Origin of the sequence: Aliiroseovarius crassostreae (assembly GCF_001307765.1) — a bacterium.
Lineage (GTDB): Bacteria > Pseudomonadota > Alphaproteobacteria > Rhodobacterales > Rhodobacteraceae > Aliiroseovarius > Aliiroseovarius crassostreae.
In genome coordinates this window covers 57672-828384 of sequence record NZ_LKBA01000004.1, presented here as the reverse complement: position 1 = coordinate 828384, position 770713 = coordinate 57672, and the positions used below count along the sequence as shown (strand labels likewise).

771 protein-coding genes, 6 tRNA genes, 1 other RNA gene, 12 pseudogenes and 3 riboswitches (1 of these 793 running past the window's edge) are annotated in these 770713 nt (G+C 59.4%); of the genes and pseudogenes, 359 read left to right on the top strand and 431 right to left on the bottom strand.

From position 1 onward, the window contains the following. A pseudogene (locus AKJ29_RS06235) lies at positions 1–601 on the top strand (transposase); the annotation flags it as partial. Between the two features lie 104 nt (positions 602–705). Here the strand turns inward: AKJ29_RS06235 and AKJ29_RS06230 are convergent. The 6 genes from AKJ29_RS06230 to AKJ29_RS06205 all read right to left on the bottom strand — a co-directional run bounded on the left by AKJ29_RS06230 (position 706) and on the right by AKJ29_RS06205 (position 6091). Then, a complete protein-coding gene (locus tag AKJ29_RS06230) occupies positions 706–1512 on the bottom strand; it encodes a helix-turn-helix transcriptional regulator (protein WP_055188916.1) in 807 nt (268 codons plus the stop codon). Between the two features lie 31 nt (positions 1513–1543). Then, positions 1544–1924 carry a VOC family protein gene (locus AKJ29_RS06225; protein WP_055188914.1) on the bottom strand — a complete coding sequence of 127 codons (381 nt, stop codon included), beginning with the start codon at positions 1922–1924 and terminating at the stop codon, positions 1544–1546. A gap of 156 nt (positions 1925–2080) precedes the next feature. Continuing rightward, positions 2081–2908 carry an HpcH/HpaI aldolase/citrate lyase family protein gene (locus tag AKJ29_RS06220; RefSeq protein ID WP_055188912.1) on the bottom strand — a complete coding sequence of 276 codons (828 nt, stop codon included), beginning with the start codon at positions 2906–2908 and terminating at the stop codon, positions 2081–2083. Then, entirely contained in the window at positions 2908–4083 is a 1176-nt protein-coding gene (locus AKJ29_RS06215) for a CaiB/BaiF CoA transferase family protein (protein WP_055188910.1), read from the bottom strand. The genes AKJ29_RS06220 and AKJ29_RS06215 overlap by 1 nt, the downstream gene beginning before the upstream one ends. Then, positions 4083–5234 carry an acyl-CoA dehydrogenase family protein gene (locus AKJ29_RS06210; RefSeq protein ID WP_055188908.1) on the bottom strand — a complete coding sequence of 384 codons (1152 nt, stop codon included), beginning with the start codon at positions 5232–5234 and terminating at the stop codon, positions 4083–4085. Before AKJ29_RS06210 ends, AKJ29_RS06215 begins: the two co-directional genes overlap by 1 nt. Before the next feature lie 8 nt (positions 5235–5242). Next, positions 5243–6091 carry an HTD2 family dehydratase gene (locus AKJ29_RS06205; protein WP_055188906.1) on the bottom strand — a complete coding sequence of 283 codons (849 nt, stop codon included), beginning with the start codon at positions 6089–6091 and terminating at the stop codon, positions 5243–5245. 97 nt (positions 6092–6188) lie between these two features. Here AKJ29_RS06205 and AKJ29_RS06200 point away from each other — a divergent pair, with 97 nt between their 5' ends. Further along, positions 6189–7121, top strand: a complete 933-nt coding sequence (locus AKJ29_RS06200) for a LysR family transcriptional regulator (protein ID WP_055188904.1) — start codon at positions 6189–6191, stop codon at positions 7119–7121. A 131-nt stretch (positions 7122–7252) separates the two neighbouring features. Here AKJ29_RS06200 and AKJ29_RS18620 read toward each other — a convergent pair. Further along, positions 7253–7366 (bottom strand): annotated as a pseudogene (locus AKJ29_RS18620) (integrase core domain-containing protein); the annotation flags it as partial. A gap of 166 nt (positions 7367–7532) precedes the next feature. Here AKJ29_RS18620 and queF point away from each other — a divergent pair. Further along, positions 7533–7997, top strand: a complete 465-nt coding sequence (gene queF, locus AKJ29_RS06190; protein ID WP_055188900.1) for a preQ(1) synthase — start codon at positions 7533–7535, stop codon at positions 7995–7997. A 156-nt stretch (positions 7998–8153) separates the two neighbouring features. Here the strand turns inward: queF and AKJ29_RS06185 are convergent, their stop codons facing one another. Continuing rightward, entirely contained in the window at positions 8154–8912 is a 759-nt protein-coding gene (locus AKJ29_RS06185; RefSeq protein WP_055188897.1) for an NAD(P)-binding domain-containing protein, read from the bottom strand. Between the two features lie 225 nt (positions 8913–9137). Here AKJ29_RS06185 and AKJ29_RS06180 point away from each other — a divergent pair, with 225 nt between their 5' ends. Next, a complete protein-coding gene (locus AKJ29_RS06180) occupies positions 9138–10145 on the top strand; it encodes a GlxA family transcriptional regulator (protein WP_055189088.1) in 1008 nt (335 codons plus the stop codon). Positions 10146–10359: 214 nt separating this feature from the next. Here the strand turns inward: AKJ29_RS06180 and AKJ29_RS06175 are convergent, their stop codons facing one another. Together AKJ29_RS06175 and AKJ29_RS06170 are read right to left on the bottom strand one after the other, a co-directional pair. Further along, positions 10360–11754: an aspartate aminotransferase family protein gene (locus tag AKJ29_RS06175; protein WP_055188894.1), complete on the bottom strand. Its 1395-nt coding sequence runs from the start codon at positions 11752–11754 to the stop codon at positions 10360–10362. Between the two features lie 107 nt (positions 11755–11861). Continuing rightward, positions 11862–12521, bottom strand: coding sequence for a GntR family transcriptional regulator (locus AKJ29_RS06170; protein ID WP_235477293.1), 660 nt, complete (start codon positions 12519–12521; stop codon positions 11862–11864). A gap of 173 nt (positions 12522–12694) precedes the next feature. Between AKJ29_RS06170 and AKJ29_RS06165 the strand changes: the two genes are divergently transcribed. From AKJ29_RS06165 to AKJ29_RS06145, 5 genes are all read left to right on the top strand, one after another. Further along, positions 12695–13780: a polyamine ABC transporter substrate-binding protein gene (locus AKJ29_RS06165; RefSeq protein ID WP_055188893.1), complete on the top strand. Its 1086-nt coding sequence runs from the start codon at positions 12695–12697 to the stop codon at positions 13778–13780. Positions 13781–13862: 82 nt separating this feature from the next. Continuing rightward, positions 13863–15008, top strand: a complete 1146-nt coding sequence (locus AKJ29_RS06160) for an ABC transporter ATP-binding protein (protein ID WP_055188891.1) — start codon at positions 13863–13865, stop codon at positions 15006–15008. Continuing rightward, positions 15005–15907, top strand: a complete 903-nt coding sequence (locus AKJ29_RS06155) for an ABC transporter permease subunit (RefSeq protein ID WP_055188889.1) — start codon at positions 15005–15007, stop codon at positions 15905–15907. The genes AKJ29_RS06160 and AKJ29_RS06155 overlap by 4 nt, the downstream gene beginning before the upstream one ends. Further along, a complete protein-coding gene (locus tag AKJ29_RS06150) occupies positions 15904–16713 on the top strand; it encodes an ABC transporter permease (protein ID WP_055188887.1) in 810 nt (269 codons plus the stop codon). The genes AKJ29_RS06155 and AKJ29_RS06150 overlap by 4 nt, the downstream gene beginning before the upstream one ends. Next, positions 16713–18059, top strand: coding sequence for a glutamine synthetase family protein (locus AKJ29_RS06145; RefSeq protein ID WP_055188885.1), 1347 nt, complete (start codon positions 16713–16715; stop codon positions 18057–18059). The genes AKJ29_RS06150 and AKJ29_RS06145 overlap by 1 nt, the downstream gene beginning before the upstream one ends. Before the next feature lie 164 nt (positions 18060–18223). Here AKJ29_RS06145 and AKJ29_RS06140 read toward each other — a convergent pair whose 3' ends face one another. The 5 genes and pseudogenes from AKJ29_RS06140 to AKJ29_RS06120 form a co-directional block, all read right to left on the bottom strand. Further along, complete coding sequence (locus tag AKJ29_RS06140) at positions 18224–19747, bottom strand: malonate--CoA ligase (RefSeq protein ID WP_055188883.1); 1524 nt, start codon at positions 19745–19747, stop codon at positions 18224–18226. Positions 19748–19791: 44 nt separating this feature from the next. Then, positions 19792–21210: an amidase gene (locus tag AKJ29_RS06135; protein ID WP_074963593.1), complete on the bottom strand. Its 1419-nt coding sequence runs from the start codon at positions 21208–21210 to the stop codon at positions 19792–19794. Between the two features lie 37 nt (positions 21211–21247). Next, positions 21248–21795: pseudogene (locus AKJ29_RS20535) on the bottom strand (SOS response-associated peptidase). 132 nt (positions 21796–21927) lie between these two features. Then, complete coding sequence (locus AKJ29_RS06125) at positions 21928–22233, bottom strand: DnaJ family domain-containing protein (protein WP_055188881.1); 306 nt, start codon at positions 22231–22233, stop codon at positions 21928–21930. Between the two features lie 215 nt (positions 22234–22448). Then, positions 22449–24005 (bottom strand): bifunctional metallophosphatase/5'-nucleotidase, encoded by a 1557-nt coding sequence (locus AKJ29_RS06120; RefSeq protein WP_055188879.1) that lies wholly within the window; start codon positions 24003–24005, stop codon positions 22449–22451. Between the two features lie 229 nt (positions 24006–24234). Here AKJ29_RS06120 and puuE point away from each other — a divergent pair, with 229 nt between their 5' ends. Genes puuE through AKJ29_RS06105 form a run of 3 tightly spaced genes read left to right on the top strand, consistent with a single transcriptional unit; the run spans position 24235 to position 26887 of the window. Beyond that, on the top strand, positions 24235–25650 hold the full coding sequence (gene puuE / locus AKJ29_RS06115; protein WP_055188877.1) for an allantoinase PuuE: 1416 nt from the start codon (positions 24235–24237) through the stop codon (positions 25648–25650). Next, positions 25647–26168 carry an ureidoglycolate lyase gene (locus AKJ29_RS06110; protein WP_055188875.1) on the top strand — a complete coding sequence of 174 codons (522 nt, stop codon included), beginning with the start codon at positions 25647–25649 and terminating at the stop codon, positions 26166–26168. Before puuE ends, AKJ29_RS06110 begins: the two co-directional genes overlap by 4 nt. Before the next feature lie 47 nt (positions 26169–26215). After that, complete coding sequence (locus tag AKJ29_RS06105; protein ID WP_055188873.1) at positions 26216–26887, top strand: GntR family transcriptional regulator; 672 nt, start codon at positions 26216–26218, stop codon at positions 26885–26887. Between the two features lie 17 nt (positions 26888–26904). Here AKJ29_RS06105 and AKJ29_RS06100 read toward each other — a convergent pair whose 3' ends face one another. Then, positions 26905–27732 (bottom strand): bifunctional allantoicase/(S)-ureidoglycine aminohydrolase, encoded by an 828-nt coding sequence (locus AKJ29_RS06100; RefSeq protein ID WP_055188871.1) that lies wholly within the window; start codon positions 27730–27732, stop codon positions 26905–26907. 142 nt (positions 27733–27874) lie between these two features. Here AKJ29_RS06100 and AKJ29_RS06095 point away from each other — a divergent pair, with 142 nt between their 5' ends. From AKJ29_RS06095 to arsC, 3 genes are read left to right on the top strand one after another with little or no spacing between them, the layout of a single operon-like run. Beyond that, a complete protein-coding gene (locus AKJ29_RS06095) occupies positions 27875–28213 on the top strand; it encodes a DUF952 domain-containing protein (protein WP_055189082.1) in 339 nt (112 codons plus the stop codon). Further along, complete coding sequence (locus tag AKJ29_RS06090; protein WP_055188869.1) at positions 28210–29274, top strand: quinone-dependent dihydroorotate dehydrogenase; 1065 nt, start codon at positions 28210–28212, stop codon at positions 29272–29274. Before AKJ29_RS06095 ends, AKJ29_RS06090 begins: the two co-directional genes overlap by 4 nt. Continuing rightward, complete coding sequence (gene arsC / locus AKJ29_RS06085; protein WP_055188867.1) at positions 29271–29612, top strand: arsenate reductase (glutaredoxin); 342 nt, start codon at positions 29271–29273, stop codon at positions 29610–29612. Before AKJ29_RS06090 ends, arsC begins: the two co-directional genes overlap by 4 nt. A 212-nt stretch (positions 29613–29824) precedes the next feature. On the opposite strand, the gene AKJ29_RS06080 is transcribed toward arsC, so the two are convergent. The 3 genes from AKJ29_RS06080 to AKJ29_RS06070 are packed head-to-tail and all read right to left on the bottom strand — an operon-like array spanning position 29825 to position 32134. After that, positions 29825–31153 (bottom strand): MATE family efflux transporter, encoded by a 1329-nt coding sequence (locus AKJ29_RS06080; protein WP_055188865.1) that lies wholly within the window; start codon positions 31151–31153, stop codon positions 29825–29827. Between the two features lies 1 nt (position 31154). After that, positions 31155–31670, bottom strand: coding sequence for a PaaI family thioesterase (locus AKJ29_RS06075; protein ID WP_055188863.1), 516 nt, complete (start codon positions 31668–31670; stop codon positions 31155–31157). Beyond that, complete coding sequence (locus tag AKJ29_RS06070) at positions 31667–32134, bottom strand: PaaI family thioesterase (protein WP_055188861.1); 468 nt, start codon at positions 32132–32134, stop codon at positions 31667–31669. Before AKJ29_RS06070 ends, AKJ29_RS06075 begins: the two co-directional genes overlap by 4 nt. A 107-nt stretch (positions 32135–32241) precedes the next feature. Here AKJ29_RS06070 and AKJ29_RS06065 point away from each other — a divergent pair, with 107 nt between their 5' ends. Continuing rightward, on the top strand, positions 32242–33366 hold the full coding sequence (locus AKJ29_RS06065) for a putative manganese transporter (RefSeq protein WP_055188859.1): 1125 nt from the start codon (positions 32242–32244) through the stop codon (positions 33364–33366). Between the two features lie 157 nt (positions 33367–33523). Further along, the gene (locus tag AKJ29_RS06060) at positions 33524–33892 is read left to right on the top strand and encodes a MerR family transcriptional regulator (protein WP_055188858.1); all 369 of its coding nucleotides are present in this window, start codon (positions 33524–33526) and stop codon (positions 33890–33892) included. 3 nt (positions 33893–33895) lie between these two features. On the opposite strand, the gene AKJ29_RS06055 is transcribed toward AKJ29_RS06060, so the two are convergent. Further along, positions 33896–34222, bottom strand: coding sequence for a hypothetical protein (locus AKJ29_RS06055; protein ID WP_139231308.1), 327 nt, complete (start codon positions 34220–34222; stop codon positions 33896–33898). Between the two features lie 310 nt (positions 34223–34532). Between AKJ29_RS06055 and AKJ29_RS06050 the strand changes: the two genes are divergently transcribed. From AKJ29_RS06050 to AKJ29_RS06020, 7 genes are all read left to right on the top strand, one after another. Next, a complete protein-coding gene (locus tag AKJ29_RS06050) occupies positions 34533–34928 on the top strand; it encodes a MerR family transcriptional regulator (RefSeq protein ID WP_055188854.1) in 396 nt (131 codons plus the stop codon). 30 nt (positions 34929–34958) lie between these two features. Beyond that, positions 34959–36734: an acyl-CoA dehydrogenase C-terminal domain-containing protein gene (locus tag AKJ29_RS06045; RefSeq protein WP_055188852.1), complete on the top strand. Its 1776-nt coding sequence runs from the start codon at positions 34959–34961 to the stop codon at positions 36732–36734. A gap of 21 nt (positions 36735–36755) precedes the next feature. Further along, complete coding sequence (locus tag AKJ29_RS06040) at positions 36756–36968, top strand: hypothetical protein (protein ID WP_055188849.1); 213 nt, start codon at positions 36756–36758, stop codon at positions 36966–36968. Continuing rightward, positions 36965–37162 (top strand): hypothetical protein, encoded by a 198-nt coding sequence (locus AKJ29_RS06035; protein WP_055188847.1) that lies wholly within the window; start codon positions 36965–36967, stop codon positions 37160–37162. Before AKJ29_RS06040 ends, AKJ29_RS06035 begins: the two co-directional genes overlap by 4 nt. 106 nt (positions 37163–37268) lie before the next feature. Continuing rightward, positions 37269–37904: a glutathione S-transferase family protein gene (locus AKJ29_RS06030; RefSeq protein WP_055188844.1), complete on the top strand. Its 636-nt coding sequence runs from the start codon at positions 37269–37271 to the stop codon at positions 37902–37904. Positions 37905–37939: 35 nt separating this feature from the next. Beyond that, entirely contained in the window at positions 37940–39148 is a 1209-nt protein-coding gene (locus AKJ29_RS06025) for an acetyl-CoA C-acetyltransferase (protein ID WP_055188843.1), read from the top strand. 15 nt (positions 39149–39163) lie between these two features. Continuing rightward, on the top strand, positions 39164–41368 hold the full coding sequence (locus tag AKJ29_RS06020; protein ID WP_055188841.1) for a 3-hydroxyacyl-CoA dehydrogenase NAD-binding domain-containing protein: 2205 nt from the start codon (positions 39164–39166) through the stop codon (positions 41366–41368). A 217-nt stretch (positions 41369–41585) separates the two neighbouring features. Here the strand turns inward: AKJ29_RS06020 and AKJ29_RS06015 are convergent, their stop codons facing one another. Genes AKJ29_RS06015 through AKJ29_RS06000 form a run of 4 tightly spaced genes read right to left on the bottom strand, consistent with a single transcriptional unit; the run spans position 41586 to position 43120 of the window. Further along, positions 41586–42236: a sulfotransferase family 2 domain-containing protein gene (locus tag AKJ29_RS06015; protein WP_055188840.1), complete on the bottom strand. Its 651-nt coding sequence runs from the start codon at positions 42234–42236 to the stop codon at positions 41586–41588. 20 nt (positions 42237–42256) lie between these two features. Next, complete coding sequence (locus AKJ29_RS06010) at positions 42257–42574, bottom strand: hypothetical protein (RefSeq protein WP_055188838.1); 318 nt, start codon at positions 42572–42574, stop codon at positions 42257–42259. Further along, on the bottom strand, positions 42571–42891 hold the full coding sequence (locus AKJ29_RS06005) for an EamA family transporter (protein ID WP_055188836.1): 321 nt from the start codon (positions 42889–42891) through the stop codon (positions 42571–42573). The genes AKJ29_RS06010 and AKJ29_RS06005 overlap by 4 nt, the downstream gene beginning before the upstream one ends. A gap of 40 nt (positions 42892–42931) precedes the next feature. Continuing rightward, entirely contained in the window at positions 42932–43120 is a 189-nt protein-coding gene (locus tag AKJ29_RS06000) for a hypothetical protein (RefSeq protein WP_055188834.1), read from the bottom strand. Positions 43121–43334: 214 nt separating this feature from the next. Between AKJ29_RS06000 and AKJ29_RS05995 the strand changes: the two genes are divergently transcribed. Then, the gene (locus AKJ29_RS05995) at positions 43335–44975 is read left to right on the top strand and encodes a long-chain-fatty-acid--CoA ligase (RefSeq protein WP_055188832.1); all 1641 of its coding nucleotides are present in this window, start codon (positions 43335–43337) and stop codon (positions 44973–44975) included. A gap of 254 nt (positions 44976–45229) precedes the next feature. Then, the gene (locus AKJ29_RS05990; protein ID WP_055188830.1) at positions 45230–46246 is read left to right on the top strand and encodes a hypothetical protein; all 1017 of its coding nucleotides are present in this window, start codon (positions 45230–45232) and stop codon (positions 46244–46246) included. Positions 46247–46360: 114 nt separating this feature from the next. On the opposite strand, the gene AKJ29_RS05985 is transcribed toward AKJ29_RS05990, so the two are convergent. The 5 genes from AKJ29_RS05985 to cdd form a co-directional block, all read right to left on the bottom strand. Further along, positions 46361–47776 (bottom strand): SPOR domain-containing protein, encoded by a 1416-nt coding sequence (locus AKJ29_RS05985; protein ID WP_139231306.1) that lies wholly within the window; start codon positions 47774–47776, stop codon positions 46361–46363. Positions 47777–48004: 228 nt separating this feature from the next. Continuing rightward, on the bottom strand, positions 48005–48637 hold the full coding sequence (gene upp / locus AKJ29_RS05980; protein ID WP_055188826.1) for a uracil phosphoribosyltransferase: 633 nt from the start codon (positions 48635–48637) through the stop codon (positions 48005–48007). After that, the gene (locus AKJ29_RS05975) at positions 48630–49622 is read right to left on the bottom strand and encodes an adenosine deaminase (protein ID WP_055188824.1); all 993 of its coding nucleotides are present in this window, start codon (positions 49620–49622) and stop codon (positions 48630–48632) included. Before AKJ29_RS05975 ends, upp begins: the two co-directional genes overlap by 8 nt. After that, a complete protein-coding gene (locus AKJ29_RS05970) occupies positions 49619–50833 on the bottom strand; it encodes a phosphopentomutase (protein WP_055188822.1) in 1215 nt (404 codons plus the stop codon). The genes AKJ29_RS05975 and AKJ29_RS05970 overlap by 4 nt, the downstream gene beginning before the upstream one ends. Continuing rightward, on the bottom strand, positions 50830–51222 hold the full coding sequence (gene cdd, locus AKJ29_RS05965; RefSeq protein ID WP_055189081.1) for a cytidine deaminase: 393 nt from the start codon (positions 51220–51222) through the stop codon (positions 50830–50832). Before cdd ends, AKJ29_RS05970 begins: the two co-directional genes overlap by 4 nt. Positions 51223–51471: 249 nt before the next feature. Between cdd and AKJ29_RS05960 the strand changes: the two genes are divergently transcribed. Beyond that, complete coding sequence (locus AKJ29_RS05960; protein ID WP_055189078.1) at positions 51472–53745, top strand: NADP-dependent malic enzyme; 2274 nt, start codon at positions 51472–51474, stop codon at positions 53743–53745. 21 nt (positions 53746–53766) lie between these two features. Here AKJ29_RS05960 and AKJ29_RS05955 read toward each other — a convergent pair whose 3' ends face one another. Further along, positions 53767–53982 carry a hypothetical protein gene (locus AKJ29_RS05955; RefSeq protein WP_055188820.1) on the bottom strand — a complete coding sequence of 72 codons (216 nt, stop codon included), beginning with the start codon at positions 53980–53982 and terminating at the stop codon, positions 53767–53769. 71 nt (positions 53983–54053) lie between these two features. On the opposite strand from AKJ29_RS05955, the gene AKJ29_RS05950 reads away from it, so the two are divergent. Continuing rightward, entirely contained in the window at positions 54054–55946 is a 1893-nt protein-coding gene (locus AKJ29_RS05950; protein ID WP_055188817.1) for a propionyl-CoA synthetase, read from the top strand. Between the two features lie 139 nt (positions 55947–56085). After that, entirely contained in the window at positions 56086–57651 is a 1566-nt protein-coding gene (locus tag AKJ29_RS05945; RefSeq protein WP_055188815.1) for a sigma-54-dependent transcriptional regulator, read from the top strand. Positions 57652–57664: 13 nt separating this feature from the next. On the opposite strand, the gene AKJ29_RS05940 is transcribed toward AKJ29_RS05945, so the two are convergent. Together AKJ29_RS05940 and AKJ29_RS05935 are read right to left on the bottom strand one after the other, a co-directional pair. Beyond that, positions 57665–58528 carry a DMT family transporter gene (locus AKJ29_RS05940; RefSeq protein ID WP_235477292.1) on the bottom strand — a complete coding sequence of 288 codons (864 nt, stop codon included), beginning with the start codon at positions 58526–58528 and terminating at the stop codon, positions 57665–57667. A 261-nt stretch (positions 58529–58789) separates the two neighbouring features. After that, positions 58790–59551: an NAD kinase gene (locus AKJ29_RS05935; protein ID WP_055188809.1), complete on the bottom strand. Its 762-nt coding sequence runs from the start codon at positions 59549–59551 to the stop codon at positions 58790–58792. Between the two features lie 179 nt (positions 59552–59730). Between AKJ29_RS05935 and glyA the strand changes: the two genes are divergently transcribed. Genes glyA through AKJ29_RS05920 form a run of 3 tightly spaced genes read left to right on the top strand, consistent with a single transcriptional unit; the run spans position 59731 to position 63053 of the window. Further along, positions 59731–61038, top strand: coding sequence for a serine hydroxymethyltransferase (gene glyA, locus AKJ29_RS05930; protein ID WP_055188807.1), 1308 nt, complete (start codon positions 59731–59733; stop codon positions 61036–61038). Then, complete coding sequence (locus AKJ29_RS05925) at positions 61005–62132, top strand: saccharopine dehydrogenase NADP-binding domain-containing protein (protein WP_082392521.1); 1128 nt, start codon at positions 61005–61007, stop codon at positions 62130–62132. Before glyA ends, AKJ29_RS05925 begins: the two co-directional genes overlap by 34 nt. A 60-nt stretch (positions 62133–62192) precedes the next feature. Further along, positions 62193–63053, top strand: a complete 861-nt coding sequence (locus tag AKJ29_RS05920; protein ID WP_055188804.1) for a DUF817 domain-containing protein — start codon at positions 62193–62195, stop codon at positions 63051–63053. Here AKJ29_RS05920 and AKJ29_RS05915 read toward each other — a convergent pair. Further along, a complete protein-coding gene (locus AKJ29_RS05915) occupies positions 63032–63394 on the bottom strand; it encodes a hypothetical protein (RefSeq protein ID WP_055188802.1) in 363 nt (120 codons plus the stop codon). The two genes, AKJ29_RS05920 and AKJ29_RS05915, sit on opposite strands and share 22 nt — an antisense overlap. Before the next feature lie 155 nt (positions 63395–63549). On the opposite strand from AKJ29_RS05915, the gene AKJ29_RS05910 reads away from it, so the two are divergent. Then, entirely contained in the window at positions 63550–64311 is a 762-nt protein-coding gene (locus AKJ29_RS05910; protein WP_055188800.1) for an alpha/beta fold hydrolase, read from the top strand. Positions 64312–64471: 160 nt separating this feature from the next. On the opposite strand, the gene AKJ29_RS05905 is transcribed toward AKJ29_RS05910, so the two are convergent. Continuing rightward, complete coding sequence (locus AKJ29_RS05905; RefSeq protein ID WP_055189076.1) at positions 64472–64783, bottom strand: ETC complex I subunit; 312 nt, start codon at positions 64781–64783, stop codon at positions 64472–64474. A 641-nt stretch (positions 64784–65424) separates the two neighbouring features. On the opposite strand from AKJ29_RS05905, the gene uvrB reads away from it, so the two are divergent. Beyond that, on the top strand, positions 65425–67596 hold the full coding sequence (gene uvrB, locus AKJ29_RS05900; protein ID WP_055188798.1) for an excinuclease ABC subunit UvrB: 2172 nt from the start codon (positions 65425–65427) through the stop codon (positions 67594–67596). Then, positions 67593–68432: a fumarylacetoacetate hydrolase family protein gene (locus AKJ29_RS05895; RefSeq protein ID WP_055188796.1), complete on the top strand. Its 840-nt coding sequence runs from the start codon at positions 67593–67595 to the stop codon at positions 68430–68432. Before uvrB ends, AKJ29_RS05895 begins: the two co-directional genes overlap by 4 nt. Before the next feature lie 61 nt (positions 68433–68493). On the opposite strand, the gene AKJ29_RS05890 is transcribed toward AKJ29_RS05895, so the two are convergent. Next, positions 68494–69411 (bottom strand): LysR substrate-binding domain-containing protein, encoded by a 918-nt coding sequence (locus AKJ29_RS05890; protein WP_055188794.1) that lies wholly within the window; start codon positions 69409–69411, stop codon positions 68494–68496. Between the two features lie 106 nt (positions 69412–69517). On the opposite strand from AKJ29_RS05890, the pseudogene amaB reads away from it, so the two are divergent. The 3 genes and pseudogenes from amaB to AKJ29_RS05875 all read left to right on the top strand — a co-directional run bounded on the left by amaB (position 69518) and on the right by AKJ29_RS05875 (position 73497). Further along, positions 69518–71034, top strand: a pseudogene (gene amaB / locus AKJ29_RS05885) (L-piperidine-6-carboxylate dehydrogenase). A gap of 27 nt (positions 71035–71061) precedes the next feature. Continuing rightward, positions 71062–72339 carry an NAD(P)/FAD-dependent oxidoreductase gene (locus AKJ29_RS05880; protein ID WP_055188792.1) on the top strand — a complete coding sequence of 426 codons (1278 nt, stop codon included), beginning with the start codon at positions 71062–71064 and terminating at the stop codon, positions 72337–72339. A gap of 159 nt (positions 72340–72498) precedes the next feature. Next, a complete protein-coding gene (locus AKJ29_RS05875) occupies positions 72499–73497 on the top strand; it encodes a GlxA family transcriptional regulator (protein ID WP_055188790.1) in 999 nt (332 codons plus the stop codon). A 5-nt stretch (positions 73498–73502) separates the two neighbouring features. Here the strand turns inward: AKJ29_RS05875 and AKJ29_RS05870 are convergent, their stop codons facing one another. Continuing rightward, positions 73503–74378 carry a LysR family transcriptional regulator gene (locus AKJ29_RS05870; protein WP_055188789.1) on the bottom strand — a complete coding sequence of 292 codons (876 nt, stop codon included), beginning with the start codon at positions 74376–74378 and terminating at the stop codon, positions 73503–73505. Between the two features lie 140 nt (positions 74379–74518). Here AKJ29_RS05870 and AKJ29_RS05865 point away from each other — a divergent pair, with 140 nt between their 5' ends. The 3 genes from AKJ29_RS05865 (at position 74519) to AKJ29_RS05855 (ending at position 81036) form a co-directional block, all read left to right on the top strand. Beyond that, the gene (locus tag AKJ29_RS05865) at positions 74519–76702 is read left to right on the top strand and encodes a dehydrogenase E1 component subunit alpha/beta (RefSeq protein WP_055188787.1); all 2184 of its coding nucleotides are present in this window, start codon (positions 74519–74521) and stop codon (positions 76700–76702) included. Continuing rightward, positions 76699–77742, top strand: a complete 1044-nt coding sequence (locus tag AKJ29_RS05860; protein ID WP_055188786.1) for an ACP S-malonyltransferase — start codon at positions 76699–76701, stop codon at positions 77740–77742. Before AKJ29_RS05865 ends, AKJ29_RS05860 begins: the two co-directional genes overlap by 4 nt. Before the next feature lie 183 nt (positions 77743–77925). Further along, the gene (locus AKJ29_RS05855) at positions 77926–81036 is read left to right on the top strand and encodes a PAS domain S-box protein (protein WP_055188784.1); all 3111 of its coding nucleotides are present in this window, start codon (positions 77926–77928) and stop codon (positions 81034–81036) included. Between the two features lie 129 nt (positions 81037–81165). Here AKJ29_RS05855 and AKJ29_RS05850 read toward each other — a convergent pair whose 3' ends face one another. The 7 genes from AKJ29_RS05850 to AKJ29_RS05820 all read right to left on the bottom strand — a co-directional run bounded on the left by AKJ29_RS05850 (position 81166) and on the right by AKJ29_RS05820 (position 89378). Beyond that, on the bottom strand, positions 81166–82311 hold the full coding sequence (locus AKJ29_RS05850) for an iron-containing alcohol dehydrogenase (RefSeq protein WP_055189074.1): 1146 nt from the start codon (positions 82309–82311) through the stop codon (positions 81166–81168). Positions 82312–82489: 178 nt separating this feature from the next. Then, on the bottom strand, positions 82490–83872 hold the full coding sequence (locus AKJ29_RS05845) for an aldehyde dehydrogenase family protein (RefSeq protein ID WP_055188782.1): 1383 nt from the start codon (positions 83870–83872) through the stop codon (positions 82490–82492). 123 nt (positions 83873–83995) lie between these two features. Continuing rightward, entirely contained in the window at positions 83996–85357 is a 1362-nt protein-coding gene (locus tag AKJ29_RS05840; protein ID WP_055189072.1) for a glutamine synthetase family protein, read from the bottom strand. Positions 85358–85415: 58 nt separating this feature from the next. After that, a complete protein-coding gene (locus tag AKJ29_RS05835; protein WP_055188780.1) occupies positions 85416–86450 on the bottom strand; it encodes a TRAP transporter substrate-binding protein in 1035 nt (344 codons plus the stop codon). A 51-nt stretch (positions 86451–86501) separates the two neighbouring features. Beyond that, complete coding sequence (locus AKJ29_RS05830; RefSeq protein ID WP_055188778.1) at positions 86502–88004, bottom strand: TRAP transporter large permease; 1503 nt, start codon at positions 88002–88004, stop codon at positions 86502–86504. Beyond that, a complete protein-coding gene (locus AKJ29_RS05825; protein WP_055188776.1) occupies positions 88004–88600 on the bottom strand; it encodes a TRAP transporter small permease subunit in 597 nt (198 codons plus the stop codon). Before AKJ29_RS05825 ends, AKJ29_RS05830 begins: the two co-directional genes overlap by 1 nt. After that, positions 88593–89378 carry an N-formylglutamate amidohydrolase gene (locus AKJ29_RS05820; RefSeq protein WP_055188774.1) on the bottom strand — a complete coding sequence of 262 codons (786 nt, stop codon included), beginning with the start codon at positions 89376–89378 and terminating at the stop codon, positions 88593–88595. The genes AKJ29_RS05825 and AKJ29_RS05820 overlap by 8 nt, the downstream gene beginning before the upstream one ends. A gap of 160 nt (positions 89379–89538) precedes the next feature. Between AKJ29_RS05820 and AKJ29_RS05815 the strand changes: the two genes are divergently transcribed. Further along, positions 89539–90411, top strand: coding sequence for a MurR/RpiR family transcriptional regulator (locus AKJ29_RS05815; protein WP_055188772.1), 873 nt, complete (start codon positions 89539–89541; stop codon positions 90409–90411). Positions 90412–90604: 193 nt separating this feature from the next. Here the strand turns inward: AKJ29_RS05815 and AKJ29_RS05810 are convergent, their stop codons facing one another. From AKJ29_RS05810 to AKJ29_RS05760, 11 genes are all read right to left on the bottom strand, one after another. Next, entirely contained in the window at positions 90605–94666 is a 4062-nt protein-coding gene (locus AKJ29_RS05810; RefSeq protein WP_082392520.1) for a PEP/pyruvate-binding domain-containing protein, read from the bottom strand. A 390-nt stretch (positions 94667–95056) separates the two neighbouring features. Further along, on the bottom strand, positions 95057–96898 hold the full coding sequence (locus AKJ29_RS05805) for a GtrA family protein (protein WP_055188770.1): 1842 nt from the start codon (positions 96896–96898) through the stop codon (positions 95057–95059). Next, entirely contained in the window at positions 96898–97632 is a 735-nt protein-coding gene (locus tag AKJ29_RS05800) for a class I SAM-dependent methyltransferase (RefSeq protein ID WP_055188768.1), read from the bottom strand. The genes AKJ29_RS05805 and AKJ29_RS05800 overlap by 1 nt, the downstream gene beginning before the upstream one ends. Then, entirely contained in the window at positions 97622–98635 is a 1014-nt protein-coding gene (locus tag AKJ29_RS05795) for a glycosyltransferase family 2 protein (RefSeq protein WP_055188766.1), read from the bottom strand. Before AKJ29_RS05795 ends, AKJ29_RS05800 begins: the two co-directional genes overlap by 11 nt. Before the next feature lie 353 nt (positions 98636–98988). After that, positions 98989–99063 (bottom strand) — tRNA-Gln (locus tag AKJ29_RS05790). A 194-nt stretch (positions 99064–99257) separates the two neighbouring features. Continuing rightward, positions 99258–100112: a 3-deoxy-8-phosphooctulonate synthase gene (gene kdsA / locus AKJ29_RS05785; RefSeq protein ID WP_055188763.1), complete on the bottom strand. Its 855-nt coding sequence runs from the start codon at positions 100110–100112 to the stop codon at positions 99258–99260. 1 nt (position 100113) lies between these two features. Then, positions 100114–101871 (bottom strand): hypothetical protein, encoded by a 1758-nt coding sequence (locus AKJ29_RS05780; protein WP_055188760.1) that lies wholly within the window; start codon positions 101869–101871, stop codon positions 100114–100116. Continuing rightward, on the bottom strand, positions 101849–102508 hold the full coding sequence (locus AKJ29_RS05775) for an ABC transporter ATP-binding protein (RefSeq protein WP_055188758.1): 660 nt from the start codon (positions 102506–102508) through the stop codon (positions 101849–101851). Before AKJ29_RS05775 ends, AKJ29_RS05780 begins: the two co-directional genes overlap by 23 nt. A gap of 230 nt (positions 102509–102738) precedes the next feature. Further along, positions 102739–104061 (bottom strand): Na+/H+ antiporter NhaA, encoded by a 1323-nt coding sequence (locus AKJ29_RS05770; protein ID WP_055188756.1) that lies wholly within the window; start codon positions 104059–104061, stop codon positions 102739–102741. Positions 104062–104204: 143 nt separating this feature from the next. Then, positions 104205–105251 carry a permease gene (locus AKJ29_RS05765; RefSeq protein ID WP_055188755.1) on the bottom strand — a complete coding sequence of 349 codons (1047 nt, stop codon included), beginning with the start codon at positions 105249–105251 and terminating at the stop codon, positions 104205–104207. Between the two features lie 3 nt (positions 105252–105254). Continuing rightward, complete coding sequence (locus tag AKJ29_RS05760; RefSeq protein ID WP_055188753.1) at positions 105255–105614, bottom strand: ArsR/SmtB family transcription factor; 360 nt, start codon at positions 105612–105614, stop codon at positions 105255–105257. A gap of 189 nt (positions 105615–105803) precedes the next feature. Here AKJ29_RS05760 and AKJ29_RS05755 point away from each other — a divergent pair, with 189 nt between their 5' ends. Both AKJ29_RS05755 and AKJ29_RS05750 read left to right on the top strand, forming a co-directional pair. After that, entirely contained in the window at positions 105804–106430 is a 627-nt protein-coding gene (locus AKJ29_RS05755; RefSeq protein WP_055188751.1) for a uracil-DNA glycosylase family protein, read from the top strand. Between the two features lie 9 nt (positions 106431–106439). Continuing rightward, on the top strand, positions 106440–107249 hold the full coding sequence (locus AKJ29_RS05750) for an SseB family protein (protein WP_055188749.1): 810 nt from the start codon (positions 106440–106442) through the stop codon (positions 107247–107249). Positions 107250–107554: 305 nt separating this feature from the next. On the opposite strand, the gene AKJ29_RS05745 is transcribed toward AKJ29_RS05750, so the two are convergent. Beyond that, the gene (locus tag AKJ29_RS05745; protein ID WP_055188747.1) at positions 107555–107794 is read right to left on the bottom strand and encodes an accessory factor UbiK family protein; all 240 of its coding nucleotides are present in this window, start codon (positions 107792–107794) and stop codon (positions 107555–107557) included. A 178-nt stretch (positions 107795–107972) separates the two neighbouring features. On the opposite strand from AKJ29_RS05745, the gene lgt reads away from it, so the two are divergent. The 4 genes from lgt (at position 107973) to AKJ29_RS19625 (ending at position 111340) form a co-directional block, all read left to right on the top strand. After that, positions 107973–108887 (top strand): prolipoprotein diacylglyceryl transferase, encoded by a 915-nt coding sequence (lgt, locus tag AKJ29_RS05740; RefSeq protein ID WP_055188744.1) that lies wholly within the window; start codon positions 107973–107975, stop codon positions 108885–108887. Beyond that, a complete protein-coding gene (locus AKJ29_RS05735) occupies positions 108884–109984 on the top strand; it encodes a class I SAM-dependent methyltransferase (RefSeq protein ID WP_055188741.1) in 1101 nt (366 codons plus the stop codon). The genes lgt and AKJ29_RS05735 overlap by 4 nt, the downstream gene beginning before the upstream one ends. 80 nt (positions 109985–110064) lie before the next feature. Continuing rightward, positions 110065–110844, top strand: coding sequence for a peptidoglycan editing factor PgeF (gene pgeF / locus AKJ29_RS05730; protein ID WP_055188739.1), 780 nt, complete (start codon positions 110065–110067; stop codon positions 110842–110844). 352 nt (positions 110845–111196) lie between these two features. Continuing rightward, entirely contained in the window at positions 111197–111340 is a 144-nt protein-coding gene (locus AKJ29_RS19625; RefSeq protein ID WP_161805376.1) for a hypothetical protein, read from the top strand. 147 nt (positions 111341–111487) lie between these two features. Here the strand turns inward: AKJ29_RS19625 and AKJ29_RS05725 are convergent, their stop codons facing one another. Then, positions 111488–111988, bottom strand: a complete 501-nt coding sequence (locus tag AKJ29_RS05725) for an Lrp/AsnC family transcriptional regulator (RefSeq protein ID WP_055188737.1) — start codon at positions 111986–111988, stop codon at positions 111488–111490. A 285-nt stretch (positions 111989–112273) separates the two neighbouring features. On the opposite strand from AKJ29_RS05725, the gene trxB reads away from it, so the two are divergent. From trxB to AKJ29_RS05710, 3 genes are all read left to right on the top strand, one after another. Further along, the gene (trxB, locus tag AKJ29_RS05720) at positions 112274–113215 is read left to right on the top strand and encodes a thioredoxin-disulfide reductase (protein WP_055188735.1); all 942 of its coding nucleotides are present in this window, start codon (positions 112274–112276) and stop codon (positions 113213–113215) included. Between the two features lie 4 nt (positions 113216–113219). Next, positions 113220–113726: an RES family NAD+ phosphorylase gene (locus AKJ29_RS05715; RefSeq protein WP_055188733.1), complete on the top strand. Its 507-nt coding sequence runs from the start codon at positions 113220–113222 to the stop codon at positions 113724–113726. Between the two features lie 187 nt (positions 113727–113913). Continuing rightward, entirely contained in the window at positions 113914–115989 is a 2076-nt protein-coding gene (locus AKJ29_RS05710) for a bifunctional sulfate adenylyltransferase/adenylylsulfate kinase (protein ID WP_055188731.1), read from the top strand. A 139-nt stretch (positions 115990–116128) separates the two neighbouring features. On the opposite strand, the gene AKJ29_RS05705 is transcribed toward AKJ29_RS05710, so the two are convergent. After that, complete coding sequence (locus AKJ29_RS05705; protein WP_055188730.1) at positions 116129–116356, bottom strand: DUF1150 family protein; 228 nt, start codon at positions 116354–116356, stop codon at positions 116129–116131. A 162-nt stretch (positions 116357–116518) separates the two neighbouring features. Further along, positions 116519–116929: an Hsp20 family protein gene (locus AKJ29_RS05700; RefSeq protein ID WP_055188728.1), complete on the bottom strand. Its 411-nt coding sequence runs from the start codon at positions 116927–116929 to the stop codon at positions 116519–116521. 183 nt (positions 116930–117112) lie between these two features. Between AKJ29_RS05700 and AKJ29_RS05695 the strand changes: the two genes are divergently transcribed. From AKJ29_RS05695 to AKJ29_RS05685, 3 genes are all read left to right on the top strand, one after another. Beyond that, on the top strand, positions 117113–117331 hold the full coding sequence (locus AKJ29_RS05695) for a YdcH family protein (protein WP_055189069.1): 219 nt from the start codon (positions 117113–117115) through the stop codon (positions 117329–117331). Between the two features lie 199 nt (positions 117332–117530). After that, the gene (gene purE / locus AKJ29_RS05690) at positions 117531–118019 is read left to right on the top strand and encodes a 5-(carboxyamino)imidazole ribonucleotide mutase (protein WP_055188726.1); all 489 of its coding nucleotides are present in this window, start codon (positions 117531–117533) and stop codon (positions 118017–118019) included. Further along, the gene (locus AKJ29_RS05685) at positions 118012–119088 is read left to right on the top strand and encodes a 5-(carboxyamino)imidazole ribonucleotide synthase (RefSeq protein ID WP_055188724.1); all 1077 of its coding nucleotides are present in this window, start codon (positions 118012–118014) and stop codon (positions 119086–119088) included. Before purE ends, AKJ29_RS05685 begins: the two co-directional genes overlap by 8 nt. Before the next feature lie 346 nt (positions 119089–119434). Here the strand turns inward: AKJ29_RS05685 and AKJ29_RS05680 are convergent, their stop codons facing one another. Further along, a complete protein-coding gene (locus tag AKJ29_RS05680) occupies positions 119435–119920 on the bottom strand; it encodes a DUF2937 family protein (protein WP_055188722.1) in 486 nt (161 codons plus the stop codon). Positions 119921–120078: 158 nt separating this feature from the next. Continuing rightward, on the bottom strand, positions 120079–121431 hold the full coding sequence (gene proS / locus AKJ29_RS05675) for a proline--tRNA ligase (protein WP_055188719.1): 1353 nt from the start codon (positions 121429–121431) through the stop codon (positions 120079–120081). Positions 121432–121625: 194 nt separating this feature from the next. Between proS and AKJ29_RS05665 the strand changes: the two genes are divergently transcribed. Beyond that, positions 121626–122990: an FAD-dependent oxidoreductase gene (locus AKJ29_RS05665; RefSeq protein ID WP_055188715.1), complete on the top strand. Its 1365-nt coding sequence runs from the start codon at positions 121626–121628 to the stop codon at positions 122988–122990. Positions 122991–123149: 159 nt separating this feature from the next. Here the strand turns inward: AKJ29_RS05665 and AKJ29_RS05660 are convergent, their stop codons facing one another. Beyond that, positions 123150–123341, bottom strand: a complete 192-nt coding sequence (locus AKJ29_RS05660) for a hypothetical protein (RefSeq protein WP_055188713.1) — start codon at positions 123339–123341, stop codon at positions 123150–123152. A 199-nt stretch (positions 123342–123540) separates the two neighbouring features. Between AKJ29_RS05660 and AKJ29_RS05655 the strand changes: the two genes are divergently transcribed. The 5 genes from AKJ29_RS05655 to AKJ29_RS05635 all read left to right on the top strand — a co-directional run bounded on the left by AKJ29_RS05655 (position 123541) and on the right by AKJ29_RS05635 (position 130225). Next, entirely contained in the window at positions 123541–124635 is a 1095-nt protein-coding gene (locus tag AKJ29_RS05655; RefSeq protein WP_055188711.1) for an AI-2E family transporter, read from the top strand. Then, on the top strand, positions 124635–125339 hold the full coding sequence (locus AKJ29_RS05650; RefSeq protein ID WP_055188709.1) for an HdaA/DnaA family protein: 705 nt from the start codon (positions 124635–124637) through the stop codon (positions 125337–125339). Before AKJ29_RS05655 ends, AKJ29_RS05650 begins: the two co-directional genes overlap by 1 nt. Positions 125340–125536: 197 nt before the next feature. Then, a complete protein-coding gene (locus AKJ29_RS05645; protein ID WP_055188707.1) occupies positions 125537–127753 on the top strand; it encodes an RNA degradosome polyphosphate kinase in 2217 nt (738 codons plus the stop codon). A 63-nt stretch (positions 127754–127816) separates the two neighbouring features. Next, positions 127817–129355: a Ppx/GppA family phosphatase gene (locus tag AKJ29_RS05640; RefSeq protein ID WP_055188705.1), complete on the top strand. Its 1539-nt coding sequence runs from the start codon at positions 127817–127819 to the stop codon at positions 129353–129355. 135 nt (positions 129356–129490) lie between these two features. Then, positions 129491–129701, top strand: a riboswitch (cobalamin riboswitch). Positions 129702–129793: 92 nt separating this feature from the next. Then, positions 129794–130225, top strand: coding sequence for a DUF1636 family protein (locus AKJ29_RS05635; protein ID WP_055188703.1), 432 nt, complete (start codon positions 129794–129796; stop codon positions 130223–130225). A 4-nt stretch (positions 130226–130229) separates the two neighbouring features. Here the strand turns inward: AKJ29_RS05635 and AKJ29_RS05630 are convergent, their stop codons facing one another. From AKJ29_RS05630 to AKJ29_RS05620, 3 genes are read right to left on the bottom strand one after another with little or no spacing between them, the layout of a single operon-like run. After that, positions 130230–130643: a hypothetical protein gene (locus AKJ29_RS05630; RefSeq protein ID WP_055188701.1), complete on the bottom strand. Its 414-nt coding sequence runs from the start codon at positions 130641–130643 to the stop codon at positions 130230–130232. Positions 130644–130689: 46 nt separating this feature from the next. Beyond that, positions 130690–131706, bottom strand: a complete 1017-nt coding sequence (locus tag AKJ29_RS05625; RefSeq protein WP_055188699.1) for an endonuclease/exonuclease/phosphatase family protein — start codon at positions 131704–131706, stop codon at positions 130690–130692. 3 nt (positions 131707–131709) lie between these two features. Beyond that, positions 131710–132396, bottom strand: a complete 687-nt coding sequence (locus AKJ29_RS05620) for a molecular chaperone DjiA (RefSeq protein WP_055188697.1) — start codon at positions 132394–132396, stop codon at positions 131710–131712. A gap of 178 nt (positions 132397–132574) precedes the next feature. Here AKJ29_RS05620 and nhaA point away from each other — a divergent pair, with 178 nt between their 5' ends. Beyond that, positions 132575–133780, top strand: coding sequence for a Na+/H+ antiporter NhaA (nhaA, locus tag AKJ29_RS05615; RefSeq protein ID WP_055188696.1), 1206 nt, complete (start codon positions 132575–132577; stop codon positions 133778–133780). A gap of 96 nt (positions 133781–133876) precedes the next feature. On the opposite strand, the gene AKJ29_RS05610 is transcribed toward nhaA, so the two are convergent. The 9 genes from AKJ29_RS05610 to AKJ29_RS05560 all read right to left on the bottom strand — a co-directional run bounded on the left by AKJ29_RS05610 (position 133877) and on the right by AKJ29_RS05560 (position 144076). Then, the gene (locus tag AKJ29_RS05610; RefSeq protein WP_235477287.1) at positions 133877–134575 is read right to left on the bottom strand and encodes a VOC family protein; all 699 of its coding nucleotides are present in this window, start codon (positions 134573–134575) and stop codon (positions 133877–133879) included. Between the two features lie 53 nt (positions 134576–134628). Further along, the gene (gene scpA, locus AKJ29_RS05605) at positions 134629–136755 is read right to left on the bottom strand and encodes a methylmalonyl-CoA mutase (RefSeq protein WP_055188694.1); all 2127 of its coding nucleotides are present in this window, start codon (positions 136753–136755) and stop codon (positions 134629–134631) included. Positions 136756–136836: 81 nt separating this feature from the next. After that, positions 136837–137367, bottom strand: coding sequence for a hypothetical protein (locus tag AKJ29_RS05600; RefSeq protein WP_055188692.1), 531 nt, complete (start codon positions 137365–137367; stop codon positions 136837–136839). Beyond that, complete coding sequence (locus tag AKJ29_RS05595; RefSeq protein WP_055188690.1) at positions 137367–138905, bottom strand: hypothetical protein; 1539 nt, start codon at positions 138903–138905, stop codon at positions 137367–137369. Before AKJ29_RS05595 ends, AKJ29_RS05600 begins: the two co-directional genes overlap by 1 nt. A 3-nt stretch (positions 138906–138908) precedes the next feature. Next, positions 138909–140954, bottom strand: coding sequence for an acetyl-CoA carboxylase biotin carboxylase subunit (locus AKJ29_RS05590; RefSeq protein ID WP_055188688.1), 2046 nt, complete (start codon positions 140952–140954; stop codon positions 138909–138911). Between the two features lie 167 nt (positions 140955–141121). After that, entirely contained in the window at positions 141122–141319 is a 198-nt protein-coding gene (locus AKJ29_RS19620) for a hypothetical protein (RefSeq protein WP_055188684.1), read from the bottom strand. A gap of 354 nt (positions 141320–141673) precedes the next feature. Further along, the gene (locus AKJ29_RS05570; protein ID WP_055189066.1) at positions 141674–142024 is read right to left on the bottom strand and encodes a hypothetical protein; all 351 of its coding nucleotides are present in this window, start codon (positions 142022–142024) and stop codon (positions 141674–141676) included. A gap of 14 nt (positions 142025–142038) precedes the next feature. Continuing rightward, a complete protein-coding gene (locus AKJ29_RS05565; RefSeq protein ID WP_235477285.1) occupies positions 142039–142521 on the bottom strand; it encodes a DUF6497 family protein in 483 nt (160 codons plus the stop codon). Between the two features lie 22 nt (positions 142522–142543). Further along, positions 142544–144076: an acyl-CoA carboxylase subunit beta gene (locus AKJ29_RS05560; RefSeq protein ID WP_055188681.1), complete on the bottom strand. Its 1533-nt coding sequence runs from the start codon at positions 144074–144076 to the stop codon at positions 142544–142546. Positions 144077–144289: 213 nt separating this feature from the next. Between AKJ29_RS05560 and AKJ29_RS05555 the strand changes: the two genes are divergently transcribed. Together AKJ29_RS05555 and AKJ29_RS05550 are read left to right on the top strand one after the other, a co-directional pair. Further along, complete coding sequence (locus tag AKJ29_RS05555) at positions 144290–145522, top strand: multidrug effflux MFS transporter (protein ID WP_055188679.1); 1233 nt, start codon at positions 144290–144292, stop codon at positions 145520–145522. Between the two features lie 115 nt (positions 145523–145637). Continuing rightward, positions 145638–147053 (top strand): helix-turn-helix domain-containing protein, encoded by a 1416-nt coding sequence (locus AKJ29_RS05550; RefSeq protein WP_055188677.1) that lies wholly within the window; start codon positions 145638–145640, stop codon positions 147051–147053. Positions 147054–147183: 130 nt separating this feature from the next. Here the strand turns inward: AKJ29_RS05550 and AKJ29_RS05545 are convergent, their stop codons facing one another. The 5 genes from AKJ29_RS05545 to betI form a co-directional block, all read right to left on the bottom strand. Continuing rightward, positions 147184–147420 carry a YdcH family protein gene (locus AKJ29_RS05545; RefSeq protein WP_055188675.1) on the bottom strand — a complete coding sequence of 79 codons (237 nt, stop codon included), beginning with the start codon at positions 147418–147420 and terminating at the stop codon, positions 147184–147186. A gap of 207 nt (positions 147421–147627) precedes the next feature. Continuing rightward, positions 147628–149283 (bottom strand): choline dehydrogenase, encoded by a 1656-nt coding sequence (gene betA, locus AKJ29_RS05540; RefSeq protein ID WP_055188673.1) that lies wholly within the window; start codon positions 149281–149283, stop codon positions 147628–147630. Positions 149284–149293: 10 nt separating this feature from the next. Beyond that, the gene (betB, locus tag AKJ29_RS05535; protein WP_055188671.1) at positions 149294–150754 is read right to left on the bottom strand and encodes a betaine-aldehyde dehydrogenase; all 1461 of its coding nucleotides are present in this window, start codon (positions 150752–150754) and stop codon (positions 149294–149296) included. A gap of 49 nt (positions 150755–150803) precedes the next feature. Next, entirely contained in the window at positions 150804–152312 is a 1509-nt protein-coding gene (gene betC, locus AKJ29_RS05530; RefSeq protein ID WP_055188670.1) for a choline-sulfatase, read from the bottom strand. Positions 152313–152351: 39 nt separating this feature from the next. Further along, the gene (betI, locus tag AKJ29_RS05525; RefSeq protein WP_055188668.1) at positions 152352–152942 is read right to left on the bottom strand and encodes a choline-binding transcriptional repressor BetI; all 591 of its coding nucleotides are present in this window, start codon (positions 152940–152942) and stop codon (positions 152352–152354) included. 202 nt (positions 152943–153144) lie between these two features. Here betI and choX point away from each other — a divergent pair, with 202 nt between their 5' ends. From choX to AKJ29_RS05495, 6 genes are all read left to right on the top strand, one after another. Then, complete coding sequence (choX, locus tag AKJ29_RS05520) at positions 153145–154077, top strand: choline ABC transporter substrate-binding protein (protein WP_055188667.1); 933 nt, start codon at positions 153145–153147, stop codon at positions 154075–154077. 76 nt (positions 154078–154153) lie between these two features. After that, positions 154154–154762, top strand: a complete 609-nt coding sequence (locus tag AKJ29_RS05515) for a hypothetical protein (protein ID WP_139231303.1) — start codon at positions 154154–154156, stop codon at positions 154760–154762. Positions 154763–154776: 14 nt separating this feature from the next. Further along, positions 154777–155607 carry a choline ABC transporter permease subunit gene (gene choW, locus AKJ29_RS05510; RefSeq protein ID WP_055188662.1) on the top strand — a complete coding sequence of 277 codons (831 nt, stop codon included), beginning with the start codon at positions 154777–154779 and terminating at the stop codon, positions 155605–155607. 2 nt (positions 155608–155609) lie between these two features. Further along, positions 155610–156650, top strand: coding sequence for a choline ABC transporter ATP-binding protein (choV, locus tag AKJ29_RS05505; protein WP_055188660.1), 1041 nt, complete (start codon positions 155610–155612; stop codon positions 156648–156650). Between the two features lie 148 nt (positions 156651–156798). Then, positions 156799–157176, top strand: coding sequence for a hypothetical protein (locus AKJ29_RS05500; protein WP_055188658.1), 378 nt, complete (start codon positions 156799–156801; stop codon positions 157174–157176). Between the two features lie 11 nt (positions 157177–157187). Beyond that, positions 157188–157679 (top strand): YdcF family protein, encoded by a 492-nt coding sequence (locus AKJ29_RS05495; RefSeq protein WP_161805375.1) that lies wholly within the window; start codon positions 157188–157190, stop codon positions 157677–157679. A 20-nt stretch (positions 157680–157699) separates the two neighbouring features. Here AKJ29_RS05495 and AKJ29_RS05490 read toward each other — a convergent pair whose 3' ends face one another. From AKJ29_RS05490 to AKJ29_RS05470, 6 genes are all read right to left on the bottom strand, one after another. Beyond that, positions 157700–158101 carry a hypothetical protein gene (locus AKJ29_RS05490; RefSeq protein ID WP_055188654.1) on the bottom strand — a complete coding sequence of 134 codons (402 nt, stop codon included), beginning with the start codon at positions 158099–158101 and terminating at the stop codon, positions 157700–157702. 174 nt (positions 158102–158275) lie between these two features. Next, entirely contained in the window at positions 158276–158575 is a 300-nt protein-coding gene (locus AKJ29_RS20395; RefSeq protein WP_314732188.1) for a rhodanese-like domain-containing protein, read from the bottom strand. 15 nt (positions 158576–158590) lie between these two features. Then, entirely contained in the window at positions 158591–158875 is a 285-nt protein-coding gene (locus AKJ29_RS20390) for a hypothetical protein (RefSeq protein WP_314732187.1), read from the bottom strand. 30 nt (positions 158876–158905) lie between these two features. Beyond that, complete coding sequence (locus AKJ29_RS05480; RefSeq protein WP_055188652.1) at positions 158906–159226, bottom strand: antibiotic biosynthesis monooxygenase family protein; 321 nt, start codon at positions 159224–159226, stop codon at positions 158906–158908. A 294-nt stretch (positions 159227–159520) separates the two neighbouring features. Continuing rightward, the gene (locus AKJ29_RS20530) at positions 159521–159946 is read right to left on the bottom strand and encodes a TFIIB-type zinc ribbon-containing protein (protein WP_055188650.1); all 426 of its coding nucleotides are present in this window, start codon (positions 159944–159946) and stop codon (positions 159521–159523) included. A gap of 90 nt (positions 159947–160036) precedes the next feature. Next, positions 160037–160444 carry a universal stress protein gene (locus AKJ29_RS05470; RefSeq protein WP_055188648.1) on the bottom strand — a complete coding sequence of 136 codons (408 nt, stop codon included), beginning with the start codon at positions 160442–160444 and terminating at the stop codon, positions 160037–160039. A gap of 471 nt (positions 160445–160915) precedes the next feature. Between AKJ29_RS05470 and ffh the strand changes: the two genes are divergently transcribed. The 8 genes from ffh to rimM all read left to right on the top strand — a co-directional run bounded on the left by ffh (position 160916) and on the right by rimM (position 165664). Beyond that, positions 160916–162433 (top strand): signal recognition particle protein, encoded by a 1518-nt coding sequence (gene ffh, locus AKJ29_RS05465; protein ID WP_055188646.1) that lies wholly within the window; start codon positions 160916–160918, stop codon positions 162431–162433. Between the two features lie 18 nt (positions 162434–162451). Further along, positions 162452–163003 (top strand): GNAT family N-acetyltransferase, encoded by a 552-nt coding sequence (locus tag AKJ29_RS05460; RefSeq protein WP_055188644.1) that lies wholly within the window; start codon positions 162452–162454, stop codon positions 163001–163003. Then, positions 163000–163521, top strand: coding sequence for a GNAT family N-acetyltransferase (locus AKJ29_RS05455; protein ID WP_055188642.1), 522 nt, complete (start codon positions 163000–163002; stop codon positions 163519–163521). The genes AKJ29_RS05460 and AKJ29_RS05455 overlap by 4 nt, the downstream gene beginning before the upstream one ends. Continuing rightward, positions 163518–163814 carry a chorismate mutase gene (locus AKJ29_RS05450; protein WP_055188640.1) on the top strand — a complete coding sequence of 99 codons (297 nt, stop codon included), beginning with the start codon at positions 163518–163520 and terminating at the stop codon, positions 163812–163814. The genes AKJ29_RS05455 and AKJ29_RS05450 overlap by 4 nt, the downstream gene beginning before the upstream one ends. Before the next feature lie 93 nt (positions 163815–163907). Further along, a complete protein-coding gene (gene rpsP / locus AKJ29_RS05445; protein WP_055188638.1) occupies positions 163908–164273 on the top strand; it encodes a 30S ribosomal protein S16 in 366 nt (121 codons plus the stop codon). Between the two features lie 71 nt (positions 164274–164344). Further along, entirely contained in the window at positions 164345–164974 is a 630-nt protein-coding gene (bluB, locus tag AKJ29_RS05440; protein ID WP_055188636.1) for a 5,6-dimethylbenzimidazole synthase, read from the top strand. Between the two features lie 4 nt (positions 164975–164978). Then, positions 164979–165128, top strand: a complete 150-nt coding sequence (locus tag AKJ29_RS19845) for a hypothetical protein (RefSeq protein ID WP_175502248.1) — start codon at positions 164979–164981, stop codon at positions 165126–165128. Beyond that, on the top strand, positions 165125–165664 hold the full coding sequence (gene rimM / locus AKJ29_RS05435; RefSeq protein WP_055188634.1) for a ribosome maturation factor RimM: 540 nt from the start codon (positions 165125–165127) through the stop codon (positions 165662–165664). The genes AKJ29_RS19845 and rimM overlap by 4 nt, the downstream gene beginning before the upstream one ends. Here rimM and AKJ29_RS05430 read toward each other — a convergent pair. Then, the gene (locus tag AKJ29_RS05430; RefSeq protein ID WP_139231302.1) at positions 165661–166650 is read right to left on the bottom strand and encodes a phosphotransferase; all 990 of its coding nucleotides are present in this window, start codon (positions 166648–166650) and stop codon (positions 165661–165663) included. The genes rimM and AKJ29_RS05430 overlap by 4 nt on opposite strands. Before the next feature lie 51 nt (positions 166651–166701). On the opposite strand from AKJ29_RS05430, the gene trmD reads away from it, so the two are divergent. From trmD to rpmE, 3 genes are all read left to right on the top strand, one after another. After that, positions 166702–167649, top strand: a complete 948-nt coding sequence (gene trmD, locus AKJ29_RS05425) for a tRNA (guanosine(37)-N1)-methyltransferase TrmD (protein ID WP_082392516.1) — start codon at positions 166702–166704, stop codon at positions 167647–167649. A gap of 381 nt (positions 167650–168030) precedes the next feature. Beyond that, positions 168031–168405, top strand: a complete 375-nt coding sequence (gene rplS, locus AKJ29_RS05420) for a 50S ribosomal protein L19 (protein WP_055188631.1) — start codon at positions 168031–168033, stop codon at positions 168403–168405. 11 nt (positions 168406–168416) lie between these two features. Beyond that, positions 168417–168638 (top strand): 50S ribosomal protein L31, encoded by a 222-nt coding sequence (rpmE, locus tag AKJ29_RS05415; protein ID WP_055188629.1) that lies wholly within the window; start codon positions 168417–168419, stop codon positions 168636–168638. A gap of 211 nt (positions 168639–168849) precedes the next feature. Here the strand turns inward: rpmE and rimK are convergent, their stop codons facing one another. Continuing rightward, positions 168850–170232: a 30S ribosomal protein S6--L-glutamate ligase gene (gene rimK / locus AKJ29_RS05410; RefSeq protein ID WP_055188628.1), complete on the bottom strand. Its 1383-nt coding sequence runs from the start codon at positions 170230–170232 to the stop codon at positions 168850–168852. A gap of 484 nt (positions 170233–170716) precedes the next feature. Between rimK and AKJ29_RS05405 the strand changes: the two genes are divergently transcribed. The 8 genes and pseudogenes from AKJ29_RS05405 to AKJ29_RS05370 all read left to right on the top strand — a co-directional run bounded on the left by AKJ29_RS05405 (position 170717) and on the right by AKJ29_RS05370 (position 180129). Continuing rightward, complete coding sequence (locus AKJ29_RS05405) at positions 170717–171529, top strand: division plane positioning ATPase MipZ (RefSeq protein ID WP_055188626.1); 813 nt, start codon at positions 170717–170719, stop codon at positions 171527–171529. 280 nt (positions 171530–171809) lie between these two features. Then, on the top strand, positions 171810–172757 hold the full coding sequence (locus AKJ29_RS05400; protein ID WP_055188624.1) for an ABC transporter permease: 948 nt from the start codon (positions 171810–171812) through the stop codon (positions 172755–172757). Next, positions 172754–173587, top strand: a complete 834-nt coding sequence (locus AKJ29_RS05395; RefSeq protein WP_055188621.1) for an ABC transporter permease — start codon at positions 172754–172756, stop codon at positions 173585–173587. Before AKJ29_RS05400 ends, AKJ29_RS05395 begins: the two co-directional genes overlap by 4 nt. After that, positions 173584–175212: an ABC transporter ATP-binding protein gene (locus tag AKJ29_RS05390; protein WP_055188619.1), complete on the top strand. Its 1629-nt coding sequence runs from the start codon at positions 173584–173586 to the stop codon at positions 175210–175212. The genes AKJ29_RS05395 and AKJ29_RS05390 overlap by 4 nt, the downstream gene beginning before the upstream one ends. 101 nt (positions 175213–175313) lie before the next feature. Further along, positions 175314–176501 (top strand): winged helix-turn-helix domain-containing protein, encoded by a 1188-nt coding sequence (locus AKJ29_RS05385; protein ID WP_055188617.1) that lies wholly within the window; start codon positions 175314–175316, stop codon positions 176499–176501. Positions 176502–176631: 130 nt separating this feature from the next. Beyond that, positions 176632–177159 (top strand): annotated as a pseudogene (locus AKJ29_RS05380) (glucose 1-dehydrogenase); the annotation flags it as partial. A gap of 162 nt (positions 177160–177321) precedes the next feature. Further along, positions 177322–178332: a P1 family peptidase gene (locus tag AKJ29_RS05375; protein WP_055188615.1), complete on the top strand. Its 1011-nt coding sequence runs from the start codon at positions 177322–177324 to the stop codon at positions 178330–178332. Between the two features lie 318 nt (positions 178333–178650). Continuing rightward, positions 178651–180129: an NAD-dependent succinate-semialdehyde dehydrogenase gene (locus tag AKJ29_RS05370; protein WP_055188613.1), complete on the top strand. Its 1479-nt coding sequence runs from the start codon at positions 178651–178653 to the stop codon at positions 180127–180129. Positions 180130–180263: 134 nt separating this feature from the next. On the opposite strand, the gene AKJ29_RS05365 is transcribed toward AKJ29_RS05370, so the two are convergent. The 9 genes from AKJ29_RS05365 to AKJ29_RS05325 form a co-directional block, all read right to left on the bottom strand. After that, entirely contained in the window at positions 180264–180719 is a 456-nt protein-coding gene (locus AKJ29_RS05365) for an Hsp20 family protein (protein WP_055188611.1), read from the bottom strand. A gap of 136 nt (positions 180720–180855) precedes the next feature. Beyond that, positions 180856–181683 carry a trypsin-like serine peptidase gene (locus tag AKJ29_RS05360; protein ID WP_055188609.1) on the bottom strand — a complete coding sequence of 276 codons (828 nt, stop codon included), beginning with the start codon at positions 181681–181683 and terminating at the stop codon, positions 180856–180858. A 95-nt stretch (positions 181684–181778) separates the two neighbouring features. Next, positions 181779–183065 carry a glycolate oxidase subunit GlcF gene (gene glcF, locus AKJ29_RS05355; RefSeq protein WP_055188607.1) on the bottom strand — a complete coding sequence of 429 codons (1287 nt, stop codon included), beginning with the start codon at positions 183063–183065 and terminating at the stop codon, positions 181779–181781. 1 nt (position 183066) lies between these two features. Continuing rightward, complete coding sequence (locus AKJ29_RS05350) at positions 183067–184191, bottom strand: FAD-binding protein (protein WP_055189060.1); 1125 nt, start codon at positions 184189–184191, stop codon at positions 183067–183069. A 60-nt stretch (positions 184192–184251) separates the two neighbouring features. After that, on the bottom strand, positions 184252–185697 hold the full coding sequence (locus AKJ29_RS05345) for an FAD-linked oxidase C-terminal domain-containing protein (protein ID WP_055188605.1): 1446 nt from the start codon (positions 185695–185697) through the stop codon (positions 184252–184254). Positions 185698–185796: 99 nt separating this feature from the next. Beyond that, positions 185797–187914 carry a hypothetical protein gene (locus AKJ29_RS05340; RefSeq protein ID WP_055188603.1) on the bottom strand — a complete coding sequence of 706 codons (2118 nt, stop codon included), beginning with the start codon at positions 187912–187914 and terminating at the stop codon, positions 185797–185799. Beyond that, on the bottom strand, positions 187911–190739 hold the full coding sequence (locus tag AKJ29_RS05335) for a DUF4159 domain-containing protein (RefSeq protein ID WP_055188602.1): 2829 nt from the start codon (positions 190737–190739) through the stop codon (positions 187911–187913). The genes AKJ29_RS05340 and AKJ29_RS05335 overlap by 4 nt, the downstream gene beginning before the upstream one ends. Further along, on the bottom strand, positions 190739–191599 hold the full coding sequence (locus tag AKJ29_RS05330; RefSeq protein ID WP_055188600.1) for a DUF58 domain-containing protein: 861 nt from the start codon (positions 191597–191599) through the stop codon (positions 190739–190741). The genes AKJ29_RS05335 and AKJ29_RS05330 overlap by 1 nt, the downstream gene beginning before the upstream one ends. After that, positions 191596–192603, bottom strand: coding sequence for an AAA family ATPase (locus AKJ29_RS05325; protein WP_175502253.1), 1008 nt, complete (start codon positions 192601–192603; stop codon positions 191596–191598). Before AKJ29_RS05325 ends, AKJ29_RS05330 begins: the two co-directional genes overlap by 4 nt. A 229-nt stretch (positions 192604–192832) precedes the next feature. Between AKJ29_RS05325 and AKJ29_RS05320 the strand changes: the two genes are divergently transcribed. The 4 genes from AKJ29_RS05320 (at position 192833) to AKJ29_RS05305 (ending at position 195491) form a co-directional block, all read left to right on the top strand. Continuing rightward, positions 192833–193465: a DUF1285 domain-containing protein gene (locus AKJ29_RS05320; protein WP_055188598.1), complete on the top strand. Its 633-nt coding sequence runs from the start codon at positions 192833–192835 to the stop codon at positions 193463–193465. Further along, the gene (locus tag AKJ29_RS05315; RefSeq protein WP_055188596.1) at positions 193465–194226 is read left to right on the top strand and encodes a hydroxypyruvate isomerase family protein; all 762 of its coding nucleotides are present in this window, start codon (positions 193465–193467) and stop codon (positions 194224–194226) included. Before AKJ29_RS05320 ends, AKJ29_RS05315 begins: the two co-directional genes overlap by 1 nt. A gap of 152 nt (positions 194227–194378) precedes the next feature. Then, a complete protein-coding gene (locus AKJ29_RS05310) occupies positions 194379–194756 on the top strand; it encodes a VOC family protein (protein WP_074963591.1) in 378 nt (125 codons plus the stop codon). A 42-nt stretch (positions 194757–194798) separates the two neighbouring features. After that, positions 194799–195491 (top strand): helix-turn-helix transcriptional regulator, encoded by a 693-nt coding sequence (locus tag AKJ29_RS05305; protein ID WP_055188595.1) that lies wholly within the window; start codon positions 194799–194801, stop codon positions 195489–195491. Positions 195492–195629: 138 nt separating this feature from the next. Here the strand turns inward: AKJ29_RS05305 and AKJ29_RS05300 are convergent, their stop codons facing one another. The 5 genes from AKJ29_RS05300 to AKJ29_RS05280 all read right to left on the bottom strand — a co-directional run bounded on the left by AKJ29_RS05300 (position 195630) and on the right by AKJ29_RS05280 (position 202307). Beyond that, a complete protein-coding gene (locus AKJ29_RS05300) occupies positions 195630–196619 on the bottom strand; it encodes a cation diffusion facilitator family transporter (protein ID WP_055188593.1) in 990 nt (329 codons plus the stop codon). A 274-nt stretch (positions 196620–196893) separates the two neighbouring features. Further along, on the bottom strand, positions 196894–199713 hold the full coding sequence (gene polA, locus AKJ29_RS05295) for a DNA polymerase I (RefSeq protein WP_055188591.1): 2820 nt from the start codon (positions 199711–199713) through the stop codon (positions 196894–196896). Between the two features lie 99 nt (positions 199714–199812). Next, complete coding sequence (locus AKJ29_RS05290; protein ID WP_055188590.1) at positions 199813–200007, bottom strand: zinc-finger domain-containing protein; 195 nt, start codon at positions 200005–200007, stop codon at positions 199813–199815. 278 nt (positions 200008–200285) lie between these two features. Further along, on the bottom strand, positions 200286–200672 hold the full coding sequence (locus tag AKJ29_RS05285) for an HIT domain-containing protein (RefSeq protein ID WP_055188588.1): 387 nt from the start codon (positions 200670–200672) through the stop codon (positions 200286–200288). Between the two features lie 57 nt (positions 200673–200729). Continuing rightward, positions 200730–202307: a DUF5928 domain-containing protein gene (locus AKJ29_RS05280; RefSeq protein ID WP_055188586.1), complete on the bottom strand. Its 1578-nt coding sequence runs from the start codon at positions 202305–202307 to the stop codon at positions 200730–200732. A gap of 160 nt (positions 202308–202467) precedes the next feature. On the opposite strand from AKJ29_RS05280, the gene AKJ29_RS05275 reads away from it, so the two are divergent. Further along, positions 202468–203286, top strand: coding sequence for a sulfotransferase family protein (locus tag AKJ29_RS05275; RefSeq protein ID WP_055188584.1), 819 nt, complete (start codon positions 202468–202470; stop codon positions 203284–203286). A 31-nt stretch (positions 203287–203317) separates the two neighbouring features. After that, complete coding sequence (locus AKJ29_RS05270) at positions 203318–203734, top strand: OsmC family protein (protein WP_055188582.1); 417 nt, start codon at positions 203318–203320, stop codon at positions 203732–203734. Between the two features lie 323 nt (positions 203735–204057). On the opposite strand, the gene AKJ29_RS05265 is transcribed toward AKJ29_RS05270, so the two are convergent. Next, entirely contained in the window at positions 204058–205053 is a 996-nt protein-coding gene (locus AKJ29_RS05265; RefSeq protein WP_055188580.1) for an adenosine kinase, read from the bottom strand. After that, complete coding sequence (gene nth / locus AKJ29_RS05260) at positions 205050–205706, bottom strand: endonuclease III (RefSeq protein ID WP_055188578.1); 657 nt, start codon at positions 205704–205706, stop codon at positions 205050–205052. The genes AKJ29_RS05265 and nth overlap by 4 nt, the downstream gene beginning before the upstream one ends. A 134-nt stretch (positions 205707–205840) precedes the next feature. Here nth and AKJ29_RS05255 point away from each other — a divergent pair, with 134 nt between their 5' ends. The 3 genes from AKJ29_RS05255 to AKJ29_RS05245 all read left to right on the top strand — a co-directional run bounded on the left by AKJ29_RS05255 (position 205841) and on the right by AKJ29_RS05245 (position 208383). After that, the gene (locus AKJ29_RS05255) at positions 205841–206728 is read left to right on the top strand and encodes a methylated-DNA--[protein]-cysteine S-methyltransferase (protein ID WP_055188576.1); all 888 of its coding nucleotides are present in this window, start codon (positions 205841–205843) and stop codon (positions 206726–206728) included. A gap of 119 nt (positions 206729–206847) precedes the next feature. Then, positions 206848–207498 carry an OmpA family protein gene (locus AKJ29_RS05250; RefSeq protein ID WP_055188574.1) on the top strand — a complete coding sequence of 217 codons (651 nt, stop codon included), beginning with the start codon at positions 206848–206850 and terminating at the stop codon, positions 207496–207498. A gap of 129 nt (positions 207499–207627) precedes the next feature. Further along, complete coding sequence (locus tag AKJ29_RS05245; RefSeq protein WP_055188571.1) at positions 207628–208383, top strand: FadR/GntR family transcriptional regulator; 756 nt, start codon at positions 207628–207630, stop codon at positions 208381–208383. A 25-nt stretch (positions 208384–208408) separates the two neighbouring features. Here the strand turns inward: AKJ29_RS05245 and AKJ29_RS05240 are convergent, their stop codons facing one another. The 6 genes from AKJ29_RS05240 to AKJ29_RS05215 all read right to left on the bottom strand — a co-directional run bounded on the left by AKJ29_RS05240 (position 208409) and on the right by AKJ29_RS05215 (position 211442). Next, the gene (locus AKJ29_RS05240) at positions 208409–208618 is read right to left on the bottom strand and encodes a YgaP family membrane protein (protein WP_055188569.1); all 210 of its coding nucleotides are present in this window, start codon (positions 208616–208618) and stop codon (positions 208409–208411) included. Between the two features lie 130 nt (positions 208619–208748). Continuing rightward, positions 208749–209306 carry a F0F1 ATP synthase subunit B gene (locus tag AKJ29_RS05235; RefSeq protein ID WP_055188567.1) on the bottom strand — a complete coding sequence of 186 codons (558 nt, stop codon included), beginning with the start codon at positions 209304–209306 and terminating at the stop codon, positions 208749–208751. 4 nt (positions 209307–209310) lie between these two features. Beyond that, positions 209311–209850: a F0F1 ATP synthase subunit B' gene (locus tag AKJ29_RS05230; protein WP_055188566.1), complete on the bottom strand. Its 540-nt coding sequence runs from the start codon at positions 209848–209850 to the stop codon at positions 209311–209313. A 102-nt stretch (positions 209851–209952) separates the two neighbouring features. Beyond that, positions 209953–210189 (bottom strand): F0F1 ATP synthase subunit C, encoded by a 237-nt coding sequence (locus AKJ29_RS05225; RefSeq protein ID WP_055188564.1) that lies wholly within the window; start codon positions 210187–210189, stop codon positions 209953–209955. A 61-nt stretch (positions 210190–210250) separates the two neighbouring features. After that, positions 210251–211054 (bottom strand): F0F1 ATP synthase subunit A, encoded by an 804-nt coding sequence (locus AKJ29_RS05220; RefSeq protein ID WP_055189056.1) that lies wholly within the window; start codon positions 211052–211054, stop codon positions 210251–210253. Positions 211055–211082: 28 nt separating this feature from the next. Beyond that, the gene (locus tag AKJ29_RS05215; protein WP_055188562.1) at positions 211083–211442 is read right to left on the bottom strand and encodes an AtpZ/AtpI family protein; all 360 of its coding nucleotides are present in this window, start codon (positions 211440–211442) and stop codon (positions 211083–211085) included. A gap of 229 nt (positions 211443–211671) precedes the next feature. On the opposite strand from AKJ29_RS05215, the gene AKJ29_RS05210 reads away from it, so the two are divergent. Next, positions 211672–212010, top strand: coding sequence for an ArsR/SmtB family transcription factor (locus AKJ29_RS05210; protein WP_055188560.1), 339 nt, complete (start codon positions 211672–211674; stop codon positions 212008–212010). 20 nt (positions 212011–212030) lie between these two features. Here the strand turns inward: AKJ29_RS05210 and AKJ29_RS05205 are convergent, their stop codons facing one another. Next, positions 212031–212921 (bottom strand): LysR family transcriptional regulator, encoded by an 891-nt coding sequence (locus AKJ29_RS05205; protein ID WP_055189053.1) that lies wholly within the window; start codon positions 212919–212921, stop codon positions 212031–212033. A 122-nt stretch (positions 212922–213043) separates the two neighbouring features. Between AKJ29_RS05205 and AKJ29_RS05200 the strand changes: the two genes are divergently transcribed. Next, positions 213044–213604, top strand: coding sequence for an FMN-dependent NADH-azoreductase (locus AKJ29_RS05200; protein WP_055188558.1), 561 nt, complete (start codon positions 213044–213046; stop codon positions 213602–213604). 42 nt (positions 213605–213646) lie between these two features. On the opposite strand, the gene AKJ29_RS05195 is transcribed toward AKJ29_RS05200, so the two are convergent. The 4 genes from AKJ29_RS05195 to AKJ29_RS05180 all read right to left on the bottom strand — a co-directional run bounded on the left by AKJ29_RS05195 (position 213647) and on the right by AKJ29_RS05180 (position 218227). After that, entirely contained in the window at positions 213647–214921 is a 1275-nt protein-coding gene (locus tag AKJ29_RS05195; RefSeq protein WP_055188556.1) for a glycerate kinase type-2 family protein, read from the bottom strand. Positions 214922–215185: 264 nt separating this feature from the next. Beyond that, on the bottom strand, positions 215186–216697 hold the full coding sequence (locus AKJ29_RS05190) for a tripartite tricarboxylate transporter permease (protein WP_055188554.1): 1512 nt from the start codon (positions 216695–216697) through the stop codon (positions 215186–215188). Position 216698: 1 nt separating this feature from the next. Further along, positions 216699–217181, bottom strand: a complete 483-nt coding sequence (locus tag AKJ29_RS05185) for a tripartite tricarboxylate transporter TctB family protein (protein ID WP_055188552.1) — start codon at positions 217179–217181, stop codon at positions 216699–216701. 62 nt (positions 217182–217243) lie between these two features. Then, positions 217244–218227, bottom strand: a complete 984-nt coding sequence (locus AKJ29_RS05180; protein WP_055188551.1) for a Bug family tripartite tricarboxylate transporter substrate binding protein — start codon at positions 218225–218227, stop codon at positions 217244–217246. A gap of 108 nt (positions 218228–218335) precedes the next feature. Between AKJ29_RS05180 and AKJ29_RS05175 the strand changes: the two genes are divergently transcribed. The 4 genes from AKJ29_RS05175 (at position 218336) to AKJ29_RS18615 (ending at position 222325) form a co-directional block, all read left to right on the top strand. Next, complete coding sequence (locus tag AKJ29_RS05175) at positions 218336–219004, top strand: response regulator transcription factor (protein WP_055188548.1); 669 nt, start codon at positions 218336–218338, stop codon at positions 219002–219004. A gap of 34 nt (positions 219005–219038) precedes the next feature. Beyond that, complete coding sequence (locus AKJ29_RS05170; protein WP_235477279.1) at positions 219039–220346, top strand: sensor histidine kinase; 1308 nt, start codon at positions 219039–219041, stop codon at positions 220344–220346. After that, the gene (locus tag AKJ29_RS05165) at positions 220325–221332 is read left to right on the top strand and encodes an ABC transporter substrate-binding protein (protein ID WP_055188544.1); all 1008 of its coding nucleotides are present in this window, start codon (positions 220325–220327) and stop codon (positions 221330–221332) included. Before AKJ29_RS05170 ends, AKJ29_RS05165 begins: the two co-directional genes overlap by 22 nt. A gap of 702 nt (positions 221333–222034) precedes the next feature. Beyond that, a complete protein-coding gene (locus tag AKJ29_RS18615; RefSeq protein WP_074963590.1) occupies positions 222035–222325 on the top strand; it encodes a phage integrase N-terminal SAM-like domain-containing protein in 291 nt (96 codons plus the stop codon). On the opposite strand, the gene AKJ29_RS05160 is transcribed toward AKJ29_RS18615, so the two are convergent. The 3 genes from AKJ29_RS05160 to AKJ29_RS05150 all read right to left on the bottom strand — a co-directional run bounded on the left by AKJ29_RS05160 (position 222255) and on the right by AKJ29_RS05150 (position 223637). After that, the gene (locus AKJ29_RS05160) at positions 222255–222986 is read right to left on the bottom strand and encodes a DUF6538 domain-containing protein (RefSeq protein WP_139231301.1); all 732 of its coding nucleotides are present in this window, start codon (positions 222984–222986) and stop codon (positions 222255–222257) included. The two genes, AKJ29_RS18615 and AKJ29_RS05160, sit on opposite strands and share 71 nt — an antisense overlap. 81 nt (positions 222987–223067) lie before the next feature. Then, positions 223068–223143 (bottom strand) — tRNA-Ala (locus AKJ29_RS05155). 173 nt (positions 223144–223316) lie between these two features. Then, complete coding sequence (locus tag AKJ29_RS05150) at positions 223317–223637, bottom strand: TIGR02300 family protein (protein WP_055189051.1); 321 nt, start codon at positions 223635–223637, stop codon at positions 223317–223319. A 158-nt stretch (positions 223638–223795) separates the two neighbouring features. Here AKJ29_RS05150 and AKJ29_RS05145 point away from each other — a divergent pair, with 158 nt between their 5' ends. Continuing rightward, the gene (locus AKJ29_RS05145) at positions 223796–224515 is read left to right on the top strand and encodes a M48 family metallopeptidase (RefSeq protein ID WP_235477277.1); all 720 of its coding nucleotides are present in this window, start codon (positions 223796–223798) and stop codon (positions 224513–224515) included. Positions 224516–224560: 45 nt separating this feature from the next. Then, entirely contained in the window at positions 224561–225211 is a 651-nt protein-coding gene (locus AKJ29_RS05140; protein WP_055188538.1) for a GntR family transcriptional regulator, read from the top strand. Between the two features lie 7 nt (positions 225212–225218). Here AKJ29_RS05140 and AKJ29_RS05135 read toward each other — a convergent pair whose 3' ends face one another. From AKJ29_RS05135 to sucC, 8 genes are all read right to left on the bottom strand, one after another. Beyond that, positions 225219–225701: a GNAT family N-acetyltransferase gene (locus AKJ29_RS05135; RefSeq protein ID WP_055188536.1), complete on the bottom strand. Its 483-nt coding sequence runs from the start codon at positions 225699–225701 to the stop codon at positions 225219–225221. A gap of 80 nt (positions 225702–225781) precedes the next feature. Beyond that, positions 225782–227167, bottom strand: coding sequence for a dihydrolipoyl dehydrogenase (gene lpdA, locus AKJ29_RS05130; protein WP_055189049.1), 1386 nt, complete (start codon positions 227165–227167; stop codon positions 225782–225784). Positions 227168–227245: 78 nt separating this feature from the next. Continuing rightward, positions 227246–227515 carry a hypothetical protein gene (locus tag AKJ29_RS05125; protein WP_055188534.1) on the bottom strand — a complete coding sequence of 90 codons (270 nt, stop codon included), beginning with the start codon at positions 227513–227515 and terminating at the stop codon, positions 227246–227248. Between the two features lie 97 nt (positions 227516–227612). Next, positions 227613–229112 carry a 2-oxoglutarate dehydrogenase complex dihydrolipoyllysine-residue succinyltransferase gene (gene odhB, locus AKJ29_RS05120; RefSeq protein ID WP_055188532.1) on the bottom strand — a complete coding sequence of 500 codons (1500 nt, stop codon included), beginning with the start codon at positions 229110–229112 and terminating at the stop codon, positions 227613–227615. A 3-nt stretch (positions 229113–229115) separates the two neighbouring features. After that, positions 229116–232085, bottom strand: coding sequence for a 2-oxoglutarate dehydrogenase E1 component (locus AKJ29_RS05115; RefSeq protein WP_055188530.1), 2970 nt, complete (start codon positions 232083–232085; stop codon positions 229116–229118). Between the two features lie 69 nt (positions 232086–232154). Beyond that, positions 232155–233039 carry a succinate--CoA ligase subunit alpha gene (sucD, locus tag AKJ29_RS05110; RefSeq protein ID WP_055188529.1) on the bottom strand — a complete coding sequence of 295 codons (885 nt, stop codon included), beginning with the start codon at positions 233037–233039 and terminating at the stop codon, positions 232155–232157. A 15-nt stretch (positions 233040–233054) separates the two neighbouring features. Beyond that, positions 233055–233678 carry a hypothetical protein gene (locus AKJ29_RS19180; protein ID WP_074963589.1) on the bottom strand — a complete coding sequence of 208 codons (624 nt, stop codon included), beginning with the start codon at positions 233676–233678 and terminating at the stop codon, positions 233055–233057. A gap of 5 nt (positions 233679–233683) precedes the next feature. Continuing rightward, positions 233684–234877, bottom strand: coding sequence for an ADP-forming succinate--CoA ligase subunit beta (gene sucC, locus AKJ29_RS05100; RefSeq protein ID WP_055188526.1), 1194 nt, complete (start codon positions 234875–234877; stop codon positions 233684–233686). Between the two features lie 368 nt (positions 234878–235245). On the opposite strand from sucC, the gene AKJ29_RS05090 reads away from it, so the two are divergent. Next, complete coding sequence (locus AKJ29_RS05090) at positions 235246–236229, top strand: glycosyltransferase family 2 protein (RefSeq protein ID WP_161805374.1); 984 nt, start codon at positions 235246–235248, stop codon at positions 236227–236229. Positions 236230–236305: 76 nt separating this feature from the next. Here AKJ29_RS05090 and mdh read toward each other — a convergent pair whose 3' ends face one another. Then, positions 236306–237268 (bottom strand): malate dehydrogenase, encoded by a 963-nt coding sequence (gene mdh, locus AKJ29_RS05085; protein WP_055189046.1) that lies wholly within the window; start codon positions 237266–237268, stop codon positions 236306–236308. A gap of 157 nt (positions 237269–237425) precedes the next feature. On the opposite strand from mdh, the gene AKJ29_RS05080 reads away from it, so the two are divergent. Continuing rightward, complete coding sequence (locus AKJ29_RS05080; protein ID WP_055188521.1) at positions 237426–238184, top strand: sulfite exporter TauE/SafE family protein; 759 nt, start codon at positions 237426–237428, stop codon at positions 238182–238184. 21 nt (positions 238185–238205) lie between these two features. On the opposite strand, the gene AKJ29_RS05075 is transcribed toward AKJ29_RS05080, so the two are convergent. Next, the gene (locus AKJ29_RS05075) at positions 238206–238538 is read right to left on the bottom strand and encodes a hypothetical protein (protein ID WP_139231300.1); all 333 of its coding nucleotides are present in this window, start codon (positions 238536–238538) and stop codon (positions 238206–238208) included. A 312-nt stretch (positions 238539–238850) separates the two neighbouring features. Between AKJ29_RS05075 and AKJ29_RS05070 the strand changes: the two genes are divergently transcribed. The 8 genes from AKJ29_RS05070 (at position 238851) to AKJ29_RS05035 (ending at position 245837) form a co-directional block, all read left to right on the top strand. After that, positions 238851–239699, top strand: a complete 849-nt coding sequence (locus tag AKJ29_RS05070; protein ID WP_055188519.1) for an HpcH/HpaI aldolase/citrate lyase family protein — start codon at positions 238851–238853, stop codon at positions 239697–239699. A 25-nt stretch (positions 239700–239724) separates the two neighbouring features. Further along, complete coding sequence (locus AKJ29_RS05065; protein WP_055188517.1) at positions 239725–240273, top strand: NnrU family protein; 549 nt, start codon at positions 239725–239727, stop codon at positions 240271–240273. A 22-nt stretch (positions 240274–240295) separates the two neighbouring features. Continuing rightward, the gene (locus AKJ29_RS05060; protein WP_055188515.1) at positions 240296–241330 is read left to right on the top strand and encodes a MaoC family dehydratase; all 1035 of its coding nucleotides are present in this window, start codon (positions 240296–240298) and stop codon (positions 241328–241330) included. A gap of 395 nt (positions 241331–241725) precedes the next feature. After that, positions 241726–242109: a succinate dehydrogenase, cytochrome b556 subunit gene (gene sdhC, locus AKJ29_RS05055; protein ID WP_055188513.1), complete on the top strand. Its 384-nt coding sequence runs from the start codon at positions 241726–241728 to the stop codon at positions 242107–242109. 13 nt (positions 242110–242122) lie between these two features. Then, positions 242123–242494 carry a succinate dehydrogenase, hydrophobic membrane anchor protein gene (gene sdhD, locus AKJ29_RS05050; protein ID WP_055188510.1) on the top strand — a complete coding sequence of 124 codons (372 nt, stop codon included), beginning with the start codon at positions 242123–242125 and terminating at the stop codon, positions 242492–242494. 15 nt (positions 242495–242509) lie between these two features. After that, positions 242510–244321, top strand: coding sequence for a succinate dehydrogenase flavoprotein subunit (gene sdhA / locus AKJ29_RS05045; RefSeq protein WP_055188508.1), 1812 nt, complete (start codon positions 242510–242512; stop codon positions 244319–244321). Between the two features lie 12 nt (positions 244322–244333). Continuing rightward, positions 244334–245113 carry a succinate dehydrogenase iron-sulfur subunit gene (locus tag AKJ29_RS05040; RefSeq protein WP_055188506.1) on the top strand — a complete coding sequence of 260 codons (780 nt, stop codon included), beginning with the start codon at positions 244334–244336 and terminating at the stop codon, positions 245111–245113. A gap of 13 nt (positions 245114–245126) precedes the next feature. After that, positions 245127–245837 (top strand): ZIP family metal transporter, encoded by a 711-nt coding sequence (locus AKJ29_RS05035; RefSeq protein ID WP_055188504.1) that lies wholly within the window; start codon positions 245127–245129, stop codon positions 245835–245837. Between the two features lie 373 nt (positions 245838–246210). Here the strand turns inward: AKJ29_RS05035 and AKJ29_RS05030 are convergent, their stop codons facing one another. Both AKJ29_RS05030 and AKJ29_RS05025 read right to left on the bottom strand, forming a co-directional pair. After that, complete coding sequence (locus tag AKJ29_RS05030; protein WP_055189042.1) at positions 246211–248724, bottom strand: ABC transporter permease; 2514 nt, start codon at positions 248722–248724, stop codon at positions 246211–246213. An 8-nt stretch (positions 248725–248732) separates the two neighbouring features. Then, positions 248733–249413 carry an ABC transporter ATP-binding protein gene (locus AKJ29_RS05025; protein ID WP_055188502.1) on the bottom strand — a complete coding sequence of 227 codons (681 nt, stop codon included), beginning with the start codon at positions 249411–249413 and terminating at the stop codon, positions 248733–248735. 24 nt (positions 249414–249437) lie between these two features. On the opposite strand from AKJ29_RS05025, the gene AKJ29_RS05020 reads away from it, so the two are divergent. After that, positions 249438–250175 (top strand): arylesterase, encoded by a 738-nt coding sequence (locus tag AKJ29_RS05020; RefSeq protein WP_235477273.1) that lies wholly within the window; start codon positions 249438–249440, stop codon positions 250173–250175. Positions 250176–250485: 310 nt separating this feature from the next. Then, complete coding sequence (locus AKJ29_RS05015) at positions 250486–251088, top strand: response regulator transcription factor (RefSeq protein WP_074963588.1); 603 nt, start codon at positions 250486–250488, stop codon at positions 251086–251088. Between the two features lie 4 nt (positions 251089–251092). Here AKJ29_RS05015 and ccoS read toward each other — a convergent pair whose 3' ends face one another. From ccoS to ccoN, 8 genes are all read right to left on the bottom strand, one after another. After that, a complete protein-coding gene (gene ccoS / locus AKJ29_RS05010) occupies positions 251093–251254 on the bottom strand; it encodes a cbb3-type cytochrome oxidase assembly protein CcoS (protein WP_055188497.1) in 162 nt (53 codons plus the stop codon). A gap of 133 nt (positions 251255–251387) precedes the next feature. Further along, a complete protein-coding gene (locus AKJ29_RS05005) occupies positions 251388–253592 on the bottom strand; it encodes a heavy metal translocating P-type ATPase (protein WP_055188495.1) in 2205 nt (734 codons plus the stop codon). Between the two features lie 9 nt (positions 253593–253601). Continuing rightward, complete coding sequence (locus AKJ29_RS05000) at positions 253602–254090, bottom strand: FixH family protein (RefSeq protein WP_055188493.1); 489 nt, start codon at positions 254088–254090, stop codon at positions 253602–253604. Positions 254091–254188: 98 nt separating this feature from the next. Then, on the bottom strand, positions 254189–255601 hold the full coding sequence (gene ccoG / locus AKJ29_RS04995) for a cytochrome c oxidase accessory protein CcoG (RefSeq protein ID WP_055188491.1): 1413 nt from the start codon (positions 255599–255601) through the stop codon (positions 254189–254191). A 597-nt stretch (positions 255602–256198) separates the two neighbouring features. Next, positions 256199–257059, bottom strand: coding sequence for a cytochrome-c oxidase, cbb3-type subunit III (gene ccoP / locus AKJ29_RS04990; RefSeq protein ID WP_055188489.1), 861 nt, complete (start codon positions 257057–257059; stop codon positions 256199–256201). Between the two features lie 33 nt (positions 257060–257092). Further along, on the bottom strand, positions 257093–257269 hold the full coding sequence (locus tag AKJ29_RS04985) for a CcoQ/FixQ family Cbb3-type cytochrome c oxidase assembly chaperone (protein WP_063139419.1): 177 nt from the start codon (positions 257267–257269) through the stop codon (positions 257093–257095). Positions 257270–257281: 12 nt separating this feature from the next. Next, on the bottom strand, positions 257282–258016 hold the full coding sequence (gene ccoO, locus AKJ29_RS04980; RefSeq protein WP_055188485.1) for a cytochrome-c oxidase, cbb3-type subunit II: 735 nt from the start codon (positions 258014–258016) through the stop codon (positions 257282–257284). A 14-nt stretch (positions 258017–258030) separates the two neighbouring features. Next, complete coding sequence (gene ccoN / locus AKJ29_RS04975) at positions 258031–259632, bottom strand: cytochrome-c oxidase, cbb3-type subunit I (RefSeq protein WP_055188483.1); 1602 nt, start codon at positions 259630–259632, stop codon at positions 258031–258033. 232 nt (positions 259633–259864) lie between these two features. On the opposite strand from ccoN, the gene AKJ29_RS04970 reads away from it, so the two are divergent. Beyond that, entirely contained in the window at positions 259865–260704 is an 840-nt protein-coding gene (locus AKJ29_RS04970) for a universal stress protein (protein ID WP_055189038.1), read from the top strand. Between the two features lie 169 nt (positions 260705–260873). Here AKJ29_RS04970 and fnrL read toward each other — a convergent pair whose 3' ends face one another. Further along, complete coding sequence (gene fnrL, locus AKJ29_RS04965) at positions 260874–261623, bottom strand: transcriptional regulator FnrL (RefSeq protein ID WP_055188481.1); 750 nt, start codon at positions 261621–261623, stop codon at positions 260874–260876. Positions 261624–261702: 79 nt separating this feature from the next. Between fnrL and hemN the strand changes: the two genes are divergently transcribed. After that, positions 261703–263058, top strand: coding sequence for an oxygen-independent coproporphyrinogen III oxidase (gene hemN, locus AKJ29_RS04960; protein ID WP_055188479.1), 1356 nt, complete (start codon positions 261703–261705; stop codon positions 263056–263058). 136 nt (positions 263059–263194) lie between these two features. Here hemN and AKJ29_RS04955 read toward each other — a convergent pair whose 3' ends face one another. Together AKJ29_RS04955 and AKJ29_RS04950 are read right to left on the bottom strand one after the other, a co-directional pair. Continuing rightward, on the bottom strand, positions 263195–263956 hold the full coding sequence (locus AKJ29_RS04955) for an alpha/beta fold hydrolase (RefSeq protein WP_082392531.1): 762 nt from the start codon (positions 263954–263956) through the stop codon (positions 263195–263197). A 195-nt stretch (positions 263957–264151) separates the two neighbouring features. Continuing rightward, positions 264152–265300, bottom strand: a complete 1149-nt coding sequence (locus tag AKJ29_RS04950; RefSeq protein WP_055188477.1) for a hypothetical protein — start codon at positions 265298–265300, stop codon at positions 264152–264154. 185 nt (positions 265301–265485) lie between these two features. On the opposite strand from AKJ29_RS04950, the gene AKJ29_RS04945 reads away from it, so the two are divergent. After that, positions 265486–267174, top strand: a complete 1689-nt coding sequence (locus tag AKJ29_RS04945; protein WP_074963587.1) for an AAA family ATPase — start codon at positions 265486–265488, stop codon at positions 267172–267174. Between the two features lie 111 nt (positions 267175–267285). Here the strand turns inward: AKJ29_RS04945 and groL are convergent, their stop codons facing one another. Further along, positions 267286–268935, bottom strand: a complete 1650-nt coding sequence (groL, locus tag AKJ29_RS04940) for a chaperonin GroEL (protein ID WP_055188474.1) — start codon at positions 268933–268935, stop codon at positions 267286–267288. Positions 268936–268976: 41 nt separating this feature from the next. Then, the gene (locus tag AKJ29_RS04935) at positions 268977–269264 is read right to left on the bottom strand and encodes a co-chaperone GroES (protein WP_055188471.1); all 288 of its coding nucleotides are present in this window, start codon (positions 269262–269264) and stop codon (positions 268977–268979) included. A gap of 309 nt (positions 269265–269573) precedes the next feature. Here AKJ29_RS04935 and AKJ29_RS04930 point away from each other — a divergent pair, with 309 nt between their 5' ends. Continuing rightward, positions 269574–269891, top strand: coding sequence for a hypothetical protein (locus AKJ29_RS04930; RefSeq protein WP_055188469.1), 318 nt, complete (start codon positions 269574–269576; stop codon positions 269889–269891). Between the two features lie 57 nt (positions 269892–269948). Here AKJ29_RS04930 and AKJ29_RS04925 read toward each other — a convergent pair whose 3' ends face one another. Continuing rightward, the gene (locus AKJ29_RS04925) at positions 269949–271055 is read right to left on the bottom strand and encodes a cytochrome-c peroxidase (protein ID WP_055188467.1); all 1107 of its coding nucleotides are present in this window, start codon (positions 271053–271055) and stop codon (positions 269949–269951) included. An 83-nt stretch (positions 271056–271138) separates the two neighbouring features. Continuing rightward, positions 271139–271795: a DUF2161 domain-containing phosphodiesterase gene (locus tag AKJ29_RS04920; protein WP_055188466.1), complete on the bottom strand. Its 657-nt coding sequence runs from the start codon at positions 271793–271795 to the stop codon at positions 271139–271141. Positions 271796–271961: 166 nt separating this feature from the next. Between AKJ29_RS04920 and AKJ29_RS04915 the strand changes: the two genes are divergently transcribed. Next, positions 271962–272882 carry a manganese-dependent inorganic pyrophosphatase gene (locus tag AKJ29_RS04915; RefSeq protein ID WP_055188464.1) on the top strand — a complete coding sequence of 307 codons (921 nt, stop codon included), beginning with the start codon at positions 271962–271964 and terminating at the stop codon, positions 272880–272882. 100 nt (positions 272883–272982) lie between these two features. On the opposite strand, the gene AKJ29_RS04910 is transcribed toward AKJ29_RS04915, so the two are convergent. After that, positions 272983–273774 (bottom strand): M48 family metallopeptidase, encoded by a 792-nt coding sequence (locus AKJ29_RS04910; protein ID WP_055188463.1) that lies wholly within the window; start codon positions 273772–273774, stop codon positions 272983–272985. A 118-nt stretch (positions 273775–273892) separates the two neighbouring features. Between AKJ29_RS04910 and AKJ29_RS04905 the strand changes: the two genes are divergently transcribed. The 6 genes from AKJ29_RS04905 to AKJ29_RS04880 all read left to right on the top strand — a co-directional run bounded on the left by AKJ29_RS04905 (position 273893) and on the right by AKJ29_RS04880 (position 278243). Next, the gene (locus AKJ29_RS04905) at positions 273893–274768 is read left to right on the top strand and encodes a TIGR01459 family HAD-type hydrolase (protein ID WP_055188461.1); all 876 of its coding nucleotides are present in this window, start codon (positions 273893–273895) and stop codon (positions 274766–274768) included. 116 nt (positions 274769–274884) lie between these two features. Then, positions 274885–275322 carry a MaoC family dehydratase gene (locus tag AKJ29_RS04900; protein WP_055188459.1) on the top strand — a complete coding sequence of 146 codons (438 nt, stop codon included), beginning with the start codon at positions 274885–274887 and terminating at the stop codon, positions 275320–275322. 168 nt (positions 275323–275490) lie between these two features. Further along, positions 275491–276444 (top strand): bifunctional riboflavin kinase/FAD synthetase, encoded by a 954-nt coding sequence (locus AKJ29_RS04895; protein WP_055188457.1) that lies wholly within the window; start codon positions 275491–275493, stop codon positions 276442–276444. Continuing rightward, the gene (locus AKJ29_RS04890; RefSeq protein WP_055188455.1) at positions 276441–276737 is read left to right on the top strand and encodes a Dabb family protein; all 297 of its coding nucleotides are present in this window, start codon (positions 276441–276443) and stop codon (positions 276735–276737) included. The genes AKJ29_RS04895 and AKJ29_RS04890 overlap by 4 nt, the downstream gene beginning before the upstream one ends. A gap of 4 nt (positions 276738–276741) precedes the next feature. Continuing rightward, the gene (locus tag AKJ29_RS04885) at positions 276742–277194 is read left to right on the top strand and encodes a YcgN family cysteine cluster protein (RefSeq protein ID WP_055188453.1); all 453 of its coding nucleotides are present in this window, start codon (positions 276742–276744) and stop codon (positions 277192–277194) included. Beyond that, positions 277194–278243 carry a threonine aldolase family protein gene (locus AKJ29_RS04880; RefSeq protein ID WP_055188451.1) on the top strand — a complete coding sequence of 350 codons (1050 nt, stop codon included), beginning with the start codon at positions 277194–277196 and terminating at the stop codon, positions 278241–278243. Before AKJ29_RS04885 ends, AKJ29_RS04880 begins: the two co-directional genes overlap by 1 nt. Positions 278244–278273: 30 nt before the next feature. Here AKJ29_RS04880 and AKJ29_RS04875 read toward each other — a convergent pair whose 3' ends face one another. Further along, on the bottom strand, positions 278274–279101 hold the full coding sequence (locus AKJ29_RS04875; protein ID WP_055188448.1) for an alpha/beta fold hydrolase: 828 nt from the start codon (positions 279099–279101) through the stop codon (positions 278274–278276). Positions 279102–279108: 7 nt separating this feature from the next. Further along, on the bottom strand, positions 279109–279708 hold the full coding sequence (locus AKJ29_RS04870; RefSeq protein ID WP_055188446.1) for a 2-hydroxychromene-2-carboxylate isomerase: 600 nt from the start codon (positions 279706–279708) through the stop codon (positions 279109–279111). 104 nt (positions 279709–279812) lie between these two features. Between AKJ29_RS04870 and AKJ29_RS04865 the strand changes: the two genes are divergently transcribed. Beyond that, on the top strand, positions 279813–280826 hold the full coding sequence (locus AKJ29_RS04865) for a ribose-phosphate pyrophosphokinase (protein ID WP_055188444.1): 1014 nt from the start codon (positions 279813–279815) through the stop codon (positions 280824–280826). Between the two features lie 191 nt (positions 280827–281017). Here AKJ29_RS04865 and AKJ29_RS04860 read toward each other — a convergent pair whose 3' ends face one another. Further along, positions 281018–281368: an H-type lectin domain-containing protein gene (locus tag AKJ29_RS04860; RefSeq protein WP_055189034.1), complete on the bottom strand. Its 351-nt coding sequence runs from the start codon at positions 281366–281368 to the stop codon at positions 281018–281020. A 55-nt stretch (positions 281369–281423) separates the two neighbouring features. Beyond that, positions 281424–282626 (bottom strand): MFS transporter, encoded by a 1203-nt coding sequence (locus AKJ29_RS04855; protein WP_055188442.1) that lies wholly within the window; start codon positions 282624–282626, stop codon positions 281424–281426. Between the two features lie 330 nt (positions 282627–282956). Here AKJ29_RS04855 and AKJ29_RS04850 point away from each other — a divergent pair, with 330 nt between their 5' ends. After that, the gene (locus AKJ29_RS04850) at positions 282957–283148 is read left to right on the top strand and encodes a hypothetical protein (protein ID WP_055188440.1); all 192 of its coding nucleotides are present in this window, start codon (positions 282957–282959) and stop codon (positions 283146–283148) included. Between the two features lie 91 nt (positions 283149–283239). Here the strand turns inward: AKJ29_RS04850 and AKJ29_RS04845 are convergent, their stop codons facing one another. From AKJ29_RS04845 to AKJ29_RS04815, 7 genes are all read right to left on the bottom strand, one after another. After that, complete coding sequence (locus tag AKJ29_RS04845) at positions 283240–283647, bottom strand: F0F1 ATP synthase subunit epsilon (protein WP_055188438.1); 408 nt, start codon at positions 283645–283647, stop codon at positions 283240–283242. 58 nt (positions 283648–283705) lie between these two features. Next, positions 283706–285130 (bottom strand): F0F1 ATP synthase subunit beta, encoded by a 1425-nt coding sequence (gene atpD, locus AKJ29_RS04840; RefSeq protein WP_055188436.1) that lies wholly within the window; start codon positions 285128–285130, stop codon positions 283706–283708. An 18-nt stretch (positions 285131–285148) separates the two neighbouring features. After that, positions 285149–286024: a F0F1 ATP synthase subunit gamma gene (locus AKJ29_RS04835; RefSeq protein ID WP_055188434.1), complete on the bottom strand. Its 876-nt coding sequence runs from the start codon at positions 286022–286024 to the stop codon at positions 285149–285151. A 14-nt stretch (positions 286025–286038) separates the two neighbouring features. Continuing rightward, complete coding sequence (gene atpA, locus AKJ29_RS04830) at positions 286039–287577, bottom strand: F0F1 ATP synthase subunit alpha (RefSeq protein WP_055188432.1); 1539 nt, start codon at positions 287575–287577, stop codon at positions 286039–286041. Beyond that, positions 287577–288143, bottom strand: coding sequence for a F0F1 ATP synthase subunit delta (locus AKJ29_RS04825; protein WP_055188430.1), 567 nt, complete (start codon positions 288141–288143; stop codon positions 287577–287579). The genes atpA and AKJ29_RS04825 overlap by 1 nt, the downstream gene beginning before the upstream one ends. 484 nt (positions 288144–288627) lie before the next feature. After that, positions 288628–289392 (bottom strand): class I SAM-dependent methyltransferase, encoded by a 765-nt coding sequence (locus AKJ29_RS04820; RefSeq protein ID WP_055188427.1) that lies wholly within the window; start codon positions 289390–289392, stop codon positions 288628–288630. A 304-nt stretch (positions 289393–289696) separates the two neighbouring features. Next, positions 289697–290389, bottom strand: a complete 693-nt coding sequence (locus AKJ29_RS04815; protein ID WP_139231299.1) for a DUF938 domain-containing protein — start codon at positions 290387–290389, stop codon at positions 289697–289699. A gap of 77 nt (positions 290390–290466) precedes the next feature. Between AKJ29_RS04815 and gloB the strand changes: the two genes are divergently transcribed. The 3 genes from gloB (at position 290467) to AKJ29_RS04800 (ending at position 294859) form a co-directional block, all read left to right on the top strand. Next, positions 290467–291231 (top strand): hydroxyacylglutathione hydrolase, encoded by a 765-nt coding sequence (gene gloB / locus AKJ29_RS04810; protein ID WP_055188423.1) that lies wholly within the window; start codon positions 290467–290469, stop codon positions 291229–291231. A 278-nt stretch (positions 291232–291509) separates the two neighbouring features. Next, positions 291510–293834, top strand: coding sequence for an ATP-dependent Clp protease ATP-binding subunit ClpA (gene clpA, locus AKJ29_RS04805; RefSeq protein WP_055188421.1), 2325 nt, complete (start codon positions 291510–291512; stop codon positions 293832–293834). 20 nt (positions 293835–293854) lie between these two features. Continuing rightward, positions 293855–294859: a M23 family metallopeptidase gene (locus AKJ29_RS04800; protein ID WP_055188419.1), complete on the top strand. Its 1005-nt coding sequence runs from the start codon at positions 293855–293857 to the stop codon at positions 294857–294859. A gap of 133 nt (positions 294860–294992) precedes the next feature. Here the strand turns inward: AKJ29_RS04800 and AKJ29_RS04795 are convergent, their stop codons facing one another. The 3 genes from AKJ29_RS04795 to AKJ29_RS04785 form a co-directional block, all read right to left on the bottom strand. Continuing rightward, entirely contained in the window at positions 294993–296729 is a 1737-nt protein-coding gene (locus AKJ29_RS04795) for a peptidoglycan -binding protein (protein ID WP_055188417.1), read from the bottom strand. 3 nt (positions 296730–296732) lie between these two features. Beyond that, positions 296733–297989: a biopolymer transporter ExbB gene (locus AKJ29_RS04790; protein ID WP_235477270.1), complete on the bottom strand. Its 1257-nt coding sequence runs from the start codon at positions 297987–297989 to the stop codon at positions 296733–296735. 115 nt (positions 297990–298104) lie between these two features. Beyond that, positions 298105–298647, bottom strand: a complete 543-nt coding sequence (locus tag AKJ29_RS04785; RefSeq protein WP_175502251.1) for a gamma-glutamylcyclotransferase — start codon at positions 298645–298647, stop codon at positions 298105–298107. Between the two features lie 66 nt (positions 298648–298713). On the opposite strand from AKJ29_RS04785, the gene AKJ29_RS04780 reads away from it, so the two are divergent. Then, complete coding sequence (locus AKJ29_RS04780; protein WP_055188414.1) at positions 298714–299715, top strand: DUF2125 domain-containing protein; 1002 nt, start codon at positions 298714–298716, stop codon at positions 299713–299715. Positions 299716–299888: 173 nt separating this feature from the next. Here the strand turns inward: AKJ29_RS04780 and AKJ29_RS04775 are convergent, their stop codons facing one another. The 8 genes from AKJ29_RS04775 to AKJ29_RS04740 all read right to left on the bottom strand — a co-directional run bounded on the left by AKJ29_RS04775 (position 299889) and on the right by AKJ29_RS04740 (position 310357). After that, positions 299889–300860, bottom strand: a complete 972-nt coding sequence (locus tag AKJ29_RS04775) for a 2-hydroxyacid dehydrogenase (protein ID WP_055188412.1) — start codon at positions 300858–300860, stop codon at positions 299889–299891. Positions 300861–300900: 40 nt separating this feature from the next. Further along, positions 300901–302049, bottom strand: coding sequence for a rod shape-determining protein RodA (gene rodA / locus AKJ29_RS04770; RefSeq protein WP_055188409.1), 1149 nt, complete (start codon positions 302047–302049; stop codon positions 300901–300903). Further along, positions 302046–303998 carry a penicillin-binding protein 2 gene (gene mrdA / locus AKJ29_RS04765; RefSeq protein ID WP_055188408.1) on the bottom strand — a complete coding sequence of 651 codons (1953 nt, stop codon included), beginning with the start codon at positions 303996–303998 and terminating at the stop codon, positions 302046–302048. Before mrdA ends, rodA begins: the two co-directional genes overlap by 4 nt. Beyond that, the gene (locus tag AKJ29_RS04760) at positions 303995–304534 is read right to left on the bottom strand and encodes a hypothetical protein (protein ID WP_055188406.1); all 540 of its coding nucleotides are present in this window, start codon (positions 304532–304534) and stop codon (positions 303995–303997) included. Before AKJ29_RS04760 ends, mrdA begins: the two co-directional genes overlap by 4 nt. Beyond that, entirely contained in the window at positions 304531–305472 is a 942-nt protein-coding gene (gene mreC, locus AKJ29_RS04755) for a rod shape-determining protein MreC (RefSeq protein ID WP_055188404.1), read from the bottom strand. The genes AKJ29_RS04760 and mreC overlap by 4 nt, the downstream gene beginning before the upstream one ends. Positions 305473–305561: 89 nt before the next feature. Then, a complete protein-coding gene (locus tag AKJ29_RS04750) occupies positions 305562–306599 on the bottom strand; it encodes a rod shape-determining protein (protein WP_055188402.1) in 1038 nt (345 codons plus the stop codon). A gap of 235 nt (positions 306600–306834) precedes the next feature. Next, entirely contained in the window at positions 306835–308376 is a 1542-nt protein-coding gene (locus tag AKJ29_RS04745; protein WP_055188400.1) for a 2-isopropylmalate synthase, read from the bottom strand. Positions 308377–308821: 445 nt separating this feature from the next. Beyond that, positions 308822–310357 carry an MORN repeat-containing protein gene (locus AKJ29_RS04740; RefSeq protein WP_055189030.1) on the bottom strand — a complete coding sequence of 512 codons (1536 nt, stop codon included), beginning with the start codon at positions 310355–310357 and terminating at the stop codon, positions 308822–308824. Between the two features lie 227 nt (positions 310358–310584). Here AKJ29_RS04740 and AKJ29_RS04735 point away from each other — a divergent pair, with 227 nt between their 5' ends. Continuing rightward, on the top strand, positions 310585–312291 hold the full coding sequence (locus AKJ29_RS04735) for an NAD+ synthase (RefSeq protein WP_055188398.1): 1707 nt from the start codon (positions 310585–310587) through the stop codon (positions 312289–312291). Positions 312292–312499: 208 nt separating this feature from the next. Beyond that, positions 312500–312573 (top strand) — tRNA-Gly (locus tag AKJ29_RS04730). A gap of 232 nt (positions 312574–312805) precedes the next feature. On the opposite strand, the gene AKJ29_RS04725 is transcribed toward AKJ29_RS04730, so the two are convergent. Then, positions 312806–313246, bottom strand: a complete 441-nt coding sequence (locus AKJ29_RS04725) for a CopD family protein (RefSeq protein ID WP_055189029.1) — start codon at positions 313244–313246, stop codon at positions 312806–312808. A gap of 224 nt (positions 313247–313470) precedes the next feature. Here AKJ29_RS04725 and AKJ29_RS04720 point away from each other — a divergent pair, with 224 nt between their 5' ends. Together AKJ29_RS04720 and gltX are read left to right on the top strand one after the other, a co-directional pair. After that, entirely contained in the window at positions 313471–314313 is an 843-nt protein-coding gene (locus tag AKJ29_RS04720) for a glycosyltransferase family 2 protein (RefSeq protein WP_055188396.1), read from the top strand. An 88-nt stretch (positions 314314–314401) separates the two neighbouring features. Beyond that, entirely contained in the window at positions 314402–315727 is a 1326-nt protein-coding gene (gltX, locus tag AKJ29_RS04715; protein WP_055188394.1) for a glutamate--tRNA ligase, read from the top strand. A gap of 70 nt (positions 315728–315797) precedes the next feature. Here gltX and AKJ29_RS04710 read toward each other — a convergent pair whose 3' ends face one another. After that, positions 315798–316022, bottom strand: coding sequence for a hexameric tyrosine-coordinated heme protein (locus tag AKJ29_RS04710; RefSeq protein WP_055188392.1), 225 nt, complete (start codon positions 316020–316022; stop codon positions 315798–315800). Positions 316023–316247: 225 nt separating this feature from the next. Here AKJ29_RS04710 and AKJ29_RS04705 point away from each other — a divergent pair, with 225 nt between their 5' ends. Continuing rightward, on the top strand, positions 316248–317681 hold the full coding sequence (locus AKJ29_RS04705; protein ID WP_055189027.1) for an MATE family efflux transporter: 1434 nt from the start codon (positions 316248–316250) through the stop codon (positions 317679–317681). Here the strand turns inward: AKJ29_RS04705 and AKJ29_RS04700 are convergent. Then, complete coding sequence (locus AKJ29_RS04700) at positions 317661–318263, bottom strand: gamma-glutamylcyclotransferase family protein (RefSeq protein ID WP_055188390.1); 603 nt, start codon at positions 318261–318263, stop codon at positions 317661–317663. The two genes, AKJ29_RS04705 and AKJ29_RS04700, sit on opposite strands and share 21 nt — an antisense overlap. A gap of 132 nt (positions 318264–318395) precedes the next feature. Between AKJ29_RS04700 and gcvH the strand changes: the two genes are divergently transcribed. Together gcvH and trxC are read left to right on the top strand one after the other, a co-directional pair. Next, positions 318396–318755 (top strand): glycine cleavage system protein GcvH, encoded by a 360-nt coding sequence (gcvH, locus tag AKJ29_RS04695; protein ID WP_055188388.1) that lies wholly within the window; start codon positions 318396–318398, stop codon positions 318753–318755. Between the two features lie 153 nt (positions 318756–318908). Then, positions 318909–319337 carry a thioredoxin TrxC gene (gene trxC / locus AKJ29_RS04690; protein WP_055188386.1) on the top strand — a complete coding sequence of 143 codons (429 nt, stop codon included), beginning with the start codon at positions 318909–318911 and terminating at the stop codon, positions 319335–319337. A 411-nt stretch (positions 319338–319748) separates the two neighbouring features. Here trxC and AKJ29_RS04685 read toward each other — a convergent pair whose 3' ends face one another. After that, entirely contained in the window at positions 319749–320549 is an 801-nt protein-coding gene (locus AKJ29_RS04685; protein ID WP_082392514.1) for a LexA family transcriptional regulator, read from the bottom strand. On the opposite strand from AKJ29_RS04685, the gene AKJ29_RS04680 reads away from it, so the two are divergent. The 50 genes from AKJ29_RS04680 (at position 320542) to AKJ29_RS04445 (ending at position 353809) form a co-directional block, all read left to right on the top strand. Further along, positions 320542–320817 carry a hypothetical protein gene (locus tag AKJ29_RS04680; protein WP_055188382.1) on the top strand — a complete coding sequence of 92 codons (276 nt, stop codon included), beginning with the start codon at positions 320542–320544 and terminating at the stop codon, positions 320815–320817. The two genes, AKJ29_RS04685 and AKJ29_RS04680, sit on opposite strands and share 8 nt — an antisense overlap. After that, positions 320817–321539: a helix-turn-helix domain-containing protein gene (locus tag AKJ29_RS04675; protein WP_055188380.1), complete on the top strand. Its 723-nt coding sequence runs from the start codon at positions 320817–320819 to the stop codon at positions 321537–321539. Before AKJ29_RS04680 ends, AKJ29_RS04675 begins: the two co-directional genes overlap by 1 nt. After that, complete coding sequence (locus AKJ29_RS04670; RefSeq protein WP_055188378.1) at positions 321536–322345, top strand: ParB/RepB/Spo0J family partition protein; 810 nt, start codon at positions 321536–321538, stop codon at positions 322343–322345. Before AKJ29_RS04675 ends, AKJ29_RS04670 begins: the two co-directional genes overlap by 4 nt. Then, positions 322342–324273: a transposase domain-containing protein gene (locus AKJ29_RS04665; RefSeq protein ID WP_055188376.1), complete on the top strand. Its 1932-nt coding sequence runs from the start codon at positions 322342–322344 to the stop codon at positions 324271–324273. The genes AKJ29_RS04670 and AKJ29_RS04665 overlap by 4 nt, the downstream gene beginning before the upstream one ends. A gap of 20 nt (positions 324274–324293) precedes the next feature. Further along, on the top strand, positions 324294–325310 hold the full coding sequence (locus tag AKJ29_RS04660; RefSeq protein ID WP_055188374.1) for an AAA family ATPase: 1017 nt from the start codon (positions 324294–324296) through the stop codon (positions 325308–325310). Continuing rightward, positions 325307–325867: a helix-turn-helix domain-containing protein gene (locus tag AKJ29_RS04655; RefSeq protein ID WP_055188372.1), complete on the top strand. Its 561-nt coding sequence runs from the start codon at positions 325307–325309 to the stop codon at positions 325865–325867. The genes AKJ29_RS04660 and AKJ29_RS04655 overlap by 4 nt, the downstream gene beginning before the upstream one ends. Before the next feature lie 30 nt (positions 325868–325897). After that, positions 325898–326581, top strand: a complete 684-nt coding sequence (locus AKJ29_RS04650) for a DUF3164 family protein (protein WP_055188370.1) — start codon at positions 325898–325900, stop codon at positions 326579–326581. Beyond that, positions 326571–326813, top strand: coding sequence for a hypothetical protein (locus AKJ29_RS04645; protein WP_139231298.1), 243 nt, complete (start codon positions 326571–326573; stop codon positions 326811–326813). Before AKJ29_RS04650 ends, AKJ29_RS04645 begins: the two co-directional genes overlap by 11 nt. Then, the gene (locus AKJ29_RS04640) at positions 326806–327003 is read left to right on the top strand and encodes a hypothetical protein (RefSeq protein WP_055188366.1); all 198 of its coding nucleotides are present in this window, start codon (positions 326806–326808) and stop codon (positions 327001–327003) included. The genes AKJ29_RS04645 and AKJ29_RS04640 overlap by 8 nt, the downstream gene beginning before the upstream one ends. Continuing rightward, a complete protein-coding gene (locus AKJ29_RS04635) occupies positions 327000–327431 on the top strand; it encodes a hypothetical protein (protein WP_055188364.1) in 432 nt (143 codons plus the stop codon). The genes AKJ29_RS04640 and AKJ29_RS04635 overlap by 4 nt, the downstream gene beginning before the upstream one ends. Then, a complete protein-coding gene (locus tag AKJ29_RS04630) occupies positions 327428–328066 on the top strand; it encodes a regulatory protein GemA (protein ID WP_055188362.1) in 639 nt (212 codons plus the stop codon). The genes AKJ29_RS04635 and AKJ29_RS04630 overlap by 4 nt, the downstream gene beginning before the upstream one ends. Beyond that, complete coding sequence (locus AKJ29_RS19840) at positions 328063–328473, top strand: hypothetical protein (protein WP_055188360.1); 411 nt, start codon at positions 328063–328065, stop codon at positions 328471–328473. Before AKJ29_RS04630 ends, AKJ29_RS19840 begins: the two co-directional genes overlap by 4 nt. A gap of 73 nt (positions 328474–328546) precedes the next feature. After that, positions 328547–329158, top strand: a complete 612-nt coding sequence (locus tag AKJ29_RS04620) for a holin-associated N-acetylmuramidase (protein ID WP_055188358.1) — start codon at positions 328547–328549, stop codon at positions 329156–329158. Positions 329159–329225: 67 nt separating this feature from the next. Continuing rightward, a complete protein-coding gene (locus AKJ29_RS04615) occupies positions 329226–329810 on the top strand; it encodes a holin family protein (protein ID WP_055188356.1) in 585 nt (194 codons plus the stop codon). A gap of 2 nt (positions 329811–329812) precedes the next feature. Further along, entirely contained in the window at positions 329813–330124 is a 312-nt protein-coding gene (locus AKJ29_RS04610) for a hypothetical protein (protein WP_055188354.1), read from the top strand. Then, entirely contained in the window at positions 330121–330342 is a 222-nt protein-coding gene (locus tag AKJ29_RS04605) for a TraR/DksA C4-type zinc finger protein (RefSeq protein WP_055188352.1), read from the top strand. Before AKJ29_RS04610 ends, AKJ29_RS04605 begins: the two co-directional genes overlap by 4 nt. Further along, the gene (locus tag AKJ29_RS04600) at positions 330332–330763 is read left to right on the top strand and encodes a hypothetical protein (RefSeq protein WP_055188350.1); all 432 of its coding nucleotides are present in this window, start codon (positions 330332–330334) and stop codon (positions 330761–330763) included. Before AKJ29_RS04605 ends, AKJ29_RS04600 begins: the two co-directional genes overlap by 11 nt. Then, positions 330736–331107 carry a DUF2730 family protein gene (locus AKJ29_RS04595; protein WP_055188348.1) on the top strand — a complete coding sequence of 124 codons (372 nt, stop codon included), beginning with the start codon at positions 330736–330738 and terminating at the stop codon, positions 331105–331107. The genes AKJ29_RS04600 and AKJ29_RS04595 overlap by 28 nt, the downstream gene beginning before the upstream one ends. Beyond that, positions 331104–331421, top strand: coding sequence for a VpaChn25_0724 family phage protein (locus AKJ29_RS04590; protein WP_055188347.1), 318 nt, complete (start codon positions 331104–331106; stop codon positions 331419–331421). Before AKJ29_RS04595 ends, AKJ29_RS04590 begins: the two co-directional genes overlap by 4 nt. Positions 331422–331425: 4 nt before the next feature. Beyond that, positions 331426–331989, top strand: coding sequence for a DUF3486 family protein (locus tag AKJ29_RS04585; protein ID WP_055188345.1), 564 nt, complete (start codon positions 331426–331428; stop codon positions 331987–331989). Continuing rightward, entirely contained in the window at positions 331989–332222 is a 234-nt protein-coding gene (locus tag AKJ29_RS04580; protein ID WP_055188343.1) for a hypothetical protein, read from the top strand. Before AKJ29_RS04585 ends, AKJ29_RS04580 begins: the two co-directional genes overlap by 1 nt. After that, the gene (locus AKJ29_RS04575) at positions 332219–333892 is read left to right on the top strand and encodes a hypothetical protein (RefSeq protein ID WP_055189025.1); all 1674 of its coding nucleotides are present in this window, start codon (positions 332219–332221) and stop codon (positions 333890–333892) included. Before AKJ29_RS04580 ends, AKJ29_RS04575 begins: the two co-directional genes overlap by 4 nt. After that, positions 333892–334110, top strand: a complete 219-nt coding sequence (locus tag AKJ29_RS04570; RefSeq protein ID WP_055188341.1) for a hypothetical protein — start codon at positions 333892–333894, stop codon at positions 334108–334110. The genes AKJ29_RS04575 and AKJ29_RS04570 overlap by 1 nt, the downstream gene beginning before the upstream one ends. Before the next feature lie 10 nt (positions 334111–334120). Next, positions 334121–334423: a hypothetical protein gene (locus tag AKJ29_RS04565; protein WP_139231296.1), complete on the top strand. Its 303-nt coding sequence runs from the start codon at positions 334121–334123 to the stop codon at positions 334421–334423. Beyond that, positions 334416–335990, top strand: a complete 1575-nt coding sequence (locus AKJ29_RS04560) for a DUF935 domain-containing protein (protein ID WP_055188336.1) — start codon at positions 334416–334418, stop codon at positions 335988–335990. Before AKJ29_RS04565 ends, AKJ29_RS04560 begins: the two co-directional genes overlap by 8 nt. Beyond that, positions 335983–337224 (top strand): phage head morphogenesis protein, encoded by a 1242-nt coding sequence (locus tag AKJ29_RS18610; protein ID WP_074963585.1) that lies wholly within the window; start codon positions 335983–335985, stop codon positions 337222–337224. The genes AKJ29_RS04560 and AKJ29_RS18610 overlap by 8 nt, the downstream gene beginning before the upstream one ends. Before the next feature lie 347 nt (positions 337225–337571). Then, positions 337572–338627, top strand: coding sequence for a phage protease (locus AKJ29_RS04550; RefSeq protein WP_055188333.1), 1056 nt, complete (start codon positions 337572–337574; stop codon positions 338625–338627). Between the two features lie 35 nt (positions 338628–338662). Further along, entirely contained in the window at positions 338663–339055 is a 393-nt protein-coding gene (locus AKJ29_RS04545; protein ID WP_055188332.1) for a hypothetical protein, read from the top strand. 41 nt (positions 339056–339096) lie between these two features. Beyond that, positions 339097–340011 carry a Mu-like prophage major head subunit gpT family protein gene (locus AKJ29_RS04540; protein WP_055188330.1) on the top strand — a complete coding sequence of 305 codons (915 nt, stop codon included), beginning with the start codon at positions 339097–339099 and terminating at the stop codon, positions 340009–340011. 74 nt (positions 340012–340085) lie between these two features. After that, positions 340086–340349: a hypothetical protein gene (locus AKJ29_RS04535; protein ID WP_055188328.1), complete on the top strand. Its 264-nt coding sequence runs from the start codon at positions 340086–340088 to the stop codon at positions 340347–340349. Positions 340350–340431: 82 nt separating this feature from the next. Beyond that, entirely contained in the window at positions 340432–340857 is a 426-nt protein-coding gene (locus AKJ29_RS04530; protein WP_055188326.1) for a gp436 family protein, read from the top strand. Next, positions 340857–341336: a phage virion morphogenesis protein gene (locus AKJ29_RS04525; protein WP_055188324.1), complete on the top strand. Its 480-nt coding sequence runs from the start codon at positions 340857–340859 to the stop codon at positions 341334–341336. Before AKJ29_RS04530 ends, AKJ29_RS04525 begins: the two co-directional genes overlap by 1 nt. Further along, the gene (locus AKJ29_RS04520; protein WP_055188322.1) at positions 341333–341869 is read left to right on the top strand and encodes a hypothetical protein; all 537 of its coding nucleotides are present in this window, start codon (positions 341333–341335) and stop codon (positions 341867–341869) included. The genes AKJ29_RS04525 and AKJ29_RS04520 overlap by 4 nt, the downstream gene beginning before the upstream one ends. Beyond that, a complete protein-coding gene (locus tag AKJ29_RS04515) occupies positions 341869–342405 on the top strand; it encodes a phage baseplate assembly protein V (protein WP_055188320.1) in 537 nt (178 codons plus the stop codon). Before AKJ29_RS04520 ends, AKJ29_RS04515 begins: the two co-directional genes overlap by 1 nt. Positions 342406–342416: 11 nt before the next feature. Further along, positions 342417–342626, top strand: a complete 210-nt coding sequence (locus tag AKJ29_RS04510) for a hypothetical protein (protein WP_055188318.1) — start codon at positions 342417–342419, stop codon at positions 342624–342626. A 12-nt stretch (positions 342627–342638) separates the two neighbouring features. After that, complete coding sequence (locus tag AKJ29_RS04505; RefSeq protein ID WP_055188316.1) at positions 342639–342965, top strand: GPW/gp25 family protein; 327 nt, start codon at positions 342639–342641, stop codon at positions 342963–342965. Further along, complete coding sequence (locus tag AKJ29_RS04500) at positions 342962–343819, top strand: baseplate assembly protein (RefSeq protein ID WP_055188315.1); 858 nt, start codon at positions 342962–342964, stop codon at positions 343817–343819. Before AKJ29_RS04505 ends, AKJ29_RS04500 begins: the two co-directional genes overlap by 4 nt. After that, complete coding sequence (locus AKJ29_RS04495; protein ID WP_055188313.1) at positions 343809–344405, top strand: phage tail protein I; 597 nt, start codon at positions 343809–343811, stop codon at positions 344403–344405. The genes AKJ29_RS04500 and AKJ29_RS04495 overlap by 11 nt, the downstream gene beginning before the upstream one ends. Then, positions 344398–345453 carry a hypothetical protein gene (locus tag AKJ29_RS04490; protein ID WP_055188311.1) on the top strand — a complete coding sequence of 352 codons (1056 nt, stop codon included), beginning with the start codon at positions 344398–344400 and terminating at the stop codon, positions 345451–345453. Before AKJ29_RS04495 ends, AKJ29_RS04490 begins: the two co-directional genes overlap by 8 nt. After that, positions 345453–345923, top strand: a complete 471-nt coding sequence (locus AKJ29_RS04485; RefSeq protein WP_055188308.1) for a hypothetical protein — start codon at positions 345453–345455, stop codon at positions 345921–345923. Before AKJ29_RS04490 ends, AKJ29_RS04485 begins: the two co-directional genes overlap by 1 nt. A 1-nt stretch (position 345924) precedes the next feature. Next, the gene (locus AKJ29_RS04480) at positions 345925–346314 is read left to right on the top strand and encodes a hypothetical protein (protein ID WP_055188306.1); all 390 of its coding nucleotides are present in this window, start codon (positions 345925–345927) and stop codon (positions 346312–346314) included. A gap of 144 nt (positions 346315–346458) precedes the next feature. Further along, a complete protein-coding gene (locus AKJ29_RS04475; protein WP_074963605.1) occupies positions 346459–347655 on the top strand; it encodes a phage tail sheath subtilisin-like domain-containing protein in 1197 nt (398 codons plus the stop codon). Positions 347656–347690: 35 nt separating this feature from the next. Then, on the top strand, positions 347691–348194 hold the full coding sequence (locus tag AKJ29_RS04470) for a phage major tail tube protein (RefSeq protein ID WP_055188302.1): 504 nt from the start codon (positions 347691–347693) through the stop codon (positions 348192–348194). 8 nt (positions 348195–348202) lie between these two features. Then, positions 348203–348277, top strand: a tRNA-Met gene (locus AKJ29_RS04465). 48 nt (positions 348278–348325) lie between these two features. After that, positions 348326–348739 carry a phage tail assembly protein gene (locus AKJ29_RS18460; protein ID WP_063139409.1) on the top strand — a complete coding sequence of 138 codons (414 nt, stop codon included), beginning with the start codon at positions 348326–348328 and terminating at the stop codon, positions 348737–348739. A 162-nt stretch (positions 348740–348901) separates the two neighbouring features. Beyond that, complete coding sequence (locus AKJ29_RS04460) at positions 348902–351283, top strand: phage tail tape measure protein (RefSeq protein ID WP_235477269.1); 2382 nt, start codon at positions 348902–348904, stop codon at positions 351281–351283. A gap of 4 nt (positions 351284–351287) precedes the next feature. Next, positions 351288–351701 carry a phage tail protein gene (locus tag AKJ29_RS04455; RefSeq protein ID WP_055188298.1) on the top strand — a complete coding sequence of 138 codons (414 nt, stop codon included), beginning with the start codon at positions 351288–351290 and terminating at the stop codon, positions 351699–351701. 168 nt (positions 351702–351869) lie between these two features. Then, positions 351870–352568 carry a DNA adenine methylase gene (locus tag AKJ29_RS04450; RefSeq protein ID WP_055188297.1) on the top strand — a complete coding sequence of 233 codons (699 nt, stop codon included), beginning with the start codon at positions 351870–351872 and terminating at the stop codon, positions 352566–352568. Positions 352569–352731: 163 nt separating this feature from the next. Continuing rightward, positions 352732–352938 (top strand): Com family DNA-binding transcriptional regulator, encoded by a 207-nt coding sequence (locus tag AKJ29_RS20525; RefSeq protein WP_074963584.1) that lies wholly within the window; start codon positions 352732–352734, stop codon positions 352936–352938. After that, complete coding sequence (locus AKJ29_RS04445; RefSeq protein WP_074963583.1) at positions 352889–353809, top strand: DNA cytosine methyltransferase; 921 nt, start codon at positions 352889–352891, stop codon at positions 353807–353809. Before AKJ29_RS20525 ends, AKJ29_RS04445 begins: the two co-directional genes overlap by 50 nt. A gap of 26 nt (positions 353810–353835) precedes the next feature. Here AKJ29_RS04445 and AKJ29_RS04440 read toward each other — a convergent pair whose 3' ends face one another. Then, positions 353836–354132, bottom strand: coding sequence for a hypothetical protein (locus AKJ29_RS04440; RefSeq protein ID WP_055188293.1), 297 nt, complete (start codon positions 354130–354132; stop codon positions 353836–353838). 97 nt (positions 354133–354229) lie between these two features. Between AKJ29_RS04440 and AKJ29_RS04435 the strand changes: the two genes are divergently transcribed. The 5 genes from AKJ29_RS04435 (at position 354230) to AKJ29_RS04415 (ending at position 359367) form a co-directional block, all read left to right on the top strand. After that, entirely contained in the window at positions 354230–354448 is a 219-nt protein-coding gene (locus AKJ29_RS04435) for a tail protein X (protein WP_055188290.1), read from the top strand. Further along, positions 354441–355523: a phage late control D family protein gene (locus tag AKJ29_RS04430; RefSeq protein ID WP_055188288.1), complete on the top strand. Its 1083-nt coding sequence runs from the start codon at positions 354441–354443 to the stop codon at positions 355521–355523. The genes AKJ29_RS04435 and AKJ29_RS04430 overlap by 8 nt, the downstream gene beginning before the upstream one ends. Before the next feature lie 235 nt (positions 355524–355758). Continuing rightward, the gene (locus AKJ29_RS04425) at positions 355759–357270 is read left to right on the top strand and encodes a di-heme oxidoreductase family protein (RefSeq protein ID WP_055188286.1); all 1512 of its coding nucleotides are present in this window, start codon (positions 355759–355761) and stop codon (positions 357268–357270) included. 29 nt (positions 357271–357299) lie between these two features. After that, positions 357300–358295 (top strand): imelysin family protein, encoded by a 996-nt coding sequence (locus tag AKJ29_RS04420; protein WP_175502249.1) that lies wholly within the window; start codon positions 357300–357302, stop codon positions 358293–358295. Between the two features lie 4 nt (positions 358296–358299). Then, a complete protein-coding gene (locus AKJ29_RS04415; protein WP_055189023.1) occupies positions 358300–359367 on the top strand; it encodes a DUF1513 domain-containing protein in 1068 nt (355 codons plus the stop codon). A 21-nt stretch (positions 359368–359388) separates the two neighbouring features. Here the strand turns inward: AKJ29_RS04415 and AKJ29_RS04410 are convergent, their stop codons facing one another. After that, on the bottom strand, positions 359389–359754 hold the full coding sequence (locus tag AKJ29_RS04410; RefSeq protein WP_055188283.1) for a GFA family protein: 366 nt from the start codon (positions 359752–359754) through the stop codon (positions 359389–359391). A 130-nt stretch (positions 359755–359884) separates the two neighbouring features. On the opposite strand from AKJ29_RS04410, the gene AKJ29_RS04405 reads away from it, so the two are divergent. Both AKJ29_RS04405 and AKJ29_RS04400 read left to right on the top strand, forming a co-directional pair. Next, positions 359885–360487, top strand: a complete 603-nt coding sequence (locus AKJ29_RS04405; protein ID WP_055188280.1) for a DUF937 domain-containing protein — start codon at positions 359885–359887, stop codon at positions 360485–360487. A gap of 121 nt (positions 360488–360608) precedes the next feature. Further along, positions 360609–361055 carry an EF-hand domain-containing protein gene (locus AKJ29_RS04400; protein ID WP_055188278.1) on the top strand — a complete coding sequence of 149 codons (447 nt, stop codon included), beginning with the start codon at positions 360609–360611 and terminating at the stop codon, positions 361053–361055. Positions 361056–361190: 135 nt separating this feature from the next. On the opposite strand, the gene AKJ29_RS04395 is transcribed toward AKJ29_RS04400, so the two are convergent. From AKJ29_RS04395 to AKJ29_RS04380, 4 genes are all read right to left on the bottom strand, one after another. Beyond that, positions 361191–363704, bottom strand: coding sequence for a GcvT family protein (locus tag AKJ29_RS04395; protein WP_055188276.1), 2514 nt, complete (start codon positions 363702–363704; stop codon positions 361191–361193). Positions 363705–363920: 216 nt separating this feature from the next. Next, the gene (locus AKJ29_RS04390) at positions 363921–364631 is read right to left on the bottom strand and encodes a hypothetical protein (RefSeq protein WP_055188274.1); all 711 of its coding nucleotides are present in this window, start codon (positions 364629–364631) and stop codon (positions 363921–363923) included. Further along, positions 364612–365121 carry a hypothetical protein gene (locus AKJ29_RS04385; RefSeq protein ID WP_055188272.1) on the bottom strand — a complete coding sequence of 170 codons (510 nt, stop codon included), beginning with the start codon at positions 365119–365121 and terminating at the stop codon, positions 364612–364614. The genes AKJ29_RS04390 and AKJ29_RS04385 overlap by 20 nt, the downstream gene beginning before the upstream one ends. A 103-nt stretch (positions 365122–365224) precedes the next feature. Further along, positions 365225–366211 carry a 2-hydroxyacid dehydrogenase gene (locus AKJ29_RS04380; RefSeq protein ID WP_055188270.1) on the bottom strand — a complete coding sequence of 329 codons (987 nt, stop codon included), beginning with the start codon at positions 366209–366211 and terminating at the stop codon, positions 365225–365227. Positions 366212–366392: 181 nt separating this feature from the next. On the opposite strand from AKJ29_RS04380, the gene AKJ29_RS04375 reads away from it, so the two are divergent. From AKJ29_RS04375 to AKJ29_RS04365, 3 genes are read left to right on the top strand one after another with little or no spacing between them, the layout of a single operon-like run. Continuing rightward, a complete protein-coding gene (locus tag AKJ29_RS04375; protein ID WP_235477265.1) occupies positions 366393–366851 on the top strand; it encodes an SH3 domain-containing protein in 459 nt (152 codons plus the stop codon). Further along, complete coding sequence (locus AKJ29_RS04370; protein ID WP_055188266.1) at positions 366848–367837, top strand: hypothetical protein; 990 nt, start codon at positions 366848–366850, stop codon at positions 367835–367837. The genes AKJ29_RS04375 and AKJ29_RS04370 overlap by 4 nt, the downstream gene beginning before the upstream one ends. A gap of 59 nt (positions 367838–367896) precedes the next feature. Further along, complete coding sequence (locus tag AKJ29_RS04365; protein ID WP_055188264.1) at positions 367897–368814, top strand: cation diffusion facilitator family transporter; 918 nt, start codon at positions 367897–367899, stop codon at positions 368812–368814. A gap of 259 nt (positions 368815–369073) precedes the next feature. Here the strand turns inward: AKJ29_RS04365 and AKJ29_RS04360 are convergent, their stop codons facing one another. From AKJ29_RS04360 to AKJ29_RS04325, 8 genes are all read right to left on the bottom strand, one after another. Further along, on the bottom strand, positions 369074–371092 hold the full coding sequence (locus AKJ29_RS04360) for a M3 family metallopeptidase (RefSeq protein ID WP_055188263.1): 2019 nt from the start codon (positions 371090–371092) through the stop codon (positions 369074–369076). Between the two features lie 184 nt (positions 371093–371276). Next, complete coding sequence (locus AKJ29_RS04355) at positions 371277–372080, bottom strand: amino acid ABC transporter permease (protein ID WP_055188261.1); 804 nt, start codon at positions 372078–372080, stop codon at positions 371277–371279. A 51-nt stretch (positions 372081–372131) separates the two neighbouring features. Then, positions 372132–372923 (bottom strand): transporter substrate-binding domain-containing protein, encoded by a 792-nt coding sequence (locus AKJ29_RS04350; RefSeq protein ID WP_055188259.1) that lies wholly within the window; start codon positions 372921–372923, stop codon positions 372132–372134. 215 nt (positions 372924–373138) lie between these two features. Beyond that, positions 373139–373615 (bottom strand): GNAT family N-acetyltransferase, encoded by a 477-nt coding sequence (locus tag AKJ29_RS04345; RefSeq protein ID WP_055188258.1) that lies wholly within the window; start codon positions 373613–373615, stop codon positions 373139–373141. Next, a complete protein-coding gene (locus tag AKJ29_RS04340) occupies positions 373608–374636 on the bottom strand; it encodes a HesA/MoeB/ThiF family protein (protein WP_055188256.1) in 1029 nt (342 codons plus the stop codon). The genes AKJ29_RS04345 and AKJ29_RS04340 overlap by 8 nt, the downstream gene beginning before the upstream one ends. 49 nt (positions 374637–374685) lie before the next feature. Further along, a complete protein-coding gene (dut, locus tag AKJ29_RS04335; protein WP_055188254.1) occupies positions 374686–375156 on the bottom strand; it encodes a dUTP diphosphatase in 471 nt (156 codons plus the stop codon). Positions 375157–375207: 51 nt separating this feature from the next. After that, a complete protein-coding gene (gene coaBC, locus AKJ29_RS04330; RefSeq protein ID WP_055188251.1) occupies positions 375208–376407 on the bottom strand; it encodes a bifunctional phosphopantothenoylcysteine decarboxylase/phosphopantothenate--cysteine ligase CoaBC in 1200 nt (399 codons plus the stop codon). A 138-nt stretch (positions 376408–376545) separates the two neighbouring features. After that, positions 376546–377325 carry a ChaN family lipoprotein gene (locus tag AKJ29_RS04325; protein WP_055189022.1) on the bottom strand — a complete coding sequence of 260 codons (780 nt, stop codon included), beginning with the start codon at positions 377323–377325 and terminating at the stop codon, positions 376546–376548. A gap of 85 nt (positions 377326–377410) precedes the next feature. Here AKJ29_RS04325 and cobU point away from each other — a divergent pair, with 85 nt between their 5' ends. The 4 genes from cobU (at position 377411) to AKJ29_RS04305 (ending at position 381159) form a co-directional block, all read left to right on the top strand. Then, positions 377411–377974: a bifunctional adenosylcobinamide kinase/adenosylcobinamide-phosphate guanylyltransferase gene (cobU, locus tag AKJ29_RS04320; protein WP_055188249.1), complete on the top strand. Its 564-nt coding sequence runs from the start codon at positions 377411–377413 to the stop codon at positions 377972–377974. Further along, entirely contained in the window at positions 377971–378543 is a 573-nt protein-coding gene (locus AKJ29_RS04315) for a histidine phosphatase family protein (RefSeq protein ID WP_055189019.1), read from the top strand. Before cobU ends, AKJ29_RS04315 begins: the two co-directional genes overlap by 4 nt. 67 nt (positions 378544–378610) lie before the next feature. Further along, positions 378611–379486, top strand: coding sequence for a glutathione S-transferase (locus AKJ29_RS04310; RefSeq protein ID WP_055188247.1), 876 nt, complete (start codon positions 378611–378613; stop codon positions 379484–379486). A 158-nt stretch (positions 379487–379644) separates the two neighbouring features. Continuing rightward, entirely contained in the window at positions 379645–381159 is a 1515-nt protein-coding gene (locus AKJ29_RS04305; RefSeq protein ID WP_055188245.1) for a YifB family Mg chelatase-like AAA ATPase, read from the top strand. Here the strand turns inward: AKJ29_RS04305 and AKJ29_RS04300 are convergent. The 4 genes from AKJ29_RS04300 to rsmI all read right to left on the bottom strand — a co-directional run bounded on the left by AKJ29_RS04300 (position 381129) and on the right by rsmI (position 384433). Continuing rightward, positions 381129–382082 carry an alpha/beta hydrolase fold domain-containing protein gene (locus AKJ29_RS04300; RefSeq protein ID WP_055188242.1) on the bottom strand — a complete coding sequence of 318 codons (954 nt, stop codon included), beginning with the start codon at positions 382080–382082 and terminating at the stop codon, positions 381129–381131. The genes AKJ29_RS04305 and AKJ29_RS04300 overlap by 31 nt on opposite strands. Positions 382083–382098: 16 nt before the next feature. Continuing rightward, positions 382099–383034 carry a glutathione synthase gene (gene gshB, locus AKJ29_RS04295; protein ID WP_055189017.1) on the bottom strand — a complete coding sequence of 312 codons (936 nt, stop codon included), beginning with the start codon at positions 383032–383034 and terminating at the stop codon, positions 382099–382101. A 101-nt stretch (positions 383035–383135) separates the two neighbouring features. Next, complete coding sequence (locus AKJ29_RS04290; protein WP_055188240.1) at positions 383136–383489, bottom strand: YraN family protein; 354 nt, start codon at positions 383487–383489, stop codon at positions 383136–383138. After that, entirely contained in the window at positions 383486–384433 is a 948-nt protein-coding gene (gene rsmI, locus AKJ29_RS04285; RefSeq protein WP_082392507.1) for a 16S rRNA (cytidine(1402)-2'-O)-methyltransferase, read from the bottom strand. Before rsmI ends, AKJ29_RS04290 begins: the two co-directional genes overlap by 4 nt. Between rsmI and AKJ29_RS04280 the strand changes: the two genes are divergently transcribed. The 3 genes from AKJ29_RS04280 to murJ all read left to right on the top strand — a co-directional run bounded on the left by AKJ29_RS04280 (position 384432) and on the right by murJ (position 389988). Then, on the top strand, positions 384432–385607 hold the full coding sequence (locus AKJ29_RS04280) for a penicillin-binding protein activator (RefSeq protein WP_055188238.1): 1176 nt from the start codon (positions 384432–384434) through the stop codon (positions 385605–385607). The two genes, rsmI and AKJ29_RS04280, sit on opposite strands and share 2 nt — an antisense overlap. Next, positions 385594–388377, top strand: a complete 2784-nt coding sequence (locus AKJ29_RS04275; protein ID WP_055189013.1) for a [protein-PII] uridylyltransferase — start codon at positions 385594–385596, stop codon at positions 388375–388377. The genes AKJ29_RS04280 and AKJ29_RS04275 overlap by 14 nt, the downstream gene beginning before the upstream one ends. Positions 388378–388443: 66 nt before the next feature. Beyond that, complete coding sequence (gene murJ / locus AKJ29_RS04270) at positions 388444–389988, top strand: murein biosynthesis integral membrane protein MurJ (protein ID WP_055188236.1); 1545 nt, start codon at positions 388444–388446, stop codon at positions 389986–389988. A gap of 107 nt (positions 389989–390095) precedes the next feature. Here the strand turns inward: murJ and AKJ29_RS04265 are convergent, their stop codons facing one another. Beyond that, positions 390096–390824 (bottom strand): rhomboid family intramembrane serine protease, encoded by a 729-nt coding sequence (locus AKJ29_RS04265; protein ID WP_082392529.1) that lies wholly within the window; start codon positions 390822–390824, stop codon positions 390096–390098. A 111-nt stretch (positions 390825–390935) separates the two neighbouring features. Here AKJ29_RS04265 and trpS point away from each other — a divergent pair, with 111 nt between their 5' ends. Next, entirely contained in the window at positions 390936–391961 is a 1026-nt protein-coding gene (gene trpS, locus AKJ29_RS04260) for a tryptophan--tRNA ligase (protein ID WP_055188234.1), read from the top strand. A 265-nt stretch (positions 391962–392226) separates the two neighbouring features. Here trpS and hisG read toward each other — a convergent pair whose 3' ends face one another. From hisG to hisS, 3 genes are read right to left on the bottom strand one after another with little or no spacing between them, the layout of a single operon-like run. Further along, positions 392227–392925, bottom strand: coding sequence for an ATP phosphoribosyltransferase (gene hisG / locus AKJ29_RS04255; protein WP_055188232.1), 699 nt, complete (start codon positions 392923–392925; stop codon positions 392227–392229). Continuing rightward, positions 392922–394016 carry an ATP phosphoribosyltransferase regulatory subunit gene (locus tag AKJ29_RS04250; RefSeq protein ID WP_055188230.1) on the bottom strand — a complete coding sequence of 365 codons (1095 nt, stop codon included), beginning with the start codon at positions 394014–394016 and terminating at the stop codon, positions 392922–392924. Before AKJ29_RS04250 ends, hisG begins: the two co-directional genes overlap by 4 nt. Then, positions 394009–395496 carry a histidine--tRNA ligase gene (gene hisS / locus AKJ29_RS04245; protein ID WP_055188229.1) on the bottom strand — a complete coding sequence of 496 codons (1488 nt, stop codon included), beginning with the start codon at positions 395494–395496 and terminating at the stop codon, positions 394009–394011. Before hisS ends, AKJ29_RS04250 begins: the two co-directional genes overlap by 8 nt. Positions 395497–395673: 177 nt before the next feature. Here hisS and AKJ29_RS04240 point away from each other — a divergent pair, with 177 nt between their 5' ends. Further along, positions 395674–395883 carry a SlyX family protein gene (locus tag AKJ29_RS04240; protein ID WP_055188226.1) on the top strand — a complete coding sequence of 70 codons (210 nt, stop codon included), beginning with the start codon at positions 395674–395676 and terminating at the stop codon, positions 395881–395883. Between the two features lie 164 nt (positions 395884–396047). Here AKJ29_RS04240 and dnaE read toward each other — a convergent pair whose 3' ends face one another. Both dnaE and AKJ29_RS04230 read right to left on the bottom strand, forming a co-directional pair. Beyond that, positions 396048–399569 (bottom strand): DNA polymerase III subunit alpha, encoded by a 3522-nt coding sequence (gene dnaE / locus AKJ29_RS04235; RefSeq protein WP_055188224.1) that lies wholly within the window; start codon positions 399567–399569, stop codon positions 396048–396050. A gap of 26 nt (positions 399570–399595) precedes the next feature. Further along, positions 399596–399850, bottom strand: coding sequence for a VOC family protein (locus tag AKJ29_RS04230; RefSeq protein ID WP_235477262.1), 255 nt, complete (start codon positions 399848–399850; stop codon positions 399596–399598). A gap of 179 nt (positions 399851–400029) precedes the next feature. Between AKJ29_RS04230 and AKJ29_RS04225 the strand changes: the two genes are divergently transcribed. From AKJ29_RS04225 to AKJ29_RS04180, 11 genes are all read left to right on the top strand, one after another. Further along, complete coding sequence (locus AKJ29_RS04225; RefSeq protein ID WP_055188220.1) at positions 400030–401394, top strand: xanthine dehydrogenase small subunit; 1365 nt, start codon at positions 400030–400032, stop codon at positions 401392–401394. Continuing rightward, positions 401391–403664 carry a xanthine dehydrogenase molybdopterin binding subunit gene (gene xdhB / locus AKJ29_RS04220; protein WP_055188218.1) on the top strand — a complete coding sequence of 758 codons (2274 nt, stop codon included), beginning with the start codon at positions 401391–401393 and terminating at the stop codon, positions 403662–403664. The genes AKJ29_RS04225 and xdhB overlap by 4 nt, the downstream gene beginning before the upstream one ends. Next, entirely contained in the window at positions 403661–404656 is a 996-nt protein-coding gene (xdhC, locus tag AKJ29_RS04215; RefSeq protein WP_074963582.1) for a xanthine dehydrogenase accessory protein XdhC, read from the top strand. The genes xdhB and xdhC overlap by 4 nt, the downstream gene beginning before the upstream one ends. Continuing rightward, entirely contained in the window at positions 404625–406154 is a 1530-nt protein-coding gene (locus AKJ29_RS04210; RefSeq protein WP_055189010.1) for an ABC transporter ATP-binding protein, read from the top strand. The genes xdhC and AKJ29_RS04210 overlap by 32 nt, the downstream gene beginning before the upstream one ends. Further along, positions 406151–407233, top strand: coding sequence for an ABC transporter permease (locus AKJ29_RS04205; RefSeq protein ID WP_055188216.1), 1083 nt, complete (start codon positions 406151–406153; stop codon positions 407231–407233). Before AKJ29_RS04210 ends, AKJ29_RS04205 begins: the two co-directional genes overlap by 4 nt. A 12-nt stretch (positions 407234–407245) precedes the next feature. After that, complete coding sequence (locus AKJ29_RS04200; RefSeq protein ID WP_055188214.1) at positions 407246–408169, top strand: ABC transporter permease; 924 nt, start codon at positions 407246–407248, stop codon at positions 408167–408169. Positions 408170–408184: 15 nt separating this feature from the next. Next, positions 408185–408967, top strand: coding sequence for an ion transporter (locus AKJ29_RS04195; protein WP_074963581.1), 783 nt, complete (start codon positions 408185–408187; stop codon positions 408965–408967). Between the two features lies 1 nt (position 408968). After that, positions 408969–410048, top strand: a complete 1080-nt coding sequence (locus AKJ29_RS04190; RefSeq protein WP_055188212.1) for a BMP family ABC transporter substrate-binding protein — start codon at positions 408969–408971, stop codon at positions 410046–410048. Positions 410049–410210: 162 nt separating this feature from the next. Then, positions 410211–410351: a hypothetical protein gene (locus AKJ29_RS19615; RefSeq protein WP_161805372.1), complete on the top strand. Its 141-nt coding sequence runs from the start codon at positions 410211–410213 to the stop codon at positions 410349–410351. 134 nt (positions 410352–410485) lie between these two features. After that, positions 410486–411421, top strand: coding sequence for an aldo/keto reductase (locus tag AKJ29_RS04185; RefSeq protein ID WP_055188210.1), 936 nt, complete (start codon positions 410486–410488; stop codon positions 411419–411421). Then, a complete protein-coding gene (locus AKJ29_RS04180) occupies positions 411414–412481 on the top strand; it encodes an NAD(P)/FAD-dependent oxidoreductase (RefSeq protein WP_055188208.1) in 1068 nt (355 codons plus the stop codon). Before AKJ29_RS04185 ends, AKJ29_RS04180 begins: the two co-directional genes overlap by 8 nt. Positions 412482–412564: 83 nt before the next feature. On the opposite strand, the gene AKJ29_RS04175 is transcribed toward AKJ29_RS04180, so the two are convergent. From AKJ29_RS04175 to AKJ29_RS04165, 3 genes are all read right to left on the bottom strand, one after another. Next, positions 412565–413863 (bottom strand): hypothetical protein, encoded by a 1299-nt coding sequence (locus tag AKJ29_RS04175; RefSeq protein WP_055188206.1) that lies wholly within the window; start codon positions 413861–413863, stop codon positions 412565–412567. 57 nt (positions 413864–413920) lie between these two features. Next, a complete protein-coding gene (locus AKJ29_RS04170; protein ID WP_055188204.1) occupies positions 413921–414844 on the bottom strand; it encodes a histone deacetylase family protein in 924 nt (307 codons plus the stop codon). A gap of 67 nt (positions 414845–414911) precedes the next feature. Further along, the gene (locus AKJ29_RS04165; protein WP_055188202.1) at positions 414912–417602 is read right to left on the bottom strand and encodes a bifunctional acetate--CoA ligase family protein/GNAT family N-acetyltransferase; all 2691 of its coding nucleotides are present in this window, start codon (positions 417600–417602) and stop codon (positions 414912–414914) included. A gap of 341 nt (positions 417603–417943) precedes the next feature. Between AKJ29_RS04165 and AKJ29_RS04160 the strand changes: the two genes are divergently transcribed. Further along, entirely contained in the window at positions 417944–418138 is a 195-nt protein-coding gene (locus tag AKJ29_RS04160; RefSeq protein ID WP_055188201.1) for a heavy-metal-associated domain-containing protein, read from the top strand. A 234-nt stretch (positions 418139–418372) separates the two neighbouring features. Here AKJ29_RS04160 and oppF read toward each other — a convergent pair whose 3' ends face one another. The 5 genes from oppF to AKJ29_RS04135 form a co-directional block, all read right to left on the bottom strand. Beyond that, positions 418373–419368: a murein tripeptide/oligopeptide ABC transporter ATP binding protein OppF gene (gene oppF / locus AKJ29_RS04155; protein WP_409360017.1), complete on the bottom strand. Its 996-nt coding sequence runs from the start codon at positions 419366–419368 to the stop codon at positions 418373–418375. Beyond that, positions 419365–420339, bottom strand: coding sequence for an oligopeptide/dipeptide ABC transporter ATP-binding protein (locus AKJ29_RS04150; RefSeq protein WP_055188199.1), 975 nt, complete (start codon positions 420337–420339; stop codon positions 419365–419367). Before AKJ29_RS04150 ends, oppF begins: the two co-directional genes overlap by 4 nt. 12 nt (positions 420340–420351) lie before the next feature. Beyond that, entirely contained in the window at positions 420352–421248 is an 897-nt protein-coding gene (locus AKJ29_RS04145) for an ABC transporter permease subunit (RefSeq protein ID WP_055189006.1), read from the bottom strand. Between the two features lie 58 nt (positions 421249–421306). Beyond that, entirely contained in the window at positions 421307–422230 is a 924-nt protein-coding gene (gene oppB / locus AKJ29_RS04140; RefSeq protein ID WP_055188197.1) for an oligopeptide ABC transporter permease OppB, read from the bottom strand. A 284-nt stretch (positions 422231–422514) separates the two neighbouring features. Beyond that, positions 422515–424140, bottom strand: a complete 1626-nt coding sequence (locus AKJ29_RS04135) for a peptide ABC transporter substrate-binding protein (RefSeq protein ID WP_055188195.1) — start codon at positions 424138–424140, stop codon at positions 422515–422517. Between the two features lie 545 nt (positions 424141–424685). Between AKJ29_RS04135 and deoC the strand changes: the two genes are divergently transcribed. After that, positions 424686–425603 (top strand): deoxyribose-phosphate aldolase, encoded by a 918-nt coding sequence (deoC, locus tag AKJ29_RS04130; protein ID WP_371732365.1) that lies wholly within the window; start codon positions 424686–424688, stop codon positions 425601–425603. Positions 425604–425607: 4 nt separating this feature from the next. After that, positions 425608–427950 carry an aldehyde dehydrogenase family protein gene (locus tag AKJ29_RS04125; RefSeq protein WP_055188190.1) on the top strand — a complete coding sequence of 781 codons (2343 nt, stop codon included), beginning with the start codon at positions 425608–425610 and terminating at the stop codon, positions 427948–427950. A 111-nt stretch (positions 427951–428061) separates the two neighbouring features. Here AKJ29_RS04125 and AKJ29_RS04120 read toward each other — a convergent pair whose 3' ends face one another. The 8 genes from AKJ29_RS04120 to AKJ29_RS04085 form a co-directional block, all read right to left on the bottom strand. Next, entirely contained in the window at positions 428062–428730 is a 669-nt protein-coding gene (locus AKJ29_RS04120; protein ID WP_055188188.1) for a DUF1523 family protein, read from the bottom strand. 8 nt (positions 428731–428738) lie between these two features. Further along, positions 428739–429014 carry a hypothetical protein gene (locus tag AKJ29_RS04115; RefSeq protein WP_055188186.1) on the bottom strand — a complete coding sequence of 92 codons (276 nt, stop codon included), beginning with the start codon at positions 429012–429014 and terminating at the stop codon, positions 428739–428741. Next, positions 429014–430435, bottom strand: coding sequence for a DUF6638 family protein (locus AKJ29_RS04110; RefSeq protein ID WP_055188184.1), 1422 nt, complete (start codon positions 430433–430435; stop codon positions 429014–429016). The genes AKJ29_RS04115 and AKJ29_RS04110 overlap by 1 nt, the downstream gene beginning before the upstream one ends. After that, complete coding sequence (locus tag AKJ29_RS04105; protein ID WP_055188182.1) at positions 430432–431466, bottom strand: hypothetical protein; 1035 nt, start codon at positions 431464–431466, stop codon at positions 430432–430434. The genes AKJ29_RS04110 and AKJ29_RS04105 overlap by 4 nt, the downstream gene beginning before the upstream one ends. Continuing rightward, positions 431459–433417: an AAA family ATPase gene (locus tag AKJ29_RS04100; RefSeq protein ID WP_055188179.1), complete on the bottom strand. Its 1959-nt coding sequence runs from the start codon at positions 433415–433417 to the stop codon at positions 431459–431461. The genes AKJ29_RS04105 and AKJ29_RS04100 overlap by 8 nt, the downstream gene beginning before the upstream one ends. A gap of 77 nt (positions 433418–433494) precedes the next feature. Then, entirely contained in the window at positions 433495–434664 is a 1170-nt protein-coding gene (locus AKJ29_RS04095) for a hypothetical protein (protein ID WP_235477260.1), read from the bottom strand. After that, positions 434657–435103 carry a hypothetical protein gene (locus AKJ29_RS04090; protein WP_152972426.1) on the bottom strand — a complete coding sequence of 149 codons (447 nt, stop codon included), beginning with the start codon at positions 435101–435103 and terminating at the stop codon, positions 434657–434659. The genes AKJ29_RS04095 and AKJ29_RS04090 overlap by 8 nt, the downstream gene beginning before the upstream one ends. Further along, positions 435078–436154 carry a coiled-coil domain-containing protein gene (locus tag AKJ29_RS04085; protein ID WP_055188176.1) on the bottom strand — a complete coding sequence of 359 codons (1077 nt, stop codon included), beginning with the start codon at positions 436152–436154 and terminating at the stop codon, positions 435078–435080. The genes AKJ29_RS04090 and AKJ29_RS04085 overlap by 26 nt, the downstream gene beginning before the upstream one ends. A gap of 230 nt (positions 436155–436384) precedes the next feature. On the opposite strand from AKJ29_RS04085, the gene AKJ29_RS04080 reads away from it, so the two are divergent. Continuing rightward, on the top strand, positions 436385–437668 hold the full coding sequence (locus AKJ29_RS04080) for an acetylornithine deacetylase/succinyl-diaminopimelate desuccinylase family protein (protein ID WP_055188174.1): 1284 nt from the start codon (positions 436385–436387) through the stop codon (positions 437666–437668). Positions 437669–437956: 288 nt separating this feature from the next. On the opposite strand, the gene panC is transcribed toward AKJ29_RS04080, so the two are convergent. Then, entirely contained in the window at positions 437957–438817 is an 861-nt protein-coding gene (panC, locus tag AKJ29_RS04075) for a pantoate--beta-alanine ligase (protein WP_082392503.1), read from the bottom strand. Next, positions 438814–439641, bottom strand: a complete 828-nt coding sequence (gene panB, locus AKJ29_RS04070; protein WP_055188172.1) for a 3-methyl-2-oxobutanoate hydroxymethyltransferase — start codon at positions 439639–439641, stop codon at positions 438814–438816. The genes panC and panB overlap by 4 nt, the downstream gene beginning before the upstream one ends. A gap of 173 nt (positions 439642–439814) precedes the next feature. Between panB and AKJ29_RS04065 the strand changes: the two genes are divergently transcribed. Beyond that, positions 439815–441296, top strand: coding sequence for an ABC transporter substrate-binding protein (locus tag AKJ29_RS04065; protein ID WP_055188170.1), 1482 nt, complete (start codon positions 439815–439817; stop codon positions 441294–441296). A gap of 395 nt (positions 441297–441691) precedes the next feature. Here the strand turns inward: AKJ29_RS04065 and AKJ29_RS04060 are convergent, their stop codons facing one another. After that, on the bottom strand, positions 441692–442621 hold the full coding sequence (locus AKJ29_RS04060) for a DMT family transporter (protein ID WP_055188168.1): 930 nt from the start codon (positions 442619–442621) through the stop codon (positions 441692–441694). Between the two features lie 198 nt (positions 442622–442819). Between AKJ29_RS04060 and AKJ29_RS04055 the strand changes: the two genes are divergently transcribed. After that, positions 442820–443428, top strand: a complete 609-nt coding sequence (locus tag AKJ29_RS04055) for a c-type cytochrome (RefSeq protein ID WP_055188166.1) — start codon at positions 442820–442822, stop codon at positions 443426–443428. A gap of 99 nt (positions 443429–443527) precedes the next feature. After that, positions 443528–443730: riboswitch (cobalamin riboswitch) on the top strand. A 48-nt stretch (positions 443731–443778) separates the two neighbouring features. Next, positions 443779–444573 (top strand): 5,6-dimethylbenzimidazole synthase, encoded by a 795-nt coding sequence (gene bluB / locus AKJ29_RS04050; protein ID WP_200909141.1) that lies wholly within the window; start codon positions 443779–443781, stop codon positions 444571–444573. A 243-nt stretch (positions 444574–444816) separates the two neighbouring features. Here bluB (AKJ29_RS04050) and AKJ29_RS04045 read toward each other — a convergent pair whose 3' ends face one another. Together AKJ29_RS04045 and AKJ29_RS04040 are read right to left on the bottom strand one after the other, a co-directional pair. After that, a complete protein-coding gene (locus AKJ29_RS04045) occupies positions 444817–445557 on the bottom strand; it encodes a YebC/PmpR family DNA-binding transcriptional regulator (RefSeq protein ID WP_055188164.1) in 741 nt (246 codons plus the stop codon). Positions 445558–445883: 326 nt separating this feature from the next. Then, on the bottom strand, positions 445884–446336 hold the full coding sequence (locus tag AKJ29_RS04040) for an Lrp/AsnC family transcriptional regulator (RefSeq protein WP_055188162.1): 453 nt from the start codon (positions 446334–446336) through the stop codon (positions 445884–445886). A gap of 100 nt (positions 446337–446436) precedes the next feature. Here AKJ29_RS04040 and AKJ29_RS04035 point away from each other — a divergent pair, with 100 nt between their 5' ends. Both AKJ29_RS04035 and AKJ29_RS04030 read left to right on the top strand, forming a co-directional pair. Beyond that, positions 446437–447048, top strand: coding sequence for a LysE family translocator (locus AKJ29_RS04035; protein WP_055188160.1), 612 nt, complete (start codon positions 446437–446439; stop codon positions 447046–447048). A 73-nt stretch (positions 447049–447121) separates the two neighbouring features. Further along, complete coding sequence (locus AKJ29_RS04030) at positions 447122–448903, top strand: SLC13 family permease (protein WP_055188158.1); 1782 nt, start codon at positions 447122–447124, stop codon at positions 448901–448903. Between the two features lie 318 nt (positions 448904–449221). On the opposite strand, the gene AKJ29_RS04025 is transcribed toward AKJ29_RS04030, so the two are convergent. Both AKJ29_RS04025 and mgtE read right to left on the bottom strand, forming a co-directional pair. Further along, complete coding sequence (locus AKJ29_RS04025; RefSeq protein WP_055188156.1) at positions 449222–449782, bottom strand: 5-formyltetrahydrofolate cyclo-ligase; 561 nt, start codon at positions 449780–449782, stop codon at positions 449222–449224. A gap of 24 nt (positions 449783–449806) precedes the next feature. After that, positions 449807–451195: a magnesium transporter gene (gene mgtE / locus AKJ29_RS04020; RefSeq protein WP_055188154.1), complete on the bottom strand. Its 1389-nt coding sequence runs from the start codon at positions 451193–451195 to the stop codon at positions 449807–449809. Between the two features lie 135 nt (positions 451196–451330). On the opposite strand from mgtE, the gene guaD reads away from it, so the two are divergent. Beyond that, positions 451331–452614, top strand: coding sequence for a guanine deaminase (guaD, locus tag AKJ29_RS04015; protein ID WP_055188152.1), 1284 nt, complete (start codon positions 451331–451333; stop codon positions 452612–452614). Between the two features lie 425 nt (positions 452615–453039). On the opposite strand, the gene AKJ29_RS04010 is transcribed toward guaD, so the two are convergent. From AKJ29_RS04010 to AKJ29_RS04000, 3 genes are all read right to left on the bottom strand, one after another. Further along, complete coding sequence (locus tag AKJ29_RS04010; protein WP_055188151.1) at positions 453040–454383, bottom strand: 8-oxoguanine deaminase; 1344 nt, start codon at positions 454381–454383, stop codon at positions 453040–453042. 247 nt (positions 454384–454630) lie between these two features. Continuing rightward, complete coding sequence (hisN, locus tag AKJ29_RS04005) at positions 454631–455428, bottom strand: histidinol-phosphatase (RefSeq protein ID WP_074963580.1); 798 nt, start codon at positions 455426–455428, stop codon at positions 454631–454633. A 78-nt stretch (positions 455429–455506) separates the two neighbouring features. After that, complete coding sequence (locus tag AKJ29_RS04000; protein ID WP_055188149.1) at positions 455507–455875, bottom strand: helix-turn-helix domain-containing protein; 369 nt, start codon at positions 455873–455875, stop codon at positions 455507–455509. A gap of 340 nt (positions 455876–456215) precedes the next feature. On the opposite strand from AKJ29_RS04000, the gene AKJ29_RS03995 reads away from it, so the two are divergent. Continuing rightward, entirely contained in the window at positions 456216–457187 is a 972-nt protein-coding gene (locus tag AKJ29_RS03995) for an NADPH:quinone oxidoreductase family protein (protein ID WP_055188147.1), read from the top strand. Positions 457188–457342: 155 nt separating this feature from the next. On the opposite strand, the gene AKJ29_RS03990 is transcribed toward AKJ29_RS03995, so the two are convergent. Continuing rightward, on the bottom strand, positions 457343–458380 hold the full coding sequence (locus AKJ29_RS03990; protein ID WP_055188145.1) for a hypothetical protein: 1038 nt from the start codon (positions 458378–458380) through the stop codon (positions 457343–457345). A 55-nt stretch (positions 458381–458435) separates the two neighbouring features. Further along, positions 458436–459290: a LysR family transcriptional regulator gene (locus AKJ29_RS03985; protein ID WP_139231290.1), complete on the bottom strand. Its 855-nt coding sequence runs from the start codon at positions 459288–459290 to the stop codon at positions 458436–458438. A 125-nt stretch (positions 459291–459415) separates the two neighbouring features. Here AKJ29_RS03985 and AKJ29_RS18600 point away from each other — a divergent pair, with 125 nt between their 5' ends. The 3 genes from AKJ29_RS18600 (at position 459416) to AKJ29_RS03970 (ending at position 461457) form a co-directional block, all read left to right on the top strand. After that, positions 459416–459640, top strand: coding sequence for a DUF1127 domain-containing protein (locus AKJ29_RS18600; protein WP_235477258.1), 225 nt, complete (start codon positions 459416–459418; stop codon positions 459638–459640). 265 nt (positions 459641–459905) lie between these two features. Next, on the top strand, positions 459906–460622 hold the full coding sequence (locus AKJ29_RS03975; RefSeq protein ID WP_055188996.1) for a Bax inhibitor-1/YccA family protein: 717 nt from the start codon (positions 459906–459908) through the stop codon (positions 460620–460622). 115 nt (positions 460623–460737) lie between these two features. After that, positions 460738–461457: an SGNH/GDSL hydrolase family protein gene (locus AKJ29_RS03970; RefSeq protein WP_074963579.1), complete on the top strand. Its 720-nt coding sequence runs from the start codon at positions 460738–460740 to the stop codon at positions 461455–461457. A gap of 100 nt (positions 461458–461557) precedes the next feature. Here AKJ29_RS03970 and AKJ29_RS03965 read toward each other — a convergent pair whose 3' ends face one another. The 7 genes from AKJ29_RS03965 to gatC form a co-directional block, all read right to left on the bottom strand. Further along, the gene (locus AKJ29_RS03965; protein ID WP_055188138.1) at positions 461558–461806 is read right to left on the bottom strand and encodes a hypothetical protein; all 249 of its coding nucleotides are present in this window, start codon (positions 461804–461806) and stop codon (positions 461558–461560) included. Positions 461807–461895: 89 nt separating this feature from the next. Beyond that, complete coding sequence (gene rpmG / locus AKJ29_RS03960) at positions 461896–462063, bottom strand: 50S ribosomal protein L33 (RefSeq protein ID WP_012179442.1); 168 nt, start codon at positions 462061–462063, stop codon at positions 461896–461898. Positions 462064–462363: 300 nt separating this feature from the next. Next, an RNA gene (gene rnpB, locus AKJ29_RS06240) (RNase P RNA component class A) lies at positions 462364–462754 on the bottom strand. Between the two features lie 120 nt (positions 462755–462874). Next, positions 462875–463549, bottom strand: coding sequence for an N-acetylmuramoyl-L-alanine amidase (locus AKJ29_RS03955; RefSeq protein ID WP_055188135.1), 675 nt, complete (start codon positions 463547–463549; stop codon positions 462875–462877). Between the two features lie 10 nt (positions 463550–463559). Then, positions 463560–464321 (bottom strand): hypothetical protein, encoded by a 762-nt coding sequence (locus AKJ29_RS03950; RefSeq protein ID WP_055188132.1) that lies wholly within the window; start codon positions 464319–464321, stop codon positions 463560–463562. A gap of 44 nt (positions 464322–464365) precedes the next feature. After that, complete coding sequence (gatA, locus tag AKJ29_RS03945; protein WP_055188131.1) at positions 464366–465853, bottom strand: Asp-tRNA(Asn)/Glu-tRNA(Gln) amidotransferase subunit GatA; 1488 nt, start codon at positions 465851–465853, stop codon at positions 464366–464368. Then, entirely contained in the window at positions 465853–466140 is a 288-nt protein-coding gene (gene gatC / locus AKJ29_RS03940; protein WP_055188129.1) for an Asp-tRNA(Asn)/Glu-tRNA(Gln) amidotransferase subunit GatC, read from the bottom strand. The genes gatA and gatC overlap by 1 nt, the downstream gene beginning before the upstream one ends. Before the next feature lie 189 nt (positions 466141–466329). Here gatC and AKJ29_RS03935 point away from each other — a divergent pair, with 189 nt between their 5' ends. Next, a complete protein-coding gene (locus tag AKJ29_RS03935; protein ID WP_055188127.1) occupies positions 466330–467022 on the top strand; it encodes a metal-dependent hydrolase in 693 nt (230 codons plus the stop codon). After that, positions 467019–467351, top strand: coding sequence for a hypothetical protein (locus tag AKJ29_RS03930; protein ID WP_055188125.1), 333 nt, complete (start codon positions 467019–467021; stop codon positions 467349–467351). The genes AKJ29_RS03935 and AKJ29_RS03930 overlap by 4 nt, the downstream gene beginning before the upstream one ends. A 316-nt stretch (positions 467352–467667) precedes the next feature. Here the strand turns inward: AKJ29_RS03930 and AKJ29_RS03925 are convergent, their stop codons facing one another. Together AKJ29_RS03925 and AKJ29_RS03920 are read right to left on the bottom strand one after the other, a co-directional pair. Further along, positions 467668–468585, bottom strand: a complete 918-nt coding sequence (locus AKJ29_RS03925) for an AEC family transporter (RefSeq protein WP_055188123.1) — start codon at positions 468583–468585, stop codon at positions 467668–467670. A 1-nt stretch (position 468586) separates the two neighbouring features. Then, the gene (locus AKJ29_RS03920; RefSeq protein ID WP_055188994.1) at positions 468587–469042 is read right to left on the bottom strand and encodes a nucleoside deaminase; all 456 of its coding nucleotides are present in this window, start codon (positions 469040–469042) and stop codon (positions 468587–468589) included. A 111-nt stretch (positions 469043–469153) separates the two neighbouring features. Between AKJ29_RS03920 and AKJ29_RS03915 the strand changes: the two genes are divergently transcribed. Beyond that, entirely contained in the window at positions 469154–470179 is a 1026-nt protein-coding gene (locus tag AKJ29_RS03915; RefSeq protein WP_055188121.1) for a pseudouridine synthase, read from the top strand. A 157-nt stretch (positions 470180–470336) separates the two neighbouring features. Here AKJ29_RS03915 and xseA read toward each other — a convergent pair whose 3' ends face one another. Then, positions 470337–471935 carry an exodeoxyribonuclease VII large subunit gene (gene xseA, locus AKJ29_RS03910; protein ID WP_055188120.1) on the bottom strand — a complete coding sequence of 533 codons (1599 nt, stop codon included), beginning with the start codon at positions 471933–471935 and terminating at the stop codon, positions 470337–470339. 379 nt (positions 471936–472314) lie between these two features. Between xseA and purD the strand changes: the two genes are divergently transcribed. Then, positions 472315–473577 carry a phosphoribosylamine--glycine ligase gene (purD, locus tag AKJ29_RS03905; protein WP_055188117.1) on the top strand — a complete coding sequence of 421 codons (1263 nt, stop codon included), beginning with the start codon at positions 472315–472317 and terminating at the stop codon, positions 473575–473577. A gap of 383 nt (positions 473578–473960) precedes the next feature. Here purD and AKJ29_RS03900 read toward each other — a convergent pair whose 3' ends face one another. Further along, positions 473961–475244, bottom strand: a complete 1284-nt coding sequence (locus tag AKJ29_RS03900) for an aminotransferase-like domain-containing protein (protein WP_161805371.1) — start codon at positions 475242–475244, stop codon at positions 473961–473963. A gap of 170 nt (positions 475245–475414) precedes the next feature. On the opposite strand from AKJ29_RS03900, the gene AKJ29_RS03895 reads away from it, so the two are divergent. The 3 genes from AKJ29_RS03895 to AKJ29_RS03885 are packed head-to-tail and all read left to right on the top strand — an operon-like array spanning position 475415 to position 478116. Next, positions 475415–476002 carry a serine O-acetyltransferase gene (locus AKJ29_RS03895; RefSeq protein WP_055188114.1) on the top strand — a complete coding sequence of 196 codons (588 nt, stop codon included), beginning with the start codon at positions 475415–475417 and terminating at the stop codon, positions 476000–476002. After that, positions 475992–476915 (top strand): PLP-dependent cysteine synthase family protein, encoded by a 924-nt coding sequence (locus AKJ29_RS03890; protein ID WP_082392500.1) that lies wholly within the window; start codon positions 475992–475994, stop codon positions 476913–476915. The genes AKJ29_RS03895 and AKJ29_RS03890 overlap by 11 nt, the downstream gene beginning before the upstream one ends. Continuing rightward, complete coding sequence (locus AKJ29_RS03885; protein WP_055188110.1) at positions 476908–478116, top strand: MFS transporter; 1209 nt, start codon at positions 476908–476910, stop codon at positions 478114–478116. Before AKJ29_RS03890 ends, AKJ29_RS03885 begins: the two co-directional genes overlap by 8 nt. A gap of 136 nt (positions 478117–478252) precedes the next feature. Here the strand turns inward: AKJ29_RS03885 and AKJ29_RS03880 are convergent, their stop codons facing one another. Continuing rightward, positions 478253–479068, bottom strand: a complete 816-nt coding sequence (locus AKJ29_RS03880) for an FG-GAP repeat domain-containing protein (RefSeq protein ID WP_055188109.1) — start codon at positions 479066–479068, stop codon at positions 478253–478255. Further along, entirely contained in the window at positions 479068–479391 is a 324-nt protein-coding gene (locus tag AKJ29_RS03875) for a 2Fe-2S iron-sulfur cluster-binding protein (protein WP_055188107.1), read from the bottom strand. Before AKJ29_RS03875 ends, AKJ29_RS03880 begins: the two co-directional genes overlap by 1 nt. A gap of 348 nt (positions 479392–479739) precedes the next feature. Between AKJ29_RS03875 and AKJ29_RS03870 the strand changes: the two genes are divergently transcribed. Beyond that, positions 479740–480282: a peptidoglycan-binding domain-containing protein gene (locus AKJ29_RS03870; protein ID WP_055188105.1), complete on the top strand. Its 543-nt coding sequence runs from the start codon at positions 479740–479742 to the stop codon at positions 480280–480282. A 185-nt stretch (positions 480283–480467) separates the two neighbouring features. Here the strand turns inward: AKJ29_RS03870 and AKJ29_RS03865 are convergent, their stop codons facing one another. The 4 genes from AKJ29_RS03865 to AKJ29_RS03850 form a co-directional block, all read right to left on the bottom strand. Next, a complete protein-coding gene (locus AKJ29_RS03865) occupies positions 480468–480818 on the bottom strand; it encodes a hypothetical protein (protein ID WP_074963599.1) in 351 nt (116 codons plus the stop codon). A 98-nt stretch (positions 480819–480916) separates the two neighbouring features. Beyond that, positions 480917–481789, bottom strand: coding sequence for a 50S ribosomal protein L11 methyltransferase (locus tag AKJ29_RS03860; RefSeq protein WP_055188102.1), 873 nt, complete (start codon positions 481787–481789; stop codon positions 480917–480919). A 323-nt stretch (positions 481790–482112) separates the two neighbouring features. Continuing rightward, positions 482113–482763 (bottom strand): peptide-methionine (S)-S-oxide reductase MsrA, encoded by a 651-nt coding sequence (gene msrA / locus AKJ29_RS03855; protein ID WP_055188100.1) that lies wholly within the window; start codon positions 482761–482763, stop codon positions 482113–482115. A gap of 33 nt (positions 482764–482796) precedes the next feature. After that, a complete protein-coding gene (locus AKJ29_RS03850) occupies positions 482797–484032 on the bottom strand; it encodes an MFS transporter (protein WP_055188098.1) in 1236 nt (411 codons plus the stop codon). Positions 484033–484179: 147 nt separating this feature from the next. Here AKJ29_RS03850 and AKJ29_RS03845 point away from each other — a divergent pair, with 147 nt between their 5' ends. Further along, complete coding sequence (locus AKJ29_RS03845; protein WP_055188992.1) at positions 484180–485214, top strand: YeeE/YedE family protein; 1035 nt, start codon at positions 484180–484182, stop codon at positions 485212–485214. Between the two features lie 121 nt (positions 485215–485335). On the opposite strand, the gene AKJ29_RS03840 is transcribed toward AKJ29_RS03845, so the two are convergent. Then, positions 485336–487534: a primosomal protein N' gene (locus tag AKJ29_RS03840; protein WP_055188096.1), complete on the bottom strand. Its 2199-nt coding sequence runs from the start codon at positions 487532–487534 to the stop codon at positions 485336–485338. A gap of 127 nt (positions 487535–487661) precedes the next feature. Here AKJ29_RS03840 and fsa point away from each other — a divergent pair, with 127 nt between their 5' ends. The 5 genes from fsa (at position 487662) to AKJ29_RS03815 (ending at position 491418) form a co-directional block, all read left to right on the top strand. Beyond that, positions 487662–488315 carry a fructose-6-phosphate aldolase gene (gene fsa / locus AKJ29_RS03835; RefSeq protein WP_055188094.1) on the top strand — a complete coding sequence of 218 codons (654 nt, stop codon included), beginning with the start codon at positions 487662–487664 and terminating at the stop codon, positions 488313–488315. Positions 488316–488453: 138 nt separating this feature from the next. Continuing rightward, complete coding sequence (locus AKJ29_RS03830) at positions 488454–489161, top strand: DUF484 family protein (RefSeq protein ID WP_055188092.1); 708 nt, start codon at positions 488454–488456, stop codon at positions 489159–489161. Between the two features lie 14 nt (positions 489162–489175). Next, positions 489176–490126 (top strand): tyrosine recombinase XerC, encoded by a 951-nt coding sequence (locus AKJ29_RS03825; protein ID WP_055188090.1) that lies wholly within the window; start codon positions 489176–489178, stop codon positions 490124–490126. Between the two features lie 55 nt (positions 490127–490181). Next, positions 490182–490874 carry a CDP-alcohol phosphatidyltransferase family protein gene (locus tag AKJ29_RS03820; RefSeq protein ID WP_055188088.1) on the top strand — a complete coding sequence of 231 codons (693 nt, stop codon included), beginning with the start codon at positions 490182–490184 and terminating at the stop codon, positions 490872–490874. A 178-nt stretch (positions 490875–491052) separates the two neighbouring features. Beyond that, the gene (locus AKJ29_RS03815) at positions 491053–491418 is read left to right on the top strand and encodes a ribbon-helix-helix domain-containing protein (RefSeq protein ID WP_055188086.1); all 366 of its coding nucleotides are present in this window, start codon (positions 491053–491055) and stop codon (positions 491416–491418) included. A 98-nt stretch (positions 491419–491516) separates the two neighbouring features. Here the strand turns inward: AKJ29_RS03815 and AKJ29_RS03810 are convergent, their stop codons facing one another. The 12 genes from AKJ29_RS03810 to ileS all read right to left on the bottom strand — a co-directional run bounded on the left by AKJ29_RS03810 (position 491517) and on the right by ileS (position 503523). Then, positions 491517–491966 (bottom strand): molybdenum cofactor biosynthesis protein MoaE, encoded by a 450-nt coding sequence (locus tag AKJ29_RS03810; protein WP_055188084.1) that lies wholly within the window; start codon positions 491964–491966, stop codon positions 491517–491519. Between the two features lies 1 nt (position 491967). After that, positions 491968–492216 (bottom strand): molybdopterin converting factor subunit 1, encoded by a 249-nt coding sequence (moaD, locus tag AKJ29_RS03805; protein ID WP_055188082.1) that lies wholly within the window; start codon positions 492214–492216, stop codon positions 491968–491970. After that, positions 492209–492883, bottom strand: a complete 675-nt coding sequence (gene pgsA, locus AKJ29_RS03800) for a CDP-diacylglycerol--glycerol-3-phosphate 3-phosphatidyltransferase (RefSeq protein ID WP_055188080.1) — start codon at positions 492881–492883, stop codon at positions 492209–492211. The genes moaD and pgsA overlap by 8 nt, the downstream gene beginning before the upstream one ends. Before the next feature lie 18 nt (positions 492884–492901). Further along, positions 492902–494824: an excinuclease ABC subunit UvrC gene (gene uvrC, locus AKJ29_RS03795; RefSeq protein ID WP_055188078.1), complete on the bottom strand. Its 1923-nt coding sequence runs from the start codon at positions 494822–494824 to the stop codon at positions 492902–492904. A 419-nt stretch (positions 494825–495243) separates the two neighbouring features. Continuing rightward, a complete protein-coding gene (locus AKJ29_RS03790) occupies positions 495244–496041 on the bottom strand; it encodes an SDR family oxidoreductase (RefSeq protein WP_074963578.1) in 798 nt (265 codons plus the stop codon). Positions 496042–496060: 19 nt separating this feature from the next. After that, positions 496061–497026, bottom strand: coding sequence for a calcium/sodium antiporter (locus AKJ29_RS03785; RefSeq protein WP_055188076.1), 966 nt, complete (start codon positions 497024–497026; stop codon positions 496061–496063). A 3-nt stretch (positions 497027–497029) separates the two neighbouring features. Next, positions 497030–497206, bottom strand: coding sequence for a hypothetical protein (locus AKJ29_RS19835; protein ID WP_055188074.1), 177 nt, complete (start codon positions 497204–497206; stop codon positions 497030–497032). Next, entirely contained in the window at positions 497207–498004 is a 798-nt protein-coding gene (locus tag AKJ29_RS03775) for a S49 family peptidase (protein WP_055188988.1), read from the bottom strand. It abuts the gene before it with no gap. 92 nt (positions 498005–498096) lie between these two features. Further along, positions 498097–498858 (bottom strand): ABC transporter permease, encoded by a 762-nt coding sequence (locus AKJ29_RS03770; RefSeq protein WP_055188072.1) that lies wholly within the window; start codon positions 498856–498858, stop codon positions 498097–498099. After that, positions 498855–499778: an ABC transporter ATP-binding protein gene (locus AKJ29_RS03765; protein WP_055188070.1), complete on the bottom strand. Its 924-nt coding sequence runs from the start codon at positions 499776–499778 to the stop codon at positions 498855–498857. Before AKJ29_RS03765 ends, AKJ29_RS03770 begins: the two co-directional genes overlap by 4 nt. 51 nt (positions 499779–499829) lie before the next feature. Beyond that, a complete protein-coding gene (locus tag AKJ29_RS03760) occupies positions 499830–500288 on the bottom strand; it encodes a methylated-DNA--[protein]-cysteine S-methyltransferase (RefSeq protein WP_055188986.1) in 459 nt (152 codons plus the stop codon). Positions 500289–500613: 325 nt separating this feature from the next. After that, positions 500614–503523: an isoleucine--tRNA ligase gene (ileS, locus tag AKJ29_RS03755; RefSeq protein ID WP_055188068.1), complete on the bottom strand. Its 2910-nt coding sequence runs from the start codon at positions 503521–503523 to the stop codon at positions 500614–500616. A gap of 286 nt (positions 503524–503809) precedes the next feature. Between ileS and AKJ29_RS03750 the strand changes: the two genes are divergently transcribed. After that, positions 503810–504244: a group III truncated hemoglobin gene (locus AKJ29_RS03750; protein WP_055188066.1), complete on the top strand. Its 435-nt coding sequence runs from the start codon at positions 503810–503812 to the stop codon at positions 504242–504244. A 64-nt stretch (positions 504245–504308) separates the two neighbouring features. Here AKJ29_RS03750 and AKJ29_RS03745 read toward each other — a convergent pair whose 3' ends face one another. The 6 genes from AKJ29_RS03745 to AKJ29_RS03720 all read right to left on the bottom strand — a co-directional run bounded on the left by AKJ29_RS03745 (position 504309) and on the right by AKJ29_RS03720 (position 511931). Next, on the bottom strand, positions 504309–504794 hold the full coding sequence (locus AKJ29_RS03745; protein WP_055188064.1) for a DUF2269 family protein: 486 nt from the start codon (positions 504792–504794) through the stop codon (positions 504309–504311). Next, the gene (locus AKJ29_RS03740; protein WP_055188061.1) at positions 504794–506101 is read right to left on the bottom strand and encodes an SDR family oxidoreductase; all 1308 of its coding nucleotides are present in this window, start codon (positions 506099–506101) and stop codon (positions 504794–504796) included. The genes AKJ29_RS03745 and AKJ29_RS03740 overlap by 1 nt, the downstream gene beginning before the upstream one ends. Continuing rightward, the gene (locus AKJ29_RS03735; protein WP_055188060.1) at positions 506101–508983 is read right to left on the bottom strand and encodes a DUF2339 domain-containing protein; all 2883 of its coding nucleotides are present in this window, start codon (positions 508981–508983) and stop codon (positions 506101–506103) included. Before AKJ29_RS03735 ends, AKJ29_RS03740 begins: the two co-directional genes overlap by 1 nt. Positions 508984–509077: 94 nt before the next feature. Continuing rightward, positions 509078–510085 (bottom strand): YcjF family protein, encoded by a 1008-nt coding sequence (locus tag AKJ29_RS03730; RefSeq protein WP_055188058.1) that lies wholly within the window; start codon positions 510083–510085, stop codon positions 509078–509080. After that, positions 510082–510519, bottom strand: a complete 438-nt coding sequence (locus tag AKJ29_RS03725) for a GNAT family N-acetyltransferase (RefSeq protein WP_055188056.1) — start codon at positions 510517–510519, stop codon at positions 510082–510084. Before AKJ29_RS03725 ends, AKJ29_RS03730 begins: the two co-directional genes overlap by 4 nt. After that, a complete protein-coding gene (locus AKJ29_RS03720) occupies positions 510516–511931 on the bottom strand; it encodes a YcjX family GTP-binding protein (protein ID WP_055188984.1) in 1416 nt (471 codons plus the stop codon). The genes AKJ29_RS03725 and AKJ29_RS03720 overlap by 4 nt, the downstream gene beginning before the upstream one ends. A gap of 192 nt (positions 511932–512123) precedes the next feature. Between AKJ29_RS03720 and truA the strand changes: the two genes are divergently transcribed. After that, entirely contained in the window at positions 512124–512891 is a 768-nt protein-coding gene (gene truA, locus AKJ29_RS03715) for a tRNA pseudouridine(38-40) synthase TruA (protein WP_055188054.1), read from the top strand. A gap of 21 nt (positions 512892–512912) precedes the next feature. On the opposite strand, the gene AKJ29_RS03710 is transcribed toward truA, so the two are convergent. Beyond that, positions 512913–514037, bottom strand: a complete 1125-nt coding sequence (locus AKJ29_RS03710) for a DNA alkylation repair protein (RefSeq protein WP_055188053.1) — start codon at positions 514035–514037, stop codon at positions 512913–512915. A gap of 196 nt (positions 514038–514233) precedes the next feature. Here AKJ29_RS03710 and parE point away from each other — a divergent pair, with 196 nt between their 5' ends. Both parE and AKJ29_RS03700 read left to right on the top strand, forming a co-directional pair. Beyond that, positions 514234–516204 (top strand): DNA topoisomerase IV subunit B, encoded by a 1971-nt coding sequence (gene parE / locus AKJ29_RS03705; protein WP_055188051.1) that lies wholly within the window; start codon positions 514234–514236, stop codon positions 516202–516204. 63 nt (positions 516205–516267) lie between these two features. Then, on the top strand, positions 516268–516663 hold the full coding sequence (locus AKJ29_RS03700; protein WP_074963597.1) for a hypothetical protein: 396 nt from the start codon (positions 516268–516270) through the stop codon (positions 516661–516663). 190 nt (positions 516664–516853) lie between these two features. On the opposite strand, the gene AKJ29_RS03695 is transcribed toward AKJ29_RS03700, so the two are convergent. Beyond that, on the bottom strand, positions 516854–517501 hold the full coding sequence (locus AKJ29_RS03695) for a DUF3047 domain-containing protein (RefSeq protein WP_152972425.1): 648 nt from the start codon (positions 517499–517501) through the stop codon (positions 516854–516856). Between the two features lie 209 nt (positions 517502–517710). On the opposite strand from AKJ29_RS03695, the gene AKJ29_RS03690 reads away from it, so the two are divergent. Then, positions 517711–518763 (top strand): stealth family protein, encoded by a 1053-nt coding sequence (locus AKJ29_RS03690; protein WP_055188047.1) that lies wholly within the window; start codon positions 517711–517713, stop codon positions 518761–518763. Positions 518764–518793: 30 nt separating this feature from the next. On the opposite strand, the gene AKJ29_RS03685 is transcribed toward AKJ29_RS03690, so the two are convergent. Both AKJ29_RS03685 and AKJ29_RS03680 read right to left on the bottom strand, forming a co-directional pair. After that, a complete protein-coding gene (locus AKJ29_RS03685; protein WP_055188045.1) occupies positions 518794–519480 on the bottom strand; it encodes an ABC transporter ATP-binding protein in 687 nt (228 codons plus the stop codon). Continuing rightward, on the bottom strand, positions 519473–520756 hold the full coding sequence (locus tag AKJ29_RS03680) for a lipoprotein-releasing ABC transporter permease subunit (protein ID WP_055188043.1): 1284 nt from the start codon (positions 520754–520756) through the stop codon (positions 519473–519475). The genes AKJ29_RS03685 and AKJ29_RS03680 overlap by 8 nt, the downstream gene beginning before the upstream one ends. Positions 520757–521176: 420 nt before the next feature. On the opposite strand from AKJ29_RS03680, the gene AKJ29_RS03675 reads away from it, so the two are divergent. From AKJ29_RS03675 to AKJ29_RS03660, 4 genes are all read left to right on the top strand, one after another. After that, positions 521177–521680: a type III secretion system chaperone family protein gene (locus AKJ29_RS03675; RefSeq protein WP_055188041.1), complete on the top strand. Its 504-nt coding sequence runs from the start codon at positions 521177–521179 to the stop codon at positions 521678–521680. A 390-nt stretch (positions 521681–522070) separates the two neighbouring features. Further along, positions 522071–522883 (top strand): pyrroline-5-carboxylate reductase, encoded by an 813-nt coding sequence (proC, locus tag AKJ29_RS03670; RefSeq protein WP_055188038.1) that lies wholly within the window; start codon positions 522071–522073, stop codon positions 522881–522883. Beyond that, positions 522876–523226, top strand: a complete 351-nt coding sequence (locus tag AKJ29_RS03665; protein WP_055188036.1) for a tRNA-binding protein — start codon at positions 522876–522878, stop codon at positions 523224–523226. Before proC ends, AKJ29_RS03665 begins: the two co-directional genes overlap by 8 nt. Continuing rightward, positions 523223–524173 (top strand): 2-hydroxyacid dehydrogenase, encoded by a 951-nt coding sequence (locus AKJ29_RS03660; protein WP_074963596.1) that lies wholly within the window; start codon positions 523223–523225, stop codon positions 524171–524173. The genes AKJ29_RS03665 and AKJ29_RS03660 overlap by 4 nt, the downstream gene beginning before the upstream one ends. A 32-nt stretch (positions 524174–524205) precedes the next feature. On the opposite strand, the gene AKJ29_RS03655 is transcribed toward AKJ29_RS03660, so the two are convergent. Continuing rightward, positions 524206–524796, bottom strand: coding sequence for a thymidine kinase (locus AKJ29_RS03655; protein ID WP_055188980.1), 591 nt, complete (start codon positions 524794–524796; stop codon positions 524206–524208). 409 nt (positions 524797–525205) lie between these two features. On the opposite strand from AKJ29_RS03655, the gene AKJ29_RS03650 reads away from it, so the two are divergent. Further along, the gene (locus AKJ29_RS03650; RefSeq protein ID WP_055188032.1) at positions 525206–525661 is read left to right on the top strand and encodes a hypothetical protein; all 456 of its coding nucleotides are present in this window, start codon (positions 525206–525208) and stop codon (positions 525659–525661) included. Between the two features lie 36 nt (positions 525662–525697). Here AKJ29_RS03650 and AKJ29_RS03645 read toward each other — a convergent pair whose 3' ends face one another. Genes AKJ29_RS03645 through AKJ29_RS03635 form a run of 3 tightly spaced genes read right to left on the bottom strand, consistent with a single transcriptional unit; the run spans position 525698 to position 526719 of the window. Next, the gene (locus AKJ29_RS03645) at positions 525698–526060 is read right to left on the bottom strand and encodes a diacylglycerol kinase (protein WP_074963576.1); all 363 of its coding nucleotides are present in this window, start codon (positions 526058–526060) and stop codon (positions 525698–525700) included. Beyond that, on the bottom strand, positions 526060–526413 hold the full coding sequence (locus tag AKJ29_RS03640; protein WP_055188976.1) for a YigZ family protein: 354 nt from the start codon (positions 526411–526413) through the stop codon (positions 526060–526062). The genes AKJ29_RS03645 and AKJ29_RS03640 overlap by 1 nt, the downstream gene beginning before the upstream one ends. A gap of 48 nt (positions 526414–526461) precedes the next feature. After that, entirely contained in the window at positions 526462–526719 is a 258-nt protein-coding gene (locus AKJ29_RS03635) for a DUF6455 family protein (RefSeq protein ID WP_055188030.1), read from the bottom strand. 168 nt (positions 526720–526887) lie between these two features. Between AKJ29_RS03635 and AKJ29_RS03630 the strand changes: the two genes are divergently transcribed. Further along, the gene (locus AKJ29_RS03630; RefSeq protein ID WP_055188028.1) at positions 526888–527142 is read left to right on the top strand and encodes a hypothetical protein; all 255 of its coding nucleotides are present in this window, start codon (positions 526888–526890) and stop codon (positions 527140–527142) included. 89 nt (positions 527143–527231) lie between these two features. Here AKJ29_RS03630 and AKJ29_RS03625 read toward each other — a convergent pair whose 3' ends face one another. From AKJ29_RS03625 to ubiA, 3 genes are all read right to left on the bottom strand, one after another. Next, positions 527232–527561: a hypothetical protein gene (locus tag AKJ29_RS03625; protein WP_055188026.1), complete on the bottom strand. Its 330-nt coding sequence runs from the start codon at positions 527559–527561 to the stop codon at positions 527232–527234. Positions 527562–527579: 18 nt separating this feature from the next. Continuing rightward, the gene (locus tag AKJ29_RS03620; RefSeq protein WP_074963575.1) at positions 527580–529694 is read right to left on the bottom strand and encodes an OmpA family protein; all 2115 of its coding nucleotides are present in this window, start codon (positions 529692–529694) and stop codon (positions 527580–527582) included. 72 nt (positions 529695–529766) lie between these two features. Beyond that, positions 529767–530732, bottom strand: a complete 966-nt coding sequence (gene ubiA / locus AKJ29_RS03615; protein ID WP_055188024.1) for a 4-hydroxybenzoate octaprenyltransferase — start codon at positions 530730–530732, stop codon at positions 529767–529769. Positions 530733–530743: 11 nt separating this feature from the next. Between ubiA and AKJ29_RS03610 the strand changes: the two genes are divergently transcribed. Genes AKJ29_RS03610 through AKJ29_RS03590 form a run of 5 tightly spaced genes read left to right on the top strand, consistent with a single transcriptional unit; the run spans position 530744 to position 535210 of the window. Then, positions 530744–531463, top strand: coding sequence for a 16S rRNA (uracil(1498)-N(3))-methyltransferase (locus AKJ29_RS03610; protein ID WP_055188022.1), 720 nt, complete (start codon positions 530744–530746; stop codon positions 531461–531463). Next, a complete protein-coding gene (locus tag AKJ29_RS03605; protein WP_139231287.1) occupies positions 531460–532401 on the top strand; it encodes a hypothetical protein in 942 nt (313 codons plus the stop codon). Before AKJ29_RS03610 ends, AKJ29_RS03605 begins: the two co-directional genes overlap by 4 nt. After that, positions 532398–533252, top strand: a complete 855-nt coding sequence (locus AKJ29_RS03600; RefSeq protein WP_055188018.1) for a GNAT family N-acetyltransferase — start codon at positions 532398–532400, stop codon at positions 533250–533252. Before AKJ29_RS03605 ends, AKJ29_RS03600 begins: the two co-directional genes overlap by 4 nt. Further along, positions 533249–533779: a hypothetical protein gene (locus AKJ29_RS03595; RefSeq protein WP_055188016.1), complete on the top strand. Its 531-nt coding sequence runs from the start codon at positions 533249–533251 to the stop codon at positions 533777–533779. Before AKJ29_RS03600 ends, AKJ29_RS03595 begins: the two co-directional genes overlap by 4 nt. Positions 533780–533839: 60 nt before the next feature. Next, complete coding sequence (locus AKJ29_RS03590) at positions 533840–535210, top strand: glutamate--cysteine ligase (protein ID WP_055188014.1); 1371 nt, start codon at positions 533840–533842, stop codon at positions 535208–535210. 125 nt (positions 535211–535335) lie between these two features. Here AKJ29_RS03590 and AKJ29_RS03585 read toward each other — a convergent pair whose 3' ends face one another. Next, positions 535336–536130 carry a 2-dehydro-3-deoxygalactonokinase gene (locus tag AKJ29_RS03585; protein ID WP_055188012.1) on the bottom strand — a complete coding sequence of 265 codons (795 nt, stop codon included), beginning with the start codon at positions 536128–536130 and terminating at the stop codon, positions 535336–535338. A 357-nt stretch (positions 536131–536487) separates the two neighbouring features. On the opposite strand from AKJ29_RS03585, the gene rpmH reads away from it, so the two are divergent. The 10 genes from rpmH (at position 536488) to yihA (ending at position 544500) form a co-directional block, all read left to right on the top strand. Beyond that, positions 536488–536622 (top strand): 50S ribosomal protein L34, encoded by a 135-nt coding sequence (gene rpmH, locus AKJ29_RS03580; RefSeq protein ID WP_048599009.1) that lies wholly within the window; start codon positions 536488–536490, stop codon positions 536620–536622. A gap of 104 nt (positions 536623–536726) precedes the next feature. Further along, entirely contained in the window at positions 536727–537110 is a 384-nt protein-coding gene (rnpA, locus tag AKJ29_RS03575; protein WP_055188010.1) for a ribonuclease P protein component, read from the top strand. 47 nt (positions 537111–537157) lie between these two features. Then, the gene (gene yidD / locus AKJ29_RS03570; protein WP_055188008.1) at positions 537158–537412 is read left to right on the top strand and encodes a membrane protein insertion efficiency factor YidD; all 255 of its coding nucleotides are present in this window, start codon (positions 537158–537160) and stop codon (positions 537410–537412) included. A gap of 571 nt (positions 537413–537983) precedes the next feature. Further along, the gene (locus AKJ29_RS03565) at positions 537984–538208 is read left to right on the top strand and encodes a hypothetical protein (protein ID WP_055188007.1); all 225 of its coding nucleotides are present in this window, start codon (positions 537984–537986) and stop codon (positions 538206–538208) included. A 186-nt stretch (positions 538209–538394) separates the two neighbouring features. Next, positions 538395–538631, top strand: a complete 237-nt coding sequence (locus tag AKJ29_RS03560; protein ID WP_139231286.1) for a hypothetical protein — start codon at positions 538395–538397, stop codon at positions 538629–538631. Positions 538632–538706: 75 nt separating this feature from the next. Continuing rightward, complete coding sequence (ttcA, locus tag AKJ29_RS03555) at positions 538707–539552, top strand: tRNA 2-thiocytidine(32) synthetase TtcA (protein ID WP_055188003.1); 846 nt, start codon at positions 538707–538709, stop codon at positions 539550–539552. 98 nt (positions 539553–539650) lie between these two features. Continuing rightward, positions 539651–541195: a putative bifunctional diguanylate cyclase/phosphodiesterase gene (locus AKJ29_RS03550; protein ID WP_235477254.1), complete on the top strand. Its 1545-nt coding sequence runs from the start codon at positions 539651–539653 to the stop codon at positions 541193–541195. A 94-nt stretch (positions 541196–541289) separates the two neighbouring features. Next, positions 541290–543095, top strand: a complete 1806-nt coding sequence (gene yidC / locus AKJ29_RS03545) for a membrane protein insertase YidC (protein WP_055188001.1) — start codon at positions 541290–541292, stop codon at positions 543093–543095. Continuing rightward, positions 543092–543850 (top strand): MOSC domain-containing protein, encoded by a 759-nt coding sequence (locus tag AKJ29_RS03540; protein WP_055187999.1) that lies wholly within the window; start codon positions 543092–543094, stop codon positions 543848–543850. Before yidC ends, AKJ29_RS03540 begins: the two co-directional genes overlap by 4 nt. Then, positions 543847–544500: a ribosome biogenesis GTP-binding protein YihA/YsxC gene (yihA, locus tag AKJ29_RS03535; protein WP_055187997.1), complete on the top strand. Its 654-nt coding sequence runs from the start codon at positions 543847–543849 to the stop codon at positions 544498–544500. The genes AKJ29_RS03540 and yihA overlap by 4 nt, the downstream gene beginning before the upstream one ends. Positions 544501–544697: 197 nt before the next feature. On the opposite strand, the gene AKJ29_RS03530 is transcribed toward yihA, so the two are convergent. Next, a complete protein-coding gene (locus tag AKJ29_RS03530) occupies positions 544698–545432 on the bottom strand; it encodes an SDR family NAD(P)-dependent oxidoreductase (protein ID WP_055187995.1) in 735 nt (244 codons plus the stop codon). 121 nt (positions 545433–545553) lie between these two features. On the opposite strand from AKJ29_RS03530, the gene argB reads away from it, so the two are divergent. The 5 genes from argB (at position 545554) to AKJ29_RS03505 (ending at position 548894) form a co-directional block, all read left to right on the top strand. Beyond that, entirely contained in the window at positions 545554–546414 is an 861-nt protein-coding gene (gene argB / locus AKJ29_RS03525; protein ID WP_055187993.1) for an acetylglutamate kinase, read from the top strand. A gap of 154 nt (positions 546415–546568) precedes the next feature. After that, complete coding sequence (locus AKJ29_RS03520; protein ID WP_055187991.1) at positions 546569–547363, top strand: sterol desaturase family protein; 795 nt, start codon at positions 546569–546571, stop codon at positions 547361–547363. After that, positions 547360–547983, top strand: coding sequence for a hypothetical protein (locus AKJ29_RS03515; protein WP_055187988.1), 624 nt, complete (start codon positions 547360–547362; stop codon positions 547981–547983). The genes AKJ29_RS03520 and AKJ29_RS03515 overlap by 4 nt, the downstream gene beginning before the upstream one ends. Then, on the top strand, positions 547980–548483 hold the full coding sequence (locus tag AKJ29_RS03510; RefSeq protein WP_055187986.1) for a SixA phosphatase family protein: 504 nt from the start codon (positions 547980–547982) through the stop codon (positions 548481–548483). Before AKJ29_RS03515 ends, AKJ29_RS03510 begins: the two co-directional genes overlap by 4 nt. A 42-nt stretch (positions 548484–548525) precedes the next feature. After that, positions 548526–548894, top strand: coding sequence for a GFA family protein (locus tag AKJ29_RS03505; RefSeq protein ID WP_055187984.1), 369 nt, complete (start codon positions 548526–548528; stop codon positions 548892–548894). 365 nt (positions 548895–549259) lie between these two features. On the opposite strand, the gene AKJ29_RS03500 is transcribed toward AKJ29_RS03505, so the two are convergent. The 19 genes from AKJ29_RS03500 to rplO all read right to left on the bottom strand — a co-directional run bounded on the left by AKJ29_RS03500 (position 549260) and on the right by rplO (position 566136). Further along, a complete protein-coding gene (locus tag AKJ29_RS03500; protein ID WP_055187982.1) occupies positions 549260–550045 on the bottom strand; it encodes an amino acid ABC transporter ATP-binding protein in 786 nt (261 codons plus the stop codon). Positions 550046–550056: 11 nt separating this feature from the next. After that, a complete protein-coding gene (locus AKJ29_RS03495; protein ID WP_055187981.1) occupies positions 550057–551526 on the bottom strand; it encodes an amino acid ABC transporter permease in 1470 nt (489 codons plus the stop codon). 1 nt (position 551527) lies between these two features. Further along, positions 551528–552793 carry an amino acid ABC transporter permease gene (locus tag AKJ29_RS03490; RefSeq protein ID WP_055187980.1) on the bottom strand — a complete coding sequence of 422 codons (1266 nt, stop codon included), beginning with the start codon at positions 552791–552793 and terminating at the stop codon, positions 551528–551530. A 121-nt stretch (positions 552794–552914) separates the two neighbouring features. Continuing rightward, positions 552915–553934 carry an amino acid ABC transporter substrate-binding protein gene (locus tag AKJ29_RS03485; protein ID WP_055187978.1) on the bottom strand — a complete coding sequence of 340 codons (1020 nt, stop codon included), beginning with the start codon at positions 553932–553934 and terminating at the stop codon, positions 552915–552917. 235 nt (positions 553935–554169) lie between these two features. Then, on the bottom strand, positions 554170–554880 hold the full coding sequence (locus AKJ29_RS03480; RefSeq protein ID WP_055187976.1) for an ATP12 family chaperone protein: 711 nt from the start codon (positions 554878–554880) through the stop codon (positions 554170–554172). Further along, positions 554877–555560, bottom strand: coding sequence for an HAD-IA family hydrolase (locus AKJ29_RS03475; protein WP_055187974.1), 684 nt, complete (start codon positions 555558–555560; stop codon positions 554877–554879). The genes AKJ29_RS03480 and AKJ29_RS03475 overlap by 4 nt, the downstream gene beginning before the upstream one ends. 198 nt (positions 555561–555758) lie before the next feature. After that, positions 555759–556814 carry an RluA family pseudouridine synthase gene (locus AKJ29_RS03470; protein WP_055187972.1) on the bottom strand — a complete coding sequence of 352 codons (1056 nt, stop codon included), beginning with the start codon at positions 556812–556814 and terminating at the stop codon, positions 555759–555761. Then, positions 556811–557188 carry a fluoride efflux transporter CrcB gene (gene crcB, locus AKJ29_RS03465; RefSeq protein ID WP_055188972.1) on the bottom strand — a complete coding sequence of 126 codons (378 nt, stop codon included), beginning with the start codon at positions 557186–557188 and terminating at the stop codon, positions 556811–556813. The genes AKJ29_RS03470 and crcB overlap by 4 nt, the downstream gene beginning before the upstream one ends. Positions 557189–557357: 169 nt before the next feature. Continuing rightward, positions 557358–557981, bottom strand: a complete 624-nt coding sequence (locus AKJ29_RS03460; RefSeq protein ID WP_055187970.1) for a cytochrome b/b6 domain-containing protein — start codon at positions 557979–557981, stop codon at positions 557358–557360. A gap of 71 nt (positions 557982–558052) precedes the next feature. Then, positions 558053–559396, bottom strand: coding sequence for a replication-associated recombination protein A (locus AKJ29_RS03455; protein ID WP_055187968.1), 1344 nt, complete (start codon positions 559394–559396; stop codon positions 558053–558055). A 112-nt stretch (positions 559397–559508) separates the two neighbouring features. After that, a complete protein-coding gene (locus AKJ29_RS03450; RefSeq protein WP_055187966.1) occupies positions 559509–560120 on the bottom strand; it encodes a helix-turn-helix transcriptional regulator in 612 nt (203 codons plus the stop codon). Between the two features lie 297 nt (positions 560121–560417). Further along, positions 560418–560840, bottom strand: coding sequence for a 50S ribosomal protein L17 (gene rplQ, locus AKJ29_RS03445; RefSeq protein ID WP_055187964.1), 423 nt, complete (start codon positions 560838–560840; stop codon positions 560418–560420). A gap of 221 nt (positions 560841–561061) precedes the next feature. Continuing rightward, positions 561062–562078, bottom strand: a complete 1017-nt coding sequence (locus AKJ29_RS03440) for a DNA-directed RNA polymerase subunit alpha (RefSeq protein WP_055188970.1) — start codon at positions 562076–562078, stop codon at positions 561062–561064. Between the two features lie 114 nt (positions 562079–562192). Continuing rightward, positions 562193–562582 carry a 30S ribosomal protein S11 gene (rpsK, locus tag AKJ29_RS03435; RefSeq protein WP_055187962.1) on the bottom strand — a complete coding sequence of 130 codons (390 nt, stop codon included), beginning with the start codon at positions 562580–562582 and terminating at the stop codon, positions 562193–562195. Between the two features lie 15 nt (positions 562583–562597). After that, positions 562598–562966 (bottom strand): 30S ribosomal protein S13, encoded by a 369-nt coding sequence (gene rpsM / locus AKJ29_RS03430; protein WP_055187960.1) that lies wholly within the window; start codon positions 562964–562966, stop codon positions 562598–562600. 214 nt (positions 562967–563180) lie between these two features. Continuing rightward, entirely contained in the window at positions 563181–563513 is a 333-nt protein-coding gene (locus tag AKJ29_RS03425) for a DUF6693 family protein (protein WP_083432487.1), read from the bottom strand. A 104-nt stretch (positions 563514–563617) separates the two neighbouring features. Continuing rightward, positions 563618–564208, bottom strand: a complete 591-nt coding sequence (locus tag AKJ29_RS03420; RefSeq protein WP_055187956.1) for an adenylate kinase — start codon at positions 564206–564208, stop codon at positions 563618–563620. Next, positions 564205–565560, bottom strand: coding sequence for a preprotein translocase subunit SecY (gene secY, locus AKJ29_RS03415; protein WP_055187954.1), 1356 nt, complete (start codon positions 565558–565560; stop codon positions 564205–564207). Before secY ends, AKJ29_RS03420 begins: the two co-directional genes overlap by 4 nt. A 105-nt stretch (positions 565561–565665) precedes the next feature. Continuing rightward, positions 565666–566136 (bottom strand): 50S ribosomal protein L15, encoded by a 471-nt coding sequence (gene rplO, locus AKJ29_RS03410; RefSeq protein WP_055187952.1) that lies wholly within the window; start codon positions 566134–566136, stop codon positions 565666–565668. A gap of 229 nt (positions 566137–566365) precedes the next feature. Between rplO and AKJ29_RS03405 the strand changes: the two genes are divergently transcribed. Continuing rightward, entirely contained in the window at positions 566366–566737 is a 372-nt protein-coding gene (locus AKJ29_RS03405) for a sulfotransferase family 2 domain-containing protein (protein WP_055187950.1), read from the top strand. 150 nt (positions 566738–566887) lie between these two features. Then, positions 566888–567127, top strand: coding sequence for a hypothetical protein (locus AKJ29_RS03400; protein ID WP_139231285.1), 240 nt, complete (start codon positions 566888–566890; stop codon positions 567125–567127). A 163-nt stretch (positions 567128–567290) separates the two neighbouring features. Here the strand turns inward: AKJ29_RS03400 and AKJ29_RS19610 are convergent, their stop codons facing one another. Continuing rightward, positions 567291–567440 (bottom strand): hypothetical protein, encoded by a 150-nt coding sequence (locus tag AKJ29_RS19610; RefSeq protein WP_161805370.1) that lies wholly within the window; start codon positions 567438–567440, stop codon positions 567291–567293. Positions 567441–568080: 640 nt separating this feature from the next. Between AKJ29_RS19610 and AKJ29_RS18595 the strand changes: the two genes are divergently transcribed. Next, positions 568081–568323 (top strand): DUF2188 domain-containing protein, encoded by a 243-nt coding sequence (locus AKJ29_RS18595; protein WP_074963574.1) that lies wholly within the window; start codon positions 568081–568083, stop codon positions 568321–568323. A gap of 65 nt (positions 568324–568388) precedes the next feature. Here the strand turns inward: AKJ29_RS18595 and rpmD are convergent, their stop codons facing one another. The 12 genes from rpmD to AKJ29_RS03340 all read right to left on the bottom strand — a co-directional run bounded on the left by rpmD (position 568389) and on the right by AKJ29_RS03340 (position 573742). Beyond that, positions 568389–568577, bottom strand: coding sequence for a 50S ribosomal protein L30 (gene rpmD, locus AKJ29_RS03395; RefSeq protein WP_055187945.1), 189 nt, complete (start codon positions 568575–568577; stop codon positions 568389–568391). 13 nt (positions 568578–568590) lie between these two features. Next, positions 568591–569157, bottom strand: a complete 567-nt coding sequence (rpsE, locus tag AKJ29_RS03390; RefSeq protein ID WP_055187943.1) for a 30S ribosomal protein S5 — start codon at positions 569155–569157, stop codon at positions 568591–568593. A gap of 138 nt (positions 569158–569295) precedes the next feature. Then, positions 569296–569655 (bottom strand): 50S ribosomal protein L18, encoded by a 360-nt coding sequence (gene rplR / locus AKJ29_RS03385; RefSeq protein WP_055187941.1) that lies wholly within the window; start codon positions 569653–569655, stop codon positions 569296–569298. Between the two features lie 11 nt (positions 569656–569666). Beyond that, positions 569667–570200, bottom strand: coding sequence for a 50S ribosomal protein L6 (rplF, locus tag AKJ29_RS03380; RefSeq protein ID WP_055187939.1), 534 nt, complete (start codon positions 570198–570200; stop codon positions 569667–569669). Positions 570201–570211: 11 nt separating this feature from the next. Continuing rightward, entirely contained in the window at positions 570212–570604 is a 393-nt protein-coding gene (gene rpsH, locus AKJ29_RS03375) for a 30S ribosomal protein S8 (RefSeq protein WP_055187937.1), read from the bottom strand. Positions 570605–570616: 12 nt separating this feature from the next. Then, on the bottom strand, positions 570617–570922 hold the full coding sequence (gene rpsN, locus AKJ29_RS03370; RefSeq protein ID WP_055187934.1) for a 30S ribosomal protein S14: 306 nt from the start codon (positions 570920–570922) through the stop codon (positions 570617–570619). Between the two features lie 19 nt (positions 570923–570941). Beyond that, on the bottom strand, positions 570942–571496 hold the full coding sequence (rplE, locus tag AKJ29_RS03365; RefSeq protein ID WP_055187932.1) for a 50S ribosomal protein L5: 555 nt from the start codon (positions 571494–571496) through the stop codon (positions 570942–570944). After that, positions 571496–571801, bottom strand: a complete 306-nt coding sequence (gene rplX / locus AKJ29_RS03360) for a 50S ribosomal protein L24 (protein ID WP_055187930.1) — start codon at positions 571799–571801, stop codon at positions 571496–571498. The genes rplE and rplX overlap by 1 nt, the downstream gene beginning before the upstream one ends. A gap of 1 nt (position 571802) precedes the next feature. Then, positions 571803–572171: a 50S ribosomal protein L14 gene (rplN, locus tag AKJ29_RS03355; RefSeq protein WP_005621870.1), complete on the bottom strand. Its 369-nt coding sequence runs from the start codon at positions 572169–572171 to the stop codon at positions 571803–571805. Positions 572172–572259: 88 nt separating this feature from the next. Next, positions 572260–572490: a 30S ribosomal protein S17 gene (gene rpsQ / locus AKJ29_RS03350; RefSeq protein WP_055187929.1), complete on the bottom strand. Its 231-nt coding sequence runs from the start codon at positions 572488–572490 to the stop codon at positions 572260–572262. Positions 572491–572504: 14 nt separating this feature from the next. After that, positions 572505–572705, bottom strand: coding sequence for a 50S ribosomal protein L29 (rpmC, locus tag AKJ29_RS03345; RefSeq protein ID WP_055187926.1), 201 nt, complete (start codon positions 572703–572705; stop codon positions 572505–572507). A gap of 347 nt (positions 572706–573052) precedes the next feature. Further along, on the bottom strand, positions 573053–573742 hold the full coding sequence (locus AKJ29_RS03340) for a hypothetical protein (protein ID WP_139231284.1): 690 nt from the start codon (positions 573740–573742) through the stop codon (positions 573053–573055). A gap of 152 nt (positions 573743–573894) precedes the next feature. Between AKJ29_RS03340 and AKJ29_RS03335 the strand changes: the two genes are divergently transcribed. After that, positions 573895–574515, top strand: a complete 621-nt coding sequence (locus AKJ29_RS03335) for a TIGR02466 family protein (protein ID WP_055187922.1) — start codon at positions 573895–573897, stop codon at positions 574513–574515. A 241-nt stretch (positions 574516–574756) separates the two neighbouring features. Further along, complete coding sequence (locus tag AKJ29_RS03330; RefSeq protein WP_074963594.1) at positions 574757–575107, top strand: hypothetical protein; 351 nt, start codon at positions 574757–574759, stop codon at positions 575105–575107. 668 nt (positions 575108–575775) lie between these two features. On the opposite strand, the gene rplP is transcribed toward AKJ29_RS03330, so the two are convergent. The 21 genes from rplP to rplJ form a co-directional block, all read right to left on the bottom strand. Next, on the bottom strand, positions 575776–576189 hold the full coding sequence (gene rplP / locus AKJ29_RS03325) for a 50S ribosomal protein L16 (protein WP_055187918.1): 414 nt from the start codon (positions 576187–576189) through the stop codon (positions 575776–575778). Between the two features lie 13 nt (positions 576190–576202). Then, the gene (gene rpsC, locus AKJ29_RS03320) at positions 576203–576910 is read right to left on the bottom strand and encodes a 30S ribosomal protein S3 (RefSeq protein WP_055187916.1); all 708 of its coding nucleotides are present in this window, start codon (positions 576908–576910) and stop codon (positions 576203–576205) included. Next, positions 576910–577290, bottom strand: coding sequence for a 50S ribosomal protein L22 (rplV, locus tag AKJ29_RS03315; protein ID WP_055187914.1), 381 nt, complete (start codon positions 577288–577290; stop codon positions 576910–576912). Before rplV ends, rpsC begins: the two co-directional genes overlap by 1 nt. 3 nt (positions 577291–577293) lie before the next feature. Beyond that, entirely contained in the window at positions 577294–577572 is a 279-nt protein-coding gene (gene rpsS / locus AKJ29_RS03310) for a 30S ribosomal protein S19 (RefSeq protein WP_055187912.1), read from the bottom strand. Between the two features lie 3 nt (positions 577573–577575). Beyond that, positions 577576–578418, bottom strand: coding sequence for a 50S ribosomal protein L2 (rplB, locus tag AKJ29_RS03305; RefSeq protein ID WP_055187910.1), 843 nt, complete (start codon positions 578416–578418; stop codon positions 577576–577578). 228 nt (positions 578419–578646) lie between these two features. Further along, a complete protein-coding gene (locus AKJ29_RS03300; RefSeq protein WP_055187908.1) occupies positions 578647–579363 on the bottom strand; it encodes a hypothetical protein in 717 nt (238 codons plus the stop codon). Between the two features lie 351 nt (positions 579364–579714). Continuing rightward, positions 579715–580011 (bottom strand): 50S ribosomal protein L23, encoded by a 297-nt coding sequence (locus tag AKJ29_RS03295; protein ID WP_055187906.1) that lies wholly within the window; start codon positions 580009–580011, stop codon positions 579715–579717. Continuing rightward, positions 580008–580625, bottom strand: a complete 618-nt coding sequence (gene rplD, locus AKJ29_RS03290) for a 50S ribosomal protein L4 (protein ID WP_055187905.1) — start codon at positions 580623–580625, stop codon at positions 580008–580010. The genes AKJ29_RS03295 and rplD overlap by 4 nt, the downstream gene beginning before the upstream one ends. Then, positions 580622–581347: a 50S ribosomal protein L3 gene (rplC, locus tag AKJ29_RS03285; protein WP_055187903.1), complete on the bottom strand. Its 726-nt coding sequence runs from the start codon at positions 581345–581347 to the stop codon at positions 580622–580624. Before rplC ends, rplD begins: the two co-directional genes overlap by 4 nt. Positions 581348–581361: 14 nt before the next feature. Then, positions 581362–581670: a 30S ribosomal protein S10 gene (rpsJ, locus tag AKJ29_RS03280; protein ID WP_055187900.1), complete on the bottom strand. Its 309-nt coding sequence runs from the start codon at positions 581668–581670 to the stop codon at positions 581362–581364. Positions 581671–581897: 227 nt separating this feature from the next. Continuing rightward, positions 581898–582236 carry an NYN domain-containing protein gene (locus AKJ29_RS03275; protein WP_055187898.1) on the bottom strand — a complete coding sequence of 113 codons (339 nt, stop codon included), beginning with the start codon at positions 582234–582236 and terminating at the stop codon, positions 581898–581900. Positions 582237–582561: 325 nt separating this feature from the next. Further along, positions 582562–583737 carry an elongation factor Tu gene (gene tuf / locus AKJ29_RS03270; protein WP_055187865.1) on the bottom strand — a complete coding sequence of 392 codons (1176 nt, stop codon included), beginning with the start codon at positions 583735–583737 and terminating at the stop codon, positions 582562–582564. Positions 583738–583804: 67 nt separating this feature from the next. Beyond that, positions 583805–585922 carry an elongation factor G gene (gene fusA, locus AKJ29_RS03265; protein ID WP_055187897.1) on the bottom strand — a complete coding sequence of 706 codons (2118 nt, stop codon included), beginning with the start codon at positions 585920–585922 and terminating at the stop codon, positions 583805–583807. Between the two features lie 21 nt (positions 585923–585943). Further along, positions 585944–586414 carry a 30S ribosomal protein S7 gene (rpsG, locus tag AKJ29_RS03260; RefSeq protein WP_055187895.1) on the bottom strand — a complete coding sequence of 157 codons (471 nt, stop codon included), beginning with the start codon at positions 586412–586414 and terminating at the stop codon, positions 585944–585946. A 12-nt stretch (positions 586415–586426) separates the two neighbouring features. Then, on the bottom strand, positions 586427–586798 hold the full coding sequence (gene rpsL / locus AKJ29_RS03255; protein ID WP_055187893.1) for a 30S ribosomal protein S12: 372 nt from the start codon (positions 586796–586798) through the stop codon (positions 586427–586429). A 277-nt stretch (positions 586799–587075) separates the two neighbouring features. After that, complete coding sequence (locus AKJ29_RS03250) at positions 587076–587987, bottom strand: DMT family transporter (RefSeq protein WP_314732186.1); 912 nt, start codon at positions 587985–587987, stop codon at positions 587076–587078. A 22-nt stretch (positions 587988–588009) separates the two neighbouring features. Further along, positions 588010–588153: a hypothetical protein gene (locus AKJ29_RS19605; RefSeq protein WP_161805369.1), complete on the bottom strand. Its 144-nt coding sequence runs from the start codon at positions 588151–588153 to the stop codon at positions 588010–588012. Between the two features lie 249 nt (positions 588154–588402). Further along, a complete protein-coding gene (gene rpoC / locus AKJ29_RS03245) occupies positions 588403–592671 on the bottom strand; it encodes a DNA-directed RNA polymerase subunit beta' (protein WP_055187890.1) in 4269 nt (1422 codons plus the stop codon). A 50-nt stretch (positions 592672–592721) separates the two neighbouring features. After that, positions 592722–596858: a DNA-directed RNA polymerase subunit beta gene (rpoB, locus tag AKJ29_RS03240; RefSeq protein WP_055187888.1), complete on the bottom strand. Its 4137-nt coding sequence runs from the start codon at positions 596856–596858 to the stop codon at positions 592722–592724. Positions 596859–597134: 276 nt separating this feature from the next. Continuing rightward, a complete protein-coding gene (gene rplL / locus AKJ29_RS03235) occupies positions 597135–597509 on the bottom strand; it encodes a 50S ribosomal protein L7/L12 (protein WP_055187886.1) in 375 nt (124 codons plus the stop codon). Between the two features lie 72 nt (positions 597510–597581). Further along, the gene (gene rplJ, locus AKJ29_RS03230) at positions 597582–598094 is read right to left on the bottom strand and encodes a 50S ribosomal protein L10 (RefSeq protein WP_055187884.1); all 513 of its coding nucleotides are present in this window, start codon (positions 598092–598094) and stop codon (positions 597582–597584) included. Positions 598095–598866: 772 nt separating this feature from the next. On the opposite strand from rplJ, the gene AKJ29_RS03225 reads away from it, so the two are divergent. Beyond that, positions 598867–599631, top strand: coding sequence for a class I SAM-dependent methyltransferase (locus AKJ29_RS03225; RefSeq protein WP_055187882.1), 765 nt, complete (start codon positions 598867–598869; stop codon positions 599629–599631). A gap of 174 nt (positions 599632–599805) precedes the next feature. On the opposite strand, the gene rplA is transcribed toward AKJ29_RS03225, so the two are convergent. The 5 genes from rplA to AKJ29_RS03195 form a co-directional block, all read right to left on the bottom strand. Further along, positions 599806–600504, bottom strand: a complete 699-nt coding sequence (gene rplA / locus AKJ29_RS03220) for a 50S ribosomal protein L1 (RefSeq protein ID WP_055187880.1) — start codon at positions 600502–600504, stop codon at positions 599806–599808. A 1-nt stretch (position 600505) separates the two neighbouring features. Continuing rightward, positions 600506–600931 (bottom strand): 50S ribosomal protein L11, encoded by a 426-nt coding sequence (gene rplK, locus AKJ29_RS03215; protein ID WP_055187878.1) that lies wholly within the window; start codon positions 600929–600931, stop codon positions 600506–600508. Positions 600932–601263: 332 nt separating this feature from the next. Beyond that, positions 601264–601800 carry a transcription termination/antitermination protein NusG gene (gene nusG / locus AKJ29_RS03205; protein ID WP_055187874.1) on the bottom strand — a complete coding sequence of 179 codons (537 nt, stop codon included), beginning with the start codon at positions 601798–601800 and terminating at the stop codon, positions 601264–601266. 219 nt (positions 601801–602019) lie between these two features. Next, positions 602020–602211, bottom strand: a complete 192-nt coding sequence (gene secE / locus AKJ29_RS03200; RefSeq protein WP_055187872.1) for a preprotein translocase subunit SecE — start codon at positions 602209–602211, stop codon at positions 602020–602022. 137 nt (positions 602212–602348) lie between these two features. Continuing rightward, a tRNA-Trp gene (locus tag AKJ29_RS03195) sits at positions 602349–602424 on the bottom strand. Positions 602425–602624: 200 nt separating this feature from the next. Here AKJ29_RS03195 and AKJ29_RS03190 point away from each other — a divergent pair. After that, positions 602625–603026, top strand: a complete 402-nt coding sequence (locus AKJ29_RS03190; RefSeq protein ID WP_055187870.1) for a hypothetical protein — start codon at positions 602625–602627, stop codon at positions 603024–603026. Here the strand turns inward: AKJ29_RS03190 and AKJ29_RS03185 are convergent. From AKJ29_RS03185 to AKJ29_RS03165, 5 genes are all read right to left on the bottom strand, one after another. Continuing rightward, on the bottom strand, positions 603013–603402 hold the full coding sequence (locus AKJ29_RS03185; protein WP_055187868.1) for a hypothetical protein: 390 nt from the start codon (positions 603400–603402) through the stop codon (positions 603013–603015). The genes AKJ29_RS03190 and AKJ29_RS03185 overlap by 14 nt on opposite strands. A 181-nt stretch (positions 603403–603583) precedes the next feature. Next, positions 603584–604759, bottom strand: coding sequence for an elongation factor Tu (tuf, locus tag AKJ29_RS03180; protein WP_055187865.1), 1176 nt, complete (start codon positions 604757–604759; stop codon positions 603584–603586). 196 nt (positions 604760–604955) lie between these two features. Then, positions 604956–606197, bottom strand: a complete 1242-nt coding sequence (locus AKJ29_RS03175; protein WP_055187863.1) for a M48 family metallopeptidase — start codon at positions 606195–606197, stop codon at positions 604956–604958. Continuing rightward, the gene (locus AKJ29_RS03170) at positions 606194–607381 is read right to left on the bottom strand and encodes a DUF898 family protein (protein ID WP_074963827.1); all 1188 of its coding nucleotides are present in this window, start codon (positions 607379–607381) and stop codon (positions 606194–606196) included. Before AKJ29_RS03170 ends, AKJ29_RS03175 begins: the two co-directional genes overlap by 4 nt. A gap of 3 nt (positions 607382–607384) precedes the next feature. Then, positions 607385–609718, bottom strand: a complete 2334-nt coding sequence (locus tag AKJ29_RS03165; RefSeq protein ID WP_055187858.1) for a DNA topoisomerase IV subunit A — start codon at positions 609716–609718, stop codon at positions 607385–607387. Positions 609719–609842: 124 nt separating this feature from the next. Here AKJ29_RS03165 and AKJ29_RS03160 point away from each other — a divergent pair, with 124 nt between their 5' ends. The 4 genes from AKJ29_RS03160 to AKJ29_RS03145 all read left to right on the top strand — a co-directional run bounded on the left by AKJ29_RS03160 (position 609843) and on the right by AKJ29_RS03145 (position 612508). Beyond that, positions 609843–610400: an SH3 domain-containing protein gene (locus tag AKJ29_RS03160; RefSeq protein ID WP_055187857.1), complete on the top strand. Its 558-nt coding sequence runs from the start codon at positions 609843–609845 to the stop codon at positions 610398–610400. A 280-nt stretch (positions 610401–610680) separates the two neighbouring features. Continuing rightward, entirely contained in the window at positions 610681–611511 is an 831-nt protein-coding gene (locus tag AKJ29_RS03155) for an SDR family NAD(P)-dependent oxidoreductase (RefSeq protein ID WP_055187855.1), read from the top strand. A gap of 221 nt (positions 611512–611732) precedes the next feature. Continuing rightward, the gene (locus AKJ29_RS03150) at positions 611733–611936 is read left to right on the top strand and encodes a twin transmembrane helix small protein (protein WP_055187853.1); all 204 of its coding nucleotides are present in this window, start codon (positions 611733–611735) and stop codon (positions 611934–611936) included. Beyond that, positions 611936–612508 (top strand): cob(I)yrinic acid a,c-diamide adenosyltransferase, encoded by a 573-nt coding sequence (locus AKJ29_RS03145; protein ID WP_055187851.1) that lies wholly within the window; start codon positions 611936–611938, stop codon positions 612506–612508. The genes AKJ29_RS03150 and AKJ29_RS03145 overlap by 1 nt, the downstream gene beginning before the upstream one ends. Before the next feature lie 60 nt (positions 612509–612568). On the opposite strand, the pseudogene AKJ29_RS18590 reads toward AKJ29_RS03145, so the two are convergent. The 3 genes and pseudogenes from AKJ29_RS18590 to AKJ29_RS03125 all read right to left on the bottom strand — a co-directional run. Continuing rightward, positions 612569–613293 (bottom strand): annotated as a pseudogene (locus tag AKJ29_RS18590) (IS5 family transposase); the annotation flags it as partial. A 31-nt stretch (positions 613294–613324) separates the two neighbouring features. Further along, positions 613325–613672: an IS200/IS605 family transposase gene (gene tnpA, locus AKJ29_RS03130; RefSeq protein WP_055187844.1), complete on the bottom strand. Its 348-nt coding sequence runs from the start codon at positions 613670–613672 to the stop codon at positions 613325–613327. 173 nt (positions 613673–613845) lie between these two features. Then, positions 613846–614794, bottom strand: a pseudogene (locus AKJ29_RS03125) (IS481 family transposase). 201 nt (positions 614795–614995) lie between these two features. Here AKJ29_RS03125 and AKJ29_RS19170 point away from each other — a divergent pair. From AKJ29_RS19170 to AKJ29_RS03085, 8 genes and pseudogenes are all read left to right on the top strand, one after another. Beyond that, entirely contained in the window at positions 614996–615430 is a 435-nt protein-coding gene (locus AKJ29_RS19170; RefSeq protein ID WP_235477250.1) for a transposase, read from the top strand. Further along, positions 615427–615733: pseudogene (gene tnpB, locus AKJ29_RS20520) on the top strand (IS66 family insertion sequence element accessory protein TnpB). Before AKJ29_RS19170 ends, tnpB begins: the two are co-directional and overlap by 4 nt. Before the next feature lie 75 nt (positions 615734–615808). Beyond that, positions 615809–615961: an IS66 family transposase zinc-finger binding domain-containing protein gene (locus AKJ29_RS19165; RefSeq protein ID WP_139231540.1), complete on the top strand. Its 153-nt coding sequence runs from the start codon at positions 615809–615811 to the stop codon at positions 615959–615961. Continuing rightward, positions 615955–616233 (top strand): annotated as a pseudogene (locus tag AKJ29_RS03110) (transposase domain-containing protein); the annotation flags it as partial. The gene AKJ29_RS19165 and the pseudogene AKJ29_RS03110, both read left to right, overlap by 7 nt. After that, entirely contained in the window at positions 616233–616598 is a 366-nt protein-coding gene (locus tag AKJ29_RS03105) for a hypothetical protein (RefSeq protein ID WP_055187842.1), read from the top strand. The pseudogene AKJ29_RS03110 and the gene AKJ29_RS03105, both read left to right, overlap by 1 nt. Positions 616599–616803: 205 nt before the next feature. After that, positions 616804–617524, top strand: a pseudogene (locus tag AKJ29_RS18575) (IS5 family transposase). Between the two features lie 176 nt (positions 617525–617700). Then, positions 617701–618459 carry an electron transfer flavoprotein subunit beta/FixA family protein gene (locus tag AKJ29_RS03090; protein WP_055187837.1) on the top strand — a complete coding sequence of 253 codons (759 nt, stop codon included), beginning with the start codon at positions 617701–617703 and terminating at the stop codon, positions 618457–618459. Then, positions 618459–619388 (top strand): electron transfer flavoprotein subunit alpha/FixB family protein, encoded by a 930-nt coding sequence (locus AKJ29_RS03085; protein ID WP_055187835.1) that lies wholly within the window; start codon positions 618459–618461, stop codon positions 619386–619388. The genes AKJ29_RS03090 and AKJ29_RS03085 overlap by 1 nt, the downstream gene beginning before the upstream one ends. A gap of 69 nt (positions 619389–619457) precedes the next feature. Here AKJ29_RS03085 and AKJ29_RS03080 read toward each other — a convergent pair whose 3' ends face one another. From AKJ29_RS03080 to AKJ29_RS03040, 9 genes are all read right to left on the bottom strand, one after another. Then, positions 619458–620285, bottom strand: coding sequence for a DUF6473 family protein (locus tag AKJ29_RS03080; protein ID WP_055187833.1), 828 nt, complete (start codon positions 620283–620285; stop codon positions 619458–619460). Positions 620286–620826: 541 nt separating this feature from the next. Beyond that, positions 620827–623226 carry a methyl-accepting chemotaxis protein gene (locus AKJ29_RS03075; protein WP_055187831.1) on the bottom strand — a complete coding sequence of 800 codons (2400 nt, stop codon included), beginning with the start codon at positions 623224–623226 and terminating at the stop codon, positions 620827–620829. 82 nt (positions 623227–623308) lie between these two features. Then, positions 623309–624172 carry a lysophospholipid acyltransferase family protein gene (locus AKJ29_RS03070; protein ID WP_055187829.1) on the bottom strand — a complete coding sequence of 288 codons (864 nt, stop codon included), beginning with the start codon at positions 624170–624172 and terminating at the stop codon, positions 623309–623311. Positions 624173–624216: 44 nt separating this feature from the next. Then, on the bottom strand, positions 624217–624489 hold the full coding sequence (locus AKJ29_RS03065) for an HPr family phosphocarrier protein (protein ID WP_055187827.1): 273 nt from the start codon (positions 624487–624489) through the stop codon (positions 624217–624219). Beyond that, entirely contained in the window at positions 624486–624887 is a 402-nt protein-coding gene (locus AKJ29_RS03060; RefSeq protein ID WP_055187825.1) for a PTS sugar transporter subunit IIA, read from the bottom strand. Before AKJ29_RS03060 ends, AKJ29_RS03065 begins: the two co-directional genes overlap by 4 nt. Continuing rightward, positions 624884–625813, bottom strand: a complete 930-nt coding sequence (gene rapZ, locus AKJ29_RS03055; RefSeq protein ID WP_055187823.1) for an RNase adapter RapZ — start codon at positions 625811–625813, stop codon at positions 624884–624886. Before rapZ ends, AKJ29_RS03060 begins: the two co-directional genes overlap by 4 nt. Further along, entirely contained in the window at positions 625806–626291 is a 486-nt protein-coding gene (locus AKJ29_RS03050) for an HPr kinase/phosphorylase (RefSeq protein ID WP_055187821.1), read from the bottom strand. The genes rapZ and AKJ29_RS03050 overlap by 8 nt, the downstream gene beginning before the upstream one ends. Further along, positions 626288–627979, bottom strand: coding sequence for a sensor histidine kinase (locus AKJ29_RS03045; protein WP_074963640.1), 1692 nt, complete (start codon positions 627977–627979; stop codon positions 626288–626290). Before AKJ29_RS03045 ends, AKJ29_RS03050 begins: the two co-directional genes overlap by 4 nt. Positions 627980–628038: 59 nt before the next feature. Next, complete coding sequence (locus AKJ29_RS03040) at positions 628039–628743, bottom strand: response regulator transcription factor (RefSeq protein ID WP_055188960.1); 705 nt, start codon at positions 628741–628743, stop codon at positions 628039–628041. Positions 628744–629152: 409 nt separating this feature from the next. On the opposite strand from AKJ29_RS03040, the gene AKJ29_RS03035 reads away from it, so the two are divergent. Beyond that, positions 629153–630751, top strand: coding sequence for a phosphoenolpyruvate carboxykinase (locus AKJ29_RS03035; protein ID WP_055187819.1), 1599 nt, complete (start codon positions 629153–629155; stop codon positions 630749–630751). A gap of 197 nt (positions 630752–630948) precedes the next feature. Next, positions 630949–631791 (top strand): alpha/beta hydrolase family protein, encoded by an 843-nt coding sequence (locus AKJ29_RS03030; RefSeq protein ID WP_055187817.1) that lies wholly within the window; start codon positions 630949–630951, stop codon positions 631789–631791. A gap of 3 nt (positions 631792–631794) precedes the next feature. Here AKJ29_RS03030 and AKJ29_RS03025 read toward each other — a convergent pair whose 3' ends face one another. Further along, a complete protein-coding gene (locus tag AKJ29_RS03025) occupies positions 631795–632562 on the bottom strand; it encodes a sulfite exporter TauE/SafE family protein (protein ID WP_055187816.1) in 768 nt (255 codons plus the stop codon). A gap of 199 nt (positions 632563–632761) precedes the next feature. Here AKJ29_RS03025 and AKJ29_RS03020 point away from each other — a divergent pair, with 199 nt between their 5' ends. Continuing rightward, complete coding sequence (locus tag AKJ29_RS03020; RefSeq protein WP_055187814.1) at positions 632762–634408, top strand: acyl-CoA dehydrogenase family protein; 1647 nt, start codon at positions 632762–632764, stop codon at positions 634406–634408. A 67-nt stretch (positions 634409–634475) separates the two neighbouring features. On the opposite strand, the gene AKJ29_RS03015 is transcribed toward AKJ29_RS03020, so the two are convergent. Then, positions 634476–634886, bottom strand: a complete 411-nt coding sequence (locus tag AKJ29_RS03015) for a DUF3995 domain-containing protein (protein WP_055187812.1) — start codon at positions 634884–634886, stop codon at positions 634476–634478. After that, complete coding sequence (locus AKJ29_RS03010; RefSeq protein WP_055187810.1) at positions 634883–635242, bottom strand: hypothetical protein; 360 nt, start codon at positions 635240–635242, stop codon at positions 634883–634885. The genes AKJ29_RS03015 and AKJ29_RS03010 overlap by 4 nt, the downstream gene beginning before the upstream one ends. Before the next feature lie 97 nt (positions 635243–635339). Between AKJ29_RS03010 and AKJ29_RS03005 the strand changes: the two genes are divergently transcribed. Both AKJ29_RS03005 and AKJ29_RS03000 read left to right on the top strand, forming a co-directional pair. Then, a complete protein-coding gene (locus AKJ29_RS03005; RefSeq protein WP_074963639.1) occupies positions 635340–635900 on the top strand; it encodes a TetR/AcrR family transcriptional regulator in 561 nt (186 codons plus the stop codon). A gap of 28 nt (positions 635901–635928) precedes the next feature. Continuing rightward, positions 635929–636321, top strand: a complete 393-nt coding sequence (locus AKJ29_RS03000; RefSeq protein WP_074963638.1) for an META domain-containing protein — start codon at positions 635929–635931, stop codon at positions 636319–636321. A 14-nt stretch (positions 636322–636335) separates the two neighbouring features. On the opposite strand, the gene recO is transcribed toward AKJ29_RS03000, so the two are convergent. From recO to folK, 12 genes are all read right to left on the bottom strand, one after another. Continuing rightward, complete coding sequence (gene recO, locus AKJ29_RS02995; protein WP_055187805.1) at positions 636336–637085, bottom strand: DNA repair protein RecO; 750 nt, start codon at positions 637083–637085, stop codon at positions 636336–636338. A gap of 193 nt (positions 637086–637278) precedes the next feature. Continuing rightward, positions 637279–637611 (bottom strand): DUF1491 family protein, encoded by a 333-nt coding sequence (locus tag AKJ29_RS02990; protein WP_055187803.1) that lies wholly within the window; start codon positions 637609–637611, stop codon positions 637279–637281. Then, on the bottom strand, positions 637608–638513 hold the full coding sequence (gene era, locus AKJ29_RS02985; protein ID WP_055187801.1) for a GTPase Era: 906 nt from the start codon (positions 638511–638513) through the stop codon (positions 637608–637610). Before era ends, AKJ29_RS02990 begins: the two co-directional genes overlap by 4 nt. Continuing rightward, the gene (rnc, locus tag AKJ29_RS02980; protein WP_055187800.1) at positions 638510–639196 is read right to left on the bottom strand and encodes a ribonuclease III; all 687 of its coding nucleotides are present in this window, start codon (positions 639194–639196) and stop codon (positions 638510–638512) included. The genes era and rnc overlap by 4 nt, the downstream gene beginning before the upstream one ends. Continuing rightward, a complete protein-coding gene (lepB, locus tag AKJ29_RS02975; protein WP_055187798.1) occupies positions 639193–639972 on the bottom strand; it encodes a signal peptidase I in 780 nt (259 codons plus the stop codon). Before lepB ends, rnc begins: the two co-directional genes overlap by 4 nt. Positions 639973–640026: 54 nt before the next feature. Then, on the bottom strand, positions 640027–640449 hold the full coding sequence (acpS, locus tag AKJ29_RS02970) for a holo-ACP synthase (RefSeq protein ID WP_055187797.1): 423 nt from the start codon (positions 640447–640449) through the stop codon (positions 640027–640029). Beyond that, the gene (locus AKJ29_RS02965) at positions 640446–641069 is read right to left on the bottom strand and encodes a LysE family translocator (RefSeq protein WP_055187795.1); all 624 of its coding nucleotides are present in this window, start codon (positions 641067–641069) and stop codon (positions 640446–640448) included. The genes acpS and AKJ29_RS02965 overlap by 4 nt, the downstream gene beginning before the upstream one ends. Then, positions 641066–641818 (bottom strand): pyridoxine 5'-phosphate synthase, encoded by a 753-nt coding sequence (locus AKJ29_RS02960; RefSeq protein ID WP_055188958.1) that lies wholly within the window; start codon positions 641816–641818, stop codon positions 641066–641068. The genes AKJ29_RS02965 and AKJ29_RS02960 overlap by 4 nt, the downstream gene beginning before the upstream one ends. Before the next feature lie 33 nt (positions 641819–641851). Further along, entirely contained in the window at positions 641852–642499 is a 648-nt protein-coding gene (locus AKJ29_RS02955) for a DUF2062 domain-containing protein (RefSeq protein WP_055187793.1), read from the bottom strand. A gap of 45 nt (positions 642500–642544) precedes the next feature. Beyond that, complete coding sequence (locus AKJ29_RS02950) at positions 642545–644653, bottom strand: RelA/SpoT family protein (protein WP_055188955.1); 2109 nt, start codon at positions 644651–644653, stop codon at positions 642545–642547. Between the two features lie 69 nt (positions 644654–644722). Continuing rightward, positions 644723–645079 carry a DNA-directed RNA polymerase subunit omega gene (gene rpoZ / locus AKJ29_RS02945; protein ID WP_055187790.1) on the bottom strand — a complete coding sequence of 119 codons (357 nt, stop codon included), beginning with the start codon at positions 645077–645079 and terminating at the stop codon, positions 644723–644725. 90 nt (positions 645080–645169) lie between these two features. Then, the gene (gene folK, locus AKJ29_RS02940) at positions 645170–645748 is read right to left on the bottom strand and encodes a 2-amino-4-hydroxy-6-hydroxymethyldihydropteridine diphosphokinase (protein ID WP_055187789.1); all 579 of its coding nucleotides are present in this window, start codon (positions 645746–645748) and stop codon (positions 645170–645172) included. A gap of 116 nt (positions 645749–645864) precedes the next feature. On the opposite strand from folK, the gene AKJ29_RS02935 reads away from it, so the two are divergent. The 4 genes from AKJ29_RS02935 to rnhA all read left to right on the top strand — a co-directional run bounded on the left by AKJ29_RS02935 (position 645865) and on the right by rnhA (position 648613). After that, positions 645865–646425: a LabA-like NYN domain-containing protein gene (locus AKJ29_RS02935; protein WP_055187786.1), complete on the top strand. Its 561-nt coding sequence runs from the start codon at positions 645865–645867 to the stop codon at positions 646423–646425. A gap of 155 nt (positions 646426–646580) precedes the next feature. Further along, positions 646581–647540, top strand: coding sequence for a 4-hydroxy-3-methylbut-2-enyl diphosphate reductase (gene ispH / locus AKJ29_RS02930; RefSeq protein WP_055187784.1), 960 nt, complete (start codon positions 646581–646583; stop codon positions 647538–647540). Positions 647541–647555: 15 nt separating this feature from the next. Then, positions 647556–648143, top strand: a complete 588-nt coding sequence (locus AKJ29_RS02925) for a class I SAM-dependent DNA methyltransferase (RefSeq protein WP_055187782.1) — start codon at positions 647556–647558, stop codon at positions 648141–648143. A 17-nt stretch (positions 648144–648160) separates the two neighbouring features. Beyond that, positions 648161–648613: a ribonuclease HI gene (gene rnhA / locus AKJ29_RS02920; RefSeq protein WP_055187781.1), complete on the top strand. Its 453-nt coding sequence runs from the start codon at positions 648161–648163 to the stop codon at positions 648611–648613. Between the two features lie 45 nt (positions 648614–648658). On the opposite strand, the gene AKJ29_RS02915 is transcribed toward rnhA, so the two are convergent. The 5 genes from AKJ29_RS02915 to def (AKJ29_RS02895) form a co-directional block, all read right to left on the bottom strand. Next, on the bottom strand, positions 648659–649369 hold the full coding sequence (locus AKJ29_RS02915; protein WP_055187779.1) for a hypothetical protein: 711 nt from the start codon (positions 649367–649369) through the stop codon (positions 648659–648661). Between the two features lie 115 nt (positions 649370–649484). Then, entirely contained in the window at positions 649485–649721 is a 237-nt protein-coding gene (locus AKJ29_RS02910; RefSeq protein ID WP_055187777.1) for a GlsB/YeaQ/YmgE family stress response membrane protein, read from the bottom strand. Between the two features lie 94 nt (positions 649722–649815). After that, on the bottom strand, positions 649816–650715 hold the full coding sequence (gene fmt / locus AKJ29_RS02905) for a methionyl-tRNA formyltransferase (RefSeq protein ID WP_055187775.1): 900 nt from the start codon (positions 650713–650715) through the stop codon (positions 649816–649818). A 60-nt stretch (positions 650716–650775) separates the two neighbouring features. Further along, complete coding sequence (def, locus tag AKJ29_RS02900) at positions 650776–651279, bottom strand: peptide deformylase (RefSeq protein WP_055187773.1); 504 nt, start codon at positions 651277–651279, stop codon at positions 650776–650778. A gap of 2 nt (positions 651280–651281) precedes the next feature. Beyond that, positions 651282–651809: a peptide deformylase gene (def, locus tag AKJ29_RS02895; RefSeq protein ID WP_055187771.1), complete on the bottom strand. Its 528-nt coding sequence runs from the start codon at positions 651807–651809 to the stop codon at positions 651282–651284. Between the two features lie 288 nt (positions 651810–652097). Here def (AKJ29_RS02895) and AKJ29_RS02890 point away from each other — a divergent pair, with 288 nt between their 5' ends. After that, positions 652098–653294 (top strand): MalY/PatB family protein, encoded by a 1197-nt coding sequence (locus tag AKJ29_RS02890; protein ID WP_055187769.1) that lies wholly within the window; start codon positions 652098–652100, stop codon positions 653292–653294. A 103-nt stretch (positions 653295–653397) separates the two neighbouring features. Beyond that, the gene (locus tag AKJ29_RS02885; RefSeq protein ID WP_055187767.1) at positions 653398–653940 is read left to right on the top strand and encodes a L,D-transpeptidase family protein; all 543 of its coding nucleotides are present in this window, start codon (positions 653398–653400) and stop codon (positions 653938–653940) included. 92 nt (positions 653941–654032) lie between these two features. Here AKJ29_RS02885 and AKJ29_RS02880 read toward each other — a convergent pair whose 3' ends face one another. From AKJ29_RS02880 to AKJ29_RS02835, 10 genes are all read right to left on the bottom strand, one after another. Further along, positions 654033–654509, bottom strand: coding sequence for an NUDIX hydrolase (locus AKJ29_RS02880; RefSeq protein ID WP_055187765.1), 477 nt, complete (start codon positions 654507–654509; stop codon positions 654033–654035). A gap of 56 nt (positions 654510–654565) precedes the next feature. Further along, complete coding sequence (locus AKJ29_RS02875) at positions 654566–654919, bottom strand: hypothetical protein (protein ID WP_055187763.1); 354 nt, start codon at positions 654917–654919, stop codon at positions 654566–654568. 176 nt (positions 654920–655095) lie between these two features. Beyond that, positions 655096–655887 (bottom strand): precorrin-4 C(11)-methyltransferase, encoded by a 792-nt coding sequence (gene cobM / locus AKJ29_RS02870; RefSeq protein WP_055187761.1) that lies wholly within the window; start codon positions 655885–655887, stop codon positions 655096–655098. Beyond that, positions 655884–657683, bottom strand: coding sequence for a precorrin-3B C(17)-methyltransferase (gene cobJ / locus AKJ29_RS02865; RefSeq protein ID WP_055187759.1), 1800 nt, complete (start codon positions 657681–657683; stop codon positions 655884–655886). Before cobJ ends, cobM begins: the two co-directional genes overlap by 4 nt. Continuing rightward, complete coding sequence (cobI, locus tag AKJ29_RS02860; protein ID WP_055187757.1) at positions 657674–658375, bottom strand: precorrin-2 C(20)-methyltransferase; 702 nt, start codon at positions 658373–658375, stop codon at positions 657674–657676. The genes cobJ and cobI overlap by 10 nt, the downstream gene beginning before the upstream one ends. Continuing rightward, on the bottom strand, positions 658372–659571 hold the full coding sequence (locus AKJ29_RS02855; RefSeq protein ID WP_055187755.1) for a bifunctional cobalt-precorrin-7 (C(5))-methyltransferase/cobalt-precorrin-6B (C(15))-methyltransferase: 1200 nt from the start codon (positions 659569–659571) through the stop codon (positions 658372–658374). Before AKJ29_RS02855 ends, cobI begins: the two co-directional genes overlap by 4 nt. After that, positions 659568–659978 (bottom strand): CPCC family cysteine-rich protein, encoded by a 411-nt coding sequence (locus AKJ29_RS02850; protein ID WP_055187753.1) that lies wholly within the window; start codon positions 659976–659978, stop codon positions 659568–659570. The genes AKJ29_RS02855 and AKJ29_RS02850 overlap by 4 nt, the downstream gene beginning before the upstream one ends. Continuing rightward, complete coding sequence (locus tag AKJ29_RS02845) at positions 659975–660622, bottom strand: precorrin-8X methylmutase (RefSeq protein ID WP_173485914.1); 648 nt, start codon at positions 660620–660622, stop codon at positions 659975–659977. The genes AKJ29_RS02850 and AKJ29_RS02845 overlap by 4 nt, the downstream gene beginning before the upstream one ends. A gap of 2 nt (positions 660623–660624) precedes the next feature. Next, the gene (locus AKJ29_RS02840) at positions 660625–661935 is read right to left on the bottom strand and encodes a sirohydrochlorin chelatase (protein WP_055187750.1); all 1311 of its coding nucleotides are present in this window, start codon (positions 661933–661935) and stop codon (positions 660625–660627) included. Between the two features lie 4 nt (positions 661936–661939). Next, positions 661940–662191 (bottom strand): DUF6732 family protein, encoded by a 252-nt coding sequence (locus tag AKJ29_RS02835; RefSeq protein ID WP_055188953.1) that lies wholly within the window; start codon positions 662189–662191, stop codon positions 661940–661942. 83 nt (positions 662192–662274) lie between these two features. On the opposite strand from AKJ29_RS02835, the gene AKJ29_RS19600 reads away from it, so the two are divergent. The 4 genes from AKJ29_RS19600 (at position 662275) to AKJ29_RS02820 (ending at position 668775) form a co-directional block, all read left to right on the top strand. Then, positions 662275–662568, top strand: coding sequence for a hypothetical protein (locus AKJ29_RS19600; protein WP_161805368.1), 294 nt, complete (start codon positions 662275–662277; stop codon positions 662566–662568). Further along, positions 662528–664216 (top strand): sulfatase-like hydrolase/transferase, encoded by a 1689-nt coding sequence (locus AKJ29_RS02830; protein ID WP_055187748.1) that lies wholly within the window; start codon positions 662528–662530, stop codon positions 664214–664216. The genes AKJ29_RS19600 and AKJ29_RS02830 overlap by 41 nt, the downstream gene beginning before the upstream one ends. Beyond that, positions 664216–667428, top strand: a complete 3213-nt coding sequence (locus tag AKJ29_RS02825) for a reductive dehalogenase (RefSeq protein WP_055187745.1) — start codon at positions 664216–664218, stop codon at positions 667426–667428. The genes AKJ29_RS02830 and AKJ29_RS02825 overlap by 1 nt, the downstream gene beginning before the upstream one ends. Before the next feature lie 81 nt (positions 667429–667509). Beyond that, the gene (locus AKJ29_RS02820; protein ID WP_055187743.1) at positions 667510–668775 is read left to right on the top strand and encodes an ATP-grasp domain-containing protein; all 1266 of its coding nucleotides are present in this window, start codon (positions 667510–667512) and stop codon (positions 668773–668775) included. A gap of 13 nt (positions 668776–668788) precedes the next feature. Here the strand turns inward: AKJ29_RS02820 and AKJ29_RS02815 are convergent, their stop codons facing one another. The 4 genes from AKJ29_RS02815 to AKJ29_RS02800 form a co-directional block, all read right to left on the bottom strand. Beyond that, positions 668789–670195: a sensor histidine kinase gene (locus tag AKJ29_RS02815; RefSeq protein ID WP_055187741.1), complete on the bottom strand. Its 1407-nt coding sequence runs from the start codon at positions 670193–670195 to the stop codon at positions 668789–668791. Positions 670196–670213: 18 nt separating this feature from the next. Beyond that, positions 670214–671581, bottom strand: coding sequence for a dihydrolipoyl dehydrogenase family protein (locus AKJ29_RS02810; RefSeq protein ID WP_055187739.1), 1368 nt, complete (start codon positions 671579–671581; stop codon positions 670214–670216). Beyond that, positions 671578–672276 carry a TVP38/TMEM64 family protein gene (locus tag AKJ29_RS02805; RefSeq protein ID WP_055188951.1) on the bottom strand — a complete coding sequence of 233 codons (699 nt, stop codon included), beginning with the start codon at positions 672274–672276 and terminating at the stop codon, positions 671578–671580. Before AKJ29_RS02805 ends, AKJ29_RS02810 begins: the two co-directional genes overlap by 4 nt. Positions 672277–672731: 455 nt before the next feature. After that, a complete protein-coding gene (locus AKJ29_RS02800; RefSeq protein WP_055187737.1) occupies positions 672732–673574 on the bottom strand; it encodes a protein-disulfide reductase DsbD domain-containing protein in 843 nt (280 codons plus the stop codon). Between the two features lie 128 nt (positions 673575–673702). Between AKJ29_RS02800 and AKJ29_RS02795 the strand changes: the two genes are divergently transcribed. Then, a complete protein-coding gene (locus tag AKJ29_RS02795) occupies positions 673703–674269 on the top strand; it encodes a YqgE/AlgH family protein (RefSeq protein ID WP_055187734.1) in 567 nt (188 codons plus the stop codon). Positions 674270–674372: 103 nt separating this feature from the next. Here the strand turns inward: AKJ29_RS02795 and AKJ29_RS02790 are convergent, their stop codons facing one another. Then, positions 674373–675344 (bottom strand): L-threonylcarbamoyladenylate synthase, encoded by a 972-nt coding sequence (locus tag AKJ29_RS02790; protein WP_055187732.1) that lies wholly within the window; start codon positions 675342–675344, stop codon positions 674373–674375. A gap of 84 nt (positions 675345–675428) precedes the next feature. On the opposite strand from AKJ29_RS02790, the gene AKJ29_RS02785 reads away from it, so the two are divergent. Continuing rightward, positions 675429–677150 (top strand): acyl-CoA dehydrogenase, encoded by a 1722-nt coding sequence (locus tag AKJ29_RS02785; RefSeq protein ID WP_055187731.1) that lies wholly within the window; start codon positions 675429–675431, stop codon positions 677148–677150. After that, a complete protein-coding gene (locus AKJ29_RS02780) occupies positions 677147–678193 on the top strand; it encodes an MBL fold metallo-hydrolase (protein WP_055187729.1) in 1047 nt (348 codons plus the stop codon). The genes AKJ29_RS02785 and AKJ29_RS02780 overlap by 4 nt, the downstream gene beginning before the upstream one ends. 80 nt (positions 678194–678273) lie before the next feature. Here the strand turns inward: AKJ29_RS02780 and AKJ29_RS02775 are convergent, their stop codons facing one another. Next, positions 678274–678810: a GNAT family N-acetyltransferase gene (locus tag AKJ29_RS02775; RefSeq protein WP_055187727.1), complete on the bottom strand. Its 537-nt coding sequence runs from the start codon at positions 678808–678810 to the stop codon at positions 678274–678276. A 132-nt stretch (positions 678811–678942) separates the two neighbouring features. Between AKJ29_RS02775 and AKJ29_RS02770 the strand changes: the two genes are divergently transcribed. Beyond that, positions 678943–679425 carry a DUF6173 family protein gene (locus AKJ29_RS02770; protein ID WP_055187724.1) on the top strand — a complete coding sequence of 161 codons (483 nt, stop codon included), beginning with the start codon at positions 678943–678945 and terminating at the stop codon, positions 679423–679425. Positions 679426–679428: 3 nt separating this feature from the next. Here the strand turns inward: AKJ29_RS02770 and chrA are convergent, their stop codons facing one another. Both chrA and AKJ29_RS02760 read right to left on the bottom strand, forming a co-directional pair. Beyond that, positions 679429–680709: a chromate efflux transporter gene (gene chrA / locus AKJ29_RS02765; RefSeq protein ID WP_055187722.1), complete on the bottom strand. Its 1281-nt coding sequence runs from the start codon at positions 680707–680709 to the stop codon at positions 679429–679431. Positions 680710–680757: 48 nt separating this feature from the next. Then, on the bottom strand, positions 680758–681726 hold the full coding sequence (locus AKJ29_RS02760; RefSeq protein WP_055187721.1) for an NAD(P)-dependent oxidoreductase: 969 nt from the start codon (positions 681724–681726) through the stop codon (positions 680758–680760). 214 nt (positions 681727–681940) lie between these two features. Here AKJ29_RS02760 and AKJ29_RS02755 point away from each other — a divergent pair, with 214 nt between their 5' ends. From AKJ29_RS02755 to AKJ29_RS02745, 3 genes are all read left to right on the top strand, one after another. Continuing rightward, the gene (locus AKJ29_RS02755; RefSeq protein ID WP_055187718.1) at positions 681941–682075 is read left to right on the top strand and encodes an aa3-type cytochrome c oxidase subunit IV; all 135 of its coding nucleotides are present in this window, start codon (positions 681941–681943) and stop codon (positions 682073–682075) included. A 33-nt stretch (positions 682076–682108) separates the two neighbouring features. Further along, positions 682109–682729, top strand: a complete 621-nt coding sequence (locus tag AKJ29_RS02750) for a hypothetical protein (protein ID WP_055187716.1) — start codon at positions 682109–682111, stop codon at positions 682727–682729. 86 nt (positions 682730–682815) lie between these two features. Continuing rightward, positions 682816–683115, top strand: coding sequence for a hypothetical protein (locus tag AKJ29_RS02745; protein WP_055187714.1), 300 nt, complete (start codon positions 682816–682818; stop codon positions 683113–683115). A gap of 9 nt (positions 683116–683124) precedes the next feature. Here AKJ29_RS02745 and AKJ29_RS02740 read toward each other — a convergent pair whose 3' ends face one another. Together AKJ29_RS02740 and AKJ29_RS02735 are read right to left on the bottom strand one after the other, a co-directional pair. After that, the gene (locus AKJ29_RS02740) at positions 683125–683454 is read right to left on the bottom strand and encodes an AzlD domain-containing protein (protein ID WP_055187712.1); all 330 of its coding nucleotides are present in this window, start codon (positions 683452–683454) and stop codon (positions 683125–683127) included. Then, positions 683451–684203, bottom strand: a complete 753-nt coding sequence (locus tag AKJ29_RS02735) for an AzlC family ABC transporter permease (protein ID WP_055187709.1) — start codon at positions 684201–684203, stop codon at positions 683451–683453. The genes AKJ29_RS02740 and AKJ29_RS02735 overlap by 4 nt, the downstream gene beginning before the upstream one ends. A 73-nt stretch (positions 684204–684276) precedes the next feature. On the opposite strand from AKJ29_RS02735, the gene AKJ29_RS02730 reads away from it, so the two are divergent. From AKJ29_RS02730 to AKJ29_RS02720, 3 genes are all read left to right on the top strand, one after another. After that, positions 684277–685158 (top strand): formate dehydrogenase accessory sulfurtransferase FdhD, encoded by an 882-nt coding sequence (locus tag AKJ29_RS02730; RefSeq protein WP_055187707.1) that lies wholly within the window; start codon positions 684277–684279, stop codon positions 685156–685158. 82 nt (positions 685159–685240) lie between these two features. Continuing rightward, positions 685241–685873, top strand: coding sequence for a molybdenum cofactor guanylyltransferase MobA (mobA, locus tag AKJ29_RS02725; protein ID WP_055187705.1), 633 nt, complete (start codon positions 685241–685243; stop codon positions 685871–685873). Between the two features lies 1 nt (position 685874). Further along, a complete protein-coding gene (locus AKJ29_RS02720) occupies positions 685875–687647 on the top strand; it encodes a bifunctional molybdopterin-guanine dinucleotide biosynthesis adaptor protein MobB/molybdopterin molybdotransferase MoeA (RefSeq protein WP_074963637.1) in 1773 nt (590 codons plus the stop codon). Positions 687648–687709: 62 nt separating this feature from the next. Here the strand turns inward: AKJ29_RS02720 and smpB are convergent, their stop codons facing one another. From smpB to dapA, 3 genes are all read right to left on the bottom strand, one after another. Next, positions 687710–688195, bottom strand: coding sequence for an SsrA-binding protein SmpB (gene smpB, locus AKJ29_RS02715; RefSeq protein ID WP_055187703.1), 486 nt, complete (start codon positions 688193–688195; stop codon positions 687710–687712). Between the two features lie 32 nt (positions 688196–688227). Then, positions 688228–688707: a tRNA (N6-threonylcarbamoyladenosine(37)-N6)-methyltransferase TrmO gene (gene tsaA, locus AKJ29_RS02710; protein ID WP_055187701.1), complete on the bottom strand. Its 480-nt coding sequence runs from the start codon at positions 688705–688707 to the stop codon at positions 688228–688230. Between the two features lie 137 nt (positions 688708–688844). Further along, positions 688845–689720: a 4-hydroxy-tetrahydrodipicolinate synthase gene (dapA, locus tag AKJ29_RS02705; protein ID WP_055187698.1), complete on the bottom strand. Its 876-nt coding sequence runs from the start codon at positions 689718–689720 to the stop codon at positions 688845–688847. 167 nt (positions 689721–689887) lie between these two features. On the opposite strand from dapA, the gene AKJ29_RS02700 reads away from it, so the two are divergent. Beyond that, positions 689888–691813, top strand: coding sequence for a lytic transglycosylase domain-containing protein (locus AKJ29_RS02700; RefSeq protein ID WP_055187696.1), 1926 nt, complete (start codon positions 689888–689890; stop codon positions 691811–691813). A gap of 210 nt (positions 691814–692023) precedes the next feature. Here the strand turns inward: AKJ29_RS02700 and AKJ29_RS02695 are convergent, their stop codons facing one another. Both AKJ29_RS02695 and mnmD read right to left on the bottom strand, forming a co-directional pair. Then, positions 692024–692884: a DMT family transporter gene (locus tag AKJ29_RS02695; protein WP_055187694.1), complete on the bottom strand. Its 861-nt coding sequence runs from the start codon at positions 692882–692884 to the stop codon at positions 692024–692026. A gap of 37 nt (positions 692885–692921) precedes the next feature. Next, positions 692922–693599, bottom strand: coding sequence for a tRNA (5-methylaminomethyl-2-thiouridine)(34)-methyltransferase MnmC2 (gene mnmD, locus AKJ29_RS02690; protein ID WP_055187692.1), 678 nt, complete (start codon positions 693597–693599; stop codon positions 692922–692924). A gap of 52 nt (positions 693600–693651) precedes the next feature. Here mnmD and AKJ29_RS02685 point away from each other — a divergent pair, with 52 nt between their 5' ends. Then, on the top strand, positions 693652–694692 hold the full coding sequence (locus AKJ29_RS02685) for an NAD(P)/FAD-dependent oxidoreductase (protein ID WP_055188947.1): 1041 nt from the start codon (positions 693652–693654) through the stop codon (positions 694690–694692). 33 nt (positions 694693–694725) lie between these two features. Here the strand turns inward: AKJ29_RS02685 and AKJ29_RS02680 are convergent, their stop codons facing one another. Then, the gene (locus AKJ29_RS02680; RefSeq protein ID WP_409360015.1) at positions 694726–695472 is read right to left on the bottom strand and encodes an HTD2 family dehydratase; all 747 of its coding nucleotides are present in this window, start codon (positions 695470–695472) and stop codon (positions 694726–694728) included. Between the two features lie 49 nt (positions 695473–695521). Here AKJ29_RS02680 and AKJ29_RS02675 point away from each other — a divergent pair, with 49 nt between their 5' ends. Then, complete coding sequence (locus tag AKJ29_RS02675) at positions 695522–695920, top strand: VOC family protein (protein ID WP_055187690.1); 399 nt, start codon at positions 695522–695524, stop codon at positions 695918–695920. 61 nt (positions 695921–695981) lie between these two features. Further along, the gene (locus AKJ29_RS02670; RefSeq protein ID WP_055187688.1) at positions 695982–696515 is read left to right on the top strand and encodes an NADPH-dependent FMN reductase; all 534 of its coding nucleotides are present in this window, start codon (positions 695982–695984) and stop codon (positions 696513–696515) included. Between the two features lie 148 nt (positions 696516–696663). Here the strand turns inward: AKJ29_RS02670 and AKJ29_RS02665 are convergent, their stop codons facing one another. The 4 genes from AKJ29_RS02665 to AKJ29_RS02650 form a co-directional block, all read right to left on the bottom strand. Continuing rightward, entirely contained in the window at positions 696664–697008 is a 345-nt protein-coding gene (locus AKJ29_RS02665) for a YciI family protein (RefSeq protein ID WP_055187686.1), read from the bottom strand. 45 nt (positions 697009–697053) lie between these two features. Beyond that, positions 697054–697683 (bottom strand): cob(I)yrinic acid a,c-diamide adenosyltransferase, encoded by a 630-nt coding sequence (gene cobO, locus AKJ29_RS02660; protein ID WP_055187685.1) that lies wholly within the window; start codon positions 697681–697683, stop codon positions 697054–697056. An 8-nt stretch (positions 697684–697691) separates the two neighbouring features. Further along, positions 697692–698105, bottom strand: a complete 414-nt coding sequence (locus AKJ29_RS02655; protein WP_055187683.1) for a GFA family protein — start codon at positions 698103–698105, stop codon at positions 697692–697694. A 120-nt stretch (positions 698106–698225) separates the two neighbouring features. Next, entirely contained in the window at positions 698226–699431 is a 1206-nt protein-coding gene (locus AKJ29_RS02650; RefSeq protein ID WP_055187681.1) for a TsoY family (seleno)protein, read from the bottom strand. 223 nt (positions 699432–699654) lie between these two features. Here AKJ29_RS02650 and AKJ29_RS02645 point away from each other — a divergent pair, with 223 nt between their 5' ends. Further along, positions 699655–700098 (top strand): hypothetical protein, encoded by a 444-nt coding sequence (locus AKJ29_RS02645; RefSeq protein WP_055187679.1) that lies wholly within the window; start codon positions 699655–699657, stop codon positions 700096–700098. A gap of 168 nt (positions 700099–700266) precedes the next feature. Here the strand turns inward: AKJ29_RS02645 and AKJ29_RS02640 are convergent, their stop codons facing one another. Then, entirely contained in the window at positions 700267–700647 is a 381-nt protein-coding gene (locus tag AKJ29_RS02640; protein WP_314732185.1) for a GNAT family N-acetyltransferase, read from the bottom strand. Between the two features lie 69 nt (positions 700648–700716). Continuing rightward, complete coding sequence (gene cobN, locus AKJ29_RS02635) at positions 700717–704415, bottom strand: cobaltochelatase subunit CobN (protein ID WP_055187677.1); 3699 nt, start codon at positions 704413–704415, stop codon at positions 700717–700719. Positions 704416–704483: 68 nt separating this feature from the next. On the opposite strand from cobN, the gene AKJ29_RS19830 reads away from it, so the two are divergent. Next, the gene (locus AKJ29_RS19830; protein ID WP_055187675.1) at positions 704484–704660 is read left to right on the top strand and encodes a hypothetical protein; all 177 of its coding nucleotides are present in this window, start codon (positions 704484–704486) and stop codon (positions 704658–704660) included. A gap of 15 nt (positions 704661–704675) precedes the next feature. On the opposite strand, the gene AKJ29_RS02625 is transcribed toward AKJ29_RS19830, so the two are convergent. Together AKJ29_RS02625 and cobW are read right to left on the bottom strand one after the other, a co-directional pair. After that, positions 704676–705140: a GNAT family N-acetyltransferase gene (locus AKJ29_RS02625; RefSeq protein WP_409360014.1), complete on the bottom strand. Its 465-nt coding sequence runs from the start codon at positions 705138–705140 to the stop codon at positions 704676–704678. Beyond that, the gene (gene cobW, locus AKJ29_RS02620; protein WP_055187673.1) at positions 705137–706246 is read right to left on the bottom strand and encodes a cobalamin biosynthesis protein CobW; all 1110 of its coding nucleotides are present in this window, start codon (positions 706244–706246) and stop codon (positions 705137–705139) included. The genes AKJ29_RS02625 and cobW overlap by 4 nt, the downstream gene beginning before the upstream one ends. Before the next feature lie 39 nt (positions 706247–706285). Then, positions 706286–706502: riboswitch (cobalamin riboswitch) on the bottom strand. Positions 706503–706714: 212 nt separating this feature from the next. On the opposite strand from cobW, the gene smc reads away from it, so the two are divergent. Together smc and AKJ29_RS02610 are read left to right on the top strand one after the other, a co-directional pair. Continuing rightward, positions 706715–710170: a chromosome segregation protein SMC gene (gene smc / locus AKJ29_RS02615; protein WP_055187671.1), complete on the top strand. Its 3456-nt coding sequence runs from the start codon at positions 706715–706717 to the stop codon at positions 710168–710170. Between the two features lie 124 nt (positions 710171–710294). Beyond that, a complete protein-coding gene (locus AKJ29_RS02610; RefSeq protein ID WP_074963636.1) occupies positions 710295–710765 on the top strand; it encodes a YbjN domain-containing protein in 471 nt (156 codons plus the stop codon). 67 nt (positions 710766–710832) lie between these two features. Here AKJ29_RS02610 and AKJ29_RS02605 read toward each other — a convergent pair whose 3' ends face one another. From AKJ29_RS02605 to AKJ29_RS02590, 4 genes are read right to left on the bottom strand one after another with little or no spacing between them, the layout of a single operon-like run. Then, on the bottom strand, positions 710833–712008 hold the full coding sequence (locus AKJ29_RS02605) for a lytic murein transglycosylase (RefSeq protein ID WP_055187669.1): 1176 nt from the start codon (positions 712006–712008) through the stop codon (positions 710833–710835). Between the two features lie 46 nt (positions 712009–712054). Continuing rightward, entirely contained in the window at positions 712055–712957 is a 903-nt protein-coding gene (gene cbiB, locus AKJ29_RS02600; RefSeq protein ID WP_074963635.1) for an adenosylcobinamide-phosphate synthase CbiB, read from the bottom strand. Further along, positions 712954–713886, bottom strand: coding sequence for a threonine-phosphate decarboxylase (locus tag AKJ29_RS02595; RefSeq protein WP_055187664.1), 933 nt, complete (start codon positions 713884–713886; stop codon positions 712954–712956). Before AKJ29_RS02595 ends, cbiB begins: the two co-directional genes overlap by 4 nt. 9 nt (positions 713887–713895) lie before the next feature. Then, the gene (locus AKJ29_RS02590; RefSeq protein ID WP_055187662.1) at positions 713896–714267 is read right to left on the bottom strand and encodes a DUF1636 family protein; all 372 of its coding nucleotides are present in this window, start codon (positions 714265–714267) and stop codon (positions 713896–713898) included. 195 nt (positions 714268–714462) lie between these two features. Here AKJ29_RS02590 and AKJ29_RS02585 point away from each other — a divergent pair, with 195 nt between their 5' ends. From AKJ29_RS02585 to AKJ29_RS02555, 7 genes are all read left to right on the top strand, one after another. Then, a complete protein-coding gene (locus AKJ29_RS02585) occupies positions 714463–714840 on the top strand; it encodes a response regulator (protein WP_055187660.1) in 378 nt (125 codons plus the stop codon). 41 nt (positions 714841–714881) lie between these two features. Beyond that, positions 714882–715514 carry an HAD family hydrolase gene (locus AKJ29_RS02580; protein ID WP_055187658.1) on the top strand — a complete coding sequence of 211 codons (633 nt, stop codon included), beginning with the start codon at positions 714882–714884 and terminating at the stop codon, positions 715512–715514. Beyond that, positions 715511–716437 carry an ornithine cyclodeaminase family protein gene (locus tag AKJ29_RS02575; protein WP_235477246.1) on the top strand — a complete coding sequence of 309 codons (927 nt, stop codon included), beginning with the start codon at positions 715511–715513 and terminating at the stop codon, positions 716435–716437. The genes AKJ29_RS02580 and AKJ29_RS02575 overlap by 4 nt, the downstream gene beginning before the upstream one ends. A gap of 6 nt (positions 716438–716443) precedes the next feature. After that, the gene (locus AKJ29_RS02570) at positions 716444–717247 is read left to right on the top strand and encodes a phytanoyl-CoA dioxygenase family protein (protein ID WP_055187656.1); all 804 of its coding nucleotides are present in this window, start codon (positions 716444–716446) and stop codon (positions 717245–717247) included. Then, complete coding sequence (locus AKJ29_RS02565) at positions 717244–718173, top strand: alpha/beta fold hydrolase (protein WP_055187654.1); 930 nt, start codon at positions 717244–717246, stop codon at positions 718171–718173. The genes AKJ29_RS02570 and AKJ29_RS02565 overlap by 4 nt, the downstream gene beginning before the upstream one ends. A gap of 72 nt (positions 718174–718245) precedes the next feature. Further along, entirely contained in the window at positions 718246–718503 is a 258-nt protein-coding gene (locus tag AKJ29_RS02560; RefSeq protein WP_055187652.1) for a metal-sensing transcriptional repressor, read from the top strand. Positions 718504–718573: 70 nt separating this feature from the next. Continuing rightward, on the top strand, positions 718574–719896 hold the full coding sequence (locus AKJ29_RS02555) for an MFS transporter (RefSeq protein WP_055187650.1): 1323 nt from the start codon (positions 718574–718576) through the stop codon (positions 719894–719896). A gap of 215 nt (positions 719897–720111) precedes the next feature. On the opposite strand, the gene rpsU is transcribed toward AKJ29_RS02555, so the two are convergent. Continuing rightward, on the bottom strand, positions 720112–720318 hold the full coding sequence (gene rpsU / locus AKJ29_RS02550) for a 30S ribosomal protein S21 (RefSeq protein WP_018302784.1): 207 nt from the start codon (positions 720316–720318) through the stop codon (positions 720112–720114). Positions 720319–720505: 187 nt separating this feature from the next. Between rpsU and AKJ29_RS02545 the strand changes: the two genes are divergently transcribed. Beyond that, positions 720506–721201, top strand: a complete 696-nt coding sequence (locus tag AKJ29_RS02545) for a COQ9 family protein (protein WP_055187649.1) — start codon at positions 720506–720508, stop codon at positions 721199–721201. After that, positions 721202–722185: an NAD(P)H-quinone oxidoreductase gene (locus AKJ29_RS02540; RefSeq protein ID WP_055187647.1), complete on the top strand. Its 984-nt coding sequence runs from the start codon at positions 721202–721204 to the stop codon at positions 722183–722185. A 62-nt stretch (positions 722186–722247) separates the two neighbouring features. Here AKJ29_RS02540 and AKJ29_RS20655 read toward each other — a convergent pair. Together AKJ29_RS20655 and AKJ29_RS02535 are read right to left on the bottom strand one after the other, a co-directional pair. Further along, positions 722248–722340: pseudogene (locus AKJ29_RS20655) on the bottom strand (DUF2189 domain-containing protein); the annotation flags it as partial. A gap of 434 nt (positions 722341–722774) precedes the next feature. Then, positions 722775–723416: a ribonuclease T2 family protein gene (locus tag AKJ29_RS02535; RefSeq protein ID WP_055187645.1), complete on the bottom strand. Its 642-nt coding sequence runs from the start codon at positions 723414–723416 to the stop codon at positions 722775–722777. A gap of 152 nt (positions 723417–723568) precedes the next feature. Between AKJ29_RS02535 and AKJ29_RS02530 the strand changes: the two genes are divergently transcribed. Both AKJ29_RS02530 and AKJ29_RS02525 read left to right on the top strand, forming a co-directional pair. Then, complete coding sequence (locus tag AKJ29_RS02530) at positions 723569–724303, top strand: DUF1013 domain-containing protein (protein ID WP_055187643.1); 735 nt, start codon at positions 723569–723571, stop codon at positions 724301–724303. Between the two features lie 206 nt (positions 724304–724509). Then, entirely contained in the window at positions 724510–726960 is a 2451-nt protein-coding gene (locus tag AKJ29_RS02525) for an ATP-binding protein (RefSeq protein ID WP_055188939.1), read from the top strand. 7 nt (positions 726961–726967) lie between these two features. Here AKJ29_RS02525 and yaaA read toward each other — a convergent pair whose 3' ends face one another. The 3 genes from yaaA to AKJ29_RS02510 all read right to left on the bottom strand — a co-directional run bounded on the left by yaaA (position 726968) and on the right by AKJ29_RS02510 (position 730139). Continuing rightward, the gene (gene yaaA, locus AKJ29_RS02520; protein WP_055187641.1) at positions 726968–727732 is read right to left on the bottom strand and encodes a peroxide stress protein YaaA; all 765 of its coding nucleotides are present in this window, start codon (positions 727730–727732) and stop codon (positions 726968–726970) included. Then, positions 727732–729774 carry a DNA helicase RecQ gene (recQ, locus tag AKJ29_RS02515; protein ID WP_055187640.1) on the bottom strand — a complete coding sequence of 681 codons (2043 nt, stop codon included), beginning with the start codon at positions 729772–729774 and terminating at the stop codon, positions 727732–727734. The genes yaaA and recQ overlap by 1 nt, the downstream gene beginning before the upstream one ends. A gap of 77 nt (positions 729775–729851) precedes the next feature. Further along, positions 729852–730139: a YggT family protein gene (locus AKJ29_RS02510; protein ID WP_055187638.1), complete on the bottom strand. Its 288-nt coding sequence runs from the start codon at positions 730137–730139 to the stop codon at positions 729852–729854. A gap of 123 nt (positions 730140–730262) precedes the next feature. Here AKJ29_RS02510 and AKJ29_RS02505 point away from each other — a divergent pair, with 123 nt between their 5' ends. From AKJ29_RS02505 to pncB, 10 genes are all read left to right on the top strand, one after another. Next, positions 730263–730838, top strand: a complete 576-nt coding sequence (locus AKJ29_RS02505) for an acyl-CoA thioesterase (RefSeq protein ID WP_055187636.1) — start codon at positions 730263–730265, stop codon at positions 730836–730838. Between the two features lie 88 nt (positions 730839–730926). Next, on the top strand, positions 730927–732258 hold the full coding sequence (locus AKJ29_RS02500; protein ID WP_055187634.1) for an MFS transporter: 1332 nt from the start codon (positions 730927–730929) through the stop codon (positions 732256–732258). A gap of 10 nt (positions 732259–732268) precedes the next feature. After that, positions 732269–733147, top strand: coding sequence for a penicillin-insensitive murein endopeptidase (mepA, locus tag AKJ29_RS02495; RefSeq protein WP_055188937.1), 879 nt, complete (start codon positions 732269–732271; stop codon positions 733145–733147). Then, on the top strand, positions 733120–734022 hold the full coding sequence (locus tag AKJ29_RS02490; protein WP_074963633.1) for an esterase-like activity of phytase family protein: 903 nt from the start codon (positions 733120–733122) through the stop codon (positions 734020–734022). Before mepA ends, AKJ29_RS02490 begins: the two co-directional genes overlap by 28 nt. Before the next feature lie 154 nt (positions 734023–734176). Next, complete coding sequence (locus AKJ29_RS02485; RefSeq protein WP_055187632.1) at positions 734177–734818, top strand: queuosine precursor transporter; 642 nt, start codon at positions 734177–734179, stop codon at positions 734816–734818. 393 nt (positions 734819–735211) lie between these two features. Next, on the top strand, positions 735212–735631 hold the full coding sequence (gene arfB, locus AKJ29_RS02480; protein WP_055187630.1) for an alternative ribosome rescue aminoacyl-tRNA hydrolase ArfB: 420 nt from the start codon (positions 735212–735214) through the stop codon (positions 735629–735631). Then, positions 735632–736921, top strand: a complete 1290-nt coding sequence (locus AKJ29_RS02475; protein ID WP_055187628.1) for an aspartate aminotransferase family protein — start codon at positions 735632–735634, stop codon at positions 736919–736921. It begins immediately after the preceding gene. After that, positions 736918–737856 (top strand): phosphotransferase enzyme family protein, encoded by a 939-nt coding sequence (locus tag AKJ29_RS02470; RefSeq protein ID WP_055187626.1) that lies wholly within the window; start codon positions 736918–736920, stop codon positions 737854–737856. Before AKJ29_RS02475 ends, AKJ29_RS02470 begins: the two co-directional genes overlap by 4 nt. A gap of 54 nt (positions 737857–737910) precedes the next feature. Then, entirely contained in the window at positions 737911–738516 is a 606-nt protein-coding gene (gene pncA / locus AKJ29_RS02465; protein WP_055188933.1) for a bifunctional nicotinamidase/pyrazinamidase, read from the top strand. Between the two features lie 60 nt (positions 738517–738576). Continuing rightward, positions 738577–739869 (top strand): nicotinate phosphoribosyltransferase, encoded by a 1293-nt coding sequence (gene pncB / locus AKJ29_RS02460; protein WP_055187624.1) that lies wholly within the window; start codon positions 738577–738579, stop codon positions 739867–739869. On the opposite strand, the gene AKJ29_RS18565 is transcribed toward pncB, so the two are convergent. Further along, complete coding sequence (locus tag AKJ29_RS18565; RefSeq protein ID WP_074963632.1) at positions 739842–740567, bottom strand: sugar transferase; 726 nt, start codon at positions 740565–740567, stop codon at positions 739842–739844. The two genes, pncB and AKJ29_RS18565, sit on opposite strands and share 28 nt — an antisense overlap. Before the next feature lie 374 nt (positions 740568–740941). On the opposite strand from AKJ29_RS18565, the gene AKJ29_RS02450 reads away from it, so the two are divergent. The 3 genes from AKJ29_RS02450 to AKJ29_RS02440 all read left to right on the top strand — a co-directional run bounded on the left by AKJ29_RS02450 (position 740942) and on the right by AKJ29_RS02440 (position 741921). Then, the gene (locus AKJ29_RS02450) at positions 740942–741136 is read left to right on the top strand and encodes a hypothetical protein (RefSeq protein WP_055187620.1); all 195 of its coding nucleotides are present in this window, start codon (positions 740942–740944) and stop codon (positions 741134–741136) included. Between the two features lie 14 nt (positions 741137–741150). Then, a complete protein-coding gene (locus AKJ29_RS02445; RefSeq protein ID WP_055187618.1) occupies positions 741151–741456 on the top strand; it encodes a spore germination YkwD domain-containing protein in 306 nt (101 codons plus the stop codon). A 267-nt stretch (positions 741457–741723) separates the two neighbouring features. Beyond that, positions 741724–741921 carry a hypothetical protein gene (locus tag AKJ29_RS02440; protein WP_055187616.1) on the top strand — a complete coding sequence of 66 codons (198 nt, stop codon included), beginning with the start codon at positions 741724–741726 and terminating at the stop codon, positions 741919–741921. Positions 741922–742058: 137 nt separating this feature from the next. Here the strand turns inward: AKJ29_RS02440 and AKJ29_RS02435 are convergent, their stop codons facing one another. Continuing rightward, positions 742059–742784 carry a YjbF family lipoprotein gene (locus AKJ29_RS02435; protein WP_139231347.1) on the bottom strand — a complete coding sequence of 242 codons (726 nt, stop codon included), beginning with the start codon at positions 742782–742784 and terminating at the stop codon, positions 742059–742061. Next, a complete protein-coding gene (locus tag AKJ29_RS02430; protein WP_235477245.1) occupies positions 742781–744838 on the bottom strand; it encodes a YjbH domain-containing protein in 2058 nt (685 codons plus the stop codon). Before AKJ29_RS02430 ends, AKJ29_RS02435 begins: the two co-directional genes overlap by 4 nt. A 268-nt stretch (positions 744839–745106) precedes the next feature. Between AKJ29_RS02430 and AKJ29_RS02425 the strand changes: the two genes are divergently transcribed. Both AKJ29_RS02425 and AKJ29_RS02420 read left to right on the top strand, forming a co-directional pair. After that, a complete protein-coding gene (locus AKJ29_RS02425; RefSeq protein WP_055187610.1) occupies positions 745107–746264 on the top strand; it encodes an acyl-CoA dehydrogenase family protein in 1158 nt (385 codons plus the stop codon). 164 nt (positions 746265–746428) lie between these two features. After that, the gene (locus AKJ29_RS02420) at positions 746429–747517 is read left to right on the top strand and encodes a CaiB/BaiF CoA transferase family protein (RefSeq protein ID WP_055187608.1); all 1089 of its coding nucleotides are present in this window, start codon (positions 746429–746431) and stop codon (positions 747515–747517) included. A gap of 206 nt (positions 747518–747723) precedes the next feature. On the opposite strand, the gene AKJ29_RS02415 is transcribed toward AKJ29_RS02420, so the two are convergent. The 4 genes from AKJ29_RS02415 to AKJ29_RS02400 all read right to left on the bottom strand — a co-directional run bounded on the left by AKJ29_RS02415 (position 747724) and on the right by AKJ29_RS02400 (position 755476). Continuing rightward, positions 747724–748893 carry an HlyD family type I secretion periplasmic adaptor subunit gene (locus tag AKJ29_RS02415; RefSeq protein WP_055187606.1) on the bottom strand — a complete coding sequence of 390 codons (1170 nt, stop codon included), beginning with the start codon at positions 748891–748893 and terminating at the stop codon, positions 747724–747726. Continuing rightward, on the bottom strand, positions 748893–751373 hold the full coding sequence (locus AKJ29_RS02410) for an ATP-binding cassette domain-containing protein (RefSeq protein WP_235477244.1): 2481 nt from the start codon (positions 751371–751373) through the stop codon (positions 748893–748895). Before AKJ29_RS02410 ends, AKJ29_RS02415 begins: the two co-directional genes overlap by 1 nt. After that, positions 751370–752695, bottom strand: coding sequence for a TolC family protein (locus AKJ29_RS02405; RefSeq protein WP_161805366.1), 1326 nt, complete (start codon positions 752693–752695; stop codon positions 751370–751372). Before AKJ29_RS02405 ends, AKJ29_RS02410 begins: the two co-directional genes overlap by 4 nt. Positions 752696–752776: 81 nt before the next feature. Next, entirely contained in the window at positions 752777–755476 is a 2700-nt protein-coding gene (locus AKJ29_RS02400) for an Ig-like domain-containing protein (protein ID WP_055187602.1), read from the bottom strand. Between the two features lie 250 nt (positions 755477–755726). On the opposite strand from AKJ29_RS02400, the gene AKJ29_RS02395 reads away from it, so the two are divergent. Beyond that, a tRNA-Arg gene (locus tag AKJ29_RS02395) sits at positions 755727–755803 on the top strand. Positions 755804–755917: 114 nt separating this feature from the next. On the opposite strand, the gene AKJ29_RS02390 is transcribed toward AKJ29_RS02395, so the two are convergent. The 14 genes and pseudogenes from AKJ29_RS02390 to AKJ29_RS02330 form a co-directional block, all read right to left on the bottom strand. Then, a complete protein-coding gene (locus AKJ29_RS02390; protein WP_055187600.1) occupies positions 755918–756718 on the bottom strand; it encodes a replication-relaxation family protein in 801 nt (266 codons plus the stop codon). Next, positions 756709–757575: a TraM recognition domain-containing protein gene (locus AKJ29_RS02385; protein ID WP_055187598.1), complete on the bottom strand. Its 867-nt coding sequence runs from the start codon at positions 757573–757575 to the stop codon at positions 756709–756711. The genes AKJ29_RS02390 and AKJ29_RS02385 overlap by 10 nt, the downstream gene beginning before the upstream one ends. 40 nt (positions 757576–757615) lie before the next feature. Further along, on the bottom strand, positions 757616–759403 hold the full coding sequence (locus tag AKJ29_RS02380) for an aminopeptidase P family protein (protein WP_055187596.1): 1788 nt from the start codon (positions 759401–759403) through the stop codon (positions 757616–757618). Continuing rightward, positions 759396–760394, bottom strand: a complete 999-nt coding sequence (locus AKJ29_RS02375) for an ABC transporter ATP-binding protein (RefSeq protein WP_055187594.1) — start codon at positions 760392–760394, stop codon at positions 759396–759398. Before AKJ29_RS02375 ends, AKJ29_RS02380 begins: the two co-directional genes overlap by 8 nt. Further along, positions 760391–761383, bottom strand: a complete 993-nt coding sequence (locus AKJ29_RS02370) for an ABC transporter ATP-binding protein (protein WP_055187592.1) — start codon at positions 761381–761383, stop codon at positions 760391–760393. The genes AKJ29_RS02375 and AKJ29_RS02370 overlap by 4 nt, the downstream gene beginning before the upstream one ends. Before the next feature lie 10 nt (positions 761384–761393). Then, positions 761394–762260 (bottom strand): ABC transporter permease, encoded by an 867-nt coding sequence (locus AKJ29_RS02365; RefSeq protein ID WP_055187590.1) that lies wholly within the window; start codon positions 762258–762260, stop codon positions 761394–761396. Further along, positions 762257–763198: an ABC transporter permease gene (locus AKJ29_RS02360; protein ID WP_055187588.1), complete on the bottom strand. Its 942-nt coding sequence runs from the start codon at positions 763196–763198 to the stop codon at positions 762257–762259. Before AKJ29_RS02360 ends, AKJ29_RS02365 begins: the two co-directional genes overlap by 4 nt. A 62-nt stretch (positions 763199–763260) precedes the next feature. Then, on the bottom strand, positions 763261–764847 hold the full coding sequence (locus AKJ29_RS02355; protein WP_055187586.1) for an ABC transporter substrate-binding protein: 1587 nt from the start codon (positions 764845–764847) through the stop codon (positions 763261–763263). A 107-nt stretch (positions 764848–764954) separates the two neighbouring features. After that, a complete protein-coding gene (locus AKJ29_RS02350; RefSeq protein ID WP_055187584.1) occupies positions 764955–765551 on the bottom strand; it encodes a helix-turn-helix domain-containing protein in 597 nt (198 codons plus the stop codon). 290 nt (positions 765552–765841) lie between these two features. After that, positions 765842–766549, bottom strand: coding sequence for an IS6 family transposase (locus AKJ29_RS02345; protein WP_055187582.1), 708 nt, complete (start codon positions 766547–766549; stop codon positions 765842–765844). A 573-nt stretch (positions 766550–767122) separates the two neighbouring features. After that, positions 767123–767711, bottom strand: a pseudogene (locus tag AKJ29_RS18560) (IS3 family transposase); the annotation flags it as partial. 99 nt (positions 767712–767810) lie between these two features. After that, positions 767811–768788: a hypothetical protein gene (locus tag AKJ29_RS02340; RefSeq protein ID WP_055187580.1), complete on the bottom strand. Its 978-nt coding sequence runs from the start codon at positions 768786–768788 to the stop codon at positions 767811–767813. Positions 768789–768810: 22 nt separating this feature from the next. Further along, the gene (locus AKJ29_RS02335) at positions 768811–770559 is read right to left on the bottom strand and encodes an FkbM family methyltransferase (RefSeq protein WP_055187578.1); all 1749 of its coding nucleotides are present in this window, start codon (positions 770557–770559) and stop codon (positions 768811–768813) included. 134 nt (positions 770560–770693) lie between these two features. Then, on the bottom strand, positions 770694–770713 hold the end of the coding sequence (locus tag AKJ29_RS02330) for a glycosyltransferase family 2 protein (protein ID WP_314732184.1). It continues 2305 nt past the right edge of the window; 20 of the gene's 2325 nt are visible here — the last part of the coding sequence; its start codon lies off the right edge, out of view; it ends in the stop codon at positions 770694–770696.

The following is a 770713-nucleotide window of genomic DNA, read 5'->3' as shown; positions in this document are numbered from 1 at the left end:
ACTATTGCCGAGGTCGACTTCAAGGGCGAGAAGCGCTCGAACGCGACGCATGCCTCGACCACCGATCCGGATGCGCGCCTTTACAAGAAATCCCCCGGCACGGGTGCCATGCTGTGCTTCATGGGGCATACTCTGATGGAGAACCGCAACGGGCTGGTCGTGCAGGGTGATCTGACCCAGGCCCCTCTCGGCAGATTGCTGCGCAATCGCCTGCCGGGCAATGGACGGTCATGCCGAGCGCAAGGCGGCACTGGACATGATCCATCGACATTCCCCCGGATCGACGCGGCAGCTGACGCTGGGTGCCGACAAGGGATATGACGCGGCCGGGTTCGTGTCCGACCTGCGCCAAGCCTGCGTCACGCCCCATGTCGCCCAGAAAACGAGATTTTCAGCAATCGATGGCCGAACCACCCGGCACGAGGGCTACGCTCTATCCCAGCAGCACCGAAAGAAGATCGAAGAGCCGTTCGGATGGGCCAAAACCGTCGGCGACATGGCGCAGACCATGTATCGGGGCGTCGAACGCATCCGATCCCGCTTCATCCTGACCATGGCCGCCAACAACCTTGCCCGGCTGCCGAGGTTGCTGGCGGTATGAAGGGAAAGATGGCCCCAGAAGCGAGCCGTGGGCGCGCCGACAGACATGACACTTCAGTCGAACCGGACCTGACGACGGGAAAGCGTTCCGGCTCAGCGACTATTTCAGCGACCTGTTAGTTTTCCAGGTGTGATATCGAAACGTGCCTTGAACGCTTCGCTGAGACGCGATTGAGAGCTGAACCCGCATTCATAAGCGATCTCGGCCAATGAATGCTGTGTCGTTTGAATACGCATCAGGGCAAACGACAAGCGCACATCGCGTAGCATTTCGGTGAAACCGGTGCCTTCTTTGCTGAGCGTCCGGCGCAATGTCGCTTCACTCATACCAAGCTCCCGGGCGGCTTGCGGAGCCTTCCAACTGCGCTCCAGGTCACCCTCAAAAAGCATCCGCAACCGATCCTTCAGACCTTCACAACAGTGAATACGGTGCGCCGCACCCTGCAGTTGCAGCCACATCAGCAATTCCTGCGTTCGATAGGACAAAATGCCATCACCAAGATCGGGATCATCCAGGCTTGCGACAACGCGCGAGAAGGTGTCGTTGAAACCGTTCGGCATGATCCCTTTTCTGACTTCGCGCGCAGCGCTTGGGTTTGGATGCAGTTGCAGAAAATCGGAAATAACACTGTCGTCAATCACCAGGCCTTCCGAAAAGTAGAGGCCAGTATCACCGATGATATTCCCGATCGTCAGGTTTTCACCACGGCGCAGATAGACAAACTCGCCTTGCTCAACCGTCGTCTCAGCACCCGCAAAGGTCCGGACTGTCTTTCGCCCGGAACGGATGCGCAGGATGCAAGTTTTGGAGATGTGGAGTTGATGAAAATCCGCGCTGCAGCGCTGGCGGAATTTGACATATCCTACAGGCCGGTTCGTCATATATGTCTCGGGCAGATGTGAACCGTCCATTTGGCTATCTCCTTGCAGCACACACTGCCTTTTATTCGTACACTGATATCTCAACCAGGTTCTGATCGGGATCGCGCAGATACACGGACTTGATGGGGCCGGTTGCGCCCGTGCGCAGAACGATACCCTCTTCGATCTCGACACCACAATTTTCGAGATGCGCGACAACTTCAGCCATCGGGACCGCCGAGATCAGGCAAAAATCGCCGCTTCCAGGTGTCGGTGTCAGGGATTTGGGCTCAAATTCGTTGCCATGTTGGTGCAGGTTGATCTTTTGCGCCCCAAACGAAAGCGCCTTCCGTCCTCCCGCAAACTCCGTCACGTCCATTCCCAGAACCTTTGAATAGAAGTCACAGGTCGCATCAATCGAGGCGACAGTCAGGACGAAATGATCCATGCGATCAATTTGCATTGCTTGGTCTCCGTAGTTTTGCGGCAAGATAGTTTAGAATTTAGCTTGAAGTGCCGCGAGAACACCAAATGTATCAGAATGCCCGGTTTGCGCGTTTCGCTTCTGGTTCGGCCGAATACACCCGGAATGACCGGAAATGGCGACAGGCCGGGCTCTTCAAGTGCTTTGTGCTTGTTGCGCTTCGAGAATTTGTTGCGCGCGGGCAAGCACCGGTTTGTCAACCATCTGGCCACGAAACTGGAAGCTGCTTTTTTCAGTTTTAGAAGCTTGGAGAACAGCATTTGCCCATTCGAAGTCACTGGAACTCGGGGAAAATGCCGTATGAACACTTTTTGTTTGGCGCGGATGAATGCACATCATCCCCCCCATGCCAGACGCTTTTGCATGTTCTGCGGCACGTTGAAGCCCGATTTCGTCGTTCAAATCCGTGAAAACACCATCGACCGGCCCGGGAAGGTTGCCCAGCCGAGAATTTGACACAAGCATGAACCGGGCTGTGTCGAGTGTGGATTGGCTGGCAGGATGGGAAATATCCACCCCCAGATCCAGGGATAAATCAATTGTACCAAGCAGAAGACGCCCAAGGTTTTGCAAAGTCACGATTTCCCTTAGATCGACGAGGCCATGCACGGTTTCGATGAGTGGCCACACAGGCGTTCCTGACCTTCGCGTCAATTCCGAACAGCTTTTTGCATCGGCTTTGGGAAGAATGATGCCTGCCAGGTTTTTGTGACGTGCCAGTGCGAGATCTTCATCGTGGAACTCGCTGTCTGTGCCATTGATCCGGATCAGTATGTTCTGGTCGGCCACCTTGTCCAGAAAGCTTCGCGCATGATAGCGTGCTTTCACTTTGGTCTCGGGGGACACCGCATCCTCAAGGTCAATGATCATGGCATGGGCACCGGATGCGGCCGCTTTGTCGAAACGCTCTGGCCGATCCCCGGGGACGAAGAGAAAGCTGCGGGCTGACTTTAGATCAGGCATCAGATCACCCTTTCATTTTGCAATTGTGAGATTTCACTGCCTGAGTAGCCAAGCTCTGCAAGGAGATCAGCGGAGTGTTCCCCAAGCGCAGGTACGGCATCCATACGGGGCTCTGATCCAATTCCACCTGGGGGAAGCAGTGCAGGAATTGATCCCTTTGGTGTTTGCACGTCGCGCCATCGGTTGCGCGCTTCGAACTGGACGTGATGCCAGACGTCGGACATGTCATTCATGTTCGCATTGGCGATACCGGCCCGGTCCAACCGCTCGATCACCGCTTCAGTTGTCAGATCATCGAAACTGGTTGTGATGATCTGGGTAAGGGCGATCTTGTTCTCGGCGCGCAGGCTGTTCGATGAAAATCGCCCGTCTGTTGCAAGTCCCGGTGTTTCAAGGACCACGTCACAAAAGGCTTTCCATTCGCGTTCATTCTGCAAACCCAGAATGACCGTGCGCCCGTCCCCAACCGCAAAGGGACCATACGGGAAAATCGTGGCATGGCTGGCACCGGCACGCGCAGGAGGTTCAGCCCCCTCATAGGCGTAGTAGAGCGGATAGCTCATCCATTCTGTCATCGCGTCCAGCATGGACAGATCAATCTCACAACCCTTCCCGGTTTTTCCGCGCTGGATGAGTGCTGTCAGGATGTTCGTATAAGCGTACATTCCGGCCGCAATGTCCGCGATCGATATCCCCGCTTTGCTTGGATCATCCGGCGTTCCGGTCGTGCTTACAAAACCGGCTTCCGACTGGATCAGAAGATCATAGGCTTTGCGCTTTTCGTCCGGCCCACCTTTGCCATACCCGGAGATATTGCAGACGATGACACCGGGGTTGGCCTTGGAGAGATCTTCGTATCCAAGACCGAGCCGCGCCGCGGCACCCGGGGCGAGGTTTTGCACAACCACATCCGCCTTTGTGACCAGCTTTTGCAGGATATCGGCCCCGTCAGGGTGTTTGACATCCAGCGTCAGGCTTTCTTTGGACCGGTTCGTCCAGACGAAATGCGAGGCCATCCCATTCACGCGGGTGTCGTAGCTGCGCGCGAAATCCCCAACGCCCGGGCGCTCGACCTTGATGACCCGTGCGCCCATATCAGCAAGCTGGCGAGTCGCAAAGGGTGCGGCAATCGCATGTTCAAGGCTGACGACTGTAATTCCTTCAAGTGGGAGCATTAGAATGACCTCGGCAGGCCGAGAACATGCTCGGCAACATATGACAGGATGAGATTGGTGGAGATCGGAGCGACCTGATAAAGCCGGGTTTCGCGGAATTTGCGCTCCACGTCGTATTCGTCGGCAAACCCGAACCCACCATGGAATTGCAGACACGCATTGGCCGCTTCCCAGCTGGCTTTTGCTGCCAGATACTTGGCCATGTTGGCTTCAGCCCCACAGGGTTGGCCCGTGTCAAAGAGCTGGCAGGCTTGGAATCGCATAAGATTGGCGGCTTCCAGTTCTATTTTGGCTTCTGCAATCGGGAACTGAACACCCTGGTTTTGACCAATCGGCCTGCCAAAAACCTCCCGCTCTTTGACATAGGCGCTCACCTTGTCGATGAACCAGTAGCCATCACCGATACACTCGGCGGCGATCAACGTGCGTTCTGCATTGAGCCCGTCCAGTATGTAACGAAACCCCATACCTTCTTCGCCTATCAGGTTCTCAGCAGGGATCTCCAGATCATCAAAGAAAAGCTCATTGGTCTCGTGGTTGACCATGTTGGGAATGGGGTTCACGTCCATCCCGTTGCCGGTGGCATCTTTGAGATCGACCATGAAGATCGACATGCCTAGCGACTTTTTCGTGACCTGATCAATCGGCGTGGTGCGTGCCAGCAGGATCATCAGATCGGAATGTTGCACCCGGCTGATCCAGACCTTCTGACCGTTTATGACGTAGCGATCTCCTTTTTTGACCGCGGTCGTCTTGATCTTGGTGGTATCCGTGCCGGTTGTGGGTTCAGTCACCCCCATCGATTGCAGCCGCAATTCACCACTGGCGATCCGGGGCAGATATCGCTGCTTTTGCTGGTCCGAGCCATGGCGCAGCAAGGTGCCCATATTGTACATCTGGCCGTGACACGCGCCAGAGTTGCCCCCCGACCTGTTGATCTCTTCCATGATGACGCTCGCCTCGGTGAGGCCAAGGCCCGAGCCGCCATAGTCTTCCGGGATCATGGCGGCAAGCCAACCCGCCTCTGTCAGGGCGTTGACAAAACCCACCGGATAGCCGCGCTGTTTATCTATTTTCCGGTGATACTCCGGGGGAAATGTGGCGCAAACTGCCCGAACGGCTTCACGGATCTCTGTGTGGTCAAAATTCATATGACACCTCAAGCAATCGTTGCCTGGGCGTTCATGGCAAGCGCACCATCCTGCCGACGCGCCCAGAGATGGAAGGTCTTTCCATCCCTGTCAGCAGCGCCGTGGACCGAGAAGGTTTCAGTGTCGAAGATTGTCGACACCGCGCGGAACTCGAAGCTTGTGACAGTCGCATCCGGCTTTTCGCGACGCAGCAGATCAAGCAGTAACGTTGCCAGGAGCGGTCCGTGAACGACAAGCCCGGCGTAGCCTTCCGAGTTCACACAGAATGGCTGATCGTAGTGAATCCGGTGGCCATTGAACGTCAGCGCGGAGTATCGGAACAAGAGAACCGGATCAGGATTGATGTCGCGGGAGAAATCGGACGCGCCGGGCGCTTGCGGCGGAGTGGGGGCCGGGGCACCCGCTTTCGGCTCCTCGCGATAGACAATGTCATGCTCTTCGTCGATGCCAAGCGTGTCGCCGTCAAAAACCTGGTGGCCAACGGTGACAAAGACCAACTGCCCGGACCGCCCGCTTTTTGCCTTCACCGATTTGATCGTCGAAATCTTCCTGAGTTCTTGCCCAATTCGCATCGGAGCATGGAAATTCAGTCTGCTTCCTGCCCACATCCGACGGGGCAAAGGCACCGGGGGAAGAAAGCCGCCAAGGGCCGCGTGGCCATCATACCCGGCGTCGGAAAGCTTGAAGATGGGCAGGAAATGCAACCAATGCCAAAGCGGGGGCAGTGCGGTCTGGGTTTCGTAAACAGGATCGTCACGATCAAGTGTCGCCGCCAATGCGTTCGCTGGGAATGGCGCGATACGCTCAATCCTTTGTTCCGTTTTCCCCACCCATTCCTGGAGTTGGTCCTGTTCCATGGTAACCTCGGCTTCAGTTTCACAGACAGGGTTGCACAGCTCTTGCCTTCAGAAAATTCGTATATGAATAAGGCCGTATTCGTGATAGGTGAACACCATGAACTTTGAACTCATCGATCTGAAGCTCTTTGTATGCATTGCCGAATGTGGAAATCTCACACATGGGGCCGAAAAAGCATTTCTGTCGCCACCGGCAGCCAGCGCCCGAATAAAATCGCTTGAACAGGAAACCGGGCAACAACTGTTCTTACGAAGCAACAAAGGCGTCACGCTGACCGATGCGGGCAAGGTGTTCCTGCGTCAGGCGCGTTTGGTTCTTCGTCAGGTCGATTTTCTGACCGAGGAAATGATCAACCCCGATTCCGGCCATATTCGAATCTCGGCAAACACCACTGCATTGACTGAATTTTTGCCTGAAACGCTGGCGCATTTTTTGTCAAAATGGCCGGAAGTTACGGTAGATTTACAGGAACGTCTGACACGTGACATTGTTCGCTCGGTTGCAGATGGCACATCCGATCTCGGGATCATTTCCGGTGACCCAAAGACGAATGACCTAGATATTATTCCCTTCTCAACTGACAGATTGATGCTCGCAACGTCAGCTCATCATCCATTGACCAAATCCGATGGCGTAATGTTCAAAGATACATTGAATTTTGAGCATATTTCGCTGCACGAGGGCAGCACACTCCTTGACTTTTTAAGGCGGCAGTTTCGGCGTAGTGGATATGAAAAACACCTTCGCCTACAAGTCCGGAGCTTTGAAGCTATGTGCCGCCTTATTGAGGCTGGAGTCGGGATAGGTATCGTTCCGGAATCCGCAGCTAATCGTCACAGAAAAACGATGAACATCGACTTGTTGAATCTGCAAGATGACTGGTCAATCCGCACCCGATCTGTCCTCGTTAGAGATCGGACCAACTTACCGCCCGCGGCACGCGCGCTCGTTGAAATGCTGGTTGAGTCGGGCCCTGGGGGCGAGAGATTGATGATGGAAACGTCGGCCTCCGGGGCGAACCTATGGTAATCCCCCGGAAATTTAGGGGGGGGGACGGAAGTAGAATTTTCTCGGAGATGAAAGAGGAGATTCTGATGAAGAAACCAAAGTATAGCGGCGCGCAGATTGATCAGCCCTACCTAAGTGGTCCAGTTTGAATGTTAGTGCATGATTGGCCTGGGTTCCATCAGGACGATAGCTTCCGGAGCCGGTGGGCGGTAGCCCAAGGCACTATGTGGCCGTTTGGTGTTGTAGTGTTTCCTCCAACCCGACAACCCTGACATCAACCCGGAGGTGCCCGTAGATCTTGAACAAACCACAGACCGGCTCCTGTGGCTCATTGAAAAGAAGATGAAAGACTATAGCTTTACCCCACACATCCTGCCGCAACTGTATGTACTTGTGTGGGGCAACAAGCGCGGTGTTTAGAAAGGACATCCCATGACCGACAGCATCTATGCCAACCTCAAACAGCTGGGGGGCGATACCGTGATGCCCAACTCGCCGGAAGAGGCCGTGCTTGAGCGGGTGCAGAACCCTCAGGCGGACACCGCGTATAACGTGCGCTTTACCGCGCCCGAATTCACCTCGCTCTGTCCAATGACCGGACAACCGGATTTCGCCCATCTGGTGATCGACTATGTCCCCGGTGACTGGCTCGTTGAAAGCAAGTCACTGAAACTGTTTCTTGGCGCGTTCCGCAACCACGGTGCGTTTCACGAGGATTGCACCGTCTCCATCGGACGTCGCCTGCATGAATTCCTCGATCCACAGTGGTTGCGCATCGGGGGGTATTGGTATCCACGCGGCGGCATTCCGATTGATGTGTTCTGGCAATCCGGCCCGAAACCCGACAGCGTCTGGATCCCGGATCAGGGCGTGCCCCCCTATCGCGGACGAGGCTAAGCCGCGCCCCAAAGGACCACCTGAAAGCACCCTCGCACCTGACCAACATGGCGCGGGCGCCTAAGCTGGGCGGTTGAGATGTATCGGGAAACGCCCGCAAGGCTGAAATCCGCAGCTGCGTTTCAGCCTTGCGCACTCTCATGCCCATGTCCGGCCTCACAAATCCAGACGCGGTTTCAGCAGGTCCAGCCCTTCGCGCAGCGCCTTAAGCGCCTCTTTGTCCCGCATGTGATCCCGGAGGCTTGCATTCAGCCCCCCTTCTGTCGACAGATCCTGAAGGAGGCGCTCAAACCCCACCTCATCATCTGCTGCCATATTGGACAGGAAGCCAGAAAACATGGTCGCGACAAAAGCCTCGGCCATTTTGCTGTCACCCGTCTGATCCGCCAGCCACACCGCTCCCTGCCGCATCTGGTCCAGAATGGGAGAGGCCAGTGCGGAGGCTGCAAAATGTGCATTCAGGGCACGCTCATCGCGGCAAGGGATCAGCCTATTGCGTTCCCCAAACAGCATGGCCAGCTGTGCATTGTCCGGGTAAACCGGCAGCGCAGATCCCCCCGTAGCGATTGAAGGCAATGGAATTGCAATCGCCAGATCCGTCGCCGGAGCACACAGGCGCTGCAGATCGGCAAATGGCAAATCCGTCATCACCGAGATCACGGTCTGTGCAGGATGAAACGAAAGGCCCGGCAGCACATCCTGCGCGACATGCGCCAGCAGGCAGACGAAGACCACATCCGCGCCTGCGGCAATGGCCGCATTTTCAGCGATTTCGACCCCGGCATGTGCCTGGCACAACCGCTCTGCGACCTCACGGTTGCGCGGTGAAATCAGGATCTGATGCCCCTGCCCCGCCAGCCCCGCCACCATGGCAGAAGCAATCGTGCCAGTTCCGATAAAGCCAATACGCGCCACGGAGCTCTCCCTTGCAAGATGGATTTCATGCATTTCAAATCAGATACAAACGCCAGCCGATAGGCAAGCCCCGCCCTAATGTCGCAAAACGTCCATCCTTGTCGTATAATAACGACCACAAAACCCATCTTTCGCTGAAACTGTTGATGTCCGATCCGAAAGGCCCAGCATGAACCCCAGATACGCGTCAGCAGTTTGCCGGGCTTCTCAGCCGGGGCAGCCAAGATGACCGAACGCAGCTTTATCTCAAAAGGGGCGGCCTCTTTTCCGATTGAGCATGAGGGAGGGCCGACAGATATCTATTTTCTGCTCCTGCCCAAAGTGACGATGCTGGCGCTTAGCGCCGCCGTCGAACCCCTGCGCATTGCCAATCAGGTCACCAACAAAGAGCTCTATCGCTGGTTTCTTCTGACCGAGGATGGCCAGGCGATCCGATGTTCAAACGGTATTGCCATTGTGCCGGATTTCGGACTGATCAACCTGCCGAAATCTTCCCTTGCGTTTGTCGTGGCTGGGGTGGAGCCGGCGGATACGACCAGCCCGCGTATTTTGAACTGGATCTCGCGGCAGCGCGCCTTTGGGTGTCGGATTGGGGGGATCTGCACCGGTGCCTTTACCCTTGCCAAGGCCGGGCTCCTCAAGAACCGGGATTTTACGCTGCACTGGGAAAACCAGCCGGCCTTCAAAGAGCATTTCATCGGGCTTCACCCATCGAACAATCTGTTTGAGGTGGATGATGGGGTGATGACATGCGGTGGCGGCAATGCCTCGCTTGACATGATGCTTTACATGATTGAACGCGACCACGGCAAAGACCTGGCTGTGATTATTGCTGACATGTGCATTCACGCCCGGTCCAATACGCGGAAATCCCCCCAGAAATCCGCCTATTCCGAAGCCCTGTCCGTGCGCAACCAGCACCTGATCAACGCGATGCAATTCATGAACACCCAGTTGGAGGAGGGGGTCAGCATGGATGAGGTCGCAGAGCATGTGCAGATCTCAAGACGTCAGCTGGAGCGGCTGTTCAAGCTCTATGTCGGCACCTCGCCCCTGCAGTTTTACGCTGATTTGCGGGTAAAACGCGCCTATGCGCTGCTGAATGAAACCAGCCTGTCGATCACGGAAATCGCCACGGCGTCGGGCTTTACCAGCACCTCGCAACTGGCCAATCAGTTTCGCAAGCGCTATGGGCATTCGCCCTCATCATTTCGCAAGACCTGGCATGATTAATGCTGTCCCCAAACAAAAAGACGGCCCTCGGGCCGTCTTTTCAAATACTCTTGGCTAAAGCGTTTCGAGATGAACTTGAGACACAAGTTGATTTCGAAACGCCCGCAACATCAGTAGGTTTCGAGCATTTCGCCTCATTATTGTGTCTCAATAATAAGTTGAAACACTTTAGGCCAGGTCCAGATAAGCAGGCCCGACAAGCAGACGCTGGCAATCAGGCCTCAACAAACAGACCCTGCGCCTTGACCTTTTCATAGGCCTCATCCAGCGACTTGCGGGCGCGATCAATCAGGATGTCGATTTCATCCGTGGTGATCACCAAGGGAGGTGCAATGATCATCCGATCCCCGACATGACGCATGATCAGGTTGTTTCCGAAGCAGCATTCGCGGGTGATATACCCCACGGTGCCCGCGTCAGAGGCAAACTTGGCGCGTGAGCCCTTGTTCGGGGTCAATGCAAGCGAAGCCATCAGGCCAACAATCTTGGTCTCTCCCACCATCGGGTGGTCGGCGAGCGAATGCCATTTCTCGGCCAGATAAGGCGCGGCCACATTTTTCACATGGTCCACAATGCCCTCTTCTTCGAGAATACGCAGGTTTTCAAGCGCCACCGCGCAGGCCACCGGATGACCGGAATAGGTGTAGCCGTGATTGAATTCGCAGGCATCCAGAACTTTGGCCACCTCGTCCGACACTATCGACGCCCCGATCGGCGCGTAGCCTGACGAAAGACCTTTGGCGACGGTCATGATGTCGGGGCGAATGTTCAGGGTTTGCGAGCCAAACCACTCACCGGTGCGTCCAAAGCCACAGATCACCTCATCAGCGATCAGCAGGATGTCGTATTTGTCACAAATCCGTTGAATTTCAGGCCAGTAGCTGTCTGGCGCAACGATCACGCCACCCGCACCCTGCACCGGTTCAGCGATAAAGGCGGCAACCTTGTCTTCGCCCAGCTCAAGGATTTTCTCCTCCAGTTCGCGGGCGCGCGCCAGACCAAAGGCCTCTGGCTCCATATCGCCACCTTCTGCCCACCAGTTGGGCTGGTCAATGAACGCGATACCGGGAATCGGCAGGTCCCCCTGCCCGTGCATCCCTTTCATCCCCCCCAGCGACGTGCCGCCAATGGTCGAGCCGTGATAGGCGTTCCAACGCGAGATGATGGTTTTCTTTTCCGGCTTGCCTTTCTCGTCCCAATAGGCGCGCACCATACGGATATTGGTGTCGTTCGCATCCGACCCGCCATTGGCATAGAAGACGTGGTTCAGATCCCCAGGCGTCAGCTCGGCCAGTTTCTGCGCAAGCGCGATGGCGGGCACATGGGTGGTTTGGAAAAACGTGTTGTAATAAGGCAGTTCGCGCATCTGCCGGGCGGCCACCTCGGCAAGCTCATCGCGGCCATACCCGATATTGACGCACCACAGACCGGCCATCGCATCTAGGATTTCCTCGCCTTCGCTGTCTTTCAGGTAAACACCATTGGCAGAGGTGATGATGCGTGCGCCTTTTTGGGCCAGTTCATCCCCATTGGTGAAGGGATGCATATGGTGGGCGGCGTCGATGGCCTGCAGTTCCGCAGTGGGTAGATGATTCGTAATTTTTGTCATTCAGGGCACTCCTTTGGCCAGATCAGACCGGTTCTGGCCGTGTCATTCTAAGCTGCCCTCAGAATATGATCAAAATTTTACATGTCAACGGGGGAGGTGAGATATGATCATTTCTTTTCCGCCAGCAGATGCTCGCGCACCTGGGCGATTCCCTGTTCGATATCCCCTCGAATGGCGGTCGCCACCCCCTCTGCGTCCCTGGCCTTCAACGCCTCAAGCGCCTCAGCATGATGATCCGGCATATTTGCCGTTCCATAGCGCCCAAGCACCACGCGCAGCGACGGACCAGCCCGTAGCCAGAGCATGTTGGCAATAGACAAAAGCACATCTGCACCGGCGCGTTCATATAGGTAGGCATGGAAGCGATAATTGTTCTCAAGATAGCCCCGGACATCCCCCCGGTCGATTGCCGCATTCACCCGATCATCCAGTAATACCAGCTGCGCAATGTCGTCTTTACCTATATTTTCAACCGCTTTGCGAGAAAGCTCTGGCTCAACCCCCATACGGGCAAATGCAATTTCATCCCATTGCTTCAGATCGGGCTGCGGCACCGAAACCCGGCGGTTTCCCTTGAAGACCAAAGCGCCTTCCGACGTCAGTCGACGGATCGCCTCACGCACCGGTGTCATCCCCACCTCAAGCTCAGCCACCAAGCCTTGAATGGTTACCGGCTGACCCGGCGCAAGCTCGCCAAAAAGAATCATTTCGCGCAGTTTGCGGTAAACTTTCTGGTGGTCCGGTAACTTGACGGTCTGCTCTGTCACACCCCTCTCCCTTACTTCCAACGGCATAATATCTTTGCCAATTTTGGCCTTGCAGCCCATTCTCATAGACAGAGTAACGCGGCGTATGAAATTTTACCATATTGCGCGAACAGCTTTCTTTTGATCAAATAGAAATCAGCGGGTCAACGCACCCCCACCACAGGGAGACAAAAATGAATCTACATATGCTCAAGCTCAGCACCGCCCTGGCGCTGATCGCCGGCGCAGCCTCAGCCGAGGAAGTGCGCGTCTACAACTGGTCGGATTATATCGACGAAGCGCTTTTGGAAAAATTCGAAGCGGAAACCGGGATCGAGCTGATCTACGACGTGTTCGATTCAAACGAAGTTCTGGAAACCAAGATGCTGGCCGGTGGATCGGGATATGACGTTGTGGTCCCAACCGCCTCCTTCATGGAACGCCAGATTGCCGCGGGTGTCTTCCAGCCGCTTGACCAGTCCAAGCTGAGCAACATGGGCAACATGTGGGATGTGATCGCCAATCGCACCGCGCAGTTTGATCCGGGCAATGCCTATTCCGTCAACTACATGTGGGGCACCACCGGGCTGGGCGTGAATGTCCAGAAAGTTCAGGAAGTGCTGGGCGAAGATGCCCCGATTGACAGTCTTGAGCTGATCTTCAACCCCGCCAATATGGAAAAGCTCGCCGCCTGTGGCGTGCATATGCTGGACGCCCCAGACGAAGTTATCCCGGCGGCACTGACCTATCTGGGGGAAGACCCCAACAGCAATGACAAGGCCGTGATCGAGCGCACCGAAGAGGTCCTCGCCCCGGTTCGCCCCTATATCCAGAAGTTCCACAGCTCGGAATATATCAACGCGCTCGCAAATGGTGACATCTGCGTAGCCTTCGGCTGGTCGGGTGACGTTTTGCAGGCACGCGACCGCGCGGACGAAGCCGAGAACGGGGTCGAAATCGCCTATAACGCTCCGAAGGAAGGGGCACTGATGTGGTTCGACCAGATGGCCATCCCGGCAGATGCTCCGAACCCGGACGCGGCCCATAAGTTCCTGAACTTCATCATGGATGCACAGAACATGGCTGCCGCGTCGAACTATGTTTACTACGCCAATGGCAACTTGGCTTCGCAGGAATTCCTCGAAGAAGATGTGATCGGTGATCCGGCCATCTATCCGACCCCGGCGGCGCTTGAGAACCTCTATGTGAAACGCGCCTACCCGTCCAAGGTTCAGCGGATTGCCACCCGTCTTTGGACCAAGATCAAATCGGGCACCTAAGCCTTCCCCTCTGCGCCCCGTCCAGCGGGGTTCCCATGGTCCGGCGCAGAGGGCTTTTCCCTATTTTCCCCGAGGAACGCCCATGTCTGACGCCGCCCCTGCCCTGGCGCCTGTTTTTGCACCCTGGAACGACCCGGACGCAAAACCGATCATCCAGTTTCAGAATGTCACCAAACGCTTCGGTGACTTCACCGCGATCGACAATCTGACCATCGACATTTACGAGCGCGAGTTCTTTGCCCTGCTTGGTCCGTCTGGCTGCGGCAAGACCACGATGATGCGGATGCTAGCCGGGTTCGAAAACCCAACCGAAGGGGTCATCTCGCTGGACGGGCAGGACATCGCCCCGGTGCCGCCGAACAAGCGCGCCGTGAACATGATGTTCCAAAGCTATGCTCTGTTTCCCCATCTTTCCGTTGCCGAAAACATCGCCTTCGGCCTGAAACGCGACAAGATGCCGAAGGATCAGATCGAAGCGCGTGTCGAAGAGATGCTGAGCCTTGTTCAGTTGAACAAATTCGCCTCACGCAAACCGCATCAGATTTCGGGCGGGCAGCGGCAGCGGGTGGCGCTGGCACGCTCTCTTGCCAAGGCCCCGAAACTTTTGCTTCTGGACGAGCCGCTGGGGGCGCTGGACAAGAAGCTGCGCCAGGACACCCAGTTCGAACTGATGGATATCCAGGAAAAAACCGGAACCACCTTTGTGATCGTGACCCATGATCAGGAAGAGGCAATGACGGTCGCCAGTCGCATTGCAGTCATGGATCACGGCAAGATCATTCAGGTCGACACGCCGTCAAAAATCTATGAGGAGCCGGGATCGGTCTATGTCGCTGACTTTATTGGGGATGTGAACCTGATCGAAGGGAATGTCACCCGCTCAGGTGATGATCACGCGACACTCAGCTGGGCATCCGGTCAGCAGGAACTGATCGGGATTGCCCACGAGGAAATCCCCTTGGGCACCCGTGCCACCCTTGCCGTGCGACCGGAAAAACTCAATATCTCAACGGAGCGCCCAGAGGGTGTGACCAATGCGATCCGGGGCCGCGTGCATGACATCGCCTATCTTGGCAACATGTCCACCTATGTGATCGAAACAGCAGATGGCAACCTGATCAAGGCGCAGGCCGCCAACACCCGCCGCATCGCCCGCCGGGCGATCACCTGGGAACAGGAAGTCTGGCTGTCCTTCACCGATACGGCAGGTGTGGTGTTGGTATCATGAAACGGTTTGCCCTGATCTCGATCCCTTATGTCTGGTTGCTGGTGCTGTTTCTGGTGCCCTTCCTGATCGTTCTGAAAATCTCTCTCTCGGACACCGAATTGTCGATCCCGCCCTATACGCCGCAGCTGGATATCAGCGAAGGCTGGGCCGGGGTAAAGGCGTGGTGGGCCGGGCTGGACATGGAGAATTTTGTCTGGCTGACCGAAGACGATCTTTACTGGAAGGCCTATCTGTCGAGCCTGAAGATTGCCATCACCTCAACCATCCTGACCCTGCTGGTCGGCTTTCCGATTGCCTATGGCATGACGCGCGCGCCGGACGAATGGCGCCCCACGCTGATGATGCTGGTGATCCTGCCATTCTGGACCTCGTTTCTGATCCGCGTCTATGCGTGGAAAGCAATCCTGTCGAACGATGGCTTCCTGACCCAGCCGCTAAATCAATTTCTGCTCTGGACTGGGCTGATCGACGCCCCCCTCGTTATCCTCAACACCAACACCGCTGTCTATATCGGCATCATCTATACCTACCTGCCCTTCATGGTGCTGCCGATCTATTCGGCGCTGGAGCGACTGGACGAAAGCCTGCTTGAGGCGGCTGAGGACCTTGGCTGTTCCCGCCTCTCAGCCTTCTGGCTGGTCACGCTTCCCCTGTCAAAACAGGGCGTTATCGCGGGATCCTTCCTCGTCTTCATTCCAGCGATGGGGGAATATGTTATCCCGGCCCTTCTGGGCGGATCGCAAACCCTGATGATCGGTAAGGTATTGTTTGAAGAGTTCTTCGCCAACCGCGACTGGCCGGTGGCCTCGGCGGTGGCTGTGGTGCTGCTTCTGATCCTGATCATCCCGATTGTCCTTTTTCAGAAAAACGAAGAAAAACAGCGGGAGGCTGGCAAATGAGAAAACTCAGCTGGTTCAATGCGCTCAGCCTGACCCTTGGCTTTGCCTTCCTCTATATCCCGATGCTGATCCTGATCATCTACTCGTTCAACGCGGGCAAGCTGGTCACCGTCTGGTCCGGGTTTTCGTTCAAATGGTATGGCGAGCTGATGCAGAACGAAGCCTTTCTGCAGGCCGCCTGGGTCACGCTGAAAGTGGCGGTGATGTCCTCGACCATCGCCACGGTTCTGGGCACCATGGCCGCCTATGTCATGGTGCGGGCCGGGCGGTTTCGCGGGCGAACACTCTTCTCCGGCATGATCTATGCGCCCTTGGTGATGCCCGAAGTCATCACCGGCCTTTCTCTCCTGCTGCTGTTCATCGCGATTGGACTGGATCGTGGCGTGATGACCATCGTGCTGGCCCATACCACGTTTTCAATGTGTTATGTTTCGGTGGTGGTCAGCTCACGCCTCGTCACCTTCGACCAGTCCCTGGAAGAGGCCGCCCTCGACCTTGGCTGCACCGGTTTCGAGGCCTTCCGCCTTGTCACCTTGCCGATCATCCTGCCGGCGGTGTTCTCGGGCTGGCTGTTGGCCTTTACCCTGTCACTCGATGATCTGGTGATCGCCTCCTTTACATCCGGCCCCTCATCCACAACCCTGCCGATCAAGATCTTTTCAGCCGTGCGCCTGGGGGTTACACCGGAAATCAACGCCCTTTCGACCATCATGATCGGGCTTGTGACCATCGGCGTCATCGCCGCCTCGCTCAGCTCGAAACGGGCCATCGCCCGCAAACAACAAGACGAAAGAGACGCAAACTGATGAGCGATTTTCTGACTGAATATGCCGCCTATTGCGACCAGCATGGCAGGCCTGAACGGATCGAGCTTATGCTCTGCGATGTCAACGCGGTGCTCCGCGGGAAATGGCTGCCCGGCGACGATGAAAAGAAGCTGGCTGAAGGCATGGTGCGCCTACCGATTTCCACCTATGCAGCCAATATCCTGGGGGCAGAAGTGTCTGCCACCGGGCTGGGCATCGTTGTGGGCGACCCGGATGGCCGGATCGTGCCCATTCCCGGCACCATGAAGCCCGTCCCCTGGGCTAAGGGGAACATGGCGCAAATTCAGGTTGAGATGCTCGACCCGGAAACCGGTGAGCTCAGCGAGCTGTCCTCACGAAAGCTGCTGTCAAACATGGTCGACAGGTTTCATGAAAAAGGCTGGCATCCCGTGCTGGCAAGCGAACTGGAATTTTATCTGATCCAACCCCGCAACAGCGAAGACGAGGCCCCAACCCCCCCCGTCCGCAGCCCCGATGCGCAAAACTACGATCTGGAAGTTCTGGAACGTATGAAAGATGTACTCGACGAAATACTTGAGGCCTCGGCCATTCAGGGTCTCGCCACGGACACATTGATCGCCGAATATGGCCCCGGCCAGTTCGAGGTGAATTTCCACCACACCGATGATGTTCTAAAGGCCGCCGACACCGCGCTGCTGTTCAAACGCCTGGTGCGCGGGGTTGCGCGCAATCATGGGCTAGAAGCCACCTTCATGGCCAAGCCCTATGCCGATTTCCCCGGCAATGGCATGCATCTTCACGCCTCGGTCGTGGATGCAGATGGGAAAAACATCTTTGATGATGGCAGCCCAAAGGCCTCTGACACGCTCCGCGCTGCGGTCGGTGGTACGCTAGACACCATGCGTGACCTACAGGCGATTTTCGCCCCACATCTGAATTCCTATCGTCGCTATCGCCCCATGAGCTTTGCGCCCTCGGCCCCGGATTGGGGCTATGACAACCGCGCCGCCGGCGTGCGTTTGCCAGAAATCAAGGGCCCCGCCGCCCGCTTGGAACACAGGATCGCGGGGGCAGACGTGAACCCCTATTTGGTCATCACCGCCATTTTGGGGGGCATGCTGCACGGGCTGGAAACCAAACCGGACCTGCCATTGCCCTTGGATGACCCAAATGCCGAAACCGCCCCCCGTCTGACAGCCGATTGGATCCGCGCCGTCGACCGTTTCTCACAATCCGATATTGCGGCTGAGATCTTTGGCAAGCGATACCGCGATATTTATTCTGCGATCCGGCTTGATGAAATCGACCAATTGACCAATGAAATCAGTCAGGTGGAATATCGCGCCTATCTCGGGCGGCTATAACAGCACGGAAGGCAGGCATCTTTGATCCTGCCTCCCCTCATATTTCTGGTCAAAAATATCCTGGGGTGAATTGGTCCCGAAGGGATCAAGAGGGGCAGCGCCCCTCCTCATGCATTTCTGACCGACGACGTCCTCGAAGTAATCCCCGCAAGCTTTGCAGATGGTCAGGCAAAAAGCCCCTTATAGGTCTCTCGCATCACATTCTTCTGCACCTTGCCCATCGTGTTGCGCGGCAGGGCCTCAACCAGCACAAACCGCTTGGGCTGCTTGAACTTGGCAAGCTTGCCGTCAACGCCCGCCCGCAGTTGATCCGTGTCCAGCGTGACGCCTTCCTGAGGCACCACAACCGCCACAACCGCCTCGCCGAAATCCTCATGCGGCACCGCAATCACCGCACTTTCCAGCACGCCCGGCAAATCATCAATCACCCCTTCCACTTCCTTCGGATATACATTGAACCCGCCGGTAATGATCAGATCCTTGCCACGACCAACAATGGTCACATAGCCGTCTTCATCCACAAACCCGAGATCTCCGGTGATAAACCATCCATCCGCGCGCAGCTCTTCCGCCGTTTTTTCCGGCATCTGCCAGTAGCCCGCAAACACGTTATCGCCGCGCACTTCGAGCACGCCAATCTCGCCAGTGGGCAGGGTCTCTCCGCTCACCGGGTCGCAGATCTTCAACTCCACCCCGGGCAAAGGAAACCCGACTGTGCCCGCACGGCGCGCGCCCTCGTAAGGGTTCGACGTGTTCATATTGGTTTCGGTCATGCCGTAACGTTCCAAAATCGAATGCCCGGTCACTGCGCGCCAGCGATCATGGGTTTCGGCCAGAAGCGGCGCAGAGCCCGACACGAACAGTCGCATGTTCCTCGCCGCTGCCCCCAGGCGCGGATCCTTCAACAGCCGGGTATAGAAGGTCGGCACCCCCATCAGCGCCGTCGCCGTGGGCATCGCCTCAATGATTGCCTCTGCGTCAAAGCCGCCCATGAAAATCGCCTGTGCGCCGGCCATCAGGGTGACATTCGTCGCCACAAACAGCCCGTGCGTATGAAAGATCGGCAGCGCGTGGATCAACACATCCTTGTCCGTGAACTGCCAGTAATCACGCAGCACCTCGGAGTTCGAGGCCAGCGCCCGATGCGTGAGCATCGCCCCCTTGGAACGCCCTGTCGTGCCCGAAGTATAGAGGATCGCCGCAAGATCCAATGCCTCGCGCGGCACCGCCTCAAACCCCGGTGCCTCAGCATCCCGCGCGGAGACAAGGCTCCCCGCTCCGCCCATGCCAAGGGTCAGCACATGGGCCACACCGCAGTCGTCTGCCACCGGGGTCATCTCATTCAACCGCTTGGGATCACAGACAAACACCCGCGGACAGGCATCACCAAGGAAATAGCGCACTTCTTGGGCCGTATAGGCGGTGTTGAGCGGCAGGAACACAGCCCCCGCCAGCACCGTGCCCACGTAAAGCTCCAGCATCGGCACCTCTTTTGGCGTCTGCACAGCAACCCGATCGCCTGGCTCCACCCCCAATCGCACCAAGGCCGCGGCCATCCGCTCGGCATTGGCCCAGAACGTCCCGTAGGTGGTCTCGGCCCCGCTGGAAAAATCGGTCAGGAACGGGGCATCATGGCGACCATCGGAGGCTTGGGAAATGGCGTGGGCGAGGTGGTTGGCATCATACATGAGGGGCTCCGAAATCTGGCAATTTATCGCGGTTTGCACGAGGGTTAGCGGCTGGGCGTCACCGGGTCAATCGGACCATTCGGCCCGCCCAGCGCCTCTTCAATCCATTTCGCAACTGATAAAAGCTTCGCCTCACCACGCGGCGGGCCGATCAGCTGCAAGCCAACAGGAAGGCCATCGCTGGAAAACCCCACCGGGATCGACATCGCCGGCAGGCCAGCCGTGGTGGCAAGGAAGGCAAAGCGCAGCCAGTCCATGTATCCGCTCAGGCTCTGTCCGCCGACCTCCCGCACCCATTCTTCGCTTTGTGCATGAGGCATATTGCCCACCACCGGGCAGGCAAGCACATCGTAGCGATCGAGAAACACCCGCATATTGTCATAAATAAGCGAGCGCCCCAGCTGGGCCTCGGCAAATTCCTCGGCGCCCAGCGACAGCCCATAGGCAAGGTTGTCGCGCAGGGTGGGTTTGAAATGACGTGTGAGGGATTTGGGCGCTTTGGCGAAATTCGCGGTCCACATGAAGCCGCGCAGCTGGTGGTAGGTGCGTTCCAGATTGGGCAGCGCCGGGCAGGCCTCTTCCACTTCGGCCCCAGTCTGGTCAAGCCTAGCCATGGCGCGTGCCAGATGGTCCGCCATATCCGCATCCACAGGCGCAAAGCCCCCCAGATCCGGCGCCCAGCCAATCCGGGGGGCAAGAGGTGTCTGGATTGCTTCCTGATACGGGGTATCGGGCGGAGGAAAGGACAATGGCGCGCGCGGGTCAAACCCGCACATAGCGTCCAGGAACAGGGCACAATCGGTGACGGATCGGGCCATGGGCCCCTCGACACCTTCGCCGACAAAGCCCGTCAGGGACGATTTGGCCACCAGCCCCGGCGAGGTGCGCAATCCGACCACCCCGCAATAGGCCGCTGGGGTGCGCAGGCTGCCGCCGTGATCGGATCCATGGCTCAGCCAGAGCGCCCCTGTCGCCAGTGACACCGCCGCACCGCCGGATGACCCGCCCGCGTTGCGCCGCGTGTCATAAGGGTTGAACGTTGCGCCAAACACCTCATTGAACGTGTTCCCACCCGCACCGAATTCCGGCGTGTTGGTCTTGCCCATCACCAGCGCGCCACGCCTCTCCAGCCGTGTGACAAGCGGGTCACTTTCGGCTGGAACATTCGCGGCCAACCCCTTGGTGCCGAAAGTGGACCGGACACCTGCAACCGGGGTGAGGTCTTTGATGCCAATTGGCAGACCCGCAAGATCCCCCGGGTGATCGCTGGGCCTGAGCGACATGACCTGCGCGCGGGCGCGCGTTGAGCAGCGCACCGGCACCGCATTCACGGCGGGATCCACCTGATCCATCCGGGCCTCGGCGGCCGAGATCAGTTCGTCCGGGGACAGCTTGCGCGCCTTCAGCAAGGCCACCACCTGATGCGCTTCCATCGCACACAGATCTGATCCGGTATATGCCATTCTGCCCTCCTGTTTTGCGCAGTGTAACGCCCCGGGGTCAGCTTTCAATCGGTTCGATCAGCGCGGGGCCGGAGGCGCGATTGGAGTTCACCTCCTGCCCGACCGGGTGCATTTTCAAAAGCCCCGGTTCGGGGGGCACCATAAGCCGGGCCGCGCCATGACCTTCTTCGCCCAGCCATTTCCCCTGTCCCAGATCCCGGCACACACCAAGGGGGTTCCATCTGCCCTTGTGACATAATTAGGGGCGGCGAGTGCTGCCCTCGCGAAACCATTCGTAAAACCCGTCCATCGGGATCAGGCAGCGCCGGGCGCGACAGGCGGCACGAAACGCGGGTTTCTCCGCAATCGTTTCCGCGCGGGCATTGATCAGGAGCGGCCCATCACGCTCAGACTTATACCAAGATGGCCGGAACCCCAGCACATCGCGGACAGGCGCCGCGCACCTCCCATCAATGAAATCACCGACACCTGGCTGGTTGGGCAGACGTCGAAGGTTTCATGTGCAGGCAGGTCATTTGACGAGCTCGCCTTGAACAGCCTGGCCATCGCATCCGGGGGCAAAGTTGTGGCAATACGCCCGCACATGGCCTGCTAAAGCGTTTCGGGATAAACTTGAGACACGTGTTTATTCCGAAACGCCCACGACATTGATATCTCTTGCAGCGCTTCGGTTTTGCCCAGTGTTTTTGCCCTGTGTCAGGTTAAAACCGAAACGCTTTAGCGCACCGATTTGCGGGCGATGTCAATTCTCGCCTCCATCATGGACATCTCTTTCATGATGTCGCGGCGGCGGGTCCGGTCGCCCGTTTCAGCCAGTTCATCGCGCAATTTCTGCAACATGCGCGACAATGACACAAACTCCGGCACCGCGCCGTTTTCCCGGATCAATCGGTTGATCAGCGCAGCCTCGGGGTCGCCCTCCAGATCAAGCGGCTTGCCTGCCCCTTCGAGGTTGTCAAAGTCGCCCGCCTCTTCTGCGGCGCGGATTTTTTGATTGATGAGGTCTATGAGCGGATGATCCATGGTGGGAGTTTAACGCGCATTCTGATGATCGCAAAGACGCGGGTCTGTGCAGGGCGCTGAAAAGCTGGCACCTGACGGGCGAGAATACTAGTTTTCTAGTTTTCTAGTTTTCTAGTTTTCTCAAAAAACATCGCCAGCCAAGTCGTCCCATCAACAAGGAAGGGCAGGATTTCTCCAGCCCTTCCTAACGTCATCGAAACAGGATTTTCCGATGATTATTTTTGGGTGATGCGCCCATCCAGCATCGGTGTCACAGGTGTCATCCGAGCCATGTATTCAGCAGTCACATCAGCAAGGTCCGGACCAAAATCATAGGCATTCTGCGCATCGCGGAACATCTTGTATCCATCCCCCCCATTGCGCACATAATTGTTGGAAACGACCCCATATACCTTTGCAAGATCAATAGGTTGCCCACCGACCATTACATCTGACACCCGTTCCCCCGCCGGTTTTGACACATCAAAGGCAAAGCTCATCCCCGCCACTTGCGGGAAGCGCCCGGCGCCCTCCTCATGCTTGCTCACGCCATTTTCGAGCGCGGCCACAATGGTTGCCCCATCCACCTGGAAGGTCGAGAGCGTATTTTGGAACGGAAGCACGGTCATCACTTCCCCCATGGTCACATCCCCCGCATCAATAGAGGCACGAATACCGCCACCGTTCTGGATTGCAATCTCGATGCCCTGATCCTTCACCCGGTCCAGCATGGCGTCAGCAATAATATTGCCCATGGTGCATTCCATCAAACGGCAAGATACCCGTTCGCCATCAATTGCCTCGGCAGAACTGGCCACCACCTTGTTGCGGATCTCGTCGAGCGGCTTGGCAGCCTGCGCGATGCGTGCGGCAGTGTCTTCATCCTCAGAGACCGAGGCGTCGAGCAACATCAAATCGCCGCCAGCGGCCTGGACATTGCCGTCGTCATCAAAAGAAATATCGAGCACGCCCAGAAACTTACCATAAGCATAGGCCTGCACGATCGGCACGCCGTTCACGTAGGTCGGGTAAGACCCTTCTGCGCGCTCGTGGGTATTCGACAAGAGCGTGTTGGAGTGCCCCCCCACGATCACGTCAACGCCGGTGGTTTCCGTCGCAACGCGCTTGTCCACAACAAAGCCGGAATGCGACAGCACGATGATCTTGTTGACCCCCTGTTCGGTCAGCCTGTCAACTTCCTGTTGCACGGCGCCGACCGGGTCGCTGAAAATGACATTCGGGCCCGGCGAGGCAAGCTCGTCGGTGTCCTGCGGGGTCAGGCCAATCAGGCCAATCTTCTCGCCGCCCCGTTCGATTACGGTGGATTTCGCCAGCTTTTCATGGAGCAAAGGCTCGCCCGAAACATCTGCATTCGACATCAGCACCGGGAAATTCACCGCATCCATGAAGCCACGCAGCACCTCCGGGCCGTCGTCAAACTCGTGGTTGCCCACGGTCATCGCGTCATAGCCCATCTTGTTCATCATCTCGGCGGCCAATTTCCCCTTGTAATAGGTGTAAAACAGCGTGCCCTGAAACTGGTCGCCACCATCAACAAGGATGGAATTGTTAGTCTGCGCGCGCGCTTCGGCAATGGCCGACACAAGGCGGGCAGAGCCACCGAAACACTTGCCATCTGTGTTGTCCTCGGCCGAGCAACCGCTGTCATATTTGGAAATCGGCTCAAACCGTGCGTGAAAATCATTGGTGTGCAGAACGGTCAAGGAATAGTCCGCAGCGGCTGCACCCGCGCCCAGCGCCAAAGCGGCAACAGTGGTCAGGAAATGTTTCATATCAGGTTCCCCCTGGAATTTTGATCTGCCGAAAGACTGGCCCGAGTCGGACACCTTGTCAAAGCCGTGGCACGACTTCCGCAACGGTAAGTAGATCACTTTCCGCCCCGGACCAAGCCGCTACGGGCAGAAAAATTTTGTTAACAATCCAGAAAATCCCCTTATCATCGACAGGACATTCCCTTCAGGCCCACCTGACCGCCCCACCTGACCGCAAAGGATCCGACATATGAACCGCTACCCCCGTGACATGCGCGGACACGGACAGTTTCCACCCAACCCGCAATGGCCGAACGGGGCCCTGATCGCGGTGCAATTCGTGCTGAACTACGAAGAGGGCGGTGAAAACTGCCTGCTGCATGGTGATGCGGCGTCCGAGGCCTTCCTGTCCGACATTCCCGGTGCCGCCGCCTGGTCAGGGCAACGTCACTGGAACATGGAATCGATCTATGAATATGGCGCACGTGCTGGTTTCTGGCGGCTGCACCGCCTGTTCATCGAAGCGGGAATACCCCTGACCATCTATGGTGTGGCCACCGCACTTGCGCGCAGCCCGGAACAGGTGGCCGCGATGAAAGCCGCCGGATGGGAAATCGCGTCACACGGGTTGAAATGGGTCGAGCACAAGGACATGCCCGAGGCGGAAGAGCGGGCACAAATCGCCGAAGCCATTCGCCTGCATAGCGAAGTGGTCGGGGAACCGCCGCGAGGCTGGTATACCGGACGCTGTTCGGCCAACACCGTGCGGCTGGTCGCTGAGGACGGCAGGATTGACTATATTTCAGACAGTTACGACGATGACCTGCCCTATTGGCGCCGCTTCGCAGAACGGGACCAATTGATCATCCCCTATACGCTGGAAGCCAATGACATGCGATTTGCCACCGCCCCCGGCTGGGTCACGGGGCGGGATTTTGAAGACTACCTGACCGACAGTTTCGATACGCTTTACGCCGAAGGCACCGCCGGGCGCCCCTCGATGATGACTGTTGGCCTGCATTGCCGCCTTGTGGGCCGGCCCGGGAAAATTTCCGGGCTGAAGCGGTTTATCGACCATATTCAGTCACATACCGGGGTCTGGTGTCCGCGCCGGATCGAGATCGCCGAGCATTGGGCCAAAACCCATCCTCCCTCTCGTTTCGAACGCCCCAGCCAGATGAGCCGGGACCGGTTTGTCGAGTGTTTCGGGGGCATTTTTGAACATTCCCCCTGGGTGGCAGAGCGTGCTCATGGGTTGGAACTTGGCCCCGCCCATGACAGCGCAACCGGTCTGCACAACGCCCTGTGCCGCAGCTTCCGCGCCGCTTCAGACCAGGACCGTCTGGGTGTTCTGAACGCACATCCCGATCTGGCCGGCAAACTCGCCGCTGCCGGGCGCCTTACGGCTGAGAGCACATCCGAACAAGCCTCCGCCGGGCTGGATCTTCTGACCGATACGGAGCGGGAAACCTTTACCCGGCTGAACCGGGACTATGTCGAAAAACATGGCTTCCCCTTTATCATTGCGGTGCGTGACCACGACAAATCCTCAATCCTTGCCGCGTTCCGGCGCCGCCTTGAACAGGCAAGCCACGCGGAGTTTCAGGAAGCCTGCAGACAGGTGGAGCGCATTGCAGAATTTCGCCTGAAGGACCTCTTGGCATGAGCCCGCGCGAGGTCATTGCCCAGCCCTTGACGGCAGATCAGTTTTCCCCGTTTGGCGATGTGATCGAACGCGGAGCAGCCCCGCGGCCGATCAATGCCGGAATGTGTGACCGGCATCATGATCTGGCCCAGCTGGATTTCGGAACCGGGCGCGCCGGGATCAGCCTGTTTGATGGTCAGGCCCGCAGGTTTCCCTATCGTCTGGATCTGGTCGAGCGGCACCCGGAAGGATCGCAGGCGTTCATCCCCCTCAATGGCGTGCCTCTTCTGATCACCGTCTGCCCGGATGAAGGCGGCCGCCCAGGCACGCCACGCGCCTTCATGATGGCGCCGGAACAGGCCATCAATCTGCATCGCGGCACCTGGCACGGGGTTCTGGCCCCGATCGACGCGCAGGGGCTTTATGCGGTTGTGGATCATATTGGCCCGGCCCTGAACCTCGAAGAACATCTGTTCAAGATCCCCTGGATCATCTTGCCCCCGGCCCAAAGCGTTGCAAAAAAAGGCTCGGGGCGCTAGCAGGGGCGCAATTTCAAGGGAAAACACGACGGTTTGGCGGGGGTCACATGAAAATCAGCATCGAAGACAGGATCGAACAGCGTGTTCTCGAAGCGATTGCCGAACGCCGCCTGCCCCCCGGGGCCAAGCTGGGGGAGCAGTTGCTCAGTGATATTTTCACCTGCAACCGGGCCAATGTGCGCCGGGCGCTGGCCTCGCTTGCAGCTCAGAATGTGGTTGACCTGATCCCCAATCGCGGGGCCTTTGTCATCTCGCCTTCCCCCCGGGATGCCAAAGACGTCTTTCAGGCCCGCCGCGCAATCGAGCGAACCATCGTGACAGCCGCATGCGATCATGCAACAGACACGGATCTGTCCGCATTGGCGGATATTATCGCCAATGAGGACGCCGCGCGGGACGCGGGTGATGAGACACAAATTCTGCGCCTGTCATCAGAGTTTCACCTGCGCATCGCTGACGTTGCGGGAAACAGTGTTCTGACCCGCTTCCTCACCGACCTGACCATGCGCTCTGCCCTGATTATCGGGCTTTACGGCCATAACGGCCCGTCCCATTGCGACCGGGGTGAACACCGCCGTATTCTGGCCGCGCTGGCCGCTCGGGACAAAGCGCAACTGATTGCGGAGATGGAACGCCACCTGTCTCATCTTGAGGCCGATCTGGATTTCTCACGCCTGTCGGAAAAGCAAGTGCCCCTGGAAGAGATCCTGCAACCCTGACCTGCCCCAGAACCACCTCAGACCTGCCGCAACCCCATATGGCGGTTGACATCTTTGTAAAGGAGATAGCGGAAGGGCCCCGGCCCCCCCGCGTAACAGGCTTGCGGGCAAAAGGCGCGCAACCACATGAAATCGCCAGCTTCGACCTCAACCCAATCCTGATTGAGTCGGTAAACGGCTTTCCCTTCAAGCACATAAAGGCCATGCTCCATGACATGGGTTTCGGCAAAGGGGATCACGCCACCGGGCTGAAACGTGACAATATTCACATGCATGTCATGGCGCAGATCTTCGGGATCGACAAAACGCGTGGTGGCCCAGGCACCATCCGTATCAGGCATCGGTATCGGCGTGTGATCCTGTTCATTCGTCACAAAGGCTTCGGGTGGGGAAATCCCGTCAACATGCTGATAGTTCTTTCGAATCCAATGAAAGCGCAGCGGGGTCGATCCACAGGCACGCACGCTCCAGACCGCATCCGGTGGAAGATAGGCATAGCCACCTTCCATAAGTTCATAGCTGTCGCCTGGGAGGGTGAGCCGCATGGTGCCTTCCACCACAAACAGCACCGCCTCTACATTTGCTTCAGTCTCGGGATGGTCCGATCCTCCTCCGGGAACCACCTCGGCTATATACTGCGAAAAGGTCTCGGCAAAGCCCGACATCGGACGCGCCAGAACCCAAAACCGCGCCCCGTCCCAATGCGGCAGTTTCGAGATCACGATATCCGAAAACGTTCCGCGCGGGATCACCGCATAGGCCTCGGTAAACATGGCGCGATCTGTCAATAACTGGGTCTGCGGCGGCAACCCGCCTTTCGGAGAGTAATAGCTGGGTTTGGACATGGGCTTGGACCTCAAGAAACAGGGGCGATGCGCCCATTGTTAACAAAAAACCGGCCACCCGAAAGCCCATTCCTGCACAAATGCCCCCTCAGACCAACACGCCTTGCTTGACGGGCGCGCTGCCACTTGGCATGTGGAGCGCATGTTGATCTACAAAATCCTTCGGGCCGAGGAATGGACCTCTTTTCAATCTGCCGGCCAGACCAGTGGTGCCCCTGTCGATCTTGCCGACGGGTTCATCCACTTTTCCACCGCCACACAGGCACGAGAAACCGCCGCCAAGCATTTCAAAGGCGAAGACGGGCTGGTTCTGGTGGCGTTTGACGCAGAGGCCATGGGGGACGCTCTGAAATGGGAGCCGTCGCGGGGCGGCGATCTGTTTCCGCATCTCTACCGCGACCTCGCCTTGTCCGAAATCCACTGGCAAACCTCCCTCCCACTTGGCCCGAACGGCCATGAATTCCCGGAGAAAATGAAATGAACCTTGTCGAGAAACTGGCCCTCAAGGCGTTGCACCAGACCGATCCGGAACGCGCGCATACGCTGTCACTGTTGGCCCTGCGCGCAGGTGTTGTGCCCCTTGCGGGGGATGTGACCAGCGACCGTCTCAAGACCAGTTTCTGTGGGATGGACCTCTTGAACCCGGTTGGCCTTGCCGCCGGATATGACAAGAACGCACAGGCGGTGTCACAGCTGACACAAGCGGGGTTTGGCTTTGTCGAAGTCGGCGCCATCACCCCCCGCGCCCAGCCCGGCAACCCGAAACCACGGCTTTTTCGCCTGACCGAAGACCGGGCGGTCATCAACCGCTTCGGTTTCAACAATGAAGGCATGGACGCCGCAGCCGCGCGCCTCGCCCGCCGGGATCGCCGCCGCCCAGTGCCCGTGGGGTTGAACCTTGGCGCCAATAAAGACAGCGAAGATCGCGCCGCCGATTTCGCCAAAGTGCTGGAATGCTGCGGGCCGCATCTCGATTTCGCAACCGTGAATGTCTCCTCTCCCAACACGGAAAAACTGCGTGACCTGCAAGGGGCCGACGCCCTGCGTGGATTGCTCAGCGGGGTGCAGGAGGTGCGGGGTGGTCTCGACAAATACATCCCCGTCTTCCTGAAAATCGCCCCCGATCTGAGCGATGCGGAACTGGCCGAAATTGTCGAGGTTGCGCTGGAGGTCAAGATCGACGCGGTGATCGCCACCAATACCACGCTTTCACGTGAAGGTCTGAAAAGTGCCCATAAGGACGAAACCGGCGGCCTGTCCGGCGCGCCTTTGTTCGAAAAATCCACCCGGGTGCTGGCCCGGCTTTCGAAACTGAGCGATGGGAAACTGCCGCTCATTGGCGTGGGGGGCATCTCCTCTGCCGAACAGGCCTATGCCAAGATCCGCGCAGGTGCCTCTGTGGTGCAGCTTTATTCCGCGCTCGCCTATCAGGGCCTCAGCCTGGTGGAAGAGGTGGCCCGCGGGCTTGATGCCCTGCTGACACGGGATGGGTTCACCAAGGTCAGCGAAGCGGTTGGCACCGGGCGGGAGGACTGGCTATGAGCGTCACAATCTGGCACAATCCCCGCTGCTCCAAATCACGCCAGACCCTGGCGCTGGTGGAAGAGCGCACCGCGGTGAACATTCGCAAATATCTCGACGATGCCCCCAGCGCAGATGAAATCCGAGCAGCCTGCGCCGCACTCGACCTGCGCCCGATTGACATGATGCGCAAGGGCGAGGGGATTTTCAAAGAGCTGGATCTGTCTGCCGACACGTCAGACGACGACCTGATCGCCGCCATGGCGGCTCATCCGATCCTGATCGAACGTCCGATTGTGTTTGCAAATCAGACCGCCCGCATCGGTCGCCCCCCGGAAAGCGTTCTCGATATCCTCTGAGCTGCCATTTTCTTCCCCGCCGGAGGCATAAGGCAGGCCGAGCGCAGCGAGGCCCCTGCCCGCCGCAGGCGGTGACCGTCAGGTCACATCCCACCCACGCCCAAAAGCGTTTCGGAATAGACTTGAAACACATGTTCATTCCGAAACGCCCACGGCAAATCTCTCTTACGGCGTTTCGACTTTTCTCCGCCTCGTGCTAAAGCCGAAACACTTTAAACCACCGGCCTGACCGATCGCTCCAACACCGGATAGCGCCACAAAAGCGTCGCCCCACGTGCAACAAAGCTGATCAGCAGGGCCAGCCAAAGCCCGTGATTGCCCAGCAAGGGAAACAAGATCGCAAGCGACAATGCATAAATCACCACGGACAGCGCCATCATGTTGCGCATTTCCCTGCTGCGTGTGGCCCCAATGAAGATCCCGTCCAACATGAAGCTTGGCCAACCAAGAAGCGGGGCAAACACCATATAGATCAGATAGGTGTCAGCGGTGGCCTGCACATCGGGTGCCGTGGTCATTGTGGCGATGCCCCAGGGGCCTGCCAGCCAGAATATCATCGCCAGCACCAGCGAAACGCCTGCGGCCCACCAACTGGTCATCACAGAAGCCCTCCGTAGAACATGCACTCGCCTGCCTCCCACCGCCTGCCCGACAAAGCTCTCTGCCGCCAGCGCAAACCCGTCCAGCGCATAAGCCGTGACATAGACAAACTGGATCAACACCTGGTTGGCGGCCAGTTCCACATCGGAAAGCTTTGCTCCAAAGAACATGAAGCTGATGAAAATGGCCTGCAGCAGAAGCGACCTGATCAGAATGTCGGAATTGACTGCCGCCATATGTTTCAGAACCACGGCATCAAGGATCCGGCGCGGGTCGGCCCATCCAGGGCGGGCAAACACCTCGCGGCACAGAAACAGGCCAAGGGCAAAGCCGAGGACTTCGGCCATCAGCGTGGCCAGCGCCACCCCCTCGATCCCCCAGCCCATCCCCAGCACAAACCACAGATCCAGCAAGATATTAACCGCATTAGTCACAAGCTGCAGGGCAAGCACCGCGCGGGTGCGCTCCAGCGCAATCAACCAGCCTGTCATGGCGTATATCCCAATCGCGACAGGCGCTCCGAAGATCCGTATCTGTAGATAGGATCGCGCCAGCCCCTCAACCTCGTCCGAGGCGGGCGCAATCTGGAAGGCAGCCCAGATCAGAGGCCCTTGCAACACGATCAGGGCCGCCCCCGCAACAAGCGCCACCAGCAGGCCACGTGTCAGCATCGCCGCGACTTCCGCCATATTTCCTGCCCCATGGGCCTGGGCCGTCAGCCCGGTTGTCCCCATACGCAGAAAGCCAAAGACCCAAAACAGCGCAGACAGGATCGCGGCCCCGATGCCAACCGCACCGATTGGTGCGGCCTGCCCCAGTTGGCCAATCACACCCGTGTCCACCAGCCCCAGAAGCGGCACGGTCACATTGGACAGGGTGATCGGCAGGGCAAACTTCAGAACCCGGCGATGGGTCAGGGTCACAGGATCCTGTGCGGGCATGTCAATTCGGAGAAGGCATCAGGAAGTGCCCGGTGGCCTGGGCAAACAGCTTTTGCCGATTGTCCTGCCACGCCTCGACATGCACCGAAGCATAGCGCCGACCGGAACGCACCACCCGCGCCCGGGCATAGGCATCACGCGGCAGGCCCGATCGCAGATAGTCAATGGAAAAGTCGATGGTCTTCGGAAGGTAGGCAAGGACATTCCCGGGCTGCTCTCCCGGATCCAGAAGCCCTGCCTCCATATCCGCCCAGATACTGACCCAGGTGAGTTCGATCACCGCTGCCGTTTCCAGAAAGGCCGCGATCACGCCGCCATGGATGGCAGGCAGCATCGGGTTTCCGATCAGCTTTTCCGCGAAGGGCAGGATTGCGGTGAGTTCATCCCCGTGCCGCTCCAACTCGATCCCGAGGAACTTGATATAAGGCACACCGTTCACCAGCGCGGACAGGGTGCTGTCACGGCGATGTTTGACAATTTCAACCGGTTCGGGGCGGGGGCGCTTGGGGGTGCTCATGACACGGCCTCGGTCGATTTGCGTTTCGGATCGCCATCTGCGGTGAACGCCCCGGTGGCGGTTGCCACCGGGCGCTCCGTATCTTCATCCAGTGCCACGGCCCGCACGAAGGCGACGGAGCGGGTGACGTGGTAGCAGGTGGCGCGTGCGGTGATTTTCTGACCGGGTGTTGCCGGTCGCATATAATCAATGCGCAGATCAATGGTGGCGGTGATATCAGGGGCGCGTGGATGGCTCATCACTGCGGCTCCACAACAGGTGTCCAGCACCGCAGACACGGCCCCCCCATGGATCACGCCACTGCGCGGATCTCCGACAAAGGCCTCATTGTAAGGCATCGAAATCACCGCCTCCCCATCGCCGATATCCTCCAGCACCATGCCCAGCGCCCGGCAATGGGGGATCGCTTCGGTGAATTGCCGCGCAATTTCCGCCTTCTTCTCCTGGGGCAGAGCTTTGATCATGGGGCATTTCCCTTTCTTAGCCGTCCCCTGTTTATTGGCGCTTGCCTTTTGTGGAGCAAGCCCTTAGTTTTGCATTTGCGAATTATTCTCAATTGCAGGAGCGCCATATGGCCGCCACAACCACCCTAACCGCCCCGTTTGGGGAGTTGCGTCCCAAGCGCCTGTTTGTTCTGGTAGTGCTGCTTGTGCTGGCCATCGCGCCGGGGGAATTGGGTGAGTTGACCCGTTCGCTGATGACAGATGCCTATGTGCAGGTCTCGGTTTTTGTGGCCACCACATTGCTGCTGTTTTATGGCGCGGAACGCCTGTTCCGCTTCAACATCGGCGATGCATTGTCCAATGCCCGGGCGGCTCAGGTGCCACTGGCGGCATTGCTCGGGGCAACTCCGGGATGCGGCGGCGCTGTTGTTGTGGTTGCGGCCTATTCCTCAGGTCACGTGGGGTTTGGCGCGGTTGTCGCCACGCTGACGGCCACGATGGGGGATGCGGCGTTTCTGCTGCTGGCGACGCGACCGGATGCGGCCCTTGTTGTCCTGCCGCTGTCCTTTGTGGTCGGGATCCTGTCCGGCTGGATTGTGGATCGGTTCAACAAGATCGAATTTCGCAGCCCCGGCACTGGCAGCTGTGAACTGGCACCGCGCATCGGCAAGACCCGCCCGCAGGACATGGCCTATCTCGTGATTGCGGCCCCCGGTCTGATTGTCGGTGTTGGCCAGCTGATGCAGGTTGAGGTCACCCACCCTCTGGGGATTCCGGTTCTGTGGATCGCCATGGCGGGCACCTTTCTGGGGTTATTCATCTGGGCCACCTCCTCATTGCAGGCAATGACCAACGCCAAGGACAACCCGATCACACGGATGGCCGAAGAGACCAGTTTCATCTCGGTCTGGGTGATCGGGGCCTATCTCGCCTATGACTATCTTGCGCTTTATACGGGGGTGGATGTGGCCGTGATGTTCGAAACTGTCGCGCCTCTCCTGCCGCTGATGGCGATTGTGATCGGGTTTGTGCCCGGCTGCGGCCCTCAGGTTCTGGTGACGACGCTTTACCTGAATGGTGCCGTTCCGTTTGCGGCCCTGATGGGCAACGCGATTTCCAATGACGGAGACGCCCTGTTCCCGGCCATTGCGCTAAACCCCAAGGCGGCGGTGATTGCCACGCTCTACTCGGCCGTGCCTGCCCTGATCCTGGCCTATGCGTTCTATTTCCTCGCTCCGGGCTTCATGAACTGACCCTTCTGTGAGGCAGATCTTTCGGGGGATCCCATAACGGGGTCCCCTTTTTTGCAGATTTTGCTCAATATTTTGCGCATAGCGTAGTTCTACAGAATTGCGCTGCAGTGCAGAAAGCGTTACCAATGAGGACGAACCGCAACAGCAAGGATGTCCCATGTCTGACGAACGCCTCACCTTCAAAGAAATGTGTGCCAAGTTTGACGTGACTCCACGGACGCTCAGATATTACGAATATATCGAGCTTCTGGCACCGGAAAAGGAAGGGCGGTCGCGGTTTTATACGCCACGCGAAGTGGCCCGCATGACCCTGATCCTGCGCGGGCGCCGGTTTGGTTTCTCTCTGGAAGAGCTGCGCCAATGGCTGTTGATCTATGATGAGAAAGGCACCGATGCGCAGAATCAGGCCTGGGTGGAGTTGGCGGATCGCCAGCTCAAGGCCCTGCGGGAGCAATATGCGCAATTGGCCGAAACCATTGATGATCTTCAGGATCTGCGGGACGACGTGGCAAAGCTGGTAACATAACCCTCACGCCAGGTCGTCTTCCTCCCTCAACACCTGTTCCAACCGATCTGCGCTGGCTTGGGTGGAGCGAAATTTGCGCAGCAAGACAAGCCACATGATCATGATTGTGGCCAGAGAGACGAGGGCAACAATCCCAGCCGCCATCGGCAACCAGGGCCAAAGCCCCCAGATTGCGGGCACGGCAAATGCCACCGGCATCCCGATACCCCAGCGGATCGCCCACATGGCCAGTCGTTTCCTGAGAAACCCCTGCATCTGAGCCTGCATCACCTCAAGGGATGCCCGCTCTGCATTCAGATAGTCCACGCCATCTATATTGTCACCACTCACGCCCCCCCTTCCGAACTGTGTTTTCCCTTGATCCGAAAAGACCATGTGCCCCTTGCGGCACGAGGTCAACGCTCCTTTTCACCCGCAAAACGTGCGCGGCAGCGCGGAAATCACACGTCTAGGGGCGTAAGCTGGGGAAATGACGTTCCGTAACGGAAAGAAAAGTTGACGCCACGCCATTGAAATGTTTGACGCCACGTTACATTTACGTCAACGTAAACTTATGCAGTAAACAGAACCGGTCAGATCAACTCAGATCAACACGGCGGGATCCCCGCCCCCAACCGACCGGTGTCAAAAAGAGGATCGAATGACCGACGACCTTATGACCATTCGTCAGATGTGTGACGCTTTTGATGTCACCGCTCGCACCCTGCGCTTTTATGAAGCGAAAGAGCTGCTTGCACCGGTACGCGAAGGCCAGAAACGCCTGTTCACAAAACGCGACCGTGCCCGGCTCAAGCTGATCCTGCGCGGCAAACGTTTTGGGTTTGCACTGGAGGAAATCCGCCAGCTGCTCGACCTGTATGACATGGGGGACCAGCAGCAGACCCAGCTGACCCGCACCTACGAGGTGGCCCAGAAACACCTGGCCGACCTCAGGCAGCAGCGCACCGAGCTGGACGAGGCCATTGCCGATCTGACGGACCAACTGAAATGGGCCGAAGACGCCATCGCCAGATTCAAAGCGGGCGAAGGGCAATAAGCGCCAGTTATCAACCACGAGGATTACCACATGCCGAGCTATACCGCCCCCACCAAGGACATGGGCTTTGTGCTGCACGAAGTGCTGAAAACCCATGAGGCCGCCACCCCCGGATATGCAGATCTGGAACCTGGCTTTACCTCTGCCGTTCTGGAAGAGGCGGGCAAACTGGCAGGAGAGGTGCTCGCGCCGCTCAATGTGGTTGGCGATCACGAGGGCTGCCGCCTGGAAAATGGCGTGGTTTACACACCTGCCGGGTTCAAGGACGCTTTTGAGCAGATGAAAGACGGCGGCTGGACCGGGCTCGACATGCCCGAAGAGTTCGGTGGCCAGAACATGCCAGTGGTGCTGGGCACCGCTGTGGGTGAACTGTTTTCCGGCGCCAATCAGGCCTTCACCATGTATCAGGGCCTGACCCATGGGGCCGCCTCCGCCATCCTGGCCCATGGCACGGATGAACAGAAAGCCACCTATCTGCCCAAAATGGTCAGCTGCGAATGGACCGGCACCATGAACCTGACAGAGCCGCATTGCGGCACCGATCTGGGTCTGATGCGCACCAAGGCGGAACCGCAGGAGGATGGCAGCTACAAGATCTCCGGCCAGAAGATTTTCATCTCGGCAGGCGACCATGACATGTCGGAAAACGTGATCCACCTCGTGCTGGCAAAAATCCCCGGCGGACCAGAGGGCATCAAGGGCGTGTCGCTTTTCATTGTGCCGAAATTCATGGTGGCCGAAGACGGGTCTGCGGGCGCGCGCAATAGCGTGTCCGTGGGCAATCTTGAGAAAAAGATGGGCATCCACGGCAATGCCACCTGTGTGATGAATTATGACGAGGCGACCGGCTATCTGCTGGGAGACATGCACAAAGGCATGCGCGCCATGTTCACCATGATGAACGAAGCCCGCCTTGGCGTGGCGATGCAGGGTCTGGCGCAAGCCGAAGCCGCCTATCAAAACGCGGTGATCTATGCCAAGGACCGCCTGCAGGGGCGCGACGTCACCGGGGTCAAGAACCCGGATGGCCCGGCGGACCCGCTGATCGTTCATCCCGACATTCGCCGCGCACTTATGGACCAGAAATCCTTCATCGAAGGGGCGCGCGCCTTTCTGCTCTGGGGGGCGACACTGATTGATCAGGCCCACCGCGCCGAAGACAAGGACGCCGATGATCTGATCTCGCTGATGACCCCGGTCCTGAAAGGGTTCCTGAGCGATCAGGGCTATGACATGACCGTCCTCGCCCAGCAGATCTATGGCGGCCACGGCTATATCGAAGAGCATGGCATGTCACAGTTCACACGTGATGCCCGCATCACCCAGATCTATGAAGGGGCAAACGGTGTTCAGGCGCTGGATCTCGTCGGCCGCAAACTGGCTGCCGGTGGCGGCAAGCCGATCATGGGCTTCTTCGACATGATCAAATCCTACTGCAAGGAACAAGGTGACGACGAAGCGATGGCAGAATTCATCGCGCCGCTCAAAGAAGCGTCCAAACACCTGCAATCCTCGGCCATGTATTTCATGCAGTCGGGCATGAAGAACCCCAATGACGCGCTCGCGGGAAGCTATGATTTCATGCATCTCTTCGGCCATGTCTGCCTGGGCTTCATGTGGGCCCGCTCCGCCCGGGCCGCATTGGATGCGCTGGCCAGCGGCACCTCTGACGCCACGTTCTACGAGACCAAGCTGACCACGGCCCGCTACTATATGTCCCGCCGCCTACCCGCCACCGCGATGCATCTGGCACGGATCGAAAGCGGATCGGCCACGGTCATGGGGCTGACTGCGGACCAATTCTAACCAATTGAAAAGAGAACAGGAATGCCCAAACGCTTCAAACTCACCCGCCGCTTTCCCTGCGCCATGACCGAAGACGGCTATCGCCGCCTGAAACGATTTGCGCAGGAGGCAGGGCTGGATGAGGGCGAAGCGTTGTCCTTCCTGTTTGAACATTTCGACAGCGTGACGCACCAAGAAAACCTCACCGCGCGCCTGCGCCTGTTCAACGCGGAACTGGAGGCGCGCAAGCGATGAGCCTGAACAGTTGGCTTCTGCTGGATGCCTCCGGCGGGAGTATTTGGAGCAAGAAGAAGGGGCGCGCGTCTCATACCGATAACGGCCTCGCCGCCCCGGCCCGTTCGGGCGTTGATGGCGAGGCCGCCTTCTCCTTGGGCGGTCATCGGCTCTCCAGCCTGTACCGCCCCCCTAAGCTGGCCGTTCTTGGTTAAGAAAACGTGACTGGAAGAGCAATCAGGCTTTCTTCTTGGTCAAAATACTCAATCGGGTCTGCGGGGAAATTGCCCCCGGGTTCGAGATCGCAACTGGGAGGACGCGATGACCATCAAACTTTACTGCTTCGGCGAAAGTGGCAACGCCTACAAGGCCGCGCTTACGTTGGAATTGTCCGGCCTGGATTGGGAGCCGGTATATGTAGACTTCTTTGGCGGCGAGACCCGCACGCCGGAATATCGTGAGATCAACCCGATGGGGGAGGCCCCTGTGATGGTGGACGGTGATGTGACCCTGTCGCAATCGGGCGCCATTCAGGATTATGTCTCGTCGAAATCCGGCAAACTTGGGGGGCGCAGCGCAGCAGAGCGGCGCGAGATCCTGCGCTGGCAGTTTTGGGACAATCACAAAATGTCATCGGTGGCGGGCATGACCCGGTTTTTGATGAACTTTATCCCAGAAGACAAGCGCCCGGCCGAGGTGATTGCTTTCAATCAGGGCCGCCTCAAATCCGCCTACAAGACTTTGGAAAGCGAGCTTTCCACCCGGGACTGGCTGGTGGGCGACGCCATCACCCTCGCAGACATCTCCTGCTGCGGTTACCTGTTCTACCCTGAACCCTTTGGCTTTGACCGCACCGAATGGCCCGCCATCGACGCTTGGCTGACCCGGATTGCCGAAACCCCCGGCTGGAAACACCCTTACGACCTTATGCCCGGCAGCCCGGCTGACCGCGCCTGACATTCTGGACCTGGACTCCTGAAAGGAAATAGAAAATGACCGACGCCTATATCTATGATGCCGTGCGCAGCCCGCGCGGCAAGGGCAAGAAAGACGGCACGCTGCATGAAGTGACAGCCGTACGTCTTTCTGCCGAGACCCTTAACGAACTGAAACGCCGCAACAACCTTGAGGGCCATGCCGTCGAGGATGTGATCTGGGGCAACGTGACCCAGGTGGGTGAGCAAGGCGCCTGCCTGGCCCGGTCCTCGGTGCTGTATTCCGATCTGGACGAGCGCATCCCCGGCGTGTCGATCAACCGCTTCTGCGCCTCGGGCCTGGAAGCTGTGAACATGGCGGCCAACCAGGTGCGTGGCGGGGCGGGTGACGCCTATATCGCCGGCGGCGTCGAGAGCATGTCACGGGTTCCGATGGGGTCCGACGGGGGCGCAATTGCGGCGGATCCGTTCCTTGCAGCCAAGACCTATTTTGTGCCGCAGGGGATTTCTGCGGACATTATCGCCACCGAATACGGGTTTTCACGCGACGAGTGTGACGCCTATGCGGTCGAAAGCCAGAAACGCGCCGCCGCCGCCCGTGCCGCGGGCCGGTTCGACAAATCCGTCTACACGCTGCGCGACCAGAACGGTCTGGAAATCATGTCGCAGGACGAGATGATCCGCGAGACCAACATGCAGACCCTGAGTGGTCTGAACCCGTCTTTTGCGATGATGGGAGAGCAGATGCCGGGCTTTGACGCGGTTGCGCTTTTGAAATACCCGCATTTGGAAAAGATCAACCACGTGCACCACGCGGGCAACTCGTCCGGTATCGCCGATGGGTCTGCTGCCGTTCTGATCGGCAACAAGGAATTCGGCGAACGTCACGGGATCAAACCGCGCGCACGCATCAAGGCCACCTCCAAGGTGGGCACCGACCCAACCATCATGCTGACCGGCCCGGTTCCGGCCACCGAACGTGTGCTGGCGGCCGCTGGCATGGGCATTGGTGACATTGACCTGTTTGAGGTGAACGAAGCTTTCGCCTCGGTCGTGCTGCGCTTCCTGCAAGCCTTCAACGCCGATCATGACAAGGTGAATGTGAACGGTGGGGCGATTGCCATGGGCCACCCGCTGGGGGCCACCGGGGCAATGATCCTTGGTGCGCTTCTGGATGAAATGGAGCGGGCGGACAAGGAAACTGGCCTTGCCACGCTGTGCATCGGATCTGGCATGGGTGCCGCAACCATCCTCGAACGCGTTTAAGAAGGGACGTTAAAAATGGCTGATTTCAACTACTCTGTTGACGCCGATGGCGTCGCCACCATTTCCTGGGATGTGCCGGGCAAGTCGATGAACGTGCTGTCGTATGCCGCTCTGGCAGAGCTGAACGGGCATATCGACACCGTTCTGGCAGATGACGCCGTGAAAGGCGCGATCATCACCTCGGGCAAAAAGGACTTTGCCGGGGGGATGGACCTCAATGTCATTGCCCAGATGAAAGAAGACGCGGGCGACGACCCCGCGAAAGGCCTGTTTGACGGCATCATGCAGATGCATGGCGTGCTGCGCAAAATCGAACGGGCTGGCATGGATCCGAAAACCAACAAGGGCGGCAAACCGATTGTCGCGGCCCTGCCCGGTATCGCGCTTGGCATCGGGCTTGAGATCCCGCTGGCCTGTCACCGGATCATTGCCGCCGACAATCCCAAGGCCAAGATCGGCCTGCCGGAAATCCTTGTGGGGATCTTCCCCGGCGCAGGCGGCACCACCCGCCTTGTGCGCAAGATGGGCGCGATGGCGGCAGCGCCGTTCCTGCTTGAGGGCAGAACCGTGGCCCCGGCCAAGGCAAAATCCGCAGGCCTGATCGACGAGGTTGTCGCCCCGGAAGAGCTGCAGGCCCGCGCAAAGGAGTGGGTTCTGAACGCCAAGGACGCAGATATCGTGAAACCGTGGGATGCCAAGGGGTATAAAATGCCCGGTGGCGCGCCTTATCACCCGGCCGGGTTCCAGACCTATATCGGCGCGGCGGCGATGATCCATGGCAAGACCGCGGGGGTCTATCCGGCGGCCAAGGCGCTCTTGTCGGCAGCTTACGAAGGGGCGATGGTGCCCTTTGATGACGCATTGCGGGTCGAGTGCCGCTGGTTTGTGAATGTTTTGATGAACCCGTCCTCCTCGGCCATGATCCGGTCCTTGTTCATCAACAAGCAGGCGCTTGAAAAAGGGGCTGTGCGTCCGAATGACATTGAGGATCAGTCGGTCAAGAAGGTCGGCGTTCTGGGCGCAGGCATGATGGGGGCAGGCATTGCGCTGGTCTCTGCCATGGCGGGCATGGACGTGGTGCTGATCGACCAGACCCAAGACGCTGCAGATCGCGGGAAATCCTATTCCGAGACCTATCTGGACAAGGGCATCGCCCGCAAGAAAGCCACGCCGGAGAAAAAAGAAGCCGTTCTGGGCGCCATCACCGCGACCACCGATCTGGACGCTCTCAAAGGGGCGGACCTGATCATTGAAGCGGTGTTCGAAGATGTGGGTGTGAAGGCGGAGATGACCCGGAAGGTCGAGGCTGTTGTCGGCCCCGACTGCATCTATGCCACCAACACCTCGACCCTGCCGATTTCCGAGCTGGCAAAAGCATCGCAACGCCCGGATCAGTTCATCGGCATCCACTTCTTCTCACCGGTTGAGAAGATGATGCTGGTCGAGATCATCAAGGGCCGCGAAACCGGCGATCGGGCCAAGGCCAAGGCGCTCGACTATGTGCGCCAGATCCGCAAGACACCGATTGTGGTCAATGACGCGCGCTTCTTCTATGCCAACCGCTGCATCATTCCCTATATCAACGAAGGCATCCGCATGGTGGGCGAAGGGGTATCCCCTGCCCTTGTGGAAGGGGCCGCGCGCCTGCTGGGCTTCCCGGTTGGTCCGTTGCAGCTGGTGGACGAGACCTCGGTCGAACTGGGGGTGAAGATTGCAAAAGCAACCAAGGCCGCAATGGGGGATGCCTATCCTGACAGCGCCGTGGATGACATCATCTTCTGGATGGCCGATGAAGGGCGTCTGGGCCGCAAGGCAAATGCGGGCTTTTATGACTATGATGACAACGGCAAGCGCGCCGGGTTGTGGACCGGGCTGGGTGAAAAATTCCCGCTCGCCGAGACACAGCCGGAAATCACCGAGGTCAAGCATCGCCTGATGATGGCACAGGTGCTGGAGGCGGTGCGTGCGCTGGAAGAAGGCGTGCTTGAGGACATCCGCGAAGGCGACGTGGGCGCGATCCTCGGCTGGGGCTTTGCGCCGTGGTCCGGCGGCCCCTTCAGCTGGCTCGACATGCTGGGTGCGCCCTATGCGGCCGAAGTCTGTGATCAGCTGACCGAAAAACACGGTGCGCGCTTCACCACCCCTGCGCTGCTGCGCGAGATGGCTGAGGAAGGCGAAACCTTCTATCAACGGTTCGACAAGACCGCAGCCGCCGCATAATTGCCGAAAGCGTTTCAACCTTTCCCTGCCTCAGGTTGAGCCCGAAACGCTTCCAACACAAACAAGAGAGCCCGGACATATCCGGGCTCTTTTCTTTTGGCCCCATTTCTGGTGGTCCCGTCTCTTTTGGCGCTGCCCACTTTGATGTCAGAGAAAACTAGTTTTCTAGTTTTCACCAACCGCGGGACAGGTGCTTCTGAATACTGACAATGTGTTTTTATTCAAACACATACCCGAACCGCTCAATATCATCGTGACAACATCGGGCCACGATCTGGCGCAGTTCATCCGTGTAAAACTGGCGATACTCCTTTTGCCGGTCAGACCGGTTTTCATGCGGGAGCGGGCGCAAGGAGAACCCCAGATGGGCCTCAAGCACGGGCAGATCCTCATCAAGATGTTCCAGCCGGACAAACAGATCCGCATATTCGCGCCCCTCCCGGTCGGTCACATAGCTGGCATAGGGGGCTGCCCGAAAGCTGGCCTGCATTTTAGGCGCGCGCAGGAAATCGGCAAACCCGGATGACCTGGCCAAACTCACTGCCGGATGGTCAAAGGACTGAGCTTGCAACCAATGATAATAGCTTACCATCCGATCCCAGGGATTGCGGACCAGCGTAAACACAAAATAGTCACGCATCTGGTCTGGGGTGACCAGCCCCGCAATGTCGCACAAGGTTGAATGCTTCCACAGCCGCCCGCCCGCCTGCACATCCTTCAGGCGCCTGCGTCGGCGCAACGCCTTGGGCGTATCGCCCAGCATCACGTCATCTTTCATCGCGCGCGCCTCCAGCGCCAGGGCAAGGGATGTCCCCCCCGTTTTAGGAGCGTGCACAAAGATATAGCGGCGGCCATGCGAAATGATCATGGCGTCACCCTATCACCTTTTCACCGGTTGCGCGAGCGCAGAGAAATGACAATTCCCGACAGGATGATCAGCCCCATGCCGATCGCAGGCATCAGCCCCGTCGGTTCGGAAAACAGCACGTAACTCCACCCAGCAGCAAAAATCAGAAGAGAATATTCGTAGATGGCCACCTGCCCCGCTTCCCCCAGTTGGTAGCCACGGAAAATCAGGCCAACAGCGATGATCGCCCCCACGGCCTGGGTAACGGTCGGCAGCACGGACACTCCCCCAATGGGGCCGATGCCGCGCAGGATAAACCCCTCTGCCCCCGCAGGCACATCATGCGGCCAGAGCGTCATGCCAACCGTCCCCAACAGGCCGCCCCCCCCAGGGAAAGGAAGAAATAGAGCAGCATCGAAAAGGTGCTTTCACCCGTACAGAACTGGCGCGTGGCGAGTGCCCCCAAAGCATAGAAAAATCCCGCAACCATTGGCAGGATGGCCAAAGGTTCCAGCCCGCTCTCAAACGGACGCAACACCATCAGAACCCCGGCAAAACCAAGCACAGCGGCACTCAGCTGTGTCACTCCAATGGGTTGCCCCAGAAACAGGGCCGAGAGGATCATCACCCAGATCGGGGCCGTGAACAGCCCTGCTGCCACCTGACCAAGCGGCAAAAGGCCAGGCAGCCAAAGTAAAACAGCATCGACAGGCCGGTCAGCCCTCCGCGCAGCGCAACCGCCCAGCGCCACCGGGGGGGATACGAACCACGCCTGCTTTCGCCAGACCCAAAATCAACAGGCAGGCCAGCACCGAGCGCAAAAAGTGAAACTGCCACAACCCGGTATCCCGCGCGATCACGGCAACAGAACTGTCAAGGATACCCAGCATGAACATCGCCCGCATGATCCCCCCCCCGCCGCAGCCAAGGGACGCTCTTCGCCCGTGCCGACGACTGGGATATTCGGCGGTGATGCATCTGCGGACATGTTCATATCCTCTTTCATCTCGGAATTTCAGGCATTGACCATGCGGCATCTGTTCTGGTCTGCTCGAAAAACGACATTCTGGCAAAAAAGACCAGAACAGATTTTCGACATGGGACCACAGGAAGTAAGCGATGGGATGGATGTCAGATGAAACGGGGCTTGAGAAGAATGCTGCAAATTTCGTGCCGCTCACACCGCTGTCTCACCTGCGCCGGGCGGCGACGGTGTTTGCCGATCGTGAGGCACTGGTCTATGGCAAGCTCCGGCTGACTTATCGCAACTATCACGAGCGGGTCACCCGTCTGGCCAGCGCCCTTGCCGCACGCGGCATTCGCCCCGGGGATGTCGTGGCAACACTTCTGCCCAACACGCTGCCCCATGTGGAAGCAAGCTTTGCCATCCCCGCCTGCGGGGCGGTGCTCAATACAATCAACATACGGTTGGATGTGGACACGGTGGCCTATATCTTTGGTCATGGAGAGGCGAAGATCGTTCTTGTCGATACCCAATTCCTGCCCCTGGCGGAAAAGGCGGTGGCCCAGATGAACGGGGCGGGACCGGACATCATCGAAGTCGCGGATGCCCCGGCCGGTCACCCCGCCACCGGCCGCTATCCCGAATATGAAGAGGTGGTGGCCTCAGGCGACCCGGATTTTTCCTGGATCATGCCACAGGATGAATGGGAAAGCCTCGCGCTCAACTATACTTCCGGCACCACCGGCCGCCCGAAAGGCGTGGTCTATCACCATCGCGGCGCCTATCTGATGACCATGGGCACACCGATCAGCTGGAATATGGGGCTTTATCCCCGCTACCTGACCATCGTGCCGCTGTTTCACTGCAACAACTGGAACCACAGCTGGATGATGCCGGCGCTGGGGGGCACAATCATCTGCTGCCGGGACATCACGGCAGCGGCGATCTATGACGCGATTGCAGATGAGGGCGTGACCCATTTTGGCGGCGCTCCGATTGTGCTGAACATGATCGTGAATGCCCCACAAGATACGCGCCGGTCCTTTGACCATGTGGTTGAGGTTTTCACCGCAGGTGCGCCCCCGGCAGCCGCCACCCTAGCCGCGATTGAACCGCTTGGGTTCAACATCACACAGGTCTACGGACTGACCGAAACTTACGGACATGTGACCGAATGCCTTTGGAACGGGCCGAAATGGGACCCGCTGCCGCAATCCGAGCGCGCAGCAATCAAGGCCCGCACCGGCGTCCTGTTTCCACAGATGGACGACATTACCGTGATGGATGACGCCATGGTTCAGATCCCGATGGATGGCGAGGCAACCGGGGAAATCATGATCCGTGGCAACTCGGTGATGAAAGGCTATCTGAAAAACCCCGACGCCACCGCCGAAGCTTTTGCCGGTGGGTATTTCCACTCAGGCGACATCGCGCACCAGACCCCGGACGGCTATATCCAGATCACCGACCGCGCCAAGGACATCATCATTTCCGGTGGCGAAAATGTCAGCTCGGTTGAGGTCGAGGGCGTCCTGATGCACCATCCCGCGGTGATGCTCTGTGCGGTGGTGGCCAAACCGGACGAGACATGGGGCGAAGTGCCCTGCGCCTTTGTCGAGTTGAAAGAAGGGGCAGATATCAGCGCAGAGGAACTGATACGCTTTGCGCGCGAACATCTGGCGGGGTTCAAGACCCCCAAACAGGTTGAGTTCTGCGAGCTGCCCAAAACATCCACTGGCAAGATCCAGAAATTCCAGCTCCGCCGCATGGCCAAGGAACAACAGGGGCAGGCGTAACCTGCCCCAGCATTGCCGGGAAATGAGGGGGGTGTGCGGGGCGAGGCTTCCCTGCACACGCGCCGCGAACAGGAAAAGCATCGCAAACCGGGCGCACCACGCCGCCCCCCAACCCGGCCAGACGCTGGCCGGGACCAACGGCGCCTCTTGGCCCCATATTTGCCATTCCCCCAATCGACAAACCGCAAAAGCCTAGCTATTGTTTTTCCAACAAGAAAGCATTGAGCCGCATTTAAGAGCAGCCTCGCCCAACCATGACAGCCCTCAAGAAATACGACCGGCTCGAAGCGCCGGGTGTCTGGAGTGCATCCCCCGATGCGCAGCGCGTGAATGTGATTGTGTCATTGGGCGAAGCAACCCTGACCATCACCAACATGTCCGACACCGCCCTGACCCATTGGTCCCTTGCGGCCGTGCGACGGATCAATCCCGGCGAACGCCCGGCGCGGTTTTCGCCATCGGATGAAGTGTTCGAAGAGCTGGAAGTCGATGACGACACGATGATCGACGGGATCGAACGGGTGCGCAAAGTGGTGGAACGACGCCGCGACCGCCCTGGCAGGCTGCGCGGATGGATCACCGGCGGCGGGCTTGCTTTTCTGATCATCGGGGGCATCGCCTGGCTTCCCGGCGCATTACAGAGCTATACAACCGCCGTTGTGCCCGCCCCTACCCGCGCAGCCATTGGCCAGCGCATCCTGACCAGAATTGGCCGCGTAGCGGGCCAGCAATGCGATGACGTTCTGGCACGCTCCGCGCTTGAGGCCCTTGGCCGCCGGGTACTGGGATCCAACGCCCCCCGGCTGGTTGTGCTGTCAAGCGGCGTACAGGCTGCGACCCATCTCCCTGGTAATATCACCCTTCTGAACCGTGCCCTGATCGAGGATTTTGAAGAAGCTGATGTCGTGGCAGGCTTCATTCTGGCCGAAGACCAGCGCCGCCGCATGACCGACCCGGTTTTTGGGTTTCTGGATCATGCCGGGACCGGAACAACGATACGCCTTCTGACCACTGGCGAAGTGACAAATGAAGCAATTGACGCCTATGCCGAATGGCTGCTGACCTCGGAACCCGCGCCCCTGACAGCCTCCGATCTTCTGCCCCGGTTTGAAGAGGCCGGCATCCGGTCCACCCCTTACGCATACGCGCTGGACCTGACCGGCGAAAAGACCATCTCACTGATCGAAGCCGATCCCGTGCCGCTGGCTGCGGCTTTGCCGCTTTTGTCAGACGGGGATTGGGTGCGACTACAAGGGATCTGCGGCGAATAAAGCGTTCGGGATACGTTTGAAACACCTGTTTACTCCGCAACGCTTAAGGCCCGCCCCGAAAAGGAAAAGCCCCGCAAATTTGCGGAGCCTTTCACCTGCCAATTCATATCCATATCAGCGTAGAAACGCGTCTCTGAAACCTGCGTTTCGCAGCTTTGCAAGGGCCGTGCTCAGCTTTGCCTGCTGCTTGAACGGACCCGCCAGAACGGTTTTCACGCCGCTTCCTGAGGTGCTGGACGATACTTTCAGCCCCATACGCTGCAATTTCAGGATCACTTTGCGCGCATTGGCCGCATCGCTGTAGCGCCCGACCTGCACAAATTTCTGCGGCAGCCGCCCGGCGCTGACAGAGCGCGTCTTGCTGATGGCGGTGGTTTTCGCCCGTGCTCGGGTCTTGCCATATGTCCTGTCAACCGGCGATGTATCTGCGACCTGTTTTTCTGGCAACTGCACCCCTTTCAGGCGGCGTGGCACCGTGTCGGTCCAGATTTCTGCCGTCTGCAAGTCCCCCGCAATCGAGCGCACCCCTCGCAGACGGTTCAGACGCCCATCGCTCCAGGCTGCAGTATAACCTTCAGGCACCGCAACCGGCATATTCGACGCCACATAGGTCTGCGGCGCAATCACCGTGCTGGGCGGAAGCGCGGATTTGTCCAGATCTCGCCTGCGCACAACCTGATAGGGCTTGGGGGCATGACCATTTCCCTGCGGCACCAGCACACGGGTTGTCGGAACGGAGGTGACCGTCCCCCCGGCTGCTCCACCGGAAAGCCCCGCCAGTGCAGCCTGTGCTGCACGCAGGTTTGATCCATGCGGCAGGGTTGTGATCCGGGTAAGGTTGCCCGTGTTGTCCTCAACCAGATAGGTGACCGGCGCCACCTGCAACGCCCCGCAGCGCACCGGAAGTTTGGCACCGTTCAGGCGCACAAAAGACACTTTGCTGACATTTGCGGGGCAATTGACCCGCACCGCCTGAGCCGCCTGTCCATTGTCGGACACGATCCAGCCGTCATCCCCCTTGCCATGGGTAAAGCGATCAGTCCACGCGGGTGGCACGGGGCTGCGCTGCGGCAGGGACGGGTCGGTCTCGGACGGGCCAAAACCGATGCGCGGTGGCAGCTCGGGACCCGGAATTATTGGTCGCTGCACGCGCACCTGAGGTCGGGCAACCGGAGCCGGCTTCACCTGAGGCACAGAAGCAGACGGACGGGTGGTTGCCACTTGGGCAGGGCGCTTTTCAGGAACGATCACAGGTTGCGGCGCAGGCACGGGGGCTGGCTTGGTTGCGACAACCGATCCGCCATTCCCCCCAAGGCTGGGCGCGGCGCCGCACACCACCTGTCGGCTACGCGTCACACGCGGCACCCATGTCACATTTCCACCAAACCCGGCGCGGATATACACACATCCACGACTGTCGACATAGGTGTTTCCCTTGTAGCTCGCGGGCGGCGTCTCTGCCGGCTGCGCGCCTTTTTTCAAGCTCAGAGCGTCAGCGCCTGTCGCCGACATCCCTGTAATAACGGCCATTATAGCCACGGTTCTTTTTAACATGCTCTTGTGTCCCCACACAAAATATTGTGGACAAGCATGACGGATGACCGATTCGAAGTAAAGGGATAATCCACAGGGCCAGTTCGGCGCTGTGGACAATTCATCGAAAAACTTTGTTGAATCTGAGGGGATTAGCCGAAACTGCCTAAAAATCAATCAGCTGCGCAGCGGGGAAAGCCCGCGCACGCAGCCCATCCCTGGCGCTTACTTGGTGCCGAACATGCGGTCCCCCGCATCCCCCAGCCCGGGCATGATATAGCCCTTTTCGTTCAGACGCTCATCCAGCGAGGCGGTGATGATCGGCACATCGGGATGCGCTTCTTTCATCCGCGCAACCCCTTCCGGAGAGGCCAGCAAGCAGAGGAAGCGAATATTCTTGGCGCCCGCTTTTTTCAACATATCAATCGCCGCGACCGAGCTGTTACCGGTGGCCAGCATCGGGTCCACCGCAATCACCAAACGCTCATCCATCTTCTCGGGCACCTTGAAATAATACTCGACCGGCTCCAGCGTCTCTTCATCGCGATACAACCCAACAAATCCAACCCGCGCCGAGGGGATCAGCTCCAGCACACCATCCAGAAGACCGTTTCCGGCGCGCAGGATCGACACCAGGGCAAGTTTGCGCCCGGCCAGTGTCGGTGCGTCCATCTGCTGCATCGGGGTCTGGATCGACTTCGTGGTCATCGGCAGTTCGCGGGTGATTTCATAGGCCAGAAGCTGGCTGATCTCGCGCAGAAGCTGGCGAAAGACACTGGTGGGCGTGCCCTCTTCGCGCATCAAAGTCAGCTTATGTTGCACCAGCGGGTGATCAACGACGGTCAGGTGGTCATACATCTTTCGGCTCCAGCAGCTTGGCAATGCGCGCCTTGGTGTCCGCGTCACAGAACGCCCCGTCCAAAGCCACATGATTGAGATCGGCGAAATCCGCCTCGTCCCAACCGAAGACCCGGTTCAGATCCTCATATTCCCTTGTCATCGTGGTGCGGAAAAAAGGCGGATCATCGGTGGACACGGTGACCTTTACCCCCCTCTCGCGCAGCTTGGCAATGGGGTGATTTTCCAACTGGTCAAAAACGCCCAGAAAGACATTTGATCCGGGGCAGACCTCAAGTGTGGTGCCCTCATCCGCCAGCCGCTCAACAAGGTTCAGATCTTCGATTGCCCGCACCCCGTGGCCAATCCGGGTGACTTTCAGCGCATCCAGCGCCTCGCGTATCTCCTCCGGGCCGCGCCATTCCCCCGCATGAGTGGTCAGTTTCAGCCCGGCCTCGCGCGCCATGTCATAGGCGTATTTGAAATCGGACTGATGGCCGGCGTTCTCATCCCCCCCCATGCCAAAGCCGACAATCCAGTCACCGGCGGTTTCCTGTGCGCAACGCGCGGTTTCGCGCGCCACCTCGCCGCCGAAATGGCGGATACAGGTGACAATGCCGCGCAAGGTGATGCCAAAGTTGCGCTCTGCCTCATCCGCCGCATCCCGGATCGCCGCAAGATAGTCTGTCCACGCAACCACATCCCGCCCACCGCAAAAATCGGGCGAGATGAAGCTCTCCGCATACACCACCCCATGACCTGCGCTCTCCTCAAGGATCGCCAAAGTCAGGCGGCGGAAATCTTCGGGGCTTTGCAACACCGATGTGGCCGCCTCATACACCTCAAGGAAATGCAGAAAGTCGCGGTAGTCATACCCGCCATCCGGGGTGAAGATCCCGGAAATATCGACCCTCTTCTCTTTCGCCAAACCTCGGATGAACGCAGGCGGCGCGGCCCCTTCGTGGTGCATGTGGAGTTCGATTTTAGGAAGCGATTGGACGCTCATAGAAAACTCTTTCCGGCGCCACGCTCCGCCAGCCCGAGATGGGCCGCAATCGACGCGCCAATATCAGAAAACGCACAGATACCGACCTCTTTCAGGCCGAGCCCCGCCCCCACGACAGGCACCCGTTCGCGGGTGTGATCCGTGCCCACCCAGGTTGGGTCATTGCCATGGTCTGCGGTAAAGATGATCAGGTCCCCGTCACGCATTTTTCCAAGGATACGGGGGATCTGGGCATCAAACCACTCCAGCGCCGCCGCATAGCCGGACACGTCACGACGGTGCCCATATTGCGAGTCGAACTCGACAAAATTGGCAAAGACAAAATCGCCGTCCCCTGCGGTGTCAAAACTGTCGAGCAGATGCTCCATCAGCGCCAGATCCCGACCCTTTTTCAGCGTATCAATGCCACGATGGGCAAAGATGTCACCGATCTTGCCAATCGCATGGGTCTTGCCGCCCACGGCCCCAACCCAGTCACACAGGGTCGGGCTGGGCGGTGTAATGGCGAAATCGCGCCGGTTTGCCGTGCGCTCGAACGCGCCAGCCTGATCGCCCAGAAACGGTCGCGCAATCACCCGGCCCACATTCAGCTTATGCACCATCGGCGCAAGATCCGCGCACAGCTTGACCAGACGGTCGAGACCAAACTGCTCCTCATGGGCAGCAATCTGCAACACGCTGTCGACCGAGGTATAGACAATCGGCCAGCCGGTGCGCAGATGCTCCTCCCCCAGCTCATCCAACACCGCCGTGCCCGAGGCATGTTTGTTGCCCAGAACCCCGTCAACCCCGGCCAGACGACAGATTTCGTCGATGATCTCTTGCGGGAAACAGGGTTGGGTGTCGGGGAAATACCCCCAGTCCCACGGCACCGGAACACCCGCAATTTCCCAATGGCCCGAGGGCGTATCCTTACCCGGTGAGATTTCTTCAGCAGCCCCCCAAAGCCCGGCGGGAACGGCATCAAACCCCGGCATCTCCTCACCTGATGCGAGCTTTACAGCAGCGGACAGACCCAACGCATCAAGGTGCGGCATTTTCAGCGGGCCACTGCGCCCCTCTTCCGCACGCCCCTGCGCACAGGCCTGTGCGATATGGGCAAGCGTGTTGGATCCGGTATCCGGCACCGTTTTGTTATTAAAGAACTTGTCTGCATCCGGGGCGCCACCGCATCCCACAGAATCCAGCACAACAAGAAAAGCGCGGGTCATGTGTTTTCCATATGCTCGTTGGAGAAGGCACCGGGCAGCAGGTCCGCCATCGACATGGCCATGCTGTTCCCCTCGGTCGTGGTCATGGTGATCTGCACATCCCCTCGGGCAAACTCGGCCAGTTTCTGACGGCAGCCGCCACAGGGCGTGACCGGCAAAGGCGCGTCTGCAATCACCAGAACTTCGGCAATCTCCCGCTCGCCCGCGGCGCACATGGCGGCAATGGCTCCGGCCTCCGCACAGGTTCCTTCGGGATAGGCCACGTTTTCCACATTGCATCCCGTGTAGATATCGCCGGATGTGGTGCGCAGCGCGGCGCCGACCTTGAAGTTGGAATAAGGTGCATAGGCGTTTTCTCGCACCTTGGTCGCAGCCTTGAGCAAGGACATCTGCCCCTCCTTTTTGATCAATTGAACAAATCTGTCCCAGCCGCTGGCCCGATGCAAGCGCAAAGCGCGTTTGCGCAAACATCATATGCACCTTTTGCCTGCCTCCGCCTGCCCGCGCCACCCGGATCGACCAAACCGACATGCAGGACGTAAATTGCGACTTGATCGCTGCGCCATCCCCCCTATGATGCACAGGAAATCAAGGATGGTTTAAAGTTAAACAACCCTACTGCCGCGATGGAGATCCTCATGACTGACAGCAAGTATTCCCGCAAGCGCGCGCTGGATTATCATGAGTTCCCGAAGCCGGGGAAACTCGAAATTCAAGCCACCAAACCCATGGCCAACGGGCGTGACCTTTCTCTGGCCTATTCACCCGGTGTGGCTGAGGCCAGCATTGAAATCGCAAAAGATCCTTCCACAGCAAGCCGTTACACTGCACGCGGCAACCTTGTTGCGGTGGTTTCCAATGGCTCGGCTGTTCTGGGGCTTGGCAATATCGGTGCCCTGGCCTCAAAACCCGTCATGGAAGGTAAGGCGGTGTTGTTCAAGAAATTCGCCAATATCGACTGCTTCGATCTTGAACTGGATGAGAGCGACCCCGAGAAGCTGGCAGACATCATTTGCGCCATGGAACCCAGCTTCGGCGCAATCAACCTGGAAGACATCAAGGCGCCCGATTGTTTTATCGTTGAACAAATCTGCCGCGAGCGGATGAACATCCCGGTTTTCCACGACGACCAACACGGCACCGCAATTGTTGTCGGCGCGGCGGCCACCAATGCGCTCAAGGTCGTGGGCAAGGATTTTTCACAAATCAAGGTCGTTTCAACCGGTGGCGGCGCCGCGGGCATTGCCTGCCTGAACATGTTGCTGAAGCTTGGTGTGAAACGCGAAAATGTCTGGCTTTGTGATATTGAAGGGCTGGTCTATAAGGGGCGCGAGAAAGAGATGACCCCGCAAAAGGCCGCCTATGCGCAGGGCAACACCCCCGCCTCGCTGGGCGATGTGATTGCCGGGGCCGACCTGTTCCTTGGCCTGTCCGGGCCGGGTGTTCTGAAACCTGACATGGTTGGTAAAATGGCGGACAAGCCGGTAATTTTCGCGCTCGCCAACCCGACCCCGGAAATCATGCCGGAGGAGGTGCGCGAAGTCGCACCGGACGCGATCATTGCAACCGGACGCAGCGATTTTCCCAACCAGGTCAACAACGTACTGTGTTTCCCCTTCATCTTCCGTGGGGCGCTTGATGTCGGCGCAACCGAGATCAATGACGCAATGCAACTGGGCTGCATTGAAGGGATTGCGGCCCTTGCCCGCGCCACCACCTCTGCCGAAGCTGCGGCGGCCTATAAGGGCGAACAGCTCAGCTTTGGCGCCGATTACCTGATCCCAAAACCCTTTGATCCCCGCTTGATGGGGGTTGTCGCCAGCGCGGTCGCCAAAGCGGCGATGGAAAGCGGTGTGGCGACACGGCCTGTCGAAGACCTGGAGGCATACAAGGCCAAGCTTGATGAGAGTGTGTTCCGCTCGGCCCTGATCATGCGTCCGGTCTTCGAGGCCGCAAGCAAAGCCAATCGCCGGATTGTCTTTGCCGAGGGCGAAGACGAACGCGTGCTGCGCGCGGCCCAGGCGATGATCGAGGAAACCACCGATCTGCCCGTGCTGATTGGCCGCCCCGACGTGATTGCACGCCGCGCCGAGCGCGCGGGCCTGTCGATCAAGCCGGGTCGGGATTTTGACATCGTGAACCCGGAACGTGACGAGCGTTATCGCGACTACTGGGGCAGCTATCATCAGATCATGGCCCGTCAGGGCGTCACCCCCGACCTTGCCAAGGCGATCCTGCGCACCAACACCACCGCGATTGGCGCAATCATGGTGCAACGCGAAGAAGCGGACAGCCTGATCTGCGGCACGTTTGGCCAGTATCTGTGGCATCTCAATTACATCCAGCAGATCCTCGGCACGCCGGATCTGCACCCCGTGGGCGCGCTCAGCCTGATGATCCTTCAAGATGGGCCGCTGTTCATTGCCGACACCCATGTGCACCCTACCCCCACCGGTGCGCAGATTGCGGAAACAGTGATTGGTGCGGCCCGCCATGTGCGCCGCTTCGGGGTCGAGCCGAAGATCTCAGTCTGTTCCTATTCGCAGTTTGGCAACCATGGCAGCGACAGCGGTGTGCGCGCGCGTGAAGCCCTGGCGATCCTGGACAGCGCCCCGCGCGACTTTGCCTATGAAGGGGAAATGCATGTGGATGCCGCCTTGGATGACGAGGTGCGCCGCCATATTTTCCCAGGTGCCCGCTTTGACGGCCCGGCAAATGTGCTGGTCTTTACCAATGCGGATGCGGCCAGCGCGGTGCGCAACACGCTGAAGGTGAAAGGCGGCGGGCTGGAGGTCGGCCCGGTCCTGATGGGCATGGGCAACCGGGCCCATATCGTGACACCGTCAATCACCGCGCGCGGCCTGCTGAACATGTCAGCGATTGCGGGCACACCTGTGGCCCATTACGGCTGACACCTGACCGGCAACGTCGCGTCACAGGCGGCTGAATATGACAAAAGGGGGTTTCGGCCCCCTTTTCTTTTGTGCTTTCTGGCGTTCGCTCCTCTTGCGAATCTGCACCGCAAAACTTTGCAATTTTGCAAACTTTCTGGATTTTTCAGAACCGCCGCATATTTTCGAGGGGTTTGCAAAATTTGCAGGCGGATTTTCACCAAACTGCAAACCCTGCGTGAAATTTGGCCGCAGCAAGGTTCAAGCCTCTTGCCCAACAGCCCACAGGTTGCCTAACTCTTGCGCAAGCATTTAGGAGGATGTGCAACATGGCATATAAAGACGTCTACGCCGCCTGGCAGGCCAACCCGGAAGCGTTCTGGATGGAGGCCGCCGAAGCAATTGACTGGGACAAAGCCCCGTCAAAGGCGCTTTTCGACGAGAAGGCTCCGCTTTACGAATGGTTCTCGGACGGGATGGTCAACACCTGCTGGAACGCGGTTGACCGGCATGTCGCAGGCGGTCGCGCCGATCAGGTGGCGATCATCTATGACAGCCCGATCACCGGACGCAAATCGACCCTGACCTATGCCGAGTTGAAAGAGCGCGTGGCCAAGGTCGCGGGTGGCCTGGCCGCCAAGGGGGTGACCAAAGGCGACCGGGTCATCATCTATATGCCGATGGTGGCAGAGGCGCTGATCGCCATGCTGGCCGTCACCCGTATTGGCGCCGTGCATTCGGTGGTGTTCGGCGGCTTTGCCTCGAACGAGCTGGCAGTGCGTATTGATGACGCCAAACCGAAAGCCATCATCGCCGCATCCTGCGGGTTGGAGCCGAACCGGGTTGTGGCCTATAAACCGCTTCTGGATGGTGCCATTGAACTTTCTGCGCACAAGCCTGACTTCACCGTTATTCTGCAGCGCGAGGAACACCCTGCTGAGCTGATCGACGGTCGGGATTTCGATTGGGCCGAGATGGAAGCCAATGCCGCCCCGGCCGATTGTGTGCCGGTCGAAGGCAACCACCCCGCCTATATCCTTTACACCTCTGGCACCACCGGCCAGCCGAAGGGCGTGATCCGTCACACGGGCGGCCATCTGGTGGCGCTGAACTGGACCATGAAGAACCTTTATAATGTCGATCCCGGCGACGTGTTCTGGGCCGCGTCTGACGTGGGTTGGGTTGTTGGCCACTCCTATATCACCTATGGCCCGCTGGTGCATGGCAACACCACGATCGTGTTTGAAGGCAAGCCGGTCGGCACCCCCGATGCGGGCACCTTCTGGCGGGTGATTTCCGAGCATAACGTGAAAAGCTTCTTCACCGCCCCCACCGCCTTCCGCGCCGTGAAACGCGAAGACCCGAAGGGGGACTATGTCAAGAAATACGACCTCAGCTGCCTGAAACAGGTCTACCTGGCGGGTGAACGCGCGGACCCCGACACCATTGTCTGGGCACAGGAGCAGCTGAACGTGCCGGTGATTGACCACTGGTGGCAGACCGAAACCGGCTATGCCATCGCGGCCAACCCGCTGGGCATTGAAGAACTGCCAATCAAACTTGGCTCGCCTTCAGTGCCGATGCCGGGCTTTGACGTGCAGATCCTTGATGAAGGCGGCCACCCGATGCCAGCAGGCGAGTTGGGCGCAATTGCGATCAAACTGCCCCTGCCCCCCGGAACACTGCCAACCCTGTGGAATGCAGAAGAGCGGTTCAAGAAATCCTACCTGACCACCTTCCCCGGCTATTACGAAACCGGAGATGCGGGATACAAGGACGAAGACGGCTATGTCTACATCATGGCGCGCACCGATGACGTGATCAACGTGGCAGGCCACCGCCTGTCCACCGGCGCGATGGAAGAGGTTCTGGCCAGCCACCCGGACGTGGCAGAATGTGCCGTGATCGGCGTGACCGATCAGCTCAAGGGGCAACTGCCGCTGGGCATGGTCTGCCTGAACGCCGGTTCCGACCGCGACAATGCCGACGTCACCGCCGAATGCGTAAAGCTGGTGCGGGAGAAAATCGGTCCGGTGGCCGCGTTCAAACTCTGTATCGTCGTAGACCGTCTTCCAAAAACCCGGTCAGGCAAGATCCTTCGCGCCACTATGGTGTCGATTGCCGATGGCAAGGATTTCAAAATGCCGGCGACCATTGACGATCCGGCGATTCTGGACGAGATCCGTGACGCGTTGGCTGACATCGGTTATACAAAAGTATAGGAAATCGTTATAATTTTAAATAAAAACACCCTCAATCGCAATTTGGGGGTGTTTTTTCATCCCACAATCAGAAGTATACAATTCTAATCAACTTTTACGTGAAGCTGACTTTCAGCCCACTCAGGTCAATTGTAGTGTCGTGACGAACAAAGAAGAGCTTAACAGTCTGTCCGGGGCCGAACCCCCGATGACCGATCCCCCCGCATTGGCGGATGCCCTGGTCGTGCTGGGCGAGGCGATGACACAATGGCTTCCTGCCGGCCATTTTTCCCACCTCAATTGCACCCCAAGATATGCACAAACGATCCAGGAAGCCGAGATACAGTTGGCAATCTCGGTTCCCGATATTGTCTTCATACCGCTTCATCTTGGGGGCAAGCCGACCGAAGCCCTGTTGAAATCTTGTCGCAGCCTCTCTCCCCCCCCCCCTGTGGTGGTTGTGGCCAGCAACGACCAGATCAATGATGCCGCAGAAGCCATGCGCCTTGGGGCGTTTGATTGCCTGTTCCATCCCTTTGGAGCCAAGCGGTTGGAGCAGGCCCTTCACAGCGCCCTTGGTCCTCGGGTCAGCATCACCAAGCAAGAAGAACAACAGCAAACCAAAGATAATAAAGGGAAAAAACAAAACCCCTCGCATATAGACGCCCCCTTGGAAATAGCGGGACAGCCAGCTGCCCGCGGCAACTCGGAACGCCCAGCAGCGCCTGCCCGCCCGAAAGCAAGGCCTCAGTTGAACGGCACCCATCTGTTGGGTGACCACCCCTCAATCCGCACCGTCCTTCAAATGCTGGAAGATGTGGCCCATTCTACCGCCCCGGTGTTTTTGCAGGGGGAAACCGGCACGGAAAAGGAGCACTACGCCCGCAGCATTCACGATTTGTCCGGTCGCGCCCCTGATCTGTTTATTGCGATCAACTGCGCCACGCTGCACCCGGAGACGATGGCATCCGAAATGTTTGGGCATCTGGCCGGAGCGTTTTCAGCGGCCCGGAAAGACAAAATCGGCGCCGCCCTCGCCGCCGATGGCGGGACGCTGTTCCTCGATGAGGTTGCCAATCTTGACCTGCGCACCCAGAGCCAGCTGGTGCGTTTTTTGCGGACGGGCACAGTGCAGCGGCTGGGTTCAGAACAGCCGGAACATGTGGATGTGCGGGTTATCAGCACCACCTCCCATGACCCAAATACATTGATCCAAAAAGGAAAACTCCTATCCGATCTGTTTTACCACCTTTACGTGGCCCCCATACATCTCCCGCCTTTGCGCGAACGCGAAAGCGACATTGCCCTGTTGGCGCAACATTTCCTGCAAGACTATTCCAGATCTGAAAACAGGGGGTTCACCCAGCTCTCGCCGGATGCCATTGCTGTGTTGCAGCGCCACAGCTGGCCGGGCAATATCCATGAGCTGAAGAACGCGATCTGGAATGCGGTTCTGCACCATGACGGGCAGGTGCTGACCTCGGTGATGCTGCCTGCACATTTGCGCTCTGACCCCAGCCACCCTGCGGCGACCAGCCCCCCATCTGACCGCGCGGGCTCACTGGTCGGGCTGAGCCTGGCAGACATTGAGCAGATCGTGATCGAAGACACGATCCGCGCCTATGGCGGCTCAATTCCGCGTGCGGCTCGGGTGCTGGGAGTTTCCCCCTCCACCATTTACCGCAAGCGCGAAACCTGGGCTGCGAAACCGGCAAAAAAGAAGTAAGCGCCTATAAACGCTATATTTTCTTAAACCTTACCGATCCGATTGCAATGCCTGTCAAAACAATCATCGCTGCAAGCACCGTGTGTGATGCTATTTGTTCCCCCAAGAAGAGTGCCCCCATCCCCAAAGCCAGAACCGGAACGGAAAGTTGCGCCAAGGCGCCTGGGGCGGCTCCGAGTTTCGGCAACACCGCATACCAGAGCGCATAGCCCAATCCAGAGGTGATCGCACCGGATATCAGGGCAAGACCAAGGGGCATCCCCACAGGGATCACCACCGGGGATGCCCCCCAGTAAAACAGTGCAACCATCAGGAAAGAATACAGAAAATTCCATGCGGTTGCCTCGAGCGGATCTTGCACATTGCGTCCGATCAGCGAATAGATCCCCCATCCGACGGCTGCCAGAGACATCAGGGCAAAGCCCGGACCTGACAGTTCCACCGTCTCACGGGGCCACAGCAGGAACACCAGCCCAGCAAGTGCGGCGAGCGCGCCGATCCAGCGCCGGAGCGGGAGGTTTTCTCCGGCCCGCAGCGCCCCGGAAAACATGGTGATCTGCACCCCGGCAAACAGGATCAGAGCGCCAACGCCCGCATCCATTGACGTGTAAGCATAGGAAAACCCTAACAAATACGCAACAAGACCCAAGACTGCCAAAGGCTGCGGGCGGCGTATTTCAACCGGGGCACGCAGGCGCAGCAACACCATCAACATCACCGCTCCGGCGGCCACGCGGATCAGGGCAAAGCTGGCCGGATCCATCCCCTCGCCCAAAAGTGCTGCGCGGTTCAGCAGGGAATTGGCGGCAAAAGCCAGCATGGTGAGGGTTGTGAGAGCAAAAAGGCGCATGGTGGCTCCGGTTGTTTCCCTCGTCATGACGGCAGAGGCGCCGCTGGCCAAGGTTGAAATCTGCCGCTCACGGCAAAGTGTGCGCAGGGTCAGGGTTGGTGGCGGGGGCACAGAAAAGTTTAAACTTATGAACGCCCGACGCAGGCGAAGTTTAAATTTTTCAACCGGCAAAATCCGAAAGTTTAAACTTTTTGCCCGTATTATCGCCGTGATCTTGTCTGTGGTTTGGCAGTGGTTTTTCTGGCCCGGTCGATTTACAGATCCCTACTTTGCAAACGCGTCGCAGGATCAGACGAACTGTTCGCGGATCAATCGCTCTTCCAACCCATGGCCGGGGTCAAACAGGATACGATGCCGGATGTGGTCGGCGGATCGGATCTCCACGGACAGCACATTTTCCACCTGACGCGAATCCGCATCCGCCATGACCGGCCGTTTTTCCGGCTGCAGCACATCAAACCGCACGGTGGCCCGTTTCGGCAACAGCGCGCCGCGCCAGCGGCGGGGACGGAACGCGGCCATTGCGGTCAGCGCAAGCACATCCGAGCCAATCGGCAGGATCGGACCATGGGCGGAATAATTATAGGCGGTGGACCCTGCCGGGGTGCTGAGCAGCGCCCCGTCGCAGACCAGCTCATCCAACCGCACCCGGCCATCCACCGAGATCTGCAGCTTCGCCGCCTGCGGACCTGCACGCAGCAGGCTGACCTCGTTGATCGCCAATGCCTCATGGGTGTTACCCTGCACATCCACCGCGGTCATTGCCAGCGGGTTGATCACCGCTTCCTCGGCCGCAATCAACCGGTCGACCAGCGCATCGGCACTATACTCATTCATCAAAAAGCCGACGGTGCCGCAATTCATGCCATAGGTCGGCGCGGCCAGATCGCGTGTGTCATGCAGGGTCTGCAACATGAACCCATCGCCGCCAAGGGCCACGATGATGTCAGCCTGTTCCGGGGGCACATTGCGATAGCGCGCCACCAATTCGTCAAACGCGGCCTGGGCCACGGGCGCCTCGCTGGCGAGGAAAGCGATTCTCTGGCTCATCGGGGTTTCCCTTCCTGTCCCTCGTTTCCGAAAGAACCACAAGTTTCGTGAAAGTGCCAGTCATGGCGCGTCTTTCGGGTACAAGGTCGCATTCTGCCCCTTGTGCCCCGATTTGTTTCCGATAGGAAATACGCAACACAAGTTAATCACCCAAGTCTTGCATCGGAGGATGAACGCGCATGACTGATACCCGTGACACCAATGTTCGTGATGGGGGCTTTTTCACTGAGGCCCTCGCTACCCGTGACCCGGAACTCTGGGGCGCCATTACCAATGAGCTCGGGCGCCAGCGCGACGAGATCGAACTGATCGCATCGGAAAACATCGTCTCCGCCGCTGTGATGGAGGCGCAGGGCTCGGTTCTGACCAACAAATATGCCGAAGGCTATCCGGGGCGTCGTTACTATGGTGGCTGCCAATATGTGGACGTGGCCGAGAACCTGGCGATTGACCGCGCCAAGGAACTGTTTGGCTGTGAATTTGCCAATGTTCAGCCGAACTCTGGCTCGCAAGCCAACCAGGGTGTGTTTCAGGCGCTGATCAAGCCGGGCGACACCATTTTGGGCATGGATCTGTCGGCCGGTGGTCACCTGACCCATGGCGCGCGTCCGAACCAGTCGGGCAAGTGGTTCAACGCGGTGCATTACGGTGTAAAGCGCGAAGACAGCCTGATCGACTATGACCAGATCCAGGAACTGGCCAATGAGCACAAGCCTGCGCTGATCATCGCCGGTGGGTCGGCCATCCCGCGTCAGATTGATTTTGCCCGTTTCCGCGAGATTGCAGATTCGGTTGGCGCCTACCTGATGGTCGACATGGCCCATATCGCTGGCCTGATTGCGGCAGGTGAGCACCCCTCGCCCTTCCCGCACGCCCATGTGGCCACCACCACCACCCACAAGACCCTGCGCGGTCCGCGCGGTGGCATGATCGTGACCAATGACGCGGAGATCGCCAAGAAAGTGAACTCGGCCATTTTCCCGGGCATTCAGGGTGGTCCGCTGATGCATGTGATCGCCGGTAAGGCCGCAGCCTTTGGCGAGGCGCTGAAGCCGGAGTTCAAAGCCTATCAGAAACAGGTGCGCGCGAACGCCGTGGCGCTGGCCGATCAGCTGGTCAAAGGCGGCCTCGACATCGTATCGGGCGGCACTGACACCCACCTGATGCTGGTCGATCTGCGCCCGAAAGGCGTGACCGGCAATATCGTGGACGCAGCCCTGGGTCGCGCCCATATCACCACCAACAAAAACGGCATCCCGTTTGACCCGGAAAAACCCACCGTAACCTCGGGCATCCGTCTGGGCACGCCGGCGGGCACCACCCGTGGCTTTGGCGAAGCAGAATTCCGCGAGATCGCGGATCTGATCATCGAAGTGGTTGATGGTCTGGCCGCCAATGGTGAAGACGGCAACGAGGCTGTGGAAGAGGCCGTGCGCGGCAAAGTGGCCGCCCTCTGCGCCCGCTTCCCAATGTACCCGAACCTGTAAGTTCTGGCCTGAAAAAAATCCCCTCCCCCCGCGTATTAATCCTTGGGGGGACGGGTGTTTTTGGATCCCGATTAGCACGAATGCTGATCGAAGATGACCGGGATGTGACGGTGACAAGCCGCACCCTCGCCCGCGCCCAAGCCTTTACCCAAACCTATGGCGGCACACCGCTTGCGCTGGACCGCGACGCGGACCTTCGCCCGGTCTTGGCCAGTTTCGACGTTTTGGTCGATGCGGCCGGGCCCTTTCAAAATTATCACGGGGATCCCTATAACGTGGCCCGCCAAACGGTTGAGGCCGGGGTGCATTACCTCGATCTGTCTGACGATGCCGCCTTTACCGCTGGTATTTCAGAGCTTGAGAAATTGGCGCAGTCCCAAGGGGTTGCCTGCCTTTCTGGTGTCTCGTCAGTACCTGCCATTTCATCGGCAGCGGTAACAGGTCTTGCCCGCGAAATGGACGCAATTCGCAAAATCGAAACCGCGATCCTTCCGGGCAATCGTGCGCCGCGCGGGCTGTCGGTAATGCAGGCCATTCTAGGCCAAATTGGTGCCCCCTTAAAGGTGATGCGCGACGGGGCTTGGCAAGAGCTGCGCGGTTGGTCCGAACCAAAATCCTACGCATTGGCCCCCGATCTCAAGCGCAACGCCGCCCTCATTGGCGCGCCCGATTTGGGTCTTTTTCCAAGCCATTACAGTGCAGAGACCGTAGAATTTCGTGCTGGATTAGAACTCGGTGTGATGCAGTATTCGCTCGCCATTACTGGCTGGCTGCGCGCCCGAGGCCTGTTTCCCAACCCCGCCCGCTTTGCAAAGCCGCTGCAATGGATCGCAAGCTGGCTCGAGCCGTTTGGCTCCGATCGTGGCGGCATGGTGGTGCAGGTTGAGGCACATTCTGGGGTGCGCAAAAGCTGGACCTTGCTGGCGGAAGCGGGCGACGGGCCGTTCATTCCCGCCATCCCTGCCGTCATTGCCATCAACAAATTGGCCAAAGGCACCCTGCCCGCCGGCGCGCGCCCGGCGCTGGATGTCTTCACCTTGGAAGAGGCGGAACTGGAACTCTCCCGGCTGAACGTCACCTGCACACACGGCTAAAGAAGTATTTGCTTCTGTTTCGTCCTTCCTTAGTGTCGCCCAAAACAATTAGGCCGACGCATGATCCAGCACTCCACCCGCGATACAGAACATTCCCTCGGCCAGTGGATGCGCGCGCATCTGCCTTACGGTGTGGCGGAGTTTGTGATGTTTGTTCTGAAACAGGGCTGGGCGGCGCTGTTTGGGGGCTTGATGCTGATCGGGATCATGCTCTCCAAGGCGATCTGGCAGCCGGACTGGCCGCTCGCGCGCTATGACGCTTTGGTCATCTACGCCGTGGCGTTGCAGGCAGGCTTTCTCTGGCTGAAACTGGAAAGCTGGGCCGAGGCGCGGGTGATCCTGCTCTTCCACCTCACCGGCACGATCATGGAGATTTTCAAGATCCAGATGGGCAGCTGGGCCTACCCGGAACCCGGCCTGCTCAAACTCATGGGTGTGCCGCTGTTTTCCGGCTTCATGTATGCCAGCGTCGGCAGTTTCATGGCGCGGGTCATTCGCATTTTCGACATGCGGTTCACGCCTTTTCCGCCGCTCTGGGCGCATTTTGCGCTGGCGGGGGCGATTTACCTGAACTTCTTCACCCATCACTGGATCTGGGACATGCGCTGGATCCTGATGGGGCTGACCGTAGCCTTGTTCTGGCGCACCCGGATCTGGTTTCGGATCGGCAGGTTTTACTGGATGCCCCTGCCGCTCGCCGCGTTTTTCTCCAGCTTTTTCCTGTGGATCGCAGAGAATGTCGGCACCCGGTCGGGCACTTGGGTCTATGCTGGCACCAAGGCCATCGACTGGGCGTCGCTTGCGAAAATGGGCAGCTGGTATCTGCTGTTATATGTGAGCTTTGCCACCGTCACCCTGGTCTATCGTCGCGCCCTGGGCGGTCCCGTGCCCGAAACGCTTCAAAACCCCCGCAACAGGTAAAGCAGCCCCAACACCGCCCCCACCAGAAGCAACAGGCTGAAGGCCAGCCCTGACGCCCAACTGATGAATATCCCAAAGCGCCGCTCCCACGGGTCCACCCCGCGCAGATAGTGGTCAATCTCGTGGATCGCGCGGGTCAGGTCATCCGCTGCAAGCTGGCGGGCCAGCCGGGGATGCTCCGACAGGGTCTGGGCCTCCATCAACCGTGCCGCCGCCGCCCGCACATGGCGTGGCAACAGACGCCCGGCGCGGCGCACCTTGGTGGGGAAATCCGCCCCCGTGACATCCAGCCGCTCCTCCATCAGCCGCGCCAACCGCGCGGTTTCGCTCTGCAGGTCCATGCCCTCCCCCTTCCAAGCGATATGACTTGGCCAACAGCCCTAAACCATCTCGATTTTAAAACGTTTCCACATCGCTGTTTCAACGTAATCCCAAAACGCTTTAGGGCAACCCATTTTACCTTCCCCCACCCCGCCCAGCGCGATATGACAGACCCATGTTAGAGTTCCAGACATTCGGGGTGGATGACACCCTCCCGCCCATCCTGATCGCCCATGGCCTGTTCGGGTCCGGTCGCAATTGGGGTGTGATCGCCAAGCGGCTGTCCAATGCGCGGCGCGTTATTGCCGTGGATATGCGCAACCATGGCAACAGCCCCTGGTCGGACAGCCACAGCTACACAGATCTGGCCGGGGATCTGGCCGAGGTGATCACCACCATCGGTGGCACAGCGGATCTGATCGGGCATTCGATGGGGGGCAAGGCGGCAATGGTGCTGGCCCTTTCCCACCCCATGCTGCTGCGTCGCCTCCTTGTGGCGGATATCGCCCCGGTGGGCTACGGGCACAGCCAGACACCGCTGATCGACGCGATGCGCCGGATTGACCTGTCGCAGATCGAAAAACGATCTGACGCGGACCGGCTGCTGGCCACCGATGTCGAGGACGCCTCCATCCGCGCCTTCCTCCTGCAATCTCTGGACGTGGCGGCAAAACGCTGGCGGCTCAACCTGGATGCGCTGGAACGGAATATGGCGGGAATTGTCGGGTTCCCCGACGTGACCGGCCAGTTTGCCAGCCCAACCCTGTTCCTGTCCGGGGCCAATTCCGACTATGTGCTGCGCGACCACCGCCCGCAGATCAAATCGCTGTTTCCCAACGCCCACCAGGCCAAGATCCCCGATGCGGGCCACTGGCTGCACGCGGAAAAACCACGCGCATTCGAGGCCGCCGTGCGCGCCTTCCTGATCGACAACTGATCCGAACGCCCCTTTCTTCTTGGCAAAAATACTCCGGAGCGCGAGGCAGAGCCTCGCACCCGCCCATGCCACACGCGCTGTGTCGCAAATAAAAACGCTCCCCGAACCGGAGAGCGCCTCAAATCTCACATGGGATCGAACAGACCCTTGATGGGGCAGATCAATGCGTCCACGGTCCGCGACGGTTGGTGGCGAAGTTTTCACCATAGCCGCCCTGACGCAGATTGGCGGCCCGCTTATGCGGTTCATGCACCACGGCCTCGATGCCTTTCGACTTGGCAAACTCCAGCGCGGCCTCTTTGGTGTCAAACTTCAGCTTCACCTGGCTTTGGGTGTCCGCCGAGCCGGTCCAGCCCATCAGCGGATCAATTTCACGCGGCGCATCCGGCGCATATTCCAGAACCCAGACCTTGGTTTTGCCAAGACCGGAGGACATGGCGTTGCGAGCAGGTTGATAAATACGGGCGCGCATGGCGGATCTCCTGAAGCTGTGCGCTTTCTTATCCCCAAATGGGGGCGGTATTTCAAGCTGAAATGCCACAAAAGCCACAGCAGGGATCATGTCACCACGGATCATGCGCGTGGCCCGGTTTTTCTCAATCTGCGTTCGGGGGGGGAGGTAGGAGAGAGGCTGCCGACAACAACGAGGGAGCGAGGGGTGGGGTGGGTATTCGTTGTCGCCGGCAGACCATTCTGCTGCTTGCACAATCAGACTAACCCGAGTTTTATCGCCACTGCAAGAGTTAAAAACACTTTTAGTTGTGTTTTTTGGAAATTACTTCGCCTTTAACGTTAGTGATTTGTTTAGATTTATCAGGAGATTAACAATAGGTTAATGCGGCTGGCAGAAAACCGCCAGCCGCAGGCTTCGCAATCTCAGCAAACCACCTGAAGTTGATCACCGCCAACTCAGAAAGTCAACCATGTGTTAACTCTGCCCGCCGCGCGGCGTCACCGGCAACTCACCATTTTAGGGGAGGCCCAAACCGTGGGGGTATCCGCCGGGCCTTTTCCTGCGCCCCCTGCCCGACCGCCCGCAATTGCCCCAATCCGCGCCCTGCCCCCTTGAACAGGAACAAAAAGGGGTCATGTTTGGGATCGGAGGATTCGCCGATGACAGAAACAGCCCACAGCCCGCTGACCAATCCGACCCAGGCCCCAACCGCCCGGCCAAAGCTGGAAGGCGGCAAACGGTTTGTGATGCAGTCCCCCTTTCAGCCCGCAGGCGACCAGCCTGCAGCGATTGCTGAGCTGAAAAGCGGCATTGAGGCAGGCGAACGGGATCAGGTGCTGCTGGGGGCCACCGGCACCGGCAAGACCTTCACCATGGCCAAGATCATCGAGGAAACCCAGCGCCCGGCCATCATCCTTGCCCCGAACAAGACCCTCGCCGCCCAGCTTTATGGCGAGATGAAGGGGTTTTTCCCTGAAAATGCGGTCGAATATTTCGTCAGCTACTATGATTATTACCAGCCCGAAGCCTATGTCGCGCGGTCCGATACGTTCATTGAAAAGGAAAGCCAGATCAACGAACAGATCGACCGGATGCGCCATTCGGCCACGCGCGCCCTGTTGGAGCGCGATGACGTGATCATCGTCGCCTCGGTCAGTTGCATCTACGGCATCGGCTCGCCTGAAACCTACACCGCGATGACACAGGATATCGTGGTGGGGCAGGACTATGACCAGCGCGCGGTCATGCGCGATCTGGTGGCGCAGCAATACAAGCGCAACGACAACGCCTTTCATCGCGGGTCTTTCCGGGTGCGTGGCGACAGCCTTGAGATCTGGCCCTCACATTTGGAAGACCGCGGCTGGCGCCTGTCCTTTTTCGGTGAGGAACTGGAAAACATCACCGAGTTTGACACGCTCACCGGGGCAAAGACCGACACGCTGGAAAAGGTGCGCGTCTATGCCAATTCGCATTACGTGACCCCCACGCCGACGCTGAAACAGGCGGTGCAGAACATCAGGCAGGAGCTGGCTTTGCGGCTGGCGGAGTTCGAGGCGGAGGGGAAGCTTCTGGAAGCGCAGCGACTGGAACAGCGCACCAAATTCGACATTGAAATGCTGGAAGCGTCGGGGTTTTGTTCCGGGATCGAGAATTATTCACGCTACCTGACCGGTCGCGCGCCGGGAGAGCCGCCCCCCACGCTGTTTGAATATATCCCCGATAACGCCATTGTCTTTGCCGATGAAAGCCATGTGTCGGTGCCGCAGATCGGCGGCATGTTCCGGGGCGATTATCGACGCAAGTTCACGCTGGCCGAACATGGCTTCCGCCTGCCCTCCTGCATGGACAACCGCCCGCTGAAATTCGAGGAATGGGACGCGATGCGCCCGCAATCGGTGTTTGTGTCGGCCACGCCTTCGAACTGGGAACTGGAACAGACCGGCGGCGTGTTTGCCGAACAGATCATCCGCCCCACCGGGCTTCTGGACCCGCAGGTTGAAATCCGCCCGGTCGAGATGCAGGTCGATGACCTTCTGGACGAGGTGCGCCGGGTTTCGGCCAAGGGGATGCGCACGCTGGTGACAACCCTGACCAAACGCATGGCCGAAGACCTGACCGAATATCTGCACGAACAGGGTATCCGCGTGCGGTATATGCACTCGGATATCGACACGCTGGAACGCATTGAAATCCTGCGGGACCTGCGGCTGGGCGCCTTTGACGTTCTGGTCGGGATCAACCTGTTGCGCGAAGGGCTGGACATTCCGGAATGCGGGCTGGTGGCCATTCTGGACGCGGATAAAGAGGGGTTCCTGCGCTCGGAAACCTCGCTCATTCAGACCATCGGTCGCGCCGCTAGGAATGCCGAGGGACGGGTGATCATGTATGCCGACAAGATCACCGGCTCGATGGAACGCGCGCTGAAGGAAACCGAGCGGCGGCGCGAAAAGCAGATGGCTTACAATGCGTTGCACGGGATCACACCGGAAACGGTGAAGAAAAACGTCGATGATGTTCTGGCCGGGCTTTACCAGGGCGACACCGACATGTCCCGCGTCACCGCCACCGTGGACAAACCGCTGATGGGCGACAATCTGTCCGCCCATCTGGAGGCGTTGAAGGCCGGCATGCGCAAGGCCGCCGAAAACCTGGAATTCGAAGAGGCCGCCCGGCTGCGCGACGAAATCCACCGGCTGGAAGCGGTGGAACTGGCCGTGGCCGACGACCCGCTGGCGCGGCAATCCGCGATCGAGGCCGCGTCGGAACAGAAAGGGCGCTCAACGGCGGGCAAGCCCGGTCAACGGGCGGGACGAGGGAGAAAGGCACGATGAAACTTCTGCGTTACGGGCCGAACGGGGCGGAAAAGCCGGGGCTGTGCGATCAGGACGGGCAGATCCGCGACCTGTCAGGGCATGTGAAAGACATCACCGGAGCGGCCCTGTCCGACACCGGACTCGCGATCCTTGCGGATATCGACCCGGCCACGCTGCCGATTGTGACCGACACGCGGATCGGCGCACCGGTGGCCCATGTGGGCAAGATCATCTGCATCGGCCTCAACTATGCCGACCACGCGGCGGAAGCGGGGATGGAGGTGCCACCGGAACCGGTGGTCTTCTCCAAGGCGACCTCAGCGATCTGCGGCCCCAATGATCAGGTGGAACTGCCGCGCGGCTCAAGCAAGGTGGATTGGGAGGTCGAGCTGGGTGTGGTGATCGGCACCCGCGCGAAATATGTCGCCGAGGATCAGGCCCTGTCCCATGTGGCCGGTTTCTGTGTGGTCAATGACATTTCGGAACGTGGGTTTCAGATGGAACGGGCGGGCCAGTGGATCAAGGGCAAATCCCATGACACATTCGCCCCGATCGGCCCCTGGCTTGTCACCCGGGACGAGGTGGCGGACCCGCAGGCATTGTCGATGTTTCTGGACCTGAACGGGACGCGGATGCAGACAGGCAGCACTGCAACCATGGTCTATGGCGTGGCCCATCTGGTGTCTTACCTGTCGCAATTCATGACGCTGGAACCGGGCGACATTATTGCCACCGGCACCCCGCCCGGTGTGGGGATGGGACAGAGGCCACCCGTCTATCTGCGCGAAGGTGATGAGATGGTTCTGGGGGTTGAGGGGCTGGGCACACAGCGCCTGTCGATCAGGCGCGCTTAAAGCGTTTCGGAATAAACATATGTCTCAAGTTTATCCCGAAACGCTTTAGGGCCAGACCCACTCATATTTCACCGGCCACCTGCGCCTTCAACCAGCTGCGAAAGCGGATCAGCGGCAGGTGGGAGGACTGCGCCTCGGGCCAGACCAGCGCATAATCGCCCAGCGACACGGGGGCTGCTTCCAGCGCGGGGACCAGCCGCCCCAGACGGATCTCTTCCATCGCCAGAAAGCTGGGCAACAGCGCAAGCCCCAGCCCGTGCACGGCAGCCTGTGTCATGGTGGAACTTTGGTCAAACAACATCCCCTCAAGCCCCGTGGCCGCAACCCCATGGCGGGCAAACCAGACCTCCCAGCTGTCGGGATGGGTTTCCAGATGCAACAGCGGCAGGTGCAGCAGCGCGGCGGGCTGCCCGACCGGAGCCGCCATCAGGTCCGGCGCACAGACCGGCATCACGAATTTCGGCATCAACGGCAATTGCTCGACCCCCGGCCAGTCGTCCAAATGCCCATCTGCCTGCCGATCCGCCCGGTAATGGATCGCCGCCTGGGCCGGGTTGTTGGCGAAATCAAACGGGCGGTTATGGGTGTGCAGGTTGACGCTGATATCCGGGTGGGCCGCAACAAAGCTTTTCAGCCGGGGCGCCAGCCAGTTCAGCCCAAACGCAGGCAGGATCGACAGGTCAAGTGAGCCCCCGGCGGGATTGGCACGCAGCCGGATCGAGGCATGGCCCAGCTTCTCCAGCACCTGACGCGCCTCGCGGGCAAATTCCCGCCCGGCCGGGGTCAGCCCCAGCCGCAACTGGTCGCGCTGGATCAGATCAACCCCCATCTGCGCCTCAAGCTGTTTGAGCTGCCGCGAAATGGCGCTTTGTGTCAACGACAGATCCTGTGCAGCAGATTGAGCAGAGCCAAGACGGTCCACCGCTTCGATGGCAAGCAGTGAGGGGATGGAGGGCAGGAAGCGGCGCGAGATAATCATATGAGCAATCCTCATACTATAACGATTTACTTTCAATAGTTTTTGGCCGCCACCCATGAGAAACTGAATTTACTGAACTTTTTCTCATGGGATGGAAGAGACCTCAATGACCAACTCCGCAACAACCACCCCCCGGTTTTCCGAAATCCTGGCCGCTAGCGGGTTTACCCCGAAGGAGCTGACCGGGGGCAGCCTGTCGGTCAGAACCCCGGTGGATGGCAGTGAGATTGCCCGGATCCACCAAGACGGGCCGGACGCCGCCCTGGCCGCAATCGCCCGCGCCAAAGCGGCGTTCCGCCACTGGCGCATGGTGCCCGCGCCACGCCGCGGTGAACTGGTGCGTCAACTGGGCAATGCGCTGCGGCGGGAAAAGGAAACCCTCGGCCGGCTGGTCACGCTGGAATGCGGCAAGATTTCTGCCGAGGGGCTGGGCGAAGTGCAGGAAATGATCGACATCTGCGACTTTGCCGTGGGGCTGTCCCGCCAGCTTTATGGCCTGACCATCGCGTCCGAACGTCCGGGCCACGCGATGCGCGAGAGCTGGCATCCGCTGGGCATCTGCGGCGTGATCACCGCGTTCAACTTTCCGGTGGCACCCTGGTGCTGGAACGCCGCCCTTGCGCTGGTCTGCGGCGACCCGGTGATCTGGAAACCGTCGGAAAAGACACCGCTGACTGCGCTGGCCGTGCAGAAGATCTGCGACCGGGTTTGCGCAGAATTTGGTGAGGACGCTCCTGAGGGGCTGATCCAGACGCTGATCGGCGGGCGCGATCTGGGTGAGGTGCTGACCGCGTCAAAAGACGTGGCGCTGATTTCAGCCACCGGATCGGTGCCGATGGGCAAGGCGGTGGCGGCCGATTTGGCAAACCGTCTGGGCCGCAGCATTCTGGAACTTGGCGGCAACAACGCGATGATCGTCGCCCCCTCGGCGGATCTGGACATGGCGCTGCGGGCCATCGTGTTTTCGGCGGTGGGCACGGCCGGGCAACGCTGCACCACGCTGCGCCGCCTGATTGTGCATGAAGATGTGAAGGACGCGCTGACCCAGCGCCTGATCGAAACCTATCGCAGCCTGCCAATCGGGGACCCGCTGGATCCATCCACGCTGGTCGGGCCGCTGATCGACCAGGACGCCCTTGTGGCAATGGGCCGCGCGCTGGATCAGGCGGTAAGCGAAGGCGGTCGTGTGCATGGCGGGGGTCAGGCGCTGATGTCCAGCCAGCCTATGTGCGCCCGGCCCTTGTGGAAATGCCTGCACAGACGGCGGTCATGCATCACGAAACCTTTGCGCCGATCCTGTATATCGTGACCTATCGCCATCTGGACGAGGCGATCGCGCTGCAAAACGCCGTGCCGCAGGGCCTGTCCTCCAGCATCTTCTCAACCGATGTTCGGGAGACCGAGTATTTCCTCTCGGCGGGGGGATCGGACTGTGGTATCGCCAATGTGAATATCGGCCCGTCCGGGGCGGAAATTGGCGGTGCTTTCGGCGGCGAAAAGGACACGGGCGGCGGGCGTGAAAGCGGGTCGGATGCGTGGAAAGCCTATATGCGGCGCCAGACCAACACCGTCAATTACTCGCGCGAGCTGCCCCTGGCGCAGGGGATCACATTTGGAGATTGAGCCTTGAGCACAAAGCGGGGCGCGCCTTTGGGGGCGGACATCACCGAAAGCCTTTGGCACAAAACCTGCGCCGAGCATCCCGGCGCCGCCGCCCTGAGCGGGGAGGTTACGGCTGATCTGGTGGTGGTGGGCGGTGGCTATACCGGCTTGTCGGCGGCGCTGAGCGCGGCACGGACCGGGCTTGACGTCCGCCTGATTGAAGCGGGTCGGTTTGGGCAGGGTGGCTCTGGTCGGAATGTGGGGCTGGTCAATGCGGGGCTGTGGCTGCCACCGGAGGAGATCGCCAAGCGGATCGGCAAGGAGGCAGGCGACAATCTGTCCGCAGCCCTTGCCGGGGCGCCCGATCTTGTCTTTGCGCTGATCCGGGAATTTGACATCAAATGTGAACCGGTGCGCGCAGGCACATTGCATTGCGCCCATGCCAGATCCGGGATGCGCGATCTTGCCAACCGGCACCGGCAGCTCTCGGCCATCGGCGCACCGGTCACCTTGCTGTCACGAGAGGAGGCGGTGGCACGGGTGGGGTCGACGCAGGTGCATGGCGCGCTGTTTGATCCCCGCGCGGGCACGATCCAGCCTTTGGGGTACGCCAGGGGTCTGGCGCGGGCCGCGATGGAATGCGGGGCGCATCTGCATGAAAACAGCCCCGCCACCGAGATTTTGCAAACCCGCACCGGCTGGCAGCTGCGCACCCCTGAGGGCGGGATCTCGGCCCGGAAGATGATCATCGCAACCAATGCCTATCACCTGCCCGTCCAGGGCGCCCCTGCCCCGAAGGTGGTGCCGGTCCATTACTTTCAGGCGGCCACTGATCCGCTGCCGGCCGATCAGCTGGCGCAGATCCTGCCGGGGCGCGAGGGATGTTGGGACACGGCGATGGTCATGTCGTCCTGGCGGCTTGATCAGGCCGGGCGGCTGGTGATTGGCGGCATGGGGGCGATTGACCACTTTGCCAGCGGGGCCCATCTTGCCTGGCTTGATCGCAAACTGGCCCGGATGTTTCCCGCCCTTGCCGGGCTGCGCCTCACCACCCCCTGGCACGGGCGCATAGCCATGACCGAGGAATATCTGCCAAAAATCCTGCCGATGGGAAATAACGCCCTGATCGCCTTTGGCTTTTCCGGGCGCGGCATTGGGCCGGGCACCCTGTTTGGCAAGGCCATGGCGGAGGCTCTTATCAAGGATGACCAGGCGCTTCTGCCCCGCCCGCCGGTGGATCAGCACGGGGTGACGATGGCCTCCACCCGACAGGTCTATTACGAAACCGGCGCCACCCTGACCCATCTACTGAAAGATCGGTTCTGACGGAAAATTTGGCCTGCCCTGACGGTTTTCAATGATCTGGTGACGCAACCCGGACTATGCCCGGGCTTGTCTGGCTGTATCAAATATCGCAGATATAAGAACCCCTTGCGCCCATTTCGGGTCCAGACCCAGACTTGACACCCGACGGAACACGCCCTGATGCCAGACGAGATTGCACAAGCCACCGACAAGGGCGCAGACCCAACCGCCCCCGTATGCGGGATCGAGATCTTTGTGCAGCCCGGGTTCTGGCAGGTTGAGCTCGCCTCGATCCTGTCGGCGCTGAACACGGCCAATGACGTCTGCGGATATGAGCGGTTCCCGTGGCAGATCACCTCGGATCATCCGGGCATCGTGCACAGCAACGGGGATATGATGGTGCGGGCGGGCCCCTCGATCGGGGAGCAATATCTGCGGCAGGTGTTGGTGGTGATTGGCGGCACAGGCAGCCATGGCGGCGGCTGGATGGCGCGGCTGAGAGCGATGCAGAAAATCAAACGGCGGGTGGTGCTTCTGTCCGGGGCGGCCACCGAATATATCAAGGCCACCAACCCGCGCAGCCATCCGGTGACCACAAACTGGAGCGACGTGAACGTGCTGTCGGAAGGGGGCGATTACCCCACGCTGACCACCCATCTGGCCGAAGATGCCGGCGGGATCATGACCTGTGCGGGGGGCGGGCATACGCTGGAGCTGATGGTCGCAATCCTGTCCGAACAGCTCGCCCCGCAGGAAGCGGCGGAACTGGCGGCACAGCTGATGCTGGAACATGTGCGCGGCCCCAACCGGGACCAGCCCAAAGGGATGAGCCACTCGTCCAACTTTCTGGAAAAGCGCCTGCAAAGCGCCATTCGCCTGATGGAAGAAACGGTGGAACATCCGCTGAAAGTGTCGGAGCTGGCGCAGGAAGTGGGGGTCTCGACGCGGCAGCTTGAACGTCTATTCCTGATCAATCTTGATGAAACGCCTGCGAAATTTTACAAGAAAATCAGGCTGAAACGGGCGCAGGCGCTGATCACCGACACGCGCATGCCGCTGATTGACGTGGCGCTTGCCTGCGGGTTTTCCGACAGCTCCTCGCTGGCGCGGGCCTATCGGCTGGAATATGCCAAGACGCCAAATCAGCTGCGTGGGGAAAAGGGGAAAGCGCGGGGGTGAGGCGCTCAGAACCTCATTTGATTGCTTTTTCCAATTAACCAATCTCTAAAAGCAATCAATCCGGGGTGATCCGCGCCATTTTCCGGCCAGACGAGGTAATAACTGCCGACACTGACCGGCACCGATCCCGGCAATTGCTCAAGACTGCCTTCTTCAAGGGCCCGTTCCACCAGAAAATCCGGCATGAGCGCAATGCCAAGCCCGGCCTGCGCCGCCCGCAGCATGGTGGCGAACTGGTCCACCACCATGGCGGGGCGGGCCCCGGGCGGGCGGGTGTGCGCCCGCTCCCACGCCGCCCAGGCGTCAGGCCGGGTTTCAAGGGCAAGACGCGGCGCCTCGGCCCCGTCCATCTGCGCCAGCAAACCGGGTGCGCCCACCGCCAGCGCCTGCTCCTCCCACAGTTTCACCGCCCCCACCCCGTCCCAGTCATCGCGCCCGAAATGAATCGCGCCATGGAAGGTTTCACCGGCAAAGGCAAATGGTGCGGTGCGGGTGGACAGGTTTAGCGTGATGCCGGGATGTTCTGCCATGAATTCCGGCAGGCGCGGAGCCAGCCAATGGGTGCCGAAACTGGGCAGGATCGCAAGGTTGAACACCCCGCCTTCCGGGTTGGTCTGCAGGGCAATTGTTGCATTGGTGATCTGCGCCAGCGCCACGCGGATCTCCTCGGCATAGCGCGCACCCGGTTCGGTCAGGACCAGCCGCTTGCGATCACGCCGAAACAGCCCCTGCCCCACCTGCGCCTCCAGTTTCTGAACCTGACGACTGACCGCGCTCTGCGTCAGGTCCAATTCCTGTGCGGCATCAGACACTGATCCAAGCCGCGCCACCGCTTCAAACGCGGCAAGGCAAGAGGTGGACGGGGAAAATCGACGAGCCATGGGCGGAGCCTTTATTCCATTTGGGAATGTTCTTATGCGGTAATATCGTTTTTTTCCGGTAAATCCATCCGCTAATATATACCAAAGACACAAGTCTTTCCTGAACAGGAAAGGCACGGGCCCAAGGGCAGGAGGTTGGAATGGATCGCGCGGATATCGTTGATCAGGCCTTTCGCAAGGCGGTGGAAACAGGCCGGTTTCCGACCGGGCGCCCGGCGGCAGGTCCCCTGTCTGACACGTTGGCCGTTGAGCTGTTTCGCGCGCAGGTTCTGAGCCGCAATCTCGACCGCCGCTCGCGCAGGATACAGGCCGCGGGTGAAGGCTATTACACGATCGGGTCCAGCGGGCATGAAGGCATGGCCGCCGTGGCCGCGGCACTGCGCCCGGATGACATGGCCTTTCTTCATTACCGCGACGGTGCGTTTCAAACCATGCGATCGGCACAGGTGCCCGGCACCACCCCGGCCTGGGACATGCTCCTGAGCTTTGCCACCTCGTCCGAGGATCCCTGTTCCGGGGGGCGGCACAAGGTGCTGGGGTCAAAGGCGCTGATGATCCCACCGCAGACCTCAACCATTGCCAGCCACCTGCCCAAGGCGGTGGGGGCGGCCTATTCGATTGGACTGGGCAAGCGGCATGATTGTGAGCACAAGGTGCTGGCCGATGACGCGCTGGTGATGTGTTCCTTTGGCGATGCCTCCTCAAACCACTCCACCGCGCAAGGGGCGATCAACACCGCCTGCTGGACCGCGTATCAATCCGTTCCCCTGCCCCTTCTGTTTGTCTGCGAAGACAATGGGATCGGCATTTCCACCCGCACCCCGCGCGGCTGGGTGGGGGCGAATTTCTCGCATAAGCCGGGGCTGAAATACTTCCACGCGGACGGGCTGGATATATATGACACCTACCGGGTGGCGCTGGAGGCGGCGGAATATGTGCGCACACGCAAGAAGCCTGCCTTTCTGCATCTGTCACTGGTGCGGCTTTACGGCCATGCGGGATCGGATCTGCAGCAGGCTTACCTGAAGAAAGAGGTGTTCGAGGGCTGGGAGGCGGATGATCCGCTGTTGCATTCCGCGCGATTGCTGACCCAAAAGGGCGTGTTGTCGGCTGACGAGGTTCTGGCGATCTATCAGGAAAGCGAGGACCAATGCGCGCGCGTGGCCGAAGAGGTGATCACCCGGCCACGGCTGAAAACGGCACAGGGTGTGATGGCGTCCCTGATCCCTCCCCCCCGCATCTGCGCCCCCACCAACGGGCCGGACATGGCAGCGAGAGAGGCAGCTTTTGGAAGTGATTTCAAGGCGCTGGATACGCCGCAACCGATGAACAAGCTGCTCAACTGGGCGCTGACCGATCTGATGCTGGAGCATGGCGAGGTTGTCATGATGGGCGAGGATGTGGGGCGTAAAGGCGGCGTTTATGGTGTGACGCAAAAGCTGATCGACCGGTTCGGCCCGGACCGGATGATCGACACGCTTCTGGATGAGCAAAGCATTCTGGGGCTGGCAATCGGTATGGGGCATAACGGGTTCATCCCGATGCCGGAAATCCAGTTCCTCGCCTATCTGCACAATGCCGAAGACCAGCTGCGCGGCGAAGCAGCGACACTGCCGTTTTTCTCAAACGGGCAGTTCACCAACCCGATGGTGATGCGCATTGCCGGGCTGGGTTATCAAAAGGGCTTTGGCGGGCATTTCCACAATGACAACTCGCTGGCCGTGTTGCGCGATATCCCGGGCATCGTAATCGCCTGCCCGTCGCGCGGCGATGAGGCGGCGATGATGATGCGCGAATGTGTGCGGCTGGCGCGGGAAGAGGCCCGCGTGGTGGTGATGGTGGAACCGATTGCGCTTTACCCGATGCGCGATCTTCACGCCCCCAAGGATGGCGGTTGGATGCGCCCCTACCCCGCGCCCGACCGGCGGATCGGGCTGGGGGAAGTGGGAGGCGAGGGCGATGGCCCGCTGGCAATCCTGACCTATGGCAACGGGCGCTACCTCTCGACACAGGCGGCGGCAGATCTGGCCGCAGAAGGGATCGACACGCGGATCATCGACCTGCGCTGGCTGGCGCCGCTCCCCACCGAGGGGATCCTGCAAGCCCTTGAAGGCACAGAAAAAGTTCTGATCGTGGATGAATGCCGCATCACCGGCAGCCAGTCCGAGGCGCTGATGGCGCTCCTGCACGAGAGGACCGATCTGCCCCACGCGCGCCTCGCGGCCGAGGACAGTTTCATCGCCACCGGCCCGGCTTATGCGGCCACCATGCCGTCGCGCGAAACCATCGCTGATGCCGCGCGCAGATTGTGGAGCGGATCATGACACGGAAGCAAACCGCCATTGTCGTCGCCCCCGGGCGCGGCACTTATAACCGCGATGAGCTGGGCTATTTTGCGCGCCATCACGCGGAGAAATCCGATCTGATGGCCGGGTTTGATGCCTATCGGTTGAGCCAGGGGCAGGAGCCGCTCTCCGCACTGGATGGGGCAGCGCGATTTTCCGGGGCCCGCCATACGCGGGGCGACAACGCGTCGGGCCTCATCCATGCCTGTGCAGTTGCGGATTTCCTGTCAATCGACCGCGACAGGATTGATATTCTGGGCGTCACCGGCAACTCGATGGGCTGGTATATCGCGCTGGCCTGTGCGGGGGTGCTGGATCAGATCGCCGGGCTGGAAGTGGTCAACACCATGGGCACGCTCATGCATGAACACATGATCGGCGGGCAGCTGATTTATCCGTTTGTGGATGAGACCTGGGCAGAGATCCCCGGTGAACGCGCGAGGATCGAGGCCACGATGTCCGAGATCACCGCCCGCCCCGGCCATATCCTGACCCTTTCGATTGATCTGGGGGGCATGCTGGTCCTTGCAGGAAATACCGAAGGGCTGGCGGCGTTCGAGGCTGAAATGCCCGTGACACAAGGGCGTTTTCCGATGCGCTTGCCGGGGCATGCAGGCTTTCACACGGCCATGCAGGAACCGGTGGCGGCTGAGGGGCGCGCCCGGCTGGGGCAGGATCTGTTTGCCCGGCCCAACCTGCCGCTGATTGATGGGCGCGGCAAGATCTGGCATCCGCGGGCCACCGATTTGCACGCGTTGCGCAGCTACACTCTGGGCCACCAGGTGGTTGCCCCCTATGATTTCACCACGGCGCTTCGGGTGGCCGCGCGCGAGTTCATGCCGGATCTGTTCATCCTGCTGGGCCCCGGCACCACATTGGGCGGCGCGGTGGCGCAATCGCTGGTGCGGCAGACCTGGCGCGGATTGCAGAACAAGGCGGATTTCAAGGCGCGACAGGCCGCGGCGCCGGTGGTGCTGTCGATGGGACAAGAGGATCAGCGCACCCGTGTCTGTGGGTAAACTTTCCCTCAGGGCCTCCTGAGCTTAATTCAACTTAAAGTTAACCTCTGAGGGCTAAATATCGAGGTGTCGTGCGAAATAGTTGACGCAGACAAAAAGCTTCTTTCTACTTGAAGTTGGTTTTTCAATAGAGTTTCAGGTAAGCCTTTGGTCAAATTTGCCCCACCGAGTTCCCGGTTACTCGTGCCGCTTTGCGTCGCGCTGGCAACCTTTGTCACGCTGGCCGCCTTTTACCTGTCGCACCGGGAAACACAAAAACATCAGCAACTCGAAGAAACCCGGATCGCCAGCGCCAATTTTGCCGCCCGCCTTCAGACCCATGTGTCGGCGCGGTTTGACACGGTTGGGCTGCTGGCCCGCCAGTTCCGCCAACACAGCTCGGTTGACAGTTTCGCCTTTCAGGTTGAGACCGATCTTTACCACCTAATGTTTCAGGAAACACAGGCGCTGAACTGGGTGGATCCGGATGGGGTTATCCGCTTTGTCACGCCGCTGGAGGGCAATCACGCCGCCTTGGGGCTTGATCTGCGGTCCTTGCCATTGCCGCGGGCTGCATTGGAAGCGGCACGGGAAACTGGGCAGCTTCAGGTCACCCCCCCCCTTGAACTGGCCCAAGGCGGACAAGGGGTTGCGGCCTATATCCCGGTTCAGGACGCCGACGCCGTGATCGGCTTTCTCAACCTGGTCTTTCGCACCACCCCCCTTGTGCAGACCGCTCTTGGAGGGGACGAGGGCGCGGCCTATGCCATTCGCGTCTTTGATGGGGAAACCGAGGTCTTCTCCTCCTCCGTCCGCCCCGGAAAGAACGCGCCGGTGGCCACCCGTGACATCCAGCTGGCCAACCGTGTCTGGCAGGTTCACGTCAGCCCATCCGCGTCCATCAGCACGATCCTGACCCAGCGCCAGAATGTCCTTGCCCTTGTTGTGGGGCTGCTGTTGTCCGGGGTGACCGGTTTTCTCAGTCGCTTGGTGATCGAGCGCCAATTGTCACTGCGTGAAAGCCAGAACCGGTTTCAGGACTTTGCCATGGCCAGCTCGGACTGGTTTTGGGAACTGGACAGAAACCTGCGCCTGCTCTGGGCATCGGACGGTCTGGCGCGTTTTCTGGATCAGGCGCCCAGCGACATTCTCGGGATGGATCCGATCACCCTGCGCAACCCGGCTGATGATCATCCAAAATGGGACGCGCTGACCACGGATCTGAACACCCGACGCCCTTTTAAGAATTTCGACTTTTATGTCGATGTGGGCGGTGAAACCAAATGGCTCCGGGTCTCGGGGGTTCCGGTGCGGGATGACGCGGGAGGGTTTTGCGGCTATCGCGGCGTGGCGACGGACATCACCGAACAGGTTTTCAGTGAAGAAAAAGCCCGCGAGGCCGCCGATCTTCTGGCCAATAGTGTGGAGGACAGCAACGAGCTGTTCAGCCTGTGGGACAGTAAAGACCGGCTGGTTCTGGCGAACCGGAAATTTCGCGACATGCACAGCGCCATCCCGGCCGCCATCACCCCCGGCACCACTTATTCGGACTTTGTGCGGGCAGCGATCAAACAGGGGTACATACCAACCGAAACACAGCACGAGGACAGGTTCCTTGCGACCCGTCTGGCCACACGTTCACAGCCTGATGCCCCCGCGATCGAAGTGACCCGAAATGACGGAACCATCCTGAATATCCGCGACCAGCATATCGCGGGGGGGGCCATTGTGACCATTGCGCAGGATGTCACCGAACAGCGGCGCTATGAAGATGCCCTGCGCGCCAGCCAGGAACGTTATGCCCTTGCGGTTCAGCAAGTGTCGATCTGGGATTGGGATCTTCTGGAGGACAGGCTTTACACCTCCCCCGGATTTGCCAAAAGCCTTGGCTATTCCCATGAAGAGTTCGAGGAAATCAAGCGAAACTCCCTTTCATCTTTGCTGCATCCGGATGATCTGGCCGCATATCGGGCCAGACAGGCCGACCACATAAACGCCCCCGGACAGATCTTTTCCAACGAACACCGGTTCCGCACAAGGACAGGCGCCTATCGCTGGTTCCTGGCGCGCGGACAGGCGGTTGCCGATGGCACCGGCCGGGCGGTGCGATCAACCGGTGTTCTGACCGATATCACCGAACGGATCGAGCTTGAGGAAGAGCTGCACCAGTCGCGCAAGATGGATGCGATTGGCCAGCTGACCGGCGGTGTGGCCCATGACTTCAACAACCTTCTGACCGTGATCATGGGCAATGCCGAATTGATCGGCGAGCAAAGCCCTGCGCCCGCGGTCGCCCCGCTGGTTGAGGCCACAATCCGCGCCGCAAGCCGGGGGGCCGAGCTGACCCAGCGCCTGCTGGCCTTTTCCATGCGCCAGCCCCTGCGCCCCAAACGGGTGGACCTGCCCGCGCTGCTTGACGGGCTGCCGGGATTGCTCACCCCTACGCTTGGCGCCACCATTGACCTTCACCTGCCCACAAATGATGAGGCATGGCCTGCCTTTGCCGACCCCGGACAGATCGAAAACGCGGTGCTGAACCTTGTGCTCAATGCGCGGGACGCGATGCCGGACGGGGGCAAATTGACGATCGACTGTTTCAATCGCCATTTTGACGCCCCACCAGACGAGAAAGAGCTGACATTGGAGCCCGGTGATTACGTGGTGATCCGGGTCACGGATACCGGGACAGGCATGTCGCAAGAGGTGATAAAACATGCCTGCGAGCCGTTTTTCACCACCAAGGGGGTTGGCAAGGGCAGCGGGCTGGGCCTGTCGATGGTCATGGGCTTTGCCCAACAATCCGGCGGTCAGGTGGTGATTTCCAGCCGGGAAGGTCACGGCACCACTATTGACCTCTACCTGCCGCGCGCACCGCAATCCCCGGACACTGCCCCTCAATCGCGTCCGATCCCCTCATCCCGGCCCAGCGGTCGCGGGGAGCATATCCTGCTGATCGAAGACGATCCCGCGCTGCGCCACCTCACCGAACAGATGCTGCACAAGCTGGGATATGCCGTGACACCGGCCGAACATGCCCAGGCCGCGCGCCGACAGCTGGCACGCGATCCCGGAATTGACCTGATCCTTTCAGACGTCGTGCTGCCCGGCGGCACCAGCGGCCCGGCCTTTGTGGCAGAGGTTTTGGAGCATCGACCGGACATGAAGGTGATTTACATGTCCGGCTATCCCGCGAGCATCTTGGAAAAAGAAGGGCACGGGGCGACAAATGAGATCCTGCTGCAAAAACCTTTCAAGATTTCCAACCTCGCCAAGGCATTGCAAAGCAAGTTGCAACAGGACAAGCGCGCTGTCTGAGCCTTTTGCCCCTCAAAGGTTCCGACTTTGACCTTCGGCAGGGCAATGTCGAAACGCTGTAAGAAGCATCCCTATCGTGGACGTTTCGGGACAAACATATGTTTCAAGCCTGCCCCGAAACACTTTGGATCAGATCACCGCGTCAAACAGGGTCCGCAGGTTTTCGCGGGTCAGTTCGACGGGGTTGCCGCCGCAGCTCGGATCTTTGATGGCGCCTTCCACCAGCGCATCCATCTGGTCCGTGCTCACGCCCATCTCGGACAGTTTGCGCGGGATTTCGAAACTGTCGTTGAACTCCTGCACAAAGCTCTGGAACCCCTTGAAGCCGCCATTGACCCCCAGATACCCCGCCACCCGGTCGAAACGATCCGCGATCTCGGCCGCATTTAATTCAAGAACCGCAGGCATACAGACCGCATTCGTGGTGCCGTGATGGGTGTTGAAAATCGCGCCAACCGGATGGGACAGCGCATGGATCGCACCCAGCCCTTTCTGAAACGCCGTCGCCCCCATGGCTGCCGCGGACATCATATGTGCCCGTGCTTCAAGGTCGGTGCCATCTGCATAAGCGCGCGGCAGATAGTCGATCACCAGACGCATCCCCTCAATCGCGATGCCCTGCGACATCGGGTGGTAATGCGGGGACGAGAACGCCTCGACGCAATGGGCAAACGCATCCAGACCAGTGCCAGCCGTGATGAATTTCGGCATCCCCACGGTCAGTTCGGGATCCGCGATCACCACGCTGGGCAGGACTTTCGGGTGGAAGATGATTTTTTTCTCATGGGTGAGCGAGTTGGTGATGATCGACGCGCGCCCCACTTCCGACCCGGTTCCCGCCGTGGTTGGCACCGCGATGATCGGAGCAATCGCATCCGCATCCGCCCGCGTCCACCAATCGCCAATGTCCTCGAAATCCCAGATCGGGCGGGTTTGTCCCGCGTAAAACGCCACCATCTTGCCCAGATCCAGACCCGAGCCACCGCCAAAGGCAATCACCCCGTCATGACCGCCGGCCTTATAGGCCTCAACGCCTGCATGCAGGTTGATCTCGGACGGGTTCGGGTCCACATCGCTGAACATGCCGCGCCCCAGGCCAGCGGCCTCCATGATATCCAGCGTCGCCTGAGTGATCGGCAGATCGGCAAGCCCCTTATCTGTCACCAGAAGCGGGCGTTTGATCCCCGCCTGCGCACAGGCCTCAGGCAGTTCCCGGATCCGGCCTGCACCGAATTTCACCGCGGTCGGATAGGACCAGTTTCCAACGAGTTGCATCTTCATATCCTCATAATTGAAGCGTTTCGAGATTGGGTTGCGTAACAGCATGAACTCAAAACGCACGAAATGGCGTGGGCGTTTCCACGTATTATTGTGCCCCAACAACAAGCAGAAACGCTTTGGATGCCCGCCCCCCCATGGGGAATGTCAGGAAAAGGGGGGCAGGCTGTCCCCCTTACGCGGTCACCTTCTTCAGGTGATAGCTTTTCGGGCGAGTCAGATTGTGAAAACCGATCACGGACAGGCCGCCACCGCGCCCGGTGTTCTTGCAGCCGGTCCAGCACAGGCCGGGATCAAGATAATCGGCCCGGTTCATGAAGACGGTGCCGGTCTCGACCTGATCCCCCACACGGGCGGCACGATCCAGATCACCGGTCCAGAGGCTTGCGGTCAGGCCAAATTCACTGTCATTAATCAAGGCAATCGCCTCGTCATCGGACGAGACCTTCATAATGCCCACCACAGGACCAAAGCTCTCGTCCCGCATCACCCGCATGTCATGGGTCACATTGGTCAGGATCTGCGGGGTCAGATACGCGCCCCCGTCATCCTCGGCAAAACTGTCGATATGGGCCACGGCCCCCTCGGCCAGCGCCTCGGAAATCTGTGCGCGCACCTCATCGGCAAAGCGCACATTGGCCATCGGCCCCATCGTGGTTTCCGGGTCGAGCGGGTTGCCCAGCTTATAGCCTTTCACGATCTCAACCGCCTTGGCGACAAAATCGTCATATAGGCTCTCATGCACATAGATCCGTTCGATCCCGCAGCAGCACTGGCCCGCATTGAACATCGCACCATCGATCAGCGTATCCACCGCCGCGTCCAGATCGGCGTCCTCCATGACATAGCCCGGATCCTTGCCCCCCAGCTCGGTGCCAACCCCGGTGAACGTGCCTGCCGCCGCGCGCTCCATCGCCTGACCGCCGCCCACGGACCCGGTGAAATTCACAAAGTCAAACGCGTTGCCCGCGATCAGATCATTGGTCACATCATGTGAGAGGAACACATTCTGAAACACATCCTCGGGAAGGCCCGCCGCATGGAAGGCTGCCGCCATACGCTCGCCCACCAGCAAGGTCTGGGTGGCGTGTTTCAGCACAACCGTATTGCCGGCAATCAGCGCCGGCGCCACCGTGTTGATGGCCGTCATGTAGGGATAGTTCCAGGGGGCCACCACAAAAACCACCCCATGCGGCACGCGCTTGATATAGCGCTTGAACGTCTCGTCCTCGCCCACCGCAATATCGGCCAGCGCCTCTGCCGCAATCGACGCCATGTGACCGGCACGCTCATTAAAGCCACCGAACTCACCGCCATAGCGGACCGGACGCCCCATCATATGCGCAAGCTCTGGCACGATCTCGTCATTCATCGCACCAACCGCGGCAACACCTGCCATCACAAGCTGCGCGCGCTCAGCCAAGGGCCGTGCGGCCCAGGCCGCCTGGGCCGCGCGCGCGCGCGCCGTCGCCGCAAAGGCCTCGTCCCGCGACAGCACATCGCGCTCGGCAAACACCGATCCATCAATCGGCGAGATACATTTCAATGTCTGTGACATCTTATCCTCATCTTCAGAAACAGCGCCCCCGTTAACCCTGACATCCCTGACCTCATTTTCTGGTCAAAAATATCCCGGGGGGGCCGAAGGCGGGGGCAGCGCCCCCAAAACTCCATTACCGGATCACGCCCGTTCGAAACCGCGCGCCACCTCGTAATCGGTCACAACACGTTCAAAATCCTCGATCTCGACCTCAGCGGCACGCACATAGTGATCCACCGCCTCATCCCCCATCGCAGCGCGCAGCATCGCAGAGCCATGCAGCGCATCGCGGGCCGCACGCAGGTTGCCCGGGATCATGCCCGTCTCCCCCTGATAGACATCGCCCACCGTGGGGGCCTGCAGCTCAAGCCCTTCCTCGATCCCGGCAATACCCGCAGCCAGCATCCCCGCCATCGCCAGATAGGGGTTCATGTCAGATCCCGGAATGCGGCATTCCACACGGATTGCCTTGCTGCCATCGCCACACAGGCGATAGCCCGCAGTGCGGTTGTCCACCGACCAGATGATCCGGGTCGGCGCAAAGGTTCCCTTCATGAACCGCTTGTAGCTGTTGATATAAGGCGCCATGAAATAAGTGTAATCCGGGGCGTATTTCAAAAGCCCGGCCATATAGCTTTTCATCAGCGCCGACATGCCAAGCCTGTCATCCGGATCGAAGAACACCGGCTCGCCATCTTTCCACAGCGACTGATGCACATGGGACGAGCTGCCCACCTTGTCGTGATGCCATTTCGGCAAGAAGGTCACCGCATGGCCCTGCTGCCAGGCGATCTCCTTGATCGCATGTTTGGCAATCGTGTGATATTCCGCCGTGTCCATCGCCGAGGCATATTTGATGTTCAGCTCTTCCTGCCCGGTCTCCGCCTCGCCTTTCGAGTTCTCAACCGGCAGGCCCGCATTCCAAAGGTGGTTGCGGATTGGCCGCATCACGTGCTCTTCCTTGGTGGTCTGCAGGATGTGATAGTCCTGATTATACCCGGAGATCGGCGCCAGATCGCGGAAACCTTCCTTGCGGATCTCATCAAAGCTCTTTTCGAACAGGAAAAACTCCAGCTCAGTCGCCATTTTCGCGTCAAAGCCCATGGCCTCGATGCGGCGCACCTGGCGTTTCAGCATCGCGCGCGGGCTGTGCGGCACCTCTTCATGGGTGTGGTGATCCAGAATATCGCAAAGCACCATCACCGTGCCGTCCAGCCACGGCACCGGCCGCAGGGTCGACAGGTCCGGCTTCATCACGTAATCGCCATATCCCCGCTCCCATGAGGTCGTGGCATAGCCATCCGGCGTCGCCATCTCAAGATCTGTTGCCAGAAGATAGTTGCAGCAATGGGTTTCCTCATAGGCGCCCGCAACAAAATGACCCGCATGAAACCGCTTGCCCATCAGGCGCCCCTGCATGTCCGCAAAACACACAAGCACCGTGTCAACCGCACCGGAAGACACCTGCGATTTCAGGTCGTCAAAGCTCAGATTACCGGACATCATGCCCATCCTTTGTCTGTGGTTGCCCCGGCGCGCTCACGCCGGGGCGTATGAGTGTTCAGCCGTAACGATAGGGTCGGCCTGCCTTCTGCATATCGGCATTATAGCGTTTGAAGATGTCAACCACTTTGGCCTTGGTCGGGCTTTCCGAGGCGATCTCATCCCAGAATTTCACCGCCGCATCTTCGACCTGTGCCCATTCCGCATCCGGGATCGAGGTCAGCTGCATCTTGGTGCCATTCACCCGCAAGCTGGCCTCCCCCCCCCAATACCACCACTGGCGATAGTAATGTGACTGGTCACAGCAGACCCTGAACAGGGTTTGCAGATCTTCCGGCAACTCGTTCCAGCGGCCCTGATTGGCAAAGAAACTGCCGGCCCAGGCGCCCGAAATATTGTTGGTCAGGAAGTAGTTGGTCACATCTGCCCAGCCCACGGTGTAATCTTCGGTGATGCCCGACCAGGCGATCCCATCCAGCTCACCTGTCTGCATGGCGACCTCGATATCTTCCCAGGGCAGCGTCACCGGCACCACGCCGAACTGCGCCAGGAACCGGCCTGCGGTTGGGAAGGTAAACACCCGTTTGCCCTTCAGGTCCGCAAGCGAATGGATCGGGTCCTTGGTGGCGAAATGGCACGGATCCCAGGCCCCGGCCGAGATATGCTTCACCCCGACCTTGGAATATTCCTCGTCCCAGATTTCATTCAGACCATATTGGTTAAACAGCACCGGCACGTCGAGCGAGTAGCGCGAGGCGAACGGGAAATACCCCCCGAAAACAGTTACTTCGGTGGGCGAGGCCATGCTGTCATCATCCGATTGCACCGCATCGATCGTGCCGCGCTGCATCGCGCGGAACAGCTCTCCGGTGGGGACCAGCTGATCGGCGTAATAAAGCTCGATCTGCATCCGGTCGCCGGCAATCTTGTTGAACTTGTCAATGGCGGGTTTCACCACATGTTCGGCCAGCGCCGCACCGGCATAGGTCTGCATCCGCCACTTGATGGTGGATTGGGCAATGGCAGGGGCGGCCAGCGGGGCGGCCAGCGCCCCCACCCCGGCAGTGGTCAAAAACTTGCGTCTCGTAGTCATGTTTCACTCTCCTTGTGGTTCAATCGGCCCCGTGGCGCGGGGCTCTTGTGGTTATTTTCCGTAAACGGTTTCCGGCAGCCAAAGGGCGATCTGCGGGAAAATCATGATCAGCGCGAGGGCCAGCACCATCACCAGTGCGAAGGGGATGATCGAGACATAGATGTCCTTCAACCCGATCTCGGGCGGGGCCATCGCCCGCATCAAAAACAGGTTATAGCCAAAGGGCGGTGTCATATAGGCGATCTGGGTGGTGATCGTGTAAAGCACCCCGTACCAGATCAGGTCAAAGCCCAGCGCCCCCACCAGCGGCACGTAAAGCGGCGCCACGATGACCAGCATCGCAGTGTCATCCAGAAAGGTGCCCATGAGGATAAAGCTCAGCTGCATCAGGATCAGGATCATCCAGGGGCTGAGGCCCAGACGTTCGGTGAACAGATCCTCGATCGCCTTCACCGCGCCCAACCCGTCGAAAATCGCCCCAAAGGCCAGCGCCGCCAGAATGATCCACATGAACATGCAGGAAATACCCAGCGTCGAACGCACCGAGGTTTCAAAAACAGCGCGCGTCATCCGCCCCTTCAGGACCGCCGCAAAGAACGCAGCCATCGCCCCGATGGCCGAGCTTTCCACCAAAGAGGTCCAGCCATTCACAAAGGGAACCATCATCGTGGCAAATATCGCCAGCGGCAGCACGCCGGAAAACAGCAGCCGGTATTTCTCTTTCATATAGATGTCTTTGTGAAAGCCCGGCAGGGTGCGGGTCACAAAGGCCAGGGCGGCCAGGCCAAGCGCCAGGCCAAGCGCGGGCTTGGCACCAATCCCGCCGCTCATCACCAGCATCGGCACCAGCACCAACCCGCCCAGAACGACGTAATTCAGGCGCAGCGGATGGGTGGTAATCTGGTCATATTCCGCCAGATCCTCCGGCGCCATGGCCGGGCCGAGATGCGGCTGCATCCGGGCGCGCAGATAGATATAGACGACAAACATCGTGGCCATCATCAGGCCGGGGATCACACCCGCCAGCCACAACTGCCCCACCGGCTGGCGGGCAATCATTGCGTAAAGCACCAGCACCACCGAGGGTGGCACCAGAATGCCCAGGCTGGATCCCGCCTGAATGGTGCCTGTCACCAGGATCTTGTCATAGCCGCGCCGCAACAGCTCGGGCAGTGCAATGGTCGCCCCGATTGCCATCCCCGCCACGGAGAGGCCGTTCATGGCGGAAATCAGCACCATCAGCCCAACCGTGCCAATGGCCAGCCCGCCTTTCACCGGCCCCATCCAGACATGGAACATCCGGTAAAGATCATCGGCGATTTTCGATTCCGACAGCACATAGCCCATGAAGATGAACATCGGTAGCGTCAGCAGCGGATACCATTTCATCAGCTTCATCGCGGCCGAAAACGGGATCTCGACCCCGCCGGTGCCCCACAGGAACATCCCCGCAATGGCCCCGACAAAGCCGATGGCCCCGAACACCCGTTGCCCGGTCAGCAGCATGACCATCATGCCCGCAAACATCACGGTGGCGATCATTTCATAAGACATTACAGCTCAACCCCACGCAGGCGTCCGATATCGCGGAACAGTTCGGCAAGACATTGCAAGAGCATCAGGAAGACGCCGAAGCAAAGGATGAATTTCACCGGCCACAGATAGGGCCGCCAGGCAGTGGAGCTGCGCTCCAGATAGCCCATTTTCTCACCCGCCGCGGCGGGGCCTTCGGTCAGGGCGGTGGTGAACAGATCCCAAAAGAAGGTGACCGGCTCCAACCCGAAATAGCCCAGGCTATAGGCGGTGGAACTGATCGCCCCGTAAAGCAGGATCCCCAGATAGGTGATCAGGAACAGAACGGTGAACGCATCCACCATGGCCTTGGTGCGCGGCGACCAGCTTGCGTAAAACAGATCCATCCGCACATTGGACTGCATCTGGATCGAATATGGCCCGCCCAGCACGTAATAGGCGACCATCACGAACTGCGCGGTTTCCAATGTCCAGAGCGACGGATTGAAAAAGGTCTTGGAGACAGAGGACCAGAGCAGCACCCCCACCAGCGCAAAGATCAGATACATGGCAATGCGGCCGATAAAGCGGTTCATCGCATCAATCCCCCGCACATAGGCCCGAATGGCGTTAGGCATCGTCGCCTCCTTCCGGTTCAAGGGCTGCCAGCGCCGGGCGCAGCAGGGTCAGGATTTCTTCCGCCATGGCCACCTCATCCGCAGGCGTCGCAACCAGATCATTGCGCAGCTCAATCATGACATTGGCCAGACCATGAGACAGCCCGTGCTGCTTCAGCGAATGGGTGACCCCGTCCGCCGGACCATAGGGTTCATTGCGGGCAACCCGCCGATGCGGCAATGCGCAAGACCGGGCCAGCATGGCATCTGCCAACCGGCTGTCCGCATCATGCAAAATGCCAATCTCAACCGCGCGCGGCGCCCCGTGATAGACCGGCGTGAAACTGTGAATCGTGACTAGGACGGTCTGTTGCCGCCGTGCCTTGCGCGCCGTGATCAGCTCGCTCACCGTATCACAAAAGGGCAGATAGATCTGATCCGTGCGCGCGCGCCTTTCCTGCAAGGACAGTCCCCGATTGCCGGGCACCTCGATCAATTCGGATTTTTCGGGCATGGCGGACGGCGCGTCTGGCGGGCGATTGCAGTCATAGACCAGCCGCGACACCCGGCTGGCGACCATCGGCGCGTCCAGGGCCTGCGACAGGTAAAGCGACACGGCGCGGGCTCCGGGATCCCATGCCGCATGGCTCAGACGATCCTCGTCCCGCAGGCCAAGCCCCTCATATTGCGCTGGAATTTGGCTGGACGCATGTTCACACAGCAACAGCACGGCGCCCGCACCATCACGGTTCACAACCTCAACCGCCTCCTCTCGCGTCAGACCTGAGCCTTCCGGCATCGCAGACCTCCCTAAACCTGCCAATTTTGGAAAAATCTTTTCATGAAGAGATTTTTGTGTCAATAATTTTTCACGTCCGTAATTTAACAGACACGGCACACCCTTTTCTTTCAAGGCCCAAACGCCTAAGAAACATGCGTGTCGAACAGTGGAGGAGCCGTTGACCAAGCCACCAGCCACGGTCCGTGACCTGATCCGCGCGCACTATCCCACCCTGACCCAGTCAGAGCGGAAGTTCGCTAGCCTCTTGCTTGAAAACTACCCGGCGGCGGGGCTTGCTTCGATCACCATCGTCGCTGAAAACGCCAATGTCTCGACCCCCACCGTGGCGCGCATGGTGCAAAAACTCGGCTTCAAGGGATATCCGCAGTTTCACCGCGCGCTGCTGTCAGAGCTGGAGGCCAAAGTGTCCGGCCCGACCAAGCGGCGTGACAACTGGGCCAGCGATGCGCCCGAGGGGCATATGCTGCACCGGTTCTCGCTTGCGGTGACCGACAACCTGCAACAGACCTTTTCCAACCTTGACCCGGCCCAGTTTGATGCGGCGGTCCGGCAGCTCGCCAATACCGAAGGGCGGCTCTATGTGGTGGGCGGGCGGATCACCCGCGCGCTGGCGGATTATGCCTTTACCCATTTCCAGGCCATCCGGCAGCGGGTGACCCACATGACCTCCTCCTCTGCCACATGGCCGCATTACGTGCTGGACATGGTCGAAGGGGACACGCTGCTGATGTTTGACGTGCGGCGATACGAGACCAACCTGCAACGGCTGGCGGAGCTGGCCTCGGAACGGGGGGTGAAGATCATCCTGGTGACGGATCAATGGGCCAGCCCGATCGCCACCGTGGCTGATCACATGTTCAATTGCTGGGTGGAAATCCCGTCCGCCTGGGATTCGAACATCTCGTCCATGATGCTGCTGGAAGCGATGATCACCGCGACGCAGGAGGAAAGCTGGGACAAGACAAAGGAACGGTTTGACCGGCTGGACGAGCTGTTTGACATGACCCGGTTGTTTCGCAAGTTTTCCTGACCGCTAAAGCGTTTCGACGTTCACCTGAGACAGGAAAAAGTCGAAACGCAGTCAAAGTCGAAACGCTGTCAGAGATATCCATGATGTGGGCGTGTCGGAACAAACATGTGTGACAGGTTTATCCCGAAACGCTTCGGGGCAGAGGTCCCCCCCTGCCCCCGCGAACCAGCCTGCGCCAGTTTCCGCACCTGCCTCATGCGCTGCGCGACAGCACCGCGGGGGCCTCTTCGGGCAGCACAATCGACCCATCGGTTCCGACCGTGACCTGCATCCCCTGCTGCAACCCATCAAGCCCGGAACAGCCGACACACATGAGGATGTCCTTTTCGCGGGCAACAATGGCCATGTGGCTCAACCAGCCGCCAATCTCGCTCAGAACGGCCCCTGCGCGGGTGACATAGGGCAGCCATGACGGGCTGACCATGCGACAGACGATAATGTCGCCATCCTGGAACCCAGCAAACAGCTCGGCGCTGGTGCCGCCATCCTCGCCCACCACAAAAACCCGACCTGTTGCGCTGGCACTGCCCGACACGCAGGTGCCGCCAAGCGCGCCGGCCTCTGCCGCCCCATGAAGGGGCGTGGCCGCAGACATCAGCTCGCAGTCACGCAGGGTCAGCGCATGTTGCTTGGGTGCTTTTTTCAGCAGGCGTTTGCCGCGTTTCATACGCCATTTGGCGCGGGCTTTGTAAATCGACGGGTCGGTCAGCGCGAGCCGCGACAGTTCTTCCATCTTCAGCTGGAAGATCAGCTCCCCCAGATCGGTCTTTTCCGACAGGGCAAGAATGGCCCGGCGCAGCTCGGCAACAACCCGAAGCGCCTCATGCTTGGCCAGCTCCTTCAGATCCTGCATCGCAATGGCCAGATCCACCGGATCCTGCGGCACGCCCTGTGGCAGCTCTTCACATTCGGCTGGCTGCGACACGGCCCCGTCCAGCATCGGCCAAAGCAGCTCTGGATTTTCCGCATAACGCGGCAGGCTGAGTTCGTAATCCACATCCGCCCGGTGGCCCATCATTGCCAGCAGGGTGCGCCGTCTGGCCTTTTTGCCCTTCAGGCGCGCGCATTGGTCAATCATGCTGACCGGCGCGGACTGCAAGACCGGATGCATGAGCCGGGCTTGTGCCTCGGGGTCCTGCCCGGCCTGCTCGGCGGCCTCCCCCTGGGTGAAGCCTGCAAGAATATTGACCTTTTCCGCCTCAACATAGATCCCCTGCACCAGCATGTTGCGCAGGGTCTCAATCGCATTCACGATCTGCGTTTCGGTCAGGGCGCGATAGTCAACCGCCTGCCAGAAGGCCAGATCTTCGTGCAGGGCGGGCATGGTTTTCTCGCGGAACTCTGTCAGCATGGCCCGCGCCTGACGGCGCAGCTGCCGCGGCTTGCTGCCGGTCAGGCGCAGGGCCATCTGCTCTTTCAACGCGCAATTCACATAGGTGCGGCCAAAGAAATTGACCAGGTGGCCGGGGCGCCCTTCGGGCAGGTTATAGCCCACCCCCAACTGACGACACGCCATGTCCAGACTGCCCCCGGCGGCCCAGAGCTGCCCCATGAGCGAGAAGGAAAGCGGGGTTGGGCGGGGCAGGACTTCGGACATTTCGTCCTGCTCCAGCACCACACGATCCGCCTCACTTCCCGCGACCATTTTGAAGATCCGCCGCCATTCCGCCGTGCGCGCCTGTTCGGAGGCGCCCCCGGCCCCAAGCGTGGTGATGTCACGGCTTTGCACAATCTGGAACGCGCCCCCGGCATAGGCCCATTCAATGTCCTGCGGGCAGCCGAAAATCTTTTCGATCTTGCGGCCAAGCGCCAGCAGCGGCGCAAGGTCGATCGGCGCGGTTTCATCCGAGGTGGGCAGTTGCGTATAGCGACCAAAGCGCAGGCTTTGCGGTGTGGCCCGGCCCGACACGAGGTCATCGCCGCAGCCCGCCACCAGCTCAACCATACTCAGCCCCGGTGCGGTCGGATCCTGCGTGAACAGAACCCCGGCATAATCAGCCCGCACCATATGCTGGATCAGGATATTGCCGTCATGGCCCTCGGGGTCCTGCCCCGCCTTGCCCATGTCATAACTGCCCACCCGCGCCGAGGTGAACGAGGCGATCACGGTGTCGAGCGCCTGCACCATGTCATCGGGGCGCACATCCAGCACGCTGTCAAAGACACCGGCGAAACTCTGCTCGACCCCGTCTTCGCTGGACGCCGAACTGCGCACGGCGCAGGGGGCCTGGCCCAGTAGGGCCGAAATGCGCGCAGCAAAGGCCTGTTTCCGCTCTGCGGTCAGCTTGGCAAAGGCAAGGATCCCCTCGTTGCGCAGCACAACTCCATTCGGCACCGGCACGCCCGCGTTTTTCAGAACCGACAGGCGATAGGCCTTGTTTCCGCTGCCTTCAAGCCGGTCGGTATCGGCAAGCGGGATAACCCGATCCGCCTGCCCCGGCCCAACCCAGCGGCGCAGCCCTCCCCTGATGCCTGCCCATGACCGGGCCAGTGCCCCGGTGACATAGGCCCGTTGGATCAGGAGCAGCACAAGGCTGGTGCAGAGATAGACATTGCCTGCCGCGCTCAGCTGGAACACCAGTGCAAACATGGCCGGTGCCCCCAGCGCCCAGTAAAGGACCGCCTGCCGTCTGGTCTTGGCCACCGCCCAGTGCAGATAGGTTCCCGCGAGCAGGGCAAACAGCAGGGGCAGAAGATAGGTCCCGTCCGGCGCCCCCAGCTGTGCCACCCACAAGAAAGGCGTCTCGACTGTCTTGGCCGCCTGTTCGGTGGCACTCAGCCCCAGCATCATCACCGGCAGGAACAGCAGGGCCATCAGGTTGCGCATCGGCGTCAGCCCCTTGTCGGCATTGAACTGCTGGATGGCGCGCGCACGACGGGTCGGGTCATCGCGCAGACTGTCCTTGAGGGATTTCAGCTCTGCCGCGTGGCGCGCTGACACGATCTGATCCCGTTCGGATTTCAGGGCAATCGGCAATACCATCAGGCGCGACAGCAGCGACAGGCCCACCAGCCCCAGCACGAAATGAGAGCGCTCTGCGATCCAGCTCAGCCCGGTGGCCAGAAGGGTCACGGCCCGTTGCCAGAGTGTCACCTGCTGTTCGGCCAGCCATTGCTGCACATGCGGTTTGGGCTGCGGGGCGACAAAATACTCCCACGGGGTGGTGTAGCGGCCAAGGAACTCGATCCCAGCCTCACTCATTTCCAGCCCCAGCACCTGCGACATGAAACAGCTGCGCCGGTCATAGCAGGCGGCAATGGTCGGTTTGTCCTGCAATTGGGCAATGCGGGACTTCAGCTCATCCGTGGGCAGGGCGCGCACCGGGATATTGATGGCACCGGGCAGATGGCCCGTGGCAAAATCACCGGGATAGCGGGTATCCACAATTTGCAGGTTCCCATCCGCCTTCAGTGTTTCGAAATCTTCGGTGCTGAGCAACACATCCTTGCCCGGATAGTCAGGGATCGCGCGCAGGTCAGACAGGGTTTCCACCGCCTTGTCGCTGTAGCCGCGCCCCTCGACAATCCACTTTTCGATCCCGCCTGCGATAAAACGGCAGTCGATCCCGCGGGCCGCCAGTTCGGCGCAGGTTTCACTGCTGCGATTGCCATTGTGGCAAAACAGGACCACCTGTTTGCCCTCCAGTGGGATGTCGGATTTCAGGAAATCGGGAAACCGCACATGCTGCGCGCCCGGCAGGGTGCCCATCCGGCGTTCGGCGGTTTCACGAATATCGAAAAACAGCGTGTCGCGCTGCCCTTCTGGCAGGTCCAGCAGGCGCTGCGCCTCAGCGGTGCTGATCGCCAGCGGGTTATCCGTCTGTTTGGAAAAGCTTGTTTCCTTCAGGTTCTTGTCCTGAATGCTTGTCCCATCAAACTGGGCCGGACGGGTCAGGGTGGCCTGCAGGCGCGCAAGTTCACGCGCTTCGTTTGAACGATATTGCCACAGGTTGAGCGCGCCCAGGGCCAGTGCGGACAGAACCAGGAAAGCCACCAGCCGGGTCGGGAAACGGCCCCCTTTCCCCCCAGCGCGGGGGGCAATTCCAAACCGGCGGGCAATCAGGGCCGCCGTGCCGGTGACCGCCGCAAATCCAACCGCAAACACCTGAGAAAGAGAGGAAACGGACCCGATCACCAGTTCCGGTGACGGGATCGCCATGGCCTGCCCCGGGGTCAAGACCCCCACCGAGACGAGCATTATGGCCAGCCCGAACAGGGGCAAATAAGTCGATCTACTTGGCTTTGTGGCTTGCATGGTCTGTTCCTCACTCACGCCCTGTCCCCGGCGGTTTTAATATTGATTCAATTAATAGATGTTTCTGATGGTTAAGAAATCCTTAATTAAACAATTGGTTAACGTGAATTTCTCAAAAAATGTCCATAAAAAGATGTTGCTCTAGGTTGTGGCGCCCTTTGCGCGCCCCCCGATTTTCCAGGCACAGGGCAGGAAAAAAGGCGCCCGCAAACAAGGCCCCCCCGCGAAATGGCTTGCGCAAGTTTGGTTGGAAAACCACGCATATGTGAGGCCGCGAAACACAGCGATCAGAGCAGCCCCACAGGGGCGGCCGATCACATGAGGCTGGGAAAAACGGTCAGATACCCGGGTTGGTAAGCTGCGGCGCCGCGGGCCAAGGCGCCCTATGCGTCACTTCAATCGCCAGACATCAAACCGATCCGACGCCACCTCAAGCCGGTACCCCGTCATGATCTGGTCAAATGCCGGGTTGGTCGCAAAAAATGCCATCCAGTCAAAATTCGGCGTGTCGAAATAACCAGAATTCTTGTCCACGATCAGGGCGTCGGGGCGAAATGCCATCAGATCATCAATGACGTCATCCCGGGTTTGGACAAGGATCTCCTGCAACGCGGCGCAGGCCTCCCACTCGATTGAGCAATCCGTCTTTTCCAGCTTATTCACAGCGCCAGGCACCTGCCAGATAGTGGAATAACTGCTGGCCCATTGCGCTTTCGCCAGATGTGCGGTGACCGGCCCGAAAGAAACAAAAGAGGTCAACACATTGACACTTTTCGCACCGGTGATCCATTCCGCCAGCGCCACTGCGGTCGGGTTGGCATACTTTCCGCGCATGAGGTTCGTTTGAACCAGAATTACCAGAACAATTACGACGATCCCCAACGGAAACCGGCGCATTCCGGGATCAACGATGAACCACGAAAACCCCAGCATCAAGAATCCAACAAAAGGGATCATTTGATATCTGAACCCGGTCCACTGCAACAGATAGCTCGACAGTCCAGCCAGGGACACGACAAGCAAAATCACCGGAGCAGATGAGGTTTTGTTGCCAATTCTCGCAGCGGCGAAGCCTATCAATCCGAGCAGTGTAACTATCAGCACGCGATCTATGACAACCCCGGACCCCGCGCTGAAAGAATCATATGTATAACGGGCGTGGGGAACAATCTTTGAAAAATAGGCCGGATGCACCAGTGCAACGAAAAGGACGTAGAGCACCCCAATCAGGAACATAACCCGGTTGGAAGGTGAGAAAATGCATCGCCAGTCCCGATCACGGATAAGTGCCACCAGGGTCACCAGAATGGGCAAGACAAGGAAATATGGCTTCAGGCAAATGCCCAGCGCCGCCAAAGCTGAAAGGAAGTATATCCTTGCACTGCTATCTGGCTCTTTGGGGGGCAGAAGCGCCAGCACCCACGGCGTGACAAGCACTAAAAACAGGTGATCACGCTGGATGAGATTTCCATAAGCTGGCACGATCAGAGCCACGGCTACAAGCAGCTGAAACACAATACGCCGGGGCAGTGTAAGGGTTTGTTTTGCGCCAATCACCCACCAGCTCACGAGCAGAACCAGCGTGTAAACCCAAGCAAACACGACGTATTGAGCACTTTCCGGCAACAGGCCGCTGGCCTGCGACAGCCAAATGGCTGGCACTGTGTAATAGAAGTTCAGCGGCGGGTTGATCTCGACCAAATCGGTAAACAAGGCCTCCCCGTCAAGCCAGCGCTCCGTTGCAAACAGATACCAGATCACGTCATGGCTCAGCAGATCCCCCCAAAACAGCCACAACACCGCCCCACCACATAGGGCAGAAATGAGACCTCCAATCCACAAATCCTGCCCGCGGTGTGTTTTTTGCACAAAGACCCAGCCCGCAAGCAGCAGATAGGTCAGCACCGGCACCGTCACAGCGACCAGTGCCATGGCCTGCCAGAACGGCCGCCCCAGCTGGTCATAGGTGATCCAGGTCAGGGCCGTGCTCAGGATCAGGCCAGATCCGGCGGCCAGGACAAAGCGGGGGAAATGGAACTGGTGGTCCAGCTCGGTGCGGAAGGTCAGGCGGGCATGGCCGAAATAGGAAATCAGGACCGCCGCACTGAACCCGCCGAAATTCGATAAGATCCCGGAAAGCGTGGTGAGGTTGGCCAGCAGCAACGCGGTCAGGAAATGGGTGGCCGTGCCCACGCCCCCAACCAGCACAAAGGGAACCAGCCGGGAGCGCATCACGCCCCCTCGCGCCTTAAAACAGCGCCGAGCGACAGGCCAACCGGCATCGGCAGGCGGCCGACCAGATGCCGTTCCGTGGCAAACACCGCCTGAAGGGCGCGGTTCAGCATCGGACCGGGCAGCGCATCATCCGGCGCCTCGCTTCCTGTCAACGCCTTTGCCCCCCGCAACCCGAGGGCCACGGGAAACAGCAATGAGTTGAAATAGAACTGAAATTCGACCTTCAACCCGGCCTGCTGCGCAACGGATAACAGGGTCGATTTCGTGTAGCGGCGAAAATGGTGATGGGCCTCGTCATGGCGCGACCACAGCGCCTGGAACGCGGGCACGGTGAGGAAGATCGCGCCCTTTTGCGACAGTCTTCCGGCCAGCGCCTCAAGCGCGGCGCGATCGAGTTCGATATGTTCCAGCACATCGAAAAGCGCAATCACATCATAATGTTTGTCCCCAAAGGGGATCTCATTGGGCAGGGCCCCGAAGGGGATGGTCAGCCCGGACGAGGCCTGCGCCATATTGCGCGCAAATTCGTCATATTCGAACGCATCCAGCGCCCCGAACCCCTGCAGCAACGACAGGTTCCCGCCGGTTCCACAGCCAGCTTCAAGGATCTGCGCCTCAGGTCCGGGGCGGATATGCCGCTCCAGCACGGTTGCTATGATTTTCCGGCGCGCAACAAACCACCAATGTTCCGCCTCGATCTCCTGCATCCGCAGGTAAACATCACGATCCACGCCCGGCCCCTTCCGTGTCGTCGACAACCGAACGCACCACGTAAAGCGGGCGACGGCGCACTTCCTCATAGATGCGCCCGACATATTCCCCGATAATTCCGAGGATGAACATGTTCATGCCGCCGAAACTCAGGATCAGGATCAGGGTCGAGGCATAGCCGGGGGTATCGACCCCGTAGATCAGCGTGCGCAGCAGGATGAAGGCGGAATAGGCAAGCGACAGGCAAAACAGGATCATGCCCATATAGGTCCAGATCCTGAGCGGCGCGGTGGAGGAGGCAAAAATGCCGTCCAGCGCGAGTTTCCACAGTTTCCAGTAGGACCAGACCGTTTCGCCCGCTTCGCGCGGGGGGCGTTCATAGGCGACCTCCTCGACGTCGAACCCCACCCAGCTGAAAATCCCTTTATTGAACCGCGCCCGCTCCCCCAACAACAGGACCACATCCACCACCTCGCGGTCCAACAGTCTGAAATCACCGACATTTCTGGGAATGGGATGATCGGCCAGCGCGTTGAAGACACGATAAAACGCGCCGGCGCTGGTGCGCTTCATCCAGGTGTCCCTTTCACGCGAACTACGGCGCGCATTCACGATCTTTGCCCCGGCTGCCCATTTTTCCACCATTTCGCAAATCAGCTCGGGCGGGTCCTGCAGGTCAACATCCATCGGGATCACGGCATCCCCGTCAGCATGGGCCAGACCAGCCGCCAGAGCGGCCTCTTTGCCGAAGTTTCGCGACAGGTTCACCAGCCTGACCTTCCAGGGGGCACTGCTGGTTTCGACAATCCTGCTTTCAGTCCGATCCGAACTGCCATCATTCACAAACAGGATTTCAAACTGAAAGCGGTCCGCCAGCCCGGACAGTGGCTGGGTCAGCGCCTCGAAAAAGGGCGCGATGGCCTGTTCTTCATTGAAAACCGGCACCACCAGGGAAATCAAAGGACGCCCGTCCCCTTGACAGGTGTCGCCGGATTGGGATGTGCCGGGTTTCGTTTCAGCCATAAATAAGTTAATTCTCTTGCATCAAAACATCAATTTCAGACCGGACATAAGGGCAATGCCAAAGCCCCGCCTCTGCCCGGACCGGAGGGCGCCAAACACAAGCAGGGCAGATCATATCTGTATTCCCACCGCGCCCGGATGCGGCCTCTGGTCCGATCTGCCGTCACGTTATCCTAAAGGACTGAAAGCACGACAATCAATCCCAAACTCGTCGCGGAACAAGGGCTGGCTTGCGATCCGGGGACTTGCGGTTCCTGCAAGAGTTAGGTGTCAACCAACAACCGGGGCCCCCAATCGAGGTGACCTCAGCACCAGATTGCTCTGGCAGCGCTTGGATCAAGATCTTGTGGAAGTGGCTGGGGTGGTAGGATTCGAACCTACGGTACACTGTACCAAAAACAGTTGCCTTACCACTTGGCTACACCCCAGCAGTGAGCGTGTAAGTATCCAAAGCCCGATTGCGGCGCAACCCCAAAATCGCAGATTTTTTCAAAAATTATGCCGTGCTTTTCGGGCGGCAAAAATGGGGGAAAACGGGCATTCGGAGGCGAGGCATCCCTTTGCTCGGAATGGGTGCCAATCGGCTGTTACCCCAAGGGGCAAGCATTCACTCAGGCTGCGATTACACCCCGGATAGGGGGCGCGATTTCGCCAGCCTATCAAACGCTGCAAGGTCGGAAACAACGCCCGGCATGTCCGAAAGCGCAATCATGTTGGGACCATCAGAAGGGGCATTGTCCGGGTCAGGATGGGTTTCGATAAACACCCCCGCAATCCCCAGCGACACCGCCGCACGCGCCAAAACCGGCGCAAACACACGCTGCCCACCGCTGGACGCCCCCTGCCCCCCCGGTGCCTGCACCGCATGTGTCGCATCCATGATCACCGGGTAGCCCAGGCGCGCCATTGTGGGCAGGCTGCGCATATCTGTCACCAGCGTGTTATAGCCAAAAGAGGTGCCGCGCTCGGTCAGCAGGATCTTGTCATTTCCCGCCCCGGCCCCCGCCCCGGCCAGTTTGGCGGTCACATGTTGCATATCCCAGGGCGCCAGAAACTGTGCCTTTTTCACATTCACCACCCGGCCGGTCTGAGCTGCGGCCACCAGCAGGTCGGTCTGGCGGCACAGGAAGGCCGGGATTTGTAGGATATCTGCGACCTCAGCTACGCGGGCGCATTGCGCAACCTCATGCACGTCGGTCAGGACCGGAATGTTCAACGCGGATTTCACCTCGGCCAAAATGCGCAACCCCTCGGTCAGACCCGGTCCACGCGGCGAGGTCAGTGAGGTGCGGTTGGCCTTGTCAAACGACGCCTTGAACACATAGCCCACCCCATAATCGACACAGATCCGCGCCATTTCACGCGCAATCTCAAGCGCATGATCCAGTCCTTCGAGCTGGCAGGGGCCAGCAATCACGGTCAGGGGCAGATCATTGGCAATCTGCACCCCACCCGCCGTGACAACTGTAGTCGCCATGTTACGCCGAGACCTGTTCGCGCAGAACCGACGCGGTCAACGACATCATCAGATAGATCCCGGCAAAGACCAGGAAAGAGAGCAAGGTATTTTCGAACTTGCGCGGATAGGTCGGTTCATCCGGCGCCACGGGCTGCACCCCCAGTTCCAGATACCGGGTCTGCTTGTTCGCCTCGATCCGGGCGGTTTCAAGCTGCTGGAGCGATTGCTGCATCAACAGCACACGAGTTTCCAGATTTGTCTGCGCGATGCGCAGCTGTGCATTCACCGAAGCAAGCGATCCTTCGGCCCCGTTTTCCGTCAGCTTGGCGCGCAGTTCGGCAATCAGCGCCTCCAGCCGCTGGATGTCGCCACGTGTGCCCTCAACCCGTGCTTTATTCGGACGGGAATTGTCCAGAAGCTGTTGCAATGTGAGGCGCTTTTCCTGCAGCTGGGTTTCGAACCCGGTGATCTGGCCCATCAGGGCGGCCGCATCCGACGTGGCATCAAACACACCCAGGTCTTCTTGCAGCTTCAGCACCGCATCCTGGGCTGCAAGCATATCGCGCTCCGCCTCTTCATAGGTTTCGCGTGCGCCCTGCATCTGGTCGTTGCGCAGGCGCTGGGACAGGTTATCGACCCGTTCTTCGGCATAGTTGATCAGGGCCTGCGAAAATTCCTGACTGAGAGCGGGAGAAGGTGCGATCACCTCCATCTTGATAATCCCCTCGGTCGGATCATAGCCAATTTTCACATTTTTCTTATATATCTTATAGGCTTGCTCGTTGGAGGCATCCTCTGACAAGCGCTGCAACCTGTCGATTTCATCCGCGCCAAACGCCTGTTTGAAGCCAAGATCCGCGTTCAGGCGCAGCATGGCGTCGCGGGAGGTGAGATAGCTTTGCACCGTGATTGAATCCTGCGAGGTGGCCAGACCAGAGCCGGAAAACAGCCCGCCAAGCCCGCTGCCAGCCGCCCCTTCCGATTTCTGAATGATAAACTCGGACTTGGTGGCATACATCGGCGTGGCAATGGTGTAGAAATAGATCCCCGCCAGAAGCGTGGGCAGAAACACGAAAAAGGACAGGCGCACCAGGAGCATCACCAGCTTTTTGCGGCGACGCTTTGCGATATTCATCTGGATATCCATGATCGCCTTAGCACGATCAGCGGCACCCAGGATCTGAGGCGCTGGCACTTTGGGCTTGTCCACCGTCTGGGGCAGTTTGACCTGATCCTCTTTGCCGGTTTTCTCGGGCGCAACCAGTTCCAGCATCGCGGCGCGTTTGAACGGGTCAATGCCGGCCTTGCGCAATTGCAGCACCGCATCCAGATCGGACACGGCGTTGATGCCATGTTTCTGGGCAACCCGTCGGGCCATGCGCAATTGGCGTCCCGTCAGGCCCTCTGCGCGGATCGTCGCCATTTCGGCGTCGACCGCAACCTCGGCGGCGCTGCTCACCTCACCACTCTGGGCCGTATTCTGGGCTGTTTTCTGAGCCGTGTCCTGGGCAGGCGGGCTGGCAGAGGGTGCAGCGGTGGCAAATTTCCCGGTGGGAAATCCGTCTTCATGCCCGGCCAGCGCAGCCTCTTCCATCGGATTGAGCTGGCGCGATGTTTGCCCGCCGGGCACAGGGCGCGACGGACGCGGGTGCGCGGCGGCGGGCCTGCGATCTGTCGCAGCCCCTTCGCCCGGAGTCGAGCTTGGAGAAGCGCTCGGGGCAGAAGAAGGCACCCCACGCCGGATGCGGAACTTTTTAGCCTTGGGTTTCGTAGTCATAAAGTTGCTTCGCCTCTTCCAAGGTATCAAACATGTAGAACTGGCCATCACGCAGCACGGCGGCTGAGCGGCAGAATTTTTCGATCGTCTTCGCCTGGTGCGACACGATAATGACGGTGGAGTTTTTCAGCCGTTCCGCCAGAACATCCCCCGCTTTGCGGTTGAACTCGGCATCGGTGGTCTGCGGCATCCCCTCGTCAATCAGGTAGATGTCGAAATCCAGTGCCAGCAGCAGCGAGAACGTAAACCGCGATTTCATCCCCGAGGAATAGGTGCCGAGGGGGAAATCATAATACTCCTCCAACCCGCACAGCCAGCGGGTAAACGCTTCGATATAATCCGGATCCAGCCCATAGATCTGGGCCACGTAACGCGCGTTTTCCTTTGCGGAAAGCTTGCTGACCACACCGCCCATGAAGCCCAGCGGGAAAGAGATACGGCAATTGCGGATGATGTCGCCCTCATCCGGTTTTTCCAACCCACACATCATGTTGATCAGCGTGGTTTTCCCGGTGCCATTGCGTGCAAGGATGCCGAGCGAATTGCCCAGTTCAACCCGGAACGAGGCTTTCTCAAGGATCACCTTGCGCCTTTCCCCGGTCCAGAAGGACTTGCTGACATTTACGAACTCGAGCATGCACACGCCCCGATCACTGCTGACTTGCCTGCCGCCTATTGATGACCGGCTTTCTGCGCTTTTAACACGCGCTTGGTTAACAAGGACCTATAGCGCCCCATTTAGGCAACATTATGTCTGAGGGAGCCATAAAAAGACAATCTCAAAACGAAAACCAAACCGAAGTTCCCTCCGGTTTGGTGTGTTTTTTCAATAAACTCCGAGGGGGTTCCCCCCGAATTGCGCAACAATCAGTGCGCATGCGCCTCTTCTTCGCTGTGTTGTTTCTGAACGCTCAACAGTTTTCCCGCAGCAAATGACAGGAAAACAGCGCCGAAACTGAACAGGGCGCCCATCTTGGCGGCGTCCTGCACCGCCCCAGCCGGGAAGGCGACGGAGGCCACGAAAAGCGAGACGGTAAAGCCGATGGCCGAGACAAACCCCACCACCACCAGATCCATTGTGCGCATTCCTGCAGGCAGGCCCAGCCGCATCGGATAGGCGGCAAGCCAGCCAAAGAGCAAGATCCCCACCGGCTTTCCGATGATCAGCCCGGCAAGCACCAGCCAGGTGGCCTCGGAAATGGCATTGAACTCGACCCCGGCATTCAGAAGGCCGAAGAAGAACAGCACCACTTCAACCGGCCCGGCCATCGCGTGCTCCATCTGGTTGAGCGTGTCCTTGAGGTATCTCTCGGCGTCCGAGAAGATCCCGAAGGCGCGGTCAGCATGGGGAATGGCAGGAATGACCGGCAACAGGCCCAGCGCGGGGTGAATGCCCGCCTGTGCAAACCCGTACCAGCTGGCGCAACCGGCAAGTGCGTAGGGCAGCCATCCCAGGTTCTTGCGCACCCAGGTCGAGCGGCGTCGCGCCTCGTCGCCCCCATCCATCTTGCGCGGCAGCCAGTTGAACACGACAAAGGCCAGCACAGATGCCGCCACGGACAGAAGCAGCCATTCCGGGGCCAGTTCGCCCGAAGGGTAGAAGATCGCCAGGATGATCAGCCCCGCCGCATCATCGGCAATCGCCAGCAGCAGCAGGAAACGCACGGCCGGGTGACCTGCCCCAAAGACCAGACGCCCCACAAGATAGGAAAACGCGATATCGGTTGCGGTGGGAATGGCCCAGCCGCGCGCCACCGCGTCAAAGGTGCTCGACCCCAGCAGCAGCGCGATCCCCAGATAGACCGCAATCGGCCCCAGCATCCCGCCTGCGGTGGCCACCAGTGGCGTGGCCGCTTTCTTGCCGCGCAGCGAGCCGTTTTTGAGGATCACCGCCTCCCATACCTCTTTCCCCGCAATGGCAAAGAACATCGCCATGAGCATGTCATTGACCAGATAGTGGAGTGTCACCACCTTGCCCGCATCCCCATATTGGAAATACTTGGCATATTCCTCGCCAAACGACTTTTTCCAGTAGGGTATGTCCACACCAACCCAGTCGTTGAACCACAGAGGATATTCAACAAAGTGATGGTAGGAACTTGCATTGGTATTGGCCCAGACCAAGGCCAGCAGCGCGCCGCTGATCAGCAGCACCGAATAGGTCGTGATGAAATTCCACACACGATACATGGTTTACCCCGTTTTTTATTAAAACAGACCGGTAGCCCCAGACGGCAGCCAGCCTGCTTTCTTCCATTATCCTTCCGAAATAATGCAAAGAGGCCCGTTTCTCAATGGTGCCCTCTCCAAGGCCCCCGGAAATCGGACCCGTGTCAGATCGGGGCAACCATATTCCAGCCAAGACCGGCAAGGACCGCGCCAACGACAGCCAGCGCCAAATATGCGACAAAGACACGCGGTTTCACCAGGGCCCAGACAGCCACGGCCGCGGGGATGCAGCTGACGCCACCTGCGATGACAAAAGACATCGCAGCCCCCTGGCTCATCCCCTGCGCCAGCAGCGCCTCAACCATCGGCACCGCGGCATACCCGTTGAGATAGGCCGGTGCCCCAACAAAAGCGCCCAACAGGATTGGTCCGATCCCCTCGCCGCCCAGAACCTGGGCCACCCAGTCTGCGGGGATATATTTCAGCATCAGGGCTTCGATCAGATAGGCCAGCAGCAACCATTTTCCGAGGAAAAAAGCGTTCTCACCGGCGGTGGTGCGGAAAACCGCCCGCCGGTCCGCCTCTTGCCAGAAACGCCAGTTGATTGCGCCGGACAGAGGAGAGACCTCCTCCCCCGCCCCGCAGCCCGACGAACAACAGCTTTTCACCGGCGCGTTTTTCAACGGATCCGCAAACAGGAAGGACCCGGCCAGCGCCTTGACCGAAAAACCGCCCATCAAGCCGATCATCACGGCGGCAAGCCCCTTGGCCAGCGCGAACTCCACCCCCAGCGTGCCTGCGGTAATGGCAAACATTGCCGGGTCCATCAGCGGCGAGGCCAGCCAGAAGGCCATGACCGCGGAAAGCGGCGCGCCCACGGCCAGCATGGCGGCGATAAAGGGGATCACTTCGCATGAACAGAAAGGCGAGATCCCGCCGAACAGGGCCGCCAGCACAATCATCCGGGTCTCTCGCCCTTCAAAAGCCCGCGCCAGAAGCGTTTCGGCATTTGTGGCTTTCAGATAGGCCACGGCCAGAATGGCAAACAGGATGAAGGGGGCCGTATGGGCCAGCGCGCCAAACGCAAAGGTGAGGGTTGGCCAGATGTCACCCGGGGCGATGAACCAGAGCATGACAGGGATCAGGGCTGACGCCAGCAGGGCGCCGTCCAGTTTCCACTTGCGCGGGGCCGTTGCAGGGATATCTGTCATGGCTCAGTCTCTTTCCCTCTTCTCATCGTCGCTCTTCTCATCCTCGCAATCTGCGCAGCATTCCGACAACAGATACTGCGACAGGGCCCGCATCACCTCATAATCAGCGGCCGCGCAGATGATCGATCGGCCCTGTTTCACCTGCGTCACCAACCCGGCGGCGGCAAGGATCTTCATGTGGTGGGTCAGGGTTGACCCGGTCACGCCGGACCGTTCCCCCAATGTGCCGATGGTCAGGCCGGCGCCCCCCGCGCGGACCAGAATGCGCAACACGGACAGGCGTTGTTCTGAGCCCAGAGCCGCAAATTGGGACGCGGCGACGGGGGGCGAAAGCGGGCAGAGGGTGGGGGCATCTATTTTCATATTTTTAGAAATATTGAAATTATGTCTTTGCGCAAGAGATATTTTCACAAGTCTCGAAATAAAGCGCCCCCACGTTCCGTGGCAACAGCGCGATATGGAAACGCTTACATATCTCCCTTGGTCTTGGCGCCAATGCCCCCTACCCTGTTCCCACTCCGCCCCCCAATTTCTACAACAGCGCCGCAAAAGATGCCCGACCCCGCCACCGACATCACCTCTCTGATCCACGAGCTGTCTGCCTGCACACTCTGCCGGGATCGGTTTGCCGCCACCCAAACCAACCACGCCCCCCGGCCGGTGGTCTGGTTTCAGCCAGGCGTGCGCATTCGCATCATAGGCCAGGCCCCCGGAATGCGGGTTCATCAGTCGGGCCTCCCGTTTGACGACCCGTCCGGTGATCGGCTGCGCCATTGGATGGGGCTGGGACGCGAGGTCTTTTATGATCAGCGCCGCATTGCCATCACCCCAATGGGGTTCTGCTTTCCCGGCTACTCTGCAAAAGGCGCCGACCTGCCGCCGCCAGCAATCTGCGCCCGAACCTGGAAGGCGAAGGTGGATCAGGCGCTCGGTGCGGTGCCGCTGACCCTGCTGGTGGGGGGATATGCGCAAAAAGCCTATCTTGGCGGGACATCCAGCGTGACCGAGCGCGTCCAGGGCTGGCGCGACCATGCCCCGCACTGCTTTCCCTTGCCTCATCCGTCCTGGCGCAATACGGGTTGGTTGAAGAAGCACCCGTGGTTCGACGCCGAGCTTTTGCCCGCGCTGCGCGCCCGGATCAAAGCCGTGCTGAACGAGGCACACCCCGACGACAGATAGGCGACTGACATGACCGACACCAACCTTCCCCTCGAAACCCCATTGGACCACGCCCACGGCGCCATGCAGGCAGATCTGGAAAATGATGCGGTGCGGTTGCGGTTTTACGAACGCCTCGCAGATGGGGAGCTTTTCGTTTTGCTGGCCAAAGAAGTGGCGGGGCAGGATGAGGAGATCGAGCCGGAAGTGGTTGAGGTTGAAAAAGACAAGTATCTACTTGTCTTTGACACGGAAGAACGACTTTCGGCCTTCACCGGCCAGCCCTCCCCCTATGCCGCCCTGCCGGGGCGCGTGGTTGCCGGGATGCTTGCCGGACAGGGGATCGGGCTTGGGGTCAATCTGTCCGTCGCCCCCTCGTCCATCCTGATCCCGGCAGAAGCGATGGAGTGGCTGGCCACCACATTGCAATCCGGCCCGGAAGAGATTGAGGCACGTGTGGCTGAGATCCACGCCCCCTCCGCCCCCGAGGCGCTGATCACGGCGCTGGATGCAAAGCTTGCGTCGGCAGGTGGGCTGGCCGCGATGGCCTGTCTGGCGGGGGTCACCTATGCGGACGGGCGCAAAGGCCATGTGCTTGGGTTCATTGACGCCACGGAAGGTGCCGAAAATGCCCTGGCCGGTGCGGCCAACGAAGCCCTGACCTTTTCCGGCATCGAAGCCGGGCAGATGGATGTTGGTTTTTTTGCAGGTGAAGATGTGATGGCCCGCAAGCTGGTCTCTTATGGGCTGCGCTTTGACCTGCCGGTGCCGGAGACGCCTGAACCGCTGAAACCAATTGCGCCGGGATCTGACCCGGAGAAGCCGCCAATTTTGAAGTAATCGGGCTTGAAGTGGCCTGTGTGAGGTGGCCCGTCTGAGGTGGCCCGTCTGAGGTGGCCTGTCTGAGGTGGCCTGTGCTCTGAAACCAATCAGGGGCGCTGCCCCTCGTGCCCGCTCTGAGAGCGGGCCCTCACCCCGAGATATTTGAAACAAGAAAAAGCGACAGGGAAAAGAGAGCGGGGCCGGTTCCGCCAGAGGGGCCAGAGGGGAATGGCAGCGCGGCCTGAGTGGCACAGGAGCTGACACGGGGGCTTACACCGGCCCAAATACGGAGCCAGGCGCGGGCAGACGGCGAGCTTTGGGTGTTACTTGCTTTCCAGCGCCTCGATCCGGGCCTTGAGCGCCTCGTTTTCCTCGCGCGCTTTCTGGGCCATGGCGCGCACCGCATCAAATTCTTCGCGGGTGACAAGGTCACGATCCGCCAGCCAGCGGTCCATCCAGGATTTCATCGCGCTTTCGGCCTCATCCTTGGCGCCCTGAGCCACGCCCAGCGCGTTGGTCATGATTTGCGACAGGTCATCAAACATCTTGTTGCGGCTTTGCATCGGGATCTCCTTGGGCGGCTGGGGGGCAATTGCCCTTCATGTGGGGACAAACGCTATATGGGGACAAAAGCCGCCGGAGACAAGGTGATGCATGCACTCTCGCAGGATTCCACCGTCTTGAAGGGGGCACGACATGTCCCCATTGACACCCGCAGGCGGGCAGGTCAGGAATGCGGCCATGTTTATGGCTATCCCCTTCCCCGCCCTCACGCCCGAGATCTTTATGATCGAGCTTGGTCCGATTTCATTTGCTCTGCGCTGGTATGCGATGGGCTATCTGGTGGGGATTGCCATTGGCTGGTGGATCATCGCCCAGGCGCTGAAACGTCCGGCATTGTGGCGGGCCGGTCCGCCGATGGACCGGGCGCAGCTGGAGGATCTGGCCACCTGGATCGTGCTGGGCATTATTGGCGGCGGTCGGCTGGGCTTTGTGCTGTTTTATCAACCCGACTACTACCTGTCGAACCCGGTGGAGATCCTGAAGGTCTGGCAAGGGGGGATGTCTTTTCATGGCGGGTTCCTAGGCGTGATTACCGCGGTGTTTTTCTGGTCGCGCCGGCACGGATTGCCCGTGGCATCGGTGGCCGACTGTCTGGCAATTGCAGCCCCGATTGGGATCGGACTTGTGCGCATTGCCAATTTCATCAATGCCGAGCTGTGGGGCCGTCCGACCGACCTGCCATGGGGGGTGATCTTCCCAGGCGGGGCCGCGCAGACCTGTGCCAACCTGGCCAACGGGGCCTGCGCCCGTCATCCAAGCCAGCTTTACGAAGCGGCCCTTGAAGGGGCCGTGCTGGCCGCCGTTCTTTTGCATCTCGCCTTCAGGTCCAGCTGGCTGAAACGCCCCGGCGCGCTGACCGGCGGTTTTTTTCTGGGCTACGGGCTGGCGCGGTTCACGGTTGAGTTCTTCCGGCTGGCGGATGCGCAGTTCATCTCGACCGACAACCCCTTTGGTCACGTGATCCGGCTGGGGGACTATGGCATCACCATGGGGCAGACCCTGACCCTGCCGATGATCGTGATCGGGGCAGCCACGCTGATCTGGGCGTTTCGCCGCCCGCTCGAGGAGCCTGCCGGGAACCAGAGCACATGAGCGCACACCAGCCCCCCCCCTCGCTGGCTGACCTTCTGCTGCGGCGCATCAACAAGACCGGGCCGATGACCCTGTCCGAGTTCATGGGCGACTGCCTGCTGCATCCGGTCCACGGCTACTATGCCACGCGCAACCCGTTCGGGCAGGAGGGGGATTTCATCACCGCCCCCGAAATCAGCCAGATGTTTGGAGAGATGCTGGGATTGTTCATGGCGCAGGTCTGGATGGATCAGGGGCGCCCTGCCCCCTTCACCCTTGCCGAGCTTGGCCCCGGTCGCGGCACATTGATGGCGGATATGCTGCGCGCCACGGCGGCTGTGCCCGGGTTCCACGCGGCGCTTGACCTGCATCTGGTCGAAGCCTCCCCCGTGCTGCGGAAAGCCCAGAGGGACCGGCTGGCCCCGGCTGCAATCACCCATCATGACGTGACCCAGACCCTGCCAGATCAGCCCCTGTTCCTGATCGCCAACGAGTTCTACGACGCCTTGCCGATCCGCCAGTTCATCCGTGAAGGCAAGATGTGGCGCGAACATCAGGTCGGCGAAGAAAACGGCACATTGCGCATGGGGCTGACCGCCCCCTTGCCGCAGGCGATGCTGGACCATCGGCTGGACGATACCCGCGATGGTGATCTTGTCGAGATCTGCCCCGCCCTTGGCCCGATCACTGAAGAGATCGCCACCCGCATCAACACCTATGGCGGCGTGGCGCTGGTGATTGATTACGGCGACTGGCGTTCGCTGGGGGATACGCTTCAGGCGCTTTCGGCCCATCAGACGGTCGGATTGCTTGAAGCTCCGGGTGCGGCAGATCTGACCGCGCATGTGGATTTCGAGCGTATTGCCCATTTTGCCGCGCCGCTGACCCACTCGCTCCTGACCCCTCAGGGGGTGTTTCTGGAACGGCTTGGGATCACCGAGCGGGCTCAGGCGCTGGCGGAAAAGATGCAGGGGCAGGCGCTGGAAAGCCATATCTCGGCACATCGGCGCTTGACCCATCCCGATGAAATGGGGACGCTCTTCAAAGTGCTCGGGCTGACTCGTCCGGGTGCACCGGCGCTGCCGGGGCTGGAAACGGCCCCTGCCGGACCGCGCTAAGCGCCGGGCATTTCGACAGACCTCACCTGACCGGTCCGATCCGACCGTTCACCCACCCGAACCAACCCGATGGTGACCTGATGATGCTGGAAATCCTGAGTTCCGACGCGCTGCGTTCCGATGCTTTGCGGCATGGGTTCTTTACCCGAAAAGGCGGGGCGTCCTCGGGGGTGTATCGCGGGCTGAACTGTGGCACGGGCAGTCAGGACCAATCAGAGCTGGTAAAGATCAACCGTGACCGGGTGGCGGCGGCGATGGAGGTGGCTCCGGCGGCGCTGTGCGGGGTTTTTCAGGTGCATTCCGCAGATGTGGCCACAATCACCGCAGCACAGGTGGGCGACAAGCCACAGGCCGACGCACTTGTGACCGCAACACCCGGACTTGCCCTGACCATCCTCACCGCGGATTGCCAGCCAGTACTGTTTGCCGACGCCAAGGCGGGGGTGATCGGCGCGGCCCATGCCGGGTGGAAAGGGGCGCTGGATGGGGTGTTGGAAAACACGATCGCGGCCATGGAGGCGCTTGGCGCCACGCGAGAAGGCATCCACGCCGTGATTGGCCCCTGCATCAGCCAGCGCAATTATGAGGTCGGGGCGGAGTTTTTTGACAGGTTCACCGCCATCGACCCCAGCTATGGCCAATTCTTTGCACCGGGTCAGGACATACCGAGGCAAGAGAAGAGGATGATGTTCGACCTGCCCGGCTTTGGCCTGCATCGCCTGAAGGCGGCGGGTGTGGGACAGGCGATCTGGGTGGGCCATTGCACCTATGCGGATGAAGACCGGTTCTATTCCTATCGTCGCGCCTGCCACCGGAACGAGGCCGATTACGGCCGGCTGATCTCGTCGATCCGCCTGTAGACCCCTTTCGAAACGCCCATTGCATCAACGGGGCATCAACGCGATCCGCGCGCGTCGCGCGACACCCGTGGCCCGGCCTTTCCCGAAACGCCTTCAGCCCCGCTCTGGTTCGGGGCGATCCTGCCCCGTTTTGGCCCCATTTGCGCGAAACAGTTGCGGCTGATGGGGCAAATTGGGCAAGATCCCCGGGACAATCCCCTTATTTAACAGGGCTCACCTGCGGCACAGGCCGATTGTCGCCGATTTGGTAAAAATGCCCAAGGACTGCCCAAACTGTGCCCGAATCCCTCGTTAGACCTGAGATCAACACATGATCACATGTCCCGAAGAGGGCAGAGAAATGAGGCACGACATGAGCAAGCAAGGCAAACCCCGTCCGCAAACCCGTCGCTGGATGAAATGGATCATTGAGGCCGAGGCTGACAGCTCTGCCCTGCCCTTCACCCGCGAAAACCGGCAGGCGAAGAAAGACCCAAAAGCACAGGACGCGGCGTAAGCGATATCGCCTGAGAGTGCCGCCGCAAGACAAAAGCCGCCTTCCTCCCGGGCGGTTTTTGTTTGTTTGGCGGCCAGCGCACGCCCAAAACTCTTTGGTGTTTTTGCCCGGAGTTTTTGCAAACTCCGACGCGCCCTGCTCAGAAGATCAGGGCGTTTCCGCCATCCGCGCTTCCAGCACATCAAACGGCACGCCCGGTTCATCCTTGGCGCCGCGAATGACCAGCGAGGTTTTCACCGACCCCACATTGGGGGTGGTCAGCAGGTCTTCGGTCAGGAAGCTTTGGAAGGTCGACAGGTCGGGGGCCACGCATTTCAGGATGAAATCCACCTCGCCATTGAGCATGTGGCATTCGCGAACAAGGGACCATTCCCGGCACTTCCCCTCAAACGCCACCAGATCCGCCTCGGCCTGACTGACCAGACCGACCATGGCAAAGACCTGCACTTCAAAGCCCAGCGCGCGCGAATCCACATCCGCGTGATAGCCCTTGATCAGCCCCATTTCCTCCAGCGTGCGCACCCGGCGCAGGCAGGGCGGCGCGGAAATACCCACGCGCTTGGCCAGCTCCACATTAGTCATACGCCCATCGGCCTGCAACTCGGCAAGAATCATGCGGTCGATCGGGTCTAGCTTATGTCCGGCCATGCGAATTCCTTCTGGCGCCTACTCAATGAAATTGCGCAAACACTAGCCGCCCTTGGTTGCCTGCGCAACAATCTTTCGCGAAAACGTAACATTCTTGCAGATCCGACCATTCGGCAGGCAAAGGCGGCACGGACCGGCGGGATCAGCGGGGGCAACGAGAGAGGCAACACGGGGACACCATAAGGTCAACACAGGCTCAACACAGGGTCAATACGGGGGCTTCCCTCAGGCCGCCTGCGCCCCTATATCCAGAGGCGTTGAACAATTCAAAGCAGGAATGCCCCGATGTCCGAGACCCGCCACACCAAAGTTCTGATCATTGGCTCCGGCCCTGCCGGTTACACTGCCGGGGTCTATGCCTCGCGCGCCATGCTTGAGCCGATCCTGGTGCAGGGGATGGAACCGGGCGGCCAGCTGACCACCACCACCGAGGTCGAGAACTATCCCTCCTTCATCGACATCCAGGGGCCAGAGCTGATGATGAAGATGGAAGACCATGCGCGCACCATGGGCACCGAAATCATCGGTGACATCATTGTCGATCTGGATCTGTCCAAACGCCCGTTCACGGCCAAGGGGGACAGTGGCACGTTTTATACGGCTGATGCGGTGATTCTGGCCACGGGCGCACGCGCCAAATGGCTGGGCCTGCCGTCAGAAGAAAAGTTCAAGGGCTTTGGCGTCTCGGCCTGCGCAACCTGCGACGGGTTCTTCTATCGCGGTGAAGAAATCGTCGTGGTCGGCGGCGGCAACACCGCAGTTGAGGAAGCGCTGTTCCTGACCAAGTTTGCCTCCAAGGTCACCCTGATCCACCGCCGCGATGAGCTGCGCGCCGAAAAGATCCTGATTGACCGGCTGATGAAAAACGAAAAGATCGTGCCGCTCTGGGATCACCAACTGGACGAGGTCGTGGGCGACGAAAACCCGCTGGGCGTGACCGGCGTGCGGGCGCGCCATGTCAAAACCGGCGAGATCACCGAGATCCCGGCCAAGGGCGTCTTTATCGCCATCGGCCACGCCCCCGCGAACGAGCTGGTCAAGGACACGCTGGAAACCCATATGGGCGGCTATGTGGTCACCAAACCCGACAGCACCGCCACCTCGATCCCCGGTGTCTTTGCCGCGGGCGACCTGACCGACCACAAATACCGCCAGGCGGTGACCTCGGCTGGCATGGGCTGCATGGCAGCACTTGAGGCAGAGCATTTCCTGGCTGAGCAGGAGTAAACAGGTGGGCCTGTCTGTACCCAGCTATTTCAAACCGGTGGTGGGGCGCTTTTGGCGCGCCACCTTTCAGGGGCAGGAGGCCCGGCTTCTTTCCCCGGCCCGCGCCCCAAACGGGCGCTGGCATCATGATGGCGAGAACGCGCTTTACCTCTCAGCCACGCCAGAGGGGTGCCGCGTGGCGGTAAAGGCCTATCAGCGCCCCGATGATCCGCCCCGCGTCATTTTCCCGCTTGAGGTCTCTGCCGCGCATATCGTCGATCTGTGCGCGCCATCCGTGCGGGACGCCCTGGGGATGCCTCTTGAGCGGATCCATGTCTTCTGGGCCGATTTACACGCTCAGGGGCAGTTCCCGCCAACATGGGAGATCAGCGACCAGCTTCGCGCGGCCGGGGCGGAGGGCATGCTGACCCCCTCCCGCTCTCGCCCGGAGCTGACCCATCTGACCCTGTTTCGCTGGAACGAAGACCATGCACCCGCAGTGCGGGGGACACAGAACCCCATTCCGTTCTAGGCGTTTGAACGACGAGCACATGCCCGGCGCGTTCCAAGGAGCACGCGTGTTTTGGAACACTGTTCCCCCAATCCCACACTTGACACTATTTCCCCCCCAATCGGGTCATTTACTCTAATTATGTCTTTTCGCAAGCGGGCGTTCATGCAATGCGTTCACGCGTGAACACACATTGAGTCGAACCAGAATGCCCGCCACACCGCCCCCCTCCTCACCTACGGAAGACGATCTGCGCTTCCTTCTGCTGCGCCAGTTGGACGCAGCCCCGGAAGGCTCGCAGCGCGCGATTGCCGCGGCGGTGGGGATATCATTGGGTCGGTTGAACGGACTTCTGCGTGCCACCGCCGATCAGGGGCTGATCCAGATCGGCAAGCGGGGCGGACCGGACAAGCGGCAACGTTTTTCCTACGTTATCACCGCCAAAGGGGCCGCAGAGAAAACCCGCCTCAGAGATCAATTCCTTGCCCGCAAATTTGCCGAGTATGACGCGCTGCACGCCGAGTTGACCGGTTCGTCCAGCGGTCTTTCCCCTTTGAAACACAGGACACATCCCATGCAAGACAACCTGACCCCCATCCCCGAGCTGTATGTCTCATATGAAAGCGCGCAGAAGCTGAAAGTTGAAGCCGCTGACCTGACCAGCCACGACCTCAGCCCGCGTCAGATCTGTGATCTGGAGCTTTTGATGAACGGTGGCTTCAACCCGCTCAAGGGCTTTCTGAGCGAGGAAGATTACAATGGCGTGGTGGAAAACATGCGCCTGGCGGATGGCACGCTCTGGCCGATGCCGATCACCCTGGATGTGTCGGAGGAGTTCGCAAACTCGATCGAACTGGGGCAGGACATTGCGCTGCGCGATCAGGAAGGTGTGATCCTGGCCACGATGACCGTGACCGATCGCTGGGAACCGAACAAGGCACGTGAGGCCGAGAAGGTGTTTGGCGCGGATGACGATGCGCACCCGGCGGTGAACTACCTGCACAACGTGGCCGGTAAAATCTATCTGGGCGGCCCGATCGTGGGCATCCAGCAACCGGTGCATTACGACTTCCGCGGCCGTCGCGACACGCCGAACGAACTGCGTGCGTATTTCCGCAAGCTGGGCTGGCGTCGTGTGGTGGCGTTCCAAACCCGCAACCCGCTGCACCGCGCGCACCAGGAACTGACCTTCCGCGCTGCCCGTGAAGCACAGGCCAACCTGCTTATTCACCCTGTTGTCGGCATGACCAAACCGGGTGACATCGACCACTTCACCCGTGTGCGCTGCTATGAGGCGGTGCTGGATCAATACCCTGCCGCCACCACCACCATGTCGCTTCTGAACCTGGCGATGCGCATGGCTGGCCCGCGCGAAGCGGTGTGGCACGGCCTGATCCGCAAGAACCACGGCTGCACCCATTTCATCGTCGGCCGCGACCACGCAGGCCCCGGCAAGAACTCGGCCGGTGAAGATTTCTACGGGCCCTATGACGCGCAGGATCTGTTCCGCGAGCATGAGGCCGAGATCGGCATCGAAATGGTTGACTTCAAGCACATGGTTTATGTGCAGGACCGCGCCCAATACGAACCCGCTGATGAGATCGAAGACAAGGACAACGTGACCATCCTGAACATTTCCGGCACCGAGCTGCGCCGCCGCCTGCAGGAAGGTCTGGAAATCCCCGAATGGTTCTCGTTCCCGACCGTTGTGGAAGAGCTGCGCAAGACCAAACCGCCGCGCGCAGAACAGGGCTTCACCGTGTTCTTCACCGGCTTCTCGGGCTCGGGCAAATCGACCATTGCCAACGCGCTGATGGTGAAGCTGATGGAAATGGGCGGTCGCCCCGTGACCCTGCTGGATGGGGACATCGTGCGCAAAAACCTGTCGAGCGAGCTGGGCTTCTCGAAAGAGCACCGTGACCTCAACATCCGCCGCATCGGCTATGTGGCCTCCGAGATCACCAAAAATGGTGGTATCGCGATCTGCGCCCCGATTGCCCCTTACGCCACCACCCGCCGCGCGGTGCGTGAAGATATCGAGCAATTCGGTGCCTTTGTCGAAGTTCACGTGGCAACCTCGATCGAGGAATGTGAACGCCGTGACCGCAAGGGCCTCTACAAGCTGGCCCGCGAAGGCAAAATCAAGGAATTCACCGGGATTTCCGATCCCTATGACGTGCCGGTGAACCCGGAACTGACGGTGGAAACCGAAAATGTCGAAGTGGACAACTGCGCCCACCAGGTGCTCTTGAAGCTGGAAAGCATGGGTCTGATCAAGGGCTAAGCCCCTGCCCCGAATGCCCATCAGAAAACAGAAAGGCCAGAGCCCCGCTCTGGCCTTTTTTCATTTCGCCTTTCTTTAAAGCGTTTCGGGATAAACATGTGTCTCAAGTTTATCCCGAAACGCTTTAGGAGCGGCGCGATCAATGCACCGCAACCGGGGTCAGGTCATGCTGCCGCGCCAGCGCAAAGGCCAGACGTCGGCCATGCGCCACGGCCAGGCATTCCCCATCCTCATGATGCACCGAATACAGCCGGTCCATGCCGTCCACCTGTGGGCGCATCTCTTCGGGCAGCTCTTCCGGCAAGACCGAGCGGATATAGACGATCCGGCTTTCGACTTCGGGCAGGAATTCAAATGTAGCATCCATGATGGGCCTCCTTCCTTTTCAAGCGTCACAGGGCGCTTACACCCCCCTTTTTTCACAACAGCGGGGGCGGCTTATTACAGATATGGGGTCCGGCGCAGGCCATTGCCCGTCCGATAACATCAGAGTGATTGCGGATTGATGTGGGTTTAACGCAACGCCCGCTCAGCGTTTGTTGATCTGGATTGTCTGCACCACCTGCTCAGGCTCCGCGCGTTCCAGATCAATATGCAGCAGTCCGTTTTCGGTGGAGGCCCCCACCACCTCGACGCCATCCGCCAGCACAAAGCTCTTCTGGAACTGCCGCCCGGCAATACCGCGATGCAGGAAAACACGATCCTCGCTGGTCTCTTTCTGCGCACCGCGCACCACCAGCTTGGCATTTTCCACCGTGATCGAGAGGTCCTCATCGGCAAAACCGGCCACAGCCAGTGAAATCCGATAAGCGCGCTCGCTCACCTGTTCGATATTGAAAGGGGGATAGCCATCCTTGGATTTGGCGGCTTGCTCCACCATCCGCTCCAATTGCTCAAATCCCAGCAGGAACGGGTGGGTGGCCAGGGTCATCTTGGTCATCAGTCGGTCCTTTTTCACGATAAAGCGACACGTGGTCGGGGTCCCGATCGGCAACCCCTCCGGGTAAATATGGGGCGGGGCGCGATCAGGTGCAAGGGGGACCGCGCTGGCACGGCTTTTCCTTGGCGTTAACGGTTTTGCGCGATAAGCTCTTACCACCACTTGGGAATCGACCTGCTGACCATGAGCAATGCCAAAGAAATGAAAACCGATGACGTGCTCCGGGTGGAGCTTGAGGTTTTCAAAGCGGAACACCGTGACCTTGACGAAGCCATCCACGCGCTTGAGGAAAGCGGGCGGGCGGATCAGCTGCGGCTGAGGCGATTGAAAAAGCAAAAGCTGGCCCTGAAAGACAAGATTGCCCGGATCGAAGACAAGCTGACCCCGGATATCATCGCCTGATCCTGCAGGGCGCGCGACCGCACACATTCGTATCACCTTCGCCCCCGAAGCGCGGCCTTGGTCGGGACGTTCGGAAAATTCACGAAAAAGCGTGCGGAAGCGGGACAGATTGCCCCTCCCGGCCTTTTGCCCGATTGCATCATACCCCCCTGCCCCTATAAGTAGGCCCAACTTTATTGCGCCATTATCGGGGGACCACATGACGGATGTGAAGGTCGGTATCATTATGGGCAGCCAGTCGGACTGGCCCACCATGAAAGAAGCGGCAAATGTGCTGGACGAACTGGGCGTGGCCTATGAGACCCGGATCGTCTCGGCCCACCGGACCCCGGACCGGTTGTGGGAATATGGCAAAACAGCCGTGGAGCGTGGCCTTCACGTGATCATCGCGGGCGCCGGCGGTGCGGCACATCTGCCCGGCATGATGGCCTCAAAAACCCGCGTGCCCGTTGTGGGCGTGCCGGTCCAGACCCGCGCGCTGTCCGGTGTTGACAGCCTTTATTCGATTGTGCAGATGCCCAAGGGTTTCCCGGTGGCCACCATGGCCATTGGTGCGGCAGGCGCGGCAAATGCGGGACTGATGGCCGCTGGCATCCTTGCCACCGCAGATGCAGAGCTGGCCGAGCGTCTGGACGCCTGGCGCGCGGCCCTCGCCGCCTCGATCCCGGAGGTTCCGGTTGATGAGTGAGATCCTGCCCACCGGCGCCACAATCGGCATTCTCGGCGGCGGCCAGCTGGGCCGCATGCTCTCGGTTGCGGCCTCCCGCCTGGGGTTCAAAACCCATATCTTCGAACCCGGTGCAAACCCGCCCGCAGGCCAGGTGGCCGACCAGGTGACCACCGCAGGCTATGATGACGTGACCGCGCTGGAAACCTTCGCCAGATCGGTCGACGTGATCACCTATGAGTTCGAGAACATCCCAACCGCCGCACTGGATGCGCTGGAAGCCCTCGCCCCGATCCGTCCGGGTCGCGAAGCGCTGCGCGTCAGCCAGGATCGGATCGTTGAAAAGGATTTCCTGTCCGATCTGGGACTGGCCACCGCCCCTTACGCCAATGTGGAAAGCATCGAAGATATGGTGGCGGCGGTTGCCGCAATTGGCGCCCCCTCGATCCTGAAAACCCGCCGTTTCGGCTATGACGGCAAAGGTCAGGCGCGGCTCAAGACCACCGAGGATGCAGATGCGGCCTTTGCCGACATGCAGGGCGCTCCGGCGGTACTGGAGGGGTTTGTCAACTTCACCCATGAGATCAGCATCATCGCCGCACGCGGCGTGACCGGTGAAGTGGCCTGTTTTGACCCGGGTGAAAACGTACACAAAAACGGGATCCTTGACACCACCACCGTGCCGGCGCGCCTGACAGGTGCCCAGCGCACCGACGCCATCCTGCTTGCAGGGCGGATCCTGAACGCCCTCGACTATGTCGGCGTGATGGGGGTGGAGCTGTTTGTGACACCAACAGGTCTGATCGTGAACGAAATTGCGCCGCGGGTGCATAATTCCGGTCACTGGACCCAGCAGGGCTGCACCGTGGACCAATTCGAACAGCATATCCGCGCCGTGACCGGGTGGCCGCTGGGGGACGGATCCCGGTTTGCGGATGTGGTGATGGAAAACCTGATTGGCGATGACATGGACCGCGTGCCCGAGATCGCCCGCGAAGCCAACGCCTCGCTGCATCTTTACGGCAAGGCCGATGTGAAACCGGGTCGCAAAATGGGCCATGTGAACCGGATCCTGCCCGCCGCAAAATAAGCTTCAATGCGTTTCGGGAGAAACCTGAGGCCAATGCCCCTCCTGAAACGCCCCGCCTGATAACCTCTTTCGCCGCATTTCGCGTTCCAAATCCTTGGGCAAGACCGAAACAAATCAGTCAGCAAAGTGGCCCTCTGCTCACGCATCGGGCCGCTTCCGGTGGCTCACTTTGTGAGCCTGTTGGGGCTTTGCCCCCGAGCCTTCGGCTCTCCCCCAAGATATTTTTGACAAGAAAAAAGGGAAAGGGAATACTCCAACGTCCCCTTCTTCTTGGTTCAAATACTCCGGGGTGAGCGAGCTTGTCTCGCGAGGGGCAGCGCCCCTTATCACCCAATCTCACCCTGTCTCACGCAAACCGGCGAAAGGGCATGGTGATCACGCCCAGAACAAGCGACAGGATCAGCCAGCCGCCGACAAAGCCGATCCCGGCGCTGATCAGCCCATCGGCGGTGACGGGCACGGCGGGGCGAAACTCGTCCCATGTATCCTGCACCAGGTCCGTATCCCGGAAATGCCAGAGCTTGGTCAGACGCATCAGCGGCTCGGTTTGTTTCAGCGATGAGTAGGCGGCATCAAGCCGGTCGAACCGCGCGAGGTTTCCGGCCATCTGGTCACGCAGGTCGTTTTGGAACTCTGAACCGCTCATCTTTGCGAGGGCCTCTTCGCGCGTATACCCTGCGGCCTCGGCGGTGAAGTCAAACCCTTTGGCAATCACCATCAATTCGGTGCGCGCACCGGAGAGGCGCTGCAGGTATTGCTGTGAAAATTCAGGGAATTGCGAAAGACCCACTGCCCCGGCCAGCCCGCCTGCCATGGTGATTACTCGGATCATGTCTTTGCCCTTTTCGGCTTATCTGCGCGTATGGCAAGCATGCCGGGACAGGTAGAGTTGGGTCAAGGGGACGCAGGGCATTCCTTTCCCCCACGCTTATGTCCGCGCATCAAAAAAGGGGGCGCGCGGCCCCCTTTTCCAGATCAGTTTCAGCTTTTTTACAGCCCGCGCACGTGATGCGGTTCATAGATTTCGATGATCTTGGCCACGGCCGCTTCGGGCGACATCTCTTCGCTTTCCCCGGTGCGGCGGCTGGTCACTTCGACCACACCGTTTTTCAGGCCGCGCGGGCCCACGGTGATGCGCCAGGGCAGGCCGATCAGGTCCATGGTGGCGAACTTGCCGCCCGCGCGTTCCTTGCGGTCATCATAGAGCGGTTCCAGCCCGGCTTTGGTGAGTTCTTTGTAAAGCGCGTTACAGGCGGCGTCGGCTTCGTCGTCGCCCTGTTTCAGGTTCACGATCCCCACATGGAACGGCGTCACCCCTTCGGGCCAGATAATGCCCTTGTCATCATGCGAGGCTTCGATGATCGCCCCCAGCAGGCGCGACACGCCGATGCCGTGTGACCCCATATGGACCGGTACATGATTTTGGTCTTTGTCGACCACGGTGGCGCCCATGGCTTCGGAATATTTGGTACCGAAATAGAAGATCTGGCCCACTTCGATCCCGCGCGCCACGCGGCGGCGTTCTTCGGGGATCTGGTTGAAGATCGCCTCGTCATGGGTCTCGTCGGTGCGGGCGTATTTCGAGGTGAACTCCTCCATCACACCCTGACACTGTGCCACGTCATCATAGTCGATCTCGCGGTCGCCAAAGGTCATGTCGGTCACGGCGCTGTCATAGAACACTTCCGACTCGCCGGTTTCGGCCAGCACGAGGAATTCATGCGTGTCGTCACCACCAATCGGACCACTATCCGCGCGCATCGGGATCGCCTGCAGCCCCATACGCTCATAGGTGCGCAGGTAGCTGACAAGGTGGCGGTTATAGGCGTGCAGCGCGTCTTCCTTGGTCAGGTCGAAATTGTAGCCGTCTTTCATGTAGAATTCACGGCCGCGCATCACACCGAAACGCGGGCGGATTTCGTCGCGGAATTTCCACTGGATCTGGTAGAGCGTGAGCGGCAGGTCTTTGTAGCTGTTCACATGGGCGCGGAACACATCGGTGATGACCTCTTCATTGGTCGGACCATAGAGCATGTCACGGCCATGGCGGTCCTCGATGCGCAGCATTTCTTCGCCGTAATCATCATAGCGCCCGCTTTCGCGCCACAGGTCCGCCGGTTGGATCGTGGCCATCTGCATCGGCACGTGACCGGCGCGGATCTGTTCCTCATGCACGATGTTTTCGATCTTGCGCAGCACTTTGAAGCCAAGCGGCAGCCAGGTATAGATCCCGGCAGCCTGCTGTTTGATCATGCCAGCGCGCAGCATGTAGCGATGCGAGACGATCTGGGCCTCGGCGGGGGTTTCCTTCAGGACCGGCAGGAAATAGCGGGAAAGACGCATGTTGTCCTCATAAATTCCATGTTTGCAAGCGGTCTACGCGATCAGGCAGGCAAGAGCAATGGGCAGGGCGAGCATGGCGGCACCCCGCTCTGTTTCACCGCAAGATATGCCATTTGCGACCGGCCTTGTGTCGCCACCATGTTTGCGCAACCATCGCGCTGTGCCAAGGTGCCACCACCTGTTTCGGAGCCCCCATGACCCAGACCATCCTTGAACCCGCCCGCGAAATCCCGGTGATCCATCAGACCGATGTGCTTGTGGTCGGCTCTGGCCCCGGCGGGTTGGCCGCCGCATTGGCGGCAGCCCGCGCCGGTGTCGAGGTCACGTTGCTGGATCGGTTCGGCTGTTTCGGTGGCAATATCACCACGGTGGGCGTCGAAGGCTTTGCCTGGTATCGCCATGAGAAAACCGTTGAGGCCGGCGGTATAGGCTGGGAATTCGAAGAGCGCGCCAAAGCGATGGGGGCAGCCGTGCCGGAGAGCCAGTCCCTGTCCTATGAGCTGGACAGCGAAGGGTTCAAACTGGTTGCGGATCGTCTGGTTGAAGAGGCCGGCATCCACCCGATGCTGCATCGCCAATTCGTCGCCCCCCTGCGCAAGGGCAATCACATCACCGGCGTCATTGTCGAAAGCAAGGCGGGGCGCGAGGCCATTCTGGCCAAACGGGTGATCGACGCCACGGGGGATGCGGACATTGCCCATATGATGGGTGCCCCCACAGTGAAAACTCCGGTCGAGGAGATGCAGGCGGCCTCGGTCATGTTCCATATCGCGGGTGTCGACAAAAAGAAATTCATGGAGGGCGTGAAGGCCGATCCACAGACCTATGCGGATTGGTCCACCGGTGAATGGGAGGTGGAGACCTCCGGCAAAGAGGACGAGATGTTCTCACCTTTTCTGGCCAAGCCCTTTGCCCAGGCCATCCGCGAGGGACATATGCCCGCGCATCTCAACACTATCGGCGGCACCTGGGGCGCGGTGCATGACAGTGGCGAGATGACCTATATGAACCTTGTGCATCTGGCGGGGATTGACGGCACGGACCCGGACAGCATGACCCGAGGCGAGATCGAGGGGCGCAAGCAGGCGATGACCGCCATTGATGCGCTGCGCCGCTACACACCTGGCTGCGCGCAGGCGCGGCTTAGAAATTTCGGCATGACCATCGGCATTCGTGACACGCGCAAGATCGACGCGGCCTATAACCTTACCGAACAGGATATGCGCCATCAGGGACGGTTTGAGGATACAATCGGGATCTACCCCGAGTTTATTGACGGCTACGGCATCCTGATCCTGCCCACCACCGGGCGCTACATGCAGGTGCCTTACCGCGCGATGTTACCGAAAGGGGTGGAGGGATTGCTGGTCACGGGACGTGCCATCGGCGGGGATAAGGTGGCCCATGCCGGCACGCGCAACATGGCCTGCTGTGCGGTTGCGGGCCAGGGCGCGGGCGTGGCTGCGGCACTGTCGATCAAGTCGGGGGTCTCACTTGATGCGGTGGACATCCGGGCGGTTCAGTATGAGCTGAAACGACAGGGTGTTCGGATTGACTGAGGGGGGGGCGAAACGGGCTGGGAAGACACACCTGATCTAATCTGTCCCGACTGATCTGTCCCGACCTGCCCCGAAACATCCACAATTCCGGGTTTTCATCCTGCGACAACAGAAGAAAGCTTTCCGGGTTTTATCTGTCTTTCAAATAGCGGACCCCGGTCAGATTGATCCAGAAACGCCGATCTTCACTTCGTTTTTGGTGGCAAGAGAGGTGCCCTGCCCCTCTTGATATTTCACACCAACCCCCACCTCTCCCGAGGTGGTAATTCCCGATTTTTTGGGTTCATATTGATGCCCGTCGCACCCTGCCAGAAGGGTTGCAACCGCCCCAATCGCCATAAGAAATCGCATTGCTGTTTGCCTTTTCAACAGTTTGACCACAGTCTGACCCAGGCATCGGGAAAGGAAAAGCGGTTTTCCACAGCCGCAGGATCAGTCAGCACAATTCTGCCCGCCCGACCCAAAAGGCCCCGCGCCCGGACGTTCACCCGCCCCCTTGAAAAACCACTGTGGTTGGGCGACATAGGGACAGATTTCAAAAGGACATCTCATGCCCCTTCCAGTTGAGACCCAAGCCAAATACTGGACCGCGGCCATGCTCATTCTGGCACTGGCGCTGTGGTATCTTGGCAATGTGATTCTGCCCTTCGTTCTGGGCGGCGCAATTGCCTATTTCCTTGATCCGGTGGCGGACCGGCTGGAGGCGATGGGGCTGTCACGGGTGCTGTCAACGGTCCTGATCTCGTTGTTTGCAATGCTGATTTTTGTGATTGCAATTCTTCTGGTGGTGCCGACGCTGGTCAATCAGGCCCTTGCCCTGGTCGACGCGGCCCCCAAGCTGCTCAGCCAGCTTCATGCCTTCATCAGCACCAAATTCCCCTCATTCCTTGAAGAAACCGGCACGTTGCGCCAGTCGCTCGACAGCATTGGGCAGGCCATTCAGTCGCGCGGCGGCGAGTTGGTCGGCAGGCTGGTCTCATCAGCGATGAGCGTGCTCAACATCGTGATCCTTCTGGTGATCACCCCGGTTGTCGCCTTTTACCTGCTGCTGGACTGGGATCACATGGTGGCAAAGGTGGATGCGCTTTTGCCTTTGGATCACGCCCCGACAATCCGCACAATTGCCCGCGATATCGACAAGGTTCTGGCCAGCTTCATCCGCGGGCAGGGCTCTGTCTGTCTGGTGATGGGGAGCTATTACGCGGTGGGGCTGATGCTGGTGGGGCTGCAATTCGGCCTTGTGGTCGGGTTCATTGCCGGGCTGATCACCTTTATCCCCTATGTCGGTGCGCTGGTGGGCGGCGCCCTTGCGATCGGCCTGGCGCTGTTTCAGTTCTGGGGCGAATGGTGGAGCCTGGGCGGCGTGGCCGCAATTTTCTTTGCCGGACAGTTCCTTGAGGGCAACATCATCACCCCGAAACTCGTCGGCAATTCCGTGGGTCTGCACCCGGTCTGGCTGATGCTGGCTCTGTCTGTCTTTGGCTCGCTGTTTGGGTTTGTCGGGATGCTGGTGGCCGTGCCGGTGGCCGCCGCCATCGGCGTGATCGCCCGTTTCGTGATCGGGCAATACAAGGTCGGGCGCCTTTATCAGGGCGTGGCCGGTCGACAGAGCACCGTGGCCGAAGAAGAGGCAAAGGACCTTTGATGCAGGACCAACTTGCCTTTGACCTGCCCGTGACCCCGGCGCGGGGGGTGGATGATTTTCTGGTCACGCCGTCCAATCAGGCGGCGATGGCGATTGTGAACGGCTGGGCGCTCTGGCCCAATCAGAAACTGGTTCTGGCAGGCGCAGGCGGCACGGGGAAAACCCATCTGGCCCATGTCTGGGCGGATCAGTCCGGGGCGGAGATCATTCACGCCGACCGCCTGGACACAACCGTGATCGAGGCGCTTGCGGGTGGATCGGTGGTGGTTGAGGATGTGGACCGGATCGCCGGGGACCGCGCGTCTGAGACCGCGCTGTTTCACCTGCACAATCTGGTTCTGGCCGAAGGTGGCTGGCTGATGCTGACCGCCGAAGATGCGCCCTCGCGCTGGGGGCTGCGCCTCCCCGACCTGCGATCACGCATGGAAGGCACCACGCTGGCCCGGTTGGAGCCCCCCGATGACATGCTTTTATCTGCGGTTCTGGTCAAACTGTTCCATGACCGCCAGATCAGTGTAAATGCCAATCTGGTCGACTATCTTGTTCCCCGGATGGAGCGGTCTTTGGCGGCGGCGGGGCATCTGGTGCAGGCTCTGGATCAGGTTGCCCTGTCCGAACAGCGCCCGATCACCCGCGCGCTGGCCCAGCGGGTGTTGGGCATTGCGGCCAGTGGCGACTTTGGTGGCGATTTCGGTGGCGATTAACGCCTTTCCAGTAATTTCCGTGATCCAACGATACCTGGCGAGCTTCAGGGGCTTTGCCCCTCGCGAGGCAAGCTCGCTCACCCCAGGATATTTACGACAAGAAAAAGCGGCAGGCATGTGGGGCCGGCTTGCTGGACAAGCCACGCAGGCAGGCGTAACGTCACATCGCCGTTACAAAACACCGCGATAGAGCTGTCATGACCAAAGCCGAGACCCCCAACACGCCGCTTTCCGACTTTCTGCACGCCCCGTTCCCGGAGGCGGCAGAATTACCCCCCGAGGAGACGGCGGGACCAAAGCGGTTTTTCAACCGTGAACTGAGCTGGCTTGGCTTCAACTGGCGGGTTCTGGAAGAAGCGGAAAATCCGCGCGTCCCGCTGTTGGAACGGCTGCGGTTTCTGTCGATCTCGGCCACCAATCTTGACGAGTTTTACACCGTGCGTGTGGCCGGGCTGCGGGAGTTGGTGCGCGAAGACGTGACCACCCCCGCAGCAGACGGTTTGCTGCCCGCCGAACAGCTGGCACTGATCAATCAGGACGCCCGCGCCCTGATGGCGCGCCAGCAATCCACCTATGACACGCTGACCCGGCAGATGCGCGATCAGGGCATCATTATCGAGAAGCGCGCCGACCTTACCCCGGAGGACAAGGCCCATCTGGATCAGGTTTTTCTGAGCCAGGTTTTCCCGGTTCTCTCACCATTGGCCATTGACCCGGCGCACCCCTTCCCGTTCATCCCCAACACTGGCTTTGCGCTGGCGCTGCAGCTTGAGCGCAGCAAGGACCGGCAGAAACTCAAGGCGCTGCTTCCGATCCCGCAACAGATCAACCGTTTTGTCCGCCTGCCCGCAGCTGACGGGCAATGCCGGTTTCTGCCGCTGGAAGACCTGCTGCTTGAACATCTGTCGAGCCTGTTCCCCGGCTATGTCGAGAAGGGCAACTGCGCCTTCCGCATTCTGCGTGACAGTGATCTGGAGGTCGAAGACGAGGCTGAAGATCTGGTGCGGGAATTCGAAACCGCGCTTAAGCGGCGCAAACGCGGCGAAGTGGTGCGGATGAAAATCACCAAGGGCGCCCCGGAAGATCTGATGCAGATGATCAAACGCGAATTGCGCGTCTCCGGGGACGAGATCGTGGAGGTGGACGGGATGATCGGCATGGCCGATCTGGGCGAGTTGGTGCTGAAAGACCGCCATGACCTTCTGTGGCCCAGTTTCAGTCCTCGTGTGCCGGAACGCGTTCAAGACCACGAAGGGGACATGTTTGCCGCAATCCGCCAGAAGGATATGTTGCTGCACCACCCGTATGAAACTTTTGACATGGTGGTGCGGTTTCTGCACCAGGCGGCGCGCGACCCGAATGTGGTGGCGATCAAACAGACGCTGTATCGCACGTCCCATGACAGTCCGATCGTGAAAGCCCTGTGCGAAGCGGCGGAGGACGGGAAATCCGTGACCGCTCTGGTGGAACTCAAGGCCCGCTTTGACGAAGCTGCAAATATCCGTCAATCACGTCGTCTGGAGCGCGCCGGGGCCCATGTGACCTATGGGTTCATCAACTACAAAACGCACGCCAAAATCTCGACCGTGGTGCGGCGCGAAGGGGATGAGCTGGTGACCTATACCCATTACGGCACCGGCAATTACCACCCGATTACCGCCCGCATTTATACCGACCTCAGCTTCTTTACCTGCGACGCGGCGCTGGGACGTGATGCAACCAAGATCTTCAACTATCTCTCGGGCTATGCCGAACCCCAGGGCCTTGAAAACCTGGCCATTTCACCGCTCAACCAGAAAACCACGCTGATTGCGCTTATTCGGCGCGAAGCAGAGCTAGCCAAAGACGGCAAACCGGCCGAAATCTGGGCCAAGATGAACTCTCTGGTCGACCCCGACGTGATCGACGCGCTTTACGAGGCATCCCAGGCGGGGGTAAAAATCAGTCTGGTGGTGCGGGGCATCTGTGGGCTCAGACCCGGTATCTTGGGCCTGTCCGAAAACATCCGGGTCAAATCCATCGTCGGGCGCTTTCTGGAACATTCCCGCATCGTCTGCTTTGGCAATGGGCACGGGCTGCCATCGAAAAAAGCGCGCGTTTACATCTCGTCCGCCGACTGGATGGGACGCAACCTGAACCGGCGGGTGGAAACCCTGGTCGAGGTCAAAAACGCGACGGTGAAGGCACAGATCGTCAGCCAGATCATGGCCGCAAACTTGGCGGATGTGGCGCAAAGCTGGGTGATGGGGCCAGATGGCAGCTTTGCCCGCACCGACCTGTCCGCGCTGGATCACCCGTTCAACTGCCACCGGTTCTTCATGGAAAACCCCTCTCTCTCAGGACGCGGATCCGCCGGGGCATCAGATGTGCCGAAACTGGCCCACAGCCCCGAAGAACCTGCGGATCTGGATTGACCCGGGGCTGCTGAAACGGGCATAGTCGGCAAGGAAACAGGAAGACGGGCAGGGATTTCCAACATGAATACAACAGCTTCCACCGACGAGTGGGGCCCGTTTGGTCGCCCGATCTTTGAAGACCCCTCCGCCCGTGCCTTGTCGCGCGTAGGGGTGGTTGATGTGGGGTCCAACTCGGTCCGCATGGTGGTTTTTGACGGTGCGGCCCGTTCGCCCGCCTATTTCTTCAACGAAAAAATCCTCTGCGGCCTCGGCTCCGGGCTTACCCAGACCGGGCGCCTGAACCCCGAGGGGCGGGCACGGGCGCTGGCCGCAATCAAACGGTTTCAGCTTCTGGCCAAGGGCATGCACCTGCCCCCGCTGACCGCGGTGGCCACCGCCGCAGTGCGTGAGGCCACGGACGGGCCGGAATTCCGCGACGAGGTCCTGCGTGAAACCGGGCTCAAACTCTACGTGATCGACGGCGAAGAAGAGGCCCGGCTGTCTGCGCAGGGCGTTTTGCTTGGCTGGCCTGAAGCCAAGGGGCTGATGTGCGACATTGGCGGCAGTTCGCTGGAGCTGGCCAGGATCAATGGTGGTCATGTTGGCAAACGCATCACCTCTCCTCTCGGACCACTGAAACTGGCCGACACCCCAGGCGGAAAGAAAGGGCTGAAGGCTGAGATCGCCCGGGTGGTGGATGAGCTGGCCGCCGAGATGGGCACAGATCACAAACGCCTGTTTCTCGTGGGGGGAAGCTGGCGCGCCATTGCGCGGCTTGACATGGAGCGCCGCAACTACCCTTTGACGGTTTTGCACGAATACCGCATGCCGCAGAAATCACTGCAAAAAACCCTGAGCTGGATTGAGAAGGTGGATTTGGACGAGATCCGGCAACGCACCTCCACCTCAGCCACCCGTATGGCACTGGTTCCCATCGCAGCCCTTGTGCTGAAACGCTTGATCCATGTGTTTCGCCCCAAGGAAATCGCCGTCAGCTCCTACGGGATCCGCGAAGGGATGCTTTATGAACAGATGCCAAAGCCCATTCGCAAACGTGACCCCCTGATCGAGGCCTGCCGCTTTGCCGAACAAAAGGACGCGCGCGTTCCTGGCTTTGGCAAAGCCCTCTATGACTTTCTCACCCCACTTTACAAATCCGCACGTGCGGACCAGAAACGGGTGATCAAGGCCGCCTGCCTGCTGCATGATGTAAGCTGGCGCGCCCATCCCGACTATCGCCACGAAGTCTGTTTCGACAACGCCACCCGCGCCAATCTTGGGGGGCTCACCCATGAAGAACGGGTGTTTCTCGGCCTGTCCCTGCTGCACCGCTATAAAAACAGCCGTCAGGGATCGCGCTTTGAAAACCTGTTTGAAATTCTCGGCGAAAAGGACCTGGTCCGGGCCGAGGTTCTGGGCAAGGCCATGCGCTTTGGCGCCATGTTCGCGGTGGATGGGCCACAGGACAAGGCAGAGCTGAAATGGTATCCCAAGAAACGCGAGTTGCATTTGCACCTGGCCGCAGAAGCCCGTGATCTTTTCGGCGAGGTTGCCGAGAGCCGGTTTGACGCGCTCTGTGTGGCCCTTGACGCCACCTCAAACGTCAAAACTCTGCGCTGAACCTTCACTTTTTCTTGCTGAAAATACCTCGGGGTGAGGCCGCCAGGCCGAGGGGCAGCGCCCCTCCCCCCGCTCTTGCCCCTGTCTTTACCCCTCTCCTCCTGCGCTTCTTGCTTGACAGTGGCCCCGTCCTGCGTCACCCATTCCCCAGATGGTTCCCGGATCTTTCGACCAGAAAGCCCCGGGTGAAAAGGGAATGTGGTGCGGTCGGATATCGGCCAATTCCACAACTGCCCCCGCAACTGTAAGCGGCGAGCTGTTTTGAAAAACCACTGGGCGCCCCCGGGAAGGATCAGAACCGCAACGACCCGCAAGTCAGGAGACCTGCCATCTGATGAAACTCAACCCGGGCGGGGTGCCCCGGCAGGAGGATCGCAGGCGGCCAGAATGCCCCCTCTTCCCCCCGCCCCATCCCGCATCTTACGCGCGGAGGGCGTCATGTACCGGACACAGATGCAGACGGTGGGACAGACCACAACAACCACACCGACCCGGACGGGGCAGCAGCTTGTTCTCTGCACCCCCTGCCCCCATACCGGCCAGATCTGCACCGCAGGTCATGCCATGATGGTCCAGCTTCAACAGGCCATCACCGCCGCACGCGACAGTATCGAGGACGGGTTTGAAATCTCGGGCCATGCTGAAATGGGGGGCTGTGGCCGAACCTGCCTCGTGGCCTATCATGCCACCCGCAGCGAAACACATGTTTTCGGGGATGTGGAAGAAGGCGAGGACATCTCTGCCCTGCTCGAATACGCGCGCAACAATCACGAGGCATTGAACCGCGGCACAACACCGCTTTCCCCCAGCGGGCTGAAGCGCACCCCTGGTTGCGTCATGGCCATGCGCCGGGGGGCGGCCCTGTCCTGAGGCCCTACAGATCCGTTCCCCCGTCCGGCGCCGCAGCTTCGGGCGGGACAGGCGGCTGTGGCGATTTACGCCGCAAGATAATGTCACCATTGGGAAGCACTTCCGGCGGGTGATAGGCAGACAGATCCCCCATTTCCGCCATCAGATCTTGCCAGCCTTTCTGCAATTGCCTGGCCCAGTTTTCGGCCATGCCCTCAGCCAGCCCGTCACGCATCGGGGACATTTCCTGCGCCAGCCCGTCCAGCAACATCTGCAAGCCACGCGACATCATTTCCGCGCCGTCTTCCAGCTTGGGATCCCCCTCGGGGGACGACGGAGGAGACGGCTGGGGGGATTGGGCTTGGCCCGTTTCAGCCACCCCCGGGGAGGAGAAGGCAACAAGCCCTGCCAGCAATGTGGGTTTCAGGATCTGTTTCATAGGGAAAATATGGGGTGCAGATATCAGCATTTCCAGTGCGCAAACCTCAAAGATCAATATCCAGCGTGACCGGAAAGTGATCCGAGGCGGTCAACAGCGCCTCGCGCAGGGCCTCAGCCCGATAGCAGAGCGGGTCGTCAAACGGGTGCCAGATACGCCAGACCGTGTCAAACCCGCGCAGGTCCTCGGAAATCATGATATAGTCGAGTAGCGCCTGCAAATATCGCTTCTGGCTCGCAATATAAAACCGGGCAGAGCTGATGCGGGCCGCCGAAGGGCGCGCCAAAAAGCGCGCGGCATGTGGGTCATACAGACAGGGGCCTTCGCCCTCGCCCATTACAATTTCCACCCCTGACCGGCCAAACAGCTTTTCATATTCATCAAGCCCCGGACCATCGTTGAAATCCCCCAGCACAATCACCTGTTCCCCCGCTTCAAGAAGCTGGTCCACCCGTTGCCGGATCCAGATACATTGCGCCATCTGCTTGCGGCGGTTTTCAATGCTGATACGGATCGCCTCTTCCGCATTGCGGGCGCCATGCGGGGCTTTCGACTTCACATGCACCCCGATCAGACGCAGTTTCTGCCCGTTTTTCCGCAGCGTCAGCGCCACCTCCAGCGGGGGTTTGGAAAACACCACCGGATCGGGATTGGCATCCACATCCAGATCCAGATGGAAGGCACCGTCAAAGCGCGGCGCATACTGGCCCTGTGCCGCCCCCCAAGGATCATGTTTTGCCTCAAACTGGTCCGGGTCATATAAAAGCGCGATTTCCTGCTGGGTGTCATTTGCAAACCCGATCAGGGCCTTACGTGCCCGCAGGCCAAAAATCCGCGCGAAACTTTCCAGAGCTTTCACGGTCGAACGGCGGCGATTTTCATCCGGGGCTTCGACCACCATGATCAGGTCGGCCTCAAGCAATTTGAACACCACCCCGGCCGCTTTGAGCTGCGCCCGCCGTGTCACGCCCCTCCGGGTGGCCAGTTCCGCATCCGCAATCGGGCGCCCCGTATCATCAAACAGCGTGTTGAACCATTCGACATTATAGGTGGCGATACGCATGGGTCAGTGGCTCCCCTGACGTGCATTGATCTCTTCCCAGGCGCGGTTCACTGCAATCAGCCGCTTTTCCGCCAGCTTGATCGCCTCTTCCGGCACCCCCCGCGCCACCATCACATCGGGATGGCTGTCGCGCACGGCCTGGCGCCAGACCTTGCGAATTTCACGGATCGGCATGTCCTTGGGCACCCCCAGCACCTGATAGGGGCTTTCCTCAGTGTCCGGCACGAAACGCGCCCGCAACGCAAAGAACTTCTCTTCGGGGATACCAAAAATGCGCGCCACATGAAGCAGGAATTCATTTTCGTTGGGGTGGTATTCCCCATCTGCCAGCGCAATGAAAAACAACCCTTCCATGAGGTCGAAAAGCGCCGGGTCGGCTGGTCCGAACATATCGGCAATCCGCTGGGCATAGAGGTCAAACCCGGCCACATCGGTGCGCGCGAGGTTGAACACCCTGGCTGCCTGCTTTTCCTCTCCGCGCGGGATGGTAAACACTTCTCGAAAGGCGGACACCTCGTCTCGCGTCACCAACCCATCCGCCTTGGCCATCTTGGCCCCCAGCGCAATCACCGCGATGGCAAACCCGGCTGACCGTTCAGGCGGCGTGCGCAAATGGGCAAACACGTCAGACAGGCTTTCGCCCTTGGCCAGCGCGGACAGCGCATCAGATATGCGGGACCAGATCGACATGGCACCTTCCTACACGCTCCTGTCCGCAATAACGAGCAGAAAACCCGGCCACATCATGATGTAAATCATGAGGACCGGCTTCTGTGCTTTTCTTCAAGCAATCAGACTGTCCGGACCTTGAACCCCGGCGGTTTGATCTTATCTGAAAGTGAATGTGACAAAAACGATCAGGGATACAATGCTCACCCGCTTTCTTGACAAATTCTTCCGCCATGATGCCGCTGGTGGCATCCTTCTGATGCTGTCGGCAGTTGCCGCGCTGATCGCAGCGAACTCACCCGCGGCAGACGCTTTTGCCAGTATATTCGACGCGAAGTTTTCTGTTTTGCTCAACGGGGAGGGCCTGTCGAAACCGCTTCTTCTGTGGGTCAATGACGGGTTGATGGCCATCTTTTTCTTCCTGATCGGGTTGGAACTGAAGCGGGAGATCCTGGAAGGGAAGCTGAAAAACCCGCGCGACGTGGTGCTTCCGGGCATGGCGGCGCTGGGGGGGATGCTGGTGCCTGCGGTGATTTATGCTGCCATCAACTGGTCCAATCCCGCCACGCTGGGCGGCTGGGCCATTCCCGCGGCCACGGATATTGCCTTTGCGCTTGGGGTTCTGGCGCTGCTCGGCAAGCGCGCACCGGCGGCGCTCAAGGTATTTCTGCTGACCCTGGCCATTCTGGACGACCTTGGTGCGATCATTGTGATTGCGCTGTTTTACACGGCTGAACTCAAGGCCTCTTACCTGATTTACGCCCTTGTGCCGCTGGTTCTGATGGGGTGGCTGAACATGAAGCGCGTGCACCGGGTTGCGCCCATTCTGATGCTGGGGGTTGTGTTGTGGGTGCTGGTGCTGAAATCCGGGGTGCATGCAACACTGGCAGGTGTGGCCACGGCGTTTTTCATCCCGTTGACGGATAAATGGGGCAAATCCCCCCTGCACGCCTTGGAACATGCGCTGACGCCTTACGTGTTTTTCCTGATCGTGCCGATTTTTGCCTTTGCCAATGCCGGGGTGAGTTTTGAGGGGATGTCGCTTGCGGCCCTGCTCGCCCCCGTGCCTTTAGGTATTGCGGCCGGGCTGGTTCTGGGCAAGCAGGTGGGTGTCTTTGGCCTGACCTGGCTGACGGTCAAGACCGGTCGTGCCGCGCTGCCCCATGGGGTGGGCTGGCAGCATGTCTATGGCATCTCGGCACTGGCTGGCATCGGCTTTACCATGTCGCTCTTTATTGGCGGGCTGAGCTTTTCGGACCCCGCTTTGATGAATGACGTGCGGCTTGGGGTTCTGCTGGCCTCTGCCCTATCTGCGGTGATCGGATTTTCTGTGCTTTATGCCGCGGGAAACCCGGCAGATGAGCGTGGTCGCAAGCCTCTGCGCTCAGAGAAGGCCCAGAGTTAAAGCGTTTCGAAAGAGCTCCGGCTGGGCGCAGCTCTGTGCCCGGACCTCCCTCAAAGCACCACAGCCCGGGGGCTACGGCCGGGGAGATCCCGGCGGTTAGAGTTGCACCATGCCCCCCGGGGTGTCGATCCACGCAGACAGTCCGGGCGCGCCGGGATGCAGCGTGATCCGCTGGTCGATCACCAACGGGGCCAGCGCCACCGAAAGCGCTTCAGCCTCGGGATGGGTGATCTCCAGCGCGGCCAGACGCAATCCGTGATCAGGCAAGGCGGCGGCGGGGCCTGCGGTCTGCCAGCTCAGCAAGCCGGGGGCACAGCCCGCAAAGGGCAGACGCCCATCTTCGGGCACGGCCATCTGCCAGCGATAGGGGCCACGCTCCAGTTCCAACACATCCCCGATGCCCTCAGGCGCCCGGTGCAGCGCCTCTTCAATCTCAGGCACCCGCACCACCCAATTGGTCAGCCGGGCATCGCCGGTAAAATAATCAAGGTCAAACCAGCGGGCGTGGCTTGGCCGCGCGGCGTCCGGGTCAATGGCGATCACTTCAAGATAGATATCAGGACCAAGCGACAACAGCCGGTTATGCGTGCCCATCAACGGGTGCTGCCCGCCGCCTGCCATTGGCACCCCAAGTGTTGCCTGAATAAATTCCACCCCTTCAGCCAGGGTGGCAGAGGCAATGACAAGGTGGTCGATCGTGCCCAGCGCCATGGAATAGTCTCCGATTGGTTCCGGGATGAGGCTGGCGGGAAATGCCGCCAGCTTCAAGGATTTTGTGCCTCTCCGACGTGACAATGACGGGGGCGTTGCAAAGGAAGCGGGAGGACACCCGCCCCTCACCGCGCAGATTAGCTGCGAACCTCGCGCACGATTTGCAGCACTTTTTCAGCAGCTTGCGGGATGTTGGTGCCCGGGCCGAAGATGGCTTTCACACCACTTTCATAAAGGAAATCATAATCTTGCTGCGGAATAACCCCGCCGCAGATCACGATGATATCCTCGGCGCCCTGCTCTTTCAAAGCCTGCACCAACTGCGGCGCCAGCGTCTTGTGACCAGCGGCCTGCGACGAAATACCGACGATATGCACGTCGTTATCAATGGCGTCCTGAGCCGCCTCGTCCGGGGTCTGGAACAGCGGGCCTACGTCGACGTCAAAGCCGATATCGGCAAAGGCGGTGGCGATCACCTTGGCGCCACGGTCATGCCCGTCCTGCCCCATTTTCACGACGAGCATACGCGGGCGGCGGCCTTCGGCCTCAGCGAAGCCTTCGACCGATTTCTGGATCTGGGCAAAGCCTTCATCGCCCTCATATGCGGCGCCATAGACACCGGCGAGGGTTTTCACTTCGGCGCGGTGGCGGCCAAATTCTTTTTCCATTGCCATGCTGATCTCTCCGACTGAGGCGCGGGCGCGGGCCGCTTCAACGGCGGCCTCGAGCAGATTGCCACCTTCTTTCGAACGGCGGGTCAGCTCATCAAGGGCAGCCTGACAGGCGGCCTCATCACGGGTTGCGCGGATGTTTTCAAGGCGGGCAATCTGGCTGTCACGCACGGCCATATTGTCCACGTCGAGGATTTCGATCTCGTCTTCCTGGGCAAGCTTATACTTGTTCACGCCAACGATGACTTCGTCACCCTTGTCGATCATGGCCTGACGCTTGGCGGCCGATTCCTCGATCCGCAGTTTCGGCATCCCCGAGGCCACGGCCTTGGTCATGCCGCCCATTTCCTCGACCTCTTCCATCAGGGCCCAGGCCTTGTTGATCAGCTCATCCGTCAGGCTTTCCACATAGTAGGAGCCCGCCAGCGGGTCGACCACATTGGTGATGCCGGTCTCTTCCTGCAAGATGATCTGGGTGTTGCGGGCAATGCGCGCCGAGAAATCGGTGGGCAGTGCAATCGCTTCGTCCAGCGCGTTGGTGTGCAGCGACTGGGTGCCACCCAGGGCTGCGGACATCGCCTCATACGCGGTGCGGATCACGTTGTTATAGGGGTCTTGTTCCTGCAGGCTGACGCCTGAGGTCTGGCAGTGGGTGCGCAGCATCTTGGAACGCTCCGACTTCGCGCCGAACTCGGTCATTACACGGTGCCACAGGGTGCGCGCGGCACGCAGCTTGGCGGCTTCCATAAAGAAGTTCATGCCGATCGCGAAGAAGAAGCTCAGACGTCCTGCGAATTTATCCACGTCCATGCCGGCCTCGATGGCGGCACGCACATATTCACGACCATCCGCCAGCGTGTAGGCCAGTTCCTGCACCAGGTTCGCACCGGCCTCTTGCATGTGATAGCCGGAAATCGAGATCGAGTTAAACTTCGGCATCTCGTTCGAAGTGTATTCGATGATGTCCGAGATGATCCGCATCGACGGTTCAGGCGGATAGATATAGGTATTGCGCACCATGAATTCTTTCAGAATGTCGTTCTGAATGGTGCCCGCCAGCAGCGATTTGTCATGGCCCTGCTCTTCACCAGCAACGATGAAACTCGCAAGGATCGGGATAACGGCCCCGTTCATGGTCATTGAAACGGAGACTTTGTCGAGCGGGATACCGTCAAACAGGATCTTCATGTCCTCAACCGAGTCAATCGCAACGCCGGCCTTGCCCACGTCACCAACCACGCGCGGGTGGTCACTGTCATAACCCCGGTGGGTGGCCAGGTCGAAGGCCACGGACACGCCCTGCTGACCGGCGGCCAGGTTGCGGCGATAGAAGGCGTTACTTTCTTCGGCGGTCGAGAACCCGGCATATTGACGGATGGTCCAGGGGCGGCCTGCATACATGGTCGCCTTCACGCCACGGGTAAAGGGCCCCACGCCGGGAATGCCGCCCATATGATCGAGGTCCTTGGTGTCGTCCGCCGTATAAAGCGGTTTGACTTCAATACCTTCTAGGGTTTCCCAGTTCAGGTCCTCAACCGCGCGACCGCGCAGTTCCTTTTCGGCCAGCTCTTTCCACTTCGCTGTATCGCTCATGGCGTTATCCTTTCATATGCCCGCATCCCCGGGCGACATCATGTTCTGTGCGGACAAACGCTGCCCGCGGGGCCGGAGGGGTCAATAGGTGTCCCCGGCGGCGAAAAACAATTTGCGTTCAACCGGGTCGAGCACCATGACCCCGTCCAGTTCAGCCGAATAGGCCAGAACCGCGCCGGGCCGCGTCATCGCCGCGTAAAACCCCGGTTCGATCTGATCGTTCAGGCAGGGGCCAACCTGGGCAGCGGCCCCCAGCGCGTGTTTGCCAAACCAACCATCATTGGCGAGCAGCATGGTATCGGTGAGCTGATGCGGGCTGACGCCCTCCATCTGGATCGCCGCGCGGCCCACCAGCCCGTAAATGCCCTGCGCGTCAGACGGGCTTTCGCCCATCGGCAGGTCGGGCCCGACCTCATTCGTGCGCACCCGAAAGACGGCGGCGGTACAACGGGGGCCACTTTCAAACCCCAGCGTATCGCCAAGCTGGAACCACGCTGACAGCGTGGCGCGCAGATTGCTCTCGCGATGCAGGTCGCACCCCCCAAGAGCCAGCAACATGCCCGCCATCACGGTTGCCCTGAACGGGGTGAGGGTCGCGCGCGAGAGATTCATCACAGACCCTCCGCGAATTCAAAATGCGCCCCACTGGGAAGGGTCGGCACAAACGCCTTAAGCTTGGCGTTCAGCGTGGCAACCCGCCCCGGAGAGGTGGCGTAAAACGCCACACGCGGCTGGGCAATGACGCCGGTTGGCACATCCAGCACCAGGTCTCCCAGTTTCACCCAATCCGAGCCGACGGCATCGGGCAGCCAGTTGTCATAAATCATCGCCAACTCAACCCCGGTCCGTTCCGCAAGCGGCCCGGCCCAATGCGGGGCGGGGTCGGATTTACGAGCCATCAGGGCTTCTTTCGATGCAAGCCCCCACAGATCAAGCACATAGTTGGGGTTTCGCCAGACCACATATCCCAGGTCATTCACAGCAACCGGCGCCTGCACATACTCTTTGGCAAAGCGCGCCATCTGTGCCTGTTGCAAGGACAGGGCACGCGGCGAATGCACAGCGCGCTGCATCGTGTCCGTCCAATATCTCTGCCCCAGGAAGAGCAATACCAGAAGCAGCGAGGCTCGCAGCCGCACTGACGCCCCCAGATAACCGATCCCCACCACGCCCATGGCAAGTAGGAAAAACAGCGCATAAATCTCATACCGGTTCATCCAGCCGAACTGCCCCAGCAGGTAATGGCCGGAAAAAGCAAAAAGGGCTGGTGCCAAAACCGCGTAGGTCCCCCACTCCTTCGACCCGCGCTTTTTGCGGATCAATGCGACAAGCGACCAAGCAAGGCCGATCAGACCGGGAATTGCCCAAATCCGATAGAAGCGCAACCAAGGTTGATCACCCAGCTTAGCCAGCACCGAATTGGGCAGAGCCGACAGGCCGAGCGATGTCAGAAACATCCCATAGAGGATCAGGGGAACCGACGTCGCCAGTCCGAGCACTAGTACCAGACGCATCCGCCCCTGAAACATCAGAAACATCATCGCGGCCGCGGACACAGCCAGACCTTCAAACCGCAAGATCGGGCCGAGGATGACAGCGGGCGCAAGCAACCAAAGCCCGGCATCGCCCCGCGCCTCAAGCTGAATGCCGCGCACAACCGCCATGGTCGCCCAGACATGCAGCGTGTGCTCCATCCCAGTAAAGGCCAGCCCGGACAGGTTCAGCGCCACGGGACCAACAAGGGCAATGGTCCAGCCAAGCCAGTCACGCCCAAGCGCATCACCCACCACGCGGCCCCACAGCCATGCGGCACCAATCAATCCCAGAAGGTTCCAAAATACTGGCAGGAATATCTGTTCAGGCTGCCCCGCAAAGGGCAGCAGCAACAGGGAAAACAACGGGGACGACGAGGCCGAAGCAAACTCGCCCGCATTTACGCCATACCCACCGGCCATGATCTGTTCCGCCATGGCCATGTGGATATAGACATCATCAAGAGGAAATTCGAATTTCCCCGTCAGGCGCCAGGACAGGCCCACCAGAAGCAGGTAGCCAGCCAGCGCAGCAAACGTGCTTGCACCGGCCAAGCCCTGCCCCGTGGCTGCCACAGGATGAACCTGCGGCCGATCCTGAAACGCCAGCCTGGTCATGGATTATTCGAACTCCATGATCACTTCGTCGACCGCCAGGCTGTCGCCGGGGCCCGCGTTGATCTTCGACACCACACCGGTTTTCTCGGCGCGCAGGATGTTTTCCATCTTCATCGCCTCGATGGTGCAGAGCGCCTGACCTTCCTGAACTTCCTGCCCCACTTCCACGTCGAGCTTCACGATCAGACCCGGCATCGGGCAGAGCAGCATCTTCGAGGTGTCGGGAGCGACCTTTTCAGGCATCAGCTTGGCAAGTTCGGCCTGACGCGGGGTGCGCACGCGCACATCCAGATCGGCGCCACGGCTCCGCATCCGGAAGCCCGAGGTGATTTTATTCACCTTCAGAACCAGATTGTCGCCGTTCACATCAAGCGTTGCAAGGCTGTCGCCCGGGGTCCAGTCACTTTCAACACGCAGCTTGGTGCCATCTTCGAACTTGACGGTGGAACCTTTCTTGTCGGCCTTGATTTTCACTGCAAACTCATGATCTTGCAGCGTCACAACCCAATGTTTGCCGACTTTGCGTTCGTGGTTGTCCATCCGGCCCGAGATACGGGTGCGGCGGATTTCCGTCACGCGATACATGGCCGCGGCAGAGGCCGCGATCCGCTTCAGCGCCTCTTCGCCAAGGGTCACGCCCTCAAACCCGTCCGGGTACTGCTCTTCGATAAAGGCAGTGGTCATGTCGCCGGACATGAAGATCGGGTGATCCATCACGGCCGAGAGGAACGGCAGGTTGTGACCGATGCCTTCCACCTCGAAGCTGTCGAGCGCCACGCGCATCGCCTCAATCGCCTCGTCACGGGTCGGCGCCCAGGTGCAGAGCTTGGCAATCATCGGGTCGTAATACATCGAGATCTCGCCGCCTTCATAGACGCCGGTATCATTGCGCACCGCGTGTTTGCCTTTCTTGGCGTCGCCCTGCCATTTGTCGTTTTCCAGAAGCGGGCCAGCGGCACGTTCGACCGGCGGACGATAGGCGGTCAGGCGACCGATCGAAGGCAGGAAGTTGCGATAGGGATCTTCTGCGTAAAGACGGTTTTCAATCGCCCAGCCGTTCAGCTTCACATCATCCTGGGTGATGGTGAGTTTTTCACCAGCAGCCACGCGGATCATCTGTTCGACAAGGTCCACACCCGTGATCAGTTCGGTCACCGGGTGTTCCACCTGCAGGCGGGTGTTCATTTCGAGGAAGTAGAAGTTCTTGTCGCCATCGACGATGAATTCCACGGTGCCCGCCGAGGAATAGCCCACGGCCTTGGCCAGAGCCACGGCCTGCTCACCCATTGCGCGGCGGGTTTCTTCATCAAGGAAGGGCGACGGGGCCTCTTCGACAACTTTCTGGTTGCGGCGCTGGATCGAACATTCGCGTTCACCCAGATAGATGCCATTGCCATGGCTGTCGCACAGAACCTGGATTTCGATGTGGCGCGGCTGGGTCACGAATTTCTCGATGAAGATCCGGTCATCTCCGAAGCTGTTCGCAGCTTCGTTTTTCGAGGACTGGAACCCTTCGCGGGCTTCCTCATCATTCCATGCAATCCGCATGCCCTTACCGCCGCCACCGGCGGAGGCCTTGATCATCACCGGGTAACCGATCTCGTTCGAGATCTTCACGGCCTCATCAGCGTCCTCGATCAACCCCATGTAACCGGGCACGGTGGAAACGTCGGCCTCCTGGGCAATCTTTTTTGAGGTGATCTTGTCCCCCATGCTTTCAATTGCGCCCACCGGGGGGCCGACAAAAGCCACGCCAGCGGCGTCCAGAGCCTCGGCAAAGCGGGAGTTTTCCGACAGGAACCCATAGCCCGGATGCACCGCTTCGGCGCCGGTTTCCTTGATCGCCTTCATCACATTGTCGATGACGATATAGGATTGGTTGGCAGGCGGCGGGCCGATGTGAACGGCCTCATCGGCCATTTTCACATGAAGGGCGTTCCGATCAGCGTCGGAATAAATTGCCACGGTCTGAATGCCCATCTTGCGGGCGGTCTTGATCACACGGCAGGCGATTTCGCCCCGGTTTGCAATCAGGATCTTATTGAACATATCCTGTCCCTTCTTCATGTGTATGCGGAGCGCATCCCCGCGGATTGGCAACAAAAAACCCACCGGTGGATGATCCACCAGCGGGCATGTCCTGCAGGGGGGCAGACAGCTGCACCCCCTCAATTTCGATATCAACGCCTACATGGGTCTGCTGAGCGGCCTTGGCCTCAGCACGCGCCCACATCATCGCAAAGGGCACCGGCACCGGCCCCGATGGCCGCACCGGCAAGCACATTGCCATTGGCAACACCGGCAATGACAGCGCCGGTGGCTGCGCCTGCGCCTGCGCGCTCGAGGTCGTTCCATTGGCAGCCAGCAAGCACGGCGGCGATTGCAAGCCCTGCAAAGAGTTTCTTGAGTTGCATGTTCCATCACCCAGATCAGTTGTATTTACACGCAATTCTGCGCGCGAAACCTGTGAGGATGCAAGTCGAAATGAAGAAAAAGCGCGGCGAATTGCGCATGCCGAGTTTGCTGCGGCCAATGATACGGCCTGTGCAAAAAAGAAACCCGGCCCGGACCAAGAGGTCCGAGACCGGGGAGAAGAAGGGGAAGGGTTGTGGTTTTGACGAACCACGACAAAACGCGGGGATAATGCGCTTGTCTGATAAGAAGATTGGCACGCAGGCAGCCCATTGCAAGAGACCCACGGCAAAGTTTTTGCCATTTGGGCCGGTTCTTGCCGGTTGGATTGGGCTGCGAGCGAAAACATGCCTAACTTACGCCCCCTCGAATGCTTCGGGAAACGAGGCGCGGGCGCGATCGACATCAATCACCAGCATCGCTTCGTAACTTGCGGGATCAAAGGGATCTTCCGCCGCGACCACCTCGCGTCCGAACAACCAGCTCAACCGGCCGGCATCCAGATTTCCGCGTTCAAACGGCTGGTCGCCAAAATTTTCCCACAACGCCTGCATGAAGCCCGCATCCGCACGGCGATCCGCCGGTTTGCGATCCGCATAGCGTTCGCGTGCCTTGAGCGGCGTCGCCCCGCCCTTGCTGGCGCGGCGCAGGGTGAATTGATAATCGGTGCCGGGCAGACGACCCGGAAATCCACGATGTTTCAGCATATATGGCAATGCCATCAGAAGCCCTCCCAGAAACAGGCCCCATCCTCGGGGCGGTAGGCTTCGAAATACTGTGTTGCATCGGGATCCGCCATGCCGAACTCGACCTCACGGTCCGCAAGCACGATAATGATCTGATCCGGCAGGGCGGCGGCCCCGGCCATAAGGCGGGGCAAGACATAGTCCTGACACAGCGCGGCCATGTCCTCTTCCGCCTGGGCAAAGCTCACATGGGCCATGTCCCCGGCAATGGTCGGAGCAAGAAACCGGTAACGCACCGCCACCCCTTCGGCGCTTTCCACGCCCTGGATCACATCCAGAAATTCGACAGGCTGCCCCGAGGGGACCGAGACCGGGTCACCTTCGACCCAGGGTCCGCGCTTGGTTCCAGCCCCTGCAAGCGCGGGCGCAGACAGGGCAAGGCCCAGGGAGAGCAGAGCGGCAAAAGCCCCCACCCCAACCTGGCCCCGAAGGCCCTTATATATCTGCGCCAGCGTCATTTTCATACGTCCTCGACTGCCCTTACAGCGGGATATTGTCGTGTTTTTTCCAGGGGTTCTGGAGTTTCTTTCCACGCAGGGCGGCAAAGGCACGGGCCACACGTTTGCGGGTCGATCGCGGTTGGATCACCTCGTCGATAAAGCCACGTTCCGCGGCCACAAACGGGTTGGCGAAACGGTCTTCGTAATCCGCGGTGCGCTGCGCGATTTTCTCAGCATCGCCCAGCTCGGAACGATACAGGATCTCGGTCGCACCTTTGGCCCCCATCACAGCAATCTGCGCCTTGGGCCATGCATAGTTGAAATCGCCGCGCAGGTGCTTGGACGCCATCACATCATAGGCGCCACCATAGGCCTTGCGGGTGATCACGGTCACTTTCGGAACCGTCGCCTCGCCATAGGCAAACAGCAGTTTCGCACCGTGTTTGATCACGCCGCCATATTCCTGCGAGGTCCCCGGCAGGAAGCCCGGCACGTCGACAAGCGTCAGGATCGGAATTTCGAACGCATCGCAGAAGCGCACGAAACGGGCCGCCTTGCGCGAACTGTCAATGTCGAGACAGCCAGCCAGCACCATCGGCTGGTTAGCCACAACACCCACGGTCTGACCTTCGAGGCGCACGAAACCGGTGATGATGTTCTTGGCGTAATCTTCCTGGATCTCGTAGAAATCGCCCTCATCCGCAAGCTTGGTGATCAGCTCTTTCATGTCGTAGGGCGTGTTCGGATTGTCCGGCACCAGCGTGTCCAGGCTTTCGTCGATCCGGGCAGGATCGTCAAAGAACGGGCGCACCGGCGCCTTTTCGCGGTTGTTGAGCGGTAGGAAATCGACCAGACGACGCACTTCGGTCAGCGCCTCCACGTCGTTTTCAAACGCGCCATCTGCCACGCTCGATTTCTTGGTATGGGTCGATGCCCCGCCCAGTTCCTCGGCGGTCACAACCTCATTGGTCACGGTTTTCACAACATCGGGGCCGGTGACGAACATGTAAGAGGTGTCTTTCACCATGAAGATGAAATCGGTCATGGCGGGGGAATACACCGCGCCCCCGGCGCACGGCCCCATGATCACCGAGATCTGCGGCACCACGCCCGAGGCCATGATATTGCGTTGGAACACTTCCGCATAACCGGCAAGGCTGTCGACGCCTTCCTGAATACGCGCGCCACCCGAATCATTCAGCCCGATGATGGGCGCGCCATTCTGCATGGCCATATCCTGGATCTTGCAGATCTTCTGCGCGTGGGTTTCCGACAGTGAGCCGCCAAACACGGTGAAGTCCTGCGAGAACACATAGACCTGACGACCGTTGATGGTGCCCCAGCCGGTGACAACACCGTCACCTGCGGGCTTGTCCGCTTCCATACCGAACTCGGTACAGCGGTGGGTCTTGAACATGTCGAACTCTTCGAACGAGCCCTCATCGAGCAAAAGCTCGATCCGTTCGCGGGCGGTCAGTTTGCCCCGCGCATGTTGGCTGTCGATCCGGCGTTGACCGCCCCCAAGACGGGCTTTCTCACGGCGGTTTTCCAGTTCCTCGAGGATATCTTTCATCTGGCGCACTCCTTGATTTGCAGGCAGGCTAGACCGGAAAACCGTTTCACAAAAGGAAAAACACGCGAATTTGCAAATTAATTGCAAGGAAGAATTTGCAAATTGCATATTTGCAAATTCACCCCCAAACTTTCCCCACCTGTGCCCGTCCGCACAGCCATCGCGTAGGAAAAGGGGCTGGACGTTTCAACCACCCGCTTTTAGCGATACAATATGACTTTGCCAGACAACACTATTCTTCCGCGGTCAGAATTCCTGAACCCCGCCACCCCGCCCAGCCTGTTTACGCTGACTTTTGTTGCGGCCATGGCGGCGGTGTCGATGAACGTGTTCCTGCCTTCCCTGCCGGGGATGGCCGCCTATTTCCGGGCGGACTACCACCTCGTGCAGCTTTCCGTAGCACTCTACCTGTTCGTGAATGGCACGTTGCAGATCGTGGTTGGTCCGCTGTCGGATCGCTTTGGCCGCCGGCCGGTCATTTTCTGGGGGTTTGCGGCCTATATCCTCGCCACACTGGGCTGCGTGATGTCCCCGACAATCGAGACCTTTCTTTGCTTTCGCATGATGCAGGCCACGGTTGCGGTCGGGATGGTTGTCTCTCGCGCGGCCATCCGCGACATGGTGCCAGGCGATCGGGCGGCCTCCATGATCGGATATGTGACCATGGGCATGTCCCTGGTGCCGATGCTGGCCCCGACCCTGGGCGGCTTTCTTGACCAACTTTATGGCTGGAAGGCCAGTTTCTGGCTACAAAGCCTGACGGGTCTGCTGGCGCTTTTGTTGATCTGGCGCGACATGGGGGAAACTTCCAGCCGCCAGTTTGCAGGCTTTGGCGCACAGTTTCGCGCCTATCCCGCCCTGCTTGGGTCCCCTCGGTTCTGGGGCTATTGCCTGACCGCCACATTTGCCTCGGGCGCGTTCTTTGCCTATCTCGGCGGCGCGCCCTATGTGGGCAGCGAGATTTACGGAATGGATCCCGCGCGCCTGGGCCTTTTCTTCGGCTCCCCGGCAGCGGGCTATCTGATCGGCAATTTCCTGTCGGGACGGTATTCCGTGCGTATGGGCATGACACGCATGATCCTGGGGGGATGCCTGGTCGCGGCAACGGGTATGGCAACCTCAATCGGAGTGTTTGCCCTTGGGTTTGGCAATGAATACGTGTTCTTCGGCTTTATGATCCTAGTGGGCATTGGCAACGGGATGACGCTGCCCTCGACCAGCGCGGGCATGATGGGGGTGCGCCCGCAACTGGCGGGCAGCGCGGCCGGGCTGGGCGGCACGTTGATGATGACGGGCGGCGCGGCGATCTCGGCCCTGTCCGGCCTCGTTCTTGGGGACGGCGACAACGCGATGCCCCTTTTGCTGTTGATGTTCCTGTCCTCGGCCCTTGCGGTCCTGTCGATGCTGGCGGTTTTGTCCCGTGAGAGGCATCTGGGACTGCGGTGACACCGCGAGCTGACACGTCAAAACAGTTTTGACGGCACCTCTTTGCAAATGCTACGCATAGATCCAGATGGATTTGCAAACCCCCGCAGGCCATCCGGAATTGTGAGGACAGATCATGGCCACCCAGAAACTCTATGCCGGTGTGAAACTGCGCGAAATCCGGTCACGGCTTGGGCTGACGCAGAAAGTGTTTGCCGAAAAGCTTGGGGTCAGCCTGCCTTATCTCAACCAGATGGAAAACAACAACCGTCCGGTCTCAACCGGGGTGGTTTTGGCGCTTGCACAGGAATTCGGCTTCGACGTGGCAGAGCTGTCAACGGGGGACGCTGAGCGCCTGGTCAGCGATATGCGCGAAGCCTTTGCCGACCCGGTCTTTTCCGACATGCCCCCCCTTGCGGATCTTCGGCTGGCGGCCTCAAACGCACCGGCGCTGGCCCACGCCCTTCTGGAACTGCATCGCGCCTATCGCATGGGGCATGAACGCCTTGCGGCAATGGACGAGAATATCGGCGACGCAACCGTCAGCGAATCCCGCACCGCGCAGGCCTCGCCCTGGGATGAGGTGCGCGACTTTTTTCACTATTGCGACAATTACATCGACGCCGTGGACCGGGCCGCCGAACATTTCGCCACGAATGCGATAAATCGCGGCCTCAGCAATTCGACCCTTGCTGAGAGCACCCTGACCGAACGCGGTATTACCATCCGGCACGAAGACAGCCAGATCACCCGCCATTACGACCCAGAACACAAGGTGCTGACCCTGTCCACCCGTCCGCCACGCGCAACACAGGAATTCCAGCTGCTGATGCAGGTGGCCCTGATCACGCAGGACGCCCTTTTGGAGGCCACGCTGGACTTTGCCCGGTTCCAGACCGAGGAGGCGCGCGCCGTCGCCAAGCTGGGTCTGGCCAATTACTTTGCCGGGGCGGCCCTCCTGCCCTATCGGGATTTCCTGGCCGCCGCCCACGACACCCGCCATGACCTGGAACGTCTGGCAGACCGGTTCGGGGCCTCGATCGAGCAGGTTGCGCACCGGCTTTCGACCTTGCAGCGCCCCGGATCCAAAGGTGTGCCGTTCTTTTTCGTTCGTGTCGATCAGGCTGGCACGATCACCAAGCGCCACTCGGCCACGCGGTTGCAATTTGCCCGGTTCGGCGGCGCCTGCCCGCTGTGGAACGTGCATCAGGCCTTTGAAACGCCGGGACGTTTTCTGAGGCAGCTTGCCCAGACGCCCGATGGGGTGAAATATTTCTGCCTTGCGCGCAACGTGACCAAATCCGGCGGCACGTTTTCCGCGCCGGTGCGCCGCTATGCCATCGGGCTGGGCTGTGAAGTGAAACACGCGGGGGCGTTGGTCTATACCGATGACATGGACATATCGAATGATGCGGCGTTCGAGCCGATCGGTGTCAGCTGCCGGATTTGCGAGCGCGCCCATTGCCATCAGCGTTCGGTGCCCCCATTGGAACGCAAGCTGCGCATAGATCCCTATGCGCGCGGGGTGCTGCCCTATGAGATCGACCGTTGACGATCTGCTGAGCTGATCCGCGGAGTTGCACCACGGAGACCGCCTTCCGTGAAGGCCCGCAGCCCCCGCCCCCCCCAAAAAAAGACCCCGCCAGCAAAGTGACGGGGCAAGGGGAAATTTGTGATACGGATTACGCGCTCAACAGGCGGTAGATCTCGTCCTTCAGGGCGGCGCGTTTCTTGCGCATGCCTTCTTCGGTGAATTGGTCGGTCGGCTCCACGTTGGTTTCTGCACGGTGCACCGCACGGTTCACCTCATGGTATTCATCGGTCAGCTTGGCGAAATGAGCGTCTGATTGTTTCAGACCCTGCATTTTTTCGGCGTATTCCGGAAACTCTTCGTGCAGTTCGTGGGGGGTGTTGGACATTCGCGGTTCTCCTCTCGCTTTGTTCGCCCTGAGAGTGCAACTGTCGCCGAGTCGGGGCTTTGACGCGGATCAAATATGCGAGGATTTATGTCGGATTTCAAATGTGACGGGGAGAGGGGCGCTGCCTGACGCGAGGCGCTCGCTCCCCCCCCCTGAGTATTTGCACCAAGAAGAAGGGGCGGCCCGTCAGAGCCGCCCCGATTGCCTTTACCGCTGGCTGGTTTCCCAGTTCGGATTGATCCATGGCCCTTCGTTGGCGCGCGGCAATTGGCGACCCAGAATATGGTCCGAGGCTTTCTCTCCGACCATGATCGAAGGGGCGTTGAGGTTGCCATTGGTGATCCGTGGGAAAACCGAGCTGTCCGCAAGGCGCAGCCCCTCCACACCGATCACCCGCATTTCCGGGTCAACCACGGCTGTCGGGTCATCCGCGCGGCCCATACGACAGGTGCCGCAGGGATGATAGGCGCTTTCGGCATGTTCGCGGATGAAGTCATCCAGCTCATCATCCGACTGGTAATTCACACCCGGCTGGATCTCGTGCTTCACGAAAGGTTCAAACGCGGCTTGCGAGAAGATCTCACGCGTGAGTCGCAGGCAGGTGCGGAAGTCTTCCCAGTCCTGCTCGGTGGACATGTAGTTGAAGAAAATCCGCGGCGCCTCTTTCGGATCTGCTGATTTCAGGGTGATTTCCCCGCGTGATGGCGACCGCATCGGGCCGACATGGGCCTGGAAACCATGCCCTTCGGCGGCGGCCTGACCGTCATAGCGCACGGCGATGGGCAGGAAGTGATACTGGATATCCGGATATTCCACGCCTGCGCGCGAGCGAATGAACGCCGCACTTTCAAACTGGTTCGATGCCCCCAGCCCTTTTTTGGTGAACAGCCACTGCGCGCCCAGAACCCCTTTCCAGAACAGGTTCCAGTAGCGGTAAAGCGTGATCGGTTGTTTCGAGGCATATTGCATATAGACCTCAAGGTGGTCCTGCAGGTTCTGCCCGACCCCCGCGCGATCTGCGACGACCTCGATCCCGTGCTCTTTCAGATGCGCCGCAGGGCCAATTCCCGAGAGCATCAGGAGCTTGGGCGAGTTGATCGAACTTGCGGCAATGATCACCTCGGCCTGCGCCTTGATCACGTCGATCTTGCCGCCGCGTTCAACCTCGACCCCGGTGGCGCGGCCGTTTTCGATCACCACCTTGCGGGCAAAGGCGCGCACCACCTCACAATTGCCGGTCTTTTGCGCCGGGCGCAGATAGGCGTTGGCGGCGGACCAGCGGCGGCCCTGCCAGACGGTTTGCTCCATCGGGCCAAAGCCCTCTTGCTGCTGGCCGTTATAATCCCCGGTGACCGGGTATCCTGCCTGCTTCCCCGCCTCGACAAAGGCGTGAAACAGCGGGTTGCGGCGCGGGCCACGGGTGACATGCAGCGGGCCATTCCTGCCGCGCCAATCCTGATCCCCGCCATGGCCGCCGGAATGCCATGTTTCCTGGCGTTTGAAATAGGGAAGCACGTCGGCGTAGGACCAGCCATCCGCCCCCTGTTCAGCCCAGTGATCAAAATCCCGCGCGTGGCCACGCACATAGACCATCCCGTTGATTGAGCTGGAGCCACCGATCACCTTGCCGCGCGGGGTGACAAGCCTGCGCCCGCCCAGATGCGGTTCGGGTTCGGTCTGAAATCCCCAGTCATAGGCTTTCATGTTCATCGGATAAGACAGGGCGGCAGGCATCTGGATGAACGGGCCAGCATCCGTCCCCCCATGTTCAATCACAAGGACCTTCTTGCCGGCCTCGGACAAGCGATAAGCCATGGCACAGCCTGCGCTCCCCGCCCCGACGATCACGTATTCTGCTTGCATATTCAGGTCCTCAGAACGGCGCTTCGATCTGGCTCATCCGCACATAGACGGTTTTGAGCTCGGAATAGTGGTTGATCGCGGCCTTGGAGTTTTCACGCCCCACGCCGGACATTTTTGACCCGCCAAACGGCGCCTCGACCGGCGCGTCGTTGTAGGAGTTGATGAAGCAGGTGCCAGCTTCGAACCCGGCCACCACGCGATGCGCACGGGTGATGTCCTGGGTAAAGACACCAGCTGCAAGGCCGAACTCGGTGTCATTGGCGCGCGCCATGACCTCTTCTTCGGTTTCGAAATCGAGAACGGCCATGACCGGGCCAAAGATCTCTTCGCGGGCGATGGTCATATTGTCGGTCACATCTGCAAAGACCGTGGGCTGCAGGAAGAACCCGTCCCCCTCGATGCGGTCGCCGCCATAAGTCAGCCGAGCCCCCTCTTCCTTGCCCTTGGCGATATAGTTCATCACGATGTTCAGCTGCCCCTCGCTGACCATCGGCCCGAACGACGTGTCCGGGTCGAGCGGATCGCCGATCACTGCGTTTTCCAGACGTTCCGACAGGCGCTTGAGGAAGGCCTCTTTGATGCCCTTCTGCACAAAGACACGGGTGCCGTTCGAGCAGACCTGACCAGTCGAGTAGAAGTTGCCCAGAATGGCGCCCGACACGGCGTCATCCACATTGGCGTCATCAAAGATGATCATTGGCGACTTGCCACCCAGCTCCATGGTGACATGTTTCATGCCCTCGGCGGCGGCGGCATAAACCTTGCGCCCGGTTGGCACCGATCCGGTCAGAGAGACCTTGTCGACCTCGGCATGGGTCACGAGGGCCGCCCCGACATCGCCATAGCCCTGTACCACGTTATAGACACCGGCGGGCGCGCCGGCCTCGACCAGGATCTCGGCCACTTTCAACGCGCAAAGCGGGGTGGTTTCTGATGGTTTGAACACCATTGTATTGCCACAGGCCAGCGCGGGGGCGCCTTTCCAGCAAGCGATCTGGGTTGGATAGTTCCACGCGCCGATGCCGACACAGACGCCCAGCGCCTCACGGCGGGTATAGACAAAATCCCCGCCCGGAAGCTGGATATGTTCGCCAGTCAGGGATCCGGCCAGACCGCCGAAATATTCCAGTGCATCGGCCCCGGACGTGGCATCGACAACGGATGTTTCCTGATAGGGTTTGCCGGTGTCATAGGTTTCGAGGATCGACAATTCGTGGTTGCGATCCCGGATAATGTCAGCGGCCCGACGCAGGATGCGGCCCCGCTCGGTGCCGGACATCGCTTCCCATTCCTTTTGCGCAGCACGGGCGGCGGCGAGTGCGCGCTCCACGATTTCATGGGTGGCGGAATGCACCCGCGCCACCACTTCGCCGGTGGCCGGATAGATCACGTCGATCGGCGCACCATTGGTGTCCTCGACATATTCTCCTCCAATGAAGTGGCTGGCTTTCGGTTGGGTTACGATTTTCATTTTGTGCCTCCGGCGGGGTATTGGGATCAGAAGAAAGGGCGTGCGCGGATCATTCGCCGCGCGGGAACCGTTTGCTTTCTTCCAGATTGTCGAGATTCATGTGGTTGCGCATGTAGCGTTCGGATGCTTTTTGCAGCGGCTGGTAATCCCAGGGAAAATAGGCCCCATTGCGAAGCGCCTCATAGACCACCCAGCGGCGGGCCTGGCTTTCACGCACTTCATTATCATAGGCGGCCAGATCCCAACGCGCATCGGCCTTGGCCCGGAACCCGGCCAGCACCTCGGCATGGGCGGGATCTTCGGCCAGATTGGTCAGCTCATGCGGGTCATCGGACAGGTTGAAGAGCTGATCCGGGTCCAGCGCGCAGCGGTTATATTTCCAGTCCCCCTCGCGGATCGACACCAGCGGCGCGTAGGAGGCTTCTGCGGCGTATTCCATCGCCACCGGGCTGGTGCGGACCTGGCCACCTGCCAGCGGCAACAGGCTTTCGCCATCCACCCAGGGCATCACCTCATCCAGCGACACCCCGGCCAGATCGGCCAGCGTGGGGGTGACGTCAAGCGTGGACACGGGGGTTTCGATCAATCCCGGCTCCAACCCCGGCGCCGAAATCATCAGCGGCACGCGGGCTGACCCTTCATAGAAGTTCATCTTGAACCACAGCCCCCGCTCCCCCAGCATGTCGCCGTGATCGGAGACAAAGACGATGATTGCCTCCTGACGGGTTGCTTCAAGAATATCCATCATCTCGCCCAGCTTGTCGTCCAGATACGAGATATTGGCGAAATAGGCGCGGCGCGAGCGGCGGATATTTTCTTCGGTGATGTCGAAATTGCGCCAGTCATTGGCGTCGAAAATCCGCTTTGCGTGCGGGTCGTGATCTTCGTAATCCCAGGCGGGCACCTCGGGCAGAAGATGGGCGCAATCCTCGTAAAGATCCCAGTATTTGCGGCGGGCCACATAGGGGTCATGCGGATGAGTGAAGCTGACGGTCAGGCACCAGGGGCGATCATCATTGCCACGCGCGAGGTCATAAAGCTTGGCGCAGGCATTGTAGGCAACCTCGTCATCATATTCCATCTGGTTGGAAATCTCGGCCACCCCTGCCCCGGTGACAGAGCCCATATTATGATACCACCAGTCGATCCGCTCGCCGGGTTTGCGATAATCCGGCGTCCAGCCGAAATCGGCAGGATAGATGTCGGTGGTCAGGCGCTCTTCAAACCCATGCATCTGGTCGGGACCGACAAAATGCATCTTGCCGGACAGCGCGGTGTAATAGCCCGCGCGGCGCAGGTGATGGGCATAGGTCGGAATGTCCGAACGGAACTCGGCCGCGTTGTCATAAACCCCGGTGCGACGGGGAAGCTGACCGGACATAAAGCTCGCCCGACCCGGTGCACAAAGCGGCGAGGCGGTATAGCTGTTTTGAAAGCGCACCGACCTTGCTGCCAGCTTTTTCAGGTTCGGCGCATGCAGCCAGTCAGCAGGGCCATCGGGGAAAAGCGTGCCATTACACTGGTCCACCATGACAATAAGGATATTGGGTTTAGTCATCTGAGCATCTCCCTGTTCGGCGGTCTTTTCAGCAGATCACTACCCGCGCGCCTTCAACATCACATCAATGAATTCCAGCACCTGGGCAGTGGCGCGTTTGCCACTGGGGGTTTCTTCGCGCAGGGCATGACGAATGAACTGCCCGTCGATCTGGGCGGCAATCATGTCGGCAAGGTCATGAACGTCCTGTGCGTCCCCCTTCACCAGCGGACGCAACCCATAGACAAGATTGGAATGCAGCCGGTGCTGGTAAACGGCCAGAAGGCGGCGCGCCCCATCAGAGGATTGGCTGAGCACATAGAAGTTGAGCCAGGCCGCGATCACTTCGGGGCGGAAGTTGCCCGCTTCGAAGTTGGCGCGGACAATCGCCTCGACCCGCGCGCGCGGGGTATCCGCCCCCAACAGAGCCGCCCGCACCTGCGCACCGTAAACGGACAGGATGTGCCGCATGGCGGCGAGGAAAATCTGGTCTTTTCCACCGAAATAGTGATGCGCAAGCGCTGAGGACATACCAGCCCGCTTGGCGATCTGACTGACTGTCACATCCAGCGACCCCTTCCGCCCGATCTCACTAATCGTAGCGTTTACAAGGGCTTTGCGGCGAATTGACTCCATTCCCACCTTGGGCATCTGACCATCCTGTTTCGATTTCTTTTAACAGGCTTGCGGCTTTTTAATTGACTCGTCAATCAATAAAAACAAAAAACATGTTCAATGAATGTCGGTTTGACACCAGCACGGGCTGGGATAGTGTCGCAAACATATGAGAAGGCGGCGTTTTCCCTTTTTCTTCGCTGTAAGTTCAAACCGCACCAACCAACGGGAGCAAACCATGAAATTGAAATCCACCCTATCCGCCCTGGCCCTGATGACCACCGCAACCACCGCCATGGCGGATGGTCATTGTGGCAAGGTCACCTTCTCTGACGTGGGTTGGACCGACATCACCGCCACCACCGCAGCCACCACGGTTGTGCTGGAGGCTCTGGGCTATGAAACCGACATCAAGGTTCTGTCCGTGCCGGTGACCTACACCTCGCTTGCCAAAGGGGACATTGACGTCTTCCTCGGCAACTGGATGCCGACCATGGAAGCCGACATCGCCCCCTACCGCGAAGCGGGCACCGTCGACACCGTGCGCACCAATCTGGAAGGTGCGAAATACACGCTGGCCGTCAACAAAGTCGCCGCTGATCTGGGCATCAAGGATTTTGCCGATATCGCCAAGCACACGGATGCCCTGGAAGGCAAGATTTACGGCATCGAGCCGGGCAATGACGGCAACCGCCTGATCCAGTCGATGATTGATGGCGATGCCTTTGGTCTGAAGGGGTTTGAAGTGGCCGAAAGCTCGGAACAGGGCATGCTGGCGCAGGTGGCCCGCGCGGACAAGAAAGACGAGCCGATTGTCTTCCTTGGCTGGGAACCCCACCCGATGAACGCCAATTTCGAGATGTCCTACCTGACCGGTGGCGATGACTTCTTTGGTCCCAATCTGGGCGGTGCCGTGGTCGATACCAACACCCGTGCAGGGTACGTGACCGAATGCGCCAACACCGGTAAGCTTCTGCAAAACCTGTCCTTCTCGCTGGCGATGGAAAATGAGATCATGGGCGCCATCTTGAATGACGGCCAGGATCCTGCAGAGGCCGCGAAAGCCTGGCTGGCCGCCAACCCGGATGCCTTCATGGCATGGCTCGACGGTGTGACCACCAAAGATGGCGGCGATGCAGTGGCCGCTGTGAAAGCCTCGCTGGGCATGTAATTTCACCCAGCTTTCAGAGGGGGGGCGGACATCGGTTCGCCCGCCTTTTACCTTCTCCCAAGCCTACGAGTTCCAAATGAAGCGGACAATTCTATCAGTCCTATCAGTATTTGCCCTCATCGCATTTTCAGGGGGCGCTGCAGCGGACTGCCCGTCAAAGCGCGATTTGAAATCAGGCATCCGGCTTGAGCGCTCGTCACCACTTCTCATCTCGGCCTTTACGCAAGCGAGGAACAGCCCCGCATTTACCGAAAAACGAACCCAATCGATAAATGGCAGAACCGAAAACAAAACCACCACCTATTTGAACGCCCTTATGCCTACAGTGTTGAAAAATGACCGTGGAACTTTTGAGTTTGCCTATGGTCAAGATCTGTCTTCCAAGATCAAGGCGCTTCGCAGGGGGCCGCTTACCACGGCTCTCACGCTTTTGGTGAACGGTAAGCAGACAAACACTGGACGGTTTACCCTGACCTTCATCCAAGAAAGCAGCGTGAAGATTGGTCAATGCCGTTATAAAACCTGGGTGGTCAAAGCAGAACATTTCCTGAATGGCCGTGGCACCAACCCGTTCGTTCAACATTATTCCCCCGAGCTGGGCATTTCGCTTGGCGCAATCAAACTTGATGCCGACGGCACGCCACTTACGTCAGTGGAGTTCGACCGCATCAGCACAGTGAAATAGCAACAGGGACCAATATGAACTGGCTCACCGACACAAAGCTTCCCATCGGGAAAACAATTGCCGACGCCTTTGACTGGCTGACCGACGCTTTCGGCCCGCTGTTTGATACTGTCGATGACGTGCTGAGCGAAGGGATCGACGGTTTCCTTTGGCTGCTGCAGGCCCCGCCTGCCCTGCTGATCATCGCCCTGTTCGGAGCCCTGACCTGGTATCTGCAACGCAGCTGGGGCCGTGTCACCGTGGTGGTGCTCTGCTTCTTCTACGTGCTCAATCAGGGCTATTGGGAAGAGACCACGGAAAGCCTGACACTGATCGTCTTTGCGGTGATCTTCTGCATGGGGGTTGGGGTGCCGATTGGCATCTATGCCGCGCACCGGCCACGGTTCTTCAAGGCGATCCTGCCGATCCTCGACATGATGCAAACGATCCCCACCTTCGTTTACCTGATCCCGATGATCGTGCTGTTTGGCATCGGCATGGTGCCGGGCCTTGTCGCAACCTTCATCTTCGTGATCCCCGCCCCCATTCGCCTGACCCAACTGGGGGTCAGCCAGGTGCCCACGGCCCTGACCGAGGCGGGCGCGGCCTTTGGCGCCACCCGGATGCAGACCCTGTGGAAGATCGAGCTGCCCTCGGCCTTTCCGCAGATCATGGCCGGCCTCAACCAGACCATCATGCTGTCGCTGTCGATGGTGGTGATTGCAGCCCTTGTGGGGGCGGATGGTCTTGGTGTTCCGGTGGTGCGGGCGCTCAATACCGTGAATGCCTCTCTGGGGTTCGAAAGCGGGCTGGTGATCGTTGCGGTTGCCATCGCCCTTGACCGTATGCTGCGTGTGGAGAGCTGATCATGACCGCTGTTGAATTTGATAATGTCTCGATCGTCTTTGGCGACAAACCCCGATCCGCCCTGCCCGCAATGGATGCGGGCAAGGATCGGGGGCAGGTGAAGGCGGAAACCAGCCAGGTGCTGGGGGTGCATAACTGCTCTCTCTCTGTTGCCGAAGGGGAAATCCTGGTGTTGATGGGCCTGTCAGGGTCCGGCAAATCCACCCTGCTGCGCGGCGTGAATGCCCTCAACCCGGTGGTGCGAGGCTGTGTGCGGGTGAATGACGGCAACGGGTTGGTTGATGTGACCAATGCAGACGCCGCCACTCTGCGCAGGATCCGCCAGAACAACGTCGCCATGGTATTCCAGCAGTTTGGCCTGCTGCCCTGGCGCACGGTGCGCGAAAATGTCGGCCTTGGGCTGGAACTGGCCGGCGTCCCCCTGGCCACTCGCAACGCCAAGGTGGATGAGCAGCTTGACCTTGTGAACCTGACCGAATGGGCCGAACGCAAGGTGGGTGAACTGTCAGGTGGTATGCAGCAACGCGTGGGCCTTGCCCGTGCCTTTGCCACCGACGCCCCGATCCTTTTGATGGACGAACCCTTCTCGGCCCTTGACCCACTGATCCGGGCGCGGCTTCAAGACGAGCTGATCGAGCTGCAACACAAGCTCAAACGCACCATCATCTTCGTGTCCCACGATCTGGACGAGGCGTTCAAACTGGGCGACCGGATCGCCATCATGGAGGGCGGGCGCATCGTGCAATGCGGCACCCCGCGCGAGATTTTCACCAATCCGGTGGATGAATATGTGGCGGATTTCGTCGCCCATATGAACCCGCTGGGCGTTCTGACCGCCCGCGACGTGATGGACCCTCCTGGCCCCGAAATCCTGCCAATGCAGGTGGGCAAATTCACCCCCGTGCGCGAAATCCTTGACATGATGACCGACACGGAAAACCGCGTCTCGGTCGTGCATGAAGGCGCGTTGATCGGTGAGGTGGTGCGCGCCCAGGCGATCGAGGGGCTTTTGGACCCGCGCAGCATCAGCTCCGCCCCCTGAGACACGCCCCAGACAAGATACCAGCCGGGACAAGATACCAGCCGGGACAAGAGCGCCCCTTTTCTCCCGGCTGGTCGGGCCTCCGAATTATGAGTTTTCTGCCCACCGGACTTGCTGTTATGGTGCAGATATCTTTCGGAGGCCCCTTATGTTACGACCCTTTTGCATCAGTCTCACCCTGTTGGCGCTGACCGCCTGCGCCACGCCGCAACAACGCTGTATTTCAGATGCATCCGCGACCATGCGCAAAGCCGAGCGCAATGCGACACGCATTGAAGGTAATATCGCCCGAGGCTATGCCATCCACCGCCAGACCATCCGCGTTCCCACGGCGGAAATCTGCACCAACCCGGACGGGTCAACCTATACCTGCATGGATTACGATCACCAGGTGATCGAAACACCTGTCGCCATCGATATTGCACAAGAGCGGCGCAAGCTGGCCGAACTGCAAAAGATTATCGCCCAAGAACGACCCAAGGTGGTGAGCGCCACACAAAGCTGCATCGCCCAGTTCCCTGAATAAAGGTCGACGCTGTGTCGCTTCCCCCTGCTGCCCTGAAAACCGCCTTGGTGCTGGGGGCCAAGCTTACCCCAGACGGGCGCGCCACCGGCGCTCTGCGCAGGCGCGCGGGCCATGCAGCCCAACTGTGGCATCGCGGAGAGATCGACCTGATTGTGGTTTCTGGTGGTGTGCCGCAATCCGGGATCACCGAAGCCTCCGCAATGGCTGAACTGCTGCGCGAGACCGGCGTTGCAGGGGAGAGGATCATTCTGGAAGGTCAGGCCCGCAACACCTGGGAGAATATCGCCCTCTCCCGCCCTCTCATCCCGGTGGGGGCAGAGATCACCTTGATCACAGACAGCTATCATGCGCCGCGGGCCAGACTGATGGCACGACGTCAGGGGGTGAGGGTCCGGGTGGATTGCCCGTCAGATCGCCACACGCCCCTCCCCCTCAGACTGCAAAGCCGCCTGCGCGAGGCGGCGGCAATGCTGTATTATCTTTTCCTCGGCCCACGCCTCTGAACGGCAAAGGCAGATCATATTTACTTGCTGACGCTCACCTGCACCGAGGTGCCCAGACTGCCGCGCCCATAGATGCGCACATATACCGTGGCCCCTCCCTGCACCAGATTTCTGGCGGCCTTCGGATCAATGGATCCGCTCTTCACCATCTGTTCCATGATTGCGCGATTGTCGATTGATCCAAAGAAGGGATCCCACTCATCGCCCGACTGACTGATGCCAAACCGGTGGTAGTTGGCACGATCCTGACGCAGCACCTGCCAGGGTTCACTCAGACGGGCGCCTTTGCTACTGGTCAGGTCCGCCTTGCCGATATAGGCCCGATAGGCGCCGATCAGTTCATCTGCCATTGTCGGCATCACCGCCCCCGTCAAGGCAAGAGCGGCCACGATCGGCAGGGCAACGGATTTCACAATAGCCATGATAGGTCTCCCTGTTTGGGTCAGTTTGCGGCCTGCGTCAGCTGTGGTCAATCATCCCCTGCCACCATATGCGTTTGTGGGCTTGGTGGCCACAGTCGCACTTGGCGAAGAGGGGCCAGCGGGGGATCCCCCAAGCCCACCGCATGAAGATGGTCAATCACCCGCCGGCATCAATCAACCGCCAGTAACAGTCAGCCCCAGCATACGCCACGCATGCATTCCACCACGATAATAATGGATGCGTTCGGCCGGATACCCTGCCTCGATCATGCGGCGGATGGCCGTGGGCGACTGGCCACACCAGTTCCCGTTGCAAAACAGCGCCACCGGTTTGGCACCTTCACAGTCAAACCCGTCGAAACCCACTTCGCAGCCCAGCTCATCCAAGCGGTCGGCGGCCTCGTTATACGGAATGGAAATCGCGCCCGGAATGGCGCTGGTGGCATGGTGGTCAGCGGCACGGCTGTCGACCACAATCACCTCCGGATCTTACAAGAACTCCAGCATTTCCAACTCCCCCACCGGCGTCACCCCCGGTGCCGGATACATCGGCTGCACGCAGAAATTCGGGCAGGCGCGTGAGGTGCGCGCCCATTCACCGGACAGTTCATTGGCGCTATCCTGCCCCCGCTCGATCACCACATCTCCGTTTGCGGTGGGCACGGTGATCGAGGCGATATCGGGCCTGATATTCACACCCCCTGCAAGAACCGGCCCGACAACAACCGAACTGGCCAGGGCCGAAAGGGCAGCGACAAAAAAGATCTTTCTCATTATCAATCCTGTTGATTTTATGAGGTCTTGTCAGCTGTAGGTTTCAAATACGTCATACATCACCGGCTCAAAGCTCTTGCACAGCTCGGCAATCCGGCGGTTACGTTCCCGCATTTCGGGCGTGCGCAGCATCGCCTGAAAATCTTCGCGACGGTTCCATTGCGAATAATTGGCGATCCGGGTCTGCGCATCGTTTACATGCAGACCTGCCCCCATGAAGCCCGGCTGTTTCGAAATGAAATTCTCATAGGCATCGGTCAGCGCATCCAGAAGATCCTGGCAGGTACCGGGGGTCATCTCGAAAGTGGTAATGACCGTCTGGTAATCGGGGGCTTTGCTGATGGTGGGCATGGTGTCCTCCTTGTTGTTCTTGGTTGTTCCTGGCCTGACTTACCTGGGACCCGACTTTCGCGGGCCTGACTTTCACGGGTCTGACTGTCGCGGGTGGGAACCGGTCCGCGAAACGACCACCAAGGGGCAGCGCACCGCAGGACCATGGCCGCCGCTGACCGCCACTGACCGCCGCGGGGGTACGGATCACAACGTCATGGCGCCCATAAGAAAAGCTTACACCCCTTTTAAATATATGAATAGGTATTTTTGATGGGAGGCCGCAAATGACGCAGAGCCCCCCCTGTCTTCAGATCAGTCGAAAACGTCGAACAGCTCTTTCAGGAAAGATGTGCGCTTTTTCTTGTGATAAGATTTCTTGTGCCCCGCGCGTTTGTCGTACGGGACACGCGTTTCATATCGATGCTTTTTGCCGCGCGCCTTGCCACGACCATCGTCACCATACGGCGCATCCCTTTCGGCCTCACCCCAATCCCGGCGCGGGTCGCGCACAAGGCGCGGATCATCCGGCATATCCTCTGATGTCCGATGCAAGCCGGACAGAGGCGGCTCACGATAGGGGGCCGGATCAGCCAGTTCCACTGCGGGCGTGGCTTTTTCAATGATCTTGTCCAATTCACCTCGATCCAACCACACACCACGGCATTGCGGGCAATAATCGATTTCGACCCCCTGCCGCTCTGCCATCCTCAATTCAGCACCATCAATGGGACATTTCATCACCAATTCCTCCTGTATTGAACAGGATATGGGGATGAAAAAAGCGGGCAACAAGGCCCGCCTTTCCCAAGTTACAGATCGCGTAAAGGATCAGCGCGACACATGCACACAGCAGGGCGCATGGCGCACAACCCGCGCCGCCGTTGAACCCAGCAGGAAATCCGTCAGACCCGGACGGTGCGACGCAACAACGATGCAATCAATGTCATGACGCACGGCATAATCCACAATCGCGTGCCCAGCATGGCCAGAGACAACCTTGGCATCCACCCCCGGCATATCAACCAGTTCCTCCTGCAAGCGTTCCTCCAGCTTATGCGCATTGTCCGAGATCTGCCCCTCGGGCAGGTATTGCGCCACGTAAGAGGGAATTTCCTCCATCACATGCAGCGCGGTGATCTTCGCACCTTCATCAGCCAGCACTTTCGCAATCTTCAGCGACTGATTGCTGTCACGGTCATGATCAAGGGCGATCGGGACGAGGATGTTTTTATACATGAGGGCGCTCCTTTTTCCTGCGCGCATATCCATTCACAGCCGACGGTAAGCCTGAAATGCGAGCGCCACCATGATCGAAGTCAAACATTTCCCCCTTCCATCGGGGCCAGCCACCGTGTCCGCCCCCTGCCCCAGATCCCGCCCCAGATCCCAACCCAAACCATCGCGCTTTTTTCTTGTCACCAATATCCCGGGGTGAAGGACGCAGTCCGAGGGGCAGCGCCCCTTATGTCCGTACCCCTGCCGGGCTGCAGAACGGCTTGCTGGCTTGACTCTGTCCCCAAGACACCCTAAATCCTCCTCAAACCCCGGGAGTCGTGTCACTTCCGGTCCCATGGCTTATGCCGGGATCGCCCCCTGTCAGCGCGTCGCGCCCACAGGGGCGTTACTCGTTTGAGCATCTTGGAACAGTTGGATATGCACCCGCGCGCCCTTATCTAAGGGTCAATGAAACGGCGAAAGGAGCCGCAAATGTTTGAGAGCCTGTCAGATCGCCTCTCCGGTGTCTTTGACCGCCTGACAAAACAGGGTGCCCTCTCTGAGGAAGACGTGAAAACCGCCCTGCGCGAAGTGCGCGTGGCCCTGCTTGAGGCGGACGTCTCGCTGCCGGTTGCGCGCGATTTCATCAAGAAAGTGCAAGAGGCCGCCACCGGCCAGGCCGTGACCAAATCGGTCACCCCCGGCCAGCAGGTCGTGAAGATCGTTCATGACGCGCTGGTGGATGTGCTGACCGGCGAAGGGGAACCCGGTGCGCTGAAAATCGACAGCCCGCCCGCCCCGATCCTGATGGTTGGTCTGCAAGGTGGCGGTAAAACCACCACCACGGCGAAGCTCGCCAAACGGCTGAAAGAAAAAGACGGCAAGCGCGTGCTGATGGCCTCGCTTGACGTCTACCGCCCCGCCGCAATGGACCAGCTTGCGGTGCTTGGCACACAGATCGGCGTCGACACTCTGCCGATCGTGAAAGGTCAAAAACCCGCCGACATCGCCAAGCGCGCCAAGCAACAGGCGACGATGGGCGGTTATGATGTCTACATGCTCGACACGGCCGGACGGTTGCATATCGACGACGTGCTGATGGGCGAGGTCGAGGAAGTTTCCAAGATCGTCACCCCGCGCGAAACCCTTCTGGTGGTTGACGGTCTGACCGGTCAGGTCGCCGTCGAGGTTGCACAGGAATTTGACGACAAGATCGGCATCTCGGGCGTGGTTCTGACCCGTATGGACGGTGACGGGCGCGGGGGTGCGGCCCTGTCGATGCGTGCCGTGACCGGCAAGCCGATCAAATATGTCGGCCTCGGCGAAAAGATGGACGCGCTGGAAACCTTTGAACCGGACCGGATCGCGGGCCGGATCCTTGGCATGGGCGACATCGTGGCCCTTGTGGAAAAGGCACAGGAAACCATCGAGGCCGAACAGGCCGAACGCATGATGAAGCGGTTTGCCAAGGGTCAGTTCAACATGAACGACCTGAAGACCCAGCTTGAACAGATGATCAAGATGGGTGGCATGCAGGGGATCATGGGGATGATGCCCGGCATGGGCAAGATGGCCAAACAGGCCGAAGCCGCCGGCATGGATGACAAGGTTCTGAAACAGCAGATCGCCCTGATCCAATCCATGACCAAGCGCGAACGCGCCAACCCGCAAATCCTGCAGGCAAGCCGCAAGAAACGCATCGCCGCCGGCGCGGGCATGCAGGTTTCCGACCTGAACAAACTTTTGAAGATGCAACGCCAGATGTCCGACGCCATGAAAAAGATGGGCAAGATGGGCAAAGGCAAGATGCTGAAACAGGCCCTTGGCGGGATGTTCGGAAAAGGCGGCGGCATGCCCGATATGGGGGGCATGGATCCGTCGCAAATGGATCCCAAAGCACTGGAAGCCGCAGCAAAAGCCATGGGGGGCAAACTGCCCGGTGGCCTGCCCGGCCTCGGCGGCCCAGGCGGCCTGCCCGGTGGCCTCTCGGGCCTTGGAAAGAAGAAATAAGGCAAAGCGGACCCCGTCATGAATGTCACGATCGAAACCCCGCGCCTTGTGTTGCGCCAGCCCGAAATGGGCGACTGGGAGGCTTTCGCCGCCTTCCTGGGGTCGGATCGTGCCAGTTTCATCGGTGGGCCCTACAGCGACCGCAACGCCTGGCGCGCCTTTGGCCATATGGCCGGACATTGGGCGCTGTTGGGGTTCGGTCTGTTCGTGGGCGTCGAGAAATCCTCAGGCAAACCCGTGCTGTCCGCCGGCCCATGGAAGCCGGTCGGCTGGCCCGAAGCGGAAATCGGCTGGTCGGTCTGGGACCCCTCCATCGAGGGCAAGGGGCTGGCTTTTGAGGCGGCGCTTGCGACCCGTGGCTGGGCATATGAGACCCTCGGCTGGGACACTTGCGTCAGCTATATCGATGAGGACAACCTGCGTTCGGTTGCGCTGGCAAAACGGCTGGGCTGCGAAATCGATCCGGACGCGCCGCGCTTTAAGGTCGAAGAACCGCTGGATGCAAACCCCTATCACGTCTGGCGCCACCCTGCCCCGGACACCGATGGTAATCCGGAGGCCTATGCATGACTGCGCCGATATTGATCACCGAGCGCCTGACGCTCCGCCCACCGCAGGAAGCGGACTTCGAAGCATTCGCAGCTTTTTGCGCTTCGGAGCGTTCGAAATGGGTAGGCGGGCCAAGTGATCGTGACAAGGCTCGAACGATATTTAACGGCTATCTGGCTGACCTCGCATCAGGGCACCCTAGCTATTTACACATTGTTTTGTCTGAGACCGGTGTCGTTATTGGGCGCGCCGGCATACGCCGGGCTGACCAACCCCCTGAACCGGAAATTGCCTATTCGCTATATGCGGATCAGCATGAAGGACACGGCTACGCCACTGAGGCCGCGACTGCAGTACGCGATTGGGCTTATGACACGTTGGGGCTGCACACAGTTGTTAGCTATATTGAACCGGAAAACGCAGCTTCGCAGGCTGTAGCCTCTCGAATAGGGGCACGTCCCGATACCAACGCACCCAGATGGGACAAACACCCGAATCTAATTATCTACCGACATCGTGCCCCGGAGGAACGTTCATGACCGATACGGTAGCCCGTGCGGCTGAAATCTTAAAAGAGCATCGTGAAAGCATCGACCGGCTGGACGCGATCCTGGTCTACACGCTGGGCGAACGGTTCAAGCACACACAGGCCGTGGGCAAGCTCAAGGCGGCCCATGATCTGCCCCCGTCGGACCCGGCCCGTGAGGCGTCACAGATTGAGCGGCTTGAAAACCTTGCCCGCCGCGCCGATCTGGACCCGGAATTTGCCAAGAAATTCCTGAACTTCATCATTGATGAAGTGATCAGGCATCATAAAAAACATCAGGAATAAAACCCTGAGATTGCAGGAACAACCGAACACCGAATTGGGGCCATGCTGCACCGCGGCCAACCCCCTCAATAGCTGGAAAAAAGGAAAACTCTCATGGCTATGAAAATCCGTCTTGCCCGTGGTGGCTCGAAAAAACGCCCCTTCTACCGTGTTGTAGCCGCTGACTCGCGCATGCCGCGCGATGGCCGTTTCATCGAGAAACTGGGCACCTACAACCCGCTCCTGCCGAAAGACAGCGAAGAGCGCGTGAAACTGGACATGGAACGCGTTCAGCACTGGCTCGACCAGGGCGCCCAGCCGTCAGATCGCGTTGCGCGCTTCCTCGAAGCTGCTGGCGTTCTGGCCAAGAAAGAGCGCAACAACCCGAAAAAAGCCGTTCCGGGCAAGAAAGCACAGGAACGTGCCGAGGAAAAAGCTGCCAAAGCTGCTGAGGCTGCTGAAGCTCCGGCTGAGGAGTAATCCTCTTTCGGGCTGGCAACCGGGCAGACCGGCCTTGCCAGCCCTGACGGAGAACGGGAGAAAGATCTGCGATGCACGCCTTTTCCGACGCGTTTCAATCGGATCTTGAAACCCTTATGCGGTGGCGGCGCGATGTGCGCCGCTTCCGTTCCGACCCGGTGGACGAGGCGCTTTTGCAAGACTGCCTCGACACCTTCCTGCTGGCCCCTTCCGTGGGCCTGTCAGAACCCTGGCGCGTGGTCAGGGTGGAAAGCGCGCGCGCGCGCAAGGCGGCGCTTGAAAACTTTCAGGCAGCGAACAAGGCCGCCCTTACCGGGTATTCCGGTGAAAAAGCAAAGACTTATGCGGGACTAAAGCTCTCTGGGATGCATGATGCCCCGGTGCAGCTGGCGGTTTTCTGCGATGAGGACACCACCAAAGGGTCTGGGCTGGGCGCAGGCACAATGCCTGAAATGCGCCGCTATTCCGTGGTGTCGGCCATCATGCTGTTCTGGCTTGCGACCCGTGCCCGTGGGTTGGGGCTAGGCTGGGTGTCGATCCTGGACCCCGAGCAGCTTTGCCGCGATCTGAATGTCCCGGACACTTACAAGCTGGTTGGGTATTTCTGTCTGGGCTGGCCTGAGGCTGTGACAGACAGCCCCGAGTTGGAAGAACAAGGCTGGGAGGTCCGCCGGGGCCACCTGCCACTTGAAATGAGGTAATGAAATGGGTTTGATTTTCCGTCCTATCCGCACCATTCTTCTGCTGGGATCCGTTTTCCTCGCAGGTGTCTTTTTTGAACGGTTCCACATGAAAGACACCTGTCTGGACCGGGGCGGATCCGTTCAGAACGGCATTTGCACAGGTGTGGAATGAGCGACGATCGGATTTGCGTAGGCGCCCTTGCGGGGGCCTTTGGGGTGCATGGTGAGGTGCGGATCAAAAGCTTTTGCGCTGATCCCGGCGCCATTGCCGATTATGGTACGCTCTGGTCCGAAGATGGCGGCAAAAGCTATGAAATCACCCTGTCCCGGCCGATTAAAAGCGGCTTTGCCGGGCGTGTCTCGGGGATTGAAACAAAAGAACAGGCGGATGCGGCACAAGGGCTGCAGCTTTACGCCGACCGCAATGCCCTGCCCTCATTGCCGGATGACGAGTTTTACCACGCTGACCTGATTGGCCTGTTGGTTCTGGATGCGGGCGGGCACGAACTGGGCCGGGTGAAAGCCGTGCATAATCATGGCGCAGGGGATGTGCTGGAAGTGCTGGGCCCCGGCATGAGCACCGGTGCGCTCCTTCCCTTCACCCGCGCGGCCGTGCCGACCGTTGACCTGACCGCAGGGCGCATCATCGCCGATCCGCCTGACGGGGTGTTTGCATCTGACGAAGACGACCACGAGGGCACGGATTAAAGCGCAAAGACCTGTTCGGCAAATTTCAAGATCTGCTGCAACCGGTGTTGTTGCCCCTCGCGTCGGTCCTCGCGCCGTTTCGGAATGTCACTCCAGTCGCCCAGCACCTGAATTGGCAGGATATATTCCAGCGCAGGCCGGGCCGCTTTGGCAAGGTCCGCTCCGTATCCCGCCCAGAACGCCTGAACCGGAGCCGATGAGGGATCGGGGTCAAACCACCCGTGATAGCGCACGAGAAACTTGCCAAGGTCATGCGCGGTCGCGACCTGACACACCGGACCGAAATCAATGCCGACAGCCCCCTGATCCGTGATCAGAAGGTTGCGCAGATGCAGATCCCCATGGGTGGCCGCAGTCAGGGTTTCCTGCCCCCGGGCTTTTTCAGCCATGGCCGGGATCTGCGCCGCACAGGCAAGAAACAGGTCGCGCCTAGGCACATCCACACTGCGGTTTTCAGCCTGCGTGCGCATCGTTTCGGCCCATCGAAGCATTACATCCGGTTTGATCAACCGCGTCTCACCCAATGTCTTTCGGTGAAACCGCCCCAGCCATGTTCCGCACGCGGCCAGGACCTCACACCGATCGGCCAGCCCCAGATCCGCCAATTCCAGCATCTGATGGGCAGAGCGGCCCGGAATGTGGCGAAGCACAAGGCTGCGCGTGTCCGGGTGGACCGAGAGGATATCCGGCACCGCCTCTGGGCCAAGGATATCCAGCGCGTGGCGATGCCCCTCCACATCCCGCACAAAACCTGCGATATCCGCCCCCGTGGTGTCACCTTTCACCACCACATCAATCGCACCCCCCTGCTCCGCCCCCTGCGCCATTCCGGTAAGACGCAACACAAAGCGGCGCCCCTTGTCATTTTTCCGGTCCGCCAGCAGCACGGGCCTGAGCTGGGGCAGATGTGGCCGGAGCCAGTCATGATGGGCCGCGACCTCCAAGGCCTCGAGCAAAGCGTCCTGACTGTGTATTTCGTCGATCACCAACTCGTTCCAACTATTTGCATTTTGATCAATCTGTCGTAGACAGCCCCCATGTCAGACGTCAATAAAAATACGCCGCAGCAGCAATCGGACACAGCCGGTGAGGCCAGCGCATCGGACCCTGGGACCAGCACGTCGCAGGGCAGCACATCCGAGGGCAGTGCATCCGAGGGCAGCAAATCTCAGGCCAGCAAATCGCATGGCCGCCTGTCCATTTCGGCCAGCCTGAAGCCGCGTGAGTTGATGAGCCCGACACCGCGCCTTGCGGGCGCGTGGACCGCAAAAATCATCACGCTTTTCCCCGATGCCTTTCCCGGCGTGCTTGGCGAAAGCCTGACCGGCCGCGCGCTGAAAGACGGCAAATGGGCGCTGGAAACCATTGATCTGCGCATTTTTGGCATGGGCAAGCACCGCAATGTGGACGACACCCCGGCGGGGGGGGGCGCCGGAATGGTTCTGCGCCCGGATGTTTTAGGACGTGCAATCGAAATGGCGCAATCCGGTGTGCCGCAGGATCGCTTGGGCTGGCCAATCATCTATATGTCACCGCGCGGCAAACCGCTGGATCAGGCGATGGCGCGGCGATTTTCAAATTGCCGTGGCATGACCGTGCTCTGCGGTCGTTTTGAGGGTGTGGATGAACGGGTGTTAGAGCATTACCAGATCGAAGAGGTGAGCCTGGGCGATTTTGTCCTGACCGGCGGAGAGATTGCCGCCCAGGCGATGCTGGATGCCACCGTCCGCCTGATCCCGGACGTGCTCGGCAACGCCGACAGCATCGACGAAGAGAGCTTTTCCCACGGGCTTTTGGAACATCCCCAATACACCCGCCCCGCCGAATGGAAGGGGCGCAAGATCCCCGATGTGCTGATGTCTGGCCACCATGGCAAGATCGCCGAATGGCGCCGGGAAAAAAGTGACGAAATCACCAAGGCCCGCCGCCCGGATCTGTGGGAAAAGCACGTGCTGGATGACGGGGCGCAGCCCGACGACAAATAGGACGCCCAACCGCAGGGGCGCCATATTGATCGCCCCCTTTTCAGCCCGACCTGCGCGCCTTTTCCCGCCAGCCCCACATGGCAGCGCCTGACGGTTTCGCCACCTGTGCGCGGGGCCTTGATCCCCTTCCCGGATTGGCCTATACCGCCCCTGTTCACCGGCTCAATGAGTCGAGTGGACCTGTTTTGTTTGGGCCGCGTTCTTTCCGCGGGGTGGGCTGCAAGGCGCACCGGGGCACACCGGCAAGGCAGCAAAAAGAAACGACGACGTATTCTCCCGCGGGCACGGATGGCACCATCCGACTGGACCCGATGAAGGCGCGGAGCTCTGGGCGACAGCAACCTTTGCGGAAAAACCGCAAGCAGATTTAGGAGAGATCAGATGGACCTGATCGCACAGCTCGAAGCGGAACAGATCGCTTCGCTGGGGAAAGAGATCCCCGACTTCAAAGCCGGCGACACCATTCGCGTAGGCTTTAAGGTGACCGAAGGCACCCGCACCCGTGTGCAGAACTACGAAGGCGTCTGCATCGCGCGCAACAACGGCAAAGGCATTGCCGGTTCGTTCACCGTTCGCAAGATTTCCTTCGGTGAAGGCGTGGAACGTGTGTTCCCGCTCTATTCGACCAACATCGAATCGATCACCGTTGTGCGCCGTGGCCGTGTGCGCCGCGCCAAACTCTACTACCTGCGTTCGCGTCGCGGCAAATCCGCCCGTATCGCAGAAGACACCAACTACAAGCCGAAGAAAGCCTGAGGAGCGTCAGCATGAAAAAGGATATCCATCCCGACTACCACATGATCGACGTCAAAATGACCGACGGCACGATCGTGCAAATGAAATCGACCTGGGGCAAAGAAGGCGACACCCTGGCGCTGGACATCGACCCCTCGGCTCACCCGGCCTGGAACGGCGGCAGCTCGCGTCTGCTGGACACCGGTGGCCGCGTGTCGAAGTTCAAATCGAAATACGAAGGTTTTGGCTTCTAAGCCCAACCTCTTTCGAACAGGAAACGCCGTCCCTTGGGGCGGCGTTTTTTGTTGGGCGCGACCTGTTTCTTGTCTTGTCGGGCTCGCTTTGCACCAGATCGCGGCCATATCAGATCGCGGCAAGGTCACGCGGCGATGAGACGGCTGTTGAGACGTGCCCTGAAAGGGCGGGGACCAGGCCCCGTCTCAACCCTGACCTCTTTGCGGATTTCTATTTGCGCCGCTTGGTCCGTGGCAGTTTCGGGGCCACCTGTTTTTCGATATGCTCAATCACCTGCGCGGCGATATCTTTGCCGGTGGTTTTCTCGATACCTTCCAGCCCCGGAGAGGAGTTCACCTCAAGCACTTTTGGCCCGTTTTCAGAGCGCAACAGATCGACACCGGCAAATTCCAGACGCATGGCCCGGGCGGCTTTCAGCGCGGTTTCGCGCTCCTGCTTGGTGATCCGCACTTTCTGCGCGCTGCCGCCCTGATGCAGGTTCGAGCGGAACTCTCCCGGCGGGCCCTGCCTGCGCATTGCAGCCACGACCTTGCCGCCAAGAACGATGCAGCGGATATCCTCGCCTGCCGCTTCCTTTACAAAATGCTGGACCAGAAAATCCGCCTTCAACCCACGAAACGCAGAAATCACGCTTTCCGCGGCCTTGCGGGTTTCTGCCAGGACCACCCCCTTGCCCTGCGCACTTTCCAGAAGCTTCAGAATGACCGGAGCGTCACCGACCAGATTGATCAGGTTCTTGCTGTCTTTCGGGCTGCGCGCAAAGGCGGTGTCTGGCATGCCAATCCGGTGGCGTGCCAGGACCTGATGGGCATGCAGCTTGTCGCGCGAGATCGAGATCCCTTCCGAACCGGACAGGCAATAGGTGCTGGTGCTTTCGAACTGACGCACAACCGAGGTGCCATATGAGGTGATTGACGCCCCGATACGCGGGATGATTGCATCAAAATGGGGCAGCTTGCGGCCATCATAATGCACTTCGGCCCCAACCCCCTGAATTTTCATGTAACACCGCGACGTGTCGATCACTTCCACCGAATGCCCGCGCTCTTCGGCGGCGGCAATCAGGCGGCGGTTCGAATAATTCTCGGGCTCACGCGTCAGGAGCGCCATGCGCAGGGCGCGTTTGGTCCAACTGCCGCGGGGGAAGCTCCGATAGGCATCGAAACTCAGCACCGGCTGCTGGAAACTGAGCGCAGGCATGACCTGAACATCCCCCGTCAGCGCGGTGCGCCCCAGCAACATCCGATAGGCCATCGCCCCGCGATCGGTCAGTGTCACCTCGATCGGCCAGCTATGCTCGCCCATCGAGATCACCGTCTCGATCACAAATCGCAGCTCCGTTTCGCCATTTGACGAAGTGACCTCGCGGCGGTCTTTCAACGGGGCAGAGCAGATGATTTCCAACGCGGCATCATCCGGGTCCGGGTGAATGGCAAACCGCACCATCGGGCGATCCGCCGGGCCGAAAGGTTCGATTGCAAATGCGTGCAGGGCAGACGTTTTCGCCCCGGTATCCACCTTGGCCTTCACGGCGGGCAGGCCCAGTTCAGGAAGGGCCAACCATTCTTCCCAACCCACGGAAAAACGGGTCATCACGAGTTCCTCTCATTTCGTAAGAACGCCGACCTCAGCATTTGGGCCGATAAAACACGGCGCGAATCATGGCATGAGGACCGATCCTGACTTTTCTATGCGGGCAAACGGGCAGCGTGCCAATAGAAATGTTGGCAACACCTTTCCCACGGATGTCACTCGCGGCGAGTATGGGGAGCGACGTTGACCCGAGTGACACCTGCCCACCAGATCACACCATCCGACCTCAATCGTCGCAGTGGAAAAGGCCCTGCCCCTGTGCCGCGTCCGGTCTGATCAATCAGCTCCCGACGGACATAGTCTTCTGCGTTCTCCGGAAGGTGAGGCACGCCGAAAATTGGTGCAAAAATCCTCTGACAACAAGGGCATGTTGGCTCAATCAAGGGGCGGATTGCGCTGCATTCCCCCTCTTCCCCCTGCCCTGTATCGGTCTTATAGTCGCGCCACCTGATGGCTGCATAACATAACAACCGGGGATACAGGCGTGGCACATATTATTGTTGTGGGGAATGAAAAAGGCGGGGCGGGCAAGTCCACCGTCTCGATGCATGTGGCGACCGCGCTTGCGCGGTTGGGAAAGTCGGTTGGGGTTCTGGATCTGGATCTGCGCCAGAAGACCTTTGGCCGCTACATGGAAAACCGGCGGGCGACGATGGAACGGGTGGGATTTGAACTGCCCACACCGCATTACCAAGACCTGCCCGAGATTGATCAATCCGCGCTGGAGCCGGGTGAAAACCCGTTTGACCGCCGCCTGTCGATTGCGGTTTCCGGGATGGAGGCAGACCGCGATTTCATCGTGATCGACTGCCCCGGATCGCATACAAGGCTGAGCCAGGTCGCCCATTCTCTGGCCGATACGCTGATCACACCAATGAATGACAGTTTTGTCGATTTTGATCTGCTTGCCCATATTGATGCGGAAACCAACAAGGTGCAGGGACCGTCGGTCTACTCGGAAATGGTCTGGAATGCGCGCCAGTTGCGGGCGCAGGCCGGGTTGAAACCGATTGACTGGGTGGTGGTGCGCAACCGTCTGGGGGCGCAGATGATGCATAACAAGAAGAAGGTCGGGGACGCGCTGGACGATCTGTCGAAACGGATCGGGTTTCGCGTCGCTCCCGGCTTTAACGAGCGGGTGATCTTCCGTGAGCTGTTCCCGCGGGGCCTGACCCTGCTGGATCTGCGCGACGTTGGGGTCGCGGGACAGATGAACATCTCAAACGTGGCCGCAAGACAGGAACTGCGCGAATTGCTGAAGGCGCTGAACCTGCCTGACGTCGAGGTTCGGATCTGATCGGTTCCGGTCAGGTTTTGGACCTCAGTACGACAAAAGACGCGGGGCTTCCTGCGTCTTTTTCTTTTGGGGTCTGTTGCGGGAAAGTGCGCACACGGGGACGGATGAGGACGGATATTTTCGACAGCGCGCCAAAGGGGCTCTGCCCCTCGGCCCTGCGGCCTCACCCCGGGATATTTCTGACCAGAAAATGAAGGCAGCATCGGCGCGTGCGCAGCGTTGCCGGTGGCGCGGGGGATTTGAGCTTTCACACCTGGCGCAGGCCCGCTAACGTCTTCACATGTTTCGCTATCTTATCCTCCGCGCCCTGTCCCTGGGGGCAAGCCTGCTGGTGGCCTCATGGGTGATCTTTGCGATGATTGAGCTGGTGCCCGGCGATCCGGCCGCCTTCATGCTGGGATTAAATGCCCAGCCCGACACCGTGGCCGCCTTGCGCCGGGAGCTTGGGTTGGAAGGCACTGCGATCACGCGGTATCTGAGTTGGATGGGGGGGATGCTGACGGGGGATTTTGGCACCTCCTACACCTATCGCGTCGCCGTTTCCGAACTGGTCCGGGAACGTCTCACCCTCTCATTGCCACTGGCGCTTTATGCCCTTTTCCTGTCCACCGCGATTGCCATTCCGGCTGGCCTTCTGGCCGCCAGCCGACAGGGGCGCGCGACGGATCTAGGGGTGATGGGGGCCACGCAGCTGGGCGTTGCGGTGCCGAATTTCTGGTTTGCCATGCTGTTGGTTCTGGTCTTTGCCATCAATCTGCGCTGGTTTTCCGCCGGTGGTTTTCCGGGGTGGGAGGCCGGGGTCCTGCCGGCGCTCAAGGCGCTGACATTGCCCGCAATTGCGTTGGCCCTTCCGCAGGCGTCGATCCTTGCGCGGGTGATGCGGTCTGCACTGCTGGATGTTTGGCATCAGGATTACATCCGCACCGCGCGCGCCAAGGGGCTTTCGGTTGGACAAGCGACACGGCGGCACGCGCTGCGCAACGCATTGATCCCGGTGGTGACCATTCTGGGGCTGCAGTTTTCCTTTCTGCTGGCCGGTGCGATCATCATTGAAAACGTGTTTTTCCTGCCGGGTCTGGGGCGGTTGATCTTTCAGGCCATCACGCAGCGCGATCTGGTGGTGGTTGAAAGCGTGGTCATGCTGCTGGTTTTTGCGGTGATCCTTGTGACATTCCTTGTGGACGTCACCTATGCGCTGGTGGATCCACGCCTGCGGAGGCGCTCATGAAACGCTTGCCCCTGACCCTTTGGATCGGCGCGGGTCTGAGCGCCCTGTTCCTGATTTTGGTATCTGTGTCATTCCTCTGGGTTCCCCATGACCACATGACGTTGAACATCGCGGCCAAACTTCGTGCCCCTTCGGCACAATACTGGCTGGGCACGGACCATTTTGGCCGCGATCTTGTGTCGATGCTGATGGTGGGTGCCCGCACCTCAATTGCCGTCGCCGTGCTGGCTGTGGGCATCGGGATCGGGATCGGTGTGCCGTTGGGGCTGATGGCCGCCGCAAAGCGGGGATCCGTTCTGGACGAGGTGATCATGCGCGCAAACGATCTGATCTTTGCGTTCCCCTCACTTGTCATTGCCATCCTGATCACCGCCAGCTTTGGCCCCTCGGCCACCAATGCAATCCTTGCGATTGGCATCTTCAACATCCCCGTCTTTGCGCGTGTGGCCCGGGCCGGAGCCCTGACAATCTGGACTCAGGATTTCATCATGGCCGCCCGGGTGGCCGGCAAGGGCGCGGTCAGAATCAGCGCCGAACACATTCTGCCCAATATCGCCAACCTTTTGATTGTGCAGGGAACAATTCAATTTTCACTTGGCATTCTGGCGGAGGCCGGGCTGAGTTATGTCGGGCTGGGCGCTCAACCCCCAACCCCAAGCTGGGGGCGGATGCTGGCCGAAGCACAGACGATGATCTACACGGCCCCACGTCTTGCCATTGCACCGGGCATGGCAATTGTGCTTATGGTTTTGGGGTTGAACCTGATGGGCGACGGGCTGCGGGATCTGCTGGATCCAAGGCTGCGCCGCCTGCGCGAGGGGGCCGCATGATCGAGACCCGAAACCTGTCCCTGACCATTCACGACACCCCGATCCTGCAAGATGTCGACCTGTCGATTGCGCCCGGTCAGGTGATTGGATTGGTGGGCGAAAGCGGGTCGGGAAAATCCCTGACCGCTCTGGCCCTGATGGACCTGTTGCCGCAGGGGGCCAAAACCGGAGGAGAGATCCTGCTGGGTGGCGCCCCCCTGCCGACCCGCGCACGCACGCGGAGTGACACGGCCATGAACCGGCTGCGCGGCCAGCGCCTGTCGATGATTTTTCAAGAGCCGATGACCGCCCTGAACCCGGTCAAGACCATCGGTGACCAGGTGGCAGAAACGGTGCTGATCCATGGGGCGGCCAGTCGTGCTGAGGCGCGGCGCATCGCACAGGAGAAACTCCTCCGGGTGGGGTTGCCCCCCGATGAGGTGCCTGCGGACCGCTACCCGCACGAGCTTTCAGGTGGACAGCGCCAGCGGGTGTGCATAGCCCAGGCGATTGCGCTCAGGCCAGATCTGCTGATCGCCGACGAACCCACAACGGCGCTTGATGTCACCACGCAGGCGCAAATCCTTGACCTGTTGCGGGAACTGGTCCGCGAGGAGGATATGGGGCTGCTCCTGATCACCCATGACCTCGCGGTTGTTGCACAGATGGCAGATCATGTGGCGGTGATGCAGCGGGGCGCAATCGTCGAACAGGGTCCCACAGAGCAGCTGTTTCGCACCATGTCACATCCCTACACGCGGGCCCTTCTTGCGGCTTCGGCCCATCAACCTGATCGCGCAAGGCCTTCCCGCACGGCCCCGCTTCTGGCGGTGCACAACGCGACGCGCGACTACCGTCTGCCCCGCAAGTCTCTGTTCGGCCCGGCCCCGCATTTCCGCGCCGTGAACGGGATCAGATTCACGCTAAACAAAGGAGAGAGCCTTGGTCTTGTTGGCGAAAGCGGTTGCGGAAAATCCACCCTCACCCGCGCCATTCTGGGGCTTGACCCCTTGCAGGGCGGAGAGATCATGCTGGATGGTCAGCCCGTCACCCCCGCGATGCCCGCTTTCCGGCGTTCGGGACTACAGGTCGTGTTTCAAGACCCTTACGCCAGTTTCAACCCGCGCTGGACCGTGGAGCGTATTCTGTCCGAACCCTTTCACCTGACCGGCCGGCCGGAAAACTGGCGGGATGCAATCTTGCAGGCACTGGACGATGTGGGCCTGCCAGCAGACAGCCTGTCGCGCTATCCGCACGAGTTTTCCGGCGGGCAGCGTCAGCGTATCGCCATTGCCCGCGCGCTGATCCTGCGGCCTGACCTGATTGTTCTGGACGAAGCGGTGTCGGCGCTGGATGTTTCGGTTCGGGCGCAGATCCTTGACCTTCTGACGACCCTGAAACGCGACAAGGGGCTGGCCTATCTGTTCATCAGCCATGACCTTACGGTGGTGCGCAATATCACCGACAGGGTGCTGGTGATGAAAGCCGGCGAGATTGTCGAAGAAGGCCCCACCGATCGCGTCTTTGATCAGCCGCAGCACCCCTATACCCAGGCCCTGATCAGCGCCGCCCCGGTCATCCCGTCAAACTGGCATCCCGTCGGACTGGGCGCCCGGCACGATCACTCACCCACAGGAGGAGCATGATGGAAGCGCTTTGGTTTGAACGGCGCAAAGCCACGGTGATTGATGCGCCGCTTGCCCAGAACATGCGCCGCTATCTGTTTGATCACGGGCAGGTGGCATAGATGGCGCCGCTGACGATTTCCAACGCTGATCTGCGCCGGTTGTGGATCTGGACCAATGGCCTGGCCGACACGCCCACCGGACCTTGCGATCTTATGGGAATTGTCGACCGTCTGGGGTTCGTGCAGATCGACACGATCCGCAATGTGACCCGCGCCCATAACCACATCCTGTGGTCCCGCAATCAGAACTACCGCGAGGGGCGCATCTGGGATCACTTGTCCCGCCGCGACCTGTTTGAACATTTCACCCATGATGCCAGCCTGATTGCGGGCAATGTGCTGCCCTACTGGACCCGCCAATTTCGCAGGCTTGGCGAACATGTGGCCCGGCATGACTGGTATCAGTCGAAACTGGCACAGGACCAGATTGCCGCCATTCTCAAACGCATCAAGGAGGAAGGCCCGCTTTCGACCCACGCTTTCGACACCAAGGTGGCCTCACGCGAGATGTGGGCGCGCCCGCCCCATAAAAAGGCGCTCGATCAGATGTGGTATGGCGGCACATTGGCCACCTGCCACCGCAGGAATTTCGTGAAATTCTACGATCTGGGCACGCGGATTTTTCCAGAGGTCTTGCCTGCGGCTTTGCCCGCTGCTTTCCCGGCACAAGATCCGGTTGAGGACGCCGAATCGGTGAACTGGCTGTGTCGCGCCGCGATGGATCGGCTGACCATTGGCTCGGTGGGAGAGATCCAGCGTTTCTGGGACGCCATGTCAGCGCGAGAGGCGAAACTCTGGGCAGAGGCGCAAAGAGATCTTGTTCCGGTTGACGTGGTCTGTGCAGATGGCACCCGCCGGTCGGTTCTGGCGCATCCGGATATCGAAATCCGGCTGCGAAATGCCCCTGCCCCTACGTCGCGACTGCGTATCCTCAACCCGTTTGATCCGATGATCCGCGACCGCAAACGCACCAAACGGATCTTTGGATTTGAATATCGCAATGAAATGTTCGTGCCCAAGGCGCAGCGGAAATGGGGCTATTACGTCTATCCCTTGCTGGAAGGGGCGCGCTTTGTGGGGCGGATTGAGTTGAAGGCCGATCGCAATCAAGGAACGCTGAGCGTGATCGGGTTCTGGCCAGAACAGGGTATGCGCTGGGGCGCGCAGCGACGCGGCAAGCTGGAGGCGGAACTTGCGCGATTTGCCCGGTTTGCAGGGCTTGAACGGGTCACCTGGCACCTCCCCTGAGGGTTGCCCTTGCCAGCCGGGTGAACGCGGCGCAAGGTGATGACAAGAGATTTGAAATCAAGGGCTTCGGGGGCTTGCCCATGCGACTTGAGGGAAAGACGGCGATTGTAACCGGGGCGGCCTCAGGCTTTGGGGCCATGTTGATATTCTGGTCAACAATGCCGGCATCACCCATTTGCCGAAACCGATGGAAGAGGAGTTTGACCGCGTGTTTGCGGTGAATGCAAAATCGGTCCACCTCACCGCGCGGGCCTTTGTGCCGATGATGAAAAAGGCCGGGCATGGCGCGATCCTGAATGTGGCCTCAACAGCCGGCATAAGCCCGTGCCCGAACCTCAACTGGTACAATGCGTCAAAAGGCTGGATGATCACCGCCACCAAGACCATGGCGGTTGAGCTGGCCCCAGCGGGGGTGCGGGTCAATGCCATTTGCCCGGTGGCGGGGGACACGCCACTTTTGGCAAGCTTCATGGGGGAGGACACCCCCGAGATGCACGCCAAGTTTCTGGCAACCATACCGATCGGCCGGTTCTCCACCCCGCAGGACATGGGCAATGCGGCCTGTTTTTTGTGTTCGGATGAAGCGAGCATGGTAACAGGGGTTGCGCTGGAAGTGGATGGTGGCGCTGCATTTAAAGCGCCCCGCCTTAATACCTAAAGCAGGGATAAGGCGGGGCGCGGCGTAATATACGAGCGTTTCACGCGTTCCGCCGCAAACCAGTCATACAGGTTTTGGCGGAACGCTTTAGGGGAAAGGGGCGCTGCCCCTCGGCCTTGCGGCCTCACCCCGGGATATTTGGAACAAGGAAAAGAGGGTTTTATGAAGCCGGGTGCACGAAATCTGATAACGGATGTGGCGGGATTGCGGGTTGGCAATGCCGAAGATCAGACTGTCAAAACGGGTGCCACGGTTCTGGTCGGTGACGCGCCCTTCACGGCGGCGGTTTCGGTCATGGGCGGCGCCCCCGGCACACGAGAGACGGATCTTTTGGCCCCGGACAAGCTGGTTCAGCAGGTGGATGCGTTGGTGCTTTCCGGCGGGTCGGCCTTTGGGCTGGATGCGGCATCGGGCGTGGCCGATGGTTTGCGCGCAGACGGGCGCGGGTTTCGGGTGGGCACCCAGACGGTTCCGATCGTCCCCGGGGCCATCCTGTTCGATCTGATGAACGGGGGGGACAAGGCGTGGGAGGAGAACCCATACAAGGCGCTGGGCATCGCTGCTCTGAAGGCAGCTGATCCGGTCTTTTCACTGGGATCCGTCGGGGCGGGTTGCGGCGCAACGGTTGGAAAAGCCTTTGGAACCGCGCTGAAGGGCGGGTTGGGGTCGTCTTCTTTGGTGTTGGACAATGGGATCACTGTGGGGGCGCTGGTTGCCGTAAACGCGTTGGGGGCGGTCACGATGGGGGATGGGCCGGAGTTCTGGGCCGCACCTTGGGAAATGGGGGCTGAGTTCGGAGGGTTGGGCTCTGGTCGTCATGACCCACAGCTGGAACCCACGCCGGAGGCCAGCCTTGGAGAAAACACCACCATCGCCATTGTCGCCACGGATGCCAAGCTGACTCAGGCCCAGGCCATGCGCATGGCAACAGCGGCCCATGACGGCATGGCACGTGCAATCCATCCCAGCCACACGCCGTTTGATGGGGATTTGGTTTTTGCGGCGGCCACGGGACAGATTGATCTTGAAGCCGGAGAATTCGACACCCTCCGCCTGGGCCATGCGGCGGCCATCTGCCTTGCCCGGGCCATTGCACGCGCCGTCCATGCCGCCACCCCTTCTGCAGGAGATCTTCTGCCCAGTTGGAGCACGCGATTTGGCAATGAGGGTTAGAGAGGTGGATGGTGCCCAACATGCGCTGATCGTGCTGATGGTCCCGTAAATTTCACCGCAAACTTGATCTTGGCCATAGATACTCTGTGCAAGCCAAGACAGATCCGGGCCAATCTTCGAAACATTACTGCAATCACAGAAGGATCTCTCAAGAAGTCTGGATTGCGCCGGCCTTTCTGGATGAAATCCTCCAAACAGTAAGGTATGTCCGTTTCACATACCGCCCTGCGGATATGATCAAATTTACTTGACGCGTTTGCGCAGGGATGCCCATATCAAATTTCGCATCCGCTCGAAAACGTGAAATGGGAGAAGCACATGGCCGTCAATGCAACTGAGCTGAAAAGCCTTCTGAAAGACCCCTCGCTGGTCGAAACTCGCGCCTATGTGAATGGCCAGTGGATCAACGCGGACGATGGTGCAACATTCACCGTCTCCAACCCGGCGCGTGGCACGGAAATCGCCCAGGTGGCGGACCTGAGCCGGGTCGAAGTGGCCCGTGCCATTGAGGCCGCTGACATCGAGGGCCGCAAATGGGCGAAGCGCACCGCCAAAGAACGCGCCAATATCATGCGCCGCTGGTATGAGCTGATGATGGAGAACCAGGGAGATCTGGCAATCATCCTGACCGCTGAAATGGGCAAGCCACTGGCAGAAGCCATGGGCGAAATTGCCTATGGGGCCTCGTTCATCGAATGGTTTGCGGAAGAGGCCAAGCGTATCTACGGCGAAACCATCCCCGGCCACCAGCCTGACAAGCGCCTGATGGTGATCAAGCAGCCAATTGGTGTGGCGGCCTCGATCACGCCGTGGAACTTCCCCAATGCGATGATCACCCGCAAATGTGGCCCGGCGATTGCAGCGGGCTGCGGCTTTGTGGCCCGCCCTGCGGAACTGACCCCGCTGTCCGCCCTTGCGCTGGCTGTTCTGGCGGAGCGCGCCGGGGTGCCTGCCGGGGTGTTCAACGTGGTGCCCAGCTCGCGTGCTTCTGACATTGGCAAGGAGTTTTGCGAAAACCACAAGGTGCGCAAACTGACCTTTACCGGATCGACCGGTGTGGGTCGGATCCTGCTGGGGCAAGCCGCAGATCAGGTGATGAAATGTTCAATGGAACTGGGTGGAAACGCCCCGTTCATCGTGTTTGATGACGCGGATCTCGATGCGGCTGTCGAAGGGGCCATTGCCTGCAAATTCCGCAATAACGGCCAGACCTGCGTCTGTGCCAACCGGATTTACGTGCAGGAAGGGGTCTATGACGCCTTTGCCGAAAAACTTGCCAAAGCGGTTGCGGCCCTGCCGGTGGGGGATGGGCTGGATGAAGGGATCGCCCTTGGCCCGCTGATCAACGAAGGTGCGGTCAACAAGGTTCGAGAGCATATCACGGACGCAACCGCAAAAGGGGCCGAGGTGATCCTCGGTGGCAAGGCGCATGACCTTGGTGGGCTGTTCTTTGAACCAACCATTGTGAAAGGTGCCACAAAGGAGATGGCGTTTGCGTCAGATGAGACCTTCGGGCCACTTGCGCCGCTGTTCAAGTTCAAGGACGAGGACGATGTGATCGCCCAGGCCAATGACACGATTTTCGGCCTCGCCAGCTATTTCTTCGCCAAGGATCTGAGCCGCGTCTACAAAGTGGCAGAAGAGTTGGAATATGGCATTGTCGGTGTGAATACCGGCATCATTTCAACCGAGGTGGCCCCTTTTGGCGGGGTCAAGCAATCGGGTCTGGGACGCGAAGGATCACGTCATGGGATCGAGGATTACCTTGAAATGAAATATATCTGCATGTCGGTGTAAATCGTCATAAATAAAGAAAAAGAGGGCCATTTGGTCCTCTTTTTTTGTACTGCGCTCATCCCGCTTTGCAGTCTCAGCAAAAAAGGGCGCGGGGTGTCCCCCACGCCCGTGCGGTCGTCACTTTGACAGATGGGTCAGACCTCAACCGCCTTGCTTTCCACGGCTTTCGGCCCATTGATTTCAATCTGGCGTGGTTTCAGGGCTTCTGGCACCTCACGGGTCAGGTCGATATGCAGCATTCCATGTTCATGGCTGGCCCCGGTCACCCGCACATGATCGGCAAGGTGGAAGCGACGTTCAAAGGCACGGGTGGCAATGCCACGGTGCAGGTAGGTCCGGTTGCCATCTTCGGGGGGTTTCCTGGCCGAAATCAGCAGCGCATTTTCCCGCACTTCAACGCTCAGCTCATCTTCTGAGAACCCGGCAACCGCAACGGAAATACGCCAGGCATCATCATCGGTCTTTTCAATGTTATAAGGGGGGTAGCTGTCACGGCTGCCTTCATTGGTCAGCACGCGATCCATCAGGTCGGCAATTTGATCAAATCCAACCGTGGCACGATACAGCGGAGTCAGGTCAAAATTTCGCATAGGGTGTCCTTTCCAAAAGCGACATCAGATTTGCGCCTTCCCTCATGGGACAGGCAGAACACAGGCCCGCCACTGCGGCACCTGTAATCAGGATGTAGGCGTGTTTTTATCGCTTTCAAGAGGCGGCTGAGCACCCTCAGGGGCGGGCAAATTTCGCCCCGCCCCCCCGGTTGGGCTCCAACTCCAGTCGCCGCACATTGGGGGTGGATGTGGTCTCGACCTGCTCAAACATCCCGTCACCACGTGCCAGAATGGATTTCAGCTCAGCCAGCGGTGCTTCGAGATTGGTGCCAAGGGACACGGGGATATCGCGCACCATGGCTTTGGCTGAAATCACCGACACAATGCGCGGTTCGCCATTTTCCACCACAAAGACAGGGGCGCCGGAAGAGCCGAAATCCACCTCGCAGGACATGACAAGCACACCGGACTGGCGTGCCAGAACCTGGCAGGTTTCCTGCAAAGCCGGGCTTTCGGCACGATCATGCGCATAAGAGACAACGCCAACCTCCGCGCCTTTGCGCGGACGCTGGAGCGTGGCAAACGGCTTGACCGAAGACTTTCGAATGGGTTGATCCAGTTCCAGCAAGGCAAGGTCATTGACCACCCTTGCCGCATTGTTCAGATCCTTGAAGGCAAATTTCGGATGAACAAGTGCACGGCGCACCCCGCGATAGGCCGATGCGCGCCCATTGCGCCACCCGGCCAGAAACTCGATTTCACTCGCTTCATATTGCCGCCCGGTCACCTTGTCGAACAGGCAATGTCCCGCCGTCAGAACCAAATTCTCGGCAATCAATGCGCCGGTGCAGAAACTGTCACCTGCCATATTCAAACGCCCGACAGCTTCCCAGCCCCGGCTGTCATCACCAGTCATCAGTTTCTGCAGAGGGGATGGATCGGATGCCCCAAGCGGCCCTGTAAACCACAGCACCACCGCGACAAACGCGAATAGTTTCTTCATGTCTTTGCCTCAACCGGGGCATTGAGTGCCCTCTCATGGGGGGCAGCTTAGGGGCAAACTATGTCTCAGGAAAACCCAAAAACGTTTAAAGCGGGTTAAAGAGCAATTAATTTCCGAGGTTGTGGCCCGCCGGTTGCCCAATCCAAAAGCTCAACCGTATGCACAACCGGCACCTCGGTTCCCGAACCGATCTGTAACATGCAGCCGATATTTCCCGCCGCAATCACCTGCGGCGCCCGCGCCTCAAGCGTTTCGACTTTGCGCGCCTTCAGTTGTGCCGAGATGTCAGGCTGCAAAATATTATAGGTTCCCGCGGACCCACAGCATAAATGCGGGTCCTTGGGGTCAACCACCTCAAACCCGGCCCGTTCAAGTAAACGCCTCGGAGGTGTTTTGACCTGCTGGCCATGCTGCAGCGAACACGCGGAGTGATAGGCCACCCGCAGGCCCATTTGTCGCTCTGGCAGCTCAAGCTCCATCAATAGTTCGGTCACATCACAGGCCAGCTCAGACACTTTGGCCGCATCCTCTGCCAGCGGCGTGTTGCGAAACATATGGGCATAGTCCTTCACCGTTGTCCCGCATCCGGATGTGTTGATGACAATTGCGTCCAGCCCCGCCGTATTATGTTCCGCCATCCAGGCCCGGATATTGCGCGCCGCCTGAGCGTGGCTATCCTCCTCCTTGCCCATATGGTGGGTCAGCGCACCACAACAGCCCATATCACGGGCAATCACCACCTCGCACCCCAACCGGGTGAGCAACCGGATGGTCGCGTCATTGATATCCGTATCCAGCGCCTTCTGCGCACATCCGGTCAGCAAGGCGACACGTTTCCTGCGTGCGCCCTTCGCCGGGAATACCTGCGGCTGATCATTGGCCGAGGGGCGTGGCAGTTTCGGTGGCGCCATCTCCAACATTGCCCTGAGACGGGGATCCGGCAGAAGGTTGCGCAAAGGGCGTCCCGCCCGCGCCAGCGTCATCGCTGCGCGAAACCGGCGGGGAAAGGGGATGATCCTTGCCAACGCCCAGCGCAGCAGCCGATCCAGAAACGGGCGCCTGTAGGTTTTTTCGATATGAGCGCGCGCATGGTCGATCAGATGCATGTAATGCACCCCCGACGGGCAAGTGGACATACAGGCCAGACAAGACAGGCACCGATCCACATGTTCCACGGTTCTGGCATCAGCTGGTCGCCCGGCCTCCAGCATATCCTTGATCAGATAGATCCGCCCCCGCGGACTATCAAGCTCATCGCCCAGAACCTGATAACTCGGGCAGGTCGCGGTGCAGAACCCGCAATGCACGCAGGCACGCAGGATCTCATTCGCCCGTTCGATGGCAGGGTCCTTCAACTGCTCTTCGGTAAAATGCGTTTGCATCTCAGCCCCCCATCAGGCCGGGGTTCAGCACCCCGTTTGGATCAAATCTCTTGCGCAGCGCGGCACTTATGACTGCAAGCGGCGCAGGCTCTGGCGGGAAAACCGGCACCTTTGCACGCGTCGCGGCCGATGCCCGAAGCAAAAGCGCATGACCGCCCAGACGGTTCACTTCAGACCGGATCAGCGAGGCAAACGCCTCTTGCCCCTCATCAACACGCATCCAGACAAGCCCCCCGCCCCAGTCATACATCACCTCCGGTTCGATGGATGCCAGCGCGCACACCAGACCCGGCCCATCCAAAGGTTTCACCGAGATGCGCCAGACCGCACCGGGTTTGTTGGCAAACGGCGCCACCTGACGCAGTTCCTCCCAACGGCGAGAGGAGGCCTCTCCCTCCACCAGGTCAAACCCCCGCAACACCCCTTGTTGAAGCGCGCGCGCACGGTAGGCAACCGAAGCGGCCAAGCCCTCGATACGCACCCGGGCCTCACCGCCAACACAGGCCGCCCCGGTCACATCATAAGGCGATCCAAGGGCAGCAGACAGGCGCGCCACCGCCTCTGCGTCACGCAATCCCTGCCCAACCAGCGTGACCTCTGCTTCCGGCAGAGCCTGCACCTTCAGGCTCACTTCGCTGAGAACACCCAGTGTGCCCCAGGATCCGCACAGCAGCTTGACCAGGTCATAACCAGTGACGTTTTTCATCACCCGGCCACCATTCTTGATCACCCGACCACCCCCATCGACAAATCGCACGCCAAGGCAATGATCCCGCACCGCCCCCGCCTGAATGCGCCGTGGCCCCGAGCTGTTTGACGCAACCACTCCGCCAATGGTCGACGCCCCTGCCCCCCCCAGAAGGGGCTGAAAATCCGAAGGTTCGAACGCCAGACGCTGCCCTTCTGACGCCAGCAACGCCTCGATCTCCGCCAGCGGCGTCCCCGCTTGCGCCACAAGCGTCAACGCACCCGGTTCATAAAGCACCACCCCGGTCAGCCCCGCGACGGACAGCATTTCCCCTTCAACCGGTGCCCCGATATCCCGGGTGCCGCCCCCCCGAATGCGCCAGGACGCGCGCGCGCCTGCCAAAATCTCGGCCAGATCAGCCTCAGTCTCAGGTGTCATCATCTTTTTCTTGTTCCAAATATCCCGGGGTGAGGCCGAATGGCCGAGGGGCAGCGCCCCTTACTCCAATCCCCCTTCCGCGCGCCGGCTGGCTGTCAACGCAAGGGGGAAAACTTTCGCAGGGTTCAGGATCCAACCTGGGTCGAACACATCCTTGACCGACATCTGGGCCTCAAGATCCGAGGCTGAATACTGCACCTCCATGAGATCTCTCTTCTCCACGCCCACACCATGCTCTCCGGTCAGGCACCCCCCCACTTCGACACAAAGGCGCAGGATATCCGCGCCAAAAGCTTCGCATTTTTCAAGGTCCCCGGGTTTGTTGGCGTCAAACAGGATCAGTGGGTGCATATTGCCGTCCCCCGCATGGAACACATTGCCCACACCCAGCCCGTATTGCGTGCTCATCTCGCCAATGCGTTTCAGGACATAGGGAAGTGCGCTGACCGGGATAGTCCCGTCCAGACACATGTAATCATTGATCTGTCCCATGGCGCCGAAGGCCGATTTGCGCCCCAACCAGATCCGTGCACTTTCCTCAGACGAGCCGCTTTCACGGATTTCCACCGGATCGTGGCGACGCGCGATCTGGATGATGCGCGACAGCTGATCATTGATCTCGCCCTCCGATCCTTCCACCTCGATGATCAAAAGCGCCTCACAATCCGGGTATCCTGCGCCCGCAAACGCCTCGGTGGCACGAATGCAGGGCCGATCCATGAACTCGATCGCAACAGGCAGGATCCCGGATTTGATAATGTCCGAAACACAGGCCCCCGCGACCTCATTGCTGTCAAACCCAATCAGAACGGGCCACGCCCCTTCCGGGCTGGCCAGAATGCGCAGCGTTGCTTCGGTCACGATGCCCAGCTGGCCTTCGGAGCCGCAGATCAGCCCGAGCAGATCCAGCCCCCCCGCATCCAGATGCGCGCCCCCTATCTCAACCACCTCACCATTGGCCATGACCATCTTCACCCCCATCAAATTGTTGGTGGTGACACCGTATTTCAGGCAATGGGCCCCGCCGGAATTCATCGCAATATTTCCCGAAATGGCACAGGCCAGCTGCGATGATGGGTCCGGAGCGTAGAAAAACCCGTGCTCCTCAACCGCGGCGGTCACCGAGAGGTTGGTGCGCCCGGCCTGCACCCGGATGAAACGGTTGTCGTAATCCGTTTCCAGAACCTCGTTCATGCGCGCCACGCCAAGCACCACGCTGTCCGCTGTCGGCAGGGATCCCCCGGCCAGGGACGTGCCCGCCCCACGAGGCACCACCGGCACACTTTCCTCAAAGCAGACCGTCATCACAGCGGCCACCTCTTCGGTGGATCTGGGCAGAACGGCACAAAGCGGCGGGCATTTATATGCGGTCAGCGCGTCACACTCATACACGCGAAGTTCAACCGGATCATGGATGACACCCTTGTCCCCCAAGGCCGCTTGCAAACGCCTGACAATCCTGACCTTACGACCGAGCACGCTGTCATCTGGTTTGGGCATATCCATGGTGGCTCTCTCGGTCGGCTAGAAAACTTGATTGGTAATAAATTATAACCAATCAAGGCGACACGCAAGAGCCCGCGCATTGATCCGGCTCCTGAAGCGTCAGCCAGACCGGCGGCGGCCTTCCAGCCACCAGGCCAGTATCACTGCGCCTGCGACACTCAAAAGCCACAGCAGCGCAGGCAGCACAGGGCGCAACCGCAGATCCCGGCGAAGATAGGCGTTGCGTGGCTGGTATCCGATCCATCCCCGCCCGGACACCACATCCCCGGCATCTATCGCCCGCAGCCTTGGCAACCCGGTTTCGAGCAGCCAGACCCTGCCGAGCCTTGCGGGAAGAACGCTCTCCAACGCGTCCGGAGAGACCAGCGGCTGGGCAAACTCTTTCGGTGCCGCCGCGCCATGCACCGCGACCACCGTCTTGTCCCCCTGCGAGAACCGGTAGACGCCTTGCGCGCGTGCCTCTGCCGCGTCCCCCTCCCCGGAAAGCTGCGCTTTGAAACGCCCCGGCCCGTCCGGTTGCATCAACATTTCTTGCCTCTCCCCTTCCGGCGTTTGCACAAATAAGGGCTCCGGCCTGTCTGCAAGGGTCTGCCGGGTGACCACGATGCCCCCGTCTTCGGTTTCCCGAACATTCAGCGCCTCTTCCTCAAGCTCCGGCTCTCCCATCATCCAATGGGCGAGCCGCCGCAAAAGCTCCAGTTGTGGCCCGCCTCCGTCAAACTCCCGCGCCCAGAGCCAGAGCTGATCGGTGGCAATCAGCGCCACACGCCCCTCGCCTGCGCGGTCCAGTGCCAGCAAAGGCCGCCCTGCGGGAGACTGGAGAACCACCTGCCCGCTATCTTGCGTAACCTCCAGATGGCGCAGCCACTTTCCCCAGGGTTTGTCGGTGGGCGTATCGGTGGGCGTATCGGATTGCAGCGCCCGGGTTACCGGGTGACGCTGGCCCAGCCCGGTCACTTCCGGGCGCATCGCTTCGTTGATCACAAGACCGGTTGGGCGGGCCGGCAAGACCTCTCCGAGAGGGGAGCGGGAGAGGCTTTCCGCGCCCGCAAATTCCGGGCCGGCCGCAACCAGCACCGCCCCGCCGCGGTCCACGTAATCGCGCACGCTTTCCAGATAATATCCCGGCAGGATTCCCCGCAGCCGATAACGATCGAAAATGATCAGGTCGAACTCGTCAATCTTGTCGATGAACAGCTCCTGCGTCGGAAAGGGGATCAGGCTCAGCTCATTTACCGGCACCCCGTCCTGCTTGTTTGGCGGGCGCAGAATCGTGAAATGCACCAGATCGACAGAGGCATCTGATTTCAGCAGATTACGCCAGGTGCGTGTTCCGGGGTGGGGTTCGCCAGACACCAGCAGCACCCGCAGCCGATCACGGATTGCATTGATACGCAACGCCGCCTGATTGTTTCGATCTGTCAACTCGCCCTCAAGCGGCACGAGTTCAAGATGCACCACGGTTTCACCTGCATGGTCGAGGTCGACGGGAAGCTCCATATCCCGTCCCACCGGGATGATATGGCGGCTGGGCGCGGCCCCATCGACAGAGAGGCGCAGCTCGGCTGGCCCTTGCTCGAAAGGCCCCAACGCCTCAACCCTCAACTGGATCACCGCAGGCTCTCCTGCCAGGGCGAATCTCGGCGCCCGCAGGATGGTCAGGCGCCGGTCCCAATCCGACTGCCGACCGGTTTGCAAAAGATGCACCGGCACGGAAAGCGCGCTCAGGCGCGCGGAAGCGGCTTCAAAATCCTGAAGCCCCCCGTCGGAAACGATCACCACCCCCGCCAACTGTGCCAGCGGCAGGGTCGCAAGCGCCTCATCCAACACGGGCATGAGCAACGTGCCCTGGTCACCGCGCGCGGTCGGGATCACATGCTGCCGCAGATCAAGCTGGGCGACACCGGCGGCCTGCCCAAGCCAGCCCAGCGCCTGCGCCCGCATCTGCGCCCGGTCACCAAGGCCTTGCGATGCGCTTTCATCAGACAGCACCAACAGAATATCCGGCAGCGGATCACGGGTTTCCTCTTGCAGTTTCGGCCCCGTCAGCACAACGCCCAGCGCCAGCAGCGCAAGGGCGCGCAGCGGCCACCCCGGCAGTCTGCGCCAGACCACTATGGCCAGAAACACCACGCCCAGCACCGCGAGAAATGCCAGCCACGTCCATGGCAAAAGGGGGGCAAACAGGATCTGCAAATCGGGAAGGGTGTCGTTCATTGCCCCAACCTTTGCAAAAGCGCCGGGACATGTACCTGGTCGGATTTGTAATTTCCGGTCAACACATGCATCACCAGATTGATCCCGAACCGCAGCGCCATTTCGCGCTGACGCTCGCCGGCATAGCCGCGTCCCACCGGCAGGATCGGCCTTCCATCGGGATGTATGGCCCAGGCCCCTGCCCAGTCATTTCCACCAATGATCACAGGGGTCACCCCGTCATTGAGCAGGCGAAATGGCATCCCCTCCACCTGCTCTGCCCCGCGCGAAGCGGCCTCGGCCCAGACCGGACCACTGTGACGACCGGGGAAACTGTCGATCAGGTAAAAGCTCCGTGTCAGAACATGATCGGGCGGGATCGGGTCGAGGGGCGGCAGGGACAAAGGGGCCGCCAGATCCTGCAATTTCCGCGTCTCTGCCCCGCCGCCGCCAAGCCCTGCATCACGGGTATCAAACAAGATCAGCCCCCCCGTTGCCAGATATTGCGCCAACCGATCATAGGCCGATGCGGACGGCAGGGGTTGCTTCACTGAGACCGGCCAATACAGCAGCGGAAACACTGACAGCTCATCTTGCTCAAGATCCACCCCGACCGGGGCGGCGGGTTCAACCGAACTGCGCGCAAACAAAGCCTCGGACAAGCCCATCAGCCCCGCCTGGGCCAGCCGGTCCAGATCGGCATCCCCCGTCAGCACATGTGCCAGCGTCACCTCGGCGGCGGCGCGGGCCACCTTGCCACCATCAGCCTCGCCTGCTCCCGCCCCCTGCGCGCGCGCAACATCAGGCACCGCCACAAGCGTCGCCCCGGACAAAATCACGGTCAGGATGAAGACCCGTGGAACATCCCGAGCCGCCGCCCTTACAGGGGTTTGACCAAAAATCCGGCCGGAGACCCAGAGCGTCGCGATCCCATCCAGCAAAATCAGCAAGAACGCCACCAAAAGCACCTGCCCGGCGAATTCGCGCGGGCCAGCCTCTCCGCCCCAATGCGGCACGATGCGCGATGGCCATTTGGCGGGCAGAAGCTCGGTGTCTGACAACACGGCGTTGATCACACTCTGCCGTGCATCACTGACATAAAGCCCGGGCGGCGTGTTGCGCCCCACCTGCCCCGACAGGGCCAGCGCCATCTCCTGGCCATTGATCACGAGCGGGGGCTGTTTGCTCTCAAGCTGCCCAAAGGCGTTCAGGGCGACGTCCATCTGCCAAAGCGAGGTCTGTAAATCCTGCGGGTCACCCTCCTGTGAGGTCAGGGGCTGCGTTGCCGTGGCCGAGGTCAGGCGCTCCAGCATTTCGACAAACAGCCCGGACAGAACCAGATTGGACCATTCAGCATTTGCCCCGACATGGAACAGCACCACCTGCCCCGCCCCTATCAGCTTGCGGGTCACAAGCGGCGTTCCATCGGACAGGCGTGCCAGAACGCGCTCGGCCAGATCGGGGCCGGGTTCCGCCAGCACCTGCCGCCGGACACTGACATCCTCAGGAACGCGCAGCCCGGCAAAGGGACCATCCGCGGGGAAAGGGGCCAAGTGCTGCGGGGCGCCCCAGCTCATCGCACCGCCCACGGCGCGACCGCTTCCCCGCAGGCGCACCGGCAACAACAGCTCTTCCACACGGCGCGCGCCCTCGGCCGTCGCAAGACGGGGACCTGCGAACCGCAATAGCAGCCCGCCCTCGGCCACAAACTCTGCAAGCGCGCGCTGATCCGGTTCCGGGATCAACGGCACATCGGACAGAATAATCACATGGGGGCTGGCCCGCAGCGCGTCTTCCAACCGCTGGGCTTCGACAATTTCGGTTGTCGGTTCCAGTGCGGCGCGAAGGAAATGATCCGGTCGCAAAAGCGCAAGCGTTTCGCTGTCCTGCGCGCCCAGCAGGGCGACCCGACGGCGGGTCAGCCCCTCTCCTACCAGTGACACCTGCCCGGCTGAGCGCCCCATTAACGCCCCAGCCCCCTCCTTTGACACTTCGAACCGTTGCACCCGGTGGCGCAGTTCTGGTGGCAGGGTCAGGCGGATCGTGGCCTGCCTGTTGCCCGCGACAAATGCCACGTCTTCACTGTGCAGAAGGCGGAGCTGTCCCATGGGATCACGGCCAAAAGCCTGCAGTTTTGCCGACAGGCTGGGCCCCGCGGGGATACGGAGCGCGCGCAGGTGCACCTCGTTTCCGTCCAGCGTCGCCGGGGCAAGCGCCAGAACCGTTCGTTCAGGCTGCATCACCTCAACCGTGCCACGTGCCTCTCTCAGCGCAAGCGCTTCGCCACGCCCTGACCGCGCCACCCCGTCAGAGATCCAGACCGTGTGCCCCTCGGGCAGGGCTGCAAGGGTGGACAGCGGGTATGCCCCGTCCCATGGCACAGGTGTCATTGTCGCCAGCCGCTCCCGCCAGAGGGCGGCGGGTGCCAGAGCGGGCAGGGTTTCCTGATCGGACAGGGCAATCAACGCCACCTGCCCGGCCTGTTCAGCCTGTTGCAGGATCTTGTCCACGGTGGCCACGCGCTGCCCCCAATCTGCGGCAGCGGGCCAGAAACTGTCGATCACCACGATCAGTGGCCCCTCGGCGCTGCGAGGTTTGTCCGGCGACAGAACCGGCCCCGCAAGGCCGATAATCACAAGGGCCAGGGCCAACAGGCGCAGCAAGAGCAGCCAAAGCGGCATTTTACGCGCCTCTACCCGCTGATCCGAAAGGCCAAGCAGCAACGTGACCGCCGGAAAGCGGCGCCGGATTGGCGCGGGCGGTATGGCCCGCAACAGCCACCACAGGGCGGGCAGCCCCAACAGGGCCAACAGCAACCATGGCGATGCAAACCCCAGCGCGCCCATTACGCCCCCCCTTCCAATGCACGATAAAGCCACATCAGCACTGCGGCAGGCGCATCGTGGGTGACATGGGCATGATAGACCCACCCGGCCTGAGCACAGGCCTCGGACAGCAGGGTTTTACGGGCTTTCAACCGCGCCTGATACGCATCGCGCAGATCAGCGGCTTCCTGTGTCTCAAAACGGGGGCTGTCCAGCATATCCATGAACAGGGTGCGCCCGGTGTAAGGGAAGTGTTCTTCTGCCGGGTCCAGCACCTGAAGGAAGGCCCCTTTCACACGGGCCTGAGCGGCTTGCTCCAGCGCGCCGAAATAGGTTTCCGGGTCCGCCAATCCATCGGTCAGGATCAGCGCACGGGCGCGGCGTGGAAAATGGTCTGGCATTGCGGGGGCCATGGTCAACCCATCCAGTCGGGACGGCAGGCGCCCTTCTCCTAGCATGGGTGGGCGCGCGTCACCGACAAACCCCACCCGCTCCCCCGCACGCAGAAACAAAAGGGCCGCGGCAAGGGAAATCAGCTGCGCGCGCGCGCCTTTGCTAGGCAGGTTTCGCTCTGAGCTAAACCCCATCGACGCCGCAGGATCCACCCAGATCATCACCGTCTGAGCTGCCTGCCATTCCCGGTCACGGATAAAAGCCTGATCCGAACGGGCCGAGCGACGCCAGTCGACCCGATGCGCCGGGTCGCCGGGCTGGGCCGTGCGAAACTGCCAGAATGCATCCCCCTGCCCGGCCCGCCTGCGCCCGTGATCTCCGAGCTGCACCGTATCCGCAAGGTGACGGGCCGCCAGCAGAAGTGAGGGCAACCCCTCGGTCAATTGCGCAGCCGCGCGCAATTGGCCAGAGGTGCCCGCGGCGGTCATGCGGTTGCCCCGATATGGGCCAGCACCGTGTCAATCAGGTCGGAAAGCACCACCCCTTCTGCCCGCGCCCCATATCCAAGCGCCATACGATGGCTTAATACCGGGCGCGCCAGGGCGTGCACATCCCCCGCATCCGGGGCCAGCCGCCCATCAAGAGCCGCGCGGGCCCGCACCAGAAGCATCAGCGCCTGGGCGGCCCGTGTCCCCGGCCCCCAACTGACCGCCTTTTTCAGCGCCTCCGGCGCGGTTGGGTCATCCGGGCGGCAGGCGCGCACCAGATCCAGGATCATTTCGACCACACTGTCTCCGACCGGCATCAGACGGATCAGTTCCTGAGCCCGCAGAAGCTCCTCTTGTGTCAGGATCCGGCGTGTCGCAGTTTCGGCCTCACCGGTGGTGGCCAGAAGGATCGCACGCTCATCCGCGCGATTGGGGTAATCAACATCAATTTGCAGCAAGAACCGGTCAAGCTGCGCTTCGGGCAAAGGATAGGTGCCCTCCTGCTCAAGCGGGTTCTGGGTTGCCAGCACATGGAACGGGGCGGGCAGCGCATGGGTGTGGCCTGCGACCGAAACCTCACGTTCCTGCATCGCCTGCAACAGGGCCGACTGGGTGCGGGGGCTGGCGCGATTGATCTCATCCGCCAGCAAAAGCTGACAAAAGACAGGACCTTTTACAAACCGGAAATGACGTCGCCCATCATCCCCTTCTTCAAGCACCTCGGCGCCAAGAATATCAGCGGGCATCAGGTCCGGGGTGAATTGAATGCGACGATCACGCAGCCCCATCACCACGCCCATGGTTTCAACCAGTCGGGTTTTCCCCAACCCGGGCAGCCCAACCAACAGCGCATGCCCGCCGGCAAGAAGGGCTGCAAGCGCCTGCTCCACCACCAGATCCTGACCGATGATCTGGCGCGTGATTTCCCCCTTTGCAGAGACGAGTTTCTCGCCCAGCGCCTCCAGCTCAGCCACGATGCCGTGGTCGGAAATACCCTGATCCATGAACCCTCCCTTTCGTGAAAATGTCGCAGCAAAACAATTGGGGCAGCTGTCGGTGCTTCATCTTGATCCGCAAACACTTTAAAGCGTTTCGGGATAAACTTGTGACACATGGTTATTCCGAAACGCCCACAACTTTGATATCTCTGACAGTGTTTCGACTTCTCCCTACCTCAGGTGAACGTCGAAACGCTTTAACTTGTATTTAAGTCCGAAAACTCGCGGGGAACAAATGACAAAAGCGCCAAGTGACGGGAAATCGCCGGTGGCAGGGGCCGGACCGGACGCCAAACGCTTGTCAGAGGCGGTTAAGCTGGCCGCGCCCAAAGGCCCGCCGCCGGTGCATCTGTGGCATCCTGCCTTTTCGGGGGACATGGATATGCGCATCACCCGTGACGGAGCGTGGATCCACGAGGGGCGCCCGATCACCCGCCCCGGGCTGGTGCGCCTGTTTGCCTCGATCTTGCGATATGACACGGGCGAAGACGGCAACGAGGCGGGCTATATGCTGGTCACCCCGGTTGAACGGTTTCGCATTCAGGTGGAGGATGTGCCCTTCATCGCCGAAGACGTCGACGTGACGGGGGAAGGCCACGATCAGCGCCTGACCTTCACCACCAATCTGGGGGACACCACCACCGCCGGCCCCGCGGCGGCGTTGAGGATTGAACTGGACGGGCCTGACGGTGCACCGCGCCCCTATGTGCGGGTGCGCGGCAATCTGGATGCCCGCATTGACCGCAAGACCTTTTATCGTCTGATGGATCTGGCCTGCCCTCATGAGCTGGAGGGAACACGCTGGTTTGGCCTCTGGTCGGACGGGGTTTTCTTCCCAATCACCCCCGCTGACGAGCTTGCCCCCTGATGCCGCGTTTTGCCGCCAACCTGACCTTCCTGTTCAAGGAGCTTCCGTTTCTGGAACGTTTTCAGGCCGCGGCAGAGGCGGGGTTTCAGGCTGTGGAAGTGCTGTTTCCCTATGATGACGCCGCCCAGCTGGTGACACGGCAGCTGATCGCAAACGGGTTGCATATGGTGCTGATCAACACTCCGCCACCAAACTACACCGGGGGCGCGCGTGGTTTTGCAGCAACGCCAAATGGGCAGCAACGATTTCAGTATGATTTCAAGCGCACCCTGCGCTATGCAAAAGCTTTTCAAGCCAGCCACATCCACATTATGGCGGGCAAGGCCGAGGGGCTTGTTGCACACAGGACCTATGTGGAAAACCTGAAATGGGCGGCCCGGATGGCCCCCGGGCAAAGCCTGACCATCGAACCGATCAACACGGATGACATGCCGGGATATTTCCTCAACTCCTTTGATCAGGCGGCCGAGGTAATTGCCGAGGTCAACGCCCCCAATCTGGGCCTGCAGTTTGACGCCTATCATGCAGATCGCATCACCGGGGATGTGCTGGGCTGCTGGGCGGAGCACCGCCATCTGGTGCGCCACATCCAGGTGGGTGGCATTCCGGATCGCAAGGAACCGATCCGGGGCGAATTCAACTATCCGCGCTGGTTTCGGCAATTGGACCGCGAAGGCTATAATGGCTGGGTCAGCGGCGAATACCACCCCACGGCGCAGACCCAGTCAGGGCTGATCTGGTTGACCGACGGTCTGGGCTGAAACCACCTTGCCCACCCCGACCGTGGCCATGACCATGACCGTCACCTTGCGGCTTACATAAGAAAAAACCGCCCGGTCCAAGGCTCCTGACAGAACGCTGTCAGCAGGGCTGTGTCACACTGTTCTTATCACATCAGATAAGGAGATATGACATGGACACCCAACCTGCCCCGCTTGTGGTCTGGACCGAAATTCCCGTCCGCAACCTGCAAAAAGCCGTGGCCTTTTACAATGCGGCCTTTGGCTGGTCGATGGAGATCGACACGAACAGCCCCGCGCCGATGGCCGTTCTGGGGGGGCGCATGGACACGGTCGGTGGCAATCTTTACGAAGGCACTCCCGCAGCGTCAGGCACCGGCAATATCGTGCATATCAACCTGACCTGCCCTCTGGAAGACGCCAGCAAGGCCTGGGAAAAGGCGGGGGGCAAAATCAGCAGTGATCCGGTGGAAATCCCCTATGGACGTTTTGTCTATGCCACCGATCCTGATGGCAATACGATAGGCCTGTTCGAGCCGAAAACGACCTAAACCAACCCGGCCCCCGCAGCAAATGTCAGGAGGAACAGAAAGATGCGCCGCGCTGATCGCCTGTTCCAGATTGTCCAGTTGCTGCGGGGTGGCCGGCTGACGCGGGCTGCAGATCTTGCCTCCGAACTTGAGGTCTCCTCTCGGACGATCTATCGCGATATTGCCGATCTGATCGGCTCCGGCGTGCCGATCGAGGGCGAAGCCGGGGTCGGATACGTGATGCGGGCAGGCTATGACATTCCGCCGCTGATGTTCACCCGTGACGAGGTGATGGCGCTGATTGCCGGGATCTCGATGATCGAACGTATGGGTGGGGCCGCAATGGCAAAATCGGCCCGTGACGCGCACGGTAAAATCCGCGCGGTGCTGCCCGAAGCCCTGTCGGCGGCGGCAGACCGGGTGGAAGTACATGCCGGTCCCACCCTGACACCATCGGACCGGGATCGTCATTTCATTGATCAGATCGAGGCCGCAGTCGGCACACGCAGGCGCCTGCATCTGACCTATACCGATGGTGACGGTTGCCAGACCACCCGCACCATTCGTCCGCTGGGTCTGTGGCTGTGGCAAACCGGTTGGTGCGTGGTGGGATGGTGTGAATTGCGCTCGGATTTTCGCATGTTCCGCGTGGATCGCATTGAAGGTTTCACCACCGGAGAGGTGTATCGCGAAGAGCGCGAGAAGTCCCTCTCCGCCTTCTATGCCCGCATGCACGCAGAGGCCTGCGAAACCTGACTTCACACCTGCCCTGGATCAGCCCGCCTCGCTTAAATGCGTTCCATTGCGTGTCCGGCGCCCCCAGACACGGGGGACACCGAACCGCGGCAGGCGGCATCAAATTGTGCGCATTTCGAACCAATCATGTTGCGTGGGTTATCCGGAAACGCCTTGGCGGGTGCCGCCAATCCGCTGCGGTGCCACGCAGGCATCCCCCGGTGCTTCCATGTCCAGCGTGACATGACCAATTCCGAACCGATTGTTCAGGGTGGTTTTGAGGGCGGTTTTCACCGCATTTACCTCTGGCCAGTTGATGGGCGTGACAACAACATGCGCTTCAAGCGAGGTCACCTCTTCACTGATCTGCCACAGATGAACATGGTGGACTTCCTCCACCCCCTCCACCGTTTCCATGGCACGGATCACATCTTCCACATCCAGCCCCGGAGGGGCGCCGAGCATCAGGATACGCGCCACGCCCCTCAGCTCCCCCAACCCCATCCAGATGATATAGGCCGCAATACCCAACGTGGCGATCGGATCGGCGAGATACCAGTCAAAGGCGACAATCAGAACCCCCACCACAATCACAGCCACCGAGCCCAGCGCATCGGCCACATTGTGCAGAAAGGCCGCACGGATATTGGCGCTGTCCTTGGCCATGCTCCAGGTCAGCAACGCGGTGATCACATCCACCACCAGCGCCACGCCAGCCACGATAATGACCAGCCATCCGGCCACCTCGGGCGGTTCAAAAAACCGCATGATCCCTTCATAGGCCAGGTAAATCCCGATCACCACCAATGTGGTTAGGTTGATCAGGGCCGCGACCAGCTCCACCCGCTTATATCCAAAAGTCATCTGGGTGTCGGTGGTGCGGCGTGCAATTTTTCGGGCAAAAAAGGCAATCGCCAGCGAGGCTGCATCCGACAGGTTGTGGATCGCGTCAGCAATCAGGGCGACAGAGCCGGACAGAACGCCGCCGATGATCTGTGCCACGGTCAACAGCACGTTTACCGCAACGGCGAGGCCAACCCTCAGGTCCCCGGCCTCCGGGTCAATATGGTGGTGATGCCCGTGCCCCCCGCCATGCCCGTGTTTATGCCCAGTTTGGTGGGTATCTGTGTGATTGTGATCATGAGGCATCAGGCCACCCTTCGCTGATTGTGAGGACGGGCCGCGGGCTGGTCAGCAGCGGAGCAACACCCGGTTTCCTATTTCACCTCGCTACTTAATTGCTCTAGCAACTAGAGGTTCAAGGGGCTTTTTGCAGGTCTTTGCATTTTTTCCGACCAGCCGGATGCGTTGAGGGAAAGGGGCGCTGCCCCTCGCCTCTTCGAGGCTCACCCCGAGGTATTTCAGGCAAGAAAAAGACGCGGCGGGGGAGCCGTTCGCGGGGGGGCGCGAAGGGAAAGGGGGCTTAATGCGCTTCGGCCCAGTTCATGCCCACCCCGGCGTCAACAACAAGCGGCAGGTCGAGCTTGATGGCGGGTTCGGACGCCCCCTCCATCACATTGCGCACAACGCCGATCACGTCCTCCACGGCGGCTTCGTCCACTTCGAAGATAAGCTCGTCATGGACCTGTAGCAGCATCTTGGCAGGCAGCCCTTTGATGGCATCCGGCATGCGGATCATGGCACGACGAATAATATCCGCAGCGGTGCCCTGAATGGGGGCGTTGATCGCCGCGCGTTTTGCAAAGCCCGCCTGCGGGCCTTTTGCGCCAATTTCCGGTGTGTGGATCTGGCGCCCAAAAAGGGTTTCGACCCGCTTGTGTTCCTTTGCGAAGGCCACTGTTTCATCCATATATTTGCGAATGCCCGGGAAGCGTTCGAAATAGCGGTCGATAAAGCCCTGTGCATCTGCGCGGGGGATGCGCAGGTTGCGGGCGAGACCAAAGCCGGAGATGCCGTAGATCACACCGAAGTTGATCGCCTTGGCCTGGCGGCGAATATCCGGGGTCATCTGATCCAGCGGCACATCAAACATTTCCGACGCGGTCATGGCGTGAATATCCTGCCCGTCACGGAATGCCTGTTTCAACGCATCAATTCCGGCCATATGGGCGAGAATGCGCAGTTCGATCTGGCTATAGTCCAGGCTGATCAGTTTCTTCCCTTCAGGGGCCACAAAAGCCTCGCGGATACGACGGCCTTCTTCTGAGCGCACCGGGATGTTTTGCAGATTCGGGTCTTTTGACGCCATGCGGCCCGTATTGGCCCCGGTTTGCAGATACGAGGTATGCACCCGCCCCGTCTCCGGGTGGATATGGTCCTGAAGCGCATCGGTATAGGTGGATTTGAGCTTCTGCAACTGGCGATAGTCCAGAACGCGCGCGGCAAATTCATGCTCAGCGGCGAGATCTTCCAGCACATCGGCCGGGGTTGACCATTGCCCTGTCTTGGTTTTCTTGCCCCCGGGCAGTTCCATTTCCCCAAACAGGATTTCCCCTACCTGTGCGGGGCTTTGCACGTTAAACTCGCGTCCTACGATCTCGTGCAGCTCGGCCTCATAACCTGCCATTTTCTGCGCAAATGCGTTGGACATGCGCGAAAGCACATCGCGGTCGACCTTGATCCCGGTCATTTCCATCTCGGCCAGAACCGGAACCAGCGGACGTTCGAGCCGTTCATAGACGCGCGTGACCCCTACGCTGTGCAGGCGCGGTTTCAACAACTGCCACAGGCGCAAGGTGATATCTGCATCTTCGGCAGCATATTTCACCGCCTCCTCGATCGGCACCCGGTCAAATGTGATCGCGGATTTACCGGTGCCCAGCAGGGTTTTGATCGAGATCGGTTTGTGGTCGAGATAGCGTTCGGACAAAATGTCCATGCCGTGGTTATGCAGCCCTGCATTCTGGGCATATGACATCAGCATCGTGTCATCAATCGGCGCCACCTTCACCCCGTTCCGGGCAAAAATCTTGGCATCATACTTCATGTTCTGGCCAATTTTGAGGATGGCCGGATCTTCGAGCACAGGTTTCAGGATCGCCAGCGCCTCGTCCAGCGCCATCTGCCCCTCTGCCAGCTCATCCCCCCCAAAAAGGTCATCGGACTGGCTGGTCTTGTGGGTCAGTGGGATATAGCAGGCAGTGCCCGGTTCCACACAAAGCGAGATCCCCACAAGGTCCACGAGCATCTCGTCCAAACCGGTGGTTTCGGTGTCGATGGCCACGTAACCGCGGGCGCGGATCCCCTCCACCCAGCAGGCCAACGCGGCGCCGTCCCGGACCCATTCATAGGCCTCCGGATTGATCGCGGGGGCTTCTGGCGTGGAGAGGCCCGGCGCGGTTTCAGGCTGTCGGATCTCGGGCGCATCCACCCCCAGACGGGTGGCGATGCGATTGGTAAGGGTGCGAAACTCCATATCCGCAAGGAATGACAGCAGCGTTTCCGGCTCCGGGTCCTGTATCTCAAGCGTGGTGAGATCCAGATCCAGATCCATCTGGTCATCCAGTTTGACCAACTCGCGAGAGAGGCGGATCTGATCCGCCTTTTCAATCAGGGTCTGTCGTCGTTTGGGCTGTTTGATCTCTTCGGCCCGGGCGAGCAGGCTGTCGAGGTCGCCAAATTCATTGATCAGAAGCGCCGCCGTCTTGATGCCAATCCCCGGCGCACCGGGCACGTTGTCCACGCTGTCACCTGCCAGCGCCTGCACATCGACCACTCGATCAGGACCGACGCCGAACTTCTCTTCCACACCTTCCACGCCGATACGCTTGTTCTTCATCGGGTCAAGCATTTCGACCCCACCGCCGACCAGCTGCATCAGGTCCTTGTCGGAGGAGAGGATCGTGACCCGCCCGCCCGCCGCATCGGCACGGCGCGCAAGCGTTGCGATGATATCGTCAGCCTCGAACCCTTCGACCTCGATACAGGCGATATTGAAGGCACGGGTGGCGTCACGGGTCAGCGGGAATTGCGGCACAAGATCTTCGGGTGCAGGCGGGCGGTTGGCCTTGTAGGCCGGATAGATCTTGTTGCGAAAGCTCTTGCCGGAATGGTCAAAGATCACCGCCACATGGGTGGGGGCATCCGGGCCGGTCTGATCTTCGATGAACTTGAGCAGCATATTGCAAAAGCCGGACACGGCGCCGATCGGCAACCCGTCGGATTTGCGCGTGAGTGGGGGCAGCGCGTGATAGGCGCGGAAGATGAAGGCGGACCCATCCACCAGATGCAGGTGGCAGCCCTTGCCGAAACCTTGGTCGAGCGTGGCGGTGTCGCTGGTCATGTTGCGTCCTTCATTCCTGTGGCCCCGGCGTGATCCCAAAGGCAAAAACGGCTGCGAAGCGCCTGCCCGCAGCCGAAAAAGTGTCAGATGGGCGAGGGTTTACGCCGCCTGGTCATCCGTCTTGTCGGCATGGTCCTTATGCACGAATTTGCAATCGCAATAGGGGCATTCGACCCAGCCATGTTCATTGGGGATCCGCAAATAGACGCGCGGATGGCCCAGTGCGCCCTCACCGCCATCACAGGCCAGTTTGTAGCTGTCAACGAGTTTGGTTTCCGGTGCGGATTGGCTCATGGCTCACCTCATGTAATGCGTTGTGGGCATGATAGTGATGATCGGCGCGGCGGCAAGAGGGAAGCGCTTGGATTGGCCGCTCTTCGGTCGAAAAGCCGCCCCTGCGGGGTCGGTTTTGCCAAAGCGTTTCGAGGTTTGGTTGAAACAAAGCATACTCTCGAAACGCACGACACACCGAAACGCTTTAAGAGTGGCTCAAACCTGCGGTTTGAGCCTGGGGGCGCTGCCCCCCGCGGTTTCACCGCTCACCCCGGGATATTTATGCCCAGAAAATGAGATCAGCCCTCTACGCGGCCAAGCATTCGACCCAGCGGTCGACCGCCGAGGATATGGGTGTGATAATGCGGCACTTCCTGCACCCCATGTGTGCCGGAATTGGCGATGGTGCGATACCCGTCCTGTTGATCACCGGGGGCAAGATTGAGCATTTTGCAGACGGCACCGATGGTGCGGATATAGCCCAGAACCTCTTCGTCAGTGGCGTCATTGGCAAAGTGGTCTGCATTCACATACGGCCCTTTGGGGATCACCAGCACATGGACCGGTGCCTGCGGCGTGATGTCCCGAAAGGCCAGCGCATGTTCCGTGTCCAGCACGGTGTCATTGGGTATCTCACCGCGCAGGATCTTGGCAAAGATATTCTGGTCATCATAGATGTAGGCCATGGGGCGCTCCGCTTCTTTTCTCTGGCTATTCGCCTTGTGGTGTCAATCCGAGGGGGATCAGTCCGAAAAGAGGTGATCCGTTTCGGCAATTTCCCTTGCGTGACTGTCCGGAATGGAGAGGAAATCTGCAAGGGCGCGTGTATTGGTTTCAGAGGAGGCAAACTCGCTGAAGCGGAAGTAACCTTCAAAGGCCGCGTCACGGATTTCATCGCTTTCGTTCATCACGTCGGACCGGATGGTGGGCAGCAGCCTGTCAATGGTTTCACGCGGCGTATTTTCGCCGGCCAGCCCGACCCGCATGGCGTGACCAAGCAGGTAGTCATTGGTGAAATTGCATTCCACTTCCAACAGTTTGGTCTGCGAGCGGTCTGAAAAGAAGTCCCGCAGCAAATCCATGTTATTGGGGTCCATACAGACCACCAGCCGCTCTGTTTCGTAATAGTCAAACAGCATCCGCATCAACGCCCTGCGATGCCGGGTCCGTTTTCCAAGCCGGGTCTGGATGCCACCAAGATCCGGCATCGGGCAGCTTTCTTCATCAAACAGGTAATCAATTGTCGGGATATTGGTGACCTGTTTGATCCGATGGGCCACCCGCTTGCCCACATGCCATTTCTTCGCCACCACGATCAGCAGTTCACGTTCGCGCCCCAGGGTGGCTTCCTGTTCCCAGAAACGGGGGGCAAACCGTTGCCCGACCCGCCCGCGCCCGGTCAGGAACTTGAACAGGGAGCGCCCTTCATTTGAAATCTGAAACTCAACCCCTTCGGCGGCAAACAGGTCACCGAGACGACGTTTGAGCACATGGGCTTCGGGGCTGATTTTTCGCGCAAACAGGAAGTCCTGCGACAAGAGAAGATCATAGTGGTCATTATAAAACGTGACCGGCATCCCATAGTCGGTAAACATCAAAAACGTCAGGGTGCGGCTACGGATTTCCTGGCCAGGCACGATATGGCGCACCAGCGTCTGGAAGAAGGTTTCATCCGGAATCCAGGTTGAGCGAAAGAATCGCATCACGTCTTTGCGCTTGCGGGTAAAATCGAGGATCCATTCGATCGTCCGGCGGCGCAGACACCACCACTGGCTGCCAATCTGCACCTGGATATCATGCGGGATTTCACGCGTCAGGCCCAGACGTTTTTGCAAGTTGTAACTTGTGTAAAACAAGATTTTCTGCGTGCGTTCATTGAAATAATGGCGGTAGATCAGCCGCTCTTCCTTCATCCCGGTCTTGATCCAGTCACTGGCGAAATAATCGAAGCTTTCAATGTAATCGACATCTTCACGATCCAGAAAGGCATGGGCATATTCCGCGGATTTAATGGCCATGCAATCGCCGGACACCATGTAGAAATGGGTGGCTCGAGGGAACGCTTCGACCGCAGCTTCAACGGCATGAAGCGTGGCCTGCACCAAAGACCAGCCCCCCCAGCCGCATTTGATCCTCTTGCGGGCAAAGGTGACGTTGGGATTGTCTTTCAGGGCGTCGTATATTTTCTGAAAATGTGCGGGTTTTGCGCGGGCATCAAAGTGAATCGCCATGCAATCACCCGCAGCTGTCAGCCGCGTTGCCTGGTTAATGATCGCATCAGGGTCTTTGTGACACAACAAGATGAAGGCAATCTTTGCCATTTACCAAATAATCCCTCAGTTTCAGCGACATTGTTGCCATAAATAACGTGAAGAACCATTGAATAAACAGAGTTTCTTTGCTTTTTTTCCTCTAAGTGGTGATAATTGCATTTCGTGACAGACGTTTCGATTACAAGTTTTGGCAAGGAGGCTGCGTTAGATGGGATTTCCCGGCACCTGGATGACGGAAAGTGAAAGCGTGGTCTACCGCGTGGTGCCCAAATGCGCCTGCTCGACCATTGGTCAGATCATGTTCTATTCTGACCATGGCGAATTTTTCGACGGCGACATTCACGACAGCAAGGACCGCCTGCACAAGTGGTCGCAGGAGCATTCGCAACAGTTGATCATCAACAACGTGAAGGCCCATAACAGCTATGCCTTCACCTGCGTTCGAAACCCCTATACCCGCATCCTGTCCAGCTTCTTTGACAAGATTTGCGGCATCCAGCGCAATGGCAAACGCTATCGCGGAAATCTGGTTCCGATGCTCATTCAGAAATATGGGATCGAGGTGGGCAGCCCGGACGACGCGTTTGATTTCGACCAGATCAAGAGCTTTCGCCGCTTTCTTCTGTTTGCGCGCGACACGATCCGCTGGAAACGACCGATGGATCCGGACATTCACTGGTCCGCAATGTCGGGCCATGTGTCCACCTTCATCCTGAATGGTGGCACCTATGACAAGATTTTCTGGACCGAACAGTTCAATGACGGGATGCAACAGGTGCTCGACAGTATCGACACGCCCCATCAGGTGGATCTGAACGCAATTCCGCGCTTTAACGAAAGCGAAGGCCACGGGCCGAAACGCGCCCACCCGGTTGAGGATTACTTCGACGACCTGTCCATGCATCTGGTCTATGAAATCTACAAACGGGACTTCAACCTGTTCAAATATGACTTCGAGAACCCGGGCAACAAGATGCCAATCGGCGAGATCGACCTGGACGAGGTTCATGCAAAGCTGGGCGACTGACCAGCCGCATCAACAACAAAGTGAGAGAGACATGAAAGCGCGCGTAACTTGGGCGGAAGCCCGGACTTTTGTCGGCACATCCGGCACGGGTCACAATATCGTTCTGGGCACAAGCCATGGAGAAGGCGGCACGCCCGGCCCCAGCCCGATGGAGCTTTTGCTGATCGGAACGGCAGGGTGTTCAGCCTATGACGTGGTGTCGATCCTCGAAAAATCCCGTCAGAAGATCGAAGACGTTCAGGTAGAGGTGGATGCTGAGCGCGCGGAAACGGACCCCAAGGTGTTCACCAAAATCCACCTGCATTTCATCGTGAAAGGGCGCGGTGTCGGGGCTGATAAGGTCGAACGGGCAATTTCACTCTCGGTCGACAAATATTGCTCAGCCTCCGCCATGATGGCTGCCACAGCTGAGGTCACCCATGATTTTGAGGTTGTGGACACAGAGTGACCCGCCTTGGTCAGACCTCTTTCAGGCTCCGCATTTCTGCGGGGCCTTTTCTTTTTTGAGCATCAAAGAGCGCCGTAAAATTCCGTGCGGCTTCCGACTTGCACGGCGGCACCCACGCCGTGCCTTTACCCAGACAAAACCAGAAAACTAGTTTTCTAGTTTTCTAGTTTTCTAGTTTTCTAGTTTTCTAGTTTTCTAGTTTTCTAGTTTTCTAGTTTTCTAGTTTTCTAGTTTTCTTCGATATGCGCAGTAGCTCGGGCTTACTCAAACAAAAACGCGCCCTCAAAGGGGCGCGCTTGGTAACAAGTTGTCAAAACCTCTGCTCACGCAAGCAACCCCTGATCACGCAGCAGCGCCTGAAGATTTCGGTCAGCGCGCGGCCCCATATGGCGGATCACTTCCCCCGCCACGACACAGCCCATTTCACCACAGGTCCGGATATCGGCGCCGGTGGCAAGCCCATACAGGAAACCGGCGGCAAACCCGTCTCCGGCCCCTGTTGCATCCACGGGGGTGATCTCTTCCACCGGCACATCCACGCGTGCGCCATTTTGCACAATCGTCACGCCATCGCCCGATCTGGTGCAGGCCACCAGCGGGCAGATCGCAGCGGTTTTCGCCAGCGCCTCATCCAGATCGTCGGTTTCAAACAGGGATTTGATCTCATCCTCATTCCCGATCACATAGTCCAGCTCGTGCTCGATCAGCATCAGGAAATCGGTGCGGTGGCGTTCCACGCAGAACGGATCGGAAATGGCGATCCCCGCTTTGCCCCCTGCCCCACGGCAGGCCCGCGCCATGGCGATGAACGCCTCTTTGCCTTTGTCCTTATCGAACAGATATCCTTCAAGGAACACGATCTCGGCATCCGAAGCCACCGCCGGATCCACATCCTCAGGTCCAAGCTCGGCCGAGATCCCCAGATAGGTGTTCATTGACCGTTCCCCATCGGGAGACACAAAAATCATCGAGCGCGACGTCGGCAGCTCTCCGCCCGGCACCGGCGGGTTCACAAAACGCGTTCCGTCCATCTCCATCGCGTCAGCATAGAAATGCCCAAGCGCATCATCATGAACGCGACCGACGAAGCCTGTTTTCAGCCCAAGCTTGCCGATCCCCGCAAGCGTGTTTGCCACCGATCCACCAGCCGCTTGCTTGCGGCCCTCCATCGCGCCGTAAAGCACCTCTGCCCGGTCTTTTTCAACCAGCTGCATGATGCCCTTCTCGATCCCCATCAGTTCGAGGAACGATTCATCCGCCGTGGTCAGCACATCCACAATTGCGTTGCCGATGCCGACAACCTTGTAAGTCTTTGTCATAGATTCTTTTCCTCAAAAAGACAGATGTCGCGGATCAGGCAGTTCCCGCAGACAGGTTTGCGCGCCTTGCAGACATACCGTCCATGCAGGATCAGCCAGTGATGCGCATGTTGCAGATATTCTGCCGGGATATTGTCCTCGACCGCGCGTTCAACCGCGACCACATCTTTGCCTGGGCAGATCCCGGTCCGGTTTCCGACACGAAAGATATGGGTATCCACAGCCTGGGTCGGCACGTTCCACCACATATTCAAAACCACATTGGCGGTCTTGCGCCCCACCCCCGGCAGGCTTTCAAGAGCCGCACGCGACGAGGGCACCTCGCCGCCATACTCCTCCACCAGAATGCGTGACAGCTTGATCACATTTTTGGCCTTCTGACGGTAAAGTCCGATGGTCTTGATATGTTGGGTCAGCCCCTCTTCGCCCAGCTCCAGCATTTTCTGCGGCGTATCCGCAATCGGGAACAGATCCCGCGTTGCCTTGTTCACACCAACATCGGTGGCCTGCGCCGACAGGGCCACGGCAACCACCAGAGTGTAGGCGTTGGTGTGGTCCAGCTCGCCTTTCGGAGCGGGCTCAGCTTCGTGAAACCGACGAAATACCTCACGGATCTCGTGGTAGCTCATTTGTTTGGCGGCACGTTTTATCATAGGAGCGGTATGCCCGCCCGCCCCTTTTGACACAAGACCGTTCTACGGCCTGCCCGCCAACGCAATGCCAAAAGCGCAACATTCGGGTCGCACCGACACGCGGATTGCGCCATCCTGGGGGAAAAGGACACGCCATGACCTCGACAGAAGAGAGCTATCACTACAAGATCATCGGTCGCGCAATCGAAGAGATTGATGCGGCAGGTGGCAAGCTGCCGCTGGACGAACTGGCGGCCCGGATCGGCCTGTCCCCTGCGCATTTTCAGCGGGTGTTTTCGCGCTTTGTCGGGGTATCCCCCAAACGCTATCAACAGTTTCTCACACTCGGCCATGCCAAGACACTCTTGCGCGACCGCCACACGACACTCTCCACCACCCATTCGGTGGGCCTGTCCGGACAAGGGCGCCTGCATGACCTTTTTCTGCGCTGGGAAGCGATGAGCCCCGGCGAATATGCCCGCAAGGGCGAAGGACTGACGATTTATTGGGGCTGGTTTGACAGCCCCTTTGGACCGTCATTGGTCATGGGAACCGAAAAGGGGATCTGTGGGATCGGGTTTGCCGAAGAAACTGGCGCCGACGTGGCACTGGCCGACCTCAGATCCCGCTGGCCCAACGCCACGTTCATCGAAGATCCGGCATTCCTGCGCCCTTGGGTGCTCGCCGCCTATGACATGGCATCGGGCGACGCGGGAAAGACACCTTTGCACCTGATCGGATCCCCATTGCAGATCAAGGTATGGGAGGCCTTGTTACGCATCCCTTCGGGTCACGTTTCAACCTATTCCGAGATCGCCGAGGCCGCAGGCAACCCGCGCGCCGTGCGCGCCGTGGGCACCGCGATTGGCCGCAACCCCGTCAGCTGGCTAATCCCCTGCCACCGCGCCTTGCGGAAATCCGGCGCCCTGGGCGGGTACCATTGGGGACTGCAGGTCAAACGGGCGCTTCTGGCCTGGGAAAGCGCAGATCTGGAAAGCGCCCAGACACAGAAAATCGCGCCTGAAGGGGGTATGGCGGGATAAACGGCGCGTCCCGGCGTTGCAGAATGGCGATCTGCCGCGCATTCTCCCCTTGTTATTCGATAACAACAGGGCATCATGGTAGCAGAGACATGAGTTTAACGCATTGAGGAGCGGCAGAAATGTTCCAAACCAAACCCCTTTTGATTCTCGGCACCATCGGTGCCCTGACGATCACCGCCTGTACCTCGCCCACCGGCGAGATGGGTCCCCGCACCAAGAACGGTGCCGTGGCCGGAGCAATGGTCGGTGGTCTGATCGGCGCGATCAGCGGAGATGACAACAAACTGGGCAGCGCAGCCCTTGGTGCTGCCATCGGCGCGGGCGTCGGTGGCGTGATCGGGTCGCAGCTGGACAAACAAGCACGTGAGTTGGAAGCCTCGATGGGCAACGATCAGGTGCGCATTGTGAACACCGGGGAAAGCCTGGTTGTGACCATGCCGCAGGACATCCTGTTTGCCACCGACAGTGCCGTTGTGAACCCCGGCCTGCGGAGCGACCTTGGCGCGCTGGCACGCAACCTGCTGAACTATCCGAACTCGGCTGTGGAAGTGATCGGGCACACCGACAATGTGGGTGATGCCGGCTATAACCTTGCCCTGTCGCAACGCCGTGCGGCCTCTGTCGCGTCGGTTCTGTTCCAAAATGGCGTGCCAAGCTCGCGCGTGGTCACGATCGGGCGTGGTGAAAGCCGCCCGGTGGCGTCGAACCTGACCCCCGAGGGGCGTCAGCAGAACCGCCGGGTCGAAATCATCATTCGCCCCTATACCTGATCCGGCACACGCCCGTTGAAACAAGAAAGGCCAGACGACACCCGTCTGGCCTTTTTCTTTTCTGCTGAATGCTTGAACCTCTCCGCTTCATGTGGTCATATTAGTTTACCACCCAGAACGAGGATCAAGATGCCATTTCAGAAGATCAATGCCGGAAAGCTGTCCAAATCCGTTGTGGAACAGATCGAACTTTTGATCCTGCGTGGCGTGCTGCGCCCCGGCGAGCGGCTGCCCTCTGAGCGCGATTTATCCGAACGGATGGGGGTATCGCGCCCGTCCCTGCGCGAAGCCATTGCCGAGTTGCAATCACTGGGGCTTTTGCAAAGTCGCGCCGGGTCCGGGGTTTTCATCTCCGAAGATCTGGACAGCTCCTTCTCGCCCGCCCTGACCGGGTTGCTGGGGCGCCATGACGAAGCGGTTTATGACTATCTGGCGTTTCGGCGTGACCTCGAAGGGATGGCGGCGGAACGCGCTGCCCGGCTGGCTTCGGACACCGATCTGGAAGTGATTGACAGCATCTTTCGCAAGATGGAAGACGCGCCGGCAGGCAAAGGGGCTGATCTGGATGCCAACTTCCATTCCGCCATTGTCGAAGCCAGCCACAACGTGATGATCGTGCATGTCATGCGTGCGATGTATGATCTGCTAAAGCGTGGTGTATTCTACAATCGGCAGGTTATCATCCAGCTTTACAACACCCGTGCTGACCTTTTGAACCAGCACCGGGACATCAATGATGCCCTTCAGGCCCGCGACCCGGTGCGCGCCCGCGAAGCAATTGAAGCGCATCTTGATTTTGTGGCCCAGGGCTATGCGGATATGCGGCGTGCGGAACGCAATGAAGAGATCGCAAAACAGCGCCTGAGCCACGAAAGCGCCCAGTAGGGCACCTTCACCTGTGCAAATCAGATCAGGCCGCGCGCAATCCCAGGCGCACCAGAATGCGGGTCAGCGGGCAGAAACCGGACAGGCCGGACTGGAACAGGTTGCCCCCGACGAAAAGGGTGAACCACAGCCAGCTGACCTGGCCAAGATTGACCTGCCCGGACAGGTGGGCAAGCCCCAGGCTGATAAGGATGAACAGTCCGGCAATGGACATGGTGGCGCGTTGGGCGTTCATGAACGGTCTCCTTGATGTTTGGGGAATATATTCATCATTACGAATATATCAATCACCGTAAACACCAAAGAAAACCCCGGCTACAGGAGCCTGCAGCCGGGGTTTTTGATGTCTGGTCTCGCAATCGCGATCAGTGGAGCTTGGCTTCCACATCCTTGATGGCGGCGTCGATCAGCTTGTTGCCTTCGGTCGCGGTCATCTGTTTGGCGATCACGTCACGTGCGGCGCCGATGGCCACGGAAACTGCGCTGTCGCGCACTTCCTTGACAGCCGAGGCCTGGGCCGATGCGATCTGATCTTCGGCGGCAGCCAGACGGCGTGCAATCGAAGCCTTCAGATCTTCCTTGGCCAGCTCAGCGGCATTGGCGGCTTCTTCTTTGGCATGGGCGACAATGCGCTCTGCCTGTTCAGCCACTTCCTTTTGCTTGCGTTCATAAGACGCGAGAACTTCGCGTGCTTCGTCTGCAAGTTTCTGAGCTTCTTCGATCTCGGATTTGATGCCCTCGGCACGTTCGTCAAGCTTGCCGCCCAACAGTTTGTGCACCCCCATGTAACCCAGGAAGGTCACAAACAGCAGGAAGGCCAGCCAAACCACCAAGTCGGTGTTGGACAGGTCCAGCCCGCCGCCGGCAGCAAATGCCGGTTGGGCAGCGATCAGAGCGAGCGGGGTGAGAACGCGTTTCATCATGTCCTTACCCTTTCATCCGAGCGGTCACAGCCGCGGTCACGGTTTTGGCGTCAACCGAGTGCCCCAGAGCGCCAATGACTTCCTTGGCGGTATCTTTGGCAACAGCCTTGATGCTGTCCACGGCCCCTGCGCGGATCTCTGCGATGGCGGCTTCGCTTTCAGCGGCCTTTGCAGCGATCTCAGCATCTGCCTTGGCAGCGGCGGCATCCACCTCAGCCTGAATTTCAGCACGCGCTTCGGCCACGATCTTGTTGGCCTCAAGGCGGGCATCTGCCAGCGCCTGATTGTATGCAGCTTCGGCCTCAACGGCTTTCTGCTTCATCTCTTCGGCAGTGGTCAGATAGTTGGTGATCCGGGTTTGGCGCGACTGCAGAATGCCTTCGATACGAGGAAGGGCAATCTTGGTCAGCACGAAGTAGATCACGACCAGCGTCACCACGAGCCAGAAGATCTGGTTCCCGAAGGTCGAGAAATCCAGCTGCGGCATGCCTGCAGCTTCGGCAGCGCCGTTTGCAGCATCCGTGGTATTTGTGTTACTTGCCATGTCTTCTCTCCTGGAACCGAGTTACTTCGGGCGACGGTTGGAATGCGAAACCGGATGGTTTCTCATCCCTCCCCCCGCCCGGGCGTAAGGATGGTTCAGGTCTTAGACGGCGAACATCAGCAGCAGAGCGACCAGGAACGAGAAGATGCCCAGAGCTTCTGCAAATGCGATACCGATGAAGAGGGTGGCGGTTTGAGCGGCGGCGGCCGACGGGTTGCGCAGAGCGCCTGCCAGGAAGTTACCAGCAACGTGGCCCACACCGATAGCGGCGGCACCCGAACCGATAGCTGCCAGACCTGCACCGATGAATTGACCCATTTGAGCGATATTGCCTTCCATTTTCGTTTCTCCTTACGTTGGAATGCTTTGAATTAGTGTGTTAGCGGGCTGCAACCGGCGCTTAGTGCGACGGATGCAGAGCGTCTTTGAGGTATACGCAGGTCAGGATGGTGAACACGTATGCCTGGATGAAGGCCACCAGAACTTCCAGCGCGTAAACCGCGGCGATCGCGAAGATCGGGAAGAAGCCGAAGAGGCCCAGTGCTGCGGCAAAGCCAGCGAACACTTTGATAACTGCGTGGCCGGCCATCACGTTGCCTGCCAAACGAATGGAATGGCTGACCGGGCGCACGAAATACGAGATCAGTTCGATCACGGCCAGGATCGGACGCAGCGCCAGAGGAGCCGAGGACACCCAGAAGAGACCGAGGAAGCCAGCACCGTTTTTCACAAACCCCAGCACGGTCACGAAGACGAACACGATCAGGGCCAGAACGGCGGTCACAGCGATATGCGAGGTCGAGGTGAACGACATCGGGATCAGGCCGAGGAAGTTGGCGAAAACGATGAACATGAACAGCGTCATGATGCCGGGGAAATACTTGACGGCATCCTTGCCGGCGACATCCTCGACCATCTTGTAAACAAAGCCATAGGCCAGTTCCGCAACAGATTGGGCGCGGGTCGGGATTTCCTTGCCGCCCGAGGTGCCAACCACCAGCAGGGCCACGATGCCGACGATTGCCAGCACCATCCACAGGGTTTGGTTGGTCACGGTGAAGGTGCCAACATGGTCCCCACCGAACAGCGGCGCCAGCTGGAACTGCTCCATCGGATGGATCACCAGACCCGGACGCTCAGGCGCAAAGATCAGGCCCGAGACCAGCACAAGCGCCAGCACGGCGAAGAATGCGATTTTGGCGATGCCGCCAGACCCTTTGTTTGTGCTTTGATCAGCCACCTGTCTTACCCTCTTCTTCTTCGGAACGCGTGCCGGGTGTTGTCCCTGCATCTGCGTCCGCGGACTTCTGCATATGGGCTGCGGTGCCAAGCATGACCTTCACGCCGGCCGCGAACCCCAACATTATGAACAGCACCATCATGATGGGTTTTGTGCCCCAAAGCGCATCCAACCCGTATCCGATGCCGAAACCGATCCCAAGACCGGCAATCAACTCGACGACCATCTGCCAGGCATATTGCGCCTGATTGTAGGCCTTGTCCCCCGCGTGTTCCTTTTCCTCAGTTCCTCGCACCTGTTTCAGGCGTTTCTCAAGCGCCTTGAGGCGCTCGGGATCGGGATCATTGGACATGGATCACCCCCGGGTAATACTTGCGCCCTTTGCTAAGCGGGAAGCAGTCATGAGTCAACGCTGTTTAGCGCCAACATGAAAACAGTTAAGACATTGTTTTAAAACAGTTTAATAATTTTACCATGGGAGACCATCGCCCCGACACCCGCCGAGCAGGCCAAATTCCTTCACAATTGCAAATTCAACCGATTGGTTGACGATCTGATCGCATCCCAATAGGCATAATCCCATGACCACCGCATCCGACCAGCATCTGGACCATGTCTTTGCCGCCCTGGGTGATCCCACACGGCGCGCCATCCTCACCATGCTTCTGGAAGACGACATGGCTGTTTCCGATGTGGCCACGCCCTTTGACATGTCCCTGGCGGCCATCTCTAAACATCTGACGATCCTCAGCCGGGCCGGGCTGATCAGCCAGGAAAAGCGCGGCCGGGTGAAATGGTGCAAACTGGAACCGGACGCCCTCAAATCCGCATCGGTCTGGATGCAGGGGTTTGGCCAGTTCGAACCAGTCAATCTGGATGATTTCGAACGGTTCCTTGAGGTGCAGCTGTCTGAGGGGTGAGCGCACAAATATTGCCGCCCTCAGGGCAGGCTGATCCCCTCTTCTTCCCGCGCCCATTCTTTTGCCGCCGCCTTGAACGCGGACAATGCGGCCTGCACTTTGGCAGAGCGGTGCAGATCCACATGGGTCACAAGCCAGGTCTGGGCGTTCCATTCCGGGCGGCGATCCATCACTTCGATCAGGCCGCCCGCCGTGTTGACCGCCATGAACCCCACCCCTGCCCCGGCGCGCACGGCCGCGGCCAAGGACCGGTCATCGGTGGCGCGATAGCGCACCGTGGAAGGCGGCACATGTTTTTCCTGCCATTGCATAAAAGGCGCGCGGGAGCGGATATCCGAAAAGCCGACAAAGCGGTGCTGGTCAAAGGTTTCGATCGTCGGCAGACCAAACCGCTCGACATAACACGGGGCCGCAAACAGACCCATCTCCATGGTGAAATACGGCTGCACCACATTGTCAGGCTCTTCGGGGGCACTGCCCGCACGAATGGCAAGATGCGCTTCGCCGTATTCCAGACGGAACACCCGCGCGCCGGTTAACAGCCGCACCCGCACTTCGGGGTGGTCACGTTGAAATTGAACCAGAACCGGCGTGACCCGTTCAGCGAAGGAGGGCAAGGCGGTCACAACAAGATCTCCGCTGACACTGTCCCCCTGCCCACGCAATCGCCCGCCCAGCTGAGAAAACTGATCATCCGTGGTCTGCGCCACCCGCGCCAGATCCGCCCCGGCCTCGGTTGGTGTATACCCCCGCGCATGACGCTGGAACAGCTTGACCCCAAGCCGCTCTTCCAAGGCATCAATATGGCGGATCACGGTGGCATGGTGCACGCCCAGCGCGGCGGCTGCCCCGCTGACGGTGCCTTCGCGCACGACGAAATAGGCCGTTCTGATTTCATCCCAATGCTGCACGATGCGCCCCCCGGACAATGTTCATTTTCGCACAATATATGTGACATATCTCAGATTGAGTTCGAATTTGCAAATCCTCATAGTCAGTGCAACGCAAAAACACTCTTCCAAAGGACACTGACATGCCCAACATTCTGCGTATCGACAGCTCCGCCCGCACCGAAGGTTCGGTTTCGCGCCAATTGGCGGATCGCTTTATGGCCCGGTTGACTGGCGACGTAACCCATCGCGATCTGGCGGACGGGCTGCCCCATCTTGATGCGGTCTGGACCGGCGCCACCTTCACCCCCGTTGACGCGCGTAGTGAAGAACAGACCGCCGCCCTCACCCTGTCGGACGAGCTTCTGTCCGAAGTGCAGGCGGCGGGCACGATCGTGATCTCGACACCGATTTACAATTTCACCATCCCGTCGACCCTGAAGACATGGCTTGATCACCTCGCCCGCGCCGGGGTGAGTTTCCGCTACACTGAAAATGGTCCCGAAGGGTTGCTGGGCGGCAAACGCGTGGTGGTGGTGCTGGCCTCTGGCGGCGTTCCGGTCGGGGCCCCTGTGGACTTTGCCACCCCTTACCTGAAGCACATGTTTGGCTTTCTTGGCATCACCGATGTGGAGTTTGTGGGTGCTGCGGGTGCCGAAGGCATTGCCACGGCCGAAGTGGATCTTGACAAGCTGGCTGCCTGATCCCGCCCTTTTTTCCGCACCGGCTCATGTCCGGTGCGGGCATCATTCGCGGATCAATATGGCGCGAAAATCATTCACATTGGTCCCGGACGGCCCCGGAGTGAACAGCCCGCCTATCTGTTCGAAGGCGGTATAGGCATCGTGACCCGCCAGCAGCTCGCGCGGGTCATGACCCGTATCGCGGATTGCCTGCGCAGTCTGTCCACTGGCAAACGCCCCGGCATTCTCCTCGGATCCATCAATTCCATCCGTATCTGCGGCAAGGGCGCTGACGCCGGCCACCCCTTCCATATCGAGCGCAAAGGACAGGAGGAACTCGGTGTTGCGCCCCCCGCGCCCGGACCTCTCGCCCCCGTCACGCAGGGTGACGGTGGTTTCGCCCCCCGACAGGAGCACCACGGGTTTGGCAAATGGGCGGTCCCGCAGCGCAACTTCGCGCGCAAGAGCGGCATGCATCCGGCCAATGTCGCGCGCCTCCCCCTCAATCGCGTCAGACAGGATGAGCGCAGGCAGACCAAGCGCCCCGGCCCGCTCGGCGGCGGCTTCAAGCGACTTGGCGGCAGAGGCAATCACACGCACCTCATTGCCAGCGAAATCGGAATGGGTTGGATTGGGGGCAGCACTCTCTTGGATATGCGCGATGATATGGTCCGGCACGTCGATGCAATAGTCCCGAATGGCCGCAAGAGCCGCCTTGCGCCCGGTTGCATCCGGCACGGTCGGGCCCGAGGCCACCTGCGCGGGATCATCCCCCGGCACATCAGACACAATCAGGCTGACCAGCTTGGCCGGGTGACATGCTGCAGCAAGGCGTCCACCCTTGATCCCGGACATATGTTTCCGGATCGCGTTCATGGCTGAAATGGGGGCGCCAGAGGCCAGCAGCGCCCTGTTCAGCAGCTGCTCATCTGCAAGCGTCATCCCCTCTGGCGGGCAGGGCAACAGGGCAGAGCCGCCGCCACAGATCAATGCAATCACAAGGTCATCTGGCGTCAGATCCCGGACGGCCTCAAACAGCGCCTTGCTGGCTTTGACACCGGCCTCATCCGGCACCGGGTGCGCCGCCTCAAGAACCCTGATCTGTTCACAAGGAACCGAAAACCCGTAGCGGGTGACCACGACACCTTGCAATGGGCCATCCCAAAGCGCCTCCAACGCCGCCGCCATATGGGCCGTCCCCTTGCCCGCCCCCACAACAACAACCCGCCCCTTTGGCGGCGCAGGCAGGTGGCGCGCCAGGGCGTGCATCGGATCGGCAGCCTTGATCGCCGCATCGTAAAGCGATGTCAGCAAGGCGATGTCATCAGCATGTGTCATAGCCGCAGCATAACGCGCAAGAGAGACAGGGCAATCTTTTCCGGTGTCAAAGCGTACCCCGTTCGTGTCGGGTCACATGCGACAAGCCAAAAGCTAAGCCATTTGAGATTGGTTGAGTGAAATCAGCCGTTCAGCGGGGAGCGATCAAGGGGGTGAAGCTGGTCACGCCCCCGACAAAGGAACCGTTTGGAGTGTCTGTTCTTTCCAGATCTTCCCAACACTGTCTTCCGTCGGAGGCATAACCAGCCCGCCAGTAAAGATGCCTCAATCGCCGTCGGCAACCCCCGCCGCCCGTGCTTTCGCCCGTTTGGCGCGGTAGCTTGGCAGGACAATCAGAATGGCCGCAATGACCAGAAGGGCCAATGTCATCGGGCGTTCCCAAATGAAGGCGATACCGTCATAAAGCTGCATGGAGCGCGCAAAGTTATCCTCCATCATACCGCCCAGGATGAAGCCAATCAGCAATGGCGCAAGCGGGTAGTCCGCAAACTTCATCGCGGTGGCGCAAATCCCGAAGCCGACCAACAGCAGCAACTCCGTTGCATTATTCTGGCCGATATAGGCGCCCATCAGGGTAAAGAACAGGATGAACGGGATCAGGTAATTGCGCGGCACCGCCAGAACCTTGGCGATATAGGGGATCAGCGGCAGGTTCAGAATCAAGAGCACGAGATTGCCGATGAACATCGACATGATGACCGCCCAGAAGATCTGCGGCTCATCCAGCATCAGGCGCGGACCCGGCGTGACGTTCAGAGCGATCAGCGCGCCCAGAAGGATGGCCGTTGTGCCGGAACCGGGAATACCCAGTGTCAGGAGCGGCACGAAAGACCCGGTGCAGGCGGCGTTATTCGCGGTCTCTGGCGCAGCGAGCCCTTTGATCGACCCTTTACCGAACTCTTCTTGCTCATGTTTCGGAGCGATATTGCGCTCAACCGCGTAGCCAAGGAAACTTGCGATTGTCGCCCCCGCCCCGGGCAGAACACCGATAAAGAACCCTTGCAGCGACTGCCGCCCAATGACCGGCGCAATGGCCTTGGCTTCCGCACCGGTGATACGGAGATCCTTGATTTCGCCGTCATCCCCTTTCAGGTTTTTCGGCTTGAGGACAAGGAACAGCGCCTCGGGCAAGGCAAACATCGCCATGGCAAGCGTGATAAAGCCAAATCCCGATTGCAGGTCCATGATACCCATGGTGAAGCGCGGCAGATTGAACAACGCCCCTTCACCAACCGTTGCCATGATCAGGCCGAGAATGGTCATGATCATGGCTTTTGCAACCTGACCCGTGCCAGCAAATGCCGCAATGGCAGACAGGCCAACCACCATCAGCGCGAAATACTCGGCCGAGTGAAACAGCAGTGCAACCGAAGAAAGCGCGGGCGCAAAGACCATCAGAAGCAACGCTCCAATGGTGCCGCCAGCAAAGCTTGCAATTGCCGCAATGGTCAGCGCCTTGCCTGCCTTGCCCTGCTGCGCCATCGGGTAGCCGTCAAAACTTGATGCGACAGTTCCGGCAACGCCGGGAGCATTGAGAAGGATCGAAGAGGTCGACCCCCCGAAAATTGCACCGTAATAAACCCCCGCAAGCAAAATCAGCGCCGCCGAAGGGTCGCCCATGGAAATGGCGACGGGGATCATGATCGCGATGATGGACATGGGCCCCAGCCCCGGAAGCATGCCGATAAAAGTGCCAATCAGGCAGCCACCGATAACCATCAGAAGATTTTGCAAAGACAGGGCCGTTTGCAGGCCAATCAGAAGTCCTTCAAGCATATCAGCCTCCCAAAACGCCCGGCAGGGCGCGCATATAGATACCAAGCACCTCTTGCACGAGATACCAGACAGCGAGTGTTGCTATGACCGACACAGGAAGCATGATGTGCCATTTACGCTCGCCCAGAATGAAGGATCCCAGGATCAGAAAACCCGAGGTCGACAGCAGAAAGCCCAGCGGACGCAGGCAAAGTGCATAAGCAACCATCAACGCAAGCAACAAAAGCGCCTGCCCCAAATGGTATTCCCACAAACGGCGATAATCGATTTCCGCCTCCTTGGGCGCGGTCTTTTCCAAGCCCAGCAAGATCGCCAGACAGGCCAGCCCGCCCAAGATCGACAGAACTTTGGGAAAAGTGCTGGGCCAGATCGGATTTCGCTTCATGAAAGGCGCAAGGCTGGCATCCATTGTGAACCAGGCCGCATAACCGTATGCGAGACAGACGCCCAGCAAAATTAGTGCAATCCAACGATCCAAGGCCATGTTATTTCACTCCCCTTAAAACGAATGCGGCAGGACGGCAAACCGCCCTGCCAGATGGGCAATCAGAGGAAGCCCAGCTTCTTCATCAGGTCAGCAATGGCCTTTTCCTGGCTTTCAAGAAAGCTGAGGAAATCATCGCCTGAATTGTGGATATTGACCCAACCGTTGCGGGCACGAACCTCTTCCCATTCGGGCGTGTCATACATCTTGGCAATTGCGTCCTGATACATGGCCAGCTTGTCCGCTGGCAGGCCGGGCACGCCAAAGAAGCCGCGCCAGTTGACGAAAGTGGTGTCGATACCCTGCTCTTTCATCGTCATCGCATCCGGCGCCGCGGCCACACGCTCACCTGAAGTTACGCCGATAATCTTAACCTCGCCCGCATTGGAAAGGTCGACAGCTTCTGAAAAACCCGTCGACAGGGCGGCGATCTCACCCGAGAGCAGCGCGGCCATTGCCTTGCCACCCGCATCATAAGGAATGTACTTGACCTCCAGCGCATCCTTGCCCGCGGCTTCCATCACCATGGCCGCAACAAGGTGATCCATGCCACCCGGCACGGACCCGCCACCAATCGCCGTTCCCGACGGGTTGGCGTCAAACGCCGCAATCAGATCAGCCATGCTATTGATCGGGCTGTCCTTGCCCACAACAATGGCCGCGTAATCCCCGATCGTTCCCGCCACCAGCGTCAGGTCGCGGAAGTTATACGGGAACATTCCGGTCAGGGACCGGATCACGATCGGGGTCGAGTTGACCATCAACGTGCCCTGATTGCTGTCGGCATTTTCAATCATGTAGCCGATGGCTTTGCCGCCGCCGCCACCTGACATGTTCTCGTAAGAGGCGGTCCCGACCAGCCCCGATCGCGTGAGGGCCTCACCCGTGCCGCGAGCAGTTCCGTCCCAGCCACCCCCGGCCCCTCCGGGGATCAGAAAGTGGATGCTGTCCGCAACCTTGTGCCCATCTGCCATCGCCGGAGCGGCAAGGGCAAGGGCTGCGACAGCCGCGATAAAGCTGCGGCGACCTAGTTCAAATTTCGTCATGCTTTCCTCCCAATTGACAACTCCCCGCATCGCGGGTCAGCTGAGAGAACTAGAACACACCAACCTGACACAAACCTGTCACAAACCTGAAAAGAGCCTCGCCCTCACATGAAGTTTCTGTTGATCGAAGACAATCAAGAGCTGGCAAATGCCATCGGTTCACGTATGCGCCTTGATGGCCATGTTGTTGATCATGCAGAAAATTTAGAGGACGCCTGGGGATTCGTCGCGACAGGGGAATATGACCTGATCTTGCTTGACATCATGCTTCCCGATGGGGACGGGCGGGACTTTCTCAAACGCCACAGGGCGAGTGATTTTGATACACCGGTCATCGTTTTGACCGCACGCAGTCAGGTGTCAGACCGAATCGGATCGCTCGATCTTGGGGCCGATGACTATGTCACCAAACCCTTTGATCACGCCGAGCTTGAGGCGCGCTGTCGTGCCGTTCTGCGCCGCCAGACCGGCAATGCGAAGACCACGATCGAGGTGGGGGGGATCATCTTCGATCCGGTTGCAGGTTTCCTGACTGTGGCGGGCGAAGCGGTGAACCTGCGCAACCGCGAACTCCGTCTGCTTGAGGTCTTCCTGAACGCGCCGGGGAAAATATTTTCCAAAAGCAAACTGTCCGACAGGTTGTTTTCCTATGATGACGATGTGTCCGAAAATGCGATTGAGGTCTATGTCGGCCGCTTACGCAAACTCCTGTCCGCGTCTGATCTGCGGATAACAACCCTGCGTGGGCTTGGCTATCGGTTGGACCAAGATGGATAGGCCAGCTGTCTCAGGATCCCTCAGAAACCGCTTGATGCTGGCCTTGATCGGGGGGGCAGCCATTCTCGCATTGCTGTTGTTTTTTGCGGTGCGCAGTTTCGCGGTTCAGGTTGCACAACAAGGGCAGGACGATATCCTGCGGGCCTCCGTGGCATCCATGCTGGACGCCGCAGCCATTCGCAATGGTGAGATTGAGCTGGACCTGCCCTATTCGGCGTTTTCGATGCTGGGCACCCCGGCGGACGACAGGGTTTTCTATGCGGTTTATCAGGATGGAACCTTTCTATCGGGCTACGAGGATCTTGCCTTCTCAGACGATCCCCCCTTTCAATCCGGCCAGATGCGGGGATCCCAGGTGCGCAAGATCAGCGCCACGCGCCCGCTGATCGGAATAGACAAACGGACGGACATACAGATTGTCCTTGCCCAAACCCAAGACGCGCTTTCAGAAACACTGCGCCAGATTTCGCGTAATGCCGCCCTGCTTGGCTTAAGCTTCTTTGCCCTGACGGCCGTTTTATCCTATTGGGCAACGGCAACCACCATCGGGCAACTGGGCAAGCTGACAACTTCGGTCACGCGCCGGGGGCCGCAGGACCTCAGCCCGTTCAACAAACCTGTCCCACGCGAGATGGCCCCTTTGGTCAGATCGCTGAATTCCCTGATGGGACGGCTTGATCAATCCTTGAGCCAGTCGGAGGATTTCATTGCCGAGGCTGCGCATCGCGTCCGCACCCCGCTTGCAACAGTGCGTTCTTATGCTGAGGCCACGTTGCAACGGGTCGACAAATCAGAAAACCGCGAAGCAATGCGGTCGATGATGAAAGCCATTGATGAAAGCTCGCGTGCGGCGGGTCAGTTGCTGGACCATGCGATGATCACCTTCCGGGCTGATCACCTTGAAAGGGAAAAACTCGACCTTGTCGAATTGGTGCGGGATCTGGTGCAGCGCATGACACCCATCGCCGAGATGAGGGATTTGTCGCTCATCTTGCAAGGGGATCCCCATGTGCCCTTTTCCGGCGATCCGATCTTGCTCCAGAACGCCGTGCGCAACCTGATCGACAACGCCATGAAATACGGCCCCGCCGAAAGCCGGATCGAAATCACTGTCTCGGCAAGCCCGGAAACGCAGATCACGGTCTGCGATTGTGGTCCGGGGTTTCCAGAAGCCGAAATGGACACTCTGACAACGCGCTTTCAGCGGGGGGCCAACGCGAAGGACAGCATCGGATCCGGCCTGGGCCTGACCATTGCACTGGACGTTGCCGAAGCACATGGCGGAACGGTCAGATTGAAAAACCAACCGGGGGGCGGCGCATGCGTTTCTATCTTACTTTAGCCCTTGTTTTCTTTTTTCATGCATCCGTAGCCCAGGCGTGGGAAGATCAGAAAACGTTCAATGGCGCGCAGGCGGTGACGACCCTCCGTGTCCTCTCAAGCACGGATACCGACCTGTTCGCCCCCTTGATACAGGCCTTCACCGCACAAAATCCCGATATCTCGATAGACTATCTTGTCACCGGCACGGCGGATCTCGACCGGCGCTTTCGGGAAACCCCCGATCTCTTCGATATCGCAATCTCGAGCGCCATGGATTTGCAGTTCAAACTGGCAAATGATGGCTATGCGCTCGAACTTGGCACTGTCTCTCACCCGTCCTGGGCGCATTGGCGGCGCAGCCTGTTTGCCTTCACGTCAGAGCCAGCGGCGATCGTTATCAATCGCGCAGCCTTCGAGGGCCTGCCGCTCCCAAAATCGCGACAAGAGCTTATCGAAGCGTTGCGCGCCCGCCCTGACGTCTTCCGAAATCGCGTCGGGACCTATGACGTTCAACAGTCGGGGCTTGGCTATCTGTTTGCAACACAAGACGCGCGGGCGTCTGATACGTTCTGGCGGCTCATGGAGGTAATGGGCAGCCTGGATGTTCGGCTTTATTGCTGTTCGGGTGACATGATCGACGATCTGATCGATGGAAAGATTGTTGTCGCCTATAATGTGCTTGGCAGCTATGCCCAGGCCCGCACCGAAAGCCAGGACATCCTCGAAATTGTGTTGCCCTCTGACTTTCCCACAACGATGATGCGGACCGCTCTGGTTTCAAGCGCCTCCAAGGAACCGCAAGCCGCAGAGCGATTTATTCAATTCCTCGTCGCCTATCAAACCAGCCAGACCGACGATGCCCGGCTGCTGCCACCACTCAATGGACAAAAAAATGGCGCCGAGCATGCAACGATCGCACTGGAACCTGCGCTGATGACATTCCTGGACACCCTGAAGCGAAACAAGTTTCTGTCAGAATGGCAAAGCGCCCTGATCCAGAACTAAAACGGTTCCGACAAAAGCGAACCCACCGATTTTTCTAAAAATGCGAGAAACGCCCACGACATTGATGTCTCTTGCGGCGCGTCGACTTTTCCATGCCTCAGGTGAACGTCGAAACGCTTTAGTGATACTGACGGGTGCTCAAGGGGACAAATCATCTGTCCGCTTACATCGCGCTGTCAGTTCAAATTGGAATATGCCGTGCCAGATAGCTTGCCCCTGAACGCGGTTTCATCGAATCCAGCCGTTCGAAATGTCGCTATCGAGGACCGCAGGGCGGGACGAAGCGCGCTTTCGCTGCGGATGCTCCAATGTCTGCTTTACTGCAAACGCTGACGGACTCTTGCCGGTGCTAAGATTTACGAAATCGAAAAAATCCAGTTCAACACCGAAGCGAAGAACGTTGTAGTATTGAGGCGTTGGCCCCGGAATGTCTGGGCTGGCGGATCGAGCTTGCCGCCAGATCTTTTTGAAGGCGCTTGCATCTAAATAAGGCATTTAAGAATGGCAAACAGCGTGTTCGCTACAAACGTGACATTCGTGCAGAGCGCAGCATTAGTGCCTCTGGGCTCATGGACGAAGCCGCTCGCGCGGCACTGGCGCTTGTGGCAGCTGTTGATTTCCACCTGATAGACCTGCGGGTTTTGCAATTTGGCTGGCCTGTTTGACGATTGAGGTTTCTCAATCGACAGACAGAAGGATTTCATGGTCAGCGAGAGAACAACACCGCTTCGGGAGCGAATGATCGAAGACATGCGCATTCGGGGTTTGGGCCCCCAATCACAACGGGCGCATATCCGGGCGGTCAAGGATTTTGCTTCGTTTCTGGGGCATCCACCGGGCACGGCCACGCGTGAGGATCTGCGCGCATACCAGCTTCACATGACGGATACCGAGGTCACCCCCTCGGTCTACAATGCCCGCATCACTGCTCTGCGTTTCTTTTTCTCGATGCCTCCGAAAACAACGGCAAGGAAGACCTACTTAGTGCCTTAGAAGGATGCAGAACGGGCGTTGCAGGGGTTGGTACTACTTCTCCTTTGTCGCGCTCAGAGACCGCCTTGGAAGCCCTGATAGCCGCCTCTTGGAGCGTCCGGACCAGAAGCCGCCAACTTCCCGAGTTCGGATCAAGCCTAATTTCTATTCCGTTCCATGTGAGAACATCTTCAGCTTCATCTTTGAAGAAGTCATCTAGGCGACCACGGGCATAGTCTGACCTGACGACAGCCTCGAAGCCATTCCAATCGTCTTGGTGCTCCTCGAAGGTACGCCTTGGGGTATCCGTTAAGGTTTGCCCTGCCCACTCCCCTGCAATTTCATGGAAGCCCTCCAAGCGCTCCTGCTCGTCTTCATCCAAGATGGATGCATAGTAAGCATCCGCTGCTGCCTGGATTTGCTCAGGGATAAGCTCATTGGTCACCGGACCCGATTGAACCGCTAGCCAACGGCGGTGTTCTTCAAACCGCTCATCGACCTCAACGACCTTAATCTTCACCAATCGGAGAGCTTCATCATAATCCTTCGTCCTTAACGAGAAGGTTTCTTCGCTCTTTGGATAGGTATCAGCAATATCCACGGGGATAGCTGCACGGTGGTAATAGGTCGCCCCACGGCGATACAAACGGGTGTGTCCTGGCATCTTTTCTAACGCGCTCACTGTAACACCTCAGCGCAACACCCGCAGAAATTCACCTTTATTTTCCAGTATGTTATTGAATTTCAAGAAACATAGGAAAAATGGTGGAGCCTAGCGGGGTCGAACCGCTGACCTCTTGCATGCCATGCAAGCGCTCTACCAACTGAGCTAAGGCCCCAACCTTTTCAGCGCCGCCTCACCAAACCATCCCGGATCAGACCGTTTGCTTGGTGACAGTGTGTCGCTGTCTGTGCGGCGGTATTTAGGCAAAGGCGCGGGGGGGTGCAACCCAAAAAATGCGCCTTTGTCGATTTTTTTTGACCGGCTGGAGATTTACCAGTTCAGCCTCAGTTACTCGTCGTCATCCGCTGGCATGTCGGCGATTTCGTCAAGCGACACATCATCATCGTCATCGTCATCCAGAACATCATCGCCCAGATCCACGTCAGACGCATCATCATCGTCGAGAACCGCATCGGCGTCATCCACCAGATCCTCAGCCAAAGACGCCTTGTCTTCCTTGTCCGCCACCATGGTGCGGGTCCCCTTGCCGGCGTCGAGGTTCAGAACCTCACCCGTATAGGGGCTTACGATCGGATTGGCGTTCAGGTCATAGAAACGTTTGCCTGTCGTCGGGCAGACACGTTTTACACCCCATTCTTCCTTGGGCATCGTTGCCCCCTTTCCGTTTTCATATCTACATGCGAAATTTGACGCCAGTTGCCATATGTAGACCCAGCTGTCAAAGGCTTTCGCCATCCCCGGCAGGAAGGGCCGCTTTGATGCTGGTATCGACACTGTCGCAAAGGTCTAAAGAAAGGATGTAGCCCGTGTTTGGCTCTCGGATCAAGTCAGCAGAAATAATGCGCCTGACCGCCGCCCCCGAGGTGGAGCTGATGCTGCGCCCCTCTGCCCGCGCCCGACGCCTGTCGCTCCGGATTTCCCGCCTGGATGGGCGGGTGACATTGACCGTGCCCACGGGAACCCCTCGACGTGAGGCCGTGGGGTTTGCCGAAGAACGCGCGGATTGGATTCGCTCCCATCTGGCCGACATTCCTCAGGATATGCGCCCCGAAATCGGCAACAGCATCCCCTTTCGCGGCCAATTGCATCGCCTTGAGGTCGCCCCCACCCGTGCCCCCAAACTGGGCGAAGGAACTATCCTCCTGCCTCCGGCGGCAGCGCATGACCCAGCTCCGCGCCTGCTGGCATTTCTGAAACATGAAGCCCGCGCCCATCTGGACCAGGCCAGCCTGTATTATGCCCGCCTGATCGGGCAGGAATTTGGCCGTATCACCCTGCGCGACACGCGATCGCGCTGGGGATCATGCTCGTCCCAGGGCAATCTGATGTATTCCTGGCGGCTGATCATGGCCCCCCCCGAGGTGCTGAATTATGTTGCGGCGCATGAGGTCTCTCATCTGGTCCATATGGACCATTCCCCTGCTTTCTGGGCGCAGGTGGCGGAAATCTTTCCCAACCACCGCCCGGCACGCAAATGGCTGAGGGACAAGGGAAATGACCTGCATCGGTATCGCTTCAAGGACTGATCCTGTGTGATTGACGCCCGCCGTGATTTGTGATCACAATTCGCCATGATCACTTCCACGCGCCCTCCTCCCGAATCTGGTGCCGCCCATGAGCGGGTTTACCGCACCCTGCGCGCCCAGATCATGCATGGCGAAATTGATCCGGGTGATGCGCTGACCCTGCGTGGCATCGGCAAACGCTTCGACGTTTCGATGACCCCCGCGCGCGAAGCCGTGCGCAGGCTGGCGGCCGAAGGGGCCTTGACCCTGTCCAGCTCCGGACGCGTATCGGCCCCGGATCTCAACCCGGAACGGATCGAAGAACTTGCCGCCCTGCGCGCCCTGCTGGAGCCCGAACTCGCCGCCCGCGCCCTGCCCCGCGCCCATATGGCCCTTATCGACCGGCTGCGCACGATCAACGCGCGCGTGTCAGAATTTGTCGCCAAACAGGACGCCGTCGGATATCTGCGCACCAATCTCGAGTTTCACCGCACGCTCTACCTGCGCGCCCACGCGCCTGCAATGCTGGCCATGGCAGAAACAGTCTGGTTGCAACTTGGCCCCACCATGCGCGCGCTTTATGCCCGCAAACACCGGCCTGACCTGCAAAAACACCACCGGATGATTCTCGCGGCCCTTGCCGCCGGGGATGAGCCCGCCCTGCGGCTCGCGGTGCGCACGGATGTGACCCAAAGCCTCAAAATGATCGGGGATTAAGCAGAGGCTATCTTTGAAAGCGAAAGAAGATCATATCCTGTTCTCCATACCGGTCGATGTGTTCACTCCAACCATCCTCTGCCGCCATACCTGTCGCCCTGCGCCAAAATCTGACAGCAGGTGTATTGTCAGGCAACACCCGCACCTGCCACGACCCCGGATGTGCCTTTAGTGACAACTGGAACGCATGAACACTGCAATCCGACCGTCGAAATGCGCGAATAATGAAAAACTGCCCCATGTCAAAAACCGATGGGTTGTCTGGTGCGCAACGGACGAGGGAAAACCCGATGATCTGTTTGTTTTGAACGATGAAATAGGGCCAGTGATCCGAGCGCACCCAATAGGGGTCCAGCAGCCCCTCCGGAACTTCAAAACATCCATCAGGCGACAGCGGCCAGCCCATGAACTCGGACATGTCATGCAGGTACAGTTGGAACATCTGCTCAAAAGCAGCGCGCCGCTCTTTTGGGATGGGTTCAAGCTTCATGGGACCCCCTGTTGACGACCAGCCTGACAGAAAAAAGGCACGCCCGAAAGCGTGCCTTTCTATTTGGTTTGTGATCTCTCTTACGAATGGATCGGGCCGTCACCGCAGGCCAGGGCCGCCTCACGCACCGCTTCCGAGAAGGTCGGGTGGGCGTGGCAGGTACGGGCCAGATCTTCGGCAGAGCCGCCAAATTCCATCAGCACGCAGGCTTCGTGGATCAACTCACCGGCAGCAGGCCCCATGATGTGAACCCCCAGCACGCGGTCTGTCGCCTTATCAGCAAGGATCTTCACAAAACCTTCGCCCTGGAACACGGCCTTGGCACGGCCATTGCCCATGAAGCTGAACTTGCCGACCTTATAATCGACACCTTCGGCCTTCAGTTGCTCTTCGGTTTTGCCCACGGCGGCCACTTCCGGCGAGGTGTACACGACACCGGGGATCACGTCATAGTTTACGTGGCCCACTTTCCCGGCAATAGCCTCAGCCGCCGCCATGCCTTCATCCTCGGCCTTATGCGCCAGCATTGGACCTTCGGTCACGTCGCCAATCGCCCAGACACCGGGGATGGAGGTTTTCCAGTGATCCGTTGCAATTTGCCCGCGTTGGGTCATCTGAATGCCCAGCGCATCAAGGCCAAGCCCCTCGGTGAAGGGACGACGACCGGTGGCGACCAGCACGCAATCCGCGTCCAGCATCTCTTCCTTGTCGTTTTTCTTCAGCTTGTAATGCACCTTGGCTTTGGCCTTGGTCGCCTCGACCTTTTGCACGGCGGCCCCCATGACAAACTTCAGCCCCTGCTTTTTCAGCGCACGGGCAAAGGTTTTGGACAGGTCGCCATCCATGCCCGGAGTGATCTGATCCATGAATTCTACAACGGTCACTTCCGACCCCAGACGTGCATAGACCGAGCCCATTTCGAGGCCGATCACGCCAGCGCCAATCACAACCATTTTCTTGGGGATCTTCGGCAGCGACAGCGCGCCAGTGGAGGTCACGACAACCTTCTCATCCACCTCGACGCCCGGCAGGCTGGAGGGTTCCGAGCCAGAGGCGATCACGATATGCTTGGCCTCGTGAACCTCGTCCCCAACTTTCACCTGACCGGCGGCAGGCACGGATGCCCAGCCCTTGATCCAGTCCACCTTGTTCTTCTTGAACAGGAATTCAATACCCTTGGTGTTCTGGCCAATCACGTCATCTTTATAGGCCAGCATGTCCTTCCAATCGACCGAGGGGGATTTCCCCTTCAGGCCCATCTTGGCGAAATTGTGCTCTGCCTCATGCAGGCTGTGCGAGGCATGCAGAAGGGCCTTCGACGGGATGCACCCCACATTCAGACAGGTGCCACCAAGGGTTTCACGGCCCTCGACACAGGCCGTTTTCAGGCCCAGCTGGGCACAACGGATGGCGCAGACATAGCCGCCCGGGCCACCACCGATTACGATTACGTCATAAGATGCCATGGGGGTCTCCATTTGATTGGTGCATCGACAATTTCTGCCCCTCCCGAACAGGTGGGGCCAGGTCCATAGACCCGAATATCAAACTGGTGCCAGCAACTTGGTCTGCACATGGCACACGCCGTCGCGCTCCATATGCATTGCCAACTCTTCCGAATCGAAAAACGCGCGCGCCTTTTCAAGGTTCAGGATCTCGAACAGGGCAACCGCGTGGTTCTTGTTTTCAGGGTCCTGCCAAACATGCAGTTCGCGAATGCCAACCGCCTTGCGATTGAACCGGTCCTTTTTGAACACCTCATACCAAGCGTCAAAATCCGCGACATCCGCTTGCCACAAAACATGTGTTGCCATTTCTTATTCCTTTTGACGGGGGCGGGCTTAGGCGCCTTGCGCCCTTATTCATGGCGAGAAGATAAGGCCCGGAGATTTTCCCCGGGCCATAAATGATTTACAGATCCATCAATAGGCGACGCGGATCTTCCAGCGCCTCTTTTACGCGCACCAGAAAGGTCACAGCGCCCTTGCCATCAACAATCCGGTGATCATAGGACAGTGCCAGATACATCATCGGGCGGATCACCACCTGACCGTTGATCGCCATCGGACGGTCCTGGATCTTATGCATGCCAAGAATCCCCGATTGCGGCGGGTTCAGGATCGGCGAGGACATCAGCGAGCCATAGACACCACCGTTCGAAATGGTGAAGGTGCCGCCCTGCATCTCTTCCATCGAGAGCTTGCCGTCACGGGCGCGGCGGCCTTTCTCGGCAATGGCTTTTTCGATAGCAGCAAAGGACATCGCATCCGCATCGTTGATCACCGGAACCACAAGCCCCGTGGGGGTGCCCGCGGCAACCCCCATGTTCACATAGTTCTTGTAAACAATGTCGGTGCCGTCAATCTCGGCATTCACTTCCGGCACTTCTTTCAGCGCGTGGCAGCAGGCCTTGGTGAAGAAGGACATGAAGCCCAGACGCACGCCGTGTTTCTTTTCAAACTCGGCTTTGTATTCGTTGCGCAGCGCCATCACCTCGGTCATGTCCACCTCGTTATAGGTGGTCAACATGGCCGCGGTGTTCTGGCTGTCCTTCAGACGGCGCGCAATGGTCTGACGCAGGCGCGTCATCTTCACGCGCTCTTCACGAGCGGCATTATCAACCGGTGCTTTCACCGCAGCCGGAACAGCTACCGGGGTCGGAGCTGCCGCCGCTTTGGGTGCCGCCATCGCAGCCTGCACATCATGTTTCATCACACGACCGTCACGTCCAGTGCCCTGAACCGACCCGGCAGCCAGACCAGCCTGCGCCATCATCACCTTGGCCGAGGGCGCGTCTTCCACGTCCTTGCCAGAGGCCACGGCGGCCGCCGGGTTCTGGGCCGCGGCAGGGGCTGCAGGGGCTGCCACAGCGCCAGCGCCACCGATCACGGCAAGCTTGGCCGTAGCGTCCACCGTGGAGCCCTCCGGGGCAAGGATCTCGGTCAGCACACCAGCTGCGGGGGCCGGAACCTCAACCGACACTTTGTCGGTTTCCAGCTCGCAGAGCATCTCATCGGCGGCAACCGTGTCACCCACCTGTTTGAACCAGCTGGCAACCGTGGCTTCCGACACGCTTTCGCCAAGGCTCGGCACCATCACATCAACCGATGCGACCGCGTCCGAAGACGCCGCCTGAGCGGGGGCGGCAGCCGCCGGGGCCGAAGCGGCACCCGCGCCTTCGCCGATCGTGGCCAGCAGGGCATCCACCCCAACGGTCACGCCTTCACCGGCGACGATTTCGCCCAGGACACCCGCAGAGGGGGCCGGCACTTCGACCGTCACCTTATCGGTCTCCAGCTCGCAGAGCATTTCATCTGCGGCGACGCTGTCCCCTGGTTTCTTGAACCAGGTGGCTACGGTTGCTTCCGTCACGCTTTCACCCAGGGTGGGCACACGTACTTCAATGCTCATGGGTTAATTCCCTTCCAAGTTCAGCGCGTCATTCACCAGCGCTTCCTGTTGTGCTTTGTGCTGCGAGGCAAGGCCCGTTGCGGGCGAAGCCGAAGCCGGACGACCGGCATAGATCGGGCGGGTATGCTTGGCGCCGATACGCGTCTGCACCCATTCGATATTAGGTTCCACGAAGGTCCAGGCGCCCTGGTTCTTCGGTTCTTCCTGACACCAGACGATTTCGGCGTTCTTGAAGCGCTCCATTTCACGGACCATCGACATGGCCGGGAACGGATAGAATTGCTCAAGTCGCAGAAGATAGATGTCGTCAATGCCGCGGGCATCGCGCTCTTCCAGCAGGTCGTAATAGACCTTGCCCGAACACAGAACCACGCGTTTGATCTTGTCATCAGCCACCAGTTTCGTGTCCGAATTGCCCTTCTGCGCGTCATCCCAGAGGACCCGGTGGAAGCTTGACCCTTCGGTGAAATCCTCAGCGGTTGAGACACACATCTTGTGGCGCAGAAGCGATTTCGGCGTCATCAGGATCAGCGGCTTGCGGTATCCACGGTGCATCTGGCGACGCAGGATGTGGAAATAGTTCGCAGGCGTCGAGCAGTTGGCGACAATCCAGTTGTCCCCGCCACACATCTGCAAGAACCGCTCCAGACGCGCCGAGCTGTGCTCCGGCCCCTGCCCTTCGAAACCATGTGGCAGAAGGACGGTCAGGCCGGACATGCGCAGCCATTTCGCTTCCCCCGATGAGATGAACTGGTCGAACATGATCTGCGCCCCGTTGGCAAAATCGCCAAACTGCGCTTCCCACATCACCAGAGCATTCGGCTCAGCAAGCGAATAGCCATACTCAAAGCCCAGCACCGCATATTCCGACAGCATCGAGTCGATGACCTCGTAATGGGCCTGACCCTCGCGAATGTTGTTCAGCGGATAGTAACGTTCTTCGTTGTCCTGGTTGATCAGGCCTGAATGGCGTTGTGAGAAGGTGCCGCGGGTACAGTCCTGACCGGACAGACGCACCGGGAACCCTTCGGTCAGAAGCGAGCCAAAGGCCAGCGCCTCGGCGGTTGCCCAGTCAAAGCCCTTACCGGTTTCGAACATTTTCGCCTTGGTATCGAGCAGACGTCCCACCGTCTTGTGCAGCGGATACCCTTCAGGTGCCGTCGACAAAGCCTTGCCCACTTCAGCAAAGGTTTCCTGCTTGATCGCCGTCTGACCACGCTGATATTCCTCAGCTTTCTTGTCGAGATGCGACCAGCGGCCATCCAGCCAGTCCGCCTTGTTCGGCTTGAACTCCTTGCCCACTTCGAACTCTTCATTCATGCGGGCCTGGAACGCGGCTTTCATATCTTCGATTTCGCCAGCCGGGATCAGCCCCTCTTTCACAAGGCGATCCGTGTAGACCTGCAGCGTGGTCTGGTGCTTCTTGATCTTCTTGTACATCACCGGGTTAGTGAACATGGGCTCGTCGCCCTCGTTATGACCAAAGCGGCGATAGCAGAAGATATCCAGAACCACGTCCTTGTGGAACTTCTGGCGGAATTCGGTGGCCACCCGTGCGGCATGCACCACGGCTTCGGGGTCATCGCCATTCACGTGGAAAATCGGGGCTTCCACCATCAGGGCGATGTCAGTCGGATAGGGGCTTGACCGCGAGAAGTGCGGCGCAGTGGTAAAGCCGATCTGGTTGTTCACCACGATATGCATGGTGCCGCCAGTCTTGTGACCGACAAGACCCGACAGGCCGAAACATTCCGCCACAACACCCTGACCTGCGAAGGCGGCATCGCCATGCAGAAGGATCGGCAGAACCTGCATGCGGTCCTTGTCGCCCAGCTGTTCCTGCTTGGCGCGGGCCTTGCCCAGAACCACCGGGTTCACAGCCTCAAGGTGCGAGGGGTTGGCGGTCAGGCTGAGGTGCACATTGTTGCCGTCAAATTCACGGTCCGAGCTGGCGCCCAGGTGGTATTTCACGTCCCCCGAGCCATCAACCTCTTCCGGTTTGAAGCTGCCGCCCTGAAATTCGTTGAAAATCGCGCGATAGGGTTTCTGCATCACATTGGCGAGCACCGACAGACGACCGCGGTGCGGCATGCCGATGATGATGTCCTTCACGCCCAGCGCACCGCCGCGTTTGATGATCTGTTCCATGGCGGGGATCAGCGCCTCGCCCCCGTCCAGACCAAAGCGTTTGGTGCCCATGTATTTCACATGCAGGAATTTCTCGAACCCCTCGGCCTCGACCAGCTTGTTCAGGATCGCACGGCGCCCCTCGCGGGTGAAGGTGATTTCCTTGTCGAACCCCTCAATCCGCTCTTTCAGCCAGGCGGCCTGCTCCGGATCCGAAATATGCATGTATTGCAGAGCGAACGTGCCGCAATAGGTGCGTTTCACGATCTCGACAATCTGGCGCATCGAGGCGATTTCCAGCCCCAGCACGTTGTCGATGAAAATCGGCCGGTCCATGTCGGCATCAGAGAACCCGTAGGATGCCGGGTTCAGCTCGGGATGGTTCGTCGCCTCGCGCATGCCAAGCGGATCAAGGTCGGCAGCCAGGTGGCCACGGATCCGGTAGGCGCGGATGATCATCAGCGCGCGGATACTGTCCAGCACCGCCTGTTTGATCGCCTGATCAGAGACCTGAATGCCCTTTTCGGCAGCCTTGTCGGCAATTTTCTTGCCCGCAGCCTTGCCATCCTTGGCAGTCTCCTCATCCGGCCACATGCCATCAAGGCTGTGCACCAGATCACCGGTCGGTGTCGGCGGCCAGTCAGTGCGCGCCCAGCTGGGCCCTTCGGCCTCGGCAATGGCGTCCTGACCATCGTCCCCCATTTCGGCAAAAAACGCAGCCCAGGCTGCGTCGACCGCCGAAGGGTCCTTGGCATATTGCGCGTAAAGCTGTTCCAGATACTCGGCGTTATGGCCTTGCATAAAGCTGGAGGCATGGAAGATGTCGTTGGGGCTTTGATCCGTCATGGGTGTCGGTCTCAACTGAAATTGGAATGCAGGCGCCCGGACCATACCGGACGCCTGCGTTTTAAATGTTTATTTGCCAATGGCTTCCAGAACGGCCTCGCCCAGCGTTGCCGGGCTGTCGGCCACCACAATGCCAGCCGCACGCATGGCTTCGATCTTGTCTTCGGCGCCACCTTTGCCGCCGGCAACAATCGCACCGGCATGGCCCATGCGACGGCCCGGAGGGGCGGTGCGGCCAGCAATAAAGCCTGCAACCGGCTTCCAGCGGCCTTTTTTCTTCTGTTCGGCCAGGAATTCAGCAGCTTCTTCTTCTGCCGAGCCACCGATTTCACCGATCATGATGATCGATTGGGTTTCCGGATCATCCAGGAACATGTCCAGCACGTCGATATGCTCGGTGCCCTTGATGGGGTCACCACCGATACCAACTGCGGTCGACTGGCCCAGACCAATGTCAGAGGTCTGTTTCACAGCCTCATAGGTCAGGGTGCCGGAGCGCGATACAACGCCAACCGAGCCACGTTTGTGGATGTGGCCGGGCATGATGCCGATTTTGCACGCATCAGGCGTGATCACGCCGGGGCAGTTCGGGCCAATGAGGCGCGATTTAGACCCTTCAAGCGCGCGCTGCACGCCCATCATGTCCAGAACCGGAATGCCTTCGGTGATGCAGACAATCAGCTCCATCTCCGCATCAATCGCTTCGAGGATCGAGTCGGCCGCGAAGGGCGGCGGCACATAGATCACCGATGCGTTGGCTTCGGTCTTGGCTTTCGCCTCGTGGACCGAGTTGAAAACGGGCAGGTTCAGATGCTCCATGCCACCTTTGCCCGGCGTCACACCGCCGACCATTTTGGTGCCATAGGCAATCGCCTGTTCCGAGTGGAAGGTACCCTGCGAGCCGGTGAAGCCCTGACAGATGACCTTGGTATTTTCGTCAATGAGGACTGCCATGTGGTAGTCTCCTTGTTAGTTGCTAAACACCACGAGCGCTTCACCGCCACGTGTGTCGAATTTGTAAGTGTAGGCTTTGCCATTGATCGAAGCATTCACCATGTTGCGATTGCCCTTAACGCCGACCGCCTCATAAAACTCGGCCTTCAATGCCAAGGGATCAGCCACGTCCGAGGTCGTGACCGCGCACTCAAACGCATTAGAAGTGGCAACATTGACCTGTACGGTCTGATCAAGCGCAGGGTTGAACAGCAATTGCCCACCAATGATCTCGGACACCTGGGCATCTGATGACCCCAAACCGCCGGAAAACCCTATCTGTTGCGCAGCCTGAACAATCCCAGAAGGATTTCCCAGTTGGGCGTTGCAGGTTTGCATGAAGGTAGAGACCACGGAACTTGGCGCGCGCGATGAAGACTCAGCGGGTTGGACTGGCGCAGCAGCACTTTCATTTGCTCCATCCACTACCGGTTCACCAGACATGAAAGCCTGATACTGCTCGACGGTCATATTGCGCGCCTCTTCCGGGACTGGAAATCTCTTAACAGCCGAGCTGTTGTGGCTCGGAGAGACAACCGCCCCTGAGCAGCCGGCCAGGGCGAAGGCCACACCTGCACACAAGTACTTGTACGACATCATTCGATCTAGCCCTTCACCGCTTTCACGATTTTCTCTGCGCCGTCCGACAGGTTGTCGGCTGCGATCACGTCAACGTCTGAGTTGTTGATGATCTCTTTCCCGGCTTCCACGTTGGTGCCTTCCAGACGCACGACCAGCGGAACCTGCAGGCCCACTTCTTTCACGGCTGCTACCACGCCTTCGGCGATGACGTCACAGCGCATGATGCCGCCGAAGATGTTCACGAGGATGCCTTTGACGTTGGGATCCGAGGTGATGATCTTGAAGGCTTCGGTCACTTTCTCTTTGGTGGCGCCGCCACCTACGTCCAGGAAGTTGGCCGGTTCAGCACCGTAGAGCTTGATGATGTCCATGGTGGCCATTGCCAGGCCAGCGCCGTTCACCATGCAGCCGATCTCACCGTCCAGAGCGATGTAGTTCAGGTCGTATTTCGACGCTTCCAGCTCTTTCGGGTCTTCTTCGGTGGTGTCGCGCAGCTCGGCAATATCCGGGTGGCGATAGACAGCGTTGCCGTCAAAGCCAACCTTGGCGTCGAGCACCTTGAGGTCGCCGCCTTCGGCCACGATCAGCGGGTTGATCTCCAGCATCTCCATGTCTTTCTCAACGAAAGCTTTGTAGAGCTGACCCATCAGTTTCACGCACTGCTTGATCTGAGCGCCTTCAAGGCCCAGCGCAAACGCGATGCGGCGGCCGTGGAAGCCTTGGTAACCGGTTGCCGGATCCACCGAGAAGGACAGGATCTTTTCCGGGGTCGCCGCAGCCACCTCTTCAATGTCCATGCCGCCTTCGGTCGAGCAGACGAACGAAATGCGCGAGGTCTGACGGTCGACCAGCAGAGCGAGATACAGTTCACGCTCGATGCCGGAACCGGCTTCGATATAGATGCGGTTGACTTGCTTGCCGGCCGGGCCGGTCTGGTGGGTCACAAGGGTGCGGCCCAGCATCTTCTTGGCTTCTTCGGCGGCTTCTTCCACCGATTTGGTCAGGCGCACACCGCCTTTTTCGCCAGCGTCAGCTTCCTTGAAGGAACCTTTGCCGCGGCCACCTGCGTGAATTTGGGCTTTGACCACCCAAAGCGGGCCATCGAGTTCACCTGCGGCGGTCTTGGCATCTTCTGCTTTCAATACGGCGCGACCCTCGGAAACGGGGGCACCGTAGGATTTCAGAAGGGCCTTCGCCTGGTATTCATGAATGTTCATGAAATCATCCTATCCAGTTGGTCCAGTGTGTTCCCGGTCAGAATGCACAACAGAACATGTAAAGAAACGATTTTTGACGGGGAAATGGGTTTTTTCGGTATTTTTTTCTCATTTGTGATCACACCCCCAAAACCTGTGATCACAAATTGGAGATGCCGCATATTGCCCTGAAAATGTCGCTGCTTCTGTCCGAAAGATCGTAAATCACCCAAAATCAGCAACTTCTGGGAAGAAACCCACAAATCTGGTGCGAATCCCTTTCTCAATTGGCTTCTCACCTCGGGCTGGATAGAGTGCAAGCAAGATCATTACCTGCGAGTTCCCTTTTGCCCGAAACACCTTGTCCAAGCTGGTCCGTTGTGTCCACCGTGCGCGAACCACTCCCGCTGGTTCTTGCCTTTGCCTGTCATCACCTCTCGCTTGGGGCACATCAGGTTCACCTCTATTTCGACAATCCACAGGACCCGGCGGCGGATCTGCTTGAGACCCTTGATGGCGTCGAGGTCACCCGTTGCGATCCCACCCACTGGGCCAGATTGAACAATGGCACCGTCCCGCCGCTGCAGACCGGGCGACAGGCGCTGAACGCAAACGATGCCAAGCACAGAAGCAAAGCAGATCTGATCCTGCATATTGATGCGGACGAATTTCTTTGGGCACCGGACGACGCGATGGCGCAGGATTTCAGCTTTCAAACACCCTGGCTGAAAATTCCCAATCTGGAACGGTGCTGGGGGCCTGTCCACCACCCCGCTCAGACCTATGGCCTGTTCGGAGGGATGCTGCGCGGCGCGATCAAGGATCGTGATCTGGCCCGAGACATCTATGGGGCCAGCAACCGGTTCATGTCCGGCGGCATGGGTGGGCATAGCAGCGGAAAGACCCTGACCCCGCGCAAAGGGGACGGGTTTATTGCCATCCACAAGGCCAAGACAAAACGCGGGGGGGATGTGCTGCCTCACGAAACGGCGCAGCATCTGCGGATCTTGCATTTTGACGGTATCACGCCGCTGCACTGGGCCTATAAATCGCTGAAATATGTCGAACGCACCAACCATTGGAACATGCTGTTAAACAATGCGCGCAAATGCAATGTGATGGCAATCAATGGTGCGGAAGATCCCCTGGCCGAGGCGCTTCTGATTTATGATGAGCTGTTTTGCCTGAACGGCTGGCAGGCACGACAATTGTCAAAGCGCGGCAAGCTGTTTGAGATGGCGATTGATCCCTTGGCGTCCATTGCCAAGATCGCCCCCGGGCTTGGGGTCGACCTCACCACCAGCGGGTTCGACGCCAGTCTTCGAACAGAGGCCAAAACGCTGGCAAAGCGGATCCGAGAACGCAACCTCTGACAGCCCCCGATCTCCATGAAACGCAAAAAGCCGGTGCAGATGCACCGGCTTTTCTTTTTCCTCTCAACGGCTTGGATTAAGCCAGCGAGGGGTCGATTTCTTTACAGGCAGAGACAAGGCCCTTCACCGCGTCAACCGACTTGTCGAACATGGCTTGCTCTTCTTTGTTCAGCTCGATGTCGATGACTTTCTCGATGCCATTTGCGCCGATGATGGTCGGAACGCCCACATAGAAGCCGTCAAGACCGTAAGCACCGTCAACATAAGCCGCGCAAGGCAGCAGGCGTTTCTGGTCGTTCAAGTAAGCCTGAGCCATTTCGATCGCCGAAGCAGCCGGGGCATAGTAAGCCGAACCGGTTTTCAGCAGGCCAACGATCTCGGCGCCACCGTCACGGGTGCGTTGAACGATGGCGTCCAGTTTCTCTTGGCTGGTCCAGCCCATTTTCACCAGATCCGGCAGCGGGATGCCGCCAACGGTCGAGTAACGGGTCAGCGGCACCATGGTGTCTCCGTGGCCGCCCAGAACGAACGCGGTCACGTCACGCATCGACACGTCGAATTCCACCGACAGGAAGTGACGGAAGCGCGCCGAGTCCAGAACGCCAGCCATGCCGACCACTTTCTCATGCGGCAAGCCCGAGAACTCGCGCAGCGCCCAAACCATGGCGTCCAGCGGGTTGGTGATGCAGATCACAAAAGCGTTCGGGGCGTGCTGGGCAATGCCTTCACCCACCGATTTCATGACTTTCAGGTTGATCCCCAGAAGGTCGTCACGCGACATGCCCGGTTTGCGCGGCACACCGGCGGTCACGATGCAGACATCAGCACCAGCAATATCGGCATAATCGGTGGTGCCGGACAGGGCAGCGTCAAAACCTTCAACCGGGCCGCTTTCCGCGATGTCCAGTGCCTTGCCCTGCGGGATACCGTCGGCGATGTCGAAAAGGACAACGTCGCCCATTTCTTTCAGAGCTGCGAGGTGGGCCAGGGTGCCACCGATCATACCCGAACCGATGAGGGCAATTTTGGGTCGTGCCATGAGAATGATCTCCATCCATTGAAATTTGACGCTATGCCTAGTCGCAATGTCGCTTTCACGCAAGGGCGCTGCGATGCGGCATATCTTGGAGGTTGCGTAGAGCAAGATGACACGATAGCGCTAAAGCGACTTAAAACATGCAGTTTGCACCGAACCTATGCCGGAAATTCTGGATTTCACATTCTTTGCCTTCGCGATCCCGGCCGTGCTGTTTGCAGGCATTTCCAAGGGGGGATTTGGCTCGGGTGCTGCCTTTGCGGCAACCCCACTGCTTGCGCTGATTCTTGAGCCAGGCGCTGCAATTGGCCTGATGCTGCCGCTGTTGATGTTGATGGATGTGACCGCCCTGCGACCCTATTGGGGCAAATGGGACGGAGATGCGGCCAAGACGCTGATCCTCGGCGCGCTGCCCGGCGTGGCATTGGGGGCGGTGCTGTATTCCATCGCCAATGCGGATCTGTTTCGCCTGCTGATCGGACTGATTGCGGTGGGGTTTGTTGCCTTCCAGATTGCCCGAGGCCGGGGGTGGATCCCGCCTGCGGCGCACCCGATGAGTAAGGGGCCGGGCTTGTTCTGGGGCATTTTGGCGGGGCTGACCAGCTTCATCAGCCACGCGGGAGGACCACCTGCGGCGGTGTTCCTGCTGTCGCGCCGCCTTGACAAGCTGAGGTTTCAGGCCACCACGGTGATCGTCTTTTGGGCGATCAACGGGATGAAATTCATCCCCTATGCGGCCCTTGGCATCTTTTCATGGCAAACGATCAAGGCCGATCTGTTCCTTGCCCCCTTTGCGGTCGCGGGCATCTGGGCGGGGGTAAAGCTGCACCATTTGATGCCCGAGCAGTGGTTTTTCCGACTGACCTATGCGTTCCTGCTGATAACCGGCACCAAGCTGATCTGGGAAGGGCTGACCTGAAGGTGGCAGTCAGCCCCGCCGTCAGGCGGGTTCCCCCAGCATGGCCGGGGTCAGTTCTTCGTTCAGCGCCTCAAAGCTGCGACCTGCAGCCACCAGGCAGGTGATCCCCTGCGGATTGGTCACGGTAATAGTCCAGCTGCCACTTTCCGCAGAGGCAAACACTTCGACCACCGTATTATTTGTCGCCAGACCGATCGACTGCCTGGTCTCGCCATAAGTTTCCGTCAAGCGTTCCACCACCGCCAATCGCGGCGCACAGTTGCGCCCCTGAGCATAGGCATTCTGTATCGACAGGAGCAGCGCCCCCGACACCAGCGCCAAGGCCAGGATCCGTTGTTTCAACAAAAGGTTCATGTGTCTTCCCTTTCATACAGGGGCACTGCACCGGGCCATCCGGGTTACGGCGATACAGATCCCAAGTCCGATCAGGTGCCGAGCTGCATCCCGTGTCACCTGGGTGACATCGGTGGCCGACCACGGGCCCTCCCGTCGCTCGGCGGGTCCAATCAGCCTGCGCCTCAAGCCCGAAGAACTGGTTAACGCGCCGCACTTTGGCCCCGGCGGGCAGGGCATCGCGCAGAAATTCTGCAATGCAGCAAATCTACCCTTGCGAAATGCTGCGCAATCGCGATGCTGTGCGCAAGAATATTGCGGAGAACCAGAATCATGTCTCACCGTCCCTACCGGTCCGTCCTCTACATTCCCGGCTCGAAAGAACGCGCTTTGGAAAAGGCGCGTGGCCTGGCCTGCGATGCGATCATTTTCGACCTCGAAGACGCCGTTGCCCCCGATGCCAAGGTCGAGGCCCGCGCCACTCTGCGCGCCGAACTCGACAAGGGCGGATATGGCAACCGTGCCAAGATTGTTCGCATCAACGGGTTTGATACCGAATGGGGCAAAGAGGATGTGGCGGCCATGGTGGGCGCGGATATCGACGCCATCCTGATGCCGAAAGTGGGCTCAGCCGCGCAGCTCGATGACCTGGCCGCGCTGATCCCTGACGTGGATCTCTGGGCAATGATGGAAACTCCGATGGGGATGCTGAATGCTGCCGAAATTGCAGCCCATCCGCGCCTGAAGGGGTTTGTCATGGGCACCAATGATCTGGCCAAGGAGTTGAACACCCGGTTCCGTGCCGACCGCCTGCCGATGATGGGCGGGCTGCATATGTGCCTGATCGCGGCCAAGGCCTATGATGTTGTGATCATTGACGGCGTCTACAACGCTTTCAAGGACGAAGACGGTCTGCGGGCCGAATGTGACCAGGGGCGCGATATGGGCATGGATGGCAAAACGCTGATCCACCCGGCCCAACTGGCTGTCGCCAACGACGCCTTTGCGCCTTCTGACGCGGAAATTGACCTCGCCCAGCGCCAGATTGCCGCTTTTGAAGAGGCCGAAGCCTCGGGGCAGGGCGTTGCGGTTGTGGATGGTAAAATCGTCGAAAACCTGCATGTTATGACGGCAAAAGGTATTCTTGCCAAAGCCGAGGCGATCAAGGCGCTGGAGGGCTGAGGCCCAACACGTTCGGAGACCCACCATGACCCTTCTCATCCTCGGCCTCGCCCTGTGGTATATCGGCCATTTCTGGAAACGCGCCCTGCCCGGGCGCCATGCCGCCATGGGCGAGAAGGCCAAAGCTGTGTCCGCCGGGATCATTCTGGCGGGCGTGGTCGTAATGGTGATCGGCTACAAGGCATGGGAAAGCTATGACCTGTTTGCCTATCCGACCTTCTTCAAACATATCAACAATCTGGCCGTGCTCATCGCCATTTACCTGATGAGCCCCGGCCCGTCGAAAGGCGCAATCCTCTACAAGATGCGCCACCCGATGCTGACGGGCATGATCGTTTGGGCGGTGGCGCATATGATGGTGAACCCTGACCCGGCCTCTTACGTGCTGTTTGGCGGCTTGACCGTCTGGGCAATGGCCGAGATGAAGGTGATCAATGCGGCGGACCCCAACTGGACCCCGAACCCGAAAGGCAGCATTGCCAAGGACGCGATGTTCCTTGTGGCCTCGGTGATCTTGCTTGCGGTGATCGGATATATACACGGGCTGATCGGCCCTGCGCCTTTTGGGGCGTGACCTCAAATCTAGGAGATGAAAGATGGCCAAAACCAATCCGGGCCGCTTCTTTGAAGACTATAAACTGGGCGACGAGATTGCCCACGCGGTGCCCCGCACCGTGGCCGAAGGGGAACGCGCCCTTTACCACGCTTTGTATCCGGCCCGTCACGCGCTTTACTCCTCGGACGAATTTGCCGGGGCCTGTGGACTGGAAGGGTCGCCGCTGGATGATCTGATTGCCTTTCACGTTGTCTTTGGAAAAACCGTGCCGGATATTTCGCTGAACGCGGTGGCCAATCTGGGCTACGCTGAAGGCCGCTGGCTGAAACCGGTTTATCCGGGCGACACGCTGCGTTCGATGTCCAAGGTGATCGGCCTGAAGGAAAACTCCAATGGCAAATCCGGCGTGGTCTGGGTGCACACGGTGGGCATCAACCAGACCGGCGAGGCCGTGCTGGAATATGTGCGCTGGGTCATGGTGCGCAAAGGCAATCTGGAAGCCCCTGCCCCGAAAACCGTGATCCCGGAGCTGAAACAGGTTCTGGGCGTCGAAGACCTTGTCATCCCGGAGGGGTTGTCCTTTGAGGATTACGATTTCACCCTTGCAGGTGAGCCGCATCGCTGGGGCGACTACGAGATCGGTGAGAAAATTGATCATGTGGACGGCGTCACCGTGGAGGAAGCCGAGCACATGATGGCGACCCGCCTGTGGCAGAATACTGCCAAAGTGCATTTTGACGCCACCTTCCGTCCGGATGGACTGCGGCTGATCTATGGGGGGCATGTGATTTCCATGGCCCGTGCGTTGTCCTTCAACGGGCTTGCCAACGCGCAGATGATTGTCGGTCTCAATGGCGGCGCCCATGCCAACCCCTGCTTCTCGGGCGATACGATCCGAGCGTGGTCAGAGGTTCTCGACAAGGCAGAAACCGGGGTGCCGGGCGTTGGGGCCATTCGCCTGCGCCTTGTCGCGGTCAAACATGGCGCAGAGGCATTTGCGCTGAAAGGTGACGATGGCAAATACCTGCCCGATGTCATGTTGGATCTTGATTACTGGGCCCTGATGCCGATGTAATTTGAGGGAACCAACCTTCAACAGCGCCACCGTTACGGCTCAGATCCGTCCTGCGGTGGCGCAAAAATGGTGGCATAGTCCTGTGTGCTACGGCATACATTAACCAACTCTTTCCATCAGAATTACGGCACGCCAATTCGTGATCACAAAATATTTTTTTGTGATCACAGACGTGTTTTTTCGCATCTGTTAGCGCAAATTACGCATTTTTATCCCGAGTCAAGACGTGACTCTGTGCCGCAAAAGGGTCTATTCCTGTCGCAAAGGGTTTTTGCCGGACCCGTTCACCCCGTCTGGCAGAAACTTTCCAAGACCACGCGCGCTTAGGATTTGACGCCCCTGCGGCCCGACCTCCAGAGCGCATCAAAGTCGCAACAGATCAAGAGGAGGCCGCCATGGCCGATGTGAACAGAGGCAACCGCCCTCTTTCCCCACACTTGCAGATTTACCGTCCGCAGCTGACCTCCATCTCCTCCATTTTTGCCCGCATCACCGGCGTGGCACTTCTGGGTGGCGCCGTATTGGTCGCCTGGTGGTTTTTCGCAGCCGCAATGGGGCCGGGCTATTATGATTTCGTGAACGGTCTGATGACCTCGTTCATTGGCGATCTGGTCATGTTCATGGCGCTCTGGGCGCTGTGTTACCACGCACTGTCCGGCCTGCGTCACCTGATCTGGGATATCGGTATCGGACTTGATATCGAAACCGCCGAGAAAATGGGCCTCGCTGTGATCGGTGGCTCTGTTGTGCTGGCGATCCTCGTCGCAGTGATTATCTGAGAAGGAACCCGACATGCAGTTTCTGACTGACCGCAAACGCGCCGTTGGCAAAGGTTCTTCCGGATCCGGAACAGATCATTTCTGGGGCCAGGCGATTTCGGCCCTTGGCCTGCTGGTGCTGATGCCCCTTTTCGCACTGACCTTCGGCCACGCGCTTGGCATGGGCTATGAAGAGGCTCTTGCCTATTATCAACGCCCCTTCCCCGCCATCATCGCCGCGATGACCATCGTCACCGCCATGGTCCATTTCCGTCACGGAATTCAGGTCGTGATCGAGGATTACTCGCGCGGGGTGACCAAAAAAGTGCTGGTGGCCGGTTGCACCGCCATCTCCTACACCATCATCGCCACGGCCCTTTATGGCCTTGGCCGCATTGCATTTTAAGACCGGAGCACCCCAATGGCAGCTTACGAATACGAAACCCACGAATATGACGTGGTCGTGGTCGGTGCCGGTGGCGCCGGTCTGCGCGCAACCCTCGGCATGGCAGAACAAGGCCTGCGCACCGCTTGTGTGACCAAAGTTTTCCCCACCCGTAGCCACACTGTGGCCGCACAGGGTGGCATCGCCGCATCGCTTTCCAACATGGGCCCGGACAACTGGCAGTGGCACATGTATGACACGGTGAAAGGCTCTGACTGGCTGGGTGACACCGATGCAATGGAATATCTGGCCCGCGAAGCGCCCAAGGCGGTTTACGAGCTGGAACATTACGGTGTGCCGTTCTCGCGCACCGAAGAAGGTAAGATTTACCAACGTCCGTTTGGCGGCCACACCACCGAGTTTGGTGAAGGCCCCCCCGTGCAACGGACCTGTGCTGCTGCCGACCGCACCGGTCACGCGATCCTGCACACGCTTTACGGCCAGTCGGTCAAGAACAACGCCGAGTTTTACATCGAATACTTTGCCATCGACCTGCTGATGTCGGACGATGGTCAGTGTCAGGGTGTGGTGTGCTGGAAGCTCGATGACGGCACCTTCCATGTCTTCAAGGCGAAGATGGTGGTCCTGGCGACCGGCGGTTACGGCCGCGCCTATTTCTCGGCCACGTCGGCCCATACCTGCACCGGCGACGGTGGCGGCATGGTGATGCGTGCTGGCCTGCCGATGCAGGACCTTGAGTTTGTGCAGTTCCACCCGACCGGCATCTACGGCTCTGGCTGTCTGATCACCGAGGGGGCACGCGGCGAAGGCGGCTACCTCGTGAACAGCGAAGGCGAGCGATTCATGGAGCGTTACGCGCCCCAGTATAAAGACCTCGCCCCGCGCGATTACGTGTCGCGGTCCATGACCATGGAGATCCGCGAAGGCCGTGGCGTGGGCAAAGATGGCGATCACATCTTCCTGCATCTCGACCACCTGCCCGCCGAAGCACTGGCCGAACGCCTGCCGGGCATTTCGGAAAGCGCCAAGATCTTTGCAGGCGTGGATGTGAACAAGGAACCGATCCCGGTTCTGCCCACCGTTCACTACAACATGGGCGGCATCCCGACCAACTATTGGGGCGAAGTGCTGAACCCGACCGCAGAAGATCCGACCGCTGTTGTGCCGGGACTGATGGCGGCAGGTGAAGCAGGCTGTGCGTCTGTGCACGGGGCAAACCGCCTCGGTTCCAACTCGCTGATTGACCTCGTGGTGTTTGGCCGCGCGGCTGCGATCCGGGCCGGTAAAGTGGTGGACAAGAACGCCGCACATCCTGAGCTGAACACCGGCGCCGTCGACAAGATCTTTGAACGGTTTGACGGCCTGCGCTATGCAAAAGGCGCGATCCCAACCGCCGACCTGCGTCTGGAAATGCAGAAAACCATGCAACGCGACGCGGCCGTCTTCCGCACCGCGAAAACCATGGCTGAAGGCGTTGAAGCGATGACCGAGATTGCCGGCAAGATGGGCGACCTGAAGGTCACCGATACCTCGCTGGTCTGGAACTCGGATCTGATGGAAACGCTGGAACTCACCAACCTGATGCCGTCAGCCATCTCGACCATCGTGTCGGCCGAAGCCCGCAAGGAAAGCCGCGGCGCCCACGCGCATGAGGATTTCCCGGATCGGGACGATGAAAACTGGCGTGTTCACACCATTTCACGCATCGACGAGACCGGCACCAAAGTGGACCTGTCCTACCGCCCCGTGATTGTGGATCCGCTGACCACCGAAGCCGAAGGCGGCATCAATCTCAAGAAAATCGCGCCCAAAGCGCGGACGTTCTAAGGAGGACGCCAGATGGTACAATTCAAGCTCCCCAAGAACTCGACCGTTCGCGTCGGCAAAACCTGGCCCAAGCCCGAAGGCGCCACCAATGTCCGCAAATTCCAGATCTATCGCTGGAACCCGGATGATGGCGAAAACCCGCGGGTGGACAGCTATTTCGTCAATATGGACGAATGCGGTCCGATGGTTCTGGACGCGCTGATCAAGATCAAGAACGAGATTGATCCGACGCTCACCTTCCGCCGCTCCTGCCGCGAAGGGATCTGTGGGTCTTGCGCGATGAACATCGACGGGATCAACACGCTGGCCTGTATTTACGGGATGGATGAGATCAAGGGCGACGTGAAGATCTATCCGCTGCCGCATATGCCGGTGGTGAAAGACCTGATCCCGGATCTGACGCATTTCTATGCGCAGCACGCTTCGATCATGCCGTGGCTGGAAACCAAGACCAACCGCCCGGCAAAAGAGTGGAAACAGTCGATTGAGGACCGCAAGAAACTCGATGGCCTCTATGAATGCGTCATGTGCGCCAGCTGCTCAACCTCGTGCCCGAGCTACTGGTGGAACGGTGATCGCTACCTCGGACCGGCCGCGCTGCTGCACGCCTATCGCTGGCTGATCGACTCGCGCGATGAAGCCACCGGCGAGCGTCTGGACAATCTGGAAGATCCGTTCAAGCTTTACCGCTGCCACACCATCATGAACTGCGCCAAGACCTGCCCGAAAGGCCTGAACCCGGCCAAGGCCATTGCGTCGATCAAGAAAATGATGGTGGAACGCCATCTGTAAGCAGGTATAGGATATGGGTGATCTCATCTACGCAATCACATTGGCCGCCCTTGCCGGGGCGGCCATTCCTTTTGGGGCGTGGCTTGCCCGGTTCGACCAGATTCTGCCTGGCACGATCCGCAATCAGGCCAATCACTGGATCATGGCCTTCGGGGCTGGTGCCCTTCTGTCGGCAATCGCCTTGATCCTTGTTCCCGAAGGCCTGTCACGCCTCCCGGGGCCGCCTGCCCTGTTGCTTTTCCTACTAGGGGCTCTGGTCGCATTACTCGCGGATATGGCCCTTGCACGAAGGGGGGGCTCCAAAGCTCAGTTCATGGCTATGCTGATGGATTTTATTCCAGAATCCCTCGCCCTCGGCGCCATTTTGACTGCTGATCCAAAAGTGGCTGCATTGCTCGCCTGCGTGATTGGTGCCCAGAATCTACCGGAAGGTTTCAACGCAGACCGCGAGCTGGCAGCCGGCTCAGTGCCACGTCATAGGCGACTGATCCTTTTTGCAGCACTTGTGCCACTTGGCCCCCTTGCCGCTCTCACAGGGCATCAGTTCCTGGCAGATCTTCCCACTGTTCTTGGCGCATTGATGCTGTTTTCGGCGGGCGGCATCCTTTACCTGATATTTCAAGATATTGCCCCGCAAGTTTCCGTCAAACACAGCTGGTCCCCACCTCTGGGGGCAATCTTGGGTTTTGCATTTGGGTTGGCAGGGCATATCCTAACGTCATAGAAGGATATTCAGGGACACCACCCGACGCCCCCTTGTTGACGTGAAAGTCTGCACCGTGGACAAGATCTGGTCCGGCCTCAAGCTCGTCATCCGCAAGGAACACCGCGCGGCCCACGTTTGACCCTCATTTTCTGGACATAAATATCCTGAAGCGTTTCGGTTTTAACCCGGTCACAGGGGGAAACCGAAACGCAGCGCGCGTTACCAATGTTGCAGGCGTTTGGTAACAAACTTATGCTGCAAGCTTGTCCCAAACGCTTTGGGTGAGGACTCACTCAAAGAGTGGGTCCGAGGGGCAAAGCCCCTGACAGGCTCACGCAGTGAGCCACCCAAGCCTGCCCACCCTCAGGGAGAAAAGGCGCGGGAGCACCCATCAGTCCCGAGAGCGCAAAACCTGTGCCGGTCGCACGGATAACGGACGCCACGCATAAAACAGCCCAGCCAGGATTGTCGCGATGATTCCCCCGACAACAATGGCAATGGCCGAAACCGGCTCAAAAACATAGTCGTTTTCCATAATATAATGGGTCACAGCCCAGCCCGCGACGCCACCAGCAATCACGGCCACGCCCCCAGCAGCGGCCCCCAGCACGGCAGATCGCAGCGCAAAGTTCATCAGGATTTCAGCCCGTGTGGCGCCCAGTGTCTTCAGGACCGCCGCCTCGTAGGTTCGCACACGCTCGCCCGCGGCTGCGGCACCGATCAACACCACAAACCCCGTCACCAAAGTGGCCAGCGCCCCATATGTGACGGCGGCGGCCACCTGCCCCATCAGGCCCGAGATACGGGTGATGGCGTCCCTCACCGAAATAAGCGTGATATTCGGGAAATTCCGGCCCAGATCACGCAAGATGGCAGGCTCGGCCTCCGGCTCCGCATAGATCGTCGCAAGCCAGGTATGGGGCGCACCGGTCAATGCAGATGGGTTCATGGTCAGAACAAACCCCATACCAGCTTGTGAAAAATCCACTTCGCGCAGGCTGGTGATCTCCCCCGTGATGTCCCGGCCCAGAATATTCATGGTCACGCTGTCCCCCAGTCCAATCCCCATCTCCTCGGCCTCCTCTGCGGCAAAGGAAATCTGCGGCGGGCCCTGGTAATCCTCGGGCCACCATTCCCCCGCCACAACATGGGTGCGGGTGGGCTTGGCCGAATAGGTCAGCGCACGATCCCCTTGCACCACCCAATGATTGCCCGCGACCTCCTGCGCGGGCTGGCCATTGATGCTGGTCATCACCCCTCGCAGCATCGGCGCGGTATCGACCCGCGACACGCCTTCATCCGCATTCAGTCGCGCCAGAACGCCCTCGATCTGATCAGGCTGGATATCAACCACAAAAAAGCTTGGCGCTACGGCGGGCAGGTCACGCGCAATCGCGCCACGCAGGTTGTTGTCGATCTGCCCCACAGCGGCGAGCACCGAAAGCCCCAGTCCAAGGGAGAGCACCACCGCACCGGCCTCTCCACCCGGCCCCCCCACGGCGCTGAGGGCCATACGCGGGATCGGGCGCCCTCGCAGGCCTGGCAGATGCCCAAGCCAGCGGGCCAGATGCCGGATCCCCAGCCCGGTCAGGGCGAGCGCCGCAAAGGCCCCGGCAACACCGACAAACGTCCAGAGCGCCAGTTCAAACATGCCCGACAGGAGTGCTGCTAGAAAGACTAGGATCACCAGCACGGCAAGGGTCATCAGCACATACACGAGACGGGGCCAGCGCGCGCGCCCAAGGGCCGCATCGCGAAACAGAGAGGCTGGCTGCACGTCTTCTGTCTGTGCCAGCGGCCAAAGCGTGAAGAGAAGCGTTGCCAGCGCGCCATAGATGGCGGCCTCAATCAAGGGGCTGGCATAAACGGAAACGGCTGCCTCAATGGGCAAGGCCGCTGCGATAACAGGGGCAAGCACAAGCGGAATGGCCGCCCCAATCGCGAGCCCGATCACCAGCCCCAGCATGGTCAGAACCGCAATCTGCATGAAGTAACTGAAGAAAATCACCCGCCGCGTGGCACCCAGCGCGCGCAGAATGGCAATGGTTTCTGTCTTGCCGTCAAGATAGGCCCTGACGGCTGCGGAAATTCCGACACCTCCAACCGCCAGACCGGCAAGCCCGACCAGAACAAGGAACGAGGAGAGACGCTCGATGAACCGGCTGATCCCAGGCGCGCCATCGCGCGCATCCTGCCAGCGCGCACCTGTTTGCGCGAGCTGCGCCATGACGCTGGATTTGATCTCTGTCAGATCGCGCCCTTCGTCCAGACGCAACCGGTATTCGCTGTCAAATAAGGTGCCCTGCGCGAGCATTCCCAGGCGCGTCAGATCCTCGCGTGCAACCAGTGTGCGTGGCCCAAGACCAAACCCGCCGGTGGCATTGTCTGGCTCGCTGACCAGCTCTGCCATCAGAACAAATCGGTTGCCCCCCAGCGCAAACTCCTGACCGACCCCCAGCCCCAATCGGTCCATCAGCAGGTCATCCATCACCGCGCCGGGCAGGCCGCCTTTGCCCGAAAACGCCTGCGCAAGCGGGATCGGCGGGTCCAAAATAACCTGTCCATAAAGGGGATAGTTTTCATCCACTGCCTTCACCTGCGTGAGGCCTCGATCCTCCTCCACCACAGCCATAGAGCGAAAGTCAGCGATCACCGAAACAGCGTCCGCTGACTGCATCAGCACCGCCTGTTCAGCCTCATCTGCAAACCGGTATGTGAAGGAAACAGACGCATCCCCCCCCAGAAGCACCGCCCCCTGATCCGCCAGCCCCTGCTGCAGGCTTTCACGCACTGAGCCGATGGCCGCAATCGCGGCCACCCCCAAGATCAGGCAGGCCAGAAAAATGCGAAATCCTCGCAGACCGCCCCGCATGTCGCGCCGAGCGATCCGAGCGGCCTGCCTCATCTCACGGATCATACCAAGACCCCGTCCTGAAGGCACAGGGTCCGGTCGCAGCGGGCCGCAAGCTCAGGTGCGTGGGTGACCATGATCAGGGTCGCCCCATGGCGGTCCCGCAGTCCAAACAGCAGGTCCATGATCACATCCCCGGTGGCACCATCAAGATTTCCGGTCGGTTCATCCGCAAGCAAGATATCCGGGCGCGGGGCGGCGGCACGCGCAAGCGCCACACGTTGCTGTTCCCCCCCGGACATCTGGCTGGGATAATGGTGCAGACGATGGCCAAGCCCCACCGCAGACAGCTCTTCCTCGGCCCGGACAAACGCCTCTGGGACGCCTGCAAGCTCCAGGGGGGTTGCAACATTTTCCAGCGCTGTCATGGTCGGGATAAGGTGGAAAGATTGAAACACCACCCCCATATGATCCCTGCGGAACCGGGCAAGCTGATCCTCGCCCATCTGCCCCAAATTCTGCCCCAGGGCGGTGATGGTGCCCCCGGTGGCACGCTCCAACCCGCCCATCAGCATGAGGAGAGAGCTTTTGCCAGACCCCGATGGCCCCGTCAGCCCAAGCGTTTCCCCACGCTCAACAGTCAGGTCAATGCCTTTGAGGATCTCAGTCCGCCCTGCATTGCGCCCCAGCGTCAACCGGGCATCGGTCAGGGTCAGGACGGCGGATTGGGCAGCATCGGGCATCGGGCACCTGTCAGGAGAAAAGCAATGAGTTCCACCGGATATGGGGTGAAAAAAGCCATGAACAAGTCCTTTCCGAAAATTGCCGCCCGGCTGGCACAGCTGTCTTTCGTCTTAGCCCTGTCTGTTCCGAATCTCAGCCATGCCGACACGCCTGTCACCCTTCTGGCCCTTGGGGACAGCCTGACCGCGGGATACGGTCTGGACCAAGGCGACGGGTTTGTTCCGCAATTGCAGACATGGCTGCGCACCCAAGGGCGCAACGTGACCGTCATCAATGCCGGGGTCTCAGGTGACACGACAGCAGGAGGCAGGGCGCGGCTGGGCTGGTCCCTGACAGATGAGGTGGATCTGGTGCTGGTCAATCTGGGGGGCAATGACATGCTACGTGGCCTGCCTGCAACGGAAACACGCAGAAACCTCGATGCGATCCTGACCGAAATCAATTCCCGCAACTTGCCCTCTGTGTTGATCCGTGTGCCCGCGTCCCTGAATTTCGGCGCGGTCGAGAAAGCGTCGTATGATCAGGCCTTTGCCGATCTCGCGTCAAAGCATGGGAGCACATTCATTCCCAACTTTTTCGCAGCCCTGGACAACGCTGAAACAACGCAGGAAAACCGCCAGGCCGCGCTGCGGGATTACATGCAGCCGGATGGGCTTCACCCAACCCGGCAAGGCGTGAAGCTGATCGTGGATCAGATCGGCCCGACAATTCTGATGGCCCTTCCAGCAGCGACCGGCAACAGCGTAGATGGGCAACAATAAAGCAACTCGGGACAGGCTTGAGGCATGGGTTCATCCCGAACCGCGCAAAACAATGATCTCTTTTTCTTCACATTGTTTCCCCTTTACCACAGATCAAAATCGAAACGATTTTGCGTCCACGAAACCTTCCCATAGGTCAGCTTTGCAAAATGGTTCTATTTTTACACGAACAACCTTTGAGTGTTGTCATTTTGCAATTAGCTAAAATCGCCCCAAAAAATACCTATACTTATTGATAGGTGTTCCACAACCCACCCATATGTCAGTGTTTTTTATTGTCCCCTAGCATTTCAAACACTTAGGCGCATCATTGAAAATTCTCGTAGCAGTAGAAGATCCCACGCTGTCCAACTCTCTGAACACAGCTCTGGACACGCTGCCATTCCACGAGCGGTTGCTGGTTTCCACGTCACGACAGGCGCTTGAAGCGGTGACACATGGCCCATTTGATCTGATCATCCTGGACTATCAACTGCCTGACCTGCAGGGGATGAATACTGTGATGAGATTGTCCCGTGCCTTCGCGCAGACGAAGATGGCACTTGTGTTGCGGGGGGGATCGCTTGAACTGGCGCAACGGGCCCAACAGGCCGGTGCCAACGCCGTTTTATCCCGCGAACTGGACGCAACGGATCTGGCGCGTGCCTTGCCCCTCGCCCTAAGAGGAAAGTATGTGACCTTGTTGAATGACCTGTTTCACGTCAACGGGCGACGCCCGCTGTCTCATCTGTCGGAGCGTGAAATTCAGGTGCTGCGCGGGCTCTGCGACGGGCTTCAGAACAAAGAGATCGCCCATTCCTTTTCCATTCAGGAAGTAACCGTCAAAATGCACATGCGCGCCGTGGTGCGCAAACTGGGCGCCAAGAACCGCACCCATGCCGCCATGATCGCACGTGACCTCAACCTGATCTGAACACTCACTCCTCGGGAGGGGTGTCATCCCAGCGATCTGACAGGATCCGTTGGCTGTTGCCATCCGGATCGTCATATTGATCGCTCCTGAGGGTCCAGAAAAAGGCCGCCAGCCCTGCCCCGCCCAACAGCAGCGAAATTGGGATGAGATACACAAGCACGTTCATAACGCAGCCTTTCCAATGGAAGTCACCGATTGCTTCGGTGCAATTTTGCCTCAGACCAGTCGGAAAGGCCAGCCATTCGGACAAACCGACACGCTCTCAGCGGCTGGACTTTGGCGACTACTACGGGTGAAAATTACGGATCTTTGAATGTGGTCAGGCGCAGCGCGTTCACGCTGACCGTGATGGAAGACAGGGACATGGCCAGAGCCGCCGCCAGCGGTGTCGCCAGCCCCACCAACGCAATCGGAATGGCGATCGCATTATAGCCCGCCGCAATTGCAAAATTTTCAATGATCCGGCGAGTTGCGGATTTCGCCAGCACGGTTGCACGCCCCAGAGGGGCCATGGATTGCCCCAGCAACACGATGTCGGACACCACCCGCGCGGCCTCAAGCGCCGATGAGGGCGAGATCGACACATGCGCGGCAGCAAGCGCTGCCGTGTCGTTCAACCCATCCCCGACCATCAGAACCTTCTTTCCGGATTTCCCCAGACGGGCCACGAACTCGGCCTTGTCCTCGGGCAGGGTATCCGCCTTCCAGTCAGAGATTCCGACCCGTCCGGCAAGCTCACCAACGGCCGCAGGCACATCGCCGGAGATCAGCGTGATCCCAAGCCCCTGCGCCTTGAACGCAGCAATGGCGTCTTCAGCGCCTTCGCGCAGATTGTCGGTAAAGGTAAAGGCAACCGGGCGTGTACCGGAGATGGACAGGTAGGTTGCCGTCTGCCCAACCGAGTTTGCCCCCAGCCACTCGGCGCGGCCAAGGCGTACAGTCTTGTCATTCCACTGCCCTTCGATCCCTTTGCCCGGCACCTCACGCAGACCACTCACCTCGGCGGGCTGGATCCCCCGTGCGCGGGTGGCCTGTGTCAGTGAGGCGGCCAGCGGATGGCTGGATCCTTCGGCCAGGGCAAGGGCCACCTGCAGATCCTGTTCGCGATGGCGTTCAATCCCGTCCATGACCGGCTTGCCCTGTGTCAGGGTGCCCGTCTTGTCAAACACAACATGGTCCACCTCTGCCAGGCGTTCCATCGCTGTGGCGGATTTGAGCAGCATTCCCTGCTTAAACAGCGTCCCCGAGGAGGCGGTGGTCACCGCCGGCACGGCAAGGCCAAGCGCACAGGGGCAGGTGATGATCAGGGTCGCCACCGCAATATTCATCGCCATGCGCCAGTCACCACCGGAATACCAGACCCAGAACAGAAACGCCGCAAGCGCCAGCAAATGCACCACCGGCGCATAAACCGCGGCGGCCTTGTCAGCGAGAGAGGTGTAGCGATTGCGCGCGGTTTCCGCGATCGCAACAAGGTCCGCCATACGGTGCAGCGAGCTGTCCTTGCCAGCCGCGGTCACCCGCACGGTCAGCGGGCCGGTCAAGTTGACCTCCCCGGTTGAGACGATCGTGTCAGGGCCCGCCGCAACGGGCAGGCTTTCCCCGGTCAGAAGGGCTCGATCCAGTTCACTTTCCCCGGTCAGGACGATCCCGTCCACCGGCACGCGGGCCCCGGGCACGACACGGACGATATCACCGGGTTGAAGCTCGGACACGGCCACCTGTTCGTCACCCGTATCGGTCACACGGGCGGCACGCGGCACCTCAAGGGCGGCCAGCTCTTCCGCAGCAGAGCGCGCCACTGACCGGGTGCGATAGTCAAGGTAACGCCCGGCAAGCAGGAAGAATGTCAGTGACAGGGCAGCGTCGAAATAAGCATGTGCCCCTGAATGCATCGTTTCATAAAGCGACATGCCAAGCGCAAGCAGGATCGCCAGCGAAATCGGCACATCCATATTGAGCCGCCCCACCCGCAACGCGGTCCAGGCGGACCGGAAAAACACCTGGCTGGAGAAGCCGACGGTTGGAATGGCAATGACGGCAGATATCCAGTGAAACAGATCTCTGGTGGCATCTGCCGCCCCTGACCAGACCGCGACACTCAGCAGCATCACGTTCATCATCGCAAACCCTGCCACGCCGAGGCGCATCAGCAGATCCTTGCCTTTCTGATCGGTTGCCGTGGAGCGTAGCTGGCCGGGGTCGAGTTCATAGGCCTCAAACCCGATGCCCGTCAGATAATCCGCCAGGTCCTGCGCTTCAACCTCCGGATCCGCTTCAACCGTGGCACGTTTGAGGGTGAGGTTGACCCGCGCCTGACGAACACCGGGCTGTTTTGACAGCCCGGCCTCAACACCGGTGATACAGGCCGCACAATAGATCTGCGGCAGCGACAACAGAATGCGTTTGCCTATCATTCCGTTGCCTGATTGCCCCTTCCCTGCCTGTTCCTTGGCAAGGGGGGCGGCATCACAGGCGGGACAGGCAGAAATCGGCGTCGACATGGGAAAGCCTCAGCTGGTTTTCGGGATATAGATCTGAATACGCTGCTGGAAGGGAACATCATCCTTGGACAGGATGTTGATCCGCAGGTTCCAGTTGCCATAATCCAGCGCCCCCACCGCAGCGGTGTAGGCCCCGGAGGAGGATTGGCTGAAACTGGGTTCCTGGTCGTCACGCACATGGGTGGCCCGACCGAAAATGGCATAGATGGATTTCACCTCGACCGCGCGGCCATCCTCATCGCGGATATCCAGCACCAAATTTTTCCCCTCTACCTTGGCAGACACATCCCAGCCGAGCCCCAGTTGCCCCTCTTTCAAGCGGTCAAACTGCTGACTGGCCACATAGGAATTTTCGGTCTCCAGCCCGGGAAACGTATTGATCGCGGAATAGGCCATATAGCCATTCACACCGATGATCACGGCAAAAGCTGACACGGTGATCGCAAGGACATGCTTGCCCGTCAGCTCGAATTCCTTCTTTTCGGTTGGTTCACTCATCTGTTCGCGCCTTTTTCGAGTATACCGGAAGCGCCTGAGCGCATCCGGAGGATGTTGTCGCATAATCCGGGGTTCACTGCCCGGATATGGGTTGCTGATCAGCCGCCGCGCCCATTGAAGACCGTATCCAGATAGGCACGGTCACCGGTTACGCCATCGACAATCCACAAACGGATCTCAGTGCGGTCCTTGCGGGCTGTTTCCGACCCGCGCGGGGCAATGACATACACCCGTTGCTTGGCTTCGGTATCGGGGTCTGCAACCACCACCAGCTTGTCTGACCCTTCCAGTTCAAGCTTCAGGTCAGAGCCAGGCGGCAGGGCGAAATAGTAGGGCCATTCTTCCCCATAGCGGTTGCGCACCCCAACGTCATAGGTGTTGCGGATCGACCCATCAGACAGGGTCACATAGGTTGGATTGCGCACCGGGCGCACCGTCACATCCACGGCGGGACGAACAAATAGGGCCACGGTCAGACCAACGCCAACCAATGCCCAAAGGGACGTATACAAAATGGTGCGCGGCCGCAGAAGGTGCTTGATCACCGGCACTTTCGCCTGTCCTGCACGTTCGCTTGCCTCGTCTTTCCAGGCGAGATAATCAATCAGCCCGCGCTCCTTGCCAACCTTGTCCATTATCTCGTCACAAGCATCGATACACAGGCCACAGGTGATACATTCCATCTGCTGGCCATCGCGAATGTCGATGCCCATCGGGCACACGGCAACACAGGCGTTGCAGTCAATGCAATCCCCCAGGTCATCCCGTTGCTTACCACGCCCACGCGGCTCTCCGCGCCAGTCACGATACGCGATGGTGATTGTGTCTTCATCCATCATCGCAGCCTGAATGCGCGGCCAGGGGCAGGCATATATACAGACCTGTTCACGGGCGATGCCGCCAAAGAAGAACGTGGTTGCGGTCAGCACCATCAAGGTGGAATAGGCCATCGGATGGGCCTGCATGGTGATCAGATCAACCAGCAAGGTCGGGGCATCTGCAAAATAGAACACCCAAGCCCCCCCCGTGGCCACGGCAATCATGATCCAGAGAACGAACTTGACCAGGCGTTTGCGGATCTTTTCCCCGTTCCATTTCTGGCGGTGCAGACGCAGACGCGCATTCCGATCACCCTCGACCCAACGCTCCACCAGAATAAACAGGTCAGTCCAGACCGTTTGGGGGCAGGCATAGCCACACCAGACCCGCCCGGCAGCAGAGGTGAACAGAAACAGCCCAAGCCCCGCCATGATCAGCAGGCCCGCAATGAAATAGAATTCATGCGGCCAGATTTCGATCCAGAAGAAATAGAACCGGCGATCTGCCATATCTATGAGGATCGCCTGGCTGGGCAGGTTGGGCCCGCGATCCCAACGGATCCAGGGGGCAAGGTAATAAATCCCGAGTGTGATCGCCATGATCCACCACTTGAGGCTGCGGAAAGTGCCTTTTACCCGTTTGGGAAAGACTGGCTCGCGTGGTGCGTAAAGCTGTTCCGGTGCGTCTGACATCGACAGAATCCTGTCCTGAGTAATCAAAAGTATCTGTTTCCCAAGCGTGTCGCCTGTTTTCACCTGAGGGGCAATGCGGCAAAACGCTCATAAAGAGCGAAGGACGAAAGCAAGGGGCGGGCGTTGCAAAACCATGCCGCTGCGCGACCCGGATCTGCTCTGATCTAAGAATTATTCTACATTCAAGCCTTGATGTGGATCAAAACCTTCTCGGATGCTTCACGCATTAATACCCTCTAAATCATTATTAATAAAAGAATTTTTAATTTGACGCAGTACCATCTCGTCGCAACTAAAGCGTTTCGATTTTAACCTGATACAGGGCAAAAACACAGGGCAAAACCGAAACGCTGCAAGAGATATCAATGTCGTGGGCGTTTCGCCTCATTATTGTGTCTCAGTAATAAGTCGAAACACTTTAGGGATTGCAATCCGGGATCGGTTTGCACATTTTCATCGTTACCCATGAAAAAGGCCCGGCCCCATGGCCCGGACCTTTTGAATTTGGAGGCACCGATCCCGGAGAAACGCGCGAACAGGATCAGGGATCGGTGCCGAACCGGGGAGTGAGGCCCCGGATCTCTTCTGGCCGAAGGCTTATTCGCCGCCGCCCAGCTGGTGAACGTAAACTGCCACCCCCTTGATCTGGGCTTCGGTCAATTTGGCCGACCATGCCGGCATCACACCGGTACGCCCTTTGGTAACAGATTCCGTAATGGTCTCTTTGTCACCACCATAAAGCCAGATGAAGTCGGTCAGGTTCGGGCCGCCCATATCGCGATCCCCAACACCACCCGCAGCGTGGCAGGATGAACAATTATCTTCGAACACCACCGCACCGGCTTCCACATTGGCTGCATCGGCTTCGCCACCGCTCAGCGACAGGACATAGTCAACCACCTGGGTGATTTCCTCGGCCTCTAGCAGGTCCTCATGGGCAGGCATGTCGTTCAGACGGGTGTCATCATTAGATACATCACGGATACCGTTCTGAATGGTGGTGTGGATGGCTTCGATGTCCCCCCCCCACAGCCAGTCATCGTCCAGCAGGTTCGGATAGCCAACGGCACCGTCCGCACCCGCACCGTGACACTGCGAACACCAGGTTGCAAAGGTGGCACGACCGGATTGCGAAGCGTAGTTGTACAGCTCGGTCCCCGGCTGGATCTCGGTCAGGTCAGCCGCAGCCAGTTCTGCGTTGATCGAAGCGTTCATCTCATCAAAACGCTGGATCTCGGCTGCAACTTCACCGCGGGTCGAATACCCCAGATACCCGGCGGTGGCGCCTTTGATCAACGGCCATGCGGGATAGGCAATGGTGTACCAGACACCCCAGACAATGGTGATATAGAAGATCCAGACCCACCAACGCGGGAGAGGGTTGTTGAACTCCTGAATCCCATCCCATTCGTGACCGGTCGTTTCGATCTCTTTCTTCTCTACAGGTTTTTTACTCATTTGCCGCAACTCCTTGAGCTGAGCGTCAGGACATCAGTCCTGATCACCGGCAGGTTTGTCTTCGTGGCGGAAGGGGATGTTCGCGATGTCGTCATGCATTCTGTTCACTCCGGGGCGAAACACAAAAACTGCGGCCCCGATGAAAAAGGCGAACATCGCGATCAGGAACCAGCTGTCTGCAAATGCGCGCATGAGGCTATAGGTGTCCATCATCCCTACTCCTTACCGGCTTGCGTCAGGTGTAAAGGTCGAGAAGTCGACCAGAGTACCCAACATCTGCAAATAGGCGATCAGCGCGTCCATTTCCGTGACGGCCGGTTGGCCATCAAAGTTACGGATCTGTGCCTTCGGGTAACGGGCCTCAAGGGCATCCGGATCCGAGTTATCGCCATCCGGATTTGCCTGGGTCAGCCAGTCAGCTTCGGCATTTTCCAGCTGCTCGTCCGTGTAAGGAACACCTACAATGCGATTGGTCTCCATGACTTCGCGAATATACTTCGGCTCAATGACATTATCGAGCAGGTAAGCATATTTCGGCATCACCGATTCCGGCACAACCGATTGCGGGTCCGCCAGGTGGTCCACATGCCACTCGTCCGAGTAACGGCCACCCACGCGGGCAAGGTCAGGACCTGTCCGCTTGGAGCCCCACTGGAACGGGTGGTCATACTGGCTTTCAGCCGCCAGCGAATAGTTCCCATAACGCTCTACCTCATCACGCATCGGGCGGATCATCTGCGAGTGGCAAACATAGCAGCCTTCGCGGATATAGATGTTCCGACCCTGCAGTTCGAGCGGAGAGTAGGGGCGCATGCCTTCCACATCCTCAATCGTGTTTTCGAGGTAGAAGAGCGGTGCGATTTCCACGATACCACCGACGGATACAACCAGAAGGCTGCCAACCAGGAGGAGCGTGGCGTTCTTTTCGAAAACGACGTGTTTGTCGAGAATTCCCATAGGTCCAGCCCTCCTTATTCGGCCGGTGCCGCTGCGGTATCGTTGGCAGCTTCTGCTGCCGGCGACGCCTTAACGGTCATCCAGAGATTATAGCACATGATCAATGCGCCAGAGAGGAACATCACACCACCCAGAGCACGCACAACATACATCGGGAACTTGGCGGCCACGGTGTCGGCAAACGAGTTCACGAGGAAGCCTTGTGCGTCAACTTCGCGCCACATCAGGCCTTCGAGGATCCCGGTCACCCACATCGACGCGGCGTAAAGCACGATACCGATGGTGGCGAGCCAGAAGTGCCAGCTCACGAGTTTCAGGCTGTAAAGACCTGCGCGGCCCCACAAACGGGGAACCAAGAAGTAGAGCATCCCGAAGGTGATCATACCGTTCCAGCCCAGCGCACCTGAGTGCACGTGACCAATGGTCCAGTCAGTGTAGTGCGACAGCGAGTTCACGGCGCGGATCGACATCATCGGACCTTCAAAGGTCGACATACCGTAAAAGCCGATCGACACAACCATCATACGGATCACCGGGTCGGTGCGCAGCTTGTCCCATGCACCCGATAGGGTCATCAGACCGTTGATCATGCCACCCCAGGACGGCATCCACAGGATCACCGAGAACACCATACCAAGGGTCGATGCCCAATCCGGCAGAGCGGTGTAGTGCAGGTGGTGCGGACCAGCCCAGATATACAGGAAGATCAGTGCCCAGAAGTGGATGATCGACAGTTTATACGAGAAGACCGGGCGTTCAGCCTGTTTCGGCACGAAGTAGTACATCATGCCCAGGAAGCCTGCGGTCAGGAAAAAGCCCACAGCGTTGTGGCCGTACCACCACTGGAGCATCGCATCTTGCACACCGGAGGTGACCTGCACCGAAGCCGAACCGAAGATCGACACCGGAACAACCAGGTTGTTCACGACGTGCAGCATCGCAATCGTGACGATAAATGCCAGATAAAACCAGTTGGCCACGTAGATATGCGGCTCTTTGCGCTTCATCAGCGTACCCAGGAACACCAGAAGGTAAGCCACCCACACGATGGTCAGCCAAAGGTCAGTATACCAGTTGGGTTCAGCGTATTCTTTACCTTGCGTCGACCCCAGCACATAGCCGGTTGCCGCCAGCAGGATCACGATCTGATATCCCCAGAACACGAACCATGCCAGGTTACCGCCCCAAAGGCGTGCGCCCGAGGTGCGCTGCACCACGTAAAATGAGCTGGTGATCAGCGCGGTTCCGCCAAACGCAAAAATAACAGCCGAGGTGTGAAGCGGACGCAGGCGCCCAAAGTTCATATATCCTTCGGCCCAGGAAAAGTTCAGCGACGGGAATGCCAGCTGGAACGCGATAAACGTCCCGACCAGGAACCCGACTGCGCCCCAGAACGCAGTCAGCGCGGCGCCCACACGCACCGGCCCATCCATATATCCAGTTTCCACGACCTTCGGTTCACCCACGCGCTTCAGCGAGTAGATGAAAAGGCCGACCGCGATGAGTGTCACCAGGATGGCATGCACCTGGTAGGCTACGTCGCGGGCATAGCTAGCGGCAATGGCGGCCAAAAGTGCAACAAGGCCATACACTACCAATTTGAGGTAATCCCACATTTTGCGTCCCTTCGTCTTTGTCACGCAATGCCCCCAGATCCCGAAATTGGATTCGGGGACACTTTTCGACTGTCGTCGGTGTCGCACCTATCCCCATTTGCCTACCTTGATCCATGTCAAAACTGTCGCAGGGGGGCAGATTTCCAGCCCCTTGACCCATGTCAAAGCGTCGCAGGGGGGCAAAAAGGCAGGCTGGACGCGAAAACAGACCTTTCCAGCCCCGGAGCAATCCATGGACTACAAGACCATTACGACTGTCTTAACAGACAAAACCCTTTGCAAATCAGCATTTGACGCGGCTGCCGCCCTGTGTCGGTTAGGGGACGCACACCTGAATGCGATCTGCCTTGGGCTCGACCATTCCCAGCAGGGTTTTTACTACGCAGGCGCCTCGGCTATGGTTATTCAGGACAATTTGGCGCAGGCCCGAGAAGACGCCAGGGAGACCGAGGAGTATTGCCGCTCACAACTTGGCGGCGCCGCGCATTGCTGGTCCACATCATCCGTGACCGCCCAGATGGTGGCCCTGAACGGCCTGATCGCCCACCACACCCGGTTTTCCGACCTCGTGATCCTGCCCCGCCCATATGGCGAGGGGCGCGGACATGAAATGGAAGCCATCGTCGAAGCAGCCCTGTTCGACGGATCCGTTCCGGTAATGGTCATGCCTGATGGGACGGAGCTGCCGGAAACCATCGGCAATGTTGTGGTCGCATGGAATGAAAGCACAGAAGCCCTGCGGGCAATCCGCCATGCAATGCCAATCCTGAGCCAGGCACGCAATGTGTCGATTGCGATCATTGATCCACCGACCCACGGGCCGGAGCGCTCGGATCCGGGGGGATCCCTGACCCAGATGCTTTCACGTCATGGCGTGCGCGCCGAGGTGTCGGTCATGGCCAAGACCCTGCCGCGGATTTCCGACATCCTGAACCGACACGCCCGCGACAAGGATGCCGACCTGATTGTGATGGGGGCCTACGGCCACAGCCGTTTCCGCGAGAGCATCCTTGGGGGGGCCACGCGTCACATGTTGGAGGTCGCCGAGAAACCGGTCTTTCTGGCGCATTGATGCTGGTCTGAAGCAATGGTGCGATAGGGGCGCTGCCCCTCGCGCTTCGCGCTCACCCGGGATATTTTGACCAGAAAATGAGGAGGGGTAAGCGCGCACGGCGCGCGCCCCGAAACCTGTCTTATTCAGGGCAATGAGGTGTTTCCCAAACCAGACCGCTACAAGCTGCTCAGAGCGGACCACCATCAACGTCATCGCCGGTCTCTGCCAAAAGTGCTTCGATGTCCGGGATGATCACGTGGCGTTTGCCTTCCAGGGTGATGATCCCGGCCTTTTTCAGTGCCGAAATCTGACGGCTGACCGTTTCCAGGGTCAGGCCAAGGTAATCCGCCATTGCCTCGCGTGTAAGCGGCAAGTCCAGACTCATGCCCGAGCTGGGCGAAATTTTGTTCATAGACGCATCGCGGCGGGCGAGAATGGCAAGAAGGCTGGCGATCTTTTCGCGCGCGGTTTTGCGGCCCAGCACGAGCATCCATTCACGCGCACTGTCCAGTTCGTTCAGGGTCATCTGCAACAGACGGGTGCCAATCGCCGGCGTTGAGGCCATCAGCTCCTCAAACGGTTTCTTGCGGAAACAGCAGACCGTGAGATCGGACACGGCGACCACATCGAAGGGGGCAAAATCTCTCCCCGGACGGCCGATGAAGTCGGATGGCAGCAGCAGCCCGACCATTTGGGTGCGGCCATCTTCCATAGTCTGACTAAGTGTCGCGATACCACTGACGACAGAGGCCACAAATTCCATGGGATCACCGGCCCAAAGCACTGGCTGTCCGGCCTCGTAGGAACGGTAAAATTTGATATTTTCCAGCGCGTCAAGTTCATCCGCTTCGCAACGTGAACACACGGCACGGTGGCGAATTGGACAGGAGCCGCAATCGCGAAGGTTGAAGGCGGCGTCTTTTATGGCTGTTGTCATGGTTAAAAATTCCGCAGATGAAGCATCTGCTTGATCCTGATCAAGGTTATGGGCGCGTTTCACTGTACACGCTACTGGAATGCAGACACTTACGCAACTCAGACGCCTCGGACTTTTTGACGCTCGTGTCCCCCGTTACACCAGCTATCCGACGGCCCCGCATTTCAAACCCGGCTTCGGGCCGGATGTCGTTGCCAACTGGATCCAGGCGATCCCCGCCGGCGACACCGTATCGCTTTACGTGCATATCCCGTTTTGCCGTCGTTTGTGCTGGTTTTGCGCATGTCGCACCCAGGGCACGGCCACGGCAGAGCCGGTGCGCGCCTATCTCGATACGCTGAAACAGGAGCTTGCCACCCTGAAGGGCATTGTGGCCCCTGGCGTCAAGATCGAACACCTGCACTGGGGCGGCGGCACGCCCACCTTGCTGCAGCCTGAGATGATCACCGAACTGACGGCAGCGATTCTCGACACCATGCCCCTGGCGGATGAGGCGCAGTTCTCGGTCGAGATCGACCCCTCAGAGGTGGATGCTGCACGTCTGGATGCGCTGGCTGAGGCGGGCATGAACCGGGCCTCGATCGGGGTGCAGGATTTCGATCCGATGATCCAGGAGGTCATTGGCCGCCCGCAAAGCTATGAAATCACGAAGGACACCGTGGATGGCCTGCGTGAGCGCGGCATCACCAGCCTGAATATGGATATCCTTTACGGCCTGCCTCATCAGAACGAGGCCCGGATCACCGACTCGGTGAACAAACTGATCAGCCTTGCCCCTGACCGGGTGGCGCTGTTTGGTTATGCCCATGTGCCCTGGATGGCACGCCGTCAGAACCTGATCCCGACCGAGGCCCTGCCGACCCCCGAGGGGCGTCTGGAGCTGTTCAACACGGCCCGCAACCTGTTCCTTGAAGCAGGATTTGACGAGATTGGCATCGACCATTTCGCCAAACCCGGCGACGGGCTGACCACTGCCCACAAGACGGGCACGATGCGCCGCAACTTCCAAGGCTACACCGAAGACAGTTCGGAAGTGCTGATCGGGATTGGTGCCAGCTCGATTTCGCGTTACCCGCAGGGGTATGCGCAAAACGAACCGGCCACCTCGAAATACCAGGCCGCGGCGCGGGCGGGCACGCTGACCACCGCAAAGGGGCATGCCTTCGATCACGAAGACCGGGTGCGTGGCCGGATCATTGAGCTGTTGCTGTGCGATTTCGAGGTTGATTTCGCGCAGGTGGCAGAAGAGTTGAACGACGACCCTGCACGCCTTGCCGCCATGGCCGACGGGCTGGACGAAGCGATGCCGGAGACGCTTGATTTTGAGGGCAGCAAGATGCTGATCCGCAAGGAAGCCTATCCGCTGGCCCGGATCATTGCGCGCTACTTCGATGCCTATGAGATGAACGAGGCGGGCCACAGTCAGGCTGTCTGAGGCCGCGCATCCCGAAACGTTTCAGGGCGCTCCTGCCTCAGGGGGCGCCCTTTTCATTTAGCGTTTTCATTTGGCAAGTGCCATGGGCGGCCCCAGAACCATCGGTCGGGCGTTCCCTCTCCTACGGCCGTCGGGGTCAGTCGAGGTAGCCGTGCTCACGGGCCACCTGTTCGATCACGGCCCCAAGGGTCAGGCCATGCGCAAACGTGCCCTCTTTCAGGAACGCGAGCACCTGTGCAATCACCAGTGGATTGGTCATCATAAACGTATGGGTCACCGGCATGACGATGTGATCCGTCATGCCGGTGACCTTGGTGTTTTCAACCGACACTTTCCCATCATCTTCACCCGTGATCAGCGACGAATAAATCGGGTTGAGCGAACGGTTGCCGGCAATAATCCCCAGCTCAAAATTCGGGGGGGCAGTCTGATTGGGTATTGAGCCCCGATCTGTCCCCAGTTCAAGCCCCGCCGGACCATTGATCCACTCAAACGGTTCGAGATCCGCAAAGGCATCCACCAGTTCCGATCCCTGATTGGGAGGGGCCAGCATCACGACGCGCCCCAGATTGTCTGGGTGATTGTCCTGCAACCAGACCCGCACCAGAATGCCGCCCATGGAATGGGTCACGAAATTGATCTTCTGCACTCCACAGGCCTGCACCGCCGGGGGGATCGCTTGCGCGACCAGGGTTTCAATTTTGGCCTCGGTCGATGGATAGCCCAGATTGACCACCTGATATCCCTCAAGCTCCAGCGCCTCTTCCATCACCCAGAGGGAGGACGGACTGCGGGCAAGCCCATGCAACAGCACAACACATTCCGCACGTGCGGGCGGGGCAAAGGCGGTGAGAGCCATCAGGGACAGGGTCAGAACAGGTAGAAACGAACCAAACATGCTCATTATCTAGGGCGAGCGCGGCATGATTGCGAGGGCGGGATGCGCAACTGCGCCAATTTGCGCCGCCGAACCTCAGAGCCCCCCAATTGGTTTCGGACGTCCTGTCTTCTGGGTGAGAACGAAACCAATTGGGGGGCCTTTCATCGCATTTGACTTTTATCGTATTCGGCAAGGGGGCCGTGGGCCCGCGGCTCAGACTTCCGTGTAGAAGCCCGGCGCCACCCAGCGGATCACAAGGGCCCCTGCCCCGGCCAGCGTCACCGCCAGCACCAGCGGCCAACCGATCACCGGGATCATCGCCAGAATGGTGGTGACAGCCGCACCGGAAAGGGCCGCCACCGCGCGTTCCGCCAATGTCACCGGCAGTGGCTGGCCCGCCAGCTTGACCACCCAGACCCCCAGCAGGTAGGCGCCGATGACATAGCCAGCGGCGGCAAGCAGGCCCGCTGCCAGCAGCGTGAACGGCGCCAGCAGGATCCCGTACCCCGTTGCCCCCAGCACAAACACGGTCCCTGTCAGGGCCGACACCGCCAGCAGGCCCATCCACATCGCGCGAAACGGGCTTTCAATTGTCCTGTCGCGCAGGGCCATCAGGAACCCAGGCGCAAAATAGGCCACGATGCTGGCCAGCACGGCCAGCACGAGGATGGACCCGACCGTGTTCATGACAGAAGCAAACCAGCCAGACCCGGAAGCGGGCTTTGCCTTGGCCCCACCTTTTGGATCTGCGGACCCATCAAACTCGGCTTCGGCATAGCGCTCAACGCGGTCGGCGGCAACCACATGCTCCGGCACCTGGATCCCGTCCGGATCTTCTGAAAAAAGGTAAAGCGTACCATCAATCCGGGCACCTTCCCCGAAGGAGATATTGTCGGTGGCAAAGCTTGCATCCCCCGCGATCACCCCTGTGAGCAGGATATTCTCCGCCGCGACAAGCGCGCTGTCACCGACATTTGCCGTGATCTCGGCCCGCTGTGCTGCCACCCGCAGATCCCCGGCAACCGGGGCCGCAACGAGGACGGTATCCCCGGCAAGCTGAGCATCCCGACCGACCTCAGCCGAGACATTCACATTGATCCCGGCGGCATAGACATTCTGGCCAACCGGTGCCGAAATCGAGACGGAGCGCCCTCCGGCATGGGCCGAGCCCTGCACCGGGGCGGAAATAAGTACGGTGTTGCCAACGACAAAGGCATCGTCCACCGCCTCCCCCGACAGGGTTACATTGTCACCTGCAATATAGGCGTCATCTCCAAAGCGATAGACCTCCTGCGCGCGCGAGGGCAGTGCCGTGATCACGAGCAGTGAGGAAAGAAGGGTCATCAGAAAAGGTCGAAACATGGCTGTCCCCGCCAAAGTTGGATGTTATGCACATTAACATAGAGTGCGATGCGAAAAGTTGTAAGAGGAAATCGTAAAAATCTCTCCCCCCGATTCAGGCGAAATCCCACGGTCATGACGTAGGCGGGCCTTCACATCTGATCAGTGTGTTCTGTATAACCGCTCTACCATAACGAGGGTATCCGATGAAAATTACGCGCGTCGAAATCAAGAATTTTAAAGCAATCAAGCAGGTGGCACTTCCCCTAAAGCACTTCAACGTCATCGTAGGGGCAAACGGGTCCGGCAAAAGTTCTGTCTTGCAAGCCTTACATTGGATGGTGCAAAGCGCCCGACACTCTTCCGTTGAGCCGAATAATTCCGACACCGGATCGACACTATCACTGAATGACGCGACCTACATTCCATCGCCCTCCTATAAGGATGCCGGAAATGATGGGGTCTTTGGCAACTTCAAAGCCTCGCCGCGCATGGACGTAATGTTGAAAGCGACAGCTTCGAATGGTGACAATGAAACGGCAAAGCTCTGGCTCAAAGCCGCACGAAATGAGGGATTGTCTGTTCAAGTCCCCTCAGCCAACGCCATTACCAGCGCGATCCGCGATCGGGATCGTGAGTTTAGCACCTACATTCCCGGCTTGGCCGGCATTCCCCTGTCCGAGGAGCGGAGGGCCACAAGCATCGTGTTGCGCCAGGCCGCAGCAGGGGACGCAAATACAGTCCTGAGAAACGTCCTTTTGCTGCTGAAACAAGCCGAGGATGCGGCAATTGCCCATGACGAGGCACCGCTGAGCGAACTGACCGAACGGGTGTCCGCCGCCATCCGTGGAACAGAGTTTCGGATTTTGTTCGACGATCAATCAGACTACACAATCTCCGCCCAGTTCAAAACCGCAGGCATGACCGACTGGCGCCCCCTCGAACTCGCAGGAATTGGGTTTCTTCAAACAATCCAGATCTTTGCATATATCGTCTTTTTCAAACCCCGCCTTCTGCTGATTGACGAACCCGATAGCCACCTGCACCCGGATGCACAGGGGCGCTTGATCCGCGAAATCGCAAGCGCATCTGAAAAACACGACTGTCAAGTCATTTTAACCACCCATAGCCCCAGCGTCATGCGCGCCCTGCCCGACCAAGCCAATGTTATCTGGATGAAGGACGGGACAAGGGTGGGAAACAGCGACGCCGCGAGACAACAAATGGGATGGGGGTTGCTGGACAAAGAGCTGGTTTTGCTGACCGAGGACCAAGACACGGACATGCTACGCCTGCTGCTCGGCCAATGGCCCGAATTGGAACGGCGCATCGCAATCTGGCCACTAAGCGGCTGTGGTAATCTTCCCAAAGGAGCAGTGCTGAATAGTCTTCAGGCGCTTTTCGGCAATGTTCGGACACTGGTGCACCGGGATGGCGACATGATGCTGGACATCGAGAAAGAGCATTGGCGAAAGAATTGGGGATTGAAACCCGAACAAAGCTGGATCACCCAAGGTGCCGACATCGAAAGCTATTTTGTCTGCCCCAACTATTGCGCAGCAGTGATGGGCGTCGATCAGGCGCAGCTTGAAGATCGAGTTTTCAAAGTCCTGAATGCCACAGCCAGCGCGGACAACAACGATTTCAAAAAAAAGCGCAAGGCTGCTAAAGAACTTTACCCGGACGGGGATGCGACACCAGGGCACGCAGATGCGTTTAATGACCTGTCTGCGAAGGGTATCGGGTTTGTCAGAAAAAAAGCGATCAACAAGCTTCGATCCCTCATTCAAAAAGCATATGGCGGCAATCAAGAGGCGAATATTGGCAAAGTCATCCCCAAGGGTATCGAGCTTGCCCCTGACCTGAAGCGCGCCATCGAAGCGGCGCTGCAATAGCCGACCACCCACAAGCTGCGCGGCACGTGGCGGAGGGCGTATGACCCAAAAGAAAAGGCGCCCCGAAGGGCGCCTTTCCTGTTCCGAGGAACATGGTCCGGTACGGATGGCTTACATCATGCCGCCCATGCCGCCCATGCCACCCATGTCGGGCATGCCAGCACCGGCGCCGCCATCTTTGGCCGGCTTATCAGCAACCATGGCTTCGGTGGTGATCAGCAGGCCGGCAACCGATGCCGCATCTTCCAGAGCGGTCCGGGTCACTTTGGCCGGGTCGATCACGCCGAACGAGAACATGTCACCATATTCTTCGGTCTGAGCGTTGAAGCCGAACGAGGTGTCCTCCGACTCGCGCACTTTGCCAGCCACAACAGCGCCATCAACGCCAGCGTTTTCAGCGATCTGACGCAGCGGAGCTTCGATGGCTTTACGCACGATGTTGATACCGGCGTTCTGGTCAGCGTTGTCGCCTTCCAGACCTTCCAGCGCTTTACCAGCCTGAACCAAAGCAACACCGCCGCCGACGATCACGCCTTCCTGCACAGCAGCACGGGTTGCGTTCAGAGCGTCGTCCACACGGTCTTTGCGCTCTTTCACTTCCACTTCGGTCATGCCGCCAACGCGGATCACGGCAACACCGCCAGCCAGTTTGGCCACGCGCTCTTGCAGTTTCTCACGGTCGTAATCCGAGGTGGTTTCTTCAGCTTGGGTGCGGATCTGGGCAACACGTGCTTCGATCTCGGCTTTCTCGCCAGCACCGTCGACGATGGTGGTTTCGTCTTTGGTGATTTCGATTTTCTTGGCCGAACCCAGCATGTCCATGGTGACCGACTCGAGCTTCATGCCCAGGTCTTCCGAGATCACCTGGCCGCCGGTCAGGATTGCGATGTCCTGCAGCATGGCTTTACGACGATCGCCGAAGCCCGGAGCCTTAACGGCTGCGATTTTCAGGCCGCCGCGCAGCTTGTTGACAACCAGAGTTGCCAGAGCTTCGCCTTCTACGTCTTCAGCGATGATCAGCAGCGGTTTCTGCGACTGGATCACTTGCTCCAGCAGCGGAACCATCGGCTGCAGCGACGACAGTTTCTTCTCGTGCAGCAGGATCAGACAGTCGTCCAGATCAGCGATCATCTTGTCGGGGTTGGTCACGAAGTAGGGCGACAGGTAGCCGCGGTCGAACTGCATGCCTTCAACAACAGTGGTTTCGGTTTCCAGACCCTTGTTTTCCTCGACGGTGATCACACCTTCGTTGCCGACTTTCTGCATCGCGTCGGCGATCTGACGGCCGATTTCAGCTTCGCCGTTGGCCGAGATGGTGCCAACCTGCGCAACTTCGTCGCTGTCTTTCACGTCGCGAGCCGAAGCTTTGATTGCCTCAACAACCTTGGCGGTGGCCAGATCGATGCCGCGCTTCAGGTCCATCGGGTTCAGGCCAGCAGCAACCTGCTTCAGACCTTCGCGCACGATGGCCTGGGCCAGAACGGTTGCGGTGGTGGTGCCGTCACCGGCTTCGTCATTGGTGCGCGAGGCGACTTCTTTCACCATTTGCGCGCCCATGTTTTCGAACTTGTCTTCCAGTTCGATTTCCTTGGCAACCGACACACCGTCTTTGGTGATGCGGGGGGCGCCGAACGACTTGTCCAGAACCACGTTACGGCCTTTCGGGCCGAGGGTCACTTTTACAGCATCAGCGAGAATGTTCACGCCGCGCAGCATGGAATTGCGGGCGTCAGTTGCGAACTTTACGTCCTTAGCAGCCATTGTGTTTGCTCCTAGAATTCTTGGTAAATCAGGTCAGACGATCAGGACAGAATGCCCATGATGTCGTTTTCTTTCATGATCAGCAGTTCTTCACCATTGATGGTGATTTCGGTGCCGGACCATTTGCCGAACAGGACCTTGTCGCCAGCCTTCACGGCGGGTGCGATCAGCTCGCCGCTGTCTTTGCGGGCGCCTTCACCCACGGCGATCACTTCGCCTTCTGCGGGTTTTTCCTTGGCGCTGTCGGGGATGATCAGACCACCAGCGGTTTTTTCGTCACTTTCGACACGGCGGACCAGAACACGGTCATGCAGCGGAGTAAATGCCATTTCTGAAGCTCCCTAAGCTCAGTTTCGTTTCGGTATTTGCGCGCGGTCCTTTATGGGCCGGCGCCTTGGCACTCACTGTCGGTGAGTGCTAACGACGAAACAGTTAGGCATGGAGAGCGTGGGTGTCAACAGCGCCTTCGCTATTTTTTAGAATTGTAAAAACGCGTTCTCGATGATTGACTTCAACTTGGGGGATTGGGCAATAAATGCATCCAGAATTCATCGCTTTGTGGATGGATCGCCCTGTCTGATCCGAATTTGAGCTCTGAGGAAGTTGGTGTGTCAATAACTCTGCAAGCGATAAAATACATGATCTGGCTCCAGCTGGTTGTGATCTGCATCCTCCTCGCAACATTGGCCTATGCGCCGAATGCGCCCTTAACTTATGACATCGGCGCCTCTGTGCTGACGCTTGGAATCACCTGCCTATTCCTGATCGGGCTTAAGCAAGAGCGGATCTGGGTCGCCGCGCTGTTTGCTGCTCTTTGCCTGTTTGATTTTCTATCTGCCATTGGCGGCGGTTTCAGTTTTGAAAACAGTCTCAACCTCGTGGATGCGGTGCTTTCCTTTGTCGCAATCTGTGGTCTGATAATCTGGTTTCGCGAACGAAAACGCGCCCCGGCCTAGAGAAACGGCCTGTAGATCCGTCAAAATCGTTGGGCGCAGTCGGGAGTGTCTTTGAGCTTACTCTTCCAACAGATGTTCGTAGCGCTTGTCAGTCAGCGTTTTCAGAAAGGCCACCAAGGCATCAATGCGTTTGTCATCCAGTGCTGGCCCATCGGTCAGGATATCATTGGCCAGGTTCATCGGGATTTCCGGGTTGCCAAACGGTTTGCCGGTTTCCGGGTTGATCTGGCGCGCAGGGTCGGTGGTGTTGTAGCGATTGTAAAACAGCACCACGGTGCGCAGATCTTCAAACACGCTGTTATGCATGTAAGGTCCGGTGACAGCCACATTGCGCAGGGTCGGTGTTTTGAACCGGCCCGAGGCTTTGCCATCCACCACATCAGGGTTCTGGATCAACCCGCCATCGACACCGGCTGGCCCCAACAGCCCCTTCAGGACCGGGTTCTTTGGCGTGCCGATATTGTGATATTCATAGTTCGAAAAGGTCTCATCCGCCGCGATGGGCGACGGGCGCAGCTGGTGGCATTGGTTGCAATTGGTAAATTGCTGCGAAAAGAACAAAACCCGTCCGAGTTCTTCCTGATCGGTCAGCGTCGCCTCACCTCGCAGGAAACGATCATATTTGCTGTCGAACGGAGCGAACAGATCGGTCTTTTCAAACGCCGCAATGGATTGGGTCATGGCACGATAGGCGGCGGCGTCATCAGCAAAGATTTCCTCGCCGAAGAGCGCCTTGAAACTGCTGACGTAGTCGGCGTTTTCCTGCAGGCGTGCCACCACGGACGCCTTGTCGGGCATTCCCATTTCAATCGGGTTCAGCGGCGGACCACCGGCCTGCTCGGCCAAATCTGCAGCCCGCCCATCCCAGAACATGCCACCAACCCAGGCCCCCTCGTCGAGCTGGCTAAATCCTGGTGTCATCATCGCATAAGCCGCTGTCGGCGCGGTGCGCCCGCCCAGGCTCTCCCCATCATCGCCCAGCGACACCGGGCCGCGCGGATCGACAAATCCAACCTCGGGGTCATGGCAGGTAGCGCAGCTTTGGGTGCGGTTCTTCGACAGGTTGACGTCAAAAAACAACGCCTCACCCAACGCTTCCAGCGTCTCAAAGGCGGCGGCAGGTGTGGCGGCGGTCAGGCTGATCAGAAAGGCAAGGCGACGCATGGGAAACTCCTGTTACATTCCTGTTCCCTACCGTGGAAAGGGTCGGAAGGGAATTGATCCTGATCAAAATAGTCAACTTAATGTCACCCATCCCTTAATGTCATCCGCCCCGCATCACTCAGCCCATAAACGCCCCGCTCAACCCGTTCAAACCAGCCATAATGGTTTGCCGCCATCATGGTCGTTGCTTTTTCCACACCCGTCGCCTTGGCCAGATCAACCCCTTTCATCGGCCCATGCTCAGCCAGATGAGCCGCTAGTTTCTCGGCATCCTGACGATAGGCCGTGACAATCTTGCCATTGGTTCCCCCCATATTGGGGTCCCCGTCACGACGGACAAATTCCCCCAAAAGCCGCGCCGATTTCACTTTGGACTTACGGGGGAGAAAGGGCGCGGGATCACAATGAAGTTGCACAAACCCATCTGTCAGGCGCACCGAAAGAACCCCCAGCCCAAGTCGGCGGCACAGACCGATATTTCCCTTGAAAGCGCGCCACCCAGACCGCCCTGACCAGCGCGGCACCGCCACATAAACATGGTCACTGATGGCCTGACGCGCCACGGCCTGCTGCAGAAGGGTCAGGGAAAACCCGGCTTTCAGCTCCACCACCAACGGATCACTGTCATCACGCAGCGCAACCACATCCGCCCCGGCGACTTCGGACTTCACCCCATATCCCATCCCTTCGAGCCAGGCCTTGACCGGCAGGTAAAGATCGGTTTCGGATATTCTGCTCACCCGTTGTCCACCCCCAAGAAAACTAGTTTTCTAGGAAATGCCCATCAGACCCAATCGTCAACCAAAATCACAATCCCTCGCCCTGTCAGCGCCAACACGGGTGACAAGCCCAGACAACGCCCGTATAAGGCGCGCAAATCCCTTATTGCAAAGACGGAATGAACACATGAGCACGCTTGTTTTCGGCCACAAATCCCCCGATACCGACTCCACCGGTTCGCCCATCATCTGGTCGTGGTACCTAAACGAAGTAAGAGGCGTTGAGGCCAAACCCGTTCTTCTTGGCACCCCCAACACCGAAGCCCAGTTCATGGTTGAACGCTGGGGGTTTGACCTGCCAGAGATCATCGAGGACGTGGCCGACGGCCAGCCCTGTGTGGTTGTTGACACCAACAACCCCGCCGAATTGCCCGCCAACATCAACGGCGCGGATGTGCAGGCCATTATCGACCACCACAAGCTGGTCGGTGGCCTGGAGACCAAAGGTCCGATCGACATCACCATCCGTCCGCTGGCCTGCACCGCCACCATCATGATCGACCTGATGGGCGATGACGCCGCCAAGATGCCCGACAACATCAAGGGCGCCGCGCTGACCTGCATCCTGTCGGACACGCTCGAATTCCGCTCGCCCACCACCACCGATCACGACCGTGAAGTGACCGAGAAACTGGCCGCTGATCTGGGCATCGACATCTCGGCCTATGCGTCTGAAATGTTCGAAGCGAAATCGGATGTTTCCGCCTTCACCGCAGCCGAGCTTTGCCGCCTCGATTCGAAAGAATACGAAGTGGACGGGGTGAAGTTCCGCGTAGGTGTGCTGGAAACAACCGCGCCGAAAATGATCCTCGACCGCAAAGAAGAACTGGTCGCCGCCATGCCGGAGGTCGCCAAGGAAGACGGGCTGGATCAGGTGCTGCTGTTTGTCGTCGACATCCTGAACGAAGAGGCCACCCTGTTCGTGCCGAACGATCTGGTGAAAGGCGTGGCCGAGAAAAGCTTTGGCGCCACCGTCGAGGGCGACACCGTGGTCCTGCCCGGCATCATGAGCCGCAAGAAACAGATCATCCCGAACCTGGCCGTGTAATCACTGCCTTCGGAACACTCAAAAGGCCCGCGCCTGTCGCGGGCCTTTTTCTTTTGGGCCAGATTCGTTAGATTATGCCCATACGATCATGTCCGTGCGATCACCGCCCTGCTTTCAGCCGATCCACCTCGGCCAACACCGTTTCCACGCGGCGACGATCAGCCGGGTGGGTGGACCAAAACCCTCCCTGCCCCTGAGCGCCCCGTGTCGAAGTGCGGGTAAAGAACCGCAACCCTTTGACCGGGTCATAGCCAGCCGCATAGGAAATACGCGCGCCAAGAACGTCACTCTCCAGCTCATAATCCTGCGAATAGGCCCGCCCTCCAATGGCAGCGCCAAGGTCCATGCTGGCCTCAATCGCTGTGACATCTGCGCCCACCGCAGCCGTCAGCGCGCCCAGAATCAACGCACCAGCCTGCGCCTGCCGTACCGACTTCTGGATATGTTGGCCGAGCATATGCCCATATTCATGCCCCAGCACAAAGGCGACTTCATCATCCGACCCGCTTTCCTGCAGCAGCGGCACAGACACACGCACAATGGGTCGCCCGTTGTCGAAAGTGAAATAGGCGTTGGGGTCTTTCAGTGTTGCATCAATCCCGAAATCAACATTGCAAAAGGCGGTATTTCCGCCCGGACGCACCTTCTGACAATATCGCACCCCCGCATGGCGCACCCGCGGCATCACCCGGTTGAACCGGGCCAGCGCGGCACTGCGTGACAGTTTGCCCACGCTTTCATATTGCGCCGCATGATAAAGCTCCTGCGCCTGCGATTGATCGCTCTGCCGCGTCTTTGGAACCTCGGTTGTCGTCGTACACCCCGCCAGAACCACCGCTGACACGATCACCAGTTTGCGCAGACAACACCCGAATGCAAAGCTGGACACCATGGCCACTCCCCTCTCCAAATTCAACGCAATACTCTACACTCTGATATGATTTAGCGATTATTCATGGTCAAACCAGCTTTGTTTTGGCATATCCCTCCCATAAGCGAAAAGGATCCCTATGCCCCGTATCATCACCGCCCTGTCCGAGATTTCTGCAAACTACGACGCGATGTTCGTTGACCTCTGGGGGTGCGTGCATAATGGCATCACGGCCTTTGACGAGGCAGTGGCCGCGCTGCGCGCCTATCGTGCGGGCGGCGGCTTTGTGGTGCTGGTGACCAATTCGCCCAAGCCACGCGCCGGGGTGGCCCAGCAGCTGCCGGAATTTGGCGTCCCCGCTGATTGCTATGACACGATCGCCACCTCGGGCGACAGCGCGCGCGCCGCGATGTTCACCGGCGCTGTGGGCAACAAGGTGTTTTTCATGGGCGAATGGGAACGTGACGCGGGGTTCTTTGAGCCGATGCAGGTGATTGACACCCCGGTTGAGATCACCCGCGTTCCGGTGGCAGAGGCAGAGGGCATCGTCTGCTGTGGGCCGTTCGACCCGATGGCAGATCCGGACACATGGCGCGCAGATCTGATGATGGCGAAACAGATGGGGGCGAAGCTGCTTTGCGCCAACCCGGACATTATCGTCGACCGAGGCGAGGCACGGGAATGGTGCGCAGGCGCCGTGGCGCGCATGTATACGGAAATGGGGGGGGAGAGCCTCTATTTCGGGAAACCCCACCCGCCCATCTACGACCTTGCCCGCCGCCGCATGCTGGCCGAAGGACGCGATATCCCCAATGCGCGTATTCTGGCCATTGGCGATGGCATCCACACCGATATTCGTGGCGCATTGGGAGAGGATATCGACTCTCTGTTCATCACCGGCGGGCTGGCCCGCGAGGAAACCGGCACCTTGACGCAGCCTGACCCGGTGAAGCTGGCGCAATTTGTTGCAGATGAGCAAATCAGCCCCAGCTTTGCCATCGGGTATTTGCGCTGACGAAAATTCCCCTCTTGCTTTCTGCGGCCGCAAAGTAATATTGTTGCGCGCAGGACGCAGAGCGCGTCCTTTTGTTACTCGCCGAACGGCAATCAAAGGACAGCAAAGGGAAATCCATGTCAGACACGATCACCCGTGGCACCATCCACGCAGACGAGCTTGAAGTCGGCATGTGCCGCACCCTCACCAAAGAAGTGACCGATCGCGATATCGAGCTGTTTGCCGAAGTGTCCACCGACCGCAATCCGGTGCATCTGGATGACGACTATGCCAAGGCCACCATGTTCAAAGGCCGCATTGCCCACGGGATGCTGACCGCCGGATTGATTTCGGCTGTGATTGGTGAGCAACTGCCCGGTCATGGCACAATTTACCTTGGTCAGAACCTTGCCTTCAAAGCGCCGGTGCGCCCCGGTGATGTGGTCACTGCAGAGGTAACGGTGATGGAGGTGGACCCGGCAAAAGGTCGTGCCACGCTCAAGACCGAATGCCTGGTGGACGGAAAGCCGGTTCTGACAGGCGAGGCCAAAGTGCTTGCCCCGAAACGTGGATGACAGCAGGACCGACATCCGGAAGGCCCGGTAGAGAGGGGCTCTGCCCCTCGCCTCTTTGAGGCTCACCCCGGAGTATTTGTGCCAAGAAGAAGCAGTGGTGCAGATTTGCTGTCATCCGAGCTGATCACCGGGGTTGCACAGGCGCGGCGGGAGCGGTAATGCAGCCTCATGCGCATCGTTCGAGACTATCAGTTTATTGCCCCTGAAGACCGTGGTGCTTCCGCGGTGATTGGCAATTTTGATGGCGTCCATCTGGGCCATCAATATGTGATCGACATTGCCCGCAAGGTGGCAGCCCAGTCTGGTGCTCCGCTTGGGGTCATGACCTTTGAACCCCATCCGCGCGAGTATTTTGCCCCCAAGGCCCCGCCGTTTCGGCTGATGGGATCGGAGGCGCGTGCGCACCGGCTGGAAAAGCTGGGGGTCGAGCGGCTTTATGAGCTTAGCTTCAACGATACCTTGTCCGCCCTCACTCCGCGTGAATTTGCACAGGACGTGATTGTTGAGGGTCTGGGGCTGGCCCATGTGGTTGTCGGCGCAGATTTCTGCTTTGGTCAGGGGCGCGCGGGTCATGCTGATGATCTGGTGGCCCTTGGGAAGGAGCTTGGTTTTGGTGTCACCATTGCGCCTTTGATGGAGGATGCCGGTCGGGAGGTCAGTTCCACCGCGATCCGTCAGGCACTGAGCGAAGGCCGCCCGCAGGATGCGGCACGGATGCTGGGCCATTTGCACCGGATCGAGGGCGAGGTGATCCGGGGCGATCAGCGCGGTCGGGATCTGGGATATCCAACTGCCAACATGTCTATTGCGGGGCTACATCCGCCGAAATTCGGTGTCTACGTGGTTGAGGTCGATATTCTCACCGGTCCGCACAAGGGCACTTACGGGGGCGCCGCCTCAATGGGCACCCGCCCGATGTTTGGGGAAAACCTGCCCAATATCGAAAGTTTCCTGTTTGATTTCAAAGGTGACATCTATGGCGAGCACCTGTCGGTGGCGCTGATCGAATATCTGCGCCCGGAGCGGGTCTTTGACAATCTGGACGCGCTGATCACCCAGATGAACGCAGATTGTGATACCGCGCGTGACATTCTGGCTGCGCGCAAACGGAGGGATACATGATCCGGCATGTCGTGTTCTTCACTGCGCGCGAGGCGAAATATCGCGATCAGATCTTTGACGGGTTGAACCTGTTGCAGGGCATCCCGCACAAGCGCTTTCTTGAAGTCGGACGCAATCTGGCCACGGACCCGATCCCCGGCACACACCCGGATTTCGTGGTCTATGGCGAATTTGACAATGAAACGCAGCTGGCCGCCTTCAAGGCCCATCCCCTATATCAGGCCAGCATCGACAAGGTCCGCCCGTTGCGGGACCTGCGCATGTCGGCTGATTTCCTGACCGGTCAGAGCTGACCGGATGGCTGCCGCTTTGCGCAAGAAATTCTGGGAACGCCCGCTGCAGGATCTGACCCCTGACGAGTGGGAAGCCCTGTGTGACGGATGCGGGAAATGCTGCCTGAACAAGCTGGAAGATGAGGAAAGTGGTGAAGTGGTCTTCACCCGCATTGCCTGCCGCCTTCTGGACAATGACACCTGCCGTTGCGCCCAATATGACATCCGGTTGAATTTCGTACCGGAATGCATTGTGCTGAGCCGCCGGAACATTGCCGAAATCGCCTATTTCATGCCCGCGTCCTGCGCCTACCGCTTGCGCCATGAAGGCAAACCCCTTGCCGACTGGCATCCGCTGATTGCGGGCGGGCCGGAACGGATGCACGCGGAGGGCCGCTCGGTCAAAGGCTGGACCATCCCGGAATTCGATGTCCCGGAAGAAGAATGGGAAGATCACCTGATCGAGGAGCCACATTGATGTTTTTTGCCTCTGACAACACCGGCCCGGCTCATCCGGACATCCTTGCAGCCCTGACAGCCGCCAATGATGGCTACGCCATGCCCTATGGGGCAGATGACCTGAATGCACAGGTTACCGCGCGTATTCGTGACCTGTTCGAAGCCCCCGAGGCGGCCGTTTACCTGGTTGCCACCGGCACCGCGGCCAACTCACTGGCGCTGGCCACCCTTGCCCAGCCCTTTGAAACCATTTTCTGCACAGGCGAGGCGCACATCCACGAAGACGAATGCAACGCCCCAGAGTTCTATTCCGGTGGCGCGAAACTCACCCTTGTGCCCTCTGTGGACGCGAAAATGACGCCGGACAGCCTGCGCACCAGCATCGCCAAGGAAGAAACCCGTGGCGTGCATGGCCCGCAGCGCGGCCCGGTATCGCTGACCAATGTGACCGAGCGTGGCACCGTTTACTCCGTGGCCCAGATCGCGGCGCTGACATCCGTCGCAAAAGACTACGGCCTCGCCACCCACCTGGACGGTGCACGGTTTGCCAATGCGCTGGTGGCACTCGGCTGTTCACCCGCTGACATGACCTGGAAAGCAGGCATTGACGCAGTCAGCTTCGGCGGCACCAAGAACGGCTGCATGGGGGCGGAAGCGGTGATCTTCTTCGACCCCAAACATGCCTGGGAATTTGAATTGCGCCGCAAACGCGGAGCACATCTTTTCTCAAAACACCGGTTCCTGTCGGCACAGATGCTGGCCTATCTCGAAGACAATCTCTGGCTGGATCTGGCGGCGCACGCAAACGCTGCCAATGCGCGTCTGGCACGGGGGTTAAAACAGATCGACGGCACGTCCTACATCTATGAGCCTGAGGCCAATATCAGCTTTGCGCGCTGGTCACGCCGCGCCCACCAGACACTGCACAAGGCAGGGGCAGCCTACTATGTCTGGAATGACGACCTTGCCGGGGATGACCCAGATGAGGCGCTGGAGGCGCGCCTTGTCACCAACTGGGCCACAACGGATGAAAATGTCGACCAGTTTCTGTCGCTGATCCGGGGATAACGCCACCGGCGGACACGTCCTGATGGGGGATCAGCCCCCAACAGACACACGCTCAAGATGTCGCCTGATCTCCTCAGAAACCTGTTGCGGGTGGGAAATTGGTGCCATATGCCCTGCCCCCTCGACAACGATCCGCCGAACGTCCGGCAGGCGGGCCTCGAAGACGTCGTGAATGGCTGCGACAATCGGCGGGGATTGCGCGCCTTCGATCAGCAGGCACGGCATTGTCAGCGCCTCAAGCGCACCGGGCGCGGCCTGACCATAAAGGTCGTCCCCGGTCACCGGGGCGCAGGCGACAATCAGATGGATCCGCGCCGCCATATCGTCGCGCAGAATGGTCGGCAGCCGCTCCCACGGGGTGCCACCGCCCCAAAGCCCGTGGAACAGACGCGCCGCTTCGATCCGGTCTCCTGCATGGAACGCCGAGGCAAAAGCCCCGTTCATGAAGCCATCCAGCGCGTCAAACACCTCCTGCCCTCTTGCGGCCGCAAACAGGACCGGCTCGATCAGGGTCAGGCTGCGCACCTTTGCGGGGGAAATCTGCGCCACGCGCAACGCAATCACTGCGCCAAAGCTGTGCCCGACCAGATCAACGGGGCCAGTGGCCTCACGGTCCAGAAGCGCCAGAACCACATCTACCGCCTGCGCGGTATAGTCCCGCTGCGGGTCCCAATCCCCGCTTTGCCCATGGCCCGGCAGATCCGGTGCCAGCATCGACAGGTCACCCCCCAGCAGGCGGGCCACACCACGCCATGCGCCGGAATGGGCCAGCGAACAATGCAGCAAAAGCGCCTCGCGGCTGCCCTGCCCCATGCGTGCCCAAAAGGTTTGCGTGCCCGAAAAACTCTCTTTGCTCATGCCTCGCTTATGAGCGGGCGGCGAGATGGGCGTCAAGCTGGACCAGACGGTCCTGCCCCCAGAACCTTGCGTCATCATCGGTGACATAGAAGGGCGACCCGAACACGCCCGCTTTCACCGCATCCTCGGTGTTGGAGGCATAGGTTTCGGCCCCGTCAAGCATCCCGGTCATGGTCAACATGCGTGAAAAGCCATGGGTCTCCAGCGCATCCCCAATCACCTCGTCTTGGGCGATGTCCTTTTCCTCGGCCCAGGTGGCACGTAAAATGGCCTGCACCAGCGCGCCCACATCACCACCGCCCGCTTTCGCAGCCGCAATGATCGCGTAGGAGGCGGGGGCGGGATTGGTTGGCCAGAAAGCAGGCGTGTGGTTCATCTCCATCCCCAGCTCTGCCGACCAGCGTTTCAGCTCCTGCATCCGATATTCCATCCGGCTGGGATGGCGATCTGCGGGTTTCTGTCCGCCCATCCGCTCAAAAACCGCCATAATGTCCATCGGTTTGTAGGTGATGCCCGCCCCGTGGCGCGCTGCGATCTCCTCAAGCCGCGCCCCGGCCAGATAGGCCCAGGGTGACAGAACCGTGAAATAATAGTCGATATGGGCCAAAATAATCCCTCCTCTTTCCTGCAACCTGTTTAAAGGAATCTGTGCGGGTGGTAAGGGAGGTCATCGTCACGATTCTGTCATACGGGCCACCTGGGGAAGCTACCATGCCGTCGATCACCGAACCGAAACTCATCTCTGGCAATGCCAACCAACCGCTGGCCAAGGCTGTTGCCAAACGCATGTCGCTTCATCGCGGCGAACGTGTGGGGCTGGTGGATGCCCGCGTCGAACGTTTCAACGATCAGGAGGTCTTTGTCGAGATCTACGAAAACGTTCGCGGCGAGGATATGTTCATCATCCAGCCGACCTCGAACCCGGCCAATGACAACCTGATGGAACTCTTGATCATCTCGGACACGCTGCGCCGCTCCTCCGCCGCCCGCATCACCGCCGTGATCCCCTATTTCGGCTATGCCCGTCAGGACCGCCGCACCAAGGCCCGCACACCGATTTCGGCCAAGCTGGTGGCAAACCTGATCGCCCAGTCGGGCATCGAGCGGGTGCTGACCATGGACCTGCACGCCACCCAGATCCAGGGTTTCTTTGATATTCCGGTGGACAACCTTTACGCCAGCCCGGTCTTTGCCCTCGACGTGAAACACCATTTCAAGGATTGCCTCGACGAGGTGATGGTCATCTCACCCGACGTGGGCGGTGTGGCCCGCGCCCGCGAATTGGCAAAACGCATCAACGCCCCGCTTGCCATCGTGGACAAGCGCCGCGAAAAGGCCGGGGAAGTGGCTGAAATGACCGTGATCGGGGATGTGACCGGCAAACGCTGCATCATTGTCGACGACATCTGTGACACCGCAGGCACCCTGTGCAAGGCGGCCGAGGTTCTGATCGAACAGGGCGCCAGCGAAGTGCATGCCTATATCACCCATGGCGTCATGTCTGGGCCGGCCGTGGAACGCGTGACCAAATCGGTGATGAAATCACTGGTGATCACGGATTCGATCCAACCCACCGAGGCCGTGCAGAACGCACCGAATATCCGCATCGTGCCCACCGCACCGATCTTTGCGCAAGCCATCCAGAACATCTGGGGCGGCATGTCGGTTTCGTCACTCTTTGACCATGACACGCTGGAACCGCTTTACGAAGGCATGTATACTTAAGCGTTTTCAAAGTGTTGGAAAAAGATTGTTCAAACAAAAGGGCCCGCCGGGGCCCTTTTTCATTCCACGCCAAAGCGTTTCATTCTCCCACAAAGGGAAAATCGAAAGGCGGCACGAGATATCAATGATACGCGCCTGTCGGGAGTACCCTATGTCTGCGGTTGGTCCCGAAATGCCTTAAGCGGTAGAGGTTACTCTACATCCCAATTATCCGGATCCGGCATCGGCCCCATCGCCAGCCAGTCGGCGCGGATGCGGGCGACCTTCGTGTCACCCCAGGTCCGGAACACGATCTCAAACCCTTCATGGGTGACGTTTTCAGCACAGATATCCGCCCGGAGATTGGTGTTGCAGGACATGTCCCACATGGACATGCTCACCTGCATGATCGGCACTTCGGCAAAACGCCCATTGAAGCTGACCGACGCGCGGAACTCTCGCGGTCCCTCTCCGGTCCACATATCGCCGTCATGTTCAAAATCGGAAAACAGAACGCGACTGCCCTGTTCGACGCCCAATAAGTTGCGATCAAATGTCCTCATGGTTGAACCTGAAAATTCCCATTTCATGCCAATAAGCCAAAGAATTCAGGCTTTTTCAAGGCACTCTACGCAATCTGAAGAAGAGGGGGAAGATTACGATCACAATCAGGCCCGAGAACAGAAAGGGCGCACCGGGCAGATAAAGAACCGCCTCTTCGGTGGCGAAAAACTGGAACATGCCGGTCATGACCATAGGGGCAATCACGGCGGAAATCGAGCCCAGAGAGGCGATGACCCCTTGCAACAATCCCTGCCGGTCCTCGGCCACACGATTGGCCATCAACGCCGTCATGGTCGGTGGCACCATATCGGAAAGGGCCGCGACCAGAAGAAAGGAAAACATCACCACCACACTTGCTGTGAGGCCAAAGACAACAAAGGCGGCCACCGCACAACCAACTGAAAAGATGAGTGTTTTAAACTCGCCAATGCGTGGAATCAGAAATCGTATCACCACGCCCTGGGTAAAGGTGATCCCGATCCCATAGGCCGCCAGTGTCAGGCCGATCAGCGCCGTGCCCCACCCAAACACCTCGCGGGTCCAGAACGCCCAGAGGGTCGGATAGACCATATTGGCAAACTCGAACAGGAACAGAAGGATCAACGGAAGCCCCAGCCCCGGCAGGCGGAACGCATCCAGAATAGAGCTGAACGGATTGAGGTCCCGGCGCACAAAGCTGCGTCGTTTCTCCTTGCTAAGGCTTTCTGGCAAAACGAAAATCCCGAACAGGACATTGATGCCAGCCATGGCGGCAGACAACCAGAACGGGGCGGTGATATGCCAGCCGGCCACCACCCCACCGATGGCGGGCCCTATGACAAAACCGATGCCGAACGCCGCACCGATCAGGCCAAAATTCGCCGCGCGCTCCTCGGGTTTCGAAATGTCCGAAAGATAGGCCGTGGCAGTGATATAGGTCGCCCCAGCGATGCCCGCCAGCACGCGACCAATCAAGAGCCAGATGAACGTGGTCGACAACGCCATGATGACATAGTCCACACACAGGGCCACAAGGGCCAGCAGAAGCACCGGACGCCGCCCGTAACTGTCTGACAACCCTCCGATAATCGGCGCAAACAGGAACTGCATCCCGGCATAGGACGCCATCAGAATGCCGCCCCAGAACGCCCCGTTCGCGGTGCTGCCCGCGCCCACTTTTTCCATCCAATCCGGCATGATCGGAAACACGATCCCCACCCCGATCGCATCAAGGAACAGGGTGGCAAGGATGAACCAGAGGGCAGCACGATCTTTCATACGGCAAAAATCCGATGGGGGTTTGACCAATGGGACACGTTCTGACCGGAAGGGCCATGGGTTGCAATCTTTAAAGTTTTAAAGGGTGAACCGGCAGGACTTTAAAGTTTTAAAGCGTTTCGAAATCAACTTGTGTCTCAAGTTAATCTCGAAACGCTTTAGGGTACGGAAAAGGGAAAGTTGCAAGTTTTTTGCCCAGGTCTGCGCTGAACATGGGCACCGTAGAGACGCAGGTGACCCTCGCACTCCTTGGCCGGGGATCAATCAAAGATCACATTTGACTACCCCCCCATTTTAAGCCATATGAAGGGGAAAAACAGGAGAAAGATCATGGCTACATATCGCTGCACGGTTTGCGGAATGGGCGTCAATGCGAGTTGCGCCGATTGCAACGAACCGCTTGTCGATGACACGCTCAAATTGGATGACGGGAGCGGGGTGCAGATTTCGCGCTGCCCAAAATGTGAGGGGAAGATCAAATCCCCGATGTGCTGCGGCAAGGATATGACCTGCGAAAGCTGACAGCCGCCTGAGAGCCAACAAAAAACCCCGCCGGTTGAGCGGGGTTTTTTTTATCTTTATCCGGTTTCTCCGGGGGCCGTTTGGCTGCGCGTTAGCGGGCGGAAAGGCCCAGTTCGCTGGCCATGGCGGCGATGTCGACGGTGCGTTTGGCCAGTTCGTCGAGGTTCTCGGCGGTGGCGTTTTCCGTCGCGTTGGCGGCGTCCTGCACAAAGCTGTCCACAACCTCTTGGGTCATTTCAGCCACCGGCACGGCGCGTTCAGCCAGAACCGAGGTGCCTTCTGCGGTGATTTCCGCAAAGCCGCCGGTCACGGCATATTCGGCGTTGCCCTCGGGGCTTTCCACCTTGACGATGCCGGGACGCAGCGTGGTGATGGTCGGCGCGTGCATCGGCATGGCTGTCATGTCGCCATCTGCCCCGGGCAGCTGAACGGCGGTTGCCTTGAGCGAGGCCAGGCTGCGCTCGGGCGACACCAGATCAAATTGCATCGTATCTGCCATTTAGGGTCTCCTTTCAGGATGGTCAGGGGTGGGTTGCCCCACCCCGTCGCGCATCCGATTAAGCGGCGTCAGCGGCCATTTTCTCGGCTTTGGCGATCACTTCGTCGATGCCGCCAACCATGTAGAAGGCGCCTTCCGGCAGGTGGTCATATTCGCCAGCCACAACAGCCTTGAACGAGCTGATCGTATCTTCGAGCGGAACCTGAACACCGTCCGAGCCGGTGAACACTTTTGCCACGTCGAAGGGTTGCGAGAGGAAACGCTGGATTTTACGGGCACGGGCCACGGTCAGCTTATCTTCTTCCGACAGTTCGTCCATGCCGAGGATGGCGATGATGTCCTGCAGCGATTTGTAGCGCTGGAGGATCTGCTGAACGTCGTTTGCAACCTTGTAGTGCTCTTCACCAACGATCTGCGGGTCGAGGATCCGCGACGACGAGTCGAGCGGGTCCACAGCCGGGTAGATGCCGAGCTCAGAGATCGCACGCGACAGAACGGTCGTGGCGTCGAGGTGAGCAAAGGTGGTTGCCGGAGCCGGGTCGGTAAGGTCATCCGCGGGAACGTAGACGGCCTGGATCGAGGTAATCGAGCCTTGCTTGGTCGAGGTAATGCGTTCCTGCATCGCCCCCATGTCGGTGGCCAGCGTCGGCTGGTAGCCCACAGCGGAGGGGATACGGCCGAGAAGGGCCGACACCTCGGAACCCGCCTGGGTAAAGCGGAAGATGTTGTCGACGAAGAACAGAACGTCGGTCCCGGACTGGTCGCGGAACTGCTCGGCCAGGGTCAGACCGGTCAGAGCAACACGAGCACGTGCCCCCGGAGGTTCGTTCATCTGACCGTAAACCAGGGCCACTTGGCTTTCTTCCAGGTTGTCCGGCTTGATAACGTTCGATTCGATCATCTCCCAGTAAAGGTCGTTACCTTCACGGGTCCGTTCGCCAACACCCGCAAACACCGAGTAACCCGAGTGCACTTTTGCGATGTTGTTGATAAGTTCCATGATCAGAACGGTTTTGCCCACGCCGGCGCCGCCGAACAGACCAATTTTACCACCCTTCGAGTAGGGGGCGAGCAGGTCGATCACCTTGATGCCGGTGATGAGGATTTCCGATTCCGTGGCTTGCTCGTCAAATTCAGGAGCAGGCTGGTGGATGGCGCGGTATTCCTTGGCTTCAACCGGACCTTTTTCGTCCACGGGTTCGCCAACCACGTTCAGGATGCGGCCCAGGGTGGCGTTACCAACCGGAACCGAGATCGGTGCACCGGTGTCTTCCACGGCCTGACCGCGCACCAGACCTTCGGTCGCGTCCATAGCGATACAACGAACGGTGTTTTCACCAAGGTGCTGGGACACTTCCAGAACCAGTTTGTTGCCATTGTTTTCGGTGTTGAGTGCGTTCAGAATTTCGGGAAGGGCATCCTCGAACTGAACGTCTACAACGGCGCCGATCACCTGGGTGATCTTACCTTTTGCATTTGCCATTGTCGTTTCTCCGATTTCTTAGAGCGCCTCGGCGCCCGAAATGATTTCGATAAGTTCGTTGGTGATCACAGCCTGACGCGAGCGGTTGAACTCGATGGTCAGACGGTCGATCATGTCACCAGCGTTGCGGGTTGCGTTATCCATGGCGGACATCCGTGCACCCTGTTCCGAGGCGGCGTTTTCCAGAAGCGCCGAGAAGATCTGAGTGGCCACGCCCGAGGGCAGCAGCGTTTTCAGGATACCTTCTTCCGACGGTTCGTAATCATAGACCACCGATGCAGCCGCACCTTCTTCAGGCGCGTCGAAGCTGGCCGGGATGACCTGCGTTGCGGTCGGGATCTGGCTGATCACGCTTTCGAACTTGTTGTAGAAGATCGTCGCCACGTCGAACTCACCTTCGTTGAAACGATGGATGAGGTCATGGGCGATGGATTGTGCGTTGGCATAGCCGACGTTGCGCACAGCCGAGAGATCCACATGGTCTACCATCTGGTCTTCGAAATCACGCTTCATCTGCTCGCGGCCTTTTTTGCCGACCGTCAGGATTTTCACCGTCTTGCCGTTGGCCGTCAGCTCAGCTGCCTTTGCACGCGCCATCTTTACGATCGACGAGTTGAAGCCACCGCAGAGGCCGCGTTCGGCGGTCATGACCACAAGCATGTGGACTTGATCGGAACCCGAGCCTGCCAGAAGCGCAGGGGCATTGCCCCCGGCCGAGGCGGCCGCCAGGCTACCCAGAACGGCGTTGAACCGTTCTGCATAGGGACGACCTGCTTCGGCAGCTTCCTGTGCCCGCCGCAGTTTTGCGGCGGCCACCATCTGCATGGCCTTCGTGATCTTCCGCGTGGATTTCACGCTTTCGATCCGGTTTTTGAGGTCCTTAAGGTTGGGCATCGTTTGAGCCCCCCTTAAGCGAAGTCAGCGGCGAACGCGTCCAGCGCAGCTTTGACTTTGTCTTCCAGCTCACCTTTAACCTTGCGGTCATTGTTGGTGATATCTGCCAGCAGGTCTGCGTGGTTCGAACGCAGGTGGTTCAGAAGACCAGCTTCGAAACGACCCACTTCCGACACGTCGATCTTGTCGAGGTAACCGTTGGTCCCGGCAAAGATCACGCAGACAATCTCTGCGTTGGTCAGCGGCGAGTACTGGGCCTGCTTCATCAGCTCGGTCAGGCGTGCACCACGGTTCAGGAGCTGCTGGGTTGCGGCATCGAGGTCCGAGCCGAACTGAGCAAAGGCTGCCATCTCGCGATACTGAGCCAGCGACAGTTTCACCGGGCCGGCAACCGAAGACATCGCTTTGGTCTGGGCCGAGGAGCCAACGCGCGACACCGACAGACCGGTGTTCACAGCGGGACGGATCCCTTGGTAGAACAGCTCGGTTTCCAGGAAGATCTGGCCGTCGGTGATCGAGATCACGTTGGTCGGAATAAACGCGGACACGTCGCCGCCCTGGGTTTCGATGATCGGCAGAGCGGTCAGCGAACCGGCACCGAAATCTTCGTTCAGCTTGGCCGAACGTTCCAGCAGGCGCGAGTGAAGATAGAAAACGTCACCCGGATAGGCTTCACGTCCCGGCGGACGGCGCAGAAGCAGCGACATCTGACGATAGGACACAGCCTGTTTCGACAGGTCATCATAGATGATCAGCGCGTGGCGGCCATTGTCACGGAAGTGCTCGGCCATGGCGGTTGCGGCATAGGGTGCCAGGAACTGCATGGGGGCCGGGTCGGATGCAGTTGCAGCCACAACGATCGAATATTCAATCGCGCCGGTTTCTTCCAGTTTCTTCACCAGCTGGGCAACGGTCGAACGCTTTTGGCCAACAGCCACATACACACAGTACAGCTTTTTCGACTCATCGTCGCCCGCGGCGTCGTTGTAGGATTTCTGGTTCAGGATCGCGTCCAGAGCAACGGCGGTTTTACCGGTCTGACGGTCACCAATGATCAGCTCGCGCTGGCCACGGCCGATCGGGATCATAGCGTCAACCGATTTCAGGCCGGTTGCCATCGGTTCGTGAACCGATTTGCGCGGGATGATGCCCGGTGCTTTCACATCCGCCACGCCACGCTTTTTCGCGTTCAGCGGGCCTTTGCCGTCGATCGGGTTGCCCAGACCGTCCACAACGCGACCCAGAAGTTCGTCACCGGTGGGCACGTCCACAATGGCGTTCGTGCGCTTAACGGTGTCGCCTTCTTTAATGTCGCGGTCCGAACCGAAGATAACAACACCAACGTTGTCGGCTTCCAGGTTCAGGGCCATCCCGCGGATACCACCGGGGAATTCGACCATTTCACCGGCCTGGATGTTGTCCAGACCGTGCACGCGGGCAATACCGTCACCGACGGAGAGCACACGACCAACTTCAGCGACTTCGGCGTCCAGGCCAAAGTTCTTGATCTGGTCCTTAAGGATCGCAGAGATTTCTGCTGCTTGGATACCCATTATCCGACCTCTTTCATGGAATTCTGCAATGCATTGAGCTTGGCTTTGATCGACGTATCGATCATGCGCGAGCCCACTTTCACGACGAGGCCGCCGATGAGGCTTTCATCAACGGCCACATTCACTTTCACATCCTTGCCGATGGAGCCCGTGAGCGCCTTGGCAAGCTTGTCTTGTTGCGCCTTGGTCATAGCCTTGGCCGAAGTCACCTCTGCGGTCACCTCACCCTTGTCCTCGGCGATCAGCGCGCGCAGCGCGGCGACCAGTTGAGGCAATGCAAACAAACGACGCTTCTGGGCCATCAGACCCAACGTGTTTGCCACCATTGGCGAAAGTTTCATTTTCTTGGCGATGGCGGCGATTGCGGCGCCCTGCTCTTCGCGGGTTACAACCGGCGAAGTGATCAGGTTGCGGAAATCGGCACTATCGGCGAGAGCTGCGTCCAGGGCGTCGATATCCCCTTCCACAGCTTTCAGGTCTTTGCCTTCCTTAGCCAGTTCGAAAACGGCCGTGGCATATCGCTGGGCAATTCCAGCAGAGATCGCGACTGGTTCGGACACGTCCACCCTTCCGATGTCTTGAGCCCCATTGTGACGTGCCGTTCAGCACATCGGGGCGGCCTACAGATGCCGCGGTTTTCGCGTGTCATCTAAATCGGGTCGGGATGTAGCAAGGAATTCCCAATCTCGCAACAGGCTTGCACGGGTTTAACGCCAACATAATACCGTTCTGACGCCCTTAGACGCAATCTGTCGCAGTCAGACCCCTATGCGCATGGGGAAATCTGGAAAAACCGGAAAAAAGTCATAACGAGTCGTTTTTGGCATACAGTTGCATACAGAAAAGCATTTCACAGGTTAAATCGTTTCCCAATTGCCACAGTGCGCGCCCTCCATGCCCTATTTCAGCGGCCATTCAACATGTGATTCTCGCCATTTTCAGGACGATTTGCGACCCCCACGCAGAGCTGCCCCACCAACCGGAGGCCTGAACTCCCGCCCCATCCAACAGGTGCCGCGCAGTGAGTATTGTCCAAAGATCATCCGGAAATCACCCGGAGGTCCTCGGCGCCGTGGGTTCCGGCACCCCCATCCCCTCAAGCACCTTCAGCGGCTTGCGCACCCGCTGCGCCAGGCCCGGACGGCGCGGGGCCGGGATCTGTTTTGACACTTCCACCATCAGCACGCCCCCCGCCATCACCACTGGCAACTGCTGCCCGGCGCGTTCCCAGAAATTCCCGGTCTTGAGCCAGAATCGGCGCGACGAAGGGGGCTGATAAAGTGCGGACAGATGCCGCTCAACGTTAAAGCCATATGTCTTGAGCTGCGCCTCCAGCTGCCCCGCCGAATAGGGCCGGCCATAACCAAACGGTGTCTTGTCTGAGCGCGCCCAAAGCCCGGCCCGGTTCGGCACCACAAACAGCGCCCGCCCACCGGGGCCAAGCACCCGATAACATTCGTCCAGCAGGAAGGCCGGGTTTTCGCTTGTCTCCAGCCCGTGCATCAGCACCAGCCGATCCACCACCCCGTTTTCGAGCGGCCAGATCGTATCCTCAACCAGCGCGGCCACATTGGCCATCCCCGCAGGCCAGGGCATCACCCCCTGCGGGGCAGGCATCAACCCCATCACCCGGCGCGCGGTCTTCAGATAGGGGCGCAGCAAAGGCACCGCAAAACCGAACCCCGCCACGGTCTGCCCCTTGCAGCGTTCGGGTGGCCACAGCGCCACCACCTTGTCACGCACCGCCTTCTGCGCCGAACGGCCCAGCGTGCTGCGGTAATAAAAATTGCGAAGGTCTTGCACATCAAGATGCATGGGTGGCCTTTGAATGGCGGATCTTCCCCGCACGATAGCGCACCCGGCGAGAAATGCCAGCACTCACAATCCGTTCAACAAAAGCTGTGTCGGTAAAACCGATCTGCCGCGCCCCCGGCACTCAAGCCCCGGCAGCTTTCCTCCCGCGCCCCGGCCCAACCCCGGCTTGGAAACCCAAGGACCGGCTCAGCTTATTTTCTGGTCAGAAATATCCCGGGGTGAGGACGAAGTCCGAGGGGCAGCGCCCCTTTTCCAACCGCCCCTTTTCCAACCACCCAGCCTCAGGACTGGCGAGGGGGGCAGTTCACGCCGTCTTCTCGAACACGCAAAGAAGGTTGTTGGCCGGCATCTCGATCAGGGCAAGCCGCGTGAGGCCACCCCCCTCAGCCAGCCGGGTCACATCTTCGATGGCCTTATAGCCAATCGCGGCATCGCTGCCACGCAAGCGGGCGTCAAAGGCGCGATCCCCGTCGGACCGGAACTGTCCGCCCATCCGAAACGGGCCATAAAGGCACCACCGCCCGCCTTTTTCCAACGAGCGCGCCACCCCGGCCACCACTTCGCGCAGGGCCTCGTCGCTGATCAGATGCAACAGGTTTACGGTCATCAGCACGTCAAACCCCTCCACCTTCCAGCCCGGTGCGCTGGCATCCAGGAACTGCGCAATCCGCATATTGCGATGGCCCGTCCGGGCCCGCCAGGCATCGATACTGTCAAGCCGCTCTGGCGCGATATCGGTGGGTTGCCAGACGATGCCAGGAAAGGCCCCGGCATAGGCAATGGCATGTTCGCCGGTCCCGGAGGCCAGTTCCAGCCCATAGCCACGTTCCGGCAGATAGGGGGCAATGGCGTCAAGGATCGGGGGAATATTGCGTGCGGCAGACTGGGCTGACAGGCGTACATCATCGCGCGCCGCTGTCCCCTCCGGGCCAGCGGGATGGGCCGTGGAATGGGGCACCTCTCCGACCATGCGCCGCTCCGTTCTGCATCCAGTCACATATTGTCCTGTGTCTCAGTATTGTGTCCCGGCGGCAATTGCGCAAGACTGGTTGTCCACGTGATGAAAGGCCCTCCATGCTAACCCTTGTGACCCTGCCCTGCCTGACCGACAATTACGCCTATCTTCTGCATGATGATGAAACCGGGGCGACCGCGGCGATTGATGTGCCGGAGGCGGCCCCGATCCTGCGCGAACTGAAAATGCGCGCCTGGCACCTGAGCGAGATCTGGTTGACCCATCACCACTGGGATCACATTGATGGCGTGGCTGATCTTGTGGCCGCCACCGGCGCCCCGGTTCTGGGGGCGGCTGCCGATGCCCACCGCCTGCCCCCGCTGGCCAGGGCTGTTTCGCCCGGAGAGACGTTCCTGTTCGGGTCCCATACGGTCGACATCCTTGACGTGCCCGGCCATACAATTGGGCATATCGCCTTTCACGTCCCGGCTGCCCGCGCCGCCTTTACCGGCGACAGCCTGATGGTGATGGGCTGTGGTCGCCTGTTCGAAGGCAGTCCCGAGCAGATGTGGCACAGCCTGTCTGCCCTTGCAAAACTGCCCGCCGATACCAATATCTGTTCCGGCCATGAATACACGGCCTCCAACGCCGCCTTCGCGGTCACCATCGAACCAGACAACGCCGCCCTTGCCGCCCGCCGGCAGGATATCGACAAGGCGCGCGCGCAGCGCCTGCCCACCGTTCCGGCCCCGCTGTCGCTTGAACTCGCCACCAACCCGTTCCTGCGTGCCCATCTGCCCGAGGTGAAAGCCGCCCTTGGCATGACAGGTGCCGCTGATGTCGATGTGTTTGCCGAAATTCGGCACCGAAAAGACACGTTTTGACGTTTTCAACAATTCACGAGTTCAGTTTTCCCGAAAAATCGCGTATCATATCAATATCTTGAGCAGCTTGCGCAGCGCTTGGGATGAGGGGTTTCGCTGTTGCCTCCGCCTGTCGGGACCAATAGAAGACCGTTAATCTTCACGGTAAATTCCCAGAAAATTGACATAAAACCCCTTGAAGAAGCGCCGGGAAAACCGAAACTTAAACATATGAGGCCAATCTGGGGGAAATTGACCCCAAGCAGGGAAGCCTGTGCAGATTACGAGGAGAATGCCACGTGCCGTCCTTTTCTAAACCGCTGGAAGACGCCATTCACCACGCGCTTGCGCTGGCCAATGAGCGAAAACATGAACTGGCCACGCTGGAGCATCTGCTGCTGGCCCTGATTGACGAACCTGACGCCGCACGGGTGATGCAGGCCTGTTCGGTCGATCTGAACGCCCTGCGCAAGGATCTGCTGGAATTCATCGAAACCGAGCTTGCGACCCTGATCACCGATGTCGACGGCAATGAGGCCGTGCCGACCGCCGCCTTCCAGCGGGTGATCCAGCGGGCCGCCATCCATGTGCAAAGCTCGGGCCGCACCGAAGTGACCGGGGCAAATGTGCTGGTTGCGATCTTTGCCGAACGCGAATCCAACGCCGCCTTTTTCCTGCAAGAACAGGACATGACCCGCTATGACGCGGTGAATTACATCGCCCATGGCGTGGCAAAAGATCCCGAATTCGGAGAGCCCCGGCCAATCACCGGCACCCCCGATTTCGACGAGGACATGTCCGAAGCGCAGCCGGTTGAGGAAAAGGAAACCGCCCTGGGCAAATATTGTGTCGATCTCAATGCAAAAGCCCGCGAAGGCGAGATTGACCCGCTGATCGGTCGCGACCACGAAGTTGAACGGGCCATTCAGGTCCTGTGTCGCCGCCGCAAGAACAACCCGCTTCTGGTGGGCGATCCCGGCGTGGGCAAGACCGCCATTGCCGAAGGGCTGGCCACCAAGATCGTTGGCGGGCAAACCCCTGAAATCCTGTCAGAAACCACGATCTACTCGCTCGACATGGGCGCGCTTCTGGCAGGCACCCGCTATCGCGGCGACTTTGAAGAGCGGCTGAAGGCGGTGATGAAAGAGCTGGAAGATCATCCTGACGCGGTGCTATTCATCGACGAGATCCATACGGTGATCGGTGCGGGCGCCACCTCGGGCGGGGCGATGGATGCCTCGAACCTGCTCAAACCTGCCCTTCAGGGCGGCAAGCTGCGCTGCATGGGCTCCACCACCTACAAGGAGTTCCGCCAGCATTTCGAAAAAGACCGCGCCCTGTCGCGCCGGTTCCAGAAAATCGATATCAATGAACCGTCGGTCGAAGATGCGGTGAAGATCCTCAAGGGGCTGAAACCCTATTTCGAAGAACATCACGGGGTCAGCTTCACCGCGGATGCCATCAAATCAGCCGTGGAACTGTCCGACCGCTATGTGAATGACCGCAAATTGCCGGACAAGGCGATTGATGTGATTGACGAAGCTGGCGCGGCCCAGCACCTCCTGCCCAAGGACAAGCGCAAGACCTCGATCGGCGTGACCGAAATTGAAGCCGTGGTCGCCAAGATCGCCCGGATCCCGCCGAAAACCGTGTCCAAGGATGATGCGGAAACCCTGCGTGATCTGGAAAAATCGCTCAAGCGGGTGGTGTTTGGACAGGACAAGGCGATTGAGGCACTGTCCTCGGCCATCAAACTGGCCCGTGCCGGGCTGCGCGAGCCGGAAAAACCCATCGGCAACTACCTGTTTGCCGGCCCCACCGGCGTCGGCAAGACCGAGGTCGCCAAACAGCTTGCCGACAATCTCGGCGTGGAGCTTCTGCGCTTCGACATGTCGGAATATATGGAGAAACACGCCGTTTCCCGCCTGATCGGGGCCCCTCCCGGCTATGTCGGGTTTGATCAGGGCGGCCTCCTGACCGATGGCGTGGATCAGCATCCGCATTGCGTGCTGCTTCTCGATGAGATGGAAAAGGCCCATCCGGATGTCTACAACATCCTGCTGCAGGTCATGGATAATGGCGAACTGACCGATCACAACGGCCGCACCGTCAGCTTCCGCAACGTGGTGCTGATCATGACCTCGAACGCAGGGGCGTCAGAACAGGCCAAGGCGGCCGTGGGCTTTGGCCGAGAGCGACGCGAAGGCGAAGACACCGCCGCGATTGAACGCACCTTCACGCCGGAATTCCGCAACCGTCTGGACGCGGTGATCAGCTTTGCGCCACTGGGCAAAGAGGTGATCTTGCAAGTGGTCGAAAAATTCGTGCTGCAACTGGAGGCCCAGCTTCTGGATCGCGGTGTGACCATCGAACTGACCCGCGCGGCGGCTGAATGGATCGCCGACAAGGGCTATGACGACCGGATGGGCGCCCGCCCGCTGGGTCGGGTGATCCAGGAACATATCAAGAAGCCGCTGGCAGAAGAGCTCCTGTTCGGCAAGCTGTCCAAGGGCGGCATGGTGCAGGTCGGCATCAAGGGCGGCGAATTGGAGCTGCGTATCGAGAAGCCGAAAAAGCCGCAGCTGGGATCCCGTAAAAAGCCCCCGCTGCTCACCGCGGACTGATGCGGAAAACCGAATGTCTGATGATCCTTGCCCTGGCCGCAGCCCCCGCTGCGGCCTTTGCGGATACCAGGCGGACGGAAATAGGGGCAGCGGAGCCAAGAGGACCAAAATTTGCCCAGCCGGTTGATTGTGTCCTGGGCGAAAGCTGTTTCATCCTGAACCTCACAGATGCGGACCCCGGCGAGGGTGTGGCCGATTACACCTGCGGCCCGCGCAGCTACGACGGGCATAAGGGCACGGATTTCGCCCTGCCCTCTCAAGCGGCAATGCGAAGGGGTGTGACTGTGCTCGCCGCAGCGCCCGGCCGGGTCAAGGGATGGCGGGACGGCATGAAGGATGCGCTTTACGGATCCGAAGGCGCCCCAGATGTGAGCGGGCGTGAATGCGGAAACGGGGTTGTGATTGACCATGGCGGTGGTTGGGAAAGCCAGTATTGCCATATGGCCCAGGGTTCGGTGACAGTGCAAACCGGCGACAAGATCCGGATGGGTCAGGAGCTCGGCCGGGTTGGTCTGTCCGGCAAGACGCAATACCCACATCTGCACCTGTCCCTGCGCAAGGATGGGAAAGTGGTGGATCCGTTTCACCCTGACGCAGCTTTTGCAGCACCGACCAAATGCCTCTCACCCGACCGATCAGACGGGCAGCTCTGGCTGACCCCGATCCCCTACCCGACCGGCGGCATCGCCAGCACCGGATTTGCCACCGATATCCCCCAATTTGACGAGATCAAGCAGGGCGCCCCCCCTATCACCCCCCTCCCCGCAGACGGCCCGGCCCTAGTGGGTTGGAGCATGGTTTACGGCCCACGCCAGGGGGACATTCTGCACCTGCGCATTGAAGGCCCCTCAGGGATGGTGGGCGAGCAGAAGATCGAGATGACCAAAACGCAGGTTCTGGCCTTTCGCGCCTTTGGCAAAAAGACCCGCACGGCGTGGCCTGAGGGAATGTATCGGCTGGACAGCTGGATGATCCGGGCGGGCAGGGTGATTGATGCCACCTCAACCGAGGTTGCGGTCCGCTGAAACGGGCAGACCAGACGCGGCGGGACGCGTCCTGACCGCAGGGGCCGCATAAGGTGAGCCGCGGAATAGACGAAGGCCGCCCCCTCCCGAAACACCGTCGCAAGCCCCCCAAAACCACTGGCGGCCGGCCCTCTTATCGCTCTGTCAGTTTCAGCTCAATCCGCCGGTTCTGCGCGCGTGCCACTTCGGTATCTGCGGGGTTCACCGGGCGGTATTCCCCAAAACCGGTGGCGGCCAGCCGGTTCGGCGGAAAGCCCAGATCGTCAATCATGTATTCCACCACCGACAGGGCGCGGGCCTGGCTGAGCGCCCAGTTGTTGCGAAACACCCCCGTCCCGGACAGAGGCTGATTGTCGGTATGCCCATCGACGCGGATCACCCAATCCACTTCGGGCGGGATCAAATCCGCCACCTCGGACAACAGCGCAGCCACCTTGGCCACCTGCGCCTGTCCCGCAGGTTTCAGCACCGCATCCCCCGACGAAAACAGCACTTCAGAGGAGAACACAAACCGGTCCCCAACAATCTGCACCCCTTCCCGATCCCCAAGAACCTGACGTAGTTTCCCAAAGAATTCAGATCTGTAGGCGGCGAGCTCCTTGGCTTCCTCTTCCAAACGCCGACGTTCCGCCTCTTCCAACGCGGCGCGTTTGCGTTCCTCGGCGGCGACCCGCGCCAGTGCCGCATTCAGCTCGGTGCCCAGTTTCTGGATCTGCACCTGCGCGCGTTCATCGCGTTCATTTCCTGCATCCAGTATCGCCTGCAAGGATCCAAGCTGCGCGCGCAATGCCGCCACCTGTTCATTGAGCAGGGCCACCTGGCGCTGCGCCTCGGCAGAGCTGGCCTCTTCTTCGGACAAGGCCAAATTGGCCACCGCCAGCAGGCGCTTTTGCTCCTCCGCTTCCGACAGGGCCACCTCGGCGCGGGTTTCTGCGGCGAGCCGCTCGGCAAGGGCTGCGCGCAGTTCTTCGCCCAGCCGTTTGGCGTCCGCCCCTTCGGATTTCAGCGCCTCAAGCTCCAGCATCGCGGCCGCCAGACGGGCATCCAGATCCACCCCGGCCGCTTTTGCCGCCGCCAGCAGCGTCAGCGTTTCCTCGGCCTCTTTGCGGCTTGCTTCCAGCGCGAGGGTCATCGCGGTCAGCTCCGCATCGGCATTTTCAAGCTGCGCGCGAAGCGCCTCGGCGGCGGCGGCTTCGGCAAGGCGCCCGGCCTCTTCTTCGCTTAACGCCTTTTGCCCCTCCGCCACGTCAGCCTCAAGGCGGGCCACCAGCGCCTCCAGTGCTTCGCGCTTGGCTGCTGCCAGCCGCGCGGCTTCGACGCCGGCGTCAATCTCATCGCGGGCCTGGGCCAGCGCGAGTTGCAACGCCTCCTGATCTGAAATCAGCGCGGCTTTGGCGGCCTCAAGATCTTCAATCGTTGCGGCCATTTGCGTGCCCGCAGCAAGGGCCTCATCGCGTTGCGACAGGAGGGCGGCGACCTGCACCTCGAAGCTGGTGATCTGGGCGGACTGGGCGGCGATCTGCTCTTCCTGTGCTGTGGTCTGCGCGGTGAGCTGGGCAATCAGCGCGGTCTGGGCATCGGCAATATTGCGCGCCTCGGACAGGGTTGCGCTGAGCCGCCCGACCTGCCCTTCCAGATCCGCAGACCGGGTGCGTTCCAGCCCCAGCGCATCAGCAAGTTCGGCCACCTGTAGGCTCAGCTCATCCAGCTCATGCGCCTGACCTGAGATGGTTTCGCGCAGGACAAACTGCACCACCATAAAGATGGTCAGCACGAAAAACAGCACCAGAAGCAGCGCGGTCATCGCGTCGACAAAGCCGGGCCAGATTGACCCGCTGACCCGATTGGTGGAGCGCCGCGACATGGCCATGGGTTACACCTGACCCTCTGTTTCGTCCTGCCCGGCCGCCACGCGGATCACCTGGATCAGGGTCCCCAGATCCTGGCGCAGTTCCGCCATGCTTTCCTGACGCCCGGCCTGCATTTCTTCCAGCAGGCGCAGCATCTGCACGTCGATCGAGCGCAGGCGCATTCGGCTTTCGGCATCGGGATGGGTGCCCACTTCGCCCTGCCCTTCGAGCGCGTTGATCACCCGGCCCTGCCCGTCGATCATCTGTTTCATGGCAAGGTTGAGGTCGGTCAGCTGCGCGAGATGCGGGGTCAGGTCAGGGGCAGGGATCGGGGCGGGCTGGTGCTGTGTGGCGTCGATCTTTTCCGTCAACGCATGGACCTGGCCCGCAAGCTCGCCCAGCCGCGCATCCAGTTTCGCCCGGTTCGCATCGGTCTGCAGAAACATCGCCTGCATTGCCTCGACCTGTTCGGCCATGGTGGAAAGATAGGCAACCGCGGCGCTGTCCCCGTCCCCCTCTGCAGGGACGATGGACAATTTGGTGATGGTGGACAGCCACTCCTCAAGCTCGCGGTAGAAACGGTTCTGACCATGGCCTGCAAACAGCTCCATCAGCCCCACAACCAGCGACCCGGCCAGGCCGAGAAGGGAGGAGGAAAAGGCCGTTCCCATGCCGCCCAGCTGCTCTTCCAGCCCGCTCATCAGGCGGTTGAACACCTCAACCCCGCCTTCATCGCCAGACGGCGCGAGCGAGCCGATGGTCTTCACAACTGCGGGCACGGTGGTGGCGAGGCCGAAAAATGTCCCCAGAAGTCCAAGGAAAATCAGCAGGTTGACAATGTAACGCGTGATATCACGGGCCTCATCAATGCGCGTGGCCACACTGTCGAGGATCGAGCGCGATGACGAGGCCCCGATCTGCAGCCGCGCCCCACGGGTCGACAGCAGCTTGGCCAGGGCCGCGAGCAGGCGTGGCGCGCCATCCGGGTTGGTCCCTTCACGCTCGCCCACAAATCCCTCGATCCAGATCACCGAGGCCGCCACCTGCCAGACCTGCCAGAAACAGGCCAGAAGGCCAACCACGAAGACCAGAGCGATAAAGGCATTGAGATAAAGATTGGCAAGGAAGACCGGCAGCACCTGCGGCAGGGCGACAAAGCCCCCGAAGCCCACAAGGCCCAACACCACCAGCATCACAAAGATCTGGCGGAAAGGTTGAGAAAATTGCGGCTCGGCCCCTTTGCGGCGCGTCATGGACGACCTGCTATCTGGCTCTTTCATCGGGTATTTTCCCTATCGCCTGAATGTTTTGCGGTCAGGATAGGGGGGATTGGGCGCCCTGCCAAGCGCGAATGCGGTTCGGGAAAACTGGGGGCCGATCGGGGGGCCGATGCGGTCAGAGGGCTTCGGTAATTTCGCGCACACGGGCCGCAAGCCAGCTGAGATCCGGGTCTTCAATCCCCAGCGTCGCCAGATGGTCAGCGGTATTGTAAAGATAATCGGTATTGGGGCCGCGCCCACCAACGGCAGTGGCGATGATATGGGCCTGGTCCAACAGGTCGATATGGCAGTATTGCACATGATCGGGGTCGATCACATAGGTCACGGCCTCGACCTCGCGCCCATCGGCCAGGGTGATTTTCAGGGTTTTCTCAAGATAGGCAGAGGAGACCAGCTCGCGCTCGCGCAGCTCTGCCATGGTCTTGTCCTCGCGTCCCGGGGTGACGCGAAAGGCCACGCCCTGACAGGACGCCCCCGCCTCCTTGTCAAGCGCCAGCACAAGACCGGGCTTTTCCTCGGTGCCGCGATGATGGATCGAGCGCATGCAGAAAGACCGGTGATACCCCGCAAGGGTCGCGATCACGGTTTCATCATGATCAAAACCCGGATGCCAGATCAGTGACCCGTAACCAAAGACCCACAATTCGGAATTGCCCATGCCCATACCCTTTCCGTCCAGCGCGCGCTCCCCATATAAGGGGGCAGGTGTTAAGAGGAAAGCGGTATGCGCAAACTGATTGTGATTGCAGTGGTTCTGGCGGGGCTCTGGTCCGGGTATTGGTGGGTTGGGGCCGGAGCGGCCGAGCGCGCCTATCAGGGCTGGTTTGCCGAACGTCGGGCTGATGGCTGGGTATCCGACTACGAGGCATTGCGCGTGCAGGGGTTTCCGAACCGGTTCGATATGGTGGCTGAAGGCGTTCATCTCGCGGACCCGGACACCGGGCTGGCCTGGTCGGCAGATCTGTTCCAGCTTCTCACCCTCAGCTACAAGCCCAACCACCTGATCGCGGTCTGGCCCGGCACCCAGCGCCTGTCGACCCCGTTGCAGAATATCGACATCACGGCGCAGGATTTCAAAGCGTCACTTGTCGTGGATCCCGCGCCCTCCCTGCCCCTGAACCGCTCCTCATTCGTGATCGAAGACATGACCCTGACCTCCTCTCTGGGTTGGACCGCCACGCTGGGATCTGCCAATATCGCCACCCGGCAAGTGGACGGGAAATCGACCGAACATGAAGTCCATCTGGAGGTAAAGGAGTTCATCCCCCCCTCTGAACTTGTGCAAAGTTTTGATACCAACAGCCTGCTGCCCCCGTCTTTTGAAGGCGTTACAGTGCAGGGCAAAGTGGCATTTGACGCCCCGTGGGATCTGGCCGCCCTGGAACAGGAACGCCCGCAACCCACCGAGATCAAACTGGACATGCTGCGGGCCGAATGGGGTGAGATGGTATTGCAGGCCGCAGGCACCCTCACCGTGAACAGCGCCGGTCAGCCCAACGGGAAAATCACCGTGAAGGCGCGGAACTGGCGCGAAATGGTGGCGCTGGCCAAAGCCTCTGGGCTGATTGATCCGGCCTTTGAAGGCACCGTCATCGGCGCGCTTCAACTGTTGTCCAGCCTCTCGGGGGACCCCAACACGCTGGATGTGCCTTTGGGATTTTCTGGCGGCTTCATGTCCCTGGGGCCGCTCCCAATTGGCCGCGCGCCAAGCTTTCATCTGCGCTGACACAGTGGGGTGGCGGCCCGCCCGACGGGCCATATCGCCATCCTCATGTCTCATTTTTCTTGCCGAAAATACCTCGGGGTGAGGACGCAGTCCGAGGGGCAGCGCCCCTGCCCCGCCCTCGACCCTGCGCAAACTAGAAAACTAGAAAACTGCCTCTTCTGGCCATCAAGCCCTCAATAGCCGCGCGTCTTGTCCACCAGATGTAACAGCGCCTCGCCCGCCTCGGATCTGCGTATATTCTCCGCAATCACCTGACTGGCCGTGTCCGGCCGGGTTTCAGAGGCGATATGCGGGGTCACGGTTACATTGGGGTGCGCCCAGTAGGGGTGCTCTTTGGGCAGGGGCTCCACCCGGAACACGTCCAGCGTGGCATGGCCCACCTGCCCGCTATCAAGCGCTGCAAGCAGGGCGTTATCCTCAATCAACGGGCCACGCCCCGGGTTCAGGATCCGCGCGCCTTTGGGCAGCAGTGCCAGCGTGTCAGCGTTGAGGGTGTTTTCCGTGGCCGGTGTGTTGGGCAGAAGCAGCACAAGGATCTCTGCCTGGGCCAGAACATCGCGCAACCCGTCTTCCCCGCTATGACAGCTCACCCCCGGCAGGGATTTTGCGCTCCGGCTCCATCCATGCACGTTGAAGTTCAGCGCCGACAGGGCCTGCGCACAGGCGGCACCCAACTGCCCCAACCCCAGCACCCCCACGGTCCGGTGGCGTGCAAGCGGCGGGATATGGACCTCCCACGCTGGATCCTGCCGACAGATATCCTGATCCATATCAAGGTGATAGCGCAGGGTATGCCCCACCACCCATTCCACCATCCCTTCGGTCAACCCCCGGTCCACCATCCTGGTATAAGGCTGGGTCAGGGTCGGGTTGGTGAGGATGCTTTCCACCCCGGCCCAGAGACCCAGCACGGCCTTGCACCGGGCATAGGGGCTGAGGTCGGACAGGGGGCCGAACGGGGCGTAGATGATGTAATCCACCTCGTCCGGAGCAAACCCCTGACGCAGATCCGCCACCACGCCCGCCTCGCAAAAAGCGGCTTCCAGCGCGGGCTTATACACTGGCCAAAGCGCATCACGCCCGGCAAACATCACATTGACGGCTCTGGGGGCAGCGGTCGGGGCAACGATCGAGACTGGGGTCATCAGGGGATCCTTTTCACAATATCGGACGCGCCGCAGATGCCTAACGCTTCTGTCGCGCCCTGTGCACATGTGCAGACTGCACCAGACCAAAGCCGATGAGAAGCACCAGCATGGACGAGCCCCCATAACTGACCATCGGCAGCGGCACGCCCACCACCGGCGCCATCCCCATCACCATCGACATATTCACCGCGAAAAACAGGAAAAAGGTGACCGCGATCCCAAGGATCAGAAGGGACGAGAACCGGTCCCGGTTCTGCACGGCGGAAATCACGCAGAACACAAGGATCAGCACGTAAAGCCCAAGCAGGCCCGCTCCGCCCAGAAAGCCGAACTCCTCAGCCAGCGTGGTAAAGATGAAATCCGTGTGTTTTTCCGGCAGGAAGTTCAGCCGCGACTGCGTGCCCTGCATGAACCCCCGCCCGGTCCAGCCACCGGACCCCAATGCAATCTTTGACTGGGTGATGTGATAGCCCGCGCCAAGCGGGTCCGAAGAGGGATCAAGGAAGGTGTCGATGCGGCGATACTGATAATCTTTCAGAAGCTGCCAGGGCGTGCCGCGCGACAGGAATACACCAGTGACCAGCCCCACGCCGCTCAGGATCACTGCCCCAAAATACCACAGGCTGACCCCGGCCAGAAACATCACCACCCCACCGCCGGTCACCAGCAGGATCGACGTGCCCAGATCCGGCTGTTTCAGCACCAGCATGGTCGGCAACGCAATCAACACCAGCGGCAAAAGCACCCAAAGCGGACGCGAAACCTTTTTCACATCCAGCCAATCATAATAGGCGGCAAGAATCATGATCAGGCTGATCTTCATCAGCTCCGAAGGCTGCAGCCGCATGAAGCCAAGGTCAATCCAACGCTGTGCCCCCATGCCGGTTGAGCCTATCAGCTCCACCAGCACCAAAAGCACCAGAGAGACGAGATAGCCAAGCCCCGCCATATTGCGCCAGAACCAGATCGGCACCATTGCCGTGATGAACATCAAGACTATCCCCAGCGCAAACCGTTTCATCTGCGCCGCCGACCAGGGATCAAGGCTGCCACCGGCCACGGAATACAGCATCAGGAACCCAACCCCGGCCACAGCGCACAACAGCAGCACCAGAAACCAGTTCAGATACAGCACCTTGCGCAGCCCGGCGGGCACGTATTTGACGTTGTATTCAAGATAACTCATGCGCGCCCGCTCCCCTGCGCACCGTCGTCAGAGGGCAGTTGCATCCTGTCCTCGATCTCTTTTTGCCGCGACCGGATGGTGCCGCGCTGCGAGGACGGGTAGGCACTCAGCGGGGGGGGGCCGCCGTAAAGCGTCTGCAACATCACGTCCCGCGCAATCGGGGCCGCCGCCGTCGAGCCGCCGCCGCCATGCTCCACCACAACCGACACCGCATAGCGTGGATTTTCCACAGGCGCATAGGCGACAAACAGCGCGTGGTCACGCCGCTCCCAGGGCAGGTCTTCGTTGCGGGTCACGCCACGCGCACGCTCTGCCTTGGTGATATTGCGCACCTGGCTGGTGCCGGTCTTGCCCGCCATCCGAAATTCATCCCCGGTGATTTTCGACCGGCCCGCCGTGCCACGCCGTGCATTGACCACCGCATACATGCCCTGGCGCACCGCGGCGAGGTTCGATGAGCTGATCCCAAGCGGCGCCTGCTCTGCAATCGGCTGATCCACCCCGTTGATGGAGCGCACCAAGCGCGGCACCACCGCACGCCCGGTGGCGAGCCGGGAGGTCATCACCGCCAGTTGCAGCGGAGAAGCCAGCACAAAGCCCTGCCCGATACCCGCATTCAGGCTGTCCCCGACAACCCAATCCGCACCGCGATTTTCCAGCTTCCACGCCTTGTTCGGGATCAAACCCTTCGCCACCGCAGACAACGGCAGGTCGTGTTTTTCCCCAAGCCCAAGGCGGCGCGCCATCTCGGCAATCTTGTCGATCCCAACCCGCTGGGCGATCTCATAATAATAGATATCACAGCTCTGCTCGAGGCTCTTGAGCAGATCAACCTTGCCGTGGCCCGCCCGTTTCCAGCAATGGAAAACGCGGTTATAAACCTCGATCTTGCCCCAGCAGGTCACAGTTTCATTGGGGCCGATCACCCCTTCTTCCAGCGCCGCGAGCGCAGTGACCATCTTGAAGGTCGACCCCGGCGGATAGGCGCCCTGCGCCGTTTTTGCCGCCAGCGGACGATAGGGGTCTTCCAACAGAGCCTTGTAATCCGCGCTGGAGATCCCGTGCACGAATTTGTTGGCGTCAAAGGTGGGGGCCGATCCCAGCGCGAGGATATCCCCGCTCACCGTGTCCATCACCACCGCAGCTGCACTTTCCCCCGCCATGCGCGCCTGCACATAACTTTGCAGCTTGGCATCAATGGTCAGCTGCACCGCCGCCCCGGCCTGCCCTTCTTCGCGCGACAGCTCGCGCATCTCACGGCCCACCGCGTTCACCTCGATCTCACGGGACCCGGCAGAACCGCGCAGCACATGCTCCATCTTGGCCTCAACGCCGGATTTGCCGATCTGGAACCGGGGGATCTGCAACAAGGGATCCGGATCTTCGAGCTTGGACAGGTCGTAATCCGAAACAGGCCCCACATAACCCAGAATATGGGCAAAATCGCCGCGTTGCGGATAAATCCGCGACAGGCCCACCTCGGGGGTGATGCCGGGCAGGGCCGGGGCATTCACCGCCACTTCGGCCACCTCACCCCAACTGACCCGATCCGCGACGGCAACCGGCACAAAGGGGCTGCGCCGTTTGACTTCTTTCAGCGCGTTGGCGATGTCCTCCTCCGACATCCAGACAATATGGGACAGCTTGCGCAGCACCGCTTCGGGGTCGCCTGCGTCCTCGCGCACCAGAACGATGCGGTAATTCTGTTCATTGCCGGCGATCAGCACGCCATTGCGGTCATGGATCAACCCGCGTGAGGGGGGGATTAGTCGGATATTGATACGGTTTTCTTCGGCCAGCAGGCGGTATTCGTCGCCCTGATCCACCTGCATATAGCGCATCCGCCCAACCAGAAGGGCCGCAAAGGACACTTGCAACCCACCCAGAAACAGGCCCCGCCGGGTGATTATGCGGGCACTTTTATCCGTATCCACACCGCTGCGTTTCATGCGTAATGCCCCGAAATCTCGTCCTCACCCGGCTGCAATTTATGGATGCCGAACCCATAGACCGTGACCAGCGCGGCCAGCGGATAGGCGGCGATCGTGGCCAGAAGGTAAAGGATCTCGCGCCCGAACGAAACCTGCTCGACCAGGAACACGCCCAGCAGCAATCTTTGGCCGATCAGCATGGCCACAAGCGTGGCGGCCACCAGCCCGAACTCGATCAGAAAGCTTTGTTCGCGCAGGCGCGTTTCGCGACGGCGCAGGAATTCCGTGCCAAACACCACCATCAGGGTCCAGACCGCGGGAGGTTTCAAAAGCAGCATGTCGGTCAGGAAAAACACCGGCGCGATCAGGAATACCGGCGCATAATCCGGGCGGCGCACCACCCAGGCCATCACCAGAACCAGCAAAAGATCCGGGCCGGGAAGGCGCCCGGCGCCAAGCTCCAGCGGCAACAGGCGTCCGAACAGAAGCACGATGGCAACCACCACCAGCAACAGGCGATAATATCCACGGCTGAGGGCAATACGATCAATCATTGCCCGCTCTCCGCGCGGACCCCGGACGTCTCAGCCGCCGTGCCTTCACGAAGGATGTTTTCCACCGGCGGCTGCGCCGGGGTCGAGATAATCAGCGCATCACTGTCCAGCACCCGTTCGCCGGGATGGCTGCGCAGAACACGCAGGAACTCAAGCCGCTCGTAATCCGCCGAGAGGCGCACGCGCAACCGGCGATCCGTGCCCATGGCCACATGCCCAACCAGCAATCCCGCCGGGAACACCCCGCCGTCACCGGAGGAAATCACCCGGTCCCCGGGGCGCACCTTGTCCGGGCTTTCCAGAAATTCCAGCGGCGGTGACGCCGTGTTGTCGCCACGCAAAAGCGCGGTCTGCCCCGAGGGCTGCACCGTGATCGGAATGCGCGAATTGCTGTCGGTCAAAAGCATCACGCGGCTGGTCTGACGCCCCACACCAGAGATCCGCCCCACCAGACCCAGCCCATCCGTGGCCGCCCAGCCATCAACGATGCCATCGCGGGTGCCGACATTCAGCAGGACCGACTGGCGAAACGGCGAGCCGCTATCGGCCAGCACGACCCCGGTCACATAGCTGAGCTGCGCATCCAGCCGCACATTATTCAGGTTCAGAAGCCGCGCGTTTTCCTGTTCCAGCTGAAGCGCCGCTTCTTTCCAGGCTTTCATCTGGCGCAGCTCGCGGCGCAGTTCCTGGTTTTGCTGGTAAATCCGCTGGTAGCTTTGGAAATCTTCAACCATGCCCACCGCATGGGTGACCGGCACCAGGGCCCATTCGAAACTGGGCACCACCGTATCAATCAACTGGGCACGGAACCGTTCCACCCGCGGGCTGTCGATCCGCCAGATCAGGAACACCAGCGCCAGAAACAGCACGAGCATCGCCATGAAGAGCCGCCGCAGCGGCCCCGCATATTCGACATTTGGCTGTTTGTTTGTCGCCAAACTTGCCTCCGGTCACTTTGGCCTCAGATCACACCGGCGGGCCCAGATCCGGGGCCCGTCAGGTCAGGTCCAGAACAGGCTACGCGCGATCAGCTATCGTAATCAATCACGTGGCGCAGCTGCTTTTCATATTCCAGCGCCTTGCCGGTGCCCAGCGCCACGCAGTTCAGGCTTTCATCTGCAACCGAAATGGACAGGCCGGTCTGTTCGCGCAGCGCCAGATCCAGATCCCCCAGCAGCGCGCCGCCCCCGGTGAGCATCACGCCGCGGTCGACAATATCCGCGGCCAGATCCGGCGGGGTGGCTTCCAGCGCGGTCATCACCGCTTCGCAGATCTGCTGCACCGGCTCTGCCAGCGCCTCGGCAACCTGCGCCTGGTTGATCTCGGTCTCTTTCGGCACCCCGTTCAGAAGGTCACGCCCGCGGATCTGCAGCGACGCGCCGCGCCCGTCATCGGGCATCCGGGCGGTGCCGATCTCGGTCTTGATGCGTTCGGCGGTGCTTTCACCCACAAGAATATTCTGGTTGCGGCGCAGGTAGGAAATGATTGCATCATCCATCCGGTCGCCGCCCACGCGCACCGAGCGCGCATAGACGATGTCGCCCAGGGACAGGACCGCCACCTCGGTGGTGCCGCCGCCAATATCCACAACCATGTTGCCGGTCGGATCGGTGATCGGCATGCCCGCCCCGATGGCTGCGGCAATCGGTTCCGCAACCAGCCCGGCGCGGCGCGCGCCAGCAGACAGAACCGACTGTCGAATCGCGCGTTTTTCAACCGGGGTGGCGCCATGCGGCACGCAGACAATGATCTTCGGTTTTGAGAAGGTGGTGCGTCTGTGGACCTTGCGGATGAAGTTCTTGATCATCTCTTCCGCACTGTCGAAATCGGCAATCACCCCGTCCCGCATCGGGCGGATCGCCTCGATCGAGCCCGGTGTGCGCCCGAGCATCAGCTTGGCGTCTTCCCCTACAGCGAGCACCTTTTTCACGCCATCCTTGACGTGATAGGCCACCACCGAGGGTTCATTCAGGATCACGCCCTTTCCCTTGACATAGACCAGCGTGTTCGCCGTTCCCAAGTCAATGGCCATATCCGATGAAAACAAACCTGAGAAACCTGCCATGTGCTGCCAACCTTCATGCAAAATAGAAATGGTCCACGACTCCCCCCGAGTGCAGACCATAGCGTTATAGGCCCCAAGGGGATTTGGTGAAAGCCCGAATTACAAGGGTCCGGCGGCTTCTCGCCGTCCTCAATCGGTGGCTTGCACATTTCCGATTTATCATAGCCATCGAACATGAAAAAGCGCGGCCTTTTCGGGCCACGCTTTCACTTTTCGAACATCTGGGTCAGATGCGTCAGACCGCCTCGGGTTTGGTCTTTTCCCGGCGCACCAGAAGGTTGTTGAGCGCGTTGACATAGGCTTTGGCCGAGGCAACCACCGTGTCGGTATGGGCCGACTGGCCGGTCACGATCTTGCCGTTCTCTTCCATCCGCACGCTCACGGTGGCCTGCGCATCGGTGCCTTCGGTGACCGCATGCACCTGGTAAAGCTTGAGCCGCGCCTCATGCGGGAACAGCATCTTGATCGCGTTGAACGTGGCATCAACCGGCCCGTCCCCCTGGGCGGTGACCTGACGGTCCACCCCGTCGATCTCCATGGTCAGATCGGCAGATTGCGGGGCTTCTGTGCCGCAGATCACACGCAGGAATTTCACCTGAAGGCGGTCGTTCTGCGCATCGGTCCCGTCGGTCATCAGCGCGATGATGTCCTCGTCAAACACCTCTTTCTTGGTGTCGGCCAGATCCTTGAAGCGGACAAACACATCCTTCAACTGGTTGTCACCCACGTCAAAGCCGAGGTCGTTCAGCTTTGCCTTCAACGCGGCACGCCCCGAATGTTTGCCAAGCGGCAGCGAGGTGCCGGCGAGGCCGATATCTTCGGGCCGCATGATCTCAAAGTTTTCCGGGTTCTTCAGCATCCCGTCCTGGTGGATGCCGCTTTCATGGGCAAAGGCGTTTTTGCCGACAATCGCCTTGTTGAACTGCACCGGGAAACCCGACACCTGCGCCACGCGGCGCGAAATGTTCATGATCTTGCGCGTGTCGATCTGGGTTTTATAGGGCATGATGTCATGGCGCACCTTAAGTGCCATCACCACCTCTTCCAGCGCGGTATTGCCCGCGCGTTCGCCGAGGCCATTGATGGTGCATTCGATCTGGCGTGCACCGGCCTCAACTGCGGCCAGCGCGTTGGCGGTGGCCATACCAAGGTCGTTATGGCAATGGGTGGCAAAGATGATCTCATCCGCGCCGGGCACTTTTTCGATCAACATGCGAATGAGGTCGGCGCTTTCACGCGGCGCGGTATAGCCCACTGTGTCGGGGATATTGATGGTGGTGGCACCGGCCTTGATCGCAATCTCGATCACGCGGCACAGGTAATCATGCTCGGTCCGCGTGGCATCCATCGGCGACCATTGCACATCATCCACGAGGTTGCGCGCATGGCTGACGGTGTCATGGATCAGCTCGGCCATCTCGTCTTGCGTAAGGTTGGGGATCGCGCGGTGCAGCGGCGAGGTGCCGATAAAGGTATGGATGCGCGGCTTGGCGGCATTGCGCACGGCCTCGGCGCAGCGGTCAATATCCTTGAAATTGGCGCGCGACAAGCCGCAGATGGTCGAGTTTTTCGACCGCTGGGCAATCTCGGATACGGCGGCGAAATCGCCCTCGGAGGCAATCGGGAAGCCCGCTTCGATAATGTCGACACCCATCTCGTCCAGCATCTCGGCAATTTCGAGCTTTTCGTCATGGGTCATGGTGGCGCCGGGCGATTGTTCGCCGTCGCGCAGCGTGGTGTCAAAGATCAACACGTGGTCGGATTTGGGCTGGGTCATATCTCTGGTCTCTTCATCAAATCTTGGGTCGGGCCATAACGTGCCCGTGGAGTATCCCGGTTCGCGGCGGATTACCAGTTTTCGCATGCCATTTTTGGCGGGGATCAACGAAAGAACAGTGATCGGCTGCAAGCGGGATGTTGGGAAGGGGCGCGGTCAGGCATATCCTCTGAGCGGACGCGCCGAGATGGCACGCTCAGAGGCGTGTTAGCAGCGAAAGAGCAGCCAGGCCGATACGGGCCGAGGGAGCGATATGTGTCTGCGTTACCATGGCGGTGACTATAGGGCAGTTTTTACCGGGGGAAAGAGGTTTTTTCGGTTTCCCTCATAATTCGCCGGTAATTCTCCGGTAAATCCTTGATAAATCCGCCAGAAACACAGCCCATTAACACGCCCAGCAACACACCCGGAGCGAGCGCTTCAGGTCCGGCCTCAGTTTCCAGTCTCAGTTTCCGGTCGATGTGTCAGGCTCGGCTTCTGCGGGCACCTCGGGGGAAGTTTCTGCCGTTGGTTCCGGTGCCGCGTCAGAGCCGGGGTTTGATCCGGCCTCCGGCAGATCTGCGGCCGCGTCCCCGTCATCTGCGGGCAAGGACGGATCCGGTCGCAGCACGCTGCCTTGCAGAAAGCCCTCCTCCCAGATGCCGTCCTCGCGCGTGCCATCTGCGCGGATCACCACACCCGGGCCATGGCGTTTGCCATCGACAAAGCCACCGTCATACAGATCGCCATTGGCATAGACCGCCACGCCCTTGCCATGAAAGAGCCCCGCCCGCCATTCGCCTTCGTAGCGGAAGCCATCGGCGGTTTTCAGCACGCCCTGTCCCTGACGCTGGCCAGCAAAGAAACCGCCTTCATAGGTGCTGCCATCTTCCAGCACCGACACCCCCTGCCCGCTGGGCAGACCGGCCTGCCAGTCCCCCTTGTAGCTTGCCCCGGTGGCGGTGGTCAGGCTGCCCTGCCCGTCATAAAGCGCATTCACAAAAGCGCCCTCATATTGCGTTCCATCGGCATAACGGGCCACGCCATTGCCTTCGATCACCCCGGCGACCCATTCCCCCTCGTAAGAACTGGTGTCGGGATAGACGATCATGCCCTGCCCCTGCGCCACCCCATCCACAAACGCGCCCTGATAGACCGAGCCATCCGGGTAAGTTGCCACGCCGGTCCCTTCGATGCGCCCCTCGACCCAATCCCCTTCATAGACATAGCCATCCGCACCGGAGAAGCGGCCCTTGCCGTGGCGCTTGTCGCCCGAGAACATCCCCTCGTATACATCGCCCCCCGCATAGGTCACCTTGCCCTTGCCGTCGCGCGCACCGGCGCTGAACATGCCTTCATAGACATCCCCGTTGACCTGGGTCAGCTTGCCCTGCCCATGCATCTGCCCCTTGGTCCATTGGCCTTCATAGATCATCCCGTCCGCCGAGATCAGCTTGCCCTCACCGTCGCGCTGGTCATCGCGCAGCTCTCCGTCATAGACCGAACCATCGGCGTAGCTGGCAACACCGCGCCCGGTTTTCACACCGATCACCCAGTCGCCCTCATAGATATAGCCAGAGGGGCTCTCCATCCGGCCCTTGCCATGGTGCATGGCATTGCGAAACCCACCTTCATAGGTCACGCCATTGGCATAGATTGCCAGTCCGGTGCCGTTGATCTTGCCATCCACCCAATCGCCCTCATAGGTGCCGCCATCGGCAAAGGTGATCCGGCCAAACCCGTCCGGCTTGCCCTTGGCGAAACTGCCTTCGTAAACCGATCCGTTCGGGAAGCGGGCCACGCCCTGCCCGACGATCTCGCCTTCGATGAACTCGCCGGTATATTCATAGCCAGAGGGCAGGCGGTAGGTGCCCATCCCATGCTGAAGCCCACCCTTGAACGTGCCCTCATAGACGGCCCCGTCATCATATTGCTTGATCTCGACATCCTGGGCCACGACGCGCCCCGGCATCAGGCCAGCGGCCAGAGCTGTTGCGGCCATCACGGCCCCGATCGCGGGAAAGCGCAGCAGGTGCTTCATGCCCAACCTCTTCAAATCAAACGACAAGACAGGCCCCGACAACATCAGGGCATCTTTGGCAAGATAGAGGAGCCTCCGGGGCGAAACAACGCTTTTCCCCCACATTCCGGCGCGGGGGCTTCCCCTTCGGCCAAATACTGCTACATCTGTGCGCAAATGTCCTGAGACCCGGTAATAGAAGACGCGCGATGAGTGAGAATTTCCACACCCCCGATTTCCGCCCCGCAGATTTCCGCCCCGCCCAGTTCCGCCTGACCCTGGCCCAACTGAACCCCACGGTGGGCGCCATCGCCGCCAATGCCGACAAGGCGCGGGCCGTCTGGGCCGCCGCAAAAGAGGCCGGCAGCCAGATGGTCGCCCTGCCCGAGGCCTTCCTCACCGGCTATCAAACCCAGGATCTGGTGCTGCGCCCACAGTTCTACCGCGACGCCATGGCAGCCGTGGAACAGCTCGCCCGCGACTGCGCGGATGGCCCTGCCATGGGCATTGGCGCCCCCTATCATGATGGCAAGAACCTTTATAACGCCTGGTGGGTGCTGGAAAGGGGAGCGGTGAAAACCCGTGTCCTCAAGCAACGCCTTCCCAATGAAACCGTGTTTGACGAGGTGCGCCATTTCACCTCTGCCCCTCCGCAAGGCCCCTATTCCATTGGACCACTGCGCATCGGCACCCCGATCTGCGAAGATGCGTGGCATGCCCATGACGTCTGCGAAACACTGGCGGAAAGCGGTGCCGAGATCCTGCTGATCCCCAATGGCTCGCCCTATTTCCGCGGCAAATATGACGTGCGCCTCAATCACATGGTGGGGCGCGTGGTGGAAACCGGCCTGCCGCTGATTTACCTCAATATGGTGGGCGGTCAGGATGATCAGGTGTTTGATGGCGGCACCTTTGCGCTGAACCCCGGCGGGGAGCTTGCCCTGCGGATGGGCGTGTTTGACGAAGAAATCCGCCATATCGACCTGACCGAGACCGACGCGGGCTGGCGCATTGCGGCGGGCGAGGTCGCCCCCCAGCCCGACGAATGGGAACAGGATTACCGCGCCATGGTGGACAGCCTGCGCGATTACATGGGCAAAACCGGGTTCAAACAGGTGCTCTTGGGCCTTTCTGGCGGGATCGACAGCGCCATCGTGGCCACCATTGCCGCCGATGCGCTGGGGCCTGAGAATGTGCGCTGCGTGATGCTGCCATCAGAATACACCTCACAAGGCTCACTGGAGGACGCCAAGGACATCGCCCAGCGCCTTGGCTGCCAGTATGATTTCGTGCCGATCAAGGAAGGGCGCGATGCGATCACCAACACGCTTGCGCCGTTTTTTGAAGGGATGGCAGCGGATATTACCGAAGAAAACATCCAGTCCCGCCTGCGGGGCCTGCTGCTGATGGCGCTGTCGAACAAAACCGGGGCCATGCTGCTCACCACCGGCAACAAATCCGAGGTCGCCGTGGGATACGCCACGATTTATGGTGACATGTCAGGCGGTTACAATCCGATCAAAGACCTCTACAAAACCCGCGTCTTTGAACAATGCCGCTGGCGCAACGCCAATCATCGCCCCTGGATGAAGGCACCAGCAGGGGAAATCATCCCCGTGTCAATCATCGACAAACCCCCGTCCGCCGAACTGCGCCCGGACCAGAAAGACGAGGACAGCCTCCCCCCCTATGACGTGCTGGATGCGATCCTCGAAGGGTTGGTCGATCACGAGAAATCGGTGGAAGAGCTGGTCACCGCAGGGTTTGACCGGGCAATTGTGAAAAAGGTCGAACATCTGGTGTTCATCTCGGAATATAAACGCTTCCAGTCGGCGCCGGGCACGCGGCTCACTAAAGGGGCATTCTGGCTGGACCGCCGTTATCCCATCGTGAACCGCTGGCGCGACATGAGCTAACCGGGCGCGCGGCATGGCACAACGGACATAACAGATCTGCCCGAACGGTCCCGGCCCGCGGGCAGATCCACCAGCCACGATGGCCGCCACGCCTCCCGTCACGATGACACGAGGAACGGACGAAAAGAATTTTTCCAAAACTCTACCCAGACAACCGGAAATGGCCTTGACCCCCAATTTGTCATGTCATAGATCATGACCTCACTGCGCGGGCGTTGTGTAGTGGTAAGACCTTAGCCTTCCAAGCTAATGACGCGGGTTCGATTCCCGCCGCCCGCTCCAGACCCTCCCCCAAATTGGCAGACCTTTTCCGTTTCAGATGCCCGCTGAGCCATTTCTCCGGCGCTTGATGGCCCGGTATCTGTTCGGCGGCGGACACTGGGGACAGACCCGCATGAAACCGCCGCCCCCGCTCACCTTCTGGCCCGCTTATCTCCCGGCTTTTTCTTGCTCAAAATACCTCGGGGTGAGGCCGCAGGCCGAGGGGCAGCGCCCCTCTTCCCTCATCCGCGCCTCAAAACCCGCCCGTGCGCAGAAACGCCCCGGTCAGCACAAACAGTACCGAAAGTGTTGTGACCGCGCGGATGTGCCAGCCCATCAGAGGCAACGTGTCCGGCGACAGGGTCGGGATCACCCGAAACCGGGCATTCACCGCAAAGCCCGCTGTGATCGCCAGCAGCACAAGCTTTACCCCGATCCCGGTGCTTGCCGGATCGGAAAAGCGCACCCAGTCACCGACATCCGGCACGAACGCATAGGCCAGCCACAGGCCGGACACCACCTGCGCCAGCAGGGCAGGCATCCCAACCCGTTCATATCCCTGCTCAAATCTGAGCAGAATTCCGGGATCGCGCGCCTTCAGCGCCCGCGGCAACACCGTGGTCGCCAGCACGATATGCCCGCCGGTCCAGACCGCAGCCCCCAGCAGATGCACCACCAAGACGAGATAAAACATGTTGCTCTTTCCAAACCCGTGCCGCAGGGCCATTGCGCCCCGGCTTCTGCCCCCGCACCCTAGCTGGCCACCGGATCAGAGCATTGATATTTGCTAAGAGGGGGCGGAAATTCTCGCCATACGCATGCGTCCCTCCGGTGCGGGCAGTGGACAAATCCGGCCTGATATGAAAGGAGGTGACATCTGACCGGACAGCCCGATCCACAGCCCGATCCGAGGAGCATATGACAAAACTCTTTGCCGCAATGACAACGGTTCGAAACGACGACCTGTTCCTGCCCAAATGGATTGACCACTATGGCCGGGCCTTTGGTCATCGCCATCTTTACGTGTTTCTGGACGGCCATGATCAGGAAAAACCTGATTGCGAAGGCGCCGATCAGGTGAATTTCCTTTACCTGCCGCATCAACCGATGGAACGCGTGGGCGCCATGCGGCGCCGGGCACGGGTCATGTCTGCGCTGGCGCGCGGGCTTTACCGGTATTTCGACAGTGTTCTGGCCTGCGACGTGGACGAGTTTCTGGTGGTGGACCCCAATCTGAACACCACTTTGGCCGGCTACCTGTCTTTGCTCACCGACAAGGTTTCCGTCTCCGGGCTGGGGCTGGATGTGGGGCAGCATATGGTCGAAGAAGGGCCGCTGGATCCCAGCCGCCCCTTTCTGGATCAGCGCCGTTACGCGCATCTTTCCGCCCGCTACACCAAGCCGATCACCACCTTTCGCCCCGTCACCTGGGGGTCGGGCATGCACCGGATCAAGGGGCACGGGTTTCGGATCGACCCCAACCTGTTCACCTTCCATTTCGGCATGGTCGATTATGAACGCTCCACCGGCAAGACGCTGGACAAGGACCGGCTCGCCACCGGTTGGGGCGGGCATCTGGAGCGGCGCGAGGCGCTGTTCAAGATCATCACCGAAGCAAGCGCCCATGACGGCGACACCTATTTCCCCACCGCCCGCCAGCGCCAGCGCCGCGAACGCGCGCCCTATGCGCTGAACAAGCCGGGCATGTTGAAAGACGAGCCGGTTGTCACCATCCCGGATCGGTTTCGCGGGCTGATCTGACACCACCCGCTGCCCGCCCCCGCACTTTTTGCGGATATGGACAAAAGCCGCGTGATGTGAAACACGTCCCGGCCAAGGAGATCTATGTATGACCACCACCCGTTTCGCCCCATCGCCCACCGGCTATATCCATGTGGGCAACCTGCGCACCGCGCTTTTCAACTACCTGATTGCCCGCAAATCCGGCGGCCAGTTCATCCTGCGTCTGGATGACACCGACCCGGAGCGGTCGAAGCAGGAATATGCCGATGCGATCATGGAAGATCTGGAATGGCTGGGCCTGACCTGGGACCGGGTGGAAAAGCAATCCGACCGTCTGGAACGCTATGAGCAGGCCGCGCAGGAGCTGCGCGACATGGGGCGGTTTTACGAATGTTTTGAAACCCCAACCGAGCTGGATCTGAAGCGCAAGAAGCAGCTCAACATGGGCAAACCGCCGGTCTATGACCGCTCGGCGCTGGCGCTCAGCGAGGCCGAAAAGGCCGCCCTGCGCGAAGAGCGTGGGCAAGGTCACTGGCGGTTCAAGCTGGATCATGAACGGATCAACTGGACCGACGGGATCCTGGGCGACATTTCAATTGATGCGGCCTCGGTCTCTGACCCGGTGCTGATCCGGGGGGACGGGCAGTTCCTCTACACGCTTGCCTCGGTCTGTGACGACGTGGATTTCGGCGTGACCCATGTGGTGCGCGGATCCGATCACGTGACCAATACCGGCACGCAGATCCAGATCATCGAAGCATTGGGCGGCACGGTGCCCAGCTTTGCCCACCACTCGCTTCTGACCGGCCCGCAAGGGGAAGCCCTGTCGAAACGTCTGGGCACGCTGGCGCTGCGCGATCTGCGCGAAAACGGTGTGGAGCCGGCAGCACTTCTGTCGCTGATGGCGCGTCTGGGATCGTCACAGCCGGTTGAGTTGATGAGCTCCCTTGATGAGATTGCGGACGGGTTTGACCTGAGCAGCTTCGGGGCCGCCCCGACCAAGTTCGACGTCGATGACCTTTACCCCCTGACCGCGCGCTATCTGGGCGCCCTGCCCTATGATGCGGTGGCCGAGACCGTGACCGGGCTGGGTGTGCCCGCAGATCAGGGCGAAGCGTTCTGGAACGTGGCCCGCGAAAACATCACCGTGCTGAAAGATCTGGCGCCGTGGTGGGACCTCTGTTCGACCGGCGCCGATCCGGTGATCGACGAGGAAGACCGGGAATTTGTCGCCGAGGCGCTGGCGCTGCTGCCCGAAGGCCCGTTTGATGGCGAGACCTGGGGCAACTGGACCAAAGAGGTGAAAGCCGCGACCGGCCGCAAGGGGCGTGGCCTCTTCATGCCGCTCAGGAAGGCGCTGACCGGGATGAGCCACGGCCCGGACATGTCGGCCCTTCTGCCACTTTTGCAGGTGATCCGCGCCAAGGGATAAACCCTTAACAAAAAACAGAAAAGCCGCCCCAATCGGGCGGCTTTTTTCATTGCAGCATCCGGGTGCCGGATCAGTCCCGCCAATAGTTATTGGCCTGTGCCACGGTCTGGAAATTGGTGGCAACGACCTGCGAGACCTGGGTCAGGCTGTCGGCATTATTGGCATATTCCGGGCGCATCTTGGAGCGCGCCTCATCATCGGGCTGGGTCTTTTTCACCGCCATGCGCGACAGTTTGATCGCCAGGTCATAGCCTTCTTCGGGGGTTGATGTGATGAGAGTGGGTAGCCAGGACATGGCTGCCTCCTTTTGACTGGTTTAGCTGACAGAACCCTGCCGGGCTGTTGTACTGCGGTCAAGGTATCAGGGGATGGCAAATGGTCCGGGCATATGGCCCAGAAAAGAGGGGCAGGCCAGATGTCACAGCTTTGCCCGCGTTTGCGCACATCCCCTGTGCATCCCGCCCACTGGCGCATGGCCCGGTTTTCCGGCAAGCTGGCAAAAGCGCGACAGGAGGCCCGGATGGCAGATGAAATCGACAAGGCAGGTGGGGAGCCCTCGGAGGTCAGCCCCCCTGCACAGGCGAAGTTTCTGACCGGCAGCCTGATGCGACATATCACGGTGATGGCGCTGACCTCTTCCGTGGGCCTCATGGCGATTTTCCTTGTCGACCTTGTGGACATGATTTTCATCTCATGGCTGGGCCGTGACGAGCTGGCGGCGGCGGTGGGCTATGCGGGCGCGATCCTTTTCTTCACCTCGTCTTTCGGGATTGGCATGTCCATCGCGGCAGGTGCATTGGTGGCCCGCGCGCTGGGAGAGGGCGAGGTGCAGAAAGCACGCAGGCGCGCGGCCACGGCCCTCTTTTACGGGGCCGTGCTGGGGGCCGTGTTTGCGGCAATTGTCTGGATGAATATCCGGCCTCTGACTGCTCTTCTCGGGGCGTCTGGCACCACGCTTGATCTTGCTCAGCATTACCTGCAGATCATTCTGCCCTCACTGCCCGTTCTGATCATTGCCATGGTCGGGGGGGCGATCCTGCGCGCCCATGGGGATGCGCGCCGCGCGATGATGGCGACCATTTCCGGCGGCGCGGTCAATGCTGTCCTTGATCCGATCCTGATCTTTGGGCTGGGACTGGACCTGACCGGTGCGGCGCTGGCCTCGGTTGCGGCACGGATCACCATCGCCATCCTGTCGATCTGGCCGATCCTGACCCATCATGGCGGCCTTGACCGCCCCACCCGCGACGCGTTCAGCGTCGATTTCCCCGATCTGATGAAGATTGCCATTCCCGCCATCCTGACGCAGTTTGCCACGCCGATTGGCCAGGCCTATATCACCCGCTCCATGTCGACCTTCGGGGAAGACGCGGTGGCGGGCATGGCCATTACCGGCCGGCTGGTACCGGTGGCCTTTGGGGTGATTTTTGCGCTCTCCGGCGCGATCGGGCCGGTCATTGGCCAGAATTACGGGGCCGGGAACATGGACCGAGTGCGTCAGGCATTCCGCGACGGGCTGCTGTTCACCGCCATTGTCACCCTCTGTGTTGCCACGCTTCTGTTTGCCTTTCGCGCACCGATTGCGGATCTGTTCAACGCGCAGGGCATCGCACGCGAGCTGGTCTACCTGTTTTGTGGGCCGCTGGCATTGCTGTGGTTTTTCAACGGGGTGATTTTTGTCACCAATGCCGGGTTCAACAATCTGGGCCACCCGTTCCGCTCAACCATGATCAACTGGGGCCGTCAGACCGTGGGCACCGTGCCTTTCGTGATCCTTGGCGCGCAGCTTTGGGGCGCGTCGGGGGTGATGATCGGCTGGGCAATGGGCGGGCTTGTTTTTGCGGTGATCGCCCTGGTGATGTTCCAGCGCATGTTGATGCGCGAGACCTGCACGGTGGCCACGGGATTTACCCGGCAACGCCGTCAACTGGCGCTATTCAACTTCCGCCGCTAGGTCTTTGAGCCAGCCATCCACCAGATCCTTTTCCTCAGCAGACGTGACCTGCGCGCGGGGATAAATCGGATCGGCCCGGTCGTTTCGGATTGGCGCGTGCCAGCCATCTGTGGTCTGAAAGAAATGATCCACACCCGCCCGGCCAAACACGTCCAGATAGCCCTGCACCACCACGTCGAGATAGGACAGAAGCACCGGGTTGTCGCGCGTGGGGTCAAAATGCGCGCCGAGTTCAATGGCGTAAACCGCAAGATCCACCTCACCCGCCTGGTGCGCCACCCTGCTATTTCCGCTCTGGCCATTCCCACTCTGGCCATTTCCAGTCTGGCCGTTTAGCGGCACCCGCACATAGGCCCGTTCGCGCAGGTCCAACGCCGCCCAATCCGCACCGGGCACCGAAGCGATGAGGCCATCAATCTCGCCCCCTTCATCCGGGACCACGGTCAGGTAGCACACGGCCCTGAGCGGCGAGGCCCGCCACGCCCTGCGCCAGCCGCTCAGCCGGGCGGGTTGCACGTTTTCATAAGAATGCGTGCGCCGGTTCACCAGCGATCCATATCCAAAGAAAAACGGGTCTTTCATAAACGGCCCCTCCTGCCCGCACCCTGCCCTGATCTTGGCACAAGGATCAACCAGTGCAAATCAACCAAGGGATTGCCACAACGCCCGACCGGCGCTACCAAAATGAATAAGGCAAATTCTGGAGAAACCTTGATGAAATACACCGAAGAACATGAATGGCTGCGCGAAGAAGACGGGCTGATGGTGGTGGGCATTACCACACATGCCGCTGAACAGTTGGGCGACGTGGTGTTTGTGGAGCTGCCGGAAGAGGGCGACACCGTGTCGAAAGACGATGAGGTGGTGGTGATCGAAAGCGTGAAAGCCGCGTCCGACATCCTGGCCCCTCTGGATGGCGAGATTGTCGAGGTGAACGAAGCGCTCGCCGACAACCCCGGCGCGGTGAACGACGACCCGGAAGGCGAGGCGTGGTTTTTCAAGATGAAAGTCTCCGACCCCTCGCCGCTGGAAGATTACATGGACGAGGCAGGGTATAAGGCATTTATCGGCTGAGTGCTGCCGCCCCCGAAAGATGCAACCCGCGCGGCCCCTCCGTGCGGGTTCTTTTTTGGCGGTGGTGCAGGGGGGCGTTTCATTGCCGCCTGCCCTTGAAGTCCTTCATCATCGCATTAAATATGCATCAACTGGAATATGATAGAGACCCCCATGACCAAACCCCTGAAAATGACCTGCCTTGAGTGCAGCGCCGTCAATCGCGTGCCCGCAGACAAATTGGGCGCGGGGCCGAAATGCGGCACCTGTGGCGCAAAGATGAACGATGGCAAGGTGCGCGCCTTGGATCCGGCCACGCTGACCAAGGCCATGAAAAACGACGACGTGCCGCTGCTGGTGGATTTCTGGGCGCCATGGTGCGGACCCTGCCGGATGATGGCCCCCGCTTTTGAACATGCCGCCCGCGCGCTGGCCCCGCAGGCCCCGCAGGCCCGGCTGGCCAAGATCAATACCGAAGACCATCCCAAAGTCTCGCAAAAACATGGCATTCGCGGCATTCCGGCGCTGATCCTGTTTCAGGGCGGGCGTGAGGTGACACGGCAGGCCGGCGCCATCCCCGCTGTTACGGAACATAAGGAATGACACTTATCAGGGATTATCCGGTTTTGTGCGGGATCGTGTGGAAACCCAGTGAAACAGGGTGGTTGAGCGACAATTCGGGGGAATTCTCAAAAGGCGCGTGGAAAATTAGGAATGGCACAAACCACGCTGCCTGCCCATTTGGAAAACTTGCATTGGCATTTCTGACTGCGTTTCGAGCGGCACTCGAAGAGTTTTCAAAAAGCTTTCAAAGACCAATTGAATAAGGTGCGTTTGATTTTGAAAACCCTTCGAAACGCCTGGCGGTTTTGAAAATGGCCGTCACGAAAGGTAGGGCAAATCCGCCCACCTCGGCTCTCAGCCGGTTCAAACCGCTTGTAGCTTTGTGAAAAAGGGCGATCTGCACGGTATTGCCTCAGGACTGGATTTTCAAAGGTAGGGTTGAAAATCTGCTCACTTCGACCAGCTTTGCGCCGCCCATACCACCTTGCCCAGGATCTCGAAATCCGCGCCTTCTGGATTGCGAAGATGCATCAAAGGCAGATCGAGTTTTTCATAGATCATATAGATGCTTTGATCTTCGCCGCGCGTGAGGTTGGCGACTTCGACATGTTCGCCCAGACGATAGGCAAAGACCGCCCGACCATTGGCGATTTCCCGGTCACGCTGATCAATCAGAACCGTCATTCCATTGGGCATGAGCGGTTCCATCTTGTCGCCCTGGATCACCACCACAGCGAGGTGTGCGGGATCGAGGCCGAGCATATCTAAGCGGGCGGATGAAAGCGCGATTTCATGCTGGCGGAGTTTGGCTTGTGCTCGGTCGAAATGCACTTCGGACAGTTGGTCTTTGTGGATGCTGACTTTGATCAGATCACTCTCGCTTTCATCCAGCTTGTAGTTGATCTGATCGTCATCACCATGGCGTAGGATATCGCCGATTTCGACGCCTGTGAGTTTGCAGAACTCTAGTAAAATCTCAAATTTCGGCTCTGATCGATCATTGAGCCAGTTGTTGAATGTACTTCTTGCAGTGTCCAAACGCGAAGCCATCGCAGCTTCACTGAAGCCGCGCGTTTCCATCGCGTTTCGCATCCGTTTTCCGACACCATCCATGCCTCTCTCATCGCAAACAAATTTTGATTCGAGAAGCCCGAAAAATCGGAAAGCGTTAATTCCGAATATTTGGGTTGACCACAATTCCCATTTTTGCATAAGATCAATCAAACCAAAAATGAGGAACGCAATGCGCAAACATGTCCGAAACCCCTCCCCTGGCGAATGGCTTCATCAAGCCATTATGGGCGCCCTGAAGGGGCGCGGTGTGAAGCTGGAAGACTGGTGTAAAGAGAATGGCATCACGTCCCCCACGGTGCGCACCTACACCTATGGTTTGAATGCTGGCCCCCGCAGTAAAGAGATGCTGGAAAAGCTGATCGATGATGCCGGTCGTGAAAGCGTTCTGGCGATGTATCAACACCGCCTTTTTGAGCAGGCTGAACAGTTCAAGAAGGCATCGTGATGAAACAAGGTTTTGGTGAGCGCATCCGCTCCGAAATGAACACTCAAGGGCTGACTGATCCTATGCTCGCGGCGGATTTGGGGACACATACCCGTAATCTCAATAATTGGATCAATGAACGCTCTGAGCCCAAGTTTTCAACGCTCTGCGCAATCGGTGAAGAGCTTGAATTGAACCTGCACTGGATCCTGACCGGCGAAGGCCCGATGGAGCCGCCTACGAATACCACCTGCCCGGCAAACCTGCCTCACCCCACGCCTACAGGGGACCAGAGCCGGGCCACTTCCCCCGAAGGAGGCACCTCGTCGCCTTCGGGGGCTTTTACAACGCCCCACAATATGACTGATGAAGCTAAAGCCCAGGAGCGCCTAGATCGTGATCGGCGAGTGCGTCTTGCGGCAACTGTTGCGCGCAACAAACAGCGCCAAGAGGACTTGGAAATCATCCGCAAAATCGAGGCGCTGACGAAAGAATTTCGCACCTACTCTCATTCCCGCCCGACACTCACGGAACACCCGATGGGCGGTGAAGGTGCTGGGTCGGACGCCTATTTGGAGAAGATCAAGATCGGACCAGATCAGCGTTCAATCTACCACGATCTGACCGAAGAGCGTCCGATCTGGCACCGACTTTATCAGACGCTGGCTGTGGCTCTGTTCTGGTTCATCTGGGCTGTAGGTGTCTGGGCCATCATCTATTTCAGTTTGGAGGCGCTGAAATGAGGGATCTTCCAGGAGGTTATGAGGCCGAAATCAGCCTTGATCTGATTGATGTAACGGAACGCCTACGCGAACTGGACGAGGGTGCGGCGCAACAGCTTGCGCTTGCAATTGGGAAGAACGGCTTGATCAATGCGATCACCCTGCGCCCATCTGATCATGGCCGTTATGAACTGGTGGCCGGTCGCCACCGCCTGCGGGCTCACGAAATCCTTGACCGCGAAACGATCCGGTCCTTTGTGCGTGAACTGACCGATGATGAAGCCGAGATCCTTGAGATCGAAGAGAACGTGTTTCGCACCGATCTGTCGGCTATTGAGCGTATCAAATCTGTGGGTCTCTGGGTGCAGTCGTTTCGCACGGCGCATCCCGAACTGAAACACGGCGGGGATCGTGGAAATCAACACACAGGAGGCAAGTTGCAAACTTTGCAACTTGCCAGACCAGACGAGATCTTGGCGCAAAAAACCGGAAGGTCGCAACGCAGCATCTATGACGATGTGGCAATCTTTGATGCGCTTGGCGAAGAGGCGCTGACCATGTTGGCGTCGAGCCAAATTGCGGACAACGCCTCGCAGCTCAAGGCCCTTTGCAAACTGGAACCTGATCACCGCGAAGCCTGCGCAGAGGCGCTTGCTGGTGAGGCGTTCAAGTCGGTGAGTGAATGGCGCGCAGCGGTTGGTGATCAACGGCCCAAAGACGAGCTTTCCCCAAAAGAAAAGTGGCTCCAGCAGATGGGCAAGCTGTGGGGAGAAGGCAAAAAGGGGTGGCGTGACGAGTTCTTGCGGGAGATCGGAGAACAGGCATGAATGAGTGGTATTCCATAGCGGATCTGGTGGCGTTGAACCATGTGTCACTTCCCAAAGACAAACGCGGCATGCTTCGCTTTGCTGAAGATGGCCGTTGGAACTTGGATCCGAACCGTTGTCGTGAAGTGAATGGCAACGGCGGTGTCCGCAAGGAATACCATTACACCCTTCTGCCAGCCCTTGTGCAGGCCCACATCATCAACGCTGCCATGATCGCAGAAATTGCCGAGCATGAGGTGGATGAACGCGCTGATCTGCGGTCGCAGTCGCTTTGGTATCGGTATCAGACCGCGCCCGCTGGTAGTCGCGAAAAGGCGGAGGCGCGCCTGGAGATTATCCACCAATTGGTGAAGCTGCGCGAAACCCAACCGGACAGCTATGCCATGGTTCTGGTTGAGGCAAAAACCGGCACACCGATCCGCACCTTGTATCGCTGGCTTGACCTGATTGCAGGTGAACGGCGCAGCGATTGGCTTGCGGTACTTTTGCCCGAATTCAAAGGCCGCACGTCCAAGGCAGAGTGTGACCGCCGCGCTTGGGATATGCTGGTCAGCGATTATCTGCGCCCAGCCGAACCCAGCTTCGCAAGTTGCTATGCCCGGATGAAGGAAGCGGCAGAGGCCCATGAATGGGGGCCGATCCCAACCAAACCGACGCTCAAGCGCCGGATTGAGAGCGAGATCGGCATGGCGGCGATTACGATGGCTCGCAAAGGTCAGAACGCAGCGGCGCAGCTTTTCCCGGCCCAGACGCGCGACAAAACCGTGTTTCATGCGATGGAAGCGACCAACGCGGACGGCCACGTGTTCGACGTGTTTGTCAAATACGAGGATGGCACAATTGGCCGCCCCTGCCTGATCGGTTTCCAGGACGTTTATTCCGGAATGGTGCTGAGCCATCGGATTTCACGGACTGAGAACAAAGAAACCACCCGCCTCGCGATCCTGGACATGATCGAAAGCTGGGGCATTCCTGAGCATGTCTATTTTGACAATGGCCGCGCCTTCATGTCGAAGTGGATCACCGGGGGTATGAAACATCGTTTTCGCTTCAAGGTGAAGGATGAGGAGCCCAAAGGGGTGCTCACCCAACTTGGCGTCACAGTTCACAACGTCACGCCCTATCACGGTCAGGCAAAGCCGATTGAACGTGCCTGGCGCGACATGGTCGACAGGATCTCGCGCCACCCTGCGTTGGAAGGTGCGTTCACCGGGAACAATATCAACGCCAAGCCCGAGAACTACCGCTCACGCGCTATCCCGATCGAAGAGTTCCGCGCGTTTGTTGCGCAGGAGATCATGCGCCACAACACCCGTACCGATCGCAATACCCAGACCGCAAAAGGCCGGAGTTTTGCGGAAGTCTTCAAGGAAAGCCTGGATCGCCCCGAAGTGGTGGTGCAACGCGCCTCGGCCCTTCAGCTCCAGTTCTGCATGTTGGCTGGCGAGGGCAAGGCCGCACGGCGCGGCAATGGCGAGATCTATCTCGCTGACAACCGTTATTGGAGCGAAAAGCTGATTGCCCATGCTGGCCGCAAGCTCATGGTTCGATTTGATCCTGAGAACCTGCATGACGATCTCTTTGTCTACACCATGGATGGGGTGTTTATTGACCGCGTGCCCTGCATCGAAGCCGTCGGCTTTAACGATGCTGCAGCGGCCCGCGAGCATGCCCGGAAGAAGCGGCAATTCATGAAGGCGCAGCGCGAGCTCCTGGAGCTAGGCCGTCTTTTGACCGCCGCCCAGGTGGCCGCACAAATCCCGGATCCCGATCCTATCCAGATCGAACTTCCAAAGGTGGTGGGGCTGAATACCTCAATGCCCGCCCCTGGCGAACTTTCAAATCAAGATGTTGGCGAAGCCTTCGGGCGTGGCGTGGCTGCTTCGCTTGGTGTGTCCAGCATCTTTGATCACCCCAGCAAGAACTAACCCACTGAGGAGAGCAAGCAATGAATGCGCATATGGAAACTGGCAAAGTGAATGCCTGGCCCGTCCCGAAAGGTGCCCCTGATGGGGTTGAAGGGGATCTGTTAGAGCGCTGGAACAGCGCCACGCACCGGGTGGCAAAATACGCTGCCGAAAATGGCTGGAGTAAATCTGAGGTTGCCCGTCGCTCGGGTGTCGCCATGGGGACGCTCTCCGGCTGGTATGACGGCACCTACAAGGGCCGTTATGATACCACCACTCAGAAGATGGAAAACTGGCTGGCGGGTGTCGAGGATGCCGCAGAGGCCATGTCAGCTCTGCCGGTGGATCCGGGGTTTGTTCAGACCCGCGTGGCCCGTGAGCTCTTCGAGACCTTCACCTATGCGCAAGCATTGCCCACGATGGCGGTGGCTACAATCAAATCGGGTTTTGGGAAAACCTGCGCCGCAGAGCATTACGCTGCCACTCGTCCGCATGTGTTTCATCTAGAACTTAGCCCGTCGAGCCATAGCCCGCACACACTTAAGATTGAGATCGGTGAATTGCTGGGGCTGGACACCTGTTACGGAGCCGGATTGAAAAAAGCGATTGTCGAAGCCTTGAAACGCGACGGGTTCAGCGCACTTCTGATCATCGATGAGGCCCAATATCTCAACGAAGACGGGATCAACGAACTCCGCCATTTCCATGACCGGTCCAAATGCGGTCTGGTTTTGCTGGGCAACGATGAAAAGAAGACCCCCTACGCCAATGCCAGCAAAGACAAAGGGTCTGCGCAGATTGCGCGCCGTGTCGGCAACCGTTTGTCGGTCATGAAGCCCTACGCCGAAGATATCGAAACTTTCCTGAATGCCTGGGGGATCGAGGATCCGGAGCTGCGCAAAGTTGGCACCAAGATTGCCCAAAAGCCGGGTGCGCTTGGCTCGCTGATCCAAACGCTGAAGGCGGCGTCAATGATCGCGAATGGCATGGGCGTCAGCCTGACCCCGGAAATCCTACGCGCTGCCTATGAGCGCCGTGGTGAGGGAGTGGTCGGATGAACTATTGGCGCCCCTACAAAAAGATCCTGGAAGTGATTTGCCGTGAGCATGACGTGACCCTTCTGGATCTTAAGTCCAGTTCCCGCTTGCCTGAATTTGTCCTTGCCCGGTCGGAGGCATGCTGGTTGGCAAAATCTCTAACCGATATGTCGCTGAGTAACATTGGGCATGGAATGGGTGGTCGTGATCACGCAACGGTTACGAACCTCATCAACAAGGCGCAGGCCAAGGTGGATAAAGATCCTGAATACCGCCTTCGCCTGGGGGAACTGAAAAGCCGACTTGAGGTGCAGATCCGGGGCACCGGCAGCGGCCACCAGCTTGTCGACGGCCAACCGGTACTTCAGCCGGAAGAGTGCAAAGATCCGCTGGGGATTGCACGCCGCATTCTTGGCCGCAACGCCTCCAAGAACCCGCTGACCACAAATGAACTGGAGCTGCTGGCTCGTTACCTGCTGGCCGCGGACGACGAGTTGCGTCGCACCAAAGGGCTGGCAACGCAGATGAGTGGGCTTCTGAAGCAATTTGGGGAGATGCCTGCTGCAAAGGCGGGCTGACCCAACAACCCTTAATAGGAGACAGTTTCAATGTCGAGCTACCTCACGAACGACAAGGGTGAAATCACCCACTACATCAATGGCAAGGGCCATCAAGTGCCGGCCCGCATCATGAAACCATCAGACGTTTTGGTGGATAAAACCGTGCGTGATATTCATCAGTTTGCGACTGATCTAATGAGCCAAATCGCTCGTTTTCGCGAACATACCTATGACGATCTGAACGCACTTACGGCCCTTCTTGGTGAGCAGTATGGCATCAAAATGCGTGGGCTGCGCGAGGGTGGGCGAGGCAATGTCAGCTTCAAATCCTTTGACGGCCTTCTGAAGATTGAGGTCAGTATCCATGACAAGATCGAATTCGGCCCCGAGCTGAAGGTCGCAAAAGCGCTTGTGGATGAATACGTCCAGGAAGTGAGTGAAGGGGTTCCTGATGAATTGCAGGCCCTTCTGAACTATGCCTTCGAAGTGGACAAACAGGGCAAGGTGAACCGTTCAGCGCTCTACGCAATGCGCCGCTGGAATATCGATCATCCGACCTGGGAGCGCGCTATGGAGGCTGTGAAAGACAGCCAGCGTGTAGAAGACACCCGCCAATATGTCGTCATTTCGACGCGTGAAAACATCAGCACTAACTTCAAATCGATGCAGATCAATTTGGCAAATGCCGAGGATCTGTCCAGTGATGGGTCAGGGGGCGACGATGCAGCATAACGTCAACTGCCTGGTCAACTCGGATGACATGCTAGTTTTGGTCCGCGAGGCCATGGTTGGGCTCAACGATGTGCTGGTTTCCGAGGCGACACTGGATGCGTTGGTCTACGAGCTTGGCGCAAAAATCAACGCGCGCTTTGAAGTGGTGCCGGTGATCGACGATTTCAAACCCGAACTTGGCTCTATCAGCTTTTCTTTGGAACTGCGGAAGAAAGGGGCCGGTCATGGCTGATGCTCGTTTCACCGAACCCGAGATGATCGCCCATTCAGCCAGCGCCATGCGCAAGATCGACGCGCGCGGCAAGCGTGGTGCCGAAATGGTGACACACACCGAAATCGTCGCAATGGCCTGTCTGATCCACCTCATGTCCAAGCGCATGGTGCCGATCCAGGACGCTTTTGCAAATGCGGAGAAGGTATGATGAACCTCGCAAGTGTAGCGCAAAAACTCTTTGACGAAAATCTGCGGCTAGATGAAATCGTCTGGCTCGCTGGTGCGGTAGAAGGCTTTTCAAATGATGACTTCTTTGAAGAAGTTATCTTGGACGCGATCGAAGGCGCCTCCCATCTCCACAAAACCATGGCAGTGTTCAATAGCGCCCCTAAATGGGCCTGTGACGAAGAAGGTTTTTTGGAATGGATTGCCCAAAAAGGTCTTTATGGGTTTGTTGTAAAAGTCCAAACTCCCAAGCCTGTCCACTTCCACCCAAATGGCTACACCAGCTATGGCTTCGGGATGTCCTCCGGCACATACATCTATGTTGAAGACATTTCTGATGTGGTCCCGCTTGCAATTGATTGGCGGAACAACCGTATGGCTGTGTGGCGCGAGCAGGGCATGGCGTCATGAGCGCCCTCAAAGCCATCCATGCCAAGCGTCGACAGGTTCATTCTTTAAAGGAAGATGATGCCTGGCGCGATTTTGTTGAGAAGCACACGGGCCAGCGTTCGACGCGTGGCCTGTCCCCGAAACAGACCAAAGCATTGCTCGCGGCTCTTGATGCAATGGGCGCAACCCGCACGTCAAAGCGCAAACCGATCTCTGGCCCTTATGCCAAAAAGATCCAGGCTCTCTGGATTGCATGTTGGAACATGGGGCTCGTCAAATCCCGCGATGATCGATCGCTGAACCGCTTTGCCGTTCGCCAGGCCAAGGTCGGCCACGCCAATTGGATCCGGGAACCGGAAGATGCAAAGGCAGTGATTGAGGCGCTGAAAAAGATGCTGGAGCGCAAGGGTGTTTCTTGGGCAGATCGTCGCCTCGCACCAGCATACACCCGCCTACCGGGGTACAAGATCACGCTGGCGCAGTGGTGGCTTGTCCAGGGCGTGAACCCGCCGTTCTCCGGTCTGAAGTTTGACGATTGGGTATTCCAGCAAACGGGCATTCCGATGTCTGAATGCACCCATGAGAATTGGATGGACCTCATGAATACCTTGGGTAGAGTGGTTCGGCGTCTCGAAGTTGAGGAGATGAATTCGTGAGCTTCTCCTGGCTTCCACCTTTGCTGGCAGAGATCGCCGAGGCGGCGGGGCTGGATGCTGCCCTGGCGATGGCCGATGCCCGTGGTGGAAGTCGCATTTCCCTTCCGGCCCATCCCAAGGAAAACCACTGGCTGGTGGGTGCCGTGGGACGTGATGCCGCCGAAACCATCTGCGCGTATTTCCGCACCGGCTACGGCGGCAAGGGCGGCGTGGTTCTTGATTTGCCATGCAGTCCCAATATGGATTTGGTCCGCCGTCGCAGAAAGATTGACGAAATGATTGCCGCTGGCGTATCAGCAGATAAGATCGCCGTTGCAACGGGCAGCCACCGGACAACAGTCTTCCGGCGCAAGTCAAAGAAGCAGGGCGCGACCCCGCGCTCGGATCATCCCGACCTCTTTGACTGATTTGGTAGCGGCGCTACCAATCTATTCGCTCACAACCAAAAGTAATTTCGGCTCATCAATTTGAAGGTGGGCCATGAAAACCGTTCGTGAAATCGCAGAAGAAATCGTTGGACGTGAAGGCGGGTATGTAAACGATCCCGACGATCCTGGCGGCGCAACCAATTACGGTGTGACTATCCACACCATGCGCCGTCTCAAGATCGACCTTGATCACAACGGCGTAGTGAATACGCGTGACGTGCGCCTTCTGTCGCGTGATCAGGCGGTTGATATTTTCATCCAGCATTACTTCCAGAAACCTCGGATCCACCTGTTACCGGAGGCGCTGCAAGCCACGGTTTTCGATATGCAGGTGAACGCGGGCTCCAACGCCGTGCGGATCCTTCAGCGCCTCTTGGGTGAGTTCCAGGAGCCCGTTGTGGCGGATGGGGCGCTGGGGCCGAAAACCGCAGCGGCGGCAAAGCGGGTGTACGCCCGCGCCGGAAATGCTCTGGTGGATGCCTATGGGGTTGCGCGCCGCAACTACTATTTCCGTTTGGCTGATCGCCGCCCGGCCTCTCGCAAATATGCGCGCCGTCGAAATGGCGGCAAAGGTGGTTGGATCCGCCGCGCCGAGGAGTTCATTTCCCCCCGTTACCACATGTCGGATGCGCAATTTGAAGCGCGCGTTGCCCGGTGGTCCTGATCGTCCCGTTTGATTGGCGCCTGTCCTTACAGATTGATGTGATTTGGCGCGAGCTAGGAGCAAAGAGATGAAACTGAATATCCTGAAAGGGCTTTTCGGCGGTGGCCGGAATGTGGTTGCGGAAACCGTTGGTGTGTTTCGTGCAAACACTGAGGCGGGCGCGCAGCGTGCCGCCAACTATGATCAGGCTGCGTTGGCCCAATATGCCGGTGAATTCCAGCATGCCCGCAAAGGCTTGTTTGATCGCTTCATGGATGGTCTGAACCGCCTGCCGCGCCCCTTGATGGTGATTGCAGTCTTCACGCTGTTTGCCATGGCAATGATTGATCCGCTTTGGTTTGCCGAGCGTATGCAGGGGCTTGCCCTGGTCCCGCAGCCGCTTTGGTGGTTTGCCGGGGTGGTGGTGTCTTTCTATTTCGGCGGGCGGTACCAGGTGAAATCACAGGAGTTCCATAAGTCCATTGCTGAGGCTACCCAACGGCTTCCTGTAGTCTTGGAGAATATCAAGCAGATCCGCGAATTGCGCCATGACAGCCCCGGTGTGGCCAATACCGGAACCGATACCGCATTGGCTGATGCTGTCCTTGATGAATTTGAAAATCCGGCGCTTGAAGATTGGAAAAACCCTCAACCTCCTAAACCAAGGCGTTGATCATGACGGCTGATGAAATCGTAAAGGATCTGTCGCAACGGCTGACCGCAGCCCAGATCTCTGAGATGGCCGCAAAGCTTCACATCGCAGCTGAGGCCATGATTGCCGAAGAGCTTGGACAGGGGGCTGAAGCCACGAAGGTCCATCTGGTAGAGACCTCCCTTTTACTGGCCGCAGCCTATGGCGATGCTTGGGGGTTGAATGTGTCAACAGGCGGTTGTGATGCCGCGCTGATGTTGAACAGTTTGGCGGAAGCCCACTCCAAAGAAACCATCCGGGATGTGGCAGAACAAACCTGTGAGGGGAGCGCATGAATGAGTGCCATATTGAAGCCGCAGAAGCCGCTGTGCAGCGCGAATGCGACAGCCTTGCCAACCGCTCACGGGCAGTTGTTGAGGGCACGGGGTCGGTCGAATGTATCGACTGTGGTGAAGAAATCTCCGCCGCGCGCCGTGCGGCAGCCCCCTTTGCCACACGTTGTCTGGCATGCCAGAACCACGCGGAACAGAGTGCTCGTCGCTATGGCCGGTGAAGCTTTGAAACCGCTCCTCCGCCGCCTGGCCGCATTCGTCTTTTATGACGAGGTGCGCCTGTTTGAGATCTTCTCGATGCTTAACCTGTTTGCCTGGGCAAAGGTGCTTTTGCTGCAACCCGAGCTTTTGCACAATGAAGCCTATCGCGGATTTGACGCCGTGGCTGCTGTGCTCTGGGCCTATTTCTTTGGCGGTGTTGCGATGCTTCAGATCATCGCAATGCTGAACCGTCGCCGGTATCGGATGGAGCTGCGCTTTGTTGCTATGGCCCTGGCTGCCGGATCCTGGAGCGTCATCGCTTGGAACTTCTGGGCCACTTCTCTCTCAACCACCGCCAATCTCAATTACACAATTCTCGCTCTCGCGTGTGCAGTATCAGGGTCGTATCTCGCATGGAAAAGCACCTCCTCGCAATTTTAGAAGACGGTGGTCTTGTCGGCGCCCTCGTTGTCTTCGCCGTGTTGGCGGTGGGCTTTGTTCTTCGCTACAAAGGCTGGCTGTTTTCCGAGCGCAAGAATGTCGTGTCCAGCACCCAGTTGGGAGAGCTGACAACGGAAGTGCAGGCATTGAAGGCCCGCGTCGGCCAAGTCGAAGAAGACGTGCTGAAACTGCCAAGCCGTGATGATCTGCACAAGCTGGAACTGGCACACGCCGAGATGTTTGGGAAGATCAACCTTCTCGAAGAAACGGGCAAAGCCACCCAAGCGGGTGTGATCCGCATCGAAACCTATCTGATCAATCTCTCACAAGGGGCCGCAAAATGAGCCAGCTTTTTGACGGGTATTCCGACCATTTCAACGCCGAAGCCCGGCTGATCATCCTGCGCGCATTGTCGGAGGAAAAAGCCGGTCGGTTGAATTCCACCATGATCACCAAAGTTCTGGAAAGCTTCGCGATCAACCGGTCACGCGAGTATGTCCACACTCAACTGCGCTGGCTCGAAACCGAAGCGCAGGCCGTGATCTTGACTGAGGCGGGTTCGGTTCTGGTGGCTGAGCTCACCCAGCAAGGCGAAGATCACCTGGAGCGGCGCGCCAAGATTGAGGGGATCAGTAGCCCTTCACGCCGGAGGGCTTGACGTCATGGCGCGGCGCACGGGACGGGGCCGACTTTCCTCAATTGATCTTCTGCCACCCGAGGCGGACGGGATTGTTGCCTGGGCATTTCAGGAGCTGAAAGAGCGGGAGCGCACTCAGAAAGAGATCCACGAGGACTTCAACGCGCGCCTGGCCGAACTCGAGCTGGGCCCCATTTCTCTTTCGGCCTTCAATCGCCACTCAATCCGGCTGGCCTCGATGGCGCGCCGTCATGAAGAAGTGCGGGCGATCACCGCAGCGCTGACTGAGCGCCTGGATCCTGGGCAAACTGATGATCTGACCATCATCGCCGCCGAGACCATCAAAACGCTGATATTCGAATTGATGGAAGGTGACGCTGAGATTACGCCCAAAGGTGCAATGGAACTGGCCCGCGCGCTTCAGGCCGCGGTGAACTCGCAGAAGATTTCCGTCGATCGCCGCCGCGAGATGCAAGCCAAGTTTGAAGATGGCGTGGAAAGCGCCATTGATGCCGTAACTGCCGAGAAAGGTATGAGCGCAGACCGCGCCGCCGAGATCCGCCGCAACGTGCTGGGGGTGAAGAAGTGATGAAGGGCGAATTTCCGATCGGTTGGCTCTGGAAAGATCCGAAGGGCAGAAAGTCCATGGTCTTTGGGACCGAGGGCGAGGCGCGCGATGATGCCGTGTCCGCTGCGGTGAAGCGTCAGACCGGTCGGACAGAAGCTTTTGCACGGATGAGCGAAGATGAGCGGGTGCTGATCTGGCGGGGCCTTCAGCGGCAAGGCTGGAAGATATGCCGGCCAAAGGCGGTGTTTTCATGAGTGAGCCGGCTAACGATCCCAATGTCATCGCAGGGCCGCCGGTGCTCGATCGAGATCCGGCCAAGCTTCCTGATAGCTTTGTGCGTGGCGGTGAGATCCCCGAGGATCTGGACCCGCTGGCCGAAGGTATCCTTATGGCCCACCAGACTGAGTGGCTGGAAGATGACAGCGACTTGAAGCTGGCCGAAAAGGGGCGCCGCACCGGGATCACTTTTGCCGAGGCACTGGATGATACCTTGATCGCTGCATCGGCGCGATCGGCAGGTGGTGACAACGTCTTCTACATCGGCGACACCAAGGACAAAGGCCGCGAATTTATCGGCTACGTGGCGCATTTTGCGAAGGTCATCCAGGAAGAGCTCGTTGAAATCGAAGAGTTCCTTTTTGAGGACGAACAACCGGACGGCAGCACAAAGCACATTTCCGCCTTTCGGGTGAAGTTTGCCAGTGGCTATCGCGTTGAGGCCCTGTCATCCAACCCGGCTAACATTCGCGGCCTTCAAGGTGTGGTGGTGATTGATGAGGCGGCGTTCCACAAAGATGTGCGGGCCGTCATTGATGCCGTGAACGCGCTTCTGATCTGGGGGGGCAAGGTTCGGGTGATCTCGACCCATAACGGCGTTCTGAACGCCTTTAACGAGTTGATCCTGGAAGCGAAGGCGGGAAAGAACCCGTTCTCCGTTCACCACATCCCATTTTCAAAGGCTGTTGAAAACGGTCTCTATAAGCGCGTGTGCTATACCAAGGGTCGGGAATGGACACAGGAAGCCCAGGATGAATGGGAAGCCCTTATCCGTGGATCTTATGGGCCCCGCACCGCTGCCATGCGTCAGGAGCTTGACGCGATCCCGGCGGAGGCCGAGGGCGCAGCTCTCACCCGCGTGCAGATCGAAGCCTGCATGGAAGCGAGCATTCCGTTCAAACGCTGGGCTTGTGAAGATGATTTCAAAAACGCTTTGAAGGGCGTTCGAAAGTCGGCTGCGATGGATTGGTGCAAGAAAGAGCTGTTGCCGGTCCTGAAGGCACTAGATCCCACCAAACGGCACGTGATGGGAGAGGACTTTGCGCGTAGCGGCGACGCCACCGATATTGTGATTTTTGAGGTCGGGCATGATCTGGTGCGCCGCACCAAGCTGATTGTCGAGCTGCGAAACGTGCCTTTCGATCAACAGCGACAGATCCTCTTTTATGTCTGTGATCGGCTTCCACGATTTGCCAAGGGCGCCATGGACCGCACCGGCAACGGCGCTTACCTGGCTGAAGTGACCGCGCAGAAATATGGCGAAAAGATCGTCGAGGTCAGCTTTAGCCAGGAATGGTATCGGGTTGAGATGCCGCCCTTCATCACCGCTTTTAGTGACGGTTCCATTGTTCTGCCGAAGCATGACGATGTTCTTCAGGATCACCAGGCGCTGCAATTTGTGGGCGGGATCATCCGGGTTCCGGCAGATTTCCGGTTCAAAGGATCGGATGGGTTTGATCGCCACGGCGACAGCGCGGTTGCCGCTTCCCTGGCATTCTTTGCCAGCCGCCAGCCGGTCAGCACATACGAGTATCAAAAAGCGACGGCCGCCACCGTGAATGGCAACGATGACGATAGTTGGGACGGTCACTGGAGCGCCGAGATCGATGACCAGGACAATTTCAGGCGCGGTGGAGGGCTTTGGTGATGGTCAAGTGGCAATCAATGGATACCTATCCGGGGGGCAAGGCGCTGTTTTGGTGCACAGATGCATTTGGCGGTTATGCCGCTTACGGAGAGATCTGGGAGGCACCCAGAGATGATGGGCCCCGAATTTGGGACGATGAGGACCGTGGCTTTGCTTTGCTGCAAGATGTCAGCCATTGGGCCGAATGCCGTCCACCAATCTCTCCCGATCTGCATTGAGGTGATGAACATGAAAGTTGGAATGGACAAGGGCAGCGAGCACGGCGATTTCGGAGCAATGTTCATTGAGGCCAAGGTTGCGGCCTCAATGGGGCGCTTGGATGCCACAATGTTTGTGCGGTCAATCATTCATGATGGACGGGATCCCCTGTCTGTTCTTGTCGTCAAAATTGGGGATCAGGAGAGCTTCTTTCCGGTCGAACATGTGCATAGCGCATTGCAACAGGTTTGCCCTGAATTGGATGCAGAGCCGGAAGGTGAAGGCCGTTACCGAGCGAAGCCCGGATATATGAAAGGCGAAGACAATGGCTAAGGCACCCACGCGGAATTCGTCTGTCCTGGACAGCCAGGGCAACCCGATTAAAGTCTCGACCCTATCGCAGGAGCAGGCTCCGCCGACCATTACAGGGGTGCGCTCGCCATGGGCGGATGCAGTTGCACCTGGTCTCGATCCGGTGAAGCTCGCCCGCCTTTTGAAGTCTGCCAATGAAGGTGAAAACCAAGAGTTTCTTGCGCTGGCTGAAGAAATGGAAGAGCGGGATCCGCATTATGCGTCTGTTCTAGGGCAGCGTAAGCGGGCGGTTTCGGGTATCGACGCTATTGTCACTCCGGCCAGCAAAAGCGCACAAGATCAGGAAATCGCAGATGCGGTTGAAGATCTGGTGGCGACCCCGGAGTTTTCCGAACTGGTTGACGATCTCCTAGATGGGATCGCAAAGGGTTATTCCGCTGCACAGATCCTGTGGAATACAACGGCAGATCTGTGGACACCAGCCAAGTACGAGCATCGCGATCCGCGCCATTTTCAGTTTGACAAGAAGACTGGCAAAGAATTGCGGATCCGAGACGATGACAATGAAGACGGGTTGGAACTGCGCCCGCATTGCTGGGTCGTGCATCGCCCCAAACTGAAATCCGGCCTTCCGGTTAGGGGTGGTCTTGCCCGTGTCGTGGCTTGGGTCTTCATGCTCAAAACGTTTACGCTTCAGGATTGGGCTGCCTTTCTCGAAGTCTTTGGGATGCCGCTTCGCCTGGGGCGATATGACGACAGCTCTAGCGCAGAAGAAAAGCGGGTGTTGCTGCGCGCGGTGCGCGATCTCGGCTCTGATGCTGCAGCCATCATTCCGAAGGGAATGGAAGTCGAATTCATCGAAGCAAAGGGTGGAACAGGGAACGCCGCTTTCGGCGCCATGGCAGATTATTTGGACAAACAAACGTCCAAGGCTGTGATCGGCCAGACCATGACAACAGATGAAGGATCGAGCAAATCACAATCAGAAACTCACGATGAAGTGCGCGGCGATATCAAAAAGGCCGATGCGAAACAATTGGCTGCCACGATTAAGCGAGATATTATTGAACCCTTCGTGGGCTTCAATTGGGGATGGGGTGCGGCTGTGCCCGATCTCTCATTCCCCGTTGAAGATGCTGAAGACGTTGAAGCACTTACCAATGCGGTTGTAAACTTGGTGCCACTTGGGTTGCGGGTAGCCATGGCGGACGTCAGCAAGCGCCTGGGCTTTCGGGTGCCAGATGATGGTGAAGAGATCTTGCGCATTGCCTCCGCTGCACAATCAGATCCGGGGACCAGCCTTCAAGATCCAGCCCGAGCCCATGCCGTGAATTGCCCGTCCTGCGGTGGTACACATCGAGCATCGGCACATTCGGATGAAGACGAGTTAATCTCAGACGCGATCGGGAGTTGGGAAGCAGATGTTGGACCTGTGCTGGCCTCGATCATGACAGCGGCCCACGCCGCGTCCAGCTATGAAGAGTTCCAAGAAGCTCTTGACCAGATCAACCCCGACATGTCGGCCATGGCAGAGCGCCTGGCACCACTTCTGATGATCGCGCGGGGTGAAGGGGATCTGGATGCCTGATCCCGTCTTCACCGAAGCCCCTGAAGAGGTTACGCGCTATTTCGATGCAAAGGGCCAGCACCCGAGCTTTGACTGGCGCGACACCGCCCCACATGAACATGCCGTTTCGTTTACGGTCGCGAAGTCCGCCGGTTTCGATATCCTGGATGATATTCGGGGTGCGACCCAAGATGCGATCCGGAACTATAAGTCCTATGGTGACTTCATTGACGAGCTGGAGCCGATCCTACGAAAAAAGGGATGGTGGGGCAGACATGCCGTCAAGGATCCGATCACCAGCACGATCACCTATGCGCAGCTCGGATCGCTGCGCCGGCTGCGCACTATCTATTGGGCCAATGTGAATACAGCGCGCGCAGCGGGTGAATGGGAACGGATCCAACGCACCAAACGTGGCCTTCCATTCCTGGTCTATGAATTGTCAGTGGCTGAGAAGAAGCGCCCCGAGCACATGGCATGGGTTGGAATAATCCTGCCAGTTGATGATCCGTTTTGGCAGACGCATTACCCGCCCAATGGCTGGCTGTGCAAATGCCGGGTTCGTCAGGTCTCGCGCCGCGAAGCGGAGCGACTTGGCTATGATCCTGCCGCTAGTGGTCCCCAGATTGTCACACGGCCCTGGACAAACAAGCGCACCGGGGAACGGATCGACGTGCCAAAAGGGATTGATCCCGGTTGGCACACCAATCCGGGTGTCACGCGGGCTGCCAATGTACACCAATTTCTCACTGATCGGCTTGATGCGCTTCCTTCAGTATCGCGCAATGTGGCGGTGAAGGATCTGGTGGGGGCTCGTCCGTTTCGCGCTCTTGCAGGTGGTGATCTTCCGTATGCCGGTGCCGCCGATCGATCCCCGGCAAATTTAGAGCGTGGGCGAATGGCGTTGCCAGTGGCGGTTCTGCCTGAGAACCTGGTCAAAGATCTGGGCGCCAAGACACGCATTGTGATGTTCTCAAACGCCGATGCCCATAAGCAGATCAAGAAACGGGTGAGCAAATCGGGTGCCCAGCAGTTTGACGCCCCCGATTACCACCTGGTGCAACAGCTCATCGAAGAGGGCACACTTTACCAGGAACAGACTGCCGAGCGGGATGTGGTCATTCAGGGTGTGATTGAAGGCAAAGGGTGGCACATCGTGATCCGCAAGACCACGTCGGGTGAGGCGATCTTTCTGAAAAGCTTTCGCCGCATCGCAATTGAGCGGATGGGTGGGGATCGTTTGATTGAGATGTGAGATAGAGGCTGGGAGGACGCGAACTCCTCCTCGGGAATATACCCGCTCACGCGATTGGTCAGCCTCAAGACACAGATAGCAATTCAGAGGGCAGAATTCAATCACTCCAGCAAATTGGGGGCCATTTCAAAATATAGCCGCTGGGCGCTCTGAGCCTTCAAAGTGGCCCCACCATACCGAAAACCCCTTTCCCCCCCTTCAAACGCTTTCAAAAGGCTTTCAAAAACGATCCTTTTATGTTTGATGAAGGTAGAAAATCCACAATCATCGACGCCGCCGTGAAAACCTCGCTTTTGGTAGCAACGCTACCAATGTGCGGATTTGGGAGATGGGTCATTTCATGATCCATGAATACGCACCAAGCAACCCCCGATTTGATCTCGCATCTTGCCAGCGCCGAGCTGGGCGCCTCCTGTTTTCTGGAACGTGCCCTGGCATTTGAGCTGGACGATGCCGCCACCCCGGAAGCTCCGGACTGGATCCAGATTTTTCCGTCAGGCCCGGAGCTGAACGCAGTGGATGGCCGGGCGTGGAAAATGTCCGACCCGGATGCCTTCGTTGCGGCCCAAGATGTGTCAAAGGCGAAGCCGATCATGGTGGATTATGACCATCTGTCGTCTTACGCGCCCGATGATAACGGGGACCAGACGGCGGCAGGTTGGATCGAAGAGCTTGAAGTGCGTGATGGGCAGGTTTGGGCAAAGGTCGCCTGGACGATCCGTGCTGCCAAACAGATTGCCGAACGTGAATGGCGTTTTGTGAGCCCGGAATTCCGCGCCCACAAGAAAACCAAAGAAGTGGGCATTCTGGATGCCGTTGCTCTGGTCAATCGCCCTGCGTTTCAAATGAAAGCCCTTGCCCGGGCGCAAACCCCAGATGGAGATCCCAAAATGCTGAAAGCCATTGCCGCCGCGCTTGGCCTGAATGATGACGCGACCGAGGCTCAGATCCTTGACGCGATCAAAACAAAGGACACCGAGCTCGCCTCGGCCAAAGCCGCCCAAACCGTCCCGTCTTCGAAAGACTACATGCCCCGTGCTGACTATGATCAGGCAATGGCCCGCGCAGAAAAGGCCGAAGGTGAACTGGCCTCGGCGCAGGCAGAAAAGCGCGACGAAGAGGTGGAAGCACTGATCGACGGTGCGGTCGAAGCGGGCAAGATCGCCCCGGCCTCGAAGGCCCACTATGTCAAAATCGCCAAATCCGGCGATGAAGGATTCGAAGAGGTCAAAGCCCTCTGCGCCACCCTGCCGAAGGTTGTGGCCCCGTCTGACCTCGATGATGGCGATCTTGGCAAAGGCACCAGCAAGCTGACCGAGCTTGAGCGTGAAACCTGTGCCCAACTCGGGATCTCCGAAGAGGATTACCTGAAACAGCGCGCCGCCGACGAAGCGGCAAGCTAACCCTGCGCTCCCTTATCTGAAGGAAGGATTTGAATATGCCCACCACTGGTGAACGCAACACGCTCCACCGCGCCGGCGAATTTCTCAGCTATGCGCTGGCTCCCGGCGCTAAAATCAACAAAGGCGCAATCGCGTGCCTGGATGCCGGGCTGGCAAAGAAAGGCCATGCGGCAGTTGGCCTGGTCACGGTTGGTCGCGCAGAACACAGCGTGGATGAAGCCGCAGGTGACACCCAAGTCAAGGTCCGCCGTGGCAACTTCCGCTATCTGAATTCCGCCGGCGCTGACGAGCTGACCAACGCAGATGTTGGCAAGCCTTGCTATCTGGTCGACGACGAAACCGTGGCAAAGACCGATGGTGGTGGCACTCGCTCTGTGGCCGGCACGCTGCGCGAAGTCGAAGGCGGACAGGTCTGGATCGAATTCTGATCCTGACCGCCTAACCCAACTTCCCAATCAAGGACACAACTATGCCCGTTAAACGTCACACCTCTGTCTCCCACGCGGCCATTGCCGCTGCCACCACCGGCTTCAAAGCGACCTTCCAAAACGCTTTTGACGCCATTGAACCCACCTGGAAGAAGATCGCCGAAGAGGTGACTTCGACCACCAGTATGGAAACCTATGAATGGTTGGGTGCCATTCCTGGCATGCGCGAATGGATCGGCGAACGGTTCATCCATCGCCTGACCGAAAACGCCTACACCATCAAGAACCGCAAGTTTGAAGGCACTGTCGCTGTTGATCGTGACGCGATCGCCGACGGAAAACTTGGCACCTACAAGATCGCTTTCAAAGGTCTCGGCAAAAACGCCGCGAACCACCCTGACGAACTGGTGTTTTCTGCCCTGAAGAAGGGTTTTGTCGCCCGGTGTTTCGATGGTCAGAATTTCTTCGACACCGATCACCCGGTTTTGGTGGATGGTGAAGAGGTCTCGGTTTCCAACTTCCAGGATGGTGCTGGCCCGGCTTGGTATCTGCTTTGCACGTCCCAAGCGGTCCTGCCGATCATCTACCAGAACCGGGAAGATCCCGAGCTGGTGTCACACGATGACCCTTCAAAGTCGGCACACACCTTCTTGAATGATGAAATCCTGTTCGGTGCCAAATCGCGTGGTGAAGCTGGGTATTCCTTCTGGCAACTGGCCTTCGCGTCCAAGGCACCGCTGACCGCTGAAAACTTCAAGGCTGCGCGTGCCGCCATGGCGAGCCTGAAGGATGATACCGGGCGTCCGCTGAATATCATTCCGAACCTTCTGGTGGTTCCGCCGGAGCTGGAAGATGACGCGGACGAGATTGTGAAGGTCAAGCGCCTGGATAACGGCAAAGACAACAAGAACTACGGCAAAGCCGAAGTGATGATGACCCCCTGGCTTGCTGCGTAAGCTGGCCGGTTGTCAGAGCGGGCCTCTTGCGCATTCGGGGCCCGCTTCAACAACCGACCACTAGGAGAACTGAGATGGCGACGAAGTCCCAAACCCAATCCAAGGGCAACGCGAACAAGAAAGCTCCGGAGCCCCCGAAAGACCAAGACGCACCCGAGAACGAGAAAAAGGGTCTGCTCCTGTCGATTTCGAGTGTGCATGAAGGCGGGCACCGCCGTGCCGATATTCGTTGGCCGTTTGAAGGCAAGAATGTCTACGAGGATGATCTGAGCGAAGAGCAGATGAAAGCCATCAAAGCAGATCGCTTTCTGCGCGTGACCCTCGCAGACGAAGACTGAATACCAGCCGCGCCCGCCGACAGGCGCGATCAGTAGGAAGGCTGCAGCGGCGGGGCGGCCTTCTTTTTCACACAGGTGATCCATGCCCTACGCGACCCGTGCTGACATTGTGAAAATCTACGGCGCCGAGTTTCTCTCGGATATCACGCCCGTGGATGTTGACAGCCCGGAAGAGACTGTTGACCAGGCATTGGAAGATGCCTCGGCTGAGATTGATAGCTATCTCTCCAAGCAATATGACCTGCCGCTGGCTGGATCACCCAAAGCCCTGCGCCGCCCCTGCATCGATATCGCTGCTTATATCCTGGCGAACACCCATGCCCGGCTGACCAATGCCATTGAAACCCGGTATGAACAGGCGATTTCACTTTTGACCAAGATCAGTAAAGGCGTTGTTGGACTTGGGGTGGATGAACCGCGTGCGGTGGTGGAAGGGTCCACCAGTGGCGCTGCATCGGGTGCGGATTTCATCGCGCGGCCGCGCCGATTTGGCCGGGGGCGTTCCTGATGGCTGATCTCGCCATGGATATGCAGCTCAATGGCCTGAGTGCGGCCACACGCGCAGTAGAACGCGTGGCCGGCTGGGATCGCTTTGAGCTCCTGGAGATCATTGGTCGCCTCATGCAACTTCAAACCCGCCGCCGCCTGCGATCGGAAAAGATCGGGCCCAATGGTGAGTTGTGGCCGCATAATCGCAAAGCTTCTGCCCCGCTTTATGAAACCGGCGCACTGCATGACAGCATCGACTATGTGGTGGGGGCTGGTGAGATCAAGGTGGGATCACCGTTGATCTACGCGGCCATCCATCACTTTGGCGGGGTCATCAAGCCGAAGAAGGCCAAGTTTCTGCGCTTCATGGCAGGTAATAAGGCGATCTATGCAAAGAGCGTAACCATTCCAGCCCGGCCTTACATCGGGGTCAGCCCCGACAACGCGGCGGAGATTGAAGGCGTGGTCACGGACTTTGTCCAGGAGCTCCTGCAATGAAGATCTCGGATTTTCTAAAGGCCATCAAGGCGGATCTTGCCAAGGCACCCGAGCTCGATGCGGTCCGTGATCTTGAGATTACCCCGGGCAAGTTCAATGCGTCGGAGATCGCGCGGCAGAGTTTCAAAACCCCTGCGCTTCGCGTTGCCTTCCTTGGTGCACCGAAGACACAGGCAAAAGCAGACAGCACCCGGCAGTTTAATGGTGCATTTGCAGTATTTATTATGACCGAGGGGCGCGATCGGGATCTGGAAGGCATCGATCTTGTACAAGCTGTGGCCGAGCGGATCGAGATGAACCGCTTCGTGGATGACATGCCCGTTGGGGACCCCACAAACCAGCGCATCGATGTGCTTTATACCGGCGAGGTGGATGATACCGGGCTTGCACTCTTTTCAGTGTCCTGGACGCAGACCATGCGCCTTGGGAAAAGTCAGGGCCTCGCTGATTTTGACGATCCTGCAGCGGTGATCTCTGAAGGAACCGTGCTCAACACTGACATTGATATCACCCAGCTTCCGGAGGGTATGTGATGGCGGATCTTGCAACACAGATCGCCCGGATCGTGGGATCTATCGCTGAGCTTCAGCGCAAACAGGCGAATGTGGTTCGCTCTGGCAAGGTGATTGAGGTTGATGCCGCTAATCAGCGGGTGAAAGTTGATTTGGGTGACAATGGCAGCTCGTTCTCTACGCCATGGATCCCCTGGACCGAGCGCGCCGGTGCCCGCAAGACATGGAACCCACCCAGCGTGGGTGAACTCATGACCGTGCTTTCGCCTGGCGGTGAAATCAACGGCAACTCTCTGGCCGTGCATGGTGGCTTTACAGATGAGAATGCCCCGCCGTCAGCCAATGGCGATGCTCTGGCCTTCAGTCTCGGCGACGTTGCGGTGGAAGTGATCGGCGGTGGTGTCACGCTCACTGTGGGGGGCGTCACACTTTCGATCACCGGAGCCGGGCTTGCCATCAATGGCGGTAAGGTCGCCCATAACGGTACTGACATTGGCGACACACACAAACATTCCGGGGTCTTGTCTGGCCCCGTCCAAACCGGAACGCCTGTTTAAGGAGAACTCAAATGGCGGATAAGGCGAAAACCAAAACCGATCCCAAACTGGTGAAGCACACATACGTGTTCCAAGTGCAAACCTGGTGGGGACCGCACCTGAAAGAAGAAGGTGACGAAATCGACCTGACCCAAGATGAGGCCAAGTATTACGAGCCCCACACTCTGAAAAAGAAAAAGACTGACGCCAAACCGGCATCGGCAAAGCCTGCCAAGGCATAAGCCATGGCTGGGATGTGTCGGCATACGGGGCGGCGGCTTTCGGGGTGGGATCATATCGTCCAGTCTCTGGACGCTCTTGTGAAGATGCGCCGGAAAACCCGCATCGAGGAGCGGGATGATGGAACGGATATTCCGGACCTTCAGGACCGTCCGTCCGATGCCGACACACTCCTGGATTACTGCGTGTCGCTGGCAACCGCGATCGACAAATACGAACCGCGCGTCGAGCTTACGGGTATCGAGACTGCGCATTTTGACGAAAACGGACATGCCGAGATCTCGCTTAACCTAGTCGAGGTCAAAACCGGCCAGCAACGAATTTATGGGGCTGTGATATGAGCGAGTATTCCGCAGTTGATATCAGCAAGTTTCACTTTCCAGAGACCGTCGAGATCCTGTCAATTGATGATGAATTTGAACGGCTGAAAAGCATCTTTCTAGAAGAGTTTCCCGAAGCGGCTGAAGAGCTCGAAATCAAAACCGAACCGCTCTACAACCAATTTCGGCTTCTTGCGTCGGAAAGTGTTCGCGCAAAGGCCAAAGCCAATGACGACGCGCGGCAGAACACTTTGGCGCATTCCTGGGGGACGGGGACAGATAACTTTGCATTTAACCTTGGGGTCGTCAGAGTTGATGGAGAAAGCGACGACAATCTGAAAGGCCGGGCCATTCTCGCACAGGAGAAACTGTCCACGGCTGGGCCGGAAGGCATGTATGTCGCCCATGCTATCGATGCGGCCCCAAATGATGTAAAGGGCGTGAAGCCAATCAAAGTCAATAATGACGGGCTGTGCCGGATCTACATTCTTGCCCAGACGGGCAGCGGCATTCCTACGGGCGAGCTCCTGGCGCAAATCCACGCCTATGTCGAAGAGCGCATTCCGCTGTGCTCGTCTTTGGAAACTGTTTCAGCCGAGGTGCCGGAATACACAATCGAGGCCGAGCTGCGCTTTTATCCTGGCACGGATCGGGCCACCGCTCTTGCCGATTGCCGGGCAAGCCTTGAAACCTTCACGGTAAAACAGCATGCCCTTGGCCGTGATATCACCCTTCACGGTATCCAGGGTGCACTCGCGGATCCGCGCGTCCAGAACGCAATCATTGCAGCACCGGTTGCTGATATCGTCTGTTCGGATCACCAGGCGGCCTATTGCTCGGGTATTACGTTGACGGATGGTGGTTATGCCCTTTGATCAGTCCGCCATCTCCAAATCCAGTACCCGCTTTGAGCGCGCAATGGAGCGCTGCGTTCGGGCTGTGTTTGATTTCCCCACGGTCCTGGAAACACTCTGGAATGCGGACACTTGTCCGGTCGAAGCGCTGCCGTTCCTGGCGCATGCCTATTCGGCCAACTTCTTTGATCCACAATGGCCCGAAGATCTTCAACGTGCCATGCTGCGCAATTCACGTGAACTGCATCTTTGGATGGGCACTCGAAAGGGTCTCAAACTTGCTCTGAAATATGCAGGTTACGGTGATGCAGTCGTTGTTGAAGGAAAATCTGCACTGGTTGGCGCGGATTGGGTTGTTGCTGGTCCCGAACAGAGTGTTGGCGGCCCTCAGAGCTGGAATGAGTTTTGGGTAATCGTTCGACAAGAAATCACGCCTGACCAGTTAAGATATCTGGCTGGCATAATCGAAGCGGTCGCTCCTCTTTTTTGTGACCTCACTCGGGTCATGGTTGATCGTGTCAACTATGCAGTAGGCGAACCGTGGTCTGTCGGGACTGAAACAGTCTGGGTTGGTTCAACCTTTAATATTGGAGATCTGAATGCCTGAAAACTTTGAGCTTTTGCCCGAAACTGTCGATGAGACGTGGCCTGGAATTCCAATGATTATGGACGGCTGGCCTCAATCCGGTGGGCTCTGGGATCCCACGACCAAACAAGGGTTGTGGAACCTTCATGCGCTATACCTGCTTGCTCGGACCAACTATCTGAAGCAACGCGTTGAGAGTGTTGAGGCCAACATAGCAAATCTGGATATCACGGGTGACATCGACACGCGGATCAACCAATTGATCGACGGGGCACCGGCGGCGCTGGATACGCTGAACGAGCTGGCGGTGGCCATTGGTGACAACGACAACGAACTGGCGGCGCTGGTGGCCCAGATTGCGGGCAAGCTGGGGGTCACTGAAACGGCGGCGAATGCCGACAAATTGAGCGGCCAGCATGGCTCCTATTATCGCGACGCATCCAATCTGAACGCCGGCACGGTGCCTGACGCGCGCTTGCCTGCCCGGTTGGGGCCTTACGCTCAGCTGATCACTGATTGGGATGACATTTCTGAATGTGGTGGCTTTAAGGGGTATAACGCCGCCAATTCACCAGGAACTGATTGGTGGTTGGGAACTGCTGTAGCCCATGATGACAAATGGATTACGGTCACTGCACACCAGTTTACGGGTGATAGCAGCGCCGACACCAAGGCGATGCGCCGGGAAAAGAATGGCGGTGTTTGGGGTGCTTGGTATCCCCTGGTGACATCTGAGGCTGAGGTAACGGCTTTGACCGCTCCGCATGGCCAGCTCATGGCGTGGGCGCGCTGGAATGGCATGAACGGCGTGACAATCAACGCTTCATCCAACGTGTCGTCTATCGTACGGGTCGCAGCGGGCATCTATGATGTGAGATTTGCCACTGAGCTGCCGAATAGCAATTACATGGCGCTGGCAGGTGCGCGGCATGACAATGACTCGAATAGTACTGCCTGTTTTGCTGCGGCGCGTCTTTTCACAACCAGCTCTTTTCGCGTTATCGTCACCAACGATCGCGATGGGAGCAAGGAAGACGCTGGGGTCATTAACATAGGAGTATTTGGCTAATGGGCAAACGAATTTTGATCGAACGTGCTGACGGATCGATATCTGTTGCGGATGTTGTCCTCGGGGCGGATCAAACCCTTGAGGATGTGGCCGCCGCAATAACGCCAGAAGGCGCGAGCTGGCGGGTGGTCACGGATGTTGCGGCGGCCGATATTATTGCGTCTGCGCCGCCAACGATCACCGACGTGAACAACGAGGCCCGCCGCCGGATCTGGCTGGTTCTGGGCGTCAGCGCGCAGGAAGATGCAATGGTGAGGCAGCAAAATTACACCAGCTTCATGATCAACGCCCAGATCACGCTGGACGCGGGGGGCAAACTGAGCGACGCGGACCAGCAAAAGCGCGAGGCCATCATTGCAGGCTATGCGCTGATTGAATCGATCCGCGCGGCGTCAAACGTTCTGACCGCCCGCGATCCGATCCCCGCCAATTTTGCCGACGATGCTCACTGGCCGGTGATAGCAGGATAACATGCGCCCTTCGTTTCACTCCCTGACCCCGGAAGAACAGGCCCAGTTCGGCAATGGCGTTGGCCCCTACTGGATGCCGGACTGGATGCGCCAGCTCATCACCGGGGCCGCGTCCTGGTTCTTTCAAACCGCAAGCTGGCGTCACCATGATTTCGGCTATGCGGTGGGCGGTGATCGCTATGACCGCCGCCGCTGTGACGACAAGTTCCTGCTGGCCATGCTGAAGGATGCCGTTACGCAAGTGGGCGATCTATGGCTATTGAAGTGCTATCCAGCCATTGTGGTAGCCATCATCTTTTATCTCGCCGTACGCATCGGCGGGCAGTTTGGTTCTTTCAAATACCGAGAGCAATATGCTTCCCTGGATGAGGTTCTCTCGGTTCCGCACTAGAGAAGTCTTGCTGCTTACATCTGTGCCGGTGTAGGGATAAAGCACTCTCCCAAGATCTAAATCCACCTTTGGTAGCATTGCTACCAATGCCCACGCCGGGCGGGCATGCGATCCATGGCTCCAACAAGAGCTATGGAGTTCCGCATGACCGTGTCTATCCACAAGGGCATCACGACGATTGAAAACCTGAAGGGTGGACGCCCGGTTGATATTTCCGAAACGTCCACCCTCGGTTTTGTTTTCACGGCACCCGATGCCGATAACGCCAAGTTTCCCATGGATGAGCCGCTGGCCCTGATCGGAGGCAGTGAGTTGCTGGAAGGCATGGGCGAAACCGGTACGGGTCCGGATATCATTCGCCAGGTCACCAAAGAAGGCACCGGTATGAAGGCGGTAGCTGTTCGTGTCGAAGAAGGTGTGGACTTCAACGCCACCCTGGCAAATGTGATCGGTTCGGCTGGTGCCATGACCGGCATTCACGCCCTGAAGCACGGCCAATCTGAATTGGGTCTTACCCCGCGTCTGTATTTGGCACCGGGCTTCACCTCGCAGCGCGTCGATGGCAGCGCCAATCCGACCGTGGCTGAGTTCCGTGGTATCGCAGAAAAGCGGCGCGGTATGATCTTGGCCGATGGCCCCAATACCACCAAGGAAGCCGCGTTTGAGTATCGCGAGGATTGGGGGTCAAGTCGGATCTACATGATTGACCCAGGCGTGAAGGTCTATGTGAACGGCCAGACGCTGGTTAAGCCAGCTTCGGCTTCGGTTGCAGGTATCACTCTGCGCGTGGACAAGGAATTCGGCGTGAACCACTCGCCGTCCAATCATGCATTTTATGGTATCACCGGAACGGCGCGCCCAATTGAATACTATGATGGCGATCCTGACACCGAAGCCGACTACCTGACCCGCAATCAAATTGCGACGATCATCAATGACGGTGGCTACCGCCTGTGGGGTAACGAGACCTGCTGGACCGAACCGCTGAACAAGTTCTTCCCGGTGATGCGCACCCACGACATCACCATGGACAGCATCGAACGTGCGCATAAAACGTTCCGTGACAAACCGTTCTCAACCCAGCTTTTGGTCGATATCGCCGAAACCGTAAACGGGTTCCAACGCATCCTGCGTGGCCGGGGCTGGACCCTTGGTGGTGACGTTTGGATTGATCCCAAGCTGAACACGAAAGAGACATGGCTGAACGGTGATCTTTTTGTCTCTTATGACGCTGAAGCACCGGCACCGCTGCAACGCCTGATCTTCCAGTTCAACCGCAACACCGGCTACTACGCCGAACTCGCGAAAGAGGCCGTCGCCGAAGTCGCCCGCCTGTCCTGATCCGCAGGCCCAACGAGAAATCTCAGGAGCAACCAATGCCGCATATTCAGCGCAAGTTTAATGCCTTCGTCGATGGGTACTCGACACACACCGAATGCGAAGGTGTCACGGTTCCGAACATTCAGGACGTGCTTGAAGAAACCAAGGCCGGCGGCCTGATCATGGGGTTCGAAGTCCCGCTGGGCTTCCAGAAGATGGAAGCCGGGATCAAGCTGAACTCCCGGCAGAAAGTCTTGATGAAGCGCACGGGGCTGGTGCCGGGCGTATTCAGTCGCATCACGTTTCGGTCAGTCAATATCGATGAATTTAACGGCGATCAGGATGATGAGGTGATCAACATCACGGGCCGGTTGAATGCCAATAATGGCGGTTGGGAGGCACAGTCGATCCCCAAGGATGACTATAAGATCAACTCAATCCCCTACTACAAGCACACGATCAACGGCGAAGTGATCCACCACGTCGATATCCAGAACTTCGTTGGCATCGTCGATGGGGTTGATGTGTGGGGCTCAATCCGCAGCGGCCTCGGCCTCTGATTGATCCTTGCGGGGTAGAGCAGCGGTAGCTCGTCAGCCTCATAAGCTGGAGGTCGCAGGTTCAAGTCCTGCCCCCGCAACCAGTTTCCAAGCGCCTGTCATGGGCGCTTTTTGATGAAGGAATGCGAAACATGACTGAGAAAACCAGCACCCCCAAGATTGAATTTGCCGAGAGCGACAAACCCCGCTTCAAGTCCATTGATCTGGACTACCCGCTTCAGATCGATGGGGAGCCTCTGGTGGCAATTACTGTGCGCCGCCTCACGGGCGGCGAGGTTGCTGAGGTGCAGGCAAAGCTTGAAGAGCATGGGTTCCAGTTTGGGCCACTCATGGAAGCATTTACCGACCAGCCACAGGAGGTGATCGACCACCTCGACCAGGACGATCACGACAAGCTGGAGGCAACGGTCCTCGATTTTTTGCCGGTGAAGATGCGCAACGCTCTGGAGAGCATTCGCGCGGATATGGAAGCGATGCTTCAGGCGCGGATGGAAGCGGCAGCCGAGGAGCAAGCCCAAGACAAATCTTCCCCTGGCGACGACTGATTGGGCGGATCGCTTATGCGTTCAAATGGGGCAAGGAAGAGCTTCTGAACTCATACTGGGATGACCTATTAGCCTGGCACGCTGAGGTCGAGTGGAACGAGGCGCAGATCGAGAGGAAATATGGGCGGGAATGATCTCACATTTTCGATGCTCTTCCGTCTCATGGACGGTTGGACCGGACCGTCTGACAAAGTGCGCGCTGCGATGCGCAAAGTGTCGCGATCGGCACAAGATCTGCGCCGGGATCTAGGCAAGAAAATCCGAACTGGGTTCACCAGTGATGAGCTGGAAAAGGCTCTGTCGCGCAGCGAGACCCGGATCACCCAAGCCCGCCAACGCATGATCGGCGCTGCCGGCATGGCCGTGATGATCGGTGCGCCGGTCATCCAGGAGGGCAATTTCCAAGAGCGTCTCATTGATTTCGCCAACCTTGCCGAAATCGGTGAAGAGCGGATTGCCCAATTGCGTGTCGAGCTCAACGCGCTGCGCAAGGAAACCGGGCAATCCAAGCTTCAGCTCCTCGATGGGCTGGAAGCCTATGTCGGCAAAGGTATGGCGCTGGATGACGCCCTTGCCGGCATGCGCTCCACTGGCAGATCTGCAAAGGCGACCAAATCTGCCATGGATGAGATGGCAAACTCTGGTTTCTCTGTGATGGACAACCTCGGCGTGGTTCCGGGGCTTCTTGGCAAAGCCTTTGATGTGATGGCGAAATCCGGCAAAGAGGGCTCATTTGAACTTGGCGCCATGGCCCGCAAGTTCCCTGAGATCACAGCCGGCGCAAAATCCTTGCAGATGGAAGGCATCGATGCCGTGGCCTCGCTTGCAGCCGCGCTTCAGATCGCCATGAAATCGGCGGGCTCTGAAGATCAGGCCGCTACCAATATGACCAACTTCCTGGGCAAGATCACCGCGCCTGATACCGTGAAGAAATTCCGGAAATTTGGTGTGGATGTGGAAAAGGAGATGCAGATCGCGATCAAGCGCGGCTCTGATCCCCTGGAACACATGCTCTTTGTCATTGAGAAAATGACCGGCGGCGATGCCTTCAAAATGGGGCAGCTCTTTGCCGATAAACAAGTGCTCGACTTCCTGCGCGCGCTGATCCCGAACATGAAGGAATATCAGCGGATCAAAGGTGAAGCCCTCGGCGCCGACGGCGTGATCGACAAGGATTATGAGAAGGTGATGAAGGGCTTCAAAGAGGAAGCCCGGCAACTGGCAAATAGCCTCTCTTCCTTGACCGGCGCATCCGGTTCTCTTCTGCCCGTTGTGACCGATCTCATGCGGGAAGCGCGCTTTGGCGTTGAGGGGCTGATTACCTGGACAAACGCCAATCCGGAGCTGACGGCGACAATCGTCCAGGGCACAGCAGCACTTTTGGCCTTCAGCATTGCCACCCGTGCTGTGGGGTTAGGCTATGCCGTTCTGAGCGGCGGAGTGCTGCGCACGGCTGGGCTGTTTTTCAAGTTCGACAAAGCCGGAAAGAACATGGCGATCTTCGCCCGAGGGACACGCGCTGCAAAATGGGCATTGAGTGGTTTTCTGAAATCCGGTCGCGCTGCAAAGGTGCTGGTCGGTTCTCCGCTGAAATGGGCAATCACGCCACTGAAATGGACCGCTAAGCTGATCCCAGTCATTCCTTGGGCGGCATTGGCGGGTAAAAAGCTGGCGCTTTCGTCCATGGTTCTACCATTAAAATGGACCGCTGCACTATTGCCATCGTTCGCTTTGCCGCTCGCACGGTTCAAAGCCTTTAGGATTGGTGCATCAAAAGAGATCACAGGGCTGGAGCGACATGTCAGCCTGAAATCTACAGCGATGCAACGTCGCTTGTCGGGTCTGAAATGGAGTGCCGCTGGGGCTTCATTCATGGCCTATACAAACCTTTCTCTCATCCCCAAAGACCCGGAGGAACGTTCGGATTGGCAGGCGAAAAATGCACAGTCGATGGAAGATTTCTTCCTCAAGATGCCCGGCATTTCTCATCTGATTAATGGGCAAAACTGGCTACGAGGGAAGCTGGGCCTTGATCCTATGGCGCGGGTCGGTGACATGAAATCAACTCCCGAACCGACTAAGGCGCCCACGCCATTATCGGCTCACGAAAAGCTACAATATGAAAATGAGCTCCTATCTGAAATCAACCGTCTTGAGACACAGATTTCAAATATCAACAACGGCCCGCTTTCAGAAACACTACGTCAGCCATTGAAAGTAGAACTGGCGGGGCTGCGTGAAGAATTAAAAGGGCTTCTCAATCCGATCCCAAAAGCTGTGAACCAAGGGAGAGCCGCACCAACTGCTTCACCCCGACCACCACTGCGCGGCTATGACAGCTCCCAGCCCAATGTGACCGTCGAAAGCACTTTCGAAAGTCAATCCAATCTGGACGTTAAAGTGCAGGTCGCGATGCCGATCCACATCACCCGTGAACAGCAGGCCAGTAACAAACGGATCGCGGCTGATGCCGGGAAAGAAATCGGGGCTCAAGCCGAACGAGCCATTCGCCGCCGCCTCGATGACGGCGCGATAACGGAGTGATCTCATGAGCTTTCGACTTGGCCCTTTCCGTATTGCCCTGGACACACAGGCGATCGAACAACTTGACGATCAAGAGGCACCACGTGTCGCGGTGAAAGAGCCGGCGTATTCTGCGCCAATCCGCCAGCACCTTGGTCCTGGACAACGCACCATCACACTAGATGCCGTGATCTACAAAGAGGTGTTGTCACCCGGTGGCCCCGCACAGATCGAGTTGATGCGCCGGGCAATGAGGTGGCATTGGCGCATGCCGCTTGTCTCGCGATCGCTGCATTTCTATGGGTTCTATGAGATCGAAGATCTGAAAGCGACGAAGACCCACATGCTGCCAAATGGCACCTTTCAGAAGATCACCACCCAAATCGTTCTGGCCCGTGTGCCCAGCCGTCTTTCCATCTTTGGAATATCGTTGGGGTGATGTGATGGCTGCAGCACCTCCTCATATGGCGATATCAGATTCGGGCAGCGTCTGTCCTGGCGTTGCTCGATCGGTAATGTCGGGTTTGACGATGCTTGAATCACCCATCACGCGGACGGGTGGTGCCGGTCGGCCGAAATCGTCAGGACTGGCGGTGGGGGATCCGCGATGACCTATCCCGGCGGCAAAAATGGCATGGGCATCTATCAACGGATCATCAACCACATGCCTCCGCACAAGGCTTATATCGAAGCCTTCCTTGGATCCGGTGCGGTTCTGCGCAACAAGCGCCCGGCTGAAACCAATATCGGCATTGATCGTAGCGAGGCTGCTATCAGCCTTTGCTTGGATCTGGCTGGATCGAAGAGCTGTGAATATCGCCTATTTCAAGATGATGCACTGGAGCTGCTGCCCTCGATGAAACGGGTGTTGGCAGAATCGGTTTTGATCGACCAACCCGACACCCTGATCTATGCCGATCCGCCCTATGTGATGGGTACCCGAAAAGGCGGTGAACTCTATGACTTCGAAATGTCAGATGAGGATCATCAGCAACTATTGAGCATCCTAACCGAAGCCCGATGCATGGTGATGATCTCCGGCTATCGCTCACCTCTCTATGACGACGCCTTGGGCCATTTCCATCGAGTTGACTACCAGGCCAATACGCGCCGTGGGCAGGTCACAGAATGCCTTTGGATGAACTTTAGACCGCCAGCTGAGTTGCACGATTACAGCCACCTTGGAGAGAACTATCGCGACCGCGAGCGCATCAGACGAAAGAAGGCACGTTGGTCTGAGAAGTTCCGGAAAATGGACCGCTTGGAGCGTCTGGCGATCATGGATGCGTTGCTATCGCAGGAATAAGAGAATTCCCCGCGCTGGTGATACCTGGCGCGGGGAGGTCACAGGGCGTTGGCGCGCCTTGCAACATGGGGAAAGTCGCCAAACTAGCCCCCACCGACCAGCATAACCTTATGGTCGCTCCCACCCTGATCAGGGCCGCGGCAACATGAGGTGAGTCGCCTAAATGAGGCAAGAGGAAATCCGATGCACAAACTGTGCGAGACTGTTATTCAAGATGGAAATCGGCGGGCTTTCGGGCACCCTGTCAATCAAGTGCCCCCGATGCCGTTCCATCAACATTCTGAGGCCATCACAGAGCCCCAATCCAGAACGCCGCGAGCGTGCAGGAAAGGAGCCCCAATGTGGCTGTTCATCCCACCAACCGACATGACGAAATTCGCGGCATCAGCCTTTGTGCCGGTGTCGCAGGACTTGATCTTGGATTGCACATTGCAGAACCCGGATATCGAACTGTGTGTTATGTCGAGCGAAACAGTTTCGCCGCGGCCACTCTCGTGGCGCGGATGGCGGACACGTCCCTGGCACCAGCACTTCTATGGGACGATCTCAAAACCTTCGATGGCCGACCGTGGCGCGGCCGAATTCATATCCTCACTGCCGGTTATCCCTGCCAACCGTTCACGCTCTCAGGGTTGCGCAAGGGCGAAGACGACCCGCGCCACCTATGGCCGGAAGTCGCGCGGATCGCGGATGAGATCCGCCCGGAATGGCTTTTCTTTGAAAATGTCCCCGGCCATCTCACCCTTGGCCTCCAAGACGTCTGCCGAGATCTTCAGGGAATGGGCTATCGGGTTGCAGCGCGCGTCGTATCAGCGGCGGAAGTCGGCGGGTCGCATACCCGCGAGAGGCTCTTCATTCTGGCCCACGCCGACCTTCAAGGGATCGGGCAATCGGGCCTGCATCGTGGGCAGCCCTGTGGGGATCCAGTTCAAGACGGATCAGAACCAAACGGGCACTCAAGTGGGGATCAAGAATGCAGCGAGCGCCTGGACGCTGATGTGGGAACTGATGGCGGCCGCGGGCTGGCAGCCGCAACCGTTCCGCTCTTCCCACCGGTTCCGGGTGATCTTGCTGAATGGGGAGAAGTACTCAACCGATCCCCTGAGCTTAAACCCTGCCTTCACGGACTGGATGATGGGCTGGCCTTCGGGTTGGACCGATCCGCAGCAGCCGGTAACGGAGTGGTCTCTCTGGCTGCGGCGCATGCGTACCGCATTCTACGAGCTGAACTGGGCGGCTGAAACACGCGGCGATGCTGGCTCGCGCATCACCCTGCAACAAACAAAATAGGAGCCCACTGACCGATAATACATCCAAGCGCAATGTTCATGGACTGCTTGCTCAAGACACCCAGCGGCCCGGCGACGATACCAACGGCGACAAGCCCGGCGATCATCGCCAAAAGGAAGCTGGTTGTGAAAAGGCTGATTAACAGGGTCGCGGCGACATAGGCAACGCCCAACGCCGCACCCTTCCATGGTTCCGCTCCAGCAAGACGGGCCCCGATTGCGGCCAAAACAATGCTGGTCAGAAAGGAAGCGATAATGAGGTTTCCAGTGATCATAGTCTTTGTCTCAAATAGCTGATTTCTGGCGCCGAGCCTTACACAGTCGACAAAGTGAAGTCCATCCGCATGAGCCGAACGAAAGGAGGGTAACAACATGCCCAAAACCTACACCACCAAAGAGGGCGATATGGTCGATGCAATTGCCTTCGAGCATTATGGCCGTCATCGCGGAACAACCGAGGCGATCTATGAGGCCAATCGCGGCCTTGCAGTCCATCCGCTCGTTCTGCCTGCCGGACTGAAGATCACGCTTCCGGATCTGGATGAAACACAGGTCAATGAGCCTGTGCGCGGAGTTGCGCTCTATGACTGATCTCTCCAACGCCAGGACACCAATCTTCGAACTGCTGCTGAATGGGCTTCCATTCCACCCCACCAAAGTCCTCTCGATTGAGGTCACCGATGGGGCAGGATTTGAGAGCGATGAGCTGGTCATTAAGTGCATGGATGCCCCCCGCATCAATGCCCCGGCCCAGAGCGATGAGTTTCAGCTTTCCCTCGGCTATCTGGAGTGGGGCGCACCCTTCTATATCGGCACGTTTTTCTATGAAGAAAGCGAGCGGATCGGGTTTGATCGAGAGGTGACATTCACGGCCAAAGCTGCGGATCACAGCAAGACGCTGAAAGAGCCGAAGACGCGCGCCTGGGAGGGCACCTTTGGTGGTATTGCAGATCAGGTCGCCAAAGATCACGGGCTCAAGCTTTCGATGGCCGAGACGTTGAAAAATCATCCGATCGGTTATGTGGCCCAGACCGAAGAAAGCGACCAGAACTTTTTGACCAGGTTGGGGCGCAAGGTTGGGGCCGTCACTACCTTCAAGGATGGCTTCCTTCTCATCACAGAAAGGGGATCGGGCAAGACGGCATCGGGCAAGGATTTACCGCCTGTTATCATCCTTCCACAACACCTGAATGCAGACGAGGGTTTTACGGTTCGGCTCAAACCGCGCGCGAAATTCTCAAAGGTGATTTCCCGCTGGCAAGATCGGGCGGCTGGCACCATTCAAAAGCTCACTCTTGAAACGGGCGGTGAAGGGCCTTCGATGACCCTTCGAGAGGTCTTTCAAAGTGAGGCCGAAGCCCGTTCAAATGGTGAGGCCAAGGTGAAGGAACTGCGCGCCGGTGAGGGTGAATTGACGCTGAATATGATCGGGAACCCTCTGATCAGGGCTGAAAGCCCGATCCAGCCCTCTGGCGTCGATCCTGACGCCGACCAGACCTGGATTGCGAAGTCTGTCACCCATGTTTGGGACTTTGCGGAAGACGGGGGAACAAGCACCACAGTTGACGCAGATTTCGGAATGGAGGACAAAGGGAAAAAGAAGAAAAATGCGGGCAAGAGCAGCTCCACCAAAAATGGCAACTATGTATCGATCCTGGACCGCTAACCCCGCGCCTATTTTCCTGACAAATCATGTGTTCCATTTTGCCAGAGCAAATTTTCCGCTACACCCGCCCCGGCGATTGAGCAATTTGTTCGGAAAAACGCCAATATCCCAACCTGAAACACGCACGCGCCCTTCACCGCGTCACGTTTGAAAGGGTATTATCTGAGTATTTCTGTCAGATTACTCTTTACCTCTCGGTCAATCCGGCGTAGAGCACGGAAAACGGAATGTTACCATGCTCTGCCGCCCCCTGCGCCTCGCCGCACTGTGTCTTGCCCTTTCCCCCTTCGCCGCTTCGGCATATGTGTCAACGGCGTTCGGAGAGCCCCACCTGAAACAACTTCCGCTGACGGCTGCGCAAAAGGCAAAACGGGCGGCTGCGCTGCGATGGACCGAGGACTTCACCACCCCCGAGACATTCGAAGCCCTTCCCGGTGGGATCAGCACACAGCTGGCCCCTTCTGACCGCCCCCCCTTTTCCACCCCTGCACCGATGCTGAGCGCAGAGGCACGGTTGGATTTCAGCCTCGGCGAGGCACTGTTTGAAAAGCTATGGGTGGTGGGCCCTTCCTCCACCATATCTTCCGACGGGTTGGGCCCGCTTTACAATGCACGCACCTGTTCCGCCTGTCACCGGCAGGATGGGCGCGGGATGCCGCCCAAGGATGCCATGGATCCAACGCCGGGGCTGGTGCTGCGGCTATCAGTGCCCGGAGCGGAAGGAAACGCCCCGTTCAGGCCACACCCGATCTATGGCGCGCAATTGCAGGACCGCGCCATCACTGGCCACGCGGCAGAGGGCAAAATGCAGCTGCGCTACACAACCACGCCGATCCTGCTGGCGGAGGGTGAAGTGGTAGAGCTGCGCAGGCCCGAATATGAGATCACCCAGCTCGCCCATGGTGCCCCAGGAGAGGCGCTGATGACCTCCCCCCGGATTGCTCCGCAGATGATCGGGCTGGGGCTGCTTGAGGCCATCCCCGAGGCCGATATCCTTGCCCTCGCGGACCCCGAGGACAGGGATGGTGATGGAATTTCCGGAAAGGCGCAAAAGGTCTGGTCGCGCGAATATGGCCAATGGATGCTGGGCCGGTTTGGTCACAAGGCCGGCAATCCGACCCTGCGCCAGCAATCGGCAGATGCGGCAAACGGGGATATCGGCCTTTCCAGCCCCTTATTTCCCGCAGCCTGGGGCGATTGCACCGACGCGCAGGCAGCGTGCCGCACTGAACGGGATGGCAACTCGCCCAGCCAGGGCAATGTCGAATTGGGGGCACAGGCGCTGGATCTGCTGACCCATTATACGGCCAATCTGGCGGTGCCCGCCCGCCGCGCCCCTGACGCCCCCGAAGTGCTGCGCGGCAAAGCCCTTTTTTACAACACCGGCTGCGCCGCCTGTCATAGCCCCAAATTTGTCACCCACCCGCTGGACGGGGACCCCACCCGCTCGTTCCAACTGATCTGGCCCTATAGCGACCTGTTGTTGCATGACATGGGCGAGGGGCTGGCGGATCACCGCCCGGAGGGGCAGGCAACCGGACGCGAATGGCGCACCCCGCCGCTTTGGGGCATTGGCCTGACCCGGCAGGTCTCGGGGCGCGAGGCCTATCTCCATGACGGGCGCGCGCGCAGCCTGCTTGAGGCGATCCTGTGGCATGGGGGCGAGGCAGAGGCCGCCCGTAACCGGGTGCAGCAAATGACGCGTTCTGACCGCAACGATCTGATTTCTTTTGTGAGTTCTCTATGAAACCCTTCCTTGTCATCGCAGCAGCCTGCATGCTTCCCTTAACCGGCTGGGCCGGAAATCCCGATCACGGCGCCATGGGCGAGCGGCTGTTAGGCGTGTTGCAGAACCAATTCGCCGCGTTCCAGACCCAAGCAACCCAGCTGGCCAAGGAGGCCGAGGGGTTTTGCGCGGGGCGCAGAACGGAAGAAGAGGTCACTTCGGCCTTTCGCGCCACCTGGCTTGCCTGGGCCCCCCTCGACCCGTATCAGTTCGGACCGATGGAGACCCTCGGCGCGGCGTTGCGTGTGAACTTTTTCCCGGACAAGAAAGGGTTTGTCGGGCGGGCATTGACACAGCTAGGACGGCTCTCGGCGGAGGAGCAGTCCAATCCGGCGGTCATCGCACGCTATTCGGTCGCGGCGCAGGGATTGCCGGCAATTGAACGGCTTTTGTTTGATGCCCCGCTGGATGCCCCCGCCCAATGCCCGGTCCTGATTGGCATCACCGGCCAGCTGGCCGCCACATCCAACGCCCTTTACGATCAGTGGTTCGGCCAGCCGGGTTGGGCGGATCTGGTGCGCAGCGCCGGGCCGGACAACCCGACCTATCTGAGCAATCAGGAGTTTTCGCGCCAGATGTTCACCGCGCTTGGGTTTTCCATCCTGCGGATGCGCGACCATCGCCTGAAACGCCCGCTTGGCAGTTATCAACGCGCCTTTCCGAAACGTGCCGAAGCCTGGCGCGCGGGGCTCAGCACCCGGATCATCGCCGCCCAGCTGAACGGGATGGATGCGGTGATCCTCAATGGGTTTGGCCCGGCCCTCCCGGAGCAAATCCGTGCAGAGCTGACCCGGAGGCTTTCCGACCTCGCACAACGACTGGAAAAGATTGATCAACCGTTGCAGAATGCGGTGGAAGATCCGCTTTTGCGGGTTCGGATCGAAGGGGTGATCAGCCGGTTTCAGACCCTTCAGATCTATCTTGAGGACACGGTGGGCCCGGCACTTGGCCTGCAGGCCGGGTTCAGCGCGGGGGATGGGGATTGATCAGATGAAACGACGCCACTTTCTGGCCTCTGCCGCCGCCCTTGCCACCGCCCCCGGCCTGACCGGGTGGGCCGCAGCGGGCGCACCGGATGTCATCACCGCCGCCAACCGGCCTGACAAATCCACCTGGCTGGTCGGGCTGCAGGCAGACGGCACATTGTGTTTCCAACTGCCGCTGCCCGGTCGCGGCCATGGCGCCACGCCTCATCCAACCCGCGCAGAGGTGGTCGGGTTTGCCCGCCGCCCGGGCAGGTTTGCGGTTGTGCTGGACTGCGTGACGGGACGGGAACGCACGCGGATCATTAGCCCGCCCGGGCGCCATTTCTATGGGCATGGCGCGTTTTCCTCTGATGGCAACCTCCTGTTTGCCACCGAAAACAACTATGATGACCTGACCGGGACAATCGGGATTTACGATGCCAACAAGGCCTATCAACGGGTGGGCGAACTGCCATCCGGCGGCATTGGTCCCCATGAAATCCTGCGCCGTGAGGGTGGAGGGTTTGTGGTTGCCAATGGGGGAATTCAGACCCATCCCGATATGCCCCGCGCCCGGTTGAACATCCCTAGCATGCGCTCCTCTCTGGTCTATCTGGATGCGAAAGGGATGTTGGAAGAACAGGTGTTTCTACCTGAAAATATGCAGAAAAACTCGATCCGCCATATCGACATAGCCGCCGATGGTGCGGTGCTGATGGCGCTGCAATGGCAGGGCAACCCGCTGGATGATGTGCCGTTAGTGGCGCGCCATAAGCGGGGCGAAGAGATCACCCTGCTGACCCATCCCGAGCAGGGACAGTTGAAAAACTATGCCGGATCGATCGCCTATGCGCCGCATGATGGGGGATTTGCCGTCACCGGCCCGAAAGGCAGCGTGGTGATTTACTTTGACGCCGAAGGACAGCCTGCCGGGGCACGCTCCCTCGGGACGGCCTCTGGCGTGGCACGCAGCCGCGCGGGCGGGCTGATCATTTCCTGTGACGGGGGGCTGTTTCACCATGGCCCCTTGGGCGATCACTTTACCCCGGTGGCGGGCGAGTGGGCCTGGGACAACCACCTGATCGCGGTGTGATCCCGGCACTGAGGGTCCTGATCAGTCGAGGAACTCCCAGCTCTCTGCCCCATCAAAACGGCGGATGCGCAGCCCGTGCAATGCGGCGGGGTCTGCCATGTTCAGATTGACGGCAAACCGGTCCTGATCCGCGGCGGATCCCGGCCCCCAATGGGTCACGCAACCACAGGTTTTGCAGGCATGGAAATCAATCAGGTGGTCGCCCCAGGAATAGCTGGTCACGTGATCTTCCCCGGTCAGGATACGCCCTTCATTCGGGGGGCAATGCGCCCATGTGGCGGCATATCTGCGGCAGATCGAACAATTGCACCGCACCGCAAATTCCGGTCGGCTCACTTCGAAGGTGACCATGCCGCAATGGCAGCGTCCCTGGATCATGTCACTCATCCTGAAACCCTTTCGCATTTCACTGCTGCCACAGTTTCAAACCGGGGAGGGTTTCGCAAGCTTTCCCCTTTTGCCCAGCCAGGGATCCCTAAAGAAAGGCAGAATGTAATCATTTCAGGCGGAGGCCCCCATGTCCCTTTTACATCTTTTGCAACAGGCCCAGAACGGTCAGGGCCTGTCGGTGCTGGCCGAACAGATCGGTCTGGATCCGGCACAGGCCACCCAACTGACCGAGATGCTGGCCCCACAGCTTGGTCAGGCCACCAAAGCACAGGTTGAGAACGGCGGTCTGTCCGGTGTGATCGGCGCTTTGCAGGGACAAGAACAGGCCGCGCTGTATGAGGATGCAAGCCTTGCCGCAAGCGCGCAGGGCCAGGCGCAGGGCGCACAGTTCCTGACCGGCATTCTGGGCGACAAAGGCACCCAAAGCCTTGCCAAACAAGCGGCGCGCAGCACCGGGATCGAGCTTGACCAGATCGCCGCATTCCTGCCGGCGCTCGCGGCGATGGCTCAGGGCGGGTTGCAGAAATCCATGCCGGACGAGGCGCTCTCCACCATGCTGCCTGACCGGAACGGCGCAGCTGGATTGATGTCACTGGTCAGCGGGGTTCTGGGCAAGTCGACGAACGATGCCCCCAAATCCGGCCCGGCTCTGGATCTGTTGACTTCTTTTCTTGACGCAGATGGCGACGGATCGGTGATGGATGACATTCTGGGGAAGATTCAGGGCTGATTTCCCTATACATATTGAGGGGTTATGCGGTGACAAAGCGCCGCATAACCGAGGTGTTTGCTTGCGAAACCGGGGCGGGAATGACAGGCAGGCAACAGGACACCCCACCGCAGAGGACCCCATGCGCCACTTCTTGCTTCTCCCCCCGACCCTTGCCATCATCAGCCTTACAACCGGGGCCGCCATGGCGGAACCTTCGGCCATGGTGCGTCATTTCTTTGACCAGTATGACACGGATGGCAGCCAGTCGGTGAGCCTTAACGAGCTTGCCTCGGTGCGCACGGCGGATTTCCTGAAATTTGATATGGATGGTGACCGGGTTCTGGCAGCAGACGAGTTTGCCCGCCTGACCCTTGCCCATGCCGCGCAAGAGGCCACGCCAGAGATCAGCGCCCTTGGCGACAAACCGCACCGTATCCTTGCCAGCCTGAGCTGGGAGGAAAGCGACCTTGATGGGGATGGCCTGGTCAGCAAGGCAGAATATCAGGGCAATTCTGCCCTCTGGTTCAAGCGGGTGGACACTGATCTTGATGGCAGCATCACCGCCCACGAGCTGGACGCCTGGTAAAGACATCCGGACAACAGACCACCCTGCGCCTGCTTTCACCGGCACCCTGATCGCCCCCTGATTGCCCCCGTGGCCACATAAAGAAAAAGCCCCGGCACATGTCCGGGGCTTTTCCAATTTCAAACCAGATCGCGGTTACGCACCTTCTGCGTTTTTACGGATGGTTTCGTTTTTCGGGTCATAGGGGCTGTCGACGGTCACTTCCGCATCCCACAGGTTGCCCATGATCTTGACCTTGAGCTTCTGGCCCGGAACGGCAAGCTCCGGCGGCAGGTAGCCCATGCCGATCGACTTCTCGAAGGCTACCGAGTAGCCGCCCGAGGTGAGACGACCCACTTTCTTGCCATCGAGGAACAGCGCCTCTCGGCCCCACGGATCGGCGTCATCCGGCCCGTCGATCAAGAGGGTGCAGCATTTGAAACGCACGCCTTTTTCGATCATCGCTTCTTTGCCGTGGAAGTCTTTTTCCAGGTCGATGAAGCGCGGCAGGTCGGCCTCGGCCGGGGTCGCGTCGCGGCCCAGTTCGGTGCCGAACGCACGGTAGGATTTCTCCTGACGCAGCCAGTTCTGCGCACGGGCGCCAACCAGCTTCATACCGTGTTTCTCACCGGCTTTTTCAAGCAGATCAAACAGATAGTTCTGCATCTCGATCGGGTGGTGAAGTTCCCAACCCAGCTCACCCGTGTAAGCCACACGGATCGCATTGACCGGGCACATGCCCAGTTCAATCTGTTTGGCCGAGAGCCACGGGAAGCGTTTGTTGGTCAGCGCGGTGGCCGGATCAGCGTCCACGATGATCTCGTTCAGCACGTCACGCGACTTCGGTCCTGCGATGGCAAAAACGCCCCACTGCGTGGTCACGTCCTGGATCTCGATGTAACCGAACTCTTCCATTTTATCTTCTGCGGCTTTGCGCAGGAAGTCGGCGTCATATTCGGTCCAGGCACCGGCGGAAACGAGGTAGTAGTTGTTCTCGCCATTGCGCACGATGGTGTATTCGGTGCGGGTGGTGCCGGCCTCGGTCAGGGCGTAGGTCAGGTTGATACGGCCAACCTTCGGCAGCTTGTTACAGGTGAACCAGTCGAGGAACTGGGTGGCACCCGGGCCTTTGACCACGTGTTTGGTGAAGGCGGTGGCGTCGATGAGGCCAACGCCTTCGCGGATTGCCTTGGCTTCTTCCACGGCGTATTTCCACCACTCCCCCCGGCGGAACGAACGGCTTTCTTCGTCGAAGTTCTCGGGCGCGTTCAGCGGGCCGTAGTAGTTCGGGCGTTCCCAACCGTTGACCCAGCCAAATTGCGCGCCGCGCTCTTTTTGCCGGTCATAGGCGGGCGAACAACGCAGCGGGCGACAGGCCGGGCGCTCTTCGTCCGGGTGGTGCAGAATGTAGACGTGTTCGTAGCATTCTTCGTTCTTGCGCGCTGCAAACTCGGTGGTCAACCAGTTGGACGAATAACGTTTCGGGTCAAGCGACGCCATGTCGATCTCGGCCTCACCATCGACCATCATCTGGGCGAGGTAGTAACCGGTGCCGCCAGCCGCGGTGATCCCGAAGGAGAAGCCCTCGGCCAGCCACATGTTGCGCAGACCCGGCGCGGGACCCACCAGCGGGTTGCCGTCGGGGGTGTAGCAGATCGGACCGTTGAAATCGTCTTTCAGACCCGATTCAGCACAGGACGGCACGCGTTCCGCCATTGCCATATACTGATCCGCAATCCGGTCCAGATCGAGCGGGAACAGGTCGGCGCGGAAGCTGTCGGGCACGCCATGTTCGAAACGGGCCGGTGCGCCGCGCTCATAAATGCCGAGGATCCAGCCGCCGCGCTCTTCGCGGGCATAAGATTCGTTGTCGGCGTCACGCACAACCGGGTGCTCCGGGTTGCCCGCTTCGCGCCATTTCACCAGTTCGGGATCCTGGTCCATCACGATGAAGGTGTGTTCCACCGGGATGGCAGGCATCTTGATGCCCAGCATCTTGGCGGTGCGTTGGGCGTGGTTGCCCGAGGCGGTCACGACGTGTTCAGCGGTGATCACAACCTTATCGTCGCTCTCGATCAGGTTGCCGCCTTTTTCCACCATCTTGGTGCAGGTCACTTCCCAGTGGGTGCCGTTCCAGTGGAAGTCATCGGCCTGCATCTTGCGCACGATCTCAACACCGCGCTGACGGGCGCCTTTGGCCATGGCCTGGGTCACGTCGGCGGGGTTAATATAACCGTCTTCGGTGTGATAAAGCGCACCCTTCAGGTCCGAGGTCTCGATCAGCGGCCAGCGTTCCTTGATCTGGTCCGGGGTCAGGAACTCATAGTTGATGCCCACGGTGTCCGCGGTCGAGGCGTAGAGCTGGTATTCGTCCATCCGCTCATCAGTCTGCGCCATCCGCAGGTTGCCCACCACGGCAAAACCGGCATTCAGCCCGGTTTCCGCTTCCAGTTCCTTATAGAACTTGACCGAATAGTCGTGGATGTGGGTGGTGGCATAGCTCATGTTGAAGAGCGGCAGCAGGCCTGCTGCGTGCCAGGTCGACCCGGAGGTCAGCTCGTCACGCTCGATCAGCATGACATCATCCCAGCCCGCTTTGGCCAGATGATAGGCGATCGACGTGCCAACGGCACCACCGCCGACGACAAGCGCTTTGACTTGAGTTTTCATGGACGACTCCCTTTGGGAAAACTGTTTGCGTATTTGTGCCGCAAATCCGGTTACATCTCAAAGTCTGGCCGACCGAAAACAGGGAAAAAGCGACATAGACGCAATCCGTCCGCCAGATAAGTCGCCCATCCGATGCTCCGCGCCCTGCCAAATGCCCCCCCTGCCCTTGCCGCGCCGCGGGTAAAACACCACAGGTCCAGCAGATGAAGGCGGGTTTCAGGGGCCGAAATTTCGGGTCACGGGCAGGGTCTCCCCAATGAGCGCAGCCAGCTCGGCACGTTTTGGATGGTCCGGCAACAGCAGGCTGTAACACAGGTAATCTTCGACAATCGTGGCCTGCGCTTCGAAATTGAAGGCCAGCAGCGTCTTGTGGCCTTTGTCGGGCCAGTAATACGGGTCACCTTCGCGGAAAGATTCGGCGCCAGATTTCAGCGTGGTGAACCCGGTCCGCGCGCGGTTCTGATACTGCCACACATGGACCAGCTCATGTGCCATCAGAAGCGACTGCGCCATGGGCAGCGCCGCCGGCCAGCCCGCAAACATATCGGGGCGATAGGCCGCGCGCACCAAAAACACCTGATTGCCCAGCACAAACCCTGCCGGGAATCGCCAGCCCACCGCATCAGGGGTAGCCACCCGGTCGCAGGCATCCTTGGGAATATCGTTGCCCGAGACAGGCGCAGGGCGCCCGCCATCTTGCCCCTTCTTTTCCGCCAGACGCGCCGCGCGCCCATCAGAGGGCGCCTGTGTTGGCAGGGTCGCCAAGCCGATCCCGATGCGCACCCGCACCGGATCCGGGTCGAAACTGTCGCCAAAAACCTCCTGCGCCAAGGCACGCTCATTCGGGGTCAGCGGACGGGCACAGCCCGCTACCACGGCGATCAGCCCCAGCCCGAACAGCAGTGTCTTAGAAAGAGCGGCGCGCATGTCTGACTTTCCGCCCCATCAGCACCACCCCCACCAGAAGGCCAAACCCTCCCGCAAGATAGGAGGTGTCATGCAACATCGCGGCCCGGCCAAATCCAATCGCATCAATGGCACCGCGCGGCAGGGGAATATGCTCCATCGGCGGGTCCGCCAGCAGGCTGAGCATCCCCAGCGCAAAGGTCAGCACCACCACCAGCACTGCAATGCCCGCAAAGGCCCGCCAGGCGGCGCGCCCATCCGGGATGGCCAGTGACAAAAGCGCAATCGGCAGTCCGATCACCACCCCCATCCACCAGCTGGCCTGCCAGCCCACCCAGGCGGCGCCCATCCGGGGGGGCAGCTCAGGCGAGATACGGAACTGGATGAATTTGAACGCGTGGAAATAATCCGGGCCAACACTGTAGCTGACCTGATTATGCACCATGCCATAAAGGCCCGCCAACAGGCAGGCCAACCCGACCATCAGGATCAGTTGAAGCACTCGAAACATGGTGAAAGCCTAGCAACCCCAATCGGGGAGGGAAAGAGGCACGCCCCCCTTTCCCCTGGGTTTTGTCCGCAGATCGCAGGACCTGCCTGGGGCATGGCCCGTCTTACAGCATCCCCGGAACAACCTGGTCCGGCGGGCGGTGGCCATCTTCGAAGGTCTTGATGTTCAACAGCACCTTCTCCCCCATCTCCAGCCGGCCCTCAACCGTGGCCGATGCCATATGCGGCAAAGACACGACATTCGGCAGATCCCGCAGCCCCGGATTGATCTCTTCGCCATTTTCGTAAACGTCGAGCCCGGCCCCCGCGATTTCACCCGCCTGCAGCATCCGCGTCAGCGCGTTTTCGTCGATCACTTCGCCGCGCGAGGTGTTCACGATCACCGCTTCGGGCTTCAGCAGCTTCAGACGGCGGGCATTCATCAGGTGGAAGGTCGAAGGGGTGTGCGGGCAGTTGACCGAAATCACGTCCATACGCGACACCATCTGATCAAGGCTTTCCCAATAGGTCGCCTCGTATCGCGCTTCGATATCCTTATGCAGGCGTCTGCGGTTGTGATAGTGGATCTGCATGCCAAAGGCGCGGGCGCGTTCCGCCACAGCCTGACCGACACGGCCCATGCCGATGATCCCCACCCGACGCCCCTGAATGCGGTTGCCCAGAAGCGCGGTCGGAGACCAGCCCTTCCACTTTCCGCTATCCATTTCGCGAATGCCCTCAGGGATGCGGCGTGTGACCGCAAGGATCAGCGCAATCGCCATATCCGCCGTGTCATCCGCCGACACACCGGGGGTATTGGACACCAGAACGCCACGCTGACGCGCGGTGCCCACATCAATATGATCCACACCGGCACCATAATTGGCGATCAAGCGCAGGCGTTCTCCGGCTCCGGCCAGCATATTGGCGTCAATCTGGTCATTGACCGTGGAGACCAGCACGTCGCAGTTTTTCATGGCCCCGACCAGCTCTGCACGCGTCATCGGGGTCTCGCTGTCGCGCAGCGTGACGTCAAAAAGTTCTTTCATCCGGGTCTCGACAACCTCGGGCAACCGTCGCGTGACAACAACACTCAGACGTTCCGCAGCCATTATGGCACTCCCTTTACTTCCCTTTTTCGCGTCTCCCTGCCAAACTGCCCGCAAATGAGGTGAGGCACAAGCAGCAACGATGACGCATGCGCAATAATATTGCGCAACACAGGGGCTGCAATAGACAAAAAGAACTCTGATGCGATTTTTTGCAGGTTTGCTTTCGGCATTCATAAGCGTCATGCCCTTGGGTACGCTGGCAGATGAAATCCCGCGTGGCAAAGTCACCAATCTCCCGATCCCACGCTATGTGTCGCTCAAGGCGAGCGAAGGGAATGTGCGGCGCGGCCCGTCCCTGCGCCACCGGATTGACTGGGTATTCAAACATCGCGGCCTGCCGCTGGAAGTGGTGGGAGAATTCGGCAATTGGCGTCAGGTGCGCGACCGGGACGGGGTGGGCGGCTGGGTGCACTACTCGCTTCTGTCCGGGGTGCGGTATGTGATTATCGACACCGACCTGACCCCGCTTTATTCCCGTGCGGATGAAAGCGCACAGATCAATGCCTATCTGGAAGCTGGCGTCATCGCGCGGCTCGAGAAATGTGGGCCGGTCTGGTGCAGGTTGCAGGCGGATGGCATTCGCGGCTGGACCACCAAACCCAATATCTGGGGCGTCAATCCCGACGAGGTGATCGAATGATTGAGCTCCTGACCCATCCCAACAAGGCCCGCGCCACCGGATCCCGCCGTGTCGTGTTTCATGCAGACACCGCCTGGATGAATTCGATTGAGGCGCAGGAACACCCGATTTTCGACCAGATCCAAAAGGCGTTCGCACGGCGCTCGATCCCGGTGCAGCGGGTCAGGCTGGACAGTCCGGCCGCGGCCAAGGTGCTGGACGATCCCGATGCCGCCCATATCATGCTGGGGGACCATGCCCGGTTTGGTCCGAGGATCCTGCATCTTTGGCGCACCCCTGTCTGGGGGTTCTGGCATCTGGACGAACTGGGCGCGGGGTGGCAGTCGGCGCTGCGGCTGAGCGAATTCGACGCCAGCAGCATCGACGAAGAGCGCGCCACCTATTTCTTCAACGGGGTCACCGGCTATATGCTGCGCGAGAACGTGTCACTGTCGGTGCAGGAAGAGCGGATGCATGGCAGCCTGCAGGGCGCCAAGGCCACGGTGTTCTGTCAGGCCAGCCGGGACGACGACGCGCAGAGCTGTTACCTGTCGAGCGAAAACATGATCCGGATCACGGCCGAGTTCGACCCGAAGGCGCTGGTCTATGTCAAGCTGGACCCAGCCATTGGCAAGGATCAACGGCGGCGCATCATGGCAATCACCCAAGATTACCAGAACGTGCGCCTGACCGATGCCTCCGTGCATGATCTGGTTGAGGCCTCTGATCTGGCCGTGACCCAGAACGCGACACAGGGGTTTGAGGCATTGGTGCAGAAATGCCCGGTGATCTATTGCGCCAAATCCCCCTACTGGCAGGCGGCGCTCACGGCGAAAACCGCGGGGGACCTGCGCGAGGCGCTGGAATTCGGCACGCTGGGCATGTTCGACTTTCCCTATGAGAAATATTTCTACTGGGCGCTGGTGCGACACGGGCTGGAACCCGCCAAAGAGGTCTTTGTGAAACGGTTCATGGCCCGGTTTTACGACAAGGTGATGTGGCGCTGATCCCGCCTGCCGCTCAGCACAAGGTTGCAACCATTTAACTGACGCGGTAGCCCAAAGGCATGGACACGCACAGCACCCGCATGAACCTTTCCGCAGGGCTCGCATCGAGCACGGTCGCCATCACCCTGGTGGCGCTGAAACTCTGGGCGCTGGGAGAGACCAACGCCCTGTCCGTGGCCGCATCACTGGCGGATTCGGCGATGGATCTGATGGTGTCACTGGGGGCATTGGCCGCGATCTGGTATGCGGCCCGCCCGGCGGATGAAGATCACACATTTGGCCATACGGCGGCCGAGGATCTGGCGGCCCTTGGTCAATCCCTGTTCATTCTCGTCTCAGCCGGGGTGATTGCCTGGGCAGCGGTGGCCCGGTTGATTTCAAATGAACCTGCGCCGATCCTTGCCTTTCACAAAGGCATGGTGGTGATGGGGATTTCAATTGCGCTGACCCTCGCCCTGGTCCTGTGGCAACGACATGTGGCGGCGCGCACGGGCTCTGCCGTGGTCAAGGCCGACAGCCTGCATTACCTTGGCGACCTTATCCCCAATATCGGTGCGATCCTGTCGCTTTGGGCGGCCCAGCTGTTCGGCATGGAAAGCATCGACAGCGTGGTCGCAATCGGCGCAGCCCTGTTGCTGGCCGTGGGGGCAGTTCGTATTTTCAAAACCGCCTGGGACGGGTTGATGGACCGGGCAGCGCCTGATGACATGGTGCGCGGGATTGAAGAGATTGCCCGCACGCATCCCGGCATTCACGGCTATCACGACCTGAAAACACGCCGCTCCGGATCGGTGGTTTTCGTCAATATGCATATCGAACTGGACGGGGCGCAGTCGCTGGACGAGGCCCATGCAATTGGTGCCAGCCTGCGCCGCGCGATCCTGCGCGCCTATCCGATGAGCGACGTGATGCTGCACAAAGACCCGGTGGGGGTGCAACCACACCCGGAGGATCCGTCTCGCGGTCCCCACCGCTGACCGGAAAAGGGGGCGTAGCGGCGGGTTTCCGTGTCCTTACGCCTTGCGTCCAACTGAACGCCCCGCCCCAACTGGCTTGGGCTCCAGAATTTCGGTTTGAACCTGAGACAGGTTTGTCGCGAAACGGATGAAGCCTCGCACCGCTCGGCAGGGGCGCTGCCCCTCGCCGCCTTGCGGCTCACCCCGGGATATTTATGACCAGAAAATGAGCGGTCGACACGCAAATTCAGGTGCGTTTCAATCTGGCCTCAAATCCGTCTCAAACCAGGCCGCGCCCTTTCAACAGCGCCTCGACCCCCGGCATTTTTCCCCGGAAAGCAAGGTAGAGTTCCTTGGCATCAACAGCCCCTCCTCGGGACAGGATATGGGTCTCGAGCCTTTCAGCGGTCGCGGCATCAAACGCGCCACCTGCCTCCTTGAACGCTGCAAACGCATCCGCATCCATCACCTCGGACCACATATAGCTGTAATAGCCCGAGCTGTAGCCGTCCCCGGCGAAGACATGGGCAAAATGGGGGGTCGCGTGGCGCATTCGGATCGCTTCAGGCATGCCGATCCGGGCCAGCGTCGCGGCCTGGGCGGCCATCGGATCCTCGGGAGCAGCCCCATCATGGAAATCGAGATCCACCAATGCGGATGCCGTATATTCGACCGTCTGGAAACCGGTATTATAACTGCTGGCAGCCAACAGACGTTTGAGCAGGTCGGCGGGCATCACCTCACCTGTTTGCGCGTGGGTCGCAAAGCGTTCCAGCACCTCGGGCACCTCCAGCCAGTGTTCAAAAAGCTGGCTGGGCAGTTCCACGAAATCGCGCGCCACCGAGGTGCCCGACACGCTTTCATAGGTCACATCCGACAGGATATGATGCAGCGCATGGCCAAATTCATGAAACAGGGTGCGCGCATCATCCCAGCTAAGCAGCGCGGGCTGCCCTTCGGCGGGTTTTGCGAAATTGCAGACATTGGTCACGATCGGGCGAATATCCCCGGCAAGCTTCTGCTGACTGCGCATCGCGCCACACCACGCGCCCGAACGCTTTGATCCGCGCGCGAAGTAATCCGCGACGAACACCGCCATCAGGCGCCCATCCCGCGTCACCTCCCACGCGCGGGCATCTGGGTGGTAAAGCGGCGCGTCCATTGCGGCAAATTCAAGTCCGAACAGCCGGTTGGCACAGTCAAATGTCGCCTCGATCATACGCTCGAGCTGGAAATAGGATTTCAGCTCTGCCTCGTCCAGATCATGCTCTTCACGGCGGCGGGCCTCGGAATAATAATGCCAGTCCCACGCTTCAAGCGGCCCATTGATCCCATCCGCCCGCAAGCGTTCAGTCAAGACGTCCTGATCTTCGAGTGCGGCCGCCCGGGCCGGCTCCCAGACCGCCATCAGCATGTCCCGCACCGCCACCGGGCCACCGGCCATTTCGGTTTCCAGCTTGAACGCGGCAAAACTGTCATAGCCCAGCAGCCTGGCGCGCTCTTCACGCAGGGCAAGCGTTTCACGCGCAATCAGCCGATTGTCCGCGGACCCGTCTCCTTCGCCGCGCGACACCCAGGCGGCAAATGCCTTTTCTCGCAGGTCCCGGCGCGGGGAAAAGGCCAGAAAGGGTGTGATCAGCGAGCGGGAGGTGGTGATGACCGGCCCCTGACAGCCCTTCTCTTGCCCGGCTGCCCGCGCCGCCGCCACAACGAAATCCGGCAGGCCGACCAGATCCTCTTCTTCCAGTTCCATGAACCAGCTTCGTTCAGCAGCCAACAGGTTTTGGGTAAATTCGGTGCCAAGCACCGACAGGCGCTGCATGATTTCCTTGAGCCGCTCTGCCTTTTTCCCCACAAGCTGCGCACCGGACCGGACGAAACCACGCCGGGTCAATGTGAGAACTCGCATCTGTTCGGCGTTCAGGCCAAGGCTCTCGCGCCGCGCCCACAGGTCTTCAATGCGGCCAAACAACGCCTTGTTGGAGGACACTTCCGAGCCGAAAGCCGCAAGCTGCGGTCCGAACACCCGCATCAGTTCCTCGCGCTTGTCCGTGCTGTCCGCCCCGGCCACGGAATAAAAAACACCCAAAACCCGGTTCAACTTCTCCTCCGCGCGTTCCAGAGCCTCGATCGTATTGACGAAACTGGGCGGGTTCGCGGATTGGGAAATCGCCTCAATATTTGCGCGCGCCTGAGCGAGGGCGACCTCAAAGGCGGGCTCAAAATCTGCATCCTCGATCAGATCAAACGGGGGCAGCCCATGCGGGGTTTTCCAGGTTTCAAGCAACGGATTGGTCATGCGGATCTCCTTTGCCCGAAAGCTATGCCTCGCCGACCAAAACTTCCAGCCCAAACACCCGTCTCATTCCCCTGCCACAAATATCCCGGGGTGAGCCGCAAGGCGGCGAGGGGCAGCGCCCCTTTTGCCAGGCCCTTTTTGCCAGACCCCGTCTGGCCAGTCTGGGCGGTCTGGACGGTCGGACCTAGGCGTCCACCTCGCCCTTCGCCCGCAACCGCTTTTCCAGCCGGCGCAGCACCAGCGACAGGCTTACCGTCATCAGGAGATAGACAAAGGCCACCACGTTATAGGTCTCGAAGTACCGGAAATTTCCGGCCGCCGTCACCTTGCCCAGCTGGGTGATGTCAGCCACACCAAGCACGGAGACAAGCGAGCTGTCTTTGACCATGGCCACAAAATCATTGCCCAGCGGCGGCAGGATCATGCGAAAGGCCTGAGGCCAGATGATATGGCGAAACCTTTGCCAGCCATTCAGGCCCAGCGCCTTGGCCGCTTCGATCTGGCCGATTTCCACCGCCTGAAGCCCAGCCCGGAACACTTCGGCGATAAATGCCGAATACCCGATGGTCAGCGCCACGATGGCGCGCCACAGCAGGGAAAATTCGCGGGTGCGGATCGGATCCATCCCCACCAGGTCCCCCAGCCCGTTTCGCAGCGCCACCAGCGCGGGCGCAAAGACAAAGGCGACGTAAAGCAGCAGCACGATGATCGGGATGCCGCGGATGATCTCGATATAAAACCGGGCGATCTGGCGCAGGACCTGAAAGCGCGACATGCTGGCCACGGCAAGCCCGAGGCCAATCACACTGGCGCAGACAAAGCCAACCAGCGTGACGAATACCGTGATCCCCACCCCTTTGCCGAGGGTGCGCAGCACCTGCAGGTAGATCCCGTCATTGACGATATAAAAAAGGAACAGACCAGCCAGCCCGACGGCAAAGACCAGCCACCAGGGAAAGTCTTCATCCGGCTTGGGGGGTGGGACCATGGGGATCGACCTCAGGAAAAATGGGGGCCAAAGCCCCCACCGCAAACATGTTTATTGGCCGATCTTGTAGTCGAGGAACCACTTCTTATTCAATGCATCAAGCGTGCCATCCGCACGCATCGCCGCAATCGCCGCATTCATCGGCGCAACCAGTTCCGAGCCTTTCGGGAAGATGAAACCGAAATCTTCGGTGCCAAGCGTCTCGCCAATGATCTTCAGCCCCCCGTTCGACGCCTCCACATACCCATTGGCGGCGGTGCTGTCGGACAGGACCAGATCCACATCCCCGGTCTTCAGCGCCTGAACCGTTGCCCCGAAGGTCTCAAACAGCTTGATCCGCGGATTGGCCTCGTTGCCATCAAGAACATCATAGACCCCCACGTAAAACGGCGTGGTGCCAGGCTGGGCGGCCATCAGGAAATCGTCCTCTGCGGCAAAGCTCTTGGCATCGGTAAACCGATCTTCATCGGCGCGCACGATCATCATCATTTCAGACCGCAGGTACGGGGCTGAGAAATCCACCTTCTCGGCGCGGTCTTCGCGAATGGTGATGCCGGTCATGCCCATGTCGAACTGCCCCTCGGACACGGCGGGGATCATCGCATCCCACGAGATATTTTCATATTCCACCGAGATATTGATCCGCTCGGCAATATCCGCCATCGCGTCATATTCCCACCCAATCGCATTGCCGGAATTCGGATCCACAAATTGAAGCGGAGGATAGGCGTTTTCGGTCACCACCACCACGGTCTTCCCGCCAAGATCAGGCAGGTCCGCAGCCATCGATACGGTCGAAAACAGCGCCATGGCAATGGCACCAACAGTTGCAAGACGTTTCATGATATCCCCCCGGGATCGTAAAAGAAAGTAACCCAAGGACCCTAGGGCGAAGCGGATGAGTTTGGCAAGTGGGGGGCATGCCCCGCCTTCTATCTTGCCCGAATCAACCTGCCCCCCTGTTTCCCCCTCAGGCCCATGGAAGCGGGCAGGCCTGCTTATGTTGGGGTCAAAGCGTTGGGGAACAACCATGTGTCACAGGCTTATCCTGAAACGCTTTAATCAAGGTCCCGGCGAAACAGCGTCATCTGATGCCCGGCAAACTCAGCCTGGCCGGTTTCGAGAAAACCGTTTTTCTCCAGAACACCACGAGAGGCAGGATTGTCGTTCGCCACACGTGCCTCCAGCGCCCAGAGACCAAGTTTGCGCGCGCATTCAAGGGCCTGGGCCACGGCGGTGCTGGCCACACCCCGTCCCACATGGCGTTCTCCGACCCGGTATCCCAGCTGGGCCACGCCGCCCTCCCGCGCGGTCAGGTTCAACCGGCCAAGGATCTCGTCGTCGCGCCGGATCAGGAACATCGCATCATCCCCGACCAGCTGGGCGCGGATCACCTGCGCCAGCGAGGTGACTTCCCAATATGTGTGCGGGCGCGGTCCAACCCATGCTTCAAACCAGGCGCGGTTTTCCACCTCGAAGGCGAACAGGGCTGGCGCATCCTCCTCGGTCAGGGGGGCAAGGGACAGCTCAGCCACAGGTCGCACAGCCCTTGCGCCTCGACAGGCGGATCACCCGGGTTTCGGCATACATGGCATCATAGATGAACATCTTGCCGCGTAGCCCGCCCCCCGCACCGGCAATTTCCTTGATCGCCTCCAGCGCCATCATCGCCCCGATCACACCGGGCAAGGGGCCGACCACCCCCGCTTCCGAACAGTTCGGCGCCAAACCGGGGGCCGGGGCTTCGGGGAAAATACATTGATAACAGGGGGCCTCCCGGGCCGGATCAAAAAGGGAAATCTGCCCTTCCCACTGGCTGAGCGCCCCCCCGATCATCGGCTTGCCCAGCTTGGCGCAGGTGCTGTTGACAAGGTAGCGGGTGGCAAAATTATCGGACCCTTCAAGCACCAGATCAAAATCGGCAATCAGCTCTTCGGCGATGTCCTCGGTCAGGCGGCGATTATAGGGCAACACGTCAATGGCTGGGTTCTGCGCCCGCATGAACCGTTCAGCTGAAAAGACCTTGGGCGTGCCGATATCCGCATCACGATGCACCACCTGTCGCTGCAGGTTGGAATTGTCCACCACGTCATCGTCGATCACTCCGATCGTGCCCACACCGGCGGCGGCCAGATACATCAGGATCGGAGAGCCAAGCCCCCCTGCCCCAACCACCAGAACCCGCGCGTTTTTCAGCGCAACCTGGCCGGGGCCACCGATTTCGCGCAGCACAATATGGCGGGCATAGCGGTCCAGTTCCGTATCCGAAAACGGACCATCCTGCGCGGCCACCGGGGCGGCGGGCGCGCGGGATTTCAACCACTTTACCCCGGCCCCATAAAGACCGATCACCGCCACCAGACCAAACCCGACGGCCCAGCTGGTAAAACTGCCCCCCAGCGCGCGCACCAGCATATTGCCCTCCGGCAAAACCAGAAAGGTGAGCAGAACCACCAGCGCCAATAGCGCCGTCATGACCCAGCGCCGCGCAACAGACAGACCCCCATAGGCCCCGCCCAGCCAAATCAGCGCCGCTATGAATAGAACCCAGCTCATCTTGCCCTCATTTGCTCCGCCTGGCTGGCCCGCCAGACCCCGGCTTTCGTCAATGCCGCCCCGTCGACCCAAACCCACCGTCACCACGGTCGGTTTCGCTCAGCACCTCAACCACCTGATAGCGTGCCTGAAGAACCGGGGCGATCACCGCCTGAGCAATCCGTTCGCCATGCGCTACCACAAAGGGGACATCGCCGTAATTGATCAAGATCACCCCAAGCGGGCCGCGATAATCACAATCAATGGTGCCCGGCGTATTGGGCAGGGAAATCCCATGCTTGATGGCCAACCCCGAACGCGGGCGCAGCTGCAACTCATACCCCACTGGGATTTCCACCCGGACCCCGGTAGGGATGATGGCCCGCCCCATCGGCGCCAGCACCAGCCCCTCCGCGCGATCTTCGGGTTGCAGATTGGCACGAATATCTGCCCCCGCCGCCCCAGCGGTTTCATAAAAGGGAAGCGCAATCGTGCGATCCGCCCAGTCTTCCCACAGCACCCTGACCACAGGTTGATCCATCTCCGCGCCCTTTTCCTCTTGCCAAAAATATCCCCGCCGGAGGCCAGAATTCTATTGCGCCAACGCCTCGGCAATCCGCAGTGCCAGCTGGCGGGCAACCTCATCCTTACCCATGCGCGGCCAGGCCTCGGCTCCCGTATCGGAAATCAGCGTCACGGCGTTTTCCGCCCCGCCCATTATACCCGTCTCCGGGCTGACATCATTGGCCACAATCCAGTCACAGCCTTTGCGCACATGCTTCGCGGTGGCATTGGAAATCACATCATCCGTCTCGGCGGCAAACCCCACCACCAGCGACGGGCGCCCTGTTTCCATCCGGCTCACCGTCTTGAGGATATCCGGGTTTTCCGCAAATTCCAAAACCGGAAGCGACCCTTTGCCATCCTTCTTAATCTTGCTGTCACTGGCCGAAGCCACGCGCCAGTCCGCAACCGCAGCTGCAAACACGGCAGCATCCGCAGGCAGGCCCGCCTCAACCGCCGCCAGCATCTCCTGCGCAGATTGCACTCTGACCACACGCACCCCATCGGGCGGCGGCACATCGGCGGGCCCGGTGACAAAGGTCACCTCTGCCCCCAGTGCCGACAGGGCTTTGGCAATGGCGGTGCCCTGCGCCCCGGAGGAACGGTTGGCGATATAGCGCACCGGATCAATTGGCTCATGGGTGGGGCCGGATGTCACCAGCACATGTTTCCCTTTGAGGGGACCATCTTTCAGAACCGCCTCGATCGCGGCGACAATCTCCAGCGGTTCCGCCATGCGACCAGGGCCAAACTCACCGCAGGCCATCGGCCCCTCATTGGGGCCGACAAACCGCACCCCATCCCCGATCAGTGTCGCTACATTGCGCTGACAGGCGGGATGTTCCCACATCCGCACATTCATCGCGGGGGCCACCAGAACGGGCTTGTCAGTCGCCATCAGAAGCGTCGACGCGAGGTCATTGGCCAGCCCCCCCGCCATCTTGCCCAGCAGGTCCGCCGTCGCCGGGGCCACCACCACCAGGTCCGCCGCCCGCGACAGTTCGATATGGCCCATTTCGGCCTCGTCCGTCAGGTCAAAAAGCTCGGTATAGACCTTGCGCGCGGCCAGGCCCGAGGCCGACAGCGAGGTTACAAATTCCTGTCCCGCCCGCGTGATCACCGGTGTCACCTCCGCACCGCGTTCGCGCAGCCGGCGGATCAGGTCCAGCGATTTGAAGGCCGCGATACCGCCACCAATGATCAGGAGGATATGTTTGCCTGCCAGCATGGCGTCACCCTTTCGGTCGATCTTTCACCTTTCAGGTGATTTCCCCAAAGTGTTAAGCGGTTGCGCCCCCGGGTTCAATGGTCCGCTTTAATGGACGGGTCGGTGGCTCGGCTCAGTTCTCCGCTTCCATACACGGGATCATTGCGCGCTTTTGCCAAATTGCAGGCACGGGTCCGGCCGTTGCGCAGCGGGCGCATCCAGTACGAGGTCAAATCCCCCTTCCGGCGTGCCGCCATCCTCACCCTGCCCAAGGCTGAACACCGTCAGATCCGGGCGCAGGCGTGCCAGATAGCTGGGCACCCCCCAATCCTTACGCGCATGACCATTGCCGGTGATCACCACCACCGGACCGCCATGGGCCTCAAACGCGTCGATGACGGCCTTGGCCAGCGTTGCATCCCGCAGACGCTGCATCTCGATCATGCCGCCCAGGGCGGCCCGCGGCATCGCTTCGCAATGGGCGGCAAACTGCAGATCCAGCCGTGCGGCCTGCTGATCATCCGGCAGGGGGGCGGTCAACCCATAGGCGCCCGCATCCCCGCTGAAATGCGCAGCACCCCCATCCGTGTAAACCTGCCGCGCCACATCCCGCGGCACGGCCGCCCCAAAGAGCGGCACATCCGCCGCCGTAAACACCGGCAGATACAGGTCGTAATCCGGCCAGCCGGACGCGTTCCAGCGGTCCCGATACCCCTCGGGATCCGCCATCAGCTCTTCCGCCTGTTCCGGGGTCAGCATCTCAACCACAAGCGCCGAGGGCGAGATCGCCCGCACAAATCGCGCCTGCGCCTCGTGATGGGTGGGATTATCATGCACCTCGCCCAGGATCACCACATCCGAGGCCTGCATCACCTTGCCCCCCGCCTGCGCCAGGGCCAATTGCGGCCACAGAAAAGCAAACAAGATTAGAAACCGCATGAATTCCGCTCCGGCTGATCGCGGCCCATTGGGAAAGCGTCGCATCTCGGCTGGCCCCGGGCCGTCGGGTTTGATATCTGGAGGCATGAGCATCACACTTCCCCCTCTGACCTTGGTATTGGGTGGCGCGGCCTCGGGCAAGTCACACTATGCAGAGCATCTTGTCACGGCAACCGCACGACCAATGGTCTATATTGCCACCGCCCAGGCCTTTGATGGCGAGATGGAGGCGAAGATTGCCCGCCATCAGGACCGGCGCGGGGCGGGCTGGCGCACGATCGAAGCGCCGGGCGACGTGTCGCTGGCCCTCGCCGATGCGAACCACAACGAGGTGGTGCTGTTCGATTGCGCCACCATGTGGCTGTCAAACCAGCTGTTTGCCCAGCCCGATCCGGATCATCCCGACCTGTCCCCGGCCGAGGCGACACTGTTTTCCGCCCTGACCAGCTGCGCCGCCCCCGTGGTGGTGGTCTCGAACGAGGTGGGCGCGGGGATTGTGCCCGAAAACAGGCTTGCCCGCCAGTTTCGCCAGGCCCAGGGAGAGCTAAACCAGCGCCTTGCCGCAAGGTCCGATCTGGTGGTGGGGGTAATGGCCGGCCTCCCCTTTGCCCTCAAAGGGAGCTTGCCCGAGGTGCCCCAATGCCGGTGACAAGCTGGTGGTGGGTGCGCCATGGACCAACCCATGCCAGGAACATGGTGGGATGGCGCGATCTGCCCGCGGACCTATCCGACACCGCAGCGATCCGGCGCCTGTCCGACCACCTTCCATCCGATGCCGCGGTGATCTCATCCGACCTGATCCGGGCGGTTGATACGGCAACCGCCCTGCAGGGGCAGCGACCACGCCTGCCACATGATCGCAACCTGCGCGAATTTGATTTCGGCCTGTGGGACGGGATGCACTGGAGCGATATGTCAGCCCGGGACCCAGAACTGGCCCGTCGCTTCTGGGAAGAGCCCGGTGACGTGGCCGCCCCCGAAGGCGAAAGCTGGAACCAATTGGCGACACGGGTCAGTGGCGTGGTCGCGCAACTGAACGGTCAGCATCGCCATATCATCGCGGTGGCCCATTTCGGCGTGATCCTGACCCAGATCGCCATGGCAGGCCGGATGACCCCCTATCAGGCGCTTAGCCATAAGATTGACAACCTGTCCGCCACACGGCTCGACTGGGACGGAGGCGGCTGGTCTGTGAGCGCCATCAATCACCTGCCCTGATGGGGCCCGTCACAAATCTCCATTTGCGCACGCCACCCGACGCCGCCATGCTGCCCGCATGGACAATATGACTTACGACCTTTTCATTGGCGATCGCAGCTTTTCCAGCTGGTCCCTGCGGGGCTGGCTGATGTTTGATAAATTCGACCTTCCCGTGAACACAACACGGGTAGGGCTTTATTCCGGGACGTTGCAAGATGACCTGGCCCCACTTGCCCCTGCCCGGTTTGTGCCTGCCATGCGTTGCCCCGATGGGGTTGTGGTGGGCGATACGCTGGCAATGGCGGAGACCCTGCATGAGCGCCACCCCGAGGCCGGCCTGTGGCCAGAAGACCCCACGGCACGGGCGCTTGCCCGCTGGATGGTGGCCGAAATGCATTCCGGCTTTGGCGCCCTCAGAACCGACTGCCCGATGCAACTGTTGGGATTGATCACGGATTTCACCGCGTCAGAGACTGTCATGGCTGATCTTGACCGGCTCGAACAGCTCTGGTCACTGACGCGCAACCGCCACGGCGCGGACGGGCCCTGGCTGTTCGGCACGTATTCTCTGGCGGACGTGTTCTTTGCCCCGGTGGCCGCACGGATTGCCGGGTTTGGCCTGTCGGTCGGTGACGAGGCACAGACCTATGTGGATCTCCACCTCACCGATCTGTCCTTCCGCCGCTGGCGGGCCCTCGGATTGACCATCTCCTATGACCCGGTGCCTTATATCGACGGACGCCCACTGGCAGACTGGCCTGGCCCAGCCCCCCGCGCCGCCTGCCCAAGCAAAGGCCCGTCGCTCAACCACCACTGCCCCTACTCGGGCGATCCGGTCACTGATTTTCTGGAGATGGAAGGCAGGATCTGGGGCTTTTGCAATCCGACCTGCCGGGACAAAACCCTGAACGATCCCGAAGCCTGGCCCGCTTTCATGACCATGGTGGCGGAAACCACCTGACTATCTTTTGCTTGCTGAAAATACCTCGGGGTGAGCCTCGAAGAGGCGAGGGGCAGCGCCCCTTGCCCGCTCAATTGCCGTGAAACAGGGGCACGTTAACCTTTTCTTCACCATGATTACGATAGCGTCATTCCAATCTTCTCAGGGTTGGAAACATCATGGTCGCCCACGCCTATACCGTCGCCTTCGAAGGCATTCGCGCCCGCCCGGTTGAGGTGCAATGCGCCCTGACCCCCGGCCTGCCCGGCTTTTCCATCGTCGGCCTGCCCGACAAGGCCGTGTCCGAAGCAAAGGAACGGGTGCGCGCCGCCCTGTCGGCCCTGTCCATCGCCCTGCCCGCCCAGCGCGTCACCATCAACCTCTCTCCCGCCGACCTGCCAAAGATCGGCTCGCATTTCGATCTGCCCATCGCCCTTGCCCTGCTTGCCGCCATCGACATCTTGCCGAAAGAGGAGGTGGCAGGCACCATTTCACTGGGTGAATTGTCGCTCGACGGCGCACTCCTGCCCGTGATTGGCGCCCTCCCCGCGGCCATGGCCGCCGCCGAAGAGGACCGGACACTGATCTGCCCCCGCCCGTGCGGACCGGAAGCGGCCTGGGTTGGTGCCGCCAAAGTTCTGGCCCCCGCCACGCTGACCGCCCTGATCCAGCACTTCACCGGACAATCCCCCCTGCCCCCCTCTGACCCGGGCACATTGCAGACACCGCAGGGCGGCAAGGATCTGCGCGATGTCAGGGGGCAGGCCCGTGCCAAACGCGCGCTCGAGATTGCTGCTGCAGGGCGCCACCACATGCTGATGGTCGGCCCGCCCGGCTCAGGAAAGTCCATGCTGGCTGCGCGCCTGCCCACGATCCTGCCGCCGCTTTCCCCCACCGAAGCCCTGGAAACCTCAATGGTGCATTCGCTTGCGGGCCTGCTGCAGGAAGGGGGTATTTCCCGCACCCGCCCTTATCGTGATCCCCACCACACCGCATCAATGGCCGCCATTGTCGGCGGCGGGCGCGGCGCGGGTCCGGGAGAGGTCAGCCTGGCCCATAACGGCGTCCTGTTTCTGGATGAGTTGCCCGAGTTCAACCGCCAGACGCTGGAAACCCTGCGCCAGCCGATCGAAACCGGAGAGGTCATGGTTGCCCGCGCCAATGCCCATATTACCTACCCGTGCAAATTCCTGCTGATCGCCGCCGCAAACCCCTGCAAATGCGGACAACTGGGCGACGCCAATCTGGCCTGCCCAAGAGCGCCCGGCTGCGGAGATGATTATCTTGGGCGGCTATCAGGGCCGCTTCTGGACCGGTTTGACCTGCGTGTGGACGTGCCACGCGTTGAGATGCAGCATCTGGATCTGCCCCCGGATGGGGAAGGCTCGGCCAATGTTGCAGAGCGCGTCACACGTGCCCGCGCCCTGCAGGAGGAGAGGTATCGCGACCACGCTCAGGTGCGGGTGAATGCAGATATCAGCGGAGATCTTCTCGACCAGGTTGCCCAACCGGATGCAGAGGGGCGCGCGCTTCTGATCCGGGCCGCCGACCGGTTCGGCCTGTCCGCACGCGGCTATCATCGGATCCTGCGCGTGGCACGCACCATTGCCGATCTTGAGGGGAGCGACCAGGTTGCCCGCCACCATGTGGCGGAAGCGGCAAGCTATCGGTTGTCGATTGCCTCAACCTCCTGATCAGCCCGCACAGGGCCCTCCTGAGCCGAGATAAAAGCTTCCACCCGGCGCAGGGCCTCTCGCGCTTCCGGCAGGAGCCGGGAAAAGAACACCCAGACATGGGGCGGATCAGGCCAGAGATCCACGGTGACACGCCCCCCGGCGGCCCTCAATTTTTCCGCCATCCGCAATGTGTCATCGCGCAGGATTTCCGTGTCGGAAACCTGTAGGAACACGGGCGGCAAGGGGGGGCTGAAGCTGGCAAAAAGTGGGGAAATGCGCGGATCTTGCGGGGACATACCTGCAAGGATCCAGTCCGCCACCTGATCCTTGCGGGCGGGCGGCAGCAACGGGTCGCGGGTGGCATTCTCACGCATCGAACCGCCCGAAAAGCTTGCATCCGTAAAAGGTGAAAATGCAAAAACAGACGCAGGAACAATATCTTGCGCGTTAATATGTGCGAGAAGCGCAAGCGCAAGGCCGCCGCCTGCGCTGTCGCCCCCTATGGTGATGTTTTCAGGGGCATATCCTTTTGCAACCAGCCCGTTGAACGCCGCCACCGCATCCTCGAACGCCGCCGGGCCGGGGGCTTCGGGGGCTTTGCGATAGTTGGGGGCGCAAACCTGCAGCCGGGTCAACCGGGCCAGGCGGGCAAGCAGGTGGGTATAGGCTTTGGGGGAGCCGGCAATATACCCCCCACCATGCAGATAGAGCAGCACCCGTTCGGGTTCTGGTGGGTGGGTCTGGGCACGATTTGTGACCCAGAGGCAGGGGATGCCTGCAATCGTCTCTGGCCAACGTTGTGTCTGCGGAGGCGGACGAAACAGAAGCTCTGTTCCGAAATCCAGTGCCCAGCGCACGCGGGTCGGCTGGCCCATCCGACGCAGGACAGGCTTGACGGTCCATCGCAGACTGCGGTTCAGCCAGAGGAGACGGCGGCTCATGTTATGTCCCCGACGATCAGCCGATCCTGGCCTCAATCGCTTGCCAGATCTTTTCAGCCGTGTTGGTGCCGTCGAACCGTTCCAGTTCCTGAATGCCGGTGGGGGAGGTCACGTTGATTTCAGTCAGGTAATCGCCGATCACGTCGATGCCGACGAAAATCTGGCCTTTTTCCCGCAACAACGGGCCGATCGCGGCACAGATTTCGCGGTCGCGCTCGGTCAGGCCGATCTTTTCGGGGCGGCCGCCGACATGCATATTCGAGCGGGTTTCCCCCTCGGCAGGCACACGGTTGATAGCCCCAGCCGGCTCACCATCCACCAGGATAATACGCTTGTCACCATTGGATACATCCGGCAGGAATTTCTGCGCAATCAGCGGTTCGCGATTGATACCGGTGAACAGCTCATGCAACGACGCAAGGTTGCGATCATTGTGGTCAAGACGAAAAACCCCGGCACCGCCGTTTCCGTAAAGGGGTTTCAGGATGATGTCGCCATGCCTGTCCTTGAATGATTTCAACGTCTCGAAGTCACGTGCAATCATCGTGGGCGGTGTCAGGTCAGGAAACTGCAAAACCAACAGTTTTTCCGGATAGTTGCGCACCCAGAAAGGATCATTGACCACCAAGGTCTGCGGATGGATCATATCAAGGATATGGGTGGAGGTGATGTACCCCATGTCGAAAGGAGGATCCTGGCGCAGCCAGACCACATCCCAATCGGCAAGATCGACATCCTCGACCGGCGCCATGGTGACGTGATTGCCATATTCCCGGCGCAATGTGATCCGATGGCCACGGGCCATCACCCGCCCTTCCCGGAAGCTCAGATGGTCCGGGGTATAGAAAAACAACTCATGCCCACGCTTCTGCGCCTCTTCTGCAATGCGAAACGTGCTGTCAGCGTCAATATCCACCCGATCAATCGGGTCCATCTGAAGGGCAACTTTCAATGACATGGGCGGCTCCTTATGCGTTTTGTCCTAAATGGAGCAGCCGCTGCAGGAGATCAATGGGGCGCCCTGCAAATTCCCTTCATCCCGTTGGACCCGGCTTAATAGGCCGAGACGTTTTCGATAATCTTGCGCTCACCGAATTGATTGACCAAGGCCACGTCAATTCGAATTGGTGTCAGCATCCCTTTTGGCTGCTGGGCCACAAATTCACTTGCAGCATTGTAAATCCGAAACAGCTGCCGTTTTGTCAGCCTTTCGGCGGCACGGGCAAAATCCCGGGCCTTCTTCACTTCGATGAAAATGAAACCGTCCCCATCCTTTGCAACCAGATCAATCTCTCCCCCTTTTCCACGCCAGCGGCGCGCAGCGATATCATGCCCCTTTTGCGCATAATCCACACTCACGGCGTTTTCCGCCGCAATCCCCGCCAGATAGGAGGTTTTTCCGCTCATTCCTCACGCTCCAGTTCCAACGCCGCCTGATACACTTTTCGCCGCGGAAGGCCCAAAGCTTCCGTGACAAAAGCGACGGCATCTTTTTTCGACATGTCTTTCATTGCTCTTCTCAAAGCCTGTTCCAGCGTCTCTTCCCCCGGTGTCACGGCGACATGCCCGATGACCAGAACGATCTCACCTTTCAATGTGCGATCCTCAAGTGTTTCGGACAGTTCCTGCACGTTGCCACGCAAGACCTCTTCAAATCGTTTTGTCAGCTCACGGCAGATGGCGGCGGGGCGATGACCCGCTTGAAGAGAACACAAATCCATTAACAGTCGGTTGATCCGTTTGGGGCTTTCGTAAAGGACAATCGTGGCCTCGGTGGTCAGCAGGTCGGACAACCAGGTTTTACGCGCCCCTTTGGCCGCTGGCGGAAAGCCCGCAAAAAGAAACCTGTCGGAGGGAAGCGAGGAAAGGCTAAGCGCCGTCAAAACGGCAGACGCCCCGGGCGCAGCCGTCACCAGCCCTTCGTGCTGGGCCACATCACGCGCCAGCGCATATCCCGGATCGGCAACAAGTGGCGTACCGGCCTCACTGACATAAGCGACCGAGCGCCCCTCTGCGATCAGCTTGCGAATCCCGGCCCGGCCATTTTGCCCGGAATGATCGTGATAGGGGATCATCGGGCGGCCCCTGACCGGAATTCCGTGAATATCCATGAGCTTACGCGCAGTGCGGGTGTCTTCTGCCGCGATCACATCGGCAGAGGCCAGGATATCAAGGGCGCGCAGGGTAATATCGCGGGCATTTCCAATGGGCGTTGCCACCAGGTAAAGGCCTGCATCAAGGGGAGAGATTTCGGGTTTCACACTGGACCTATCGAGCAAGGTGATTATTATGTCGGCGTCTGCAATGGGCGGCGGGACCGTCCAGCTTGTATCCGGGAGAGGATGTTTCATGTTCGCTGTTTTCCAGCGCGCCCGCAAGTCAGCCGGGGTCGCGATTTCAATTGCTTCAGCCATTTTTCTGTCCGCATGTACCATTGATACGTCAAACGGAGGGGGACAGCGGATCAATCCGTCGAAACCTGTGCCGGTGGCTCTGCTGGTGCCTGGGGGATCAGGATCGGCCACGGACACGGTATTGGCCAGTTCGCTGGAGAATGCGGCCCGTCTGGCGATGTCGGAGCTTTCGGGTGTGACCATTGATCTGCGCGTCTACAACACGGCTGGCAACCCGGAACAGGCTGCCCGCGTGGCAATGCAGGCGGTGAATGACGGGGCCAAGATCCTGCTGGGGCCGGTATTTGCGAAAAATGCCAACGCGGCGGGGCTTGCCGTGGCCAGACGGAACGTGAACGTTCTGAGCTTCTCGAACAACCCGTCCATTGCTGGCGGCAATGTCTTTGTGCTGGGCAATACGTTCAACAACACCGCCAACCGGCTGGTGAGCTATGCCAAAACGCAGGGCAAGGGCCGGATCATGGTGGTGCATGGCGATGATGGCGCCGAAACTGACGGCAGCCGCGCCATTCAGAACGCCATCGCTGCAAAAGGGGCGACACTGGCTGGCGTTCGCGGATTTGAGCTGTCGCAGAATGGGATCGTGAACGCGATCCCGGGCATCAGCCGCGAGGTGAAATCCTCGGGGGCGCAATCCCTGTTCCTGACCTCGGGCACCTCTGGCGCCCTGCCTTTCCTTGCCGGCCTGCTGCCCGAAAACGGTGTGGCGGCGGGCAGCGTGCAGCTGATCGGGCTGCAGCGTTGGGACATTCCGGCCAATGCCCTCAGCCTGCCCGGCCTGCAGGGCGGCTGGTTTGCCATTCCCGACCCGGCCCTGAACAATCAGTTCCGCGCCCGCTATCAGGCCAAATACGGCGCGCCCCCGCACCCGATTGCCGGGCTGGCTTATGACGGGATTGCCGCCATTGGTGCCCTGGCCAAATCAGGCAAAGCCAACGCGCTCACCTCAACCGCACTGACACAGGCACAGGGGTTTGCTGGGGTCAACGGCATCTTCCGCCTGCGTGGCGATGGCACCAATGAGCGGGGCCTGGCCGTGGCCCAGATCCAAAACAACCAAGTTGTGGTCATCGACCCTGCGCCGAGAAGTTTTGCCGGTGCTGGTTTCTGAGCCCGCTGCCCTGCCATATGCCCAGACAGATCAGTTGATCTGCCCGCCCGCCGCGATTTTTGACGCGGCGGCGCTGTGGGGGGATCTTGTTCCTGCGCTGAAGGAGGCAAAAGACGATGCAGAGCGGCGCAAGCTGACCGTTGCCGCGCTGCGTATCGCGATGAAGGACGGCAGGAAATCCATTGCGGCGGCGTTGGAAAAAAACCCCTTTGCCGCCTATGCCGCCACCGCCTCTTACGCCCACCTGACCGACGGGATCGTGCGCACCGTGTTCCGCGTGGCCACCGAAGTGCTGCACCGGCTGCAAACCCCCACCGCATCGGAACGTATGGCTGTCTGCGCGGTGGGCGGCTATGGGCGCGGCGAGATGGCGCCGCAATCCGACGTGGATCTGTTGTTCCTGACGCCCTACAAAATCACCGCCTGGGCCGAAAGCGTGATCGAAAGCATGCTTTACATGCTGTGGGACCTGCGCCTGAAAGTGGGCCATTCCGCGCGCACCATCGACGACTGCCTGCGGCTGGGGCGCGAAGATATCACCATCCGCACCGCCCTGCTGGAACAGCGCGCCATCTGTGGCGACGCGGCGCTGGCGGGCGAATTGACCGACCGCCTCTGGTCGGAGCTTTTCAAGGGCACTTTGCCGGAATTCATCGAAGGCAAGCTTGCCGAGCGCGACGCCCGTCACAAGAAACAGGGCGGGCAGCGTTACGTTGTGGAACCCAATGTGAAAGAGGGCAAGGGCGGGCTGCGCGATCTGCAGACGCTTTACTGGGTTGCGAAATATCAGCACCGGGTTGTGGACACGTCCGATCTTGTCGGGCTGGGTGTTTTCACGGAAGAGGAATATGACACGTTTCGCAGCGCGGATGAGTTCCTTTGGGCCACCCGCTGCCAGCTGCACCTTCTGACCGGACGCCCCACCGAACAGATCACCTTTGATCTGCAGGTCGAGATTGCCGAGCGGCTTGGATTTCGGGACAAGGATGGCCGGCGCGGGGTTGAGCATTTCATGCAGACCTATTTCCGCCATGCCACCCAGGTGGGGGAGCTGACCCGCATCTTCCTGACCGCGCTTGAGGCGCAGCACCTGAAGCAGGAGCCCGCCCTGATGCGGTTTCTGAAACGGCGCAAAAAGGTCAAATCCGGGTTTGTTGTCAATCAGGGGCGGCTGGATGTGGCCAAACCCGTCAGCTTCCTGTCCGACAAGCTGAACCTGTTGCGCCTGTTCGAAGAGGGGCTGCGCACCGGTATGCTGATCCATCCGGACGCGATGCGGCTGGTGTCAGCCAACCTGCACCTGATCGACGACGAGATGCGCGCCGACAAGGAAGCGACCCGGATTTTCCTCGACCTGCTGTTGAAACACGGAAACCCTGAACGCGCGTTACGACGCATGAACGAGCTGGGCGTTCTGGCGGCATTCATCCCGGAGTTTGAACCGATCGTGGCGATGATGCAGTTCAACATGTATCATTCCTATACGGTGGACGAGCACACCATTCAGGTGATCTCCAACTTTGCCCGGATCGAACGCCACGAGCTGGAAAACGAGCTGCCGATCAGTTCGGAAATCATCAACAAAGGCGTCAACCGCAAGACGCTGATGGTGGCGATGCTGCTGCATGATATCGGCAAGGGGCGCCCGCAGGACCATTCGGTGCTGGGCGCTCAGATTGCCCGCAAGGTGGCCCCGCGTCTGGGGCTGACCGCCAAGGAATGCGAAACGGTGGAATGGCTGGTGCGCTATCACCTTCTCATGTCCGATATGGCGCAGAAACGCGACATTGCCGACCCACGCACGGTGCGCGACTTTGCCAAGGCGGTGCGGTCGGTCCGGCGCCTGAACCTGCTGACCGTCCTGACCGTCTGCGACATTCGCGGCGTTGGCCCGGACACCTGGAACAACTGGAAAGCCACGCTGATCCGCACCCTTTACAACCAGACCCACCGGGTGCTGGAAGGCGGGATGGAAGAGCTGAGCCGCGAGAACCGTGGCGCCGAAGCCAAACGGGCCCTGCGCGAGGCGCTGTCGGATTGGGATCCAAAGGACCTCAAACGCGAGACCAAACGCCATTATGACGCCTATTGGCAGGGGCTGCATGTCACCGCTCATACGGTGTTTGCCCAGATGCTGCGGGGGATTGGCGATGACGAGGTGCGGGTTGAGCTGGAGCCGGATCACGACCGGGATGTGACCCGGGTCTATTACGTTCTGGCCGATCATCCGGGGATCTTTTCACGCCTTGCCGGCGCCCTGACGCTGGTGGGCGCCAATATCGTGGATGCGCGCACCTATACCTCAAACGATGGCTATGCCACCGCCTGTTTCTGGGTGCAGGATACCGATGGCGGCCCGTTTGACGTCTCGAAAAAAGCGCGGCTGATCAAAATGGTCGACAAGGTGCTGAAAGGCGAGGTCGTGGCAACCGAAGCCATAGCCGGGCGCGACAAGATCAAGAAACGGGAACGCGCCTTCAAGGTGCCCACGACAATCACCTTCGACAATGAGGGGTCCGAGATCTACACGATCATCGAAGTGGATACGCGCGACCGGCCCGGACTGCTGTACGACCTCACCCGGACCCTCGCCAATTCCAACGTCTATATCGCCTCGGCCGTGATCGCGACCTATGGGGAACAGGTGGTCGACAGCTTCTATGTCAAAGACATGTTCGGGCTGAAATTCCACGCGGAAAGCAAGCAGCAAACCCTGGAGAAACGACTGCGCGAGGCGATCGAACGCGCGGCTGAGCGGGCACAATCATGAGACCGGGCATGAAGGTGGGCATCAAGGCGGGCATGAAGACAGGCATGAAACTGGAATGAAACTGGAATGAAACCGATCCGATTGATCTCCGGGGTTCTGACCGTCGGGTTCTGGACCCTGATGAGCCGCGTTCTGGGCCTTGTGCGCGAGGTATTCCTGCTGGCTTATATCGGCCCCGGCCCGGTGCTTGATGCTTTTGTCGCCGCGTTTCGACTGCCCAACATGTTTCGCCGTTTCTTTGCCGAAGGCGCATTTAACGCAGCCTTCGTGCCGATGTTTTCCAAACGCTACGAAGCGGACGATGATCCGGGCGGATTTGCCTCGCAGGCGATGAGCGGGCTTTTGTTTGTGCTGATGCTGCTCACCGGGCTTGCGCTGTTGTTCATGCCTGCGCTGGTCTGGGCGGTTGCCGGTGGGTTTGCCGGAACCGAAAGTTTCGACCTGACGGTTGGCTATGGTCGGGTGATGTTCCCCTATATCCTGTTCATCTCGCTCGCGGCGCTGTGTTCCGGTGTGCTCAATGCCACTGGTCGTTTTGCCGCCGCGGCCGCCGCGCCGGTCTTTCTGAACATCCTGGTGATCGGGGCGATGCTTGCCGGGGCGCTTCTGGGCGGAGAGGTGATCTGGTTGGTGGTCTGGATGGTGCCGGCGGCAGGCATCGTGCAGCTGGCCATCGTCTGGGTGGCAACAGCCCGCGCCGGGATCTCGATCAGGCCCGGCCGCCCGCGCTGGACACCGGAAATGAAAAACCTGGTTGTGGTGGCCATCCCTGCGGCGCTCTCCGGGGGGGTGATGCAGATCAATCTTCTGGTCGGGCAGCAGGTGGCATCGAATTTCGAAAAGGCCGTGGGCTGGCTTTACGCCGCTGACCGGCTTTACCAGCTGCCCCTTGGCGTGGTGGGGATTGCGGTCGGTATCGTGCTGTTGCCGGATCTTGCCCGGCGCCTGAAAGCCGATGATCAGGACGGGGCCCGGGCCGCCTTTTCGCGGGCAGGTGAGATCTCTCTCGCCTTGACCATCCCGGCCGCCGTGGCGCTGATTGTCATGCCCCTGCCGCTTGTTTCCGTCCTGTTTGAGCGCGGACAGACCGGTGCGGATGACACGGCGGCCATTGCGATGGCTGTGGCGATCTACGGGCTCGGCCTGCCCTCATTTGTTTTGCAGAAATTCCTGCAACCGCTGTTTTATGCCCGCGAGGACACCCGAACCCCCTTTCGTTATGCGCTATGGTCGATGGGGGTAAACGCGGTGCTGGCCATCGGGCTGGCCCCGGTGCTTGGCTGGGTTGCCCCGGCGATTGCCACCACGATTGCCGGCTGGTTCATGGCGGTGCTTTTGATGCTGGGCGGTCGGCGTTTTGGCGAGGTCGCCCGGTTTGACGCCCGTTTTCGCCGCCGGATCTGGCGTATTGGCTTTGCCGCGATTGCCATGGGGGGTGTGCTCTGGATGTCCTGCCTTGTGCTCGGCCCTGCCCTTGCTGCGCCCGGCTGGCGGTATCTTGCCTTGCTTATGCTGATTGCGATTGGGATGGTCAGCTACTTCCTTTTCGGACGTATGCTGGGCGCGTTTTACCCACACGAGCTGAAAGCGGCCTTCCGGCGCGGCGGCTGACAGGCTCAAGCAGGGTCAGGGATCCCAATGCGGGTAAGGGGCGTTGCCCCTCGGGCTTCGCCCTCACCCCAGGATATTTTTAACAAGAAAAAAGGGGGGCGGGCGGGTCAGCGCTGCCTCAGGCGCATCAACACGCGCCGCCAGCCACCGGGGCTGACAAGGAACGACAGGCCGAAACCGGCAAAGAAGCCGCCAAGCTCAGCCACCCAGTCGATGCCACCGCCAAACAGAAGGCCAAAGATGAGCTGGATCCCCAGGAGAAAGCCAATCAGGCTGAACGCCTGTATCTGGTTGCCGCCGGTAAGGGCGAGCCTGGTCCAGATCAGGAAAGTATAGGCCCCGATCAGGCCATAGACTGCGGGGTAGCCGCCATAAAGCACAATGGCGCTGTCCCACACCGCCCAATAGGCAAGTGCGCCCGCGATGGAGGATCCAAAGAAAACCGCAAGGAAGGCGGGGGCCGAGAAGACCTCACCCACCATTTTCCCAAGCGCCAGCAGGAAGACCAGCACAAACAGGAGGTGCTGAAAGCTGAGATGCAGGAACGGATAGGTCACGAAGCGGGCGAGATCGCGCAGTGGGAAATCGCCGCGCTCAAGCATCCAGCTGAACAGGGGCGCGCGAAAGCCCCAGTCTTCGATTGCAGAAATACGCCAGCCAAGTGCCTCGGGACCGCCGATAAGACCGGAACTGCCTGCGGCAAACAGGATTTCGATCCCGATCATGAAGACGGTCAGGGCAATCACCACGGGGGGCAGCGGATTTACTGCGGGGCCAGGAGGGGTATCGTGGGGGGGATCGCGCGTCTCGTCGGTTCTCTTCGGGGTCGCATTCATGCTCATCTGCCTTGATCGGTGCTACACAAAGGGGGGCTTCTTGACGTGGCCCTGGAGCATGGGTAAGCGAGGGGGCACGGAAAATCCAGATCCTTCAAACGGAGCACCCTCATGACCACACATACGCCGCGCGTTTTCTCGGGCATCAAACCATCGGGCGGTCTGACGCTGGGCAATTACCTTGGCGCGATCAAACGGTTCGTCGACATGCAGGGGCAGGCATATGAAACCATCTATTGCGTGGTGGATTTGCATGCGATCACCGTCTGGCAGGATCCGGCAGAACTGACCGATGCCACCCGCGAGGTGGCCGCGGGCTATCTGGCGGCGGGCATTGATCCGACCCAGTCGATCCTGTTCAACCAGTCGCAGGTTTCGGCCCATGCAGAGCTGGCCTGGCTTTTCAACTGCGTGGCGCGGGTTGGCTGGATGAACCGGATGACCCAGTTCAAGGACAAGGCGGGCAAGAATGCCGAGAAGGTCTCACTTGGCCTTTACGCCTACCCGTCGCTGATGGCGGCGGATATTCTGCTTTATCACGCCACCCATGTGCCGGTGGGTGAGGATCAGAAGCAGCATGTGGAGCTGACACGCGATATTGCGCAGAAATTCAACCATGACTTCAAGGCCGGGGAGTTCTTCCCCTCGCCCGAGCCGATCATTGATGGCCCAGCCACGCGGGTGATGAACCTGCGGGACGGATCGAAGAAAATGTCGAAATCCGGCGAAAGTGACATGGAGCGCATCAACATGACCGATGATGCGGACACGATTGCGAAGAAGTTCAAGAAGGCCAAGACCGATCCGGAGCCGCTGCCCGATACGCTGGAAGGGTTGAAGGACCGTCCAGAGGCCCGCAACCTGGTCGAGATTTATGCGAGCCTGTCGGATGCGAGCCCGGAAGCGGTGATTTCAGAGTTCACCGGGGCTGGTTGGGGCCGGTTCAAACCTGCATTGGCCGATCTGGCGGTCGAAAAGCTTGCGCCGATTTCGGCTGAAATGGCGCGGCTGATGAATGACAAGGGGGAGATCGACCGCATTCTTGGCGATGGTGCGGATAAGGCCGAGGCGATTGCCCAGCCGATCCTTGAGAAAGCCTATGACATCACCGGGTTCCTGCGCTCACGCAAACGGTAAATGGTCAGGCCGGGGGCGCGGCCCCCGGACCCCCGGGATATTTTTGGCAAGAGGAAGAGGGCGCGGGATTTCCGCGTCCTTTTCACATGTGGGGGTGGTGTCGTCTGGTGGTAATCCGTGCGCCCCGAGTGGCGCAGTCTGGGGCAAGGCGGCTTTGGCAAAGCGGTGCTCGGGAAACAGGTGGTCGTAAAAAAGGCGGCCCGGTGACTGGCCGCCTTTCCAAGATCTGTCCTCTTCGGAAGGACGTTTTGCGTGTGTCGCCCGTTTAGCCGTTGATGCCCAGCTTGCTGGTCAGGGTCTTGAGCGTGGCCCGATCCTCTTCGTCCCAGAGGGCTTTTCGCGACTTGAACAACGTGGCCTGGCTTTTGTGCACCGGACCATCGCCGAGGATCTTCAGGTGGTTGGCGCGCAGGGTTTCGCCGGTTGAGGTGATGTCGGCCACCGCTTCGGAGGTTTCGTTTTTCACCGTGCCTTCGGTTGCCCCCTGGCTGTCGACCAGTTGATAATCCGCCACGCCGTGGTCACGCAGGTGATCGCGGATCAGGCGGTGATATTTCGTGGCGATCCGCAGGCGGAAGCCGTGATTGGCGCGAAACTGCGCTGCCACCGCATCCAGATCATCCAACGTGTTCACATCCACCCAGCATTTGGGTACCGCGATGATCAGGTCCGCATGGCCAAACCCCATCGGAGCGAGCTCGGTCACCTTATCGGCCCAGCTGGGCAGTTTTTCACGCACCAGATCGGTCCCGGTCACGCCCAGATGAATGCGCCCGGCGGCCAGTTCGCGGGGGATTTCACCGGCGGACAGCAGCACCAATTCAATGCCGTCAATACCACGCACCGCGGCCGCATATTCGCGGTCTGACCCGGTGCGGGCAAGTTCGATGCCCCGGCTGCCGAACCAGTCAAAGGTCTTTTCCATCAAGCGCCCTTTTGAGGGCACTCCCAGTTTCACACTCATGATGCGGCTCCCAGCAAAAGGGACAGTTCCGGGCGGATCACGCCACCCACGGCGGGAATGTCGCGGCGTTCCCCGTTCTGATGCCCCAGCACACGGGTCAACGCATCATAGCGCCCCCCGGTGACCACCGGCTGCAGGTCGGGGCGGGCCTCGGCATAAAAGCCAAAGACGAACCCGTCGTAATATTCCATCGAGGTGCGGCCATAGCTGCCTTCGAAATCGAGGCGATCAATATCCACCCCGCGCTTTACCAACGCCTCACAGCGCAGTTCCATCCGGTCAACGGCGGGGGCGATGGCAGGCATGTCGACGGCAATGTCCCGCAGATGCTCCAATACGTTGGATGTGGTTTCACGAAGGGCCAGCAGATCATCCAGCAGCTCAACCTCTCCTGCCGAAATCGGCGCCGCCTGAGCATCTTCGCGCAAAGTATCGACACGCGCTGCGATCTCGGACTGGGTGCGCAACCCGATCTGAGGGGCGTCCACATCCATCGGATGCTCTCTGGCCAGAAGGGCCGCACGGCCTTCGGGCATTGGGGCACGGCCCGCGAAACGATCCAGAAGCGCGCGGAAACGGCGGGGACGCCAGATGTGACGTTCAAGGGCGGCCTTGCGCCGGTCGGTGGTCTTCAACCCCCGCACCGCAGCCAGCAACAACCCCAGATCCCCGGTGGCCGCACGCAGGTTCAGCGGCGCCAGCACGTCCTGCATGATCGCAAACACTTCGGCATCCGCCTCAGCGGGGGCCTCGCGGTCAAACACCTCATAGCCGACCTGGAACTGTTCGGAGGTACGGTTGGTGATGTCATCCTGAGCGCGAAACACTTCCCCCATATAGGCGTAGCGGGCCGGTTCCGCCCCCTCGGCCATATGCATCTGCACCACAGGCACGGTAAAGTCCGGGCGCATCATCACCTCGCCGCGGACCGGATCATGGGTCACATAAGCGCGCGCGCGGATGTCTTCGCCATAAAGGTCAAGCAGGATTTCGGCGGGCTGCAGGATGTCTGCTTCAATCACCTGTGCGCCCTTGCCTTCAAATAGCTCCAGCAGGCGGGCGGCTTCGGCTCTGATCAGAGCTTTATCCATTGTCGGCCTCAAGGATTTCGCGCACTTTGGCAACCATATCGGCGCGCGCGCATTCGAACTGGCTCGGGCGTTCCTTCCATTCCTCAAGCGTGGCGCTTTCGGCGATTTTGGCCCCCAGAACCAGATCCTTGATCTGGATCTTGCCCGCATCAAATTCATCACTACCTGCGATGATCGCGACTGGTGAGTTGCGCTTGTCGGCATATTTCAACTGGTTGCCGAAGTTTTTCGGATTGCCCAGATAGACCTCGGCACGGATGCCAGCCTGACGCAGCTCTCCAACCATCGCCTGATAATCCGCGAGACGGGTTTTATCCATCACGGTCACAACCACCGGCCCCTGTCCGTCATTGCTCAGGCGGCCTTTCGCCTCCAGCGCGGCAAGCAGACGATCAACGCCAATCGACACACCCACGGCAGGCACCTTTTGCCCGGTGAAACGCGCAACGAGGTCGTCGTAACGCCCGCCCCCCGCGACCGAGCCAAACTGGCGTTTGCGGCCTTTTTCGTCGAGGATTTCGAAGGTCAGTTCCGCCTCGAACACCGGGCCGGTGTAATAGCCAAGACCACGCACGACCGAGGGGTCAATCTCGATCCGGTCAGGGCCATAGCCCTGTGCGGCCAGCAGCTCTGCGATCTGTTCCAGTTCGGCAATGCCCTCGACCCCAATGGCGCTGTCGCCCACGGCCGCGCGCAGGTTTGCGAGCGTTTCCGCCGCGTCGGCGCCTTTCGAGGTCAGGAAGGCAATCACGGGTTCCGCGTTTTCCGGCTCCAGCCCGACCCCATCGATATAGGCCCCCGAAGCATCCAGACGGCCCTTGCCTAAGAGCTCACGCACGCCGCTTTCACCCACTTTGTCAAACTTGTCGATGGTGCGCAGAACGGCGTCGCGCACGGGGCCATCTTCGACCCCCATCACCTCAAGCACACCATTCATGACCTTGCGGTTGTTCACCCGCACCAGATAATCGCCGCGCGGAATGCCGACGGTTTCCAAAGTGTCAGCCAGCATCGCGCAGATCTCGGCATCGGCGGCCATGGACGAGGTGCCAACCGTATCCGCATCACATTGATAAAACTGCCGAAACCGCCCCGGCCCCGGCTTTTCATTGCGCCACACAGGCCCCATTGCATAGCGGCGATAAGGGGTGGGCAGGTCATTGCGATGCTGTGCATAGACCCGCGCAAGCGGAGCGGTCAGATCATAGCGCAGCGCCATCCAATCCCCGTTCCCCTTCTCGTCAAACTCCTGCCAGGCAAACACACCTTCATTCGGGCGGTCCACGTCCGGCAGGAATTTGCCCAGCGCCTCAACCGTTTCCACGGCGGAGCTTTCCAGAGCATCAAACCCATAGCGATGATAAACAGCCGCAATCTGATCCAGCATATGTTTGCGCCGTGTCACCTCGGTGCCGAAGTAATCACGAAACCCCTTGGGCGTCTCTGCCTTGGGGCGGGGCTGTTTCTTTTGCTTGGCCATCGCTCTGGTCCCATTGTTTGCTTACGCGGGCGGTCTAGCCGATGGGGGGCGTTGGGGCAAGGCAAGCGGCGCGGAAAGCCCCATGTTTTACGCAATCTTCACATGTAAGGGCGGCGTTTCCCACGCCACGCTGTTTTCGGGCTAGGAAGCAGGCGCAAAACCCGATATTCCGACCCCATGTCACAAGATCGCCTCACCCATCTGGAAGAAACCGTCGCCCATCTGACCAAACAGGTCGAAGAGCTGTCGGATGTCATTGCCCGTCAGGATATCGAACTGGCCCAAATGACCCATCGGGTGCAGATGCTGATGGAGCGAGAAGCCCAGCGCGAAGCGGGCGGCACGGGCGGGGTGATCCTTGGCGACGAACGCCCGCCGCATTATTAAAGCGTCCCGCCTTAATACCTGAACAGGGAATAGTGAAGCGCGGCGCAACATACGAGCGCTCCGCCCCTTCTTCCTCTTGCTAAAAATATCCCCGCCGGAGGCCGCCGAGCAAAGCGAGGCCACCGCCAAGCCTGAGCGCCCGAAAGGGCAATCAGGCGCGGCAGCTACACCTCTTCCACATCCACCACACCATCCAGTGACTTCAGCGCCCCCTTGATCTGCGGGTTCAGCGGATAGGACCGGCCAATGGTCATCTCGACCTCTCCGGGCAGGGTCGGGTCCAACAGGCACAGACTCACCTCGCCGGGGCGCACATTCCTGGCGGTCTCCGCCGCTTCGTTCAGCAGGTTGGCAACCATCGCCACCGCGCCCGGCTCATCCAGATACACTTTCAGCGCCATGCCGCCCGCATCTGCCACCACCGCTTCAATCGGCGCAACCGAGCGTGCGATCGGGTCGAACTGCCCTTCGTTAAACCGCCCTTCCAACGTCATCACCACCTGCAAGGTCTCATCAAACACCTTGCGGCAGGCTTCGAAATCATCAGCAAACAGCGCCATGCCCGACACCTGTTCCGTCGGGTCAGAGATGTTCATGCGGAAAAACGGATTGCCCCGCCCGGATTTGCGTTGCTGCAATCCGCCGACGATCACCGCCACCTTGCCCACCACCGCGCCGTTGCGTTCAGCCTTCTCGCGCAGTTCCTGAAGTGTCATCACCCCCTTGCGCTTCAAGGCAGGCAGGTAGTCATCCAGCGGGTGCCCGGACAGGTAAAAGCCAATGGCCTTGTGTTCTTCCGCCAACCGCTCATTCGGCAACCAGTCATTCACCGGCGGCATTTTCGGCTCCGGCAGGTCCTCACCTGCTTCGCCAAACAGCGACACCTGATTGGAGGCCCGCTGTTCATGCACCGCACCGGAATAGGCCACAAGCGCATCCAGCACGTCAAACACCCGGCGGCGGTTCGGGTCGATCTGGTCAAAGGCCCCCGCCCGCGCCAGCATCTCCATCGGGCGTTTGCCGACCTTTTTCAGATCCACCCGGCGGGCGAAATCATAAAGCGTGGCAAAAGGCTTATCGACTCCGTCAACCTTGCGTCCTTCGACCACCAGCTGCATCGCCTCGACCCCGACATTCTTGAGCGCGCCCAGCGCATAGACAACCGCGCCATCTTTCACACTGAAGGTCGCAACAGAGCGGTTCACGCAGGGCGGAATGATCTCGATATCCAGCCCACGGCGCACCTCTTCGGCGTAGATCGACAGCTTGTCGGTCAGGTGGATATCGCAGTTCATGACGCCGGCCATGAACTCCACCGGGTGGTTCGCCTTGAGCCATCCGGTCTGGTAACTCACCACCGCATAGGCGGCTGCGTGGGATTTGTTGAAGCCGTAATTGGCAAATTTTTCGAGAAGGTCAAAAACCTCGGACGCCTTCTTGGCGGGGACCCCGTTTTCGGCAGCCCCCTTTTCGAACTTGGGCCGCTCGGCGTCCATCGCCTCCTTGATCTTCTTACCCATGGCGCGGCGCAGCAGATCGGCACCACCAAGCGAATAGCCCGCCATCACCTGGGCAATCTGCATCACCTGTTCCTGATAAACGATAATGCCCTGAGTTTCCTCAAGAATATGGTCAATCAGCGGATGGACACTCTCGATCTCCTTCAGCCCGTTCTTGACCTCACAATAGGTCGGGATGTTCTCCATCGGGCCGGGGCGGTAAAGCGCCACCAGCGCCACGATATCCTCGATACAGGTGGGTTTCATGCGCCGGAGCGCATCCATCATGCCCGAGCTTTCCACCTGGAACACGGCTACCGTTTTGGCCGAGGCGTAGAGCTTGTAGGTTGCTTTGTCATCCAGCGGGATGGCGTTAATCTCATTCACCGCACCTTCCGGCGGATCATAAAGCTGCGTGCCATCCGGGCCGATATGAATGTCGCGCCCCTGCCCTTTGATCAGGTCCACCGCGTTTTGAATGACCGTCAGGGTCTTGAGGCCAAGAAAGTCGAACTTCACCAGCCCGGCCTGTTCGACCCATTTCATATTGAACTGGGTCGCCGGCATGTCAGAGCGGGGGTCCTGGTAAAGCGGCACCAGCGCGTCCAGCGGCCGGTCACCGATCACCACACCGGCGGCGTGGGTCGAGGCATTTCGCAAGAGCCCCTCAACCTGCTGGCCATAATCCAACAGGCGCTGCACCACTTCTTCTGACCGCGCTTCCTCGCGCAGACGCGGTTCCTGTTCAATCGCTTCCTTGATCGACACGGGCTTTACGCCCTCAACAGGGATCAATTTCGACAGGCGATCCACCTGCCCATAAGGCATCTGCAACACACGCCCCACGTCGCGCACGGCGGCCTTGGACAGAAGCGCACCGAAGGTGATGATCTGGCCCACCTTGTCGCGGCCATATTTCTCCTGCACGTATTTGATCACCTCTTCACGGCGATCCATGCAAAAGTCGATATCGAAGTCGGGCATCGACACCCGTTCGGGGTTCAAAAACCGTTCAAACAGCAGCGAGTAGCGCAGCGGATCAAGGTCGGTGATGGTCAGCGCATAAGCCACAAGACTGCCCGCGCCGGACCCCCGCCCCGGACCCACCGGAATACCCTGATCCTTGCCCCATTGAATGAAGTCCGCCACGATCAGGAAGTAGCCCGGGAACCCCATGCCCTCGATGATGCCCAGCTCAAAATCCAGCCGTTTCTGGTATTCCTCAACACTGACCGCGTGCGGGATCACCGCCAGCCGTTTTTGCAGCCCCTCATTGGCGATGCGGCGCAGTTCGGCCACCTCGTCATCGGCAAAGCGCGGCAGGATCGGCGCGCGCTTATAGGCCTTGAACGCGCAGCGGAGGGCGATTTCCACAGTGTTCTCAACAGCTTCTGGCAGATCCGCAAAAAGCGTGACCATTTCCTGCGGGCTTTTGAAATAGTGCTGCGGCGTCAGGCGGCGGCGGCCCTCGGCCTGATCCACATAGGCCCCTTCCTTGATGCAGATCAGCGCGTCATGCGCTTCGTAAAGATCGGTCTTGGGAAAGAAAACATCATTGGTGGCCACCAGCGGGATGTCCATCGCATAGGCCATTTCAACAAACCCCCGTTCGGTGGCCCGCTCCCCCGCGGTGGGCTGCCCACCTTCTCCGGGATGGCGTTGCAACTCGACATAAAGGCGATCCCCGAAGGCGCGCTGCAGGCGGCTCATCAGCGCCTCGGCCTTGTCGCGGTTGCCCATCTGCAAAAGCTGCCCCACCGGGCCCTCGGCCCCGCCGGTCAGACAGATCAGCCCTTCGCAATGCGCCTCCAGCTCATCCAGCTGCACCTGCGGCAGGTCATCATGCTTGTCCACATAGAGGCATGAATTGAGCTTCATCAGGTTCTCATACCCGCCTTCATTCTGCGCCAAAAGCACAACAGGCGCCGGGGCACGGGTTTTTTCCCCCGATGCGGGTGGCTCAAAACAGACATCTACCTGACAGCCGATGATCGGCTGGATGCCCGCCCCTGCCGCGGTTTCGGAAAACTCCAGCGCGGCGAACATATTGTTCGTATCGGTCACGGCAACGGCAGGCATGCCCATATCGGCGCAAAGTCCGGGCAGTTTCTTGACCGGAACGGCGCCTTCGAGAAGCGAGTATTGCGTATGGGTGCGAAGGTGGATGAATCGGGGCATATCACTCATCCCGCAACCCTAGCCGCCCTGCCCGGTTAGCGAAAGTCAGATTGCTTCCAGAATTTCAATCCGGTTGCCAAACGGGTCAGCGGTGTAGAAACGGCGAAACCCTCCTCGACCCCAAGGTGCAATCGCAGCGCGCCCTTTTCAAACCACACGCCGCCCCGCCCGGAAAGACTTGCGGGTTTGGGTCGCTCCGACAGCCCCAGAAGGTCGGCATAAAAGCGACCGGCTTGTCCCTCCTGCCCTTTCGGCATCGCAAGTTGGACGTGGTGTAGAGCGGTCAACATCATGAAACCCCTTGATATATGCGAAATGTATGCCACCGCATACAGTAAGCCGCAAGAATCTCTTGCCGATCAATTTTTCTGCGCTTACCTTGCTAACAGTATTTTCCCGCGCGCAATCTACGCCGCATCGAGGGCGCTCAAAACGGGACCACAACAGGGTAAGGCGGCGGGATTATTCCATGGATATCACCTTTCTTCTGAACGGAGAGAGTGTGCATGTGTCGGGCGTGAACCCGGCGCAAACCGCGCTGGACTGGTTGCGTGAAACGCGTGGGCTGACTGGCACCAAGGAAGGGTGCAACGAAGGGGATTGTGGCGCCTGCACGGTGATGCTGGCCGACGAGGAAGGCGCGCGCGCCGTGAATGCCTGCATCCTTTTCATGGGGCAACTGGACGGCAAGTCACTCACCACTGTCGAAGGGGTCGCCCGTGAACAGCAGCTTCACCCGGTGCAACAGGCGATGATCGAGGAACACGGGTCGCAATGCGGGTTCTGCACGCCGGGGATCGTGATGTCCCTGGCCACCTCTCACCTGACCGGGGATCGAAATCACGACGACGTTCTGGCGGGCAACCTGTGCCGCTGCACCGGCTATGCACCGATCATTCGCGCGGCGGAAAAAGCGTGGCAGGACCCCGTCCCCGAGGGGTTTGGCGTGCCGAATATCTGCCTGCCGGATCCCACCCATGCCCCCCAGCGCCCAGGCAGCCTGGCTGAATTGCAAGCGGCCTGCTCCGCCCGGCCCGACGCCACCCTGATTGCCGGGGCCAGCGATGTGGGCCTTTGGGCCACCAAGGGGCTTCAGGATCTGGACCCGGTGATTTTTCTGGGCGGCGTAAAGGAGTTGCACAATATCCATGTTGGTGAGGACGAGATCCGCATCGGCTCGGGTGTGACCATCGAACGCACCCGACAACTGCTGGCGGACCACCACCCGCATTTCGCCGAGATGTTGCGCCGATTTGCCTCGAAACAGGTGCGCAACGTGGCCACGCTGGGCGGAAATATCGCCAACGGATCCCCCATTGGCGACTGCCCCCCACCGCTGATTGCGGTCGGCGCGGAATTGACCCTGAACAAGGGGGGCACCCGGCGCACCCTCCCGCTGGAAGACTTCTTCATCGCCTATGGCCAACAGGACCGCGCACCGGGCGAGTTCGTCGAAGCCATCTCCCTGCCCCGCCACGCGCGGGGACTGCGTGTCTACAAGCTTTCAAAACGGTTTGATCAGGATATTTCCGCCGTATTGGGCGCGTTCAACCTGACCGTGGAAGGCGGAAAGATCACCGGCGCCCGTATTGCCTTTGGCGGCATGGCAGCCACGCCAAAACGGGCAAAAGCGGTGGAACAGGCCTTGATGGGAAAGCCCTTTTCCCGTGCCACCATCACCGCCACCCTGCCCGCTTTTGCACAGGATTTCACACCTCTGACGGACATGCGCGCCAGTGCAGAATATCGCCTGAAAACCGCCCAGAACATGCTGATCCGCTATTTCGAAGAGGAAAACGGCACCGCCGCCAATGTGCTGGAGGTGACGTCATGAGTATCGGAAAACCGCTCCCGCATGACGCGGCCCATCTGCATGTGACCGGAGCCGCGCGTTACGTGGATGACATCCCGACGCCCAGCGGCACATTGCACCTTTGTTTCGGTCTGTCGGATGTGGCCCGTGGCAAGATCACCGCGGTGGATCTTGCCGCCGTGCGCGCCGCACCCGGTGTGGTCGCGGTGCTGACCGCTGACGATCTGCTCTTTGAAAGTGATGTCTCGCCTTCGACCCATGACGAGCCCCTGCTGGCGGTGGATGAGGTATTTTACCTCGGCCAACCGATTTTTCTGGTCGTCGCCGACAGCCACCTGAACGCCCGCAAGGCGGCGCGCCTTGGGCAGATCGACATTGATCCCCTGCCCGCGATCCTGACCATTGATCAGGCGCTGGCCGCCGACAGCCGGTTCGAAGAGGGCCCGGTGATCTGGTCGCGCGGCGACACCAGCCTGGCCCTGAAACACGCCCCCCACATCCTCGAAGGTCGCTTCGAGATGGGCGGGCAGGAGCATTTCTATCTTGAAGGTCAGGCCGCCCTTGCCCTTCCCGGTGAAGATGGTGACATGCTGGTGCACAGCTCAACCCAGCATCCCAGCGAAATCCAGCACAAAGTGGCCCATGCGATTGGCCGGCCCATGCATGCGGTGCGGGTCGAAACCCGGCGTATGGGTGGCGGATTTGGCGGCAAGGAAAGCCAGGGCAATGCGCTGGCCGTGGCCTGTGCGATTGCCGCGCGTCAGACCGGCCGCCCCTGCAAGATGCGCTATGACCGCGACGATGACATGATGATCACCGGCAAGCGGCATGACTTCCGTATCGCTTATCGCGTGGGCGTGGATGAGGCGGGCAAGATCCTCGGGCTTGAGATCACGCAGATGGCGCGCTGCGGCTGGGCGCAGGACCTGTCGCTGGCCGTGGCCGACCGCGCCATGCTGCATACAGACAACGCCTATCACCTTGAAAACGTGGAAATCACCAGCCACCGCCTGAAAACGCACACCCAGTCCGCCACCGCCTTTCGTGGCTTTGGCGGGCCGCAGGGCGTGCTGGGGATTGAGCGGATCCTGGACCATGTGGCGCGCGCAAGGGGGCTCGACCCGATCGCAGTCCGGCAGGTGAATTTCTACGCCGACGGACAGACAACCCATTACGGGCAGGAGATCGAAGGCTTTCACATCCCGGCGATGACCGAGGCGCTCCTTGAACGTGCGGAATATGTGAAACGGCGCGCAGGCATCGACGCGTTCAACGCCCGAAACCCCGTTTTGAAAAAAGGGTTGGCCTTTGTGCCGGTCAAGTTCGGGATCAGCTTCACCCTGACCCACCTCAATCAGGCCGGCGCGCTTGTCCATGTCTATCAGGACGGCTCTGTTCACCTCAATCATGGCGGCACCGAAATGGGGCAAGGGTTGTTTCAGAAAGTGGCGCAGGTGGCGGCTTCGGTCTTTGCGGTAGATCTGTCCGCAATCAGGATCACCGCCACGGACACGGACAAAGTCCCCAACACCTCGGCCACGGCGGCTTCAAGCGGGTCGGACCTGAACGGGATGGCCGTGCGCGCGGCCTGCCTGACCATCCGCGACAGGATCAGCGCCCACCTCGCCACATACTGGTCGGTGGCCCCGGGGGATGTGGTGTTCACCGAGGGGCGGGTGCAGGCCGCAGGACGTGCGCCGCTATCTTTCGCCGAAGCCGCCCAGATGGCCTATCTTGCCCAGGTCAGCCTGTCCGCCACCGGGTTTTACAAAACCCCCAGAATCAGCTGGGACCGCACCGCCGGGCGCGGGCGCCCCTTTCTCTACTTTTCCCATGGGGTCGCGCTGAGCGAAGTGGTGATTGACACCCTCACCGGCGAAAACAGGATCCTGCGCGCGGACATCATCCACGACACCGGAAACAGCCTGAACCCCGCATTGGACATCGGCCAGGTCGAAGGGGCTTATGTGCAAGGCGCGGGCTGGCTGACCACCGAAGAACTGGTCTGGGACGACACCGGTCGACTGCGCACCCACGCCCCCTCGACCTACAAGATCCCCGCCAGTTCCGACCGGCCTCGCCAGTTCACCGTGGATCTCTGGCATGAACCGAACCCCGAAGACACGGTGGGCCGCTCTAAAGCCGTGGGAGAGCCCCCCTTAATGCTGGGCATTTCGGCTTGGCTGGCGCTGGCAGACGCGGTTGCGGCCTGCGGCACGGGGTTTCATGACCTGAACGCCCCCGCCACGGCCGAAGAGGTGCTGGCCGCAATCGGACGGGTGCAATCATGAGTTTCGACCTCCCCACCCTTGAACGCGCCATTTGTGATCACGGCCCGGTGGTGCGGGTGGTGGTGGCAGAGGTCAAGGGATCCGCCCCCCGCGACGCCGGGGCAGCGATGCTGGTCTGGGCGGAGGGTCAATCAGGCACCATTGGCGGTGGAGAGCTGGAATGGCGCGCGGCCCGAAAGGCCCGCCAGTTGTTAAAGGGGGGCCGCACATTTGACCGCTACCCGCTGGGTCCGGCCCTTGGGCAATGCTGCGGAGGGGCGGTGAGTCTTTTGAGCGAGCACTTCGATCTTGATAGCCTCAAGCCATTGAAGAATAATAGCGTTTACGCACGCAGCCTTCATGAAAAAGACCCGCCACTTGCAGTGCATCGCGCCCTGCAGCAGGCGCGCGACCGCGGTGTGTTGCCCACGGCCCAGATGGTGCAGGGGTGGATGATCGAACCAATTACGACCGCCCGCCAACCGCTGTGGATTTACGGAGCGGGTCACGTGGGCCGCGCTTTGATAAACACGCTCGCCCCATTGCCTGATTTTGTGATCACATGGGTGGACACAGGACCGGAGCGGTTCCCTAAACAGATCCCGGACGGGGTCACGGCACTGCCAGCCGCTGCCCCAAATGAGCTGGTTCTCTACGCTCCGCAGCACGCGCAGCATCTGGTGCTGACCTATTCGCATCAACTTGACCTCGACCTTTGTCATGCGATTCTCCTGCACGGCCATGGCGGGCTTGGGCTGATCGGATCTGCCACCAAATGGGCGCGTTTTCAGGCACGGCTGCGGGACCTTGGCCATGGAAACGGACAAATCAATCAAATAACCTGCCCGATCGGCGATCCGAGCCTCGGCAAACACCCGCAAGCCATTGCGATTGGGGTGGCGACCGCGCTAATGAAAGGCGCGGTTGATGAGACGAACCAAAACGGGTTTCATAACAGGGGGATACCGACCGATGGAGGAGATGCGCGCGCTGGACGCGCTGTTGACGCTTGAGGGGCTGAGCAAAGCCTATCCGGGCGTCAAGGCCAATGACGATGTGTCCTTTTCCATTCTGCCGGGAGAGGTCCACGCCCTTCTGGGCGAAAACGGCGCTGGAAAGTCGACCCTGGTCAAGATGATCTATGGGCTGGTGAAACCGGACAGCGGCGAGATGCGCCTGAAGGGGCAGGTTTTTGCCCCCCACACCCCGGCCGCGGCGCGCGCTTCAGGCGTGGCGATGGTGTTTCAGCATTTCTCGCTGTTTGACGCGCTGACCGTGGCGGAAAACATCGCCCTTGGCATGGACAACCCGCCCAAGCCGCGCGCATTGACCTCCCAGATCCGACAGGTGAGCGAGGCTTACGGCCTGCCGCTTGACCCCAAGCGCATTGTTGGGGAGCTTTCGGCCGGGGAACGGCAGCGCGTCGAGATTATCCGCTGTCTTCTGCAGGATCCGAAACTGTTGATCATGGACGAACCCACCTCGGTCCTGACCCCGCAAGAGGTTGAAATCCTTTTCAAAACCCTGCGCAAACTGACCGCAGAAGGCACCGCGATCCTGTATATCTCACACAAGCTCGAGGAAATTCGCGCCCTGTGTGAACATGCCACGATCCTGCGCCATGGTCAGGTGGTCGACACCTGTGATCCGCGCAGGAAATCCGCACGCGAACTGGCTGAGATGATGGTGGGGACCAGTCTGCATGTCCCGGAACGAGAGCCCTCGGAGCCGGGAAAGGTGGTGTTGGAAATGGATCAGGTCAGCCTGAAATCCCACACTGCTTTTGGCACCGACCTCAAGAACATTTCGTTGACCGTGCGGGCAGGAGAGGTTGTGGGCATTGGCGGCGTTGCAGGCAACGGGCAGGACGAATTCCTGTCGGCATTGTCCGGTGAGGCGTGGCTGTCTCATGGGGAGGTGCGCCTCAAGGGCACCTGCATTGCCAATCTGCGCCCGAATGAGCGCCGCGCCCTGGCGGTTCTGTCCGCACCGGAGGAGCGCCTTGGCCATTCCGCCGCGCCTGACATGAGCCTGACCGAAAACGCCCTGCTGACCGCAGCCGTGCGTCAACGCCTGACCAAGCGGGGGTTCCTGCGCTGGGGCAAGACCGAAACCTTCGCCCGCGACGTGATCAAGGCCTTTGACGTGCGCACCCCCGGCCCGGAAAATGCCGCCCGCTCCCTGTCCGGCGGCAATCTGCAGAAATTCGTGATTGGCCGCGAGGTGCTGCAAAAACCCGAGGTTCTGGTGGTGAACCAGCCCACCTGGGGCGTGGATGCATCCGCAGCGGCAGCCATCCGCCAGTCGCTTCTGGATCTTGCAGCGCAGGGCGCGGCTGTGATCGTGATCAGTCAGGACCTGGACGAATTGTTGGAAATCTCGGACCGGTTCACCGCCCTTTACGAAGGCAAACTGGCTGAGCCGGTGCCAACCAAAGGGCTGACCGTTGAAACCATCGGCCTGATGATGGGCGGCGGGGAAGAAAACGGTGAAGAGGAGACCGCCGCATGATCCGTTTGGAAAAACGCCCCTCGCCGTCGCGGGCCTGGGCCACATTGACACCTGTTCTGGCCGTTGTGGCGACGATGCTTGCAGGGGGGCTGATGTTCTGGATGCTGGGCAAGGACCCGCTGGAGAGCATTCGCACGATTTTCTGGGATCCGTTGTTTCACGAAACTTTCGGGCCTTATTCACGCCCCCAGCTGCTGGTGAAAGCCGCCCCGCTGATCCTGATTGCGATCGGGCTGTCGCTGGGCTTTCGCGCGGGTGTCTGGAACATTGGCGCCGAAGGGCAATACATCATCGGGGCCATCTGCGGGGCCGGAGTGGGGCTTGCCTTTTACCCCACCACCAACCCGTTGATTTTCCCGGCCATGGTCCTTGCGGGCGCGCTGGGAGGCTGGGCCTGGGCGATGATCCCCGGCTTTTTGAAAGTGCGGTTTGGCACAAATGAGATCCTGGTGTCGCTGATGCTGGTCTATGTGGCCGAGGCGCTGCTTGCGTCAGTATCACAGGGGCTGTTGCAAAACCCGGACGGAATGGGCTTTCCCGGCTCGCGCAATTTCCGCGATTTTCCAGCCGCCTATAATGCCGACCTGATCGCAAACACGGGTATGCATTGGGGGGTGGTCTTTGCCTTTATCGCAGTGATCTTTGCCTATGTGCTGTTGACCCGCCATATGCTGGGTTTTCAGGTGCGCCTGACCGGAGAAGCCCCCCGTGCCGCCCGTTTTGCCGGTGTGAACCCCACCCGGCTGGTGCTGTTCTGCCTGGGCATTTCCGGAGCACTTGCGGGGATGGCCGGGCTGTTCGAAGTATCGGGACCTGCGGGCCAGATCTCGATTGATTTCAATTCGGGCTACGGGTTCACCGCAATCATCGTGGCCTTTCTGGGCCGGCTGAACCCGATTGGCATTCTGCTGGCGGGGCTTTTGATGGCGCTGACCTATATTGGCGGAGAGCTGGCCCAACTGATGCTGGGCCTGCCGGCTGCTGCGATCCAGATGTTTCAGGGGATGTTGATGTTCTTCCTGCTGGCGATGGACATGTTGACCAATTACCGCATCCGTTTTGCGGCAAAACCCGTGTAAGGAGGAAAGATCATGGACCTGTCACAGATCAATCCACTCCTGCTTCTGGCCTCGCTTATGGTGGCGGCCACTCCGATCCTGCTGGCCGCAATCGGCGAAGCGGTGGTCGAGAAAGCGGGCGTTCTGAACCTGGGTGTCGAAGGCATGATGATCACCGGTGCCGTGGTGGGCTTTGCGGTGACGATCAACAGTGAAAACCCCGCCCTCGGGTTCCTGGCGGCCGCATTGGCCGGGGCGGGCCTGTCGATGCTGTTTGGCGTGCTGACCCAGTACCTCCTGTCAAATCAGGTGGCAACCGGGCTGGGGCTGACGCTGTTTGGTCTTGGACTATCGTCACTGATTGGCAAACCCTACGAGGGGATGAAGGTCGAGACGCTGGCGAAATTTGAGATCCCTCTGCTGGCTGATATTCCGGTTCTGGGCCCGGTCCTGTTCCGGCATGACCCGATGGTCTATTTCAGCGTGCTGCTGATTGCGGTGGTCTGGTATGGGCTGACCCATACACGGGCGGGCCTGATCCTGCGCGGTGTGGGGGAAAACCATGACGCCGCCCATGCGCTGGGCTACAAGGTTATCCGGGTGCGCCTGATGGCGATTGCCTTCGGTGGCGCCTGTGCAGGGATGGGCGGGGCCTATATCTCTCTGGTGCGGGTGCCGCAATGGGTGGATGGGATGACAGCTGGCGCAGGATGGATCGCGCTGGCGATTGTCGTCTTTGCCTCCTGGCGCCCCTGGCGGGTGCTGCTGGGCGCTTATCTGTTCGGCGGCATTTCGGTGCTGCAGCTGAACCTGCAGGCGGCGGGTGTGCCGATCCCGGTTGAAGTGCTGGCCAGCTCCCCCTTCGTCATCACAATTCTCGTCCTCGTGGCGATCTCGATGAAAGGGGATCACGGCGCACCGGGGGCCCTTGGCAGGATTTTCCATGCAACACATTAAGGCGCAGGCAATCACGTGAAACGGCAAGAGGTCATCGACATCCTGGACGGCAGCCACCCCACATTCGGGGGGATCGTGGCGCGCGGCATGGATGCGTTGATCCTGTTGTCCGCGCTGGCGATTGCGCTGGAGACCGAACCGGGGCTACCCAAGAACCTGCGTCACATCCTGTTTGGCTTCGAAGTGCTGGTTCTGGGGATCTTTACCGCTGAATATCTTCTGCGGGTGATCTGCACCCGCCCCCGGCTGCGCTATATCTTCAGCTTCTGGGGGCTGGTCGATCTGCTCACCATTCTGCCCGCCATCGCCCTTCTGACCCCGCAATGGCAGGCGGTGCGGATCTTCCGCCTGCTGCGTCTGATGCGGCTTGTCAAACTGTTTCGCGGCAGCCACGCGATGGAGCGGCTGGCCACCGCCTTTCAGGAAGTGCGCGGCGAGCTGGCAATCTTTGGCATCATTGCAGGCCTCATGCTCTATGTGGCCTCGGTCGGGATCTATATCTTCGAACATGACGCCCAGCCCGAGGTGTTTTCCTCGATCCCGCAAAGCCTGTGGTGGGCGGTGGCAAGCTTTACCACCGTGGGCTATGGCGACATGGTTCCGATCACGGCAGGCGGGCGGGTCTTTACCACATTTGTGCTGTTTTTGGGGCTGGGCGTGATTGCCGTGCCCAGCGCCATCATCACCACGGCGCTTCTTGAGGCCGATACCAACATCCAGAAAAAACTTGCGAATTCCGCCTCGGAGGCGGACAAAGAAAACCAATCGAAAACTGCTCAATCCACCAAGGGAGAATAATATGCGTGCATTGAAATCACTGCTGGCCGGTGCAGCACTGGTCGCGGGCCTGGCGGGCGCGGCGCAAGCCGAAGACAAGACCAAAGTCGGGTTCATTTTCGTGGGGCCCGTGGGTGACGGCGGCTGGACCTATGAACACAATCAGGGCCGGCTGGCCGTGGAAGAAGCCTTTGGCGACAAGGTTGAGACCATCTATCAGGAAAGCGTGCCGGAAGGGGCGGATGCGGAACGTGCGATCACCCAGATGGCGCTGGCCGGGGCAGACCTGATTTTCACCACCTCGTTTGGCTACATGGATCCGACCATCAACGTCGCGCAGAAATTCCCGAACGTGAAATTTGAACATGCCACCGGGTATAAAACCGCGCCGAACGTGTCGAACTACTCGGCCCGCTTCTATGAAGGTCGCGCGGTTCAGGGCCACATTGCGGGCAAGATGACCAAGACCAACACCATTGGCTACATCGCCTCCTTCCCGATCCCGGAAGTGATCCGCGGCATCAACTCGGCCTATATCCACGCCAGGAAGGTGAACCCGGATGTGCAGTTCAAGATCATCTGGGCCTACACCTGGTTTGATCCGACCAAGGAAGCGGACGCTGCCAAGGCCCTGATCGAGCAAGGCGCCGACGTGATCCTGCAGCACACCGATTCAACCGCACCGCAGGCTGCCGCCAAGGAAGCCGGCAACGTGATCACCTTCGGTCAGGCCTCGGATATGGCGGAATACGCCCCCTTCCCGCGCGTCTCATCGATCATCGACAACTGGGGCCCCTACTATGTCGCCCGTACCAAAGCCGTGATGGATGGCACCTGGCAGTCGGTTGCCACCTGGGACGGCATCGGCGCTGGCATGGTGGGCATTGGTGAGATCACCGATGCGGTTCCGGCTGAGGTGAAGGCTGAGGCCGAAGCACTGGTTGCCCAGCTCGCCTCGGGCGAATACCACGCCTTTACCGGCCCACTGAACAAGCAGGACGGCAGCGTCTGGCTGGCTGATGGTGAAACCGCAGATGACGGTACGCTGGCTGGCATGAATTTCTACGTCGAAGGCATTGACGCAGAGATCCCGTCAAACTGATCTCCTGTTTCAGGATCCTCGAAAGCCCCGCCTTGTGCGGGGCTTTTTTCTTGGTCAGGACGCGACGGAAATCCAACTACATTCCGCATCATGAATATATGGGCCTGAACGAACACCTTTGTGCCGCGTATCAGTTTCAGACGCACACTCCGGACCTTCATCATGCAAAAAGCCCTGCTTCTTTCCGTCCTCATCGCCATCGCTCTGCCCCTGAAAGGGATCAGCGCGTTTTCCCCGGCCGGTCAGGATTGCACGTCTGGCCACGACAGCCGCAACGCGGCCCCCGCCTTGCTGCAGGACTGACACAATCGAAACAAGTTGGGCCGCCGGATGTCTTCCTGACCTGTCCCCGACCGGCGGCCCGCTTGCCGCCCTCGTCTTTGCACGAGGGCGGTTTTTCCCTTTTCCTTCCGACAATTCCAAGGCAGTGTCGCGCCATGACCGAACTGATTTCTCTTGATGGCACACCCGCCGGGCGCTGCGCCTTTGGCACGATGCAATTTGGCGCCAAGGCCGACGAGGCCGCGTCGGCGGCGATGTTTGACGCCTGTCTTGAGGCGGGCATCACCCATTTTGACACGGCCCATCTTTACACTGGCGGCGCATCGGAAAAGATCCTTGGCGCCCTGATCAAACCCCATCGCGAGCGCCTGATCATCGCCTCCAAGATCGGCTACCGAACTCCCGACAATCTGGCCTCATTGCGCGAAGAATTTGACCTGTCACGCAGGCGGCTGGGGCAGGAGGTGATCGACCTCCTTTATTTGCATCGGTTCAACCCGAACCTGCCGCTCGAGGCGCAGATCGCAACCCTGGCCGAGTTGCAGCAGCAGGGGGCGGTGCGCTATCTGGCCGTCTCAAACTATGCCGCATGGCAGGCGATGAAAGCCCAGTGCATCGCGCATTCCATGGGCACCAGACTTGATGCGCTGCAACCGATGTATTCCCTGGTCAAACGTCAGGCCGAGGTAGAGATCCTGCCGATGTGCGCCGCCGAAGGCATCCTGCCGCTGACCTATTCACCGCTTGGCGGCGGGCTTTTGACCGGGAAATATGCCGAAGGTGGGGCTGGACGGCTGACCGAAGACGATGATTATGCCATCCGTTATGGGCCGGGCTGGATGCACCATGCGGCACAGCGGGTGAGCGAGATCGCCAGAACCCTCGGCACCCATCCAGCCACCCTGGCCGTTGCCTGGGCTGCGGCCCACCCAACGCGCCCTGCCCCCATCCTTTCCGCCCGCTCAGCCGAGCAGTTGCGCCCCTCACTTGAGGGGTTGGAATACCCGATGGACGATGCCCTCTATGCGCGTCTGTCCGCCCTCACCCAATCCCCGCCCCCTGCAACGGATCGTTTGGAAGAACATGTTTGACTTTATCATTATCGGCGGCGGCATTGCCGGGATTTCCGCAGGCGCCCGCCTGTCCAGCCTGGGTCGCGTTCTGGTGCTCGAAGCGGAAGAGGGTCTGGCCTACCATGCCTCGGGCCGGTCTGCGGCAATGTTCGAAGAGAATTACGGCACGACAAGTGTCAAACTGCTCAGCCAGGCCTCACGCCCCCATCACGAGGCGGCAAATGTGCTGACCCCGCGCGGGTTGATGGTGCTTGCCCTCGAAGGACAGGAAAGCCTGTTTGAAGACGACCTGACAGAATTGCGTCTGCCCCGGATCACGAAAGAAGACGCCCATGATCTGGTCCCGATCCTGAACACGGATCTGATTGTCGGCGCAGGATATCACCCCGATGCGTGGGATCTGGATACCGACCTGTTGCTGAACGGCTTTGCCCGAGAGCTGCGCCAGAACGGAGAGATCCAAACACGGGCGCGGGTCACCGGCATCACCCGCCTGACACATGGCTGGCAGGTCGAAACCACAAACGGGTGCCATGACGGGCATATTCTGGTCAATGCCGCCGGTCCATGGGCGGATGACATTGCCAACATGGCCGGGGTCGCTCCGGTGGGGCTGCAGGCCTATCGCCGCTCCATGGCCCGCCTGCCGGCCCCGGATGGGCAGGATGTAAGCAACTGGCCAATGTTCATGGGAGCGGGGGAAAGCTGGTATGCAAAGCCGGATGCGGGCGCGCTGATCGTGTCACCCGCTGATGCAGATCCCCTGCCCCCGCAGGATGCCTGGGCGGATGACATGGTGCTGGCCGAGGGCCTTGCCCGTTACGAAGAGCATGTCACGACACCTGTCACACGAATACTGGCGAATTGGGCAGGGTTGCGCACATTTGCACCGGATCGGTCGCTGGTGCTGGGCCCTGCCCCGGCGGATCAGGGCTTTATCTGGTGTGCCGGACAAGGGGGATACGGGATGCAATCCGCCCCTGCCGCGTCACAATTGCTGGCGGACCTTGTTGCGGGGCGTCAGCCGGATCTGCCGGAGGAGATCGTCCGCACCCTGACCCCGGATCGGTTCAGCTGAGTTCACCACGCCGCGCGTCCTCCAGTGCCCCTCCTCGCCGCTCACAGTGTCCCTCCTCGCCGCTCAGTGTCCCTCAGTGCCGTTCAGTTTCCCCGTGCGTCCACTTTGATGGCCTCCCAGTGAAACTTTCCCGCGCTCTGAAGTGCGAGCCCGACACAAAGTTCAAACAGGTCACTGTCAGGAGCTGGTTTCGTGGTTGAGACGCGGAAGGCCTCGGACGGTTTGGCCCCTTTCAGGGCGCCATCCGCCCAGAGCTGTGTCATCAACGCCCCAGCAATCAACCGCGCTTCAGATCGGCGGCTGTCGACATCCCGTGCAACCATCAGGCGCACCAGTTCCGCCCGCAGGGTCAGCCGGGTTTTGCGCAGCAATCTCAGACCCCGCAGCCGGGGGGCATCATGCCCGGCCCGGCTGAACACTCCATCCGGAGGTAAAACCACGCCTTCTCCCAGATCGCGCAGCACATTGATATTGCACCGTGCTGCGCGGGGATCCAATCCACCCGGCGCCACGCCCATCCCGGTCAGAGAGCAGCGTTTGCCGGTAACCGGCGCCCAGACCCCACGCTGCCGCGCGACGCGATCAAACAGCCCCGCCACGGCCCCGGAGGGGGGCAAAACCCGCGCGGAGGCATGAGTTTCTGTGATCAGATTGCCCAGTGCAACCGCATGCTGGCTGCGCCCCAACCCGACCCCGTCAAACCACCGATCCACGGGAATATCCGCGCAGGTCGGGGGATCAAGCAGCAGAAAGATATCTTTCTCAACGCAAAGCGCATGCAGCTTGCGATAGATCGCACGGACCTCTGCCATCGGCAGGAAGGCCAGCACGGGGGCGACCATCATTTCCACCCGTCCGGGTGCAAGCTCGCGCAGGACAGAAAGCCCATCTTCAGGCGTGCCCCACGGGGCCTTCATCTGGGTGGCCAGCGCCTGTTCCCACCCAGATTGGCCGGGAAGAATTTGATCCGGGCCGGGGTCGAAATCAGATTGGCCCGTTCCGCCGCCGGTCCCCCTGTCCGCCCCTGCGCCGACCTGACCAGCGATCAGGTCCGCCGCAAGATCCTCTGCCGGCAACACCTGCACGCGGCTGTTGTCTGCGGCTCTCAAATGTGCCGGGGTTGGGTGACCGATGCCCACGCGCAGCACCTTGGCCGTGCGTCCGCCCTGTTCAAAAAACTGGCGCAGTGCGGCAGCCGTCACGAAAGTGCCATCATCAACACCAAAAATCAGCTCTGCCTGAAACGCGGTTTTTACACTGACCGGCACGCCCACGGGTCCCTTTGTAAACGGCCCCACAAACAGGACCACCCCTTTCCCCAGCCATTCGGGCGGGCAACGGTTGTCTTGCAAAAACACGCCGGGAGAGATCGGGAATGCCATAATGCGCCTCTTTTCCTTTGCTGGTGTCACGCCCTTTCGGGCGGATACGCCGGGCGATCAGCCCAGCAATACGTTCAGGTGCTTGACCACGGAGCGCGCCAGCACATCCGGTTCATACCCGCCTTCAAGCATCGACAGGATCCGCCCGTCAGCATGTTGATCCGCCACCTCCTTGAGGCGATGCGTCACCCATTCGTAATCTGCATCCACCAAATTGACCGACGACATGTCATCTGCGGTATGGGCATCGAACCCGGCTGAAATCAGCACCAATTGCGGTTTGAAATCATGCAGGTGCGGCAACCAGTGGTCGCTCACCGCCTCGCGGAACTCGGTGCTGCCGGCCCCTGCGGAGAGGGGAATATCGACGAGGTTGTCGGTTTCCTTCTCGTGCCCGGTAAACGGATAGAACGGGTGCTGGAAGCTGGAGCAGAACAGCACGCGCGGCTCCCCCTTGAAGATCTCCTCGGTGCCATTGCCGTGGTGCACGTCAAAGTCGATAATCGCGACACGCTCAAGCCCGTGGACCTCAAGCGCATGGGCGGCGGCGACGGCGATATTGTTGAACAGGCAAAAGCCCATCGCCTCGGCACGTTCGGCGTGATGCCCGGGCGGGCGCACGGCGCAGAAGATCGGGTTGGCTTCGCCGGACATGATCAGGTCGACCCCCATCACCCCCGACCCGGCGGCGCGTTCAGCGGCGCGCAGCGTGCCAGGACTCATCACCGTGTCGCCATCCACTTCGATCGACTGCATGCCCTCGCCCGGCGCAATCGCATAGACCCGGTCAAGGTATTCAACCGCATGCACCCTTTCGAGCTGTTCACGGGTGACCAGCGGCGCGTCCCGGTGCCGGATCACGTAATCCATCCCCGACATGATCAGCTGGTTCATGATCGCATCCAGCCGTTCCTTGGTTTCCGGGTGCATCGCCCCTGCGTCATGATCCCGGCACTCCGGGTGTGATATCATTGACAGCATCTGGTCCTCCCTTACCTCTGCCTCATTCTTTTTGGTCTGTCCGGTGCAACGGCACCTTTACGGACCGTCAGATCCACCTCTCCACGATCACCAGTTCACGGTCATCGGGATCGGGGCGCTGGGTGAAACCCAGCTCTTTCATCAATCGCAGCATCGGTTCGTTTTTCTTCAGAACTGAGCCTTCGATCACTTCCAGCCCATGCTGGCTGGCGGCATGGAACAAGCCTTTCATCAGTTTGGTGCCAAGGCCCTGATGCTGGATCTGGTCCGAGACCGCGACCGCAAATTCGCAGGTCCGCCCGTCGGGGTTGATCACATAGCGCGCCACGCCAACCTGCACCTCGCTCCCGTCAAGTTCGGCCATGGCGACCAATGCCATTTCGCGGCGATAGTCGAGCTGAGTGAATTGCACCAGCATTTCCGGGCTCAGCTCGTTCACCTGCCCCATGAAACGCATCAGTCGCGCCTCTTCCGACAGGTTGCGGGTAAACTCCTGCACATGGTCCGCATCATCGGTGCGGATCGGGCGGATCATCAACGGCGTGCCATCGGTCAGATAGGTCTGGCGCATCAGGTGGCGCGGATAGGGATGGATCGCCAGGTGATCATAGATCCCGTCACTGGCAGGCGGGCGGGCCACCTCGATACGTGCATCCACAGCCAGCACCCCATCCGGCCCCGCCATCAGCGGGTTGATGTCGAGCGAGAGCACCTCTGGCAACTCGCTGACAATCTTCGAGACGCGTTTCAGCACATCAACCACCGCCGCCCGGTCCACCGGGGCGTAATCCCGGAACCGGTCCAGCGCCTTGGACACTTTGGTCCGGTTGATCAGACGGTTGGCCACAACCGAGTTGATCGGAGGAAGCGCCACCGCGCTGTCGCGCATCACCTCAACCATGGTGCCACCCGCGCCAAACAGGATGGTGGGGCCAAACACCGGATCACGGCTGGCGCCGATCACCAGCTCGCGGGTCTGCCGCAACTGCGCCATCGGCTCAACCGTGACACCGTGAATGGCGGCCTCGGGCAGCGCCCTGCGCGCGTTGGCGACAATTTCATGAAACGCCCGTTTCACGCTGGCCGCATGGGCGATATTGATCTTGACCCCCCCCACATCGGTCTTGTGGGTGATATCGGGCGAGTTGATTTTCATCGCCACCGGGAAGCCCACCGTTTCCGCAGCCACCAATGCGGCGCGTGGGTCAGTGGCCTCGATCGTGATATTCACCGGGACGTGGAACGCGCGCAAAAGCGCCTTGCTCTCCGTATCCGACAGCATCTTGCGCCCCTCGGACAGGGCGCCTTCGATGATCATCCGTGCCCCGTCATAATCCGGCTGCGCTTCGGGCGGCAGCGCGCGCGGCATTTCCAGCGCCAGCTTGCGGTTGCGATGGTGCTTTGCCAGATAGCTGAACCCCTCAACCGCGCGTTCCGGGGTCTGGAAATCAGACACCCCGTTCTCGCTGAGCAGCTTGCGTGCCTCCAGCACCGAGCTTTCACCCATCCAGCAGGCCAGAACCGGCTTTTTGCGCCGTTTCGGCAACGCGTCGATCACCGCGCGGGCCACGGCGGTCGGGTAGGTCATCGCCTGCGGGGTCAGGAGCACGAGAACGCCATCATTGTCCGGATCCGCCATCGCGGCCTTGACCGCCGCATGATAGGCCTCGGGGCTTGCATCGCCTAAGATATCCACCGGGTTGGCGTGGCTCCAGAACGGGGGCAGCACCTGATCCAGCGCGGATTTCGTCTTGTCCGACAGCGGCGGAAGTTCGAGCCCCAGATCCACCGCACGATCGGCCGCCAAAACCCCGGCCCCGCCGCCATTGGTCACGATGCAAAGCCGCTTTCCGCTGGCTTTTTTCGAGTTGGCAAGGATTTCGGCGGCGGCAAAAAGCTGACCCAGCGTATCGGCCCGCACGGCACCGACACGTTCGATGGCCGCGTCAAACACCGCATCCGATCCGATCAGCGCCCCAGTATGGGTGTGGGCCGCTTCGGCACTTACCGCGTGGCGGCCCGATTTCACGACAATCACCGGTTTCATCCGAGCGGCGTGGCGCACAGCGGACAGGAAGCCGGGCGCATCCCGCAACCCTTCGACATAAAGCAAAATGGCATCGGTCTTGGGGTCGGTCGCCAGAAACTCCACCACATCGCCAAAGTCGATATTGATCGAATTGCCCAAAGAGACCATGGCCGAAAACCCGGAATGGTGCGGGCCGGCCCAATCCGCAATGGCAGACAGAAGCGCCCCGGACTGGGACACCAGCGCAAGCCGCCCTTCGGGGGCCTGGGTGCGCAGGAAAGACGCGTTCAGCCCCAGCCATGGACGGGTCAACCCGACACAGTTCGGCCCCAGGAAACGGATCCCGTATTTCCGCGCGGCGGCGATCGCTTCGGCCTCAAGCCGCTTGCCCTGCGCCTTGTCCGCCGCCCCTTCGCCAAAGCCCGCGGACAGGACAATCGCATGCTTGATCCCTTCTTCCCCGAGATCGCGCAGAATAGCTGGCACCACCCGGGCCGGAGTGGCAATCACGGCCAGGTCCACCTCTTCTGGCAGATCGCTTGTGCGGGCGTAACAGGGCACCTCATCCAATGTCTCATATTTCGGGTTTACCGGGAAAATCCTGCCCTTAAATCCCCCTTCGCGAAGGTTGGCATAGGTGAGCGCCCCTACGGAATTCGAGGTCACACTGGCCCCGTACACCGCAACGGAACGGGGGTTGAAAAGCAGGTTGAGCGGGTGGGCGTCCATTGCGCACTCCTGAAGAAGCCGGTTGCCCCGCCCAACACCATGGGGGCGGGGATGATTTTGTCATAACTGACCTACACAAAACCGCTTTGACCTTCATCAACCAAAAGGCGTTATGTGGTGGTGGCAGATCAAAAAAATCCGGCACCGGCACGGGTTTGTTCAAGCGCTTCCCCCACTCGGAACACTATATTTAGCTTGGGACGCCAGATCATTTTCAACACTTATGCAACAAACCCCAATTGGCTGATGTGACAAAAGGTCAAGGGGCAAAGCTGCGCTTGACCTGATACTCTCATTGCGAAATTCTCTCACTTTATCGAACTGCCAATAGGAGCAGAACCATGACCAAATTCAACGTCCCCGACATGAGTTGCGGCCATTGCAAAGCCTCGATCACCAAAGCGCTCGAGGGGGCTGGTGACGGGGTTGAGATCAGCTTTGACATGGAAAATCGTCAGGTGGCCGTATCGGGGCTTTCAACGGATCGGGTGATTGAGCTGCTGAATGCAATCGGGTTTCCCGCCACCCCCACCTGACTGACCCGGCACCGCCAAAGACGGGCCACCTGACCTCATTCAAAAAGGGGCGCTGCCCCTCGCCTCTTCGAGGCTCACCCCGAGGTATTTCCAGCAAGAAAAAGAGGCTGCCAGGACGGTCTTTTTTCTTGTCACAAATATCCCCGCCGGAGGCAGATCCCAAGCGAAGCGCGGGACATGAAAAATCCCCCACCGGTCAGGTGGGGGCTTTTTTGATGTGTGATCTCGGGTGGCTCAAAGCAGATGGCAGGCCACTTGCTGTTGATTGCCGCGATCCGTGAGGCGCGGTTTTTCCTGACCACAGATCTCTTTTGCATGCGGGCAGCGGGTGCGGAACACGCAGCCTGACGGCGGGTTGAGTGGTGAGGGCAGATCGGCATCCAGCAGCATCACCTGTTTCGAGGCTTCGGCTTTTGGGTCCGGGATCGGCACCGCCGAGATCAGCGCCTGCGTGTAGGGATGACCCGGCGCGCGATAGAGCTGCTCGGCCTCGCTGATTTCCATCACATTGCCCAGATAGAGCACCATGACGCGGGTTGAGATATGTTTCACCACGGAAAGGTCATGTGCGATGAAGATGAGCGAAAGGCCCATTTCTTCCTGCAGGTCCATCAGGAGGTTGATCACCTGCGCCTGGATCGACACATCCAGCGCCGAAACCGGTTCGTCGCAGATGATCATCCGCGGTTTCACCACCAGCGCGCGGGCGATACCGATGCGCTGACACTGCCCACCGGAAAACTCATGCGGGTAGCGGTTGATCATGTTGGGCAGAATGCCGACCCGGTCGAGCACCTCTCGCACACGTTGCTTGACCTCGGACCCGGACATGTCCGGGAAATGGGTTTTCAGCGGTTCGGCCACGATCTGGCCGATGGGCATGCGCGGGTTCAGGGATGCCAGCGGATCCTGGAAGATCATCTGCATCTCTTTGCGGCGTTTATTCATGTCCCGCCGCGACATTGTCAGCAGGTCATCGCCCAGCCACAGAGCGGTCCCCGCCTCGGCGGGCACCATCCGCATGATGGCACGCGCCAGCGTGGACTTGCCACAGCCGCTTTCGCCCACAATGCCCAGAGTTTCCCCCGGCATCAGGTCGAAATCCACCCCATCCACGGCCTTCAGCGTATCAGACGGCGTCCAGGGCATGGCGCCCTCGCGTTTGATATCAAACCAGACTTTCAGGTCCCGCACGGTGAGGAGCGGGTCTTTGCTGTTCATGTCCTTCATGCCAGGTCCTCCAGCGGTTTCAGGCAGGCGCGGCGCCGCACCTTACGGCCCGCGACACCATCCAGTGTCGGCCGTTCCACGGCGCAACGATCATCTGCAAAGTCGCATCGCGGCGAGAACGGGCACCCTTTGGGCATGTTCATCATGTTAGGAGGGCTGCCCGCGATGGTGGCCAGACGCGCGCTTTCGATATCCAGCCGGGGAACCGCCTGCAGAAGGCCCATCGTGTAAGGGTGGGTCGGCATCTCGAACAGGCCCTCGGTGGTGCCATATTCCATCTGCTGCCCGCCATACATGACCAGCGTTTCCTTGCACGACCCTGCCACGACACCCAGATCATGGGTGATCAGAATGATCGCCATGTTGAAGTCGCGCTGCAGATCGGCCAGCAGGTCCATGATCTGCGCCTGCACGGTCACGTCAAGCGCGGTTGTGGGTTCATCCGCCACCAGCACGTCCGGTTTGCACAGAAGCGACATGGCGATCATTACCCGCTGGCGCATCCCGCCGGAAAACTCATGCGGATACATGGTGATGCGCTTTTTCGCCTCGGGAATGCGCACAGCATCCAGCATGTCGACCGCCTGTTTCACCGCCTCGCGCTTGCTGATCCCCTTGTGGTGGGTCAGCACCTCGGCCATCTGGTCCGAGACCCGCAGGAACGGGTTCAGGCAGGTCATCGGATCCTGAAAGATCATTGCGATCTTTTCCGCGCGGATCTTGTTGAGTTGCGCTGTGGGCAGGTTCAGGATTTCCTGCCCATCGAGCTTGACCGAGCCAGAGGCCCGGCCGTTTTGCGCCAAAAGCCCCATGATCGCGAAAACGGTCTGCGACTTGCCGGATCCGCTTTCCCCCACAACCCCCAGCGTTTCGCCTTTGTTGAGGTCAAAACTGATCCCGTCCACAGCGGTCACTGTGCCATCGGGGGTGTCAAACTGGACCTTCAGGTCACGAACTTCAAGTAGTGCCATTTCACATCCCCCTTAGCGGTCTTTCGGGTCCAGCGCGTCACGCAGACCGTCACCGATGAAGAAGAAACAGAAGATGGTGATCACAAAGAAAGTCAGCGGGAAACCCAGCTGCCAAAGCGTGCCATAGTTCATGCTTTTCACCCCTTCCGAGATCAGAGCACCCCAAGAGGTCAGCGGCTCTTGCACGCCAAGACCCAGGAACGAGATGAAGCTTTCGGTCAGGATCATCTGCGGCACCAGAAGCGTGGCATAGACCACCACAACCCCCAGAAGATTGGGGACGATATGGCGGAAAATGATCTGCCAGGTGGGCACACCGATCGCCACGGCCGCTTCGACGAATTCGCGGTTCTTGATGGAAAGCGTCTGGCCGCGCACGATGCGGCTCATGTCCAGCCAGGCGGTCAGGCCGATGCCGACAAAAATCATGGTGATCGAACGACCGGCGACAACCAAGAGCAGGATCAGCACAAACATGTAGGGGATCGACATGAAGATATCGACGAGGCGCATCATGATGCTGTCGGTGCGTCCGCCGATAAACCCGGCAGTGGCGCCGTAAACCGTGCCAACGATCACTGCCACAAAAGCGCCAACGACCCCCACGGCCAGCGAAATGCGCGAGCCTTGGACCACACGGTTATAGAGGTCACGACCGTTTTCATCAAAGCCAAAGAAGTGGCCGTTTTCCAGCGACGGCCGTCCGGCCTCTTTCACATTCCCCAGCACATCCCAGTCGATGGTTTCAATGTCAAATACGCTGATCGAATGGCCGAAGATCGAAAAGAGAAACACCAGCAGCAGCACGAGGACCGAAGTCATCGCGGCCTTGTTGGCCATGAAGCGGCGGCGGGCATCGGTCCAGGGCGAGCGGCCCTGCACGTCTTCTTGCACCATGCGGTCGGCCATTTCTGCGGTCTTGGCCTGCGTAAAGGGTTGAACGAGCTTGTCAGTCATATCTCCACCCTCACAGCCGGATTTTCGGGTCGATCCAAGCGTACAGGATGTCGACCACCATGTTGAACAGGATCGTCATTGAGCCCAGAAGGATCGTCAGGCCCATCATCACCGCATAATCGCGGTTGAAGGCCGAGTTGACGTAGAAATAGCCGATGCCGCCGGTCCCGAAGATCGCATCAATGATGAACGACCCGGTGACCATGCCCACAAAGGCCGGCCCGAGATAGGAAATCACCGGAAGCAGCGCCGGTTTCAGCGCGTGACGGAAGATGATGGTGCGATCCGGCAGGCCCTTGGCGCGGGCGGTGCGGATGAAGTTCGACCGCAGCACCTCCAGCATCGACGAGCGGGTCAGGCGGGCAATCGACGCCATGTAAGAGGTCGACAGCGCAATCACCGGCATGATGATGTTTTCCCACTGGCCGCCATTCCAGCCGCCACCGGGCAGCCAGCCCAGCCAGAGTGTGAAAATCAGAATGAGGATCGGCGCCATCACGAAGTTCGGCAGCACCTGCGCGCCGATGGTCACCCCCACGGCGAAATAATCAAGCCAGCTGTTTTGCCGAATGGCGGCCGCCATGCCCAGAATGCCGCCGACAATGATCGCCAGCACAAAAGAGATGATCCCGTAGGTCAGCGTGACCGGGAACCCCTGTGCGATGATATCATTGACCGAACGGTCCTTGTATTTATAGCTCGGGCCAAAGTCGAACTGGGTCACGATGCCCACGACATAATCCCATAGCTGTTTGTAAACCGGTTGGTCGAGCCCGTATTTGGCCTCGATATTGGCAAGCACCTGCGCGGGCAAGGGCCGTTCGGAAGTGAACGGGCCGCCCGGGGCGGTCTGCATCAGCCAGAAACTGGCGATCAAGAGAATGATCAGTGTCGGGATCGCAACAGCGACCCTGCGTAAGATGAAGTTAAACATCCTGTCCCCATGTAACAGCGACGCGCAGCGTGCCTTGATGAAGGTCAAGCGCGGCCTCAACTGTCCTCAAAAGTGATCACACAGGGCTGTCCCACCCCGATGCCTCACCAGAAATTTGCGGATTGACCGCCCTGCCACGGCGTTCCTTTGCAGATTTACAAAGGGCCGACGCATCAGATCGCGGGCATGTGTCAGATTCTCAAGGGTTGTTCAAGCTCTGATCCGCAAAGGGAGAGGGCATTGCCCGGGATCACCCCGGGCAATGCCCCCGTTTGGTCAGAGCGTTACTCGGCCACCTTGTAAAGATCTTTCGAGTACCAGTTCTGTTCCACGTTCTTCACCGGCCAGCTGCCGGCAATCGACGATTTCAACATGTAGTCTTCGGTATAGTGATAGATCGGGATCAGCGGCATATCGGCGGCAATGATCTCTTCCACCTTGGTATAGTTGGGCTGCGGGTTATCCATGGTTTTCGCGCCTTTCAACAGCGCATCCACCTCAGCGTTGCTGTATTTGGCATCGTTGTAACCGGAACCCGACTGCACCAGATCCAGGAAGGTCGAGGCTTCGTTGTAATCCCCGCACCAGCCAGCCCGGGCGATTTCATAGTTCTGTTCGCCACGGGTATTCAGGAAGGTTTTCCATTCCTGATTTTCCAGAGAAACATTCACGCCCAGCGCCTGCTTCCACATTTGCGACACGGCAATGGCTGTTTTCTTATGAGCCTCATCCGTGTTGTAGATCAGGGTCAGGCTCAACGGGTTATCTTTGCCATACCCTGCTTCGGCCATCAGTTCAGCCGCCTTTGCGTTGCGCTCAGCTTGGGTCCAGGTGGCGTATTCCACTGTAGGCACTTCAAACCCTGCCGTCGTCCCGGGGGTAAATGTATATGCCGGTGTCTGACCAGCTTGCAAAACCTTATCGACGATAATGTCACGGTTGATCGCGTAGGACAGGGCCTGACGCACACGCACATCTTTCAGGAATTCCGGCGCATTCTCCGACACGTTGATCGTGTAGTAGTAAGAACATAGACGCGGGAACACCACGGCTTCTTTCGGATGAGACTGCGACAGGGCCGGATATTGCCCGGCCGGGATCTCGGTGCGGTCCAGCTCACCTGCCATATAGCGGGTCAGGGCCACGTTTTCATCATTGATCACCAGGGCAACAGTCTTGTCGATGATGGTGTTTTCATTGTCCCAATACATCTCGTTGCGCTCACGCACCGAGCGTTCATTGGCGACATGTTCGGTCAGCTTGTAAGCACCGTTCACCACGATATTTTCCGGCTTGATCCAGTCGGCACCGTGTTTCTCGATTGCCCATTTCGGCGCCGGGAAGGTCGAGGTGTGGGTGGTGGTCAGCGCGAAATAGGGCAGCGAGCTTTCCAGCGTCACTTCCAGCGTGTGGTCGTCAATCGCCTTCACGCCCAGATCTTCCAGCGGCGCCTCACCTGCCATCACGGGGCCCGCATTTTTCAGGTTCATCACCTCGACATACCACTGGTACTCGGACGCGGTGGCCGGGTCAGCCAGACGGCGCCAGGCATAGACGAAATCACCGGCAGTGACCGGGGTGCCATCAGACCATTTGGCATTGTCACGCAGGGTAAAGGTGTAAACGGTCTTGTCTTCGTTTGTGGTGAACCCCGTGGCCACACCGGGCACCAGGTTGCCATCTTTGTCCTGATTATAAAGGCCTTCGAACAGATCGCGCACGATCTCGGACCCGGTCACGTCTTCCACGATCTGCGGATCAACCGAGGTATGCTCGTCCAGAACGCGATAGGTGAAGGTCTGGTCATCAGCCAGCTTCTCGCCGGTCACCGGATGGGTGCCTGCAGCCAATGCCGGGCTGGCCAGCGCAAAGGCCGAGCCAAGCAGTGCAGCTTTGATGGTAAAGGTCATGTGGTGTCTCCCAATATCAGTTTCGATGCAGCTCGTGGTCGGTGTTGCACAGGGCGTCTTGCACCGGTTGCGCCTTCCTCCCGCCACCCGAGATACGCGTCTCGGAAGAACATGCAGATGGGGCATCCTAAGCGGACAATGTTATCGGAAACAACTCTTTCCCGAACGACAAGCTATCTGCCATCTTGTTCGGTCAATTCGCGCGAATTGCTCCATGATCCAAGTCAAACTGACGCCTGGTTCGGCACAACTATCTGCCTTGATCGTGATATTTTTTACCATTCGGTAAATCTTGCCATTTCCAATCCCCCATGTCACCCTTGGCGCGCAGGATTTTCGGCGGGATTTTCGGCAGGATTTCCCCGGATCTCCGCCCCGCAGGAACCACAACACCACAGATGACACCGACAGGTCACACAAAGGGATCAACCGTGCTTAGTGAACAACGGAACGACCAAAGGGGGGGCCATTCCGTGCCCCAGGGTCAGGCGCCAGCTCAGCTGCCCCAAATCGCCGACATTCGAAACCCGGGAATTCCCCTGGACATGGACTGGGTGCGCGGCGCCCAGGCCAACACTTCGGCCATTGAGCGTCGCTGCGCCACCTTGCCCGCACGGCGGTCGGTGAAAAAGGACCATCAGGCCGCATGGCTTTTGAAGGCGATCAGCATGATCGACCTGACCACATTATCGGGGGATGACACCCCCGGACGCGTGCGACGCCTGGTGGCAAAAGCAGTTCAGCCCGTGCGCCCGGATCTGTTGCAAGCCCTTGATATGGAAGGGCTGACCACCGGTGCCGTCTGTGTCTATCACGACATGATCGAACCGGCTGTGGCGACGCTCGACCAGCTGGGTGCCACCTTGCCGATCGCCGCGGTATCCACCGGCTTTCCTGCAGGCCTGTCCCCGTTCCATCTGCGTCTGGAAGAGATCCGCGAAAGCGTGCGCGCAGGTGCAACCGAGATCGACATCGTGATCTCGCGCAGGCATGTTCTGACCGGCGACTGGCAAGCCTTGTATGACGAAATGAAGGCCTTCCGCGACGCTTGCGGCGAGGCCCATGTGAAAGCCATTCTCGCAACCGGAGAGCTGGGGTCCCTGCGCAATGTCGCCCGCGCCTCCCTCGTGTGCATGATGGCCGGGGCCGACTTCATCAAGACCTCCACCGGCAAGGAAAGCGTGAACGCCACCCTGCCCGTCTCTCTGGTGATGATTCGCGCGATCCGGGACTATTATGATCGCACCGGATATCGTGTCGGATACAAACCTGCGGGCGGGATTTCCAAGGCCAAGGACGCGATCACCTATCTCGCGCTGATCAAGGAAGAACTGGGCGACGCGTGGCTTACCCCACATCTGTTCCGCTTCGGGGCCTCCTCTCTGCTGGGCGACATCGAACGCCAGCTTGAACACCATCTGACCGGCCACTACTCCGCCGGATATCGTCATCCGATTGGATAAGATCATGACAGTGAAAGAAATTTTCGAAACCATGGACTATGGCCTCGCCCCTGAAAGCGCCAAGGAAGCCCACAGCTGGATCGCGGAAAACGCCCCCTTTGGCCTCTATATCAACGGCAAGATGACCACCGCTGGCAACAGCTTTGCCTCCAACAACCCTGCCAATGGCGAAGAACTGGCGCAGATCACCCAGGCCAGCGCCGATGACGTGGACGCAGCCGTCACCGCCGCGCGCAAAGCACAAGCGAAATGGGCTGCCCTGCCCGGCCATGCCCGCGCCAAATACCTCTACGCGCTGGCGCGCCTTGTGCAAAAACATGCGCGGTTATTTGCCGTTCTGGAAACGCTCGACAATGGCAAACCGATCCGGGAATCACGGGATGTCGATATCCCGCTCGTCGCGCGCCATTTCTATTACCACGCGGGCATGGCGCAGCTGCAGGATGCCGAACTGCCCGACCGCGAGGCCCTTGGCGTCTGCGGTCAGATCATTCCGTGGAACTTCCCGCTTTTGATGCTGGCCTGGAAAGTGGCCCCGGCAATTGCGATGGGCAACACGGTGGTGTTGAAACCTGCCGAATACACCTCGCTGACCGCGCTCCTCTTTGCGCAGATCTGTGATGAGGCCGGCCTGCCCAAAGGGGTTGTGAACATCGTGACCGGTGACGGGCGCGTGGGTGAAGCCATCACCAGCCACGACGGCATCGACAAAATCGCCTTCACCGGCTCCACCGATGTCGGCCGCGTGATCCGCCGCGCCACCGCAGGCAGCGGCAAGTCGCTCACGCTCGAACTGGGGGGCAAATCACCTTACATCGTGTTTGACGACACCGACATTGATTCAGCAGTCGAGGGGCTGGTCGATGCGATCTGGTTCAACCAGGGCCAGGTCTGCTGTGCAGGCTCGCGCCTGTTGGTGCAGGAAGGCATTGCGGACAGGTTCTATACCAAGCTCAAGGCACGCATGGCCAAGCTCCGCGTGGGCGACCCGATGGACAAGAGCATCGATGTGGGGGCCGTGGTCGATCCGGTGCAGCTGCAGACAGTGACCACGCTGGTAGAGGCCGGCAAGCACGAGGGCGAGGTCTACCACGCCCCCTGTGATCTGCCCGCAAATGGCTGTTATTACCCGCCCACGCTGATCACCGGCATGTCACCCGCCGCAACCCTGATGCAGGAAGAAATCTTCGGTCCGGTTCTGGTCGCCACCACCTTCCGCACCCCCGCCGAAGCGGTGGACGTGGCAAACAACACCCGCTATGGCCTCGCGGCCACCGTCTGGACCGAAAACGTGAACCTTGCCCTGGACATTGCACCAAAACTGGTCGCCGGTGTGGTCTGGGTCAATGGCACCAATATGTTCGACGCAGCCGCCGGTTTCGGCGGTGTGCGCGAAAGCGGGTTTGGGCGCGAAGGTGGTTGGGAAGGGCTGTTGGCCTATACCAAGCCCAAAGGCACCACCACGGCGCTGAAACCCATTGCCGCCGAGACGGCGCCAAAAGACGCGAAGGTAGACACGCTGGACCGCACCGCAAAATTCTATGTGGGCGGCAAACAGACCCGCCCGGATGGCGGATATTCCCAAGCTGTCTGGTCACCCAAAGGCACGCTTCTGGGCCATGTGGGGATCGCCAACCGCAAGGACGTGCGCAACGCCGTCGAGGCCGCCCATGCGGCCAAGGGCTGGGCCAAATCCACCGCCCATCTGCGCGCCCAGATCCTTTACTATATCGGCGAAAACCTCTCGGCCCGTGCCGAAGAATTCGCGGCCAGGATCGACGCCATGACAGGTGGGAAATCCGGCGCAAAAGAAGTAGAGGCCGCGGTGAGCCGCCTCTTCACCTATGCTGCCTGGGCCGACAAGTATGACGGGGCCGCCAAGCCGGTGCCAATGCGGGGCGTGGCCCTGGCCATGCACGAACCCGTTGGCGTGATCGGTGGCTTCTGCCCGGACGAAACCCCGCTGCTGGGGCTCGTCTCTCTGATGGCCCCGGCCATTGCCATGGGCAACCGCGTGGTTCTGGTGGCATCCGAACCCTACCCGCTTGCCGCCACCGATTTCTATCAGGTGCTGGAGACCTCCGACCTGCCCGCAGGGGTGGTGAATATCCTGACCGGGTCCCATGCCGACCTCGCCGCCCCGATGGCGGGTCACCTGAACCTCGATGCGGTCTGGGCCCAATCCGGCGTGGATATCTCGGCCATCGTCGAGATGGAAAGCGCGGGCAACCTGAAACGGACCTGGGTCAACAACGCCCGCGCCCGTGACTGGATGCAGGCCGAGGGCAAAGAGTTCCTCACCCATGCGACCGAGGTCAAAACCATCTGGGTGCCCTACGGGGAGTGATAGGAGGGCGACACGTCCGCCCCTTTCTTCTTGGAAAAAATACTCTCGCCGAAGGCAAAAACCAAAAGCCCCGCAAGCGCGGGGCTTTTTCCTTTGCGTCCAGCAAAAGGATCACTTCCGGCCAAACCAGCGCCGCACCCGTCCACGCGCCTCATCCGCCTTGTCATCAATCAGATCCCATGTCTCTGAAACATCCTCCAGCGCGGGATCAATCGAGCGCTGGCGAAACTGTCGCCATAGCGCCCGCAGAAACAGCCACGCAATGATCAGGAACGAGAAGAAAAAGATGTTGAACCAGGGAATGATCCGCACATCCGGCCCGTCGATCGGCTCCAGCCCCACCGCATTCGGATAGATCGAGAAGAACCGGTTGCGCCAGCCATAATGGGTCATGATCGCCCAGTTCGCCCCATCCGCTTTCTGCGCAATGGCCGAGGCCTGCGCCTGCAGGTCCGAGCTGTCAAACTTGAAATAAGGCGGCCAGATCCAGCCCGTATCCTCGTTGCGATACACCATCACCTTTTCCGCCTCGCGCGGAATGAACCCCATCAGAAAGGTCTTGCGCTTGACGGTGTTGATCAACCGGATGTCCCGCGTGACCAGCTCATTTGTGCCGCTGTCTGATTGCGCAAAAAACGGCCGGTTGACCGAGGAGAAATCCATCCGGATGATCTCGGTTCCGGTCACCCGCACCACGTCATGCTGCGGCAGCACATACCAGAAAAGCAGGCCAAGCATGACCAGCACAACAGTTCGAAACACACGTTTCACGTTCTCCATCGGATCCCTCAATTCGAGTTGCGCACAACAAGCGCGATAATGACCAGCACGGTCGGAATGATATAGACCAGCCCGATCAGTTTGGGTCGGAATGAGCTGTGATAGGCGGCCATCCCGGCATCCAGAAACCCCTGCCGCTCCGGGCTGTCCGCATCATCGGGATACCCCTCGGCCCATTCGTTTTCCAGCCTCTCCAACCGAACGGAACGGGAATAGAGTGAGATCAGCCAATAGATCACGGTCAGGCCAAGATAGCCGAATATGATAAAGCGCAGAAATCCCATTATCTCCTCCCGCCTTTGCCGATGCTTCCCCAGGGACCAACCCGGTCGATCCGCCTGTCCACCCCCGCAGGTTTCTCTGCCCCGCCAGCTTTTGCACGGCTCCAGGGGTTTTGCGCAGGGCCCCATGGGGTCGGGCGCTCCTCCACCATGCGATCCTCACCGCCAAACAGTCGCTCCCGCGCACCCGCCTTATTGGCCATATAATCACGATGCAGGAACTCTGCCACAAATTCACGCTTTTCGTCGGGCCATGTGGCATAGGCGTCATAGAAGGCCTGCTTGTGACAGATAAAGAGCTGGCGCACATCCAGCGGGGCCAGCTCTGACAACAGCTGGTTGATCAGGTCGCGATCCGGGTGATCCGGGCGGGCCCGCAACGTATAGAAATACGAAGGGTGGCGGCTGTCGATCCGTGGCCATTTTCCCCCGGCTTCAGCCCAGCGCACCATGGCCGCAAGCCCGCGAAACGCCTCTGGCAAGCGGTCGCCCAGCCGGGTGGCCACCCGACGCAGGGCGCGCTCTGACATATCGCCAAGATCCATCCCCGCGCTGGTCGCCGCATCCACCAGCATGAACTGCATTTTCTGGTGCAGGATCCGCGCCCCATCCACACCCCGCGCCTTGACCACCGGCTCAACCAGATCATTGTGCTTGAGGAACGAAGCAATGCCGTTCACATCGGTCAGATCATAAACCCGGTCAATCATGGCCCCTTTCAGGGCCGCGCGATCCCCCGCCGTGATGATCGCGGGCGTCTGGGTGTCACGAAACACATAGACCCCGCCAAAATGGCTGGTCCAGAAATTGCCCTGCTCATATATGGGCGCGCCCAGATCCAGCGGCACGCGGGTCACGTCGCCAGTTTCGCGGGCCAGCTCAATCATCTCGTCAATCAGCTGATCATCATACCACGCGCCCTCAGCCGTCTGGAAATGATCAATCTTTTCAGCGAGTTTGCGCGCATTGGCCACATGGCTTTGCGTCGTATCCGCATTGATGGAAATCTTGCGGATCGCCAGCAGGTCGCGCATGTCCCCCACCGTATAAACCGAATTGTCGAGCTCCCCCGCCACCGCATCATGGGCGGTAAGCGCAAAGAGCTTGGCCTCATTTTCCGCCATGAACTGTTTCAAAATCCCCCGCGAGGTGGAGAAAGACGCATTGAGAAGCGGCGCCTTTTTCTGATCCACAGTGAGGATGATGAACTGCCGATTGCAGCCGCCCGGGTTGAGGTAAGCATCGTCCTGGAACGCCTCGCCCACCTCGGGCGAGAACCCGGAAATGTCGATGTGAAACTCAGTCAGATCGGTGCTGCGCCCGGTGAGCTTCAAAAGCGCCCGATTGTAGCGCGCAATCAACGCCGGGCTGTCCACCCGGATCAGATTGCCAAACATCAGGCCAAGGTTGATGAGGCGTTTCATCTCCCTCTCCTAGGCGACGGAGCATAGTCGCGCCTTAGAAGTAACGACATCGCTGAAGGCGGACGATTTCCTGAACCTTTGATTTTGGCAGCGATCATTTTTCCTTCTTCACGAAATTCCGCAAGACGATCTTGAACGCGCCCAATTTGACCTACGTTTAAGTTCACACGCAGAATTGTTCCGGGAAAGGAAGTCACGAAATTATTCTTCGTTTTAGGCGTCATACAAATCGCACTATTTCCGCTACAAATAACAAAGTTTCCACCATTCCGCGCAAGTCGATTTGTCATATACAGCCCATAGCCAGAGTTGAACCAATTTGAAGACCGCCTTGGTTCATGTGTTCGCCCCGAAACACTTGGAAGAAGTGCGCACTCCAGCGCATCTTTATCTTTTTCAAAGCGAAAATTCGGATTTCGCCCAAGCCCTTTTCGGACACCAATCCCAAAATCACATGCCGCAAATTCTACTTTGTTGCTTGTGGGCCAATATTGAGCACAATAGTAGATACTCGAGGTGTCACCATGCTCAAAGCTATTCCTAAAAACTTCGCGCAGAGAATATCCCAGAACATCGTAGAGATCTTGGTTTTCGTATTGATCGTGCGCTAGAACCAGTGCGATGCGATCAACCGAGCGCTGCAAAAGATCCTGCATTTCTTCGAACTCGTCGATGGGCTTTTCGACTAGGTCTTTTTCCTCCAGTTGAGTTATTGGAAGATAGCGAGAGTTGCCCGAGGCTTGCCCCATCATTTTTCCATGATCGAAGCCACACAAATCATAAAAGCCCATATGAGAAAGATATGGTAAGCTATCCCAATTATTAAATATAACCTGCAAATTTGGACACTTGTCTTTTAAATACTTGATCTTAGCGCCCAACAGCAACATAGCGAACGGGCCACAAAACACCTTATGTGGCATATCGATGATCAACCGATCATGTTGCGTGTAATAATCCAACTCCCTAGCAAAACTGAATAAGGTTGCCAAATCTGTCTTAGTTGGAAAGCTAATTCTGGCGTTAGGCATCTTTACTCACCTCAAAATTCTTGTTCTGCAGATACCGCCGTTTCGCCTCTTCCTGGCGACCAAAGTCGCGCACCATGTTTTCAATCGCCACCTCGTCGGATTTATCGGCGTAGCGAAACTCGCTGTCGGCGTAGCGGTTGATCTCCTGAATGACCATCTCCGTGGTGATCGGCACGCGCAGCTCGGCAATCATCGCCTTCTTCTCATCGTAGGGTTTGAACAGGAACATGTCAGGGTTTTCCATCCACTCATCCGGCAGTTCAAAATCCATCGCGCGCACCTTCACCGCGTCGGTAATGTTCTTGATCGCACGGCCGGTAAAGCGGGCATCCGCCTCCTGAATGGCCTTGAGATACGTACCCATCTTGGCAATGGTGTCCAGCTCACCAATCTGCCCATGCACCCGGTCAAACACGTTCAGCAAACCGGCCTCTTTCGGTCGGTTATGCGCGTCAAAACTCGCCGCCACCGCGCGTTTGATCTCTTGCGCCGCAAAGGCCTCATGCTCACCCAGCGGGATCGAGTGGTTCTTGCCCATCAGAAGGTTGAGGATGTCGATATAATCCTCACGCGTCTGCGGCCCGTCCACCAGAAACCGCGCTCCCGCCCGCTGGCGCAAAGCGTCATCCACATTCTCGGGATAGTTCGAAAACATGCCAAAGGTGCAATTGCCGCGCACCACGGTGTTGGCGCCGGCAAAGGCCTCCATGAACACGGCGGTCACTTCCTGCTGCCCCGCTGACGACTGCCGGTCGCCGCGCTTGCCCGCAATCTGGTCAATGTCATCAATCGTGCCAAAGCCAATCACCTGTGGATCGAGCACATTCTGGATAAACGCCTTGGCATTCTGCCCCGACTTGCCCTGATAGCTGTCGATATTGTCGATGCCGAAATTCTGATAGCGGAACGGATAGCCCGCCACCTGGCAATACTCGTTCACCAGCCCCGCCATCATCTGGATCAGAGTGGTCTTACCCGTCCCCGGCGCACCATCGCCCATGAAGGTGAAGATGAACCCGCCCAGTTCGGCAAAGGGGTTCAGTTTTCGCTCGAAATCATAAGCCATCAGCATTTTCGATAGCTTCATTGCCTGATACTTGGCGATATGGTTGCCCACCACCTCGTTCGGTTTCTTGAACGCCATGGTCAGCCGGCTGCCCTTGGCCGCACGCGCAGGCGTGAAGCCGGAAATCGTCAGGTCATCCGCCTCAACCCGGTAATTCACCCCCGTAAACGCCGCCAGTTGCCCAGCGTTTTGCGCCCTCAACGCGACCTTTTCCATCAGCTGCTCGGCAAAGGCCAGAACGGTGGCAACCAGCTTTTCGTCACTGTCTGAAAAGGCCGCCAGATCCTGATCCAACTCCCACAGCGCACCATTCAGCGCAAGCGGAGCATTGTCGGTCAGCACCTCATCAACCGCACCGATTTCAACCGAAACCTCCGACCCGTGCGGCGCCAACAAAAACGCCGTGGCATTGGCAAAGACATGTAATACAGCAAGGCTCTCCGCGGCCAAAAGCTCGGCAAACGCCGCCTTCTTGTCCGCCCCCAACGCGCCCTGCAGATTGGCCCGTTTCAACGCGGCCAGCTCCGTCACCTCGGCAAACCCTTCCCCCACTGCCAGAGCAATCGCAATCGCCCGGCGCAAGGCATGCAACACCGTCGCCTGCTTCGGGGACACCAACGGGTCGTCCCCGTCCGCGCCCTCGATCCGCGCCACCAGATGCACCCCTTCAGGCCGCGCCGTCGATCGCGTCACCAAACCCGGCGTGGTGGATCGAAACCGCCGCCTTGTGCCAATCCCACTTGACCGCTCTGGCGCCGATGGCAGCTCTTTCGGCCGGGCAATGCGCGGCGTGTGATCAAGCCCCTCCAGCAGCCCGGCAGCTGCGGCGTAATGCGCCCGGATTTCTTCCTCGCGAAGCTCCATCAGATCAGCTGGCATCGACATAACTCTCTCCTCTCACTCCCCCTCTTCTTGGCAGAAATACTCCGGGGGTCTGGGGGCAGCGCCCCCAGCTTGATCAATCATCGGTAACTCAGAACCTGCCCACCCGGACGCACCACAAATTTCCGCACATCGCGAAAGCCCGGCGGGTTCTTTTCAGCAAGCACCTGAAAGGGGCGCTCCGGCAGAATAATCGCGCGTTCCATCCGGGTGGCCCCAAGGTCGGCCCCGCGTCCGACAAAGGGGTCAAGCTGAAACACCTCACGCTCCACGGTGCCGAACCAGCCCGACCGCTCTTCTTTCACCTCCCGGCTTTCCAACTCTTCCAGCGTCCAGGCCAGCGCCCAATCTTCGCCGGGTGGCGATTTTGCCTCGTCCAACACCTCACGCAGCGGGCCAATTTGGCGCGTGAACGTATGGCTGTACATCGGGCCAATATGAAACCGCCGCAGCCGTTTCGGGTGCAGGTTGTCAAAGTCGCGGTCAAACCCGGTGGCGATTGTCACCAGCTTCAGCCCCGCCATCGACTGCGCCATCAGATGCGCCCCCACCTGCGGCCAGCGTTCATCATCCTTGGGCAGCGCATATTTACCAGTGTCCTCGACCTCCATCAGATAGATGGTCGGCAGGTTCACCTCACTGTCATAGACCGCCCAATGCAGCAAATAATGACGCCGGGTGTGTCGCCCCTCACCTTCATTGCGACGCCAGATCACATCCGGGTGCATCTGCGGCCAGAAAAGCTGCCCCTTGGCCAGTTCTTCGTAATAAAGCCGCTGAGACAGGCTGTATTGCAGCTTAACGGGCTTGGTCAGCTCACCCACAATCTGGCTCACCATTTCGGATTTCAGTTTGTCGGTGGAGGGCAATCCCGCCAGATGCCCGGATGCCTGCGCCGCATCCGCCGCCATCTGCATGAGTTCCGCCGCGACCGGAAACCCGCTTTCAACCCGATCAAAGGTAAGCGCCTGCGCGGTTAGACCATTGGCCCCGCCCGAGAAATGATATTTGTTTGCCAGTGCCTTAAAGGTGAAACCCAGCTTGACGAGATATTCCGCCAAGACCTGAACCTCATCCCGCCCCATCCGCCCCTCGGCTTCCATCTGCCCTGCAACACGCGCAAGGTGACCGGTAATGGCGTCGAACTTGGCAAAGTAACGCCGGGTGATCGCCGTGTCGGTCAGTTCCGCATGGTCCCGCGGCGCAAAGCCAGCACTGGCCCGTTCGGTGGATTTGATTTCGTCAATCACGGATCACCTTTGCGTCTGAGGCCACCAACTTACTTCGAATTTTATGTGCAAATGATCCTTCCCCACCACTCAGCATCCAAGTTGTATCACTAAGCAAACCTTGATGTATGGCGTCCCTTAAACGCTTGAGAGGAGGCAACGGCAACAACAAAGAAACGAAACGAAAATAGTGCCAGAATATCCAAATACATATTGGGAACCAGATCGTGAACATTAACCAAAACGAAAATGCTGTTCCAACGGGCATAACAACCACGGAATAGAATAGAAGCCCTATCAGTTCCCAATTTATTGCAGTCTCGCTAACAAAGCTGACACTGACTAAAACTGCGGAAACAAGAAAGAATAGTACAAGCAACGACAAAAGCGCCAAGAAGAGTATTCGCCAAGTCGCTTTTGTCTGCTCTTTGCGCTTATTGCCCATACGCATTCTTGTCATGTTTCTCGACAATCGCCGCAAACCGGCGGGCAAAGCGCTCATCCGCCTTGGCCTTGGCTTCCAGCACCTCACGGGCAAAGACCATCTGATCTTCGTGGGCTTCCATCATGTCGGCCATACGCTGGTTCGTGGCCGTGCCTATCGCCGCCATCGCAGCCTGCGCTTCCTTGTCGGTTTCAACGCCAATTTCGTTGATCCTGTGCGCAATGTCCTGCTGCTGCGCGGTTTTCAGCGATTTGGTCAGCGCATCGTAAAGCACCACCCGCTGCTTGGTGTCTGTCTGCAGCTTGTTGATCAGCACCATCTGCGTGGCCGCCTGGTTTTGCAGAGAGTCGACCCAGGTCTTGCCCTTCTCGATATAACGCTCCAGCGTCTGCGACTTCGCCAGCTTCACCTGCTCGTCCTGAACCAAGGCATTGTATTGCTTGTTCAAATCGGCAAGTTCGGTTTCCAGAGCGGTGCGCGCGGCGGCGTCGACCTCATTGGCGATCTTGTTTTCCAGTTCGATGATTTTCGGATCCATACCGAGGATCTCAGCGCGCACGGTTTCCAGTTCCCCCACCGTGAATTCGCGCTCATCCAGCGTCTCGGTCAGGTTGCCTTCCACCTTACCCTTCTGCTCATTGAGCACATTCAGCTGCCCTTCCAGCAGGCGCACAATCGTGTCGGACTGGCCAATCAGCTCCTGCAGCTTGTCATCAATAGAGGCCGAGCGCAGACGTTCCTGCCGCATCGCCTCGGATTTTCCCTTGGCGAAAATCCCGATAAAACCTTCCCAGGCCGTCTTGGATCTAAGCTGTTCAAATTCCGAGCTAAATCCGGCGGTCACATCATCCAGCCCCATGATCAGCTCAGCAATATTCGCATTCATTGCCTCGGTATGCGCATGCACGTCATCCAGCGTCGCGTTCTCGATATCAATCGACACGTCCTCACCCGATTTCATCTTGGCGCGCGCGGCTTCGATCCGCGTGGTCAGCTCGGAAATCTTCGATTGCGCCTCAGCCACTTGTGCCTGGCTTTCCTTGAGCTGCGTTTCAAATTTGGACATGTGCCCTCCCGTCAATCTTTCCCATCTGTCGCCCCTTTTAAAATTGCATGGGGCGAAAGTTAATCAGCATAACATTCAGTTGGGTCGAGTGTAGCGCGATTTCAAGATCGGACCTAGGCAAAACGCACATCTTTAGGGGGAAATTCCGGCGTTCCGCCCCCCGCGTGCAACCCGTCCTCAATCCGTGCAAAACCATTGTGTGCCCCGAAGATCCCCCCTAACGTCTTGTCATGACCAACACCGCTGACACTCCGCTTTTGCAAGAAATCTCAGCCCGTCGGGAAGAGCTGATTTCCCTGACCCAGGACCTGATCCGCATCCCGACCCTGAACCCTCCCGGGCGCGATTATCGCCGTATTTGCAGTTACTTGGCGGAAAGGCTGGGCAAGCGGGGCTTCAAGATCGAGATGATCCGGGCGCAAGGCGCCCCCGGTGACAGCACCGCCTATCCGCGCTGGAATGTGATTGCCCGACACGAGGGGGGGGCACCCGGAGACTGCGTTCATTTCAACTCACATCACGACGTGGTTGAGGTGGGGCATGGCTGGACCAAAGACCCGTTTGGCGGTGCGCTCGAAAACGGACGGATCTATGGCCGCGGCGCCTGCGATATGAAGGGCGGATTGGCGGCCTCCATCATCGCGGCAGAGGTGTTTGTCGACCTGTACCCGGACCACGCGGGCGCCGTCGAAATCTCGGCCACGGCGGATGAGGAAAGCGGCGGCTATGGCGGGGTCGCGCACCTGGCCGAACAGGGCTATTTCGACCCCGATCGGGTCCAGCATGTGATCATCCCGGAACCCCTGAACAAGGACCGGATCTGCCTGGGCCATCGCGGTGTCTGGTGGGCCGAGATTGAAACCAAAGGCCGCATTGCCCATGGCTCAATGCCTTTCTTAGGGGACAGCGCAATCCGCCATATGGGCGCGGTGCTGGAAGAGATGGAACGCCACCTCTTTCCGCTGTTGGCCAGCAAACGCACCGACATGCCAGTGGTGCCCGAAGGGGCAAAGCAATCCACATTGAACATCAATTCAATTCATGGGGGCGAACCGGAACAAAACCCGGATTTCACTGGATTTCCAGCACCTTGCGTGGCCGACCGCTGCCGCATCGTGATTGATCGCCGCTTCCTGATCGAAGAGGATATCACTGAGGTAAAAGCCGAAATCCACCGGATGCTCGACAAGATCAAAGCGGAACGGCCCGCGTTTGAATACACGCTCACCGACATGCATGAGGTGATCCCGACCATGACCGATCAGGACGCGCCGGTGGTCAAATCCACCGCCGCCGCGATCGAAAAAGTGCTGGGGCAGCACCCCGCCTATGTGGTCAGCCCCGGCACCTATGATCAGAAACATATCGACCGCATCGGCCGGCTGAAAAACTGCATCGCCTACGGGCCGGGGATCCTCGATCTGGCACACCAGCCGGATGAATGGGTGGGGGTCGATGACATGGTGGACAGTGCGGGCGTCATGGCCCTCGTGCTCGCGGAGCTGCTGTTGTGAAAGTTTAAAGTTTTCACCCTCGGAAAATCGAAAATTTAAACTTTCACGCGCCCGAAAAGTAAAAGTTTAAAGTTTTACAGCCCACAAATCCTGCGCTCACGCCGCCAAGATCCGCCACTCTCCGGCTTCATTTTTTCTGGTCAAAAATATCCCGGGGTGAGCGAGCTTGCCTCGCGAGGGGCAGAGCCCCTCATCGCGACGCGCAGCGGCGCAACCCATAATGTCCGAGCAACGCGAGGCCATTAGAAGCACCGGGTCGCAGGCGAGGCCCCGGCCCCGCCGATCCCATCACACCGCGATGTTATCAATCAGCCGAACATCCCCCAGCATCGCCGCCGCCAGCAGGCGGGTGGGACGGCTGAGGTCGGTGACCGGCGTCAGCGTTTCGGCATCACGCAGTTCCAGATATTCCACCGCGCTGTAGCCCGCATTTTCGATCTGCTGCTTTGCGCTGTCCAGCACCACGCGGATCTCGGCCCCGTTGCGAATCGCTTGCGCCGCCCGGTCCATCTCGCGCTTCATCGCCGGGGCAATCGCGCGCTCCTCGGGGGTGAGCCGCACATTGCGCGACGACATGGCCAGCCCATCCTCTTCGCGCACCGTCGGACAGCCCACCACCTCGGTTTCGATATCCAGATCCTGCGACAGGCGGGTGACCAGAAGAAGCTGTTGATAATCCTTCTGCCCGAAATAGGCGACATCCGCACGCGATTGCAAAAACAGTTTTGACACCACGGTTGCCACACCGTCGAAATGGCCGGGGCGATGGGCGCCTTCCAGATCTTCGGTCAGGCCGGAAACCCGCACATTGGTCGCAAACCCGTCAGGGTAGATCTGGTCAGGCGTGGGCACATAAAGCGCGTCGATCCCATAAGGGGCAAGCTTGGCCGCGTCTTCCATTTCGGTGCGCGGATATTTGTCCAGATCATCGGGATTGTTGAACTGTTTCGGGTTTACAAAGATCGTCACGATCACCCGGTCTGCGCCTTTTTTGGCAGCTTCAACCAGCGACAGATGCCCTGCATGAAGCGCGCCCATGGTCGGCACCACCGCCACTTTTTCTCCGGCAAAAATCCACTTGCGACGCAGGGCGCGCAGCTCATCCTTGCGGCGCAGCAAGGGTACACCAGCGATCATATCAGCGTTCATTTCTGCGGCACCTCGTCAGCAAAGACATGTTCCGGCGCGGGGAAGATCCGCGCGCGCACTTCGGCGGCGTATGCCTTGATCGCCTCTTCCCCGTCAACGCCCAAAGTGCCGAAACGTTTGACGAATTTGGGTTTGAAGGCGGTGAACAGCCCCAGCATGTCGTCCACGACAAGCACCTGCCCGTCGCACCCGGCAGAGGCGCCGATACCGATGGTCGGGATCGACAGCGCCTCCGTGATCTCATCCGACAGGCCCTTTGGGGTCTTTTCCAGCACCACGGAAAAGGCGCCGGCCTTTTCCACCGCGCGCGCATCCGCCATGACGCGGTCACGGTCTTCGCCGCGGCCCTGCACCTTGTAGCCACCCAGCGTATTGATCGCCTGCGGTGTGAGGCCGATATGGGCCATCACCGGAATGGACCGCGAGGTGAGAAAGGCAATGGTTTCGGCCATGGTCACGCCCCCCTCGAGCTTCACCGCATCCGCGCCGGTTTCGCGCATGATCGTTGCTGCATTGCGAAACGCCTGTTCGGGGCTTTCTTCGTAAGACCCAAACGGCATGTCGATCACCAGCATCGGGCGGGTGAGCCCCCGGCGCACGGCGGCGCCATGCAGGCACATCATCTCCATCGTGACACCCAGCGTATCAGGCAACCCGTGCAGCACCATGCCCAGGCTGTCCCCAACCAAAACCACATCCACATGGTCGTTCATCATCTGCGCCATCGGCGTGGTGTAAGCCGTCAGAGTGACAATGGGCGCACCACCTTTCATGGCGCGAATGTCAGACGGCGTCAGGGCCGTTTGGTGGCTGCTGGCGGACATATATCCCCTCCCCGGAACAAGACACGCGGGGTCATCGCCCCACATTCGGCGCAATATACATGCTGCATCGCAGAAAATCAAAGGTCTGGTTTGCGCACAGCTCCCCCTTGCCATGCCCCCACCCCTTCGCGTTTCATGGGGGCAACAGTGACAGTCCACAAAGGAGGACAGCCATGAGTTTTCGCAAATCCACCCTTTTCGCCGCCCCTTGCGTTTTGGCCCTGATGGCGGGCACGGCGCTTGCGGGCAATGACACGATCAGTCTCGGCATGGTGCTCGAGCCCCCCAACCTCGACCCGACCAGCGGTGCGGCCGCGGCCATTGACGAGGTGGTCTATGCCAATCTGTTCGAAGGGCTGACACGGTTTGGCCCGGATGGGTCGGTGCGCCCCGGCCTGGCCGAAAGCTGGGAGGTGAGCGAAGACGGCATGGTCTATACGTTCAAACTCCGGCCCGATGTGCGCTTTCACGATGGCAGTGAGATGAACGCGGATGACGTGGTTTTCACACTGGATCGTGCCCGCGCCGAAGACAGCACCAACGCGCAGAAGGCCCTGTTTGCCGGTATTGAAAGCGTGGCGGCGCTGGATCCGCTGACGGTTCAGGTGACGCTGGCCAAACCCAATGGCAACTTTCCCTTCAACATGGCCTGGGGGGATGCGGTGATCGTCGCGCCGGAAAGCATCGGGCAGGCCGCCACCCACCCGGTCGGCACCGGCCCGTTCACCTTTGGCAACTGGGCCAAGGGCGATCACGTGACGCTTGAACGCAACCCGGATTACTGGGGCACGCAACCCGCGCTGGCCAAAGCCACGTTCAAATTCATCTCGGACCCGAACGCCGCCTTCGCCGCGATGATGGCAGGGGATGTGGACGCGTTTCCCAACTTCCCGGCCCCGGAAACACTCGCACAGTTCGAGGCAGACCCACGGTTCACCGTGATCGTCGGGTCAACCGAGGGCGAGACGATCCTGTCGACCAACAACAAGGCGCCCCTGCTGGATGACATCCGCATCCGCAAGGCCATTGCCCATGCCATCAACCGGCAAGACATCATCGACGGCGCGATGTTCGGCTATGGCACCCCGATCGGAACCCACTACGCCCCGCATCAACCCGCCTATGTGGACCTGACCGCGAACTCATCCTTCGACCCGGACCTGTCCAGGCAATTGCTGGCCGAAGCAGCCCCCGACGGGGTGAAACTGCGCCTGATGCTGCCCCCGCCGACCTATGCACGGCGCGGTGGCGAAATCATCGCCGCCCAGCTGCGCGCGGTGGGGATCGAAACCGAGATCACCAATCTCGAATGGGCGCAATGGATCGAACAGGTGTTCAAGGGCAAGGATTTCGACCTGACCATCGTCAGCCATACCGAACCCGCCGATATCGGCATCTATGCGCGGCCGGACTATTACTTCCAGTATGATCGCCCGGAGTTCCAGGAGCTGAACGCCAAACTCGACCTGACCTCAGACCCGGATCAGCGGGCAGGGCTGCTTGCCGAAATGCAACAGATCATCGCCGAGGATTACGTGAACGGATACCTGTTCCAACTGGCCAAAACCGGGGTGGCAAACGCCAAGATCCAGGGCTTGTGGGAAAACGCGCCGACCCAGGCCAATGACCTGACCGGGGTCAGCTGGGCCGAGTGATCGCAGGCCATTTTCAAGCAGACCATATTCAAACTGACGGGGCGGCAAGGGCGGCCCCGTTTTCCATTCTGGCGGACGCTGGGGGCTTTGCCCCCGAAGCGTTTCGGTTTTCACCTGAGACAAGGAAAAACCGAAACGCCGCAAGAGCTATCAATGTCATGGGCGCTTCGGAAGAAACATGTGCCTCAAGTTTCTCCCGAAACGCTTTAGGATATTTTTGGCAAGAGGAAGATGGCAGATACTCTTTTCCTCTTGCCGAAAATATCCCGGGGTGAGCGAGCTTGTCTCGCGAGGGGCAGCGCCCCTTTTGCCTGAGCCAGCGGCGCAGCCGGTGGCGAGGCATCAAGCGCACCTCAGGTGCCCCTTCTGGTCGGGCCGAGCGGGGGATGCCGAGATCAGGTGGGCGTGACGCCGGCCTGAGAACTGCGCCGTTTCAGCATCGCTTCGCGCCAGGTGATATAGCTAACCGCGGACATGATCATCGCGGCACCGGCGATCACCCATCCATCCACCGGTTCGTCAAAAAGCGCATATCCCATGATCACCGCCCAGATGATCTGCAGGAATGCCACCGGCTGGGTAACTGACACAGGGGCCTCGGCAAAGGCGCGCGACATGGCATAGTGACCGCCGGTGGCAAAGCCCGCCACCGCCACCAGCCAGGCCAGCTGTATCCCGCTGGGCGTGACCCAGACCATCCAGGCAAAGGGCGCCAGGGCCACGGTCACGGTCAGCGACATCATCGCCACCACCACCGCTGCCGAGGTGATCGACGACAGCCGCTTTGCAATCAGGTAGGACCCTCCCAGTCCGATTGCGGTAAAAATCATCGCAAGATGCCCCGGGCCAAGCTCTCGTACCCCCGGGCGCAGGATCACCAGAACGCCGAGGAAGGCCACCCCCACCGCACTCATCCGTCGCCACGAAACACTCTCCCCCAAGAAGAGGGCCGCCCCCAGCATGACGTAGATCGGGTTGAGGTAGTTCATCGCCGTCACCTCGGCCACGGTGATCTGGGTCATGGCGTAAAACCAGCACAGCACCGCCATCGTATGCACCACCGCCCGCGCCAGAAACAGGGTCCAGCTGCGCCGGTCAAACCGCGTCTGCGCGATGCGCCCCAGCGCGGGGGCCACGAAGATCAGCCCGAACAGAAAGCGCAAAAACGCAGCCTGGGTCGAGGGCAGGCTCTGCCCCACATGTTTCACCATTGCATTCATTGCCACAAACATCAGCCCTGCGGCCAGCATCCACAGGATGCCGGACAGGGCCCTGTTTTGCGGTCGGTTTTGTGCCGTATCGGGGGCGGGGCTGTTGCGCGTCATGGGGGGACATGATCGGATTGCACCCGGCTTGGCAAGGGAAACCCGTGCCGCCCGCCCCGCCGCCACACCATCCCGCGCCCCATCCCGCGCGCCCCGCGCAGTGGTGTGGCAATTTGCGGCCTGCCCCCGGCCGGTCCGGCCGCTATGTTTGCATCACCCCGCGCCGCCTGCGCGCAAAACCTGCCAACAGGAGCCCCCATGCGTCTGATGCCTATCCTCTTTACCGCGTTCACGCTCGCCACATCGCCACTCTGGGCTGAGGGCACCACGGATATCACCGAGCTGCGCAATGATGTCTGTTCGCATTGCCATGGCGCAGAGGGTGAGGCGTCGAGCCGGATGTATCCGCGCCTCGCCGCACAGAACCGCGACTATATCGAGAAACAGCTGCGCAATTTCCGCGACGGCACACGGGAAAGCGACATCATGAACGGCATGGCCGAAAACCTGTCGGACGCGCAGATCACGGCTCTGGCGCAATATTACTCGGCGCAGCCTGGGCTCAAACACCGGGTGCGCTCGTCGAAACAGGCGCTGGAGGCGGTTGGATATTACATTTATCACGAGGGCAATGAGTATACCAAAATCCCGCCCTGCGCCGATTGCCACGGGGAGTTTGCAGCAGGCGATGCCTCCCTGCCGCGTCTGGCCGGCCAGCACCGCTATTACGTGGTGGAACAGCTGATGGCGTTTGAGGATCGGTCGCGCACCAATGACAGTGCGATCATGCACTCGGTGGCCAAGAACCTGACCGAGCTGGAGATCAACGCCGTCGCGCTTTATGTCAGTGGTCTGGTCGAGGAGTGATCCGCCGCCGCGGCGTTTTCGCGGCGCATCTGGTCGAAAAACGGATTGCCTGCGGAGAGCGGGCTTCCTACAACGGACCCGCCGGGGAGGCCCCGGCACACATCATTTTCAGGTGCTGCTGATGCGGCCGACCGCGCAAGGGGTTGGCGACGGAGGCGGAGAATCGGAAAGGCAGTGCAAACCTGCCACGTGCCCAACGCTGTAAGGGGGACTGGCCGCAACGATCCACTGGAGCTCGCTCTGGGAAGGACGCGGTCGGGAGGAACCTGAGTCAGAAGACCGGCCTGAAAATCATACTGCGCCGTGTGGACAACGGGGCAAGGACATCCATCAAGGGGAATGATATGGATATGGCCAACCCACAAACATCTTTTGACAATTGTTTTGACACGGCAGAGCGCGAGGCGCTTTACAAGACCATCTTTACCCGGCGCGATGTGCGCGGACAGTTCCGGCCCGATCCGATCCCGGATGACGTGCTGACCCGCGTGCTGATGGCTGCGCATTACGCGCCCTCGGTGGGGTTCATGCAGCCCTGGAATTTTGTCGTGATCCGTGAGGACGACACCAAGCGCAAGGTCCATGATTTGTTCGAAACCGCCCATGGGGAAGCGGCAGAGATGTTCGAAAGCGCCAACCGCGACACCTATCGCCGGCTGAAACTGGAAGGGATCCTGGAAAGCCCGGTCAATATCTGCATCACCTGCGACAAGGACCGCGCCGGGCCCGTGGTGATCGGGCGCACCCATGAACCGGTCATGGATGTCTATAGCAGCGTCTGCGCGGTGCAGAACCTGTGGCTGGCCGCGCGCGCCGAAGGGCTGGGGCTTGGCTGGGTCAGTATTCTGGACCACACCCGCCTGCGGGAGGTGCTCAACATTCCCGACCGCGTGGTCCCCGTGGCCTATCTGTGCCTTGGCTATGTGTCACATTTCTTTGACCGGCCCGAGCTGCAATCCGCGGGCTGGCGTCCGCGTCTGCCGCTGAAGGAGCTGGTGAATTTCGAGCGTTTCGGGCAAGGGTCGGAAGATCCCGACGCGGTCGCGCTTCTGGATCAGATCAGGCAGACCCAGCACAGGCTTGAAGACGGTGGATATTCAGGGGATTTCGCACAGGCCACCTGTGACGCCTCACCAGCAACCTGACGCTCTGGCTTTGCTCTGAGTGCACGCAACCTGTTGAAGTGGCTGTCTTTTGGCGCCACTTCATGCCTCAGATCAAATACGCACCGCCGGAAGGGATATCCGCGTTTCAGGCGCCAGGAGCCTCTTTGTGCTTCAGGTTTCCCCAAACACTTTGTTGGTTCGGACATGCCCTGGGACCAGCCCTGCCACCAAACAAAAAACCCCGGCCAATGGCCGGGGTTTTCATCTTTGATCTGAGGCGGCTTAGAGCTGCGCCAGCACCTCGTCCGAGGCTTCGAAATTGGTGGTGACGCGCTGCACGTCATCGTCATCTTCAAGCGCATCCACCAGCTTCATCAGCTTCTGCATGCTTTCCAGATCCAGTTCGGTGGTGATGTTCGGCTGCCAGATCAGCTTGGTCGATTCCGACTCGCCCAGCGCGGCTTCCAGCGCGGTGGCCACTTCGTTCAGGTCGGTATCAGCACAGGTGATGCGGTGGTTTTCCTCATCGCTTTCGCAATCCTCGGCCCCGGCTTCAATCGCCGCTTCCATCACGGTGTCAGCATCCCCCACCGAGGCGGGATAGATCACTTCGCCCTTGCGGTCGAACATGAAACCGACCGAGCCGGTTTCGCCCAGGTTGCCGCCGTTTTTCGAAAAGGTCGAGCGCACGGTCGACGCGGTGCGGTTCTTGTTGTCGGTCATCGCCTCAACGATCACCGCCACACCGTTGGGCCCATAGCCTTCATAGCGGATTTCGTCGTAATTCTCGGCCTCGCCACCGATCGCCTTCTTGATCGCGCGGTCGATCACGTCCTTCGGCACCGATTGCGACTTGGCTTCCTTCACCGCCATGCGCAGGCGCGGGTTCTTGTCCGGGTCCGGGTCGCCCATCTTGGCGGCCACGGTGATTTCCTTGGCAAGCTTGGAAAAGAGTTTCGAGCGGGCGGCGTCCTGGCGACCTTTGCGGTGTTGGATATTTGCCCATTTTGAGTGGCCAGCCATGGCGACCTCCGTAATTCATGCATGTCTGTATCAGTTGACGCGTTCATTACCCCATGCGGTGGCCGGGGGGCAAGGGGGGCTTTCGAGCAGGCTCAAGCCCGCTATCGGTGGCCTCGCGATGCTCGGATCAGGGGCTCTGCCCCTCGGACTACGTCCTCACCCCGGGATATTTCTGACAAGAAAAAGAGCCCGAAAAAGAGAGCGGCGCTTTTCTTTTCATCCCCAATATCCTTGCCCGCGGCACAGGATGATCCGGAGGTTTGAGCCAGTTTCGGGCCAGTTGCGAGCCTGGCAATTGCGCGTTGCGGCGGTGTACTCGTCGCCACTCACGCCCGCTCATCCTTGGGGGAGCCCATCACCACATGGGTCACGATCTGCTGCACCTGTGGCAGCGTGCCGAGCTTTTCGGTGTGAAAGAGCTTGTAGCTCGCAAGATCCTCAGTCTCGACCCTGAGCAGATATTCCACAGTGCCGGTGATATTGTGGCACTCGCGCACCTCGTCATACCGGGTCATGGCCCGTTCAAACGCATCCTGTGCTGCCTTGGTATGGGTGTTCAGCCCCACGGTCACATAGGCGGCGAAGCCGTGGCCCATCGCCACCGGGTCCAGCACGGCGCGATAGCCCTTGATCACCCCTGCCCGTTCCAGCTCCTGCACCCGGCGCAGGCAGGCAGAGGGCGACAGGCCCACGCGATCGGCAAGCTCGGTATTGGGCAGGCGCCCGTCACGGGATAGTTCGCGCAATATCTTGCGGTTGATGTGGTCAAAACTCGTCATTGATTGTGAAGATAGCGGCAGAATGCACAATTTTGCAATTCCAAAGCGCCTGAATTGCCCAACACTTGAGAGGACAACAGGATGCCCACGGGATGCCTTCATGACACTTGACCTCTTCACCGCCTTCCTCGCCTTTGCCTTCGTGTCCTCGATCACGCCGGGGCCGAACAACCTGATGCTGATGTCCTCCGGGGCGAATTTCGGCTTTCACCGCACCATCCCGCATATGCTGGGGATTGGCATCGGTTTCACCGTGATGATTGTGCTGGTGGGCGCGGGGCTGATGCAGGTGTTTGACGCGGTTCCGGTGAGCTACACGGTGCTGAAGGGCCTGTCGGTGGCCTATCTTCTGTGGCTTGCCTGGAAAATCGCACATGCTGGCGCCCCGGGTAAAGGAGCAGGACAGGGAGCGGGACAGGCGGGTGCCACCCCGATGACATTTCTGCAGGCTGCGGCCTTTCAGTGGGTCAATCCCAAGGCCTGGGCCATGGCGCTGACCGCGATTTCAGCCTATGCGCCGGATCGGACCTTGCAGGCGGTGCTGGTGGTGGCGCTGATTTTCGGTGCGGTGAACCTGCCCTCCGTATCGGTCTGGACCCTGCTGGGCCAACAGATCCGCCGCGTCCTGACCAACCCGGCCCGGCTTGCTGCCTTCAACGTGACCATGGCTGCCCTTCTGGTGGCGTCGCTTTACCCGGTTCTGTTTGGCTAACATGCCGACCCGACGCGCATTTTCCCCGTGGTCAGAACTTCCCCCCGAGGTCAATGCACAGTATCCCTAGAGCATGACCACAGATCAGATCATTCTCTTTTCGCTTTTCGCCGCCGTCTTTGCCCTGCTGTTATGGGGCCGGTTCCGCTATGACCTCGTGGCTTTTGCCGCCCTGATGCTGGGGGTGGTGCTGGGGGTGGTGCCCACCAAAGATGCCTTTTCCGGCTTTGGCCACCCGGCCACGCTGGTGGTGGCGCTGGTGCTTGTGGTTTCGGCCGGGCTGGTGCGCTCGGGCGCTGTGTTCCTGATCACCCGCACGCTGGTGGATGCAAGCCGCTCGCTGGGCGCACATATCACGCTGATGGGCGCGGTTGGCGGGGTGCTGTCGGCGTTCATGAACAACGTGGCGGCCCTTGCGCTGTTGATGCCCGTGGACATGCAGACGGCGCGAAAGGCGGGGCGCGCACCGGGCCTGTCTTTGATGCCTTTATCCTTTGCCACGATCCTTGGCGGCATGGTCACGCTGATCGGCACACCGCCCAATATCATCATCGCGTCCATTCGTGGCGACGCCATGGGCGAGCCGTTTCACATGTTCGACTTTGCCCCGGTGGGGGGCGTAACCGCCCTGGCCGGCCTGATCTTCGTGGCACTTGTCGGCTGGCGCCTGATCCCGCAACCCGACAGCAGCGAGGCCGCCCGTGATCCGATGGGGGACGCCGGGAACTATGTCGCGGAACTGACCGTGCCGGAAGACAGCAAACATATCGGCAAACGCCTGAAAGAGCTGCTGGAGGCGGCCGAAAAAAACGATGTCGCCATCCTTGGCCTGGTGCGGGACGGCAAGCGCCGCTATGGCACCCAACGCAACACGATGCTGGCGGCGGGGGATGCGCTTGTGCTTGAGGCCCGCCCCGAGGCGCTGGATGAATTTCGCACCGCCCTTGGCCTGGCCTTTGCCGAAGAGGCGCGGCAAGAGAAGCTGACCGCCGAAGGGGCGGGGCTTTCGAAAATCGAAGTCGTGGTGCCGGAAACCGCCCGCATTGCCAGGAAAACCGCACAGGCCATCGGGCTGGGCTGGCGGCGCAGCACGGTCTTGATGGGAATTTCGCGTGCGGGCAAACAGATCACCAAACAGGTGCGTAAGACCGAGATTATGCCGGGCGACATCCTGCTCCTGCTTGTGCCCGCAGGCAAAGAGGCGGATGTGATCGAATGGCTGGGCTGCCTGCCGCTGGCGGAACGTGGCCTGACCGTGACGCAGGATGAAAAGGTCTGGTGGGCCATTGGCCTGTTTGCGGGTGCGGTTGCAGCGGCAAGCTTCGGGCTGGTTTACCTGCCGGTGGCGCTCGGGCTGGTGGTGATTGGCTATGTGCTGATGAAAATCCTGCCCCTCGCCGACATCTATGACCATATCGAATGGCCCGTCGTCGTGTTGCTGGGCTCCATGATCCCGCTGGGCGCCGCGCTGGAAACATCCGGCGGGACCGAGCTGATCGCCGGAACATTGGTGGGGATCACGCAGGGCCTGCCCGCCTGGGCGGTATTGACCGTCTTGATGGTGGTGACCATGACGCTTTCGGATGTGCTGAACAATACGGCCACCACAATTGTCGCCGCACCTGTCGGCATCCAGATGGCAGACGCCCTGGGCAAGAACCCCGACCCGTTCCTGATGGCCGTGGCCGTGGCCGCAAGCTGCGCCTTCCTCACCCCGATCGGTCACAAAAACAACACGCTGATCCTTGGACCCGGAGGGTATCGTTTCGGCGATTACTGGCGTATGGGCCTGCCACTGGAACTTCTGGTGGTGGCGGTTTCGATCCCCGCAATCCTGCTCTTCTGGCCGCTCTGATCACCACGCGCTCCCGCGCCCTTACGCCCTGTCGGGCGACAGGCTTGGGCGTGGCCTCGCTGCGCTCGGTTCATTCCTACCTGCGCCGCTGCGCGCCGCGCCGGGGGCTTTGCCCCCGAGCCTGCGGCTCTCCCCCAGGATATTTGGGGCAAGAGGAAGATGACAGGTGCTCTTTTCCTCTTGCCGAAAATATCCCGGGGTGAGCGAGCTTGTCTCGCGAGGGGCAGCGCCCCTGGCAGGCTCACAACGTGAGCCACCGGTCGCGGCGGCGGAGCAACGCGGAGGCGCCCCAGCGGCGCCCCTGCCCTGAGCCTCAGATCAAAAGCGGATCACGCCGTCATCGGTGACGATCATGTCGAGCGGCTGGTCCGTCGGTTCAAGCGGCAGGTTTTCAGCCTCTTGTGCTGCATAGGCATAGCCGATCGCGAGCGTCGGGCGTTTGGCGCGCAGCCCTTCCAGGGTGCGGTCATAAAATCCGCCGCCATAGCCGAGGCGCCCACCGTTTCGATCGAAGGCCACGAGGGGGACAATCACCACTTCCGGCTCGAAGAACTCAAGCGTGGCGGGCACCTGCGCCCCGAAGGGGCCTTCGACCAGATCACTGTCCGGGCGCCATTTGGCGAATTTCAGCGGCTGGCCCGCAGCTTCGATATAGGGCACGCCAAGGGTGGACCAGGCCGCGAGGGCGGCCATGGCGGGCAGCGGGTTGATCTCGGTCCGGATCGGCATATAGCCGGAGATGGGTTTGCCTTTATGGGCGGTCAGCTCGCCAATCAGATGTGCCACCCCCAGGGCCGAACGCGCCTCGTTATGGGCGGTTTTACGGCGGGCAAAGGCCGCTTTGCGGGCTGCGGCTTTCAAGTCGGTCAAATTGGTCATGGCAGTCTCAGAATCAGGGTCGGGTTACAGAAGCACCACGGCTGCGAGGCCAAGGAAAGCGAAGAAGCCAACCACATCGGTGACGGTTGTCACGAACGCACCCGAGGCCAGCGCCGGGTCGATATCGAGCCGTTCCAGCGTCACCGGGATCATAACGCCCGCCAGCCCGGCCACCACAAGGTTCACGACCATCGCAACGCCGATGACGACACCAAGCATTGGTGTGCCAAACCAGAGTACCCCGACGACCCCCATAACGACCGCAAATATCACCCCGTTGACCAGCCCCACAATCGCCTCGCGCCGGATCACCCGCCAGACGTTGCTGGTGGTCAGGTCCTTGGTGGCCAGCGCGCGCACCGCAACCGTCAGCGATTGCGTCCCCGCATTGCCCCCCATCGAGGCCACAATCGGCATCAGGACGGCGAGCGCCACAAATTGCGCAATCACCTTGTCGAACTGGGCAATCACCAGCGATGCCAGGATCGAGGTCACCAGGTTCACCGCCAGCCAGGGAAAGCGGCGTTTGGTGGTGTCAATCACCCGGTCGGAAAGTGAGCTTTCCTCGCCCACACCGGCCAGTCGCAGGATGTCTTCTTCGTGCTCTTCATCCAGGATTGCCATGGCGTCGTCGATGGTGATCACACCGACCAGACGGTCATCTTCATCCACGACAGGCGCGGAAATCAGGTGGTATTGGTTGAACGCATAGGCCACGTCCCCTTCGTCCTGCAACACGGGAATGGTGCGGAAACTCTCTTCTGTGATCTCGGTCATCGCGGTGGCGCGTGGGCTGCCCATCAGGCGGCCAAGGGTCACATAACCGGTGGGGCGCATGCGCGGATCCACCAGGATCACGTGGTAAAACTGTTCCGGCAGGTCATCCTGATTGCGCAGGAAATCAATGGTTTGCCCGACATTCCAGTGTTCGGGCGCCACCACCAGCTCGCGCTGCATCAGACGACCCGCGGATTCCTCGGGATAGGAGAGAGACTGCTCCACCACCACCCGGTCGTCATCATCCAGCGCCTTGAGCGCGGCTTCGGTATGCGGCTCATCAAGGTCTTCGATCAGGTCGACGACATCATCGGTTTCCAGTTCGCGCACCGCCTCGGCAAAGACCTCGGGCGCCATGTAGGAGATAATGTCTTCGCGCAGCCCCTCATCCAGTTCGGACAGAACCTCGCCATCAAATTCGCTGCCATACAGGCGCACGAAATCCTCGCGGTCATCCGAGGAAAGCTGCTCCATGAGGTCGGCGATGTCAGCAGGGTGCAGGGGCGCCAGCGCCATGGCAAGCGCGGCCGCATTATCCGCCTGCAACGCGTCCTTGACCGAACCAAACACGCCGCGATTGATCTCATAATCCCCGTCTTCGGGCTGCACATCATCTGTGATCTGATCGTCCAGCATCTGCGGCCCTCCTGCTTGCGCGTTCGGCCCGACCATAGGGCAAGGGGCCGGGCAAGTGAACCGGACAAAGGCGTTGCGATATTAAATTTCCATGCGTAGGCTGGCGGGTGCAAATTGTTAACAATAGGCGCCGTCATGCAGCTTCTTCTGGGCCAGACCCTGACCTTTACCGAGAACCCGTTCACCACCCGCCCGGACGAGGCCACGCGCCATCACGCCCGGGGTGGCGTGGTTATTGATGCAGGGAGGATCATCGCCGTAGGTCCCGCGGATGACATGCGCGCACACTATCCGCAGGCCCAGGTGACAGACTATGGTAACGCCCTGATTTCCCCGGGGTTTATCGACGCCCATGCGCATTACCCGCAAACCGCCATTATCGCCTCATGGGGCAAGCGCCTGATTGACTGGCTGAACAGCTATACCTTTCCCGAAGAAAGCCGTTTTTCCGACCGGGCCCATGCGCAGGGGATTGCCGAAACCTATTTCGACCTTGTCACCGCCGCCGGCACCACCACGACGGTCAGCTATTGCACCATCCATCCCGAAAGTGTGGACGCCTATTTCACCGCCGCTCAAAACCGCGGGTTGCGGGTGTTTGGCGGCAAGACCTGCATGGACCGCAACGCCCCCGACACGCTGACCGACACCGCCCAATCCGCCTATGAGGACAGCAAGGCGTTGCTGGAGAAATGGCACGGGGTGGATCGCCTGTCCTACGTGATCACACCGCGTTTCGCCCCCACCTCAACACCCGAACAGCTCGATGCGCTTGGCACATTGTGGCGCGAACATCCCGACCTGCTGATGCAGACCCATATCTCGGAACAGCACGAGGAAATCGCCTGGGTACAGGACCTGTTTCCCGACAGCCGCGACTATCTGGATGTGTACGAAAAATTCGGATTGGCGCGCGAAGGGGCGCTGTTTGGCCATGCCATCCACCTGACCGAACGCGAACGCGACCGGTTGCACGAGATGAGGGCAAGCCTCATTCATTGCCCCACATCAAATATGTTCATCGGGTCCGGCCTGTTCGACATGGCGGGCCTGATGGCCACCGGACAGCGGATCGGACTGGCCACCGACACCGGCGGCGGATCAAGCTTTTCGATGCTGCGCACCATGGCGGCGGCCTATGAAGTCGGCCAACTGTCAGGCACGGCCCTGCACCCGGCGCAGCTTTGGTGGCTGGCAACCGCGGGCTCGGCCCAGTCGCTTTTGATGGGGGATGTGATTGGCACACTGGCACCGGGATATGAGGCGGACCTTGCGGTGATCGACCTGTCCTCAACCCCCGCCATTGCCCAGCGGGCGGCCCGCGCCGAGGATCTGTGGCAAGCCCTGTTTCCCACCATCATGATGGGGGATGACCGGGCCGTCACCTCGGTCTGGGCCGGGGGGCGCAAACTATACTGACGGTGAAAACCGCGCGTTCAGGGGCGCTGCCCCTCGCCTCTATGAGGCTCACCCCGAGGTATTTCAGGCAAGAAAAAAGGGCGCGCCTGCCCTAACGCGTGTCGATATTATGCCCAAACAGCGTGATGTAGAAACGCCGCGCATCTTGTAGGGAGGGTGGGCGTTTCGGGATACACTTGAGCCTCATGTTTATTCCGAAACGCTTACGACATTGAGATCTCTTACGGCGTTTCGACTTTTCCCTGTCTCAAAGCATCCCGCCTTATCCCTGAAGCAGGGATAAGGCGGGGCGCGGCGCAACATACGAGCGTTTCGCGCGTTCCGCCACAAACCAGTGTTTCAGATTTTTGGCGGAACGCTTTAGGTTAAAGTCGAAACGCTTTGGGGAAGAGCCGCAGGCTCGGGGGCAAAGCCCCCTGCCTTGCTCACCCCATCAGCGCGCGGGCCAGACGGTTTTGCGCCTCAACCAGCGCGGGCAGATCAATTGTGCAAAGCTGGCCATCACGCACCACCTGCCGCCCTTCGACAAAAAGATCACGCACGTTTCGCGGGCCGGCCAGCAGCAGGGCGGCGGGATCCCAACTGCCGGCGCTTTCCAGGGTGGTGAGGTCCCAGATTGCGATATCTGCCCGTTTGCCGATGGCGATCTGACCGCAATCATGCCGCCCCAGCACCTCGGCGCCGCCACGGGTGGCAAGGCGCAGCACCTCGCGCGCGGACATCTGGTCGGCCCCGCGCACCGCCCGCTGCATCAGCATCGCCTGGCGCGCCTCATCCAGCAGGTTGCCCCGGTCATTGGAGGCCGACCCATCCACGCCGAGGCCAAGTTTCGCCCCCGCATCCAGCATCTGGCGCACCGGGGCGATGCCTGACCCAAGCCTGCAATTGGAACAGGGGCAATGGGCGATCCCGGTTCGGGTCCGGGCAAAGAGGTCAATCTCCTGCCCGTCCAGTTTCACGCAATGGGCGTGCCACACATCCTCTCCCACCCAGCCGAGCTCTTCTGCATATTGGCCCGGGCGGCAGCCGAACCGGGCTTTGGAATAGGCAATATCTTCGTCATTTTCCGCCAGGTGGGTATGCATCATGACCTGCTTGTCACGGGCCAGCACGGCCGCGTCCCGCATCAGTTCCCGGCTGACCGAAAAGGGCGAGCACGGCGCCACGCCAACCCGGATCATCGCGCCATCGGACGCGTCATGGAACTGGTCGATCACGCGGATACAGTCGTTCAGGATCACGTCTTCTGGTTCCACCAGCTGATCTGGGGGCAGCCCCCCGTCACTTTCACCGATCGACATTGCGCCACGGGTGGGGTGGAACCGCAGCCCCACCTCCTGTGCTGCTTCAATTGTATCATCCAGCCGGGACCCGTTGGGATAGAGGTAGAGGTGATCGGAAGAGAGCGAACAGCCCGAGAGGGCCAGCTCCGCCAGCCCGGCCATGGCGCTGATCCGCATCTCCTCGGGACCGAATCGCGCCCAGATCGGGTAAAGGGTTTGCAGCCACCCAAACAGCAACGCATCCTGCCCGCCCGGAACCGCCCGGGTCAGGGTTTGGTAGAGGTGGTGATGTGTGTTCACGAGGCCGGGCGTCACGAGGGCGTTCTCTGCCAGGACCACCTCTCCGCCGCGGCCCAGATCCTTGCCGATGTCGGTGATCACCCCCTGGTATATGCGGATATCGACCCCGGACAGCTCCCGCCCGCAGGGGCCGTTCCCATTGTCCATGGTCAGGACAAGATGTGCGTTTTTGATGAGATAGTCCATGTTGCCTCCTTTTGACCCGTTTCGGTGAGACAACATGGCAGACCGCCAGAAAGGGCAAAGGACACGATCCACCAAGGGATCATGCCCGGACAACACCCGCTGTTCAAGGGGACAGACCCGGAGAGGACCCGGGCAGGATTGGAAGGGAGGTCACCATTGGTGGATGGGCCGGGTGCCCGGCAGGCGGGGCCGCCCCAGACAGGTGGCGGCGTGGGCACGAAAACCCGGTGATCAGACTTTGATCGGGTCAGCTCCGGGTGAGGATCGCAAGCGCGGCGGCGTGGATGTCGGCATTGGCGGCGGCAATGACCTGCCCCCCCTGATGGGCCGGACCGCCCTGCCAGTTGCTGACGACACCCCCGGCCGCCTCGACCACCGCCAATGGCGCCTGGATGTCATAGGCCTGCAGCCCTGCCTCGACCACAAGATCCACCTGTCCGGCGGCCACCAGCGCATAGCCATAGCAATCCATACCGTATCGGGTCAGACGACATTGGCGGGCAAGGGTGTGGAACGCGGCCTCTTCGGCCTTGTCGCCCACTTCCGGAAAGGTGGTGAGGATAGTGGCCTCATTCAGGGGGCGGGCCGCGCGGGTGCGCAGGGGGCGGCGCCCCATGGGGCCATCCACCCAAGCGGTGTTGCCACAGCCAAAAAACCGTTCTTTGATATAGGGTTGGTCGATCACACCCAGTTTCGGGCCGCTGTCATCCCCTACGGCGATCAGCACACCCCAGGTGGGTGTTCCGGACAGGAAACCACGTGTGCCATCAATGGGATCCAGCACCCAGGTCAATCCGCTGGTGCCGGTCTCGAGGCCAAATTCCTCGCCCAGAATGGCATCCTGCGGACGCCGCTCTGCCAGCAATGCGCGCATTGCCTGCTCGGCCGCCCGGTCACCTTCTGTTACCGGGTCAAAGCCATCATCCAACTTGTTGTCAGCGTTCAGCCCATCCGCCCGAAAATAGGGCAGGATGGCGTCACGTGCCGCATCGGCCAGCGCCTCGGCGACACATGTCAGTTCTTGTTGCGTCTTGTCGGTCAGCATCGGGTCCGGCCTTTTGGCGATTGTCTTTGACAGTCGCGTAACGTGGCGGGACAGTCCGCGTCAAGTTCCGTGCAAGGATCAGGCGGCGTCGGACAGGACGCGGGCCAGTTCGAACAGGCGGCGGCGCTGGTTTTCCGGGATGGAATAATAGCTGCGCACCAGTTCCAGCGCTTCTTTATCCGCAAGGATATCGCTGGGCAGGTTCTGTTCACCTTCACTTGCTGCAGTGCCTTCCAGACCTTCGAAATAGAAGCTGATCGGCACCGAAAGCGCATTGGAAATATCCCAAAGGCGCGATGCAGAAACACGGTTCATACCCGTTTCATATTTCTGGATCTGTTGGAACTTGATACCAACTTTTTCGGCCAGTTGCTGCTGTGTCATTCCGACCATCCAGCGACGGTGCCGAATACGCTTACCAACATGTACATCCACAGGATGCTTCATCAGCGTGCTCCTCGTTACTTTTCGTTACTTTGATTGTGTATTGATCAAAAACCATACTGGAGGACACAACCACAACCTGTCTTTTTGGGTAGACGACACAACTCATGGCGCTGCTGCCAAAAGGGATATGCATCAATCACCTTTAAAAACAGGGAAAATATGCTGATAGTTTCCAATATCGAAATGCAACCTATGCATGTTTTGCAAAATGCAAAGTTTTATTTATTTTTTTAATCCACCCGGACCTGACAAAGGAACAATCCCCCATTCCCCAACAATCCCCCGTTCCCCCCTTACCCCCGATCCGTTAGGTTGCGCCAAACAGGATAAGAGGACTTCCATGCGCGCTGTTCAGATCACCGATCATGCCGGCCACCCCCAGCTGATCGAAGCCCAGCCCCTCTCTGCGCCGGCAGACGGGCAGGTTCAGGTCGAAATCCGCGCCTGCGGGCTGAATTTTGCGGATCTGCTGATGTCACGCGGGAAATATCAGGAAAAACCTGACCTGCCCACCATTCTGGGGATGGAGCCTGCCGGGATCATCACCAAGGTGGGGCCGGGTGTGACCAATCTGAAAACCGGCGACCGGGTGGCCGTTTTTTCCGGCCATGGCGGCCTGGCCGAGGTGGGAAATTTTGACGCAGGGCGCTGCGCCCCCCTGTCGGAAGGGATGAGCTTCACCGACGCCGCGGCGTTTCAAATTGCATATGGCACCAGCCACCTCGCGCTGGACTACAAGGCGCGGTTGCAACCGGGAGAGACCCTGCTGGTGCTGGGGGCCGCCGGGGGCGTTGGCCTGACCGCAGTTGAAATCGGCAAGCTGATGGGCGCCACCGTGATTGCCTGTGCGCGCGGGGCCGATAAGCTTGATATCTGCAAAAAGGCCGGGGCTGACCATGTGATCGACAGCGACAGCGAAGACATCCGCGAGGTGGTGAAATCACTGGGCGGGGCAGATGTGGTGTACGACGCGGTGGGCGGCACGCAGGGCGAAGCCGCCTTTCGCACGATGAACCCGGACGGGCGGTTCCTGTTCATCGGCTTTGCCTCGGGCGACATCCCCAACCTGAAACCCAACCACATGCTGGTGAAAAACATCACCGCGATTGGGCTTTACTGGGGCGGTTACCTGAAATTTGCGCCTGAAGTGGTGGTGGACAGCCTGAAGCAGCTCTTTCAGTGGCACGCGGAGGGCAAGCTGACACCCCATGTGGGCCAGACCTTCCCGCTGGATCAGGCGCTCGACGCGCTGGAACTTCTGCGGGCGCGCAAATCAACCGGCAAGGTTGTGGTGACGATGGGGGAGGCGTGAGGCGGGTGGCCGCTTTGAGCCAGCGAAAGCGATGCTGCGCTCATAAGCAAAGTCCTCAAACTGAATTAAGCTGACTTCCTTCGGCACCTAAAATGACGACGCGGCTCACCTCATCTGGGTATAGCCTCACTATCCTCCCTGCCAAAAAAAGGGCTTTACCCATCCATTACCTGAATGTTCGTTGGTGTGTACAGCGTTACTTCATCATCGGTCTTTGGCGTGTAAAGCAGAACCATCGTCGGGACATTAAGGTGGTCATAGACAGCTGCTGCGAGGCGGGCCTGTGGCTTATCTGACGTATGGAAAACACTGCAGAAGGATGCATTTGCGATGTGGCAAATGTCGGCTTGTCCACCGGCAAAATCTATCCGCGCTCTCTCCGTATCCTTCCGATGCTTCGACTCCCTCCAATATCCAAGCAAGAACAAAAGCTGCGCGAGCCGATAAACTTGCTCCCAACTTGGTGTGCCAAGGTGCGCCTCAATGCGCTTTGACGATATGCGGGGCGGCCCCGCAAGAAATGCCTCAACCATATTAGAGGTGTCTTCGTGGACTTCTGCCGCTTCAAAGATCCGCTCAATAGCCCCTGCGCCAGTAAAGTTGTTGATCCGGGCAGGATCTAACTGTGGCATCCGAATACCTTCCTTTCGGTTTAAGTGTTCCAGAAGATCGCACTGCGCTTTGCGCGCCTGCTCTTTCTTCACTTCCGCCGCGCTCGTGACCATTGCCGCTAATTCGAGAGGAAATTCAGAAACATCAAAATCAAGTAGCCGTTCAATGTCTGTCAGTCCCATCTTGAATATGCCCTCAAAGGATGTCGAATCAATTCCGCCAATGAGCTTTTGAAGAAAATCACCAAGACCGAAGCCGCCGGTGGATGAGAATTTCCGCATATCCTCGTAGATTTGGCTGCGCTCCTCACGACTCTTGACAGTTATCTCGCAGCCCGCAGGCATACCACCTACGGTGTCAGAAATTGCCTCAATGTATCTGGCACCGACCACATCAAGTTGTAGGTCCAATTCGACTCGTTTTTCTTCGTCACACACCCCAAGAAGCTCTTCGATGCTATGAGTAGAATAGCAAGGAATGCAAGTATCCGACTTGCTAATGATCTGCCGCAAGGACGACATCTGCCCGCTGGAAAGATGGTTCCAAGACGAGGTGTCGAGATAGACGGTAAGCCGAACCATGCTAGCTTCCTTACTTGTGATCTGCAAAATGCGTAGAGGTGCAGAAAACGCCCCCTCACAAATCCTTAAACGCGGTGCGAATCAGCGTGACCAGATCGTTGGACGCCTGATCCTTGGTGCTCTCGGCGGTATACATGTTCACATTGGTGGTCTTGAGCTCGGGCAATGCGCCGCCGTGGTCGATCACCTCCAGTTGGGCCGAGGTTGTGCCCTCGATCACCGCGTGAACCGCGAGGTCGGCAGACAGGGACGCCTCGATCGTGCGGGTCGAATCGCTCTCGACCGCCATTTCCCAGGCGATCCCCACATCATCCAGCGCCTTCTGCGCGCTGGTGCGAAAGATGCAGCCATGCTGAAACGCCAGCCGCAGCGGGCGCATTTTCCACGCCCCCCCACCGGGCGCCCCCACCCAGACCAGCGGCAGCGTGATCAGGGTCTCACCGCCGCCATCCAGCGTATCCTCGGTGGTCAGGATGATGTCGCATTCACCGCGCGCGAACATGGCTTTCAACCGGCTGGTGTAAGAGGAAATCAGCTGCACCTTCATGCGCGGATATTCCGCATGAAAGGCTTTCAGCACCTTGGGAATGGCCGGATAAACCACATCTGACGGCACCCCCAGAACAATCTCACCCTCATAGGCGTGGTCGGTGAGGCGCAAAAACACCTCGTCATTCAGGTTGAGCATCCGGCGGGCATACCCCAAAAGCTGTTCGCCATCCGCAGTCAGCGCCACCCCACGCCCGGACCGATCCAGCAACCCGCGCCCCAGGCTTTCCTCAAGCCGCTTCAGCTGCATCGACACGGCAGATTGCGTCAGGTTCAAAAGCCCGGCCGCCCGCGTCACCCCGCCCGCATCCGCCACGGTGGCGAAGCTGCGCAATGCGGTCATGTCCAAATTTCTCGGCACATCACCCTCCTTGATATTTCACACCACAAACATTCGTTTTTATTATCTAACAGAATAAGTCATAACAATCACGAAATGTGATGCTAGCGGGTCGAATGATCCGTTTCAAGAAAGGAGTAGAAAAGATGACCGCTTTTGTTCAAACCCACACCTGCCCCTCAACCTCCGACCGCAAAGGGTTCTTTTCGGCTCTGCGCTGGATGACCCACGCCCTGCAGATCCGCCGTGAACGCCAGTTGCTGTCGGAAATGAGCGCAACCCGGCTGGAAGATATTGGCGTAACCCGCGATCAGGCGCTGAATGAAGCGCAAAAGCCGATCTGGGACGTTCCCGCACATTGGGTGTGCTAAAGCGTTTCGACCTTCACCTGAGACAGGGCAAAACCGAAACGCTGCAAGAGATCTCAATGTCGTGGGCGTTTCGGACTAACCATGTGTTCCAGGTTTATCCCGAAACGCTTTAAACCTGTGACATGTTGCAGGGGCGGATGGGTCCCTGAAATTAACACAGTAAAGACCAACCAATCCCCTTGAAAACCCAGCCGCCCTTGCCGATATTAAGGTCAAGGGCGGTTTTCATTTGGGGCCGCCAGAAAGTGTTTTTGTGGAGGCAAATATGGCTGAATTTGAAACGATCCGCGCGGGCGTAGGCTCACGTGCCGAGATCGACGCGGGGCTGCGCGCCCATATGAACAAGGTGTATGGCACCATGTCGGTAGGTCTGTTGCTGACCTTCGCAGCCGCTTGGGCCGTGGGCAGCAATGCCGCGATGGTGGAAACCCTGTTCACCGGGTTCACCCGCTACATCGTGATGTTTGCGCCGCTGATCATGGTCTTTGCCTTTGGTGCGGCCATCAACCGCCTGTCCGCTGCGGGCGCCCAGCTGTTCTTCTACGCGTTCTCGACCGTGATGGGCATCTCGATCTCTTATATCTTTGCGGTCTTTACTGGCATTTCGATTGCCCAGACCTTCCTGATCACCGCGATCGCGTTTGCGGGTCTAAGCCTGTATGGCTACACCACCAAGCGTGACCTTGGCCCGATGGGCGCGTTCCTGATGATGGGCCTGATCGGCATCATCATCGCCTCGATCGTGAATATCTTCATCGGCTCGTCGATGATCCAGTTCGCCGTATCGGTGATCGGTGTTCTGATCTTTGCAGGCCTCACCGCCTATGACACGCAGAAGATCAAGACCGACTATCTGGCCCACGCCCATGCGATGGACAGCGAGTGGCTGGCAAAATCCGCCATCATGGGCGCGCTGAGCCTCTATCTCGACTTCATCAACCTGTTCATGTTCCTGCTGCAATTCCTCGGCAATCGCGAGTGATATTGCAGCGGTCCGAACGGGCCAGATGACAGAATAAGGAAAGGGGCCGGTCACCAAGATCGGCCCCTTTTTTTTCGCCCCCATGCGTGGCCCAGACCAGTCCCGACATGCGGCAATGAGGTATAGACGCGTGCACAGTTTCATCGAAAACACCGCCAAACTCCTGCTCAGCCCACTGCTGACCTGGCAGGCGCTGAAAGTGCGCAAAACCGCCCGGGTGCTTCCCGAACCACCCGGCCATCGGTCCGGCGTGTTCGGGCGGGGACCGGCGCTGAACCTGCTTCTGACCGGCGATTCCTCTGCGGCAGGTGTGGGGGCACCAACCCAGCATCAGGCCCTGTCCGGGCAATTGGCCCAGGCGCTTGGCGCGTCCTACACCGTGCATTGGCACCTGATCGCCAGAACCGGGAACACCACCCGCAGCACCCTGCCGCTGCTGAAATCGCAGGTGCCTGAATATGTGGATGTGGCGCTGGTGGTGCTGGGGGTCAACGACATTACAACCCAGACCCCGCTGAAATACCTGCTCAGGTGTCGCGCCGAGCTATACCGCCATCTGCGCGAAGATTGGGGGGCGAAACGGGTGATTGTCGCAGGCATTCCCCCTTTGGGGGCCTTCCCCCTCCTGCCGCAACCGCTGCGATGGTTTCTTGGGCTTCAGGCACGGAGATTTGATCGGGCACTGGCGCAGCAGGCGGCAGAACTCAGGGTCGATTACATGCCGTTTGATGTGCCGATGACGCCGGAAATGTGGGCCGAAGACGGGTTTCACCCCGGTCCCAACACCTATCAATTGATGGGGGAACGCGTGGCCGCCCAGATCATGCATCAGTAACGAGGGGCCATTTCACCCGGATTTGCCCGGTTGGCAAAGGCCCCTCAGGCCCTTTTCATGATGTTTTGGCCTTTTCCGGGGGCAGGCAAAACCGACACGGTCAGCGCCCAAACCCGCGCGCAATGCCCCAGAACAGAAAGGCCCAGAAAGAGACCGTCAGCAGAAACGCAAACGCCAATACCCCCCGCCCCATCTCGATCATGGGAACGCCGGTCAGAAACCCGACAAACAAAGCAGGCGCCAGAAGAAAAGCGCCAAGCACCGGCACGGATTGCACCCCGGCCAGCCCCCCGAAAATCCAGAGCACCGCCCCAAATACTGCACCGGCAAACGCCCAGATGCCCGCCATGAACCACCTCCACCTTCCCAAACGGGAAGGGACCACCAAAACAAAAAAGCCGCCCCAGGGGACGGCCTCTTGCGTAGAAAGGGAAGATCTTACTTGATCTTGCCTTCCTTGTATTCCACGTGCTTGCGGGCAACGGGGTCATACTTACGCACAACCATTTTCTCGGTCATGGTGCGTGCGTTTTTCTTGGTCACGTAAAAGTGGCCGGTATCCGCAGTCGAGTTCAGGCGGATCTTGATCGTGGTCGGCTTCGCCATATCAATAGCTCCTCATCGGGCACGGGCGGGTGCCCGGGTGTATCTCTGGAACCCGCCTTTTAGCGACCACAGCGGGTGAGTCAACCACAAAGCCCGGCAAAAGTGGTGAAAACACTTCTCCCTCCCATTTTCTGGTCAAAAATATCCCGGGGGAGGCTGAAAGCCGGGGGCAGAGCCCCCTTGCGCGGCGCGCAGCGGCGCAAATCCTCACAGGCTCACACCGTGAGCCAGGCCCAAGCCTGTCGACCGAAGGGAGAAAAGGCGCGGGAGGTCATGTGGCCCAAAAAGAATCGGGCAAATATACGCGGACGGCCTGTAAGCCGGATTTTGTCCAGGTGTTTCCACCCTGGATGACCATTCCTCTAGGCGACCTGTTGCCAGGGCGCTCAAGCTGCCAACCCGAATCTGCGAAGGGCCAAGGCAGCCCCGGGGTTGCCCCCTAGCGATTCCTATTTGGCATTGCTCCCGGTGGGGCTTGCCGTGCCGCTTCTGTTGCCAGTCGCGCGGTGGGCTCTTACCCCACCGTTTCACCCTGACCCCGACATGCAGGGCCGTCTTTTCTCTGTGGCGCTGTCCCTGGGGTTGCCCCCGCCGGGCGTTACCCGGCACCGTTGCCTTATGGAGTCCGGACTTTCCTCGCGTCACGCCTGGGCACGCCCTGACAGTCACCCGCGGTCATCCGGCCATCCGCGTGGGGGATGGGATAGGAACAGCGGGCGGGAGCGTCAAGCATAAAGAGGATAAGGGGCGCTGCCCCTCGCCTCTTTGAGGCTCACCCCGAGGTATTTGGAGCAAGAAAAAAGGAAAAGGTTCAAACCGGAAGCGCGGCGAAATCTTCCGCGGAGAGCGGCCCGTTTGCCCAGGGCCGGTGGCGCAGGCGCACGGCAGCCAGAAGCGTGGCGTCATCTATATTGGCCGGATATCCCGCGCGGTGGGCGCAGGTGCGAAACCCGTCGGGGGAGATGTCCTGCGACGCGGGTGTGGCCCCGGACCGGGCAGCCAGCCCGCGATGGGCAAGGCGCGCCCAGTCAAAGCGCCGCCCCGGATCCATCTTGCGCCCCGGTGCCATGTCGCTGTGACCGATCACCGCCTGGGGGGAAATGTCCCAACGCGCCATGACCCCGCGCAGGAGCGCCTCCAGCGCACTCATCTGCGGCTCGGAAAAGGGCGAGGCACCATCATTGTCGAGTTCGATGCCGATCGAGCGGGAGTTGATATCCTGCACCCCGGCCCATTCCCCTGCCCCGGCATGCCAGGCGCGCATCTCTTCGGCGACCATCTGATAGATCTGGCCTTTGCGGCAGATCAGATAGTGGGCGGAGACTTCATATTCTGGCGAACACAGCCGATCCAGCGCGGATTTTGCGCTGTCCATGGCCGTGTAATGCAGCACGATCAGCGACGGGTGCAGCCCATCGCGTCTTGGGCCAAAATTGGGGGAAGGATGCGGAATGATCCGGGGGGCGGGCCCGTCGCGACCAGACATCTGGCCGCGCTCACTCAGTCGAAATGTTCAGCGTCTCACCCGGCACAAGTGTAGGCAGGGCCGGAGCCCCCGAAGGCTCCCCGGTGATCCCGGCAGCGGCCAGATCCGATGCGCTGACCGCAGCCTGGGGGGCAGGCGCGGCGCCTTGGGCTGCGCGCACCTTGCGGAACGGCGCCGGATCCCAGCCACAGGCAAAGCCATCGCCATCCGGGTCGATACCATAGCGATCCTTCTCGGGACCGCCGGAGCTCAGGAACGCCTGCTGGGCAGCATCGGTGGATCCATAGCTTGCGCAATTGCGCTCATAGCGGCTCTGCCCACCGAGGCTGAACCGTTTATAGAGCGACTGCCCCACCTGGTTTTTGGTCGACAGCGCAAACTCGACAATGGAGACCCCCAGGCCGCGCGGGCGTGATGGCAGGGCGGTCGGTTCGATCTGCTGATATTGTGCCTGATTGGCCGCACGGCGCGCCGCGTCGCTTTCGATGGTTTCCCGGGACGAAACGGCCTGGAAGTCCTGTTCATCCGAAATCCCGGCATTGCCGGTTGCGGCTGAGGTGGGCGCATCGGGCGCAGCAGCCGGGATCGGCGCTGAGGCCTCCAGCGGCTGGCTCGACACTGCGCTGCCTTCGATCATTGCCGAAAGCGGCGCCCCTCCGTCAAACGGGCTTTTCGGCAGATGGGCCGCGCTGTCGGGCATACGCGTATCAACACAGGCGGTCAGCACCACCATGGAAACCGCAACCGAAACTGGTTTCGAGAAAATACGCATCTTGGCCGTCCTTTGCTTAGCTCATCCGTAAAACCCGTGGTGGTTTACCACCATTTCTCCGGCTTTGCCACAAAGCCAGCGCGGGCTTCGACCTCATGGGCGATATTCAGCAGATCGCCCTCTTCCCACGGACGACCGATCAGCTGCAGGCCAAGCGGCAGGCCCTGAGCGTCCAGCCCGGCGGGGATTGAGATGCCCGGCAGACCGGCCAGGTTCACGGTCACGGTGAAGACATCGTTGAGATACATCTTGACCGGATCCGCGTCCTTCATCTCGCCCAGGCCAAAGGCCGCAGAGGGCGTGGCCGGGGTCAGGATTGCGTCGACGCCAGCGGCGAACACATCATCAAAGTCTTTCTTGATCAGCGCGCGCACCCGGCGGGCACGGTTGTAATAGGCGTCATAGAAACCGGCCGACAGCACATAGGTGCCAACCATCACACGGCGCTGCACCTCGGGACCGAACCCTTCGGCGCGGGTCTTTTCATACATGTCATTGATGCCTTCGCCGCTTTCCAGCGTGGCACGGTGACCGTATTTCACCCCGTCATAGCGCGCGAGGTTTGACGAGGCTTCCGCCGGCGCAATCACGTAATAGGCGGGCAGCGCATATTTGGTGTGCGGCAGCGAGATATCGACAATCTCGGCCCCTGCGTCACGCAGCATGTCGGCACCTTTGGACCAGAGCGCCTCGATCTCATCGGGCATCCCGTCCATGTGGTATTCTTTCGGGATACCGATCTTCTTGCCCTTGATGTCGCCGGTCAGCATCGCTTCGAAATTCGGCACAGGCAGATCGGCGCTGGTCGAATCCTTCGCGTCATGGCCACACATGGCTTCCAGCATGATCGCGGCGTCGCGCACCGATTTGGTCATCGGACCCGCCTGATCGAGCGACGAGGCAAAGGCCACCACACCCCAGCGCGAGCAGCGGCCGTAGGTGGGTTTGATGCCGGTGATGCCGGTGAAGGCAGCGGGCTGGCGGATCGAGCCGCCGGTATCGGTGCCGGTGGCCGCCAGACAGAGATCCGCAGCCACGGCAGAGGCCGACCCGCCCGAGCTGCCGCCCGGCGTAAGCGGCGTATCTTCGTTGCCCCGGCGCCACGGGTTCACCGCGTTGCCGTAACACGACGTTTCATTGGAGGAGCCCATGGCGAACTCGTCCATATTGAGCTTGCCCAGCATCACGGTGCCATTGTCCAGAAGGTTCTGGCTGACGGTCGATTCGTATTCCGGCGTGAACCCTTTAAGGATGTTTGACGCCGCCTGTGACGGCACACCTTTGGTGCAGAAAAGGTCCTTGATCCCCAACGGGATACCGCACATATCCGGCGCGTCGCCAGCCTGCAGACGCGCATCCGCAGCCTTGGCCTGCGCGCGTGCCAGATCCGGTGTGTTATGCACAAAAGCGCCCAGCGCATCCGCGCCTTCGATCGCGGTCAGGCAGGCTTCGGTCAGCTCCACCGAGGTCAGATCACCCTTGCGCAGGGCATCCCGGGCGTCGGCAATGGTCAGTTTGTTCAGCTCAGTCATTATTCAACCACCTTCGGCACGGCAAAGAAGCCTTCACGGGCATCTGGGGCATTGGACAGGATTTTCTCGGGCATATCGCCATCGGTCACCACATCTTCGCGGCGTTTCAGGCGCTGCGGCGTGACCGAGGTCATCGGTTCAACCCCGTCCACGTCCACTTCGTTCAGCTGTTCGATAAAGCCCAAGATGGCGTTGAAGTTTTCTGCCAGCTCCGGCAGGCGGTCTTCTTCCACCCGGATCCGGGCCAGATGCGCAACCTTGCGCGCGGTTTCGATGTCGATCGACATGGGGTGCCCCCGATGATTTCGCATGTAATGTTATCGCCCCGTTTAGCCCGTGCAGCCCCAAGGGGCAAGCGCCAGTGAAAGACGGGGGGGCGGGCGGGGGTGCGGCAGGTTAAACAGGTGACAGGACGCGATCAGGCGCTACTCGATGGGCGACGGCCCGAACCGGGCCCTTATGGGAGGACGAGGCCGATGAAAATCACCTGGCTGGGACATTCCGGATTTCGGATAGAAATTGAAAAAGCCGTGCTGCTGGTGGATCCATGGCTGACCGGCAACCCGATATTTCCCGAGGAGCGTCGCGCCGAGGCCCTTGCCGGCGCAACCCATGTGCTTTTGACCCATGGGCATGGGGACCACACCGGGGACACGCTGGATATCTGCCGCGAGCTGGGCATTCCCTGCGTGGGCATCTATGACCTGATGAACTGGTGGGAAGGCAAGCACGAGATCTCCGTGGTTGGGGTCAACAAGGGCGGCACGGTGGATCTGGGCGGCGCGAAGGTAACCATGGTGAACGCGGCGCACAGCTCGTCCATGGCCGGGGCCAACGGGCCGATTTATACCGGGGCGGAAGCAGGCTATATGATCCAGGGCGAAGGCCGTGTGATCTATCTGTCCGGCGACACGGATATCATGGCGGATATGGAATGGATGGGGGACCTGCACAGGCCCGATATCGGCATCCTCTGCGCCGGGGGGCATTTTACCATGGACATGACCCGCGCCGCCTATGCCGCCAGACGGTATTTCAACTTCCAAACCGTGATCCCGTGCCACTACCGCACCTTTCCCCTGCTGGAACAATCCGCAGACGCCCTGCGCGATGGCCTGCCCGGGGTTGATGTGATCGAACCCGAGGTGCTGGAGCCCATCACGCTATGATCTTCCGGTTTCTGAGAAAACTAGGCTGGAACAGATCGCCGCCGGACACGGCGAGGCCATATGAAGGGTATTTCCAGCTATGGATCATCGACCCCGGGCCGGATCTTACTCCTGTTGCCCGGATGGTGGCCGAAAACTGGGACAGCGAGCTGGATCAGGACTTCCTCGGGATATTTGCGCAGTTTCCGTGGCATTATCAGAGCCTTGAGGCGGGGAGCGACACCTATAGCATCCTGCACATCCTTGCGGCAGAGGTGGAAGACGCGGGCGGGCGCACGGAAATCATCGCGGCCCCCGACGCGGACACACCCTATCCGACAAGGACTTGAGCAGGCAGGTAAGGCATTGCAGCGTCGCGTCTGGGGTCAAACCAGCGCGTTTGGCGCAGGGGTCGCGTCATGCAGGGGGCACGTCAGGAGTACATATCGTAAATTGCAGCACAAATTGCTGCGTCCCCGCCCACCACACCGCTCGGAAAGGGGCTTTGCCCCTCGCGGCTTTGCCGCTCACCCCAGGATATTTGGGCCAAGGGGAAAAGCGGATCGGGTCTTTTTTCTTGCGCAAAATACCTCGGGGTGAGACCGAAGGTCGAGGGGCAGAGCCCCTGAGCATTGGGCGCGGCAATCACCGCGGGCAAGGCCCACATCAGGGCAGAAGCCAGACCGCCATTCCCGGAAGAACCAGCATCGATAGCAGGGTCTGCCAGGTCATCACATCCGCATACAGATCGGCGTCCCCTCCCATCTGGCGGGCGACGACATAGCCGTTGGTGGCACAGGACACCCCAAAGACAAAGATCCCCGCCAAGGTCTGTTCTGCGGTCAGGCTGAACAGGGGGGCCAGCAACAGCAGCAGCCCCACGGTCAGGCCGGGGCGCAGCAGCACCCCGATGATGATGCGCAAATGGGGCACAAGCAGGCGCCGGAAGGAAATCCCCGCCCCGATGGCCAGAATACCAACCCCCAGCCCGGCCCGGCCAATCAACTCAAGCGTATCGTCAATCGGTTTCGGGATCGCTATGCCACCAAGGTTCAACGCAAGCCCCAGTGCGCCCCCCTGCACCAGTGGGTTTTTCACAATTCCAAGTGCAATCTTTTTCACAGAGGCCTTGCCCGGCCCGAACCCGGCGAGGATCGCCACATTCACCACGTTCAACGGGGCCACCAGCACCGCCATGGCCAGGGCGATTAGGCCCACCCCTTCCGCTCCGAGAAACAATTCAGCCGCCGCCAGCCCGACAAAGCCGTTCCAGCGGGTGGTTGTCTGGAACAACGTGGTGAAGGCGGGGTTGGGCAGCAGGGTCTGCGGCAACAGGCGCAGCCCCAACACCCCCGCCCCCGCGAGACTGACCACGCCGATCAGCAACAGCGCAAAAGGGCCCATGCTGGCGGCCGAGAAATCCACGGTCGAAATGATCCGCAACAGGATCACCGGGATCAGCAGGCGAAAGGAAAGCGCCTCAATTGCGGGCCAGTGTTCGCGCGGGATCATCCCAAACCGAACCAGCGCATAGCCGGTCAGGAGCGTGAGCAGAATAGGCAAAATTGCCAGCGCCAGATCCATCTCAATCCCGCATCTTTTGGAAAAAGGCCGTCAGCAGTGCGGCACATTCCGCTTCGGCAATCCCGTCATAGACCTCTGGCACATGATGGCATTGCGGGTGCAAAAAGATCCGCGGACCTTGCGCCACCCCCCCGGATTTCGGATCCGCCGCACCGTAATAGACACGCCTGATCCGGGCGGCTGAAATCACCGCAGCACACATCGGGCAAGGCTCCAGCGTGACAAAAAGATCGTGTTCTGGCAGGCGTTCGGATCCCACCGCGGCACAGGCTGAGCGGATGGCCAGCATCTCGGCATGGGCGGAAGGGTCGTTGAGTTCACGGGTCCGATTGCCAGCCCGCGCAATCACCTCACCTGTTGGGGCGACAATAACGGCCCCAACCGGCACCTCACCGCGCAGTTCTGCGGCGCGCGCCTCTTCAAGGGCGGTGTGCATATGGGACGTGAACGGGCTCATAGGGCCTTGATGCCCGTCATTTGCCCCATTGCCAAGCCCCCCACGCCCTTCCAACGGCACCTGTTGTCATTTCCATCTGGCCCTTTGTGGCCGCGCAGGCTATGGCAAGGTATGAGCAAAGAGCCGCAAAATACCCCCGCCACCCCCAAATCGGGGGATCGTATCGCCAAAGTCCTGGCCCGTGCCGGCGTGGCCAGCCGCCGCGAAGCGGAGCGCATGATCGAAGCCGGTCGGGTCAGCGTGAATGGCAAGGTCATCACCAGCCCCGCCCTGAACGTCACTGGCAAGGAGCGCATCATTGTCGATGGCAAGGCACTGGCAGACCCTGAACCCGCGCGCCTCTGGCTGTATCACAAACCCACCGGCCTCGTCACAACCGCACGGGATGAAAAGGGCCGCGAAACCGTCTTCGACGCCCTGCCCGAGGACATGCCCCGGGTCATGAGCGTGGGCCGCCTCGACCTTAATTCCGAAGGGTTGCTGCTCCTGACAAATGACGGTGAGATCAAGCGCAAGCTGGAACTGCCATCAACCGGCTGGGTGCGCAAATACCGCGTGCGCGTCAAAGGGGAACCCACCGACGACATGATCGCGCCGCTTCGAAAAGGCATCACCCTTGATGGGGAGCGTTTTCAGCCCATGACCGTCTCGATCGACCGGCAACAAGGCTCAAACGCCTGGCTGACCGTGGCCCTGCGCGAAGGCAAGAACCGCGAAATTCGCCGGGCCATGGAAGCGGTCGGGCTGACCGTGAACCGGCTCCTGCGTGTCAGCTATGGCCCCTTTCAGCTGGGCACACTGAAACAAGGTGAGGTCGAAGAAGTGCGCCGCCGCGTCCTGCGCGATCAGCTGGGTCTGGACGGGGAAAGCGAAACACGCCCCCCGGTGCGCCGCCGCAAAGGCAAAGCCGCTGCCCTGACCCAAAAAACCGACCGCGCCAAGGAACGCGCCGATGCGCGAAGCGGGCAATCCGCGACCAAACCGGCCTTCAAAGGCAAAGGCAGCGCAAAAGCCGGGGCCAGACCGGGGACCCGCCCCAAAGGCGCCCCCAGCGGCAGAGCATCCGGAAAGCCTTCCGCGAAATCCACAGCAAAACCCTCGGCAAAACCCACTGCGCCGCGTGGCTCCAAACGCTGATCCCATCGCCCTTATAAGGGGCTCTGCCCCTCGCCTCTTTGAGGCTCACCCCGAGGTATTTTCAGCAAGAAAAAAGGGTTTCCACCCCGCTTTTCCTCTTGCCTTAAATATCCCGGGGGAGGCGAAGCCGGGGGCAGCGCCCCCTCCCCCTTTCGCGTTAAAACAGTGAGCCCTGTTCCGGGCCCACCTTGCGCGGCTTGGCCGGGGCGCTCGTTTTTTGTGACGCGGATTTAGAGGTGGATTTGGACGGTGGTTTATCCGAGGGGGGAGTATCCAGAGGGAAGCGCCCGTCAGCAAACTCGATCTCCAAAGATTTTCCCGACCGGGCAGCAGCGACACTTGTCACCAGCGCCCCCTCAGCGCGCACCACGGCATAGCCGCGCCGGAGTGTTTCGGTATAGCCGAGTGTCTGGTGCATCCGATCCAACGCCCCCAGCCGGTCCCGCTGGCGCGAGATGCTCATCTCGAAAGCGCGGGTCAGGCGGGTGGATAGTTCACTCAACTCCCCCTGTTTGCGGGTGGTTTCCTGTTGAATGCGCCCCGCGCTCAGGCGACCGGAAACGCGTTGAAAATCGCGGCGTTTCTCAGCATTGGCCCGTGACAGGGCGGGGGGCAGGCGGGCGCCAATCTTGCGCAGCTCCTCCCGCTTGGTGGCAACCATCCCCGACAGGGATTGCGGGCGCAGCCCCGCCGCCACCTGTGTCAATTGCACCTTGCGGTGTTGCGTGACGGAGCGGAGCGCCGCGGGCAGGTCCTTCTCTGCCCGGTCCAACCGTTGACGCGGCGCGTCCAGAAGCGTCTCGGGGCGCGGCAGCGCGCGGGACAGATCGCGCAGGCGCTGGCCGCGTTGCGTCACCCCCTGTCCGATGGCGCGGGACAGGCGGGCACCGGCCTCTTCGACCCAGGCCAAAAGCTCCAGCCGCACCGGCACGGCATGTTCAGCCGCAGCGGTCGGTGTGGGCGCACGCAGGTCGGACACGTAGTCGATCAGTGTTGTATCCGTTTCATGCCCCACGGCTGAGATCAGCGGGATCTGTGAGGCGCTTGCCGCCCGCGCCACCTCTTCTTCATTGAACCCCCAGAGGTCCTCGATCGAACCACCGCCACGCGCGACGATCAGCAGATCGGGGCGGGGCAATGCGCCGCCCGGTGTCAACCGGTTGAACCCTTCGATCGCGCGGGTCACTTCGGGGGCACAGGCCGCGCCCTGCACCGCCACCGGCCAGATCAGCACCTTGCGGGGAAACCGGTCACGCAGCCGGTGCAGGATGTCCCGGATGACAGCCCCGGACGGTGAGGTCACCACCCCGATCACTTCGGGCAGGAACGGGATTTTCTGTTTGCGCGCCTCGTCGAACAACCCTTCGGCGGCCAGTTTCTTTTTGCGCTTCTCCAGCATGGCCATCAGCGCGCCTTCGCCCGCCACGACCACCTCGTCCACGTTCATGTTATATTTGGACTGGGCGCCAAAGGCGGTGAGTTTGCCGGTGACAATCACCTCCATCCCTTCCTCTGGCTGCACGGACAGGCGTGCGGCCTGCCCTTTCCAGGTGGTGCAGGACAGGACATTGCCGTCATCCTTGATGTCGTAATAAAGGTGCCCGGAGCGGGCTTTGAACACACGGCCCACCTCTCCTCGCACGCGAATACGCCCAAACGCCCCTTCGATGGTCTTTTTCACCGCACCCGAGATTTCGGCGACGGTATATTCAGGCGTGTTCTGACCCGGCATGGGGTCGTCGATCAGGTCGGACATGAGGGGATCCCGAGTGCGCGTAACGATGTTGTCCCGACCTTAAAGCGTTTCGGGATGAACTTGAAACAGATGTTTGTTCCGAAACGCGCATGACAGCGATATCTCTTGCGGCGTTTCGGCGTTTCCCTGTCTCAGGCTGACGTCGAAACGCTTTGGCGCCAGATGAGGGGCCAGATGAGCGGAAAAGAAAGCGCCGCCCTGCCGGGGCGTTCCCGGTCGCGCCCAGCTCAGGCACAGGCACAGGCACAGGCACGGGCAAAGGCACAGACAGAGGCACTGGCAAAATTTTCCTCAGATGATAGCGCCGCAACAGGCTTGTTTCCATGGACGCGGCCCGCTATGCCCCAACCCATATCAGACGCGACACCAGGGGGCACAGATGAACATCCTTATTCTTGGCAGCGGCGGGCGTGAACATGCGCTGGCATGGGCGGTCAAACAGAACCCGAAATGTGACCGGCTGATCGCGGCCCCCGGCAATGCCGGCATGGCGGCGATTGCGGAATGCGCCTCGATCAATATCGAAGATGGTGGTGTGGTGGTTGAATTCGCCCAGGAAAACAGCATCGACTTCGTGATTGTTGGCCCCGAAGCGCCGCTGGCCGCCGGGGTGGCGGATCGCCTGCGCGAGGCGGGCATCAAGGTGTTTGGCCCCTCGGCGGAAGCGGCGAAGCTGGAAGCCTCGAAAAGCTTTACCAAGGAAATCTGTGACGCCGCAGGCGCCCCCACCGCGGCCTATGGCCATTTCACCGATCCGGGCTCTGCCAAGGCCTATATCCGCAAGCAGGGCGCCCCGATTGTGGTCAAGGCCGACGGGTTGGCCGCCGGCAAGGGCGTGATCGTGGCGATGACCGAACAGGAAGCGCTGGACGCCATCGACGACATGTTCGGCGGTGCCTTTGGCGGCGCGGGCGCCGAAGTGGTGATCGAGGAGTTCATGGAAGGCGAGGAGGCCTCGTATTTCATCCTGTGTGACGGCAAAACCGCCCTGGCCGTGGGCACGGCGCAGGACCACAAGCGGGTTGGCGAAGGCGACAGCGGGCCGAATACCGGCGGCATGGGCGCCTATTCACCTGCCCCGGTGCTGACCGATGAGATTGCCAACCGGGCGATGGACGAGATTGTGATCCCCACCGTGGCCGAGATGGCCAAGCGCGGCACGCCTTATCAGGGCGTTCTGTATGCAGGGCTGATGATCAAGGACGGCCAGCCGCGCCTGGTGGAATACAACGTCCGCTTTGGGGACCCGGAATGTCAGGTGCTGATGATGCGCCTTGGCGCGCAGGCGCTGGATCTGCTGCTGGCCTGTGCCGAGGAACGGCTGGAGGACGCTCAGGTCAACTGGGCGCATGATCACGCGATCACCGTTGTTTATGCGGCCAACGGCTATCCCGGATCTTACGAAAAAGGCACAGTGATCAAAGGCTTGGACAGCCTGCCCGAAGACAGCAAGAACATGGTGTTTCACGCAGGCACCACCGAGAAGGACGGCAGGATCACCGCCACGGGTGGACGTGTCCTGAACGTGACGGCCCGGGGCGACAGCCTGCAGGAGGCCCGCGACCGTGCCTATGCGATGATCGACGGGATCGACTGGCCAGAGGGCTTCTATCGGTCCGATATCGGCTGGCGTGCGCTCTGACGACCATCAAGACCGTCACGTTGATATCGTCGTGATATCACCGCCGTGGCATCCCATGGTGGAACTCGCCCCGCGCCATCTGGTTGCGGGGCGTTTCTTTTGAGGGGGCCTCGCTGAGGCTCGGTGCTTTTGGTGGCTCACTGCGTGAGCCTGAAAAGGGGCGCTGCCCCTCGCGAGACGAGCTCGCTCACCCCGGGATATTTGGAACAAGGGAAAGAGAAAGGGGAGGCGGCCACCCGCTGGGCAACCCGGAGCCTTTAAAGCGTTTCGGTTTTAACCTGACACAGGGCAAAAACACTGGGCAAAACTGAAACGCTGCAAGAGATATCAATGTCGTGGGCGTTTCGGAAGAAACATGTGTGTCAAGTTTATCCCGAAACGCTTTAGCCCGGCGCATTTCCCGGCACCCTTGCGCCGAGCTGTTTCAGGGTGTCAAACCCATGTGCCAATTCTGCAATGCTGCGCACGGATGTGAGGGAGCAGCGGATGTAATTGCGCTCTGTCCGCGATGTGGCAAAATGGTCTGAGGCGACAACTTCGATGCCCGCATCCCGCGCCTTTTGTATGAACTGCCCCTCATTCTCGACCTCTAGCCAGAGATGGGTTGCCGGGTGCGCCTGAATATTAGGAAAAATCCGTCGAAGGACCGCCCAGCGCGCACGGACGATTTCGGACTGGCGGTCGGCGATCCGCATCGCATCTTTGTTGCAGATCATCTGTGTGGTCATGATCAGGGGAAGCGGAGAGGTGAGCCAGCTTGTCAGCGCCGGGTTTGCCTGCAGGCTGCTGACAGCCGGGTGCTGCCCGGCCACGAAGCCAAAGCGCAGGGCCGGGGACAGGCATTTGGACAGGCTCGAGATCAGGATATGGCCACGGGGGAGCGCGCTGACAAAAGGCGGCATGCCGGAGTAGCTGCCATACACATCATCTTCCACAACGGTCAGGCCAAACTCCGCCACCAGCTCTGCGATCCGGGCCCGGCGGGACACCCCCATGATGGTTCCTGTCGGGTTCTGGATATTTGGCGTGATCACCAGCGTCTTGGCCTTCACCCGTTTGCACACTGCCGCCAGATCATCTGGCCTGAGCCCCTGCTGGTCACAGGCCACCCCTTGCAATCGCAACCCCATGGACTGGGCAATGGTCCTGAGCCCGGGGAAGGTGAATTCCTCGGTCAGCAGCGTCTGACCCGGCCCCATCACATTTCCCAACACCGCCTGCAAAGCGGCCTGGGCCCCGGCGGTCAGCGCAATCTCTCCGCAGGCAAGGTCATAGCCTCTCCAGGCCAGCCAGTCCCGGGCGGCATTGCAGGCCTGCCGGATCTGCTCTGGCATGGCATATCCGAACAGGTCCTTGCCCGTTTCGGCACATTCCAGCAAGAGGCGGCGCAAACTGTCATGATCAATTTCAGGTGGTGAGATCTTGCTGAGGTCAAGCATATCCCGACAGCTTGCATTGCGCGCAAACAGCTGGGCGGATTTGCTGGATGGGCTGATGAAGGTCCCTCTGCCCGTTTCGCCCTGAAGGAGACCCTGCTGGGTCGCCTCTGTAAAGGCCCGCGTCACCGTTGACAGGTTCACACCAAGCGCATAGGCTAGCTGGCGCTGAGCAGGAAGCCTGTCCCCTGCAAGCAATTCCCCGTTTTCAATGGATTTTTTCAGTGCCATGACAATAGCGTCATGCTTTGTCAGGTCCGTTTCCAGCTTTGGCACCCACATGCTCGCCGCGCCCTCCCGTTCCACCTATTATTGTCTTGAAGACATTTATTCGATTGACGCATACATTTCCACAGGCAAATGAGGGACCATTAATTTTGGTTCCATCTGTGAGGAAACCCATGAACGTTGACCATTTTTTAGAGAAAACCATTCATGAGCTATTTCCAGTGGGGGACAGGGCGCCAAACAACTCACGGCTGCAGAAATCTACCTGTGAACATGCGCTGTCCGTACGCGCTGATGTATTGCCTGTTCTGGCGGAAGACCTGTGTGCCTATGTGCAAAAAGATCCCTCTCTTGAGGGGCAACCCGCATTTGCCCTGGTGCCCCATTCGCCGTTTATCGCAACCCTGTGCTACCGGATCGCCCATGCGCTCTGGTCGGACGCCAAATCGGGTGAACATACCCGTGACGCCATGGCGATCAGCCATTTTGCCCGCAGCCTGACCGGCGTGGAGATCCATCCCGCGGCCACGATCGGCAAACGGTTTGTGCTGGATCATGGGACCAATACGGTGATCGGCGCCACCTGTGAGATCGGAGCTTTTGCCCGGGTTTTAGGGGATGTTCACATCGGCGATGATTGCTTCATTTGCCCCTGGTCCCTGATCACCCGCGACGTTGTCCCCGATACGACCGTGAAGCCGCAGATCCCAACGGGCAGCTTTTCCACATATCTGAACGAGGCACCCTCTCATGTGGCCTAAGACCCCGGTTCGACAGTTTGAAAACATCATCGTCAAGATGGAAGCCCTTCAGCCTGGGGGGTCACACAAGGCGCGGGCCGCGCGGCACATCCTGCAAGAGGCCCTCACCTCGGGCCAACTCACCCCTGGTGGGCCAAAGCGGATCTTGGAAAAATCGGGGGGGAATCTGGGGGTGAGCCTCGCGTTTGAGGCGGCGCGCTATGATATCGGTGTGGATCTGGTCATCGGGCTCTCGTTTTCGCCGGTCAAACGCCTGCTCTGCCAACGGTATGGCGCCCGCCTTGTGGGGGAAGATGCGCTGCGTCTTGGCAAAAGCCCCAAAGAGGTCATCGCGCAGATGAGAGCGGAGGAACCAGACAAATGGGTCTTCACGGATCAATTCGCCAACCGGGCCAATCTGAAGGCACATCTGGAGGAAACCGGCCCGGATTTCAGCGCCCAGATTGCGCGGGTTTTGGCGCCGGGACAACGGCTTATCCTTGTGAAAGGCGCCGGAACCGGGGCAAGCTTTACCGGCATTGCAACCAGCCTGCGCGCCAATTTCAGCACGCTGTCCACCCATCTGGTGATGCCCGAGGGTTGCGACCTGGCAACAGACAGGTTTGTCGATCATCCGCTGGAGGGATTTGCCGTGGGGGTGGTGCCGCCTTTCCTCGACCTTTCGCTGGTTGAACAGACCCAGACCATCTCCCCTTCCGAGGCGCATTTCGGCCAGAGCGAAATGGCAAAAGATATCGGGTTCTTTCCGGGCATGACCAGCGGTGCCAATTACGCCGCCGCCAAACGCATCGCCAGGGCAAACCCTGACGCGCTCGTCGCAACACTTGCGTATGACAGTGGGGAATCCTACCTCGCCTCGGCGCTTCTGGCCTCAACAGAGGCGAAAAATCAGGGGGAGCGGCAAATTGCATAAAGCGGCATTCAAAAACATCACCTCCTTCTTCCCGGTCATCAGCCTTGCTCTTGGCAATGGGCTTGGCCTCAGTTCCGCCGTGATCTCGGTCACGGTGTCGGCACTGATTGCGCAAGAGATCGGCTGGACGGGCGGCCTGTCAACTGTGCCCTACGGGATCCAGTTTCTGGCCCTCTTGCTGGCCACCTACCCTTCGGCGGCATTGATGGAGCGTTTCGGGCGCAAGCCGGTCTTTGTTCTCGCGGCGTTTTCCGGTGTCATTGGCGGCGCTCTGGGCTATCTGGCTGTGATCTGGTCGGATCCCGTGCTGCTGTGCCTGTCCCATGCGTTTCTGGGGATCAACCTGGCAAATGTGAATTTCTATCGTTTTGCCGCACTTGAGGTGGCCCCGGCGGCGCGCAAGGCGCAGGCCATGTCGCTGGTGGTCTTTGGCGGAACGGCGGCCGCCCTTATCGGCCCGCTCCTGTCACGCCAGGCTCTGTTTTCGACAAACCTCTTCGCCTCCTCTTACCTGGGCATCGCGGTGCTGTCGGTTGTGATCATTGCCCTGGTGGTGCTGCCCCCCCTGCCCTGGCCGGAAACATCCCCCCGGAAGTTCCGGCTAGCAGACCTGCGCGCAGCACTGCGCACCCCCAAACTGGCCTTTGGCATGGCCTGCGCCGCGACAGGGTATGGCTCGATGAACCTTCTGATGATTTCCGCATCACTGATCCTCGATGATCTGGGCTGTTTCTTTCAGGAGATCTCCGTTTCCATCCAGTGGCATGTTCTGGCCATGTTTGTCCCGTCGCTTTTCATGGGCAGGATCATTTCAGGCATTGGCGCGATGGCGGTCTGCCTGATTGGCACCCTGTTGCTTGTCGGGTCTTCGGCAGCGGCTGCCCTCTATCCATTGTCCATCCCAACCATCAAGACCACGCTGGTTCTGCTGGGGATCGGCTGGAACATGACCTATGTCGGAGGCTCGTATCTGGTGGCCCAGAGCGCCCCACGGGATCATGCGCTGTCGGTTCAGGCCGTAAATGACGTCTCGATCGGGGTCTTTGCCATGCTGGGGGCGTTCCTGCCGGGGGTCGTTATGGCCTGGATCGGATGGAGTGGTGCAAATCTGCTGGTCATCGCCAGCCTTGTGCCGATTGGAGTGGCCGCTTTTGCCCTGATCCTCTCGCAGCGGCGGACAGGGCACACGGCGACGCCATAAATCCAGATCTCAGGGATCCTCCGGCAGAAGGGCACCCGACAGATGGCACATCATGCCAGGGTCCGGGGCCAAGATCTGGGGCCAAGATCCGGGACAGTTCGGAAGAAACAGGTGCTTTTGCACGGCCCAGACGCGTTTAGCCCTGACAGGAAAGCGCCGCGTGAACCGCGCCTCGCCCTGAGAACGGTCCAAGCCGGCGGCTCTTGATCTGCCCCGCCTCAAACCGCGTCGCCATGACGTTCTGCCAGCCCGCATCCACGGTGATGATCTCCGGCCCCGCTCCGCATTCCCGAATGCCACCGGTGATGAACTCCTGCCCGATCCGATGATTGGTCAGCCCAGTTTTGGAGGCGACCTCAACAAGCCGCCCCCCGCGCGCCGTTTGTTCAAGGCGCCAGATCCGCAGGGTTTTCGCAAGATGCGGCCGGTCGATATAGGCGATCTCGATATGACCATCGCCATCAAGGTCGGCCGCCCCGATGACCGCAAGCCAGCGATGCCGCTTTCCGATCGGGGCCGTTTCGGCCAGCACAACCATTTCGGAGCCCTTCGGATGATCCGGTGCCGCGCGTTCGCCCCAGATGCGAAGCGCCGAGCCCTTGTCGAAATAGGACACCACGGTGATCACTTCGGGTTTGCCATCCCCCGTGACATCAATCAGCCGTGGGGACGTGTCTTCATAAACACCCCCCAGAACCGCATTCCCGATCTTTCGGGTGCCATCAAGCGTAAACTCAATGCCCTGATATTCGCCCCCCGGCACCACCCCGTGGCCATAGGCCGTGGTCGGGGCGCCATAGGCCGCGCCGGTGATCTCTGCCACGGCGACATCCGGGGAAAGCCCCCCTGCCACCAGCGCAAAAGCCAGCACAGCGCCGCGCGCGCAGCCGCGCCACAGGCGGGCGGGCAGGCGGGCAGGCAGGCGCGGCGCGTGCCCTACCCCGCCGGTCATCAGATCTGTTTTTCCGGCAGATGCACCACCAGCCCATCCAGCGCATCGGTGACTTTCAACTGGCAGGTCAGGCGCGAACGATTGGGATCGGGCTCATAGGCGAAGTCGAGCATATCCTCTTCCATCGCATCCTTGGCCGGCACCTTCTCGACCCAGGCTTCATCCACATAAACATGGCAGGTGGAGCAGGCACAGGCGCCGCCGCAATCCGCTTCGATACCGGGCACGTTATTGTCGCGCGCGCCTTCCATCACGGTCAGGCCAGCGGCCACATCCACGACATGCTCAGTGCCGTTATGCTCGATATAGGTGATCTTTGCCATATGGCTCTCTCCAGTTGCTATAGCGGGTCTTTCCCAAAGCGCGCCGATGTCATCCAGAAACAGGCAAACCCCTGCGCGCGATAAAAGATTTCAGTTTCACGGGCGGATCGGGGGGGGCCTGTTGCGCAGGCTGTCCCGAACCGCTTCAATTTGCCGATATAAGCGGTGTGAGACGCAATTTCGACCCATCAATGACAAAACCAGCGGGAAAAGTGACATCGAGGCGGCAGCATCCTTCTGCCGAGCCTGCACCCGGACAAAGAGCGGGCTACCGGCGGCGGGAAAATACCGCTAGGCTGCCCGGAAAATGGCCGCAATCAGAGCCGCAATCAGATAAGAGCAGACCCCATGCGCCTTCTTTCCTTTCCACTCCCCATTGCCTTTCTGGGGCTGGTCCTGACAGGCTGCACCTCTGCCGCGCCCGAGGCAACCAAACTGCCCGAAGGCGCCATCCTGCTTGCCCCCGGCGAACGACCGAAAGGCGGGCGGATCGGGGCCTGCTACGGCAAGGATACCACGCCCGCCGCGATCGAAACGATCACAGAAAGCAAACAGGTCGCACCCGCCGTCTTTGCCCCGGATGGCAACACGATCATCACCCCGCCGCGTTATGAAACCATCACCCGTCAGGCGATCACCGCAGGGGGGCAGACCTATTATTTCGAAGTGCCCTGCCCGCCGAGTTTCACACCCGAGTTCATTGCCTCGCTTCAGCGGGCCCTGCAGGCGCGCGGCTTTTTTGACGGCCCTGTCAGCAGCACATTGGATGCCCCGACACGGGCCGCGATCCGGGCCTTTCAAAGCCCAAAGTTCAACAGTGATATTCTGACCATGGACACCGCCCGCAAGCTTGGGCTGGTGGCCTATGCCTCTCCGCCAATTTATGAGTGATCCATAAGGGCCGGAGCATCCGAGGGTGTCCGCGCCGCCCTCAGGTCACACCCCATAAGCGTTTCGCCTCATTATTGTGTCTCAATAATAAGGCGACACACTTTAAACAACAAAAAGCCCCCCGACCGAACGGCCGCAAGGGCTTGTCGCTTTCGGCGACCGCACACCGCATAGGTGCAGAAGTGTCAGAACAGGGTGCGCATCCGGCCAGCGATCCACTGTGAAATCGGATCGGTCGCCATCACCCAGGCCCCGGCCTGCTCTACCCCGGTGCCCGCAGCCAGTTTTGCCACGCGCGTCTCGTAGGTTGTTGCGCCAAGCTGGACCATAAGAAAGGCCTTGAACACCAGAAACAGCGCCAAGGCGACCGCCAGCCCACGCAGTGGAAAACCACGGCGCAAGCCACCACTGCGCGACGCAGGCACCAAAAGCCCGTCGCGCTCAACCAATTGCACATATCCGCGCGACATCTTGCGATGGCGCGTTTCAATATCACGCATGCGCTTGCTGAATTTCGCGTAATTTGCGTCAGCCATGTCAATATCCTCAGGTTGGCCCCCACCAACAAGATACTTCACAATAATAGCAAATTTGACTGATATTCACGAGGAAACAGACTGTTGCCGCCACAATCTCACTGCATTTTCGTTAAGGTTAGCGTGGTCCAGTCAACAATCTCATCCCGTGAGACAAGATTGAACCCGTTTTCTTGATAAACAGAGATCACCTCATCGGCTTGAGGGTTCAGGATTCCAGAGAGAATCGCATAGCCGCCGGGGCGAATCGCTTCTGCCATATCAGGTGCCAGACCAATCAGCGGGCCCTTTAGAATATTGGCAAAGACCAGATCAAAAGGTGCCGCATCCCGCAGTTCGGGCGCGTCAAAACCAGCGGCTTCCACACAATTGACCTTCCCGTCAAGGTCATTGGCCGTGACATTGGCCCGCGCCACATCCACCGCAACTTCGTCGATATCCGAGGCCAGCACCGGGTTGGGCCAGATCTTGGCCGCAGCCATCCCAAGCACGGCGGTGCCACAGCCGATATCCGCCACGCTCTCGCCCACGAACCCCTTGTCTGCCAACCCATCAAGCGCACGCAAACAGCCCAAAGTGGTTCCGTGATGCCCGGTCCCAAACGCCATGGCCGCCTCGATCAGCAGGCCGATCTTCTCCGCGGGCAACTGGTCGGCATCATGGGCGCCGTATACAAAGAACCGCCCTGCCTCGACCGGGGCCAGCTCACGTTTCACATGTGCCACCCAATCGGTTTCCGGCAGTTCCGAGACGATGAAATCCTTCGCCCCATGCATGGATGCCAAAAGTGCCAACCCGGCCGCATCAGGCGCTTCGGTGAAATAGCCGCCCACTTCCCACAAGCCACTGTCATCTTCCACCTCGAACACACCAATCCCGGTCGGTTCAGGGGTGAGGGCCTCCATCGCAGCGCCCAGCGCTTCAGCGGCCTCTTGGCCAGAGAGGGTGGTAAGAGCAGTCCAGGTGGGCATGATCAGGTCTTTCGATAGGGTTTGCAGGCAACATATGCCATGGGCCTAGCCCCGGAAAGGCAGAGGGTCAAGCGCTCCCGCCCATCATGCCCCTTACAAGACACCGCAGACAGAGACCTGCCTCGCGTCGCTCGGCCCCCTTCTGGCCTTCGGCAAGGATATTTATGGCAAGAAGAAGAGCACAACCCGTCTTTTCCTCTTGCGACAAATATCCTGGGGTGAATGCGCCAGCAGAGGGGCAAAGCCCCTTCCGAGCGAAGCGAGGCCATTGCCGAACAATGCCTTCAACCTGCACAGGTCGGCTAAGGCGCGCACTTATCCGCTCAGGCTCCGGTCCCAATCGGGCAGGTCACACCGGTGCCGCCAATCCCGCAATAGCCCCCGGGGGTCTTTGACAGGTATTGCTGATGATAGGCTTCAGCCGGGTAAAAGGCCCCTGCCCGGGCGATTTCCGTGGTGATCGCACCAAATCCCTGCGCGGCGAGGCGCGGGGCAAATTCTGCGGCCGAGAGGCGCGCTGCGTCCAGCTGGGCATCGGTTGTTGCATAGATGGCCGAGCGGTATTGCGTCCCCATATCGTTGCCCTGCCGCATCCCCTGGGTTGGGTCGTGATTTTCCCAAAACACTTTCAGCAACGCCTCATAGCTCGTCTTGGTTGGGTCATAGACAACACGCACCACTTCGGTGTGTCCGGTCTGGCCGGTGCAGAGTTCGTCATAGGTGGGATTGGGTGTAAATCCCCCGGCATTGCCGACCATGGTCAGCCAGACGCCGGGTTGCTGCCAGAAGATCCGCTCGACGCCCCAGTAACACCCCATGCCAAACAGGGCGACCTCGTGGCCCTCGGGCACATCCAATGTCAAAGGACGGCCAAAAACATGATGGGTCTCCCCAAAGGACAGCGCCGTGTCGCGCCCCGGAAGAGCCGTTGTTTCGTCCACCATGGTCAGTTTCTTCTGTTTGCCAAAGAGCATCGCGCATCCTCCTGTTCTGCCCCAAAGGTGGGGCTACTCTGCCGCCTTGGCAAGAGGGCCGGCAAACACGGTCTCGTGACCTTTTTCCGGGTGGCGCGGGATCAGGAGTGCAAGGGTCAGGGACACCATGGCCATACCCGCCGCCAACGCAAACACCGCCCCGGGCGAGATCACCCAGAGATAGCCCAGAAGCGCCGGCAGGAACACGGCGGCAATATGGTTGATGGTGAAGGCCACGGCTGCGGTCGGTGCAATATCCTGCGGATCCGCGATTTTCTGGAAATAGGTCTTCAGCGCAAAAGCAAGGGCAAAAAACAGGTGATCCAGAACATACAGCCCCATGGCCAGCATCACCCCCCAACCGAAATAATAGATCCCGCCATAGGCCAGAAACACGCCCACCAGCCCGACATATTCAAACACCAAGGCGCGGCGCTCTCCCCAGACCGAGACCGCTTTTCCCATCAAGGGGGCAAAGACCATATTGGCCACATAGTTGATCAGAAAGAGCGCCGTCACCTCGTGCACTTCAAAGCCGAACCGCTCCACCATCATGAATGCCGCAAACACGACAAAGATCTGACGCCGCGCCCCCGCCATGAATTGCAGCGCGTAATAGAGCCAATAGCGACGGCGCAGCACAAAGGTCTTGAGCTGCGGCTCGGGGCTTTCAAACCTCGGATAGGCAAACCAGCAGAAGATCGCGATGGCCAGGGTCAGGCCGCCGGACAGCATGTAAACGAAATTGTAGCTCAGCCCGAGTGTCTTCCAGGTCAGCACCAGAAACCCATAGGCCAGAAGCGATGCCCCCGACCCCACGGCGGTGATCCAGCCCAGCATCTGTGGCGCACGTTTCTTGTCGATCCACTGCAGCTGCAATGATTGCGCAATGGTCTCGTAATAATGGAACCCGACCGAGCTGAGCATGGTCACGATCAGCAGGCCCGAGAAGCTCGGGAACCACGCGGTGATCGCCGTCGCCGCCCCCAAAAGCGCAAGCGCGCCCACCGCCAGGGTCTGCTCCCGCATGATCCATAAAAGTGCAATCACCCCAATCGCCAGAAATCCCGGGATCTCGCGCACCGTGTGCAACCAGCCGATCTCCACCCCGGTGAACCCCGCCTCACCGATCACGAAATTATTCAAGAGCGCAAGCCAGGTTGAAAACGCAAGCGGCATGGCCGCCGTCATCAGCAGAAGCAAAAAGACGGGGCGGCGCCAGAATGGCAGCGCACGCGCTGCATCGAGGGTCAGGGTGGTGTGTCTCATGACCCCGCCATACGCGCGTTTTCGGTTAGCGCCAACATAAAAACACATTCACCAAACGCAATTTCTCTATGATATAAGTCAAAGTATCAGCCCCCCGTCCCGTAAACTCGCCCAAACCCGCGCAACAGAGGTCTCGCCGCCACCATGATCAACATTGTTCCCCTGATGGACCGTATCGGAGAACGCCCCACTGCCGCGCTGTTCGGCCTGATCACCGGGACCGTGTTTGGCGTGGCGGCCCAGCGGTCGCGATTTTGTCTGCGGGCGGCCACGGTGGAATTTGCCCGGCGGACCATGTCCTCCAGCGTGGCGATCAGGCTTCTGACCTTCTCAACCGCCGTGATCTGGGTGCAGGGGGCCGCGATGCTTGGGCTCTTGCGCACGGAAGACGCTCGGATGATGGCGGTGACCGGCAGCTGGTCGGGCGCAATCATTGGCGGGCTGATGTTTGGGGTCGGCATGGTGCTGGCCTCCACCGGGAACCTGCGAACGGTCATGTCGGGGATGCTGATGGCGATCGTGGCGCAGATGTCGCTGCACGGCTATCTGGCGGATACCCGCACCTGGCTGGCGTCGCTCTGGATGACCAAGGGCGGCACCAATGTGAACCTGCTGACGCTGGTGGGCCTGCCGGAATGGTTCGGCCTTTTGCTGGGGCTGTGCACGGCGGTGCTGGCGCTGGCGCGACGCTCAAACCTTGGCGCACGGCGGCTGATCTTCGGCTCCGGCGTGGGCTTTGCGGTGGCGCTGGGCTGGGTGCTGACCTTCCAGCTGTCGCAAGCGGCCTTTGCCCCGGTCACCGTGACCTCCGCCACCTTCACCGGCCCCTCCGCCAATACGCTGATGTTTTTCCTCACCTCGGACCCGGTTTTGGAATTTGACGTGGGCCTTGTGCCCGGCGTGGTGATCGGCGCCTTTGCCGCAAGTTACCTTTCCGGCGAGTTCAAGTTCCAGGGCTATGAGGGCGAAGCCGTGATGCGCCGGTCGATGACGGGCGCGGTGATGATGGGGTTTGGCGGAATGCTCGCGGGCGGTTGTGCGATTGGCGCAGGCGTGACCGGCGGGTCGATCTTCGTCGCCACCACCTGGCTTGCGCTCCTGTGCATATGGGTCGGGGCAATCATCACCGATTATCTGGTCGATCAGCCCAAAGGCGGCAGCGTGGCGCAGCCAGCGGAATAAGGGCGTCCTTTCCCTTATTTTCTGGCCACAAATATCCTGGGGTGAGGACCCGCTGCCAAAGCGGGGCCGAGGGGCAAAGCCCCTTCCCCCCCGGCAACCGTTCTGCGGCCTGCGGTTGCCCTCAATAAAAGCTCTGCGGATCGATATCGACCTGAATGCGCAGGTCGCCTTTGACCGGAAACTGGGTGAGCCATTTGCGGATCGCGTTCTGAATAGGCGCTGTTTTATCCGCCTTGATCAGGAGCCGCACCCGATGCCGTCCCCGCACGCGGGCGATGGGCGCGGGCGCGGGGCCATAAAGCTGCGCACCGATTTCCTGCAGCGGCTGGGTGCGCCGCGCCATATCAGCGCCAAGGTCAAACACCGCCTGCACGTCCGTGCCCGACAGCACAATCCCGGCCATGCGCCCATAGGGGGGCACTCCGGCATGGCGGCGCTCGCCCGCTTCGGCGCTCCAGAATTTCTCTTCATCGCCTGACAGGATTGCGCGGATCACCGGGTGTTCGGGCTGGAAGGTTTGCAAAAGCGCAGTGCCGCGTGCTTCTGATCGCCCGGCGCGGCCAGCCACTTGGCGGATCAGCTGGAACGAGCGTTCGGCGGCGCGCAAATCGGACCCTTGCAGGCCAAGATCCGCATCAATCACGCCCACCAGCGTGAGTTTGGGAAAATTATGCCCCTTGGCCACCAATTGCGTGCCGATAATGATATCGGCCTCGCCCGCCGCAATCCGCTCGATCTCGGCCTTCAGCGCCCGCGCAGAGCCAAACAGGTCCGACGACAGCACCGCGATCCGCGCCTCGGGGAAGGTGGCGGTGACCTCTTCCGCCAGCCGCTCCACCCCCGGCCCCACGGGTGCAAGCTTGCCCTCAACCTCACAGTCCGGACAGACCTCCGGCATCGGTTTCGTCTCACCACATTGGTGGCAGACCAAGCGTTTCTGGAACCGGTGTTCGACCATGCGCGCATCGCAATGATCACAGCCGATCTGGTGCCCACAGGCCCGGCAGATCGTGACCGGCGCATAACCGCGACGGTTGATGAACAGAAGCGATTGCTCACCTTTTGCCAGCCGCCGCATCACCGCCCCCCTGAGTGCAGGCGAGATCCAGGAGTTTGACGCAAGCTCTTCGCTGCGCATGTCGATCGCCCGCATCTCGGGCAGGACGGCAGGGCCATAGCGGCTGGTCAGGTCAATGCGTTTATACTTGCCCGCTTGCGCATTGGCCCAGGTTTCCAGCGACGGTGTGGCCGAGGCCAGCACCACCTGTGCCTCCACGATCGAGGCGCGCAGCACCGCCATGTCGCGGGCCGAGTAAAGCACCCCGTCTTCCTGTTTGTAGGAATTGTCATGTTCTTCATCGACGATGATCAGGCCAAGGTCTCGAAACGGCAGGAACAGGGCGGACCGGGCGCCCACCACCAGCTGCGCCTCCCCTTCGCCCACCATGCGCCAGCAGCGCCTGCGTTCGGTCATGGTCACGCCGGAATGCCATTCGGCAGGGCGCGCGCCAAAGCGTTCCTCGACCCGTTTGAGAAACTCGGATGTCAGCGCGATTTCCGGCAAGAGCACCAGCGCCTGACGGCCCTTTTTCAGGCACGCCGCCACCGCCTCCATGTAAACTTCGGTCTTGCCCGCCCCGGTCACGCCCCGCAAAAGCGTGGTGCCATAGCGGCCAGACGTCACCCCGTCACACAGCTGGCGGGCCGCTGCCGCCTGATCCTCGGTCAGGGTCTTGCCGGGTTTGAGCGGATCCAGAAAGGGATAAGGCAAATCGCGCGGCGCATCTTCTTCACGCAGCGCCCCCAGTTTGACCATGCCTTTCACCACCGAGGCCGACACATCCGCAAGCCCCGCCAGTTCTGCCTGCGTGAACGCCGCCCCCGGATTGTCATCCATCGCGGCAAGCACCCTGGCGCGGGCATCGGTCAGCCGGTTGGGGCGAAACCCGGAGGCGCGCAGCACCTTGCGCATGGAGGGCGGATCCATCAACCCCGGCGCGCGGGTGGCCAGCCGCAACATATGGTTCATCGGCGTGATCGTATAATCCCCCACACGGGTCAGGAACTGCACCATCTCGAGCCGCATCGGCGCCACATCAATCACCTTGGTGACCTTGCGCAGCTTGGCCGCGTCAAAGCCCCCCTCGCCTGCCCCCCAGACCACACCCAGCACCTTGCGTGGCCCCAGAGGCACCTCGACATAGGCGCCCTGGACACATCCCCCTTCCGGCGCACGATAGGTCAGGAGACGGTCAAGTGGCTGGGTGGTCAGCACGCCAACCCGTTCACCTTCCCTGAAATGCCGCACATCCATGCTCATGGGGATCACCTGCCCTTGTCCCGGTTGCCGTGAGGGGTTTCTGCCCGTCCCTTTCTGCGCTATGAGAGCGGCAAGAACAAGCCACCCGGCCCAGAGGTCCGGGCCAAACCACCTTAAGGAAACGTGCATGAAATTCTTTGCCGATACCGCCGACATCGACGCCATCAAGGAACTTGCCGCCACCGGCATGCTGGACGGCGTGACCACCAACCCCTCGATCATCAAGAAATCGGGCCGTGACATTATCGAAGTCACCAAGGAAATCTGCACCATCACCGATGGCCCGGTGTCAGCAGAAGTTACCGCCACCGACGCAGAGACCATGATCGCCGAAGGCCGCAAACTGGCGCAGATCGCAGACAATATCGCCGTGAAAGTGCCGCTGACCTGGGACGGGCTGAAAGCCTGTAAAACCCTGTCGGACGAAGGCACCATGGTGAATGTCACCCTTTGCTTCTCGCCCAATCAGGCACTGCTGGCGGCCAAGGCCGGCGCCACCTTCATCTCGCCCTTCATTGGCCGACTGGATGACATCGCGCTGGACGGGATGGAGCTGATTGCAGATATTCGCACCATCTATGACAATTACGGGTTCGAAACCCAGATCCTCGCTGCCTCGGTGCGCAATGTGAATCACATGAAGGATTGCGCAATTGTCGGCGCAGACGTGGCCACCGCGCCCCCGTCGGTCATTCAGGCGATGGCAAAACACGTGCTAACCGACAAGGGTCTGGACGCGTTCCTGGCCGATATCGCTGCGGCGGAGATCAAGATCCTCTGAGACCGGGATCGAAAAACATGTCGCGGTGGGGCCACGGCCCTGCCGCTTTTACGGTATTTTAACCAAAAACATGCGGTAATGGCCGTGCGTTTCGTGTATACACACGGGAAAAGATAAACAAAAATACCTGAGGCAGTGATGGCGACTTCTCTTTCCATTGCGGATGATTTGCGAGAGGCATTGATCTCTCGACCCGAAGTTATTCTGGATGATCAGGATCTTATGCACGCGCTGATTGCTGCGAATGAACGCGCGATGGGATCAAATATCGTGGATTTGCGCGGTGTTGCAATGGAACGGCTGGAGACCCGGCTGGACCGGCTGGAAGACACCCATCGCTCCGTCATTGCCGCCGCTTATGAGAACCTCGCAGGGATGAACCTGATCCATCGCGCCGTGCTGCGCATGCTGGATCCGGCAGATTTCGAAGATTTCATGATGGATCTTGGCGGCGAAGTGGCGGACATTTTGCGCGTCGACGCGGTGCGACTGGTGCTGGAAACGGTGCAGAGCGAAAAGAACGCAGCCGTGCAGAAACTGGGCCAGGTGCTGGCCACAGCCCAGCCCGGCTTCATCGACGACTACCTCGGCACATCGCATGACCAATCCGGCCGCACCGTGTTCCTACGTCAGATCCAGGAACAAAATCCGGCCATATACGGCGAAAGCGGTTATTGGGTGCGGTCCGAGGCCTGCATCCGCCTTGATCTGGGCCATGGTCGTCTGCCCGGTATGCTGGTGTTAGGGGCCGAGGACCCGCATCAGTTCAAACCGGGGCAAGGCACCGATCTTCTTCAATTCTTCGGCGGGGTGTTTGAACGGGCAATGCGCCGCTGGCTGTCGTGAGTGACCCTGCGGTCATGATCTCCCCCGGTGCGCGGGACGCGCTGGAGGGGTTTTTGACCCACAAACGGGCTCTGGACGGGGCTTCCGACAACACGATTTCGGCCTATCAGACCGACCTGATCGGCTTTCTGTCCTTCATGGCCACACATCTGGGCGGACCGCAGGGACGGGCCGCCCTTGCCAATGTCACCCTGTCGGACATGCGTGCCTGGATGGCGCATGAACGCGGGCGCGGCGTTGCGGCACGGTCGCTGGCCCGCGCGCTGTCTGCGGTGAAAAGTTTCTATCGCTGGCTGTCCGACCGGGACGGGTTTGATGCCACCGCCATACTGTCCGTGCGCAGCCCGAAATTTTCCAAAAAACTGCCCCGACCGTTGCCAGCGGAGGCCGCGAAAGCGGTGCTGGATCTGGTTGGCGACCAGGCCCGCCAGGACTGGGTCGGGGCACGGGACATTGCCGTGATCACCCTGCTTTATGGCTGCGGTTTGCGGATTTCCGAAGCCCTTTCCCTGACCGCAGCAGACGCCCCGCTGGCCGAGGTGCTGCGGATCCACGGCAAGGGCGGCAAGGAACGGCTGGTGCCGGTGCTGCCAGCCGCCCGCCACGCGGTGGAAACCTATCGCCGCCTTTCCCCCCATGCGGAAACGCCGGAGGCACCGCTGTTTCGGGCGGTGCTCGGGGGGGCTTTGCGGCCAAGGCAGGTGCAGAAAGTGATGGAGCAGACCCGCCTGCAACTCGGCCTGCCTGCCAGCGCCACACCACATGCGATGCGTCACAGCTTTGCCACACATCTTCTGAATGCGGGCGGGGATCTGCGCGCCATTCAGGAACTTCTGGGCCATGCCTCTTTGTCGACCACCCAGGCCTATACGGCGGTCGACACCACCCGCCTGATGGAGGTTTATGAGGCGACCCACCCACGGGCTCGCCCATCTGCCCGTTCGGCCGCCCGCTCATCAGACTAATACAATCTCAACCTTCCCCCTTTCTTCCAGCCCGCTTTTCCGGCACAAGGGCCGCATGGATATTCGTACAAAAGCCCTGCTCGTCCATCTGCTCACCGCCACTGGTGCCGTTTTCGCCATGCTGGCGATGCTGGCAGCGGTGGATGAGAAATGGGGGCTGATGTTTGTCTGGCTTGTCGTGGCCTTTGCCGTGGACGGGGTCGATGGACCTCTGGCGCGCCATTACGATGTCAAGGTCAATGCCCCGCAATATGACGGGGTGTTGATGGATCTGATCATCGACTATCTGACCTATGTGTTCATCCCGGCCTATGCGCTGTTCAAATCGGGGCTGATGCCCGGCTGGACCGGCTGGGCGGCGATCATTGTGATCACCTTCACCTCGGTTGTGTATTTTGCGGACACACGCATGAAAACAAAGGACAATTCCTTTTCCGGCTTCCCCGGTTGCTGGAATATGCTGATCATTGTCCTGTTCGCCACCGAGCCCAGTTTCTGGCTGATGCTGGGGCTTGTAGTCACCCTTGCCATCGCCATGTTCTTTCCGCTGAAATTCATCCACCCGACCCGGACAAAACGCTGGCGGAGCGTCAGCCTTCCGGTGGCACTGGCCTGGACCTTTTTTGCTGGCTGGGCCGCCTGGGTGGAGTTCCATCCGGAAAGCTGGGCCCATTGGGGGCTGGTTCTGACCTCGATCTACCTGTTGGGGGCGGGGATTGCGCAACAGATCATTCCCGAGCGCAGCTGACGCCGGGCCGGTGGCGGCCCGATCCGCGATGATCTTGCCCCTATTTATCCCTTCCGTTTCCGGGTCGGAAAACGCCCTAGCGTAAAAGCAGATTTCTCCGGTCGCTTTGCAAACAGTTTGGTGTAAAATGTCACCAGTCGAGAGACATGATTTTTAGTTTCAGGTCGGAGGTCCCCCCATGTGCCGTCTGTTTGTCGGAGCTGACACATCCTTTTGGGAAAGCAACACCCGTGTGTTCCGCGTGGACGGGGCGCTTTTGTCGCTTGAGATCGAGAATTTCTACTGGGACGTACTGGAGCGGATTGCCCGCCGGGACGGAATGAATACTGAGCAGCTGGTCAACACGCTGTATTTCGAAGCGATCGACGCCGATCATACCGAGGGCAGTTTCGCCTCGTTCCTGCGGGTATGTTGCGGTCGCTTTCTGGACCTGCTGCAGAAAGGCGAGATCCCGGACGATGATACGCCGATCCGGGAACTGGATGCGGATGCCACTCTGAAGCGCGAAAAACAGCCCCGCCTGCGGGTGGTGTACGAAGCTTGAAACTCAGGTGAGAACGTTCGCGGGCCCACGTGCAAAAGCCCCCCTTCGGATAGCCAGCGGATGGCCAGAAGCGGGCCGCCCTGATTATTCCGACCAACTTATTCCGACCAGCGCTTCAGCGCCTCTTCATCATTGACCTTGGCATCCACCCATGACGTTGCCCCAGCCCGCGTGAACTCTTTTTTCCAGAAGGGCGCGCGGGATTTCAGGTAATCCATCAGAAACTCTGCCGCCTCGAACGCGGCCACCCGGTGTTTGGCGGCGGTGGCCACCATCATGATCTGGTCTCCGGGGCGCATCGGCCCATGCCGATGGATGACAAGGCAATCTGCCAGTTGCCAACGTCCGGACGCCTGATCCACCATAGCGGCAATCGCCTTTTCGGTCATGCCGGGATAATGTTCGATTTCCATCCGGTCGAGCGACCCATCATCATCCCGCACCACCCCGGTAAAGCTGACCACGGCGCCCACATCACTGCGACCGCGCCCAAACCCACGGAGTTCGTCGCTGGGGTCAAATTCTTCGTTCTGAACACGGACAGTCATATCAACCGCCTGTCATGGGCGGGAAAAACGCCACTTCGCGCACGCCGTCGAGCGGTGCGTCGAAATCCGCCAGCTCCTGATCGAGCGCCACCCGCAGGGCGGAAAGATCTTTGAACGCTTCGGCGTAACGCGGCTCCCGCGCGCGCAGTTCCTCGACCAGCTCCGCCACAGTTGCGGCGTTGGTGTCGACCTGTTCGCGCGGCTCCCCCACCCGTTCGCGCACCCAGGCAAAATACATGACTTCAACCATTTTCAGGCTCCTCACGCAGGAAGGGCAGCGCCTTTCGGAAGTAATCCCAGCCAGTGATCATGGTCAGGATCCCGGCGATCCATAGAAGTGACACACCGATATAGGTCGACCAGACGAGACCGGTCGCATAGAAATTCAAGCCCAGATCATCGGGAAAAGTGCCGGCAAAGATCTCAGCGACAATGGCGTCATCCATACCAATGGTGCGCTCCAGCAGGCTGTGTTCGAAAATCCCGGTCGAAAACAGAACCGCGATGGCCACCATCTGCACGGTGGTTTTCCACTTGGCCAGATTGGTCACTTTCAGCGCACGGGCCTTGTCGCCAAGGGTCTCTCGCAGGCCGGACACGAACACCTCGCGGTAGATGATCAGCGCAGAGGGCAGAAGGATCCATGGGGTCATGCCCGCATAGCCATTGATCACCAGAAGCGCGATCAGCACCATCGCCTTGTCGGCAATCGGATCCATCGCGGCGCCAAACAGGCTTTCCAATTTCCAGGCCCGCGCCAGATACCCATCAAGGTAATCGGTGATCGAGGCGACGATAAACAGGATCATCGCATACCAATCCGCCCAGGGCCGGGCGAAATAGAGGAACATCACGGGGACCAGCGGGGCTGCGATCAGCCGGGCAACGGTCAGGATATTGGGAAGTGTCCATCTCATGGCATAACCCTTAACGCGTCACGACCGGTCATGGAAGAAGGCATAGATGGTTTCGGCCAGACTTTCTGAAATTCCATCAACAGCTTTGAGGTCCTCAAGCCCCGCGCGCGACACGGCCTTGGCAGAGCCGAAATGCGCCAGAAGCGCGCGCTTGCGGGCCGCCCCCACACCCGGCACCTCATCCAGCGGCGTTGCCCCCTGTGCCTTGGCGCGTTTGGCCCGGTGGGTGCCAATGGCAAACCGGTGTGCCTCATCCCGCATGCGCTGGATGAAATAGAGCACCGGGTCGGTGCGCCCAAGCGCGAAGGGGCGCTGTCCGATGCGGTGAAATTCTTCCTTGCCATGATCCCGATCCACACCTTTTGCCACCCCGACCATCGGAATGTCGGTCACCCCCATCTCCTGCATGATCTCATGGACCGCGCTGACCTGCCCGGCCCCGCCATCAATCAGCAAAAGGTCCGGCCAATGCCCCTCCTGCCGGTCGGGATCTTCCTTGAGCAACCGTTTGAACCGTCTGTTCAGCACCTCTTTCATCATGCCGAAATCATCCCCCGGCGTGAGCTCCTCCCCCTTGATGTTGAATTTGCGATACTGGCTTTTCAAAAACCCTTCGGGACCGGCAACAATCATTGCCCCCACCGCATGTGCCCCCTGGATATGCGAGTTGTCATAGACCTCGATCCGGGCGGGCGGGGTGTCGAGGTCAAACGCCTCGGCCAGCCCTTTCAAGAGCCGCGCCTGTGTGGCGCTTTCCGCCATCCTGCGGCCCAGGCTTTCGCGGGCATTGCGCTGCGCCCCGGCGACAAGTTCGGATTTTTCGCCCCGCAACGGCACGGCAATTTCAACCTTGCGGCCCAGCTTCTCACTCAGCGCCTCTTCCATCAGGTCCTGATCATCCAGCGGATCTGACAGGAGGATCAGGCGTGGCGGCTCTTTCTGGTCGTAAAACTGTCCGACAAACGCCTGCAAAACCTCCCCCGCACTGACCGCATCACGCCCATTGCCCACGCGCGGATAGAAATCACGATTGCCCCAGTTCTGATGGGCGCGAATGAAAAAGACCTGCACACAGGCCTGTCCGCCATCCATATGCAGTGCGATCACATCCGCCTCCCCCACGCCGCGCGGGTTGATGCCCTGCGATTGCTGCACCTGGGTAAGGGCCTTGATCCGGTCGCGCAGGACCGCGGCCTTTTCAAACTGCATCGCCTCTGACGCCGCCTGCATCTCGGCCGCCAGATCGCCCTGCATCTTGGTGGTGCGCCCGGACAGGAAATCCTGCGCCTCGCTGACCAGCCCGGCATAATCCTCTTTCGAGATGCGATCCACGCAGGGGCCCGCACAGCGTTTGATCTGGAATTGCAGGCAAGGCCGGGTGCGACTGGCAAACATCGCATCCGAGCAATTGCGCAAAAGGAACACGCGCTGCAGCTGGTTCAGCGTGCGGTTCACCGCATCCGCGCTGGCAAAGGGGCCGAAATACTGCCCTTTTTCTTTCCGCGCACCGCGATGTTTCTTGATCATCGGGAAGTCATGATCCGTGACGAGAATGTTCGGAAAGCTTTTGTCATCGCGCAGGAGCACGTTGAAATGCGGTTTCAATTGTTTGATCAGGTTCTGCTCCAGGAGCAGCGCCTCGGTCTCTGTCCTGGTGGTCAGAAACATCATCGAGGCGGTCTGGCTGATCATCCGTGCGATCCGCGCAGAGTGCCCGCTGGGCTTGGCATAGTTCGACACCCGTTTTTTCAGGTTTCGCGCCTTGCCCACATAAAGCACCCGCCCCTTTTCATCGAGCATGCGATAGACACCCGGCGACCCGTCCAGCAGGCGCAGATATGACTGGATCACCTCATGCCCGGCCGGCCTGGGTTTGGCGTCGGGGGCGGGGGTGACATCGGGCCGGTTGGTGGCACTGTCTGACGTACGATCCTGATCCATGGTGTCCTGTGCGAATCTTTTGCTGACTGCAATCTTACCGTGCGAGAGGCAAGGGAAAACATGCCCACAAAATCTGTGGATAAGTCTGAGGATTACCTGCGAGACTGCAGGGATTTCCCTTATTTTACACCCTCCCCTTTAGCTTGCCTATTTTTTAGGCACTTTTCTAAGTGACTGATATTTAATGAAAAAAATATGAACATTTTGTAATGTTTTGATTTCATTACAAAAAAGATAGTTGCCACTAGGGAAGAATTGAACAGGTGCACAACTTTGGACCGCTCGTACAGTTTCGCCTTCCCTAAAGCGTTTCGGAATAAACTTGGAACACATGTTTCTTCCGAAACGCCCTCGACATTGATCTCTCTTGCTGCGATTCGATTTTTCTCTGTCACAGGTGAAAGTCGAACCGCTTGAGGTTACTTTTCGACCCCGCGAATATCCGGCGTTTTCCAGCCAAGATGCTGGCCGCCATCCACGGCAATCACCTGACCGGTCACCGACGGCGCGTTCAGAAGGTAGGAAAACGCGGCCACGATATCCATGGTTCCCGCACCACGCCCCAGCACCGTGCCCGCACGTTGCGCTGCAAAATGTGCCTCGGACTGGCGGTGCCCGATCAGGGTGGGTCCCGGCGCAATTCCGTTGACCCGCACATGGGGTGCAAGCCCCTGGGCTGCTGTCTGGGTGAGGGTCCAAAGCCCGGCTTTGGCCAGCGTGTAGGTCATGAATTCCGGGGTCAGTTTCTTGATCCTCTGATCCAGCATATTCACCACCACGGCGCGCGCGACGGGTTCCCCATTTTCATCCATCACCGCCTCTGGCACCTGTGCGGCAAAAGACTGGATCATAAAAAACGGGGCCCGCAGGTTGGAATTGATATGACGGTCCCAGCTGTCTTGCGTGGCGGTCGAAATAGTGTCGTATTCAAACACCGACGCATTGTTGACCAGCGTAGAAAGCGGGCCGCCCAATGCCTCGGCCGCCTGCGGGACCAGCATTTCTGCCGCCCGCATATCCAGCAGATCCGCCTGAAGCGTCACCGCGTTCCGGCCAAGGTCGCGGATCATCGCGGCGGTCTCTTCCGCCCCACTGGCAGAGGCCGCATAATGCACCGCCACGTCATATCCCTGACGCGCCAGTTCCAACGCCATTGCGCGACCAAGCCGGGCCCCTGCCCCGGTGACCAAAGCCCGTTTTGTCATCCGCTCTGTCATCGCGCACTCCTGCAAGGGGTTAATGGGTCAGCACTATCGACACGTAGACCAGATAAAGCAATGTCAGAATACCGCCCCAGATCCGGCCCATATGCCATTTCCAGAACACGAAGGGTGCAAGCAGTGCGGACACGGCCAGCATCACCCAGATATCGAACTGAAGGATGCCCGGCTCAACCGGGATCGGCCCCACAAAGGACGCCACACCGATAATGGCCAGCAGGTTGAACATGTTCGAACCGATCACATTGCCCAGCGCCACCTCGGCCTGATTGCGCAGGGCCGCCATCACGGTGGTGGCCAGTTCGGGCAGGGATGTGCCAAGGGCCACAAGGGTCAGGCCGATCACGGTTTCAGAGACCCCCATGGTGCGGGCGATATTTGTGGAGGCATCCACCAGCAGATCCGCCCCGAGAGGCAGGCCGATCAATCCAAGGATCAGGAACAGGATCACCTTCCACCAGGCCATGTCGGGGTCCGCCCCTTCGACCTCTTCATCCTCGTCACAGGGCTCTGCCTGATTTTCCTTGCAGGCGCGGCGATGGCACATCGCCTCGCCAAAGGCCGAATAGAGAATCAGCCCCAGCACCGACAGCAGGATCGCGCCCTGCACCCAGGTGATGATGCCATTAAAGCAGAGGATGAAAAACAGGACCGAGGCCGCCATCATCTGTTTATAGCTTTTGCGTGTGTCACACGAACCGGTCGACAGCCCGCGCATAAGGGCGGGCACCCCCAGCACCAGAAGGATATTGGCAGTATTTGACCCCACCACATTGCCCAGCGCCAGACCGGGCACACCTTCATGAATGGCCTGCACCGAAATCAAAAGCTCGGGCGCAGAGGTGCCGAACGCCACAATGGTCAGCGACACGATCAGCGCAGGCACGCCAAGGCGCAGCGACAGGTTCACGGCGCCCCGCACCAGACTGTCGCCTGCGAGCAAAAGAATAATGAGGCCAAGGGCCGCGAAAATCAGATCCAAGGCTCAGCCCTTTCCCCTACACTCACATCCGTTCTTCCGGGCGGATTTACCTAGAAGAAACCGCCCGCATCGGGGGCATTTCATTGCGTCCACGCGGTTCTGACCGGGATAGCGGAGCTTGCCGAACATGGCCAGCACCCCCATCGCCACCAGAAAGAGGACAACAATCTTGATCACCATTTAAAGGCCAAACCGCGCATATTCCGCGCGCTCCTCGATCTGGGTGATCGCGTCATTCATCAGGCGCAGGCCAAAGCGGGACAGGATCCCGCGTCGGACGCCATAGACACGGAAGCGCACCTTGTCGCCAAACCGCGCCTTCATTGCGGGCACCAGATGGCCGATCCCGTCCACCAGCCCTTTCTCGATGGCCTTGCGCCCCAGCCAGATCTCGCCGGTAAACAGGTCTTCGCCTTCCGGCAATTTGCCAGCCCGGCGGGTTTCCACCTGGGTCTTGAAATTCACGTGGATATCGTCAAGCAGCCTTTTCAGGCGTTCGACATCTTCGGGGTTTTCCGGGCGGAACGGGTCCAGCTGTGATTTGGATCTGCCCGCCGTGTAAACCCGCCGGTCCACGCCCAGCTTCTCGATCAGGCCCGTCAGACCAAAGCCCGCCGAGATCACGCCGATGGAGCCGACAACCGAGTTTTCATCCACCAAGATCTCATCCGCCGCCGTCGCCAGCCAATAGCCGCCCGAGGCGGCCACATCTTCGACAAAGGCCACCACTGGCACATTTTTTTCCGCTGCCAACCGGCGGATGCGGGCGGCGATCAGGCTGGATTGCACCGGCGAGCCGCCCGGAGAATTGATCACCAGCGCCACCGCGCTGGGTTTCCCCTTGCGAAAGGCGCGCTCGATCGCGGGGGCCATGGAGACATCGTTCAGCTGCCCGCGATTGCCGCTGGCGATCATGCCCTGCAGGCGGATCACCGCAACCGTGGGCGGGCGTTTCAGGAAGGGGATCAGCTTTACCATGGGGGTGATGTAATCTGCCTGCGGGTTGGTCTCAAGGGTTGAGACGGGGGGTTTCTCCCCGTCAGTGATATTTCCTGGATCGAACACCGGGATCAACTGCGCAGCCGCCAGCCGGTGCGGAAAATCCAGCCAATGGCCAGGAGACACGCGCTCATGAACCCGACAATGGCCACCACCGACCAGACCACCGACACGTCAGCCACGTCAAAAAACGCCCAGCGGAAGCCGGAGATCAGATAGACCACCGGGTTGAACAGCGTGATGGTCTGCCAAACCGGCGGCAGCATCGAGATCGAGTAAAAAGAGCCGCCAAGGAATACGAGAGGCGTGATCACCAAAAGCGGCACCAGTTGAAGTTGTTCAAAGTTTTTCGCCCAGATCCCGATGATGAACCCGAGCAAAGAAAAACTGAGACAGGTCATCACCAGAAACGTGATCATCCAGATCGGGTGCGCAATGGTCAGATCAACAAAGAAATGCGCGGTGGCAAAGATGATCAACCCGATCATCAGCGCCTTGGTCGCAGCCGCTCCCACATAGCCGATCACAATCTCGACAAAAGACACCGGCGCCGAGAGGAGCTCGTAAACCGTGCCGATGAATTTCGGGAAATAGATCCCGAAACTCGCGTTTGTCGTGGCCTGCGTCAGCACCGTCAGCATGATCAGGCCCGGCACGATGAAGGCGCCATAGCTCACCCCCTCGACCTGGTCGATCCGCGACCCGATGGCCGCGCCAAACACCACGAAATAAAGCGAGGTGGACAGGACCGGGGATATGACCGACTGCGCCAAAGTGCGAAATGCCCGCGCCATTTCAAAGCGATAGATGGCTGCAATTGCATTCCAGTTCATGCCGCATCCTCCTTCACGAGATCGACAAAGATCTCTTCAAGCGAGCTTTGCTTGGTCGACAGGTCCACCATATGCAGCCCGGCCGCGCGCAGATCCGCCAAGAGGCCGGTAATCCCGGTGCTGTTGGCCTGCGTGTTATAGGTGTAGATCAGGTGGCCATTTTCCATGGTCACCCCCTTGCCCGCCAGCGAGGGCGGCAATTCCTCGATCGGATCCGAAAGCTCGATATGTAATTCCTTGCGCCCCAGCCGTTTGATCAGCGCGTCCTTCTCTTCGATCAGCAGGATTTCCCCCTTGGAAATCACCCCGATCCGGTCGGCCATCGCCTCGGCCTCTTCGATGTAATGGGTGGTGAGGATGATGGTCACGCCGGTCTCTTTCAGACGCGCCACGATCTCCCACATGTCCTTGCGCAGTTCCACATCCACGCCCGCCGTGGGTTCATCCAGAAACAGGATCCGCGGGTCATGGCACAGGGCCTTGGCGATCAGCACCCGACGTTTCATGCCGCCTGACAGGGTCATGATGCGGTTGTTGCGCTTGTCATAAAGAGAGAGCAGTTTCAGGATCTCCTCAATCCGCGCGTCATCACGTGGCTTGCCAAACAACCCACGCGAAAACCGCACCGTATTCATCACCGTCTCAAACGGTTCCAGATTGATTTCCTGTGGCACCAGCCCAATCAGGCCCCGCGCCGCCCGAAATTCATGAATATGGTCATGCCCGGCCACGGAAATTGTCCCCGAACTCGCCGTGGCAATCCCGCAAATTATTGAAATAAGAGTTGTTTTCCCAGCCCCATTTGGACCAAGCAGGGCCAGGATCTCACCTTCTTCAATCGAAAGATCCACGCCTTTCAGCGCCTGGTGCCCGCCATCATAGGTCTTGGTCAGCCCGCTGACCTTCAGGATCTCGGCCATGATCACTCCTGTCTTCCCCATCTGCCCGTCTTTATACGCAGGCCAAAGAGATCAGATAAGCAATCCCGCAGCACCTTCAAGACGCAACAGCTGAACTTTTGTCTCAATCCCGCCCGCGCCGGAAAACCCGACAAGCCTGCCACCGGCCCCCAGCACGCGATGGCAGGGAATGAGGATCGGGATCGGGTTGGCGCCACAGGCATTTCCGATCGCCTGCGCGGAATTGCCGGTCAGCGCAGCAATTTCGCCATAGGTCATGGTCTCGCCATAAGGGATGGACGACATGGCCGCACAAACCGCCCGCTGAAAGTCAGATCCCCTGACACGCAGGGGCAAATCGAATTGACGCAGCCGCCCGTCGAAATAAGAGACAAGCTGCGCCTGCGCCTCTCGCAACAGCGGGCTCACCCCCTGGTCAGGAGCCTCTCCCCAGGTCAGCCGTGTGATCGCTCCGCTTTCTTCTGTAACAACAAGCGGGCCGACCGGAGAAGGACATGTGATCTGCAACATGCCCCCACCCTGCCCTACAAAACCGCCATCAGCAATCCGAAGCTTGCGAATAGAGGCTTTGCCCCTCGCCCCCTCTTCGAGGGCACCCTCACCCCAGGATATTTCTGACCAGAAAATGAGGGCGCAGATCTTCTTCTTGCTCAAAATACTTCGGGGGGAGCCCATCTGGAAGATGGGCCGGGGGCAGCGCCCCCAACCGGCTCACGACGTGAGCTTTCAAAAGTGCCGCGCCGCAAGCGCGGCTCCGCACGACAATGAAAGGCCATAACAGGCAATAAAAAAGGGCGCGCCGCAGCACGCCCTTGATTGTGTCAGATGGCAACAATCACCCCAGCGCACTGTTGCAGCGGCCACAGGTGTCTGGATGGTCATGTTTGCCCACATCCGGCAGGATCTTCCAGCAGCGGCCGCATTTCTCGCCCGCGGCTTTTTCAAACACCACGCCCACGCCCTCGACTTCCGGCAGGCGGAAGGCTTCGGCGGGCAGCGGGTCATGTGTCAGCACGATCTGCGAGGTGATGGCCACATCTTCAAACGTCACGGTTTTCAGCGCATCCAGCACATCAGCGTCCCGCACATGCACCACCGGCGCCGCCTCCAGTGACGCGCCGATCACCTTGTCGCGGCGCTGGATTTCCAGCGCGGCGGTGACCACGCGGCGCACGCGGCGGATACCGGCCCATTTTGCAGCCAGCGGCTCATCCAGCCAATCGGCGGGCGTGTCCGGCAGGTCGATCATGTGGACCGAGCTGTCATCCCCCGGGAAGCGTTCCAGCCAGACCTCTTCCATGGTGAAACACAGGACCGGCGCGAGCCAGGTGGTCAGGCGGTGGAACAGGATGTCCAGCACGGTGCGCGCGGCACGGCGGTTCAGACTGTCTTCGCCGTCGCAATAAAGCGCGTCTTTGCGGATGTCGAAATAGAAGCTCGACAGATCCACGGTGGCAAAGTTGAACACGGCCGAGAACACGCCCTGGAAATCGAACGTCTTGTAGCCTGCGCGCACGGTGTGATCGAGTTCCGCCAGACGGTGCAGCACCCAGCGTTCCAGCTCGGGCATATCTGCCACATCCACGCGCTCTCCCTCATCAAACCCATGCAGGTTGCCCAGCATGAAACGCATCGTGTTGCGCAGGCGGCGATAGCTGTCGGCCACACCTTTCAGGATCTCGTCCCCGATGCGCAGATCCACCGAGTAGTCCGATTGCGCGACCCACAGGCGCAGGATATCCGCACCATATTGCTTGATCACCTGTTCCGGCGCGATGGTGTTGCCCAGTGATTTGGACATTTTCATGCCCTTCGCATCCAGCGTGAACCCGTGGGTGATCACGTTCTTATAGGGCGCGCGGCCTTTCGTGCCACAGGCCTGCAGCAGCGACGAGTGGAACCAACCGCGGTGCTGGTCGGTGCCTTCCAGATACACGTCAGCAATGCCATCCTCAGCGCCATCTTCGCGGTCGCGCAGCACAAAGGAGTGGGTCGAGCCACTGTCAAACCATACGTCGAGCACGTCGAAGACCTGCTCATATTCCGCCGGGTCTGCCGCATTGCCGATAAAGGCTTCCTTGGCGCCCTGCTTATACCAGGCGTCAGCCCCTTCGGCCTCAAACGCCGCCGAAATCCGCGCGTTCACCTCAGCATCACGCAGCAGGAAATCCGGGTCCGTCGGCAACGCGCCTTTTTTCACGAAACAGGTCAGCGGCACACCCCAGGCACGTTGACGCGACAGCACCCAGTCAGGACGCGCTTCGATCATCGAATAGAGGCGGTTGCGGCCCGCCTGCGGCCACCATTTCACAAGCTTGTCGATTGAATTGAGCGCGCGGGTGCGGATGGTTTTGCCCATCTCGTCCTGCCCGTCACCAACCTCGCGGTCCACGGATGCAAACCACTGCGGCGTGTTACGGAACACGATCGGCGCTTTCGAACGCCACGAATGCGGATAGCTGTGCGTCACGCGGCCACGGGCGATGATGCCACCGGCCTCAACCAGTTTGGCGATCACGGCGTTGTTGGCCTTGCCCTCTTTGCCCTTGCGGTCAAAGACCTGAAGGCCTGCAAAGAACGGCACATGGGGCAGGAACTCCGATTCCTCACCCACATTATGGGTCATCCGGTCGATCCAGTTGCGCTTGACGAAACATTCATAGTCATCAGCACCGTGGCTGGGCGCGGTGTGCACAAAACCGGTCCCGGCATCGTCCGTCACGTGATCGCCATCAATCATCGGCACGTCATAGTCCCAGAAGCCGTCTGCGCCGTCGAGGCCGGCAAAGGGGTGTTTGAGGATTGCGCCTGCAAACTCGCTGGCCGCCACATCCCGCACGCGGGTGAACCCGGTCACGCGGGACTTGCCCAGTGCATCCTCAGCCAGCGTGTCCGCAAAGAGGTAGAGGTCGCCCGGATTGGTCCAGCTTTCCTCTTCGGTCGCATCAACGCGGTAAAGCCCATAGGCCACCTTATCGTTATAGGCGACCGCCTTGTTCGACGGGATCGTCCAGGGGGTGGTGGTCCAGATCACCACGCGGGCCCCGGCCAGATCACCTTCGGCCTTGGCAAACGAGAACGGCACCCAGATCGTGTGCGATTTATGATCGTGATACTCGATCTCGGCCTCGGCCAGCGCGGTCTTTTCGACCGGCGACCACATCACGGGTTTGGACCCCTGATAAAGCGTGCCGTTCATCAGGAACTTCATGAATTCCTCGGCAATCACCGCTTCCGCATGGAAATTCATGGTCAGATAGGGGTCAGCCCAATTGCCGGTGATGCCCAGCCGCTTGAATTCTTCGCGCTGGATGTCGATCCAGCCCTCGGCGAACTTGCGGCATTCCTGACGGAAGTCGACGACATCCACATCGTCCTTGTTCTTGCCCTTCTTGCGGTATTGCTCTTCGATCTTCCATTCGATCGGCAGACCGTGGCAATCCCAGCCCGGCACATACCGCGCATCATATCCCATCATCTGGTGCGAGCGCACGATCATGTCCTTGAGGATCTTGTTCAGCGCGTGGCCGATATGCAGGTGGCCGTTGGCATAGGGGGGGCCGTCATGCAGCACGAAGGGCGGGCGATTTTCGGCCTTGCCCTTCTCGCGCAGACGATCATAGACGCCGATCTCGTTCCAACGATCAAGCCAGCCCGGCTCGCGCTTGGGCAGGCCTGCACGCATCGGGAAATCGGTTTCGGGAAGGCTCAGGGTGTCTTTGTATTCTGGGGTGTCGGCACACATGTGTCCGGTCCTTTTCGGAAACTGTTCGTCTGTCTGGGGAAGGAGCGGCGCGGCAGGTCCATACGCCTTGTCCCGGCGTCTCAGTTCGCGAGCGCCGGGCAGATAATTCGAATAATGATGATCGCCTGATGGTGCATCATGGGGGCGTTATAGGGCCGCGTGCGGGCTTCGTAAAGCCATGATACCATGGCACCCTGCGCGCAATTGTCCTGCTTTCACCGCTTGGCAGCCCGCCGCGACCCGACTAATTTAGTCAGGAAACCCAGACAAAACCCGGACCCTCACGATGCCCAACCCCACCATGCCCAACCCAATGCAGCTTTTCGACATCACAGGGGAAGAGATCGATCAGGTGCTGACCCGGTTTTACGCCCGGATCCGCACCCACCCCGAACTGGGTCCGATCTTCAACGGCCATGTTGGCACCGGGGATCCGGAATGGCAGGACCATATCGCGCTGATTTCACGGTTCTGGCGCGGGGCCATCCTGCGCGAGCCGGGCTATGACGGCAACCCGATGCGCGCCCATATGCAGGCGGGCAATGTGATGGCAGAGCATTTCGACCCGTGGCTTGCGCTGTTCGAAGAGGTGGTCACCGAAGAGCTTGCCCCGCAAACCGCCCGCCCATGGATTGCACTGGCCCACCGGATCGGGCGTGGGCTGCGGTTGGGTATCGAAGACCTCCACCGGCCAAAATCCACCCCGCCCAGCCTGTTCTGACAGCGTCTTTTTCTTGCGAAAAATACCTCGGGGTGAGGACGCAGTCCGAGGGGCAGCGCCCCTTTCACCACAAGTCAGGCCGCGCCAGCATCACCCAGAAAATCGCCAGCATCGCCACAAAAGCGGGCCAGCCACAGGTAAACCAGATGCGATAAAGGCGGTGGTATTGGTCCGGCAGCTCTGCCCCTTCCCGCGCAGCCCCCTTCGCCAAATCCCGCAGCCGGATCTGGATCCAGACCACCGGCAGCCAGAACAGGCCAACAAAAAGATAAAGCCCGATACCGGTCAGCAACCATGGCTCCCACAGGCTCCACCCCAATCCCCATGCCAAAAACATGCCGGTGATCGGTTGCACCACCGCAGCGGTCGCGGTGAAGACCATGTCGGCCAACACCACGATCCCCGCCACATGGGCAATCAGGGCCGGGTCCCGCGACCGCTGGGCAATCACCATGAAAAACGCAATCCCCGCCCCCGTGCCCATCAGCACCGTGGCCCCAAGGATATGGGCCCATCGCAGCAATAGCAGCCCGTCCACCACACCTTCCATCAGCGGCTCTCCAACATCACCCGCAGGGTCAGCGCGGCCAGAATCACCGGGATCACCTTGACCAGCGGCCCCAGCGGATCGACCCAAAGCTCTGGGGTGACAAAACTTGCCGAGAGCAGATAGATCACACTGACGGAAATCATCCCCCAACAGGCCAGCCCGGCCCAGCGCCGGACCCAAAGCGCCATCCCCAGTGCTACATCAACCACCGCCCAGAAAAGAACGGAGAGCTTCGCGGGCCACAGCGCCCACCCCGCATCGGTCAGAACCTGTGCCGCCGCGGTCAGAGAAACCACCCCCATCACACCGGACACAATCCAGAAAAGCGACAGGCCCACCAGAAGGACAGGCATCAGCAGCGACAGGCGCGCCTGCATCCGGTGCTCTGCCCCGACCGGTATCGACGCCAGAACCGCAGGCAAGGAGGCAACCGTCCCACCCGCCGCCTGAAAGGCCGCCGGATCGCCAGTGATCCCGTCTTTCAGAACCTCAAGGGCGGTGCTGCGCAGGGGCGAACGCCAGCCCAGCCGCCCGAGGCCATCGGCACAACGCCCGACCAGAGGAAGCAGGATCGCAGGCACGGGCAGCGACATTCGGGCGGGCGGGAAGCCCAGCCAGCTTCGATGGGCCGCAACAACCTCGCGCAAAGGACGAGGCGTGTCTTCAACCAGATCAAACACCTCCCCCTCGGGCAATTCCCCGGCCAGTGCGGCCTCAACCGCACGGGCAAGATCGTCAATGCCAACAGATTGCACCGGCGTTTTACCAAGGGCCAGCGGCTGCACAAACGGCACCGCCGCGAGCATCCGCAAGAGCATGGTGCCGCCATAGGCCTGCTGCGCGATGACCAGACCGGGGCGCAGGATCCAGACCGGGGCGGCCGAGGCGAGAAGAGCCGCATCCCCAGCCGCTTTTGACCGGAAAAAGGCGGTGCTGGCATCCGGGCACACCCCGGCGGCAGAGATCTGCACAATGGATACATCATGGCGCGCGGTTGCCTCAGACAACGCGGCAAGCATCCTGTGATGCACCGCCGACAGGTCATCTTCGCCACCATCCTGCAACGCGCCGGCACAATTCACCACCGCGTCACAGTCTTCTAGCAGATCAGCCCAGTCGGATGGCGCCGTCAGATCCCGCAAATCGGCAATCTGCCACGCCAGATCCGGCAGGATGCGCTGCGCGGTTGCGCGGTTGCGCCCCAGCCCGGTCACCTGATAGCCCGCGGCGCTGAGGTGGCGGGCAATATGCGCGCCGATCAGCCCATACGCCCCCAATACCAGAACCCGCCTCCGGTCTTGGCGCATCACGGATCAGGTCCCGGTTTGGGAGCATCCCCGTCACCCTTCCCCCGGTTTGCGGCCCAGCGGTTGAGCCATGCCAGAGCCACCAGCGACAAGCCCAGCGCAAGGAAGGAAAAGACCCGCATCAGCCCGTCCAACCCGGCCGCATCCACCAGGAAAACCTTGGCAGAGGTCAGGGCGATCACCCCCATGGCCACCCGGCGCATCAGATCGGATCCGCGTGCAATCGCCTGATAAAGCAGGCCCGCTCCGACCAGCAGAAGGGCAACCGTGTAGGTGTAAAGCTCAGGCTGGCGCATCGGTTGGCCCGCAAGTTCGGGGCCGCGCCAGAAATGGGCAATCTCGGCCACGGCCCAGAAGGCCAGAAGCCCCGCCCCGCCAAGCGCGAACCCAAGGCGGGCTTTTCCCGGCAGGTGCGACATCCCACGCGCCACGCCCAGCAAAAGCAACGCGGGCAGCGCATAGGCCACGCCAAGGGTGCTCAGCCCCGGCCAGCCGTGGATCACCTCGCCATAGGTGGTGAACGGGTTGTCCACCAGCAGCGCACGCGCCAGATAGCCAAGCGCCAACACGCCATAGATTGCCGCCAGACCAAGTCGCAGCGTGGCCAAACGCCCGCCCAGTTGCAGCCGCCACAGCTGCACCGCGCCAACCAGCATCCAGATCAGCGCATTCAGCCCATCGCCCCAATGCTGTTCATATTGCACACCCGTGGCCGTTTCGATCGCACGGTCCAGCAAGAGGGCGGCAAAAATGGCCGTCAGCGACAGGGCGGCACTTTCCAGCGTGACCAGGGCCTTGAACCGATTGCGGTCCTTGCCGAGCCACCAGGCCGCCGCCAGCGGCAGGATCGACCCCGCAAAGGCGAAGCTCACGCTGCGGATCGGCGCATCATCCGCCCAGGGCAGACCCGGGTCCAGCACCAGCCGGGCCGAGACCAGAATGGTGCCAACCACGGCAAACCATTCCAGCAGCGGCAGATCGAACCGCCGGTCAATCTCGACCGTGACCAGCACGGTCAGCGCCAGCGCCACGGTCAGCGCCGAGGGCGACAGCACCAGCATCAGGGCAAAGCTGATCAGGCCAAGCGCCGAAATCAGGGCAAGCGACAGCCGCATCCGGTCCTTGTCACCGGCGCGTGCAAACCGTTCCAGCTTGATCACCATCAGCGCGGCCACCGCCAGCACCACCAGCGCCCAGCGGAAGGCCCCGATCTGGTTGGCAGGCACCCATGTCAGCTCCAGCACCACCAGCATGGCCGGGGCGAAGATGGCAGATGCAAAGGCCCAGACACGTTTGTGACCATCGCTGGTCAGGCTGCGCCAGGCGGCAATGATCCCCACCCCCACGGCGAGGGCAAGCAGATAGGCCGGGGCCAGACGCAGGTCACTCTCAACCCCGCGCTCGATCCCGTTTGCCAAGGCCCCCTGTCCGACCGGCACGATGAACGCCTGCCAGACATCCAGGTAGAGCACGGGCTGCATCGCGGCGGTGATCAGCATTCCGATGGCGGGCAGGATCGGCAGATCCTCCATCGCCACACAACGCCGCGCCCAGATGGCCATCCCCCCGGACAGGAGCGCCAAAGCCCCAACCGACAGCCAGAACTCGGCGCTGCCAGCCGTCGAGGACAGCATCAGCCAGACCACACTTGCCGCCATCAGCCCCTGCAAAAGCAGCATGCGACGCGGCAGGCCGCGCAGCGATTTCGTCGTGACCAGATGTGGCAGAAGCGCCGCCCCCGGCAGGCGGGGCAGAACGCGCCACCCCATGACGATCACCGCGGCAAATGGCAAGATCAGCGCCGAGCCGATCACCCATTCCGGGTCCACATCCGCAAAGCGCACCAGCACGACCAGCAGGATCTGCCCCAGGATGATCGACAGCGCCGACAGCCACTTCCAGCGGCGATAGGTATCAATTGCCAGCCCCACCAACGTGACCAGCCCAAGATGGGCCACCACCGGAGACGCGTCAGAGCTTCCCCCAAGAAGAAACGGGGTGACAAAAGCCCCGACAATGCCCAGCACGGACAAAAGCGGCCCGGTCAGCCACCCCAGCACAATGGCCCCGGCCGCAACCAATAGCAGCCCGGCAAACAACGTGGTTGGCCCGATCAGATCATACATGTGGCGCGCGGCCAGAAGCCCGGCAAACAGGGTTACGATCCCTGCCCCGGAAAAGACAGAAGGCAGGAAGGCGGCGGGGCTGTCTTCGCCGTCCCCCCAGCGTTTGCGCAGATACTCACCTGCGCCAATCAGCAGGGCACCGAAACCAAGGGCGGCCAGCACCCGTGCGGTGGGCGGCAACAGCCCGGCTTCGATCCCGTATTGCACAAGGAAAATCCCGGCCAGCGCCAGCGACACCGCGGCCACGGCATAGACCCAGTTCTGCACAAGCCAGCTGCCCAGCTGCCCCATCATCCGGTCAAAGGCCGAAGGCGTGCGCGGGGCAGGTTTTTGCGCGGGCAGACCCGGCTTTACAGTGTCCGTTTGACGCGCAGCTTTGGTGGGTGAGGGAGGCGTTGCACCGGACGCCGGGGCGCGCCCTGCCACTTTGGGATCTCCCCAGGGAGCCCGTGATGCAGCCTGTGATGTGGTCTCTGATGCGGGTCCAGATGCAGACTGTGGCTTGACTGTTGAACCGGGAGTCGCCTCTTGCAATCCGGCTTGACGGGGCTGCCCGGTCGCGGCTGTTCCCCCCTCCAGGGGGTCGTTCTGCGCCCTGCTCTCCAGCGCCTCCAACTGCTGTTCAGCAGACCGAACGCGGAGGCCGAGATCAATGTTCTCGCGTCCCAGACGTGCAGTTCTGACCAGCAGATAGACCACACCCACCGGCAGGCCCAATCCATAAATCAATGCAATCAATACCAAAACCGATTCCATCACATGCTCCTGTGAGATTCGCAGTCAGCCTATCCGGCCCAATGGCAAAGCACCATTGAGGAAAACCCGTAGCAAAAGGCCAAAGCATCGCGGCTCAGTCTTTCTGGCTGAAAAGCCCCACAAGGGCACGTTTCACGATAACCGTCACCTGCGGGCGTTTTTGCGCAGTGAAGGGCAAGGGGCGGCACACCTCCATCGCGGCGACGCCAACACGGGCGGTCAGCGCCCCATTGACCACCCCTTCGCCGAACCGGCGCGACAGTTTTGACAAGATCCCGCCGCCCGCCAAAGACCCCAACAGATCGTCCCCGACGGCCACGGCGCCGGTTGCAACAAGATGGGTCATGACCGCGCGCAAAAGGCGCCAGCTGCCCAGAGTGCCGGCGCGCCCGCCATAAATCTCGGCCACGCGGCGGATCATGCGGATATTTCCGGTCAGCGCCGCCACCACATCGGCAAGTGCGACCGGAACAATGGCGGTCACGGTGGCCACCTGACGTGCGGCGGCCTCGATCTCGCGCAGGGCGGCCTGATCCAGAGGGGCCATCAGCTCATTTTCCGCAAGCGCCAGCAGCGTGTCGGCGTCAAACGCATCCGCTTCGCGCGCGCTGAGGCGATCAAGTGCCCATTTCATCTCGTCCCGGCCACGATAGAACCGGGTCAGTCGCGCCACCACCGCGCGCGCTTCGCCAAGATCCTGATGGGCAAGTGCGCGGGCCACCTCCCCCTGCAGGTGATCCACCCGGCGCAACCGCACCAGGGCGAGCATTTCGCTGAGGCCCAGAAGCGCCCCCACCAAAAGAAAGGCCGCCAGAAGCGCCATGGCCACGGTGCCCAGCCAGAGGTTGCGCGTGATCAGCCCGGTGATGAAATCATAAGCGGCAACAGACAGCCCAAACCCCGCCAATGCCATGAACAGCGACCAGAACCACCGGCCCAGTCGGGACGGGCTGCGGGATGCAACCGACACCACCGCCTGCATGGCGGCCCCGGTGGGGTCGGGCTGGGGCGCATCCGGCACCGGAGGCACCTCGGCGGGGCTGTGTGTCGGCGCATCCTCCAGTTCGATCAGAACGGGGCCTGCATTTTTGTGGTCGGTCATTGCGGCTTACTCCATTCATATCGGATATCAGGCAGGGTTTCGTCATTGTCCCGGCCATCGCCACGGGCCACTTCGTGAAACCCCTTGCGCAGATAGAACCGCTGGGCGGCTTCGTTGGCGACAAAGGTATAAAGGGTCAGCCGGTTGCTTGCCTGTTTGGCATGGTCCACCAACGCGCCGCCAATTCCCCGCCCCCGCGCATGAGGGGCGACGTAAAGCGCATGGATGTCGCCCCGCGCACGCGCCACAAACCCAAGCACCCGGCCCTGCTCCTGCGCCACGCTAACCCAGCCACGCGCCACCAGCCTGGCTGCAAATTCCTTTTCCGACGCGCGGGAATGCACCCGGGGCATCCAGGGCGTGGCCGCATTCCACTGGCTGAGGATATTGGCAATGGCGGGGGCCTGGTCGGGCGTTGCGGGTGTGATCTTCATAGCCGGTCCCCGATGAGGAACTCGGCTGCGCGATCAAGCCGGATATGGGGCGGGCCTTCGCCCGGCTTCAGGCTGATATCAGCCGGGGCAAAGCGCATGATCTGATAATCTGCATCCAGCCAGCTTTCGGCGCCATTGCGGGCAGGCGACAAGAGCCGCGCCGGGTCTTCGGGCAACGCGCCGGGATAAAAAGCGGCCGACTTTCCCGTCTCCAGCAGCCGCCCACGCACACAATCCAGCACCTGCCCCTGATGATCAATCCGCTCTTCCACCGTGGTGCGCAGGGCGGCAATCGCCATGGCCGCGGTTTTGGCACCGGCAAAATCGGCCCGATCCCTCGCCTCGCGCAACAGCGCCTCGGTGATGGCGGTCAGGTGCGGATGCTGGGAATGGTGCAGGTGATCGGCCTTGGTTGCGGCAAACAGGATCCGCTCGACCCGGCGCCCGAGGAAAAGCTGGCTGAGGAACGCATTGGACCCCGGGCGAAACGCGGAGAGGATATCGGCCATTGCCCGGCGCAGATCCTCAAGCGCTGCGGGTCCCGCATGGATTGCCCCCAGCACATCCACCAGCACCACCTGCCGGTCGATCCGGGCAAAATGGTCACGGAAAAAGGGTTTCACCACCCGCGCCTTATAAGCTTCGAACCGGCGCTCAAACTCACGATACAGCGACCCGCGCGGCGGTTTGGCGCGCGGGGGCAGCGGCGCGAATGTCAGCGCGGGAGAGCCCTCCATGTCGCCCGGCAGCAAAAAGCGGCCGGGGGTGCAGTCGGAAAACCCGTCCTCACGCGCCTGTCTGAGATAGGTGGCAAAGCTCTCGGCCAGAGTTTTGGCATGGGGTTCGTCAAGGGCCTCGGCGCTGTCTGTCGCACTCATGCGGGCAAGGAAATCCGCCGCCTGCTCGCGCCCGTCCACCCGTGCCAGCGTGTCGACAGACCAGTCGGCAAAGCTTTGATCCAGAAGCGCAAGGTCCAGCAGCCATTCGCCGGGATAGTCGACAATGTCCAGATGCACCGTGCGCGGGCCTCGCAGCCCGCCCAGAAGCCCCGATGGCTGCACGCGAAACGACAGGCGCAGCTCGGATATGGCGCGGGTCGAGGCGGGCCAGACCGGATCCGGGCCGGTCATGGCCGCCAGATGTGTTTCATAGTCGAACCGGGGGACCAGATCATCTGGCTGGGGCTGCAGGAACGCGGTCTGGATCCGGCCCGTGGTGGCGGCGGTCAACCCGGTCATTCGCGCCCGGTTCATGAGGTTGGCCACCAGCGAGGTGATGAACACGGTCTTGCCCGCACGGCTGAGCCCGGTCACGCCCAGCCGGATCACCGGTTCAAACAGTGCCTCGGATGTGGCATCACCCACCGCCTCGATCTGGCGTGAAATGCTGTCTGCAATATCCCCGAGCCCCACGGTGTTCTCCTTGTTGTTTGACAAAGAGATAAGGCGGAGGGCGGGGTTTCGCTAGGGGGGAACTGGGGGGGAAGTTGGCGCAACCTGTCCCCGGCAGAGGGGCGCGGCCCCCGCGCGGCATGTGTGCCCGGGATATTTCCGACAGGATAAACGCAGGCTTGTGGGGCGGCGCCGGGCGCGGTATGCGAAGCCATGCCCAGATTTGCGTTGAAAGTCGAATATCATGGCGCGGGATATGCCGGATGGCAGCGCCAGAAAGATCAGCCCTCGGTGCAGGGGGCGATTGAGGCGGCGCTTGCACGTCTGGAGCCGCGCGCGCATACGATTGCGGCGGCAGGGCGCACCGATGCCGGGGTCCATGGCCTGGGTCAGGTGGCCCATTGTGACATGGAGCGGGATTGGGATCCGTTTCGCCTGTCGGAGGCGCTGAACCACCACCTCAGAGAGGCGCGGGTGGCGATTGTCGATTGCGCACAGGTGAGGGATGCGTTTCACGCCCGGTTTTCCGCCACCGAGCGGCGGTACCTGTTTCGGCTGATCTCACGACGCGCGCCCCTGACCCATGATCGGGGGCTGGCCTGGCATATCAAACATCCGCTGGATGCGGCCATGATGCAGGCCGGGGCTGACCGGCTGATCGGGCGGCATGATTTCACCACGTTCCGCTCGTCAATCTGTCAGGCGGAAAGCCCGGTGAAGACGCTGGATGAGTTGCGGGTGGAAGAGGTGATCCGCCCAAATGAGGTGGAGTATCGCTTTCACGTGCGCGCACGCTCGTTCCTGCACAATCAGGTGCGCTCATTCATGGGTACGCTGGAACGGGTTGGCGCGGGGGCCTGGACCCCGGATGATGTGACCGCCGCCCTTGAGGCACGTTCCCGCCCCGCCTGTGGCCCGGTCTGCCCGCCCGAGGGGCTGTATCTGGCCGGGGTCACCTATCCGCAAGACCCGTTCGCCTGACCGGGGTCAGATCAGGATATTTCAGACCAGGGTGAACTGGGCTGTGCCGAGCCTGCGACCATTCACCTGCACGCTTAGCTGATGGGCGCCGGGATAGAGGCGAAAGGTCGTGGCATTTCCCTTGAAATGATGGGATTTCTGCAAGGTCACCCGCTGCCCGGCTTTCAGGGACAGGGTTTTCAGCTTGAACACTTTCTCGGACAGTTTGCCGCCCGCGCGCTGAAACTGGATCACATAGTCAACCAGCAGGGTGGTGTCGTGATCCACGGTCAGGTCAAACCGGAACTTCAGCGCCGTATCAATCGGCACCTGAGAATGCGCGGGCGCAAGCTGGATCGGTCCCATCGTCACCTTGGCATCGCTGCGATAGCCCAGCAGATCCAGCGCGCCGGGATGGCCCTGTTTGACCAGCGTCCGGCAGGCATGGCGGGTCATCCAGCCCAACTCTTTTGCGTTCTGCCGCGCCTCTTGCCGCCACCGCGTGAGTGTTGCGACCACCAGCTCCGGGTCGGTCTTGGCAATGTCATTCAGATGATTGGCCACCGAACGGGTCACATAGCGGGTCGGATCGGCGTGGAGCGTATCAAGGATCCGGATCGTCTCATGTTCCGCCCACCCGATCCGCTGCCCCCAGGGCAGCTTCGGGCGCGCACCCTCAGACGCCAGGCGGCGCACGTGGTAGTTCTCATCCTGCGCCCAGCCAGCCAGCACAGTCTGCATCCGACCCTTGTGACGGATCAGGAACGGACGGATGGCAAATTCCATCGAAAACCGGCGGGTCAGCGCATGGAGCAGCGGCAAGGAAACATCGAGATCCTCAAGCCCGTTGCGCGCCACGAACTGCCCGAACGGGTCGATAATGAAATCACCAAAGTCATCGTCGCTCTTCGACGGGTCCAGCTCAGGCGGCAACGCATTGTGGATCACCTCTGCTGCGGCGGGGAACGCCTTTGGCAGGTGATCCTCCAACACTTCGGCAATCCACAGGATCCGCGCCTTGAGCTCCAGCGCCGGCAATTGCCCCATCACCTGCGCCTGAAAACCCGCCGCGTCAAATCCGGGCAGCGCATCAGACAGCCAACCGGCGAACATCTCGACCTTCCCGGCATTGATCAGCTGATCTTTCAGACTGAACCCCTGCGACATATGCCACCCCTTTGTTCACGTTTTACCCCACATTACAATCACCCCAGTTTTTCACAAGCCAAAAGCGGCGCGGCCCCTGTGGAAAACTTATGCACAGCTAATTCAGCCGATTTTCCCGTCAGGGCTTCCCCCCGTTCGATGCCTCGGCCATAATAAAACACCAACGAGCAGAACAGCTTTTCAAGGCGGCATATCCATGAGCGAAGACCTTCTGGCCGGGCACACAGCCAACGCAGGCCAAGATACCTATGATGCATCCTCGATCGAAGTGCTGGAGGGGCTGGAGCCTGTGCGCCAGCGTCCGGGCATGTATATCGGTGGCACGGATGAACGTGCGCTGCACCATATGGTGGCGGAGATCCTCGACAACTCGATGGACGAGGCCGTGGCCGGGCATGCCAACCGGATCGAGATCGAACTGCACGCCGATTACGCGGTCACCATCCGCGACAACGGGCGCGGCATCCCCATTGATCCGCACCCGAAATTTCCCGACAAATCGGCGCTTGAGGTGATCCTGTGCACCCTGCACGCGGGCGGCAAATTTTCCGGCAAAGCCTATCAGACCTCGGGTGGCCTGCATGGCGTGGGCTCGTCGGTCGTGAACGCCCTCTCTGAGAGCATGGTGGTCAAGGTCGCCAAGAACAAAGAGCTGTATGAGCAACGCTTTTCACGCGGATTGCCGCTGGGCCCGGTGGAAAAGATCGGCGCGGCCCCCAATCGCCGCGGCACCGAGGTGACATTTCACGCCGATGAACAGATCTTCGGCAAGCACCGTTTCAAGCCAAAGCGCCTGTTCACCCTGGCGCGCTCCAAAGCCTATCTGTTTTCCGGTGTCGAAATCCGCTGGAAATCCCATATCGACGATGGCGAAACGCCCACCGAAGCCAGCTTTCACTTCCCCGGTGGCCTGGCCGATTATCTGAAGGAAACTCTTGGCAAGGCGTCGGTCTATGCCGAGGCGCCCTTCGCGGGCAAGGTCGAGTTTCGTGAGAAATTTGGCGAGCCGGGATATGTCGAATGGGCGATCAACTGGACGCCTTCGCGCGACGGTTACATCCAATCCTATTGTAACACCGTGCCCACCCCCGAAGGCGGCACCCATGTCACCGGGTTCTGGGCCGCGATCCTGAAGGGGATCAAGGCCTATGGCGAACTGGTGGGCAACAAGAAGGCCGCGAACATCACCCGTGATGACCTGCTGGCGGGGGGCTGTGCGCTGGTCAGCTGTTTCATTGCCGACCCGGCCTTTGTCGGCCAGACCAAGGATCGCCTGTCAACCGAAGCCGCCGCCAAGATGGTGGAACAATCCGTGCGCGACCATTTTGACAACTGGCTGGCGGCGGATACGAAATCCGCGGGTGCGATCCTCGATTTCCTTGTGCTGCGCGCCGAAGAGCGTCTGCGCCGTCGGCAGGAAAAAGAGACCCAGCGCAAAACCGCCACCAAGAAACTGCGCCTGCCCGGCAAGCTGGTGGATTGTTCCGCCACCAACCGCGAAGGGACCGAGCTGTTTATCGTCGAGGGCGACTCGGCTGGCGGATCAGCCAAGATGGCGCGCAACCGCAAGACACAGGCGCTGCTGCCCTTGCGCGGTAAGATCCTGAACGTGCTGGGCGCGGCGAGCTCGAAACTTGGCACCAATGCCGAGATCAGCGACCTGACACAGGCGCTTGGTGTCGGGCTGGGCACGCGGTTCAACGTGGATGATCTGCGCTATGACAAGATCATCATCATGACCGACGCGGACGTCGACGGGGCGCATATCGCGGCGCTTCTGATGACGTTTTTCTTCACCCAGATGCGGCCGATGATCGACGCAGGCCACCTCTATCTGGCCTGCCCGCCGCTGTTTCGCCTGACCCAAGGCGCCAAGCGGGTCTATTGCATTGACGAGGCCGAGCGCGATGCGTGGTTGGAAAAGGGCCTTGGCGGCAAGGGCAAGATCGACGTCTCGCGCTTTAAGGGTCTGGGTGAGATGGACGCGAAGGACCTGAAAGAAACCACGATGGACCCGGACTCACGCACCCTGATCCGCGTGACCATCGACGAGGACGAACCGGGCGAAACCGCAACCCTGGTCGAACAGCTGATGGGCAAGAAACCCGAGCTAAGGTTCCAGTATATTCAGGAGAACGCCAAGTTCGCTGAGGATTTGGATGTTTGAAGTTGAAAACACCATTGAGGCGATTAAACATATCTCGAAATGAACCAAAAGACGAGATTCGAGATGAAGTTCAAATGGGCTGTTTTCGCGACCATTTCCGCGTCAGTTAGCGCTTGCATTCCAACAACTGAAGGCTACCAACAACTTGTAAACGACTGGAAAGGCAGCTCAGAGCAAGAGTTGATCGCACAATGGGGCGTTCCTGACAAATCCTACAGAAGCGGCGGCAACCAATATATTAGTTACGTTCGAAGAGGTAGCGTTTACATACCTGGCACTCAGCCAACCTACACAACCACTGTGTATGGCAACGTAGCTTACACCAATTCTTATGGCGGCACTCCCGGTCAAAACATTTCGACCTACTGTGAAACGACGTTTGTGCTCGCAAGCGGGCGCATCAAAGATGCAACTTTTAAAGGCAATGATTGTACTGCTGTACCGAAGAGCGATAAGTGACCAGCCTGCAATGATCGCCTAGTTTAGGCGCCCGACCCTGGGTGGGTGCTCGTTTCGCTCTCGTGGCGCAATTCGCTCACCACACCCGAAAACTACCTGCATAGCTGATACGTCGCAAAAGCGCCCTCCCGTGGGGAGGGTCGGGCGCTGTCCGGCCTTCGTCCGGACGGGGCGTTTGCGATTGGCGAAGCTACTCCAACCGCAGCCCTTCGATCACCCCCATCATCTCGGCGTCCGTATCGTCACTATCCGCGGACAGGGCCAGTGCGACCAAGGCCCCCGGCGTCCCACCAAAGGCGCGCTTATAGTCAGCGGCGAGGTTGATGCTCTCCGTTGCTGCCCCTTCCCCTGACGGGCGCAGAACCACGGTTTTGCCGCGGGCCCCAAGGTAAGGCGAAGGCAGGAGACTGCCACGTTTATGCGCGCCGCCATGCACGTAAACCAGCACCCGGCCATCGGGGTTTTTCAAAAGCTTGCGCAGGCTCTGCCGCGCCGCCTGATCGGCCTGATCTTTGGGCAGGAAAGCAAAGTAAAGCGCCAGATTGCGATCATCCCCGCCTTTGCGGGTCAGATCCGTGGGCGGGACAGATTTCGCCACGGACCATGTCCATGACGCCCTGCTTGCCCCCTGTTCGGATATGGGCAGGAGTTTATAGGTGATCGACACGGACCCATCCGCATCCACCGCCATGCGATCTGGCGCTCCTTCAAACGTCACCCGCGAAAAGAACGAGGCAAACCAGTGGGTCTTCCAATCGTCCAGCCGGATCGGGCCGGCCTTGGCGGGCACCACAACCATCCCCAGAAGGGCCGAGAGAAAAAGAATACGGGTCAACATGACACCGGCATAGCACCGTTTGGGCAAGGATCAATCTACCGGATCCGTCCCTCACATGAATGTCAGTGCATGTCATTGACATGTGACCCGGGCCTGAGGCCCCGCACAAACGGAATTTTTGCCCCCAGTCTTTCGTGACTGACACAATTTTGAATTGTATAATAGGTTGGCAGCCTCTTTTTTGCGACGGCTTTAAAAGGAACATATTGTTGCAGACACCACCACATATTGACGCGGTCATAACCTGGGTCGATGGGAATGATCCCGACCACAAGGCCAAACGTCTGGCCTATCAGGGCAAGCAAACGAACCTTCACACCTCGGCAACGTCGGATACGCGGTTTGACAGTCAGAACGAGGTGTATTTCTGCATTGCCTCGATCCTGAAATATGCCCCTTTCATTCGCACCATCCATGTGGTGACGGACAATCAAAGCCCCGCGTTTCTGAAGAATTTCAGCGATGAAGGCCTATGCGCACCGGATCGCATTCGCCTCGTCGATCATCGTGAGATTTTCCGGGGGCATGAAGATGTTTTGCCGAGCTTCAATTCCCGCACCATCGAAACCATGCTTTGGCGCATTGAAGGGCTGACAGAGAATTTCGTGTCCTTCAATGATGATTTCTTCATAAACGAACCTCTCGGCCCGACGCATTTTTTCAAGGACGAGGCACCTGTGCTGCATGGGGAGTGGGTGCGACCGGAACTGGCCGCGTTCAAAGCGCGGGTTCAGGAAAGGCTGCGACGGCTCGGATTGCGGCGCAAGCCGGTGAAGGCAAACTTCCGGGTGATTCAGAACCGATCCGCCGCTCTTGCCGGGGTGAAAGGTCGGTATTTTCGCTATGATCACTGGCCCCGACCGGCACGACGCTCGGTTTTCTCAGAGTTTTTCGCCCAAAACCCCGATATTCTGCAATCTCAAATCCAGCATAGATTTCGCAGCTCCGAGCAATTTGCAGCTTTGTCGCTGGCCTATCATCTAGAGCTCAACCAGTATCGGACTCCGGCCCAAGCGCCCGCCTCCCTGGCCTATTTCCACCCGGAAGAAAGCCCAAGCCGCACATGGTTTGACGACCTGCGCCAAGAGGCGAGCCAATTCGGCTGCATTCAAAGCCTTGACGAGTGCCCGAGCGATCTGGCGGCAGAGATTCAGGAGGTTTTGAAAACGAAGTTTCAAAGCCATCTGCCCTCATGCCTGCATCCGGAATGTGCAGAATATCAGGCGGCAGACAAGGCCAATACCGAGGGTATTTCAGGATAGACGGGTGCTTCAGGCCGCTCCTGAAACGCTTCAACCAACCTCGGCAATCACCCCATCTTCCAGCCGCAATACCCGGTCCATCCGGGCGGCCAGTTCAAGGTTATGCGTGGCGATAAGCGCCGACAGGCCCGTGTCCCGCACCAGTTCCATCAGGGCGGCAAACACGGTGTCCGAGGTGGAAGGGTCGAGATTGCCGGTGGGTTCATCCGCCAGCAAGATCGCGGGGCCATTGGCCAGCGCCCGACAAAAGGCAACACGTTGCTGCTCACCGCCGGACATTTCCGCCGGACGGTGATCCGCGCGCTCCGCCACGCCCACACGTGCCAGCAGATCCTGCGCCCGCGCCCGGGCCGCGCGGTCAGACACCCCCGCAGCGAGCTGCGGCAGAACCACGTTTTCCAATGCGGTAAACTCCGGCAGCAAGTGGTGGAACTGATAGACAAACCCCACCCGATCCCGGCGCATTTCGGTGCGTTTGCGGTCAGCGGCGCGGGTCATGTCCTGCCCGCAGATCTTCACCTGTCCGGCGTCCGCCCCATCCAAAAGCCCGGCAATATGCAGAAGTGTGGATTTGCCGGAACCGGAGGGCGCAACCAGTGCCACCACCTCACCTCTGGCAAGGGTCAGGTCGGCACCGCACAGCACGCGGATTTCGCCGGGGGTTGCGGGATTGAAGGTCTTTTCCAGGCCGGTAAGTTCAAGAACGGGATCACTCATAACGCAGCGCCTCTACCGGGTTCATTCGTGCTGCCTTGCGGGCAGGAAACAGGGTAACAACAAAGCTGAGCGTCAGCGACAGGGCCACCGCAGAGAAGACATCCCAGAACTCAAGCTTGGCCGGCAGGCGATAAATGCCACGGATCTGCGGATCCCATGCCCCCCCGCCGGAAAGGTAATTCACCAGCGAAAACACGCTGTCGATATTGATCGCAAACAGGCAGCCAAGGATCACCCCCGCAATGGTGCCCACCACACCAGTGAGCGAACCACAGAGGAAAAACACCCGCAAGACCGCCCCTTCGGTCAGCCCCATGGTGCGCAGAATGCCAATGTCACGCCCCTTGTTCTTGACCAGCATGATCAGGCCCGAGGTGATGTTCATCGACGCGATCAGCACCAGCACCGACAGGATGATGAACATCACGTTGTCTTCCATATCAAGCGCATTCAAAAACGCCCCGGACCGGTCACGCCAGGTCCAGGTGGTTGAGGGTTCCTGCACGGCCTGCATGATCGGCAAAAACAGCTCATCCACCGCTTCCGGCTCCTCGACCATCACCTCGATCTCATCTGCGGTGCCTTCGCGGTTGAAAAAGCTCTGCGCCTCGGCAAAGGGCAGATAGACACGGGTGCGGTCAATGTCCCAGCGACCGGCCGTAAAGATATACGTGACCTCATAGACATTCACCCGAGGACTGGTGCCAAAGGCGGTTTTCACCCCGTTGGGCGAAATGATCTTGATCTTGTCACCGGTGGTCACCCCCAGCTCCTGCGCCACACCCGACCCGATCGCAATCCCGTTTGGAAACTGCGAAATATCGCCCAGATGGCTTTCCGGCCGTGCGATGCGGGGAATGGTCAGAAGGTCCTCATAACGGGTGCCAAAGATCTCAACACCGGCATTGTTTTGCCCCTTGTTGGCCATCACCTGCCCCTTGATCAGCGGGGCTGCGCGGGTCACGCCGGGGAGTGCGCCAATGCGCTCAGCCCAGGCGTCAAAATCCCGGATCTCGCGGGTGACCTGCCCCTGATCGTTCACATGGGTCTGGGAAAACACGGTGACATGGGAATTGGCCCCAAGGATCGTGTCGACGAATTCGTCCCGGAACCCGGTGCGCACGGCAAGGGTGATGATCAGCGCGGCCACGGCCAGCGTGATGCCAATCAGGCTGATCCATGTCATCGTGCTGACCCCGCCTTCGGTGCGACGCGCGCGCAGATAGCGCCAGGCGATCATCCATTCATAGCGGGAAAAGGGGGCGGTGCGGGCCAAGGGGCACTCCGGTTCTTGCTCGTTTGCTTGCGTTTTTTGTAAGGGAGAGGCCAGCAGTTGCCACTTCCCCCTCATTCTGACTGGCAAAGTGGGGGGTCGGCCCGCAAAGGTCAAGCATGAGGCCGCCTTGCATCCCTGTCTTTGCCCTCAATCGGCAGCAAAACGCCTTGTGCCAGCACCGTTTTCAACATGCTGAACCGATCCCGTGGACAAAGCCTCCCCGCTCTGTGGAGAAGCCACAGATTTCTGTGGACAAGTGAGGTTATTTCACAAGTTCCTCTTTACAGGTTACCCCAAAGCAGACACCATATCTAGTAAGGAAACGGCCCGAAGACCGCCGAACCTAGTACAGGCAACGAGATCTGCACCGCATCATTGGGGCGATGCCAGCGCGGATCTGACACTAAGAAGGGTACGCGCATGGCTGCCACCGAGCATTACCTTGAAACCGACGACATGCATCCGATCGACATTGTCGAATATATCGCCGAGCACCACGCCTGGGAGTTTGACCGGGTGGCCGATGACCAGATCGCCATGGCGGTCGAGGGACAGTGGCGCAACTACTCGATCACGCTGGCCTGGTCCGATTATGACGAAACCCTGCGGCTGATCTGCAGCTTTGAAATGGAACCGCCCGAGGACAAGCTGCCGAAAATCTATGAAGCGTTGAACAGTATCAACGATCAGTGCTGGAAGGGGGCCTTTTCCTACTGGCACGAACAGCGGCTGATGGTGTGGCGCTACGGGCTGGCCCTGACCGGCGGCGGGACGGCGTCCCCCGAACAGATTGACCACCTGATCGCCACGGCGGTGGCCACGTCCGAGCGGTTCTACCCCGCCTTCCAACTGGTTTCCTGGGGGGATCACACGGTAGAAAACGCCCTGCAGGTGGCCATTGCCGATGCCTATGGGCGGGCCTGAGACCGCTTAGGCCGGGCAAAACAGGGGCAAAAGGAATACGAGAAACGAGCAGTTCTCCCAGCAAAATTCGGTCTTTCGGGGCCGTTTTTTGTTGCCTGAAACAGGTGACCGGCAGAAGGGGCTTTGCCCCTCGCCTCTTCGAGGCTCACCCCAGGATATTTCCAACCAGAAAATAAGCCCCGCAGCACGGTTTGCGCACAGGTTGCCGATTGCGGCCCGGCATTGTCCTGTCTTGAGCAAGTCAACCAAAGCGTGTCGAGGCACACCTGATCCACTTGATTTGCCCAAAACGCGCGGAACCTGTTGATGCCATGGACGTTTCGGTATCAAACTGTGTTTCACGCTGGCCTCAAACGCTTTCATTTCGGCCAGAATTCGGGAGGGAAACGGATGGATGATCTGAAAACGCGCGGACTGGTGCTGCTTGGCTGTGGCAAGATGGGGTCGGCGATGCTGGAAGGCTGGCTGGGGCAAGGGCTGCCAGCCCGGTCGGTCTGGGTGCAGGATCCTTACCCGTCGGACTGGCTGAAAGGGCTGGACGGCCTCAACCTGAACCAACCGCTGCCTGCAAACCCCGCCATTGTGCTGATTGCGGTGAAGCCGCAGATGATGACCGACGCCCTGCCCGAGCTGGCCTCGTTCGGCAATGGGGATACGCTGTTTCTGTCCGTGGCCGCAGGCACGCCGATTGCCACTTATGAAGCCCTGCTTGGCGAGCGCACCCCGATCATCCGCGCCATGCCCAACACGCCGGCGGCGATTGCCCGTGGCATCACCGCAATCTGCGGCAACGCGATGGCAGATGCGGCCCAAATGGACCTGGCCGAGATGCTGTTATCTGCGGTGGGCCAGGTGGTGCGTCTGGACGGAGAAGTGCAAATGGACGCGGTCACCGCCCTTTCCGGGTCCGGCCCGGCCTATGTTTTCCACCTGATCGAGACACTGGCCGCGGCGGGGGCTGCGCAGGGTCTGCCTGAGGATCTGGCCATGCAACTGGCCCGGGCCACGGTGGCGGGCGCGGGGGCGCTTGCGCAAGAGGCCGAGGAGACCCCGGCGCAATTGCGTGTAAACGTGACCTCTCCCGGTGGGACCACGGCGGCGGCCCTTGCGGTTTTGATGGAGGAAGACAATGGCTTCCCCGCGCTGCTCACCCGCGCGGTGAAAGCGGCAGCGGACCGGTCAAGGGAGCTTGCAAATGGCTGATCTCACACCTGAAATCACGTTTGATGATTTCATGAAAATCGACATACGCAAAGGCACGGTTCTGCGTGCTGAACCTTTCCCCGAGGCGCGCAAACCGGCCATCAGGCTCTGGGTTGATTTTGGGCCGGATGTGGGGGAGCGCAAAAGCTCAGCCCAGATCACCCAGCACTACACGCCCGAAGAGCTGGTTGGAAAATCGGTGCTGGGGGTGGTGAATTTCCCACCGCGTCAAATTGGCCCGATGCGGTCAGAGGTGCTGATCCTTGGGCTTTATGATGCGCAGGGCAATGTCGGGTTGATCACGCCGGACAAAGACACCCCGGATGGGGCACGCCTATGCTGAGCCTCTTTATCTCTCGCCCGCTTCCCGATGCGGTTCTGGATCGGGCCCGGGCGGGATTTGACGTCACCTTGCGCCACGACACCAGCGCGATGGGGATGGCCGAGATGGTCACCTCGTTGCGTGAATTCGATCTGGTCCTGCCCACGCTGGGCGATCTTTACACGGCTGAAGTGTTTGCCGAGGCGGGAGAAAGCCGCGCGCGGCTGCTTGCCAATTTCGGGGTGGGCTACAATCACATCGACGTTGAGGCCGCTCGGCGCCACGGGGTTGCGGTCAGCAACACTCCCGGCGCGGTGACCGATGCCACCGCCGACACCGCCATGACACTGATCCTGATGACCGCCCGACGCGCCGGTGAAGGGGAGCGTCTGGTTCGGGCTGGCGCGTGGGAGGGCTGGCATCCAACCCAGATGCTGGGCCTGCACGTGACCGGAAAAACCGTGGGGATCATCGGCATGGGACGGATCGGGCAGGCCATTGCCCGGCGCTGTCATTTTGGCTTTGGCATGAAGGTCGTGTATTTCAACCGCTCCCCCAAGCCGGTCGATTTCCCGGCCCGGCAGATGCAGAGCATATCGGAGGTTGCCCGCAGCTGTGACATTCTGGTCATTGCCACGCCGGGGAGTGCCGAAACGCATCACCTGATCGGGGCCGAGACCTTTGCCTCCATGCAGCCCCATGCGCTGATGGTCAACATCTCACGCGGGGAAGTGGTGGATGAACAGGCCTTGATTGCCGCGCTGGACGCCCGGTCCATCGGCGGGGCGGGGCTGGATGTCTATGAGTTCGAGCCTGCGGTGCCGGAGGCGTTGATGCGCTTTGAAAACGTAACCCTGCTGCCCCATCTTGGCACCGCCACGCTGGAGGTGCGCACCGACATGGGCATGTTGGCATTGGATAATCTGGAGGCTTTTGCCCGGGGGGATGCGCTTCTTACCCCTGTGTGAGGGGCGCCCGCGCGGCGCGGATCAGAAACGTCTCAGCGATCCGCCTGATCGCCCACCGCTTCGCGCCAATGGCGGCGGCAAAGAGACACATAGGTTTCGTTTCCGCCGATCTGCACCTGGGCCCCGTCCACCAGCACCTTGCCGGTTTCGTCCTGCCGCACCACCATCGTCGCCTTCTTGCCACAGTGGCAGATGGTGCGCGCCTCGCGCATTTCATCGGCCAGGGCCAGCAGGGTGGCGGAGCCGGGAAACAGGTTGCCCTGAAAATCCACCCGCAGCCCGTAGCACATGATGGGCACATCAAGATCATCCACCGCACGGGCCAGTTGCCATACCTGTTCGTGCTCCAGAAACTGGGCCTCATCAATAAAGATACAGGCACAGGGAGCAGCCTCCAGCCGTGTCTTGATCTTGGCGAAAAGGTCTTCTCCGGCCTCAAACGTATCTGCTTTGGCCCCGATCCCGATCCGCGATCCAATCCGCGCCTCACCTGCCCTGTGATCGAGCTTTGCCGTCAGGAGATAGGTCTGCATATTGCGTTCGTTATAGTTATACGACGCCTGCAGAAGCAGGGTGGATTTCCCCGCATTCATGGTTGAATAGTGGAAGTACAGTTTTGCCATGGTCCTGAAATACGCTGCGGACCAGACCGGTTCAACCGGCAATCTGCCCACATGTCGAACCGCAGACTATTCCCCACACCCTTTCAGCCACCCGGCGGGCGGCGCAAAGGAAAAGCAGTATGGGGGCGAAACAGTGACACCAACACCCGAGGTCAGTAGCACATTGTGCCTTGGGGATGGAACAGACCTCATCACTCACACGCACCACTCATTTCGAGCTTCGGAAAAGCTTCCGAATTTCCCAGGAAATTGCCTAGGCCCCCACCTGTTTCAGCGCTTGCGCACCAAAACCATTTACCCTTCACTCTACAACTTCATAAAAGCCATTCCCTTGGCGCCAGAATAATGGGAAAAGGAAGGTGGAATTCCCCGTGGCCCGTGTATTGGGCCACAGCATGAGGTTAAAAGCATGGCAAGCATTGGCAGCTACTTGAAGAAACACACCGAAGCATTGGTGAAAGATGTCGGCTTGGAAGCCGCATGCGAACTGACCGGCAAATCCAAGGCCACTTTGGGGCGCTATTATTCCGACAGTGACGAACATAGCGATCGCTTCATGCCAATTGATGCTGTGGCGTCTTTGGAAGAAGCGTCGAAATACCCGCATGTGACCGGGGCATTGGCCGAGTTGAAGGGGATTACCCTGTCTTATGACGCCGAGCGGAAGAACCGTCCCTCGGGCGGTGTGAATGCGGATGTTATTGCGCTTTCTCAAAGGTTTGCAATGCTGATGGCAGAGTATCAGCAATCCATAGAGGACGGTGTGATCACCATAAACGAGGCAAAACGTCTGCTGCGCGAAACCCTCGCCTTGCAACATGTGCTGCTGGATATGAAGCTGCATCTGGAAGAAGAAGCGGGCTGAGCCTTTTGCGCGGAAAACCCGGATTTGGCGCGGGGGTCAGCCCAGCAGGATCACCAACCAGGCAATCCCAACCGCAATTGCCGTCAAGCCGACAAAGGCACTGGCGGCATCCTTGGCCCGGCCGGCAAGCTCGTGATGGTCTTGCGTGACCAGATCCACGGCGCGTTCAATCGCCGTATTGATCAGTTCAGCAGCAATCACCAGAAAGCCAAGCGAGAGAATCAGCGCGCGTTCCACCGTGCTGAGATCCAGCACGAATGCCAGTCCCGAGGACAGGATCCAGGCATAAACCCATTGGCGCACGGATTTTTCATTGCGCCAACCGTCACACCATCCCTGCCATGACCAACGGCAACGATCCCAAAAGCGGGCCAGTTCCATTTGCACCCGTGCCCACATCAGCCATCCCGCCTTTCCAGATAGTGCTCCACCGCATCCTGCACCCGGCGAAACCTGTCTCCGCCCAGCTTGACGCCGCCATACCAGCGCGTCACCACGATGATGTGATCGCTTAACCCCGCGCGCTCCAGCATACGCACGATCACCATGCCCGCGCCGCTTTCGCCATCATCCCCCTTCTGCGGGCCATCCTCAAGGATAGCCCCCCAGGTGTTATGGGTTGCCTTGGCGAATTTTTTGTTTTTGGTCAGTTGCTTGAGGAAATCTCGCACGTCATCGCGCGTTGTGACAGGCCCACCCGTCACCGCATATTTCGATCCCCGATCCGTGAGAAATCCGGTAAATTGCTGCATCTTCATCCGCGCCATGGGACATACTATAATCCCGGTCTGCGGAGGGGGCTAGCCCAGCCGTTTGAAAAGCCCGCGGTTCTGGCAGATTTCCGGGGAAGAGTGGGATCCCCCTTCATGATTGTCGAGCCAAAGCTGGCACCCTTCCGGGTCCGAACATTGCATGCAGCGATGCACCGCGTCATCCAGCCCGGTAAAGCTGATCCGCCCGGCTTCGAGTTCTTCTGTCAGGTTCAACCCCTGGGTTGCGGCCATCCGCTCGACCAGGTCAGCGTGATAGGCAAAGCCTTGTCTGATTGTATCCTTCATAGGTCTATCCTCCACCCCCAAGTGTGCCGGGGGACCTCTCATCCCACCTTGACCTCGGTCAAACAGGGGTTTGGCGCACAGCAATGGCCGTAAGAGATGTCAATGTTGTGGGCGGTTCGGAACAAACAGGTGTTTCAAATTCATCCCGAAACGCTTTAGGCTGGGATCATGTTTACAATCGAGCATGAATTTGACGCCACGGTCGTCACCCTCGTTGATGAAGGCGAAACACCCCTGAAGGAAGATGTCACCATTACGGCCTTTGCCAGTTGTGTGACCGTCGAACAATGGGATCCGCGCACGGACGAGGTGCAGAAAATCACCCTGTCGATGACGCAGATCACCGATCTGGTCGCAGCGCTGGATCTGCCGGAAGGGATCTACCGCACCGTGCGCCCCGGCGACGAGATCGACGAAAGCTGAGACCTTCGGCACGTGCGCCCGATGCATACGGGTCAGTGCAGTCGGTCGGGGCGGCCGGTCGGGAAGACGCCCTGCCCGGCTGTGGGGGCTCAGGCCTCGCCCTGAATGCGGTCGATATAGGCGCGGAGTTCTTCGGCCTCTTGCCGTGCATCCCGCAGGCCATCCATGGCGGCGCGCAGTTCGGCCTCGGTCTGCTGGTGTTGATTGGTCAGTTCCGCCTCACGGCTCTGCAGATAGGTGATGGCCTGATCGCGGGTTTCTTCCGCTTCGTGCAATTGCTGCGCCATACGGTCAATTTCCCCCATCTCATTGCCGGTAACCTTGGCAAAGCGATGGATGATCCAATGGGCAAACCATCCAAGTGCAAATGCGGCAAAGAGGATAATCGCGGTGACGATGATAAATTCGGTGCGGTTCATCCGCAGACTCCTTGTGGCTTATTGCGACGCGGCATCCGCGGGGTCGACTGTGTCGGGGCGCGGAGCGGGACGGGGGTCTTCTGTTCCCGGTGTTTGAACCAGAGTGGCGGGGCCGGCGTAATCGCTGGCGGCGGGGGCGGTTTTCTGATCCTCGGCCTGCCCGGCATCGGAGCGGTCCTGGACCTCTGCCTTATCAGGCTGTGCGTCTGTTTCAACGGCAGGATCGGACGGATCTGTATCCTCGGTGCTGGCCTCCGCCGATCCGGTCGGGGTGGCTTCGTCCGGGCCAGACGGGACAGCCTCATCGGAGGGCAGATCCAGCAGGCGGAATTCGATCCGACGGTTCGCCTCGCGCCCCTCTTCGGTGCCATTATCCGCGATCGGATCGTCTTCGCCATACCCTTTGGCGGACAGGTTTGACGTCAGCACCCGCCGGCCCAGCAGCGCGGTCAGAACGGCCTGAGCGCGGCTTTGCGACAACGCCCGGTTCATTTCTTCACGCCCCTGACTGTCGGTATACCCTGCGATTTCCATCCGCACATCCTCGCAGGCGCGCAGCTGTTCGGCGATCTTGTCAAGCGTATCCCCGGCGGAGGCTTCGATATTGGCGGACCCCGGCGCGAAACTGATCTTGCTGTCCGTCAGGAAGCCGTTGATGGCCGCCACGCATTCCTGCGGGCTGGGCAAGCCCAGTTGCGGGTCGAGTTTTTCCTGATAGGTCACATTGATCTGATAGTTCTGCGACGCCCCAAGCTTTTCGGCCAGGATGCGCGAGATGGTGGCGCTGGCTTCCGGGTCCCCGGTATTGCCACGCACATCCACCACGTCTGGCTGCACCACAACCGCCCCATTGGCGAGATACCCCAGCACCTCAAGCCCGGCCAGCACACGGATGGGCCAGCCTTCCGGCAGGTCCGGGTCAAGCCGGGTGGCTTCATAAACCCGTGACACACCAAAGGCGGCCTTGGCATAGCTTTCAGCGGCGGCACGTTGCAGGTCATCGGTCATGCGCCCGCGCAATTGCACCAGCCCTTCGGGGCTGAGGGTGGCCACAAACTCGGGCGGGCCGTCTTCGCCGTCTCCCGAGCCATCAATCTTGACAATTTCCGGCAGGACCGAATGCAGGGAATAGAGCTGGGGCAGATCGGCCTCAAGCTCTCCCACGACCCGGTCAAACACCGCCTGTTTGGTGCCCGCGGGGGCCACAAGGGTCACATCCGCATCCGAGAACGTAACGGAACCGCCGCCAAACTTGCTGACAGCCTGGATGCCGGCATTGACGGCCTCGGGCCAGTCAGGAGACGGCACCCCAAGGCCAATTGTACAGTCTATCTCCCCTTCGATCCCGGCCTGCGCGGCGGCGGCGGCAATCTTGGCGCGCCCGATCTGGTCATGGGCCGAACAGGCGTCAAAGCGCGGGGTCCCCTCTTCGATCAGGAAGCGCAGGGTAAAGGGGGTGATCACCGGGCGCGGCGCCGAAATATCCATCAACAGCAACAGGTTGCGTGGGGCCTCACGTTTCAGCTCACGTTCCCACCCGGCCTTCTGCTTTGCACTGTCGGACACGGCCGTGATCGAGACACGTTTGGCATCCATCGAGATTTTGGCGCGCGGCAGCGTTTCAAGCGCGGTCACGGCAAAGTCCAGCACCTCATCCCAGTTTGCGGGGGTGGTATAATCGGCGGTCCCCATAAGGTCGGTGACATGGGTGCGTCCGGCAATATCCTTGATACGCTCTTTCAACCGGTCCCGGTCGGAACTGGCCGGGATCAGGCCGATCAGAGAAATACCCGCATCATTGCGCAGGATTTCCAGAGAAAATCGCGGCGGGGCGATATCTTCGGTGGCGGCGACCTGCATATTGTCGATCACCCGCCCGCTGTCGATCACCGTGCCGGCGGCCGAAACGGCGCGAAGGCGGGCCACCTCGTCCGGGGCGATGCCGGAAAGCACAACCTCAAGACCATCTGCCTCAACCTCGACCCACTCAAACCCCCGCAACAGGAATTCGTCCCGCACCCCTTCTGCTGACAGGGTTTCAATGGTCGACACAGCCACCCGTGCGCCGACAAGTGACAGCAGGGCAGCAGCGGCAAACAGGCCGGGGGCCAAAAACGAGGGGGCAAGGCGCATTATCCGGTTCCGGGTCCAATGGAAGAGGTCAATCACTGCAATCGTCTTAGGCGACCGCCGCCGGTGGTGCAATCACAGCAGCGCAGAAATGGCAAGAAACAGCACAGGAATCAGGCCGGTATCGCGGTTTGAGCGAAAAAGTCGCAGGCAGGTTTCGGTATTATCGATATCAAGCATCCGCATCTGCCATGCCATATGCCACCCCATCGCCCAGGCCCCTCCCAGCGCCACCACCAGCGACAGGGCGTTGCGTTCACCCAACGCCTGCACCATGGCCAGCGCCATCATCACGATGGTAAGGATCATGAACAGAATCAACCATTTGTGGGTTTTCTCCCCAAACAGGCGCGCGGTGGATTTCACCCCGATCAGCGCGTCATCTTCCTTGTCCTGATGGGCATAGATCGTGTCGTAAAAAAGGGTCCAGCTGATCCCGGCGAGATAAAGCGCAACCGCTGGCCATTCGAGGCTGCCGCGATGCGCCACCCAGGCCAGAAGCGCGCCCCAGTTGAAGGCAATGCCCAGAAAGGCCTGCGGCCACCAGGTAAACCGTTTGGCAAAGGGATAAACCAGCACCGGGATCACCGCGACAAACCCCATGACAATGGCCGCCATATTGAAGGTCAGCAGGATCCCCAGCGAAATCAGCGCCTGCAATCCCATCCAGATCACCGCCCCACGCACACTCACCTGTCCCGAGGGGATCGGGCGGCTGCGGGTGCGCTCAACCGCGGCATCAAACTTGCGGTCGGTGATATCATTCCAGGTGCAGCCCGCCCCGCGCATCAGGAAAGAACCAATGGCGCAGCCCAGCGCAATCCACAGATCAAAGGGTCCAAACCGGCCTGAATGCCCAATGGCCAGCAACAGCCCCCACCAGCAGGGGATCAGCAAAAGCCAGGTGCCAATCGGCCGGTCCGCACGGGACAGGCGCAGATAAGGGCGCGACCAGGCGGGGGCCAGATGATCCACCCAATTGCCCGTATAAGCGTCCGCCACCTGGCCGGTTTGCTCTGGAAGTTCGTCACGTTGGGTCATAGGGTTCGCTCATGAAACAGGCAAAAGTTCGACTCTTTGTAGAGCAGCCTCTGGGCAAGGGGCAAACCGTTTTGATGGATCGCGATCAGGCGAACTATCTTTTCAACGTCATGCGCATGGGCGCGGGCGATCTGGTCGCCCTGTTCAACGGGCGGGATGGCGAGTTTACCGCCGAAGTGGTCGAGGCAGGGAAACGCAAAGGCGTGCTGCTGTGCCAGCGCCAGACAAAACCCTTGCAACTGCCACCGGACCTCTGGCTGTGCTTTGCGCCGATCAAAAAGGCGCGCACCGATTTCATCGTGGAAAAAGCTGCTGAAATGGGGGCTGCGGTGATCCAGCCGATGCAAACCGCCTTTACCAATTCAGAACGGATCCGCCGCGACCGGCTGCAGGCCCATGCGGTTGAGGCCACTGAGCAATGCGGCGGCACCTATGTGCCCGAACTGCGCGAACTGGAACGGCTCGATAAACTCCTGACCATCTGGCCGGAAGACCGCCAGATCATGTTCTGTGACGAGGCGCTGGTGGGCGCCAAAGAGGTGCTGGGCGAGGTCGGCGGCGACAAATGGGCCATTTTCATTGGCCCCGAAGGCGGGTTTTCCGAAGCCGAGCGCGCCAAGCTGCGCGACATGGGGCACGCGGTCAGCCTTGGCCCCCGCATCCTGCGCGCCGACACCGCTGCCGTGGCCGCACTGACCATCTGGCAGCAACATCTGGGGGATTGGGGGTGAGCCCCCCGGCGGACACATCTGCCCCGGCCCGCATTTTCGGCATCCTCGCCCGCGCGGCCCCGGTGGCGGTTCTGTTTCGGCGCGGCCCCTCACGACATGTGCAGATGCTGCGCTGGGATCTCGAGACGGACAAGGTGACGCCGGGCCAGTGGCTGAAACACCGCGTGTATGAACGGCGCGGGGATCTGTCCCCGGACGGGCGGCACCTGATCTATTTCGCGGCCCCGCACAAACCACCCCTCGACAGTTACACCGCAATCAGCCGCCCGCCGTATTTCACCGCGCTGGCCCTGCTGCCGCATGGCGGGGCATGGAACGGGGGCGGCGTGTTTCTCGACAACAAGCGATACTGGGTGGATCAGAGCGGGCCATGCATACCGCAAGCGGATCAGCATCATCCCGGCTGCACGCTTTCACGGGTGATGCAGCCGCCCGCCCATCTTGTGCCCTCAATGGGCGAAGACGCGGTGCTTTACCTGCCACGGCTTCAGCGTGACGGCTGGACGCTTGAGGCACAGGACACCACCGGATCGGGCTGGCTGCGCACAGAGACATGGCACCTGTCCCGGCCGGTCATCGCGGGCTGGACCCTGCACAAACGCTTTACCGCGTCTTTGACCGAAAAAGGCCCGCAGGGACAGATTTACTGGGAAACCCACAGGCTGGAAGGGCCGGACGGGGGGCAGGATTTGCACGATGGCTGGGCCGAGGCCCATCGGGGAGAGGTGCTGTTTGCAAAAGATGGCGACCTGTTTCGCCAAGCGCCCAGAGGAACGCCCCGCCTGATTGCCCATCTCACGCCCAATAGGTTCGAACCGGTCAGCGCACCTTATGAGGGAATTATCCGTCCCACATCCCCTGCCACATCCCCTCCCACATCCTCTGGCCCGATAAAAGACATGTCCCCCTGGCATCCGCTCAAGGACGACAAGACATGATCCGCCCGGCCCGCCCCGGTGACGAAGCGGCCATGATGCAGTTCCTGTCACGCCACGCCGAAACCACCATGTTCATGCGGGCGGGGCTGGCGCACTTTGGGTTGACCGGATCCGAGCACCCCCATGCGGCAAAGTTCTGGGTTGAAGATAAAGACAGCAAGATCAGTGGCGTGTTCTCCCGCTCCAACGCAGGTTTCCTCAATGCCTGCGGGGAAGGGGCGATATTCTGGCAAGGGTTTCATGATGCGATGCAGGGGCAGCAGGTGGCCGGGCTGAACGGCGCGGCGAAACTGGTCGACGGGATGAAGGCGGTGCTGGCCCTCGAAGACGCCGCCTATGATCTGAACCGGGTGGAGCCGCTCTATCGCCTGCAACTGGATCAATTGCGAGATCCGGGGGCAGCTGAGATCCGCAAACCAGAGCCGCATGACGCTGCGCTCCTGACCCGCTGGTTTCGCGCCTACCATATCGAGGCCTTGGGTGCCGCGGATGATGCGGCGCTGACACAGGTGATTGCGGACCGCGTGGACACCACCATTGCCACGGGCCATGTGCGCCTGTTGATCGAAGAGGGCACCCCGGCCGCCATGACCGCCTTCAACGCACACTTGCCCGACATGGTGCAGATCGGTGGGGTCTATACCCCGCCCGAAGCGCGCGGACGGGGGCTTGCGCGCCGGGTCGTGGCCGCCCATCTGAAAGAGGCGCGCGCCGGCGGGGTCAAGACCGCAATTCTTTTTGCCAGCGGGGATGCCGCCTGTCGCGCCTATGAAGCCATCGGGTTTGAACGGATCGGGGACTATACGCTCGCCATCCTGTCGACCCCCGTCACGATCGGAGCCCGCCCATGATCCGCCCCGACGCACAGGCCCAGATCCTGCGCTATCGCGAAGCCCTGATCGGGGCGGGGGGGTCTGCCCTTGGCCTGTGGTGGGCGATCGGGTCGCTGGGCCTGTTGAAATGGATGGGTGTCGCGCTGACCCTGATCGGCGCGGCGGTCGCTTGGCAGGGGGTGCAACGGGCGCGCATCCGCATCGGAACCGGGGGCGTTGGTGTGGTGCAGGTCGACGAGCGTCAGGTGATTTATCTGGCGCCGGTCGGCGGAGGGTTTGCCTCGCTTGACCTGATCCACGAAATCAGCATTGCGCGGGACATGGCAGGGCTGCCGGTCTGGCGCTTTCGCACCGGGATGGAGCTTTTGACCATTCCGGTTTCTGCCGAAGGATCGGAACAGCTGTTTGACGCCATGGCCGTGCTGCCGGATATCGACATTTCCGCCGCCATCCGGGCCGTCAACGCCGCCATTGATGCGCGCAACGCAACAGCCAGTCCTGACAGAGTCGTGATCTGGTCGCGCAAGGTCGTCCCCCTGCATTGACACCGCCCCGCGTTTCCCCCACCTAATGCGGATCCGAGATACGCGCGAGGAGTGCCCTTCATGTCCATCCCCCAATCCGGCGGCGGCCCGATCACCGACCACACGCAGCTGGCCCAGTTCCTGGAAGACGGCTGCAAACCGCGCGAGGCGTGGAAGATCGGCACCGAGCATGAGAAGTTCGGCTATTGTCAGGACACGCTCAAACCACTGCCTTACGCGGGCGACCGGTCGATCCTGCATATGCTGGAAGGGCTGCGCGATGGGTTCGGTTGGGAAGAGGTGCGCGAAAGCGGCAACCTGATTGGCCTGAAACGCAACGGTGCCAATATCTCGCTCGAACCCGGCGGACAGTTTGAACTGTCTGGCGCACCACTCGATACCATCCACCAGACCTGCGACGAGGTGAATGAACACCTGCACGAAGTGCAGCAGATTGCGGATAAAATCGGTGTGCGCTTCATTGGCCTGGGGGCGGCCCCGGAATGGCCCCACGCGCAGATGCCGGTGATGCCGAAAGGGCGCTACAAGCTGATGACCGACTATATGGACACGGTCGGCACCCATGGCAAACAGATGATGTATCGCACCTGCACCGTGCAGGTGAACCTCGATTTCGCGTCTGAGGCTGACATGGTGCAGAAGTTCCGCGTCGGGCTGGCGTTGCAGCCGGTGGCCACGGCACTTTTTGCCAACTCGCCGTTTTTCGAAGGCAAACCGAACGGGCACAAAAGCTGGCGCTCGCGCATCTGGCGCGATCTGGATGCGTCGCGCACCGGGATGCTGCCTTTCGTGTTTGAAGAGGGGATGGGGTTTGAGCGTTACGTGCAATATGCGCTCGATGTGCCGATGTATTTTGTCTATCGCGACGGGAAATACATCAATGCTTTGGGCATGTCGTTTCGCGATTTCATGCAAGGAAAGCTGCCCGCCCTGCCGGGTGAAACACCTACCCTGTCCGATTGGGCCGACCACCTGACCACCGCCTTTCCCGAAGTGCGGATCAAGCAATATATGGAAATGCGCGGCGCGGATGGCGGCCCGTGGCGTCGTATCTGTGCCCTGCCCGCCTATTGGGTGGGTCTGATGTATTGTCAGGACAGCCTGGATGCGGCCTGGGATCTGGCCAAGGGCTGGGATGCAGAGACCCGCGAAGCCCTGCGCGTGGCGGCCTCAGTCGATGGGCTGCAAGGTGAAGCAAACGGCGTGAAGATCATTGATCTGGCCCGCGAAACCGTCGAGATCGCCAAACAGGGGCTTAAAAACCGGGCCCGCCCGGGGATCGGCGGCATGGTGCCGGATGAACGCCACTTCCTCAACGCACTGCAAGACAGTGTGGAAGAAGGAAAAACGCCTGCGGATGAGTTGTTGGAGCATTACCACGGCGACTGGAAAGGTGACTTGAAACGGATCTACGCCGAATACAGCTATTGATCCCACCAAACTGGACAGTCAGCCGGGTTGGAAAGCCAGCCAGATCGAAACCTCAGAAGGGCCGCGCCTCAAAAGCGCGGTCCTTTCTTTTCTGTGGCATTTAAAACGTTTCGGTTTGGCGGCCTTCAGGCGGGTTCCGTGGCATAGGGGCGCAGCCCTTTCAGCGCCAGATCTGCCCCCAGATAGGTGTCACAGGCCACCCCCTGCGCCGACAATGCCTTTTCATAGACATTGGTCGAGCGGGCATTGCCGATCAGCGCCACCCGCTGCCCCAGCCAGTAAGGGCGCATCGCGGCAAGTTCGGCACCCACCAGGGCGCCGGTCAGCTGGGACGCGGCCTCAGCCTCCGACACCAACCCAAGGGTTCTGGCGGCCTCAAGGCTCGCGATCTTGCTGGCAAGTTTCTGCGGGCGGGCGATAATATCAGACAGCGTGTGCTCAAATCCCTCGCCAACACTTGACGTGACCCCAAGCAGCCCCGCCAGCCGCACCGTCGCGGCAGCCTGAAAGCTGACAATCTCTTCGGCGCTGATCTGTGCCCAGACCGTCTGTTCGCCGATCAGGCAGGCCACCCCGTCGAATTTGGGATCCTGCGCCAATAGCCCGGCCAGCCGCACCACCTCATAGCCGATCAGCCCGGCAGGGTTTTCCTGTTTGACCGCAGGGGCAAGATAAAGACGCGGATCCACATGCGGCACATGACGGGGGGCGGCCAGAGCACATGGCACGCTGAGCGGGGCCCCGGCCCGCACCCCGGTGGCCAGAATGCGGGTATGTGGCTGCAGTGACACCGTATGTTCAATCTCGGGCACAAGGGATTCCAGCGTCACCCCGGCATCCAGAGTGCGGCGAATCTCATCCCCCCCATTGGGCCACATTCGCAGAATGCGCCCCTTCACCTCGACAGCAATCCATTCCATTTTACTTCCCCCAAAGGCGTTGTCCGGCAAGATCTAAGGCAAGATCGAGGTCATTTTATAACACGATTTTTCCCCCTTCACCCCCGAAACCACCCCAGTTTAACACAAATGGCGGGAATATGCCTTGCCTGCAAAGACCCGGCATGGCATTCCCCCCACGCCCGCAGGTGGAACAGGGCAGATGAGAGAGGTCAATTTGCTGCTCTTTCCCATTTGACTTAGTTTGAAATGCCGCCTATAGACCGGGCTTCGAATAGACACTTGCCCGAATCCGTAGCAAGAGATCGTCGACTGCTTGATCTGAGTGATCAGAGCGCGGGGACGAGAGACGGAACCGGGCCCAAACGGAGACGGGCGATGAAACGCACCTATCAACCCTCGAACCTGGTTCGCAAACGCCGTCACGGCTTCCGCTCGCGCATGGCCACCAAAGCTGGCCGCAAAATCCTGAACGCGCGTCGTGCGCGTGGCCGGAAGTCGCTGAGCGCATAAGCTTTGACCGCAGATCACCGGATTTCCGTGACTGCGCCGGACAAGATAAGATGCAGACCGCCGAGGCCCATGCCTGCGGCGGTTTTTGCACATGAGGGGATGATATGCTGACCACATTGACCCAAAGGCGCGATTTTCTGTCCGCAGCCCGTGCGCGTCGCGCGCCCCAGCCGGCCTTTCTGCTGCAGGCCCGGCGCCGGCGGGACGACGAACCGGCCGGCGAAGGCCCACGCATTGGCTATACATGCTCGAAGAAAGTCGGCAATGCCGTGGCCCGCAACCGCGCCAAGCGGCGCCTGCGTGCCATTGCCCGCGAGGTGCTGCCCACCCATGGCAAGCCGGGCTGGGACTATGTGCTTATCGGCCGCAAGGACGCCACCGCCACCCGCCCCTATAATGACCTGGTGGAAGATCTGATTCGCGCGTTGAAAGAGGTCCACACCCCGCGCGCGCCCCGCCCGAAGCCAAAACCAAAGCCGAAAAACTAGAAAACTAGAAAACTAGAAAACTAGAATCCAACCCAGAGGCCCCGTCAATGACCCCGCTTGCCCATCTTGCCGCCCTGCCCATCCGGGCCTACCGGCTGATCTTCTCCCCCTGGGTCGGGTTCAATTGCCGCTATCAACCCACCTGTTCGGCCTATGCGCTTGAAGCCCTGGAAAAGCACGGCGCCATCAGGGGCAGCTGGCTGGCTGCCAAACGCATCGCCCGCTGCAATCCCTGGGGGTCCTGCGGCTACGACCCTGTCCCCCACGGGCGTCCCGACCGGTCCGGATGTGACCATTCGTGATCCGGCCTAAAGCGTTTCGGGATTAACTTGAGACACATATCTATTCCGAAACGCCCACGACATTGATATCTCTTGCAGCGCTTCGGTTTTGCCCTGTGTCAGGTTAAAACCGAAACGCTTTAAGTGCCCTTTCCGCCACAGGTTGAATATTCTTCGCAAGCAAGCTTGTTTGAAGTCCCTCTTGCGCTAAAACGGCCTCACCCGAAACAGCAAACAAGAAGGAGGGGCTACATGACCAATATCAACGCATCGACCCTCCGAGCCGCCGATCGTGCCGCCTTTGCCGCACATCCAAAAGGCTTTGCCGCGGGCTTCTGGACCGTCTTCGCGTCGTAAACGCGACCGCACGACGAACCACCCTTTCCGGTATTTGAACATCAGGCCCCCACACGGGTGTCGTCTCTCAAAACCGGTTGTCTCTAACATTTTGTGATCACAGACCAATCCCTGCGCCTGCGCTCAGCCGATTGCACTCTCTGTCACAAATTTTCCTACCCAACCGCATGGCGATCCAAGCTCCCTTGGCGCCATGTCCAAATAAAGGGACCCGGCACCAGCCGGTCATAAAACCATGATGGACAGTAATTTTCACACCGGAGCGATCCGGCTTCAGGACCTGATTGACGATCTCGTCACCGAACATGGCGCCGGACGCGTCACACGCGTGCTGGTGACGAACCTGCTTGCACGGCTGCGTAAGCGGCCACGCGGAGAGGAACTCAGCAACCACCTGCGTCGCGACGTGGGCCTGCCGCCGCATGACCCGCCCCCAGGGTTTCGAGATCTCATGATGTAATCCACCGGGGCAAAATGCCCCTTCCCGCGCAATTCCCACTCTCCGGCACGGTTTCCACTGTGCCGGCCGATGGCTTGCGGCCTGAGAACCGTTTTCGTCACCAGCCCAGCCCACTTCCGCTTGAGCTGAAGGGGGCTTGAGGTCGCAAGCTGCCCACGAATCATCCCAATGAACAAGGAATATGACATGACCACCTCTCCCAACTTACCGCGCCGCCAGGGCAACCCGATGGCTCAGGTCATCGCCGCGCTGATCAAACGCCACGGTCGCTGGCGTGTTCTGCGCGCGGCATTGTTTACAGGCGCGCCCCTGCCGCGTCGCCATCGCCAGACTCCGCGCTCTCCCCACCTTGCAAAGGACATGGGCCTGCCGGAGGTAAAGGACCTTTATCCGCCCGCTTCCGGCAGGGATATTTTCTGGTGACCCCACGGGGCGAGACCATCTGGTGTCGCCCCGATCCCCCTTGTTTCCCTGCGCAAAAGCCCCTAAAGGCGGAGCATGACTGATACGCTTGATGACATCCACCCGCTTTTTGCCGGCGCCCCTTCCACCACCGAATTCAAGAAGCTGCGCAAGCGGATCATTCGCAATGTGCGCGAAGCGATCGACCAGTATGGCATGGTGGAGCGCGGGGCCAAATGGCTGGTCTGCCTGTCTGGCGGCAAGGACAGCTATACGATGCTGGCCGCGCTTTACGAATTGAAATGGCGCGGCGTTCTGCCGGTGGAGCTTCTGGCGTGCAATCTGGATCAGGGACAGCCGAATTTTCCGGCCACGGTGCTGCCGGAATTCCTTGCTAAAATGGATGTCCCCCATCGCATCGAATACGAAGACACCTTCTCGATCGTGATGGATAAGATCCCGCAGGGACGCACATTCTGCTCACTCTGTTCGCGGCTGAGGCGCGGAAACCTCTACCGGATCGCGCGGGAGGAGGGATGTTCCGCCGTGGTGCTCGGCCATCATCGCGACGACATTCTGGAAACGTTTTTCATGAACCTGTTCCACGGGGGACGGCTTGCAACCATGCCGCCCAAACTGGTCAATGAAGAGGGCGATCTGTTTGTCTACCGTCCGCTGGCCCATGTGGCAGAAGAAGACTGCGAGAAATTCGCCACCCAGATGAACTACCCGATCATCCCGTGTGACCTCTGCGGATCGCAGGACGGGTTGCAGCGCCAGCAGGTTAAGGGAATCATTGATCAGTGGGAGAAGAATTTCCCCGGACGCCGCCAGATCATGTTCAAAGCCCTGATGAACACGCGCCCAAGCCACCTTCTGGACCCGCAATTGTTCGATTTTGCAGGGCTTTCGCGAAACCTGCCGGATAGCGTTGAAAATTAGACCTAAATTTTTCCAAGCCATTAACGTTCAGTTGACTTCAAGTGCCTACCTTATCCGTGTCGGGGCAGTTCCGCCTCGTGCAAAGAGGATGAAGACGTATGGCTGCCTCCGGCAACTCAAATTGGTTCCGTAATGTAAAACATGCTGCGCGCGCGGTGATGCTCGGACCTCAACTGGCCGCCTTTCTGCCTGCGGTGGCCCTCGGTGCGTTCTGGTTCGGGGGGGAAGGGCTTCTGGTCCTTTTTGCAGTGATTTTTCCCAGCCTTCTTCTTCTGATGGGGATTGTGACCCAACCGGCGCCAAGCGTGAATGCTGGCCCAACCGATGCAATCACCAACCTGCCGGTGCGGGACCGGCTGGTCAAATCCCTCGACCATGCCCTGAGCAATGAAAATATCCCGGACAAGGCCTGTGTCGCCGTTGAGGTGGATGATTTCGACAATGCGCGGAAAAACCTTGGCGACGCCTTAGCAGAACGGTTGCTGCAAGCCTGTAGCGAACGCATTGTTGGTGTTCTGCGCAGCACTGATATGCTGGCCTATCTCGGCAATGCGCGCTTTGGCATGTGTCTGGACAAATCCCGCCGGGTCGATCTGGAGACTCTCATCCAGCTTTCAGGCCGCCTGCAAGCCGCATTTGACACGCCATTTCTCATCGAGAATGTTCAGGTTCATTGCACGCTGTCCGTGGGGTTCGCACTGCCCTCCCGCGCGCCGAAACGCAGCGGAGAATCCATTCTGAATGCGGCGGAAAGCGCCCTGCAGGAGGCCATTTTCTCGGGCCCAGGATCAATCCGCGCCTTCACCAAGGGCGATCGCGCACGCGTCGCTGGATCAGAACACTCGGTGAAAGAAATCCTGACGGCACTCAATGAAGGGCAGATCGTCCCGTGGTTCCAGCCCCAGTTGTCAACCGACACCGGCGAATTGTCCGGGTTTGAAGCCCTTGCACGCTGGAACCACCCCGATAAGGGACTGATTGCCCCCTGCGCTTTCCTTCCCGCACTTGTTCAGGCAGGCTTGTCCGAGCGCCTCGGGGAAGTCATGCTCTACCATTCCCTGACCGCTCTCAAAGATTGGGACAAGCTGGGCATTCGCGTCCCGTCGATTTCCGTCAATTTTTCCGCCGACGAGTTACGCAACCCGCGGCTTTTCGAAAAGGTGAAATGGGAACTGGACCGCTTTGATCTGGAACCTAGCCGCCTGACCGTCGAAATCCTCGAAACGGTTGTGGCCCAAACCGACGACGACATAACCTCCCACAATATTGCTTCATTCTCCAAATTGGGATGCGGGGTGGATCTGGATGATTTTGGAACCGGGCATGCCTCCATTTCCAGCATTCGCCGCTTTGACGTAAGCCGGATCAAGATTGACCGCTCATTCGTAACGCATGTTGATACTGATCGTGACCAGCAAAGCATGATTGCCGCCATCCTCACCATGTCGGAACGCCTTGGCTTGGAGGCAATTGCGGAAGGTGTAGAGACCCACGGAGAGCATGCAATGCTCGCTCAGCTTGGCTGTGCCCATGTCCAGGGCTATTCAATTGCAAAACCCATGCCCTTTGATGCGACAATCGGTTGGCTGCAAACTTTGGAGGAAAAGGTGGCCGCATCAACAATCCTGCCCAAACGCGCTTAGCTATTCCTCGGCATCAGGCTGGAAAACTGCTTGACCTTTTGCTTCAAGCCCGCTTGAACCACTCTGACCTAATATTACAAGAGCGGTGGGCTTTATGGACGACCAGAACAAGAACCTGATCCTGGCAACAGTACTCAGCTTTCTCGTGATCACCGGATGGTTGATCATGTTCCCTCCGGCCGACCCTGAACCCATCGTCGGCACCCAATCACAGACCGCAGCGGAACTGTCCCCCCCGTCTACCGTTGAAGACGCAACAACCGCGCCGGGGAAAACCACTCAGGACGTCACCGAGCAGCTTGCGGAAGTTGCCAGGGTAAACATCGACACCCCTAACCTGGAAGGATCAATCTCTCTTCTGGGGGGCCGACTGGATGATCTACGTCTGAAATCCTACCGCACGGAGCTGTCGAAGGAGAGCCCGATCGTGACCCTTCTGCGTCCGACCGGAGATGCAGGTGCTTATTACGCGCTTTACGGATGGACCCCGGGTGGACAAACCGCTCCCGAAGATGTTCCCGGCCCCTCCACGATCTGGAGCGTGGAAAGCGGAAGCAAGCTCACAGTTGACACCCCGGTTACGCTGCGGTGGGAGAATGGTAAGGGTCTGATCTTCCGACGCACAGTGGCGGTTGATGACAAATACATGTTTACGGTTACGCAAACCGTAGAAAATACAGGCACGGTTCCCAGCCGCGTCGCCCCATATGGCATGCTTGCGCGCCATGGCGAACCGAAGGATCTGAAAGGGTTCTTCATTCTCCACGAAGGGATCGTTAGCCAGACTGATTCTGAATTGCTTGAAACCGACTACAGCGATGTTTCCGACTTGGATTTTGATCCTCGCGAAGGGGCGCGTGCCGAACTTGTCGAGGTCACGGAAAATGGCTGGATCGGGTTTACCGATCACTACTGGATGACCACGCTCATCCCGGCATCAGGGCAACCCTTTACCTCGGCCACACGCTATGCCGAAAAATCAGATATCTATCAGACACAGGTTCGCCTGCCTGTCATGGAGGTGGCACCCGGGGCAACCGCTTCGGTGGAAACCCGCCTGTTTGCCGGTGCCAAAGAGTGGGAAACCATCCGGAATTATCAGAATGAAGAGGGTATTTACCGTTTCCTCGACTCCATCGACTGGGGTTGGTTCTTCTTCCTGACCAAACCGATCTTTGCCCTTCTGCACTGGCTGAACGGTGTCATCGGCAATATGGGCTGGGCCATTATCGGCCTGACCCTGGTGATCAAGGCCGTGCTGTTCCCGCTTGCGTATAAATCTTATGTCTCAATGGCAAAGATGAAAGAACTTCAGCCCGAGATGGAGAAGCTCAAGGAACGCGCTGGCGATGATCGCCAGAAGATCCAACAGGGCATGATGGAACTTTACAAGCGCGAAAAGGTCAATCCAGCCTCTGGCTGCTTGCCGATCCTGCTGCAAATTCCGATCTTCTTCTCGCTCTACAAAGTGATCTTTGTCACGCTTGAGCTGCGCCACGCAGCCTGGATTGGCTGGATTCAAGATCTCTCCGCACCGGATCCCACGTCCATTCTGAACCTGTTTGGACTGCTGCCCTTTGCGGCACCCGGTCCCGACAGCCTGCTGGCCATCATCTCGCTGGGCATCTTGCCGATCTTGCTGGGGATCTCGATGTGGTTGCAACAAAAGCTGAACCCGGCACCCACCGACCAGACTCAGGCGATGATTTTTGCCTGGATGCCTTGGGTGTTCATGTTCATGCTGGGCCGCTTTGCCTCGGGCCTCGTGCTCTACTGGATCGCCAACAACACGATCACGTTTACCCAGCAATATCTGATCATGCGCAGTCACGGCCACAAACCGGATGTGCTGGGCAATGTTCTGAAAAGCTTTAAGCGCCGGGCAAAGGACGCCGGATGACCGGGCACATTGCCCAAATCTGGCGCCACCCGATCAAGGCACATGGGCGTGAAGCAATGGTAAAAGCGCGGCTCGAACCGGGTCGCGCTTTACCTTTTGATCGGCAATGGGGGGTGCTCCATGAGGCCGCCAAACTGGCCGAAAATGCAGATGGTTGGGAGGAATGCCGCAACTTTTCGCGCGGCGCCGGGGTGCCCCTGCTGCAAGCCATGGAAGCCCATTTCGATCTGCCGACCGGAACCGTGACCCTGACCCATCCGAAGATGCCCGGCCTGACGATCAACCCGGACAAATCAGAAGATCAAACGCGGTTTATCAAATGGGTTCAACACCTTACCCCGGAAGGGCGGCCAAAACCGGCACGGATCATCAAGGCAAAGAACGCAATGACAGACAGTCAGACCGTGTCACTTTCGCTGATGAACCTGGCCAGCCACCAGGCTATTTGCAGCCGGATCGGGCGCGAGTTGTCGCCGCTGCGCTGGCGAGGTAACTTGTTGGTATCTGGCCTTTTCCCTTGGGAAGAACGTGGCTGGGTTGGCAAACATATTCGCATCGGCAATGCCGAATTTTACATCCGCAAGGAAATCACCCGCTGCCGCATGACCGAAGCCAGCACACGCACCGGAGAGCGGGATGCCAACACTCTTGGCGCGCTGCGCGATGGCTGGGGCATCCAGGAAATGGGGGTTCATGCGGTGGTGACCAAGGGCGGTGAGATCACCGTGGACGACAAGATCGAGGTTCTGGAATGACACAACTGCCTTTTCCGATGGCCGAGGAGCCGGATGAGTTGATGCGCGAACGGGGGCGCAAGCTTTTTGCGGGTCAGACCGAGTTTCTGAAAGGCGTGGTTGCCATGTCCGGCCTGCCCGACCCGGACCGGCTTGAGGTCTGCTTTGCAGGCCGATCAAACGTTGGAAAATCAAGCCTTATCAATGCCTTGACTGGTCGGGTCAAGCTGGCGCGCGCCTCAAACACACCGGGCCGCACGCAGGAAATCAACTTCTTCACCACCACGGACGGACCCTATCTGGTTGACCTTCCAGGCTATGGCTTTGCCAATGCGCCGGTGGCTGTGGTCGAAAAGTGGCAGCGCCTGCTGAAATCCTATCTGTCGGGACGGGCCAACCTGCGCCGGGCCTTTGTATTGATCGATTCACGGCATGGCGTGAAGAAGGTCGACGATGAGATCATGACCCTTCTCGACAAATCTGCCGTTACTTTTCAAGTGGTTATGACCAAGGCAGACAAGGTGAAGGAAAAGGATCGCGCCAAGGTGCTGGAGCAGGTTCGCAAGGCCCTGTCGAAACACCCCGCCGCCTATCCCGAACTGGTTCTGACCTCATCGGAAAAAGGGGATGGCATTGCCACCCTGCGCGCGATCATTGCGGGGCTCGACTGAGCCCACCCTGACAGGTCGTTTTGATCAGAAAAAACCAGTTGGTTCTGAGGCAACGCCCCGAGCGGCGCGGGCGGCAAAACTTTAAAGTTTTTGCAGTCCCAAAAGGGGAAAGTTGCAACTTTCACCGGGTCAGATTCGAAAAGTTTAAAGTTTTTCGTCCTCAAACCTGTCCCGGTAGGAGCTGTCACGCGGCCTGATCAGACATGCTGGGCGCCGTTCACCTCGATCTCGGTGCCGGAGATATAGGAGCTGGCATCGGAGCAGAGGAAGTAGATCGCGTTCGCCACCTCATCAGGTTGGCCCAGACGCCGCATCGGCAGTTTCTCGACAATCTTCTCCGTGCCCGGCGAGAGGATCGCGGTTTCCACTTCGCCCGGCGCAATGGCATTTACGCGCACACCGAGCGGGCCAAAGTCATGGGCCATTTCGCGGGTGAGCGCGGCCAGGGCGGCCTTGGAGGTGGCGTAGGCGGCACCGGCAAAGGGGTGCACGCGCGAGCCGGCAATCGAGGTGACATTGACCACCGCGCCCTTGGCTGCGGCAAGCTCCTCTTTCAGCCCGCGCGCAAGCACCACCGAGGCGAAGAAATTCACATGAAACACTTTCCCCCAGTCCAGAAGGTCGGTGTTGAGCGTGCTGAGCCGTGCGCCCCCCGGTCCCTTGGGGGAAATGCCTGCATTGTTCACCAGCGCATCCAGCCGACCGTTCAGTTTTTCCTGGATCAAGCCCACCGCATTGATGGTGTCAGCCGGATCCGAGAGGTCGATGACCACATGGTTTTCGCGCCCCCCGCCCCAGGGGCATTCCTCGGGGAAAGGTTGGCGGGAACAGGTGATCACCCGCCAGCCTTCGCGGTTGAACTTGCGCACGGTGGCGTGGCCGATGCCGCGGCTGGCCCCGGTCAGAAGCAGGGTTTTACGGTCGTCACTCATCGGGAGCTCCTTAAGGGGCATGGGAGAATTGCGCCCACCCTAGCAGGGACACGGAAAGGCGCAATGCCTCTTGGCAGCGGGGCGCGCAGGGCTTAACACGAAAGGGAATGAGGACAGTAGGATGAAGACCCAGAATATGAACCGCGATTGGATCGCCACCGCCCGCACACTTTCCCAGGCCCTGCCCTATCTGCAACGATATGCGGGGGCCACGGTTGTCATCAAATTTGGCGGCAATGCCATGGGCAGCGACGAGGAGATGGCCAGTTTTGCCCGCGACATCGTGCTGATGCGCCATGTGGGGGTGAACCCGGTGGTGGTGCATGGCGGCGGGCCGATGATCAATGCGATGCTCGAGAAGCTGGATATCAAAAGCGACTGGGTGAACGGCAAGCGGGTGACCGATGCAGCCACGGTGGAAGTGGTCGAAATGGTTCTGTCGGGTGTTGTGAACAAGCGCATTGTGCAGGCGATCAATGCAGAAGGTGGCAAGGCGGTTGGCCTGTCGGGCAAGGATGCGGGTCTGGTAACATGTGACCAGACCAACCCGGATCTTGGGTTTGTCGGCACACCTTCCGAGGTGGATGCCACGATTTTACGTGACCTTGCCGCGGCAGAGACGATCCCGGTGATCGCGCCTTTGGGAGCGGGCCGGAAGGGAGAAACCTTCAACATTAACGGCGACACGATGGCGGGGGCAATTGCGGCGGCGCTGAAGGCGGACCGGCTTTTGCTTTTGACCGATATCGAGGGGGTGAAGGGCGCAGATGGGGAGGTTCTGACCGAACTGACTGCGGATCACATTCGTGAGTTGATTGCCGAGGGGGTGATCGCGGGGGGGATGATCCCCAAGACCGAAACAGCCCTGGCGGCTGTCGAGGGCGGTGTGCGCGCTGTGGTCATTCTGGATGGGCGCGCCCCGAATGCCTGTCTGCTGGAGCTGTATACCGATCATGGTGCGGGCTCGATGATCCGGGCGTGATTGCGGGAAAGACGCGGGAAAAGGGGCGCTGCCCCTCGGGCTTTGCCCTCACCCCGGAGTATTTTTCCCCAGAAGAAAGCGGGCGCGGGGCGTGGGGGCCCTCTGTCGCGGCAATGTGACTTGTCACCGCTCGGGGACGGCGTAGGGTTGCGGCATGGAATATGAAGCCCTGATACGACTGGCCGCCTTTCTTGGCCTTTTTGCGCTGTTTACCGGCATCGAAACCCTGGTTCCGCGCCGCAAGCGGGTTCAGACGCGGGCGCGGCGCTGGACCACCAATATCCTGATCATCGTGATAGATGCGCTGACGGTGCGGGCCATGGCGGTGTTTTTGCCACTTCTGGCGGTCGGGGCGGCCCTGGACGCGGCGGCAAATGGCTGGGGTCTTCTGAACTGGCTGGCGCTTCCGGGGGGCGTTTCGGTTTTGCTGGCGGTGCTGATCCTGGATTTTGCGATCTGGTTCCAGCACATGGTGTTTCACAAGGTTCCTGTGTTGTGGCGGCTGCATCGGGTGCATCATGCGGATCGTGATATTGATGTGTCCACGGCGCTCAGGTTTCATCCGGTCGAAATTGCCGCGTCGATGGTGATCAAAATCGGGGTGGTGTATCTGATTGGAGCCCCGGCCTGGGGGGTGGTGCTGTTTGAGGTGATCCTGAATGGATCCGCCATGTTCAACCATGCGAATATGCGCCTGCCGCTGGCGGTGGACCGGGTGGTGCGGTGGGGATTGGTGACGCCGGACATGCACCGGGTGCATCATTCCGTGCATCGTCATGAGGCGGACAGCAATTACGGGTTCTGCCTGTCGATCTGGGATCGTATCTTCGGGACCTATACGGACCAACCGCAGGATGGCCATGACAAGATGACCATCGGGCTAGAGTGGCAGGACGACCGTCCAGCGCAATTGGGGTGGAGCCTGATGCTCCCGTTTCGGGACAAATGAGCTGGGCGCCTGCCGCTGAAGAAATGCAGCTGGAAGTGTTCGGGATGCTGCACGATGCGGGGGAGACAATCGTTTTGCTTGGTCCGCATGAGCCGGGGTTCTGGGCGCAGTTTTCCTCTTCTTCCGAGTATCTGGACGGGGCGCCAGACCCATTGGATCGCTGGTCAAAGCGCATGATCGGGGAGTTGGCAAAGGCCTGGGGTGGACAGGCGGTTTTCCCCTCGGACGGGCCCCCTTACCCGCCCTTTTTTCGCTGGGCGCAGGAAAGCGGGCGCGCCTGGCCTTCGCCTGTCACCCTGCTGGTGCATGAGCGGGCCGGTCTTTGGGTCAGTTTTCGCGGCGCCATTCGCCTTGCCGGGGAGCGCCCCTTGCCCAAGCCGGAGACCTCTGGCTCTCCCTGCCAGACATGCCCTGCCCCCTGCACAACCGCCTGCCCGGTCGCGGCCCTGACCCAGGACGGCTATGACCTGCCGCGGTGCCATGCCTATCTCGACACGGAGGCAGGAAAAACCTGCCTCGAAGGGGGGTGTATGGTGCGAGTTGTTTGCCCTTTGTCACAAACCTATGGCAGGCTGCGTGAACAATCCCACTTCCACATGAAAGCGTTTCATCCCCAATGAGCCTGACCCTGATCCTGACCCGCCACGCGAAATCAAGCTGGAGCGACCCCAGTCTGGACGATCATGAGCGCCCACTCAACAAACGCGGCGAAGCGTCGGCCAAGGCCATCGGGCGCTGGCTGGCCGAACGCGGGCATATCCCGGATCAGGTGCTGAGTTCCAACGCGAAACGCACGCGCGAAACCTGGGCCTATATCGCGGATAAACTGGTGGGCGGACCCGAGGCCGAGTATCGCGAAAGCCTGTATCTGGCGGACCCGGACCAGATGCTGGAAGAGCTGAAGGGGGCCAGCGGCCGGACCGTAATGATGATTGCCCACAATCCCGGCACGGCCTATCTCGCCCGGCGGCTGGTGGCCACACCCCCTGCCCATGAGCGGTTTCACCATTACCCCACCACCGCCACCGCGGTGATCCGGTTTGACGTGGACAGCTGGTCGGATGTGACCTGGCACAGTGGCACAGTGGATGGGTTCGTGGTGCCACGAGATCTGATCTAAACGCGTCAGAAGACCGGGCCTGTCGCCAGAAAGGAGACCCAGATGGACACTCACTCCGGCGGCTGCCTCTGTGGCAAAATCCGTTTCACGGCGACGGGAAGCCCCCTTCGAGTGGGCATCTGCCATTGCCTTGACTGCCGCAAGCATCACGGCGCGCTCTTCTATGCAGCGGCCATTTTCCACCAAGATACGGTACAGATTGATGGGCAAACCAGCACCTATCAGGGGCGGCATTTCTGCCCCACCTGCGGCTCCTCGGTCTTTGCAAGAACGGGCGATGAGATAGAGCTTCACCTCGGCGCACTGGATCAGCCCAGCCAGTTCACACCAGATTACGAGCTTTGGACAGATCGGCGGGAGAGCTGGTTGCCGGCGTTTCCCGGCATAACGTCTTCCCCACGCAATCTATGAAACTTGGAGGGAGGGGCGCTGCCCCTCGCCTCTGCGAGGCTCACCCCGAGGTATTTTTAGCAAGAAAAAGAGGGCGCCGGAGCCCCCCCTTCCTCCAAGAGATCCTGTCTCTTTTCCTTGCACGGTCATCGGCGCCTCCACCTGTACCGTATGATCATGCTGGCAGATTTTGGTTAATGCTTGATTTCTTTTTCTTGCACCAAATACCTCCGCCGGAGGCAAGAAAATTGCCGAGCGAAGCGAGGCCACCCCGCCCCGCAAAGAGGCCGCCGCAGGCGGATGATGGCGGGGCGGAACACTCCCGGCCAAAAGAAAACGCCCCGACAACACAGGCCGGGGCGTTTCCATTCTCATTTCAGCAATGATCAGAGGATCTGGCTGAGGAACAGTTTGGTGCGTTCCGATTGCGGGTTGTTGAAGAACTCTTCCGGTTCGTTCTGTTCCACGATCTGGCCCGCATCCATGAAGATCACGCGGTTGGCGACCTCTTTGGCGAAACCCATTTCGTGGGTCACGCAGAGCATGGTCATGCCCTCTTCGGCCAGTTCCACCATGGTTTCCAGCACTTCCTTGATCATCTCAGGGTCGAGCGCCGAGGTGGGTTCGTCAAACAGCATGATGCGCGGCATCATGCACAGCGAGCGGGCGATGGCCACACGCTGCTGCTGACCGCCCGACAACATGCCCGGATATTTATGGGCCTGATCAGGGATCTTCACCTTCTCAAGGAAATGCATCGCGCGCTCTTCGGCCTCTTTACGGGGCGTCTTGCGCACCCAGATCGGGGCCAGCGTGCAGTTTTCCAGGATGGTCAGATGCGGGAAGAGGTTGAAGTGCTGAAAGCACATCCCCACCTCTGAGCGCACCTTGTCGACGTTTTTCAGGTCCGAGGTGAGCTCGGTCCCGTCCACGATGATCTGTCCTTCCTGGTGTTCTTCCAGGCGGTTGATGCAGCGGATCAGGGTCGATTTGCCCGACCCTGACGGCCCCGCGATCACGATCCGCTCGCCCTGATAGACGGTCAGATCAATGTCGCGCAGCACGTGGAAAGCACCATACCACTTATTCATGCCGCGGATTTCAATGGCAACCTCATCGGACACTTTCATGGCCGATCGGTCAGCGTGACGGTCGAGAGTAATAGAAGACATTACTTACTCCTTTAACGGTGGTCCGTGCGCAGACGACGTTCGAGATACATCGAGTAGCGCGACATGGAGAAACAGAAGACGAAGAACAGGATGGCGATGAAGCCGTAAAGCTCCCATACCAGACCAATCCAGTTCGCATCTGCACGGATCGAGTTCGACAGACCCAGCGGGTCAAGAAGGCCGATGATCGACACCAGCGTCGTGTCCTTGAAGACGCCGATGAAGGTCGACACGATGCCCGGGATCGAGATCTTGAGGGCCTGCGGCATGATGATCAGCCGTTGGGCCTTCCAGTAATCCAGACCCAGCGCATCTGCGGCCTCATACTGACCGCGCGGCAGCGCCGCGAGACCGCCCCGGATCACCTCGGCCATATAGGCAGAGGCAAACAGGGTGACCATGATCAGAACCCGCAGGATGATGTCGAAATCCGTCCCCGGCGGCAAGAAGATGTTCAGAAGCGTCGAGGCAACGAACAGGAGGGTGATCAGCGGCACGCCCCGGATGAACTCGATGAACCCCACGCAGAGGGTTTTCACGATGAACAGATCCGACTGACGCCCAAGGGCCAGCACGATGCCGATTGGCAGCGAGCATCCGATGGCCACCACACCGATTGTGATGGACAGCATGAAGCCACCAAAGTCTCGGCTGACCACTTTGACCAGATCCAGCGGAATGATCGCAGCCATCGCGTTGCCAAATGGCATCGCCATGAACAGCCACCAGCCCAGCACAACAAGCACCGACAGGATCAACCCGGTCAGGCTGCCCAGGGCGGCCGCCAGGTATTTGTAGGCAAAGAAGCCAATCACAAATCCAAGGGCTGCCGCGATTGGCAGCCACAGGCTGCCCCCCCAAAGGAGCCACGGTGTGAGGAAGGGGAAGATCGCGGTGAAAATGAGCGGATTGGGCAGGCGTTTCGCCCCCGCTTCAATCTCGGCCGCGCGGGCATCCTTGTCGGTCGACAGCGCCTTGTAGCCAATGATGGCACCGGTGGCGAGCAGGGCCAGACCGGCAATTCCGCCAGCCAGACCACCAAGGTAAAGCGCCGCAATGCCAAGAACGACGCAGAGAAGCACCCAGTTCATCCGGCGCGAGATCATCGAAAACAGCACCGGCGTCACCGCCACGAACAACAGCGCAAAGGCCAGGATCGGGCGCCAGTATTCTGCGGGCGGGTAGAACCCGAACAGAAGCTGCACCCAGCGTTCCCGGATCACGCCCCAACAGGCGACATGACCGCCCCCCGTCAGTTCACGACAATTATTGACCGAGGTCCCGGACCAGGTGGGCGCAATTGCCCAGCCCAGCAGGGCCGAGATAATCCAGACCACAAAGGCCAGTGACACAATCGACAGGATGGCATTCAGAACCGAGCTGAACAGGTTGGCCCGCATCCAGCCGATCACCCCGACAGAGGAGGCGGGCGGCGCACGTTCGGGCAACATTTCAGAGCGGACATAAGACATATCGGACATATCAGCGCTCCTTCAGCTTCACGGCTTCATTGTACCAGTTCATCACCGCCGAAATGGTCAGCGAGATGGCGAGGTAGACCAGCATCAACAGAAGAACCGTCTCAAGCTCTCGCCCGGTCTGGTTCATGGTGATGCCACCCAATGTGCCCGTAATGTCCATGTATCCCACCGCAATCGCCAGTGACGAGTTCTTGGTGAGGTTCAGGTAGTTTGAAATCAGCGGCGGGATGATCACGCGCAGCGCCTGCGGCAGGATCACCAGGTTCATGGTCCGGTTCGGACGCAGCCCCAGTGCGCTTGCGGCTTCGGTCTGGCCTTTCGACACGGCCAGAATACCGGCCCGCACGATTTCCGCGATGAAGGCCGCCGTGTAAAGCGACAGCGCCAGCCACAGGGCGATCAAGGAGTTACGCATATAGATGCCGCCCTTGAAGTTGAAGCCCTTCAACTCGGGATATCCAAGATGGAAGCCCAGCATCACCAGAACAGAGATGGTTGGCACAAACACCACACCCAGACGCCAATACCAGGTGGTCGGGCGATCACCGGACGCTTCCTGAATGCGATCTGCGCGGCGTTTGATGCGCGACGAGACAAACAACCCGCCAATGAACACTGCCGCCAGCACCAGCAGGTCGATGCTGATGTCAAAGCGCAGGCTGGATGTGCCAAACAGGTGGATATTGCCCAGCGTGTTGTAAAACAGCGGCTCAGGGATATAGATGCCCCGGTTGGTCAGCGCCACGCTGTCAAACAGCGACATGGTTGCCTCACCGATTTTGAACGCCCGCGGCGCCGGAAGGGTTTCGATCAGGATCGCCATGGTGAACACGATCCACAGCAGGACCGGCACGTTGCGGAAACCCTCAACATAAACCGCCGACAGACGCGCGACGATCCAGTTGGGCGACAGGCGCAGAACGCCGATGACAACCCCAAGGATCGTGGCCGTGATACAGCCCAGCACAGCCACCAGCAGCGTGTTGAGAAGCCCCATCAGGGCCGCACGCAAATGGGTGTCGCGGTTGGTATATTCCAACAGGCGCTGGTTGATGTCATAGCCGGCCGGCTCGCCCAGAAAACGGAAGCTGGGTTCTTTGCCAAGGTCAGCAAGGTTGCTGGCGGTGTTTGAAAACAGCCAACCCAGAAGGGTCAGGAAGCCAATCAGCGCGATGATCTGGATCGTCATCGAACGGTATCGGCTGTCATATAGCAGCATGGACAGGCGGAAAGACGCCTGAGGCTGCAGGTCAGGTGTAGTGGTCATTTAGGACATCCCATTGCCTCTGGCGATTATCTTGAAGGGCGCGTCTTTTGCGCGCGGGCCAGAGTGCAGTCGATTGAGAGGGAAAAAGGGCGCGGTTTCCCACGCCCTTTTTCGGGTGTTCTTAACGGAAGGGCGGCGAGTAGATCAGGCCGCCATCACGCCACTGTGCGTTCAGGCCACGAGCCAGACCAATCGGGGTGTCTTCGCCGATGTTCTTGGCAAAGACTTCGCCGTAGTTGCCAACCGATGCAATGGCGCGGCGCGCCCAGTCAGCGTCAAGGCCGAGCATCTCGCCCAGGCTGCCTTCGGTGCCCAGCAGGCGGTTGATTTCCGGGTTGTCACCCGGAGCCGAGGACAGTTCAGCCACGTTGGTCGAGGTGATGCCGAACTCTTCTGCGGTGATCAGCGCGTTCAGCGTCCAGCGCACCACGTCACCCCATTCGTTGTCGCCGTGGCGGACCAGCGGGCCCAGCGGCTCTTTCGAAATGATTTCCGGCAGGATGATCGACGAGGTCGGATCTTCGAAGGTCGAACGGGCCGCAGCCAGACCCGACGCGTCGGTGGTGTAAACGTCACAGGAACGTGCGTTATACTGTTGCAGCGCTTCGGCCTGGGTTTCGATCGGCACCGGTTCATAGGTCATGTTGTTGGCACGGAAGAAATCGGCCAGGTTCAGCTCGGTGGTGGTGCCGGTCTGAATGCAGACGGTGGCGCCATCAAGCTCCTTGGCCGAGCTTACGCCCAGATCCTTGTTCACCATAAAACCCTGACCGTCATAGTAGTTCACGCCAATAAAGGTGAACTTCAGGTCCGCGTCACGCGACAGCGTCCAGGTGGTGTTGCGCGCCAGCATGTCGATCTCGCCCGAGGCAAGAGCGGTAAAGCGGGTTTTGCCGGTGGTCGGCACAAATTCCACAGCATCCGAATCACCCAGAACCGCAGCAGCCACCGCGCGACAGACCGAAACGTCAAAGCCTTCCCAACGACCGTTTGCATCCGGCGCAGCGAAGCCCGGAACGCCACTTGCAACGCCACAGTTCAGCTTGCCGCGGGCCTTGACATCATCAAGGGTTGCTGCGGCAGAAGCGCCAGCGGCGAGACCGGCGATGGTCAGTGCGCCAAGAAATACGGTTTTTTTCATGTTTACCTCTTCCTGAGTTTCACCCCTTTTATGGGGCGCATTTTTACGGCCTTTGCGGCCGTGGATATGGTTGCGAAAGGGCACTCCCCCTCCCAGCGTGGGGGGAGTTTGGGCGAATTCATCAGTTTTCGTCAAGGGTTACATCGAAATTATAGATGGGTGACCCTGGGGAAGGCGACAAGTTCTGTCAGACACTAACGCAGCGGTTGCGGGCGCTTTCGTCAAGGTGACGGATTTATCCGGCGCAAAGTCGGAAAAACCGCGAAGCATGGAGGAATTCACCACGTTTGATGTCAGCCTGCGCCGTGGCCTCTTCATCTTCGCCCCATTGTTCTTCTTGCCATTTTTCATCCAGCCGGGACAGGTTCCACGCCTCTTCCGCCTCCAGATGTCCCTCGGTGACCGCAAATGCCAGCACAAGTGAGCCGGAAATGCCGACAAGATCGTGAAAGGCCGCCAGCTCAAACGGGGTAAACCGGTGCACCCGCCCGGTCAGACGCGCGATCGCAGCCGCATCCTGGGGGGCGTGAATCACCCCGGAAACCGGTGTGAGTCGCGCCTCAAGCGCGGTTGCGGCCCAGTCCAGAACCGGGTCCCATTTTGCCGCCTGACGGTCGATCAGCTCCTGCGGGTGGGTGGCGCGGTAACAGAGCAGATCACTGTCGCCATAGGCCGCCATCATATCGGCCACCTCGGCAAATTGCGTGGCCACCTTGTCGATGGCCGAGTTGGCGGTGCGGGTGACCGGCATGGTGTTGGGGTCGATCTTGTCCCCCTGCGCGTCCCATTCAGCGGCGATCGCCTCGGCCATCACGCGGGTTGGCACGACGAAAGGGGTTTTGGCCGGGGTCTTGATGGCACGCCCGTCAAGGATGACGGAAAACCCGCCCTCGACCTCTGCCACCTCTGCCTGTTTCCAAAAACGTTTCGCAGCCCAACCGCTCATTCCATCCCCCATAATGTCTCAAGCGCCGGTATCAGCGCGTCATAACTGTCGATCAGCAGATCCGCACCTGCCGCCAGCAATTGTTGCGTGTCATGATAGCCCCAGGTCACACCGATCGTGCGGAAACCGGCGGCGACCCCCATGGCGATATCAAATGTGGTGTCACCAATCATCACCGCCCGCTGCGCATCGGCCCCGGTCTCGGCCAGGGTGGCATGCAGCATCGATGGGTGCGGTTTTGACGGGTGGTTGTCGGCGGTCTGGCTGGTCAGGAAGAAATGCCCGATATCATGCGCCTGATAGGCGTGATCCAGACCGCGCTTTGCCTTGCCGGTGGCGACCCCAAGCAGCACCTCGTCGCGCGCATGCAACTGTTCCAGCACCGCGCGGGCACCGGGATACATCGGCGCGGCGGCCTCACCGCCTTTTTCCGCGCGCAGCTTGATGAACATGTCCTTGTAGCCCTCAGCCGCGCGCGCCACATCCGGTTCCGGCATGGCTGGCACCAGCGTGGCAATGGCATCATGCAGCGACAGGCCGACAATCGACAGGATCTCTTTGCGGGTCGGGATTGCAACCCCCATCTCTGCAAAGGCCCGCGACATGGCTTCGACGATGAAATCCTGACTGTCGATCAGCGTGCCGTCGACATCAAAGACGACGAGTTTCAGGTCAGACATGTTGGTCCTCCACACGGCGCCCGACCCTGGGTGGGCGCATCATGTCGTCCATGAGAGGGGCACAGGTCCCATCCGGCAAAGCGGTCATATATGCAGCGACAGCAGAAATGCGCCCTCCCGGGGGGAGGGTCGGGCGCCGTGTGGCTTCGCCCCACGCGGTGCGCTCATCTCTTGAGCCGTCTGTGAAGGTCATCCCGCTCACAGCGCCTCAAACGGGTCATCGGCGGCAAGATCCGGGGTCCAGCCCAGCGTGTCAAAGGTCTGCGCCATATGATCCGGCAGGTCTGCGGTCACGGTGATCGGTTTCTTGGTCACCGGATGCTGAAAGCTCATCGAGCGCGCGTGCAGGTGCAGTTTTTTCGAGATCACCCCGCCCATCATCGCGCCCCAGCCATCGCCAAGGTTTTCCTGTCCAGAGCCGCCATATTTGCCATCGCCAATGATCGGGTGGCCAATTTCGGCCATATGGGCGCGCAGCTGGTGGGTGCGGCCGGTGATCGGCTCCATCGCCACCCAGGCGGCACGGGACGCCACGCGAAACAGCGTGGCATACAGCGTGTGCGCGCGTTTGGCACCGGGGGTGGTCGACATGTCGCGCGGATGCACGGCGTGCATTTTCTCGCCCTGACCGGACCCGCCACCGCCGGCCTTGACCAGACCAAAGCGGATCTCGCCCAGATAGGGCACAGGCACGCCAGCCACCACCGCCCAGTAAATCTTGCGGGTTTCCTTGTGGCGGATCGCAGCGGTCAGCCCCGAGGCCGCCGCCTGCGTGCGCGCCAGAAGCAGCACACCCGAGGTGTCCTTATCCAGTCGATGCACCAGACGTGGCTTTTCCTCGTAGTCGAACTTCAGCGCTTCCGCGAGCCCGTCCACATGGCGTTTCTGTTTCGACCCGCCTTGTGTGGGCAGGCCGGGCGGCTTGTTGATCGCCAGAATGTGGTCATCGCGATAGATCACACAGGACTGGATCATCTTCGCGTCGGCGTCACTCACCTTGGGTTTCGCCTTGGGCTTGGCGGCGGGACGCGCGTCGCCCTCTTCCGGCAATGGCAGCGGCGGGAGGCGCACCTCCGTGCCCGGCCCCACGCGGGTCGAGGGTTTGGCCTTGGCGCCATCCACGCGGAACTCGCCCTTGCGGCAGCCCTTTTCGATCCGCCCCTGCCCCACATGGGGAAAGAGCCGCTTGACCCAGCGATCCAGACGCTGCTCGGCCTCGCCCGGGCCGATGGTGATCTTCTGCACGCCGCTCATGCCAGCACCATACGGGTGGCAAAGACCCCCGCCACAATCGCCGCCAGCGACAGGCCGACCGAGGCCAGCACATAGCCCAGTGCCAGCCCGTGTTCGCCGCGTTCATAGAGCGTCAGCGCGTCGAGTGAGAATGCCGAGAAGGTGGTGAAGCCGCCAAGCACGCCGGTCATCAGGAAAGGTGCCAGATGCTGGCCGCCTTTCTTGGCAATAGTTACCATCAGCACGCCCATCAGGAACGCGCCCAGCACGTTCACCACCATGGTGCCCGAAGGGAACCCCGGTCCAAAGGCGCGCATTGCACCGACATTGGTCAGATAGCGCATGGAGGCGCCGATTGCCCCGCCAAGGGCCACTTGAAGAAGATGTGTCATCATGGGGCCTGACTGCGCCGCGCGCGCCCTGTTGTCAAGCGCAACAGATGTTTTGCGCAAGGAGCGGGCCTGAAGCGTTTCGGTTTTAACCTGACACAGGGCCGCTGCAAGAGGCCTCAATGGCGTGGGCGTTTCGGAATAACCATGTGTCTCAAGTTTATCCCGAACCGCTTTATTGCGCAGGGGGTGTGCCATCCTTTCGCACCGCTTTTTTGCCGGTGATCATCGGGCGCACCAGATCCTCGCGCTTCCAGATCCGGTAAAACAGAACCGCCCCCACATGCAGGCCGACGATCACCGCCAGCAGGGTCGACAGCCGGTGATGCCAACCATTGGCCCAGCGGGCGGTTTCAAACTCGACCAGACCGGCAAGCGGCCCGACATTCAGATAATCATCCGGGTCGGAAAACAGGCCAGAGGCCACCTGCAGCCCCACGAGGCCCAGAAGCGCAAATACGGACAGAGCGCCAAGCGGGTTGTGGCCGGGCCAATAGCTTGGCTGCCGCTTGGGCAAGCGCGTCAGGTAACGCAATGTGGTCGCCGGACCAAACAGGAAGTGGGTGAACCGGGCGGGGGCCGGCCCAACCAGCCCCCAGATCAGGCGAAACACCAGAAGGCCAATCACCAGATAGCCCACGTAGTAATGCACTGTCATGACCGCCGGGCCCCATTTGCCCAGGCCCCATGCCAGAAGGACCGCCCCGGCAAAAAGCCAGTGAAACACACGCAGCGCCGGATCCCAGATCCGCCGCCAAACAATACCCTCGGGCAGTGTGTCTGGGGTTACGGGCTTCATCACGCGATGCTCCTTATGCTCTGGCCTTGTTTTCCGGTCATACCTTTCCCGCGGGTCGCATGGCAGCGCCCCTAGTCCCGGTTTCGCTTGCCCCGCAGCTTGGCGAAATAATCGGACCGGCGCTTGAGTTCACGCTCAAACCCGCGCTCGACCGGCAGATAGTAAACGCCACGCTTCATCCCATCCGGGAAATAGTTCTGGCCCGAAAACCCGTCCGGCGCGTCGTGATCATATTCATAGCCCGCCCCATAGCCCTGATCTTCCATCAGTGCGGTTGGCGCGTTGAGGATGTGTTTCGGCGGGGGTTCCGAGCCGGTTTTCTTCGCCGCCCGGCGCGCCGCCTTGATGCCCACATAGACCGCATTGGATTTCGGGGCGAGGGCCAGATAGACGGCGGCATTGGCCAGCGCCAGCTCTCCCTCGGGGCTGCCCAGACGCTCATAGGTCTGCCAGGCATTCAGGCACACGGTGTTGGCCTGCGGATCGGCAAGGCCGATATCCTCGGTCGACATCATGGTCAGGCGGCGGGCAAGGTAGCGCGGATCTTCGCCGCCCTCCAGCATCCGGGCCAGCCAGTAAAGGGCCGCATCCGGGTCGGATCCGCGAATGGATTTGTGCAGGGCGGAAATCAGGTTGTAATGTTCGTCGCCGGATTTGTCATAGATGGCGGCGCGTTTCATCAGGCGCTTTGACAACTGATCGGTGTTGAGCTTGCCGCCCTCGGCGGGCGGTTTCCAGGCCATCACCTGCTCAATCAGGTTCAAAAGCGCCCGCCCGTCCCCGTCGGCCATTTCCAAAAGCGCCTCACGCGCGGGTCCGTCCAGCGGCAGAGCGCGATCCAGTTCCTTTTCCGCCCGTTGCGCCAGCCGCTCCAGGTCAGCAAGGGACAACCGGGTCAGCACCAGCACCTGTGACCGTGACAGGACCGCGGCATTGAGTTCGAAGGACGGGTTTTCCGTGGTGGCCCCGACCAGCAGGATCGTGCCATCCTCCATATGTGGCAGGAACCCGTCCTGCTGCGCCTTGTTGAAGCGGTGGATTTCATCGACAAAAAGCAGCGTGCCCTGCCCGTTCTGGCGCCGGATCTTTGCCGCCTCGAACACTTTGCGCAGCTCGGGCACACCAGAGAAAATCGCGCTGATCTGGACGAAATGCAGGTTGGTCTCATGGGCCAGCAGCCGCGCGATGGTGGTTTTGCCCACGCCGGGCGGGCCCCAAAGGATCAGCGACCCCAGCGCCTTTGCCGCCAGCATCACCCCCAGCGGGGCCTCCGGTCCCAGCACCTGCTCCTGTCCGATCACCTCACCCAAAGATCGCGGACGCAGCCGGTCCGCCAGCGGGCGCGGCGCAAGGGTTTCGGACTGCGCGGAGGGGGGCGCATCTGGATCGGAAGGCGTGTCGAAAAGGTCGCTCATAGGGTGAGACTATGCCCCCCATGCAGGGGAGAAAAGGCCAAATCGCCCCGTCCTGAAACCCGCCCTGAAAACCGGCCTGCAAATCGGGCAGAGGGGCGCTACTCAGGTCCGGTTACAGCAGGTTATATTCCTGCGCCCGCTGCACCGCCTCGGCGGTGGTGCGCACAAACAGGCGTTCGCGCGCCGAGCGCAGCCGGGCCTTCAGCGCACTTTCGGAAATCCCCAGAAGGGCTGCGGCCTCTGCGTGGCGTGAGCCTTTGGCAATCAGGCGAAGGGCCATGCGCTGCGCCGAGGTAAGCTGTTCCGGCGGGATGGATTTTTCGTGCAGTTCCTGAACGATATCCTGGATCTGGCGGATTTCTTCGTCGGAAAATTCCCGATCACTGCGGGCAAACCCACCAATGGTGCGCGAGGATGTGGGCCCGTAGGACACGGTCAGACCATAGGTCAGACCATGGGCCTTGGCCTGATCCAGAATGCCATGGGGGTCAGGCAGTTCAATCTCACTCCAGCGAATCGCCCCTTCTTCTCCAAAGCCCCAGAACACGGTGGGATCGCCCAGCATATAGCCCTTTTCGGTGTAGACCTCGGTCCAGCTTGCGTCATAGGTCTGTATCATCAGATGGGCCGAGGCATACCGAATGTGCAACCCCAAAGCGTAACCTTTGGGGGACAGCTCCGTCAGGCGCGAAAGACCCTGATCCAATCCGTTTACATCGTTCATCTCATTTGGCTTTCTGCATAATGGTTGGACGTATATTTTTGTAAAGAAAGGGTTTGTCAAACAACTTATGGGCGACTTTACCGCAATTCTCCCTCGCCTTTCCATTGTAAAATGAAAGCCTTGGTCCGATTACTGGTTTGAAAATCATCACCCCTCTGGGCAGGCGCTTGATAACACTGGCGAATTCTCGCCGAGCGCCACAGACACAATACGTGCCGGCCCCTTGCCCGCAAGCATAAAAAAAACCCCGCCAAAGGCGGGGTTTTTCGACGAGATCCGGTTACTCCGGATCGGTCTTTATTCCTCGGCAGCCACTTCTTCGGCTTCCAGGCGGGCGCGGTCAGCTGCGCCTTTGGCGTCGACATCGCGGTCAACGAATTCGATGATGGCCATCGGCGCCATGTCACCATAGCGGAAGCCAGCTTTCAGAACGCGGACATAGCCACCGTTACGTTCGGCAAAACGCGGGCCGAGAACGTCGAACAGTTTGGCCACGTGCTGGTCTTGTTTCAGACGGGCAGCAGCCTGACGGCGGGCGTGCAGATCGCCACGTTTCGCCAGCGTGATCATTTTCTCGATGATCGGGCGCAGTTCTTTGGCTTTCGGCAGGGTGGTTTTGATCTGTTCGTGTTCGATCAGCGAACCGGCCATGTTTGCGAACATGGCTTTACGGTGTTCATGGGTGCGGTTCAGGCGGCGGTAACCACGAGCGTGACGCATTTTCTTAATCCTTCATTTGGTGCTCTTGAATGAGCGATGCTTTGTCTGTGAACCGATGCGTGTCGGTCCCTCTCCTTGGGGCAGGATTGCCCGGATGTTCCTCGCTATTGCGAGCATTTCGGGGGCCGCTTTACGCCGCCCCCGGAAACTTGTCAATAATCGTTGGTCGCATTCCCGAACCGCAAAACCGGTATCCACTTTTGCTGGGAATGCTCCGCGGATCAGAACTGGTCTTCGAATTTCTTCGCCAGCTCTTCGATGTTCTCAGGCGGCCATTCCTCGACATCCATGCCAAGGTGCAGACCCATGCCCGAAAGCACTTCTTTGATTTCGTTCAGCGACTTGCGGCCGAAGTTCGGGGTGCGCAGCATCTCGGCTTCGGTTTTCTGGATCAGATCGCCAATGTAAACGATGTTGTCGTTCTTCAGGCAGTTTGCCGACCGCACCGACAGTTCCAGCTCGTCCACTTTCTTCAGGAGAAGCGGGTTGAACTCGAGACCATCATCTTCGTCCTGGCGACCAGCGGCTTCCGGCTCGTCGAAGTTCACGAAGATCGACAGCTGGTCCTGCAGGATGCGGGCAGCGTATGCCACGGCGTCATCCGGGGTCACGGACCCGTCGGTTTCCAGCTTCAGGGTCAGTTTGTCATAGTCGAGCACCTGACCTTCACGGGTCGGCTGCACGTCGTAGGACACTTTTTTGACCGGCGAATAGATCGCATCCACCGGAATGAGGCCAATCGGCGCGTCTTCCGGCTTGTTCTTGTCGGCAGCGACATAGCCTTTGCCGGTGTTGACGGTCAGTTCCATGAACAGGTCAGCGCCATCGTCGAGGTGGCAGATCACGTGGTCCTTGTTGAGGACCTCGATACCATTCGATTCCGAGATGTCACCAGCGGTTACAACCATCGGGCCCTTGGCGGAAATCGACAGGCGCTTGGGGCCTTCCACTTCCATCGACAGGGCCACACCTTTGAGGTTCAGGATCACGTCGGTCACGTCTTCGCGCACACCGGCGATCGAGCTGAACTCATGCAGAACGTTGTCAATCTGAACCGAAGTGATGGCGGCACCTTGCAGCGACGACATCAGAACGCGGCGCAGCGCGTTGCCAAGGGTCAGACCAAAGCCACGCTCCAGCGGTTCCGCCACAACGGTGGCCTGACGTGCGGGGTCATTGCCCGGCTTCACGTCCAGCTGGGTCGGCTTGATCAGTTCTGCCCAATTCTTATGGATCATGTGTCCCTCCATTCCAGTCCTTGCCCCATGTTCCGTTAAGGCAGGACGCCCGAGGTTGAAAAACGACAAAAGCCGGGGGGCAGAAAACCTGCTCCCCGGCGAAATTTTTTGCGATTACACGCGGCGGCGCTTCGGCGGGCGGCAGCCGTTGTGGGCGATCGGGGTCACGTCACGGATCGAGGTGATGTTGAAACCGACTGCAGCCAGGGCGCGCAGAGCCGATTCACGACCCGAACCGGGGCCTTGAACTTCGACTTCCAGGGTTTTCACGCCATGTTCCTGGGCTTTCTTGCCAGCGTCTTCCGCAGCCATCTGGGCAGCATACGGGGTCGACTTGCGCGAGCCTTTGAACCCCATGGTGCCAGCCGACGACCACGAAATGGCGTTGCCTTGCACGTCCGAGATCAGGATCTTGGTGTTGTTGAACGAGGAGTTCACGTGGGCAACGCCCGACGCGATGTTCTTGCGCTCTTTGCGCTTCATGCGGGTCTTATCACGAGCCATTGGTCTAACCCTCCCTTACTTCTTCTTGCCGGCAATGGCCTTTGCGGGGCCTTTGCGGGTGCGAGCGTTGGTGTGGGTGCGCTGACCGCGAACCGGCAGGTTGCGACGGTGACGCAGGCCACGGTAGCAGCCCAGATCCATCAGGCGCTTGATGTTCATCTGCACTTCGCGGCGCAGGTCGCCTTCAACATTGAAGTTGGCGTCGATATGCTCGCGGATGGCCAGAACTTCAGCATCCGACAGTTCGTTCAGACGACGGGTGCGGTCGATGTTGAGGGCTTCGCAGATGGACTCAGCCGAGGTGTGGCCAATTCCGGTGATATAAGTCAGGGCGATCGGGACCCGTTTGTGGGTCGGGAGGTTTACGCCGGCGATACGTGCCAAGTGTCACTTTCCTTTTCGTTGCGGTTCCGTAGTTCCGGAACCTTTTTTCACAACCAAAGCCCGCGGGGATTTTTCCTGCGGGCCCTTGCTGAAACTCTGATCCGGTGGCGTTGGGGCGCGACCCCGCTGACACACCGATTCCCATAAGGGATGAGGTGGATTAGAAGGGTTTAGGGGAAAGGTCAATAGTTCACCCTGCCCCATATTCAACAATTTACAATTCCACCATTTTCACAGCATTCAGAAGCCGCTTCACAACTGCTGGCCAGTAGATGATGTACGCCAATCCCAATGTGACAATGGATAGCAAAAGCCAAACAAGTGCATGTCCAAGAATATCGCCAAAGTTAACTTCAACACTTAGTCGCGATATCTTCGAACCCTCCCGGTCCACAACAAAAGAACGATTGATCGGGCCTTTTAGCAGATAATAGGGCGCAACAAACAAAGCCAGCCCAAACGTTATGAGTGTCAACAGCACCCAAATCAGAATTTGACCAATAGCTTCACTAACAGAATATTCACATTTCAAGCTTTGACCCAGCACAGGAGATACCCCTTCTTTTCTATTTATGCGTGTTTTTAAGTATCATTTTCATTGAGAATAGCAACGAAAAACGCCGCGCATAAAGCACGGCGTTTAGAAATTGGTCATACAGAGGGATCAGCCGTCCAGCAGACCCCGATTGAGGATTTCACCTCGTCGATCGCGCCAAGACCGTCGATGGATTTCAGGTTGCCCTTTGCCCAGTAATAGCCAATCAGCGGTGCGGTCTTTTTGTAGTATTCCATCAGGCGGAAGCGCACGCTTTCTTCATTGTCATCGGCGCGGGCTTCTTTGCCGGCGGCGACAGCCTCGGCAGCGCGGTTCACGATCCGCTTGACCAGCGTTTCGTCATCCACCTGCATCTCGATGACCATATCAAGGGTCTCGCCCTGCTCTTCCAGAAGCGCGGCCAGCGCGTCGGCCTGCGGCAGGGTGCGCGGGAAGCCGTCAAAGATGAAGCCCCCCTTCTTGTCGCCCTGCAGCTTTTCCTTGATCAGGCCAATCACGATCTCATCGGTCACAAGCCCACCGGCATCCATGATGGCGGCAACCTTGAGACCCATCTCGGAACCCGAGCTTTTGGCCTCGCGCAGCATGTCCCCGGTGGAGAGCTGGATCATGTCCCGCCCCTCTACCAGAATTTGTGCTTGGGTGCCTTTACCGGCGCCGGGTGGTCCGAGAAGAATGATGTTCATCGTCTGGCTGGTCCTTTTTTCTTGCGTTTTTTGCCCCGCAGTTGGGATTTCTCGATCAGCCCTTCATACTGGTGCGCCAGCATGTGGGACTGAACCTGTTGGATCGTGTCCATGGTGACCGACACAACAATCAGAACCGAGGTGCCGCCGAAATAGAACGGGATGGCCAGTTGGCTGCGCAGCACTTCCGGCAGAAGGCCGACCAGGGCCAGATACCCCGCGCCCAGCACCAGGATGCGGGTCACGATATAGTCCAGCGCGGCTGCGGTCTTCTTGCCCGGTTGAATGCCCGGAATGGATCCGCCCTGCTGCTTCAGGTTCTCGGCCACTTCATCCGGTTTGAACGCCACCTCTTTGGTATAGAAGAAGGTGAAGAACACGATCATCACGGTAAAGAACAGCAGGTAAAGCGGTTGACCGGGGCCGAAATAGGCCTGGATCGTCGACATGATCGGGCCGGTCTGGCCGCTGGAGAAGGTCGAGATCGTGGTTGGCAGCAGCAGGAGTGCCGAGGCAAAGATGGCCGGGATCACGCCTGCGGGGTTCACCTTGATCGGCAGGTGCGAGCTGTTGGCCTCATAGACTTTCATGCCCACATTGCGGCGCGGATACATGATATGGACCTTGCGCAGCGCCCGTTCCATGAACACCACAAAGGCAATCACGACGACAACCATCACCATCACACCGATGATCACGGCGGGGCTGATGGCCCCCGAACGGCCAGAGGCAAGGAACTGCGCCAGAGCGGCGGGGATCTCGGCCACGATACCGACAAAGATGATCAGCGAGATGCCGTTGCCGATGCCGCGCGCGGTGATCTGTTCGCCCAGCCACATCAGGAACATGGTGCCGCCCACCAGGGTGATCACGCAGGAGGCGAGGAAATAAAGGCCCGGCGTCGTCACAAGCTCACCAGCCTGCAGCGAATTGGCCAGGGCAAAGGCCTGCCCGGTGGCCAGCAGAACGGTGCCATAACGGGTATATTGGTTGATCTTTTTGCGGCCCTGCTCACCCTCTTTCTTGAGCTGCTTGAGCGGCTCCCACATCGAGCTGAGCAGCTGGATGATGATCGAGGCAGAGATGTAGGGCATGATGCCAAGGGCAAAGACACCCATCCGCGACAATGCGCCGCCGGTGAACATGCCCAGCACGCCCGCGATGCCCGATTGCGCCTGTTCCATGAAGTCGCGCAGGGCGCCCGCGTCAATGCCGGGGACCGGAATATAGGTGCCGATACGGTAAATGATCAGCAAGCCGATGGTGAAAAAGATGCGTTGGCGCAGCTCGGTCGCTTTGCCGAAAGCGCCCCAGCTCATATTTGCCGCCATTTGTTCTGCTGCAGATGCCATAAGGCCCCCTCATCAAGTAAAAACACCGCCGGACCGTTCCCGGCTCCGGCGGCGCTTGAAAACGTAGAAAGACATGTAAGGGGGTTTCACGCCCCTCACAAGGTCTTATTCAGCTGCTGCCGGAGCGGCCACGGTGAGCTTACCACCGGCTTTCTCAACAGCTTCAACAGCCGATTTCGACGCACCGGTCACGGTGATCGACGCTTTGGCGGTCAGTTCGCCTTTGGCCAGAACGCGGATACCGTCCAGTTTGCGGCGCACCAGGCCCGAAGCCACCAGGCTGCCCTCGGTGATGTCGGCTGCATCCAGCTTGCCAGCGTCAATGAATTTCTGGATCAGGCCCAGGTTTACAACGGCAAATGCCTTGCGGTTCGGCTTGTTGAAGCCACGCTTCGGCAGGCGTTGGTAGAGCGGCATTTGGCCGCCTTCGTAACCATTGATGGCCACACCCGAACGCGATTTTTGACCTTTGATACCACGACCACCGGTTTTACCGGTGCCCGAGCCGGGACCACGGCCAATGCGTTTGCGGGGTTTGGTTGCGCCGGGATTGTCGCGCAGTTCATGAAGTTTCATGTCGCTTCTCCTTTGCCGGAACTGACCCACGAAGCGTAAAGGGGCCAAACACGGCGTTTCTTGATTTTGATTCTGGACCCATTCAGGGCCACCGGGCGCGTATAGAACAAGTCGCTTTGCACTGCAACCTTCTTCCACGCCTTTCTGGTGTCCACCAGCAAGCATAGATGCTGACAAAGCGGCATGCAGAGGATAAAGAAGGTAACCTCGATCAGAGAGCTAAGAAAGAATGAACATGCACCACCCAGCCATTTCTCTGCCGTACTGGTTTCAACTGAACAGGGTTGAACATTATTGGTTTAAGGCAAATGGTAAGCGGTTTGCCTATGCTTACATTCGCAAGAATGCCTGCACGGCTTTCAAAACGCTGATCTGTGAGACTTCAAAGCGGGCCGATTTCGTTGAGACTGGTCTGCGTCCAATGCGTTTCATGAACAAATACCATCGGATCAAAACCCGCAGACAGCTCGATCAGTGTCACACCCGCCTGTTTGTTTATCGCGACCCTTATGGACGACTGGTGTCGGCCTATTTGAACAAATTCGTGGCCCGCAAGGGGCATGAGGATATTTTTCAACGTTATCAGAGCGCCACCGGGTAACATCCCGATGACACGAGTTTTCGCGATTTTGTAACCCGGTATTGCATTCCCCCCTTTTCCCAGCGCGACAAACATGTCCGCCCTCAGGCCAGCCGGCTTCTTGATCTGCCCTATGACCATGCGATCGAGATGGGGGGGCTATTGCCCAAAATGCAGGATCTACTGGGGGCCGAACTCACGGAGAGGTATTTTTCCAGACCGCAGAACCGAACGGAGTATTCAAATCTGCAATCCAGCCAGGTGGACATGCGCGCAGGCGACCTGGCACAGCTGTTTCGCAACACGGGTCAAGCACCGGGAGCAAAAGCCTTTGAAAGTAAAGAGCTCAGGCAACTTATTGAGAAGAACTACGCCTGCGACTACACCCTGATTAACACATTGCAAACTTAGTTGGATCCCAGTTTATCTGGAAACGTCCTCAGGTCTTATACGCCACGGTTGTTTCATCTCTGTGCCTCGTTCCAATATACTCTCGAAACGCTTTGGGGATCCTATGAAAGAAAAACCCGGCATAAAGCCGGGTCATCAGAAGCAGTTCAAATGTCGCGCGAGATTACTTCTCGCAGTTGCACTTGTGCATGTATTCGGTCCAGGTCGGGGTCGGTTCCGACGCGAGGAATTTCTTGGCGGCCCCAAAGATCGTAGTGCCGATGGTGGCGAAGAGAACGGCGGCAAAGCCAACGGGTGCGGTGATCACGGCCATATCGGTGAGTCCCTAAAGAAGTTGTCTGTTGCGCCTGTCATAAGGCTGAACATGTTAGATAACCATTCGAGTCTTCGAAGCCCCGGGTTGCAGTGAGTGCATGGGTCGCGTCATGGCAATGTCATACAGATCACATAGCACCCCGAGGCTTGCGATATGGCCGCAGTCAGCGATGCTTGCCGTCCCGGTCATCTTATTCCGGCTTTGGCAGAACGGGCCGGAGCAACCCAATAATGTCAGTTGTGCTCATGTCTCACGCCTCTCGTCCCCAAGGGAAGCGTGGCGGGGAAGTGTTCATGCTGGGTGACGACGAGAGGGGGATGTGAGGAGTGGTTAATGCCCCGCGAAACAGAGGGCAGCGCCCGACCCTGGGATGGCGCATCAATGCAGAACATTGAGCCAAGCCGATGCTTCCACCACTACGTCGTGACAATTTGAGAGGTGTCAAAAGCGCCCTCCCGTGGGGAGGGTCGGGCGCTGTCGCACAGTGACGCGGCGAAAGGCAATTCAATCAGGTGCAGCCCAGTCTAACCAGAAAACGATTGGGTAGCGGGCACTTAGCAACTCACTCCCCGCGCTGCATTGAAATTGACAAGCTCAAACACCATATATGGTATAAAGATCAGATCAGGAGTACGATATGCCCGATTACCACATCTCAAAAGACAGCAAAGGTTGGAAAGCCCAAAAAGCAGGGGGGCAGAGAGCCTCTGCTCGCGCAGGAACCAAGGCTGAGATCCAAGAAATTGCAAAAGGCCTCGCAGTCAACTCTGGCGGAGGTGAGGTACGTGAACACGCATCACGAGATGGGTCAGTCCACAAACGTGGTCAGATCATCGACAGCGATACACACGGCAAACCAGACCCCAAGGGTAACGGCTAACAAAACACCCCGGCCATTTCTGACCGGGGTGCTTCAAATCTTCAAGAAGGGGTCTAAGCCGAGGCTTAGCCTTTCTCTTCGATGATCTTCACCATGTGCGGGATCGAGTTCACCATGCCGCGCACGGCGGGGGTGTCTTCGAGTTCGCGGGTTTTGTGCATTTTGTTGAGGCCCAGGCCGATCAGCGTCTGGCGCTGTTTCGAGGGGCGACGGATCGGGCTACCGATCTGTTTTACAACGATGGTTTTAGCCATTGGTCAGATCTCCTTACGCGTCAGCAGCTTCAGCCGGGGCAGCGTCTTTGTTGCCCAGGATGTCAGCCACTTTTTTACCACGACGCTGTGCGATTTGACGCGGGCTTGCTTCTTTTTGCAGGCCGTCGATGGTCGCACGGATCATGTTGTAGGGGTTCTGCGAGCCGATCGACTTCGACACAACGTCCTTGATGCCCAGCATTTCGAACACGGCACGCATCGGACCACCAGCAATAATACCGGTACCTTCCGGGGCGGTGCGCATGATCACCTTGCCGGCACCGTGACGACCTTCGATGTCGTGGTGCAGGGTGCGGCCTTCGCGCAGCGGCACGCGGATCATTTGGCGCTTGGCTTGCTCGGTGGCTTTGCGGATGGCTTCGGGCACTTCTTTCGCTTTACCCTTACCAAAGCCGACGCGGCCTTTTTGGTCGCCAACAACCACGAGAGCGGCGAAGCCAAAGCGCTTACCACCTTTTACGGTTTTCGACACGCGGTTGATCGCGACAAGGCGATCGGCAAATTCCGGTGCTTCTTCTTCGCGGCGGCCACGGCCACGGCGATTTTCACGTTCTGCCATTTGGCATTCCTTTCATGTGGCGCGCCCATATTGCAGGGGCTTGGCGCCGGTAGAATTCAATCCTGGTGGGCGATCAGCGAACCAATCGCCCCCGGATCATCGGGGGGGCACCGGGAAACCCGATGCCCTCCACAAGTCTTAGAACTTCAGGCCACCTTCACGCGCAGCGTCGGCCAGGGCCTTCACTTTGCCGTGGAACAGGAAGCCACCGCGGTCGAAGTAGCATTCTTCGACACCGGCTTTTTTCGCACGTTCGGCAATGGCGGCGCCCACTTTGGCAGCGGCTTCCACGTTGTTCTTGCCGAAAACACCCAGGTCTTTTTCCATCGAGGATGCGGCGGCCAGGGTTTTGCCCTGAGCGTCGTCGATGATCTGCACCGAGATGTTTTTGTTGGAGCGGTGCACCGACAGGCGCAGCTTGCCAACATTGTGCTTGCGAAGTTTGTTCCGGACGCGCAGGCGGCGCTTGAGGAACAGGGTCCGTTTGCTGTTTGCCATCTGTCTGGTCCTTACTTCTTCTTACCTTCCTTGCGGAAGATGAACTCGTCTTTATATTTGATACCTTTGCCTTTGTAGGGCTCAGGCTTACGCCATTCGCGGATATTGGCCGCGGTCTGGCCGACGAGTTGTTGATCAATGCCCTCAACGATGATTACCGTCTGCTTCGGAGCGGTCACGGTGACGCCCTCCGGAGCTTCGAATTCAACGTCATGCGAGTAGCCGAGGTTCAGTTTCAGGGTGTTGCCCTGCATCTGAGCACGATAACCAACACCGTTGATTTCCAGCTCTTTCTTGAAGCCTTCGGTCACGCCGGTCACCATATTCTGAACCATGGTGCGCGACATACCCCATTGCTGACGTGCACGTTTGGACGAGCCGCGCGGCTCAACCGAAACGGCATTGTCTTCAACAGAGATGGTCACATCATCAGTGGCGGTGAAGCTGCGGGTGCCTTTCGGGCCCTTCACTTCGACGGTCTGACCCGACACGCTGGCGGTAACGCCTGCGGGCAGCTCGACCGGTTTTTTACCAATACGAGACATTCCAGACCTCCTTAGAATACGGTGCAGAGCACTTCGCCGCCAACATTGGCTGCGCGTGCGCTTGCATCCGACATCACACCTTTCGGAGTGGACACGATCGACACACCCAGGCCCTGACGGACTTGCGGGATGTCTTTCACGCCCATGTATACGCGACGACCGGGTGTCGAAACCCGTTTCAGTTCGCGGATAACCGGGGTGCCATCAAAATATTTCAGGCTGATTTCAAGGGTCGGGTGACCGTTGACATCAGTGCCAGCCTCATAGCCGCGGATGTAGCCTTCGTCAGAAAGCACATCCAGAACCCAGCCGCGCAGTTTCGACGCGGGGGTCGAAACAGTGGATTTACCACGCATTTGGGCGTTGCGGATACGGGTGAGCATATCGCCGATAGGATCGTTCATATCTTCTCTCCCTTACCAGCTCGATTTCACCAGACCGGGGATCTGGCCGTTCGAGCCCAGTTCCCGCAGTGCGATCCGCGATACTTTCAGCTTACGATAGTAAGCGTGCGGACGACCGGTCAGCTGGCAACGATTGTGCAAGCGGGTGGCCGACGAGTTGCGCGGCAGTTTAGCCAGTTTCAGACGCGCTTTGAAACGCTCTTCCATCGACTGCGATTCATCGTTTGCGATCTCTTTCAGCGCGGCACGTTTGGCGGCATATTTCTCCACCAGCGCCTGACGCTTCTTCTCGCGTTCGATCATTGCTTTTTTAGCCATGTCTTTTCCTTCCCGCGGATCAGCTGTTGAAGGGCATGTTGAAGTGCTTCAACAGGCTCTTTGCTTCCGCGTCGGTGTTCGCGGTGGTGGCAATCACGATGTCCATGCCCCAGGTTTCATCAACTTTATCAAAGTCGATTTCCGGGAACACGATGTGTTCTTTCAGGCCGGTGGCATAGTTGCCGCGACCGTCGAACGATTTGCCCGAAACACCGCGGAAGTCACGGATACGGGGCATCGCGATGGTGATCAGACGGTCCAGGAATTCATACATCCGGTCACCGCGCAGGGTCACTTTCGCACCCAGCGGCATGTCCTCACGGACACGGAAACCAGCGATGGATTTCTTGGCTTTGGTCGTCAGAGCCTGTTGACCGGCGATAGCGGTCAGGTCAGCCACGGCCGACTTGGCTTTTTTCGAGTCTTTTACAGCCTCGGCACCGCAACCGATGTTCAGAACGATCTTGTCCAGCTTGGGGATCTGCATGTCGTTCTTGTAGCCGAACTCTTCTTTCAGAGCGGCACGGATGCTGTCCTTGTAGGCAGCTTTCAGACGAGGGGTATAGTCAGCCATCAGATTGCCTCCCCGGTCGACTTGGCGAAACGCACTTTCTTGCCGTCTTCCTCGCGGAAGCCAACACGGGTCGCTTTGCCGTTCTTGTCAAGAATTGCCAGGTTCGACAGGTCGATCGGCATCGCTTTCGGGATGCGACCACCTTGCGAAGTTTGCGACTGGCGGGTGTGGCGGATGGCCATGTTCACGCCGTCAACAACGGCTTTGCCAGCCTTCGGATCAACAGAAGCGATTTCGCCCTGCTTGCCCTTGTCCTTGCCGGCCAGAACGACAACCTTGTCGCCTTTTTTCAGCTTAGCAGCCATCTTACAGCACCTCCGGAGCCAGCGAGATGATCTTCATGAAGTTCTTCGCGCGCAGTTCGCGAACAACCGGTCCGAAGATACGGGTGCCAACGGGCTCGTTGTTGTTGTTCAGAATAACGGCCGCATTGCGGTCGAAGCGGATGGCGGTGCCGTCTTCACGACGGACCTCTTTGGCGGTGCGCACGACGACGGCCTTGCGGACGTCCCCTTTTTTCACGCGACCGCGCGGGATGGCTTCCTTAACCGAGACGACAATGATGTCGCCAACGGATGCGTATTTACGCTTGGAACCACCCAGAACCTTGATGCACTGAACGCGACGTGCGCCGCTGTTGTCAGCTACATCCAGATTGGTTTGCATCTGGATCATGTGGTTTCTCCCGACCTTTGGGGCGCCGATGCATGGCGGAACCCCCAGGGTTTCGACTTGTTAAGTCGTCCGGGAAGGTAAGTTAGACTTAGCCTTCCAGAACTTCCCAACGCTTGGTTTTCGACTTCGGCGCGCATTCGATGATGCGGACGATGTCGCCAGCCTTATAGGCATTCTTTTCGTCGTGAGCGCGATATTTCTTCGACTTACGAACGGTCTTGTGCAGCAGCGGGTGCTTGAAACGACGTTCCACCGAAACGGTGACGGTCTGTTCGTTGGCGGCGCTGGTCACAACACCTTGCAGGATACGCTTGGGCATGCTCTTGGCTCCTCTTATTCAGCTGCTGCTGCAGCTTTTTCGGTCAGAATGGTTTTAACACGGGCCGCGTTGCGGCGTGCTTTGCGCATCTGAGCGGTGTTTTCGAGGGCGCCGGTGGCCTGCTGGAAACGCAGGTTGAAGGCTTCTTTCTTCAGGTCAGCCAGAGCAGCACGCAGCTCTTCCGGCGACTTCTCACGAAGTTCCTTGGCGTTCATTTCGCCTTGTCCTTTCCTTGCACCAGAGAGCGCTGTCCTTATGTCGACAGGTAACCCTTAACCTGGTGGGTGAATATTCAATACACACGAATCCCGTCACCGGAATCCGCGCGATGCGCCTCTATAGGGGGGATAGGGGGTGGAGGCAAGGGAAAGTTTGGGGATTTACGCGCACGTTCCGTAGTCGATCCAGATCTGCACTTCGATCGGGTTTTCGCATTCGGCAGCCAGCTTTAGTTTGGCCTCAGCCAGAAGATGCCGCGGAAAACAACGCACACGCAATCACGAAAACCTACTCTCCCTCGCCCTACCCTTCCAATACCACTTTCCTGCCCCCGTAGCCGACCTTACCCCTCGAACACGACCTCTATCATGTCCGCCTCCCCATCGCCGCGCCCCACAAGCAGCATCCAACTGCCCTGCGGCAACAGCTTTTGACCGTAGAGCAGATTGTTTTCGCAAAAGAGAAGGTAGGACACGGGTTTGGAATAGGCATAATTGCCATGGGGCCGGAACCGCTCACCGAAAGCAGCATAGAACGAGATGCCGCCCCGGCTACCATCCGGCAATTCATAACAATCCGGGGCGGCCTCGATCAGCCATTCATCCCCGGTGGGATAATCTGCCGCCGCATGCCCAGGCAGGAAAAAGGTTCCAAGCGTTTGAACCTTCAGCAGATCCTCGCTTGCCTCTGCAACCGTACTGTTGTTGCACCCCACCCGCAGGCCTTGCCGTGTCTCCATCACAAACCCGGGCGCACGGAACATCATGATATAAAGATACGGGTCCTCCGCCCCGAACACCTGCGCCGGATCGGTGACAGCGACATGAAACTGCTGCCGCGCCAAATGCCCCCGCATCACCGAGGATCCGGGGCTTCGCGGCACAAGCTCCACCTCTTCCCCGCCCTGCAACAGGGCGATTTCCAGTCCGGGTGTGGTGGTGTTCCTGGGCGCGACCCAAAGCGCAAGAAGCACAAGCCCGATGATAGTCGCAAGGCCTGCGACCTGCTTTCCGTTCAATGACTCAGACCTCATCCGCACCTCCTACATCACAGCAACAGACCTAATGTATCGGGCCGCACCCGCCCTCACCAGACCAACCTCCCGGCCCCCTTTGCGCCAAATCGTCGCCCGGTCAGCACACAAAAATCTCTCGCCAGTCCTGGCCCGGTTCAGTATGAGGGGCCATGGCCAATATATCCTCTCTCTTCGTGACCCGCCTTTACCACGCTCAACTGTCCGAACATGGCCCCGCCATTGACCAGGATGAGCTTTATGACAGCTGCTATTCCATCGCCGAGGATGACGAGGCGGGGCAGGAATGGTGTGAGGCCGAGGGCTATCCCGGCTACACCTCCTACGCCTCCCTGACCGACCTTCCCTGGCGGTTCCCGATCTTCAAGGATCTGGTCGACAGCCTTGATAAACACGTCGCCGCCTTTGCCGAGGATCTGGAGTTCAATCTGGATGAGCGCGAATTGGTGCTGGAGGACATCTGGATCAACATCCTGCCGCCGGGCGGATACCACTCGGCCCATATCCACCCGCATTCGGTGATTTCCGGCACCACCTATCTGGCGCTGCCCGAGGGTGCCGGCGCGCTGCGTTACGAAGACCCGCGCCACGCGCGCATGATGGCCGCCCCCCCGCGCCGCAAAAACGCACGCGAGGATCTGCAACCCTTCATCACCAAACGCCCCGCCGAGGGGGACATTCTCCTCTGGGAAAGCTGGCTCAGACATGAGGTGATGCAAAACACCGGCGAAGAAGAACGCCTGTCGGTGAGCTTTAATTACAAGTGGTCATAAGATGACTACCTGAACGCGGTGTCGCGAATTTCCGAAGGAACCTCGCGGGCCGCGCCATCTCTCTGCGAGAAACGACGCACCGCGCCCACTCGGCGCGGTTTTGCTTTTCGGGCGCAGAAACCGGCAAGTTGCCGCGCTGGCCCCCGCTGATATTGGATAACACTGGCGGCGTGGATAGCATCATGTTCAACAAACGCATCAGCAAATACGCGTTCAAACACTCAGCATGACGGGAATGACCATGAAAGCCCCCCTTAAAGCCGCCCTGATCCTTGCTCTGCTCCCCCTTATGGCCACCGCTTCGCTTGCCGGAAATGGCAAGGGGCATGGCAAGGCGAAAGGGTATGGTGCTGGTGGTTGCCCGCCGGGGCTTGCCAAAAAGAACCCGCCCTGCGTGCCGCCCGGATTGGCCAAGCCCAAGGTCGGGGACCGGCTGGACGAATATGAGTATTTCGTTTTCGACGACTATGACCGCTATCGCCTCGATCGCCGTCACAGCTATTACCGTGTAGGCGAGCTGATCTACCGCGCCGATCCGACCACGTTCAAGGTGCTGGAGGTGATTGGATTGATGGATCAGCTGCTGCGGTAGGGGCCAATCGGGAGCTACGCACCAAACACAGGCCCCATAGATATTCAATGAAGCATCCCAGATATGGCACAGCACAGGAACCTGAGTCAAGAGAACTCTTGACAAACGCAGAACAATGGCATATATACGCTCTCTGACAAAAAAACGGAGAACGCCTATTGAATATAATATCAAAGAAACAACAAGAGTCAACATTTTTTTCTGCGCACAAGCAGGTTTTTCCGAAGGTGGAGCATACAGCTCACGAAGTCGACACCTCAACAATAGATCAGCTTGACTTAAATTTTCCCACCCACAGCCCCACAGCCAATAATACCAAACCGGAAAGCACATGGGTTGAAGAAGATCCGCGAAGTGACGCTGAGGAAACCCGATGCGAAGCTAGTAGGAAAAGCATCCGCCTATCCTACCGATGCGAAACTTTTGCCATAGGCCATAATGATCAAGGGCTTTTGGCTTGCGGGCCCTGCGGCGGAACGCTGCTATTTAAAGACTCCCCTTTAAGCCACACCTACCGACAGCTGTAGTCAACAGCCTCGCCCTATTGCCGACAACGAAAAGGCCCCGCCACTGGCAGGGCCTTCTATCTTTCTACCGGTTGGCGGAGCGGCGATTGCAAGCAATCGCCTCGTCCTGTTGCCAATAATTTGCCAAAGGCAAATTACGACTTACCAGTCTTCGCGTTGCACGACCCGCGATTTGATCGGCAGTTTCATGGCAGCGAGGCGCAGGGCTTCGCGGGCCACTTCATCCGACACACCGTCGATTTCGAACATCACGCGGCCCGGCTTCACTTTGCAGGTCCAGCGGTCCACGGAACCTTTACCTTTACCCATACGAACTTCGATGGGCTTGGCGGTCACCGGGGTGTCCGGGAAGATACGGATCCAAACACGGCCCTGACGTTTCATGTGACGCGTCATGGCACGACGTGCAGCTTCGATCTGACGTGCAGTCACACGCTCGGGCTGCAGGGCTTTCAGGCCATAGGAACCGAAGTTCAGGTCAGAGCCGCCTTTGGCCTCACCCTTGATCCGGCCTTTGTGCATCTTGCGGAATTTAGTACGCTTTGGTTGAAGCATCTTTCAGGTCTCCTTAGCGACGGCCGCCAGCGCCACGGGGCGCGGGACCTTCCTGGAGCTCAGCTTGGCGACGATCACGAGCCGACGGATCGTGCTCCATGATTTCGCCTTTGAAGATCCAGGTTTTGATACCGATGATGCCGTAAGGCGTCATTGCTTCTGCATGTGCGTAGTCGATGTCGGCGCGCAGGGTGTGCAGCGGCACACGACCTTCGCGGTACCATTCGGTACGTGCAATCTCAGCACCACCCAGACGGCCAGCAACGTTTACACGGATGCCCAGGGCGCCCATGCGCATGGCGTTCTGCACGCCACGTTTCATGGCACGACGGAACGACACACGACGTTCCAGCTGCTGAGCGATCGATTCCGACACGAGGGCGGCGTCCAGCTCGGGCTTGCGCACTTCAACGATGTTGAGGTGCAGTTCGCTGTCGGTCATCTTGGCGATTTTCTTGCGCAGGGTTTCGATGTCTGCGCCTTTCTTGCCAATGATGACACCCGGACGGGCGGTGTGGATCGTCACGCGGCACTTTTTGTGCGGACGTTCGATGATCACACGAGCGATACCGGCCTGCTTGCATTCGGTCTTGATGAAGTCACGAATTTTCAGGTCTTCCAGAAGAAGATCCCCGTAATCTTTCGTGTCTGCATACCAGCGGCTGTCCCAGGTGCGGTTGACCTGAAGACGCATGCCAATCGGATTTACCTTCTGACCCATTAGGCTTGCTCCTCAACTTGACGCACCTTGATGGTGAGTTCCGAGAACGGTTTGATGATTTTGCCGAAACGACCACGGGCGCGCGGACGACCGCGTTTCATGGTCAGGTTCTTGCCCACATAGGCCTCGGCGACGATCAGTTCATCGACGTCCAGGTTGTGGTTGTTTTCAGCATTGGCGATGGCCGACTGAAGGCATTTCTTCACGTCTTGGGCGATACGCTTGTTCGAGAAGGTCAGATCGGTCAGAGCGCGATCAACCTTCTTGCCGCGGATCATGCCAGCAACCAGGTTCAGTTTCTGCGGGCTTGTGCGAAGCATGCGGGTTTTGGCCATAGCTTCGTTGGCGGCCACGCGGCGGGGATTTTTATCCTTACCCATGGCTTACTTCCTCTTCGCTTTCTTGTCAGCCGCGTGACCGTAATAGGTACGGGTCGGCGAATATTCACCGAACTTCTGGCCGATCATTTCTTCGGTCACCGACACGGGAACGTGCTTTTGACCGTTGTAGACGCCAAAGGTCAGACCCACGAACTGGGGCAGAATGGTCGAACGACGCGACCAGATCTTGATGACCTCGTTTTTACCCGATTCACGGGTTTTTTCGGCTTTTTTGAGGACGTAAGCGTCAACAAAAGGGCCTTTCCAGACAGAACGTGCCATATCTTAACGACCCTTCTTCTTGGCGTGACGCGAGCGGATGATGAGCTTCGACGACGCCTTGTTCTTGTTGCGAGTGCGGGCACCCTTGGTCGGCTTACCCCAGGGGGTAACCGGGTGACGACCACCCGAGGTGCGACCTTCACCACCACCATGGGGGTGATCAACCGGGTTCATAACAACACCACGAACCGACGGGCGGATGCCTTTGTGGCGCATACGACCGGCTTTACCGTAGTTTTGGTTCGAGTTGTCGGGGTTCGACACGGCACCAACGGTGGCCATGCATTCCTGACGCACAAGACGCAGTTCGCCCGACGACAGGCGGATCTGAGCGTAGCCACCGTCACGACCAACAAACTGAGCGTAGGTGCCGGCTGCGCGGGCGATCTGGCCGCCTTTGCCCGGTTTCATCTCGATGTTGTGGATGATGGTACCGATCGGCATGCCCGAGAACGGCATTGCGTTGCCCGGCTTGATGTCGGCTTTTGCGCTTGCGATGATCTGATCGCCAACAGCAAGACGCTGCGGGGCCAGGATATACGCTTGCTCACCGTCTTCGTATTTCACGAGGGCGATGAATGCGGTGCGGTTGGGGTCGTATTCGATCCGCTCAACAGTGGCGGCGATGTCAAACTTGTTGCGCTTGAAATCAACGATACGATAGAGACGCTTTGCCCCGCCACCACGGCGGCGAGAGGTGATCCGTCCGGTGTTGTTCCGGCCGCCCGACTTGGTCAAACCCTCGGTAAGGGATTTGACCGGACGACCTTTCCACAGCTCCGAACGGTCGATCAGAACCAGCCCACGCTGGCCCGGCGTCGTCGGTTTGTACGACTTAAGTGCCATGCTTTCTGTCTTCCGTTAGCTTGGCGATGCCCCGAGTTTGCCCGAGGTCACCACCTGGTAGGTAAAGCCCCCTGAACGCCATTGGCTGAACAGGTGACCAGGTTAAAGGGCCCTTTTGATCTGGCTTACACCGCACCACGAGGTCCCCGAATTCCAAATATCAAAAGGCCGCAGAACGAATCTGTGGCCTCTCGACTGTGCGGATATAGCGGGGTTGGGGGAAGGTGTCTATAGGGCGTCAGGAATATCGTCTTGTAATCCAGAAATTAAATTTAAAAGCTTTTCCGCGCTGCTGACAAACACGCGCACATTCATCATTGTCGCGTTCGGCCGCCTATAAGGCGCTTCCTCCGTTTGCTCTTCGAGCAGATAAGACTTCGCCGCTTTCCTGTCGCGCTGATACCGGAAGAGGAAGCCGCTTTTCCCAAAGCCATCAAACTCTTCTATCAGTTTTTCGGCGGCATTCATTCTCATTTTGTAATCCGGCTGATGCTCCGAAAAACGAAACATAACGCACCTGTATTTCTGCCACAACTTCTTCAAGCTATGCCCATACTTAGACTCTTCACCGTACACCAAGTCGAAGGCCTCTCTCGCGGTCCTCCCATTGGCCCTTTCAGCTTCATAGATCCCGCACTTCAACGAAAGCTCAAGGGCGTGGTGATACAAGAATGCCAGAGGCATAACCATGTGATCTGATTGATATGGACCCAACAGGATTTGACTACCGACCAAACGCGCTGCATCACAATACCCCCTACAGTGATTACCATGCACCTCATAAGGCCAAAAATTCAGCATATTGCCCCGTTCAATTGGCCTATCAACAAATAGCCGATCTCCTTCTCCCGGCAATTCGTGCTCAAAACTACTTTCAACGTAGCTTCTCACCTTGTGAGACATTTCTGAAGCCTCAGTAAAGTCAATCTCATCTTCAATAACCACTCAAACTCTCCCCAATATTTTTCCTACGAATGCAATCGAAAACATTGCAAAGGATAGGTGCTTTGGAAAGGCATCCAAAAGCTCACACGCCACAAGGGCAGTGCCAGACCGCGGGCGGGCGGTGCGACACTGGCAATGGCTCCACTGACCCAACCACATACTCTCATGCTCATAAGCGCCCGCAACATGGCAAAAGAGCCCGCCCATGGGGGCGGTCGGGCTCTGCCCGGGGTGCTGCGCACCTGCGTCCGGGCGGGGGTAATTCTGCGGGGTGAAAACTCTCCAACAAAAAAAGCCCCCCGCAATCGCGAGGGGCTTTTTCAGTTCATGAGCCTACAATCGGCCGCCGGATCAGAGACCGGTGGATACGTCGATTGCGTTGCCCTCTTCGAGGGTCACATAGGCTTTCTTGACGTCTTTACGCTTACCGATCTGACCGCGGAAGCGTTTGACTTTACCCTTGGTGATCGTCGTGTTCACGGCTTTCACCTTCACGTCGAACAGGGCTTCAACGGCTTCTTTGATCGACGGTTTGTTCGCGTCGATTGCCACTTCGAAAACATAAGCACCGTTTTCCGATGCCAGCGTTGCTTTCTCGGTGATGATCGGCTTGCGGATCACGTCGTAGAGTTCTGCTTTAGCGGTCATTTCAGGCGAGCCTCCAGAGCTTCGACACCTGCTTTGGTGATCACCAGGGTGTCACGCTTCAGGATGTCATAGACGTTGGCGCCAATGGTCGGCAGAATGTCGAGGCCTTCGATGTTCTTTGCAGCGCGTGCAAAGCCTTCGTTGATCTCGGCACCGTCGATCACCAGAGCACGTTTCCAGCCCAGGTCCTTGACCTGCTTGGCCAGGGCGGCGGTCTTGCCTTCCGAAGCGGCTTCGTCGATCACAACCAGTTCACCAGCTTTCAGCTTGGCGGACAGGGCGTGCTTCAGACCCAGCTTGCGGAATTTCTTCGGCAGGTCGTGGCCGTGCGAACGCGGCGTCGGACCTTTGTAGATACCACCTTTGCGGAAGATCGGCGCGTTACGGTCACCGTGGCGGGCGCCGCCGGTGCCTTTTTGGCGATAGATCTTCTTGGTCGAGTAGGAGGTTTCCGAGCGGGTCTTCACCTTGTGGGTGCCAGCTTGCGCATTGTTGCGCTGCCAGCGAACCACACGGTGCAGGATGTCCGCGCGCGGCTCCAGACCAAAGAGGGCTTCGTCCAGTTCAACCGAACCGGCTTTGCCGCCATCGAGTTTGATCACGTCAAGTTTCATGCTTCACCACCTTCCGCAGGAGCTTCCTCGGCGGGAGCTTCGGTTGCAGCAGTTTTCAGAGCAGCCGGGAACGGAACGTTCTCGGGCAGCTTCTTTTTCACGGCGTCTTTTACGGTGACCCAGCCACCTTTTGAGCCGGGCACAGCGCCCTTGATGAAAACGAGGCCACGGTCGGCATCGGTTTTCACAACCTCGAGGTTCTGAGTGGTCACACGGACGGCCCCCATGTGGCCGGCCATTTTCTTGCCTTTGAACACGCGGCCCGGGTCTTGACACTGACCGGTCGAACCGTGCGAACGGTGGCTGATCGACACACCGTGGGTGGCGCGCAGACCACCAAAGTTGTGACGCTTCATGGCACCGGCAAAACCTTTACCGATCGAAGTGCCTGCCACGTCCACTTTCTGACCTTCGACAAAGTGCTCAGCCGAGATTTCGGCGCCCACTTCGATCAGGTTTTCGGCGGGAACGCGGAATTCCACCAGCTTGCGCTTGGGGGCCACGCCAGCTTTGGCATAGACACCGCGCATCGGCTGGGAGGTGCGTTTTGCTTTTGCTTCCCCGGCACCCAGCTGAACGGCGGTATAGCCGTCAGTTTCGATGGTGCGCTGAGCAACAACTTGCAGATTGTCCAGTTGAAGAACGGTCACAGGGATCTGTTTGCCGTCTTCCATGAAAAGGCGGGTCATGCCAACCTTTTTAGCGATTACACCAGAGCGCATCTTAGATACCCTCCTTAAACCGAAATCTGGACGTCAACGCCAGCAGCCAGGTCGAGCTTCATCAGCGCGTCCACGGTCTGCGGGGTCGGGTCAACGATGTCGAGCAGACGCTTGTGCGTACGGATCTCGAACTGATCGCGGGATTTCTTGTCGATGTGAGGACCACGGAGAACCGTGAATTTCTCAATCTTGTTCGGCAGCGGGATGGGCCCGCGAACCTGTGCACCAGTCCGTTTGGCGGTGTTGACGATCTCTTGCGTGGAGGCATCCAGCACGCGATAGTCAAACGCCTTCAGACGGATACGAATGTTTTGGCCTTGCATAGCATTCGCCCTTTCAGGCTAGGAGTTGATAGGACGACAGGTGGCTCATTCCCCCTGCCCTCGTCGAACCCAATGTGAATTCAGGGCTATATCCGCTCGCCATCAGGCAAAACCGAATCTTCCCCATTGCAAATTCACAATGCGAACCCGCGCGATATACGGGGGTTTGGGGGATGTGGCAAGAAGAAAAGGCCTATTCCAGCTCCCTAAATGACGACCTTTACCCCCTACAAGGTGAATAGCTTGTGGCGTTGTTTCAACCCAATCCAATTCGACGAGACGTCTTGCAGGTCACGTGCCAAGTGGTCCCAAAATGCGACCTCTGCAGTATACGCTTCTGCAACCAAATCGGGCACGACAGCTATGTAATCCGTGCCCCCTGCAACCAAAAGGATATCGTCTTTGTCTTTGTCGGTCAGGCTATAGGCATCCTTTGTAATCCTGTGCGCAATGCCAACATCTACCTTCTTCTCCTTGTTGCTTGCATTCCGCTCATAGACAGTGGGGTTAAACCCTTTTCTGTCCAACAGGCTCCAAATTGAATCACCCGAAGGGGAGATCCCCATAGACGAGCGATATCTCCATCTACGCATAGAAACTGATAGAGCCTAAATCGTCACATGAATTTCCCATATATACGGGCCCCCGGCACATGCGCAGCACGGGGTGGGTTCTCGGCGATTTGCAAGCAATTCACCTGCCACCCACTCAACGATTTTCGACACTGGTTTGGTGGTGTGTCTCGGGATCGTGGAATTCAAATAAAAAAGGCCGCCCGGAGGCGGCCTTTTCCATCTGAACATTAGCTGACGCTAATTAAAGCTCTCGGCAGATTTGGCGTTTCCGCCAAATCGCCTGTCGCCAGATCAAATTTCCCGAGGAAATTTAACCTTACTCAACGATTTTCGACACAACGCCGGACCCAACGGTGCGGCCGCCTTCGCGGATGGCGAAGCGCAGTTTTTCTTCCATTGCGATCGGCGCGATCAGTTCAACGTTGAACTTCAGGTTGTCGCCCGGCATCACCATTTCGGTGCCTTCCGGCAGCTGAACGGTGCCGGTCACGTCGGTGGTGCGGAAGTAGAATTGCGGACGGTAGTTCGCGAAGAACGGGGTGTGACGGCCGCCTTCTTCCTTGGTCAGGATGTAGACCTCAGCTTCGAACTTGGTGTGCGGGTTAACCGAACCCGGCTTACACAGAACCTGGCCACGCTCAACTTTCTCACGGTCGATACCGCGCAGCAGAACGCCAACGTTGTCACCAGCTTCACCGCGATCCAGCAGTTTGCGGAACATTTCAACACCGGTACAGGTGGTGGTCTGGGTGTCTTTCAGGCCAACGATTTCGATCGAGTCGCCAACGTTGATCACGCCACGTTCCACACGACCGGTCACAACGGTACCACGGCCCGAGATCGAGAACACGTCTTCGATCGGCAGCAGGAAGTCACCGTCAATCGGACGATCCGGGGTCGGGATGTAGTCGTCAACAGCGGCCATCAGTTCGCGGATCTTGTTCTCACCGATTTCCGGATCACGGCCTTCCATGGCGGCCAGCGCGGAACCCGCGATGATCGGCATGTCGTCGCCCGGGAAGTCGTATTCGTTCATCAGTTCACGAACTTCCATTTCAACCAGCTCAAGCAGCTCTTCGTCGTCAACCTGGTCAACTTTGTTCATGAAGACAACCAGAGCAGGCACACCAACCTGACGCGCCAGCAGGATGTGCTCGCGGGTCTGCGGCATCGGGCCGTCAGCTGCGTTCACAACCAGGATACCACCGTCCATCTGCGCGGCGCCGGTGATCATGTTCTTCACGTAGTCAGCGTGACCCGGGCAGTCAACGTGGGCGTAGTGACGCGCGTCGGTCTCATACTCAACGTGCGCGGTCGAGATGGTGATCCCGCGGGCTTTCTCTTCCGGCGCGCCGTCGATCTGGTCGTAGGCTTTGAAGTCACCAAAATACTTGGTGATCGCTGCGGTCAGTGTCGTCTTGCCGTGGTCAACGTGACCAATGGTGCCGATGTTTACGTGCGGTTTACCGCGTTCAAACTTTTCCTTAGCCATGATGGCCTCCTTTTAAATTGGTCCGGACGGGGCCGCCCCCGCCCGGTTTTCTGTGTGGGAAAAACGCTTACGCGTATTTCGCCTGAATTTCGTCCGAGATGTTCTGCGGAACCGGATCGTAATGCGAGAACTGCATGGTGAACTGCGCACGACCCGAAGACATGGAGCGCAGGGTGTTGATGTAGCCAAACATGTTCGCCAGCGGCACGTTTGCATCGATTGCAATCGCGTTGCCGCGCGGCTCTTGACCAGACACCTGACCACGACGCGAAGTGAGGTCGCCGATGATGCCACCGGTGTACTCTTCAGGCGTGATCACTTCCACTTTCATGATCGGTTCCAGCAGTTTGGCGCCAGCCAAACGCATGCCTTCACGCATACACATACGGGCAGCGATTTCGAAGGCGAGAACCGAGGAGTCCACGTCGTGGAACTTACCGTCGATCAGGGCAACCTTGAAGTCGATCACGGGGAAGCCGGCCAGCGGGCCGCTATCCATAACCGAGTTGATGCCTTTTTCAACACCCGGGATGTATTCCTTCGGAACGGCACCACCAACGATGCGGCTTTCGAACGAATAGCCTTCGCCTGCTTCAGTCGGCATGATTTCCATTTTGACTTCAGCATACTGACCCGAACCACCCGACTGTTTCTTGTGGGTGTAGGTGTGCTCGATCGCTTTCGAGATGGTCTCGCGATAGGCAACCTGCGGGGCACCGATGTTGGCTTCCACTTTAAACTCGCGCTTCAGGCGGTCCACCAGGATGTCGAGGTGAAGTTCGCCCATGCCCTTCATAATGGTCTGACCGCTTTCGATGTCAGTTTCCACACGGAAGGACGGGTCTTCAGCAGCCAGACGGCCCAGACCTTGCGACATTTTCTCTTGGTCAGCCTTGGTTTTCGGCTCAACCGCGATCTCGATCACCGGATCCGGGAAGGTCATGGTTTCCAGAACCACCGGGTCGTTGGCGGCACACAGCGTGTCACCGGTGGTGGTGTCTTTTAGACCTGCCAGCGCGATGATGTCGCCTGCGAACGCTTCGGTGATTTCCTCACGGTCGTTCGAGTGCATCATCATCATACGACCAACGCGCTCTTTCTTACCTTTGGTCGAGTTCAGGAGCGTGTCGCCCTTGTTCAGGACACCCGAATAGACGCGGGTAAAGGTCAGCGAGCCAACGAAGGGGTCGTTCATGATTTTGAACGCCAGAGCCGAGAACGCCATGTCGTCGTCTGCACGACGGGCAATGTTACGGGTTTCGGTTTCGTCACCGGGTTTGAAGCCCATGTAATCCACAACGTCCAGCGGGCTGGGCAGATAGTCGATCACAGCGTTGAGCAGCGGCTGAACGCCTTTGTTCTTGAAGGCGGACCCACCCAGAACCGGAACGAAGTCCAGTGCCAGAGTACCTTTGCGCAGCAGTTTGCGCAGGGTGTCTGCATCGGGCTCGTTGCCTTCCAGATAGGCTTCCATGGCGTCGTCGTCTTGTTCGACGGCGGCTTCGATCATCTTCTCGCGCCACTCGTTGGCCATGTCCGACAGGCTGTCACGGATCGGTGCTTTGATCCACGATGCGCCAAGGTCTTCACCCTGCCACAGCCATTCTTCCATGTTGACCAGGTCGATCAGGCCTTCCAGCTCGGTTTCTGCACCGATCGGAATGCCAACCGGAACGGCGCGGGCGCCGGTGCGGTCTTCGATCATGCGAACGCAGTTGAAGAAGTCTGCGCCGATCTTGTCCATCTTGTTGACGAACACCATGCGCGGAACCTTGTAGCGGTCAGCCTGACGCCACACGGTTTCGGTTTGCGGCTCAACACCGGCATTGGCGTCCAGAACACAGACGGCACCGTCGAGAACCGCCAGCGAACGCTCAACTTCAATGGTGAAGTCAACGTGGCCGGGGGTGTCGATGATGTTCATGCGGTGCTTGGGCGTCTGAGCGGTTTCACCGTCTTCGGTGCGTTCCCAGAAGGTGGTGGTCGCAGCCGAGGTGATGGTGATCCCGCGTTCCTGCTCCTGCTCCATCCAGTCCATGGTGGCTGCACCATCGTGCACCTCACCAATGTTGTGGGACTTGCCGGTGTAGTAAAGGATACGCTCGGAACAGGTGGTTTTACCTGCATCGATGTGAGCCATAATACCGAAGTTGCGGTACAGCTCGAGCGGATATTCGCGTGCCATGGTGTTCGTCCTTCCTTGGCGTTACCAGCGATAATGGCTGAACGCTTTGTTGGCGTCGGCCATTTTATGGGTGTCTTCGCGTTTCTTAACAGCAGTACCGCGCGAGTTCACGGCATCCAGAAGTTCACCTGCAAGGCGCTCTTCCATGGTGTTTTCATTGCGGGCACGGGCCGCTTTGATCAACCAGCGGATGGCCAGGGCTTCGCGGCGCTCGGGGCGCACTTCAACCGGAACCTGGTAGGTTGCACCACCAACGCGGCGCGAACGAACCTCAACCGAGGGTTTGATGTTGTCGAGCGCTTCGTGGAACAGCTCCACCGGGGCACGCTTGACTTTGTCTTCGATGCGATCCAGCGCATTGTAGACAATTTTCTCTGCGACCGACTTTTTGCCGTCGATCATCAGGTTGTTCATGAATTTCGAAAGAACTACATCACCATATTTGGCGTCGGGCAGTACTTGGCGCTTCTCAGCGGCGTGACGACGAGACATATCAGACTCTCCTTACTTCGGACGCTTGGCGCCGTATTTCGAACGACGTTGCTTACGGTCTTTGACGCCTTGGGTATCCAACACACCACGCAGAATGTGATAACGGACACCCGGAAGGTCTTTCACACGACCGCCACGGATCAGAACAACCGAGTGCTCTTGCAGGTTGTGGCTTTCACCGGGGATGTAGGAGATCACCTCGAAACCGTTGGTCAGGCGAACCTTCGCAACTTTACGCATAGCCGAGTTCGGCTTTCTCGGGGTCGTGGTGTAAACGCGGGTGCAAACACCGCGCTTTTGGGGGCAAGATTCCAGGTGCTGCGACTTGGAACGCTTGACTTTGGGCTGACGCGGTTTGCGGATCAGCTGTTGGATCGTTGGCATAGGGCTCGTTTCCCGTTTCTCAACTTCGTCTACGCAAGGCCAAGGCCCCACGCGGTTAAATCTTCTTCGCATGACAGGATCATGACGATCCTCACAAAGCGAAAATCCGCGAGCGTTTCCTTACCGAGGCAAACGTCGCGGTTGGTTCACAGAGGGCCGGTTCTTCAAAGCAGTTCCGGTCTTGATCCCACAATTCCTGTAAGTGCGCAGGGGTCTTCCCCTTTGCTGGATGCTCGCGCGTATAAACAGAGTCGCCCCCCCTGTCAACAGCATGCCCCTAATTGGCCGCCGTCACACCGCCCTGCCCCCGTTTGCACAGCTGACGGCCCGCCAACCGCTCGCGATATAGGGTGAACAATCCCGTGCCCACCACAATCGCCGCTCCCAGCAGCGTGACCCCACCCGGCCAGTCGCCAAAAATCAACAGCCCGGTGATCAGCGCCACCACCAGCCCCGCATAGCGAAACGGCGCGATGAACCCAATATCCCCCACCCGCATCACCATAACCGACAGCAGATATCCCATGGTGATGAACCCTGCCGCCAAAACCAACAGGCCCGCCGAAGCCGCATCCACCCCGGCCCAGTCCTCACCGATGGACAGAACCGAAAATCCCACAGTGATGGCAATGGCGGTCAGGAACGCCACCGTCGTGGACGGGGTCGCCGGATCCATCCGCCGCACGATCAGGTCGCGCAATGTGATCAGCGCCACCGCCGCCAGCGCATAAATCGACCAGACCGAAAACCCCTCACCCCCCGGCTGGACAATCAACAAGACACCAACAAATCCCACAAGGATAGCCACAAGGCGCCGCCAGCCAAGCGGCTCCCCCAAAACCGCCCAGGCCGCCAGCGCCACCGTCAGCGGCACGGCCTGTATGATCGCTGTCACATTGGCAATCGGCATGTTGTAAAGAGCCGTCAGAAAACAGTAGGTCACAGTGATTTCGGCCCCGGCGCGCAAACCGATCAACATCCATTCACGCCAGGGCAGGTTGAAGCGAAGGACCCCCAGATAGCGCCCGACGACATACATCAAAGCCACCGCAATCACCCCGCGCAGTGTCACGGTCTGCCCCAGCGGCATCCCGTCCAGCATCAGCTTCACACACACGTCGTTCAGCGTGTAGCAGGTCATCGCCGCGGTCATGAACACCGCGCCTTTCATATTGTCGCTCAGGGCCATTACACGATCCTTTCTCAGACTGTTAAAGCGTTTCCAGTTCTTGTTGGATCACAGCAATAACTGGAAACGCCCACCATCCTTGCAGCATGCGCAGCGTTTCCACATCACGAAGTTTCAACGTAATATGGAAGCGCTTTAACAATCCACCCCTTGCACGCCAGCCCAATCACGACAGATCCTGCCCACCGCGCCCGGTCGGAGATGACCTTCCCCGCGCCTCCTTTTTCTTGCCTCAAATACCTCGGGGTGAGCGGCCTCGCCGCGAGGGGCAGCGCCCCTCTTCACGCCCGCCACCGCCCCCGGCCCGTCCCCCTTACGCAAACGAGCGCGGCCCTCGGAGGGGACACATCCCCCATAGAAAAAGCCCCACCGAAAGGCGGGGCTTTTTGCATGTTTTCAGGTTGGATCACCCAGATCAGGGCTGCTCGTCGCCACCCATTTCCGGGGTGTCGATCAGGCCGAGATCATCTTCCTCGACATCCGAACCGAATACAGACGCAGCGTCCTCGACCGGTGCGACCAGCATCGCGGCCTGTTCGGCCTCGGCGCGGGCCTCTTCGATCACCTTGTTGTCGCGGGCCTGGGCCACGCGGCGCACGTCCTGGGTGGCCCCACCGGTCCCGGCCGGGATCAGGCGACCAACGATGACGTTTTCCTTGAGGCCAACCAGCTTGTCGCGTTTGCCCTGGACCGATGCCTCGGTCAGAACGCGGGTGGTCTCCTGGAACGAGGCGGCCGAAATGAACGACCGGGTCTGCAGCGACGCTTTGGTGATGCCAAGCAGGATCGGTTCACCCGATGCCAGGCGACGCCCTTCGCGCGATGCTTTCTCGTTTGCCGCGTCAAACTCGGCCTTGTCCACATGTTCGCCCTTGAGCAGCGTGGTCTCACCCGAATCCGAGATCTCCCACTTCTGCAACATCTGGCGCACGATCACTTCAATATGCTTGTCGTTGATCTTCACGCCCTGCAGACGATACACGTCCTGAACTTCGTCGATCATGTAGTTGGCCAGGGCCTCAACACCCATAACAGCCAGAATATCGTGCGGTGCGGGGTTACCGTCCATCAGATATTCGCCCTTCTGGATGAAGTCACCTTCCGCAACCGGAATGTGCTTGCCCTTGGGCACCATGTATTCGACGGCCTCTTGGCCCTCATCAGCCGGCTCGATCGAGATGCGACGCTTGTTCTTGTAGTCGCGGCCAAAGCGCACGTAACCATCAATCTCAGCGATGATCGCGTGATCTTTCGGACGACGGGCTTCGAAAAGTTCGGCAACACGCGGCAGACCACCGGTGATGTCCTTGGTCTTCGACCCTTCGCGCGGGATACGCGCGACGATGTCACCGGCTTTCACCGACTGACCATCTTCGACCGACAGAATGGCATCCACCGACATAGTGTAGGCAACCGGGTTGCCCGCATCATTGCGCACGGGTTCGCCGTTTTCGTCCACCACGATGATTTCCGGCTTCAGCTCGTTGCCCTTCGGCGCAGCACGCCAGTCGGTCACGATTTTCTGCGTCATGCCGGTGGCATCATCGGTTTCGTCCCGCACCGAGATCCCGGAGGTCAGGTCGAGGAACTTGGCCTTACCATCTTTCTCGGCGATCACCGGAAGGGTGAACGGGTCCCATTCAAACAGCTTGTCACCACGCGACACAGTGGCCCCGTTCTTGACAAACAGTTTCGCACCATAGCCCGGTTTGAAGGCCGCCCGTTCCACGCCGTTGTCATCGACAATGGCAACAACCATGTTGCGGCCCATGACAATGGTGTCGCCGTGGCGATCTTCCAGGATATTGGCGTTGCGATACTCGATCTTGCCTTCCTGGTTGGCTTCCTGGAACGACTGCTGGCCACCTTGTGCAACCCCACCGATGTGGAAGGTCCGCATGGTCAGCTGCGTGCCGGGTTCACCGATCGACTGGGCTGCGATGATGCCGACGGCTTCACCCACGTTCACGCGGGTGCCGCGGGCCAGGTCACGGCCATAGCAGTTGGCGCAGACGCCTTCTTCTGCCTCACAGGTCAGCGGGCTGCGAATGCGCACGGCAGCGATGCCGCTTTCTTCGATCATATCGGCCTTGCGTTCGTCGATCAGCTCGCCTTTGGCGACCATCACCTCGTCCGTGCCCGGCTTGATCATGTCGTCGGCCGCCACGCGCCCCAGAACACGTTCGCCCAGCGACGACACAACTTCACCGTCATTCACGGCCGCTTCCACGGTGATCGCGTTTTCGGTGCCACAATCCACTTCGCGCACGATGCAGTCTTGTGCCACGTCCACCAGACGACGGGTCAGGTAACCGGAGTTTGCGGTTTTCAGAGCGGTATCCGACAGACCCTTACGGGCACCGTGGGTCGAGTTGAAGTACTCGAGCACGGTCAGACCTTCTTTAAAGTTCGAGATAATCGGCGTTTCGATAATCTCACCCGACGGTTTCGCCATCAGGCCGCGCATCCCGCCCAGCTGTTTCATCTGGGTGACAGAACCACGCGCACCGGAGTGGGCCATCATGTAAACCGAGTTCGGTTCCATTTCGGCGCCATTTTCGTCGCGCTTATTGGCCGAGATGGTGCCCATCATCGCGTCGGTGACCTTGTCGTTACATTTCGACCAGGCATCGACCACCTTGTTGTATTTCTCGCCAAGGGTGATGAGACCGTCCATATACTGCTGTTCGAACCCCTTCACCTGGTCACGGGTTTCGTCGACGAGTTCCCACTTGTTGTCGGGGATAACCATGTCGTCTTTACCGAACGAGATGCCAGCCTTGAACGCTTCTTTGAAGCCCATGGACATGATCTGGTCACAGAAGATAACCGACTCTTTCTGGCCACAGTAACGGTAGACGGTGTCGATGACCTGCTGCACTTCCTTCTTCCGCAGAAGACGGTTCACCAGCTCAAACGGGGCCTTGTTGTTCTGCGGCAGCAGAGCACCAAGACGGACCCGGCCTGGCGTGGTTTCAAAGCGCACCATCACGGTGTTGCCTTCGGCATCCACCTGCGGAATGCGGGCAGTGACCTTGGCGTGCAGATGCACTTCACCAGCGTCAAGCGCGTGGATCACCTCATCCACGTCGGCAAAGATCATGCCTTCGCCTTTCATGCCCTCACGCTCCATCGAAATGTAGTAGAGGCCAAGGATCATGTCCTGCGACGGAACGATGATCGGCGCGCCGTTGGCGGGCGACAGCACGTTGTTGGTCGACATCATCAGCACACGGGCTTCCAGCTGGGCTTCCAGCGAGAGCGGCACGTGAACAGCCATCTGGTCGCCGTCGAAGTCAGCGTTGAACGCAGAACAGACAAGCGGGTGCAGCTGGATCGCTTTGCCTTCGATCAGGATCGGCTCAAACGCCTGGATGCCAAGACGGTGCAGCGTGGGCGCACGGTTCAGCATGACCGGGTGTTCGCGGATCACCTCATCAAGGATATCCCACACTTCGGGACGCTCTTTTTCCACCAGCTTCTTGGCTTGCTTCACGGTGGAAGACAGGCCTTTGGCTTCGAGACGTGAATAGATGAACGGCTTGAACAGTTCGAGCGCCATCTTCTTCGGCAGACCACATTGGTGCAGCTTGAGTTCCGGGCCGGTCACAATGACCGAACGACCCGAGAAGTCGACGCGTTTTCCCAAAAGGTTCTGACGGAAGCGACCCTGCTTACCCTTCAGCATGTCGGAAAGCGATTTCAGCGGACGCTTGTTGGCGCCGGTGATCACGCGGCCACGGCGGCCGTTGTCGAACAGCGCATCCACAGATTCCTGCAGCATCCGCTTTTCGTTGCGCACGATGATATCGGGCGCACGCAGTTCGATCAGGCGCTTCAGACGGTTGTTCCGGTTGATCACGCGGCGATAGAGATCATTGAGATCCGAGGTCGCGAAACGGCCCCCATCCAGCGGCACCAGCGGGCGCAGCTCTGGCGGGATCACCGGCACAACGGTCATGATCATCCACTCGGGGCGGTTGCCCGATTCAAGGAACGATTCAACGATCTTCAGACGCTTGATGATCTTCTTGGGCTTCAGCTCGCCGGTGGCTTCAGCCAGGTCAGCGCGCAGCTGCTCGGCTTCGGCTTCCAGATCAATCTGGCTCAGCATCTCACGGATGGCTTCCGCACCGATATTGGCGGTGAAGGCGTCCATGCCGTAAGTGTCCTGGGCATCCATGAACTCTTCTTCGGTCATCAGCTGACCGTAGGTGAGGTCGGTGAGGCCCGGTTCGATCACCACGTAGTTTTCGAAATAAAGAATGCGTTCCAGATCACGGAGCGTCATGTCCAGCATCAGGCCGATGCGCGACGGCAGCGACTTGAGGAACCAGATATGTGCCACGGGGGCGGCCAGTTCGATGTGGCCCATACGCTCGCGGCGGACCTTTTGAAGGGTAACTTCAACACCACATTTCTCGCAGACAACGCCGCGATATTTCATGCGCTTATATTTGCCGCAAAGGCATTCATAATCTTTGATCGGGCCAAAGATACGCGCACAGAACAGGCCGTCACGTTCGGGTTTGAACGTGCGGTAGTTGATGGTTTCGGGTTTCTTGATCTCACCATAGGACCAAGACAGGATCCGTTCCGGGCTGGCCAGCGACACCTTGATTTCGTCGAAAACCTTCGGCGGGGTCAGCGGGTTGAACGGGTTGGTTGTCAATTCCTGGTTCATTTTGCGTTCCTTTTTCTAAGGGGAAGGGTGGGAGGGGTAAGGCGGGCGCCTTACTCCTCCCCCTCCGCATCCAGGAGTTCCATGTTGAGGCCGAGGCCGCGGACTTCTTTGACAAGAACGTTGAACGATTCCGGCACGCCAGCTTCGAAATTGTCCTCGCCTTTGACGATGCTTTCATAGACTTTCGTCCGGCCAGCAACGTCATCCGATTTCACCGTCAGCATCTCTTGCAGCGTGTAAGCCGCGCCATATGCTTCCAGAGCCCAGACCTCCATCTCACCGAAGCGCTGGCCACCGAACTGCGCCTTACCGCCCAGCGGCTGCTGGGTAACAAGCGAGTACGGCCCGGTCGAACGCGCGTGGATCTTGTCATCCACGAGGTGGTGCAGTTTCAGCAGGTATTTCACACCCACCGTCACCTTGCGCGAGAACTGTTCACCGGTGCGACCGTCAAACAGAACCGACTGGCCCGAGGTGTCGAAACCGGCGCGGGTCAGCGCGTCGTTCACGTCAGCCTCTTTCGCACCGTCGAAGACCGGCGTTGCAATCGGCACACCACGGGTGACATTGCCTGCGGCATCCACCAGCTCATCTTCGTCCATGCCCACAATGCCTTCTTCATAGACATCGTCGCCATAGGCGATGCGCATGGCTTCGCGCACCGGGGTCAGGTCGCCGGACCGGCGGTATTCACCCAGGGCTTCATCCACGTTCAGACCCAGACCGCGTGCGGCCCAACCCATGTGGGTTTCAAGGATCTGACCAACGTTCATCCGCGACGGCACGCCAAGCGGGTTCAGACAGAAGTCAACCGGGGTCCCGTCTGCGAGGAACGGCATGTCTTCCATCGGCACAACCTTGGAAATAACACCTTTGTTCCCGTGACGACCGGCCATCTTGTCACCCGGCTGAAGCTTACGCTTCACGGCGATGAAGACTTTGACCATCTTCATCACACCCGGCGGCAGATCGTCGCCACGACGCACTTTCTCGACCTTGTCTTCAAAACGGTGCTCAAGCGCACGTTTCTGGGTCTCGAACTGTTCGTTCAGGGCTTCCACGATCTTGGCGTCATCCTCGTCCTCAAGGGCGAGCTGCCACCACTGACCGCGCGACAGGGTTTCAAGCAGTTCTTCGGTGATGGTCGAACCGGCTTTCACACCTTTCGGACCTTTCACAGCCACTTTGCCGAGGATCATGCCCTTGAGGCGCGCATAGATGTTGCGCTCAAGGATGTTCAGCTCGTCATCGCGGTCGCGGGCAAGGCTTTCGACCTCTTCACGCTCGATCTGCAGGGCACGTTCGTCTTTTTCCACACCATGACGGTTGAAGACACGCACTTCCACAACGGTGCCGAAGTCACCCGGTTTCACACGCAGCGAGGTGTCGCGCACGTCCGAGGCTTTTTCGCCGAAGATGGCGCGCAGGAGTTTCTCCTCCGGCGTCATCGGGCTTTCGCCTTTGGGGGTGATCTTACCAACCAGAATGTCGCCCGGCTCCACATCCGCACCGATGTAAACGATGCCGGCCTCGTCGAGGTTGCGCAGCGCTTCTTCACCGACATTCGGAATGTCGCGGGTGATTTCTTCCGGCCCAAGCTTGGTGTCACGGGCAGCGACTTCGAACTCTTCGATATGGACCGAAGTGAACACGTCGTCACGCGCGATGCGCTCAGAAATCAGGATCGAGTCTTCGTAGTTGTAGCCGTTCCAGGGCATGAACGCGACAACCACGTTTTTACCCAGAGCCAGTTCGCCCATATCGGTCGACGGGCCGTCAGCGATCACTTCGCCTTTCGACACTTTGTCGCCCACCTTCACCAGCGGACGCTGGTTGATACAGGTGTTCTGGTTCGAGCGCTGGAACTTGCGCAGACGATAGATGTCCACACCAGCGTCGCCCAGGGCCAGGTCTTCGGTGGCGCGCACAACGATCCGGGTGGCATCCACCTGGTCGATCACGCCGCCGCGTTTGGCCTGAATGGCCGCGCCTGAGTCGATCGCAACCTTGCCTTCGATACCGGTGCCCACAAACGGAGCTTCGGCCCGCAGGAGCGGCACGGCCTGACGTTGCATGTTCGAGCCCATCAGAGCACGGTTGGCGTCGTCGTTTTCAAGGAACGGGATGAGCGAGGCCGCCACTGATACCAGCTGTTTTGGCGACACGTCGATCAGGTCAACGCTTTCGCGCTGCGCCATGGTGTATTCGCCCGATTTCCGGGTGTTCACCAGATCGTTCTCGAAACGACCATCCGCATCCAGATGCGCGTTGGCCTGAGCCACGGTATGACGCATCTCTTCGGTGGCAGACATGTAGTTCACCTCATCGGTGACCTTGCCGTCCACAACCTTACGATACGGGGTTTCGATGAAACCGTATTTGTTCACGCGGGCAAAGGTGGCCAGCGAGTTGATCAGACCGATGTTCGGCCCTTCCGGCGTTTCAATCGGACACATGCGGCCATAGTGGGTTGCGTGAACGTCACGCACCTCAAAACCTGCACGTTCGCGGGTCAGACCGCCCGGCCCAAGCGCCGAGAGACGGCGTTTATGGGTGACTTCCGACAGCGGGTTGGTCTGGTCCATGAATTGCGACAGCTGCGAGGAGCCGAAGAATTCGCGCACCGCAGCAGCCGCCGGTTTCGCGTTGATCAGGTCCTGCGGCATCACGGTGTCGATCTCGACCGAGGACATGCGTTCCTTGATCGCACGTTCCATGCGCAGGAGACCCACGCGATACTGGTTTTCCATCAGCTCACCGACCGAGCGCACACGACGGTTGCCCAGGTGGTCGATATCGTCGATGTCACCCTTGCCGTCACGCAGCTCCACCAGCGCCTTGATGCAGGCGATGATGTCTTCGCGGCGGAGCGTGCGCTGGGTGTCTTCGGCATCCAGGTCAAGACGCATGTTCATCTTCACGCGACCAACGGCCGACAGGTCGTAGCGCTCTGAATCGAAGAACAGCGTGTCGAAGAGGGCAGACGCGGCTTCCACCGTGGGCGGCTCACCCGGGCGCATGACGCGATAGATATCCATAAGCGCGGTTTCGCGACCCATGTTCTTGTCCGCGGCCATGGTGTTGCGGATGTAGGGACCGACGTTGATATTATCGATATCCAGCACCGGGATCTCGGTGAAACCGGCATCCAGCAGCTCTTTCAGCGAGCCACCGATCAGTTCGCCATCCTTGTCATATTCCAGCGTCAGCTCGTCACCGGCTTCCACATAGATCGCGCCGGTTTCTTCGTTGATGATGTCACGGGCGACATAGCGGCCAACGATGCTGTCAAACGGCACCAGAAGGTTGGTGACTTCGCCCGATTCCATCAGTTTCTTGACGGCACGCGGGGTGATCTTTTTACCAGCTTCGGCAATGACTTCGCCAGAGGCAGCATCGACCAGATCCTGGGTCGGACGGGTGCCGGCCACACGCTCGGGGAAGAACTTGGTAACCCACCCCTTGTTCTTGTCGAGCTTGTAGTTGACGGTGTCGTAATAGGCGTCACAGATACCTTCCTGGTCCAGACCCAGCGCATAAAGCAGGGTGGTCACAGGCAGTTTGCGGCGACGGTCGATACGGGCAAAGACGATGTCCTTGGCGTCGAATTCGAAATCGAGCCAGGAGCCGCGATAGGGAATGATGCGGCAGGCAAAAAGAAGTTTGCCCGAGGAGTGGGTCTTGCCTTTGTCATGGTCAAAGAACACGCCCGGCGAACGGTGCATCTGAGACACGATCACACGCTCGGTGCCGTTCACGACAAAGGTGCCGTTCGGCGTCATCAGGGGCATATCGCCCATGAACACGTCTTGTTCCTTGATGTCTTTAACCGACTTCGCACCTGTATCTTCGTCGATATCAAATACGATCAGACGCAGGGTCACCTTCAGCGGCGCCGAATAGGTCAGGTCACGCTGCTGGCATTCTTCCACGTCGAATTTCGGCGTTTCCAGTTCGTATTTCACGAACTCGAGAATGGCGGTTTCGTTGAAATCCTTGATCGGGAAAACCGACTGGAACACGGCGTTGATGCCTTCGCCGTCCATCGGCTGGGGCTGATCGCCGGATTTGAGGAAAAGATCGTAGGATGCTTTCTGAACCTCGATCAGGTTCGGCATCTCCAATACTTCACGGATTTTACCGTAGTATTTACGCAAGCGTTTTTGGCCAAGATAGGTCTGCGCCATCCGGTAACTACCTTTCATGTTCTCAACTGATGCGCCGACCGTCGGGTCCCCGGTGACGCCTCGTCCGAGATTGGGGGGTGGACCAATTCATGGAAACCGTCCCAAAGGTTTCCTCCCGTCCGAACCTTTCCCAGGAGAGGGGCCTGCATCGCGGACGATCAGGCCGTTTTCACGAGGCCCCGAAGGCCCCTCTCCAAGACAGGTTCGGCTGGACCCGGATCTCTCCGGGCCCAGCCAGTATTTGCAAGGGCATATGCGCCCTTAAAAGCGTAAAGCTTAGGCCAGTTCGACTTCGGCGCCAGCTGCTTCCAGCTTGCCTTTGATGTCTTCTGCTTCGGCTTTGTCCACGCCTTCTTTGATCTTGCCGCCAGCTTCGACCAGCTCTTTGGCTTCTTTCAGGCCAAGACCGGTGATGCCGCGAACTTCTTTGATCACGTTGATTTTCGAAGCGCCGGCGTTCTTCAGAACGACGTCGAATTCGGTTTTTTCTTCCTCAGCGGCGCCACCAGCGTCGCCAGCAGCGGCCATAACAACAGCGCCACCAGCAGCCGGCTCGATGCCGTACTCGTCTTTGAGGATGGTTTTCAGTTCTTGTGCTTCCAGCAGGGTCAGACCAACGATGCTTTCGGCGAGTGCTTTCAGATCAGCCATTTTACTGTTTCCGTTCGATTTAGATGTGTTCCAACGTGTAAGGGGTATCCAGACACGGGGATTTCAGTTTGCTTATGCAGCTTTCTCTTCGATGGTCGAGAGAATGGATGCGATGTTCGAAGCAGGTGCGCCAATGGCCCCAGCGATGTTCGAAGCAGGTGCGCCAATGCAGCCCACGATCGAAGCGATAAGCTCTTCACGCGACGGCATAGCGGCAACGGCTTTCACACCAGCCAGATCCAGAGCGGTCTCGCCCATTGCACCACCAAGGATTTCCAACTTGTCGTTGGTCTTGGCGTATGCGTCCATCACCTTGGCAGCAGCCACAGGATCTTCGGAATAGGCAAGAACGGTCATGCCCGAAAGGAGGTCGGCGATCGAAGCGGCCGGCTTACCTTCCAGAGCGATTTTGGCGAGCCTGTTCTTGGCAACACGCACCGACCCGCCAGCTTCGCGCATTTGCGAACGCAGGTCTTGCATTTCAGCAACTGTCATACCCGTGTAGTGGGCAACCACTACAACGCCAGAGCTTTCAAAGATTTGGCCGAGTTCGTCGACCAGCTTCTCTTTTTGTGCTCTATCCACAGTTTCACTCCAAGTATGGGGGGCAAGCCCCCCGGCTCATATTTCACCAGATTTTCATGAGAAAACCCGGCAATCGGGTCCTTTACGGGTCCTTCGCAAAATCGCCCCAGGGCTGAGCCAGCCAAGAGAATTCTTTTGTCCATTTCCCGTCTCAGGCAGGAATTATGATCCTTGCGCATCCCATGAGGGCCAACCTCGGCTGGCCCGCATCTGATCCGCCGGGGTCACCCACCGTCTCGGACGAAACACAAAACAGCGCACGACGAATCGCACGCTGGGTTGCAAGTGTGTCTCTAGAGGGTTCGGGCTGGTTTTCCAACCCCCATAATGCAATTCGCAAGACATATGCGGATTGGAAGCTTTCGCCGACCATAGCACATACAGAATCATTCACAAACCGCCCGTCACCCAGGCCGACCTGGCATTTGACTGGATCGCACACGCCCCACCATATCAACACTCAACTAAAGCAGTTCAGTTTCAGAGCGCGTCGCGTTTATTCCATTCACGCGACCCACTTGAGTTCTTGATTTTGCATGTCCGCGGAACGCAAAACCAGTGCCCCGTTTTGCGCGATACGCCCCAACCTGACATCAGGGAAAATCGAAAGGCCGCAAGAGATATCAATGTCGTGGGCGTTTCGGAATAAATTATGTGTCGCGGCTTATCCCGAAACGCTTTATTGACAGGACTGCCCCACCGTTTACCATTATTTTCACATAATAGTGTTCACACAGGCCTCCAAGAGAACACATCAAAACAGGCAGATCCGATGATTTCTTTCGACACCGCAGTACAGGCCGCAGACACAGACACCATTGCGTCCCTGAACATCTCAGCCTTCTCACAAACAGACGTGCTGAACCTGATCCTTCAACGGTCCGCAATCATCATGGACCACCCACAGCGACATCAACTTATCAGGAAATGGTCAAACGGGAATGACGCCCCTCTTCTTGAAGTCATCGAGGAAATGGGAGCCAAAACGCTTATTCGACGTGCGATCGCCTTCATTCATCTCGAATATCAAGAACTCAAGCCGGTGCTTGAGAGCTCCCCTCCAAAAGCCGTGACGGATATCGGGTGTGGCTATGCAATCTTTGACCTGTTTCTCGCGCGGGACTTCAAATGCAAACTGACCCTGATTGATCTGGAAAGCTCGGAAGATCGTCATTTCGGCTTTAAGGAAAGAGGCTCTGCCTACTCGAACCTTGATGTCGCCAAAAAGTTCCTGACCGACAATGGCGTTGCCAAAAGCAAGATTACGACGATTAACCCACTCAAAAGCTCCGTGGAAAAGGTGAAAAATCAGGATATGGCCGTAAGCTTCATTTCCTGCGGGTTCCACTACCCCTGGAGCACCTATGCCGCCTTCTTCCGTGACTCCGTGAAGCCAGGCGGGCAGATCATCCTGGACGTCCGCAAACGGACATATGAACGCACGATGGCCGAGCTTCAGGCCTATGGGGACGTACAGGCGTTGGATGAGGAATTCACCCCGAAATCCGCCCGGGTGCTGGTCACGAAAAAGTCCTGACCTGTCTGGGGGGGGGGGGACAAAAAAGGGCGCCCGGAAGGACGCCCTTAATCATAACTTCGCGTGGCTCAGAGAGCGTCGCGGACACGCGGCCCACTCCAACTTCTTGTCCAACTTCTTGATTTTGCATATCCAAGCCGCGCAAATCCGGTGCCCGGTTTTGCGCGACATGTTTTAGTTGCCGGTTGCGTTATCAATGTCGAGCGTAACGCTCGGGCCCATGGTCGAGGTCAGAACAACCTTTTTCATGTAGGCGCCTTTGGCACCCGACGGCTTGGCTTTTTGAACAGCACCCACAAAGGCGCGCACGTTTTCAACCAGCTTGGCTTCGTCGAAGGACACTTTGCCAACGCCTGCGTGCACAACACCGCCTTTTTCGGCTTTGAACTGCACTTCACCACCTTTGGCGGCTTCCACGGCGGCTTTCACATCCATGGTCACGGTGCCAACCTTGGGGTTCGGCATCAGGTTGCGCGGGCCGAGGATCTTACCCAGGCGACCAACAACCGGCATCATGTCCGGGGTTGCAATGCAGCGATCGAAATCGATGTTGCCGCCCTGGATCGACTCCATGAGGTCTTCGGCGCCAACGATGTCTGCCCCAGCGGCCTGAGCTTCTTCAGCTTTCGGGCCACGGGCGAAGACAGCAACGCGCATGGTTTTGCCGGTGCCGTTCGGCAGGCCAACCACACCGCGCACCATCTGGTCTGCGTGACGGGTGTCAACGCCCAGGTTCAGGGCGATTTCCACGGTTTCGTCAAACTTGGCCGAAGCATTGCCCTTCACCAGAGCAACAGCATCTTCCACGGTCAGGTTTTCTTTGCCGGCGAATGCTTCGCGAGCGGCTTTGGTGCGTTTACCCAGTTTCGCCATCTTACTTCACCTCGATGCCCATGGAGCGGGCAGAGCCCAGGATGATCTGCATTGCGGCGTCGATGTCGTTCGCGTTCAGATCTTTCATTTTCGCTTCGGCGATTTCTTTCACCTGAGCGGCGGTCACCGAACCCACGGTCTCACGACCCGGGGTATTGGCACCGGATTTCAGCTTGGCAGCTTTTTTCAGGAAATAGGACGCGGGCGGCGTCTTGATGTCCATGGTGAAGGACTTGTCCTGATAATAGGTGATCACGGTCGGGCACGGGGCGCCAGCATCCAGTTCCTGGGTCTTCGCGTTGAAGGCCTTGCAGAATTCCATGATGTTGATGCCGCGCTGACCCAGCGCGGGGCCGACGGGCGGCGACGGGTTGGCTTGACCTGCAGGAACCTGCAGTTTCATGGTGCCAGCTACTTTTTTAGCCATTTGGCTTCTCCTTTAACAACAGCTCAGGGACGCGTCCCCTTGCCTTTCATTGCCGTGGTCCGGTGCCGGGCCGCGACCCTTTCCCTTCCACGCAAAAGAACACGCCCGGATGCGGGATCCGGGACGCGATGGGTGCCGATACACTGATCACGGACAGGACGCAAGTGATTTTGGGAAAAACCGGGTGGGAATTGAAGCCAGGCAATGCACAGCCTGCCCTACCGCCCCCCCAAATGAAAAAGGCAGGTGTCGCCACCTGCCTCGTAACTCTTGTTCGTCTGCCAAACACAAACCTGGTGCAAACCTGATGCCAACCAGACGCCCCTGACTGATCAGGCCTGTTTCGACACCTGAGTGTATTCCAGTTCCACCGGGGTGGCGCGGCCAAAGATCGAAACGGAAACCTTGAGGCGCTGCCCGTCCTCGTCCACCTCTTCGACAGTGCCATCAAAGCCTTCAAACGGACCGTCGGTCACATTGACCTTCTCACCCACTTCAAAGCTGATCAGCAGTTTCGGCGCCTCGGCATTGCCTTCCTCGGCACGTCCCAGAATACCTTGCACCTCTGCATCGCGCATCGGCATCGGGCGGCCCTGCGGACCAAGGAAGCCGGTGACGCGGTTGATCGAGTTGATCAGGTGATAGCCCTCATCCGACATTTCCATGTGAACCAGAACATACCCCGGCATGAAGCGGCGTTCCGAGGTCACTTTCTTGCCGCGACGCACTTCGATCACTTCTTCGGTCGGCACCAGCACTTCGTCGATCTGGTCCTCAAGACCCTTCTCGATCACTTCCGAACGAATCTGTTCGGCGATCTTCTTTTCGAAGTTCGACAGCACACTTACCGAATACCAGCGTTTCGCCATTTCAGCCTCGTCTCAATATCATCACGTTGGGGCGGAAACCGCCCATATCCTCCCGTCACCGCCTTCACCTGCGGGGTCAGACGACCGGGAATAAAAAAGCGGCGTGCAACTTGATTCGCCGCACGCCCCTATCTGTTATAGCGCCCGGACTACCCGTGAAATCAAGGGAATTCAAGAGGGCACCCGAAGTTTCGCAGAACCAAAGGTCCGGCGAAACGATCAGCTAAACATGCCCAGAACAGCGGTCAGTGCGCTGCGGATCCCCAGATCCACCACCGAAAAGAACAGGGCCGTCAGCGAGGCCAGCACAAAGACCATAGCCGTGGTCAGCAGCACCTCACGGCGGCTCGGCCAGACAACCTTGGAAACCTCAGCGCGCACTTGCTGGATGAATTGAAGCGGATTGGTCATGTTTTCTCTCAGACTTAAAGGGTCAGGCGGTGAAATACGCAAAGCGTGCGGGATTTTCAAGCCCACCCGTGCACAGAGCACGCAATTGCCTGCATCATAGCACGCGGCAGGTTGAAAATATCACCGATGAAGGGAAATGGCAGGGGCAGCAGGGTTCGAACCCGCGACCTACGGTTTTGGAGACCGTCGCTCTACCAACTGAGCTATACCCCTAAGGCCGGGTGTTGGATTACGACAAGTCGAACGGGGGCGCAAGGGGGTGCGTGGTGAAAATCGCAACAACTGAACCCGGACCAGTTCACTTACCGACCAATTAACGGAGAGCACTACAATTGAACACCACATGAACACATGAACACATGAACACATGAACACATGAAGCTTATGTCTGTCTCCAATGTAGGAGAAAAGACATGCAATACGAATTTAAAGGTAAGTCGCTGCACAGTGCAATTTCCAAGGCCGTTCGCAAGACATCCCTCCAGTGCAAGGGAACGGCCTCTGGTTCCGTAGAATCAGGATCAGCGGGTAACTATAAGATCTTGGAAATGGACTTGGAAATTGAGAAGGGGCAAACGTACACCGTCTCTTGGACAACAGCCGCAACAAGTTCTGATAATGACTATGGGATTAAAATTGCAGTTGCTCCAGACCTGCAAGGCCCATCAACCGCAGTTGCCTCAAATGGCGACGGCGATTGGCAATTTAGCCTCGGCGAATGGTATGGAAAGACAAAGGTCATCTTTGAAGTAACTTACGCCTATCCAATCCTAACTTTCTGGAACAAACCAAGCTTCGAGGTCACTGTTGCATAGGCCATCTTTCCGGTGGCCACCCGCCATCTGACATATAGCTAAAAATGAACACGCGATACTCCGGGAACTGCCCCATGCGCCACATTGCTGCCGTGAGCACCGGGTAAGACGTGGTCCAGTAAACCCCAAAAACCAGCGCTGCGGCGACAATATGCGCCGCATGCGCCCCTGTCCGCCACCACGCGAACCACAGATGCAGGACGACTTGCACATAACAGGCGGCAATCAAGACTGGTCCTGCCCATAACAGTTCCAGCAAAGGATGCATGTCGTAGAGATCGGTCCATACAAATTCATAGTGCGCGCGGAACGCCAGATGAAACGCCAGGAAACCAAGACCCGCCGCCCACAAAAAATCCTGAGAAAAACGCACCATCGCAAACAGGCCCTTTTTGAGACATTTCTATCCTCAAGAGAGTTAACATTGCGTTCCTGTGACCAAATAAGAAAAGGGCCGCTCAATGAGCGGCCCTTCTATTCTTTCGTCGATCAGGCTCTCGGTGATTTGCTGCGCAATTCACCTGCCGCCAGGTCAAATTCCCGAGGGGAATTTAATCTTACTCAACGATTTTCGACACAACGCCGGAGCCGACGGTGCGGCCGCCTTCGCGGATGGCGAAGCGCAGTTTTTCTTCCATTGCGATCGGCGCGATCAGTTCAACGTTGAACTTCAGGTTGTCGCCCGGCATCACCATTTCGGTGCCTTCCGGCAGCTGAACGGTGCCGGTCACGTCGGTGGTGCGGAAGTAGAATTGCGGACGGTAGTTCGCGAAGAACGGGGTGTGACGGCCGCCTTCTTCCTTGGTCAGGATGTAGACCTCAGCTTCGAACTTGGTGTGCGGGTTAACCGAACCCGGCTTACACAGAACCTGGCCACGCTCAACTTTCTCACGGTCGATACCGCGCAGCAGAACGCCAACGTTGTCACCAGCTTCACCGCGATCCAGCAGTTTGCGGAACATTTCAACACCGGTACAGGTGGTGGTCTGGGTGTCTTTCAGGCCAACGATTTCGATCGAGTCGCCAACGTTGATCACGCCACGTTCCACACGACCGGTCACAACGGTACCACGGCCCGAGATCGAGAACACGTCTTCGATCGGCAGCAGGAAGTCACCGTCAATCGGACGATCCGGGGTCGGGATGTAGTCGTCAACAGCGGCCATCAGTTCGCGGATCTTGTTCTCACCGATTTCCGGATCACGGCCTTCCATGGCGGCCAGCGCGGAACCCGCGATGATCGGCATGTCGTCGCCCGGGAAGTCGTATTCGTTCATCAGTTCACGAACTTCCATTTCAACCAGCTCAAGCAGCTCTTCGTCGTCAACCTGGTCAACTTTGTTCATGAAGACAACCAGAGCAGGCACACCAACCTGACGCGCCAGCAGGATGTGCTCGCGGGTCTGCGGCATCGGGCCGTCAGCTGCGTTCACAACCAGGATACCACCGTCCATCTGCGCGGCGCCGGTGATCATGTTCTTCACGTAGTCAGCGTGACCCGGGCAGTCAACGTGGGCGTAGTGACGCGCGTCGGTCTCATACTCAACGTGCGCGGTCGAGATGGTGATCCCGCGGGCTTTCTCTTCCGGCGCGCCGTCGATCTGGTCGTAGGCTTTGAAGTCACCAAAATACTTGGTGATCGCTGCGGTCAGTGTCGTCTTGCCGTGGTCAACGTGACCAATGGTGCCGATGTTTACGTGCGGTTTACCGCGTTCAAACTTTTCCTTAGCCATTACGCCTTGCCTTGTACTTGGAGGGACCGAAACAGCCCCTTAGGTTCATCATCGCGCGCTCGTTACTTGGTTGAGGCCGGAAAATCAAGCCTTCCCTGCATTCATCGGTGCTGAAAGCCGAAACTGTTGAGACAGGGTGTCAGCCAATCCGCCCTTTTCACGGGATCAGGGACAAAAAGGGGGCATTCCCGCAGGCTTACTTATGCTTGAACTCCTGTTGCCGACCGGTTGCTTCGTCGATGTCCCGCTCCGGGGTCTCTGCCCCTTCATCCGCATCACCATCCGTTTCGTCATCCGTTTCATTCAAGGGCTCATAATCCGTGCCCTCCTCGCGGCAGATCGCCTGCAAACCGCGCCATTCCACCGGCGTCAGGGAGGGGGTGTATTGTGTATCCGCCGCAACCGCAGCCCCCGCCGCCAGGATCCGTTTTTCGAGCTGCGGGTGGGAACTCAGATGCGCGATCAACCCTTCGGCGTCCCCATATTCTTCCTTCAACCGCTCGAAAAAGCTGCCCAGCGCCGCGGGGGAAATCCCTTCGCGCGTCAACACTTGATGGGCGTATTCATCCGCCGCGGTTTCCGCAGCCTGGCTATAGCTGGCATTGATCAGCTGGTTGGCCATAAACAGCACAACCGTTCCGCCCGCAAAATCACCAAAGAGCAACCCCAGCACCCCGATCGACCCGGCCGACCGCAACGCATCGCGGGTTGGGTCCCGGTTCACCACATGACCGATTTCATGGGCCAGAACCGCCGTCACCTCATCCGGATTGCGCGCCTCGTCAATCAGGCCACGGAACAGAATCACATGCCCCCCCGGCAGGGCAAATGCATTGACCAGATCGTGGTCGAACACATGGATATCCACCGGGTATGGCAAGGCCTCTTCCGGCAGCAGACGATCCCGCAGACCGGCCAGCGCGGCCTGACCTTCGGGGCCCTGACAGGTGCGCACCTCAAGATCCGCCTCCCCCAGCACCTCGCGGATCTGCGCCAGCGTGCTGTCGCCCAGCGCCTTTTCGCCATCAGGCGGCAGGATTTCGGCCAGTTGCGCCGCCATCAGCGGCACCAGCACAAAGATGATCGCCGCAACCGAGGCCACCGCGCCCGAGGCCCGAAGTGCAAGCCTGCCGAGGGGAAGTTTTGTCGCGCGCCTGCCCAGCGCGGGCGCAGAGCGGCGCACATGGTCGACAAGCTCTGCATCGCGCAGGAACAGACGCGAGACCATGTCCCCTTTGCAAAACAGAACAAGCCCGTCCCGATCCGCCTGATCCCGCAGGGCGCGCAACTCGGCCCAGGGCCAGAACAGGGGCGCGCCTTCCGGCAGGTGCAGTTCAAGCCCGGTCGGAGCCCGCCGCACCCCCACGCGCGTCAGGACCGCACGATGACCGTGGGCAAAATCGGCAAAGCCATCAAAGTCGATAGGGGTCTCACTCATATCGCAGCCCCCACATCAAGCGCATCGGCAAAGCCTTCGGCTTCGGCAAATTCATCACGGTCCCGCTGGCGGATCTGGCGCAGCTGGCCGGGGTCAATCAACTCGGTCACTTCGGCGAAGTGACGCGCGAGAGGCAGGGCAAAGATGGCCTGCGAGGCGGCACCCGTCACCAGGAAAATCGTGAAATAGGCCCCAATCAGCAGCGGTGCGGAGACGGCCCCCATCCCGCCCAAATTCTCCAACTGTTCCAACTGCTCCGGGTCCATCAGGTCGGCCCCGCCAAGAAACAGGAAGGCCAGTGTGGCCAGGATAACCATCAGCCCGGTCAGCACGAGGTTCAGGATGACCCCGCCCAGAAGATAGATCCCAAGAACGCGTCCCGCGCGCGGTCGGGCGCGAAAACCCAGGGTGCCCAGTTTCTTGGCCTCGATCAGCCGCCGGAAACTGTCAGCTTTCCAGAAGGCCCAGCCATAAATTGCCCATGGGCTGGTCAGGGCCAGCAGGGCAAACCACCAGGGATTGTCAACCGCTGCGGCCACACCGATCGCCACCACGCTGAGGATCACCGGGTAATAGACATGTTTCATCGCCCCGTAGAGCAGGAAACGCCCGCCCCCCTGCTCAAGGCGCTGATCCCCGAAGAAGCTGTGATGGGTGAGGTATTTTTCCAACCATAAGCGGGTAAGTGGGAAACTCAGCCCCAGGGTCACGATGCTCAGCCCCCAATGCACCATGGCGCGCCAGGAATAGCCCCAGGCGCCTTCGTCCATCCCGAACCGGATGCCGCGCCAGCGGGTGCGCGCCAGCACATAGCGGCGCGCGCGATAGGCGGCAAAGAAGTAAAGCGGCACAAGCCCGACAAAGCTGAGCACATAGGCTGCCTCGTTGCCCTGAAACAGCGCAAAACTGAAATACATCAGGAGCAGGTTCACGATGCCGATGTAAAACGCCATGATCACCACCGCGACCAAAAAACCCATCAGCTTTTCAATCGGGTCGCCCACATATTCCAGCGGCACCCCGCCGGGGCGGATTGCGCTCCAAAAATAGCGCCGGATCCGGGTGCGCGCCCAGAAGCGATAGATACCCAGCGTCAACACGGTCAGAAAGCCGGTTTTCAGGGCCAGGAAAAACAGGGGCATACCGCGCCCCGCGTAAGATACTGGTAAGATACGGGGCGCCATGTGTCACTCGAACTTGTTGTTGCGGGGGAAACCGTGTGGCGGGGCTTTGCCCACCCCTGCCCGTTTGCCAAGCCAGGGCGATAGGTCGGTTTCGGTGCGGGTGCGTTCCCCTGCAGCGGGCCAGGACAGACCCTCTTCAAGGGAAAAGCTCTTGATGTCGGACAGGCCGCCATCCAGCTCAAACACCCCCTGTTTGCCACGGGCGGAATTGTATTTCTGCAGGCGGACCCCCTTGCCACGGGTCATTTCGTTCAGCTCATCCAGAGGGAAGACCAGAAGCTTGCGGTTTTCCGACACCACCGCAACGTGGTCCCCGGTCACCGGCACACAGACCTGCGCATGCCCATCCCCCACATTCAGCACCTGTTTGCCGGTGCGGGTCTGGGCCAGAACGTCATCCTCATTGACCACAAACCCGTTGCCCTCATTCGAGGCCACAATCAGCTTGGCACCCGGGCGATGAATGAAGAGGTCAACAATCTCGGCCTCGTTGGGCAGATCCACCATCAGGCGCAGGGGTTCGCCCATGCCACGCCCACCGGGCAGGTTGGCCGCCGACAGGGTGAAGAACTTGCCATTGCTATCAAACACCAGCAGCCGGTCAGTGGTTTCCGCGTGGAAGGTGAAACGCGGCCCGTCGCCATCTTTGAACTTGAGGTCACGTTTCAGGTCGATATGGCCCGACATGGCGCGGATCCACCCCATCTTGGAGCAGACCACGGTGATCGGTTCGCGTTCGATCATCGCCTCAAGCGGCACGTCTTCAACCTCTGCCGCTTCGGCAAACCGGGTGCGCCGCGCGCCCCCTTCGTGATCCTTGCCAAAGGTCTTTTTCGCCAGTTTTAACTGCTCGGCAATCTTGTCCCATTGCAGATCTTCCGACGCGAGCAGATCCTCAAGCCCGGCGCGCTCTTCCATCAGCTTGTCGCGTTCCTTGACCAGCTCAACCTCTTCCAGACGGCGCAAGCTGCGCAGGCGCATATTCAGGATGGCTTCGGCCTGCACCTCGGTCAGTTCGCCGTCGCCGGGTGCGGGCGGGACGTAATCCGCCTCGGACATGGCACGCGGGAACGTGCCCCCCCAGACCTCTCGCATCAGGGCGGCCTTCGGGTCGTCGTCATAGCGGATGATATCAATCACGCGGTCGAGGTTGAGAAAGGCAATGATGAAGCCCTCAAGCACCTCAAGACGGTGGTCGATCTTGGCCATCCGGTGGCGCGACCGCCGCCCCAACACGTCACGCCGGTGATCGAGAAAGGCGCGCAGCACCTCTTTCATCGAGCAGACCTTGGGCGTGACCCCGTCAATCAGCACGTTCATGTTCAGCGAAAAACGGGTTTCCAGATCCGAATTGCGGAACATCATGTTCATCAGCAGCTCGGGATCCACGTTTTTGGATTTGGGTTCCAGAACGATTCGGATGTCATCTGCGGATTCGTCACGGATATCCGCCAGAATCGGCACTTTCTTGGTCTGGATCACCTCAGCGATCTTTTCGATCAGCTTGGATTTCTGCACCTGATAGGGGATCTCGGTGACAATGACCTGCCATTGACCGCGGCCCAGATCCTCGATCTCCCACTTGCAGCGCAGCCGGAACGACCCGCGCCCGGTGCGATAGGCGTTTGCGATGTTTTCGCGCGGCTCGACAATCACGCCGCCAGTGGGGAAATCCGGGCCCGGAACGTAGTTCAAAAGCGTATCATCGCGCACATCCGGCACCTTGATCATGTGCAGGCAGGCGTCGATCAGCTCTGAAATATTATGCGGCGGGATATTGGTGGCCATGCCCACGGCGATGCCTGCCGCCCCATTGGCCAGCAGGTTCGGAAACTCTGCCGGCAGCACCACCGGCTCGGTCAGGCGCCCATCGTAATTGTCCCGAAAATCAACCGCGTTTTCATCAAGCCCCTGCAACATTGCCTCGGCGATGAAGGTCATCCGCGCCTCGGTGTAACGACTGGCTGCCGGGTTGTCGCCGTCGATATTGCCAAAGTTGCCCTGCCCGTCGACCAGCGGATATCGCACGGCAAAATCCTGTGCCAGACGCGCCATCGCATCATAGATCGCCGCATCGCCATGCGGGTGGAAATCCCCCATGGTGTCGCCTGAAATCTTGGCCGATTTCAGGAACTTGCCCGTAGAGGACAGCTTCAGACGTGACATCGCGTAAAGGATGCGACGATGCACTGGTTTCAGCCCGTCACGTGCATCCGGCAGCGCGCGGTGCATGATCGTCGACAGCGCGTAAGTAAGGTAACGTTCACCAATGGCCCGGCGCAGTGGCTCGGAAATCGACTGGCTCTTCTCGTTGTGATTTTCGGTCAAATCTGTCATACTGATTGTGTATCGAGTGCTGAGGTAAGGGTAAAGCTGCTTAAGGGGAATGACGTCATACTTTCCCCGTAACCTTTTTTAAAGCGCATTGTAGTAATTCACCCAAATTATTGGGGGGCATGTAATGGGTATTTTCAAACTGACTTTCTTGACCGTTGGCACCTTGGGGCTGGCCATGGCGCATTTTGGACGCGACGAAGGCTTGCCAGCCGATCGTCTGGGCCTTGAACCAAAAATCGAAGCGGCCACAATCGAGCCGGTTTCGGCATCTCTCAAGACAGCGGCCTTTATTGCCCCGACAGCAAATGCAGCCGACCCGGTCCCTGCTGCCGTGGTGGCAAAGGTCAAGCCAAAAACAAAAATCACCCCTCCGAATCCCGATAGCGAAGTCGGCCGTGCGATGGCCGCCGCGCGTGAGATGGCAAAAACGGCTGAGGCTGAAATCGTCAAAGTGGCCGCTGCGGCGCAGATTTCCGGCACATCTGTCCCGAAATTCGTGACCGCCAGCGCCGTGAACCTGCGTGCCGGCCCCTCTACCCGCCACGGCAAACTGGGGCGTGTGACACGCGGCATGGAAGTTCTGGACATGGGCACCGCGGCCCCGGGCTGGACCCAGATCATGGTCATCGAGACCGGCCAGCGCGGTTTTATGGCGGCAAAATTCCTGTCAGCCAACCGCTAAAGCACAAACACGGCCTGCCCCCAAAGATATCAACGTGCTAAAGCGTTTCGAGATTAACTTGAAACACAAGTTGATTTCGAAACGCCCGCAACATCAGTAGGTTTCGAGCGTTTTGCCTCAGTATTGTGTCTCAATAATAAATCGAAACGCTTTAAGTGTTCTGCGATGTTTCAAGTTACTCCAATTTCGCAAGAACGGGAGGGAACGCGCGCCGCTTCCCTTCCGATAATTTTTTTGATTTCCTGTTGACGCGCCCCCCCGTCCTTGCCAACTCTCCCTCATGACACAGAAATCCCTGCTTATCACCGGATGCTCGTCGGGCATCGGATATGACGCGGCGCATTCCCTTGCCAAACGCGGCTGGCGCGTCTTTGCCACCTGCCGACAACAAAAGGATGTCGAGCGCCTGACCGAAGAGGGGCTTGAGAGCCTGCAGCTCGACTATTCCAGCACCGCGTCAATCGAGGCGGCAATGGACGCCGTATTGGCCCGGACGAATGGCCGCCTTGATGCGCTTTTCAACAACGGGGCTTATGCCATTCCCGGCGCTGTTGAGGACGTGCCGACCGACGCCCTGCGCGAAATCTATGAGGTCAATGTTTTTGGATACCATCACCTGACCCGTCTGGCGCTTCCCGTGATGCGCGCGCAAGGCCACGGGCGCGTGGTCAACAACTCCTCCGTGCTGGGCCTGACCGCCCTGCCCTGGCGCGGCGCTTACAGCTCAACCAAGTTCGCCCTGGAAGGGCTGACCGACACGTTGCGGCTGGAAATGCGCGGCACCGGGATCCATATCGCACTGATAGAACCCGGCCCGATCACAACCCGTATCCGCGAAAATTCCCGAGCCCCGTTTGAGCGCTGGATCGACTGGGAAAACAGCGCCCGCGCGGGCCTTTATCGCAAATTGCGCACCCGGCTTTATGATGACAGCGGCACGCCTGACCGGTTCGAACTGCCCCCTTCTGCCGTTACCGAAAAACTGATCCATGCACTGGAACACCCCCGTCCCCGCCCACGTTATTACGTGACCCGCGCCACCCATATCGCCGGGACGGCCCGGCGGTTGATGTCGACGCGGATGCTTGATCGGGTCACCCCAAACGGCTGAACAGAAAGGGGCGCTGCCCCTCGCCGCCTGCGCGGCTCACCCCGGGATATTTGCCGCAAGAGGAAAAGAGCATCTGCATCTTCCTCTTGCCTGAAATATCCTGGGGTGAATTGCCCCCACAAGGGGCAAGAGGGGCAAAGCCCCTGGCGGGACACGACAAACGCCCCCTCGCTTTTTACTCAGGTGCGCGCTATCCAATTGCCAGTCAACAGGAGTTCCAAATGTTTGAAGATCCGCTTTTTGTCCTTGTCGTCATTGCTGTGGCCGCTGTGCTGATCATCCTGCTGATGGGTATTGGCACATTCGGCGCGGGCGGGAAGGTGGCGCAAAAGCATTCCAACCGCTTCATGCGGTACCGGATCTACGCACAGGCCGTGGCCATTGCGCTTATTCTTCTGTTTATCTGGATGAGAGGAGGCAACTGATGGTCGTTCTGAACAAGATATACACACGCACGGGTGACAAGGGTGAAACCGCGTTGGGGGATGGCACGCGGCGGGCCAAACATGATCCGCGCATAAGTGCTTATGGCACCGTGGATGAGACCAACGCAGCGATTGGTCTGGCCCGACTGCATGCCAGAGACGACGTGGACGCCGCCCTTGCCCGCATCCAAAACGACCTGTTTGATCTTGGTGCCGATCTTTGCCGACCCGAGATGACCAAAGACGCCGAGGCCGAATATCCACCGCTGCGCATGGCGCAAGAGCAGGTGGACCGGTTGGAGGCCGAGATCGACGTGATGAACAAGGCACTCGATCCCTTGCGCAGCTTCATCCTGCCCGGGGGGTCCCCCCTCGCCGCCCATCTTCACATGGTCCGCACGGTCAGCCGCCGCGCCGAACGCCTTGCGACAGAGCTCGCCAGTGTCGAAGAGGTGAACCCGGTGGCGGTCAAATACCTCAACCGCCTGTCAGATTGGTGTTTTGTTGCGGCGCGTGTGGCGAATGACGGCGGCAAAGCGGATGTGCTGTGGGTGCCGGGGGCCAATCGGTGAAATTGAGAAAATGCAAACCAAACTTAGGTGTTTAGGGTTTGTTGACGTTCCCTTGAGCCATAGGATTGTCGCTGCGATGGATATGAAGGCCTTAAAGCTGGTGTCTGTTTTGCAGTAGCGCGTTGCTATACCCCTGTAATCCTTGATCTTCTGGAAGAAGTTTTCGACCAGATGCCGCCATTTGTACATTTCCTCATCGTAGCTTGCCGGGTGCTTTCTCTTCTTTCGTGGCGGGATCACGGGTGCGATATCGCGCTTGGACAGGGCATGGCGCAGCCAATCCGCATCGAAGGCACGGTCGGCCAACATGTGACCCGCGTCCAGCCCATTCAGCAAATCTGGCACACCGCGCAGGTCGTGAGCCTGGCCTGGCAACAAGCAGAAGTCGGCGAGGTTTCCAAGCGCGTCAGTCATGGCCAGTATTTTGGTGGAGATACCGCCGTGCGACTTGCCTATGGCCTGGCTCTGAGGCCCCCTTTTGCGCCCTGGCCCGCGCGGTGAACCTTGACGATGGTACCGTCGATCATCGCGTATTCGAAATCCGAACTGGCAGCCAAAGCCTTGAACATTCGATAAAAAGCGTCAGCCTTGACCCAGCGGCGAAACCGCTTGAACACCGAATTCCAATTGCCAAAATCACCCGGCGGGTCACGCCACTGCGCACCGGTTCGAACCACCCAAAGGACGGCCTCCACGAACAGACGCGGGTCGCGCCCGGTCTGGCCGGGGTCTGTCGATTTGCCAAGGCAATGCGGCTCAATGATCGCCCATTGGGCGTCGTTCAGAGTGAATGACTACCGGCTGACGCCGGTAGCATCATTTGGAGGAATGTAATTCCAGATACTGCATGATGATGTCGTCGGAGACATTGCCCGAAGTGGTGGAAAAGTACCCACGCGCCCAAAAGCGCCTGCCCCAGTAGCGTTTGCGCAGTTCGGGAAATTCCATCTGGATGCGGCGGGAGGAACGGCCCTTGATCCTCTGCATGACATCCGACAGCGACAGTTTCGGCGGGATCGACAGGAACATGTGGACATGGTCTCGCGCCAGCACACCGCGCACGATGTGAACGCCCATTTCATCGCACGTCTGGCGTATGATCTCTCGGATCCGCTCACGCATAGGACCCTGCAACACCTTGTAGCGGTATTTTGTGACCCACACGACGTGGAACCTGTGGTAAAATCGCGTGTGCGCGGATGATGAGGAGAGATCATCAAGAGAGTCGCTGAAGCGGACCGGCTGGAAGCCGGTGGTTTATCTCCAATAGGTGGAAAATAAAACGGGGCAAGGCTGCTCTCCTGTTGTGTGCAACCTTGAATCAGAACTCACACGATTTATGAATCCTGAACGTCAACAAAACCTAGTCCCAAAGTGTGATGGGTTGGGTTTGAATTGAATCGCTCCGGCTCTGACGTCCAGATTTTGCAGATGTATTCGAACGGCGTGAGGCCGTGCAGTGTCTTCAAGCGTCTTGCGTAGTTGTAAGCTGCGATGAAGTCGGTGATGTGCGCTTCGAGCTGAGAATGGGTGTCGTAATGGTCCCGCTTAACTGTCGCCTCCTTGATCGTTCGGTTCATGCGTTCGACCTGTCCGTTCGTCCAGGGATGGTTCCCCTTTGTCAGGCGTTGTTCAATTTCATTCTCACGGCAAACCCGGCTGAAGATGTGATCAAAAGCTGATGTGTCCTGCATGCGATTGGTGAACTGGATGCCATTGTCCGTCAGGATCGTGTGGATTTTGTAGGGCCCTGCTGCGATCAAATTGCGCAACATCTTGCCAGCGCGCTCATGAAGTTCGACATAGCAAACTTCGACATACGGTCGATGGCTGCGAATAGTCGGATTTTGCCTTCGCAGGTGCGCACTTCAGCAATGTCCATGTGGAAATACCCGGTTGGGTATCGCTTGAATTTCTTCTTGGGCTTGTCGCCCTTGACCGCCGGCAATCGGCTGATCCCATGCCTCTGTAGGCACCTGTGTAGCGATGACCGTGTCAGGTGTGGGATGGTCGGCTGCAGGGCGTAGAGACAGTCATCCAGCGGCAATAGCGTGTGCCGCCGGAATGCAACGATAACAGCTTCATCTTCCATGCTGAGAACCGTTGAGTGCACGTCCTTGGCCCCATCGCGGCATCATGAATATGATCGCGTTTGCGCCACTTGGCCACGGTCTTAACGTTGATGCCAAGCTCCCGGCTCAACGCCGCGTTCAAAGCTTTCGATCGCTGTATGAGAGCTCGGACGGCGTGCGTAGTCTTGCCGCTCCCGTGAAGAACTTGTCCCATAGAGTTTCCTTTTGATGGCCACAGATCCGTAGACCATCACACCTTGGGACTGAACACCTAGCCACTGCTCTCTCAATTTTTATATACGACGTCCAGACATGAAGCGGCTTCCCACATTGCTACCGCCTTTGTGGTGTACCGTTATCGCTTTTAAGCGTATGCGTCCGGTGTCCCTGCTCTGACGTGGGATAGAGTGTGTTGATGGTGTCCACCATCGATAGTGGACATTATGAGGCGGGTTATGGGGGCGAAGAAGGGCGGGAAGAAGCGGTTTTGGTCGGACGAAGAGAAGGTTTCGATCTGTGCTCAGGCGCGGGCGTCAGGGGGGCGGTTGCGCAAGTGGCGCGGCGTTACGCGATGAACGCCAATCTGATCCATAAGTGGCTGCGTGATCCTCTGTTTGCCCCGGATGATGCGGATGCCGAGGCGGAGGTTGCCGAGTTTCTGCCCGTTGAGATCGAAGGCGTTGCCTCATCCCCAATCGCGTCGCGATTGCCTTCGCCACCGACAGTTTCCGGTGCGCCACTTTCGGTTCAGCGCGTGGACATCACGCTGTCTGATGGTCGGCGGATATTGGTGGAAGGCAACACTGCGCTGTCGGCGGTGATGTCTCTGGTCGAAGGGCTGATGCCATGATCCCGGTGCCAAGCAATACACGGGTGTGGCTGGCCGCCGGGGTGATCTGCTGAAGATCATCTGGTGGGAGTTCGCGCCGGTCCACGGAACGTGGCAAACTGTCCAGTGGACAGTTTGAGGCAAGAACGGGCGGAGCCCCAAGGAGCCTGCCTGTTCAGCAAGCGGCTGGAACGCGGGCGGTTTGTCTGGCCTGCGGCGAAGGATGGTAAGGTCAGCCTGAGCCCGTCTCAGCTGTCGATGCTGCTGGAAGGGGGGGATTGGCGTATGCCGCAAAAGACCTGGAAGCCACTGACGGCAGGGTGATCAAGACCCCATAAAACATGGGCTTTGGCGCTGTTTTGCGTTCCATCGATCGGGGCATTCCGGTATAGATCGCCCATGTTGGATGCGATCAAATCCTTGCCTGACGACCCCGCTGAAGACTGCAATGATTGCGGCGGCCCCCTGCGTCAGGTGGGCGAGGACGTCACTGAGGAGCTGGAATATATCCCCGGTCGCTTTGTCGTGCGCCGGATCATCCGTCCTATCTGAGCGATGGGAGCTTGGAACTGGACAACAACATATGTGAACGCTCGATCCGTCCCATCGCCTTGGGTCGCAAAAACTACCTGTTCATGGGCTCCGTTGGCGGCGGCAAGGCCGCTGCCATCGCCTATACCCTCATCGAGACCGCCAAAATGAACGGCATTGATGCTGAGGCATGGCTCACATGGGGGCTGGAACGTCTGCCGGATCACAAAATCAATCGGATTGAGGGATTGATGCTGTGGCGATTTGCACTCCTCGCTGAAAGGGCGTGTTGATGAGCTTTCGCCAAACCCTGCTCCTGTGTGCATTGATAAAGAGCCGCCCAGCGGGTGAGTATTTCGGCGTTCTCTACCTTGATACACCTGAGTTCACAGCATTTGTGACGTACCGGCAGTCAAAGCTCATGTCGCGCATGAATGCTTTTGCTTGTGAGTTCTTGGGCATTGGCCGAGCCAACTTTCTGAACAGTCGGTTCGAAGCGGAAGATTTGCAGGCCCACCGATCAAGCAACGGTGAAACAGCCGGTCAGTTCACTGATACATACATCGCCTCTGTAAGCCGGGATTTTGCATACAGCGAAAACGTTGAGGACGCGGGCCTCATTCTTCCAGACTATTCTGTCTCAATCAAAGGTTTCTAATCCGGTGCGCTCCTTTACCGGACGGATACTTTTATGCAACATCTTGAATGAGAACTCTTTTGGTGGATTCTCGTATTGTTTCCTACGAATTCTGATCTCACTCTTTAGGGCGTAGACCTATAAACGTTGATGTGTTTCAAGATGTGGACTTAGGAGGGTTCCATATCTTTGACATTTCTGGCTCACCGAAGAACAGTACAATAAAATCAGGCCCTTGCTGCCCAGAAAGCCGCGCGGTGTTCCGCGTGTCGACGACCGGCGCGTGTTATCGGGCATCATTTTCTGCATTCAGCGAGGCTATCGCTGGTCCGATGTGCCGCCGGAATATGGCCCCGCCAAGACGCTCTACAACCGCTGGAAACGATGGTCTGAAGCCGGCGTTTTCGAGCATGTGTTCGAAACTTTGGCGCGGGAGACGGCAGATCTTTCCACGCTGATGATCGACTCCAGCCATGTCAAAACGCATCGCATCGCAGCCAATGGTGCCCCAAAAACACCGGCGAAGGACGGGATATCGGCAAGACAAAAGGCGGGTTGAATTCAAAGCTGCATCTGGTGTGCGATGGCAGTGGCAAGCCGGTCCATCTGCATCTGACCTCAGACATCGAGCCGATATTACCCATGCGAATCAATGCCTTGAGTCATATATCACCAAAGGCCGCACAGTCATTGCAGACCGAGGTTACGACGCAAACCATCTGCGCGATTGGCTCGTGCAACGCCATGCAACCGCCCGCATCCCACCGCGCAAGAACCGCAAAATGCAATTCGAATATGACGCAGACCTCTACAAAACCCGCAACATCGTCGAGCGCATGTTCAACCGACTGAAGGACTGGCGACAACTCAGCCTGCGAACATTTCGATGCCAACAAACCTTCTTGGCAGCAGCCCTCATCGCCGCAACAGTCATTTGGCTCTTATGAGTCTACGCCCTAGGGTCTTCGAAACATTCTCGTAGAGAATCCCCCCAAAAAACAAAAAACGCGGCGTCCTTGGAACAAGACGTGACGATTTTGCGCTGTTTTTGACAGCCACGACTCGTTAAACGTGTCGCGAGAGCATGACCGCCCTTCGGGGCATAACTGGGAGAGACACGCCAATGAAGGTGCTTGTACCTGTTAAGCGCGTGATCGACTATAATGTGAAAGTTCGTGTAAAAGCGGATGGGACCGGTGTCGATCTTGCCAACGTGAAAATGTCGATGAACCCCTTTGACGAGATTGCCGTCGAAGAGGCCATTCGCCTGAAAGAAGCCGGCAAGGCAGAAGAGATTGTGGTCGTTTCGATCGGCGTGAAGCAAGCTCAGGAAACCCTGCGCACGGCGCTGGCCATGGGGGCGGATCGCGCCATCCTGGTTGTGGCAGCCGAAGATGTGCATCAGGATATCGAGCCGCTGGCCGTTGCCAAGATCCTGGCCAAAGTTGTTGAAGAAGAGCAGCCTGGTCTGGTTCTCGCCGGCAAACAGGCCATCGACAATGACATGAACGCCACCGGCCAGATGCTGTCGGCGCTCCTGGGCTGGTCGCAAGGCACCTTTGCCTCCGAGCTGGACATCGACGGCGACAAGGCTGTTGTGACCCGCGAAGTGGACGGCGGTCTACAGACCATCAAGGTCAACATGCCGACCATCGTCACCGTGGACCTGCGCCTGAACGAGCCGCGCTATGCGTCGCTGCCGAACATCATGAAGGCAAAGAAAAAACCGCTGGACGAGAAAACCGCCGCCGATTACGGCGTTGACGTGTCGCCCCGTCTGGAAATCGTCAAGACCGAAGAACCTGCTGCCCGCGCCGCTGGCATCATTGTGGGTTCGGTCGACGAACTGGTTGAGAAACTCAAAGAAGCGGGGGCTGTATAATGGCTGTTCTTCTTCTCGCAGAAGTCAACAATGGCGAACTGGCGCTGGACGCCACCGCCAAGGCCGTCACCGCTGCCAAGGCACTGGGTGATGTGACCGTTCTGGCCGCTGGTGGCACCGCCGCCGCCGCCGGTGAAGCCGCCGCCAAGATCGATGGCGTGGCCAAGGTTCTGGTTGCCGAAGACGCATCGCTGGGTCACCGCCTGGCAGAATCGACCGCAGCCCTGATCGTGTCGCTGGCTGGCGATTACGACCACATCGTGGCCCCAGCCACCACCGACGCCAAGAACGTGATGCCCCGCGTGGCCGCTCTTCTGGACGTGATGGTGATCTCGGATGCCACCGAAGTGGTGGACGGCAACACGTTCGTGCGCCCGATCTATGCCGGCAACGCCATGCAGACCGTGAAATCGTCGGATGCGAAAAAGGTCATCACCTTCCGCACCTCGACCTTCGAAGCGGCAGGCGAAGGCGGTTCGGCGGCTGTCGAAACCGTGTCCGTCGCGGACAACCCCGGCCTGTCCGAATGGGTTGAAGACAAGGTTGCCGAAAGCGACCGCCCCGAGCTGACCTCGGCTGGCGTTGTCGTATCAGGTGGCCGTGGCGTTGGCTCGGAAGAGGATTTCAAACTGATCGAAACCCTAGCCGACAAGCTGAACGCAGCCGTTGGCGCCTCGCGGGCAGCCGTTGACTCGGGCTATGCCCCCAACGACCTGCAGGTCGGCCAGACCGGCAAGGTTGTCGCCCCCGAACTGTACATCGCCGTGGGCATTTCGGGCGCCATCCAGCACTTGGCTGGGATGAAGGACTCGAAGATCATCGTTGCTATCAACAAAGACGAAGAAGCACCGATCTTCCAGGTGGCTGACTTCGGTCTGGTGGCCGACCTCTTCGAAGCTGTTCCGGCCCTGACCGAAAAACTCGGCTGATCCAGCTTTCGAACCAAATAGAAAGGCCCGCCAAATGGCGGGCCTTTTTTGATGTGCAACTAAGCTCCGTCAGGGATGCGCGCGAATGCAACTGACCAGCGCATCGGCGGCAAGGTCATGGGCAACAGCCCCCAGCATGCACTGAGCAGCCGCCGCGTCCATTTCCGGGAAAATCAGATCCTCGCGCCCGATTGTGATATCCTGCGATGAAACTTTCACCTCGACAATGTCCTGCACAAAGGGGCGCACCTCGTTGATCATGTCCTCGTCCACCATTGCCGGATCCGGTCCAAGCACACCATGCGGGCAGGTTTCAGAAATGGCGCGTTCAGAAAGCCACAGCAGGATCAGCGGACTTTCAATGCGCGCCACCAGTGATTTCATTCGCCCGACCCATGCTTCCTTCAACTCCATTTCGACCATGGCAAATTTCTCTACAGAAATCTCCTGAAGGGTTTGCAGCATATGGCGCGTAAAATTGAACTCAGTAAAATCAACCTCACGATAAATCGCTTTCAGAAGGTTGGATGCGCGCAGGAAGCGATCATTACGGCGGGGATGGACAGCATAGAGCCGATTGGACAGGTTCACCGCACCAGGCACCTGAAGAACCGTCCTCTTTGCATGGTTGCAGGCATCCAGAATGGTCTGATCATGGGCAAACACATCGACCCCTGCATTCATGCATCCGAAATTGGCCACCGGCATTCCCAACAGGCCTTCCATGAGGTCCGGATAGGGATATTGCACAAATTTCCCATAAGTTTCACTTCCTCCGAGAGCCGCTACATACGCTCCATCCAGCGAACGCTGCGGTCCGCGAAACAAAATCTTCGACGCCCCATAACGGCATGGAAAATACTCAAGCGACGCTTCGCCAAGGCTTTGATAGGCCATTTCACCCACTCCATTTTTTCACCCAAGAAGAGATTCGCCCAAAGCTCTTGAAATTTTGCTAACCTGAGAATTCGATCTAAACTGGTAACCAGATATTAAACTATCTCGGAGAAACCGACGTCACGGACCAACCCTTATAAAATCAGCCTATCCAGACGATAATTATGTGGCGCGATGGCTGCGTATCGGACAGATTGGGTTCGGGCCGCTATCCTTGTTTTGAAAACAACCCCACGTGTCCCGACGCAAAACTTGCCCCCAGTACCGGAGCGGAGAGAGGCTTGCAGCAATGCCATCCTTCGTACGAAGGTCCCCCGCATCACTGATGAATCCTCCCAGACTGCAACCGCCCTTAAAGTGTTTCGACTTAATTATTGAGACACAATAATGAGGCGAAGCGCTCGAAACCTACTGATGTTGCCAGCGTTTCGAAATCAACTTGTGTCTCAAGTTAATCTCGAAACGCTTTAAGTGGGGATTGCGCACAGCCACACAACGACACATCAGGCCCCATCAACACCCAATGGGCGGGCCCTGCTGGTTACGCTGCTTTGGTGGGCTGCTGCCCCCCATTTTGGCTTTGAAAATGCTCCGCAATCCTGAATGTGGCAATAATCCCATCCAGGTTTTCGGATTCCATACGCAGTGACACGCCACTGGAACTTGCCTGTTCGAACATGGCCGCGTTCTGCTGCGTAACCTGATCAAGCTGCTCTGCTGCAACAGTGATTTCTTGAATGCTCACCGATTGATCCGCCGCTGATTTTGCAATTTCATCAATCCGCTCGACAATCTCGGAGACCGCTTCTGCAATAGACTGAAGCGCAGCACCGGTCCGGTCCACCATTGCCACACCACGGTCCACTTCTTCTTCACTGCGTTTTACCAGTTCGGAAATCTCTCCAGCCGCCCTGGAAGACCGGGCAGCCAGATCACGGACCTCAGACGCGACAACGGCAAATCCCCGACCAGCTTCACCTGCGCGGGCGGCTTCGACACCGGCATTCAATGCAAGAAGGTTGGTTTGGAACGTAATGTCGTCGATCAGCCTGATGGCCGCTCCTATCGCGCCGGACGAGGTTTGAATTTCGCGAATGGCAGAGACCGTCGACTGCACCAGCTCATTGCCGGAGCGGACTTTATCATTGGCTGACATCGCAGCGGCGTTCACCTCAGCTGCCAGACCAGCCGTGCCTGTGACCGACTGCGACAAAGTTTTGATGGCAGAGGTGGTTTCTTCAAGCGTCGCCGCAGTACGTTCCGTGCGAATGGCGAGGTCCTGGGTCGCACCGGCGATTTCCTGAGTAGAACCGCTGATCACCGATCCACTGTCCCGCACCCGCGCAAAGCTGGCTGAGAGGCGGGTAATGGACGAGTTTACCTGCGCTTGAATTTCTGCAAACACACCATCGTAATCACCAGTCATTTGATAGGTCAGGTCCCCCCCTGCCAATGCCGCAAGCGCATGGCTGATCTGGTTCAGACCTTTTTCTGTCACATCACACACCCGGTTCAGCCCGGTCCCAATCTCGGCAAAAGCGCCCTCCATCTGCGAGGGATCCAGCCGCCGGTCGAACTTCCCCCAGGCACAGGCGTTGACAACGGTCGCGATCTCCTCCGCGACCTGCATTTCACGTTGCAACTGCTCTTCACGCTTCTGCGCAATCCGGCATTCACGCTCTGCATCCTGACGGGCCAGTTCCGCTTCTCGCTCCTGCTCGCGGCGCTGCATCTCAATACGTGCTTCGCGTTCCTTTGCTTCACGGATGGCCATAGCGCGACGTTCGATGCTGTTGTGTCGAAACACATCCAACGTGGCCATGACCTCTCCAAACTCATTTGTCTGAACAGGGGGAAACTCAATTTCAAGATTTCCGTCGGCGAGTTCTCGGGCGGTTATGACCAACTGACCGAAACCACGACGGATCTGCCCCGCAAAATAGACCGATATCATCAGCGCCAGGCCGATTGCCCCGAGCGACGCCAGCGCAAGCACGATAAGGCGCTTATCTGTGGCACCCTTTTGTTGCGCCATCAAAATCTGCAACTCATCCGAGATCAAATTCTCAATGTTTTTCAATTGATTGATACGTTCCGTCTGGAGGTTGAAGAAATCCCCTCCGGTAAAACCACCCAGATTTCCTGCGCCCTCCTGCCCCAAGGCGATATTCCGCATCCGCTCCACTTTTTGCACCACCTCGGACCCCTGCATCTTTTCATAAGCCGCGAGAGCGGCGGGGGTGGCCATGAAGCGGAAATTGTCAAAATTGACGGCTTGCGCTTCGATCAATCCCTTCAACCGGCCCGCCCGCTCAATATCAAAGTGACCTGCGGCAAATCCACCGGAGCCCACCGCCCGCTCGATCCCGGCGGCTTCCTTGCCTTTGAGAAGATGCACGAACGCCAGGGTCTCATCCGCTATGCGTTTATCATCGCTGATCAGAGAAACACGCTGCACCAGATCCAGCATGTCGGTGTTGAGATTTGTGTACAGCTCAATGGCGGATTTGGCGGAGATCGCAAGCTGATCAACCTTTTCACGTGTCGAGGCGATATCCTGAAACCATGCCTGATAGCCGGAAAGCTGGTCCCAGAATGCAGCATCAATTGCGCCAAGATCATTTTGCGCCACAAAGGTCAGAATCTCAGCATGGCGCGAATCTGTCTTTAGGCGTTGATCTGCAAGCTCCTGTTTGAACTCCTTGCCACCGGAGGACAGAAACACGGATGTCGCACCACGCTCTTTCTGCTGCTCATGCACGGCCTGCGTGATCAGCGCAATTGGTGAAATCAGCTGACTGAGCCTGTCCAACTGCCTTGCTTCATTCACTTTTTCCAGAACAAGGATGGTAGAGAACGCCAGTGCCACAAGCAACGGGACAACGGGAACGAGAAAAATGGCACGCGAAACTTTCAGGTTTCCAAAGTCAAACACGGACATATCTGGACGGCCTCCGAAACGAGAGTTTACCATCCTAACTAGGGGGAAGGTCTGACTTTTCCCTTAACTTCCCTACGTCCGGTCAGCGTTTCAAGTTCAGGGTATGGTCGCGCAACCAGGACATGAAGCCGCGCGGATCCTCAGACAACATGGCCATCTGCGCCTCGGTCAGAACAGGCCCGACAACCGGGCGCTGCGGCTTGTTGCAGCTTTTGACAATCTCGCGCAACAAAAGCCCCTGGCGCAGCGTCGGGGACAGGCGGTTGGCGATCTGGTACCAGCGCGAATTGGCACCGGGGAAATAAATGGGCACAACCTTGGCCCCCGACCGGCGGATCAACTGGGCGGTAAACACGTTCCAGTCCCGTTCAACCGGCGGCCCCCAGAGCGTGTCACTGGACGCGACAACACCGGAAGGGAACAGCGTCACCAGCCCACCTTCTTTCAGCCAATCCATTGTTTTTGCGCGCATTTCCACCATCTTGCGTTGCGCTTCGGGATCGTGGGGAAAAGGCACCGGGATCATGTAGCTCGACGCGACTTCGTCAATCCCATCCAGAACCGACCGGGTCAGAATGCGGTAATCATCGCGCCGTTGCCCAATCAGCTGGGCCAGCACCATTCCATCCACCAGCCCATGCGGGTGATTGGCAACCACCACAACCGGCCCATCCAGCGGGATATGCGCGAGCTCCTCGACAGGGGTCTGAACATCAATTCCCATCACATCAAGGCAGGCGCGCCAGAAGGCCTGCCCTTTGGGAACACCCTGCTTTTCGACCTTGCGCACCATTCGGATGATCGCAAGCTTTCCGGTCATCCATTCAATTGCCCGGATGGCCACCGCCTGCAGCGGGTTGTTGAAGGAATTTGCGTATGTCAGACCGCGACGGTCATAATGGGCCTGCGCCCCGTCATCGTCATATGCGTCTCGATCAGAGGTCAAACAGGATCACCATTGGTTTTGAACACATCCGAAGAAATGCGTTGTTACATTCCCTCACCAAACTTGTCCGCAACAAGCGTGTCGAGCGCATCAAGCAGCTTGGCGGCTTCCGGTCCGGATGTATCCACCTGGATGCTGGTGCCCTGAGACGCGGCCAGCATCAACAGCCCCATGATCGAGTCTCCCTCGGCCTCAAGCCCATCCTTTTCAACCCGCGCATGGGCATCATGCGCCTCAACCGTTTCAACGAATTTCGCAGAGGCGCGTGCATGCAGCCCCTTGACGTTGATGATCTCAAGAACCCGGCTATTGCTCATGTCGATGTCCCCTGACCCGCGTTGATACAATCAATATATTTGCGCCCTGCTGTCAGGGCCATTTCCGTTGCGCGTTCGACTGGCAAATGGCGCGATTTTGCCAGTTTCACCAGCATCGGCAGGTTAGCCCCATAAAGGATCCGCCGATCCGATTTGCAACAGGCTGGCAGGGAGAGGTTGGAAGGCGACCCCCCGAACATATCCACGACGACAACCACGCCATCGCCCTGATCAACCCGATCAGCCGCCAGGCAAATCTCATTCTGCTTTGCGGCTCGATCCAGCTCGGCCGTTGTCGCAATGGCGGCCACACCATCCTGCTGGCCGACCACATGTTCAACCGCGGCCAGATACTCGCCAGCCAACCCACCATGTGCGACGATCACAATTCCGATCACGCCTCTTTCCCCAAATTGTCCATCGCCTGCCCCGTGGGCTGACGCTCAAGTTCCCGATGCCTAATTGACACCTGCCAGCCCTTATGTGCAAGTGCCTTTGCCAGCTTTTCCGTCAGGGCGACCGAGCGGTGCTTTCCCCCGGTGCAGCCAATACCAATGGCCAGATGCGCTTTTCCCTCCTCGCCATAGGCTGGCAGCAGGAATTCTGCCAGATCCGAAATCTTGTCGAAAAACGGAGCAAACCGCGCATCCTGCGCGACATAGTTCAGCACGCGGTCATCCTGCCCGGTCAGGGCGCGCAAGTCGGGATCCCAATGCGGGTTGCGCAGGAAGCGCGCATCAAAGACCAGGTCCAGCCCGCGCGGCACCCCCCGCTTATAGCTGAAAGATTGAACAGAAACCGCCAGCCGATCCGTTCCCGAAACAGACAACCACCGAAGCAGTTCCTCTTTGAGGTCATGAGGCGACAGGTCTGCCGTATCTATCAGGACATCCGCCCGCCCGCGCACCGGTTCCAGCAGGCGCTTCTCAACCCGAATGCCATCAAGCGGCGTGTCTGCAGGGGCAAGCGGGTGCCTGCGACGGGTTTCGGAATAACGGCGCACCAGCACGTCATCGGTGCAATCCAGATATAACAGCTCCATGTGATAACGTGGGTCGCTGCGCAGCGTTTCAATCACGTCAACCATCATCTCGGTCGAGAAGTCCCGGTTGCGCGCATCCACCCCAAGCGCAATCGGGTGGGTCAGCGCCGGGCCGGTCAAAACGCGGTTCACAAGGGACAGCGGCAGGTTGTCGATCACCTCATACCCCACATCCTCCAGAACCCGCACGGCCGTGCTGCGTCCTGCCCCCGACGGGCCGGTCACCAGAACAACACTGGGGGGGCTGGGATCGCGTTGCGCAGGATCTGTCGCGTCAACCATCGTCTTCATTATGGACACCGAGTTTTACCATGTAAAATAAGGCACTTGGAAAATGCGGCGCGTCAACCCGCCAAAGGGTGGCAAGCGGGTATTTTGCCACGATTGTGACCGGGCGCGATGGCGGCAGGCGCTGATCTTCGGTCCGGGACAGGTCCACCACCCAGGCCAAAGGGGCAGAGATTGCGTGGGGCACCCGGATCAGTCCGACCCCACGCGCTTCCATCTTTCCTGCCATGTGATCTGGGGCATGGGCCGTAAGTCCACCCGGCGTGGCCGCAACACGGGTCAGGTCATCAGATACCAGCATCGCCCCGTAGGAAATAAGCTGAAGAGCCAGCGCGGATTTTCCGCTCCCGGACGGGCCAATCAGCATCACCCCCCTGCCATCAATCGCAACCGTGGTCGCGGGCACATAGCCGCGCGCGTCCGGGGTCAGAACCGCACCAGTCAGGGAACCCTGCGTGGCGGCCTCACTCACACCGGAAGCCCGACCACAAAACGTGCACCCAGGGGCTCAGAAGTGATGTCTGCATCGGTTGGGCGAATGTTTTCCGCCCAGATCACCCCACCATGCGCCTCGACAATCTGCTTGGAAATCGCCAGGCCAAGGCCTGAGTTGTTACCAAACTGGCTTTCCGGACGTTCGGAGTAGAACCGCTTGAACACTTTCGTCAGGGCCTGTTCGGGAATACCCGGACCGGTGTCTTCGACCACAACCAACACCCGGTTGGCACGCCTGCGGACCCACACCCGGATCGCATCCCCTTCTTCACAGAAGCTGAGCGCATTGGTGATCAGATTGACAAAAACCTGTGCCAGACGCGCCTCAAGCCCATTGATCACAATCGGTTCCGGCGGCAGATCGGAAATGAAATCCACCCCTTTATCAACCGCTTCATCGCCGAGATACTGTGTGAGGTTCCCAAGCATTTTCAGAAGGTTGAATGGTTCTTCCTCTTCCTTCACAAGCTCGCTGTCCAGCCGTGAAGCGTTGGAGATGTCACTGACCAGACGGTCCAGCCGACGCACATCATGCTCAATCACATCCAGCAGTTTGACGCGGTGCTCATCCTTTTTGGCCACCCGAAGCGTCCCGATGGCAGAGCGCAGAGACGCAAGCGGGTTCTTGATTTCATGGGCGACATCAGCGGCAAATTGTTCGTTTGAATCGATCCGGTCATAAAGGGCCGCCACCATGCCGCGCAGCGCACCGGATAGCCGCCCGATTTCATCGGGGCGACCGGACAGGTCCGGAATACGCACCCGGCCCGGATTGACCTTACGCGCATTCTTGTCGCGCCCCAGCTCGGCGGCCGTGGCCAGATCTGACAGCGGGTTGGCGATGGTCGAGGCCAGAACCAAGCTCAACCCGATCGAAACTAGAATGGCAATCACAAACATCTGCAGCAGTTGCTCCCGCTCACTGCGCACCAGAAAATCAAGTTCCCCATCTGCGGATGAAACCGCAACGGCGCCAAGTGTCACCCCGTCCTTCAGGATCGGGGCCGCAACCGAAAACACCATCCCGACATCACTTTTTGCCCCCGGGGCAATCTGCGTTCTCCCGGTCAGGGATTTGTCCAGCAGGGCCCGGACCAGCGCCTCACGATCGAGCGGTTTGGATTTTTCCCCGCTTGCCAGAACCGATGAAACACTGTCCCAGAGACTGTTCAGCATATCGGTGATAATGGTTGAACGGGGCCCTGAAGCAAGCCCGTTCACGGGGCCGGGCACAATGCGGGCCTGTCCGACAACATTTCCCAACAGGTTTTTTTCTCGATCAAAAACAAAGGCTTCTACACCTTCGGGTAGGCTGAGAGAAGCCAGTGTTCCGGTGACATCCAGCCCTGCTGAAAGGATTGTGCCCTCTTGCATCTGCGCTTCGAAGACATTGGCAATCAGCTCGGCCTCAACCACCAGACCGCGTTCGCGCTGCAGCACAAGGCTGTCGCGGAACGGGTTGAGATAGAGCACCCCCGCCACCAGCACCAGCAGACCCAGAAGGTTGAAAATGATAATCTTGCGGGCAAGCGGTGAACGATTGATGGAAATCAATCCCCGCTTGGCCCGTCCATCGCGCAGCTCGGCTTCGACGGTGTTCTGGGGGCCAACCCAATCTTCACCGATAACCACATCCGAGCCTGATGACACTTTGGTATCGCGCAAATTCTTCCCCAGTCTCTGTTCTGTCCGCCTGGTCCAACCCCAGCCCCACGGGCAGGGATTTATTCCTCGTTATAGCGGTAGCCGATCCCGTAGAGGGTTTCGATCGCCGCAAAATCCTTGTCTGCCATACGCATTTTCTTGCGCAGGCGCTTGATATGGCTGTCGATGGTCCGGTCATCCACATAGACCTGATCATCATAGGCCACATCCATCAGCTGATCCCGGCTTTTCACAAAGCCCGGACGCGAGGCCAGCGCCTGCAGCAGCAGGAACTCGGTCACGGTCAGCGAGACATCATTGCCCTTCCATGTCACCGCGTGGCGCAAGGGATCCATGGTCAGCTCACCGCGTTCGAGGATCTTGCTTTCCTCGACATCCCCTTCATCATCCTTTGCCCGCACTTCCTGACGACGCAGAAGCGCCCGGATGCGTTCCACCAGCAGACGTTGGGAAAACGGTTTGGTCACATAGTCATCGGCCCCCATACGCAGGCCAAGAACCTCATCAATCTCGTCATCTTTGGATGTCAGGAAAATGACCGGCAGGGTCGAGGTTTTCTGGCGCAGGCGCTGCAGCAGATCCATCCCATCCATGCGAGGCATCTTGATATCCAGCACGGCCATGTCGGGCATGCGCTTGGTAAAGGCATCCAAAGCGGATTGCCCATCATTATAGGTTTCCACCTCGAAGCCTTCCGCCTCAAGAGTGATCGACACCGACGTCAGAATATTACGGTCGTCGTCAACAAGAGCGATCCTCGACATTACAGAGGTCTCCTTGTGCTGCTCGTGAATGTTGTTTTGCTTTGTCTTATTCTTGCCATAATCCCGTTTTCGGCCTTGAGAATCAACAGAGAACTGCGAATCGGCTTTCGCACATGCATCAATAAAACCGCGAAAGTGTAAAAACATGGCGAATATGTCTCACCCTACGGAAGGCGACCTGGCGGGCAATTCTGCGACAGTTTGCGCAAACAAGCGTTTGGTTGCGCTAACGAGCCAATTGCGCCCTGTTCCCTTTCATTTCCCCCATGCTATAGCCGCCACACCACGCTCGTTCACATGAGGGTGGCGCGCGTGGCCCGGCCCGCGGATCGGGTCAGGACAGACCACGCGCTTACATGTGGAACAGATACGCCGGGGGATCTCTGGACCGGCGACAGGAGCGAATTCTATGACCACTGGACGGGTAAACCCGGCACGCCGCTTGGAAGATCAAGGTATCACCGGGCTGGGCAATGTCTATTACAACCTGATGGAGCCGGCCCTTGTCGAAGCCGCGCTGAAGCGCGACGAAGGCAAGCTGGGCAAAGGCGGCGCCTTCCTGGTCACGACGGGCAAACACACGGGCCGCTCGCCCAAGGACAAGTTTGTTGTGAAAACCCCCAGCGTCGAGGAGCATATCTGGTGGGAGAACAACCCGCCGATGGACCCGACCAAATTCGATGTGCTTTACCAAGACATGCTGGAGCATATGAAGGGCGGCGACTACTTCGTGCAGGACCTGTTTGGTGGCGCGGACCCCGCACATCGCCTGGACGTGCGCATGGTCACCGAACTGGCCTGGCATAACCTCTTTATCCGTCATCTGCTGCGCCGCCCCGACCGCGACGAGCTGGATGAGTTTGAACCCGAGTTCACCATCATCAACTGCCCTAGCTTCAACGCGAACCCTGAGCGCCACGGCTGTCGTTCGGAAACCGTGATCGCGCTGAACTTCGACCGCAAGCTGATCCTGATTGGCGGTACGGAATACGCGGGTGAGAACAAGAAATCGGTCTTCACCCTGCTGAACTACATGCTGCCCGAAAAAGGCATCATGCCGATGCATTGCTCGGCCAACCACGCCACCGGCAACCCGGTCGACACCGCAATCTTCTTTGGCCTGTCGGGCACCGGCAAGACCACCCTGTCGGCTGATCCTGACCGCACACTGATCGGCGATGACGAACATGGCTGGTCGGACACAGGCACCTTCAACTTCGAAGGAGGCTGCTACGCCAAGACGATCAACCTGTCGGCTGAAGCCGAACCGGAAATCTATGCCACCACCGAGAAATTCGCCACCGTGATCGAAAACATGGTGTTTGACGAGGAAACCTTTGATCTCGACTTCAAAGACGACTCGCTGACCGCGAATATGCGCTGCGCCTATCCGCTGCACTACATCTCGAACGCGTCGAGTTCGGCCGTTGGCGGACATCCGAAGAACATCATCATGCTGACCTGTGATGCGTTCGGCGTGCTGCCTCCGATTGCCCGCCTGACCCCGGCACAGGCGATGTATCATTTCCTGTCTGGCTTCACCTCGAAAGTGGCTGGCACCGAGAAAGGCGTGACCGAACCGGAACCCACTTTCTCGACCTGCTTTGGTGCGCCCTTCATGCCGCGCCGCCCGGCCGAGTATGGTGCGCTTCTACGTGACAAGATGGCCTCTCATGGGGCGACCTGCTGGCTGGTCAACACCGGTTGGACCGGTGGCGCCTATGGCACCGGATCGCGTATGCCGATCCGCGCCACCCGCACCCTACTGACCGCCGCCCTCGACGGCTCGCTGGCAGATGCGGAATTCCGTAAGGATGAAAACTTCGGCTTCGAAGTTCCGGTCAAGGTTTCGGGCGTAGCTGATCTGCTTCTTGACCCGCGCCGCACTTGGGATGATGCCCAGGCCTATGACGCCCAAGCCCAGAAACTGGTTGAGATGTTTGCCAAGAACTTCACCCAGTATGAGGCCGATATTGACGATGATGTGAAAGCGGTTGCCCTGGGCTAACCCCCTGCAGATCATTTGAAAATCACCGCCCCGCGTTCCCCGTGCAACGTGGGGCGGTTTTCGTTTCGCGATCCCTTCCCTACAGCCCGCACCGCTGGTTAATGCGTTTCAAGTTTATCCCGAAACGCCTTGACGTTGCCTGACCTGACGCGCGGTCAGACTTTACCAAACCGCAGAACCTGCGCTGATCTGTCCCCATGCGCGATCTCACCGACACCAGCCAGCCCGTCCTGATCCCCGGCTCACCAGCGTTGCAGGGCACATGGCACGAAGCGTCCCGCCCCCACGCCGTGGCGGTGCTGCACGGGGCAACCGGCGTGCCGCATCCCTTCTACCGGCATTTCGCCAACTGGCTGGCACAGGAGCAGCAGGTAAGTTGTCTGACATATGATTATCGCGGCTTTGGGGCCTCGGCGCGCACGCCGATCCATCGCGTCACCGCAACCATGCAGGACTGGGGCATCGAGGATCAACAAGCCGCCCGCGACTGGCTGTCGGCGCGGGCGCATGGCGCTCCGATCTGGGTGATCGGACATTCCCTTGGCGGCCTGATGAGCGCGCGCCAAAGCCGGTCGGACGAGATTTCCCGGATCATTGCGGTCTGTTCCGGACCTGTGCACACCCGCGATCACCCCTGGCCGTATCAGGCCCTGGTGAGGGCCCTTTGGTATGGTGTCGGGCCGCTGGCCCTGGCCATGTGGGGATACCTTCCCGGACGGGTTTCCGGCCTGGGCAGCGACATTCCCGGCCCGGTCTTTCGCCAATGGAAACGCTGGTGCACCACCCCCGGTTTCGACGTGGCAGAGCTTGGCCCCATTCCGACCACAGGTCCAAATTGCCCGCTGCGCACGGTGGCGCTCAGCGATGATGGCGCGGTTCCGCCGCATGTGGTGGCCCAACTGGCGCAGAGATATCCGTCCTGCTCCCATGAACATGTTGTGCTCGGGCCCGCAGATTTCGGCCTGAAACAGGTGGGACATACGGCGATATTTGCCCGCCGCAATGCAGCAATGTGGCCCGCGATCCTTGGCGACACCTAAGCGTCAGCCCATCAGCCCCTTACGGATCAGGTTCACCCCCGCCACGGTGAGAATCACCAATGTCACCCGCTTGAAGGTCTTTTGCGGCATCGCATCGTGAAAACGCCCGCCAATCACCATGCCAATCCCTGCCGGGACCAGCATCAGGGCAGAAAGGGGAGCCGTGTGAAGACTGAACACACCTGATTTCAGATGTGCCACCAGAAGGGCCAGAGCGCCAACCCCGTAGATCACCCCCTGCACACGCATCTGCTCGGCCTTGGGGGTGTGAATGGCGGTCAGATACGCCACGGTGGGCGGCCCCCACACCCCGGACAACCCGCCGATAAACCCGGCTATCGCGCCGACAATCCCTTCATCCCGCAGCCTGTTTTCCGCCTTCAGGTTGGGGGACCAGCCCCGCAATTGCATCAGGCAAAACAGGACAATCGGCCCGCCAATTGCAATGAACAGCCAGTTTTGCGGCAGCACCCGCACCAATTGGGCGGAAAAGGCGATCAGGACAAGAAAGGCGATCAGGAAGATCTTGAACTTGCCGATCGTGCCCCAGGCTGCGGCAGGCCCCTGACGTAGGCTTTGCTGCACATTGGTCAGCACCGTGGGCAGGATCAGCGCCGCCAGCGCGGTTTCCGCCGGCAGCACCGTGGCCAGCCCCGAGATCATGATCAGCGGCATGGCGAACCCGACCGCACCTTTCACAAACCCCGCCGCCAGTGTCACGAAAACTGCCAGGGACAGGACCCAGGGGGACAGCTCTGCCAAAATACCCATCTTGAACTCCAGAAAATCTTTGCCTCCCGTCTTACAGGAACAGGAAGGGGGCGTCATGCGCCCTATCGCCGCGTTATAATTGTTCGAATACGGTGATGTGTGCGCATTTTTATTGCGCTGCAACTGCAAAATGGCTATCCGGGGGGCGAGAGCTTTTTTGCGGGTCCGAATCCGGGCCCCTTTGACAGGAGACAGTAAGATGAGCGCCCTGATCGACAATATTCTGACCCTCACCGGCGCGGCCATTGCCCCGGTGGAAACCGTGTTCGAGACCGCCAGGACATCGGTTCGTGAGATGGTGAGCGAGGGCGACCGCATCTCTGGTGCCAAGCTGGAAGAGCATCAGGCCGCAGCCCACGCCCTGTCCTGGCTCGCCACCTATACGGAAAGCCTGCGCCAAATGAACGCCTGGGCCACCCGCCTGAACGAGGCTGGTCAGCTTGGCGAGATGGAAACCCTGATCCTGCAAATTGCCTTTGGCGAATATCTTGCCCAGATCAAGGGCGGCATGATGATGAGCCAGAACGAAATGGCCCGTCTGGCCGATATGGGGGTGGACGGTGCTGCTCTGAACACCGACGCAATCAACACGCTGGTGGCCGGTGGCAACTCTCAGACCGCCCGCACCCGCTTGGTTGAATTGATGCGGGACAATGCGGGTCACGCAACATTCGGCGCCACCGGTCTGGATGAAGAGCTGGAGATGATCCGCGAGCAGTTCCGGCGCTATGCCGACGAACGCGTCGCCCCCAATGCCCATGACTGGCACCTGAAAGACGATTACATCCCGCTGGAGATCCTCGAAGAGCTGGCGGAGATGGGTGTATTCGGCCTGACCATCCCCGAAGAATATGGTGGGCTTGGCCTGTCGAAAGCCTCGATGGTGGTGGTCTCGGAAGAGCTGTCACGCGGGTATATTGGCGTCGGCTCGCTGGGCACCCGCTCCGAGATTGCCGCTGAGCTGATCCTTGCAGGTGGCACGGATGAACAGAAGGAACAGTGGTTGCCCAAGATCTCATCAGCCGAGATCCTGCCCACAGCCGTCTTCACCGAACCCAACACCGGATCCGACCTTGGCAGCCTGCGCACCCGTGCGGTGAAGAACGCCGAGGGCGATTACGAGGTGACCGGCAACAAGACCTGGATCACCCACGCGGCCCGCACCCATGTGATGACGCTCTTGGCACGCACCGATCCCAACAGCACCGATCACCGCGGATTGTCGATGTTCCTGGCGGAAAAGACCCCCGGTGACGACGCGAACCCGTTCCCGACCGAAGGTATGACCGGCGGTGAGATCGAGGTGCTGGGCTATCGCGGCATGAAGGAATTTGAACTGGGCTTTGACGGGTTCAAGGTGAAGGGTGAAAATCTGCTCGGCGGGGTTGAGGGTCAGGGCTTCAAACAGCTGATGAAGACCTTCGAAGCGGCCCGGATCCAGACCGCCGCGCGCGCCATTGGTGTCGCTCAGAACGCGCTGGAAATCGGCATGCAATACGCCGAAGACCGCAAGCAGTTCGGCAAATCCCTGATCAATTTCCCACGTGTGGCCAACAAGCTTGCCATGATGGCGGTTGAGATCATGGTGGCGCGTCAGCTGACCTATTTCTCGGCCTGGGAAAAGGACCACGACCAGCGTTGCGACCTCGAAGCGGGCATGGCCAAGCTCTTGGGCGCACGCATCGCCTGGGCCTGTGCCGACAACGCGCTGCAGATCCACGGCGGCAACGGGTTTGCCTTGGAATATCAGATCAGCCGGGTCCTGTGTGACGCGCGCATCCTGAACATTTTCGAAGGCGCTGCCGAAATTCAGGCGCAGGTGATTGCCCGCCGCCTGCTGGGATAAAGCTGCCCGAGCGCAATCTCAGAATCTTATGACCTTAAGCACAAGGGCCGCCCACAAGGTGGCCCTTTCATATATGCGCCGCTGTCAGCACCGCGATCAGCAGGCAAAGCGGGCCGTAGAGAATCCTGTTCAACCGGTCAAAGCGGGCTTCTTGATGCCTGCGCCAGACAGGCAGATAACTGACCCCTCCTCGCAGCGCAAAGACACCCACCATGCCCCAACCCGCGACCGTCGTCAGCCCGGAGGGAAGCGAGACGGGCATGAGATTTGCCAGCATGGCCACCAACAGGGTGGCCCCAAAAAGGGCACAGGCCACCAGCGCACTTGCCCATCTCGGGGGCATCCGGGTAATTCCCTTTGCGCCCACCACCGCCTTTGCCAACGCGATCTCGTCCCGGATCGGCCAGTTGAAGCCCAGGGCCCAGATCAGATGCAACACCGCGATGGCAGACAGGAGCGCAATCAGCAAGCCAGTCATGCGCGTCCCCTCATTCCAAACAGCATCACTGCCGGGATCAGCAGAAAAATCACCCATTGAGGCATCACCCAAAGCGTTCCGAGGATCGTCGCTCCGTAATACAGGAATAGCCCCGCATACCCGAGCAGCACCCCAACCAGCAGCACGCCAAGCCCCCTGTTTTCATGACGCACCATCCAGGCCAGTGACAAGGTGAACAGAGTAAGGTTGACGGTCACGGCGTGCCAGAGAACGGCCGATATCGCCCGCAAATCCGCGGGCAGGTTGCTGGACTGTATCGGCAGGTGAATGTCCGGCCCTCCAGCCAGAACATGCACTCCGGTGGTCAGCCCCATCAGGACGGCCGCCAAAATCATAGACCTTTTCATCGGTTCCTCACATTTTCTCACTCCATACGCTTGCGTATGCTAATCACTGCCAATACTCTTCAGTACGCTATCGTATGGTGAGGCAATGACGGAAAAACGAAACCGGCTGAGCAGTGAAGACTGGATAATGGCAGGCTTTCGTGCCCTGGCACGTCAAGGGGTCAAGGCCCTGAAAGCAGAACCACTGGCGCGTGAGCTAGGCACGACCAAAGGGTCTTTCTACTGGCATTTCAAAGACCTGTCGGATTTTCACACTCAGATGATCCAGCTATGGGAACATCGCGCCGTGGACGCCATCACGGATGGGCTGGCCACTGAACCCGACCCGGTGCGACGCCTCTACCTGTTGGGAGAGATTGCCACCGCAAATGATGCCACCCATGGCGGAGACGTCACCGAGCCTGCCATCCGGGCCTGGGCACTGGGCCATCCCGACGTGGCCCGGGCCGTTGCTCGCGTGGATCAAAAGCGCCTCGACTACCTTAATGAGATCCTGGTTGAGCTGGACCTGACCAACCCCGATTTCGCCCGGATCATCTATGGTGCCTATATCGGCCTGGGCACCCTTTCCGCCACGGATAAGATCGACAATCGCAACGCGATAAGCACGCTGCTCGCCGCTCTTCTGGCCCTGCGGGACGCTTAGGTGACCTGATACGTATTGGAACCGAAGAATGAGACCAATGAACGTCCTGGCCATGTCGCTTCTGATCCTGGCCGCCTGCAATGACGAAACCCTGTCCGGCTATGCCCCGGAAAAAACCACCTGGGTCTGGCAAGAACTTGACGGGGGGCCCGCCCCAGCCCGCGCCAGCTTAAAGCTCGACCCCCGCGGGCAGGTTTCCGGCCAGGCGCCCTGTAACAGCTATTCCGCCAAGGTGACGGTTCCATATCCGTGGTTTGAGCTCGGAAACATCATTGCATCCCGGAGAGCCTGCCCCGAGCTTGCAGCTGAAACCGCCTATTTCAGCGCGCTCAAAGCCATGAGCCTGGCTGAAGTGTCAGGCGACACTTTGCTGCTGAACAATGATGCCGGGCGTGACATGCTGTTTGTGGCAAGCCCCTGATCAAGCGCAGACGCTCAAACGTCAGCATTCCGCCCCAGATCCCGCAGATCCCTCTGCAGCCGGTCCACCAGTCGCGCCCGCGCATCGGGCAGTGGGCGATCTCCAAGCGAAGCGGCCAGACGGTGCACAAGGAAATATCCGGTTGTGCTCAACCCTTCAAGAACATCCGCAAGACGCCCCTGTCCCCGCCCCAGCATGTCCGCTGGAAGTGGCAACAGACGATCCGCCCATTCCCCTGCCCCGGCCAATGACACGGCGCGTCCGGTTCTGGGGGATACGAAACACAGATCATCACGCGTCCCGGTCACGGCACAGCTGCTCAGATCAAGCCCGAACCCCAATTCTTCCAAAAGCGCCAACTCCCACTTGAGATAGGCCACCGGCCAGGCCGGATTGGTGCCCAGCAGGTTCAACATGGATTGCGTCCGGTCATAAAGAACCGGATGGGGTTCGCGCTCGGGCAGGGCGTAGGACAACAGGGAGGTGATGGCATTCAGACCCGCCAAGGCCGCCCGGTCAGACCAGATCTGCGCACGCGCCCGGACCGGCTCCACGGTGAAACTGCCGATATGCTCTTCCAGTCGCGCCCGCCAGGTGACATCAAGCTGCGCACCGGGTTGCAGGATCGGAGTCATCTTGCGACTTACCCCCCCTCGCACCACACCCGCATGACGGCCGTGACCTTCGGTGAATACATCAATGATGGCAGAGGTTTCACCATGCTTGCGCACAGATAGAAGCGCCCCTTCATCCCGCCAGTCCATCACGTATCCTCCTGTTGGGAAGATGAGATCGACTGACCGCAAAGGCAATCCCTCTTTCTTCACGACTACCTTATTTTCTGGTCAGAAATATCCCCGCCGGAGGCATGGCCGAGCGGAGCGAGGCCCCCCGTGACCGGACAGCCCAGCCCGCAGGGCTGGGCAGGTCGGGCGCAAACTCCGTTGGGGCGATCCCTCAGTCGATCAATCCCGGCTCATCCAACAGATGCCGCCCGGATTTATCTTCCACTTCAATTACCCAAAGGTCAGGATCAAAACTCTTCTGACGGGCAAGAGCGGCGTCCACATCCCGCTCCTCTCCTTCCGACAGCACCACCCAGGCACGTTCACCGGTCATCAGATCAAAACTGCGCTGATACGCGACGGCCCGGCCGTCCAGCGTGTTCAGTTTGACCAGAACGGCCCCCGCGGTCACGTCCCCTTTCCGGGTTACAAACGCAGGTATGCCCGCAAGGCGGAGGCGGGTCAGATAAGCCGAGACCCAGACATCCGCGGTCAGCCGCGTCACGCGTTGCCGTCCTTGAAATCAAGCCCCATCTCAGAGTAGCGCTCTTTTTCCTCAAGCCAGTTCGGACGCACCTTCACCTGCAAAAACAGATGCACCTTGCGTCCCATGAACTCTTCCAGCTCCGCACGCGCCGCCTGGCTCACCGCTTTGATGGTCTCACCGCGCTTGCCCAGCACAATCCCCTTGTGCCCGTCCCGCATCACGTAAATCACCTGATCCACACGGGCCGATCCGTCCTTGCGCTCTTCCCAGTTCTCGGTCTCCACCGTCATCTGATAGGGCAATTCCTGATGCAGGCGCAGGGTCAGTTTTTCACGGGTCATCTCAGCCGCGATCATCCGCATCGGCAGATCGGCAATCTGATCTTCGGGGTAGAGCCACGGCCCGTCCGGCAGCGCGCCCGCCAACCATTCGCGCAGCGCAACAACCCCGTGGCCTTTCTCGGCCGAAATCATGAAGGTTTCCGCGAAATCATACCGTTCATTGAGGTCTTGGGTCAGCGCCAGAAGCACTTCGGATTTTACCTTGTCGATCTTGTTGATCGCCAGCGCCACGGTGCGGCCTTGCGCAATCTCTTCCAGACCTTCAAGGATCTTTTCCACCCCTTCGGTCACGCCACGATGCGCCTCGACCAGAAGCACAACGATATCCGCATCCGCCGCGCCACCCCAGGCCGCGGCAACCATGGCGCGGTCCAGACGTCTGCGCGGACGAAAGAGGCCCGGCGTATCCACAAAGACGATCTGCGTACCGCCCTCGATCGCAACCCCGCGAATACGCGCGCGGGTGGTCTGCACCTTATGGGTCACAATCGACACTTTTGCCCCCACCATCCGGTTGGTCAGCGTCGATTTCCCGGCATTCGGCTCGCCGATCAGGGCGACAAATCCAGCTTTGGTCATTTTGAACTTTCCAGCGCCGTCAAAAGCGCTTTGGCAGCGGCCTGTTCGGCCATGCGTTTCGAATTGGCGCGGGCCTGCGCCGTCTTGCCGTTCTCAAGCTGCGCTTCGATGGTGAATTCCGGTGCGTGATCCGGCCCTTCGCGTGCAATCTCGACATATTTTGGCGGGGCCAGTTTTCTGGCCTGTGCCCATTCCTGCAACGAGGTCTTGGCATCGCGTGCATCCGCCTCGACCTTGCCGATACGCTCCCCCCAGAGGCGCAGCACCATATCGCGGGCAACCTCGAACCCGGCGTCACGATAGACCGCGGCGATCACGGCTTCCATCGCGTCGCCCAAAAGCGCCTGCTTGCGCCGCCCGCCGGTCTTCTGCTCGGACCGGCCAAGTTTCAGCACATCACCAAGGCCCACTTCGCGGGCCACATCCGCGCAGCATTCCTTGCGCACCAAGGCGTTGTAGCGCGGCGCCAGCACACCTTCCGCAGCCTCGGGGTCATCTTTCAGCAGGCGCTCGGCCAGCACAAGGCCCAGCACCCGGTCCCCCAGAAACTCCAGCCGCTGGTTGTCCGGCCGGGTGCGCGACGAGATCGACCCATGCGTAAGCGCACGGATCAGCAGCTCGGGGTCTTTGAACTCATGCCCGATGCGACCTTCGAAGGCCCGGAGATCCGCCGCCAGTTTCACTCGATTGCCTTGAAGAAACGATCAGACCGCCAGGTCCAGAAATAAACCAGCCGTTTGCCCGCCGCCGAGAACATGATGCGATCCGCCCGTCCCAAAAGATACTCAAACGGCACCATGCCCACTCCGCCAGCATTCTGGCTGACACGGCTGTCGGTCGAGTTGTCGCGGTTGTCCCCCATGAAGAAGAAATTTCCATCCGGCACGGTGAACACATTGGTGTTGTCCAGACGACCCGTCCCCACGTTCAGTACGCTGTGTTTCACGCCATTGGGAAGGGTTTCGATGCTGCGCTGTTTCTCGCAGACACCGCCCAGACCAACCGGCGCATTTGAACAGCGCGGCACGGTTGCAAACCGGCCCTGGGAGGCCTTGATTTCGGTAAAGATCCCATCGGGTTCCTGCGGTGCTGCGACCCCGTTGATGAAGACAATCCCGTTCTTGATCTGGATCTTGTCCCCCGGCAGGCCAATCAGGCGTTTTACATAGTCGGTGCCAAGGGTCGGATGGCGAAACACCACCACATCCCCGCGCTCCGGCTCTGACCCCAGGATCCGACCGGAAATCGGGCAGATGCCAAACGGGCAGGAGTATTTGGAATAGCCATAAGCCATCTTGTTCACAAAGAGGAAATCGCCGATCAGCAGGGTGTCTTTCATCGACCCGGTCGGGATCCAGAATGGCTGAAAGAACAGGGTGCGGAAGACACCCGCGATGATCAGCGCCCAAAAGATGGTCTTGATGGTCTCAAAGATGCCATCGGGTTTTTTCTCGGCCATGTGGTCCTGCCTGTAAATTGGTTGGGGGCGTTGTGGTCGCTAAGGGGAAAAGAGTCAAGTTTCGCCGGAGGGCACACCAGCTGTCGGCCGCGCTTCGATCACAACAAAGGCCTGCGCCCAGGGATGATCATCGGTAAGGGTGAGGTGCAGGATGGCCTCATGCCCCTCAGGCGTCATCTCATCCAGACGTTCCCTGGCCCAGCCCGTGACCTCCATCACCGGTTGCCCGGTGCCAAGGTTCGACACCGCCATGTCGCGCCATGAGATCCCCATGGAAAGCCCGGTGCCCAGCGCCTTGGAACACGCTTCTTTCGCGGCCCAGCGCTTGGCCAGCGTGCCCGCCTCATCGCGGCGCCTTGCAGCCTTGGCCAGCTCTCGTTCAGTAAAGACGCGGTTGCGGAAGCGATCCCCGAACCGCTCCAGCGTGGCCTGAATGCGATCAATATTCGCAAGGTCTGTTCCAATTCCCAAAATCATTCTGGCCGCACCGTCAGGATTTTCAGCCCTGCCGCACCAAACAGCCCGGCAAACGCCAGCTCAAACCCGCGGCGAGCGGACCGATAGACCCGCACGGCGGCAGGGGTCGAAAACAGCAAGGCATAGCCGATAAAGACCAGAATGCCACCGCTATAGAGAAAACCGAACATGCCGATGATCTGGGACAAGGATGCGGAGGGCGGCAGGATGATGGAAAACACCGCCCCCCAGGACAGGATCGCCTTGGGATTGGTCAGATGGACCAACGCCCCTTTTCTGAACGCTGAGAAATGTGACCCGCCAGCAATTGCTCCGTCGATCAGCTCTTTGTGCGAAAACGCCGATCTGAGCGATTTCAGCGCAAGGTAAAGCAGATAGGCTGCGCCTGCGTATTTGATCACGGAGAAAAGCCAGACATGGGCCAGCATCAGGGCCCCCATGCCAAAGGCAGCGGCGAGCCCCCAGAAGGCGCCCCCCGTCAGGATACCGGCCGCAAAGGCAAGCGCCTTTGTGCGCCCCTGGTTCATAGCGGTGGCCGCAATGCCAAGGGTTGCTGGACCCGGGGACGCCCCGGCCAAGACCCAGCCGAACCAGATCAGGAGCAGTTCAAACCCGGTCACGCGCGCGCCCGATCCATCAGTTTGCGCATCTCGGCCATCGCCTCGGACAGGCCGCGGAAAATCGCTTCACCGATCAGAAAATGACCGATATTGAGCTCCATCACCTCGGGCATTTCGGCTATCGGCATCACCGTTTCATAGGTCAGACCATGGCCCATATGCACCTCAAGCCCAAGGGAATGGGCAAGCTGCGCGCCCTCGCGCAGGCGGGCAAGCTCGGCGTCGCGTTCTTCAAACCGGCCTTCATTGTGGAAATCGCAATAGGCGCCGGTATGCAGCTCGACCACCGGCGCCCCGATCCGGGCAGCGGCGCGGATCTGCGCCTCTTCGGCACCGATAAACAGCGAGATCCGCGACCCCGCATCGCGCAGCGGCGCGATATATTCCGCCAGGCGGTTGTCCTGCGCCGCAACCTCAAGCCCGCCTTCGGTGGTCAGCTCTTCACGTTTTTCCGGCACGATGCAGACTGCGTGCGGCTGGTGTTTCAGCGCAATTGCCTGCATTTCATCGGTCGCGGCCATTTCGAAATTCAGCGGGATCGACAGCACATCCATCAAAGCGCCAATATCATCGTCCAGAATATGGCGACGGTCTTCTCGCAGATGGGCGGTGATTCCATCGGCCCCGGCCTCCTGCGCCAGAAGGGCGGCGCGCACCGGGTCGGGATAGGTCCCGCCACGCGCATTGCGCAGGGTGGCTACGTGGTCGATATTCACGCCAAGGCGTAGTTTGCTGCTTGCGTCGGACATGTCGCGCTCCTCAATCTGGATTCGCGCCAAGTGTTACCTGATTTCGCCCTTATCGCCAGCCCGGGAAATCCGTTCGGCCAGCCGTTTTTCATATCTTGCCCTGAGCTTCTTGATCCGGCGGCGCTGATAGGCGTGGATCAGCGGGTTCGACAGGAAGTAGCCCACCAGCCCGGCCAGAACACCCGGCGCAATCCCCCCCACCAAATAGGGCAGAAACACCCGGTGATAGAAATAGTTGAACTGCGACCAGTCCCAATCGGCCCCGGTGAAGATGGCAAAGAAATTTGATCCGATATCACTGGTGGCCCCGCCGAAAGCGGACATGACTGCGGGCAGGTGAATGCTTTGCGGTGATCCCAGCATGGTGTTGCCCAGGCTGAGGGACAGCTCTGCGATCAGCGGGAAGGTCAGAGGGTTGCCCACAAAGGTTGCCAGAAGCGCTGCCAGAATATTGCCGCGCATGATCCAGGCAAGCGTGGCCGCGATGACAAAATGCAACCCGAACAGCGGCGTAAAGCAGGTGAACACCCCCGCCGCAATCCCACGGGATATCCGATGTGCCGGATCCGGCAGGCGACGCACGCGGTGGATCACATAACGTGCCGCCCGATACCACCCCCCGCGCGGGTAAAAGAACTCTGCCACAATCCGCAGGTAGGAGCGTGGGTTTCTTTTGAACAAGGCGGGCCCCTTTCAGGCTGGCGGTTTAAGATGGCGGCGGCCGCATCAGGGCTTGCGATCAAGATCCCTGTAACGTTTGATAGAGGCCACATCGCTGTCCGCTTCGAGCACCAGCATAACGGCATGCAAATGTTCAATATCCCGTAAATCCACATCCACAAGCAGGCGGTAGAAATCCGGTTTGCGATCAAGGAACTTCAGGTCCGAGATATTGGCCTTCTGCTCACCGATCAACGTGCAAATGCGCCCAAGCACCCCTGCATCATTGGAAATGGTCATTTTCAGGCTGACAGTGTGGATCGGCGGGTGGTTTCCCGGTGCCCATTGCAGGTCAACCCAGCGCGAGCTCTCATCCTCCAGCTCACCCAATGCGTCACAGTCAATGGCATGCACCAGCACCCCTTTGCCCCGATAGGTGATGCCGACGATCCGTTCCCCCGGCACCGCCTGACAGCATTGCGCGCGCTTGAAGGCCTGCCCGGTTTCCAGCCCCACGACAACCGCGTCACCATCGATCATGTCTTCGGATTCGCTGGCTTCCGGATACAGGATATGCAGCACGTCCCGGGCTTGCAGCTCAGCCGATCCAAGCCGCGCCAGAAGCTCGACCTCACTGTCGAGCCGCAGCTGCTTGGCAGCCGTCATCAGGGCGCGATCGGTCACTTTGCGTCCGGCACTTTCAAAGGCAACACGGGCCAGCTCACGACCCAGACGGACAAACCGCTCGCGGTCTTCGCTGCGCAGGGATTTGCGAATGGCGGCCTTGGCGCGCCCGGTGACCACGATGTCGATCCAAGTGGCCTGCGGTGTCTGCCCCTCGGCGGTCATGATCACCACCGACTGACCGTTCTTGAGGCGGCTCCAGAGCGGCACACGGATGCCATCCACCTTGGCGCCGACGCAGCAGTCCCCGATCCGGGTGTGAATGGCATAGGCAAAATCAAGCGGCGTCGCACCGCGCGGCAGTTTCACCACTTCCCCCTTGGGGGTGAAACAGAACACCTGGTCCGAATACATTTCGAGCTTCACATGCTCGAGGAACTCATCATGATCATCGGCGGTTTCAAACCGTTCGGTCAGAGAGGCAATCCATTTTGCCGGGTCCACGGCAAAGGGGTTTTCCACCCGCTGCCCGTCCCGGTAGGACCAATGCGCCGCCACCCCGGTTTCGGCAACTTCGTGCATCTGCTGGGTGCGGATCTGTACCTCAACCCGTTTGCCATCGCGCCCCGACACCGTGGTGTGGATCGAGCGATAGCCGTTGGATTTCGGTTGGCTGATGTAATCCTTGAACCGGCCCGGAATGGCGCGCCAGCGCTGGTGCACCACCCCCAGCACACGATAGCAATCCGCCTCATCCAGCGTGACCACGCGAAAGCCGTAGATGTCAGAAAGGCGCGAAAACCCCTGATCCTTCTCTTGCATCTTGCGCCAGATCGAAAAGGGTTTCTTCGCCCGGCCAAAGGCTTCCGCCTGGACGCCGGCCACAGCCAGTTCGTGGCGCAGGTCACCGGTGATCTTCTCGATCACATCACCGCTTTCCTTCTGCAGCCGCAGGAAGCGGCGCATGATCGAGCTGCGCCCTTCGGGATTGAGCACATGAAACGCCAGATCCTCCAGCTCTTCACGCATCCATTGCATCCCCATGCGACCGGCCAGCGGCGCGTAGATATCCATGGTTTCGCGGGATTTCTGCACCTGTTTGTCCGGGCGCATCGCACGGATCGTGCGCATATTGTGCAGACGGTCGGCCAGCTTGACCAGAATGACCCGCATGTCCTTTGACATTGCCATGAACAGCTTGCGGAAATTCTCCGCCTGTTTGGTCTCAGAGCTGGACAGCTGCAGATTGGTGAGCTTGGTCACGCCATCCACCAGTTCGGCCACCTCGCGGCCAAACTTTTCGGCCACCGCAGTATAGGTCGCGCCGGTGTCTTCGATCGTGTCATGCAAGAGGGCTGTGATGATGGTTGCATCATCCAGCTGCATATCCGCCAGGATTTCCGCCACTTCGAACGGATGGGTGAAATAGGGATCACCCGAATGGCGATACTGGCCGTAATGTTCCTGTGCGCCGAATTCAAACGCCGCGCGGATCAGTTTCGAATTGGATTTCGGATTATAAGTGGCGATCCTGTCGATCAGGCCATCAATCTCGAGATGTTCAAGCTCTTCTTGCCAGCTCGCCACCGATGTCTACCCCGTAACCCCGTAAGACCGCAATCAGCCCTGGCCTTGCGCTTCCATCAATGCGCGCAGCAGCTTTTCTTCCGACATATCGTCGTCTTCCGGCTTGTCGGCGGCCTCGGCCCCCATCAGAAGCGCCATCTGGTCTTCTTCCGGTTCGTCCACTTCGATCTGGGTCTGGTGGCTTTCGATCATCCGCTCGCGCAGTTCGTCGGCGGTCTGGGTCTCTTCTGCAATCTCACGCAGGGAAACAACAGGGTTTTTGTCGTTGTCGCGATCCACCGTGATTTCGGCGCCTGCCGAGATCTCGCGGGCGCGATGCGACGCGAGCATTACCAGTTCAAACCGGTTCGGGACCTTATCAACGCAATCTTCGACCGTAACGCGGGCCATGTGTAGCTCCATTCCTTGCAAGGGGATGTGAACCGCCTGTTTAGGGGGTGGCCTGCCGCTTTACAAGCCGAAAGTGGGGGTGACAGGGGCTCAGCCAAGTTCAATTGGCACAATTTCGGCTTTTTCAGCGTCCGACAGCGCCTCACAAAGCTCCGTCACGGTCTTTCCCAGCAACGGGTGGCACCAGTCGGGTGCGATATCCAGCAAGGGAATCAGCACGAACCCCCGGTCCTGCAGCCGCGGATGGGGCAAGATCAACCGGTCAGGCGCCTCACGTTTCTGCACCTCAAGCGGCAGCTCGATCCATTCACGCAGTACCTCCGGGTTCGGCGCAACTGTCTCTCCGCTGGCCAGCAGATCAATATCCAGGCTGCGTGGCGCCCAGCGCGAAGGGCGCGTTCGACCGAACATGGCCTCCACCTCGTGAAACAGATCCAGCAACGCGCGGTCTGACAACGGGCTTTGCACCTCGATCGCTGCATTGACGAAATCCGGTCCCGCGCCCGCCGGGAAACAGGGCGTGCGGTAGAATCGGCTGATTGCATTGATTCGGATTCCTTCGCCTTCTAGTTGCAAAATAGCATCCCGAACCAACCCATGAGATAATGCCAGATCGGAACTGGTGTTACTTCCAAGCGCCACAAGGCGTTTTATGCTATACTTATCCAAAAGTGCTCCTTGCAGCGTCCGATTCTTACCTTAGATTGCACATCATACTTCGTTGACAGCTACTCACATTATCACTCACGGAATTGTTGGCGAAGTAAAATTGGAAAGGACATTAAATGTTTTATCGCGACGAACGGCTTGCGCTGTTCATCGATGGTTCGAACCTGTATGCGGCTGCAAAATCTCTCGGGTTTGACATCGATTACAAACTTCTTCGCCAGGAATTCATGCGCCGCGGCAAACTTCTGCGCGCGTTCTACTACACCGCCCTTTTGGAGAATGACGAGTATTCGCCGATCCGGCCGCTGGTGGATTGGCTGCATTACAACGGCTTCTCCATGGTGACCAAACCGGCCAAGGAATACACGGACTCGATGGGTCGCCGGAAGGTCAAAGGCAATATGGACATTGAGCTGACTGTGGATGCGCTGGAATTGGCGGATCACATCGACCACGCGGTTCTGTTCTCCGGGGATGGGGATTTCAAACCGCTCGTGGCCGCCCTGCAACGTAAAGGCGTGCGCGTTTCGGTCGTTTCGACCATCCGCAGCCAGCCGCCGATGATTTCCGATGAACTGCGCCGCCAGACCGATAATTTCATCGAACTGGACGAGCTGAAAGACGTGATCGGCCGCCCCCCACGCGAATTTGATCGTGATGAGCCGGGCGAGGACTGATCCGATACGAATTCAACAAAAAGCCGGGGCCAGCGCCTCGGCTTTTTTGTTGCCCCTTTCCTGCACCGGGGAATTGCGGCACAACGGACGCAACTGCGGGGGACGCAACAGCGGGCGGCCCCGCACCCCCACCGCCAAACCGGACGAGCGCCACCATGACCACAGACACCAAGCCAGACCTCACCCTCTACCTCGCCGCCCCCAACGGGTTTTGCGCAGGCGTTGATCGCGCCATCAAGATCGTCGAAATGGCGATCGAGAAATGGGGCGCGCCGATTTATGTGCGCCATGAAATCGTGCACAATAAATTCGTCGTGGACGGGCTGCGGGCAAAAGGCGCGGTCTTTGTCGAAGAACTGGAAGATTGCCCCGATGATCGCCCGGTGATCTTTTCCGCCCATGGGGTGGCCAAATCCGTGCCCGAAGAGGCGACCCGGCGCGAAATGGTCTATGTCGACGCCACCTGCCCGCTGGTGAGCAAGGTGCATATCGAGGCGGAACGGCATTTTGAAAACGGGTTGCAAATGGTGATGATCGGTCACGCGGGCCACCCGGAAACCATCGGCACAATGGGGCAATTGCCCGACGGCGAAGTGCTTCTGGTCGAAACCGCCGAAGACGTGGCCACGCTGGAACCGCGTGATCCCGAACAGCTGGCCTATATCACCCAGACCACCCTGTCAGTGGATGACACCGCCGGCATTGTCGCCGCCCTACGTGACCGTTTTCCAGCCATCATCGGGCCGCATAAGGAAGACATCTGCTATGCCACAACCAACCGCCAGCACGCGGTCAAGGCGGTGGCGCCAAAAGTGGACGCTCTTCTGGTGATCGGGGCGCCGAACAGCTCCAACTCACGCCGGCTGGTTGAGGTCGCCAAGGCCAATGGCTGCGCCTTTTCCATGCTGGTGCAACGCGCGTCAGAGATTGACTGGCGTTCGCTCGAAGGGGTCCGGGCCGTGGGCCTTACTGCGGGGGCCTCGGCCCCGCAAGTTCTGGTCGACGAGGTGATCACCGCCTTTCAGGATCGTTTCAACGTGCAGGTCGAGCTGGTTGAAACCGCTCAGGAAAACATCGAGTTCAAAGTGCCCCGCGTCTTGCGAGAACCCGCATAAGACAGAGGGCGAGCCTTGTCAGAAGATCCCCAGACCCTCAGCGTTTACAACACCCAATCGGCTGAATATGAGGCTCGGGTGGTGGCAAAAGACACACCTGGCCTGAAGGATTTCATCGCCGCCATGCCTGCGGGTGGGCGCGTGCTGGATCTGGGATGCGGCCCCGGACTGGCCGCAAAAACCATGTTGGAGCACGGGCTTAAGGTCGATGCCGTTGATGGCTCCTCAGCCATGGTGACCCGAGCCATCGCGCGGGGCGTGCCAGCCCGCCAGGCCCTGTTTCACGAAATCACCGGCTCCAATTGCTACCACGGGATTTTTGCGAATTTCAGTTTGCTGCACCTGCCCCGGTCGGCGTTTCCGAACATGCTGATCCGCCTGCAACGCCTCCTGACAGCCGAAGGAATACTGCATATCGGGATGAAGCTCGGCGATGGAGAGAACCGTGATCGTCTGGGGCGGTTTTACAGCTATTATCAGCCTGACGAACTGGATCAGCTGTTGACCTTGGCGGGGTTTACACCCATCACCCGCATTCTGGGAACGGGTGCCGGTCTGGACGGCTGGTCGTCCGAATGGATTGTCATCCACGCACGAAGCTGAGGAAAGGGATCACGCAGATGGCCGAGTTTTTTGCCTATACCGATGGTGCCTGTTCTGGCAATCCCGGCCCCGGAGGCTGGGGCGCGCTGCTGCAAGCCAAGGAGGGGGGCACAGTTGTCAAGGAACGTGAACTCAAGGGCGGTGAGGCGCTGACCACCAACAACCAGATGGAGTTGATGGCGGCGATCATGGCGCTGGAAACCTTGGGCAAGCCCTGCGCGATCACCGTCGTGACCGACAGCCAGTACGTGAAGAACGGCGTGACCGGCTGGATTTTCGGCTGGAAAAAGAACGGGTGGAAAACCGCCTCGAAAAAGCCGGTGAAAAATGTCGATCTGTGGCAACGGCTGGACGCGGCACAGGCCCGCCACCATGTCACCTGGCAGTGGGTCAAGGGCCATGCAGGCCACCCGGAAAACGAGCGCGCGGATGAGCTGGCCCGAGCGGGCATGGCCCCGTTCAAAAAGTGACCACTTGCCCGCTGGCAATCACGTTACCGCAAGCGTTCAGCCCCATCAAAACTCCATCCAGATCCCGATATTGAGTTTACCGGATGATTGCGGAGCAACCTCTTCGCTCCATTCAACCTGCACATGTCGGCCAGCACTGTATTCCCAGGCAACAGACGGCAGCAGTTTGACATAGACATTGTGCGGGTCGGCAAACGCATCCACCGACATCATTGCCAGGAACCGATCATGTGGCTTCAGCCCGGCCTGGGCAATCACACCGAAAGCTGCCCCCTTCCCCTCTGCCGCCAATTCGATCCTGGCCGAAGCATCAAGCCACCCGCCACCAAACCGCGTCTCAAACCCACGTCCGATATGAAAGCTCGGGACAAATGTCAGGTGATCTTCCTGCAAGTCAGCAAGCGTAAATCCCAAGGCTTTTTGCCATGCCCCCCCGGGTGGGAAATGCCAGCGCGCAAAAAGTTCGGCATCGCTGATGGACATCTCCATACCCGTATAGTTGGAATAATCGACGTAAATATTGCCCTCAACCTTGCCGCCCAGTGTCCACTGATCGGTCAGCCCATATTCGAGATAGGTGGACAGGGTGGGATAGGTCAGCCAATTGCCCCATTCCTGACTGCCCGACATGGCGACAAAAAACGTCCCCTTTTCGCGTGGCCATGCGCCGGACATGGCTGCAGGCGCCTGCAGCAGACTGATCAGCACAACCAGAGCCAATGTCAGACTGGCGCGGAGGGGGGCCTTGAAAAACATACCGCCAGAATGTCTCAACGATGGTTAACCCCCAGTTAACCTGCGTTAAGGTGTTTCGGAATAACCGTGTATTTAAACTGTATCCCGACACACTTTCAGAGTGGTCCGATCCAGATCATTGCCTGAAATAGGTCTTATAAACCCACAACACGACCAAAGCCCCTAGGATCGCGCCGACAAATCCAGCCGCCATCCCAAAAAGTGCGGCCAACCCGCGCAGGATCAACCCACCAACCAAGGCACCAAGCACCCCAATAGCAATGGTGGTCGGAACATCTGCCTGAACCCCCATCAAACGCGTGGCAATGAACCCAGCGGCAATACCGAAAATGATCAGAAACAATATGCTCATAACGGATATATGGGGGGAAGGTGCCCCGTCTTAAAGACACACTCTGAAAACTAGTTTTCTAGTTTTTAAAAATCTTGGCCTCGGAACCGGATCATCAACCCAGTTTTTCAGGAAGCTCCACGCCTCTCAGGAAATCGGCAGCTTGCATCGGCTTCTTGCCGGGGCGCTGGGCGCGGGTAATCTCCACCGCCCCTTCACCACAGGCGATGGTCAAACCGTTCAAAATCTGCCCGGGCGCGCCCTGCCCATCAGCCAATCGCGACGACAGCAGTTTTACCTGCTCGCCATTCATCTCGCATTTTGCACCGGGAAACGGCGAAAGGCCGCGGATCAGGCGATCCACCTCTATGGCCGGGCGGGTCCAATTCACGCGCGCCTCTTCCTTCAGGATCTTTTCCGCATAGATAACCCCCTCTTCCGGCTGCACTTCCGGCGTGAGTTTATCCAATTGAGACAGCGCCTTAACGATCATCTGCGCCCCCAGAGGTGCAAGGCGGTCATGCAATTGCTGCGTGGTCTCCTCATCCCCAATGGGGATAACTTCCCGCAAAAGAACCGGCCCCGTATCCAGACCAGCTTCCATTTGCATAATGCAAATTCCAGTTTCCGCATCCCCAGCCATGATTGCCCGGTGGATCGGCGCAGCCCCACGCCAGCGCGGCAAAAGCGATGCGTGAATATTCAAACACCCATTCTGAGGGGCATCCAGAACCGCCTGCGGCAAGATCAATCCGTAAGCCACCACAACTGCAACATCCGCGTTCAATGCGGCAAAGTCATTTTGTTCCTGCGCCCCTTTCAGCGACACCGGATGGCGCACCTCAAGCCCCAGTTCCAATGCCCGCGCGTGCACCGGCGTAGGGCGGTCTTTCTTGCCCCGGCCCGCCGGGCGTGGGGGCTGGCAATAAACCGCGACAATGTCATGACCAGCCTCGACCAGCGCCTCAAGAACAGGGACGGAAAACTCCGGGGTTCCCATGAAGATTACGCGCATTGTTTCTCTCCTTCAGGCGGCAAGATCGGGCAGGCGATAAGGTCGGGGCGCAACACGCCGTCAGCGGAGCTTTTTCGACTTTCGCACCAGCATGTCCCGCTTCATCTTCGACAGGTGGTCAAAATACATTTTACCGTTGAGGTGGTCGATCTGGTGCTGCACCGAGGTGGCCCAGAGATGCACGAAATCGCGCTCCTCCACCTCTCCTGCCGCGTTCATAAATCTTACCGTGACCGCCCGCGGCCGGTCGATTTCCGCCCAGATTCCGGGCAGGTTCGGACTGCCTTCCTGATGGGTGCGCAACTGGGTCGAGGCATGCAGGATCTCGGGATTGGCCATGCGGATCGCCTGCCCCCGTTCATCCGACGCATCCACAACCGCCAGCCGAAGGGGGATCCCAAGCTGTGGCGCGGCCAGCCCGACGCCAGGCATCGCATCCATTGCAAAGATCATCTCATCCCAGATGGCGCTGATCTCATCGGTGATCTCAGAAACAGGGGCCGCAACACTGCGCAGCACCTTGTTCGGCCACATCACATAGGGTCGGTGCGAGGTCACGGCCATGCTCAGGCCTTGCCCCGCGCGATATCGCGTTTCAGCTTCTGCATTTTGCGCGTGATCATCTGACGTTTGAGCGGCTTGAGGTAGTCGATGAACAGCTTGCCGTCAAGGTGGTCGATCTCGTGCTGAACACAGGTCGCCCACAACCCGTCAAAATCCCGCTCCTGCACATTGCCATCCATATCCAGCCAGCGCACCCCAACCTCTTTCGGGCGGGTCACTTCTGCGAACTGATCCGGGATTGACAGGCAGCCTTCTTCATAGACATTCAACTCGTCCGAAGCGCGGATGATCTCGGGGTTGAACATCACGGTTGGCTGAGCGGGTTCGTCGTCATCCCGCACGCAATCCATCACGATCAACCGTTGCAGGATGCCGATCTGCGGCGCGGCCAGGCCGATGCCCGGCGCGTCATACATGGTTTCCAGCATGTCCTGTGCCAGCACGCGCAGCTCGTCCGAGAGGTCCGGGACGGCATCGGCGACTTTCTTCAGACGCGGATCAGGGTGAATGAGAATATTACGCAGTGTCATAAGGGGGATTTAGGGCAAGCCGGGCTGGCGTGCAATGGCCGGGTGAGGGGCAATTGACCTGACATCGGACAGAAACAACCCTTTTCAGGCCTTTCCTCGGCCCGCCCCCTCTTGCGCAGCTGTTGAAAGCCGCTCAAGCGTTTCGAAATTAGCTTGAAACGCAGGTGTTTCGAAACGCCCACAACATCAATGGGTTCCGTGCAGTTCGCGCCAAGCTTTTGTTGCAAGCTTGGCGCGAAACGATTTAACGTGCCTCGGAACAGAAAACCAGACAATGGATATCCCGCGATGACCACCGCACAGACCGCTCCCAACGCTTTTGACACGATGATTGATCGTCGCGGCACCCATTGCTCGAAATGGGACAAGATGGAGCAGCTTTTCGGTGTGCCGGCCGAGGATGGGTTGGCAATGTGGACAGCCGACAGCGACTTTGCCACTGCGCCTTGTGTGATCGAGGCCATTCGCAAGGCCGCGGATCACGGCGTATTTGGCTATTCCTGGGACCATCCCGATTACCTGAATGCCGTGGCATGGTGGATGAAAACCCGGCACAACTGGGACGTGGACCCGGATTGGGTGCTCACCTCACAAGGGTTGGGAAACGCCATTGCGCTCTGCCTGCAAACCTGGACGGAACCGGGTGACGGGGTGGTGATCTTCACCCCAGTCTATCACGAATTTGCACTGAAGATCAGCAAGAACGGGCGCAAGGTGGTGGAATGCCCGCTGGTACGCGACGGTGACACCTATGTTCTGGATCTGGAGGATGCGCAATCGCGCCTGACCGGCGATGAGCGCATGATCATCTTCTGCTCGCCGCAGAACCCTTCGGGCCGGGTCTGGACCGCCGAGGAACTGAGGGATGTGGCGAATTTTGCCGCGCGCAATGATTTGATGCTTGTCTCGGACGAAATCCATCAGGATCTGGTCTATGAAGGGCATACCCATATGCCCACAGCCGTGGCCGCCCCCGAAGCCCTGCCCCGCCTGATCACCCTGTCAGCCGCATCAAAGACCTTTAACATCGCCGGGCAGCGAACCGGCAACATGATCATCCCCGACCCTGATCTGCGCCAGACCATGCGCAAGCGCCTGTCGGCACTGGACTATGGCGCGGCGATGCTGTCGGTGGACATGATCACAGCCGCCTATTCACCGGAAGGGGCGGACTGGGTGGATCAGCAGCTGGTGCATCTGACCCGCAACCGTGAGATTTTCGACACGGGTGTGAATGCCATCCCCGGTGTGCGGTCGCTGCCGCTGCAGTCGACATATCTGGCCTGGGTCGATTTTTCCGGCACCGGCATGCCCCATGACGAGGTGATTGCCCGCATTCGGGATAAGGCCCGGATTGCCGTCAGCCCCGGCCCGAGCTTTGGCACCGGCGGAGAGGGGTTCCAACGTGTCAACCTCGCCACCCAAAGCGCACGGGTGGAAGAGGCCGTGTCGCGCCTGCAACGCGCGTTTGCGGATCTGCAATAAGCCCGGCGACCCAGCCCGCCCCACTCGGCAAATCCCTGCCCGTGCATGACAGCCGGTCCGGAACCTGCTTGCACTGATCAAGGTCCCGCGCGAGCTTGGCGTCATGCGCCATCTCGCCCGCCTCTTTTCGCGCCTGACCCTTCTTGCGGTGATTGCCCTGATCGGGGTGATCCTGTGGGACAGGTTCGCGCCCCCACCCGCCCCCCCGCTGATGGAACCGATTTCCGGACAGATCGACCGGATTTTGGTGGAGAAAGCTGCGCGAAAAATGACTGTGTTCCGGGAGGGCGAAGCCCTGCGAACCTATCGGATTGCCCTGGGATTTACCCCGGAAGGCGACAAGGAGGTCGAAGGTGATGGCAAGACCCCGGAAGGTCTGTTTCACATCAATCGCCGCAATCCAAGCAGCGCATATCATCTGTCACTGGGCATTGATTACCCGCAGCCAGAGGATATCTCGCGCGCAACGGCAATGGGGAAAAGCCCCGGCGGTGACATCTTCATCCATGGACAACCCAACGGCGCGGGGCGGTTTGTCACCTTACCCGGAGACTGGACCGCAGGCTGTATTGCCGTGTCGGACGCGGAAATTGAGGAATTGTGGTCCATTACGCCGGATGGGACCGAGGTGGAAATTCGGCCCTGATCCGGCGTTTGAGGGCGCATGATGTGAACCCGAAGGGGCTTTGCCCCTCTGCGCATACGCGCATTCACCCCAAGGTATTTGAGCAAGGAAAATCAGGAGAGCGGGATTTGCAGGAGCGGATCCGGGTTCGATTGAAGGAAGGTGAGATCCACCTCGCGCAGCATGCGTTTCTGGCCGGGAAAGCTGACGCGGGAAACGGCCTGTTCGCTTGAAAGCCAGGCGTAATCTGAATGTTCGTTGTTGAGCCGCACCTCAGCCCCCTTGGGGACAATTGCCACAAAGACAGGTGCGATCACGATCTGATCGGTCCAGGGTTCATAGAATTGTTCGCAGATATCGGCGTTGTAAAAGGCCAACGGGCTCAGACCGGTTTCTTCTTTCAACTCGCGCAACGCTGCAGCCCAAGCGGTTTCGCCCGACTCGATCTTGCCAGCCACCTGACACCAGACCCCGGCCGGTTTGGCCACACGTTTCAGAAGCAGGATTTCAGAGTGCATTTCCCCCGGCCTTATCACAACCACAGAGACCAACCACGGGCGCAAGCTTCGGGCTTTTTGAAGTGAACTCATGGTAGGTCTTTACGATTGGATACCAAGGCGGGGGGCTTGCTGCGCCTATAGCAATGCTACGCTTCTTTGGTGATCAGCCCAACAGGCGCGTTGTCCTCGCGCGCAAAATCCAGCGGGACGTTGTCGTGGGCCTCGGCCTTGCGCTTGAATTCATATTTCATCTGGCCATCCTCTTCTTCCGAAGCGACGATCAGGCATTGATAGAGGTGGCGGGTGCCATCATAGAGGTCAACCAGCCCACGCAGATGCGGGGCACGTGCGACGTCCAGGGAAAAGCCGGTTTCCCAGAATTTCAACACGGGAAACACTTCTTCATTCACCCGTATACGCAGGCGTGATTTCTTTTTCAGATCGCGCTTGCGGGCGGCTTCCAGGCCGTCGCGCACTTCCTGAGGCAAAAATTCCAGCATGTTCCATCTCCCATCGCGGATGGTTAATCATGGCACGAGATATGTAACGGTCAAGTTAACCTTTTGTCAGATTGGGAATTTTTTCAAATTATCCACAACGCGTTGCATCAAAGCCCGCAACCAGAAACGGCGCAGGCATGCCCGCGCCGTTTTTTGCATTTCAAAGCCTGACCCAATCAGGTGTTGTTATCTTCCACCAGATCCACACCCACCACAGGGCGCAGCACATGTGGGATGGAGGGATCATAAAGCGCGCTATCCTTGAAATCGCGCGCGGAGTTAAGGGCGGGGCCCACGAGGATCAGCGCGGTGCGGGTGATCTTTTCAGCCCGCACTTTCTTGCGGATATCGGCAATGGTGCCACGGATCAGCATCTCGTCTGGCCAGCCCACGCGATAGGCCACCACCACCGGACACTCCGCCCCATAATAAGGGGTCAGCACGCGCTCAATCTCACGCATATTGCGCACGGCGAGGTGAATGGCGAGCGTGGCCCCGGTCTTGGCAAAATTCTCCAGCGTTTCCCCTTCGGGCATCGAGGTCGACTGCATCGACATGCGCGTGAGCACAATCGACTGGGCAATCTCGGGGATGGTGAGTTCCTGCCCCAGTGCCGCCGCGGCGGCTGCGTAGGCGGGCACACCCGGGATGACCTTGTAGTCGATCCCGTCTGCTTTCAGGCGGCGGATCTGTTCGGCAATCGCCCCATAAAGCGAAGGGTCACCGGAATGCACACGGGCCACATCTTCACCGCGCGCGTGGGCGGCCTTGATTTCAGCGTGGGTGTCGTCCAGCGTCATGGGCGCGGTGTCCATGACCTTTGCCCCTTCGGGTGCGCAAGCCACAACCTGCGGCGGGACCAAAGATCCCGCATACAGACACACCGGGCATTCGCCAATGATGCGCTGCGCTTTCAGGGTCAGAAGCTCGGGGTCGCCGGGGCCTGCCCCAATGAAATAGACGGTCATGACAGGTCTCCATCAATGCGGCGGGCATAGCCGCGCGGGGTAAACATACGCGGGCCTTCGCCCAGTTGTGCAAGGCGCGAGTTCGAGGATCCCACCAGCACCACGGTCAGCATATCGACCTCGTCCACCTGCAACTCGTCCAGACGACGATAGCGGATGTTCTCTGTCGGGCGACCGAGGTTGGACGCCAGCATGACGGGCGTGTCCGCCGGGCGGTGCTTCAACAGGATGTCGCGGGCTTCGGCCAGCAGGGTGCGGCGCTTCATCGAGACGGGGTTGTAGAAGGCGATCACGAAGTCGCCCTCGGCGGCGGCATGCAGACGCTTCACGATATCCTCGCGGTGGGTCAGCAGATCCGACAGCGAAATGGCGCAGAAGTCATGGCCCAGCGGGGCGCCTGCACGGGCGGCTGCCCCCTGCAGCGCGGACACGCCGGGGGTGGACACCACTTCGACCCGACGCGCGGCATCGGTCACGCCCTTTTCTTCGGCAGTGCGGTCCAGAAGTTCATAGACCAGCGCGCCCATGGCGTAGATGCCCGCATCGCCCGAGCAGACCAGCGCCACGTTCTTGCCCTTGCCCGCTTGTTCCAGCGCGTAACGGCAGCGGTCTTCTTCGCCGCCCAGCGGGAAGTCGGACCGGGTTTTGCCCGCGGCCAGCGGGCCGATCAGATCGATATAGAGGCCATAGCCCACCAGCTCCTCGGCTTCTTGCAGCAGGTGGCTCGCTTCCGGTGTGCGCCATGTGTGCTGACCCGGCCCGATTGAGACGATGGACAGCTTGCCACGGGAACGGCCGCGCATCTCGGTAATCGGTTCGGGCGCACGGGCGATGGCGCAGGTGGTGTTGGCGGTTTTGACCTTGGGAACAACCAGTTCGGCATCCGGACCAGCCGCAGCCAGCGCCGCGCCTTCCGACACGCCATGACAGCCGACTTCCTCAAACACCACGTCTGAGGGGTTGGCCAGACGCGCGGTTTCGGCCTCCAGTTCTTCTGCCGTGAACACGCGGAACGGCACGCCCAGACGGCGGGCCAGTTGGTTCATCGCCAGTTCGTCTGCTTTCAGGTCCAGCGAGGTCACACAGGCAATCGCTTCGGGGGCAATATTTGCGGCGGCCAGTTGCTCGGACACGTTCTGCCACAGCTCTTCTGGATCTGCGTTGCGCGCACAGCCCACGCCCAATGCGAAACGTTGCGGGTGATAGGCCAGACGGGTCGGGCCGGTTTCAACCGGCGCTTCTGACACAACCAGCTCGACCGAGCCACCTGCGTCTTCGATGTCGAAGATATTCTCACCCACGATGGACACGCCAGCGCCGGACAAGAGCTCTGCCATGGCTTCTTTGGCGTCTTTCTGATTGGCCAGACGATAGCCAACCGGCGGCTCGTCCAGCGCCACGCCCATTGACACGTCGCCTGCGGTGGTCACGGCGGCGGTTGCGCCGATTTCAGCGGCAATCTGGCTGGCCAGACGGTTGGCGCCACGATGCCCGCCCAAAAGCGGCAACACGGAGGATCCGTCATCGGCCACGGCCACGACGGGCGGTTCCGCCAGCTTATTGGCCAGAATGGGGGCAACCGCGCGGATCAGGATACCGGCGGCACAGACACCCACAACCGGCGTGCCGGCCGCAAACAGCATCCGCACATGATCCAGCGCATTTGGGAAAAACGCATCAGCTTTTTCCACACGACCTTCACGCCCATGGACCTGAGCCCCCAACAGGGCGGCAACCTTATGGGCCAGAGGCTCTCCAGAGGCATTCAGGCAAATTACAACAGGCGTTACAGCCATGGATCGGTTCCTTTCGCAAGCAGGATCATCGAGAAATAGGGCGCCTTTTCGGGGGCCTCGGACAGGGGCAGCACCACTTCTTCAGGCAGACTGGCGCGTTCCACGTAAGTGGCTTTGTCGGTGAGGCCGAGATCGGCAATCACCGCACGAATTTTTGCAAGATGGCGGCCAACCTTCATGATCGCCACCGACTCTGCGCCTTCAATCCGCGACCGAAGTTCAGCTTCGTCCAGCGGGCCGGGCAGCACGGTCAGGCGTTCGTTGCGCGCCACCAGCGGGCGCTGCGCCCGGGCGGCCACGGTGGTGATCGAGGTCACGCCGGGCACGATCTCGCAGTCGAAGCGATCCGACAGACGGGCAAAGAGATACATGAACGAGCCGTAGAAAAACGGGTCACCCTCACACAGCACCACCACATCGTCGCCCGCCGCCAGACGCTCAGCGATCTGTGCCGCACCCGCGTCATAGGCGGCCTGCGCCGGGGCGCGCTCAACCGTCATCGGCACCGGGATACGGATCTCATCTGTGCCCTCGGCGATCAGATCCGCGGCGATCGAACGCGCAAAGCTGTTGCCACATTCCAAAGCCGGATAGGCCACCACCTTGGCCGCCGCAATCAGCCGTGCGGCCTTCAGCGTCATCAGCTCGGGGTCGCCCGGGCCGAGGCCGATCCCGTAAAGGGTTCCGTTCATCTTTTGATCAGGCTCCATTGTGTGACCGGGCGCAGCGGTTTCCAGCCGGACAGCGGCCCGAGGGCTTCGGCACGTTCCACCGAGAGTTTCACCAGTTGGCCACCGTGTTTCTTGTGCAGCGCGGTCAGGCACATCTCACTTTCGATGGTGACCGCATTGGCAACCAGACGCCCCAGCGGGCGCAGCGCCGCCCAGGCAGCATCGAACGTTTCTTCGGTCAGACCACCGCCGATGAACACAGCGTCGGGCGCGTCGAGGCCCTCCAGCGCGGCGGGGACCATACCGTCGACAAGCTCCAGACGCGGAACACCCAGCGCCAGCGCGTTGGCAGCGGCCATGGCACGACGTTCGGGTTTGGGTTCGATCCCGATGGCACGGGCATAGCGCGCACCGCGCATCCATTCGACCGCAACCGAACCGCAACCGGTGCCAATATCCCACAGCAAAGCGCCACGCATCGGCATGAGTTTTGCAATCGTAACCGCGCGCACCTCTTGCTTGGTCATGGTGCCGTCGGATTGAAACAGCTCATCCGCCAGACCCGGCACGCGGGGCAGCAGCGCCGCATCCGGGGCGGCGATACAGTCCACCGCCAGCGTGTTGAAGGCGGGCACGTCATGGTCCCAGCTTTCGGCCAACCCATCAAACCGCGCTTCTTTCTCGCCACCCATATGTGCGAGCACGGTCATGCGCGATTTGCCAAAGCCACGCTCGGTCAGGAACCTGGCGATCTGTTCGGGTGTTTCCGCCCCGGTGGTCAGGATCAACAGGCGCGCATCGGGCTGAATGAAGGCAATCATCTGCTCAACCGGGCGACCATGCACGGTGAGCGTTTCGAGATCCGCCATCGACCAGCCCATCCGCGCCGCCGCCAGCTGGAAGGCCCCGACCTGCGGGTGATAAACGATCTCAGCCGGATCAAGGTGACGCCCGATCTTGGCTCCTACTGAAAACCAGAGCGGATCCCCAGAGGCAAGCACGGCCACGGTCTGCCCACGCCGTGCGTCCAGCTCGCCGATCAGGGCGTCAAAAGGAGAGGGCCATGCGAGGCGCTCGGCTTTGGTGTCCAGCATCTCGTGGTGGCGTTTGCCCCCGACGATCACATCGGCAGCTTCGATCACCGCGCGGGTGGCCGGAGTCAGACCATCCAGCCCGTCTTCGCCGATGCCGATGATATGCAACCAAGATTGGGTCATAGCGCCTCCACTAACTCCCGAAAACGTTCTAATGAAAACTGTGCTCGCTCTGAACGAATGTCTTCAAGATACTGGAGCATTTCCAACCTTCTTTTCGAAGGCTTATGAACCACATCAATTGCAGCTTCCGGATCGTACATATGCATGTGAAGGCCGAAGTTTTCTCTGGCTCGCGTTAATGAATGTCTGCCATTAGGTCCACCCGTGACCTGATCTGCCGTGGCTTCATCCTGACCGTCGTCTTCCCACCAACATACCTGACATATTTCATAGGTCGCGCGTTCTTCCAAGGTAGGAAGTTGGCAGCATGGGCAAAGGAAATAATCGCCAATTTTTTTGGCGCCCGCGTGGTCCTGTACGTCCAGAAAGCGGACATAGTTTGTGAACCACGCGCTAATCTCGGTCATGCCTTTTCCTCCGGCAGGCCCGCAGCCAGAGCGTTCACGGCCGCCGAAGCGATGGCCGATCCGCCACGGCGCCCGCGCAGGGCGACAAATTCGCAGCCGCGCGGGTTGGCGGCGAGCTCGGCTTTGCTTTCGGCAGCGCCGACAAACCCCACCGGGAAGCCGAGGATCACGGCGGGTTTCGGCCCGCCCGCGTCGATCAGCTCCAACAGGTGGAAAAGTGCTGTGGGCGCGTTGCCCACGGCCACCACGGCGCCTTCCAGCTTGTCGGCCCATAACTCAACCGCAGCCGCCGACCGCGTGTTGCCAATTTCTTTGGCAAGCGGCGGGGTGCGCGGATCGTTCAGGGTGACAATCACCTCATTCTCGGCGGGCAGATAGCGGCGAATAATCCCCGCGCCCACCATTTCGCAGTCACAAAAGATCGGCGCGCCGGATTTCAGGGCTTCATGGCCCGCGTCATAGGCGTTTTGTGAAAAAGCCAGACGATCCGCCACTTCGACCATGCCGCAGGCGTGGATCACGCGGGTGGCCAGCGCGGCCATGCCACCGGGGAACCGCTCCAACCGGGCTTCACGGCGGAGTGTCGCAAAGCTCTCGGCATAGATCGCCATCGGATCACGTTCATACTGCAAAGGAGGCCGCATGTTTATTTGACCCGCGCCGATTCCGGACCATGCGGGTGTTTTGCATGGGGGTATTCCGGGTGGTGGTGATCATGGTCGTGATCGTGATGATGGTGGTGGTGATGCCCGTGATCATGGGTGTGGTCATGGGCGTGATCGTGTGAATGATCGTGGCCGTGAGAGTGATCATGGTCATGGCTGTGCCCATGATCATGGTGGTGGTGATGGTGGTGATCCATATCCAGACGGCACGCCCCGGTGCAGAAATGATCGCAGAGCGAACAGGTCTCGACCGTTGAGCCGGGCGCGTTGGCCCCCTGCCCTTCCACATGGTGGTGATGGCTTTCCTGCACCGCACCCAGTTCACTTTCAAAACCCAGCACCTCAACCCGGTATTTACACATCACGCAGGTGGGTGGGGGGGTGTCGGAAAAGGCCGGGTGCTTGGCACGATCCGCAGCCGAGATCGCCGCAATTTTCGGGTCATCCAGTGCCAGGATCTGATCACGATAGCCGCAGGTGCCGCAATTGGGCGGCGGCATGGCGCCGACCTGTTCGGTGATCCGCTCGGCAAAGGTTTCCAGCACCTTCTCGTGGTCGTTCAGATAACCGGCTTTCACGAACTGGATGTCAGGATGACGTGCGGCCACCTGATCGGTGAAGCCATAGATCCGGTCGATCAGGATGCCCGTGAACAGGAAATACGGGAAGACGATGACACGCTTGTAACCCAGCTTGGCGGTGTGGGTCAGGCACGGTTCCACCAGCGGGAAGGTCACACCGGAATAACCCACTTCAAGCCAGCCAAAACCCATACCTTCTTGCAGCAGACGCGCGATTTTCGACACGTTGGCATTGGCATCCGGGTCAGACGCGCCGCGTCCGATCACCACCAGGCAGGTTTCTTCAAGCGGCACCTCGCCATGTTCGGCATTGGCAGCCTCCACCGCGTCACGGATGCGCGCACCGGCGGCGGCAACCATCTTGGGGTCCACGCCCAATTCCCGCCCATAGCTGACGTCGATACCATGTTTGGTGGCATAGGTATTGAGCACGGTGGGGATGTCGTTTTTCGAATGCATCGCCGCAAAGAGCATCCCCGGCACGGCCAGAATGCGGTCACACCCCGCCTCACGCAGATTGTCCAAACCCACCCGGATCACCGGATTGGCAAATTCCAGATAGCCGTAATCAACCATCCAGTCATCGGGCAGCATCGCGGGCAGCTTCTCTGCCAGCACCTTGAATTCATCCACCGCGGCCTGGCTGCGAGAGCCGTGACCGCAGATCATCACGCCGATTTTCTTACCTTGCGTATCCAGCTGGGTTTTCATCCGTTCAGGCTCCGACCAGTTCCTCTTCGCCACCCTCTTCGGTGGCCTCTTCGCCAGCGTCATCCGCCTTGGCTTTCTCGGTGCCTTTTGCCCCTTTCAAGGCCCCCCAAAGCCCTACGGCCGCCGCGGCGCCCAGAAGGATGATTGCCCCCCAGTGGCCATGTCCGGCCACTTCTCCGACGTGGCCGATATGGGCCATGGCGGGGGCAGCGGTCAGGCTGATCGCTGCAGTAGACAAAAGAAGGGTTCTCGACATCATGTGTCCTTTCGCAAATCTGGGGCACAGGGAAGAGACACCGATACGCGCAAAGGGACGACGCCCGTTACGCTGCTTCGACGATGCTGCGTTCCATCCCCTATCTGGGTCGATGTCCGACAGCCAACCTCTCTGGCCCGAATGGGCTTCGTCAGGAACCGGGTATAGGCCGCAGCTCATCTGCTCGCAATGAAAAACACGGCATCAAGGGCGCCGGGAACGACCCGATCGGACAAAAACCAAATCATGTTTTTCCCGATTGGATCCAATTTGGCTTTCCAGAGGCTTTTTCACATGCTCAAATCGTCGCATCCGCAATGAACAAGGAGTGCCGCGATGGCCCCCGCCGCCCCGAATATTCTGTTCATCATGTATGACCAGCTGCGCTTTGATTACCTGGGCTGTGCCGGTCACAAGACGCTGGAAACGCCAAACTTTGATCGGGTGGCGGCGCGCGGGGTGCGGTTTGACCGCGCCTATTGCCAGTCCCCCGTCTGCGGCTCCAGCCGGATGAGCACCTATACCGGGCGCTATGTTTCGTCCCATGGGGCGGCCTTCAACAACTTTCCGCTCAAGGTCGGTGAACTGACCATGGGCGATCACCTGCGCGGCGCCGGCATGGGGTGCTGGCTGATTGGCAAGACCCATATGAAGGCGGATGCCGAGGGCATGGCGCGGCTGGGGCTGGCATCCGATTCGGTCATTGGCACCCGTATCGGTGAATGTGGGTTTGACGTCTGGATCCGCGATGACGGGCTTTGGGCCGAGGGGCCAGATGGGTTCTATGACCCAAAACGCTCCCCCTATAACGCATATCTGCGCGACAAAGGGTATACCGATCACAATCCCTGGCATGATCACGCGAATGCCGGAATTGATGACGCCGGGGATATTGCCTCCGGTTTCCTGATGATGCACGCGGGCAAGCCCGCCAATATCCGCGAAGAAGACAGTGAAACCCCGTGGCTTACCGACCGGGCGATTGAATTCATGCAGACCCGAAAGGGCGACGGACCGTGGTGCGCGCACCTATCCTATATCAAACCGCACTGGCCCTATATCGTGCCGCCCCCCTATCACGACCTCTATGGGATCGAAGATATCCAGCCCGTGGTGCGTGCGGAAAAGGAACGGCAACAGGCGCATCCGGTATTTGACGCCTATCTGCAGGGCCAGCTCTCTGCCGCCTTTTCCCGTGACGAGGTGCGCGACGTGGTGATCCCCGCCTATATGGGTCTGATCAAGCAATGTGACGACCATCTGGGACGGATCCTCGATTACCTTGATGAGAGCGGGCAGGCCGGGAACACGGTGATTGTGCTCACCTCGGATCATGGCGATTACATGGGCGATCACTGGATGGGGGAAAAGGATTTCTTCCACGATCCCGCCGTCCGGGTGCCGCTGATCATCGCCGATCCCCGCCCACAGGCGGATGCCATGCGCGGCACGGTATCGGACAGGCTGGTTGAGCAGATCGACCTTGCCCCCACATTTGTGGACATGGCCGGTGGGGATGTGGCCGATCATATCCTCGAAGGACGCTCGCTTGTGCCGCTCCTGCACGGTGACGACGTGGCGTGGCGCGAGTTTGCGATCAGCGAATATGATTATTCCACATCCCCCATGGCCGACCGGCTTGGGCTTCCCCCCCGCGATTGCCGTCTGTTCATGGTGGTCACCGACCGGTGGAAACTGATCCATGCGGAAGGGGGCGACGAAGGCGGGTTCCGCCCGATGTTGTTTGATCTGAAAACCGACCCCGACGAACTGACCGATCTGGGCGCAAGCAAAGACCATTTCGAGATCATCACCCAAATGTATGACCACCTGCATCACTGGGCCAGACGCATGTCGCAACGCACCACGGTCAGTGACAACCAGATCCTTGCGCGTCGCAAAGGCGGATCCGAACAGGTTGGCGTGCTGATTGGTGTCTATGGCGACGAAGACCTGCCCGACCGCTACACCACCGCCTATCGCGGGAAGGCCACGCCTGTTGCCCCGGAAGACAAGGACAGCTGATGAAAATTTTCTCGGACAAAAAGCGCCCCGTTCACTTTGGACCTTACCCGTTGGAACGGCTGAAACGGACCGATCAGGCCGATCTTTCCGCCGTGCCCTCCATGGCCCCCTTGTCCTTTCACCGACCGGAACATCCCGAAAGCATCGTCAATGCCATGGGCGAATTTCAGGCGATGATGGATGCGATCCGGGATGGGGATGTGACCCCCGTGCGCGGGCGCATCCCCGAGGATCTTCAGGAGCGCGCCAACCATTTGAAAGCCTTTGGCTATTACCTCGACACCTCAATGGTCGGCATTGGTCCGGTGCCGGACGGTGCGCGCCTGTCGCCCCCCCGCCAGAACCCCGACATCCCCCGCCTTTCCGACGCCCTGAAAACCCGCGAGATCCGCACGCTGGCCGCAGGGATCGACGTGATCATGGCCGATCTCAAGGCGTCGATGGACCGCGCGCCCCGCAGGGCGTCACACCCCAACGCCATCGTGTTTCTGGTTGAACACATGCGCGATCCGCACCCTGCTGAGCGCGGGTCGGACTGGATCCTTGATGCCCAGGACCACCGCGCCTGTTTGCGCAGCACGGAAACCGCCGTGGTGATCGCCAATTACATCCGCCTTCTGGGCTTTGACGCGATGGCGCACAGCCCGATGTCAACCGATGTGGATCTGAACCAGCTGGCCGTGACCTCGGGGCTTGCGGTCGCGGAAAACGGTGAGTTGGTCGCGCCATGGCTGGGCAACCGCTTTGGGGTCGCCGTGGTGACCACGGATATGGACCTGGCGCATGACGCCCCCCTTGCGCCCATGGCCGAGCAGCCGTGGCACGCCACCTCCGGCCCCGCATGGTGGCTGGGCGGCACCGGGCCGGGCAAGGGGCATGCGAAATCGGCCCTGACCCGTGATCCCTATGCGCACCGAGACTACCATATGGGACCGCACCCGTTTGAACGCCTCAAGCGCGTGGACAACCCGACAACCTATATTGATGAGCCCAACGTGGCGCGGGTGCCGAAACGGTCCGACATGTTCGCCCGCAGTCAGTTCGGCGATATGGGAAAACCGCTGCAGGAGGCCTCAAAGGGCGGTCACTACGTGCGCAAATCCGGGCCAAGTTTTGCCCAACGCCGGTTGCTGGGGGCGTTTGTGCCCCTGCAGGATGGCGCCACAGCAGACGGGTCCCGCCCCAAGGATGCCAGCCGCAACGCCGACAATCTGCGGGCAGCGAGCTATTTCCTTGGCATCGACGCTGCGGGCACCTCCCGCTGCCCGGACTGGTGCTGGTATTCCCATGACGCAACCGGGGCCGAGATCCATCCCCCCCATGACAATGCCATTTCCATGATTGTCGATCAGGGGTTCGAGACGATGGAAGGCGCCTCCGGGGATGACTGGATTGCCGTCAGCCAGTCGATGTGCGCCTATCTGCGCTTCGCCCTCATCGGTGGGGTCATCGCCCAGCAGATCCGCAACCTTGGCTATTCGGCCAAGGCCCATACGGTGATGGACGGAACCGTGCTGCAACCACCGCTCCTACTTCTGGCCGGGCTGGGTGAGGTGGCGCGGATCGGCGACGTGGTCCTGAACCCCTATCTCGGCCCGCGCCTGAAATCCGGCGTGGTCACAACCGATATGCCAATGGGACATGACAAACCGATTGATTTTGGCCTGCAGGCCTTTTGTGAAGCCTGCAACAAATGTGCCCGCGAATGCCCCTCCGGTGCGATCTCCGCCGGGTCGAAAAAGATGTTCAATGGTTATGAGGTCTGGAAGTCCGACGCGCAGAAATGCACCACATACCGCGTGACCAACCCCGGCGGGGCGATGTGCGGGCGTTGCATGAAAACCTGCCCGTGGAACCTTGAAGGACTGTTTGCACAGGCCCCGTTTCGCTGGGCCGCATCCCGTTTCCCCGCAGCCGCCCCGGCCTTGGCCAAACTGGACGACGCGGTCGGGAATGGTGAGATCAACCCGGTCAAGACATGGTGGTGGGATCTGGAACTGGCCGAGGACGGGGGGTATCACCCCACCGAAAACCCAGTCAACCGGCGGGGGCTCAACCGCGAAATTGACCTCAGGCCTGAAGATCAGACCCTTGCCGCCTACCCCGCTAACCTGTCGCCGCCGCCTTATCCCTATCCGTTTCCGATGGATCGCGAGGCAGGGATTGCCGCTTATGAAGCCCTGATCTCGCCCGATGAATACCGCACCCGCAAAGCGGCGGGCGATCTGTCGATGATCCATCGCTTTACCATCGATGGGGACGCGCCGGTGATCGAAGTGCAGGTTTCAAAAGTCGAGAAAATGACCGACAGGGTCACGAAATACGAATTCATCCGCCCCGATGGCGCGCCTTTGCCGGGGTGGAGCGCAGGCGGCCATCTGGACGTGCTCGTCAGCCCGGAATTTCTGCGTCAGTATTCCCTGTCCGGCGATCCCGCCGACCACACCAGCTATCAGATCGGCGTATTGCGCGAAGACACCGGGCGTGGTGGCTCGGCCCTTCTGCACCGCATCTTTGTACCGGGACGCAAACTGTTCATCTCGAAACCGATCAACCATTTCGAATTGGATGAGACCGCGACCAGAACCCTGCTGATGGGGGGCGGGATCGGCATCACACCGATGATTGCCTTTGCCCACCGGCTGCACGCGCTGGGGCGGGATTTTTCGCTGCATTACTCCTGCTCGCGCGCCGCAGATGCCGGGTTTGTGAATGACCTGACCAGTGCGCCCTGGGCGGATCGGGTGCATCTGCATTTTTCCGATCAGGGCACACGGGCGGATTTCAACACCACCCTGTCCGGCTATCAGCCCGGCTGGCATGTCTATTGCTGCGGATCGGAGGCCTATATGGATGCGGTGATGCGGGCCGCCGAGGCGCAGGGTTTCCCGCAAGAGGCCCGGCATCTGGAATATTTCTCGGTGCCGGACCTGCCGGATTACGAAAACCACCCGTTCACGCTGAAACTCAGGGATGGGCGCGCCTTTACCGTGCCCGAAGATCAGACCGCCGCAGACATTCTGAATGCCAATGGCGTGCATGTGGATGTGAAATGTTCGGACGGGATCTGTGGCGTGTGCAAATGCGGGGTCATCGCAGGGGATGTGGAGCATCGGGATTTCGTGCTGTCCAACGCCCAGCGCGAAGGGGCGATGATCCTGTGTCAAAGCCGCGCCCGTGACGCGGGCGGGGTGATTGAGCTGGACCTGTAGACGGGTGCAATTTCCACCAATACGCACGGTTTTTTAATCAAATCCTCTCATCCTGACCGGGAATCACGGAGAGGAGCCAGAATGGAACCGCAAACACGTATCGGCCTCGCGAACCTGACAAAGATGGCCTATCAGGGGCAGGATCTGACCCCGGTTCAGACACGATTGCTCCGCCAATGCCTGAGCGAAGGCCCCTGCGAAGGGGCATTGATGGACCTGTCCGTGATCGAACAGTTACAGGGCAATCAGCCGTTGGGCCTGGAATGGCAGGCCAAAGCCCTCTCGCGTCAGCGCGCCTTTGTCACCAATCAGGGCGAGCGTGCGAAACACCGGGTGCTGGTCTTTGCCAAACCGGGCCACATGGGGGCCAATACACCGGTCGAGTTCCTTTTGCAGCGGTCGGATTTCGAGATCATCACCTATTACCCGCATGCCTCTGACGGCACGCATCTGGATCTGCCCGACCATGACGTCGCCTTCTGCGCCATCCCGGCAGACACCGCCACGACAGATCCGATCTTTGGCCAGGTGCGACGGCTGGCTGCTTCGGCTGGCAGCACGGTTCTGAACCTGCCCGGCGCTCAGCTCATGCTTGAACGTCATCAGCTTGGGCAAAGGTTTTCTTATGTGCCCGGGCTTCGCTTTCCACAGACCAAACGTGTGACGCTGGATGAATTGGTGACCGCGTTGATGAACGAAACCGAAGATCAGATGCTCTCCGCGCTGGGCGGCTATCCGATTGTCATCCGTCCCTGCGGGTCACATGCGGGCAAAGGACTTGCCAATATCCCCTCGCGTGAGGCGCTGATCTCCTACCTCGTGAACCACCCGGAGCCTGCGTTTTTCCTGTCAGAATACATTCACTACGCCACCCCATGCGACGGGCAGTTTCGCAAATACCGGGTGGTGTTTGTCGATGGTCAGCCCTTCCCCTGTCACATGGCCATCGCCACACATTGGGACATCTGGTATCTGAATGCGGGAATGGAGGCCTGCGCAGACAAGCGTCGTGAAGAAGCCCGGTTCATGGATCACTTCCGCGATGATTTCGCCACGCGCCACAAACATGCGCTCAGGGCTATCACCGACGGGATCGGACTGGGGTATTTCGGCATCGACTGTGCCGAGGATGCGCAGGGCAATCTGGTGGTCTTCGAAGCGGATAACGCGCTGATCGTGCATGACATGGATTGCGACACCACTTTCCCTTACAAGCCCCCCCATATGCAGCGGATTTTTGCGGCGTTCGAAGAGATGCTTCTGAAAAACTGCCGCCCAACCGGCAGTCGCGATCCTGCGCCGTTTCAGTTCCGACCAAGCGCCCCCCGGGTCCGGCTTTCGGCCTGAGCATAAATTGCCCCTACCCGGACGCGTCCTCATCCGACGCGCTGGCAATCTCTTTGGGCAGGATGATCCGAAAATGGGTGCCCTCGCCGCCGGTCTTTTCCAATGTCAGACTGCCGCCGTGCCCGCGGATCAGTTCTGCCGAAATGGCCAATCCCAGCCCTGACCCACCTTTTCTGTTGGATCCCGCAAAAGGTTGGAACAGATTTTCACGGGTCGACAGCGGCAGGCCCGGCCCGGTATCGCGCAAATCGATCCGCCAGTGATCCCCATTGTCGCGCGCCAGAAGGCCAATTTCGCCTTCCTTGCCGCTGGCCACAATCGCCTGTCGGGCATTGCGCACGAGGTTCGACAAAACGCGATAGAGCTGTTCAGGATCGGCTCGCACCACCAACCCGGCGGGCACATCTTCTGCAAAGCTGAGCGCGTGCTCCCCCGATGCCAGTCGCTCGCTGGCGAAAATGTCATCCACAAGCCGTGCCAGTTCAACCCGCTCCAGCCTTGGCGCAGGTTCTTCGGCCTTCCCGAAGGCAAGGGTGTTTTCGCACAGGCTGACCGCACGCGAGATCGAGTTCATCAGTTTTGGCCCCACCCGTTTGACCATCGGGTCCTGACTGCTTTCCATCCGGTCGGCAAACAGCTGCGCCGTGGTAAGGATATTGCGCAGATCATGTGAGATGCGCGCCACGGCCCCGCCCAATTGCGCAAGCCGTTCCTTCTGTTTCAGCGCATGGGTGAGTTCCGTCTGGAGAGACTGAAGTGCCACCTCGGCCTCGTGCAATTCCGTCAGGCCCGTATGTGGGCGCATGATACGGCGCGTATCTTCGGGGGATTGCGCATAGGCTTTCATATTGCCCACCACCTCGCGGATCGGGCGCACCATCAGGAAACGCACTGCAAGGAACAGCAGGCTGGCGGTGATGGCCGAAATCACGGCGGAAAGGAGGGCGATATTCTTGCCATAATCAATCATCGCATTGCGAAGATCGACGGTGTTCATCGTCACCTCGATCAGCTCTCCGCCCATGCGCACAGGCTGTCCGATCACCCGGATCACCTGTGGCTCCGGGTTCAACAGGCGGGCAAGCGCGGCGCGCATCAAGCCAAGAGAGCTTTCCATGCGAAGGTCAAAGGTCACATCCACCGGCTGGGGCATGGCTGACGCCAACACCAGTTCCCGCATTTCATCGCGCCGGAGAACCACGTTGAACACATCCGCGTTTTCCAGAAGCTCTGCCTCCAGCGCGGGGTCGATCATGTCATCTGCCAGCAGGACCAGCGATGCGATCTGCGCCCGTTCCAGCCGTGCCAGCAGATAATCCTCGCGAAACCGGGCGACAGAGGGCACGAAGATCAGCACTTCGGCCAGCATGACAAATGCCACGGTCAGGATCAGGAAACGGCCAGAAAGGGAGTTGAGCACCAGGGACCTCGTTCAAACTCAGGGCAGCCAGCGTTGCACAAGGCCAACCACCTGTTTGACCCTAGGATTATCAAAAAGTCGCGGCGAGAAATAGGCCCCTGCAGCACGTTTCGACACTTCGGCCATGGTTGGATAGGGGGCAATCATACCTGCAATCTGGCTCATCTTCAGACGATTGGCCAGCGCCAGCGACCAGAGCGTGATCATTTCGCCAGCGCCGGGACCGACGATAGAGACCCCGACAGGGCGGCCCTTGACCACCATAACTTTGATCAACCCCTTGGCCTGTTGGGTGGCCAACGCGCGATCATTGCCGGCAAAATCAAACCGCGCCACTTCCAGCCGCTCGCCATGTTGGGCACGGGCCTGTGCTTCGGTCAGGCCGACCTGCGCCAGTTCGGGGCTGGTATAGGTGGCCCATGGGATGTGGCTTGTTTTCGCCAGGGACGGCAGCCCAAACAGCATGGATCTGATAATGACGCCTGCATGATAGCCTGCCACATGGGTGAATTGCAGCCCGCCAGCCACATCACCAATCGCATAGATCCTGCGGTTCGACGTGCGCAGCCCGTCATCGACCTTCACCCCCGCCCGCGTGACCTCTACCCCGGCCTTGTCCAGATCCAGCCTGTCGATATTCGGCTTGCGCCCAACGGCAACCAACAGGTGAGAGCCCCTGAAGACGCGACCATCCTGAACCTCGACTTCAATTGCCCCCTGCTCCCCCCTGATTTCGGCGGCAAGAGCTTCTTCTTCGATGGCAATTCCATCAGCGCGCAGCGCATCCAGCACCTGTGCAGCCAGTTCCGGGTCATCCTTGCCCAGCGCCTTTGCCCCTTCGATCACCGTCACCTCACAGCCCAGACGCCGATGGGCCTGCGCCATTTCAAGCCCGATCGGGCCACCGCCAATGATCAGAAGATGTTCGGGTTTATCCTCGAGATCAAAAATCTGTTCATTGGTCAGATGCGGCACCTGATCCAGCCCCGGGATCGGCGGCACCAGCGGCGAGGACCCGGTTGAGATCACGAAACGGCGCGCCTTGATGATCGTCTCACCCGCCTGCACTTCGCTGCGCGAAATGAAGGTGCCATATTCGCTGATCACCTGCACACCAAGCCCCGAAAACCGCTCAACGCTGTCATGGGGTTCAATGGTTGCAATCGTGTCGCGCACATGGTCATGCGCCGCTTTCCACGCCATGCCTTTATGACCGGCATGCAACAGCGCCTTGGAGGGGACACAGCCATAATTCAGGCAATCCCCGCCCATCTTGTGCCCTTCAAGCAGCACCACGGACGCGCCCATCTGCACCGCCCCTGCGGCCACGCTCAGCCCGCCGGACCCCGCCCCGATCACACAGATATCAGCCTTGATACGGTTCATGTTTTCTGGCCTTTCTTCAGAGTTTTGAGTACCACCGGCAGGGCAGCAAGCGCCACGAGGCCAAGGATGGGCAGAAGGATATGCGGCTCAAAGATAATACCAAGATCAGGGGTTTCACCACGGGCAAACACCTCTCCCAGCCCGGCGCCAACCGAGGTGTAGACCAAACCGCCGGGGATGATCCCCACAAAGGTCGAAATCACAAAACGGTGGAGCGGCACCCCAACCAGAGCCGGGATCAGGTTGGCAACAAAAAACGGCACCGCCGGGACAAGGCGAATGAGGAACAGCACCGACCATTGATTGTCGTCAATCCCGCCCTTGATCTGTTTCACCGCCCCGTCCGAAGCCTCCATTTTGGCGGCAAGTTTTTCGCCCAGCCCCCAGCGGGCGGCGAGAAAGATCACCACAGCCCCCAGCGTGGCGCCGGTGATGTTGAAAACCACACCGGGAAACGTGCCAAAAAGGAACCCCCCCGTAAGCGTTGCAATGGTTGCACCGGGAAACGAAAAGCCGACAATCACCACGTAGGCGGCCAGAAAAACCAGCACGGCCAGCAGGTAATTCGCATCACGAAAGCTGATCAAAGCTTCACGGTTGGCGGCGAGAGCTTCAAAGCTCAGATAATCCCGCAAGGTGAAAGCCCCGATGAGGGCCACAACCAGAATGGCAATCAACGGCAGGCGCTTCAGCATCGGGTGGTCTCTGCCACCGGACGTTTCCTGTTTCGTTTCATCTCGTTTCACGGAAACCCCTTCCGCATCCTCAGCCATCGCCATCATGTCATCCTTTCACGCGAATATGTCGCACAGATCAAGTGTGTTGAGGGCAACATGAGGGTTGCGGCGCCAGTTTCATAGCGACCGAAACAGGTTCTCACGCTTGCTTGATCAAGGGTGAGGTTTTCACAAGAAAGGTTACAGTTTCCTCTTCCCCGCTCGAATGGGTCTGTAGGAGTGTTCACGCAGGTCCGATCAGGGACATGCTGCGGGGTAGAGACGCACCATTAAGCCCAGTTCTCGGATAAACGGATTTAGTTTGAAACCACCGCACCCGGATGCCACGCTGAAAGGGTGGCATCACCTGCGACAATAGCAGACAACAGAGGCCGGGCCCGTCAATCCGACGTCACTCTGGGCCGGGGCGCAGGTCAGCCGCCGGTGCAGCCCAGGATATCCACGCCGCGCCCGCCCCCCAATACGGTAAAGCGCAACTCGGACCGGTTCAGCGCAAAGGCGCTCCCTTTTGGGGGCACGATATCGGTTTCAGCGATGATCCGCCCACCCTCGCGTCGGCTGTCCACCTCGGCGACCCAAACTTCCGGATCGGCAGTTTCCAACACCACCACTTCATTCGGGGCAAGCTGTGGCATGTAGATTTCTGCCCGTACGCGCAGACCATCGCGGGTAGGTTCGAAGGAACAGACAGCCTTTTTCACCCCCGCTTCGCGCGACGTGTCGGGCCGTGCCTGCAGCGCCTTTTTGATGGCACGGTTCTGCTTGATGGCACGGTTCTGCGTTGCGGCCCCGGCTGGCAGCGCCATTGACAGCGATGCCTGCATGGGCATGCAGATATCGAGGCAGACCCCAAATTGCAGGTCGCCTGACAATTTTATGGGTGTCCCCGCCGTCCCGGGCGTGATTGTCATGGGCAACACCAGCTCTTTTTTATAGCCAATGGTCCGCACCCCACCGTCAACAAAGACATCCGGCACCGGCCAGTGGAACTCCACACGGCCAACATTTTCCGACGCTTTCAGATCAAAGCTGGGGGGAATGCCGCTGTCGCCTGGCGCGCGCCAATAGGTTTTCCACCCTTCCGCCAGTTCAATACGCAAGGCAGCCATATACTCCCCCGTTGCCGTGCGCCAGCCGGGCAGCAACTCAATCCTGGCAATATCATCGGGGGTAGATAGCAGGCCGGACCCGGCAGAAGCAGGGGCGGCGGAGATCAGGGCCAGGCAGGTGGCCAGATATGTAAACGTGTGTCTCATCTGCCCTATAGATAAGATCTCTGCCCACAAAGGGAAATCACATTTCGGGGATGGGATGTTACCATGAACAGCCCCCCCGGCATTGGTCCCCCCTTGCCATTTCCCGATCTGGGGGCCAAGCTTTAAGCATGGATAGAGAAACGGATCTCAGCGGCAAGCTCCTGATTGCCATGCCCGGCATTGACGACCCCCGATTTGACCATTCGGTGGTCTATATCTGTGCCCATTCCGAAGACGGCGCGATGGGAATCATCGTGAACAAACCCTCAGACGATGTGGTGCTGGACGACCTGCTGTCACATCTCGACATTGATGGCTCTGAACTGACCGACGGACAGGCCGTGTTTTTTGGCGGCCCGGTGGAAGGTGGGCGGGGATTTATCCTGCATTCCGAGGATTACATCGGGAATGAAACCACCCTGCATGTGGATGACGTGTTTTCGATGACGGCCACCCGCGACATCCTGGAAGATATCGCCAGGGGGAGTGGACCGAAACAGGCCCTTGCGGCCCTGGGCTATGCAGGATGGGCGGCGGGCCAGCTGGAGGGGGAGCTGCAGCAAAATGTCTGGCTGACCGTCGAGGCCGACCGTGCGATTGTCTTCTCTCCCGATCATGATCGGAAATGGACCGCCGCACTGGCCAAGCTGGGCATTGACCCGCTTCTTTTGTCCTCAAAAGGGGGACATGCCTGAGGCCTTCAGCCCTACAAAAAATGGCGCGGCCCCTCACATCCTCACACCATCCGGGGCACACCGCCCGGACATCCTGAAACCCGACAAGAGCGGGAACCGCGTTTCAGCTGTCGCGCGGCGCGGCGGCGCGGCGCAGCCGGTCGTTGATGGCGCGCCCCAGACCATGGTCAGGAATGGGGGAAACTGCAATCGGCGCATCCCCTTCGCCATCCAACCTGTGCAACATGGCAAAAAGATTGGCCGCCGCCTCAACAAGGTCCCCGGACGCAGAGAGGTTATACGCGGCATCCACCGGCCCGAACCCCAGCAAGCGTTCGCCGGGGGGCAGGGTTTCGGCATTCAGCCGCATCCGGGCATTCGGGGCATAATGCGAGGTGAGCTGCCCCGGCGCTGAAATGGCATCGCCCGCCTTATGCATTGCCAAAGGGCCACGGATCGCCTGTTCCAGAACCTCGATCGGCAGGCCGCCGGGCCGCAGCAGAACAGGCCGGGTAAGCTCGGGCGCCGGGTCAATGCCGACAATCGTGCTTTCCAGCCCAACCGCACAGGTGCCGCCATCAAGCACCGCATCAATCCGCCCCCGAAGCCCATCCATCACATGCTGAGCGGTAGAGGGGCTGATCCGTCCCGACGGGTTGGCCGATGGCGCCGCAATCGGGCGACCGGTTTCTTCCAGAAGCTTGCGCGCCAGATCATGTTCCGGCACACGGATCGCCACGGTGGGCAACCCGGCTGAGACCAGCGGCGACAGCGGGCCACCCGGCTTCAACGGCAGCACCAGCGTCAGCGGGCCAGGCCAGAATGCCATGGCAAAATCGCGCATCATCCCCTCAAGCACCGCATATTCCGAAACGGCCTCAACCGACGGCAGATGCACAATCAGCGGGTTGAAGCTGGGCCGCCCCTTGGCTTCAAAGATCCGGGCCACCGCATGGTCATTGGTGGCATCCCCCCCCAGCCCGTAGACCGTTTCTGTCGGGAACGAGACAAGCCCGCCCGCCCGCAACACCTCAGCCGCACGCGTGATGCCCTCGGCCGTATCCGCCAGCAATTCAGTTGTGATTGGCGCATTCATGACGCTGCGTTTTCCTTTTGCGCTTGGGTGGCGTTCAGTATGGGATAGATCAGCCCTTACTTACCAGCCTGAAAAGGACGGACAATGCCCTATCGCGCGCCCACCGAAGATTTCCAATTCCTGTTCGACCATGTGATCGGCTATGACCAGATCGCTGAAACCGAGCTGTTCGCAGAAGCCCCTTCCGACATGGCGCAGGCAGTTTTGTCAGAGGCGGGCAAGATGTGCGAGGAGGTTCTGGCCCCGCTCAATCGCAACGGTGATCTGACCCCGGCCAAGCTGGAAAACGGTGTCGTTCGCACCTCGCCGGGATTTGACAGCGGTTACAAAGCCATTGCCGAAGGCGGCTGGATCGGCATGGCTGCGGACCCGGAATATGGCGGCATGGGGCTTCCCCTGACCCTGCAAACGGCTGTGAATGACATGATGTCCTCGGCCTGCCTGTCGCTGCAACTCTGCCCGCTGATGACACAGGGACAGATCGAAGCGCTGGAACATCATGCCTCGGACGAGCTGAAATCACTGTATCTGCCCAAGCTGATCACCGGCGAATGGGCGGGCACGATGAACCTGACCGAACCGCAGGCCGGGTCGGATGTCGGGGCGCTGAGTTCAAAAGCGGTGGAGAATGGCGACGGCACCTATTCGGTGACTGGTCAGAAGATCTTTATCTCCTGGGGGGATAATGACATCACCGAGAATGTCTGCCATCTGGTGCTGGCACGCCTGCCCGACGGGGTGGCGGGCACCAAGGGGATTTCCCTGTTCCTTGTGCCGAAACTGATCCCGGATGCCGATGGCAATCCCGGCGAGCGCAATTCCCTGCGGGTGGTCAGCCTTGAGCACAAGATGGGCCTGCATGGCAGCCCCACGGCGGTGATGTCGTTTGAAGGCGCGCGCGGCTGGATGATCGGAGAGCCGCACAAAGGCATGGCCGCCATGTTCACGATGATGAACAATGCCCGTCTTGGGGTCGGCGTTCAGGGCTATGGAACGGGCGAAGGCGCGTTCCAGCAGGCGCTTGAATATGCGCTTGAGCGCAAACAGGGGCGCACTCCGCTTGGGGATGCTGGCAATGGAACCATCGTCGATTTCGCTGACGTGCGCCGGATGCTCACCCAGATGAAGGCCGAGCTGTTTGCTGCCCGCGCCATGGCGATGTCGCTGGCCAAAGCCATCGACATGGGCCGTGCCACCGGGGATGCCGACTGGAATGCACGTGCCGCCCTGCTGACGCCGATCGTCAAGGCCTATGGGACTGAGACCGGGATCAATGTTTCGAATATGGGCATCCAGGTGCATGGCGGCATGGGGTTCATCGAGGAAACCGGCGCCGCACAATATCTGCGCGACGTGCGTGTGACCGCGATTTACGAAGGCACCAACGGAATTCAGGCCATGGACCTCGTGGGACGCAAGATGATGGACGGGGGCGACGCGGCCTTCCGCCTGCTTGAAGAGATCGAAACACAGGCCGAAGGGGCCCGCGCCCTGTTCCCGAACATGTCCGAAGCCGTCTGGTCTGCCGCGGAAGACCTGCGCGAAACGATCGAATGGCAGGTGGAACAGACCGACATGCAGGATCGTTTTGCCGGGGCGGTCCCTTTCCTGATGGGCTTTGCCCGGGTGCTGGGGGCCCATTACCATCTCAAGGCGGCCATTGCCGAAGGCGGCAGGGGCCCGCGCACGGAACTGGCCCGTTTCCACATCAACCGTCTGCTGCCGGAACACGTGGCACAATTTGCGCAAGCGCGCGCAGGTGCGGCGGGGCTTTATGCGCTGACACCTGACGACCTCGCCTCATGAGCGCGCCCCTGACCTTCCCCTTTCCCGATGCTCCGGGGGAGGGCGAAGCCCTGCAGGTGGCAGAAAACACGTTATGGATGCGACTGCCCCTGCCGATGGCGCTGGATCATGTGAATGTTTTTGCATTTGAGGATCCTGAAGAAGAGGGCGGCGGCTGGACCCTTATCGACACGGGGTTTGACACCAGAAAAACCCGGAGGATCTGGGAAAAACTTCTCGCAGGTCCGCTGGGGGGCAAACCCGTCAAACGCGTGATTGTCACCCATCACCATCCCGACCATGTCGGGCTGGCCGGGTGGTTTCAGCGCGATATGGGGGCGGAGCTTGTCACCACCCGCACGGCCTGGCTATTTTCCCGCATGTTGCTTCTGGACGAGCAGATGGTGCCGGTCGATGAGACGATTGCCTATTGGCAGGCGGCGGGGATGGACCCGGAAGTGCTGGAAAAACGTCGCAGCGAACGGCCCTTCAACTATGCCGATATCGTTGCGGATATGCCGCTAGGGTTCAAACGCATCAAGGAAGGGTCGACGCTGCGCTTTGGTGGACGCGACTGGCGGGTGCATATTGGCAATGGCCATGCCCCGGAACACGCTACCCTCTGGTCGACCGACGGGGCGCTGGTGATCGGTGGCGATCAGCTGCTTGCAACGATCAGCCCAAATCTTGGCGTTTATGCGACCGAACCCGAGGCCGACCCGGTGGGCGACTGGCTGGAGGCCTGCGAACGCCTGTCAGGTTATGCCACCGACACGCAATTGGTTCTGCCCGGACACAAGCTGCCATTTACCGGGTTACCAACACGGATGCGGCAGTTGATCCAGAACCACCATCATGCTCTGGACCGGCTTGAGGCCTTCCTGGAAACGCCCCAGGTCGCGGGCGCGTGTTTCCCGCCGCTATTCAAACGCAAGATCGGGGCGGGGGAATACGGGCTGGCGCTGGTTGAAGCGGTTGGGCATCTGAACCACCTGCTGCACCAGGGCCGGGTGACCCGGATCAAGCGCGACGATGGGGCGTGGCTTTGGCAACGGCGCGACTGACGCGCAGCACCTGGTCAAGACCACGGGTTGATTTAGAGGTCTGGTGGCGGTGAGTTACGGGGGTTAGTTACCGACACGGGTCAGGCAAAGCTGCGCACGAACATGCAGGCGCCGTCACCGGACAGGCCGGCGTCACGGGTGAACCCTGCCTGCTCCAGCAGCTTGGCCGAAGCCGGATTGTCGCGCCCCACACCTGCCAGAACCGCCACGGGTTCCACCTCTCGCAGGATTTCCAACATGCCACGCATCATTTCGAAGGCATATCCCTGCCCCCAGTCCTGTTCGGACAACAGGTACCCCAGCTGCATCTGCGCCACGGCCCCTTCATCTGCCAGATCCACGAGAAACATCAGGCCGACCAGACGACCGGACCCCTGTTCGGGTGTGCTGATGGTGATCAGATAGACATCACGTTCCTGCGCGCGGCTCTCAATCCAGGCCCGCAAGGCAGTGCGTGACTGATCCAGCTGCATCTCGGCCGGCATGGCAGCCAGCCCTTCCGGCGACAGCAACCCCTCCAGCGCGCGCTCTATACGTGCCCGGCCAGCGGGATCAGCAAGCTCATCGTCCCAATGACGGATCACCAGACGTTGGGTTGGCAGTTGGGTAAGATACATGACGCGTTCCTTTAAACACAGACAAACTAATTCATTCACACGCACTTTTCAAACCTTTCACGTAGATGCGAGGTGACGATCCCCCGCATCTGTGGCAAAACGGAAAGGTTCAGTTTGACGCGAGTGAGGATCATGACCAAAGCCCCGAACACCAAGCCCCGTTTTCAACCCAGAAAACACGCCGCAAAATGTTCCGAAGATGCGCCCGTGGTGGTTGAGGACCAACCCCTGCCAAAAAAAATGGCCGCCACTCCGGTCGAGCAGAAATCCGCCGCTCAATGGGCTTATGAGCGCCTGATCCTCTATATCAAGAATTTCGAAGAACAGCTGGACAATGAACATGAGGTGGCGATGGGGTTCACCGGTGGCGACGCGGGGGTCTTGCGCATCGAAGGCATCGGGTTCTTTGACCCCGACGTGATCACCTTTTACGGCACCGACCAGACCGGTGCGCGCACGCAGCTGATCCAGCATGTCAGCCAGCTTTCCGTCATGCTGCGCGCCCTGCCTGTCGCGATTGAGGCTGAAGCCCCAAAACGGATTGGGTTTCGACTGGCGGCAGAACTCGAAGACAGTCAGGATGAGGATCCGGAAGACGGGTCCAAAGAAGAGTAAACCTCAGCCCAACTGGCCAAGTAGAACCGCGGCGGTTGCGGCAATAATCAAGACCCAGCCCAAGCCCAGTTTCAGCCGCAGGATCAGGGCGGCACATAAAGCCGTCAACCCCAGGGCACGCCCGTCGAGACTGGCAAAATCCGGGATCCAGAGGGTGATCGGGCCAAGGGTGCTGTGCGTGACCTCATGGAACAGCACGTTGAGACCAAACCATACCGAGAGGTTCAGGATCACCCCGACCACAGCAGCGGTGATTGCGGAAAGGGCCCCCTTGAGGCGCGGCTGGGCCGCCAGCCGGTCGATATAAGGAGCCCCCGCAAAGATCCATAAAAAACAGGGCACAAACGTCACCCAAAGCGTGAGCGCAGCGGCTGCAAACGCCATGGCAAACCCCGCCTCGCGAAACCCGGCGACAAACCCTACAAACTGCGTGACCAGAATAAGCGGGCCGGGGGTGGTTTCCGCAAGCCCCAGACTGTCAAGCATCTCATCCGCTGTCAGCCAGCCAAACCCGGTGACCACATCCTGCGCCATATAGGCAAGCACGGCATAGGCGCCACCAAAGCTGACCACGGCCAGCTTGGAAAAAAACGCCCCGATCTGGGGCAGGAAATCCGATCCCGCAATCATGTCGAGCGCAAAGAAGGGCAACAGCCAGAGGATCAGCCAGACCGCAATGGTCGCCAGAGTGCCCCGCCGACCCTGGCGTGGCGACAAGGGGACGTCCACCGCATGGTCCCTGGCGGTCAGCGCGCCATATACACCCGCCCCAACCACGATCAGCGGGAAAGGCAGCGCAAGAAAGAAGATCCCGGCAAAGGCCAGTCCAGCAATCACCCAATGCGCCTGCCCCTGAAGGGCGCGCCGGGCAACTTTCAACAGCGCCTCAAGCACAATGATCAGCACAGCCGATTTCACACCGAGAAACAGCAGCGCCACCAGCGGCAGATCACCATAGCTCACATACAGGGCGGCGAGGGCAAAGATCACCGCAGCACCGGGAAGGACAAATAACAGCCCAGCCATCAGCCCCCCGGGCACGCCACGCAGGCGCCAGCCGGAATAGGTGGCCAGCTGCATCGCCTCCGGTCCGGGCAGCAACATGCAGAAACTGAGGGCATTGAGGTATTGGCGCTCACTCAGCCAGCCTTCTTCCTCCACCAGCACCTTGTGCATCAGCGCAATCTGCGCTGCGGGACCGCCAAAGGACAAAAGCCCAATCCGCAGAAAAACGCGAAACAGGGTCGAAAAGGGCACATGAGGGACAGCAGAGGAGGGCATCATCAGCTCCGGGATTATTCGGACCAGCCCTTGCAATCCCGGCTTGGTTTGTCAATCCGTCTGGGCCGGCGCGTCCCGTCCGGCGGGAACAACCTCATACCCGGGTTCCTCGGGTTCATCATCCACCATTTCCGCCGGAAACCCCGGTGCGCGGATGTCCAGCCCGGTCGCCTCTTCCAACCGCTTGATGATATTGGGCGACAATTCACGTTCGCCATAGCGCGCAATCCCATCATCAAAGATCTTCACCAGAAGCGGGCTGATCTCAAGCGGCACGCCCTGACGGTCGGCAATGTCCTGAAACAGACCAATGTCTTTTTTGACAAGGTCCATCGTGAAAGAAATGTCCCGCGATCCGTTCAGGATCACCTGGCTTTCCGTGACATGTGAAAACGAGTTGCCCGAGCTGATCTTGATGGCCTCATACGCGGTATTGAGGTCCATCCCCGCCGCCTTAGCCGTGACCAGCGCCTCGGCATTGGCCACCAGATGCACCGTCGCAAGATAATTGGTCAGCACTTTGAGAACCGAGGCAGAGCCAAGATCACCCGTATGCAGAACCCGCCGCCCCATGGTGGTGAGCAGCGGAAAGATCCTGTCAAAAGTCGCACGATCACATCCCGCAAAGATCGAGATATTGCCCGTGTCCGCACGATGGCATCCCCCCGAAACCGGACAATCCACCGCGGCCCCTCCCGCAGCGATAACCTTGGCCCCAAGCCGCTTCACTTCGGCCTCATCCGTGGTCGACATCTCCATCCAGATCTTGCCCGGTCCGACCTCTGGCAACATTTCACGCATCACCGCATCTGATGCCGCAGGAGAGGGCAGGCAGGTGATCACCGCATCGCAATCACGCATCATCCGGGCCGGGGTCTCGGCGGATCTGGCACCCTGCGCCACTTTGCCCGCCACCAGATCCGCGTTCAGATCATGAACCGTCAGATCAATCCCGTTTCTAAGCAGAGCGCCGGACAGCTTCCCCCCGACATTGCCCAATCCAATGAACCCAACTTTCATGCGCTTATCCCATTCCTGTTCTTTTCAAGGTCAAACTTTGCAGCGCGGGGCGTGATAAACTGTTCTGTTTGCGACATTGCTCCCCCGCCTCAGACGCGGCCCGTCCGGCAATTTCGCCTGCACGCAGGAGTAAATGCAGGAGTAAATAGTGACAGCTTCCCGAAAATCCGCTATCCGAAAACTTAACGTGTGATTCAAATAACAGGGAAACAACATGGCTGAGCATGAAATGGGCACGATGGACACAAGCGCGCAGGAAAAAACCTATGAAGGCTTCGTCAAAACCTGCGTCCGGTCGACGATTGCAATCCTGCTGATTTTGGTGTTCCTTGCCCTGGTAGGTGCATAAACCGCATTCAGCGGTTCAAAATCAGGGGTGAAGATGCGGAGTATTTTTCTGGCGCTGGCATTAGTTAGCGGGCTGACCGCATGTGGTGGGGCCGATGATGTCTGGGCCAGCGACACGGCGGTCCGTCAGGCGGCTTACCGGGCGGATGGCCCCCCGACCCTGACCCTGTTTACGGTGATTTCCAACCGAACCGGTTTTGGTGCTCACTCAGCGCTGATGATCAACGGGCATGAACGCGTGCTGTTTGATCCCGCAGGCACCTGGGGGCATGAACGCATCCCCGAACGCCATGACGTGCATTATGGCATCACCCCCGGCGTGGTGGACTTCTATATCGACTACCACGCGCGGATCACCTACCACGTGATCCGCCAGGATATCGTGGTCAGCCCGGAGGTGGCAGAGCTGGCCATTCGCCTGGTCGAACAGAACGGGGCCGTGCCCAAAGCCCATTGCACCCGCAGCGTCAGCGCCATCGTGAAGCGTCTTCCCGGTTTTGAGGATGCCCCGACCCCATGGAACCCCAAGAAGTTCAGCGATTACTTCGCCACCAAGCCCGGTGTGCAGCAGGAAATCATCTATGATGATGACCCGCATCTAAACTACGAAATTCTGGTAAATGGCCTGCCTTTGGGGGCTTTGCCGGACACATGATACGCGGCTTGGCCCTGACAGGCCATTTCCCTGCTCAGCCCCAGCCTGCTGGACAATTGCCACCGCCTGAGACGCCATCTGACATCTTGAAGCTGCCCATTCTGCCCCCAACCGATCCGTGGTGGGACGCCTGGCTGTCCACAGCGGGCCTTGCAGGGCAGACAAAACCCAGCATCCCCATTGGAAAATTCAGATCCCAAGTGGTTGAAGGACAGACCGTGATTTCCGGCAAAGGGGTCGTCCTTCTCACCCCGGCCTTTTCGCCAGCGCCCTGCGCGGTGGCCCGTTGGTGCAACCCTTTGATCTGCAACCAGATCTTTCGCAAATGGATTGAACATATGCTGGCCGGCCTGCAGAAATGCGAGCGGTGCTCACCCGTGGGCTGACCGGATCTATCAGCCCAGCAGGTAGATCATCCCATAGAGCGTCAGTGCCCCGCTCAGGATTGCAAACAGAACATTTTTGCCAAAATAGCCCACACTCAGCGTCACCAGGGCTGCGGCCAGTCGGGCCGGGTCAACCATACCACCGGTCGCGTCAGGCCAGAGCACAAGCGGGGCAACCAGCCCCGGCAACACTGCAACCGGCGTATAGCGCAGGTGGCGCAGCACCCAGTCCGGCATCGGCCGGTCCCCGATCAGACCAAGGAAACTGAAACGGATCAGGAAACTGCCCACCGCCAGACCGCAAATAACCGCCCAGATCGACAGATGAGAATAGCTCATGACGCGCCCCCCCCTTTGCCCTGCCCTGTCCCCTTCCGCGCCACGCGCCGCTCCAGGAAAAGCTCAACCTGCGCGCCGACGATCATCGCTAGGGAAGCGGCCACCAGAAGGCCCGTTCCATAGGGCATCCACGCCATCAGAAGGGCCACGATGATCGATGTGACGGCGGCCGCAACATGAGCCGGGGTGCGCAGCGCCGGGGCAATCATCGCGATAAAGGTGATCGGCAGGGCAAAATCCAGCGCAAATTCAGGCGGGATCTGCGTGCCTGCCACCGCCCCCACATAGGTGAGCAGATACCAAAATGGCGCCAGTGGAACGACCGTTCCCAGATAATAGGCAAACCGGGACGGCACAGAAAGATCCGGTTCCATCTCGAACTTGATCTGCGACAGGGTATAGGCCTGATCGACCATGAAATAGGCCGCCATCGCCCGTTGCCATACCGGCGCTTTGCCCAGATACGGGGTAAGAGATGCCGAATACATCGCCATGCGCAGGTTGACCGCCAGCGCCGTCAGGATCACAATCAGCGTCGGGGCGTTTTCGCTCATCACCTGAAGTGCTGCAAATTGCGAGGCCCCGGCGATGACCAGCACGGAAAAGCCCATCACCTCGACCAGGTTCAGCCCGGCCTCGGTGCCAACCACGCCGAACAACAACGCAAACGGCCCCACCACCAGAAGGAAGGGCAGCGCGTCGCGCGCTCCGCGCAGAAAGGCGGTTTTGGGGGTGACAGTTTTGCTCATCAGCCCCTAAATTGCCGACAAACCACTGGGGGGCAAGAGCAAGTTCCCGATAATCTGAGCCTGAGGATGACAGATGGCCCAATCAACCCTGACCACGGACTATATCATCGCCCCGGATCCAACCGCGCAGGGCCTGACGCGGGCTGTGAAAGGGGTGGATGAACATGGCGCCGAGATTTGCACCAATGTGGTTGAGGAGCGCCCGCTGACCATCTTTCTCAACAGCCGTGAGATTGTCACCGCGATGACAATCGGAGATTACCCCGATTACCTCGCCATCGGGTTTCTGCGCAATCAGGGCATGCTGCGCGACGACGATCAGATCACCCGCGTCGATTATGACGAGGATCTGGACACGGTGGTGGTGCGCACGGCCACGGAAACCGATTACGAAGACAAGCTGGCGCGCAAAACCCGCACGTCTGGCTGCGCTGTGGGCACGGTGTTTGGCGACATGATGGAGGGGCTTGAGGGGCTTACATTGCCCAGGACTGAACTGCGCACCTCATGGCTTTATGCGCTCGCCAACAAGATCAACCGCACCCCGTCCCTTTACCTAGAAGCAGGAGCGATCCACGGCACGGTGTTGTGCCAGGGCGACCGCCCCTTGGTTTATATGGAAGACGTCGGCCGGCACAATGCGGTCGACAAGGTGGCGGGCTGGATGCGGGCCGAGGGCATAGAGGGCGCGGACAAGATCCTTTACACCACCGGGCGACTGACCTCCGAGATGGTGATCAAAACCGCGCAGATGGGAATCCCCGCCCTGGTCTCCCGCTCGGGATTTACCGCCTGGGGGGTGGAAATCGCGCAGGAGATCGGCTTGACCCTGATCGGCAGGATGCGCGGGCAACGCTTCACCTGCCTGTCTGGCGCCGATCGCCTGATCCGCGACATGGACCCGGCCCATGCCCCGTCAGAGGACAAAAAACATCGGCGAAAGGGGAGCGCATGAGCTTTCCCAACGCCGTCCTATCCCCGACAATGCTCCCGCCGGAACACCGCAATGTTCCGGCCCAATCCCGAAAGGTCCTGCCATGAAACTTTACGGGGTGATCCTCGCCGGTGGGCTTGCAACCCGAATGGGGGGGAGTGAAGACACGCAACTCGACAAAGGGCGGCTGGTGCTGGGCGGCAAAACCCTGCTGGACCATGTGATCACCCGGCTCGCGCCGCAGGTCGATGCCATGGCATTGAATGCCAATGGCGATGCGTCCCGGTTTGCCGATACGGAGCTGCAAGTTCTGCCCGACAGCATTGACGGTTTTGCAGGCCCACTGGCGGGCGTTCTGGCGGGTATGGACTGGGCGGCGGATCAGGGCGCCACCCACATCCTGACCGCCGCGGCCGACACACCGTTTTTCCCGACCGACCTGGCCAACCGCCTGATCGCCGCTGCCACCTCCGAAGACGCGCCCATAGCGCTTGCCGCCACCAATGCCCCCAAACGCGGCCCCATGCGCCAGCCCACCTTTGGGCTGTGGCCCGTGACGCTGCGCGACGACCTGCGCACGGCCCTTGAACGTGGGCTGCGCAAGGTGGTGCTCTGGACCGATGAACATGGGGCGGCACTGGCGCCTTATGACCCCACGCCTTTTGATCCGTTCTTCAACGTCAACACACCCGAGGATCTGGCCACAGCCGAGACCCTTCTGAAAGGAGCCCCCTGACATGCCCCCGATCTTTGGCGTCACAGGTTGGAAGAACTCCGGCAAAACCGGTCTGGTCGAGCGGCTGGTGGCCGAGTTCACCGCGCGCGGGCTTGTGGTCTCCACCATCAAACACACCCATCACGGGGTCGATCTGGAACGCCCCGGCACAGATACCCATCGCCATCGCCTTGCCGGTGCGCAGGAGGTGCTGCTCGCCAGTGACACCCGCATCGCCCAGCTGCACGAGTTGCGCGATACTCCCAAGCCGGATCTGCAGGCCCTGGTCAAGCGCCTTCGCCCCTGTGACCTCGTGCTGGTTGAAGGGTTCAAGTCGGCGAGCCACCCCAAGATCGAAGCCTGCCGGTCCGAAACCGGCCAGCCACTGATCGCTCGGGACACCCCCACCGTGCGCGCAGTGGCGGCTGACCACATACCACCTGATCTGCCCTGCCCGCTTTTTGATCTGGACGACACCAAAGCTATTGCCGATTTCATCGCCATGGAAACCGGCCTCTCCCCCCGGCCGACCCAGAAACCCTCCGGCCTCAAGGACGATTGTTTTGCCCTGCCCCCCGGTGTTCACTGGACCCCGGTGGAGGACGCACTCACCACGTTGCGGGATCGGATTGGCCCGGTCACAGACGTGGAAACCATTGCTACCGACAAGGCACGGGGCCGCATTCTGGCGCGCGACCACATGGCGATGCGCGCCAACCCACCCGGCGCAAACTCCGCCGTCGACGGCTATGGCTTTGCCCATGCCAGCCTGCCAACCCACACCCCCATCACCTTGCCACTGGTGGACGGGCGCGCCGCAGCGGGGGGGCCGTATGACGGTTCCGTGCCCCCCGGCAAAGCCATCCGCATTCTGACCGGCGCGCTTTTACCAGAGGGCGTGGATACAGTGGTGCTGCAAGAGGATGTGACGCTCAATGCGGGGACAGTCAGCTTCCCCTCTGCCCCCAAACCGGGGGCCAATGCCCGTGCAGCAGGCGAGGATGTGGACGCCGGTGATCTGGCGCTGCCAATCGGTCACAAACTGCGCGCACCGGATATCGCACTCCTCTCCGCACTTGGTCTGGCCAAGGTCGAGACCCGCAAACCACTGCGCGTGGGGGTCTTGTCAACCGGCGATGAACTCGCCGCCCCCGGCTCCACGATGGACGTGGCGCGCACCTATGATGCCAACCGCCCCATGCTCCTGTCCCTTGCCGAGACCTGGGGATACACACCGGTGGATCTTGGCCATGTTGCGGATGATCGTGGCGCTTTGCGCGCGGCTTTCGATGGTGGCGCCAAAAAGGCAGATGTGATCCTGACCTCAGGCGGGGCATCAGCAGGGGACGAGGATCACGTCTCGGCCCTTTTACGAGACACCGGATCGCTGCATCACTGGCGCATCGCAATCAAACCGGGACGCCCCCTGGCCCTGGCACAATGGAATGGCACGCCGGTCTTTGGCCTGCCGGGCAATCCGGTGGCCGCCCTTGTCACCACCTTGATCTTTGCCCGCCCCGCCTTTTCGGTGCTTGCCGGTGGGAAATGGCTCGATCCGATGCCCATCGCCCTACCCGCCGGTTTTGCCAAGAAGAAGAAGGCGGGGCGCCGCGAATACCTGCGCGCGCGCATTGGCGCCGATGGTCGGGTGGAGGCGTTCAAATCCGAGGGATCAGGCCGCATTTCGGGCCTCGCCTGGGCCACAGGGCTGGTGGAACTGTCGGATGATGCGCAGGACATCACCCCCGGCGATCTGGTCAGCTTCCTTCCCTATGCGGGGTTCGACCTCACCTGACCCTCATTTTCTGGTCAAAAATATCCCGGGGTGAGCGGTGAAACCGCGAGGGGCAGAGCCCCTCACTCCCCGTGACGCAGCAGGCGTTGTTTCTGGCGGCCCCAATCACGCTTGGCTTCGGTGGCGCGTTTGTCATGCGCCTTCTTACCTTTGGCGATGCCGATCTTCACCTTCACCAGCCCCTTGTGGTTGAAATACATGACCATCGGCACAAGGGTCATCCCCTCGCGCTGGGTGGCTTTCCACATCCGGGCAATCTCGCGCCGGGACGCCAGCAATTTGCGTTTGCGCCGCTCCAGATGGCCCCAGGTGATCGCCTGTTTGTAAGGCGCGATATAGGCGTTGGTCAGGTAAAGCTCGCCATCCTCAACCGCGGCATAGCTTTCGGCAATATTCGACCCACCGGTCCTGAGGGATTTCACCTCGGATCCTTGCAGGACAATCCCGCATTCGATGTCATCTTCAATCGCATAATCATACCGCGCACGGCGATTTTCCGCGATAACCTTGTAGTTGCCATCTTCTTTGGTAGGTTTTTTCTTAGCCATAAAGCGGATGTAGGGGCTGGCGCGCGCAGTGTCTAGCCCCCGGCGCTCTCCTGTGGCTGATCAATGCTGGCAATCCACGGTTTGATATCCACCACCGGGGTGCCATCGAAACAGTCGATCGCGTCGATGCCGATCCGTGCACCTTCCATCGACGTGATCTGGACCGTCGCCAGTGCAATCGGATTGGGCCGCACCGGTGAACGCAGCGAAAACACACCCCTAGGGCCATTTGTGTGGCGCGGGCATTGCACAATCAAATCGCGCCGCCCGCGATCCATCCAATACATCACGATGATATGCCGCCCAACCTCCAGACCTTGCAGCCCCTGCACATAGCGCGGGTCCAGTTCGATGGCGAACTCCCCACCCCGCTCCCGCGCACCGGAAATATTGCCGGGCGCGGAGCCCTTTTCCCACGGGCTGTGAACGCGCCCAATAAAGGCGACCGAGGGGCCGGCCTCGTCAGCCGGGTCAAATGGCAGGGCGATTTCACCTTCACGAATATCGGACATGGGGCACTCCTTTACCTGTCATCGCACCCTGCCACAGAGCCGCAGCAAGGAACAGGTGGCAACGGGAATCACAGTGGCGATCCCAACAAAAAAGGCGCCCCGATTGGAGCGCCTTTCGTCTGTGGTCACGAACCAGTTCAGCCCAGCAGGCCTGCATGGCGCATCGCATCGTCGATCAGCGCCTTGGTGCTGTCTTCCAGATCGGTCAGCGGGCTGCGCACATCCGGCCCGCACAGACCCAGTTTCGACAAACCGTATTTGGCGCCAACCAGACCGGGCTCAGTGAAAATCGCCTTGTGCAGAGGCATCAGCTTGTCGGCAATCTCCAGCGCCTGGGCATAGTCCCCCCGCAATGTTGCCGCCTGCATATCCGCACAGAGGCGCGGGGCAACGTTTGCCGTGACCGAGATGCAGCCCTGACCGCCCTGGGCATTGAACCCATGCGCCGTGGCGTCTTCTCCCGACAGCTGGCAGAAATCTGCCCCACAGGTCATACGCTGAAAGCTCACCCGCGCCAGATCGCCAGTGGCGTCTTTCACACCGATGATATTCGGATGGCTGGCAAGCTCCCCCATGGTTTCCGGGGTCATGTCCACCACCGAACGACCGGGAATGTTGTAGATCACGATCGGCAGATCCACCGCATCGGCCACCGCAAGATAGTGATGGATCAGCCCACGTTGGGTTGGTTTGTTGTAGTAAGGTGTGACCACCAGACCGGCACTGGCACCGACTCGCTTGGCGTGTTCCATGAAGCGCAGCGTTTCCACGGTATTGTTCGACCCCGCCCCGGCAATCACCGGCACACGGCCAGCGGCGGTTTCCACCACCGCTTCGATCACCGCTTCATGCTCTTCATGGCTCAGCGTGGGGCTTTCACCCGTCGTCCCAACCGGCACCAGACCGCTCGACCCTTCGTCGATCTGCCAGTTCACGATGCGTTTGAGCGCGTCAAAATCCACTGCGCCGTCCTTGAACGGCGTGACCAGGGCAGGAAGACTTCCTTTGAACATGACACGCTCCTTTGTTGTAGTCGTCAATTCACACGGGGCGTGGTTTCTGAATCGCCCCGCAAACGCGGCGGAAACTAGCCGGGTTCCGGTCAAATGCCAAGAATGTGTGTTGATCAGGCACGCTGCGACGCTAGGTTTTCGTCATGACTGCGCGAATTTACCACATAATGACGATCTTTCTGGTCCTTACATGGCTTCAGATCACACCGGCAACGGCCCAGGAGGCCACTTCTGTTCAGGCGTTGAAGGACGCCATTGCCCTTGCCCGCATGGACGATTGGCCCGCAGCCCGGGCGCGCGCCGTGGAGGGCGGACCGTTGGTGGCGGACATTGTCGAATGGCACCGCCTCAGGCAAGGTGAGGGAGAATTTTCTGATACGGTCGCGTTTCTCGACCGCCGCGCCGACTGGCCGGGGTTGAAACTCCTGCGCAAACGTTCGGAAAAAACCATCCCACGCGGGTCCGATCCAGAGAGAATCATCGCTTTCTTCGCCCCGCAGACCCCACAAACCGGCCGGGGGGCACTACGGCTGGCGGAAGCCCTGAATGCAAAGCAGCGCAAGGCGGAAATCGAGGTGATTTCAGATGCCTGGCGCAACCTGTCGATGGACGAAGACGAACACAACGCCTTTGTGAGCCGCTACGGCCAAACCCTGAGCGGGCTGCATTGGCAACGGACCGACAATATGCTCTGGCGTGGCAACAGCACCGATGCCACCCGGATGCTGCCACTGCTCAGCAGCGCAGAAGCCGCCCTGACCCGCGCCCGCATTGCGCTGCGTCGTGGTGAAAACGGGGTGGATGCTCTGATCGAAGCGGTGCCTGCCGCGTTGGCTAATGATCCGGGGCTGGCTTATGAGCGTTTCCTCTGGCGCGCCGTGAAAGGGCGCAACCAGGATGCCGCCGAGCTGTTGCTTGAGCGTTCAAAATCCATGGCCCTGCTGGGACAACCCGACCGTTGGGGCAGTTGGAGGCGGGTGCTTGCCCGTTGGTCCATGCGCGAAGGCAACGCCCGACAGGCCTATCAACTGGCCGCCCAGCACCAGCTCTCAGAAGGGGAGCATTACAATGATCTGGAATGGCTGGCAGGGTATATCGCCCTGCGCAAGCTGAACGACCCGGAAACCGCCCTTTATCATTTCAAACGGTTCCGCAGTGGCGTATTCACGCCGATCTCGCTGGGCCGCGCAGGGTATTGGATCGGCCGCACCTATGAAGCCATGGGCAAGTCCGCTAAAGCCCGGACTGCCTATACGGAGGGGGCGAAATATCAAACCAGCTTCTATGGCCAGCTTGCCGCTGAAAAGGCCGGTCTCCCCATGGACCCGGCACTGACCGGTCGGGAACGCCATCGGGATTTCACCAGTCAACCCTTCTGGAACACATCCGTCATGCAGGCCGCACGCCTGCTGCAAGCCGCAGGTGAGCTTTACTGGACAGAACGCTTCACCGTTCACCTGGCCGAACGTCTGAATCGGGATGAAATCGGCCATTTGACGGGGTGGGCTGAAAAAATGAGTGAACCCCATCTGCGCATCATGATTGCCAAATATGCCGCGCGGCAGGGATGGATCCTGCATCGGCCCTATTTCCCAACACCAGACATTGGACGGGGAAATGCGGGTGTGCCGCGCGCGCTGGAACTTGCCATTGCCCGCCGCGAAAGCGAATTTGATCCTGAGGTTGTCTCTGGCGTCGGCGCCCGCGGACTGATGCAACTGATGCCCGGCACGGCCAAAGACATGGCGAAACGCCTTGATCTGTCCTATTCGAAAGCACGCCTGACCGAGGACCCCGCCTACAACACACGGCTGGGATCTGAATACCTTGCCAAGCTGATCGAAGAGTTTGACGGCAATCCTGTGCTGATCGCGGTTGGCTATAACGCGGGACCAGGCCGGTCGCGCAGCTGGTCCGAACGGTTCGGTGATCCACGAGCACCCGAAACCGACATCGTCGACTGGATTGAGCACATCCCTTTCCGTGAGACCCGCAACTACGTGATGCGTGTCACCGAAAGCCTGGCCATCTACCGCGCCCGCCTGACCGGCAAGACCGCCCCCCTGCGCATCTCGAAAGAGCTGAAGCAATAGGGCATTTTGAAAAGCCCCGGAAACGTGCGGGGTTTGCAAAGCACATCAGGGGCTCTGCCCGGGATATTTCCAACCAGAAAATGGAGCCAGAAGCGCATTTTTCTTGTCCCAAATATCCTGGGGTGAGGGCCTGTGCAAAGCGCAGGTCCGAGGGGCAACGCCCCTTTTGGGTAGTAAAAGTCCCTACCCGGTCATGAGGAGATCATGTCTTTAACTGGCTGTACGGGCGCGCTGGAGCGTAAACACACCTGCAGCCACAACCACCACAGCACCGAAAATCACGTTCAGCTCGATCTGCTCATCAAAAACCGCAACCCCCAGAATGGCCACGAAAACAAGTTGCAGGTAAGCAAAAGGCTGGACCGCGCTGGCTTCGGCCACCTCATAGCATTTGATCAAGAGCCAATGCCCCAGCACTCCGCTCAGGCACAGCGTGCCCATCCAGATCCAGTCCCCCCGGCTCATTGGTTCCCAGAACCCGGCACCAATCACTGTCATCACCACCGCACCTGTCACACCGGTCCAGAAAAAACTGGTTTGGGTGCTGTCAAACCGCGCCACATACCGGGTGAGCAGACCGTAAAGTGCAAACATGCCTGCCCCCAGAAGCGGCACCACAGCCGCAGGTGCAAAGACGCCAAACCCCGGCTTCAGGATGATCAATATGCCCAGGAACCCTACCCCGATCGCCGCCCAGCGCCGCCAGCCCACACGCTCTCCCAGCACCGGACCGGACAGCGCCGCGACCAGCAGCGGGTAACAGGCAAAAACCGCGTGACTTTCCACCAGGCCCAGCAACGTGAAAGCCAGAACCGTCACGCAGATTTCCAACGCCAACAGGGCGCCGCGGAAGACTTGCAGAAAGGGTTTGTTTGGTTTCAGCACTCGGTGAAGGCCACCTGACCGCCGCGTCAGCCACACCACAAAGCCTGCAAAAAACCAATAGCGGATCATCACCACCATCCAGACATTATATTCCCCGGCCAGATGGCGCGAAATCCCGTCCTGCAACGCAAACACGAAGGTTGTGGCCACCATCAGCCATATCCCCAATCGGGTGTTTTGTTCCATGCTGGCCCCGCTTACGCGTTTTGTGGTCTTACGATGATCAGAGGCGCAGTGCCCCCCGGCTCATATGCCGTTTTCGCCCATAACCGGGCGAGCGTTCCACGGCAAACCCCGCCGCGTCTAGGGCGCGACGAACAAAACCTGCTGCTGTATATGTCGCAAACGTGCCATTCGGGTTGGTATGACGCGCCACGTCTGCCATCAGCTCCTCTCCCCACAGTTCCGGGTTTTTCGCAGGGGAAAACCCATCGAGGAACCAGGCATCCGCGCCACCGGACCAGCGCGAAAGCTCTTCGCGCGCATCCCCTTCGATCACCTCGACCACAAGCCCGTGAACATCAAAAACCCGTTTGCCCTGCCCCCAGGCCGTAAGAAACGGATCTGCAAGGGCGCGCGCCTCGGGAAAGGCCTCCAGCGCGCGCGCGATGTCTTCGACGGCCATCGGATAGGCTTCAAACGAGGTGAAACGCGTATGTTCAGGCGCCCCAGCCCCCTGCCAGGCCATCACCGTGGCCAGCATATTCAACCCGGTGCCAAACCCCAGTTCGGCGATGTGAAATCCCGGCCGGAACCGTGCGGGCAGGTCGTTTCCCGCCAAAAACACATGGCGTGTTTCATCCAGCCCATTCTCGAGGCTGAAATACGGGTCATCAAACCGGGTCGCCACCGGGATCGCCCCGTCTTTCCATTCAAGCTCTGCTGTCTGGTCCTGTTTCATCTGATCGCCTATGAGGGGGGTAACTGCGCGACAATGAGGAAGGATGCTCACTTTGGCAACAGTTGATGTGACGGTGATGGGGGCGGGTGTGTTCGGACTGAGCACAGCCTTTGCCTGCGCCCTGCGCGGGGCGAAGGTGCGGGTGATTGAGCGCACCGGGATTGGGGCGGGCTGTTCTGGCGGTGTGGTTGGGATGTTGGCCCCGCATGCGCCGGAAAACTGGAACGACATCAAGGAATTTCAGTTTCAAAGCCTGATCATGGCCGAAAACTTCTGGCAGCAAGCGACAGAACTGTCCGGCCTGCCGACCGGCTATGGTCGCGTCGGGCGCCTGCAACCCATTGACACCGAACGGGGATTGGAACTGGCCCGCGAACGGGCCGAAACAGCGCGCAGCTGTTGGCAGGGGAAAGCCACATGGATGGTCAAGGTCGCCCCGCAGGACGGCTGGTCGCCGCGCTCTGAAACCGGGCTGGTAATCCACGACACACTCAGCGCGCGCATTCACCCACGCTCTGCCTGTGATGCCCTTTCGGGCGCAATCCGGGCCCTTGGGGGCGAGGTGGTGATTGGTGATGCCCCGAGGGAGGGGAAGCTGGTCTGGGCCACCGGGCTGGCGGGACTTCAGGCCTTGTCGGCCGAGCGCGAAAAGCAGGTCGGAAACGGGGTCAAGGGACAGGCAGCTTTGCTTGGGCTGGATGCGCGCGGCATGGCACAGATTGCCGCGGGACCGGTGCTGATCGTGCCCCATGACAACGGAACGGTGGCCGTCGGATCCACCTCTGAGCGCGACTATGTTTCAGCAGACGAGACCGACGAACAGCTTGACGAGATCTTGCTGAAAGCCGCCGAGGTACTGCCTGTTCTGCGCGCCGCTCCTATCATCGAACGCTGGGCGGGCCTGCGCCCGCGCGCCCGTTCACGCGCGCCGATGCTGGGGCAATGGCCCGGGCGTGAAGGGGAGTTCATCGTCAATGGCGGCTTCAAGATCGGCTTTGGCATGGCGCCGAACGTGGCCGATGTCATGGCAGATCTCATACTGGATGAGGCCGACAGGGTGCCGGAGCGGTTCCGGGTCGAGGCAAGCCTTTAAATCCCGGCTTCGGCCAACATGCACAACCGGCCATCATGCCCCCGCACCCACAGCACCTGCCCCTTGCGTATGCATCACCGGGGACATGGCACGGAACCGAAAGCTCGCAAGCGGGCCAAGCTCGCGGGTTGCCTTGAGCATCAGGAGCTGCGCCAGCAGCGGACCATGCACCACCAGGCCGTCATACCCTTCGACCTCACGGGCATAATCGAGATCATAATGGATCCGGTGCCCATTGAATGTCAGGGCCGAATAGCGAAACAGCAGGGTCGAGGAAAATCGCCAGCTTTCGGCACTTTCCTCATCCTCGGCGGCGGGTTGCGGGTTGGGTTTCGGGGCGTCCGGCGAAGGGTCTTCGCGATATACCAGATCCTGCCATTCGGTCACCTTGAGGTCATGCCCCTGATAAATCTCATGCCGCAAAGTGACAAACCCAAGCGGACCGCTGCGCCCTTCCTTCTGGTCCGTGCTTTCTACAATGGTGGTTTTGCGCGCCTCTTCCCCGGCCTGAAGCGGGGCGTGAAAGGCAAGTCGCCCACCGGCCCACATGCGACGCGGCAGACCCATATCCGGGAGCAGCCCCCCCACGCGGGGATGGCCGTCACGACCAAGATGAGAAGGCGGCTGCGCATCCCAGAAATAAAGCTGGTGAAAGAACGGGGGCAAAGGATCCCCTGCCGTCGGGGTCGGGCCAAGATCCAGCGCCGTGAACAGTGCCGCGGCCCGGGCTGGATCCATTTGATCAGCAAAGGTGTTTTGGGTGTCGGGGTGCTCTTGCATCGGGGCGGCCCTCCTGTCAGCCTGTGTGTATCCAGCCGGAGAAGACCAGATGCCCACCGTGTCCACTTTAGATCACCTTGTCCTGACCGTGACGAACCTGCAAGACACGATCCGGTTTTACGAGGATGTCATGGGGATGCGGGCGGTGTCGTTTCACCCGGCGGATGGCAGCACAAGGTGGGCCTTGTGTTTTGGCCGTCAGAAAATCAACCTTCATCCTGCGGACAGGCCTTTTGATCCCAAGGCCGCGGCCCCTGCCCCGGGGTCAGCGGATCTTTGTTTCCTGTCGGATCGGGATTTGGCGGAGTGGCAAGCTCATCTGGAGCAGATGGCAATCCCTGTTGAAGAGGGCCCCGTGCGGCGCAGTGGCGCGACCGGACCAATCCTGTCACTCTATCTGCGCGACCCGGATGGCAATCTGATCGAAGTCGCCAACACGCTGGGCTGAGGCTGGGCTTGATCTGGCGCGCATATGCCGCAAGGATCAGCCTGCAAAACAGGAGAGTGGTATGGGTGTAACGTTACTAGGCTTACCCGGAGCACTGCGCAGCGGGTCGACGAACCGGATGCTTTTGCGCGAAGCGGCGCGGGTGTTTGGGGAATGCGATTTCATCGAAGCGGATCTGAACCTGCCACTTTACGATGGGGATCTGGAAGAGGCTCAGGGGATCCCGGCCTCGGTGGTTGTGCTGACCGAGCAGATCAGGTCTGCGGATGCGGTCCTGATCTCGACCCCGGAATATAACAAAATGCTGAGCGGCGTTCTGAAAAACGCATTGGATTGGGTCAGCCGGACCCGGCCCCAACCCTGGATGGGCAAACCGGTTGTCGTGATGTCAGCCGCCAGCGGCCGGGCGGGTGGCGAACGCGCGCAGGCCTCGCTGGTCGCAGCCATGACACCCTTTCAGCCTCGTCTGATACTTGGGCCGGAAATTGCCGTGGCGGGCAGTCGGGAAGAGTTTGACGATGGCGGGCGACTGGTCAGTGCGCGATATGAAAAGAACCTGACCGCGCTGATGACCAAGCTGCGGGACGCGATCTGACCGCAAGGTGCTCCCGCGCCCTTTCTTGCTTTGGTTGGCAGGTTGGTCGACAGGCTTGGGGGGCCTCCGGCGGGAGTATTTGAACCAAGGGGAAAGTGTGAAGAGCGGTGGGGCCCGGTCCCCCCGGCCCCACCCCACCCAGACCTGTTCAGGTCGTGGTCTTTGGAGGCGCCGGAAGCTCAACCATTTGTGCTAGCTGCAAGTTTCCGATTTCACAAAAGGGGCAGTCGCCGGCAATGGTTTTGGCAGTTTCCAGATCCGGGGCCTCAAGGATAGAATATCCCATCATGGAGCCTGCAAACCCTTCCTGTGCGCCATCTTCCGATATGGTCCATTGCGGCCCCAATGGCTGCATTGGCACAAGCAAAACGGCCGCATGTTTCTGCATCCACTGTTGAAACCGCGCCTGCCGTTGAGATTGGACATCCGGATCAGACCCGGCCAGTTCAGCCCCGGTCTGACCCATGTGATAGGCCATGTAAAACCTTGGCATGGCGTTTCCTTTTCATATCCAGCGGGCGCGCGCCCCAAAGGCAGATCAGTATTCGACGCCGATCTGCGCTTTGATGCCCGAACGGAACGGGTGTTTTACCAGTTCCATTTCGGTCACGAGATCAGCCAGTTCGATCACCTCATCCGCGGCATTGCGCCCGGTCAGAACCACATGGGTCATCTCGGGTTTTTCCTCGTCAAGGAAGGTGGCGACCTCAGCGGCATCCACATAGCCATAACGGATGGCAATATTGATCTCATCCAGAAGCACCATCGTGTTGGCAGGGTCGCGGATCAGCTCCTTGGATTTTTCCCACGCGGCCTGAGCCATTTCAGTGTCCCGGGTCTTGTCCTGGGTTTCCCAGGTAAAGCCTTCGCCCATGGTGTGAAATTCGCAGATATCGCCAAATTTTGCGGTGATCAGATCCCGCTCGCCGCAATCCATGCCACCTTTGATGAACTGCACCACGGCGCATTTCATGTCATGGGCGATACAGCGGAAGATCATACCAAACGCGGCCGAGCTTTTGCCCTTGCCCTTGCCGGTATGCACAATCACCAGCCCCTTCTTGTCGGTCTTGGTGGCCATAATCTTGTCACGTGCGGCCTTTTTCTTGGCCATTTTCATTGCGTGACGTTCAGGATCAACAGGGGGTTTTGCGGGTTTGTCAGTCATGTGTTTCCTCAAAGCAGTTCGGAGGTGAGCAGGTGGCGGGGCAGGTCATCTGCCGGGCTTGCCCAGGGCAGAATTTCATCATGATGCACATGCGCGGTTGGCGCAAACAGCGTTGGATCTGCAAGGGCACAGGCGAGCGCATAGAACTGTCCGGGATAGTGGCTGCCCTCAAAGCCCAGGGCGGACCCGCAGGTTGGGCAGAAAAACCGCTGCACACCGGGGGAGCTTTCGTAACGGGCAGGGCGCGCACCGGTCCAGCGCCATTGCCCGTTTTTCAATCCCATGAACCCAACACTCGCCGCACCGGTTGCGCGGCGACAGCTGTCGCAATGGCACACCACCTGCAAGAACGGCGCACCATGAAAGGCAAAGCCGCATTTGCCACACAGGCATTGTCCGGTGATGTCATCAAGTTGGGGCATTGCGCTCACAAATCTGATCCTTCGCCTTGCCACTGTCACGGTTTGGGGCGGGGAATGCAAGCGTGCGAAAGGCAAAACGGGCACCCGAAGGAGCGCCCGCCAGCCAGTTCTTTGGTCCGGTCACTCCGCCGGTTGCGCAACAGCCTGACTGCGGTCGAAATGCTGTTTGTTCAGGCGCAGCACCAGAGCGATCATTGCAAATTGCAGCACAAGGGCAATGGCGGTTCCGCCCCAGTAGAGCGCCGAGAACTTGTCCAGCACACCCGCTTTCACCAGCCCCGCATTCAGGAAGAAATGCGTCAACACCGACAGCGCCACACCGGGGCAGACAAGGGCATAGGAGCCGGGCGACGTCTCAGCCCCGAAAACGAAGCTTTTCCAATATCCCTGACGGGCAAGCACGGCCAGGCCCAGCAGGGCAAACAGCAGCTGAATGGTCAGGAGGCGGGCAAGAAACACCATGGTTTCTGCCGGGGTCACATGAACATTGAACGTCTCATGCAAGCCATGGGTCTGACGCATGAACATGATGCCCAGAACCGTCAGGATCGGGATCACGATCATCAGGGTCGGCGCACTTTCTTTCGAGGTGCCGTAATGCAGCATCGAGTTGAATGCGGTGACCAGCGCGACCAGAGCGTAAACGATTGCGGCGGTTCCGAAAAATGTCGACCCAACCAAAGAAATTGCCACAACGGCGGCGGTATGGCTCATCGCGGCCGGGGCGGCAAAACCCACCGCCACCATCGACAGTGCAAACGCAGGCAGCATCTGGGCAAAACTGTTATGCGCGGTCACATCGAACACGCCCCCCTTGGTCAACACGCGGCCCAGGAAATCCCCAATATAGGCAAGCGCGACAATCCCAATGGCGAGAAAGGCCAGCATGGCCAGGGGAAACAGATATTCGACGATGCTCCACAATCCGGGGACAAAAACCAGCCCCGCCACAAACATGCCGTTGACTGACATGGCGAGCGCCAGCGGCATCGCCAGAATGGTGGTTTCGCCATTGGAGCTTTTCAGCGCTGCGTAAGCGTCGGTTTTCTTGAACGCCGAGAATTGGTTGAGGTTCCAGACCAGATATTTCAGGTTCAGAAACACCATGGCAGCGATCCCTGCCCACGCAGCGATCACAGCAATTTTCAATCCCATCGACCCCGATTGCATCACTGCAATCAGGTCTTCGAAGATCGGCACCGGACGGTCCTTATGTGGCACCCAGAACATCAGATACATGAAGAAGGTCACCGACAGACCTCCGGCCCCGACCGAGGCCAGAAAGTAGAGTGGATTGTATTTGTCAGCTGGGCGGGAGAGTTGCATGGCGCGATTCCTTTTCGCTTACATATTCACGTTTACGAATATGTTTAACCCGAGTCTCCCGCCTTGGCAAGTGACAAGCGGTCGCAACATCAAAGACGCTGCCGGTATCAGATTTTACCGGTAAGAATTCAGCGGATGCTCCATTGTTTGCTCGTTGCTTAACCATTGATTAACCAAAACCACCGACGCTATCCCCATCGACACCTCCGCCACGAGCACCGCCATGCCCCTTCGTCCACTCTCTCTGCTGCCCATTGCCCTATCCGCCCTGCTCGCAGGGTGTGACAGTCCCAGCCCGGAGTTTCGCAGCAAGGACACCAGGACATATGAGGCCACCGTGCAGGGGGCCACGTTCAAAATCCATCGGCGCGAGGATTGGGTGGAAAGCTACCGGGTGAATTTCGAAGCCCTGCCCAGCGTGTCTTCGGTCCTGCGACGTGCCAAGATCGCCATCGAACAAAGCACCGGATGCCCCATTCGAGAGGGAAGCCTGAGCGGGGATCAGGGCATTCAGCGCGCCCAGTTGAATTGCAACAGAGACCTGCCTCCGGTGCCCCCTCCGATCCGTGTAGATCTGGATTGCGAACTGCAGGATGAATGGAGCGCGGATGAAGATCGCGTGGTTTTGCAAAATATCGAATGCACCCCCATTGCGGCACGGCAATGATCTGACCCCACATCCGGCCAAGCATCCGCGCCACACTTTGGGTTGCTCCCGCTGTGAGCTGATCCTGTTTTTGCGCCTGTTTCAGGCGCTCCCCGGGATATTTTTTACCAGAAAGTAAACAGGGGGCATCCCGCGCGCGCTCTGCGCCGAGCCCTCATCCAAGCCACGTCAGGGAGTGAGACGTTTTTCGAAACTCAGGGAGGTTGGGCGGTCAAAGCCGGGGTGGGATGATGCCCCAACCTCGTCAAATCCAAGGGCGCGGAACGCTTTATGGTTCTGGCTGAGCTCCACGCGGGTTTTCAATCGCAGGCAGGGTTTGCCCAACGCGATGGCGCGGATGCCGGCCTGCTCCACCAGTTTGCGGGCGAGCCCTTTCCCCCGCACCCTGACACTCACCGCCAGTTTGCTGAGATAAAGCGCGTCGGGAAGCGGCGTCAGAAACAGGCAGGCGGCGCGGTTGATCACCCAGACCTCCCCTTCCGCTATCTGCCTTTCGACATCCGCGCCCCATTCGGTGCATGGAGCTTGGCGGATCAATGCGCCCGTCATGCTCGGCAAACACGCGCTGGATCAATTCGAGGATCCATTTGGCGTCTTCTGCCGTGGCAAGGCGGGGTGTCATGCCGATGTCCCGCCAAGCTCATCCAATGAGGCGCGGGCCGAGTTGGAGCGCGGCTGCCAGAGGCCCCGATCCATCGCTTCCTTAAGGCGTTCAAGGATCTCTTGCAGCGCCGGGGCGTTGTGTTCCTGAATGAATTCCCGCGTGTCGTCATCTTCGATGAAAGCGGCATGCACGAGGTCGAAATGGTGACTGCGAACCGCGCCTGTGGTGGCGGCAAAGGCAAACATGTAATCCACCGTGGCGGCGATTTCGAACGCGCCTTTATAGCCGTGGCGCTTCACCCCTTCGATCCATTTGGGGTTCACCACTCGGGATCGCACCACCCGGCCGATTTCGTCTTCCAGCGTGCGGATGACCGGTCGTTCCGGGCGGGAGTGATCATTGTGATAGATCGGTCGGTCTTTGCCTTGGAGCGTGGAGACGGCGGCGGCGGCACCGCCTTCGAACTGGTAATAATCGTCGCTGTCCAGAAGATCGTGTTCACGATTGTCCTGGTTTTGCACAATCGCCTCGGTCTGGCTCAGACGTTGCTCAAACCCTGCACGGTCACGCTCCCCTTCGGTGGCAGCGCCATAGGCATAGCCCCCCCATTCGAGATAGGCATCCGCCAGATCAGCCTTGTCAGCCCAAAGCCGCTCGTCAATCATCGCCTGAAGCCCCGCCCCATAGGCACCGGGTTTCGATCCATAGACGCGGTGGGCGCTTTCGCCTGCCCGCACCCGAGCAGCCGCCGGGTTCATGTCGTCAGGTTCTTCCTGCCCCTGCACGGCCCGTGCGGCACTGTCGTAAAGCGCGATGAGTTGCGGGAAGGCGTCGCGGAAGAAACCCGATACGCGCAGCGTCACATCCACGCGGGGGCGACCGAGAGCAGTCACCGGGATCACTTCAAACCCGGTCACGCGACGATTGGCGCTATCCCATTTCGGCTTCACCCCCATAAGGGCCATTGCCTGCGCGATGTCGTCTCCTCCAGTGCGCATATTTGCCGTCCCCCAGGCGGTGACCAGCATGGTGCGTGGCCAATCCCCATGGGTTTGCAGATGTTTGTCAATGAGCAGGTTGGCGGATTTCCAGCCCAGCGCCCAGGCGGTGGGCGTCGGCACCGCGCGGCTATCGACCGAAAAGAAGTTGCGCCCGGTCGGAAGCGTGTCCAGACGGCCCCGCGTGGGCGCGCCGGAGGGCGCAGGGGCGACGAACTGCCCCTTGAGGGCGGTGAGAAGCCCCTCTCCTTCTGCCGGACCGCAGGCGCGCACGGCAGGCAGAACCACCCCATGCAATGTTTCCAGCACCGGGCGGGTGGCGTTGAAATGCGCAGGGGTCTCGGACCATCCAACGGCAAGCTGCGCAAGTTTCTCCAGCCGCTCCACCGTGTCACCATTGTTGCGCCAGGGGGCCGTGTCCGCCGCTTGCAGGAACTTGTGACGCGGCCCCTCATAAGCAGCGGCCATATCGCAATCAAGCGGGTCGATATCGACGCCACAATCCGCAGCGAGCGCCCGGATCAGGGACGCATCCCCCGCTTTTCCTTCCCCACGCGGCACGCGCAGCAGGGCAATTGCCAGATCGCGCTCAAGCTCCCCCAACGGTGATTGTCCAAAGACATGCAAACCATCGCGGATCTGCGCTTCTTTCAACTCGCACAGATAGGCGTCAAGCTTGGCCAGATCGCTTTCCTCATCCTCACCGGTGAGGCCCGCATCCTGATCCAGCCCGGTGACGGAGGTAAGCGACAGGATCTCGCGTTTGAGGTGGTCAATCCGGCGCGGGTCCACGCCGGCGGCCTCGTAATACTCATCGACCAGCGCCTCAAGATCACGCAGCGGACCATAGCTTTCGGCGCGTGTGAGCGGCGGGGTCAGGTGGTCGATGATCACCGCCTGTGCGCGGCGCTTGGCCTGGGTGCCTTCGCCGGGGTCATTGACAATAAACGGATAGACATGTGGCAGCGGGCCAAAGATGGCCTCGGGCCAGCATTCCTCGGAAAGCGCCACGGATTTTCCGGGCAGCCATTCAAGGTTCCCGTGCTTGCCCATATGCACAATCGCGTGGGCCTGATGCTGGTGGCGCAGCCAGAAATAGAAGGCGAGGTAGTTGTGTGGCGGGACCAGATCGGGCGAGTGATAGGTTTCAGTCGGGTCGATATTATAGCCGCGCGCAGGCTGCACACCGACGACGACATTTCCATATTCCAACACCGAAAGTGCAAAGCCCCCCTCGTAAAACGGGTCATTTTCCGGGGTGCCCCAACGGGTTTCCACCGCTTCGCGCAACGCCCATGGGAGGGCTTTGTAATGGGTCAGGTAATCCTCAAGCGACAGGCGCACACCGCCTGTCCGTTCCGCCCGATCCACCAGCCAGTTGGTGGGGCCTGCCATGACAGATTGCATCAGGGCATCGCTGTCGGCGGGCGCATTCGTGACCGTATAACCCTCATCCGCAAGCAATCCCAGCGCGTGGACCACGGCGGCGGGGGTATCAAGGCCAACACCATTGGCCAGGCGCCCGTCCTTGTTTGGATAGTTTGCCATGATCAGCGCAACTTTGCGCGCGCCTGCCTCAGCCCGGCGCAGACGTGCCCAGCCCGCGGCAAGTTCTGCCACAAACTGCACCCGGTCCCCCCGCGCGCGGTAGGTCGCGATGGGGCATTCCGTCGCCTCGTCGAAAAACGCCTCCCCCTTGAAGGAAATCGCACGCGACAGGATACGGCCATCCACTTCGGGCAGCGCCACGTTCATGGCGATGTCACGGGCAGACAGGCCCGCAAGCCCCTCTTCCCATGCGGCCTCACCGGACGCGGCCAGCACCACCTGAAAGATCGGAGCGTCATTGCAGAAGGGCGCGGCCAGCGGGTTGGTATTCTTATGCGCTTCATCCTGATGGGGCGAGCCCACGGCAAATGACGTGCAGTTCAGGATCACATCTGGCGCGGCCTGGGTGAACAGGCTTTCCAGTGTCGCCACTGAAACCGGATCTTTCAGGGACGCCACAAAGATCGGCAACGGGTTCAGCCCCTGCCGCAAAAGCGATTTCACCAGACGATTGATCGGGTTCAGCCCCGCCCCCTGCACCAACGCCCGATAGAAGACAACAGGCACCACCGGCGCCCCCTCGCTCCACGCGGCCTGTGCAGCGGCAAGGTCGGACACGCCCGCACCGGGCCAATAGACCCCGGCCCGCAACAGCGGCTTGGCGGCCTCTGGTTTCTCAGCCCCGTCCAGCATCGCTTTGGCATAATCGAGAAAGAGTGTGCAGTTCTGCGGTCCACCCTCCACCAGATAAGCCCAGAGCGCATCGTAATCTTCGTCCGACACGGTGGACAACGCCCGCAGTTCAGCATCGGGTTTGTCATCGCCGGGCAGAAGCACCAGCGGGACCCCCGCCTCGCGCAAACGCGCGGAATATTGCTCGGCACCATATTTCCAATAGCCCACGCCGCCCAGCACGCGGGCAATCACCAGCCGGGACTTGGACGCGCAATCATCAATATGCAGATCCACAGACATGGGATGGGTGAGGTGCATCATGTTGCCAAGGCGCAGGCTCGGCGGGGCCTCCATCGCGGATCGCGCCTCCGACAGGCCCGCAAGCTCGGTATCTGCGGCCGAGATTACCACCAGATCGGCGGGTGTCTGGCCCAGATCGACCGCTTCTTTGCCGTCATCAATTGCGCCCGGTGTCGCTGCGAGAAGATGCATGATCCGCCTCTTGCTTGTATGATGTCACGTGATCGGGCATGACACCCGAAAATCAGAAAGGTTCAGCCATGGATTACAAAGCCGCCGGAGCGCCCAAACCCGCCAAGGGTGCGCCCCGCCACCGCGAACATAACGAACGTGGCAGCGAGAAAAACCCCTATCAGCGCAAAGACCAGAAGGCAGAGCTTCTGGCCCGGATGAAAGCGGCAGCCAATAAGCAGGCTGCGACGGAGGGCGGGAAATAATCCCGCCCATCACGATCAGAGCGGTTTTTCCATGAAAATGGAGCTGGCCGCGTCGGGATAGTCGCCAAAGGGGCCACATCGGGTGAACCCCGCGCATTCATAAAGCCTGTGCGCTGCGTGCAGCACATTGCCGGTCTCAAGCTTCATTGCCTGATGCCCCTTGGCACGCGCAGTGGCTTCAAGCTGCGAAAGCAACGCCTCTCCCACCCCTTTGCCACGGGCATCGGGCGAGACGAACATGGATTTCACCTCGCCATACGTTCCCTTATCCGCAATTGCCCCGGTGCCGAGGATCCGCGCGCCTTCACGCGCCACGAAAAACGAAATCTCGGGCGCACAAAGATCGTCGATCTCCAGAAAGAAATTGTCCTCCGGCGGGAACAGCTCCTCCATCAGCGCATGGCTGGCCTTAAGCAACGTCGTGGCCTCCGGGTGATGTGGATCACCCGGTTCAATTCGGAGGGGAACGTCGATGTTCACGCCGAAAGGGCCTCTTCGATCGCGGCGCGATCAAGGCCGGACTGGCCGATTACCACAAGGCGGGTTTCGCGCCTGTCCGCCCCAAACGGCTGATCAAAATAGGTGTCAACGCGGGGCCCGACCGCCTGCAATGTCAGGCGCATCGGCTTGCCTTCCACCGCAGCAAATCCCTTCAGACGCAGGATGTTGTTCGACCGGATCACATCGGCGACCTTCTCGGCAAAGGCCTTCGGGTCCGCCACTTCGCCACGGGTCACGACAAAGCTTTCAAACGCATCATGGTCGTGGTGATGGTGGTGATCATCATGGTGGTGGTCATCCTCGTGATCATGGTCATGATCGTGATCATGATCATCATCGTGGTCGTGGTGATGATGGCCTTTTTCGTGCAGCGACAGGCGGGCGTCCATGTCATCTTCGGCCCCCATGCCCTGCCCCAGCAGCACCTCAACCGGCAACGCCCCCATGATCGAGCGCACAACCTGCACCCCATCGCGGCTTTCGGCGGCCAGTTTGCCAACCAGCGCGTCAGCCTCGGCATCCCCCAGCAGGTCGGCCTTGTTCACGACGATCATGTCGGCGCAGGTCACCTGATCCTTGAACAGCTCTGACAACGGCGTTTCATGATCCAGGTTGTCATCCATCTTGCGCTGCGCTTCGACCGCATCAAGGTTGGATGCGAACTGCCCGTCCGACACCGCCTTGCCATCCACAACTGTCACAACACCGTCCACAGTCACGCGGGTAGAGATTTCCGGCCACTGGAACGCGCGCACCAAAGGTTGTGGCAGGGCCAGCCCCGAGGTTTCGATCACGATGTGGTCCGGCGGGGTTTCACGGTCCAACAGTTTCTCCAGCGTCGGAATGAAATCTTCGGCCACCGTGCAGCAGATGCACCCGTTCGACAGCTCCATGATATCGTCTTCGGTGCAGGTCTCGTCTCCGCACCCCTTGAGGATGTCACCATCGACGCCCAGATCACCAAATTCGTTGATGATCAGCGCGATGCGTTTGCCATTGGCATTGTCGAGCATATGGCGGATCAGGGTGGTTTTCCCTGCGCCCAGGAAACCGGTCACAACAGTGGCGGGAATTTTGGTCAGCATCTTTTGTCTCTACTCTGTTGCCCGTCCTCCCCGACGGGACATGAAAAGTCGCATATGGCAGGTCTCCTGGCTTGCGGATCTCGGCATGGCGTCACCTTCCCAGCGTTCCCGCCAGTGGCATATCAACGCCTGCGCTCCGCCTACAGTCGCGGGGGCGGCTGTCGATTTGGACCCCGACTTGGGTCGCCCGCACGACATTCCCTTTTCTCCCTGGAACATCGGTATGCGCCGGGAAACCATATCCGCCCGTTCTGCCGTGCAAGACCAGTTTTCGTCAAGAAGGATTGCGACCGCAACGGGCCTGCAAACGGCAGAAAGGGGGCACGCCCGAACAAAGCAAAACCAATATCTTGTGGATAACTCCCCCTTCCCGACCAGATTTTGGCCCGTTTCAGGTGGGACCCGTTGACAGACCCCCGCCGCACACGAACACTCACTTCACCCGAGAATCAATTTGAGGCAGGCCGCTTGCGGTTTTCAAAACTACGTCTGAACGGCTTTAAAAGCTTTGTTGACCCGACCGATCTGGTGATTGCAGACGGGCTGACCGGCGTGGTCGGGCCAAATGGCTGTGGCAAATCGAACCTGCTTGAGGCCCTGCGCTGGGTGATGGGGGAAAACCGCCCCACCGCGATGCGTGGCGGCGGAATGGAGGACGTGATCTTTGCCGGGGCTGCCACCCGGCCTGCGCGCAACTTCGCCGAGGTCTCACTGCAACTCGACAATTCCGAACGGCTTGCGCCCTCCGGGTTCAACGACAGTGACAATCTGGAAATCATCCGGCGCATCACCCGCGATGCCGGATCCGCCTACAAGGTCAATGGCAAGGATGTCCGTGCGCGGGACGTGCAGATGCTGTTTGCAGACGCCTCCACCGGCGCCCACTCACCTGCCCTGGTGCGGCAGGGGCAGATTTCCGAACTGATCAACGCCAAACCCAAGGCACGCCGCCGCATCCTGGAAGAGGCCGCTGGCATTTCAGGTCTCTACCAGCGCCGTCACGAGGCGGAGTTGAAGCTCAAGGGCACTGAAACAAACCTCGCCCGCGTCGAGGACGTGCTTGAGCAGCTCGCCACACAGCTGGCGCAGCTGGCCCGACAGGCCCGACAGGCCCAGCGGTACCGCACCATTGGCGATGACCTGCGCCGCGCCGAGGGGCTGCTTTTGTATCGGCGCTGGAAAGAGGCCGACCTGGCCCGTCACGAGGCGGAAGAGATCCTGACCGAGCGGTTGAAACAGGCCGGTCAGGCAGAACTCTACGCCCGCAAGGCCACCAAGGACCGCGAAGAAGCTGAGGCCGCCCTGCCCGCCCTGCGCGAGGAAGAGGCCATGGCCGCCGCGATCCTCAGCCGTCTGACCATCAGCCGCGATCAGCTCTCCGACCAAGTGGCACAGGCCCTTGAACGCATTCAACTCCTGACCGGTCGCATTGAGCAACTGGGCAAGGATATCGACCGCGAGGCCGGGTTGAACCGCGATGCTGGCGAGACAATTGAACGGCTGGAATGGGAGCAGGAACAGCTCCGCAAAGCGTCGGAAGGGCAGGATGATGCCCTTGCTCAGGCCATGGATCAGGCCCGCGAAAGCGCCGCCATCCTGCAAGAGCGCGAAGGCGATCTGTCGCAACTGACCGAGGATGTGGCCCGCCTTGCCGCCCGCCACCAATCCGCCCACCGGTTGCGCGATGACAATCAGAAAACGCTGGAGAAAAGCGAGGCCGAGGCCGCGCGCGCGCAAGAGGCCGTCACCCTTGCCCAAGAGGCCGTCACCCGCGCTGCGGAAGATTTTGAACTGGCACAAGCCGCCGCCGAAACGGCCGCCGAAAACGCAGAAGAGGCCGAGGCCGCCCTGGCTGCTGCGGATGAGGCGCGCACCGAAGCGCAATCGCGCGAGGCCGATGCCCGGGCTGCACGCTCTTCTGCCGAGGGCGAGGTCAACGCGCTTCATGCCGAAGTGTCCGCCCTCGCGCGTCTGGTCGAACGGGACGCCGCCGAAGGGGCGCAGCTTCTGGATCAACTGCGGGTGCAATCGGGATATGAAAAGGCATTGGGCGCGGCCCTGTCAGATGATTTGCGCGCACCCGAGGTGGGGGCGGATGCCGCGTCTGGCTGGACCACGCTACCGGCGTATCCACAGGCACAGCCCCTGCCCGAGGGTGTGAAATCTCTGGCAAATTACGTGACCGCCCCACAGGTTCTGACACGCCGGATCGGGCAGATCGGCCTGTGTGAACCAGAAGATGCCGCGCGGCTACAGGAAGCACTGAAACCCGGTCAGCGGCTGGTGTCGCTGGAGGGGGATCTGTGGCGCTGGGATGGCTACCGCGCAGGGGCGGAGGACCAGCCTTCGACCGCCGCCCTGCGGCTGGAACAGCTCAACCGGCTGCAAAAACTGAAGCAGGACCTCGAAGAGGCCTCGGCGCGTGCAGAAGGCGCGCGGGCGGCCCACGAAGCCCTGAAGACAATGCTGTCAGATGCGGCTGAGGCCGACAAACGCGCCCGCGACGCGCGCCGTGATGCCGACCGCGCCATGTCCGATGCGGGCCGCGCATTGTCGCGCGCCGAAGCGGACCGCAATATCGCGGAAGGCAAACTGGAAAATATGGGGCTTGCCGTGCGTCGCCACGAAGAGGAAGCCCTAGCCGCCCGCACCCGCCTGATGGAAGCGGAAAAAGCGGTGGCGGGTCTTGGCGATCTTGAAGCTGCCCGTGCCGGAGTGGAACAGGTCAAAATGGCCGTTGAAGCCGCGCGGATGACTATGATGGCAAAGCGGTCCGCCCAGGACGAATTGCGTCGCGAAGGTGAGGCACGCCTCAAGCGCAGCCAGGAAATCACCAAGGAGATCTCGGGCTGGCGGCATCGCCTGGACACGGCGGAACGCCGCATCGCCGAGTTGGAAGAACGCAAGCTGGCAAGCGAAGAGGAACTGGAGGAGGCGCAGGCCGCCCCGGAAGAGCTGGCGATCGAGCGCGAGGAACTGACCGAGCAGATCGAAACCGCCGAGGAGCGCCGCAAATCCGCCGCCGACAAGCTCGCTGAGGCGGAAACCAGCGAACGCAGTGCCGCCAATCTCGAGCGCGATGCCGAGCGACTGGCCGGTGAAGCGCGGGAACACCGCGCCGCAGCCGAGGCACGCGCGCAGGCCGCGCGCGAGACCGTGATCCACGCTGCCGAACGGATCGAAGACGACATGGAGACCACGCCGCAGGCCCTGCTTGAACAATTGGATGCGGACCCGGAAAAAATGCCCTCGTCCGAACAGATCGAACATGATGTGAACCGCCTGAAACGCCAACGCGATGCCCTTGGCGCGGTCAATCTGCGCGCCGAAGAGGATGCGCGCGAGGTGCAGGAAGAACACGATACTCTTTTGAAAGAAAAGACAGATCTGGAAGAGGCAATCAAGAAGCTGCGCACGGGCATTGCCAGCCTGAACAAAGAGGGGCGCGAGCGCCTGCTGACCGCATTTGAAGAGGTGAACGGCAGCTTCTCGACCCTGTTTACCCATCTGTTCGGTGGCGGAGAGGCCAAGCTGGTGCTGGTTGAAAGCGATGATCCGCTGGATGCGGGGCTGGAGATCATGTGTCAGCCACCGGGCAAGAAACTGTCGACCCTCAGCCTGCTATCTGGGGGGGAACAGACCCTCACTGCGATTGCACTGATCTTTGCGGTCTTCCTGGCCAACCCGGCCCCGATCTGTGTGCTGGACGAGGTGGACGCACCGCTGGACGACGCCAATGTCACCCGGTTCTGCGATCTTCTGGACGAGATGACCCGACGCACCGACACGCGCTTTCTGACCATTACCCACCACGCGGTCACCATGAGCCGCATGGACCGCCTGTTTGGTGTGACCATGGCGGAACAGGGTGTCAGCCAGCTGGTCAGTGTTGATCTGAAAAAGGCCGAGGAGATGGTGGCCTGACCCCAGGGTCTTTCCGGCTTGCATTGCATCTGCCCCGCGGATTTCCGAGTGCGTTTCGCGCCAAGCTTATGTTGCAAGCTTGGCGCGAAACGCTTTAGGTTGTCGGAAAATACAGGAGGTTCAGATGACAATGAGTAAATTGATTTGCGCAATTGCTTTGGCAGCTTTCACTGCAGGCGGCGCGCTGGCACAAAACATCACCGCCGCAGACCCGCAATCCTTGATGAATTTCTTTGCAGACGAGGGCGCCCCCGCCAAGCTGGATGTCGACAATGTTGGCGATCCGCTGATTGAAATGAAGCATTATGGCACCGAATTCGCGGTTTATTTTTATGGCTGTGACGATGGCAAATCCTGCGACGCCATCCAGTTTTTCTCCGGCTATTCCACTGACGGGAAAACCCCCATCGCCACCATCAATGTCTGGAACCGTGAAAACCGATATGGTCGTGCCTATCTGACCGATGAGGGCAATGCGCGTGTGGAATATGACGTCTACACCGGCGCGGACGGCATCACCCGCGAGGACTTTGCCGAAGTTTTCGAAATGTGGCTGAGCGTGATGGGCCAGTTTGAAAAACACATCGACTGGTAAGACACCCGATCCAGAACAAAAGGCCCGGCAATGCGACCGGGGCTTTTTATTGGCAACTGCCCCGCGATCAGAGTTTCGACAAAAGCGCAGCCGTGGGCCACGCATCTGCAGGCAGTCCCAGGCGTTTTTGCTCCTTTTGCACCGCAACCCGTGTCTTGGCCCCAAGGATCCCGTCGATCTTGCCAACGTCATGCCCGCGCGCCGCCAGCTTCTTTTGCAACTGCTTCAACTGCGCACCTGACAGTGCCGGATCCGGGTTGCCGGCCTTGTATACAGGCGCGCCCTCCAGACGGGTGGCAAAATAGGCGGCCGTCATCACATAGGTGAAGCTCTTGTTCCATTCGAAATAGACCCGGAAATTGGGATAGGCGATGAACGCGGGCCCCTTGCGCCCCTGCGGCAAAAGGATCGAAGCCGGCAGGTTTGCGGCGAGCTTGCCTGCACGCGGCGTGACCCCCAAACGCGCCCACTGGCTCGCCTTCATCTGGGTTCCCAACCCGGTTTTGGACCAGTCGAAATCCTTGGGAAGGGTCACTTCCTGCACCCAGGGTTCATTGGCCCGCCAGCCCAGCTGACGCAGCATATTGGCGCCGGACAGAAGCGCGTCTGCGGGCGACCGGCGCAGATCCACCTTGCCATCGCCATTGCCATCCACACCGGCCTCGATAATGTCACCGGGCAACATCTGGACCATGCCGATCTCACCCGCCCAAGCGCCGGTGGAGGTCTTCGGATTGAAGCTTCCGCGTTCAAACAGTTCAAGAGCGGCAAAAACCTGCGGCTGGAACAATTCAGGACGGCGGCAATCATGGGACAGGGTCATCAACGAGTTCAGCGTGTTGAAATTTCCCTGAAACGCGCCGTAATCGGTTTCAAAGGCCCAGAACGCGGTCAAGACACCGCGGCTCACACCATAACTGCGTTCCATCTGGTCAAAGATCGCAGCATGTTTTTTCAGTTTTGACTGTCCAACCGCCATCCGGTTCTGACTGATCAATGCCTGCGAGAAATCAAGGAAGGATTTCTGAAAGATCCCCTGCGCGCGATCCGCCTTCAACGTGGCCGCATCCAGCCTTACGCCCGCAAAAAAAGTGTCGACAGCAGCCTTGGAATGGCCTTTTGAGCGGGCCTCTTTCTTCATTGCCGCGACAAAGCTGGAAAACGATCCGCCACATTTCACCATCGCGGTCGCAGGGCTGCTCAAACCAATAGCCAAAATGGCTGTCGCCAGAATTATACGCATAAATCTTTCCTCGCTTATATGGCGCCAGCCTACCGGTTTCAGCGGATCAGACAAGCGCCAGGAATATTGCAATTGCCAAAAGCACCCACCAGGCGGACCAGAGCATGTGAACCGCCTGATCCACCTCTTTCGGGCCGATCTCCTGCGCCCCGTCCTCATTCACCCAAGGGAACTCCCGCAATTCGCCTTCATAGGATCGCGGCCCCGACAGCGCGACGTTCAGGCTTGCCGCCATCGCCGCCTCGGGCCAGCCCGCATTGGGCGAGCGATGCAGCGGGGCATCCCGACGGATAATGTCCCAGGCAGCCCAATTGCGACGGGCAAGCATGAAGACAAGCGCCGAGAGCCGCGCCGGAACCCAATTCAACACATCATCCAGACGGGCGGCAAACTTGCCAAATTCCTCATGCTTTTCCGTGCGATACCCAATCATGCTGTCAGCGGTATTGACCATCTTGTAGACCATCAACCCAGGCAGGCCCGCAACCGCGAACCAGAAGATCGGTGCCACCACCCCATCCGAGAAATTTTCGGCCGCCGATTCAATCGCCCCACGGGCAATTGCCGGGGCGGGCATCTCGGATGTGTCGCGTCCGACAATCATCGACACGGCCTGTCGGCCATGAAACAGCGACTGGCGCATTCCATCCGCCACCGCCTGCACATGCTGCGCAAGGGACTTCTGCGCAATCAAGATCGCCGCCAGGAGCATTTCCCACAGGCCGCCAAATGGCAGATGCGGCACGGCCCAGCCCAGCAGCGCGGCCCCGACACATAAGACAAGCATCACCGCGGCGCCACGCAGGATCCGCCCCTCACCCCGGTTAAAGCTCTCATCCGCCCAGCCGATCAGACGCCCCATCAGCACCGCCGGATGCGGCAGGCGTTTCCACGCCCAATCCGGCTCGCCAAAGATGGCATCCAGCAGCATGGCGAGAACGAGGGTCACAGGGCAGCCTCCAATTGGGTCCAGCCTCCGGAGGGGGGCAGCCCCAGACGCAGCCAGGTTTTCGAATAGGGGAAAACGCGGCTCCAGACATGACCGCGGGCCAGTTTGTCTTGCCACATCAGCGCGTCCTCAACCTCGTAAAGCCGAAACAGCGTGGTGCCCCCGACCAGCTTGGCCCCATGATACATCATCGTCCCGTCCAGCCGCGCGGTATCAACCGCAAGGCGCTGGCGCATGGTTGCAGCCCAGTCGACATCCAGCAGCGCCCGGGTGCCGATCTCAAGCGCGGGGCCCGACACCTGCCACGGACCAACCGCTTCACGCAGCTTGGCGATAAGGGCGCGATCACCGATCACAAACCCAAGCCGCAACCCGGCCAAGCCCCAGAACTTGCCAAAACTTTTCAAAATCAGCGTGCCTGGTTCAGTGGCGCGCGATATATGGCTCATCTGCGGGGTGACGTCGCAAAAACTCTCATCAATCACAGTCAGAGGCCGGGACCAGTCCGGATCCAGCCAAAACCGCCCATCGGGGTTGTTGGGATGCACCAGCACCTGTGCCGCGCCCCCATCAGTCAGTTCCCAGCCATTGGCCTCAAAGGCGGCGGCATGTTCATTATAGGTAGGGGTCGGGATCTCGGCCTGCCCTGCCCCCAGCAGGGTTGGAATGCGGGCAATCAGAGCCGAGGCCCCGGGAGCTGCAAGGATATCCGCGCCCTCCGGCACATTCCAGAATGCGCGCGCTGCGGCCTCAAGCCGTTCAAACGCGCCTTTGTCGGGCAGCGCGGTCCAGGCTTCGGCACCGATTTCACCCAGCGGATATGGGTGCGGGTTGATGCCGGTGGACAGGTCGATCCAGTCCACGCGCTTGCCGCCATATTGGGCGATGGCTGCATCCAGCCCGCCCCCGTGATCACGTAACTTGGTCATGCCCGTGGTTCACTCCTCGGGGATCGGGTGATGGCGGGTGACGAAATGACCCTTCACGGATTGCGGCCACTGACGATAGGGCACAGTGCCGTTTTCGCTTTCTGCATGACCCTGGGCATAGGCCACGATGCCTTCGGCGGCATCCTGAGTGGGATCAAACCGCCCCATCGTATAGGCCAGTTTGCCATGGGCCTGCACCGTCACGTTACAACTGTTGTCACAGCCCATCAGGCAGGAGACGCGACGCACCTTGAGTGCGCTGCCGATCGCGGCCTGTTCCACCAGATCCGCCAGCTTCTCTCCATCAGTTTTGCCGCCTGACGTGGTTTCATCCCAATCTTCGCGCTTGCATGTGTCACACACTGTGATCCAGCTTGTCATGCGTTTCTCCCTCATACTCTTCCCGCCTTGAACCGGAAATCCGCTCAAAACACAATCCTGCTTGGCATATATCCACCGATTGCCCCGACCCAAACCCTTTGATTGTCGCCGGAACGGGAACAATGTGGAATACTGTTCCCAGAGATTTGTTAGCGAATCTGAACGGTTTGTGCCACAACGCGGCAAGGAGTTTTCATGCGCGTATTGATCGTCGAAACGAACCAGGATCTGGCCGGGGTCTGGAGCCGCTCTCTGGAACGGCAGGGGGTGGATGTGATCCGCGCCCATGATGAAGATGCGGCCATTCGTGTGCTCGATCAGACCCGTGTTGACGTGATTGTCATGAATGTGCATCTGAAAGACGGAAACGCATTGGCGCTTGCCGATTATGCCGAGTTCCGCACCCCACATACGCGGGTGATTTTTGTCACCAATTCCAGCTTCTTCTCAGACGGATCCATCTTCAATCTGGCCAGAAATGCGCATGCATTCATTGCAGACCAAACACCGGTCGAAGATCTGACCGCCCTGGTTGAGTTCCACGGAGCGCACGCCTGCAACGCGGCTGAATGATCCGCATTTGCAAACCCGCGCCCCTTGGCTAAAGTCCCATCATGACACAAAGTGATTTGCGACCGGACGCGGTTATTTTCGACATTGGAAACGTGCTCATTCGCTGGCAGCCAGAAGAGCATTATGACCGCTGGATCGGGGAAGATCGCCGTCGCGCCATGTTTGCCGCGGTTGACCTTCATTTCATGAATGAGTTGATGGATCGGGGCGGTGATTTCCGCGACACGATTTATGGAACTGCCGCACAATATCCTGAATTTGAAAAGGAAATTCGCTGGTGGCATGATCGCTGGCGTGAATTGGCCAGCCCACGGATTGACCTTTCCGTCGCCACGTTGCGCGCCTTGAAACGCCGTCAGGTGCCTGTCTTTGCCTTGTCGAATTTCGGCGTCGGGTCCTTTGCCCAATCTGAGCTGGACTATGAGTTCCTGCAGGATTTTGACCGCCGTTACATCTCTGGTCACATGAAAGTCACCAAGCCCAGCGCGCAGATCTATCAGATGGTTGAGGAGGATTGTGGTCTTTCCCCCGAACGGTTGCTGTTTGCCGATGATCGCGCCGAAAACATTGCCGCTGCCGCCGAACGCGGCTGGCAGACCCATCTGTTCAACGATCCGCGTACCTGGGCGGATCACCTGATCCGACTTGGCTTGATTGAGGAGAGCGACCTTTGATCCATCCGAACGCTCCTGACATCATTCCGTTTGAAGCCGATGCCCTGCTGAATTGGCGCGCATTGACCGACGCGCTTCTGGCTGGTCACAGCTTTCCCGAAGCCAAGATTGGTGACACGTTTCTGTATCGCGATGCGGACACGATGCTGACCCGCTCCGCCTGGATTGACGGGCTGGGAAGTGCGGTAAAGACCGCCAATATCATGCCCGGCAACCCGGCACGTGGCGAACCGATGATCCACGGGGCGGTTAACCTTTATGACGATGTGACAGGTGCGCTTGAAGCTATGCTCAACTTCCATCTTGTCACGAAATGGAAAACTGCGGGCGATTCCGTTTTGGGCGCCAGATTGCTGGCGCGGGCCGACAGTAAAGTGATCCTGATCTGCGGCGCGGGCACGGTTGGTCACAGCCTGCGAGAGGCCTATGGCGCCCTGTTTCCCGAAGCGCATTTCCTGATCTGGAACCGCTCACCTGACGGGGCAAATGCCTTTGCCGACAGCCACGACAAGACGCGCGCAGTGGCCAGCCTGGAGGAAGGCTGGGCCGAAGCGGACATTATCACGTCTGCCACCATGACCACAGATCCGATACATTTTGGAAAATGGGCCCGCCCCGGCCAGCATATCGACATGATCGGCGCCTATCGCCCGGACATGCGCGAGGTGGATGACGAAATGCTGATCCGTGCCCGCCTGTTCATGGACAGCCGCGATACGGTGCTTGACCATATTGGCGAGTTCAAGGACCCGCTGGCACGTGGCGTGATTTCGCGCGACGATATTTTGGGCGACCTTTATGATGCGGATAAAGGTGTCTTTACCCGCGCGCCCGGCGACATCACCTTCTACAAAAACGGCGGCGGGGCGCATCTTGATCTGATGACCAGCCGCTATATCCTCAGCGCCTGGCGGGAAAGGTAACATCCGATGGTCACGATTACAGAAGAGCAGATCGAAGCCTATCAACGCGATGGTGTGGTCATGATCCCCGGCGCGCTGAACGACTGGGTCGAGGTGATGCGTGACGGTGTGGAACGCAATATGGCGGAGCCCGGCGAATATGCCTCTGAAAATGCTGTTACCGAAGGGCGGTTTTTCGACGATTACGTAAACTGGACCCGGATTGCGGAGTTTGAAAACATCGTGCGCAACAGTCCTGCGGCGCAAATTGCGGCCAGGCTGATGCGGTCAACCTCGGCACAGTTTTTCCACGACCATGTGCTGGTCAAGGAACCCGGCACACCGAAACCCACGCCATGGCATCAGGACGGGCCTTATTACTTTGTTGAAGGGGAACAGACGGCGAGTTTCTGGCTTCCACTGGATCCGGTGCGCGAGAACTCGTTACGGTTCATCGCGGGCAGCCACAAATGGGACAAGATGGTGCGCCCGGTCAGCTGGGCCGATGACAGCGATTTTTACCAAGCCAAGCAGGAGTGGATCCCGGTGCCGGACCCGGATGCCAATCCCGGTGACATGACGGTGCTGGAATGGGAAATGGAGCCCGGCGATGCGGTGGTGTTTGACTTTCGCACCGTTCATGGCGCGCGCGGCAACACGGCTGCAACCCGCCGCCGTGCGCTCAGCCTGCGCTGGATGGGGGATGATGCTCGTTATGTTGAACGCCCCGGCCGCACCTCTCCTCCGTTCCCCGGCCACAACATGACCTCGGGCCAGAGGTTGCGCGAAGACTGGTTCCCCGTGCTGTGGCATGAAGGGGACGACGCGTGAGCTGGTTTGCACTGTTTCTTCTATGGATGTTGGCCAATCTGGCAGTTGCGCCCTGGGTGTTGGAACGTGCCCGGACGGTGATGGACAGCGTTGCGCGCCGCAAAGCACCCGGCGGCTTTGTGGAGCTGCCCTCCGGCCTGACCCATTACCAATGGCACGGGCGAGAGCGCGGGCCGCTGATCCTTATGGTCCACGGTCTGACAACCCCCAGCTGGGTGTTTTTCGCCCTGATCCCGGGGCTTGCCAAAATGGGCTTTCGCATTCTCACCTATGACCTTTACGGGCGCGGGTATTCCGATCGCCCGAAGGGCAAGCAGGACGAAACCTTTTTCCTGACCCAGCTAGAAGAGTTGCTTGAGGCGCTGCGGATTGATGGAGAGATATCCTTTTTGGGCTATTCGATGGGGGGCGCAATTGCCACGGCCTTCACCGCCCGCCATCCCCACCGGGTGGATCGCCTGATGCTTCTTGCCACGGCAGGCATGATCTATCACACCGGACCTTGGCTGGCCCGCGCCCGGGACTGGGGTGCATTCGGCAACTGGCTGTGGGGGCTCATCGGGGGCTGGGTGATCTGTCAGGCGGCCAAGCCTGACGCGGCGACCGCACAAATCCCAGACTTGCCCGCGCGCGTGAAACAGGAAACCCAGATCCGGGGATCTGTCCGCGCGGTGCTGTCATCGGAACGCAACATGCTGTCCGTAACGCAGGAAGCCGAACACCGTGCCATTGCGGCCACCTCGATTGCGGTGATTTCGGTCTGGGGTGAGAACGACATTCCCATCCCGCTCACCGCTATGGGCAAACTGACCGAATGGAACCGCGCCTGCTATAAATATGAGATCAAAGGCGCCGGGCATGGGCTGATTTACACGCATCCCGATGAAGTGATTTCTGCCTTGCAGGAACATCTGCGCGAAGTTTGAACCGCTTCGCAACCTTTCCGCCTCACAAGTTCCGCATTTGACTTCATCCCCCACCGGGGGATAGGGTTCGATATGACTGATCAACATCACCACCCGTCCCACCCACAGATCACCGCCCGACTGAAGCGTGCGCATGGTCATCTGGCCAAAGTCATCTCCATGCTTGAGGATGAGGCCAGCTGCACCCAGATTGCCCAGCAATTACATGCTGTTGAAAAGGCCATCACCAATGCGAAGAAAGTGTTGATCCACGATCATATCGACCATTGCCTGGATCCGGACACGCCGGTGGATATGGAGGATTTCCGGGAAATCACAAAATATCTCTGAGAGGCACCCCTCGGGATACACATCCCCCCTCTTCCCATTTCAGGCGACAGACAGATCCCAGGGCACATCGATGATCAGCATCCTGAACAACCGAACCTACCGCCACTTGCTTGGTGCCCAGATCGTGGCACTGACCGGCACCGGGCTGGCCACGGTGGCCCTTGGCCTTCTGGCCTATGACCTGGCGGGGGACCGGGCTGCGATGGTGCTGGGCATCGCCTTGACAATCAAGATGGTCGCCTATGTGCTGGTTGCCCCGGTCGCGGCGGCCCTGGCCGAACGGATCAGTCGCCGCCGGGTCCTGGTAACGCTGGATCTGTTCCGTGCGCTGGTGGTGTTAGGCCTGCCGTTTGTCACCGAGATCTGGCAGATTTATGTGCTGATCTTCCTGCTGCAATCCGCCTCAGCCGGGTTCACCCCGACCTTTCAGGCAACCATCCCGGATGTGCTGCCAGATGAGGAAGACTACACCCGCGCCCTTTCTCTTTCCCGCCTGGCAATGGATCTGGAAACCCTGCTCAGCCCGCTTCTGGCGGCAGCCCTGTTGGGACTGACCGGGTTTGCCACGCTGTTTCTGGGCACATCGCTGGGGTTCATTGCATCGGGGCTTTTGGTTGCTTCCACCCTGTTGCCCACGCCGGAACCGGGCAAGCCCCGCCCAATCTGGGAGCGCACGACGCGGGGCATTGGCCTTTACCTGAAAACCCCCCGCCTGCGCGGGCTTTTGGCCCTGTGCTGGGTCAGCTCGACAACCGGGGCCATGGTCTTTGTCAACACGGTGCAATTGGTGAAATCCGATCTGGGATTGGGTGACAGCGCGGTGGGTCTGGTGCTCGGAAGTTTCGGCACAGGGTCCATGGTGGCGGCCCTTGCCCTGCCACGGCTGTTGAAAGAAACCGAAGATCGCGCCGTGATGTTTGCGGGGGCAGGAATAAGCCTCTCAGCCCTTGCCGGGTTCAGCCTGATCGGCCTTGTCCTGCCGGTCAATTTTGTACTGATCTCCGGGATCTGGTGCGCCATCGGCTTTGGGTTTTCCGCCACCCTCACCCCCGCTGGCCGTGTCCTGTCGCGATCCGCCCATCGCACGGACCGCCCGGCACTCTTTGCCGCGCATTTCACCCTGTCCCACGCCTGCTGGCTGGTGGCCTATCCGCTCTCTGGCCTGCTGATGTTTCATCTGGGCGCTGTCGGCGCCGCGTTGATATTATCCGGCCTTGGGATGGTGGGCGCCGTGATGGCAGTGCGCCTTTGGCCCCGGCACTCGTCACAATCGGTAGAACATCGCCATGATGATCTGCCACCAGATCACCCACATCTGGCCGGCGATGGCCCTCATGCCCACACCATTATCATCGACGATCTGCACCCCCGGTTTCCCACCACACGGGGCTAAACGGGCCAAAACACTTCGAACCACCCCCTTAAAGCGTCCGACCTATTCCCTGAAACATCATGTGGTGCGAATATCCCGAGAACGCAAAGCATGGCAGGGTATTCGTGCCTCAGGTTTAAGGCCGGGCACTCTAAAAACAACAAACCCCCGAAGCGAGGCTGCGGGGGTCGTCGTGGCGAGGAATTGACAACTCCCCCACCGAATACGATCAGATCTTAAAGAAGACCCTCACGTTGCGCTTTTTTCCGAGCCAGCTTGCGCTGACGGCGAATAGCTTCCGCTTTCTCACGGGCTTTCTTCTCGGAGGGCTTCTCGAAATGCTGCCGAAGCTTCATCTCGCGGAAGACACCTTCACGCTGAAGTTTCTTCTTCAGCGCACGAAGCGCCTGGTCTACGTTGTTATCGCGAACCGAAACCTGCATGTGGTTGTCACCACCTTTCTAAGTTAGTGTTTGCAGAATTGCAGGAACGGCCCCTTTAGCAGGGAAAGTGAGTCGTGTCCAGACAAACCACCCGCTGCAGGTGGCAACACGTGACAATCTGAATGCTACCCCCCACGCCCAGAACCTGTATAAGTAGACAAGAAATTCCCCGGCCCGGATCGACATCATGATCAGTAAAACAGATTTCCTTGACACCGCCCTCAACCATGTCCCCTTTGACGGCTGGTCCGAGACCACGATGAAGGCAACGCAGGACGAGTTGGGGGTGCCTGACGCCGAGTTGCAGGCGCTGTGTCCGCGCGGGGCGCTGGATCTGGCGCTGGCCTACCACAAGGCAGGCGACGCCGAGATGGTCGCAAGGCTCGAAGCTGCCAATCTGGACAAGATGCGCTTTCGTGACCGCATTGCCGCCGGGGTGAAGTTCCGGCTTCAGGTGGCTGATAAGGAAATGGTGCGCAAGGGTATGGCCTTTTTCGCGTTGCCCCAGAATGCAGGCGTTGGCACGGCCGCCCTTTGGGAGACCTGTGATGCAATCTGGGCCACGCTGGGGGACAGCTCGCAGGACGTGAACTGGTATACAAAACGCGCCACGCTTTCCGCCGTTTACTCCTCAACCGTGCTCTTTTGGCTGGGGGATCACAGCGAAGGCGATGCAGCCACCTGGGCTTTCCTCGACCGGCGCATCGACAATGTGATGCAGTTTGAAAAGGTGAAAGCGCAGGCGCGCAAGAACCCGCTGTTCAAATCCTTCATGGCCGGTCCGGGGAAGATCCTTGAGACGATCAAAGCCCCCGGCACCCGAGACATGAACCCCAAATATCCGGGCCGCTGGGCGCCCTCTTCCCCGAATGGAGACACCTGAATGACCGACATGATGCGCGCGGTGGAAATCTCGACCCCCGGTGGGCCCGAGGTGTTGAAACTTATCGACACCCCAATCCCTACGCCTGCGTATGGTGAGATCCTGATCAAGGTGGCCTTCGCAGGTGTAAACCGACCCGACGCCATTCAACGCGCGGGCAATTACGCCCCGCCCCCCAACGCGTCACCCCTGCCCGGCCTGGAAGCATCCGGGGAGGTTGTGGCCATTGGTGAAGGTGTAACCAATTGGAATATAGGTGATAAAGTCTGCGCCCTTCTGCCGGGCGGCGGCTATGCCGAATATGTCACCACCCCGGCCGCTCACGCTCTGCCTATCCCCGAAGGGATGGAAATGCGAGACGCAGCCTGCCTCCCAGAAACATACTTCACCGTATGGTCTAACGTTTTCATGCGCGGCGGCCTGCAGGCTGGAGAGCGGTTCCTGGTCCATGGCGGCTCCTCCGGCATCGGCACCACCGCCATCCAGCTCGCCAGCCATTTTGGCGCGCGCGTTTTCACCACGGCAGGTAGCGATGAGAAATGCGCCGTCTGCACCGACCTTGGCGCAGAGCGGGCAATCAACTACCGCGACGAGGATTTTGTCGAGGTGCTGAAAGGGGAAGGGGGCGCCAACCTGATCCTCGACATGGTTGGCGGCGACTATATCGCCCGCAACATCCGCTGCTTGGCCATCGAAGGCCGCATGGTCCACATTGCCTTCCTGTCCGGCCCAAAGGCCGAAATCAATTTCGCGCAGATCATGGCCAAGCGCCTGACCGTGACAGGCTCCACCCTGCGCCCGCAATCCGACCTTGCGAAGGCAAAGATCGCCGAGGAATTGTTGGAAAAGGTTTGGCCGCTTCTGGACCAGGGCACCGTCAAGCCCGTGCTCGATCAGGTGTTCCCGCTGGCAGACGCCCACGCCGCCCACGCGCGCATGGAAACCAGTCAACATATCGGGAAGATTTGTCTGGAGGTGGGGTAGAACCCGACCGGGAGGAGGGCGCTTACAAGAGCGCCTACTCCATATTCAGATCCCCCCCTCTGCACCGCCTTGCGATAGAGATGCCAGGTGGCATGGCCCAGAATGGGCAGCACCACAACCAGCCCCAAAAGCAGCGGAAGCGCACCTAACAACAGCGTGGCCCCAGTCGCAGTGCCGCATTCAGATCCGCCATATGCAGAGGTCGGAGCTTCGGAGGCGCATCCTTCGAGGATATATGATCAATATTTTCAAGGACATGATTCCCTGCGTCGGCCACATGCTGAGCCATCCAGGATAATGGGTTTCCGATTGTCTTGATCATTTGCCTTCCTCCCGCAGTGTTACCACCCGGCCGGCTCCCATGCATCTAAGCACAAAGACCGGACCCCGGCCTTTGCTCCCAGTGTATCATGACCGGCTCACACGGCCCGCACACAGGCAAATGAACCCTGCGGGGGCCCCAAGGCGGCAGCGGCGATCTCTCTCGCATCGCTCTATTTTCTGGGCAAAAATATCCCCACCCGAGGCATAAGAACTATCCCCCAGCCTGCTAACCTACGGGAAGAAAGACGCGGGAGCCCCCGCGAGATCAGCGGATCGGATCCAGTAGTGCACGTGTCTGCGAACAATCCCGACGCACGTCCCGACCACATTCCCGCGGCTCAAGATCCTTGGTCAGGCACAGGCGCGCTTCCTGAATGCGATCCCCTTTGCAGGTGATGGTCAGCATATCGGCCTGCCACTTCGGGTTTGCCTGCAAAAAGGCGTCCTCGATCACTTTCGCAGGCAGCCGCACCGGTTTGTCGAGCTTACGCAGGATTTCCGGTCTCTCCACCGCTTCATAAGCCCGGCGCACGGTGTCGTAATAGTCTGCGGGTTCCAGCCCGGCACAGGTGCCGTGTTTCTTCCACTGATACCAGGCGGCCCCTCCGTCGCCGAAAATATCCGCCTGCGCGCGGGTCATGCCGCGCGACGGGGCGCGAAAGCTGTGCCGGCAATAGCTGGGCCAGCCCTCTTCATATTGCGGCCACAACCCATGCACGACCCAGCCTAAATCCCGCGACGGATCACATTGTTCGGATCCCCGCGCATCCCCTTCGACAGCACACCAGTTTGGGGACCAGCTTAACGCCAGAACGTAATAATCAAAGTCTCCGGACGGCTCACCATCTGCCCAAAGGCCCAGCACTGAGAACCCCCAGATCACCCCTGCCAAAACCGCCTTACGCATTTGCTCTTCCCTCTTTTTCCTTTCTCCCTTATATAGACCGCAAGTTCCCCGACAACGAGAACCGGTCTGGAAAACTCCCCGTGAGACCAGACAGCCCAGCCAGGGCACGGGAAAGTCGTATCCGGGCCACGTGTTTTCAAAGGAGAGTTCCAATGTCGAACAAACCGATCATGGCAAAAGCCACCGCCGTCTGGTTGGTGGACAACACCACCATCAGCTTCAAACAGATTGCTGACTTCTGCGGACTGCACGAGCTGGAAGTTCAGGGCATTGCCGATGGCGATGTGGCCACCGGCGTGAAAGGCTTTGACCCGGTTGCCAACAACCAGCTTGACCCGTCCGAGATCGAAAAGGCCGAGGCCAACCCGCTGCACAAGCTGAAGCTGAAATTCTACGCCGCAGCCGTGGGCGAAGAGAAACGCCGCGGCCCGCGCTATACCCCGCTGTCAAAGCGTCAGGACCGCCCGAACTCGATTCTGTGGCTGGTGAAGTTCCACCCGGAACTCAGCGACGGTCAGATCGCCAAACTGGTGGGCACCACCAAGCCGACCATCCAGTCGATCCGCGAACGCACCCACTGGAACATCCAGAACATGGAGCCGATTGACCCTGTGGCCCTGGGCCTGTGCAAACAGTCCGAACTGGATCTCGCTGTTCAGAAAGCCTCGAAATCGGTGGACGCAATGTCTGATGACGAGCGCCGCAAGCTGGTTTCGACCGAACAGAGCCTTGCCATGGATGCAGAGCCGAAAATGCCATCGGCCATCGAAGGGCTGGAAACGTTCACGCTGTCCAATGAACCCAAGGAAGAGAAAGAGGAAGTTCTGGATGCAGACAGCTTCTTCAACCTGCCTTCGGGTGATGATGCGGACGAAGACGACAGCTGATCATCCCCTGAAAACGCATATTGAACCCCGGCCCGGCCTCTCCGGTGCCGGGGTTTTCATTTGTGCCTGAAACTGCACCCCCAAAAGTCACCTCTGAAAATTGATTGCATTTTGCAGACGATTTTCTTCATTCCGTTAAGCCCCTGTTCACCCTCTTCATCCCATTCTGCCAGGCAGACAGGAACGCAGAATGCGGAGATGCGGGTATGAAGATTGATGATGTCCTGGCACAGGAACGGCGCGCCAGAATGGCCGCTGAGAGGCTATTGGCCCAGAAACAGGCCGAGCTGTCCGACGCAAACCGGAAGCTGTCCCTTCATGCCCGCAATCTGTCTGAAGAAATCGTCGAAACGCGTGAGGACCTGAAAGAAACGCTCACCGAAAACTCATTGGTCAAGGCCGATCTGGAACGCGCAGCGGAAGAGGTTGTGATTGCCAAGAGGCGCCTGTGGGACAGCCTGGAAACCATCGAAGACGGCTTTGCGGTTTTTGATCAGAACGAATGCATGATTGCCGCCAATTCCGCCTATCTAAAACCGTTTGACGGGTTGGAATGTATTACCCCCGGCATTTCCTATGTAGAGATCCTGCACGCGGTTCTGGATGAAGGCATCGTCGATATCGGCACCATGCGTCCCCTGGCCTGGCGCGACATGATGCTGACCCGCTGGCGCGCACCCAAGCTTGAACCGCACACAGTGCGCTTGTGGGACGGCACCTATATCAAACTGGTCGACCGCCGGTCTGGGGATGGGGATACGGTTTCTCTGGGGCTGAACATCACCGACACGATTCAATATGAAGCCAAGCTGAAAGAGGCGCGCTTCACGGCCGAAGCTGCAAACCGCTCCAAGTCTGCCTTTCTGGCAAATATGAGCCACGAAATCAGAACCCCCATGAACGGGGTGATTGCCATTGCAGAACTATTGGCCGAAGGGGAGCTGGACGAGGAGCAACAGCTTTATGTTCAGACCATCAAGAATTCTGGCGAAGCCCTGCTGACCATCATCAATGATGTGCTGGATTATTCGAAGATCGAAGCCGCCAAGCTGGTTCTGAAAACCGAACCTTTCGATCTGGAAGCCAAGCTGCACGATGTGGTTACGCTGCTCATGCCCTCCATGCAGGAGAAAGGCCTGGAGATCTCGGTGGATTTTGACCTGTTTGTCCCCACCCTGTTGACGGGCGACCCGGTGCGCATTGGTCAGATCCTGACCAACCTGATTGGTAATGCGGTAAAATTCACCCCGGAAGGACATGTTCAGGTCCGCGTTCTGGGGGTCCCCGTCGATGGGGGCACCAAACAGAAAATTCACATCACCGTCGAAGACAGCGGCATCGGCATTCCTGCCGAAATGCAATCCCATATTTTTGGTGAGTTCAATCAGGTCGAAGATGAGCGCAACCGGCGTTTTGACGGCACCGGCCTTGGGCTTGCGATCACAAAGCAACTGGTCGAGCTGATGCATGGGGAAATCTGGGTCGAAAGCGAGGACGGAAACGGGTCCTGTTTCGGCTTGCACATGACCCTTCCTGTTGTCCAGAACGTCGAAATCCCCAATCTTCCTCTGGGCCTAACCACTGCAACATTGTTGATGGATGCGGGGCTGCATCAGACAACCCTGTACAAAAGCCTGCAGGCGATGGGGTTGGAGGTTCACCGGATCACCAGCCCGGACGCCCTCCCATCGGAACTGAACGGCCATCATGTCCTCTTTGTTCAGGAAGAGCTTCTTGCCCGTGCAACCCCCACCATGCTGCACAGCCTGTCCTCGGCTAATGTCCGTGTCATTCAGGTAAAGGGTCAAAATCATCAGGCAGCCGCCCCCACCCCCACCACCTGCAGGATTGACCGCACCCTGTCGATGCCAATCCTGCGTCAAGAGCTGTTCCAGACACTTCAGGAAATCGACTTCAAATCAGTCCCCGCAGAGCCTGCCGCCATCTCAAATGCGCAAGACACGCTTGAGGCCGTGGCAGAGCTTATCACTGCCCCACAGGCGAACCCGGCTTCTCCTCCCCCTGCCGCCGAAACCGAGCATACCATCGGGCATGGCGACGATCAGCCTGCTCAAAACGTTTCCCCCCGCCCGCCCGAACAAGTGGATCTACAGCACCAGCCGGTGGCACCGTTGCCACGGCTCCAACCACAGCCCGAGCAAACATCCTCTCCGGTCCAGAACGACCAGACCGCTTCACAGGCCCCCTCACAATCTTGCCCGCTGCCCCCCACTGCGCCGGCTCAAGACTTGCGCCAGATGCGGGTGCTTGCAGCTGAAGACAACCGGACCAACCGGTTGGTATTTTCCAAGCTGGTCAAGCCGCTCGATATTGATCTGAAATTTGCCAATAATGGCCGCGAAGCCCTGGAGCTCTTTAAATCCTTTCAGCCTGACCTCGTGTTCATGGACATCTCAATGCCGGAAATGGACGGAAAACAGGCCACGCGCTGCATTCGCGAACTCGAAGCTGAACAAGGGTTACCGCATACCCGTGTCGTCGCCCTGACCGCCCACGCAATGGCGGGAGATGCCGAGGAGATCTTGCGTCACGGGTTGGACAAACACCTGACCAAACCTCTGAAGAAACCACTGATCATCGATGAAATCCGGGACAATTGCCCAATCAACGCCCGCCCACCGCTTCTTGAGGATTAACCCCTGCTCAACCCTCAGCGTCGCGCAGGAATACCAGGCTGTCGCCGTCACTCATTTCAGGGTGATACTGATAGCCGCCCAGATCAAACCCCTTAAGATCCGTGGGATCGGTCAGCCGATTTTCCATCACATATCGTGCCATCGCCCCGCGTGCTTTCTTGGCATAGAAGGACACAATTTTCGGCGTGCCATTTTTCATTTCATAAAAGCTTGGCGTGATCACCCGGGGGATCAGGATATCCCGGTTTGCCGCTGAAAAATATTCCACCGAGGCGCAATTCACCAAGACAGAGGAGCGGGTTTGCTCGGCCCGTGCATTGATCGCCTCGGCGATGCGGTCTCCCCAGAACTCATACAGGTTCTTGCCCCGCGCATTTTTCAACCGAGATCCCATTTCCAGGCGGTGTGGCGCAATCAGGTCTTCGGGGCGCAAAAGTCCGTAAAGGCCGGACAGGATGCACAGGTGATCCTGCGCATAACGGCGCGCATCCTCTCCCAGACTGGGTCCATCCAACCCTGCATAGGTGTCGCCCGCAAACATTTCCAGCGCCTGTTTCTCCCCCTGACCCGAGCCGAAATCGGCAAATCGCTGCGCATTGAGCGCGCCAAGCTTGGGGGAAATATGCATGAGTTTTTCAAGGTCCTGCGCCGTCAATGCGCCAGCCGTGCGGGCAAGCTCGCTGGCCTGGTCCAGATAGAGCGGCGTGCTGCCACCTTGAGCCTTGGGGGCTGTTTCATCCAGACGTTTCGCGGGAGATACCACAACCAGCATCACACATTCTCCATCAAAATTTCCAAAAACACCGGCCCGAACCGTTCCACCTTGGTCTCATTCATTCCCCGCACCCGCGCAAGATCCGCAAGGGATCCGGGTCTGCGCTCGGCAATCTGGCGCAGGGTGCCCGGTGTCAGGGTCATGTATTTTCCGCAGCCATCTTCACCCCGCAACAACCGGGCGGCGGCCTCTTCCAGCTGATCGTAAAGCCCGGCCTCGTTCCGGCCGGCGAGTTTCCGACGCTGCGGATGCAATTCGGGCGCATCCCCCGCAATGACTGACAAGAACGCGTCCCCGTAGGTTTCGAGCTTCTTCGCCCCCACCCCGCCAATGCGCGCCATCTCATCCAGATTTCCCGGTCGCTTCTCAGCCATTTCAATCAAGGTGCGGTCGGTGAAAACCACGTAAGCCGGCACGCGGGCGGCCTCGGCCAAAGCGCGGCGCTTGGCCTTCAGAGCCGAAAGAAGCGGCGCGTCCTCTTCGGACACCATCATCTTTGCTGCCGGACGACGGGAGGGCTTGAGCATATCGCGGCGCAGGTGGACCTGCTCTTCCCCGCGCAGCACCGGATGCGCCTTGGGCGTGATACGCAACGCCCCATGGCGCGCCGGATCCGGTCGCACCAGATCCAACCCAAGCATCTGTCGGAAAATGGCCTGCCACAGCCGTTTGTCATGTTCACGCCCCACGCCGAATGTGGGCAGATTGTCATGTCCTCGTTCGCGCACCCGTTCAGTGGCATTCCCACGCAGAATGTCGATCAGATGCCCGGACCCGTAGCTTTCGTCAGTGCGCAACGCGGCAGAGAGCGCCTTCATCACATCTACCGTGCCATCAAACAGCTCAGGTGGACGTTCACAGAGGTCACAATTGCCACAGGGCTCGGAGGTTTCCCCGAAATAGGCAAGCAGTTGCTGGCGGCGGCAACCATGAGCTTCGGCCAACCCCAAAAGCGCATTGAGCCGCCCGTGATCCGCCCCCCGGCGTTCGGGCGAGGCCAGCCCTTCATCAATCTGGCTGCGTCGCAGGCGGATGTCATCGGGCCCAAAAAGGGTAAGGGTTTCGGCAGGGGCCCCGTCCCGGCCCGCCCGGCCGATCTCCTGGTAATATGCTTCAATGGATTTAGGCAGATCGGAATGTGCCACCCAGCGAATATCCGGTTTATCAATCCCCATTCCGAACGCAATCGTGGCAACCACGATCAGCCCATCTTCCTGTTGGAAACGACGTTCGACCTCTCGCCGGTCATCGGCCTCCATCCCACCATGATAGTGGATGGCACTATGCCCCGCATCCCGCAAAGCCCCTGCCAGAGTTTCGGTGCGGGCACGTGTGCCGGAATAGACAATGCCGGACCGCCCGCGGCGAGCATCGGCGAAATCAAGGATTTGCTTGCGCGGATTGTCCTTGGCGGCAAAGGCAAGATGGATATTGGGGCGATCAAACCCGTGCAGGAAGCTGCGCGGCGGGTCGCCGTCAAACAGCTTTTGCACAATCTCGTCACGGGTTTCCTGATCCGCGGTTGCGGTGAACGCGGCAAGCGGGACATCCAGTGTGCGCCGGAGTTCACCAATACGCAGGTAATCCGGGCGGAAATCATGCCCCCACTGACTGACGCAATGGGCCTCATCCACCGCAATCAGCGTGGTTCCCGCACGTCGCAGCAGGTTCACGGTGCCGCCAGAGGCCAGCCGCTCCGGCGCCATGTAAAGAAGTTTCAGCCGCCGGTCAGACAGCGCCGCAAACACGGCGTCATTTTCTTCCTCGGTATTGCCAGAGGTGAGCGCCCCGGCCTCAACCCCCGCCGCCTGCAGCGCGCGCACCTGGTCGCGCATCAGGGCAATCAGGGGTGAGATCACCACCGTCACCCCGTCGCGAACCAGGGCAGGAAGTTGAAAACAAAGGGATTTTCCGCCACCTGTGGGCATGATGGCGAGTGTATTTTCCCCCGCGACCACGGCGTCCACAATCTCGGCCTGACCAGGCCGAAAGCCATCAAATCCGAACACGGATTTCAAAAGGTCCAGATCACGGGGCATATGGGCAGCTGCTCGTTTCTTATGACGGGCAGAGTCTCATACCCCGGCGCTCAGAACAAGGGGGGTTAGGACGTTGTTCAGTAGATCCCCATCGCCGCATTCATCAAGAGGCGTTGCGCGGCGTAAAGACCGATGATCACCACCAGCGGGGACAGATCCAGCCCACCGGTTGCCGGCAGAAAGCTGCGGATCTTGGCATAGACCGGCCCCAGCAGGCGCTCCAGCCCGTACCAGATCTGGGCCACCAGCTGTTGGCGCAGGTTGAGCACCTGGAAATTGATCAGCCAGGACATCACCACATGGGCGATCACGATATACCAGGCGATTTGAATGACAAACAGCAGCGTTTGGATCAGGGCCAGCATGGGTGTTCCTTTCTTGGTCTTCATCCCATCTAGGGTCATGAGATCAAAAGGGCAAGGGTGACGCGCGGTTCTGGTTGACGCGGCGTTCGCACGATGGGCAAGAGATCAAAAACGGAGCTCCCCATGTATCCCTTCCTGCGCATGATCAAAGAGTTGGCGAAAAATGCCAATGCCTCCCCCCTGCCGGTCACGGGCACCCATGTGAGCCATCACCGCTGCTGGCCCTGGGATCTGGACCTGTGGCGCGAGCTGAACAACGGACGCACGCTGACCCTGTATGATCTGGGCCGCATCCCTCTGGCCCGGCGCACCGGGCTGACACGGGTCTTGCTCAAGAACCGCTGGGGACTGACCATGGCGGGGGCCAGCGTGCGGTATCGCAAACGGATCAAGATGTTTGAACGGGTCGAGATGCATTCACGCCTTGTCGGGTGGGATGACCGTTTTTTCTATGTGGAGCAAAGCATGTGGAAAGGCGATGACTGCGCCAACCAGATTGTCTATCGCTCTGCGGTAACTGATCGGAACGGGATCGTTTCGACAGATCGTGTGCGCGAGGCCTTGGGCCATGTGGACAGGCCACCGCAACTGCCCTCCTGGGTGCAGGCCTGGATCGACGCGGATGCAATGCGACCATGGCCCCCGGAACAGTCCCCACATGAAGCGCAGGCGGAAAATTCAGCCGCCAACATGGCGTAAAGCGCACAGGCCACCTTGCCCTGTCCCGGCAAACCCTGTTTGATCCATTTCATAAACGGCAATATCACCGCACAGCAGGGGCAACACCATGGCAGAGATTTCGGCGCGCAAGCGTATCTGGGGCTGGTTCTGGTTTGACTGGGCCAGCCAGCCTTACAATACGCTGATCCTGACATTTGTCTTCGGGCCATACGTGAAATCCCTGATCGGTGACGGCGCCGAAGCCCAGGCAACCTGGGGGTTCACCGTCGCCCTCGCCGGTGTCTGCATCGCATTGCTTGCTCCCGTGCTGGGTGCCATTGCCGACACATCCGGCAATCGGCTGCGCTGGATCTGGCTGTTTTCGGTCATGTATGTGATCGGGGCCGCCGGCATCTGGTTTGCGATCCCCGGCATGGAGGATCTGACCTGGATTTTTGCCAGTTTCGCCATTGGCCTCATTGGCATGGAATTCGCCACGATCTTTACCAACTCGATGCTGCCCGACCTTGGCACGCGCGAAGAGATCGGGCGGATTTCCGGAAATGGCTGGGCATTCGGGTATATCGGCGGGCTGCTGTCGCTTATGATCATGCTGACACTGTTTGCGGAAAACCCCGAGGGGCGCACGCTGATCGGGATCGAGCCGCTGCTGGGGTTCGACCCGGATCAACGCGAAGGCACCCGCTTTGTCGGGCCACTGACTGCCATCTGGTATGCCCTGTTCATGGTGCCGTTTTTCCTGTGGGTGCGCGATCCGAAGCACACCAACCCCAACCCGCAGATGATCAAACACGCCATACTGGATCTTGGCCAAACCCTGCGCAGGCTGCCCAAATCACAAAGCCTGTTTGCCTATCTCGGCAGCTCGATGTTCTACCGCGATGCGCTGAACGGCATGTATACTTTTGGCGGGATTTATGCGGCAGGTGTTCTGGAATGGAGTGTGGTCAATGTCGGTATTTTCGGCATCGTGGCCATCATCACCGGCGCGGTATTTGCCTGGCTTGGCGGTAAGGCAGATCACCGGCTCGGTCCCAAACCCGTGATCCTGTTCTGTATCCTTGCCCTGACGGCGGTGGCCGTCAGCGTGGTTTTCATTTCGCGCGAACAAGTGTTCGGCATGGTGGTGGGGGCAAACAGCGCAGCACCTGATATCGCCTTTTACATCATCGGTGCGGTGATCGGCGCGGCCGGAGGGGCCCTTCAATCAGCCAGCCGCACCATGATGGTGCGTCAGGCCAACCCCGAACGCATGACCGAAGCGTTTGGCCTTTATGCACTCGCAGGCAAGGCCACCAGCTTCATTGCACCCTTTTCGATCGGGGTGGTGACCGCCCTCACCGGTAGCCAGCAACTCGGCGTAACCCCGCTGATCGCCCTGTTCATGCTGGGACTTTTCCTGCTGGTCTGGGTTAAACCTGATGGCGAGCATGAATGAGGCCCTGATCATGAGCAAACACATCCTGTCCCTGCCAGCGATTGTTCTGGGCCTGCTGGCCACCCTCAGCAGCCCGGCACAGGCAGAACCCCCTGCAAAAGAACTTTTTGGCAAGGCCCAGGCAGGATCCGCCCAACGTGCGGCTTCTTACGGCTCCTATGCCAAAGGCTGTGTGGCAGGCGCGGTGCAATTGCCGCAGACCGGTCCGACATGGCAGGCCATGCGCCTGTCGCGCAACCGAAACTGGGGCCACCCCGAGCTTGTGGATTTTGTTCAGGACCTGTCCCGAAAGGCCGCCCGCCAGACGGGCTGGAAAGGGCTGTATATTGGCGACATGAGCCAGCCGCGTGGCGGGCCGATGTTATCGGGGCACCGCTCCCACCAGATCGGGCTGGATGCCGATATCTGGATGCTCCCACCTACCCGGCTGGATCTAAGCGTGGCCGCGCGCGAAAAAATCTCCTCGATCTCAATGCGCCGGGCCAAGGGAGCCTATGTGAATGGCAGCTGGACACGCCAGCACCACAATATCCTCAGGGCCGCAGCCCAAGACCCTCGCGTGGCACGGATCTTTGTCTTCCCTGGCGCCAAGGTGCAGATGTGCAAAGATGAAAAAGGGGATCGGGCGTGGCTTCGCAAGATCCGACCCTGGTGGGGACATCACTATCATTTTCACGTGCGGTTGAAATGCCCGAGGGGCGCGCGCGGCTGCGAAAATCAGGCCCCGCCTCCCAATGGTGATGGCTGCAAGGATGCCGAAAAATGGGTGCAGGACATTCTTTATCCACCTCCCCCGCCCCCTAAACCTTCGAAACCACGCAAGCCGCGTGGCCCCCTCACTCTTTCGGATCTTCCAGCACAATGCGGCGCGGTCTTGTCTTCACAATAGCGGCTTTCCTGATCCTGCTCACCGCGTTCGGAGAAGCGCAGACAGCGGGCAAGGCATCTTATCTGCAGTCCTTCCGCATGCGAGGCGAAGGGCCAAATTTTGGTGGGTTCTCCGGGCTGGAGCTCGACAAAGATGGTCTCAGCTTCACTGCAATCACCGACCGGGGCTTTTTCATCAAGGGAAAGATCAGTCGCAATGAAAACGGCCGGATCACCGGCATAAGCCAGACCGCCCCGGAAGGCCTACGGACCGACAAGGGTAATCCCCTCCCCCGCTTTTTCAATGACAGCGAAGGGCTGGCAATTGCCGAGGACGGGCAGAATTATGTCAGCTTCGAAGCCAAGCATCGGGTGCAGACGTATGCCACACTGGGGCAACCGTCCAAAAACCTTCCGAAACACCCCGATTTCGACAGGATGCAGGTCAATTCCTCCCTTGAGGCGATCGCAGTGGACCCGCAAGGCACGCTTTTCATGTTGCCCGAGCGCAGCGGAGACACCGAAAATTTTCCGGTCTACGAACTCCGACGTGGCGCCGACCAATGGCTAAAACGGTTCAGCATCCCACGTCGCGGTCCGTATCTGCCGGTGGGGGCCGATATTGGCCCGGATGGCAAGCTCTACCTGCTGGAGCGCCACCTTGCCGGCATCCTTGGTTTTACCAGCCGGGTACGCCGGTTTGATCTGGGACCTGCGGGTCCGCAGAACGAGGTGGAGCTGCTGCGCTCTGGCCTGGGGGTGCATGACAATCTGGAAGGCATTGCCGTGTGGCGCGATGATCAGGAGCAGATTCGGCTCACCATGATCTCGGATGACAATTTCCAGTTTTTCCAGGTGAGCGAGATCGTGGAATACGTGGTGTCCAACGCCCCATGATCGTGCGCGCGCTGACGTAAGGGATTCCTTATTTGAAAATTGGGACTTGAATTGTTGACAACCGAGCGCTATGCCCAGCCCGCTTTTGGGGCCATGCAATAGGCAGCTTCCCAGAGGCCGAGTCGCCGCTACCTTGATAAAACGGATCAAAAACATGACCAGAATCCTACCTGGCGTAATCGCCATGGCCACTGTTGTAGTGGCCTCAAATATCCTTGTTCAATTCCTCCTGCTTGACGGGCTGCTCACCTGGGGGGCCTTCACATACCCGCTTTCCTTCCTGGTGACCGACGTAATGAACCGTGTCTATGGCGCGGGGCCGGCACGCAAAGTTGTATTCGCTGGCTTTGTCGTCGGCGTGATCTGTTCGCTAATCGGCAGTCAGATCATGTTGCAGGGCGAGGGGTTTGAATATGCTGCGGTCCCGCTGCGTGTTGCAGTGGCATCGGGCGCCGGTTTCCTGACGGCCCAATTGCTGGACATTGCCGTATTCAACAGCCTGCGCGACGGCAAATGGTGGCGCGCACCACTGGCATCGACCCTGATAGGGTCGGTGGTTGATACAGTGTTGTTTTTCACCATCGCATTTTCGGCCTCGATCACCTTTTTTGGTGCCGGCGCAGATGCCGCCATCAACTGGGCCTGGGGACCTGCCCCCTTCCTGACGTTTGGTCCGGAAATGCCGCTTTGGGTCTCACTTGCCGTTGCCGACTGGCTTGTAAAATTGACGCTTGCCCTCGTTGCGTTGATCCCATTCCGGGTCATTGTCACGAAACTTTCACCAAGTGTTGCGTAAAAAGTTTTGACAAATACCAAATATGTGGCACCATCCTATTATCGCTAACATTGAGAAAGGAGGTGTCCATGTCGAGAGATGCAAAGGAGCGAGGTGCCGGGACAGTTTAGGTCACGCGCCTTCCGAGCAGCCTCGGAAGGTCACGTGGGCCAAAGTTGGCGGGCAGTTTTCAGATTGAGGCCCGGCTAACCGGCCCCACCTCCAAAATCTCGAAGGGTCGTCCCACAGGCGGACGGCCCTTTTCTTTTGGGCATCCCCTGCCATCATTTCCCAACAAAACCAGAAAACTAGTTTTCTAGTTTTCTAGTTTTCTAGTTTTCTCCGAAAGCCCTCATTTCCCTGACCGATCAAGTCACCTCTTCCATTTTGGATCCAATCCGCTAGGGTGCCCTCATGATCCGCGTGACTGACACAATAACCCTGCAAGATTGGGAACTGACCGAGAGCTTCACCCGCTCCTCAGGTCCCGGTGGACAGAATGTAAACAAGGTCTCAACAGCCGTTGAACTCAGGTTCGAAGCGGCACGCAGCCCTGCCCTGACCCCCGCCGCCAAAACGCGACTGAAACGTATTGCAGGGCGAAAATGGACCCAGGACGGCGCATTAATCCTTCGGGTTGAAGATACAAGATCACAGGCGCGCAACCGTGAAATTGCCGCCGAACGGCTGGCCGAGATGATCCGCAAGGCCCTCGTTGCTCCGAAACGCCGCATCGCCACCCGCCCAACATTAGGATCAAAGAAACGTCGCCTCGACGCCAAGAACAGGCGCGGGCAGGTCAAGGCTCTCCGGGGCCCCGTTCAGGAGGAATAGATGTCCGACACCCTCAGCCCCACCACCAGAATTCTGGCCCGCCGCCAACAAAGGCTTGGCCCCAATATGACCACGTTTTACGACAATCCCGTGCATCTGGTGCGCGGAGAAGGGGCCTGGGTCTGGGATGCCGATGGCAACCGCCTGCTCGATTGTTACAACAATGTGCCGCATGTAGGTCATGCGCACCCGAAAGTGGTCGAGGCGATTGCCAAACAGGCACTGACACTGAACACACACACACGTTATCTTCACGAAGGTATCCTTGACTACGCAGACCGGCTGACCGCCACATTGCGCCATGATCTGAGCGCCATGATCATGGTGTGCACCGGGTCCGAAGCCAATGACATCGCCCTGCGCATGGCCCGCGCGGTGACGGGCAAGACTGGCATTATCGGCACCGACAACACCTATCACGGCAACACGGATCTGGTGTCGCATCTATCCGCCAAGAAAACACCCATTGGTGGCCATGTGGATTGGGTAAAACGCGTGCCTGCCCCGGACAATCTTCGACCGCTTGGCGGGTCACACGACACCCACGCACAAGCCTTTGCCGCTGGCGTCCAGAAAGCCATCGACGAGCTTGAAGCCACCGGTCATGGTTTTTCTGCCCTGATCCTCGACCCGTTTTTTGCCAATGAAGGCTGCCCGACCCTGCCCAAGGGCTTCCTTGACCCAACCGTCGCTGTGGTAAAACGCGCGGGCGGGGTGATTATTGCAGACGAGGTGCAACCTGGTTTTGGCCGCACCGGTCATGATTTCTGGGGACATGAACGTATTGGGCTGGTGCCGGATATCGTGACGATGGGCAAGCCGATGGGCAATGGGCATCCGGTGGCCGGGGTCGTGGCAAAGCCCGAAATTCTGGCCGAATTCCGCAATGCCTTTGGCTATTTCAATACCTTCGGCGGCAACCCGGTCTCGGCCGCTGCGGCTATGGCCGTACTGGATGTGCTGGAAGAGGAAAACCTTGTCGAAAATGCCCGCGACACCGGAGAATACACACTGGATCTGCTGCGCCAGATTGACCATCCCTATATCGCAGACGTGCGCGGCGCCGGGATGTTTCTGGGGATGGAGTTCGTCACTGATGGGGCGCTCACCCCCGCCGTGGAATTCACCAGCAGGCTGGTGGAAGAGATGCGAAATCGCGGCGTGATCCTGCATTCAATGGGGCGCGAGTATCACGCAATCAAGATCCGCCCACCGATGTGTTTTGACCGCAACCAGGCTGATCTTTTGGTCGACACTTTGTCCGCCGCACTGAAGGATATGCCCGTATGAGCGAGCTCAAAGAGGCGCTGAAAGCTTGGGGTGCACAGCATGTGCGACTGATCAAAGATCGCGAAAATGCGGTGCATGAGGTGCGGGTCGGCAAAGATCGCGCCGCCCTGCGCCTGCATCGGCCCGGCTATATGTCCGCCGCTGCGATCCGCTCCGAACTCGACTGGATGGGTGCACTGTCGAAAGCAGGGATGGAGGTGCCCGCCCCGATATCCAACCAGGATGGACAGGCTGTGATTGCCCTCTCGACCGGGCGCCTGGCAACAATGGTGACCTGGGTGGACGGGCGGCCCATCGGTGACGGGGGGGTGCCGTTTGACATGCCCATCAACGAGCAGGTCGCGCTTTACCATAAGCTGGGCCGCGAACTGGCCCGGCTGCATAATATCACCGACACGCTGACCCTGCCCGATGGGTTTACCCGCCACCGCTGGGATCTGGATGGGCTGCTGGGGGAGGCCCCGTTCTGGGGACGTTTCTGGGAAAGCCCCGCCCTGTCCAAAAGCGATCGTCACCTGGTCAACCGCGCGCGTGCCGTGGCCTGGGACCGCGCGCAGGCCTATCTGGAAAACGGCGCCGATTTCGGCCTGATCCATGCAGATGCCCTGCGCGAAAACGTTTTCATCAAGGATGGTGAGCTGATGCTGATCGACTTTGACGATGCGGGCTTTGGCTTCCGGCTTTACGAACTCGCCGTGATGATGAGCCAGAACGAAGACGAACCCGCCGCCGACCAGATCCGCGATGCAGCCATCGCGGGCTACCGCGAGTTGCGCGCATTTTCCGCAGAAGCCGAAGAGCTTTTGCCCATGTTCATCATGTTGCGCCGCTTTGCCTCAATGGGCTGGGCCGTGCCGCGTCACGAACTGAGCGACCCGGCCCTGATCGAGTATACGGAGCGCGCAGTCGCAGCCGCCCGGCAGTTTCTGGCTTGACCTTCGGGCGCCAGTCGCAAGAATTTGACCAAACGCACCACCCGGAGCAACAAAATGCAGACTGCCAACACCGCCCTTCTGGTCATTGACCTGCAAAATGATTTCTGCCCCGGAGGCGCGCTCGCCGTGACCGGCGGAAACGAGATCGTCACACCGATCAACGCGCTGCTTGAGGAATTCCCGGTCAGGGTCTTCACACAGGACTGGCACCCGGCGGGGCACAGCTCGTTTGCGTCATCGCATAACGGCAAGTCCCCGTTTGAAACCATCGACATGCCCTATGGCCCACAAGTGCTCTGGCCGGATCACTGCGTGCAGGGCAGCGAAGGGGCAGCCTTTCATCCCGCGCTGCTAACCGACCCCGCCGACATGGTGATCCGAAAAGGGTTCCGCCCCGAGATCGACAGCTATTCGGCCTTTTTTGAAAACGACCGGACCACACCCACCGGGCTTGAAGGGTATCTGCACACGCGGGGGGTGGAAAAGATCCTGATGGTTGGGCTGGCCACCGATTTCTGCGTGGCCTATTCCGCAATTGACGGGGCTGGCCTCGGCTTTGATGTCACGGTAGACACGACCCTGTGTCGCGCGATCGACCTTGACGGCTCCCTGAAGGCTGCACACGATCAGATGCAGGCCGCAGGGGTTACGCTGCGCTAACCCCCCTTTCCCTTCTGTCAGATGCCGGTTTAACCTGATCAAAACTTATTGGATGGGCCCATGGTCGATATTGCCACCCGCGTTTACAATCACAGCTTCAAGGTCGACCCGATTGTGCGGTCGCTGATCGACACGGATTTCTACAAACTGTTGATGTGCCAGTCAGTGTTTCGCAACAAACGCGACACCAGGGTCGAGTTCAGCCTGATCAACCGGTCCACCCACGTGCCCCTGGCCCGGCTGATCGACGAGGGCGAGTTGCGTGAGCAGCTGGACCATATCCGGTCGCTCAGCCTCTCACGTGGCGAAAGCACCTGGCTGCGCGGCAACACGTTTTATGGCAAACGCCAGATGTTTCGCCCGGATTTCATGGAATGGTTTGAGACCCTGCGCCTGCCTGCCTATCATCTGGAACGGGTTGGTGATCAGTATGAACTGACCTTTGAGGGCGGCTGGCCCGAGGTGATGATGTGGGAAATTCCTGCACTCGCAGTTTTGATGGAGTTGCGGGGGCGCGCGGTTCTGGGCGGAATGGGCAAGTTTGAGCTGCAGGTTCTTTATGCCCGCGCGATGACCCGCATATGGGAAAAAATCGAACAGATACGACAGCTTGACGGCTTGAAACTGGCAGATTTCGGCACCCGTCGCCGCCATTCCTTTCTGTGGCAGGACTGGTGTGTGCAGGCGATGATCGAAGGGTTGGGCGACAGTTTTGTCGGCACGTCAAATTGCCGGATTGCCATGAAGCGCGACATCGAGGCGATCGGCACGAATGCCCATGAGCTCCCGATGGTATATGCGGCACTGGCAGAGGATGACACTACATTGCGGCAGGCGCCTTATGATGTCCTCGCCGACTGGCAGGAGGAGCATGACGGCAATCTGCGTATCATCCTGCCCGACACTTACGGCACGCAGGGTTTTCTGGACCACGCACCGGATTGGCTGGCCGGATGGACCGGGATTCGCATTGACAGCGGAGACCCCGCAGCAGGCGCAGAGATTGCAATCGACTGGTGGACCTCACGCGGCGAGGACCCACGCGAGAAAATGGTGATCTTTTCGGACGGGCTGGACAGTGCAAAAATCATTGAGCTGCATCAGCAGTTCCGAGGCCGTGTAAAGCTGAGCTTCGGTTGGGGCACCCTGTTGACAAATGACTTCCGAGGGCTGGTCCCGGACGATGCGCTGGCGCCATTTTCCCTGGTCTGCAAGGCCGTGTCTGCCAATGGTCGCCCGACGGTCAAACTTTCAGACAACCCGAACAAGGCGATGGGGCCGGAGGCGGAAATCGCCCGCTACAAGCGGGTGTTCGAGCTTGGTCCTCAATCCGCACAGGCCGTTGAAGTCTGACGCATTTCGCGGGTACGCTTTACTGTGGCCCGCGTTAGCTGTGGCCCCCATTGCAGCCGTCGGTACACCCTACCCGCACGTCGCCCGGGCAATGGGACGAACATGGCTGCGGTCAGATACAGAATGTAAAGATCAAGTCGGATCGACTTATGTTTCTGATACAAAAGATCTATTCGGGCTTTTCGAGGCACGGAGCGGCGCAGATAGACTTCTTCTGTTTCCTGCGGGCAATAGCATTTACTCAACAGCCATTCCTCATACCGATGGATCACGACCGAAGCCAAGCCAGTGATGCCAGGGCGGTCTTGCAGAACCTGATGATAGAGATCAGGCCGCGCGCGCACATAGCGCGGCTCAGGCGGCCGGGGGCCTACAAAACTGATATCCCCTTTAATGACATTGATCACCTGCGGCAGTTCATCCAGACGTGATTTGCGCAAAAAAAATCCGAGCTGGGTTATGCGGGCAGATTTATAACCGCTGGTCACACCTCGGTTGTAGCGTTCGTGCACAACCGACATTGTGCGAATTTTATAAAGACGAAATTTGCGACGAGCGGATTTCATTCGCACTGACCGGTAAATGAACGGACGACCATCGTAAAGCACTGCGAGCACGCACAAAACCAGCATCAGTGGCGCAAAAAGCGCCGAAAGCAGACAGGCTAAGGCAAGATCAAAAACCCTCTTCGTCGTCAATGTTTCACTCCCAATGTGATCGCCCCAAACGGAATGCCTTCACCAGCCCACAAATACCTCCACGGACACGTGGAGCCCTTTTGGGCCAGCCTTCAGCAACCATGCGAATACCGCTCCCTCTCTCTGAAAGGACCAGTTCACTAGAGACGACCACCCTGAAGGTTGAGTTAATAATTTCGGCTCTTTGGCTAAAAGTTTCCCTAAAACACGACAACCACCACCGCATATACTTTGGAATAACTGGCAGAGAGGCCGCATCAAGGGCGGACATTTGCAAACTGGCCTTGAAAAAGGCATCGCAAATGTCCGCCACAGGAATGTCCCTTTCATATGATTCCTTGCGAAACGTGACACACACATGAGACAGGTGACCCATGTTGAAATCCACTTTTCTTGCCATTGCGCTGCTGGCCAGTGCAGCAGTGTCAGCCGAGGCCAGATGCCGCCCGCAGCAGGTTGTCGGCGCAAATGCCCCGCTTCCGGCGGCAAATATCAACCGGGCTTTGTTGGATGCTGCCGCCACCGACAATCAAACTATGCGCGTTGCAAAAACGGCCTACCGCCCCTGAACGGTGTCAGCGGCATGTCCAAACAGGCCCTGGCCCACAGCAAATGGATGGCAAAGTCACGCAAACTGCCCCACAAGAGACGCACAACACTGATGGCACGGCTGAAGGGGGCTGGTGTTCGCTTCAAAACCGGTGCCGAGAATATCGGCCTGTTCAGCCTGCACCGCATAGACGGGATGATGCCCCGGGATATTGACCTGAGCCAGTGCCGCATTGCCTATATGGATGCCCCCCGGTCCCGCGCCACAGCTATGCCACTTTGGCCAAACTTGCCGTGGAAAGCTGGATGGCATCATCCAAACATCGCAAGAATCTGTTGATACGCAAAGCCCATATGGTGGGCAATGGATCGGGCGTCGCCTTGAAGGCGCGCGCTGCGGAAAAGTCTACTTGACGCAGATTTTTGCCGGTTGCCCCCCTGATTTGGCGCATTTTTATTGCAAACCTGCCACATCCGGCCTCTGATACGGCCGGCTTCCGCTCTTAGCCAAAAACAACCTTCCAAACAATTTTGTTCTATGCAAGAAAACTCTGGAAGGCGCGTCTGCTTGGCGCGGCCCTTGTAATTAACTTATGGAGTAATACTCATGAAAAAAGTGATCGCTCTGGCCGCTGCTGGCCTGATCGCCGCAACCCCGCTGGTTGCTGGCAACTTGGAAAACACCGTTGTTGAGCCGGAACTGGTTGTTGTTGAAGAAGCTGGTTCTTCGCTGAACGGCACCACCGGCGCTCTGCTGGGTCTGGCTCTGCTGGCCGGTATCATCGCAGTTGCTTCGAACGACTGATAAAGATTTTCCAGTTCTCTGGATGATCAGAAACGACGAGTCCTGCGGCTCGTCGTTTTTTTACACCTAAAGTTCGAAAGCTATAAAAAATGGCCCCCGAAGGGACCATTCAAATCAAAGTTTTCTCTGTCGCGATCTTACCGCAAGGGCTGCACCAGCAAATGCCCAGCGCCCTGGCTGACCCATTGATGGGATTGCACGATGCGACCGGCGGCATCGACCCAATAGCGATTGTCAAAAGACAACCCGCCCGAATAGCGGCATTGCTCTTTCATCAAGGTTGTGTTGCGATCGATTTCACCGACCGCAACGCGCATGTGTTTCTCGACTGACAGATCACATTGGGCCTTGAAACGCGTTGTCTGACCCAAACCGTTCAGATGCTCATAGGTCCGACTGTAACGAGCTTGCCCGCGCGCCTTGACCGCCGAACGCGCACGCCCCGGATCAGACGCCATCAGATCATCGCCAAACCCACGGGTGCTGATGATCATCCCGCCTTTGAACACAACTGCCAGCTTACCCGCACTCATCCAGGTCTCAGCGCTTGCATTCGCCTGAACCGGGCTCATCGCCGCGATTGCTCCCGAGTTGCGGGTCACAAAGGCAATTGGACCGGGCGTGGCTTTCAACGTCGCATTGATCAGCTCCTGCTGATCCAGCTTCGGGGCGGGCGCCGTCTGGGGTGTCTTGCCACCCCATTTCCCTTTGATCGCGACACCGATGGATTTGGTATATTCCGCTGCGATCCGGGGCATCTGGGTGGCCGACTTATCCGATCCACATGCCGACAGGCCGAGCACAGCAACAGCTGCCACTGCAAAAGCTGATCTCGCGCAGTTGATTTTCCGTGTCTTCGTCATCGCCAGAATTTCCCCCAACGCCCGGCCAGGGCATTGCCGTGACCTTCTTTCACCCAGTCATACAAGCGCCCCTCCACGTTCAGGCGCCCCCCACCATCGCGTGCAAGCGAACGGATATCGGTCACTGAACTGCCGCGTGAGGGTTGGCCCAGCGCCCATTCCAGCGGCACGGTAAAGCGGATCCCCTTATCAAAAGATCCCTCACCGAAATCCTCGGCAGAGGCGGATGTGAAGGTGGCATAGCCGCCAACGCGCCAGCCATTGTCAAACACACGGTCCACTGCGAGGGTACCGCCCCAGTCACCAGCCAGATAGCGCCCCGCATGAATCTTGGCGTCAAACCCGTTTCCGAAATCGTAATAGGCGGACACATGACCCGTCGCTGTAGAGTAATCCTGGAACCCCAGCAAAAGATCATAATCTCGTTTCTGCACCCAGTTCAGTTCTGCCCCCAGGGCAAGCGAACTGTCCATCGGCTTCCACAACAGTTCGGCCGAGACCCCACCGAACATTTTTTCCAGATAGCCCACTGTAACCCGGCCATACAGGTTTTCCCCCGGGCGCGCATACCAGGCTGCGGTCAGGTGCTCGATGGCTGGGTCACCTTCACGCGCATAGATGGTTGCGTCCGATCGCACACGGGGCAGATTGGACGGCGCCAAATCCTCGCCGCCGATATTGCCCCAGACCGCTTTCGTCACCGCACCAGACAGGACAAAGCCCGGGGCGACCTGATATTTCGCATTCGCCTTCAGGCCAAACTCTGCACGCACCGGATTGTCCGGGTCAAAAATGCTCAGATCGGCATAGGGCGTGATGCCCCAGGTGAAATGCGGATAAATCCCAGGGGTCGGCACCATATCTGGACGCCCGCGCGCCTCGGTAATTTCAGCGCGATCAAAAATGGCCGCCGAAGAGCTATGCTCCAGCGCCTCGACATCTGATCGTTTCAACGCCACGGTCGACAGCGCCACACCATTATCCACCAATGTGATACGGAATGTCTCAACCGAGGCTGGCATGGCGCGGGTCAGAAGGCGTGCCGCCCGACCCACCGCCTGAGCGGGAGAATGGTAGCGCAGGTTTTGCAGCTGCACCTCAACCTCGGTCGCCGAAAGCGCCATCGCCTGCAGTCGCTGACCATCTTTCTTCAGCGCCTTCGACACAACTTTCTGCAGATCGGGCCGGGCACTAGGATCGGTGATCCATTGCTGGTCCCAGCCACTGGCCCCGCGCGGTTTGACAGGCAGGGGCGCCGTTTCGTTGCCACTGCGCGCAGCCGGTCGGCGCGGGTTGAAATTGAAACTGAACTGGCCGCCGATCATATCTCCGTGCAGATAGAACAGGCTGAGATTTGTGGTGGGGGACCAGTTGTAGTCCAACATGAAATTGAGAGGTGTCTTCTGGTCGACAATCCCACGCTCAGTTTCCCGCGCATAGGTATCGGGCGAGTATTCCGCCTTGAAGGTCAACTTATCATTGACCTTGTAGGACACCCCGCCAAACGGGGACATCTCTCCCCGGAACCACTGGTTGGAGCTGAGGTTTCCGCCAGGCCCGAAATCAAGCGAAGGACGGTCACCAAAAAGCGATCCGATCGTGTTGCGCCCAGCCAGGCGCCCCCAGCCCACGCCGCCTGTCACACGCAGGCGATCATCCATGAAGGATTTGGTGGCGACCACATATTCGCTTGAATAAAGCCCGGTTCCGATAAAGTCATTCAGGCCAATCGACACGGCAGGCAAGTATTGGCTTTCATTCAACAACCGATACCGCAGATCGAAGCTGCGGTCGAAATAGTCGTTTTCACCAGGGTTGCCCCCGTAGCCCCCCAGCTTCGTATATCGAAAAACTGCGGACAGGCGTGGCGTGACCTGAAAAGCGATGCCGCCTCGGAAATGGGTCCCGAACAAACTGAAGAACAGAGAAAGCTCACTATCCGGCGCCACTTCGGCGGTGGGTAGATCCACCAGACCCGGCGCGCCGGACAGATTGTAAGAGGTCGAAACCGTGCCCACTTCAGCCCCGGCTGACACTGGCAGAAATGTGGTCAATACCCCCGTGACCAAGGAAGTTGCAATACGCCCCCGCATATACCCAATCCATTTTGACAACATTTCCCCTTCCATACTTGATCGGATCACAATTCACATCCCCAAAGCAGCCAAATCTTCATTTCCCAGCCGATTGTCGCCCAATTACACCGTATGCATCCCCGACTTCCCTGACGTCGGGTGGGGAATTGTAACGTCACGTTATGAAAGCCGGGGACATCAGGTCTGCGTTAGGTTTGAAAAAACTGACAGCAACAAAGAGCGCACCATGCCCCTCCTCACCCCCTCCACCGCTTGGGCCAGCGACGAACACCATATGTATGCAGACATGGCCAACCGCTTCTTCAACGAAGAGCTTGCCCCCAATATCGAACGCTGGACAGAAAACGGGATCGTCGACCGCTCGTTCTGGCGCAAAGCGGGAGAGAACGGCATCATGGCTGGCGCGATCCCCGAAGCCTATGGCGGCGCCGGCGGTGACATGGGGTTCGAAGCCATCACAATCTATGAACAGACCCGCACCGGAGACTGCGGCTGGGGCTACGGCATCCAGTCCATTGTGGTGCATTACATCACCACCTATGGCACCGAAGAACAGAAAAGTCGCTGGCTGCCGGGGCTCGCGTCCGGAGAAATTGTCGGCGCAATCGCCATGACCGAACCCTCAACCGGCTCTGACCTGCAGGCCGTGCGCACACGGGCCGAAAAGGATGGAAACCAATACAAGATCAACGGGTCAAAGATCTTCATCACCAACGGCCAAGCGGCCGACCTGATCATTACAGTTTGCAAAACGGATCCCGACGCCGGATCAAAAGGCATCTCCCTGATTGTGGCGGAACCAGACAAATGCGAGGGCTTCACCCGCGGCAAGAACCTCAAGAAGCTGGGTATGAAAGGGAACGACACGTCTGAGCTTTTTTACCAGGATGTGAAAGTCCCCCTGACCAATCTCTTGGGCAGCGACGAAGGGCAAGGGTTTTACCAGTTGATGAAACAACTCCCATGGGAACGGTTGCTGATTGCGATCCAGGCGCTTGGCGCGATTGATTTTGCGATCGAGCAGACCGTGGCCTACACGCAGGAGCGTAAGGCGTTTGGGCAGCGTGTGATGGATTTTCAGAACACTCGGTTCAAGCTTGCTGAATGCAAGACCAAGGCGGAAGTGTTGCGCGCCTTTGTCAATGACTGCATTGGGCGGCTGATAGATGGAACTCTGGACGCGCCAACCGCCTCGATGGCGAAATACTGGGGCACCGAGGTGCAAAACGAAATCATGCATGAATGCCTGCAACTGTTTGGTGGCTACGGCTATATGATGGAATACCCGATCGCGCGCCTCTATGCGGATGCCCGGGTTCAGATGATTTATGGCGGGACCAATGAAATCATGAAGGAACTGATCGCGCGCTCGATTGATGTCTGAGGCATACAGTCACGCATCTTCCCCGAAGCACCCGGGCAAGGGGCTCTGCCCCTCGTCCCCCTCTGCGAGCAGGACTTCACCCCGGGATATTTCAGACAAGAAAAATGCGGTGAGCCTTTCGACTTTTGCTATATTTGCACCCGCAGCATGACCAGGAGATGAACATGACGGCAAACGGTCCCCTGTCCGGGGTGAAAGTGGTTGAGATCCAGGGGCTTGGCCCCACTCCTTTTGCCGCCATGTGGTTGGCGGATATGGGGGCGGATGTGGTGCGCATCGAGCGGCCCAATCTGAAGCCACTTATTCCGCAGAAAGTGGACGTGCTGAACCGGGGGCGCGGTTTCGTGGCGCTGGACCTGAAGTCGGAAAAGGATCGCGAAATGGCACATGCCCTGATTGGCAGGGCGGACATGCTGATAGAAGGAATGCGCCCCGGAGTGATGGAGCGGCTCGGGCTCGGGCCGGATGACTTTTCTGAAAACCCGCAACTGGTCTACGGACGCATGACCGGCTGGGGACAGTCCGGACCATTGGCCCACGCGGCCGGGCACGATATCAACTATATCTCGATTACCGGCGCTCTTCACGCAATCGGCGGAGATCACCCGGTGCCGCCGCTGAACCTGCTGGGGGATTTTGGTGGGGGTGCGATGTACCTCGTGGCGGGAATGCTGGCCGCGCTTCATGCCGCTAAAACCACGGGCCGCGGGCAGGTGGTGGATTGTGCAATTACCGATGGCACCGCGCATCTGATGGCAATGACTTACTCTCTTTATGGCGCCAACCTGTGGGTAGATCAGCGAGAACAGAACCTTCTGGATGGCGGGGCCCCCTTTTACACGATTTATCAATGCGCTTGTGGTGGGCACATGTCAGTGGGCGCCCTGGAGGCGAAGTTCTACGCCGAACTGCTGGAGCGGATCGGGTTGGACGCGACAGACCTGCCCGCGCAAATGGATATCGAAGCGTGGCCACAGTTGCGCGCTGCCTTCGCCGCCAAATTCCGCGAGAAATCCCGCGATGAATGGGCGGCCCTTCTGGAAGGAACAGACGCCTGCGCCGCGCCGGTTCTGTCGATGGCCGAAGCGCCCGCACATCCTCACAACAAGGCACGCGGGACCTTCGACCAGATTTCAGGGATCGCCCAGCCCGCTGCGGCACCACAATTGCTGGCCACCCCTGGCAACGCGAAACCTGGCGAAGAGAAGACACCACAATCCGTAGAGGGCGTATTGGCTCGCTGGAAATCCTGACCTGAATAGCGACACGTTGTGTCGGGGCGAAACAAGGCAAATTGGCTCAAGCCCCTCAGCCCTCTCGACATCCCTTCTGCCTGTCTTCTTATTTTCTGGTCAAAAATATCCCGGGGTGAGGCTGCAAGCCGAGGGGCAGAGCCCCTTCCCCAAGCGAAGCGAGCACCCAACACACGGCCCCCGCAGGGCGCGGAAGCGCGGGGCAGTCACGGCTCGCGGAAGGCCTCACGCGATTTGTATAGTGGTTTCAGAAGATATTGCAGGATGGTCTTTTCGCCAGTGTGCAACTCCACCTGCCCTATCATCCCGGGCCGCATTTCAATCTGCTTTTGCCGATCACTCAGTTTGGACAGATCCAAACGCACACTCACCCGGTAGTGGGGTTGCGCATTGGGGTCACGTTCATCTTGAAACGTATCCGCGGAAATAAAGTCGACACGGCCCTTCAGGCTCCCATAAATCGTGTAATCATAAGCGGATAGCTTGACGGTCGCTTCCTGCCCCCGTTTGACATTGGCGATGTTCTCCGGCTTGATCTGCGCCTCGACAAAAACATCTTCGTCCAATGGGATAATCTGGAAAATCTCTTCCCCCGGTCGCACGACCCCGCCAATGGTGGTCACGCCCAGATTGTTCACGATCCCGCGCATCGGGCTGGTCAGGACTGTCCGGTTCAACTGGTCTTGCGACAGTTTGAGGTTCTGCCGCAGCGTCGCCAATTCCTTGAGCGTGTCGGAATATTCCTGTGCGCGGTCCAGTTCCGTCTGGGTCACCACCTGATTATAGCGGTTTTCCGCATCCGACTGGGCCTTGCGCACCTTGGTCACCTCTATCAGCGCAACAATGTTTTCGCGATAGAGGTCCTCCATGACTTTCAATTCACGATCCGCCTCCCCCAGAACCTTCTTGGCACCTTCCCGGCGACTGACATAATCGCTTTGTCGTGCGGCAAGCAAAGCCCGCTCGGATGCCACGATCTCTGGCGTACGAGAAGCAAGCTCCTCCGGCACCACCACATCAAATTGCCCGGCCAGCTCGGCCTCAAGGCGCAGGCGACGGATATCGAGCGCCGCAATCTGATCCAGGATATCATCCACCGAGGTTTGGAACTCGGTTCCATAAAGCCGCGCAAGCACATCCCCCGGCTCAACCACATCCCCTTCCTTGACCAAAAGTTCGGCAAGGATCCCGCCTTCAAGGTTCTGGATGATTTGCGGGCGGGACGATGAAATCACCGTGCCCTGGCCACGCACGATCTCGTCCACCCAGGCCAGAGAGGCCCAGAGGACAAACGCCAGCACCGCAAAAGCCGACAGCCAGATCACCATCGACGGACCTTTCAGATCCTGTTCAAACTGTGCATCCAGTGACGCCATCACTCCGCCCCCTGCCCGGCCGATTTCAGATGAGCCAGAACCTGATCTCGCGGTCCATCCACGGTCAGGCGGCCATTTTGAAAGATCAAGGTGCGCTCAGTAAGCGCCATGATCGGCATTCTATGCGTCGCGATAATGGCGGTGCGCCCGTCAAGCCAGGTTTCCAAACGGCTGATCAGGGTGCGCTCCAGCACCTGGTCAAGCGCCGCCGTTGGTTCATCCAGCAACACGATCTGCGGGTCCTGCAACCAGACCCGCGCCCAGCCGATCGACTGGCGCTGTCCGATCGAAAGCCCCTCTCCCATATCCCGAATTTCCAGATCCAACCCCTTGGCATGACCGCGCACAAATGGCCCCAGCCCCGCGAAATCAAGGGCCTGCAATAACCGATCATCTTCACGTTCCAGCATGGAGAGATTGAGGTTGTCCCGGAGTGTGCCTGCAAACAGGCGCACATCCTGCCCCAGATATCCGATGGAGCGGCGCAGATCGCGCGGCGCGATCTGGGACATATCTACACCATCCACCATCACCCGACCGGCCGTCGGGGTGTAAAGCCCGGCCAGCACCTTGAGAAAGGTGGATTTTCCAGATCCGTTCGCTCCCAGAACCGCAATTTTCTGCCCCGGTTCAACCGCCAGTCCGGGCACGTCGATACCCGCTGTGTCCTCATCATAGGCAAAGCGCATTTCTCGGATTTCATATCCACCACGCAGGGTCTCCCGTCGCAGATAGGTCCGCCCGTCAGCCTCATCCTGCTCTGCCCCGGCAATCGTATCCAGCCCATCAAGCGCGGATTTCACATTGGACCAGCGCGCCAAGGTGCCCGAGAGCTGCGTCAGGGGCGCAAGGGTCCGACCGGACAGAATGCCCACGGCAATAATCGACCCCACAGTGAATTCCCCCGCGAACACCATGTAGGTGCCCAGAATGACCGCGGAGACATAGGTGGCCTGCTGCACCCCCTGCGACCAGAAGGTCAGCCATGCCGTCAGTTTCCGCTGTTCGCTGTTTTTCACCGCAGACAGCATATTGAGCTCGGTCCACAGCCGCCGCACCCGATCCTCGCCGCGCTGGGTCTTGAGCGTGTCGAGTTCGTAAATCGCTTCATGCAACAGGCGTGACGCCTTGGTCGACGCCCCCTGCGTCTCCTGCGAGATGGCAATCATCCGCTTTTGCAAAAAGAACCCGGGCAGCACCATCAAGATCCCACCTGCAATCAGCACCCAGACCACATTGCCAGCAATGGACGCCACCAGAACAAGGAACAAAACGATGAATGGCAGATCCGTGAGTGTCCCCACCGACGACGCGGTGAAAAACTCGCGCACGGATCCGAATTCGCGCATCGTAGCAAACAACGAAGACGGAGAGGCCGGACGCCGGTCCGACCGCATTCCAAGAATGCGATCCATCAACAGGCGCTGGACATTCAGCTCAATCCTGCGCCCGGCCCCATCCATCAGGCGCGCCCGCGCTGCCTTGATCGCAGCCTCCAGCAGGATTGCAACAAAAGCGCCCGCCGCCAGCACCCAGAGCGTGGCGGTGGATTGGTGCGGGATCACACGGTCATAGACCTGCAGTGAAAACAGCGCGACCGCGACGGCCAGCATATTGGCCACAAAGGACCCCAGCGCCACATCGGCAAAATGGCGTCTGAATTTGGGCAATTCCCCCCAGAACCAATGGTCCTGCAACCGGCGCGGGGCATGGCGAGCGGCGAGGTCGGAAAGCGGTATTTCCGCCCGCAAAATCGTGCCAGTGAACACGGCGGAAAATTCCATGCGTTCCACCTCAATTGAAGCGCCATTTGCACCCGCCTCATATACACGCAGCTGGTCGCCTTCCTGCGAGAGCACCATGACAGCCTGGCCATTGGTCATCAGGGCAAGCGCAGGCCATCTATCCGGCTCAAGCGTTTGATCCGGTTCAATCTCAGCCTCCAGCCCAAGGCTTGACAAGGCCTCCTGCAACAAGGGGAAACTTGCATCTTTGCACCCTTTGGCAAGCGCAGACTGCATCGCTTCAATCAAATCGTGCTGAACGGCCTTGCGCCCCAGAAGGCCGGCATAGACGGAGGCAAGATCCGCGCGGGCCTTGAGCCGGTCATCACGTGCGGGAACCGGGCGTGTGGGCTGCGCGGGCGGCGGGGTTGCCACGGGATTGATCTGTGGTCCATTTCCCCCGTCGACAGGCCGATCGGAATTGGTCGGCACAGCCTGGAACGCCAATTGTTTTTTGCTTTTCGACAGCGCCACCCTGGGCCGGGGGCCTGTGGCCGGCGCCTTTGACACGGGGGGAGAGGCATCCGCCTGTCCCGGCGTTGGGGTCGCCACGTGTTTCACCTTGCGCTTTGGGCGCGGCCCCGGCTGGGCAATATTCTTAACCGGTCGACCGGAGATTTTCCGCTTGGCGCCAGAGATGGTGGGAGACAGGGTCGGCATCTTGCCGTTTTCACCGCCATCACGATGCTGGCTCATATCGCGTCCCCGTCAACCAAAGTCCCGAATTCGCGGGCAATTTCCACTTCGGTACGGGCAATATCATACCTCACCGAGACCTGTTCCTGCTCCAGCCGATTGAGGTTTTCAACCACGCCGACAACATCCATCACGGTGCGCTGCCCCGCATCAAACTGGCGCTGGAACAATTGGGTATTGGCCCGCGCCTGTCCAACAAGATCCTTGGCCTGAGCGGCCCGGGCCTGCTGGGACACAAGTTTCTGTCCAAGGGCGGCCTGACGGCGGCGGCTGTCTTCCTGCGCCTGCAGGATCCGGCGTTCGGCCCCTTCCCGCGCGGCTTTCACGGCTGCCAGATTATCCAGCGTGCCAAATCCAAACCCCTGATCTGAGGTCATCACCAGCCCGGCGCTGCTTTCTTTGGAGAGCACGGCCTGTGCCCCCAGTCCGGGCAGCAGACCCGCACGGTCAATCTTGGCCTGCGCCACGTCCCGATCCAGTTCGGCCGTGGCCAGCAGGACGGTCAGCGGTTGCAACCCGTCTTGAGGGGCCGGCAGATGATCAATACCACGCAGGCCTGAGATGTCCTCGGCGGACATCGCCTTGAGTTCCGCCATGGCGGTTTTGGCATTCAGGGTTTCGCTGTCGTAAAGCGACTGAAGCTCACTCAGCTTGGCCCGGATCACGCTTTGGTCCGAAATATCCGACACCCCGCCTTTCACGCGGGCTGTCATGATCCGGTCAAACTCTCTCATTGCCCCAAGGGCCCGGCCTGCGGCAGCCGCTTTTTCCTGCGCGGCCTGCGCCGAGAGATAAAGCCCCAGCGCGGTTGAGACCCTGTCATTGGTGTCGATGGAAAGACTTACCGCAGCCGCTTCGACATCGGCCCGGGCAAACTCTCGTTCCGCTTCCTTGCGTCCATTGTCGAAAATCACCTGGTCCACGACGATGCTGGCCACGAGGTCACCAAGACTGGACAGGGAAACGCGTGGCCCCAGTGTGGGCAGCCAGTTCTTGTCCGCAGCGCGTGCGCGCAGCTTTGCCGCCCGCAGCTCGGCCTCGGCGGGACGCGCAGAAGCGGCAAGCGCGGAGCGCGCCACCTGATCGTAAGAGGTCCCGGCCTTCAGAAGGCTTTGACGAAATTGAAGTTTGGAAATGATTTCGGAGGGGGTTTTTCCGGGAAGAGGCGCAAAGCTGCGTGGCGCCGAACGCGTCACCTCATCCGAACCGGTTAGGCCGGACAGGAAACCGCCCTCTCCGAAGCGCCCTCCGATATCCCCCATACATCCACTCAGGCTGGCCACCAAAGTGACCAACAAGGGGATGCGTGTTATGTCCCGCACGAAGACCAAAGCTCTGCCTCGTCTTTTGTTTGTTATATCGAGGCCGCGATCATTTGGCGCCGCGGCCTTCGTTCAATTGTATCAGATCACTGTATTTACGTGGATATCTTCCTGAATATACAGTGTGCCACCGGCATCCCCGAGGGTGTAGACATTGTAGTCTGCCCCGTCGATCTGCACCTGCGTCCCCGTGTCCTGCGCCCCATTGGCAATGACCGTATCCTGCACGCCGCCATGGATGGTGAGCGCATTGGAATTGTCCGACAGAGCCAGCAGCTGCTGTTCCGAAATCGTGATCGTGTTGGCCTCAAGGCTTTCCAGAAGGTCAATCGCCTCAATGTTATAGTCTGACAGACCACTTGCTGAGAGATCCACCTGGGTGCCGCCATTGTCGGTGACAATCAGCGTCGAGGTGCTGTTCTGTGCGGCATCTGTTTCGGTCAGAACCAGACGGGATCCATCCGGCAGGCCGGTGCTCGGGTAGAAGTTGTTCAACTCAAACCCCGGGGTCGCGCCAACCGTCCCATCGGCATTGAGCATTTCGAGCGTGACATTGGGATCAAGGTTGTAGATGCCGCTGATCGCCCCATCGGCGTCATTTTGATAAACATTTGCGTCCGGGGCCTCCGGGGCCACGGTGTCAAAGTCAAAGCTATCCGAGGTATAGCCGACATTGCCTGCCAGATCCTGGGCCCGCACGGTAATGGTTGCACTGCCTTCACCCGAGGGCATCTGGCTGTCATCAAAGTCCACCTCCCACTCCCCGGTGACTGGATCAACACTGGCCTGCACCCAGGTCGCGGCGGGATCGGTGTTGCTGGTTGCATCCAGCGACACCCAGACAGATGACCCCTTTTCGGTGGTCCCGGTGAAGGTCATCCCACCAGACAAATCCTCGGCATTGACGGTGTCGACCCCGCCCAGCGCCACCGCTTCGCCGCCCGTGCCCTGGCCGAGATACGCGTTGGTGACATCCATATCGGTCACTTCGGTGTCGATCCGAATGCCATGGGCCGGCAGGGAGTGGCTGTTGCCATACATATCAGTTGCGCTGACTTGCACGGTCTGATCACTGGTGCCCGCAGGCAGGTCAGAGGCGCTGAAGCTGACGCTCCAGCTGCCATCGCCAGCTGGATCCGTTGTGACGGTTTTGGTCACGCCCGCCACCACAACCGTGACAGTCGATCCGGCCTCGACCTGACCAGAGATCACAGCGCCCGACGCCATTTCCGACGCGTTGATCACATCATCGCCAGCCACCGGCGTGACCAGGGCCAGATCTCCGACAAACGTGTCCACCAGAATGGTCTGGTCCATCGAGGTCGTGTTGCCATGAATATCGGTCGAGGTGATGGTCATTGTGGTCTCGTAGCGACCGGAAGGGATTTGCGTTGCGCTGAAATCCGCACTCCAGTTGCCGTCACTATCCGCAACAACCGTTCGGGTGACCTCACCCAGCTTTACAGAAATTGTCGCCCCGGCTTCCGCGACACCGGTCAGGGTCAGGCCGCCATCCGGCCCGCTCAGTTCCTGATGAGTCAGGACATTTGCATCCGCAGCGGACGTGCTCAGATTGTCTGCCAGCTTTGCGTTTTCGGTCAGCGTCAAGCTGGTTTCGGTGTCAACCGACAGGGTGTCGGTGATCGTGGTGGTGTTGCCAAAACTGTCGCTTGAGCTGATCACCACGGCGGTTTCATATTCTCCGGTCGGGATTTCAGCGGGCGCGAACGTGACGCTCCAACTGCCATCCTTACTCACAGTGGTGGAGTGGATGGCCCCCTGAATTTCCACAACAATTGCGGCTCCCGGCTCTCCGGTTCCCGAAATTTCAACGCCATCGGAATGATCATCATCATTGACAACCACATTGGTTGAAACGGTGCCATAGGTCACATCAACCAGAGGCGGCGTCGTATCGATTGTCACTTCTGGACCGGTCGGCGTATGGACGGTTCCGTCCTCCTCCGTCACTGTCGCTGTCACCGTATAGGCACCATCATCCGGGAAATCATCGCCATCAAACACGGCAGCCCAGGTGCCGTCCTTTCCTACCGTTGTCGTGACGGTCCGGTCACCAATTGTCACCTCTACCGTTGCACCCGGCGTTCCGGTCCCGGTGATCGTGACAGTCTCATCGTCATCGCCGCCTACAAAGACGGGCACATCCGGGTCATCGACAGTTGCCTGGGTGGCCTGATTGCCATCACCATCGCCACCGCCGCCAAGTACCGCCCCACCAACGGCCAGGGCCCCAGCTGCGGGAATGATACCAGCGGCAGCACCACCACCGGCCCCCAGAAGGCCAAGGCCAATTGCCTGCGTAACCTCTTCACCTTCAGCCGCCACGACAGCCTCTGCCACAACCGGGCTTTCCGGGAAGATCAACGCATCAAGCTGGCTCCACTTACCCCAGGAGGTCACCTCGGTAAAAGTCACCTGCCCGCTGGCGTCCAGTGATGCTTCAATCAGCACACCGTCTTCATTCAGATACAGATGATTTTCCTGCACACCGTTCTCGGCAAAAAAGCCCTCCAGAACGATTTTTCGCCCATCTGCAAGATAAAGTTCCAGGTTTTCGCCCGCGCGAAGATATTCACGCACATCCGAGCGACGAATATTCAGGGACACAGCCCCATCGTCACCCAAAACAAGTTTGTCGGAAATACCGGATTCAATAAGTGCGCCATGCTGGACAAAACCAGTATGGTCACGGACGATAAAGTTGATCGCCTGCATGCTACCGCCTACCTCAATATGTTGGCCTTGGTTTTTCTTGGCCATTTTGTTGCTCTGTCGAGTGAATTACCGCAATTTTGCCATAATTCCTAGTCTCGATGACGGGGAAAAACACAAAATATGGCCCATCCACACTAATGTTGCAAAAAAGCACTAACCTTACATCCTCACGCTGGCGCACGTCTGGCGACCAACATGCCACCCATTCTCCTGAAAATATTTTTGAAGAAACCACCACTTTTTGTGTTTTCGCTCTTGCACCCCCGGACGAGACTCAGTAAATCCCCCTCACCGCGCTCTGGTAGCTCAGCTGGATAGAGTACTTGACTACGAATCAAGGGGTCGGGGGTTCGAATCCTCCCCAGAGCGCCATTAAAACCAAGGCCTTAGCGTTCACTCGCTGAGGCCTTGTTTAGTTTTAGGTACACGATAGGTACACAAATCACTGAAATAAGCAGTGAGTTTCTATGTTCAGGCATGAGTCGATCATCCCTCAAACACCTCAGTCTGCTCCTTTCGATCCACAAACCTAATATGCAGGTTTGGTATCCCCCACCGCTCCTTAAAACCCCGCCCACGAAGAAGCGCGGCGTAGAGGTCTTTTTTCTTGGCGGTGCTGGACAGTTTGCGGGTGGAGCGGTTTTTGGGGCTGCTGCGTTCACATTCCAGCGCCCAGAAGCGATAGGTTTTCTGATCACCCTGATCATATTCGATACCGTAAAGCGCATCGGGGATGATCTGCATCGCTTTGCCTTTGATCCGCACAGGGATGGCAAGTGGGTTGCGAACTGATTGGGTTTCCTTAGGTGCTTTTGCCAAGATCTCGTCAACAGGCACAAAGCGTTGGTTCGGTTCATCTTGAGTTTGCAGTTCAATTTCCAGCAGGCTCTCGATGATCATCATCGTGTGCAGGAAGTGCGGGCTGAACGAGCCGCGCGGTCGCTTTGAGAATGTCACGGTGCGATGTGGCAGCGCCCCAGTGCTTTCCAGATACCGGATGCCCTTTGGGGTGATTTCATAGAGCATAGGCGTTGAGCGGGCATCAAAGAGCGGTGCCTGCACCTGCGGGCGGTTGATAAGGCCCGTTTCGTGGAAGAGATCGCCCAGCCGCTCATTGAAGCGCTTGTCTGATTTTGGCGCAAAGATCTGCACAAGCTGATCTTGTCGCAAGTAGCGATACCGATAGAGCCAGTGCAGAATTTCCTGATCGCGGGATGTGAGCGAGAGGCGTTTTCCGGTTGGGGTTCGGACAAACCGATCCCGCCGCCCCAGTCGATCTACGGCCATGGCATGGGTTTGCCATTATCAACTAGCACATCTTCTGTTACTGTTGCAGCTTCCGGCACATCCTCAAAGCTGCGATAAGCCACCAATTGTTCCAGCTTGATCGTGTTCCACCAATCATCCGACATGGCGATGCTGTCGCCAATAAGATCGCTATTGGCGTTCAGCAGGAAGGTATGGCCGTTGCCCACCTTCATCCAGAACTGCCCCGTTTGCAGGTTCTGCACATCGGCCTGTGACTTGCCGAGGATTTTTGCCATCTTGTCATCCTCTGGCGTGCGGCCCGCCACTTTGACATTGGTGTTGTTCAGAACAACGGCCTGCATTTCTGACGACATGCCTCGCCCCACCACCTGCTGCGCCAGCGTCAGGCTCACACCGTATTTTCGGGCTTCCTCCAAGATCTGCATGGTGGCAGGCGCAATGTAGTTCTGGCATTCGTCAATGAAGAGATTGATGGGATTTCGGTCTTGCTCAGGCACATCCGCCCGCCGCAGCGCCAGCCCCTGAATGGACGCAACAACCAACCGGCCAAAGGCTTCGCTGGCCTCATCCCCCAAGCGGCCCTTAGAGAGGTTAAAGAGGATAATCTGCCCTTCATTGATAGCTCTTTCCAAATCGATGGACTGCGGACTGTTGACCATCTCATCGAAGGCAAAGGTGTTGAACAGACTTTGTAGTTTGCGCGAGATGGCGTTCTTGGACGGGCGCAGGCTTGGGTCATCCTGAAAGTCATAGGTGAAGAAATCTCGGATTGCACGGCGCTTGGAGGTTGTGCCCAGTTCAATCAGGTCATCATTGAGCCGGTCATTCATGAAGCGTTGCAGGTCCGCCAGTGTCGAGCCGGGACGGTCGATCACCGTCGGGTGACTTTGATTGAAACCAATTAACGCAACAGTCCTATTTAGACAGAAGCCACGTTTTCGCTTGGTCCGTTAGGTATGGCGATAGCTCATATACTACCTTTTTGTGATAGGCCTCCAACCAAACCCTTTCCCCAACGGTCAATGCATCCATAATCAACATGTCGGTTTGGATCGGGGCGAATGTCATGTTCCTGAATGACATGAACCCGTCGTCTTCCTGAACAATGTCGAACAGGTTTTCGATGCGAATGCCGTAATGATCGGCTTTGTAATATCCGGGTTCAATCGACAGCACCATTCCGGGGGACAGGTCTACAGGGCTGACCGGCTTGCCGATCCGCTGGGGATGTTCATGAACCGACAGGCGATGGCCGATGCCGTGCCCCGTGCCGTGATCATAATCCAGACCCAGATCCCACAACGGACGGCGACAAATCGCGTCAATATGATGGCCCTGCGTGCCTTGCGGAAATCGAAGGGTCGCCAGCGCATAGAATGCCTTGAACACGGCGGTATAGGCACGGTCATACCCCTCAGGACGCGGACCAAACGAGAAACTGCGCGTCGCGTCGGTTGTGCCCGTGTCATATTGCCCGCCACTGTCCAGAAGATATGGATTTTCCGGCAATATCAGCGCATTGCGGTCCGGCGTGGTGGCATAATGGCACATCGCCGCATTTCCTGCCGCCGCCGAGATCGAATTGAAACTTTCGCTCAGGAAACCGGGGCGGGCCTTGCGAAGCTCGAGAATTTTGCCCTCGGCCTCGCGCTCGGACAGGGGGTTGCCTGCTGCGGCGCGGGCTGGCACCTCTTGCGCCAACCAAGCGCTGAATTCGGTCCATGCGACACCATCCTGTATGTGGCAGGCGCGTAGTCCCTCGATTTCTGTGGGGTTTTTATGGGCTTTTGAAATTGTCAACGTGCTGCGTTCAGGGGCAACGCGCGCACCTGTTTTTTCGATCATCTGGCGCACGGCGACAGGTGAAAAATCAGGATCAATCAATACGTTATGTCCAGCCCTGATTCGTTCGCCCAGCGTCGGAAGCAGGGCAGCTTGCTGCAAAACCTCAACATTGTCAGGTAAACTGCTGCGATCAAAAATATTCAGTTTCTCACGGTTCACAAACCACGTGATGTCACCGTTCTTACTCACCAAAAGGAACGAATGCGGCAATGGGTTGAACTCTACATCTCCTCCGCGCACGTTCAAAAACCACGCAATGTTGTCGGGTTGAGTATCGACGATGAAATCCGCATCAACCTTTTTCATATGGGCGACAAGATCATCACATTTGGCCGCACAGCTTTTGCCGGCAAACTGAAGCGGAAATTCTGTGATTTGTGCAGTCGGCGGAGCGGGTTGATCCAGCCAGACGGCATCCACTGGATTGTCATCTTGCGCAATCAACGCGGCCTCTATCGGATCGCACGCAGCCTTGAAACGATCAAACCACGCAGGGGGCACATGCATCGGATCATAGCCAACGCGCCACCCCTGCCTTGCGGTTTTTCCCAACCAATCTTCGGGCGGATCATCGAACAAATGATGATGCGAAAACAACGGGCCAGAACATTCATTTCCCAGCTGCACGCTGTAACGCCCATCTACAAATACTGCGACGATGTCTTGAGTCACAATCGCCACACCGGCCGAACCGGTGAACCCCGTGACAAAGGCCAGCCGCCGGTCATGCGGGGCAACATATTCACCCTGATGGGCGTCATATCGCGGCAAAATAAACGCATCCAGCCCGCGTTTTGTCATTTCATCACGCAAGGCAGCGATATGTTGCGCGGGGCCGGTGAAAGCGGTGTCAGGCATCTTGGTTAATCTCTTCAACATGGTGGCAAGCCACCTCGCCCCGGCCATCACGTGTCAAAAGGGCGGGCACCTCGCGTTTGCATAATTCTGTGGCGTGTCGACAGCGCACGTGGAACGGGCAGCCCGAAGGCACGTTCAAAGGCGATGGCAGCTCTCCTTCAAGCCGGATGGCTTTGCCTTTGTCGTCTGGGTCCAATGACGGCGCAGCGCTGAGCAGAGCTTGGGAATACGGATGTGACGGGCGCGAAAAAAGCGTTTCGCTGTCACCGATTTCAACAATTCGCCCCAGATAGATCACAGCCACCCGATTGGACACATGGCGCACCAGACGCAGATCATGGGCAACAAAAAGGATCGTCAGATTCAGACGCTCTTGCAGTTCGAGCAGAAGGTTAACCACCTGCGCCTGCACCGATACATCAAGCGCCGAGACCAATTCGTCAGCGATCAGAACCTCAGGCTCCACCGCCAACGACCGTGCAATAGCGATACGTTGCCTTTGGCCGCCGGAAAATTCATGTGGCAGTTTGTCCGCCGCATCCTGCGGCAGACGCACAAGTTCCAACAACTCGGCGACGCGCGCCGGGATATCTTCAGGGGCGCGCATATCATGCACTTTCAGCGCTTCGGACAGAATCTGCCCCGTGGTCATCCGCGGATTCAGCGATGAATACGGATCTTGGAACATCATCTGAACGCGGCGATTATAGCTACGATCCTTCTTGGCCTCGGCTTCGAAAATATCTTGCCCGTGGTAATGGATTTGCCCGTGTTGCGGTTCATACAGGCGCACGATACAGCGCGCGAGCGTGGATTTCCCACAGCCACTTTCCCCAACAACACCAAGGGTTTCACCCTTGTGAAGTTGAAGGCTGACACCGTTCAACGCATTCACCACGCGTCCGGGACGCCTTTGCACCACGTCGACCAAAGTCCGCCCGAGCGGAAACTCCAGTCCAAGGTTTTCGATTGTCATCACCGGCTCGTTCATGCGGCACCTGCCTTTTCAGCGGGAACTGGGTTGAAACACGCCACACGCCGATTGTCCGTGATAGCATCGAGGCTTGGCCGCGCGGTCAAACAGTGTTCCGTCCGGTTCTGACAACGTGATGCAAAGGCGCAGCCAACTGGTAAAGCCTCAAGGCTGGGTGGGGTGCCGGGCACAGAATAGAGCTGTGTGCGTGGAGGCACGTTTTGCGGCACCGACCGCATCAATCCGACCGTATAGGGATGGCGCGGAGCACCCAAAACTTGACGCACCGCACCTTGTTCAACCACGCGCCCCGCATACATAACGGCGACGTTTTCGCAGGTTTGTGCCACCACGCCCAAATCATGCGTAACAAGGATCACACCCATTTGCATTTCGTCGGCCAGTGTCAGGATCAAATCCAGAATTTGCGCCTGAATGGTGACATCAAGCGCCGTTGTTGGCTCGTCCGCCAACAACAGTTTCGGATTGGCCGCAAGTGCAATGGCAATCATCACACGCTGGCGCATACCGCCGGAAAACTGATGCGGGAATTCACCCAGCCGCGACGCGGCCGATGGGATACCAACATGATCCAGCATCTCGATCGCACGATCGCGACGGGCGGCGCGGTTTAAGTCGGTATGCGCCTTAAGTGTTTCGGTCAGCTGCATCCCCACAGTCAGCAACGGATTAAGCGACGTCATGGGTTCCTGAAAAATCATTGCGATTTCACGGCCACGGATATGGCGTAACTTGCGTTCTTGCATTGATGCAATGTCTTGCCCCATCCAACGCACATCGCCCGTCACTTCTCCATAACGGCGCGACAACCCAAGGATAGATCGCAGGGTCACGCTTTTTCCTGATCCGCTTTCGCCCACAAGGCCAAGCACTTCACCCTGCCCGACCGAAAAACTGACATCGCGCACGGCTGGCAATGCAACCCCGCCACGACGAAACGTGGTGCATAGGTTGCAGACCTCAAGGATTGGCTTCTGATCTGTCATATCTGCCCCCTCACCCGCGCGGCCGCAAAAGGTCGGCCAAGCCGTCGCCGATCAAAGAAAATCCAAGACCCGTCAAAACGATGGCCACACCGGGCATCAGGCTAAGCCACCATGCGGTTGTGATGAAATTCCGCCCTTCGGCGATCAGCACACCCCATTCTGCTTGCGGCGGTTGCGCTCCCAATCCCAGATAGCCAAGCGATGATCCAAGCAGGATCGCCAATGCCATATCGGTCATCCAGTAAACGATAACCGGCGTGATTGCGTTGGGCAAAAGATGGCGAAAGATGATGCGGCGGTCGGAATACCCCATAACAACTCCGGCGGCAGAATAATCATTGCCCATCTGGGCAATCACCTCGGCGCGCATCAGGCGGGCGTAGTATACCCAGCCCACCATCGTGATCGCGATATACATATTGATCAGCCCCGGCCCCAGAACGGCAACGACGGCAATGACCAGCACAAGGAAGGGAAAGGTGATGATCGCATCGACAAAGCGGCCAAAGATCATGTCGGCCACGCCCCGATAATACCCGACCAATGCGCCGACGGTAACACCAATGACCAACGCGAAGATGGTGGCAAAAACCGCCATTTGCATGTTGACCGTATAGGCTGAAATCACGCGGCTCAGGCTGTCACGCCCCAGCATGTCGGTGCCAAACGGGTGCGCCCAACTGGGCGGCTGGCGCACGGCGTTATAGTCGATGAAATTCGGGTCATAGGGGGCAAACAACCCCGGCGCGATGGCCAGAAGACTCGAAAACCCGATAATGGCCACACCGATCAGAAACCCGGGCTTGCGCAAGGCAAGTTGTAAGCGGGTCTTTTTCGGGGCGGTCGCTTCGCTCTGGTTCAGGGATATGTCGCTCATGTCAGACGCATCCTTGGATCAAGCGTGCTTTGGAACAGGTCAGTCAGCAAAAAGACGACCGACACCAGCACGGCAAAGGTTAGGGTAAGCCCCTGAATCAGCGGATAATCACGGGCAAAAATCGCCTCGAGCATCAGGCGGCCAACACCGGGCACGGCAAACACAGTTTCGGTGACAAGGGTGCCGCTCATAAGGTTGCCGATGGACAGGCCCAACAAGGTCACGGTTGAAATCAACGCATTGCGCAGCACATGGCGACCAAGGATCAACCGGTTGGGCAAACCTTTGGCGCGGGCGAATTGGACGTATTCTGCATCCAGCACCTCGATAATTGCGGATCTGAGGTTCCGCATGATGATCGCAGAGGTATAAAGCGCCACGGCGATGGACGGTAAGAACAGATGATACAACCGTTCGCCAAACGTGTCGCCATATCCTCCCACTGGAAACCAACGCAGCTGGGCGGCAAGGAATGTCAGCAAAATCAAACCGATATAGAAGACCGGCATGGAAAGTCCGACCTGAAACACTGTGCGGATCAACGCATCCGGCCAACGCCCGCGATTTAACGCCGCGACAAAAGCCAACGGCCCCGCAATCAGCAGCGAGAGCCCCACCGCATAGAGCGTCAGAAAGGCCGTGGTGGGCAGACGGTTGAAAATCACCTCGGTCACCGGCGCGCGCATCAGGATTGAGCGGCCCAGATCACCTTGGATCGTATTGGTCACAAACAACCAGAACTGCACCAACATCGGTTCGTTCAGGCCAAGCCGTTCGCGGATCGCCTCTAGGTCCGCATCGGATGCTCGATCCCCTGCAATCGCGATGGCCGGATCACCAGGCAGAAACCGCACCAGCACAAAGATGATGATCATCACCAGAAAGAACGTGGGGATCATCAAGAACAGGCGTTTGAGAATGTATTGAAGGGTCGCCAACCGTCCATCCTTTCCAGACAAAGGCGCACCGCCGGATCATACCGGCGGTGCTGGGTCAGATTTTAACGGCTGACGGTCGCTTCTTCGAAGATGTTGTTGCCAAGCGGGGTCTGGACATAGCCATCAACCGACGCTGAAACCGCTACTGCGAAGGGCGTTTCATACATGAACAACAGGGGGGCTGCTTCGGCATAGATTGCCTGCATATCCGCGTATTGCTGTGCACGTTTCTCCGGATCGATCTCGGTTTGTGAAGCTTCATAAAGAGCGTTGAATTCGGCGTTATCCCAACCCGTGCCAACCGCATTGGCCGTCGGAGTATAGCCCAACCAGCCAACCACCTGACTCGGATCGTTCACATCGTTCACCCAACCATAGGTGTGAATGTCAAATTCACCCGACCGGTTCTTGGCACCACGTGTTGGGCCGTCGACTTGTTCAACAACAAGGTTAATACCCAACGGTGCCCACATTTGCTGAAGTGCGGCAAAGATAGTGCTGTCATCTGCCGACCCCGCCAACGTGGTGAATGTGATTTCTGTGCCTTTCTCAAGCCCGGCTTCTGCAATCAACGCCTGCGCCTTCTCCAAGTCATAGCCATAAAGCGGACCCGCATCGGTGGCCAAGGGCGTGGCCGCCGCCATTAAAGGCGACGTCATTGGCTTGCCTGCCCCCTGCAAAACCAGCCCGATCAGCGCGTCTTTGTTGGTGGCATAGTTGATCGCCTGACGCACACGCACATCGGCCAGAGGGTTGGGCGAGCCATCTGCACGTGTTTCTCGCGTATTGATCGGGGAATAGATAATCCGCGTCGACGGGAACAGGTTCATATCAATTGCCGGATCGGCGTCCAGTTCCGGCACGCGCGAAAACGGGATGAACTCAGCCACATCAACTTCGCCAGACTGCAGCTTCAGGATACGCGTCGCGTCATCCGGGATGATCTGGAAGTTTACGCCTTCAAGATAGGGTAAGGGTTTTCCATCCGTCCCGTCACGCCAGTAATTTTCATTGGCGCAAAACTCCATTGATGTGCCTTGCTCAAAGCCGCACAGATAAAACGGGCCAGAACCAACACCAGGACCACCTGACGCAAATATTGCAGCGGATTTTTCCTGATCTGTTGCGCCTTCGGCTGCATCAAAAACAGCTTTCGACACAATACCCGTGGTGAACGTGGCCAGCATCGACAGAATGGTAGGGTCGGGATTGTTCAAATTGATGGTGATAGCATTGCCTTCAGCGGAAACACTTTCGATGGACCCCAACAGTCCCGACCAAGGGCTCTGATCAGGTTCACGCGCGCGATCCAGCGAAAAAACAACGTCTTCGCCGGTTAAAGGGGTTCCGTCCGCAAAGGCCACGCCATCGCGCAGGGTCAGTGAAACCGTCTTGCCGTCATCTGATACCGAATGATCTTCGGCCAAACCGGCAACGACCGAGTTTCCGTCAGCGCTGGGGCGCAGCAACGTATCAAACAGGCTGCCGACCATCCAGATGTCGGGGTTGCGGTCGGCATAGATCGGGTCGATTAAGTTCGATCCGTCATATCGCGCAAAGTTCAAAACGCCGCCGCGTTCCTGGGAAAAGGCTGGTGCAGCGATCGCCGTCGAGATGATTGCAGTCGCAAGCAGTAGGTGTCGTTTCATTGATGAGTTCCTCCCTGAACGATTCTTTGGAATCAAACTCATATTAAACGAACTTTTATAATTACTAAAATAAATTATAGTATGGCTATTCGACCTCCAGCATATGGCTACTCAGGGATGCTTCTTATTGGCGTTGAACTGATCCACATCTCGACGGTTTTTGTATCACTGATGACTTTTGAATAGTGGGGTTTGGATGTGTCGTGATGGATGGTATCACCCGCTGACATAACGTGAACCTCATCACCCAGATGATATTCAATCTGACCTTCCATCACGTAGCAAAACACTTCGCCCGCGTGACACATCTTTTCCGAAACATGTCCTGGCGGGCGATGAATTATGGATGGATGGAACAACGCCCCTGCAAACCCCGGGCCCAATTTCTCATAAAGTCTTCCATTCAGCCCAAGCGAGTAAGCTTGCCGCTTATCCTTTTGAATATACTCACTATATTCCTCTGGAACACTCAACAATTGTTCAATGCTTGTTTGAAGGGACGCAGCAATCGACAGTAACGATGCCAAGGACGGAGAGCTGATTCCGCGCTCGACTTGCGATATGAAACCCGTCGTCAGCTCGGCATCTTTGGCAACCTCGACCAGTGTTTTACCCATTGCTTTTCGCCGATGTCGGATTGCAGCTCCCAACAGGGCTGGTTGATCCTTTTGCTTCTCGGCAGCTTGCGCAGTCGCATTGCTCATTTCGTCCTCATTCTTGCAAAAGTTATTCGATCCGGTCGTTTTAGTTGACGGAACAACACTTATGTTTGCAAGGTAACATAGACGGCGAGATTTTATTTACACTAAAATTAATTATAGCTCCTGCAACATCAGGATACGTGGACTGGTTCTGTGCGAAGCCTAAAAGTGAACCTGCGTGTTTCAGTTCAAAAGGTAGCGGACACGAATTGCCCGTGCCCGCCCACCTTAGGATCCCCGGGATTGTTGCGTTAATTGGTTTTGATCAATGTCGCGCCACGGCGTCTTACATTTCACGCCGCATTGAACAACTGGTTGATGAACTGGATCTCGCCTTGAACGCCTGGTTGTTTGTGATGGCTGTGGCCGCGTTTGATTGTTCTGATGGTCTCGATCCCGCTGAACGTCGCCTTGGCTGATAGCAGGGACCGAAAGCTCTGACGAAAGCCGAGCAGCCGTTTCATGGCTGCATGATCGCTCTCGATCAAATTGTTCCTCCACTTGCGATCTATGTGCTTGATGCTGTCAAAATGCGGATCGTAGCGATGGTTGATCTCGCGAATGACCCGCCGATATGAATGGGCTTTGTCCGTTACTATCGTTATCGGTCGATGGAGCCTGACACGCTCAATAGCCTTGTTCAGAAAGACTTTGGCTGCCTTCGCATCTCGCCGTGCGGTCAGGCGAAAATCCACCATCTGGCCGTTTGCATCAATAGCCTGCCACAGGTAGCGCCACTTACCGCCGACGCGGATGTAGGTTTCATCCACGTGCCAGTCCAAGCTGGATCGGCGCAAATGTTTCTCGGTGCGTTTGTTCAGTTCCGGTCCAAATTTCTGAACCCAGCGGTACACTGTCGACCGATCAAGGGTGATCCCGCGCTCGGCGAGCAGATCTACCACATCCTGATAGGATAGCGGGTAACGCAGGTACCGGCGCACCGCGCATAGGATGATGTCGCGTGGGAAACGGTGGTTCTTGAAAGGGGATCTAATTGGCATGATCAGCCTCAAATGCCAGAAACTGGCCAAATCTTCCAATTAATGCAACAGTCCCTTTAAGATTGAGTTTAGCACATCCGACGGGAAATATTCGGCGTTGCTTTCTTGCGCCCAAAACAAGAGATCAAGCGCCGACATTCCACCGAAAAGGTGAGATCCTACCAAATTACCTTCTTCGAGTTTGGATTGCCAAAAGCCGACTTTAACACAGTTTGCAGCATCCGCAATTTTGGGCTCTTTCCGGGCTTTCTCCGCACTCGAGGCGAATGGCAGCTATCACGCTGCTCTGATGCGATGGAAAACCTTTGAGTCGCAAAAGGTAAAACTAGCGCGCCGAGGAAAATGCAGTTGATTCAAAATCAATGACTTAGCTGCGCGTAAATGGCAAAACTATGTGTCGCCCCACACCAAGGCCTTAGCATTAAACTGCTGAGGCCTTGTTTGGTTTTAGGTACACGATAGGTACACAAATCACTGAAATAAGCAGTGAGTTTCTATGTTCAGGCATGAATCGATCACCCCTCAAACACCTCTGACTGCCCCTTTTGATCTACAAACAGGACATGCAGGTTTGGTAATCCCGTTTTCGCGCATCAAGCGACCGACGCGCCGGTGCCCGACATCGACACCGACGTCCTTCAGTTCCTCGGTCATTCGCGGCCTGCCGTAACTGCCCAAGCTCAGGCGCGACTGCTCTTTGATATGTGCCAGCGTCACCAGATCGGACCGCTGCCTGCGGCTGGCGGGACGACTGCGGAAGGCCCGCAGACCACGTGAACTGACATCCATGACCTCGCAAAGACGGTTGGTCGGGAAATCGCGGTATGCTCTTCCCCTCTCGGGATCATGCTGCGCATGACCCTGCCGGGCAGTGGATGAACCTAAACCTCATGGCTTTTGGCCCGCGAAGAACTGCGTTGCTTTTTTAAGATCTCCCTCTCCTCCTTGAGGATGCGGTTCTCGCGTCGTTGCCGGTCATTCTCTTGCGCGAGGCTCAAATCCTCTTTCGACACCACATCCGTGTCTCGGTGTGCCGTGATCCACTTGTTAGTGTCGACATGCCAACACCCAGATCGTGAGCCACCTGTTTACGCGTAAGCCCACTCGTCAGCGCGATACGCACCGCATCCTGGCGGAATTCGTCCGTCCGTTTCAGTCCCATAGTCGGTCTCCTTTGTTGCAGTAAATGCTATCAAAGGAGCGGCATCAAACCGCGACAGGTCCAGAAGTGCAGGGTACACATCTGGACCGAGACTTCTGATCAATAGAACTGATCCACCGCGTCCAGTAGTTGTTGTGCTACCCGTTCGGGCAGCACGGCGTGATGCATCTCCCGAATACGCCTCAACCCTTCTTGCCATTCGGCAGACCCGATACTGCCTCGCGCATGTTCCACAATATTAATGATGTCCTGTCGATCATCACCCAGTGCCATGTACGGATAATCATCCCCTAGGAATCGGGCCGCATCATGCACCATCGGGGTGCAGATAAGATTGCGATCTGCTCGCGCGGCGGTAAATCCCTTGGTGAACGGTTTGGGCTGGCGTAGCTTGGTTTCCCGCCGCACACAATAATGCAGATGTGCCCGATCAATTTCCAGTAGTGTCTTTTCAAAATCAGACTGCGCCTGACCGCTGAATTTCAGCATATCCGACTGGATCTCATTGGGAATATAAGTGTTTTTCAGGTCACCAATATAAGCGATTCTCAAGTTGAGATCGGTTGGGTGCGCACTGGGCACCACACGCACATCGGCATGGTGATCCACCAACTCGATACGCGGCATCTTAAACCCATCGCGCTTAGCAATCCGGCTGCACTTTTTTAGCATGAACTCCTGTGAAGCACGGCTTGCGGCAATATGCAGGTCGGCAGTTTGAAACACCCCCCCCCCCTTGAAACTGTCTACATGATCAATTCCAAGTGCCACTGTTGCTTCCCTTAATTCGCCCAACTCTTCGTCGGACAGGATATCCAGTGACCCCTTGAGCGTGACGACAACTGCATCTTGCGCCAATTTTAGGAATTTTTTCCAAACCGAGGGTTTGCGTTGCGGATGCGGCAGGACCATCGCTGTGACCTCGTGGGTCTCGCCAAAATACTGCTGCGCAAATCCTGCCAACTGATCGCAGCGCATATAGCGTGACCCGGTGCTGCGCAAGCGGCCCTTATAAGCCAAAATAATGCGGCGCTTGCGTTCCCTCAACACACCATCTTGCAAGTGGAAATAGCGCATCTGCTCCCTTTCCTGACCGGCGTCAGTCCTTTTTCAGCTCAACGGGCAAGGCGTCGACATAAATGGCTGGTAGCTTGGGATCAACAGCATGCCGCCGGACTAGCTCGTCTAGACAGTACAGCACCAAATCATGGCTTCCAAAGATGCCCGACGCAGCAATGGCAAGATGCTTGAGCTGCCCGTCGGTCCAACTGGCAGATCGCCCAGGATCTCGAATATACACCGCATCTCCGTCAATGATCTGATTGCGATGGCGCGTACGTTTCAATCTATCGATCTGTGAGTTTCCGATTACTTTGGTTTTTTGGAATAGGAACTTGTGTAGTTGGAACCCTTGCCGACGCAGTTCGGTATCAACCGGGCCGAACATGGGTTCACCTTCATAAAGCTGATAAAAGCGGGTCTCGGGAATGACCACCAAAGCCTCACTCAGCTTGGTTTCTCCGCCCTGAAAGATTTTTTCTTCCGCTCCTTGCACGTCAATTTTCAGCACGTCAAATGGTGGCAGATCTTCGATGTCATCGAGCCGCACGGTTTTCAACTCGACTTCTTGCTCAACCCTCATGTTTCGACGCGAGCGCTTCAGATAGTGAAATGCGCCTTCATAGGGTTTGTAAATTGAGGTCAGACCACTGTCGCGATAGACATACAGGGTTTCATCGCTTCCATCGCCTACTGCATGAGGGAAATAGATTTCTCGCTCGCCCTTGCTGCTTTGCAATTTCTCAAACGCTTCGGTTTGCGGTTCGAATCCGTAGACATCACAACCATTGCGGGCAAGAAGGTCACTATAAGGAGGGGGGCTAAGTGGGTTTGCCCCAACGTCCACAATACGAGTAAGACGATCTGTTTTCAGATGAGCCAGCAAAACATCCAAATGATCCCCCTCGACCTTGACGGCCGCAACGTCAGGCAAGACCTTGTCCGTTGTCAGTTTAGGGCGGTTCGGTTTGGCAGGAATCAATGCCGCATCAGGATCAATCCCATGCTTTTCCATCACCTTGGCCATATAGCTCCCGGAACGGGGCCGGTTATTTTCTTTCTCCTGTAGGCGTGGTTTCATCCTGCGCGCCCAGAAATGTACGCCTTTTGTCTCAGGCGACAGTTGCTCTTCGATGTTAAAACGTGGCCTGATCATATGATTTCGGTGCCGAAACGAGATTGGATAGAACGCAGCCTCTGGTTCGGCATAGCGGATTTCACCGGTTTCCCTCAAAAACCAAGTCACAGCGGTTGGACCAGTAAATCCCCAAGGCTGTTCGGTCATATGTAATGGGCGACCGGCGTCGCGGGCTGCCCGCAATTCGGCCTGCTGCTCTTCCTTCAACCATGGTGCAATTGCATACTCATCCTCGAAAAAAGACAGCATCGCATTCAGAGCTTTCGAGGTTTTCGGTAAACCCAGCACAGCGTTGCAGATGAGCCCCGGTTTTTCCCAACCGAACACGGATTTCTTTTTGAAATCAAATGCTCGGTGGCAATACATATCTGAATCGACCCAAATCTTGTCCGTCTTTTTCAAGAGGTGCAACCGCCACATATCCGCATGGATGGCCGGGCTTCCGGTGCGAGCGTGTCGCAACATTGGTTTTGAGGGAAAGATGTCGGCAGCATCACCAGCATGCACACCCTGAGGCAGGTTGTCGATTGGGGAGTAGCTATAGAGTGTCGTGTGGTGACCTGCATCCGCGAAGGATTTCAAGCAGAGTTGCTCCAGCCAGCTTAGTCGCCCACCAATCCAAAGACTTGCGATTTCCGGAAGATTCGTCATTATTTTTCCACCTCTGCTCGATAACTAAGACACATCCCGCATCAACTGGCGCAACTGTTTCCGAAACGACAGCCGTTGACAATTCTTTTCAAAAAAATTCACGTTATGCCGCCGAAAACACGTCTGACTCCTCATCAATGCGCAGTATCTGGTT

Excerpts from the sequence above, each read along its gene's own strand:
- AKJ29_RS05020 (WP_235477273.1), top strand. The coding sequence starts at position 249,438 with ATGAGTTCCACCGGATATGGGGTGAAAAAAGCCATGAACAAGTCCTTT.
- AKJ29_RS02880 (WP_055187765.1), bottom strand. The coding sequence starts at position 654,509 with ATGAGTTCACTTCAAAAAGCCCGAAGCTTGCGCCCGTGGTTGGTCTCT.
- arfB (WP_055187630.1), top strand. The coding sequence starts at position 735,212 with ATGATCCGCGTGACTGACACAATAACCCTGCAAGATTGGGAACTGACC.
- AKJ29_RS05335 (WP_055188602.1), bottom strand. The coding sequence starts at position 190,739 with ATGGGCGCGCTGGGGTTTGCATCGCCATGGTTGCTGTTGGCCCTGTTG.
- AKJ29_RS04850 (WP_055188440.1), top strand. The coding sequence starts at position 282,957 with ATGGCTACATATCGCTGCACGGTTTGCGGAATGGGCGTCAATGCGAGT.
- AKJ29_RS05990 (WP_055188830.1), top strand. The coding sequence starts at position 45,230 with ATGACAGCCCTCAAGAAATACGACCGGCTCGAAGCGCCGGGTGTCTGG.
- AKJ29_RS02740 (WP_055187712.1), bottom strand. The coding sequence starts at position 683,454 with ATGAGCTATTCTCATCTGTCGATCTGGGCGGTTATTTGCGGTCTGGCG.
- cobN (WP_055187677.1), bottom strand. The coding sequence starts at position 704,415 with ATGCATCTTCTCGCAGCGACACCGGGCGCAATTGATGACGGCAAAGAA.
- AKJ29_RS03935 (WP_055188127.1), top strand. The coding sequence starts at position 466,330 with ATGAAAATCACCTGGCTGGGACATTCCGGATTTCGGATAGAAATTGAA.
- AKJ29_RS05140 (WP_055188538.1), top strand. The coding sequence starts at position 224,561 with ATGATCACTTCCACGCGCCCTCCTCCCGAATCTGGTGCCGCCCATGAG.
- AKJ29_RS19600 (WP_161805368.1), top strand. The coding sequence starts at position 662,275 with ATGCTGCGTTCCATCCCCTATCTGGGTCGATGTCCGACAGCCAACCTC.
- AKJ29_RS02835 (WP_055188953.1), bottom strand. The coding sequence starts at position 662,191 with ATGTCGAGAACCCTTCTTTTGTCTACTGCAGCGATCAGCCTGACCGCT.
- AKJ29_RS05860 (WP_055188786.1), top strand. The coding sequence starts at position 76,699 with ATGACACGGAAGCAAACCGCCATTGTCGTCGCCCCCGGGCGCGGCACT.
- ileS (WP_055188068.1), bottom strand. The coding sequence starts at position 503,523 with ATGTGTGCCGACACCCCAGAATACAAAGACACCCTGAGCCTTCCCGAA.
- AKJ29_RS04890 (WP_055188455.1), top strand. The coding sequence starts at position 276,441 with ATGATCCGGCATGTCGTGTTCTTCACTGCGCGCGAGGCGAAATATCGC.
- sdhD (WP_055188510.1), top strand. The coding sequence starts at position 242,123 with ATGCAGTTTCTGACTGACCGCAAACGCGCCGTTGGCAAAGGTTCTTCC.
- AKJ29_RS04585 (WP_055188345.1), top strand. The coding sequence starts at position 331,426 with ATGGCGCGGCGCACGGGACGGGGCCGACTTTCCTCAATTGATCTTCTG.
- AKJ29_RS05515 (WP_139231303.1), top strand. The coding sequence starts at position 154,154 with ATGAAGCGGACAATTCTATCAGTCCTATCAGTATTTGCCCTCATCGCA.
- recQ (WP_055187640.1), bottom strand. The coding sequence starts at position 729,774 with ATGCCCCGTGATCTGGACCTTTTGAAATCCGTGTTCGGATTTGATGGC.
- AKJ29_RS04430 (WP_055188288.1), top strand. The coding sequence starts at position 354,441 with ATGACTGATCTCTCCAACGCCAGGACACCAATCTTCGAACTGCTGCTG.
- AKJ29_RS03510 (WP_055187986.1), top strand. The coding sequence starts at position 547,980 with ATGAGCCTGACCCTGATCCTGACCCGCCACGCGAAATCAAGCTGGAGC.
- AKJ29_RS05350 (WP_055189060.1), bottom strand. The coding sequence starts at position 184,191 with ATGACACCTGAGACTGAGGCTGATCTGGCCGAGATTTTGGCAGGCGCG.
- AKJ29_RS05555 (WP_055188679.1), top strand. The coding sequence starts at position 144,290 with ATGACTTTGCCAGACAACACTATTCTTCCGCGGTCAGAATTCCTGAAC.
- AKJ29_RS02345 (WP_055187582.1), bottom strand. The coding sequence starts at position 766,549 with ATGCCAATTAGATCCCCTTTCAAGAACCACCGTTTCCCACGCGACATC.
- AKJ29_RS04885 (WP_055188453.1), top strand. The coding sequence starts at position 276,742 with ATGGCTGCCGCTTTGCGCAAGAAATTCTGGGAACGCCCGCTGCAGGAT.
- AKJ29_RS04645 (WP_139231298.1), top strand. The coding sequence starts at position 326,571 with ATGCAGCATAACGTCAACTGCCTGGTCAACTCGGATGACATGCTAGTT.
- AKJ29_RS03970 (WP_074963579.1), top strand. The coding sequence starts at position 460,738 with ATGAGGTATAGACGCGTGCACAGTTTCATCGAAAACACCGCCAAACTC.
- AKJ29_RS05240 (WP_055188569.1), bottom strand. The coding sequence starts at position 208,618 with ATGAACGCCCAACGCGCCACCATGTCCATTGCCGGACTGTTCATCCTT.
- AKJ29_RS04655 (WP_055188372.1), top strand. The coding sequence starts at position 325,307 with ATGAACTATTGGCGCCCCTACAAAAAGATCCTGGAAGTGATTTGCCGT.
- trxC (WP_055188386.1), top strand. The coding sequence starts at position 318,909 with ATGACCAAACCCCTGAAAATGACCTGCCTTGAGTGCAGCGCCGTCAAT.
- AKJ29_RS02820 (WP_055187743.1), top strand. The coding sequence starts at position 667,510 with ATGGAACCGCAAACACGTATCGGCCTCGCGAACCTGACAAAGATGGCC.
- AKJ29_RS05725 (WP_055188737.1), bottom strand. The coding sequence starts at position 111,988 with ATGGCCGGACATAAGCTAGACCCGATCGACCGCATGATTCTTGCCGAG.
- AKJ29_RS03590 (WP_055188014.1), top strand. The coding sequence starts at position 533,840 with ATGTCCATCCCCCAATCCGGCGGCGGCCCGATCACCGACCACACGCAG.
- betI (WP_055188668.1), bottom strand. The coding sequence starts at position 152,942 with ATGCCCAAGGTGGGAATGGAGTCAATTCGCCGCAAAGCCCTTGTAAAC.
- cobJ (WP_055187759.1), bottom strand. The coding sequence starts at position 657,683 with ATGGCTGTAACGCCTGTTGTAATTTGCCTGAATGCCTCTGGAGAGCCT.
- AKJ29_RS04250 (WP_055188230.1), bottom strand. The coding sequence starts at position 394,016 with ATGGATAAAGCTCTGATCAGAGCCGAAGCCGCCCGCCTGCTGGAGCTA.
- AKJ29_RS05150 (WP_055189051.1), bottom strand. The coding sequence starts at position 223,637 with ATGCCCAAGGAAGAATGGGGTGTAAAACGTGTCTGCCCGACGACAGGC.
- AKJ29_RS06125 (WP_055188881.1), bottom strand. The coding sequence starts at position 22,233 with ATGGATCATCCGCTCATAGACCTCATCAATCAAAAAATCCGCGCCGCA.
- AKJ29_RS06145 (WP_055188885.1), top strand. The coding sequence starts at position 16,713 with ATGAGCGATTTTCTGACTGAATATGCCGCCTATTGCGACCAGCATGGC.
- AKJ29_RS05635 (WP_055188703.1), top strand. The coding sequence starts at position 129,794 with ATGTACCGGACACAGATGCAGACGGTGGGACAGACCACAACAACCACA.
- AKJ29_RS04410 (WP_055188283.1), bottom strand. The coding sequence starts at position 359,754 with ATGAGTGACATGATCCAGGGACGCTGCCATTGCGGCATGGTCACCTTC.
- AKJ29_RS04660 (WP_055188374.1), top strand. The coding sequence starts at position 324,294 with ATGAATGCGCATATGGAAACTGGCAAAGTGAATGCCTGGCCCGTCCCG.
- oppB (WP_055188197.1), bottom strand. The coding sequence starts at position 422,230 with ATGTTTAACTTCATCTTACGCAGGGTCGCTGTTGCGATCCCGACACTG.
- rpoZ (WP_055187790.1), bottom strand. The coding sequence starts at position 645,079 with ATGGCCCGCGTTACGGTCGAAGATTGCGTTGATAAGGTCCCGAACCGG.
- rpsC (WP_055187916.1), bottom strand. The coding sequence starts at position 576,910 with ATGGGTCAGAAGGTAAATCCGATTGGCATGCGTCTTCAGGTCAACCGC.
- AKJ29_RS04580 (WP_055188343.1), top strand. The coding sequence starts at position 331,989 with ATGAAGGGCGAATTTCCGATCGGTTGGCTCTGGAAAGATCCGAAGGGC.
- recO (WP_055187805.1), bottom strand. The coding sequence starts at position 637,085 with ATGGACTGGCGGGATGAAGGGGCGCTTCTATCTGTGCGCAAGCATGGT.
- AKJ29_RS03725 (WP_055188056.1), bottom strand. The coding sequence starts at position 510,519 with ATGAAGATCACACCCGCAACGCCCGACCAGGCCCCCGCCATTGCCAAT.
- AKJ29_RS03340 (WP_139231284.1), bottom strand. The coding sequence starts at position 573,742 with ATGAGGTCTGAGTCATTGAACGGAAAGCAGGTCGCAGGCCTTGCGACT.
- cobI (WP_055187757.1), bottom strand. The coding sequence starts at position 658,375 with ATGAACGGAACCCTTTACGGGATCGGCCTCGGCCCGGGCGACCCCGAG.
- AKJ29_RS04900 (WP_055188459.1), top strand. The coding sequence starts at position 274,885 with ATGTCAGACACGATCACCCGTGGCACCATCCACGCAGACGAGCTTGAA.
- AKJ29_RS04115 (WP_055188186.1), bottom strand. The coding sequence starts at position 429,014 with ATGGGATTTCTGCGCTTTATCATATTCGGCTATCTTGGCCTGACCGTG.
- AKJ29_RS06015 (WP_055188840.1), bottom strand. The coding sequence starts at position 42,236 with ATGATCATTTCGCATGGCCGCCGCTATATCTTTGTGCACGCTCCTAAA.
- AKJ29_RS04355 (WP_055188261.1), bottom strand. The coding sequence starts at position 372,080 with ATGGTCCCACCCCCCAAGCCGGATGAAGACTTTCCCTGGTGGCTGGTC.
- AKJ29_RS03695 (WP_152972425.1), bottom strand. The coding sequence starts at position 517,501 with ATGTTGACCCGTATTCTTTTTCTCTCGGCCCTTCTGGGGATGGTTGTG.
- AKJ29_RS05735 (WP_055188741.1), top strand. The coding sequence starts at position 108,884 with ATGAGCGCACACCAGCCCCCCCCCTCGCTGGCTGACCTTCTGCTGCGG.
- AKJ29_RS04470 (WP_055188302.1), top strand. The coding sequence starts at position 347,691 with ATGCCGCATATTCAGCGCAAGTTTAATGCCTTCGTCGATGGGTACTCG.
- rpmE (WP_055188629.1), top strand. The coding sequence starts at position 168,417 with ATGAAAAAGGATATCCATCCCGACTACCACATGATCGACGTCAAAATG.
- AKJ29_RS03925 (WP_055188123.1), bottom strand. The coding sequence starts at position 468,585 with ATGGATCTGGCGCTGGCAATTTTGCCTATTCTGCTCACGCTCCTGACC.
- AKJ29_RS03225 (WP_055187882.1), top strand. The coding sequence starts at position 598,867 with ATGATTTCTTTCGACACCGCAGTACAGGCCGCAGACACAGACACCATT.
- AKJ29_RS05645 (WP_055188707.1), top strand. The coding sequence starts at position 125,537 with ATGACCAAAGCCGAGACCCCCAACACGCCGCTTTCCGACTTTCTGCAC.
- proS (WP_055188719.1), bottom strand. The coding sequence starts at position 121,431 with ATGCGTCTTTCCCGCTATTTCCTGCCGGTCCTGAAGGAAACCCCCGCC.
- AKJ29_RS02380 (WP_055187596.1), bottom strand. The coding sequence starts at position 759,403 with ATGCCTGACACCGCTTTCACCGGCCCCGCGCAACATATCGCTGCCTTG.
- AKJ29_RS05060 (WP_055188515.1), top strand. The coding sequence starts at position 240,296 with ATGGCCAAAACCAATCCGGGCCGCTTCTTTGAAGACTATAAACTGGGC.
- AKJ29_RS02755 (WP_055187718.1), top strand. The coding sequence starts at position 681,941 with ATGGCTGAGCATGAAATGGGCACGATGGACACAAGCGCGCAGGAAAAA.
- AKJ29_RS04415 (WP_055189023.1), top strand. The coding sequence starts at position 358,300 with ATGAAACGACGCCACTTTCTGGCCTCTGCCGCCGCCCTTGCCACCGCC.
- AKJ29_RS03015 (WP_055187812.1), bottom strand. The coding sequence starts at position 634,886 with ATGACTGGCTTGCTGATTGCGCTCCTGTCTGCCATCGCGGTGTTGCAT.
- AKJ29_RS05450 (WP_055188640.1), top strand. The coding sequence starts at position 163,518 with ATGACCGATACGGTAGCCCGTGCGGCTGAAATCTTAAAAGAGCATCGT.
- AKJ29_RS04680 (WP_055188382.1), top strand. The coding sequence starts at position 320,542 with ATGCGCAAACATGTCCGAAACCCCTCCCCTGGCGAATGGCTTCATCAA.
- AKJ29_RS03895 (WP_055188114.1), top strand. The coding sequence starts at position 475,415 with ATGAACGTTGACCATTTTTTAGAGAAAACCATTCATGAGCTATTTCCA.
- AKJ29_RS05180 (WP_055188551.1), bottom strand. The coding sequence starts at position 218,227 with ATGACGAAATTTGAACTAGGTCGCCGCAGCTTTATCGCGGCTGTCGCA.
- AKJ29_RS05290 (WP_055188590.1), bottom strand. The coding sequence starts at position 200,007 with ATGAGCCAATCCGCACCGGAAACCAAACTCGTTGACAGCTACAAACTG.
- AKJ29_RS04290 (WP_055188240.1), bottom strand. The coding sequence starts at position 383,489 with ATGAGCGGAAAAACCTCCTATCTGGCGGGGATTGCGGCGGAAAACGCC.
- xdhC (WP_074963582.1), top strand. The coding sequence starts at position 403,661 with ATGAGTTTCGACCTCCCCACCCTTGAACGCGCCATTTGTGATCACGGC.
- AKJ29_RS02335 (WP_055187578.1), bottom strand. The coding sequence starts at position 770,559 with ATGACGAATCTTCCGGAAATCGCAAGTCTTTGGATTGGTGGGCGACTA.
- AKJ29_RS05595 (WP_055188690.1), bottom strand. The coding sequence starts at position 138,905 with ATGACCAGGCTGGCGTTTCAGGATCGGCCGCAGGTTCATCCTGTGGCA.
- AKJ29_RS02510 (WP_055187638.1), bottom strand. The coding sequence starts at position 730,139 with ATGCTGGCCCTGATCCAAACGCTGCTGTTTGTCATTCAAATCGCCTGG.
- AKJ29_RS02535 (WP_055187645.1), bottom strand. The coding sequence starts at position 723,416 with ATGCGTAAGGCGGTTTTGGCAGGGGTGATCTGGGGGTTCTCAGTGCTG.
- AKJ29_RS03420 (WP_055187956.1), bottom strand. The coding sequence starts at position 564,208 with ATGAACATCATTCTTCTCGGACCACCCGGCGCCGGTAAAGGCACCCAA.
- parE (WP_055188051.1), top strand. The coding sequence starts at position 514,234 with ATGAGCGAAGACCTTCTGGCCGGGCACACAGCCAACGCAGGCCAAGAT.
- AKJ29_RS20530 (WP_055188650.1), bottom strand. The coding sequence starts at position 159,946 with ATGAAATGTCCCATTGATGGTGCTGAATTGAGGATGGCAGAGCGGCAG.
- AKJ29_RS04780 (WP_055188414.1), top strand. The coding sequence starts at position 298,714 with ATGCGCAAACTGATTGTGATTGCAGTGGTTCTGGCGGGGCTCTGGTCC.
- AKJ29_RS04370 (WP_055188266.1), top strand. The coding sequence starts at position 366,848 with ATGATTGAGCTCCTGACCCATCCCAACAAGGCCCGCGCCACCGGATCC.
- AKJ29_RS05285 (WP_055188588.1), bottom strand. The coding sequence starts at position 200,672 with ATGGCCTACATCTATGATGACCAGAATATCTTTGCCAAGATCCTGCGC.
- coaBC (WP_055188251.1), bottom strand. The coding sequence starts at position 376,407 with ATGCTGGCAGGCAAACATATCCTCCTGATCATTGGTGGCGGTATCGCG.
- AKJ29_RS04200 (WP_055188214.1), top strand. The coding sequence starts at position 407,246 with ATGGACCTGTCACAGATCAATCCACTCCTGCTTCTGGCCTCGCTTATG.
- AKJ29_RS03490 (WP_055187980.1), bottom strand. The coding sequence starts at position 552,793 with ATGACCACTACACCTGACCTGCAGCCTCAGGCGTCTTTCCGCCTGTCC.
- AKJ29_RS04425 (WP_055188286.1), top strand. The coding sequence starts at position 355,759 with ATGCTCTGCCGCCCCCTGCGCCTCGCCGCACTGTGTCTTGCCCTTTCC.
- AKJ29_RS02810 (WP_055187739.1), bottom strand. The coding sequence starts at position 671,581 with ATGAACCGTATCAAGGCTGATATCTGTGTGATCGGGGCGGGGTCCGGC.
- hisS (WP_055188229.1), bottom strand. The coding sequence starts at position 395,496 with ATGGCCAAGCAAAAGAAACAGCCCCGCCCCAAGGCAGAGACGCCCAAG.
- AKJ29_RS04035 (WP_055188160.1), top strand. The coding sequence starts at position 446,437 with ATGACACTTGACCTCTTCACCGCCTTCCTCGCCTTTGCCTTCGTGTCC.
- AKJ29_RS03330 (WP_074963594.1), top strand. The coding sequence starts at position 574,757 with ATGAAAGCCCCCCTTAAAGCCGCCCTGATCCTTGCTCTGCTCCCCCTT.
- AKJ29_RS19615 (WP_161805372.1), top strand. The coding sequence starts at position 410,211 with ATGCAAAAAGCCCTGCTTCTTTCCGTCCTCATCGCCATCGCTCTGCCC.
- rpsU (WP_018302784.1), bottom strand. The coding sequence starts at position 720,318 with ATGCAGGTTTCGGTTCGCGATAACAACGTAGACCAGGCGCTTCGTGCG.
- AKJ29_RS03175 (WP_055187863.1), bottom strand. The coding sequence starts at position 606,197 with ATGAGTGAGACCCCTATCGACTTTGATGGCTTTGCCGATTTTGCCCAC.
- AKJ29_RS06010 (WP_055188838.1), bottom strand. The coding sequence starts at position 42,574 with ATGACGCTCTGGCCGCATGATGTGCCTGCGGGGGCAGAGGGGTTTATC.
- AKJ29_RS05910 (WP_055188800.1), top strand. The coding sequence starts at position 63,550 with ATGTTAGAGTTCCAGACATTCGGGGTGGATGACACCCTCCCGCCCATC.
- dapA (WP_055187698.1), bottom strand. The coding sequence starts at position 689,720 with ATGTTCAAAGGAAGTCTTCCTGCCCTGGTCACGCCGTTCAAGGACGGC.
- AKJ29_RS02400 (WP_055187602.1), bottom strand. The coding sequence starts at position 755,476 with ATGGCCAAGAAAAACCAAGGCCAACATATTGAGGTAGGCGGTAGCATG.
- AKJ29_RS05915 (WP_055188802.1), bottom strand. The coding sequence starts at position 63,394 with ATGGACCTGCAGAGCGAAACCGCGCGGTTGGCGCGGCTGATGGAGGAG.
- AKJ29_RS04390 (WP_055188274.1), bottom strand. The coding sequence starts at position 364,631 with ATGCGCGCCGCTCTTTCTAAGACACTGCTGTTCGGGCTGGGGCTGATC.
- ubiA (WP_055188024.1), bottom strand. The coding sequence starts at position 530,732 with ATGACCCAACGTGACGAACTTCCAGAGCAAACCGGCCAGGTGGCGGAC.
- rplE (WP_055187932.1), bottom strand. The coding sequence starts at position 571,496 with ATGGCTGACTATACCCCTCGTCTGAAAGCTGCCTACAAGGACAGCATC.
- AKJ29_RS04205 (WP_055188216.1), top strand. The coding sequence starts at position 406,151 with ATGATCCGTTTGGAAAAACGCCCCTCGCCGTCGCGGGCCTGGGCCACA.
- lpdA (WP_055189049.1), bottom strand. The coding sequence starts at position 227,167 with ATGGCATCTTATGACGTAATCGTAATCGGTGGTGGCCCGGGCGGCTAT.
- AKJ29_RS03150 (WP_055187853.1), top strand. The coding sequence starts at position 611,733 with ATGTTTGAAGATCCGCTTTTTGTCCTTGTCGTCATTGCTGTGGCCGCT.
- era (WP_055187801.1), bottom strand. The coding sequence starts at position 638,513 with ATGACCAAAGCTGGATTTGTCGCCCTGATCGGCGAGCCGAATGCCGGG.
- fsa (WP_055188094.1), top strand. The coding sequence starts at position 487,662 with ATGAAATTCTTTGCCGATACCGCCGACATCGACGCCATCAAGGAACTT.
- AKJ29_RS06165 (WP_055188893.1), top strand. The coding sequence starts at position 12,695 with ATGAATCTACATATGCTCAAGCTCAGCACCGCCCTGGCGCTGATCGCC.
- ffh (WP_055188646.1), top strand. The coding sequence starts at position 160,916 with ATGTTTGAGAGCCTGTCAGATCGCCTCTCCGGTGTCTTTGACCGCCTG.
- rpsG (WP_055187895.1), bottom strand. The coding sequence starts at position 586,414 with ATGTCTCGTCGTCACGCCGCTGAGAAGCGCCAAGTACTGCCCGACGCC.
- AKJ29_RS06090 (WP_055188869.1), top strand. The coding sequence starts at position 28,210 with ATGAACCTTGTCGAGAAACTGGCCCTCAAGGCGTTGCACCAGACCGAT.
- AKJ29_RS03470 (WP_055187972.1), bottom strand. The coding sequence starts at position 556,814 with ATGAGCGGCGTGCAGAAGATCACCATCGGCCCGGGCGAGGCCGAGCAG.
- AKJ29_RS02885 (WP_055187767.1), top strand. The coding sequence starts at position 653,398 with ATGCGCCATCTCGCCCGCCTCTTTTCGCGCCTGACCCTTCTTGCGGTG.
- AKJ29_RS03155 (WP_055187855.1), top strand. The coding sequence starts at position 610,681 with ATGACACAGAAATCCCTGCTTATCACCGGATGCTCGTCGGGCATCGGA.
- rpsN (WP_055187934.1), bottom strand. The coding sequence starts at position 570,922 with ATGGCTAAAAAAGCAATGATCGAACGCGAGAAGAAGCGTCAGGCGCTG.
- AKJ29_RS03105 (WP_055187842.1), top strand. The coding sequence starts at position 616,233 with ATGAGCTTTCGCCAAACCCTGCTCCTGTGTGCATTGATAAAGAGCCGC.
- AKJ29_RS02605 (WP_055187669.1), bottom strand. The coding sequence starts at position 712,008 with ATGCGTATAATTCTGGCGACAGCCATTTTGGCTATTGGTTTGAGCAGC.
- cobU (WP_055188249.1), top strand. The coding sequence starts at position 377,411 with ATGAGCATCACACTTCCCCCTCTGACCTTGGTATTGGGTGGCGCGGCC.
- AKJ29_RS05325 (WP_175502253.1), bottom strand. The coding sequence starts at position 192,603 with ATGGATCAGGGTATTTCCGACCACGGCATCGTGGCTGAGCTGGAGGCG.
- AKJ29_RS03475 (WP_055187974.1), bottom strand. The coding sequence starts at position 555,560 with ATGTCTGACCTGAAACTCGTCGTCTTTGATGTCGACGGCACGCTGATC.
- glcF (WP_055188607.1), bottom strand. The coding sequence starts at position 183,065 with ATGCAAACGCATTTTACCGAAGAGCAGTTGAAGGACCCTGCCATCGAA.
- AKJ29_RS05745 (WP_055188747.1), bottom strand. The coding sequence starts at position 107,794 with ATGCAAAGCCGCAACAAGATGTTTGATGACCTGTCGCAAATCATGACC.
- AKJ29_RS04740 (WP_055189030.1), bottom strand. The coding sequence starts at position 310,357 with ATGGCCGCAACAGCTCTGGCCGCTGGCCTGATGCCGGGGCGCGTCGTG.
- AKJ29_RS05030 (WP_055189042.1), bottom strand. The coding sequence starts at position 248,724 with ATGAGGCAGGCCGCTCGGATCGCTCGGCGCGACATGCGGGGCGGTCTG.
- AKJ29_RS20390 (WP_314732187.1), bottom strand. The coding sequence starts at position 158,875 with ATGAGAAAGATCTTTTTTGTCGCTGCCCTTTCGGCCCTGGCCAGTTCG.
- AKJ29_RS05125 (WP_055188534.1), bottom strand. The coding sequence starts at position 227,515 with ATGGCAACACATGTTTTGTGGCAAGCGGATGTCGCGGATTTTGACGCT.
- AKJ29_RS03610 (WP_055188022.1), top strand. The coding sequence starts at position 530,744 with ATGAAACAGGCAAAAGTTCGACTCTTTGTAGAGCAGCCTCTGGGCAAG.
- AKJ29_RS05650 (WP_055188709.1), top strand. The coding sequence starts at position 124,635 with ATGCAGGACCAACTTGCCTTTGACCTGCCCGTGACCCCGGCGCGGGGG.
- AKJ29_RS02485 (WP_055187632.1), top strand. The coding sequence starts at position 734,177 with ATGACCAGAATCCTACCTGGCGTAATCGCCATGGCCACTGTTGTAGTG.
- AKJ29_RS04310 (WP_055188247.1), top strand. The coding sequence starts at position 378,611 with ATGACTTACGACCTTTTCATTGGCGATCGCAGCTTTTCCAGCTGGTCC.
- AKJ29_RS04360 (WP_055188263.1), bottom strand. The coding sequence starts at position 371,092 with ATGACCAATCCGTTGCTTGAAACCTGGAAAACCCCGCATGGGCTGCCC.
- AKJ29_RS03495 (WP_055187981.1), bottom strand. The coding sequence starts at position 551,526 with ATGTCCGATATGTCTTATGTCCGCTCTGAAATGTTGCCCGAACGTGCG.
- mgtE (WP_055188154.1), bottom strand. The coding sequence starts at position 451,195 with ATGCTGGACGATCAGATCACAGATGATGTGCAGCCCGAAGACGGGGAT.
- AKJ29_RS03485 (WP_055187978.1), bottom strand. The coding sequence starts at position 553,934 with ATGAAAAAAACCGTATTTCTTGGCGCACTGACCATCGCCGGTCTCGCC.
- AKJ29_RS02525 (WP_055188939.1), top strand. The coding sequence starts at position 724,510 with ATGAAGATTGATGATGTCCTGGCACAGGAACGGCGCGCCAGAATGGCC.
- AKJ29_RS02670 (WP_055187688.1), top strand. The coding sequence starts at position 695,982 with ATGGGTGTAACGTTACTAGGCTTACCCGGAGCACTGCGCAGCGGGTCG.
- AKJ29_RS02675 (WP_055187690.1), top strand. The coding sequence starts at position 695,522 with ATGCCCACCGTGTCCACTTTAGATCACCTTGTCCTGACCGTGACGAAC.
- AKJ29_RS03500 (WP_055187982.1), bottom strand. The coding sequence starts at position 550,045 with ATGTCTTCTATTACTCTCGACCGTCACGCTGACCGATCGGCCATGAAA.
- AKJ29_RS05025 (WP_055188502.1), bottom strand. The coding sequence starts at position 249,413 with ATGCCCGATGCTGCCCAATCCGCCGTCCTGACCCTGACCGATGCCCGG.
- AKJ29_RS19625 (WP_161805376.1), top strand. The coding sequence starts at position 111,197 with ATGAGCAAGCAAGGCAAACCCCGTCCGCAAACCCGTCGCTGGATGAAA.
- AKJ29_RS05035 (WP_055188504.1), top strand. The coding sequence starts at position 245,127 with ATGGGTGATCTCATCTACGCAATCACATTGGCCGCCCTTGCCGGGGCG.
- AKJ29_RS02760 (WP_055187721.1), bottom strand. The coding sequence starts at position 681,726 with ATGAAAGTTGGGTTCATTGGATTGGGCAATGTCGGGGGGAAGCTGTCC.
- AKJ29_RS05375 (WP_055188615.1), top strand. The coding sequence starts at position 177,322 with ATGAAGCCGGGTGCACGAAATCTGATAACGGATGTGGCGGGATTGCGG.
- AKJ29_RS02470 (WP_055187626.1), top strand. The coding sequence starts at position 736,918 with ATGAGCGAGCTCAAAGAGGCGCTGAAAGCTTGGGGTGCACAGCATGTG.
- sdhA (WP_055188508.1), top strand. The coding sequence starts at position 242,510 with ATGGCAGCTTACGAATACGAAACCCACGAATATGACGTGGTCGTGGTC.
- AKJ29_RS04145 (WP_055189006.1), bottom strand. The coding sequence starts at position 421,248 with ATGGCCGACCGCATGGTGCAAGAAGACGTGCAGGGCCGCTCGCCCTGG.
- AKJ29_RS02840 (WP_055187750.1), bottom strand. The coding sequence starts at position 661,935 with ATGAAAACCCAGCTGGATACGCAAGGTAAGAAAATCGGCGTGATGATC.
- trxB (WP_055188735.1), top strand. The coding sequence starts at position 112,274 with ATGTCCGAGACCCGCCACACCAAAGTTCTGATCATTGGCTCCGGCCCT.
- AKJ29_RS03880 (WP_055188109.1), bottom strand. The coding sequence starts at position 479,068 with ATGACCGGCGGGGTAGGGCACGCGCCGCGCCTGCCTGCCCGCCTGCCC.
- AKJ29_RS04105 (WP_055188182.1), bottom strand. The coding sequence starts at position 431,466 with ATGCCTAACGCCAGAATTAGCTTTCCAACTAAGACAGATTTGGCAACC.
- AKJ29_RS06140 (WP_055188883.1), bottom strand. The coding sequence starts at position 19,747 with ATGTATGATGCCAACCACCTCGCCCACGCCATTTCCCAAGCCTCCGAT.
- AKJ29_RS05890 (WP_055188794.1), bottom strand. The coding sequence starts at position 69,411 with ATGATTATCTCGCGCCGCTTCCTGCCCTCCATCCCCTCACTGCTTGCC.
- secE (WP_055187872.1), bottom strand. The coding sequence starts at position 602,211 with ATGACCAATCCGCTTCAATTCATCCAGCAAGTGCGCGCTGAGGTTTCC.
- AKJ29_RS04055 (WP_055188166.1), top strand. The coding sequence starts at position 442,820 with ATGCGTCTGATGCCTATCCTCTTTACCGCGTTCACGCTCGCCACATCG.
- AKJ29_RS05490 (WP_055188654.1), bottom strand. The coding sequence starts at position 158,101 with ATGGCTATTGTGAAATCCGTTGCCCTGCCGATCGTGGCCGCTCTTGCC.
- AKJ29_RS04610 (WP_055188354.1), top strand. The coding sequence starts at position 329,813 with ATGACGGCTGATGAAATCGTAAAGGATCTGTCGCAACGGCTGACCGCA.
- rpmH (WP_048599009.1), top strand. The coding sequence starts at position 536,488 with ATGAAACGCACCTATCAACCCTCGAACCTGGTTCGCAAACGCCGTCAC.
- rimM (WP_055188634.1), top strand. The coding sequence starts at position 165,125 with ATGAGCGACGATCGGATTTGCGTAGGCGCCCTTGCGGGGGCCTTTGGG.
- AKJ29_RS05170 (WP_235477279.1), top strand. The coding sequence starts at position 219,039 with ATGCTGGCCTTGATCGGGGGGGCAGCCATTCTCGCATTGCTGTTGTTT.
- AKJ29_RS02370 (WP_055187592.1), bottom strand. The coding sequence starts at position 761,383 with ATGACAGATCAGAAGCCAATCCTTGAGGTCTGCAACCTATGCACCACG.
- AKJ29_RS04420 (WP_175502249.1), top strand. The coding sequence starts at position 357,300 with ATGCTTCCCTTAACCGGCTGGGCCGGAAATCCCGATCACGGCGCCATG.
- AKJ29_RS03190 (WP_055187870.1), top strand. The coding sequence starts at position 602,625 with ATGCAATACGAATTTAAAGGTAAGTCGCTGCACAGTGCAATTTCCAAG.
- tuf (WP_055187865.1), bottom strand. The coding sequence starts at position 583,737 with ATGGCTAAGGAAAAGTTTGAACGCGGTAAACCGCACGTAAACATCGGC.
- AKJ29_RS04435 (WP_055188290.1), top strand. The coding sequence starts at position 354,230 with ATGCCCAAAACCTACACCACCAAAGAGGGCGATATGGTCGATGCAATT.
- AKJ29_RS02560 (WP_055187652.1), top strand. The coding sequence starts at position 718,246 with ATGACTGATCAACATCACCACCCGTCCCACCCACAGATCACCGCCCGA.
- AKJ29_RS06080 (WP_055188865.1), bottom strand. The coding sequence starts at position 31,153 with ATGCCCGCACAGGATCCTGTGACCCTGACCCATCGCCGGGTTCTGAAG.
- AKJ29_RS03595 (WP_055188016.1), top strand. The coding sequence starts at position 533,249 with ATGATCCGCCCCGACGCACAGGCCCAGATCCTGCGCTATCGCGAAGCC.
- fmt (WP_055187775.1), bottom strand. The coding sequence starts at position 650,715 with ATGCGCGTAATCTTCATGGGAACCCCGGAGTTTTCCGTCCCTGTTCTT.
- AKJ29_RS05250 (WP_055188574.1), top strand. The coding sequence starts at position 206,848 with ATGTTCCAAACCAAACCCCTTTTGATTCTCGGCACCATCGGTGCCCTG.
- AKJ29_RS03990 (WP_055188145.1), bottom strand. The coding sequence starts at position 458,380 with ATGGTTCGGCTTACCGTCTATCTCGACACCTCGTCTTGGAACCATCTT.
- AKJ29_RS03480 (WP_055187976.1), bottom strand. The coding sequence starts at position 554,880 with ATGAGCGGTTGGGCTGCGAAACGTTTTTGGAAACAGGCAGAGGTGGCA.
- AKJ29_RS06220 (WP_055188912.1), bottom strand. The coding sequence starts at position 2,908 with ATGCCTGATCTAAAGTCAGCCCGCAGCTTTCTCTTCGTCCCCGGGGAT.
- AKJ29_RS04970 (WP_055189038.1), top strand. The coding sequence starts at position 259,865 with ATGGACTACAAGACCATTACGACTGTCTTAACAGACAAAACCCTTTGC.
- AKJ29_RS02845 (WP_173485914.1), bottom strand. The coding sequence starts at position 660,622 with ATGCGGCCTCCTTTGCAGTATGAACGTGATCCGATGGCGATCTATGCC.
- tuf (WP_055187865.1), bottom strand. The coding sequence starts at position 604,759 with ATGGCTAAGGAAAAGTTTGAACGCGGTAAACCGCACGTAAACATCGGC.
- AKJ29_RS04520 (WP_055188322.1), top strand. The coding sequence starts at position 341,333 with ATGAAGATCTCGGATTTTCTAAAGGCCATCAAGGCGGATCTTGCCAAG.
- AKJ29_RS04090 (WP_152972426.1), bottom strand. The coding sequence starts at position 435,103 with ATGACAAGAATGCGTATGGGCAATAAGCGCAAAGAGCAGACAAAAGCG.
- kdsA (WP_055188763.1), bottom strand. The coding sequence starts at position 100,112 with ATGGCGACTACAGTTGTCACGGCGGGTGGGGTGCAGATTGCCAATGAT.
- AKJ29_RS05330 (WP_055188600.1), bottom strand. The coding sequence starts at position 191,599 with ATGACCGCCGCGGGCACCTCTGGCCAATTGCGCGCGGCTGCGCAATTG.
- puuE (WP_055188877.1), top strand. The coding sequence starts at position 24,235 with ATGAACCGCTACCCCCGTGACATGCGCGGACACGGACAGTTTCCACCC.
- AKJ29_RS03860 (WP_055188102.1), bottom strand. The coding sequence starts at position 481,789 with ATGCCCACCTGGACTGCTCTTACCACCCTCTCTGGCCAAGAGGCCGCT.
- AKJ29_RS05080 (WP_055188521.1), top strand. The coding sequence starts at position 237,426 with ATGCCGGAAATTCTGGATTTCACATTCTTTGCCTTCGCGATCCCGGCC.
- AKJ29_RS03700 (WP_074963597.1), top strand. The coding sequence starts at position 516,268 with ATGAAGTTCAAATGGGCTGTTTTCGCGACCATTTCCGCGTCAGTTAGC.
- AKJ29_RS03625 (WP_055188026.1), bottom strand. The coding sequence starts at position 527,561 with ATGAACCGCACCGAATTTATCATCGTCACCGCGATTATCCTCTTTGCC.
- AKJ29_RS05895 (WP_055188796.1), top strand. The coding sequence starts at position 67,593 with ATGAAACTTCTGCGTTACGGGCCGAACGGGGCGGAAAAGCCGGGGCTG.
- AKJ29_RS06030 (WP_055188844.1), top strand. The coding sequence starts at position 37,269 with ATGACCATCAAACTTTACTGCTTCGGCGAAAGTGGCAACGCCTACAAG.
- AKJ29_RS05310 (WP_074963591.1), top strand. The coding sequence starts at position 194,379 with ATGGACACCCAACCTGCCCCGCTTGTGGTCTGGACCGAAATTCCCGTC.
- lgt (WP_055188744.1), top strand. The coding sequence starts at position 107,973 with ATGTTTATGGCTATCCCCTTCCCCGCCCTCACGCCCGAGATCTTTATG.
- AKJ29_RS04265 (WP_082392529.1), bottom strand. The coding sequence starts at position 390,824 with ATGAATGCGACCCCGAAGAGAACCGACGAGACGCGCGATCCCCCCCAC.
- AKJ29_RS04790 (WP_235477270.1), bottom strand. The coding sequence starts at position 297,989 with ATGAAAGAGCCAGATAGCAGGTCGTCCATGACGCGCCGCAAAGGGGCC.
- ispH (WP_055187784.1), top strand. The coding sequence starts at position 646,581 with ATGACCACAGACACCAAGCCAGACCTCACCCTCTACCTCGCCGCCCCC.
- AKJ29_RS04650 (WP_055188370.1), top strand. The coding sequence starts at position 325,898 with ATGTCGAGCTACCTCACGAACGACAAGGGTGAAATCACCCACTACATC.
- AKJ29_RS02735 (WP_055187709.1), bottom strand. The coding sequence starts at position 684,203 with ATGAGCAAAACTGTCACCCCCAAAACCGCCTTTCTGCGCGGAGCGCGC.
- AKJ29_RS02785 (WP_055187731.1), top strand. The coding sequence starts at position 675,429 with ATGCCCTATCGCGCGCCCACCGAAGATTTCCAATTCCTGTTCGACCAT.
- AKJ29_RS04930 (WP_055188469.1), top strand. The coding sequence starts at position 269,574 with ATGATCTGGCTCCAGCTGGTTGTGATCTGCATCCTCCTCGCAACATTG.
- AKJ29_RS03275 (WP_055187898.1), bottom strand. The coding sequence starts at position 582,236 with ATGGGGATCTCCCCTTCGGGTGATTCAATTTGGAGCCTGTTGGACAGA.
- AKJ29_RS04030 (WP_055188158.1), top strand. The coding sequence starts at position 447,122 with ATGACCACAGATCAGATCATTCTCTTTTCGCTTTTCGCCGCCGTCTTT.
- rpmG (WP_012179442.1), bottom strand. The coding sequence starts at position 462,063 with ATGGCGAAGCCGACCACGATCAAGATCCGCCTGAACTCGACTGCGGAT.
- uvrB (WP_055188798.1), top strand. The coding sequence starts at position 65,425 with ATGACAGAAACAGCCCACAGCCCGCTGACCAATCCGACCCAGGCCCCA.
- rplC (WP_055187903.1), bottom strand. The coding sequence starts at position 581,347 with ATGCGCTCTGGTGTAATCGCTAAAAAGGTTGGCATGACCCGCCTTTTC.
- rpsE (WP_055187943.1), bottom strand. The coding sequence starts at position 569,157 with ATGGCAGAACGTGAAAATCGCCGTGGCCGTGGCCGCCGCGAAGAAGAA.
- AKJ29_RS02960 (WP_055188958.1), bottom strand. The coding sequence starts at position 641,818 with ATGTCCGACGCAAGCAGCAAACTACGCCTTGGCGTGAATATCGACCAC.
- AKJ29_RS03020 (WP_055187814.1), top strand. The coding sequence starts at position 632,762 with ATGAGCGCCCTGATCGACAATATTCTGACCCTCACCGGCGCGGCCATT.
- AKJ29_RS02655 (WP_055187683.1), bottom strand. The coding sequence starts at position 698,105 with ATGCCCCAACTTGATGACATCACCGGACAATGCCTGTGTGGCAAATGC.
- AKJ29_RS05135 (WP_055188536.1), bottom strand. The coding sequence starts at position 225,701 with ATGAAGCTTGAACCCATCCCAAAAGAGCGGCGCGCTGCTTTTGAGCAG.
- AKJ29_RS05340 (WP_055188603.1), bottom strand. The coding sequence starts at position 187,914 with ATGAACGACACCCTTCCCGATTTGCAGATCCTGTTTGCCCCCCTTTTG.
- AKJ29_RS05660 (WP_055188713.1), bottom strand. The coding sequence starts at position 123,341 with ATGCGATTTCTTATGGCGATTGGGGCGGTTGCAACCCTTCTGGCAGGG.
- AKJ29_RS05360 (WP_055188609.1), bottom strand. The coding sequence starts at position 181,683 with ATGAAGAAACTATTCGCGTTTGTCGCGGTGGTGCTGTGGTTTACAGGG.
- AKJ29_RS03825 (WP_055188090.1), top strand. The coding sequence starts at position 489,176 with ATGATCTCCCCCGGTGCGCGGGACGCGCTGGAGGGGTTTTTGACCCAC.
- AKJ29_RS02355 (WP_055187586.1), bottom strand. The coding sequence starts at position 764,847 with ATGAAACGACACCTACTGCTTGCGACTGCAATCATCTCGACGGCGATC.
- AKJ29_RS04325 (WP_055189022.1), bottom strand. The coding sequence starts at position 377,325 with ATGCGGTTTCTAATCTTGTTTGCTTTTCTGTGGCCGCAATTGGCCCTG.
- AKJ29_RS03005 (WP_074963639.1), top strand. The coding sequence starts at position 635,340 with ATGACGGAAAAACGAAACCGGCTGAGCAGTGAAGACTGGATAATGGCA.
- AKJ29_RS03955 (WP_055188135.1), bottom strand. The coding sequence starts at position 463,549 with ATGTCTGGTCGCGACGGGCCCGCCCCCCGGATCATTCCGCATCCTTCC.
- AKJ29_RS03775 (WP_055188988.1), bottom strand. The coding sequence starts at position 498,004 with ATGGTAAAGCTGATCCCCTTCCTGAAACGCCCGCCCACGGTTGCGGTG.
- yaaA (WP_055187641.1), bottom strand. The coding sequence starts at position 727,732 with ATGCTGGTTGTGGTATCTCCCGCGAAACGTCTGGATGAAACAGCCCCC.
- AKJ29_RS04450 (WP_055188297.1), top strand. The coding sequence starts at position 351,870 with ATGACCTATCCCGGCGGCAAAAATGGCATGGGCATCTATCAACGGATC.
- AKJ29_RS06215 (WP_055188910.1), bottom strand. The coding sequence starts at position 4,083 with ATGCTCCCACTTGAAGGAATTACAGTCGTCAGCCTTGAACATGCGATT.
- AKJ29_RS03170 (WP_074963827.1), bottom strand. The coding sequence starts at position 607,381 with ATGGCGCCCCGTATCTTACCAGTATCTTACGCGGGGCGCGGTATGCCC.
- AKJ29_RS04635 (WP_055188364.1), top strand. The coding sequence starts at position 327,000 with ATGATGAACCTCGCAAGTGTAGCGCAAAAACTCTTTGACGAAAATCTG.
- AKJ29_RS05005 (WP_055188495.1), bottom strand. The coding sequence starts at position 253,592 with ATGTCGACGCCGATTTCTGCCTGTCCCGCCTGTGATGCCGCCCCCCTT.
- AKJ29_RS05840 (WP_055189072.1), bottom strand. The coding sequence starts at position 85,357 with ATGTCCGGTAATCTGAGCTTTGACGACCTGAAATCGCAGGTGTCTTCC.
- AKJ29_RS03440 (WP_055188970.1), bottom strand. The coding sequence starts at position 562,078 with ATGATCCATAAGAATTGGGCAGAACTGATCAAGCCGACCCAGCTGGAC.
- AKJ29_RS04925 (WP_055188467.1), bottom strand. The coding sequence starts at position 271,055 with ATGCGTCGCCTTGCCTTTCTGATCAGCCTGACCGCCGCCACACCTGCC.
- AKJ29_RS04280 (WP_055188238.1), top strand. The coding sequence starts at position 384,432 with ATGTTCGCTGTTTTCCAGCGCGCCCGCAAGTCAGCCGGGGTCGCGATT.
- AKJ29_RS18600 (WP_235477258.1), top strand. The coding sequence starts at position 459,416 with ATGACCGCTTTTGTTCAAACCCACACCTGCCCCTCAACCTCCGACCGC.
- AKJ29_RS05680 (WP_055188722.1), bottom strand. The coding sequence starts at position 119,920 with ATGATCCGAGTAATCACCATGGCAGGCGGGCTGGCCGGGGCAGTGGGT.
- AKJ29_RS02645 (WP_055187679.1), top strand. The coding sequence starts at position 699,655 with ATGCCCCTTCGTCCACTCTCTCTGCTGCCCATTGCCCTATCCGCCCTG.
- AKJ29_RS04785 (WP_175502251.1), bottom strand. The coding sequence starts at position 298,647 with ATGGGCAATTCCGAATTGTGGGTCTTTGGTTACGGGTCACTGATCTGG.
- cdd (WP_055189081.1), bottom strand. The coding sequence starts at position 51,222 with ATGTCCTTGCTCAAGGCTGCGACCAAGGTGCGAGAAAACGCCTATGCA.
- AKJ29_RS04775 (WP_055188412.1), bottom strand. The coding sequence starts at position 300,860 with ATGACCCCAGTCTCGATCGTTGCCCCGACCGCTGCCCCCAGAGCCGTC.
- AKJ29_RS02825 (WP_055187745.1), top strand. The coding sequence starts at position 664,216 with ATGAAAATTTTCTCGGACAAAAAGCGCCCCGTTCACTTTGGACCTTAC.
- AKJ29_RS04500 (WP_055188315.1), top strand. The coding sequence starts at position 342,962 with ATGAGCGAGTATTCCGCAGTTGATATCAGCAAGTTTCACTTTCCAGAG.
- AKJ29_RS04365 (WP_055188264.1), top strand. The coding sequence starts at position 367,897 with ATGGACACGCACAGCACCCGCATGAACCTTTCCGCAGGGCTCGCATCG.
- choW (WP_055188662.1), top strand. The coding sequence starts at position 154,777 with ATGAACTGGCTCACCGACACAAAGCTTCCCATCGGGAAAACAATTGCC.
- rplN (WP_005621870.1), bottom strand. The coding sequence starts at position 572,171 with ATGATCCAGATGCAAACCAATCTGGATGTAGCTGACAACAGCGGCGCA.
- AKJ29_RS05370 (WP_055188613.1), top strand. The coding sequence starts at position 178,651 with ATGGCCGTCAATGCAACTGAGCTGAAAAGCCTTCTGAAAGACCCCTCG.
- ccoP (WP_055188489.1), bottom strand. The coding sequence starts at position 257,059 with ATGAGTAAAAAACCTGTAGAGAAGAAAGAGATCGAAACGACCGGTCAC.
- hisN (WP_074963580.1), bottom strand. The coding sequence starts at position 455,428 with ATGCTGACCGACAAGACGCAACAAGAACTGACATGTGTCGCCGAGGCG.
- AKJ29_RS03870 (WP_055188105.1), top strand. The coding sequence starts at position 479,740 with ATGCGCCTTCTTTCCTTTCCACTCCCCATTGCCTTTCTGGGGCTGGTC.
- AKJ29_RS05165 (WP_055188544.1), top strand. The coding sequence starts at position 220,325 with ATGCGTTTCTATCTTACTTTAGCCCTTGTTTTCTTTTTTCATGCATCC.
- AKJ29_RS05455 (WP_055188642.1), top strand. The coding sequence starts at position 163,000 with ATGACTGCGCCGATATTGATCACCGAGCGCCTGACGCTCCGCCCACCG.
- xseA (WP_055188120.1), bottom strand. The coding sequence starts at position 471,935 with ATGTCCGACCTGATCGACGACCCCATGCCGGGTCAGAACACGCCTGAA.
- AKJ29_RS06210 (WP_055188908.1), bottom strand. The coding sequence starts at position 5,234 with ATGAATTTTGACCACACAGAGATCCGTGAAGCCGTTCGGGCAGTTTGC.
- AKJ29_RS04710 (WP_055188392.1), bottom strand. The coding sequence starts at position 316,022 with ATGTCCTGGCTACCCACTCTCATCACATCAACCCCCGAAGAAGGCTAT.
- AKJ29_RS02910 (WP_055187777.1), bottom strand. The coding sequence starts at position 649,721 with ATGAGCATATTGTTTCTGATCATTTTCGGTATTGCCGCTGGGTTCATT.
- ccoS (WP_055188497.1), bottom strand. The coding sequence starts at position 251,254 with ATGAACGTGCTTGTGTATCTCATCCCAATTTCGCTGCTGTTGGGCGGG.
- AKJ29_RS06070 (WP_055188861.1), bottom strand. The coding sequence starts at position 32,134 with ATGATCAAAGCTCTGCCCCAGGAGAAGAAGGCGGAAATTGCGCGGCAA.
- AKJ29_RS04865 (WP_055188444.1), top strand. The coding sequence starts at position 279,813 with ATGCCGTCGATCACCGAACCGAAACTCATCTCTGGCAATGCCAACCAA.
- AKJ29_RS05830 (WP_055188778.1), bottom strand. The coding sequence starts at position 88,004 with ATGTCTTATGAAATGATCGCCACCGTGATGTTTGCGGGCATGATGGTC.
- atpD (WP_055188436.1), bottom strand. The coding sequence starts at position 285,130 with ATGGCAAATGCAAAAGGTAAGATCACCCAGGTGATCGGCGCCGTTGTA.
- AKJ29_RS04550 (WP_055188333.1), top strand. The coding sequence starts at position 337,572 with ATGAATACGCACCAAGCAACCCCCGATTTGATCTCGCATCTTGCCAGC.
- AKJ29_RS06200 (WP_055188904.1), top strand. The coding sequence starts at position 6,189 with ATGAACTTTGAACTCATCGATCTGAAGCTCTTTGTATGCATTGCCGAA.
- AKJ29_RS04725 (WP_055189029.1), bottom strand. The coding sequence starts at position 313,246 with ATGTTTTATCTCGTCTTGGTGGTGCATCTGCTGGGGGCTGCGGTCTGG.
- AKJ29_RS03250 (WP_314732186.1), bottom strand. The coding sequence starts at position 587,987 with ATGGCCCTGAGCGACAATATGAAAGGCGCGGTGTTCATGACCGCGGCG.
- AKJ29_RS04855 (WP_055188442.1), bottom strand. The coding sequence starts at position 282,626 with ATGAAAGATCGTGCTGCCCTCTGGTTCATCCTTGCCACCCTGTTCCTT.
- AKJ29_RS03900 (WP_161805371.1), bottom strand. The coding sequence starts at position 475,244 with ATGGCACTGAAAAAATCCATTGAAAACGGGGAATTGCTTGCAGGGGAC.
- AKJ29_RS02680 (WP_409360015.1), bottom strand. The coding sequence starts at position 695,472 with ATGCAAGAGCACCCCGACACCCAAAACACCTTTGCTGATCAAATGGAT.
- AKJ29_RS02640 (WP_314732185.1), bottom strand. The coding sequence starts at position 700,647 with ATGACGGGCGCATTGATCCGCCAAGCTCCATGCACCGAATGGGGCGCG.
- AKJ29_RS02435 (WP_139231347.1), bottom strand. The coding sequence starts at position 742,784 with ATGACGAAGACACGGAAAATCAACTGCGCGAGATCAGCTTTTGCAGTG.
- rpsK (WP_055187962.1), bottom strand. The coding sequence starts at position 562,582 with ATGGCTCGTGATAAGACCCGCATGAAGCGCAAAGAGCGCAAGAACATC.
- AKJ29_RS04880 (WP_055188451.1), top strand. The coding sequence starts at position 277,194 with ATGTTTTTTGCCTCTGACAACACCGGCCCGGCTCATCCGGACATCCTT.
- AKJ29_RS02475 (WP_055187628.1), top strand. The coding sequence starts at position 735,632 with ATGTCCGACACCCTCAGCCCCACCACCAGAATTCTGGCCCGCCGCCAA.
- rpsQ (WP_055187929.1), bottom strand. The coding sequence starts at position 572,490 with ATGCCCAAGCGTATCCTGCAAGGTGTTGTGACCAGCGCCGCCAACGAA.
- AKJ29_RS03145 (WP_055187851.1), top strand. The coding sequence starts at position 611,936 with ATGGTCGTTCTGAACAAGATATACACACGCACGGGTGACAAGGGTGAA.
- AKJ29_RS19170 (WP_235477250.1), top strand. The coding sequence starts at position 614,996 with ATGGTGTCCACCATCGATAGTGGACATTATGAGGCGGGTTATGGGGGC.
- AKJ29_RS05760 (WP_055188753.1), bottom strand. The coding sequence starts at position 105,614 with ATGAAAATAGATGCCCCCACCCTCTGCCCGCTTTCGCCCCCCGTCGCC.
- AKJ29_RS06065 (WP_055188859.1), top strand. The coding sequence starts at position 32,242 with ATGGCCGCCACAACCACCCTAACCGCCCCGTTTGGGGAGTTGCGTCCC.
- AKJ29_RS05300 (WP_055188593.1), bottom strand. The coding sequence starts at position 196,619 with ATGCCTCATGATCACAATCACACAGATACCCACCAAACTGGGCATAAA.
- AKJ29_RS02650 (WP_055187681.1), bottom strand. The coding sequence starts at position 699,431 with ATGCAACTCTCCCGCCCAGCTGACAAATACAATCCACTCTACTTTCTG.
- AKJ29_RS06020 (WP_055188841.1), top strand. The coding sequence starts at position 39,164 with ATGGCTGATTTCAACTACTCTGTTGACGCCGATGGCGTCGCCACCATT.
- AKJ29_RS04495 (WP_055188313.1), top strand. The coding sequence starts at position 343,809 with ATGCCCTTTGATCAGTCCGCCATCTCCAAATCCAGTACCCGCTTTGAG.
- AKJ29_RS05665 (WP_055188715.1), top strand. The coding sequence starts at position 121,626 with ATGACCCAGACCATCCTTGAACCCGCCCGCGAAATCCCGGTGATCCAT.
- AKJ29_RS02720 (WP_074963637.1), top strand. The coding sequence starts at position 685,875 with ATGCCCCCGATCTTTGGCGTCACAGGTTGGAAGAACTCCGGCAAAACC.
- AKJ29_RS03820 (WP_055188088.1), top strand. The coding sequence starts at position 490,182 with ATGGATATTCGTACAAAAGCCCTGCTCGTCCATCTGCTCACCGCCACT.
- AKJ29_RS04305 (WP_055188245.1), top strand. The coding sequence starts at position 379,645 with ATGGTCGCCCACGCCTATACCGTCGCCTTCGAAGGCATTCGCGCCCGC.
- AKJ29_RS02340 (WP_055187580.1), bottom strand. The coding sequence starts at position 768,788 with ATGCGCTATTTCCACTTGCAAGATGGTGTGTTGAGGGAACGCAAGCGC.
- AKJ29_RS05750 (WP_055188749.1), top strand. The coding sequence starts at position 106,440 with ATGACCGACACCAACCTTCCCCTCGAAACCCCATTGGACCACGCCCAC.
- AKJ29_RS02795 (WP_055187734.1), top strand. The coding sequence starts at position 673,703 with ATGGATAGAGAAACGGATCTCAGCGGCAAGCTCCTGATTGCCATGCCC.
- rimK (WP_055188628.1), bottom strand. The coding sequence starts at position 170,232 with ATGACCCGTTTTTCCGTGGGTTGGGAAGAATGGTTGGCCCTTCCTGAA.
- AKJ29_RS03000 (WP_074963638.1), top strand. The coding sequence starts at position 635,929 with ATGAGACCAATGAACGTCCTGGCCATGTCGCTTCTGATCCTGGCCGCC.
- rplX (WP_055187930.1), bottom strand. The coding sequence starts at position 571,801 with ATGGCTGCTAAGCTGAAAAAAGGCGACAAGGTTGTCGTTCTGGCCGGC.
- AKJ29_RS06045 (WP_055188852.1), top strand. The coding sequence starts at position 34,959 with ATGCCGAGCTATACCGCCCCCACCAAGGACATGGGCTTTGTGCTGCAC.
- uvrC (WP_055188078.1), bottom strand. The coding sequence starts at position 494,824 with ATGGATCAGGATCGTACGTCAGACAGTGCCACCAACCGGCCCGATGTC.
- AKJ29_RS03065 (WP_055187827.1), bottom strand. The coding sequence starts at position 624,489 with ATGAGCAATAGCCGGGTTCTTGAGATCATCAACGTCAAGGGGCTGCAT.
- AKJ29_RS02425 (WP_055187610.1), top strand. The coding sequence starts at position 745,107 with ATGCCCCTCCTCACCCCCTCCACCGCTTGGGCCAGCGACGAACACCAT.
- AKJ29_RS05480 (WP_055188652.1), bottom strand. The coding sequence starts at position 159,226 with ATGCCCACCATCAGCAAAGCCCCCGATTACCAGACGGTCATTACCACT.
- fnrL (WP_055188481.1), bottom strand. The coding sequence starts at position 261,623 with ATGACAACAGCCATAAAAGACGCCGCCTTCAACCTTCGCGATTGCGGC.
- scpA (WP_055188694.1), bottom strand. The coding sequence starts at position 136,755 with ATGAGCGATACAGCGAAGTGGAAAGAGCTGGCCGAAAAGGAACTGCGC.
- AKJ29_RS05865 (WP_055188787.1), top strand. The coding sequence starts at position 74,519 with ATGGATCGCGCGGATATCGTTGATCAGGCCTTTCGCAAGGCGGTGGAA.
- rodA (WP_055188409.1), bottom strand. The coding sequence starts at position 302,049 with ATGAGTTATCTTGAATACAACGTCAAATACGTGCCCGCCGGGCTGCGC.
- AKJ29_RS05655 (WP_055188711.1), top strand. The coding sequence starts at position 123,541 with ATGCCCCTTCCAGTTGAGACCCAAGCCAAATACTGGACCGCGGCCATG.
- AKJ29_RS02695 (WP_055187694.1), bottom strand. The coding sequence starts at position 692,884 with ATGGAACAAAACACCCGATTGGGGATATGGCTGATGGTGGCCACAACC.
- gatA (WP_055188131.1), bottom strand. The coding sequence starts at position 465,853 with ATGACTGAGCTGAACAAACTGACCATTGCCGACGCCCGGGATGCCCTG.
- AKJ29_RS02500 (WP_055187634.1), top strand. The coding sequence starts at position 730,927 with ATGGCAGAGATTTCGGCGCGCAAGCGTATCTGGGGCTGGTTCTGGTTT.
- AKJ29_RS04185 (WP_055188210.1), top strand. The coding sequence starts at position 410,486 with ATGACCGAACTGATTTCTCTTGATGGCACACCCGCCGGGCGCTGCGCC.
- AKJ29_RS04515 (WP_055188320.1), top strand. The coding sequence starts at position 341,869 with ATGGCGGATCTTGCAACACAGATCGCCCGGATCGTGGGATCTATCGCT.
- AKJ29_RS05685 (WP_055188724.1), top strand. The coding sequence starts at position 118,012 with ATGAGTGAGATCCTGCCCACCGGCGCCACAATCGGCATTCTCGGCGGC.
- AKJ29_RS02875 (WP_055187763.1), bottom strand. The coding sequence starts at position 654,919 with ATGCTGGAATTTTTGCCTCAGGAAGTGCGCGACGGCCTGGAAGCCGCC.
- AKJ29_RS02350 (WP_055187584.1), bottom strand. The coding sequence starts at position 765,551 with ATGAGCAATGCGACTGCGCAAGCTGCCGAGAAGCAAAAGGATCAACCA.
- AKJ29_RS05305 (WP_055188595.1), top strand. The coding sequence starts at position 194,799 with ATGCGCCGCGCTGATCGCCTGTTCCAGATTGTCCAGTTGCTGCGGGGT.
- mrdA (WP_055188408.1), bottom strand. The coding sequence starts at position 303,998 with ATGAAACGCAGCGGTGTGGATACGGATAAAAGTGCCCGCATAATCACC.
- AKJ29_RS03400 (WP_139231285.1), top strand. The coding sequence starts at position 566,888 with ATGCAGGATCTACTGGGGGCCGAACTCACGGAGAGGTATTTTTCCAGA.
- AKJ29_RS03080 (WP_055187833.1), bottom strand. The coding sequence starts at position 620,285 with ATGGCCTATCAAAGCCTTGGCGAAGCGTCGCTTGAGTATTTTCCATGC.
- AKJ29_RS03160 (WP_055187857.1), top strand. The coding sequence starts at position 609,843 with ATGGGTATTTTCAAACTGACTTTCTTGACCGTTGGCACCTTGGGGCTG.
- nhaA (WP_055188696.1), top strand. The coding sequence starts at position 132,575 with ATGCTCACCCGCTTTCTTGACAAATTCTTCCGCCATGATGCCGCTGGT.
- AKJ29_RS05395 (WP_055188621.1), top strand. The coding sequence starts at position 172,754 with ATGAAACGCTTGCCCCTGACCCTTTGGATCGGCGCGGGTCTGAGCGCC.
- rpmD (WP_055187945.1), bottom strand. The coding sequence starts at position 568,577 with ATGGCTAAAACCATCGTTGTAAAACAGATCGGTAGCCCGATCCGTCGC.
- AKJ29_RS06230 (WP_055188916.1), bottom strand. The coding sequence starts at position 1,512 with ATGGACGGTTCACATCTGCCCGAGACATATATGACGAACCGGCCTGTA.
- AKJ29_RS05755 (WP_055188751.1), top strand. The coding sequence starts at position 105,804 with ATGCCCGACCCCGCCACCGACATCACCTCTCTGATCCACGAGCTGTCT.
- AKJ29_RS05870 (WP_055188789.1), bottom strand. The coding sequence starts at position 74,378 with ATGGCTCGTCGATTTTCCCCGTCCACCTCTTGCCTTGCCGCGTTTGAA.
- AKJ29_RS04700 (WP_055188390.1), bottom strand. The coding sequence starts at position 318,263 with ATGAAAGACCCGTTTTTCTTTGGATATGGATCGCTGGTGAACCGGCGC.
- AKJ29_RS02440 (WP_055187616.1), top strand. The coding sequence starts at position 741,724 with ATGAAAAAAGTGATCGCTCTGGCCGCTGCTGGCCTGATCGCCGCAACC.
- AKJ29_RS05820 (WP_055188774.1), bottom strand. The coding sequence starts at position 89,378 with ATGCCGGAAGGCTCAGGTCTGACGCGAGAGGAGGCGGTTGAGGTTGTG.
- AKJ29_RS03010 (WP_055187810.1), bottom strand. The coding sequence starts at position 635,242 with ATGATTTTGGCGGCCGTCCTGATGGGGCTGACCACCGGAGTGCATGTT.
- AKJ29_RS02800 (WP_055187737.1), bottom strand. The coding sequence starts at position 673,574 with ATGAGACACACGTTTACATATCTGGCCACCTGCCTGGCCCTGATCTCC.
- AKJ29_RS04165 (WP_055188202.1), bottom strand. The coding sequence starts at position 417,602 with ATGGACGCCCACCCGCTCAACCTGCTTTTCAACCCCCGTTCCGTTGCG.
- AKJ29_RS05320 (WP_055188598.1), top strand. The coding sequence starts at position 192,833 with ATGACAAAAGCGCCAAGTGACGGGAAATCGCCGGTGGCAGGGGCCGGA.
- AKJ29_RS04905 (WP_055188461.1), top strand. The coding sequence starts at position 273,893 with ATGCCCCGTATCATCACCGCCCTGTCCGAGATTTCTGCAAACTACGAC.
- ccoO (WP_055188485.1), bottom strand. The coding sequence starts at position 258,016 with ATGGGAATTCTCGACAAACACGTCGTTTTCGAAAAGAACGCCACGCTC.
- bluB (WP_200909141.1), top strand. The coding sequence starts at position 443,779 with ATGGCCAACCCACAAACATCTTTTGACAATTGTTTTGACACGGCAGAG.
- AKJ29_RS04945 (WP_074963587.1), top strand. The coding sequence starts at position 265,486 with ATGAAAATTACGCGCGTCGAAATCAAGAATTTTAAAGCAATCAAGCAG.
- AKJ29_RS04210 (WP_055189010.1), top strand. The coding sequence starts at position 404,625 with ATGCGCGCGCTGGACGCGCTGTTGACGCTTGAGGGGCTGAGCAAAGCC.
- AKJ29_RS04600 (WP_055188350.1), top strand. The coding sequence starts at position 330,332 with ATGGCCGGTGAAGCTTTGAAACCGCTCCTCCGCCGCCTGGCCGCATTC.
- choX (WP_055188667.1), top strand. The coding sequence starts at position 153,145 with ATGAAATTGAAATCCACCCTATCCGCCCTGGCCCTGATGACCACCGCA.
- AKJ29_RS02420 (WP_055187608.1), top strand. The coding sequence starts at position 746,429 with ATGACGGCAAACGGTCCCCTGTCCGGGGTGAAAGTGGTTGAGATCCAG.
- rplP (WP_055187918.1), bottom strand. The coding sequence starts at position 576,189 with ATGCTTCAACCAAAGCGTACTAAATTCCGCAAGATGCACAAAGGCCGG.
- AKJ29_RS19835 (WP_055188074.1), bottom strand. The coding sequence starts at position 497,206 with ATGGTGATCAAGATTGTTGTCCTCTTTCTGGTGGCGATGGGGGTGCTG.
- pncB (WP_055187624.1), top strand. The coding sequence starts at position 738,577 with ATGGTCGATATTGCCACCCGCGTTTACAATCACAGCTTCAAGGTCGAC.
- AKJ29_RS05875 (WP_055188790.1), top strand. The coding sequence starts at position 72,499 with ATGCCAGACGAGATTGCACAAGCCACCGACAAGGGCGCAGACCCAACC.
- chrA (WP_055187722.1), bottom strand. The coding sequence starts at position 680,709 with ATGATGCCCTCCTCTGCTGTCCCTCATGTGCCCTTTTCGACCCTGTTT.
- AKJ29_RS04395 (WP_055188276.1), bottom strand. The coding sequence starts at position 363,704 with ATGAAAACTCAAGTCAAAGCGCTTGTCGTCGGCGGTGGTGCCGTTGGC.
- AKJ29_RS06155 (WP_055188889.1), top strand. The coding sequence starts at position 15,005 with ATGAAACGGTTTGCCCTGATCTCGATCCCTTATGTCTGGTTGCTGGTG.
- AKJ29_RS02850 (WP_055187753.1), bottom strand. The coding sequence starts at position 659,978 with ATGACCGAGATTAGCGCGTGGTTCACAAACTATGTCCGCTTTCTGGAC.
- sucC (WP_055188526.1), bottom strand. The coding sequence starts at position 234,877 with ATGAACATTCATGAATACCAGGCGAAGGCCCTTCTGAAATCCTACGGT.
- AKJ29_RS05810 (WP_082392520.1), bottom strand. The coding sequence starts at position 94,666 with ATGCAAGCCACAAAGCCAAGTAGATCGACTTATTTGCCCCTGTTCGGG.
- AKJ29_RS04045 (WP_055188164.1), bottom strand. The coding sequence starts at position 445,557 with ATGGCTGGCCACTCAAAATGGGCAAATATCCAACACCGCAAAGGTCGC.
- AKJ29_RS04170 (WP_055188204.1), bottom strand. The coding sequence starts at position 414,844 with ATGCTGTCAATGATATCACACCCGGAGTGCCGGGATCATGACGCAGGG.
- AKJ29_RS02580 (WP_055187658.1), top strand. The coding sequence starts at position 714,882 with ATGACACAAAGTGATTTGCGACCGGACGCGGTTATTTTCGACATTGGA.
- AKJ29_RS03560 (WP_139231286.1), top strand. The coding sequence starts at position 538,395 with ATGACCACCTCTCCCAACTTACCGCGCCGCCAGGGCAACCCGATGGCT.
- AKJ29_RS03745 (WP_055188064.1), bottom strand. The coding sequence starts at position 504,794 with ATGGAAGGTGTGGTGGACGGGCTGCTATTGCTGCGATGGGCCCATATC.
- AKJ29_RS03875 (WP_055188107.1), bottom strand. The coding sequence starts at position 479,391 with ATGGCAAAGATCACCTATATCGAGCATAACGGCACTGAGCATGTCGTG.
- AKJ29_RS05985 (WP_139231306.1), bottom strand. The coding sequence starts at position 47,776 with ATGGCCGTTATTACAGGGATGTCGGCGACAGGCGCTGACGCTCTGAGC.
- AKJ29_RS05470 (WP_055188648.1), bottom strand. The coding sequence starts at position 160,444 with ATGTATAAAAACATCCTCGTCCCGATCGCCCTTGATCATGACCGTGAC.
- trmD (WP_082392516.1), top strand. The coding sequence starts at position 166,702 with ATGTCAGACGTCAATAAAAATACGCCGCAGCAGCAATCGGACACAGCC.
- def (WP_055187773.1), bottom strand. The coding sequence starts at position 651,279 with ATGGCCGTGACCTCGCACCGACCCTATGTGATGTGGCCGAACAAGGTG.
- AKJ29_RS20525 (WP_074963584.1), top strand. The coding sequence starts at position 352,732 with ATGAGGCAAGAGGAAATCCGATGCACAAACTGTGCGAGACTGTTATTC.
- AKJ29_RS04745 (WP_055188400.1), bottom strand. The coding sequence starts at position 308,376 with ATGACCCAGCCCAAATCCGACCACGTGTTGATCTTTGACACCACGCTG.
- AKJ29_RS19620 (WP_055188684.1), bottom strand. The coding sequence starts at position 141,319 with ATGCAACTCAAGAAACTCTTTGCAGGGCTTGCAATCGCCGCCGTGCTT.
- AKJ29_RS04875 (WP_055188448.1), bottom strand. The coding sequence starts at position 279,101 with ATGAGCAAAGAGAGTTTTTCGGGCACGCAAACCTTTTGGGCACGCATG.
- AKJ29_RS03090 (WP_055187837.1), top strand. The coding sequence starts at position 617,701 with ATGAAGGTGCTTGTACCTGTTAAGCGCGTGATCGACTATAATGTGAAA.
- AKJ29_RS04460 (WP_235477269.1), top strand. The coding sequence starts at position 348,902 with ATGGACGGTTGGACCGGACCGTCTGACAAAGTGCGCGCTGCGATGCGC.
- ttcA (WP_055188003.1), top strand. The coding sequence starts at position 538,707 with ATGACTGATACGCTTGATGACATCCACCCGCTTTTTGCCGGCGCCCCT.
- AKJ29_RS19165 (WP_139231540.1), top strand. The coding sequence starts at position 615,809 with ATGTTGGATGCGATCAAATCCTTGCCTGACGACCCCGCTGAAGACTGC.
- AKJ29_RS03790 (WP_074963578.1), bottom strand. The coding sequence starts at position 496,041 with ATGACAGAGCGGATGACAAAACGGGCTTTGGTCACCGGGGCAGGGGCC.
- AKJ29_RS03505 (WP_055187984.1), top strand. The coding sequence starts at position 548,526 with ATGGACACTCACTCCGGCGGCTGCCTCTGTGGCAAAATCCGTTTCACG.
- guaD (WP_055188152.1), top strand. The coding sequence starts at position 451,331 with ATGCAGCTTCTTCTGGGCCAGACCCTGACCTTTACCGAGAACCCGTTC.
- rpsL (WP_055187893.1), bottom strand. The coding sequence starts at position 586,798 with ATGCCAACGATCCAACAGCTGATCCGCAAACCGCGTCAGCCCAAAGTC.
- AKJ29_RS02595 (WP_055187664.1), bottom strand. The coding sequence starts at position 713,886 with ATGACCAAGTTACGTGATCACGGGGGCGGGCTGGATGCAGCCATCGCC.
- rplR (WP_055187941.1), bottom strand. The coding sequence starts at position 569,655 with ATGGCAAACAGCAAACGGACCCTGTTCCTCAAGCGCCGCCTGCGCGTC.
- AKJ29_RS05225 (WP_055188564.1), bottom strand. The coding sequence starts at position 210,189 with ATGGAAGGCAATATCGCTCAAATGGGTCAATTCATCGGTGCAGGTCTG.
- gcvH (WP_055188388.1), top strand. The coding sequence starts at position 318,396 with ATGAAATACACCGAAGAACATGAATGGCTGCGCGAAGAAGACGGGCTG.
- AKJ29_RS02450 (WP_055187620.1), top strand. The coding sequence starts at position 740,942 with ATGTTGAAATCCACTTTTCTTGCCATTGCGCTGCTGGCCAGTGCAGCA.
- AKJ29_RS02750 (WP_055187716.1), top strand. The coding sequence starts at position 682,109 with ATGCGGAGTATTTTTCTGGCGCTGGCATTAGTTAGCGGGCTGACCGCA.
- AKJ29_RS05795 (WP_055188766.1), bottom strand. The coding sequence starts at position 98,635 with ATGGCTGAAACGAAACCCGGCACATCCCAATCCGGCGACACCTGTCAA.
- AKJ29_RS03920 (WP_055188994.1), bottom strand. The coding sequence starts at position 469,042 with ATGAGCCCGTTCACGTCCCATATGCACACCGCCCTTGAAGAGGCGCGC.
- AKJ29_RS04475 (WP_074963605.1), top strand. The coding sequence starts at position 346,459 with ATGACCGTGTCTATCCACAAGGGCATCACGACGATTGAAAACCTGAAG.
- groL (WP_055188474.1), bottom strand. The coding sequence starts at position 268,935 with ATGGCTGCTAAGGACGTAAAGTTCGCAACTGACGCCCGCAATTCCATG.
- AKJ29_RS03460 (WP_055187970.1), bottom strand. The coding sequence starts at position 557,981 with ATGAAGCCCGTAACCCCAGACACACTGCCCGAGGGTATTGTTTGGCGG.
- AKJ29_RS05270 (WP_055188582.1), top strand. The coding sequence starts at position 203,318 with ATGAAAGCGCGCGTAACTTGGGCGGAAGCCCGGACTTTTGTCGGCACA.
- AKJ29_RS05545 (WP_055188675.1), bottom strand. The coding sequence starts at position 147,420 with ATGTCCAACACCCCCCACGAACTGCACGAAGAGTTTCCGGAATACGCC.
- rpsH (WP_055187937.1), bottom strand. The coding sequence starts at position 570,604 with ATGAACGATCCTATCGGCGATATGCTCACCCGTATCCGCAACGCCCAA.
- AKJ29_RS05065 (WP_055188517.1), top strand. The coding sequence starts at position 239,725 with ATGACCCTTCTCATCCTCGGCCTCGCCCTGTGGTATATCGGCCATTTC.
- AKJ29_RS04675 (WP_055188380.1), top strand. The coding sequence starts at position 320,817 with ATGAAACAAGGTTTTGGTGAGCGCATCCGCTCCGAAATGAACACTCAA.
- AKJ29_RS03030 (WP_055187817.1), top strand. The coding sequence starts at position 630,949 with ATGCGCGATCTCACCGACACCAGCCAGCCCGTCCTGATCCCCGGCTCA.
- choV (WP_055188660.1), top strand. The coding sequence starts at position 155,610 with ATGACCGCTGTTGAATTTGATAATGTCTCGATCGTCTTTGGCGACAAA.
- oppF (WP_409360017.1), bottom strand. The coding sequence starts at position 419,368 with ATGAAGGACATGAACAGCAAAGACCCGCTCCTCACCGTGCGGGACCTG.
- AKJ29_RS03035 (WP_055187819.1), top strand. The coding sequence starts at position 629,153 with ATGACCACTGGACGGGTAAACCCGGCACGCCGCTTGGAAGATCAAGGT.
- AKJ29_RS05825 (WP_055188776.1), bottom strand. The coding sequence starts at position 88,600 with ATGCCTAACGCCATTCGGGCCTATGTGCGGGGGATTGATGCGATGAAC.
- AKJ29_RS04175 (WP_055188206.1), bottom strand. The coding sequence starts at position 413,863 with ATGGCATTCCCGATCTCTCCCGGCGTGTTTTTGCAAGACAACCGTTGC.
- AKJ29_RS04640 (WP_055188366.1), top strand. The coding sequence starts at position 326,806 with ATGGCTGATGCTCGTTTCACCGAACCCGAGATGATCGCCCATTCAGCC.
- AKJ29_RS04565 (WP_139231296.1), top strand. The coding sequence starts at position 334,121 with ATGAAAGTTGGAATGGACAAGGGCAGCGAGCACGGCGATTTCGGAGCA.
- mobA (WP_055187705.1), top strand. The coding sequence starts at position 685,241 with ATGAAACTTTACGGGGTGATCCTCGCCGGTGGGCTTGCAACCCGAATG.
- AKJ29_RS05175 (WP_055188548.1), top strand. The coding sequence starts at position 218,336 with ATGAAGTTTCTGTTGATCGAAGACAATCAAGAGCTGGCAAATGCCATC.
- AKJ29_RS04560 (WP_055188336.1), top strand. The coding sequence starts at position 334,416 with ATGGCTAAGGCACCCACGCGGAATTCGTCTGTCCTGGACAGCCAGGGC.
- AKJ29_RS03075 (WP_055187831.1), bottom strand. The coding sequence starts at position 623,226 with ATGTCCGTGTTTGACTTTGGAAACCTGAAAGTTTCGCGTGCCATTTTT.
- AKJ29_RS05400 (WP_055188624.1), top strand. The coding sequence starts at position 171,810 with ATGTTTCGCTATCTTATCCTCCGCGCCCTGTCCCTGGGGGCAAGCCTG.
- AKJ29_RS04480 (WP_055188306.1), top strand. The coding sequence starts at position 345,925 with ATGCGCCCTTCGTTTCACTCCCTGACCCCGGAAGAACAGGCCCAGTTC.
- AKJ29_RS05805 (WP_055188770.1), bottom strand. The coding sequence starts at position 96,898 with ATGCGCTCCCGGCTGGTTCCCTTTGTGCTGGTTGGGGGCGTGGGCACG.
- AKJ29_RS05070 (WP_055188519.1), top strand. The coding sequence starts at position 238,851 with ATGTCTCACCGTCCCTACCGGTCCGTCCTCTACATTCCCGGCTCGAAA.
- AKJ29_RS06095 (WP_055189082.1), top strand. The coding sequence starts at position 27,875 with ATGTTGATCTACAAAATCCTTCGGGCCGAGGAATGGACCTCTTTTCAA.
- rpoB (WP_055187888.1), bottom strand. The coding sequence starts at position 596,858 with ATGGCGCAGACCTATCTTGGCCAAAAACGCTTGCGTAAATACTACGGT.
- AKJ29_RS03295 (WP_055187906.1), bottom strand. The coding sequence starts at position 580,011 with ATGACCGCTAAAGCAGAACTCTACGACGTGATCCGCAAGCCGATCATC.
- AKJ29_RS04120 (WP_055188188.1), bottom strand. The coding sequence starts at position 428,730 with ATGGAGAACGTGAAACGTGTGTTTCGAACTGTTGTGCTGGTCATGCTT.
- AKJ29_RS04595 (WP_055188348.1), top strand. The coding sequence starts at position 330,736 with ATGGAAAAGCACCTCCTCGCAATTTTAGAAGACGGTGGTCTTGTCGGC.
- panC (WP_082392503.1), bottom strand. The coding sequence starts at position 438,817 with ATGAACGCTGATATGATCGCTGGTGTACCCTTGCTGCGCCGCAAGGAT.
- AKJ29_RS06205 (WP_055188906.1), bottom strand. The coding sequence starts at position 6,091 with ATGGAACAGGACCAACTCCAGGAATGGGTGGGGAAAACGGAACAAAGG.
- AKJ29_RS06040 (WP_055188849.1), top strand. The coding sequence starts at position 36,756 with ATGCCCAAACGCTTCAAACTCACCCGCCGCTTTCCCTGCGCCATGACC.
- AKJ29_RS04230 (WP_235477262.1), bottom strand. The coding sequence starts at position 399,850 with ATGTTGACCGCTCTACACCACGTCCAACTTGCGATGCCGAAAGGGCAG.
- AKJ29_RS03995 (WP_055188147.1), top strand. The coding sequence starts at position 456,216 with ATGCGCGCTGTTCAGATCACCGATCATGCCGGCCACCCCCAGCTGATC.
- AKJ29_RS19830 (WP_055187675.1), top strand. The coding sequence starts at position 704,484 with ATGGATTACAAAGCCGCCGGAGCGCCCAAACCCGCCAAGGGTGCGCCC.
- rpsJ (WP_055187900.1), bottom strand. The coding sequence starts at position 581,670 with ATGCAAGGCCAAAACATTCGTATCCGTCTGAAGGCGTTTGACTATCGC.
- AKJ29_RS05640 (WP_055188705.1), top strand. The coding sequence starts at position 127,817 with ATGAATACAACAGCTTCCACCGACGAGTGGGGCCCGTTTGGTCGCCCG.
- rpsS (WP_055187912.1), bottom strand. The coding sequence starts at position 577,572 with ATGGCACGTTCTGTCTGGAAAGGCCCTTTTGTTGACGCTTACGTCCTC.
- AKJ29_RS03830 (WP_055188092.1), top strand. The coding sequence starts at position 488,454 with ATGGCGACTTCTCTTTCCATTGCGGATGATTTGCGAGAGGCATTGATC.
- AKJ29_RS03335 (WP_055187922.1), top strand. The coding sequence starts at position 573,895 with ATGGCCAATATATCCTCTCTCTTCGTGACCCGCCTTTACCACGCTCAA.
- AKJ29_RS04760 (WP_055188406.1), bottom strand. The coding sequence starts at position 304,534 with ATGATTGATCGTATTGCCCTCAGCCGTGGATATTATCGCCTGTTGCTG.
- AKJ29_RS05920 (WP_055188804.1), top strand. The coding sequence starts at position 62,193 with ATGATCCAGCACTCCACCCGCGATACAGAACATTCCCTCGGCCAGTGG.
- queF (WP_055188900.1), top strand. The coding sequence starts at position 7,533 with ATGACCGACAGCATCTATGCCAACCTCAAACAGCTGGGGGGCGATACC.
- AKJ29_RS04590 (WP_055188347.1), top strand. The coding sequence starts at position 331,104 with ATGAGCCAGCTTTTTGACGGGTATTCCGACCATTTCAACGCCGAAGCC.
- AKJ29_RS03650 (WP_055188032.1), top strand. The coding sequence starts at position 525,206 with ATGGCAAGCATTGGCAGCTACTTGAAGAAACACACCGAAGCATTGGTG.
- AKJ29_RS06025 (WP_055188843.1), top strand. The coding sequence starts at position 37,940 with ATGACCGACGCCTATATCTATGATGCCGTGCGCAGCCCGCGCGGCAAG.
- acpS (WP_055187797.1), bottom strand. The coding sequence starts at position 640,449 with ATGATTTTGGGAATTGGAACAGACCTTGCGAATATTGATCGCATTCAG.
- AKJ29_RS04160 (WP_055188201.1), top strand. The coding sequence starts at position 417,944 with ATGACCAAATTCAACGTCCCCGACATGAGTTGCGGCCATTGCAAAGCC.
- AKJ29_RS04845 (WP_055188438.1), bottom strand. The coding sequence starts at position 283,647 with ATGGCAGATACGATGCAATTTGATCTGGTGTCGCCCGAGCGCAGCCTG.
- AKJ29_RS03950 (WP_055188132.1), bottom strand. The coding sequence starts at position 464,321 with ATGCGTATTTTCTCGAAACCAGTTTCGGTTGCGGTTTCCATGGTGGTG.
- argB (WP_055187993.1), top strand. The coding sequence starts at position 545,554 with ATGAAGACCCAGAATATGAACCGCGATTGGATCGCCACCGCCCGCACA.
- AKJ29_RS04125 (WP_055188190.1), top strand. The coding sequence starts at position 425,608 with ATGACAGTGAAAGAAATTTTCGAAACCATGGACTATGGCCTCGCCCCT.
- AKJ29_RS04910 (WP_055188463.1), bottom strand. The coding sequence starts at position 273,774 with ATGGTGTCCAGCTTTGCATTCGGGTGTTGTCTGCGCAAACTGGTGATC.
- AKJ29_RS02590 (WP_055187662.1), bottom strand. The coding sequence starts at position 714,267 with ATGACAAGCTGGATCACAGTGTGTGACACATGCAAGCGCGAAGATTGG.
- AKJ29_RS02890 (WP_055187769.1), top strand. The coding sequence starts at position 652,098 with ATGACCACCGCACAGACCGCTCCCAACGCTTTTGACACGATGATTGAT.
- AKJ29_RS03975 (WP_055188996.1), top strand. The coding sequence starts at position 459,906 with ATGGCTGAATTTGAAACGATCCGCGCGGGCGTAGGCTCACGTGCCGAG.
- atpA (WP_055188432.1), bottom strand. The coding sequence starts at position 287,577 with ATGGGTATCCAAGCAGCAGAAATCTCTGCGATCCTTAAGGACCAGATC.
- AKJ29_RS02445 (WP_055187618.1), top strand. The coding sequence starts at position 741,151 with ATGTCCAAACAGGCCCTGGCCCACAGCAAATGGATGGCAAAGTCACGC.
- mepA (WP_055188937.1), top strand. The coding sequence starts at position 732,269 with ATGAGCAAACACATCCTGTCCCTGCCAGCGATTGTTCTGGGCCTGCTG.
- AKJ29_RS05695 (WP_055189069.1), top strand. The coding sequence starts at position 117,113 with ATGAGCAATGCCAAAGAAATGAAAACCGATGACGTGCTCCGGGTGGAG.
- AKJ29_RS04190 (WP_055188212.1), top strand. The coding sequence starts at position 408,969 with ATGCGTGCATTGAAATCACTGCTGGCCGGTGCAGCACTGGTCGCGGGC.
- AKJ29_RS04060 (WP_055188168.1), bottom strand. The coding sequence starts at position 442,621 with ATGACGCGCAACAGCCCCGCCCCCGATACGGCACAAAACCGACCGCAA.
- AKJ29_RS02805 (WP_055188951.1), bottom strand. The coding sequence starts at position 672,276 with ATGCTGAAGCGCCTGCCGTTGATTGCCATTCTGGTTGTGGCCCTCATC.
- rplL (WP_055187886.1), bottom strand. The coding sequence starts at position 597,509 with ATGGCTGATCTGAAAGCACTCGCCGAAAGCATCGTTGGTCTGACCCTG.
- AKJ29_RS03630 (WP_055188028.1), top strand. The coding sequence starts at position 526,888 with ATGTTTACAATCGAGCATGAATTTGACGCCACGGTCGTCACCCTCGTT.
- AKJ29_RS04455 (WP_055188298.1), top strand. The coding sequence starts at position 351,288 with ATGAGCTTTCGACTTGGCCCTTTCCGTATTGCCCTGGACACACAGGCG.
- AKJ29_RS04615 (WP_055188356.1), top strand. The coding sequence starts at position 329,226 with ATGAAACTGAATATCCTGAAAGGGCTTTTCGGCGGTGGCCGGAATGTG.
- AKJ29_RS05770 (WP_055188756.1), bottom strand. The coding sequence starts at position 104,061 with ATGTATCGTGTGTGGAATTTCATCACGACCTATTCGGTGCTGCTGATC.
- AKJ29_RS03915 (WP_055188121.1), top strand. The coding sequence starts at position 469,154 with ATGAGCAAAGAGCCGCAAAATACCCCCGCCACCCCCAAATCGGGGGAT.
- AKJ29_RS04535 (WP_055188328.1), top strand. The coding sequence starts at position 340,086 with ATGGCGACGAAGTCCCAAACCCAATCCAAGGGCAACGCGAACAAGAAA.
- gatC (WP_055188129.1), bottom strand. The coding sequence starts at position 466,140 with ATGTCGATCGACATCGAAACCGCGCGCAAGGTTGCGCATCTGGCCCGG.
- mdh (WP_055189046.1), bottom strand. The coding sequence starts at position 237,268 with ATGGCACGACCCAAAATTGCCCTCATCGGTTCGGGTATGATCGGTGGC.
- AKJ29_RS04400 (WP_055188278.1), top strand. The coding sequence starts at position 360,609 with ATGCGCCACTTCTTGCTTCTCCCCCCGACCCTTGCCATCATCAGCCTT.
- AKJ29_RS05500 (WP_055188658.1), top strand. The coding sequence starts at position 156,799 with ATGTTACGACCCTTTTGCATCAGTCTCACCCTGTTGGCGCTGACCGCC.
- secY (WP_055187954.1), bottom strand. The coding sequence starts at position 565,560 with ATGGCATCTGCAGCAGAACAAATGGCGGCAAATATGAGCTGGGGCGCT.
- AKJ29_RS04860 (WP_055189034.1), bottom strand. The coding sequence starts at position 281,368 with ATGAGGACATTTGATCGCAACTTATTGGGCGTCGAACAGGGCAGTCGC.
- AKJ29_RS04605 (WP_055188352.1), top strand. The coding sequence starts at position 330,121 with ATGAATGAGTGCCATATTGAAGCCGCAGAAGCCGCTGTGCAGCGCGAA.
- AKJ29_RS03815 (WP_055188086.1), top strand. The coding sequence starts at position 491,053 with ATGTGCCGTCTGTTTGTCGGAGCTGACACATCCTTTTGGGAAAGCAAC.
- AKJ29_RS02390 (WP_055187600.1), bottom strand. The coding sequence starts at position 756,718 with ATGGCCGTAGATCGACTGGGGCGGCGGGATCGGTTTGTCCGAACCCCA.
- rplQ (WP_055187964.1), bottom strand. The coding sequence starts at position 560,840 with ATGCGTCACGCTCGTGGTTACCGCCGCCTGAACCGCACCCATGAACAC.
- AKJ29_RS03770 (WP_055188072.1), bottom strand. The coding sequence starts at position 498,858 with ATGAACTGGAATGCAATTGCAGCCATCTATCGCTTTGAAATGGCGCGG.
- AKJ29_RS02770 (WP_055187724.1), top strand. The coding sequence starts at position 678,943 with ATGACCAAAGCCCCGAACACCAAGCCCCGTTTTCAACCCAGAAAACAC.
- AKJ29_RS04985 (WP_063139419.1), bottom strand. The coding sequence starts at position 257,269 with ATGGACACCTATAGCCTCATGCGCGCATTTGCAGACAGCTGGTTCCTG.
- sdhC (WP_055188513.1), top strand. The coding sequence starts at position 241,726 with ATGGCCGATGTGAACAGAGGCAACCGCCCTCTTTCCCCACACTTGCAG.
- AKJ29_RS18595 (WP_074963574.1), top strand. The coding sequence starts at position 568,081 with ATGCCCGATTACCACATCTCAAAAGACAGCAAAGGTTGGAAAGCCCAA.
- AKJ29_RS02830 (WP_055187748.1), top strand. The coding sequence starts at position 662,528 with ATGGCCCCCGCCGCCCCGAATATTCTGTTCATCATGTATGACCAGCTG.
- AKJ29_RS02935 (WP_055187786.1), top strand. The coding sequence starts at position 645,865 with ATGTTTTATCGCGACGAACGGCTTGCGCTGTTCATCGATGGTTCGAAC.
- AKJ29_RS04540 (WP_055188330.1), top strand. The coding sequence starts at position 339,097 with ATGCCCGTTAAACGTCACACCTCTGTCTCCCACGCGGCCATTGCCGCT.
- AKJ29_RS06105 (WP_055188873.1), top strand. The coding sequence starts at position 26,216 with ATGAAAATCAGCATCGAAGACAGGATCGAACAGCGTGTTCTCGAAGCG.
- glyA (WP_055188807.1), top strand. The coding sequence starts at position 59,731 with ATGACTGATACCCGTGACACCAATGTTCGTGATGGGGGCTTTTTCACT.
- AKJ29_RS02730 (WP_055187707.1), top strand. The coding sequence starts at position 684,277 with ATGGCCCAATCAACCCTGACCACGGACTATATCATCGCCCCGGATCCA.
- xdhB (WP_055188218.1), top strand. The coding sequence starts at position 401,391 with ATGAGTATCGGAAAACCGCTCCCGCATGACGCGGCCCATCTGCATGTG.
- upp (WP_055188826.1), bottom strand. The coding sequence starts at position 48,637 with ATGTATGACCACCTGACCGTCGTTGATCACCCGCTGGTGCAACATAAG.
- proC (WP_055188038.1), top strand. The coding sequence starts at position 522,071 with ATGGATGATCTGAAAACGCGCGGACTGGTGCTGCTTGGCTGTGGCAAG.
- AKJ29_RS04375 (WP_235477265.1), top strand. The coding sequence starts at position 366,393 with ATGCCCTTGGGTACGCTGGCAGATGAAATCCCGCGTGGCAAAGTCACC.
- AKJ29_RS04735 (WP_055188398.1), top strand. The coding sequence starts at position 310,585 with ATGAGTGAGAATTTCCACACCCCCGATTTCCGCCCCGCAGATTTCCGC.
- purE (WP_055188726.1), top strand. The coding sequence starts at position 117,531 with ATGACGGATGTGAAGGTCGGTATCATTATGGGCAGCCAGTCGGACTGG.
- AKJ29_RS05235 (WP_055188567.1), bottom strand. The coding sequence starts at position 209,306 with ATGATGAAACGCGTTCTCACCCCGCTCGCTCTGATCGCTGCCCAACCG.
- AKJ29_RS04545 (WP_055188332.1), top strand. The coding sequence starts at position 338,663 with ATGCCCACCACTGGTGAACGCAACACGCTCCACCGCGCCGGCGAATTT.
- AKJ29_RS03040 (WP_055188960.1), bottom strand. The coding sequence starts at position 628,743 with ATGTCGAGGATCGCTCTTGTTGACGACGACCGTAATATTCTGACGTCG.
- AKJ29_RS05345 (WP_055188605.1), bottom strand. The coding sequence starts at position 185,697 with ATGGATATGCCCAAACCAGATGACAGCGTGCTCGGTCGTAAGGTCAGG.
- AKJ29_RS06120 (WP_055188879.1), bottom strand. The coding sequence starts at position 24,005 with ATGAAACATTTCCTGACCACTGTTGCCGCTTTGGCGCTGGGCGCGGGT.
- AKJ29_RS05600 (WP_055188692.1), bottom strand. The coding sequence starts at position 137,367 with ATGAATCTCTCGCGCGCGACCCTCACCCCGTTCAGGGCAACCGTGATG.
- AKJ29_RS03710 (WP_055188053.1), bottom strand. The coding sequence starts at position 514,037 with ATGTCGCAGGGGTTCAGTCTGAAAGATCAGCTGATCAATGCCGGGAAG.
- AKJ29_RS04000 (WP_055188149.1), bottom strand. The coding sequence starts at position 455,875 with ATGAAGCATCCTGTGGATGTACATGTTGGTAAGCGTATTCGGCACCGT.
- AKJ29_RS03930 (WP_055188125.1), top strand. The coding sequence starts at position 467,019 with ATGATCTTCCGGTTTCTGAGAAAACTAGGCTGGAACAGATCGCCGCCG.
- AKJ29_RS05460 (WP_055188644.1), top strand. The coding sequence starts at position 162,452 with ATGAATGTCACGATCGAAACCCCGCGCCTTGTGTTGCGCCAGCCCGAA.
- AKJ29_RS03965 (WP_055188138.1), bottom strand. The coding sequence starts at position 461,806 with ATGGCGGGCATCTGGGCGTTTGCCGGTGCAGTATTTGGGGCGGTGCTC.
- AKJ29_RS05850 (WP_055189074.1), bottom strand. The coding sequence starts at position 82,311 with ATGCAACTCGTTGGAAACTGGTCCTATCCGACCGCGGTGAAATTCGGT.
- AKJ29_RS02585 (WP_055187660.1), top strand. The coding sequence starts at position 714,463 with ATGCGCGTATTGATCGTCGAAACGAACCAGGATCTGGCCGGGGTCTGG.
- AKJ29_RS05275 (WP_055188584.1), top strand. The coding sequence starts at position 202,468 with ATGGGATTTCCCGGCACCTGGATGACGGAAAGTGAAAGCGTGGTCTAC.
- truA (WP_055188054.1), top strand. The coding sequence starts at position 512,124 with ATGCCCAGATTTGCGTTGAAAGTCGAATATCATGGCGCGGGATATGCC.
- odhB (WP_055188532.1), bottom strand. The coding sequence starts at position 229,112 with ATGAGCATTGAAGTACGTGTGCCCACCCTGGGTGAAAGCGTGACGGAA.
- AKJ29_RS03760 (WP_055188986.1), bottom strand. The coding sequence starts at position 500,288 with ATGTTGCAGATCACATGTCCTTCTCCGGTCGGCCCGCTTGTTGTTACA.
- AKJ29_RS05935 (WP_055188809.1), bottom strand. The coding sequence starts at position 59,551 with ATGAGCCAGAGAATCGCTTTCCTCGCCAGCGAGGCGCCCGTGGCCCAG.
- AKJ29_RS04135 (WP_055188195.1), bottom strand. The coding sequence starts at position 424,140 with ATGACCTTTACCATCAAAGCTGCACTGCTTGGCTCGGCCTTTGCGCTG.
- AKJ29_RS05390 (WP_055188619.1), top strand. The coding sequence starts at position 173,584 with ATGATCGAGACCCGAAACCTGTCCCTGACCATTCACGACACCCCGATC.
- arsC (WP_055188867.1), top strand. The coding sequence starts at position 29,271 with ATGAGCGTCACAATCTGGCACAATCCCCGCTGCTCCAAATCACGCCAG.
- AKJ29_RS05570 (WP_055189066.1), bottom strand. The coding sequence starts at position 142,024 with ATGCTGAAACATCGTGGATTTCCGGGTCGTCTGCCCGGCACCGATTAT.
- AKJ29_RS04835 (WP_055188434.1), bottom strand. The coding sequence starts at position 286,024 with ATGCCCAACCTTAAGGACCTCAAAAACCGGATCGAAAGCGTGAAATCC.
- AKJ29_RS03640 (WP_055188976.1), bottom strand. The coding sequence starts at position 526,413 with ATGCAGCAATTTACCGGATTTCTCACGGATCGGGGATCGAAATATGCG.
- AKJ29_RS03550 (WP_235477254.1), top strand. The coding sequence starts at position 539,651 with ATGGCTGCCTCCGGCAACTCAAATTGGTTCCGTAATGTAAAACATGCT.
- AKJ29_RS18460 (WP_063139409.1), top strand. The coding sequence starts at position 348,326 with ATGACTGAGAAAACCAGCACCCCCAAGATTGAATTTGCCGAGAGCGAC.
- def (WP_055187771.1), bottom strand. The coding sequence starts at position 651,809 with ATGACACTGCGTAATATTCTCATTCACCCTGATCCGCGTCTGAAGAAA.
- rsmI (WP_082392507.1), bottom strand. The coding sequence starts at position 384,433 with ATGAAACATCCTCTCCCGGATACAAGCTGGACGGTCCCGCCGCCCATT.
- AKJ29_RS19845 (WP_175502248.1), top strand. The coding sequence starts at position 164,979 with ATGGGTTTGATTTTCCGTCCTATCCGCACCATTCTTCTGCTGGGATCC.
- AKJ29_RS03515 (WP_055187988.1), top strand. The coding sequence starts at position 547,360 with ATGAGCTGGGCGCCTGCCGCTGAAGAAATGCAGCTGGAAGTGTTCGGG.
- AKJ29_RS04085 (WP_055188176.1), bottom strand. The coding sequence starts at position 436,154 with ATGTCCAAATTTGAAACGCAGCTCAAGGAAAGCCAGGCACAAGTGGCT.
- AKJ29_RS04240 (WP_055188226.1), top strand. The coding sequence starts at position 395,674 with ATGTCACAAGATCGCCTCACCCATCTGGAAGAAACCGTCGCCCATCTG.
- AKJ29_RS02545 (WP_055187649.1), top strand. The coding sequence starts at position 720,506 with ATGATCAGTAAAACAGATTTCCTTGACACCGCCCTCAACCATGTCCCC.
- AKJ29_RS06000 (WP_055188834.1), bottom strand. The coding sequence starts at position 43,120 with ATGCGGGCGATGTTCATGCTGGGTATCCTTGACAGTTCTGTTGCCGTG.
- rapZ (WP_055187823.1), bottom strand. The coding sequence starts at position 625,813 with ATGGTTGACGCGACAGATCCTGCGCAACGCGATCCCAGCCCCCCCAGT.
- dut (WP_055188254.1), bottom strand. The coding sequence starts at position 375,156 with ATGGATCAACCTGTGGTCAGGGTGCTGTGGGAAGACTGGGCGGATCGC.
- AKJ29_RS04705 (WP_055189027.1), top strand. The coding sequence starts at position 316,248 with ATGGCAGATGAAATCGACAAGGCAGGTGGGGAGCCCTCGGAGGTCAGC.
- AKJ29_RS03735 (WP_055188060.1), bottom strand. The coding sequence starts at position 508,983 with ATGGAATCGGTTTTGGTATTGATTGCATTGATTTATGGATTGGGCCTG.
- AKJ29_RS03865 (WP_074963599.1), bottom strand. The coding sequence starts at position 480,818 with ATGGCTGACGCAAATTACGCGAAATTCAGCAAGCGCATGCGTGATATT.
- msrA (WP_055188100.1), bottom strand. The coding sequence starts at position 482,763 with ATGCTCTTTGGCAAACAGAAGAAACTGACCATGGTGGACGAAACAACG.
- AKJ29_RS03665 (WP_055188036.1), top strand. The coding sequence starts at position 522,876 with ATGGCTGATCTCACACCTGAAATCACGTTTGATGATTTCATGAAAATC.
- rplV (WP_055187914.1), bottom strand. The coding sequence starts at position 577,290 with ATGGGTAAGGATAAAAATCCCCGCCGCGTGGCCGCCAACGAAGCTATG.
- trpS (WP_055188234.1), top strand. The coding sequence starts at position 390,936 with ATGACCACACATACGCCGCGCGTTTTCTCGGGCATCAAACCATCGGGC.
- AKJ29_RS02505 (WP_055187636.1), top strand. The coding sequence starts at position 730,263 with ATGTATCCCTTCCTGCGCATGATCAAAGAGTTGGCGAAAAATGCCAAT.
- yidC (WP_055188001.1), top strand. The coding sequence starts at position 541,290 with ATGGACGACCAGAACAAGAACCTGATCCTGGCAACAGTACTCAGCTTT.
- AKJ29_RS02790 (WP_055187732.1), bottom strand. The coding sequence starts at position 675,344 with ATGAATGCGCCAATCACAACTGAATTGCTGGCGGATACGGCCGAGGGC.
- AKJ29_RS04820 (WP_055188427.1), bottom strand. The coding sequence starts at position 289,392 with ATGCATCTTGATGTGCAAGACCTTCGCAATTTTTATTACCGCAGCACG.
- AKJ29_RS04720 (WP_055188396.1), top strand. The coding sequence starts at position 313,471 with ATGACAAAACTCTTTGCCGCAATGACAACGGTTCGAAACGACGACCTG.
- betA (WP_055188673.1), bottom strand. The coding sequence starts at position 149,283 with ATGCAAGCAGAATACGTGATCGTCGGGGCGGGGAGCGCAGGCTGTGCC.
- ccoG (WP_055188491.1), bottom strand. The coding sequence starts at position 255,601 with ATGTCAGACGCACCGGAACAGCTTTACGCACCACGCGAGCCAGTCTTT.
- AKJ29_RS02570 (WP_055187656.1), top strand. The coding sequence starts at position 716,444 with ATGGTCACGATTACAGAAGAGCAGATCGAAGCCTATCAACGCGATGGT.
- AKJ29_RS04575 (WP_055189025.1), top strand. The coding sequence starts at position 332,219 with ATGAGTGAGCCGGCTAACGATCCCAATGTCATCGCAGGGCCGCCGGTG.
- AKJ29_RS03635 (WP_055188030.1), bottom strand. The coding sequence starts at position 526,719 with ATGAAGGATACAATCAGACAAGGCTTTGCCTATCACGCTGACCTGGTC.
- AKJ29_RS03890 (WP_082392500.1), top strand. The coding sequence starts at position 475,992 with ATGTGGCCTAAGACCCCGGTTCGACAGTTTGAAAACATCATCGTCAAG.
- betB (WP_055188671.1), bottom strand. The coding sequence starts at position 150,754 with ATGAAAATCGTAACCCAACCGAAAGCCAGCCACTTCATTGGAGGAGAA.
- AKJ29_RS05565 (WP_235477285.1), bottom strand. The coding sequence starts at position 142,521 with ATGACGCTGGCGCAGATATATAAGGGCCTTCGGGGCCAGGTTGGGGTG.
- AKJ29_RS06060 (WP_055188858.1), top strand. The coding sequence starts at position 33,524 with ATGTCTGACGAACGCCTCACCTTCAAAGAAATGTGTGCCAAGTTTGAC.
- AKJ29_RS03850 (WP_055188098.1), bottom strand. The coding sequence starts at position 484,032 with ATGAGACACACCACCCTGACCCTCGATGCAGCGCGTGCGCTGCCATTC.
- AKJ29_RS04510 (WP_055188318.1), top strand. The coding sequence starts at position 342,417 with ATGGCGGATAAGGCGAAAACCAAAACCGATCCCAAACTGGTGAAGCAC.
- AKJ29_RS06135 (WP_074963593.1), bottom strand. The coding sequence starts at position 21,210 with ATGGCATATACCGGATCAGATCTGTGTGCGATGGAAGCGCATCAGGTG.
- pgsA (WP_055188080.1), bottom strand. The coding sequence starts at position 492,883 with ATGAGATGGACACTTCCCAATATCCTGACCGTTGCCCGGCTGATCGCA.
- AKJ29_RS05200 (WP_055188558.1), top strand. The coding sequence starts at position 213,044 with ATGCCCAACATTCTGCGTATCGACAGCTCCGCCCGCACCGAAGGTTCG.
- AKJ29_RS04950 (WP_055188477.1), bottom strand. The coding sequence starts at position 265,300 with ATGTTTCGACCTTTTCTGATGACCCTTCTTTCCTCACTGCTCGTGATC.
- AKJ29_RS04040 (WP_055188162.1), bottom strand. The coding sequence starts at position 446,336 with ATGACGAGTTTTGACCACATCAACCGCAAGATATTGCGCGAACTATCC.
- AKJ29_RS02410 (WP_235477244.1), bottom strand. The coding sequence starts at position 751,373 with ATGAGCCAGCATCGTGATGGCGGTGAAAACGGCAAGATGCCGACCCTG.
- AKJ29_RS03655 (WP_055188980.1), bottom strand. The coding sequence starts at position 524,796 with ATGGCAAAACTGTACTTCCACTATTCAACCATGAATGCGGGGAAATCC.
- AKJ29_RS06150 (WP_055188887.1), top strand. The coding sequence starts at position 15,904 with ATGAGAAAACTCAGCTGGTTCAATGCGCTCAGCCTGACCCTTGGCTTT.
- AKJ29_RS04440 (WP_055188293.1), bottom strand. The coding sequence starts at position 354,132 with ATGATCACTGGAAACCTCATTATCGCTTCCTTTCTGACCAGCATTGTT.
- AKJ29_RS03740 (WP_055188061.1), bottom strand. The coding sequence starts at position 506,101 with ATGCGCCAAGACCGGAGGCGGGTTCTGGTATTGGGGGCGTATGGGCTG.
- AKJ29_RS02490 (WP_074963633.1), top strand. The coding sequence starts at position 733,120 with ATGCGGCGCGGTCTTGTCTTCACAATAGCGGCTTTCCTGATCCTGCTC.
- AKJ29_RS19180 (WP_074963589.1), bottom strand. The coding sequence starts at position 233,678 with ATGATGTCGTACAAGTACTTGTGTGCAGGTGTGGCCTTCGCCCTGGCC.
- AKJ29_RS05960 (WP_055189078.1), top strand. The coding sequence starts at position 51,472 with ATGACTGACAGCAAGTATTCCCGCAAGCGCGCGCTGGATTATCATGAG.
- AKJ29_RS02775 (WP_055187727.1), bottom strand. The coding sequence starts at position 678,810 with ATGTATCTTACCCAACTGCCAACCCAACGTCTGGTGATCCGTCATTGG.
- AKJ29_RS06100 (WP_055188871.1), bottom strand. The coding sequence starts at position 27,732 with ATGTCCAAACCCAGCTATTACTCTCCGAAAGGCGGGTTGCCGCCGCAG.
- yidD (WP_055188008.1), top strand. The coding sequence starts at position 537,158 with ATGACCCCGCTTGCCCATCTTGCCGCCCTGCCCATCCGGGCCTACCGG.
- AKJ29_RS03530 (WP_055187995.1), bottom strand. The coding sequence starts at position 545,432 with ATGAGTGACGACCGTAAAACCCTGCTTCTGACCGGGGCCAGCCGCGGC.
- AKJ29_RS02540 (WP_055187647.1), top strand. The coding sequence starts at position 721,202 with ATGACCGACATGATGCGCGCGGTGGAAATCTCGACCCCCGGTGGGCCC.
- AKJ29_RS05620 (WP_055188697.1), bottom strand. The coding sequence starts at position 132,396 with ATGTCGATCTGGTCCCGCATATCTGATGCGCTGTCCGCGCTGGCCAAG.
- AKJ29_RS05775 (WP_055188758.1), bottom strand. The coding sequence starts at position 102,508 with ATGCTCGAGTTCGTAAATGTCAGCAAGTCCTTCTGGACCGGGGAAAGG.
- AKJ29_RS05560 (WP_055188681.1), bottom strand. The coding sequence starts at position 144,076 with ATGAAAGATATCCTCGAGGAACTGGAAAACCGCCGTGAGAAAGCCCGT.
- AKJ29_RS04620 (WP_055188358.1), top strand. The coding sequence starts at position 328,547 with ATGAAAACCGTTCGTGAAATCGCAGAAGAAATCGTTGGACGTGAAGGC.
- AKJ29_RS05705 (WP_055188730.1), bottom strand. The coding sequence starts at position 116,356 with ATGGATGCTACATTTGAATTCCTGCCCGAAGTCGAAAGCCGGATCGTC.
- AKJ29_RS05385 (WP_055188617.1), top strand. The coding sequence starts at position 175,314 with ATGGCGCCGCTGACGATTTCCAACGCTGATCTGCGCCGGTTGTGGATC.
- AKJ29_RS05950 (WP_055188817.1), top strand. The coding sequence starts at position 54,054 with ATGGCATATAAAGACGTCTACGCCGCCTGGCAGGCCAACCCGGAAGCG.
- betC (WP_055188670.1), bottom strand. The coding sequence starts at position 152,312 with ATGACTAAACCCAATATCCTTATTGTCATGGTGGACCAGTGTAATGGC.
- rplD (WP_055187905.1), bottom strand. The coding sequence starts at position 580,625 with ATGAAACTTGACGTGATCAAACTCGATGGCGGCAAAGCCGGTTCGGTT.
- AKJ29_RS05185 (WP_055188552.1), bottom strand. The coding sequence starts at position 217,181 with ATGGCCTTGGATCGTTGGATTGCACTAATTTTGCTGGGCGTCTGTCTC.
- AKJ29_RS02375 (WP_055187594.1), bottom strand. The coding sequence starts at position 760,394 with ATGAACGAGCCGGTGATGACAATCGAAAACCTTGGACTGGAGTTTCCG.
- rplB (WP_055187910.1), bottom strand. The coding sequence starts at position 578,418 with ATGGCACTTAAGTCGTACAAACCGACGACGCCGGGCCAGCGTGGGCTG.
- AKJ29_RS04800 (WP_055188419.1), top strand. The coding sequence starts at position 293,855 with ATGATCCTTGCCCTGGCCGCAGCCCCCGCTGCGGCCTTTGCGGATACC.
- pgeF (WP_055188739.1), top strand. The coding sequence starts at position 110,065 with ATGATGCTGGAAATCCTGAGTTCCGACGCGCTGCGTTCCGATGCTTTG.
- AKJ29_RS02365 (WP_055187590.1), bottom strand. The coding sequence starts at position 762,260 with ATGAGCGACATATCCCTGAACCAGAGCGAAGCGACCGCCCCGAAAAAG.
- AKJ29_RS04350 (WP_055188259.1), bottom strand. The coding sequence starts at position 372,923 with ATGAAACGTCTTGCAACTGTTGGTGCCATTGCCATGGCGCTGTTTTCG.
- AKJ29_RS04525 (WP_055188324.1), top strand. The coding sequence starts at position 340,857 with ATGGCTGATCTCGCCATGGATATGCAGCTCAATGGCCTGAGTGCGGCC.
- purD (WP_055188117.1), top strand. The coding sequence starts at position 472,315 with ATGAACATCCTTATTCTTGGCAGCGGCGGGCGTGAACATGCGCTGGCA.
- AKJ29_RS05075 (WP_139231300.1), bottom strand. The coding sequence starts at position 238,538 with ATGAACCTTTTGTTGAAACAACGGATCCTGGCCTTGGCGCTGGTGTCG.
- AKJ29_RS04630 (WP_055188362.1), top strand. The coding sequence starts at position 327,428 with ATGAGCGCCCTCAAAGCCATCCATGCCAAGCGTCGACAGGTTCATTCT.
- AKJ29_RS05000 (WP_055188493.1), bottom strand. The coding sequence starts at position 254,090 with ATGAGTGAACCAACCGAAAAGAAGGAATTCGAGCTGACGGGCAAGCAT.
- AKJ29_RS05230 (WP_055188566.1), bottom strand. The coding sequence starts at position 209,850 with ATGGCAAGTAACACAAATACCACGGATGCTGCAAACGGCGCTGCCGAA.
- tsaA (WP_055187701.1), bottom strand. The coding sequence starts at position 688,707 with ATGTCCGATATTCGTGAAGGTGAAATCGCCCTGCCATTTGACCCGGCT.
- AKJ29_RS03085 (WP_055187835.1), top strand. The coding sequence starts at position 618,459 with ATGGCTGTTCTTCTTCTCGCAGAAGTCAACAATGGCGAACTGGCGCTG.
- AKJ29_RS05940 (WP_235477292.1), bottom strand. The coding sequence starts at position 58,528 with ATGACGAGGGAAACAACCGGAGCCACCATGCGCCTTTTTGCTCTCACA.
- rpsP (WP_055188638.1), top strand. The coding sequence starts at position 163,908 with ATGGCTATGAAAATCCGTCTTGCCCGTGGTGGCTCGAAAAAACGCCCC.
- AKJ29_RS03810 (WP_055188084.1), bottom strand. The coding sequence starts at position 491,966 with ATGACTGTCCGTGTTCAGAACGAAGAATTTGACCCCAGCGACGAACTC.
- nusG (WP_055187874.1), bottom strand. The coding sequence starts at position 601,800 with ATGGCGAAACGCTGGTATTCGGTAAGTGTGCTGTCGAACTTCGAAAAG.
- AKJ29_RS02915 (WP_055187779.1), bottom strand. The coding sequence starts at position 649,369 with ATGTTTTTCAAGGCCCCCCTCCGCGCCAGTCTGACATTGGCTCTGGTT.
- AKJ29_RS04180 (WP_055188208.1), top strand. The coding sequence starts at position 411,414 with ATGTTTGACTTTATCATTATCGGCGGCGGCATTGCCGGGATTTCCGCA.
- AKJ29_RS02665 (WP_055187686.1), bottom strand. The coding sequence starts at position 697,008 with ATGCCAAGGTTTTACATGGCCTATCACATGGGTCAGACCGGGGCTGAA.
- fusA (WP_055187897.1), bottom strand. The coding sequence starts at position 585,922 with ATGGCACGCGAATATCCGCTCGAGCTGTACCGCAACTTCGGTATTATG.
- AKJ29_RS04065 (WP_055188170.1), top strand. The coding sequence starts at position 439,815 with ATGAGTTTTCGCAAATCCACCCTTTTCGCCGCCCCTTGCGTTTTGGCC.
- hemN (WP_055188479.1), top strand. The coding sequence starts at position 261,703 with ATGCAGACACTTACGCAACTCAGACGCCTCGGACTTTTTGACGCTCGT.
- AKJ29_RS05995 (WP_055188832.1), top strand. The coding sequence starts at position 43,335 with ATGGGATGGATGTCAGATGAAACGGGGCTTGAGAAGAATGCTGCAAAT.
- AKJ29_RS03520 (WP_055187991.1), top strand. The coding sequence starts at position 546,569 with ATGGAATATGAAGCCCTGATACGACTGGCCGCCTTTCTTGGCCTTTTT.
- AKJ29_RS05245 (WP_055188571.1), top strand. The coding sequence starts at position 207,628 with ATGCCATTTCAGAAGATCAATGCCGGAAAGCTGTCCAAATCCGTTGTG.
- dnaE (WP_055188224.1), bottom strand. The coding sequence starts at position 399,569 with ATGAGTGATATGCCCCGATTCATCCACCTTCGCACCCATACGCAATAC.
- cobW (WP_055187673.1), bottom strand. The coding sequence starts at position 706,246 with ATGCTGACCAAAATTCCCGCCACTGTTGTGACCGGTTTCCTGGGCGCA.
- AKJ29_RS06035 (WP_055188847.1), top strand. The coding sequence starts at position 36,965 with ATGAGCCTGAACAGTTGGCTTCTGCTGGATGCCTCCGGCGGGAGTATT.
- AKJ29_RS04670 (WP_055188378.1), top strand. The coding sequence starts at position 321,536 with ATGAGGGATCTTCCAGGAGGTTATGAGGCCGAAATCAGCCTTGATCTG.
- AKJ29_RS04385 (WP_055188272.1), bottom strand. The coding sequence starts at position 365,121 with ATGTTTCGAGTGCTTCAACTGATCCTGATGGTCGGGTTGGCCTGCCTG.
- rnpA (WP_055188010.1), top strand. The coding sequence starts at position 536,727 with ATGCTGACCACATTGACCCAAAGGCGCGATTTTCTGTCCGCAGCCCGT.
- AKJ29_RS05835 (WP_055188780.1), bottom strand. The coding sequence starts at position 86,450 with ATGACTACGAGACGCAAGTTTTTGACCACTGCCGGGGTGGGGGCGCTG.
- AKJ29_RS04225 (WP_055188220.1), top strand. The coding sequence starts at position 400,030 with ATGGATATCACCTTTCTTCTGAACGGAGAGAGTGTGCATGTGTCGGGC.
- AKJ29_RS04665 (WP_055188376.1), top strand. The coding sequence starts at position 322,342 with ATGAATGAGTGGTATTCCATAGCGGATCTGGTGGCGTTGAACCATGTG.
- AKJ29_RS05765 (WP_055188755.1), bottom strand. The coding sequence starts at position 105,251 with ATGACAGATATCCCTGCAACGGCCCCGCGCAAGTGGAAACTGGACGGC.
- AKJ29_RS06180 (WP_055189088.1), top strand. The coding sequence starts at position 9,138 with ATGACCGAACGCAGCTTTATCTCAAAAGGGGCGGCCTCTTTTCCGATT.
- AKJ29_RS03675 (WP_055188041.1), top strand. The coding sequence starts at position 521,177 with ATGGCTGCCACCGAGCATTACCTTGAAACCGACGACATGCATCCGATC.
- AKJ29_RS05215 (WP_055188562.1), bottom strand. The coding sequence starts at position 211,442 with ATGTCCAATGATCCCGATCCCGAGCGCCTCAAGGCGCTTGAGAAACGC.
- AKJ29_RS04935 (WP_055188471.1), bottom strand. The coding sequence starts at position 269,264 with ATGGCATTTACTCCGCTGCATGACCGTGTTCTGGTCCGCCGTGTCGAA.
- AKJ29_RS04300 (WP_055188242.1), bottom strand. The coding sequence starts at position 382,082 with ATGAGCCGCCGTCTCCTCTGGCTGAACCGCAGTCTGCGATGGACCGTC.
- AKJ29_RS06225 (WP_055188914.1), bottom strand. The coding sequence starts at position 1,924 with ATGCAAATTGATCGCATGGATCATTTCGTCCTGACTGTCGCCTCGATT.
- AKJ29_RS06075 (WP_055188863.1), bottom strand. The coding sequence starts at position 31,670 with ATGAGCACCCCCAAGCGCCCCCGCCCCGAACCGGTTGAAATTGTCAAA.
- AKJ29_RS04080 (WP_055188174.1), top strand. The coding sequence starts at position 436,385 with ATGACCAACACCGCTGACACTCCGCTTTTGCAAGAAATCTCAGCCCGT.
- gltX (WP_055188394.1), top strand. The coding sequence starts at position 314,402 with ATGACCACCACCCGTTTCGCCCCATCGCCCACCGGCTATATCCATGTG.
- AKJ29_RS04530 (WP_055188326.1), top strand. The coding sequence starts at position 340,432 with ATGCCCTACGCGACCCGTGCTGACATTGTGAAAATCTACGGCGCCGAG.
- bluB (WP_055188636.1), top strand. The coding sequence starts at position 164,345 with ATGCACGCCTTTTCCGACGCGTTTCAATCGGATCTTGAAACCCTTATG.
- AKJ29_RS02530 (WP_055187643.1), top strand. The coding sequence starts at position 723,569 with ATGTCGAACAAACCGATCATGGCAAAAGCCACCGCCGTCTGGTTGGTG.
- AKJ29_RS03685 (WP_055188045.1), bottom strand. The coding sequence starts at position 519,480 with ATGAGTGATCCCGTTCTTGAACTTACCGGCCTGGAAAAGACCTTCAAT.
- AKJ29_RS02700 (WP_055187696.1), top strand. The coding sequence starts at position 689,888 with ATGACGATCTTTCTGGTCCTTACATGGCTTCAGATCACACCGGCAACG.
- rplS (WP_055188631.1), top strand. The coding sequence starts at position 168,031 with ATGGACCTGATCGCACAGCTCGAAGCGGAACAGATCGCTTCGCTGGGG.
- rplF (WP_055187939.1), bottom strand. The coding sequence starts at position 570,200 with ATGTCTCGTATTGGTAAAAAACCGGTCGAGCTGCCCGCAGGCGTTACC.
- nth (WP_055188578.1), bottom strand. The coding sequence starts at position 205,706 with ATGATAAAACGTGCCGCCAAACAAATGAGCTACCACGAGATCCGTGAG.
- AKJ29_RS02855 (WP_055187755.1), bottom strand. The coding sequence starts at position 659,571 with ATGACCCAATCTTGGTTGCATATCATCGGCATCGGCGAAGACGGGCTG.
- AKJ29_RS05315 (WP_055188596.1), top strand. The coding sequence starts at position 193,465 with ATGCCGCGTTTTGCCGCCAACCTGACCTTCCTGTTCAAGGAGCTTCCG.
- AKJ29_RS03600 (WP_055188018.1), top strand. The coding sequence starts at position 532,398 with ATGATCCGCCCGGCCCGCCCCGGTGACGAAGCGGCCATGATGCAGTTC.
- AKJ29_RS03565 (WP_055188007.1), top strand. The coding sequence starts at position 537,984 with ATGATGGACAGTAATTTTCACACCGGAGCGATCCGGCTTCAGGACCTG.
- AKJ29_RS05190 (WP_055188554.1), bottom strand. The coding sequence starts at position 216,697 with ATGCTTGAAGGACTTCTGATTGGCCTGCAAACGGCCCTGTCTTTGCAA.
- AKJ29_RS05195 (WP_055188556.1), bottom strand. The coding sequence starts at position 214,921 with ATGACACATGCTGATGACATCGCCTTGCTGACATCGCTTTACGATGCG.
- AKJ29_RS04100 (WP_055188179.1), bottom strand. The coding sequence starts at position 433,417 with ATGTCGATGCCAGCTGATCTGATGGAGCTTCGCGAGGAAGAAATCCGG.
- AKJ29_RS05970 (WP_055188822.1), bottom strand. The coding sequence starts at position 50,833 with ATGACCCGCGCTTTTCTTGTTGTGCTGGATTCTGTGGGATGCGGTGGC.
- AKJ29_RS03455 (WP_055187968.1), bottom strand. The coding sequence starts at position 559,396 with ATGAGCGACCTTTTCGACACGCCTTCCGATCCAGATGCGCCCCCCTCC.
- AKJ29_RS03585 (WP_055188012.1), bottom strand. The coding sequence starts at position 536,130 with ATGGAATGGATTGCTGTCGAGGTGAAGGGGCGCATTCTGCGAATGTGG.
- AKJ29_RS04340 (WP_055188256.1), bottom strand. The coding sequence starts at position 374,636 with ATGAGCTGGGTTCTATTCATAGCGGCGCTGATTTGGCTGGGCGGGGCC.
- AKJ29_RS05625 (WP_055188699.1), bottom strand. The coding sequence starts at position 131,706 with ATGCGTATCGCCACCTATAATGTCGAATGGTTCAACACGCTGTTTGAT.
- AKJ29_RS05255 (WP_055188576.1), top strand. The coding sequence starts at position 205,841 with ATGACCTCGACAGAAGAGAGCTATCACTACAAGATCATCGGTCGCGCA.
- AKJ29_RS05265 (WP_055188580.1), bottom strand. The coding sequence starts at position 205,053 with ATGACAAAGACTTACAAGGTTGTCGGCATCGGCAACGCAATTGTGGAT.
- AKJ29_RS03730 (WP_055188058.1), bottom strand. The coding sequence starts at position 510,085 with ATGACCGACCACAAAAATGCAGGCCCCGTTCTGATCGAACTGGAGGAT.
- AKJ29_RS03450 (WP_055187966.1), bottom strand. The coding sequence starts at position 560,120 with ATGAACGATGTAAACGGATTGGATCAGGGTCTTTCGCGCCTGACGGAG.
- AKJ29_RS04915 (WP_055188464.1), top strand. The coding sequence starts at position 271,962 with ATGAGCACGCTTGTTTTCGGCCACAAATCCCCCGATACCGACTCCACC.
- ccoN (WP_055188483.1), bottom strand. The coding sequence starts at position 259,632 with ATGTGGGATTACCTCAAATTGGTAGTGTATGGCCTTGTTGCACTTTTG.
- AKJ29_RS03645 (WP_074963576.1), bottom strand. The coding sequence starts at position 526,060 with ATGTGGGCACGGGTGCAAATGGAACTGGCCCGCTTTTGGGATCGTTGC.
- AKJ29_RS04110 (WP_055188184.1), bottom strand. The coding sequence starts at position 430,435 with ATGAAACGCCTCATCAACCTTGGCCTGATGTTTGGCAATCTGATCCGG.
- rplO (WP_055187952.1), bottom strand. The coding sequence starts at position 566,136 with ATGAAACTTCATGAACTGCGCGACAATCCCGGCGCAACCAAACCCCGC.
- deoC (WP_371732365.1), top strand. The coding sequence starts at position 424,686 with ATGGACTGGGTGCGCGGCGCCCAGGCCAACACTTCGGCCATTGAGCGT.
- AKJ29_RS18610 (WP_074963585.1), top strand. The coding sequence starts at position 335,983 with ATGCCTGATCCCGTCTTCACCGAAGCCCCTGAAGAGGTTACGCGCTAT.
- murJ (WP_055188236.1), top strand. The coding sequence starts at position 388,444 with ATGAAACCGATCCGATTGATCTCCGGGGTTCTGACCGTCGGGTTCTGG.
- AKJ29_RS04490 (WP_055188311.1), top strand. The coding sequence starts at position 344,398 with ATGCCTGAAAACTTTGAGCTTTTGCCCGAAACTGTCGATGAGACGTGG.
- AKJ29_RS05210 (WP_055188560.1), top strand. The coding sequence starts at position 211,672 with ATGACCACCGCATCCGACCAGCATCTGGACCATGTCTTTGCCGCCCTG.
- AKJ29_RS04505 (WP_055188316.1), top strand. The coding sequence starts at position 342,639 with ATGTGTCGGCATACGGGGCGGCGGCTTTCGGGGTGGGATCATATCGTC.
- AKJ29_RS03620 (WP_074963575.1), bottom strand. The coding sequence starts at position 529,694 with ATGCGCCTTGCCCCCTCGTTTTTGGCCCCCGGCCTGTTTGCCGCTGCT.
- AKJ29_RS04795 (WP_055188417.1), bottom strand. The coding sequence starts at position 296,729 with ATGGCCATGTCGCGGCGCTCCACCAATCGGGTCAGCGGGTCAATCTGG.
- AKJ29_RS02780 (WP_055187729.1), top strand. The coding sequence starts at position 677,147 with ATGAGCGCGCCCCTGACCTTCCCCTTTCCCGATGCTCCGGGGGAGGGC.
- AKJ29_RS04150 (WP_055188199.1), bottom strand. The coding sequence starts at position 420,339 with ATGGCACTACTTGAAGTTCGTGACCTGAAGGTCCAGTTTGACACCCCC.
- AKJ29_RS19610 (WP_161805370.1), bottom strand. The coding sequence starts at position 567,440 with ATGGCCGTGATCACCGCACCCGTTGGCTTTGCCGCCGTTCTCTTCGCC.
- lepB (WP_055187798.1), bottom strand. The coding sequence starts at position 639,972 with ATGGCCGAGAAAAAACCCGATGGCATCTTTGAGACCATCAAGACCATC.
- hisG (WP_055188232.1), bottom strand. The coding sequence starts at position 392,925 with ATGAGTGTGAAACTGGGAGTGCCCTCAAAAGGGCGCTTGATGGAAAAG.
- AKJ29_RS04895 (WP_055188457.1), top strand. The coding sequence starts at position 275,491 with ATGCGCATCGTTCGAGACTATCAGTTTATTGCCCCTGAAGACCGTGGT.
- AKJ29_RS05040 (WP_055188506.1), top strand. The coding sequence starts at position 244,334 with ATGGTACAATTCAAGCTCCCCAAGAACTCGACCGTTCGCGTCGGCAAA.
- AKJ29_RS18615 (WP_074963590.1), top strand. The coding sequence starts at position 222,035 with ATGGTCAGCGAGAGAACAACACCGCTTCGGGAGCGAATGATCGAAGAC.
- polA (WP_055188591.1), bottom strand. The coding sequence starts at position 199,713 with ATGACCAGCGACACCGCCACGCTCGACCAAGGTTTCGGCAAGGGCTGC.
- AKJ29_RS05280 (WP_055188586.1), bottom strand. The coding sequence starts at position 202,307 with ATGGCAAAGATTGCCTTCATCTTGTTGTGTCACAAAGACCCTGATGCG.
- AKJ29_RS03165 (WP_055187858.1), bottom strand. The coding sequence starts at position 609,718 with ATGACAGATTTGACCGAAAATCACAACGAGAAGAGCCAGTCGATTTCC.
- sucD (WP_055188529.1), bottom strand. The coding sequence starts at position 233,039 with ATGGCAGTCCTCATTGACGAAAATACCAAGGTCATCTGTCAGGGCTTC.
- AKJ29_RS03025 (WP_055187816.1), bottom strand. The coding sequence starts at position 632,562 with ATGGGTATTTTGGCAGAGCTGTCCCCCTGGGTCCTGTCCCTGGCAGTT.
- AKJ29_RS05590 (WP_055188688.1), bottom strand. The coding sequence starts at position 140,954 with ATGTTCAATAAGATCCTGATTGCAAACCGGGGCGAAATCGCCTGCCGT.
- AKJ29_RS02555 (WP_055187650.1), top strand. The coding sequence starts at position 718,574 with ATGATCAGCATCCTGAACAACCGAACCTACCGCCACTTGCTTGGTGCC.
- AKJ29_RS05710 (WP_055188731.1), top strand. The coding sequence starts at position 113,914 with ATGCCCGCCACACCGCCCCCCTCCTCACCTACGGAAGACGATCTGCGC.
- rnhA (WP_055187781.1), top strand. The coding sequence starts at position 648,161 with ATGGCCGAGTTTTTTGCCTATACCGATGGTGCCTGTTCTGGCAATCCC.
- AKJ29_RS03540 (WP_055187999.1), top strand. The coding sequence starts at position 543,092 with ATGACCGGGCACATTGCCCAAATCTGGCGCCACCCGATCAAGGCACAT.
- AKJ29_RS06175 (WP_055188894.1), bottom strand. The coding sequence starts at position 11,754 with ATGACAAAAATTACGAATCATCTACCCACTGCGGAACTGCAGGCCATC.
- AKJ29_RS04485 (WP_055188308.1), top strand. The coding sequence starts at position 345,453 with ATGGGCAAACGAATTTTGATCGAACGTGCTGACGGATCGATATCTGTT.
- AKJ29_RS03750 (WP_055188066.1), top strand. The coding sequence starts at position 503,810 with ATGCCCAACCCCACCATGCCCAACCCAATGCAGCTTTTCGACATCACA.
- AKJ29_RS05780 (WP_055188760.1), bottom strand. The coding sequence starts at position 101,871 with ATGACTACGAAACCCAAGGCTAAAAAGTTCCGCATCCGGCGTGGGGTG.
- AKJ29_RS03405 (WP_055187950.1), top strand. The coding sequence starts at position 566,366 with ATGAACATGCACCACCCAGCCATTTCTCTGCCGTACTGGTTTCAACTG.
- pncA (WP_055188933.1), top strand. The coding sequence starts at position 737,911 with ATGCAGACTGCCAACACCGCCCTTCTGGTCATTGACCTGCAAAATGAT.
- AKJ29_RS05630 (WP_055188701.1), bottom strand. The coding sequence starts at position 130,643 with ATGAAACAGATCCTGAAACCCACATTGCTGGCAGGGCTTGTTGCCTTC.
- AKJ29_RS04025 (WP_055188156.1), bottom strand. The coding sequence starts at position 449,782 with ATGACCAATTTGACCGACTTGAAAGCCGCAGCCCGCAAAGCGGCCTTT.
- AKJ29_RS03840 (WP_055188096.1), bottom strand. The coding sequence starts at position 487,534 with ATGAGCATGGATGTGCGGCATTTCAGGGAAGGTGAACGGGTTGGCGTG.
- yihA (WP_055187997.1), top strand. The coding sequence starts at position 543,847 with ATGACACAACTGCCTTTTCCGATGGCCGAGGAGCCGGATGAGTTGATG.
- AKJ29_RS04750 (WP_055188402.1), bottom strand. The coding sequence starts at position 306,599 with ATGGCAGGTTTCTCAGGTTTGTTTTCATCGGATATGGCCATTGACTTG.
- cobO (WP_055187685.1), bottom strand. The coding sequence starts at position 697,683 with ATGACTGACAAACCCGCAAAACCCCCTGTTGATCCTGAACGTCACGCA.
- rplA (WP_055187880.1), bottom strand. The coding sequence starts at position 600,504 with ATGGCGAAACTGGGTAAACGCACCAAAGCCGCTCGCGAAGCATTCGCC.
- AKJ29_RS03765 (WP_055188070.1), bottom strand. The coding sequence starts at position 499,778 with ATGGCCGAGATCCTGAAGGTCAGCGGGCTGACCAAGACCTATGATGGC.
- AKJ29_RS02415 (WP_055187606.1), bottom strand. The coding sequence starts at position 748,893 with ATGGCGTCACTGGATGCACAGTTTGAACAGGATCTGAAAGGTCCGTCG.
- AKJ29_RS04955 (WP_082392531.1), bottom strand. The coding sequence starts at position 263,956 with ATGTTTGGTTCGTTTCTACCTGTTCTGACCCTGTCCCTGATGGCTCTC.
- AKJ29_RS05845 (WP_055188782.1), bottom strand. The coding sequence starts at position 83,872 with ATGTCACAGACATTGAAATGTATCTCGCCGATTGATGGATCGGTGTTT.
- rpoC (WP_055187890.1), bottom strand. The coding sequence starts at position 592,671 with ATGAACCAGGAATTGACAACCAACCCGTTCAACCCGCTGACCCCGCCG.
- AKJ29_RS04010 (WP_055188151.1), bottom strand. The coding sequence starts at position 454,383 with ATGGACTATCTCATCAAAAACGCACATCTTGTCCTGACCATGGACAAT.
- AKJ29_RS05905 (WP_055189076.1), bottom strand. The coding sequence starts at position 64,783 with ATGCGCGCCCGTATTTATCAACCTGCTCGCAACGCCATGTCCTCCGGT.
- AKJ29_RS06050 (WP_055188854.1), top strand. The coding sequence starts at position 34,533 with ATGACCGACGACCTTATGACCATTCGTCAGATGTGTGACGCTTTTGAT.
- cobM (WP_055187761.1), bottom strand. The coding sequence starts at position 655,887 with ATGACCGTCTATTTCATTGGGGCAGGCCCCGGCGACCCCGAGCTTCTG.
- AKJ29_RS03185 (WP_055187868.1), bottom strand. The coding sequence starts at position 603,402 with ATGGTGCGTTTTTCTCAGGATTTTTTGTGGGCGGCGGGTCTTGGTTTC.
- AKJ29_RS06110 (WP_055188875.1), top strand. The coding sequence starts at position 25,647 with ATGAGCCCGCGCGAGGTCATTGCCCAGCCCTTGACGGCAGATCAGTTT.
- AKJ29_RS04570 (WP_055188341.1), top strand. The coding sequence starts at position 333,892 with ATGGTCAAGTGGCAATCAATGGATACCTATCCGGGGGGCAAGGCGCTG.
- AKJ29_RS04405 (WP_055188280.1), top strand. The coding sequence starts at position 359,885 with ATGTCCCTTTTACATCTTTTGCAACAGGCCCAGAACGGTCAGGGCCTG.
- AKJ29_RS06160 (WP_055188891.1), top strand. The coding sequence starts at position 13,863 with ATGTCTGACGCCGCCCCTGCCCTGGCGCCTGTTTTTGCACCCTGGAAC.
- rplK (WP_055187878.1), bottom strand. The coding sequence starts at position 600,931 with ATGGCTAAAAAAGTAGCTGGCACCATGAAACTGCAGGTTCCTGCAGGT.
- crcB (WP_055188972.1), bottom strand. The coding sequence starts at position 557,188 with ATGATGACACATCTTCTTCAAGTGGCCCTTGGCGGGGCAATCGGCGCC.
- panB (WP_055188172.1), bottom strand. The coding sequence starts at position 439,641 with ATGTCCGCCAGCAGCCACCAAACGGCCCTGACGCCGTCTGACATTCGC.
- AKJ29_RS05700 (WP_055188728.1), bottom strand. The coding sequence starts at position 116,929 with ATGACCAAGATGACCCTGGCCACCCACCCGTTCCTGCTGGGATTTGAG.
- AKJ29_RS05365 (WP_055188611.1), bottom strand. The coding sequence starts at position 180,719 with ATGCGAAATTTTGACCTGACTCCGCTGTATCGTGCCACGGTTGGATTT.
- rpmC (WP_055187926.1), bottom strand. The coding sequence starts at position 572,705 with ATGAACGCCAAGGAACTTCGTGAGAAGTCGCCGGAAGAGCTGCGTGCT.
- moaD (WP_055188082.1), bottom strand. The coding sequence starts at position 492,216 with ATGGTTGAAGTCATGTATTTTGCCTGGGTGCGCGAACGGGTGGGGGAG.
- AKJ29_RS05975 (WP_055188824.1), bottom strand. The coding sequence starts at position 49,622 with ATGAGCGTCCAATCGCTTCCTAAAATCGAACTCCACATGCACCACGAA.
- AKJ29_RS04380 (WP_055188270.1), bottom strand. The coding sequence starts at position 366,211 with ATGGCTGCGGAACGTCTGAGTGTTGTTGTCACGCGACGGTTGCCCGAG.
- AKJ29_RS05115 (WP_055188530.1), bottom strand. The coding sequence starts at position 232,085 with ATGACGGATCAAAGCCCCAACGACATCTTCCATGCCTCCAGCTTTATG.
- gloB (WP_055188423.1), top strand. The coding sequence starts at position 290,467 with ATGCTAACCCTTGTGACCCTGCCCTGCCTGACCGACAATTACGCCTAT.
- AKJ29_RS02610 (WP_074963636.1), top strand. The coding sequence starts at position 710,295 with ATGACAATGAGTAAATTGATTTGCGCAATTGCTTTGGCAGCTTTCACT.
- smpB (WP_055187703.1), bottom strand. The coding sequence starts at position 688,195 with ATGGCTAAGAAAAAACCTACCAAAGAAGATGGCAACTACAAGGTTATC.
- mnmD (WP_055187692.1), bottom strand. The coding sequence starts at position 693,599 with ATGAAACAGGACCAGACAGCAGAGCTTGAATGGAAAGACGGGGCGATC.
- AKJ29_RS05550 (WP_055188677.1), top strand. The coding sequence starts at position 145,638 with ATGGCCACCCAGAAACTCTATGCCGGTGTGAAACTGCGCGAAATCCGG.